865 protein-coding genes, 11 tRNA genes, 1 other RNA gene, 6 pseudogenes and 1 riboswitch (1 of these 884 running past the window's edge) are annotated in these 900,815 nt (G+C 59.5%); of the genes and pseudogenes, 488 read left to right on the forward strand and 395 right to left on the reverse strand.

Annotated elements, in window-relative coordinates; genetic code table 11:
* Positions 1-122 precede the first annotated feature (122 nt).
* From ACR0D8_RS00005 to glyA, 5 genes are all read right to left on the reverse strand, one after another.
* A complete protein-coding gene (locus ACR0D8_RS00005; protein WP_480643793.1) occupies positions 123-545 on the reverse strand; it encodes a universal stress protein in 423 nt (140 codons plus the stop codon).
* A gap of 80 nt (positions 546-625) precedes the next feature.
* The gene (locus ACR0D8_RS00010) at positions 626-1,996 is read right to left on the reverse strand and encodes an alanine/glycine:cation symporter family protein (RefSeq protein WP_475163306.1); all 1,371 of its coding nucleotides are present in this window, start codon (positions 1,994-1,996) and stop codon (positions 626-628) included.
* Positions 1,997-2,021: 25 nt separating this feature from the next.
* Positions 2,022-2,966 carry a lipoyl synthase gene (gene lipA, locus ACR0D8_RS00015; RefSeq protein WP_480643795.1) on the reverse strand — a complete coding sequence of 315 codons (945 nt, stop codon included), beginning with the start codon at positions 2,964-2,966 and terminating at the stop codon, positions 2,022-2,024.
* A 14-nt stretch (positions 2,967-2,980) separates the two neighbouring features.
* Complete coding sequence (gene lpdA, locus ACR0D8_RS00020; RefSeq protein WP_480643796.1) at positions 2,981-4,360, reverse strand: dihydrolipoyl dehydrogenase; 1,380 nt, start codon at positions 4,358-4,360, stop codon at positions 2,981-2,983.
* 11 nt (positions 4,361-4,371) lie between these two features.
* A complete protein-coding gene (glyA, locus tag ACR0D8_RS00025) occupies positions 4,372-5,625 on the reverse strand; it encodes a serine hydroxymethyltransferase (protein ID WP_480643797.1) in 1,254 nt (417 codons plus the stop codon).
* Between the two features lie 147 nt (positions 5,626-5,772).
* Here glyA and ACR0D8_RS00030 point away from each other — a divergent pair, with 147 nt between their 5' ends.
* The 3 genes from ACR0D8_RS00030 to ACR0D8_RS00040 all read left to right on the forward strand — a co-directional run bounded on the left by ACR0D8_RS00030 (position 5,773) and on the right by ACR0D8_RS00040 (position 8,132).
* Complete coding sequence (locus ACR0D8_RS00030) at positions 5,773-6,375, forward strand: helix-turn-helix domain-containing protein (RefSeq protein ID WP_480643798.1); 603 nt, start codon at positions 5,773-5,775, stop codon at positions 6,373-6,375.
* A gap of 258 nt (positions 6,376-6,633) precedes the next feature.
* Positions 6,634-6,723: transfer RNA gene (locus ACR0D8_RS00035), tRNA-Ser, on the forward strand.
* 248 nt (positions 6,724-6,971) lie between these two features.
* Complete coding sequence (locus tag ACR0D8_RS00040) at positions 6,972-8,132, forward strand: integrase (RefSeq protein ID WP_480643799.1); 1,161 nt, start codon at positions 6,972-6,974, stop codon at positions 8,130-8,132.
* On the opposite strand, the gene ACR0D8_RS00045 is transcribed toward ACR0D8_RS00040, so the two are convergent.
* Positions 8,114-8,392: a hypothetical protein gene (locus tag ACR0D8_RS00045; protein WP_480643800.1), complete on the reverse strand. Its 279-nt coding sequence runs from the start codon at positions 8,390-8,392 to the stop codon at positions 8,114-8,116. The genes ACR0D8_RS00040 and ACR0D8_RS00045 overlap by 19 nt on opposite strands.
* 259 nt (positions 8,393-8,651) lie before the next feature.
* Between ACR0D8_RS00045 and ACR0D8_RS00050 the strand changes: the two genes are divergently transcribed.
* The 5 genes from ACR0D8_RS00050 to ACR0D8_RS00070 all read left to right on the forward strand — a co-directional run bounded on the left by ACR0D8_RS00050 (position 8,652) and on the right by ACR0D8_RS00070 (position 12,643).
* Positions 8,652-8,930, forward strand: coding sequence for a hypothetical protein (locus ACR0D8_RS00050; RefSeq protein ID WP_480643802.1), 279 nt, complete (start codon positions 8,652-8,654; stop codon positions 8,928-8,930).
* Between the two features lie 1,076 nt (positions 8,931-10,006).
* Complete coding sequence (locus tag ACR0D8_RS00055; protein WP_480643804.1) at positions 10,007-10,333, forward strand: PepSY domain-containing protein; 327 nt, start codon at positions 10,007-10,009, stop codon at positions 10,331-10,333.
* 83 nt (positions 10,334-10,416) lie between these two features.
* On the forward strand, positions 10,417-11,100 hold the full coding sequence (locus ACR0D8_RS00060) for a winged helix-turn-helix domain-containing protein (RefSeq protein WP_480643806.1): 684 nt from the start codon (positions 10,417-10,419) through the stop codon (positions 11,098-11,100).
* The gene (locus ACR0D8_RS00065; RefSeq protein ID WP_480643807.1) at positions 11,084-12,355 is read left to right on the forward strand and encodes a sensor histidine kinase; all 1,272 of its coding nucleotides are present in this window, start codon (positions 11,084-11,086) and stop codon (positions 12,353-12,355) included. The genes ACR0D8_RS00060 and ACR0D8_RS00065 overlap by 17 nt, the downstream gene beginning before the upstream one ends.
* A gap of 78 nt (positions 12,356-12,433) precedes the next feature.
* Complete coding sequence (locus tag ACR0D8_RS00070) at positions 12,434-12,643, forward strand: hypothetical protein (protein WP_480643809.1); 210 nt, start codon at positions 12,434-12,436, stop codon at positions 12,641-12,643.
* On the opposite strand, the pseudogene ACR0D8_RS00075 reads toward ACR0D8_RS00070, so the two are convergent.
* The 8 genes and pseudogenes from ACR0D8_RS00075 to aptA form a co-directional block, all read right to left on the reverse strand.
* Positions 12,641-13,030 (reverse strand): annotated as a pseudogene (locus tag ACR0D8_RS00075) (site-specific integrase); the annotation flags it as partial. The gene ACR0D8_RS00070 and the pseudogene ACR0D8_RS00075 sit on opposite strands and share 3 nt — an antisense overlap.
* A gap of 231 nt (positions 13,031-13,261) precedes the next feature.
* The gene (locus tag ACR0D8_RS00080) at positions 13,262-13,672 is read right to left on the reverse strand and encodes a universal stress protein (RefSeq protein WP_171176310.1); all 411 of its coding nucleotides are present in this window, start codon (positions 13,670-13,672) and stop codon (positions 13,262-13,264) included.
* Between the two features lie 141 nt (positions 13,673-13,813).
* The gene (locus tag ACR0D8_RS00085; protein WP_480643810.1) at positions 13,814-15,106 is read right to left on the reverse strand and encodes a TRAP transporter large permease; all 1,293 of its coding nucleotides are present in this window, start codon (positions 15,104-15,106) and stop codon (positions 13,814-13,816) included.
* The gene (locus tag ACR0D8_RS00090; protein ID WP_480468882.1) at positions 15,103-15,717 is read right to left on the reverse strand and encodes a TRAP transporter small permease; all 615 of its coding nucleotides are present in this window, start codon (positions 15,715-15,717) and stop codon (positions 15,103-15,105) included. Before ACR0D8_RS00090 ends, ACR0D8_RS00085 begins: the two co-directional genes overlap by 4 nt.
* A 72-nt stretch (positions 15,718-15,789) precedes the next feature.
* Entirely contained in the window at positions 15,790-16,779 is a 990-nt protein-coding gene (gene dctP / locus ACR0D8_RS00095; protein ID WP_480646329.1) for a TRAP transporter substrate-binding protein DctP, read from the reverse strand.
* Positions 16,780-16,883: 104 nt separating this feature from the next.
* Positions 16,884-17,993, reverse strand: a complete 1,110-nt coding sequence (gene ald / locus ACR0D8_RS00100) for an alanine dehydrogenase (protein WP_480643812.1) — start codon at positions 17,991-17,993, stop codon at positions 16,884-16,886.
* A gap of 25 nt (positions 17,994-18,018) precedes the next feature.
* Positions 18,019-19,530, reverse strand: coding sequence for a CoA-acylating methylmalonate-semialdehyde dehydrogenase (locus ACR0D8_RS00105; RefSeq protein ID WP_480643814.1), 1,512 nt, complete (start codon positions 19,528-19,530; stop codon positions 18,019-18,021).
* A 34-nt stretch (positions 19,531-19,564) separates the two neighbouring features.
* Positions 19,565-20,887 carry an omega-aminotransferase AptA gene (aptA, locus tag ACR0D8_RS00110; RefSeq protein ID WP_480643816.1) on the reverse strand — a complete coding sequence of 441 codons (1,323 nt, stop codon included), beginning with the start codon at positions 20,885-20,887 and terminating at the stop codon, positions 19,565-19,567.
* A 155-nt stretch (positions 20,888-21,042) separates the two neighbouring features.
* Here aptA and ACR0D8_RS00115 point away from each other — a divergent pair, with 155 nt between their 5' ends.
* The 4 genes and pseudogenes from ACR0D8_RS00115 to ACR0D8_RS00130 all read left to right on the forward strand — a co-directional run bounded on the left by ACR0D8_RS00115 (position 21,043) and on the right by ACR0D8_RS00130 (position 24,295).
* Positions 21,043-21,597, forward strand: coding sequence for a cupin domain-containing protein (locus ACR0D8_RS00115; protein ID WP_480643817.1), 555 nt, complete (start codon positions 21,043-21,045; stop codon positions 21,595-21,597).
* A gap of 562 nt (positions 21,598-22,159) precedes the next feature.
* Positions 22,160-22,525 (forward strand): annotated as a pseudogene (locus ACR0D8_RS00120) (MFS transporter); the annotation flags it as partial.
* Between the two features lie 105 nt (positions 22,526-22,630).
* Positions 22,631-23,380 carry an MFS transporter gene (locus ACR0D8_RS00125; RefSeq protein WP_480646330.1) on the forward strand — a complete coding sequence of 250 codons (750 nt, stop codon included), beginning with the start codon at positions 22,631-22,633 and terminating at the stop codon, positions 23,378-23,380.
* Between the two features lie 267 nt (positions 23,381-23,647).
* Positions 23,648-24,295: a MarC family protein gene (locus ACR0D8_RS00130; protein WP_480643818.1), complete on the forward strand. Its 648-nt coding sequence runs from the start codon at positions 23,648-23,650 to the stop codon at positions 24,293-24,295.
* Positions 24,296-24,372: 77 nt separating this feature from the next.
* Here the strand turns inward: ACR0D8_RS00130 and ACR0D8_RS00135 are convergent, their stop codons facing one another.
* The 5 genes from ACR0D8_RS00135 to nthA (ACR0D8_RS00155) all read right to left on the reverse strand — a co-directional run bounded on the left by ACR0D8_RS00135 (position 24,373) and on the right by nthA (ACR0D8_RS00155) (position 28,261).
* Entirely contained in the window at positions 24,373-24,768 is a 396-nt protein-coding gene (locus ACR0D8_RS00135) for a YybH family protein (protein WP_480643819.1), read from the reverse strand.
* A 25-nt stretch (positions 24,769-24,793) separates the two neighbouring features.
* Entirely contained in the window at positions 24,794-26,347 is a 1,554-nt protein-coding gene (locus ACR0D8_RS00140) for a class I adenylate-forming enzyme family protein (protein WP_480643820.1), read from the reverse strand.
* Positions 26,348-26,619: 272 nt separating this feature from the next.
* On the reverse strand, positions 26,620-26,967 hold the full coding sequence (locus ACR0D8_RS00145) for a nitrile hydratase accessory protein (protein WP_480643821.1): 348 nt from the start codon (positions 26,965-26,967) through the stop codon (positions 26,620-26,622).
* Positions 26,954-27,610: a nitrile hydratase subunit beta gene (gene nthB / locus ACR0D8_RS00150; protein WP_480643823.1), complete on the reverse strand. Its 657-nt coding sequence runs from the start codon at positions 27,608-27,610 to the stop codon at positions 26,954-26,956. The genes ACR0D8_RS00145 and nthB (ACR0D8_RS00150) overlap by 14 nt, the downstream gene beginning before the upstream one ends.
* Before the next feature lie 3 nt (positions 27,611-27,613).
* Positions 27,614-28,261 (reverse strand): nitrile hydratase subunit alpha, encoded by a 648-nt coding sequence (gene nthA / locus ACR0D8_RS00155; RefSeq protein ID WP_480643825.1) that lies wholly within the window; start codon positions 28,259-28,261, stop codon positions 27,614-27,616.
* Between the two features lie 506 nt (positions 28,262-28,767).
* Here nthA (ACR0D8_RS00155) and ACR0D8_RS00160 point away from each other — a divergent pair.
* The 3 genes from ACR0D8_RS00160 to ACR0D8_RS00170 all read left to right on the forward strand — a co-directional run bounded on the left by ACR0D8_RS00160 (position 28,768) and on the right by ACR0D8_RS00170 (position 31,564).
* On the forward strand, positions 28,768-29,055 hold the full coding sequence (locus ACR0D8_RS00160) for a DUF3303 domain-containing protein (RefSeq protein ID WP_480643826.1): 288 nt from the start codon (positions 28,768-28,770) through the stop codon (positions 29,053-29,055).
* 109 nt (positions 29,056-29,164) lie between these two features.
* The gene (locus tag ACR0D8_RS00165; protein WP_480643827.1) at positions 29,165-29,977 is read left to right on the forward strand and encodes an SDR family oxidoreductase; all 813 of its coding nucleotides are present in this window, start codon (positions 29,165-29,167) and stop codon (positions 29,975-29,977) included.
* A 427-nt stretch (positions 29,978-30,404) separates the two neighbouring features.
* Positions 30,405-31,564, forward strand: a protein-coding gene (locus tag ACR0D8_RS00170) for an IS3 family transposase (RefSeq protein ID WP_480643828.1) whose coding sequence is annotated in 2 segments (ribosomal slippage) — positions 30,405-30,654 and positions 30,654-31,564 — 1,161 coding nt in all. Because the reading frame shifts where the segments join, the coding sequence is not laid out codon by codon here.
* A gap of 242 nt (positions 31,565-31,806) precedes the next feature.
* Here the strand turns inward: ACR0D8_RS00170 and ACR0D8_RS00175 are convergent.
* The gene (locus tag ACR0D8_RS00175; RefSeq protein WP_480643830.1) at positions 31,807-32,520 is read right to left on the reverse strand and encodes a response regulator; all 714 of its coding nucleotides are present in this window, start codon (positions 32,518-32,520) and stop codon (positions 31,807-31,809) included.
* Positions 32,513-34,756, reverse strand: coding sequence for an ATP-binding protein (locus ACR0D8_RS00180; RefSeq protein ID WP_480643832.1), 2,244 nt, complete (start codon positions 34,754-34,756; stop codon positions 32,513-32,515). The genes ACR0D8_RS00175 and ACR0D8_RS00180 overlap by 8 nt, the downstream gene beginning before the upstream one ends.
* 247 nt (positions 34,757-35,003) lie before the next feature.
* Here ACR0D8_RS00180 and ACR0D8_RS00185 point away from each other — a divergent pair, with 247 nt between their 5' ends.
* From ACR0D8_RS00185 to ACR0D8_RS00205, 5 genes are all read left to right on the forward strand, one after another.
* Positions 35,004-35,843 carry an alpha/beta fold hydrolase gene (locus tag ACR0D8_RS00185; RefSeq protein WP_480643833.1) on the forward strand — a complete coding sequence of 280 codons (840 nt, stop codon included), beginning with the start codon at positions 35,004-35,006 and terminating at the stop codon, positions 35,841-35,843.
* A 75-nt stretch (positions 35,844-35,918) separates the two neighbouring features.
* Positions 35,919-36,749: a class I SAM-dependent methyltransferase gene (locus ACR0D8_RS00190; RefSeq protein ID WP_480643834.1), complete on the forward strand. Its 831-nt coding sequence runs from the start codon at positions 35,919-35,921 to the stop codon at positions 36,747-36,749.
* Between the two features lie 90 nt (positions 36,750-36,839).
* A complete protein-coding gene (locus tag ACR0D8_RS00195) occupies positions 36,840-37,199 on the forward strand; it encodes a group I truncated hemoglobin (RefSeq protein ID WP_480643835.1) in 360 nt (119 codons plus the stop codon).
* A gap of 3 nt (positions 37,200-37,202) precedes the next feature.
* On the forward strand, positions 37,203-38,225 hold the full coding sequence (locus ACR0D8_RS00200; protein ID WP_480643837.1) for an adenylate/guanylate cyclase domain-containing protein: 1,023 nt from the start codon (positions 37,203-37,205) through the stop codon (positions 38,223-38,225).
* Positions 38,226-38,518: 293 nt separating this feature from the next.
* Positions 38,519-40,168, forward strand: a complete 1,650-nt coding sequence (locus ACR0D8_RS00205) for a hypothetical protein (protein ID WP_480643838.1) — start codon at positions 38,519-38,521, stop codon at positions 40,166-40,168.
* Here ACR0D8_RS00205 and ACR0D8_RS00210 read toward each other — a convergent pair.
* The 3 genes from ACR0D8_RS00210 to ACR0D8_RS00220 form a co-directional block, all read right to left on the reverse strand.
* Entirely contained in the window at positions 40,122-40,499 is a 378-nt protein-coding gene (locus tag ACR0D8_RS00210; protein WP_480643840.1) for a hypothetical protein, read from the reverse strand. The two genes, ACR0D8_RS00205 and ACR0D8_RS00210, sit on opposite strands and share 47 nt — an antisense overlap.
* 883 nt (positions 40,500-41,382) lie before the next feature.
* Positions 41,383-41,793, reverse strand: coding sequence for a methylglyoxal synthase (locus tag ACR0D8_RS00215; RefSeq protein WP_480643842.1), 411 nt, complete (start codon positions 41,791-41,793; stop codon positions 41,383-41,385).
* A 105-nt stretch (positions 41,794-41,898) separates the two neighbouring features.
* Entirely contained in the window at positions 41,899-42,705 is an 807-nt protein-coding gene (locus ACR0D8_RS00220; protein ID WP_480643844.1) for a FadR/GntR family transcriptional regulator, read from the reverse strand.
* Between the two features lie 349 nt (positions 42,706-43,054).
* Here ACR0D8_RS00220 and ACR0D8_RS00225 point away from each other — a divergent pair, with 349 nt between their 5' ends.
* From ACR0D8_RS00225 to dld, 4 genes are all read left to right on the forward strand, one after another.
* Positions 43,055-44,104, forward strand: coding sequence for a TRAP transporter substrate-binding protein (locus ACR0D8_RS00225; protein WP_475163289.1), 1,050 nt, complete (start codon positions 43,055-43,057; stop codon positions 44,102-44,104).
* 116 nt (positions 44,105-44,220) lie between these two features.
* Positions 44,221-46,284, forward strand: coding sequence for a TRAP transporter large permease subunit (locus ACR0D8_RS00230; RefSeq protein WP_480643845.1), 2,064 nt, complete (start codon positions 44,221-44,223; stop codon positions 46,282-46,284).
* 12 nt (positions 46,285-46,296) lie between these two features.
* A complete protein-coding gene (locus ACR0D8_RS00235; RefSeq protein ID WP_480643847.1) occupies positions 46,297-47,484 on the forward strand; it encodes an alpha-hydroxy acid oxidase in 1,188 nt (395 codons plus the stop codon).
* Entirely contained in the window at positions 47,481-49,166 is a 1,686-nt protein-coding gene (gene dld, locus ACR0D8_RS00240; RefSeq protein WP_480643848.1) for a D-lactate dehydrogenase, read from the forward strand. Before ACR0D8_RS00235 ends, dld begins: the two co-directional genes overlap by 4 nt.
* A 51-nt stretch (positions 49,167-49,217) precedes the next feature.
* On the opposite strand, the gene ACR0D8_RS00245 is transcribed toward dld, so the two are convergent.
* The 20 genes from ACR0D8_RS00245 to ACR0D8_RS00340 all read right to left on the reverse strand — a co-directional run bounded on the left by ACR0D8_RS00245 (position 49,218) and on the right by ACR0D8_RS00340 (position 69,612).
* Positions 49,218-50,120: an FAD:protein FMN transferase gene (locus ACR0D8_RS00245; protein ID WP_480643850.1), complete on the reverse strand. Its 903-nt coding sequence runs from the start codon at positions 50,118-50,120 to the stop codon at positions 49,218-49,220.
* Entirely contained in the window at positions 50,117-50,632 is a 516-nt protein-coding gene (locus ACR0D8_RS00250) for a nitrous oxide reductase accessory protein NosL (RefSeq protein WP_480643851.1), read from the reverse strand. Before ACR0D8_RS00250 ends, ACR0D8_RS00245 begins: the two co-directional genes overlap by 4 nt.
* Positions 50,629-51,450 (reverse strand): ABC transporter permease, encoded by an 822-nt coding sequence (locus tag ACR0D8_RS00255; protein WP_480643852.1) that lies wholly within the window; start codon positions 51,448-51,450, stop codon positions 50,629-50,631. The genes ACR0D8_RS00250 and ACR0D8_RS00255 overlap by 4 nt, the downstream gene beginning before the upstream one ends.
* Positions 51,447-52,340 (reverse strand): ABC transporter ATP-binding protein, encoded by an 894-nt coding sequence (locus tag ACR0D8_RS00260; RefSeq protein ID WP_480643854.1) that lies wholly within the window; start codon positions 52,338-52,340, stop codon positions 51,447-51,449. The genes ACR0D8_RS00255 and ACR0D8_RS00260 overlap by 4 nt, the downstream gene beginning before the upstream one ends.
* The gene (locus ACR0D8_RS00265; RefSeq protein ID WP_480643856.1) at positions 52,330-53,586 is read right to left on the reverse strand and encodes a nitrous oxide reductase family maturation protein NosD; all 1,257 of its coding nucleotides are present in this window, start codon (positions 53,584-53,586) and stop codon (positions 52,330-52,332) included. The genes ACR0D8_RS00260 and ACR0D8_RS00265 overlap by 11 nt, the downstream gene beginning before the upstream one ends.
* Before the next feature lie 3 nt (positions 53,587-53,589).
* Entirely contained in the window at positions 53,590-55,497 is a 1,908-nt protein-coding gene (gene nosZ, locus ACR0D8_RS00270) for a TAT-dependent nitrous-oxide reductase (RefSeq protein WP_480643857.1), read from the reverse strand.
* A gap of 15 nt (positions 55,498-55,512) precedes the next feature.
* A complete protein-coding gene (locus tag ACR0D8_RS00275) occupies positions 55,513-57,690 on the reverse strand; it encodes a 4Fe-4S binding protein (protein ID WP_480643858.1) in 2,178 nt (725 codons plus the stop codon).
* Positions 57,681-58,145 (reverse strand): DUF2946 family protein, encoded by a 465-nt coding sequence (locus tag ACR0D8_RS00280; RefSeq protein WP_480643859.1) that lies wholly within the window; start codon positions 58,143-58,145, stop codon positions 57,681-57,683. Before ACR0D8_RS00280 ends, ACR0D8_RS00275 begins: the two co-directional genes overlap by 10 nt.
* A 90-nt stretch (positions 58,146-58,235) precedes the next feature.
* Complete coding sequence (locus tag ACR0D8_RS00285; RefSeq protein WP_480643861.1) at positions 58,236-58,442, reverse strand: hypothetical protein; 207 nt, start codon at positions 58,440-58,442, stop codon at positions 58,236-58,238.
* A 13-nt stretch (positions 58,443-58,455) separates the two neighbouring features.
* Positions 58,456-60,009 carry a cytochrome D1 domain-containing protein gene (locus ACR0D8_RS00290; protein WP_480643862.1) on the reverse strand — a complete coding sequence of 518 codons (1,554 nt, stop codon included), beginning with the start codon at positions 60,007-60,009 and terminating at the stop codon, positions 58,456-58,458.
* Entirely contained in the window at positions 59,984-61,198 is a 1,215-nt protein-coding gene (nirJ, locus tag ACR0D8_RS00295; RefSeq protein ID WP_480643864.1) for a heme d1 biosynthesis radical SAM protein NirJ, read from the reverse strand. The genes ACR0D8_RS00290 and nirJ overlap by 26 nt, the downstream gene beginning before the upstream one ends.
* Positions 61,199-61,202: 4 nt before the next feature.
* A complete protein-coding gene (gene ahbB, locus ACR0D8_RS00300; protein ID WP_480643866.1) occupies positions 61,203-61,685 on the reverse strand; it encodes a siroheme decarboxylase subunit beta in 483 nt (160 codons plus the stop codon).
* Positions 61,682-62,131: an Lrp/AsnC family transcriptional regulator gene (locus ACR0D8_RS00305; protein WP_480643868.1), complete on the reverse strand. Its 450-nt coding sequence runs from the start codon at positions 62,129-62,131 to the stop codon at positions 61,682-61,684. The genes ahbB (ACR0D8_RS00300) and ACR0D8_RS00305 overlap by 4 nt, the downstream gene beginning before the upstream one ends.
* Positions 62,128-63,117: a siroheme decarboxylase subunit beta gene (ahbB, locus tag ACR0D8_RS00310; protein ID WP_480643870.1), complete on the reverse strand. Its 990-nt coding sequence runs from the start codon at positions 63,115-63,117 to the stop codon at positions 62,128-62,130. Before ahbB (ACR0D8_RS00310) ends, ACR0D8_RS00305 begins: the two co-directional genes overlap by 4 nt.
* Positions 63,118-63,120: 3 nt before the next feature.
* Positions 63,121-64,266, reverse strand: a complete 1,146-nt coding sequence (locus ACR0D8_RS00315) for a cytochrome D1 domain-containing protein (protein WP_480643871.1) — start codon at positions 64,264-64,266, stop codon at positions 63,121-63,123.
* On the reverse strand, positions 64,263-64,613 hold the full coding sequence (locus ACR0D8_RS00320) for a c-type cytochrome (protein ID WP_480643873.1): 351 nt from the start codon (positions 64,611-64,613) through the stop codon (positions 64,263-64,265). The genes ACR0D8_RS00315 and ACR0D8_RS00320 overlap by 4 nt, the downstream gene beginning before the upstream one ends.
* Complete coding sequence (cobA, locus tag ACR0D8_RS00325; protein ID WP_480643874.1) at positions 64,606-65,367, reverse strand: uroporphyrinogen-III C-methyltransferase; 762 nt, start codon at positions 65,365-65,367, stop codon at positions 64,606-64,608. The genes ACR0D8_RS00320 and cobA overlap by 8 nt, the downstream gene beginning before the upstream one ends.
* A 201-nt stretch (positions 65,368-65,568) precedes the next feature.
* A complete protein-coding gene (locus tag ACR0D8_RS00330; protein ID WP_475163250.1) occupies positions 65,569-65,970 on the reverse strand; it encodes a cupredoxin domain-containing protein in 402 nt (133 codons plus the stop codon).
* Between the two features lie 54 nt (positions 65,971-66,024).
* On the reverse strand, positions 66,025-67,812 hold the full coding sequence (locus tag ACR0D8_RS00335; RefSeq protein ID WP_480643876.1) for a NapC/NirT family cytochrome c: 1,788 nt from the start codon (positions 67,810-67,812) through the stop codon (positions 66,025-66,027).
* A 123-nt stretch (positions 67,813-67,935) separates the two neighbouring features.
* Positions 67,936-69,612 carry a cytochrome D1 domain-containing protein gene (locus ACR0D8_RS00340; protein ID WP_480643877.1) on the reverse strand — a complete coding sequence of 559 codons (1,677 nt, stop codon included), beginning with the start codon at positions 69,610-69,612 and terminating at the stop codon, positions 67,936-67,938.
* Positions 69,613-69,848: 236 nt separating this feature from the next.
* Here ACR0D8_RS00340 and ACR0D8_RS00345 point away from each other — a divergent pair, with 236 nt between their 5' ends.
* From ACR0D8_RS00345 to ACR0D8_RS00375, 7 genes are all read left to right on the forward strand, one after another.
* Positions 69,849-71,030, forward strand: a complete 1,182-nt coding sequence (locus ACR0D8_RS00345) for an NnrS family protein (protein ID WP_480643878.1) — start codon at positions 69,849-69,851, stop codon at positions 71,028-71,030.
* A 98-nt stretch (positions 71,031-71,128) separates the two neighbouring features.
* Positions 71,129-71,578, forward strand: coding sequence for a c-type cytochrome (locus tag ACR0D8_RS00350; RefSeq protein WP_480643879.1), 450 nt, complete (start codon positions 71,129-71,131; stop codon positions 71,576-71,578).
* Between the two features lie 15 nt (positions 71,579-71,593).
* Complete coding sequence (locus ACR0D8_RS00355) at positions 71,594-72,961, forward strand: cbb3-type cytochrome c oxidase subunit I (RefSeq protein ID WP_475163238.1); 1,368 nt, start codon at positions 71,594-71,596, stop codon at positions 72,959-72,961.
* Positions 72,962-72,966: 5 nt separating this feature from the next.
* Positions 72,967-73,776, forward strand: coding sequence for an AAA family ATPase (locus ACR0D8_RS00360; protein WP_480643882.1), 810 nt, complete (start codon positions 72,967-72,969; stop codon positions 73,774-73,776).
* A 9-nt stretch (positions 73,777-73,785) separates the two neighbouring features.
* Positions 73,786-75,708, forward strand: coding sequence for a nitric oxide reductase activation protein NorD (locus ACR0D8_RS00365; RefSeq protein WP_480643883.1), 1,923 nt, complete (start codon positions 73,786-73,788; stop codon positions 75,706-75,708).
* Positions 75,705-76,253: a cytochrome c oxidase subunit 3 gene (locus ACR0D8_RS00370; protein WP_480643885.1), complete on the forward strand. Its 549-nt coding sequence runs from the start codon at positions 75,705-75,707 to the stop codon at positions 76,251-76,253. The genes ACR0D8_RS00365 and ACR0D8_RS00370 overlap by 4 nt, the downstream gene beginning before the upstream one ends.
* A gap of 5 nt (positions 76,254-76,258) precedes the next feature.
* The gene (locus tag ACR0D8_RS00375) at positions 76,259-76,507 is read left to right on the forward strand and encodes a nitric oxide reductase F protein (RefSeq protein WP_480643887.1); all 249 of its coding nucleotides are present in this window, start codon (positions 76,259-76,261) and stop codon (positions 76,505-76,507) included.
* A 56-nt stretch (positions 76,508-76,563) separates the two neighbouring features.
* Here the strand turns inward: ACR0D8_RS00375 and hemA are convergent, their stop codons facing one another.
* Positions 76,564-77,787 carry a 5-aminolevulinate synthase gene (gene hemA, locus ACR0D8_RS00380; RefSeq protein WP_480643889.1) on the reverse strand — a complete coding sequence of 408 codons (1,224 nt, stop codon included), beginning with the start codon at positions 77,785-77,787 and terminating at the stop codon, positions 76,564-76,566.
* A gap of 176 nt (positions 77,788-77,963) precedes the next feature.
* Between hemA and ACR0D8_RS00385 the strand changes: the two genes are divergently transcribed.
* Positions 77,964-78,656 carry a Crp/Fnr family transcriptional regulator gene (locus tag ACR0D8_RS00385; RefSeq protein WP_475163225.1) on the forward strand — a complete coding sequence of 231 codons (693 nt, stop codon included), beginning with the start codon at positions 77,964-77,966 and terminating at the stop codon, positions 78,654-78,656.
* 25 nt (positions 78,657-78,681) lie between these two features.
* Here ACR0D8_RS00385 and ACR0D8_RS00390 read toward each other — a convergent pair whose 3' ends face one another.
* From ACR0D8_RS00390 to ACR0D8_RS00405, 4 genes are all read right to left on the reverse strand, one after another.
* Positions 78,682-79,518, reverse strand: coding sequence for a sterol desaturase family protein (locus ACR0D8_RS00390; protein ID WP_480643890.1), 837 nt, complete (start codon positions 79,516-79,518; stop codon positions 78,682-78,684).
* Entirely contained in the window at positions 79,515-80,072 is a 558-nt protein-coding gene (locus ACR0D8_RS00395; RefSeq protein WP_480643891.1) for a TetR/AcrR family transcriptional regulator, read from the reverse strand. Before ACR0D8_RS00395 ends, ACR0D8_RS00390 begins: the two co-directional genes overlap by 4 nt.
* Positions 80,073-81,189: 1,117 nt before the next feature.
* The gene (locus ACR0D8_RS00400) at positions 81,190-82,557 is read right to left on the reverse strand and encodes a sensor histidine kinase (RefSeq protein WP_480643893.1); all 1,368 of its coding nucleotides are present in this window, start codon (positions 82,555-82,557) and stop codon (positions 81,190-81,192) included.
* On the reverse strand, positions 82,554-83,222 hold the full coding sequence (locus tag ACR0D8_RS00405) for a response regulator transcription factor (protein ID WP_480643895.1): 669 nt from the start codon (positions 83,220-83,222) through the stop codon (positions 82,554-82,556). Before ACR0D8_RS00405 ends, ACR0D8_RS00400 begins: the two co-directional genes overlap by 4 nt.
* Before the next feature lie 139 nt (positions 83,223-83,361).
* On the opposite strand from ACR0D8_RS00405, the gene ACR0D8_RS00410 reads away from it, so the two are divergent.
* The 6 genes from ACR0D8_RS00410 (at position 83,362) to ACR0D8_RS00435 (ending at position 89,972) form a co-directional block, all read left to right on the forward strand.
* Positions 83,362-84,450, forward strand: coding sequence for a tricarboxylate transporter (locus ACR0D8_RS00410; protein WP_480643896.1), 1,089 nt, complete (start codon positions 83,362-83,364; stop codon positions 84,448-84,450).
* A gap of 76 nt (positions 84,451-84,526) precedes the next feature.
* A complete protein-coding gene (locus tag ACR0D8_RS00415; protein ID WP_480643898.1) occupies positions 84,527-86,557 on the forward strand; it encodes a tripartite tricarboxylate transporter permease in 2,031 nt (676 codons plus the stop codon).
* Positions 86,554-87,621, forward strand: a complete 1,068-nt coding sequence (locus tag ACR0D8_RS00420) for an isocitrate/isopropylmalate dehydrogenase family protein (protein ID WP_480643899.1) — start codon at positions 86,554-86,556, stop codon at positions 87,619-87,621. Before ACR0D8_RS00415 ends, ACR0D8_RS00420 begins: the two co-directional genes overlap by 4 nt.
* Complete coding sequence (locus ACR0D8_RS00425; RefSeq protein ID WP_480643901.1) at positions 87,618-88,706, forward strand: 4-oxalomesaconate tautomerase; 1,089 nt, start codon at positions 87,618-87,620, stop codon at positions 88,704-88,706. Before ACR0D8_RS00420 ends, ACR0D8_RS00425 begins: the two co-directional genes overlap by 4 nt.
* 52 nt (positions 88,707-88,758) lie before the next feature.
* A complete protein-coding gene (locus tag ACR0D8_RS00430; RefSeq protein WP_480643903.1) occupies positions 88,759-88,995 on the forward strand; it encodes a hypothetical protein in 237 nt (78 codons plus the stop codon).
* Complete coding sequence (locus ACR0D8_RS00435) at positions 88,992-89,972, forward strand: D-2-hydroxyacid dehydrogenase family protein (protein WP_480643905.1); 981 nt, start codon at positions 88,992-88,994, stop codon at positions 89,970-89,972. Before ACR0D8_RS00430 ends, ACR0D8_RS00435 begins: the two co-directional genes overlap by 4 nt.
* Here ACR0D8_RS00435 and ACR0D8_RS00440 read toward each other — a convergent pair.
* Positions 89,941-90,972 carry an AbrB family transcriptional regulator gene (locus tag ACR0D8_RS00440; protein ID WP_480643906.1) on the reverse strand — a complete coding sequence of 344 codons (1,032 nt, stop codon included), beginning with the start codon at positions 90,970-90,972 and terminating at the stop codon, positions 89,941-89,943. The genes ACR0D8_RS00435 and ACR0D8_RS00440 overlap by 32 nt on opposite strands.
* 110 nt (positions 90,973-91,082) lie before the next feature.
* On the opposite strand from ACR0D8_RS00440, the gene ACR0D8_RS00445 reads away from it, so the two are divergent.
* From ACR0D8_RS00445 to ACR0D8_RS00460, 4 genes are all read left to right on the forward strand, one after another.
* A complete protein-coding gene (locus tag ACR0D8_RS00445) occupies positions 91,083-91,760 on the forward strand; it encodes a GntR family transcriptional regulator (protein WP_480643907.1) in 678 nt (225 codons plus the stop codon).
* Positions 91,761-91,774: 14 nt separating this feature from the next.
* The gene (tcuA, locus tag ACR0D8_RS00450) at positions 91,775-93,169 is read left to right on the forward strand and encodes an FAD-dependent tricarballylate dehydrogenase TcuA (protein ID WP_480643909.1); all 1,395 of its coding nucleotides are present in this window, start codon (positions 91,775-91,777) and stop codon (positions 93,167-93,169) included.
* On the forward strand, positions 93,159-94,226 hold the full coding sequence (gene tcuB / locus ACR0D8_RS00455; protein ID WP_480643911.1) for a tricarballylate utilization 4Fe-4S protein TcuB: 1,068 nt from the start codon (positions 93,159-93,161) through the stop codon (positions 94,224-94,226). Before tcuA ends, tcuB begins: the two co-directional genes overlap by 11 nt.
* Positions 94,227-94,417: 191 nt before the next feature.
* Positions 94,418-95,755, forward strand: a complete 1,338-nt coding sequence (locus ACR0D8_RS00460) for a serine hydrolase domain-containing protein (RefSeq protein ID WP_480643913.1) — start codon at positions 94,418-94,420, stop codon at positions 95,753-95,755.
* Between the two features lie 66 nt (positions 95,756-95,821).
* Here ACR0D8_RS00460 and ACR0D8_RS00465 read toward each other — a convergent pair whose 3' ends face one another.
* From ACR0D8_RS00465 to ACR0D8_RS00490, 6 genes are all read right to left on the reverse strand, one after another.
* Complete coding sequence (locus ACR0D8_RS00465; protein WP_480643914.1) at positions 95,822-96,646, reverse strand: hypothetical protein; 825 nt, start codon at positions 96,644-96,646, stop codon at positions 95,822-95,824.
* Between the two features lie 98 nt (positions 96,647-96,744).
* The gene (locus ACR0D8_RS00470) at positions 96,745-97,755 is read right to left on the reverse strand and encodes an Ldh family oxidoreductase (protein WP_480643915.1); all 1,011 of its coding nucleotides are present in this window, start codon (positions 97,753-97,755) and stop codon (positions 96,745-96,747) included.
* 10 nt (positions 97,756-97,765) lie between these two features.
* Positions 97,766-98,395 (reverse strand): DUF3726 domain-containing protein, encoded by a 630-nt coding sequence (locus ACR0D8_RS00475; RefSeq protein WP_480643917.1) that lies wholly within the window; start codon positions 98,393-98,395, stop codon positions 97,766-97,768.
* The gene (locus tag ACR0D8_RS00480) at positions 98,392-100,077 is read right to left on the reverse strand and encodes a hypothetical protein (RefSeq protein WP_480643919.1); all 1,686 of its coding nucleotides are present in this window, start codon (positions 100,075-100,077) and stop codon (positions 98,392-98,394) included. Before ACR0D8_RS00480 ends, ACR0D8_RS00475 begins: the two co-directional genes overlap by 4 nt.
* Positions 100,074-101,051, reverse strand: coding sequence for a membrane dipeptidase (locus ACR0D8_RS00485; RefSeq protein WP_480643920.1), 978 nt, complete (start codon positions 101,049-101,051; stop codon positions 100,074-100,076). The genes ACR0D8_RS00480 and ACR0D8_RS00485 overlap by 4 nt, the downstream gene beginning before the upstream one ends.
* Entirely contained in the window at positions 101,051-102,496 is a 1,446-nt protein-coding gene (locus ACR0D8_RS00490; RefSeq protein WP_480643921.1) for an aldehyde dehydrogenase family protein, read from the reverse strand. Before ACR0D8_RS00490 ends, ACR0D8_RS00485 begins: the two co-directional genes overlap by 1 nt.
* Before the next feature lie 101 nt (positions 102,497-102,597).
* Here ACR0D8_RS00490 and ACR0D8_RS00495 point away from each other — a divergent pair, with 101 nt between their 5' ends.
* Positions 102,598-103,470 (forward strand): LysR family transcriptional regulator, encoded by an 873-nt coding sequence (locus tag ACR0D8_RS00495; RefSeq protein ID WP_480643922.1) that lies wholly within the window; start codon positions 102,598-102,600, stop codon positions 103,468-103,470.
* A gap of 14 nt (positions 103,471-103,484) precedes the next feature.
* Here the strand turns inward: ACR0D8_RS00495 and ACR0D8_RS00500 are convergent, their stop codons facing one another.
* Together ACR0D8_RS00500 and ACR0D8_RS00505 are read right to left on the reverse strand one after the other, a co-directional pair.
* On the reverse strand, positions 103,485-104,204 hold the full coding sequence (locus tag ACR0D8_RS00500) for a glutathione S-transferase family protein (RefSeq protein ID WP_480643923.1): 720 nt from the start codon (positions 104,202-104,204) through the stop codon (positions 103,485-103,487).
* Positions 104,191-104,799 carry an NAD(P)H-dependent oxidoreductase gene (locus ACR0D8_RS00505; protein ID WP_480643924.1) on the reverse strand — a complete coding sequence of 203 codons (609 nt, stop codon included), beginning with the start codon at positions 104,797-104,799 and terminating at the stop codon, positions 104,191-104,193. Before ACR0D8_RS00505 ends, ACR0D8_RS00500 begins: the two co-directional genes overlap by 14 nt.
* A gap of 128 nt (positions 104,800-104,927) precedes the next feature.
* Here ACR0D8_RS00505 and ACR0D8_RS00510 point away from each other — a divergent pair, with 128 nt between their 5' ends.
* The 5 genes from ACR0D8_RS00510 (at position 104,928) to ACR0D8_RS00530 (ending at position 110,222) form a co-directional block, all read left to right on the forward strand.
* Positions 104,928-105,308, forward strand: coding sequence for a winged helix-turn-helix transcriptional regulator (locus ACR0D8_RS00510; RefSeq protein WP_480643926.1), 381 nt, complete (start codon positions 104,928-104,930; stop codon positions 105,306-105,308).
* 233 nt (positions 105,309-105,541) lie between these two features.
* The gene (locus ACR0D8_RS00515; protein ID WP_475158058.1) at positions 105,542-106,492 is read left to right on the forward strand and encodes an ABC transporter substrate-binding protein; all 951 of its coding nucleotides are present in this window, start codon (positions 105,542-105,544) and stop codon (positions 106,490-106,492) included.
* 76 nt (positions 106,493-106,568) lie between these two features.
* Complete coding sequence (locus ACR0D8_RS00520) at positions 106,569-107,606, forward strand: quaternary amine ABC transporter ATP-binding protein (RefSeq protein WP_475158059.1); 1,038 nt, start codon at positions 106,569-106,571, stop codon at positions 107,604-107,606.
* Positions 107,599-109,188 (forward strand): ABC transporter permease, encoded by a 1,590-nt coding sequence (locus ACR0D8_RS00525; protein WP_480643927.1) that lies wholly within the window; start codon positions 107,599-107,601, stop codon positions 109,186-109,188. Before ACR0D8_RS00520 ends, ACR0D8_RS00525 begins: the two co-directional genes overlap by 8 nt.
* A 53-nt stretch (positions 109,189-109,241) precedes the next feature.
* On the forward strand, positions 109,242-110,222 hold the full coding sequence (locus ACR0D8_RS00530; protein ID WP_480643929.1) for an arginase family protein: 981 nt from the start codon (positions 109,242-109,244) through the stop codon (positions 110,220-110,222).
* On the opposite strand, the gene ACR0D8_RS00535 is transcribed toward ACR0D8_RS00530, so the two are convergent.
* Entirely contained in the window at positions 110,219-111,190 is a 972-nt protein-coding gene (locus ACR0D8_RS00535) for an agmatinase (RefSeq protein WP_480643930.1), read from the reverse strand. The genes ACR0D8_RS00530 and ACR0D8_RS00535 overlap by 4 nt on opposite strands.
* A gap of 74 nt (positions 111,191-111,264) precedes the next feature.
* Entirely contained in the window at positions 111,265-112,785 is a 1,521-nt protein-coding gene (locus tag ACR0D8_RS00540; protein WP_480643931.1) for a trimethylamine methyltransferase family protein, read from the reverse strand.
* Positions 112,786-112,969: 184 nt separating this feature from the next.
* Between ACR0D8_RS00540 and ACR0D8_RS00545 the strand changes: the two genes are divergently transcribed.
* Together ACR0D8_RS00545 and ACR0D8_RS00550 are read left to right on the forward strand one after the other, a co-directional pair.
* Positions 112,970-115,405, forward strand: coding sequence for a GcvT family protein (locus ACR0D8_RS00545; protein ID WP_480643933.1), 2,436 nt, complete (start codon positions 112,970-112,972; stop codon positions 115,403-115,405).
* Positions 115,406-115,495: 90 nt separating this feature from the next.
* Positions 115,496-116,467, forward strand: coding sequence for a LysR family transcriptional regulator (locus ACR0D8_RS00550; protein WP_480643935.1), 972 nt, complete (start codon positions 115,496-115,498; stop codon positions 116,465-116,467).
* Here the strand turns inward: ACR0D8_RS00550 and ACR0D8_RS00555 are convergent.
* On the reverse strand, positions 116,464-117,489 hold the full coding sequence (locus tag ACR0D8_RS00555; RefSeq protein WP_480643936.1) for a LacI family DNA-binding transcriptional regulator: 1,026 nt from the start codon (positions 117,487-117,489) through the stop codon (positions 116,464-116,466). The genes ACR0D8_RS00550 and ACR0D8_RS00555 overlap by 4 nt on opposite strands.
* Before the next feature lie 137 nt (positions 117,490-117,626).
* Here ACR0D8_RS00555 and ACR0D8_RS00560 point away from each other — a divergent pair, with 137 nt between their 5' ends.
* From ACR0D8_RS00560 to ACR0D8_RS00610, 11 genes are all read left to right on the forward strand, one after another.
* Positions 117,627-117,812 (forward strand): hypothetical protein, encoded by a 186-nt coding sequence (locus tag ACR0D8_RS00560; RefSeq protein ID WP_171126139.1) that lies wholly within the window; start codon positions 117,627-117,629, stop codon positions 117,810-117,812.
* A gap of 24 nt (positions 117,813-117,836) precedes the next feature.
* Entirely contained in the window at positions 117,837-118,982 is a 1,146-nt protein-coding gene (locus ACR0D8_RS00565; RefSeq protein ID WP_480643938.1) for a TRAP transporter substrate-binding protein, read from the forward strand.
* 116 nt (positions 118,983-119,098) lie between these two features.
* Positions 119,099-119,611, forward strand: a complete 513-nt coding sequence (locus tag ACR0D8_RS00570; protein WP_480643940.1) for a TRAP transporter small permease — start codon at positions 119,099-119,101, stop codon at positions 119,609-119,611.
* Between the two features lie 11 nt (positions 119,612-119,622).
* Positions 119,623-120,951, forward strand: a complete 1,329-nt coding sequence (locus ACR0D8_RS00575) for a TRAP transporter large permease (RefSeq protein WP_480643942.1) — start codon at positions 119,623-119,625, stop codon at positions 120,949-120,951.
* A 12-nt stretch (positions 120,952-120,963) separates the two neighbouring features.
* Positions 120,964-122,271 (forward strand): histidinol dehydrogenase, encoded by a 1,308-nt coding sequence (gene hisD, locus ACR0D8_RS00580; RefSeq protein ID WP_480643943.1) that lies wholly within the window; start codon positions 120,964-120,966, stop codon positions 122,269-122,271.
* The gene (locus tag ACR0D8_RS00585; protein ID WP_480643945.1) at positions 122,264-123,025 is read left to right on the forward strand and encodes an SDR family NAD(P)-dependent oxidoreductase; all 762 of its coding nucleotides are present in this window, start codon (positions 122,264-122,266) and stop codon (positions 123,023-123,025) included. The genes hisD and ACR0D8_RS00585 overlap by 8 nt, the downstream gene beginning before the upstream one ends.
* Positions 123,022-124,002: a zinc-dependent alcohol dehydrogenase gene (locus ACR0D8_RS00590; RefSeq protein ID WP_480643946.1), complete on the forward strand. Its 981-nt coding sequence runs from the start codon at positions 123,022-123,024 to the stop codon at positions 124,000-124,002. Before ACR0D8_RS00585 ends, ACR0D8_RS00590 begins: the two co-directional genes overlap by 4 nt.
* 23 nt (positions 124,003-124,025) lie before the next feature.
* A complete protein-coding gene (locus ACR0D8_RS00595; protein ID WP_475158074.1) occupies positions 124,026-124,436 on the forward strand; it encodes a universal stress protein in 411 nt (136 codons plus the stop codon).
* A gap of 48 nt (positions 124,437-124,484) precedes the next feature.
* The gene (gene comD / locus ACR0D8_RS00600; protein ID WP_475158075.1) at positions 124,485-124,991 is read left to right on the forward strand and encodes a sulfopyruvate decarboxylase subunit alpha; all 507 of its coding nucleotides are present in this window, start codon (positions 124,485-124,487) and stop codon (positions 124,989-124,991) included.
* Complete coding sequence (gene comE, locus ACR0D8_RS00605; RefSeq protein ID WP_480643949.1) at positions 124,988-125,545, forward strand: sulfopyruvate decarboxylase subunit beta; 558 nt, start codon at positions 124,988-124,990, stop codon at positions 125,543-125,545. Before comD ends, comE begins: the two co-directional genes overlap by 4 nt.
* Positions 125,542-126,663 (forward strand): alpha-hydroxy acid oxidase, encoded by a 1,122-nt coding sequence (locus ACR0D8_RS00610; RefSeq protein ID WP_480643951.1) that lies wholly within the window; start codon positions 125,542-125,544, stop codon positions 126,661-126,663. The genes comE and ACR0D8_RS00610 overlap by 4 nt, the downstream gene beginning before the upstream one ends.
* Positions 126,664-126,666: 3 nt before the next feature.
* Here ACR0D8_RS00610 and ACR0D8_RS00615 read toward each other — a convergent pair whose 3' ends face one another.
* The 5 genes from ACR0D8_RS00615 to ACR0D8_RS00635 all read right to left on the reverse strand — a co-directional run bounded on the left by ACR0D8_RS00615 (position 126,667) and on the right by ACR0D8_RS00635 (position 134,433).
* Positions 126,667-127,407, reverse strand: a complete 741-nt coding sequence (locus tag ACR0D8_RS00615) for a maleate cis-trans isomerase family protein (RefSeq protein ID WP_480643952.1) — start codon at positions 127,405-127,407, stop codon at positions 126,667-126,669.
* Positions 127,404-128,486 carry a pyridoxal phosphate-dependent aminotransferase gene (locus ACR0D8_RS00620; RefSeq protein WP_480643954.1) on the reverse strand — a complete coding sequence of 361 codons (1,083 nt, stop codon included), beginning with the start codon at positions 128,484-128,486 and terminating at the stop codon, positions 127,404-127,406. Before ACR0D8_RS00620 ends, ACR0D8_RS00615 begins: the two co-directional genes overlap by 4 nt.
* Positions 128,483-130,132 carry a hydantoinase B/oxoprolinase family protein gene (locus ACR0D8_RS00625; protein ID WP_480643955.1) on the reverse strand — a complete coding sequence of 550 codons (1,650 nt, stop codon included), beginning with the start codon at positions 130,130-130,132 and terminating at the stop codon, positions 128,483-128,485. Before ACR0D8_RS00625 ends, ACR0D8_RS00620 begins: the two co-directional genes overlap by 4 nt.
* Positions 130,129-132,228 carry a hydantoinase/oxoprolinase family protein gene (locus ACR0D8_RS00630; RefSeq protein WP_480643957.1) on the reverse strand — a complete coding sequence of 700 codons (2,100 nt, stop codon included), beginning with the start codon at positions 132,226-132,228 and terminating at the stop codon, positions 130,129-130,131. The genes ACR0D8_RS00625 and ACR0D8_RS00630 overlap by 4 nt, the downstream gene beginning before the upstream one ends.
* A gap of 240 nt (positions 132,229-132,468) precedes the next feature.
* Complete coding sequence (locus tag ACR0D8_RS00635; RefSeq protein ID WP_480643959.1) at positions 132,469-134,433, reverse strand: 3-hydroxyacyl-CoA dehydrogenase NAD-binding domain-containing protein; 1,965 nt, start codon at positions 134,431-134,433, stop codon at positions 132,469-132,471.
* A gap of 146 nt (positions 134,434-134,579) precedes the next feature.
* Between ACR0D8_RS00635 and ACR0D8_RS00640 the strand changes: the two genes are divergently transcribed.
* The 14 genes from ACR0D8_RS00640 to pcaF all read left to right on the forward strand — a co-directional run bounded on the left by ACR0D8_RS00640 (position 134,580) and on the right by pcaF (position 148,261).
* Complete coding sequence (locus ACR0D8_RS00640; protein ID WP_480643961.1) at positions 134,580-136,874, forward strand: bifunctional salicylyl-CoA 5-hydroxylase/oxidoreductase; 2,295 nt, start codon at positions 134,580-134,582, stop codon at positions 136,872-136,874.
* On the forward strand, positions 136,871-137,602 hold the full coding sequence (locus ACR0D8_RS00645; protein ID WP_480643963.1) for an SDR family NAD(P)-dependent oxidoreductase: 732 nt from the start codon (positions 136,871-136,873) through the stop codon (positions 137,600-137,602). The genes ACR0D8_RS00640 and ACR0D8_RS00645 overlap by 4 nt, the downstream gene beginning before the upstream one ends.
* Positions 137,599-138,066 (forward strand): MarR family winged helix-turn-helix transcriptional regulator, encoded by a 468-nt coding sequence (locus ACR0D8_RS00650; protein ID WP_480643964.1) that lies wholly within the window; start codon positions 137,599-137,601, stop codon positions 138,064-138,066. Before ACR0D8_RS00645 ends, ACR0D8_RS00650 begins: the two co-directional genes overlap by 4 nt.
* Positions 138,056-138,856, forward strand: coding sequence for an enoyl-CoA hydratase family protein (locus ACR0D8_RS00655; RefSeq protein WP_480643966.1), 801 nt, complete (start codon positions 138,056-138,058; stop codon positions 138,854-138,856). The genes ACR0D8_RS00650 and ACR0D8_RS00655 overlap by 11 nt, the downstream gene beginning before the upstream one ends.
* Positions 138,856-140,007, forward strand: a complete 1,152-nt coding sequence (locus ACR0D8_RS00660) for an acyl-CoA dehydrogenase family protein (RefSeq protein ID WP_480643968.1) — start codon at positions 138,856-138,858, stop codon at positions 140,005-140,007. Before ACR0D8_RS00655 ends, ACR0D8_RS00660 begins: the two co-directional genes overlap by 1 nt.
* Positions 140,007-141,638, forward strand: coding sequence for an AMP-binding protein (locus tag ACR0D8_RS00665; RefSeq protein WP_480643970.1), 1,632 nt, complete (start codon positions 140,007-140,009; stop codon positions 141,636-141,638). The genes ACR0D8_RS00660 and ACR0D8_RS00665 overlap by 1 nt, the downstream gene beginning before the upstream one ends.
* Positions 141,639-141,746: 108 nt before the next feature.
* Complete coding sequence (locus tag ACR0D8_RS00670; RefSeq protein WP_480643971.1) at positions 141,747-142,877, forward strand: ABC transporter substrate-binding protein; 1,131 nt, start codon at positions 141,747-141,749, stop codon at positions 142,875-142,877.
* 51 nt (positions 142,878-142,928) lie between these two features.
* Positions 142,929-143,849: a branched-chain amino acid ABC transporter permease gene (locus ACR0D8_RS00675; RefSeq protein WP_480643973.1), complete on the forward strand. Its 921-nt coding sequence runs from the start codon at positions 142,929-142,931 to the stop codon at positions 143,847-143,849.
* Positions 143,846-144,832 carry a branched-chain amino acid ABC transporter permease gene (locus ACR0D8_RS00680; RefSeq protein ID WP_480643975.1) on the forward strand — a complete coding sequence of 329 codons (987 nt, stop codon included), beginning with the start codon at positions 143,846-143,848 and terminating at the stop codon, positions 144,830-144,832. Before ACR0D8_RS00675 ends, ACR0D8_RS00680 begins: the two co-directional genes overlap by 4 nt.
* Positions 144,825-145,574: an ABC transporter ATP-binding protein gene (locus tag ACR0D8_RS00685; RefSeq protein WP_480643977.1), complete on the forward strand. Its 750-nt coding sequence runs from the start codon at positions 144,825-144,827 to the stop codon at positions 145,572-145,574. The genes ACR0D8_RS00680 and ACR0D8_RS00685 overlap by 8 nt, the downstream gene beginning before the upstream one ends.
* The gene (locus ACR0D8_RS00690) at positions 145,571-146,257 is read left to right on the forward strand and encodes an ABC transporter ATP-binding protein (protein WP_480643979.1); all 687 of its coding nucleotides are present in this window, start codon (positions 145,571-145,573) and stop codon (positions 146,255-146,257) included. The genes ACR0D8_RS00685 and ACR0D8_RS00690 overlap by 4 nt, the downstream gene beginning before the upstream one ends.
* Positions 146,257-146,664 (forward strand): acyl-CoA thioesterase, encoded by a 408-nt coding sequence (locus tag ACR0D8_RS00695; protein WP_480643980.1) that lies wholly within the window; start codon positions 146,257-146,259, stop codon positions 146,662-146,664. Before ACR0D8_RS00690 ends, ACR0D8_RS00695 begins: the two co-directional genes overlap by 1 nt.
* Positions 146,661-147,056 carry a RidA family protein gene (locus tag ACR0D8_RS00700; RefSeq protein ID WP_475158095.1) on the forward strand — a complete coding sequence of 132 codons (396 nt, stop codon included), beginning with the start codon at positions 146,661-146,663 and terminating at the stop codon, positions 147,054-147,056. The genes ACR0D8_RS00695 and ACR0D8_RS00700 overlap by 4 nt, the downstream gene beginning before the upstream one ends.
* A complete protein-coding gene (gene pcaF / locus ACR0D8_RS00705; RefSeq protein WP_480643981.1) occupies positions 147,053-148,261 on the forward strand; it encodes a 3-oxoadipyl-CoA thiolase in 1,209 nt (402 codons plus the stop codon). Before ACR0D8_RS00700 ends, pcaF begins: the two co-directional genes overlap by 4 nt.
* 51 nt (positions 148,262-148,312) lie before the next feature.
* On the opposite strand, the gene ACR0D8_RS00710 is transcribed toward pcaF, so the two are convergent.
* The 5 genes from ACR0D8_RS00710 to ACR0D8_RS00730 form a co-directional block, all read right to left on the reverse strand.
* The gene (locus tag ACR0D8_RS00710; protein ID WP_480643983.1) at positions 148,313-149,065 is read right to left on the reverse strand and encodes a porin family protein; all 753 of its coding nucleotides are present in this window, start codon (positions 149,063-149,065) and stop codon (positions 148,313-148,315) included.
* Positions 149,066-149,184: 119 nt separating this feature from the next.
* The gene (locus ACR0D8_RS00715; RefSeq protein WP_480643984.1) at positions 149,185-150,429 is read right to left on the reverse strand and encodes a DUF3179 domain-containing (seleno)protein; all 1,245 of its coding nucleotides are present in this window, start codon (positions 150,427-150,429) and stop codon (positions 149,185-149,187) included.
* Positions 150,430-150,476: 47 nt separating this feature from the next.
* Positions 150,477-152,144: a sulfatase-like hydrolase/transferase gene (locus tag ACR0D8_RS00720; protein WP_480643986.1), complete on the reverse strand. Its 1,668-nt coding sequence runs from the start codon at positions 152,142-152,144 to the stop codon at positions 150,477-150,479.
* 107 nt (positions 152,145-152,251) lie between these two features.
* Positions 152,252-153,889: a sulfatase-like hydrolase/transferase gene (locus ACR0D8_RS00725; protein ID WP_480643987.1), complete on the reverse strand. Its 1,638-nt coding sequence runs from the start codon at positions 153,887-153,889 to the stop codon at positions 152,252-152,254.
* Between the two features lies 1 nt (position 153,890).
* Positions 153,891-154,169 (reverse strand): hypothetical protein, encoded by a 279-nt coding sequence (locus ACR0D8_RS00730; RefSeq protein ID WP_480643989.1) that lies wholly within the window; start codon positions 154,167-154,169, stop codon positions 153,891-153,893.
* 122 nt (positions 154,170-154,291) lie between these two features.
* Between ACR0D8_RS00730 and ACR0D8_RS00735 the strand changes: the two genes are divergently transcribed.
* Positions 154,292-155,617 (forward strand): tetratricopeptide repeat protein, encoded by a 1,326-nt coding sequence (locus ACR0D8_RS00735; protein ID WP_480643990.1) that lies wholly within the window; start codon positions 154,292-154,294, stop codon positions 155,615-155,617.
* Positions 155,618-155,655: 38 nt separating this feature from the next.
* Here ACR0D8_RS00735 and ACR0D8_RS00740 read toward each other — a convergent pair whose 3' ends face one another.
* From ACR0D8_RS00740 to ACR0D8_RS00760, 5 genes are all read right to left on the reverse strand, one after another.
* Positions 155,656-156,402: a proteasome-type protease gene (locus ACR0D8_RS00740; protein ID WP_480643991.1), complete on the reverse strand. Its 747-nt coding sequence runs from the start codon at positions 156,400-156,402 to the stop codon at positions 155,656-155,658.
* A gap of 11 nt (positions 156,403-156,413) precedes the next feature.
* A complete protein-coding gene (locus ACR0D8_RS00745) occupies positions 156,414-157,211 on the reverse strand; it encodes a transglutaminase family protein (RefSeq protein ID WP_480643993.1) in 798 nt (265 codons plus the stop codon).
* 3 nt (positions 157,212-157,214) lie between these two features.
* Entirely contained in the window at positions 157,215-158,156 is a 942-nt protein-coding gene (locus ACR0D8_RS00750) for an alpha-E domain-containing protein (protein WP_480643995.1), read from the reverse strand.
* A 3-nt stretch (positions 158,157-158,159) separates the two neighbouring features.
* The gene (locus ACR0D8_RS00755; protein ID WP_480643997.1) at positions 158,160-159,578 is read right to left on the reverse strand and encodes a circularly permuted type 2 ATP-grasp protein; all 1,419 of its coding nucleotides are present in this window, start codon (positions 159,576-159,578) and stop codon (positions 158,160-158,162) included.
* A gap of 181 nt (positions 159,579-159,759) precedes the next feature.
* Positions 159,760-160,632, reverse strand: a complete 873-nt coding sequence (locus ACR0D8_RS00760; protein WP_480643999.1) for a LysR substrate-binding domain-containing protein — start codon at positions 160,630-160,632, stop codon at positions 159,760-159,762.
* Between the two features lie 117 nt (positions 160,633-160,749).
* On the opposite strand from ACR0D8_RS00760, the gene ACR0D8_RS00765 reads away from it, so the two are divergent.
* Both ACR0D8_RS00765 and ACR0D8_RS00770 read left to right on the forward strand, forming a co-directional pair.
* The gene (locus tag ACR0D8_RS00765) at positions 160,750-162,303 is read left to right on the forward strand and encodes a trimethylamine methyltransferase family protein (RefSeq protein WP_480644001.1); all 1,554 of its coding nucleotides are present in this window, start codon (positions 160,750-160,752) and stop codon (positions 162,301-162,303) included.
* A gap of 12 nt (positions 162,304-162,315) precedes the next feature.
* Positions 162,316-163,407 (forward strand): aminomethyl transferase family protein, encoded by a 1,092-nt coding sequence (locus ACR0D8_RS00770; protein ID WP_480644002.1) that lies wholly within the window; start codon positions 162,316-162,318, stop codon positions 163,405-163,407.
* A gap of 67 nt (positions 163,408-163,474) precedes the next feature.
* Here ACR0D8_RS00770 and ACR0D8_RS00775 read toward each other — a convergent pair whose 3' ends face one another.
* The 8 genes from ACR0D8_RS00775 to ACR0D8_RS00810 all read right to left on the reverse strand — a co-directional run bounded on the left by ACR0D8_RS00775 (position 163,475) and on the right by ACR0D8_RS00810 (position 172,303).
* Positions 163,475-164,134, reverse strand: coding sequence for a DUF2461 domain-containing protein (locus tag ACR0D8_RS00775; protein ID WP_480644003.1), 660 nt, complete (start codon positions 164,132-164,134; stop codon positions 163,475-163,477).
* A gap of 12 nt (positions 164,135-164,146) precedes the next feature.
* Positions 164,147-164,491, reverse strand: a complete 345-nt coding sequence (locus tag ACR0D8_RS00780) for a TfoX/Sxy family protein (protein ID WP_480644004.1) — start codon at positions 164,489-164,491, stop codon at positions 164,147-164,149.
* Complete coding sequence (locus tag ACR0D8_RS00785) at positions 164,491-164,889, reverse strand: MAPEG family protein (RefSeq protein ID WP_480644005.1); 399 nt, start codon at positions 164,887-164,889, stop codon at positions 164,491-164,493. Before ACR0D8_RS00785 ends, ACR0D8_RS00780 begins: the two co-directional genes overlap by 1 nt.
* Before the next feature lie 24 nt (positions 164,890-164,913).
* The gene (locus ACR0D8_RS00790) at positions 164,914-165,300 is read right to left on the reverse strand and encodes a VOC family protein (protein WP_480644007.1); all 387 of its coding nucleotides are present in this window, start codon (positions 165,298-165,300) and stop codon (positions 164,914-164,916) included.
* A gap of 68 nt (positions 165,301-165,368) precedes the next feature.
* Entirely contained in the window at positions 165,369-166,604 is a 1,236-nt protein-coding gene (locus tag ACR0D8_RS00795; RefSeq protein ID WP_480644009.1) for an RNA polymerase sigma factor, read from the reverse strand.
* A gap of 3 nt (positions 166,605-166,607) precedes the next feature.
* Positions 166,608-166,979 carry a YciI family protein gene (locus ACR0D8_RS00800; protein ID WP_475158117.1) on the reverse strand — a complete coding sequence of 124 codons (372 nt, stop codon included), beginning with the start codon at positions 166,977-166,979 and terminating at the stop codon, positions 166,608-166,610.
* Between the two features lie 207 nt (positions 166,980-167,186).
* Positions 167,187-168,689 (reverse strand): hypothetical protein, encoded by a 1,503-nt coding sequence (locus ACR0D8_RS00805; protein WP_480644012.1) that lies wholly within the window; start codon positions 168,687-168,689, stop codon positions 167,187-167,189.
* 134 nt (positions 168,690-168,823) lie between these two features.
* Positions 168,824-172,303, reverse strand: a complete 3,480-nt coding sequence (locus ACR0D8_RS00810; protein WP_480644013.1) for a hypothetical protein — start codon at positions 172,301-172,303, stop codon at positions 168,824-168,826.
* Between the two features lie 305 nt (positions 172,304-172,608).
* Between ACR0D8_RS00810 and ACR0D8_RS00815 the strand changes: the two genes are divergently transcribed.
* Positions 172,609-174,168: an acetolactate synthase large subunit gene (locus tag ACR0D8_RS00815; protein WP_480644014.1), complete on the forward strand. Its 1,560-nt coding sequence runs from the start codon at positions 172,609-172,611 to the stop codon at positions 174,166-174,168.
* 334 nt (positions 174,169-174,502) lie between these two features.
* On the opposite strand, the gene ACR0D8_RS00820 is transcribed toward ACR0D8_RS00815, so the two are convergent.
* The gene (locus ACR0D8_RS00820; RefSeq protein ID WP_480644016.1) at positions 174,503-175,729 is read right to left on the reverse strand and encodes a peptidoglycan-binding domain-containing protein; all 1,227 of its coding nucleotides are present in this window, start codon (positions 175,727-175,729) and stop codon (positions 174,503-174,505) included.
* Between the two features lie 1,065 nt (positions 175,730-176,794).
* On the opposite strand from ACR0D8_RS00820, the gene ACR0D8_RS00825 reads away from it, so the two are divergent.
* The 3 genes and pseudogenes from ACR0D8_RS00825 to ACR0D8_RS00835 all read left to right on the forward strand — a co-directional run.
* Positions 176,795-177,382 carry a recombinase family protein gene (locus tag ACR0D8_RS00825; protein ID WP_480644017.1) on the forward strand — a complete coding sequence of 196 codons (588 nt, stop codon included), beginning with the start codon at positions 176,795-176,797 and terminating at the stop codon, positions 177,380-177,382.
* The gene (locus tag ACR0D8_RS00830; protein ID WP_480644019.1) at positions 177,382-177,969 is read left to right on the forward strand and encodes a ParB N-terminal domain-containing protein; all 588 of its coding nucleotides are present in this window, start codon (positions 177,382-177,384) and stop codon (positions 177,967-177,969) included. The genes ACR0D8_RS00825 and ACR0D8_RS00830 overlap by 1 nt, the downstream gene beginning before the upstream one ends.
* A 104-nt stretch (positions 177,970-178,073) precedes the next feature.
* Positions 178,074-178,199, forward strand: a pseudogene (locus ACR0D8_RS00835) (integrase); the annotation flags it as partial.
* Positions 178,200-178,436: 237 nt separating this feature from the next.
* On the opposite strand, the gene ACR0D8_RS00840 reads toward ACR0D8_RS00835, so the two are convergent.
* Together ACR0D8_RS00840 and ACR0D8_RS00845 are read right to left on the reverse strand one after the other, a co-directional pair.
* Positions 178,437-179,666: an alpha/beta hydrolase gene (locus ACR0D8_RS00840; RefSeq protein ID WP_480644021.1), complete on the reverse strand. Its 1,230-nt coding sequence runs from the start codon at positions 179,664-179,666 to the stop codon at positions 178,437-178,439.
* Positions 179,663-183,691: a CHAT domain-containing protein gene (locus ACR0D8_RS00845; protein ID WP_480644022.1), complete on the reverse strand. Its 4,029-nt coding sequence runs from the start codon at positions 183,689-183,691 to the stop codon at positions 179,663-179,665. The genes ACR0D8_RS00840 and ACR0D8_RS00845 overlap by 4 nt, the downstream gene beginning before the upstream one ends.
* Positions 183,692-184,520: 829 nt before the next feature.
* Between ACR0D8_RS00845 and ACR0D8_RS00850 the strand changes: the two genes are divergently transcribed.
* The 3 genes and pseudogenes from ACR0D8_RS00850 (at position 184,521) to ACR0D8_RS00860 (ending at position 186,795) form a co-directional block, all read left to right on the forward strand.
* Positions 184,521-184,775, forward strand: a complete 255-nt coding sequence (locus tag ACR0D8_RS00850; protein WP_480644023.1) for a DUF3489 domain-containing protein — start codon at positions 184,521-184,523, stop codon at positions 184,773-184,775.
* A gap of 5 nt (positions 184,776-184,780) precedes the next feature.
* Positions 184,781-185,197: pseudogene (locus ACR0D8_RS00855) on the forward strand (DUF2924 domain-containing protein).
* Positions 185,197-186,795, forward strand: a complete 1,599-nt coding sequence (locus ACR0D8_RS00860) for a recombinase family protein (protein ID WP_480644025.1) — start codon at positions 185,197-185,199, stop codon at positions 186,793-186,795. The pseudogene ACR0D8_RS00855 and the gene ACR0D8_RS00860 overlap by 1 nt, the downstream one beginning before the upstream one ends.
* 211 nt (positions 186,796-187,006) lie before the next feature.
* Here ACR0D8_RS00860 and ACR0D8_RS00865 read toward each other — a convergent pair.
* Positions 187,007-187,081, reverse strand: a tRNA-Gln gene (locus ACR0D8_RS00865).
* 311 nt (positions 187,082-187,392) lie between these two features.
* Here ACR0D8_RS00865 and ACR0D8_RS00870 point away from each other — a divergent pair.
* The gene (locus ACR0D8_RS00870) at positions 187,393-188,301 is read left to right on the forward strand and encodes a haloalkane dehalogenase (protein WP_480644027.1); all 909 of its coding nucleotides are present in this window, start codon (positions 187,393-187,395) and stop codon (positions 188,299-188,301) included.
* A gap of 22 nt (positions 188,302-188,323) precedes the next feature.
* On the opposite strand, the gene ACR0D8_RS00875 is transcribed toward ACR0D8_RS00870, so the two are convergent.
* Entirely contained in the window at positions 188,324-188,824 is a 501-nt protein-coding gene (locus ACR0D8_RS00875; protein ID WP_480646332.1) for an SH3 domain-containing protein, read from the reverse strand.
* A gap of 159 nt (positions 188,825-188,983) precedes the next feature.
* Between ACR0D8_RS00875 and ACR0D8_RS00880 the strand changes: the two genes are divergently transcribed.
* The 5 genes from ACR0D8_RS00880 to ACR0D8_RS00900 all read left to right on the forward strand — a co-directional run bounded on the left by ACR0D8_RS00880 (position 188,984) and on the right by ACR0D8_RS00900 (position 197,315).
* Complete coding sequence (locus ACR0D8_RS00880) at positions 188,984-189,970, forward strand: 2-hydroxyacid dehydrogenase (protein WP_475158350.1); 987 nt, start codon at positions 188,984-188,986, stop codon at positions 189,968-189,970.
* A 56-nt stretch (positions 189,971-190,026) separates the two neighbouring features.
* Positions 190,027-191,820 carry a gamma-glutamyltransferase gene (gene ggt, locus ACR0D8_RS00885; protein ID WP_480644029.1) on the forward strand — a complete coding sequence of 598 codons (1,794 nt, stop codon included), beginning with the start codon at positions 190,027-190,029 and terminating at the stop codon, positions 191,818-191,820.
* Between the two features lie 12 nt (positions 191,821-191,832).
* Positions 191,833-193,245: an FAD-binding oxidoreductase gene (locus tag ACR0D8_RS00890; protein ID WP_480644031.1), complete on the forward strand. Its 1,413-nt coding sequence runs from the start codon at positions 191,833-191,835 to the stop codon at positions 193,243-193,245.
* 77 nt (positions 193,246-193,322) lie between these two features.
* Positions 193,323-194,666 (forward strand): hypothetical protein, encoded by a 1,344-nt coding sequence (locus ACR0D8_RS00895; protein ID WP_480644032.1) that lies wholly within the window; start codon positions 193,323-193,325, stop codon positions 194,664-194,666.
* A 141-nt stretch (positions 194,667-194,807) separates the two neighbouring features.
* On the forward strand, positions 194,808-197,315 hold the full coding sequence (locus ACR0D8_RS00900) for a GcvT family protein (RefSeq protein ID WP_480644034.1): 2,508 nt from the start codon (positions 194,808-194,810) through the stop codon (positions 197,313-197,315).
* 49 nt (positions 197,316-197,364) lie between these two features.
* Here the strand turns inward: ACR0D8_RS00900 and ACR0D8_RS00905 are convergent, their stop codons facing one another.
* The 3 genes from ACR0D8_RS00905 to ACR0D8_RS00915 form a co-directional block, all read right to left on the reverse strand.
* Complete coding sequence (locus ACR0D8_RS00905) at positions 197,365-197,700, reverse strand: carboxymuconolactone decarboxylase family protein (protein ID WP_480644035.1); 336 nt, start codon at positions 197,698-197,700, stop codon at positions 197,365-197,367.
* 69 nt (positions 197,701-197,769) lie between these two features.
* Positions 197,770-198,423, reverse strand: coding sequence for a DUF938 domain-containing protein (locus ACR0D8_RS00910; RefSeq protein WP_480644036.1), 654 nt, complete (start codon positions 198,421-198,423; stop codon positions 197,770-197,772).
* The gene (locus ACR0D8_RS00915) at positions 198,420-199,493 is read right to left on the reverse strand and encodes an NAD(P)/FAD-dependent oxidoreductase (RefSeq protein ID WP_480644037.1); all 1,074 of its coding nucleotides are present in this window, start codon (positions 199,491-199,493) and stop codon (positions 198,420-198,422) included. The genes ACR0D8_RS00910 and ACR0D8_RS00915 overlap by 4 nt, the downstream gene beginning before the upstream one ends.
* Positions 199,494-199,646: 153 nt before the next feature.
* Between ACR0D8_RS00915 and ACR0D8_RS00920 the strand changes: the two genes are divergently transcribed.
* Positions 199,647-200,051, forward strand: a complete 405-nt coding sequence (locus ACR0D8_RS00920) for a hypothetical protein (RefSeq protein ID WP_480644038.1) — start codon at positions 199,647-199,649, stop codon at positions 200,049-200,051.
* 3 nt (positions 200,052-200,054) lie between these two features.
* Positions 200,055-201,287 (forward strand): HlyD family secretion protein, encoded by a 1,233-nt coding sequence (locus tag ACR0D8_RS00925; protein ID WP_480644039.1) that lies wholly within the window; start codon positions 200,055-200,057, stop codon positions 201,285-201,287.
* Positions 201,288-201,312: 25 nt separating this feature from the next.
* On the opposite strand, the gene ACR0D8_RS00930 is transcribed toward ACR0D8_RS00925, so the two are convergent.
* The 8 genes from ACR0D8_RS00930 to xdhA all read right to left on the reverse strand — a co-directional run bounded on the left by ACR0D8_RS00930 (position 201,313) and on the right by xdhA (position 212,185).
* Positions 201,313-202,680, reverse strand: a complete 1,368-nt coding sequence (locus ACR0D8_RS00930) for an MFS transporter (RefSeq protein WP_480644040.1) — start codon at positions 202,678-202,680, stop codon at positions 201,313-201,315.
* Between the two features lie 141 nt (positions 202,681-202,821).
* On the reverse strand, positions 202,822-203,895 hold the full coding sequence (locus tag ACR0D8_RS00935; RefSeq protein ID WP_480644042.1) for a BMP family ABC transporter substrate-binding protein: 1,074 nt from the start codon (positions 203,893-203,895) through the stop codon (positions 202,822-202,824).
* A 31-nt stretch (positions 203,896-203,926) separates the two neighbouring features.
* A complete protein-coding gene (locus ACR0D8_RS00940; protein ID WP_475158383.1) occupies positions 203,927-204,847 on the reverse strand; it encodes an ABC transporter permease in 921 nt (306 codons plus the stop codon).
* A gap of 3 nt (positions 204,848-204,850) precedes the next feature.
* Positions 204,851-205,933 carry an ABC transporter permease gene (locus tag ACR0D8_RS00945; RefSeq protein WP_480644044.1) on the reverse strand — a complete coding sequence of 361 codons (1,083 nt, stop codon included), beginning with the start codon at positions 205,931-205,933 and terminating at the stop codon, positions 204,851-204,853.
* A 42-nt stretch (positions 205,934-205,975) separates the two neighbouring features.
* Positions 205,976-207,493 carry an ABC transporter ATP-binding protein gene (locus ACR0D8_RS00950; RefSeq protein ID WP_480644045.1) on the reverse strand — a complete coding sequence of 506 codons (1,518 nt, stop codon included), beginning with the start codon at positions 207,491-207,493 and terminating at the stop codon, positions 205,976-205,978.
* A complete protein-coding gene (gene xdhC, locus ACR0D8_RS00955; RefSeq protein ID WP_480644046.1) occupies positions 207,490-208,425 on the reverse strand; it encodes a xanthine dehydrogenase accessory protein XdhC in 936 nt (311 codons plus the stop codon). The genes ACR0D8_RS00950 and xdhC overlap by 4 nt, the downstream gene beginning before the upstream one ends.
* Positions 208,425-210,827, reverse strand: coding sequence for a xanthine dehydrogenase molybdopterin binding subunit (gene xdhB, locus ACR0D8_RS00960; protein WP_480644048.1), 2,403 nt, complete (start codon positions 210,825-210,827; stop codon positions 208,425-208,427). Before xdhB ends, xdhC begins: the two co-directional genes overlap by 1 nt.
* The gene (gene xdhA, locus ACR0D8_RS00965; RefSeq protein ID WP_480644049.1) at positions 210,824-212,185 is read right to left on the reverse strand and encodes a xanthine dehydrogenase small subunit; all 1,362 of its coding nucleotides are present in this window, start codon (positions 212,183-212,185) and stop codon (positions 210,824-210,826) included. Before xdhA ends, xdhB begins: the two co-directional genes overlap by 4 nt.
* A 344-nt stretch (positions 212,186-212,529) precedes the next feature.
* Between xdhA and dnaE the strand changes: the two genes are divergently transcribed.
* The 3 genes from dnaE (at position 212,530) to ACR0D8_RS00980 (ending at position 216,712) form a co-directional block, all read left to right on the forward strand.
* Entirely contained in the window at positions 212,530-216,030 is a 3,501-nt protein-coding gene (gene dnaE, locus ACR0D8_RS00970; protein ID WP_480644051.1) for a DNA polymerase III subunit alpha, read from the forward strand.
* Between the two features lie 86 nt (positions 216,031-216,116).
* Positions 216,117-216,338, forward strand: coding sequence for a YMGG-like glycine zipper-containing protein (locus ACR0D8_RS00975; protein ID WP_480644052.1), 222 nt, complete (start codon positions 216,117-216,119; stop codon positions 216,336-216,338).
* Positions 216,339-216,364: 26 nt separating this feature from the next.
* A complete protein-coding gene (locus ACR0D8_RS00980; RefSeq protein ID WP_480644053.1) occupies positions 216,365-216,712 on the forward strand; it encodes a hypothetical protein in 348 nt (115 codons plus the stop codon).
* A gap of 4 nt (positions 216,713-216,716) precedes the next feature.
* Here ACR0D8_RS00980 and ACR0D8_RS00985 read toward each other — a convergent pair whose 3' ends face one another.
* Complete coding sequence (locus ACR0D8_RS00985; protein ID WP_480644055.1) at positions 216,717-216,911, reverse strand: SlyX family protein; 195 nt, start codon at positions 216,909-216,911, stop codon at positions 216,717-216,719.
* A gap of 127 nt (positions 216,912-217,038) precedes the next feature.
* Between ACR0D8_RS00985 and hisS the strand changes: the two genes are divergently transcribed.
* From hisS to hisG, 3 genes are read left to right on the forward strand one after another with little or no spacing between them, the layout of a single operon-like run.
* Entirely contained in the window at positions 217,039-218,526 is a 1,488-nt protein-coding gene (gene hisS, locus ACR0D8_RS00990; RefSeq protein WP_480644056.1) for a histidine--tRNA ligase, read from the forward strand.
* A gap of 3 nt (positions 218,527-218,529) precedes the next feature.
* On the forward strand, positions 218,530-219,618 hold the full coding sequence (locus ACR0D8_RS00995; RefSeq protein WP_480644057.1) for an ATP phosphoribosyltransferase regulatory subunit: 1,089 nt from the start codon (positions 218,530-218,532) through the stop codon (positions 219,616-219,618).
* A complete protein-coding gene (hisG, locus tag ACR0D8_RS01000) occupies positions 219,615-220,304 on the forward strand; it encodes an ATP phosphoribosyltransferase (RefSeq protein ID WP_475158421.1) in 690 nt (229 codons plus the stop codon). Before ACR0D8_RS00995 ends, hisG begins: the two co-directional genes overlap by 4 nt.
* Here hisG and ACR0D8_RS01005 read toward each other — a convergent pair whose 3' ends face one another.
* Positions 220,305-220,736: a DUF1489 family protein gene (locus ACR0D8_RS01005; protein ID WP_480644058.1), complete on the reverse strand. Its 432-nt coding sequence runs from the start codon at positions 220,734-220,736 to the stop codon at positions 220,305-220,307.
* A gap of 129 nt (positions 220,737-220,865) precedes the next feature.
* Between ACR0D8_RS01005 and ACR0D8_RS01010 the strand changes: the two genes are divergently transcribed.
* From ACR0D8_RS01010 to ACR0D8_RS01025, 4 genes are all read left to right on the forward strand, one after another.
* Positions 220,866-223,148, forward strand: coding sequence for an adenosylcobalamin-dependent ribonucleoside-diphosphate reductase (locus ACR0D8_RS01010; protein WP_480644059.1), 2,283 nt, complete (start codon positions 220,866-220,868; stop codon positions 223,146-223,148).
* Positions 223,149-223,367: 219 nt separating this feature from the next.
* Positions 223,368-223,850, forward strand: a complete 483-nt coding sequence (locus ACR0D8_RS01015; RefSeq protein ID WP_480644060.1) for a hypothetical protein — start codon at positions 223,368-223,370, stop codon at positions 223,848-223,850.
* Between the two features lie 208 nt (positions 223,851-224,058).
* Positions 224,059-224,679: a 30S ribosomal protein S4 gene (gene rpsD / locus ACR0D8_RS01020; RefSeq protein WP_480644061.1), complete on the forward strand. Its 621-nt coding sequence runs from the start codon at positions 224,059-224,061 to the stop codon at positions 224,677-224,679.
* Between the two features lie 345 nt (positions 224,680-225,024).
* Positions 225,025-225,396: a hypothetical protein gene (locus ACR0D8_RS01025; protein ID WP_480644062.1), complete on the forward strand. Its 372-nt coding sequence runs from the start codon at positions 225,025-225,027 to the stop codon at positions 225,394-225,396.
* A gap of 5 nt (positions 225,397-225,401) precedes the next feature.
* Here ACR0D8_RS01025 and ACR0D8_RS01030 read toward each other — a convergent pair whose 3' ends face one another.
* Positions 225,402-225,863 (reverse strand): Lrp/AsnC family transcriptional regulator, encoded by a 462-nt coding sequence (locus ACR0D8_RS01030; protein ID WP_480644063.1) that lies wholly within the window; start codon positions 225,861-225,863, stop codon positions 225,402-225,404.
* 103 nt (positions 225,864-225,966) lie between these two features.
* Here ACR0D8_RS01030 and ACR0D8_RS01035 point away from each other — a divergent pair, with 103 nt between their 5' ends.
* From ACR0D8_RS01035 to ACR0D8_RS01050, 4 genes are all read left to right on the forward strand, one after another.
* Positions 225,967-227,382 carry an aminotransferase class V-fold PLP-dependent enzyme gene (locus tag ACR0D8_RS01035; RefSeq protein WP_480644065.1) on the forward strand — a complete coding sequence of 472 codons (1,416 nt, stop codon included), beginning with the start codon at positions 225,967-225,969 and terminating at the stop codon, positions 227,380-227,382.
* A 64-nt stretch (positions 227,383-227,446) separates the two neighbouring features.
* The gene (gene hisC / locus ACR0D8_RS01040; protein ID WP_480644066.1) at positions 227,447-228,532 is read left to right on the forward strand and encodes a histidinol-phosphate transaminase; all 1,086 of its coding nucleotides are present in this window, start codon (positions 227,447-227,449) and stop codon (positions 228,530-228,532) included.
* Positions 228,529-229,449, forward strand: a complete 921-nt coding sequence (locus tag ACR0D8_RS01045; RefSeq protein ID WP_480644067.1) for a prephenate/arogenate dehydrogenase family protein — start codon at positions 228,529-228,531, stop codon at positions 229,447-229,449. Before hisC ends, ACR0D8_RS01045 begins: the two co-directional genes overlap by 4 nt.
* Positions 229,446-230,276 (forward strand): extensin-like domain-containing protein, encoded by an 831-nt coding sequence (locus ACR0D8_RS01050; protein WP_480644069.1) that lies wholly within the window; start codon positions 229,446-229,448, stop codon positions 230,274-230,276. The genes ACR0D8_RS01045 and ACR0D8_RS01050 overlap by 4 nt, the downstream gene beginning before the upstream one ends.
* On the opposite strand, the gene ACR0D8_RS01055 is transcribed toward ACR0D8_RS01050, so the two are convergent.
* Positions 230,273-231,274, reverse strand: a complete 1,002-nt coding sequence (locus tag ACR0D8_RS01055; RefSeq protein WP_480644070.1) for a DUF2125 domain-containing protein — start codon at positions 231,272-231,274, stop codon at positions 230,273-230,275. The two genes, ACR0D8_RS01050 and ACR0D8_RS01055, sit on opposite strands and share 4 nt — an antisense overlap.
* Before the next feature lie 67 nt (positions 231,275-231,341).
* Between ACR0D8_RS01055 and ACR0D8_RS01060 the strand changes: the two genes are divergently transcribed.
* From ACR0D8_RS01060 to ACR0D8_RS01075, 4 genes are all read left to right on the forward strand, one after another.
* Entirely contained in the window at positions 231,342-231,872 is a 531-nt protein-coding gene (locus tag ACR0D8_RS01060) for a gamma-glutamylcyclotransferase (protein ID WP_480644071.1), read from the forward strand.
* A gap of 69 nt (positions 231,873-231,941) precedes the next feature.
* Positions 231,942-233,120, forward strand: coding sequence for a biopolymer transporter ExbB (locus tag ACR0D8_RS01065; RefSeq protein ID WP_475158445.1), 1,179 nt, complete (start codon positions 231,942-231,944; stop codon positions 233,118-233,120).
* A gap of 3 nt (positions 233,121-233,123) precedes the next feature.
* Complete coding sequence (locus tag ACR0D8_RS01070; RefSeq protein ID WP_475158446.1) at positions 233,124-234,803, forward strand: peptidoglycan -binding protein; 1,680 nt, start codon at positions 233,124-233,126, stop codon at positions 234,801-234,803.
* Between the two features lie 4 nt (positions 234,804-234,807).
* The gene (locus tag ACR0D8_RS01075) at positions 234,808-235,416 is read left to right on the forward strand and encodes a histidine phosphatase family protein (protein ID WP_480644074.1); all 609 of its coding nucleotides are present in this window, start codon (positions 234,808-234,810) and stop codon (positions 235,414-235,416) included.
* Between the two features lie 80 nt (positions 235,417-235,496).
* Here ACR0D8_RS01075 and clpA read toward each other — a convergent pair whose 3' ends face one another.
* Both clpA and gloB read right to left on the reverse strand, forming a co-directional pair.
* Entirely contained in the window at positions 235,497-237,821 is a 2,325-nt protein-coding gene (gene clpA / locus ACR0D8_RS01080; protein ID WP_480644075.1) for an ATP-dependent Clp protease ATP-binding subunit ClpA, read from the reverse strand.
* A 171-nt stretch (positions 237,822-237,992) separates the two neighbouring features.
* Positions 237,993-238,760, reverse strand: coding sequence for a hydroxyacylglutathione hydrolase (gene gloB, locus ACR0D8_RS01085; protein ID WP_480644077.1), 768 nt, complete (start codon positions 238,758-238,760; stop codon positions 237,993-237,995).
* 61 nt (positions 238,761-238,821) lie between these two features.
* On the opposite strand from gloB, the gene ACR0D8_RS01090 reads away from it, so the two are divergent.
* The 7 genes from ACR0D8_RS01090 (at position 238,822) to ACR0D8_RS01120 (ending at position 245,194) form a co-directional block, all read left to right on the forward strand.
* Complete coding sequence (locus ACR0D8_RS01090) at positions 238,822-239,556, forward strand: methyltransferase domain-containing protein (protein WP_475158455.1); 735 nt, start codon at positions 238,822-238,824, stop codon at positions 239,554-239,556.
* 312 nt (positions 239,557-239,868) lie between these two features.
* Positions 239,869-240,429 (forward strand): F0F1 ATP synthase subunit delta, encoded by a 561-nt coding sequence (locus ACR0D8_RS01095; protein ID WP_480644079.1) that lies wholly within the window; start codon positions 239,869-239,871, stop codon positions 240,427-240,429.
* On the forward strand, positions 240,430-241,968 hold the full coding sequence (gene atpA / locus ACR0D8_RS01100; protein ID WP_480644080.1) for a F0F1 ATP synthase subunit alpha: 1,539 nt from the start codon (positions 240,430-240,432) through the stop codon (positions 241,966-241,968).
* Positions 241,969-241,980: 12 nt separating this feature from the next.
* Complete coding sequence (locus ACR0D8_RS01105) at positions 241,981-242,859, forward strand: F0F1 ATP synthase subunit gamma (protein WP_480644082.1); 879 nt, start codon at positions 241,981-241,983, stop codon at positions 242,857-242,859.
* Positions 242,860-242,879: 20 nt separating this feature from the next.
* Positions 242,880-244,304: a F0F1 ATP synthase subunit beta gene (atpD, locus tag ACR0D8_RS01110; RefSeq protein WP_480644083.1), complete on the forward strand. Its 1,425-nt coding sequence runs from the start codon at positions 242,880-242,882 to the stop codon at positions 244,302-244,304.
* A gap of 12 nt (positions 244,305-244,316) precedes the next feature.
* Entirely contained in the window at positions 244,317-244,727 is a 411-nt protein-coding gene (locus ACR0D8_RS01115) for a F0F1 ATP synthase subunit epsilon (RefSeq protein ID WP_480644084.1), read from the forward strand.
* Positions 244,728-244,843: 116 nt separating this feature from the next.
* On the forward strand, positions 244,844-245,194 hold the full coding sequence (locus tag ACR0D8_RS01120; protein WP_480644085.1) for an H-type lectin domain-containing protein: 351 nt from the start codon (positions 244,844-244,846) through the stop codon (positions 245,192-245,194).
* Between the two features lie 100 nt (positions 245,195-245,294).
* On the opposite strand, the gene ACR0D8_RS01125 is transcribed toward ACR0D8_RS01120, so the two are convergent.
* Positions 245,295-246,314, reverse strand: a complete 1,020-nt coding sequence (locus tag ACR0D8_RS01125) for a ribose-phosphate pyrophosphokinase (protein ID WP_475158476.1) — start codon at positions 246,312-246,314, stop codon at positions 245,295-245,297.
* 107 nt (positions 246,315-246,421) lie between these two features.
* On the opposite strand from ACR0D8_RS01125, the gene ACR0D8_RS01130 reads away from it, so the two are divergent.
* Positions 246,422-247,024: a DsbA family protein gene (locus ACR0D8_RS01130; RefSeq protein WP_480644086.1), complete on the forward strand. Its 603-nt coding sequence runs from the start codon at positions 246,422-246,424 to the stop codon at positions 247,022-247,024.
* Entirely contained in the window at positions 247,024-247,839 is an 816-nt protein-coding gene (locus ACR0D8_RS01135) for an alpha/beta fold hydrolase (protein WP_480644087.1), read from the forward strand. The genes ACR0D8_RS01130 and ACR0D8_RS01135 overlap by 1 nt, the downstream gene beginning before the upstream one ends.
* A gap of 28 nt (positions 247,840-247,867) precedes the next feature.
* Here the strand turns inward: ACR0D8_RS01135 and ACR0D8_RS01140 are convergent, their stop codons facing one another.
* The 7 genes from ACR0D8_RS01140 to ACR0D8_RS01170 all read right to left on the reverse strand — a co-directional run bounded on the left by ACR0D8_RS01140 (position 247,868) and on the right by ACR0D8_RS01170 (position 254,023).
* Positions 247,868-248,902: a threonine aldolase family protein gene (locus ACR0D8_RS01140; RefSeq protein ID WP_475158483.1), complete on the reverse strand. Its 1,035-nt coding sequence runs from the start codon at positions 248,900-248,902 to the stop codon at positions 247,868-247,870.
* The gene (locus ACR0D8_RS01145; protein WP_480644088.1) at positions 248,902-249,375 is read right to left on the reverse strand and encodes a YcgN family cysteine cluster protein; all 474 of its coding nucleotides are present in this window, start codon (positions 249,373-249,375) and stop codon (positions 248,902-248,904) included. Before ACR0D8_RS01145 ends, ACR0D8_RS01140 begins: the two co-directional genes overlap by 1 nt.
* Entirely contained in the window at positions 249,372-250,304 is a 933-nt protein-coding gene (locus tag ACR0D8_RS01150; protein WP_480644089.1) for a bifunctional riboflavin kinase/FAD synthetase, read from the reverse strand. Before ACR0D8_RS01150 ends, ACR0D8_RS01145 begins: the two co-directional genes overlap by 4 nt.
* A gap of 58 nt (positions 250,305-250,362) precedes the next feature.
* Positions 250,363-250,806: a MaoC family dehydratase gene (locus tag ACR0D8_RS01155; protein ID WP_058275996.1), complete on the reverse strand. Its 444-nt coding sequence runs from the start codon at positions 250,804-250,806 to the stop codon at positions 250,363-250,365.
* A 100-nt stretch (positions 250,807-250,906) separates the two neighbouring features.
* Positions 250,907-251,782, reverse strand: a complete 876-nt coding sequence (locus tag ACR0D8_RS01160; protein ID WP_480646334.1) for a TIGR01459 family HAD-type hydrolase — start codon at positions 251,780-251,782, stop codon at positions 250,907-250,909.
* Between the two features lie 228 nt (positions 251,783-252,010).
* Positions 252,011-252,931: a manganese-dependent inorganic pyrophosphatase gene (locus tag ACR0D8_RS01165; RefSeq protein ID WP_480644090.1), complete on the reverse strand. Its 921-nt coding sequence runs from the start codon at positions 252,929-252,931 to the stop codon at positions 252,011-252,013.
* A 111-nt stretch (positions 252,932-253,042) separates the two neighbouring features.
* On the reverse strand, positions 253,043-254,023 hold the full coding sequence (locus tag ACR0D8_RS01170) for a TraB/GumN family protein (RefSeq protein ID WP_480644092.1): 981 nt from the start codon (positions 254,021-254,023) through the stop codon (positions 253,043-253,045).
* A 124-nt stretch (positions 254,024-254,147) separates the two neighbouring features.
* On the opposite strand from ACR0D8_RS01170, the gene ACR0D8_RS01175 reads away from it, so the two are divergent.
* The 6 genes from ACR0D8_RS01175 to ACR0D8_RS01200 all read left to right on the forward strand — a co-directional run bounded on the left by ACR0D8_RS01175 (position 254,148) and on the right by ACR0D8_RS01200 (position 259,893).
* A complete protein-coding gene (locus ACR0D8_RS01175) occupies positions 254,148-254,822 on the forward strand; it encodes a DUF2161 domain-containing phosphodiesterase (protein ID WP_480644093.1) in 675 nt (224 codons plus the stop codon).
* 153 nt (positions 254,823-254,975) lie between these two features.
* Positions 254,976-255,263 (forward strand): co-chaperone GroES, encoded by a 288-nt coding sequence (groES, locus tag ACR0D8_RS01180; RefSeq protein WP_170352338.1) that lies wholly within the window; start codon positions 254,976-254,978, stop codon positions 255,261-255,263.
* Between the two features lie 62 nt (positions 255,264-255,325).
* Complete coding sequence (gene groL / locus ACR0D8_RS01185; protein WP_480644095.1) at positions 255,326-256,969, forward strand: chaperonin GroEL; 1,644 nt, start codon at positions 255,326-255,328, stop codon at positions 256,967-256,969.
* A gap of 120 nt (positions 256,970-257,089) precedes the next feature.
* Complete coding sequence (locus tag ACR0D8_RS01190) at positions 257,090-257,941, forward strand: DMT family transporter (protein ID WP_480644097.1); 852 nt, start codon at positions 257,090-257,092, stop codon at positions 257,939-257,941.
* A gap of 30 nt (positions 257,942-257,971) precedes the next feature.
* On the forward strand, positions 257,972-258,745 hold the full coding sequence (locus ACR0D8_RS01195; protein WP_480644098.1) for an alpha/beta fold hydrolase: 774 nt from the start codon (positions 257,972-257,974) through the stop codon (positions 258,743-258,745).
* A complete protein-coding gene (locus tag ACR0D8_RS01200; RefSeq protein WP_480644099.1) occupies positions 258,742-259,893 on the forward strand; it encodes an alpha-D-ribose 1-methylphosphonate 5-triphosphate diphosphatase in 1,152 nt (383 codons plus the stop codon). Before ACR0D8_RS01195 ends, ACR0D8_RS01200 begins: the two co-directional genes overlap by 4 nt.
* Before the next feature lies 1 nt (position 259,894).
* On the opposite strand, the gene ACR0D8_RS01205 is transcribed toward ACR0D8_RS01200, so the two are convergent.
* The 3 genes from ACR0D8_RS01205 to ACR0D8_RS01215 all read right to left on the reverse strand — a co-directional run bounded on the left by ACR0D8_RS01205 (position 259,895) and on the right by ACR0D8_RS01215 (position 261,744).
* On the reverse strand, positions 259,895-260,962 hold the full coding sequence (locus ACR0D8_RS01205; RefSeq protein WP_480644101.1) for a 5-(carboxyamino)imidazole ribonucleotide synthase: 1,068 nt from the start codon (positions 260,960-260,962) through the stop codon (positions 259,895-259,897).
* Positions 260,955-261,443, reverse strand: a complete 489-nt coding sequence (gene purE / locus ACR0D8_RS01210; RefSeq protein WP_480644103.1) for a 5-(carboxyamino)imidazole ribonucleotide mutase — start codon at positions 261,441-261,443, stop codon at positions 260,955-260,957. The genes ACR0D8_RS01205 and purE overlap by 8 nt, the downstream gene beginning before the upstream one ends.
* Positions 261,444-261,519: 76 nt before the next feature.
* Positions 261,520-261,744, reverse strand: a complete 225-nt coding sequence (locus ACR0D8_RS01215; protein ID WP_010441787.1) for a YdcH family protein — start codon at positions 261,742-261,744, stop codon at positions 261,520-261,522.
* A gap of 164 nt (positions 261,745-261,908) precedes the next feature.
* On the opposite strand from ACR0D8_RS01215, the gene ACR0D8_RS01220 reads away from it, so the two are divergent.
* The 4 genes from ACR0D8_RS01220 to ACR0D8_RS01235 all read left to right on the forward strand — a co-directional run bounded on the left by ACR0D8_RS01220 (position 261,909) and on the right by ACR0D8_RS01235 (position 264,397).
* Entirely contained in the window at positions 261,909-262,322 is a 414-nt protein-coding gene (locus tag ACR0D8_RS01220) for an Hsp20 family protein (protein WP_058275530.1), read from the forward strand.
* Positions 262,323-262,327: 5 nt separating this feature from the next.
* Complete coding sequence (locus ACR0D8_RS01225) at positions 262,328-262,552, forward strand: DUF1150 family protein (protein WP_475158516.1); 225 nt, start codon at positions 262,328-262,330, stop codon at positions 262,550-262,552.
* A 100-nt stretch (positions 262,553-262,652) separates the two neighbouring features.
* Positions 262,653-263,540 carry a PhzF family phenazine biosynthesis protein gene (locus ACR0D8_RS01230; protein ID WP_480644106.1) on the forward strand — a complete coding sequence of 296 codons (888 nt, stop codon included), beginning with the start codon at positions 262,653-262,655 and terminating at the stop codon, positions 263,538-263,540.
* Positions 263,537-264,397 carry a hypothetical protein gene (locus ACR0D8_RS01235; RefSeq protein WP_480644107.1) on the forward strand — a complete coding sequence of 287 codons (861 nt, stop codon included), beginning with the start codon at positions 263,537-263,539 and terminating at the stop codon, positions 264,395-264,397. Before ACR0D8_RS01230 ends, ACR0D8_RS01235 begins: the two co-directional genes overlap by 4 nt.
* A gap of 55 nt (positions 264,398-264,452) precedes the next feature.
* On the opposite strand, the gene ACR0D8_RS01240 is transcribed toward ACR0D8_RS01235, so the two are convergent.
* The 3 genes from ACR0D8_RS01240 to trxB all read right to left on the reverse strand — a co-directional run bounded on the left by ACR0D8_RS01240 (position 264,453) and on the right by trxB (position 269,123).
* Positions 264,453-266,171 carry a bifunctional sulfate adenylyltransferase/adenylylsulfate kinase gene (locus tag ACR0D8_RS01240; RefSeq protein WP_475158526.1) on the reverse strand — a complete coding sequence of 573 codons (1,719 nt, stop codon included), beginning with the start codon at positions 266,169-266,171 and terminating at the stop codon, positions 264,453-264,455.
* A gap of 216 nt (positions 266,172-266,387) precedes the next feature.
* Entirely contained in the window at positions 266,388-268,058 is a 1,671-nt protein-coding gene (locus ACR0D8_RS01245) for an adenylate/guanylate cyclase domain-containing protein (RefSeq protein WP_480644109.1), read from the reverse strand.
* Between the two features lie 123 nt (positions 268,059-268,181).
* Positions 268,182-269,123 carry a thioredoxin-disulfide reductase gene (trxB, locus tag ACR0D8_RS01250; protein ID WP_480644110.1) on the reverse strand — a complete coding sequence of 314 codons (942 nt, stop codon included), beginning with the start codon at positions 269,121-269,123 and terminating at the stop codon, positions 268,182-268,184.
* Positions 269,124-269,240: 117 nt separating this feature from the next.
* Between trxB and ACR0D8_RS01255 the strand changes: the two genes are divergently transcribed.
* Entirely contained in the window at positions 269,241-269,372 is a 132-nt protein-coding gene (locus ACR0D8_RS01255) for a hypothetical protein (protein ID WP_475158536.1), read from the forward strand.
* Positions 269,350-269,850, forward strand: coding sequence for an Lrp/AsnC family transcriptional regulator (locus tag ACR0D8_RS01260; RefSeq protein WP_475158540.1), 501 nt, complete (start codon positions 269,350-269,352; stop codon positions 269,848-269,850). The genes ACR0D8_RS01255 and ACR0D8_RS01260 overlap by 23 nt, the downstream gene beginning before the upstream one ends.
* A gap of 115 nt (positions 269,851-269,965) precedes the next feature.
* Here the strand turns inward: ACR0D8_RS01260 and ACR0D8_RS01265 are convergent, their stop codons facing one another.
* From ACR0D8_RS01265 to lgt, 5 genes are all read right to left on the reverse strand, one after another.
* On the reverse strand, positions 269,966-270,748 hold the full coding sequence (locus ACR0D8_RS01265; RefSeq protein ID WP_480644113.1) for a Hint domain-containing protein: 783 nt from the start codon (positions 270,746-270,748) through the stop codon (positions 269,966-269,968).
* A gap of 336 nt (positions 270,749-271,084) precedes the next feature.
* A complete protein-coding gene (locus ACR0D8_RS01270; RefSeq protein WP_475158547.1) occupies positions 271,085-271,213 on the reverse strand; it encodes a hypothetical protein in 129 nt (42 codons plus the stop codon).
* A gap of 269 nt (positions 271,214-271,482) precedes the next feature.
* On the reverse strand, positions 271,483-272,241 hold the full coding sequence (gene pgeF / locus ACR0D8_RS01275) for a peptidoglycan editing factor PgeF (protein ID WP_480644116.1): 759 nt from the start codon (positions 272,239-272,241) through the stop codon (positions 271,483-271,485).
* Positions 272,238-273,305, reverse strand: a complete 1,068-nt coding sequence (locus ACR0D8_RS01280; protein WP_480644117.1) for a class I SAM-dependent methyltransferase — start codon at positions 273,303-273,305, stop codon at positions 272,238-272,240. The genes pgeF and ACR0D8_RS01280 overlap by 4 nt, the downstream gene beginning before the upstream one ends.
* Complete coding sequence (gene lgt / locus ACR0D8_RS01285; RefSeq protein ID WP_480644119.1) at positions 273,302-274,189, reverse strand: prolipoprotein diacylglyceryl transferase; 888 nt, start codon at positions 274,187-274,189, stop codon at positions 273,302-273,304. The genes ACR0D8_RS01280 and lgt overlap by 4 nt, the downstream gene beginning before the upstream one ends.
* A gap of 97 nt (positions 274,190-274,286) precedes the next feature.
* On the opposite strand from lgt, the gene ACR0D8_RS01290 reads away from it, so the two are divergent.
* The 5 genes from ACR0D8_RS01290 to ACR0D8_RS01310 all read left to right on the forward strand — a co-directional run bounded on the left by ACR0D8_RS01290 (position 274,287) and on the right by ACR0D8_RS01310 (position 277,485).
* On the forward strand, positions 274,287-274,535 hold the full coding sequence (locus ACR0D8_RS01290) for an accessory factor UbiK family protein (RefSeq protein WP_050604795.1): 249 nt from the start codon (positions 274,287-274,289) through the stop codon (positions 274,533-274,535).
* 314 nt (positions 274,536-274,849) lie between these two features.
* Positions 274,850-275,350: a type III secretion system chaperone family protein gene (locus ACR0D8_RS01295; RefSeq protein ID WP_475158561.1), complete on the forward strand. Its 501-nt coding sequence runs from the start codon at positions 274,850-274,852 to the stop codon at positions 275,348-275,350.
* Between the two features lie 38 nt (positions 275,351-275,388).
* Positions 275,389-276,204, forward strand: a complete 816-nt coding sequence (gene proC, locus ACR0D8_RS01300) for a pyrroline-5-carboxylate reductase (protein WP_480644122.1) — start codon at positions 275,389-275,391, stop codon at positions 276,202-276,204.
* Positions 276,197-276,535, forward strand: a complete 339-nt coding sequence (locus ACR0D8_RS01305) for a tRNA-binding protein (RefSeq protein WP_475158570.1) — start codon at positions 276,197-276,199, stop codon at positions 276,533-276,535. The genes proC and ACR0D8_RS01305 overlap by 8 nt, the downstream gene beginning before the upstream one ends.
* The gene (locus tag ACR0D8_RS01310; protein WP_480644123.1) at positions 276,535-277,485 is read left to right on the forward strand and encodes a 2-hydroxyacid dehydrogenase; all 951 of its coding nucleotides are present in this window, start codon (positions 276,535-276,537) and stop codon (positions 277,483-277,485) included. The genes ACR0D8_RS01305 and ACR0D8_RS01310 overlap by 1 nt, the downstream gene beginning before the upstream one ends.
* Here the strand turns inward: ACR0D8_RS01310 and ACR0D8_RS01315 are convergent.
* Complete coding sequence (locus ACR0D8_RS01315) at positions 277,482-278,060, reverse strand: thymidine kinase (protein ID WP_480644124.1); 579 nt, start codon at positions 278,058-278,060, stop codon at positions 277,482-277,484. The two genes, ACR0D8_RS01310 and ACR0D8_RS01315, sit on opposite strands and share 4 nt — an antisense overlap.
* Before the next feature lie 355 nt (positions 278,061-278,415).
* Between ACR0D8_RS01315 and ACR0D8_RS01320 the strand changes: the two genes are divergently transcribed.
* Positions 278,416-278,877 carry a hypothetical protein gene (locus ACR0D8_RS01320; protein ID WP_475158578.1) on the forward strand — a complete coding sequence of 154 codons (462 nt, stop codon included), beginning with the start codon at positions 278,416-278,418 and terminating at the stop codon, positions 278,875-278,877.
* A gap of 115 nt (positions 278,878-278,992) precedes the next feature.
* On the opposite strand, the gene ACR0D8_RS01325 is transcribed toward ACR0D8_RS01320, so the two are convergent.
* Positions 278,993-280,117 carry a beta-ketoacyl-ACP synthase III gene (locus ACR0D8_RS01325; protein WP_480644126.1) on the reverse strand — a complete coding sequence of 375 codons (1,125 nt, stop codon included), beginning with the start codon at positions 280,115-280,117 and terminating at the stop codon, positions 278,993-278,995.
* A gap of 166 nt (positions 280,118-280,283) precedes the next feature.
* Here ACR0D8_RS01325 and ACR0D8_RS01330 point away from each other — a divergent pair, with 166 nt between their 5' ends.
* The 3 genes from ACR0D8_RS01330 to ACR0D8_RS01340 are packed head-to-tail and all read left to right on the forward strand — an operon-like array spanning position 280,284 to position 284,847.
* Positions 280,284-280,751, forward strand: a complete 468-nt coding sequence (locus ACR0D8_RS01330) for a MarR family winged helix-turn-helix transcriptional regulator (protein ID WP_475158585.1) — start codon at positions 280,284-280,286, stop codon at positions 280,749-280,751.
* The gene (locus tag ACR0D8_RS01335) at positions 280,748-281,785 is read left to right on the forward strand and encodes an efflux RND transporter periplasmic adaptor subunit (protein ID WP_480644128.1); all 1,038 of its coding nucleotides are present in this window, start codon (positions 280,748-280,750) and stop codon (positions 281,783-281,785) included. Before ACR0D8_RS01330 ends, ACR0D8_RS01335 begins: the two co-directional genes overlap by 4 nt.
* Before the next feature lie 11 nt (positions 281,786-281,796).
* Positions 281,797-284,847: an efflux RND transporter permease subunit gene (locus tag ACR0D8_RS01340; protein ID WP_480644129.1), complete on the forward strand. Its 3,051-nt coding sequence runs from the start codon at positions 281,797-281,799 to the stop codon at positions 284,845-284,847.
* Positions 284,848-284,903: 56 nt separating this feature from the next.
* On the opposite strand, the gene carB is transcribed toward ACR0D8_RS01340, so the two are convergent.
* Positions 284,904-288,248 (reverse strand): carbamoyl-phosphate synthase large subunit, encoded by a 3,345-nt coding sequence (gene carB / locus ACR0D8_RS01345; protein ID WP_480644130.1) that lies wholly within the window; start codon positions 288,246-288,248, stop codon positions 284,904-284,906.
* A gap of 178 nt (positions 288,249-288,426) precedes the next feature.
* Between carB and ACR0D8_RS01350 the strand changes: the two genes are divergently transcribed.
* The 4 genes from ACR0D8_RS01350 (at position 288,427) to aspS (ending at position 292,779) form a co-directional block, all read left to right on the forward strand.
* Entirely contained in the window at positions 288,427-289,554 is a 1,128-nt protein-coding gene (locus ACR0D8_RS01350; RefSeq protein ID WP_480644131.1) for an aminodeoxychorismate synthase component I, read from the forward strand.
* Positions 289,509-290,177, forward strand: a complete 669-nt coding sequence (locus tag ACR0D8_RS01355; RefSeq protein ID WP_480644132.1) for an aminotransferase class IV family protein — start codon at positions 289,509-289,511, stop codon at positions 290,175-290,177. Before ACR0D8_RS01350 ends, ACR0D8_RS01355 begins: the two co-directional genes overlap by 46 nt.
* A 105-nt stretch (positions 290,178-290,282) precedes the next feature.
* Entirely contained in the window at positions 290,283-290,924 is a 642-nt protein-coding gene (locus tag ACR0D8_RS01360; protein ID WP_480644133.1) for a CPBP family intramembrane glutamic endopeptidase, read from the forward strand.
* Between the two features lie 79 nt (positions 290,925-291,003).
* Positions 291,004-292,779, forward strand: coding sequence for an aspartate--tRNA ligase (gene aspS, locus ACR0D8_RS01365; RefSeq protein WP_475158603.1), 1,776 nt, complete (start codon positions 291,004-291,006; stop codon positions 292,777-292,779).
* 199 nt (positions 292,780-292,978) lie between these two features.
* On the opposite strand, the gene ACR0D8_RS01370 is transcribed toward aspS, so the two are convergent.
* The gene (locus tag ACR0D8_RS01370; RefSeq protein WP_480644134.1) at positions 292,979-293,695 is read right to left on the reverse strand and encodes a response regulator; all 717 of its coding nucleotides are present in this window, start codon (positions 293,693-293,695) and stop codon (positions 292,979-292,981) included.
* 135 nt (positions 293,696-293,830) lie between these two features.
* Here ACR0D8_RS01370 and mce point away from each other — a divergent pair, with 135 nt between their 5' ends.
* Positions 293,831-294,235, forward strand: a complete 405-nt coding sequence (gene mce / locus ACR0D8_RS01375; protein ID WP_480644136.1) for a methylmalonyl-CoA epimerase — start codon at positions 293,831-293,833, stop codon at positions 294,233-294,235.
* A gap of 21 nt (positions 294,236-294,256) precedes the next feature.
* Positions 294,257-294,532, forward strand: coding sequence for a DUF1467 family protein (locus ACR0D8_RS01380; protein WP_475158611.1), 276 nt, complete (start codon positions 294,257-294,259; stop codon positions 294,530-294,532).
* A gap of 3 nt (positions 294,533-294,535) precedes the next feature.
* On the opposite strand, the gene ACR0D8_RS01385 is transcribed toward ACR0D8_RS01380, so the two are convergent.
* Positions 294,536-295,234 (reverse strand): EI24 domain-containing protein, encoded by a 699-nt coding sequence (locus tag ACR0D8_RS01385; RefSeq protein WP_480644138.1) that lies wholly within the window; start codon positions 295,232-295,234, stop codon positions 294,536-294,538.
* Positions 295,231-295,809 (reverse strand): nitroreductase family protein, encoded by a 579-nt coding sequence (locus ACR0D8_RS01390; RefSeq protein WP_480644139.1) that lies wholly within the window; start codon positions 295,807-295,809, stop codon positions 295,231-295,233. The genes ACR0D8_RS01385 and ACR0D8_RS01390 overlap by 4 nt, the downstream gene beginning before the upstream one ends.
* A 136-nt stretch (positions 295,810-295,945) precedes the next feature.
* Here ACR0D8_RS01390 and ACR0D8_RS01395 point away from each other — a divergent pair, with 136 nt between their 5' ends.
* The gene (locus tag ACR0D8_RS01395) at positions 295,946-296,212 is read left to right on the forward strand and encodes a DUF167 domain-containing protein (RefSeq protein ID WP_475158617.1); all 267 of its coding nucleotides are present in this window, start codon (positions 295,946-295,948) and stop codon (positions 296,210-296,212) included.
* Here the strand turns inward: ACR0D8_RS01395 and ACR0D8_RS01400 are convergent.
* Positions 296,209-296,457, reverse strand: a complete 249-nt coding sequence (locus ACR0D8_RS01400; RefSeq protein ID WP_480646335.1) for a hypothetical protein — start codon at positions 296,455-296,457, stop codon at positions 296,209-296,211. The genes ACR0D8_RS01395 and ACR0D8_RS01400 overlap by 4 nt on opposite strands.
* 122 nt (positions 296,458-296,579) lie before the next feature.
* On the opposite strand from ACR0D8_RS01400, the gene ACR0D8_RS01405 reads away from it, so the two are divergent.
* From ACR0D8_RS01405 to ACR0D8_RS01425, 5 genes are all read left to right on the forward strand, one after another.
* Positions 296,580-297,287 (forward strand): M48 family metalloprotease, encoded by a 708-nt coding sequence (locus tag ACR0D8_RS01405; protein WP_480644141.1) that lies wholly within the window; start codon positions 296,580-296,582, stop codon positions 297,285-297,287.
* Positions 297,284-297,652: a YigZ family protein gene (locus ACR0D8_RS01410; RefSeq protein WP_480644142.1), complete on the forward strand. Its 369-nt coding sequence runs from the start codon at positions 297,284-297,286 to the stop codon at positions 297,650-297,652. Before ACR0D8_RS01405 ends, ACR0D8_RS01410 begins: the two co-directional genes overlap by 4 nt.
* Positions 297,653-297,722: 70 nt before the next feature.
* Positions 297,723-297,977: a DUF6455 family protein gene (locus tag ACR0D8_RS01415; RefSeq protein WP_480644144.1), complete on the forward strand. Its 255-nt coding sequence runs from the start codon at positions 297,723-297,725 to the stop codon at positions 297,975-297,977.
* Positions 297,978-297,990: 13 nt separating this feature from the next.
* Positions 297,991-298,251, forward strand: coding sequence for a DUF6455 family protein (locus ACR0D8_RS01420; protein ID WP_480644145.1), 261 nt, complete (start codon positions 297,991-297,993; stop codon positions 298,249-298,251).
* 8 nt (positions 298,252-298,259) lie between these two features.
* A complete protein-coding gene (locus ACR0D8_RS01425) occupies positions 298,260-298,520 on the forward strand; it encodes a DUF6455 family protein (RefSeq protein WP_480644146.1) in 261 nt (86 codons plus the stop codon).
* Here ACR0D8_RS01425 and ACR0D8_RS01430 read toward each other — a convergent pair whose 3' ends face one another.
* A complete protein-coding gene (locus ACR0D8_RS01430) occupies positions 298,521-298,763 on the reverse strand; it encodes a CDGSH iron-sulfur domain-containing protein (protein ID WP_480644147.1) in 243 nt (80 codons plus the stop codon). It abuts the gene before it with no gap.
* Positions 298,764-298,992: 229 nt separating this feature from the next.
* Between ACR0D8_RS01430 and ACR0D8_RS01435 the strand changes: the two genes are divergently transcribed.
* Together ACR0D8_RS01435 and ACR0D8_RS01440 are read left to right on the forward strand one after the other, a co-directional pair.
* Positions 298,993-299,181 (forward strand): hypothetical protein, encoded by a 189-nt coding sequence (locus ACR0D8_RS01435; protein ID WP_475158628.1) that lies wholly within the window; start codon positions 298,993-298,995, stop codon positions 299,179-299,181.
* Positions 299,182-299,313: 132 nt separating this feature from the next.
* On the forward strand, positions 299,314-299,670 hold the full coding sequence (locus ACR0D8_RS01440) for a diacylglycerol kinase (protein ID WP_480644150.1): 357 nt from the start codon (positions 299,314-299,316) through the stop codon (positions 299,668-299,670).
* Positions 299,671-299,685: 15 nt separating this feature from the next.
* Here ACR0D8_RS01440 and ACR0D8_RS01445 read toward each other — a convergent pair whose 3' ends face one another.
* Both ACR0D8_RS01445 and rimO read right to left on the reverse strand, forming a co-directional pair.
* On the reverse strand, positions 299,686-300,042 hold the full coding sequence (locus ACR0D8_RS01445; protein ID WP_480644152.1) for a hypothetical protein: 357 nt from the start codon (positions 300,040-300,042) through the stop codon (positions 299,686-299,688).
* Positions 300,043-300,156: 114 nt separating this feature from the next.
* The gene (gene rimO, locus ACR0D8_RS01450; protein ID WP_480644153.1) at positions 300,157-301,545 is read right to left on the reverse strand and encodes a 30S ribosomal protein S12 methylthiotransferase RimO; all 1,389 of its coding nucleotides are present in this window, start codon (positions 301,543-301,545) and stop codon (positions 300,157-300,159) included.
* 96 nt (positions 301,546-301,641) lie between these two features.
* Here rimO and ACR0D8_RS01455 point away from each other — a divergent pair, with 96 nt between their 5' ends.
* Positions 301,642-303,633 carry an AsmA family protein gene (locus tag ACR0D8_RS01455; protein WP_480644155.1) on the forward strand — a complete coding sequence of 664 codons (1,992 nt, stop codon included), beginning with the start codon at positions 301,642-301,644 and terminating at the stop codon, positions 303,631-303,633.
* A 38-nt stretch (positions 303,634-303,671) separates the two neighbouring features.
* Here the strand turns inward: ACR0D8_RS01455 and ACR0D8_RS01460 are convergent, their stop codons facing one another.
* Genes ACR0D8_RS01460 through ACR0D8_RS01475 form a run of 4 tightly spaced genes read right to left on the reverse strand, consistent with a single transcriptional unit; the run spans position 303,672 to position 308,233 of the window.
* Positions 303,672-305,168: a phosphomannomutase/phosphoglucomutase gene (locus ACR0D8_RS01460; protein WP_480644156.1), complete on the reverse strand. Its 1,497-nt coding sequence runs from the start codon at positions 305,166-305,168 to the stop codon at positions 303,672-303,674.
* A 14-nt stretch (positions 305,169-305,182) separates the two neighbouring features.
* Positions 305,183-306,016: a 3-deoxy-8-phosphooctulonate synthase gene (gene kdsA, locus ACR0D8_RS01465; RefSeq protein ID WP_475158641.1), complete on the reverse strand. Its 834-nt coding sequence runs from the start codon at positions 306,014-306,016 to the stop codon at positions 305,183-305,185.
* A gap of 5 nt (positions 306,017-306,021) precedes the next feature.
* Complete coding sequence (locus ACR0D8_RS01470; RefSeq protein ID WP_480644157.1) at positions 306,022-307,596, reverse strand: KpsE/RkpR family capsule polysaccharide export protein; 1,575 nt, start codon at positions 307,594-307,596, stop codon at positions 306,022-306,024.
* The gene (locus tag ACR0D8_RS01475) at positions 307,574-308,233 is read right to left on the reverse strand and encodes an ABC transporter ATP-binding protein (protein ID WP_475158649.1); all 660 of its coding nucleotides are present in this window, start codon (positions 308,231-308,233) and stop codon (positions 307,574-307,576) included. The genes ACR0D8_RS01470 and ACR0D8_RS01475 overlap by 23 nt, the downstream gene beginning before the upstream one ends.
* 229 nt (positions 308,234-308,462) lie before the next feature.
* Here ACR0D8_RS01475 and ACR0D8_RS01480 point away from each other — a divergent pair, with 229 nt between their 5' ends.
* Together ACR0D8_RS01480 and ACR0D8_RS01485 are read left to right on the forward strand one after the other, a co-directional pair.
* Complete coding sequence (locus ACR0D8_RS01480) at positions 308,463-309,050, forward strand: uracil-DNA glycosylase family protein (RefSeq protein ID WP_480644159.1); 588 nt, start codon at positions 308,463-308,465, stop codon at positions 309,048-309,050.
* A complete protein-coding gene (locus tag ACR0D8_RS01485) occupies positions 309,043-309,831 on the forward strand; it encodes an SseB family protein (RefSeq protein WP_480644160.1) in 789 nt (262 codons plus the stop codon). The genes ACR0D8_RS01480 and ACR0D8_RS01485 overlap by 8 nt, the downstream gene beginning before the upstream one ends.
* Before the next feature lie 49 nt (positions 309,832-309,880).
* Here the strand turns inward: ACR0D8_RS01485 and yghU are convergent, their stop codons facing one another.
* Positions 309,881-310,759, reverse strand: a complete 879-nt coding sequence (yghU, locus tag ACR0D8_RS01490) for a glutathione-dependent disulfide-bond oxidoreductase (RefSeq protein WP_480644161.1) — start codon at positions 310,757-310,759, stop codon at positions 309,881-309,883.
* A 248-nt stretch (positions 310,760-311,007) separates the two neighbouring features.
* On the opposite strand from yghU, the gene ACR0D8_RS01495 reads away from it, so the two are divergent.
* The gene (locus ACR0D8_RS01495; protein ID WP_475158653.1) at positions 311,008-311,526 is read left to right on the forward strand and encodes a YHS domain-containing (seleno)protein; all 519 of its coding nucleotides are present in this window, start codon (positions 311,008-311,010) and stop codon (positions 311,524-311,526) included.
* Between the two features lie 57 nt (positions 311,527-311,583).
* On the opposite strand, the gene ACR0D8_RS01500 is transcribed toward ACR0D8_RS01495, so the two are convergent.
* Both ACR0D8_RS01500 and metF read right to left on the reverse strand, forming a co-directional pair.
* The gene (locus ACR0D8_RS01500) at positions 311,584-312,222 is read right to left on the reverse strand and encodes a J domain-containing protein (protein ID WP_480644162.1); all 639 of its coding nucleotides are present in this window, start codon (positions 312,220-312,222) and stop codon (positions 311,584-311,586) included.
* 228 nt (positions 312,223-312,450) lie between these two features.
* A complete protein-coding gene (gene metF / locus ACR0D8_RS01505) occupies positions 312,451-313,317 on the reverse strand; it encodes a methylenetetrahydrofolate reductase [NAD(P)H] (protein ID WP_475158659.1) in 867 nt (288 codons plus the stop codon).
* A 94-nt stretch (positions 313,318-313,411) separates the two neighbouring features.
* Between metF and ACR0D8_RS01510 the strand changes: the two genes are divergently transcribed.
* Both ACR0D8_RS01510 and ACR0D8_RS01515 read left to right on the forward strand, forming a co-directional pair.
* The gene (locus ACR0D8_RS01510) at positions 313,412-314,317 is read left to right on the forward strand and encodes a LysR family transcriptional regulator (RefSeq protein ID WP_480644164.1); all 906 of its coding nucleotides are present in this window, start codon (positions 313,412-313,414) and stop codon (positions 314,315-314,317) included.
* Between the two features lie 96 nt (positions 314,318-314,413).
* Complete coding sequence (locus ACR0D8_RS01515; protein ID WP_480644165.1) at positions 314,414-315,199, forward strand: inositol monophosphatase family protein; 786 nt, start codon at positions 314,414-314,416, stop codon at positions 315,197-315,199.
* Between the two features lie 59 nt (positions 315,200-315,258).
* Here ACR0D8_RS01515 and bhcD read toward each other — a convergent pair whose 3' ends face one another.
* From bhcD to bhcA, 4 genes are read right to left on the reverse strand one after another with little or no spacing between them, the layout of a single operon-like run.
* Complete coding sequence (gene bhcD / locus ACR0D8_RS01520; RefSeq protein WP_480646337.1) at positions 315,259-316,224, reverse strand: iminosuccinate reductase BhcD; 966 nt, start codon at positions 316,222-316,224, stop codon at positions 315,259-315,261.
* A 33-nt stretch (positions 316,225-316,257) separates the two neighbouring features.
* A complete protein-coding gene (gene bhcC, locus ACR0D8_RS01525; protein WP_480644167.1) occupies positions 316,258-317,421 on the reverse strand; it encodes a 3-hydroxy-D-aspartate aldolase BhcC in 1,164 nt (387 codons plus the stop codon).
* Positions 317,422-317,432: 11 nt separating this feature from the next.
* The gene (gene bhcB / locus ACR0D8_RS01530; protein ID WP_480644168.1) at positions 317,433-318,404 is read right to left on the reverse strand and encodes a beta-hydroxyaspartate dehydratase BhcB; all 972 of its coding nucleotides are present in this window, start codon (positions 318,402-318,404) and stop codon (positions 317,433-317,435) included.
* Positions 318,405-318,415: 11 nt separating this feature from the next.
* Complete coding sequence (bhcA, locus tag ACR0D8_RS01535; protein WP_480644170.1) at positions 318,416-319,606, reverse strand: L-aspartate--glyoxylate aminotransferase BhcA; 1,191 nt, start codon at positions 319,604-319,606, stop codon at positions 318,416-318,418.
* A 190-nt stretch (positions 319,607-319,796) separates the two neighbouring features.
* On the opposite strand from bhcA, the gene ACR0D8_RS01540 reads away from it, so the two are divergent.
* Positions 319,797-320,627 carry an IclR family transcriptional regulator gene (locus ACR0D8_RS01540; RefSeq protein WP_480644171.1) on the forward strand — a complete coding sequence of 277 codons (831 nt, stop codon included), beginning with the start codon at positions 319,797-319,799 and terminating at the stop codon, positions 320,625-320,627.
* 3 nt (positions 320,628-320,630) lie between these two features.
* On the opposite strand, the gene ACR0D8_RS01545 is transcribed toward ACR0D8_RS01540, so the two are convergent.
* Both ACR0D8_RS01545 and putA read right to left on the reverse strand, forming a co-directional pair.
* Positions 320,631-321,374, reverse strand: coding sequence for a rhomboid family intramembrane serine protease (locus ACR0D8_RS01545; RefSeq protein WP_480644172.1), 744 nt, complete (start codon positions 321,372-321,374; stop codon positions 320,631-320,633).
* A gap of 42 nt (positions 321,375-321,416) precedes the next feature.
* Positions 321,417-324,818: a bifunctional proline dehydrogenase/L-glutamate gamma-semialdehyde dehydrogenase PutA gene (gene putA, locus ACR0D8_RS01550; protein ID WP_480644173.1), complete on the reverse strand. Its 3,402-nt coding sequence runs from the start codon at positions 324,816-324,818 to the stop codon at positions 321,417-321,419.
* A 102-nt stretch (positions 324,819-324,920) separates the two neighbouring features.
* Here putA and ACR0D8_RS01555 point away from each other — a divergent pair, with 102 nt between their 5' ends.
* Entirely contained in the window at positions 324,921-325,409 is a 489-nt protein-coding gene (locus tag ACR0D8_RS01555; RefSeq protein WP_475158684.1) for an Lrp/AsnC family transcriptional regulator, read from the forward strand.
* Positions 325,410-325,439: 30 nt separating this feature from the next.
* On the forward strand, positions 325,440-326,006 hold the full coding sequence (locus ACR0D8_RS01560) for a tetratricopeptide repeat protein (protein WP_480644175.1): 567 nt from the start codon (positions 325,440-325,442) through the stop codon (positions 326,004-326,006).
* A gap of 46 nt (positions 326,007-326,052) precedes the next feature.
* On the opposite strand, the gene ACR0D8_RS01565 is transcribed toward ACR0D8_RS01560, so the two are convergent.
* From ACR0D8_RS01565 to ACR0D8_RS01595, 7 genes are all read right to left on the reverse strand, one after another.
* Positions 326,053-327,942: a PhoX family protein gene (locus ACR0D8_RS01565; RefSeq protein ID WP_480644176.1), complete on the reverse strand. Its 1,890-nt coding sequence runs from the start codon at positions 327,940-327,942 to the stop codon at positions 326,053-326,055.
* Between the two features lie 216 nt (positions 327,943-328,158).
* Positions 328,159-329,154 carry an ABC transporter ATP-binding protein gene (locus ACR0D8_RS01570; protein WP_480644177.1) on the reverse strand — a complete coding sequence of 332 codons (996 nt, stop codon included), beginning with the start codon at positions 329,152-329,154 and terminating at the stop codon, positions 328,159-328,161.
* Positions 329,151-330,185 carry a Gfo/Idh/MocA family protein gene (locus ACR0D8_RS01575; protein ID WP_480644178.1) on the reverse strand — a complete coding sequence of 345 codons (1,035 nt, stop codon included), beginning with the start codon at positions 330,183-330,185 and terminating at the stop codon, positions 329,151-329,153. The genes ACR0D8_RS01570 and ACR0D8_RS01575 overlap by 4 nt, the downstream gene beginning before the upstream one ends.
* Positions 330,182-331,021, reverse strand: coding sequence for a carbohydrate ABC transporter permease (locus tag ACR0D8_RS01580; RefSeq protein ID WP_480644179.1), 840 nt, complete (start codon positions 331,019-331,021; stop codon positions 330,182-330,184). Before ACR0D8_RS01580 ends, ACR0D8_RS01575 begins: the two co-directional genes overlap by 4 nt.
* Positions 331,022-331,031: 10 nt before the next feature.
* Positions 331,032-331,946, reverse strand: a complete 915-nt coding sequence (locus ACR0D8_RS01585) for a carbohydrate ABC transporter permease (RefSeq protein ID WP_475158693.1) — start codon at positions 331,944-331,946, stop codon at positions 331,032-331,034.
* Positions 331,947-332,011: 65 nt separating this feature from the next.
* Positions 332,012-333,265, reverse strand: coding sequence for an ABC transporter substrate-binding protein (locus tag ACR0D8_RS01590; protein WP_480644180.1), 1,254 nt, complete (start codon positions 333,263-333,265; stop codon positions 332,012-332,014).
* A 24-nt stretch (positions 333,266-333,289) separates the two neighbouring features.
* Positions 333,290-334,177: an N-acetylmuramic acid 6-phosphate etherase gene (locus ACR0D8_RS01595; RefSeq protein ID WP_480644181.1), complete on the reverse strand. Its 888-nt coding sequence runs from the start codon at positions 334,175-334,177 to the stop codon at positions 333,290-333,292.
* Between the two features lie 169 nt (positions 334,178-334,346).
* On the opposite strand from ACR0D8_RS01595, the gene ACR0D8_RS01600 reads away from it, so the two are divergent.
* From ACR0D8_RS01600 to ACR0D8_RS01635, 8 genes are all read left to right on the forward strand, one after another.
* A complete protein-coding gene (locus tag ACR0D8_RS01600; protein ID WP_480644183.1) occupies positions 334,347-335,222 on the forward strand; it encodes a glucosamine kinase nucleotide-binding domain-containing protein in 876 nt (291 codons plus the stop codon).
* A complete protein-coding gene (locus ACR0D8_RS01605; protein WP_480644185.1) occupies positions 335,209-335,958 on the forward strand; it encodes a GntR family transcriptional regulator in 750 nt (249 codons plus the stop codon). The genes ACR0D8_RS01600 and ACR0D8_RS01605 overlap by 14 nt, the downstream gene beginning before the upstream one ends.
* 19 nt (positions 335,959-335,977) lie before the next feature.
* The gene (locus ACR0D8_RS01610; protein WP_480644186.1) at positions 335,978-337,006 is read left to right on the forward strand and encodes an SIS domain-containing protein; all 1,029 of its coding nucleotides are present in this window, start codon (positions 335,978-335,980) and stop codon (positions 337,004-337,006) included.
* Entirely contained in the window at positions 337,003-338,130 is a 1,128-nt protein-coding gene (gene nagA / locus ACR0D8_RS01615) for an N-acetylglucosamine-6-phosphate deacetylase (protein ID WP_480644187.1), read from the forward strand. The genes ACR0D8_RS01610 and nagA overlap by 4 nt, the downstream gene beginning before the upstream one ends.
* A 142-nt stretch (positions 338,131-338,272) precedes the next feature.
* A tRNA-Gly gene (locus ACR0D8_RS01620) sits at positions 338,273-338,347 on the forward strand.
* Between the two features lie 128 nt (positions 338,348-338,475).
* Entirely contained in the window at positions 338,476-340,296 is a 1,821-nt protein-coding gene (locus ACR0D8_RS01625; protein ID WP_480644188.1) for an ABC transporter transmembrane domain-containing protein, read from the forward strand.
* Positions 340,297-340,453: 157 nt separating this feature from the next.
* Positions 340,454-342,343: an acyl-CoA synthetase gene (locus ACR0D8_RS01630; RefSeq protein WP_480644189.1), complete on the forward strand. Its 1,890-nt coding sequence runs from the start codon at positions 340,454-340,456 to the stop codon at positions 342,341-342,343.
* A 12-nt stretch (positions 342,344-342,355) separates the two neighbouring features.
* Positions 342,356-343,279, forward strand: a complete 924-nt coding sequence (locus ACR0D8_RS01635; RefSeq protein WP_480644190.1) for an alpha/beta hydrolase — start codon at positions 342,356-342,358, stop codon at positions 343,277-343,279.
* A 4-nt stretch (positions 343,280-343,283) separates the two neighbouring features.
* Here the strand turns inward: ACR0D8_RS01635 and ACR0D8_RS01640 are convergent, their stop codons facing one another.
* The 16 genes from ACR0D8_RS01640 to ACR0D8_RS01715 form a co-directional block, all read right to left on the reverse strand.
* On the reverse strand, positions 343,284-344,120 hold the full coding sequence (locus tag ACR0D8_RS01640) for an alkaline phosphatase family protein (protein ID WP_480644191.1): 837 nt from the start codon (positions 344,118-344,120) through the stop codon (positions 343,284-343,286).
* 152 nt (positions 344,121-344,272) lie between these two features.
* Entirely contained in the window at positions 344,273-345,910 is a 1,638-nt protein-coding gene (locus ACR0D8_RS01645) for an ABC transporter ATP-binding protein (protein ID WP_480644193.1), read from the reverse strand.
* On the reverse strand, positions 345,907-346,722 hold the full coding sequence (locus ACR0D8_RS01650) for an ABC transporter permease (RefSeq protein WP_475158713.1): 816 nt from the start codon (positions 346,720-346,722) through the stop codon (positions 345,907-345,909). Before ACR0D8_RS01650 ends, ACR0D8_RS01645 begins: the two co-directional genes overlap by 4 nt.
* Entirely contained in the window at positions 346,719-347,675 is a 957-nt protein-coding gene (locus ACR0D8_RS01655) for an ABC transporter permease (RefSeq protein ID WP_475158716.1), read from the reverse strand. The genes ACR0D8_RS01650 and ACR0D8_RS01655 overlap by 4 nt, the downstream gene beginning before the upstream one ends.
* A gap of 1 nt (position 347,676) precedes the next feature.
* Positions 347,677-349,263 (reverse strand): ABC transporter substrate-binding protein, encoded by a 1,587-nt coding sequence (locus tag ACR0D8_RS01660; protein ID WP_480644194.1) that lies wholly within the window; start codon positions 349,261-349,263, stop codon positions 347,677-347,679.
* Positions 349,264-349,387: 124 nt separating this feature from the next.
* Positions 349,388-351,382, reverse strand: a complete 1,995-nt coding sequence (locus tag ACR0D8_RS01665) for a CocE/NonD family hydrolase (RefSeq protein WP_480644196.1) — start codon at positions 351,380-351,382, stop codon at positions 349,388-349,390.
* 51 nt (positions 351,383-351,433) lie between these two features.
* Positions 351,434-352,537 (reverse strand): glycerate kinase type-2 family protein, encoded by a 1,104-nt coding sequence (locus ACR0D8_RS01670; protein WP_480644198.1) that lies wholly within the window; start codon positions 352,535-352,537, stop codon positions 351,434-351,436.
* Positions 352,537-352,974 carry a D-aminoacyl-tRNA deacylase gene (dtd, locus tag ACR0D8_RS01675; RefSeq protein WP_480644199.1) on the reverse strand — a complete coding sequence of 146 codons (438 nt, stop codon included), beginning with the start codon at positions 352,972-352,974 and terminating at the stop codon, positions 352,537-352,539. Before dtd ends, ACR0D8_RS01670 begins: the two co-directional genes overlap by 1 nt.
* 25 nt (positions 352,975-352,999) lie before the next feature.
* Positions 353,000-353,668, reverse strand: a complete 669-nt coding sequence (locus tag ACR0D8_RS01680) for a nitroreductase (RefSeq protein ID WP_480646339.1) — start codon at positions 353,666-353,668, stop codon at positions 353,000-353,002.
* Positions 353,669-353,765: 97 nt separating this feature from the next.
* The gene (locus ACR0D8_RS01685; protein WP_480644200.1) at positions 353,766-354,854 is read right to left on the reverse strand and encodes a TFIIB-type zinc finger domain-containing protein; all 1,089 of its coding nucleotides are present in this window, start codon (positions 354,852-354,854) and stop codon (positions 353,766-353,768) included.
* Positions 354,847-355,308, reverse strand: a complete 462-nt coding sequence (locus ACR0D8_RS01690) for a hypothetical protein (protein WP_480644202.1) — start codon at positions 355,306-355,308, stop codon at positions 354,847-354,849. The genes ACR0D8_RS01685 and ACR0D8_RS01690 overlap by 8 nt, the downstream gene beginning before the upstream one ends.
* A gap of 87 nt (positions 355,309-355,395) precedes the next feature.
* Positions 355,396-356,544 carry an SPFH domain-containing protein gene (locus tag ACR0D8_RS01695; RefSeq protein WP_480644204.1) on the reverse strand — a complete coding sequence of 383 codons (1,149 nt, stop codon included), beginning with the start codon at positions 356,542-356,544 and terminating at the stop codon, positions 355,396-355,398.
* A gap of 22 nt (positions 356,545-356,566) precedes the next feature.
* A complete protein-coding gene (locus ACR0D8_RS01700; RefSeq protein ID WP_480644206.1) occupies positions 356,567-357,523 on the reverse strand; it encodes a DUF2927 domain-containing protein in 957 nt (318 codons plus the stop codon).
* A gap of 13 nt (positions 357,524-357,536) precedes the next feature.
* Positions 357,537-358,727, reverse strand: a complete 1,191-nt coding sequence (locus ACR0D8_RS01705; protein WP_480644208.1) for a toxic anion resistance protein — start codon at positions 358,725-358,727, stop codon at positions 357,537-357,539.
* Between the two features lie 30 nt (positions 358,728-358,757).
* Complete coding sequence (locus ACR0D8_RS01710) at positions 358,758-359,672, reverse strand: 5-bromo-4-chloroindolyl phosphate hydrolysis family protein (protein WP_480644209.1); 915 nt, start codon at positions 359,670-359,672, stop codon at positions 358,758-358,760.
* A 175-nt stretch (positions 359,673-359,847) separates the two neighbouring features.
* Positions 359,848-360,720, reverse strand: a complete 873-nt coding sequence (locus tag ACR0D8_RS01715; protein WP_480644210.1) for a pseudouridine synthase — start codon at positions 360,718-360,720, stop codon at positions 359,848-359,850.
* Between ACR0D8_RS01715 and ACR0D8_RS01720 the strand changes: the two genes are divergently transcribed.
* Positions 360,719-361,168 (forward strand): nucleoside deaminase, encoded by a 450-nt coding sequence (locus ACR0D8_RS01720; RefSeq protein WP_480644212.1) that lies wholly within the window; start codon positions 360,719-360,721, stop codon positions 361,166-361,168. The genes ACR0D8_RS01715 and ACR0D8_RS01720 overlap by 2 nt on opposite strands.
* Positions 361,169-361,170: 2 nt before the next feature.
* Here the strand turns inward: ACR0D8_RS01720 and ACR0D8_RS01725 are convergent, their stop codons facing one another.
* Positions 361,171-361,863 (reverse strand): metal-dependent hydrolase, encoded by a 693-nt coding sequence (locus ACR0D8_RS01725; protein WP_480644214.1) that lies wholly within the window; start codon positions 361,861-361,863, stop codon positions 361,171-361,173.
* Between the two features lie 58 nt (positions 361,864-361,921).
* On the opposite strand from ACR0D8_RS01725, the gene ACR0D8_RS01730 reads away from it, so the two are divergent.
* Positions 361,922-362,578: a ceramidase domain-containing protein gene (locus ACR0D8_RS01730; protein WP_480644216.1), complete on the forward strand. Its 657-nt coding sequence runs from the start codon at positions 361,922-361,924 to the stop codon at positions 362,576-362,578.
* Here the strand turns inward: ACR0D8_RS01730 and ACR0D8_RS01735 are convergent.
* Both ACR0D8_RS01735 and ACR0D8_RS01740 read right to left on the reverse strand, forming a co-directional pair.
* Positions 362,569-363,132 (reverse strand): DUF4202 domain-containing protein, encoded by a 564-nt coding sequence (locus ACR0D8_RS01735; RefSeq protein ID WP_480644218.1) that lies wholly within the window; start codon positions 363,130-363,132, stop codon positions 362,569-362,571. The genes ACR0D8_RS01730 and ACR0D8_RS01735 overlap by 10 nt on opposite strands.
* Before the next feature lie 144 nt (positions 363,133-363,276).
* Positions 363,277-363,435, reverse strand: a complete 159-nt coding sequence (locus tag ACR0D8_RS01740) for a hypothetical protein (RefSeq protein WP_480644220.1) — start codon at positions 363,433-363,435, stop codon at positions 363,277-363,279.
* A gap of 228 nt (positions 363,436-363,663) precedes the next feature.
* Between ACR0D8_RS01740 and gatC the strand changes: the two genes are divergently transcribed.
* From gatC to rnpB, 5 genes are all read left to right on the forward strand, one after another.
* A complete protein-coding gene (gene gatC, locus ACR0D8_RS01745) occupies positions 363,664-363,951 on the forward strand; it encodes an Asp-tRNA(Asn)/Glu-tRNA(Gln) amidotransferase subunit GatC (protein ID WP_480644222.1) in 288 nt (95 codons plus the stop codon).
* 3 nt (positions 363,952-363,954) lie between these two features.
* Positions 363,955-365,442 (forward strand): Asp-tRNA(Asn)/Glu-tRNA(Gln) amidotransferase subunit GatA, encoded by a 1,488-nt coding sequence (gene gatA, locus ACR0D8_RS01750; RefSeq protein ID WP_480644223.1) that lies wholly within the window; start codon positions 363,955-363,957, stop codon positions 365,440-365,442.
* A 40-nt stretch (positions 365,443-365,482) separates the two neighbouring features.
* Positions 365,483-366,190: a hypothetical protein gene (locus tag ACR0D8_RS01755; protein WP_480644225.1), complete on the forward strand. Its 708-nt coding sequence runs from the start codon at positions 365,483-365,485 to the stop codon at positions 366,188-366,190.
* Positions 366,177-366,851 carry an N-acetylmuramoyl-L-alanine amidase gene (locus ACR0D8_RS01760; protein ID WP_480646340.1) on the forward strand — a complete coding sequence of 225 codons (675 nt, stop codon included), beginning with the start codon at positions 366,177-366,179 and terminating at the stop codon, positions 366,849-366,851. Before ACR0D8_RS01755 ends, ACR0D8_RS01760 begins: the two co-directional genes overlap by 14 nt.
* A 123-nt stretch (positions 366,852-366,974) precedes the next feature.
* An RNA gene (gene rnpB, locus ACR0D8_RS01765) (RNase P RNA component class A) lies at positions 366,975-367,368 on the forward strand.
* An 8-nt stretch (positions 367,369-367,376) separates the two neighbouring features.
* Here the strand turns inward: rnpB and ACR0D8_RS01770 are convergent.
* A complete protein-coding gene (locus tag ACR0D8_RS01770) occupies positions 367,377-367,709 on the reverse strand; it encodes a GYD domain-containing protein (RefSeq protein WP_480644226.1) in 333 nt (110 codons plus the stop codon).
* On the opposite strand from ACR0D8_RS01770, the gene ACR0D8_RS01775 reads away from it, so the two are divergent.
* The 4 genes from ACR0D8_RS01775 (at position 367,696) to ACR0D8_RS01790 (ending at position 369,809) form a co-directional block, all read left to right on the forward strand.
* Positions 367,696-367,989: a hypothetical protein gene (locus ACR0D8_RS01775; protein ID WP_480644228.1), complete on the forward strand. Its 294-nt coding sequence runs from the start codon at positions 367,696-367,698 to the stop codon at positions 367,987-367,989. The two genes, ACR0D8_RS01770 and ACR0D8_RS01775, sit on opposite strands and share 14 nt — an antisense overlap.
* Positions 367,990-368,081: 92 nt before the next feature.
* Positions 368,082-368,786 (forward strand): DUF533 domain-containing protein, encoded by a 705-nt coding sequence (locus ACR0D8_RS01780; RefSeq protein WP_480644230.1) that lies wholly within the window; start codon positions 368,082-368,084, stop codon positions 368,784-368,786.
* Between the two features lie 127 nt (positions 368,787-368,913).
* Entirely contained in the window at positions 368,914-369,081 is a 168-nt protein-coding gene (gene rpmG / locus ACR0D8_RS01785) for a 50S ribosomal protein L33 (protein WP_010441901.1), read from the forward strand.
* Between the two features lie 221 nt (positions 369,082-369,302).
* Positions 369,303-369,809 (forward strand): hypothetical protein, encoded by a 507-nt coding sequence (locus tag ACR0D8_RS01790; RefSeq protein WP_475158765.1) that lies wholly within the window; start codon positions 369,303-369,305, stop codon positions 369,807-369,809.
* 174 nt (positions 369,810-369,983) lie between these two features.
* On the opposite strand, the gene ACR0D8_RS01795 is transcribed toward ACR0D8_RS01790, so the two are convergent.
* Positions 369,984-370,760: a Bax inhibitor-1/YccA family protein gene (locus ACR0D8_RS01795; RefSeq protein WP_475158768.1), complete on the reverse strand. Its 777-nt coding sequence runs from the start codon at positions 370,758-370,760 to the stop codon at positions 369,984-369,986.
* 183 nt (positions 370,761-370,943) lie between these two features.
* Positions 370,944-371,153, reverse strand: coding sequence for a DUF1127 domain-containing protein (locus ACR0D8_RS01800; RefSeq protein ID WP_480644233.1), 210 nt, complete (start codon positions 371,151-371,153; stop codon positions 370,944-370,946).
* Between the two features lie 127 nt (positions 371,154-371,280).
* Here ACR0D8_RS01800 and ACR0D8_RS01805 point away from each other — a divergent pair, with 127 nt between their 5' ends.
* On the forward strand, positions 371,281-372,162 hold the full coding sequence (locus ACR0D8_RS01805; protein WP_480644234.1) for a LysR family transcriptional regulator: 882 nt from the start codon (positions 371,281-371,283) through the stop codon (positions 372,160-372,162).
* Positions 372,163-372,168: 6 nt separating this feature from the next.
* Here ACR0D8_RS01805 and ACR0D8_RS01810 read toward each other — a convergent pair whose 3' ends face one another.
* Positions 372,169-373,125: an NADPH:quinone oxidoreductase family protein gene (locus ACR0D8_RS01810; protein ID WP_480644235.1), complete on the reverse strand. Its 957-nt coding sequence runs from the start codon at positions 373,123-373,125 to the stop codon at positions 372,169-372,171.
* 337 nt (positions 373,126-373,462) lie between these two features.
* On the opposite strand from ACR0D8_RS01810, the gene ACR0D8_RS01815 reads away from it, so the two are divergent.
* The 3 genes from ACR0D8_RS01815 (at position 373,463) to ACR0D8_RS01825 (ending at position 376,120) form a co-directional block, all read left to right on the forward strand.
* Entirely contained in the window at positions 373,463-373,834 is a 372-nt protein-coding gene (locus ACR0D8_RS01815; RefSeq protein ID WP_239337245.1) for a helix-turn-helix domain-containing protein, read from the forward strand.
* Between the two features lie 45 nt (positions 373,835-373,879).
* Complete coding sequence (gene hisN / locus ACR0D8_RS01820; RefSeq protein ID WP_480644236.1) at positions 373,880-374,671, forward strand: histidinol-phosphatase; 792 nt, start codon at positions 373,880-373,882, stop codon at positions 374,669-374,671.
* Between the two features lie 114 nt (positions 374,672-374,785).
* Complete coding sequence (locus ACR0D8_RS01825) at positions 374,786-376,120, forward strand: 8-oxoguanine deaminase (protein ID WP_480644237.1); 1,335 nt, start codon at positions 374,786-374,788, stop codon at positions 376,118-376,120.
* Here ACR0D8_RS01825 and guaD read toward each other — a convergent pair.
* Positions 376,117-377,406 (reverse strand): guanine deaminase, encoded by a 1,290-nt coding sequence (guaD, locus tag ACR0D8_RS01830; RefSeq protein ID WP_480644239.1) that lies wholly within the window; start codon positions 377,404-377,406, stop codon positions 376,117-376,119. The genes ACR0D8_RS01825 and guaD overlap by 4 nt on opposite strands.
* A 138-nt stretch (positions 377,407-377,544) precedes the next feature.
* Between guaD and mgtE the strand changes: the two genes are divergently transcribed.
* Both mgtE and ACR0D8_RS01840 read left to right on the forward strand, forming a co-directional pair.
* A complete protein-coding gene (gene mgtE, locus ACR0D8_RS01835) occupies positions 377,545-378,939 on the forward strand; it encodes a magnesium transporter (RefSeq protein ID WP_480644240.1) in 1,395 nt (464 codons plus the stop codon).
* Entirely contained in the window at positions 378,936-379,499 is a 564-nt protein-coding gene (locus ACR0D8_RS01840; protein WP_480644242.1) for a 5-formyltetrahydrofolate cyclo-ligase, read from the forward strand. Before mgtE ends, ACR0D8_RS01840 begins: the two co-directional genes overlap by 4 nt.
* Before the next feature lie 5 nt (positions 379,500-379,504).
* On the opposite strand, the gene ACR0D8_RS01845 is transcribed toward ACR0D8_RS01840, so the two are convergent.
* The gene (locus tag ACR0D8_RS01845; protein ID WP_480644244.1) at positions 379,505-379,738 is read right to left on the reverse strand and encodes a putative hemolysin; all 234 of its coding nucleotides are present in this window, start codon (positions 379,736-379,738) and stop codon (positions 379,505-379,507) included.
* Positions 379,739-379,827: 89 nt separating this feature from the next.
* Here ACR0D8_RS01845 and ACR0D8_RS01850 point away from each other — a divergent pair, with 89 nt between their 5' ends.
* The 3 genes from ACR0D8_RS01850 to ACR0D8_RS01860 all read left to right on the forward strand — a co-directional run bounded on the left by ACR0D8_RS01850 (position 379,828) and on the right by ACR0D8_RS01860 (position 383,351).
* A complete protein-coding gene (locus ACR0D8_RS01850) occupies positions 379,828-380,640 on the forward strand; it encodes a TIGR00282 family metallophosphoesterase (protein ID WP_480644245.1) in 813 nt (270 codons plus the stop codon).
* 93 nt (positions 380,641-380,733) lie between these two features.
* Positions 380,734-382,512, forward strand: a complete 1,779-nt coding sequence (locus tag ACR0D8_RS01855) for an SLC13 family permease (RefSeq protein ID WP_480644246.1) — start codon at positions 380,734-380,736, stop codon at positions 382,510-382,512.
* Positions 382,513-382,610: 98 nt separating this feature from the next.
* Positions 382,611-383,351, forward strand: coding sequence for a YbaY family lipoprotein (locus ACR0D8_RS01860; RefSeq protein ID WP_480644247.1), 741 nt, complete (start codon positions 382,611-382,613; stop codon positions 383,349-383,351).
* Positions 383,352-383,361: 10 nt separating this feature from the next.
* Here ACR0D8_RS01860 and ACR0D8_RS01865 read toward each other — a convergent pair whose 3' ends face one another.
* The 4 genes from ACR0D8_RS01865 to ACR0D8_RS01880 form a co-directional block, all read right to left on the reverse strand.
* Positions 383,362-385,023: an FAD-binding dehydrogenase gene (locus tag ACR0D8_RS01865; protein WP_480644249.1), complete on the reverse strand. Its 1,662-nt coding sequence runs from the start codon at positions 385,021-385,023 to the stop codon at positions 383,362-383,364.
* An 11-nt stretch (positions 385,024-385,034) separates the two neighbouring features.
* Complete coding sequence (locus tag ACR0D8_RS01870; RefSeq protein ID WP_480644250.1) at positions 385,035-385,892, reverse strand: bile acid:sodium symporter family protein; 858 nt, start codon at positions 385,890-385,892, stop codon at positions 385,035-385,037.
* Positions 385,893-385,964: 72 nt separating this feature from the next.
* Positions 385,965-386,699: a glutamine amidotransferase gene (locus tag ACR0D8_RS01875; RefSeq protein ID WP_480644252.1), complete on the reverse strand. Its 735-nt coding sequence runs from the start codon at positions 386,697-386,699 to the stop codon at positions 385,965-385,967.
* Positions 386,700-386,715: 16 nt separating this feature from the next.
* Positions 386,716-388,488 carry an SLC13 family permease gene (locus ACR0D8_RS01880; protein WP_480644253.1) on the reverse strand — a complete coding sequence of 591 codons (1,773 nt, stop codon included), beginning with the start codon at positions 388,486-388,488 and terminating at the stop codon, positions 386,716-386,718.
* Positions 388,489-388,598: 110 nt separating this feature from the next.
* Between ACR0D8_RS01880 and ACR0D8_RS01885 the strand changes: the two genes are divergently transcribed.
* Together ACR0D8_RS01885 and ACR0D8_RS01890 are read left to right on the forward strand one after the other, a co-directional pair.
* Positions 388,599-389,339 (forward strand): YebC/PmpR family DNA-binding transcriptional regulator, encoded by a 741-nt coding sequence (locus tag ACR0D8_RS01885; RefSeq protein WP_475158812.1) that lies wholly within the window; start codon positions 388,599-388,601, stop codon positions 389,337-389,339.
* Between the two features lie 151 nt (positions 389,340-389,490).
* The gene (locus ACR0D8_RS01890) at positions 389,491-390,759 is read left to right on the forward strand and encodes an MFS transporter (RefSeq protein ID WP_480644254.1); all 1,269 of its coding nucleotides are present in this window, start codon (positions 389,491-389,493) and stop codon (positions 390,757-390,759) included.
* Positions 390,760-390,767: 8 nt separating this feature from the next.
* On the opposite strand, the gene ACR0D8_RS01895 is transcribed toward ACR0D8_RS01890, so the two are convergent.
* Positions 390,768-391,658 (reverse strand): LysR family transcriptional regulator ArgP, encoded by an 891-nt coding sequence (locus ACR0D8_RS01895; protein WP_480644255.1) that lies wholly within the window; start codon positions 391,656-391,658, stop codon positions 390,768-390,770.
* Between the two features lie 86 nt (positions 391,659-391,744).
* Between ACR0D8_RS01895 and ACR0D8_RS01900 the strand changes: the two genes are divergently transcribed.
* From ACR0D8_RS01900 to ACR0D8_RS01925, 6 genes are all read left to right on the forward strand, one after another.
* Positions 391,745-392,344 (forward strand): LysE/ArgO family amino acid transporter, encoded by a 600-nt coding sequence (locus tag ACR0D8_RS01900; RefSeq protein WP_480644256.1) that lies wholly within the window; start codon positions 391,745-391,747, stop codon positions 392,342-392,344.
* Positions 392,345-392,384: 40 nt separating this feature from the next.
* A complete protein-coding gene (locus ACR0D8_RS01905; protein ID WP_480644258.1) occupies positions 392,385-393,293 on the forward strand; it encodes a DMT family transporter in 909 nt (302 codons plus the stop codon).
* 86 nt (positions 393,294-393,379) lie between these two features.
* Complete coding sequence (betI, locus tag ACR0D8_RS01910) at positions 393,380-393,952, forward strand: choline-binding transcriptional repressor BetI (RefSeq protein WP_480644260.1); 573 nt, start codon at positions 393,380-393,382, stop codon at positions 393,950-393,952.
* Positions 393,949-395,457 (forward strand): choline-sulfatase, encoded by a 1,509-nt coding sequence (gene betC / locus ACR0D8_RS01915; RefSeq protein ID WP_480644261.1) that lies wholly within the window; start codon positions 393,949-393,951, stop codon positions 395,455-395,457. Before betI ends, betC begins: the two co-directional genes overlap by 4 nt.
* Positions 395,458-395,531: 74 nt before the next feature.
* Positions 395,532-397,190 carry a choline dehydrogenase gene (betA, locus tag ACR0D8_RS01920; RefSeq protein WP_480644262.1) on the forward strand — a complete coding sequence of 553 codons (1,659 nt, stop codon included), beginning with the start codon at positions 395,532-395,534 and terminating at the stop codon, positions 397,188-397,190.
* Positions 397,191-397,268: 78 nt separating this feature from the next.
* Positions 397,269-397,508 (forward strand): HP1242/YdcH family protein, encoded by a 240-nt coding sequence (locus ACR0D8_RS01925; RefSeq protein WP_475158825.1) that lies wholly within the window; start codon positions 397,269-397,271, stop codon positions 397,506-397,508.
* Positions 397,509-397,583: 75 nt separating this feature from the next.
* On the opposite strand, the gene ACR0D8_RS01930 is transcribed toward ACR0D8_RS01925, so the two are convergent.
* Together ACR0D8_RS01930 and ACR0D8_RS01935 are read right to left on the reverse strand one after the other, a co-directional pair.
* Positions 397,584-398,984, reverse strand: coding sequence for a helix-turn-helix domain-containing protein (locus ACR0D8_RS01930; protein WP_480644263.1), 1,401 nt, complete (start codon positions 398,982-398,984; stop codon positions 397,584-397,586).
* A gap of 65 nt (positions 398,985-399,049) precedes the next feature.
* The gene (locus ACR0D8_RS01935; RefSeq protein WP_475158828.1) at positions 399,050-400,255 is read right to left on the reverse strand and encodes a multidrug effflux MFS transporter; all 1,206 of its coding nucleotides are present in this window, start codon (positions 400,253-400,255) and stop codon (positions 399,050-399,052) included.
* A 183-nt stretch (positions 400,256-400,438) separates the two neighbouring features.
* Here ACR0D8_RS01935 and ACR0D8_RS01940 point away from each other — a divergent pair, with 183 nt between their 5' ends.
* The 3 genes from ACR0D8_RS01940 (at position 400,439) to ACR0D8_RS01950 (ending at position 403,060) form a co-directional block, all read left to right on the forward strand.
* Positions 400,439-401,971, forward strand: coding sequence for an acyl-CoA carboxylase subunit beta (locus ACR0D8_RS01940; RefSeq protein WP_475158832.1), 1,533 nt, complete (start codon positions 400,439-400,441; stop codon positions 401,969-401,971).
* A gap of 113 nt (positions 401,972-402,084) precedes the next feature.
* Positions 402,085-402,570, forward strand: coding sequence for a DUF6497 family protein (locus ACR0D8_RS01945; protein WP_480644264.1), 486 nt, complete (start codon positions 402,085-402,087; stop codon positions 402,568-402,570).
* Between the two features lie 136 nt (positions 402,571-402,706).
* The gene (locus ACR0D8_RS01950; RefSeq protein WP_480644266.1) at positions 402,707-403,060 is read left to right on the forward strand and encodes a hypothetical protein; all 354 of its coding nucleotides are present in this window, start codon (positions 402,707-402,709) and stop codon (positions 403,058-403,060) included.
* 86 nt (positions 403,061-403,146) lie between these two features.
* Here the strand turns inward: ACR0D8_RS01950 and ACR0D8_RS01955 are convergent, their stop codons facing one another.
* Positions 403,147-404,298, reverse strand: coding sequence for a DcaP family trimeric outer membrane transporter (locus ACR0D8_RS01955; protein WP_480644268.1), 1,152 nt, complete (start codon positions 404,296-404,298; stop codon positions 403,147-403,149).
* A 650-nt stretch (positions 404,299-404,948) separates the two neighbouring features.
* Here ACR0D8_RS01955 and ACR0D8_RS01960 point away from each other — a divergent pair.
* Both ACR0D8_RS01960 and ACR0D8_RS01965 read left to right on the forward strand, forming a co-directional pair.
* The gene (locus ACR0D8_RS01960) at positions 404,949-405,152 is read left to right on the forward strand and encodes a hypothetical protein (RefSeq protein WP_475158840.1); all 204 of its coding nucleotides are present in this window, start codon (positions 404,949-404,951) and stop codon (positions 405,150-405,152) included.
* A gap of 117 nt (positions 405,153-405,269) precedes the next feature.
* Complete coding sequence (locus tag ACR0D8_RS01965) at positions 405,270-407,315, forward strand: acetyl-CoA carboxylase biotin carboxylase subunit (protein ID WP_480644269.1); 2,046 nt, start codon at positions 405,270-405,272, stop codon at positions 407,313-407,315.
* Between the two features lie 76 nt (positions 407,316-407,391).
* Here ACR0D8_RS01965 and ACR0D8_RS01970 read toward each other — a convergent pair whose 3' ends face one another.
* The gene (locus tag ACR0D8_RS01970) at positions 407,392-407,838 is read right to left on the reverse strand and encodes a DUF4174 domain-containing protein (protein WP_480644271.1); all 447 of its coding nucleotides are present in this window, start codon (positions 407,836-407,838) and stop codon (positions 407,392-407,394) included.
* Between the two features lie 168 nt (positions 407,839-408,006).
* Here ACR0D8_RS01970 and scpA point away from each other — a divergent pair, with 168 nt between their 5' ends.
* From scpA to ACR0D8_RS02000, 6 genes are all read left to right on the forward strand, one after another.
* The gene (gene scpA, locus ACR0D8_RS01975; RefSeq protein WP_480644272.1) at positions 408,007-410,133 is read left to right on the forward strand and encodes a methylmalonyl-CoA mutase; all 2,127 of its coding nucleotides are present in this window, start codon (positions 408,007-408,009) and stop codon (positions 410,131-410,133) included.
* Between the two features lie 98 nt (positions 410,134-410,231).
* Complete coding sequence (locus ACR0D8_RS01980) at positions 410,232-410,834, forward strand: VOC family protein (RefSeq protein ID WP_480644274.1); 603 nt, start codon at positions 410,232-410,234, stop codon at positions 410,832-410,834.
* Complete coding sequence (locus ACR0D8_RS01985) at positions 410,831-411,319, forward strand: N-acetyltransferase family protein (protein WP_480644275.1); 489 nt, start codon at positions 410,831-410,833, stop codon at positions 411,317-411,319. The genes ACR0D8_RS01980 and ACR0D8_RS01985 overlap by 4 nt, the downstream gene beginning before the upstream one ends.
* A gap of 45 nt (positions 411,320-411,364) precedes the next feature.
* A complete protein-coding gene (locus ACR0D8_RS01990; RefSeq protein ID WP_475158851.1) occupies positions 411,365-412,045 on the forward strand; it encodes a TerB family tellurite resistance protein in 681 nt (226 codons plus the stop codon).
* 4 nt (positions 412,046-412,049) lie between these two features.
* Positions 412,050-413,045 (forward strand): endonuclease/exonuclease/phosphatase family protein, encoded by a 996-nt coding sequence (locus ACR0D8_RS01995; RefSeq protein WP_480644277.1) that lies wholly within the window; start codon positions 412,050-412,052, stop codon positions 413,043-413,045.
* A 38-nt stretch (positions 413,046-413,083) separates the two neighbouring features.
* Positions 413,084-413,458, forward strand: a complete 375-nt coding sequence (locus ACR0D8_RS02000; protein WP_480644278.1) for a hypothetical protein — start codon at positions 413,084-413,086, stop codon at positions 413,456-413,458.
* A gap of 3 nt (positions 413,459-413,461) precedes the next feature.
* Here ACR0D8_RS02000 and ACR0D8_RS02005 read toward each other — a convergent pair whose 3' ends face one another.
* The 5 genes from ACR0D8_RS02005 to ACR0D8_RS02025 all read right to left on the reverse strand — a co-directional run bounded on the left by ACR0D8_RS02005 (position 413,462) and on the right by ACR0D8_RS02025 (position 419,247).
* Positions 413,462-415,006 (reverse strand): Ppx/GppA family phosphatase, encoded by a 1,545-nt coding sequence (locus tag ACR0D8_RS02005; protein ID WP_480646342.1) that lies wholly within the window; start codon positions 415,004-415,006, stop codon positions 413,462-413,464.
* Between the two features lie 61 nt (positions 415,007-415,067).
* Positions 415,068-415,745 (reverse strand): P-loop NTPase family protein, encoded by a 678-nt coding sequence (locus tag ACR0D8_RS02010; protein ID WP_480644279.1) that lies wholly within the window; start codon positions 415,743-415,745, stop codon positions 415,068-415,070.
* The gene (locus ACR0D8_RS02015; protein WP_480644281.1) at positions 415,746-416,819 is read right to left on the reverse strand and encodes an AI-2E family transporter; all 1,074 of its coding nucleotides are present in this window, start codon (positions 416,817-416,819) and stop codon (positions 415,746-415,748) included.
* An 89-nt stretch (positions 416,820-416,908) separates the two neighbouring features.
* Positions 416,909-417,883, reverse strand: a complete 975-nt coding sequence (locus tag ACR0D8_RS02020) for an isopenicillin N synthase family dioxygenase (RefSeq protein WP_480644283.1) — start codon at positions 417,881-417,883, stop codon at positions 416,909-416,911.
* Positions 417,883-419,247 (reverse strand): FAD-dependent oxidoreductase, encoded by a 1,365-nt coding sequence (locus ACR0D8_RS02025; protein ID WP_480644284.1) that lies wholly within the window; start codon positions 419,245-419,247, stop codon positions 417,883-417,885. Before ACR0D8_RS02025 ends, ACR0D8_RS02020 begins: the two co-directional genes overlap by 1 nt.
* 169 nt (positions 419,248-419,416) lie before the next feature.
* On the opposite strand from ACR0D8_RS02025, the gene proS reads away from it, so the two are divergent.
* Together proS and ACR0D8_RS02035 are read left to right on the forward strand one after the other, a co-directional pair.
* Positions 419,417-420,757: a proline--tRNA ligase gene (proS, locus tag ACR0D8_RS02030; protein WP_480644285.1), complete on the forward strand. Its 1,341-nt coding sequence runs from the start codon at positions 419,417-419,419 to the stop codon at positions 420,755-420,757.
* Positions 420,741-421,634 (forward strand): glycosyltransferase family 2 protein, encoded by an 894-nt coding sequence (locus ACR0D8_RS02035; protein WP_480644286.1) that lies wholly within the window; start codon positions 420,741-420,743, stop codon positions 421,632-421,634. The genes proS and ACR0D8_RS02035 overlap by 17 nt, the downstream gene beginning before the upstream one ends.
* Here the strand turns inward: ACR0D8_RS02035 and ACR0D8_RS02040 are convergent.
* Entirely contained in the window at positions 421,631-421,990 is a 360-nt protein-coding gene (locus ACR0D8_RS02040) for a hypothetical protein (protein ID WP_480644288.1), read from the reverse strand. The two genes, ACR0D8_RS02035 and ACR0D8_RS02040, sit on opposite strands and share 4 nt — an antisense overlap.
* 340 nt (positions 421,991-422,330) lie before the next feature.
* Here ACR0D8_RS02040 and ACR0D8_RS02045 point away from each other — a divergent pair, with 340 nt between their 5' ends.
* The 3 genes from ACR0D8_RS02045 (at position 422,331) to ACR0D8_RS02055 (ending at position 425,356) form a co-directional block, all read left to right on the forward strand.
* On the forward strand, positions 422,331-423,317 hold the full coding sequence (locus ACR0D8_RS02045) for a DUF6492 family protein (RefSeq protein WP_480644290.1): 987 nt from the start codon (positions 422,331-422,333) through the stop codon (positions 423,315-423,317).
* A gap of 64 nt (positions 423,318-423,381) precedes the next feature.
* Positions 423,382-424,677, forward strand: coding sequence for a lipoprotein-releasing ABC transporter permease subunit (locus ACR0D8_RS02050; RefSeq protein WP_480644292.1), 1,296 nt, complete (start codon positions 423,382-423,384; stop codon positions 424,675-424,677).
* Complete coding sequence (locus ACR0D8_RS02055; protein WP_480644293.1) at positions 424,670-425,356, forward strand: ABC transporter ATP-binding protein; 687 nt, start codon at positions 424,670-424,672, stop codon at positions 425,354-425,356. The genes ACR0D8_RS02050 and ACR0D8_RS02055 overlap by 8 nt, the downstream gene beginning before the upstream one ends.
* On the opposite strand, the gene ACR0D8_RS02060 is transcribed toward ACR0D8_RS02055, so the two are convergent.
* Entirely contained in the window at positions 425,340-425,777 is a 438-nt protein-coding gene (locus ACR0D8_RS02060; RefSeq protein ID WP_480644294.1) for a DMT family transporter, read from the reverse strand. The two genes, ACR0D8_RS02055 and ACR0D8_RS02060, sit on opposite strands and share 17 nt — an antisense overlap.
* A 97-nt stretch (positions 425,778-425,874) precedes the next feature.
* Here ACR0D8_RS02060 and ACR0D8_RS02065 point away from each other — a divergent pair, with 97 nt between their 5' ends.
* Positions 425,875-426,279 carry a c-type cytochrome gene (locus ACR0D8_RS02065; protein WP_480644295.1) on the forward strand — a complete coding sequence of 135 codons (405 nt, stop codon included), beginning with the start codon at positions 425,875-425,877 and terminating at the stop codon, positions 426,277-426,279.
* 4 nt (positions 426,280-426,283) lie between these two features.
* Here the strand turns inward: ACR0D8_RS02065 and ACR0D8_RS02070 are convergent, their stop codons facing one another.
* Together ACR0D8_RS02070 and ACR0D8_RS02075 are read right to left on the reverse strand one after the other, a co-directional pair.
* Positions 426,284-426,952, reverse strand: a complete 669-nt coding sequence (locus tag ACR0D8_RS02070) for a hypothetical protein (RefSeq protein WP_480644296.1) — start codon at positions 426,950-426,952, stop codon at positions 426,284-426,286.
* A gap of 59 nt (positions 426,953-427,011) precedes the next feature.
* Entirely contained in the window at positions 427,012-427,674 is a 663-nt protein-coding gene (locus ACR0D8_RS02075; protein WP_480644297.1) for a DNA-3-methyladenine glycosylase I, read from the reverse strand.
* A gap of 415 nt (positions 427,675-428,089) precedes the next feature.
* Between ACR0D8_RS02075 and ACR0D8_RS02080 the strand changes: the two genes are divergently transcribed.
* The 7 genes from ACR0D8_RS02080 (at position 428,090) to ACR0D8_RS02110 (ending at position 435,998) form a co-directional block, all read left to right on the forward strand.
* Positions 428,090-429,040 (forward strand): ABC transporter substrate-binding protein, encoded by a 951-nt coding sequence (locus ACR0D8_RS02080; protein WP_480644299.1) that lies wholly within the window; start codon positions 428,090-428,092, stop codon positions 429,038-429,040.
* 10 nt (positions 429,041-429,050) lie between these two features.
* A complete protein-coding gene (locus ACR0D8_RS02085; protein WP_480644301.1) occupies positions 429,051-430,100 on the forward strand; it encodes a quaternary amine ABC transporter ATP-binding protein in 1,050 nt (349 codons plus the stop codon).
* Positions 430,097-432,163, forward strand: a complete 2,067-nt coding sequence (locus ACR0D8_RS02090; RefSeq protein WP_480644302.1) for an ABC transporter permease — start codon at positions 430,097-430,099, stop codon at positions 432,161-432,163. The genes ACR0D8_RS02085 and ACR0D8_RS02090 overlap by 4 nt, the downstream gene beginning before the upstream one ends.
* A 120-nt stretch (positions 432,164-432,283) precedes the next feature.
* Entirely contained in the window at positions 432,284-432,949 is a 666-nt protein-coding gene (locus ACR0D8_RS02095) for an NnrU family protein (protein WP_480644305.1), read from the forward strand.
* Positions 432,950-433,022: 73 nt separating this feature from the next.
* Positions 433,023-433,544, forward strand: a complete 522-nt coding sequence (locus ACR0D8_RS02100; protein WP_480644307.1) for a DUF2478 domain-containing protein — start codon at positions 433,023-433,025, stop codon at positions 433,542-433,544.
* Between the two features lie 88 nt (positions 433,545-433,632).
* Positions 433,633-434,880: a D-arabinono-1,4-lactone oxidase gene (locus ACR0D8_RS02105; protein WP_480644309.1), complete on the forward strand. Its 1,248-nt coding sequence runs from the start codon at positions 433,633-433,635 to the stop codon at positions 434,878-434,880.
* On the forward strand, positions 434,877-435,998 hold the full coding sequence (locus tag ACR0D8_RS02110; RefSeq protein WP_480644310.1) for an alanine racemase: 1,122 nt from the start codon (positions 434,877-434,879) through the stop codon (positions 435,996-435,998). The genes ACR0D8_RS02105 and ACR0D8_RS02110 overlap by 4 nt, the downstream gene beginning before the upstream one ends.
* A gap of 33 nt (positions 435,999-436,031) precedes the next feature.
* On the opposite strand, the gene ACR0D8_RS02115 is transcribed toward ACR0D8_RS02110, so the two are convergent.
* Positions 436,032-436,115: transfer RNA gene (locus ACR0D8_RS02115), tRNA-Tyr, on the reverse strand.
* Positions 436,116-436,231: 116 nt separating this feature from the next.
* Between ACR0D8_RS02115 and rlmB the strand changes: the two genes are divergently transcribed.
* From rlmB to ACR0D8_RS02135, 4 genes are all read left to right on the forward strand, one after another.
* On the forward strand, positions 436,232-437,005 hold the full coding sequence (rlmB, locus tag ACR0D8_RS02120; RefSeq protein WP_480644311.1) for a 23S rRNA (guanosine(2251)-2'-O)-methyltransferase RlmB: 774 nt from the start codon (positions 436,232-436,234) through the stop codon (positions 437,003-437,005).
* Complete coding sequence (locus ACR0D8_RS02125; protein ID WP_480644313.1) at positions 436,986-437,300, forward strand: hypothetical protein; 315 nt, start codon at positions 436,986-436,988, stop codon at positions 437,298-437,300. Before rlmB ends, ACR0D8_RS02125 begins: the two co-directional genes overlap by 20 nt.
* 107 nt (positions 437,301-437,407) lie before the next feature.
* A complete protein-coding gene (locus ACR0D8_RS02130) occupies positions 437,408-437,860 on the forward strand; it encodes a YHS domain-containing (seleno)protein (protein ID WP_480644314.1) in 453 nt (150 codons plus the stop codon).
* Positions 437,861-438,058: 198 nt separating this feature from the next.
* Complete coding sequence (locus tag ACR0D8_RS02135; RefSeq protein ID WP_480644316.1) at positions 438,059-438,529, forward strand: CoA-binding protein; 471 nt, start codon at positions 438,059-438,061, stop codon at positions 438,527-438,529.
* Positions 438,530-438,533: 4 nt separating this feature from the next.
* Here the strand turns inward: ACR0D8_RS02135 and ACR0D8_RS02140 are convergent, their stop codons facing one another.
* The 3 genes from ACR0D8_RS02140 to hisF all read right to left on the reverse strand — a co-directional run bounded on the left by ACR0D8_RS02140 (position 438,534) and on the right by hisF (position 440,250).
* Positions 438,534-439,100, reverse strand: a complete 567-nt coding sequence (locus ACR0D8_RS02140; protein WP_480644318.1) for a hypothetical protein — start codon at positions 439,098-439,100, stop codon at positions 438,534-438,536.
* A gap of 74 nt (positions 439,101-439,174) precedes the next feature.
* Positions 439,175-439,492 (reverse strand): phosphoribosyl-ATP diphosphatase, encoded by a 318-nt coding sequence (locus tag ACR0D8_RS02145; protein ID WP_480644320.1) that lies wholly within the window; start codon positions 439,490-439,492, stop codon positions 439,175-439,177.
* Positions 439,489-440,250, reverse strand: a complete 762-nt coding sequence (gene hisF / locus ACR0D8_RS02150) for an imidazole glycerol phosphate synthase subunit HisF (protein WP_480644322.1) — start codon at positions 440,248-440,250, stop codon at positions 439,489-439,491. The genes ACR0D8_RS02145 and hisF overlap by 4 nt, the downstream gene beginning before the upstream one ends.
* A gap of 118 nt (positions 440,251-440,368) precedes the next feature.
* Here hisF and ACR0D8_RS02155 point away from each other — a divergent pair, with 118 nt between their 5' ends.
* A complete protein-coding gene (locus ACR0D8_RS02155; protein WP_480644324.1) occupies positions 440,369-440,815 on the forward strand; it encodes a DUF302 domain-containing protein in 447 nt (148 codons plus the stop codon).
* Here the strand turns inward: ACR0D8_RS02155 and hisA are convergent, their stop codons facing one another.
* Positions 440,816-441,535 carry a 1-(5-phosphoribosyl)-5-[(5-phosphoribosylamino)methylideneamino]imidazole-4-carboxamide isomerase gene (gene hisA / locus ACR0D8_RS02160; protein ID WP_480644326.1) on the reverse strand — a complete coding sequence of 240 codons (720 nt, stop codon included), beginning with the start codon at positions 441,533-441,535 and terminating at the stop codon, positions 440,816-440,818.
* A 134-nt stretch (positions 441,536-441,669) separates the two neighbouring features.
* Here hisA and ACR0D8_RS02165 point away from each other — a divergent pair, with 134 nt between their 5' ends.
* The gene (locus ACR0D8_RS02165; protein ID WP_480644327.1) at positions 441,670-442,071 is read left to right on the forward strand and encodes a DUF2147 domain-containing protein; all 402 of its coding nucleotides are present in this window, start codon (positions 441,670-441,672) and stop codon (positions 442,069-442,071) included.
* Between the two features lie 4 nt (positions 442,072-442,075).
* Here ACR0D8_RS02165 and hisH read toward each other — a convergent pair whose 3' ends face one another.
* Together hisH and hisB are read right to left on the reverse strand one after the other, a co-directional pair.
* Positions 442,076-442,714 (reverse strand): imidazole glycerol phosphate synthase subunit HisH, encoded by a 639-nt coding sequence (gene hisH, locus ACR0D8_RS02170; RefSeq protein ID WP_480644329.1) that lies wholly within the window; start codon positions 442,712-442,714, stop codon positions 442,076-442,078.
* Positions 442,715-443,302 (reverse strand): imidazoleglycerol-phosphate dehydratase HisB, encoded by a 588-nt coding sequence (gene hisB, locus ACR0D8_RS02175; RefSeq protein ID WP_480644331.1) that lies wholly within the window; start codon positions 443,300-443,302, stop codon positions 442,715-442,717. It lies immediately after the preceding gene.
* A gap of 154 nt (positions 443,303-443,456) precedes the next feature.
* Between hisB and ACR0D8_RS02180 the strand changes: the two genes are divergently transcribed.
* Complete coding sequence (locus tag ACR0D8_RS02180) at positions 443,457-443,696, forward strand: Lrp/AsnC family transcriptional regulator (protein WP_074735480.1); 240 nt, start codon at positions 443,457-443,459, stop codon at positions 443,694-443,696.
* On the opposite strand, the gene ACR0D8_RS02185 is transcribed toward ACR0D8_RS02180, so the two are convergent.
* From ACR0D8_RS02185 to ACR0D8_RS02215, 7 genes are all read right to left on the reverse strand, one after another.
* Positions 443,693-444,559 (reverse strand): GNAT family N-acetyltransferase, encoded by an 867-nt coding sequence (locus ACR0D8_RS02185; protein ID WP_480644332.1) that lies wholly within the window; start codon positions 444,557-444,559, stop codon positions 443,693-443,695. The genes ACR0D8_RS02180 and ACR0D8_RS02185 overlap by 4 nt on opposite strands.
* 83 nt (positions 444,560-444,642) lie before the next feature.
* Positions 444,643-444,717 (reverse strand) — tRNA-Gly (locus ACR0D8_RS02190).
* Between the two features lie 33 nt (positions 444,718-444,750).
* Positions 444,751-444,825: transfer RNA gene (locus ACR0D8_RS02195), tRNA-Gly, on the reverse strand.
* A 350-nt stretch (positions 444,826-445,175) separates the two neighbouring features.
* Positions 445,176-445,559: an MAPEG family protein gene (locus ACR0D8_RS02200; RefSeq protein WP_480644333.1), complete on the reverse strand. Its 384-nt coding sequence runs from the start codon at positions 445,557-445,559 to the stop codon at positions 445,176-445,178.
* A gap of 81 nt (positions 445,560-445,640) precedes the next feature.
* Entirely contained in the window at positions 445,641-449,078 is a 3,438-nt protein-coding gene (locus ACR0D8_RS02205; protein ID WP_480644335.1) for a pyruvate carboxylase, read from the reverse strand.
* 124 nt (positions 449,079-449,202) lie between these two features.
* A complete protein-coding gene (locus ACR0D8_RS02210) occupies positions 449,203-450,360 on the reverse strand; it encodes an alpha-hydroxy acid oxidase (protein ID WP_480644337.1) in 1,158 nt (385 codons plus the stop codon).
* Between the two features lie 39 nt (positions 450,361-450,399).
* On the reverse strand, positions 450,400-452,199 hold the full coding sequence (locus tag ACR0D8_RS02215) for a diguanylate cyclase (protein WP_480644338.1): 1,800 nt from the start codon (positions 452,197-452,199) through the stop codon (positions 450,400-450,402).
* Between the two features lie 167 nt (positions 452,200-452,366).
* Here ACR0D8_RS02215 and ACR0D8_RS02220 point away from each other — a divergent pair, with 167 nt between their 5' ends.
* Positions 452,367-454,760, forward strand: a complete 2,394-nt coding sequence (locus ACR0D8_RS02220; protein WP_480644340.1) for an ATP-dependent helicase — start codon at positions 452,367-452,369, stop codon at positions 454,758-454,760.
* A gap of 409 nt (positions 454,761-455,169) precedes the next feature.
* Here ACR0D8_RS02220 and ACR0D8_RS02225 read toward each other — a convergent pair whose 3' ends face one another.
* Positions 455,170-455,394 carry a DUF1127 domain-containing protein gene (locus tag ACR0D8_RS02225; protein ID WP_475158948.1) on the reverse strand — a complete coding sequence of 75 codons (225 nt, stop codon included), beginning with the start codon at positions 455,392-455,394 and terminating at the stop codon, positions 455,170-455,172.
* Positions 455,395-456,278: 884 nt separating this feature from the next.
* Here ACR0D8_RS02225 and mraZ point away from each other — a divergent pair.
* The 9 genes from mraZ (at position 456,279) to ACR0D8_RS02270 (ending at position 465,960) form a co-directional block, all read left to right on the forward strand.
* Positions 456,279-456,782: a division/cell wall cluster transcriptional repressor MraZ gene (gene mraZ, locus ACR0D8_RS02230; protein WP_480644341.1), complete on the forward strand. Its 504-nt coding sequence runs from the start codon at positions 456,279-456,281 to the stop codon at positions 456,780-456,782.
* Between the two features lie 4 nt (positions 456,783-456,786).
* The gene (rsmH, locus tag ACR0D8_RS02235) at positions 456,787-457,779 is read left to right on the forward strand and encodes a 16S rRNA (cytosine(1402)-N(4))-methyltransferase RsmH (RefSeq protein WP_480644342.1); all 993 of its coding nucleotides are present in this window, start codon (positions 456,787-456,789) and stop codon (positions 457,777-457,779) included.
* Positions 457,776-458,144, forward strand: coding sequence for a cell division protein FtsL (ftsL, locus tag ACR0D8_RS02240; protein WP_475158957.1), 369 nt, complete (start codon positions 457,776-457,778; stop codon positions 458,142-458,144). The genes rsmH and ftsL overlap by 4 nt, the downstream gene beginning before the upstream one ends.
* Positions 458,141-459,928 carry a peptidoglycan D,D-transpeptidase FtsI family protein gene (locus ACR0D8_RS02245; RefSeq protein WP_480644345.1) on the forward strand — a complete coding sequence of 596 codons (1,788 nt, stop codon included), beginning with the start codon at positions 458,141-458,143 and terminating at the stop codon, positions 459,926-459,928. Before ftsL ends, ACR0D8_RS02245 begins: the two co-directional genes overlap by 4 nt.
* Positions 459,929-459,950: 22 nt before the next feature.
* The gene (locus ACR0D8_RS02250) at positions 459,951-461,432 is read left to right on the forward strand and encodes a UDP-N-acetylmuramoyl-L-alanyl-D-glutamate--2,6-diaminopimelate ligase (protein ID WP_480644347.1); all 1,482 of its coding nucleotides are present in this window, start codon (positions 459,951-459,953) and stop codon (positions 461,430-461,432) included.
* Positions 461,429-462,823 (forward strand): UDP-N-acetylmuramoyl-tripeptide--D-alanyl-D-alanine ligase, encoded by a 1,395-nt coding sequence (locus ACR0D8_RS02255; protein ID WP_480644348.1) that lies wholly within the window; start codon positions 461,429-461,431, stop codon positions 462,821-462,823. The genes ACR0D8_RS02250 and ACR0D8_RS02255 overlap by 4 nt, the downstream gene beginning before the upstream one ends.
* Positions 462,824-462,847: 24 nt before the next feature.
* Positions 462,848-463,930, forward strand: a complete 1,083-nt coding sequence (gene mraY, locus ACR0D8_RS02260) for a phospho-N-acetylmuramoyl-pentapeptide-transferase (RefSeq protein WP_475158963.1) — start codon at positions 462,848-462,850, stop codon at positions 463,928-463,930.
* Between the two features lie 150 nt (positions 463,931-464,080).
* Complete coding sequence (murD, locus tag ACR0D8_RS02265; RefSeq protein WP_480644349.1) at positions 464,081-465,481, forward strand: UDP-N-acetylmuramoyl-L-alanine--D-glutamate ligase; 1,401 nt, start codon at positions 464,081-464,083, stop codon at positions 465,479-465,481.
* A 104-nt stretch (positions 465,482-465,585) separates the two neighbouring features.
* Positions 465,586-465,960, forward strand: coding sequence for a glycine zipper family protein (locus tag ACR0D8_RS02270; RefSeq protein WP_475158965.1), 375 nt, complete (start codon positions 465,586-465,588; stop codon positions 465,958-465,960).
* Here ACR0D8_RS02270 and ACR0D8_RS02275 read toward each other — a convergent pair.
* A complete protein-coding gene (locus tag ACR0D8_RS02275; protein WP_480644350.1) occupies positions 465,957-467,135 on the reverse strand; it encodes a BaiN/RdsA family NAD(P)/FAD-dependent oxidoreductase in 1,179 nt (392 codons plus the stop codon). The genes ACR0D8_RS02270 and ACR0D8_RS02275 overlap by 4 nt on opposite strands.
* A gap of 198 nt (positions 467,136-467,333) precedes the next feature.
* On the opposite strand from ACR0D8_RS02275, the gene ACR0D8_RS02280 reads away from it, so the two are divergent.
* The 17 genes from ACR0D8_RS02280 (at position 467,334) to ACR0D8_RS02360 (ending at position 484,653) form a co-directional block, all read left to right on the forward strand.
* Positions 467,334-467,669 carry a cupin domain-containing protein gene (locus ACR0D8_RS02280; protein WP_480644351.1) on the forward strand — a complete coding sequence of 112 codons (336 nt, stop codon included), beginning with the start codon at positions 467,334-467,336 and terminating at the stop codon, positions 467,667-467,669.
* 182 nt (positions 467,670-467,851) lie between these two features.
* Positions 467,852-469,015, forward strand: a complete 1,164-nt coding sequence (gene ftsW, locus ACR0D8_RS02285) for a putative lipid II flippase FtsW (RefSeq protein ID WP_475158969.1) — start codon at positions 467,852-467,854, stop codon at positions 469,013-469,015.
* Positions 469,015-470,112: a UDP-N-acetylglucosamine--N-acetylmuramyl-(pentapeptide) pyrophosphoryl-undecaprenol N-acetylglucosamine transferase gene (locus ACR0D8_RS02290; RefSeq protein WP_480644352.1), complete on the forward strand. Its 1,098-nt coding sequence runs from the start codon at positions 469,015-469,017 to the stop codon at positions 470,110-470,112. The genes ftsW and ACR0D8_RS02290 overlap by 1 nt, the downstream gene beginning before the upstream one ends.
* On the forward strand, positions 470,109-471,518 hold the full coding sequence (gene murC / locus ACR0D8_RS02295) for a UDP-N-acetylmuramate--L-alanine ligase (protein ID WP_480644354.1): 1,410 nt from the start codon (positions 470,109-470,111) through the stop codon (positions 471,516-471,518). Before ACR0D8_RS02290 ends, murC begins: the two co-directional genes overlap by 4 nt.
* A gap of 78 nt (positions 471,519-471,596) precedes the next feature.
* The gene (locus ACR0D8_RS02300) at positions 471,597-471,842 is read left to right on the forward strand and encodes a DUF2484 family protein (protein WP_480644355.1); all 246 of its coding nucleotides are present in this window, start codon (positions 471,597-471,599) and stop codon (positions 471,840-471,842) included.
* The gene (locus ACR0D8_RS02305) at positions 471,839-472,093 is read left to right on the forward strand and encodes a DUF2484 family protein (RefSeq protein ID WP_475158977.1); all 255 of its coding nucleotides are present in this window, start codon (positions 471,839-471,841) and stop codon (positions 472,091-472,093) included. Before ACR0D8_RS02300 ends, ACR0D8_RS02305 begins: the two co-directional genes overlap by 4 nt.
* 340 nt (positions 472,094-472,433) lie before the next feature.
* Positions 472,434-473,363: a UDP-N-acetylmuramate dehydrogenase gene (gene murB, locus ACR0D8_RS02310; RefSeq protein WP_480644357.1), complete on the forward strand. Its 930-nt coding sequence runs from the start codon at positions 472,434-472,436 to the stop codon at positions 473,361-473,363.
* A 107-nt stretch (positions 473,364-473,470) separates the two neighbouring features.
* Complete coding sequence (locus tag ACR0D8_RS02315) at positions 473,471-474,388, forward strand: D-alanine--D-alanine ligase (RefSeq protein ID WP_475158983.1); 918 nt, start codon at positions 473,471-473,473, stop codon at positions 474,386-474,388.
* Positions 474,376-475,377: a cell division protein FtsQ/DivIB gene (locus ACR0D8_RS02320; protein WP_480644358.1), complete on the forward strand. Its 1,002-nt coding sequence runs from the start codon at positions 474,376-474,378 to the stop codon at positions 475,375-475,377. Before ACR0D8_RS02315 ends, ACR0D8_RS02320 begins: the two co-directional genes overlap by 13 nt.
* A gap of 7 nt (positions 475,378-475,384) precedes the next feature.
* Complete coding sequence (gene ftsA / locus ACR0D8_RS02325; RefSeq protein WP_480646344.1) at positions 475,385-476,719, forward strand: cell division protein FtsA; 1,335 nt, start codon at positions 475,385-475,387, stop codon at positions 476,717-476,719.
* Positions 476,706-477,122 carry a hypothetical protein gene (locus tag ACR0D8_RS02330; protein WP_480644359.1) on the forward strand — a complete coding sequence of 139 codons (417 nt, stop codon included), beginning with the start codon at positions 476,706-476,708 and terminating at the stop codon, positions 477,120-477,122. Before ftsA ends, ACR0D8_RS02330 begins: the two co-directional genes overlap by 14 nt.
* 114 nt (positions 477,123-477,236) lie before the next feature.
* A complete protein-coding gene (locus tag ACR0D8_RS02335) occupies positions 477,237-477,422 on the forward strand; it encodes a hypothetical protein (RefSeq protein WP_480644360.1) in 186 nt (61 codons plus the stop codon).
* A 48-nt stretch (positions 477,423-477,470) separates the two neighbouring features.
* A complete protein-coding gene (gene ftsZ, locus ACR0D8_RS02340) occupies positions 477,471-479,096 on the forward strand; it encodes a cell division protein FtsZ (RefSeq protein WP_480644362.1) in 1,626 nt (541 codons plus the stop codon).
* 214 nt (positions 479,097-479,310) lie between these two features.
* Positions 479,311-480,231 (forward strand): UDP-3-O-acyl-N-acetylglucosamine deacetylase, encoded by a 921-nt coding sequence (gene lpxC, locus ACR0D8_RS02345; protein WP_480644363.1) that lies wholly within the window; start codon positions 479,311-479,313, stop codon positions 480,229-480,231.
* Between the two features lie 127 nt (positions 480,232-480,358).
* Complete coding sequence (locus tag ACR0D8_RS02350) at positions 480,359-481,201, forward strand: outer membrane protein assembly factor BamD (RefSeq protein WP_475158995.1); 843 nt, start codon at positions 480,359-480,361, stop codon at positions 481,199-481,201.
* Positions 481,202-481,236: 35 nt separating this feature from the next.
* Positions 481,237-482,886 carry a DNA repair protein RecN gene (gene recN, locus ACR0D8_RS02355; RefSeq protein WP_480644365.1) on the forward strand — a complete coding sequence of 550 codons (1,650 nt, stop codon included), beginning with the start codon at positions 481,237-481,239 and terminating at the stop codon, positions 482,884-482,886.
* 81 nt (positions 482,887-482,967) lie between these two features.
* Entirely contained in the window at positions 482,968-484,653 is a 1,686-nt protein-coding gene (locus ACR0D8_RS02360) for a chloride channel protein (protein WP_475158999.1), read from the forward strand.
* Here the strand turns inward: ACR0D8_RS02360 and ACR0D8_RS02365 are convergent.
* From ACR0D8_RS02365 to ACR0D8_RS02420, 12 genes are all read right to left on the reverse strand, one after another.
* On the reverse strand, positions 484,650-486,017 hold the full coding sequence (locus ACR0D8_RS02365; protein ID WP_480644367.1) for a DUF3179 domain-containing protein: 1,368 nt from the start codon (positions 486,015-486,017) through the stop codon (positions 484,650-484,652). The two genes, ACR0D8_RS02360 and ACR0D8_RS02365, sit on opposite strands and share 4 nt — an antisense overlap.
* Before the next feature lie 125 nt (positions 486,018-486,142).
* The gene (locus tag ACR0D8_RS02370; RefSeq protein ID WP_480644368.1) at positions 486,143-486,949 is read right to left on the reverse strand and encodes an extensin-like domain-containing protein; all 807 of its coding nucleotides are present in this window, start codon (positions 486,947-486,949) and stop codon (positions 486,143-486,145) included.
* Between the two features lie 12 nt (positions 486,950-486,961).
* A complete protein-coding gene (locus ACR0D8_RS02375; protein ID WP_480644369.1) occupies positions 486,962-487,306 on the reverse strand; it encodes a DUF427 domain-containing protein in 345 nt (114 codons plus the stop codon).
* Positions 487,307-487,369: 63 nt separating this feature from the next.
* Positions 487,370-489,160, reverse strand: coding sequence for an aminopeptidase P family protein (locus ACR0D8_RS02380; RefSeq protein ID WP_480644370.1), 1,791 nt, complete (start codon positions 489,158-489,160; stop codon positions 487,370-487,372).
* Positions 489,161-489,232: 72 nt separating this feature from the next.
* Positions 489,233-491,110, reverse strand: coding sequence for a cobaltochelatase subunit CobT (gene cobT, locus ACR0D8_RS02385; RefSeq protein ID WP_480644371.1), 1,878 nt, complete (start codon positions 491,108-491,110; stop codon positions 489,233-489,235).
* Positions 491,111-491,209: 99 nt separating this feature from the next.
* Positions 491,210-491,458, reverse strand: coding sequence for a hypothetical protein (locus tag ACR0D8_RS02390; protein ID WP_480644372.1), 249 nt, complete (start codon positions 491,456-491,458; stop codon positions 491,210-491,212).
* Positions 491,459-491,817: 359 nt separating this feature from the next.
* Complete coding sequence (locus ACR0D8_RS02395) at positions 491,818-492,534, reverse strand: aspartate/glutamate racemase family protein (RefSeq protein ID WP_480644373.1); 717 nt, start codon at positions 492,532-492,534, stop codon at positions 491,818-491,820.
* Positions 492,535-492,610: 76 nt separating this feature from the next.
* Positions 492,611-493,159 (reverse strand): hypothetical protein, encoded by a 549-nt coding sequence (locus tag ACR0D8_RS02400; protein WP_480644375.1) that lies wholly within the window; start codon positions 493,157-493,159, stop codon positions 492,611-492,613.
* Between the two features lie 42 nt (positions 493,160-493,201).
* Entirely contained in the window at positions 493,202-494,188 is a 987-nt protein-coding gene (gene cobS, locus ACR0D8_RS02405; RefSeq protein ID WP_480644377.1) for a cobaltochelatase subunit CobS, read from the reverse strand.
* A gap of 149 nt (positions 494,189-494,337) precedes the next feature.
* Entirely contained in the window at positions 494,338-494,943 is a 606-nt protein-coding gene (locus tag ACR0D8_RS02410) for a methyltransferase family protein (protein WP_480644378.1), read from the reverse strand.
* Between the two features lie 224 nt (positions 494,944-495,167).
* Positions 495,168-495,929 (reverse strand): hypothetical protein, encoded by a 762-nt coding sequence (locus ACR0D8_RS02415; protein ID WP_480644380.1) that lies wholly within the window; start codon positions 495,927-495,929, stop codon positions 495,168-495,170.
* A gap of 99 nt (positions 495,930-496,028) precedes the next feature.
* Entirely contained in the window at positions 496,029-496,655 is a 627-nt protein-coding gene (locus ACR0D8_RS02420; protein ID WP_171120706.1) for a J domain-containing protein, read from the reverse strand.
* A gap of 107 nt (positions 496,656-496,762) precedes the next feature.
* On the opposite strand from ACR0D8_RS02420, the gene ACR0D8_RS02425 reads away from it, so the two are divergent.
* The gene (locus tag ACR0D8_RS02425; protein ID WP_480644382.1) at positions 496,763-497,017 is read left to right on the forward strand and encodes a BolA family protein; all 255 of its coding nucleotides are present in this window, start codon (positions 496,763-496,765) and stop codon (positions 497,015-497,017) included.
* 30 nt (positions 497,018-497,047) lie between these two features.
* Here ACR0D8_RS02425 and ACR0D8_RS02430 read toward each other — a convergent pair whose 3' ends face one another.
* Entirely contained in the window at positions 497,048-497,584 is a 537-nt protein-coding gene (locus ACR0D8_RS02430) for a winged helix-turn-helix transcriptional regulator (protein ID WP_480644383.1), read from the reverse strand.
* Positions 497,585-497,624: 40 nt separating this feature from the next.
* On the opposite strand from ACR0D8_RS02430, the gene ACR0D8_RS02435 reads away from it, so the two are divergent.
* Positions 497,625-498,014, forward strand: a complete 390-nt coding sequence (locus ACR0D8_RS02435) for a VOC family protein (protein ID WP_475159035.1) — start codon at positions 497,625-497,627, stop codon at positions 498,012-498,014.
* 39 nt (positions 498,015-498,053) lie between these two features.
* Here ACR0D8_RS02435 and ACR0D8_RS02440 read toward each other — a convergent pair whose 3' ends face one another.
* Positions 498,054-498,464 (reverse strand): DUF4177 domain-containing protein, encoded by a 411-nt coding sequence (locus ACR0D8_RS02440; RefSeq protein WP_480644384.1) that lies wholly within the window; start codon positions 498,462-498,464, stop codon positions 498,054-498,056.
* 206 nt (positions 498,465-498,670) lie between these two features.
* Between ACR0D8_RS02440 and ACR0D8_RS02445 the strand changes: the two genes are divergently transcribed.
* Positions 498,671-499,807 carry a calcium-binding protein gene (locus ACR0D8_RS02445; protein ID WP_480644385.1) on the forward strand — a complete coding sequence of 379 codons (1,137 nt, stop codon included), beginning with the start codon at positions 498,671-498,673 and terminating at the stop codon, positions 499,805-499,807.
* Positions 499,808-499,946: 139 nt separating this feature from the next.
* On the opposite strand, the gene gatB is transcribed toward ACR0D8_RS02445, so the two are convergent.
* The 4 genes from gatB to pepN form a co-directional block, all read right to left on the reverse strand.
* Positions 499,947-501,458: an Asp-tRNA(Asn)/Glu-tRNA(Gln) amidotransferase subunit GatB gene (gatB, locus tag ACR0D8_RS02450; RefSeq protein ID WP_480644386.1), complete on the reverse strand. Its 1,512-nt coding sequence runs from the start codon at positions 501,456-501,458 to the stop codon at positions 499,947-499,949.
* Between the two features lie 70 nt (positions 501,459-501,528).
* Positions 501,529-502,788 (reverse strand): hypothetical protein, encoded by a 1,260-nt coding sequence (locus ACR0D8_RS02455; RefSeq protein ID WP_480644387.1) that lies wholly within the window; start codon positions 502,786-502,788, stop codon positions 501,529-501,531.
* Between the two features lie 133 nt (positions 502,789-502,921).
* Positions 502,922-503,350, reverse strand: a complete 429-nt coding sequence (locus ACR0D8_RS02460) for a hypothetical protein (RefSeq protein ID WP_480644388.1) — start codon at positions 503,348-503,350, stop codon at positions 502,922-502,924.
* On the reverse strand, positions 503,347-505,899 hold the full coding sequence (gene pepN, locus ACR0D8_RS02465) for an aminopeptidase N (protein ID WP_480644389.1): 2,553 nt from the start codon (positions 505,897-505,899) through the stop codon (positions 503,347-503,349). The genes ACR0D8_RS02460 and pepN overlap by 4 nt, the downstream gene beginning before the upstream one ends.
* A gap of 207 nt (positions 505,900-506,106) precedes the next feature.
* On the opposite strand from pepN, the gene ACR0D8_RS02470 reads away from it, so the two are divergent.
* From ACR0D8_RS02470 to ACR0D8_RS02480, 3 genes are all read left to right on the forward strand, one after another.
* Positions 506,107-508,239 (forward strand): malate synthase G, encoded by a 2,133-nt coding sequence (locus tag ACR0D8_RS02470; RefSeq protein ID WP_480644390.1) that lies wholly within the window; start codon positions 506,107-506,109, stop codon positions 508,237-508,239.
* Positions 508,240-508,269: 30 nt separating this feature from the next.
* Positions 508,270-508,695: a GlcG/HbpS family heme-binding protein gene (locus ACR0D8_RS02475; protein WP_480644392.1), complete on the forward strand. Its 426-nt coding sequence runs from the start codon at positions 508,270-508,272 to the stop codon at positions 508,693-508,695.
* Between the two features lie 230 nt (positions 508,696-508,925).
* Positions 508,926-509,705 (forward strand): gamma-glutamyl-gamma-aminobutyrate hydrolase family protein, encoded by a 780-nt coding sequence (locus ACR0D8_RS02480; protein ID WP_480644394.1) that lies wholly within the window; start codon positions 508,926-508,928, stop codon positions 509,703-509,705.
* A 46-nt stretch (positions 509,706-509,751) separates the two neighbouring features.
* Here the strand turns inward: ACR0D8_RS02480 and ACR0D8_RS02485 are convergent, their stop codons facing one another.
* Complete coding sequence (locus ACR0D8_RS02485; RefSeq protein ID WP_480644396.1) at positions 509,752-511,992, reverse strand: xanthine dehydrogenase family protein molybdopterin-binding subunit; 2,241 nt, start codon at positions 511,990-511,992, stop codon at positions 509,752-509,754.
* 3 nt (positions 511,993-511,995) lie between these two features.
* Positions 511,996-512,460 carry a (2Fe-2S)-binding protein gene (locus ACR0D8_RS02490; RefSeq protein WP_480644398.1) on the reverse strand — a complete coding sequence of 155 codons (465 nt, stop codon included), beginning with the start codon at positions 512,458-512,460 and terminating at the stop codon, positions 511,996-511,998.
* A gap of 103 nt (positions 512,461-512,563) precedes the next feature.
* Here ACR0D8_RS02490 and ACR0D8_RS02495 point away from each other — a divergent pair, with 103 nt between their 5' ends.
* Entirely contained in the window at positions 512,564-513,142 is a 579-nt protein-coding gene (locus ACR0D8_RS02495; RefSeq protein ID WP_480644399.1) for a TetR/AcrR family transcriptional regulator, read from the forward strand.
* Here ACR0D8_RS02495 and kynU read toward each other — a convergent pair.
* The gene (gene kynU, locus ACR0D8_RS02500; protein WP_480644401.1) at positions 513,135-514,328 is read right to left on the reverse strand and encodes a kynureninase; all 1,194 of its coding nucleotides are present in this window, start codon (positions 514,326-514,328) and stop codon (positions 513,135-513,137) included. The two genes, ACR0D8_RS02495 and kynU, sit on opposite strands and share 8 nt — an antisense overlap.
* Before the next feature lie 218 nt (positions 514,329-514,546).
* Here kynU and ACR0D8_RS02505 point away from each other — a divergent pair, with 218 nt between their 5' ends.
* The 7 genes from ACR0D8_RS02505 (at position 514,547) to ACR0D8_RS02535 (ending at position 522,441) form a co-directional block, all read left to right on the forward strand.
* Positions 514,547-514,996 (forward strand): methyltransferase family protein, encoded by a 450-nt coding sequence (locus ACR0D8_RS02505; RefSeq protein ID WP_480644403.1) that lies wholly within the window; start codon positions 514,547-514,549, stop codon positions 514,994-514,996.
* A 131-nt stretch (positions 514,997-515,127) separates the two neighbouring features.
* Positions 515,128-516,699 (forward strand): Re/Si-specific NAD(P)(+) transhydrogenase subunit alpha, encoded by a 1,572-nt coding sequence (locus ACR0D8_RS02510; protein WP_480644405.1) that lies wholly within the window; start codon positions 515,128-515,130, stop codon positions 516,697-516,699.
* Between the two features lie 13 nt (positions 516,700-516,712).
* Positions 516,713-518,167 (forward strand): NAD(P)(+) transhydrogenase (Re/Si-specific) subunit beta, encoded by a 1,455-nt coding sequence (locus tag ACR0D8_RS02515; RefSeq protein ID WP_475159072.1) that lies wholly within the window; start codon positions 516,713-516,715, stop codon positions 518,165-518,167.
* 86 nt (positions 518,168-518,253) lie between these two features.
* Positions 518,254-518,610, forward strand: a complete 357-nt coding sequence (locus ACR0D8_RS02520) for a VOC family protein (RefSeq protein WP_480644407.1) — start codon at positions 518,254-518,256, stop codon at positions 518,608-518,610.
* Between the two features lie 107 nt (positions 518,611-518,717).
* On the forward strand, positions 518,718-519,995 hold the full coding sequence (locus ACR0D8_RS02525; protein ID WP_480644408.1) for a DUF3422 family protein: 1,278 nt from the start codon (positions 518,718-518,720) through the stop codon (positions 519,993-519,995).
* Positions 519,996-520,064: 69 nt separating this feature from the next.
* Positions 520,065-521,207, forward strand: a complete 1,143-nt coding sequence (locus tag ACR0D8_RS02530) for an MFS transporter (RefSeq protein ID WP_480644409.1) — start codon at positions 520,065-520,067, stop codon at positions 521,205-521,207.
* Positions 521,208-521,277: 70 nt separating this feature from the next.
* Entirely contained in the window at positions 521,278-522,441 is a 1,164-nt protein-coding gene (locus ACR0D8_RS02535; protein WP_480644410.1) for a M20 aminoacylase family protein, read from the forward strand.
* A 42-nt stretch (positions 522,442-522,483) separates the two neighbouring features.
* Here the strand turns inward: ACR0D8_RS02535 and ACR0D8_RS02540 are convergent, their stop codons facing one another.
* A complete protein-coding gene (locus ACR0D8_RS02540) occupies positions 522,484-523,806 on the reverse strand; it encodes a 3-deoxy-D-manno-octulosonic acid transferase (RefSeq protein ID WP_480644412.1) in 1,323 nt (440 codons plus the stop codon).
* Position 523,807: 1 nt separating this feature from the next.
* Positions 523,808-524,815: a GTP 3',8-cyclase MoaA gene (gene moaA / locus ACR0D8_RS02545; protein ID WP_480644414.1), complete on the reverse strand. Its 1,008-nt coding sequence runs from the start codon at positions 524,813-524,815 to the stop codon at positions 523,808-523,810.
* 90 nt (positions 524,816-524,905) lie between these two features.
* Between moaA and ACR0D8_RS02550 the strand changes: the two genes are divergently transcribed.
* Positions 524,906-525,334 carry a hypothetical protein gene (locus ACR0D8_RS02550; RefSeq protein ID WP_480644416.1) on the forward strand — a complete coding sequence of 143 codons (429 nt, stop codon included), beginning with the start codon at positions 524,906-524,908 and terminating at the stop codon, positions 525,332-525,334.
* Here the strand turns inward: ACR0D8_RS02550 and ACR0D8_RS02555 are convergent.
* The 4 genes from ACR0D8_RS02555 to glmU are packed head-to-tail and all read right to left on the reverse strand — an operon-like array spanning position 525,322 to position 529,733.
* Positions 525,322-526,011, reverse strand: a complete 690-nt coding sequence (locus tag ACR0D8_RS02555; RefSeq protein WP_480644418.1) for a DNA alkylation repair protein — start codon at positions 526,009-526,011, stop codon at positions 525,322-525,324. The two genes, ACR0D8_RS02550 and ACR0D8_RS02555, sit on opposite strands and share 13 nt — an antisense overlap.
* A complete protein-coding gene (locus ACR0D8_RS02560) occupies positions 526,008-526,553 on the reverse strand; it encodes a pyridoxamine 5'-phosphate oxidase family protein (RefSeq protein ID WP_480644419.1) in 546 nt (181 codons plus the stop codon). The genes ACR0D8_RS02555 and ACR0D8_RS02560 overlap by 4 nt, the downstream gene beginning before the upstream one ends.
* A gap of 3 nt (positions 526,554-526,556) precedes the next feature.
* Complete coding sequence (gene glmS, locus ACR0D8_RS02565; RefSeq protein WP_480644420.1) at positions 526,557-528,377, reverse strand: glutamine--fructose-6-phosphate transaminase (isomerizing); 1,821 nt, start codon at positions 528,375-528,377, stop codon at positions 526,557-526,559.
* A gap of 3 nt (positions 528,378-528,380) precedes the next feature.
* Positions 528,381-529,733, reverse strand: a complete 1,353-nt coding sequence (gene glmU, locus ACR0D8_RS02570; RefSeq protein WP_480644421.1) for a bifunctional UDP-N-acetylglucosamine diphosphorylase/glucosamine-1-phosphate N-acetyltransferase GlmU — start codon at positions 529,731-529,733, stop codon at positions 528,381-528,383.
* 134 nt (positions 529,734-529,867) lie between these two features.
* On the opposite strand from glmU, the gene ACR0D8_RS02575 reads away from it, so the two are divergent.
* The 4 genes from ACR0D8_RS02575 to ACR0D8_RS02590 are packed head-to-tail and all read left to right on the forward strand — an operon-like array spanning position 529,868 to position 533,102.
* Positions 529,868-530,539, forward strand: coding sequence for an HAD-IA family hydrolase (locus ACR0D8_RS02575; protein WP_480644422.1), 672 nt, complete (start codon positions 529,868-529,870; stop codon positions 530,537-530,539).
* A gap of 39 nt (positions 530,540-530,578) precedes the next feature.
* Complete coding sequence (locus ACR0D8_RS02580) at positions 530,579-531,769, forward strand: DegT/DnrJ/EryC1/StrS family aminotransferase (protein WP_480644423.1); 1,191 nt, start codon at positions 530,579-530,581, stop codon at positions 531,767-531,769.
* A gap of 15 nt (positions 531,770-531,784) precedes the next feature.
* Positions 531,785-531,964 carry a hypothetical protein gene (locus tag ACR0D8_RS02585; protein WP_480644425.1) on the forward strand — a complete coding sequence of 60 codons (180 nt, stop codon included), beginning with the start codon at positions 531,785-531,787 and terminating at the stop codon, positions 531,962-531,964.
* The gene (locus ACR0D8_RS02590; RefSeq protein WP_480644426.1) at positions 531,939-533,102 is read left to right on the forward strand and encodes an isovaleryl-CoA dehydrogenase; all 1,164 of its coding nucleotides are present in this window, start codon (positions 531,939-531,941) and stop codon (positions 533,100-533,102) included. Before ACR0D8_RS02585 ends, ACR0D8_RS02590 begins: the two co-directional genes overlap by 26 nt.
* Positions 533,103-533,149: 47 nt before the next feature.
* On the opposite strand, the gene ACR0D8_RS02595 is transcribed toward ACR0D8_RS02590, so the two are convergent.
* Positions 533,150-533,755: an OmpW/AlkL family protein gene (locus ACR0D8_RS02595; RefSeq protein WP_475159108.1), complete on the reverse strand. Its 606-nt coding sequence runs from the start codon at positions 533,753-533,755 to the stop codon at positions 533,150-533,152.
* 136 nt (positions 533,756-533,891) lie between these two features.
* Between ACR0D8_RS02595 and ACR0D8_RS02600 the strand changes: the two genes are divergently transcribed.
* The 34 genes from ACR0D8_RS02600 (at position 533,892) to ACR0D8_RS02765 (ending at position 563,281) form a co-directional block, all read left to right on the forward strand.
* Positions 533,892-535,418 carry an AMP-binding protein gene (locus ACR0D8_RS02600; protein WP_480644428.1) on the forward strand — a complete coding sequence of 509 codons (1,527 nt, stop codon included), beginning with the start codon at positions 533,892-533,894 and terminating at the stop codon, positions 535,416-535,418.
* Entirely contained in the window at positions 535,415-535,891 is a 477-nt protein-coding gene (locus ACR0D8_RS02605) for a hypothetical protein (protein ID WP_480644429.1), read from the forward strand. The genes ACR0D8_RS02600 and ACR0D8_RS02605 overlap by 4 nt, the downstream gene beginning before the upstream one ends.
* On the forward strand, positions 535,888-537,492 hold the full coding sequence (locus tag ACR0D8_RS02610; protein ID WP_480644431.1) for a carboxyl transferase domain-containing protein: 1,605 nt from the start codon (positions 535,888-535,890) through the stop codon (positions 537,490-537,492). Before ACR0D8_RS02605 ends, ACR0D8_RS02610 begins: the two co-directional genes overlap by 4 nt.
* A gap of 1 nt (position 537,493) precedes the next feature.
* Complete coding sequence (locus ACR0D8_RS02615; RefSeq protein WP_480644432.1) at positions 537,494-537,952, forward strand: hypothetical protein; 459 nt, start codon at positions 537,494-537,496, stop codon at positions 537,950-537,952.
* On the forward strand, positions 537,942-539,870 hold the full coding sequence (locus tag ACR0D8_RS02620; RefSeq protein WP_480644433.1) for an acetyl/propionyl/methylcrotonyl-CoA carboxylase subunit alpha: 1,929 nt from the start codon (positions 537,942-537,944) through the stop codon (positions 539,868-539,870). The genes ACR0D8_RS02615 and ACR0D8_RS02620 overlap by 11 nt, the downstream gene beginning before the upstream one ends.
* Before the next feature lie 66 nt (positions 539,871-539,936).
* The gene (locus ACR0D8_RS02625; protein WP_480644434.1) at positions 539,937-540,791 is read left to right on the forward strand and encodes a hydroxymethylglutaryl-CoA lyase; all 855 of its coding nucleotides are present in this window, start codon (positions 539,937-539,939) and stop codon (positions 540,789-540,791) included.
* Positions 540,792-540,800: 9 nt separating this feature from the next.
* Positions 540,801-541,589: a crotonase/enoyl-CoA hydratase family protein gene (locus tag ACR0D8_RS02630; protein WP_480644435.1), complete on the forward strand. Its 789-nt coding sequence runs from the start codon at positions 540,801-540,803 to the stop codon at positions 541,587-541,589.
* A gap of 188 nt (positions 541,590-541,777) precedes the next feature.
* Positions 541,778-542,143, forward strand: coding sequence for an NADH-quinone oxidoreductase subunit A (locus tag ACR0D8_RS02635; protein WP_209504455.1), 366 nt, complete (start codon positions 541,778-541,780; stop codon positions 542,141-542,143).
* Entirely contained in the window at positions 542,134-542,667 is a 534-nt protein-coding gene (locus tag ACR0D8_RS02640; RefSeq protein ID WP_037307875.1) for a NuoB/complex I 20 kDa subunit family protein, read from the forward strand. The genes ACR0D8_RS02635 and ACR0D8_RS02640 overlap by 10 nt, the downstream gene beginning before the upstream one ends.
* Positions 542,668-542,678: 11 nt before the next feature.
* Positions 542,679-543,281: an NADH-quinone oxidoreductase subunit C gene (locus ACR0D8_RS02645; protein ID WP_480644436.1), complete on the forward strand. Its 603-nt coding sequence runs from the start codon at positions 542,679-542,681 to the stop codon at positions 543,279-543,281.
* 2 nt (positions 543,282-543,283) lie between these two features.
* The gene (locus ACR0D8_RS02650; RefSeq protein ID WP_475159133.1) at positions 543,284-543,460 is read left to right on the forward strand and encodes a hypothetical protein; all 177 of its coding nucleotides are present in this window, start codon (positions 543,284-543,286) and stop codon (positions 543,458-543,460) included.
* A 1-nt stretch (position 543,461) separates the two neighbouring features.
* Positions 543,462-543,587 carry a hypothetical protein gene (locus tag ACR0D8_RS02655; protein WP_480644439.1) on the forward strand — a complete coding sequence of 42 codons (126 nt, stop codon included), beginning with the start codon at positions 543,462-543,464 and terminating at the stop codon, positions 543,585-543,587.
* Positions 543,587-544,810: an NADH-quinone oxidoreductase subunit D gene (locus ACR0D8_RS02660; RefSeq protein WP_480644440.1), complete on the forward strand. Its 1,224-nt coding sequence runs from the start codon at positions 543,587-543,589 to the stop codon at positions 544,808-544,810. The genes ACR0D8_RS02655 and ACR0D8_RS02660 overlap by 1 nt, the downstream gene beginning before the upstream one ends.
* 50 nt (positions 544,811-544,860) lie before the next feature.
* Entirely contained in the window at positions 544,861-545,175 is a 315-nt protein-coding gene (locus ACR0D8_RS02665) for a hypothetical protein (protein WP_480644442.1), read from the forward strand.
* Positions 545,175-546,293 (forward strand): NADH-quinone oxidoreductase subunit NuoE, encoded by a 1,119-nt coding sequence (nuoE, locus tag ACR0D8_RS02670; protein WP_480644443.1) that lies wholly within the window; start codon positions 545,175-545,177, stop codon positions 546,291-546,293. The genes ACR0D8_RS02665 and nuoE overlap by 1 nt, the downstream gene beginning before the upstream one ends.
* 31 nt (positions 546,294-546,324) lie before the next feature.
* Entirely contained in the window at positions 546,325-546,543 is a 219-nt protein-coding gene (locus ACR0D8_RS02675; protein WP_475163396.1) for a DUF5337 domain-containing protein, read from the forward strand.
* Between the two features lie 12 nt (positions 546,544-546,555).
* Positions 546,556-547,854, forward strand: coding sequence for an NADH-quinone oxidoreductase subunit NuoF (gene nuoF / locus ACR0D8_RS02680; RefSeq protein WP_321254057.1), 1,299 nt, complete (start codon positions 546,556-546,558; stop codon positions 547,852-547,854).
* 5 nt (positions 547,855-547,859) lie between these two features.
* Positions 547,860-548,276: an MAPEG family protein gene (locus ACR0D8_RS02685; protein WP_480644445.1), complete on the forward strand. Its 417-nt coding sequence runs from the start codon at positions 547,860-547,862 to the stop codon at positions 548,274-548,276.
* A complete protein-coding gene (locus ACR0D8_RS02690) occupies positions 548,276-548,671 on the forward strand; it encodes a hypothetical protein (protein WP_475159152.1) in 396 nt (131 codons plus the stop codon). Before ACR0D8_RS02685 ends, ACR0D8_RS02690 begins: the two co-directional genes overlap by 1 nt.
* A gap of 98 nt (positions 548,672-548,769) precedes the next feature.
* Positions 548,770-549,174: a DUF5333 domain-containing protein gene (locus tag ACR0D8_RS02695; RefSeq protein WP_480644446.1), complete on the forward strand. Its 405-nt coding sequence runs from the start codon at positions 548,770-548,772 to the stop codon at positions 549,172-549,174.
* 3 nt (positions 549,175-549,177) lie between these two features.
* Positions 549,178-551,199, forward strand: coding sequence for an NADH-quinone oxidoreductase subunit NuoG (nuoG, locus tag ACR0D8_RS02700; protein ID WP_480644448.1), 2,022 nt, complete (start codon positions 549,178-549,180; stop codon positions 551,197-551,199).
* The gene (locus ACR0D8_RS02705) at positions 551,196-551,414 is read left to right on the forward strand and encodes a hypothetical protein (RefSeq protein WP_480644449.1); all 219 of its coding nucleotides are present in this window, start codon (positions 551,196-551,198) and stop codon (positions 551,412-551,414) included. Before nuoG ends, ACR0D8_RS02705 begins: the two co-directional genes overlap by 4 nt.
* Positions 551,407-552,444: an NADH-quinone oxidoreductase subunit NuoH gene (gene nuoH / locus ACR0D8_RS02710; RefSeq protein ID WP_480644451.1), complete on the forward strand. Its 1,038-nt coding sequence runs from the start codon at positions 551,407-551,409 to the stop codon at positions 552,442-552,444. Before ACR0D8_RS02705 ends, nuoH begins: the two co-directional genes overlap by 8 nt.
* A gap of 2 nt (positions 552,445-552,446) precedes the next feature.
* Positions 552,447-552,941, forward strand: a complete 495-nt coding sequence (nuoI, locus tag ACR0D8_RS02715; protein ID WP_480644453.1) for an NADH-quinone oxidoreductase subunit NuoI — start codon at positions 552,447-552,449, stop codon at positions 552,939-552,941.
* Positions 552,938-553,348, forward strand: a complete 411-nt coding sequence (locus tag ACR0D8_RS02720; protein ID WP_480644455.1) for a carboxymuconolactone decarboxylase family protein — start codon at positions 552,938-552,940, stop codon at positions 553,346-553,348. Before nuoI ends, ACR0D8_RS02720 begins: the two co-directional genes overlap by 4 nt.
* Complete coding sequence (locus ACR0D8_RS02725) at positions 553,345-553,947, forward strand: NADH-quinone oxidoreductase subunit J (protein WP_480644456.1); 603 nt, start codon at positions 553,345-553,347, stop codon at positions 553,945-553,947. The genes ACR0D8_RS02720 and ACR0D8_RS02725 overlap by 4 nt, the downstream gene beginning before the upstream one ends.
* Before the next feature lie 98 nt (positions 553,948-554,045).
* Positions 554,046-554,579, forward strand: a complete 534-nt coding sequence (locus ACR0D8_RS02730; RefSeq protein WP_480644458.1) for a hypothetical protein — start codon at positions 554,046-554,048, stop codon at positions 554,577-554,579.
* Entirely contained in the window at positions 554,576-554,881 is a 306-nt protein-coding gene (nuoK, locus tag ACR0D8_RS02735) for an NADH-quinone oxidoreductase subunit NuoK (protein ID WP_005984024.1), read from the forward strand. The genes ACR0D8_RS02730 and nuoK overlap by 4 nt, the downstream gene beginning before the upstream one ends.
* 6 nt (positions 554,882-554,887) lie before the next feature.
* Positions 554,888-557,020: an NADH-quinone oxidoreductase subunit L gene (gene nuoL, locus ACR0D8_RS02740; protein WP_480644459.1), complete on the forward strand. Its 2,133-nt coding sequence runs from the start codon at positions 554,888-554,890 to the stop codon at positions 557,018-557,020.
* Entirely contained in the window at positions 557,020-558,564 is a 1,545-nt protein-coding gene (locus ACR0D8_RS02745; RefSeq protein ID WP_475159180.1) for an NADH-quinone oxidoreductase subunit M, read from the forward strand. Before nuoL ends, ACR0D8_RS02745 begins: the two co-directional genes overlap by 1 nt.
* A 15-nt stretch (positions 558,565-558,579) precedes the next feature.
* Positions 558,580-560,022, forward strand: coding sequence for an NADH-quinone oxidoreductase subunit NuoN (gene nuoN, locus ACR0D8_RS02750; protein WP_480644461.1), 1,443 nt, complete (start codon positions 558,580-558,582; stop codon positions 560,020-560,022).
* A 54-nt stretch (positions 560,023-560,076) separates the two neighbouring features.
* Entirely contained in the window at positions 560,077-560,826 is a 750-nt protein-coding gene (locus ACR0D8_RS02755) for a biotin--[acetyl-CoA-carboxylase] ligase (RefSeq protein ID WP_480644462.1), read from the forward strand.
* Between the two features lie 11 nt (positions 560,827-560,837).
* A complete protein-coding gene (locus tag ACR0D8_RS02760) occupies positions 560,838-561,617 on the forward strand; it encodes a type III pantothenate kinase (protein ID WP_480644464.1) in 780 nt (259 codons plus the stop codon).
* A complete protein-coding gene (locus tag ACR0D8_RS02765) occupies positions 561,614-563,281 on the forward strand; it encodes a ribonuclease J (protein ID WP_480644466.1) in 1,668 nt (555 codons plus the stop codon). Before ACR0D8_RS02760 ends, ACR0D8_RS02765 begins: the two co-directional genes overlap by 4 nt.
* A gap of 10 nt (positions 563,282-563,291) precedes the next feature.
* Here ACR0D8_RS02765 and ACR0D8_RS02770 read toward each other — a convergent pair whose 3' ends face one another.
* Both ACR0D8_RS02770 and ACR0D8_RS02775 read right to left on the reverse strand, forming a co-directional pair.
* Complete coding sequence (locus ACR0D8_RS02770; RefSeq protein WP_480644467.1) at positions 563,292-563,993, reverse strand: NUDIX hydrolase; 702 nt, start codon at positions 563,991-563,993, stop codon at positions 563,292-563,294.
* 25 nt (positions 563,994-564,018) lie between these two features.
* Positions 564,019-564,417 (reverse strand): DUF983 domain-containing protein, encoded by a 399-nt coding sequence (locus ACR0D8_RS02775; protein WP_475159188.1) that lies wholly within the window; start codon positions 564,415-564,417, stop codon positions 564,019-564,021.
* A gap of 223 nt (positions 564,418-564,640) precedes the next feature.
* Between ACR0D8_RS02775 and ACR0D8_RS02780 the strand changes: the two genes are divergently transcribed.
* Genes ACR0D8_RS02780 through ACR0D8_RS02795 form a run of 4 tightly spaced genes read left to right on the forward strand, consistent with a single transcriptional unit; the run spans position 564,641 to position 566,545 of the window.
* Positions 564,641-565,108, forward strand: a complete 468-nt coding sequence (locus tag ACR0D8_RS02780) for an EF-hand domain-containing protein (protein WP_475159190.1) — start codon at positions 564,641-564,643, stop codon at positions 565,106-565,108.
* A gap of 6 nt (positions 565,109-565,114) precedes the next feature.
* Entirely contained in the window at positions 565,115-565,729 is a 615-nt protein-coding gene (locus ACR0D8_RS02785; protein WP_475159191.1) for an RNA polymerase sigma factor, read from the forward strand.
* Positions 565,722-566,075, forward strand: a complete 354-nt coding sequence (locus ACR0D8_RS02790; RefSeq protein WP_480644469.1) for a hypothetical protein — start codon at positions 565,722-565,724, stop codon at positions 566,073-566,075. Before ACR0D8_RS02785 ends, ACR0D8_RS02790 begins: the two co-directional genes overlap by 8 nt.
* The gene (locus ACR0D8_RS02795) at positions 566,072-566,545 is read left to right on the forward strand and encodes a periplasmic heavy metal sensor (RefSeq protein ID WP_480644470.1); all 474 of its coding nucleotides are present in this window, start codon (positions 566,072-566,074) and stop codon (positions 566,543-566,545) included. The genes ACR0D8_RS02790 and ACR0D8_RS02795 overlap by 4 nt, the downstream gene beginning before the upstream one ends.
* 8 nt (positions 566,546-566,553) lie before the next feature.
* Here ACR0D8_RS02795 and ACR0D8_RS02800 read toward each other — a convergent pair whose 3' ends face one another.
* Positions 566,554-567,954 (reverse strand): diguanylate cyclase, encoded by a 1,401-nt coding sequence (locus ACR0D8_RS02800; RefSeq protein ID WP_480644472.1) that lies wholly within the window; start codon positions 567,952-567,954, stop codon positions 566,554-566,556.
* Between the two features lie 88 nt (positions 567,955-568,042).
* Between ACR0D8_RS02800 and ACR0D8_RS02805 the strand changes: the two genes are divergently transcribed.
* The 5 genes from ACR0D8_RS02805 (at position 568,043) to ACR0D8_RS02825 (ending at position 572,453) form a co-directional block, all read left to right on the forward strand.
* Positions 568,043-568,327: a DUF3572 domain-containing protein gene (locus ACR0D8_RS02805; RefSeq protein WP_475159200.1), complete on the forward strand. Its 285-nt coding sequence runs from the start codon at positions 568,043-568,045 to the stop codon at positions 568,325-568,327.
* A 25-nt stretch (positions 568,328-568,352) separates the two neighbouring features.
* On the forward strand, positions 568,353-569,045 hold the full coding sequence (locus ACR0D8_RS02810) for an HAD family hydrolase (RefSeq protein WP_480644474.1): 693 nt from the start codon (positions 568,353-568,355) through the stop codon (positions 569,043-569,045).
* Between the two features lie 120 nt (positions 569,046-569,165).
* Entirely contained in the window at positions 569,166-570,725 is a 1,560-nt protein-coding gene (locus ACR0D8_RS02815; protein ID WP_480644475.1) for a trimethylamine methyltransferase family protein, read from the forward strand.
* A gap of 121 nt (positions 570,726-570,846) precedes the next feature.
* On the forward strand, positions 570,847-571,434 hold the full coding sequence (locus tag ACR0D8_RS02820) for a heme NO-binding domain-containing protein (RefSeq protein ID WP_480644476.1): 588 nt from the start codon (positions 570,847-570,849) through the stop codon (positions 571,432-571,434).
* On the forward strand, positions 571,431-572,453 hold the full coding sequence (locus ACR0D8_RS02825) for a diguanylate cyclase domain-containing protein (protein WP_480644477.1): 1,023 nt from the start codon (positions 571,431-571,433) through the stop codon (positions 572,451-572,453). Before ACR0D8_RS02820 ends, ACR0D8_RS02825 begins: the two co-directional genes overlap by 4 nt.
* A gap of 61 nt (positions 572,454-572,514) precedes the next feature.
* Here ACR0D8_RS02825 and ACR0D8_RS02830 read toward each other — a convergent pair whose 3' ends face one another.
* From ACR0D8_RS02830 to ACR0D8_RS02865, 8 genes are all read right to left on the reverse strand, one after another.
* On the reverse strand, positions 572,515-573,213 hold the full coding sequence (locus ACR0D8_RS02830) for a CbiX/SirB N-terminal domain-containing protein (RefSeq protein ID WP_480644479.1): 699 nt from the start codon (positions 573,211-573,213) through the stop codon (positions 572,515-572,517).
* A 71-nt stretch (positions 573,214-573,284) separates the two neighbouring features.
* A complete protein-coding gene (locus ACR0D8_RS02835; protein WP_480644480.1) occupies positions 573,285-574,217 on the reverse strand; it encodes an AEC family transporter in 933 nt (310 codons plus the stop codon).
* 63 nt (positions 574,218-574,280) lie between these two features.
* Complete coding sequence (locus ACR0D8_RS02840) at positions 574,281-575,078, reverse strand: MBL fold metallo-hydrolase (protein ID WP_480644482.1); 798 nt, start codon at positions 575,076-575,078, stop codon at positions 574,281-574,283.
* On the reverse strand, positions 575,075-575,881 hold the full coding sequence (locus ACR0D8_RS02845) for a TatD family hydrolase (protein ID WP_480644483.1): 807 nt from the start codon (positions 575,879-575,881) through the stop codon (positions 575,075-575,077). The genes ACR0D8_RS02840 and ACR0D8_RS02845 overlap by 4 nt, the downstream gene beginning before the upstream one ends.
* The gene (locus ACR0D8_RS02850; RefSeq protein ID WP_480644485.1) at positions 575,878-576,999 is read right to left on the reverse strand and encodes a DNA polymerase III subunit delta'; all 1,122 of its coding nucleotides are present in this window, start codon (positions 576,997-576,999) and stop codon (positions 575,878-575,880) included. The genes ACR0D8_RS02845 and ACR0D8_RS02850 overlap by 4 nt, the downstream gene beginning before the upstream one ends.
* A 7-nt stretch (positions 577,000-577,006) precedes the next feature.
* Positions 577,007-577,633 carry a dTMP kinase gene (tmk, locus tag ACR0D8_RS02855; protein ID WP_480644487.1) on the reverse strand — a complete coding sequence of 209 codons (627 nt, stop codon included), beginning with the start codon at positions 577,631-577,633 and terminating at the stop codon, positions 577,007-577,009.
* Entirely contained in the window at positions 577,630-578,796 is a 1,167-nt protein-coding gene (locus ACR0D8_RS02860) for a D-alanyl-D-alanine carboxypeptidase family protein (RefSeq protein WP_480644489.1), read from the reverse strand. Before ACR0D8_RS02860 ends, tmk begins: the two co-directional genes overlap by 4 nt.
* 16 nt (positions 578,797-578,812) lie before the next feature.
* Complete coding sequence (locus ACR0D8_RS02865; protein ID WP_480644490.1) at positions 578,813-580,000, reverse strand: SPOR domain-containing protein; 1,188 nt, start codon at positions 579,998-580,000, stop codon at positions 578,813-578,815.
* A gap of 202 nt (positions 580,001-580,202) precedes the next feature.
* On the opposite strand from ACR0D8_RS02865, the gene ACR0D8_RS02870 reads away from it, so the two are divergent.
* Positions 580,203-580,292 (forward strand) — tRNA-Ser (locus tag ACR0D8_RS02870).
* Between the two features lie 162 nt (positions 580,293-580,454).
* On the opposite strand, the gene ACR0D8_RS02875 is transcribed toward ACR0D8_RS02870, so the two are convergent.
* The 6 genes from ACR0D8_RS02875 to ACR0D8_RS02900 form a co-directional block, all read right to left on the reverse strand.
* The gene (locus tag ACR0D8_RS02875; protein ID WP_480644491.1) at positions 580,455-581,768 is read right to left on the reverse strand and encodes a hypothetical protein; all 1,314 of its coding nucleotides are present in this window, start codon (positions 581,766-581,768) and stop codon (positions 580,455-580,457) included.
* Positions 581,765-583,366: a VWA domain-containing protein gene (locus tag ACR0D8_RS02880; RefSeq protein WP_480644493.1), complete on the reverse strand. Its 1,602-nt coding sequence runs from the start codon at positions 583,364-583,366 to the stop codon at positions 581,765-581,767. Before ACR0D8_RS02880 ends, ACR0D8_RS02875 begins: the two co-directional genes overlap by 4 nt.
* Positions 583,282-584,049, reverse strand: a complete 768-nt coding sequence (locus ACR0D8_RS02885; RefSeq protein WP_480644494.1) for a VWA domain-containing protein — start codon at positions 584,047-584,049, stop codon at positions 583,282-583,284. The genes ACR0D8_RS02880 and ACR0D8_RS02885 overlap by 85 nt, the downstream gene beginning before the upstream one ends.
* A 214-nt stretch (positions 584,050-584,263) precedes the next feature.
* Positions 584,264-584,740 carry a DUF4381 domain-containing protein gene (locus ACR0D8_RS02890; RefSeq protein ID WP_480644495.1) on the reverse strand — a complete coding sequence of 159 codons (477 nt, stop codon included), beginning with the start codon at positions 584,738-584,740 and terminating at the stop codon, positions 584,264-584,266.
* Entirely contained in the window at positions 584,737-585,681 is a 945-nt protein-coding gene (locus tag ACR0D8_RS02895) for a DUF58 domain-containing protein (protein ID WP_480644496.1), read from the reverse strand. Before ACR0D8_RS02895 ends, ACR0D8_RS02890 begins: the two co-directional genes overlap by 4 nt.
* Positions 585,682-585,712: 31 nt before the next feature.
* Positions 585,713-586,696, reverse strand: a complete 984-nt coding sequence (locus tag ACR0D8_RS02900; protein ID WP_480644498.1) for an AAA family ATPase — start codon at positions 586,694-586,696, stop codon at positions 585,713-585,715.
* 278 nt (positions 586,697-586,974) lie between these two features.
* Here ACR0D8_RS02900 and ACR0D8_RS02905 point away from each other — a divergent pair, with 278 nt between their 5' ends.
* From ACR0D8_RS02905 to ACR0D8_RS02915, 3 genes are all read left to right on the forward strand, one after another.
* A complete protein-coding gene (locus ACR0D8_RS02905) occupies positions 586,975-588,549 on the forward strand; it encodes an arylsulfatase (protein ID WP_480644500.1) in 1,575 nt (524 codons plus the stop codon).
* Positions 588,550-588,624: 75 nt separating this feature from the next.
* Positions 588,625-589,599: an HAD family hydrolase gene (locus tag ACR0D8_RS02910; RefSeq protein ID WP_480644502.1), complete on the forward strand. Its 975-nt coding sequence runs from the start codon at positions 588,625-588,627 to the stop codon at positions 589,597-589,599.
* Between the two features lie 410 nt (positions 589,600-590,009).
* Positions 590,010-590,411: a multiheme c-type cytochrome gene (locus ACR0D8_RS02915; RefSeq protein ID WP_480644503.1), complete on the forward strand. Its 402-nt coding sequence runs from the start codon at positions 590,010-590,012 to the stop codon at positions 590,409-590,411.
* 461 nt (positions 590,412-590,872) lie between these two features.
* On the opposite strand, the gene ACR0D8_RS02920 is transcribed toward ACR0D8_RS02915, so the two are convergent.
* Positions 590,873-592,189: an esterase/lipase family protein gene (locus ACR0D8_RS02920; RefSeq protein WP_480644504.1), complete on the reverse strand. Its 1,317-nt coding sequence runs from the start codon at positions 592,187-592,189 to the stop codon at positions 590,873-590,875.
* 572 nt (positions 592,190-592,761) lie between these two features.
* On the opposite strand from ACR0D8_RS02920, the gene ACR0D8_RS02925 reads away from it, so the two are divergent.
* Positions 592,762-593,271 (forward strand): hypothetical protein, encoded by a 510-nt coding sequence (locus tag ACR0D8_RS02925; protein ID WP_480644505.1) that lies wholly within the window; start codon positions 592,762-592,764, stop codon positions 593,269-593,271.
* On the opposite strand, the gene ACR0D8_RS02930 is transcribed toward ACR0D8_RS02925, so the two are convergent.
* The 6 genes from ACR0D8_RS02930 to ACR0D8_RS02955 form a co-directional block, all read right to left on the reverse strand.
* Positions 593,182-593,814 carry a tyrosine-type recombinase/integrase gene (locus tag ACR0D8_RS02930; RefSeq protein WP_480644506.1) on the reverse strand — a complete coding sequence of 211 codons (633 nt, stop codon included), beginning with the start codon at positions 593,812-593,814 and terminating at the stop codon, positions 593,182-593,184. The genes ACR0D8_RS02925 and ACR0D8_RS02930 overlap by 90 nt on opposite strands.
* Positions 593,815-594,127: 313 nt before the next feature.
* Positions 594,128-595,105: an HpcH/HpaI aldolase/citrate lyase family protein gene (locus ACR0D8_RS02935; protein WP_480644508.1), complete on the reverse strand. Its 978-nt coding sequence runs from the start codon at positions 595,103-595,105 to the stop codon at positions 594,128-594,130.
* A 27-nt stretch (positions 595,106-595,132) separates the two neighbouring features.
* Positions 595,133-596,104: a 2-hydroxyacid dehydrogenase gene (locus tag ACR0D8_RS02940; RefSeq protein WP_480646346.1), complete on the reverse strand. Its 972-nt coding sequence runs from the start codon at positions 596,102-596,104 to the stop codon at positions 595,133-595,135.
* Complete coding sequence (sucD, locus tag ACR0D8_RS02945; protein WP_480644509.1) at positions 596,104-596,994, reverse strand: succinate--CoA ligase subunit alpha; 891 nt, start codon at positions 596,992-596,994, stop codon at positions 596,104-596,106. The genes ACR0D8_RS02940 and sucD overlap by 1 nt, the downstream gene beginning before the upstream one ends.
* Positions 596,994-598,190: a malate--CoA ligase subunit beta gene (locus ACR0D8_RS02950; RefSeq protein WP_480644511.1), complete on the reverse strand. Its 1,197-nt coding sequence runs from the start codon at positions 598,188-598,190 to the stop codon at positions 596,994-596,996. The genes sucD and ACR0D8_RS02950 overlap by 1 nt, the downstream gene beginning before the upstream one ends.
* Positions 598,191-598,206: 16 nt before the next feature.
* Positions 598,207-599,448 carry a pyridoxal-phosphate-dependent aminotransferase family protein gene (locus tag ACR0D8_RS02955; protein WP_480644512.1) on the reverse strand — a complete coding sequence of 414 codons (1,242 nt, stop codon included), beginning with the start codon at positions 599,446-599,448 and terminating at the stop codon, positions 598,207-598,209.
* A gap of 215 nt (positions 599,449-599,663) precedes the next feature.
* Here ACR0D8_RS02955 and ACR0D8_RS02960 point away from each other — a divergent pair, with 215 nt between their 5' ends.
* Positions 599,664-600,299, forward strand: coding sequence for a LuxR C-terminal-related transcriptional regulator (locus ACR0D8_RS02960; RefSeq protein ID WP_480644513.1), 636 nt, complete (start codon positions 599,664-599,666; stop codon positions 600,297-600,299).
* Positions 600,300-600,381: 82 nt separating this feature from the next.
* Positions 600,382-601,088, forward strand: a pseudogene (locus ACR0D8_RS02965) (IS6 family transposase).
* A 435-nt stretch (positions 601,089-601,523) separates the two neighbouring features.
* Here the strand turns inward: ACR0D8_RS02965 and ACR0D8_RS02970 are convergent.
* A complete protein-coding gene (locus tag ACR0D8_RS02970; RefSeq protein ID WP_480644515.1) occupies positions 601,524-602,627 on the reverse strand; it encodes a LacI family transcriptional regulator in 1,104 nt (367 codons plus the stop codon).
* Positions 602,628-602,736: 109 nt separating this feature from the next.
* Between ACR0D8_RS02970 and ACR0D8_RS02975 the strand changes: the two genes are divergently transcribed.
* The 11 genes from ACR0D8_RS02975 to ACR0D8_RS03025 all read left to right on the forward strand — a co-directional run bounded on the left by ACR0D8_RS02975 (position 602,737) and on the right by ACR0D8_RS03025 (position 614,474).
* Entirely contained in the window at positions 602,737-603,963 is a 1,227-nt protein-coding gene (locus ACR0D8_RS02975; protein ID WP_480644517.1) for an ABC transporter substrate-binding protein, read from the forward strand.
* 73 nt (positions 603,964-604,036) lie between these two features.
* A complete protein-coding gene (locus tag ACR0D8_RS02980; protein WP_475159303.1) occupies positions 604,037-604,930 on the forward strand; it encodes a carbohydrate ABC transporter permease in 894 nt (297 codons plus the stop codon).
* Entirely contained in the window at positions 604,923-605,828 is a 906-nt protein-coding gene (locus ACR0D8_RS02985) for a carbohydrate ABC transporter permease (protein ID WP_475159304.1), read from the forward strand. The genes ACR0D8_RS02980 and ACR0D8_RS02985 overlap by 8 nt, the downstream gene beginning before the upstream one ends.
* Positions 605,829-605,834: 6 nt before the next feature.
* A complete protein-coding gene (locus ACR0D8_RS02990; RefSeq protein WP_475159306.1) occupies positions 605,835-606,914 on the forward strand; it encodes an ABC transporter ATP-binding protein in 1,080 nt (359 codons plus the stop codon).
* Positions 606,915-607,023: 109 nt separating this feature from the next.
* Entirely contained in the window at positions 607,024-607,701 is a 678-nt protein-coding gene (locus tag ACR0D8_RS02995) for a sugar phosphate isomerase/epimerase family protein (RefSeq protein WP_480644518.1), read from the forward strand.
* Positions 607,702-607,712: 11 nt separating this feature from the next.
* Entirely contained in the window at positions 607,713-608,846 is a 1,134-nt protein-coding gene (locus ACR0D8_RS03000) for a Gfo/Idh/MocA family protein (RefSeq protein WP_480644519.1), read from the forward strand.
* 567 nt (positions 608,847-609,413) lie between these two features.
* Entirely contained in the window at positions 609,414-610,598 is a 1,185-nt protein-coding gene (locus ACR0D8_RS03005) for an alpha/beta hydrolase (RefSeq protein ID WP_480644520.1), read from the forward strand.
* A 49-nt stretch (positions 610,599-610,647) separates the two neighbouring features.
* Positions 610,648-611,907, forward strand: a complete 1,260-nt coding sequence (locus tag ACR0D8_RS03010) for an ATP-grasp domain-containing protein (RefSeq protein ID WP_480644522.1) — start codon at positions 610,648-610,650, stop codon at positions 611,905-611,907.
* Positions 611,888-612,619: an esterase family protein gene (locus ACR0D8_RS03015; protein ID WP_480644523.1), complete on the forward strand. Its 732-nt coding sequence runs from the start codon at positions 611,888-611,890 to the stop codon at positions 612,617-612,619. The genes ACR0D8_RS03010 and ACR0D8_RS03015 overlap by 20 nt, the downstream gene beginning before the upstream one ends.
* A 14-nt stretch (positions 612,620-612,633) precedes the next feature.
* Positions 612,634-613,854 carry an ATP-grasp domain-containing protein gene (locus ACR0D8_RS03020; RefSeq protein ID WP_480644525.1) on the forward strand — a complete coding sequence of 407 codons (1,221 nt, stop codon included), beginning with the start codon at positions 612,634-612,636 and terminating at the stop codon, positions 613,852-613,854.
* Positions 613,855-614,270: 416 nt separating this feature from the next.
* On the forward strand, positions 614,271-614,474 hold the full coding sequence (locus ACR0D8_RS03025; RefSeq protein WP_475159336.1) for a dodecin family protein: 204 nt from the start codon (positions 614,271-614,273) through the stop codon (positions 614,472-614,474).
* Between the two features lie 92 nt (positions 614,475-614,566).
* Here the strand turns inward: ACR0D8_RS03025 and ACR0D8_RS03030 are convergent, their stop codons facing one another.
* Entirely contained in the window at positions 614,567-615,319 is a 753-nt protein-coding gene (locus ACR0D8_RS03030) for a VOC family protein (protein WP_480644526.1), read from the reverse strand.
* A gap of 224 nt (positions 615,320-615,543) precedes the next feature.
* Positions 615,544-615,909 (reverse strand): VOC family protein, encoded by a 366-nt coding sequence (locus ACR0D8_RS03035; RefSeq protein ID WP_480644528.1) that lies wholly within the window; start codon positions 615,907-615,909, stop codon positions 615,544-615,546.
* A 301-nt stretch (positions 615,910-616,210) separates the two neighbouring features.
* Here ACR0D8_RS03035 and ACR0D8_RS03040 point away from each other — a divergent pair, with 301 nt between their 5' ends.
* Positions 616,211-616,660: a hypothetical protein gene (locus ACR0D8_RS03040; protein WP_480644529.1), complete on the forward strand. Its 450-nt coding sequence runs from the start codon at positions 616,211-616,213 to the stop codon at positions 616,658-616,660.
* A 69-nt stretch (positions 616,661-616,729) separates the two neighbouring features.
* On the opposite strand, the gene ACR0D8_RS03045 is transcribed toward ACR0D8_RS03040, so the two are convergent.
* From ACR0D8_RS03045 to ACR0D8_RS03060, 4 genes are all read right to left on the reverse strand, one after another.
* Positions 616,730-619,075: a S8 family serine peptidase gene (locus tag ACR0D8_RS03045; protein WP_480644530.1), complete on the reverse strand. Its 2,346-nt coding sequence runs from the start codon at positions 619,073-619,075 to the stop codon at positions 616,730-616,732.
* Between the two features lie 517 nt (positions 619,076-619,592).
* Positions 619,593-620,270 carry a GntR family transcriptional regulator gene (locus ACR0D8_RS03050; RefSeq protein WP_480644531.1) on the reverse strand — a complete coding sequence of 226 codons (678 nt, stop codon included), beginning with the start codon at positions 620,268-620,270 and terminating at the stop codon, positions 619,593-619,595.
* Positions 620,267-621,298 (reverse strand): Gfo/Idh/MocA family protein, encoded by a 1,032-nt coding sequence (locus ACR0D8_RS03055; protein ID WP_480644533.1) that lies wholly within the window; start codon positions 621,296-621,298, stop codon positions 620,267-620,269. The genes ACR0D8_RS03050 and ACR0D8_RS03055 overlap by 4 nt, the downstream gene beginning before the upstream one ends.
* Positions 621,295-622,383, reverse strand: a complete 1,089-nt coding sequence (locus ACR0D8_RS03060) for an isocitrate/isopropylmalate dehydrogenase family protein (RefSeq protein WP_480644535.1) — start codon at positions 622,381-622,383, stop codon at positions 621,295-621,297. Before ACR0D8_RS03060 ends, ACR0D8_RS03055 begins: the two co-directional genes overlap by 4 nt.
* A 136-nt stretch (positions 622,384-622,519) precedes the next feature.
* On the opposite strand from ACR0D8_RS03060, the gene ACR0D8_RS03065 reads away from it, so the two are divergent.
* From ACR0D8_RS03065 to ACR0D8_RS03100, 8 genes are all read left to right on the forward strand, one after another.
* Positions 622,520-623,527: a Bug family tripartite tricarboxylate transporter substrate binding protein gene (locus tag ACR0D8_RS03065; RefSeq protein WP_480644537.1), complete on the forward strand. Its 1,008-nt coding sequence runs from the start codon at positions 622,520-622,522 to the stop codon at positions 623,525-623,527.
* 56 nt (positions 623,528-623,583) lie between these two features.
* Positions 623,584-624,333 carry a hypothetical protein gene (locus tag ACR0D8_RS03070; protein WP_480644539.1) on the forward strand — a complete coding sequence of 250 codons (750 nt, stop codon included), beginning with the start codon at positions 623,584-623,586 and terminating at the stop codon, positions 624,331-624,333.
* A gap of 3 nt (positions 624,334-624,336) precedes the next feature.
* On the forward strand, positions 624,337-625,848 hold the full coding sequence (locus tag ACR0D8_RS03075; RefSeq protein WP_480644541.1) for a tripartite tricarboxylate transporter permease: 1,512 nt from the start codon (positions 624,337-624,339) through the stop codon (positions 625,846-625,848).
* The gene (locus ACR0D8_RS03080; protein ID WP_480644542.1) at positions 625,848-626,135 is read left to right on the forward strand and encodes a putative quinol monooxygenase; all 288 of its coding nucleotides are present in this window, start codon (positions 625,848-625,850) and stop codon (positions 626,133-626,135) included. Before ACR0D8_RS03075 ends, ACR0D8_RS03080 begins: the two co-directional genes overlap by 1 nt.
* Positions 626,132-626,929 (forward strand): N-acyl homoserine lactonase family protein, encoded by a 798-nt coding sequence (locus ACR0D8_RS03085; RefSeq protein ID WP_480644544.1) that lies wholly within the window; start codon positions 626,132-626,134, stop codon positions 626,927-626,929. Before ACR0D8_RS03080 ends, ACR0D8_RS03085 begins: the two co-directional genes overlap by 4 nt.
* Positions 626,926-628,155 carry a 3-oxo-tetronate kinase gene (gene otnK / locus ACR0D8_RS03090; protein ID WP_480644546.1) on the forward strand — a complete coding sequence of 410 codons (1,230 nt, stop codon included), beginning with the start codon at positions 626,926-626,928 and terminating at the stop codon, positions 628,153-628,155. The genes ACR0D8_RS03085 and otnK overlap by 4 nt, the downstream gene beginning before the upstream one ends.
* Positions 628,152-628,790 carry a 3-oxo-tetronate 4-phosphate decarboxylase gene (gene otnC / locus ACR0D8_RS03095; protein ID WP_480644548.1) on the forward strand — a complete coding sequence of 213 codons (639 nt, stop codon included), beginning with the start codon at positions 628,152-628,154 and terminating at the stop codon, positions 628,788-628,790. The genes otnK and otnC overlap by 4 nt, the downstream gene beginning before the upstream one ends.
* Positions 628,791-629,091: 301 nt before the next feature.
* A complete protein-coding gene (locus ACR0D8_RS03100) occupies positions 629,092-630,090 on the forward strand; it encodes a hypothetical protein (RefSeq protein WP_480644550.1) in 999 nt (332 codons plus the stop codon).
* Positions 630,091-630,312: 222 nt separating this feature from the next.
* On the opposite strand, the gene ACR0D8_RS03105 is transcribed toward ACR0D8_RS03100, so the two are convergent.
* Positions 630,313-631,275 (reverse strand): M14 family metallopeptidase, encoded by a 963-nt coding sequence (locus ACR0D8_RS03105; RefSeq protein WP_480644551.1) that lies wholly within the window; start codon positions 631,273-631,275, stop codon positions 630,313-630,315.
* Positions 631,276-631,322: 47 nt separating this feature from the next.
* Between ACR0D8_RS03105 and ACR0D8_RS03110 the strand changes: the two genes are divergently transcribed.
* Positions 631,323-632,858, forward strand: a complete 1,536-nt coding sequence (locus ACR0D8_RS03110) for a M81 family metallopeptidase (protein ID WP_480644553.1) — start codon at positions 631,323-631,325, stop codon at positions 632,856-632,858.
* 2 nt (positions 632,859-632,860) lie between these two features.
* Here ACR0D8_RS03110 and ACR0D8_RS03115 read toward each other — a convergent pair whose 3' ends face one another.
* Positions 632,861-633,772 carry a LysR family transcriptional regulator gene (locus tag ACR0D8_RS03115; RefSeq protein WP_480644554.1) on the reverse strand — a complete coding sequence of 304 codons (912 nt, stop codon included), beginning with the start codon at positions 633,770-633,772 and terminating at the stop codon, positions 632,861-632,863.
* Positions 633,773-633,954: 182 nt separating this feature from the next.
* Between ACR0D8_RS03115 and ACR0D8_RS03120 the strand changes: the two genes are divergently transcribed.
* The 12 genes from ACR0D8_RS03120 (at position 633,955) to ACR0D8_RS03175 (ending at position 648,765) form a co-directional block, all read left to right on the forward strand.
* Positions 633,955-635,538 carry an ABC transporter substrate-binding protein gene (locus tag ACR0D8_RS03120; protein ID WP_480644555.1) on the forward strand — a complete coding sequence of 528 codons (1,584 nt, stop codon included), beginning with the start codon at positions 633,955-633,957 and terminating at the stop codon, positions 635,536-635,538.
* A gap of 64 nt (positions 635,539-635,602) precedes the next feature.
* Complete coding sequence (locus ACR0D8_RS03125; RefSeq protein WP_480644556.1) at positions 635,603-636,580, forward strand: ABC transporter permease; 978 nt, start codon at positions 635,603-635,605, stop codon at positions 636,578-636,580.
* On the forward strand, positions 636,577-637,497 hold the full coding sequence (locus tag ACR0D8_RS03130) for an ABC transporter permease (protein ID WP_475159353.1): 921 nt from the start codon (positions 636,577-636,579) through the stop codon (positions 637,495-637,497). Before ACR0D8_RS03125 ends, ACR0D8_RS03130 begins: the two co-directional genes overlap by 4 nt.
* Entirely contained in the window at positions 637,494-638,471 is a 978-nt protein-coding gene (locus ACR0D8_RS03135) for an ABC transporter ATP-binding protein (RefSeq protein ID WP_480644557.1), read from the forward strand. The genes ACR0D8_RS03130 and ACR0D8_RS03135 overlap by 4 nt, the downstream gene beginning before the upstream one ends.
* Positions 638,468-639,472: an ABC transporter ATP-binding protein gene (locus ACR0D8_RS03140; RefSeq protein ID WP_480644558.1), complete on the forward strand. Its 1,005-nt coding sequence runs from the start codon at positions 638,468-638,470 to the stop codon at positions 639,470-639,472. The genes ACR0D8_RS03135 and ACR0D8_RS03140 overlap by 4 nt, the downstream gene beginning before the upstream one ends.
* 21 nt (positions 639,473-639,493) lie before the next feature.
* On the forward strand, positions 639,494-640,900 hold the full coding sequence (locus ACR0D8_RS03145) for an amidohydrolase (RefSeq protein ID WP_480644559.1): 1,407 nt from the start codon (positions 639,494-639,496) through the stop codon (positions 640,898-640,900).
* A gap of 429 nt (positions 640,901-641,329) precedes the next feature.
* Entirely contained in the window at positions 641,330-642,334 is a 1,005-nt protein-coding gene (locus tag ACR0D8_RS03150) for a radical SAM protein (RefSeq protein ID WP_480644560.1), read from the forward strand.
* A 408-nt stretch (positions 642,335-642,742) separates the two neighbouring features.
* On the forward strand, positions 642,743-644,800 hold the full coding sequence (locus ACR0D8_RS03155) for a hypothetical protein (RefSeq protein ID WP_480644562.1): 2,058 nt from the start codon (positions 642,743-642,745) through the stop codon (positions 644,798-644,800).
* Positions 644,801-644,877: 77 nt separating this feature from the next.
* The gene (locus tag ACR0D8_RS03160; protein WP_480644563.1) at positions 644,878-645,186 is read left to right on the forward strand and encodes a hypothetical protein; all 309 of its coding nucleotides are present in this window, start codon (positions 644,878-644,880) and stop codon (positions 645,184-645,186) included.
* Positions 645,187-645,191: 5 nt separating this feature from the next.
* Positions 645,192-646,274 (forward strand): hypothetical protein, encoded by a 1,083-nt coding sequence (locus ACR0D8_RS03165; RefSeq protein WP_480644564.1) that lies wholly within the window; start codon positions 645,192-645,194, stop codon positions 646,272-646,274.
* On the forward strand, positions 646,271-648,334 hold the full coding sequence (locus tag ACR0D8_RS03170; RefSeq protein WP_480644565.1) for a glycosyltransferase: 2,064 nt from the start codon (positions 646,271-646,273) through the stop codon (positions 648,332-648,334). Before ACR0D8_RS03165 ends, ACR0D8_RS03170 begins: the two co-directional genes overlap by 4 nt.
* Complete coding sequence (locus ACR0D8_RS03175; protein WP_480644566.1) at positions 648,331-648,765, forward strand: hypothetical protein; 435 nt, start codon at positions 648,331-648,333, stop codon at positions 648,763-648,765. Before ACR0D8_RS03170 ends, ACR0D8_RS03175 begins: the two co-directional genes overlap by 4 nt.
* A gap of 63 nt (positions 648,766-648,828) precedes the next feature.
* Here ACR0D8_RS03175 and ACR0D8_RS03180 read toward each other — a convergent pair whose 3' ends face one another.
* Positions 648,829-649,296 carry a GNAT family N-acetyltransferase gene (locus ACR0D8_RS03180; RefSeq protein ID WP_480644568.1) on the reverse strand — a complete coding sequence of 156 codons (468 nt, stop codon included), beginning with the start codon at positions 649,294-649,296 and terminating at the stop codon, positions 648,829-648,831.
* Between the two features lie 226 nt (positions 649,297-649,522).
* On the opposite strand from ACR0D8_RS03180, the gene ACR0D8_RS03185 reads away from it, so the two are divergent.
* A complete protein-coding gene (locus ACR0D8_RS03185; protein ID WP_475163398.1) occupies positions 649,523-651,379 on the forward strand; it encodes an SLC13 family permease in 1,857 nt (618 codons plus the stop codon).
* Between the two features lie 41 nt (positions 651,380-651,420).
* Here ACR0D8_RS03185 and ACR0D8_RS03190 read toward each other — a convergent pair whose 3' ends face one another.
* The 6 genes from ACR0D8_RS03190 to ACR0D8_RS03215 all read right to left on the reverse strand — a co-directional run bounded on the left by ACR0D8_RS03190 (position 651,421) and on the right by ACR0D8_RS03215 (position 658,688).
* Positions 651,421-652,956, reverse strand: a complete 1,536-nt coding sequence (locus tag ACR0D8_RS03190) for an ATP-binding protein (RefSeq protein WP_480646348.1) — start codon at positions 652,954-652,956, stop codon at positions 651,421-651,423.
* 35 nt (positions 652,957-652,991) lie between these two features.
* Positions 652,992-653,678 (reverse strand): response regulator transcription factor, encoded by a 687-nt coding sequence (locus ACR0D8_RS03195; protein WP_480644569.1) that lies wholly within the window; start codon positions 653,676-653,678, stop codon positions 652,992-652,994.
* Positions 653,679-653,840: 162 nt separating this feature from the next.
* Positions 653,841-655,943, reverse strand: coding sequence for a VIT and vWA domain-containing protein (locus tag ACR0D8_RS03200; protein ID WP_480644570.1), 2,103 nt, complete (start codon positions 655,941-655,943; stop codon positions 653,841-653,843).
* A complete protein-coding gene (gene xrtT, locus ACR0D8_RS03205; protein ID WP_480644571.1) occupies positions 655,940-657,397 on the reverse strand; it encodes an exosortase T in 1,458 nt (485 codons plus the stop codon). Before xrtT ends, ACR0D8_RS03200 begins: the two co-directional genes overlap by 4 nt.
* A 167-nt stretch (positions 657,398-657,564) precedes the next feature.
* Entirely contained in the window at positions 657,565-657,936 is a 372-nt protein-coding gene (locus tag ACR0D8_RS03210) for an EthD domain-containing protein (RefSeq protein WP_480644572.1), read from the reverse strand.
* Positions 657,937-658,016: 80 nt separating this feature from the next.
* Positions 658,017-658,688: a winged helix-turn-helix transcriptional regulator gene (locus ACR0D8_RS03215; RefSeq protein WP_480644573.1), complete on the reverse strand. Its 672-nt coding sequence runs from the start codon at positions 658,686-658,688 to the stop codon at positions 658,017-658,019.
* A gap of 81 nt (positions 658,689-658,769) precedes the next feature.
* On the opposite strand from ACR0D8_RS03215, the gene ACR0D8_RS03220 reads away from it, so the two are divergent.
* From ACR0D8_RS03220 to ACR0D8_RS03235, 4 genes are all read left to right on the forward strand, one after another.
* Complete coding sequence (locus ACR0D8_RS03220) at positions 658,770-659,876, forward strand: NmrA family NAD(P)-binding protein (RefSeq protein WP_480644574.1); 1,107 nt, start codon at positions 658,770-658,772, stop codon at positions 659,874-659,876.
* 36 nt (positions 659,877-659,912) lie between these two features.
* Positions 659,913-660,440, forward strand: a complete 528-nt coding sequence (locus ACR0D8_RS03225; protein WP_480644575.1) for a beta-class carbonic anhydrase — start codon at positions 659,913-659,915, stop codon at positions 660,438-660,440.
* A gap of 269 nt (positions 660,441-660,709) precedes the next feature.
* Positions 660,710-662,182 (forward strand): Na+/H+ antiporter NhaC, encoded by a 1,473-nt coding sequence (gene nhaC, locus ACR0D8_RS03230; protein ID WP_475159384.1) that lies wholly within the window; start codon positions 660,710-660,712, stop codon positions 662,180-662,182.
* A 71-nt stretch (positions 662,183-662,253) separates the two neighbouring features.
* Positions 662,254-663,270 (forward strand): GlxA family transcriptional regulator, encoded by a 1,017-nt coding sequence (locus ACR0D8_RS03235; protein WP_475159385.1) that lies wholly within the window; start codon positions 662,254-662,256, stop codon positions 663,268-663,270.
* A gap of 180 nt (positions 663,271-663,450) precedes the next feature.
* On the opposite strand, the gene ACR0D8_RS03240 is transcribed toward ACR0D8_RS03235, so the two are convergent.
* Positions 663,451-665,430: a bifunctional 2',3'-cyclic-nucleotide 2'-phosphodiesterase/3'-nucleotidase gene (locus ACR0D8_RS03240; RefSeq protein WP_480644576.1), complete on the reverse strand. Its 1,980-nt coding sequence runs from the start codon at positions 665,428-665,430 to the stop codon at positions 663,451-663,453.
* On the opposite strand from ACR0D8_RS03240, the gene ACR0D8_RS03245 reads away from it, so the two are divergent.
* On the forward strand, positions 665,311-665,595 hold the full coding sequence (locus ACR0D8_RS03245) for a hypothetical protein (protein ID WP_480646414.1): 285 nt from the start codon (positions 665,311-665,313) through the stop codon (positions 665,593-665,595). The two genes, ACR0D8_RS03240 and ACR0D8_RS03245, sit on opposite strands and share 120 nt — an antisense overlap.
* A gap of 113 nt (positions 665,596-665,708) precedes the next feature.
* Here ACR0D8_RS03245 and ACR0D8_RS03250 read toward each other — a convergent pair whose 3' ends face one another.
* A complete protein-coding gene (locus ACR0D8_RS03250; protein ID WP_480644577.1) occupies positions 665,709-666,623 on the reverse strand; it encodes a LysR substrate-binding domain-containing protein in 915 nt (304 codons plus the stop codon).
* 178 nt (positions 666,624-666,801) lie between these two features.
* On the opposite strand from ACR0D8_RS03250, the gene ugpB reads away from it, so the two are divergent.
* The 17 genes from ugpB to ACR0D8_RS03335 all read left to right on the forward strand — a co-directional run bounded on the left by ugpB (position 666,802) and on the right by ACR0D8_RS03335 (position 687,694).
* Positions 666,802-668,112, forward strand: a complete 1,311-nt coding sequence (gene ugpB / locus ACR0D8_RS03255; RefSeq protein WP_480644579.1) for a sn-glycerol-3-phosphate ABC transporter substrate-binding protein UgpB — start codon at positions 666,802-666,804, stop codon at positions 668,110-668,112.
* Positions 668,113-668,173: 61 nt separating this feature from the next.
* Positions 668,174-669,055, forward strand: coding sequence for a sn-glycerol-3-phosphate ABC transporter permease UgpA (gene ugpA, locus ACR0D8_RS03260; RefSeq protein ID WP_475159392.1), 882 nt, complete (start codon positions 668,174-668,176; stop codon positions 669,053-669,055).
* Positions 669,056-669,075: 20 nt separating this feature from the next.
* Positions 669,076-669,912, forward strand: coding sequence for a sn-glycerol-3-phosphate ABC transporter permease UgpE (gene ugpE, locus ACR0D8_RS03265; protein WP_475163400.1), 837 nt, complete (start codon positions 669,076-669,078; stop codon positions 669,910-669,912).
* Positions 669,913-669,915: 3 nt separating this feature from the next.
* Positions 669,916-670,974, forward strand: coding sequence for a sn-glycerol-3-phosphate ABC transporter ATP-binding protein UgpC (gene ugpC / locus ACR0D8_RS03270; protein ID WP_480644581.1), 1,059 nt, complete (start codon positions 669,916-669,918; stop codon positions 670,972-670,974).
* A gap of 278 nt (positions 670,975-671,252) precedes the next feature.
* Positions 671,253-672,572: an ABC transporter substrate-binding protein gene (locus ACR0D8_RS03275; RefSeq protein ID WP_480644583.1), complete on the forward strand. Its 1,320-nt coding sequence runs from the start codon at positions 671,253-671,255 to the stop codon at positions 672,570-672,572.
* A 79-nt stretch (positions 672,573-672,651) separates the two neighbouring features.
* A complete protein-coding gene (locus tag ACR0D8_RS03280) occupies positions 672,652-673,599 on the forward strand; it encodes a carbohydrate ABC transporter permease (protein WP_480644585.1) in 948 nt (315 codons plus the stop codon).
* On the forward strand, positions 673,596-674,534 hold the full coding sequence (locus ACR0D8_RS03285) for a carbohydrate ABC transporter permease (protein WP_475159398.1): 939 nt from the start codon (positions 673,596-673,598) through the stop codon (positions 674,532-674,534). Before ACR0D8_RS03280 ends, ACR0D8_RS03285 begins: the two co-directional genes overlap by 4 nt.
* Positions 674,531-674,719 carry a hypothetical protein gene (locus ACR0D8_RS03290; RefSeq protein ID WP_475159399.1) on the forward strand — a complete coding sequence of 63 codons (189 nt, stop codon included), beginning with the start codon at positions 674,531-674,533 and terminating at the stop codon, positions 674,717-674,719. The genes ACR0D8_RS03285 and ACR0D8_RS03290 overlap by 4 nt, the downstream gene beginning before the upstream one ends.
* Before the next feature lie 2 nt (positions 674,720-674,721).
* Positions 674,722-675,819, forward strand: coding sequence for an ABC transporter ATP-binding protein (locus ACR0D8_RS03295; RefSeq protein ID WP_480644586.1), 1,098 nt, complete (start codon positions 674,722-674,724; stop codon positions 675,817-675,819).
* A complete protein-coding gene (locus ACR0D8_RS03300) occupies positions 675,812-676,804 on the forward strand; it encodes an ABC transporter ATP-binding protein (protein WP_480644587.1) in 993 nt (330 codons plus the stop codon). The genes ACR0D8_RS03295 and ACR0D8_RS03300 overlap by 8 nt, the downstream gene beginning before the upstream one ends.
* Positions 676,805-676,815: 11 nt before the next feature.
* Entirely contained in the window at positions 676,816-678,438 is a 1,623-nt protein-coding gene (locus ACR0D8_RS03305; protein WP_480644589.1) for a dihydroxyacetone kinase subunit DhaK, read from the forward strand.
* 31 nt (positions 678,439-678,469) lie between these two features.
* Positions 678,470-679,498, forward strand: coding sequence for a LacI family DNA-binding transcriptional regulator (locus ACR0D8_RS03310; RefSeq protein ID WP_480644591.1), 1,029 nt, complete (start codon positions 678,470-678,472; stop codon positions 679,496-679,498).
* A gap of 27 nt (positions 679,499-679,525) precedes the next feature.
* Positions 679,526-680,581 carry a sugar phosphate isomerase/epimerase family protein gene (locus ACR0D8_RS03315; RefSeq protein ID WP_480644593.1) on the forward strand — a complete coding sequence of 352 codons (1,056 nt, stop codon included), beginning with the start codon at positions 679,526-679,528 and terminating at the stop codon, positions 680,579-680,581.
* A complete protein-coding gene (locus tag ACR0D8_RS03320) occupies positions 680,581-681,735 on the forward strand; it encodes a Gfo/Idh/MocA family protein (RefSeq protein WP_480644594.1) in 1,155 nt (384 codons plus the stop codon). The genes ACR0D8_RS03315 and ACR0D8_RS03320 overlap by 1 nt, the downstream gene beginning before the upstream one ends.
* Positions 681,736-681,864: 129 nt before the next feature.
* Complete coding sequence (gene xylB, locus ACR0D8_RS03325; RefSeq protein WP_480644595.1) at positions 681,865-683,325, forward strand: xylulokinase; 1,461 nt, start codon at positions 681,865-681,867, stop codon at positions 683,323-683,325.
* A gap of 137 nt (positions 683,326-683,462) precedes the next feature.
* Entirely contained in the window at positions 683,463-684,563 is a 1,101-nt protein-coding gene (locus ACR0D8_RS03330; RefSeq protein ID WP_480644597.1) for an efflux RND transporter periplasmic adaptor subunit, read from the forward strand.
* A gap of 8 nt (positions 684,564-684,571) precedes the next feature.
* Positions 684,572-687,694, forward strand: coding sequence for an efflux RND transporter permease subunit (locus ACR0D8_RS03335; protein ID WP_480644598.1), 3,123 nt, complete (start codon positions 684,572-684,574; stop codon positions 687,692-687,694).
* 16 nt (positions 687,695-687,710) lie between these two features.
* Here ACR0D8_RS03335 and ACR0D8_RS03340 read toward each other — a convergent pair whose 3' ends face one another.
* A complete protein-coding gene (locus ACR0D8_RS03340; protein WP_480644600.1) occupies positions 687,711-688,175 on the reverse strand; it encodes a putative molybdenum carrier protein in 465 nt (154 codons plus the stop codon).
* 255 nt (positions 688,176-688,430) lie between these two features.
* Between ACR0D8_RS03340 and ACR0D8_RS03345 the strand changes: the two genes are divergently transcribed.
* The 5 genes from ACR0D8_RS03345 to ACR0D8_RS03365 are packed head-to-tail and all read left to right on the forward strand — an operon-like array spanning position 688,431 to position 693,481.
* Positions 688,431-689,354, forward strand: a complete 924-nt coding sequence (locus ACR0D8_RS03345; protein ID WP_480644601.1) for a hypothetical protein — start codon at positions 688,431-688,433, stop codon at positions 689,352-689,354.
* A complete protein-coding gene (locus tag ACR0D8_RS03350) occupies positions 689,351-690,226 on the forward strand; it encodes a HesA/MoeB/ThiF family protein (RefSeq protein ID WP_480644603.1) in 876 nt (291 codons plus the stop codon). Before ACR0D8_RS03345 ends, ACR0D8_RS03350 begins: the two co-directional genes overlap by 4 nt.
* The gene (locus ACR0D8_RS03355) at positions 690,223-691,407 is read left to right on the forward strand and encodes a hypothetical protein (RefSeq protein ID WP_480644605.1); all 1,185 of its coding nucleotides are present in this window, start codon (positions 690,223-690,225) and stop codon (positions 691,405-691,407) included. Before ACR0D8_RS03350 ends, ACR0D8_RS03355 begins: the two co-directional genes overlap by 4 nt.
* Positions 691,404-692,507 (forward strand): GNAT family N-acetyltransferase, encoded by a 1,104-nt coding sequence (locus ACR0D8_RS03360; protein WP_480644606.1) that lies wholly within the window; start codon positions 691,404-691,406, stop codon positions 692,505-692,507. The genes ACR0D8_RS03355 and ACR0D8_RS03360 overlap by 4 nt, the downstream gene beginning before the upstream one ends.
* On the forward strand, positions 692,507-693,481 hold the full coding sequence (locus tag ACR0D8_RS03365; protein ID WP_480644607.1) for a hypothetical protein: 975 nt from the start codon (positions 692,507-692,509) through the stop codon (positions 693,479-693,481). The genes ACR0D8_RS03360 and ACR0D8_RS03365 overlap by 1 nt, the downstream gene beginning before the upstream one ends.
* Here the strand turns inward: ACR0D8_RS03365 and ACR0D8_RS03370 are convergent.
* Both ACR0D8_RS03370 and ACR0D8_RS03375 read right to left on the reverse strand, forming a co-directional pair.
* Positions 693,478-693,768, reverse strand: a complete 291-nt coding sequence (locus ACR0D8_RS03370; RefSeq protein WP_475159424.1) for a YiaA/YiaB family inner membrane protein — start codon at positions 693,766-693,768, stop codon at positions 693,478-693,480. The genes ACR0D8_RS03365 and ACR0D8_RS03370 overlap by 4 nt on opposite strands.
* Positions 693,769-693,812: 44 nt before the next feature.
* Positions 693,813-694,514: a PspA/IM30 family protein gene (locus ACR0D8_RS03375; protein WP_480644609.1), complete on the reverse strand. Its 702-nt coding sequence runs from the start codon at positions 694,512-694,514 to the stop codon at positions 693,813-693,815.
* A gap of 111 nt (positions 694,515-694,625) precedes the next feature.
* On the opposite strand from ACR0D8_RS03375, the gene ACR0D8_RS03380 reads away from it, so the two are divergent.
* Positions 694,626-695,228: a TetR/AcrR family transcriptional regulator gene (locus tag ACR0D8_RS03380; protein WP_480644610.1), complete on the forward strand. Its 603-nt coding sequence runs from the start codon at positions 694,626-694,628 to the stop codon at positions 695,226-695,228.
* Here the strand turns inward: ACR0D8_RS03380 and ACR0D8_RS03385 are convergent.
* From ACR0D8_RS03385 to ACR0D8_RS03415, 7 genes and pseudogenes are all read right to left on the reverse strand, one after another.
* Entirely contained in the window at positions 695,225-696,088 is an 864-nt protein-coding gene (locus ACR0D8_RS03385; protein ID WP_480644611.1) for a sugar phosphate isomerase/epimerase family protein, read from the reverse strand. The genes ACR0D8_RS03380 and ACR0D8_RS03385 overlap by 4 nt on opposite strands.
* 15 nt (positions 696,089-696,103) lie before the next feature.
* Positions 696,104-696,547, reverse strand: coding sequence for an NAD-binding protein (locus tag ACR0D8_RS03390; RefSeq protein WP_480646350.1), 444 nt, complete (start codon positions 696,545-696,547; stop codon positions 696,104-696,106).
* A pseudogene (locus ACR0D8_RS03395) lies at positions 696,521-696,997 on the reverse strand (NAD(P)-dependent oxidoreductase); the annotation flags it as partial. The gene ACR0D8_RS03390 and the pseudogene ACR0D8_RS03395, both read right to left, overlap by 27 nt.
* A 195-nt stretch (positions 696,998-697,192) precedes the next feature.
* Positions 697,193-698,374, reverse strand: coding sequence for a mannonate dehydratase (gene uxuA, locus ACR0D8_RS03400; RefSeq protein ID WP_480644612.1), 1,182 nt, complete (start codon positions 698,372-698,374; stop codon positions 697,193-697,195).
* On the reverse strand, positions 698,371-699,423 hold the full coding sequence (locus tag ACR0D8_RS03405) for a Gfo/Idh/MocA family protein (protein WP_480644614.1): 1,053 nt from the start codon (positions 699,421-699,423) through the stop codon (positions 698,371-698,373). The genes uxuA and ACR0D8_RS03405 overlap by 4 nt, the downstream gene beginning before the upstream one ends.
* Entirely contained in the window at positions 699,420-700,421 is a 1,002-nt protein-coding gene (locus tag ACR0D8_RS03410) for a Gfo/Idh/MocA family protein (RefSeq protein ID WP_480644616.1), read from the reverse strand. The genes ACR0D8_RS03405 and ACR0D8_RS03410 overlap by 4 nt, the downstream gene beginning before the upstream one ends.
* Positions 700,418-701,434 (reverse strand): Gfo/Idh/MocA family protein, encoded by a 1,017-nt coding sequence (locus ACR0D8_RS03415; RefSeq protein WP_480644618.1) that lies wholly within the window; start codon positions 701,432-701,434, stop codon positions 700,418-700,420. Before ACR0D8_RS03415 ends, ACR0D8_RS03410 begins: the two co-directional genes overlap by 4 nt.
* 98 nt (positions 701,435-701,532) lie before the next feature.
* Between ACR0D8_RS03415 and uxaC the strand changes: the two genes are divergently transcribed.
* The gene (uxaC, locus tag ACR0D8_RS03420; protein WP_480644620.1) at positions 701,533-702,897 is read left to right on the forward strand and encodes a glucuronate isomerase; all 1,365 of its coding nucleotides are present in this window, start codon (positions 701,533-701,535) and stop codon (positions 702,895-702,897) included.
* The gene (locus tag ACR0D8_RS03425) at positions 702,898-704,094 is read left to right on the forward strand and encodes a mannitol dehydrogenase family protein (protein WP_480644622.1); all 1,197 of its coding nucleotides are present in this window, start codon (positions 702,898-702,900) and stop codon (positions 704,092-704,094) included.
* Here the strand turns inward: ACR0D8_RS03425 and ACR0D8_RS03430 are convergent.
* The 9 genes from ACR0D8_RS03430 to ACR0D8_RS03470 form a co-directional block, all read right to left on the reverse strand.
* Complete coding sequence (locus ACR0D8_RS03430; protein ID WP_480644624.1) at positions 704,081-704,944, reverse strand: sugar kinase; 864 nt, start codon at positions 704,942-704,944, stop codon at positions 704,081-704,083. The two genes, ACR0D8_RS03425 and ACR0D8_RS03430, sit on opposite strands and share 14 nt — an antisense overlap.
* Entirely contained in the window at positions 704,941-705,822 is an 882-nt protein-coding gene (locus ACR0D8_RS03435; RefSeq protein ID WP_480644625.1) for a DMT family transporter, read from the reverse strand. The genes ACR0D8_RS03430 and ACR0D8_RS03435 overlap by 4 nt, the downstream gene beginning before the upstream one ends.
* Positions 705,823-705,825: 3 nt before the next feature.
* Positions 705,826-706,713: an NAD(P)-dependent oxidoreductase gene (locus ACR0D8_RS03440; protein ID WP_480644627.1), complete on the reverse strand. Its 888-nt coding sequence runs from the start codon at positions 706,711-706,713 to the stop codon at positions 705,826-705,828.
* 90 nt (positions 706,714-706,803) lie between these two features.
* Positions 706,804-707,799: a Gfo/Idh/MocA family protein gene (locus ACR0D8_RS03445; RefSeq protein WP_480644628.1), complete on the reverse strand. Its 996-nt coding sequence runs from the start codon at positions 707,797-707,799 to the stop codon at positions 706,804-706,806.
* A gap of 24 nt (positions 707,800-707,823) precedes the next feature.
* Positions 707,824-708,774: a phytanoyl-CoA dioxygenase family protein gene (locus ACR0D8_RS03450; protein ID WP_480644629.1), complete on the reverse strand. Its 951-nt coding sequence runs from the start codon at positions 708,772-708,774 to the stop codon at positions 707,824-707,826.
* A gap of 10 nt (positions 708,775-708,784) precedes the next feature.
* Entirely contained in the window at positions 708,785-710,407 is a 1,623-nt protein-coding gene (locus tag ACR0D8_RS03455; protein ID WP_480644630.1) for a TRAP transporter large permease, read from the reverse strand.
* Complete coding sequence (locus ACR0D8_RS03460) at positions 710,407-711,249, reverse strand: TRAP transporter small permease subunit (RefSeq protein ID WP_475159455.1); 843 nt, start codon at positions 711,247-711,249, stop codon at positions 710,407-710,409. The genes ACR0D8_RS03455 and ACR0D8_RS03460 overlap by 1 nt, the downstream gene beginning before the upstream one ends.
* 17 nt (positions 711,250-711,266) lie before the next feature.
* Positions 711,267-712,436 (reverse strand): mandelate racemase/muconate lactonizing enzyme family protein, encoded by a 1,170-nt coding sequence (locus tag ACR0D8_RS03465; RefSeq protein WP_480644632.1) that lies wholly within the window; start codon positions 712,434-712,436, stop codon positions 711,267-711,269.
* Positions 712,437-712,509: 73 nt separating this feature from the next.
* Positions 712,510-713,523, reverse strand: coding sequence for a TRAP transporter substrate-binding protein (locus tag ACR0D8_RS03470; RefSeq protein WP_475159460.1), 1,014 nt, complete (start codon positions 713,521-713,523; stop codon positions 712,510-712,512).
* A 195-nt stretch (positions 713,524-713,718) separates the two neighbouring features.
* Here ACR0D8_RS03470 and ACR0D8_RS03475 point away from each other — a divergent pair, with 195 nt between their 5' ends.
* The gene (locus ACR0D8_RS03475) at positions 713,719-714,369 is read left to right on the forward strand and encodes a GntR family transcriptional regulator (protein WP_475159464.1); all 651 of its coding nucleotides are present in this window, start codon (positions 713,719-713,721) and stop codon (positions 714,367-714,369) included.
* On the opposite strand, the gene denD is transcribed toward ACR0D8_RS03475, so the two are convergent.
* Positions 714,366-715,334 carry a D-erythronate dehydrogenase gene (denD, locus tag ACR0D8_RS03480; protein WP_480644634.1) on the reverse strand — a complete coding sequence of 323 codons (969 nt, stop codon included), beginning with the start codon at positions 715,332-715,334 and terminating at the stop codon, positions 714,366-714,368. The genes ACR0D8_RS03475 and denD overlap by 4 nt on opposite strands.
* Positions 715,331-716,215 carry an NAD(P)-dependent oxidoreductase gene (locus ACR0D8_RS03485; protein WP_480644635.1) on the reverse strand — a complete coding sequence of 295 codons (885 nt, stop codon included), beginning with the start codon at positions 716,213-716,215 and terminating at the stop codon, positions 715,331-715,333. Before ACR0D8_RS03485 ends, denD begins: the two co-directional genes overlap by 4 nt.
* A gap of 230 nt (positions 716,216-716,445) precedes the next feature.
* Here ACR0D8_RS03485 and ACR0D8_RS03490 point away from each other — a divergent pair, with 230 nt between their 5' ends.
* Both ACR0D8_RS03490 and ACR0D8_RS03495 read left to right on the forward strand, forming a co-directional pair.
* Positions 716,446-718,245 carry an IlvD/Edd family dehydratase gene (locus ACR0D8_RS03490; RefSeq protein WP_480644636.1) on the forward strand — a complete coding sequence of 600 codons (1,800 nt, stop codon included), beginning with the start codon at positions 716,446-716,448 and terminating at the stop codon, positions 718,243-718,245.
* A gap of 66 nt (positions 718,246-718,311) precedes the next feature.
* Positions 718,312-719,235: a 2-hydroxyacid dehydrogenase gene (locus ACR0D8_RS03495; RefSeq protein ID WP_480644637.1), complete on the forward strand. Its 924-nt coding sequence runs from the start codon at positions 718,312-718,314 to the stop codon at positions 719,233-719,235.
* Positions 719,236-719,264: 29 nt separating this feature from the next.
* Here ACR0D8_RS03495 and ACR0D8_RS03500 read toward each other — a convergent pair whose 3' ends face one another.
* Positions 719,265-720,032, reverse strand: a complete 768-nt coding sequence (locus tag ACR0D8_RS03500) for an SDR family oxidoreductase (RefSeq protein ID WP_475159474.1) — start codon at positions 720,030-720,032, stop codon at positions 719,265-719,267.
* Between the two features lie 73 nt (positions 720,033-720,105).
* Here ACR0D8_RS03500 and ACR0D8_RS03505 point away from each other — a divergent pair, with 73 nt between their 5' ends.
* From ACR0D8_RS03505 to ACR0D8_RS03520, 4 genes are all read left to right on the forward strand, one after another.
* A complete protein-coding gene (locus tag ACR0D8_RS03505) occupies positions 720,106-721,155 on the forward strand; it encodes an L-idonate 5-dehydrogenase (RefSeq protein ID WP_480644639.1) in 1,050 nt (349 codons plus the stop codon).
* A gap of 6 nt (positions 721,156-721,161) precedes the next feature.
* Entirely contained in the window at positions 721,162-721,677 is a 516-nt protein-coding gene (locus ACR0D8_RS03510) for a redoxin domain-containing protein (protein ID WP_480644641.1), read from the forward strand.
* A gap of 95 nt (positions 721,678-721,772) precedes the next feature.
* Positions 721,773-722,870 carry a mandelate racemase/muconate lactonizing enzyme family protein gene (locus ACR0D8_RS03515; protein WP_480644642.1) on the forward strand — a complete coding sequence of 366 codons (1,098 nt, stop codon included), beginning with the start codon at positions 721,773-721,775 and terminating at the stop codon, positions 722,868-722,870.
* A 95-nt stretch (positions 722,871-722,965) separates the two neighbouring features.
* The gene (locus tag ACR0D8_RS03520; RefSeq protein ID WP_480644643.1) at positions 722,966-724,369 is read left to right on the forward strand and encodes an MATE family efflux transporter; all 1,404 of its coding nucleotides are present in this window, start codon (positions 722,966-722,968) and stop codon (positions 724,367-724,369) included.
* Positions 724,370-724,374: 5 nt separating this feature from the next.
* Here ACR0D8_RS03520 and ACR0D8_RS03525 read toward each other — a convergent pair whose 3' ends face one another.
* The 14 genes from ACR0D8_RS03525 to ACR0D8_RS03590 all read right to left on the reverse strand — a co-directional run bounded on the left by ACR0D8_RS03525 (position 724,375) and on the right by ACR0D8_RS03590 (position 737,093).
* A complete protein-coding gene (locus ACR0D8_RS03525; RefSeq protein WP_480644644.1) occupies positions 724,375-725,472 on the reverse strand; it encodes a M56 family metallopeptidase in 1,098 nt (365 codons plus the stop codon).
* The gene (locus tag ACR0D8_RS03530; RefSeq protein ID WP_480644645.1) at positions 725,459-725,854 is read right to left on the reverse strand and encodes a BlaI/MecI/CopY family transcriptional regulator; all 396 of its coding nucleotides are present in this window, start codon (positions 725,852-725,854) and stop codon (positions 725,459-725,461) included. Before ACR0D8_RS03530 ends, ACR0D8_RS03525 begins: the two co-directional genes overlap by 14 nt.
* A gap of 66 nt (positions 725,855-725,920) precedes the next feature.
* Positions 725,921-726,322, reverse strand: a complete 402-nt coding sequence (locus ACR0D8_RS03535; protein ID WP_480644646.1) for a DUF2160 domain-containing protein — start codon at positions 726,320-726,322, stop codon at positions 725,921-725,923.
* Between the two features lie 8 nt (positions 726,323-726,330).
* A complete protein-coding gene (locus ACR0D8_RS03540) occupies positions 726,331-727,128 on the reverse strand; it encodes a carbohydrate ABC transporter permease (RefSeq protein WP_480644647.1) in 798 nt (265 codons plus the stop codon).
* Positions 727,125-727,988 carry a carbohydrate ABC transporter permease gene (locus ACR0D8_RS03545; protein ID WP_475159489.1) on the reverse strand — a complete coding sequence of 288 codons (864 nt, stop codon included), beginning with the start codon at positions 727,986-727,988 and terminating at the stop codon, positions 727,125-727,127. The genes ACR0D8_RS03540 and ACR0D8_RS03545 overlap by 4 nt, the downstream gene beginning before the upstream one ends.
* Positions 727,985-729,061, reverse strand: a complete 1,077-nt coding sequence (locus ACR0D8_RS03550) for an ABC transporter ATP-binding protein (RefSeq protein WP_480644649.1) — start codon at positions 729,059-729,061, stop codon at positions 727,985-727,987. Before ACR0D8_RS03550 ends, ACR0D8_RS03545 begins: the two co-directional genes overlap by 4 nt.
* A 1-nt stretch (position 729,062) precedes the next feature.
* A complete protein-coding gene (locus ACR0D8_RS03555) occupies positions 729,063-730,112 on the reverse strand; it encodes an ABC transporter ATP-binding protein (protein ID WP_480644651.1) in 1,050 nt (349 codons plus the stop codon).
* Positions 730,113-730,199: 87 nt separating this feature from the next.
* Positions 730,200-731,939 (reverse strand): ABC transporter substrate-binding protein, encoded by a 1,740-nt coding sequence (locus tag ACR0D8_RS03560; protein ID WP_475159497.1) that lies wholly within the window; start codon positions 731,937-731,939, stop codon positions 730,200-730,202.
* Positions 731,940-732,272: 333 nt separating this feature from the next.
* Positions 732,273-732,347, reverse strand: a tRNA-Glu gene (locus ACR0D8_RS03565).
* A gap of 22 nt (positions 732,348-732,369) precedes the next feature.
* Positions 732,370-732,444, reverse strand: a tRNA-Glu gene (locus ACR0D8_RS03570).
* 98 nt (positions 732,445-732,542) lie between these two features.
* Positions 732,543-734,285 carry a single-stranded-DNA-specific exonuclease RecJ gene (gene recJ / locus ACR0D8_RS03575; RefSeq protein WP_480644654.1) on the reverse strand — a complete coding sequence of 581 codons (1,743 nt, stop codon included), beginning with the start codon at positions 734,283-734,285 and terminating at the stop codon, positions 732,543-732,545.
* Between the two features lie 91 nt (positions 734,286-734,376).
* On the reverse strand, positions 734,377-735,360 hold the full coding sequence (gene glpX, locus ACR0D8_RS03580) for a class II fructose-bisphosphatase (RefSeq protein WP_480644655.1): 984 nt from the start codon (positions 735,358-735,360) through the stop codon (positions 734,377-734,379).
* 69 nt (positions 735,361-735,429) lie between these two features.
* Positions 735,430-736,716: a homoserine dehydrogenase gene (locus tag ACR0D8_RS03585; RefSeq protein ID WP_480644656.1), complete on the reverse strand. Its 1,287-nt coding sequence runs from the start codon at positions 736,714-736,716 to the stop codon at positions 735,430-735,432.
* Between the two features lie 128 nt (positions 736,717-736,844).
* Positions 736,845-737,093 (reverse strand): hypothetical protein, encoded by a 249-nt coding sequence (locus tag ACR0D8_RS03590; protein WP_480644658.1) that lies wholly within the window; start codon positions 737,091-737,093, stop codon positions 736,845-736,847.
* A gap of 99 nt (positions 737,094-737,192) precedes the next feature.
* Here ACR0D8_RS03590 and ACR0D8_RS03595 point away from each other — a divergent pair, with 99 nt between their 5' ends.
* On the forward strand, positions 737,193-737,780 hold the full coding sequence (locus ACR0D8_RS03595) for a TetR/AcrR family transcriptional regulator (RefSeq protein ID WP_480644660.1): 588 nt from the start codon (positions 737,193-737,195) through the stop codon (positions 737,778-737,780).
* A 26-nt stretch (positions 737,781-737,806) separates the two neighbouring features.
* Here ACR0D8_RS03595 and ACR0D8_RS03600 read toward each other — a convergent pair whose 3' ends face one another.
* Positions 737,807-738,718, reverse strand: a complete 912-nt coding sequence (locus ACR0D8_RS03600) for a pirin family protein (RefSeq protein WP_480644661.1) — start codon at positions 738,716-738,718, stop codon at positions 737,807-737,809.
* Between the two features lie 157 nt (positions 738,719-738,875).
* Here ACR0D8_RS03600 and ACR0D8_RS03605 point away from each other — a divergent pair, with 157 nt between their 5' ends.
* Complete coding sequence (locus ACR0D8_RS03605) at positions 738,876-739,346, forward strand: hypothetical protein (RefSeq protein ID WP_480644662.1); 471 nt, start codon at positions 738,876-738,878, stop codon at positions 739,344-739,346.
* A gap of 2 nt (positions 739,347-739,348) precedes the next feature.
* On the opposite strand, the gene ACR0D8_RS03610 is transcribed toward ACR0D8_RS03605, so the two are convergent.
* From ACR0D8_RS03610 to ACR0D8_RS03620, 3 genes are read right to left on the reverse strand one after another with little or no spacing between them, the layout of a single operon-like run.
* Positions 739,349-739,912 (reverse strand): TadE/TadG family type IV pilus assembly protein, encoded by a 564-nt coding sequence (locus tag ACR0D8_RS03610; RefSeq protein ID WP_480644664.1) that lies wholly within the window; start codon positions 739,910-739,912, stop codon positions 739,349-739,351.
* Positions 739,912-740,442 (reverse strand): TadE/TadG family type IV pilus assembly protein, encoded by a 531-nt coding sequence (locus tag ACR0D8_RS03615; protein ID WP_480644666.1) that lies wholly within the window; start codon positions 740,440-740,442, stop codon positions 739,912-739,914. Before ACR0D8_RS03615 ends, ACR0D8_RS03610 begins: the two co-directional genes overlap by 1 nt.
* On the reverse strand, positions 740,439-742,049 hold the full coding sequence (locus ACR0D8_RS03620; protein WP_480644667.1) for a pilus assembly protein TadG-related protein: 1,611 nt from the start codon (positions 742,047-742,049) through the stop codon (positions 740,439-740,441). Before ACR0D8_RS03620 ends, ACR0D8_RS03615 begins: the two co-directional genes overlap by 4 nt.
* Before the next feature lie 326 nt (positions 742,050-742,375).
* On the opposite strand from ACR0D8_RS03620, the gene ACR0D8_RS03625 reads away from it, so the two are divergent.
* The 4 genes from ACR0D8_RS03625 (at position 742,376) to rpoD (ending at position 748,384) form a co-directional block, all read left to right on the forward strand.
* Entirely contained in the window at positions 742,376-743,806 is a 1,431-nt protein-coding gene (locus ACR0D8_RS03625) for a Glu/Leu/Phe/Val family dehydrogenase (protein ID WP_480644668.1), read from the forward strand.
* A 148-nt stretch (positions 743,807-743,954) separates the two neighbouring features.
* On the forward strand, positions 743,955-744,251 hold the full coding sequence (locus ACR0D8_RS03630; protein WP_480644669.1) for a hypothetical protein: 297 nt from the start codon (positions 743,955-743,957) through the stop codon (positions 744,249-744,251).
* Between the two features lie 80 nt (positions 744,252-744,331).
* Entirely contained in the window at positions 744,332-746,281 is a 1,950-nt protein-coding gene (gene dnaG / locus ACR0D8_RS03635) for a DNA primase (RefSeq protein WP_480644671.1), read from the forward strand.
* Between the two features lie 114 nt (positions 746,282-746,395).
* Complete coding sequence (rpoD, locus tag ACR0D8_RS03640; protein ID WP_475159531.1) at positions 746,396-748,384, forward strand: RNA polymerase sigma factor RpoD; 1,989 nt, start codon at positions 746,396-746,398, stop codon at positions 748,382-748,384.
* 185 nt (positions 748,385-748,569) lie between these two features.
* On the opposite strand, the gene ACR0D8_RS03645 is transcribed toward rpoD, so the two are convergent.
* Positions 748,570-749,589 (reverse strand): helix-turn-helix domain-containing protein, encoded by a 1,020-nt coding sequence (locus tag ACR0D8_RS03645; RefSeq protein ID WP_480644672.1) that lies wholly within the window; start codon positions 749,587-749,589, stop codon positions 748,570-748,572.
* Positions 749,590-749,933: 344 nt separating this feature from the next.
* Here ACR0D8_RS03645 and ACR0D8_RS03650 point away from each other — a divergent pair, with 344 nt between their 5' ends.
* From ACR0D8_RS03650 to ribD, 6 genes are all read left to right on the forward strand, one after another.
* Positions 749,934-750,371: a thiol-disulfide oxidoreductase DCC family protein gene (locus ACR0D8_RS03650; protein ID WP_480644674.1), complete on the forward strand. Its 438-nt coding sequence runs from the start codon at positions 749,934-749,936 to the stop codon at positions 750,369-750,371.
* A gap of 57 nt (positions 750,372-750,428) precedes the next feature.
* The gene (locus ACR0D8_RS03655; RefSeq protein WP_480646352.1) at positions 750,429-750,920 is read left to right on the forward strand and encodes a DUF4166 domain-containing protein; all 492 of its coding nucleotides are present in this window, start codon (positions 750,429-750,431) and stop codon (positions 750,918-750,920) included.
* Between the two features lie 78 nt (positions 750,921-750,998).
* Complete coding sequence (locus ACR0D8_RS03660) at positions 750,999-751,400, forward strand: hypothetical protein (RefSeq protein WP_480644675.1); 402 nt, start codon at positions 750,999-751,001, stop codon at positions 751,398-751,400.
* A 17-nt stretch (positions 751,401-751,417) separates the two neighbouring features.
* Positions 751,418-751,831: a secondary thiamine-phosphate synthase enzyme YjbQ gene (locus ACR0D8_RS03665; RefSeq protein WP_475159539.1), complete on the forward strand. Its 414-nt coding sequence runs from the start codon at positions 751,418-751,420 to the stop codon at positions 751,829-751,831.
* Positions 751,832-751,951: 120 nt separating this feature from the next.
* A complete protein-coding gene (nrdR, locus tag ACR0D8_RS03670) occupies positions 751,952-752,422 on the forward strand; it encodes a transcriptional regulator NrdR (RefSeq protein WP_005983889.1) in 471 nt (156 codons plus the stop codon).
* Entirely contained in the window at positions 752,419-753,519 is a 1,101-nt protein-coding gene (ribD, locus tag ACR0D8_RS03675; RefSeq protein ID WP_480644676.1) for a bifunctional diaminohydroxyphosphoribosylaminopyrimidine deaminase/5-amino-6-(5-phosphoribosylamino)uracil reductase RibD, read from the forward strand. The genes nrdR and ribD overlap by 4 nt, the downstream gene beginning before the upstream one ends.
* On the opposite strand, the gene ACR0D8_RS03680 is transcribed toward ribD, so the two are convergent.
* From ACR0D8_RS03680 to ACR0D8_RS03690, 3 genes are all read right to left on the reverse strand, one after another.
* Positions 753,516-755,516 carry a capsular polysaccharide biosynthesis protein gene (locus ACR0D8_RS03680; protein WP_480644677.1) on the reverse strand — a complete coding sequence of 667 codons (2,001 nt, stop codon included), beginning with the start codon at positions 755,514-755,516 and terminating at the stop codon, positions 753,516-753,518. The two genes, ribD and ACR0D8_RS03680, sit on opposite strands and share 4 nt — an antisense overlap.
* A complete protein-coding gene (locus ACR0D8_RS03685; protein WP_475159547.1) occupies positions 755,516-756,649 on the reverse strand; it encodes a polysaccharide biosynthesis/export family protein in 1,134 nt (377 codons plus the stop codon). Before ACR0D8_RS03685 ends, ACR0D8_RS03680 begins: the two co-directional genes overlap by 1 nt.
* 92 nt (positions 756,650-756,741) lie before the next feature.
* Positions 756,742-758,040 carry a capsule biosynthesis protein gene (locus ACR0D8_RS03690; protein WP_480644678.1) on the reverse strand — a complete coding sequence of 433 codons (1,299 nt, stop codon included), beginning with the start codon at positions 758,038-758,040 and terminating at the stop codon, positions 756,742-756,744.
* A 138-nt stretch (positions 758,041-758,178) separates the two neighbouring features.
* Here ACR0D8_RS03690 and ACR0D8_RS03695 point away from each other — a divergent pair, with 138 nt between their 5' ends.
* The 5 genes from ACR0D8_RS03695 (at position 758,179) to ACR0D8_RS03715 (ending at position 761,396) form a co-directional block, all read left to right on the forward strand.
* Positions 758,179-758,766, forward strand: coding sequence for a riboflavin synthase (locus ACR0D8_RS03695; protein WP_480644679.1), 588 nt, complete (start codon positions 758,179-758,181; stop codon positions 758,764-758,766).
* Between the two features lie 110 nt (positions 758,767-758,876).
* A complete protein-coding gene (gene ribB, locus ACR0D8_RS03700) occupies positions 758,877-759,998 on the forward strand; it encodes a 3,4-dihydroxy-2-butanone-4-phosphate synthase (RefSeq protein ID WP_480644681.1) in 1,122 nt (373 codons plus the stop codon).
* A gap of 2 nt (positions 759,999-760,000) precedes the next feature.
* Positions 760,001-760,552: a 6,7-dimethyl-8-ribityllumazine synthase gene (locus ACR0D8_RS03705; RefSeq protein ID WP_480644682.1), complete on the forward strand. Its 552-nt coding sequence runs from the start codon at positions 760,001-760,003 to the stop codon at positions 760,550-760,552.
* Positions 760,549-761,031, forward strand: a complete 483-nt coding sequence (gene nusB, locus ACR0D8_RS03710) for a transcription antitermination factor NusB (RefSeq protein WP_480644684.1) — start codon at positions 760,549-760,551, stop codon at positions 761,029-761,031. Before ACR0D8_RS03705 ends, nusB begins: the two co-directional genes overlap by 4 nt.
* 59 nt (positions 761,032-761,090) lie before the next feature.
* The gene (locus tag ACR0D8_RS03715; RefSeq protein WP_480644685.1) at positions 761,091-761,396 is read left to right on the forward strand and encodes a hypothetical protein; all 306 of its coding nucleotides are present in this window, start codon (positions 761,091-761,093) and stop codon (positions 761,394-761,396) included.
* A 215-nt stretch (positions 761,397-761,611) separates the two neighbouring features.
* On the opposite strand, the gene ACR0D8_RS03720 is transcribed toward ACR0D8_RS03715, so the two are convergent.
* Positions 761,612-762,037 carry an SRPBCC family protein gene (locus ACR0D8_RS03720; protein ID WP_475159561.1) on the reverse strand — a complete coding sequence of 142 codons (426 nt, stop codon included), beginning with the start codon at positions 762,035-762,037 and terminating at the stop codon, positions 761,612-761,614.
* The gene (locus tag ACR0D8_RS03725; protein WP_480644686.1) at positions 762,034-762,354 is read right to left on the reverse strand and encodes an ArsR/SmtB family transcription factor; all 321 of its coding nucleotides are present in this window, start codon (positions 762,352-762,354) and stop codon (positions 762,034-762,036) included. The genes ACR0D8_RS03720 and ACR0D8_RS03725 overlap by 4 nt, the downstream gene beginning before the upstream one ends.
* 115 nt (positions 762,355-762,469) lie before the next feature.
* Here ACR0D8_RS03725 and ACR0D8_RS03730 point away from each other — a divergent pair, with 115 nt between their 5' ends.
* A complete protein-coding gene (locus ACR0D8_RS03730) occupies positions 762,470-762,901 on the forward strand; it encodes an MmcB family DNA repair protein (RefSeq protein WP_480644687.1) in 432 nt (143 codons plus the stop codon).
* Positions 762,902-762,905: 4 nt separating this feature from the next.
* On the opposite strand, the gene ACR0D8_RS03735 is transcribed toward ACR0D8_RS03730, so the two are convergent.
* The gene (locus ACR0D8_RS03735; protein WP_480644688.1) at positions 762,906-763,094 is read right to left on the reverse strand and encodes a DUF6324 family protein; all 189 of its coding nucleotides are present in this window, start codon (positions 763,092-763,094) and stop codon (positions 762,906-762,908) included.
* A gap of 77 nt (positions 763,095-763,171) precedes the next feature.
* On the opposite strand from ACR0D8_RS03735, the gene ACR0D8_RS03740 reads away from it, so the two are divergent.
* On the forward strand, positions 763,172-763,654 hold the full coding sequence (locus ACR0D8_RS03740) for an N-acetyltransferase family protein (protein ID WP_480644690.1): 483 nt from the start codon (positions 763,172-763,174) through the stop codon (positions 763,652-763,654).
* Between the two features lie 47 nt (positions 763,655-763,701).
* Positions 763,702-763,778: transfer RNA gene (locus ACR0D8_RS03745), tRNA-His, on the forward strand.
* Between the two features lie 112 nt (positions 763,779-763,890).
* On the opposite strand, the gene ACR0D8_RS03750 is transcribed toward ACR0D8_RS03745, so the two are convergent.
* From ACR0D8_RS03750 to secG, 10 genes are all read right to left on the reverse strand, one after another.
* Entirely contained in the window at positions 763,891-764,697 is an 807-nt protein-coding gene (locus ACR0D8_RS03750; RefSeq protein ID WP_480644691.1) for an ABC transporter permease, read from the reverse strand.
* On the reverse strand, positions 764,694-765,581 hold the full coding sequence (locus ACR0D8_RS03755) for an ABC transporter permease (protein ID WP_480644692.1): 888 nt from the start codon (positions 765,579-765,581) through the stop codon (positions 764,694-764,696). The genes ACR0D8_RS03750 and ACR0D8_RS03755 overlap by 4 nt, the downstream gene beginning before the upstream one ends.
* Positions 765,582-765,661: 80 nt before the next feature.
* A complete protein-coding gene (locus ACR0D8_RS03760) occupies positions 765,662-766,411 on the reverse strand; it encodes a transporter substrate-binding domain-containing protein (RefSeq protein ID WP_475159576.1) in 750 nt (249 codons plus the stop codon).
* A 32-nt stretch (positions 766,412-766,443) separates the two neighbouring features.
* Positions 766,444-767,220 carry an ABC transporter ATP-binding protein gene (locus tag ACR0D8_RS03765; protein ID WP_480644693.1) on the reverse strand — a complete coding sequence of 259 codons (777 nt, stop codon included), beginning with the start codon at positions 767,218-767,220 and terminating at the stop codon, positions 766,444-766,446.
* A 125-nt stretch (positions 767,221-767,345) separates the two neighbouring features.
* Positions 767,346-768,098, reverse strand: coding sequence for a phosphate/phosphite/phosphonate ABC transporter substrate-binding protein (locus tag ACR0D8_RS03770; protein WP_480644694.1), 753 nt, complete (start codon positions 768,096-768,098; stop codon positions 767,346-767,348).
* The gene (locus ACR0D8_RS03775) at positions 768,095-768,532 is read right to left on the reverse strand and encodes a tellurite resistance TerB family protein (protein ID WP_480644695.1); all 438 of its coding nucleotides are present in this window, start codon (positions 768,530-768,532) and stop codon (positions 768,095-768,097) included. The genes ACR0D8_RS03770 and ACR0D8_RS03775 overlap by 4 nt, the downstream gene beginning before the upstream one ends.
* A gap of 21 nt (positions 768,533-768,553) precedes the next feature.
* Positions 768,554-769,003 (reverse strand): tellurite resistance TerB family protein, encoded by a 450-nt coding sequence (locus ACR0D8_RS03780; RefSeq protein WP_475159587.1) that lies wholly within the window; start codon positions 769,001-769,003, stop codon positions 768,554-768,556.
* Positions 769,004-769,126: 123 nt separating this feature from the next.
* Positions 769,127-769,900, reverse strand: a complete 774-nt coding sequence (locus ACR0D8_RS03785) for an isocitrate lyase/PEP mutase family protein (protein WP_480644696.1) — start codon at positions 769,898-769,900, stop codon at positions 769,127-769,129.
* Between the two features lie 102 nt (positions 769,901-770,002).
* Entirely contained in the window at positions 770,003-771,646 is a 1,644-nt protein-coding gene (locus ACR0D8_RS03790) for a CTP synthase (protein ID WP_475159594.1), read from the reverse strand.
* A gap of 159 nt (positions 771,647-771,805) precedes the next feature.
* A complete protein-coding gene (gene secG / locus ACR0D8_RS03795; RefSeq protein WP_170353144.1) occupies positions 771,806-772,171 on the reverse strand; it encodes a preprotein translocase subunit SecG in 366 nt (121 codons plus the stop codon).
* Positions 772,172-772,322: 151 nt separating this feature from the next.
* Here secG and nthA (ACR0D8_RS03800) point away from each other — a divergent pair, with 151 nt between their 5' ends.
* The 5 genes from nthA (ACR0D8_RS03800) (at position 772,323) to ACR0D8_RS03820 (ending at position 775,699) form a co-directional block, all read left to right on the forward strand.
* Positions 772,323-772,937 (forward strand): nitrile hydratase subunit alpha, encoded by a 615-nt coding sequence (gene nthA, locus ACR0D8_RS03800; RefSeq protein WP_480644698.1) that lies wholly within the window; start codon positions 772,323-772,325, stop codon positions 772,935-772,937.
* On the forward strand, positions 772,934-773,611 hold the full coding sequence (gene nthB, locus ACR0D8_RS03805) for a nitrile hydratase subunit beta (RefSeq protein ID WP_480644700.1): 678 nt from the start codon (positions 772,934-772,936) through the stop codon (positions 773,609-773,611). Before nthA (ACR0D8_RS03800) ends, nthB (ACR0D8_RS03805) begins: the two co-directional genes overlap by 4 nt.
* Positions 773,608-773,943 (forward strand): nitrile hydratase accessory protein, encoded by a 336-nt coding sequence (locus ACR0D8_RS03810; protein ID WP_480644701.1) that lies wholly within the window; start codon positions 773,608-773,610, stop codon positions 773,941-773,943. The genes nthB (ACR0D8_RS03805) and ACR0D8_RS03810 overlap by 4 nt, the downstream gene beginning before the upstream one ends.
* 218 nt (positions 773,944-774,161) lie before the next feature.
* Positions 774,162-775,457, forward strand: coding sequence for an adenylosuccinate synthase (locus ACR0D8_RS03815; RefSeq protein WP_480644703.1), 1,296 nt, complete (start codon positions 774,162-774,164; stop codon positions 775,455-775,457).
* Positions 775,457-775,699 (forward strand): DUF2842 domain-containing protein, encoded by a 243-nt coding sequence (locus ACR0D8_RS03820; RefSeq protein ID WP_480644705.1) that lies wholly within the window; start codon positions 775,457-775,459, stop codon positions 775,697-775,699. The genes ACR0D8_RS03815 and ACR0D8_RS03820 overlap by 1 nt, the downstream gene beginning before the upstream one ends.
* Positions 775,700-775,770: 71 nt before the next feature.
* Here the strand turns inward: ACR0D8_RS03820 and ACR0D8_RS03825 are convergent, their stop codons facing one another.
* Positions 775,771-776,331 (reverse strand): GNAT family N-acetyltransferase, encoded by a 561-nt coding sequence (locus ACR0D8_RS03825; protein ID WP_480644707.1) that lies wholly within the window; start codon positions 776,329-776,331, stop codon positions 775,771-775,773.
* Positions 776,332-776,513: 182 nt separating this feature from the next.
* Entirely contained in the window at positions 776,514-778,181 is a 1,668-nt protein-coding gene (locus tag ACR0D8_RS03830; RefSeq protein ID WP_480644709.1) for a prolipoprotein diacylglyceryl transferase, read from the reverse strand.
* Between the two features lie 142 nt (positions 778,182-778,323).
* On the opposite strand from ACR0D8_RS03830, the gene ACR0D8_RS03835 reads away from it, so the two are divergent.
* On the forward strand, positions 778,324-779,010 hold the full coding sequence (locus tag ACR0D8_RS03835; protein ID WP_480644711.1) for a thiamine diphosphokinase: 687 nt from the start codon (positions 778,324-778,326) through the stop codon (positions 779,008-779,010).
* Here ACR0D8_RS03835 and ACR0D8_RS03840 read toward each other — a convergent pair.
* Genes ACR0D8_RS03840 through ACR0D8_RS03855 form a run of 4 tightly spaced genes read right to left on the reverse strand, consistent with a single transcriptional unit; the run spans position 778,955 to position 782,432 of the window.
* On the reverse strand, positions 778,955-779,869 hold the full coding sequence (locus tag ACR0D8_RS03840) for a DMT family transporter (protein ID WP_480644713.1): 915 nt from the start codon (positions 779,867-779,869) through the stop codon (positions 778,955-778,957). The genes ACR0D8_RS03835 and ACR0D8_RS03840 overlap by 56 nt on opposite strands.
* A 40-nt stretch (positions 779,870-779,909) precedes the next feature.
* Positions 779,910-780,356, reverse strand: a complete 447-nt coding sequence (locus tag ACR0D8_RS03845; RefSeq protein ID WP_480644714.1) for a GFA family protein — start codon at positions 780,354-780,356, stop codon at positions 779,910-779,912.
* The gene (locus tag ACR0D8_RS03850) at positions 780,356-781,729 is read right to left on the reverse strand and encodes an L-serine ammonia-lyase (protein ID WP_480644716.1); all 1,374 of its coding nucleotides are present in this window, start codon (positions 781,727-781,729) and stop codon (positions 780,356-780,358) included. Before ACR0D8_RS03850 ends, ACR0D8_RS03845 begins: the two co-directional genes overlap by 1 nt.
* 1 nt (position 781,730) lies before the next feature.
* Entirely contained in the window at positions 781,731-782,432 is a 702-nt protein-coding gene (locus tag ACR0D8_RS03855) for a glutathione S-transferase family protein (protein WP_480646354.1), read from the reverse strand.
* A gap of 167 nt (positions 782,433-782,599) precedes the next feature.
* Between ACR0D8_RS03855 and rpiA the strand changes: the two genes are divergently transcribed.
* From rpiA to ACR0D8_RS03885, 6 genes are all read left to right on the forward strand, one after another.
* The gene (rpiA, locus tag ACR0D8_RS03860; RefSeq protein WP_480644718.1) at positions 782,600-783,385 is read left to right on the forward strand and encodes a ribose-5-phosphate isomerase RpiA; all 786 of its coding nucleotides are present in this window, start codon (positions 782,600-782,602) and stop codon (positions 783,383-783,385) included.
* 150 nt (positions 783,386-783,535) lie between these two features.
* Positions 783,536-784,894, forward strand: coding sequence for a glutathione-disulfide reductase (gene gor, locus ACR0D8_RS03865; RefSeq protein WP_480644720.1), 1,359 nt, complete (start codon positions 783,536-783,538; stop codon positions 784,892-784,894).
* A 72-nt stretch (positions 784,895-784,966) separates the two neighbouring features.
* Positions 784,967-786,112 carry an FtsH protease activity modulator HflK gene (gene hflK, locus ACR0D8_RS03870; protein WP_480644721.1) on the forward strand — a complete coding sequence of 382 codons (1,146 nt, stop codon included), beginning with the start codon at positions 784,967-784,969 and terminating at the stop codon, positions 786,110-786,112.
* Entirely contained in the window at positions 786,112-786,990 is an 879-nt protein-coding gene (hflC, locus tag ACR0D8_RS03875) for a protease modulator HflC (RefSeq protein ID WP_480644722.1), read from the forward strand. Before hflK ends, hflC begins: the two co-directional genes overlap by 1 nt.
* On the forward strand, positions 786,990-787,184 hold the full coding sequence (locus tag ACR0D8_RS03880; RefSeq protein WP_170330952.1) for a DUF2065 domain-containing protein: 195 nt from the start codon (positions 786,990-786,992) through the stop codon (positions 787,182-787,184). The genes hflC and ACR0D8_RS03880 overlap by 1 nt, the downstream gene beginning before the upstream one ends.
* 131 nt (positions 787,185-787,315) lie before the next feature.
* Positions 787,316-788,806, forward strand: coding sequence for a DegQ family serine endoprotease (locus tag ACR0D8_RS03885; protein WP_480644724.1), 1,491 nt, complete (start codon positions 787,316-787,318; stop codon positions 788,804-788,806).
* Between the two features lie 220 nt (positions 788,807-789,026).
* On the opposite strand, the gene ACR0D8_RS03890 is transcribed toward ACR0D8_RS03885, so the two are convergent.
* The 5 genes from ACR0D8_RS03890 to ACR0D8_RS03910 all read right to left on the reverse strand — a co-directional run bounded on the left by ACR0D8_RS03890 (position 789,027) and on the right by ACR0D8_RS03910 (position 793,329).
* Positions 789,027-789,695: a Crp/Fnr family transcriptional regulator gene (locus tag ACR0D8_RS03890; RefSeq protein WP_480644725.1), complete on the reverse strand. Its 669-nt coding sequence runs from the start codon at positions 789,693-789,695 to the stop codon at positions 789,027-789,029.
* 160 nt (positions 789,696-789,855) lie between these two features.
* Positions 789,856-790,461, reverse strand: a complete 606-nt coding sequence (locus ACR0D8_RS03895; protein ID WP_480644727.1) for an inner membrane-spanning protein YciB — start codon at positions 790,459-790,461, stop codon at positions 789,856-789,858.
* A 16-nt stretch (positions 790,462-790,477) separates the two neighbouring features.
* The gene (locus tag ACR0D8_RS03900; RefSeq protein ID WP_480644728.1) at positions 790,478-791,380 is read right to left on the reverse strand and encodes an EamA family transporter; all 903 of its coding nucleotides are present in this window, start codon (positions 791,378-791,380) and stop codon (positions 790,478-790,480) included.
* 88 nt (positions 791,381-791,468) lie between these two features.
* On the reverse strand, positions 791,469-792,632 hold the full coding sequence (gene ftsY / locus ACR0D8_RS03905) for a signal recognition particle-docking protein FtsY (protein ID WP_480644729.1): 1,164 nt from the start codon (positions 792,630-792,632) through the stop codon (positions 791,469-791,471).
* A 58-nt stretch (positions 792,633-792,690) separates the two neighbouring features.
* Positions 792,691-793,329, reverse strand: coding sequence for a lysoplasmalogenase family protein (locus tag ACR0D8_RS03910; protein ID WP_480644731.1), 639 nt, complete (start codon positions 793,327-793,329; stop codon positions 792,691-792,693).
* Between the two features lie 161 nt (positions 793,330-793,490).
* On the opposite strand from ACR0D8_RS03910, the gene ACR0D8_RS03915 reads away from it, so the two are divergent.
* Positions 793,491-793,856: a hypothetical protein gene (locus ACR0D8_RS03915; RefSeq protein ID WP_480644733.1), complete on the forward strand. Its 366-nt coding sequence runs from the start codon at positions 793,491-793,493 to the stop codon at positions 793,854-793,856.
* A 13-nt stretch (positions 793,857-793,869) separates the two neighbouring features.
* Here ACR0D8_RS03915 and xseA read toward each other — a convergent pair whose 3' ends face one another.
* Complete coding sequence (gene xseA, locus ACR0D8_RS03920) at positions 793,870-795,363, reverse strand: exodeoxyribonuclease VII large subunit (protein ID WP_480644735.1); 1,494 nt, start codon at positions 795,361-795,363, stop codon at positions 793,870-793,872.
* 75 nt (positions 795,364-795,438) lie between these two features.
* On the opposite strand from xseA, the gene purD reads away from it, so the two are divergent.
* Complete coding sequence (gene purD, locus ACR0D8_RS03925; RefSeq protein WP_480644736.1) at positions 795,439-796,701, forward strand: phosphoribosylamine--glycine ligase; 1,263 nt, start codon at positions 795,439-795,441, stop codon at positions 796,699-796,701.
* Between the two features lie 84 nt (positions 796,702-796,785).
* Here the strand turns inward: purD and ACR0D8_RS03930 are convergent, their stop codons facing one another.
* On the reverse strand, positions 796,786-797,586 hold the full coding sequence (locus tag ACR0D8_RS03930; protein WP_480644737.1) for an FG-GAP repeat domain-containing protein: 801 nt from the start codon (positions 797,584-797,586) through the stop codon (positions 796,786-796,788).
* Positions 797,586-797,909, reverse strand: coding sequence for a 2Fe-2S iron-sulfur cluster-binding protein (locus tag ACR0D8_RS03935; RefSeq protein ID WP_475159655.1), 324 nt, complete (start codon positions 797,907-797,909; stop codon positions 797,586-797,588). Before ACR0D8_RS03935 ends, ACR0D8_RS03930 begins: the two co-directional genes overlap by 1 nt.
* Before the next feature lie 127 nt (positions 797,910-798,036).
* Between ACR0D8_RS03935 and ACR0D8_RS03940 the strand changes: the two genes are divergently transcribed.
* Positions 798,037-798,408, forward strand: coding sequence for an OB-fold nucleic acid binding domain-containing protein (locus tag ACR0D8_RS03940; RefSeq protein WP_475159658.1), 372 nt, complete (start codon positions 798,037-798,039; stop codon positions 798,406-798,408).
* Positions 798,409-798,448: 40 nt separating this feature from the next.
* A complete protein-coding gene (locus ACR0D8_RS03945; protein ID WP_480644738.1) occupies positions 798,449-799,477 on the forward strand; it encodes a hypothetical protein in 1,029 nt (342 codons plus the stop codon).
* Positions 799,478-799,517: 40 nt separating this feature from the next.
* Here ACR0D8_RS03945 and ACR0D8_RS03950 read toward each other — a convergent pair whose 3' ends face one another.
* The gene (locus ACR0D8_RS03950) at positions 799,518-800,207 is read right to left on the reverse strand and encodes a glutathione S-transferase N-terminal domain-containing protein (RefSeq protein ID WP_480644740.1); all 690 of its coding nucleotides are present in this window, start codon (positions 800,205-800,207) and stop codon (positions 799,518-799,520) included.
* 23 nt (positions 800,208-800,230) lie between these two features.
* The gene (locus ACR0D8_RS03955; RefSeq protein WP_480644741.1) at positions 800,231-801,166 is read right to left on the reverse strand and encodes an alpha/beta hydrolase; all 936 of its coding nucleotides are present in this window, start codon (positions 801,164-801,166) and stop codon (positions 800,231-800,233) included.
* Positions 801,167-801,298: 132 nt separating this feature from the next.
* Positions 801,299-801,376: riboswitch (SAM riboswitch) on the forward strand.
* Positions 801,377-801,441: 65 nt separating this feature from the next.
* Here ACR0D8_RS03955 and metZ point away from each other — a divergent pair.
* Together metZ and folE2 are read left to right on the forward strand one after the other, a co-directional pair.
* Positions 801,442-802,632, forward strand: a complete 1,191-nt coding sequence (metZ, locus tag ACR0D8_RS03960; protein ID WP_480644742.1) for an O-succinylhomoserine sulfhydrylase — start codon at positions 801,442-801,444, stop codon at positions 802,630-802,632.
* A 169-nt stretch (positions 802,633-802,801) separates the two neighbouring features.
* Positions 802,802-803,905: a GTP cyclohydrolase FolE2 gene (gene folE2 / locus ACR0D8_RS03965; RefSeq protein WP_475159670.1), complete on the forward strand. Its 1,104-nt coding sequence runs from the start codon at positions 802,802-802,804 to the stop codon at positions 803,903-803,905.
* Between the two features lie 539 nt (positions 803,906-804,444).
* Here the strand turns inward: folE2 and ACR0D8_RS03970 are convergent.
* Positions 804,445-804,789 (reverse strand): hypothetical protein, encoded by a 345-nt coding sequence (locus ACR0D8_RS03970; RefSeq protein WP_480644743.1) that lies wholly within the window; start codon positions 804,787-804,789, stop codon positions 804,445-804,447.
* A 178-nt stretch (positions 804,790-804,967) separates the two neighbouring features.
* Between ACR0D8_RS03970 and ACR0D8_RS03975 the strand changes: the two genes are divergently transcribed.
* Positions 804,968-806,416, forward strand: a complete 1,449-nt coding sequence (locus ACR0D8_RS03975; RefSeq protein ID WP_475159678.1) for a TrkH family potassium uptake protein — start codon at positions 804,968-804,970, stop codon at positions 806,414-806,416.
* A complete protein-coding gene (locus ACR0D8_RS03980; RefSeq protein WP_480644746.1) occupies positions 806,416-807,990 on the forward strand; it encodes a thiamine pyrophosphate-binding protein in 1,575 nt (524 codons plus the stop codon). Before ACR0D8_RS03975 ends, ACR0D8_RS03980 begins: the two co-directional genes overlap by 1 nt.
* 54 nt (positions 807,991-808,044) lie before the next feature.
* Here the strand turns inward: ACR0D8_RS03980 and ACR0D8_RS03985 are convergent, their stop codons facing one another.
* Entirely contained in the window at positions 808,045-809,784 is a 1,740-nt protein-coding gene (locus ACR0D8_RS03985; RefSeq protein ID WP_480644748.1) for a serine protease, read from the reverse strand.
* Positions 809,785-809,989: 205 nt separating this feature from the next.
* Here ACR0D8_RS03985 and ACR0D8_RS03990 point away from each other — a divergent pair, with 205 nt between their 5' ends.
* Positions 809,990-810,919 carry a glycine--tRNA ligase subunit alpha gene (locus tag ACR0D8_RS03990; protein WP_480644750.1) on the forward strand — a complete coding sequence of 310 codons (930 nt, stop codon included), beginning with the start codon at positions 809,990-809,992 and terminating at the stop codon, positions 810,917-810,919.
* Positions 810,920-810,927: 8 nt separating this feature from the next.
* Here the strand turns inward: ACR0D8_RS03990 and ACR0D8_RS03995 are convergent, their stop codons facing one another.
* Positions 810,928-811,560, reverse strand: a complete 633-nt coding sequence (locus ACR0D8_RS03995) for a MarC family protein (RefSeq protein ID WP_480644752.1) — start codon at positions 811,558-811,560, stop codon at positions 810,928-810,930.
* A gap of 91 nt (positions 811,561-811,651) precedes the next feature.
* Between ACR0D8_RS03995 and ACR0D8_RS04000 the strand changes: the two genes are divergently transcribed.
* From ACR0D8_RS04000 to glmM, 9 genes are all read left to right on the forward strand, one after another.
* Complete coding sequence (locus ACR0D8_RS04000) at positions 811,652-812,173, forward strand: DUF6446 family protein (protein WP_480644753.1); 522 nt, start codon at positions 811,652-811,654, stop codon at positions 812,171-812,173.
* Between the two features lie 6 nt (positions 812,174-812,179).
* Positions 812,180-813,394 (forward strand): sodium/glutamate symporter, encoded by a 1,215-nt coding sequence (gene gltS, locus ACR0D8_RS04005; protein WP_480644755.1) that lies wholly within the window; start codon positions 812,180-812,182, stop codon positions 813,392-813,394.
* A gap of 9 nt (positions 813,395-813,403) precedes the next feature.
* Positions 813,404-815,677 carry a glycine--tRNA ligase subunit beta gene (gene glyS, locus ACR0D8_RS04010; RefSeq protein WP_480644756.1) on the forward strand — a complete coding sequence of 758 codons (2,274 nt, stop codon included), beginning with the start codon at positions 813,404-813,406 and terminating at the stop codon, positions 815,675-815,677.
* 43 nt (positions 815,678-815,720) lie between these two features.
* Positions 815,721-818,282 (forward strand): putative PEP-binding protein, encoded by a 2,562-nt coding sequence (locus ACR0D8_RS04015; protein WP_480644758.1) that lies wholly within the window; start codon positions 815,721-815,723, stop codon positions 818,280-818,282.
* 186 nt (positions 818,283-818,468) lie between these two features.
* On the forward strand, positions 818,469-819,110 hold the full coding sequence (locus ACR0D8_RS04020) for a cell wall hydrolase (protein ID WP_480644759.1): 642 nt from the start codon (positions 818,469-818,471) through the stop codon (positions 819,108-819,110).
* A gap of 73 nt (positions 819,111-819,183) precedes the next feature.
* Positions 819,184-820,557 (forward strand): multicopper oxidase family protein, encoded by a 1,374-nt coding sequence (locus ACR0D8_RS04025; RefSeq protein ID WP_480644760.1) that lies wholly within the window; start codon positions 819,184-819,186, stop codon positions 820,555-820,557.
* Between the two features lie 103 nt (positions 820,558-820,660).
* Complete coding sequence (locus tag ACR0D8_RS04030) at positions 820,661-821,581, forward strand: dihydroneopterin aldolase (protein ID WP_480644761.1); 921 nt, start codon at positions 820,661-820,663, stop codon at positions 821,579-821,581.
* Complete coding sequence (gene folP / locus ACR0D8_RS04035; protein ID WP_480644762.1) at positions 821,578-822,576, forward strand: dihydropteroate synthase; 999 nt, start codon at positions 821,578-821,580, stop codon at positions 822,574-822,576. Before ACR0D8_RS04030 ends, folP begins: the two co-directional genes overlap by 4 nt.
* Positions 822,577-822,611: 35 nt before the next feature.
* A complete protein-coding gene (gene glmM, locus ACR0D8_RS04040; RefSeq protein WP_480644763.1) occupies positions 822,612-823,955 on the forward strand; it encodes a phosphoglucosamine mutase in 1,344 nt (447 codons plus the stop codon).
* On the opposite strand, the gene ACR0D8_RS04045 is transcribed toward glmM, so the two are convergent.
* Both ACR0D8_RS04045 and ilvC read right to left on the reverse strand, forming a co-directional pair.
* Complete coding sequence (locus tag ACR0D8_RS04045; protein ID WP_480644764.1) at positions 823,952-824,854, reverse strand: DMT family transporter; 903 nt, start codon at positions 824,852-824,854, stop codon at positions 823,952-823,954. The two genes, glmM and ACR0D8_RS04045, sit on opposite strands and share 4 nt — an antisense overlap.
* Positions 824,855-824,928: 74 nt before the next feature.
* Positions 824,929-825,951 (reverse strand): ketol-acid reductoisomerase, encoded by a 1,023-nt coding sequence (gene ilvC / locus ACR0D8_RS04050; protein WP_475159721.1) that lies wholly within the window; start codon positions 825,949-825,951, stop codon positions 824,929-824,931.
* 131 nt (positions 825,952-826,082) lie between these two features.
* Here ilvC and ACR0D8_RS04055 point away from each other — a divergent pair, with 131 nt between their 5' ends.
* Positions 826,083-826,538 (forward strand): Lrp/AsnC family transcriptional regulator, encoded by a 456-nt coding sequence (locus ACR0D8_RS04055; protein ID WP_480644765.1) that lies wholly within the window; start codon positions 826,083-826,085, stop codon positions 826,536-826,538.
* Positions 826,535-826,993: an Lrp/AsnC family transcriptional regulator gene (locus ACR0D8_RS04060; RefSeq protein ID WP_475159729.1), complete on the forward strand. Its 459-nt coding sequence runs from the start codon at positions 826,535-826,537 to the stop codon at positions 826,991-826,993. Before ACR0D8_RS04055 ends, ACR0D8_RS04060 begins: the two co-directional genes overlap by 4 nt.
* A 6-nt stretch (positions 826,994-826,999) precedes the next feature.
* On the opposite strand, the gene ACR0D8_RS04065 is transcribed toward ACR0D8_RS04060, so the two are convergent.
* Positions 827,000-827,701: a GntR family transcriptional regulator gene (locus tag ACR0D8_RS04065; protein ID WP_480644766.1), complete on the reverse strand. Its 702-nt coding sequence runs from the start codon at positions 827,699-827,701 to the stop codon at positions 827,000-827,002.
* Between the two features lie 233 nt (positions 827,702-827,934).
* On the opposite strand from ACR0D8_RS04065, the gene ACR0D8_RS04070 reads away from it, so the two are divergent.
* Positions 827,935-829,062, forward strand: coding sequence for an aminotransferase class V-fold PLP-dependent enzyme (locus ACR0D8_RS04070; protein ID WP_480644768.1), 1,128 nt, complete (start codon positions 827,935-827,937; stop codon positions 829,060-829,062).
* A 22-nt stretch (positions 829,063-829,084) separates the two neighbouring features.
* Here the strand turns inward: ACR0D8_RS04070 and ACR0D8_RS04075 are convergent, their stop codons facing one another.
* From ACR0D8_RS04075 to ACR0D8_RS04085, 3 genes are all read right to left on the reverse strand, one after another.
* A complete protein-coding gene (locus ACR0D8_RS04075; RefSeq protein ID WP_480644769.1) occupies positions 829,085-830,281 on the reverse strand; it encodes a UbiH/UbiF family hydroxylase in 1,197 nt (398 codons plus the stop codon).
* Positions 830,282-830,357: 76 nt separating this feature from the next.
* Positions 830,358-830,606: a hypothetical protein gene (locus tag ACR0D8_RS04080; RefSeq protein WP_480644771.1), complete on the reverse strand. Its 249-nt coding sequence runs from the start codon at positions 830,604-830,606 to the stop codon at positions 830,358-830,360.
* A gap of 87 nt (positions 830,607-830,693) precedes the next feature.
* The gene (locus ACR0D8_RS04085) at positions 830,694-831,338 is read right to left on the reverse strand and encodes a pyrimidine 5'-nucleotidase (RefSeq protein ID WP_480644774.1); all 645 of its coding nucleotides are present in this window, start codon (positions 831,336-831,338) and stop codon (positions 830,694-830,696) included.
* A 100-nt stretch (positions 831,339-831,438) separates the two neighbouring features.
* Between ACR0D8_RS04085 and ACR0D8_RS04090 the strand changes: the two genes are divergently transcribed.
* Positions 831,439-832,086, forward strand: a complete 648-nt coding sequence (locus ACR0D8_RS04090) for a GntR family transcriptional regulator (RefSeq protein WP_475159747.1) — start codon at positions 831,439-831,441, stop codon at positions 832,084-832,086.
* A 3-nt stretch (positions 832,087-832,089) separates the two neighbouring features.
* Here the strand turns inward: ACR0D8_RS04090 and ACR0D8_RS04095 are convergent, their stop codons facing one another.
* On the reverse strand, positions 832,090-833,964 hold the full coding sequence (locus ACR0D8_RS04095; RefSeq protein WP_480644776.1) for a glycosyltransferase: 1,875 nt from the start codon (positions 833,962-833,964) through the stop codon (positions 832,090-832,092).
* An 84-nt stretch (positions 833,965-834,048) separates the two neighbouring features.
* A complete protein-coding gene (carA, locus tag ACR0D8_RS04100) occupies positions 834,049-835,215 on the reverse strand; it encodes a glutamine-hydrolyzing carbamoyl-phosphate synthase small subunit (RefSeq protein ID WP_480644778.1) in 1,167 nt (388 codons plus the stop codon).
* 183 nt (positions 835,216-835,398) lie between these two features.
* Between carA and ACR0D8_RS04105 the strand changes: the two genes are divergently transcribed.
* A complete protein-coding gene (locus ACR0D8_RS04105) occupies positions 835,399-835,881 on the forward strand; it encodes a GatB/YqeY domain-containing protein (RefSeq protein ID WP_480644780.1) in 483 nt (160 codons plus the stop codon).
* A gap of 25 nt (positions 835,882-835,906) precedes the next feature.
* On the opposite strand, the gene ACR0D8_RS04110 is transcribed toward ACR0D8_RS04105, so the two are convergent.
* The 3 genes from ACR0D8_RS04110 to ctaD form a co-directional block, all read right to left on the reverse strand.
* A complete protein-coding gene (locus ACR0D8_RS04110) occupies positions 835,907-836,401 on the reverse strand; it encodes a DUF2244 domain-containing protein (RefSeq protein ID WP_480646356.1) in 495 nt (164 codons plus the stop codon).
* A gap of 45 nt (positions 836,402-836,446) precedes the next feature.
* Positions 836,447-837,046: a DsbA family protein gene (locus ACR0D8_RS04115; RefSeq protein WP_475159757.1), complete on the reverse strand. Its 600-nt coding sequence runs from the start codon at positions 837,044-837,046 to the stop codon at positions 836,447-836,449.
* A 214-nt stretch (positions 837,047-837,260) separates the two neighbouring features.
* Positions 837,261-838,919: a cytochrome c oxidase subunit I gene (gene ctaD, locus ACR0D8_RS04120; RefSeq protein WP_480644781.1), complete on the reverse strand. Its 1,659-nt coding sequence runs from the start codon at positions 838,917-838,919 to the stop codon at positions 837,261-837,263.
* A gap of 290 nt (positions 838,920-839,209) precedes the next feature.
* Between ctaD and ACR0D8_RS04125 the strand changes: the two genes are divergently transcribed.
* Positions 839,210-839,629: an HIT family protein gene (locus tag ACR0D8_RS04125; RefSeq protein WP_480644782.1), complete on the forward strand. Its 420-nt coding sequence runs from the start codon at positions 839,210-839,212 to the stop codon at positions 839,627-839,629.
* Here ACR0D8_RS04125 and ACR0D8_RS04130 read toward each other — a convergent pair whose 3' ends face one another.
* On the reverse strand, positions 839,630-840,055 hold the full coding sequence (locus ACR0D8_RS04130; RefSeq protein ID WP_480644784.1) for a MerR family transcriptional regulator: 426 nt from the start codon (positions 840,053-840,055) through the stop codon (positions 839,630-839,632).
* A gap of 80 nt (positions 840,056-840,135) precedes the next feature.
* On the opposite strand from ACR0D8_RS04130, the gene ACR0D8_RS04135 reads away from it, so the two are divergent.
* Entirely contained in the window at positions 840,136-841,080 is a 945-nt protein-coding gene (locus ACR0D8_RS04135) for a cation diffusion facilitator family transporter (protein ID WP_480644785.1), read from the forward strand.
* A 304-nt stretch (positions 841,081-841,384) separates the two neighbouring features.
* Here ACR0D8_RS04135 and lipB read toward each other — a convergent pair whose 3' ends face one another.
* Together lipB and ACR0D8_RS04145 are read right to left on the reverse strand one after the other, a co-directional pair.
* Positions 841,385-842,041: a lipoyl(octanoyl) transferase LipB gene (lipB, locus tag ACR0D8_RS04140; protein ID WP_480644787.1), complete on the reverse strand. Its 657-nt coding sequence runs from the start codon at positions 842,039-842,041 to the stop codon at positions 841,385-841,387.
* Between the two features lie 39 nt (positions 842,042-842,080).
* A complete protein-coding gene (locus tag ACR0D8_RS04145) occupies positions 842,081-842,740 on the reverse strand; it encodes a DsbA family oxidoreductase (RefSeq protein ID WP_480644789.1) in 660 nt (219 codons plus the stop codon).
* 142 nt (positions 842,741-842,882) lie between these two features.
* Between ACR0D8_RS04145 and ACR0D8_RS04150 the strand changes: the two genes are divergently transcribed.
* The 8 genes from ACR0D8_RS04150 to ACR0D8_RS04185 all read left to right on the forward strand — a co-directional run bounded on the left by ACR0D8_RS04150 (position 842,883) and on the right by ACR0D8_RS04185 (position 852,550).
* Positions 842,883-842,969: transfer RNA gene (locus ACR0D8_RS04150), tRNA-Leu, on the forward strand.
* 339 nt (positions 842,970-843,308) lie between these two features.
* A complete protein-coding gene (locus tag ACR0D8_RS04155; protein ID WP_480644791.1) occupies positions 843,309-843,590 on the forward strand; it encodes a phage integrase SAM-like domain-containing protein in 282 nt (93 codons plus the stop codon).
* Positions 843,591-843,987: 397 nt separating this feature from the next.
* Positions 843,988-844,461 carry a hypothetical protein gene (locus ACR0D8_RS04160; RefSeq protein ID WP_480644793.1) on the forward strand — a complete coding sequence of 158 codons (474 nt, stop codon included), beginning with the start codon at positions 843,988-843,990 and terminating at the stop codon, positions 844,459-844,461.
* A 2,019-nt stretch (positions 844,462-846,480) separates the two neighbouring features.
* The gene (locus ACR0D8_RS04165) at positions 846,481-847,464 is read left to right on the forward strand and encodes a glycosyltransferase family 2 protein (RefSeq protein ID WP_480644795.1); all 984 of its coding nucleotides are present in this window, start codon (positions 846,481-846,483) and stop codon (positions 847,462-847,464) included.
* A 5-nt stretch (positions 847,465-847,469) separates the two neighbouring features.
* Positions 847,470-848,411: a hypothetical protein gene (locus ACR0D8_RS04170; RefSeq protein ID WP_480644796.1), complete on the forward strand. Its 942-nt coding sequence runs from the start codon at positions 847,470-847,472 to the stop codon at positions 848,409-848,411.
* Positions 848,408-850,423, forward strand: a complete 2,016-nt coding sequence (locus tag ACR0D8_RS04175) for a hypothetical protein (RefSeq protein WP_480644797.1) — start codon at positions 848,408-848,410, stop codon at positions 850,421-850,423. Before ACR0D8_RS04170 ends, ACR0D8_RS04175 begins: the two co-directional genes overlap by 4 nt.
* A 113-nt stretch (positions 850,424-850,536) precedes the next feature.
* On the forward strand, positions 850,537-851,535 hold the full coding sequence (locus ACR0D8_RS04180) for a glycosyltransferase family 2 protein (protein WP_475159788.1): 999 nt from the start codon (positions 850,537-850,539) through the stop codon (positions 851,533-851,535).
* Between the two features lie 31 nt (positions 851,536-851,566).
* Complete coding sequence (locus ACR0D8_RS04185) at positions 851,567-852,550, forward strand: hypothetical protein (RefSeq protein WP_480644798.1); 984 nt, start codon at positions 851,567-851,569, stop codon at positions 852,548-852,550.
* Between the two features lie 3 nt (positions 852,551-852,553).
* Here ACR0D8_RS04185 and ACR0D8_RS04190 read toward each other — a convergent pair whose 3' ends face one another.
* The gene (locus ACR0D8_RS04190) at positions 852,554-852,859 is read right to left on the reverse strand and encodes a DUF6476 family protein (RefSeq protein ID WP_475159792.1); all 306 of its coding nucleotides are present in this window, start codon (positions 852,857-852,859) and stop codon (positions 852,554-852,556) included.
* On the opposite strand from ACR0D8_RS04190, the gene ACR0D8_RS04195 reads away from it, so the two are divergent.
* Entirely contained in the window at positions 852,858-853,892 is a 1,035-nt protein-coding gene (locus ACR0D8_RS04195) for an RluA family pseudouridine synthase (protein WP_480644799.1), read from the forward strand. The two genes, ACR0D8_RS04190 and ACR0D8_RS04195, sit on opposite strands and share 2 nt — an antisense overlap.
* 146 nt (positions 853,893-854,038) lie before the next feature.
* Complete coding sequence (gene rpoH / locus ACR0D8_RS04200; protein WP_475159799.1) at positions 854,039-854,935, forward strand: RNA polymerase sigma factor RpoH; 897 nt, start codon at positions 854,039-854,041, stop codon at positions 854,933-854,935.
* A gap of 53 nt (positions 854,936-854,988) precedes the next feature.
* Here the strand turns inward: rpoH and ACR0D8_RS04205 are convergent, their stop codons facing one another.
* A complete protein-coding gene (locus tag ACR0D8_RS04205; RefSeq protein ID WP_480644800.1) occupies positions 854,989-856,071 on the reverse strand; it encodes a fasciclin domain-containing protein in 1,083 nt (360 codons plus the stop codon).
* Between the two features lie 394 nt (positions 856,072-856,465).
* Between ACR0D8_RS04205 and ACR0D8_RS04210 the strand changes: the two genes are divergently transcribed.
* Both ACR0D8_RS04210 and ACR0D8_RS04215 read left to right on the forward strand, forming a co-directional pair.
* Entirely contained in the window at positions 856,466-857,440 is a 975-nt protein-coding gene (locus ACR0D8_RS04210; protein WP_480644802.1) for a Gfo/Idh/MocA family protein, read from the forward strand.
* Positions 857,441-857,499: 59 nt separating this feature from the next.
* The gene (locus ACR0D8_RS04215) at positions 857,500-857,769 is read left to right on the forward strand and encodes a DksA/TraR family C4-type zinc finger protein (RefSeq protein ID WP_480644803.1); all 270 of its coding nucleotides are present in this window, start codon (positions 857,500-857,502) and stop codon (positions 857,767-857,769) included.
* 156 nt (positions 857,770-857,925) lie between these two features.
* Here ACR0D8_RS04215 and ACR0D8_RS04220 read toward each other — a convergent pair whose 3' ends face one another.
* Entirely contained in the window at positions 857,926-858,819 is an 894-nt protein-coding gene (locus ACR0D8_RS04220) for a sulfotransferase domain-containing protein (RefSeq protein ID WP_480644804.1), read from the reverse strand.
* A gap of 80 nt (positions 858,820-858,899) precedes the next feature.
* On the opposite strand from ACR0D8_RS04220, the gene ACR0D8_RS04225 reads away from it, so the two are divergent.
* Entirely contained in the window at positions 858,900-859,832 is a 933-nt protein-coding gene (locus tag ACR0D8_RS04225; protein WP_480644806.1) for a LysR family transcriptional regulator, read from the forward strand.
* 307 nt (positions 859,833-860,139) lie between these two features.
* Here the strand turns inward: ACR0D8_RS04225 and ACR0D8_RS04230 are convergent, their stop codons facing one another.
* The 4 genes from ACR0D8_RS04230 to ACR0D8_RS04245 all read right to left on the reverse strand — a co-directional run bounded on the left by ACR0D8_RS04230 (position 860,140) and on the right by ACR0D8_RS04245 (position 863,798).
* Complete coding sequence (locus tag ACR0D8_RS04230) at positions 860,140-861,447, reverse strand: carbohydrate porin (protein ID WP_480644807.1); 1,308 nt, start codon at positions 861,445-861,447, stop codon at positions 860,140-860,142.
* The gene (locus tag ACR0D8_RS04235) at positions 861,444-862,166 is read right to left on the reverse strand and encodes a hypothetical protein (RefSeq protein WP_480644808.1); all 723 of its coding nucleotides are present in this window, start codon (positions 862,164-862,166) and stop codon (positions 861,444-861,446) included. Before ACR0D8_RS04235 ends, ACR0D8_RS04230 begins: the two co-directional genes overlap by 4 nt.
* Positions 862,167-862,410: 244 nt before the next feature.
* Positions 862,411-863,130 carry a hypothetical protein gene (locus ACR0D8_RS04240; protein WP_480644809.1) on the reverse strand — a complete coding sequence of 240 codons (720 nt, stop codon included), beginning with the start codon at positions 863,128-863,130 and terminating at the stop codon, positions 862,411-862,413.
* A gap of 101 nt (positions 863,131-863,231) precedes the next feature.
* Entirely contained in the window at positions 863,232-863,798 is a 567-nt protein-coding gene (locus tag ACR0D8_RS04245; RefSeq protein WP_480644810.1) for a hypothetical protein, read from the reverse strand.
* A 233-nt stretch (positions 863,799-864,031) separates the two neighbouring features.
* Between ACR0D8_RS04245 and ACR0D8_RS04250 the strand changes: the two genes are divergently transcribed.
* Positions 864,032-865,036 carry a helix-turn-helix transcriptional regulator gene (locus ACR0D8_RS04250; protein WP_480644811.1) on the forward strand — a complete coding sequence of 335 codons (1,005 nt, stop codon included), beginning with the start codon at positions 864,032-864,034 and terminating at the stop codon, positions 865,034-865,036.
* A 291-nt stretch (positions 865,037-865,327) separates the two neighbouring features.
* Here the strand turns inward: ACR0D8_RS04250 and ACR0D8_RS04255 are convergent, their stop codons facing one another.
* The 3 genes from ACR0D8_RS04255 to ACR0D8_RS04265 form a co-directional block, all read right to left on the reverse strand.
* Entirely contained in the window at positions 865,328-866,086 is a 759-nt protein-coding gene (locus ACR0D8_RS04255; RefSeq protein WP_480644812.1) for a bestrophin-like domain, read from the reverse strand.
* Between the two features lie 314 nt (positions 866,087-866,400).
* Entirely contained in the window at positions 866,401-867,858 is a 1,458-nt protein-coding gene (locus tag ACR0D8_RS04260; protein WP_480644813.1) for a DUF1214 domain-containing protein, read from the reverse strand.
* 254 nt (positions 867,859-868,112) lie between these two features.
* A complete protein-coding gene (locus ACR0D8_RS04265; protein WP_480644814.1) occupies positions 868,113-868,535 on the reverse strand; it encodes a helix-turn-helix domain-containing protein in 423 nt (140 codons plus the stop codon).
* Between the two features lie 108 nt (positions 868,536-868,643).
* Between ACR0D8_RS04265 and ACR0D8_RS04270 the strand changes: the two genes are divergently transcribed.
* Positions 868,644-869,645, forward strand: a complete 1,002-nt coding sequence (locus tag ACR0D8_RS04270; RefSeq protein ID WP_480644816.1) for a helix-turn-helix domain-containing protein — start codon at positions 868,644-868,646, stop codon at positions 869,643-869,645.
* Positions 869,646-869,788: 143 nt separating this feature from the next.
* On the opposite strand, the gene ACR0D8_RS04275 is transcribed toward ACR0D8_RS04270, so the two are convergent.
* The 3 genes from ACR0D8_RS04275 to ACR0D8_RS04285 form a co-directional block, all read right to left on the reverse strand.
* A complete protein-coding gene (locus ACR0D8_RS04275; protein WP_480644817.1) occupies positions 869,789-871,609 on the reverse strand; it encodes a M3 family oligoendopeptidase in 1,821 nt (606 codons plus the stop codon).
* Between the two features lie 65 nt (positions 871,610-871,674).
* Positions 871,675-872,652 (reverse strand): alpha/beta fold hydrolase, encoded by a 978-nt coding sequence (locus ACR0D8_RS04280; protein WP_480644819.1) that lies wholly within the window; start codon positions 872,650-872,652, stop codon positions 871,675-871,677.
* Positions 872,652-872,942 carry an SCP2 sterol-binding domain-containing protein gene (locus tag ACR0D8_RS04285; protein WP_170764439.1) on the reverse strand — a complete coding sequence of 97 codons (291 nt, stop codon included), beginning with the start codon at positions 872,940-872,942 and terminating at the stop codon, positions 872,652-872,654. Before ACR0D8_RS04285 ends, ACR0D8_RS04280 begins: the two co-directional genes overlap by 1 nt.
* A gap of 31 nt (positions 872,943-872,973) precedes the next feature.
* Between ACR0D8_RS04285 and ACR0D8_RS04290 the strand changes: the two genes are divergently transcribed.
* The 6 genes from ACR0D8_RS04290 (at position 872,974) to ACR0D8_RS04315 (ending at position 878,874) form a co-directional block, all read left to right on the forward strand.
* Complete coding sequence (locus tag ACR0D8_RS04290) at positions 872,974-873,582, forward strand: tetratricopeptide repeat protein (protein ID WP_475159817.1); 609 nt, start codon at positions 872,974-872,976, stop codon at positions 873,580-873,582.
* Positions 873,583-873,603: 21 nt separating this feature from the next.
* The gene (locus tag ACR0D8_RS04295; protein ID WP_480644820.1) at positions 873,604-876,417 is read left to right on the forward strand and encodes a helicase-related protein; all 2,814 of its coding nucleotides are present in this window, start codon (positions 873,604-873,606) and stop codon (positions 876,415-876,417) included.
* Between the two features lie 6 nt (positions 876,418-876,423).
* Positions 876,424-876,789, forward strand: coding sequence for an RNA-binding S4 domain-containing protein (locus ACR0D8_RS04300; protein WP_480644822.1), 366 nt, complete (start codon positions 876,424-876,426; stop codon positions 876,787-876,789).
* A gap of 66 nt (positions 876,790-876,855) precedes the next feature.
* Positions 876,856-877,194 (forward strand): ferredoxin FdxA, encoded by a 339-nt coding sequence (fdxA, locus tag ACR0D8_RS04305; RefSeq protein WP_170742515.1) that lies wholly within the window; start codon positions 876,856-876,858, stop codon positions 877,192-877,194.
* Between the two features lie 283 nt (positions 877,195-877,477).
* Positions 877,478-877,990, forward strand: coding sequence for a CarD family transcriptional regulator (locus ACR0D8_RS04310; RefSeq protein WP_475159826.1), 513 nt, complete (start codon positions 877,478-877,480; stop codon positions 877,988-877,990).
* Between the two features lie 113 nt (positions 877,991-878,103).
* Positions 878,104-878,874 carry an ion channel gene (locus ACR0D8_RS04315; protein WP_480644824.1) on the forward strand — a complete coding sequence of 257 codons (771 nt, stop codon included), beginning with the start codon at positions 878,104-878,106 and terminating at the stop codon, positions 878,872-878,874.
* On the opposite strand, the gene cobS (ACR0D8_RS04320) is transcribed toward ACR0D8_RS04315, so the two are convergent.
* Positions 878,871-879,635 carry an adenosylcobinamide-GDP ribazoletransferase gene (gene cobS, locus ACR0D8_RS04320; protein WP_480644827.1) on the reverse strand — a complete coding sequence of 255 codons (765 nt, stop codon included), beginning with the start codon at positions 879,633-879,635 and terminating at the stop codon, positions 878,871-878,873. The genes ACR0D8_RS04315 and cobS (ACR0D8_RS04320) overlap by 4 nt on opposite strands.
* Positions 879,636-879,714: 79 nt before the next feature.
* Here cobS (ACR0D8_RS04320) and cobT (ACR0D8_RS04325) point away from each other — a divergent pair, with 79 nt between their 5' ends.
* The gene (gene cobT, locus ACR0D8_RS04325; protein ID WP_480644829.1) at positions 879,715-880,728 is read left to right on the forward strand and encodes a nicotinate-nucleotide--dimethylbenzimidazole phosphoribosyltransferase; all 1,014 of its coding nucleotides are present in this window, start codon (positions 879,715-879,717) and stop codon (positions 880,726-880,728) included.
* A gap of 28 nt (positions 880,729-880,756) precedes the next feature.
* Here the strand turns inward: cobT (ACR0D8_RS04325) and ACR0D8_RS04330 are convergent, their stop codons facing one another.
* Both ACR0D8_RS04330 and ACR0D8_RS04335 read right to left on the reverse strand, forming a co-directional pair.
* Positions 880,757-882,637 (reverse strand): monovalent cation:proton antiporter-2 (CPA2) family protein, encoded by a 1,881-nt coding sequence (locus tag ACR0D8_RS04330; RefSeq protein ID WP_475159834.1) that lies wholly within the window; start codon positions 882,635-882,637, stop codon positions 880,757-880,759.
* A gap of 19 nt (positions 882,638-882,656) precedes the next feature.
* Entirely contained in the window at positions 882,657-883,112 is a 456-nt protein-coding gene (locus ACR0D8_RS04335) for an Lrp/AsnC family transcriptional regulator (RefSeq protein ID WP_475159836.1), read from the reverse strand.
* A 146-nt stretch (positions 883,113-883,258) separates the two neighbouring features.
* Between ACR0D8_RS04335 and hppD the strand changes: the two genes are divergently transcribed.
* On the forward strand, positions 883,259-884,356 hold the full coding sequence (gene hppD, locus ACR0D8_RS04340) for a 4-hydroxyphenylpyruvate dioxygenase (RefSeq protein ID WP_480644832.1): 1,098 nt from the start codon (positions 883,259-883,261) through the stop codon (positions 884,354-884,356).
* 59 nt (positions 884,357-884,415) lie between these two features.
* Here hppD and ACR0D8_RS04345 read toward each other — a convergent pair whose 3' ends face one another.
* The gene (locus ACR0D8_RS04345) at positions 884,416-886,371 is read right to left on the reverse strand and encodes a hypothetical protein (RefSeq protein WP_480644834.1); all 1,956 of its coding nucleotides are present in this window, start codon (positions 886,369-886,371) and stop codon (positions 884,416-884,418) included.
* 164 nt (positions 886,372-886,535) lie between these two features.
* Between ACR0D8_RS04345 and ACR0D8_RS04350 the strand changes: the two genes are divergently transcribed.
* On the forward strand, positions 886,536-887,231 hold the full coding sequence (locus ACR0D8_RS04350) for an SIMPL domain-containing protein (RefSeq protein ID WP_480644836.1): 696 nt from the start codon (positions 886,536-886,538) through the stop codon (positions 887,229-887,231).
* Here the strand turns inward: ACR0D8_RS04350 and ACR0D8_RS04355 are convergent.
* The 3 genes from ACR0D8_RS04355 to ACR0D8_RS04365 form a co-directional block, all read right to left on the reverse strand.
* Positions 887,187-887,945 carry a GNAT family N-acetyltransferase gene (locus ACR0D8_RS04355; RefSeq protein ID WP_480644838.1) on the reverse strand — a complete coding sequence of 253 codons (759 nt, stop codon included), beginning with the start codon at positions 887,943-887,945 and terminating at the stop codon, positions 887,187-887,189. The two genes, ACR0D8_RS04350 and ACR0D8_RS04355, sit on opposite strands and share 45 nt — an antisense overlap.
* Positions 887,946-887,948: 3 nt before the next feature.
* Positions 887,949-889,241, reverse strand: coding sequence for an O-acetylhomoserine aminocarboxypropyltransferase/cysteine synthase family protein (locus ACR0D8_RS04360; protein ID WP_475159847.1), 1,293 nt, complete (start codon positions 889,239-889,241; stop codon positions 887,949-887,951).
* Between the two features lie 72 nt (positions 889,242-889,313).
* Positions 889,314-890,309, reverse strand: a complete 996-nt coding sequence (locus ACR0D8_RS04365; protein WP_480644840.1) for a hypothetical protein — start codon at positions 890,307-890,309, stop codon at positions 889,314-889,316.
* Between the two features lie 332 nt (positions 890,310-890,641).
* Between ACR0D8_RS04365 and ACR0D8_RS04370 the strand changes: the two genes are divergently transcribed.
* From ACR0D8_RS04370 to preA, 3 genes are read left to right on the forward strand one after another with little or no spacing between them, the layout of a single operon-like run.
* Positions 890,642-891,976: an NAD(P)-dependent oxidoreductase gene (locus ACR0D8_RS04370; RefSeq protein ID WP_480644841.1), complete on the forward strand. Its 1,335-nt coding sequence runs from the start codon at positions 890,642-890,644 to the stop codon at positions 891,974-891,976.
* A 46-nt stretch (positions 891,977-892,022) separates the two neighbouring features.
* Complete coding sequence (locus ACR0D8_RS04375) at positions 892,023-892,859, forward strand: methyltransferase domain-containing protein (protein ID WP_480644843.1); 837 nt, start codon at positions 892,023-892,025, stop codon at positions 892,857-892,859.
* Positions 892,860-892,877: 18 nt separating this feature from the next.
* Positions 892,878-894,182: an NAD-dependent dihydropyrimidine dehydrogenase subunit PreA gene (preA, locus tag ACR0D8_RS04380; protein WP_480644844.1), complete on the forward strand. Its 1,305-nt coding sequence runs from the start codon at positions 892,878-892,880 to the stop codon at positions 894,180-894,182.
* A 34-nt stretch (positions 894,183-894,216) separates the two neighbouring features.
* Here the strand turns inward: preA and ACR0D8_RS04385 are convergent, their stop codons facing one another.
* Entirely contained in the window at positions 894,217-894,825 is a 609-nt protein-coding gene (locus ACR0D8_RS04385) for a TetR family transcriptional regulator C-terminal domain-containing protein (protein ID WP_480644845.1), read from the reverse strand.
* Positions 894,826-894,996: 171 nt separating this feature from the next.
* Here ACR0D8_RS04385 and ACR0D8_RS04390 point away from each other — a divergent pair, with 171 nt between their 5' ends.
* The 6 genes from ACR0D8_RS04390 to ACR0D8_RS04415 form a co-directional block, all read left to right on the forward strand.
* The gene (locus tag ACR0D8_RS04390) at positions 894,997-896,247 is read left to right on the forward strand and encodes a Zn-dependent hydrolase (protein WP_480644846.1); all 1,251 of its coding nucleotides are present in this window, start codon (positions 894,997-894,999) and stop codon (positions 896,245-896,247) included.
* Between the two features lie 92 nt (positions 896,248-896,339).
* The gene (gene hydA / locus ACR0D8_RS04395) at positions 896,340-897,794 is read left to right on the forward strand and encodes a dihydropyrimidinase (protein WP_475159864.1); all 1,455 of its coding nucleotides are present in this window, start codon (positions 896,340-896,342) and stop codon (positions 897,792-897,794) included.
* Between the two features lie 11 nt (positions 897,795-897,805).
* Positions 897,806-898,306, forward strand: coding sequence for a hypothetical protein (locus tag ACR0D8_RS04400; protein WP_480644847.1), 501 nt, complete (start codon positions 897,806-897,808; stop codon positions 898,304-898,306).
* An 11-nt stretch (positions 898,307-898,317) separates the two neighbouring features.
* Complete coding sequence (locus ACR0D8_RS04405; RefSeq protein WP_480644848.1) at positions 898,318-899,115, forward strand: ABC transporter ATP-binding protein; 798 nt, start codon at positions 898,318-898,320, stop codon at positions 899,113-899,115.
* On the forward strand, positions 899,108-900,040 hold the full coding sequence (locus tag ACR0D8_RS04410; RefSeq protein ID WP_480644849.1) for an ABC transporter permease: 933 nt from the start codon (positions 899,108-899,110) through the stop codon (positions 900,038-900,040). The genes ACR0D8_RS04405 and ACR0D8_RS04410 overlap by 8 nt, the downstream gene beginning before the upstream one ends.
* Positions 900,037-900,815: the 5' portion of an ABC transporter permease gene (locus ACR0D8_RS04415; protein ID WP_475159875.1), read on the forward strand. The gene runs 67 nt beyond the window's last position; only the first 779 of its 846 coding nucleotides appear in the window; it begins with the start codon at positions 900,037-900,039; its stop codon lies off the right edge, out of view. The genes ACR0D8_RS04410 and ACR0D8_RS04415 overlap by 4 nt, the downstream gene beginning before the upstream one ends.

Genomic DNA, 900,815 nt, shown 5'->3' on the forward strand with positions numbered 1-900,815 from the left:
TCCCCAAAGGATACTGAACAGGCATCTCCCATCCCGCAAAATCAACCAGCTTACCCCCCAACTCAACATGCAACGAATGAAGTGGGGTGCGTTTAACGTCGGTCATTTCATCATCCTTTCAATCAGCGGGACTGGTCGCGAACGACCATAACGGTGCAATGCGCGTTGCGCACGACACGGGCCAGGTTCGGGCCGATCTCATAATTCGGAAAGTCGCCTTTGGTCGATGCCATGACGATCAGGTCAAAGCCCTCTTTGTAAGCGAGCTTCAGAATTTCGCGGTAGACGCTGCCTTCTTCGACGTGAACCGACACGTCTGAGGCATTGCCGTGATCCAGAATGGCTTGAATCGCGCCCCGTACATGCTCTTTGGCGCCAGCGCCATAATTGGCGGGCAGGTTCGGTAATTGAATGATCTCGGGGATGACGGCGACCGTGTGCAGTTCCGCCCCGTAGAATTTCGCCTGTTCCAAAGCGACCGGCAGGGCCTGTTTCCATGAACGGTCGTCAGTGTGATCAATCGGCAGCAGGATTTTCGTGGCCATCACGCCTCTCCTTCGAGAATTGGGATTCTGTTCAAAGTCCGGGGGGCCGGGATGGCCCCCCGTTTCAGTCATTGCCCGGATTACTCGGCGGGTGTGCCGCCAGGTTCTTCGGACTGGCCGCCCGAGGCGAAGAACTCTTTCGTCAGTTTGAAGACGATCGGGCTCAGCAAGGCCAGAGCGATCAGGTTCGGGATGGCCATCATGGCGTTCAGCGTGTCCGCCAGCAGCCAGATGAAGCCCAGATCCGCGGTTGCGCCGAAGTAGATCGCAACGATCCACAGCACGCGGTACGGCATCAGGGATTTGACGCCCAGCAGGAACTCGACGCATTTTTCGCCGTAGAACGACCAGCCAAGGATGGTGGTGAAGGCGAAGATCGACAGCGCGATTGCGATCAGGTGACCACCGCCCGGAAGCGAGTTTGCAAAGGCCAGCGAGGTCAGCGCCGCACCGGATTCACCCGAAGTCCATGCGCCCGACGCGATGATCGCCAGACCGGTGATCGAGCAGACGATGATTGTGTCGATGAACGTGCCCAGCATCGCGATCAGGCCCTGGTTGACCGGACCTTTGGTCTCGGCCGCTGCGTGTGCGATCGGAGCAGACCCCAGACCCGCCTCGTTCGAGAACACGCCGCGTGCCACACCAAAGCGGATGGCGGCCCAGACGGCGGCGCCCGCGAAACCACCTTCGGCCGCCGACGGGGTGAAGGCATAGGTGAAGACCAGCGACAGCGCGTTGCCGATTTCAGCGATATTGATCAGCAGAACCAGCAGACCGGCAATGATATAGGCAATCGCCATAAACGGAACCAGTTTACCGGCAACCGCACCGATACGGGTGATGCCACCCAGAATAACGGCTGCGGTCAGGACCATCAGAACAATGCCGGTGACCGAAGTGTTCACGCCGAAGTTCGATTCCAGAACCTGAGCCACACCGTTGGCCTGCACACCGTTGCCGATGCCGAAAGCCGCGATTGCACCGAACAGGGCGAACGCAACGCCTAGCCAGGCCCATTTCGCACCGAGGCCGTTCTTAATGTAGTACATCGGGCCACCGACGAAGTTGCCCAGCTCGTCCTTTTCGCGGTATTTCACCGCGCAGACAGCTTCGGCATATTTGGTGGCCATGCCCACCAGGGCGGTCATCCACATCCAGAACAAGGCGCCCGGACCGCCCAGGAAGACAGCAGTGGCCACACCGGCGATGTTGCCTGTACCGATGGTCGCCGACAGCGAGGTCATCAGCGCGTTGAACGGGCTGATCTGCCCTTCGCCCTGACCCTCACGGCCTTTGAACAGCAGGCTGAAGCCCGTGCCAATCCGCAGGATCGGCATGAATTTCAGCCCCACCTGCAGGAAAAAGCCGACGCCAAGGATGAGGACCAGCATCAGCGGTCCCCACACGACGCCATTGATGGCCCCTACGATTGAATTTAACGCTTCCATGGTATTCCTCCCTAGTGCGTCTGGTTTATGCCCCGGTGGCAATCGCCTGCTGGCGAGCTTGCCTGAGGGCGGCAAAGTCTTCGTCCGCGTGGAACGACGAACGGGTCAGCGGGGTCGCCGACACGTGCAAGAAGCCCTTGGAACGCGCGATCTGTTCCAGTTGGGCAAACTCCGCCGGTGTCCAGAACCGGTCGATTGGATGGTGTTTCGGGGTCGGTTGCAGATACTGACCAACGGTCAGAAATTCGACCTGCGCCGCACGCAAGTCATCCATGACCTGGCGAATATCGTTCAGGCTTTCGCCAAGCCCGACCATCAGGCCGGACTTGGTGAAAATTTCGGGATTGGCGCGCTTGGCATCATCCAGTAGGCGCAGCGAGGTGTAATACCGCGCGCCGGGGCGCACGGTCGGGTACAGGTGCGGGACGGTTTCAAGATTGTGGTTGAACACGTCCGGCGCGGCGTCGAACACAACATCTGCCGCGTCGCCCTTGCCGAGAAAATCGGGGGTCAGCACTTCGACCGTGGTACCGGGGTTCTGATGGCGCACGGCGCGGATGGTCTGGGCGATATGCTCGGCCCCACCATCAGCCAGATCATCACGGTCCACCGAGGTGATCACCACATGGCGCAGGCCCAGCTTCTTGACCGCCGCCGCAACCCGACCCGGTTCGAACACGTCCAGCGCATCAGGGCGCCCTGTGGTGACGTTGCAGAAAGAACAGCCGCGCGTGCAGACCTCGCCCATGATCATCATGGTGGCGTGGCGCTTGGACCAGCATTCGCCGATATTGGGGCAGGCGGCCTCTTCGCAGACCGTCGCCAGATTATGCTCGCGCATCAGGCGGTGGGTCTCGTAATATTCCGCGCTATCGATCTTTTTGCGGCGAATCCACTTGGGCTTGCGCGGGATGGCACTGTCGGCCTTTCTGGCCTTTTCGGGGTGGCGGGGGCGAAGCTGGATGGTCATCTGGCTGTCTTCCCTTATGCGTGGATCGCGCGGCCCAGGGCGTCGAGGCAGGCTTCCTTCACCGCCTCACCCATGGCCGGATGCGCGTGACAGGTGGCTGCGACCTCGGCGACAGTTGCGCCTTTGGTCATGGCCAGAACCAGCTCGGCGATCAAATCGCCGCCATGGGCACCGCAGATATGTGCGCCAAGGATTTTGCCGTCTGCGCCCGCCAGGACCTTTACCGCGCCGTCGGTGTCTCCGGTGGAGCGCGCGCGCGAGTTGGCCATGAAGGCAAACTTGCCAACCGTATATTCGGTCCCGGTCTCTTTCAGCATCTCTTCGGTCTGACCGACCGAGGCGACCTCGGGGTCGGTGTAAACGACGCCCGGCACGGTGTTGTAGTCCACATGGCCGGTCTGACCTGCCAGGGTTTCGACACAGGCCACGCCGTCCTCTTCGGCCTTGTGCGCCAGCATCGGGCCGGGTACGCAATCGCCGATGGCGTAGATGCCGGGAACCGAAGTCTGGAAGGCGCCGTCAACCTGAATAAATCCGCGCGGGTCCAGAGCCACCCCTAGATCTTCCAGCCCCAGCCCGCGCGTCACCGGGCGGCGTCCGACAGCGATCAGGACCTTGTCGGCCTCGATCACCTCTTCCTTGTCTTTGCCGACCCGATCCAGTGTCAGTGTCAAACCGGATTCAGATTTGACGACGGATTTCAGCGCCCGGCCCAGCTGGAACTTCAGGCCGCGCTTGGACAGGGCGCGCTGCGCCAGCTTTGCGATTTCTCCGTCAATGCCGGGCAGAACGCGGTCGAGGTATTCGACAACGGTGACCCTGGCCCCCAGGCGCGCCCAGACCTGACCGAGTTCCAGACCGATCACCCCGGCACCGACCACGACCAGATGGTCCGGCACGGTGTCCATGGCCAGCGCGCCGGTTGAGCTCAGGATGTCCTGCTCGTCGATCTCGATCCCCGGCAGCGATGTCGGCTCGGACCCGGTCGCGATCAGAATGTTCGTGGCCTCATGGATGTCTTCGCCGACTTTCACCTGACCAGCGGCGAGAATGCTGGCCCAGCCTTCGATCAGATCGACGCCGTTTTTCTTGAACAGAAAGCCGATGCCTTTCGTCAGATCACCGACGATCTTGTCCTTGCGTCCCATCATCGCGCCCAGATCGATGCTGGCCCCCTCGACCGCAATGCCGTGGGAGGAGAGATGCGCAAGTTCGGCATATTTGGCCGAGGAGGTCAGCAACGCTTTGGAGGGGATGCACCCCACATTCAGACAGGTTCCGCCAAGCGCCCCGCGCCCTTCGACGCAGGCCACTTTCAGCCCCAGTTGGGCCGCGCGGATGGCCGCAACATAGCCGCCCGGGCCGCCGCCAATGACGATAAGGTCATAAGTCATTTTGGAGTCTTTCAGTAGATCGGGTGGCTTGCGCAGAGGGCGCGGACTTTTTCTCGGGTTGCCTTTTCGACCGCTTCATCGCCTTCGGGCGACTGCGCCAGCGCGTCCAGTACGTCACCGATCAGGTGGCCAATCTGCTTGAACTCCTCCGGGCCGAAGCCGCGGCTGCATCCGGCGGCGGTGCCCAATCTGATGCCGCTGGTGACGGTAGGTTTCTCGGGATCACCCGGCACACTGTTCTTGTTGCAGGTGAACCCGGCGCGTTCCAGCGCGGCTTCGGCGTCCTTGCCAGTGACACCGATCGGGCGCAGGTCAACCAGCATCAGGTGGTTCTCGGTCCCGCCCGAGACGATGTCACAGCCGCGCGCCATCATGACATTGGCCAGAGCCAATGCGCTGTCGACCACACGCTGGATATAGTCTTTGAAATCCGGCTTCAGGGCCTCGCCAAACGCAACAGCTTTGCCGGCGATCACATGCATCAGGGGGCCGCCCTGCAGGCCGGGGAACACGGCTGAGTTGATCTTTTTCGCCAGCGCCTCGTCATTGGTCAGGATGATCCCGCCGCGCGGGCCGCGCAGGGTCTTATGCGTGGTGGACGTCACCACATGGGCGTGGCCGACCGGCGAGGGGTGCAGCCCGGTTGCGACCAGCCCGGCAATATGGGCCATATCTGCCAACAACCGGGCGCCAACTTCATCCGCAATTGCGCGAAAGCGGGCGAAGTCGATCTTTTGCGAATAGGCCGACGCGCCCGCAATAATCATCTTAGGCTTTTCGGCTTTGGCCAAAGCTTCGACCTGATCATAGTCGATCAGGCCCTCATCGGTCAGGCCATACTGAATGGGGCGGAACCATTTTCCGGACTGCGCGGGCTTTGCGCCATGGGTCAAATGCCCACCCGCATCCAGCGACATGCCCAGAATGGTGTCGCCGGGGCTCAAAAGCGCCAGTTTGACCGCACCGTTCGCCTGAGCGCCGGAATGCGGCTGCACATTGGCATATTCGCAGCCGAACAACTGCTTCAGCCGTGCAATCGCTTCGGCCTCCACCTCGTCCACAAATTCGCATCCGCCGTAATACCGGCGACCGGGATACCCTTCGGCATATTTGTTGGTCAGCACGGAACCCTGCGCGTCAATCACCGCCTGAGAGACGATGTTCTCGGATGCAATCAATTCGATCTGCTCGGCCTGTCGTGTGCCTTCACGCGCAATCGACGCAGCGATAACCGGATCAGCTTCAATAAGCGGCGTTTTGAACATGTTCTCCTCCAACAGCACCGAATCCTCAGTACGAAATTTTGTTTCCTATAGTGGAATTTGCGTACATAAGGCAACATATATCTCGTATTTGTGAAGTTGTGCGACCAAGGGGATATCGGTAACCTTCGGTAAAACACGGAGATTTTGATGGCAGAGGAACACCGGATTGACGCGGTCGGACAGGAGGATCAGGACGAGGGCGCGGCCCTGGGTCGTTCCATTCGCGATGCGCGCCGCGCAAAAGGCTGGACGCTGGAAGAGGCGGGTCGTGCCGCCGGTATCGGTCGTTCCACCCTGTCCAAGATTGAGAACAATCAGACACGGCCCAGTTTCGACATCGTTCGGCGGCTGACGCAGGCGCTGGAAATGAATACGCCCCAACTGTTTTTGCAATCGGGGCAATCGGGGATCTCTGGTCGGCGTGATTTTACACCAAAGGGGCAGGGCGAATTCCGTGATACGCCAACCTATCTGCACGAATTGCTGTGCTCTGACCTGACCAGCAAACGAATGCTGCCCTATATCGCAACCATCAAAGCCCGGGACATTTCCGAGTTCGAGACCTGGATCCGCCATTCCGGTGAGGAATTCATGTATGTCATAAGCGGAGAGCTGATTTTTATTTCCGAACATTATCGCCCGTTGCCGATGAAGGCGGGGGACTCTCTGTATTACGACAGCGGCATGGGGCATGGCTGCATTTCAACCAGCGAGGCAGACGCGACGGTGCTGTGGGTCTCACTGGAATAGCCCGCCTACACCCGCCCGCATGGTGCGGTGAATCCCACAACCGGGATTCGCGACGTGGGGATGTGTATAACGGGCTGGAACTGCCCAGGCGCTTCCCGACTTCGTATGGAATAATTCTCAGCGCTGACGACGCTAAACCCGCAAGAATCGACCGGGTTTCACCATGATTTCAACGGCTTCAGCAAATTTGCCAACTCCGCTCACAAAACACATATTTCGCCTTGTATTCCCGTCGCTTGCAAGGATATACCCGTCGGCGGAGACGTGGCCGAGTGGTCGAAGGCGCTCCCCTGCTAAGGGAGTAGGCGGGAAACCGTCTCGAGGGTTCGAATCCCTTCGTCTCCGCCACCCACACTACATGGCAACTATATTTAAGTTGTCGATTGTGAAATAATTTTCAAAGTTCTACATCTGGGAAAATACCCTCAAGATTCAATTTTGCTATACAATTTTCTGTACATTGCCCGTTAGGCATTGAGCTAACGACGGCAATCAAACCCCGTGGAAAGAAGCTCTCGCTCTATAAGAGGGTCCCCAAAAGATATGAATGGGTAGAGCCGCGCAAGTTCATTTGGTTGTCTCTGCACATGGACAGCATGTCCGAAGCACAATCGAAAGCAGGTCCTGCATGGGAACAGTTGGTCGCTGGCTGGGAGGCCAAGCTGGCCGGAGACACATCGGATGCAGAGCAAAGGTTCGAAGCAGCTCGTGAACTCCCAGAGGCGCGTGGCTTCCGCTACATGCGTATCGACAAGGTCGCTAAGTTGCCCACTGGTGGGCTCTTGGATCGGATCGACGCAGTTTCAGTTTACAGAGGCAAGCCGGATCTCAAGGAAGCAGCAGCACTCCTTGGTGGTGCCAAAGAGTCTGAGATTACTGTCACGCGAGCTTTGGAACTTTATTGGGACTTGGTGCGCGAGAAGACCATCGGCAAATGCGTTGATCAGGTCCGCAAGTGGAAGAACCCTCGGAAGAAGGCCATCAAGACCTTTGTGTCGGTCGTTGGTAACAAGCTCATTTCCCAGATCACTGGTGATGACATGCTCGATTTCCGCGCCTGGTGGCTGGATAGGATCGAGAACGAGGGCCTGTCACCTGGCAGCGCGAACAAAGATCTCATTCATCTCGGCGCCGTCCTGAAGACCGTAAACAAGATGAAGCGTTTGAATCTGGTTTTTCCCTTGACCTATCTCAGTTTCAAAGAAGGGGAAGCCGAACCGAAGCCCCCATTTTCAGAAGATTGGATCAAAGACAATATCTTGGCGCCGGGCGCTCTAGATGGTCTCAACAAGGACGCGCTATGCGTTTTGCTTGCCATGGTCAATACGGGTGCCCGTCCGAGCGAACTTGCCGCGTTAACAGCTTCCCAGATTCGCCTCGACGGCAACGCGCCGCATATTTCCATCGAACCGGTCGAGCGCCAACTTAAGAGTGCAAATGCACGGCGGTTGATACCACTCTGCGGGGTCAGCCTGGAAGCCATGCGCGCTTGCCCACATGGCTTCCCTCGTTACACGGACAGCTCAGCCAGCTCATCGGCTACTGTAAACAAATTCATGCGCGAGAATGACTTGTTGGAAACATCGAAGCACACACTCTACGGCCTGCGACGCAGTTTCGAGGATCGCATGCTGGCTGCGGGGGGTGATGAACGCATCCGGAGAGATCTGATGGGGCATGCGCTTGATCGCGAAATGTATGGCAAGGGTGCTAGCCTGGAACACTTGAAAGCGCTCATTCAAGCGACGGCTTTGTAGCGCTCAGCGTTGGCTTTGGCCCGTTGGATTGCGTCATCCCGCCTTTCAAAGAGAGCGATCTCGTGCTCGATCCGCTCGAAGAAGGGCAGATAAACCGGGTCTTCAATGACCAATGCAGCCGCTTTGCTGTATGCAACCTTCAGTTTGTCCAGATCAACTCTCATGGTTTGGCTATAGCAACGAGCCGGTGGGATACAGAAAATTCCTGGAAATTCCTCCTGATGTTGCAGTTTGGTTACGCAATTTGGGCGCAGGGGCATCAAGAGACCGTCAGAGAGCATCTGTCAGCTTTGATAATTCCCATGATTTCGAGCGTTCCCGCCGCGCATTCCCATCCAGAACATCGCTATATCAAAGACATGCAGCGTGTGTTACGTCACTTTACAGAGGGTAACAATGACCAAAAAACCGTATGGAGATTCCCGGATGGCGAAGTATGTCGAACGGAGAGTGCTCGAACTGAAACCGACCAAGAGCCAGGCCGAGATCGCAGCGCAGGTGGGATAAGTCAGCTCGAACATGATCACGATGATCAAGCAAGGTAGTTCCAAGGTGGCATTAGATCGCGTCCCGGCTTTAGCGAAAGCTTTGGAATGTGACGCCGCCTACCTTATGCGCCTCGCAATTGAGCAGTCGATCGGCCTGACTGCAGCCGAGGCAGTTGTCGAAGTGTTCGAAGAACCTGTCACGTCGAATGAACTTGGCTGGCTGAAAGCAATACGCAAGGCCTCCAACAACACCGATCCTCGACTGACCAGTCGGTTAGAGACGGCGATCATGACCAAGTTCGGAAGGTAGGTGCCATGTATGACCAGAAAGACGACCTGACATTGAATGAGCGCGCCTGGTTGCGCTTCCTACGTGACGTAAGCAACGGAAGCGATCCTGAGCCTACGTTGCGGCGGGTGCGGCTTCTACGTCACCTCTGCGTAGCTCGCAGAGCTATGAAGTAAACAGCATCGGCACCGCGGCGAAGAATGGCTGGTCCGACTTGCCTCGCCGGGTCCCGCATCAACCTCAAAGGTTGCATCAGGTTGACAAAGGTTTTCATCACTCAGCCCGGGATCGAAGGAATGTAAACCTTTCACCCCTCAAAACAGCCGATTTCTAGCCTAAAGGTTTACACTAAGTTTACATTAAGTTGACAGATCTTACCCGAAATCAGGTTTTTGGAACCAATTTGTAAACCTTTGTACCGGAGAGCTCTAATAAAATTTGGCTCTCTAAAACAACACTTCCTGGAACAAGCCACAAACGCGCCCAACGGCGATACGAGAACTGCTTGGATGAGTTCGCCTTGGCGCCACCAAACGAGCTCGTCAGTATTCCCAACCGCTCTTACCCTGTCTGGATCAATGTTCACTTCGCAGAAAGCCGCGGCGCAGCAATCTTAGTTTAGCTGGATGTCCGGTTGGGGCCGCCCATGAAGGCAGCCCAAACGCTCTAGATCTCAATTGCTTCAGCAATTGACAATTCATACTAACTGGATGTGTGACTGCGGAAAATGACTGCTAAGAGCCCATTTTGAACGATGCTGCGCGATGTCCGAATGACGGCAATGCGCAACAAAGCGGACTTTGCAAATTTTAGCGGTCGGCTCGGAGCCGACCTGAAGCGACTGGGAATATTTATTGCAGTCGCAGCCTGCTTCCCAAACACTCACTGCAACGTACAAAACTCGCCTAAACTCAGGATGGGAAAACGAGTATGTGGCTCGCCAGCTAGATATCGACCTAGTGTTGGATAGGAATGCGCGGGATCGTCAGCTTACAAAATTGTAAACTTCGCCGCATCTTCCAGCAAAGCGCGGCGCCCATGTTGATCTCATCGGAAGGCAATAGAGCCTTCAAACAACAAAACGATGGAGAGAAAACATGAACAAGAAAACCGCAGCGCTCGGCGCTCTGGCAGGTCTGGCTCTTTCAGGAGCTGTCGTCGGTTCGGTTTCGGCACAAAGCACCGCAGAGGTGACGGGACTCGCTATGCAGCAGGCCATTGAAATCGCGCTTCAGGAAGTGTCCGGTGAGGTCCGGGAAGCGGAACTAGAAAACGAAGACGGGATGTTGATTTATGAGGTCGAAATCCTGGATGCAAGTGGTCAAGAGTTTGAAGTCGAGATTGCCGCCGACACCGGTGCAGTAATTGAAGTTGAGGCTGAAGATGAAGACGATGATGACGACAACGATGAAGATGAGACATAGGTCTCGGCCACGCTGCGAATAATTGGCCAATTCGGAGGTCGCTCACTAGAGTGGCCTCTGAACACGTGACGGTAAGGGTACACATGCGAATTTTGTTTCTGGAAGATGACAGCCAACTGGGGTCTTGGGTCACCAACGGCCTGCGCGAAGAAGGTCACGTCATCGACCATTTCGACGATGGCAAAGACGCTTTGATGGCGGCAATGGCCCAGGAGTACGATCTTCTAATTCTGGACCGCATGGTACCGGGCCTCGATGGGTTGGCGGTTCTGAAATCCTTGCGCGCGTCGAAGAATACCACCCCCGCGCTTTTTCTAACGGCTTTGGGTGAGGTCGACGCCCGAGTCGAAGGCTTTGATGCTGGGGGCGATGACTATCTTACGAAACCTTTCGCCTTTGCCGAACTCTCGGCCCGCGTGGGCGCTTTGGGCCGCCGCCGTGAAGGCATGGAGGCGAGACAGGCAGAAGCCACGGTCTTGCGCCATGGGGATTTGAGTCTCGATCTTCTGGCGCGAACCTGCAAACGCCAGGATCAACAGATTGAGCTATTGGCCAAGGAGTTTAGACTTCTGGAATACTTGATGCGCAGACCGGGGCGATTGGTTACACGCACGATGCTGCTGGAACAGGTCTGGGGTATGAGTTTTGATCCGACCACAAGTGTCATAGAGACCCATATAAGCCGGTTGCGCACCAAAATCGACAAGCCGTTTGACGCACCGCTGATCCGAACCCGTCGTGGAGAAGGCTATGTCTTTGGCCGGTAATCTGACTTGGCTTCGCCGCTCCTCGACCTTGCGGCTGGCGCTGATATTGTCAGCCATCTTCGCGTTTTGCATGGCTACCGCAGCCTATATCGCGATTGCGGTTGGGTCGGATGTGTTCGAACGCCGTATCGATACGACGCTGGATGCGCTGGCAAAGGCCTCGGCCCTTGAGGGTGCGCGCGGGGACCGGTTTGGCGTCATCTTGCGTCACCCAGATGATCTCGAAGATCTGCCAATTGCTTTTCAGCGTGTGGTTGCGCGCGGCGGGGGGACGGTGGAGCTGTCCCAAGATTTTCGAGAATCCGAAGCCTGGCGCGTTCTTGTAGATACCGACAGTAATGGCGCGCCAGTCATGGCGGCTGTTCCGCTTGATGACGCGGAGGATGCGTTTGAACTCCTAGGCAGTGTTCTATGGACCACGATGTTGACAATGATTGTTCTGACATTGGTCGTTGGGTTTGCCACCGGTATCTTCGCCCAGCGACGTCTCAAGCGGATCAACAGCACGCTTTCGGCGCTGGCCTCTGGCGACCTCAGCGCGCGCACGGAGATAACGCGGAACAAGGATGACCTCGACGACATGGCAAGTCAGGTGGATTTGACTGCCGCCGAGTTGGAGCGGCTGGTCGCCCAGACCCGCCATCTCAGCGCGAATTTAGCACATGACCTTCGCACCCCACTGGCGCGCCTGCGGTCTCGACTTGAAAGCTTGCCTGAAGGAGAGGAACGCAGTGCAGCCATGGAAGAAGCAGAGCGTTTGTCTGGCATTTTCGATACGATCATGCGGGTAGCTCGGATCGAAGCCACGCACGGCACAGATGGTTTCGAAACGGTTGATTTGGCGGACATGATGACCGACCTGTCGGTGACCTTTGACCCAGTGATTGAGGACGCAGGCAAAGTGCTGCAATTTGATGCGAGTGACGCTGAAGCGGTTTTCGCAGATCGTCAGATGCTCGTTCAGGCAGTTGCAAACCTCATACAGAACGCGATGCGCTATGGTGGGGACAAGATCAATCTGGCGGCACGTGGTCGCACCATTAGTGTCGCCGACAACGGCCCCGGTGTGGCGTCAGAGAAATACGCCGAGATCATAAAACCCATGGTCCGTCTTGACGCAACAAGGCAAAGCGAGGGTACGGGTTTAGGCCTCGCCCTCGTCCGTGCAGTTGCAGATCGCCATGGCGCAGATCTGATTTTATCGCAAACCGATCCTCACGGGCTAACGGTGACGCTCAAGTTTGCAGGTTTGTAAGTTTTGACCCAGGCGGACGTGAAGCCCGAACCACATATCAGTTTCATGAACACAACAAATGAAACTGGAGACAAAGACATGAATTCGTATCTGAACAAAGTGACCTCTGCTGCTGCTGGTGTGGGCCTCTTTCTTGTGGCCTGTGTCGTGGCGAGCCTTGGCCTGTTCTTCATGGTCTTTTTGGCGATGTTTGCGCTGGCCGTTGTCGGCCTAGGCATCTTGGCTACGCCGCTTCTGGCGTTGCTTCAATTCTCAGAGCGCAAGGAAGTCGAGGCATTTACCTCGTAAACGATCATGGAAACGCCCTGGCCAAAGGTATTCGGACCTAACCATGAGCTCGTCTTCCATCCACTTCGCGACAGAGGCCCGAGTTCGTTCAGAAATTTCGAAGCGGACCGGTTTCTGAGTTTTGCTTTGCAGCACCGAAGCCTGCTCCTTGATCTGACCAGAGGTCATGATGTCAACGACTTTCATCTTAACCAAATCACAGCTGCGCAACTTACTGTCGATGGCCATATTGAAGAGAGCGAGGTCGCGATGGTTCTTTGCGAGCTCCAATCTTACTCGAATTGCCCAGACGTGTTTGGGTTTTAACGGCCGTTTCTGACCGACGATGCGTCCCTTGTTCCAAGCTGGGCGAAGCGCGCGAATGGCAGGTAAGTTCGGTGTTTCCATAACTGATCCTCCTTTCCGCCATTTCCGCCCACAACGACAACCCGACGTTGACGAAGGAGGATATCACGAGATGCCGCGTTGCCGCTGAGGTCGGCTGCGAGTCCTACCCCCCAAATGCCGTAACGTGAAACTCCTTTAGGTACGCCAAAATTAGACCTAGGTCGCCGTGAGACGTGCTTATCACCGCAGATTTCACAGGGCAAAGTTGCTAACATGTTGCGGGTGCCAGCGTCACAGACGGAGTACATGCACCGAACACTGAGCGTGTCGAACGACGAGAGCGGCTGTTGACCCCAAAAAGAACTCTTTCATCCCAGGTTTGTGCGAAGCAAGGACGATACAGTCGATACCATGTTTGTTGGCGTATTCGGTGATTGCGCGACCTGCCGATTGGCTCTCGAGCAAGATAGACGAGACGTCGGTCTCACTTGTTAGGCGCTCGGCCAAGCGCGCCTTTGCTTTTTGGAGAGATTTTTCTGCGATCCCTTCATCCATATAGTACATTATCTGTCTATTTGGGGGCTCATGGATATGCGCGGCAGTGATTTTTCCACCTTCGGATACAAGGGCATGTGCCGCCGCAAGCGCGTGTTCACTGATGCCATGCTCCAGAGACAGCGCGACTAGAATATTTTTGTACATTTTAAACCTCCGTATTTAGGTTTTCAGTTTTCTTCTGCGAACTGGCCTCTCCCACTTCATCTTTAGGAGGGCGCTCAGACACCCCAGCCGTAAGGTTGGGGTGCGTGCTATTTCGTCTTAGGCATTTGCGCTTTCTTGCCACTACCGGCTGAGCAGGAGATCAGGCAGGAAGAGAGCCAACTCTGGGACAAAAGTCGTCAGCATCAGCGTCGGAAGCCATGCAAAGACAATGAAGATCAAAGTCGGCCACAACATGCGCGAAACCGGCTCATCACAGACCTGAGCTCCAAGGTAAAGCAGCGGCGCAGTTGGAGGGGTGATGTTCGCCATACCCAGGTTCACGCCAATCACAGCCGCAAAGTGGATCGGGTCCATACCAGTGCTCTGCGCGATGGGCAGCAAGATCGGAGTCGCCAAAAGCAGACCGGAGATATCATCCATGAGCATTCCGATCAGGATCATCACGACGTTGATCATCAGAAGGATGACGACCGGATTGTCCGACACGGAATAAACCAGATCCTTGGCCAACTGAGGGGCGCCCTGCGAGATCAAATTGTCCGACACGATCAGAACCATGAAGATCATGACCATGACCACGCCAATCGTAACACCGGAATTCTGGATGGTCTGAGCCAGTGTTTTCCAGGTCAGGCCACGGTAGAAGTAAATCGCGATCGGGATCGAGTAGACCACTGCGATACCCGCAGCCTCGGTTGGCGTCATTATGCCGCCATAGATCCCGCCCAGAATGATCAGCGGCATCATTAAAGCCGGGCCGGCCAGGCGCGTCTGAACTCCGAATGTCGGCAGGAACGGTTTAGGACGTTCCGTTAGGTTGATGTCGTCATACTTCCGCAGCATGAACTGATTAACCACGATCAAAAGAGTGATCAGGATGATCGCCGGAATGACCGTGGACAAAAAGCACTTCAGTACGTGCTGCTGTGCAACCCAGCCATAAAGGATGTGAGACGAACTCGGTGGGATCAACAGACCCAAGGGGCTGGCCGCAACGATCAAAGCCGCCGATTGCCCACCCGGATAGTTGGCCTTTTTCAGGTGGGGCATCATGATGCCGCCGATACAGGTCAGCGTTGCATTGGCACTACCGGAAATGGAGCCAAACACACCGCAGGCCAACACCCCAGCCGCGCTCAATCCTCCTTTGATATGGCCAATGAACATTTCAGCCAGAGAGACAAGAGGGGCCGCGATTTTACCTTTCTCCATGATGCCTCCGGCGATCATGAAGAGTGGGATCGCCAGAAGTACAAGTGAGCGGATACCTGTAGAGCCGGTGGGCAAGTAGCCGGTGATGGATTGATCTCCGACAAGGGCGATGAAAATTAAAACCGATCCGAATGCTACATAAACGCTGACGCCCAACAGCAGCATAAAGCAGACGATAAGGAGACTTCCTCCGATGATCATTGGGTTTCTCCTTTTTGCATTTCTGATCTCAAGGGAAGCCCGAGCCCCTTGCGGATATGCACGTACAGATATGCCGCCGTGAACGTCGCCATGAGGCCAAAGGCAATCATGATCGCAATTCGCCAGGTCACAAACGGAATGCGCAGCACCGGGGTTGCGCGTAGCCGGGGGAATGAGAAGTCATCAAGCAGCGAGACATAGCAGGCGTACATGAGGAATAGGATCACCAGCACCTCGACTGTCAGGACGACAAAGCCGCGCCACCAAATCAACCGAGGGTTTTGGATCACAATGCCAAGAATGTCCGCGTTGATGTGCAGGTTGCGGGCAGAGGCCAGAACAGCACCTGCAAAAAAGCCGATGATGCTAATGCCCAAAAGCCACTCTTCGTAGGCAAACAGATCACCGCCAAATCCATACCGGATGACAACGACTGCCCCAAATGTGAAAGCCATCAGGAAACCGGCAAACATAACGATCTGCCTCATGGCAAAGGCCACTGCTTTCAGCGGATACCCAATAATGACTGGCAACTCGTCAGTGATTTTTTGCGAGCTCTTCTTTTCTGCACTTTCGACGACCAATGGACGCTCAGCTTCAGAACTAGACATCTTTCTCCCTCCCTTAGTTGAGCCAAAGACCAAAAAAGGGCCAACTGATTTGCTGGCCCTTCTTCTCTGTGTTTATTGCTGTTCTTTTGCTGCCAGCAGGCGGTCGATGATGTTCTGACCGACGTTTTGTGCCATTGCGGGCCAGACCGTTTCCTGGACATGAGCGGCCATTGCTGCTTGTTCTTCGTCGCTCAGGCGCAGGATGGTGTAGCCTTTGTCGAGCAATTTCTGGCCGAACACTTCGTCATTCTCACGGTTGTAGGCGAAGAAGTCTTCGGACGCCTTGGTCATCGCGGCTTGTAGCGCGGCGCGCTGTTCGTCGTTCAGCTTGTCGAGTGTCCGCTGCGACGCGTAGAAAGTTGTCAGCTCTGAGATCGAATTGTATTCGACAAAATGGGTGCCAACGTCTGATTTGGCGAAGATGGAATAGGTCGCGGTCTTGGTGCAGCAGATTGCTCCATCGACAATGCCGGCCTGAAGTGCGGGGAAAATGTCGCCCCATGCCATGGTGGTCGCTTGATACCCGAGTTCTTCGACCATTGATTTCACGACACTGGACGACCAGACGCGAATGTTCATGCCCTTGTCGTCAAAATTATTCCAGTTCTGGGGCTCTTGCGACGAAACGATGCCGATGAACCCTTCCGGATTCTGCGCCATGACGCGCACGCCATATTCGTCGGTGATCTCTTGCAGGATGGTGTTGAACTCGGAATCCATGTTGAGAAGCGTGTTTTCCATGTCATCCCAGCCGCCCAGCAGGAACGGCATTGACAGGAATTCCAGGCGTGGATCGGTGTCAGCATAGATGAACGCCGATGCCAGATCGATGTTGCCGCGTGCAACATCTTCGAACAGCGCCTCACCTGAACCCAGTTGGTTTGCCGGGAATACTTCTATCTTCAGGCCGACGTCTGCTGCCGCGACATCCGCTGCGACCTGCTCCATCATTTTCGTGCCCTGATGGTCAATCGGGAACACGCCAGCAAAGCGCAGAGTCATCTCTTCCGCGGCGACTGCTGTTGAGATCGTGGTTGCAGCAAGCAAAACAGCGCCACCCATCGCGCCGAGGGCGCGGCGGTTAATCTTCGTAATCATTAAGGTTTCCTCCTCAGTGGTGGGTGTCCCGCCACATTGCGTACGGCGGGACATTTCTTTGCTTCAGTTCAGCAAAGTTCCGGGGCGACGAACTCGTATCCAAGGTCATCGGCCACAGCCTTGTACGTCACCTTTCCGTGGGCCACGTTCAGGCCGTTCATCAGATGACGATTATCTGCCAGCGCCTGCTTCCAGCCATGGTTTGCAATAGCCAGAGCGTGCGGCAGCGTGACGTTGTTCAGTGCATAGGTCGACGTTCGGGCGACTGCGCCCGGCATGTTGGCGACGCAGTAATGAACAACATCGTCGACAACATATGTGGGCTCGGCGTGAGTGGTGGCTTTGGACGTTTCAAAGCAGCCGCCCTGATCGATCGCCACGTCCACGACGACCGCACCGGGTTTCATTTTTGAGATCAGATCGCGCGTGACCAGCTTGGGCGCAGCAGCACCCGGTATCAGAACCGCACCAACAACCAGATCGGCATTGGTGACTTCTTCCTCCAATGCGGCTTTGGTCGAATAGACAACCTTTGCCGACGCCTCGAAATGGTTCTCCAACTTCTCAAGAACTGCCGGATTGCGGTCCAGAATGGTCACGTCCGCGTGCAAGCCGACGGCCATCTGAGCTGCATTGAACCCAACAACACCGCCACCGATGATCACGACCTTGCCTGGTTTCACACCAGGCACACCGCCCAGCAGCACGCCCAGGCCTCCCTTTGCTTTCTCCAACGCACCGGCACCGGCCTGGATCGACATGCGACCGGCAACTTGGCTCATTGGTTTCAGCAGGGGCAGACCGCCATTGTCGTCGGTGACGGTTTCATAAGCGATGCAGACAGCGCCCGAGTCGACCAGATCTTTGGTCTGTTCCGGGTCGGGGGCCAGATGCAGATAGGTGTAAAGAATCTGACCTTCCCGCAGCATAGCGCGTTCAACGGCCTGAGGTTCCTTCACCTTCACAATCATCTCTGCATTGGCAAAGATATCGGCTGCGGTTTCGGCAATCTCTGCGCCAGCGGCACGATAGGCATCATCATCAGCACCAATGCCAGTGCCGGCATTGATCTCCACGATGACGTTGTGACCATGAGAAACCAGTTCCGCGACGCTTTCAGGGGTCAAGCCAACACGGTATTCATGGTTCTTGATTTCCTTGGGAACACCAATGAACATATTCTTCACTCCTTGGATCGGATGATCATTTCGCTGTTGGCATGACGAACTCGGCACCTTCTGAGATGCTTTCGGGCCAACGCTGCATGATGGATTTCTGTTTGGTGTAGAAACGAACACCCTCTTCGCCATAGGCATGCATGTCGCCGAACAGGCTCTTCTTCCAGCCGCCAAAGCCGTGCCAGGCCATCGGAACCGGGATCGGAACATTGACGCCGACCATGCCGACCTGAACCTGCTTGCCGAATTCGCGCGCTACATTGCCGTCGCGGGTGAAGAGCGACACGCCGTTGCCAAACTCGTGGTCGTTGATCAGTTGCAGACCTTTGGCAAAGTTTGAGACGCGGACGCAGGACAGAACCGGCCCAAAGATCTCTTCCTTGTAGATCTTCATGTCTGGCGTGACGTTGTCGAACAGGGTGCCGCCAAGGAAGTAACCTTCCTCGTGTCCTTCGACGGTATAGTCGCGACCATCGACCAGCAGATCCGCACCCTCTTCGATGCCAGAGTCGATGTACCCTTTGATGCGGTCACGGGCAGCGGCCGTGACGATCGGACCCATCTCGGCGTCCAACTCAAGGCCATTCTTGACCTTCAAGGTTTCCGCGCGCTCTTTCAGGACCGGCATTAGTTTATCGGCAGCATCACTAACCAGCAGAGCAACCGAGATCGCCATGCAGCGTTCGCCCGCCGAGCCAAAGGCTGCGCCGATCAGGGCGTCCGCCGCCTTGTTCATGTCGGCATCCGGCATCACCAGCATGTGGTTTTTTGCGCCGCCCAAGGCCTGAACGCGTTTGCCGTGCCGCGCGCCAACTTCGTAGATGTAATTCGCAATCGGTGTCGAGCCGACGAAGGACACGGCCTTGACGTCGTCGTTCTCCAGCAACGCGTCCACGGCAACCTTGTCACCCTGCACGACGTTGAACACACCATCGGGGAAACCGGCCTTCTGCATCAGATCCGCGTACAGCAGCGCAGCGGACGGATCGGTCGGCGACGGCTTTAGGATAAAGGTATTGCCTGCGGCGATGGCGATCGGGAACATCCACATCGGCACCATGACCGGGAAGTTGAAGGGAGTGATCCCGGCGACAACGCCCAACGCCTGACGCGTGGTCCAGTTGTCCATGCCAGTGGAGACCTGCTCCGTGTAATCGCCCTTGAGGAGTTGCGGGATGCCGCAGGCAAACTCGATGATATCAATACCGCGCTCAACCTCGCCTTGGGCGTCGGTGAACACCTTGCCATGCTCAACCGTGATGGCGCGCGCCAGATCATCCTTTTGCTCGCGCACCAGGGCCAGAAAGTTGTTCATAAGGCGGGCGCGGCGGATCGGCGGAGTGTTCGACCACTTTGGGAACACTGCTTTGGCAGCGGCCACTGCGTCGTCAACAGTTTGGACAGTCGCCAGCGACACCTGGCCGGTTTGCACACCGGTTGCGGGATTGAAAACAGGCTGGGTTTTCTCGCTGGAAGGAACAGTGATTTGGCCATTAATGTAGTGGCCGATCAAAGCGATCGGGGATGCATCTTTCATGATGTCAGTCCTTTTTGGGGTTAGAGGTCAGGGGTTATGGCAGGTCAGCCAATACCTCTCCAAGCGTTTGACAGAGCGTCGTTATTTCCGGTTCTGAGATGATCAGAGGTGGCGATAAGGCGATGATGTCTCCGGTGACACGGATCATTATTCCGGCGTCCCAGGCCCGTTTCATCGCATCATAGCCCCTTGCACCTGGCGCGCCCTTTCGTGGTGCCAGCTCGACCGCGCCCACCAATCCCAGATTGCGGATATCGATAACGTTCGGCAGACCTTTGAGGCTGTGAAGCTGATCCTCCCAGGGCTGCGAAAGCAATGCAGCGCGGCGGAATAGATCATTCTGCTTGTAGCTTTCCAAAGTCGCCAGCGCCGCGGCGCAGGACACAGGGTTGGCGGAATAGGTATAACCGTGGAACAGTTCAATCGGCGCATCGGCGTTTTCCATCGCCGAGTCATATATCTTGTCGGATACGATGACCGCTCCCATCGGAATAACGCCGTTGGTCAGGCCTTTGGCGGTTGTGATGATGTCCGGCTTCACATCAAAATACTCTGATGCCGTTGCCGAACCCAGTCGACCGAACGCAGTGATAACTTCGTCGAAGATCAACAGAATGCCATGACGGTCACAGATTTCGCGTAGCCGCTTCAAGTATCCTTTCGGCGGCAACAGCACACCGGTGGACCCGGCCATCGGCTCAACGATTACTGCTGCAATGGTCGACGCATCGTGAAGCGCGACCAATCGTTCCAGATCATCCGCCAGTTCGGCGCCGTGCTGCGGACAGCCGCGCGAGAATGCGTTTTTTCCCGGGTCATGCGTGTGACGCAGATGATCGACTCCAGTAAGGAGCGTTCCGAAATGCATGCGGTTCTTAACGATACCGCCCACCGAGATGCCACCGAATCCGGTACCGTGGTAACCACGCTCACGCCCGATCAAACGCGTGCGCGCCCCATCGCCGCGCATTCGATGGTAGTGAAGCGCTATCTTTAGCGCCGTATCGACGGACTCGGAGCCAGAGTTGGTGAAGAATGCGTGGTTCATTCCCTCAGGCATCATCGCGGTCAGCTTGGCCGACAACTCAAATGCCTGAGGGTGGGAGAACTGGAAGTTTGGTGCGTAATCCAACTCGTGCACCTGTTTCTGCACCGCTTCAACGATCAGCGGATCACGGTGCCCCGCGTTGACGCACCATAGTCCGGCGGTGCCATCCATGACCTTACGACCATCGGAACTGGTATAATACATCCCCTCGGCCGATTGGATCATCCGGGGCTCGCGAAGGAAATCACGATTGGCCGAAAACGGCATCCAGAACGATGACATTGTGTTGGGTTGATCGAGCACGTTCATTCCTCGTGAAGCAGATTTTCATTTGATGACAAATCCTTGCAGAGTTCAGACCTTCCGCACACCCGGCTTTATTTTAATCTGTAAGTTATTGAAAAAAATCGTTGCGCCCCTAAAATGCTTTCGATCCAAAGCAAGAAAGCACTAGAGTAACGGTTTTGTCATCAGATCTCGAAACGGCACGTCGTCTAAAGTTGATTCGGACGACCAAGGGCCTCAGTCAACGTGAAATGGCCAAACGCGCGGGAGTGGGCAGCGGAACGATTTCTCAAATCGAAAGCGGTTCAACTCAGCCATCCGTGGCGTTGCTAAAGAAGATCCTTGCCTCGGTAGACGTCAGTTTGGGCTTCTTCTTCAGTTTTGAATTGCAAAACGAGGAGTCGTTTTATTACCCGCACGAAAGAATGCGCGACTTGGGATCACCTGGAGTCTCCTATTTGCTTGTCGCAGGAGAGCGCCGAGACAGAAAACTCCAGATGCTCATAGAAGAGTACGATGTCGGTGCCGACTCGGGCCGATCTGAACTGTCGCACGAAGGAGAGGAATGTGCGGTTGTGATAGAGGGCCGCCTTGAAGTGACCGTAGATGGGCAGTCCAGGGTTCTGGGTCCCGGGGACGCGTACTACTTCGCAAGCATATTGCCACACAGGTTTCGGAATGCCGGTGATACGCCATGCAAAGTGATTAGCGCATGCACTCCTTCGTCGTTCTGACTGAATCACCAGAGCTCTATTGTCAGCGATTTCAATATTTCGCGGGATGGTCAAATTCGACAACCAACTCAGATTGTAGAGATGATGTCGCCATTCATGATCAGGGGCCAATTGTCGCCTTTCTCACACGGTCCCCGACGGCGGACCTTCTAGAATTCGCGCTTGCTGCGAATGGCCGGAATGCGGGCTGGCGGCTGCAGAAATCCAACGAAGTGCTCAAAGTCGGCTAAGGGCCGCTTATTGAAGTCTTGATCACAACGCGGAAAAGGTCTGCGTTGCCAGATATTTATGCTTTCAGAAGATTTTTCCGAAAGGAATTTGTACCCGTCGATAGCGATTTATGATTTGCCAATAGGCTTGAGACACAACCTCTTTGATCATGTATTATAGTTACTCTGCACCGACCGATGCGTAGCGCAGAGTTTTGTAGGAGCGGTTTGTATTGGGTGCTGACAAAAATGATCGTTGGCGGCTTCTGGGTGCGATCCTCGGGGTGATCTTGCTGGACGAAACAGCGGTCGGCGTTTCGCTTCCAACCATACGCGAATAACTAGGTCTTTCTGAGATATCGGCTCATTGGGTGGTCAACATTTATCTTCTGACACTGGCCTGTTTGGTGGCCGTAACGGGTCGAATTGGGGACAGAGTCGGAATTCGCGTTCTTCTGACCGCAGGTCTGTTAGTTTTTGGTGTGGCGTCCGTTGTCTCAGGATTTGCTCCAGACGGGCTAACGCTACTTGTAGCGCGGGGTATTCAGGGCGTGGGCGCTGCCGCAATCTTCCCACTGTCTCTGACGTTGATTGCCTTGTCATTTGATGGTGCTGAGCGCGGCAGAGCGTTGGGTGTATATGGCGCGATCGGAACCTGTTTCTTGGCGGTTGGTCCATTGGTCGGTAGTGCACTGATGGCGGGTCTGACCTGGCAGTGAATCTTCTGGATCAATCCAGTGGTCGTTATGTGCGTCGCCTTTGTTGTCTGGCGGTTTTAGCGTGATCCACCAAGACAAATTGAAGAGCATTTCGATTTGGCAAGTATGGTGCTTCTGGTCTTCGGCCTCTCGCTTTTGGTCTATGGAATAATGCGGGGACCTGACATTGGTTGGCACCAAAGCAATGTACTCGCCGCCCTCGTCGTTGGTGTTCTCGCACTTGTGGTATTCGTGTTTGTTGAAAACCGGCGCAAGGATCCTCTGGTCGCGGTTGCTCTCTTTCGAGATCCGACATTCACCACCTCCAACCTGAAAGTCGGAACTGCCCAATATGCCAAGATTGCAACATTTGTATTTGGCTCGATGTATCTCCAGACTGCAAAAGGCTGGGGCCCGTTCCTGGCTGGGTTGGCCTTGCTGCCAGCTGTCGTTCCCACAACCATTTTTGCGCCAATTGCCGGCAAATTATCAGACCAGCGCGACACCTGCTGGCCCGCTCTTGTCGGATTGGTACTCATCACCATTGGTCTCAGCCTGATTGGGGCGGGAATGATGATCAAAACAAAGGCACTTATTTTCCTTGGCTTCGTTTTGTTCGGCACTGCTGTTTCGCTTATGTTTGTTCCGTCTCAGCGCGCTGTCACGATGTCGGTCCCTCCCCATATACAGGCACAGGTGGGCGGGATCAAACTTTTAAGCCAACTGATTTGGGGAACCGTCGGCATGGCGTTGTTCAGCACTATACTGACGGTGATGTCGTCACATGCAGCGGTATTTTGGCTAGCTGCCTTCGTGTCTCTAACGGTTCTCATCTATTCCTACTTCGCGATTGATGAGCGGAAACCAGCGAATTAGGCCGCTCAATCAAAGTTGCAAACCAGCAGCGCCTTAGCGTCAGGAGCCGAACAAGTTGCCTTAGACAAAGGATTCCTTTTCAAATTTCGCGACAAGCAAGCTATCGGCAGATTGCACGGCTCCATTTGTCCAGCCCTGCGATGCCCAATGTCGGGTTTGGCCGTGCGCGGATCAGTTTGTGTTATATGAGCTAGAATAGCTTTATGACATCAGCTATTTTATTCCGGATTGGGCTTGAAACGGCGCCCCAATCTCGTGAGGGATTGCATGTTCAACCAAGACTTGTTTGTTGATTTTTTGCTTGCTCTTCTTGCATTCGTAAATCCGCTCTACACGGTGCCCGTCTTCGTTAGTATGACTAAGGATTTCACCACAGTGGAGCGTCGACAAACATCCGTCGCAGCCGCTGCGACAATGTTCTGCGCGCTTATTGTCACTGTGATCGTCGGCGATCAGCTCCTAACGCTTCTGGGCATCCACTTGCCATCGTTCAAAATTGCCGGTGGCCTGATTATTCTAGCCCTCGCATTTAAGATGCTCTTTGTTGTTAAGGACAAAGTTGAAAAAGATGTGTCGTCAGCTAAGGCTTTCGCCGCTTCAAAGAAGAAGAATATCGGTGTCTATCCTTTGACGATCCCGCTTCTCGCGGGTCCGGGTATGTTCACGACAGCAATCATTTTTAGCAGCCGGTTAAAAACCCTTGCCGACCTAACTGCGATACTGGCGGTCGCCGTAGTGATCGCTACTCAGTATTGGATTTCTATGGTTTTTGCGAGCCTCAGCGCGCGATATCTGAATGAAACAACAGTTCAAATCGGCACCAACATACTGGGCATTTTGTTGGCGGCGGTCTCTGTTGAACTGATGCTTTCAGGTATCGAAGAGTTCGTAAAAACACTAACTGTAACAAATTGATTGCAGCTCGGCGCTTATTGGACGATCAACCCACGTAAATACAGCGTCTGAAGATCACGAACGTGCCTAGTGACACGTCATTCCATTCCGTTAAAAAGCGCGGCTGCGATCTGCCACTCTTCACCCTCTTTCCTGCGAAATTTTAGCATCTGGCGCGCGGGTCGACGGGTCTCACCACCATCGGGCGATTCGAGTACTCTTGCAAAGTGGCATATCACCACCGCTAAATTGCCGGCGCCTTCGATCTCAATCGACTCGATCTCAAAACGCCGTATTGCAGGCCATTCCCTGATCCAGGCTCTGAGTTCACCAAGACCTTTGACGTCGTTCATTTCTGGCGGCATTATCACGGCGTCGTTTGTCCAGTGCTTAATCCAGGACTCGAAATCGCGGTTGGAAATATTCGCGAGTGCTTGCCTGAGCACCTGCTCTATTTCAAGCAGATCGCTTTGCGGTAAGGACATTTCGGCCATTTTAATTACTTCTCCTTGTGCCCAATTAATCTGCGCATGCGGCTGAAAGCCGCTCAGCCGCTAGTTTCTTCAAGGCAAGCCGGTCGACTTTTCCGGTGGCGTTTAGTGGTATCCTGTCGAGAAAAATGACGACTTCCGGTGCTTTGTAGCCAATTTTTTTTCGGGCTAAATCCACAACGTCCTGGCTGCTTGGCGTCGCAACACCGTCTTTCACTGAGGCATAAGCCCAAACGTTTTCGCCGTGCACAGTATCATGCACACCAACCACTCCGGCTAATTCGATCGCCGGGTGCGCCATGACTGCCTCTTCAACTTCCTGCGGCGCAATGTTCGATCCGTCATGCACGATGATCTGTTTTGTCCGTCCAACAAACCAGAAATACCCGTCAGCATCGACTCGCATAATGTCTTCAGTGTTGAACCATCCGTCCTGAACAGCTTCTGCGGTGGCCTTAGGGTTTTTCCAGTATCCCAGGAACATCGGATCACCTGACAGCCACAGGTCACCTTCTTCGACTTCATTCCCGTCAGAGTCACGCACGGACATTGAATAGCCCGGGCAGACGATTCCGACCGATCCTTGTTTGGTTTCCTTGTTGGGAGGGTCAAATAGACAGTCGGCGGCTTCTGTCAGCCCATAGGTCTCTTTGATTTCCAATCCCGTAAGACTGCTAAACTCCTTCTCCAAACTGACAGGAAACTTGTCTCCACCGGTGATGCATAACCGAAGCGAACTGAAATCGGCGCGTTCCGCGTTGTGATCTTGCTGGAGTGCAATCAACGCGGCGGGTAGAGCAACCAAGACGGTGGGGCGCCAACTGCGTAAAAGCGGCAATACCACATCACTATCAAATCGGTGATCAAGTATTACGGGTGCGCCAACCGACAGCGCAGCGAATGCCGTGGACAAACCGCCGACATGAGAAATCGAACCACCCGGGAACACGACATCCTCATTGGTCAGACACATTGCTTGCGCGAAACTTGCTGTGATCGAGCCAAAGCTGCGAATGCTGTGCATGACCCCTTTTGGGGTGCCGGTGCTGCCGGATGTGAAAAATATGAAAGCCAACGCATTCAAATCGGGCTCTGGCAGCGCAATCGTTGGAGGATCAAGCTGAAGCAATTCCTCTAAGGATCGGGCGCCTTGTACATGCCCGCCAACTGAAATCCGCCCCAATGGCAGCCCTTGTGCTTGTTCGCTGGCCTCAAGGTCCTCGAACCTCTCGGCATGAAACAGCATGATTTGCGCTTCACTCACCTTCAGTGCGTAGTCGATGTTCGTTGCTGTGTAACGATAGTTTAGGGGAACTACGACTAGTCCAGCCTTTAGGCATGCCAAATAGTGCACGAGCAATTCGCCGCAATTGGGCACGAGCGACGCGATGCGATCCCCCGGTTGCAGGCCCAAAGCGAGCATATGCGCGGCAAGCGTTTCGATTTGTCGCTTCAACGGCTGCCAAGTCCAGACGTTGGTCCCCGACACTAACGCCGTATCGTCGTGCATATCAGACGCAGCGTGTCCCAGCAGATCATGAAGCGGAGCTGGTCCCTCTAACTCTGGACCGGAAATTGGCATGAGCATACCTCGCTGCGGATACACGTCTCAGATTTGGTGTGAAGGTACCGATAATAAAAATGACTTTGGTTCTTCGGCCAATATAGCAGAATTGTCGTTTCACTCGAGCCAGCAGTTTTGGGCCACAGGTGACGATATTGATCTCCGCGCTCTTTGCCAGGGACGTCATTGGATCGGACGTACAACTAGTGCGTGCACTATGCCTGTCGCAAAGAGTCAACCGACACCATTCGAGACACCTAAACCCCTTTTTGCGACGGGCATACGAGTGTCTAACCCGTTGTAGGGTCCTCTGGTAGAGTGACTGGCTGGCCATGGGGAGTCCGCCGGTAGGCGTCTTCCCAGTCGTTGCGTCTTTGCTGAAGCGCTTCACTAGGAATGAGCGCGTTTTCAGCAACAATGCGCTCCAGTGCCAATAGGACATGACTGTAATATGTGCTGCCATCGGTCGGATCCCCGGCCACGCGGGCTTTTTCGATCTCAGCGGCCAGGATAGTCGCCCACTCGGCCGGTGAAAAATGTCCGGTTTCCTGAAGAGCGATCGATAAGGCAAGCACCTCCGCCTGCCAGGGTTCGGCCAATTTGGCGCTTGCGGTTTGCAATGTCTCATTCTGGCTCAAGGTAGCTCTCCCAAAAGCAAGGAAAGACCATGTCCCCGGAAGCCTTAGCATCGCTCCAAAGTTCTTGAGCAAGAAAGCCGACACTGTAGAGCGGTTCAGGTCTTTCGTCGCCAACGGCGTTGGCATCGGGCAGAACGTGCCAGCCGTGGTATTGCTCTATCACACCGACATGCCCACGCACGTAGCGTGGCAGACGCGTTGCTCCGAGCGGCGAGTGAAATTTAGCGCGGACCCGGTCACCGGGCTTGAAAGCAGGTGGGTCCGCGACGTCGCGACGGCTGTCGAGACCCTGTTCGAGCATTACAGAAACCGCCTCGGGTGGTAGCGGATCACCTACGTCCTTTGGCAGACTGGATGCCACACCGGTTGCCAACTCGTCGATGCTGACCCAGCCCACGTTGGCCAGAACGCCAATATCGCGCCAGTACCAGCGATCAAAATAATCGCTTGTCAGGTAAACATCGGGCGGTATGCATTCCAGAACGTGGCGCAACCAGTCGACGTTGAACCCGCCAGGTTGTGTATAAGACAACTCAAGACAAAACATACGGGCGCGCCACTCGGTCTTTGAAAATGGCTGCTCACGCGATGGATCAACTGGCCCGAAACCATGCATCCCACCCATGTCGTGGACGCCATCCATAACTCAGTTCCCTTGCCCTGTGGTGGTCACTTTGGCGGTGCCGACCATTGCATCGCGCGACACGAGGGCCGCGAGCTCAGCTTCATTGAATCCCTCGGTATTAGGAGGCCGCTCGGGCAACACCATGTAGCGAACGTCGGCGTTGCTGTCCCACACCCTGACTTCAACGTCATCGTCCAGTTCCAAGCCGAACTCCTTAAGCACGCCGCGCGGATCACGCACCACGCGCGAGCGATATTCAAAGGACCGGTACCAGGTTGGCGGTAATCCCATTATGGCCCACGGATAGCAGGAACACAGGGTACAAACGACAACGTTGTGCCGCTTGGGCGTGTTCTCAACGACCACCAAATTGTTGGCTTCGAGTTTGGGGTAGCCCAATTCATCGACCGCCTTTCTGGCGTCAGCCATGAGGCGCTCTTTGAAGGCTTCATCGGACCAGGCTTTGGCAACGACACGTGCCCCATTCTTTGGGCCCACCTCGTCACTGAATACCTCGATCCATCGGTCGATTGTTGCGCTGTTGAGCAGACCCTTTTCGACCAGCAGGCTCTCAAGCGCTTTGACCCGCAGAGCCGGATCAGAAGGAAGATGCGAATGCAGTTCCCTCTCAAGTTCCATTATCTTTTTGGTATCCTTGGGTACTTTCATCTGAAGCCCCTCAGTATGCATTTACATTCTATCACCTAAGTTAGTGGCAAAAAACCAAAAACCTGACGGCCAGAAAATGCGCAGTCAAAATCTGACGGGCATGTTGAAGTCTGACATTTTTTGATCCAACTGACGGATTAACTGCGACAACGTCTAGGGTCAGGGCCTCGGTCAATGGATCATTCCTTTCAAGAAGATCCATGCAGAGTAGTTGATCCAACAAAGTGGTGCTTTGGGCTCTTGTGTTAGTCGCCTTGCTACCCCTCTCGCCTTTCGGCCGAGGTCCGTTGGGTACACCTAACAAACTACCTTTGGGGTCAAACACCTAGGTTCTATGAGAACGGTGTCGGTACTTCTTGCTGTCGCGCGCACCTCTCGCTGAGGAGTCGGAGCAAACCACCTGTAAGCTGAATGATGACAAAACAGGGCGGTTGATCTACAAATCTAATTCCAAATTACCTTGATGCGAAGCTACTCCGAACCTTTTTAAAACCGAGGATCAAACTGTGTATTTTCACATTCATTTTGAGTTCACTCCAGAAACCCGCGACGCTGCGCTAAAGCGGTTCATGAATGCCGGTGACGGCATCCCCGACGGCGTGCAGTCCGTATCCGGTCCATGGTTCTCGACCACTCTTTTGGAAGGGTGGGGTATTGTCGAGGCGGACGATGCTTCAGCGCTTGCGAAGCTGCTAAGCGGCTGGACGGACTTGGCCGTCGACCACATCGCACCGGTTTTGAGCGGTAAGGACGTCCTTGAACTTCTCCCTTTGACACCCAATCCCAACGACTGACTTCGTTGTTAAGAGCTCTGTCCTAGGGTCGTACAGAGAGTCACTTGGCGAAAGTGTGCTTTACCCCGTATTGTTGGAAACAGCCCGAATTCGGCGAAAAGCGATCTGGATGGAAACCTTGGGAAAAACTGCGGTTGTTACAGGAGCTGGCAGCGGTATCGGACGCGGTCTTGCTCGGGTACTATCTAAAGCGGGCATGAACCTCGTTTTGGTGGGTCACCGTTCACCTCCCTTGGAAGAAACGGCGTCCTCATTGATTGGCAATTCAATCATTGTAGAAGCGGATGTTTCAAACCTTGAAGACGTTCAGCATGTGGCAGACGAGACGATAAGTGCTTTTGGTGCGGCCCATTTGCTGTGCAACAACGCCGGAGTGGGTCCGTTTGCGATGACGCAAGAGACGACTATTGAGGAATGGGAATGGGTCCTGTCCGTCAATCTGTGGGGTGTTATTCACGGCGTACATGTCTTTCTACCGCTGTTTGAGGCTCAGAAAGAAGGTCATATCTATGCGACTGCATCAGAGTCAGGCCTCTACGGGGTGCCCTTTCTTGCCGCATACAACACATCGAAATTTGCAGTTGTCGGATTAATGCAATCGCTTGAACGAGATTTGCGGGCATCTGGTTCCAGTGTTACTTCCTCAGTTCTTTGCCCCGGCGCGACACACACTCATCTTGTCGAAGGGGAACGTCCCGGTGCGGCTCAAAGAAGCGCGCCAGTATCAGAGAAAACCGACGAATTCCAAAAAGAAGTTGCCAGGGTTGTGGCGGACGGTATGGACCCTGAAACTGTCGCCGATTGTGTTTTGGAGGGGATGAGAAAGAAGCAATTCTGGCACTTTTCTCACGACCACGTTCCACAAACGGCGTTGAAACAAACTCAGATCATGTCCGATAGTCGTGAGCTCAGCCAGCTATGAAACGGTGTTGTCACGTAAATTTTCAGTTTGGTAGTTGATTTGAACTTCTGATTAAAATTGACGGGGCAGCCGGTTCTTCCCTTCGTCTTACGAATTAGGGCTTGCTGCTATTTTTGTTGGAACTGTCTGACAATCGAAACCATGTGCTGGAAGTTCGTCAAAAATTCTGGCATCCAGACATTCTCTGCATCTGCGAGGACTTCTTACCAGCATGGTACAAAGCAGACATTCAAAAAAGTCAGATGGTCAAAAAGCGTCCAATCCATGGCCATGGCTGGTATTTTCGTTCTGGGACTTTTCACGCCTTGGGTGCAAGGTCGATCCACTCGTTTGTTTCTGGGATACGAGGTGCATGTGCTGTGACCTGCCCCCGAAATTTCCCTCGTTCTGATGTAGAGTTTGCTCAACCTTCTGAAGGAGCAAACGAATGCGAAAGAACCGTTTCACCGAGGCGCAAATCATCGGGATGGTTAAGGAACAGGAAGCCGGGATGCCGACGGCGGAGGTCTGCCGCAAGCACGGCCTCAGCCAGGGCACGTTCTACAAATACAAGTCCAAGTATGGCGGGATGGAGGTGTCCGACGTTGCCAAGATGAGGTCGTTGGAAGACGAAAATGCCAAGCTTAAGCGACTACTTGCGGACACGATGCTGGGTAGTGTGGTTCTGAATGATCTGTTGGGAAAGAACTGACGACGCCGAAGGAGCGGCGAGAGGCAGCGCTCATAGCGATGCGGGATCACGACATCTCTCAGCGCCGAGCCTGCCGACTTGTCGGTGTCGATCCCAATACGGTCAGGCGCGAACGCCTGCCGGACAATCCTGAGATCAGGGCAGATATGAAGGCTTTTGCCGCTAAGCGCCGACAGTTTGGCTATCGGCGGATCGGCGTGATGCTGGAACGTAAGGGAATGATCATGAACCACAAGAAACTCTATCGGCTTTATACCGAGGAGAAACTGGGGGTCAGGCGACGACGAGGTCGCAAGCGTGCCCGCGGATCACGGACACCGATGACAAAGGCTCTGAATCCAGGCGAACGCTGGTTGCTGGATTTCCTGTCGGACACGTTCGGGGCGTCGTGCCGGTTCCGCATTCTGGCGGTGAACGATGATTGCTGCCGAGAGAACCTCTGCCTATTGAGGGATACCAGCATCTCAGGTGCCCGTGTGGCGCGGGAACTGGATGCGCTTGTCTGGATCTATGGCAAGCCCGCCAGCATCGTCAGTGACAATGGAACAGAGTTCACCAGTCGGGCGATCCTGAAATGGGCAAACGACAACGGTGTCGACTGGCATTACATCGATCCAGGCAAACCGCAGCAAAATGCCTTTGTCGAGTCATTCAATGGCAGCCTGCGAGATGAACTCCTGAACGAGGAAATGTTCGACAGCCTCGATGATGCACGCCTAAAGCTGGCGCTCTGGCGTTACGGCTACAACAACGTCCGGCCGCACTCATCTCTCCGAAACCAAACACCCGCACAAGCGCGTCGGACGCTTGAGCAATTTGAGGGCTCCGCGCCCGACGCGCTTGCTCAAAACGAAACCGAGGAATATGAATGCAAGGCCCGCAAACTCTCTTTATGAATGAGGGAGCCTTGCGGGGCAGGTCAGCTGCACAACAATTCGACGTCAAACCCAACCTTAGCCGAGAAAGCTAAATCACAGTACTGCTTGAGCTTGAAGTGGGCACTTTGTTCGAAACTACAGGCAGGTTTGCACCATGTCGTTTTCGATTCGTGCACTATGTCTTCGGTAAATAATCGGATAGTTGGCCGATCACTGGCTGAATGGGCAGGCCAACCTGGATTCTAGGACGGCGACCAAGTTTACTTCGGGTCGTACAAGTATCCTATTCCGCGAACGGTTCTGATGATTTCCGGTTTTTCGGGGTTGGTTTCGAGCTTTCGGCGCAATCTGGAAATCCGTATGTCGATACTGCGGTCAAAGGGGTCCCACGACCGGTCGTGCGCCTGTTCCAAAAGCTGGTCGCGGTTCAACACGCGTCCTTTGTTATCCGAAAACACCTTGAGCAAGCTGTATTCCATCGCGGTCAGCTGGACTTCGGACCCGTCCAAGGCAAGCAGCTTTGCGGCTTTTTTGTCCAATGTATAGTCCCCGAAACGCGCGCCATCATTGTCAGTGCCCGCGAAGGATGCCGATTCATTGATGGCCCCGCGACGCAGGACTGCCTTGATCCGGGCTTCAAGTTCTCGAAGGTCGACGGGTTTGCCCAGATAGTCGTCGGCCCCCATTTCCAACCCGATGATCCGATCCACGACATCACCTGCCGCTGTAAGCATGATCACCGGCGTCGTGTTTTCGGGGCGAAGAGATCTGAGAATGGAAAGACCATCTTCCTTGGGCATGTTGATGTCCATAATTATGGCATCCACAGCCTGGGCCGATACGATGGTCCGAAGTTCTTCGCCGCCGGATGCTGCCGAGACCTTGTAGCCGCGTTTGTTCAGGTATTCCTGAAGCATTTCGCGCACGTCGATCTCGTCATCACAGACCAGGATATGCGCTTTTTGATCATCCATCAGCTTCGTCCTCCTGTTCGGTGAGCAGCCTTCCGACAAGCGCTCGGAGTTCTGAGGGAGAGACTGGTTTTTCCAGGAAAGGAAGATCGGACTCTTTCAGCAAGCCCAGCGAGTTTTCTCCCATCGTGTCTCCGGTGATATACGCCGTGCGTGTCAGCATATCGGGGAAACGCGCCACCAACGCTTCGTAAATCTTGCGTCCGTCAACGCCCGGCATATTCAGGTCACTCAGAAACACGTCGTATTTGGTGTCCTGCAGGCGGTTCAGCGCCTCTTCTCCGGACGAGACGAAATCGACGTGAAATCCTTCTCTTCTAAGGATTTCGGCATTCAGTTTACCCACTTCAACCTCATCATCCACGACCAAGACACGTCGCTTAACAAGGGTCGAAGGGGTCTCGATCGGATCATCACTGTCATCTATCTGGGGTTCTGCCACGGGTAGGACGATCCGAAAGCAAGTACCGGTGTCATCGGTCTGATCCAGCCTGATCTGGCCGCCATGTGACAGGACAATGCGATGACAGAACGCCAATCCGATCCCGGTCCCATCGCCGACTTCTTTCGTGGTGAAAAACGGTTCAAAAATGCGGGGGCGAATGGCTTTGGGTATACCGGGGCCATTGTCCTTGACCGTGATCTCCACCATTCCTGTGTTCGGTTTGTTTTCGGCTGATAGTGTGATCTGGTCGCCAATGTCGGTTGAGGTCATGGCCTGCTCGGCATTGATAATCAGGTTGAGAATGACCTGTGTCAGCTGATCGGCATCCCCGGCAATTGGCGGAATATCGGCAGGCAGGGTGCGGGTAATCTGGATGTCGCCTGATGTGCTGCCATAGCCTGCAACATCGGCTGCTGTTTCGATCAAGCTGGACACATCGACCTGTTCGATCTTGCTGGGTTGCTGACGTGCCATCGCAAGAAAGGTCTTTACGATCTTTGCGCACCGTTCTGCGGCGTTGCCGATCTTTTCTATCCTGACGGTCAGATCGGGGTCGGTGATCTCTTCTTTCAGCATGAGCGCATGGCCAACAACGACTGAGAGAGGGTTGTTAAGCTCATGCGCAACCCCGGCAAGCAGCTCGCCGAGGGCAGACATCTTTTCGTTTTGAAAAACCAGCTCTCGTTGTTTTTCAAGCTCGGCTTCAATCGCCAGTTCGTCTGTCAGGTCGCGCGTATTGGAGACTATGACTTCTTCGCCATTAAACTGGATAAGGCGCGAGGAATCGGCACCCCAGAAGGTTCGCCCATTGATATCGACGAATTCCATACGCCTATCCTTGAGAGAACCCGCTTGCCGCAGATCCTTCAGATACCGTTCGCGTTCATTAGGATCGGCGTAATAGGACTTGGAGCTTTCACTATCCCCAAACAACGCCCTGATTTCAGGTGTGGCGAAAAGCACTTTGCCCGTATCGGCATGCGTCATGTTAATGGCGGCTGGGTAGGCCTCCATAATTTGGCGGATCAGGGCGTCAGCCTCTTTCTGGACAGTGTGATCGATGATGCTGGTCACAATGACCTCTTCGCCCTTGTAGTCGATCAGCTGAGAAGAGATTGAGGCGGGAAAGGTCTTTCCTTCCGCGTTCACCAGATCAAGCTTGTAGTCATTGACCTGCCCATCGGCCAAGAGCAGCGTGATGAAATCCGCGCGTTCTTCCGGGTTCAGATAATGCTCTTTCGCTGACCGTGAGGGACCGAACAACTGACGAGCAGCGGGTGTGCGATACAATATTTGTCCGTCCCCAATCCGGGCCATGGTCACAATCGCTGAACTGGCATCCAGAACTTTTCGGATCAGAAGATCGCCGTCCCGCTCTTCGACTTCGGCCTGCTTTCGCGCGGTGATATCTTCGCGCGTTACGACAAAACCGCCGAGTTTGGTTGGGTGTACAGAAACCAGATATGTCCGTCCGTCAGTTTCGGTCAGCTCATAGTCCTGTATGAACTCAATCCCATTGGCCAATCGGTCCGAAACCCACTGCTGTTCGTTTCCTATGGCGTCAGCATAAATACCCCTGCGCGCGGTCTCGCGCATCAGGATTTCCCAATCCAGACCGGGTTTCAGCAGGTCCGAGACACCCTTGTTCATTTCGCCATATCGCTGGTTGAACATGACAAGGCGACGGTCATCATCGTAAAGGGCGAACCCTTCCTTGAGGGATTCAATGGCGTCACGCAGAAGGTCTCTTGCCTTCTCAATTTCTTCAAGATCGTTTGCCATGTCCGTCGTCATCCTGATCTTCTAGGTTATCATTGTTTCAGTGCCATTTCAAAATCAGCGTCTTGTGTTTCAATTGTTTCAGGCTGCGCGGTTTCGTTCCAGTGTCAGTCAAAAACCTGTTTGTTTTCGAAGCGGATAGCGCGCTGTGTAACCCACTTCACAGAGCTACAACTGAAACAATAAGCCGCGATATCAGAAATCACATTGAAACAATGGAAGGTCAGTTTGTGCCCATAGCAAATGCAATTGGGCAAGTACGATGACTATTTCATTCAAACCAACAGATACGATCAACGCACCGATTGTCGCGTTACATTCTTCTGCATCGAACGGCGCACAATGGGGCCAACTGAAAACGGATCTTGAAGGTCGCTTCGAGGTTCACGCTTTCGATCTGCCTGGCTACGGCCAAGCACCTTTGGTCGGCGATAGCTCTCAGAAAGGCGCGGCTGTTTCTGCGGTTCCCGTGATCCGGGAAATTGAGGCCATGGGCCGCGCGGTGCATCTTGTCGGTCATTCCAACGGCGGCGGCGTTGCCATCAAGGTCGCGCTGATGCGTCCCGATCTTGTGAAAAGCCTGACGGTCTATGAACCCGCCGCGTTTCACTTTCTTAAGCACGGCAATGAGGTCAGCCAACAACTGTTCGGACAAATCCAAATGTTGTCCGGCATGGTGACGGCTGCCGCCGCAGATGGTGATGCAGCAGCAGGGATGCGTCATTTCCTAGATTTCTGGAACGAAGAGGGGTTCTGGGATGCGCTTCCCGCTGCGGCCCAGACGCGCTTTGCGCAGCAGATCACTTCGGTCATGACAGATTTCGCCAACGGGTTTGCGGAAACCTGGCACTTGGCTGAGCTGTCCAGACTTGAGGTTCCCGCGCTGGTGATGACCGGTCTGGAATCTCCGGAAATCGCGCAGCGTGCATCAGTGGCGATTGCCAAGGCATTGCCAAACTCGCGGATCGCTCTGCTGCCAGAGCTTGGCCATATGGCGCCGGTTTTCCAGCCCGAGTGGATCAACTCGAGAATATTTGAGCACGTGGCCAGTGCAGAGCGGCCCGTCGTGAATATCAGCTGGCCCAAACGGCAAGCTGCATAAACCGTCCGCATTCGATGATGCGGCCTTCAATTCAACTATTGGGGAAAGACCCTAAAAAACCAAGAGGAACAAAAAATGGGTATTCAAACAACAATCGATACCACAACGGACTTTGCAGCAATCAAAGCCAAGCAAAACGTGGCATGGGGATCAGGTGATTACAGCAAGGTTGGTGTAACCCTTCAGATCACTGGTGAAGAACTTGCCGAGGCCATGGATATGATGCCAAGCGCCAAAGTCCTTGATGTTGCGGCGGGGAATGGCAACGCCACACTCGCCTTTGCGCGGCGCTTTTGCGATGTCACCTCGACCGACTATGTCGAAGCGCTGCTAGAGGCCAGCAGTCAGCGTGCAAAGGCCGAAGGTCTGTTCGTCACATACAAAATCGCCGATGCGGAAAATCTACCTTTCACGGATCAATCGTTTGACGCGGTGGTGTCCACTTTCGGTGTGATGTTTACGCCAAACCAACAGAAATCTGCGGCAGAGCTTCAACGCGTCGTGAAAACTGGTGGTAAGATCGGTATGGCAAACTGGACGCCCGATAGCTTCATTGGCCAGCTGTTCAAAACCATCGGCAAACATGTTTCTCCGCCAGCTGGCGTACACTCTCCGGCATTGTGGGGAAGTCAGGACTGGGTCGAGGACGCTTTCGACACCAATTGCGATGTCGTTTCGTTCCAGCGCAAGAACTTCATGTTCCGTTACAGATCGGCAGAACACTTTCTGGAGTTTTTCCGGACCTTCTACGGACCAATGCAGAAAGCTTTCGATGCTCTGGATACAGAAGGGCAGGCGGCCCTGCGCCACGACATCATGGCACTGATCGAGAATTTCGACATCTCGACCAATGACGCCCTGTGCATTTCGTCAGAATACGCCGAGGTTATCGTCCAGCGCCGCTAATAGAACAATGCCCTCACCGCTCTTGGGTCCTTGCGCCAATGAGCGGTGAGAATTGTTTTAGTTTGATCAGTTTTCGAAAAGGGTTTTGAGATGGCTGAACGCACACTCTATGAGAAATACGGCGGGTTTTCGAAGATCAGCAAAATCGTGATCTCATTCTACGACAGTCTTTTGGACAATGATGAGGTCGGACCCTTTTTCGACAATGTCGACATGGGCCTTATGGTCGATCACCAGACAAAGTTCATTGCTTCGCTTCTTGGCGGTCCCGCGTCCTACACGGATAACCAGCTGCGCCAGTTGCATTCCCATCTGAGTATTACGCACGCCCATTTCGATGAATTGGAAACGGTGTTGCAAGATGCTTTGGAAAGACACAACGTGGCAGCAGAAGACATAGCCGTTGTTGTCGCGGAATTCGGAAAGCGCCGTCCCCTGATTGTTAGGTAAGCCATGACTATTGAAGCCATCAATGAACAGTTGCTGCGCGCGATTGGCGTGGGTGTCGCACTGTTAAACCGTGAAACTCTGCAGTTTGGTTTCCGTAATGACACGTTTGACGAATGGTTCAGCGGTGATACCCCATTGGATCACTTGCAGCAGCTTTTTCCTGACCTTGATACCGATGCGGTTCAGAAAAGCTTGTTTGAGACGCGGCGGTACACATCTGAAATCAGTTTCAAGAAAAAACGCAGAACGCTGGTGATCGCGCTCGATTTTACAGTTGCGCATGATGATGTGCTGGTTCTTGTCTGCCAGAATATCACCCGCATCAAAGAGCTGGAGTCGATGATCGACTCTTATTCAATGATGGTGGAACGAAACACGCGTGAGCTGAAACGTGAAAAGGAGCAGGTGGAAAAGCTGTTGCTGAACCTGATGCCGCGCTCAGTTTACGAAGAGTACAAGACATTCGGTGTGGTCACACCTCAACTTTATGATCCGGTATCTGTCCTGATGCTCGACTTTGTTGGGTTCACGGAAATGGTCGCCTCACAGGATCCAAGCGTTACGGTCACCGAACTGAACGATATTTACAGTGCCTTTGATCGCATCGGTGAGCAATTCGGTTGCGAACGCATCAAAACTATCGGAGACGCTTACATCACCGTGGCTGGTCTGCCCGATCCAACCCCAGATCACGCCAAAGCGATTGCCAACACGGCCATACGGTTTGTGCGTTATCTGAACCGCCGCAACCTGAGCCACCCGCATCAGTGGCGTTGTCGAATTGGGTTGGCTTCCGGCTCAGTCGTTGGTTCGGTCGTGGGTATTCAGAAATACGTCTACGACATCTTTGGGCCGGCCGTGAACTTGGCATCCCGTCTTCAAGAGTTTTCCGAACCGATGCAGATAACAGTGCAGGACGAGGTCGCTCATATTCTCAAAGAGCAGTTCGATCTTGAAGAAATTGGACCCAAAAGGATCCGGGGGTTTGGTGAGCAAGGCGTTTGGCGCCTTTCCGACAATCCTTAGGTTGGTCCATGTGACCCAGCGCCTTGATCCAGTCTTATGAATGTAGAATCTGTTTCTTTTTTTTGAACAAGCAGGCCAAGTGTGGTTGATGGCATAAGCCGGGTATTCACGGCTAAGCTCTTTCGGCACCGAGATGCAGATACTGGTGACAGTCTAAAAATCACTCGGGTGAGCTCTACGGGCCCATTGCGATCAAGAGAATGAGTGGCTTTTTTGGCAACAGCTCACTTGCTTCGTCAGTACCGAATTTCGCCGCACTGTGATAAACTGATCCATTTAGCCAGGGGGATACTATGGTGGAATATTATGATCTCGGGAATTACACCCGGCAGGTTACGACGTCGTCGGACGAAGCCCAACTCTGGTTTGATCGGGGCCTCGCATGGACTTACGCCTACAACCACGAAGAAGCGATTGTGTGCTTTGAAAAGGCTGTGGCTGTCGATCCAGATTGCGCAATGGCCCACTGGGGCATCGCCTACTGTATTGGACCGAACTACAACAAGCCTTGGGAAACTTTCGAAGAAGAAGAAAAGCCTGACTGCCTCGCTATGGCGAAGGCTTCAATCGAGGCTGCCACATCCCTGAAAGAACAACTGACACCAATTGAGCGCGCATTTATCGAAGCAATCCCAGCGCGCTACCCAGCGTCGTCAGATGTCGAGGACTTCAGCCCCTGGAATGATGCCTTTGCCGAAGCGATGCGAAAGGTTCACGCGGAATTCAGCCACGATCTCGATGTGTGCGCCGTCTTTGCTGAGTCGATCATGAACCGGACACCTTGGCAGCTTTGGGACCTCGCAACTGGGACACCAGCGGAGGGGGCAGATACGCTCGAGGCTATATCGGTGCTTGATACTGCCTTTGAAAAACTTCCCGGTGCTTGGGAGCATGCGGGGCTTCTGCACATGTACATACACCTTATGGAAATGTCGCCGCACCCAGAGCGGGCACTGCGCCATGGGGATGCCCTTAGCACGCTAGTGCCTGATGCCGGGCACTTGCTTCACATGCCGACCCATATCGACGTCTTGTGTGGAGACTACATGAACGTGGTGTTGCGCAATCACCAAGCAATTTTGGCAGACCGGAAATTCCTTGAGCGCGAAGGCCCTGATAACTTCTATTCCGTCTATCGGTGCCACAATTACCACTTCAAAATCTATGGGGCGATGTTCTTGGGGCAACCGACAGCCGCAATAGAAGCCGCTGACGAACTTATCGAAACCCTGCCGTCAGATATTCTACGGCCGATGGCTGACTGGTTTGAAGGGTTCATTCCCATGAAACAGCACGTGCTGATCAGGTTTGGACGGTGGCAAGACATTCTGGACCAGAAGCTGCCTGAAGACACAGAGCTTTACAGCGTAACATCTGCAATGATGCGATATGCGCGAACAGTTGCATTCGCCAACATGCACAAGATTGCGGACGCCGAGAGTGAAAAGGCCGAATTCTATGATGCTCTGTCAAAGGTTCCCGAAAGCCGGATGCTGTTCAACAACACATGCGCCGACATTTTGAAGGTCGCTGAGCAAATGATGCTGGGTGAGCTTGCCTTTCACAAAGGCGAGCACGAAACGGCCTTTGAGCATCTGCGAAAGTCGGTCGAGATCGATGACAGCTTACCCTACGATGAACCTTGGGGATGGATGCAACCGACACGTCACGCGCTCGGTGCGCTCCTTCTTGAGCAGGGACAGATGGAGGAAGCCGAAGATGTTTACCGTGCGGACCTTGGCTTGGATTTGACGTTAAGCCGGGCGTGTCAGCATCCGGGCAATGTCTGGAGCCTGCATGGGTTGCACGAATGTCTCACCCGACGTGGCGAAACGGTCGAAGCAGCCCTCATAAAGCTGCAATTGGACAAAGCCATTGCCCGCGCCGAAGTGCCAATCAAGGCCTCCTGTTATTGCAGACAGAAGGCTCTGGTCGCGGAATAGTCACTCTCCTGGGCGCGTGTTTCGCTTGATTAAATTGAGTTTCGCCAAAGGTTTGCGCCATTGGAGAACTCAAAATTCTTAATCGGTTCCCTGCTTTAACTCGATGTGTCTGATGGAGACTTCGATGATTGAACTTAAGGCAACTTACAAGCTTCGGTGCGTCCTTGTCGCCATTAAGCTCATCGGCCATTGTCTTCAGCAAGAAAAACACTGTGCCCTTGTCGATAAAATCTTGGTTTTTTTCGGAGATATTCTTCTTGAGATCGATGTTGGGAGCAGTCAGTTTGCCAACATCTATTCTTCCGCCAAGGCGGTTGGGTGCGGCGTCCATGCAGGAGTCTTTTCGACAGTAAGATTTAGTGGGCGATCCATTTATTGCCCATTTCCCGTATAGCGTTGCGGTTGTCGGACTGCTTTGTATGGTTGAATTTCTTCTTGGCGTGCCAAATTTGCAACACTCCCAGTGAACTTTGGCAGAAGCACTCTGCATGAAAATAGTATTGTTGCGATCGAGGACGATCCGATCCCAACGAAGTGCACATTCGCAGGAATGTGTACGACATCAATGTCCACGGAACTTACCTCGCGCGGTGAGCGTTGGGTATCCGGTGCGCCGGACAAACGCGACAGCTTGCTGACTGCAGCACGCATGATTTGCTTCTTGCCGGATGACAGGACGTGCCCGGAAAGATCGGAAGTGCAATGAGCATGGCTCGGAGGTGGTCGTCGGACGCCTGCCTGCCATCGAGAACTAGCTATTTTTGGGCATCAGCTCCATTCTTGGCAACTTGAAGGCCGCTCCCTGTTCCGAGCTTGTAGCTAGCGGCCACGAGGGTCACGTCCGGCTTAAAGCCTTTACGGGAGGAGAGAACGTGCGCGTAGACCTCCAGAACACCAACCCGATCAGAAAGGAGAGATACCTTACGAAGCACTGCGAGCAAAGCTATGATTTAGCTTCCAAGTCTCCTGCCATTTTGACAAGATTGCAGTGATGTGGGGCAGCTTCAGATTTTGCTATACATTTTGCAAACTTGGAAGATTTTTATTATCATAATATCATATACTTATTGATGCATCACGTCTCGATTGGAGGGCTTCGTCTCCGCCATTACCCCGTATCTTGTTTGCTTTCGTGCGTCTGGCGGTTGAGCTCGACTTCGGCGAGTAACTGTCGCGCCCCGGCTGTTACCTTTGGTGAATAGTGCGTGCCCGCGCTACCGTTGCCAGTGTGTTTTCACGAGCCCTTGCAGGACGAAAACTGCGGTACTTGGGCTGCTTGCAAAGGGCAGATCGTAGACAATCGCCAGCCGGCTTAGGGCCTTGACGTCTACATCGTGTGGCATGGGCGACATCGGGTCGATAAAGAAGAACAGACCGTCCAGCCTGCCTTCGCAGATCATTGCACCCAGTTGCTGGTCGCCGCCCAGCGGGCCGCTTTTTAGGCAGGTGACATCAAGGTCCGGCAGCGCCTCGACGATGCGCGAGCCGGTGGTTCCGGTGGCAAACAGGCTGGCACGCCTCAGTAGCTCCGAGTGGGAATGCACCCAGTCGACCATCTGATCTTTCTTGGCATCGTGGGCGACCAATGCCAGTTTCAGGCGCCCGTCTGATGAAGCCTCCGACAAATTCCGCCTCCCTGTCACAGTGCTGATATTGATTACGGCACTTGTCAGATTGGGTAAAGCCTTCCCCATGGCGTGTGGAATGCAGCGGAACGGGTGGCTTGGCGCTTACCGCGACCCGGAAGGGGATGCCGGTGCGGGGTGATCCGACAGCATGCGCCGCTTTTCCGCCATAGCCTCGCGGCGGCGGCGCTCAATCCCCAGCTTGAAGGATTCCTCGACAAAGTCGATATGATCATGCGCCGCTTTTTCGGCCCGGTCCTCATTGCCTTCGATCACGGCCTGTCCAAGCGCCCGGTGCTGTTCCATCAGTATTTTTCCGGTCCCGTCGATCGTTTTCAGGAACTCGCGGTTATAAAACACGCCCTGGCGCGTAAGCTCGTAAATTGAGGCCATCATGTGGATCAGGGTCGCGTTCTGGCTGGCATCCACGATTGCGGCATGCAGCGCGAAATCGGCTTCGCGTGAGGCGATCGGATCGCTTTCGCGCCACGCGCGTTCGTCCTCGGACAGGATCTCGGCAATCCGTTCTTTATCTGCTGTGGTTGCGCGTCGGGCTGCAAGCCGGGCCGCAAAGCCTTCCTGCTCGCGGCGGTACTCAAGGTAATCGAAAAATGCGGGTTCATGGCGTTCATAAAGGGCCAGCAGGGCGGGCAGCATCGCGCTGCCTGTCAGCGCCGCGACAAAAGTTCCTTCGCCATGTTGCGTCGTGACAAGGCCGCGTTCTTCCAGCGTATGCAGCGCCTCGCGCAGTTTCGGGCGCGACACCCGCAACATTTCGGCCAGATCGCGTTCCGACGGCAGTTTGCGACCCTGCTTCAGAATGCCGGAAGCAATCAGATCCTCGATCTGTGCCACCACCGCGTCGGCGAGTGATTCGTGTCCGATCGGTTCGAAAATCGCCGTGGGTGTCATCAAAAGCCGCCTTACAGGTTGTGATCCGGAAGTGATCTACTGGTAAATAAAAATAACCTGTGGAGATTGGTTTTTCAACATATTTCCAAAATCGGCATCTGGCACTGATCATTTTGTTAACATCATGAAGCTTAACAAAATTTCACGAGTGTCCATGAATTACGTGCACTGATTGCCAGTATTTTCACCGACCGCAAGCCGGATCAATTACATCCTATGACCGCCGGCCAATGGTAAATAAAGTTGTTGACTGGTCGGCTTGGTAAACTTTATTTACCACTTTGACGCCAGATGAAAAGCGTCACCAAATGCTCGGACGTTACGTCCGACCGACCCTGGAGGAGAATTCATGAAAAAGACCCTGACGAGCCTTGCCGTGGCCGCCAGCCTGATCGCGGCACCCGCGGTGGCTGCCGACAAGTTGCTGCTCAAGACCCCGATCGCATTCTCGACCGAACTGCCGGGTCTGGGTTCGCCGATTCCGCGCGTTGCTGAACAGCTGGACCTGATGTCCGGCGGAACGCTGAAGATGAAAGTGTACGAGCCCGGCAAACTGGTGCCGCCTTTCGAAATCCTTGATGCCGTGTCCACCGGTAAAATCAATTCCGGCTACACCACTGCCGGTTACTGGGCGGGAAAAATCCCCGCTGCGCCGCTGTTTTCAGCTGTGCCGTTCGGACCCGAGGCGGGCGAGTACATGGCATGGCTCTATTATGGCAACGGCATGTCCCTGTATCAGGAGATGTATGACCAGGCAGGATACAACGTCCACGTTATCCCCTGTGCGGTTATTGCGCCGGAAACCTCGGGCTGGTTCGCAACCGAAATCAATTCGCCCGAAGACCTCAATGGTCTGAAAATGCGCTTCTTTGGTCTGGGTGGCAAAGTCATGCAGAAACTGGGTGTCGCCACGTCGCTGCTGCCGGGGGGTGAGATTTTTCCGGCACTGGAAAAGGGCGCGATCGACGCGACCGAGTTCTCGATGCCCGCCATCGACGCGCGTCTGGGGTTCCACAAGTTGGTGAAGTTCAACTATTTCCCCGGCTGGCACCAGCAGGCGACCGTGTTTGAGCTGATGATCAACAAGGATGTCTGGAACGAGACCAGCGATCAGCACAAGGCAATCATCGAAAATGCCTGCAAGGCTTCGATGGCCGACAGCTTTGCCGAAGGTGAGGCGATCCAGCACGCGGCGCTTATCGACAATGTCGAAAACAACGGTGTCACCATCAAGCAATGGTCGCCCGAGATGTTGGATACGTTCCGCGCCACCTGGCAGGAGGTTGCCGCCGAAGAGGCCGCCAATGACGCATTCTTCGCGAAAGTTCTGGCCGACATGACCGAGTTCCGCGAAGGCTATGATCTTTGGAAAACGAACGCCTTCCTCCCGCGTCAGTAACCTGAGCTTCTGACGCATCCGGGGCGGTGAACTCTGCCGCCCCGGATCAATTCCCTGACCTTGGGGCCTGCAATATTCCAGCCGCCCATCGTCGGTCACCTGAGCGAGGAATTACCATGGCCACGCAAAAGAACCTCAACGACCCGGTTGCAGCCTATGAGGGGCTGCTGGAACATCCCGATACCGACCGCCAGAAAATCGCAACCGCCATCGACACAGGTGTAAAAGCCGTCGGACATGTCGTGATGTGGGCAAACGTGCTGTTGATCGCGGCGATTTTCTCGCAGGTCTCGCTGCGTTATCTGTTCAGCCAGAACTATCCCAAGCTGGATGAGGTTCAGTGGCATTTCTACGGGCTGGTCACGATGATCGGCATTTCCTATGCGCTGATCACCGACAGTCATGTGCGCGTCGATGTCCTGCACATGCAACTGTCGCGCCGGGCGCAGCGGGTGATCGAAGTGATCGGCATCCTGACCCTGCTGACCCCGTTCATCTACCTGATGATCGATCAGGGTTATGACTATTTCTACGAAAGCTTCCGCGTCAACGAACGGTCGGACAGCCCCACTGGCCTGCCTGCGCGCTGGGCATTCAAGGCGGTCATTCCGGTCAGTTTTGTCTTGCTGGCGCTGGCGGCTTTGGCGCGGCTGATCCATGACGGGCACGCGTTGCTCTACGGACCGGCCTCGGAACGCGTAGGCGCGCCGCTGCGCCGTATCCTGCTGGTGCTGGCTGTCTTTGCCGCCGTTTGCGTCGGCCTGACCTTCCTTGTCGAAACGACCGAGGAAAAGCTGGTCATCGCGATGTTCCTGACCTTCATCGCGCTGCTCTTTACCGGGTATCCGGTGGCCTGGGTTCTGGCCGGAGTGGGCGTTGCCTATTGCGGTCTGGCCTATCTGTTCGACAACGACCTGATGCTGTGGACCGGGTTGGAGAGTACCTTTACCGGGCTCGACTATCTGACCCTCGGCGCGGTGGTGAACCGGGTCTATGCGACCATGTCCAATGCGGTTCTGGTGGCCCTGCCCATGTTCATCTTCATGGGGCTGATGCTGGACGAGTCCGGCGTGGCCGAGCGTCTGATGTCCTCGATGCAGCGCCTGTTCGGCACGGTGCGTGGGGGTCTAGCGATCACTGTGACCCTGATTGGGATCATTCTGGCTGCCTCTACGGGCATCATCGGTGCCTCCGTAGTTCTGCTGGGCGTTCTGTCGCTGCCCTCGATGATGCAGCAGAAATACCAGCCGACACTGGCCGCAGGTGTGGTCTCGGCGTCCGGCACGCTGGGCATCCTGATCCCGCCGTCGATCATGCTGGTGATCATGGCCGACCAGATGGCCCTGTCGGTCGGAGACCTGTTCATGGCTGCGGTCTTTCCCGGTGTGATCATCGGCGGCCTGTACCTAACCTACATCTTCATTCTCGCGCTGGTGAAGCGTGATGCGGCCCCCGTGCCCGAAGGTGCCAAGGCCCCGGACTGGGCCGTCTTCAAGGACGTTCTGATAGCCGTCATCCCGACTCTGCTGCTGATCCTCGCCGTTCTGGGGTCGATCTTCGCGGGCCTGACCACACCGACTGAAGCCTCGGGCATCGGTGCGCTGGGGGCTGCTCTGCTGGCGCTGGGCTATCGCAAGCTGACCTTCCAGAAACTGTGGAACGTGCTGGTGTCGACCTTCAACACGACCGCCTATATCTTTGCGATCTTCCTGGGCGCGACCGTGTTCTCATACGTTTTGCGGGAACTGGGCGGCGATGAGCTGATCGAACATGTGGTTCAGTCCACCGGCTTCGGGGCCAATGGCACAATCCTGTTCATCCTGTTCATCGTTTTCCTGCTGGGCTTTGTTCTGGACTGGATCGAGATCACGCTGATCGTGCTGCCCCTGATGCGCCCGATCGTGAATGGCCTCGGCATCGACATTCCTGGCTTTGGCGTTCTGGATGAACCGGCGCTGGTTTGGTTCGTGATCCTGGTCGCGGTGACGTTGCAGACCAGCTTCCTGACACCGCCGGTTGGCTTTGCGCTGTTCTACCTGAAAGGTGTCTGCCCGCCCGAGATCAAGCTGACGCATATCTACAAAGGCATCATCCCCTTTGTACTGTTGCAGCTGACCGGTCTGGCGCTGGTCTTCCTGTGGCCGACGCTTGCAACTTGGCTGCCTTCGGTCGCTTATTGAGGAGGTTCTCGGATGCGTTTGAATCAATGCCATAACTTCCACGACTTCCGGCGGCTGGCAAAGCAGCGGCTGCCGGGGCCGATCTTCAACTATATCGACGGTGGCGCGGATGATGAGGTGACGTATCGGGAAAACACCAACGCGTTTGACCGCTGCGATCTGTTGCCCTCGGTTCTGAGCGGTGTGTCTGACGTGGATATGTCCGTCACCGTGATGGGGCAAAAGCTGGACATGCCGGTCTATTGCTCACCCACCGCCTTGCAACGCCTGTTCCACCATCAGGGCGAACGCGCGGTGGCTGCTGCGGCCGAGAGATACGGCACCATGTTCGGGGTCTCCTCTCTGGGAACCGTCTCGCTTGAAGAGCTGCGGCAAAAGCATAAGAACCCGCAGGTCTATCAGTTCTATTTTCACAAGGATCGCGGGCTTAACACAGCCATGATGCAACGCGCCAAGGAGGCGGGTGTCGAAGTCATGATGCTGACCGTCGACAGCATCACCGGCGGCAATCGTGAACGTGACTTGCGCACGGGCTTTTCGATTCCGTTCCGGCTGACCTTAGGCGGCATGATCCAGTTTGCGATCAAACCGATGTGGGGGATCAACTACGTCACCCACGAGAAATTCCGCCTGCCGCAGTTGGAGGAACACGTGGATATGGGTGGCGGGGCCAGTTCGATTGGCGGCTATTTCACCGATATGCTGGACCCGTCCATGAACTGGGATGATGTTGCGCAGATGGTGCGGGACTGGGACGGTCAGTTCTGCCTCAAAGGTATCATGACGGTCGAAGATGCCCGCCGCGCGGCCGAGGTCGGTTGTACCGGTATTGTCCTGTCGAACCACGGAGGGCGCCAGTTGGATGGCTCACGAACGCCGTTCGACCAACTGGCCGAGATCGTCGATGCGGTCGGCGACCGGCTGGATGTCATGATGGATAGCGGCATCCAGCGTGGAACCCATGTGCTCAAGGCGCTGTCTCTGGGGGCGAAGGCTGTGGGTGTCGGACGGCACTACCTCTACCCGCTGGCGGCCGCCGGACAGCCGGGCGTGGAGCGGGCGCTTGGCCTGATGCGTGCCGAAATCGAACGTGGCATGAAGCTGATGGGCGTCACGCGGATCGACCAGCTCACGCGTGAGAATATCCGCTATCGCGACCGCACGCCTGAGTTTGCCAGGGCCAGACGAGACGCGGCATGACCAACGAAGCCCTCATAAACACCTTTCGCGCCATTGTCGGATCGCGTCACGTCCTGACCGGCGCGCGCGCAACCGAGCGGTTTCGCCGGGGCTTTCGTTCAGGCGAGGGCGAAGCCCTGTGCGTCGTTCAGCCCGGTACTTTGCTGGAACAGTGGAAGGTTCTGCAAGCCTGCGTGGCCGCCGACAAGATCGTTATCATGCAAGCGGCCAATACCGGCCTGACCGAGGGGTCGACACCTTCGGGCAAGTATGATCGCGACGTGGTGCTGATCAACACCCGGCGGATGGATACGCTGGTGCCGCTGAACGGCGGCAAGCAGATTGTCAGCTTTCCCGGTGCCACGCTGTTTGCGCTGGAAAAACTGCTGGCCCCGATGGGGCGCGAGCCGCATTCGGTGATCGGTTCATCCTGTATCGGCGCGTCGATCGTGGGCGGTGTGTGCAACAACTCCGGCGGATCGCTTGTCGAGCGGGGACCGGTTTATACCGAACTGTCGGTCTATGCCCGCGTGGCGCAAGACGGTCAGCTTGAACTGGTCAACCATCTGGGCATTGATCTGGGCGACACTCCGGAACAGATCCTGTCCAACCTGGATGCGGGCACGTTCTCGCGCACGCCAGAACCCACCAACAAACGTGCCTCGGCCAGTGACTACGCGCAGATCGTGCGGGATGTGGATGCCGTTACCCCGGCACGGTTCAACGCCGACAAGGCGAAACTGTTCGAATCCGCAGGCTCGGCCGGAAAGCTCGCCGTGTTTGCCGTGCGTCTGGACACCTTTCCGAATAACGGGTCCGAGAAGGTGTTTTACATCGGCACCAACGATCCCGACGATCTTGCAGAATTGCGCCGTCATATCCTGTCTGAGTTTCGGTCCCTGCCTGTTTCCGCCGAATACATGCAGCGCGAAGTGTTCGACATCACCCGGGACTATGGCAAGGACACGGTCTGGATGATCGACAAGCTGGGCACCGACCGTTTGCCGATGTTCTTTGCATTGAAAGGCGCGGTGGATGCCCGTCTGCGGCGCATTCCCTTGCTGCGCAATTTCACGGACCGTTTCATGCAAATGGCCGTCAGCCTGCTGCCGCAGATCCTGCCGCAACGAATGACCAATTTCCGCGACCGGTATGAACACCACCTGATCCTGAAAATGAAGGATGACGGCATAGAAGAAGTGCGGGCCTGGCTGCCCGACTTTCTGTCAGGGCGGGATGCGGGCTTTTTCGAATGCACTCCGCGCGAGGCCAAGATCGCCGGCCTGCACCGCTTTGCCGCTGCCGGAGCCGCCGTCCGCTATATGGCGATTCATCAGGAAGAGGTCGAAGATATCATCGCGCTCGACGTGGCCCTGCGCCGCAATGATCGCGACTGGCTGGAAAATCTGCCGCCCGAGATTGACGATCAGCTGGTTCACAAACTCTATTACGGCCACTTCATGTGCCATGTCATGCATCAGGATTACGTGGTGCGAAAGGGCGCAGATCCCAAGGCGCTGAAAGCGGCGATGCTGAAGCTGTTTGACGAGCGCGGCGCGGAATACCCGGCCGAACACAATGTGGGGCATCTGTATGCCGCGAAACCTGACCTGGCCGCGCATTACAAATGCTGTGATCCGACCAATTCGTTCAACCCCGGCATCGGCAAGATGTCCCGGCACCGCGATTACGCTGACGGCTGAGCCAACCGGTGTTCCGCCGAAGACCCACGTAACCTGCCGCGTCCGACCTGGTCAGACGTGCATCTCAAGCTTTGCGCCGGGGAATGACGCCAGAACGGCACTCATCTGGGATTCCGGCAGGGCGCACAAGGCCGTCGACAGACCGTCGGCAATGGCTGCGCTGGGCGCGGACACGGAAACCACCCGTTCGAACCGGGCATCGGACCGGGGGTTCAGGATGTGACCCTGATCACCGGAAAGCATGACACCGCCGGTATCCGAGGTCGCAACAGCCCGGTCCCGAAGTTCAATTGACTGCAGAACTCTTCCGCCGCGGCCCGCCAGACCGACGTGCCAGTTTCGGCCATCGCTGCGCTTTCCCAAGGCGGCGATTTCACCCATGTTCACAAGCACATCCCGCAGGTCGTATGAGGCAAGCAATGCGCTGATACGATCCGTAATCGCGCCTTGTGCGATACCGTTCAGCGTCAATGCTGACTTCCCGGGGCGGGAAAGGCGGATCAGGCCGGTCTCAATCGACACAAGTTCCCAGCCTACTGCATCTCTTGCCGCGTGGATGTCCGATTGTTTCGCGCCGGATGCCAGAGCGGTCCAGACCGGTTGAACACTGGGGTCGAATGCGCCATCGGACGCCGCGTAAAGGGCCGTGCATAGGCTCAGCACCTTCAACAGGTCAAGGGAGGGATCGGCAAGGGCACCATCCCGGTTCAGCCGGCTCAATTCGGATTCGGGTCGGTACAGGCTGAAGATGTTTTCGAGGCGGTTCAGATCCGCCTCGACGGCGGCGAAAATCGGGACCGCCTGCGCGTCGGTCAGCCCCTCCAGCCGCAGGCTCGCCTTTGCCCCCAGCGCAACCCCGCGCCAATGGGCAATCGGGGCAGGGGACGCACTGGCAGGTACTGCGGCACAGGCGGCGGACATGGCTAGAAATCGGCGGCGAGTGACAAATGTCATGACGGGGTCTCCAATTTCAGGTCCAGATCGACGGGGCCCAGAACTTCGTTATCCGGAATGTCGCCCAGCAACCGGGGCGCGCCACCATACCGACTGATAAAGGCCTCGGCATCGTCGGGTTCCCCAAAGGGCACAACTTCGCGCGCGCCCATACCGCCGGCGACGTTGGCCCCGACAACGAATGTTGCGCCGTCAGCCGCGATCCAGTTCGAAACTCCCGGTTGCCGCCAATTGGGCGCGATGCCCATGTCACTGACATAGACAGCGGTGATTTTGGCATCGCGTTCAGGGCTTTTTAGGTAAGCCACCATGTCGCGTACTTGTGCGAAAAACAGCGGTGCGGGGTAGCCCTCCAGATGAATCTGCCCTTTTGGCCCGCCATGTTCGGCGATGTTCATCTGGCAGAAAAAGCTCAGCGCGTCCGCGGTCAGATCAACCGGGTCGGGGGCGATGGCCACCTCCTCTTTACAGGCAGCCATAGCGATCAGCGCAATCAGGGCAAGGCGCTTCATGGCTCGACCCTCCGAAATGCGGCGCGGGCGAGGGCAAAGCCCAGCACCGGCCAGACCAGCAGCGAAGCGGGCGCGGCCCAGACCGGCAGCGCCTGCGCGGCCCCGGTCATGCCGGAGGCCATGGCCACGCCCTCGGTCGCGGCGATGTTCCACAGACGGAATGCGTCGGCCGGGTTGGCCACCATCACCCATGGAAAGACGGATTGGGTGAAGGTGCCGCCCTTGTCCATGACGACGGCCCCCAACAGGCCCAGATCATAGAGGACGACAAAAACCAGCCAGAGCCCGGCCGACAGACCCGCCGCCGCCGTGGATCCCCTTGCCAGGGCAGACAGCAGGTATCCCAGCGCCAGAAACACGGCGCCTAAAAGGATCGAAGTGAGGATGAGGCGGGCCAGTGCCATCAGGCTTTCCGGCCCGGCACCGCCAAACCACGCGGCCACTGCGCCCGCGGTTCCGAAACCGACTGTCATGGCGAAGGCCAGCGCCGCCAGATGGGCGGTGAACTTGCCCAACAGGATTTCGCCCCGCCCGGCAGGATAGGATAGCAGCAGCGACAGGCTGCCCCGGTCCACATCGCCTGCGATGGCGTCGAAGGAGATCATCAGCGCCAATAGCGGCGCAAGATAGACCGACAGGGTTGTCATCGACGCGACCGAGACGGTCAGCATGTCGACCCCCAGCGTGCCGGTCGGCGCACTGCCCGCGAAGGTCAGGGCTAGTGCAAACAGCACCATGATCAGCGTGGTGACCAGCAGCCAGCGGTTGCGGCGCAGGATCAGTATTTCGGTGCGGGTTATAGCCAGGAAGCGGGTCATTGCAAATCCTCCTGTGCGTAATGGCGATAGAGGTCTTCCAGCTTGGGCGGAGTCATCTCGACATCCGCTACCGCGTCGCCCAGACCTGCGATCCGGCGCAGGGCTTTCATCTTGTCGTCGGGGGTGCAGAGCAGTTCCACGGACGCGCCATTGATCCGGTTGCCGCCCAGTTCGGCGGCTAGCGCATCCGGATTGGTGCTGGCGCGCACCTTTAGGCGGATCGGCAGACCGGCCAGCGCCGACAGGTTGTTCAGCGTGTCATCGGCCACCATTCGGCCCTTGCGCATGATCGCTATGCGGTCGGTGCGCGCCTCAACCTCGGTCAGTGCGTGGGACGCGATCAGCACGGCGGTGCCCTGTGCCGCCAACTCGTCGATAATGGCATAGAGGTCTTGTCGCGAAATCGGGTCAAGGCCGGAAGTCGGCTCATCCAGCAGCGCCACTTTCGGCTGGCCCAGCAGAACCTGCGCCAGACCCAAACGTTGCCGCATGCCTTTGGAATAGGTGCCGATCCGGCGATCCAGTGCATCGCTGAGGCCAACGCGGTCCAGCAGGCCCGGTACATCCGCCTTCGCGCCTGATAGCTGTGCGAACAAGGTCAGTTGCTCGCGGCCTGTTAGCGCCGGATGAAACGACACGGCCTCGGGCAAATACGCCGTTTCCCGCCGCGCCTGCGCGCTGCCGGGGGTGGCGTCCCCGATCCGGATGGCTCCACCATTGATCGGCGTCAGGCCGAGGATGGATTTGATCAGGGTCGACTTGCCTGCGCCGTTATGGCCCAGCAGCGCGACGCGCTGACCGGGGGCAAGGGACAGGGTGATATCGTCAAGCACGCGGGTTTTACCCCGATCCTTGAGAACATGGTCGATTGACAGGGCCTTATCCGTCATGAGGCACCTTTTTCATAGCTGGTGGTTCAGGGGCTTGCATCAATGGATTGCTGTCCATCACGCCGCCCGGCAGCAGCGCCGGGAAGGCCGATTGCGACCAGCGCACCAGTTGCACGGCAGGCGAGCCGAGCAACAGTTTGGCTGCGGGTTGGGTCCACAGCACATGGTCCATACTGTCATTTGGGCGATAGGGGGCGTCGGCGATGCCGTTGCCATCCACATCATAGGCGGCAAAATCGGACCAGTAATTGCCGCGCCCGTCCTCGGACCATTCGACCCATTTGGTCGAGACATATTTCACCTGAGTCCGGTTTCCGATGAATGAGTTGCCAACGATGCGGTTGCGCTCGCTGCCGGCAGTAAAATGGATGCCGATGCCGCATCCCTGGAACCAGTTGTCGGTGAATTCGTTCTTGTTGGAGTTATAGAGGAAGGTACATTTTTCCTTGGCACCTATCACTACGTTGCCGGTGATCTGACTCTTGTTGGCGTAGTTCAGCATCACGCCATGTTCCCGGTCACCAATCGAGACGTTGTCTGCAACTTTCACATTGGTTGTGAACATCACCGCATAGCCCAGATCGTTGCCGATCGAGACATTGTCGCTGACGACCGAGTTGTCCGCATACATGTAATGCACGGCAAAGCGCAGATCGCGGAACAGGTTGCCGGTGAAGGTGTTTTTCTTGGACGAGTTCACAAAGATCCCGTCGCGGCCGTATCGAATGTCATTACCTTCAACCACTGCACCGGGGGCATTCCAGACATAGACGCCATTGCCGCGGTTATTCATCCGCCGGTCTTGGCGGCCTTCGATCCGGTTACTACGGACAACGCTGTCCTTGGCCCCGTGAATGTCCACACCATAAAGATTGCCCAGCAGTACGTTATCCTCGACCACCGGGGCCTTGGCCGTTTTGGTCAACTGGATGCCGCTGTCGATCCCGTCATGGCTTGAGCCCGAGCCGATCACCGTCAGCCCACGCACCGTTACGCCCGACCCGGTCACGGTGATGACGCTGCCCTCACCTTGCCCGTCGATGGTGGCCTGTCCCAGCCCATCCAGGGTGACGGGCCGGTCCAGAACCAGGGTTTCGGTGTAAACACCGGGGCTCAGGCGGAGGGTGTCACCATCCGCCGCCTGCGCCAGTATTTCATTGATGGCCCCCGCCCGGTTGGGCACATCCCAGTCCGCCGCCCAAAGGGGCGAGCCGAGCAGGAGCGGTATGAGCAGGGGCCAGCGCATAGGTTATGCTCCCTGCGGTTCGACCAGCATCCGGCCGCGCATTTCCATGTGCAGCGCGTGGCAGAACCACTGGCAATAGAACCAGTGTACGCCCGGACGGTCAGCGGTGAAGGTGATCGACGCGGTTGCCATCGGTCCGATCTCGAAGGCGATGCCGTAGTTGCCCAGGCAGAAGCCGTGGGTCACATCGTCCACGTCATCCAGATTGGTGACGAAGATTGTTACCTCGTCGCCCTGTTTGACGGTGAACTTCTCAAGGCTGAAGGTCGGCGCCTGCGAGGTCATGTAGACCCGCACCTTGTTGCCATCGCGGATGGGTTCCTCGGCACCTTCTTCCAGATCGATGCCATCGGCCTCGGCCTGTTTGCGGGCGTCTTCCCAAGTGACGTCGTTGCGGTCCCATACATTGACCGGGTTGACGATGTCGCTGCGAACGATGATCGAGTCATGCGGCTCGGCAAAGGTCGGTCCGTCGTGAACAACTTTCATCTCGTCTGTCGAGATGTCGATCAACTGCTCGTTCTCTGGCTTCAGCGGTCCGACGTTCAGGAAGCGGTCTTTCGAGAACTTGTTCATCGAAATCAGCCACTTGCCGTCGGCATCCTTGGTTTCACCCATGGAGGTCGAGTTGTGGCCCGGCTGATAATGCACGTCGACCTTCGAGATGATCGGGTCCACATCGGCGCCACCGTAGGCTTCGATTGCCTTGTCGATGTTCCACTTCACGATCTGGCTGTCGAGGAACAGCGTGGTGAACGCGTTGCCCTGACCGTCATAAGCGGTGTGAAGCGGGCCAAGACCCAGCTGCGGCTCACCCACGATGCACGACCGCGGGTCGGCGTCGCTTTCGAACAGGGCGTCCAGCTTGGTGACGTCCATGATCGATACGGTCGGCGACAGCTTACCGTTGATGCAGACGTGCTTGCCGTCGGGCGCGGTGTTGATGCCGTGCGGCGAGTTCGGGATCGGGATGTAGCGGGTGTAGTTCTTGTTCTGACCCTTACGTCCATCTAGAACCTTGACGCCTTTCAGCTCCTGATAGTCGCCGGCTTCGATGCCTTTTTCGATTTCCGCGAGGTTGAAAACAACGACGTGGTCCAGTTCGTTCTCGGTCATCTCGGCCAGGTTCATGCCCATTTCCGAGTTGTAGGAGGTCGAGTAGGCGTACTTGCCCTGATAGTCGCAGTCGGTGTTGTCGAGGTTCCCCGACACGATCACTTGCCACGCCACTTCCATGGTGTCGCCGTCCAGCGCGGTGAAGATGTTTACGTATTGCGACGGATCATCCAGCACGCTGCCATCGTTGACCAGCGGCGTTTCATCTTCGCCATTGGCAAAGACATAGCCGGTGCGCGGGAATTTCTGCGGACGCAGACCGTGGATCGCCTTGGCATTCGGGATCTCGGTGATCTTGTCGCATTTCATTACGTCACACCGTACGCGGGCAACGCGGGTGTTGGCCTTGTCGTTCATGAACAGGTAGCGGCCATCATAGGTGCCGTCGGTGAACGACATATGCGGGTGGTGCAGGTCGCCGTTGTCATAGGTTTTCATGCCGCGCTTGGCGAGGAATTCCTTGGTTTCCGGCAGCAGACCATCGGTCATGATTTTCAGTGACTCGTTGGTCTGACCCCAGCCCGTGGCCGAGCAACGGTTGAACACCGGCACCCGCATCAGCTCGCGCATGGACGGGAAGCCCAGGATGCGCAGCTCGCCTGTCTGACCCGAGGACCAGAAGCCGTAATATTCGTCCAGCTCACCGGGCTGCAGGTTGGCATTGGCCGCAGCACTGGCCTGTTTCGCGGTCATCAGGGTTGAGCCTAGACCGGTTCCGGCCAGCACGGCGCCGGTTGCGGTCGCACCCAGCATCCCACGGCGTGTGATGTTCAGTTTGTTGTCTTGTTCCGACATGATCGTTCCTCCTTTTTAGGAAACGGTTTGCGGTTTGGCGTTCGGATGGTTCGCCGGTGGCTGTCCGAGAGGGGTCTTCATCTGGACCGACCCCGTCTTGGCCCGCCGTTTCAACTGGCGGATGACGACGGGACATTTCGTCTCGGACTGGTAGAGCACCTGACAATGCAGGCAGGTGACGCACTCGTTCGGATTGATCTCACCAGTGGGGTGGATCGCCTGAACGGGGCATTCGTTGGCGCAGGTCTGACAGGGGCTGCCACAATCGGGATAGCGGCGCAGCCAGTCGAACATGCGGATGCGGGCGGGGATGGCCAGCGCTCCGCCCAGCGGGCAGAGATAGCGGCAATAGAACCGTTCGATGAACAGCCCGATCCCCAGCAGGGTCAGCGCAAAGACCACAAACGGCCAGTCGCGCATGAATTTCAGGATGATCGCGGTCTTGAACGGCTCGACCTCGGCATATTTCTCGGCCAACGGGATCGAGACAAAGCTGAGGCCGAAGAGACCCAGGAAGATCATGTATTTCGCGGGCCAAAGCCGCTCGTTCAGACCCCAGGGCAGCGTCCATTGCGGCACTTTCAATGCTCGCGCGATCTTGTTGGTCAGCTCTTGCAGCGCGCCAAATGGGCAGAGCCAGCCGCAATAGGCACCCCGGCCCCAGAACAGCAGCGCGGCGGCGACCGCAAACCATTGAATGAAGACCAGCGGGTCCAGCAGGAAGGCATCCCAGCTAAACCCGGTGCGCAGGCTGCCGGCCAGTGCCATCAGGTTCACGACGCTGAGTTGCGCGTTGGCGTACCAGCCGATGAAGAACAGGGTCATCGTCAGGTATCCGATGCGGAACCAGTAGAAGACCCGCGCGTTCATCGTGGCGTGGAACTGGAAGAAGAACGTTGCCGTCAGTACCAGCAGCATGACGCCCAGAACACCGATTTCCACCGTGCGATCTTTCCAGATGCGCTGCCACAGCGCGGCCTTGGCGGCGGCTTCACCGGTAGCATCGTCAACCACAGTAGGGGCGGCAACCGGCAGCAGGTACTGTTCGGGCAGTCTGTAGCCCAGATCGAAGGTCAGGAAGGTCTTCTGAACCGCGCCCACGGCGCGCTGCACCAGCAGTTGCAGGCGGAACGGCTCGGCCGGGTCGAACTCGGCCTCAGCGGGGATTTTGAAGATATCCAGCTCGGTAAAACTCGGCGCATCAGCGGCCGCAACCCTGCCAAGACGCTCTTGCTGCTTGTCAAAGAACCGGACCGAGCTGTCGCCCTGAATCAGTTGAATCCGGTCGAAGATCCCGCCGCGCACATAGCCAGAGCCCTTAAAGCTGTAGGCCCCGCGCCCCAGCACCAGAATGGCCTGTTCGCCCTCGTCCAGCCACTCGGTCAGGTTCTGATACTCAGCCTCGCCCAGAAGGGACTTGCCAATCGAGGGAACGGACACCAGCGCCATGTGCATGTCAATGAACGTGTCGTCCGGCTCGCCCGGTTCGGGGCGTTTGATGGTGCGCTTATCACCGGTGGCCTCAAAGGCGGCGTTGACCTGACCGACGTCCAGCGTCAGTCGCCGGATCGAGCCGTCACCCGACAGGGTGGTCCAGTCATAGATGGCGTTTTTAGCCATATCGACTTCGCGTTTCGGCCCGTCGGCCTGTAATGGCGACAGCCCACCTAAACCCAGCGCGCGGGCCACTTTGATACCTCCGCGCACAAGGCTGTCGTCGATCACCATGATCGTGACCGTTGCGCCCGAGATAATGTCAAGGTCATGCCCCTCACCCCCGGTCTCGGCCTCACGTTTGAGGTCCAGCCCGGCATAGCCTTCGGTCAGTTCGACCATGCGGGAATTTGGGATGCCGATCAGGACGATGGGTTCCGAGTGTTTGACCAGTTTCACGCCGGTCAGAACCGCATCGTCATCGATGGCCGCAACAACGTGAATGGGCTTGCCGGAATAGCCTGTCGTGCCGACAAAATCTGAGGTCAGGAAGGCCCAGGCGACAGGCTCGCCCCCTTTCAGAACAGGGGCAACGGGCACGTCGTCGCGCACCGGACCAAAGGCATCGGCACCGGGGACCAGATCTGCGGGTGCGATATCGGGCAGGAAGCTGGCGAGGCTGTCGGCACGGGCGCTGATCGCGATCAGGCAGGACAGGGTAAAGGCCAGCAGGAATTGGATTGCGCGACTTACGACCACGGCGCACCTCCGATAGTTTGGGTGGACACCATGGACACGCGCAGGGCGCGTTCGGTTCTGTATTCGGGCGCGGCCGGGGGGCCACGGGTTTCAGGCCAGAGCCAGCCGGAAAAGGTCGGCTCGGGCCGATCGCGCAATTCGGTCTGTGCAACACACACGAACGAGGGTTGCGCCAGTTCGGCCGGATCGGTCAATGGGCCGGCCGATGTTACGGCGCACAGGGCGCAGTCGGCACATTTCGGACAGGGTACGGTTGGGTCTTCGGTTCCCTCTTCGAGGTCCACCTGAACCCAGACCGCCCCTGCCTCCGAGCAGATCTCCACCCACATGCTTTGCCCGGGACTCGCCAGCGCCGGACCAAGCATTTGCAACAGCAGAAGAAGGATGCCCGCCAGTGCACACATGACGCGGGAGACGCGAACAGGGAGAGTGTGCAGAGGGTGTTGGGCGGGCATGGAGAATCCAACTCGGCAGTCTTTCCTGTGACCTACGGGATTCTCGCGGACGAAGACTTGACTTAGGTCAGGTTGCCGCGAAATTACCGCCTACTCATCAGCCTCGTCCATCAGGCCGCGCACCCACCGCCCGGCCAGCCACGAGGCCGGGATACCCAGCGGTATTGACCACAGGATTGCGGTGACCGGTTCGATCACGCCAAATCCGGCGCTGTTGGCAATCAGACCGGCCAGAAACAGGTTGATGGCCACGGTCAGTGCCGTGGCCGGGTACAGCAAAACCGCCAGCTTCCACACCTGCCATTTACTCTCAGTGGCTGGTGCCTTCCGAGAAGGTGATTTTGTTCCAGACATTGTATTTTCCCGAAGGTTTGCGCATCGGCAGGCGGCGGACCTCTTCCAGCGTCTGCGCGTCATAAACGATCACTGCGCCGTCATCCTCCCAGATCGAAACCAGCGCGTGACTGCCGTCCTTTGTGAATTCCACATGCGCGACGGTTTTGCCGGGGGCGGGGCGCAGAGTTTTCACGATTTCAAGGCTTTGCTTGTCGATCACATGCATCGCGTCCTTGTTCGGCCCAAAGAACACATCGGCCCAGACATAAGGCGAATTCTCATGGCTGCGCATGAAAAAGCCCGGCCCTTCGGTCTTGATCCGTTTGACCGTTTCCCAAGTTTCCATGTCGATCACCGACACGGTGCCATCGGTCAGATGCGGCGTGGCCATCACGGTTGTATCACCATGTTTCCACGTAATGCCTGACCCCAGATGCGGCATCCCCGGCAAGTCCAGATCGGCCACTTTCTGACCGATGACAAGGTCGATTACCTGACCCCCCTTGCCGTCTCGGGACGCGCCCATGACGTATTCATAGCTTTGGTCGAAAAAGAAATCGTCCAGATAGTCGGGCGTGGTTATCTTGCGCACCGGAAAGGGGTCGGGGTTCTTGAACTGTCCCTCGATGCGGAAATCGTGACCGATGCCGAATTGCGGCGGGTTGGCGCCGTAGAAAACCTCCCAGATTTCCGGGACGTCTTTCAGGGCCAGTACAAAGCTTTCGCGCGGTGGGGCCTGATAAACTGCGGACACACGGCTGGGATTACCCTTTTTGCTTTTGATGTCGATGACTTTGGCAACCGAGAGGTCCCCGGTCGACAGAAGGGTCAGGCTGTTGGGCAGGTAATTCGCCACCGCCACCCATTTGCCGTCACCTGACATGGCGATATTGCGGCTGTTTAGTCCCGCGCGCACGCGGCCTACCTGTTTCAGTGCCCAGATGTCGTATTTCTGGACCCAGCCATCGCGGGACATGATGAAAACATAGCGGCCATCGGGGCTGAACTTTGGCCCGCCATGCACGGCGAAGGGTGTCTCGAACCGGTCCAGAACCTCGAACGTATCACCGTCCAGAACGCTGACATGGTGATCGCCGGTCTCAACCGCCAGCGTGATGTTCATCGGGTCGCTGGGCCAGACAGGCGCGTCCACCGGCACGTAATCGTCGTCGAGAATACGGCTGGCCAAAATCTCGGCTTCACCCCATTCCGGATTGGTTTCCAGCGGAGATTTCAGCCAGCCGGCCAGTTCTTCGATCTGCAACGCATCGAGTTCCTGCGAAAACGCAGGCATTTGCGTCGCAATGCGGCCTTCGGCAATCACCGCGGCCACGCGAGGGCCGCGCATCCGTTTCAAAGTCTCGGGGATCAGGGCCGGGCCAACCCCGCCCAGGCGGTTTGCACCGTGGCAGGATGCGCAATGTTCTGCATAGTCCGATGGCGCGTCAGCCCAGGCGGTACCAGCCAGCAGCAGCGAACAGAATGTGCCGATTTTCAAAGTGTCAAAAGAACTGATGTGCCGGATCATGACGTTTCCCCCGGAACGGTGTCACCTGCAGGCGTTCGCCCGCATCCTCGACGCCGATTTCTTGATTAGAGAGGTAGCAGGCCGGGTCTTCGGCCCAGGGATCTCCGGTCAGTTGCAAGGCGCGGATGCGGGTATTGCCGCCACAGACGTCTTTCAGCTGACAGGCTCCGCAACGCCCCTTGAGCGGGCGCGGGCGGGTGCGCAGCATTGCGAGCATCGGATCATCGCTGGTCCAAAGCTCGGAAAACGGCTTGGTCGTCACATTGCCGACCGTGTAGTCCGACCAGTAGGTATCGGGGTGGACCCGGCCCAGGTTGTCGATATTGGCGACACCCAAACCGCTGGAGTTGCCGCCCCACGCCGCCAGGTGTTCACGCACATGGGCTTCTTTTTCGTCGTCGAAACGCGCGCGGACCCAGTTCAGGAAATACCCTGCATCGGCGTCATTGTTGCCGGTCACGATATCCAGCGGGCGCCCGCCCGAGGCGGCTTCCCACGCGCGTTCCAACAACAGATCCAGCCCCTTGCGGGTGCGCAGATGTTCGGCGTCCTCGCCCCGGTTCTTGTCGCCACGCCCGGCATAAACGAGGTGGGACAGATAGAACTTGTCGACGCCTTCGTCGTCGCACAGTTGCAGCAAGTCGGGCAGGTGGTGTTGCGTGCCTTCGGTCAGGCAGAACCGCAGACCAACCTTGATACCGCGTTTCTTGCATTCTCTCACGCCGCGCAGGGCATCGGCAAAGGCACCTTCGACACCCCGGAACCAGTCATTCGTGGCCCCGATCCCGTCCAGCGAGATACCGACATAGCTGAACCCTACATCGGCGATCATGTCGGCGGTTTCGTCGTAAATCCGTGTGCCGTTGGTCGACAGCGCCAGCATCGGCACCAGATCGCGGGCCCGCTTGGCAATATCAAAGAAATCGAACCGGTCCAGCGGTTCCCCACCCGAGAGGATCAGGGCCGGGACGCGAAATTGGCCCAGATCCTCAAGGGTTACCACGGCTTGCTCGTGACTGAGCTCGCCCGGGAACGCAACATCCGCCGAGACGGTGTAGCAATGGCGGCATTTCAGATTGCAGCGCCGCGTCAGGTTCCAGATCACCACCGGCTTTACAGGGCCGGGGCGGCGTTTGCGCACCGGGGTCGGATTGACCAGTTGGTGCATATATTCGGTCAGGCGGAACATGGTCTCAGCCTTTCGCTTTCAGGCGCAGCCCGGTCTTTTTCAGGATGCGCGTGGAATACAGGATGTCTTTGGCCCGACAGGCGTCGCCCAGAATGGCCGTGATTTCGGCGCGCTTTTCCTCGACCTCACCCCGGTCCGAGCCGTGGACCATGGCGAACAGGTTATAGGGCCAGCCGGGCAGGGCGCGGGGACGCTCATAGCAATGCGTCACAAAGGGCAGTGCCCCGATTTGTGCGCCCAGTTCGGCGATGCGGTCGTCATCGACATCCCAGACAGTCATGCCGTTGGCAGTCATGCCCAGCTTGTAATGGTTTGGCGCAGCAGCGATGCGGCGGATCACACCCCGCGATTTCAACCCGGCAAGGCGGTGCAACAGGGTGTCCTGATCCATGCCCAGAGTTTCGGCAACCTGCGCATAAGGCGCTGGCACAAGCGGTAATCCGCCCTGAAGCGCCTCAATGATCTGTCTGTCAGTGTTGTCGATCATGCCGCCACCCGGAAACCGATGAAAAATTCCTGCAATTTGGGGAAACGGAGGATTGCGATCCCCGTTTCCCGTTCGATGGCATCGGCGGTGGCCTCGATCCCCTCGGGCGTTTCTGTGGCCAGCACGAACCACATGTTCAGCCGGTGCGTACGCTCATAATTATGGGCAACCTCGGGGTGCGCATTGACTTTGGTCAGGACGGTTTCGAATTTCCCGGCCGGAACCGCCATGGCGCACAGGCAGAAGGCGCCCCCCATGGCGGCGGCGTCGAAAAACGGGCCAAAGCGCGTGATGACACGGCTGTCTTTCATCCGGGTCAGGCGATGCAGCAACTCGCTTTCTGAGATGCCAAGCTCATCAGCAACAGCGCCATAAGGATGGGGGGTCAGCGGCAGATCATCCTGCATCCGGTTCAGGATTGCGCGGTCAGTTGCATCCGGTGTCATGCGGCGGCCTCCTTTGGCTGGATCAGCGCGCCGGTCTGTTTGAAACAACGGGTCGAGAACAACACCTTGTGCTGTGCGCCGAACAATTCGGGCAGGGCTGCAGCGCCGGCAAGTACCTGCCGCGCCTCGTTGCGCGAACGTGCGTGTATCATCGAATACAGGCGATAGGGCCAGATATCCGCGATCGGACGGCGTTCGTAGCACAGCGTAACGCCGGGATAGGCGGCCAGCGCGGGCCCGGCCCGGTCCACCTGCTCGGGCGGCATGTCCCAGACCACCATCGCGTTGGCGGACCAACCAAGCGCGCGGTGCCGCACGATGACCCCCAGACGCGAGATGATGCCAGCGCCGTGCAGGACCTGAATCCGCACCATCACATCCTGCGGGTCGCGGTCCAGAGACCGGGCGAGCGCAGCATAGGGATCCGCAACCAAAGGCAGGCCCGAACTAAGCGCCTGCAGCAACGCGCGGTCGCCGTCCTGCATTGCGGAACGGTCGATCCGGCGCGGCTTGGGTATATTGTGGGCCTGGCCAGACATGCGAAAACCCAGATCAACGTTGAACGGGCGCACAAGGCGCAGGTCCAGAACCTGCAGGCCCGTCCGCTGTCCGATCCGGGCCAGCGTGTCGTCCACATGCGCACGGTCGGGGCCGGTGGCAACGAACCAGAGGTTCCAGTTGTCCTCGCGCTGATAATTGTGGTTCACACCCGGTTCGGCGTCGATCAGGGCCGCGACCTCTTCCACACGCGCATCCGGGGCGGCGACCGCGGCCAGAGTGCTGGCCGAAACTGCGCCGGGTGCAATTGTTGCGCCGACGCGGGTGATGCGACCCGTGGAGCGCATTCGGTTCAGGCGGTCCAGAACTTCGGCCTCGTCAAGACCCAGCGCGTCGGCCAGCGATTGAAAGGGGCGTTCGATGACAGGAAAGTCGCGCTGGAATTCATCCAGCAACCGGCGGTCAATCGGATCGGTAATATGGTCCATCTGTTACAGCCCCGTTCTGTGCGCCCGAGCGGTAAAGAAGATGCCGGATGGGCTGTCCGCTTCGATTTCGCGCAATTTTTCAAATGTTTGCGTGTCGTAAATCATAACCTTTCCGGCATCGCGCACGCTGATCCAGACCTCATGCCCACGGGGCGTGAACTCCATATGCAGTACGGCGGGGCCGGGTTTGAATTCGTGGATGACTTGTTTGGTCACTGAATCGATCACCTGAATCGTGTCGTTCAGCGGATGGGCGAAATTCACCCAGACCTGCCGCCCATCAGGTCGGGCCATGGCAAAGACCGGCTGGCCATGGGTTTTGGTGCGCCCGGTTTCGTGCAGCGCGTCGGCGTCGATCCACAGAACCTCGTGATGGCCGACGGCGGGCAGGACAAACTCGCGCCCGGTCAGCGCCCAGCCTTCAAGGTGAGGCATTTTGTAGACGGGCATCTCTTCTTGCCCACGGCCGTAATCGGGCAACACCCGGATCGGTTCAGGGCTGTCGGACCAAAGGTCCAGCGCGGTCAGACCGTCCTCGCCAAACAACCCGGTGATATAGGTGCGGCCATTGGCGGTGATCAACGCGTCATAGGGGTTTTTGCCCATGTCGGGAATTTTCGTGATCTCGGGCGCGCCCGCGGCGAAATCGGCAATCCAGGTTTCACCCGAGTCCCACATGGTGAACACGAACCTGCGGCCGGGCGCGTCGACCAGACCGATGGTTTTTCCGCCCGTGGGGATGTCTGCAACCATCTCAAGCGTTTCGGCATCGAACACCCGAACGCCGCCGGGTTCATAATTCGACACCGCAACCAGCTTGCCATCGTCCGAAATCGCGCCACCGATGGCGTTACCGGCCTGTACCACGCGCCCCGCGATCTGGCGGGTGACGATGTCCACCTTGGTCAGCCCGCCATCGCGCCCGAACACATAGGCAAAACGTTCATCCGGCGAATAAACCAGCGAGGCATGGGACAGATCGCCCAGCCCTTCGATCCGCGCCAGTGCCGCCCGGTCGGACTGGTCGATCAGCAGGACCGAGCCCGTGGCCCGTTCGATCACCAGCCCCAGATCCCCGGTTGCGGTAGGTTCAGCGCTAGCCGTTGTCATCATCAATGCGGCCGCAAGGCCAAGAACGATCTGTTTCATTTTGCCTCCTGTTCCAGCAGGTAACGGGCAATCCACTCGGCCTCTTCTTCGCTGATCAGCGGTCGCCACGGGGGCATCGCCGTGTCGGGAATGCCGTCGAGGATCACACCGGTCAGGATGTCAGGGTCGTAATGCTGCAGGGATTGCGATCGCAAATCCGGGCCAAGCCCGCCCTTCAGCGAGAGCCCGTGGCAGGAACCGCAGTCCTGATGCACAAGGCGTTTCAGGGCACCGGGGTCGATGGCGTCTGCGGCAAAGGCCGACGTGGCCACCAGCACGGCGGTTGTCAGAACCGCATGCACGGTCCAGCCCGGCCGCCCACTGTATGTGTGTGTGACGCTAGCCATGCGCCTGCTCCAAAAGTTCTGCAACAGGCCGTTCTGCGTAGAGCGAGACGACCTGCCCGATGATGAATAATGTGGGTGCCTTCAACCCGGCCTCGCGCACATCGGCCGCCAGTTGGTCGAGCCGTGAGACAACCCGCCGCTCGTCCGGTGTGGTGGCGTTTCCGACCGCCAGTACCGGGGTCGCGCCGGGCAGGTTCTCGGTCATCAGCCCCATGGCGATCTGGCCGATATTGGCCACGCCCATATAGACCACGAGGGTCGACTCCGGGTCGGCCAGACGCTTCCAGTCCAGATCCAGAACCTTGTCGGCCTGACGATGGCCGGTGACATATTGGACCGATGTCGCGAGTCCGCGATGGGTCAGCGGCACGCCGGTGGAACAGGATGCGCCTTGCGCGGCGGTGATCCCCGGCGCGTATTCGACGGCGATTCCCCGATCCGTCAGATAGGCGGCTTCTTCCGAGCCGCGGCCAAAGATCATCGGATCGCCACCTTTAAGACGCGCCACGGTGTGACCGGCGCATGCCTCTTCCAGTAAAATCTCGTTGATCCGGTCCTGCGGAACGGTGTGGCATTTCGGAGCCTTGCCAACCGGGATCAGCCGCGCGTTTTCCGCATGCATGGCGAGGATGTCATCCGAGACCAGCCGGTCATAAACCACCACATCGGCTTCCTGCAGCATGCGCAGGGCGCGCAGGGTCATCAGCTCGGGGTCGCCGGGGCCGGCACCAATCAGGAAAACCTTACCGCTCATCTTGCAAACTCGCTTGTTCTGAATGCTTTCGGAACCCGGGCCCGCGGTACAAATCCGGCGCGATTACAGGACGTTGCTGGGTGAACCGGGCGTGTCATGGGGGCAGGTTGGCGCAATCGCAAATCAACCTCCTTGACATAAGTTAAGGAGCGCGGGATTTGCCCCGCGCCCCTTTGTCCTGCCTGTATGTCCTGCCCCGGCTCAGGGTTCGACGGTGATCATTCCGATCATGTTCTGCGTTTCCCAATGCGGCCCGCACAGATAGTCCTGCGGACCGGGTGTAAGGAAGGTCAGATCAACCGTTTCTTCGGGGAACAGCCGGTCGCTTTCGGGTTCGCTGCCGTCTTTCAACAGGACCGAATGGCTGGTGCGTTTGTCGACATTTACCCAGCGGACCGTAGTGCCGGCCTTCACGGTCAGCTCGAACGGGCAGAAATTGTATTTGTACATGAGCACCACTTCGGCGTCCTCTACGGCCGAGGATGGCTGACCGAACAGCTCGACATAACGTGCCTCGGCTTCGGCGCAAATCTCGGCGGCATCATCTGCCCATGCCGGGGCTGCCAGTAAAAGCAGGACAGGAAGAAGGCGGTGGGGTTTCATCGTCCAAATCTCCGTTCCGAAAAGGGTGAGGGCCGGATCATCCGGCCCCCTCCGTTACTGTTTCACCACGTTGATAAAGGCCGCGTCGTCATCCAGCGCCAGGCTGGTGTCCAGCGTCACATGGTGGAACCGCGCGGCGGCAAAGTCGTCGTGGATGGCGAAGCCGACGGTGTAGGTTCGGCCCGGCTCCAACGGCACATCACCGGGCGCGCCGGAGTTCAGTGGCCGGGTAAAGACCACGGTCCACATACCGCCGGACAGGCTGGCCGAGGCGGCAATCTCACCGTCATTCACCACGCGCTGTTCCAGCAGATAGCCGTTGGTGGCGCTGCCATCGGCATAGACGCGCATCAGGTCCAGATAGGTGCCGTCGGCCAGGTACTGCTCGATCTGCTCGGCAGCCTGCAGCTTGTCCCAGCCACCCAGCGGCTTACCGCGGCGACCACGGGTTTCAATCTCAGTACGGCTTTCACTGATATATTTGGTCACCGTGTCCTGAGCTGCCATGCGGCCGGTGAAATCGCCATTGGCGGCAATCGCGTCGGCGCCCGGATCAAAGGGCATATAGCTGTTGTCGGCGTGGCACGAAGCCCAGCAGCCCACCTGATCACCCATCTCGATCCCGGTGCCGGTGATCATCATGGCAACCTTGATCTGGTTGTCGGGGTCCATCTTGCCACCATCGACAAACGGGGCAGGGTTATGGCCCGCATCCGGCCATTGCAGACGGATGTACAGGTTCTCGTCATCATGCGCCGCCTGAACGGTTGCGTCGATGACACCGCGTTTGCCGGGGATCGGGGTGGGCTCAAGATCACCACCCGCAACGATCTTGTTGCCGATCGTGTCCAGTTCCTTGGCATGGCAGGTGGTGCATTGGTCGCCCCCCTTGGTCAGCGGACGGGCCCCGCCATGCAATTTACCGTTCTGGACCCACTCAAACGAAGCCTGCCCGGGGTAGAACAGTTTAAGATCGGCGCTGGCAACGGCGTTCCAATCGATATCCGCACCGACATCGCTGCCTCCGCCACCCGCAGGTGCGGCGGATTCTTCGCCAGCGGCCTTGGCACGTTCTTCAGCAACGGCGGCGTCAACAGCGGCCGCGATCTGGGCCTGCACGGCCTCTTGCTGAGCCGCGCGGGCGGCTTTCTCAGCTTCGGCCTCGGCGGCTTCCTTGGCTTCGATCCGTTCAAGGCTAGCCATGTATTCGGCCGGGATTTCACGGATAAAGGCCGGATTCGGGGCTTCGAGCTTTTCCAGGTACTCTTCGTCGGCCCGGTCACGCGCATCCGAGTGTGCAATCCCCTTGTGGCAGTCAATACAGGTCTGGCCAACCGTCATTGCGTTCAGGTGCTGCTGGCGCGCGCGGGGTTTCTGAAACTCGGGCATCATCGATTCGAAATCGTGGCAGTTGCGGCATTCACGCGAGTCGGTGGCTTTCATCCGTTCCCACTCGTTCATGGCCAGATGCACGCGCTTGGCTTCGAATTTCTCACGCGTGTTGATGGATCCGACCATCTTGCCATAGAGCTCTTTGGACGCCTTGATCTTGCGGATCATCTTGTGGGTCCAGTCCTTGGGCACGTGGCAATCGGAACAGACCGCGCCCACGCCGGACCGGTTCACGTCGTGGATCGTGCCGGTGTATTCCTCGAAGACGAAATCGCGCATCTCGTGGCACGAGATGCAGAATTCCTTGGTGTTGGTGGCTTCCATGGCGGTGTTGAATCCGCCCCAGAAGATGATGCCGCCTGCAAAGGCCGCGGCAATGCCGGCCACGGGCATTCCCCACAGGAAATACCGGCGCCAGATTGGTGGTTTTTTATCCGGTTCGGAGGTCATATCCGGGCTCCGTTTGGCTGTCTTGACTGGCGCGGCTTGTCAGGCCGGCGCGTTTGGCTGATGGGGAAAACGGGGAAAGGGCGGGCGAGGGGCCCGCCCTTTCCGAAGTTGGTGCAATTTGCGTCAGGTGACGTGGTTCGACCGGTTGTAGACGTTGAACTTGCCGGTCGGGGCAAACAGACCCTTCACGCGGCCGATCTCTTCCAGCGTCTTGGCGTCGAAGATCACGATCTCACCATTCGCCTCTTTCGAGGTCGAGCGGTTCCACTTGGAAACCCAGACCTCGGAACCGTCCTGGTTGAACTCGAAGTGGACGGCGACGTTGCCTTCCTCTTCGGTGATCTGGATCGTTTTCACGATCTCACCGGTTGCCTTGTCGATGACCTGCACCGATTGCTGAATCTCAGGCTCGGGGTGCTTGGTCTGGTCGGCCCAGATGTAATCCGATTCCGGGTGTGTCCGGATGAACAGACCGGGTCCGTCGGTTTCCACCTCATAGCAGACCTTCCAGGCGTCGTCCGGGCGACCTTCGGGGTCGTTGCCCCAAACGGTGACCGTGCCTTCACCCAGGTGGGTTGTACCGGCAACCGGGCCGCAATTCGGGTCATCCCAGTTGGCGCCCGGGCCGGGGTGCGGCAGCGGCGCGGTGTCGATCAGAGCTTCCAGCTTATGGGTCTCGGTATCGACCACGACCATCTTGTTCGACGCGTTTGCGGCGATCTGGAAGTAGCGGCCGGTCGGATCGAAGAACCCGTCATGCAGGAATTTGGCGCTGTCGATCTTGTCGATCCGCAGGTTGTCCAGGTCGGAATAGTCCACCTGCCAGAGCTGACCCAGTTCCTTGACGGCCACGATCCAAGTGGGTTCGTTCGGGGTGGTGTAGATGGCGGCCACGCGGGCCTCCTCCACATAGTCCCCATCCACATTGTAGCCCCGGGTCGAGACGACCTTTTTCGGCTCCATGGTTTCGGCGTCGACGATGGCGAAATGCGGCGGCCAATAGGCCCCACCAATCACGTATTTGCCGTCACCCGATACGGCCACATCGCGGGCGTCATAGCCAATGGTGACCTCGGCAACCAGCATGTTCTCGGGGTCCTGCCACAGGTCGATCTTGGTCATCTTGCCGTCACGGCCCATGGTGTACCAGAAGCGGCCCGGGTTTTCCGGCTCTTCCAGCTTGTGGTGCTCGGACGCTTTCAGAACGTGCACGGCGTAGCCTGTCGGGATATGCGCCAGCACTTCCTTGGTGTCGCCGTCGATCACGGCCACCTTGCCCACGTCACGCTCGATGACCACGAAGAAGTTTTCCCAGTTGCGGCCATGCAGCGGCTCGGTCGGGTAATCTTCGGGTTCGACATAGACCTTGCGGGTCGCCATCATCTGCTCAAGCGACATTTCCGGCGGTGTCGGCGGTTCCATCTGGATGTAGGTCGCCATATCGCGGATCTCGTCCTCGGACATCACGTCCGAGAAGTTGTTCATCCCGCCTTCGGTCCCCCAGGCGATAATTTTTTCAAGCCGTTCCTGTCCCAGTTTCAGAGTGCCGGACTCGGTTACGGTTCCATCGGCATTCTTGGTTTCCACCAAGGGTTCAAGGCTTTTGCCGGTCGCCCCTTTGCGCAGCACACCGTGACAGCCGGCGCAGCGTTCAAAGTACAGTTGTTTCGAGGATTCAAAGGCTTCCTTGCTGAGGGTTGGCTCTTCGGCGAGGGCTGGTGCGGCGACGCTGCCCAGCAACATCGCCAAACCGACCCCAAAGGCGCGGCCGGTTTTGTTGTAGCTGATTCCAAGTGACATGATCACTCTCCATTTGCGTGGTGAGGCACTTGCGAGGGTGAGACATCGCCGCGGGATGCTCCTTGACCAAAGTCAACACAGGGGGTGCAAATCGCGGCACGGGCGGGAAAAAAAACGCTGAAAAACCGGGCGGAAAATCTGTGTTTCAGGGTCATATTTTCCAGTCGGTTTGATTTTGGTTAAGTCGCGGGCGCATCCGGGTTGCTAGGGCAGAGGAAACGGTAAGGAGAGCAGCCATGGCCGCAGTCATCACCCGGATTTTTGGTGAGGGGTTTCGTGTTTTCTTCCTGTCCGCGGGACTTTACGGCCTGTTTGTCGGGCTGGTCTGGGGGCTGTGGCTGACGGTGCCCTACATAACCCCGGATTATGGCATGGCACCGCCCATGTGGCATGCGCATGAGATGATCTTTGGGTATGCCACCGCCGCGCTGGGCGGGTTCTTTCTGACTGCCGTACCGAACTGGACCGGCGCGCCGGACGCGCGCGCGAGATTCATAGCTCTGGCCGCCGGTCTGTGGTTGGCGGGGCGGATGGCGATGTGGTTTTCGGGAATGTTGCCGCCGCTTCTGGTGGCTGTGATCGATCTAGCCTTTGTGCCGATTCTGGCCGCCAAGATTGCCACTCAACTGATCCGCCGCCCGAAACCGCAGAACATGATTTTCCTGTTGCTGCTGACATCCATTTGGGTTGCCGACCTGCTGACCCATTTGGAATGGATGGGGGTCACGGATGACACATTGCAGACGGGGCTGCGCGCCGGGCTGCTGACGCTTTGTGCGATGATCGCCATTCTGGGCGGGCGGATCACGCCGGCCTTTACCCGCAATGCCATGAAGCGCGCCGGAGTGCCCGAGGCGGATTGGCCTGTCTCAGTGGCCCCGCTGGACAAGGCGGGCATGGTTCTGGCCCTGGCCCTGCCGCTGATCATACTGGTTCTGGGAATGAACCCGGCCGCCGGGATGGCGGCGCTGATACTGGGCATTCTGCAGGTTCTGCGCATGGCCCGCTGGCGCGCGCGCTGGGCGTTGCGGCAGCCGATCCTGCTCGCGCTGCATCTGGGTCTGGGCATGCTGGCGCTGGGCCTGGTTCTGTGGGGGCTGGCGGTGGTCGGCTATGGCAACGAGGTCGCCGCCCTGCATGTTCTGGGTATTGGCTGCGTGGGCGGTATGACCCTTGCGGTTATGAGCCGCGCCGCGCTCGGTCACAGCGGCCGCGCGCTGGTGGCGCCGGGGCCGATGGTCGTGGCTTATGGGCTGATGGCCATTGCAGCCCTGTCGCGCTGGATCGGCGCGGACCTGAACGCGGGCTATCTGGTGGCGATGCTGGTGTCGGATGGTCTGTGGATTGGCGCCTTTGCCCTCTATCTGATCGCCATGTGGCCCGCGCTGACCGGACCGCGGGCACCCCGCGCCGGGTGAAATGACTTCGCTTGGCCCGTCTTGACTTTCGTTAAGGCAGTGCCGCGCAGCGGCCGCCATGCTGACCCGGCAAGCTAATCTGCGCAAAGGAGAGCGCAATGCGAGAAGTCATGACCAAGAGCATGGCTCGCAACATTTTTTATGGCGGGTCACTGTTCTTTATCCTCATATTCCTGGCCCTGTCGGCCCATTCCCACCTGTATATCGTGAATTCCGAAAATGCGGCGAAACTCGATGACAGCGTGGTGCGGGGCAAACACGTCTGGGAAAAACACGCCTGTATCAACTGCCATACGATTCTGGGTGAAGGCGCATACTTTGCTCCCGAAGTCGGCAACGTGATGACCCGTTGGGGCGTGCTGGACGACCCGGAATCCGCCTACGAAGCCCTCAAGGGCTGGATGGAGGCGCAACCGACCGGCATTCCCGGTCGCCGGCAGATGCCCAATTTCAACCTCAGCGACGAAGAAATCCGCGACCTGACCAACTTTCTGATCTGGACGGACAATATCGACGCTCAGGACTGGCCGCCCAACGAGGCGGGCTGAGAAGGGAACGGAGCAATGAAATACGAATCCCAAAAAATCGCCTATGCCTACTTTGCGGTAGCTATGGCGCTGTTCGCGATCCAGGTGCTGGGCGGTCTGCTGGCAGGCTGGATCTATGTGTCCCCCAATTTCGTCAGCGAACTGCTGCCGTTCAATATCGTGCGGATGCTGCACACCAATGCGCTGATCGTCTGGCTGATCCTTGGCTTCTTCGGCGCCGCGTACTTCCTGATCCCGGAAGAGGCCGAGCGCGAGATCCACTCGACCAAGCTGGCCTATCTGCAGCTGATCATTCTCGTGGTCGGCACGCTCGGCGTGGTGCTGACCTACACGTTCAACCTGTTTGAAGGGAACTGGTTGCTGGGCAAGGAGGGGCGCGAGTTTCTTGAGCAGCCGAAATGGGTCAAGGCGGGCATCGTCGTGGCCGCACTGATCTTCCTCTACAACGTGTCGATGACCGTTCTGAAGGGTAAGAAAACCGCCATCACCAACATCCTGCTGTTGGGTCTGTGGGGTCTGGCATTGCTGTTCCTGTTCGCCTTTTACAACCCGGGCAACCTGTCTTTGGACAAGCAATACTGGTGGTATGTCGTCCACCTGTGGGTCGAAGGCGTGTGGGAACTGATCATGGCCTCGATCCTGGCCTACCTGATGCTGAAGCTGACGGGCGTGGACCGTGAGGTCGTCGAGAAGTGGCTTTATGTCATCGTCGCCGCCGCGCTGTTCTCAGGTATCCTTGGCACGGGTCACCACTACTACTGGATCGGTACGCCTGCGTACTGGCAGTGGATCGGGTCCATCTTCTCAAGCCTCGAAGTGATCCCGTTCTTTGCGATGATGGCCTTTGCCTTCGTCATGGTCTGGAAGGGCCGCCGGGACCACCCCAACAAAGCGGCGCTGCTGTGGTCGCTGGGCTGTGCCACGCTCGCCTTCTTTGGTGCCGGTGTCTGGGGCTTTCTGCATACGCTGCACGGGGTGAACTACTATACCCACGGTACGCAGATCACTGCAGCCCACGGCCACCTGGCTTTCTACGGTGCCTATGTCTGCCTCAACCTGGCGATCTTCACCTATGCCATGCCGATCCTGAAAAACCGTGACCCGTATAATCAGGTTCTGAACATGGGGTCGTTCTGGCTGATGACCAGCGGTATGGTCTTCATGACCTTCGTGCTGACCTTCGGCGGCACCGTGCAGACGCATATGCAACGTGTGGTCGGTGACTACTTCATGGATGTGCAGGACCAGATCGCTATCTTCTACTGGATGCGCTTCGGCTCTGGTCTGGTTGTGGTCATCGGTGCGCTGCTGTTCATCTACTCGATCTGGGTACCCCGGAAAGAAATCATCGAACCGGGCGCAGCTGAAACCCCCGCGGAGTGATGGAAATGGACGGCTCTTTACAACTGGGAACGGGGGCGGCAAGCGCCCCCTTCTACCTGCCTCAGGGCGACGAATGCGACGTGTTTGCCGCCGCTTATACCAACAACCTGCCGGTCCTGCTGAAAGGGCCGACAGGCTGCGGCAAGACCCGTTTTGTGGCCCATATGGCCGCCAGCCTCGGTCGGCCGCTTTACACTGTGGCCTGCCATGACGATCTGGCGGCCGCTGACCTGATCGGGCGTTACCTGCTGAAAGGCGGCGAGACCGTCTGGGTCGACGGGCCGCTGACCCGCGCAGTCCGCGAGGGCGCGATCTGCTATCTGGATGAGGTGGTCGAAGCCCGCAAGGATGTCACCGTCGTGCTGCACCCGCTGACCGACGACCGGCGCATCCTGCCCATCGACCGCACCGGCGAAGAGCTCGAGGCCGCCCCCGGCTTCATGCTGGTCGCCTCCTATAACCCCGGATACCAGAATATCCTGAAAACCCTGAAACCCTCGACCCGTCAGCGCTTTATCTCGCTGGAATTCGACTTCCCGTCGCCCGAGATGGAGGCAGAAGTCGTCGCGCAGGAAAGCGGGTTGGCGCTGGAGCGTTGTAAGCCGCTGATCCGGTTGGCGAACAAGCTGCGCGGGCTCAAGGGTCAGGATCTTGAGGAAGGCGTTTCCACCCGTCTGGTCGTCTATGCCGCGACGCTGATAGCACAGGGCATGTCCACCGACCGCGCCATCCTTGCCGCGATGATCGAACCTCTGACCGATGACGAGGATATCAAACGCGGGCTCCTCGATCTTGTCACGGCTGTCTTTGGGTGAGGCCGGCCGATGGTCAGGATCGATTTTGAGCCATGGGAACCCGAAGAAACGATCGGGAAACTGTGGCACACCCTTGCCAGCCGCCTCGATGCACCTCAGGTGCACGATGGAGCCGCGGTCGACCTCTCGCAGGTCGCGGGGCGGCTGGCCGTCCTCTTTCGGGGGCTTGGGGGTAGTCCGGGCGTTGAATTGCGCCCGGTCTCACCCGAGGTCTCGCGCCACCGCCTAAGCTGGCGCCGACGGCTGGGGGCCGAAGCGGAACTGATGCCGCGCGCGTCCTTTGACGGCGAGGTATTGCGCCTACCCGACCGGCTTGCGGTCTTTCCCGCGCGTGAGGCCAACGCCGCGCTTTATGTCTGGCTGGCGGCTATTGCGGCCCATGCCGGAACGCGAATTGATGAGTCCGATCCGCTGCGCGCTGATCTGCTGGCGCTGAACGCGGCACAAAAGATGGTGGCCGCGACGCTCGACAATGCCCCCGGCCTGCGCCCGCTTTATACAGAGCTTTGCAAGGGCGTGCTGCATCAGCGCGACATTCCCGGCCTGCCACCTGCCGAGGCAGCGGTAGAGGAACTGATCCGCCATGTGCTGGGCGATCCCGCGCCCCTGTCGCCAAAAGCAGAAGAGATGCGCGCGATGGACGCGCCCCTTTCCGCGCCACGCGGTTACCAGCCATTCCGCCCGGTGCCGCTGTGGCCGGAATTGCGGGCCGTCGGCTTTTCCGAACATAACGAAGTCGAAAACCCCGATACCGAAGGTCCACCTGAAGAATCCGGAGAGAAAACTCACCGCGCCCGCCGCCGAAAATCGGATCAGGCCACGCGCAGTGACAGTTTCATCCTGCATAAATTCGAGGCGATCCTAAGCTGGGCCGAGTTCCTGAATATCAATCGGCGCATCGACGATGACGATTCCGACAATGCGAAAAAGGCCGCCGACGATCAGGACGAGATCGGGTTGGGGCAGATCTCCAAGGCACCGCCGACCAAGCTGAAACTGCATCTGGACCTCGCCCCCGAGGATGTAAATCGCGAGCGTTTGTCCGGCCGTATCCTCTATCCTGAATGGGACGTGCGGACTGGTCGGTACCTGCCGGACCACGTCAATGTTCTGTTGTCAGATGCCGACATCCGCGAGGATGCCGCCGCGTTCGGCAAAGACCCGGCCACCGCCCGCCGCATCCGCGCCGTCAAACGGCAGTTCGAGGCCCTGCGCCCGGGGCGCGTGATGACCCGAGGCCATCTGGACGGTGATCAACTGGACATCGAGGCCGCCGTTCGCGCCGAAACCGAACGTCGTGCCTGTGGCGAAGGCAACGAACGCATCTGGCAGCAATCCCGGCCCGAGGCACGCGATCTGGCGGTGTCGATCCTGCTGGATGTCAGCCGCTCGACCGAAAGCGCGGTGACAGGTCGCGCGGTGATTGACATTGAGCGTGAGGCGCTTGCCGCGCTTGCCTGGGGTCTGAATGCCTGCGGCGACGATTTTGCCATCCACGCGTTCAGTTCGCTGAAACGCCAGCGCGTCTATGTGCAGCGGTGCAAACGGTTTGATGAGCCGATGGGCACCACAGTCGAACAGCGCATCGCCTCGTTGCGGCCCGGCCACTACACACGGTTGGGTGCGGCCATTCGGCATTGCTCGGCCGATCTGGCGGAGCAGTCGCGCAAGCGTCGCCTGCTGCTGGTTATCACAGATGGCAAGCCCAACGATCTGGACCATTACGAAGGTCGCCACGGTATCGAAGACACGTGCATGGCCGTCCGCGAAGCGCGTCGCGCCGGGCAATCGGTCTTTGGTGTCACCATCGACAAAACCGGTAAAAGCTGGTTCCCGCGTATGTTCGGGCAGGGCGGTTTTGCGGTGATCCCTGACCCGCACCGCCTGACGATGGCTTTGCCGCAAATCTATCGCCAACTGGTCGGCGCATGAGCGATGCTTCTCTGATCGACGAGCTTCCGGGCGAGTTGCTGATGTGGGTTCTGATAGTCTCGGAACTGCTGGTGTTCGGCGCTGGGATGATCGCCTTTATGGGCGTGCGTCTGACCGACCCGGCGGGTTTTGCCGAGGCGCAGTCACATCTGCACCGTACCGGCGCTGCGCTGAACACCGCGGTTCTCGTCTCATCGGGCTATCTGGCCGCACAGGCGCTGCGCTGGCGGCACGCGGCTCGTGTGGGCGCGGCGCGTCTGGCGCTGATCGCGGCGGCCGCGCTGGGTGTGGTGTTTCTGATCATCAAGGGCGTGGAATATGCCGACAAGGCAGCTCAGGGGATCAGCTATGAAACGCACCCGTTTTTCCTGTTCTACTATCTACTGACGGGTTTTCACGCGGCCCATGTTCTGGCCGGGGTCGGCATTCTGTTACTGGTGTCCTGGCGGGATGACGCACGCAATATCGAGGCGGGCGCGCAGTTCTGGCACATGGTCGACCTAGTCTGGATCATGCTGTTTCCGGTGATCTATCTGTTGGGATGAGGGCGATGGGGGACAACACTCTGACATGGGCCTGGCTTGCCCTTTTGGGGCTAAGTGTCGGCTCAGCGGTACTGACCTTGCTGCCGGTGCCGGCTGCGGTCATGGGGGGTGGCATTCTGTTGCTTGCGCTGATCAAGACGCACGTAATCCTTGCGCAATATCTGGACCTTGCTAGAAGCCCAGCCTGGTTGCGCGGATTCACCATGGTTCTAACCGGGTATTCGGTGCTGATCTTTGCCCTCTACCTCGTTTGAAGCAGAAAAAAGCCGCCCGATCTGGGCGGCAGTTTTTCAAGCAAGGAGCGCTTTGTTTACTGGGCAGCCATCGGCATCCGCGCGATCTGGCACCGTTGCCATAGGGCTGACAGCGCGCCGACCAGATGGTCGATATCTTCGTCCGTATGCACCGGAGAAGGCGTGATCCGCAGACGCTCGGTTCCTTTGGGGACAGTGGGGTAGTTGATCGGCTGGATGTAGATACCGAATTCCTCAAGCAGCGTGTCCGAGATGAATTTGCATTTCACCGGGTCGCCCACCATCACCGGGATGATGTGGCTGGGGTTGGGCAGATGCGGGATGCCTTCAGCGTCCAGTCGGGCACGTACCTGTGCCACACGGGTCTTTTGCAGATCACGCTCGGTGTTGGACTGTTTTAGATGCCGGATCGAGGCGGCGGCCCCTGCCGCGATCGAGGGCGGCAGTGCCGTGGTAAAGATGAAGCCGCTGGCAAAGCTGCGCACGAAATCGCACAGCGCGGCGGACGCTGCGATATATCCGCCGACAACGCCAAAGGCCTTACCCAGCGTGCCTTCGATGACGGTCAGCCGGTCCATCAGCCCTTCGCGTTCGGCAATCCCGCCGCCACGCGGGCCATAAAGGCCAACGGCGTGGACCTCATCCAGATAGGTCATGGCGCCATATTTGTCCGCCAGATCGCAGATTTCCTTGATCGGGGCGATATCGCCATCCATCGAATAGACCGATTCAAAGGCGATCATCTTAGGGGCATCGGGGTCGGCAGCGGCCAGTTTCGCCTCCAGATCCGCCAGATCGTTATGCTTCCAGATCACTTTTTGCGCCCGCGAATGCCGGATGCCTTCGATCATCGACGCATGGTTCAGCGCGTCCGAAAATACGATCAGGCCGGGGATTTTCGCGGCAAGCGTTCCCAGCGCCGCCCAGTTCGAAACATAGCCGGAGGTGAACAACAACGCAGCCTCTTTGTCGTGCAGATCGGCCAGTTCACCCTCAAGCAGAACATGGTCATGGGTGGTGCCCGAGATGTTGCGGGTACCGCCCGCGCCGGCACCGCAACGATCCAGCGCGTCATGCATGGCAGAGATTACGGCGGGGTGCTGCCCCATGCCCAGATAGTCGTTGGAACACCAGATCCGGACATCGCGCTGCACCGGCCCGTCGGTCTGACATGCGTTCGGGAATGATCCGCAGCGCCGTTGCAGGTCGATGAAAACGCGGTAATTTCCCTCGTCCTTCAATGCGTCCAGGCTCTGGGTGAAAAATCGCTCGTAGTCCATCTTTCTGGCTCCCCGGATTACTGGCTTTGGCAGAGATTAGGCGCGTGGGCGGGCGGGGGACATGACTATTGTCAAGTTGGCGCAGGAAAAGGCTGGTGCAGCGAAGGCAGCTTTGGCATAGGCTGGGCCCGAAGGATGTACCGGTCAGAACATGGACCGGGGAAGAGGGGACCTGAATGGCGCATGAGGCACAAAAAGCGATTGCCCGACAGTCGCTGTTGCTCAAGAGCTTGCCCGAACAGCATGTCGAAGAATTGCTGAGCCATGCCATCTGGCGGCAATACGACCGCGGGGAAACGATTTTCCTGCAAGAGGAAGAGGCCAAGGCCGTCCACGTGGTTCTGTCCGGGTGGGTCAAGCTGTTCCGCATGTCGCCGACCGGAGCCGAAGCCGTGGTCAGCGTCTTTACCCGCGGCGAAAGCTTTGGCGAAGCGGTGGCGTTGCGCAACGTCCCTTATCCGGTGTCGGCCGAGGCTGTTTCAGCCTGTGACCTGATGCATATTCCCAGCCCGGTTTTGCTGTCGCTGATGCGGCGCGACCCGGAAATCGGCGTGTCCATCCTTGCGGCCACATTCACGCATCTGCACTCTCTGGTTGCCCAGCTCGAACAGCTCAAGGCCCAGACCGGGGCGCAGCGGGTCGCAGAGTTTCTGCTGAACCTGTGCGACACGGAAACCGATGGCTGCGAGGTGGAACTGCCCTATGACAAGATGCTGATCGCCGGACGTCTGGGCATGAAACCCGAAAGCCTGAGCCGGGCCTTTTCCCGGCTGAAGTCGGTCGGCGTGAGGATCGACCGAAACCACGCCGAGATCTCGGATGTCGAAGGGCTGCGCGACTACGCCGAAAGCGACCCGTCGGAAAAGTGATAGCGCTGCCTGCACCTTGTGGCCATCATCGTTTCGGCTCCCACCCGGGCGGTTTGAAGAGAAAGCCCAAGGCCTCGCCGGGTGATTTCGCCTTTTTGATATCGCGGAAAAGCTGCGGCCATTCCGAAAACCAGACTTTGACTGGGTTGCGGCTGTCGAAGTCCCGCGTCAGCCCGTAGCGCGGCGTTTCTTCCTCGGCCTGGAATGTGTGCCACAGCCGGTCCCAGACGATCAGGATGCCGCCGTAATTCCGGTCGAGATATTTGTCGTCGCTGCCGTGATGAACCCGGTGATGCGACGGTGTGTTCAGCACCCATTCCAGCGGTCCCAGTTTACCGATCAGTTCGGTGTGCAGCCAGGTTTGGTACGCCAACACGGCAACGACGCCGAAAATGATCGCCTCGGGTGCAAAACCCAGAAAGGCAAGCGGCAAATGGGCGATCAGGGACCAGACCCCTTCCAGCGGGCCAAACCGGATTCCTGTGACGATGTTCATATCCCGCGATGAATGGTGAACCGCGTGTTGCGTCCACAAAATCCTGACCTCATGGGCAATGCGGTGTTCCCAGTAATAGGTAATGTCAGCCAGCAGCACGACCAGCGCCAGGCTCCACCACGTGACCGGGATGGACCATGGCAGGATTTGCGCAATGATCCAGTACAGGCCATATGCGCCGGTCAGGATAAAGGTTTCGATTAATACATAGGGTATCTGCGTGGATGCGCTGACCAGCATCTCGCCAAAGGTACGCGCCCGGAATTCGCGCTTGAACGCCATTTCGGCTATTTCAACCAGCAGGATCGCAGCGCCGATCAGAAAAAAGGCGTCGTCTATTTGTGATGTCAGACCTTCAAGATTCATGAGGGGCCTCCGTTCAGACCGGACGATAACGTCCGCCAGGCAAGTTCTGCTGCTTGTTTCGGGGTGGCATCGCCTGATCGCACCATGGACCAGGCCGCATAGATGAGGTTTTCATAAGCCTCGGCGATCCAGAGGGTCGGGACATGCGCGTCGAAAGCGCCTTCGGCCTTGGCCTGTTCTATGTCCTGCAATAGCTGGGCGCGGCTTTCTGCATAGGCCCCCGCGATGTCCGGATCCGCCTCTTGCCCTTCGTTGGCAAGAAACCACTGACGGTTTGCCAGCGGGACAATGGCGAACAGGGACAGCCGAAACCCTTCGGCATAGCTTTGTGCCCCCGACGTTGCGATGCGGACCGCCTCCTCCAGCTCGGCAAGCGCTATTGAAGCCAGCGCGCGCATCAACTCAGGACGGCCCGGAAAATACCTGTGCAACGTCGCCCGCCCCACGCCCGCGCGGTCTGCGACATCGCTCAGCGAGGCGGTCGGACGTTCCGAGAAAACCTCGAACGCGGCTTCCACGATGGCGTCACGGGTATCTGGTCGAATTTTTGACATGAGACATAGATGTCTCGTTTGAGACAGCGTTTCAAGTGGTCGTGTAGAATTTCTTTCGGCCAGCAGATAGAGGAAAATATTCCGTTCTGATGTCGACTTCGGTTACCAAAAGCGGGGCTGGCAAACTTGTGGAATAGAACAGGCAGGAAATCACTGCGCAGCGTCAGGCGCCTTGGCAAGCTGATGCGTTGAATTTGAGCAGTGGATATACACTCATTAATTTCCAGAGAAATCGACCCTGCCATGGCGGCGAAACGGTCTGCTTGCGATTGACAAACACACGCATTTTGCGCGCAGAGGCGCAAGTTTACGCAAAGTCGGTGTTCAGGGGTTGGGTGAACCTGACGAGCGAACCCTCAAGCCAATTATTTGAGGTTCTTGAGGACTGGGAACGCGATCTCGCGACATTAGACCTTAACGGTCTGAAGCGATGAAGAGCAGCCCAGACCCGAAGTTCAACAGGATTTCGCACGGTAAAACGGCCAATAACAACTACCCGCCGCCATTCTCTCTGCGCCTGACCTATGACGAGCGCGCCGGCAGGACTCCGAACGAGGCGACAAGCCGCTTGGTGCATATATCCGCGAGCGGCTCTTTGGCGATGATGTTGGACCGTGCAAACGGCGTGGGATAGCCCCGGTACAGGACATAACCGCCCTTGGCCGCGTTTTCGGCGCGCTCGGGCAGTCGCGTCTTTCAGTCAACCTCAATCAACTCGCAAAGGCGATAAATTCAGATTCTCTGCCAGTGGCGCCGGAAACCGAGGCTGATCGTCAAGATGCCTGCCGCGAAATCACCAGTATGTGCGCTGCAATGAACGAACCGTCAGGCCGTTCTGCTGGTTCATCAAGTTCGAAGGCGAAGTTCTTTATTGCAGCAGTGCCGGATTTCTCATTGGCGCGCTTTTGGTGCCTTCTTCGGTCAGCTACTGTTTCCCTTCAGCTTTAACAGGAGCTGACTAAAGGCATAATTCAGGCCGGGCTACTTGAGAAAAACTTTGTCTAACTTACTCTAAGTATACCTTTTTTGCCAAACCTGCCCCTCGCGCCTGTCCTTCTCAAAGGCGGACATCCAAGATGCGATAATCCAAAGCGGATCCCCGCTGCACCTCATCAAATCAGCCGTCGCAAGGCAGGGAGAGTGTCAGGCTGGCGCCGTTTTCGACTTTGTTGATCCAGATTTGCCCGTCGTGGCGTTGGGCGACGGCCTGGACGATGGACAGGCCGAGGCCGCTGCCGGCGGAGTGGTCCAGTTGTGAGAAACGGCCAAATGCCTTTTCGCTCTGCTCCGGGGCAAGGCCTTTGCCGTCGTCTTTCACCGTGACTGCAATCGTTTCGGGATCGCAGGTCATGGTCACTGAAATCCTGCTAAGGTCCTTCCCGCCATGTTTCAGGGCATTGTCCAGCAGGTTCTTGATCGCTTCGCCCAGAAAGACACGGTCACCAGAAACTGGAACCGGGAAGTCGGGCATTGCAACGTCAAATTCCACCCCTTTGGCAAGGATCTGAACCCCCATGTCCGTGCAGGCCTCTTCGACGACGTTGCGAAAATCGATAGCCTCAAACTGATCCTGCTGTGACGGTTGTCTGAGGCGTTCAAGGGACAACAGTTGTTCCGCCACGGACGCTGAATTTCTTGCGGCGGTCACAAGCTCGGAAATGCGTTTGTCTTTATCGCCTTCTGTTTTTGCGTCCTGAAGAGCCTCGGCCATCGACTGAACGGCCGCCGCCGGGTTTCGCAATTGATGCGCCGCCTCTGAAATAAAGGTCTGATGGGCGCTGATGCTGCGTTCCACCTGTCCGAACAGCCGGTTCAGGGTTTGCACGACCCCCAGAACTTCGACAGGGACAGGCCGTTTGATTTGGCTGAGGTCGTCGGGTGACCGCAGATCGATTGCATCCTGCAAGTCCAGCAAGGGCCGAAGCCCGCGTTCGACACCGAACCAGACCACAAGTGCAAGCGTCGCCAGCAGAACCCCCATGAGTATGGCCGCCCTGACCGACAACTGATTGGCAAACGCATTGCGGTCTGCCAGCAATTGCCAGGCGGTGACCGTGGCATCCCCGACCAGATTGTCCAGGGCAACCCTCTCGGTCATTCTGAGTACGCGAACCGGTTCGCCGCGATAGATTGCCTCGAAGAAATGCGGTTTGTAAGGGTCACGATCGCCCGACGCGCCCGGAGCGGGCGGATAGGCATAACCTGTCACGTAAAACCCGCCGGGACCGGTCACATGGTAGAAAATCTCGCCTCCGGAGGCATCCCGGATCAGGTTTCGCGTCGATGGCAAAAGCGCGTCGCCGTCCGAGATGGCGACATCACGGGAAATTGCAAGGCCCGCAGAGAGCAGGCTGTCGTCGAACAACTCCTGGGCGGTGCGCTGAGCCACCGTAATCCGCCAGTAACCCAGCAGGACCGCGATCAGCACCAGGGGCGTCAGGATCAAAAGAAACAGCCTGAGTCTGAGCGACCGACGCTGGATCACTTGTGTACCTCCAGCAAATACCCCAGGCCCCGGGCGGTTTTGATCCTGATACCCAGATCCTGCAACCGCTTGCGTAACCGCGAAACATGGGGCTCAACGGCTGAATCCTCGACATCTGCCCCCACGCCGTAGACATAATCCGTCAGCTGGCTTTTGGGGACGATCCGCCCCCGTCGCTCCAGCAGGCATTCCAGAACCGCCATTTCGCGGCGCGGCACGTCCAGAACCTTGCCGCGCACGCTGACCTGTCGGGCGGTGCGGTCGAATTCCAGCCCGCCGATGGACTCACGCGCGCCGTAATCCAGCTGTTTGCGGCGGGACAGCGCCCGGATGCGCGCCTCCAATTCGTCCATCTCGAACGGTTTGACCAGATAATCGTCGGCCCCCATGTCCAGGCCGGTAACCCTGTCGCTGGTTTCCGAACGCGCGGTCAGCAGAATGACCGGCACCCCGTCGCCGCGCCGGCGCAGCGACTGCAGAATCTCAAGCCCCGACCGGCCGGGCAGGTTAATGTCCAATACGACAAGGTCCGCGCCTTCCTGCTCCAGATACAGTTCCGCGGCCTCACCGTCATACAGAATGTCGGCCGCATGGCCCCGGTCGCGCAACCGGTAGGCAATGGCGTTGGCGAGGGTTTCGTTGTCCTCGACGATGACAATCCGCATCCGGGCTCCTGCAAGTTTCGCGCAAGGTTGGTCCCTCATGATTGCCAGATGGGAGGGGGAATCAACCCCACAGTTCTATTTGCGATCGCGGTGGCGGATGAAGTGCCGTCGTGGTTGTCTGGTCAACAGGGAGGAACCAATGACCATTTCCAGCTTTACCCGCCGCGCCGTCGTGGGGCTGATAGCCGCCACCGGTCTGGCCGCGCCCGTTGCAGCCGAAGTTGATTTTTCGGGCGAGACCGTTGAATGGGTCATTCCGTTTTCGGAAACTGGCGGGTCGGCCAAATGGGCCAACTTCTTTGCGCCGCTTCTGTCCGAGGCTCTGCCGGGTCAGCCGACCGTAGTGGTAAAGTTCATGCCGGGCGCGGGTTCGACCAAGGGCGCCAACTGGTTTCAGGAGCAAAAACATGACGACGGAACGCTGCTGTTCGGCACATCCGGCTCGACCCAGTTTCCCTATCTGCTGAGCGATCCCCGTGTGCGCTATGAATATAATGACTGGATCCCGGTCATGGCGTCGGGCACCGGTGGCGTGGCCTATCTGAATGCAGAGGATGGCGCCAAGTTCGACGGGTCCGCGAACGCGCTTAAGGACACCAGCTTTATCTATGGCTCTCAGGGCGCGACGCGTCTGGATCTGGTTCCGCTGCTGGCCTGGCAGATGCTGGGCATGAATGTTGAACCGGTGTTCGGCATCAAGGGGCGCGGCGATGGCCGCCTGATGTTCGAGCGTGGCGAAGCCAATATCGATTATCAGACGTCTTCAGGGTATCTGGGCGGCTCGACAGACCTGGTGGACGCTGGTCAGGCGGTTCCGATGATGACCTGGGGCGCATTGGATGCGGATGGCAACATCGTTCGTGATCCGACGTTCCCCGATATCCCGACCTTCAAGGAAGTGTGCGAAGCGACGGATGGCTGCGAAACCAGCGGTGAGGCCTGGGACGCGTGGAAAGCGTTCTTTGTCGCAGGCTTCCCGGTTCAGAAGCTCGCATTCCTGCCCGGCGACACGCCGCAAGAGGTTGTCGATGCCTACACCGCAGCCTTCCAGGCGGTGACTGAACGTGGTGATTTCGCTGATATTTCGTCAAAGCGCGTCGGCAAATACCCGGTCTTCGTTGGCGACGGGTCCAAGGCGGCGTTGCAAACGGCAACTAGCGTCGATGACAATGCCAAGGCATATGTTCTGAACTGGCTCAAAGAAGCCTACGGCGTCGAGCTGAACTAAGCCGACCTCTCACAGCGCGCCCCCGAAGACGGGGCGCGCTTTTTTAACACAAGAACAACAATGAAAGGCGGCCGCTATGGAGGTTTTCGCCACCGCTCTTCCCGCGCTTGGTGATGCGTGGAGTCTGATCCTGCAACCTGTCGTTCTGGGCTACCTTGTCCTTGGCGTTGTCATGGGGCTGGCCGTGGGTGTCTTTCCCGGGCTGGGTGGTATCGCCGGGTTGTCGCTGTTGCTGCCTTTCATGTTCGGGATGGATCCGATCCTGGGTCTGGCGCTGATGATCGGGATGGTCGCTGTTGTTCCAACTTCCGATACCTTCGCATCGGTCCTAATGGGCATCCCCGGAAGTTCGGCCTCGCAGGCGACTGTGCTGGACGGTTTTCCGATGGCCAAGAATGGCGAGGCGGCGCGGGCATTGTCCGCCGCTTTTGCCTCGTCCCTGTTCGGCGGTCTGGTTGGCGCGACCTTCCTGACAATGTTCATTCTGGTCGCCCGGCCCATCGTTCTGGCCTTCGGTCTGCCCGAAATGCTGATGATCACCATCCTTGGCCTGTCCATGGTCGCCATTTTGGCGGGACGCATCCCCCTGAAAGGCGTGGCCGCCGCCGGCCTTGGCCTGATGGTCGGCACCATTGGCGAGGCGGATGCGGGCGGGTCGTTGCGCATGGCCACCTATGACATTCCCTATCTGACGGATGGCCTGAAGCTGGTTATCGTCGGTCTGGGCATCTTTGCGGTGCCCGAGATCGTCTCGCTGCTGCGGCAGGACCGGTCCATCGCCAAAGGGGCCTCGCTGGGGGCCGGGTGGATGGATGGTGTCCGGGATTGGTTCGCCAATATCTGGCTGTCGGTCCGGTGCTCGATCATCGGCGTTGTTGTCGGTGTTATTCCCGGTCTGGGCGGCTCGGTCGTGGACTGGATCGCCTATGGCCACACCGTCCAGTCGACCAAGGACAAAAGCAAGTTCGGCAGCGGCGAAGTGCGCGGCGTCATCGGCCCGGAAAGTTCGAACAATGCGAAGGAAGGCGGTGGGCTTGTGCCGACCCTGCTCTTCGGCATCCCCGGGTCAGGGTCGATGGCAATCTTCATCGGTGCGGTCGCATTGCTGGGATCGGGGGATATCGAGGTGGGTCCGAGCATGCTCCAGGACAACCTCGACATCACCTATTCGATCGTGTGGCTGCTGGCGCTGGCCAATGTGGCGGGCACCATCCTGTGTATCGCGGCGTCGGGCGGTATTGCCAAGCTTACGACAATCCGCTTCACTTATCTTGCGCCGTTCCTGTTCATGCTGATCAGCTTTGCGGCGTTCCAGTCGGGTCAGAATTTCGAAGACCTGCTGGCCTTGTTCGCCATCGGTCTGATCGGCATCTTCCTGCGCCGGTTCGACTGGTCGCGCCCGGCCTTTCTGATTGGTTTCGTGCTGTCCAACCCGGTCGAGAAGTTCACCAACCAGGCGTTCCAGATCGCCTCCTTCCGGTTCCGCAAGAGCTTTGGCGAGGGCATGGAGTATGTCTTCAGCCCCATCGTGATCGTGCTGATCGTGGTCACGATCGTATCGGTCATTCTGGGTATTCGTCAGGCCAGGATGATCATGGCCGAAGGGGACGTGCAGGCAGGAACCAAGCGGGCGCCCCTGGTCTTCCTGCTGGTCATCATGGCCTATCTGATCGTCGCTCTGGTCAATGCCAATATGATCCCCGACTACAACATGACCGACAAGATCATCCCGCTGGTGATCGGTGGCGTCTCGCTGTTCTGTTGCGTGATCCTTCTGTTCCAGATGATGCGGCGGTCCGAGGGTGACGCGATCTTTGCGGATAAGGAAGTCGCCGGAGAGGACGCCAGCGCACCGCATGGCCTCTGGTCGACACTGGCATGGTTTGCAGCACTGATTGCAGCCACCTGGTTTGTTGGGTTCATCCTTGCGCTGATCGGGTTTCTGATCACCTTCTTCCGCGTTCGTGCGGGGTCGAGCTGGCAGATGACACTGCTTCTGACCGCCTGCGGTATCGGTTTCATGTGCCTCATGGCGGGCGCCCTGAACCGAGACTTTCCGCCCGGCCTGTTGCAGGACATGGTCAATCTGCCCTGGCCATTGAAATGAGCAGCCCCCTGAAGCTGCTCTGCCTCGAAGGCGACGGCATCGGGCCAGAGATTATGGCTGCAACGCTGGCGGTCTTGCAGGCCGCCAGACCGGCGCTGACACGGGACATTCGGATCCTGCGCCGGGATATCGGCTTTGCGGCGCTGGCGGCGGACGGGTCAACCATCCCGCAATCCGTGATCGACGCCGCGAAGGCAGCCGATGGTGTGATCCTCGGCCCGGTCTCGCACAACTCGTACCCTCCGGCAGAGCAGGGCGGGCGCAACCCGTCGGGGGTTTTGCGCAAGGAACTGGACTTGTTTGCCAATCACCGCCCGGCCAGAACATGGCCGGGGTTGGATGCGCCGTCTCGCAAAGCCTTCGATCTCGTTGTGATGCGCGAAAACCTTGAAGGGTTCTATGCCGATCGCAACATGTTTGCAGGTGGTGGGGAATTCATGCCTGAGCCGGACGTTGCGCTGGCGTTTCGCAAAGTCACCCGCGCCGCCAGCCTTGACATCGCGCGCGCGGGATTTGAACTGGCCGCCGCCCGTCCCGCCAGACATGTGACTGTCATTCACAAGGCAAATGTCATGCGTATGACGGACGGGCTATTCCTGGATTGCACCCGGGCGGTTGCAAAGGAATGCTCCTCTGTCACCTATGACGAGATGCTGGTGGATGCGGCGGCAGCCCACTTGGTCAGGGACCCGTCGCGGTTTGATGTGCTGATCACCACCAACATGTTCGGCGACATCCTCAGCGACCTGGCATCGGAGCTGGCCGGGGGGTTGGGGCTGGCCGGATCTCTCAATTTCGGCACGCGCCATGCGGTCGCGCAGGCCCAACACGGTTCGGCCCCGGACATTGCGGGCAAGGACATGGCGAATCCCATCTCGCTTGTTTTGTCGGTGGAAATGCTGCTGCGGCATCTTGGTGAGGGCGCCGCCGCTGACCTGATCCGCGCCTCTGTTGGGGCTGTTCTGGCTTTGCCTGAAACGCGAACACGCGATCTTCAGGGGGCACTTGGCACGCGTGAATTCACCGAAGTTCTCACGAAACACGTCGAGGAGGGCGCAGGATGACCCAAACCGCAATCCCCTATATTTTCATGCGCGGCGGCACCTCGCGGGGGCCCTATTTCCGCAGATCCGATCTGCCGGATGACCCGGACACGCTGGCCAAGGTCCTGATTGCTGCGGTTGGGGCCGGGCATCCGCTCAACATTGACGGAATCGGAGGCGGCGCAGCGGTTACCACCAAGGTTGCGATGCTGTCGGCCAGCGAGGATGGCTGGGCGGATATCGACTATTTCTTTGCGCAGGTCTCGGTGGAAGAAAAGCTGGTCGATTTTAAACCCACCTGTGGGAATATCCTCTCCGGCGTTGGCCCGGCGGCGATTGAAATGGGTTTGATCAAGCCGGAGGGTGACGAGACCGAGATCCGCATTCGTGCCGTCAACACAGGGGCGCAGGTGATTGCCAGGGTGCAGACACCCGGTGGTCAACTTGCTTATGAGGGCGGGACGGAAATCGCCGGTGTGCCGGGCCACGCAGCGCCGGTTCAACTGAGTTTCATGGGTGTTGTCGGGTCGTCCACGGGTGCGTTCCTGCCCACTGGCAATCTGCGCGATACGGTACAGGGGATCGAATTGACCTGCATGGACGTCGCAATGCCCATGGCCATCGCCCGCGCTGCGGACTTTGGCCTGACGGGTTATGAAAGCGCCGAGGAACTGGACGCCAACCGCGTTTTTTTTGACCGGATGGAGGCCGTTCGGATCGAGGCTGGTCAATTGATGGGGATGGGCGATGTCACCCAGTCCGTAACCCCGAAATTCGGGCTTCTGGCGGCACCAAGGGAGGGTGGAACCGTAGCTGTCCGGTATTTCATGCCCTGGAAGACCCACCCGACGATGGCTGTCACCGGAGCGCAATGCATGGCCTCGTGCGCGTTGACGCCGGGCACCGTCGCGGACGGGTTGCTAAAGCGCGCCGAGACCGGGCCTGCCGAGGTGGTCTTGGAGCATGCATCAGGCAAGATCGACGTTCTGGTCGATTTCTCGACCAGGGACGGTTTTGCGCTGAACTCGGCTGGTCTGGTGCGCACCGCGCGCAAGCTGGCCGATGGTCACATCTACGTGCCGCAGGACGTCTGGCAGGGGCATTGATCGCGTGAAGATCAAATGGTATACTGTAGTATACAATTTGTGAGGTGTGAAAATGTCCGACTATTCTGAATGCCTCGATATCGCGCGGCAGGAACTCAGGCTTGCACAGGCAGCGCTCCGGCGGGACATGGCGGATTACCCGACGCCGATTGCGGGCTGCGACGAGCAATTCAATCATCTGCTGGATCAAAGCGAGCGAATCCGAAATGCGCTGGCCGCGCTCGACGCTCCGCATTTTGTACCGACGCCACGAAAGCTGGAAACCGGGTTGGGTATAGAAAGCCGATGAAAGTTCACATACTGGACGACTGGTTTGACACGCTGCGCGGTTTGCCTTGCTTTGCAAAACTGGCCGCCCACGACGTGACGGTCTGGACGGATCATGTCGAGGATACCGATACGCTTGCCGCGCGGTTGCAGGATGCCGAGGTGCTGGTCCTGTTTCGAGAGCGTACGAAGATCACCCGGGAGTTGCTGGACCGGTTGCCGCGCCTTCGATTGATCAGCCAGCGCAGCGTTTACCCGCATGTCGATGTGCAGGCATGTTCCGACCACGGCGTTTTGTTGTGCTCGAATATGCATGGCGGCACGCCTTCTTACGCCGCTGCCGAACTGACCTGGGCGTTGATCATGACCGGAATGCGGGATTTGCCCGCCCAGATGGCGTCGGTAAAGGCCGGGCGCTGGCAGGCAGGTGTGGGCAAAACCCTGCGCGGGCGCAGGCTGGGGCTGTACGGGTACGGGCGTATCGCCCGCGCCGTCGCCAGCTATGCGGACGCCTTCGGAATGAACGTTGTCTGGTGGTCCTCGGAAGACGGGCGCGCGCGGGCGCGGGCCGACGGGGCCACTGTCGCGACCAGCCGCGAGGCGTTCTTTGCCGGCAGTGATGTGGTGTCGGTTCACGTTCGTCTCAAACCGGACACCCTGGGCATCATAACCGCAGACGACTTCGCGGTGATGCAGCCGGGCTCGGTGTTCGTGAACACATCACGGGCGGGGCTTATTGCGCCGGGCGCCTTGTTGGAAGGGCTCAATAACAGCCGGCCCGGAAAGGCCGCGATCGACGTATTCGATACCGAACCGCTGACCGACGTCGCGGACCCGTTGCTTTCGCATCCCCACCTGATCGCAACCCCCCATATCGGTTTCGTCACCGAGGACGAGTTCGATCTGCAGTTCGCGGACATTTTCGATCAGGTGAACGCCTATGCGGACGGTGCACCGATCCACATGATCAATCCCGGCGTTTGGACCAGCGCGCAATAAGACCGGCGGCGATCGGAGCGCCGATGATCACCAGAACGATCCGGGTCAGGTGGTGAGTGATCACAAAGCCCAGATCGGCACCCGAAACGATCGCCAGAACAGTCATTTCCGCCTGTCCGCCCGGGGCAAAGGCCAAAAATGCCTCGACCGGGTGGCCCAGGCCAAGAGTTGTGACAATGGCGGTGAAGCCCGCCGCGAGAATGGCGAGGATAACTACATAAGTAACACCAGCGGCAACGACGCGACGAAGTTCGCTCCAGGTCACGCCGACGAATTGCACGCCGATCCCGCAACCGATGAAAAACTGCGCCGCAAGAATGGCCTCGCGGGGCGGACGGGAATGGATGATGTCCCCTAGCGAAAGTGCCGCCGTCAGGATCAGCGGGCCCAGAATTGACGCACCGAAGAGGCCAATTCTCTCACCGCCTTTCCAGCCGACAAGGGCGGCTATTGCCATCAGAAAAAGCTCGTGAACGGGAAGATCGGCGGCGGGTTGTCCAATGGGATTGGTCAACTGGGCGTCATAAAGCACCGTCAGAAATATGGGGGCCAGCGTTACGATTATCAGAACGCGTGTTCCGTGCACCAAAGACAAGGTGCGCGGGTCGGCACCGGCCTCGGTGCCGAAGACAATCATGTCCTGCAACCCGCCGGGCATGGCCGCGTAAAAGGCGGTCTTGTCGTCGAACCCCCACACTTTGCGAAAAAACGGTACCCCGACAAGCGCGATCAGGATGATGAAGAACGGAATCAGCATGACCGACCCCGCCATCTTAGGAAGCTGGGAAAACAGGGCCGGCGTAATCGCGGCGCCGACAGCGACCCCAAGGATCGTTCGGGCCGCAACCGAGACCTGACCAAACCCTTTGAGCGGAGCTTTCGCAAGGGCCGCAAGCAGACAGGTCGACATGGGGCCGAACAGAAAAGGCAGCGGCAGGTTCAACGCCCAAAAGACTGCGGTGCCCAGCACGGCAAGACCAAAGGTGAGTGACCTTTGCATCAGAGGTGTCATCCGTGAATTCGACGCGGGCAAAATACGGGTTCCAGAGCTGTTGACTTGATGTGTATCCAAATGTATACAAATGGACGCAAATTGCAAGCGTGAGCGTTATGAGCCGTCAGGACGACCCGATACAACACGGCCCCCAGGGCAATTCCGCCTATCATCGCCTTTTGGATGAGATCCGCGACGGCAGCCTGTTGCCGGGCGACAGGCTGCGGGAAATCGAACTGTCCGAGCGGCTGGGCGTCAGCAGAACGCCGGTGCGCGAAGCGATCCGGCAGCTTGAGGCCGATGGTCTCGTAACCCATGTCCCACGACTTGGGGCGACTGTTCGCAGTCTCGATTATGCCGAGGTCATGGAACTTTATGAGATGCGCGCCGTGCTTGAAGGCACCGCGGCGCGGCTTGCGGCCCGCGCGGCCTCGGATGTTGAACTGGACGAGCTTGAGGTTCTCAATGACCGTCTGGCCGAAGCCGGCACCGGACCTGACGCGGCGCAGATCAATCGCGTGTTCCATGCCACGCTGCTGGATGCGGCCAAGAACCGTTTTCTTGCGAAATCCATGCATACCCTGCAAAAGGCCCTGCTGATCCTTGGGCCGTCGCAATTGCTGGACAGCGACCGGGCAGAGGCGGCCGTTGCCGAGCACCGCCATATCATGGCCGCGTTGAAGTCCCGTGACGGGGATGCGGCCGAGGCGGAAATGCGATCCCATATTCAGGCCGCGCAACGTATGCGTATCCGTGCCTTGCAGGACCGCGACCGCGCCTCTGACCGGACCTGACAGGGAAGGCAGGAATGACAAACGAACCCAACACCTATGATGTCGCGATCATCGGCGGCGGTAATGCGGCGTTATGTGCTGCCATCACCGCGGCCGAAGCGGGTGCCAGCGTTCTTATTCTTGAAGCCGCGCCCAAGCCGTACCGCGGAGGCAATTCGCGCCACACACGCAACTTTCGCTGCATGCATTCCGAGCCGCTGGGCCCGCTGACCGAGAGCTATGGCGAAGAGGAATACATGTCCGACTTGCTGAAGGTCACCGGCGGCAAGACCGACCAGCATCTGGCGCGAATGGCGATCAGGGCGTCCGAGGAATGTCTGCCATGGATGGAGGAACGTGGCGTGCGCTTCCAGCCCTCTCTGTCGGGTACCCTGTCGCTGTCGCGGACGAACGCCTTCTTCATGGGCGGCGGCAAATCCCTGGTGAACGCCTATTACCGGACGGTGACGGGGCTTGGCGTCAAAGTCCTGTACGAAGCTGCGGTCACACATCTTGAGTTGGTCGGCGATCAGGTCGAATGGGTCGATTATACCTATAAAGGTCAATCCCATCGCATCACGCCAAAGACGGTCATTGTCGCCTCGGGCGGGTTTCAGGCCGACACTGATTGGCTGACCCGTGCATGGGGTCCCGCGGCGCGAAACTTTCTGATCCGGGGCACGCCCTATAATCGCGGTGTTGTTCTGGCCGATCTGCTGGATCAGGGCGTGAACAGCGTCGGAGACCCAACACAGTGTCACGCCGTGGCCGTCGACGGGCGTGCGCCAAAATTCGACGGCGGGATCGTCACTCGTCTTGACTGTGTTCCCTTTTCGATTGTCGTGAACCGAGATGCCGAACGGTTTTATGACGAAGGTGAGGACGTCTGGCCGAAACGATACGCAATCTGGGGGCGGCTTGTGGCGGCGCAGCCGGAACAGGTGGGCTATGTGATCATTGATGCCAAGTCGCTGAACCTGTTCATGCCGTCCGTGTTCCCGCCACTGAAAGCGGACTCTCTGGATGAACTGGCCGGATTGATGGGCCTGCCCATCGACAAGCTGAAGGCGACCGTGGCCGCATTCAACGCCGCCTGCGGCGACACCAGCGGGTTTCACCCGACCGAGTTGGACGGTGTTGCGACTAAGGGCCTTGCGCCGCCGAAAACCAACTGGGCGCGACCGATATCCGAGCCGCCCTTCTATGGCTACACGTTACGAACTGGCGTGACCTTTACCTATCTGGGCCTGCAGGTTGACGACAATGCGCAGTGTTCGACCCCCAAAGGCAAGATCAGAAACCTGTGGGCCGCCGGAGAGACCATGGCCGGGTCCATTCTGGGGCAGGGGTATCTGGCCGGGTTCGGCATGACCATCGGAACTGTTTTTGGACGCATTGCAGGACGAGAGGCCGCCGCCCATGCAAACTGAACAGATACAGGAAGCCCGGCGTCAGGCCGAGATATGCAACGCCTGTCGGTACTGCGAGGGGTATTGCTCGGTCTTTCCGGCGCTGCATGCCGGGCGTGCGTTTTCGGATGGCGACATCACCCAGATGGCCAACCTCTGCCACAACTGCCGGGGGTGTTACTATGCCTGCCAGTATACCGCACCGCATGAGTTTGATCTGAACCTGCCCAAATCGCTGGCAGAGGTGCGCCGCGACAGTTGGGAGAGTTTTGCCTGGCCGCAACCTTTGGCGCGCCGGTTCCACACCCACGGAGGGGCCATCGCGCTGGCGCTGGTCCTTGGGTTCGCCGCTCTGTTCGTGGCCATGCGTATAATCGGGTCGGTGGGGGGAGAGGGCTTTTATGCCGTCCTGTCGCACAATGCGATGGTGGCCATCTTTGCTCCGGCGTTTCTGTTTCCGGTGGTCAGCATCACCATCAGCTTACGGCGCTATTGGCGCGCGGTCGCAGGCAGGCCTGTCCGACTGGTCGACCTGTCGGCGGCTTTCAAGCGCGCCGGGAATATGCAGGACCTTGCCGCCGGCCATGGCGAGGGATGCAATTTCGAAGATGAGGACCGGTTCAGTCAGGCTCGCCGCCACGCGCATCACGCCATCATGTACGGCTTTCTGCTGTGCTTTGCCTCAACTTCCGTCGCCACGGTCATGCATTACGTTTTTGGGCTGCACGCTCCCTACGGGTTCTGGTCGCTGCCGAAGCTGCTTGGCCTTCCGGGCGGCGTTCTGTTGACGGTCGGTTGTGGTGCGATGGTTGTGCTAAAGCGCAAGTCCGATCCTGACCTTGGCGATATTTCGGCATGGGGCGGCGACATAGCCTTTATTCTGCTGCTGGGATTTGTCGGGTTCAGCGGGCTTGTGCTTTACGCGATGGGGTCCACCGCATTGATGCCCTCTCTGTTGGCGATACATCTCGGATCGGTTCCGACGTTCTTTCTGCTGACGCCCTATACGAAAATGGCGCATGGGTTCTATCGTCTCGCCGCACTGATCAGAGACGCGCAGCGAAAACGAAGCGCATAGGAACAATGGGCTGCTCAGTGCTTCCGCTGGAACCATAGCCCGCAAGGGTTTCAGCGCATTTTGAGAGCCTTGAAAGGGGCCAGTCTTTTCCAGTGTACGCAACGGAACTGTGGCAGCCGGAGGAATGAGGCACTTTACTGGTATCGGATTGAATAACAGCATGGGGCCCGGTCGACCGGGTCGTTTTGGCAATGATTGGAAAAGCTCTGAAATTCTTCGCAGGTGCAGTTGTCGCTGCGGTCGTCGCGCTGGTGGTCTATCTGCTGATTGCGCCGCCCGACCTGCTGAAGGTCGGAACAAACTATGCGGCAAAGATTGTCTGTTCGAATGTCTTCATCGCGGACCGGGATGCTGATGAGGTACTTGCCGAGGACGTTCAGGCACCGGGCCACCCATTGCTGAAACAGATATCGATCACAGTGGACCGGGATGCGCAAACCGTCGAGGCTCGCATCTTCCGGTTCTTTGCCCCTGCCAGATCACAGTACCGTCAGGGTCTGGGATGCACCAACCTCCACTCCGCCCCGCTGAGTGATGAAACGGTTGCATCGCCAAACTCATCACCCGCCGGGCTTTGGCCGGACGGCGATGAGGTTGCAGTGTTTCAACATCCGGATATCGCCAGCGTCCTGTCTGACGAAACCCTGCTGGGTGCGGGGCACCGTGCGGTCGTGGTGGTGAAAAACGGGCGGATCGTCGGGGAAAGCTATGCCGAAGGGTTCGACGCAAATACCCCGCTGCTGGGCTGGTCGATGACCAAAACGGTCACCGCCGCCCTGATCGGCACGTTGATCCAGTCGGGTCAGATGTCTCTGGACGACAATTTGACGGACAGTTTTGACAACTGGGGACAGGACAGTCGCAAGGACATCTTGGTTAAGGATATGCTTGCCATGTCCAGCGGCCTGCAATGGAACGAGGGTTACGGGAACGTTTCGGACGTCACCAAAATGCTCTACCTCAATGACGATATGTCGGGTTTCGCCGCGGCCCTTCCTGCGGAAACCAGTGTCGGGGCGGATTTCAACTATTCCTCGGGCACATCCACTATGCTGTCACGGGTTTGGCAGGACAGGGTGGGTGCCGGTGCACTGAGCTATCCAAAAGATGCGCTTTTCCAGCCACTTGGGATGAGCTCGGCGGTTCTGGAAACCGATGCCGCCGATACGTTTGTCGGGTCCAGCTATATGTATGCGACGGCACGGGACTGGGCGCGGTTCGGACAGTTGCTGCTGCAAAACGGGGTCTGGGATGGGCAACAGATCTTGCCCGCCGGCTTTACGGACTGGATGTTCGCGCCGGTCGCGGCATCGGATGGGGCGTATGGCAAAGGACATATCTGGATCGAAGCGCCCGGGGATATGCCAGCCTTTGAGGATGCGGTCTGGCTGCAGGGGCATGACGGGCAATCCATCGGGATTTTCCCGTCTTATGACATGGTAGTGGTGCGGCTGGGTTTGACGCCGTCAAAGCTTGGGTATTCCTCGCTGCCCCTCGCCAAAGAGCTGATTGCTGTATTAGAGGATTAGAGAGCAGGCACAAGGCGCGCTGCGCGGACCATCAGAGCCGGAAAGACTTTGGCCCTTGCGATCCGGTTAACCACTGATCCGCAGCCACAGTGCGGTGGCGTCGTCGCTGACCTTGAACCTTGGAAAGCGCACGCAGGCCGCGTCGTCCCGCTCGATCTTTCGAAGGATTTGGGCAAGGTGATCCAGCCCCGTCTCGCGAATGGCGCCCATCAGCGAATGGGCTGAGTATTGTCGGTAATCGCTGACCAAACTCGCAAAGCCGTCGCTCATCAGCAGGACTTCGTCTCCAGTGGCTACCGGGACGGACGCATAGCGCGCCGCCTGCGCGGATGCGCGTGCGTCGGGACTTAGGGTGCTATGGCCCGCCTTGGCACGGTGGGTGCGCCGGTCTTGCAGCGCCTTGCCCGCAATCTTCCGGGACGCGCCTGTCCCGATACCCAGCGCAAGGGCCGCTGCGGACTCAGCGCTTGAATCAGGTGCGTCGGTACACCAGCGAACCGCATCACCCGCCGCATGCAGGACCGGGCAATCCGCTATCCAGGCCACTTCGAGCGCGCCTGCGACAAGCTGAACGGCCGCAAAGGCCGCCTTGGGAACTTCCCATTCCGCGACGGCGTCCCGTGTCCGGTCCGCGTCAAACTGCGCCTCGATCTGTCCGAGTACGGCGTCGCATGTGGCCTTGATGGTTCCTGCGCTTGATCGTCCAAAGCAGGTGTTGGCTGTTGTCGCCAGCCACGCAGCCCCGCCCTGACGGCCAAGCAGCCCGGGCTCGGTCAGATCGGTCGCCCCGTCGATAACCCAGGCGCGATCCCCCAGACAGCCTGAACGATCATCGTTTGGCATGCCTGCTGTGCCGTTCAGGCTGATGGATTGAAGAACCTCGAAATGCATATGCCGGTCAATTGATCTGGGGGCGCAATCACGTCAGGATCTATGCGATTGCGCAGATGATCAAGTGCGCCGGGCCGCCTTTGTGTTCTTTTGTCCTGTCAACTCAGGATGGCAGCGATCTTGTCCAATGTCGCCGTGTTGACCGCAACGCCCTCGGACGCGGCCGTTACCCGTTTTGAACGGCGCCCGTCGCCCGGCAGATGCGCATTGGGCTGCGATCGGATCGCGTCCACAAGCCCGGTCAGGCCGGATGCAAATGCGTCGCCAGCCGTTGCGGACGGGTCGATTGCGATAAAGAACTGACCCGTGCGCGGTGGCCCGCCAACCGTGCCGGAAAAGGGCGAGGCATTCAGGCCGAGCGTCGCACCTGTCAGCGCGGCGGCCATGATCTCGGTCAGCAGTGCAACACCGACGCCCTTGTAGCCACCCGATGGGGCCATCGAACCCTTCAGGCCGACATTGGGATCGGTGGTCGGATTGCCATCCGCATCCAGCGCCCAGCCGACAGGGATCGGCTTGCTCTCGCGGGCGTGTTTCATCACTTCGCTTTTGGCAATTGTGCTTGCGCTTTGGTCGATCAGCAGAGCGGGCTGGCCATCCGACCCCGGTGCCGCCACCGAGAAAGGGTTGGTGCCGACAACTGGGGTTGCGCCACCCGACGGGGCGATCGAGGCGGGCGCGTTGGTGAACCCAAGCCCGACCAGCCCGGCCTGCGCCAGCCGGAAAGTGTGATACCCAAGAACGCCGCAATTATAGCTGTTGCGGATGGCCAGCGCGGCGATGCCCTGTTCCCGCGCCGCCGGAATCAGCGACGCGAAACCCAGGTCGATTGCGGAATGTGCAAAGCCGGTTGCCGCATCGACATTCACTACTCCGGGCCGGGGCTGAGACAGGGCAGGCTGGGCAGATCCGTCGACTTTGCCGCACTGCACATGCTCGCAATAGATCGGGATATAGGCCAGACCGTGACTGGCAACCCCGTCGGCTTCGGTCGCGGCGGTTGCGACGGCCAGCGGGCGGGCGTTGGCTTCGGTCGTGCCGGCGGCCACCAGCGCGCGGAAGGCGACGTCTTCGATTTCAGCAAGGGTCAGGGTGCGGGTATCAACCATTTTCATCTCTTCAATCGTTGTCGGACAAGCCTGCCCCGGCCCCGCGCAGGCGGGATTCCTCGGTGGCAGGGGCATAGGTTCGATGCGCAAACCGGTTCAGAACGGCCCACCGCTCCGGGTTTGGTGTTGAACGGGATTGGCGTGTTGCAGGTTCGGACAAGGTGCCGCCAAGCTGCACACACACGTTCATTGCATGATCCGGAATGTCGGATGGCACTGCGGCGGAATACCCGTCGGTGACTGCGTCCACGCCATCGCACGTGAAGGTCACCGGCGCATTCAGCAGCCGTGCTGCGTTGGCCGCAAAGGGTAACAGCAGGGCAGGAACAGCAACATCTTGCAGGGTGACGGCCGTTCCCGCCAACTGCCGTGCGTTGTCCGAAAGGGCGGCCCCGGCAATCAACGGACAACGGGCCTGCCGGGCAGCGCTGTCCTGACTCTGTGCCGCAGGTGCTGGACTTAGGGGTTGACGGGCCGGTTCTGTTTCCAGAAGCAAGGCCAGGGCTTCGACACCGTCCAATCCATTGGCGCAGAGCCAGCGTGCGGCTTTTGCCGCCTCTTCGGCATGTCCCCAGTCATATCCGGCACCGCGGGCGGCGCGTTTGGCGGTGGCCTCGACCTCATTCAGCGAAAAACTCATGACACGGGCTCCGGGTAGACCCACAGATCCGCCGTTTCCGGCGTCAGCTCTTCGGGGTAGGGGGCACCGGCATACATGCAGATCCGTACCCAGCGGTCTGAACGCGGATCGAAGTGGGTGGCACCGAAAAAGGACAGTTTAGCCCGCAGCATGTCGATGGGCATGACTCTGGCGCTGATCGTGTTGTCGCGGATTTCACCATAAGGGGCGACGCGCCCGATCTGCGCCCGACGGATGGTGTGGCGGTGTTCGGGGTGGCGCAGTAGGAACTCGGCAATCGGCGTGTCGCCTTGCCAGTCTGCAAGCGCGGCAAAGGCGAATGCAGCATCCCGCGCCGGGGCCAGAGGCTGTTCGTAATCAGCAATCGGCTCTTCGAACCGTTCGCCCAGCCGCGGTTCCAGCTTTTCTTCGGACACGTACCAGGCGCGGGAACAATTGGCCGCGTCCGACCAGTCCAGATCCAGCGCCCAGTCAAAACTGTTGCGGATCAGGTCGCGGACCTCGGCAACGGTCATGGCGCCGTCAATGACCTGCGCCTGCGCATTGCTGTCGGACATGCAACTGGCCAGCCCGTCGACCAGATCGCCATAAGGCTCCAGGATCAGCGAAGCGACAAGTTCCTGCCCCTCCTGACTCAGCGACGTTTCGGACCACCGGATCAGACGATCCCATGGGTGACTCTGTGTCAGATCAGACTGGCGCACATAGTCCGCAATCGCCGAAAGGTCAGCGTTCAGGTCGGCCAGTTTCGCAACCTGTACTGGGTGCTCCGACCGCCACCACGACATCGACAGTTTGCTGCGCTCAAAGATGTCGCGAAATTGCCGGACTTCATCGTCTGACACAGCAGGCAGGGATCGCACGCGCGCAATCGCCTCTTCCCGGACCATGATCCAGTTGTTGAACAGAATCGGGTGGTTCACGATGAACGGTGCCATGCCCAGACCGGTGGAGTTGCCGATGCCCAGCCAGCGTGCAATGGCAGGGTCCAGCTCTGCCGTCTGCTCGCCACCCCTGGCGCGGGCCATATGCTGCACCAGATCGCGGACAAAAACGCGGGTCAGGTAGACCGACAGCATCTCGGTCTGAAACGGGGCGCTCAGCTCGGGCCGGTCCGAGGTTGTTTCACGGTCCGCCGCCCCGAATTTGCCCGAGCCATAAACGGCTGTGGTGCGCATCAGGTACCCGACCTCGTAAATCTGCTCCAGATCCGGCTGGTGTCCTGCCGCAAGACGATTGACCACATGCGTCCAAAGGCGGACCGAACGGTTCGCGCGCGACAGAGACAATTCGGTTTCACTGATGCGCCCGGCCTCTTGCAGGGGCACGTTTTCGGACAGACGTTGAATGTCCTGCGCCGTCGGCACACCATCGAACAGGGCAAAGGTCGCGTCCCACGCTTCCGCGATGACCCGGTCCGAGCGTTGCTCGGGCGGCAGGTCATGGGCAAAGGCCACAAGAGAATAGGCGTGTTCGGGGCCTTGTGCGGTGTAGACTGCGTGACCTACACCATTTGCGTCGATGTCAAAGACGGGGCGGGTGAAACTCCAGTCTTCCTGCGCCATGCGCCGGGTCAGTTGCCGCATGAAGCTGAGCCGGCACTGATGCAGCGACCCCAGCCGCGACAGGCGCATCACCTGCGCGGGATCGCGTCGCGGGATATGAGGGCTGGCCTGGGTCATGCGGATTGCGGCCCGAAGTTTTCAGCAAAGAAACGGTACCAGTTACCGCCCATGATGCCCGAGATTTCGCTGGCATTCATGCCAACCTTTCGCAGCCCGGCCTCGATATTTCCAAAGTCACGATTGTCGCGGAACCAGTCCGGCATTGGCGGAAAGCCGGGGGCAGAGGCCGAGCCTTCACCATAGTCGATCTCTTTGGTCCAGCGCCCCACGCGCATCCATTCGACCACGCTGTCGGGCTGGTCCTGACACAGGTCCGTGCCGATCCCCAGATGCTGAGCCCCGTATTTGTCAGCAGTGCGCGCGATCATTTCGCAGAAACTCTCCAGCGTGCAAGCGGATTTGTCCTTCAGGTGATGAGGGTAGACCGAAAAGCCCAGCATCCCACCGTTTTCCGTGACCGCACGGATCACCGTGTCCCGCTTGTTGCGCAGGGCAGGCGACCATTCGTGCGGGTTGGCGTGGGTGATGACGATGGGGCGCTCGGAAATTTCGGCCGCTTCGATGGTTGAGCGATCCGCCGAATGGCTCATGTCCACCACAAGGCCAACACGGTTCATCTCTTTGATGACCTGCTTGCCCATGCGGGTAATGCCGGTGTCTTCGGCCTCGTAACAGCCGGTCGCCAGCAGCGACTGGTTGTTATAGGTCAATTGCATGAATCGGGCGCCCAGATCGTGCAGGATTTCGATTAGCCCGATATCGTCCTCGATGGGCGAGGGGTTCTGGAACCCAAAGAACACCGCCGTCCGCCCGGTTTCGCGGGCGGTGTCAATGTCACTGGCCCAGCGGCCTTTCATGATCAGGTCCGGATATTGCTCGAACCAGCGATTCCATTTTTCAAAATTCAGAACCGTTTCACGGAAATTCTCATGATACGAGATAGTGACGTGGATTGCGTCCACGCCACCCTCGCGCAGTTGACGGAAAATCTTTTCCGACCAGTTGGCGTATTGCAGCCCGTCGATCCGCATCAGACCGGCGATCCCGCGCTGATATAAGCCGTTTTGACGGTTGTATAGAACTCGGCCGCCGCCTTGCCCTGTTCGCGCGGCCCGTAAGAGCTGTCGCCCCGGCCACCGAAGGGCACGTGATAATCGGTGCCCGCCGTCGGCAGGTTGACCGTGACAACCCCGGTGCGCGCGTTGCGGCGGAAATGGGTGGCGCGGGCCAGCGATTGGGTCACGATGCCCGAGGTCAGGCCGAAATTGGTGTCGTTGACCACGCTCAGCGCCTCGTCATAGCTGCTGACCTTGATAACGGACGTCAGCGGCGCAAACATCTCCTCGCGGTTGATCGCCATGTCGTTGGTGGTGTTCAGGAATACGCCGGGGGACATGTAGAAGCCCTCATGTGGCATCTCAAGCCGCTGACCGCCGCAGGCCAGTTCCGCGCCTTCGGATTTACCCAGATCGACATAGGCCAGGTTTTCCTGCAGTTGCTGCTGGCTGACGACCGGTCCCATCTGAGTGCCTTCCTCCAGCGCGTGGCCGACCTTCATCGCCTGTGCGCCGGCGACCAGCTTCTCGACGAAGGCATCGTGAATGCCCGCGTGAACCACCAGCCGCGACGAAGCGGTACATTTCTGCCCAGTGCCACCGAAAGCACCGCCAAGCGCCAGGGTCACCGCAAGGTCCAGATCGGCGTCGTCCATCACGGCCAGCGCGTTTTTGGAGCCCATCTCCATCTGCACCTTGGTCAGGTTCTGGATCGCCGCTGCAGCGATACGCTTTCCCACCGGAACCGATCCGGTGAATGAGATCGCGTTGACCTTGGGGCTTTCCACCAGACGCTGGCCGATCGAACGGCCTGAGCCCATGACAAGGCTGAACAACCCTTTGGGGATGTCCTGTCGCTCGATGATCTCGGTCAGGGCTACGGCGGACGCCGGTGTAATGTTCGCAGGCTTCCAAACAACCGCGTTGCCATAGCACAGCGCCGGAGCAATCTTCCACGACGCGGTTGCGGTCGGGAAGTTCCACGGGCTGATGATCGCCACCACGCCCACGGCTTCGCGGCGAACGTCGATCTCGACCCCGGGGCGCACGCTGTCGGCGTTCTCGCCGATCTGACGCAGGCACTCGGCAGCGTAGTAGGTAAAGAACTGACCGGCGCGATAGACCTCACCCTTGCCCTCGGCAAACGGTTTGCCTTCTTCGCGGGACAGCAAGGTGCCCAGTTCTTCGGCGCGCGACATCAGCTCGTTGCCGATGTTCATCAGAACGGCCTGCTTGCGTTCGGGCAGATAGGCAGCCCACTCAGCCTGCGCCGCCCGCGCCTGATCCAGCGTGGCCTCCAGCTGATCCGCGCTGGCCTGGGCAAATACGCCGACCAGATCGCTCAGGTCCGAGGGGTTGCGGTTTTCGATTTCGGATTCGCCCGCCAGCCATTCTCCGGCGATCAGGTTCAGTTTGGTCACAATGCGCCCCAGTGTTCAGAAAGTGTCCGGCGCAGGATGGAATCTTTGACGGACATCAGTCAAACTCAAATAAGTTTAGTAAACTTCAGAAAGTTTGAAGTATGTCACTCAAGATTGAAACTCTGCGCTGTTTTTGCACGGTTGCGCAGACCGGCACCCTGGTCGAAGCCGCCGACCGGCTGGGCCGGACGCAGTCTGCGGTGTCCATGACCCTTAAACAACTGGAAGACCATCTAGGTAAAAAGCTGTTCGAGGGTGAGCGGAAGAACCGGCTGTCTCCTCTGGGGCAGCAAGTGTTTGAGATGGCGCTGAAACAGGTGCGCCAGTTCGATCAATCCGTTCTGGATATCGAAGCAGCGGCAAATGCCGAGCATGGGCTTTTGCGGATCGTGTCGGTGCCTTCGATCGCGGCGCTGGTGTTTCCCGGGGTGCTGACGCATATGACGCAGACTTATCCCGGGTTGAAAATCGAACTGCGCGACACGGACACCCAGCAGGTTTTGGATGCGCTGGTCGAAGGCAAGGCGGATATCGGCATCGCGTCGGGGCAGCATGCACTGAACGGGGTGCGGGCGATTCCACTGTTTCAGGACCGGTTCGGGCTGGTCTGCGCTGTGGATCACCCGCTGCTTTCCCGGTCCGGGCCACTTTGGCAAAAGGATCTTGCCGGGTTTCCCTTTATCCGCAATGCGTTGTGTGAGCAGATACAGTCTCCGCAATTTCTGGCGGCCATCGCACTGGCCGACATCACAGTGCAGAACACGCATTCCCTGATCACGCTGGTACGGACGGGGGGCTGGGTGACGGTACTGCCGCAGACCGTCGCCAGATTCATGCCCGAGGCGACCGCCTTCCGGCCTATTTCGGATCTGGAAGACCGGCGGCAGGTCTATCTATATGTCAGCGAGAGGTCCCGTTTCCGGCCTCTCGCCGACGCGGCGGCCGCGTTCATTCTGGCACAAAGCTATGACTAAGCCGATGCGCCGCTTCAGTCCCTTTTCACATCGCCGGAAAAGCGGGCTGCGTTTTCTTTGGCAAAGGCGCTGGCATCGGCGTTTGCATCCCAGAATTGGGGGTTGGCTTTCGGAATGGTCAGCGCCTTCTGAACGGCGGGTCGGACGTCGATACGATCAAACCACGCCTTCAGATGCGGCAGATCATCGACATTGACCCGCGCCCAGACATAAGCCCGTGCCCAAGGGTACAGCATCATGTCAGCGATGGTGTATTCATCGGCTGCAATCCAGTCCCGCCCGTTCAGGCGCGTGTCCATCACTTCCAGCAGGCGGCGGCTTTCGTCGACATAGCGACGGATCGAAAACGGCTCAACCTGACCATTGGGTGCGGCGATATGCTGAAAATACATGGCCTGGCCCATCATCGGCCCGACATGGCCGACCTGAAACAGCATCCACTGCATGACTTCGGCACGTTTGGCCGGATCGGACGGCAGAAACTTTCCGTATTTCTCCGCCAGATGCCAGAGGATCGCGCCACTTTCAAAGATCGCGCGGCCCTCGGCCCGGTCTTCGATGGTTGGAATCTTCCCGTTTGGGTTCAACGCCAGAAACTCCGGCGTTTTCTGTTCCTGCCGGGAGAAGTCGATATGGGTCAGGTCATAAGGGACGCCGGCCTCTTCCAGAAAGATGACGGGCTTATACCCGTTCATCGTACCTGCGGTATAAAGATGGATATCAGGCCGCGACATCTTCGACCTCTGCAAGCGCGGTTTTCAGATGCGTTTCGAACCGGGCGAAATCTTCCTGAATGGCCGGGTTCTTCATGACGTCGAACGCCGCGAAGGTGGGCAGCGGCTGCATCGCCATGAACTTGGCCGTCAGGTGCAGCGGGCGCAGAAGATCATCAACGCTGTCGCCGGCAAAGAAGGGTTCCGCGGTGTTTTCAAATGCTTCGGCCGGAGCGTTGAAGGTGACGGAAAGCATGTATTTCTTGTCGCCGAGCTTGCCCCCCATACCATAGTTTTTCTTGGGCGCGTCAGAGGTGCGACCGTCACCATCGGCAAACCGACCGTCCATCGCCGAGGTGTACACCTCATCCATGTATTTCTTGAACGACCAGGGAACGCCCATCCAGTTGACCGGGAACTGCATGATGACGGTATCTGCCCACAAATGAGCATCAATCTCGGCGTTCGTGTCATAGCCGTCGGCCACTGTGGTGACGCGAACATCATGACCCAAAGAGGCGAGGACGTCGCGCGCCTGTTCCGTCAGGCTGGCGTTAAGCCCCCCCGGCGCAATTTCATAGGGCTGTGTTCCGTTTACGATCAGAATATTGCTCATGTCTCTGTGTCCTTGCTGCGTTGTGAACTGCTTGACTTGTGGCGGGTTCCGGACGAAGTTGTGCATTGTGGTTACGAAAATCAACCAGTATACTTTAGGTAACCTAGTGTCAGCATAAGGGCTACGCTATGAAGGCAAGGATTCAACCAGATGAACAGGGGCGGAAAACCGCCGCCGACGCTTGTCTGGTGCCGTGCTCGATCGAACGCGGCATGCGGATTCTGGGCGGCAAATGGACCGGATCCATCCTGTGGCACCTGAAAGACGGTCCGGTCCGGTTCAACGATCTGTCGCGGATGATCGAAGGGGCCAGCAAAAAGATGATCACCGAACGGCTGCGGCAGTTGCAGGCTCAGGGTCTGGTGCGCCGAAACGTGTTGCAGACAGCACCGGTTTCTGTTGAATATTCCCTCACCAAACTCGGGTGCACGGCGCTGGGTTTCCTTGATGAACTGCGCCAGTGGAGCGAGTCCTTGCCAGAGCCTCTAGCAGACCCCAATCAAGGCTAAATCGGAAAAAACCGAAACAAATCTATGATAATGCCGCATTCGCGGTTTTGTCTCAGCTAGGTCTTGATGGGCAGCGCGTTCGCATGCTTCAATTTTTCAGCCAACCCGGCATGTCGGGCTGTTGGCCAAAAAGCCCGGGAAGCAACGCCTTCCCGAAAGTGTCTGTAAGGTGTCTCTGCCCTGCCGGGCAAGAAGATAACAAGCACCGCGGACGTCCAACATGGAGATATCAAATGAAAAAACTTGCTACGTTACTGGGAGGCGCATCCATGGCGATCGCCGGGCCTGCCATGGCCGCGGATATCGTGATCGGCGTGCCGAACTGGCCGTCGGTGAACGCAACGGCGCATATTCTGAAGGTAGCGATTGAACAGAACCTCGGGCTTGAGGTTGAACTGCAGAACGGGACAAACCCGATCGTGTTCGAGGCAATGGATTCCGGCGCCATGCATGTGCACCCCGAGGTCTGGATGCCGAACCAGCAGAACCTGCATGACACCTATGTCACCGACAAGGGCACCGTAGCCTTCAACCCCAACGGCGTCGAAGCGTTTCAGGGTATGTGCGTCGACAAGGCGACCGCTGACGCCAACGGGATCAAGTCCATCGAGGACCTGACCAACCCCGATATCGCGGCACTTTTCGACAGCAACGGCGACGGACAGGGAGAGCTTTGGATCGGCGCGCCCGGCTGGGCTTCGACCAATGTCGAAAAGGTTCGCGCCAAGTCCTATGGCTATGACCAGATTTTCGAGCTGACCGAGATTGATGAAACCGTGGCTTATGCCAATCTCGACAATGCCATCAAGGCCGGCGACGCCTGGGTCGGGTTCTGCTACACGCCGCATTACGTGTTCGAACTGCACGAATTGCAGGTTCTGGAAGAGCCCGCTTATGATGCGGCCAAATGGAATGTTCTGCAGCCGACGGACGACCCCGAATGGCTTGAGAAATCCGAGGCCGCGGTTGCCTGGGATCTGGCCTATCTGCACCTGCATTACGCAAAATCGCTTGAGGATGAATACCCCGAGGTCGCGCGGATGCTGTCCAACATGAAGCTGGACACCGACACGGTGTCGGCCATGACCTACGCGCTGGTGATCGATGGCAAGGAGCCACAGGCCTACGCGGAAGAGTGGGTTGGCGCGAACGAAGATGCCGTTCTGGGCTGGATGTCCGAGTGATTGACTCAGACCGGAACTGAAACCGGACAGGCCGTCGGCAGCGCCCGGCGGCCTGTTTTGCATCAAAGGGACAAGTATGACCGAAACAGTCGTAAAACTGACGGATGTCTGGAAGATCTTCGGCGCCCGCGCCGAAGAAGCCATGACCGCAGTGCGGAACGAAGGCATTGGCAAGCCCGAAGTTCTGGAAAGATTCAATTGTGTCGTCGGCGTGCAGGGCGCGACATTCGAGGTGCCGCGGGGTGAGATTTTCTGCATCATGGGCCTGTCCGGCTCGGGCAAATCCACGCTGGTGCGCCACGTCAACCGCCTGATCGAACCGACCGCTGGCAAGATCGAAATCCTGGGGCATGACGTGTCGCAGATATCCGAGACTGAACTGCGTCGCATCCGGGCGCAGCAGATCGGAATGGTGTTTCAGCACATGGCGCTGATGCCGCACCGTTCGGTTCGCGATAACGTGGCCTATCCTCTGGAAATCCGCAAAGTGTCCAAGTCCAAGCGCTGGGCGGTGTCTGACCATGCGCTGGGCCTGGTGGACCTGACGGGGTATGAGGACCGGCTGCCCAAGGAACTGTCGGGCGGGATGCAGCAACGGGTCGGAATCGCCCGCGCGTTGGCGTCGGACCCCGAGATCCTTCTGATGGACGAACCGTTCTCGGCCCTCGATCCGCTGATCCGGCTGCAATTGCAGGACCAGTTCAAGGCGCTTGTGGCGCAGTTGCAGAAAACCACGCTGTTCATCACCCACGATCTGGACGAGGCCATCCGCATCGGCCACCGCATCGCCATCATGAAAGACGGCGTGATCGTTCAAATCGGGACGCCCGAAGACATCGTCATGAACCCCGCCGACGACTACGTGCGGGAATTCGTGCAGGGCATCTCAAAGCTCAAACTGGTCAAGGCGCATTCGATCATGGAACCGCTGGCCAGCTATTCCGGCCCTACCGACGGCGCGCCGCGCGCGGATGAAGGGGCGGATCTGGACCAGCTGATCGATCTGGCCGTGAACACGGACCTACCAGTGGTCATCACCGATTCCGGCAGCGACGTCGGTGTTGTCACAAAACCGCGCCTGCTGCGCGGAATTCAGGGGGGTAAAAATGACTGATGCAGCAATGGAAATGAAGGTCACCGCCGCCTCGGATATCGAAGTTGACCGTGACGCGCTGGACCGTTCAATCCACGAGTTTGTCGGGCCAAACGGCGACTATTACGTCAACGCGTTCCACAAGATTCACGACGCGACCAGCCCGGTTCCCAACACCTTCAACCTGTGGGCGGCGGTTCTGGGGCCGTTCTGGTCGGCCTCCCGAGCGATCTGGGGGATGTTCTGGACGTTCCTGATCTTGGAAATCATCGCTTGGGTGCAGATCGGGCGGGGCGCATGGGGCAATCCCGGCGCAGACCTGGCGGAACGCGCCGCACGGCAGCAGGAACGCGCAAACGAGCTGCTTGCCCGCGCCGCCGACGCCACGGAGAAGGCCGATATCGACCGCTTCAACAAGCTTGCGGAAAACATCCAGAAGGCGGCGGATTCCAGCCTCGAAAAAGCGACGGCGGCGCAGTCCGAGGCGCTGGGCATCATGATCACCGGGTTGCTGATGCTGCTGGTGTTCAAGCTGGTTCAGGGTTTCTACGCGGATCGCGTCTATGAAAAGCAGTATTCGAAATGGCGAATCGACCCCAACAGCACCGAAAGCGGCCGATCCAACCGCAATACGATATTGGGGGCGGTTCTGGTCGCGGCGATCGGGCCGCTGATCGTCTACAAGTTTACGGTCAATGCCTCGTTGGCGATGCTGGATGCCTTCCCTGAAAAGGAAGTGTCGGCAATGATCCTGGGAGATGACGGCGGTACGCTGTTCTCCAGCCTCGCCAGTTGGATGGAGGCACAGATCGACGCGGCCGCCGCAGCGGGTGGTGACGTTTTCGATGGCATCGTCGGTGGCGTCAGAACCGTTCTGGACGGGCTGACCATTGCACTGATCGGGTCGCCCTGGCCGGTGGTCATGTTGGTGATCTGCGTTACAGCGTGGCGGGCGGCAGGGCCTCGGGTCGCGATATTCACCGCGTCTTCGCTGGCTTATATCGCCCTGCTGGGGTACTGGGATGTCGCGATGGAGACGGTGGCGCTTGTGGGTGCGGCCGTGCTGCTCTGCGTGGTGTTCGGTATTCCGCTGGGTATCTGGTTCGGCAAATCCAAACGCGCATATCGCGCGGCGGAACCGGTGCTGGACCTGATGCAGACGCTGCCGGCCTTCGTCTACCTGATCCCGATCATCGCCTTCTTTGGCACCGGCAACCCGCCGGGCATTCTGGCCACGATCATCTTTGGCATGCCACCGGTGATCCGCCTGACCGCGCTGGGAATGCGCGGTGTGCCGGAAAGCATCAAAGAGGCCGCCGTGGCCTTTGGCGCTTCGAAATGGCAGTTGCTGAAGGATGTCGAAATCCCGCTGGCCTTGCCGTCGATCATGACGGGTGTGAACCAGACCATTCTGATGTGCCTGTCGATGGTGGTGATCATCTCGCTGATTGGCGGCGGCGGTCTGGGCAAGGAAATCCTTGAGGCGCTGCAATACGCGGCCAAGGGGCCGGGCCTGCTGGGCGGGTTTGCCATCCTGTTCCTGGCCATGGTGATGGACCGGATCGTCCAGGGGGCATTCCGCCGAGAAGACGAGAAAATCTGATCCCTTCCGCCTCCGGTTCCGACCGGGGGCGTTTTCTTTGAACGAGAGACTTCATGACAGACCGCTATGAACAGTCCATGATGGACAACCTTTACTGGTGGGGTGTGCCCACCTTGTTCCGGTGCCCCAATGTCGGACCCCGGGATCAGGATATTGCCCTGGTCGGCGTGCCACATTCGACGGGTAACGGCACCACCGAACGGGACCAGCATCTGGGACCGCGCGCCCTGCGCCACGTTTCCGCAGTTCAGCGCCGTGTGCATTCGGTTTTTGAGATCGATCCCTGGAGCCGCGCGCGCATCGCCGACGTGGGCGACGTGCCCTTTCCGCGCGCCAACGACAATGAGGACTGCATCGAGCGTATCACCGCCTTTTACAACGACATCGACGCGGCCGGTGCGCGCCCTGTCTCGGTCGGCGGCGATCACTCTATAACGGGTGGGATCGTGCAGGCGCTGGGCCGGGGCAAGCTGGCGGGTGGTGAACCGATCAGCTTTCTGCATCTAGATGCCCACACGGATGTATTCACCAAGGTCGATCATTTTCTGGGCGCCAAAAAGTCAGCCGCCCATTGGGGGGCCTATCTGGCCGATCAGGGGCAGGTCGACCCGAGGCGATCCATGCAGATCGGGCTGCGGGGACATCCGCGCAGTCTGGACTGGCTGCAACCTTCCTACGATTACGGCTATAACATCGTCACCATGCGCGAATTCCGTCAGCGCGGTCTGGAAGATGTTGTGGCCCAGACAAAAAAGGTGCTGGGCGACCGCCCGGTCTATATCACCTTCGATCTGGATTGCCTCGACCCCACTGTTGCGCCGGCCGTGTCCAATCTGGAACCCGGCGAGAAGGGGTTTGATATTGACGAAGCCGTCGGCATCCTGAGGGCTGCGCGCGGGCTGAACATCGTGGGCGGAGACGTGGTTTGCATGATGCCAACCAAAGACAGCCCCAACAACATCACCGCGCTGACGGCGGCGGCGGTGATGTTCGAAATGATCTCGATGATCGCCGAGAATGTGGCCCCCGGCTAGGCGCGTCGCGCGTCAACGGCCTGTGCCAGAACGCAGAGCAATTCGAACATCAGCGAGATACCCAGCCACGCCGTGCCCCCGTTTGGATCGAACGGGGGCGAGACCTCGACCAGATCGGCGCCAACCAGGTTCACACCGGACATCTGGCGAATGACCTGCTGCGCCTGAAAGCTGTTGGGTCCACCGATTTCCGGGGTGCCGGTGCCGGGCGCGTAGGTCGGATCGACAAAATCTATGTCATAGGTGCAATAGGTGGGCGCCGAGCCCACGATGCCGCGCACCTCAGCCATGACGTCGTCAATACCCCGGTCGAACAATTCCTCGATGCGGATGATGCGGATGCCCTGCGCCTCGCCCCATTCGATGTCCTCGGTGTTGTAGGCGGTGCCGCGAATGCCGACCTGAACAAAGCGTTTGGGGTCGACCAGCCCTTCCTCGACTGCACGGCGGAACGGGGTACCGTGCGTGAATTTGTGACCGCCGAAATAGCTGTCGAACAGATCGGTGTGACTGTCGAACTGGATCAGGCCCAGCGGGCCGGAGGCGGCCAGAGCCCGCAGAACCGGCAGGGTTGTCAGGTGATCCCCACCAGCCGTCAGCGGAGCAATGCCACGTTGGTTCAGTTCGGTGTAGAACGCGGTGACCCGGTTCAGCGTATCCGCGATATCGACCGGATTGGGTGCGACATCCCCCAGATCGGCGCAGTTTACCATCGCGAACGGCGCCACACCCGTGACCGGGTTCATTGCCCGGATCATGGTGGAAAAGTCGCGCAACTGACGTGGTCCGTGCCGCGCGCCGGGGCGGTTGGTGGTGCCCCCGTCCCACGGAATGCCCACGAGGCCCAGCTCAACCTCGGCGATGCGCTCATGTTCCAGCGTCAGGCTGGGCAGGCGCATGAAGGTGGGGATGCCGGCGAACCGGGCAAGCTCCATCGCCGAGACCGGCTGAAAAAACGAATTGGTCATGAGTTCCCCATCGTTAGAAGTATTGCCGGGCGAGCCTAGCGGCAGATCGGCGGCTTGGGAATGCTCGGACCCGATTAGTCCAGGATGCGGAAGCGGGCGCGGATTTCGGCATCCTGCGCATCGGTCAGGTATTTTGGGCGATGCGCGCTTAAAATCTCCTTGGCCCGAGCCCGCGCCGCGGACCATGCGTCGGTTGCGCCCTCCATTTCCCAGGTGCGCGGTTCGTTTCTGTCTGCAAGCACGGGATAGAAGTAATCCCGTTCCATCGCTGCATAGGTATGCGCGCTGCCCAGAAAATGACCGTCACCCAGAACCGACTGGCAGATCGCGTCAAAGCCCAGATTTTCATCGGTCACTTCGATACCGCGCAGCGCCCGGTAAGTGTGCGAATGCATTTCGTTATCCAGAACGAACGCTTCAAAGCTGGCGCCCAGCAGCGACGCCGTCATGCCCGAACTTTCATAGATCAGGTTACCCCCGGCCAAAGCGGCGGCAAGTGAGGTCATGCCCTTTTCGACGCCATATTGCGCATCGATGGCCTTGGCGTCGGTCATTGAAGAGGCAACGCCCGAAGGCAGGCCCAGCCAATTGTTGATCTGCGCGGACGCCGCGTTCAGAACCGCGGTTTCTCCGCTGCCGCCGGCGAAGGATCCGGTGCGCAGGTCGACGATGAAAGGCCAGTTGGAAAACACCATCGGAAAGCCGGGACGGATCGTGTTGACCATGACAAGGCTGGCCAGTGTTTCGGCCAGCGACTGCGCAAGAAATCCGGCCAGCGTCGCAGGCGCCGTCGCCCCTGCCTGTGCGGCGGTGATGCAGGACATGGGGATATTGTGGGCGACGCACTCATAGACGACATCCACTGCGTCCTCACCGTAGCGCAGTGGAGAGATCACAGGGCTGATATGGGCCTTCAGGAACGGCCGCTTAGCGAACTCACCCGGTCCGCCCGCCACGATGTCCAGCATTTCAACGATGGGCGCGACATGTCCGGCCAGCGTAAAGGATGTGGCCACAGGTTTGGTCGTATTGCGTATCAGGGCGTAGACCGTGTTGACGTCTAGATCCAGCACATCGGGCAGGTCGGTCGCCACGCAGCAGCGCGTGAACCAGCTGACATTGGCCAGCGTATCCTGCAACCGGGTAAAGTCGTGCAGATCAGCCAATGTCGACGGACGGTAACGCCCGCTGTCGATGTCCAGCGTCTGCACCGCCGCCCCTCCGGTGCCGAAAAACACCCGATCGCCGCCCACTTCGATCGAACGGCTTTCGTCCCTGCCGTGGAACACAAAGGTTTTGGCGGCCGACCTGACCGCGTTCTCAACCATCTCGCGCGGGAAAACCAGCCGGTCCTTCTGGCCCTTTTGCGCGCCTGCCGCTGTAAGGTCGGCGGCCAGCCGGTCGGGGATGTCGCCCATGCCAAGGGTTGCCAGCAGCCGCAGAGCGGTGTCGTAGATCCTCTCAATATCGGATTGTGTCAGCGGTTTGTACGCGCCGCCCGTCTGTCCGGGCGGGCAGGGGTCGACAACTGGTTTGGCTGCGCGTTGCGCGTGCCGGGCCCGCCGGCCGCTGCGTCTGGCACCTTCGGATGGCATCCGATCCCTTTCCCGCAATTCCCTGCCAGCACCGTAAGGGGCAGACTGCGCCCGTCGCAAAGCCGAACTTAGATTTTCAAAATCTTCAATCGCAGTTTCGATTTTTCAAAACAGGTGACTGCCCGGTTGTCGCGCCGTCCCGGAATTCCGCAAGACTTGGCGCAGGGTCAAAGGGAGCAGCGTAATGAAATCGCGCACCAAAGTTGTTGTGATCGGGGGCGGCATCGCCGGGTGTTCGACGCTGTACCACCTGACACAGGAAGGGTGGACGGATGTGGTGCTGGTCGAGCGGAATGAACTGACCTCGGGCACGACCTGGCATTCAGCCGCACAGGTGACGAATTTCGGCACGAACCAGACGATGGTGGGGCTGAAATCGCACTCGATCCGGTTGTACAAGGAACTTGCCGACGACCCGGACTATCCGATCAACTACCATCACGGTGACGGCGGCATTCGTCTGGCCAATACCGAAGCGCAGATGCAGGGGTATCGCCATTTCGCCTCGATGGCGCGCGGGATGGATGTGCATTTCGAAGTCATAGACGCCGACGAATGCGCGCGCCGCCACCCGCTGATCTCGACCGAAAACCTGATCGGTGGGCTGTGGGATCCGCTGGATGGCGATATCGACCCGGCGCAGCTGTGCCAGGCACTGGCGCGCCGGGCGCGCAAGGCCGGGGCCGAGGTTTATCGCAACACACCTGTAACCGCCCTGACGCAGCACGGCGACGAAACCTGGACCGTTCACACCGAACACGGTGACATCGACTGCGATATTGTGGTGAACGCTTGTGGTTACAGGGTCAACGAGGTCGGCGCGATGATGGGCGTGCACCACCCGGTCGCGTCGATGGAGCATCAGTATTTCCTGACCGAAGAAATCCCTGCGATCCGGGATGCGGGACACCGGATGCCGCTGCTGCGCTGTCCGATCAGTGACTATTACTGCCGCCAAGAAAAGAACGGGTTGTTGCTGGGCTTCTATGAGCAGGATTGCAAGACCTGGGGCATGGACGGGATCGACCCGAACTTTGTCAACGCCTTGTGCCCGGATGATCTGGATCGGGTGACCGATGTGCTCGAAGGTGCGTTTGCCCGCATGCCCGCTTTGATGGAGGTCGGGGTCCATACGATTGTCAACGGACCGATCACCTATACTATTGACGGGGCGCCTTTGGTCGGACCGATCCCCGGTAAACGCAATGCGTTCTGCATCATCGGGCTGCGTGCGGGGCTGGGCGAAGGGGGCGGCCACGGCTGGCTGCTGGCCCAGCAGATCGTGCACGGAGAGGCGTGTTATGACACCTGGTGTCTGGACCCGCGCCGGTTCACAGGCCATGCGAACGTGGAACTGACGGCGCTGAAGGCGATCGAGGATTACCAGAACGAATTCCGCTTTCACTTCCCCCACGAACACCGCCCGGCCGGACGGCCGGCCAAAACCACGCCCCTGACACCTGTACTGGCCGCCGAGGGTGCAGAGTTCACCGTGGTCAACGGTTGGGAACGGGTGGAATACATCAAGCCCGAACCTGAGTTTTCACACACGCTCAGTTTCGATTTTGACGAAACATTTGACCTGATCGCGGCTGAGGTCGCGCAGGTTCAGACGGGCGTCGGACTGGCAGAGGTCAACGGGTTCAACCGGATTGAGATCGCCGGCGCGGACCGTCATGCCTTTCTGGACCGGATGTTCTGCGGTGCTGTCAACCGGCGCGAGGGCCGGGTGGGGCTGGGCTATTTGCTGAACCATCACGGCATGGTCAAAGCCGAAGCAACTATAGCCAACCTGCCCGCCAGCGACAGGGGCCCTGCTCGCCTATGGTACGGTTCGGCCGCTGCCAGCGAGTTTCACGACATGGACTGGCTGACCCAGCATCTGCGGGCCGATGAGGATGTGGAGCTGCGCAATCTGACCAACGATCAGACCATTCTGGTCCTCGCTGGTCCAAAGGCGCGCGACGTGCTGGCAGCGTGCGCGCGGGGGGACTGGTCTTCGGACGCGTTCCCGTGGCTGAGCGTGCGGGAATGTTTCGTCGGCATAGCACCGGTAACGGTAATGGGCGTCAGTTTCTCGGGTGAGCTGGCCTATGAGGTTCATGTTCCAAACGCCTCGCTCTACGCGGCCTACCTTGCATTGCGTGAGGCCGGCGCGGCACACGGGTTGAATCTGTTCGGAGCCCGCGCGATTGAGTCCATGCGGATGGAGAAGAGCTTTCTGCACTGGAAAGCAGATCTGATTACCGAATTTGACCCGTTCGAGACCGGGTTGGATAAGTTCGTGAAACTGGACAAGGCGGATTTCGTCGGTCGCGATGCGCTGCTGAAACGTCAGGCCGACGGGCCGAGGAAAATACTGGTCCCCTTGCAGATAGACACGATCAAACGTCCTGTGCATGCAGGGGCGTCCCTGATGCAAGGCGCGCGCGTGGTGGGCACGGTCACGTCCGGTGACTGGGGGCATCGCACCGGCCTGAACCTGGCGCATGCGTTTGTCGATCCCGAACTGGCCAACATCGGCACCCAGATGGAACTGGACAGTTGCGGAGACCGGGTGCGTGCAACGGTCATCGCGCCCTCGCCATATGATCCGTCGTTTGAACGGATTAGGGCCTAGGCCCGCCCCGGCGGATCAACTTGCCCATTGCCGTCACGGGAATTTTTTGCTTCGATTGTTTCGAAGTTATCGAAACAATCGGTGCGTGCGGTGTCAAAATCTCTGAGCCTTCGGTGGCTGGAAGTGTTCCGGCTGGTTGCCAAGTCGGGGTCGATCCAGCAGGTCGCCTCGGAAACGGGGCTGTCGATCAGCACCGTCTCGAACCATCTGCGCAGTCTGGAATCCGCGCTGGGCATCGAACTGGTGGATCACGGACGACGCCCGATGGGCCTGACGCCGGCAGGTGAGGTCTTCGCGCGCTATGTGCGTGACGGGCTGACCGTGCTCAAACGCGGCGAGGCCGAGATCCGTTCGGGAAACTGGCGGCATGCTACGGATCTGCGACTGGCTCTGATCGACGATTTCGACAACCAGATTGCCCCCGACCTGTTCCGGTTTCTGGCCCAGGCGTTGCCGCGGTGTAATTTCCGCCATTTTACGCGCCCAAGTCACGAGATCATCGCCAAGCTGCAAGAGCATAAATTGGACGCCGGGGTCGCCACACGCCCGTCGGAACGGACCGAAGGGCTGATCGAATACCCGCTGATGCGCGACCCATTCATCGTCATTTTGCCCAACACTTTCACAGGCGCGCCCGAAGACCTGTTTACCCCGGATGCTGAACTGCCCCTGCTGCGGTATTCACGCGACTACATGATCGGCAAACAGATCGAAATTCAGCTGACGCGCAGCAAATACAACCTGCCCAACCGGTTCGAGTTGGAATGCAATCAGTCGATCATCGGTCTGGTCGCCGAGGGCAGCGGATGGGCGATCACGACGGCGGCATGCTTTCACCGCGCCCAAAGGTTTCACGACAGCGTCAAGGCGATGCCGTTTCCGGGCCGGAACTTTGTCAGAACCGTTTCGCTGTTCACGACCGAAGTTTACCCGGAAACCACCTCGGCCCTGATCCAGAAAGTTATGGGGAAACTGATCCGGCAGCATTTTACCGGTCCGATGTGCGCCACGCATACCTGGCTGAAAGATGATTTTCGCACCATGGATGCCGAGGCCGCCTAGGGCTGCGCCGGCGGGCCAAGGGATTGCCGTTCGACGATGTTTGTGGCCAGCCTGCTTCCTGCGCCGCGCGTCTGGTTCTCGACCATCTCAACCAGCTCCAGCGCGGCTTTCCGGCCCATTTCACGGTGCGGAACATGCACGGTGGTCAGGGCCGGACTGGCGATCCGGGCCAGTTCGATGTCGTCAAACCCGGTGATGGACACGTCTTTAGGCACCCGCAGCCCCATCTCGTGCGCGCGGCGTACTGCCCCGACAGCAAGAACATCGTTGCCGCACAGGACCGCTGTCGGCGGAGTGTCCTGCGACATGAGCCGAGAAAACGCTTCGGCGCCGTTTTCAATCTCGTACGGAGTTTCGATGATCGACAATCCCGATGGCGGCAGATCGTTTTGCCGGGCGGCCTCGCGAATACCTTCGATCCGCAGGCGCGCCCGGTCATTGCCCGTGCTGACGCCGGAAATGATCCCGATCTGCCTGTGGCCCAGCTCGATCACACGGCTGGCCAGTTCGAACATCGCCGCGCGGTTGTCGAACCCGATGGAGGGGACCTGCGCATCCGGCAGATACGACCACGCAACCAGCACCGGGACTTTCTGACGTTCCAGATAGTCATAGATTTGCGGATCACGATCATGTCCGATCAGCAGCAGCCCGTCCGCGCCGCGCGCCACCAGTGTTCGAATCTGTTCCTGCTCAATGTCGGGTTTATAAGCCGAGCTTGAAACCAGAAGCGTATAGCCATGTTGGTGCAGCTCTTCCTGAAACGCCTGCAGACCACGGGCAAAAATCGCGTTCTCCATGGTGGGGATGATCGCGCCGATTGTCGATGTCCGTTTGGCGGCCATGACCCGGGCGGCAAAGTTCGGCGTGTAACCCAGCGCGTCCACAGCTGAAAGAACGCGCTGACGCGTTGCGTCGACAACCCGGTCGGGATTGTTAAGGCAGCGCGATACTGTGGCTGTCGAAACACCCGCCATCTTGGCCACGTCATCCAGAGTGGGCGCTGATCGAAGTTTCGACATTCTCAAACCCGCAATTCGCTTTTGCCAATAAGTGTAAACTCAACCAGGTGCCAAGGAAAGCAGATATGTAAGCGCTTGCATTTTCCATGTAAGCGCTTACAAATGAGATTGGGCCGAATCCAAAGGGAGTCCGGGAAATGTTTCTGACCGCATCCATCATCGTGTTCGTCATCTACTTTGCGAACGTGGCTTTGGGTGCCTTTGCGGGCAGCGCATTTCTGGGGGACGTCGGTGAGATGTTGGTCCTGTTCGCGGCGTCGATCCTGTTCGTTGTCGCAATTCTGAAAAAGGAGGCCGACCGCGACGCAGAAAGCGACGGCTGAATTTTTTGCTTGGGAGGGCACTAGATGAACAACGACAGAAATGAACTGGCGTCGGAAGAACGGCGCAATTTCCTGAAGCTCAGCGCCGGCGGCGCATTCACCGCCGCATTGGTGGCCGGGGCGGGCGGAATGCTGTGGTCGTCCGAGGCCGCAGCGCAGACCGCCAAGGAAGAGCGCGAGCGTGAAAATGCGGCCGAGCATGTCATGACGATCGCTACCGCCTATGTGCTGGGTGCGTCGCGCAGCTATCCGATCATGCAACTGGATCTGAAGGAAAACATCCAGAATGCGACCAACGGCAAGGTCTATGTCAAGCTGGCCCCCGGCGGACAGTTGGGCGCGGGCGGGGCGCTTGTTCAAAAGGTGCAGGGCGGAACCATTCAGGCCGCACAGCATTCGCTGTCCAATTTCGCGCCGTTTGCTTCGACCGTTGATCTGATCAACATGCCGTATCTGTGCGGCTCGAACCAGCGTTTCACCAACCTCGTGCACTCGGACGCCTGGCAGAATGAAGTGCATCCCAAGGTCGAGGCCGCGGGATTCAAGGCACTGTTTTACGTGGTGATCGACCCGCGTGTGGTCGCGGTGCGTCAGGGTGGCAATCCCATCGTCACCCCGGGCGACATGAGCGGTGTAAAATTCCGCGTGCCGGGGTCCAAGATGCTGCAGCAATATTACCGGATGGTTGGCGCAAACCCGACGCCGGTGGCATGGGGTGAAACACCTTCAGCGATCAAACAGGGTGTCGCGGATGCGCTGGATCCGTCGGTCGGCGCGCTGTTCGTCTTTGGTTTCAAGGACATCCTCAGCCACGTGACCTTTACGCAGGCGGTGCCGGACAGCCAGGTCTATTCCTGTAACCTTGAATGGTTCAATTCGATGCCCGCCGATGTGCAGGAAGGCATCATGTGGGGCTCGGAAATGACCAGCCACCAGAACCTCTCCAAGGTGCCTTCGGCCCGTGCCTATGCGATGGCCGAGCTGAACAAGGCCGGTGTGCAGTTCCAGTCGCTGACCGATGATCAGCTTGCGGAATGGCAGGATCTGGGCGGGTACCAGCGGTCGGAATGGGATCCGTTCAAGACGGAACTGGCCGGTTCGATGGACAATTTTGAAAAGCTGGTCGAAGCGGCCGGAACACAGGGCAAGTATTACGTCCACGACGCCTGATGCTTGCATCCGCGGGCGCTGCTGGACCGGCGCCCGGTTTTTACCACTGACAGTCAGGCCTGAAAGGGCCCGAACCAGAAGGCCCGCGCCTGGCTGTTTTACCGCCGAGGAAAGTGATGACCGTTCTTCAAAACATAGACCGAAACGCCGAGCGCTGGTTGCTGCTGGTGTTCTACGTGATGCTGGTCATCACCATGGCCATCGAGGTCCTGCGTCGCGAGATATTTGCGTTTTCCTCGATCTGGGGCGAGGAAATCGTCCGTTACTCCTTTATCTACCTGGCCTGGATCGGGGCGGCTGCGGCGGTCAAGGAACGCGCGCATATCCGCATCGACGTGATCATGCATTACCTGGGGCCGCGCACCAAGGCGGTGCTGTACATCTTCGGCGATCTGGTGATGTTCGTCGTGGCGATCATCGCGCTTTATTGGTCGTATGAGGCGGTGCATGTCTCGGCCAAGTTCGGGTCGGTGACGGACGGTTTGCGGGTGTCCAAGGTCTGGTTCCTGATGGCCGTTCCGACCGGTTTTGCGCTGATGATCTGGCGGCTGATCCAGTCTTTCCTGCGTGATCTGAAATCCCTTCGTGACGGCACCCCCGTCTTCGAAGGCGACAAGCTGTTTGACTGAGGAGAAACAGGATGCTCTGGGGTTCCCTCAATCAAACCGTTGAGCTGGGCTGGGATTTCTACCTGCCCGTGATCATGTTCGTGGGCCTGATCGCGCTGGCGGTCCCGGTCTGGGCCGCCATCGGTTCCGCCGCGATCGTGATGCTGATCATGTCGGGCGACCTGCCGCTCAGCCTGGTGGGCGAAAGCCTGTTCACCGGCATCGACGCATTCGCCCTGACCGCCGTGCCGCTGTTTATCCTGACCGGAGACGTCCTGGTGCGCACGGGGCTGTCGCGAAAATTTCTGGACGTGGCCGAGGCGCTGACCTGTTTCGCCAAAGGCGGGTTCGGCTCGGCGACCGTTCTGGTCTGCGGCATGTTCGCGGCGATTTCGGGCTCGGACGCGGCGGGGGCCGCCGCCGTGGGACGCATGACCATCAACCGGCTGGTCGAGAGCGGTTACCCGCGCCCCTATGCCTGTGCCCTGGTGGCCGCAGGTGCATGTACCGGCATCCTGATCCCGCCCTCCATCGCCTATATCATCATCGGGCTGGTGCTGGGCATTTCCGCCTCGACCCTGTTCCTTGCGGCGCTGATCCCGGGGCTGGCCATTCTGGTCTCGATCCTGATCACCAACATCATCATGAACCGCATCTACGCCTATGAGGGCGGCGGCATGATGACGATGGGCGAGTGGCTGGCCAATCTGGGCAAGGCGCTGAAATCCGGCTGGTATGCGTTCATCGTGCCCGGCATCATTTTCTACGGCATCTTCTCGGGCCGCCTGACCCCGACTGAAGCGGGCGCAACCGCTGTGGTCGTCACCATCATCATGGGGTTCATCCTGCGCACGCTGACACTGGCCGATTTTCCCTCGATGCTGGTCAGTTCCGCCAAGGTGAACGGTGTGATCCTACCGATCATCGCCTTTTCGGCACCGCTGGCCGAGGCGCTTGCGATCATGGGCGTGCCGCAGGGGTTCGTCGCCTCGGTCACTGCCATGACAGACGACCCGCTTTTGCTGATCCTCTTGATGATCGGCATCCTGATTGCCGCCGGTTGCGTGATGGAGACGACGCCGAACATTGTGATCCTCGCCCCGATCCTGAAGCCGCTGGCCGACAATATCGGAATGAACGAGATCCAGTTCTGCATAATGATGATCACCGCGCTGGGCGTGGGCTTTATCACACCGCCGCTGGGCCTGAACCTGTTTGTCGTTTCCGGCATCACCGGTGAATCGATCCTGAAAATTGCCGCCCGAGCTGTGCCGTTCGTACTGACCATGCTGATCGTGGTTATACTGATCGCCTATGTCCCGGCAGTTTCGACTACGCTGCTTCCTGAAATCTACCAATAGGACCCGCTGAATATGCCGCGCGAGTATCTGAAAAAAGCAACGCTGACCCCGCAAACCCATGCCTCAGAGGTACATGAGACGGTCAAGACCATCCTCGGCGATATCGAGATCGGTGGCGACGCCAAAGCGCTGGAATACGCCACCAAGTTCGACAAGTACGAAGGCAACGTGTTGTTGACCCAGACCGAGATCGACGCCGCCATTGCGCTGGTTCCGGAAAAGCTGAAGGCTGATATCCGTTTTGCCCATGACAATGTCCGCCGGTTCGCGGAAACCCAGAAGGCAACGGTGTCTGACGTGCAGATGGAAATCGTTCCGGGTTTTGTCGCCGGTCAAAAGGCGATCCCGGTGGATGCGGCGGGCTGTTATGTGCCGGGCGGACGTTACAGTCATATCGCCAGCGCGATCATGACGGTGACCACCGCCAAGGTTGCAGGATGCCGCCACATCACTGCCTGCTCGCCACCGCGTCCGGGCGAGGGCGTTGCGCCGGCGATCGTCTATGCCGCGCATATCTGCGGGGCCGACAGCATTCTGGCGATGGGCGGCGTGCAGGGCGTGGCCGCGATGACCTTTGGCCTGTTCGGCCTGCCGCGCGCGAATATCCTGGTGGGCCCCGGCAACCAGTTCGTGGCCGAAGCCAAGCGCATCCTCTACGGCAAGGTGGGCATCGATATGATCGCGGGTCCGACCGACAGCCTGATCCTTGCGGACGGCACCTCGGATGCGCTTGTGGTTGCGACAGATTTGGTCAGCCAGGCGGAACACGGATATAACTCACCCGTCTGGCTTGTGACGGATGACCGCGGTCTGGCGCAGAAGGTCATGGAGCTTGTTCCGGTCCTGATCGCGGACCTTCCTGAACTGAACCGCGAAAATGCCTCGGCCGCGTGGCGCGACTATGCCGAGGTGATCGTCTGCTCGGATCGTGAGGAAATGGCGGCGTGTTCAGACGAATACGCGCCGGAACACCTGACAGTTCAGGCCGAGGATCTGGATTGGTGGCTGGATCGGCTGACCTGCTATGGTTCGCTGTTTCTGGGCGAAGAGACAACCGTATCTTACGGCGACAAGGCAACGGGCACCAACCATGTGCTGCCGACCTCCGGCGCAGCCAGCTATACCGGCGGGCTGAGCGTTCACAAGTATATGAAGATCGTCACCTGGCAACGGGCGACACGGGAGGGGTCGAAGCCCGTCGCGGTGGCCACCGCCCGCATTTCGCGGCTTGAAGGGATGGAAGGGCACGCGCGGGCCGCAGATGTCCGTCTGGCCAAGTATTTCCCCGATGAACAGTTTGACCTGACCGCAGATGGATGACCCCCGAACCCTGTTTGATCTGTCGGGGCGGGTTGCATGCGTTACCGGGGCCAGTTCCGGCCTTGGCCGGCGTGTGGCTGCTGTGCTGGCCCGGGCCGGTGCAAAAGTGGTCGGCGTCGCGCGCCGCGAGGCTGCCTTGTTGGATCTGCGGGACGAGATCGGCGGAAACGCCGCCATGGTCGTCGGCGACGTGGCCGACCGGGCGCAGTTCGGGTCACTGACCAGTGAGGTGGCGGCCAAATTCGGCGCCCCCGACATCGTCGTGCACGCGGCCGGGATCAATACCCGCCAGGCGGCGGACGACGTGACGCCCGACGGCTGGGATGCCACGCTGGCCCTGAACTTGAGCGCGCCGTTCTTTCTGAGCCAGGCCATGGTCCCGGCGATGAAAGAGCGCGGCTGGGGGCGGATCGTGAACTTTGCCTCGTTGCAGACCACGCGGGCCTTTCCGGACGGCATCGCCTATGGCGCGACCAAGGGCGGGATCGGCCAGTTGACCCGTGCGATGGCCGAAGCATGGTCGCGGTTTGGTATCACGGCCAATGCGATAGGGCCGGGGTTCTTCCCCACCGAGTTGACGCAGGCCGTCTTTGACGACCCGGAACGCGCGGCCCGCAACGCGGCGCAGACCTGCATCCGGCGCAACGGTCGGATGAAAGATATCGACGGACCGATCCTGTTTTTGTGCTCGGAAGCCTCGGATTACGTCACCGGGCAGATCCTGATGGTCGACGGAGGGTTCACCGCAAAATGAAAGCGTTGGTCTACGAAGGTGTCGAACAGGTGGTCTTCCGGGATGTGCCCGATGCCACACCGCATGCGGCCGAACACCTCATCCGCATCGAAGCTGTCGGAATATGCGGGTCGGATATGCATGCCTATCTGGGCCATGACGCCCGCCGGCCCGCGCCCTTGATCCTTGGTCACGAAGCGGCCGGAGTGATCGTCGGCGGCCCGCGGGACGGTGACCGGGTGACGATCAACCCGCTGGTAACCTGCGGTAAGTGCAGTGCCTGCGCCACAGGACGCGAAAACCTGTGCCCGCACCGGCAGATCATCTCGATGCCGCCGCGGGAAGGGGCATTTGCCCAATATGTCGCCATGCCGGATGCCAATCTCGTCACGGTGCCGGAACACGTTCCCTTTGCGCAGGCCGCCCTTGCCGAACCTCTGGCCGTCAGTTGGCACGCAGCCCGTTTGGGGCTTGAGGCGCTGCACCCCGGCATGGACAGAAAAGCTCTTGTCATCGGGGGCGGTGCGATCGGTGTGGCGGCCGCGCTGGCCCTGTTCGCGGCAGGTGTAGACGACGTCGTGATCGTTGAACCCAGCGATGCGCGCCGCACGTATCTTCAAGCTGCCGGATCTTTCAACGTCCTTCGTGAAACTACCGATACATTTCCTCTGGTGGTGGACGCGGTCGGGTATTCGGCGACCCGGGCGACGGCGTCTGCGCGGGTTCAGCCGGGCGGCGTGATCGCGCATGTCGGGCTTGGCGAGGATGCCGGAGGGCTGGATATCCGTCGTATGACCTTGCAGGAGATCACATTTATCGGCACCTATACGTATACGGCCGAAGATTTCAGGCAGACCGCACAGGCCATTTTTGATGGCCGTCTCGGCAGGCTGGACTGGATTGAGGAACGGGCGTTGTCCGATGGGGCCGACGCGTTTCGCGACTTGCGGCGCGGTGCGGTAGCGGCCCCAAAGATCGTCCTCAGGCCGTGGGCTTAGACCCGGCAGAAACGGAGGTATTCATGTATAAGAAAATTCTTGTTCCCATGGCGCTGGATCACGGTATTTCGCAGCACACGCTGCAAGTGGCACGCGCATTGTCCGCAGAGGAAACCGAAATCGTCGCACTTCACGTCTATGAGATGCCACAGGGATCGGTCAGCGCCTATCTCGACAAGGATGTGGTGGCCGAAGGGTTTCGCGCCGCCCGCAACTTGTTGCGCGACAAGGTTTCCGAACTGGAAGGCGTCAAACCCGAAATTGTCAAAGGGCACACCGCCCGCACCATCATCGACTATGCCAACATCAACAATTTCGACTGCATAGTCATCGGCTCGCACAAGCCCGGTCTCAGCGATTATTTTCTGGGATCCACCGCATCGCGGGTCGTTCGCTATGCCTCTTGCGCTGTGCACGTACACCGCAGGGCTTAACCCGTCACTCGCGCTTTCGGCGCCCCAAACAGGACTGACAGACCGGACATGAATATCGACAAAAAGATCACTGACGATCTGGTCGCCAACGACATATCGTTCGTGACCACGGTGCCGTGCAAGCAACTGGCCGGCGTGATCGAGGAAATCGACGCGCGCGACGGCATTTATCATATCCCTTCGAATAAAGAGGACGAAGGGATGGGTCTGTGCGCGGGTGCGTGGATGGGCGGCAAACGCCCGGCCATCATCATGCAGAACACGGCCATCGGCGTGACGATCAACACGCTGGCCACACTGATCCAGTATTACCGGATGCCGCTGCCAATGCTGATTTCGTATCGCGGAGAGCTGCGCGAGCCCATCGCCTGTCAGGTGGAAATGGCCGTGCACACCAAGGCGCTGCTGGCGCAACTGAACATCCCGACCTACCACTTCCACCACAGGGAAGATGTCGAGGAACTGGATGCGATCCTGAAATACACGTTCATGTGCAACAAGCCGGTCGCCATCCTGACCGACGCCAATTTCTGGGGAGGCTATGGCGACCAATGATCCGTTCTGAAATCCTGAAGGAAATCGCCCCGATCCTGCGTGATCAACTGGTGGTCTGCAATATCGGCATCCCCAGCCAGGAACTGCATGCCATCGACGACCAGCCGACCAATTTCTACATGCTGGGCACCATGGGTCTGGCCTCGTCCATCGGGCTTGGACTGGCGTTGTCTCAGCCCAAACCGGTGATTGTGATTGACGGCGACGGCTCGGTTCTGACCAATCTGGGTACTTTGCCGACCATCGCCAACAACGTGGCGGACAATTACATCCTGCTGATCGTCGACAATGGCTCCTACGGCTCGACCGGGGATCAGCCGACTTATGCGGGGCAGAAAACATCGTTGGCGAAGATGGCCGAGGCGGCCGGGTGCGAACGCGTGATCGAATGTCAGGCCGAGGATACCGGACGTGTTCTGCAAGAGGCGCTGGACGCCCGTCAGATGACCATCATCGTCAGCAAGTGTGAAAGCGGTAATGCCAAGATGCCGCCGATCACGATGGACCCGGTGGCGATCCGCGACCGCTTCATGAAGGCCGTTCAGGCCGGATGAGGTCATCCGCCATCCACAGCGCTGAGGATGCCCGGCGCATTGCGCGGCGGCATCTGCCGTGGATGGTGTTCGACTATATCGACGGTGCTGCGGGTGCCGGGGTTGGCGCGGCCCGCAACCGGGCGGCACTGGACGCGATGACCCTGCCGCCCCGCATCTTGCGGGATGTCAGCAAACGATCCCTCGCAACGGATTTGTTCGGCAAACCCGCTCAGCGTCCCTTTGGCGTTGCGCCGATGGGGATGTGCAATCTGTCCGCGCCCGGGGCCGATCTGATGCTGGCGCGCGTCGCGGCGCAGTATTCGGTTCCGCTGGGTGTCTCTACTGTTGCTTCCACACCATTGGAAAAGCTGATCGAAACGGCCGAGGGCCATGCCTGGTTTCAGCTCTATTTCAGCGGAGACGGCGCAGGCACTTTCAAGTTGGCCGATCGGGCGCAGGCCGCGGGGTACGAGAACTTGGTTCTGACCGTGGACGTGCCCGAAGTGGGCCGCCGTCCGCGTGAGCTGCGTCATGGGTTCAAGATGCCTTTCCGAATAGGTCCGCGTCAGTTTGTGGACTTTGCCCTGCATCCAAGGTGGTCGCTGGCAACATTGCTGAGCGGGAAACCTCAGATGGCGAATTTCCTGATGGACGGTTACGACTTTGACCGCACGGAAAGCCGTGCGCGGGCGACATGGGAAACACTGGCCCGCTTGCGCGACCGATGGAGCGGAAAGCTGGTCGTCAAGGGTGTTCTGGATTCCGCGGACGCGCTGGCGGTCAAGGCGGCCGGGGCGGACGCTGTTCAGGTCTCAAGCCACGGCGCGCGGCAACTGGACAGTGCCCCTGCGGCGTTCCAGGCGTTGCAGGAGATCCGCGCAGCCGTTGGGGACGGTTACCCGGTCTTCTATGACAGCGGCCTTCGGTCCGGCGAAGACGCTGTCAAAGCCCTGATCAGCGGCGCGGATTTCGTGTTCTTCGGCCGCATCCTGCAATTCGCCATGGCAGCTGCAGGGGAAAGGGGTTTGCAGCAGCTCTGGGATGTCCTGAGTGAGGAATTCAGCATCACAATGGCGCAGATCGGTGTAACCTCCGTCGATCAGCTCAACGCAGGTCTGGTTGAACCGGCCAAGTAGCAATCACCTCGGCTGTTCCAGCAACTGCCCGAATCCTTTGATCGGCTCACCTATGCCAAGCAGTTGCAGCGCCTGAAACAGCATTGCCTGATTTGAACTGATCACGGGTTTCCCGACCGCGTTTTCCAGACGCTCCAGCGTCTCGACGCTGCGCATATCCGTACAGGACAGTACCAGCGCGTCCGCCTTCGGGTGATCTGCCGCCAGGCCAAGCCTGAATACCGCATCCGGGTCCAGCGCGCCCTGTCCGGTATTGTCCAGTGTTTCGCTGGTTTCGGATCGCCGGATCGTTTCAAACCCCAGATCAGCAAGGAACCTGATAGCCATGTCGTTAATGGCAGGCACATAGGGTGAGGCAAACCCGATGCGTTCCGCGCCGAGTGTGGTCAAGGCATGGACAAGCGCTCCGGCCGCGGTCACCGTTCCTGCCCCGCTTTGTGCGCCGATCCGATCGGCCAGTGCCCGGTCAAATTCGGGGCCGTGGGTGAGTGTGGCCGACGTGCAGCCATACAGGATGACATCCGGCTTTGCGCCGGCCAGCAATTGCAAGGGATCGTCCAGGTTTACGGCCCCCAAACCATGCATCTGGGATTCGTCGGGGATTTCATCCTCATCATATCCACCCAGCCGCGCCACATGGACCGAAACGCCATGGGGCTGCATCAGGGTCAAATCCGGTTCAAGGTTCGTGTTGGTGAAAGGCACCAAAACGCCAAGCCGGGCGCGGCCTCGTGACTGGCTCATGGCTGTGTCTCCTCTTTCCATTGTCTGAGAAGGGTCAGGGCCTTGCCCATGGCCTCCTTGGGGCCGACGGTCATTCTCAGGCAATGCGCAAGCGCCGCCCCGCCCTGAGGACGCAAGAACACCCCGTTCGATCGCAGCGCCCTGTCCGCACTTTGCGCCGCTTCGGCGCTGCCCATGCCCAGCAACAGAAAGTTTGTGAAACTGGGATAGACGTGAAACCCCGCGCTGGCCAATCTCCTTGCGGCTTGATCCCGCAGACGGGCGGTCATCGCGCATGTTTCGCGCATGTAATCGTCATCCCGGGCGGCTGCGGCTGCGGCCATCTGTGCGCTTGCCGGGATGTTGTTGGGGTTCATGACCTTGCGCAATTCGGCGGCTATCGCTGGCGGAAACAGCCCCCAGCCAACGCGGAACCCGGCCATGCCATAGGCTTTGGAAAATGTCCGCAGAACCACCGTGTTTCCGTCGGCAACCATATCAAAGCATCGTTCGTTCAGATGGTCGGCAAATTCACCATAAGCTTCGTCAACGACAAGCAGAATATCCGGTCGCAGCCTCAGACGCAGGCGGGTGATTTCGGATTTCGGTATGCGCGTGCCCGTCGGGTTGCCGGGGTTGGCGACGAATACAAGCCCGGTATCCGCCCGAACCGCTCCGAGCAGCGCGTCGACATTGACGACGGCGTCCGTTTCCGCCGCGATGTCGAACCGGGCATCCGCCAACTGGGCCGCTGTGCGGAAGAACGGATAGGCATGGGCCGGGGCAAGAACCGCGCGGTTCGGACCGGCAAACACCCGCGCAAGGCAGCCGATCAAATCCAGCGATCCACTGCCGCATAAAATGCATCCGGCGTCCAGATCGTGCAGGTCAGCCAGCGCATGGCGCAGCTCGGTCCAGTTCGGATCAGGGTAGAGCATCGACGCCCCCAACGCCTTCGCCGCCGCATCCAGCGCCCTGGGGCTTGGCGGACGCAGGCTTTCATTTTGCGACAGCGATATCAGGGGTTTCCCTTCGGGCGCGCTCAGTTCCGCCAGCGCGTAAGGGGACATTTGCGCGATGTGAGGAAGCGGGGTGGTCATTTCAACCTCTCATACAGGGTTCTGGCGGCTTCTTCGCTGACAAGGCCAGACCGGATGTCGTCCTGAACAGCGCGTTGCGCCCGCTCACCGGGCGGGCCGAACCCGCCGCCGCCCGGAGTCTCAAAGACCAAGGTTTCCCCGGCCCGGATCCGCACCTCGCCTTTCCCGGGCAGAATGTGCCCTCCGGGGTCGACCGTAATACAGCCGGGTGCGCCGTCATGCCCGCCGTCGCGCCCGGCGGCGGGGTTTCTGATCCGCTCGACCGACAGAAACAGCATCAGATCCTGATCCTTCGAGGCGCTCAGTTCGATGCGTTGCCCCAGGCCGCCCCGGAACCGGCCTGCGCCGCCGGAATCCAGCCTCATTTCGCGGCGGTGAAACAGGACCGGGGCGACCGCCTCGGTGGTTTCGACCTGGCTGCCCCAGACGCCGCTGGGAAAGGCCGTGGCGGACAGCCCGTCCAGCCTGGGCCGGGCACCGGTGCCGCCGTTGAACACAAGCTCCAGCGCGAAAAGGTCGTCGCCCCTGTCGATGGCCTCGGGTGCGTGGCGCAGGGGCAGGTCATACATGCAGGACGCGCCTTCGGCCGGCACCTTCCCGGGCAGCGCCTTTGACAAACAGCCATAAACCAAATCGGGGGTCATCTGACCCAGCGTATGGCGCATGGCGACCGGTGCGGGTGGTTGCGCATTCAGGATACACCCCTCGGGGCCGGTCACCCGAAACGGCTCCAGCGACCCCGCGTTGTTCGGGATGTCTGCCCCGATGATGCAGCGCAACGCGAAAACCGAATAGGCGGTCGCGTAGTTCAGCGGGACATTGATCCCCTTGCCGACACAGGCTGCGGTGCCGTCGAAATCCAGCAACAGGTGATCATCGGCAATGGTCAGCGCGGCATGCAGTTCAATGTCCTGATCATATCCATCCACTTTCAGCACATGGCGCCACGTGCCCTTGGGCAGGTTGGCGATGGCTTCCAGAGTTCCCTGCGTGGATGTCCGGATGATGTAGTCGGACAATGCCTGCAAGTCGGCTATGCCGAATTCCCGCATCATCTGGGACAACCGGACCGACCCGGCCTCGCAGCATGCGATAAGGGCGTAAATGTCGCCTTCATTGGCGATGGGCTCGCGCGAGTTGGCCTTGATGATCTCCAGCAGCAGGTCATTGACCTCGCCCTCGCTGACCAGCTTGCAGGGCGGGATCAGCAGCCCTTCGTCATAAATGTCCGATCCTTCCGGCCCCATGCCAAGCCCGCCGAGATCGACCAGATGGGATGTGCAGGCGGTAAACCCGATGAGGGTATCGTGGTGAAAAACCGGCATCATCAGCAGAAAGTCATTCAGATGCCCCGAAGCGATCCAGGGGTCGTTCGTCATGTAGATATCGCCGGGCTTCATGGCACCCGGATCAAACCGGGACCGCAAAGATTTCACCGCTTCGGCCATGGTGTTGATGTGCCCGGGCGTGCCGGTCACCGCCTGCGCCAGCATCCGACCCTGTGCGTCGAATATTCCGGCTGAGATGTCGCCGCACTCGCGCACGATCGGGCTGAACGCCGCCCGGATCAGCGCCTGCCCCTGTTCTTCCACCACGGCCAGCAGCCGGTTCCACATTACCTGCAGGCGTGAATCTGAAGGGATCATCTCTGCGCCTCCTCTTGCCGTGTCAGCCAGATATTGCCCTGACTGTCCACGGATCCGTTGAAATCGGCGCTGACAAGGGTTGTGGTTTGCGCCTCGACTATCAGGGCCGGCCCCTCGAACGCCGCGCCCGGTTTCAGCTCGGCGCGGCTGAACACATCGGCGGTTCGCCAATCCCCACTGACGTCGCACAGAATTCGGCGTTTTGCCGCCGGCTTGGCACGATAGGCAGAGGGCGTGCCCGTACAGGCCGCGTGCGGCGGCGGGTCGGATGACACGGACAAACCCCAATTCAGGATCTCTACGGTCATACCCGGCACGACCCGGCTGAACTGCCGACTGTATTCCGCTTCGAAAGCGGTTCTCAAAACATCCACATCCGAAGTGTTCAGTGCCCGGTCGGGCAGGCGGATTTCGATCTCATGACCCTGACCGTGATACCGCATATAGGCGATCCGCCGTTGCCGCAGCGGACCTTCCGGGGCGCCTGCCCGAACAACCTGTTCGGCTTCGGACTGCATTCCGGCGAAAAATCTGTTCAACCCGTCGATATCCAGACTGTCCAGCCTGGCATAGCGCGACCGTATGACCTCGTAGGAAACAGGCGCATACAGAAACCCGACCGCCGACCCGACGCCAGGGTCTTGTGGGATCAGGACCCGCTGCATCTGCGCGCGCCGCGCGACCCTTGTGGCGTGAAGCGGGCCGTTGCCGCCAAAGGCGATCATCACCCGGTTGCCCAAATCCTTGCCGGATTCGACTGCGTGCATGCGGCCCGCGCTCGCCATGCTTTCGTCAACGATTTCACTGACCGCAAACGCCGCCTGATCGGGCCGAAGGTCAAGCGGTTCAGCGATGTCGCGGGTCAAAGCCTCTTGGGCGGCACCGGGGTCCAGTTGAAGCCGACCTTCGGCAAACAGCCCCGGTTCGATAAGGCCCAGCGTCAGGTCGGAATCCGTAATGGTTGGCCGGTCGCCGCCCTTACCAAAAGCAGCAGGGCCGGGGTCTGATCCGGCGCTGTGCGGTCCCACCTGAATACGGCGCAAACGGTCAACGCTGGCGATAGAGCCGCCCCCGGCCCCGATTTCAATCATCTCGATCACCGGAATTCGCACCGGCATTCCCGACCCTTTGATGAAACGCTCGGCCCTGGAAATCTCGAACTTGCGCGCTGTTTGCGGACGGTAGTCGTCAATCAGGCAAAGCTTGGCGGTCGTGCCGCCCATATCAAACGACAGGACGTCCTTTTCGCCGGTGGCCTGCGCGATGCGGGCAGCAAGAACTGCGCCTCCGGCCGGGCCGGATTCGACCAGCCGGATCGGCAACCGGGCGGCGGTTTCAAGCGTGGTCATGCCCCCGCCGGCAGTCATCATCAGGATCGGGCAGGTCAGTCCCATCTGCCGGAACCGCGCTTCGAAATCCCGCAGATACCCGGCCATGAGGGGCTGCACATAGGCATTGGCGATTGTGGTGCAGAGCCTGTCGAACTCGCGCGCCTCGGGGCTGACCTCGTGACTTAGTGAGATGACCAGACCGGGCATCTGCCGGTTCAACAGATCCCGCAGCTTTAACTCATGTGCCGGATTGGCGTAGGCATGCAGCAGGCAGATGGCCACGGCATCCACTTTCTGCGCTTTCAGCGTGGCCACAATCGGTGCAATGTCCGTTTCATCCAGCGGCTCAAGCTCTTGACCGCCTGCATCCATGCGCCCGCCGACGGTCAGCGAAAGCGCGCGCGGCACGATCAGGTCGGGCTTTACCAGATCAATCGCGTATTGGCTGTAGCGTCGCTCATAGGCGATTTCGAGAATGTCCCGAAACCCGCGGGTCGTGATGGTGGCCGTCGCGGCGCCCCGACGCTCTATCAGTGCATTGGTCGCCAGCGTCGTGCCATGGATGAAACCGCTGAGCTGCGACCACTCAGCGCCTGCGGTTTCCAGCACATGCACGGCACCTTCCAGAGCGCCGAGGGCCGGGCGCTGCGGTGTCGTCGGGGTTTTGGTCGTCGCCACGACCTGCGATGCGCGGTTCAGAAGAACAGTGTCGGTAAACGTACCGCCGATGTCGATTGCCAGACGCAATCCTTCATTTTGGATCATTTGGGTATCAGCCTGAAGGAATGGAACAAACCCGGGGACGGGTTGGATGAGAACTGTCCGCTCTCAGCCGGTCAGGCGACCAGATCGCACCCGGTATCGCGACGCATCGTAGGTTTGCGAAGGCTGGCTGACAAAACCGCAGCTCCCCATTGTTGGCTGGAATGACTTTGAGTGAATCTCAGCCCGTCCGTCAACCGTTCTGTCTCAGTACGGGTCGGTTTTTCGGGTGCGGGTTCTGCTTTAACCCGCGGTTAAACCCTGTGTGGTCATGAACAGCGGCCCGCCGCGCCATCGGGGAAATCCGTAGCCGTTGACCATGACAACGTCGATATCTTCAGCCCGCCGCGCGATGCCCTCGGTCAGCAGCGTTTGTGCCTCGGCCTGCATGGTCGACAGGATGCGCCGCGTGATATCAGCGTCGGATATCGGTGCACGGGCAATGGCCTTGCGCGCGGATTCCGCCAGAATAAGGCTTTTTACCCATTGTGAGGGTTCCGCCTTGCCATCGGTGTAGTCGTACCAGCCTTTTCCGGCCTTGCGGCCGAACCGCCCGGCCTCGCACAGCTTGTCGGCGATGTGAACGTAACGCTCATCCGGATCGCGGGTTGAGGCGCGGTTTTTGCGCCTCGCCCAGCCAATATCGAGCCCGGCGAGATCCTGCATCTCGAACAGGCCCATGGGAAAGCCGAAGGCTCGCATCGCCCGGTCCACGTCCCAGGGCAGGGCGCTGTCTTCGATCATGTATTCGCATTCGCGCCGATAGGCCGACATGATGCGGTTGCCGATAAACCCGTCGCATACGCCCGCAGGTACGGCGATTTTCCCCAGCTTTCGAGCCAGCATAAACCCGGTGGCGACCGCAGATGGGTCAGCCTGTGCGGGGATGATGACTTCAAGCAGTTTCATGATGTGCGCGGGCGAGAAAAAGTGCAGGCCGATCACCCGTTCGGGGTGTCGGGTCTGGCGTGCGATGGCACCGATATCTAGGTATGACGTGTTGCTCGCCAACACTGCCTCAGGCCGCAGGATGGCATCCAACTCCTGAAACACTCGGGTTTTCAGGGACATGTCTTCGAATACCGCCTCAATGACAAGCCCGGTGTCCGAAAGGGCCTGATACGTCGTTGCTGTCGTCAGTGATGCGATGAGATTTTCAAACTTGCTCTGGTCGATGAGGCCACGTTTCAGGCTGTCTTTCAGAATGCTTTCTACACGGCCCAATCCGGCTGCGCGCGCGGGTTCGTCCCGTTCGACCAGTGTGACCGGCAGGCCCGACAGCAGGCAGGCGGCTGCGATCCCGGCCCCCATGGTGCCGCCGCCGATCACCCCGACAGTGTTGAGGGGGCGGGGCGCAACACCCTTCAGTTCGGGTGGTTTCGGCGCGGAACGTTCCGCAAAGAAGATATAGCGCAAGGCCGCGCTTTGCGGGTAGGATTTCAGTGTCAGGAAAGCCTCGCGTTCCTTTATCAATGCCTCCGGCGCCGGAAGGTCGAGCGCATTCTGCACGGCAGCCACCGCCGCGGCAGGCGCATGGGCACCGCGCGCTTTTGAAAGGACTGCGTGCTTTGCAGCCTGCCACGCCTCCTGATCAGCAATGGGTCGGGCGTCCGCACGGCTCAACGCCGTTCTGGCCGGATTGTCCACAGCCTGCTGCGCAAGCGAAACGGCATGTGCCGTAAGATCGGTGTCCGCAATTTCGTCGATCAAACCCAGATCACGCGCTTTTTGTGCGGATACGGGCTTTCCTGTCGCCACCATTTTCAACGCTTCGGCCGGGTCGATCAGGCGCGGCAACCGGACGGTTCCGCCAGCCCCGGGGATCAGGCCAAGCGTTACTTCAGGCAGACCCAGCTTGGTATCAGGACCTGCGATGCGATGCGTGCAGCCAAGCGTGATTTCCAGCCCGCCACCCAGGACAGTCCCATGCAAGGCCGCCACCCAGGGTTTCGCTGCATTTTCAATGGCGTGAATGACGTCGGGCAGATGAGGTTCCTGCGGCGGTCTGTCGAATTCTTTCACATCAGCGCCGGCGGTGAAGGTCCGGCCCTCGGCCCGCAGAACGACCGACCGGATTGCATCATCCTCTTCGACCACAGACAGCGCTGTCAGCAAACCTGCGCGCACGGCCTGGCTGGCTGCGTTCACAGGCGGGTTGTCGATCGTCACAACCGCCACATCACCGCGCGTTTCTATCCGAACCACCATCAGACAACATACCTGCCGCATTGGAAGACACCTGCAAAGCCTAGTCGCATCAGATAAAACTTCAAGCATAAAATATTTTAACTTGAAGGGATGGCCGACTCGGTCTAGCGTTTCAGGTACGGCAACTGATGAGGGGAAGGGTGACGATGCGCGTTGCATGCCTCGGCGGGGGACCTGCTGGTCTTTATTTCGGGATTTCGATGAAGCTTCGCGATCCGGATGCCGAAGTGGTTGTGATCGAGCGCAACCGCCCGGACGACACCTTTGGGTGGGGGGTGGTCCTTTCCGATGAAACGCTGGACAACCTGGCGGCCAATGACGCGGTGAGCGCGGCAAGAATCCGTGACCACTTTGCCTATTGGGACGATGTCGCGCTGGTTCACAAAGGTCAGCGCACCCTGTCCAGCGGGCACGGGTTTTGCGGCATCGGGCGCAAGCAGCTGTTGCTGATCCTGCAGGCGCGCGCCCGCGAGCTTGGCGTTGAGATGCGGTTTGAAACCGAAGCCGCCTCAGCGTCCGACTATATGGAGGCTTACGACGTCGTTATCGCCTCGGACGGGTTGAATTCGAAAACCCGTTCCGAGTTTTCAGATGTGTTCAGGCCGGACATCGACCAAAGGCTGTGCCAGTTTGTCTGGCTGGGAACGCATCAGAAATTCGATGATGCCTTTACCTTTATCTTCGAAAAGACGGACAAGGGATGGGTCTGGGCGCATGCCTATCAGTTCGACCCTGACACGGCGACCTTCATCGTCGAATGCACGCAAGAGACGTTTGACGCCTACGGGTTCGACGACATGACCCAGCAGCAGTCGATTGCCGTCTGCGAAGAGATATTCAAGGATCATCTGGGCGGCCATCCCTTGATGACCAACGCCAGACATATCCGAGGTTCGGCCTGGCTGCGGTTTCCACGGGTTCTGTGTGAAAAGTGGAGCCACCGGAATGTCGTGCTGTTGGGGGATGCTGCGGCAACCGCGCATTTCTCGATCGGGTCAGGCACCAAGCTGGCGCTGGAAAGCGCGATTGCGCTGGCAGAGTTCATCACTACGGAAGCAACGCTTGAGGCCGCCTTTGCCCGTTATGAGGATGAGCGCCGGCTGGAGGTTCTGCGCCTGCAATCGGCGGCGCGAAACTCGGTCGAATGGTTCGAGGATGTGGAGCGGTACCTTGATCTGGATTCGGTGCAGCTGAACTATTCGATGCTGACCCGGTCGCAGCGGATCAGCCACGAAAACCTGCGCGAACGGGATGCGGGCTGGCTGGGCCGGGCCGAGGCCTGGTTCATGCAGCAGGCCGGCGCGGAAACCAACGCCCCCGCCCGTGCGCCCATGTTCGCGCCCTTTCGCCTGCGCGACATGGTGCTGAAGAACCGGATCGTGGTTTCGCCCATGGCGCAATATAAGGCCGTCGATGGCTGTCCGACGGACTGGCATCTGATTCACTATGGCGAGCGTGCCAAAGGCGGGGCGGGGCTGGTCTATACCGAAATGACCTGCGTCAGCGCGGAGGGGCGGATCACGCCGGGCTGTCCGGGGCTTTATGCAGAGGAACACGAAGCCGCCTGGCGTCGCCTGACGGATTTTGTCCATGCCGAGACCGAAGCCAAGATTTGTTGCCAGATCGGTCATTCGGGCCGCAAAGGATCTACACGGATCGGATGGGAAGGCATGGATCAGCCGCTGGAGGAAGGGAACTGGCCGTTGATTTCCGCCTCGGCCCTTGCGTGGTCGGACGAAAACGCGGTGCCAAAGAAAATGGACCGCGCGGATATGGACAAGGTTACCGACGAATTTGTTGCGGCAGCCCAGATGGCGGATCGCGCCGGGTTCGACATGATCGAACTGCATGCCGCACATGGCTATCTGATCTCGTCCTTCATATCGCCATTGTCGAATACCCGCGACGATGACTATGGCGGTAGTCTGGAAAATCGCATGCGCTATCCGCTGGAGGTCTTTTCAGCCATGCGCGCGGTCTGGCCGGATACAAAGCCGATGGCTGTCCGCATCTCGGCCAGCGACTGGGCGGGCGATGACGGTGTCACGCCGGAAGAAGCTGTTGAGGTCGCGGCCATGTTCGACGCCGCCGGTGCCGACATCGTGGATGTGTCCGCAGGCCAGACCTCGACCAAGGCCAAGCCGGTTTACGGCCGGATGTTCCAGACCCCGTTTTCAGATCGCATCCGCAATGAGCGCGGCATCAGCACCATGGCGGTGGGGAATATCTACGAGGCCGATCACGTCAATTCGATCCTGATGGCCGGGCGCGCCGATCTGGTCTGTCTGGCCCGCCCGCATCTGAGCGACCCGTATTGGACCCTGCACGCCGCCACTGACCTGGGAGACCGTTTGGAAACCTGGCCCAAGCCGTACGAGGCAGGGCGGGATCAGGCCTGGCGGCTGGCCGACCGTGAGGCGGAAATGGCGGGCAAAGTATGAGCCATGTGATCATATCCGGCGGTGGATCAGGGGTTGGTGCGGCCATCGCCCACGCATTCGCGCAAAGCGGGGCAGCCGTAACGCTGCTGGGCCGGACCGAGACCAGTTTGCAGCAACAGGGGCTGCCATATGAGGTCTGCGATGTGACCGATGCCGCGCAGGTTGAAGCGGCCTTTACCGCCGCGCGCGCTGCGCGCGGTGCGGTCACGGTGGTTATAGCGAACGCTGGCGCCGCGCAGTCCGTTCCGTTTAGCAAGATGACGGCGGAGGACCTGCGCGCGATGACCGAGGTGAATCTGGTCGGCGTGTTCAATCTGTGGAAAGCCGGTTTGCCGGACATGCAGTCAGCGGGCACCGGTCGCCTGATTGCCATTGCCTCGACCGCCGGGCTGAAAGGGTTTGCGTATGTCTCGGGCTATTGCGCGGCAAAACACGGGGTAGTGGGCCTGACGCGCGCGCTGGCGGTCGAGCTGGCGCAGACCGGGATCACGGTGAACGCGGTTTGCCCGGGCTTTGTGGACACCCCCATGCTGGAGCGGTCGATTGCAAATATCGTCGAAAAAACGGGGATGAGCGCAGAGGATGCTGCGGCGTCTTTGCACAGTGGCAACCCGCAGCGCCGCTTTATCCAGCCCGATGAGGTCGCGGATGCGGTGATGTGGCTGTGTTCGGATGCGGCCAGATCCGTGAACGGCCATACGCTGTCACTATCCGGGGGTGAAGTATGACGCCAACCCTCGCCCAGACGCCGCTGGAAGGGGCCTCGAAGGAAAGGCTGCGCCTCTGGCTGCGACTGCTCAAGACCACGCGCAGCATCGAAGGCAAGTTGCGGGAAAATTTTCGCTCGGAATTCGATACGACGCTTCCCCGGTTCGATGTGATGGCCGCCCTGTCGCGGTTTGAGGGTGGCCTGAAGATGAGCGAAATTTCCGGCGTTCTGCGCGTGTCCAACGGCAACGTCACGGGTATCGTGGACCGGTTGGCCGAAGACGGGCTGCTGGTGCGCGTTCCGGTGCCGGGGGATCGCCGCGCGCACCGCGTGCGGATGACACAGAAAGGGTGCGAGGAATTTGCCCGTCAGGCGGCCGCGCATGAAGCCTGGATCGCGGACATGCTGGGCCAGTTCACAGCCGAAGAGGCACGGACACTCACCACAGAATTCAGCTTGCCGGAGGACCCCAATGACCCGTGACGCCACGCATTTCCGGTGCGAAATCAGCGACCGCATCGCCACGGTTGCGCTGGACCGGCCTGACCGTAAGAACCCTTTGACCTTCGACAGCTACGCCGAACTGCGCGACTGGTTTCGGGATCTGGTCTATTCCGACGACGTCGACGCGGTTGTCTTTGCATCAAATGGCGGCAATTTCAGTTCCGGCGGCGACGTGCATGACATCATCGGGCCACTGACCCGGATGAATATGAAAGAGCTTTTGACCTTTACCCGGATGACCGGCGATCTGGTCAAGGCGATCGTGAATTGCGGCAAGCCGGTGATCGCAGCGGTGGATGGTGTGTGCGTGGGTGCGGGGGCCATTATCGCCATGGCCTCGGATCTGCGGATCGCCACACCGCAGGCGAAATGCGCGTTTCTGTTCACACGGGTCGGACTTGCCGGGTGCGATATGGGGGCCTGTGCCATTCTGCCCCGGATCATCGGTCAGGGGCGGGCGGCAGAGCTGCTATATACCGGCCGGTCGATGAGCGCCGAGGAAGGTCATACGTGGGGATTCTACAACAGCGTCGTCGACGCCACCCAGCTTGACACAGCCGCACAGGACATGGCCCGGCGCATCGCCGCAGGGCCGAATTTCGCCCATATGATGACCAAGACGATGCTGGCACAGGAATGGTCCATGTCGATCGAACAGGCGATCGAGGCCGAGGCGCAGGCGCAGGCCATCTGTATGCAGACCGGCGATTTCGAACGCGCCTATAACGCCTTTGTCGCAAAAGAAAAACCAGTGTTCGAGGGGAATTGATGGTGGATCAGAGCTTCCTTTCATGGCCGTTTTTCGAACAGCGACACCGGGACTGGGCAGCGCGCATGGAAGAAGTCGCGCGGGGGCTTGAGATCGACCATCGCGATACGGATGCCGCCTGTCGCACTCTTGTTCGAACGTTGGGCGAAGCCGGGGTGCTGAACCCGACGGACGATGACGGTGGACAGATTGATGTCAGAACCCTGTGCCTGGCCAGAGAAACGCTGGCGCGGCATGACGGTCTGGCGGATTTCTCCTTTGCGATGCAGGGCCTTGGGACCGGAGCGATTTCCCTGTTCGGGTCACCGGACCAAAAAGCGGCCTGGTTGCCGAAAACGCGCAATGGGCAGGCGATATCCGCCTTTGCACTGACGGAACCGCAGTCAGGGTCGGACGTGGCGAGCTCCACCATGTCCGCCACGCGTGATGGCAGCCATTACGTGCTGAACGGGGAAAAAACCTGGATCTCGAACGGCGGCATAGCCGACGTGTACACCCTGTTCGCCCGTACCGGAGAAGCGCCCGGTGCCAGGGGATTGTCGGCATTTGTCGTCACCCCCGATTTGCCTGGGTTTGAGATCACCGCGCGGCTCGACACCATCGCCCCGCATCCGCTGGCCACGCTGCGGTTTGACGATGTGCGGGTGCCGGTGCAGGCAATGATCGGGTCGCCCGGCGCGGGGTTTCGCATTGCCATGTCCGTGCTGGACGTGTTCCGCCCGACCGTTGCTGCGGCGGCCCTGGGTTTTGCCCGGCGGGCACTGGACGAAGCTCTGGCACGGGTTTCGTCCCGTCAAATTCAGGGTGCGCCCCTGTTCGATCTGCAGATGGTGCAGGGCCACATTGCGGATATGGCGCTGGATGTCGATGCGGCGGCGCTGCTGATCTATCGCGCTGCCTGGGCCAAGGACAGCGGCGCGCCCCGCATCACGCGTGAGGCGGCGATGGCCAAGCTGTTCGCCACCGACCACGCGCAACAGGTCATCGACAAGGCGGTGCAGCTTTTCGGAGGAGACGGCGTGCGGTCCGGCATGCCCGTTGAATCGCTGTATCGCGAAATCCGGGCTTTGCGGATCTACGAAGGCGCTTCGGATGTTCAGAAAGTCGTCATCGCGCGCCAGACGATGGCGGCCCATATGGAGGGGAAGTGATGCTGGGACCGTCCGCGCATACCGACACGTTCAGTCGCGACAGCCTGCCGCCGCAAGACCAGTGGCCGGAGTTCCTGTTGGACGGGTTCGACTATCCTGAATTTCTGAACGCCGGGTATGAACTGACGGATGCGATGGTCGCCAAGGGTTTTGGCGACAATATCGCGCTGATCGGCAACGGGCGGCAGCGGACGTATAAGGAGCTCAGCGACTGGACCAACCGGCTGGCGCACGTGCTGGTCGAAGACCTGGGAGTGGCGCCGGGCAACCGGGTTCTGATCCGGTCGGCCAACAATCCGGCAATGGTGGCCTGTTGGCTGGCGGCGACCAAGGCCGGGGCCGTCGTGGTCAACACGATGCCGATGCTGCGCGCTGGTGAACTGGCCAAACAAGTCGACAAGGCAGAGATTCAATTCGCGCTCTGCGACACCCGACTGATGGACGAGATGCGGGCCTGCGCCAGTGACAGCCGGTTCCTGAAGCGGGTCGTTGGATTTGACGGCACGTCGAACCACGATGCCGAACTGGACAGGCTGGCGCTGGAAAAACCGGTTCAGTTCGATTGTGTGCAAACCGGGCGGGATGATGTGGCCTTGCTGGGGTTTACCTCCGGCTCGACCGGTGAGCCCAAAGCGACGATGCATTTCCACCGCGATCTGATGATCATCGCCGACGGTTATGCCCGTGAAGTTCTGGATGTGCAGCCCGAAGATGTCTTTGTCGGCTCGCCCCCTCTGGCCTTCACCTTCGGGCTGGGCGGGCTGGCAGTCTTTCCTCTGCGCTTTGGGGCGACGGCCACGTTGCTGGAACAGGCCTCGCCACCCGGCATGATCGAGATCATCGAGAAGTATAAGGCAACCGTGTGCTTTACCGCCCCCACCGCCTATCGCGTCATGCTGCAGGCGATGGAGGATGGTGCCGACCTGTCCAGCCTGCGCGCTGCGGTCTCGGCAGGTGAAACGCTGCCCAAACCTGTCTATGACGATTGGATGGCCCGGACCGGCAAGCCGATGCTGGACGGTATCGGGGCCACTGAATTGCTGCATATCTTCATCTCGAACCGGTTTGACGATCACCGTCCCGCCTGCACTGGCAGACCGGTGAGCGGATATGAGGCGCGGGTTCTGAAAAACGATGGCACCGAAGCTGACACGGACGAGGTTGGCCGGCTGGCCATTCGCGGCCCCACCGGCTGCCGATACCTGAACGATGAAAGGCAGCGGGGCTACGTCTCGGACGGATGGAACATCACAGGCGACAGTTTCTATAAAGACGCCGATGGCTATTTCCATTTTGCTGCCCGCAATGACGATATGATCGTGTCGGCGGGCTATAATATTGCCGGACCCGAGGTCGAGGCCGCGTTGCTGGCCCATGAGGCCGTGTCGGAATGCGCGGTGATCGGCGCGCCGGATTCCGAACGCGGGCATATCGTCGAGGCGCATGTTGTTCTGGTCGAAGGTGCGACGGCGGATGACGCTATGCGTGAAGACCTTCAGGCCCATACCAAATCCGTCATTGCGCCCTACAAATACCCGCGCTCCATCCGGTTCTGCCAAGACCTGCCCAAAACCGCGACTGGGAAAATTCAGCGGTTCAGACTGAAATCGCCGGCAGCACAGAAAGAGTGATCGGAGATTGACGAGGCAACAAAAAAGATCGTCCTGTCAGGGGCATAGACCGAACGCAGGGAATAATGACATAAGTTGCGTTCAGAAGACCAACGAAGGGAGATGAAGATGAAAAAGTTTCTAGCGGCAGCGGCGGTATCCGCGCTTTGCGCGACGGGCGCGCTGGCCGAAGTCAAGGTTGGGATGATCACTACCCTTTCCGGTGGCGGTGCCGGGTTGGGCATCGACGTGCGCGACGGGTTCATGCTGGCGATTGCACAATCGGGACGCGACGATATCGAGGTGGTGATCGAGGACGATCAGCGCAAGCCGGACATTGCCGTTCAACTTTCGGACAAGATGATTCAGTCGGAACGGGTCGACGTGATGACGGGTATCATCTGGTCCAACCTTGCCATGGCGGTTGTGCCTGCGGCGGTGAACCAGAACGTGTTCTATCTGTCTCCCAACGCCGGGCCATCGCCGCTGGCAGGGAAGGGCTGTCATCAGAATTATTTCAACGTAGCCTGGCAGAACGACAACCTGCACGAGGCCGCCGGAGCCTATGCCAATGGCGCGGGTTTCAAGAACAGCTTTATCATGGCGCCGAACTATCCCGCGGGCGTCGACGCGCTGACCGGCTATAAACGCTTTTTTGAAGGCGATCTGGCTGGCGAGATTTATACCGAACTTGGTCAGACCGACTATGCCGCCGAAATCGCGCAAATCCGCGCAAGTGACGCGGACAGCGTGTTCTTTTTCCTTCCGGGCGGTATGGGGATTTCCTTCCTCAAGCAATATGCCGACAGCGGCATCGACATTCCGGTTGTGGGTCCGGCCTTCAGCTTTGATCAGGGGATTCTGCAAGCGGTCGGCGACGCGGCCATGGGTGTGGTGAACACGTCGCAGTGGAACAAGGACATCGACAATCCCACCAACGCGGCCTTTGTCGAAAGCTTTCAGGCGGAATATGGGCGTTTGCCTTCGCTATATGCAAGCCAGGGGTTTGATGCGGCGAATCTGTTGCTGTCCGCTCTGGACAAGGCCGACCCGTCAGATGCGGATGCCTTCCGCGAGGCGCTGCGCGCGGCCGAGTTCGACAGCACCCGTGGCGATTTCAGCTTTGGGCCCAACCACCATCCAGTGCAGACGATCTATGCGCGCGAAGTGATCAAGGAAGGCGACGTCTTCACCAACAAGATCATCGGCGTGGCGCTGGAAAACCATTCGGACGCCTATGCGGCTGAGTGCAAGATGTAACGACCTGCTGCCTGCCCCTTTGCCGGGGGCGGGCAGATCACCGGAGTTTCCATGTCATCGATCCTGATTATCGAGCAGATCCTGAACGGGCTGCAGTTCGGCGTCATGCTGTTTTTGATGGCGGCTGGCCTGACGCTGATTTTCGGCGTGATGGGTCTGATCAATCTCGCCCACGGCTCGCTCTATATGGTCGGGGCCTTTGCCGCCGCTGCCGTTGCGGGGGCCACCGGTTCGTTCCTGCTGGCCCTGATCGCCGCCCTGGCGGCTGCGGCGCTGGCCGGGGCGATTGTGGAAATGGTGGTGATCCGGCGGTTGTACAACGCGCCGCATCTGGATCAGGTTCTGTCGACTTTCGCACTGATCCTGATTTTTTCTGAAGGCACCCGTTGGGTGTTCGGATCGTTCCCTTTGTTTCTGGACATCCCAGACGCGCTGTCAGGCCCCGTGACGCTGCCGGGCGGGATTGAATACCCGCTTTATCGGCTGACCCTGATCGGAATTGGCTTGGCCGTGGCCGTTGGTCTTTGGGCCTTGATCGAGCGCACGCGTCTGGGCATCCAGATCAGGGCCGGTGAAAACGATCGCGAGATGATCGCGGCGCTGGGCGTCGATATCTCAAAGCTCTACACGCTGGTCTTTGCCCTCGGCGCGGCACTGGCCGGATTGGCCGGTGCACTGGTGGGCGCAATCCAGTCGGTGCAGGTCGGGATGGGAGAGCCGGTTCTGATCCTTGCCTTTGTCGTCATCGTCATCGGCGGCATCGGGTCGGTGCGCGGCGCCTTCATCGGGGCGGTGCTGGTCGGGCTGACCGACACGCTGGGCGGCGTGTTTCTGCCTGAGCTGTTCAAGCTGTTCATGGAGACCGGCGCGGCGCAGAAAAGCGGCTCGGCACTGGCATCGATGGGGATTTACGTGCTGATGGGGCTGGTGCTGATCTGGCGACCCACTGGTCTGTTCGGAGCCCGCGCATGAGGTTGAATGAAAAATACCTCAACGGGCTGATGATCGCGGGCCTGCTGGCGCTGCCGCTCTGGGCGCTGGTTGCGGATCAGCCGTTTACCATCACACTGGTGACGCGGGCGGTGATACTTGCGCTGGCGGCGGTTGGCCTGAACATCATCCTGGGGATCGGCGGCATGGTCAGTTTCGGACACGCCGCGTTCTTCGGGATCGGCGGTTATGCGATGGGCATTCTTGCCTATCACGCGCAAACCTACACCGCCCTTGATCTGGGCCTGTTCACGACGGATGGCACCAAGTCGATGCCTGTGATCTGGCTGGCCGCCATGATCACGTCCGGCATCGTGGCGTTCTTCATTGGGTTGCTGTCGCTGCGCACCTCGGGCGTGTACTTCATCATGATCACGCTCGCCTTTGGTCAGATGTTTTTCTATTTCGCCATCTCCTGGGCGCAATATGGCGGTGAGGACGGGTTGTCGATCTATGTCCGAAACGACTTTCCCGGCCTGAACACCCTGTTGCCGATCCAATTCTACGCTGTCTGCTTCACGTTGCTGTGCGCGGTGCTGTTTCTGTTCGCGCGCCTGCAGGCTTCGCCCTTCGGGCTGGCCCTGAATGCAGCGCGCCAGACGGCGACCAGGGTCGAAACGGTGGGGTTGAACCCCATGCGGCTCAAGCTGCTGGCCTTTGTCCTTTCGGGCGCGATCACCGGGTTGGCGGGGGCCTTGTTCGCCGACCTGAACCGTTTTGTCTCGCCTACGATGTTCAGCTGGCAATTGTCCGGTGAACTGATCGTGTTGATCATCATCGGCGGGGTCGGGCGTCTGATGGGTCCGGTGATCGGGGCTTGTGTCTTTGTGGCGCTGGAACATTTTCTGGGGGAGCTCACCGATTTCTGGCACGTCTATCTGGGGGTGATCCTGTTGTGTATCGTGCTGTTCGGTCGGGGCGGTCTGATCGGTCTGCTGACCGGAAAAGAGGGCGCGCATGTCTGATCCCGTACTCGCCACGCGCAACCTGAACAAAAGCTTTGGTGCACTGAAAGCCACGGACGATGTGTCCATTGACCTGAGATCAGGAGAGATTCACGCCATCATCGGCCCTAACGGCGCAGGCAAGTCCACCCTGATCCAACAGATTTGCGGTGGATTGCAGCCGGATTCCGGGCAGGTCATGCTGCGCGGTCAGGACGTTTCGCGTCTCAGCGCGCAGGCGCGGGCGCAGGCCGGACTGGGGCGCACCTTCCAGATTTCGCAGCTTTGCATGGAAGATACCGTTCTGGAGAACGCGGTTCTGGGCGCGATGGGCGCAGAGCGCCTGTCCTGGCGGTTCTGGCGACCTGCCCTGAAACGGTCCGAGCTGCGCGACATTGCCGAAGCTGCGCTGGAGCGTGTGGGCCTGAGCGATGAGCGCGACACGCGTTGCGCCAACCTCAGCCACGGGCAGCGCCGCCAGCTTGAGGTTGCGGTTGCGCTGACGCTGTCGCCGCGCGCTTTTGTGATGGATGAGCCGATGGCCGGGTTGGGGGCCGGAGGGTCAAAACGGCTGACCGGCTTCCTTGACGGGCTGCGCGAAGAAGCACCGATATTGCTGGTGGAACATGACATGGACGCGGTGTTTGCGCTGGCCGACCGGATCAGCGTGTTGGTCTACGGCAAGGTGATCGCGACCGGCACAGCGGATGACATTCGCACCAGCCCGGAAGTGCGCGATGCCTATCTGGGGGATGAGGCATGACCCTGCTGCGAATCGAAAACCTCACCGCTACCTATGGCGTCAGCCAGGCCCTGTTCGGCGTTGATCTTGCGATGACGCAGGGCGAGGTTACCGCCCTGATGGGTCGCAACGGGATGGGTAAGACCACGACCGTGAAAGCCATTTGCCGGATGATCCAGTCCGAAGGAACGCTGACGCTGGACGGCCAGAACCTGCACGTGCTGCCCAGTCACAAGGTCGCCCGCAGCGGCGTGGGTCTGGTGCCTGAAGGGCGGCGCTGCTTTGCCGATCTTACGGTACGCGAAAACCTGATTGCCGCCGCGCGCCCGGGGGACTGGACATTGCGCAGTGTCGCGGAGCTGTTCCCCCGGCTGGGAGAGCGCCAGGCGCAGCGTGCCGCTTCGCTGTCCGGCGGCGAGCAGCAGATGCTGGCCATCGGTCGGGCCCTGATGACCAACCCGCGGTTGCTGATCCTGGATGAGGCGACCGAAGGTCTTGCCCCGATCGTCCGGCAGGAAATCTGGACCGCCCTGCATCGCCTGAAACAAGAAACGAGCGTGGCGATCCTGCTGATCGACAAATCGCTCAAGGAACTGGCGGCGGTGTCGGACAGGGCTGTTATACTGGAGCGTGGCAGAACCGTCTGGTCGGGCGCGATGGCTGATCTGACCCACGACATCACAGAAAAATACGTGGGGGTCTGATGCCGTTCGAGTTTCATCAAAAGGTGCTGTTCAAACATTGCGACCCGGCGGGGATCGTCTTCTTTCCACGCTATTTCGAGATGATCAACGATTGCGTCGAGGCGTTTTTTGATCAGGGCCTGAAGGCTCCGTTCCACGATCTTCATCGCGTGGGGGCGGTTCCGACCGCGCAAATCGAAACCCGTTTCCCGGCCCCCAGCCGCCATGGTGACCAGTTGATTTTCCAACTTGGGATCGTGAAGATCGGGCGCAGCTCGGCCAAATACGCGATGACTGCGCGCTGCGGCGATGAGGTGCGGCTGACGACCTCTGCCACACTTGTTCACGTCGGCGCCAATGGTCGCCCCGTGGCATGGCCGGACACCATCCGCAGCAAGCTACAGACATTCAGGGATGACGCATCATGAGTCATAAGATCATTCAGCCAGAAAACTGGCTTCCGGCAAAAGGCTATGCAAATGGTGTTCTGACGAAAGACGGAACCTTGCATATCGGCGGCCAGATCGGCTGGGACGCGAACAAGAATTTTGTTGGCGGCGGCTTCATCGGCCAGATGAAACAGGCGCTGCGGAATATCGTCGAAATCGTCGAGGCCGGCGGCGGCCAGGTCACCGACGTCACGCGGCTTACCTGGTTTGTCACCGACAAACGCGAGTACTTGGCGAAACAGGCCGAAGTTGGCGCTGCCTACCGCGAGGTGTTTGGCCGCCACTTTCCAGCCATGTCGATGATCATTGTCGCCGATCTGGTCGAAGATGAAGCCGTGGTTGAAATCGAAGCCACGGCGCATCTGTCATGACCGAGCGCGAGGTTTTTATCTGCGATTACGTCCGCACGCCCATCGGGCGCTATGGTGGCGCGCTGGCGCAGGTGCGCGCGGACGATCTGGCGGCGCTGCCGGTCAAGGCCCTGATGACGCGGTCCCCACGTGCCGACTGGGGTGCGGTGGACGAGTTGATACTGGGCGCGACAAATCAGGCGGGTGAAGACAATCGCAACCTGGCCCGTATGGTGGTGCTTTTGTCGGGCCTTCCCAAGACGGTGCCCGCGTTCACGATCAACCGACTTTGCGCGTCGGGCATGGACGCCGTAATCGCCGGCGCGCGGGCCATTCGGACCGGCGACGCCGACCTGATCATCGCCGGGGGCGCCGAAAGCATGAGTCGCGCGCCACTGGTCATGCCCAAGCCGGACGCAGCGTTTTCGCGCCGGGCCGAAGTCTTTGACACAACGATCGGCTGGCGATTTGTCAATCCGGCGATCGAACGGGCCTGGGGTGTCGACAGCATGCCCGAGACCGCCGAAAATGTCGCCGCAGAGTGGAACATATCGCGCGCCGATCAGGATGCCTTCGCGTTACAAAGCCAGCAACGCGCACTGGCTGCTCAGCAAAACGGGCGGCTGGCGAGAGAGATCATTTCCGTAGAAATCGCGTCCCGGAAGGGCGACGCGACGATTGTCGAAACGGATGAACATCCGCGTGCCACTACGCGGGACAGGCTTTCAGCCCTGAAGACGCCATTTCGCAGCGATGGTTCGGTAACAGCCGGCAACGCGTCCGGCATCAACGACGGTGCGGCGGCGCTGGTTCTGGCCAGTGGTGAGGGTGTGCGCGCCCACGGGCTAACTCCGCTGGCACGGGTCGAAGGTGCCGCCAGCGCGGGTGTTCCGCCAAGGGTCATGGGGATCGGTCCGGTGCCGGCCACGCAAAAACTCTGTGACCGACTAGGGATATCTCCTTCAGATTTCGACCTGATCGAGCTGAATGAGGCCTTTGCCGCTCAGGCGCTGGCTGTGGCACGAGGGCTGGGGCTGGACCCCATGGCGGATCACATCAACCCCAATGGCGGTGCCATCGCCCTTGGTCACCCGCTGGGTATGACCGGCGCGCGTCTTGTCGGTACGGCCGCGCTGGAGCTTTCGAGCCGTGGTTTGACGCGCGCGCTGTGCAGCATGTGCGTCGGCGTTGGGCAGGGGGTTTCACTGGCACTGCATGGCGTGTGATCCGGTCCGGACGATCCCATCCATCACCTGTGCCGGAACCACGCCAAAACGTCAGAACCGATAGGTGGCACCGATCAGAGGCCCGGATTGATTGAATTCGTAGGGACTGCCGTCGATATCATGATCAAATGAAATATAGCGGTATCCGCCGCGCAGCATCCATCTTTCATTGATGATATAATCGGCGGTCAGCAAGACCTGCCAGGTTTCACTGCCACTGCGAAACCCGCCATAGTCCAGATACGCCGTTCCGGTCCAGTCATCGGACAGTGTGAAACGCGCCCTTGCGCCGATAACCGGGTCAAACCAGCTGTCATCCGCGACAGTGTTGCGTCCCGGCATGGTCCCGGGGGTCAAAGTGAAGTCCGTTTCGGTGCTGTACCAACGAAAGCCGCCAAGCAGGTCCAGATTGACCGCAGGGTCCTGACGAATCCGGTAACCCAGCATCGCCGTTGCAAACTGTGTTTCGACCGAAGTGTCCAGTTCTGCGTTTGCAGGTCCGGGCGCGTTGTCGCTGAAGGAGAGGTCAGTATAGTTATAGTCGAACAAAACGCTCCAGCGCCCGTTTGTCGCTGAAAACGCTCCCATAAAGGCAAAGTCCAGGTTATCCAGAGCATCCGAAAAGCTGAGCGTACCGTCCAGCGTTCCCATCGGTGTCTCGAACCTGGTCTCTGTCTCGGGCATGAACAGATAGATTGAGGCTTCGTAAGACCACCCGGACTGTTGGGATACTGCCAAGGTTGCAGATGAGGCCAGGAAAGCCAGACCAATCGCGCTACATGACGTCAATCGTTTAGTAAACACTGTGTCCCTCCGTTCACTCAGGTTCGTTCCGCTTGTTCGCGGGTTCGGTTCAGAACCACGACACGTGCCAATTGGTCGTAGCCTTGCGCAGATTTGCGATCCGAAAGGGCGCAAACCGATCATGCCGCCACATCACTATTGCCTTGCGTGCCAGAACCAACGCGGTTGATGTCGGTTTCCGGGAAGAACTCGGACCAGACATGCCAGAATATTCCGGCGCGCAGGGTTTCGACGCGCTGCAACTGACCTTGATCAGACATTCCCCAAAAGTCGCAGCGACTGACGGGTTTGCCGCTGTCGTTATACCAGACGCCAAGGCTTTCATATTTCGGGTCTAGGCTGACAACGACGTCGCGCCCGCCGACATTGGCGTTGACGATCCAGTTGTTCTCGATGACGAAATCATCCGTCCAGCAGGCCGCGTCTTTACCGATGGTAATTCCCCAGACATAGGTCTTGTTGGGCAGGCGGTCGTCCGAACGGTCCATATTGTCCATCACGGGTGCGTCTTCCTGATGCTGGCGGCTAATCCCCCACCCAAAGGTGATCTCGGTGACCATATCCAGCAGCCGCAACAGGGGATTTGACGAGGGTTTGTTCAGAAAGACCTCGCCCTCCGGAAAGGCCTTCTGGAAACCGCGAAATGTCATCCGGTAGGTCGGCCAGGGCTTCATCTGCGCCTCCGGGCGCAGCGGGCAGGCGGGACCGTCCGCGCTCAGGTCACGATCCGCCTCGCGAAACCCGTATATGTGCTGAATGGGCTCGCCCGTTTCATTGTCACGCAGGATCAGGTTGTTGCCGTGCTGGGCCAGAACCTCAAGATCCAGCCGCTTGCCTTCGATGCGGGGGGCATAGCCCTGCCCAAGGTTCGCCATGGCGCAATAGGTCATGACTACGTCTTCGCCGCCCAGCCCGGTCGCGTCTCCGGCCAGATGAGGTCGCATGATCTGTGCGTCGGGATGCGCACGGGCGTGGCCGTTGTTTTCGATGACAATGACCGGCGCGGTGGGGCCGACAAACTTCCGCGCCTCGCTGATGGGAAAGAACGCGGCATCGTTCAGCTGGTTCCGCAGCCCCAGATGAACCCAGACATAGGGAAAGCCATAAAGCAGAAGGGTCAGCAAACCCGTGATTGCCCACAGCCACAATGGACCTGCGCCCATCAGAAAATGCGCCAGCGTCGCAACCAGAAACCCGCCCAGCCCGATTGCGATCAGGCGGTATTCATGCCGGATAAAACGCACCATGTTCTCGCGCTTTACCTTCAGCAACATCTGCGAAATGTCGCCCAGATCGCGAAAGTACACAAAGCCGATCCCAAGCGCCACGACCAAGCCAAGAGCGAAAATCACCATTCCAGCCATTTGGACCACCTGTTGATTAGAGTTTCCATCCCCCGAGCGGCGCGGGCCTATTGCTGTGGCGCGGCGCGCTTGACCAGAAAGGCATCAACCGCCTGCTGCGTTTCGGGCCGCACATTTTCGATCCCCTCATAGGGCACGCCATAGGCTGGAGGCGTATCTGGGAATTTTTCCTTGCGGGCCATATGGCGGCCAAGGATGCGTGAGAATTCCTGCCCTCCCCAGGCACCAACCTCGGTCGAGACTGAATATTCCTCGCGCGTGTCCCGGTAGAGATCAAAGAACTTTGCCAGAATAGCGCTTTCCCCAGCTCCCGGCAGTTTCAGCTTAAGCTGATCCTTCACAATCGCTTCGGGTTTGTTCACCGAATAGACAATGACGTGATCGCGGCGGGCCTTGGATTCATCGGCAAACAACAAGGCAGCCGACTGATCCACCCCATCCACCAGACGATCCCGCGGAATGTACTGATCAGCCCCGGCGAAACGCGACAGTGTCGTATAGAGGTCCGAGACATGGATGATGCTGTTGAGCAATCCGTCCGCCTCGATCATGCCGGGCCAGCGAATGAAGGCGTCAACGCGGATGCCGCCTTCGGTCGTGTCACCCTTGCCGCCCGCATAGATCAACGGGGTGAACCCGGATTGCGGCGCGTATTTGGTGAAATGGCCGTTGTCACCCATCACCACAACCACAGTGTTTTCCGTCAGGCCCAGCTCTTCCAGCCGCGCGAACAAATCGCCCAGCCACTGATCCAGCAACTGCATCTTGTCCACATAAAGACCACCATTCACGCTCTCTGGTCCTGACCGCCCGGCGCGGGTGTTGTCCAGTGGGATCATCGGCCAGTATTGCAGGAAAAACGGGTCTTCACCGCCTGCGAGGCGATCCAGTTCGGCCAGCGTCTTGTCTTGAAACGCCTGGTTCATCTCATCGTATTTCGCAGCGTTCCAGCGTTCACCGGTTTCCATGCGAATTTCACGGACCGGCCCGCCTGTTTCACCTTCGATCACGGTCATCATTGCGGATGCATCGGGTCTGAACCAGTCGTCCAGTGTGTATTTGTCGTCATAATCCCGGATTGCCACCGACACCTGTTCCTTGATCGCGTCGTCGTTGAAGATGGTCAGCTGACCCTGCTGGTGGATGGCGTGTTGGGCGTAATCGAACCCCTGGTTCATGGCCCAGCTTTCGGCGATGTCGCCCATATGCCATTTGCCGACATGGCTGGTGGCATATCCTGCCTGTTTCAGCACCTCGGCCAGCGTCACCTCGTCTCCCGGCAGGCCAAAACCTGCGATGTCCACGGTCGTATCGCCCATTCCCATACGCACAGGCAGCCGTCCCGTCATCTGCGCCACGCGGGTTGGGGTGCAGGACGGTTCGGTATACATCCGAACCATCCGCATAGCCTGATCCGAGAAATCGTTGATGTTCGGCGTCTCATATCCGCGCACGGCATTAAGTTCGGGTATGCCCATGTCGCCAAAACCCATATCGTCGATCAGCACGCTGACGATGTTGGGAGGATTGCCGCCGTTGCCATCCCGAAAAGCGGCCAGCGCGTCGTCAACCGCGGCGTCGTCCTGCGCCCATTGCTGGTTGCGCTGCGCCTGCAGAATGTAAAACTCTGCATCGTGCTGAATTGGGTTCTCCTGCGCAGTCGCAGATGAGACCGCAAGGCCGGTCGACAGAAGCAATAACCACGTCAGTTTCATTCCGATCTTCCCCCCGTTTCTTGTTGTTCGATCCGGCAATATTTGCGCGAAATCGATATCATATTGAAACATTACGATATCTTTTCAGAAAATTCCACGCAGGCACCTCACTGCCAGCTCATGAAAACCTCGCGCGTCAGTTCCGATTCCGGGCGCAGGTTCTCGATGCCTTCATAGGGCAGACCCGTGCCGATTTCGGAGTGCGGGTATTTGGCAATCATTTTCTGGTGGCGCTTGATCATGTCCTGAAAGGACGCACCGGCCCAAAGGGAATAACCGACAAGCGGGTGTTCCTCGCGCGGGTCGCGGTAGACGTTGTAAGTCGGCGCTGCCGCACCGGGCTGACCGGGGGCGGGCAGGTGCATCTTGAATTCCTGTTTGACCACCGAGCGCAGCACAGGACCTTCATAGACATACACGTAGTCGCGCCGCCCGTTGCCCTCACCGTTCAGCAACAGGGCCGTCTGGTCGATGCCGTCAATGATACGGTCGCGCGGAATGTGATCGGTTGCCCCGGCGATCCGTGCCATCGTGGTAAAGATGTCCGAGACGTGAAAGATGTCACCCGCGGCGCTGTTGGGCTCGATGACGTTTGGCCAGCGAATGAACGCGTCCGTGCGCACGCCGCCTTCCAGATGCTGGGTCTTGCCACCGCGATAGATCAGCTGGTTCAGGCCCGAGGTCCCCTCGTAGTGATACATCAGGCCGTTATCCGCCATTAGTACCACGATCGTGTTGCCGGCCTTGCCGGTATCTTCCAGTTTGGCCAACAGGTCGCCGATCCAGCCATCCAGCAGTTGCAGCTTGTCCGCGTGAAACCCTCCGTTTCGGGAAATCGCCTGATCCGGATAGACGAAATTCAGGGGGTAAAGCGGCCAGTATTGCATGAAGAAGGGCGCATCCTCGGCGGCCACGCGGTCCAGTTGTTCCAGTGCCTGTTGCTGATACCGCCGGTTCATTTCCTCGTATTTCGCCTGCGTCCAGACTTCGCCCGCGCTCATATCGACTTCGCGGGCCTTGCCGCCGGCCTCGGCCTCAACACCGGTCACCAGACCGTAGGGCTTGAAGCGTTCATCCAGCAGGAACTGATTGCTCTGGCCCTCGGACACATAGCCGAGCATGTTGTTGGCCCGCATCGCCTCGGGGGTCATGAGGCTTAGCTGAACCTGTTGGTGCAGGGGGAAGGCGGCCCAGTCGAACCCCTGATTGTGCGGATAGGATTGTTCGATGTCGCCCTGATGCCACTTGCCGACATGGGCGGTGTTGTATCCCACTTCTTTCAGGATTTCCGCCAGCGTCACCTCGCTGTCCGGAAGACCTTCGCCCACCAGCGCCACCTTGACCTCTTCGACCCCGGCGCGCACCGGATGACGGCCCGTCAGCATCGCCGTGCGCGTGGGGGTGCAGGACGGCTCGGTATACATGCGCATCAGCGACAAGCCTTCGGTCGCCAGCGTGTTGATGTTGGGGGTTTCGATCCCCATGACATAGTTCATCTTGCGGTCACCCATCTGACCAAAGCTCACGTCATCAATCAGGATGTACAGAAAGTTCGGGGGGCGGCCGCCGTTAGCCTCGCGGATTTCGGCCAGGCGGGCATCGATCTCTTCGTCCTGTGCGTCCCAGACATCGCCGAATTGCGCGCGCAGATACTCAAATTCGCCGTCATGGATGATCGGGTTTTCCTGGGCCAGCGCCGAGCCGGCGCCAAAGACGATCAGGGGCAGAAGATTTCGGAGTTTCATGTCAAACCTTTCCTTCACTGGTACCTGCGTTATCCGGGGCGGGATCAAAGGCCAGCAACTGCCTTTCGATACTGTTCCGCAAATCCGCCAGGCTTTCGGCCAAATCGGCGAGGTATCTGGGTTGCGTGCCGGCGGCGGCCTGCGGGCCCTTTGCCAGTTCCAGAAACACCTCCTGGTAATCCGCGCACATCTGATCGAATTCCTTGTCACAGGCCCTCAACGCCTCAAGCCGGGGGGCCGAACCGGGAAACTGAGCGGAAAAGAACGCGTCTTCTGTCATTGCTCTGGTGTCCGTGCGATGTGCTGTCAAAGCATGCCCGGTCCAGAATATGTCTTGAACGTAATAAGCCGCATGCTACCGTAGCAACGCGCCGCCAAGTCCTTACCCAGAAAGGATAGTTCTTGACTGCCCCATCGAATGAAGATCAGCTTCGCGATGTGTCGATTTCGCCGGAACAGGTCCGGCTGGCGCTGGGCGCGATTCTGGAGTCGAAAGAATTCCGGGGTTCGGCCCGGATGCAATCGTTTTTGTCCTATGTTGTGACCGAGGCGTTGGCTGGCCGGACCGAAGAAATCCGGGCAAAGACAATTGCCATGGACGTCTATGGTTACGGCGCGGATGACCTGACCAGACGCGAAGGGGTTGTTCGCGTCGATGCCGGACGTGTTCGGCGCAAACTCAAGGCGTATTACAACGGCGACGGGGCGGCGGCGGATGTAGTCATTTCGCTTCCGGTCGGCAGTTACGCACCCGAGTTCCGTGCGGGGGCAGCGGGCGGTGTCGAAGGGAAGCAAGGCAGTGTCCGGCTGTGGGCCGGACTGGGGGCCGGTGCCGCCGTGATTGGAATTGCCGGTATTCTGGCCGTGACGTTTTTGAACGACGCGCCCCGGTCGTCGTCGGAAACAGATCAGCCCACAATCTATGACGTCTCGCCAACCCGCGTCGAAGCGATGAATTTGTGCAATGCCGGGCGCGATCTGATTTTTCCAGTTGTTGATCTTTCACGTCTGCGCCCGGCTTTGCTGGTGTTTGAAACCGCTTCCGAGCGCGATCCGCTGTTCTATTGCGGCTATGCCGGCGCGGCTCAGGTTGAAGCCATGCTAGCCATTCTCCAGTCGGGCAACCCCGCGTCGGATGAATTGTTCGCAGCGTCGGATGAGCACAGCGCCTATGCTTTGGAACTGGCACCAGACGCGCCCTGGGCCCTGTCGGCACGGGCCTGGTATGAGTTTGGCGTGAGCAATCACAACAGGGCCGTCACCCTGTCCGAGCGCGCAACGGATCTGGCCCCCGATGATCCGCATATTGCCGAGTTTGACGCCCTGATATCGCTCTACACCGCGAATTTCGAACGCATCAAGTCTCATGCCAGCCGCTACAAGGCGCTGGCCGAAGGCGGTGGTGCGCTGGTTCTGGGCAATGCGTTGGGGGCAGCCCAGTTTCACACCGGCGATTACGCGGCGGCGATCCGAACCTACGAAGAAACGATTGCAGAGGGTGGGCCGTTCGGACCGATTTCCACCGCCTATCTGATGGCGTCTCGCTGGATGAACGGTGAGCCGGTCGAAGCGCGCCGGTTGGCGGATATGTATGCCAGAACCTGGCCTGATTATCCGTTTGAAGCGATAAAATACAGGATCTTTGCCAGTCCTGAGCCCGTTCAGGAATTGCTGGCGGCAATGCGCGCCGCGGGGTGGACAAGCAATATGCCCGCAGACGGGCAATGACGGTTCGTGACGACACGAACAGGAGGTGCTAAGACCCCTTAGCGCTCGGCCCCGCTTGAATCGTAGTCGGGCAACTTTGCCAATGCCGATTTCAGAGCGTCGCCCCAGCCGTCTGAAATGGTTCGGAAATAGGCATCATCGGCCTCAAGCCGCGAACGCTGACCCGGTGTCAGGCTGTCTTCTTCGTACAGCAACAAATCCAGGGGTGCGCCCACGGACAGGTTTGCCTTGATGGTCGAGTCGAAACTGACAAGCAACAGCTTGACCGTTTCCTCGAAGGTCATGCCGGGATCGTAAGCCCGTACCAGGATCGGGCGGCCATATTTTGTTTCTCCGATCTGGAAAAACGGCGTGTCCGCCCCCGCTTCGATGAAATTGCCTTCAGGGTAGATCAGGAACAGGCGCGATGGGCCGCCCTTGATCTGCCCGCCCAGAATAAGCGTGGCGTGAAAGGCGCTGTCCGCCTGCTGTCCTGCGCGGGCATGCAGTTCGATGACGTCTTTCAGTGTTTCGGCAACCAGTTGCGCGACCTGAAACATCGTCGGCGCCTCTAGGATCGACGGGGCGCGATCTTCGGGGGCTTTCGTGCGTTCTTCGAGCATGCTGACGGTTGCTTGTGTGGTCGCCAGATTGCCCGCGGTCAGCAACGTGATGGAGCGTTCGCCCTCGACCGTCCAGTTGAACATCTTTTCGAAGGTCGAGATATTGTCGACCCCGGCATTTGTCCGGGTGTCGGACATAAAGACCAACCCACGGTTCAACCGCATCCCCACAGCATAGGTCATTTTGTTCTCCGCTATTGCTGTGCGACTTGCAACTGTACCGAAAGTTGCTCGCCCGCTGCCCCAATTCTGCTTCCTATTACCGGTGCAGCCTGCGCGTAGTCCAGACCTGTCGCTACGCGAACATACCTGTTGTCGGGCGAAATTCCGTTGGAGACGTCGAAGCCCACCCAGCCCAGGCCATCGACGTGCACCTCGGCCCAGGCATGGGTGGCGTCCTGAATGTCGACATCATTCATCATCAGATAGCCCGAGACGTACCGCGCCGGCAGCCCGAGTTTCCGCGCGCAGGTGATGAAGACATGCGCATGGTCCTGACAAACACCGCAACCGGCCTCGACCGCGTCTTCGGCGCTCCAGTCGGGTTTTGAGCTTCCAACCTTATATTGCACACGCTCGCGAACCAGATCGGACAGGGCGTGCAGGCGGTCCAGCAGCTCACCTTGCGGCAGAGAGCCGACAAGGTCCGCCACGCCTTTCTTCGGTGCAGTTTGTGGCGTTTCGCGCTTGAACAGCCACAGCGGCGTGGACCCCTCGTGCTTGCCAAGGACACCATGCGTGTCCTCGACCTCAACGACGCCTTCCGACACCAGCGAAACATGGGATGTGTTGGGTTCAAAGCTGATCAGCTCGACCGTGTTTCTGTGACAGTCTTCGAAGCTCAGTTCCTTGCGCCCGCCGTCAACTTGGGTGTCCCAGCTCAGGACATTCTGATTGCGGAAGGATTTTGGTGTTTTCCTGAGTTGCTGCAACCCGAAGGGCACCGGAGCATCAAAGTCGTATCGTGTTTCGTGTTTGATGTGCAGTTTCATGGGTCACTCATTAAATCGGTAATCGACTTCAATCTGCCGGCTCAACCCGGCAAGATCGCGCAGCGTGTCCTGGATGTATTCGTGCAGGCCGTAGTCGAATACGCCGGTGATCTTCTGATCCGCCAGGCGCGCGTAAAGGTCCTGAGACGCGTTGCCGGAAGGCATTTCCGATCCGTATTCCTTTTCCAGAAGGGACAGGCTTTCATGGATGTGACGGCAACAATAACTGAGGCTGCGGGGCATCCGTTCGTCCAGGATCATGAATTCCGCAATCTCTGACGGGGACGTTTTTTGGCCATGGGTCATCCTGTATCCGCCGCCGGCCCCCACCGAACGCAGGATGGTTTCCCACTGGGCGTTGTCCAACGAAGACCCAACCGAAAAGGCGGTTGGAAGCAGGACGTAATATTTTACGTCCAGAATGCGCCCTGTGTTGTCGGCGCGTTCGACAAAAGTGCCCAACTGGGCGAAATCATGGATGTCGTTGCGCAGCATGGTGCCTAGATAAGCACCCCGCACCAGCGCCGCCTGGTGGCGCACCAATTCCAGCACCGCGGGCAAGTCACGTTCGTTCACCCTTCGCTTCAGGGGCTCCTGAATGCGCATCCAGGTGGCGTTCACGGCGCTCCAGACATCATAGGTGAGGGCGGTGCGCACAAGCCGGGCGTTGTCACGGGCCTGCTTGATGACCGACCGAACGGAAGACGCGTTGTCGGTGTCGCGCAGCATCCAGTCGATCGCGTTGTCCTTGGTAACCTCGTCATACTTGGCCTGATACCCCGCCAGAACTCCGGCGGTCTGCATCACCGGCACCCATTCGTCGTTGCCGTTATTGGTTCTGGTCAGCGCCATCCGCTGGCCGGTTTCCAAAAGCCTTGCGGTGTTTTCAGCGCGCTCCAGATACCGGGTCATCCAGAACAATCCACCCGCAGTTTTCCCCAGCATGGCTCAGTCCTCCAAAACCCAGGTGTCTTTGGTGCCGCCACCCTGGCTGGAATTCACCACCAACGAACCTTTCTTGAGCGCGACACGGGTCAGCCCGCCCGGCGTTATCCTGATCCCGTCCGGCGAGACCAGAACAAAAGGGCGTAGATCCACATGTCTGGGTGCCAGCCCAGAGCGGGCAAAGATCGGAACCGTCGACAGCGACAAGGTGGGCTGCGCAATGTAATTCCCCGGCCGCGCCTTTAGCTTGTCGCGGAACGCGGCGATCTCACGTTTGCTGGCCGTCGGGCCGATCAGCATTCCATAGCCGCCGGACCCGTGCACCTCTTTCACAACCAGATCGGTCAGGTTGTCCAGAACATACGACAAAGAGTCGGGATCGGCGCAGCGCCAGGTCGGGACATTCTGCAGCAGAGGTTTTTCGCCGGTATAGAACTCAACGATCTCGGGCATGTAGGAATAGATCGCCTTGTCGTCGGCAATCCCGGTGCCCGGCGCGTTGGCGATGGTTATTCCACCCGCGCGATAGACATCCAGAATTCCGGGTACTCCCAGTGCGCTGTCCGGGTTGAAGTTCAGCGGATCCAGGAAATCGTCATCCACGCGCCGGTACAGCACGTCGATGGGGCGGTACCCCTGCGTCGTCCGCATACAGACACGCCCGTGCACCACCCGCAGGTCATGCCCTTCGACAAGTTCCACCGCCATCTGATCGGCAAGAAACGCATGTTCGTAATAGGCGGAATTGTAGATTCCCGGGGTCAGAACCGCGACGGTGGGTTCGCCTTCGGCACAGTCCGGGGCGCAGGCCGCGAGTGATCGTCTCAGGTTGCGCGGATAGTCCGATACGTTCCGTACATTTGTGGCGCTGAACAGTTCGGGAAACATCTTGAGCATGGTTTCCCGGTTTTCGAGCATATAGCTCACACCCGAAGGCGTGCGCGCGTTATCCTCAAGCACATAGAATTCATCCGGTCCGGTGCGAACCAGATCAATGCCAACGATATGGGTGTAGACGCTGCCGGGGGGTGTGACGCCGATCATCTGGGGCAGGAACGCCTCGTTCTCTGAAATCATGCTGGCAGGTATGCGCCCGGCCCGCACGATTTCCTGCCGGTGATAGATATCGTACAGAAATGCGTTGATGGCCCGGACCCGCTGGTCGATCCCCTTTTCCAAGCGCTGCCATTCCCGGCCGGAAATCACCCTTGGCACGATGTCGAACGGTATCAGCCGTTCTTCCGCCTCGGCCTTTCCGTAGACGTTGAAGGTAATTCCCGTAAGCCGAAAAACCTCCTCGGCCTCACGCTGTTTCGCGCGCAACCTCGATACGTCTTCTGCATTGAACCAGCGACCGATTTCCTCGTAAGGCCCACGAAGAGATCCATCCCCGTTGAACATTTCATCAAAATACTGACCCATGAGGAATGTTTGACGAACGCGCCCTGTTTTTCAAGCCAAACGCTTGAGGATGTCGCGAACCACGCGATTCCAGCCTGTTTTTTGGGCACAAAAAGAAAGACATGGCTACAGTCACCATTACAATTCGCGGCCTCGTCTGGGTTAACGACATGCCGTTTCGATGGATCAGGGAGCGGAACGATCACGTCTGACGTTGAACCCAGTCAGAAAAAGCCCGCGCGGTTTCGGTTTCTGCCGCCCGGTTTGGCCGCACGAGGAAATAGCCATAATCAGAGAGTTCGGCACCGGAAAGCCGGACAAATTTTCCGTCGTCCAGTTCCGGCCGGACAAGATCGTCCATCAACGCGATGCCCTGGCCGTCGATGACGGCCTGCACCCGCACATTCGGATCGGGAACGATCAAAACATCTCGCCGCGTTTGTCGGGGAAGCCCGGCGGCGTTCAGCCAATCGGACCAGGCGTTGCTGTCATCCCGGTCCCTGAGAAGGGTAAAGCTGGAAATCGCCCCCTCTATTCCCAGCGTTTCAACCTGATGTGCGGCAACCTGATTGCCAACCGGAAAGGTGGGCATGGGCATGAACGACGTCACGACCCCGTCATCCCATTCCCCGTTGCCCCATCTGATAAGCAGATCGGCATCCCGTGTTTCGCGGGCCGAGAATTGGATCATGGGCTGGATACGCAATTGAACGTCCTGATGATCCTGCATGAAGGACATCAGCCGCGGTGACAGCCAGCGCGCCGCAAAGTAAGTCGACACTCCGACCGTCAGCGTATTTGAGGACAGCCCTCTGATATCACGTAATTCCGCCTCGATCTGCTCGTATCGGGCCTGACAGGCCGCCAGCAGGCTCAGTCCGGGACCAGTCAGGCTCACGCCTCTTGTTGTGCGGCGAAACAGCGTCAGCCCCAGATCGGCCTCCAGCGTTTTGATCTGATAGCTGACGGCGCCCTTGGTCATGTTCAGCGCCTCGGCAGCATCCGAAAAACTGGAATGGCGCGCAATCTCTGTGAACAGGCGCAGAAGGTCATGATGGCGGAACAGGTCAGGCATGAGATTTGCGTACAAAAATTTTGCACGCAAGGGAAAGAAAAATTCGATTTTCCGGTCCTGAACGCCATGCAAAATAGCGTTTGTAAGAGTTGTCATACTGAACCGGAGTTGGCTGATTTGAACGCGATTACGCAACTGACTGATCACGCTGAACAACGCAGCAAGGCGCGTCGGGGTCGGTTGTCACGCCAAAAGGCTCCGCCAAATGCCCCCGGTTTCACAAGGCGCAAGATCCCCGCTTATGAGATTCTGAGCGCGCAGGCGCTTGCGCGGATCGAAGATCAGGCCGACTGGATTCTTGAAACCATCGGAGTTGAGTTTCGGGGCGACCGTACTGCCATTGACCTCTTCGCTCAGGCCGGAGCCATTGTCGAAGGTGACCGGGTTCGCTTTACGCCGGGACTGGCACGCGAGCTTTGCAAAACGGCGCCAACGGAATTTCGGTTACACGGGCGGGTTCCGGAAAAGACCGTGACCCTGGGGGGCGACAACGTTGTGCTGATGCCGGGTTATGGCTCGCCCTTTGTCAGCGACCTGAAACACGGCCGACGCTACGCGACGTTGGCAGATTTTCGGAATTTCGTAAAACTCGCCTACAGCGCCCCGGCACTTCACCATTCGGGTGGGACGCTGGTCGAGCCCACGGATGTACCGGTGAACAAGCGCCATCTGGACATGATGCTGGCGCACCTGACCTTGTCCACAAAACCGTTCATGGGGTCGGTCACTGCGCCGGAACGGGCGCAGGACAGTATCGACATGGCAAGGCTGGTGTTCGGGCGCGACTTCATGGAGCGCAACGCCGTGATGCAGGCCAATATCAATGTGAACTCGCCCCTGGTCTATGATCACACTATGTCGGCGGCCTTGCGGATCTACGCCGAGGCCAACCAATGCGTCTGCGTGTCTCCGGCGATATTTGCAGGGGCCATGGGGCCGCTGTTTCCGGCGGCGGTCGCGGCGCAGACCCTTGCCGAGGCGATGGTCGGCATCGCACTGGTTCAGTTGGTCCGGCCCGGTTGTCCCGTGGTTTTCGGCAGCTTCCACTCCACGATGAACCTGCGCAGCGGCGCGCTGACATTCGGGTCGCCCGAGGCCAATCTGACCACCATGGTTCTCGGCCAGTTGGGCTGCCGACTGGGTGTTCCCGTGCGCTCTGGCGGCGGGCAGATCACCGCGTCCAACGCGCCGGACGGGCAGGCGATGCAGGATAGCGTCGGCGCGATGTGGGCCACGCTTTTGTCTGGCGCTCATCAGGTCTGGCATGCGGCGGGTTGGCTCGAAGGTGGGCTGGTCATGTCCTATGAGAAATTTGTCATGGACCTCGATCATTGCGGCGCCATGATGAAACTGTTGCAAGGGTTCGAAACAGACGATGAGTTCTTTGGCCGGGATGCCTATCTGGAAACAGGGCCGGGCGAGAACTTTCTGTCCACCAGCCACACGCTGCGCCACTATTCCACCGCCAATTTCGAGCCGCAGGTCCCGGACGCAGGGCCGTATGAGGCCTGGATGGATGCCGGCGCGCCCACCGCCGATCAAAGGGCGTCTGCACGATGGCGTCAGATGTTGGCCGACTATCGGCAACCGGAAATGAAACCCGGCATCCAGACCGCGCTTGAGGCATTCGTCCAGGAACGCAAGGCTGCGATGCCGGATGAATGGTACTAGGAAGGAACCAAAGTGACACAGGAACTCAACCGCACATCCGCTCTTGCTTCGCGCCACAAGGCTCTTGGATCGGGCCTTGAGGATTGGAACGGGATGGGCACGGCGTGGAGCTATGATACCGACCCGAAGGATGAGCATGACGCGGTGCGCGAAAGGGCTGGCATGTTCGATATGTCGCCGCTGAAAAAGGTGTTTGTCCGCGGCCCCGAAGCGCAGGGTGTTCTGGATCATCTGACCACGCGCGATCTGTCGAAAGTTGCGCCCGGCAAGGCCGCGTATCTGTGCGTTCTGACCGAAGCGGGTGGTATCGCCGATGACGCCATCGTGTCGAACAATGGCGGGGACGAGTGGATGATCGTGCATGGTTCGGGCGACACGATGGCCCTGTTGGAAGCCTCGGCGCAGGGGCGAGATGTCGAGGTTGAGTTTACCGATAACCTGCACGATCTGTCGGTGCAGGGGCCGGCGGCCTTGGAAATTCTTGATGCCAACGTGGACATTGATCTGGGCGGACTGGCCTATTTCGAACACGCAGCTGCTTCGCTATTCGGCCATCCCTGCCGGATTTCGCGCACGGGTTATTCCGGCGAACGCGGGTATGAAATATTCGCGGATGGCGCGGCCATCACGGACATCTGGGACAAGCTGGCCGCGGCAGGGGTCATGCCCTGCTCGTTCGCCGCTCTCGACAAGGTGCGGATCGAAGCCGGGCTGTTGTTCTATGGCTATGATATGACCGAAGACAACACACCCTGGGAAGTCGGCCTTGGGTTTACTGTCTCACAGACCAAGGGCGATTTCCGTGGCAAAACGGCGTTGATGGCGGCAAAGGGTGGCGAGACCGTTATCAACGTCTGCATCGATATCGACCACGCGGATATGGTTGAGGGCGGCGAGACCCTGATGATTTATGGCGAACAGGTTGGTGTGATCAACAGCCCCTGCCATTCGCATCGGCTGGGGAAATCGCTTGCGCTGGCCCATGTCCGCCCGAACCTGACGGTGGGCACATTGGTATCGGTTTCGGGCAATGGTCTGGACACGACCGCAGAAATCGTTGCCTGTCCGGTCTATGACCCGGAAAAGTCCCGCACACACAGCTAGAAGAGACGGCGTTACATGTCGTCAGACGGCGCGACCAAGACTGTGGCCCGATTCCGGACCATTGCGGCTATCCTACCTGAGACAGAAGTTGATAAACCGGCATCAATTGCTGCCATTCCGTGATGACCCGGGCGACCAGATCCGGTTGCGTGACAAAGCAGGGGTCCTCGTGTTCGATCCAGGCGGCAAAACCTTTGCGCCGCAGCGCTTCACCGTTGGGATGGTCTTTGTCGAATTCTGACGGCACACGTTTCAGTTCCGGCTGGCTTATGCGGACACCCTTGCCGCGCAGGTCTGAACTCAGCTGCATCAGTTTCGCCCCTTTGGGTCCGGCCATAGCCTGGCGAAAACGCGACAAAGCGGCCTTGTCATATTGAAACACCCCACAGCCGAGCGACAGGCGCTCGGGCGATACCCCAAAGAACCACATCGGCGGCTGGCCGGATTGCACTTTTGGCGTAAAAGCAATGTGAAGGTGCGTGTTGTAGGGTGTCTTGTCTTTCGAGAACCGGAGATCGCGATTGATCCGAAAAACCCTGCTGCTGTGGCTCTGACCTGTTGAATCACGAAGGGCACTTGCCGTTTCACCCGCGAATTGTTTGCCCGGTCCTTTGACATGGGCCTCATAGGTCGCCTTGTTTGCGGTAAACCAGTCTTTCGTGTTGTTTGCCTGTAGACCTTCAAAAAACCGAAGCAAGCCCGGTGAAAAACAATTGAAATCGGTCATCAAAGCCTCCGTTCACGATTTTGCAGGAAGCGCCGCCGCGTGGTTCAGACACATTTGCAACCAGCGATGTAGCGCGGCGTCGTCGCAATCCTGAGCGGGAACGTGGATGAACCCGCCCAGCTTGCGGCTGCCGTGTATTATCGGTTCTGCCATCGGATCCCCGAGCGCGGCCGCTTCGTTTGCCTTGCCCACCCGGAACATGAACCGTCCGACACCGTCCTTATGGCGCCGCGCACCGCACAGCATGTTTCCATTCAGAAAGAAACACAGCCCGCCCATCATCCGTTTCTCGGAAATACCCACATGCGCGACGAGTATGTCGCGCATGCGCTGGTTCAGGGTTTCATCAACCGGCATCAGATCGTCTTTCCTAGTTGCCACAGGATTGCCAGAGCAAGCACCAGCATCGTGGATACCGTCAACCCGGCACCAATCGCTCGGCCCTTGCTGTCCGCGGCAGCGCGCAGGCTGAAATAGTGAATAAGACGCCCCAGCAGCAGAACTGCGCCGCAGGTTGCGACCAGCCATGTTGCGACACCGGAAATTTCGGCCCCGGCAAGCGCCAAAAGCGCCAGCGGAACGTATTCCACAAAGTTTCCATGCGCCCGCATTAGCCGTAACAGGTTGTCATCCCCGCCATGCAGCAAAAGGATACCGGTTTTTGTCCGCCGCACGCCGACGGCAATCGCCATCGGTATGCTCATCAATACAAACAAAGCTGTCACGCCAAGCGCGATATGGGGTGCCTGTTCCATCTGAAACCTCCTTTCCAATCGCGCCTAGGACGCCATGCTTTCGTAGGTGATCAACGCAAAGCGCGCGCCCTGTGGATCGGTCAGGGTTGCCATCCGCCCGACACCCGGCATGTCCATCGCAGGTTGCACGACCGTTGCACCCTTGGCCTCAGCTGTGGTCACGCTGCTGTCGACATCAGCGACGGTGAAGAAGATCGTCCAGCTGCCATCTTCTTCCGGCACGGGCGAGAACCCCCCGATTGCCGTTTCCCCGATAACAGCAGCGGAATAGCTGGAGCCGTCCTGCATCGGCATGTCATTGATCGTCCACCCCAGCACATCCCTGTAGAAGGCTTTGGCCTTGCCCTGATCCGGGCCGGAATGTCCGATCCAACCGGAATTGCCGACAGTGGTCATGTCAAGAATACTCATGGTCATCTCCCTTGTATGCGCCCGCGACATGCGGGTCTGATCCAAGGACGGGCGAGGGGACGTTTTCCCTACAACTGCCCCAATTCTTTTTTGCTGACGGCGATTTTGTTCGTAACTGCAATGCTTTCGGGCGTCGTGGGTTCCAGTGTCAGGACGGTTTCAAAGGCGGCTATCGCGGCCCGATGGTCGCCCGTTTCCTGCAATAACGTACCCCGCATCGCGTGGAACCACCGATAGCGCGCCAGATCCTTTGCCAGCGGGTCCATCGCCTGCAGGGCAAATTCCGGCCCGTGAATCTTGGCCTGCGCTGCAATCTGGTTCAGGCGGATGACCGGCGTGGGCAACAGCGTGTAAAGCGCTGCGTAGTGCGCCTCGATCATGGTCCAGTCGGTATCTTCCGATGACTTCGCTCGTGCATGTGCCGCAGCGACAGTCGCCTGAATGATGTAGACCCCACGATGATTGATCCGTTGCGCCTTTTGCAGCAGCCCGGTTGCCTCGGCGATGTTCGCGCGGTCCCATTGCGTCCGATCCTGATCGTCGAGGGCCACAATCTGACCGTCAGCCCCAATTCGGGCGTGCCGCCGCGCATGCTGAAGCAGCAGCAGGGCCAAGAGAGCCACCTGTTCACCCATGGCCGGAAATAATGCGACAAGCAGACGGGCCAGGCGGATCGCCTCTTCACAGAGCGTCAGCTTTATCTGATCCGGCCCGGCCGAAGTGGACCACCCCTCGTTGAACATGAGGTAGATCATCAGGGAAACCTCGCCCAATCGCGTCCCACGTTCCTGCGGGCTGGGCGTTTCAAAGGCGACAGGGTTGCTGGCGATTTTCTTTTTGGCGCGGGTGATCCGCTGTTCCATCGCCTTGGGTTTGACAAGAAAGCCGCGCGCGATTTCCTCGACGCTGAGCCCGGCAACGATCCGCAGCGCCAGGGCAATCTGATCCCGGCGGTCCAGCTCGGGATGGCAGCAGATGAACAACAGCCGCAGCACATCATCGCGCATCTCGTCGGGGTCTGGTGTTTCCGCGGGCACCGGCTGAAACTCCTCGTTGTGGCGCGAAAGAATGGCCGAGCGGCGCTGCGACTGGCGCAACCGGTCCAGCCCTGCGTTCCGCGCGGTTGTCAGCAACCACGCCAGCGGATCGCGCGGCGCACCATCCTGTTTCCAGATCGTCAGCGCCTTGAGGCAGGCATCGGCAAAGGCCTCCTCAGCCATATCGATGTCGCGGAAGTATCGGGTCAAGGCCGCGATGGCCCGCGGGCGCTGCTGTGTAAATGCTGCCTCCAGCCAGTCAGACATGGGTTATTCCGAAGATATCGCACCCCCCGCCCAGGCGACGGGCCGGACTTCCAGCCGGGCGACCGGCGAAGAAATCATCTTTGCGTATTCCAATGCCTCGTCGAGGTCTTTGAAATCCGCGGCGTAAAAACCCAGAAAGTTCTCTTTTGTCTCGGAAAATGGCCCATCCGTGATCAACGGCGTTTGGCCTTCGGTTGAAGCGGGTTCCACCATCACGGCCGAGGTAGGCGGCATCAGCTTCATCGACACAAACTCGCCCCGTTCCTTCAGCGCGGTCTGTAACGCGCCATGTCCTTCCATGACCTCGTCTTGTCGTTTCTTGGGCAACGCCTCAAACACACCGGCCTCGCCATAAATCGTGATTGCATAGATCATTTCCAACTCCGCATGTTTTGTCCCATGCTGCAAGGACGCGCCGCGACATGCAATTCCGACATTTGTTCTGAATCGCCGTTCAAGCACCGACCGGATGTCGGAGAGGAACTTTCGTTGAACCGCCTTCGCACTGTCTGGCTGTGGTCAGAGATGTGACCGAGGCTGAGGTGGGGGCAAAACCCGTCCCGGCATCTCTGGCGCAGGATGCTATTCGAACCCGCCTTCGATTGACCGGACCAGGGTCTCGATGGGTCCATTGGACCAAACCGTGTTCCGACCCTTGGCGATCCGCCGCATGGATTCCAGCATGACCGAGTTTTCATAGCTGAGCGAAAAGGCGATGTTTTCGGGACTGACAGCCAGAAACGGATTGTCGTGCAGCCGTGTTTTGTGCTCCATCGTCACCGTCATCACCTTTCGGAATCTTTGTCCATTTTGGATTTCGGCGACCGCAACCCTTGGCGCGGGCTTTTGCAGATCGGCACCGCCGGCCTTCCATTCCCGCCGGACTGAGGCTTCTTTCCAGTAGTTGTCGCGTACCGAGTTGTAGAGCGAGCGGGCTTTCTTCCGTTTCGACTTGACAATCTTATAGGCCTCTTTCCGGCGGCCAGCCTCAATCAGTTTCAGAACCTCTTTTTCAGCTTGCTGAAGCTCGCGCAGAACGGCCTTTTTGCTTGGGCTGAGGTTGTCGATCGCGCGCTTCCACGCACGGCGGTCCGGGCCACGGTGAAACAGGTCCTTCAGCTTTTTCAGGTGACCTGCGTGTTTTACCCACGGCTTGAAAGTGCGCCGCTTGATTTGACCCTGACCTTTGAGATTGCGGATTCCCTTGATGCCCTTGATCGCGGTTATGGCGCTGGTCGGATCGCTGGTGGCACCAAAGCCTTCTTCGGTGAATTCGGTAAACGGTATCGGATTGAGAAGATTGCCAACCTTTGCATAAAGCCGCGCCCAGGCCTGCGCCGCCTCGCGTTCCGCCAGTTCCTCCTCCGATATCCTTGTCCGGTTGATTTCGTTGAAATACAGCGCCTGAACTTCGGCCATTGCCGCCATGACTTCGAAGGCGGATGTATCGGTGAACACAAGCGACAATTGATGGCCGCCATCGGGGGCCGGCGCGAACTGTGCGTTAAGCTTTGCGTTGGGTTCGATCCCCTTGATTGCCTTTTCGGCGGGGCCAATGATTGCGTTGCGCGCGTCGGTCTGGGATTCAAACGAACCGGTGACCGGAACAATCACGCGATTGGGACCGTCATCCAACGGATAGTTTATGCCAAAAGGTCCGATGTTGAACCAGGCGTCTGCCGCCACGGCCTGATGGGCGGCGGCCGATTTCCCGGGCTTTGATTTCTTTGCGCGTGGTCCGGGTTTGGGCGCTGACGTCCTTCGGGATACGCCCCGCGCTTTGTCGGTCAGTCCCAGATCAACCTTTCTGATCCGCTTTCGAATGTCGCCCAGCAAGCGTGTGCGAAACCAGGTGCTCAGTTCCAGCTTAAACAGACGCCCCAATCCACGACGCTGGTCCGACAGTTTGGCTTCAAGCGTTCGAAGGTCGTTCAGGGACGTTTCCGCGACCCAGCCGTCAAAATCCCTGACCCGTCTGCGGATTTCTTCGGTGTCGCCGGCGCTGATCCTACGCGCCAGCAACCGGATGAACGCCTTTTCAGGGTCGCGCTGCGCCTGCGCGATTGCCTGTTCGTAGGCAGCCATCCATTGCCTGCTGCGGCCTGTTTTGGTCACTCCGGACATGTCAGTGTACCTTCCTTGCCCGGACCGAACGCCGCAGCAGGGTCCGGTGTTTTCCCGAACGGTCCCATAAATGCACCAGATGCCATAGGCATTGCCTAAAGCTCTCCGATGTCGACATTGTCCGGGTCGGCCACGACGACTTTTTCTGTGGTCGGGTCTGACAGTTTGTCGGACGCGATCCGGGCGGCCACGCGCAGATGCTCAAGGCGTTTCGTGATGACATCCGCCACCGCGTCGGCCACGTCGACTGCCCGATGCTGCCGTTTAAAGGTTTCCATGGCGGAATGCGCCCCCGGAAGAAGTTCAATGAACAGCGACCCGGTCGGGATCACGACCTCTTCGCTGTCCGGTCTCGCGTTATCCAGCCGCCTTTCCAGTGTCGCCAGAACCCGGGGCAGGACGGCCTGAAAATCCGCATCCGCCATCGTTTCGCGCAGGCAGCCGGCGTATCGCTCAAGATCGCCGACCGTGATGTTGGCCGCGGCGTCCGGGTCGCGGACACCCGCACGCCCCGACAGGAACGGCACCGCAAGTATTTCACTGACCGGGTTCAGTTCGGTCAGCGGGAAGATGCGATAGTTCCCGAAAAAGCCCAGATGCCGGGACAGGTCGGCAACCTCGGCAAGATCAACGGTATCGTCGGTCACCTCGAAATTTCGCGCCCGTGCGGCAATGCGGATGGGTTTGGTCCAGCCTGGCGGTTCCTCATGCGCTTCGGTGCCGGAAACCGAATAGCTGACCTCGCCCGAGATAACCGGAACCTGGGTATTGCGCAGGCGCATCAACATCTGATGTCGGTCTTCGTGATCCCAAATGGCCTGCATGTAATAGATGATGTTCTGCTTGATATGCAGTTGCAGTTTCTTGACCTGAATGACCTCTCGGGCGAATTCGGTGAAGGCTGCGTTGAATCGCTCGACCGCCGATTCCAGCAGCCCTTCCTGCCGGCGCAGCTCATCCTCGGTCTCGTTGCGCTCACGTTCTTCTTCGTCAAGCAGACCCTCAGTCGGGGTGTTTGCCGAGCCGCCGCCAAGGCCGACGATCTCCAACCCAATCTCGATCAGGCTGCGCGAGCGTCGCCTGCGCCGCCGGCTTTCCACCACGCCGCCCGTATCAAGCTGTTTGCGCAGGTCCGCGACGACGTCGAACTGTTCCTCCATCATGTCTTCGAGATCGGCCAGCCCCGCCTGTTTCGCCACCAGCCCGCCCTCGGTGATGATGTCCAGTGCTTCGCGATAGCTGTCATCCAATAGCACCCGGCGAATGATCCAGTCGTAGCGCCCGATCATTTCGGGCGTGATTTCGCTTGGGTTCCAGACGTCTTCAGCAACAAGGATCACCGGCGTCAGCTTGTGCAGCTTCTCGGACACTTCGAACCGCCGCTGCAATTCATAGAACAGACAGGTGAATGCGATCTCGTCATTGGGATTCTGAATCTCGCTGCGTTCTTCTTCAACGAGTTCTTCGGTTTCCGTCGTTTCAACGGTTACGCTGGAGGAATTTTTGAAGCTTTCACTTTCCTTGCGGATCTGTTCGCGAAAGGTCTCTTTGGTTCGGCTTGATTGCATGCCGAAATTGGTCGAGAAGGTCGACTTGCTTTCACCACCGCCCACGCCGGGCACCGAGGCGTTGGCCTTGCTTTCCAACGTATAGGCGGTTTCCATCTTTGCATTGTCGACGATCTTTGCCACGTCACGAGTGGTCGAGCTGTCGGAAGAATTATACGTGTTTTCAGAGGCTTGGGCGCGTTTTTCATTATAGCTGCGCTTGATCGTCCGGCGGCTTGAGAAGCTGATTTTCTGTTGCGGCGCCAGCGGCAGGGTCTTGACCAATTCTCCGGCCTGATAGGATTTCGGCTCCCATCTCTGGCGGTATTTGACAATCTGGCCGTAATTGATCGCCCGACCACTGTCATCGGCGCCGAATACGGTGAACGGGTAATCCGCTGCGATCACCTCATCCAACGCGGTCAGGTAAGCGTTGAGGATCTTCATTCGGCGGCCACGTTCCCGCGACGAACGGCGGCCACGATGGTCGCGCACCCGGCCTCTGCCTCTGTCTCGGTGATCGCGGCGGCGTCCGGTACCACCATCTCCGCCGCCCGGGGTGACGATGTCCACCACGGCCCCGGCGGCACCGGCCACAGCCCCGGCGACCGAGGATATACCGTCCATCACGCCACCCAAAACCGAATAGCTGACGTCCGGCGCGGTATCGCTGCCGAATTCGGAAACGGCCGCCGCGCGAATATTGTCGGTCTGAAAGGTCAACTCGTCCAGCAGATCGCGCCCCGCAGTGTCACGCCCGTCATTACCGTTGACGGGTGCGGCTTGTGCCACTTCAAACTTACCGGCCTCGACCAGCCGGTCGGCCAGCACAGTTGTCCACCACGGATCAAAGATATCCTGCCACACATGGTCAAAGGCAAAGTTCAGCGTTTCAAAATCAAAAATCGCTGTCTGGTCCGCCGCGCCGCCCGTGAACTCCAGACCGTGCACGAACCCGTTGATTCCGGCCAGAGTGCCTGCTGCTTCGTTTTCTGTTGCCGCGGCGCCGGCGGCGGCAATCTCGTTCAAAAGCGAGGATAAGTGCCGCTTGACCTCTTCCGGTGTTGCGGGTGCAGGAGCGGATGAGGTGCCGTTCCCACCAGTACCTGAGCCGCTGCCGCCGTCGCTATCGGCGCTGGAAAACGATTTAACGATCCGGCGCTTGCGACAATCCAGCGACAACCCGTCATAAAACGCCCAGTCGCTGCCCATTGGATGCCGGGTGCGGTCGTAGATCACCTTGCGGATTTCGTCACTCGTCAGCCCGGACACAGCGGTGCCCGACGCATCAACCAGCTTATTCCGCCCGGCGGTGTCAGGGTCGATGGTCGCTTCCATGCGGATTGAGCCGATCCGGCCAAGCAGCGACCGGATCGACTTTTTCTGTGTCGTCTGGACGTTGCTGTTTTTGGCGACGTAATTCTCGGCCACGGCACCGTTGGCGCGGGTGAACCGCTTTGTTGCACGATCGGCGAGCGTATCCCGAACTTTGTTGCGCGCGGCCTCGATATCTACGCGGCGTTTGTCGATTGAGCCGCGTAGCGTGTTTCGCAACGCCGAACGGTTTCCGGCCGCTGCCGAAAAAGCGGTTGTCGCGGCCTTGCGCATCGCGGCGCCGGGATCCTTTGGAGCGGCGGCGATACGCTCGGCCGGGACACCCACTGCGAACTCTTCGTGAATGGCCAGTGAGCGGCGCATATGTGGGGACAAAAACAGAAGCCGAGAGGACGTTCCTTCGGTTTCCCGTGGCGCAGTGACAACCAGAACCAGCTTGCGCTCGGTGATCTGATCACGTTCGACATACCGGATCTCGAACAGGCCGGAGTCGTCGGTTCTGGAGGACCCAAGCGACACACCGCTGCGTATCCATGGCAGATGTTCCTCGCACAGGTCTTCACCACCGCCATGGATATCCTGCGTATCCGCAACATCGAAAACGGTGACATCCGCCGCAGGAACCGGGTCCCCGGACTCCAGCACAAACACTTCGCCCGTCACGAGGCGCTCGGGTAGCGTCTGTTTTTCCATGAGTAGCCTCCCAAGAATTTTCTGGTCATGCCCGAACTGCCGCACCGGCATCATACCATGCTTTGCATTCACGCCTGTGAATTTCTTGTCGGGTAAGTGTCGCTGGGGATTGCCTATCAAGTCTTGCGACCCATCAGAGGCTCATTAATTGCGCCAAGGGTTGATGGGATTGCAGCAACTGAATGGAATATTGCTGCGGGTGCTTTCGGCGCTGCCGACGTGCCGAACCTGCCTTTCGCAATTTCGGTTACGCCGCAGGCGGGTTTCACCTAAAGTCCAGGACACGGTTGATAAAAGGTGATCACATGAACGGCGCGCATTCATTGGTGAAAACTTTCCTGAACAACGGTCTGGACACGGTTTTCGCCAATCCCGGCACGTCGGAAATGCACTTTGTGGCGGCGCTTGACGAACATCCGGAAATGAACTGTGTCCTGTGCTTGTTTGAAGGCGGAACAACGGGAGCGGCAGACGGATATTTCCGGATGAAACGTGATGTCGCAGGAACGCTTCTGCATCTTGCGCCGGGATTTGGAAATGCATTTGCCAACCTGCACAACGCGCGCAAAGCTGGCTCCGGTATCGTCAACGTGATCGGTGATCACGCAACACACCATCTGCGATATGAAAGCCCGCTCAAAGGGGACGTAACGGGGATAAGTCAGACGGTCAGCCATTGGACGCGTGTGTCTGGCGGCGCCGCCGATGTCGTCGTTGACGGCGCTGCTGCGATCCGGGCGGCCCGATCCCGGAACGGTCAGATCGCATCTCTCATCCTGCCTGCGGACACCGCGTGGAACGAAGTGGAAGAAACCCCGCCCCATACCGCACTGACGCAACGCCTGTCTCGGCCTTCCTTAGACGACATCGATGCTGCTGCAAATCGGTTGAGGGTCCCGGGTGCCGCATTGATGATTGGCGGCGCGGCCCTGTTTGGGGCGCAGCGCGAGCTGGCTGGTCGGATCGCCGCCGCAACTGGCTGCCGTTTGTTGGCGGATACCTTGATACCGCGCATATCGAAAGGGGCCGGAACCGCTCGGCTGGACCAACTGGTCTATCCCATAATGCCAAAAATCGGCCAGTTGGAAGGCACCTCGTCAATCACACTGGTCGGCACCAACAGACCCGTCGCCTTCTTTGCCTATCCGGGCAAGCCCAGCGTTCCCGAACCCGCCGACTGCCTGATTGCAAACCTGTGCCAGCCAACGGACGACATAGGATGGGCCCTGCAGGCCCTGGCGGACGCCGTTGGTGTTTCGGCCAAAACCGAACCAGCCCGCGTGCCGCTGGACCTGCCGGACGTCCCCGGCGGGCAAATGACCCTTGAAAAGGTGGGGCTGACCCTTGCGGCCCTGATCCCCGAGAACGCAATTGTATGCAATGAATCGGTGACGTCCGGGTTTCATGTCATTCCGCCGATGGCGACGGCGCGGCCACATGATCTGCTGGCGGGTACTGGTGGGGCGATCGGTCTGTGCCTGCCCTGCGCCACCGGTGCGGCCATTGCCTGCCCCGATCGCAAGGTCATCGCCCTGACCGGCGATGGTTCGGCGATGTACACATTACAATCCCTTTGGACCATGGCGCGCGAAGGCCTTGATGTCACGGTGGTGGTCTTTGCCAACCGGGGGTATCAGATTTTGCGCGATGAACTGGCAAATGTTGGGGTCGAGAAATACGGTCGGAACGCGCAGGCTATGTTCGACGTCGAAAACCCAACGCTCGACTGGGTGTCGCTGGCAAAGGGTCACGGTGTGCCGGGGGTCAGAGCGGACGATATCGGCAGTTTCGCAAGGGGGTTGGCAGATGGGCTGGCAAGCGACGGCCCGTATTTGATCGAGGTCGTTTGTCCGCCTGCCAAATAGACGGGGACACATGTTGGTTGGCGGTATGTCCATCAGGTTCCGGTGCTTTCATGCCGCTCGCGCCAATTCAGGTGAATCGCCAAATCACGACGTCCTGAGCGCGCAGCTTTGGGGCACAGCTACACGTTTCCGCGTTTCATCTCACGCGCAGCTTGCTTCAGGGTATTGTGGATAGCGAACGAAGCCAGCGGCTGATCAACGGCGTTGGATCATTGCAATCAAAAAAACACTCTTCCCAAGCGCACTGAATCCAGCGCGCACCCACCGATGGATTCCGTTCGTGGACCGGCCCCGCGGGCAGTCAGCCGGCCCGCGGGTGCGCAACAATCTTGCCTTATTGCGCTTCGGTCATGGCCGCTCGCAACAGTTGCGGGCGGTCAGACTGGGACGGCAAGAAGACAGCCTGCGATCCGGCGTCCAGCGCCGACAGGCTTGCATCGTACCACTGCATCGCAAGATCGCGGCGTTCCTGCACACCAAAGCCTTCGCGCAGATGGTGCCCGATCAACTCGCCATAGGCAGGCTCGCCCATCGCGACCAACATCAGTGCCGAGCCGAGTGCGCTGTCCATGTTGTCCTGGCGGTACCCAATTGCCAGGCAGACCTTGCTCGTTGCGGCAAGGTCTTCGGGGCTAAGGCCGGTGCCCAACGCAAATTCGCGCATCTGAGATTCTGCTTCTGCTTTGGAACTCAGCGACAGCTTAACGACCTGCGGCGCAAGTGTTTCGCCGTACGCTTCGCACTGGTCGGCCACCTGATCAGGCGTCAATCCCTGGACGTCCCCCAACAGTTCCTCACCGCGCGCCATCGCATAGCTGCGGGCAAGGCAGAACTGTTCGCTTAGCGCAAAATTGGGATCGGACATATTGGACAGAGTCGTATAGCCGCCATTGGTTGAGGTCTGAAGCATAACGGCGCTGCAACGATTGGCGAGCGAAGGGCCGGTGGTCCCGCCGGAGAACAGGCTCGGCAGGCTTGCAGTCTTTGTTTCGGCTGCGGGCGCCTCCGGTGCGGTTTGCTGCTGCGTCACGACCGGGACGGCCGGGGCGGCCGGGGCGGGCGCCTGAGGTGCAACCGCCAGTGCAGAACCGGTTTGGACCTGTCGGCGATACGCCATCAACAGCGGCTGGCCCGAAAGCTGAGTTGTGGCCTGTCCGCCGCTTGTCGCCCAGTAGTAGGCCTGCATGAGGAAGTCGCGCTGGTAAGGCTGGAAGTCATAGCCGTTCACAGGATAACCCATTGAAACCTGGTAGCGTTCAATAGCCCCCCGCGTGCCACGTCCGACCTGGCCATCGACCCGTCCGGCATTATAGCCGAAATAGTTGAGCGCCGTTTGAGTTTGCGCGCCTTGCGTGGTCGACGGAATGCCCGAACGATAAGTCCGGGTTGTCGTCGTCGTCCGCGCCTTTTTCTTCTGTTGGTCCTTGCCGATGGCGTACCCTACGACCCCACCGACCACAGCACCGCCGATGAAATCACCAGCATCGGCCCGCGCAGTCTGAGGCGCGGCCATCGCAAAAGAGAGCGCGATGCCGAGCGTTACTATTAAGCGAAAAATCATGACTTACCTCCACAACAAAGCGTCCGTATTGGCGGAGTATAGCACAGCCGCCGCGCTGCGCGGGAATAGATGCAATCGCGAGGCGGGATTACCGGTCGATAGGCGGCCAAATCAGGCTCAGAACACATGGCCAGCACACGACGAGCGTTACGTGAGCGATGGCGGATAGAAAGAGATTTCGACAGCGGTTGCAGAGCTTGTGCCTAGCATGCCGTTTGCCTTTGGAGAGCCAGCATTTCAGTTGGTCAACCAGGACACGCGCGCAAAGGAAGCTTCCTTGCAATGGGGCGCAGTGCAAACCAATCCTTGGCAATTAGTCTGCAGATAGCGTTGTGCGTGAAATTCGTCGAATTTGCACGCTTTTGCTCAATTGGCTTCTCTGGAAAAGGCGGCTGTGCAGGCAGTTTGCAGCTAGCCAGTCTCGCCCAAAATTCCCTGAAAACAGGGACATTTACAGGGAAATTACACCTTTCTGGCGTTACTTTACGTCCGCAGACCTGAAATCTGCAAACAGATCAGTGACTTGTGGGTGAGTAACCGGGGCATCTAAACAGGGAATCTCTTGTGCCTTTTCAGTGAAAACTCACGGTACCGCAGGGAAAGGGTGGCCCTTTCAGGTTTCTGTCCTCATGATTTCGTCTGCCGCTGTCAGCACTCAAACAAGAGCGGCCCGAATACATGCAAGCTCCAAAGATATACAAACTTCGCTTCGGCCACATAGAGCCATAACAGTTTCCGCGACCTCGTCTGAATGCCGCATGAGTTCGATCGGGTGTTCGCCAGCGGGTCCATTGGCTCCGGCAAGCCAGTTCGTTGCGGTTCGTTCTGAGACACCTGCCCAGTTCATTGACACTTTTTCGCCCGATGTGATCCTCCATGTTCGCATTTCAGCGCCGATATTTCCAGTCGATAGTCAAATTTGTTCATCTGCCAATGTCCTGGTTTGGAAAAGTGTTGCCCATCTTCGGAAGTACTTTTCCGAATTCCGGCGATTAAGCTTTGGCAAACAGGATTCACGGCCATTCCCAACAGTTGTGTAACTCGACGAATGGAGGTGCGCTGCACTTGAACTGGCGCGACGAATTTGACGAGAGCTCTGACTCTCCTGAGACACTGCGCGCTATCGGGGGGGCGCAATACGTGCGCGTGCCGACGGAACACCAGCGCAATTCGACTGAGAACCAGTCCGATGCCATTGCTCAGTATGCCCGACGGCGACAACGAGGTATCGATATCGTTCGAACCTACTCGGATGAAGGTAAGATTGGCCTACGAATTCAGGGGCGCGACGGGCTGAAACAGCTCATCCACGATATACAGTCCGGGCGTGCCGATTTCGAAACAGTTCTCGTCCAAAACATAAGTCGCTGGGGTCGGTTTCAGGATGCTGATGAAAGCTCCTACGACGAGTACATCTGCAATCGCGCCGGTATTTCCGTCGTGTATTGCGCTGAACAATTCGAAAACGACGGCAGCCCGGTCTGGACAATTGTCAAAGGCGTTAAGCGCGCCATGGCAGGCGGGTATAGCCGGGAGCTTTCTCATAAAGTATTCACAGGACAGTGTCGCCTGATTGAAAGAGGGTACCGTTTCGACACACTCACTCCATTGTTTGATATGGCGGTTCAGGTCCCAATTCCGGAGGCCGCTTGATGAATTACCGTGCTTCCCAGATCGCGGAACTGATCCCCATTAATCTGATTTCAGTCGTTAATACCTGCATTCGTAACCGAAGGGCTTTTGAAGCTATGATCGACAGTATCGCAGAGCTGGGGCTGAAGCGGCCAATCACGGTTGCAAAGAGAGATGGCGAGGATGGGCTTCGCAATGATCTTGTATGTTGTCAGGGTCGGCTCGAGGCTTTTCAGGAACTGGGCCAGGGCGAAATCCCTGCAATTGTGATCACTGCAAGCGACGAAGATGGCCTTATTATGAGTCTTGTTGAGAATCTGGCGCGACGCCATCATAAGGCCCTGGATCTACTCCGTGACATCAACGGCCTGAAAAACAGAGGATATTCAGACGCGGAGATCGCGCGAAAAAACCAATCTTTCAATGAAATATGTGCGGGGCGTTCTCTGGTTGCTGGAAACCCGCAAGGACCTGATGTTCATCACGGAAGCTCTTCGGGCTTTGTTGAACGACGAGAATTTCGTGACGCTGTTGCGGGCGGAGGATCTTGCATCACTTCCCAAAAAGCTAACGGACATGCTTTCTTTAAGGGCGGGAGAGAAATATGATCCACGGCAAGCTGGAAAAACCCATCGAACTGGCGTTCGAATAGGAGTTGGTGCGGACCGCGCTGGATCGTATCTGCCCGCTCTACGCCGTTCAGAAAGGTACAAAGGAGACGGTCAGCCTTCGCGCCGTTCGGCTCCTTTTCGGCCGCACCAAAATGGACAGCACAGTCAGGTGTCTCGGAGTTGAGATTGAGGACGCTTTGGCAATTGCTGAAGCAATTGAGATTTAGAGCGTTTGGGCGGCCCAGACCTGTCATTTACCGTCGCTGCAGACGCTGCGGTGCAGCTCGTCGAAGCCGCCGTTCGCCGCATTTGCTAACCTCCTTGGATGAAAGAGGACTGAAGTGCGGACACCTTCACAATCCGCACCAGTTTACTGCCCATGACATCTATGCATGAACGCTTCATCCGCGACTTATGCATGATCTCCTATGACGCTGCGGATTCTGCGCTCTCTGAACGTTCGCTTAGCGCCTGAATTTCCAGAAACGACCACCCTCATGCTCCGCCTGAATCAGGCGCTGGCGCGTTGCTGGTGGCTCGCCATGCCGCATGAGATTATACATATCGTGCAGAAGCGCCTCTGCCTCCGCAAAATAGCCGTGTCCGAGCAGGTCGAGGTCGAAATCCGGAACCTCGATCGTGTCCACGCCAGGGGCCACCGTATAGGGTGCAAAATATCCGGCGCGTGGCGCATCGTGCAGGCGAGACGACAGATGCACGGGAAGATCGGCCCGGGACGCATACAGCGTCGTGCGTTCACCGTGCTCGGGGTAAAGGCGCGCCAAATCCAGGAAAAGATCGCGGTCGACATCTGGCGCTGCCAGGAAGATTTGGCCGAACTGCACTTTCCCCTGCGTTTGCGCACTGGCCGAGATGCGTTGCAGCGCCCGCAACAAGCCGCGATTTCCCATGCTGTGGGCGATAACGTGTATCTTGTCCGCCCCGCAATTCGTGGCGAAGTCAACGAGGAAATTCGTGATCGGCTGCTCGCTGGCTTCGATGCTCGCCTCATCGGCCGGGTAGGCGAGAACCGTGCCACGGGAGGGCCAGCTGAAAAAGGCGGTGGCACCCGGTACGGCTAGATCGCAACCAAGTTGCGCAGCGCGAATGGCGGCCTCCTCGAAACTCACATTGAAGCCGTGGAGAAAGAACAGGGCATGCGTTTCGCCCCCCTCAGCGCCGGCCTGCTGTGTTGCCGCGTATAGGCTGCCATAGAATGCCGCCGCATCGAGAACCGTGAGCGCGTGCAGCCGCAACCGGTCATCGCGGAAATCAAAACGCCTGAGCTTGCTCCAAAAGCTGCTCCCAATCTCACCAAAGCGGTGGGCGGCAGGCACGTGGACGGTGAGCTGCCCAAGCGTGGTGCGGTCGTTGCGTTCACCGGTAAAGCTTTTTCCATCGGCACCTGGGCGCCGGTTGGTGCCAAACCATAGCGGATAGAAGCGGTCGTCCGCACGCGCCTCCGCCGCGCTTCGCTCGGCCAGGGGATCGAAAGTCAGGATGTCGGTGTCTTCAGGTGGCGGCGCGGCATCCATCTGTGCCAGCAGGGCGCGAATCTGGCGCTCAACGGCGGCGCGGTCGGCGGCTTCAGTGGCGAGCCGCTGCTCGATCTGTCGGGCCAGGTTGAGCGCTAGGTTGCGGTCGCCGAGGCCTACCGCGCTAGCGAGTTCCTCAAGGAGTTGCGCAAGCGTCATGTCGAGACAGCCGCCTCACGGACTTGGTCAAGAATTTTGTCCACGTTGGCCTGGAGCTCGTCGAAGTCCACTTCGCGCTGACGAAGCCATTGCTCCAATGGAGCAAAGGCTGGGTCCGCGAGAAGTTCGACGACACTCAGCACAGCCAGGTTGTCGCCAGCCTCGTGGGCGCGGCGGAAATAGACGGCATAGTTTCTTAGCGAGCTTTGGAGGTCGCGCCTCAGATTGGCTACGAGTCGGTAAAGCAGAGCGGCGAACCGGTGGCGCGGGGATTCGGCGATGTCTGACGCGTTCTCGCTTCGCTGAAGGTAGTTGGCCAGGTTGCCGTGCGAGATGGCTCGGTCGGCGGGGTCGGGCAGATGTTCGCATATGGCCAGAGCACGACGCTCCTGGACGATGGCCTGGCTGTGGTCGCCGTGCTCGTCGAACAGGTCGGCAAGCGAGGAGAGCACTGCCGACCTCCTCGACGGATCGTTCTGGAAAATTGTCAGGCAGGCTTCCAACTCGGCCCTGGCCTCGTCGAAGCAGTCCATTTCCGACAACACATTGGCACGGTTCATCCGACTGCCGGCGATGTCTTCGGGCGCGCGGTTTAACGCGCGCTTGATTTTCAGAATGGCATCGCAGTAACGTAGGGCTGACGGCCAATCCTTCAGGGCAAAATGGGCCTCCCTGACGATGTCGAGCGCGCTGATCAGGGCCCGGCCGAGCATTTCCTTGTCCGGAGCCTCGGGTGCAGGTCGGCCAGAACAGTGCTGCTGCCACCATTTTTCGACCCGCGCGAGCAGAATTTCGACTTCCGGCAAGGCCACTTCCGCCTTCCCCTGCATTATGTCGATGCGCAGGGCTTCCAGTTCGCTGCCAATGCTGTTAACCACGGGTCTTCCCGCCTTCTTCTCGGCTTCAGCACTCTCGAGATGCATCTGGCGGGCGGCGTCGAGGTTACCGACATTACCGAGAGAATTTGCCCAGTTGCCGGTGATGACTGCAAGGTCCGACCAGGCCTGTCGGGGCGTGTCGCCGCCCTCTTGGGCAACGGCGCGCACTTCAGCCTCGGCTCGCTTATAGAAGGGCAGGCTGGCATCAGGGCGGCCGGCATTGCTCAGCGCATCTGCAAGGTTGCTGAGGCAGCGCCAGCGCGGTCTGCCCTCCGGAGCCAAGTCCGCCGCTGCTTGAAGATGTGGAAGCAACGCCTCGAGCAGCCGCGGATCGTTTGCGGAGGTCACCAGCTCACTGGCAAAACTGCCAAGTAGGTCCCAGGCCCCGGCCTCGACATTATAGACGAGAGCCCGGCTGCCCGCCTGTAGGGCGGTCGCCATGTTTTCGTGCTGCAGTCTTGTAAACGTCGCTACCAAACGCTCAGCAAACGCGAGGCGAACCGCATTTGCGGTCAAACCGGCGCGATCCTGTGGGTGGTGCTCCATCCAGGCGCGAATGCTTTCGCGCACAAGTTCATGGCAGGTGAGGTTGGGGTTGTCGTCGTCCGGTTCATCGCGCTCCTCCCTCACCAGTCCGACGCTGACGAGCCGCGCCAACAACCGTGCCAAGTCGGGATTCTGCGGCTGCTCAGTTGGCAGGTCGTCGATCAACTCGCGCAGCTCTGGCGGCATTGCGGTCAACGTTGCCTGCAATTCCGGGGGGAGTTGCGGCAGCATGTCGAGCATCTGCTTGATCTGCCGCAATTTTTCTTGCTCGTGGCTCTCGCCACTCCACACGCCTTTAACCAGGCTCAGCGTCTCGGGTTGATTGGCCAGGGCGATGATCCACAGCAGCCTGCGCGCATCGGACGGTACGTCGCGGATGAGTTGATCCAGCGAGGCGGCGAGCGCATCGTTGAGATAGCTGAGTTCGCTTTCATCGCCCTTGGTGGTGGAGAAGAGCTCCGGGAGTTGGGCGAAGTCTTTCGTGGTCTCTAGCGCATCGAGTGCCGCCAGCAGCTGCGCGCGCGGCGGGGCAAGGGCCGCAAGCTTCGCCAAACGGTCCATGAGCAGCGGGTGAAATCGGCTGGCATTGAGCAGGCGTAACGCGAGCGCCTTTTCTGCCGCATCGCCGCCGAAAACCATGTCGCTCAATGCGGGGTGCTCTCTCAGGTAAAGCGCTGCCTCGGCGCTGGGCAATGGCCCGAGCAGCGCGGAATGCACTAACCGGTCGTCTAGTGCGGCCAGCGGCCGACGGCAGGTGACGAGCACCCGCGACCGCGTGCCGATAAGGTCTTGGGCGAGCAGCGCCAGGCACGCGTCCCACGCCGGGTCCTGGCAGGCGGCCAGCTGGGTGGTCGGATCGGTGTCCTTGAGATTGGTCTCAAAATTGTCGAGTACGATCAGAATGGCCTCGTCACGCAGAGCTCGCGCCAGGTTATGCGTCAGGCGCGTCAGGCGCTCAGAACCGGTGAAGCCTGATTCCGGATCGGCGTCGCGGTAGATTGCATCGGCAGGCTTGGCTTTCACGTGATGATGGTAACGCCCAAGTTCGCCGGACAGCTTCATATGGATGTCGCGCAGTGTCGCTTCGAATTCCAAGCGGTTCGGCTTGGCCTGATACAGCAGGACCCAGTCGAAGCGGCTATTCCAAAGCATCAACGACTCTGCAGCCAACGCGGTCTTGCCCATGCCGCCAAGACCGGTGATGACGGCGACAGGTTTTACTTCCGCGCCGGTACGGGAGCCGATGAACTCAGCCCCGAGCCCAACCAATTCCCAGATGCGCCCAACGAAATGCGCGTGGCCCGCATGGGTCAATTCGGTGATGTCTTGCAGGCGATGATTGCGCTGATTGAGCGCCGGGCTGCGCCCTTGCGCCAGGGTGAGGTCGGCGTGTTCCTCACCGTAAAGGACGGGTGTGGCGTGATCGCAAGGGCTGAAGCGCGCTTGGATGTACTTCTCAGGGTCTAACACCGCCTTTCGCGCCATGGTCAGCGCGGCGGCGACGGTCTTGGGTTGCGGATGGGCAAGAAGCGCCCGGTAAAACTCAACCGCTGTCTCGCGGGCATAGTCGTCGCCCACAGCGTAGCGCATGGCGACCAACGAGGGCACGCCGCCCTGCAGCAGCGCATGGGCCGTGCCAGTGTAGCCGGGCTGTTCCGCGAGATTGAGGTCCTTGGTATCGGCTTCCCCGATTTTGGCTTCCCGCGTGTCCGGTTCCTTGTCTTCGGCAATGGCGAGGAAGTCGTTCCAATCCTTCACCCGCAAAATGTCGCCGGAATGGCAGGCACTGAGGAAGAACAGTCGCGGCAGAAAGCCGCCGGCATCGCTAAAAAGCCTGAGCAGTTCCGCGCCGGAGAGTTGGTCGGGCTGGCCATTGGGCTTGCTGAGTTCGAGCAGGTTCATGTGCCCGTGCCCGCTCCAGTGGACGATGTGGTACCCGTTGTTCTCCTGAACTTGGGAGATCAGGCGCTCGCGGGTTACACCATACGTGAGGAAATCCGCCACAACCCTGCGGTCAGGGTAGATTTCACGTTTGAAAAGCCGCAGCAATTCCTGCCGCTCCCTGCGGGCGCCGAGCGGGCGGGACCCACGCGCCTCGGCGAAGACGAACAGCACACGCAAAGGCTCGTCGGCCTCCAGCGCGATCGGCGTTGAAGCTTGGGTGTTCATATCATGCACAACGCGGACGAGGAGGTTGCGGTCGGCAAGGGTCTCCCCTTCGGCGTTCGGCCGGGCGATTTCCCACGGAACGCGGGAAAGCGCCGAGGCGAGATGGTTTTCCGTATCGTCCGCCCCTGGTAACTGGATGCGCAGGGTCCGCTGGTTGGTTGCTTCCCAGAGATTTGCGAATATTGCCTCGCCCAGCACCTCTTCGGCGATGCAGACGCCGATCTCAGCAATGGCGGCGTGCTGGTGACCGCGCTCGACGTAAAAGCGCAGGTAGTTTCGTAAATCAAACAGGCCCCGTTGCTGGCCGACAGAGATGTTGCCGAACTCAGTCTGCCTGTATGCCATCTGCACCCCGTCGCTATTGCGGAGAACGAATTCAGCGCTGCGGGTCGGATAGTCAGCAGTGATAATCAGGTCAAAATTGGTAGGCATAACAATTGCTCCGTAAATCTCAATAATTCTATCGTGCAGGACAATTTCATCAATAGAAACGAAGCTGCCCAATTATTTAAAGGTGAGAGGGACGACGAGATGCTCGTGACACATTTTGAAGAGGAGATCACTTATGTCCGTATCCGCCAGGATGCCTATCCTCAAATTGGTGAGATATCAGTTACTCGATTGTCGGTGGTCTGATTGCGCCCGCGAAGCGGCGGGAGCCGCAACCTTCAGCGTAGTACAAGGGAACGAGATTGAGCAGTCTGTCCCGTGCTGCTTTCACACAAAGCCTATGGTCGAGAAGCATCCTGTACCCCAGCGCCGGGCGAACAGAATTAGGCGCAACTGTGGTTAGTGTCCGAACACGATCTCTAATCACTTTGGTTATCCGCTGATCATTCAGCGCTTTATCCCGCATGTCGGGCTCTCTGGTTCTCTTGCCGGGCGCGGCGTTTTCGACAGTTAACAGTCCGTCATCGACCTGCGCCAAAACCTCCACCCGGTTCAAATCGCGCTCACTCATCACCACCCATCCCATGCCCGCCCGTGCCAGGCCTTGCTCTGGAAGAAGAGAGACACTTTTGGTTTGCTCACTGGCAACACCATCACTTTTCGGCCAAATTCTAAATGCCGGCTTCTAATGTTGTGTCAACAATGCCTCGCACCCGTAGCGAACTGCCGCCTTCCGCCCAGTTTTACCGTAAACACTGGACTTTAGGTTGTCCGGAAGCGGTACTCAAATCGTCAAGATTCGCCCGGATTTGCCGGGCTCCACTCGGTACTGGGCGCAGGATCAGCCTGTGCTCGCAAAGTGGAGAAATTAATGGCAACTTCATCCGAAACAGAATTAAAAACATCACCCGCCAAATCTGCCCGCAACAGCCTGACGCGTCAGCAACAATTACAGAAACTGTTGTCCCTTAAGGCTGGTGCTAAAATTGTGCAGCTTCAGAATGCCTTTGGCTGGCAACCGCATTCAGCACTCGCTGCGATTTCGATGATGCGCAAGGCGGGACATACTGTCGAGCGATCAGGATCTGACAAAGGTACGGTCTATCGGATCGTGAAAGAATTGTGATCGCTATGGATGTTACATGCGCGGATCGTGACATTACGAAGTTACTCTATGACATTGAACACCTTGATCGCTCTGGCTGCCTTGATCTGTGGCGGGAAGTGTTCGGTCGGCCGCCGCCAAAATACCTATCCCCGCAATTCGTGAAACGGGTACTGATCTGGGAACTACAGAACCAGAAATTGGGAAGGCTGTCTGCGAAACCAGAGCGTCGACTGCGGCAAATCGCATTGGGAAAAACGCCGCCACCTACTCTGAAACCGGGATCACATCTGGTGCGGGAATGGAACGGACGCACCTAACAGGTCGAAGTTGTGGATGGTGGTTTCGTCATGGACGGTAAGATGTGGCGCTACCATTCAGCCATCGCAAAGCACATCACCGGGGCACACTGGTCCGGGCCACGCTTCTTAGGGGTTCAGTGATGCGACGTATCCGCTGTGCTGTCTACACGAGGAAAAGCACGGAGGAGCGGCTGGAGCAGGATTTCAACTCACTCGATGCCCAGCGGGAAGCCTGTGAGGCTTACATCTCCAGCCAGAAACATGAGGGATGGGAACTTCTGCCGGATCACTATGACGATGGTGGAATATCAGGTGGTCATCTTGATCGCCCGGCATTGCAGCGATTGATGCAGGCTGTTGACGAGAAACGAGTGGATCAGATTGTTGTTTACAAGATCGACCGGCTGACGCGCTCGCTTGCTGACTTCGCAAAGCTGGTCGACCGTCTCGACACGGCGGATGCATCGTTCGTGTCGGTCACCCAATACTTTTATACGTCTACCTGTATGGGGCGCCTGACACTCAACGTGCTGCTCAGCTTCGCTCAGTTCGAACGGGAAGTCACCGCAGAGCGTATCCGGGACAAAATTACAGCCTCGAAACGCAAAGGCCTGTGGATGGGTGGGAATGTTCCGCTGGGGTATCAGGCTGATGGCCGGACTCTTAAGATAGACGAAGAAGAATCGGCAACAATAAGGGCACTCTACGATCTCTATTTGGAGCACCAGAGCATTCTTGACGTGAAAGAGCAGGCGGAGGCACTGGGTCTCCGTTCGCGCCGCCGGGAATGCCCGGGCGGAGGCGTGAATGTCGGTAAGTTTCTTAACCGCGGACACATCCATCATTTGCTCAGCAATCCGATCTATGCCGGCCGTATCCGACATAAGGGGCAAGTTTTTGAGGGGCAGCACCCTGCCATCATCAACCCGCAGGTGTGGACCCACGTGCAACAGCTGTTGACAGATGGCGCAGCCAAGGAGCGCAGAGTTAGGCGGGAAGCGAATCGATCACTGCTGGCCGGAAAGGTCTTTGAAGAGACCGGAGATCGGCTGACACCCAGTCCTAGTCGGAAAAATGGAAGGCGTTTGCGGTACTACATTTCCGGGCGCCTGGTGACTGATCGCAGTCAGAAGTATCCGGATGCATGTCGACTGCCTGCAGAACGGCTTGAGAGTCCTCTGGCTGAAGTGGTCCGTCAACATCTGAGCCAACCGAATGCGGTGGTTTCAATGGCACTGGATATGTCAGCGGCCGAAATTGCCTCATCGACGGAGCTTCTCAGAGATTGCCAGTCCGTCAGGAAATGCCTCGACCTGATTGCGCGGGCAGACCTGCGACAGGGGTCCCTGACCGTGCAACTGGATCCTCGGGTACTCGCCCGATTGATCGAGTGCAGGGAGGATCAGGTCGATGCCGGGAAACTAACGATCGAAGCACCATTCCGGATGCGCCGCAAAGGTGAGGAGCTGAAACTGCATCTTGGCGATGCACCGCCAGAGGTCGATCAAACACTTGTCCGCAACATCATCAAAGCGCGCCGCTGGTTAGCGATGATTGTAGATGGCAGAATGTTCTCTGAAATTGCGAAAACAGAAGGAATTTCCAAACGCCAGGTGAAGGATGTCGTCGGTCTGGTAATGCTGGCACCTGATGTTCTGGATGCCATCAATGCGGGCGAACAGCCTGACGGCCTGACCACGGATTACCTGATCAAGTCGGGCTTCCCGGCTATTTGGTAAGATCAGCACAAGCGGTTCGCTGCGCTCTGATCTACAGACTCTCCCAAAGTCACCAAACTCGTACCGCTGGAATCGCGAACTGAGACTGCGGCCGAAATCGACCATTGTTGCGCATAAACTCAGGTCTCAGCTGGAATAGCCGGATGATAACTTGCTGAAACACGTGGTAATAGGTGGCCAAATATTCAGTGCGTGATTTTAGGAATAATCATGGCTGGGGTGGTAGGATTCGAACCTACGATACACGGTACCAAAAACCGCTGCCTTACCACTTGGCTACACCCCAACGGTGAGGCGCTATCTACGATTGTTGGTTGGAGGGTTCAAGGCCTTTCCGGCAAAAAATCAGCAAGCTAGGAAAATATTTTTTGGGGCAGGGCCGGCATGGGTTTGGGTCCCCAATCGACGGGCCGTTCCGAAGGCATGTCGACGGGCTTCGTGCGTCCTGTCCCGGCGGGTCATTTTGAGGTTGGGCGCTGAAGGGGGTCCTCATTGGGTGACTTGCGGAGGGGGATACTTACCTGTTTCATGAGGTGGGCCCTGCAATGAACGTACGGCACTCCCTCAATGGCGGGTGAGAAAGATAGAAGGTGAGACATGAAAGCTCTGCGCACTCCGGATGAACGATTTCACGGGTTGGCCGATTATGCCTTCGCGCCGCATTACTTGCAGGTCGATGACACGGAGGGCGGCACGTTGCGCGTCCACTATGTGGACGAGGGGCCGCGGGATGCCGATCCGGTGCTGATGATGCATGGCGAACCCAGTTGGTCGTATCTCTACCGGCATATGATCACGGGATTTGTCGCAAAGGGTCACCGGGCAGTTGCACCGGATCTGGTCGGGTTTGGGCGATCTGACAAGCCGGCTGAGCGTGGGGATTATACCTATGAACGTCATGTCTCCTGGATGGGGGAATGGCTCCGTAAGGTGGATCTGCGCAGTGTCACTTTGTTCTGCCAGGACTGGGGCGGGCTTATTGGCCTGCGGTTATGGGCTGAAATGCCGGAAAGATTCGCGCGGATCGTTGTGGCCAACACCGCTTTGCCGACGGGGGATCAGCCGATGGGCGCCTCGTTTGAGAACTGGCGCCAATTCAGCCAGGAAGTGCCGGTGTTTCCCGCCGGTGGGATCCTCAAGGGCGGAACGGTTGCCCCATTGTCGGAAGACACCATTGCAGCCTACGACGCACCGTTTCCGGATGAGCGTTTTAAGGCCGGAGCGCGACAATTCCCGACGCTGGTTCCGACATCGCCCGAGGACCCGTCGTCGGGTCCGAATCGCAGGGCGTGGGATGTGATCCGCGAATTGGACACCCCGGTTCTGACGGCGTTTGGGGCAGATGACAAAGTCATGGCCGGAATCGACACCGTGTTTCAGCGGCTGTGTCCGGGGGCGGCAGGTCAGCCGCATGTCGTGCTGCCGGATGCGGGACATTTTCTGCAAGAGGATGTCGGTGCTGAACTGATGGAACTAACCTGCGACTTCATTGCGCGGACAAGCTGATCCGGGGTTGCGTGCCGACGAGTTATTCGCGGATTTCCGCAGGGTCGACGCCCCAAAGGCTGGATTTGGGCGCCCAGCCGCGATAGCCGCCGGCGGAAATGTGGCACCAGTCCGGATTGCAACTGCCCAGCCGGGCGACAACCCCGGATTCGAATTGGGCGCTGACCTGCGCGTTCGGATCGGGGCTCGTATAGACCGGCAGCATCTCGGATTCGATCAGAACGGTGCGCACGCCCGACAATAAGGCGTAATGAACCCATCCGCCGGCACCGTCGCGGTCCTGAACCTTGCGCCAGTTGCCGTATTCGGCGGTGATTTGCAGGGGCATTCCGCGCCTTTTGAACACCCAGTCGATTCGATGAGTCAGCGACGGGCCACGCCGCACATTACCTTCGGCAGCTTTCATCGAAACATAACGTGGCAAAGGCAGGTTGGTGACAGGGCCGCGTTTATCCTGTGCGCTGGCGACCACGGGGCCGAACGCGAACAGAAGCACGGACACTATTGCCCAGAAACGGCGCATTACCGGTAGAGTACCACTCACTGACTGTCTGCTCTTGTGCCTGTTGATCTGTGTTCGAAAAAAGGTCGACTCAATGTCTTAGGAGTTCTTGTGCCCCGCCTTATCCTGCGCCACGATGCCATGGCGCGCGAAAGTTTGCAAAGCAGTGGGAGGGCGAAGGTGCCAAGAGAACGTCTGAGTGTTGTCGTTACGCGACGGTTGCCCGAGGCGGTTGAAACCCGGTTGAGCGAGCTGTTCGACGTGCAGTTGCGCGACGATGATACGCCGATGTCGCGCGAAGAACTGGTGACCGCCGTCCAAAGCGCGGACGTGCTGGTCCCGACCGTGACGGATACGATCGACGGTGGCCTGCTGGGGCAGGCCGGCGAGAACCTGCGCCTGATCGCGAATTATGGGGCTGGCGTTGACAATATCGATGTTGCAACTGCGCGGCAGCGCGGAATTCTGGTTTCGAACACTCCGGGTGTTCTGACCGACGACACCGCCGACATGACCATGGCGCTGATACTGGCCGTGACGCGCAGGATACCCGAAGGTCTGGCGGTCATGCAAAAGGGGGATTGGTCAGGCTGGGCGCCAAACGCGTTCCTGGGTGGTCGGATCGGCGGGCGGCGTCTGGGCATTCTTGGAATGGGACGCATCGGTCAGGCCGTGGCGCAGCGGGCCAAGGCGTTTGGCATGCAGGTGCATTATCACAATCGCCGCAGGCTGCGCCCCGAGACCGAACAGGACCTGGAGGCGACCTATTGGGAAAGCCTGGACCAGATGGTGGCGCGGATGGATGTCATCTCGATCAACTGCCCGTCCACGCCGTCGACCTTTCATCTGATTAATGCGCGGCGTCTGAAGCTGATGAAGCAGACAGCTGTTATCGTGAATACCTCACGCGGTGAGGTGATCGATGAAAACGCGCTGACCCGGCAGATCCGTTCGGGTGAAATCGCCGGGGCCGGGCTGGACGTTTATGAACACGGAACGAATGTGAATCCGCGCCTGCGGCAATTGCCGAATGTCGTTCTGTTGCCCCATATGGGGTCGGCCACGTTGGAGGGGCGGATCGAAATGGGCGAGAAGGTCATTATAAATATCAAGACCTTCGAAGACGGTCACCGGCCACCGGATCAGGTCGTACCATCCATGTTGTGACGAGTTTGGGCCTCGTTTGATTGCAGGGGCATAGAACTGTTTTTCAGGAGGATACAATGAAACGAAGTCTGATTTCGGGATTGTTTTTGACGGCACTGACTTTCGGGGCGCCTTCCTTTGCACAGGAAACCGCGGATGCGGTTGCGCCCGAGGGCGCGTCCGAGGGGCAGGTGCAGGGGCTGACCGAAGAGGTTATCGCGGCGCTTGAGGCCAAACTGGCCGGTGCCCCTGTCGAGGCGCAGAACTGGATGGTCGCGGCCGCTAACCCACTGGCCGTCGAGGCCGGTGCCAAGGTCCTGCGGGCAGGGGGGTCCGCCGCAGATGCGATGGTCGCGGTGCAGGTTGTGCTGGGGCTGGTTGAACCGCAATCCTCGGGCCTGGGTGGCGGGGCTTTCCTTGTCTGGTACGACGCCGCAACCGGCAATCTGACCACGCTCGACGGGCGTGAGACGGCCCCGTTGGAAGCGAACCACCGGCTGTTCCACGACGAAAACGGCGCACCGCTGAAATTCTTTGATGCGGTGGTTGGCGGCTTGTCCGTCGGTACGCCCGGCACGCCTGCATTGCTGGAGGAAGCGCATCGCCGCTGGGGCCGCAGCCCGTGGCCCAGCCTGTTTCAGGATGGAATTACGCTGGCCGACGAGGGGTTCCTTGTCTCGCCACGTCTGGCCAGCCTGGTCGAAGCGGATGCCGAGCGTCTGTCTCGGTTCCCCGGAACCGCGGCCTATTTCCTGCCCGATGGCGCGCCGCTGAAGCAAGGCCAGCGTCTGGTGAACCCCGCATATGCGGAAACCCTGCGGGTTCTGGCCAGCGAAGGGTCTGCCGGGTTCTATGGCGGTGAAATCGCCGCCGGGATCGTCAGCACCGTGCGCAATGCGCCGGGAAATCCGGGCGTTCTGTCCGGTGTCGATCTGGCGCTCTATCAGGTGATCGAGCGTGAGCCGGTCTGCGCGACCTATCGCACTTATGAGGTCTGCGGCATGGGGCCGCCATCTTCGGGCGCACTGACGGTTGGGCAGATACTTGGCATGCTGGATGGTTATGATCTGGCCGCCATGGGCCCCGAAGACGCCCATGCGTGGCGTCTGATCGGCGATGCCTCCCGGTTGGCCTTTGCCGACCGGGGCCGGTACATGGCCGACCACGATTTTGTTCCCATGCCCACGAAAGGATTGGTCGACCCGGACTACCTGTCGCAGCGCGGCGAACTGCTGGGCAGCGAAGGCGCGCTGACCGAGGTCGCGCCGGGAAATCCGGAATTCGATCACGCGTCGAACTGGGCCGATGATGTCTCGCTGGAACTGCCCTCGACCTCGCATATTTCGATTGTGGATCAATATGGCAACGTCCTGTCGATGACGACGACGATTGAAAACGGCTTCGGATCCCGGCTGATGACGAACGGGTTCCTGCTCAACAACGAGTTGACGGATTTCTCGTTCAAGACCCACAGCGACGGCGTTCCGATTGCCAACCGGCTGGAGCCCGGCAAACGGCCGCGCTCGTCCATGAGCCCGACAATCGTAATGCAGGACGGTGCGCCGGTGCTGGCCATCGGTTCACCCGGCGGCAGCCGCATTATCGGCTATGTGGCCAAATCGATCATCGCCTGGGCGGACTGGGACATGGATGTTCAGCAGGCTTTGTCGCTGCCGCATCTGGTCAACCGTTTCGGAACATATGATGTCGAACTGAGCACATCGGCCGAGGGGTTCTCGGACGCTCTGACCGAAATGGGGTTCGAGGTTAACCCGCGCGACCTGACCTCGGGCCTGCATGCGATTGAAATCGGCGACGTTCTGATCGGCGGTGCCGATCCGCGCCGCGAAGGTATCGCGTTAGGCGAATAGGGGGGAAACCGAATGGTGCAGGCAGCTGTATTACCGCGAAACGAAGCCGGGATAGATACGGCTGTCAGCATCCTCAAGCAGAAATTCGGCGACCGACTACAAACAGGGCGGGCGATCCGCGAGCAACATGGTCACACAACCACCTGGATCGAAAACCAGTCTCCGGATGCGGTGATCTTTCCGCATTCGACCGAGGAAGTTTCCGAAATCGTCAGGACCTGTGCCTTGCACAAGGTCCCGGTCATTGCCTTCGGTACCGGCACGTCGCTTGAAGGCCATGTAAATGCCCCGGCGGGGGGTATTTCGGTTGACCTCACGCAGATGAACAAGGTGCTGGCAGTCCATCCCGGCGATCTGGATTGCGTTGTCCAACCCGGCGTGACGCGCGAGGACCTGAATACCCATCTGCGCGATCAGGGCCTGTTTTTCCCGATCGACCCCGGCGCGAATGCCTCGCTGGGCGGTATGGCCGCAACGCGGGCTTCGGGCACTAATGCGGTGCGCTACGGGACCATGAAGGACAACATCCTCAGCCTTGAGGCGGTGATGCCGGACGGGCAGATCATTCGGACCGGCCACCGGGCCAGGAAATCCTCGGCCGGGTATGACCTGACCCGCTTGTTGATCGGCGCCGAAGGCACGTTGGGCATCATCACCGAAATCACCCTGCGCTTGCAGGGTATCCCCGAGGCAATCACCTCGGCCCGCTGTTCCTTCCCCACGGTGGATGCCGCCTGTCAGGCGGTGATGATGACAATCCAATATGGCGTCCCGGTCGCGCGGATCGAATTGTTGGACGAGATGTCGGTAAGGGCGGCCAACGCCTATTCCGGGCTGAGCCTGCCGGAAACGCCATTGCTGCTGTTGGAATTTCACGGATCGGAAAGCGGTGCCACCGAGCAGGCGGAAACCTTTGGTCAGATCGCCGAAGAATTTGGCGGCACGGATTTCGCCGCGACCTCGACGACCGAAGAACGCAACAAGCTGTGGCAGGCCCGGCATGACATGTACTGGGCCAGCCTGCAACTGCGGCCCGGAGCCCGCGGGATTTCAACGGATGTCTGCGTTCCGATCTCGCGTCTGGCCGAATGCGTCACAACAACCCGGAAAAAGACCGAAGAGCTTGGCCTGCTGGCGCCGATGGTCGGGCATGTGGGCGACGGAAACTTCCACACCCTGTTGCTGATCGACATGGAAAACGAGGACGAAGTGGCCAAGGCAGGCGGATTTGTCGGGTGGCTGAACGATCAGGCGATCTCGATGGAAGGCACCTGTACCGGCGAGCACGGAATCGGGCAGGGCAAGCAACCCTATCTGGTCAAGGAACTTGGGCCGGCGGTCGACTATATGGGCGCGATAAAACGGGCGCTGGACCCGGATAACATTATGAATCCGGGAAAGATTCTTCCGCTCGCGGACCCCTGAAGACAACGCGGGAATTCTGCAACAAAGCCACAAGACTGCCCCAATTAACTGCTATCCATCCGGGAAAAGAGCAGTGATTGATTTCGGAGATTCAGATGGACGCGTTGCGGTTCATTGGTTTTGTGCTGGTTGTGGTTCTGGCTGTGGCCGGGGTGGACTATTACCAGCAGGACAAAAAGCACGAGGGCACTTTATCGGCGAACGGTTATGTGGACACGCTGAAACAGCGGTTTGCCCTCTATCACGAAGAGCTGGACGCGGAAAAAGTCGAGCGTGAACGCCAGAAACGCTGGCGTGCCGGCGGCAAACATTACTTGCCGGACTCCGACAAGGAATGGGTGCGTCGCGCAATCGCCGACCGCGACTTTGCACGCGATGCGCGGGAAGGGGTCTTGCAGGACAACATCAGCGAAGCAGCCCGGCCGCTGGCCAAGAAAGTCGCAATTCAGAAGGCTCAGCAACTGGCCAGCAAGGTAGATCGCAACAGTTGGGTTTACGAGAAAGGCGAACATACGATCTGGGTGCAGGTTTCACTCAGGAAGGACGCCAGATCCAACACTCTTGCGGGCAATATCGCGCAATCCGTGGACGCGCTGGGCATCAGCGCCAGCGATTACGCCCCCTTCGGCGTTATCGGCGGCGTGGCATTTTTTCAGTTCACGCAAAACAAATACAGTGTGATTAGGGTGGATGATCGCGCGTTCTGGTCGATGGTTACCGCAGGTATCACGGACCTGAGCGCCCCGGTGGCGTTCAATGTCTACAAGGGCACCATCGGTTTGGGCGAGGAAATCCGTCTGAAGATGTATTCGGACGCACCTGCACAGGACGTGCACGCGTTTCTGTCGCGGCTGGACTATGACGGGTTGAACGCGTTGCTCAGCCAGCCGGTGCCCGGTGTCGGCAATGACGCGACCTCAAACCCCGAGACCGAGACGGAACTGGCCGTGAACATGGCTGAACTGAGATCAGAGTTCATGAAGCTCCGTGGGGAACTGGCGCAGCTCCGGCTCAACAACGTCGACGGGCTTGCTCTGGTTGCGAACACAATGGCTGCGCAATACGGGCTGCCCGACGATACCTTTGACCTGACCGCGAACAAGATCCAATCCGCCGACGATCTGGTTCAGCTAGGGTACCGCAGGGGGTTGACCGATCTGCTGGCGGGTGAAACCCAAAAAGCCGGATCTGAGGGCGGCAACATGTTCGGGCGCTTCTTTGCGTCGTTCAAGGGTGACCCGAAGCAACCTACTGCCGAGGACGGCGGCGCAGGCGGCTTTTTCGGTGGGTTGAAGTCCTATTTCCAGAAAGACGAAACCGCGCAGGCACCCTCGGTTCGCGTCAACAAGGGTGGTGCAGGCGTTTCAAGCAAATGCGCGACCAAAGAAGCCTTCAAGACCTGCACATTGGGCGACGGTTAACCCGCACCGGAATCCAGCCGAAATGCGACCCCCGACAGATCGGGGGTCGTTTTTTTTATATCACTGGTCGGATGAATGTCGCGGCGGGGGCTTCATTTGCGCCATATGGTGGCAACAGATTCCAAGGGGGGACACCCGGCTATGAAAACCCAAGTCAAAGCACTGGTCGTTGGCGGCGGCGCCGTCGGTACTTCGATTGCCTATCACCTGGCCAAAGCGGGCTGGGATGACGTGATGCTGATTGAGCGGGACGAACTGACATCCGGTTCCACCTGGCACGCCGCGGGACTGCTGCCGCTGTTCAACATGTCCTACGCGACGACCCACATCCACAAATACTCGGTTGATTTCTACAAGACGCTTGAAGAAGAAACCGGCCTGAACGCAGGCTTCGCCGTGGTCGGCAACCTGCGCATGGCGCAGACGCAGGAGCGTATGGATGAATACATGCTCTACGCCTCCACAGCTGAAACCTGCGATGTCGCCTATGAATGGTTGACCCCCGACCAGATCAAAGAGCGCTGGCCGCTGATCGAAACCAGCGATCTGAAGGGCGCGATCTATCACACCGAAGATGGCTATATTAACCCCGCAGACGTAACGCAGGCGATGGCCAAGGGCGCCCGTCAGCGCGGTGTTGATATCGTGCGCAAGATGCAGGCTGACGCCTTCCACTGGAACGGCACCCATTGGGAAGTCACCTGTACCAAGATGGTCGAAAAGGGCGGCAACCTGGTGCCGTCGGACGAGCAGGTGGTGATTACCGCTGAACACGTTGTGACCGCTTCGGGCAACCACGCACAGCGCACCGCCAAGATGCTGGGCATCAAGATGCCCGCGATCCCGGTCGAGCACACTTTCATTGTCATGGACAAAGACCCCGAGTTGGTCAAATGGCGTGAGGCAGGCAACCCGGAGCACCCCGTGGTCCGCGACGCCGACAACGAATCCTATGCCCGTGAGGAACGCGGCGGCTGGATTCTGGGTATCTACGAACACGGCGCGCCCGCGCAGTTTGAACATGGCGTGCCGGACAGTTTCCGCGCCGACCTGTTCCCGCTGGATCTGGACCGCATCGCGGATCAGTACATGGCGATGGCCGAACGCGTGCCGTCCTGCGCCGAATCCGGTCTGAAAGACGATTTCAATGGCCCGATTTGTTACACCCCTGACGGCAACCCGCTAGTTGGTCCGGCTCCGGGCCTGCGCAACATGTGGCTGGCCGAAGGGTTCTCGTTCGGTATCACCGCTGCAGGCGGCACCGGTTATTATCTGGCGCAGATGATGGTTGATGGCGAAGCCGAAATCGACATGGCCTCGCTAGACCCCAAGCGGTATTCGTCCAACTGGATGACCACCGAATTCGCGGCGCGCAAGAACGAAGAGTGCTATGAGCACGTCTACATCCTGCACCACCCGGATGAAGAGCGTGAAGCTTGCCGTCCGCTGCGGACCGTTCCGGCATACGACCGTCAAAAAGCGCGTGGCGCGCAGTTTGGCTGGGTCAACGGTTGGGAACGTCCGAATTATTTCGGTCCGCTGGACGCGCCCGAGAATTTCGACCATGACGCCCGCTCGTTCCGCCGTGGTGGCTGGTGGCAATATGCCGTCGAAGAAGCCAAGGCGATCCGCGAAGGCGTTGGCCTGATCGACGCGTCGGCCTTCACCAAGCATGTCGTCAAAGGCCCCGGTGCGACCCAGTTCCTGGATTGGTTCACCTGTAACAAGCTGCCCAAGGTCGGTCGCATCAACCTGACTTACGCGCTGACCTCGCACGGCACCACCCGCACCGAATACACCATCGTCCGCAATGGCGAGAACAACTACTACATCGTCTCTGCTGGTGCCTGGACCGAGTACGACGCCGACTACCTGCGCAAGGCGGCCGAGGACAAAATGGAGGAGTTCGGCTACATCGAGATCCAGGACGTGACCACTCAGTGGGGCGTCTTCGCCATCGCCGGACCCAAGTCGCGTGACGTTCTGAAAGAGGTCATTAAGGACGCTGATCCGGAAACCGCTCTGTCCAACAAGCGCTTCCCGTGGTTGTCGGCCCGTCAGATTGAACTGGGCATGTGCCCGGTCAACGCGATCCGCGTGGCCTATACCGGTGAGCTTGGCTGGGAACTGCACCATCCGATCGAGATGCAGAACTATCTGTTCGACCTGCTGGAAAAAGCCGGTGAGAAGCACGGTATGAAGCTGGTCGGTGCACGTGCCCAGAACTGGCTGCGTCAGGAGAAATCCTATCGCGCCTTCGGCACCGAACTGGGCCGCGACGCGACCCCGCTGGAAGCTGACCTGCCGCGCTTTGTTGACCTGTCCAAGGACTTCTACGGCAAGGCCAAGCTGGAAGAGACCGGCGTGCGCGTGAAATGCTGCACCCTGCTGATTGACGGACCGGATGATGCCGACCCGTGGGGCCGCGAGGCGCTCTATACGCCGGAGGGTGAGCGCGTGGGCCGATTGACCTCGGGCGGTTACTCGGTGGCCTTCGAGAAATCCATCGGCATGGGCTATGTAAAGCCCGAGCTTGCGGTTGAAGGCACAAAGCTGCAGGTCAAGATGCAGGACAAGCTGTGGGATGCGGTTGTCACCTGCGACAGCCCCTATGACCCCAAGAACGAAACCATCCGCAAGGACGGTTGATCAAGATCAGGCCCCGGAAACAGTCCGGGGCCTTTTGATTTCGGTGCTGTCACGACGTCATTTCGTCGAAACATTCCAGCGCCTTGGCCGCGTACATCATCGACGGACCCCCGCCCATTTGGATGGCCATTGCCAGAACGTCCGAAAACTCCTCACGCGATGCACCGGCCTTGATCAGGGCTTCTGTGTGCAACGTAATGCAGGGTTCGCACCGGATCGCTATGGAGATGCCCAGAGCGATGTATTCCTTGGTCTTGTAGTCGAGTGTTCCGCCTTGCTTGATCGCCGCCCCAAGCGCGCCGAACGCGCGGGTTGTATCGGGGATCGCGCCGTTCAGATTGCGCAGCCCGTTGCGGGTGGCCTTGATCTTTTCCTGCCAATGCATGTCATCATCCCATTTTATATTGTATAAATGGAATGTGTATTGCGGTGTTGAGCTGGGCCTTGATTTCGATCAGGTGGCGGGTTTTTCCGCGATGAAAGCCAGGTTATTGGCGGGCATTTCGACAGTCTCGACGATGGTCAGACCAAGGCCGATCAAAAGCGCAGCAATGTCATCGTCATCCTTGTAGCCAATCTCAGCGTCCTGCTGGATTAACGCGTCATGGAACCGCTGGTCCCCGTCACTCGTCAACTGCCCCGACCGCATGAATGGGCCGTAGAGAACAAAGCGCCCCCCGCTGGCGAGCGCCTGTGCGACCTCGGAAATTAACGTCTTGGTTTCTGTCCAACTGATCAGATGCACAAGGTTGATCAGAACAATCAGATTTTGCCCGGCGAATTCCTTGTGCCATCCCGACGTCGTTGCATCCAATGGTGCGGCGTCAGAGACGTTGGTCAGGTCAGCCGTGTATGCGTCGATACTGTTCCGCCTCTCTTTGTCGATCTCGGTCGGTTGCCAGAGCAGGCCGGGCAAGTGCCGCGCAAAGGCGCTGACATGCTGGCCGGTGCCGCTGGCGATCTCCAGCGCGCGGCCGCTGGGTGGCGCGTACTGAACCAGCAAATTGCACAGCGCGTTCGCATTGCGGGTCGCGGCGGGTGCAACCAGCCGCCCGTCCTGACCTTCGGTGGCAACGCTGGCATTCGAAGGAAGGGGTCTTTTGCTCATCGGCGCAGTCTTTCGGGGCTGAAGGCGGCGATGACCTCGGCACCCAGTTGGGAAGGTGAACCGGTCGCCAGATCCGCAACCAATTGCGAGGCGGCCGGGGCGGTCTGAAACCCATAGCCGCCCTGACCGGCTGACCAGATAAAAGACGGGTCCGCCGGATCCGGGCCCAGAACCAGAGTCCCGTCCGGCGCAAAACTGCGCAGACCGGCCCAGTTTGCCTCGACCCGGGTAACAGGCTCGGTAACCATTTCTTCGTACCGGGCCAGCCCTTCGGCCAGCACCATGTCGTCGGCATAGGCGTCCTGCGGCGCGACCGGCTCAGCCTCGGACGGTGAGACCAGCAGTTTACCCGCGTCAGGTTTGGCATACCAGGTCTCACCCGCGCCCAGCATCATGGGCCAGCCCCTGACGTCATGCCCGCCCGGGGCGGGAAGCCGGGCCATAGAACGACGTTTCGGTACAATCCCGATCGGTGCGATCCCGGCCAGGGCGGCAATCTCATCGACCCAGGCTCCTGCGGCGTTGACCAGATTGCGGGCCTCGTAGTTTTCACCCGCCTGGATCACCCAATGCCCGGTTTTGCGAATATCTGTGACCTTGCGTTTGATCAGCACCGTTCCGCCATTGCCGCGAATGATGCGCGCAAAATCCTGCAACAGCCTGTCCGTATCAACGTCAAACGCGGCATAGCTGATCGCGGCATGCCCTACGGTGGCGGGGTTCAGGATCGGTATGCAGGTCCTCGCTTCATCCACGGTAATGACCTGCATGTTCAGGTCGGCCGCATCAGTTTCGAACACCTGCCTCTGGTTCTTTCCGCCCACCAGCATCAAGCCGCGCGGGATCAGATAGCCGCCATTTTCATCGTGCATAAATGAGGCGCCAGCCTTGTTCAGCGCAACAACGGACGGTGGGCCATAGCTTTCTTCGAACAGGGCGGCGGACCGTCCTGACGCGTGGTAGCCCAACGCATCCTCGGCTTCGAGCACGGTTACTGTCCCGTGCTGCGAAAGCCGCGCGCCAGCGCTGAGCCCGGCAATGCCGCCGCCGATGATCAGGAAATCTATCATGGTTCCTCTTATGGGCCAGCCGGCCTGTCCGTTGAAATGCTCGTGGCCAAAATGCCGTCAAGTCGCGCCCGAAGCCTACCGGGAACTTTAAGCAGGCTTGAAATTACGCATCAACCCATCCAAGAAAGTGTAACGCAGAAACAGGAGGGCAGGGTGAGTACCGCAGATCTACACCCGATGGCCACGGGGCATATTCCGTCTTACGTGACCCAGGCGGACGGCAGTGATTTCCTTTTGACGTTCATGTTCGTATTCACCGTTCTGGTCATCATCCTGATCGGCGTGGGATATTTCACCCTGCACTCGATCCCCGAAAAGATCGCCCATGAATCCAATCACCCTCAGTTTCAACTGGTGGGTATTCTGGCCCTGTTGGCGCTGTTCACCCATAACGGGTTGTTCTGGGTTGCCGCCATTCTGGTGGCCGGGTTCCAGTTCCCCGACGTTGCCGCTCCGCTGAGGGCCATCGCTGACGCGATCCGATCTTTGGGCAAACAGGACCCGCCCGAACCGGCACCGGTCCAGCCCGCCGAACCCGCCGCGCAGCAGGAGCAGTAAGACATGCTTGAGACATTGATGTGCGCGCTGGTTACAGTGCTGCCGGACTATCTGTTCCGCCGCTTTGTTCAGGGCAAACGGATCGGGCATGAAATTACCCTCTTCACGATGTGGTATGAACTGCGCTGGGGGTTGACCACCTGCGCTATTCTGGCTCTGACCGTGATCACCACGTTGTTCTATTTCCATCCGGCCAGCAAAACGGCGGCATCCTATTTCCGCACCGTGACGATCCTGCCCCAGCTTGGCGGCCGTGTGTCCGAGGTTTTTGTCTCCAACAACCAGCAGGTTGTCGCGGGTCAGCCCATCTTCCGGATCGAGGATTTTACCCAGACCGCGATGGTCGAAGCGGCGCATGCCGGGATCGCACAGGTGCAGGCTTCGCTGAAAGTGGCAGAAACCGATCTGGCCGAGGCCGAGGCCGGCATCGCCGGTGCCCGGGCCGCGCTGGACCAATCCCTTGAGGATCTGGAACGCAACACCACCCTGCGCGACGAAGGGTCCAGTGCCGTCCGTCTGGCCGAAATCGACCGGCTGGAAAATCTGGTGGCCGAGCGTGAGGCGGAACTGAAGGCCGCGCAATCGAAACGTGCCGCCGTCCTGCAGCAGATCGAAGAACTGATCCCGGCCCAGCTGGCCAGTGCAAACGCGCAGCTGGATGCCGCTTTGACCGAACTGGACAAAACGGTGATCAGCGCCGGGGTAACGGGGCGGGTCGAACAATTCGGGCTGCAGGTCGGCGACTATGTCAGCCCTTTGCTGCGCCCGGCGGGTATTCTGGTGCCCTCATCCTCGGGGCATGATCGTTTTCAGGCGGCGTTCAACCAGCTTTCCGCGCAGGTCATCAAGCCCGGCATGATCGGAGAGCTTGGGTGCATGACCAAACCCTTCACGGTGATCCCGGTTGTTGTGGTCGAGGTGCAGGACGTGATCCCGTCAGGGCAAATCCGCCCGACGGACGAGCTGCGGGATGTGCAGACCAACACCAACCCGGGTTCGATTCTGGTCTATATGGAGCCGCTGTACAAAGGCATGGCGGATGACATTCCGCCCGGATCCAACTGTCTTGCGAATGTTTACACAGACAACCACGAACGGCTGGAACACGAAGACCTTGGCTTTTGGGAGGCAGCGTTCCTGCATGTGGTCGACACTATCGGCGTTGTCCATGCAGCGGGGCTGCGCCTGCGTCTGATCCTGATGCCGGTGAATACGCTGGTTCTGACCGGGCACTAATCTTCGTCTGGCCCGCGCGCCGAATTCACTCGGCTGCGCGGCCAGTTTGCCCTTCTGCGGCAAGCGAGGCCATGGCGTAGGCCAGAACGCACGCCGCGAATGCGGCGACGAAACAAAAGACCAGGGTGAAAGAACCGGTAATGGCGAGGGCTGTACTGCCCAAGGCCATACCGACTGTTCCGCCCAACAGCTGAAACGTCATGGAAATGCCGCTGGCCTGCCCGTGCAGTTCCGGTGGCACGGCAGACATGACCGCGCGTCGGGGCGGAACGAACAGGAACGGGACGCAGCATCCCCACAGGACATATCCGACGTAGATTACCGCAGTTGCGTTCAGGTGCATTCCCAACGCGACCAGAAGAATGGCCAGCGTTCCAATAGCGGTGCCAGTCAGGGACGGGGCGCGGGTGCCGAATTTATCGGCAACTTTACCTGCCATCGGTGCGATAAAGATTTGCGGCACAGCGATCGGCAATAACGCCACACCGGCCATCAAGGGTGAAAACCCAAGCGCGGACTGAAAATAGGCCGCGCCGAACACGAACAGGGCAATCTTGCCGAATTGCGCAGTAAACAGGATCATGTTCGCGGCCGCAAACCCCGGATTGGCGAACAAGTTTATCGCGATCAGTGGCGTCGAAAGGCCCTGTTCGACACGGACAAACAGGATCAGCAGCATCGCGCCTGCGGCCAGCGCGCCAAGAACTTCAAGCTGCATCCAACCCCGGTCCGGGCCTTCCATGACGCCGAACACCAGGGCGGCCAGACCGGGCACAAGAAGAAAAAGCCCTTTCCAGTCAAATCCAAGCTCTGGCAAATGTGGCGGATCGCGCCAGCAAGTCCAGGAGATTCCGGCCACAATCAGCACGATCGGAGGGTTGACCCAGAAAATCCAGCGCCAGGACAGGTATTCGGTCAGAAGACCTCCCACCAGCGGGCCCAACGACAGGAATACCGTGCCGATACCGCCGTAAAGCCCCAGTGCCAGCCCGCGTTCCTTTTCGTCAAATGACTGAACGAGCACCACCAGCGACAGAGGAAATATCAAAGCGGCGCCAACACCCTGAACTGCCCGCGCGGCAAGCAGGGCAAATCCGCTGTCGGCAAAACCCCCCAGCACAGATGACATGCCAAAGATCACAAGGCCCGCGTTCAACAATACGCGGATACCCAGGATGTCGCCCAGCCGCCCTGCGGCACAGGCAAAACAGGCCAGCACCAGCAGGTAGATGTTCACGACCCAATGCGCATCCAACCGGGACAGGCCAAGCTCGGCCCGGATTGTGGGCAACGCCACGCTGACAACCGTTTCATCCAGAAGGATGACGCCAAGGATGGCCCCCATTGCGCCAAGTATCCACCAGCGGCCGCGGTCCTGTGCCTTGGGTTCCATCGGATTAACCATGCCGTCCTGTCGGAGAGTTGCCCTTGTCGCTATCAGGTCCGCTGCATCCCTGTTCGTCAAGGTCATGCGGAACCGAAACAAAAAAGGGCCGGCCTTTCGGCCAGCCCTTCGGTTCGTATGCCTGTCGGCTTACTGCGGAATCTCGCCTTCCAGCCCTTCGACGTAGAAGTTCATGCCGGCCAGCGTGCCGTCATCGGCGGTTTCGCCATCTGCCAGCCAGTCGCTGCCGTCTTGCTTCTTCAGCGGACCGGTGAAGGGGTGGTATTCGCCGGACGCCATGGCGGCCTTCAGAGCCAGCGCTTCTTCTTTCACGTCAGCCGGAACCGCGTCAGAGATTTCTCCGATCTCGACCATGCCTTCCTTGATACCGTCCCAGGTGTTCACCGTCGCCCACGAACCGTCCATGACGGCCTGTGTGCGGGCGATGTAGTAGGGGGCCCAGTTGTCGATGATCGACGACACGCGCGGGAACGGGGCGTATTCGCTCATATCCGAAGCCTGCCCGAAGGTGACAACATTGCCTGCCTCTTGCGCGGCCGCCTGCGGCGCGGTCGAGTCGGTGTGCTGCAGGATCACGTCCGCGCCCTGTTCGATCAGAACGGTGGCCGCGTCAGCCTCTTTCGCCGGGTCGAACCATGTATAGGCCCAGACGATCTTGAACTCGACATCCGGGTTCACCTTCTTGGCGTGGATATAGGCCGAGTTGATGCCCCGGATCACTTCGGGGATCGGATAGGAACCGATATAGCCGATGGTGTTCGACTTGGTCATCTTGCCAGCGATGTGGCCCTGAACGGCGCGACCCTCGTAGAAGCGGGCCGAATAGACCGAGACGTTGTCGGCGGTTTTATAGCCGGTCGCGTGCTCGAACTTCACGTTCGGGAACTTCTTGGCCACGTTGATCGTCGGGTCCATGTAACCGAACGAGGTGGTAAAGATCAGATCCGCGCCTTCCAGCGCCATCTGGGTCATGACGCGTTCGGCGTCCGGGCCTTCAGGCACCGATTCAACGAAAACGGTTTCGACCTTGTCGCCGAAATGGTCCTCGACGGCCAGGCGACCCTTGTTGTGTTCATAGGTCCAGCCGCCGTCGCCCACCGGGCCAACATAGACAAAGCCGACCTTGGTCTTGTCTTGGGCCACGGCGCCTGTCGCCAGACCCAGCGCCATGGCGGCGCTTGCCAAAAGTGTTGTGAATTTCATGTGTTACTCCCCAAGTTGGTTCAATTGGCCCCTAGTGTGAGGCATGGAAGATCCGGCCCAGTGAGGCAGGTGCGCTGCTCTTGTCGGCCGAAAGGATCACAAGCACAAGGATCGTGATGATATAGGGCGACATTGCCAGATACTCGACGGGAATGGCAACGCCCGCTGCCTGCAAATTAAGCTGCAACACGGTGATGCCGCCGAACAAATAGGCACCCAGCAAGGCACGCCACGGTTTCCAGCTGGCAAAGACCACCAGCGCAAGGGCGATCCAGCCGACACCGGCGGTCATGCCCTCGGTCCATTGGGGCACGCGGATCAGGCTGATATAGGCCCCACCCAGCCCCGCGCAGGCCCCGCCGAACAGGATCGCAAGAATACGGATTCTGATGACCTTGTAGCCCAGTGCATGGGCCGCATCGTGGTTCTCGCCCACTGCGCGCAGGATCAGGCCGACACGGGTGTATTTCAGCGTGGCCCAGACCGCAGCGGTCAGGGCGATGCCGACATAGAGGATCGGGTCATGCTGGAACAGGATCGGGCCAATCACGGGGATATCGCTGATCACCGGGATATGGATTTCACCCATGCTGGGCGGTTTGATCCCAACATAGCTTTGGCCCAGCAGGGCGCTGAACCCCAGGCCAAAAAGTGTCAGCGCCAGACCGCTGGCAACCTGGTTGGCCAATGCCACCTGCGTCAGCAGGACGAACAGCAGCGACAGTACGGCACCACCGATTGCGGCGGCGATGAAACCCAGCCAGGGTGAGCCGGTTTCGACCGAGATCGCAAAACCGCTGATCGCACCAACGATCATCATGCCCTCGACACCGAGGTTCAGAACGCCTGCTTTTTCGACAACCAGCTCTCCGATCGCGGCCAGCAACAGGGGGGTCGCGGCCACCATCAGCGAGGCGACCAGAAGTACGGGATTAATTTCACCAAGGTCCATGGGTCACGCCACCTCGCTACGGGCCGCACGGATGCGGTAGTTGGTCAAAAGGTCGAAAGCCAGCAGGAAGAACAGGAGCATACCCTGAAACACCTGAATGGCGGCGGCGGGCAGGCCCAGCTGAGACTGAGCGATCTCACCACCAATATACGTCAGGGCCATCAGCCCACCGGCCAGCAGGATACCCACCGGATGCAGGCGGCCAAGGAAAGCCACGATGATCGCGGTAAAGCCGTAGCCGACGTTAAAGTCGATGCTGACCACACCCGACGGGCCGGACACCTCGAACATCCCCGCCAGACCGGCCAATGCGCCGGACAGGCCCAGACAGAACAGGATCAGGCGCGCAGGGTTCACGCCGGCAAACTTCGCCGCACGCGGTGCCTCACCCGTAAGCCGGATGTGAAAGCCCAGCATGTGGCGGTTCAGCAAAACATAGGCAAAGATCACCGCGATCAGGGCGGTTACGACGCCCCAATGCATGCCCGATCCCGCGATCAGTTCGGCATTATGCGCGCTGTCATAAGATTGCAGGTTGCGCGAACCGGGAAAGCCGAACCCTTCGGGGTTCTTCAACAGGCCCAGTGAAACCGAGGCCAGCATCTGTTCGGCCACATAGACCAGCATCAGCGACACAAGGATTTCGTTGGTACCGAAGCGGACTTTCAGAAAAGCCGGGATCATCGCCCACAGCCAGCCGCCGAAGGCCCCGGCAATCACCATGATCGGGAATATATAGAACGCATCCAGCGGATAGAACGCCAGACCGGCACCCGCACCAAAGATGGCGCCCATGATGTACTGCCCCTCGGCCCCGATATTCCAGATACCAGCCCGAAAGCCCAGCGACAGGCCGATGGCGATCAGCACCAGCGGCGCGCCTTTCACCAGCAGTTGCGGGCGGTAGTAAAAGGCGAATTCTCCGAACAGGGGTTCCCAGAAAATGGTTCCGATGGCCTCGATCGGGTTCTTGCCCAGAATGGCGAACAGGATGCCGCCAAAAATCATCGTTGCCAGCACCGCAACCAAGGGGGTCGCATAGGACCACGCCTTGGACGGCTGAGGCCGTTTCTCCAACACAATCATCTGCTCATCCCCCCCGATTTCATTGTTCTTTTTCGATTCAGTTCAGACATGGGCCACCTCCATGCCATGCGCGCCGCCCATCATCAGGCCGATTTCGTCCACGGTCAGGCCGGTGGTTGGGCGCGGGGCGCTCAGACGCCCTTCGTTCAGCGCGGCAAAGCTGTCCGAGATTTCCATCAGCTCGTCCAGATCCTGGCTGATGCAAACGACGGCGGTGCCTTTGGCTGCAAGATCCAGAATGGCCTGCCGGATCGAGGCGGCTGCGGCGGCGTCCACACCCCAGGTCGGCTGGTTCACAACCAGCACGTCGGGGTTCTGCAACACCTCGCGTCCGATGACGAATTTCTGCAGATTGCCGCCGGACAGCGACCGTGCTGCATTTTCCGGCCCCGGCGTACGGACGTCGAAAGCGCTGATGATCTTCTCGGCAAAGTTTTTGGTGTCGGCCCATTTCAGAAAGCCGTTGTTATCCAGCCCTTCGCGCACCGAACCGGTCAGCAGAGCGTTTTCGGTCAGGCTCATATCAGGTGCGGCCGCATGACCAAGCCGTTCCTCGGGCGCTGTGAGCACGCCCAGTTTGCGGCGCGCGGTCGGACCAAGTTTGCCGATCGGCTGGCCGTTGAATTTGACCGCATCGGCGGCGGTCTGAACTTCACCCGACAGCACACCCAGCAACTCGTCCTGCCCGTTGCCGGCAACGCCGCCGATGCCAAGAACCTCGCCCTTGCGAACGGTCATGTGAAGGTTCTTCAACGCGGTTCCGAACTCTGATGGTGACGGCACCGACAACCCGCTGACATCCAGTGCGACCTGCCCGAATTCACGCCCGGTGCGCTCGGGTGTCTGCAGGGTCGAACCCACCATCAATTCGGCCATGTCCCGCGCCGAGGTCTCGGACGGAACACACTCGCCCACATTCTTGCCCAGACGCAGGATCGTGGCGTGGTCGCACAATGTCCGGATTTCCTCCAGCTTGTGCGAGATATACAGGATCGACGTTCCTTCGGACCGCAGTTTGTTCAGCGTTTCGAACAGGATGTCGACCTCTTGCGGTGTCAGAACCGAGGTCGGCTCGTCCATGATCAGAAGTTTGGGGTCTTGCAGAAGGCAGCGGATAATCTCAACCCGTTGACGCTCACCCGCGGACAGGTCGCCAACCGTGCGGTATGGGTCCAGCGGCAGGCCATAGGTTTCGGACACCTGGCGGATACGCGACGCCAGATCACCCATGGCTGGTGGGTTTTCCATCCCCAATGCGATATTTTCGGCCACGTTCAAAGCGTCGAACAGCGAGAAATGCTGGAATACCATCGCGATCCCGTCAGCCCGCGCCGCGCGCGGTTCTGGAGGCGCAAAGGGCTGGCCACGCAGCAGCATGGCACCGCTGTCAGGCTTCACCAGCCCATAGATCATCTTCACCAAAGTGGATTTTCCGGCGCCGTTTTCGCCCAGCAGGGCGTGAACCTCGCCTTCGCCGATGTCAAAGGACACCTGATCATTGGCCACGACGCCGGGATAGGCTTTGGTCAGCCCTTGCAAGCTCAATAGTGGGGTGGTCACGCGCTCAGGTCCTTCTTCAAGTCGTTTTGCCGGGTCGGGCGCAGCAGCTGCGCGGCGACGCCGACGGCGATCATCTGCGGGTGTTTGCCCAACATCGGGTCACCGATCGGGCAGGTGATCCGGCCAATCCGTTCGGGCGAGTGCCCAAGGGCTGCCAGCCGCGACCGGAATCGCGCCCATTTCGTAGCCGAGCCGATCAGCCCCGCAAAGCGGAAATCGTGCGAAAGCAGCCGGTTGCACAGTTCCAGATCCAGATTGTGCGAATATGTCAGCACCAGATGCTCGGCCTCGCGCGGCGCATGGCGCACCAGTTCTGCGGGTTTTGCCGCCGGAACGACGGTCACGCCGCCGGGCACCGCGTCGGGGAAACGGTCGGGACCTGTATCGACCCAGGTGATTGCCAGATCGGGCAGGGGGGACAGAACATCCACCAACGCGCGGCCAACATGGCCCGCGCCCCAGATCCACAGGGATCGCGTCGGTTTGTGCACCGGCTCGACCATCCAGCCGTCAACAAGCTGGGGGTCAGGTGCAATCCCCTGACCGCGTGCCGCGACCAGCAGTCTTTTGACCGAAAGAGGCATCGCCCCACCCGAAACGCTGCGGGCAATGACCGTTTCGTCCAGCCCGACCACGGCTTCTGCGTCGAAAACTTCGCTGAACAGCGTCACCGCGCCGCCGCAGCATTGCCCCATATCAGGCCCAAGCGCGTGTTGCGTCAGACGCGACGGCGCGGTTTGGGATCGCGCGGCCTTTGCCGCCTCGTATTCCAGCGTGCCGCCGCCAATGGTGCCCGACTGTCCGCCCTGCCAAACCAGCATGGCGGCGCCAACCTCACGCGGGGAAGATCCTTTGATCCCGGCGATAACCACGCGGACCACTTTGCCGTGGGTTTTGACCGCCTCCCTCAAAGCCTCCAGGTCAAATCCCATCAGATGTCTCCCTTCATCCTTTGGACCCCGCGCCAGACTTCTTCCGCGGTGGCCGGTGCATTCAATGCCGGGTAGCTGTCGCCAACGGCCGCAACCGCATTCGACAGCGCCAGCCAGGCCGAGATGCCCAGCATGAAAGGCGGCTCTCCGACCGCTTTCGAGCGATAGATCGTGTCCTCGCGGTTTTCCCCATCCCAGAGCGCGACGTTGAAGATGTCGGGCCGGTCGGAACAGGCGGGTATCTTGTAGGTTGAGGGCGCATGCGTGCGCAGATTGCCCTTGTCGTCCCAGACCAGCTCCTCGGTCGTCAGCCAGCCCGCGCCCTGCACATAGCCGCCTTCAACCTGTCCGATATCCAGCGCCGGGTTCAGCGACGCGCCTGCATCATGCAGGATATCGGTGCGCAGAATGCGGTTCTCACCGGTCAGCGTGTCAACGGCGACCTCGGTAACGGAGGCACCGTAAGCAAAGTAGAAAAACGGGCGACCGCGCCCCTTGATCCGGTCCCATTCAATCTTGGGCGTCTTGTAGAATCCGGTCGCCGACAGGCTGATGCGGCCCTGATAGACCAGCGCGGCGGCCTCGGCGAAGGAATAACGTTCCTCACCGACCGAAACATGGCCATCCGAGAAGGTCACGGTGGACGGATCAGCCTGATGCCGTTCGGCCAGATAATCGGCCATCCGGTCGCGGATCGTGTCACAGGCCGCCTTTACCGCCATCCCGTTCAGATCGCTGCCCGACGAGGCAGCGGTGGCCGAGGTGTTCGGCACCTTGGCCGTGTCTGTCGCGGTGATCTTCACCATCTCCAGTGGAATACCGAACCGCGAGGCCGCGACCTGTGCAACTTTCTGGAACAGGCCCTGGCCCATCTCGGTGCCGCCATGGTTCAGGTGAACCGAGCCGTCCTGATAGACATGCACCAGCGCGCCCGCCTGATTCAGGTGGGTCAATGTGAAGGAAATGCCGAACTTGACCGGAGAAAAGGCGATGCCTTTCTTGATCACGCTGTTCTCGGCATTCCAATTTTCTATGGCGGCCTTGCGAGCGGCGTAGTCACTGGACTTCAGCAGCGCTTCGGTCATGCCGTGCAGTTCGAAGTCGCTGACCTCCATGCCATAGGGGGTGGTGTTGCCACCTGCGGGCAGGGGACGCACCGGGGCGTCGCCCATCTCGACCGCGCCGCGGCTTGTCAGGTCTTCGTGCGGATCAGGGTGACCCAGCGGTTTTTCTATTGGCGCCGGGTCCGCCACCGCGTGCGCGGGTTCATAATAATTCCGCCGCCGCAACTCGGCCGGGTCCAACCCCAGTTCGTGCGCGGCGTGGTCCATGACCCGTTCGATACCGACCATGCCTTGCGGTCCGCCGAACCCGCGATAGGCGGTGGCGGATTGCGTGTTGGTCTTCAACCGATGACTTTCGATCCGCGCATTCGGCAGCAGATAGGCATTGTCCGAATGCAGCATCGCGCGGTCGGCAACCGGCAGGGACAGATCCTGCGCCCATCCGCAGATGGCATAATGCAGGAACGAGACGCCCTGAATGTGCCCGTCCTCGTTGAAACCCGCGCGGTAGGAAATCCGGAATGCGTGCCGTTTGCCGGTGATGATCATGTCATCGTCTCGGTCATAGCGCATCTTGCAGGCCCTGCCGGTCGCACGCGCGGCGATGGCACAGGCTACTGCCAAAGCGTTGCCCTGGCTTTCCTTGCCGCCAAAGCCGCCGCCCATACGACGGGTTTCAACCCGGACCGCATGCATGGGAACGCCCAAAGCATCCGCCACCTTGTGCTGAATCTCGGTCGGGTGCTGGGTCGAACTGTGCACCAGCATATCCGCGCCCTCATTCGGCACGGCCAGCGCGGCCTGACCTTCCAGATAGAAATGCTCTTGCCCGCCGAGTTCGAAGGACCCCTCGATCACATGGGCCGCACCGGCAATGGCCGCATCGGCATCGCCCTTGGCGTATATGCGCGGCCCGTCTTCGAACCGGCTGTCAGCGGCCAACGCCTCTTCGACGGTCAGGATAGGTGCCTCTTCGGCATAGTCGATCTTGCCCAGCCGTGCGGCCTTTCGCGCGGCCAGATGGCTTGAGGCGACTACAAGGAAAACCGGCTGGCCGATGTAATGGATCGTGCCGTCCGACAGCAACGGTTCGTCATGGATCGACGGTGAGACGTCATTGGCAAATGGCAGATCGTCGGCGGTTATAACCATAACAACGCCTTCGGCCGCCTTCACTGCCGACAGATCCATTGCCGTGATCTTACCCTTGGCGATGGGGCTGAGGCCGAAGGCCAGATACAGCGATCCCTTTGGCGTCGGGATGTCATCCACGTAACGCGCCGTACCGGAGACGTGCAGCGGCGCCGCGTCATGGGGCAGAGGTTTGGTCACGCTCATGCCGTCACCTCCAGTACATTTGTCACTTCGCCTTGATCCTCAAGGAAATAACGTTCAAGCATCGCTTTGGCGGTTTCCAGACGATACGAGGCAGATGCGCGCATGTCCGTCATCGGGGTGAAATCCTCGGCAAACGCGGGCAGGGCGGCCTGAACGGTTTCCTGCGACCAGGGTTTGCTGTTCAGCGACGCCTCGACCTTTGCGGCCCGCTTCGGAATGCCGGCCATGCCCCCATAGGCAACGCGTGCGCTGGTGACAGTTCCGTCCTCGACAGTGATGTTGAAACATCCGCATACTGCTGAGATATCCTGATCGAACCGCTTGCTGAGTTTGTAGCATTTAAGCCGATCCGCCTGACGCGGGAAGCTGACCGCCTCGACAAATTCGCCGGGTGCGCGGTCCTGTTTGCCGTAATCGATGAAGAAATCTTCCAACGGGATCGATCGGCGTTCATCCCCTTTGCGAAGGTGCAGGGTGGCGTCCAGCGCGATCAGCGCTGGCGGGTTGTCCCCGATGGGGGAACCGTTGGCGATATTGCCGCCCACCGTTGCCGCGTGACGCACCTGAACGCTGGCGTAGCGGCGGATCATCTCGGCATAGGACGGGTGCAGATCGGCCAGCGCGTCGCCCATGCGGTTCATATCGACCATTGCACCAAAACGGATTTTGTCTTCGGTAACCGTGATCTCTTTCAAATCGTCGCAGCGGTTGAGGAAGATCACCGGGTCCAGATCGCGTAGCTGCTTGGTCACCCACAGCCCGACATCGGTGGCACCGGCGACCAGAGTTGCATCGGGATTTTCAGCATAGACCGCGGCCAGTTCATCCGACGAGCCGGGCAGCATCCGAGAGGTTGTCCGCGGCGCGACCGGCTTGTCCTTGACCCAGACCGGTACGGGATGGTCTTCAGCCGCTTTAGCGGCGCGGATGATCGGCGCATAGCCTGTGCATCGGCACAGATTGCCGGCAAGCTGGGTATCATGGTCCGTCGCGCCTGTCGCGTGGCTTGCCACCATCGACATCACAAATCCGGGCGTGCAGAAACCGCATTGCGAACCATGCAGGTCGACCATCGCCTTCTGTACGGGATGCGCCTCTCCGTCCGGGCCGCTCGCGCCTTCGACGGTGCGCACTGCCTTGCCATGCAGTTGGGGCAGAAACAGAATGCAGGAATTCAGTGCCTTTGCGCCGCCCTCATCCGTCACCATAACGGTGCAGGCGCCGCAATCGCCTTCGTTGCAGCCCTCTTTGGTGCCGGTCAGGCCGCGATCCTCGCGTAGCCAGTCCAGCAGGGTCGCTGTCGGATCCACATCCGCCAGCTCCACTGTCTCTCCGTTCAGAAGAAACGCGATGTCCATTCGTGAAACCCGTCGCCTTACCCGGTTGCGCCCCTCGGTGCCCTCCTTCGATGCGACGTAGAAAGAGTGGCGGGCGTATAGCTTGCCGTCAGATGTTAGAAACAGCGTGGCTTATCTGGCAAGAAAAACTGCCTATATTATGCACCATTACGCCGTAGCGGCACAATTACGGCGCGTGTCTGTACCGTTCAGTCGTTTGTAATTAAAGTGTTTTCTTGTGCCGCCCCGTTACCAGCCCCGAAGCACCTTCTGAAAAAGCCGAATAATCCGAGCCGATTTTTTGGGCGTTTTGAAAGTGCGGTTCCCGCTTTTGCCGCGCGCCCGGCTGCGATAGCGTGGCGCTCATGAGCAGTAAACCTCGATTCATTCACCTCCGCGTTCACACCGAATATTCGCTTCTGGAAGGCGCTGTGCGGCTGAAAAAGTTGCCGGGCCTGTGCGAGAAGATGGAGATGCCCGCCGTCGCGGTCACAGATACCAATTCGATGTTCTCGGCATTGGAGTTTTCGGTCACCGCCAGCGGGGCAGGGATACAGCCGATCATGGGCTGTCAGGTCGATCTGACCTATGTGCAGGCGCAGCCGGGCGAAAAGCCCAAAGCGCCCGCACCGCTGGTTCTGCTGGCGCAGTCCGAGGCGGGGTATGAGAACTTGATGAAGCTCAGTTCCTGCCTCTATGTGGACAAGGGCGGGCAGTTGCCGCAGGTCACTTTGGATGAGCTGTCGGAACGGTCGGATGGCCTGATCTGCCTGTCCGGCGGGCCTGACGGCCCGGTCGGGCGGTTGTTGCAACAAGGCCAGCGCCCGGCGGCCGAGGCTCTGGTGGATCGTCTGGCCGCCCTGTTCCCGGATCGCCTGTACATAGAACTCCAGCGTCATCCGGGCGAGGATGGTCAGCCCGAGGCCGAACGCCTGACCGAGCGCGGTCATATCGAGATGGCCTATGCCAAGAACCTGCCGCTGGTCGCCACGAATGATGTCTATTTCCCGACCTCGGATATGTATGAGGCGCACGACGCGCTGATCTGTATTGCCGAAGGGGCTTATGTCGACCAGCAGGACGGCCGCCGCCGCCTGACAGCGCAACACTATTTCAAGTCGCAGCAAGAAATGGCAACCCTGTTCGCCGATCTGCCGGAAGCCATCGAGAACACCGTCGAGATTGCGCGGCGGTGCGCATTCATGGCTTATCGCCGCGACCCGATCCTGCCGAAATTCGCCGATGACGAGGTGGCCGAACTGCGCCGCATCGCCAATGAAGGTCTGCAGAAACGTCTGGCGGTGATCCCGCATGCGGTGACGCCCGAGGAATATCAGGAACGGCTGGATTTCGAGCTGGGCATCATCGAAGGCATGGGGTTCCCCGGCTACTTCCTGATCGTTGCGGACTTTATCCAATGGGCCAAGGATCACGACATTCCGGTGGGGCCGGGGCGGGGCTCGGGCGCGGGGTCGCTGGTGGCCTATGCGCTGACGATCACCGACCTTGATCCGCTGCGCTATTCGCTGCTGTTCGAACGGTTCCTGAACCCCGAGCGGGTCTCGATGCCCGACTTCGATATCGACTTCTGCATGGACCGCCGCGAAGAGGTGATCCGCTATGTTCAGCAGAAATATGGCCGCGACAAGGTGGGGCAGATCATCACCTTCGGCGCGTTGCTTTCTAAGGCTGCTGTGCGGGACATCGGCCGGGTGCTTCAGATGCCATACGGGCAGGTGGATCGCCTGTCCAAGATGATCCCGGTCGAGGGCGTCAAACCCGTCTCCATCGAAAAAGCTTTGAAAGACGAACCCCGCCTGCGCGAAGAGGCGCGCAACGAAGAAGTCGTGGATCGCTTGCTGACTTACGGCCAGCAGGTCGAGGGGTTGTTGCGGAATGCCTCGACCCACGCGGCTGGGGTTGTGATCGGCGACCGTCCGCTTGACGCGCTGGTGCCGCTGTATCAGGATCCGCGATCCGACATGCCGGCGACCCAGTTCAATATGAAATGGGTGGAACAGGCCGGGCTGGTGAAGTTCGACTTTCTGGGTCTGAAGACGCTGACTGTGATCCAGAACGCGATGGACATCATCTTCAAGTCTGGGCGGCCACTGCACATCGCGGCCGACGGCACGGAACTCTATGAACCCGCGGAGGGGGCCGAGAATCAGATCAACGCCATCCCGCTGGATGACGAGGCGACGTACAAGCTCTATTCCGCCGCCAAGACGGTGGCGGTGTTCCAGGTGGAATCCAGCGGCATGATGGACGCGCTCAAGCGTATGAAGCCGACCTGTATCGAGGATATCGTGGCCCTGGTGGCGCTCTATCGCCCCGGCCCGATGGAGAACATCCCGACCTATTGCGAGGTCAAGAACGGGCTGCGCAAGATCACGTCCGTCCATCCACTGATCGATCATATCCTTGAGGAAACGCAGGGCATCATCGTCTATCAGGAACAGGTGATGCAGATCGCGCAGGTGATGGCCGGGTACAGCCTCGGCGGCGCGGATCTGCTGCGCCGGGCGATGGGTAAGAAGATCAAAGAGGCGATGGATGCCGAGCGCCCCAAATTCGAAAAGGGCGCGGGTGAAAACGGCGTGGATGCCAAGAAGGCCAGCGAAGTCTTCGATCTGCTGGAGAAATTCGCCAACTACGGCTTCAACAAATCGCACGCCGCCGCCTATGCGGTGGTCAGCTATCAGACCGGCTGGCTGAAGGCGAACCATCCGGTCGAGTTCATGGCCGGTGTCATGAACTGCGATATCCATCTGACCGACAAGCTGGCGATCTATTTCGAAGAGGTCCGCAAGGGGCTGGAACTGCCCTACGTTCCGCCTTGCGTGAACCGGTCGCTGGCGACCTTCGACGTCGTGAATGGAGAGCTCGTCTATGCGCTGGGCGCGTTGAAAAATGTCGGTGTCGAGGCAATGAATTTGGTCGTTGAAGGCCGTGCCGATAAGCCGTTCGTCAACCTGTTTGATTTCGCCCGTCGGGTTGATCTGAAGAAGGTCGGCAAGCGCCCTCTGGAAATGCTGGCACGGGCCGGGGCTTTCGATCAGCTCGACAAGAACCGCCGTAGGGTTTTCGAAAGCCTCGATCCGCTGGTGCAGTATTCGGCAGCGATCCACGACCAGAAGAACTCGAACCAGGTGTCATTGTTTGGCGAGGCGGGCGACGACCTGCCCGAACCGCGCCTGTCGCCGACGCCGGATTGGCTACCGGCGGAACGCCTTAGCGAAGAGTTCAAGGCGATTGGGTTTTATCTGTCCGGTCACCCGCTGGACGACTACATGCCTGCGCTGAAGCGCAAACAGGTTCTGACTCTGGATGAGGTGACGGAAAAGGCGCGTTCCGGCCCGTTGATCGCCAAGATGGCCGGTGTTGTGGCCGGACGGCAGGAACGGAAATCCGCGCGCGGCAACCGCTTTGCCTTTGCCCAGCTTTCGGACCCGACCGGGGCATATGAGGTCACGCTGTTTTCCGAAACGCTGGAAAAATCGCGCGAGTTTCTGGAAACCGGTGCGCAGGTCGTCCTGACCGCCGAGGCGACCATGGAATCCGATCAGCTGAAGCTGCTGGGCCGTTCGGTCGGGCCGGTAGACTCGGTCGTGGCCGAGGCGGGTGCGACGGGCCTGCGCATATTCGTCGGCGAACCGCAGGTCTTGCCCACCGTCGCCAAGGTTCTCGCCGATGCGGCGGGTGCGGCCAAGGGCGCGGCGAAGGGGCCGATCCACCTTTGCCTGCTCGATCCGGGTTTGCCTGGTGATGTGGAAATGGACTTGGGGCAGGACTTTCCGATCAACCCGCAGATCAAGGGCGCGATCAAGTCTCTGGACGGTGTCATGTCGGTCGAGGAGATCTGATCCGCCAACCGTTTGTTGCCACACAGAATAGGCGTCGCTAGGCTGAAACAATATCCTATTGGGTCATGTCACAGGAGGGCTCAGATATGACGATTTCAGGAATTGGTTTCAGGGCATTCACATTGGCCGCCGCTGCATCCCTTGCGATGGCATCAACCGGCCTGGCGGATGACAAGGATGACAAGAAGAAAAAGAACACCATCGAAGGCGCTTTGATCGGCGCGGGTGTGGGCGCGTTGATTGGCGACGGCAAAGGCGCAGCGATCGGTGGCGTGGCTGGCGCAATTATCGGACATAACTGGAAGTGATGGCGATGCGGTATTTTAGACTCAGAATGTCCGTTTGCGCCGCAATCCTGGCGGCTCCGTGCGTGGCGACGGCCGATGACGCGGCTGAACAGATGGTGCGGGACGCATTGCCTGTGATGCACTATACCTGCGCCTCGATTGCCGAAGAGGCGGATGGCGACGAATCCTTTGTTGTGGCGGTTGTTGAAAAGATGACAGCCCTGTCGCTCTACAATCGCCAGATCAATATCGAAGACCATGCGACCACCGACGAGGAAAAAGCCCAACTGCGCGAAGCCTTCATAGCCGCGCTGTCGGAGGGATGCGCCGCGGATAAGGATGCCCTGCTGGGCGGAGTGGTCGACGATGCAGTGAAAACGTCGCTGGGGTTGTAACCCTTCAATAATGCGGCGGGCGTTCATCCCCCAACACGACCCCGCCAGAGCTTTCCTGCGCCCGTTCAGCCTCGCGCTGCAACAACATTTCGACCCGACGGGTCAGGCGGTCGATCTCGACCTGCTGGTTTGTGACGACCATGTTCAGTTCTTCGACTGTGCGGGTCAGGTGGGCGATCTGTTCTTCCAGATGCTGCATGGGGGTCTCCTTCGGTGTCGGTCATAGCGACGCTTGGGCGGCAAGGCCAGCGAAAGCGCGCCTTGCCCCGATGCGGACCATGGGATAGACCGCGCGCGGAACAAGGACACTCCCAAGGACGCTCCACATGGCCAAGCCCAAGAAACAGCCCCGCCCCAAGGCGATTACGCCGAAAGGGTTCCGCGACTATTTCGGCCAGGAAGTCACGCAGCGCACCGAAATGCTGCGGGCTATTGCGGATGTCTATCATCGTTACGGGTTTGATGCGTTGGAGAGCAGCGCTGTTGAAACCGTCGAGGCGCTGGGCAAGTTCCTTCCGGATGTGGATCGCCCGAACGAGGGTGTGTTCGCGTGGCAGGAAGTGGACGAAAACGACAAGGGCGACTGGATGGCCCTGCGTTACGATCTGACCGCGCCTTTGGCGCGCGTCTACGCGCAGCACCGCAACGATCTGCCGACGCCCTATCGCCGCTATGCGATGGGTCCGGTCTGGCGCAACGAAAAGCCGGGGCCGGGGCGGTATCGTCAGTTCTATCAGTGTGATGCGGATACGGTGGGCACGGCCTCGATGGCGGCTGATGCCGAGATCTGCGCGATGCTGTCGGATACGCTGGAAACCGTCGGTATTCCGCGCGGCGACTATCTAGTGCGGGTCAACAACCGCAAGGTCCTGAATGGCGTGCTGGAAGCGATGGGTCTTGGTGATGACCTGGCGGCTCGCGACAACGTTCTGCGCACCATCGACAAGTTCGACAAGGTGGGCGAGGTCGGTGTGCGCGAGTTGCTTACCAAAGGCCGTCTGGATGCCTCGGGCGCGTTCATCGACGGTGTTGGACTGAGCGACGATCAGGCCGAGCCGGTGATTGCCTTCCTGACGTCCAAAGCTGCGGATACCTCTGGAACGCTTGCGAACTTGCGCGCTGCGGTCGGCGACAGCAAGATTGGCGCGGATGGGATCGCCGAGTTGGAACAGATCGGGGCGCTGTTGGATGCAGGCGGATACGGCGCGGATCGGATCGAGATTGACCCCTCGGTCGTGCGTGGCCTGGGCTATTACACCGGCCCGGTCTATGAGGCTGAACTGACGTTTGAGATTTTCGACGAGAAAGGCCGCAAGCGGCAATTCGGTTCGGTCTCGGGCGGTGGTCGTTATGACGATCTGGTCAAGAGATTTACTGGGCAGGAAGTGCCCGCGACCGGTATCTCCATCGGCGTTGATCGTTTACTGGCCGCCCTGCGTGAAAAAGGTCGGATCGCGGCGCAAGCCACCGGCCCCGTGGTTGTCACCGTCATGGATCGGGACCGCATGGCGGATTATCAGGCGATGGTGGCAGATCTGCGGAGCGCTGGTATCCGGGCTGAGGTCTATCTGGGCAACCCCAAGAATTTCGGCAATCAGCTGAAATATGCGGATAAGAGGAACTCTCCGATTGCGGTGATCGAGGGCGGCGACGAAAAGGCAAACGGAATCGTGCAGATCAAGGACCTGATCCTGGGCGCGAAAATCGCCGAAAGCGCCACGCTGGAGGAATGGAAAGAACGTCCCAGCCAGTTCGAAGTGCCCCGCGGCGATCTGGTCGCGAAGGTGCGCGAAATTCTGGACGGTCAGGACTGATCCATGGCCAATCGTTCCCAGATACAGGCCCGCGCCGCAACGATGCGGGTGCGCTTTGAGGCGGCGGGCGCTCAGGTGGTTGATACGCCGCTGCTGCAACCGGCAGGCACGCTGCTGGACCTTTACGGCGAAGATATTCGTGCGCGCGCCTACGTGACTTCGGATGCGCTGCGCGGCGAGCAGATGCTGCGCCCGGATTTCACCCTGCCCGTGGTGCAGATGCACATGACTGATGGGGCGGAACCGGCGCGATACACCTATTCAGGAGAGGTGTTCCGCCGTCAGGAGCATGATCCGGATCGGTCCAACGAATATATTCAGGTAGGGTACGAAGTCTTTGATCGCAACGACCCGGTCGGTTCGGATGCCGAAGTGTTTTCCCTGTTCGCGCTGCAATTGCGGGGGCTGCCGCTGCGTGCCGCGACCGGCGACATTGGCATCCTGACAGCCGCCGTTGCCGGGTTGCGCACAACTGACCGGCGCAAGGCAGCTTTGATGCGGCATCTGTGGCGGCCCCGTCGGTTTCGCCTTTTGCTTGATCGTTTCGCGGGTCGCAAACCGGCGCCCGACGGGCGCGACGCGCTGCTGGACGCCACGGACCCTTTGTCGACCGATGTGCCAATGATCGGCAAGCGCCGCTCTGCCGAGATTGAGGCGCGGATCAGGGCTCTGCGCGAAGACCGCGACACACCGCCGATTTCAGACAGTGAGCTGGCCGGGCTTGAGACGCTGCTGAACGTGCGGGAAACCATGCCATTTGCATTGGAACAGCTGCGCGACGTGGCGGTCGACCTGCCGCAGATCACGCCGGCGCTGGACCGGCTTGAGGCGCGGGTCGCCGCGTTGCAGGCGCGCGGCGTCGATGTGGACCGTCTGGATTTTGAGGCCGCGTATGGGCGGACGTCGATGGAATATTATGACGGTTTCGTTTTTGGTTTCTACGCCGAAGGGCGTCCGGATCTGCCACCGATTGCAACAGGCGGGCGTTATGACGCGCTGACCCGTCAATTGGGCAACGGCGCTGAAATCCCCGCCGTGGGCGGCGTGATCCGTCCGGACCTGATGCTTGACGTCGAGGAGGACGCGCCATGAGCCTGAAATTGGGCGTGCCCTCCAAGGGCCGGTTGATGGAAAAAACCTTTGCATGGTTCGAAAAGCGCGGCATCACCCTGTCACGCAGCGGGTCAGACCGGGAATATGCGGGTAAGGTCGAAGGCATCCAGGGGGTGTCTCTGATCCTGTTGTCCGCCGGGGAAATTCCGCGTGAACTGGCGTCCGGGCGCATTCACATGGGCGTCACCGGAATAGATCTGGTGCAGGAAAAACTGCCGCGCTGGGAACAACAGGTCGAAGAGGTTTCGCAGCTTGGCTTCGGCAAGGCCGACCTGATCATTGCCGCGCCCGCCTGCTGGGTAGACGTCGAGACGCTGGACGATCTGGACGCGGTTGCGGCGGCGTTTCGCAAGACACACGGCCACCGGCTGCGGATCGCCACCAAATATCACCGGCTGGTGCGTGAGTTCCTGACCGATGCGGGCGTGGCCGATTACACACTGGTCGACAGCCAGGGCGCGACCGAGGGCACTGTGGTCAATGAAACCGCCGAGGCGATTGCCGATATCACCTCGACTGGTGAGACGTTGCGGGCAAACCACCTGAAAATCCTGTCGGACGGCCTGATCCTGCAATCTCAGGCAACCCTGTGGCGCAGCCGCGTGGCAAAGTACGAAGCGGAAGATAAGGCGGTTCTGTCCGAGATGCTGGATCGTCTGGGCTGATTACAGCACGCCGATTTCTGCCAGGGCGCTGTTCAGGTCGTCGGGCAGGGCGTCGTCCTGCTCGCGACCTTGCGGCAAGTCGGCGGGCGTATCCTCTGGCTTCAGATAGCGCCACCCCTGAAACGGACGTTTCAGAGCGGTCTGTGTGCGATGTACTTCGGGGTCCAGCACGATGGCGCAACGGCGGATGCCGTCCTCACCACGCACTTCATCCAGCCGCAGAATGCGCTGGCGGCACTGGATCACGCCTTTGATCACCCAATAGATTGATCCGCCGTTCAAAATCTCGGCCTCGCGTTTGGGCCACATGCGGGTGACGTGGCGCGGGCAGCCATCCTCGTAAAGCGGTCTGCGGCTGTCCTGCCACGCGATCAGCGTGTCGACGCTTTCCGATCCGACAGACAGTTTGATGAGGTTTACGAAGTTATCCACAGCTTTCCCACAGAGTCGTCCCGAGGTTCATCTTTATATTGTAGCTTGCTATCGGTTGTCATCAAGGTGTTGTGGTGCGGATGTGATTTAGGATAGTCTGGATATCTCTTTCAGCACAGGGAATCACCAATGAGCCGCTTTGCCGCCCCCATCGCCGAGCAGATCTGGGATATGAAATACCGCTTCAAAAAGGCGGATGGCACGCCCATCGACCAGACGGTCGAGGATAGCTGGCGGCGCATCGCCCGCGATCTGGCGCGGGTGGAAAAGGATACCGTTCATTGGGAAGAGAAATTCTATCAAGCGCTGGAAGATTTCAAATACCTGCCCGCCGGGCGCATTACTGCGGGGGCGGGCACCGCGCGGCAGGTGACCCTGTTCAACTGCTTCGTCATGGGCACTGTGCCCGACAGTATGGGCGGTATCTTCGACATGCTGAAAGAGGCCGCGCTGACCATGCAGCAGGGCGGTGGGATCGGTTACGATTTCTCGACCATCCGTCCGCGTGGGGCGGATGTGCATGGCGTGGCGGCGGATGCTTCGGGACCGCTGAGCTTTATGGATGTCTGGGACGCAATGTGCCGCACGATCATGTCCGCAGGCTCGCGCCGCGGGGCGATGATGGCGACCATGCGCTGCGACCACCCGGATATCGAACAGTTTATTACGGCGAAGTCCGACCCGGCCCGCCTGCGCATGTTCAACATGTCGGTTCTGGTGACCGACCCGTTCATGGAGGCCGTCAAGGCCGACGGCCCGTGGGAGCTGGTGTTCGGCGACAAGGTGTATCACACCGTTCAGGCGCGTGATCTATGGAACAAGATCATGCAGGCCACCTATGACTATGCCGAACCGGGTGTCATCTTCATCGACCGGATCAATCAGGCCAACAACCTCAGCTATGTCGAAACCATCGCAGCAACAAACCCCTGCGGCGAGCAACCGCTACCGCCCTATGGCGCGTGCCTGCTGGGCTCGATCAACCTGGCGCGGCTGGTGGCCGAGCCGTTCGAGGACACCGCCCATCTGGATGAAGAGGCGCTGCAGGAACTGGTCGCCACCGCCGTTCGGATGATGGACAATGTGGTGGATGCGTCGAAATTCCCGCTGGCAGAGCAGGAGGCTGAAGCGCAGGACAAACGCCGCATCGGACTGGGCGTCACCGGTCTGGCCGATGCGCTGCTGATGCTGGGCCTGCGCTATGGCTCTGACGAGGCGGCGCGCCAAACCGAACGCTGGTTGCACGCCATCGCCCGCGCCGCGTATCTGGCGTCGGTCGATTTGGCGAAGGAAAAAGGGGCGTTCCCTCTGTTCGATGCCGAGAAATATCTGGCCAGCGGCACGATGCAGCAGATGGACGAAGACGTGCGCGACGCGATCCGTGAACATGGTATCCGCAATGCGTTGCTGACATCGATTGCGCCGACGGGCACGATTTCCCTTTATGCCGGAAACGTCTCATCCGGGATCGAGCCGGTCTTTGCCTATGCTTACTCGCGCAAGGTGCTGCAAAAGGACGGCTCGCGCACCGAGGAAGAGGTAGTGGACTACGCGGTGCAGATGTGGCGCGACAAGTTCGGGGATAAGGACCTGCCGGACTTTTTTGTCAACGCGCAGACACTTTCCCCGTCCGATCACGTCAAGATGCAGGCGGCGGCGCAAAAATGGATCGACAGTTCGATCTCGAAGACCATCAACTGCCCTGAGGATATCAGCTTTGACGCGTTCAAGGATGTCTATATGCAGGCTTGGGATCAGGGGTGCAAAGGCTGCACGACTTACCGGCCCAATGACGTGACCGGTTCGGTCCTGACGGTTTCGGAAAGTGCCGACACTGCACCTGGTGAAAGCGCCGCGGCCCCGCATGAGGTCGACGGGGGCGAGGTCGTTTACATGTCCGAGCCGCTGGATCGCCCGCAATCTCTGGAAGGGTCCACCTACAAACTGAAATGGCCGGACAGCGAGCATGCGATCTACCTGACCATCAACGACATCGTCATCGGCGGTCGCCGCCGTCCGTTCGAAGTGTTCATTAACTCGAAGAACATGGAACATTACGCCTGGACGCTGGCGCTGACCCGGATGATCTCGGCTGTGTTTCGGCGGGGCGGGGATGTGTCCTTTGTCGTCGAAGAACTGAAAGCCGTGTTCGATCCACGTGGCGGGGCCTGGGTCAAAGGCAAATACATCCCGTCTATCCTGGCTGCGATTGGCGGCGTGATCGAACAGCACCTGATCAATATCGGCTTTCTTGAAGGCGAGGGCATGGGGCTTAAGTCCGATCCTCAGGCGCAGGTCGTCAACATGGACGCGCCACGCGGCAAGGCGTGCCCGTCCTGTGGGCAGTTCGATATGGTGATGATCGAAGGGTGCATGACCTGCCGCAGCTGCGGACATTCCAAATGCGGGTGACCTGCGGGGTCTGAAATGACGTCAACATTGGCACCCCGGCCCTTCGACAGCCGGCCGGGGCGCTTTTTCTGAATCTCTTAAGCAACATTTTCGTGATCGCTGCATTTACGTCTCTTTTCCGCCCGAATTGGCACTGATAATACTCAGCCAGTGAGCAGTGATGTGTTGAAAGGTACGGGCGGTAAAATGAGAGCCGGTGAAAGCGGTCGCATAGCCATATTGTGGACTCAGACAGAAATCGACGGGCTGGAGGCAGCGCCTCTTTCCTTCCTGAGCGTTGGAGCAGCCTGGTCATGGCGCGGTCAGGCGCGTTTTCTAAGTGACGCTGTGGAACAGAGCCTTGAGCGGACCGGGGTCGCGCAGGGGGGATCTGCGCGAACGCTGGGCCATGTCACTTCGTATAAGGATCTTGCCGAAGGTGCGCAGGGCGAAGTTGTTCTGACCAACGGGGCGCAGCACTTTACGGCCAAGCTGGTGTTTGTTGCAGGCGAATCAGCCCCGACACTTGTGTTTGAAAAGGATTGTCCGGCCCGCGAACAGGAATTCTGGATCAGCGCCTTTACCGAGATTGAGCGCCGGGACGGTCAGGTTGCCCTGACGGACGACACGGTTGTTGCGTTCCCGTCGCAACTCCGGATGGATCACCTGCCGGAAGTGCCGGGCCGTCGCATGGCAGGCCGCACGAACCACAGGATCGACTGACGGGCCGGCACGGCCCCTCCTATCATCCTTGGAAATTCCCGTTTGTTGCCGAAAGGCATGTTGACTCTGCGCGTTCCGCGGATATAAGCGCGGCTTCATTGGTGTTGGTGGCCCCCGCAAGGGGATGCCTGTCATGGGGGAAACCCCAAGAGGACAACGCCCTTCATAGCGGCCCGCAGGGCCTCGACCAAAACGAAGGAGATCAGCCGTGACCAAACGCACGTCTGCCAAGTACAAAATCGACCGCCGGATGGGTGAAAACATCTGGGGTCGTCCGAAATCCCCGATCAACCGTCGTGAATACGGCCCCGGCCAGCACGGCCAGCGCCGCAAGGGCAAACTGTCGGACTTCGGTCTGCAGTTGCGCGCCAAGCAGAAGCTGAAAGGCTACTATGGCGACCTGACCGAGAAGCAGTTCCGCCGCATCTACGCCGAAGCCGAGCGTGTCAAAGGCGACACCGGTGAAAACCTGATCGGTCTGCTGGAGCGCCGTCTGGACGCCGTTGTTTACCGCGCCAAGTTTGTGCCGACCGTGTTCGCTGCACGTCAGTTCGTGAACCACGGCCACGTTAAAGTGAACGGCAAGCGGGTCAACATCCCGTCCTACCGTGTCAAAGAAGGCGACGTGATCGAAGTGCGCGACAAGTCCAAGCAACTGGCCGTTGTTCTGGAAGCTGCTGCTCTGGCCGAGCGTGATGTGCCTGATTACATCGACGCCGACCACTCGAAAATGACCGCGACCTTCGTACGCGCACCGGGCCTGAGCGATGTGCCTTACCCGGTCATGATGGAACCGAATCTGGTCGTCGAATTCTACGCGAAGAACTAATCTTCGCCGGACCCGAGATCACGAAGGCTGCGCTTATGCGCGGCCTTTTTCGTTTAGGGGGCAGTAGGGTCGGGCTGCCTGTCTGACCGCGTAAACTTCATGCAGGCAGTAATATTCCCACGTCGCCCTATTGCCGACATTCTGATCTGCGGAGCGAGCGGTAAACACAACCAAAGCACCGAAGTACTTATTGCTATGCGGGCACTGCGCAGTCAGAAGGCAAGCCACAGAATCCGAAGCATCACGCACGGTTTGGCAGGGCTGGGTCTGGCGGCGCTGGTCGCGGGGTGTGCGTCTTCTACAACTGCGGTCAGCACAAGCACTCAGATACCCACGGACCCGATTTTGGCCAGTGTCATCCGGAGTTTCGAAATAGGATGTATCGAAAACGCACCCGCCTTTGATCCGGCCCGGGTAAGAGCTGGTTTTAACGCCAACAAACCCGATCTTGCCCCGGGCATGTTTTTTCTGGCCAGCGGCACGCCCGGACAGTCCTGCGGCGTAACGGTTCGCGGATACGGCGCGAACAGACCGGCGCCAACCGTTGGCGACGTGAACCGCCTGGGGCGTATCTTTGCCTCGAAAACAGGGTGGGCGATTACACCCGCCGTGCCAGGTAAAACGACACGGACAAAAGTTTCGTTCCAGCGCAAGAACTTCAATATCACCGGATACGTCACCCGCGACGGAGACCTGCGCCTGACTGTCTACGAGTGACGCCGTCAAATCGGAAGGGGTCGCCCTTCGGCGATCGCTTCCATCGCGAAGTATGAGGTCACACTGTCCAATTCGACCTTTTCGATCAGGCGCTGATAGACCTTGTCATAAGACGCCATGTCCTGCGTCACGACCTTTAGTTGATAGTCATAGTCGCCGCCGATTCTGTGGAAATCCACAACCTCGGGAATGGTCAGCACGTGGCTGCGAAACGCCTGAAGCCATTCGGCCGAATGATGCCTTGTACGCAGCATGACAAAGACCACAAGGCTCAGCCCCAGCTTTTCCCGCGCAATCTGGGCGGTCGAGCCGGTGATGACTCCCCCTTCGTTCAAGGCTTTCAGTCGCCGCCAGCAGGCGTTTTGCGACAATCCCACCCGGTCTGCCAATTCACGCTGCGACAGAGTTGCGTCTGTTTGCAGCTCGCGCAAGATGCGCTTGTCAATTTGATCTAATTTTTCCGTCATAATGAAGCATATGACACAAAAAATAAGAAAACTACGAAAAGATAGGTGAAGTTTTCCCGCTTGAATCCAATCATATTGGATGGTGCAATACGGAGCCCATCCCATGACCCTGTCCAAGTTTCGCTCAGAAATCCAATCCATCACTCACAATTCAACTCTGCGCGACGGACTGATCGGAGAGAACGTCCTGATCCCGGGTCTGCATGGGGACGTGCCGCTGGTTTACGCGGACTACGTCGCCTCGGGCCGTGCGCTGCGGCAGGTCGAGGATTTTGTCGCCGAACAGGTGCTGCCCTTCTATGCCAACAGCCATACCGAGGCCTCCTATTGCGGGTCCTACATGACCCGTCTGCGCCGCGAAGCCCGCGCAGAAATCGCCCGCATCGTCGGCGCAAAGGAAGAAGACGCGGTGATTTTCACCGGGTCTGGCGCCACTGCGGGTCTGAACCGGCTGGTCAGCTTACTGGGTGTGGATGCGGCTGACCGGCCGGTCGTTCTGATCGGGCCGTACGAGCATCATTCGAACATCCTGCCCTGGCGGGAAAGCAGGGCGCAGGTGATCGAAATCCCCGAGGCCGTCGACGGTGGGGTGGATCTGGCGGCGCTGGAACAGGCGCTGATTGCCAACGCAGCATCCGATTTGATGATTGGCTCGTTTTCGGCTGCGTCTAACGTGACCGGCATCATCACCGACCCGGACCCCATCACGCGTTTGCTCAAGTCACATGGCGCGGTTTCCGTCTGGGATTATGCAGGCGGCGGCCCTTACCTGCCGATGGATATGGGCCCCGAAGATGCGCGCAAGGATGCCATCGTGGTTTCGCCGCACAAGTTTCCGGGCGGTCCGGGTGCTTCGGGTGTATTGATCGTCAACCGGGACGCGGTGCGCCGTACCTGTCCCAGCTGGCCCGGCGGCGGAACGGTCAGCTTCGTTTCGCCCTGGCGGCACGACTACAGCGACGATCTGGCGACGCGGGAAGAAGCCGGCACACCCAACGTGATCGGAGACATTCGCGCGGCGCTGGCATTCATCGTCAAGGACGCCGTGGGCACGCAGGAGATTGCCAGACGCGAAGCCCAATACAACCGCATGGCACTGAAGGGTTGGGGGGACAATCCGAACCTGACGCTGTTGGGCACTGACAACCCGCATCGCTTGCCGATCTATTCCTTCCTTGTGCGCGACAACTCCGGCCAGCCGGTGCACCAACAGTTGTTCACACGGATGCTCAGCGATATTTACGGCATTCAGGCGCGTGGCGGCTGCGCCTGCGCCGGGCCTTACGCGCATCGTTTGTTGGGGATCGACCGCGCAACATCGGACGAGTTGCACGCGGCGCTGTCCGCTGGGGAAGAGATGAAAAAGCCCGGATGGGTGCGCCTGAACTTCTCGTATCTGATGAGCGAGGAAACGGTTCAGTTCATCATCGACAGCGTCAACGACCTGTCCCGCCGGACCAAGGAATTCACCCCGTATTACAATGCCGACCCGTCGACGGCCCGCTTCAAAGCGGCGTGACGGAATTGCCGCTTTTCTCAACGCGTTGAGACAGGTATGAGGGGCTCCAACAACGGAGCCTCTTATGAACAAGATCACCCCGCAACCCGGTATCATGGACATCGCGCTGTATCAGGGCGGACAGTCGCATGTGGCCGGGGTGAAACATGTGATCAAGCTCAGCTCGAACGAAAACCCTTTCGGCCCGAGCCCCAGGGCGATTGAGGCCGTGCGCGACAGCGCGGCCACCCTGCATCGCTATCCCAGCACCGACCACGCCGGTTTGCGCGCGTCAGTCGGCGCGCGCCACGGGCTGGACCCGGCGCGGATCATCTGTGGCGTGGGCAGCGACGAGGTGCTGCAATTCGTGGCGCAGGCCTATGCGGGGCCAGGGGATGAGGTCATCTATACCGAACACGGATTCTCGATGTATCCGATCATCGCCCGTATGGTCGGGGCAACCCCGGTTATGGTGGCGGAACGGGACCGCCACGTGGACGTGGACAACATCCTTGCCGCTGTCACGGACCGGACGCGGATCGTGTTCGTGACCAATCCGGGTAATCCGACATCAACCATGATCCCTGATGCTGAACTGGTGCGCCTTGCAGAAGGGTTGCCGCAAACCTGCCTGATGGTGATCGACGGGGCCTATGCCGAGTTCGTGGCAGGGTTCGACGGTGGCGCAGGGCTGGTGGATCGGTTTGACAACGTGATCATGACGCGCACCTTTTCCAAGATATACGGTCTGGGTGGTATGCGTGTTGGCTGGGGTTATGCCGCTCAGCCCATCATCGACGTGCTGAACCGCGTGCGCCAGCCATTCAACTTGTCACTGACCGCTTTGGCAGCGGCCGAGGCGGCAGTGCAGGACGAGGAATATCTGACTTTCTGCCATTCCGAAAACGCCCGCCTGCGCGTGTGGCTGTCCGATGAGCTGGCGAAGATCGGTGTTCACTCGGATGCGTCCTGCACCAATTTCATCCTCGCACGCTTTGGTGACCGGGCCGAGGCCGAGGCCTGCGACGACTACCTCAAAACGCAGGGTTTGATCGTGCGTCGTGTGGCCGGCTACAACCTGCCGAACGCCCTGCGGATCACCGTGGGCGATGAAGAGGCTTGCCGCCGTGTCGTGGCAGCAATCACCGCGTTCAAGGGGGGTGCAGCATGAGCCGGGTTTACGACCGTGTGGCGCTGATCGGGCTGGGGCTTATCGCATCTTCGATGTTCTGGGCCATCAAGCGATCCGGCCTTGCCGGTGAGGTCACCGGTTACGCCCGATCCGAAGCCACCCGCGACACCGCTCGGCGCATCGGCCTGTGTGACCGCGTCTGTGACAGTGCGCAAGAGGCGGTTGAAGGGGCCGACCTTGTGGTGCTGTGCGTACCTGTCGGAGCCATGGGGGCGGTCGCTCGGGACATTGCGCCAGCGCTGAAGCCGGGAGCGACGGTGACGGATGTAGGTTCCGTCAAACGGCACGTCATCCGGGCGGTATCCCCGCACATCCCGGAAGGTGTTCATTTCATCCCTGCCCACCCGCTGGCCGGGACCGAACATTCGGGCCCGGAATCCGGTTTTGCCGAGCTGTTCGACAACCGCTGGTGCCTGTTGGTGCCGGCCGATGGCTCTGACCCGGATGCAATCGTACGCCTGCGCGCGCTGTGGGAGGGGATGGGCTCCAACGTCGATGAGATGGACGCGGACCACCACGATCTGGTTCTGGCCGTGACATCGCACGCGCCGCACCTGATCGCCTATACGATGGTGGGGGTTGCGGATGACCTGCGCCGTGTAACCGACAGCGAAGTGATCAAGTATTCCGCCGCCGGTTTTCGCGATTTCACCCGCATCGCGGCTTCGGACCCGACGATGTGGCGCGATGTGTTTCTGACCAACAAGGACGCGACGCTTGAGATTCTGGGGCGCTTTACCGAAGAGCTGTTTGCCCTGCAGCGCGCCATCCGAACCGGTGATGGAGAGCACCTTTTCGACTATTTCACCCGCACGCGGGCGATCCGGCGCGGGATCATCGACGCCGGGCAGGATACCGACGCGCCCGATTTCGGGCGGGGGAAAGCGAACCCATGAGGCTTGGCCGGCGGTACCTGACGATTGGATTTGTGGCCGCCAGCGCCACATTGGTCGATGCGGCCCCGCTGGAAACCTCTCTGGTGCCGGTGGCCCGACCGGCGGCCGCACAGGTCCTTGCGTTTGTCAGCGCCGCGCCTAATGCTCTCATCCGGCCGACGCCGCGCCCGGTGTCACCTCAGGTTGTGGCTGTGGCCGCCCGACCATCGGATTTACCTCTACTGGGGCCGGATACCTCTCTGATGCCTTATCTGCGCCCTAAGTCGCTGGAGCAGGAGGCGTTTTTCAAACGCCGGAAACTGCGCAAGGGTTCGGTCTGCGGCGACATTGACATTCAAGGCAAGCCGGTCGGCAACGTGCCCGGCAGGATCAAGGCCTGTGGGATCAAGGACGCCGTGCAGATCACATCGGTATCAGGTGTCGCACTAAGCCGTCCGTCCACGATGGATTGCGGCACGGCCATTGCGCTGAATGAATGGGTCGACAAATCGGTCAAGCCGACCTTCCAGCGGCGCGGGCCTGTGGTTGAGCTAAAGGTGGCCGCCCATTATGCCTGCCGAACCAGAAACAACCGAAAGGGCGCGCGGATCTCGGAACATGGCAAAGGGCGTGCCATCGACATTTCGGGTTTCAAGATGGCGGATGGGCAGGTGGTCACGGTTCTGAATGGCTGGCGTAAGAACCCGTCGCAAAGCCAGTTGATCAAGATCTGGCGCGGGGCGTGCGGCCCGTTTGGTACGGTGCTGGGGCCGAACTCGGACCGGTATCACCGTGATCATTTCCATCTGGACACGGCCCGCCATCGCCGGGGGCCGTACTGCCGCTAGCGCAGGATCAACCGCGGAGCCGGCCCAAGGGGCAGGGGCCCCAGGGCAACGAACCCGTCACGGAAATTCAGCTGCATGTCCAGGGCGTTCGGGTTTCCACCCAGCCCTGCCATGAAGTTCAGCGCGCGGGTCACGGGATCGACGGCCTGATCCGGCAAAGCCCCCGCCGCATTGGCCATCGCGATCATGTCGCGCCAATTCTCGGCCTTGATCGCGATCTCGCCTGTGGGAATCCCCTGCGTGTCCACATCCAGCTTTCCGGTCGCGAACAATCGCAGGGCGCCCCACTTCATCTCGGCCAGCCGCAGGTCGATACTCACCGGTTGCGGCCGACTTTGTTCCAGTGCCGAACGGTCCCAGGCTTTGTCAAACGTGGCAGTCAAATCCAGTTCAAGCGTCTCGAACGCCTGCGGCAGGGTGGTGGCCGACCGCATCAGGTTGCGCAATTCGTCGCCGGGTGTAAAGCCGTCGATCCTTGCGCCGATCACATAAGCCTCGGGCGTGGGTGTCTGCTCCATCACAAGAGCAATCGTGTCCCCTCCGGCCAGCGCCTCGGCGTCATTCGTGATCGACCATGGCCCCGCTGTCAGCGCCATTTTTTCCAGCACCAGCGCCACGCCGGGTTGCAATTGCAATTCGGCCTGCAGATCGCCGGCCTGAATGGTCGAGGTCTGGTCGAAATAGGACAGTCGCTGCGGCGTGTCGGCAAAGCGCAGCACCTGCCGGCCGGGCCAGATCGCGGGGCTCTGGAACTCGATCCAGTCAGCGCTCCAGGCCGTGCCGTTCACGGGATCGGCCAGCGCGGGGTTGTTCAGGCGAGTCATGTGATGCAGCGGATATCCGGCGGTTTCCACGTCTGAAAACTCGGCCTGCCAGCCCTGTTCCTGCTGCGTGTCGAACCAGGTCGTGATCGCATTGCGCAGCCCTATTCCGGCGACAAACCAATAGGCGCTCCAGATCACAACTGCGAAAATGATGAAACGTATCAGACCGCGCATTGCAGATGGCCCTTTTTCCTGCGTTGGAATTGATGTTTATAGGCGCAAACAGGCAAGGACCAGAGCTATGACGATGTGGGTTTTCGGATATGGATCGCTGTTGTGGAATCCGGGCTTTCCGGTGGCCCGCAGCGAACGCGCCACATTGCACGGCTACGCGCGGTCCTTCTGCATGAGCTCGATCCACCATCGCGGCACCGAGGAAAAGCCGGGGCTGGTTCTGGCGCTGGACGAACAGGCCGATGCGCAATGCAAGGGTCTGGCGCTGGCGGTTGAAACCGGTCACGAAGACCGCACCCTGCACGAGTTGCGCGAGCGCGAGTTGATATCCTCGGCCTATGTCGAAAAGATGCTGGACGTCCATCTGGACTGCGGCGACGTCATAAGCGCCGTGACCTATGTGATTGATGCCGATCACGTGCAGTATTGCGGCGGCATGCCATTAGAAGAACAGGCGCAGATCATTGCCCATGCCGTGGGTGGGCGCGGCCCCAACACCGAATATCTGTACAATACCGCCGAACACCTGGCCGAGATCGACCTGCGCGATGCCGATCTTGAGTGGTTGGCGCAACGGGTGCGCAGCCTAACCGCATAAACCCTTGGCGTCACCGGCGTTATTTCGTTAGATTCGCGTCAGAGCAGGCAAAAACCGGGAACCACGCGCATGGCGCAGGCACATCAGGGCGCGAGACCCCATTTCTCGCATCCCATTCGGCAAATTGTGATGATGTTGATCGCAATTGCTCTGGCGGGTCTGGGCGTCTTCATGGCGCTGCCCTACGTGATGCCGGTCATTCAGGCCAACCCGTACCTGAACGGCTTTATCATCCTGGTTTTTATCATCGGTGTATTCGCCTGTTTCTATCAGGTGACGCAGCTGATCGGCTCGGTCCGGTGGATCGAAGCCTTTGTCGGCGGAGTCGTCCGCGAAGATGCCCGCACGCCGCAATTACTGGCCCCTTTGGCCTCGCTGTTGCGCGAACGGGGTGCGCGGTCGCAGATCAGTTCCACTTCGACACGATCCATTCTGGACTCGGTCGCGGAACGGGTCGAGGAAGAGCGTGAGATCACCCGCTATATCACCAACGTCCTGATCTACCTGGGCCTTTTGGGGACGTTCTTTGGGCTGGCCACGACCGTTCCCGCCATTGTCGATACCATCCGCAGCCTCAATCCGCAGGAAGGCGAAGAGGGGCTGGCCGTGTTCAACCGTCTTATGGTTGGATTGGAATCTCAGCTACAGGGTATGGGCGTTGCCTTCGGGTCCTCGCTGCTGGGTCTGGCGGGGTCGCTGATCGTTGGCCTGCTTGAACTTTTTGCGGGCCACGGACAAAATCGGTTCTACCGCGAGCTTGAGGAATGGCTGTCATCCATCACCCGCGTCGGCTTTGCCGGGGTCGAGGAGGGCGGCGCGGAACTGGCCGTGTTGACGCCGGTCTTGGACGCGATGTCCGAACAGATGGACGCATTGCAGGACCTCTTTACCGCGCAAGAGGCGGACCGCGCCGCGGTATCGTCCAGACTGGGGCAGTTGGCCGACGCGATCGGGGAGATGAATCAGAGGCAATCGGACAGCGAGGGTGTGACTGCGGCACTGGAGCGTGTCGCTTTGGGCCAGGATGCCCTGTTGGATCACATGCGCGAGCAGGGCGCGGGCGAAGGGATCGACGCCGAAAGCCGGATGCGCCTGCGGTCGATGGACGTGCAATTGCTGCGCATTCTCGAAGAAATCTCGGCCGGTCGGCAGGAGAGCATGAGCGAATTGCGCAAGGATATCGAATTGCTGGTCAAAGCCCTGACATTGCCCCGAGGCGCTGTGCGCACCGCTCCGGAAGGAGAGTAACCTATGGCTCTGTCCCGTCGCACAGGTCAGCGGTTTCAGGGGTCGGTGTGGCCCGGCTTCGTGGATGCCATCACCGGCCTGCTGATGGTGCTGACCTTTGTGCTGACCATCTTCATGGTGGTGCAATTCGTGCTGCGGGAAACCATTTCGGGGCAAGAGGACGAACTGAGCGCCCTGTCCGATGAGGTCGCGGCCCTGGCCGGTGCATTGGGGTTGGAAGAGCGCGAAAACAGCCGGTTGCAGGCGCGTCTGGGTGTGTTGAACACAACCTTGTCGCAGGTCGAGACTGAACTGGTCCAGGCCCAGATTCAGATTACCGATTTTGAAGCGCAGGTTGCGGCTTTGCTGACTGAACAGGACCGCGCCCGGGGGCAGATCGAAACGCTGGAATCGCAGCGAACTGAACTGCAAGGCGAGCGGGATGCATTAAGTCAGGCTCTGGCCCAAAGCCGCGATGAGATCGATGCGCAGACCGAGGCTGCGCGCCTGGCCGCTGCACAGCGCGAAGCGCTGGAGGCTCTGGTCGCCGATCTTGAACAAAGTGATGCGGCGCAGTCCACCCGGATCACCGAACTTGAAGACCAGCTTGGCGCAGAAGAAGCGGCCAGACTGGCCGAAGCCGCAGCCGCCGAGGCCCTGCGCGACCGTTTGCAGAATGCCGATGCCGAACTGACCGCCATGACCCTGGCGCTGGAGGCGCAACGCAAGCAGGCCGAGGAAACTCTGACATTGCTGGCCGCCGCACAGGCCGCCAGAGCAGAGCTGGAGCGCCAGTTCGGTGCGTTGAACCCGGAAGAGTTGCAGGCCCAGTTGCAGGCGGCGCTGGCTGCGCAAACGCAGGCGCAGGCCGAGGCGCAGGCCCAGCGGTCGCTTGCTGATGAGCGCGCCGCCCTGCTGGCAGTGGCGCGCGACACACTTTCGTCTGAAAAAGCGATTTCGGAAAGGGCGCAGCGTGAAACCGCTTTGCTGAATCAGCAGATGGCGGCGCTGCGCGAACAGCTTGGCGGGTTGCAGGCCCTGCTGGACGATTACGAAGAACGCAATGCGGCGGCCGATATCCGCATCCAGACACTGGGCCAGGACCTCAACGCCGCGTTGGCGCGCGCGGCGTCGGAAGAACGCCGCCGACGTCTGCTGGAAGAGGCCGAGCGCGCCCGGCTGGAGGCTGAGGCCGAAGCTCTGTCCGGTCAGAATGAGGAACTGGCAGCGCAGGCCGAGGACCTGCAGCGCTACCGCTCGGAGTTCTTCGGCCGGTTGCGCGACGTGCTGGGTGATCAGGAAGGTGTCCGGATCGAAGGCGACAGGTTTGTGTTTTCCTCAGAAGTTCTGTTCGACACCGGATCGGCGATCCTGTCGGGGGCCGGGCAGCAGGAGGTTGCGAAAGTGGCCAACATCCTGCGCAGCGTGGCCGCCGAAATACCGGAAGGCTTGAACTGGGTGATCCGGGTCGACGGCCACACGGACAACGTGCCTCTGGCTGGGTCGGGGCGTTACCGGGACAATTGGGAGCTTAGCCAGGGGCGGGCATTGTCGGTGGTGCGTTATATGGTCGACGCTTTGGGCATCCCGCCGAACCGGCTTGCCGCCAACGGGTTTGGAGAGTTTCAGCCGGTCAACCCGGCCGACACGCCAGAGGCCCGGGCGCAGAACCGCCGGATTGAACTGAAACTGACCGAGAGATGACGCGGTGAAACCCGCGATTGAGACCCGTGTCGCGCGGTATCTGACCCACCCGCAGGTCTTGATCGACCCCGCAGTGGACGTTCCGAACTGGTCGCTGAACGATCTTGGCAGATCCCGCGTGGCTGACCTGGCCCAAGACCTTGGCGCGCTGCGGCGGACAAGGCGGGTGATCAGCAGCACAGAGACCAAGGCGATTGAAACCGCCAAACCTCTGGCGGCTGCCCTGGGGGTGCAGGCCGAACTACGTCCGGACATGCACGAGATTGACCGCAGCGCTACAGGGTATTTGCCAGCAGACGAATTTGAGGCTGTTGCCGATCAGTTTTTCGCCACCCCTGAGGACAGCGTCAGAGGGTGGGAAAGGGCAATAGATGTTCAGAGACGCATCAAGCACGCAGTTTCACGCTGTTTGTCGGAACCGGGGGAGGGCGACATCCTTTTTGTCGGGCATGGCGGTGTCGGCACGCTGCTCTACTGCGCACTGTCAGGTCTGCCGATTAGCCGGAAACATGATCAGAGTCCCGGAGGTGGAGGCAACTGGTTCCAGTTCGATCTGGATCGAATGAAGCCCCTGCAACCGTGGCGTCCGATGGAAACGCTGTATGGGTCATGAATCAAGCGGCCCTGTATGGATCGGTTGCAAAGAAAAAGCCCGCTGAAGGACAGCGGGCTTTGAAATTTTGAAGGGGTCGATTAATCCGCCGTCAGCAACGGGGGTTTGTCCCCCGGAATGCGTGGCTGATCGGGGCCCAGAATCTCCAGATCCAGTTCGCCTTTCTTGACCGACACACGGACCACACCGCCCTTGGCCAGCTTGCCGAACAGCAGCTCCTCGGCCAGAGGTTTCTTGATGTGCTCCTGGATCACGCGGCCCAGCGGACGCGCGCCCATCTTGTCGTCATAACCCTTGTCAGCCAGCCATTCGGCGGCTTTGGGCGTCAGGTCGATTGTCACGTTGCGATCCAGCAACTGCGCCTCAAGCTGCAGGACGAATTTCTCGACCACTTGCAGGATGACCTCTTTCGGCAGCGGTGCGAAGGAAATCACCGCGTCCAGACGGTTGCGGAATTCCGGCGTGAACATGCGTTCGATCGCGGCGGTATCTTCACCTTCGCGACGGTCACGGGCAAAGCCGATAGCGGCCTTGGCCTGTTCTTGCGCGCCCGCGTTCGAGGTCATGATCAGCACCACGTTGCGGAAATTCACCGTGCGGCCGTTGTGGTCGGTCAACTCACCGTGGTCCATCACCTGCAACAGGATATTGAACACGTCCGGATGCGCTTTCTCGATCTCGTCCAGCAGCAGCACGCAATGCGGATGCTGATCGACGCCATCAGTCAGCAGGCCACCCTGATCAAAGCCCACATAACCCGGAGGCGCACCGATCAGACGGGAAACCGCGTGTTTCTCCATGTATTCCGACATGTCAAAGCGCAGCAGTTCCACACCCAGCGTATCCGCCAGTTGTTTCGCCACTTCGGTCTTACCCACACCTGTCGGACCGGCGAACAGGTAGTTGCCGATGGGCTTTTCAGGCTCGCGCAGACCGGCACGGGCCAGTTTGATGGCGCTGGACAGCGCCTCGATGGCTTCGTCCTGACCGAACACCACCCGTTTCAGCGAGGCTTCGAGGTCTTTCAGAACCTCGGCATCGTCTTTGGTGACGTTCTTGGGCGGGATGCGGGCGATCTTGGCAACCACAGCCTCGATTTCCTTCACGCCGATGGTCTTACGACGTTTGCTTTCCGCGACCAGATGCTGTGCCGCGCCGGCCTCGTCAATCACGTCGATGGCCTTGTCCGGCAGTTTGCGGTCATTGATGTAGCGTGCCGACAGTTCCACAGCGGTCTTGATCGCATCCGCAGTGTATTTGATCTCGTGATGCTTTTCGAAATAGGGTTTCAGACCGCGCAGAATCTTCACGCTGTCCTCGACCGAAGGTTCGTTCACGTCAATCTTCTGGAACCGGCGGCTCAGCGCGCGGTCCTTTTCGAAGTGCTGACGGAATTCCTTATACGTGGTCGATCCCATGGTGCGCAGCTTGCCGCCCTGCAGGGCAGGTTTCAGCAGGTTCGAGGCATCCATCGCGCCGCCCGAGGTGGCACCGGCACCGATCACGGTGTGAATTTCGTCGATGAACAGCACCGCGTCGGGGTGATCTTCCAACTCGGTCACAACCGCCTTGAGCCGTTCCTCGAAATCACCGCGATAGCGGGTACCGGCCAGCAACGCGCCCATGTCCAGCGAATAGATGGTGGTTTCCGACAGCACGTCAGGCGCCTCACCGGCCACGATCTTGTGCGCAAGACCTTCGGCGATGGCGGTTTTGCCGACGCCCGGATCCCCCACCAGCAGCGGGTTGTTCTTGCGGCGGCGGCAGAGAACCTGAATACAGCGCTCAACCTCATCGGCGCGGCCGATCAGCGGATCGACATCACCGGCCCGCGATTTCGCGTTCAGATCGATGCAGTATTTACCCAGCGCGCTTTCCTTCTGCTCGCCTTCGCCCGAACTGGACTGAACCTCTTCCTCCACCTGATCCGCGCCAGAGACCGAGCGGCTTTCGCCATAGGCCGGGTCCTTGGCGACCCCATGCGCGATGAAGTTCACCGCGTCATAGCGGGTCATGTCCTGTTCCTGCAGGAAATAGGCCGCATTGCTTTCGCGTTCGGCGAAGATGGCAACCAGAACATTGGCCCCGGTCACTTCGGTCCGGCCCGAGCTTTGAACGTGGATCGCAGCGCGCTGGATGACGCGCTGGAACGCGGCTGTGGGTACGGCTTCGGATCCGTCAATATCGGTGACCAGATTGGAAAGGTCTTCGTCAATGAATTCGACCAGAGTGCCGCGCAACTCGTCCAGATCGACGCTGCAGGCTTTCATGACGCGAATGGCGTCAGGCTCCTCAAGCAGCGCCAGCAACAGATGCTCCAGCGTTGCGAATTCGTGGCGCCGTTCATTCGCCGCCGCCAGGGCCGCGTGAATGGCTTGTTCTAATGTGCTCGAGAATGAAGGCACGCGGGTGCTCCTCTGTCTTGGGTCGAAGGGGCAGGCTTCGGCCGGAAACCCCCTCCAACCATGTCCTCATACTATTAGAGTTTGGTTGATCGTGGCCCGGCTTCAAGGGTTTTCTTTCACTTGACAGTCACATTTCACGTGACCGTGGCCGTGAAGAGATCGAAATAGGCGCTAGAACCGGTCTTTTCTAGCCCGCACTTCGGCAAAAACGGCAGCGGAATCGGCGTTTTCCATTCCAAGATGGACCTGAATTGACGGATCGGCGGCGCGCAGAAACGGGTTTGTGGCTTTTTCCAGCGCCAGAGATGACGGAACCGTGGACTCTCCGGCAGCGCGGAGGCGATCGATATCGGCCACGCGTTGCTGTAATGCGGCGTTGTCGGGATCGACGGTCACCGCAAATTTTGCGTTGGATTGTGTATATTCGTGTCCAGAACACACCATTGTTTCGTCCGGCAGGGCGGCGAGCTTGCTGAGTGAGGCCCACATCTGCAGTGCGGTTCCTTCGAACAGGCGACCGCAACCAAGTGCCATCAGGCTGTCGGCGGTGAAAACCACTGCACTTTGCGGCAGGTAGTACGCGACGTGGCCAACCGTGTGACCAGAGACATCGATCACCTGGACGGGTTCACCACCGATTTCGAACGTATCGCCTTCGTTGACCTGCTGATCCAGCGGCGGCAGGCGATGGGCATCGGCGGCAGCGCCGATCACCTGTGCGGGATGCTGGTTTAGGATGTCGGCCAGCCCATCGACGTGATCCCAATGGTGGTGGGTCAGCAGAACATGCGACAGGGTCCACCCCCGTGCCGCCAGTTCAGCCAGAATCGGCGCGGCTTCGGGGGCGTCGACCAGCGCAGTGTCCCCGGTTGCGGCATCATGCGCCAGAAATGCGTAATTGTCGCTGAGACAGGGAATGGTGACGATCTCAAGAGGCATGGCCTTTTGCCTTTTCGTTGCTAGACTGCGCTCAGCTAAGCCGATTGACCGGGTGTCCGCAATGCATCTTGATGTGCAGGATCTGAGGAATTTTTACTATCGCAGCACCCTGGGTCGGGCCGCACAGGCCGCGATCCGCGGGCGGCTGGTCGATCTGTGGCCCGAAGCAAAGGGTCAGACTGTGGTCGGCTTTGGATTCGCGGTTCCGCTGCTGCGGCCTTATCTGGCGGATGCGCGACGGGTGATCGGCCTGATGCCCGGCCCGCAGGGGGTGATGCCCTGGCCGGCCGGGATGCCCAATGTTTCCGTGCTGACTGAAGAGACGCTCTGGCCCATCGAAACCGGCCATGTGGACAAGCTGGTTGTCATGCACGGGCTTGAGACCTCAAGCCGCCCCAGCGAATTGCTGAACGAATGCTGGCGGGTTCTGGGGCCGGGTGGTCGCGCCCTGTTTGTTGTGCCGAACCGGGCCGGTCTCTGGTCGCGCACGGATCGAACGCCCTTTGGCTTTGGGCGTCCCTATTCGGCATCACAGTTGGAAGGCCAGCTCAAGGCGCATCACTTCCTTCCCGAGAACCATTGTTCCGCGCTGTATCTGCCGCCGTCATTCCGTCGATTTTGGTTGAAATCAGGCAGTCTGATCGAAAAAACCGGTCAGCGTGTGCCGACGGTCATGGCGGGCGGTGTTCTGATGGTTGAAGTCACCAAGCATATCCGGCCACCCAGCGGCAGCGTCACCAAGGACAGGGAACGACGCCCGATCAAAGCGCTGGACGGTCTGTTGAAGCCAGCGTAGAAAAATGTCTCGTTTTGCGACGCTTCAAACTGTGAAATTGCGGAAAAAAGGTCACAGGAATCGCAAAAACCTACAGTTTGGTAACATTTTTCCCTCGTTTCAGGCGCACCAAAGGGTCGCACTTGGCGTAAGCGTCTGAAAACAATGACTTTGTGGATAAAACGCTTCCCGTGATAATATATTGCTAGCTGGGTTCGCCTCTGCTACATCCCCGGTGATTTTGATCCCCGGCCGCATGGACGGGGTTTCTTCACGCCCCCGGGGTAGCTGCCGCAACGCGAATTCGGGGCCCAAAATATCGGAAGGGTGGACGTGTCCGAACCAGCTTCGATTTCCACAGGCATTGCCGAGCGCTATGCCACCGCGATCTTCGAGATCGCCAAAGAGAATAACGACCTTGCAGGTCTGGAAACCGGAATCAACGATCTGGCAGCAGCTTTGGGCGAAAGCGCCGAATTGCGCGACCTGATCGCGTCGCCTCTGGTTTCACGCGTCGAACAGGAAGGCGCGATCACCGCAATCGCTGACAAGATGGGTCTGAACCCGATCCTGCGCAATACGCTGGGCCTGATGGCGCAAAAACGCCGCCTTTTCGTGGTGCCGCAGCTGGTGCAGGTACTGCGCGACATGCTGGCGGATGAACGTGGCGAAGTGACCGCCGATGTCGCCTCGGCCAAGGCGCTGACCAAGACACAACTGGAAAAACTGTCCAAGACGCTGTCCGAGCGTGTGGGCAAGACCGTGACAATCAATGCGACCGTGGATGAAAGCCTCATCGGCGGTCTTGTCGTTAAAGTGGGCTCGAAAATGATCGACAGTTCGATCCGTTCGAAGCTGAACTCCCTACAGAATGCAATGAAAGAGGTCGGATAAATGGGAATCCAAGCTGCAGAGATTTCTGCAATCCTGAAGGACCAGATCAAGAATTTTGGTCAGGAAGCCGAAGTGGCCGAGATCGGCCGCGTGCTGAGCGTCGGTGACGGGATTGCCCGTGTATACGGCCTGGACAACGTGCAAGCGGGTGAGATGGTCGAATTCCCCGGCGGCATCATGGGCATGGCCCTGAACCTGGAAAGCGACAACGTGGGTGTCGTTATCTTCGGGTCCGACCGTGACATTAAGGAAGGTGACACCGTCAAGCGCACCAACTCGATCGTGGACGTTCCGATCGGTGACGAGCTGCTGGGCCGCGTTGTAGACGGTCTGGGCAACCCGCTGGACGGCAAAGGCCCGATCAACGCCTCCAAGCGTGGCGTTGCAGACGTCAAAGCCCCGGGCATCATCCCGCGTAAATCGGTGCACGAGCCGATGGCAACCGGCCTGAAATCGGTTGACGCGATGATCCCGATTGGCCGTGGCCAGCGGGAACTGATCATTGGTGACCGTCAGACCGGTAAAACCGCCGTTGCTCTGGACACCATCCTGAACCAGAAAGTTTACAACGAAGCCGCCGGCGACGACGAGTCCAAGAAACTTTACTGCGTTTACGTTGCGGTTGGTCAGAAGCGTTCGACCGTTGCGCAGCTGGTGAAGAAACTGGAAGAGTCCGGCGCAATCGACTACTCGATCGTCGTGGCCGCGACCGCGTCCGACCCGGCTCCGATGCAGTTCCTGGCGCCTTACGCCGCGACTGCGATGGCAGAGTACTTCCGCGACAACGGCCGCCACGCGCTGATCATCTACGATGACCTGTCGAAACAGGCCGTGTCTTATCGTCAGATGTCGCTGCTGCTGCGCCGTCCGCCCGGACGTGAAGCCTATCCGGGTGACGTTTTCTACCTCCACTCCCGCCTGCTGGAGCGTTCGGCGAAGCTGAACGAAGACTTCGGTGCGGGCTCGCTGACTGCTCTGCCGGTTATCGAAACGCAAGGTGGTGACGTTTCGGCCTTTATTCCGACCAACGTGATCTCGATCACCGACGGTCAGATCTTCCTGGAAACCGAACTGTTCTATCAGGGTATCCGTCCTGCCGTGAACACCGGTCTGTCGGTTTCGCGTGTGGGTTCGTCGGCACAGACCGATGCGATGAAGTCGGTTGCTGGTCCGGTCAAGCTGGAACTGGCCCAGTACCGCGAAATGGCTGCGTTTGCGCAGTTTGGTTCGGACCTTGACGCCGCGACCCAGCAGTTGCTGAACCGTGGCGCGCGTCTGACCGAGCTGATGAAACAGCCGCAGTACTCGCCGCTGACCAACGCCGAAATCGTCTGCGTCATCTTCGCGGGCACCAACGGCTACCTCGACAAGATCGAAGTCTCGGACGTTGGCCGCTACGAAGCCGGTCTGCTGGCGCACCTGCGCGGTAAGCACGCTGACCTGCTGAAGTGGATCACCGACGAAGATCCGAAGATCAAAGGTGACGCGTCCGACAAGATCAAGGCAGCGATCGACGAATACGCCGCGACCTTCGCTTGATAGGAGGTTCCGATGCCTAGTCTGAAGGACCTTAAAAACAGGATCGAGTCGGTCAAATCGACCCGCAAGATCACCAAGGCCATGCAGATGGTCGCGGCAGCAAAACTGCGCCGCGCCCAGGAATCTGCCGAAGCCTCGCGCCCCTATGCCGAACGGTTCAATGCCGTGATGGCGGGGCTGGCGGCGTCGGTCGGGGGCAGCGACAGCGCCCCCAAGCTGCTCCGTGGTACGGGCAGCGATGATGTCCATCTGCTGGTTGTCATGACAGCTGAACGCGGCCTGTGCGGCGGCTTCAACGCGAACATCGCCAAGCTTGCCCGCGCCAAAGCGGACGAGCTGCGCGGCAAGGGCAAGACGGTCAAGGTTCTGACCGTCGGCAAGAAAGGCCGCGACGCGCTCAAGCGCGATTTGGGCGATCTGTTCGTCGGACATGTGGACCTGAGCGAAGTCAAGCGTCTGGGCTATTCCAACGCGCAGGACATCGCCAAGGACGTGCTGTCCCGCTTTGACGGCGGTGAGTTCGACGTTGCCACGATCTTCTACTCGAAGTTCGTCAACGTCGTGACACAGATCCCGACGGCACAGCAGGTCATCCCAGCCTCGTTCGAAGACGAAGCGACGGATGACGACAGCGGTGCCATCTTCGATTACGAGCCCAGCGAAGAGGCCATCCTGGCCGACCTGCTGCCCAAGGGGGTTGCGACCGCGATCTTCTCGGCTCTGCTCGAAAACGGAGCGTCTGAACAGGGTGCACGGATGTCCGCGATGGACAACGCGACACGCAACGCGGGTGAGATGATCGACAAGCTGACGATCCAGTTCAACCGCTCGCGTCAGGCCGTGATCACCAACGAGCTGATTGAAATTATTTCCGGCGCCGAAGCGCTGTAGAGACATACCGGAGACGAAACATGGCGAATGCAAAAGGCAAAGTCACACAGATCATCGGGGCCGTCGTCGACGTGCACTTCGAAGATCAGCTGCCTGAAATTCTGAACGCGCTGGAAACCACCAACAACGGCAAGCGCCTGGTGTTGGAAGTTGCCCAGCACCTGGGTGAAAACACCGTCCGCACCATCGCGATGGACGCGACCGAAGGTCTGGTCCGTGGCGAAGTGGTAACAGACACCGGCGGCCCGATCTCGGTTCCGGTTGGCAACGCCACCCTGGGCCGCATCCTGAACGTGGTTGGCGAGCCGATCGACGAAAAAGGCCCGGTTGAAGCGACCGAAGCCCGCGCGATCCACCAGCCTGCGCCGACCTTTGACGAACAGTCGACCGAGTCGGAAGTTCTGGTTACCGGTATCAAGGTTGTTGACCTGCTGGCCCCCTACGCCAAAGGCGGTAAAATCGGCCTGTTCGGCGGCGCCGGCGTTGGTAAAACCGTTCTGATCATGGAACTGATCAACAACATCGCCAAAGTACACTCCGGCTTCTCGGTGTTTGCGGGCGTTGGTGAACGGACCCGTGAAGGCAACGACCTGTACTGGGAAATGATCGAATCGAACGTGATCAAGCCGGACAACCTGTCGGAAAGCCAAGTGGCTCTGGTTTACGGTCAGATGAACGAACCTCCCGGAGCGCGCGCGCGTGTTGCTCTAACCGGTCTGACCCTGGCCGAGCAGTTCCGCGACCAGTCCGGTACCGACGTTCTGTTCTTCGTCGACAACATCTTCCGCTTCACGCAGGCGGGCTCCGAGGTTTCGGCTCTGCTGGGTCGTATTCCTTCGGCGGTGGGTTACCAGCCGACCCTGGCCACCGACATGGGCGCCCTGCAGGAACGCATCACTTCGACCAAGTCGGGTTCGATCACCTCGGTGCAGGCGATTTATGTTCCTGCGGACGACCTTACCGACCCTGCGCCGGCAACCTCGTTTGCTCACTTGGACGCGACCACCGTTCTTAACCGTGCGATCTCGGAAAAGGGTATCTACCCGGCGGTTGACCCCCTCGACTCGACCTCGCGCCTGCTCGACCCGGCCATCGTTGGCGAAGAGCACTACAAGGTGGCAACCGACGTTCAGCAGATCCTCCAGCGCTACAAGTCGCTGCAGGACATCATCGCCATCCTCGGCATGGACGAACTGTCGGAAGAAGACAAACTGACCGTGGCCCGTGCCCGTAAGATTGAACGCTTCCTGTCGCAGCCGTTCGACGTGGCCGAGGTTTTCACCGGCTCGCCGGGCGTTCAGGTTCCTCTGGATGTGACCATCTCGTCGTTCAAAGCGGTTGTCGCTGGCGAATACGACCACCTGCCCGAAGCGGCCTTCCTGATGGTTGGCGGCATCGAAGAAGTGATCGCCAAAGCCGAGAAAATGGCAGCAGAAGCCGCCTAAGGAGTATCCCTGATGGCAAACACGATGCAATTCGACCTCGTCAGCCCCGAGCGGAGCCTTGCTTCGCTTGCGGCGACCGCGGTCCAGATTCCCGGCGCGGACGGGGACATGACGGCAATGCCCGATCATGCCCCCACCATCACCACACTGCGCCCGGGCATCCTGAAGGTCGAGGCACCCGAAGGCTCCAGTGAATATCTGGTCACCGGCGGATTTGCCCAGATCAACGGCGAAAGCCTGTCGGTTCTGGCCGAAAAGGCCATTCCGGTGGCCGAGGTGACCCGGTCGCATCTGGACGACCTGATCGCCGAAGCGCGCGCCTCGCACGAGGCGGCAAAAACCGGCGAGGATCAGACCATCGTCGACGACGCAGCCAAGCTGCTGGCCGACATGGAAGCCCTTGGGACGCATATGAGCCTGTAAGGCAAAATGCGCTTAGATTTGCGAAACGGCCCCGCCTTAGCGGGGCCGTTTTTTTTGTCGTGATTTTGCGGAGGCGCCGGGATAAGGTTTGGAAATTCATAGATAAAGACGACAAAATGAGAACTTTTCGAACCCATCCCATTGGCATTGATCAGGGCGAAGCCGTGCTGTTTTCCGACTTCGCCGACGGCGGCGACATGTGGACCGGCGAAGGTCCGAGAGAGCGTCGCTCGGCCATCACCTTCAGCCAGCCGTTTCGCTCGGCCCCCTTGGTTCAAATAGGTATTTCGCTGTGGGATGTTGACACAACCTCGGCCCTGCGCGCCGAAGTGGCGGCCGAAGACATCACGCCGGAAGGCTTCAGCGCCGTGTTCCGCACGTGGTCAGACACACGTATCGCGCGGATACGGGTGACGTGGACCGCGATAGGCGAAGTTGCGCACCCGGATGACTGGGATATTTCCTGACGATCAAATCTACGGAACTAATTCGATTTAGGCGACTATTCCTGACCCTAGCCGCCTAAAGCAGAAATTGGGGCGGCGGAAACTGCCGCCCCCATGGACTTCAATCCATGTGGTACATCGACTCGTAGATCGGCGTCAGTGTCTTATCCTCGAACAGAGACGACACGCTGGTGCCGTTCCAGATGTTCAGGATCGCTTGCGTAAAGATCGGCGCGGTGGGCACGATGCGGATGTTCTTCGCCTTGGCGATCTCTTTGGTGGGCTGGATCGTATCGGTCAGCACCAGAGATTTCATGACCGAGTTTGTCACCCGTTCCACCGCCGGGCCGCTCATCACGCCGTGGGTGATGTAGGAATGGACCTCTTTCGCGCCGTTATCCAGCAGCACCTGCGCCGCCTTGCACAGCGTACCGGCGGTGTCGCACATGTCGTCGACGATCAGGCAGATCTTGTCCTTGACGTCACCGATCACAGTCATCTCGGCCACCTCACCGGCCTTTTCGCGGCGCTTGTCCACGATCGACAGGGGGGCGTTGATCCGCTTGGCCAGTTCACGCGCGCGGGCGACGCCGCCGACGTCGGGCGAAACGACCATGATTTCGTCCATCTGGTCCTTGAACTGGTTTTTCACGTCCAGCGCAAAGATCGGCGAAGCATAGAGGTTGTCGACCGGAATATCGAAAAAGCCCTGAATCTGTGCGGCATGCAGATCCATGGTCAGCACCCGCTCGATCCCCGCTCCGGTCAGCATGTTGGCCACCAGCTTGGCGGAAATAGGCGTGCGGGCCTTGGTGCGGCGGTCCTGACGGGCATAGCCGAAATAGGGGATAACGGCGGTGATGCGTTGTGCCGACGACCGGCGCAGCGCGTCGGCGATGATCAGCAATTCCATCAGATTGTCATTGGCCGGGTTCGAGGTCGGCTGGACGATGAACATATCCTCGCCCCGGACATTCTCGAACACTTCGACGAAAATCTCGCCATCATTGAACCGTTCAACCCGCGCATCGACCAGTCCCTGATCGACACCGCGATACAGGCTCATGCGGCGCGAGATTGTTTCGGCAAGCGGAAGGTTTGCGTTCCCAGCGATGAGCTTGGGTTCGTTGAGTGTCGGCATCGGCTGAAGTCCCCGGGCAGCAATGGCAATGTGACAGATTCGTGATGTTGACACCGCTTAGCATGGCCTTACCGTCCAGCAAAGATTTCGCAGCGGAGAAAGTGCACATGGCCGATATTGACTACTTTTTTGCGACACTCTCGCCTTATTCCTACCTGGCCGGGACCCGGCTGGAAGAGATTGCGGCCAAACATGGCGCGACGATCAGTTACAAACCGCTGGATCTTATTGCCTTGTTCGGGCGGACCGGGGGGACGCCGCCGAAAGACCGGCACATTTCGCGCATCGAATACCGCGCGCAGGAGTTGCTGCGGCAGTCGAAAAATCTGGGAATGAAGTTCAACCTTCAGCCTGCGCATTGGCCGACCAATATGGCACCGTCCTCTTACGCCGTGATTGCGGCGACCAGGGACGGATCGGGGGATGTGGGCAAGCTGGTCCATTCTGTTCTGCGCGCCTGCTGGGCCGAAGAGAAGGATATCGCGCAGGATGATGTGATCCGCGAGTGTCTGACGCAGGCCGGGTTTGACCCGGGGCTTGCTGACAGCGGTTTGCTCGTCGGTGCAGAAACCTATGCCGCCAATCTTGAGGAGGCTGTCGACCGCGGAGTCTTTGGCGCGCCGTTTTACATCACCGAAGATGATCAGCGGTTCTGGGGGCAGGATCGGCTGGATGATCTGGACCGGCATCTGGCGGAACTGAAAGGATAGTGAGCCCCTTGCCTTCGGTTTTTGTCCGAACGTTGGGGCAGGGCACCCGCAATGTTCTGGCCCTGCATTGCACCATCGCCCATTCCGGGGCCTGGTCAGGTCTGGCTTTGGCACTGGAGGGCGAGGCTCAGCTGACCGCGCCGGATATGCTGTCCCACGGCCGCAGCCCTGACTGGGACGGGCAGGGCGATTATTTCGATCTGGTCACTGCGTGCACCGCAGGGCAGATAACCCGGCCGGTGGACGTCATCGGCCATTCCTTCGGCGCCATGATCGCGTTGCGGCTGGCGGTGGAACATCCCGATCTGTTCCACAGCGCCGTTCTGATCGAACCGGTTTTCTTTGCCATCGCCGCGCAGGATGCACCGGACCTGCTGGCGCAGCATGGTGACGACGCCGGCCCCTATGAGGCCGCCCTTGCCGCTGGTGACATGGCGCTGGCCGCGCGGTTGTTCAACCGGTTGTGGAGCACAGACGACAGCCCGCGTTGGCCGGATTTGCCGGAGCATACACGCGCGGCGATGGTCCGGGGCATGCATGTTGTGCCTGCCGTCGACAACGTGCTTTTTCAGGACAAGACCGGATTTCTGGAGGCCGGAGTTCTGGATCGCGCCAATATGCCCACCCTGATCGTGAGCGGGTCAAGGACGCACCCGGTCATGCCCGCCGTTTGCCGTGGACTGGCGCAAAGATTGCCCAACGCAGCCTGCGCGCGCGTCCACGGGGCCGGGCATATGGTGCCGATTTCCCATCCGAAGGAAACCGCGGTTCTGGTGCGGCAATTCTGGAGTCAGCTCCCGGCGGTGGATACCTGAAACTGAGTTGGCGCGGTTTCACCGTACGTCAAAGCAGGGACAGGAACCTGTCGATTTCCCCGGCGCTGATGGACCAGTCGCACACCAGACGGCAGGCCAGGATTTCCGCGTCGTCGCCCCCGTCCAGCTCTGCCCCCCACAGGTGATAGACGGCCCCGGCCTTGTGCAGCTGTTTGTGCCGCGCGCGCGAGAACCGGGCAAAGATCATATTGGCCTGCGGTTCGTGCAGGAACGAAGCCCCTTTTGCCCGCAACCCCTCAGCCAGCCGGGCGCAGTTGTCATTCGCCTGACGCGCCAGTTTCAGCCACAGGTCGTCCTGAAGATACGCCGCCATCTGAGCCGACAGATAGCGGTGCTTGGAAAACAGATGCGCGCCCCGCTTGCGGCGCAGCTCAAATTCCCAGGCCTTGGATTCGTCAAAGAACACGACCGCTTCGACCCCCATCAGCCCGTTCTTGGTGCCGCCGAAGCTTACGGCGTCCACGCCCGCTTTCCATGTCATCTCGGCCGGTGAACAGTTCAGCGCCACCAGCGCGTTAGTGAACCGCGCGCCGTCCAGATGCACTGGCAGGTCGTATTCCTTGGCGACGCCGCACAACGCCTGCAGCTCGGCCAGAGAATAAACTGACCCGCGCTCGGTCACCTGTGTGATCGACACCGGGCCCCGCTGAGGGCCATGCACGCCGCGCGTTTCCTCGGCCAGAATAGACCGGCGCAGGGCCTCGGGCTCCATCTTGTCGTCACCGGGCACCAGCGTCAGTTTCGCGCCGCTGTAGAATTCCGGCGCGTTGCACTCATCCTCGTGGATATGGGCGACGGGAGAACAAAAAACCGTCTCCCATGGCTTGGCCAATGTTGCCAGCGCCAGCACATTTGCGGCGGTGCCGGTGGCCACCAGATAGACCGCCGCGCCCGGCGCCTCAAAGATGCCCCGGATGCGATCGCGCACCTCGTTCATCAGCGTGTCAGCCCCATAGGCCATCTGATAGCCCTGGTTGGCTTCGTTCAATGCGGCCATGACCTGCGGGTGGACCGGGCCGGAATTGTCAGAAGCGAAATACATCAGCTGGGCTCCTCGATGATATAGTCTTCCCATTCTTCGATGGGCGTTTCGAACTCTGACACTGTGCGCCCCTGAACCGAAATCCCGGCAGCGTGCACGCTGTCCGGCGTACCAGATATCAACGGGTGCCAGTCGTAAAGAGGTTTCCCTTCCCACAGCAGGCGATAGGCGCAGGTCTGCGGCAGCCAATAGGCGTGATCGTCGATATTGTCCGGCTTCATCACGATACATTCCGGCACGAACTGGTGGCGGATGTCGTATTGCGTGCAACGGCAGGTTTCGTCGTCCAGCAAACGGCAGGCGACGCAGGTCAGCGCAACTTCGCCACTGTCCTCATCCTCAAGCTTGTTCAGGCAGCACTTGCCGCAGCCGTCGCACAGCGCTTCCCACTCGCGCTGGTTCATTTTGGTCAACGGTTTGCGTTCCCAGAACCGGGGGCTCAGGCCGTTGCGGTCGATCGGGTCGGTGGTCATAGTTCCGCCAGTAGGGCACGGGCCGTGTCGCAATCGGCCTCCATCTGGGCGACCAGTCCGTCCAGCCCGTCGAATGTCATCTCGGGGCGCAGGTAGTCGACCAGACCGACGGACAACGTGGTGCCATACAGATCGCCGGAAAAGTCGAACAGGAAGGTTTCAATGTTGGGAACCTCGCCCTGAAACATCGGCCGTGTGCCCACCGAGGCCGCGCCGTGGTAGCTGCCCTGATGGGGGCCGTCCAGAACATCGACAAGCACCGCGTAGACGCCGAATTTTGGCGGGTGCAGCCCTTCGATGGACATATTGGCTGTGGGAAAACCCAGTTCGCGCCCCCGTTGTTCGCCGCCTATTACCTCGCCTTCGATCCGGTGCCAGTGGCCCAGCATCGCCGCTGCGTCGCGCGGCCGGCCATCGGTCAGGGCCGTGCGGATCGCGGTGGACGAAACCACATTCTCGGACCGCTCCATCAGCGGGGCGATGGTCACACCAAAGCCCATCTGTTGGCCGAACCGGGCCATGTCATCCGCCGTTCCGCTGCGCCCCTTGCCGAAACAGAAATCGGCACCGACGACGATGTGGGACAGGCCCAGCCCGTCACAAATCACGTTGCGGGCAAACTCGTCGGGCAACAGCCCGGCCAACGCGGCGTTGAAAGGCAATTCATACAGCTTCCGCACCCCCAGCTTTTCCAGACGGTGCGCGCGGGCGTTGCCGCGCATCAGGCGAAAGGGCGGGGCGTCAGGCGCAAAATACTCCCGCGGATGCGGCTCGAATGTCAGCACGCCCAGCGGCGCGGACGGGGCCGCGCTGCGCGCCAGTTCGATCACCGACTGATGGCCGACATGCACGCCGTCAAAATTCCCGATCGCCACGCTGGCGCCGCGGTCCTGATGCTCGACAAACTGAAAATCCCGGATGATGCGCATGGCGTCTGCCTAGCGGGACTGGTGCGCTTGTTCAAGGGCCTGAGAGGTCAGAGAATCCTCAGTCGAATTTGCGTGACGGTGCCAGCACCATGGCTTCACCCACCAGCACCTTTTTGCCGTCGACCGCACAGTGGCAATCCAGCTTGACCCGGCGTTTGGCAAAGTCGATATCGATCACCTTGACCTCGGCATAAACCATGTCGCCGGGGCGGACAGGGGCGAGGAATTTCAGCGACTGGCCCATGTAGACCGTGCCGTGACCCGGAAGTTGTTCACCGATCACGGCCGAGATCAGCCCGGCAGTCAGCATCCCGTGCGCGATACGGCCCTCGAAAATCGTGTCGCGGGCATAATCGTCGTCCAAATGTACCGGATTCCGGTCGGTCGACACCTGCGCGAACATCTCGATATCTTCATCCGTCACCACTTTGCGCAGGTGACGGGTCATGCCCATTTCGATGTCTTCAATACAGATCGTTCCGCGTGGAAGATTGTCCAACATGTCGCCCTCACTCGAATCCTTCGGGCAACAAAAAAACATTAGCTACCCTGGTTGGGAAACTTTATTACTTCGCAAGCGCAGAAAATCAAGACATTTCTGTTCAGCGCAAACGACCAATCGTGTAGGTCGGATTGATATTTTCCCTTGCAATATAATCGGTTAGGGATTCGTGATGCGGATGATGCGTGGTTTTTGTTTCAGCAGCGGCCAATCCGCCGGAAATGAACAGAGAATCAATCCCCTCACCCATGCCGCCCAGAATGTCGGTATGCGGGCCGTCTCCGATCACCAGAATGTCGCCATCCACGATGTCATGACCCAGTTCCTGCAGCCTGCGCCGGGCCAGATCGTAGATCGGCGGGTGGGGTTTGCCGAAATACAGGCTTTCGCCCCCCATTTCGGTATACAGCTTGGCCAGTGCACCGGCGCACCATTCCCGGATTTTGCCCCGGTCGACCACGATGTCCGGATTTGCGCATAGCAGCTTCATGCCCTTTTGCTTGGCATAAAGGAAATCCGCGCGGTTGACCGAAGGATCCGCCATCGGATCAAAGGGGCCGCAGCACACGATGCCCTCGGCCTGATCCAGTGGCACACGCTCGATATGGATCGGGTGATGCAGCAGCTTCAGCGGTTCAAAGAACCCGGCGTCGCGCTCCCACTCTCCCATGAAATAGACTTTGTGGCCGACTTCACCGCGGTACATGGCCGACCGGGCGGAATCCCCGCTTGTGGCAATGGTGTCATAGGCATCGGCTGGAACGTTGAACTGCGCCAGTTGCTCGGCCACTCCGGCGCGCGGTTTCGGTGAGTTCGTTACCAGTACCACGACGCCGCCCTGCTGCCGGTAAGCCTGCAGCGCGGCGACTGCCTCGGGGAAGGCGGTGATTCCGTTATGCACACAGCCCCAAAGATCAACGAACAGCGCCTTGTAGCGGTCGGAAACTTCCGTAAGGGAGGAAATAATCTGGGTCATGGGCCCCTCATGTGGCACGTCGGTCAGGTTGGCATGGCTATGGCAGAGCTTGCACCGTTTGGCCAGAGGGGGCTCTGCCCCCGCCGCGGCAAGCCGCGACTCCCCCGAGGTATTTTTGGCCAGATGAAGCAGGGGGTCCATTCTTCATCCAGGGTTTTGTCTTCCACAGCGCGCGGCTGAGCCTTGTAAGAAAGAAAAAGGCGCCCCGAAGGGCGCCTTTCTGTCGGATCAGACCTTAAGGTTCGGTATGATCTGTTTCTTCCGGCTCATGACGCCGGGCAGAACCACCGCATCGCCGTCAACCGACGCGCCAAAGCTCTTTTCTGCAACGCCTTTCACCAGTTCGTTCGGCACCAGCAGGGTGGCTTCTTCGTTCAGGATGTCGACGACGAACAGCAGAACCTGATCAACGCCGTCTTCCTTGGCCACATCAACCATCGAGTTTGACAGGCTGGCCTTGCGGTCGAGTACGACGCCCGGTGCGGTGGTTTCCAGAACCGAAACACGGAACTTGGTGCCGTCGACCTCGTATTCCTTGCTGTCCATGCGGATCAGTTCTGCGTCCGAGAAGGAGGACACATCCGATTTCGCGGCAAACATGTCGGCGGCGTAGGCCGACACGTCCAGACCCAGCTCGGCGGCCAGCTTCTCGGCCACTGCGCGGTCATGCGCGGTGGTGGTGGGCGAGCGAAACTCTAGCGTGTCAGACAGGATGCAGGTCAGCGCCGCGCCTTTGATGGCCTCTGGCATTTTCGCGGCATCGTCGCCCATCAGGTCAACCATGATGGTGGCAGTGCAGGCCAGCGGTCGCACGGTGATGTCGATCGGACCTTTGGTTTCCAGACCGCCGACCAGCTTGTGGTGGTCGATGATGGCGCGGATATCGGCGCTGTTGATGCTGGCGGGCAGCTCGGCCGGGTTGTTGGTGTCGACGATGACAACGGGCGCGTCCGCTTCGACGTCGTCGATGATGCGCGGCTTGGGCAGATCCCAGCGCTGCAGCATGAAGGCGGCTTCGGTGTTGGGCTCGCCCAGCAGAACGGGCTCGGCCTGTTCGCCTTTGACTTCGTTCAGATACCAAGACCACAGGATCGGCGAGCCTGTGGAATCGGTGTCGGGGGATTTGTGGCCAAATACTAGGGTTGTCATGTCAGCGTCCTGAGGATGGAAGATTTGCGCGCCTTATAGGGCGGTCTTCCGGGGTTGTCACCCAGCGGAAGGCAGGATGCGACGGTTGGTCTGAATGTCGGCGGAATTCGGTCAGAAGGGGGCGCGGGTCAGTTGATAGCCTGCCTGCTGAAGCTGGTTCAGCAATCCATGTGTGTCACCCAGATGGCCTGCACCCACGGCAATGACCACCGTCTGATCCTGAAGGCGCAGGATCTTTTCCATCCAGTTGGCGTTCCGCTCGACCAGAAGCTGGTCTTCGAACCCTTTCCATTCTGCCTCGAATTCCTCGAGTGTCAGCCCGGATGCCTCAAGGCCCTGCATTTTGGCAAAGTGAAGGATCTGTGCGTGCCGCTCCTCCAGATAGGCGTTTGCCATTGTGATCAGTTGGTTGCCGTCGGATTGCAGCGCACCGGACAGGCGGCTCAGGGATTGCACCTGTTCCTCGATCGGATGGCTGTCGAATATGGCGATCAGATCCGATACCTGTTCCAGCGAATGCTGGGGGATGCCGTTCGCCTCGGCCACTTCGGCAATCCGCTTGTCCATGCCACGGTCGAAATCGGGCGTTGTCATCAGGCACGGCGGGATCCCAAGGATCATGCTGAGAAACCAGGGGCGCATCTTGGCGGCCATCCAGCTGGGAATACCCCGTTCGGACAAAGATGCGGAAAGCGCGGCCCAGTCTTCCGCAGGCATCAAATCGACCAAAGTCGGACCCGAGGTGATCATGACCGGGCTGAAATCCTTGGCCAGATCACTTTCGAACGCCTTCATGTCGGCGTCGGTGATTTCAAAGAAGAACGCATCCGCGTCGCGCAGGGTCGGTGTCAGCCTGTCAATCACATCACCCATCCGCGCGTCATTGGTGTGCAGGGTCCCTAAAAGGTGCAGAACCGTACCGTCCTTTTCCGCGATCCAGTGATTGCCCTCGGGGAAAAGCGTTTCACTGACCAGTTGGTCCAGCGTCGCCCGTTCCTCGGCAGTCAGGTCCAGCCGCAGATCCCGCCCTTCGCAAGCCGCATGAGCCATTGCGGGCAGCAGGACAAACAACAATAGGCAAAGCAGACGCATGGAGGTGACCCCGGGTTTTCAGGTTTTTGTCCCAAGACATAGCCACGCGGGCAGCGCGGGCGCAAGCCGGCGAATTCTTTGCGGCCTCTCTGGAAATTGCGGAGGATTTGCATAGCATGCGGTCATGAACCGCGAGCAGGACCTCTACCCTCCGATCAAGGCGCTGTTGGAGCGTCAGGGCTATACCGTCAAAGGTGAGGTTGGCGCCGCTGATATCGTGGCCGTGCAGGAGGGCAGTGAGCCGGTTATCGTCGAGCTAAAGCTGCGGTTTTCGCTGGCCCTGTTCCATCAGGCGATCACGCGGCTGAAAGTGACGGATCAGGTTTACATCGGTGTGTGCAAGCCAAAGGGTCGAACGGCCCGGCGGGCGTTAAAGGATAACCTTGCGCTGTGCCGGCGTCTGGGCCTTGGATTGATCACTGTGCGCGCCGACGGCGCGGTCGAGGTGCAATGCGATCCCGGCCCATATGCGCCGCGCAAGGACAAGGTCAGGGCCGCGCGGTTGCTGCGCGAATTCGACCGGCTGGAAGGCGACCCCAACGCCGGAGGTGCCACGCGGCACGGGATCGTCACGGCCTATCGTCAGGACGCGCTGAGATGCGCGGCGCATCTGGCCGAATGCGGGGCAACCAAAGGGGCGGACGTGGCAAAGGCCACCGGTGTGGCCGAAGCCACGCGTATGATGCGCGATAACCATTACGGTTGGTTCGACAAGGTCGCGACAGGCGTCTATGGGCTTTCTGACGCCGGGTATGAGGGCCTGAAGCACTGGGCTTATAGCTGGGAACAAGCTGACTGAGGCCTGCGGTCAAAAAAACCTTCACATCTTGTTGACTCGGGGTTTGCGACCCCCTAGCTATGCGTCGTTATCACTCGGCAGGTCCGAGTGCTAACGGCCTCGCCATCCGGCGGGGGGAGGATAAATAAACTTTGAGCCCAAGGAGCTACAAAGATGGCATTGAAACCGCTTCATGACCGTGTGCTGGTTCGCCGTACCGAAAGCGAAGAGAAAACCGCAGGCGGCCTGATCATTCCTGACAGCGCGAAAGAAAAGCCCAGCGAAGGCGAAGTCGTCGCAACCGGCGAAGGCGCGCGCAAGGACAGCGGCGAACTGATCGCAATGGCTGTGAAAGCTGGCGACAAGATCCTGTTCGGCAAATGGTCGGGCACCGAGGTTCAGGTCGACGGCGAAGAACTGCTGATGATGAAAGAAAGCGACATCATGGGGATCATCGAGTAAGCCCAGGCTTTCTCTGATCTTCACACGCTTTACCTCAATACAATTTCTCAAGGAGAAACAACATGGCTGCTAAGGACGTCAAGTTCGACACCGATGCCCGTAACCGCATGCTGGCAGGCGTCAACATCCTGGCTGACGCTGTCAAAGTGACCCTGGGCCCCAAAGGCCGCAACGTGGTCCTGGACAAATCCTTCGGCGCACCGCGCATCACCAAAGACGGTGTTTCGGTTGCCAAGGAAATCGAACTGGAAGACAAGTTCGAAAACATGGGCGCGCAGATGGTGAAAGAAGTCGCCAGCCGCACCAATGACGAAGCCGGCGACGGCACCACCACCGCAACTGTTCTGGCTCAGTCCATCGTCAAAGAAGGTCTGAAGCAGGTTGCAGCGGGCCTGAACCCGATGGACCTGAAGCGCGGCATCGACCTGGCGACCGCCAAGGTTGTCGAAGGCATCAAAGCCGCTTCGCGCGAAGTCAAAGACTCGGCAGAAGTTGCGCAGGTTGGCACCATCTCGGCCAACGGCGAAGCCGAAATCGGCCAGCAGATCGCAGACGCGATGCAGAAGGTTGGCAACGAAGGCGTCATCACCGTCGAAGAAAACAAAGGTCTGGAAACCGAGACCGACGTTGTCGAAGGTATGCAGTTCGACCGTGGCTACCTGTCGCCTTACTTCGTCACCAACGCAGACAAGATGATCGCAGAGCTTGATGACTGCATGATCCTGCTGCACGAAAAGAAACTGTCCTCGCTGCAGCCGATGGTTCCGCTGCTGGAGCAGGTGATCCAGTCGCAAAAGCCGCTGCTGATCATCGCGGAAGACGTCGAAGGCGAAGCGCTGGCGACTCTGGTTGTCAACAAACTGCGCGGCGGCCTGAAAATTGCTGCTGTCAAGGCACCGGGCTTCGGCGACCGCCGCAAGGCCATGCTGCAGGACATCGCAATCCTGACCGGTGGTCAGGTCATCAGCGAAGATCTGGGCATGAAGCTTGAGAATGTCACCATGGACATGCTGGGCACCGCCAAGAAAATCGAAATCACTAAAGACGAGACCACCATCGTCGACGGTGCTGGCGAGAAAGCCGAGATCGAGGCACGTGTTGCTCAGATCCGCACCCAGATCGAAGAAACCTCCTCGGACTACGACCGTGAGAAGCTGCAGGAACGCGTTGCCAAACTGGCAGGCGGTGTTGCTGTTATCCGCGTCGGCGGCATGACCGAAGTCGAAGTGAAAGAGCGTAAAGACCGTGTGGACGATGCTCTGAACGCGACCCGCGCTGCCGTTCAGGAAGGTGTTGTTGTCGGCGGTGGTGTTGCTCTGGTTCAGGCCGGTAAGGCCCTGAACGAACTGGAAGGCGCAAACGCTGACCAGAACGCAGGCATCAACATTGTGCGCAAGGCCATCGAATCGCCGCTGCGCCAGATCGCTGAAAACGCAGGCGTCGACGGCGCGGTTGTTGCCGGCAAGGTTCGCGAATCTTCGGACGCAGCCTTCGGCTTCAACGCTCAGACCGAAGAATATGGCGACATGTTCTCGTTCGGTGTCATCGACCCGGCCAAAGTTGTCCGTACCGCTCTGGAAGACGCGGCATCGGTTGCTGGCCTGCTGGTCACCACCGAGGCCATGGTTGCAGACCGTCCCGCCAAAGAAGGCGCGGCACCTGCAGGCGGTATGCCCGACATGGGCGGCATGGGCGGCATGATGTAAGCTGCTTGGGCCATAGTGCTTAGGGACGGGGTCGCCTTCGGGCGGCCCCGTTTCGTTTTTGTGGCGCGATGCATGGGAAAGTGAGTGTGCAAGGCGTGACGAAACCGCTATGCCGTTGAAATGAGATTGTTTCTGTTCACCGCTCTGACCATGTGCGCCTTTGCGGCGAATTCGATTCTGAATCGTCTGGCGATCGACAGCGGAGCCAGCGACCCGGCGGGTTTCGCTGTAGTCCGCGTGTTCTGCGGCGCACTGGTGCTGGCCGTCCTGGTTTTTCTCCGGGCCGGAACGCTGCCCCTGCGCAACCGGCGCAGGGTTGCCGGGGCAGGGTCGCTTTCCCTTTACATGATCGGGTTTTCGCTTGCCTACCTGACACTGGATGCGGGGTTGGGAGCGCTGATCCTGTTCGGCGTGGTGCAAATCACAATGTTCGCGGTGACGTCCGTGACCGGCAACAGCCCTTCGCCCCGGCAAATCGCCGGGGCTTCGATTGCACTTGCGGGGCTGGCCTATGTCCTGTGGCCGTCCGGGGCGGTACAGGTCAGTCCGGCAGGCGCGACGTTGATGGCCGCAGCCGGGATCGGCTGGGCAATCTATTCGCTGGTCGGTCGGTCCGAGCCGGATGCATTGGCCGGAACCGCTGCCAATTTCGTGGTCGCCTTGCCTGTGACCGCGCTGGCCTTGCTGGTCACCGGGGGAACGTGGCAAATGACGGCTGCCGGTTATCTGCTGGCCGCGCTGTCAGGGGGTGTCACGTCCGGCATGGGCTACGCCCTCTGGTACCGGGTTTTGCCACAGCTTGCGCCCACAACGGCCGCGGTTCTGCAACTCAGCGTGCCGATCCTTGCCATCCTCGGCGGGGTTGTACTGCTGGGCGAAATCGCCAGCCTGCGCCTGATCCTGGGGGCTGCGCTGGTGCTGGGTGGCATTGCGCTGGCGGTCCTGCGCCTGAAACCCGTGCAAGGGGTTTAATCGTCCCTCATTAGGCTTTATCTGGCGGCTATGAGATACCTGCTCGCCCTGATCCTGCTCCTTACACCGGTGGCGGCGCACGCGAAATGCGTTGTGCTGCTACATGGTCTTGCGCGAACCGAGGCATCGTTCACCGTCATGGAGCAGTTGTTCAAAGCACACGACTACAACGTCGTGCGCCCGGGCTATCCATCGACCGACCTGCCAATCCCGGAACTGGCCGCCCAGACCTTGCCCGAGGCGTTTGCGGGATGCGGCAAAGATACGGTTAACGTGGTGGCCCATTCGATGGGTGGCATTCTGCTGCGCTACTGGTTGCAGGACAATCACCCAGAAAACATGGGCCGCGTCGTCATGCTCGGGCCGCCCAATCAGGGCAGTCAGCTGGTGGATGAGCTTGGCGCGTGGGAGGTGTTCGGAATGCTGAACGGCCCCGCCGGGCTGGCGCTGGGCACCGGCCCCGAGGGGATCCCGAGGCAGCTGCCGCCGGTTGATTTCGAACTGGGCGTGATCGCGGGCGAAAACTCGCTGAACCCGCTGTTTTCCTCGATGATTGACGGCAGGGATGACGGCAAGGTTTCGATTGCGACCACCAGGGTTGACAGGATGAAGGACCATATCGTTTTGCCCGTGACCCACACATTCATGATGAACAACCCGCGCGTGATGGCGCAGGCCCTGCATTTCATTGAATTCGGGCAGTTCGATCCGCAGATCACCTGGCTGGACGGGGTGATGGATATCATCGACGAAATCTGCATTGGGCAGGATTGCTCGGAACCCGCTTCGGAGCCCACTCAATGACCGCATTATCCCTGACCCTGACCGGCGCAGAGGTTCTGCTGCCGGGGCAGGGCATCGTGCCCGCCGACCTTTCAATTGCCGGGGGGGTCGTCCAGCCGGACAGCGCCGGGCGGCAGATCGACCTGTCCGGATTTCTGGTGCTGCCCGGGATCATCGACCTGCACGGGGACGGGTTCGAGCGCCATATCGCGCCGCGCCGGGGTGCGATGAAACAGATGGACGAGGGTATCCTGTCGGTCGAGGCGGAACTGGCCGCCAACGGGATCACAACGGCGGTGCTGGCGCAGTTCCACAGCTGGGAAGGCGGTGTGCGCGGCCCCGAATTCGCGGGCCAGGTATTCGATGCCATTGCATCGGTCCGGGGTCGCGTCGTCACCGACCTGATGCCGCAATTGCGGTTCGAGACGCATATGCTGGACGACTATGCGGGGCTTCCCGAACGTATCGCCGCATGGCAGGTGCCCTATGTGGTGTTCAACGACCACCTGCCGCATAACCGTCTGGCGCAGGGCCGCACACCGCCACGCCTGACCGGGCAGGCACTGAAGGCCAGGCGCAGCCCCGAAAACCATCTTGCGATGTTGCAGACCATGCACGCCCGCAGGGATGAGGTTCCGGCGGCGCTGGATGCCCTTTGCGCGACTCTGTCGGAACAGGGCGTCCGCATGGGCAGCCATGACGACGCGACCGCCCAAACCCGTGCCGAGTGGCGGGAACGCGGGGCCTGGATTGCGGAATTCCCCGAAACGCTCGAAGCGGCCGAAGCTGCCCGAACCGCCGGAGATCATATCGTTCTGGGTTCTCCCAACGTGGTGCGCGGCGGATCACACAAGGGCAATGTCAGCGCGCTGGACCTGATCACGATGGGGTATTGCGATGCGCTGGCGTCGGATTACCACTATCCCAGCCCGCGCCGGGCAGCGCTGATGCTGGTCAGGTCCGGGGTGTTGGATCTAGCCGGTGCGTGGGCGCTGGTGTCGTCAGGGCCAGCCCGGGTATTGGGATTGCGCGACCGGGGTACGCTGGCCGCTGGCCAGCGCGCCGATCTGGTCATTCTGGATGCGCGCACCCACCGCGTTGCCGCCACGCTGGCAGGCGGGCGGGTCAGCTATATGTCCGGTGACATCGCGGCAAGGTTCGTCGGGTAGGTCACCGCGAAATGCGGTTGAAGTGGCCCATCTTGCGCCCCGCCTTGACCTCGGCCTTGCCATACAGGTGCAAAGCAACATCGCGTTCCTGCGCCAGTTCCGGAACGCGGTCCATATCGTCGCCGATCAGGTTCTCCATGACCACGTCCGAGTGGCGCTGGCCGTCGCCCAGAGGCCACCCGGCCACGGCGCGGATATGCTGCTCGAACTGATCCACCGCGCAGCCGTTCTGCGTCCAGTGGCCCGAGTTATGCACCCTTGGCGCAATCTCGTTCACGATCAGGCCCTCAGGCGTGACGAACAGTTCGACCCCCATGACGCCGACATAATCCAGCGCGTTCAGAATATTGGCGGCCAGCAGAACCGCATCGGTGCGCTGCACCGGTCGCAGGCGAGCAGGGACGGTTGTGGTGTGCAGGATGCCGTCGCGATGCACGTTCTCGCCCGGGTCGAAACAGGCGACCTGTCCGTCCAGACCACGGGCGGCGATGATCGAAACCTCGTGGCTGAACTCTACGAACCCTTCAAGGATCGAAGGTGCGCCCGCCATATCGGCGAGCGCAGTCTCAGCGTCCTCGGGCGCGCGCAGCCGTGCCTGTCCCTTGCCGTCATAACCAAAACGGCGGGTTTTCAGGATGGCAGGCGTGCCGATCTGCTCAATCGCTGCGTTCAGGCTGTCCAGATCGGTGATATCGGCAAAGGGCGCGGTTTGCAGTCCCAGCTCTTGCAGAAAGGTCTTCTCGGTCAGCCGGTCCTGGCTAACCCGCAGAGCCTCACGCCCCGGACGGATCGGGCGGTGGGCTTCGAGAATATCCAGCGCCTCAGTGGGAATGTTCTCAAATTCATAGGTGATGACGTCCACAGACTCGGCAAAGGCTTTCAGTGCCTCAGCATCGTCATAGGCTGCCGTGGTGACGCGATCGGTCACCTGAGCTGCGGGAGGACTAGCGCCGGGCTCATAGACATGGGTCACAAATCCCAGACGCGCGGCCGCCACCGATAACATACGGCCCAGCTGTCCGCCGCCCAGAATTCCGATCTTTGCGCCTGGTTTCAGTGCTTCACTCATCGACAGGCTCCTCAGGGATCGAGGCCGAAAGCGCCTCGCGCCACGCGTCCAGCCGCTGCGCCAGAGCGTCGTCCTGCAAGGCCAGAATACCCGCCGCCATCAATCCGGCATTTGCGCCCCCGGCTGCGCCGATGGCCATGGTCGCAACCGGAAAACCCTTGGGCATTTGCACGATAGAATACAGCGAATCGACCCCGGACAGGGCCCGCGTTTGCACCGGCACGCCGATCACCGGCACCCGCGTCTTCGAGGCCATCATCCCTGGCAGATGCGCGGCCCCGCCGGCGCCTGCGATGATAACGTGAAGGCCGCGCTGCACAGCGGTTTTGCCATATTCCCACAAGCGATCCGGGGTGCGATGTGCCGAAACAATGCGTTTCTCGTATGCAATGCCCAGCTCATCCAGAATATCCGCGGCTTCCTTCATCGTGGGCCAGTCCGACTGGCTGCCCATGATGATCCCCACTTTCACATCGCTCATCCGCTTACGTCCCTGCCTTCGGAAAGAGCGCGCACTATAGCCAAATCCGACTATGTGGCAATGAGGTACCGGGGTTTCAGGCGATGATATCCGGGGTCAGGCGGTCTTCGATCAGGCGTATGATGTCCTTGAGGCGTAGTTTCTGCTTTTTCAGCCGTTTGATCGTCAGTTGATCGGACGTGCCTTTGGCCTGCAACGCCTCGATCGCTTCGTCCAGATCGCGGTGCTGGCGGCGAAACACCTCCAGTTCGACCCTTAAAACCTCATCTGTTTTCATCGAAAGATCAGTGGGCGCATTCATTGGCGACTCGGTGTTGGTTGTGGTGCTTAACACACAAGATAGTGTGTCAGGGTTTATCCGGCCAGACCTTGTGGACATCCCCGCATATTCCCATATTCTATTCTACGCGGTTGCCGGAACGGGGCCGCACCACACGTCGCTTTGGCAAAAAAGGACGATAATACGTGTCAAAACTTACGCTTGGCTCATACCCGCATCTTTTGGGGTTCGAGCAGTTGGAACGCCTTCTGGAACGGTCTGCAAAAGCCGGAAACGAAGGGTACCCGCCTTATAATATCGAACAGACCTCGGATTTTTCCTATCGCATCACCCTGGCCGTGGCCGGTTTTGCGGAAGAGGACCTGTCGATCACGATCGAGGACCGCCAGTTGGTGATCCGGGGCCGTCAACGCGACGACAGCGAGGGGCGCATCTTTCTGCACCGTGGCATCGCGGCGCGTCAGTTCCAGCGCATGTTCGTGCTGGCCGATGGCGTCGAGGTGGGCGAGGCGATCATGGAGAACGGTCTGCTGCATGTGGATCTGACCCGCGCCGTGCCGGAAACTGTGGTGCAGACGATCAATATAAGAAAGGGGTAAGGGCAATGAATACACCGATTGAACTGAACGCCGAAGGCGATCGGATCGTCTATGTCAAAACGGTCGAAGTCGCTGATCTGCCTCGGGAAGTGCGTGAACAGGCCGGTGATCTGGATCAGCTCTATGCGGTTCACGATTCCGATGGCCAGCAATTGGCGCTGGTTGCCGATCGGAAGCTGGCCTTTGTTCTGGCGCGCGAGCACGATTTCTCTCCGGTGGCCGTTCACTGAAACGGCCCCGCCGCGCGCGATTTTCTCGTGACATCCGCCGCCCCGCGGGCGAGATATGCAAACCGACAGAGGTTCGCATGGCTGCAAGGGGGCGCGACACATGAGCTGGTTTGACTTCGACTGGGTAGACGCGTTCAGCGACCGCGCCTTTGGCGGCAACGGATGCGCCGTGGTTCATGGCGGGGCGGCCCTGTCCGAAGACGTCTGCATGGCCTATGTGCGCGAGACCTCTCTGGTGGAATGTACTTTTACCGGGCCGTCCGATGTGGCCGACATCCGCGTGCGCTATTTCCTGGCCAGCCGCGAAATTCCCTTTGCCGGACATCCCACAATAGCCACTGTCGCGGCGATGAAGTCCCGCGGGCTGTTTCAGGGCGATGCGGTGACGCTTGAGACCGGGGCAGGGATCGTTTCCATTCAACTGAACGGCGATGAGATCGAGATGACTCAGGTCGCGCCACAATTCGGGGCTCAGGTTCCTTCCGATCTGGTAGCTGCCGCTGTCAGCCTGCCCGAAGAGGCAATTATTTCGCCACCGCAATTGGTATCCACGGGCCTGCCTTTCTGCATCACGGTCCTGCGCGACCATGAGGCGCTGCGCGCGGCGAAGCTGGATCTGGCGGCGCTGCCCAAAGTGGCTGAAACAGCCGGGTATTCCGGTTCCGACATGGCCGAGCCTTTCCTTGTGACGCTTCGGGGCGCGACCGAGGCGGGGGATACGTTTTCGCGCCTGCTGATGGCGCCGCCCAGCCCGCCCGAAGATCCGTTCACAGGATCGGCAACCGGTGCGATGGCCGCCTATCTGTGGAAGCACGGGCTGATGCCCAAAGATACGTTCATTGCCGAACAGGGCCATGATATGGGCCGCCCGGGGCAGGCTACGGTCACGCGCGTCGGCCCCGCCGAAGCGATGACCGGCATCCGGGTGGCGGGCAAGGGGCATGTCCTGATGCGCGGCCAGGTCGATCTGCCCGAGCAGGCGCAATGACCGAACCGGCCATCGCCATCCTGCCCTATGGCCACCGGCTGGGGCCAAAGCTGGCATCGGTCCCTCTGTCCGAACTGATCTGGCCCGAAGGTTGCCCGGATCGCCTGCAAGGCAAGAGCGTGGGTGATCTGGAATCCACCGATCATCTGATCATGTACCCCAATTCAACCGTGCATCTGCGCCTGCGCCGGGGCACCCGCGCGCGCATTTCGTTGATGATGGGAGAGCCCTCGGCCATCCATGCCAAACACGACCGGATGCTGTGCTATACGTGGCGGCGGTTCTTCCGGGTTCTTACGTTCCACGACGTGCTGTTGCAGGGAATCCCGAACGCAGTATTCCTGCCCTATGGCGTAACGATGGTGCCGGACTGGCGCTACCTCAATGTCGAGAAAACCAAATCCTGCTCGCTGATCGCCTCGGCTAAGCGTGATCTGGAAGGCCACCAGCTGCGCCATTCTGTAATCGACTGGCTGCGCGAAACCGGTTCGGATGTTGAAATCATGGGCCGCGGCTATACGCCGTTCGACCACAAATCAGACGGGCTGGCCCCGTACCGCTATTCCGTGGTGATCGAGAATGTGCGGGAGCGGAATTATTTCTCGGAGAAGCTGACGGACGCGATCCTGTGCTCGACAGTGCCGATCTATTGGGGCTGCCCGAATATCAGCGACTTCTTCGATACGTCGGGCATGATCCTGTGCGAAACCGAAGCGGGTATCCGGCAGGCGATTAATGCCGCATCTGATAAGGATTTCGCCGCGCGCCTGCCGCATCTTCAGGCGATCCAACCCAAGGCCGCCGAATTCGGAGATTTCGAAGGACGCGCCGTCGCCGCCTTGCGCGCAGAGCTGTAACGGCACAAAAAAAGCCCCCGCAATGCGAGGGCTTTCGGTAGCTTCTGATCAGACCTTACGACCCGGCGATCAAGCCCATGCTCTCCAGCTTCAGCAATACCTGATGGGCGCAGTTGTCGACATCGACATTCTCGGTCTCGACGCTCAGTTCCGGGTTCTGCGGCACGTCGTAAGGGTCGGAAATCCCGGTGAATTCCTTGATCTTGCCCTCACGAGCCAGCTTGTACAGGCCCTTGCGGTCGCGGCGTTCGCATTCCTCGATGCTGGTCGCGACATGCACCTCGCAGAAAGCGCCGAACTGTTCGACTTCTTCGCGAACAGCGCGGCGGGTCGTCGCGTAGGGCGCAATCGGGGCGCAAATGGCGATGCCGCCATTCTTGGTGATCTCGCTGGCCACGTAACCGATGCGGCGGATGTTCAGGTCGCGGTGCTCTTTCGAGAAGCCCAGTTCCGAAGACAGGTTCTTGCGCACGATGTCCCCGTCCAGCAGGGTTACCGGACGACCGCCCATCTCCATCAGCTTGACCATAAGCGCGTTGGCGATGGTGGATTTGCCCGAACCCGAGAAACCGGTGAAGAACACGGTAAAGCCCTGTTGGCTGCGTGGCGGTTTGGTCTTGCGCAGTTCGGCCACCACTTCGGGGAAGCTGAACCATTCCGGAATTTCCAGACCTTCGGACAGACGGCGGCGCAATTCGGTGCCCGAGATGTTCAGGATGGTGACGTTGTCCTTGTCCAGAATCTCGTCATTCGGTTCGTACTGGGCGCGTTCCTGCACGTAGACCATGTGCTTGAAGTCGACCATTTCGACGCCGATTTCGTCCTGGAACTGGCGGAACAGGTCCTGCGCGTCATAGGGGCCATAGAAATCCTCACCGGCCGAGTTCTTGCCGGGGCCCGCATGGTCGCGGCCGACGATGAAGTGGGTGCAACCGTGGTTGGCGCGGATCAGGCCGTGCCAGACGGCCTCACGCGGGCCAGCCATGCGCATCGCCAGATTCAGCAGCGACATCGAAGTGGTCGAGGCCGGGTATTTGTCCAACACGGCCTCATAGCAGCGCACGCGGGTAAAGTGATCAACGTCGCCCGGCTTGGTCATGCCGACGACCGGGTGGATCAGCAAGTTGGCCTGTGCCTCTTTCGCGGCGCGGAAGGTCAGTTCCTGATGCGCGCGGTGCAGCGGGTTGCGGGTCTGGAAGGCGACGATGCGGCGCCAGCCCACCTTGCGGAAATAGGCGCGCAGTTCATTCGGCGTGTCGCGGCGGGCGCGGAAATCATAGTGGACGGGCTGTTGAATGCCGGTGACGGGACCACCCAGATAGACCTTGCCCGCAACGTTGTGCAGGTAGTTCACGGCGGGGTGGGCATCGTCGTCGGCGCCAAAAACCTTCTCGGCCTCGCGCGCCTTGTCCGGAGTCCAGCGGTCTGTCACCGTCATGGTGGCCAGAATGACGCCCTCCTGATCGCGCAGGGCAATATCCTGACCCAATTCGATCTTTTCAGCGAACTCTTCTCCGACATCCAGGGTAATCGGCATCGGCCACAGGGTGCCGTCCGCCAGGCGCATGTTTTCGACGACGTTGTCGTAATCGGCTTCGCTCAGGAACCCTTTGAGCGGGTTGAAGCCGCCGTTCATCAGCAGTTCCAGATCGCAGATCTGGCGCGGGCTCAAGTCCCAGCTGGTCAGGTCGGCGGCTTCTACTTTCAGCTTCTGTGCCGACTCGTACGAGACATACAGTTCAGGGATCGGAGCCAGATTGCTTAACATCGTCATTGGAATACTCTTGTCGAAGTGTGGTTTTGCCGGTGATTCAGGCGCGATTGCGGGGCATTTGCCCCGACCATTGGTCAAAGTCCATATGCATTTGCGAAACAAAGGACGATATGCGCGGTTTTTCCCCGGATTGGAAGGATTTTCCGCTATCTGCGGCGTTTTACGACCACGATCCCCCAGATGCAGGTAATTCGGCGGGAAAACGCGCGAGTGTTCTTATGCGGCTTTGTCGGCATCAAGGTCGGACGCATTTGTAACCGGCAGGGCCGGGACCGGCTGCGTCACACCGCGCAGGTTGAACGGGCGCAGGCCGCTCAGGTCATCGGTGTACCCGGCGGCCTGCAGCAGCTCGGCCGAAACCAGAAGCTCGACCCCCAGCGCCTTGGTCTCGGCCTCCAGCCGGCTGGCCACGTTGACGGCGTCTCCGATGATGGTGCGTGAAGCGTTGCTGGCGGCGCCGATTTCCCCCAGCACCAGATCCCCAAGATGCAGACCCATTCCGATGCGGATCCGCGGGCTGCCTTCGGCCTCAAGCTGCTGGTTGAAACGCGCCAGAGCCCGGCTGACATCGGCGGCGGCGTTCAGCCCGGCCCGGGCAGAGCTTGCCGCGTCTTTGGTTTCGAACACGGCCAGCAGCCCGTCGCCCATGTATTTGTCGACCACGCCCCCATCCGCCGTGATCGCCGGGACAATCGCGTCGAAAAACCGGTTCAGCAGGAACACGATGTCGTAAGGCAACTGGCCGGTCGTCCGAGCGGTAAACCCCCGCATATCCAGAAACAGCACCGCCAGTTGCCGTTCCTGGCCCTGGCTTGCATGTGCCCGCTTGCGGCCGCCATCGGGACGGAACATGCGAAAGGCAGTGATCGGCTCGGTCGGGCGGATTTGGCAGGCCAGCCGTGTGCCCGCAGGGGCGCTGACGGCGGCAAGGCTGCGGGCTTCGACCTCGCTGGGTTCCGGCAACTGGTCGCCCCCGTTTTCGACGATCACGCGGCAGGTCGTGCAGCGCCCCTTGCCACCACAGAGCGCCGTGTGCGGGATGCCGTTGGCCTGCGAAATCTCAAGCAGGGTCATGCCCTTTTCGGCAACGATCTCGGGGCCTTCGACATATTTGACCCGGACCGAATGTCTGCGCCGCCACATCTTGCGGATCACGAACACAGCCAGCGATACGCCCAATGCCATCCAGAACGCCATCAGCGCGTTGTTCTTGACGCTGAACATGGCCTGAAACTCTTCGGGCGAGGGCCAGTTGTAATGTTCGATATATTGCTCGCGCAAAAACGGATCGGCAAAATCCGCCCAGATGCGCCGTCCTTCAGTCAGCAGACCGGCCAGAGCGAAGGACGGAACAAAAACGGCAAGGCCGATCAGGTAGGGCATCGTCTTCGACCACCAGCGCGTCAGCCTGAGCCACATATGCAATCCGATGCAACTGTGGACCCAAACCAGCAATACCAGCAGGCTTTGCATCCAGATCACAGTGCTGGGCCACATAAGGATGATGATGTACCCCATCTCGTCGTTCACATCGTAAACCTCATGCGCATAGCGGGTCTGAACGATGTGAGAGATTAGTTGCAGGGGGATCAGCAGCCCCAGAATGACCTGCAAGGCCGTTGCGAATGGCATCCGCAAGGTTCTGCGCTGACTGATGGAATAGAGGGCTAGACCCGCGTGCACCAACAGCGCGGCATATAAAACCGTGCTGATGATATCGTGCCGGGTTACGAATTTCCGGCCATCCTGCATGCCGTGCAGGTAATCGGTGTGAAACAGGCCAAGCCCGATATTGATGAAGTGAAAGAACGCAAAGGTGAACAGAACCAGGCCGCTGCCGATCCTCAGCCGGGTTGCCCACCCGCCTTGCCACAGAACACTTTTCAATCAATCCACCTGCATTCGCTTTGCTCGACACCGAGTCTGATACGCGGCGGCGGACGGGTCAAGCCAAGGTTGAGCGACGCAGATCGGCATCCCCGGACGGGACCGGGGATGCCATCGCAGGAGTTATTCCTGTTCGGCCAGGAAACGTTCTGCGTCCAGCGCGGCCATGCAGCCCATTCCGGCGCTGGTGACGGCCTGACGATAGATGTGGTCGGTCAGGTCGCCAGCGGCGAAGACGCCCGGAACCGAGGTCTCGGTCGAGCCCGGCTTGGTCACGACATAGCCACCCATATGGGTTTCCAGCGAATCCTTGACCAACTCGTTCGCGGGCGCATGGCCGATGGCCACAAAGACGCCCTTGCAGGGGATCTCGGTGATCTCGCCGGTCTTTACGTTCTTGACGCGCACACCCTCGACGCCCAGCGGGGCGTCCGTGCCGATCACCTCATCCAGTTCGTGGAACCACAGCGGCTCGATCTTTTCATTCTTGAACAGACGATCCTGAAGGATCTTTTCGGCACGCAACTCGTCGCGGCGATGGATCAAGGTGACCTTGCTGGCGAAATTGGTCAGGAACAGCGCCTCTTCGACGGCCGTGTTGCCGCCGCCAATCACCACGATTTCCTGCCCGCGATAGAAAAAGCCGTCACAGGTGGCACAGGCAGATACGCCGAAACCCTTGAACTTGTCTTCTGACGGCAGGCCCAGCCATTTCGCGCGCGCGCCCGTGGCCAGAATGACGGCATCGGCAGTATAGGTCGTGCCGTTGTCGCCCTTGGCGGTAAACGGGCGCTTGCTGACGTCGAGATTGCTGATGATGTCACCGATCACCTCGCATCCCATCGCCTTGACGTGTTCCTGCATGCGCACCATCAGATCCGGGCCCTGAACCTCGGTATCGCCGGGCCAGTTCTCCACCTCGGTGGTGGTGGTCAGCTGACCGCCGGGTTCGATGCCCTGAACCAGAATTGGCTCCAGCATCGCGCGGCTGGCGTAGACGCCCGCAGTATAACCGGCCGGTCCCGACCCGATGATCAGAACCTTGGTGTGTTTCGTTTCGGCCATGGTACCCCCAACTCGATCTGCCTGATATGGGCATGCAGCCCCTGGCGAATGGATATAGCGACCCCTGTGCGGTGCTTAAAGCCCCTTCCTGTTTCGTATCCGCTATGCATGCTGCGAATGGCGCTGAAAAAAAGGACATTGAAAATAAAGAATATTGCGCAAGCACGAAAGATTATTGCGCATCTTCCGGGTGCTGATATAACAACCGAAAAATCAGGAGCATTTGATGGTCGCGACACGGCTGGATGAAATTGACCGCAAGATTCTGGCGGAATTGCAGGCCGATGGCCGCATGACCAATGTCGAGTTGGCGAAACGCGTGGGTATTTCGGCGCCGCCCTGCCTGCGGCGCGTTCGGACGCTGGAAGAATCCGGCCTTATCCGGGGCTATCACGCTGATGTGAATTCGCGCGAACTGGGATTCGAGGTTCAGGTCTTTGCAATGGTCGGACTGGAAAGCCAGGCCGAAACCGAACTCAGCGCCTTTGAAGAGCGCTGCCGGGAATGGCCGCTGGTCCGGGAATGCCACATGCTGAACGGTGAGGTGGACTTTATCCTGAAATGTGTCGCACCCGATCTCAGCAGTTTTCAGCAGTTCCTGACGGGCGAGTTGCTGACCACGCCGAACGTGGCCAGCGTCAAAACCTCGCTAGTCATCCGCGGCGCAAAAGACGAGCCCGGCGTGCCCTTCGACGTTCTGGAAGAACGAATGAGCCGGACGGCGTGAACATCATCCTTTTTGGGTGTTGTTTTGCCGGCGGCAGAAAAGCCGCGACCGTTAATGATAAAATCCAACTCAGTATCAGCTGCATGATGCCCCCACATTGCAGTTTCCGTTGAGGTTAAGTCGAAATTGCGTCTATTTCTCCGTCTCCCGCGCGCGGCATAGCCAGCGGACCGAAATCGTTCAGCGAATCGACATGCGCGAACAGGTTCAGATAGATGGATCGCAATGAATGGCTGATCCTGCGAACGGCATTGACGCCGGGATGGTAGGATTCGAACTGCAATCCATCGACCTTGATGACCGAATGCCGCTTCAGGCAGATGTGAAACAGCTCAACCGGTGTCGGCGGCAGCGTCTCAATCACGCTTGTGCCGTCCTGAAACTCGTGAACCGGCGTCAGCACCTGACAGTCGCCATGCACGTGACGCAGGTGGGCAGGCGTGCCAAGCAAGCGCGCCGACGGGCCGGCGATTACGCCGGACAGCGGTTTTTGCATACCGAACGTGTCGGCCATGATCCGCGTCAGCGGCCGCGTCCGCCCCCGCGAATCCTGGCGTCCCGGGATCAAGGTGACAGACCCTTTCCACAAAATGGTTTCCGAGGTGCCGTCCTGCGTCAGCACGGTATCCCCGGGCAGAAGATCCTCGATTGCCATCGGACCGGTTTCGGTTTCGACCAGCGACCCCCGGGTAAACGCGCAAAAAGCGTCCTCAAACACGGGCAGGGCGGGTGCAACATGGCGGGTTTGCACGACGTCCCCGTTTTTCATCAATGTGCTGACTTCATAGCGACGCAGCTGCGCCTTTTGCTTTGTTGTTGGTCTTGGCGCATCGCGCAACAGAGCCGACGTATCGACGGCATTCTGGGCGGCGCGCGTTAAAGAATGTGGAATAGGCATTAGTATTCCGACCCCTCTAATCTCCGCACAGGTGGGCTGAACCCCATTACTGGCCGACCTGTTCGGGTTTTATCTTTGTCTTGAATGTAAGGAGTGACCGCATTGCGACGGTCGAACGGACCGCGCATCGCGATGGAATTTCGCACATTTCTGGTCAACACACTGACCCCCCAGACAAACTCGCACAATCGCAGGCCAAAAACGCCTGCGCACACATGCCCCAAAAACCCATGCCGCGCCAAATTCAGGCGGCAGGACACACACCGGACCGGAGCACCCCTCCGTTGTGCGTATTAACCCTTGGAACCGGCAGCTTGGTTCCGCGGGCCGTGTTGATCAGCGCCGGGCCGCCAGACGGCGTGCGACTCTGACCGAGTGGCTGGAAACCCGTTTCCAGGGCATTTCCAGCTCGTGCTCTCTGGTGGCCGCGACAACGGCGCTGAGAAAGCGAGATTTTAACTTCATTTTATTGTCCTGCCCTTTTGGGGTCTGAAGCCCCGTTTCCTTCTGAGCCTTGAACATGACGTGCCATTAAGGCGTCGATAAGGCTGATCCGGGATGAATTCAGGACAAACGAAGTCAGTCAGTTCCTTTTTCATTAAACTGTCGCGCTCGCATCGATTTTTAGCTGGTAAACACCTGAGCACGGACAAAAAACATAAAATTCTACCGACTCAGATAGACACAAGAAATGTGGCGAAAAAGCGGCGAAATTGCCACAATTGAGGCCAGCCTTACAATTTAATGGCGGAAATCAGGCGCCCGTAATCGGCCTCTTTCGCGTGGGTCGAGCGGCGGTAGGAATAGAATCTGTCGGGGTCGGAATAGGTGCAGTGACGGGTCCATTCGGCCCGGCCGACCCCCGCCTGCCGCAGCTTGTGCAACCCGAAGGCGGGCAGGTCGAACTGCAATCTGTCGCCTTGTCCATTTGCAAAAAACCGCAGGTTTTCGGGCGATTCCGCCACGAAGTCATCCAGGAATTCCGGTCCGACTTCATACGCGCGTTGCGAGATCGTGGGACCGATGACGGCCCTGATGTTTTCCCGCTTTGCGCCCAAATCCTCCATCGCGTCCAAGGTGGCTTCCAGAACGCCATCCAATGCGCCGCGCCACCCGGCATGCGCTGCCCCGATCACGTTCGCGTCAGGATCGGCGAACAGGACCGGCTGACAATCCGCCGTCAGAATCGTCAGGGCCAAACCGGGTGTCGATGTCACGACGGCGTCCGCCCTGGGCTTTTCGCCATTGATGGGGCCATTGATTGTCAGGACGTCCGGCGAATGAATTTGATGCACACCAACCAGCGCTTCGGGTGCAACGTCCATTGCGTCGGCCACGCGGTGGCGGTTCACTGCAACGGCTTCGGTCTGGTCCGATGACCCGTAGCCGCAGTTCAGGCCAGCGAAAATCCCCGAAGACGCGCCGCCGCGACGGCTGAAGAACCCATGTCGAACAGGTGACAACAGGTCCGAAGTCAGAATTTCCAGCGTCATGAATCCAGTCCCGGTGGAGGTGCGGCGTAAGTGGGAAAAAGCCCCAGCACTTTGAACAGGTTTCCCATTTCCTCGGGGTGCGTCAACCGGCGATGTGCGGCAATCAGCGTTTCAAGCTCGGAACCGCTCAACCCATTCGACAGGGTCTGCGCGCGATGGGTGATTCCCAAACGCTCAAGGAACACGCCCTGCGTGGTCAGACGCGAATGGGCGCACCCAGCGGCGCGGGTCGCGGATGCCAGCGCTTCGAAATCCACATGCGCCGTCAGATCCGCCCGTCCCGGAGCGATCAGGGGATCGGCGCGCTCGTGGTCTTTCACGGCCTGCAGCGTATCACCCAACGAGTGCCAGTCCCCATAATCCACGATCAGACCGGCGCCGCCATGGGTTGCAATGCGGCCGGCGATCACGGTTGTGATGGGGATTGCGGCGGCGCACAGCTCAACCAGATCGCCGTCTGTGGTGTCCGCAAGCCGGTCTTTCAACGCAACCTGATCAGCTTGCGGGCCCAGCCCGAATGTCAGCGCCGCGCCCTGCATTCCGATCAACCTTTCGCGCCAGCTATCGCCATCGCGCAGGAACTGACGAATCGGAAGCGCGTCGAAAAATTCGTTTGCGACCAGAAACAGCGGGGCTTCGGGCAGATCGGTGACTGCATTGATCCATCGCGGCGCATGACCTTGCAAAGTCTGCGCCTGAAGGTCCCGCAAAGCAGGCGAAGCTTCGAGCAGCACGATTTCCGCTGCGTCCAGAAACCCCGGGAAATTGCGCGTGGCGCGCAGAATATCCGCCATCAGCGTCCCGCGCCCTGGTCCAAGCTCGGCCAGAACGAAGGGATTCGGCTGCCCCTGATCTTTCCAGCATTGCGCCAGACACACGCCGACAAGTTCACCAAACATCTGGCTGATTTCGGGCGCGGTGATGAAATCCCCCTGTGCGCCCAACGGATCGCGGGTGGTGTAATAGCCATGGGTCGGGTGCAGCAGGCAATCGGTCATGTAGTCGGCCACGCTCATCGGGCCGTCCAGCGCAATGCGCGCCAGCAGATGATCAATCAGGTTCATGACGCGGACCGCGCGCGAAGCGCGAACCACAGCCCAAGCGCGATCATCGGCAGCGACAGCATCTGTCCCATGGTCAAACCGTACCCGCCCACGTGCCATGCCAGTCCCAGCGGGTTTCCGGGTGAGATGAACTGCGCATCCGGCTGACGGAAAAATTCGACAAGAAACCGCGACGCGCCATAGCCGGCCAGAAAGACACCCGAGACCAGACCCGGCTTGCGAAACGCCCCGCGCCGATAGGCCAGCCACAACAAGACCGCGCCCAGAATCAGACCTTCCAACGCCGCCTCATAAAGTTGCGAGGGATGCCGCGCGCACATGCCCGCAACAACGCCGGGGCAATCCTGCGCGGCCGGGCCGGGAAAAATCACAGCCCATGGCAATTCGCTGGGCCGCCCCCAAAGCTCGGCATTGGTGAAATTCGCCAGCCGTCCCAGCAACAGTCCCGGCGGCACCGCATGTGCAATCAGATCGGCCAGAGACAATACCGGTATCCGGTGACGCCGCGCATATAAGTAAGACGCGATCACTACCCCCAACAGCCCGCCATGAAACGCCATGCCGCCCTGCCAGACCTTCAGAATCTCTGCCGGGTGCGACAGATAATATGCGGGTTGGTAAAACAGAACGAATCCAAGCCGCCCTCCTAGAATCACGCCAAGGATGATCCAGGTGATTAGGTCCTCCAGTTGTTCCGGCTTCATTGGCGGCGTCTTTTCAGGCCACAGAGCGGGACGTTTCAGCGCCATCACCCCCATGCGCCACGCAATCAGAATGCCAACGATATAAGCCAGCGCGTACCACCTCAGGGCGAACTCCGTCCCGAACAGTGAGATCGAGAACAGCTCGGGCGACAGATCGGGGAAATTCAGAACAGCCTGCATGTGCGTCTCATTGCCCGGGGTTTGCGGGGCAAGTCAACCTTGAGCCCGCGCCATTCTTTACCCATATAGAAGCCAACCGCGATATCGGAGTAAAACCATGCAGACCCGCAACAAGATCCTCGACGACGTTTCCCAGTTGATGACCAACGCCATGGGTGTGGCGCAGGGCGCCCGGGAAGAGGCAGAGAATGCGATGAAGTCGATGATCGACCGCTGGCTGGCCGACCGCGATTTCGTCACGCGCGAAGAATTTGACGCCGTTCGTGCGATGGCCCAGAAAGCGCGCGAGGAAAACGCAGCACTCGAAGCGCGCATCGCCGCGCTTGAAGCCAAGCTGGACAAGTAACGCCAAAGATTTCCGGAAGGTTCGGGAAAAGCCCTGCGCCGCACAATCCGACCTTGGGTTGTGCGGTGACGTGTATTCTGACGCCTTGCGGGATTTAATCAAGGCAAAGCTGCATCCCGCGCCAATATTTTGAGTGGCGTTGCCATCTGTCCACAACTTATTGCTGTTATCCCCAATAAATAGGGTTGTCAGAACCCGCCTCGCATCGCACCATATTTAGTACAGGCCTACGGGGGAAGCCCGGCTTGTAGAGCAGGCAACTAGCGCTGGGGCGCTGCCAGCCCCAACATGCTAGAGATTAGTGAGGTGGCATTATGGCCCTTTCCGAGCAGTTTCTCGAAGAAGACCTTCATCCGATCGACATTGTTGAACATCTTGCCGAACATCACGACTGGGATTTTGACCGGATCGGGGATGATCAGATCGCCATGGCTGTCGAGGGGCAGTGGCGCACATACTCGATCACGCTGGCCTGGTCCAATTTTGACGAAACACTCCGCATGGTGTGCTCGTTCGAGATGGAGCCACCGTCCGAGCGGGAAACCGAACTGTATGAGCTGCTGAACAAGATGAACGATCAGTGCTGGGCCGGCGCGTTCACATATTGGGCCAATCAGAAGCTGATGGTGTACCGTTATGGTCTGGTTCTGGCCGGCGGCCAGATGGCCAGCCCGGAACAGATCGACACGATGATCACCGCCGCGGTGCTGAGCGCCGAACGGTATTACCCGGCGATCCAGCTTGTTACATGGGGCAACCGGACCCCGGAAGAAGCGATGCAAGTCGCCATTGCAGAGGCTTACGGCCGCGCGTAAAGCTTTGCCCCGAACCGAATGACAGGGGAGGGGCAATCATGGACATGTCACGTGTCGCCGAACAGGGGCTTGTGCTTCTGGGATGCGGCAAGATGGGGTCGGCCATGCTTGCCGGATGGTTGGAGCATGGCCTTCCTGCGCCGTCCGTCTGGGTGATCGACCCGAACCCCTCGGACTGGTTGAAGGCGCAGGGCGTCAATATCAACACACCGTTGCCCGAAGCCCCCGCCGTGGTGCTGGTGGCCGTCAAACCGCAGATGATGGGCGAGGCTCTGCCTGCCATCAAGGCGCTGGGGGGTGGCAACAGCCTGTTCATCTCGGTCGCAGCCGGAACTTCGATTGCCACATTCGAGAGCGCGCTGGGCGATGCCACTCCGATCATTCGCGCCATGCCCAACACCCCGGCCGCGATCCGGCAGGGGATAACGGCCCTGATCGGCAATGCGAAAGCCTCGGACTCTGACGTTGCACTGGCGGAAAATCTGCTATCAGCCATTGGTGAGACCGTTCGGCTCCAGGATGAGGCGCAGATGGACGCCGTCACCGGCCTCAGCGGTTCGGGTCCGGCCTATGTGTTCCACCTGATCGAAACCCTGGCCGCCGCCGGGCAGGCGCAGGGCCTGCCGCATGAACTGGCTATGAAGCTGGCCAAATCCACCGTGGCCGGGGCGGGCGCTTTGGCATTGGCTGCCGACGAGGACCCGTCGCAACTGCGGGTCAACGTAACGTCGCCCAATGGCACGACGCATGCCGCGCTTGAGGTGTTGATGCATGAAGAATTCGGCTTTCCCGATCTGCTGCACCGCGCCGTCAAGGCCGCAACCGACCGATCCAAGGAGCTTTCGCGTGAGTGAGATTACATTCGATGACTTTCTCAAGGTCGACATCCGAGTGGGCACGGTGATCCGCGCCGAGCCGTACCCGGAAGCCCGCAAACCCGCGATCAAGATGTGGATCGATTTTGGCGATGAGATTGGCGAACGCAAAACCTCGGCGCAGATCACCGCGCATTACGATCCTTCTGCGCTGGTTGGAAAACAGGTGATGGCGGTCGTCAACTTCCCGCCACGCCAGATCGGCAGGTTCATGTCCGAGGTTCTGGTGCTGGGTCTGCCTGACGACAATGGCGAGATCGTCCTGATCGGCCCGGATGGCGAGGTCCCGATCGGCGGGCGGATGCACTGATGAAACTGCTGATCGCCCGCCCGATGACCGCAGCTGTCGAGGCACGCGCCCGTGCCGAGTTCGATGTCGAGATCCGCAGCAACACCGCGCCAATGTCGCTCCGGGAAATGCTGCGGGCCCTGACAGAGTTCGACATTGTGGTCCCGACGCTGGGCGACCAGTTTTCAGCGCAGGTCTTTGCCGAAGTACCTGCGCCCCGTTGCAGGCTGCTGGCCAATTTCGGTGTCGGCTACAACCATATCGATGTGGCTTCCGCGCGGTTCGCTGGGGTCGAAGTGACGAATACCCCCGGTGCCGTCACAGACGCCACGGCAGACATTGCCATGACGCTGCTGCTGTCCACCGCCCGCCGCGCGGGTGAAGGCGAGCGGCTGGTGCGCGCAGGCCAGTGGCAGGGCTGGCACCCGACCCAGATGCTGGGCCATCACGTCTCTGGCAAACGGGTTGGCATTGTCGGCATGGGCCGCATCGGTCAGGCCATCGCGCGGCGGTGTCATTTCGGTTTCGGAATGCAGGTGGCGTACCAGTCGCGCAGCCCCAAAGACCTGGATTTTCCGTCCGACTATTTCGGCGATCTTTCAGCGCTTGCCGCGGCTGTCGATTTCCTCGTGCTGGCCGTTCCCGGCGGGGCTGAAACCCGCCATCTGATCAATGCGCAGGTGCTTGAGGGCATGAATCCATCTGCCATCCTGATCAACATCGCGCGCGGAGAGGTCGTTGACGAAGCGGCCCTGATCGCGGCCCTGCAGACCAGGCGCATCGCGGGTGCGGGGCTGGACGTGTACGAGTTTGAGCCAGCGGTCCCGCAGGCCCTGCGCGACATGGATAATGTAACCCTGCTGCCGCATCTGGGCACGGCGACCGAAGAGGTTCGCACCGATATGGGGCATATGGCACTAGACAACGTCGCGGCCTTTGCCGCGGGTCGCCCCTTGCCGAACCCGGTTTAGGCGCCCACCGCCTCGCGCCAGTGTTTACGGCAGAGCGAGACATAGGTCTCGTTCCCGCCGATCTGAACCTGCGCGCCTTCGGTAATGGCATTGCCGCTTTCGTCCTGACGAATCACCATCGTCGCCTTGCTGCCGCATTTGCAGATCGTGCGGACCTCGCGCATCTCGTCGGCCAGCGCCAGCAACGCGGCGGAGCCCGGAAACAGGTGGCCCTGAAAGTCCACCCGCAGCCCATAGGCCAGAACCGGCACATTCAGGTCATCTACCGCCCGGGCAAGCTGCCAGACCTGGGTCTCGGTCAGAAACTGGGCTTCATCGACAAAAACGCAGGCGATTTCCCCCTGGCTCAGCCGAGTCTCAATCATTGCGAACACGTCGTCGCCGACCGCGAAGGTATCCGCATCTGCTGATATTCCGATCCGCGACGCGATCCGCCCGATTCCGGCGCGCCCGTCCAGCGCCGCAGTCATAAGATAAGTGTCCATGCCCCGCTCGCGATAGTTGTGCGAGGCCTGCAGCAACACGGTCGATTTGCCCGCGTTCATGGTGGAATAATTGAAGTAAAGCTTAGCCATAGGCCGGGTCTAAATCGCCTGACCCGTATGGGCAAGGCATCAAAAACCGAAAGGAAAGCGACGTCGCCGTTGCCGTTGCAGAGGCTGAGCGAAAGCTCATAGGGGATGGAACCCCCGCGTCAACAACAGCGACGCCGTCGGCCAACATTTGGCCTGTAAACAGCAGGGCTTAAATGGCGCCTTGCAAACACTCATTACCGGCCGGAACGGCCGCCACTCACTCACAAAACCCCCGCATATCTGAGGGATAGCCAACATATGACATTTCAATTATGAATCGAGTATGGGAATTTTCTGTTCCCTTTCCCCTGCAGTGGCATATCTTGTAGGAGAGGCAGGCAGCAAAGGTAAAAAAATGGCAGATATCGGGGCCTATCTGAAAAAGCACACCGAAGCTTTGGTCAAAGACGTCGGAATTGAATCCGCTTGCGAGATTACCGGCAAGTCCAAGGCAACTTTAGGCCGATATTATTCCGACAACGCGGAACATGCCGACCGGTTCATGCCCGTGGACGCTGTTGCCCGGCTTGAGGCGGTGGCAACTTTTCCACATGTGACTTCGGCGCTGGCCGACCTCAAAAATATCACGCTGTCCTATGACGGCCGCAACACGGACAGCCCGCGCACCGGTGGGGTAAACTCGGATGTCATCGCGCTGAGCCAGCGGTTCGCAATGCTGATGACCGAGTATCAGGCGGCTATCGAAGATGGCATCATCACCGTGAACGAAGCCAAGCGACTGCTGAAGGAAACCAGCCTGCTGCAGCAGGTGCTGATCGAAATGAAGCTGCATCTGGAAGAAGAAAGCGTAAGCTGAGGCGGTTCGACCAATTTGCGGGATCGGTCAATCCTGATCGCTATCTTCGGCGATGGCTTCGGTATTCGAGAATACAGCCCGGGTTCCGGGTTGGATCAGCGGCGACCGCAGGGCCTTACTTGTGCCGCCTCAAAATCACCGAACCCACCGAATACCCGGCTCCGAAGGAGCAGATCAGTCCGACATCGCCGTTTTCAAGATCGTCCGAGTATTTCGAAAATGCGATGATGGAACCGGCCGAGGACGTGTTCGCATAATCCTGCAGGATGTTGGGCTGTTCATCTGCCTCCGGCTCCCGCCCCAGAACCTTCTTGCCGATGAAATCGTTCATCGTCTTGTTGGCCTGATGCAGCCACAGGCGTTTCAGGTCATCGCTGCCCACGCCTTCTGCGCCCATGTGATCGGCGATGTGTTTGCTGACCATCGGCAGCACTTCCTTGAACACTTTCCGGCCATTTTGCATGAACTGCATGTCGCGGCGGTCAACCACCCCATCCGGGCGCGAACGGCGCAGGAAGCCGTTGTTATTTCGGATATTGTTCGAAAAGGACGTGGCGCAGCGGGTCGAGAGGATCTCGAAATGCGGGCCCTGGGCGTCTTCGATCCGTTCAATCAGCGCGGCGGTCGCAACGTCGCCGAAGATAAAGTGGCAATCGCGGTCCCGCCATTCCAGATGGCCGGAACAAATCTCGGGGTTTACCACCAGTGCAGACCGGACCGAGCCCGAGCGGATCATGTCCGCCGCCGCCTGAATGCCGAAGGTGGCCGAGGAACAGGCGACGTTCATGTCAAAGCCAAAACCCTCAATTCCCAGCGCCTGCTGAATCTCAATCGCGACCGCGGGATAGGCGCGCTCGTGATTCGACGCTGCGCAGATTACAAGGTCGATGTCCGCCGCGCTGCGACCGGCCTGTTCCAGCGCCTTCTTACAGGCGTCGATCGCCATCTCGGTCATGATGCCGGGCTCGTCATCGTTGCGTTGACGCAGCAGGGGGTGCATCACGTCCGGGTCCAGCACCCCGGACTTGTCCATCACGTATCTGTTTTCAATTCCAGAAGCTTTCAGGATGAACTCTTCCGACGAATGCTGCATCGGTTCCATGTCACCGGCTGCGATCGCGTCGGCGTTCTCGGCGTTCTTCTTGTCGGCATAGGCGTTGAAAGCCGCGACAAGTTCAGCATTGGTAATGACGTTCTCGGGCGTGAAAACACCGGTACCGGTGATGGCAGGGGTATACATGGCTGGTCCTGACGGTTTCGAATCCGCCTAAAATGCAGTCACAATGTGATTTGATCAAGGGATGGTGACCCAAGGGAATATACTGGGCCCGATCAAATTCAACTTCACATCTTGAATAGTTCAAATTTTGAAGTATATGCAGCCACTGACGCGCACGGAGCCCCTCATGTCCGACGATATCAGCACCAGACTAAGCCGTCTCAGCCCCGAGATTCAGGCGATCATGGGCGTTTATGCGCTGTACTGGAAACTGGAAGAGACGTTCGACTGTATCGAAACGGATCTGAGCCATCCGGAATGCCATATGCTGATCAAGCTCGACCAGCCAAAGCGGATGGGTGTTCTTGCGGCTGACATGCTAAGCGTTCCATCGACGATTACTGCAACTGCGGATGGCCTTGAAAAAGCGGGCTATCTGATTCGCGAACGTGACCCCGAAGATCGCCGGGCCTGGCTGCTGGTTCTGACCGCGAAAGGCGAGGAAGCCCGGAATATGCTGGTAGCCGAAGCAGGAAATCTGTTTCACCGCGCCTCTGGGCTGGACGCCCGGGAAACCGCTGAATTCGCGCGCCTGGCGTGCAAAATCCGTGACAACATTCTGAAAACGGGAATTCCCGAGGGACTGACGAAATGAAAATCCTCTCTGCTCTTAGCGTTGCGCTGATTGTGCTCGCAACGTCCGCCGCTGCCGAAGATATGGCCAAACCGGTAAAGCTGATGGTGGCCAAGGAAACGTCGCCGGGGTTTTCGCGCCAGTTTTTCGGGCGCGTTGCCGCGCGCCAAACCGTTGATCTGGCCTTTCAGGTCGCCGGACAGATTGTTGAAATGCCGGTGACCGAAGGCTTTGTGATCCCCGAAGGTGAGTTGATCGCGCAACTGGATCAGGAGCCGTTTCAACGTCGCTTTGACCGGGCGGTTCTGCAAAAGGATCAGGCGGACCGCACGGTGGCGCGGCTGTCGCGGTTGCGGGGGACAACCGCCAGCCAGGTTGCTGTGGACGACGCCGAAACAGCCGCGCAGCTGGCGGATATTGCCGTGCGCGATGCGGAATACGATCTGGAGCAGGCGACCCTGAGTGCACCGTTCGACGCGCTGGTGTCCAGCCGCGCGGTTGAGGCATTCACCACTGTTTCGGCCGGAACGCCCATCGTGCGCATCCACGATATGTCCGAATTGCGGATCGAAGTGGACGTTCCCGAAATCCTGTTCCAGCGCTCGGGCCAGCAGGATGACCTGACGATTACCGCCAAATTTCCCGTCAGCGACGAAGTATTCCCTCTGCAAATCCGCGAATTCGATGCCGAATCGTCGAGCGTTGGCCAGACCTTCCGCATCCAGTTCGGCCTGACCCCACCGAAAGGGCTGCAAATCCTGCCGGGGTCTTCTGTGACGGTGACGGTACAGGTGCAGGACAACCAGACGGGCATCGTCATTCCGGCCACGGCTATCGTCGCGGACGCCGAAGGCACGCTGGGTGTCATGGTGTTTTCACCGGCCGGTGCCGAGGAAGGCACCGTGCGCCGCGTACCTGTGACCATCCAGCCAACGCAGAGCGGAGAGGTCCGCGTGCTGACCGGATTGTCCGACGGTGACGAAATCGTTGTCGCCGGCGGGGCTGCGCTGACCGATGGTCAGGCCGTCAGCCGCTTTGCCGGCTTTGCAAACTGAAGGGCGAACAGATGAATATCGCGCGCGCATCCATCGACCGGCCGATCTATACTTGGCTGGTCATTCTGATTGCCCTCTTCGGCGGCATCTGGGGTTTCCTGTCGCTGGGTCGTCTGGAAGACCCGGCTTTCACCATCAAGAACGCCGTCATCGCCACCCAATACCCAGGTGCAACTGCCGAGCAGGTCGCCCTGGAAGTGTCCGAACCGTTGGAATCGGCGATCCAGCAGATGGGCGAGATCGACACGATTACCTCGGTTAACCAACCCGGATTCTCATTGATCGAAGTCGAGATCAAATCCACCTATGACGGCACCGAACTGCCGGAGATCTGGACCAAACTTCGCGCCAAAGTGCGTGACGCCGCCCGGGCCTTGCCTTCAGGGGTCGGTCAACCCTTTGTCAATGACGGGTTTGGCGACGTCTTCGGGCTGTTCTACGCGGTAACCGCCGAAGGCTTTTCAGATGCCGAAAAGCACGAGTTATCCACCTTTCTGCGGCGCGAGTTGCTGACCGTCGAAGGGGTTGCGGATGTCGAAGTGATGGGCCTGCCGGAAGAGGCGATCTTTATCGAGCCCGACCTGGCCATTTCCGTGAACCAGAACGTGCCCCTGCAGGCGATCAACGAGGCCATTGCCAACGCGGATTCGGTGAATGCATCAGGCTCTTTGCGGTCTGACGGTGACCGCACGACGATCCTGACAGCCGAAGGATCGGACAGCGTTTCGGCGATTGCCGGTCTGTCCGTGGGGTCCCAGGGGCAGGTCGTTAACCTGTTCGATATGTCGGACGTGTATCGCGGCCGCCAGACCGACCCCGAGGTCGTAATCCGTTTCAACGGCAGCGAGGCTTTCACACTGGGCATCGCGGGCCTGTCGACCGAAAATATCGTCGAGGTCGGCAAACGCGCCGATGCCAAATTTGCCGAACTGGATACCCAGATCCCATTCGGCGTCGAAATCCTGCCCATCTATCAGCAGCATGTGGTGGTCGAGCAAGCCTCGAACGATTTTCTGGTCAACCTCGCCCTGTCGGTAACCATTGTGGTTGCTGTGCTGGCCATCTTCATGGGCTGGCGCGCTGCGGTGGTCGTGGGATCGACGCTGTTGCTGACCGTTGTGGGCACGCTCCTGTTCATGTCGATTTTCTCGATTGAGATGGAGCGGATTTCGCTGGGCGCCCTGATCATCGCGATGGGGATGTTGGTGGACAATGCCATCGTGGTGGCCGAGGGCATGCAGATCGCCATGCTGCGCGGCAAGGATTCCCGCAACGCGGCGGACGAGGCTGCCTCGAAGACGCAAATCCCGCTGCTGGGCGCGACGGTCATCGGGATCATGGCATTTGCCGGGATCGGTCTCAGCCCCGACGCGACAGGGGAATTTCTTTTCTCGCTGTTTGCGGTGATCGGCATATCATTGTTGCTCAGCTGGGTATTGGCGCTGACCGTGACACCGATGCTGGGCCACTATTTCTTCAAGCAGGAAAAAGAGGGCGCGGTGGATGCCTATGGCGGCATTATGTTCCGTATCTATGGTGGCATCCTGCGCTGGGCACTGCGGTTCCGCTGGCTGGTCATCGCAGCGCTTGCGGGGGTGACGGTAGCGTGTTTCGCGGGCTTCGGGCTGGTGAAACAACAGTTCTTCCCGGACTCCAACACGCCTCTGTTCTTCGTGCACTACAATCTGCCCCAAGGCACACCGATCGCCCGCACCGCCGAGGATATGGCGGTGTTCGAAAACTGGCTGGCCGAACGGGAGGATGTCGTTTCGGTTGCCACCTTTGTAGGGCAGGGCGCGACGCGGTTCCTGTTGACCTATTCGGCGGAAAAACCGAACCCCAGCTATGGTCACATGATCATCCGCACCGAAACGCTGGACGACATTCCGGCGCTGCGCGCGGATCTCGAAGCGTTTGGATCGGCGCAGTTCCCCGAAGGCAAGTTCCGCACCAAGCGGCTGATCTTTGGTCCGGGCGGGGGCGATCCGATTCAGGCGCGGTTTTCGGGCAGCGACCCCGCGGTTCTGCGCCAGCTTGCGGACGAAGCCGTGCAGAAGATGCGCGCCGCGTCACCGAACGCCCTGAACGTGTATCACGACTGGCGCGAGCAGGAACTGGCGGTTCAGCCGATCTACGCGACCGAGCGCGCCCAGACCGCCGGGGTCACCCGCGAAGACATTGCCGCCACGCTGCAATTTTCGACCGACGGGATAAATGGCGGCGTCCTGCGCGAACGCGACCGTCTGATCCCCATCATCCTGCGCCGCCCTGCGGACGGCGATTACTCGATCGTGGATCAGGTCGTGTTTTCGGATCAGTCCGAACGGTTTGTGCCGATCGAGCAAATGGTCGACGGGTTCGAATACAAATCCCTCAATACGCTGGTTCACCGCAGAAACCGCGTGCTGACCATCACGGTAGGGGCCGACATCCCGCCGAATATGACTGCCGCGCAGGTGCATTCCGAAGTGCGTCAGGCCATTGAAGAGATGGAATTGCCCGCAGGGTATCGCATGGAATGGGGCGGAGAGTTCGAAAACGCCGGCGACGCCAACGCCAGCCTGGGCCGTCAATTGCCGCTGAGCTTGCTGATCATGGTGCTGATTTCCGTGTTGATCTTCAACGCGATACGGCAACCGATCATTATCTGGCTGTTGGTGCCCATGTCCGTCAACGGGGTCGTCATTGGCCTGCTGGGAACCGGCTTGCCGTTCACCTTCACAGCCCTGCTGGGATTGCTCAGCCTGTCGGGCATGCTGATCAAGAACGGCATCGTTCTGGTCGAGGAAATCGATCTGGTCCGCGAGACCGGGAAGGGTTTGCATGAGGCGATCATCGAAGCGTCGGTTTCGCGTCTGCGGCCTGTCATGCTGGCGGCCATTACAACCATTCTGGGAATGGCGCCTTTGCTGACAGACGCGTTTTTCCGGTCGATGGCCGTAACGATCATGGGCGGGCTGGCCTTTGCCACCATCCTGACAATGGTTGCCGCGCCGGTCTTCTACATGGTCTTCTTTCAGCGGGAGGAAAGACGAAAAACGGCACCGCAACCCGTTGTTTAAATGAAAAACCCCCGGTCGTTGACCGGGGGAATTGCTTTTTTCCTTAGTGGGGTTTCTCACCCCTGCAGCGATTTCACCTCGACATCCCCTTCGGCCTGCGCCTTGATCGCCAGTGCGGCGGCGTGACTGGCGGCTGCGGTCGTGAAATAGGGGATTTTGTCATAAAGCGCGATGGAGCGGATGGACTTGCTGTCCTCGACCGCCTGCGCGCCTTCGGTGGTGTTCATCAGCAATTGGACCTGCCCGTCCTTCAACATGTCCACCACGTCCGGACGGCCTTCATAGACCTTGTTGACCACGTCGCAGCCCACCCCATGGCTGGCCAGCCAGGACTGGGTGCCGCGGGTAGCCACCAGCGCAAAGCCCTGTTCGGCCAGAACCTGCGCGGCCTCCAGCATGGCGGCGGTTTTGTCGGCATCCTTGATCGAAATAAACGCACGGCCCGATGACGGCAGAACCATACCGGCCCCCATCTGCGCCTTGAGAAAGGCACGCGGGAAGTCGCGATCCCAGCCCATAACCTCACCGGTCGAGCGCATTTCCGGACCCAGAATGGTATCGACGCCGGGGAATCGGGCAAAGGGCAGTACCGCCTCTTTCACCGAGAACCACGGCATATCCGGGTCGGCCAGCGTCATCTGGTCGGCGATCTTGGTGTCATCCACGGTCTTGTAGGCCGGGCGCATCGGGAAGTTCGAGAGTTTCTCGCCCGCCATCACGCGGGCTGCAATTGACGCAATCGCGCTGTCAGTTGCCTTTGCGACAAATGGCACCGTGCGTGAGGCGCGCGGGTTCACCTCGATCAGATAAATCTCATCGTCCTTGATCGCGAACTGCACATTCATCAGGCCCACGACATTCAGCGCCTTGGCCAGTTTGAACGCCTGGTCCTTGATCTGGTCGATGATCTCTTTCGACAGCGAATAGGGTGGCAGCGAACAGGCCGAGTCGCCCGAGTGCACACCCGCCTCTTCGATATGCTGCATGATGCCCGCAACGTGAACGTCGGTTCCGTCGCAGAGCGCATCCACATCCAGTTCCACCGCGCCGGCCAGATAGCTGTCCAGCAGAACCGGGCTGTCGCCCGAAACCACAACCGCCTCGTTAATATAGCGCCGCAACTGATCCATATCGCGGACGATTTCCATCGCGCGACCGCCCAGAACGTAAGAGGGGCGGATGACCAGCGGGAAGCCGATCTCGTCGGCAATCTCCAGGGCCTGTTCGTCTGTTGAGGCGATGCCGTTCTTGGGCTGTTTCAGACCCAGTTCGTTGACCAGGGCCTGGAAACGCTCACGGTCTTCGGCCAGATCGATGGCATCCGGCGTGGTGCCGAGGATCGGAATGCCTTCGGCCTCCAGCGCATTGGCCAGTTTCAGCGGGGTCTGACCGCCGAACTGAACGATGACGCCGTGCAGCGTGCCGTTTTCCTGCTCTTTCGTCAGGATTTCCATAACGTGTTCGAAGGTCAGTGGTTCGAAGTACAGCCGGTCCGAGGTGTCATAGTCCGTGCTGACCGTCTCGGGGTTGCAGTTGACCATGATGGTCTCATAGCCCGCATCGGTCAGCGCAAAACAGGCATGGCAACAGCAATAGTCGAACTCGATCCCCTGTCCGATGCGGTTCGGGCCACCGCCGAGGATGACAACCTTTTTCCGGTCGGAGGGGCGCGCCTCGCACTCGACCTCACCCATCATCGGGGCTTCGTAGGTCGAGTACATGTAAGGCGTCTGCGCCTCGAACTCGGCGGCGCAGGTGTCGATCCGTTTGAACACGGCGGTGACGCCCAGATTGCGGCGGGCGCGGCGAACGTTGCTTTCTTCGCGGCCGGTCAGGTTGCCCAAGCGCGCGTCGGTAAAGCCCAGCATCTTCAGCTTGCGGATGCCCTCTTCGGTCACCGGCAGGCCGTCCTTGCGCACTGTGCGCTCGGCCTCGATGATCTCGCGGATGCGGGCCAGGAACCATGGGTCGAACTTGGTGACGCCAAAGATTTCGTCATCGGTCAGCCCGTGACGCATGGCTTGCGCGATTGTGCGCAGTCGGTCAGGCGTCTGCTGGCTGATCGCCTTGATCACGGCGGCCTTGTCGTCAGCCTCATCCCAGAGACCCACGTTCAGACCGGCGATTTCGATCTCGTCAAACCCGGTCAGGCCGGACTCCATCGAGGCCAGTGCCTTTTGCATCGACTCGTGGATCGTGCGGCCAATGGACATCGCCTCACCCACCGACTTCATCGCGGTGGTCAGATAAGGTTCGGAGCCCGGGAATTTTTCAAAGGCGAATTTCGGAATTTTTGTCACGACATAGTCGATAGTCGGCTCGAACGAGGCCGGGGTCACCTTGGTGATGTCATTGTCCAGTTCGTCCAGCGTATAGCCCACGGCCAGCTTGGCTGCGATCTTGGCAATCGGGAAACCGGTCGCCTTGGACGCCAGCGCCGAGGAGCGTGACACGCGCGGGTTCATCTCAATCACGACCATTCGGCCATCATCGGGGTTGATCGCCCATTGCACGTTCGATCCGCCGGTTTCGACCCCGATCTCGCGCAGTACGGCGATCGAGCCGTTACGCATGATCTGGTATTCCTTGTCGGTCAGCGTCAGCGCCGGGGCGACGGTGATCGAGTCACCGGTATGCACGCCCATCGGGTCGACGTTTTCGATGGAACAGACGATGATGGCGTTGTCGGCCGTGTCGCGCACCACCTCCATCTCATATTCTTTCCAGCCCAGAAGGCTCTCATCGACGAGGATCTGGTTGACGGGCGAGGCATCCATGCCCGAGCGGCAGAAATGGATGTAATCCTCGCGGTTGTAAGCCACGCCGCCGCCGGTGCCGCCCAGGGTAAAGGCGGGGCGGATGATGGCGGGCAGGCCGATCTCTTCCAACTCGTCCAAGGCAAACTGCACACCAGCATCCAGATCGGCGCTGCCGTCTTCCTTGCGAGGGGCGGTGACAATGGTTGCCTTGGGGTTCTCAAGACCCAGCCGGTCCATCGCCTCGCGGAACAGTTTGCGGTCTTCTGCCATTTCGATGGCGTCGCGTTTGGCCCCGATCATCTCAACACCAAACTCGTCCAGCACTCCCATTTCTTCCAGAGCAAGCGAGGTATTCAGACCGGTCTGCCCGCCCATCGTGGGCAGCAGCGCATCGGGGCGTTCTTTTTCGATGATCTTGGCGATAACCTCGGGCGTAATCGGTTCGATATAGGTGGCATCCGCCAGCCCGGGGTCGGTCATGATCGTGGCCGGGTTCGAGTTCACCAGAATGACCCGGTATCCTTCTTCGCGCAGTGCCTTGCAGGCCTGAGCGCCGGAATAGTCGAATTCGCAGGCCTGACCAATGACAATGGGGCCCGCCCCGATGATCATGATCGACTTGATGTCGGTTCTTCTCGGCATGGCCTTGCCCCTTCGATTTTCCACGAGTCACGGGCACCGCCCAAGCGCCCAAATTGTCCTGCCTTATAGGCACCGCACGAAAAGGTTCAAGAGGTATCGGATTCGGGGATGAAATTGCCGCTTTCCCCTCTTTCCCTTGCCGACGTATTCTCTATACCGCGCAGCACGGCAAATGAGGATGCACTTGCGTATTCGTTTCGATCAGGGCCCGGCCGGGTCCGGAACCAGTTTCGACCGGCCGGCGGATGTGATCCGCGCAGACACGGCGGAGGATGTGCCCCAGGCGATGGCGGCGCTGGATGAGGCGCGGGCCGAAGGCGCATGGGTGGCGGGTTACGCCAGCTATGAACTGGGCTATGCGCTGGAGCCGCGGTTGGCCGACCGGCTGCCAAAGGGGCGGCGTCTGCCGTTGCTGTGTTTCGGTGTATTTGACGAACCCAATCAGCGTGACCTTCCAACGCCTGCCGGTGGGGTCACCGGGTTCATCCCGCGCTGGAACGAGGCGCGGTATACGCAGGCTTTCCGGCAGGTTCATGATGCCATTGGGGCGGGCGACATCTATCAGGCCAACCTGACCTTTCCGATCGACCTGACCCTGGAAGGGGACAGCGCTGCCCTCTATGCCACACTTGCAAGCGGCCAGACAGTCGGTCACGGCGCGCTGGTGCAACAGGACGGGTTGCCCGATCTGCTCAGCCGCTCGCCCGAACTGTTCTTTCGCACCGATACAGACCGCGGTATCGAAACGCGTCCGATGAAAGGCACCCAGCCGCGCAGTGAAGACATGGCCGAGGACGCGCGCAGCCGGGCCTTTCTGTCGACCGACGAAAAGAACCGGGCTGAGAACCTGATGATTGTCGACCTTTTGCGGAACGACATCAGCCGCGTCGCGCTGCCCGGGTCCGTCAAGGTGCCAGAACTGTTCAAGGTTGAAACCTATGCCACCGTGCATCAGATGGTTTCGCTGGTGCAGGCACAGCTTCACATGGGCGCGGAATTGTCCGATATCCTGACGGCACTTTTTCCCTGCGGGTCTATCACCGGAGCGCCCAAGATCCGCGCGATGGAGATTCTGTCCGAACTGGAACCCTGGCCCCGCGACATCTATTGCGGCACCATCGGCTGGGCTGCGCCGGACGGACGGTCCGAATTCAATGTCGCGATCCGTACCCTGATGGTCGACGACGGGGCTGCCACGCTGAATGTTGGCGGTGGGGTGGTCTGGGACAGCACCGCCCCGTCAGAATATGAGGAAGCGCTATGGAAAGCCCGGTTTGCCAGCCAGTTCCACAAGGAACCCGCCTGATCGAGACGTTCCGCTACGATCCCGGTTCAGGGTTTTTCGACCTGCCGCGGCATTTGCAACGAATGGAACGCTCTGCCAGGGAACTTGGGTTTTCCTTCGACCAGAGCGCTGCGCAAGACCGGCTGGATGCGTTCCGGGCTGAGACGGTCAAACGCTGTCGCATGACACTGGGCGTTAATGGCGATCTGGATTTTACCACCGCCGATCTGATCCAACCCAACGGCCATTGGGTCGTGACCATTGCGGAACAGCGGTTGCGCTCGGACGATCCCTGGCTGCGGCACAAGACGACGCGTCGCGCGATCTATCACGAAGCCCGCAAGTCAATGCCGGAAGGGGTCGACGAACTGCTGTTTCTCAATGAACGCGACGAGCTGTGCGAAGGCACCATCACAAACCTCTTCGTCAAATTGAAAGACGGAGCATATGTGACACCGCCGGTTTCCTCCGGCTGCCTGCCGGGGGTGCTGCGCCAAAGGTTGCTGGACGCAGCAAAAGTGCGCGAACGCGTCCTGTCCCTATACGATCTGCGTGATGCCCAGCGTATCTGTGTGGGAAACTCTCTGCGCGGTGAAATCCGTGTTGACTATCGCGCATCGCCGGACAGTCCGCCAAGCCCTTGACCTGATGGGCAATGACGCGATTAATCATCTGTACATCTGTTGTCATGGGCAGGATCAGGCGGGGTTGAAAGCCGGGTGAACAGGGAACGGGTAATTGCAGACCTGATGCCGGCTCAGGCCCGGCTGCGACTGGAGTTCGGGCTGTTTTTCATCGCGGTGCCGGTGCTGATTGCCGTCTTCTTTCCGCCCAGTTGGATGTTTCCGTCGCTGTTTACGTTCACGGCCATCGGCATTGTGCTGCTTCATTTCACGCCGGGATTTTCCTGGGCTGAACTGCGTCACAACTGGGGCAACTGGTCCTGGGCCGAGGTTGCGGTTTTCGCAGTGGCGATGACGGTTTTTTGCTCGGCGCTGGTGATGGCGACCCGTCCGGGAATGGCCATTGCCCTGCTGCGCCAGCGGCCCGAATTCCTGGCGGTGATCTGGTTGGCCTATCCGGTTCTTTCGGCCCTGCCACAAGAGCTTTTGTTCCGCTCGCTGTTCTTCCGCCGTTACCACGCGATCCTGCCGGACGGGCGGGCGGCCTATCTGCTGAATGCGGCGCTGTTTTCGCTGGCACATCTGATGTACTGGAGCTGGATCGTCGCGGTCATGACCTTTGCCGGCGGGCTGCTGTTCACCTGGGCCTACCGCAGGCGCGGATCGTTTTTCTATGCCGTTCTGCTGCACGCCATCGCAGGGAACATCATCTTTGCGGCGGGTCTGGGCATCTATTTCTACTCTGGCAACGTGCAAAGGCCGTTTTGACGGCGCGACCTGCCTTGACTTTCCAAGTCTGACGGGGTGTATCGGCGCGACGAATTCTGCGCCCGAAGGGATATGATCCATGCACGCCTATCGCAGCCATAACTGCGCCGCTCTGACCGCCGCCAATGTCGGTGAAACCGTCCGCCTGTCCGGCTGGGTGCATCGTGTCCGAGATCACGGCGGCGTGCTGTTCATTGACCTGCGCGACCATTTCGGCGTGACGCAGGTTCTGTGCGATGGCGACAGCGCGGCGTTTGCCGAGCTGGAGAAGGTGCGTTCCGAGTGGTGTATCCGCGTCGACGGCACCGTCAAGGCGCGCGATCCGGAGCTGGTGAACCCGAAACTGCCTACCGGCGAGATCGAAGTATATGTGCGTGAGCTGGAAGTTCTGGGTGCTGCCGACGAATTGCCGCTGATGGTATTCGGCGATCAGGAATACCCCGAGGAAACCCGCCTGCGCTATCGTTATCTGGACCTGCGCCGCGAGGCGATGCAGCAGAACATGACCCTGCGCTCGGACGTTGTTGCGTCCATGCGCAAACGGATGTGGGATCAGGGCTTCCGCGAGTATCAGACACCGATCATCACCGCATCGTCGCCCGAAGGCGCGCGCGACTTCCTGGTGCCCTCGCGTTTGCATCCGGGCAAGTTCTATGCGCTGCCGCAGGCACCGCAGCTGTTCAAGCAGCTGATCATGGTTTCGGGCTTTGACAAGTATTTCCAGATTGCGCCATGCTTCCGCGATGAGGACCCGCGTGCGGATCGTTCGCCGACCGATTTTTACCAGCTTGACCTCGAAATGTCGTTTGTTGAACAGCAGGATGTGTTTGACACCATCCAGCCCGTTCTGACGGGTGTGTTCGAAGAGTTCGGCGGCGGGCGCAAGGTTGATCAGGACTGGCCGCAGATTTCCTACAAGGATTCCGCGCTGTGGTATGGCACCGACAAGCCGGACCTGCGGAATCCGATCAAGATGCAGGTGGTCTCTGAGCATTTCCGTGGTTCCGGCTTTGCGATATTCGCCAAATTGCTAGAGCAGGAAGGCACCGAAATCCGCGCCATCCCAGCGCCAACCGGCGGCAGCCGCAAGTTCTGTGACCGGATGAACGCCTTTGCCCAGAAAGAGGGTCTGCCCGGCATGGGCTATATCTTCTGGCGTGATCAGGGCGAAGGGATGGAGGCCGCAGGGCCGTTGGCCAAAAATATCGGCCCCGAACGCACCGAAGCGATCCGTCAGCAACTGGGTCTGGGTGTCGGCGATGCGGCGTTCTTCCTGGGTGGCAAACCGAAAGCCTTTGAAAAGGTCGCGGGCAAGGCGCGCGACGTGATCGGTGACGAGCTGAACCTGACCGAGAAGGACCGCTTCGCCTTTGCCTGGATCGTGGATTTCCCGATCTATGAGCAGGACGAGGAAACCGGCGCGATCGACTTTGAGCACAACCCGTTCTCAATGCCGCAAGGCGGGATCGAAGCGTTGCAGGGTAACCCTCTGGACGTGCGCGGGTATCAGTACGATCTGGCCTGTAACGGGTACGAACTGGTCTCGGGCGCGATCCGGAACCACAAGCCGGAGATTATGCTGAAAGCGTTTGAGCTGGCCGGTTATGGCGAGGATGAGGTCAAATCCCGCTTTGGCGCCCTGTTCAACGCGTTCCATTATGGTGCCCCGCCGCACGGCGGCTGCGCCGCGGGGATCGACCGGATCGTAATGCTGCTGGCGGATGAGGCCAACATCCGCGAGGTGATGATGTTCCCGATGAACCAGCGCGCCGAAGACTTGATGATGGATGCGCCGTCCGATCCGACTTCGGATCAGTTGATGGAACTGGGGCTCCGCATCATCCCGCAAGATTGATCAAAAAACCCGCCGCAAGCCCTGCGTCGGGTTTTTTCTGCGCCTGGCGCGCGGGCAGACCAAAGCTGCGCCGGTTCCTCACTCCAACGGATCGGTCATGCCGCCGCGATTGACGCGAATGTTTCGGGCCGTTGTACGGGTTTGGCGATAAACCCAGATACTCAGGATTGTCGCGGTCAGGAAGTATGCTGTCGCCATCTCAGATCGCCTCACGCTGTTCCAGCCGGGCCTGAACGATGCCCGCGACCTGAGCTGTCAGCGCGGTTACGGGAGAGCCGTCCATCCGCGACGCGGCCAGTTTTCGCGCGGCGATTTCCAGAACCGTGTCGTCGGCATCGCGGGCGACACCGCGCAAAAACTGGGCGACGTAGTCAAGCGTGCGTTGATCGTTTGGTCCGGCCAGCACATCCGCGATATGCGCCATGTCGTCCTGATAGGCCATCGGGTCAGGGCGGATAACTTCGTCACGAATGGCGTTCAGGCTGCTGGGGCGGCGATCTTCGGGTAGGCATTCCAGGATGAGTTTCTGAAAGCAGGACAGCGATTTCAGAGGCTTGGTCAGAAACCCGTCTGCACCCGCTTCAAACGCCGTTTCCTGCGTGTCGTGGTCGCCGGACATGCCAAGAATGGCCCCGATGCGGGGCATTGCGACCGACAATTCAGCAATCAGGTCTGCCCCGCACCCATCCGGCAAACCCATATCCACCAGAATTACCGAAGGGCGGTAGATCTGCAGATGCCGTCGCGCCGATGTCAGGCAATCCGCGCGCCGGATACGAGCGCCGCTGCGCAGGCACATCAGCCGGATCGCATCACAGGCATAACGGCTGTCTTCGACAACCAGAATGGTTTGGCCCAGCAAGGGCCGCGTCGCGGTCGGCTGCGCGGGGGAGGCGAATGCGCTCGAATCGTCCATGACAGAACTCCTAATCAGCAGATGCCTCACGCTAGGAACTTCTGGCTAACACAGGGTTAACGGCAATTTGGCGCACTTGTCCTTTGCCCCAACAGCCCCCATAACCGCTGCAACGCAGAACCGAAGGAGAGTTCCATGATTGGTCGCCTGAACCACGTCGCCATTGCCGTTCCCGATCTTGAGGCCGCGTCCGAACAGTATCGCAGCGCGTTGGGTGCAAAGGTCGGCGCGCCGCAGGACGAGCCCGACCACGGCGTGACCGTCGTGTTCATCGAACTGCCCAACACCAAGATCGAGCTGCTCTACCCGCTGGGCGATGACAGCCCGATCAACGGGTTTCTGGAAAAGAACCCAGCTGGCGGTATTCATCATGTCTGCTATGAGGTCGACGACATAATCGCTGCCCGTGACCACCTGAAAGACACCGGCGCCCGCGTGCTGGGCTCGGGCGAGCCCAAGATTGGTGCGCATGGCAAGCCGGTTCTGTTCCTGCACCCCAAGGACTTCAACGGCTGCCTGGTCGAGCTTGAGCAGGTCTAACCCAATCGAAGAGAGGCCAATATGACGATCACTGCCGCGCTGGTTCTGTTTGCCGTCATCTGGTTCATGACGCTGTTGGTGGTGCTGCCGATCCGCATCAAGACGCAGGGTGATCTGGGGGATATTGTTCCGGGCACCCATGCAGGTGCGCCGGAAGTGCATCACATGAAAAAGAAAATGTGGATCACCACCGGCATTTCAGTGGTGCTTTGGGCCATTATTGCCGGGATCATCATCTCTGGCGTGATCTCGGTGCGCGATTTCGACTGGCTGAATCAGTTGGAGCCGCGCGGCTAGCCGTCAGGGCGTTGGCCCTGACAAGCGGTGGAAAATATGCGTGAATGTGGCGGCCCCGATAATCGGGATTACCAAATTCACCAGCGGCACAGACAACGGAATCGCCATCAATGTGCCCGCCAGCCAGATGGTGGATGAATGTTTGGCGCGCAGCTTGCGCGCGCCGTCGCGACCCACCCGGCGCATCGCGGCCAGTGTAAAATACTCCCGACCCAGCAAGAACCCGTTCATCGACCAGAAAATGAACGGAGCCAGAGGCGTGAAGATCACGTAGAGGATCAGCGCCAGCAGGTTGGCCACGATCAAGACACCCAGAAACCCAAGCGCATCGCGCAGCGCGTCGCTGAAGGGTATGCCGGGCACGCCGGGCAGGGTGGGGTAATGCTTGTCCTCAACCGCCTGTGCTACCTCTTCCAGAAACATCGACGTAATCGCCGAAGCCACCGGCACCATCAGGAAGACAGGCAGGATGATGACCAGAAATATGCCGGAATAGTTCAACACGTCATTCAGCCAGGGAACCGCCCCGATAAAGGGCAGCGAAATCTCATTGCCGGAAAGCCGGTTGATCAGCCAGATCGCTCCGGCGCAGGCCGCGATCAGCAGTACGATCGTCAATCCGACGCCGCGCAGCAACACGGCGCGGAACTTCGGATCTCCGATCTGGCCAAGTGCCGCGAAAAAGGCGTTGAGGATGATCATTCCGAGACCCATTCTGTCAGCGCGGCGACATCCGGGCGCGGTCGTTCCGGCGGTGTTGCGCCTTCGGTTGCAATATGGATCAGCCCGGCGACCCGTTCGTTTTCCTGCAAGCCGAACGCCTTACGACAGAAATCGCGGTCATGCGTTTGCCAGCCCGACAGCCAGTTGGCCCCCCAGCCGGCGGCAAGGGCGGCGTTCAGAAGCGCCAGACAGACCGCACCCGCGGAATAGGTTTGTTCGATCGGCGGGATTTTTTCCGAAGGTTTTTGCACCTCGATCACGGCAACGGCCAGATGGCCCATGTCGAACTGGCTGCGCGCCTTTGCGATCTCCTCGGGGGATTTGCCCAAAGCCGCACCGCAGTCCTGCGTCAGGTCAGACAGACGTTGCATCGCGCCCTTTTCCAGCACCAGGAACCGCCAGGGTTCAAGCTTCCCATGATCCGGGCTGCGCGCCGCGGCCGTCAAAAGCGGCATCAGCTGTTCCCGCGTGGGTGCCGGTGACACCAGCGTCTTGGCCGGGCGCGACCGGCGCGATTGCAGGAACTCCAGGGCGGCCGGGTTGTTCAGGGACATATGTTAACTTCCTTTACATGGGCAGTCTGTATCTGGTTGAACGTCTGGCGGGATTCAAGGGCAAACGGCTGGATTGGCTGGATCAATTTCATTCCCCGGCGCCGCGTGCAAGAGTGTTGGCGAACAGGAGATGACGATGGCAAAACCGAAACTGCGCGATCTGCCCGATCTGAGCGCGCATGCCACGCCCGGCAGGGTGATCCCGGTGCGGGTTTCACCCAAATCCGCACGTGATGATGTGGCTGTGAAAGGGGGCACCATCCGCATTTCCGTGACCGCGCCGCCGGAGGGCGGCAAGGCCAATGATGCGGCGCGCCGATTGCTGGCCGCTGCGATGGGTGTAGCGCCGTCGGCTCTGATCCTGAAACAGGGTCAGACCGCGCGGGACAAACTGATTGCCTAAGCGCCCTGAGCCGGTTTTTCGTGGATCTGATACACCCCTTCCGGCAGGTCCAGTGCAGCGGCCAGATCACGCACCTGTTCCGGTGACAGGGTGATCCTCTGGATATTGTCCGTGCGGGGGTCCAGCTGCTCTAGCGTGACACATTCAGCAAAGCTGTTGATGACGACATCCTCCTGCAAAGGTCTTGCGCCTTCGTCTACCAGAGTAATGACCGTCGAGTCGAATTCATGCTCAATCGAAAACATGAAACCAGAGTGCAGGGCGGACGTCTGCAATGCAACCCGTTCCTGCGCAATCAGGCTATGGCAGTCCGCCAGCGACCACGCTATGGTTTCGCAAACGGGGTCGCCGTTTCAAGGGATTATGAATGCGCCGTCTGACCATTTTTCTGTTTCCTCTGGTGCTGGCGGCCTGCGATGTCGGCCCCCTGCGTGTGCAAACGGTGGATGAGTGGACGCAGCAGTCGAATGACTTTCAGGTGGATGCCCAGGCCTTTCAGGAAATCAGCCGTGCGGTCGGCAAAGAGGCGCGCGCCGAATGCCTGCGTCAGGCCAGGGTCAGCAATTGCGATTTCACCATCCTGGTCGACCTGAATCCGCGCGCACCGGCAAACGCCTTTCAAACCCTCGACGACAAGGACCAGCCGGTGATCATCTTCACCCGGTCGATGATCCAATCCGCGCAGAACAGGGATGAACTGGCCTTTGTAATGGGGCACGAAGCCGCGCATCACGTTTTGGGGCATATCGACCGCCAGTCGCAAAGCGCGCGGGAAACCGCGGTGATCTTTGGCGATCTGGGCAAACTGCATGGTGAAAGCGGCAAGGCGCTTGAACGTTCGCAGAAGCTGGGCGCCGAGGTTGGTGTGCAGGTCAATGTCAGGGAATACGAGCTAGAGGCGGATCAACTGGGGACCATCATTACCCATAACGCGGGTTTCAATCCGTTGATTGGCGCCAAGTATTTTGATCGCCTAGTCGATCCCGGAGATTTTTTTCTGGCGACCCACCCACCCAACGCCGAACGCGTTCAGATCGTTCTTGAGACCGCCCGACAGCTTGGCCTGACGCAATGACATCTCTGACCCGTCTTGGCGTGATCCTGACGGATCGCGGTTCGAGATATGCGGTGACCGGCGCTTCCGTGCGTTCGCGGGCGGATGTCGATGCGGTTCTGAGCGCGCTGAAAACTGACAAGGCCTATGCCAAGGCCACTCACAACACCTGGGCGGCGATGCTGCCAACCGGGGCGCTCAAGGCCGATGACGGCGAAAGCGGGGCGGGGATGGTGATCCTGCGAATGCTGGAGCGTGCGGGGCTGGAAGACCATGTCGTCATCGTCACACGCTGGTACGGCGGTAAAAAGCTGGGCGGAGATCGATTTCGACGGGTGCAGGATGCCACCCGCGCTTACCTGGACCACATCGGTGTCGGACCTTGACCTGAGTCAAGGGGCTGACGGCACAGGTGCGATACCCTTTCCTGGACCTGCGGTAAGGAAAGGACACGCGATGCTCAACCGAGATACGCTAAGGCGTCATGCCGGGCTGGTTGATCAGATGGCAACAAAGCTCGGGGTCGATCTTGAGACCGCCGCGATCGGCGGCGAGGTTTCGATCGACCAGATTTCGGATGCTGTTATCCGGTGTACCGACTGCCCGAACCCTGCGCATTGTCAGAATTTTCTGAACCGGCCCGACCCCGCAGGCCGGACACCGGAATATTGCCGAAACCAGGAATTGCTGAACAAGTTGATGCCGGAATAAGCAGGGCGCAGACATGCTCCATCTTGGAGAGATCATGACCCATATTCGCCTTGTTCTACGTATGGGGCATGCGACGGGAACCGAATTGGTCCTGGCCCATCGGGAAGGGCACCTGACCCAGCAGGACTGGGCAGAGATGATCCAGTTCTGTCGCGGCTGTGGGTGGGCGCGACACTGCCCTGACTGGCTGGACCGCCACGAATGCGCCACCAGTGCCCCGGCATGCTGCCGGAACAAGCCGCGGTTTTCTGTGCTGAAAGCGACGCAAAAATAGGAACTCTGATGACACGGTCTGTTCTGGGTGATGTCGAAAAACACTTCTGGCTCACCCGCTCCGTTGCGCGATGCATGCATATCTCGCTGACCGAAGCGATGGTCGACGGGCGTCTGACGGCTGAGGAGTATGCGGAATTGGTGACGCGCTGCCGGGCGTCGCATTGCAGCGGTCAATGCGCGGTCTGGCTGTCCGAGCAACAAACGCGGGCGCAACAAGCCCCGGACTTCTGCCCGAACGCGCCCGTTCTCAACAGGCTGAAGGTCTAGTCAGAGCTTGGAGTGAGTGCCGTCGCAAAGCGGAGGATTTCCGCTGTGCTTACATCCGCAGAAAAACACCTTCTTGCTGCTGTCAGCGGTGTATTTGACCGGCTCAAACCCGGTGTCCTTGTGGGATCCGTCGCAAAACGGTTGCCGCTTGGATCGTCCGCACGCGCACCAGAAATAGCTTTTGCCCTCGGTCACTTCGACCGGGAAAGGCGCTTTTTGTGCGATGTTGGGGCTGTCTGACATGTGGCTACTCCGTTTTTAGCTGCTGTCACGATGCCAGTGTAAACGGAAGCGCGGAAAACGGTAGCAATTGCTCAAAAAACCGCTGTTTTTGGCCCGGTTACAAGCGTTGTTCCGCCTCTGGTCACGATCCCGTGACTGATTTCGTTGCAATAGTACCATTGAGGTCGTATTCTGAGACCGGCCCCGAATTCTTGGGCAATATCAGAAAATTAATAGAGGATTGACGGACATGAAACTCAAATTTGCTGCCGTTAGCGCATTTGCCCTTGTACTGGCTGCATGCTCGCAGCAGGAGGAGCCGGCGCCGGTTTACATCACGCCCGAGTATGACAAGTTCGGCTCGCCGAGCTGTCCGGCGGGAACTGAACTGGCCACGACCGAAGCGGGACAGACTGTCTGTAACCCGGTCGCACAATAAGCATTCCGCGGGCGGCTTTCCCCAAAGCCGCCCGCACCTATTTCACACGAATTGACCGCCCGGGTGGCGGTTTTTTCTTGCCCGCCCTGGCGGATCAGGATTCAGTGCGGCCGAGTGCAAGACAGAGGGCGCATGCGGAACTTCTTTACCCGTCTCAGAGATCGCTGCCGTTGGAGTTGGCAGGGGCTGATCGCCACTTGGCATGCGGAATACTCGTTTCGCGTTTGGGCCTGGGCTAACCTGATTTCCGCAGCGCTTGCCCTATGGCTGCCCCTGTCGGCGGGTTTGCGCGCACTGATACTGGTATTGGGTCTGCTCGTCCTTGTCGCCGAACTGTTCAACACGGCGATTGAGCGGGCGGTTGATCACACCTCGACCAAACGCAGCGAACTGGCAGGGCAGGCCAAGGATATCGCCAGCGCTGCGGTCGCATTGACAGCCATTGCAGCCGGCGTGGCATGGGCCGTTGGCCTTTTGAGCCTGCTCTGATTCATACATTCGGGTTCAGTATCTGTTCCGCAGCAAACCGTGGCGGTAATAGTGGCGCTTGATGCCGTAACGCCTTGGTATGTAATAGGGCGTATATCGCTTTTTGTGATGTCCAAACACCGACCGGTGATGTCTTTTCACCGGCTTGACGTGATGGACCCTGGGTTTGGCCTTGTAGTGGTACACCTTTGGCGCAGCATAGTACCGGTTCACCCGGTATTTGCCGTGGTTATGGTGCAAGGGTTTTGATCCGACGAAAACAAAACCGCCAGAGCTGACGCTGAAGCCATTGGCGACAGCGGGTGCGGCATAAAGCTGGACGGCAAGAACCGCCGTCATGCATTTCAACGCAATGGGGCGCAGACTTGACATTGGACCCTCCTGGATACGAATTCCGGGTGTCCTGTCATGATCCGGCATTTGACGGCAAAGCGCCAATAAACTTGGCTCACGCTTCGCCTATCCGGGGTGAGTGGGCAAGCCGTGTCAGCGCAGCTTGCCCCAGAGGTCGTATTCTCCGGCCTCGTCAACCTCGACCCGGATAATGTCGCCGGGAGAGAGATTTTCGAACCCTTCATCGATGAACAGGTTGCCATCGATCTCCGGAGCGTCCGACTTGGTGCGGCAAGTGGCGGCCTCACCGTCGACCTCATCCACGATTACGTCGAGCGTCTGGCCGACCTTGGCGGCCAGCTTGGCCTCGGAAATTGCCTGCGCCTTTTCCATGAACCTTTCCCACCGGTCTTGTTTGACCTCGGCCGGCACATGGTCGGGCAGATCGTTCGACCGGGCACCGTCCACGTTTTCGTATTGAAAACACCCGACACGATCCAGCTGCGCCTCGTCCATCCAATCCAGAAGCGTCTGGAATTCAGCCTCTGTTTCACCGGGGTAACCCACGATAAAGGTCGAGCGCAGGGTGATATCGGGACAGGTCGCACGCCAGGCGGCGATCTCGTCCAGCGTTTTGGCGGCTGCCGCCGGACGTGCCATGCGCCTGAGAACGTCGGGATGGGCATGCTGGAAGGGAATATCCAGATAAGGCAAAATGTTACAGCCTGCGTCCGCCATCAGCGGGATCAGGTTGCGGACATGCGGATAGGGGTAGACGTAATGCAGCCGCACCCAGGCGTCCAACTGCCCTAATTCGCGCGCCAGATCTGTGATGTGGCTGCGCACCTCGCGATCTTTCCACGGGTTCACATCGTATTTCCGGTCAAGCCCATAGGCTGAGGTATCCTGCGAGATCACCAGCAACTCGCGCACACCGTTTTCGACCAGCTTCTCGGCCTCACGCAGAACCGCATGGGCCGGGCGGCTGACCAGTTTGCCGCGCATGTCCGGGATGATGCAGAATTTGCACTTGTGGTTACAGCCCTCGGAAATCTTGAGATAGCTATAGTGGCGCGGGGTCAGTTGCACGCTGGCGGCGGGCAGCAGGTCCACGAATGGGTCGGGATCAGGCGGAACGGCCGTATGCACGGCATCCAGAACCTGTTCGTACTGGTGCGGGCCGGTAACGGCCATGATTCGCGGATGGTGTTCGCGGATGTAGTCGGGTTCTGCACCCAGACAGCCGGTGACGATGACCTTGCCGTTTTCAACAAGAGCTTCGCCAATGGCGTCCAGCGACTCGGCCTTGGCGCTGTCGAGAAACCCGCAGGTGTTCACGATCACGGCATCCGCCCCTGAATAGTCCGGTGAAATCCCGTATCCTTCAGCGCGCAGGCGGGTCAGAATCCGCTCGCTGTCGACCAGAGCCTTTGGGCAGCCCAGCGACACCATGCCGATCGTGGGCTGGTTCGGACGGGGCGCATCGGTGATCCGGGCGGCAGGCGCCAGGTCGGGGCGGAGGTTTGGCGGGTTCGTGGTCATGGCGCGGCATATAGTGGGGAACGCTTCCCCTTGCAAATGCAGCGCAGGCTTTGAATGATCTTTTTAACGCATGCCAGATAAGCGGAGAGCAGAAAAATGAAGTGGCTGTTGCGCATCCTGTTTCTTTTAGTCGCCGCATTTGGCTTGGTCATAGGCGCCTTGTTGCTGATGCCGGGCGACAAGCTGGCCGCGATTCTGGCCGAACAGGTCAGGGGCGAGACCGGCCGCGACCTGACGCTGTCCGGTGACGTCAGCCTGTCCTTCTGGCCGGTTTTGGGGATGGAAACAGGCCCGGTCACTTTCGGAAACGCGCCCTGGGCAGGACCCGATCCGATGTTAAGCGCCGAAAGCCTGGCCGTAGGCGTGGATGCGGCCGCGCTGTTGAATGGCGATTTGCGGATCAGGCGCATCGTTGCGGACAACCCGGTGCTGCGCCTCGAATTGTCTGAGGGACGTGGCAACTGGGAGCTGGATGCCACAGCTCCTCCCGCATCGGGCACTGGGACAAGCGCAAGCGGCGGTACAGCGAATACGGCAACCGTAGCCCCAGGTGAGGCCGTCACGCTGGACCGGCTTAAGTTCACCAATGCGCGGCTGATCTACGTCGAAAATGGCGTCGAAACTTATGATTTTTCCAATGTCGATCTGTCCGCCAGCTGGCCCGATATATCCGCGCCCATGGTGCTGGACGCGCGGATCGACGTTCCGGGCGGCAAGGTCAGGGTGGACCTGAAAATCCCTGATCTGCCTGCCTATGCCTCGGGCGCGGTGGCACCTCTGGAACTTGCGCTGACCGCGCCGGGCGGCGAGGTCGGCTTTGACGGGCGCGTCAATCTGGCCGGAGAGATGGACGGCAAGCTGAACGTCAAGACGAAGAACACCGAGCGGATGCTGGCGGCATTTGGTCAGAGCGGCGTCGGCGTACCGCTGGGTCTGGGCCGCGCGGCAGAGGTTTCAGCGCAGATGACCTATACGAAGGAGGGCCGTATTTCGCTGCGCGACCTGGTGGCGGCACTGGACCACAACCGGCTCACCGGCGAGGCGGACATCGAAATCTCAGATCCGCCGAAGATCACCGCCCGTCTCAAGGGCGGGGATATCGACCTGTCCCGCTATAACAGGTCCGCCCCTTCCGGCGGCGGAACCGGTTCGACGGGTGGTGGAGCCGGTTCGGCGCCCAGGCAAAGCAGCGGCTGGTCAAAAACCCCGATTGACGCCTCGGCCCTGGCACTGGCGAACGGAGAGATACGCCTGACGGCCAATTCCATCGCGGTGCCGAATCTGACGCTGGGCCCGAGTGACCTGACGCTTAACCTCGACCGCTCCCGCGCGGTTCTCAGAATGAACCCGGCGACCTTGTTTTCAGGTCAGCTGAACGGGCGGGTCGTGGCCAACAACCGCAACGGATTGTCTGTGGGTGGCAAGCTGAGAGCCAAGGACATCAACATCCAACAAGCCCTTTCGACGCTGGGCGGGATCGACCGCCTGTCGGGTTCCGGTTCAGGGACGTTCGAGTTTCTGGGCGTCGGGCAAACCGAAAACCAGATCATGCGCTCGCTGAGCGGCAAAGGGAATCTGAAGGTCGGCAAGGGCGTGATATCCGGCATCGATCTGGATCGCCTTATGGGACGCGGCAAAGGGTCCGGTGGGACAACTGTGTTCAACAGCCTGACCGCCAGTTTCAACATTGATAAGGGCGTGCTGACCAATAAGGACCTGTTGATGTCGCTGGATAACTTCCGCGCGGACGGAAAGGGGCGCGTCGGCATCGGTGCGCGCAATATCAACTATCTATTCACCCCGGTGGCTCTGCGCGCCAATTCTGGCAAAGGCTTGTCCGTACCTGTCCGTATCACTGGCCCGTGGAGCAACCCGTCCATCAAGCCGGACCTGAGCAAAGTGATCGAGGCGGCTGCCGAAGGTAAACTCAAGGACCTTGAGGATGACGCCAAGCAGCAGGTTCTGGACAAGGTCGGGGACGAGTTGGGCACCGCGGTCCAAGACAGCGAAAGTGTCGAAGATGTTCTGAAAAACAAGCTTGAAGAGGAAGCGAAAAAAGGCTTGCTCAATCTGCTGGGCGGAAATTAGGGAACCGGGGCGCTAATCCGCCCCGGCCCGTGCTTTGTTCAGATGGTCTGATCGTAGTCGCCGACGCCGGGCTCGGTTTGGATGACCGCATCTATATCCGCGAAAATCGTGCGCATTTCCGCTTCGCTTTCGCTGCTTTCGCAGACAACAACAAGGTTCGGAGTGTTCGACGAAGCGCGCACCAGACCCCAGCTGCCATTGTCCAGAATGACCCGCGCGCCGTTAACGGTGACAACCTCTTTGATCGCGCGACCCGCGAGTGTTTCACCCGCGTCGGCCATGGCGACCAGCTTACCGACCAGCCGCTTGAGGATATCGTATTTCTCGGTATCGGCGGCATAGGGTGACATGGTTGGCGTCGACCAGGTTCGGGGCAGCGCCTTGCGCAGGTCCGACATGCTTTTGTCCGGGTTGCGGTCCATCAGCTTGCAGATCTCCACCGCGACCCGCATGCCGCAGTCATAGCCGCGCCCGATCGGTTCGGCCAGAAAGTAGTGCCCTGATTTCTCGAACCCGGCCAGGGCGTTGATTTCCTTGACCCGGCGCTTCATGTGGCTGTGGCCGGTTTTCCAGTAATCCGCCTTGACGCCATGGGCCTGCAATTCGGGGTCGCTGGCAAACAGGCCGGTCGACTTCACGTCTGCCACGAAGGTCGCATTGGGATATAGCTTGGCCAGATCACGGGCCATGATCACACCGACCTTGTCGGCGAAAATCTCCTCGCCCTCGTCATCGACAACACCACAGCGGTCGCCATCACCGTCAAACCCAAGCGCCATGTCGGCACCGCTGGATTTCACGGCATCAGCCATGTCGTGCAGCATCTCCATGGCTTCGGGATTGGGGTTGTAGTTGGGGAAGGTGTAGTCCAGCCGGTTGTGGCTGGGTACAACCTCGACCCCCATCCGTTCGAAAATCTCGGGCGCAAAGGCCGAGGCGGTGCCGTTTCCGGTTGCGCAAACGACCTTGAGCGGGCGGGACATTTTGAAATCCTCAACCAGATCGTCGATATACGCCTCTTTCACCCCTTCAACGAACTCATAGGATCCGCCTTCATGGGGCAGACCTTCACCGTTCAGGACGATGTCGCGCAGTTCGGACATTTCGTCGGGGCCGTGGGTCAGCGGGCGGTCAAAGCCCATCTTGACGCCGGTCCAGCCGTTCGGGTTGTGGCTGGCCGTGACCATGGCCACAGCCGGAACATCCAGATGGAACTGGGCGAAATAGGCCATCGGGCTGAGCGCCGGACCGATATCCTTGACCTGAATGCCAGCCTGCATCAGCCCCAGAATCAGCGCGTTCTTGATCGCCAGCGAATAGTCGCGATAGTCGTTGCCGACCGCGATCACCGGGTCGATCCCGCGCCTGCGCATCTGCGTACCCAGACCCAGCCCAAGGGCGGTCATGCCGGGCAGGTTGATCTCTTCCGGATATTTCCAGCGCGCGTCATATTCGCGAAAGCCAGTGGGCTTGATCATCGGGTCGCGCAGAAAACTCCAGGTGTTGGGGGTCACCTCGGGGATGGGCTTGGTCATATTATTGCTCTTGTTCAGACTTGAATTGGGTTGGCCTTGGCCAGTGCATCAAAGCGCATCAATGTGTCAACCAGTTGTGGCATCTGGTCCAGCGGGATCATGTTGGGCCCGTCAGAGGGTGCGTTATCCGGGTCCTGATGCGTTTCGATGAACACTGCACCAACGCCCAGCGAAACCGCGGCGCGCGCCATGACTGGGGCGAACTCTCGCTGTCCGCCGGATGAACCGCCTTTTCCGCCAGGTTGTTGAACCGAATGGGTCGCATCCATGACCACCGGATAGCCGGTCTTGGCCATCTGCGGCAGCGCCCGCATATCGGCGACAAGGGTATTGTATCCAAAAGAGGTTCCGCGTTCCGTCAAAAGGATGTTCCGGTTACCGGTGCTTTCGATCTTTTCAACGATATTGGTCATTTCCCAAGGGGCCAGGAATTGACCCTTTTTGACATTCACGGCTTTGCCCGTGTTGCCGGCCGCCAGCAGCATATCGGTCTGGCGGCACAAAAAAGCCGGGATTTGCAGGATGTCGACGGACTGGGCCGCAATGGCGCATTGCGCTTCGGTGTGAACGTCGGTTAGTACCGGAACACCCATCGTCGTGCGGATGTCATCCAGAACCTTCAGCCCTGCATCAATCCCCATGCCGCGCTTGCCGGACAGCGAGGTGCGGTTCGCCTTGTCATAGGAGGCCTTGAAAACATACTGCGCACCGGCGGCGTCGCAGGCCTCTTTCATTTTGCCTGCGATCATCTGAGCATGATCGGCAGTTTCAAGCTGGCAGGGGCCGGCAATGATCGTCAGAGGCAGATCATTGCCGACCGTGAGATCGGAGATTTTTACATGTTTCATGTGTCTTACGAGGATACCTGTTCACGAAGGACCGACGCGGTAAGCGAGATCATCAGGTAGATACCAGCAAACAACAGGAAAGCCAAAATCGTATTTTCGAACTTGCGCGGATAGCTGGGTTCCTCGCTGGGCACCGGGTTAACCGACACCGTCAGATAGCGGACCTTGCGGTTTGCTTCGGTCCGCGTGGTTTCCATCTGTTCCATTGCGGTTTGCAGCATCATGTCACGGGCTGCCAGATCGGCCTGGGCCATCTGAATGCGCACGCTCAGGCGGGCCAGCGAATTCTCGCCTGCCGAGACATCCAGCATTTCGGCGTTCAGCTCAGCAAGAACAACTTCCAGACGTTCGATATCCGCGCGGACACCATCGACCTTGGCCTGGTTCGGGCGCAGGTTATCCAGCAGCGCCGCCAGCTGAAGCTCTTTATCCTGTATCAGAATCTCGATTTCATTGATGCGGGTCCGCAAGCCTGCCAGCACGTTTTCAGGGTCAAGAACGGCGCCCTGCAACTGCAACTCGATCAGCGTTTCCTGGGCTTTCCGTCGTTCTTCCTGTGCGGATTCAAAGCCCTTCAGCGCGTCTCGCATCTGGTCTTCGCGTTTCAGCTCTGTCAGCCCGTTTATCGTCTCTTCGGCATAGGAAATAAGCTTGCTTGACAGGTCCACCGCGATGTCCGGGGTCGGCGCGGCGACCTCCATTCGGATGATGCCGTCGGTCGGATCGTATCCGATGACCACCATTCGCTTGTACAGCTTGTATGTTTCTTCCAGCGACGCGTCCGGCGACAGCCTCTGGATCGGATCGATCCAGTCCTGTTTGAAAATCCCGGAGAACCCGACATCCCGTTCCAGCCGCTGCAGCGCGTCTTTGGATTCGAGAAATTCCTGCGTCGCGACTGAATCCTGCGCCGTGGCAAATTGCGTGCCGGACAACAGCCCGCCGATTGATCCGCCGCCGCCATCTGCCTGCAGGATCGAAAACGCCGAGTCGCTGGCGTACATCGGCGTTGCCACACGGTAAAAATACAGACCCACGATCAGCGTGGGCAGCAGGACAAATGCCGCCAAACGGGCAAACAGAGCAAACAGCTTTCGCTTGCGGCGGCGCGCGATGTCCTTCTGTATCTCACTGATTTCAAAATCGCGGCGCTGTGCCGGGCTGATTTCGCGGCCCGGCAGGGTTTGTGGTCCTTCCGTCACCGTCTGTGGCAGCTGAATCGTGATCTTGTCCTTGATCCGGTCGTCCGCAGCCGTTCGATCGGCCGCCAGATCCAGCAGGTTTGCACGTTCAAAGGGGTCGATCCCCATCAAGCGCAATTGCCGGACCGCATCATAGTCCGATGTCACCGCAAGACCGTTTTTCTGCGCCAGACGCCGCGCCACGCGCAATTGCCGGCCGGTCAGCCCTTCCTGCCTGATCTCGTCGATCTCGGTTGCCGGGGGCGCGTCAGCAACATCCTCGGCCGGTTGCGTCGCCTTTCTGATGCGCGAAATGGCATCCGCGCGGGCGTCAGGCGTGCCGGCGGCTTTGCGGTTGCGGCGCAGATTGTACTTTCTAGCCCTGGGTTTGGTAGTCATATAGCTGCTTCGCTTCTTCCAAGGTTTCGAACATGTATAGCTGGCCATCCAGAAGAACCGCGGCCTGACGGGCGAATTTTTCCAGCACGGCCGGATTGTGCGACACGATCACCAGCGTCGTCGTGCGCAGCCTTTCCTGCAGGATGTCGCCTGCTTTCCTGTTGAATTCAACATCCGTCGTTGCCGGCATGCCCTCGTCGATCAGGTACATGTCGAAGTCAAGCGCCAGCATCAGCGCAAAGGTAAACCGCGCCTTCATCCCGGATGAATAGGTGGCCAGCGGCTGATTGAAATATTCACCCAATCCGCACAGCCAACTGCAATAGGCTTCGACGTAATCCGGGTCCATCCCATAGATCTTGGCGATGTACCGGGCGTTTTCCAGCGCCGACATTTTGCTGGATACGCCCCCGGTGAACCCCATTGGAAACGAAATCCGGCAGGATTTGCGGATCACACCCTCATCCGGTTTTTCCAGCCCTGCCATCATGTTGATCAGCGTGGTTTTTCCGGTTCCGTTCGGCGCAAGAATGCCGATGGATCTGCCAAGCTCGACCCGGAACGAGACCCGGTCCAGGATCACCTTGCGGCGCGTCCCGGTCCAGAAGGACTTGCTGACATTCTCGAACTCAAGCATTCAGGGCCTGCTGCTCTTGGTGTTTGGTGCACCGGTCTGACCGGTGAAGGAGCGGTTAACTTATGGGTCCATGTTGGCTACATTATGTCGAATTGTGAAACAAATGATCAATGCGAACCTAAGCCCCCTGTTGGTATTGTGACTTTTGCACCGGTTGGCCCCCGGCGGCGCGTTGACTACATTTCAATCCGACCGTGAACCAGTTTGAAGTGGGAAACCTTGCGATCCGATGAACTCGCTACAAAAAGAAATAGCGTCCTGCCGCATTTGCGCGGACAGCTTCCGGGAGACGGAAACCGCGCATGAGCCGCGCCCGGTGGTCTGGTTTCGGCAGGGTACGCCGATCCTGATCGCAGGGCAGGCACCGGGCGTGCGTGTGTATGCCTCCGGCCGCCCTTTCACGGACCCGTCCGGGGACCGGCTGCGCGAGTGGTTGGGGATCGACGATTCCGTGTTTTACGACCGTAACCGGGTGTCGATCGTTCCGATGGCTTTTTGTTTCCCGGGATATGACGAACGCAAAGCAGACCTTCCGCCGCCGGCGATTTGCGGGCAGACGTGGCATGAGCAGGTCATGAAGGCGTTGGGTGATGTGCCCCTGACGGTTCTTGTCGGCGGCCACGCGCATAAATATCACCTTCACGTGCGCACGCCTGTCACCGAGACCGTCCGCAACTGGCGGGACCATGCGCCGCGGGTCTTTGCCTTGCCCCATCCGTCCTGGCGGAATACGGCATGGTTGAAGAAAAACCCGTGGTTCGAGGCCGAGCTTTTGCCGGTTCTGCGCGCCCGGGTGCAAGAGGTTCTGAATGACTGAGACTACGGCCCTGGATGCCGCACATGCCGCGATGGAAGCCGCCCCGCAGGATGACGCGGCGCGTCTGCGGTTTTTCGAAAGGCTTGCGGATAGCGAGCTGTTCCTGATGCTGACCGAAGAAGCAAAAAACGAACACATTTCGCCCGAATTTTTTGATGTGGCGGATGGTCGGTTCGTTCTGGCCTTTGATCGAGAGGACAGGCTGGCCCGTTTCGCCGAACGCCCTGTGCCCTATGTAGCGCTGTCCGGTCGGGTGCTTTCATCCATGCTGTCCGGGCAGGGGATCGGTCTGGGATTGAATCTTGTGGTCGCGCCGTCTTCGATGCTCATCCCTGCCGAGGCGCTGGGCTGGCTTTCGGATACTTTGCGGCATGGCCCCGAACAGGTGCAGCAGCGACTGGCCGAATTCCTGGCGCCGTCTGGGTTGCCGGACGATCTGCTGACCGCGCTGGATGCGAAACTGGCCACGGCCGTTGGGCTGGCCCAGTCGGCCTATCTGGTCGGAACCAGATCGCATGAAGGTGTCGCGGGGCATTTGCTGGGCTTTGTGGGGGCGGTGGAGGGCGCCGAACCGGCCCTCGCCAAGGCGGCGTCCGAAGCGTTGACGTTTTCGGGAATCGAGGCCGGGGCGATGGATGTCGGCTTTTTTGCCGCGCAGGATCAGGTGGCAGCGGCTTTGGCGCGGGTCGGGCTTCGCTTTGACCTGCCGCAACCCGAACAGCGCGTGGTCACGCAGATTGCGCCGGGCAGCGATCCGGCCAAACCGCCAATTCTGAAGTAACCTGACCTTGCGAAAAGCCCCGCAGGTATCCGACCTGCGGGGCGATCCATTATTCGGCGGCGGGCTCCAGCTTGTCCTGAGTGCGGGTCTCAAAATCGCTGGCGTCATGACGTTCGTGAAGCTGGGTGTGCGGCTCTCCGAACGGGCGGTTGACCATGCGGCCGCGCTTGACCGCAGGCCGCGCGTCGATTGCCTTAGCCCAGCGCATTACGTTTTCGTAGGATTCCACATCCAGGAATTCCGCAGCGTCATACAGACGCCCCAGGACCAACTGGCCGTACCAGGGCCAGATCGCCATGTCCGCGATCGTATAATCCTCGCCCGCGATATACGTCTTGGTGGCCAGCTCGCGATCCAGAACGTCCAGTTGCCGCTTGGTCTCCATCGCGAACCGGTTGATCGGGTATTCCCATTTCTCAGGCGCGTAGGCATAGAAGTGGCCGAACCCGCCCCCCAGATAGGGCGCGCTGCCCATCTGCCAGAACACCCAATTCATCACCTCGGTGCGTTCAGGGCCGGATTTCGGCAGGAAGGCATCGAATTTCTCGGCCAGATGAAACAGGATCGACGCGCTTTCAAAGACGCGGGTCGGTTCCTCGCCGGAACGGTCCCAAAGTGCCGGTATCTTCGAGTTTGGGTTCGCCCCCACAAAGCCTGAACTGAACTGATCGCCCTCACCGATATTGACAAGCCAGGCGTTGTATTCAGCCTCTTCGTGACCCAGCGCCAGAAGCTCTTCCAGCATCACGGTCACTTTGACACCGTTGGGTGTTGCCAGCGAATACAACTGCAGCGGATGGCGCCCGACAGGCAGGTCCTTGTCATGGGTGGCGCCGGCAATCGGGCGGTTGATATTGGCGAACTGCCCGCCGCTGGTGCTGTCCCATGTCCAGACTTTGGGCGGTGTGTAACTGGATTGCTCGGTCATTACTTGCCTTTCTCAGCAAAGTTCGGGTGAATTGTCCGTTCGCCTCAACAGCTAATGTTGCAATGGGCAGAGTCCAACCCCGGATGTCGGTCGGGTCCTGTAACAATCGGGGCTGATCATCTCACGTTTCCTCATTCGATGTCACAGCGCCGCGAGCGGGACTGCCTAACCAGACGAATTCGCCTATTGTCTGTCCAGACCCGCAAGGCGGGCCGCCCCAGAACCCCGAGGACAAAAGGATTGACCCTATGAAACGCTTCGCCCTGACCTTTGCAACCGCCCTGACCTTTGCCGTTCCGGCCTTTGCCGGTGATCAGTATGTGGATGGCACCGGGTATGCCGTGTCGGGTTATGACGTCGTTGCCTATCGCAGTCTGGATCAGGTGCCGGTCGGTCAGTCCCAGCCCGAAGGCGTGCGAGGCCGCGCCGATATCACCGCGGAATATAACGGTGCAACCTGGGCGTTCGCGTCCGCAGAGAACCGCGACAAGTTCCTTGAGAACCCGGCCTATTATGCTCCGCAATATGACGGGCACTGCGCCTATGGCGTGTCGCGCGGCGGCAAGGTTCCGGCAAACCCGAACCTCTGGCGGATTGTGGATGACAAGCTGTACCTGAACATTACCGACGTCGTCGTCGGCTTCTGGGAAGAAGACGTGCCCGGCAACATTAACCTGGCCGAAGGGAACTGGCCGGGGATCGAACCGGACGGCGCGTCCTCCAGCGTCATTCCTAAATTCACCTCGGAAGGTCCGGTTGCGAACTGAGCATTCTTACGCGCCCGCAAAGCCCGGCTGGTTTGGCCGGGCTTTTTTGATGTCACATCAGCCGGCCAGCCAGAACTCATCCCGTATCTGCTGATCGGCTTCGAATTTGATGCGAACGCTTTTGGCGCCGGGGAATTTGCGGGCGGTGATCGTTTCCGGAACCACGACCTCACCCGCACCCGAATCTTTGGACTGAAAGCTGAGCACCTCGGTCTCCAACCGCCGGACCGCGGCAAAAACCGAGGTCGGCAAAGCCACCCGGTTTGCGCCCTGACAAACAGGTGTGGGGACAAAATAGGTCAGGTGGCGGCCGTAAAAGCCAACCGCGTCGGGCACGTGGTCCGCGTCGGCGGTGGGATGAGCCTCGGCACTTGTGTCGCGTCCGTCCGGCGTGTGCGGCAATGCTGTGTTCAACAACACGCGACAGGCATCGATATCTTTTCTTTCCAATTCGATCACGCGTTTTCGTAGCTTTGGCCGGCGCGGCTGGCCCGTGGCTTGTCCTTTGACGGTCAGCCCTTCGCGGCGCAGATAGTCATAGGCCTCTTTGGCGCGGGCAAAGCTGGTGCAATCGCCGTTGGTATGGTCCGGATGGGCATGAAAAGCGATATGACGCCAGGCGTCCCGGATATCGTCGGACCCGGCATTTTGATCCAGGCCAAGGGCCCGCAGCGCATCGGCGCGTGCCCTGATCATTTCGACAGGCTCCATTACTCAAATCACTCATTAACAAACCGTACAGGCGCAGTTTGAAGAGGCAGGCCGGTTTGTCAAATTTGAACGAAAATTCAGGAGGTTCAGAGAACAATTGGACGGGTTGCGAGCTGATTGTTCATGCCCTTGCCCCGCCAAAAATGAGCGTGCTGAGCAGACAACCGCCCGGAGCCTGAATCAGGCCCGGGTCGGCAAGGGTTCCGCCCGTGATCAGGCGACGTTCTGCAACTCGGCTTTCGGGGTTATTCCCAGTGCAAAGCACACGTCGCGCGTAAGCTCCGGGCGGTTCAGCGTATAGAAGTGCAGCTTGTCGACACCACCTTCGATCAGGTCCGAGCACAGCTCGGTGCACAGGGCCGTGGCCAGCAATTCCTCGCGGTCGTCGCGCACGGCTTTTTCAAACGCCTGATCGATCCATGGCGGGATTCGCGTGCCGCACCGGTTGGCGAAATTGCGGGCGCCCTTCCAGTTTTCGATCGGCAGAATGCCGGGCACTATGGGCTTGTCGATACCCGCCTTGGCACAGGCATCGCGGAAGCGAAAGAATGTCTCGGCCTCAAAGAAAAACTGTGTCAGGGCTTCGTCCGCTCCGGCATCCAGCTTGGCCTTAAGCCAGTCGATATCCGTACGGGCGTTCTGCGCTTCGGGGTGAATGTCCGGGTAGGCGCCAACGCGAATGCTGAACATCTCGGTTTCCGCCAGGGCCGAGATCAGTTCAACCGAGTTTGCAAACCCGTTGGGATGCGGCTCGAACCGATCCTGACCATTGGGCGGATCGCCGCGCAAGGCCACGATGTCCTGTACGCCCGCGCGCGCGAAGGTATCCGCGATTTCCAGCGTTTCCTGGCGCGAGGCGTCGACGCATGTCAAATGCGCGGCAACGGGCAGGCCCGAGGATTTGTGCAGCGTGGCCACGGCATCGCGGGTCAATTCCCGTGTGGTGCCGCCGGCGCCATAGGTGACCGAGACAAAGCGTGGCTCAAGCGGGGCCAGTGTCTGAACCGTATCCCAAAGCCGAAACGAGGCCTCAAGCGTCTTGGGCGGAAAGAACTCGAATGATATTTCTGGCTTGGTCATGGCGGCCTCACTTGTTCCTTGCTCAAACCTTGTGCCAGTTTGCGCAATGTGAGACAAACTCATATTATTCAAGAACAACATGAGTCACGCTGCAATGCACATTGAATTCCGACACTTGCGCACGATCAAGGCAATCCACGAATGCGGTGGGCTTGCCCGTGCGGCGGATCAGTTGAATATCACGCAATCGGCGCTGAGCCATCAGATCAAGGGGCTAGAGGATCAGGCCGGGGTCGAATTGTTCCTGCGCCGGTCGAAACCGATGAAACTGTCGGCGGCCGGATTGCGCCTTTTGCGGCTGGCCGAGCAAATCCTGCCGCAGGTCGAAGCAACCCAGCAGGAGTTTTCGTCGTTGCGCGACGGGCGCACCGGGCGGATGCATATCGCGATCGAGTGCCATGCCTGTTTCGAATGGCTGTTCCCGGTGCTTGAAACCTTTCGGAAATCCTGGGGTGATGTTGATGTCGATATCCGTCCGGGTCTGGCGTTTGACGCGTTGCCTGCGCTGCAAAAAGAAGAGGTCGATCTTGTCGTCTCATCCGACCCCGAGGACCTGCCCGGCGTCGAATTTATCGAATTATTCGATTACGATGCAGTATTCGTGGCCGCATCGGCGCATCCGCTGGCGCAGAAAGAGTTTATCGAGGCCGAGGATTTTCGCGGACAGACCCTGATCACGTATCCGGTCGAGCGCACGCGGCTGGACGTGTTCAGCCAGTTGCTGATCCCCGCGCGCGTCGAACCGGCGGCGATCCGGCAGGTCGAACTGACGGCGGTGATCCTGTTGCTGGTCGCCTCGAACCGTGGAATTTCTGTCCTGCCGGACTGGGTTGTCCGCGAGGTGAAATACAGTTCCGACTATGTTACGCGCCCATTGACCAAAGACGGGATCACCCGCAGCCTTTTCGCGGCGGTCCGGACTGAAGATCTTGAAAAACCCTATGTGCAGGAGTTGATCGAACTGGCCGGGACCGAGGCGCGCAAGCTGCAGACGCAATAGGCGCTGAACGCGGGTCGGCTATGCGCATCATTCCTCTTGGCAAGGGCGCATTGCATCAGTATACGCGCGGTTTGACCGGACAGGAGCCTTTGGAAAATGGTTGGCAGTGCAAACCTCAACATCATGATCAAAGCCGCGCGCAAGGCGGGGCGTTCACTGGTCAAGGATTTTCGTGAAGTCGAGAACCTGCAGGTTTCGATGAAGGGCGCGGGGGACTTCGTCTCGAAAGCCGACATTGCCGCCGAAGCGATCCTGAAAGAGGAACTGCTGGGCGCGCGCCCGACCTATGGCTGGCTGGCCGAAGAAGGTGGGTCCATCGCTGGTGAAGACCCGACCCGCCGCTGGATCGTGGACCCGCTGGACGGCACCACCAACTTCCTGCACGGCCTGCCGCACTGGGCGATTTCAATTGCACTGGAACACAAGGGCAAGATCGTGGCCGGTGTGATTTACGACGCGGCCAAGGACGAGATGTTCTTTGCCGAAAAAGGCGAAGGCGCGTGGATGAACGACACCCGTATCCGCGTGTCTGGTCGTCACCGCATGATCGAGTCGATCTTTTCGACTGGCTTGCCTTTCGGGGGGCGCTCGGACCTGCCTGCTACATTGCAGGATCTGGCCCGCCTGATGCCCGTCTGTGCCGGCGTGCGCCGCTGGGGTGCCGCGGCGCTGGACATGGCCTATGTGGCGGCCGGCCGGTACGAAGGATTCTGGGAACGCCGCCTGAACGCGTGGGACCTGGCCGCCGGGATCATCATCGTGAAAGAGGCGGGCGGATTCGTTCAGGCCCTGAACCCCGAAGGCAGCGTGCTGGAGGATGGCGAGGTGATCTGTTCGAACGAACCGATCTTCGACCAGTTCGCCAAGGTGATCCGGGGCTGAATCGCCCTTTCAAAATCCACAGTTGCAAGCGCGCCCTGATCGAGGCGCGCTTTTTCAATTCAAAGGATCACGCGCTGGGCCAGACCGGCCTCATCCGCCAATTGTGCGGCGACTGAGGCGACGGCAAGGTCCTGAAGACCCACGCCGGTTCCATCGAACAAAGTAATCTCATCCGGGTTTGTCCGTCCGGGATGATTGCCGTTGATGACGGCACCGATCGGCGTGATTGCATCTCCGCTCAATGTGCCGGCGGCAACGGCGTGCTGCGCTTCGCCGATGCTCACGGATTGGGCGACTTCGTCGGTGAAGACCGTGGCGCCCGCGACCAGGGCGGCGTCGACCTCCTGCTTGCCCTTGGTGTCGGTGCCCATGCAGGCGAGATGTGTGCCGGGTTTGATCCAATCCTTCATCAGCAGCGGCTCGAAGGCAGAAGTGATCGTGATGATCACATCCGCCTGCGCGCCCAGGCCCTGTTGGCTGACGGCCTCGAACTCCAGCCCGACCTCTTCGGCGACGGCCGCCAGACGGGGCAGCATCTCGGGGTGCGGGTTCCAGGCGACAACTTTTTCAAAGTCGCGCTGCTCGGCCGCGGCGCGCAGTTGAAATGTTGACTGGTGCCCGGCACCGACCATGCCCAGAACCCTGGCGTCGGACCGGGCGAGATGGGCGATGGAAACCGCCGAAGAGGCGGCCGTGCGCAACGCTGTCAGATAGTTGCCGCCAACAAGTGCCGAGACCTGCCCGGTATCGGGATCGAACAGGAACACGGTGGATTGGTGATTGGTCAAACCCTGCTGGGCATTGCCCGGCCAATAGCCGCCGGATTTCACACCCAATACCTGTCCGTCACGGTCGAAGCCCGATTTGAAACCGTAAAGCGCATCGGCATATCCCAGCGCCTCGCGAACCACCGGAAAGTTCCGCGCCCCGCCGCCGGCCATTGCGCCAAAGACGGACTGGACGGCATCAAAAGCCTGTTTCCGGCCAACCAATTGTTCGCACAGCTCCTCGCCCACAATCAGCAGGCCGTCTTGTGTGTTCATGACATCCCTCATCTTTCAATAGGCCTTGCCACGGGCAGAGACGGGCCAAAGCGCTTCGACCTTGCCGTTGCGCACGCCCACATACCAGTCATGTACGTTACAGGTGGGATCACAGTGCCCGGGCACCAGCCGCAGCTTGTCATTGACCTTTAGAACGCCGTTCGGGTCGCCGATCACCCCGTGCTCGTCCGAGCATTTGAGGTATTCCACATCGTCACGCCCGTAGATGAAGGGCAGACCGCTGTCGACCGACTGCGCCTTGAGGCCCGCATCGCAGATCGCCTTGTCGGCCTTTGCATGGCTCATCACGCCGGTCAGGATGAACAGCGCGTTTTCCCATTCGCCCTGATCGATCCGCTTGCCGTCCTTGTCCAGAATGCGACCATAATCGGCGTCCATGAAAGCGTAGGATCCGCATTGCAATTCGTTGTAAACCCCCGAATTGCTTTCGAAATAATATGACCCCGTGCCGCCGCCCGAGACCAGCTCGCATTCAATGCCTTCGGCCCTCAAGCCGTCCACGGCGTCCTTGACCATGGCGATGGCTGTTTCCAGCTTTTCCTTGCGCGCCTCATAGGTATCGAGGTGCTGCATCGCGCCCTGATAAGCCTGAATGCCGGTGAATTTCAGGTTGGGTGCTGCTTTGACCGCCTTGGCGATGTCGATAACAGCCGGAGTCGTGGTCACGCCGCAGCGCCCCGCGCCACAGTCGATCTCGATAAAAACCTCCAGTTCGGTGCCATGTTGGACAGCCGCGGCGGACAGATCGGCCACGTTTTCGATGTCATCGACGCAGACAATGGTGCGGGCCCCCAGTTTCGGAAGCTGCGCCAGCCGGTCGATCTTGGCCGGGTCGCGCACCTGGTTCGAGACGAGAATGTCCTTGATGCCTCCGCGGGCAAATACCTCGGCCTCCGACACTTTTTGGCAGCACACACCTACAGCCCCGCCCAGTTTTTCCTGCAGCTTGGCCACATCGACAGATTTATGCATCTTGCCATGCACGCGGTGGCGCATGCCGTGGGCCCTGGCGTAATCGCCCATCTTCCTGATGTTGCGCTCCAGCGCGTCCAGATCGAGGATCAGGCAGGGCGTCTGAATCTCGCTTTCGTCCATGCCAATCGCGGCGGGGATGTCGAAGCCAACCTCAAGCTCATTGATGTTAACGGGTTTGTTCATGTTGTTCCTCCTTACCCCTTCAGCCAGGGCAGCTTGTCCAGATCCACATTGCCGCCGGTGATGATCACCCCGACGCGCCTTCCCCGAAACGCGTCGGGGTTCTTTAGAATGGTCGCCAGTGGCACCGCCGAGGACGGTTCCATCACCACGCGCAGGTATTTCCAGGTCAGTTTCATCGCATCGACGATCTCGTCTTCAGAGGCCGTAAAGATGTCGGTCACGTGGTTGGATACGAAATGCCACGTGTTCTCTTTCAGCGGCACCAGCAGCCCGTCGGCCACGGTTTTGGGCGCGTCGTCGGCAATGATGTGTCCGGCCTTGAACGAACGGTAGGCATCATCTGCCTGTTCGGGTTCGGCCGCGTAGATGGCCGTTTCAGGTGCAAGGTTCGAGACCGTCAGACATGTGCCTGACACCATGCCGCCGCCACCGATGGGGGCAATGACCGCATCCACGCCGCCGGTCTGTTCGAGCAGTTCGGCCGAGCACGTGGCCTGTCCGGCAATGACACGCGGGTCGTTATAGGGGTGCACGAATTCGCCGCCGGTCCGGGCCTGCACTTCGGCAAAGGTCGCCTCGCGGGATGAGGTCGACGGTTCGCATTCGGTGATGGTGCCACCATAACGGCGTACTGCGTCCTTCTTGGCCTGCGGGGCCGTGCGGGGCATGACCACGTTGCAGGGGATACCCCGACGTCCGGCGGCATAGGACAGGGACAGCGCGTGATTGCCGCTGGAATGGGTGCAGACGCCGTTTTCCGCCTTGTCGTCACCCAGGCCAAACACGGCGTTGCAGGCACCGCGCACCTTAAAGGCACCGGCCTCCTGAAAATTCTCGCATTTGAAGAACAGTTGCGCGCCGGTCAGGTCGTTCAGGTAGTCGGACACCATCACCGGAGTGCGCCGGATATGGGTTTTGATACGCGCATGCGCGGCGCGCATGTCGTCAACGTTCAGGTCTGCGGCGGGGGTGTGATCCAACATCGCCATCCTCCTCAGGCTGCCGCTTTGGCGCTGTCGGACGGGCCAGTGCGGAAATAGTCCTGCGCTGCGGCGACGCCGCTGCCCAAAGTGATCGGATAGTTCAGATCGGCCATTGCCATCTCAATCGTGCTGAGCCCGGACAAGACCATCACGTCGGTCAGGCTGCCCAGATGGCCGATGCGGAAGGCCCGCCCGTTCAGTTGGCCCAACCCGACGCCGAAGGACACGCCATAGGCGTTGAACGCGTGGTCGGTCAGCAAGTTGCTGTCGAAACCTTCGGGCACATAGATCGCGCTGACGGTGTCGGAATACAGATCGGGCGATTGCGCGACCAGTTTCAGGCCCCAGGCATCCACCGCGCGGCGCACACCTTCGGCCAGACGGTGATGGCGGGCGTAGACGTTCTCCAACCCCTCTTCGAACAGCATCTTCAGGCTTTCACGCATCCCGTAGATCAGTTGCAGCGGCGGCGTGTACGGGAACCCGCCGGACGCGTTGGCGGCCATCATGTCGCCGAAGTCAAAGAAAGTGCGCGGCAGTTTTGCGGTTTTCATCGCCTCCTGCGCCTTGGGGCTGACGCACAGGATCGCCATGCCGGTGGCCAGCATGAACCCCTTCTGCGAGCCCGAAACGGCGATATCGACGCCCCAGTCATCAAATTCGAACGGCATCGAGGCCAAAGAGCTGACGCAATCCACGAACAACAGTGCCGGGTGCTGGGCGGTGTCCATTGCCTGTCGCACGGCACTGATATCTGATCGGACGCCGGTGGCCGTCTCGTTATGTGTCACCAGAACCGCGCGGATGTCCTGGGCTGTGTCATCGGCTAGGGCGGTCTGAAACAGATCTGCCGGGGCACCAGTGCCCCAGGGGCAGTCGATCACCTGCACATCCAGACCGTGACGTTCGCACAGGTCAATCCAGCGATGGCTGAAAACGCCGTAGCGCGCGACAAGGACTTTGTCACCGGGGCTGAGCGTGTTGGTGACCGCGGCCTCCCACCCGCCGGTTCCGCTGGCCGGGAAGGTCACAATCTGGCCGGATGTGGTGCCGAACACCTTTTTGGTGTCTTCAAGAACCGGCGCAAAGGTTTCGACAAAATCCGGCGCGCGGTGATCCTGCGTCTGAACCTGCATGGCAAGGCGCAACCGATCCGGGATGTTGGTGGGGCCGGGTATAAAAACCGGGTTTTGGTTGGACATCTCTTGTTCCTCCGCTTTGGAGGTAAGTGTCACGGAAATCCCTGCACGGTGCAATTTTCTTGAAAAACATTTTCATTTTTGCAATTAAATACCCAATTCACTGTAATCGTGAAGTTTTCTGTTTTTCATTTTCCAATGCGAAAATGGGCCGATTCAGAAAATCTCGGCGCGTCGAAGGGAGTGAGACGGGATGGACGCTCAGAAAAGGCCGCGTGGCCGGCCCAAATCACTGTTCAAGGAAAGCTCGGCCGGGACCATGCAGTCGCTGGATCGCGCGCTGGGCGTATTGACGTCGGTGGCGCGGCTGGAACGCGCGGCGCTGAGCGATCTGGCCCGCGAGGTCGATGTTCCGACCGCCACGACTCACCGCATTCTGGTGACCTTGCAGAAACACGGATTTGTTGCCTTTGACGAGGAACGACAGGAATGGATGATTGGGGTCGAAGCCTATCGAACCGGCGCCTCGTTCCTGCGCCGCAACAGTGTGCTTGAAATCGGTCGGCCGATCCTGCGTCGCCTGATGCAGGACAGCGGAGAGACAGCGAACCTGGCAGTACCGGACGGGGCAGAGGTGGTCTTTGTCGGACAGGTCGAGACACCCAATCCGATCCGGGCCTTTTTCCCGCCGGGCGCACGGACGCCGATGTACGCGTCGGGCACCGGCAAGGCGATTCTGGCGGCGATGAGTGAAGCCGTGGTTTCAAGGATTCTGGCTGCCTCCGAGATGGAGCGTTTTACCAGCCATACGCTTGTGCCCGGGCAAGGGTTGCAGGCGGACCTTGCAACGACGCGCGCGCGCGGCTGGTCGCATGACCGGGAAGAGCGTTATGAGGGCATGTCCTGCATCGGCGCCGCGATTTTCAATGACCGGGCGGAACCTTGCGCCGGGATCTCCGTGTCCGGACCAACCGTCCGGTTTAACGCCGAACGGGCTCAGGGTCTCGGAGAGCTGGTGCAGAGCGCGGCAAGGGAGATCACACAGCTAAGCGGAGGGCGGATTCCGGAACAATCCGGTGGATGACGCCTATTTGCGCGGCACCCGCGGGATACGGGATTGCGACAGCTTGTACTTATGTTCCGGGTGGGGCGGGTGACCGTGGGTGCGGCTCCAGTATTCCGGCCCGCCGCGTTTCAGCCACAGCGGCACGCACAAGATCAGCCCAACGAAGAAGCCGCCGGTATGCGCCCAATAAGCGACGCCGCCTTCGTCCGGGTTGCTGGAAAGGCTGCCCAGAAATTGCATCCCCAGCCAGACGCCCAGCATGACAAAGGCCGGAATGGAAAAGACCCGGAAATAGACGATCACAATCAGCAGAATGTCCACCCGCGCCTTTGGGAACAAAAGCAGGTAGCCGCCCATGACACCGGCAATCGCCCCGGACGCGCCGATGGTTGGCACCACGGAACCGGGCGCGGTGGCGACGTGGATCAGGCCGGCTCCGATCCCGGCGACCAGGTAAAACAGTAAAAAGGGCAGGTGCCCCATCTCGTCTTCCAGATTGTCGCCGAAGATCCACAGAAACAGCATGTTCCCCGCCAGATGCATCCAGCCGCCATGCAGGAACATCGAGGTCACAAGGGTTTCAAGCGCAACACCGTCGGTAATCCGGGCCGGAATGACGGCATAGTCGAAATACAGGCGGTTGATGCGTGGCGCGTCCTGCGTGATGCCGACATAACTCAGGAAAATCAGGACATTGGCTGCCATCAGCAGGTAAACGACAAACGGCGTGCGCCCCGAAGGGTTATGGTCACGGATCGGAAACATGAGGCGACGCTGGGCTTTTCCCGGCCCAGCGTCAAGGCACGCTTACGCCGCACCACCCAACAAGGCCGCGTTGCCACCAGCCGCGGTGGTGTCCACACAGACGTGGCGTTCACCCATGACCCGCGCTTTGTCAGGCAGACCCGGGATCAGCGGCAGGATCGGGCCGTCGCGGTCAGAAAGATGGCGTTCCAGATCGCGGGCCGTATCTTCGTCGCCCCACCACAATACGCCGGAAATACCAGTGACATGCGTCAACCTGTGAACGTCAAACGACCCGGTTGCCCGGATCGTGGTGCCACCCATAGCCTCGACCGCCTCAGCCTGAGCGCGTACCGCATCGGCGCCGGGACCCAGGCACAGCAGGGGCGCGCGCGGTATTTCACTCAATCGGTTGGATTCGCCCGTCGGTCCGGGCAGGGACCGGGTGCGAACCGACGCGGGTTGGCCATCGGGGGCGGGCAGCTCGCTCATGACCGTGTCCCACTGTCCGGTGTGAGCTTTGCGATCGGGCGCGCAAAACCGGGCCATGTAGTTTGGGCCGCCGGCCTTCGGACCCGTCCCCGACAGCCCCTCGCCGCCAAATGGCTGAGAGCCGACAATCGCGCCGATCTGGTTGCGGTTGACATAGATGTTGCCGGCATGGACGGCCTCGGTGATGTGTTGCACACGGTCGTCGATGCGGGTGTGCAGGCCGAAGGTCAGCCCGTAGCCTGTCGCGTTGATGTCGGCGATGACCTGATCGATCTCGGACGCCTTGAACCGGGCGACATGCAGGACAGGGCCGAACACCTCACGCTCAAGCGCGGCGATGCCGGGAATTTCGATCAGCGTTGGCGCTATGAAAGTGCCCTCGGGTGGGGTGCCGATCTCTTTGACGACGCGTCCGTCGGTGCGAGCCTTGGCGATGTGTTCCGCGATGACCTGCCGCGCCGCCTTGTCAATCACCGGGCCGCAATCGGTCGCGATCAGCCACGGGTCGCCGACTTGCAGAGCATCCATCGCGCCCGTCAGCATGGTCAGCAGATCGTCGGCGATATCTTCCTGAACATAGAGGCATCGCAGCGCTGAACATCTTTGACCAGCCGACTGAAACGCGCTTTCGATGATCGATTGCACGGCTTGTTCGGGCAGGGCGGTGCTGTCCACGATCATCGCATTCAGCCCGCCGGTTTCCGCGATCAACGGTGTACCCGGGCGCAGATTATCCGCAATCGAAGACCGGATTTTCAGCGCCGTAGCGGTTGATCCGGTAAAGGCCACGCCGGACACACGAGGATCCGAGGTCAGCGCCGCGCCTACAGATGGCCCGCCTGGCAACAGCTGAAGCGTGTCGCGCGGCACTCCAGCCTCATGCATCAGTTGAACCGCCCGATGCGCAATCAGCGGGGTTTGCGGTGCGGGTTTGGCCAGAACGGCATTGCCGGTGGCCAGCGCGGCCGAAATCTGCCCGGTGAAGATTGCCAGCGGGAAATTCCACGGGCTGATGCAGGTGAACGTTCCGGCTGGCTGGGCATCAGGAATGTTTACGGCGTAGTAACGCAGGAAATCCACCGCCTCGCGCAGCTCCGCGACCGCGTCGGGAAGGGATTTTCCCGCTTCACGCGCCAGCAGGGCAAAGAGTTCACCGAAATGCGCCTCATACAGATCAGCGGCGGTGTTCAGAATGCGCGACCGGTCCGACGCTGCGGCCTGCCACGCTGAGGCTGAGGCCAGCGCAAGTTCGACATCGGCTGCACTGGCGGGGGCCACCGCGCCGGGCGTGTCCTGTGGCTGCACCGGGTTGATGACCGGCTGGTCGTCTTCGGGATTTGCATCGTCTGATAGAAGCGGCCGCGCGTACCAGTGGTGCGCCCGAAACGCATCGCGCGCGGCGTCGATCCTGTCGAGCGTCGGCGTATGGTGCAGGTCAAACCCGCGCGAGTTCGGCCGCTCGGGCTGAAACAACTCCGGGCCGGTCGGCAGGGGTGGCTTCGGCTCCTGAATGGTGGTGAACGGGTCTGCGGCAACTTCTTCGGGCGGAACCGCCTCATCCACGATCTGGTTCACGAAGGACGAGTTCGCGCCGTTCTCCAGCAGACGCCGAACCAGATAGGCCAGAAGATCGCGATGCGCCCCGACCGGAGCGTAGATCCGACAGCGTGTGTTGCTTTGGTCCCTGACGATCTGGTGCAGGGTTTCACCCATGCCGTGCAGGCGCTGAAACTCAAAAGGTTGCGCCTCGGCCATGTGCAGGATCGCGCTGACGGTATGGGCGTTATGGGTTGCGAATTGCGGGTAGATCCGGTCGGTCATGCCCAGCAGCTTGCGCGCGTTGGCGATGTAGGAAACATCCGTTGCGGCTTTGTGGGTAAAGACAGGAAACCCATCCACGCCCTCGACCTGCGCGCGTTTGATCTCGGTGTCCCAATACGCGCCCTTCACAAGCCGCACCATCAGCTTTCGGTCATTGCGTTCGGCCATGTCGTAAAGGGTATCCAGCACCGTCCCCGCGCGCGGCCCATAGGCCTGGACCACGATTCCGAAGCCATCCCAGCCTGCAAGCGCGGGTTCGGCCATCACGGCCTCGATCACCTGAAGAGACAGTGAAAGGCGGTCGGCTTCCTCGGCGTCGACATTCAGGCCCATTCCAGCGGCCTTGGCCAGCAGGCACAACGCCCGCAGGCGGGGGACGAGCTCGTCCATCACGCGTTGTTCCTGCGCCAGCTCATAGCGCGGGTGCAGCGCCGACAGTTTTACGGAAATCCCCGGGTTGGCCCGGATATCGTCATGGGTGCAGGCATCGGCGATAGCCGCAATCGCACGGGAATAGGACAGGTGATAGCGGGCGGCGTCGGCCTCGGTCCGCGCGGCCTCGCCCAGCATGTCATAGGAATACGTGTAGCCCTTGGCCTCCATCCCGCTGGCACGGTCCATCGCGGATTGGATGGTTTCGCCCAGAACGAACTGACGACCCATTTCCTTCATCGCGCGCCCGACAGCGGTGCGGATGACCGGCTCGCCTAACCGTTTGATCGCACCGCGCAGGGCGCTGACCGGCGATGTTTTGCCTTCGTCCAGCACCTTGCCCGTCAACATCAGCGCCCAGGTGGATGCGTTGACCAGCGAAGATGAAGACTGTCCCAGGTGTTTGCCCCAGTCGGACGGTGCGATTTTGTCCTCGATCAGCGCGTCGATCGTGTCGGCGTCCGGAACGCGCAACAGCGCCTCGGCCAGACACATCAGCGCGACGCCTTCATCGGTGGACAGGCCGTATTCGGCCAGAAACACCTCCATCATGCCCGGCGAGGTGCTGGACCGGATATCGCGGACCAGCTGTGCGGCGGCTGTGCTGATCGCGGCGCGATCGGTTTCGGACAACTCAGCCTGCGCAATCAGCGCCTCCAGAATGGTGGCCTGATCGGCATAGGTTTGGCTATCAATATGGGTGCGCAGGCTGTGTGACATGAATCCTCCGGGCTTTTGATGAGTATATCGCCGATTTTTCGGGACAATCGCCTTAAATGAGGTATTCAGAAGGCGAACGACCTGATTTTTTGAGGATTTCCGATGCAAAAAGACCGCCTTGATCTGGACCGGTTTGACAGGACCATCCTGACGATTCTGGCCGAAGATGGACGAATTTCAGTCGCCGATCTGGCGCGGCGGATCGGGTTGTCGAAATCCCCGACCCAGGCGCGTGTAAAGCGGCTTGAGGCCGAAGGCATCATCACTGGATATCGCGCCATGCTGGACCCTATTCGTCTGGGTCTGGACCATGTCGCCTTTGTAGAGGTTCGTCTGACGGACACGCGGGAAAAAGCGCTGGCAGAATTCAACGCGGCAGTGCGCAGGGTGGCCGAGATTGAGCAAGCCCATATGATTGCGTCGAATTTTGACTATCTGCTGAAAATCCGCACCGGGTCGATGTCCGAATACCGCGCCGTGCTGGCCGAGAAAATATCGTCTCTCCCCCATGTCGCCAACACTTCGACCTTCGTGGCGATGGAGGCAGTAAAGGAAACCGGCCTGTCCGGGGCGATTGACGGGATGGGTTGACGAAACCTTTGTCTGCGTCACCATAGGGCCATGAAAACCGTCGCCGCCGCCTGCATTCTGCTGACCTTTTCAACGGTTGCGGCCCGGTCCGAGGGCTGCCCTGCCGCACCGGATCACTCCGGCGGCATATCGGACGTGATTGCCCAGATTCAGCAGGCCGAGAGCGAACAGGCCGCCCGCGCATTGTCCGGCCAGTTGTGGGCGTTCTGGACGGATGCACCGGATGCCAGAGCGCAGGCCACGCTGGATCGGGGTATGGCCCGGCTGCACGCGTGGGATCTGCTGGGCGCGATCCAGGATTTCAACGGCCTGATCGCCTACTGCCCGTCCTATGCAGAGGGATATAACCAGCGCGCGTTCGCGCATTACCTGGGGCAGAACTTTCCGGCCGCGCTGGCCGATCTGGACAAGGCGATTGATCTGTCCCCGAACCATGTCGCGGCCTTAAGCGGCCGGGCGCTGACCCTTCTGGGATTGCAGCGGATCGAAGAAGCGCGCGCTGCGCTGACACAGGCGCTGGAGCTGAACCCGTGGTTGTCCGAACGCCACCTGATGGGTCCGAACGGGCCGCTGGCGCCACCGGGTGAAGATATCTGACACAACAACGCCCCCGATCCGACGAGACCGGGGGCATTCTTTGGACTTAACCGACCAACCCGTTATCGGCGCGCTTGATCGCGATCACCGAAGAACGCGGTGTGCCGCCATCGGGCCAGTTGCCGCCCGGGTGCTGAATGCCGACAAACATGGTGCGCAGATCGCTGGACCAGGCCAGACCGGTGACCTCACAGCCGTTCGGCCCGGTCATGAAGCGCGCGATCTCGCCCGTCACCGGGTCACCAACCAGCATCTGGTTGTTGCCGTTGCCTGCGAAATCTTCCTCGTTGTCATCATTGCCGTCAGTCTGGATCCAGACCAGGCCGGTTGTGTCGATGGCCATACCGTCGGGCGAGTTGAACAGGTTGCCCTCGTTCACATTTGGCGAACCGGCGCGGTCATCCGAATGCACGGCCGGGTTTCCGGCCATGACGTACAGGTCCCAGTCGAACCCTTCCGCCGCGTGGTCATCGTTTGCCGGGCGCCAGCGCACGATCTGACCGTACTTGTTCTCGTTGCGCGGGTTTGGCCCGTTCGCCGAGGTATCGTCGCCGCCGGCATTCGGTTTGACGCCACGGTTCTTGTTGTTGGTCAGGCAGCAATATGCCTCAACCGCAACCGGGCTGGAAGCCACCCATTCGGGACGGTCCATCGTAGTGCCACCTGCGGCCGAGGCCGCCATGCGGGTGAAGATCAGAATCTCAGCCGCATCCATGCCGGTGGTTTCCGGCGTCAGCGGCAGCCATTGACCGGTCAGGTCGTCGTTGAACTTGGCCACATACAGCGTGCCATCGTTCAGCAGGCTCTCGGTTTCACCGCCCGGCTGATAGGTACCGTTCGAGACGAACTTGTACAGATACTCGCCCCGTTCATCGTCGCCCATGTATACAACGACACGACCATCCGCCGCCAGCGTCACTTCGGCGTTTTCGTGTTTGAAGCGACCCAGACCGGTATGCTTGACAGGCGTGCTGTCCGGCCTGGTCGGGTCGATTTCAACGATCCAGCCTGCGCGGTGCGGCTCGTTCGGGTTCTTCGATGTGTCAAAGCGCGGATCGAAAAGCTCATAGAAATTCCAGCTTTCGGCCTTGATGCCGTAACGCGCCATGCCGTCCGCGACCTTTTGGTCGTAGGTCGCGTTTTCGTCCGACGATCCGAAATAACCGTTGAAGTTTTCTTCGCAGGTCAGATAGGTGCCCCAGGGCGTCTTGCCCGAACCACAGTTGTTCATGGTTCCCAGAGACGTGGTTCCGGTCGGGTCAGCTTCGGTTTTCAGTAGGTCATGACCGGCTGCAGGACCCACGATTTTCATAGGCGTGTTGTGATGGATACGACGGTTGAACGGGCTGTCCTTGACAACCGACCAGCCATCGGGACTTTCGGTGATCTCCATCACGGTGACGCCCTGAATGTTCTGGAACTTCAAAACATCGCCTGCGTTGGCCGGAACACCTTCCTGCGCGGCAGGCAGGTTGGTTTTGCGGTTCGGATACTCGTGATTGATCGCGATCAATTCGTGACCCTGAAACGAGAACGTCTCCATCCCGTCGGTGTTTTCACCGAAAACCATGTCCGAGTTTTCGACCGGGCCACCTTCGGTCACATCGTAACCATCTGCGTCTGCGAACAGCGGATCACCCCAGCGCATCAGCATTTTCCACTCATACCCGTCGGGGACGTGAACGCTGCCATCGGTCTGGGCTGCAATCGGCGTGAACGCAAAGCGCGAGGCGGTCTGCGCCCGGGCCGAAGTGGACCCCAGCAGGCCCGCGCCCATGGCTGCCGCACCCGAGCCAAAGGCCAGCACGCCGCCCAGGAAGCCGCGGCGCGAAATGGCGCTTTCTACGACGCGGTCAAAATCATTTTCTTCGGGGCGGGGAAAGTGCAGTTCGTCCCAGTCATCGGCGGAAAGGGTGGTGAGGTCAACGTCTTTCATGGATGGCTCCTGGCTGTCTGAAAAAGTGGATGAAAGGGATGTAGAGCGTCATTATGACAGGGCGTTAACAAGAGCGTTAAGGATGCCATCCGCCGGGCTGAGAAATGAATTTTTTGCGATGCGCTGAGAACAACCGATACGTTCCGCCATTCTGGAAGGGCAGTCTTCGCTGGTTGCAGACAAGATGGTCTGCCTGCGCTTTGACTTGATATCACGTCAGCGCAGTCGCTGGCCCGACGTGTCGAACCGGTAGGCCTTGTCCGGAGCATAGGCAAACCGTAACTCCTGACCCTCCGAGATTGAGTGTTGTCCGAACAGACGCGCGGTTACCGCATGATCAGCCACGCTGGCAATGACATTTGTATCGCCGCCCAGTTTCTCGACATGGCTGACACGGGCCGCAAGCGGGCCGTCATCCGACAGGAACAGGTCCTCGGGGCGGATGCCGATGGTGTTTCGGCCACCATCCTGCACCAATCCCTCGGGCAGGAAATTCATCGACGGAGACCCCAGGAACCCGGCGACGAACTGGTTGGCCGGATTATTATACAGTTCCATCGGGCTGCCGATCTGTTCCACGCGGCCATCGCGCAGCACGACGATTTTGTCGGCCAGCGTCATCGCTTCGGTCTGATCGTGCGTGACATAGATCATCGACGCATCCAGCGCACGATGCAGATTGGCAATCTCGATGCGGGTGTTCATCCGCAGGGCGGCGTCCAGATTGGACAGCGGCTCGTCAAACAGGAACAGTTTGGGTTCGCGCACGATGGCACGCCCGATGGCCACACGCTGCCGCTGCCCGCCCGACAGTTCCGAGGGGTAACGATCCAGATACGGTTCGAGGTTCAGCATTCGGCTGGCATTGGCGACACGTTCCTCGATCACCGCCTTCGATTGTTTTTCCTGCTTCAGTGCCAGGGTCATGTTGCCGCGAACACTGAGATGGGGGTAGAGCGCATAGCTCTGAAACACCATCGCGATCCCACGCCGGGACGGGGGCACCAGATTGACTTGCTGTCCGCCGATGCTGATCTCGCCCGAAGAGGCATCCTCAAGCCCTGCAATCACGCGCAGCAGGGTGGACTTGCCGCAGCCGGAAGGCCCGACAAAGACGACAAATTCACCTTCCTCCACTTCCAGCGTGATGTCCTTTAGGACATGCACATTGCCGAAGGATTTGTTCACATTGCTCAGGGTCAGGGCGGTCATTTCGCGGGCTCCTGCAGGGAAACGGGCTGGCCGGTGCGGATGCTTTGATCCGCGGCCAGACAAATGGCAAGGGATTGGACGGCGTCGTTCATATGGCGGGTCAGGTCGATATCCTCGGCGATGGCGCGCAGCATATAAGCCTGTTCGGCATCGCAGAGTTCCTGATGCCCGGGCTCGTTGGGCATCTCGACGGTACGATCCCCGTCCGGTGTGTGGATCAGCAGACCGCCGACTTTGGTATGGCCGTCGATATCCGCCGACGCGCCCTTGTTGCCGTCGGTGATCGAGACCGAACCATTGGGCGAGACGATGTCCTTCACGAAGAACGCGGTTTCCGACATCATCGGACCCCAGCCGGCCTCGTACCAGCCGACCGAACCATCGTCGAAGACAACCTGAAATTGGCCATAGTTGTACATGTCCTCGGCGATTTCGTCCGACAGGCGCAGGCCCATACCGTGCACCCGGACGGGCTGCGCATCGGTGATCTGGCACATCACGTCCACATAGTGCACACCGCAATCGACGATGGGTGAGGTGGTCTGCATCAGCGCCTTGTGCGTTTCCCATTCCGCGCCCGAGGATTGCTGATTCAGGTTCAGGCGGAACACATACGGCCCGCCCAAACCGCGCGCTTCGGAGATCAATCGCATCCAGGACGGGTGGTGGCGCAGAATGTAACCCACGACCAGTTTGCGACCCAGCCGAGTTGCCGTTTCGACCACCCGCCATGCGTCGGCGACGTTAGTGGCCAGCGGCTTTTCCACGAACACATGCGCGCCTGCCTCCATCGCGGCACAGGCAAAATCGGCGTGGCTGTCGGAATAGGTGGCGACGACCACCAGATCGGGTTTGGTCTCGGCCAGCGCGGTCTGGAAATCCGAATAGGCCGGATATTGGTCCAGCTCGGGGTGATCCACACAACCCGACCGGTTCACCAGCCCGACGATCTGCGCGTCCGGGTGATGGTGATGGGCCAGCGCGTGGCTCAGCCCCATATTGCCAAGACCTGCAATCAGAACACGGGTCATTTGACAGCTCCGGAAGTGATGCCGCGGATCAGCTGGCGCGAGAAGATGACATACAGGATCAGCACTGGCAGGATCGCCATCGACAGGGCGGACAGGACCGCATTCCAGTCTGTCACGAACTGGCCGATGAAGACCTGACTGCCCAGCGTCAGCGTTTTGGTTTCCTCGGCCGGGGCCAGGATCAGCGGGAACCAGAGGTCATTCCAGATCGGGATCATGTTGAACACGGCGACAGTGGCCATAGCGGGGCGGACCAGAGGCAGCACGAGGCGGAAGAAGATCGTGTATTCCGACAGCCCGTCGATGCGGCCCGCGTTTTTCAGATCGTCGCTGACCTGTCGCATGAACTCGGACAGGATGAACACAGCCAACGGCAACCCTTGCGCCGTGTAAACTAGGATCAGCGCCCAAAGGGTGTTCACCAGCCCGGTCGCCACCATCATCTCAAGGATCGCCACGGTGCCGATCCGGATCGGGATCATGATCCCGAGCGCCAGATAGAGCCCCATCAGCAGGTTGCCCTTGAACTGGTACTCGGACAGCGCATAGGCGGCCATCGCCCCGAACAGCAGGATGAAGAACAGCGAAGCAACAGTGACGATCATCGAGTTCTGGAAATAGAGGAAGAAATCCCCCTGCTTCATTACCGTCTCATAACCGATCAGCGAGAAGCTGTCCGCGCTGGGCAGGGCAAGTGGCTCGCGAAAGATGGCGCGGCGGGTCTTGAAGCTGTTGATCAGGATCACAAAGACCGGGAACAGGGCGATCAGCGTGTACAGGATCAGTGCGCCGTGCATGGCCGCGGTGTTGAAAGGGTTTTGACGTGCTTTGTTCATCGCTGGACCCTCACAGTTGATACCGGCGCATCCGGGTCTGGATGCCGAACAGGTAGATACAGACGCCCACGAGGATGATCGCGAACATCGCCCCGGCGATGGCCGAACCCATATGCGGGTCGCCCAGTTGCAACTGGAAGCCAAAGAAGGTGCGGTACATGAACGTGCCCAGAATGTCGGTCGAGAAATCGGGCCCCGCCAACGCGCCCTGCGCGGCATAGATCAGGTCGAAGGCGTTGAAGTTCCCCACGAATGTCAGGATCGAAATGATCCCGATCGACGGCAGGATCAGCGGCAGCTTGATCTTCCAGAAGGCGGAAGCCCCGGTGATGCCGTCAATCTCGCCAGCCTCAAGGATTTCTTCGGGGATGGTCAGCAGGGCGGCATAGATCAGCATCATCGGAATGCCCACAAACTGCCAGACCGAAATCAGTGCCAGGGTGGTCAGGGCGTATTCTTCCTTGCCCAGCCACGGTGCGAACAAAAACTTCAGCCCAACCGCGTCCAGCATCGAAGGCGCAATGCCCCAGATGGGCGACAGGATCAGTTTCCAGGCAAAACCGACGATCACGAAGCTCAGGATCGTGGGAATGAAGATTGCCGAGCGGTACAGGGCCGAAAACCGCAGGCGCGGATGGCTGAGCAGGGCCGCCAGCGCAATTCCGATAGGGTTCTGCACCAGCATGTGAATCAGGAAGAACCAGAAATTATTCCCCAAGGCATTCCAGAACTGTTCCGACCACACCGGATCGAAAAACAACGTCCGGAAGTTCTGCAAACCGACGAACATGCGGGTCTGATCGACCTCTGTGTACAGCGCCAGACGCAGCGTGTTGAACAGTGGAAAGATCATCACCGCCGTATAGACAAGAACGGCAGGTGCAAGAAACACAACGATATGCCAGCGGAAGCGTGGGCGGGTCATCGGATTGCTTTCAATGGGGTGAAGGGATTACCCGGGCGATCGGTGCCGCCCGGGTAGGGGTCAGCTTACTGATGCGGTGCGTACCAGGAGGCGAGGCCCTCCTGCAGCTCTGCCCCCAGTTCTTCCGGGGATTTCGCGCCTTTGATGGCGGCGACCGATGCGCCCCAGGTCTCGTTTTCAAGGTTCGGCGTGCCGCGCGACAGGATCTGATAGGTCGAGCGGATGGTCGATTCACATTCTTCGCGCCAGCCGACGATTTCCTTGGCCAGCGGGTCCTGCAGCTCAACCGGAGTGCTGGACAGCGGGAAGAAGCCGGGCAGCGCGTTGCCGAAAATCTCGGCGAACTCCGGGCTTGCGACCCAGGACAGGAAGGTCTCTGCCGCCTCGGGGTGCTCGGTCGCGGCGTTCATGCCGATGCCGATGTCGGTATGGTCCGAGATATAGCAGGTGTCGCCGGCGTTCTGAACCGGCGGCTTGAACGCGCCCATTTCGAAATCGGCCTGCGCGTTGAAGCCTGAAATCTCCCATGATCCGGCCGGATAGATGGCGGCGCGGCCGAGGGTAAAGATGTTCTGGCTGTCGGGATAGGTCTGTGCCTCATACCCGTCGCCCAGATATTCGCCCCAGCGGGCCAGCGTGGCATAGGGTGCGGTCCAGGCTTCATCGGTCAGCTTCTGTTCACCCGAGATCAGCGCCTGACGGCCTTCTTCACCTTTCCAGTAGTTCGGCCCGATGTTGTTATAGCCCATTGTGGCGGCTTCCCACTGGTCGTTGGTGCCCATCGCCATCGGGATGTAGGTGCCGTCTTCTCTGATCTTGTCCAGTGCGGCAAAGAACTCGTCCTCGGTGGTGGGGGCTTCGATGCCCAATTCCGCAAAGGCGTCCTTGTTGTAAATGAAGCCGTGGATCACCGAAGCCATCGGAACGCAGAAGCTGACAGCGCCATCATCCGTCTGCCAGGCTGACTTGGCCACGTCCGAAAAGTTGCTCATCGCTTCAACTGCGGACAGATCGGTGAGGTGACCCGCCTCATACAGGGCCAGCGAGGCGTCGAACGGGCGGCATGTGATCAGATCGCCGGCCGAACCCGCATCCAGCTTTGAATTCAGCACAGCGTTGTATTCTGCTGGCGCAGACGGGGTGAACTCTACCTTGATGCCGGGGTGTTTCGCCTCGAACGCGGGGATGATCTGATCCTGCCACAGGGTCAGGTCGTCGTTGCGCCAGCTTTCAATGGTCAGCGTGACATCTTCGGCATAGGCACCCGTTGCCATGAGGGTGGTGCTAAGTAAGGCCATCTTCAGGCTTCTGTGTTTCATTTCTCTCTCCCGTTTGGTTGGCAATTATTCGTGTTCCGCCAGGGCGGCATTCAGAATTCCGTTGGTTTCGTGCAATCGCGCGGTCGCGTCCGCCAGCGAAAGTCCCCGCGCCGCGATCAGAACGGCGGGCTTTACATCGCCGTTTGCCGCATCCAGCGCCTGCTGCGCGGTGCTGGCATCCACTTCGGCAACCCGGGCTACGATCCCGGCGGCGCGCGCGCGCAGTTTGTCGTTATCAGCCCGCAGGTTGACCATCATCCCGCCATGCACATGGCCAAGTTCGACCGCCATCAGCGATGACAGCATGTTCAGGGCAATTTTCTGCGCGGTTCCGGCGCCCATTCGGGTTGAACCGGAAATCAACTCTGGCGGTGTGGCCAGCAGGATCGGGATGTCGGCACCCTGCAAAAGCGGGCTTTCCGCGTTGTTGGCGACGCCGATCACAGTTGCGCCGCGCGCCTGCGCGATGTTCATGGCCGCCACAGTGTAACGTGTCGACCCGCTGGCAGAGACCGCAATCACCGTGTCGCGGCTCTGCACGGCGTCCAGAGCTTCCTTCAGGCCATCGGTTGCGTCTTCGGCGCCGCCCGGCATCTCGACCCCGGTCGGCAGGCCGCCCGCCATATGGATACGCAAGTTGCCCGGGGGGATCGAGAAGGTGCCGCCTAACTCCTGTGCATCCGCAGCTGCCATCAGGCCGGACGATCCGGCCGCGACATAATGCAGAACACCGTCTGCGCGGATACTGCGCGCCATGGCCTGGGCGCCAAGGGCGATGGCATTCAGCGCATCACGCACCGCAGCAGCAGCGGAAATCTGACCTTCCGCGAGCGCGCTTGCCGAGGCAATCAGGTCGCCACTGTTCAGGCTTGCTGCATCTTGGTGCAATTGTTCGGTCGACGGCAGCGTCAAGAGAATCCCCCCTCATTGCTCTCTTACAATACCTATCTAATACCACTTGTCCATAAAATTCTTTTTCTCCCCGAAATTCACGGTATTCGGCGGGAATTCAGCAGATAAACGGGTGAATGTCGGGAAATGAGGCTTCCCTTCGCTCAATAGGTATTATAGTGGTATTGTCATGACTGAGTCTCAGATCAGCGCAGTATTGGCCGTGGACGGTGGTGGAACGCGATGTCGCGTTGCCTGTGACGTCGATGGATCGGTGCATTGTGTTGAAACCGGCGCAGCCAATGTTTCGACAGATTTTGAGGGCGCGCTTGCGCAGATCAAAGCCGGGTTTGGTAAGATGGCTGCCCTTTTGGGCGCTGACATCCGTGATTTGATCCGGTGGCCGGCGTTTGTCGGGCTGGCGGGTGTGACCGATGCCCAGATCGCCGGGCGTTTGCGGGATGCGCTGGGCTTGGTTCAGGCCCGGGTCGAAGACGACCGGCCCGCTGCCGTGCGCGGCGCGCTGGGTACGCAGGACGGTCTGATCGCACATTGCGGGACCGGATCTTTCCTGGCCGCTCAGGTCCAAGGCAAGATGCGTTTTGCCGGGGGGTGGGGATCGGTCCTGGGCGATGAGGCGTCGGCGCAATGGGTTGGGCGGCGTGCCCTGTCTGAAACACTGCGCGCATTTGACGGAACGCAGGCGGAGTCTCCGCTGACACGGCAACTGCTGGCAGACTTTGACGGCCCGTCGGGCATCGTACGGTTTTCCAGGGCGGCCACACCCGCGGAATTCGGATCGCTGGCTCCGATGGTAACGGCGGCGGCCAAATCGGGCGACGCTGTTGCCGTTCAGGTTCTGCAAGCGGGCGCGAATTACATTACCGAGACTGCGAAGCAACTGGGCTGGCGGCCTGACGGGGCGATCTGTCTGACGGGCGGAATCGCGAAACAATACGCGGATTACCTGCCGTCCGACATGCAATCCGCCATTCGTCCCGCCCTGGGCGAGCCATTGACCGGCGCACTGGCACTGGCAAGGGAGGTCCGGCATGAGCATCACTGACTTCCTGCGTGCCGAGGCCTGGCTGACGCCGGAAAACGGACCGCGATACGTCCAGCTGCGTCGGCGGTTGCAGGAGGGGATCGACACCGGCGTGCTTGCCCCGAACTCGTCGCTGCCGTCCGAGCGTGAACTGGTGGAAATCACCGATTTGTCGCGTGTCACAGTGCGCAAGGCGATTCAGGAACTGGTTCAGGAAGGTGTCATTGAACAGCGTCAAGGGTCCGGCTCATTCATTCGCGAGCGTATGCCGCGAGTCGAACAATCGCTGACGCACCTGACCTCGTTCACAGAAGACATGGCAAGCCGGGGAATGCAGACCACCTCCAAATGGCTGGAACGGGGTGTGTTCGCCCCAACACCCGAAGAGATCAGGGCGCTGAGCCTGTCTGACGGCGAACAGATTTCCCGCATCTACCGTCTGCGCGAGGCCGATGGCCGACCACTGGCGCTGGAACGGGCCGCGCTGCCGCTGGACATCCTTCCCAATCCGATCGAAGTGACCACGTCGCTTTACGAAGTGCTCGAAGGACTGGGCAGGCGCCCGGTGCGCGCCGTTCAAAAGATATCGGCCCTGAATCTGGCAGCGCGCGAGGCTGAGTTGCTGGAGGTGCCCGAAGGGGCCGCCGGGCTGAACATCGAGCGTGTTTCATTCCTCAAGAACGGGCGGGTCGCGGAACTGACCCGGTCCCTGTATCGCGGCGACGCCTATGATTTTGTCGCCGAATTGCGGTTGTAACCGGAAAGGCCGGAAATTCATGTCTGAACAAACCTCGAAAATGCGTCAGGAGATCCTCGAAATCCCTGATGCTGTTGACAGATTGCTAAGCCAGGGCGCGGCCAATATTCAGGGCGCCGCACAGATGGTCCGTCAGGCCGACCCACGGTTTCTGATTTCGGTGGCCCGGGGTTCATCGGATCACGCCTGCAGCTATCTGAAATACGCCAGCGAGTTGCTGCTGAACCTGCCGGTGGCTTCGGTCGGGCCGTCCGTCAGTTCGATCTACGGCGTTGATCTGAAGGCTAAAGGCGCGCTGTGCCTGTCAGTGTCTCAGTCGGGTCAGAGCCCGGATATCGTGGGAATGACGCGGTCTCTTGGAAAATCCGGCGCGGTCACGGTTGCGATCACCAACAACACAAACTCGCGTCTGGCCGAAGCGGCAGACGCGGTATTGCCCCTGCATGCCGGTCCGGAACTGAGTGTGGCCGCCACAAAAACCTTCGTTACCTCGCTGGTGGCCGGATTGTGGCTTTTGGCAGAGCTGACCGAGGATGACGAGCTAACGGGTGCCATTCGTACCTTGCCTCGCGTCCTGGAACGGGCCGCGCAGTGCGACTGGTCAGCGGCGGCCGAAACGATAACGGGTCGGTCCCTGTTCACCCTTGGGCGCGGACCGTCCTACGCGATGTCCAACGAAGCGGCGTTGAAGATCAAGGAAACCTGTCAGATTCATGCCGAAAGCTATTCAGCGGCCGAGGTGCTGCACGGGCCGGTTTCAATTGTGGAAGAGGGGTTTCCGACTATCGTCTTCGCCGCTGGCGATGCGGCGGAACAGACCACGGCGGAAGCGGCCGATGCGCTGGCCGGCAAGGGCGCAACGGTCTTTGCGGCGACCGACAAGGTGACGCAGGCGCAAACCCTTCCATTCATCCGAACCGACCATTGGCTGACCGATCCGATTGCCACCATCACCTCGTTCTACAGTATGGTCGAGGCCGTGGCCGGTGCGCGCGGCATCGACCCGGATACGCCGCGGCATCTCAAGAAGGTGACAGAGACGGTATGACCTCAGCTTCGGTATCTTTTCGGAACGGATCCCTGTTCGATGGCGCCCGCCTGCAGGTCGGCCAGGCAATCGTTTTTCGGAACGGTGGGCCTGCGACCCTTGTGCCGGAGGGTGATGTGTCGCAGGACGGGCAGGTCATTGACCTGAACGGCGACATCCTCTGCCCGGGCTATGTTGATCTGCAGGTCAATGGCGGCGACGGCGTCATGTTCAACGATGACCCATCGGTGGATACCATCAGGCGGATCGCGTGTGCGCATCGGCGGCTGGGCGTGGCGCAACTGTTGCCAACGCTGATCACCGATACCGCCGAGAAGACTCGGGCGGCGATTCAAGCGGCGATCGCGGCCATTCAGGAGGGCGTGCCGGGCGTCGCGGGTCTGCATCTGGAAGGGCCGCATCTGTCCGTCGCCCGCAAGGGCGCGCACGACGCCGCACTAATCCGCCCGATGGAGGACAACGACCTTTCCATGCTGATCGACGCGGCGGGCAACCTGCCCTGTCTCAAGGTCACCATCGCGCCCGAGGCCGTTTCGGAACAGCAGGTCAGCGCAATGTCCAGGGCCGGAATTCTGGTATCTCTGGGCCACAGCGACGCGGATTTTGCAACGTGCCAACGATATGCCGAGGCTGGTGCCTGCTGCGTGACACATCTGTTCAACGCCATGAGTCAGTTGGGAAACCGCGAACCCGGTCTGGTCGGGGCGGCGCTTACCAATGGCGGGCTGTCCGCGGGCTTGATCGCTGACGGTATCCACGTACATCCCGAAGTTATCCGGGCCGCCTGGGCCGCCAAGAATGCACCTGGTCAGGTCTTTCTGGTCAGCGATGCCATGGCCGTTGCTGGTACGGATCAGACCGAATTCCGACTGGAAGGCCGACGGATTACCCGAACCGACGGGCGGCTGACCCTTGAGGACGGAACACTGGCCGGTGCGGATCTTGATCTGACTACGGCTATCCGCACTCTGGTCAATCGGGTCGGTGTGCCATTGCAGGATGCCCTTGCCGCCGCGACGGCATATCCGGCGCAGCTCATTGGTCTGCCGGAGGCGCAACTTCAGCGGTACGAATCGATGATCCGGGTGTCGGCTGACCTGAAATCGTGTTCCTGGCTGGCGTGATGATCTGTCCTGGTCGACGCCATGATCCTAGGCCCGTATCGCCTGTTGTGCATGGCGCAACGGGGCGGCGGCAAATTTCGGTTTCGTGGTCCGAACGGCGCTTGACGATACCTGACGCATCGCATAAACCGACCTCCGCTGAGCGGGCGTCGTATACTGGCTATTACCTCAGCCTTCCAAGCTGATGAAGCGGGTTCGATTCCCGCCGCCCGCTCCAGATCAGCCCACAAATTCTGCGTCAAATGGCCCTGCAGGGTCTGCAATTTGCGTGACTTTGCTTGACCCCGTGACGTAGTGCAGCCAAGAAGCGGTCACTCAGTCGCGAATACGAATTAAGGGCCGGCCATGGCAAGATCCGCTTCAGCACGTCCAGCAGACAAACCCGCGCCGGGTGCCAGCGAGGAACGCGCCGGATCGAAGAAGATTGGCGTTCTGTCCTCGCTGTGGCCGTTCATGCGGCCCTACCGGATGCTGATGATCGGCGCGACGTTGGCGCTGGTGCTGACGGCCAGCATGACGCTGACCTTGCCGCTTGCGGTGCGTCGCGTGGTCGACAATTTCCGCATCGAAGACGGTGAGTTGCTGGATTGGTATTTTCTGGCGGCGCTGGGCATAGCGGCGATTCTGGCGATGGGAACCGGCATTCGCTATGCGCTGGTCACCCGGTTGGGCGAGCGTGTCGTGGCCGATATCCGCAAGGCCGTGTTCGACCGCGTTATAGGGATGAGCCCCGAATTCTACGAACGGATCATGACGGGCGAAGTGCTCAGCCGGATTACCACCGACACCACCCTGATTCAGGCGGTTCTGGGGTCTTCGGTGTCCATCGCGCTGCGTAACCTGTTGATGTTCATAGGTGGGCTGGTGCTGATGTTGCTGACCTCGGCCAAACTGACAGGCATGGTGTTGTTGCTGATCCCGCTGGTCGTGGTGCCGATCCTGGTGCTGGGCCGCCGCCTGCGCGTCATCAGCCGTGAAAACCAGGACTGGATTGCGGCCTCATCCGGAAATGCGGGCGAGGCGCTTGGTGCCGTTCAGACGGTGCAGGCATTCACGCATGAACAGGCCAGCCGCAAGCAGTTTGGCGACATGACCGAGACATCTTATGTCGTGTCTCTGCGCCGGATCAAAACCCGCGCGGTTCTGACCGTGATCGTGATTTTTCTGGTGTTCTCGGGCATCGTCGGCGTTCTGTGGATGGGCGCGAATGATGTGCGCAACGGGGTGATGACCGAAGGCGTTCTGATCCAGTTCGTGATCTATTCGGTCATCATGGCGGGTTCCGTCGCTGCCCTTTCGGAAATCTGGAGCGAGCTGCAGCGTGCCGCGGGCGCGACCGAACGTCTGGTCGAATTGCTGAATGCACAGGACACCGTGAATGACCCGGCAAAGGCCAGCGCATTGCCCGCCGATGTGCGCGGCGAGATCCGGTTCGATGACGTGACTTTCCGCTATCCTTCACGCCCCGATGTCGTGGCGCTCGACCACCTGAGCCTTCAGGTCAAACCAGGTGAGACGGTGGCTTTTGTCGGCCCGTCAGGTGCGGGCAAGACAACCGTGATCCAGATGATCCAGCGGTTTTATGACCCGGATTCCGGACGAGTCAGCCTGGACGGGGTCAATCTCAAGGACCTCGATCGCGCCAATTTCCGGCACCATATGGCTCTGGTGCCGCAGGACCCGGTCATCTTTGCGGCATCTGCGCGCGAGAATATTCGTTTTGGCCGATTGGATGCCACCGACGACGAGGTTGAGGCCGCCGCCCGTGCCGCTGCGGCGCATACATTCATTTCTGCCCTTCCTGAAGGGTATGACAGCTTTGTCGGGGAACGGGGCGTGATGCTGTCGGGGGGGCAGAAGCAACGCATTGCCATCGCCCGCGCGATCCTGCGGGACGCGCCGGTGCTGTTGCTGGACGAAGCCACCTCGGCCCTTGACGCCGAAAGCGAACGTGCGGTGCAGGGGGCCGTGGACCAGATGCGCGCCGGTCGCACGACCCTGATCGTGGCGCACAGGCTGGCAACGGTGAAAAAGGCCGACAGGATCGTGGTGATGGAGGCCGGCCAAATCGTGGCGCAGGGCACCCATGACGATCTGGTGGCGCAGGACGGGTTGTATGCCCGGCTGGCCCGGCTGCAGTTCACCGACGGTCTGGCCGCCGAATGATGTGACGTGGGGGCAATTTAGCCCGCTCCGTAGCGTCATTCTACACCTGAACGTGCATCGCCGCTAAGCGCATTCTTGATCATGCGCGGTTTTGCTTCCATTTTGTCGGTGGACACTAAACCTGTGCTGGACACGGGACAGATAAGGGAGAAACCACATGGCGTTTGTGGGATTGGAAGACAAGGCGAGAATGGAGCAGGAAATGCCGTGGGAGGACCGCGACGTTCCGGTGACCTTCCACCAATTGCTGTCACGGACGGCAGGCAAATATCCGAACAGCAATGCAGTCAGCTTTCAGCTTTTTTCCGGCCCGACCGACAAGGCCGAGACACTGACCTGGTCGGAACTGCTGGGCAAGGTCAATCAGGCCGCCAACCTGTTCCGGTCTCTGGGCGTCGGTGAAAAAGACGTGGTTGCCTATGTGCTGCCCAACTGTAACGAAACCCTAGTCACCATGATGGGCGGGGCTGTTGCCGGGATCGTCAACCCGATCAACCCGCTGCTGGAACCCGAGCAGATCGCGGCCATCCTGCGGGAAACCGGGGCCAAGGTTGTGGTGACGCTCAAGTCGTTCCCCAAAACCGACGTTGCCCAAAAGGTCGAAGAGGCCGTGCGCCATGCGCCCAAGGTCAACACCATTCTCGAAATCGACCTCAACCGTTACCTGACGCCGCCAAAGTCCTGGCTGGTGCCGTTCCTGCGCCCGAAGATGGGTGACAAGGAACATCTGGCCCACGCGGATTACAAGAACTTCAATCAGGAACTGGCGAAACAGCCCACCACGCTGACTTTCGAAGACAGCAAGGAAGACCGCGTAGCCTGCTACTTCCACACGGGCGGAACCACGGGCATGCCCAAGGTTGCGCAGCACAAATACTCGGGTCTGGTTTATAACGGCTGGCTGGGTCACACGCTGCTGTTCTCGGAAGAAGACGTGATCATGTGCCCGCTGCCGATGTTCCACGTCTTTGCCGTGCATGTGATCATGATGGCCGCGGTGTCTTCGGGCGCGCATGTGGTCTTCCCGACGCCGCAGGGGTATCGCGGCGATGGTGTGTTCGACAATTTCTGGAAACTGATCGAGCGCTGGAAGGTGAGTTTCATCATCACCGTCCCCACGGCCATTGCCGCCAAGATGCAGCGCCCGGTGGATGCGGATATCTCCAGCGTCAAAACGGCCTTTTCAGGCTCGGCGCCGCTGCCGGTAGAACTGTTCCGCCGGTTCGAAGAGGCCACCGGCGTGACCATCGTCGAAGGCTATGGCCTGACCGAGGCCACCTGCCTTGTGTCCTGTAACCCGGTGGATGGGGAAAAGAAAATCGGCTCGATCGGCATCCCTTTCCCCTACACGGACGTGAAAATCCTGCAAAACGGTCCGGAAGGCCCGAAAGAATGCGGGTCTGACGAGATCGGTGAAATCTGCGTCTCGAACCCAGGTGTCTATGCAGGCAACACCTATACCGAGGCTGACAAGAACATAGACCTTTATCACTTCGACAAATACCTGCGCACGGGTGATCTGGGCCGGTTTGACGAGGATGGTTACCTGTGGATCACCGGGCGCGCCAAGGATCTGATCATTCGCGGCGGCCACAACATTGATCCGGCCGAAATCGAAGAAGCCCTGCTGGGTCATGATGCGGTTGCCTTTGCCGGCGCCATCGGCCAGCCGGACGCATATGCGGGCGAGGTTCCCTGCGCTTTCGTCGAACTGGTCGACGGCGCCACGGTCACCGAAAAAGAGCTGATGGATTTCTGCGACGTGCACGTTCATGAACGGGCCGCGCAACCCAAGCACATGACCATTCTGGACGAGCTTCCCAAGACCGCTGTCGGAAAGGTCTTCAAACCGGAGCTGCGTAAGCAGGCGATCACCCGCATCTATAACGGTGCGCTGGAAAAGGCAGGCGTCGAAGCGCGCGTGGTCTCGGTAATCGACGACAAAAAGCGCGGTCTCGTTGCACAGCTTGACGCGAACGGTTCCTCGGACGACGATGTCAGCAAGGTGCTGGGATCGTTCACCCGGCCATGGGAGTGGGCTGCCTGACCGGGAGGATACATGGATTATGAACGTCTGATCGATGAGGAAACCTGGGCGTTCATAAGACGAACGGCTGAAAGCTATCCCGAAGACGCGGTGAAAATGTCGATCGACGATCAACGCCGCGTCTATGACGCCATGTGTAGGGACTTTCGCCAACCTCGGCCCGATGGCGTCGAAACGCAGGACAGGTCCGCCGATGGCGTGCCTGTCCGGGTTTACACCGCCGGGGATCCCACGCGAACCGTCGTCTATTTCCATGGCGGCGGTTTTGTCGTTGGCGGGCTGGACAGCCACGATGACGTTTGCGCCGACATTTGTGCGCAGACCGGATATCGGGTTGTCGCCGTGGACTATCGCCTGTGTCCCGAACATCTGCACCCGGCCCAGTTTCAGGATTGCTGGACCGCTACGAATTGGGTCTTTCGGGAATTTGGCGACCCGATGATTCTGGCAGGCGACAGCGCGGGTGGCAATCTTGCGGCCGCCGTTGCCCATTACGGGCGGGGGCGACTTGAGAGCATCATGGCGCAGGTTCTCATCTATCCCGAGTTGGGCGGTGATACTTCGAAAGGATCGTATATCGAACATGCCCACGCACCGCTTTTGACGCGGGACGAGGTTCTTTATTACGAAAAGGTGCGCTGTAGCGACGAGGTACCTGCCGACGACCCGACCTTTGCGCCGTTAAGTGACACCGATTTCACAGCCCTGCCGCCCACGGTTGTCGTGACCGCGGATTGTGACCCGCTGCGGGATGACGGGGCTGCCTATTGCGACCGGATCACCGCTGCAGGCGGGCAGGCGCATTGGGTGAACGAACCCGGCCTTGTGCATGGATATTTACGCGCGCGAAACAGCGTGAAGCGCGCCGCCAACAGTTTCGAGCGGATTTCCGTCGCCATTGAGGCGCTGGGCCAGCAGATCTGGCCCTACGACTGAATTGTCATTTCAGAAACGGCGCGGCTTTCATCGTCTCGGCAACAGGCGCGCCCATCCGGTTAAGGATGGTAGGCGCAAGCTGTAGCTGATCAATCACCGTGTCGGCCTCGGGGCCTTCGGCGTCTCCAAAATAATACAGCGCAGTTTCCTGCTGAAGCGCGCCACGTCCGCCGTGATGGCCGCGTTCATCCTGCCCGTGATCGGCGGTCACGATGACCTCATATCCCAATTGCCGCCAGCGGGGGATGAACGGGGCCAGCATCTCGTCGGCGACAAAACAGGCGTGGTCCATTTCCTCGCAATCATGAAAGAACCGATGGCCCATGCTGTCCAGTGTGCAGCTGTGCAGGATTCCGTAGTCCAGCCCAAAGCGCAGGCACAGATTAGTGAGCGTGGCGAACAGGTCCACATCGCAGGGCGTCATCTGATTGGCCTTGCCATATCCGGTCATGGTGTGGAATCGGCCATGGTTGATGGACCTGCTGTCCGGCTCGTCATATTCGACATCCCGAACGTAGTCGAAGGGATGGCGATTGAAGAACTGCGACCAATAGCTGTGGGTCACCGCCCCGGTCACACCACCCCCTTCACGCACCTGGCTAAAGACATCCCTGTAGCCAAGGCGGAACACATTTCCATTTCCGGTACAGCCATGCTCCTGCGGTGTGACGCCGGTATGGATCGAGGCATAGCAACTGGCCGAAGTTGACGGAAGTACGGCGCGCAGCTTCCACACCCGCGCCTCACCGCTGTCGACCCAGCCTTCCAAATTGCCGAACAGGCGGCGAAAATTGCGCCAGGGAACCCCGTCCAGAATGATGAGGAGTAGTTTGCGATCCATGTGCCGCCCCTTTTCTTCTTAGGGCGACCCTAGGGGATTCGCCCGACCGGGGCTGCCTGTTCGCGCCCTCAATGGCAAAATCCCGACACCTGTCATCGGACAGGATGCCGGGATTTAAAATCTTCACCGATTTGTCACGGAAATGGCCGGGATCAGTTCCCAGCGCTTTCCATCTTGCGGTGGGCGACAACCTCTTCCAGCCAGCCCAGATGCATCTCGGGCACGGAACTGAGCAGCAGGTCGGTATAGTCGTCGAACGGCGGGCTCAGAACCTCGCTCTTGGAGCCATAGCGCACGACGCGCCCCTGATACATCACCGCAATGCTGTCGCTGATGGCGCGCACCGTCGCCAGATCGTGGGTGATGAACAGATAGGCCACATCCTCGATCTTCTGCAGGTCCAGAAGCAGCTTGAGGATGCCATCCGCCACCAACGGGTCGAGCGCCGAGGTCACCTCATCACAGATGATCATCTTGGGCTTTGCTGCCAGCGACCGGGCGATACAGACGCGTTGTTTCTGCCCGCCGGACAGTTCCGCCGGATAGCGGTCGATGAATTTCTCGCCCAGCTCGATCTCATCCAGCAATTCGACGATCCGCTTGCGCTTTTCGGAACCGCGCATGTTGAAGTAGAACTCCAGTGGCCGGCCGATGATCGTACCGACGGTCTGCCGTGGGTTCATCGCCACGTCGGCCATCTGATAGATCATCTGCAACTCGCGCAGGTCTTCCCGGCTGCGCCCTGCCAGATCGGGTGACAGCTTGCGCCCGGCAAAGGTGATCTCACCGTCGCGCGGCGGCAGCAGGCCGGTGATCACCCGCGCCAGCGTCGACTTACCCGAGCCGGATTCGCCCACAACTGCCAGCGTCTGCCCCGGGTGCAGTTCCACATTGACGTTGTGCAGCACGTCGAAATTCAGCCCCTTGTAGCGCGCGGTGATCCCGTCAACGCTCAGCACCGCCTCAGGCGTGGGCTTCTTCTCTTCATGTTCGATCGAACGGACCGACACCAGCGCCTTGGTATAGTCCTCCTGCGGATCGTTGATGATCTGGTCGGTATGGCCATATTCGACCGTATTGCCCATCCGCAGCACCATGATGTCATCACTTACCTGCGCGACGACGGCGAGGTCGTGGGTGATGTAGAGCGCGGCAACGCCGGTATCGGCAATGGCCTCTTTGATCGCCATCAGAACGTCGATCTGCGTGGTTACGTCCAGCGCCGTCGTGGGTTCGTCGAACACCACCAGATCGGGCTCGGGGCACAGGGCCAGCGCCGTCATGCAGCGCTGTAGCTGACCGCCCGACACCTGGTGCGGATAGCGGTCGCCGATATTGTCCGGATCGGGCAGACCCAGCTTCGCGAACAACTCCCGCGCGCGACCTTCGGCCACTTTGCGGCTGAACTTCTTTTGCTCGACGGCCGCCTCGACCACCTGATCCATGATCTTCTTTGCCGGGTTGAATGACGCGGCAGCAGATTGCGAGACATAAGTGACCTCACCGCCGCGCAGCTTGCGAATGTCGCCATGGGACGCCTTCAGAATGTCGCGCCCGTTGACCCAGACCTCGCCCCCGGTGATCTTCACCCCGCCACGGCCGTAAGCCATAGAGGCCAGGCCAATCGTGGACTTGCCGGCACCGGACTCACCGATCAGTCCCAACACCTTGCCGCGTTCGAGGTCAAAGCTGACCCCGTGCACGATTTCGATGTCATGGGGTTTCTCACCCGGCGGATACACGGTCGCGCCGATTTTGAGGTCGCGGACCTTGAGAAGGGTATCACTCATCCCCGACCTCCTTTCAGCGATGTAGTACGGTTCAGGATCCAGTCAGCCACCAGGTTGACCGAGATTGCCAGCGTCGCGATGGCGACAGCAGGGTAGAGCGCCGCGCCGATGCCATAAACGATGCCATCCTTGTTTTCCTTCACGATACCGCCCCAGTCGGCCTGCGGCGGCTGAACACCCAGCCCCAGGAAGGACAGTGTCGAGACGAACAGAACCATGAAGATGAACCGCAGGCCCATTTCCGCAACCAGTGGCGACAGAGCATTGGGCAGGATTTCCCGGAAGATGATCCAGGCGATCTTTTCCCCGCGCAGGCGCGCGGCCTCGACATAGTCCATGACCGAAATGTCCACCGCCACGGCCCGGGCCAGCCGGTAAACGCGGGTGGCATCCAGAAAGCCCATGACCAGGATAAGGATGGTAACGCTGACCGGAACAACCGACAGAACGACCAGCGCAAAGATCAGCGTCGGGATCGACATGATGAGGTCAACGAAACGCGACAGGGTCTGATCCACCCAGCCACCGACAACGGCCGCGAAAAAGCCCAGCACCGAGCCGGTGACGAAGCTGAGGATCGTGGCAGCGGTTGCGATGAAAATGGTGGTGCGGCCGCCATAGATCATTCGGCTTAGCAGATCGCGCCCGATATTGTCCGTGCCCAGCAGGAACTGAGACGACGAAGGCTCCCACACACCGCCGACCACTTCGGCCATGCCGTAAGGTGCGATCAGCGGCGCCAGCAGGGCGGCCAGGAAGTAGAGGGCGGTAAGGATCAACCCGATCAGTGCAGAAATAGGAATGTTCTTCATTTCGGGTGCCTTAGTCTTGGGTTTGCCACAATCGAGACGATATCGGCAATCATGTTCAGCCCGATATAGACCGCGGCAAAGATCAATCCGCAGGCCTGCACAACCGGCACGTCCCGTTTGGAAACGTGATCGACCATGTACTGCCCCATACCCGGGTAAACAAAGACCACTTCGATCACGACCACGCCCACAACCAGATAGGCGAGGTTCAGCATGACCACATTCACGATCGGGGCGATGGCGTTGGGAAAGGCGTGGCGATAGATGACTTTGAAGGTGCTCAGCCCTTTCAGTTCGGCCGTTTCGACATAGGCCGATTGCATCACGTTCAGGATCGCGGCGCGCGTCATGCGCATCATATGTGCCAGCACCACCAGCGTCAGCACCGTGATGGGCAGGGCAATCGCGCTCAGCTTCTGACCGAGCGACATACTGTCATTGATCATCGCAACCGACGGGAACCAGCGCAGCTTGACCGCGATGAAATACATCAGCAGGTAGCCGATCAGAAACTCGGGCACCGAAATCGACGCCAGTGTCACGGCCGAAATCAGCTTGTCGGGCCAGCGGTCGCGGTAGCGCACTGCCAGCAGGCCCAGCAAAATCGCCAGCGGAACCGAGATGACCGCGGCCCAGAACGCCAGGAACAGCGTGTTGCCGAGGCGGTCGCCGATGCTTTCGGTGATGCTTTTGCCACTGGTCAGCGCGGTGCCCAGGTCACCCTGCAATACTCCGCCCAGCCAACTGAAATAGCGTTGAACCGGCGGGTCGTTCAGCCCCAGCTCATCGCGCATGTTGGCCAGCGCCTCGGGGGTTGCCGATTGTCCCAGGATGGATTGGGCCACATCTCCGGGCAGGATGATCGTGCCGACAAAGATGAGAATAGAAACGAAAAACAGCAGCAGCAGACCCAGCGCGATGCGCTGGGCCAATAGTTTTACAAGCGGCGACATATCAGCCGGCCACCCACATCTTCGACGGTGCGTAGAGATCCATCAGGTCAAAGCCCTTGTGATCGTCGACCCAGCCGGTGATCCGGTCCGACGTCGCGCCGATGAAATCATTGAACATCGGGCAGATGAGGCCGCCTTCACCGTGGACGAGCGCGCCCATATCGGCGTACATCTGCGTCCGCTTGGCATCGTCCAGCTCGCCACGCGCATCAACCACCAACTGATCGAAGTTATCGTTGAAGAAGCGGGTGTCGTTCCAGTCCGCCGAGGACAGATAAGCCGTCGAATACATCTGATCCTGAACCGGACGGCCGCTCCAGTAGCTGGTGCAGAAGGGCTGAACGTTCCAGACTTCGGACCAGTAACCGTCATTCGGTTCACGCTTGATATCCAGCGTGATGCCGGCTGCGGCCGCGGATTGCTGGAACAGTGCCGCAGCATCCGGCGCGCCGGGGAACGAGTTGTCCGATGTGCGCAGCGTGATCGGGCCGCTGTGACCGGATTTCTCATAGTGGAACTTGGCTTTGTCCAGATCGTATTCACGCTGCTCAAGCGGCGTGAACAGCGGGTAGGACGCGTTGATCGGGATGTCATTGCCAAGCGAGCCGTAACCAAACAGGATCTTGTCGACCAATTCCTGACGGTTGATGGCGTATTTCAGTGCCAGGCGCAGTTCGTTGTTGTCGAACGGTGCCGTGTTGCAATGCATGATGAACACATAATGGCCCGGTCCGGCTGTCGAATGCACATTGATGCCCGGCGCGCGGCTGACCAGATCAGCGGTTCTGGGCGGCACCCGGTCGATCATGTCGACCTGACCCGACTGCAACGCTGCTACGCGCGCGGTGTTGTCGTTGATAACTACGACCTCGATCGTTTCCGCATGGCCGAGGTTCGGATCCCAGTAGTTGGGGTTCTTTTCGGCGACAAAACGCACGCCCATATCGACTTCTTTCAGCACATACGGGCCTGTGCCGATGGCCGCTGTCGGGTCGTCCTTGCCACCGTTGGGCTGGATCATCAGGTGATAATCGGTCAGCAGATAGGGCAGGTCGGCGTTCGGCGAATCCAGTTCGACGACGAATTTGTCGCCCTCGGCCCGCATTCCCGAAATGCCGCGCAGCAGGCCCAGCGCGCCGGACTTGGTTTCGTCGTTCGAATGACGGTCGATCGTGGCCAGCACATCCTCGGCGGTGACGCTTTTGCCGTTCGAGAAGGTCATGCCTTCGCGGATCTTGAACGTCCAGGTCTTGGCATCTGCCGAGGCCTCGACGCTTTCGGCTACTTTCGGCTCCAGCCCGCCATGCGGAGCCAGCGCCATCAGCGATTCACCCCAAAGGCGGTTGATCATGGTGCCGGTGGTGTTGGTCGTGGTCGCGGGATCAAGGCTGTCGGTCGAGCTGCCGCCCTGAATCCCGGCACGGATCGTTCCGCCTTTGACCGGACCGGCCGCACGTGCCGCATCAGCGAACAGGGTGCTTGCCATCGCCGCAGACACACCCAGCGCCGCGGCCTTCCCCATGAATTCACGGCGGGTCAGCTTGCCGGCGGTGACCTGTCTGGTCATGTGAGTGAGTTGATCGTTCATCCAAAATCTCCCAGTTGATTGGATTGTCGCCCTTTACGGGCTTTTTATTGACGCATGAGTCAAAGTAGGCCGATTTTTGCCCCCTGGGCAAGTTTTATTCGCCATACATTTGGGCGTCGTGAATTCACATCTGATCGCGGGGTACCGAGTCCTCCGTTTCCTTGGAGAATACCAAGGTTTCGCCCTGAAAGGCTTTTATTTTTGCGTTGAGAAAAAAGGTCTCTCGGTCGCACCACATTTCGCAGGATGTTTCGGTCCGAAGGTCAATCCCGTCCCGACTCATCTCCTGCGTCCAGTGGCAAAAACCACGGGCGGTCAGCGGATCGTCCGGATGAATGGACCAGCGTTCATACGCGGTGCCGCCATGTGCCAGCCCATGGTGGTCGTCAGTGACCAGACCAAAGTCATCCTCGATGATCAGGCGCGTTTCGCCCGAGTTCATTTCGGTTTCCACGCGCCTGGAATTGCTGGCCTCGCGCAAGGTTGTGACTTTGCGCGGGCTGTCCGTCTCTGCTGGTGGAAAAATCCATTCATCGGTCTCAGCGGCGATCCGGTTTGGAATAGTGATGTCGCCGCGTGTCAGATGCAGTTCGGTGGCTTCCGGCGAAGGCCAGATCAGCGGCCAGTAGGCGCTGGAGATCGCGACGCGCAAATGGTGCCCGCGGGGCACGCGATAGGCGATGTGGTCCAGATCCAGCGAAACCTCACAAGGCGTGCCTGGCTCCAACGGTATCGGATCGGCATGGTTGTCACGATGGGTCAGGTTCAGAACGCCGTAGGTGATGCGTGTTGACGCCCCGTCCGGGTGGACATGATTCAGCCGGACGGCAATCTGCGCCTGTGGTTGGTCGGCACTGATGCGCAAGCGAATGCGCGGCGCTCCGACAATGTTCAGATCTTCGGTCAGCGGCGCGCTGTCGAAACACGCGGACAAGGCGTCATCGGCACGCTGATCGCCCGGCATGTCAGGACCCAGCCAGATGGCGCAATACTCACCGCCATCTATGCCGCAGGTCTGCGGCGAACGCACCTTGCGGTCCAGCGGGCCATCTTGCCCCAGTCCCCTATCGGTCAGGTGTAGGTTCACACCGGGCAAATGCGACGTGGCGCCCTTGCCTTCAGCGATCCAGTGACCGGGCCTGTTGCTATACCATCGGTGCGGGCGCACACCATCCATCAGATAGACGCGATAGTCCGGATCGCTTTCGACGCCGGTGTCCTGATCCTTCAGCCAGCGGTCCCACCAGCGCAGCGCCTCTTGCAGGAAACCGATCCGGGGTTCGGGTACCGCGAAATGAGGATATTTGTGAACCCAGGGACCAACGATCCCTTTGACCGGCGCGGTCAGCTTTTCCACCAACAGCGGCACGGTATTTTTATACGCATCGCCCCAGCCGCCGATGGCCAGTGTGGCCGCCCGAATCGCGCCGAAATCCTCGCACACGGACCCGTGCTGCCAGTAATTGTCCCGCCTTTGGTGGCGCAGCCAGACCGAGGGCAGAAAGGGCTGATTTTCCAGCCGCTCCAGCCACAAAGCGCGCCAATCCGCGCGCAATGCCGGGTCCGGCGCGCGCGAGGAATAGGACCACATGGTCGCGCCCCAGCCCAGATTCTCGTTCAGCAGGCAGCCGCCCTTGTAGTGGATGTCGTCCGCAAACCGGTCGGCGGTCGAGCACAGGGTGATAATGGCCTTCAGCGGCTCTGGTTGAAGCGCGGCAACCTGAAGCGCGTTGAACCCGCCCCAGCTGATCCCCATCATTCCGACCTTGCCGGTGCACCAGGCCTGTTGCGACAGCCATTGTATGGTCGCCACTGCGTCATCCAGTTCCTGCCGGGTGTATTCATCCTCCATCAACCCTTCGCTGTCGCCGTTTCCGCGCATGTCCACACGGATGCAGGCATAGCCGCGCCTGGCAAACCATGGGTGGGTCAGGGCATCCCGCGTCGCTGTGCCATCGCGCTTGCGATAGGGCAGAAACTCTAGAATGGCGGGGACAGGGTTCCGGTCCGCATCTGTTGGACGCCAGACGCGCGCGGACAGACGACACCCATCGGGCATTTCAATACCAACGTCGGGAAGGTCTTCGATATCTCTCAGCACGTTGGCGGGTTGCGTCATGTCGGCAATGTTCGCGGCTTTTCCGTTGCAGGTACGGTCAAAACCGTCAATTCAATCGCGGATTGCGACAAGCAGATCCATCACATTCGTTCCGGTTGGCCCGGTCACCAGCAACGCATCAGCGCGATCCAGATAGCTGCCGCTGTCGGCCCGCAGCAACGCCGGTTCGGCGTCCGGCCCCCAGGTCGATCCGTCGACAACGGCCCCGGCCGCCTGAGTTGGCCCGTCGGTGCCGTCGGTCCCGCCCACGACCAGCGTTATTCCCTGACAGCCGGATATCTCGCGCGCAAGTTCCAGCGCCAATGCCTGATTGCGCCCGCCGCGACCGGGATTGTCCGGCAGGACAACCGTCGGCTCTCCGCCAAAGACCATGACGCCGCCTGGCATGGCGCGAAGACGCTGGCCCAGCGTTCGGGCCACCTCATGGACGTCGTCATGCAGGCATTCTTCGTTGGCCAGCACGGCGAAACCTTGTGCCTGCGCCATGTCCACAGCCGCCGCGCGCGCATGCGCGTTTGAGGCCACGATCTGTGTTGTGGCCTGAAAATCAACGGTCTCGGGCAAGGTCCCGATCCCCGAGCCGACGACGTTCAGGTCATCGCCGGGCACATCCGAAATCGCCAAAACCGTCGCTCTGCCGCCATGGAAGTGGGAAAGCAGCCCACCGCCCTTAATCCGCGACAGCTTGCGACGCTGTGCGTTCATGGCGGTGATGTCCAGCCCCGAGGCCAGCAGCTTCTTGTTCAGTTGTTCCAGATCGTTCAGGGATTTTCCCGGCAACAGATCCTCGGCCAGTGAGGACGCACCGCCGGACACGAGCAGCAACAGATGCGATTCCGGTGCCATCGCCTCGACGGCCGCGCGCAGTGCTTGCCCGCCCTGAAGGCTGCGATTGTCCGGCACCGGGTGCGAGGCTTCGATCACCGTGACATGGTCCGGAAGGCCCCGCCCGTGTTCATCCTTGGTGACGACCAGAGTGGGGCACGGGCCGAAATGCTCCAGCGCCGCCCTCGCCATAGCGGCGGCCGCTTTGCCGACGGCCAGGATCCGGTCGGGCTCAGGGACCCCGTGCAGCGCTTTGCTGGTCGCGGTATAGCCACCCACGGCGTCGACACCCGCCTGCCATATGCGTATCGCCTGTTGAGCTCTGTCCATCAGCTTTCCATCCAAATCGTGACCGGGCCGTCATTGACCAGTTCAACGGCCATATCTGCACCGAACTGCCCGGTTTCGACGGTTACACCGTGGTCCTGAAGCCGTTGCGCGAAGACCTCGTAAAGATGTTCACCCAGATCCGGCGGGGCGGCTGCGGAAAATCCGGGCCGGTTCCCGCGCGATGTGTCGGCAGCCAGCGTGAACTGGCTTATCACAAGCGCCGACCCTCCGATATCCAGCACGGACCGGTTCATTTTACCCGCGTCGTCTTTGAAAATACGCAATCTGGAAACCTTGGCGGCCAGATGTTCCGCATTTTGTTCGTCGTCCCCCTGCATCGCGCAGACCAGGATCATCAACCCCGGTCCGGTTTGGCCAACGACATTGTCATCGACGGAAACCCTGGCATGCGAAACCCGTTGTATTACAGCGCGCAAATGTCTTCTCCGCTTGGTTTCCTGCTTACCCGACCCAATCCACGATCTCGCTCAGATCGGCGCGATCGGTGCGAAACCCGTTCGCCGGGTGGTCTTTGTCCGCGTATCCGAAGGATATCGCGCATAGGATTATCCGGTCCGCGGGGATGTCGAAATACCGGCGCAGGAACGGGCTGTAGGTGGCAAGGGCCGCCTGCGGAATCGTCGCAACACCCAGCGCCTGAGCCGCCAGCGAAAACGCGGTAACAAACCCGCCGCAATCCATCGTGCCATAAGATCCGAGCTCTGCCGGGTTGGAGACGATGGCGCAATGAGGTGCCCCAAACAGGGCAAAGTTCTGCATCATCTGATTGGCCGAGGCCGCTCGGTCACCACGTTCCACACCCACCGCCTGATACAGCGCCCACCCGCAAGCCCGGCGGCGATCCTGATACACGCCGGAATACGAGGTTGGAAAGGGCAGGTCAGGGGCAGGGGTGCCGGTTGCAGCCTCTTCCAGCATTGCCTTGCGAAATCGGTCGGTTTCTTCCCCGCCGGTGATCTTCACTTGCCACGGCTGGGCGTTGCACCAGCTTGGTACGCGCGCGGCGCTGGCCACAATCTGCTCGATCTGTTCCCGGGGTACCGGATCAGGTCGAAATGCCCGGCAGGAGTGCCGTTCATCCAGCAATCTGTTCAGATCGGTAAGCGTCACACGGGCCTCCCCCTCGGCGTAGACGAGGCGCAGGATGGCGTCAGAGCGCAGGATGTTCAAGCGATTAAGCTGTCTGTCCGGAAAGCTGCGCGCGAGCCTACTGCTGACCCGTTGCCATCAGATACCCGACGCCGGCGGCGACAAGAAGCCCAAGAACAACGGCGATCGTGATCTTGATTGCGGACCAGGGGCGCTCTCCCTGAACGCGCCCGGTGCGCCCGTTCACCACAAAGCGATAGGTCTGCCCGCGATATTTATACGCCGCCATCCAGACCGGCAGCAGGATGTGCTTGAACGTCACGTTCCGCACGTCTGTATCAATCGCATGTATCCGCTGCCGGTCGCCGCCGATGTCGAACCGGACGTCACGCTCGATCACGCGTGCCATATGGCTTCTGGCTTCCTTGTATCCATCCTTCAGTTCAACCGTGTAGGCTTCGGCCCGGAACCCGGCCAGATATTCGGGCTGATAGGGTTCAAGCGCCGGCAGGTCCCAGGGTTCCAGCGCGTCGGTGTAGCTTTTGGGCAGCGAGCGTGAGGCCAGCACCAGAACGTCGTCAAAGAAGCGGGCCACCCGCCCGGATTTCCGGGACCAGCGGACCTTGGCCACCCGCTGCTGCATCCTTTTGCCGTCGCGCATGACGGTTCGGGTTTCGTAATAGACAACGCCGCGCTCGCCCCGATAGCTGGATTGGGTGTCCGCGTCGAAGGTCCAGTAAGGCACATAGATGCCCTGCATCTTGCGGCCCTTGCGGGCATAGTCCTGCAAACCGTTCGGGGCAAACCACAGGCGGCCCAGCCATTTGTTCATGGCCTTATGCGCGGTGCGCTCGTCCAGCGCAAAGGGCAAAACACCCCGGGGTTTGATGTGCCGGCTTACCCCGGTATCCGTCACAACCGGTGTTGCGCAGAACGGGCATTCCGCAGCATGGGTGTCGGGGTCAAATTCGACCTGAGCCGCACAGTTCGGGCAGGACAGCACGCGGGTTTCTTCGATTTCGCTGTCCGGTAGCCTGTCCGCTAGCGCCGCGTCGAAATCCAGTTCCTTCAGGCTGGCCCCGCCCCACGGCCCGGCACCAATCGCCTCGGAATGTCCGCAATGGTCACAGGTCAGCGTCCCGTCGCCCGGGTCGAACCGGTAATCGGCACCGCATTGGTCGCAGGGAAAACGGTGTTCGTCAGTCATATGCCCGAGCCTTCTGCGTGCCGCCCAATCCGGGGCCGACCATAGCGCGAATTGCGAGGGCAACGACAATGCAGGCTGCGATAAACCAGGCCGATCTTTGCGTCACGTGCCACCACCCAAAGGGGGTCAGGATGCCGTCAACCCGGCTTACTTGATCGCCACTGCCGATCTGAGATAAAAAGTTTGGGTTTAGCGATACCATCAATCCAAACAGGCGCCCGATTGCGATGCCAGTTAAGGTCAGAACCAGACCTATGGTTGCGCCCCAAAACGACGCCCGCCTATATGTCACGTTCGTTTGCATCAACCGCCGTAGGAACGGTGCCACAACGATCCATGCCGCAATGAAAGCGATCGGTAGTCCGACAACTGCAAATGGGGGCACAAGTCCGTACACAGCCCCCCAGCCACCGTTACTCAGGGCGCTGACGAAAATAGGAATGCCAATCGCCATCAGCCAGCCCAACAGGGCGGACAAGTTGACTGCCCACAGGAACTGGCGATCAGAATAGGGGGGCTGGTCGGACTTTCCCTTCAAAACTCACGCTCCGGGCGGTGGCGGCGGCAGGATCGTGAACAGCTGCGCCAGTTCCTGCACATCTCCGGCCTTTTTCCAGCCGTCTTGCCCGGCGGTCCAGACGTGGGTTTCGCGGGTGATCTCTCCGTCCGTGGCCATGCGCCCCATCTTGGCTTTCGAGAACGGCCCGCTGGTCTGACCGTCCACCGCGATATGCCAGACATGCTCGACCGGCGGAGGGGGCGGCGGCGCCGCATGCGCCGCTGGTTGCGGGGCAGCGGGGGCGGAACCGCCCCACGGGCCGCTTGGCTGACCCGCTGCTATGTTGGCCATCTGGTTGGCCATTGCCATGCCCATGCCCATACCCAGACCAGCACCCATGCCGCCGCCCTGGCCGGGGTTGTTGGCTGCTGCCGTCATCGCTTCGGCCGCAGAATACTGGGTGAACTTGCCCAGATCACCGGCCAGCCCCATCGACGTCCGCTTGTCCAGCGCGGCCTCGACCGCAGGCGGCAGCGAGATGTTTTCGATATAGAATTCCGGCATTTCCAGCCCATAGCCGTCCAGTACCGGAGACACCTCGGCTGCGATCAGCTTGCCCAGATCCGCGGTATTGGCCGCCATGTCCAGAACCGGGATACCGGACCCGGCGATCACGCGGCTGAATTCCTGCACGATGATGTTGCGGATCTGGAAACTGATCTCATCCATCGTGAACTCACCATCTGTGCCCACAATCTCAACCAGGAATTTGGCCGCATCCTTGACCCGTATTGTATAGGTGCCGAAAGCCCGGATGCGGGTCGGGCCGAATTCCGGATCGCGCAGCATGATCGGGTTCTTGGTGCCCCATTTCAGGTCATTAAAGCGCGTCGTGTTGACGAAATAAATCTCGGACTTGAACGGAGACTGAAAGCCGTGATCCCAGTGCTGTAAAGTCGTCAGGATCGGCATGTTGTTGGTCTCAAGCATATAGAGACCCGGGGTGAAGACGTCGGCCAGTTGCCCTTCATGCACGAACACCGCCGCCTGACCTTCACGAACGGTCAGTTTGGCACCGTATTTGATCGCGTGTCCTTCGCGCTCGAACCGCCAGACCATGGTGTCGCGGGTGTCATCGACCCAATGAATGACGTCAATGAATTCTCCGGTCAGAAAATCGAAAATGCCCATTTGGGGTCTCCTCTTCTGGGGCTCAGAGCGGCTGGCCCATCAATTCACGCGCGATGATCCGCACCACAGGGCGGGCTTCGTCAGCCGATACGCCCGCGTTCAGACGCTCATCGTAAAGAAGCGCCAGCAGTTTTTCGTCATGACTGGTCAGCAATGCAAACTCGTCATCGTCGTTAAAGATCGAAGGCCGGGCGGCCGGGCTGTCATTGGGAAGGCCAAGCCCCTGCGCGATCTCTTCGTGTATGCAACTCAGGCGCAACAGGTCCGCATTTTCGGCCCGGATATATGCCACCGCCTTCTTTATGGAATGCGTGTCACCGCGATGCACGAATGTGAAAACAAAGCAGTAATACGGCTTTTGAAGGTTTCTTATCAGGTCCAGCCTGTCCTGCGGAATGTCGGGGATCAGCTCCCGCAGCCGTCTCTGGGCATAGGCCGTGTCGTCCTGTCCGGAAATGAAGACGATAAAATTACCGTCACGATCCGCGCTTCGGATCCGGTGACCGGTCGCGTTCTGAAGCCGGGCGGCATAAGCCTCGATTTTCGATCGGTCCGCCGCGCGTTTGTCAGGCGCCACGCTTGGACCGAATTCAGTCATGATGCGGATCGGGTTTTTCCACCGGCTGAGCTTGATGGCAGAAGGTCCGCCCGTGAACGCGCCCGACCGGCCCGAATGTTCGTTCACAAAGGCGATCACCTCGAAATTTCGGGCCAGATCCTCGGCATCATAGGGGGTATCCGGGCCGCCGCCATCGGTCCGCAGCAGACCGCGCGCCACAAGATCGTTTTCAATCCTTTGGTAATACCGGGCCAGATCCTGACTGGCCGCGGATGCAGGGACATAAGCGTTTGGAACCGGTGTCGGTGCCACCGGGCGCTGCTCGGGAACAACGGAAGATGTCAGCGCTTCGTCGCAGCCGACCAGCGCCAGCAGTGACGCCAAGCCCAGCAGAGGCCGCAGATATCCCCGAGTTAGCACGTCCTGTCCGCCGTCAGCCCGGAACCGCTGTTCCGGCGTTGTCGCCGGTTCCGTCCCGGCGCGCCTTGGCTGCGGCCAGCGTATCGCGCAGTTCGGTCTCCATCTTCTGCAACTCCTGCTCGGCGGCGGCGCGTTTGGCCTTGCCTTCGTCGGCAATCGCCAGGCTTTCGTTGATGGTGCCGATCAGATCCGCGTTGGCCTGTTTGACCGCTTCGATGTCGAACACACCGCGTTCCATTTCCTCGCGGATCATCTTGTTCGATTCGCGCAGATTTGCGGCGTTGGAAGTCAAAAGTTCATTCGTCAGATCATTGGCATCGCGCACGGCAGCGGCAGCTTCGGCGCTGCGCTGGATGGTGACGGCCTGTGCCAGCTGCGTTTCCCACAGCGGCACGGTGTTGACCAAAGTCGAGTTGATCTTGGTGACCAGCGATTTGTCGTTTTCCTGAACCAGCCGGATCGAAGGCAGCGATTGCATCGTCACCTGTCGCGTCAGTTTCAGATCATGCACCCGGCGTTCCAGATCATCCCGCGCGGCGCGCAGGTCACGCAGTTCCTGCGCCTTCATGACCTGTTCGTCCTCGGTGGCGGCCTGAACCTCGGCTTCCTTTTCGGGGATATCGTGGCTGTCCAGCTCGGTCAGTTTCTCCTCACCCGCCGCAATATAGAGCGCCAGTTCGTCGTAGAAGCCCAGCGTCTTTTCGTACAGCAGGTCGAGCGACTTGATATCTTTCAGCAAGGTATGTTCATGGCCCAGAAGATCATCAGTGATCTTGTCGATCTGGTCCTGAACCTGTTCGAACTGGGCGGTGAATTTGGCAAACGGCGCGGCTTTGCCCAGCAGTTTTTCCCACCAGCTGCGTTCGCGGCGCACATCCAGTTCACTGACCGAAAATCCCCGGATCGTGGTCACGATGTTGCGCAGGCTGTCGCCGGCAGGGCCGACATCCTTGTTGCGTACATCGGCCAGCATGGCCTGGCTGATTTCCTGTAACTCGGCCTGCGCGGACGATCCGAAAGAGACGATGGAATTGGTGTTGTCCATGTCGATCTCGCCCATGCGCTTGCGAATCTCGGCACTGACGGGGTCGTCCGCTTCTTCCAGCGAGACGATTTCCGCAGTCGGATCGGGCAGGGCGACGGCGGTTACTTCCTGAACCAGGGTTTCGGCCTCGACCGCCTTGTTCTTGATCTCATCGGACATGGGGATAATCCTCTCACAAATTTTTGCCGGTCAGTCCAACCGGACACCTTCGCGTTGCAGCCGCTCGCGCAACACGTCAATTTCAACCGTCAGATCGCTGCGGTCATCCAAAAGCATCTTGCGGGTGCGGGCCGCGAAATTCTGTTCAAGATCGTCCAGCAGGGACGAATAATCCTTCAGCGCCTGCGCGTCACGGGTACGGGCATACACATCGGCAAACTTGACCGTCGCGTCGCGCGCGCCCTGCAGATAGACCGTCAGGTATTTGCGCGCACCCGCCAGATCGCGCGGGTCCTCCTCGACCGTGCGGAACAGATCGCGGGCGGTGTCCTGAAACTGTTCGACCCGCGCTTCGATCCTGCGGTCGCCGGCGCGTTTGATTGCATCCGTCATCTCGGTCAGGTGGGTTTCCGCGTCCTCGACCACGCGGGCGACGCGATCCTGCTGAAACGTGTCGATGCCTTCCATCCCCTTGTCTTTAAGCGGATCCAATCCGAAGGAGACCGAATGCAGAACGGTTGCGACCGCGCCGAACAGAACCGGAGCGATCAGGCTGGCCTCGGACGCGGTGGCTGCGTCCAGAAACTCGGTGCGATAAGACGCCAGACCGGCACCCAGACCCGTCAGGATGCTGGAGAATATCTTTCTGGGAAATGCAGGTCGCCGCGCGGTACGCCGGGCATTAAACGCAGCCTCGGCGCGCAGCCCTTCGCGCAGCAGAAAAGCCGCAGCCGTCAGCAGGCCGGCCGCGATCAGGCCGATGGTCATCCCGATTGCGCCGTCATTCAGTGACAGGAATACCAAAGGGACCGCGGGCAGAAACAGAAGATTTGCACGTGCGCCTGCCGGTTCAACCCGGGCGCCGTCAAACTGGCCGCGTCTGGGCTGCTCTGACGAGTCAGGGTCACCCTGTGGGCTGAATTTTCCGCCATAGCGTTTGGCCATGCGCCTACAAGCCCCCCAATACGCCGGTGCAAACACCAAACAGCAGCGCCAGCAGCGCAACGTAGGCCAGTTTCTGTACTCCGGTTCCGGACATGGCGCCCCCCAAAGACAACCTTCAGGGAAAATCTAGGGGATGAGAGGCCCCGGCGCTAGGGGAAAGGTTGCCTAACCTGCGTCACTTGCGAGGTTTCTTGCCGACCGGGGGCCGTTTTCGTTGCGGTCTGCCGGGGCGTTTCGTCGCGGGGTCCGGCTCTGGGTCCAGGCCCAGCTGATCGCGCATCACGCGGCGGCGGATTTCTTCAACCTCGCCGGGTTTCAGATTTCCCAGCTGGAACGGTCCATAGGACACCCGCAACAGGCGGTTTACCGTAAACCCGATATCCTCCATCGCGCGGCGGATTTCGCGATTCTTGCCTTCGCGCAGGCCGATGGTCAGCCATGCATTCGCCCCTTGCTGACGGTCCAGCGAGACGGTCATCGGCTGAAACCGTTCACCTTCGATGACCAGACCCTGACGCAGGGGGGCAAAATCCTCGTCCTTGGGGCGGCCGTTGACGCGCACACGGTATTTGCGCAGCCATCCGGTGGCGGGCAGCTCCAGCTTGCGCTTGATGCCGCCATCATTGGTCAACAGCAGCAGACCTTCGGAATTCAGGTCCAGCCGGCCGACGCTCATGACACGGGGCATGTCCTCGGGCAGGTTGTCGAAGATCGTTGCGCGGCCTTTTTCGTCGCGTGTTGTCGTCACCAGACCGGAGGGTTTGTGATACAGCCACAGGCGCGAGGGTTCCGGCTCGGACACCGGTTTGCCGTCAACGGTGATCTTGTCCTTGGCAGTGACGTTCAGCGCGGGGCTGTCGATGACCTTGCCGTTCACCGCAACCCGACCGGCTTCGATCATGCGTTCGGCTTCACGGCGCGAGGCGACGCCCGCGCGGGCAAGGGTTTTGGCGATCCTGTCGCCGGGAGGAGGGGTGTTGCTCATCCGCAGGCCATAGCGCATCCCGTCCGCTTGCGAAAGACAGGTTTCTGATGCAGTCAGGGGCATGGAGTTCAAATCGCACATGAATGCCGCGCTGGAACAGGCGCGCGCGGCCGCGAAACGCGGAGAGGTCCCGGTTGGCGCCGTTGTCGTATCCGCCGATGGCCGGATTGTGGCGGCGGCTGGCAACCGAACGCGCGAACTGAACGACCCGACGGCTCATGCCGAAATTCTGGCGTTGCGGTCCGCCTGTGCCGCAGCCGGGTCCGAGCGTCTGCCGGATCACGACCTCTATGTCACGCTGGAACCCTGCGCAATGTGCGCAGCGGCACTGGCGGCGGCGCGAATCCGGCGCATCTATTACGGCGCTGCCGATCCGAAATCTGGCGGCATCGCCCATGGCGCGCGGGTTTTCACCCATTCGCAGGCGCACCATTCACCCGAGGTCTACGACGGTATCGGAGGGCAGGAGGCCGCCGAACTGCTAAAGGAATTCTTCGCCGCGAGGCGGTGATCCTACAGGGAAATGGCCTGCATGATCTCGGGCTCGATCACGTCGACGCCGGGCAACCCATCCGCCAGCGCCTGTGCGGATTGTTCCAGAATCGGGAAGGTCTTGTAGTGGCAGGGAATCACGGTCTTGAAGTTAAAATACCGTCTGGCCGCGTAAGCCGCCCCTTTCATGTCCATCGTGAAATGCCCCCCCGCCGACAAAATGCCGATATCGGGTTTGTAATAGTCTCCCATCCAGTCCATGTCGGCCATGATATCCGTATCACCGGACAGATAGACCATGTGACCCTCGGACGCGATCATGAAGCCTACCTCGCTGCCACCGGTCCGCAGCCCTTCGGGCGTTGAGAAAGTCGAACTGTGTGAGGCGGGCACCATCGACACCTTGATACCGTTCAGGTGCACCGTGCCGCCCTTGTTGTAGCCGATGGTTTCCAGCCCTTCGGCCTCGCTCCAATACCCCATCAGATCATACTGACCGACAACCGGTACGTTCAGGTGTTTGGCCAGTGAAACCACGTCGGCCACGTGGTCGAAATGCGTGTGGGTCAGAAGGATATGCGTCGCCCCGTCCAGTGCGTTGTCGTGATGCTCTTCCGACAGGACCGGGTTGCCGGTCAGCCATGGGTCGATCAGCAGAACCTGCCCTTGTGTTTCAATGCGGAAGCTACCGTGGCCCAGCCAGATGATATTCATAAAAAATCCTCCCAATCAGCCTGTTGGCATCAACCTAGCATCGGCTATGTAAAATTTCATGGACTGGTTGCAGGAAATTGACGGCTATTGCGAGCGTGTGTCGCCCGCCTATTGGGCCGAGCCGATAAACGCCGTCACAAACGCGGCTTTTCTGATCGCGGCGATTGTCATGTGGCGTCGGGTGCGGGGGCAGGGGATACCTCTGGCAATGGTGCTGATTGGCATTCTGGCCGCCATCGGGATCGGCAGCTATTTGTTTCACACCCATGCTCAGGTCTGGGCCGCAATGGCGGATGTTGTGCCGATCCTGCTTTACATTCTGGTCTATATCTTCGCGATCAATCGCGACGTCTGGCAGATGAGGCCGCTGACAGCCGGGATAGTGACGGCATTGTTTTTCCCTTATGCGGCTGCAACCATTCCTCTGTTTCAGCTTGTTCCGGGGCTGGGTGGGTCAGCCGGTTATGCCCCGGTCCCGCTCTTGATCCTGATCTATGCGTTCCTTCTGCGCGACAGGACGCCTGAGACGGCCCGAGGGCTAGCGATCGGCGCGGCAATCCTGATCGCCTCGATCACGTTTCGGGCGCTTGACGAACCTCTTTGCGGATTGGTGCCGACCGGCACGCATTTCATGTGGCACATCCTGAATGCCACCATGCTGGGATGGATGATCGAGGTCTACAAATCGCACCTTTTGCGCGCGTCTCAGCCCTGAAACGCCGCCGCGAGGTCTTCCGGCAAGTCGAATTCCGACAAAACGCGCGCGCGACCGTCGGCTGACATTTTGCGGGCGGTTTTTTCGACAATGCGCTGGATTTTTTCGGCCGAGTGTTTGGCGGCGAAAGGCGCGAAATACCATTTGAGAAAAACGAAACAAATGACGTCTTCCAGCGCCTGCACCTCGGCATCGCGCTTGATGCCCTGTTTGCGCAGCATGCGACCGGCAGTTTCCGCCTCATCCGCGCCGTACCCCTCCTGTTCCATCATCGCCATGACCACGTCGGCATGGTAAACGCCCTGCGCCTTGCGCCACGCCAGGTACCCTGCGCGGCCCTCGGGATATTCGCTGCGCGCCAGCTTCCAGCGCTCGACATGCTGACCGTGTGCCGCAATTTGCAACAGGTCCGACGCATCGGGAAAAAGTCTGTTGAGTTCGGCGCTCATCCGCTGGCCGTAAAGCAGGGCGGCAGGCTGGCCGTCTTCCTGATTGGGGTCTTGCCTGTTGGCGGCGTCAATCGCCTCCAGTACCGCTTGCATGCGTGCGCTCATCTTCCGCTCCGTCAGAATGCCGGGTCTGTTCGACAGCCCGGCGGGTCGTTCAGCGGTATCGTAACGGCTTGCTGCGGCAAGTGCAGTAGCCAATTGCAGGTTGTCCGGGCCGATTGTGGCTTGACCGGCCCGGACCGAGGGGGGTTACTTATCCAGTTTCGTCTGATCTTTCGTGACGGTCCCCGAGATCGGCTCGGGGAAGCTCAGATCCCGCGTCAGGCTGTCCATGGTGGGCCCGAATGCCTGAGCCTGCGCTGCAAGAACTGTGGTGGCCAATACAAAGGCTGTCATGAACGTTTTCATTTTCTTTCTCCGGTTTAGGCTGTGCCATACAGTTCGAAATGAACAGTACAGTTTAGTTTTTCAAGAAGGAAAGTGAACTAATCAGTTCACTTTGGTGTATAGGGGATATGCAAATTTGAATGGCAGCCCTCTAAGCCGGAACAGGCCATGGGCGATATCCGCCGCCGGGCGGTCTTGCGACCCGGGCATCAGACAGGTAAATGCCCCCTAACGCATATGAGGTTTCCCATGTCGATTGACCAAAGCACCGCCGCCAAGGTGGCCAAACTGGCCCGGATCAAGGTCGAGGATGACGCGCTGCCGGCGCTGGCATCCGAGTTCAACACCATTCTTGGGTTCATCGAGCAACTGAACGAAGTGGATGTCGACGGGGTCGAGCCGATGGTCTCGGTCGAACCGATGCGCCTGAAACGTCGCGAGGATGTGGTCACCGACGGCAACCAGCAGGCCAAGGTTCTGGCCAACGCCCCCGACGCCCGCGAAGGGTTCTTCGCAGTCCCCAAAGTGGTGGAGTAAGACATGAGCGATCTGAACAAACTGGGCCTGGCCGAGGCCCGCGACGCGCTGCGCAAGGGTGACGTGACCTCGGTTGAACTGACTGAATCCTGCCTGAAGGCCATTGATGACGCCGACGCGCTGAACGCTTTTGTTCACAAAACGCCCGAGATCGCGCTGGAACGCGCCAAGGCAGCGGATGAGCGGATCAAGGCGGGCGATGCGCCCTCGATGTGTGGTCTGCCGATCGGCATCAAGGACCTGTTCTGCACCAAGGGTGTGGCGTCACAGGCTGCCTCGAAAATTCTGGAGGGGTTCAGGCCCGAATACGAATCCACCGTGTCGCAGCAATTGGCCGATTCCGGTGCCGTAATGCTGGGCAAGTTGAACATGGACGAATTCGCCATGGGTTCGTCCAACGAAACCTCGGTCTACGGCAATGCGGTCAGCCCTTGGCGGCGCGGCAATGACGATGCGCAGCTGACACCCGGCGGTTCGTCCGGTGGATCAGCGTCGGCTGTGGCGGCTGATCTGTGTCTGGCGGCCACCGGTACCGACACCGGCGGCTCGATCCGTCAACCCGCTGCGTTTGTCGGGATCACGGGCATCAAACCGACCTACGGGCGCTGCTCGCGCTGGGGAATTGTGGCCTTTGCTTCCTCGCTGGATCAGGCCGGTCCGATGACCAAAAATGTGCGCGACGCGGCGATCATGTTGGAAACCATGTGCGGTCACGATCCCAAGGATTCCACCAGCGCCGAACTCGCCGTCCCGAATTTCGAGGCTATGCTGACCGGCGATATCAAAGGCAAGAAGATCGGTATCCCCAAAGAATACCGCATGGACGGCATGCCCGCCGAGATCGAAAAGCTCTGGGCCGATGGCGCGGCGATGCTGAAAGACGCAGGTGCCGAAATCGTCGATATTTCGCTGCCGCACACCAAGTACGCGCTGCCTGCGTACTATGTGATTGCACCGGCCGAGGCCTCCTCGAACCTCGCCCGCTATGACGGTGTCCGCTATGGCCGTCGCGCGCAACTGGCGCAGGGCGACGGCATCACCGAGATGTACGAAAAAACCCGCGCCGAAGGGTTCGGTCATGAGGTGCAGCGCCGTGTCATGGTCGGAACTTACGTGCTGTCGGCAGGCTTCTACGATGCCTACTACAACCGCGCCCGTCGCGTCCGCACACTGATCAAGAAAGACTTCGAAGATGTCTTCGCTGCTGGCGTCGATGCCATCCTGACCCCGGCCACGCCGTCTGCGGCTTTTGGTCTGGGAGAGATGACCGAGGCCGATCCGGTTCAGATGTACCTGAACGACGTTTTCACGGTGACCGTGAACCTGGCTGGCCTGCCCGGCATCTCGGTGCCGGCCGGCCTCGACAAACAAGGGCTGCCGCTTGGCCTGCAACTGATCGGTCGCCCGTGGGACGAAGGCGATCTGCTCAACACGGCCTATGCGCTGGAAAGCGCCGCCGGGTTTGTGGCCAAGCCGGGGAAATGGTGGTAATCCTCTGAGCAGGCAAGACAACGCAAGACGGAGCAGCTGGATGCGCTTTACGCTTCTGATCCCCGCAATCGGGCTTGTGGCCGCCTGCGACACGGTGGCCCCTGTCAACGGGACGGATTTCAACACCCCGGCCTATCAGGCGCAGCGCGAGGCTCAGCTTGCGGGGCAGGGGTATACCGGCAATCCGTTGCTTGGCCCGGTTGAGGTGTCTGAACAGCAACTGGGCGCGCCCGGCACGACATCCCCGCTGCCGACCGGTGACAATGCAGACATCGCGTCGGCAACCGCCGCCGCACTGGCCAGCACCTCCGGCCAGGAAACGGCCGTGCCGCCCGTGGCGCCAGTCCCCAGCAATAACGCAATATCCGATGAGCAGGATTTCGAAGCCGTATCGGGACGCCGCACCATCGAAACCGACGCGGCGCGGATCGAACAGAACCGCCAGACCTATGAGGTCGTCGCGCCAACGGCGGTTCCGCAACGCGGTACGGATGGTCAGCCCAATATCGTTCAATATGCGCTGAACACGTCGAACCCGGTGGGAACCCAACTCTACAGCCGCGCAGGGTTTAACCTGCAAGCCAAGGCGCAGCGCAATTGCGCCCGCTACCCGTCAGCCGATCAGGCCCAGATCGAGTTTCTGGCCAATGGCGGCCCCCAGCGTGACCGCAAGGGTCTGGATCCCGATGGCGACGGCTACGCCTGCGGCTGGGATCCCAGCCCGTTCCGCAGTGCTGTCAACAACTGATCCGCAGACGCCAATCTGGCACCCGTCGCCCAATTTCGGTCCGCGCCGGGATGGGCTGACCCCGTCCCTGATTGTCCTCCACTATACCGCGATGGACAACGCACAGGCCGCGCTGGAGCGGTTGTGCGATCCTGCTTGTGAAGTATCCGCCCATTACCTGATAGGTGCTGAAGGCACGCTCTGGCAGATGGTGCGCGAGGGGGACCGCGCATGGCATGCCGGGGCGGGGGAATGGCACGGGGTGGCCGACATCAATTCCCGCTCGGTCGGCATTGAGTTGGACAACCGAGGTGATCATCCGTTTTCCGCCCCGCAAATGTCGGCGCTGGAACAGCTTCTGATGGCGGTAATGACGCGTTGGGGAATTGCGGCCGAAGGTGTGATCGGCCATTCCGACATGGCACCAGGCCGAAAGACCGATCCCGGCCCCCGGTTTGATTGGCAGCGGCTGGAATGTCAGGGCCTGGCCGCCAGGCGCGGCACAGCGGCGCCCGCAGCACCGGCCGCGTTTCAAACACTTGCCCGCCGCCGGGGATACACAGCAGTTGTTGACGACGAAACACTGTTGTCTGCGGTCCGCCTGCGCTATCGACCATGGGCCACCGGCCCATTGCACGCGGATGATCTTGCGCCGCTGGGCGGGTTACATGATCCGACCTGATCCGCTCTTCATCTGGCCGGAAATACCTCGGGGTTGAATTGGCCGCAGGCCAAGAAGGGGCTGGCCCCTTCACCCCCCATCCACCCTTGACGCCGCCGGGCACACATCCTACCCAACCCACGCGCGGAGGGCCGGATGGCCGCTGGGGTCGCAAGGCCCGAGAGGAAAGTCCGGACTCCACAAGACAACGGTGCCGGGTAACGCCCGGGCGGGGCAACCCGACGGAAAGCGCCACAGAAATCAGACCGCCTCGTATTCGGGGTAAGGGTGAAACGGTGGGGTAAGAGCCCACCGCGCCGCTGGCAACAGTGGCGGCACGGCAAGCCCCACCGGGAGCAATGCCAAATAGGGTCCCCGCGCGGGCCGGTCGGCGTCAGCCGATACCGCCGCTAAGCGCGTCTTGGCCGAGAGGGACCGGGTTGGCAGCTTGAGCCGCGCAGCAATGCACGGCCTAGAGGAATGGTCATCGAAGGGGGCAACCCCGGAACAAGATCCGGCTTACAGGCCCTCCGCGCAATACCCCGATCAACCGCCAGGTGGCGTGTAGGCCCGGGTCAATTCAGCCGCCTTTTCCGTGATTGCCACAAAGTCATCCGCGGTCCAGGCCCGAACGGTCTCGATCTTTTCAACCGCACCGGAGGCCGCCACCGCCATACCGACCGCAACCGCGTCTGTCCCATCAGGCGCATCGCTGATCACGACCACATCATTTGATCCTGTCGTCATGTAAAAGGCTAACAGCTTGCCGCCAACTTTTTCCAGCAATTGCTTCACCGGTCCGGTTCTGTTTGCAGGCTTTTGCAGCATACCCTGAATGCCAGCCTTGGAATATGAAGCGTAGGTAATGAATACAGGCATAAATGTCCTCCCTGGATCAATATTTTGGAAAAGTGAAACTGGTCAATTCCCTACCGGAATTGCCTATGCGGTCACGAAGCCCCCAGAATCGCCGCGTAAAATCACTGCCTACAGCGGTCGCGCGCCTGTCCGTAATGCCTCGATGAGCGAGCCTGAAAAATGGCTTCTTCCTTGCAATACGAAGGGCACATATCAGGAAATTGCAATTTGTTCAAATCTGGCGCGCAAACTACAAGCCAATGCTGAAATTGGCGTGCTAACCTTAGCCTTATGGTCGTGAGCCCGGCAGGCCCTCTGAAGCCTCGGTTTCTCGGATACCCGAATAATGTTATCGTTCAGACCAATCACGCTTTACCTGTCGGGAGGTTCAACATGAGTTTCATGAAGGCACTTGCATCGGTTGCGGTTGGCTTTGCTGCGGCCAAGGGGATGGAAAAATACAAGCAGATGGGCGGCATGGCCGGGCTGCAGGACATGATGCAGGGCGCAGGCGGCGGCTTTGGCATGGACCAGCTTGGTAAAATGGCCGAGCAATTTGGCATGCTGGGCGGTGCGGCTGGTTTGCAGGGTATGTTCGGCAAGCTGGGCGCAACCAGCCAGGCCGGAGCCGCCGGGTTGGGCGGGCTCATGAACGCCATGCAGGGCGCCGCCAGAACCGGCAGTCAACAGACCGTCGACATGATGGAGACCGTGTTCAAGGGCACGCCCGGCGGCGCGGTCATGGAAGAGCAGGCCAAACTGATGCTGCGGGCGATGATCCAGGCGGCCAAGGCTGACGGCCAGTTGGATGCGCAGGAAAAGGAAACCATTCTGGGCGAATTGGGCGACGACATCAGCGCCGAGGAACGTGCCTTTGTGCAAGAGCAGCTTGATGCGCCGATTGACGTCATCGGACTGGCCGCCGATTCCGGCGCACCGTTGAAGACGCAGGTCTATGCAACCTCCCTGGCCGCGATTCGGCTGGACAACCAGCAAGAGGCTTCCTATTTGCTGCAACTGGCAACGGCTTTGGGCCTTTCCGATGCGGAGCGGGATCAGATTCACACCTATATGGGGGCGCCGACCCTGTCCGCCTGACGTCAATCTCATATCCAATCCCCCGCATGCGCGATTGCCCTTGACACGGGCGGTGCAGGGCGTAAAAGCGCACGCTCATAGGAATTCAACCGAAAGGCCCCTGCCTTTTCGGACGCAGGAGATAACCATGGCGAAGCCGACGACAATCAAGATCCGTCTGAACTCGACCGCGGGCACGGGCCACTTCTACGTGACCAAAAAGAACGCACGCACCATGACCGAGAAGATGACCATTCGTAAATACGACCCGGTCGCTCGGAAGCATGTCGAGTACAAGGAAGGCAAGATTAAGTAATCTGCCGTCCAGCTTGGACAGTTTCAAAGGGCTCTGCTGCGGCAGGGCCCTTTTTGCGTGCCTCCCAGTTCGAGATCGTCGCGAAACAGAGGGCGGCGACGTCACCGATCCCTCCGTTGCAATGACGCATCAGAGGTCAGGCCATTCGATTCTACGGTGGGTTGCTTTTTGCAAGGGCTTGCCCCTACGCTTCAACAAACCGTTCCAAAATGTTGGCCGTCATGAAAAAAATCTTGTTATCCACACTGACCATTCTGGCCCTTGCAGCCTGCGAAGATCCGTTCAACCGCCAGGGCGTCGGATTCACTGGGATCGATGGAGAGCCGCGCACCATCTCTGACGTGCCGGGTGCCGCGGCCTTCCTACCGCCAGCCACCAATATCCCGGCCGAGCTGGCCGTGCTGCCGGCCATTCCGGTGACGACGACCGAGGTCGAAGCCGAGAAAATCGCGCGGGTTGCAATCGACAATGGCGGGCGCAGCGATACCGACTCGGTCATTCTGACCGGGTCTGACACCAACCTGTTCCTGAGCACCGTCAGCGTGAACGGAACCCTCTACGGTGTGTTGCGCACGGCAAACAACAGCACGCGGGTGGACAACGCCATTGGGGCCAGCTTTGGCCGTAATGCAGAACAGTTTACCGGCTGCCTGCCGGCGGGCGATGTATTCCGCAAAGGTTCGTCTGATCGCAGCTCGGGATTTGCCGTGCCGCTGAACTGCAGCTAAGACAAGCTGGCAAAGTCAATTTGGAAGGCCCCGTCATTTGGCGGGGCTTTTGCTTGTTCGGATAGCGAAACGAAATTGCAGCGACGGGATACTGAAATCTGAAGGGCGGCCAATAGACACAAAAAAGGGCGGACCTTCCGGACCCGCCCTTTGGATTTTGGTGCCGATGCAGCGTTATTCGCGGTTGCCGAACAGTTGCAGCAGGAACATGAACATGTTGATGAAGTCCAGATACAGGCTCAGCGCGCCCATTATGGCCGCTTTGCCCAGCCACTCCTGATCGCCCGAATGCGCCATTTGCAGGTAGGTGTTCTTGATGTTCTGCGTGTCATACGCGGTCAAACCCGCAAAGATCAGAACGCCGATAACCGAGATCGCAAACGCCATTGCAGAGGATGCGATGAAGATGTTCACGATGGACGCCACGATCAGGCCGATCACACCCATGATCAGGAACGTGCCCATTGCGGACAGGTCCTTCTTGGTGGTGTAGCCATACAGGGAAAGCCCCGCAAACGCGATCGCGGTGATCAGGAACACCTGAATGATGGACTGACCGGTGAAGATCAGGAAAATCGAGCTGATCGACAGGCCCATGACGGCCGCAAAGATGTAGAACACCAGTTGCGCGCCGGCTGCCGACAGGCGGTTGATCCCGGCGCTGAAGCCGAAAACAAATGCCAGCGGAGCGAACATGATCACCCATTTCAGCGGCGATGCATAAAGTGTGTACCCAAACGATGTCAGATACTTGTCAGCGCTAAGTTGTGCCGCCGCTGCCGAGGGGTCAGCCGTCGTTGCCAGACCCGAGATCGCCCAGGCTGCGGCAAACGTAATCAGCATGCCCACGGACATGGTGCCGTAGACTTTGTTCATATGGGCGCGCAGGCCCTCGTCAATCTGGGCAGCGCGCGCGCCGGCCGCCGTCCGGATCGTGTCGAATTGTGCCATTAAAGGGTCTCCCTTCACGTAATTCTTGTCGCGGCCCGAAGATCAGGCCCCGTTCCCCGCAAATATCGGCAACTACGGGTCGCGTTTCAAGGGTTTAGCACGGGAAACTGGCTAAAACGGTCAACAAAAATGGCGGCCTGCTGATATGGGCCGCCATTCTTTGGAAATAGATGCATCCAGAACTCACTTTTGCCAGAATTGGGGGGCGTCCCAGATTGGCCGGTTTGCCTCGGCCTCGGCCTGTTCGCGCGTGATGCCGATGTCGTCAAGGGCGCGGTCGTCCAACTGTGCCAGGTGACAGCGCTGGCGCCGCAGTGACAGCACATCCCAAAGCGAAGTCAGCGAAAATCGGCGGTGAGGTTTGCAATGTCCTATGATCGCAATTTGGGTCATAATCTTTGTCCTTTCCTGAATTTTCGATGCTTTGTCACTGTCTCATCAAGTTCCTTGATTTATATGGCGTGGTGTGACACATTTTGAAAATGAATATTTATGAAGTGACGCATAAGGAATCTTGAAGATGCGAAACTTGGACATCACGACGCTGCGTTCGTTTGTGGCGGTGGCGGATCACGGCGGCGTAACGCGCGCAGCCGGGTTCCTGCACCTGACGCAATCTGCCGTATCCATGCAGTTGAAACGGCTGGAAGAGCTGTTGGGCCTTGAACTGCTGGATCGCAGCGGCCGGACCATCGCGCTGACCGCGTCGGGAGAGCAGTTGCTGGCATATGCGCGCCGGATGATTGCGCTGAATGACGAAGTGATCTCGAAACTTACGGATCAGGCGTTCGAAGGCGAGGTCGTTCTTGGCGTGCCGCATGACATCGTCTACCCCGCAATCCCGCGGGTTCTGCAACGGTTCAACGCAGATTTCCCGCGCGTGCGCGTTCAGCTGGTCTCGTCCTACTCGCTGCAACTCAAGGATATGTTCAAACGCGGTGAGTGCGATCTGATCCTGACGACCGAGGCGACCGGAGGCGAGGGGGCCAAGACCGTTGCCGAGCTGCCGTTGCGTTGGATCGGCGCCCCCGGCGGATCAGCCTGGCGCAAACGCCCGATTCCGCTGGCGCTGGGGCGCCGCTGCCTGTTCCGGCCACAAGTGATTTCCGCGTTGGACGAGGCGGGCATCCCATGGGAACTGTCTGTGGAAACCGAAAATGACCGCACAATCGAAGCCACGGTGAGCGCTGATCTGGCCGTCCACGCCATGCTGGACGGAACCGAAGCGGCGCATCTGGTCCAGATCGACACTGGCGGCGTCTTGCCGGACCTGCCCGCGCATATGATCAACCTGTATGGTGCCGAAGCCGGACGGGGTGCGGTGGTCGAGGCGCTGGCGGCACTTGTCCGTCAGAACTTCCGCATGCTCGGCAGTGCGCCATTGAAGGCTGTTGTCGGCTGATCCCCGTCAGGGTGTGATCACGACCTTGCCGGTCGCCTTGCGATCCCGCAGCAGCTGCAGGCCGTCTTCCGCGTTTTTCAGGGGCAGCACGTGGCTGATATGCGGCTTGATCCGACCTTCGGTGTGCCAGCGGAACAGCGTGTCAAAGCTGTTCCGAACGATCTGAGGGCGGAAATTCAGGTAACCGCCGATATAGAAGCCGATCACCGTGAGGTTTTTGACCAACAGGTGGTTGGCCGGGATTTGCGGAACGTCTCCGCCCGCAAAACCGATCGGCAGCAGACGCCCTTCGGGATTGGTGGCGCGGAACGCGGCCTTGAACACGTCCCCTCCGATCGCATCATAGACCACATCTGCGCCGCCAAGCTCCTTGACCCGTGCCCGCAGGTCTTCTGAGGCATCGACCAGATGGTCCGCGCCGGCCGCACGGGCGACCGCCAGCTTTTCCGCGCCGCGCGCCTGCGCGATCACCGTGGCGCCCATCAGCTTGCCGATTTCGACGGCGGTCAGCCCGACACCCCCTGCCGCGCCCGTGACTAACAGCGTTTCACTCGGTTGCAGCCGTGCCCGATGGTCCAGCGCGATATGGCTGGTTCCGTAAGCGATCTGGATTGCGGCCGCGTCCTCGAAACTCATGGAATCAGGCAGGGGAATCGCCCGGTTCGCGTCGAACACACCATATTCTGCCAATCCGCCCTGACCGGAATAAACCGCGACCCGGTCACCCGGTTTCAGATGCGTAACGTCAGGACCAGCTTCATCGACGATGCCGGCGATTTCCATGCCTTGCGTAAACGGTGCAGGCGGCGTGTCCTGATACGTGCCCTTCTGCATCAGCAGGTCGGCAAAATTCAGTCCGCACGCTTTGATTGCGACGCGAACCTGCCCCTCTTTAGGTTGAGGAACGTCAATATTGCAAAGACGGGCGGCGGCCCCCTGACTTGGAACTCTGTACGCCAGCATCGTCGCGCTCCTGTGTTTTTGGCATAGATTCGCGCTGGCCCGGAATTGTCAATTATTTACCCTGCGGGACAGGCGGGCCGGAGCCCTTGTCGGGATATCCCTACGGGGTGGAAATGACGTGTGCGGGACCATCCCGACACAACCATAAACCTCAGTTCAGCGAAACAGATTCAACCTTCTTGAAAAAAAGCCAAAAAGGCGCAATAGTGATCCATGGTGCTGATTTGGGGGGCATGTTCCAAATTAGGAAGTGGTTAAGGGCGGCTCGCTAGCGTTGCGTTCCAAAGCAAGTCGCGCACCTGAGTGAGTTGTGTGTGTGTAGTAGAGGAGAATACCAATGACCCATCACGTCGATGTCCATGTGGGTAAGCGTGTCCGGCATCGCCGCTGGCTGATTGGCATGACGCAGCAGCAGTTGGCGCAGCAAGTTGGTATTAAGTTTCAGCAGATTCAGAAATACGAAACCGGGGCCAACAGGATCAGCGCATCCCGGTTGTGGGACATCGCCGAGGCACTGGATGTACCAGTCAGCTTTTTCTTTGAGGGTCTGGAAGAGGCTGAAAAGGAAAGCACCGGCAAGAAATCGGTTCCGGCGGATCTGATGGGCGACAAGGAAGCTCTGGACCTGGTTCGGTCTTACTATGCGATCCCCGAAAACCAGCGCCGCCGCCTGTTCGAACTTGCCCGGGTTCTGAGCGACGTCGCCTGAACGAACGGGGTTGACTCTGAACCGCGCGGACCGCACGGGTAGCGCATGCAAGAGACCTCGCTCAGTGATCTGGAAGTAGCCGAAGAAATGGCTGACGCGGCGCGCGCGGCCATACTTCCGTTTTTCAGACAATCCAATCTTGAAACAGACAACAAGCTGGCCGATGGCTTTGATCCGGTCACGGTTGCCGACCGGAACGCCGAACAGGCCATGCGGGAAGTGTTGGCCCGACGCCGCCCGGACGACGGCGTATTCGGTGAAGAGTTTGGTCAGGTAGAGGGCAGCACCGGCCGCACCTGGGTTCTGGATCCCATAGACGGTACACGCGGGTTCATTAGTGGAACACCCACCTGGGGCGTTCTGATTGCGCTCAGCACGCAGGACGGGCCGATCATGGGGGTGATTGACCAGCCCTATGTCGGCGAACGGTTCATCGGGTCCGCGGAAATTGCGCAGGCAACAGGCCCGACGGGCACGTTGCCCTTGAAGACCCGTCCGACGCAAACGCTGGAACAGGCAATCCTGTTCACTACTTTCCCCGAGGTCGGCACACCGGAGGACCGCGCCGGTTTCGAGGCCGTGGCGCGGCAGGCCCGGCTGACCCGCTATGGGATGGATTGCTATGCCTATGCGTTGCTGGCGGCCGGGCAGGTGGATCTGGTGATCGAATCCGGCCTGAACGCCTATGACATTCAGGCGCCGATTGCGGTGATCGAGGCCGCGGGCGGCATCGTGACGGATTGGCAGGGCAATCCGGCCCATAACGGTGGTCGGGCATTGGCGGCGGCAAACGCCGAACTGCACGCTGTGGCGCTGGAAATCCTGCACAAATACTGAAGCCTGTTGCCCGGCGCCGACCAGTCGGATAATCTCACTTCGGCTGGTTCTTGTGTCCGTTTTCCGCCAGCCTGCGCACTCCTTGCATGAAACGGGCTGTTGCAGGAGGGCGAAATGACCGAATTCCTAATCAAAAATGCAGATTCGATTCTGACCATGGATGACACGCGCCGCGAAACGTCGGGTGCGGATATCCTGATCCGGGACGGGCAGATAGAACAGATCGGCCACGGTCTGCGCACGGCCGGGGAGGTTCACGACGCTTCGGGATGCGTTGTGACGCCCGGGCTGGTGAACACCCATCATCATCTTTACCAGACCCTGACCCGCGCCGTGCCCGGCGGTCAGGATGCGTTGCTGTTTGGTTGGTTGAAAACGCTCTACCCGATCTGGTCCCGGTTTGGCCCGGAAGAGATGTATGTCTCGGCCCAGATCGGACTGGCGGAACTGGCCTTGTCGGGCTGTACGCTCAGCTCGGACCACCTCTACCTGTACCCAAATGGCGCACGGCTGGATGACACGATTGCCGCGGCCGCCGAGATCGGTCTGCGGTTTCACCCGACGCGCGGCGCGATGAGCATCGGTGAAAGCGCGGGCGGGTTGCCGCCGGATGCTCTGGTTGAGGCCGAAGACGCAATCCTCGCCGATATGGCGCGGGTTGTGGATGCCTTTCACGACCCGTCCGAGGGTGCGATGTGCCGGGTGGGTCTTGCGCCCTGTTCGCCATTCTCGGTCAGCCGCGAGCTTATGCGCGACACGGCGGTACTGGCGCGTGAAAAGGGGGTCATGCTGCACACGCATCTGGCTGAAAACGAAGAGGACATCGCCTATTCGCAAGTGCAGTTCGGGTGCCGCCCCGGTCAGTATGCGGAGGAGCTAGGCTGGACCGGATCGGACGTCTGGCACGCCCATTGCGTAAAACTGGACGGGGCCGAGATCGACCTTTTCGCCAGAACCCGCACCGGTGTCGCGCATTGCCCCTGTTCCAACTGCCGTCTGGGTTCGGGCATCGCGCCGGTCCGGGCCATGCGGGACCGGGGTGTGCCGGTCGGGTTGGGTGCGGACGGCTCTGCCAGCAACGACAATGGCAGCCTGATCCTCGAAGCGCGTCAGGCCATGCTGTTGCAGCGGGTCGCGAACGGCGCGGACGCCATGTCGTCGCGCGAAGCGCTTGAAATTGCGACGCGAGGCGGCGCGGATGTGCTGAATCGACCCGATTGCGGCCGTATTGCACCCGGCAAACGTGCGGACATCGCCGTCTGGGATACGCGTGGTATCGAAAGCGCCGGCAGCTGGGACCCCGCAGCCTTGTTGTTGGCGGGGCCGATGAAGGTCAAACATCTGTTTGTCGAAGGCCGCCAGATCGTGCGCGACGGGCAGGTTACCACACTGGACATGCCCCGCGTGATCGAGCGGCAAAACCGGCTGGCCCGGGCCTTGCAGTCTTAGAGGCTGACGCGCTGACCGGCGATCCAGACCTCGGCGATCGCCCGGTCGTCGCCCATCATGATAGTGGGGAAGATGGCTTCCCACAGATCCTCGGCGCAGGCTTCACGTTGAGCGATGGCGGCGGTCGAGGCCAGATCCAGTACGATCAGGTCGGCCTCCATCCCCGGTGCGACATTCCCGATCCGGTCGTCCATCCGCAACGTACGCGCCGAACCGACTGTGCCCAGCCACAACAGCTGTGCCGCGTGCAGGGGCGAACCGCGCAGCTGTCCGATTTCATAGGCCGCCGCCATGGTGCGCAGCATAGAAAAACTGGACCCGCCACCGGTGTCTGTGGCCAGACCGACGCGATGCCCGTCACGCATCAGCCCGGACATGTCGAACAGGCCCGAGCCTATGAACGTGTTCGAGGTCGGGCAGTGGATCAGCGAAGCGTCAACTTCGCGCAGACGGTCTCGTTCGCGCGATTCCAGATGGATGACGTGACCGTATACGCCATGAGAGCCCAGCAGCCCGAACTTTTCATAAGTGTCCAGATAATCGCGCGCTTCCGGGAACAGCTCGCGCACCCACGCGATTTCGTCGGTCTGCTCGCTGAGATGCGTCTGCATCAGGCAATGCGGATGTTCTGCCCACAACGCGCCCATCGCTTCAAGCTGTTCGGGGGTGGATGTGGGCGAAAAGCGCGGCGTGATGGCATAGGACAAACGGTCAATGCCGTGCCATTTTTCCAGCAGCGCCGCAGATTGATCATAGGCCGTCTGAGGCGTGTCCCGCAGCCCCTCGGGCGCGTTGCGATCCATACAGGTTTTGCCCGCGACCACGCGCTGATTGCGCTGCTGCGCTGCCGTGAAGAACGCGTCGACGCTTTCGGGATGGATGGTGCAGAAACTGCACATGGTCGTGGTGCCATGCGCGGCTGTCAGGTCAAGATACCGGTTGGCGATTTCGGTGGCATATTCCACCTCGTCGAACTTCATTTCCTCGGGGAAGGTATAGGTGTTCAGCCAGTCTATCAGGCGCTTTCCCCAGCTGGCGATCATAGCGGTCTGTGGATAGTGCACATGCGCGTCCACGAAGCCGGCCATGATCACGTGTTGCCCGTGGTCCACAACGGTTGCGTCCGGGTGCGCGGTGGTCAGGCTGCCGGCATCCGCCACGGCAGAGATTCGGCCGTCTTCGATCAGAACGGCCTCGCTGATGCGCACCGCGTCTGTTGGTTCGCCGTCAAAGGGCGACCGGGTGAAACTCAGGACGCGTCCTTTCAGTAGCGTTTTTTGCGCCATTTTCATTCATCTCCGCCTGTATGGGACCGCGAAACAGCATAGGCGGGCGAAACTTGTCGGTAAATCGGCGCATTGTCATTGTTTTCCGGTAGCTGCTTCTTCTAATTAGGGGTCAATGACCGAGAAAACGGGGCAGACATGACGACAGGCTTTGATGAACCCGTAACCGAACCCGCCAGCGACGAAGATGTCTATGCGCTGGACCGCCGGACCGTAGCGGCGATCCTGTATGCGGTCGATGTGGAAGACCGCGACAAGCTGATCGAGTTGATGGAGCCGCTGCACCCGGCCGACATCGCCGACCTTCTGGAACAGATCAACCCGTATGACCGAACACGCCTGATCCGGCTTTATGACAAGGAATTCGACGGTGACATCCTGTCGGAACTTGACGAATCCGTCCGCGAAGAGGTGATCGCCGTTCTGCGCCCGGACGTTCTGGCCGACGCCGTGCGTGATATGGAAAGCGACGATGTCGTCGACCTGCTTGAGGATCTTGAGGAACCCCAGCAAGAGGCGATTTTAGACGTGCTGGAAGATTCCGAACGGATCGCGGCGGAACAGGCTCTGTCCTATCCCGAAAACTCCGCGGGCCGTCTTATGCAGCGCGAAGTGGTCATGGCGCCCGAGCACTGGACAGTGGGTCAGGCCATCGACTTTATGCGTTCCAATGACGATCTGCCCGAACAGTTCTATCACGTCGTTCTGGTCGATCCGCGCCTGAAGCCGGTCGCGCAGGTCACGCTGGGCAAGCTTATGGCGACCCGCCGCGAAGTGGCATTGCATGACATCGCAGAGGAAGAGTTTCACACCATCCCCGTCGATCAGGACGAAGAGGATGTCGCCTATGCCTTCAACCAGTATCACCTTATTTCGGCCCCCGTGGTGGATGCCGACGGGCGGCTGGTCGGTGTGATCACCATTGACGACGCAATGGTTGTTCTGGACGAGGAATACGAAGAGGACATGCTGCGCCTTGCTGGTGTCAGCGACGAAAGTTCGCTGTCGGACAGTGTGGCCGCGACCAGTAAGCGCCGGCTGCCGTGGCTGGCGGTGAACCTGTGCACCGCAATCTGTGCCTCGCTGGTGATTTCACAGTTCGAGGCGGCAATCGATCAGTTGGTTGCTCTGGCCATTCTGATGCCGATCGTGGCGTCGATGGGGGGCAATGCCGGGACACAGTCGCTGACAGTGGCGGTGCGGGCCCTTGCTACCCGTGACCTGACCGGCGCGAACGTCTTGCGGGTGATCCGGCGGGAATTGCTGGTCGGGCTGCTGAACGGTCTGTGCTTTGCCATCGTTCTGGGCACAGTTGGCATGCTGTGGTTCGAATCCGCGTTGCTGGGTGTCGTGATTGGGGCAGCCCTGGTCGTGAACATGATCATTGCAGGCTTTGTCGGTACGGTAGTACCGGTGGTGCTGGACCGTCTGGGCGCCGACCCGGCGCTTGCGTCCGGCACCTTTGTGACGACGACGACGGACGTCATGGGGTTCTTCCTGTTCCTTGGGCTTGCAAGCGTGGTGCTTTTGTGACCGATCTGACCGAAATCAAGGCCGCCGCGCGCAAGGCGGCCTTTGCGCTCCGAAAGGCGGCATTTGACGCGCGACTGCCGGGCGCAGCCGGCCGGTTGTCCGAGGTTCTGGCCGGCCACCGGGGCGTGCCGCTATCAGGCTATATGCCGATCCGGACCGAGATTGATCCGCTGCCCGCCATGGCCGAGGCGTCGGCCTATGGTCCGGTCGGCGTTCCGGTCATTCAGGCGGCGGGGCAGGCGCTGAAGTTTTCACGCTGGACACCCGAAGGCGCGTTGAAAGACGGGCCGTTCGGCGCGAAAGTGCCCGAGGCCGACGACTATTTTGATCCTGAAATTCTGATCGTTCCGCTGGTTGCGTTCGATGCGCAGGGTGGGCGGCTGGGCTATGGCGGCGGGTTTTATGACCGAACGCTGGAGGGTTTGCGCGCGAAACGCTCCACGCTCGCAATCGGGTTCGCCTTTGACGCGCAGGAGGCAGACGGTCTGCCGCTTGAACCCACCGATCAGCCGCTGGATATGGTGATCACTGAAAGCCGTGTGCTGACGTTCACTGCCTGACCGCGTCAGGCCGGGTTGTTTTCACGGAAATACTCCCAGGCGTCCATTTCCCGGCCATCTGCCAATATGCAGATCCCGTACTGCCCGTTGTCCCCATCTCGGATTTCATAGCGCGCACCGCTTTCGACGCAAAACGTCGCCGCCGGATTTGCCAGTTGCGCGGTTGTGGCGGTGGAAGTGGGCTGATCGCAGGCCGCCAACGCGACCATGCCGATGACCGTCAGAGCGATACGGGGCACAAAAAATCTCCTGTTGAATGAGCTTTCGAGGATTATGCAGATAGTTTAACCGCTTGTGCTTGCCCGATACCACACTTAGGACAGGTCGGATGAGGATACTTTTTCTGGGCGACGTCATGGGCCGTGCAGGACGCACGGCGGTTCAGCAGCATCTGCCGCGTCTGCGCGAGGAATGGCGGCTGGATTTCGTGGTGGTCAACGGTGAAAACGCCTCAAACGGGATGGGGCTGACCGGCGATCACGCAAAGCTCTTGCTGGATGCCGGTGCGGATTGCCTGACACTGGGTGATCACGCGTTCGACCAGAAGGACATGCTGCAATTCATCGAGAATGAGCCGCGCATTGTGCGCCCGGTTAACTTTGCCAGGGGCGCACCGGGGCGCGGGCATCGGCTGTATATCGCGCCGGGCGGGCGCAAGGTGCTGGTGGTTCAGGTGCTGGGGCAGGTGTTCATGAAGCGGCCCTTTGACGATCCGTTTTCGGCCATCGAACCGATTCTGAAGTCGCACCCGCGCGGCGGGCAGGCGCAGGCGATCATCGTGGACATGCATTGCGAGGCGACATCCGAGAAGATGGCGATGGGCCACTATTGCAACAACCGTGCCAGCCTTGTTGTCGGTACGCATACCCATGTTCCGACCGCGGACGCGCAAATCCTGCCCGGCGGCACGGCTTACCTGACCGATGCGGGCATGTGCGGCGATTACGATTCGGTCATTGGCATGGACAAGGTCGAGCCGATGCGCCGATTCATCACCGGCATGCCCAAGGCCCGTTTTACCCCGGCCAATGGCGAGGCAACGCTGAGCGGAGTGTTCGTTGAGACCGACGACCGAAGCGGGCAGGCGAAATCTGTGCAAATGATACGCATTGGCGGGCGTCTGCAGCAGGCGGGGCTGTAAGAAAGCGATGTCAGGCTTGCTCTGCCGCGTGCAATGCAGGAAACTGCTTGTCGGGCGCGTTTGCCAGGCCAGGGTTCGGACAGAATACCAAGAATGCAATTCCTTCAACTGACAGAAACGGGCAGCGCAATACTGGCGCTGATGATCGTCGCGGGCATGTTCGTCATGTTCCTGCGCGAGGTCTATCCGACCGAGGTTGTTGCCATCGGCGGCGTCGCCCTGATGCTGGTGACGGGCATTCTGCCTTATCAAAGCGCGCTGGCGGTCCTGTCCAACCCGGCGCCGTGGACGATCGCGGCAATGTTCATCATCATGGGTGCCCTTGTGCGGACCGGCGCGCTGGACGCCTTCACATCGACTGCGCAGAAACAGGCGCAGGTGAACCCCCGCATCGCCATCGGGTTGCTGATGGCATTTGTCGTTGTCGCCTCGGCCGTGGTGTCGAATACCCCCGTGGTTGTCGTCATGATCCCGGTATTCGTTCAAATCGCGCGCACGCTGAACGTTCCGGCCTCAAAGCTGCTGATCCCGCTCAGCTATGCGGCCATTCTGGGCGGCACGCTGACCCTGATCGGCACATCAACCAACCTGCTGGTGGACGGTGTCGCCCGGTCGCAGGGCATGACCGCCTTTACGATTTTCGAGGTCACACCGCTGGGCATCGCATTGGTGATCTACGGCATGGTCTATCTGCGCTTCATTGCGCCGCGCCTGCTGCCCGAGCGGGACAGTATGGCCTCGTTGCTGAGCGACCGGTCCAAGATGAAGTTTTTCACCGAGGCCGTTATTCCGCCCGAAAGCAACCTGATCGGGCGCGAAGTCGTCGGTGTTCAGCTGTTCAAGCGGCCCGGCGTGCGCCTGATCGATGTGATCCGGGGTGATGAATCGCTGCGGCGCAACCTGAAGGGCGTCACGCTCAAGCTGGGCGATCGGGTGGTTCTGCGAACCGAGATGACCGAACTGCTCAGCCTGCAGCGCAACAGGGAACTGAAACGGGTGGATCAGGTCTCGGCGGTTGAGACCAAGACCGTAGAGGTCCTGATTACCCCTGGTTGCCGCATGGTGGGGCGCACTCTGGGCACGATGCGCCTGCGCCGCCGGTACGGGGTCTATGTGCTGGCCGTGCATCGCCGGAATCAGAATATCGGGCGTCAACTGGACGACCTGGTGGTTCGGGTCGGCGACACGCTGCTGTTGGAAGGCGCGCCCGCCGATATCCAGAAACTGGCGGCCGATATGGATATGGTCGACGTCACCCAGCCGTCGGCGCGGGCTTTCCGGCGCAGCCACGCCCCGATTGCCATCGGGTCCCTGATTGGGATCGTCGCGCTGGCCGCCCTTGGGGTCGCGCCGATCCTGTTGCTGTCGGTGCTGGCGGTCGCGGTGGTGCTGATCACCCGTTGCATTGACGCGGATGAGGCGTTTTCCTTTGTCGAAGGCCGTTTGCTGGCCCTGATCTTTTCGATGCTGGCCATCGGTGCGGCGCTGGATAAGTCCGGTGCCGTTTCCCTGATTGTCGAGGCCATAGCGCCCGGCCTTGGAAAACTGCCGCCCTTCCTGATCATCTGGGCGGTCTACCTGCTGACCTCGGTGCTGACCGAGCTGGTGTCGAACAATGCGGTGGCGGTGGTTGTGACACCCATTGCCATCGGGCTGGCGCAGGCGGTCGGAATCGATCCGCGCCCTCTGGTGGTGGCGGTGATGGTGGCGGCGTCGGCCTCGTTCGCGACGCCGATCGGGTATCAGACCAATATGATGGTCTACGGTCCGGGCGGGTACAGGTTTGTCGATTTCATGAAGGTCGGTATTCCGCTAAACCTGACTGTGGGATTGCTGGCCTCATTGCTGATACCGTTTATCTGGCCGCTGTAGCGCCACAGGCGTGGAATCGCTGATCTGAGGCAGCGGCTCTTGTAAATGCCGATCCTGACACGATCTTTTCACCAAAGCGGAAGTGAAAGGATCTTACCATGCCATTTCCAAAGCTCGGTCAGATTATCGTCGCCAGCGCAATTGTGCTGACCCTTCTGGGCACCCAAAGCCATGCCGGCACGGTGACGGGAACCGCCACCTATCGCGAACGGATCGCGGTACCGCCGGACGCGACGCTTTATGTTGAGCTTCAGGACGTGTCTCTGGCTGATGCCCCGTCTGTGGCGCTTGCCTCGAAACGCTATGCGATGGATGGCGTGCCCGCGCAGTTTGAGCTGACCTTTGACGACGCATTGATCCGGAACAGCCATCAATACGTCGTGCGTGCCACCATCAATCAGGGGCAAAAGCTGCTGTTTACCACGGATACGGCCTATCCGGTTCTGACCGATGGGGCGGGGAATTCCGCAGACCTCATGCTGGTGCAGGTTCAGGGAGACATCATGCTTGAGAATACGCGGTGGACCGCCGCTGTCCTGAACGGTGCGCCGATTGAGACAGAGCGCCGCCCCGAGATTTCCTTTGCTTCGGGAGGGGCCTTTTCCGGCAGCGGTGGCTGCAACCGGTTCAATGGTCAGGCCGAGATCTCCGGTGCGAATATCGCATTCCCCGACAACATGGCCGCAACGCTGATGGCCTGCCCCCCAGCCCTTGAAGAGGTCGAGCGGCAGTTTTTTGATGCGCTGCAGAATGTCACCACCTTCGCGATGGAAGGCGATGCATTGGCGTTTTTGGACGCAGCGGGGGAGCCGGTTATCAAGCTGGCTCGCACCCAGTAGTGCTGGACCGTCACGCGACGGCCCTTGACCGCCCGGCATTGCGACCCGAAAAGATACAGCCCCCCAGGAACGAGCCTTCGAGCGCGTTATAGCCGTGATAGCCGCCACCGCCGAAACCGGCGACTTCACCTGCGGCGAACAGGCCGGGAACAACCTCGCCATCCGCTCCGATCATCTGACTGTCCAGATTGGTCTGCAGCCCGCCCAGCGTCTTGCGGGTCAGCACGTGCAGCTTAACGGCAATCAGCGGGCCGTTGGCCGGATCAAGGAACTTATGCGGCTTCGCCGTTCGGATCAGCTTGTCGCCTCGATAGTTGCGCGCCGCCAGAATGGCGGCCATCTGCGCGTCCTTGGTAAAGGGGTTGTCGACCTGGCTATCCCGCGCCTCGATCTGCGCACGCAGATGCGCCTCGTCAATCAGGCCACCGCCCAATTGGTTCATGCCGCTGACCAGTTCGGTCAGGGTGTTTGCGACGATGAAGTCTTCTCCGTGTTCCTTGAACGCCTCGACCGGGGCGGTCGCCTTTGATCCGGTCAGGACGCGCTGGAACAGCACTTCGCGCCAACCGCCGTCGGTCATATCCGGGTTCTGTTCCGAGCCGGACAGGGCAAATTCCTTCTTGATGACCTTCTGAGTCAGCACAAACCAGCTGTATTCATACCCGGTTTTCAGGATTTCCTTCAACGTGCCCAGCGTGTCGAACCCCGGTAGGCAGGGCGGTTTCATCCGGTTGCCGCGCGCGTCGAACCACATAGAACTTGGGCCGGGCAGGATGCGGATTCCGTGCGACGGCCAGATCGGGTTCCAGTTGCGCACGCCTTCTGTGTAGTGCCACATCCGGTCGCCGTTGATCACATGGCCCCCCGCCTTTTCGCTGATCGGGATCATCCGACCGTCAACGTGGAAGGGCACACCGGCCACCATGTCCTTTGGCGGCTCGCCCAGCCGGTCGCGTGGCCAGTTCTTGCGGACCATTTCAAAGTTGCCGCCGATCCCGCCGGAGGTGACGATGACCGAGGGGGCATAGACCTCGAACTCGCCAACTTCGTCACGGTTTGTCTTGGCGCCATGAGCGGCGGTGTCGTCTGCCAGAACTTCGCCCGAGACGCCCTTGGCAGTGCCGTTCTGCATGATGATGTGGCTGACCTGATGGCGGAACTTCAACTCGATCAGACCGGCATCGACATGTTCGCGCACCCGGCGGATAAAGTGTTTCAGAACGCCCGGACCGGTGCCCCAGGTGATATGGAACCGCGGCACCGAGTTTCCGTGACCATCGGCATAGGACCCGCCACGTTCGGCCCAGCCGACGATGGGAAACCAGCGCAGGCCCATCTCGTACAGCCAGGGGCGCATCTCGCCGGCGGCAAATTCCACATAGGCCTCGGCCCATTTGCGGGGCCAGGCGTCTTCGGCGCGATCGAACTGCGCGCTGCCCATCCAGTCGCGCAGGGCCAGGTCGCGGCAGTCTTTGATGCCCATCCGCCGTTGTTCCGGCGTATCGACCATGAACAACCCGCCAAGGCTCCAGAATGCCCGCCCGCCCAGAAAGTGCTCGGGTTCCTGATCCAGAACGATCACCTTCTTGCCGCGATCACCCAGTTCCGCGGCGGCGGCCAGACCGGCCAGCCCGGCGCCCACGACAATGGCGTCAGCAGTGTTGTTGGTCATGACATGTCCTTTCAGCGGCTGCGCATCCACGCGATAAACGGCAGGGCCACGGCATACATCGTGATCCCGTAGACGGCGGACGGCAAGGCAAGCGGGCTGAACCCGCTGTCCGTTCCCGTGATCAGCGCCGCCAGAGTAATCCCCAGCGTCGAGTTCTGGATACCGGTTTCGATCGAGATCGTCTTACTCTCATTCCACGACAGTTTCGCGGCACGCGCCAGCCCAAGCCCGATCAGCAGCAGCGCAATATTCAATGAGATCAGACCGGCCCCCATGACGCCAAGATTGTCGACGAACAACTGCCAGTTCCCGGCCAATGCGGCGATGACGATCAGGACGAAGAGGACAACCGCAACTCTGGACAAGGGCGCGTCGATCCGTTCGGCCAGAGCGGGCGCAAAATGGCGCAGGCTGACCCCGATGGCGACGGGCAGGGTCGTGATCAGGAACATGGCAACGGCCAGCCCGGTGATCGAAACCTCGGGCGCGTCTTCACCCATGAAATGATTGATCGACCAGGCAGCCAGAATGGGAACCGTCAGAATCGACAACAGGCTTATCACCGCGGTCAGGCTGACCGACAGGGCGACATCGGCCTTGGCCAGTTTCGACAGGATATTGCTGGTGACGCCGCCGGGGCAAAAGCTGAGCAGCATAAAGCCCACGGCGATTTCAGGCGGCAATGCAAACAGCTTTACGGTGATGAACGCCGCGACAGGCAGCAGCACAACCTGGCTCAGCGCGCCGATGGCGAACGGGTACCGCCGGCTCAGGACACGGCGGAAATCGGCCACCTGTAGCCCGACACCCAGTGACAGCATGATAATGGCCAGCGACAGGGGCAGGCCGACATTTATTAGCAGATCCAAGAACAACTCCTCCCAAAGCCGTTCGGGCCAGCCTATGCGAGGGGCGAAGGCGCAGGCAACCGCGCCGTTGGGTCACCCGTAGCGACGGGCGAAACGGCGCAGGATTTCGCCGGGCTGGGTGACATCGGCGGCATGGCAGACTTCGATCAGGCGCTGCGCGTCCTCGGGCGGAAAATACCCGTGATCCTTGTATATGTTGATGCGCTGTTCAAAGTCCCGCGCGTCGGCTTCGGGGTGAAACTGGGTGGCATAGACGTTCTGACCCCAGCGGATCATCTGAAAGGGGCAAGGGTCCGATGCCAGCAGGTTCACGCAGCCCTCCGGCAGGGCTTGAACGGCCTCTTTGTGACCCACAAAGGCATCAAAGGTCTTGTCCAATCCGGCGGTCAACGCGTCACGCGCGCCTTCGTCAGTCAGATGGCAGGTCGAGGGGCCGACAGGCTCGCCGAAGCGGTCCTTGCTGACCTCACCGCCCAGATGCGCAGCCAGAATGCCCAGCCCATAGCAGCAGCCCATGAACGGATGATCCTGCGCAGTGATCTGGGGCATCAGACCCATAATGGCCTCTTCAATACGCGCATCCGTCGCCGATTTCTTTGCCGGGTCGTCGCTGACACAACCGGGGCCACCGCCGACGATCACTCCGGCATAATCTGTCACGCCAAGCCCTGCGGGCAGGTCTTCGCAATCCAGACGAATGCGGTGGGTTTGATCAGGGGTCAGGCCGGACTTGTCCAGAATCGACGCATATTCGGCGTCCGAGGCGTCGGGTTCCGGGCGGAGTTGCAGGATCAGAAATCGCTTCATACTCTGCCCTTACCCGTCAAAGCGGCCAGAAGACAAGGATGGCGGGAACGGAAACTGCAACGATGAGGATTTCCAGCGGCAGCCCCATTCGCCAATAGTCGCCAAACCGATACCCTCCGGGGCCCAGAACCAAAGTGTTGTTCTTGTGTCCGATGGGCGTGAGGAATGCGGCCGAGGCCGCCACTGCAACCGTCATCAGGAACGGATCGGGCGACACCTCCAGTGCGCGGGCCATCTGGATGCCTACGGGCGCGGCGACAATTGCGGTGGCAGTGTTGTTCAGTACGTCGGACAGAGTCATTGTGACCACCATCAACACCGTCAGAATGGCCCAGGCGGGCAAGCCGTCGGTCAGGTGCACCAGCGCATTGGCGATCAGTTCGGTACCACCGGAGGTTTCCAGAGCGCTGCCCAAGGGGATCATCGATCCCAGCAGCACGACCACCGGCCATTCGATGTGATTGTAGATATCGGCAATCGGCATGATCTTGGTCAGCACATAGGCCACCACCACCAACCCCAGCGCAATCGGCAGGTAGATCAGCCCGACGCTTGCCGCAAGCACGGCGGCAGCAAACAGGCCGATGGCCAGCCATGCCTTTTCGTTGGCGGTCACATTCAGCCCGCGCGCCGCCAGCGGCAGGCAGCCCAGCCATTCGGTCACATCCGCACTGCGGTCGCGGGGACACAGCAACAACAGGATATCACCCGCCTCAACCTGCGTCTTGCGAACCTGCTCGGTGATGCGGCGGCCCTGCCGCGAGATGCCCATCAAGACTGTGCTCTGCCGCCAGGCCAGCCCCAGGCCCTGCGCTGTGCGACCGGTGATGCGCGAGCTTTCGGGCGCGACGACTTCGATCACCTCAAGCCCGTCGCCTTCGGCAGTCAGAAGTTCCTGACGCCGGGTGTCCGAGAAATCGAGGTTCAGCGCCGCGCGAAACTCATCCAGCGCCTCGGGACGGGCTTCCAGAACCAGTGCATCGCCGTTGTGCAGCGTGGCGTGGGCCGAGCGCCCGTAGCGCCGCTTGCCATCGCGGATCAGTCCGATAATCGCAACGTCGGATTTCTCGGCCGCCTCGTAAAGCTCGCTGACGCGTTTGCCGATATGGGCCGACTCCGGCGGGATGGTCAGTTCGGCGATATACTCGGCCAATACCTCAGACGTTTCCTCCTGCGGGCCCCGGTTCGGGATAAGCCGCCATCCGATTAGTGACACAAAGGCCAGCCCGGCAATCGCCGCCAGCCCGCCGACCGGGGCGAAATCGAACATCCGAAAGGGTTCGCCCAGTGTCTCGGCCCGGATCGAGGCGATGATGATGTTGGGCGGCGTCCCGATCAGCGTCGCCATACCGCCGAGAATGGTGGCAAAGCTCAGCGGCATCAGGGTCAGGCCCACCGACCGCCCGGCCTTGCGCGCCGTCTGGATATCGACCGGCATCAGCAGCGCCAGCGCGGCCACGTTGTTCATGAAAGCCGACAAAACCGCTCCGATCCCGCCCATCAGCGCGATATGCGCGCCAAGCCCCCGCGAGGCATCGACCAGCGTTCGGGTGATCAGGAAAACGGCCCCCGACCGGACCAGCCCGGCGGAAACCACGAGAACCAGAGCAACGATGATGGTTGCCGGATGACCAAACCCGGCAAAGGCGTCGTCCACCGGTACAACGCCCAGCACGACCCCGATCAGCAAGGCGGAAAAAGCCACAAGATCATATCGAAACCGGCCCCACAGCAGCATCCCGAAAACAGTGGCGAAAAGGGCAAAAAGAATAATCTGATCTGTCGTCATGCCGTCACCATACCCGCAAGGGGGGCTGTCGCAAGCCGCTCTCTTGATCCCATGCCCCGCAAACGTCTATATGAGCGCCGAATACGCAATCACTATCACGAGGACGCAACATGGCAGGCCATTCCAAATGGGCCAACATCCAGCACCGCAAGGGGCGTCAGGACGCCGCGCGGTCCAAGCTGTTTTCCAAACTGTCGAAAGAAATCACTGTCGCCGCCAAGATGGGCGACCCCGATCCCGACAAAAACCCACGCCTGCGTCTGGCGGTGAAGGAAGCCAAGTCAAACTCGGTTCCCAAAGACGTGATCGACCGCGCGATCAAGAAGTCGGTTGCGGGCGAGGGCGACGAATATGAAGAAATCCGGTACGAAGGCTATGGTCCGAACGGCGTGGCTGTCATTGTCGAGACGATGACTGACAACCGCAACCGGACCGCGTCGACCGTACGCTCGACCTTTTCCAAGAACGGCGGCAATCTGGGCGAGACAGGGTCGGTCGGATTCATGTTCGAACGCAAGGGCGAAGTGGTTTATCCGGCCTCGGTCGGTGACGCCGACACGGTGTTCGAAGCGGCCATCGAAGCCGGTGCCGAAGACGTCGAAAGCTCGGACGAAGGTCACATCATCTGGTGCGCTGACACCGACCTGAACGATGTGTCGAACGCGCTTGAAACCGCGCTGGGCGAGACGGAGTCGACCAAGCTGGTCTGGAAGCCCACCACAACGACCGAACTGGGCCTGGAAGACATGCAGCGCCTGATGAAGCTGGTCGATGCGCTGGAAGATGACGATGACGTTCAGCGCGTGACGACAAACTTCGAAGCGTCGGACGAGGTCATGGCGCAGCTCTGATCCAGATTCTGTCTCGCAGATCGGAAAGCCCGGCCTCTGGCCGGGTTTTTTCTTTTGTACCGACCGGGGTTCTTGGCCGGTTGATCGGAACCCGGTAGATTTGGGTTAATGCCTGAAGACACTTTGCCGGGGTAAGTAGTCGATTGCGAGAATGACAGACAGCCCACCAAACCCACCGAACAGGAACATTCCGGTCCTGACGGGGCAGAGCATCCTGTCTCAGGTCGCCTGGACCCTTGGCAGCCCGTCCATCGTGCTGCCGTTTCTGGCGGTGTCGCTGGAATTGCCGATGTTCATCGCCGGCGCGCTGGTGTCGGTGCGGATGGTGGGAAGCATGATCTCCGACATCTTTCTGGCGCAGCCGATCGCGGCCCGACAGCGCAAGAAGCGCGCGATTGCCATAACCGAAATCGCAATCGGCGGGTGTCTGGTTCTGGCGCTGGTCGTGGCGGCAACCGGGGTTGTGCCGCTGATCGGCATCGCGTTTGTCGCGACGTTTTTCCTGATCGGTCTGATCGAGGAGGTGCAGTCACTGATGCTGACCGACCTGCTGGGCGACCATGTGCAGTCAAAATCGCGCATGATCATGCATTACCTGCAACTCGGTGTCGGGGGCCTGGGGGCCATCGGGCTGGCTTTACTTGTCCACGAAGTAACCAAAGAAAAACCGCCCTTTTCCCGCCACTCTGCGGTAATTGCGGTGTCTGTGGCATTCTTCATCCTGTCCGGCCTGTCCATTCTGGCAATGTCGGAGGCGGTGCGTCGAAACAGGGCCGATATGCACACGGTTGCAAAACGAAAATTCATCCAGAACTTTACCGATATCTGGGCCATGTTCGATGAGCCGTGGTTCCGCAGATATATGGTCATGCGCATGCCGCTGGTCGTGGTTTCCCTGTCCGTTCCATTCTTTGCTTTGCTGGCGGCGGAATCTCATCACACGTCGGCGAAAGGGCTCACCGCCATGATCGTTTCGTCCGCCTCGGGATATCTGGTCTCTGCCCCGTTGTGGCAGATGGTCAATCTGAAGTCACACAGGGCGGTCATGGTCATGGGGAACATGATGATAGCGCTGAGCGGTATTGTTCTTTTGTCGGTCCACTATCTGGGCATTGAGCATGACGTGCACATTCACGCCATTGCCCTGTTCATCGTGACGGTGGCAGCCACGGGTGTCAGCAGCGCCCGAAGGCTGTATTTTCTGGACGTCGCCCCCAAGGATCAGCGCGTCAAGGCCGTTGCCGCGGTCAAAAGCATTTGCCGGATCGCGGCAGTTGCCCTATCGGCGGCGCTGGCCGGTGTCGCGCATATGCATGAGGTCGCCTGGGCAATCGTGTTCATTGTGATCGTGAGCCTGTTCGCTGCTGTAACCTGCTATCGAATGGTTCTGCCGGGTGCGAAGGAAAAAGTTGCCTCGTGACCGGCGCGTTAAGCGCCGGCGGGCAGAAGCGCGTCAGCGGACACCCGTCTGACCGCATCGGTCAGGGGCGCCAGCGCCGACGCCAGAACTCTGCCCGCCTGCCAGGTCAACGGAACATCAAGGGGCGCGTCGGGCAGAACAAGGCAAAGCCGTCCGTCCGCCAATGCCTCCTGCGCCAGCGCGACCGGGTTCATTCCCCAACCCAACCCGGAAATCGCTGCATCCACAAACCCGTGCGACGAGGGCAGAAAATGCGAGGGCGGCGAAATCCTGCGGCCCGTCTGACTGGCGATCCAGGCCTTTTGCAAACCGTCCTTTCGGTTGAATGTCAGGCACGGAGCGCGGGCGAGCGTGTGCTCATCGACGCCGTTGGGAAACCATCGACGCATAAATTCCGGGCTGGCCGTCGGCACGTATCTCAAGTCACCCAACGCATAGGCGTCGCAGCCTGAAACCGCTTGCCCGCCAACCGTTATCGCCGCGCTGACCTCGCCGCGCCGCAACCATTCCGCAGAGTGATCCTGATCATCCAAAACCAGATCGAACAACAGGCCGTCCACCCGCGCCATCGCATGGATGAACCACGTCGCCAGAACATCGGCCGGAACTGCGATCCGCACACGCGCCGGGCCGGGGGTCTGGTCCAGGGTCAGGTCGCGGGCCAGCTTCGATTCAAGCACTCCGATATCTTCGGCGTGCTGCGCGATACGCAGGCCCGCGGGCGTGCCGGTGCAGGGCGTGCCCCTGTTGATCAGGGCCGCGCCCACGCGATCCTCCAGCGCCTTGATCCTTTGAGAGATGGCGGAGGGCGTCACGGCAAGCTCAGCGGCTGCAGCATCAAAACTGCCGTGGCGCAAAATCGCAGATAAGGCGGACAGGTGGTTCGGATCCAACAGCATTAGCAAAACTTAACACAGATCAATATCTTTAATTTGATAGATGCTCCCACCAGCGTTAGTCAACGGCACAGAACGCAGGAGGCTTCATGTCCACATCCCTGATTGCCGGTTTCGCCCTGGGGTTCAGCCTGATCCTGGCGATTGGCGCGCAAAACGCTTTTGTTCTGCGTCAGGGATTGCGGCGCGAACATGTTTTCCCGCTGTGCCTCACCTGTGCGGTCTCAGATGCCATTCTGATCGCCGCCGGCGTTGCCGGGTTCGGAACACTGGCACAGGTTCTGCCGTGGTTCGAGCCGGTCATGCGCTACGGCGGAGCGGTTTTCCTGATCTGGTACGGGATGCGCAGCCTGCAATCGGCGCTGCGCGGTGGCGCAGCAATGGACGTGAGTGAGGGGAAACGTACCAGCCTGCGGTCGGTTCTGGTGACTGTTCTGGCCTTTACCTGGCTGAACCCGCATGTCTATCTGGATACAGTTGTCCTGATTGGTTCCATCTCAGCGCAGTACGAGGATCGTCTGGCTTTCGCCACGGGTGCCGTCTTGTCCAGTTTCGTGTTCTTTTTCTCGCTGGGGTACGGTGCAAGCGTATTGTCGCCAATCTTTGCACGGCCGCGCGCGTGGCAGGTTCTGGACGTATTGATCGGTGTTGTTATGCTTGCGATTGCTCTCAAACTTGTGGTGATGTGACGGGTTGCCCCTGCGCGGCATTCCGTGTTCAACCGTTAACATGTCAACTCTTACCGCCCAATACCGCCCGCTGGCGGGCATGTTCTGGATGTTTTCCGCCGGGTTGTCCTTTGTGGTCATGACCGCTCTGGTCAAGTCGCTGGGGGCGACGATGGATCCGATTCAGGCTGCGTTTCTGCGGTTTGCCTTTGGGTTGGTCTTTTTGCTGCCTGCTTTGCGCCTGGTTCTCAGAACGCATCTGACGCGCAGGCACCTGATGCTGTTCGGAGCGCGGGGCATCGTCCATGCCGGGGCGGTGATGCTCTGGTTCTTTTCAATGACGCAGATCCCACTGGCTGAGGTCACGGCGATGAACTACATGACCCCGGTTTACGTCACGCTTGGTGCGGCGCTGTTCCTGGGCGAAAAACTGGCCTTTCGCCGAATTGCCGCCATCTGCGTTGCGGTGATCGGCGTTCTTATCATCCTGCGCCCGGGGTTTCGGGAAATCTCGGTCGGGCACATCACCATGCTGGGTACGGCCCTGGCGCTTGGGGCGTCATATCTGCTGGCCAAGGTGCTGGTGCGCGATCTTCCACCTGCTGTCGTTGTCGCCCATATGTCCATCTGGGTAACCGTGTTTCTGATCCCGTTTGCAATCGCAGTCTGGACGCCGCCCGACCTGCACGAGCTTGGGATTCTGTTCCTGGTCGCCAGTTTCGCCACGATGGGTCATTACTTCATGACCCTCGCGCTGAAGGCCGCCCCGGTGGCCGTCACACAGCCGGTGACTTTCCTTCAACTGATCTGGGCGACATTGTTGGGTGCCCTGGTCTTTCACGAACTGGTCGACGTCTGGGTTGTGGCGGGCGGAACGCTGATCCTGTCTGCGGTCAGCTTCATCGCCTGGCGCGAGGCGGTCCTGAATCGCGGCAACTTGACGACCCCCAGCATTGCCCCCAAACTCTGACCGTTTCGGTCCCGGCAAACGTTATTGATTGACGAGTCAATAAAAACCCCGTAGCGTTTTCTCAGTATTCGCAGTGAGGGGTAACGATGCCGAAACTCGGAATGGAGCCAATCCGTCGTGATGCGATCGTCAAGGCGACGATTGCCGAGCTTGGGTCGAAAAAATCTCTCGACGTGACCGTCAGTCAGATCGCCAAGCGGGCGGGTATGTCCAGCGCATTGGCGCACCACTATTTCGGCGGCAAGGATCAGATTTTTCTGGCCGCTATGCGCCGTATTCTGTCCGATTTCGGCACCGAAGCGCGGGAGGAGCTGAAAGCTGCCGCGCCGCATGGGCGCGCGCAGGCCATCATCAGGTCGTGTTTTGCCCCGTCCTGTTTTACGCCCGACGTCATTGCCGCATGGATGACGTTCTACGTGCTGGCACAAACCAATGATGATGCGTTGCGGTTGTGGCAGATTTATCAGTCGCGCATCCGTTCTAACCTGATCTACGCGCTGCGCCCCTTGCTGAGTGACCCGGTCGAGGCGGCCGAGAACATGATCGCGCTGATCGACGGGTTGTATATCCGCGCCGCGCTGAGCGCACCGGAAGAACCGCAATTGGCCGTCAACCACGCGATGCGTGTCCTCAATACGTTAATCGAGGCTGAAAAATGACAAAACCGAATATTCTGATCCTGATGGTGGATCAGTTGAACGGGACCCTCTTTCCAGACGGCCCCGCAGACTGGCTTCATGCCCCGAACCTGAAGAAGCTGGCCGCGCGGTCGACCCGGTTTGCCAATGCCTATACTGCCTCGCCGCTGTGTGCGCCGGGACGGGCCAGCTTCATGTCCGGGCAGTTGCCGTCGCGCACTGGCGTCTATGATAATGCCGCCGAGTTCCGCAGCGATATCCCGACCTATGCGCATCACCTGCGTCGCGCGGGCTATTACACCTGCCTGTCCGGCAAGATGCATTTCGTCGGTCCTGATCAGTTGCACGGGTTCGAGGATCGTCTGACCACCGATATCTACCCGGCTGATTTCGGCTGGACGCCGGATTACCGCAAGCCGGGTGAACGGATCGACTGGTGGTACCACAACATGGGCTCGGTCACGGGCGCAGGGGTGGCCGAAATCTCAAACCAGATGGAATATGATGACGAGGTTGCCTATAACGCCAAGGCCAAGCTTTATGATCTGGCCCGTGGCAAGGACGATCGCCCGTGGTGCGTGACCGTCAGTTTTACCCACCCACATGATCCCTATGTCGCGCGCCGCAAGTATTGGGACCTTTACGAAGATTGCGAACACCTGCTGCCCGAAGTTGCTGATCTCGGTTATGACAATCAGGACCCGCATTCCCAGCGCATCTTCGACGCCAATGATTGGCGCAGCTTCGACATCACCCAAGAAGATATCCAAAAGTCCCGCCGGGCCTATTTCGCCAATATCTCGTATCTGGACGACAAGATCGGCGAAATCCTCGACGTCCTGGAAACCACGCGGCAAGAGGCGATCATCCTCTTTGTTTCCGACCACGGCGACATGCTGGGCGAGCGTGGATTGTGGTTCAAGATGAACTTCTACGAAGGCTCGGCCCGCGTGCCGCTAATGATTTCCGCCCCCGGATTGCCAGCCGTACGGATCGACACGCCGGTATCGACCATCGACGTGACACCGACTCTTGGTGCGTTGGCGGGCGTTGACATGGCCGAGATTGCCCCCTGGACCGATGGCCAAGACCTTGTGCCGCTGGCGAACGGAACCGAGCGTACCGCTCCGGTGGCCATGGAATACGCGGCTGAGGCGTCTTATGCGCCTCTGGTGTCGCTGCGTTATGGCAAGTGGAAATACAATCGCTGTGCGCTGGATCCGGATCAGTTGTACGATCTGGAGGCCGACCCGCACGAACTGACCAACCTTGCCGACAGTCCCGACCATGCCGGTACGCTGCAAACACTGCGGGCCAAGTCCGAGGCGCGCTGGGACCTCGACAGCTTTGATGCCGATGTTCGCGCCAGTCAGGCCCGCCGTTGGGTTGTGTACGAAGCGCTGCGTCAGGGGGGGTATTACCCGTGGGACTATCAGCCGCTGCAAAAGGCGTCCGAGCGCTACATGCGCAATCACATGGATCTGAATGTCGTTGAGGAAAACGCCCGCTTTCCGCGCGGCGAGTAACCTCTTCATATTTTTCGAAAATATTCCCGCCGGAAGCGCCCGAACCAGGCTCGGCGGGTCATGGAGACCTGAAAATGGAAGCAGATTTCGTCATCGTTGGCGCAGGATCCGCAGGATGCGCGATGGCTTATCGACTGAGTGAGGCGGGGGCCTCGGTTCTGGTGATCGAACATGGCGGCACCGATGCCGGCCCGTTCATCCAGATGCCGGCCGCGCTGAGCTATCCGATGAACATGCCGATGTATGACTGGGGATACCGGTCCGAGCCTGAACCCCATCTGAACAATCGCCAGCTTGCCTGCCCGCGGGGCAAGGTCATCGGCGGTTCATCCTCGATCAACGGCATGGTCTACGTGCGCGGTCACGCGCGCGATTTCGACAGCTGGGCCGAGATGGGGGCTGATGGATGGTCCTATGCGGACGTGCTGCCCTACTACAAGCGTATGGAAACCTGGCACGACGGTGGTCATGGCGGTGATCCGACCTGGCGCGGGACCGACGGGCCGCTTCATGTTTCGCGCGGTCCGCGCGAGAACCCTCTGTTTCAGGCCTTTGTCGATGCGGGTCAGCAGGCAGGGTACGAAGTGACCGGCGACTATAACGGTGAAAAGCAGGAAGGCTTTGGCCCGATGGAGCAGACCGTCTGGAAGGGGCGGCGCTGGTCAGCGGCAAACGCATACCTGAAGCCCGCGATCAAACGCGACAACTGCGATATCGTTCGCGGACTGGCGTGCCGAATTGTCATGGAAAACGGTCGCGCAACCGGAGTTGAACTGGTGCGCGGCGGCAAGAAGGAAATCATTCGCGCCCGGCGCGAGGTGGTTCTGGCGGCGTCGTCGATCAACTCGCCCAAGCTGCTGATGCTGTCCGGCATCGGCCCGGCGGCGCATCTGGCCGAACATGGAATTGAGGTTGTTGCCGACCGCCCCGGCGTCGGCGCAAACCTGCAAGACCATCTGGAATTATACATCCAGCAGGCCTCGCTGCAGCCAATCACGCTCTACAAACATTGGAATCTGGTCAGCAAAGGGCTGATCGGCGCACAATGGCTGTTCACCAAAACCGGTCTGGGGGCGTCGAACCAGTTCGAAAGCGCGGCCTTCATCCGTTCGAAGCCCGGTGTGGAGTATCCGGATATCCAGTACCATTTTCTGCCGATTGCCGTTCGCTATGACGGGCAGGCAGCGGCCGAGGGGCACGGGTTCCAGGCACATGTCGGGCCGATGCGCTCGCCCTCACGTGGGGCGGTTACGCTGCGCTCGGACAAGCCCGAGGACGCGCCGGTGATCCGGTTCAATTACATGAGCCACGAGCAGGACTGGGAAGATTTCCGCAGCTGCATCCGCCTGACACGCGAGATTTTCGGACAGGACGCCTTCAAACCTTATTCCGGCAAGGAAATTCAGCCGGGCGCCGCCGTGCAAACCGACGAGGAACTGAATGCGTTCATCGCGGAACATGCCGAAAGTGCCTATCACCCCTGCGGCACCTGCCGGATGGGGCGGGCGGATGACAGGCACGCGGTTGTTGATCCCGAAGGTCGCGTAATTGGCGTAGATGCCCTGCGTGTGGCCGACAGTTCGATCTTCCCGCAGATCACCAACGGCAACCTGAATGCGCCCTCGATCATGGTGGGTGAAAAGATGTCGGATCATCTGTTGGGCAAGGAGGCATTGCCAAAGGCCAATGATCGCCCGTGGATTCATCCTGCATGGGCAACCGCACAGCGGTGATTTGATCCGCGTCAAAGCAAGGTGTGGGAAAGACGTATAGACCTGAATCGCAACGACATATTTCAGGAGCGAACAGGAATGTCCCACACCCCGCATGAACTGGCCGAGGAATTTCCGGAGAAAGTTGAAATGATGAGCCAGCTCAAGCAAACGGATGCGCATTTCGCCCGGCTGGCAGATGAGTATCACGAGATCAACCGCATCGTGCATCGCGCCGAGACCAACATCGAACCGATGGAAGATTTGGCCGAGGGCGAAATGCGCAAGAAACGCGCGGCGCTCAAGGATGAGATCTGGGCGATTTTGTCGAAAGATTGAAGCAACAGGGCGGGGGCTCTGCCCCCGTCGCGGCAGGCCGCGACTCCCCCGAGGTATTTTCAGGCCAGGTGAAGATCAGGTGACTTCGTAAGGCAGGGTGCCGCGGGTATGCGCGTCGATGGACAGGCGCCTTTCCAGAGGCGGGACCGAGCGCTGATGGCAGTTTTGCCGTTCGCAGATGCGGCACGAGATGCCGATGGGTTCGTAGGCGCTGGCGTTGTTGATATCGAGATTGTCGGCGTAAACCAGCGCCTCGGCATGGCGTACTTCACATCCCAGGGCAATGGCATAGCGGCGCACAGGCGCGCCGAAAGACCCGCCCGATTTCGACACGTCCCGCGCGAGGGAGATATATCGGACACCGTCCGGAGTTTCCGCCAGTTGCCGCAGGAAATGGCCGGGGGTTTCGAAAGCGCGGTGGACGTTCCACAGGGGGCAGGCCCCGCCGAAGCGGGCGAATTGCAGGCGTGTGGCCGAATGGCGCTTGGTAATCGTCCCGGCCTGATCGACACGGACAAAGAAGAACGGAATGCCCTTGGCGCCGGGGCGTTGCAGCGTGGACAGCCGGTGTGCCACCTGTTCAACTGACGCGCCGAAGCGGTTGCTGAGCAGTTCAAGATCGTGGCGATACTCCTGCGCTGACGACAGGAACGCGCCGTAGGGCATCAAGGAGGCACCGGCGAAATAGTTGGCGAGGCCGATCTTGGCGATCGCACGCGCCTCGTCGCTTTGGAACTTGGCAAAGTCCAGCGTGGCCTCAAGCAACTGGTCCTGGCTGATAAGCGCGACCTGTAACAGCAACTGAAAGACTTGCGTTTGCGGTGCCGTGCGGGACGACAGCAGGAGTGTTTTGCTGTCGCCGTCGTATTTCCGCGTTTCTTCGATTTCCACGAACTGTACGCGAATACCACGCTCGGCAAGGCTTTCGATTGCGGCGGCGCGGACACCGCCTGTGGTTTCGGCGCGGCCCGCAAATCGTTCCGCTGCGCGGTCGACCGCGTCGATGTAATTGTCGCAATAATGAAAGAAATCGCGCACTTCTTCCCATGGGCTGGCCTGAATCCGGGCGTCTTCACGCCCCAATGCCTCGTCCAGAGAGGCCAGCCGCTCATGCGTCTGGCGATAGGTTCTGTGCAGCGCGATAAAGGCGCGTGCCAATGCAGGGGCGTTGGATGCCGTCAGCCTCAGATCGGCTAGAGGCGGTATGGCGTCGTCAAAGACCGGGTCGGCCAGCGCCTCGCGCATGTCAGACACCAGACGTTCGCTGTCACCGGTGCTGAGCTCGGTCACGTCCATGCCGAATTCTTGTGCAAGGGACAGCACGACCGTGGTGGAAATCGGCCGGTTGTTGTTTTCCATCTGGTTGAGGTAGGGCAGCGATACGCCAAGTTTTGCAGCGAATTCCTTTTGCGTCAGGGTCAGACGCGTCCGCATCTCGCGCAGCTTCGCGCCGGCATAGAGTTTTTGGGTCGCCATAACGGGCCTTTGCAACTTTTCCGTTGCTGAAAGCTAACTTTGCAAACCTGCGGGCGCAAGTGGCCTTAAAGTCCCAGTTGCCTTTCGCGCCGGATCACGACTGCGATCGCGCAGATCGCCAGGGCGGATGTTGCCAGCATAAGCCACAGCAAGGGCATCGCGCCTGTCTCGTGGGTCAGCAGGGCGCCTGCAAAGGCGCTCAGACCCGCGCCGCCGCCCAGCATGATTGCGCCGCTCAGGCCGGATGCGGTGGCCGCAAGGTGCGGGCGAACGGACAGGGCGCCGGAAGTGGCATTGGGAATGGTCATGCCGTTGCCGACCCCGACGAAGGTCATGAAGCCGAAAAAGCTGAGCGCTGAGCCGGCGCCTGCCAGAAACAGGGTTGCCGAAATCGCAACGCCGATTGCGTTCAGCCAGCTTCCCCACAGGACCATTCGGTTCACGCCATACCGGACCGAATACCGCCCGCTGAGGAAGTTTCCGAAGAAATAGCCAAGTGCCGGGGCACCGAAATAAATGCCCAGTTCCGAGGCCGACAGGCCGAACAGTTCCGTGCCGATGAAGGGCGCGCCGCCAAGGTAGGCGAAGAAGGCACCGGATGAAAACGCCGAAGACAGCGAATATCCCCAGAACCGCGGCGATCGCAGCAGCTCCGGGTATTCGCGAAACTGCTGTATCAGCGTCTTGCCGCTTTTGGTTGAGGTTTCGCCAAAATCGGCAAAGGTCAGGGCCAGCGTCAGGGCCCCAAGTCCGAAGGGCAGCCAGAAGTTTGCCTTCCAGCCAAAGCTTTCTTCGAGCAGGCCGCCGATACCGGGGCCGATCATGGGAACAACGGCCATACCCATCGTGACATAGCCGATCATAGATGCAGCCTGATCCTGATCATAAAGGTCCCGCACCGCCGCACGGCTGAGAACCATTCCGACAACCACGATTGCCTGACACATCCGGAAGGCAAGAAACACTTCGGCGTTTGGGGCGTAGATGCAGCCCAGCGTTGCAACCAGAAACAGCGCGAGCCCCCACAGCAGAACCGGCCTGCGGCCGGCCTTGTCCGCGATGGGGCCAATCAGGATCTGAAGCACAGCATTAACCAGCAGGTAGAGCGCAATCGACAATTGCATGACCTTGTAGTCCGTGTCGAAATACAGGGCCATGTTCGGCAGGCTGGGCAAAAACAGGTTCAGGCTCAGGGCGGACATCCCTGAAAGCAAAACGAGCGTGGCGATAGTGGGGGGCGAACGGCGCGCCCGGGATGTGCTGAACTGCATGGTTCACATGTATAGTGACGGTTTTTGGGAATACCATGCATGTCCGTCCGGTATCCGTGAACTTCGCAAATTTACAATTTTCCCGCTATCCGTTTCCAGAACTTTGCAAATTTGCCGAATGATGCTTTGGTCCGAACGACTCTGCGTATATGGTCGCGCCAGATTTTACAGGGGATTATCGTCATGAAAGACATCCTTTCCGAGCTTGAAGACCGCCGGAACGACGCGCGGCTTGGTGGCGGACAACGACGCATCGACGCGCAGCATGCACGGGGCAAGCTAACGGCACGCGAGCGGATCGAATTGCTGGTGGACGAAGGCAGTTTCGAAGAGTTCGACATGTTCGTCAGCCATCGCTGCACCGATTTCGGAATGGAAAATCAAAAGCCTGCGGGTGACGGGGTGGTTACTGGCTGGGGCACGATCAATGGCCGCATGGTCTATGTGTTCAGCCAGGATTTCACCGTGTTCGGCGGGTCGCTGTCGGAAACCCACGCGCAGAAGATTTGCAAGATCATGGATATGGCGATCCAGAACGGCGCTCCGGTGATCGGCATCAACGACTCGGGCGGGGCGCGAATCCAGGAAGGCGTGGCGTCGCTGGCCGGTTATGCCGAGGTGTTCCAGCGTAACATCATGGCCTCGGGCGTGGTGCCGCAGATCAGCGTGATCATGGGTCCTTGCGCGGGCGGAGCAGTCTACAGCCCGGCGATGACCGATTTCATCTTCATGGTCAAAGACACGTCCTACATGTTCGTGACCGGGCCTGATGTTGTCAAAACCGTCACCAACGAGGTCGTCACCGCCGAGGAACTGGGCGGGGCGTCGACGCATACCAAAAAGTCCTCGGTCGCGGATGGGGCATTCGAAAACGATGTCGAGGCTCTGGCCGAGGTGCGTCGTCTGGTCGATTTCCTGCCGCTGAACAACCGGGAAAAGCCGCCGGTGCGCCCGTTCTTCGACAGCCCAGACCGGGTTGAGACCTCACTGGACACGCTGATCCCGGACAATCCGAACACGCCCTACGATATGAAGGAACTCATTACCAAAGTGGCGGATGAGGGTGACTTCTATGAGATTCAGGAAGACTACGCCAAGAACATCATCACCGGATTTATCCGCCTTGAAGGTCAGACGGTCGGTGTGGTCGCAAACCAGCCGATGGTTCTGGCGGGATGTCTGGATATCGACAGCAGCCGTAAGGCCGCGCGGTTTGTGCGTTTCTGCGATTGCTTTGAGATACCGATCCTGACGCTAGTCGACGTGCCGGGCTTTCTACCCGGAACCTCGCAGGAATATGGCGGTGTCATCAAGCACGGCGCCAAACTGTTGTTCGCCTATGGCGAGGCGACTGTGCCAAAGGTGACCGTGATTACCCGCAAGGCTTATGGCGGTGCCTATGATGTTATGGCCTCGAAGCACCTGCGCGGCGACTTCAACTATGCCTGGCCCACCGCTGAGATCGCGGTGATGGGAGCCAAGGGCGCGACCGAGATCATCCACCGCGCTGATCTCGGGGATTCCGAAAAGATCGCACAACATACTCAGGATTATGAAGACCGCTTCGCCAATCCGTTTGTTGCGGCTGAACGCGGCTTTATCGACGAGGTGATCATGCCGCAATCGACCCGGCGCCGCGTGTCGCGGGCTTTTGCCAGCCTGCGCAACAAGAAGCTGAAGAACCCGTGGAAGAAACACGACAATATTCCGCTGTAAGGGATGCACGCCAAGCGTCTTGTCCAACCGGCCGCCATGGGAACCCATCCCTGATGGCCGGTCCCGGCACAATTCCCTGTAAGCGAGTTTGACTCTGAGGCCAAAACTGCTAAATGAAATGCCTTATCAGACATAGAAAAGCGCGGGCCGAAAGCCATGCGCGCGCGATCCCGGAGAGAGGAGCCTGCCCTTGGCAGGTCCGGGATCGCGCCTTTGTCCTGTTCCTTCTGGCCCTGAGTTCCCCCGCCTTTGCAGAAACCGAAGTTCTGCTGCCAGTTCCGTCCGGCCAGCCCGTGCATCTGAGCGACGTTCTCCTGGACAATAACCCCGGTGAACTGTGGCTGCGGTTTCGCTTTATCGCCCCCAAGATCGGCTCGACCACAGGGCGGATCGGGTACGATGTCGCCGCGGCGGATATGGAGCATCTGTGCCAGACGCTCGCGGTTGCCTATGTGGCCGAATACGAACTTGCCCCCGCGCGGGTCGTCATTTCGCTGTCGGACCGGCCCATCGAGTTCGGACGCGCGTCCCCTGACGCCACGCAGTTTTTCGAAGCCTACCGTCTGGAGCAGTCGCAATGTATCTGGGAGGGGCTCTGACCATGAAATACCATTTTCATGACCTCAGGGCGTTTCTGAAATCCAGTGCGGCCTTGGAGGTACGCAATATGATCCGATCCGGTTTCGGACCTGGCCCTGTTTTCTCAGTGAATGATCAAATTGAAGAGGTGGCGGCATGCTGAAGCACCGCGGATTTCCCGGTCGTCTGGCGGGAACCGATTTTCAGTTCACCATTCGGCGGGCCAATCCCAAAGGGGTCACGCCGCTGACCCGTCGCGAACGGTTTCGCGACCGCAAGCCAGCGGACCGCCGCGCGGATGTCGCGTTTCTGCAGGCGTTGTGGGAGCATTTTGGCGACCAACCTTTTGAACGCGGCAATCTGGATGCCGGACGCCTGAGTTGGTTGTTCGAGCGTGAGGTTATCCCGGCCGAAGACCCGTTTGATCCGGCCAACTACGGCGCGCTTCTGATGATTGATCCGGATGTGGCGCGGGTGTCATTTCCCGACATTTTCGACGGGGTGCGCTGATCGTGCAATTCATGACCGCACATATCCCGTTTGGGCCTGTCCAGGCCAAAACCCTGCCCGATGCCGGGCAGGGTCGGTTTGTGCGGTCAGAAATTCAGCTGAGCGGCCACCTGCACGCGGTTGCCGTCAAAGGTGCGGCCTGTGGGCGCGTCATTCCGCTCGCCATAGATATACTCGGCGCTGAGGGTCAAACTGTCCGTCGCCTTGTAGAAGGCGTTGACATGGATCGTCTCAAGCTCGGTAAAGGCCAGCGTACCGGTCGAGGTCGGGAGGTCGTAATCCTCTTTACCGTAGGCGATGCCGACGTTCCATTTTGGGCCGATGTCCTGACGGAATTCGATGGTATAGCCATCCACATCGTTGGCCTGACCGCCGACAACGGGATCACCCAGGCCGATCAGGTAGGGCCCAAGCGCCTCGCCGGTGACATAGTTGATCTGGAACAGGCCGCCTTCCCACGGACGGACCGAGCCGGACAGGGTAAGACCGGTCTGATCAACTTCGACGCCGCCGCTTTCCGCGGTGCCATAGAGCGCGGCGGCGCGCGCGATGTAAGTGCCGTCATTGAATTCCGCCGAAGCGGTCAGCACCGGATCCTGCGAGTTCGACCCGCTGACATTCTCTTCGACAGAAACTGCGAAGGTCGTGTTGGTTCCGAATTTGTTGGAGTACCTCACCTGAGGTACGCGGGCAAAGGCGATCCCGACCGGGCCGTTGAATTCCACCGAGGTCGGATATGTGTCGAGTGGCTGGAAATTGGTCCAGTACTGTCCGATCAGCCAGGCGTCGCCCACCCGGATATTGGCGTGGCGCAGGCGGAATTCGGCCGTGCCATTCGACGCGAACAGGTCAACCTCCAACTGACCGTCGATATCGCCGATGGCGCTGGGCGTACTGGTGCGCAACCCGATCCGCGACTGACGAACGGTCGCGCCGAACGTGCCGCTGGTTGCGGCCGACGGCTCGCCGATAACGTTGACGAAGGCGGTATCACCCTGATCGAACTCGAAGTCATAGAAGAAGTCGGCCTTGACGTAACCGTAGACGTCCAGCGTTGTGTTGCCAACGCGCAGGTCGCCGGTCCCCGAGCCGGGGTTCTCAGCCTCCAGCGCCTCGACGCGGGCCCGCAGCGCGTCAAGTTCGGCCTGGGTCTGGGCATCTTGGGCATAAGCAAGCGAGCTGGTCACACTAAACGCGGTGGCAGCAAGCAGAAATGCCGTTTTCCCTTTTATAATCATGTGGATGTTTCCTTGTGTGCGAGTGTGCACGCGCACCGTTCCACGCAGGGGAAAATCTGGGAAATCACGAGATCGGGACCAAGAAGCGGATTTTTCACAAGAAAAATTGTGCTGCGCGTTGCTTTTTTTCACACGCCGGTGACCCGCGCGGTCAAGGCCCGGCGAATGTGGAACAATTGCGCGGCTTTCGCGGTTGCAGTACGTGATGATGCGTCTGCAGAAACCGCAGAAAACGGGCCGCTTTGTAACGGAAGTGTGACGCTGCCGCCGGCAGGTGTGGGCTTTTGCGGTCAACAACCTATCGGCGTAAATCTGCGCGGGAATTTGCCCAATGGGCAGATTCCAGCCGGAAAATTCGCGGGCGGTGAATCTTCGTTTGCACCCTCTGCCGGGGCGTGCATGTTGAACGGGCCGTGCGGCTCTACTTTGCCTGCGCCGCACAAGCACCTACTATTCCGTACCCCTTCCTTCCGCGGGCAGGTTTGTGATCCCCACAAAATCCTGCCCGCGTTTTTCTTTGCGCCTGATCCGTGCCCGAGGCGGCATAAACCTGCGCAATTCTCCGGTTCACGGCGCCTGATATTGAATAACAACCGGTATTTCCGGCATCTGCCCCCAGAAACGTCAATAATCTTAAAAGGGCAGAAATCATGCGATTCCCGAGATACTTCCTTGCACTGGCAACCTGCGCGGGCCTTGCGGCCTGTGGCGACTCGACCGGCGAACAAGCACTGCTTGGCGGCGGCGCCGGGGCTGTCGGCGCGGCGGTCGTCAACGCTGATCCGCTGTTCGGTGCCGTTGTCGGTGCCGCGGGCAACGTGCTGTACTGCAAGACGCAGAACAACTGTAGGTAACACCGATTTCTCCGGGGCGCGTGTCGCCCCGACCGTCATCGCGCATCACGCCGTCGTGGGGTTCCGTCCCCGCGGCGGCGTTTTGCGTTTCCAGAACACCAAGACAAAGGACGTTTCATGTTCAACAAGATCCTGATTGCTAACCGGGGCGAGATCGCCTGCCGCGTCATCAAGACCGCCCGCAAGATGGGCATCGGCACCGTCGCCATCTATTCGGATGCGGACAAGAACGCCCTACATGTGGAAATGGCGGACGAAGCCGTTCATATCGGCCCGCCGCCTGCAAACCAGTCCTATATCGTGATCGACAAAGTGATGGACGCGATCCGCAAAAGCGGCGCACAGGCGGTGCACCCCGGATACGGCTTCCTGTCGGAAAACGCCAAGTTCGCCGAGGCGCTGGACGCCGCAGGCGTGGCTTTTGTCGGACCGCCCGTCGGTGCGATTGAAAGCATGGGCGACAAGATCACCTCGAAGAAGATCGCGCAGGATGCCGGGGTTTCGACGGTACCCGGTTACATGGGCCTGATCGAAGACGCGGACGAGGCCGTGAAGATCAGCCAGGAGATCGGCTATCCGGTCATGATTAAGGCCAGCGCCGGCGGCGGCGGCAAGGGCATGCGGATCGCGTGGAATGATGACGAGGCGCGCGAAGGCTTCCAGTCGTCCAAGAACGAGGCCGCAAACTCTTTCGGTGACGACCGGATTTTCATCGAGAAATTCGTGACCCAACCGCGCCACATTGAAATTCAGGTTCTGTGCGACAGCCACGGCAACGGCATCTATCTGGGTGAGCGCGAATGTTCGATCCAGCGCCGCAACCAGAAAGTAGTGGAAGAAGCCCCGTCGCCATTCCTCGACCCTGAAACCCGAAAGGCGATGGGGGAACAGGCCGTCGCTCTGGCCAAGGCAGTGGACTATGCCAGCGCGGGGACGGTGGAGTTCATCGTGGATGGCGACAAGAATTTCTACTTCCTCGAAATGAATACCCGTCTGCAGGTGGAACACCCGGTGACAGAGTTGATCACCGGCGTCGATCTGGTTGAACAGATGATCCGCGTCGCAGCGGGTGAGCCTCTGTCGATCACGCAGGACGACGTGACGCTCACCGGGTGGGCCATAGAAAACCGCCTGTATGCCGAGGATCCTTATCGCAATTTCCTGCCCTCGATCGGCCGCCTGACCCGCTATCGCCCACCGCAGGAAACCGCCGCGGGTCCGCTGCAGGTGAATGGCAAATGGCAGGGAGACGCGCCTGAAGGTGAGGCCGCCGTGCGCAACGATACCGGCGTCTATGAAGGCGGCGAAATCAGCATGTATTACGACCCGATGATCGCCAAGCTCTGCACCTGGGCCCCAACCCGCGAGCAGGCGATTGAGGCAATGCGCGTGGCGCTGGACAGTTTCGAGGTCGAAGGCATCGGTCACAACCTGCCGTTCCTGTCCGCCGTGATGGACCACCCGAAATTCGTCAGCGGCGACATGACGACCGCCTTTATCGCCGAGGAATACCCGGAGGGGTTCGACGGCGTGACACTGCCCGAAGCCGATCTGCGCCGCATCGCGGCCTCGTGCGCGGCCATGCACCGGGTTGCAGAGATTCGGCGCACTCGCGTGTCTGGTCGGATGGACAACCATGAACGCAAAGTCGGTAAACGCTGGGTTGTGACGTTGCAGGGTCAGGAGTTCGCGGTTCAGGTGAATGCGGACAAAGAAGGCGCAACGGTCAAGTTCGAAGACGGCTCGACCCTGCGCGTTGCGTCCGACTGGACCCCAGGGGATCAGTTGGCGGTGCTCGATGTCGACGGCGCCCCGTTGGTTCTGAAGGCCGGCAAGGTCTCGGGCGGTTTCCGGATTCGCAACCGGGGCGCTGATATGAAAGTTCATGTGCGGCGTCCGCGACAGGCGGAACTGGCCCGGCTGATGCCCGAGAAGCTGCCGCCGGATACCTCGAAAATGCTGCTCTGCCCGATGCCCGGACTGATCGTGAAGGTCGATGTCGAAGTAGGGCAGGAGGTCCAGGAAGGTCAGGCGCTGTGTACGGTTGAGGCGATGAAGATGGAAAACATCCTGCGCGCGGAAAAGAAGGGCACCGTCTCCAAGATCAACGCAGGCCCCGGCGACAGCCTTGCCGTGGACGATGTGATCATGGAATTCGAATGATCATGTCCGCGTTTTTGCCAATCCCCCAAAAGGACCCGGCCAATTGCGCCGGGGCGATGGGGCGTGGCGAAGGCGCTCAGCCGCCCTCGCGCCGTTCGCGAATCTCGCGTTCGCGCAGGGGGGTCTTGTCAATCGAGCGACCGATTTCGCGCACGCTCCAGGGGGAAGGCTTGCGCAGTTTGACGACACCGTCCTTGTCAACGAACACCATCTGGAACCCGCGCGGGCGCAGTTGCGTCCGGATCGGGGACCGGGCCGCAGGATCGGTATCTGTCAGGACGATCACGTCCCGTTCGCGCATGGCGTCTTCGCCTTCCAGCAGCATGTCGATCTGCTGCCGAAACCGCGGATCGGCAGGGGTGTCGGCAAAGACGACGATGGGCCGGTTGACCCAAAGATATTCGCTCAGCTCGCTGTCACCGGCGGGACGGACAAAGCTGTCATCGGCAGGGGCTGTCCCGTCGGCGGCCACAGCAGCCAGCGGGAATAGTGCCGAGAAAACAAGGGCAAGCGTTCGTGTCATGGGGCCTCCTGTTCGTTTGAATATAGCCTCTGTGCCGATGAATGCGACCAGCGAATTGCACGCAGCGTTCAAAATGTTGCGTCCGACCATGCCCGAAGGGGCGCCACAGATGATCACACCGCGCGGGCAGCGCCCCGGCGCGATCCGAATCGAGAAAAGGAAATCGCAATGACCGATACCAAAAACTGGCAGGCGCTGGCCGAGAAAGAGCTGCGCGGCCGTCCGTTGGACGACCTGACCAAAGAGACGCTGGAAGGCATCGACGTCAAACCGCTCTACACGCAGGCAGACACCGCCGATCTGCCGCATATGGGGTCTCTGCCCGGGTTCGGGCCATTCACGCGTGGGGTAAAGGCGACGATGTATGCTGGCCGCCCGTGGACGATCCGTCAGTACGCGGGCTTTTCGACCGCCGAGGAATCGAACGCATTCTATCGCCGTAATCTGGCCGCCGGTCAGCAGGGTGTTTCGGTGGCCTTCGATCTGGCGACGCACCGGGGTTATGACAGCGACCACCCGCGCGTCGTCGGTGATGTGGGCAAGGCAGGCGTGGCAATCGACAGTGTCGAGGACATGAAGATCCTGTTTGATGGCATCCCGCTGGACAAGGTCTCGGTCTCGATGACCATGAACGGTGCGGTGGTTCCGATTCTGGCCAGTTTCATCGTTGCGGGTGAGGAACAGGGCCATGACAAGTCCGTGCTGTCCGGCACCATTCAGAACGACATTCTGAAAGAGTTCATGGTGCGCAACACTTATATCTACCCGCCCGAACCGTCGATGCGGATCATCTCGGACATCATAGATTACACCTCGAACGAGATGCCCAAGTTCAACTCAATCTCGATCTCGGGCTATCACATGCAAGAGGCCGGGGCGAACCTGGTGCAGGAACTGGCCTATACGCTGGCGGACGGGCGCGAATATGTCCGCGCTGCCACGCAGGCCGGGATGGATGTTGACAAGTTCGCGGGTCGCCTGTCGTTCTTCTTTGCAATCGGCATGAACTTCTTCATGGAAATCGCCAAGCTGCGTGCGGCCCGCACGCTGTGGCATCGGGTCATGACGGATTTCGGGGCCAAGTCCGAACGGTCGAAAATGCTGCGGACCCACTGCCAGACCTCGGGCGTGTCGCTGCAGGAACAGGACCCCTATAACAACGTCATCCGCACCGCCTACGAGGCGATGAGCGCAGTTCTGGGCGGCACCCAGTCGCTGCACACCAATGCGCTGGACGAGGCGATTGCCCTGCCCACCGATTTCTCGGCCCGCATCGCGCGGAACACGCAACTGGTGCTGCAGGAGGAAACCGGCGTGACCGATGTGGTCGATCCGCTTGCCGGGTCCTACTACATCGAAAGCCTGACCAATGAACTGGTCGAAAAGGCCTGGGCGTTGATGGAAGAAGTCGAGGATATGGGAGGCATGACCAAAGCCGTCGCCTCCGGTATGCCCAAATTGCGGATCGAGGAAAGCGCGGCACGCCGTCAGGCCATGATCGACCGAGGCGACGAGGTGATCGTCGGCGTCAACAAGTACCGCAAGGAACAGGAAGACCCGATCGACATTCTGGACGTCGACAATGTCGCCGTGCGCGATGCGCAGGTCGCGCGTCTGGAACGTATCCGCGCCACCCGCGACGAGGCCGCCTGCCAACAGGCGCTGGCCGCGCTAACCAATACCGCCCGCGAGGGCGGCAACCTGCTGGCTGCCGCGATCGAGGCCGCCCGCGCCCGCGCATCCGTAGGAGAGATCAGCATGGCAATGGAGAAAGAGTTCGGCCGACACCGCGCCGAGGTAAAAACCCTGGCCGGTGTCTACGGTGCCGCGTACGAGGGCGACGAAGGCTTTGCCGCAATCCAGAAATCAATCGAGGAATTCGCCGAAGCCGAAGGCCGCCGCCCGCGTTTGTTGGTGGTCAAGATGGGGCAGGACGGGCATGACCGCGGGGCCAAGGTGATCGCCACGGCCTTCGCCGATATCGGGTTTGACGTGGATGTGGGGCCGCTGTTCCAGACACCCGCCGAGGCTGCGCAGGATGCGGTCGACAACGACGTGCATGTGGTCGGCATTTCGTCACAGGCGGCGGGTCACAAGACGCTGGCCCCGCAACTGGTAGAAGAGCTGAAAAAAGCTGGGGCCGAGGACATCATCGTCATTTGTGGCGGGGTTATCCCGCAACAGGACTACCAGTTCCTCTATGATCATGGTGTGAAGGCCATCTTCGGTCCGGGAACCAACATCCCCGAGGCGGCACAGGACATTCTGCGCCTGATTGGCGAGGCGCAGAGCTGACCGAAGATTTTTCGACGAAAAATCTTGTGATCCCGCGCCTTTGGCGAAAACATGCGGCCAGCCCCTTTTGGGCTGGCCGCATTGCATAGGAGGCGCGCGTGTTACTGGATCATCTGGCCGTGACGGGCGAAACGCTTGATGAGGCGTCCGCCTATATCGAGCAGGCATTGGGAGTACCGTTGCAGGAGGGCGGCAAGCACGAGACCTTCGGCACTTACAACCGGTTACTGGGTCTGCGGGATGGTCTGTATCTGGAAGCCATCGCGATTGATCCCGAGGCGGCGAACCCGCAGCGAACCCGCTGGTTCGATCTTGACCGGTTTCAGGGGCAGCCGCGCCTGACCAACTGGATCTGCAGGGTTTCGGATATTGTGGAATCACTGAGCGTTTTCCCGAATGGGGTCGGTACGCCCATCGAACTGGCCCGGGGCGCGTTGCGGTGGCAAATGGCGGTGCCGCCCAACGGACGATTGCCATTCGACAATCTGTTTCCGGCGCTCATCCAATGGCATGGCGACCTGCACCCCGCCAGGATGCTGCAGGATAGCGGGTGCCGCCTGCGCCGCTTGGTGGTTTTTCATCCGGATGCGCTGGAACTGGCCAGATTGCTGGGCGATCTGGATCACGTTGTGTTCGATTCAGGCCCTGCGGCGCTTCGGGCCGAGTTCGAGACACCTCATGGCATGCGCGTGCTGGAATGATCGTCCGGCAGGCCAGTGTCGCGGATGCCGAAAGTATCGCCGCAATCACAAACGCGATCATCCGCGATACGCTGGTCACTTTCACAACGACCGAGCGCAGTACGAAAAGCATCGCGGCAGATATCGAAACCCGTGGGCCCGCGTATCTTGTGGCCGAAGGAAACGGCGCGACACTTGGCTTTGCAACTTACGGCACGTTTCGGGCTGGCCCGGGGTATGCGCAGTGCCGCGAACACACAATCCAACTGGCACCCGACGCGCGCGGTCAAGGCGTGGGGCGGGCGTTGATGTCGGCGCTTGAAGACGTGGCGCGGGCGGATGGCGTGCATGTTCTGGTGGCCGGGATATCTTCGGCCAATCCGGGCGCGGTTGCCTTCCATGCGGCGCTTGGCTTTATGCAGGTCGGTGTCATGCCCGAAGTTGGTATCAAATGGGGCCGACGGCTGGATCTTGTGCTGATGCAGAAAATTCTTGCCGCGGAGTGATCTGTCGCACCTGACAGTCGTGCAATAGGTCGCTAGGGTGCGCTCATGTCGATTTGGACCCGCATATCCGACGCGTTGAGCGCGCTTGCCCAGGGCGAAAGCCTTGCGGCGGTTTTTGAGAAATTGCGAACTCCGCCGGAACGGTCCGTTGCGTTTGCGATCGCGGTAATTGCGCTGGGCGCGAAGATGGCCAAGGCCGACGGGCGGGTGACGCGGGACGAAGTGACCGCATTCCGTGATGTGTTCCAGATCGCGCGCGAGGATGAGGCTGGCGCCGCCCGCGTCTTTGACATGGCCCGCACGGATGTCGCCGGGTATCAGGACTATGCCCGCAAGATCGCACGGATGTTTGCCGATGACAGCACCACGCTGTGCGACCTGATGGAGGGGCTGTTCCACATCGCGATGGCCGATGGTTTTTATCATCCCAATGAAAACGAGTTTCTGGAAGAAGTCAGCCGGATTTTCGGCCAGACCGAAGCGCAGTTTCTGGCGCTGCGGGCGCGGTTCGTTCCGGACGCGCCCAAGGACCCATACACCGTTCTGGGCGTGCCCCGCGACATGCCGCTGCCCGATATTCGCAAGGTCTGGCGGCAACTTGTCCGCGAAACACATCCCGATGCAATGATGGCCCGGGGCGTCCCGGAAGAGGCGATCCGACTGGCCGAAAAGAAGATGATCGACATCAACCGCGCCTGGGACGAGATCAACGGCGCGCGAGCCTGACGGGATGCGCTTGGCGACCTACAATATCGAATGGTTCGCCAACCTGTTCAACCGTCGTGATGAGTTGCTGATGGATGACGGCTGGTCCGGCCGCCACGATGTAACAAGGGCGCAGCAGGTCGAAGCGATCGCCAAGGTTCTGACGGCGGTGGACGCAGATGCGATCCTGATTGTCGAGGCTCCCAATACCGGTAAAACCCAAAACACGGTGCGCGCGCTGCAGAACTTTGCCGCCGCCTTTGATCTGCGCACGACAAACGCGGTGATGGGTTTCGCCAATGACACCCATCAGGAGCTTGCCCTGCTTTACGATCCCGCCGTACTGACGGTGCGGCACGATCCGCAAGCCGGGAACGAAAGGGCGCCGCGTTTTGATGACGTCCTGCACATCGACCTTGATATAGATGCCACCGAAGATCAGGTACGGTTCTCCAAACCGCCCATGGAGCTTGAGGTCCTGACCCGCAAGGGTGCAAGGTTTCGCCTGATCGGGGCTCATCTGAAATCCAAGGCGCCCCACGGTGCCGGATCGCGCGACGAGGCGATCCGCATCTCAATCGCCAACCGCCGCAAGCAGCTTGCGCAGGCCGTCTGGCTGTCGCGTCGGGTCAGGGCGCATATCGGGGCCGGGGATCAGGTCATTCTGATGGGGGATTTGAATGATGGACCGGGTCTTGATGAGTTTGAACATCTGTTCGGGCGATCCTCGGTCGAGATTGTGTTGCAGGCGGGATTGTTCGACCCCCACGCGGTCACGGCACATGGGCCAAGGCCGGGCTCTGTGCCTGCAACGGCCCGGTTTGCCCGGCCGGGCGAGCGGCAGTTCCTTGAGGCGCTGCTGGATTACATCATGATCAGCGACAACCTGCGGGCATTCCACCCTGACTGGCGCATCTGGCACCCGATTCGCGACAGTGCCTGTCAGGCCTCCCGCGAATTGCAAAACGCGCTGATAACCGCATCCGATCATTTTCCGGTCACTCTTGATATTGATCTGTAAGCTTTCATCCCGCACCCGCTGCGCCTATATTTTCGGGTATGAGACATGTTTTTCCGATCTGTGCGATTTCGGCGGCCCTTGCTCTGCCTGCCTTTGCCGACGAAGACACTGGTAAATCGTTGATGGAGCAGGGTGCAGAACTGTTCTTTGAAGGGTTGCGCCAGGAAATGGAGCCCGCGCTGGAAGACCTGCAAGGGCTGGTCAATCAGTTCGGCCCCGCGATGCAGTCCTTTTTCGAGGAGATGGGCCCGGCGCTGGCTGACTTGGCCGGCGAAATTCAGGATTGGAGCACCTATGAGGCGCCCGAGATGCTGCCAAACGGCGATATCATAATTCGGAAAAAACCGCCTGAGAACCCGCAGGACATCCCCGAACAAACCGAACAGGACCCGGATGGCGCAACGGAAATCTGACGCCTATCCCTTGATGATGACCCGGGTCTCGGACTTCAGCGCATTCGCCAGCGAATTCAGGCGCGACTCGGCCACCTCGTTGAACAGCGGTCGGGCGGCGGCGGGCAGGCGCAGTTCCAGCAGGTGCTTTTTGGGATAAAACCGCAATGTTCCCATCGTGGCGTCGCTTTGCATCCACAGCATCGCGCCGAACCGCATGGCTTTGCCCAGAATCTCGGCCTGTTTCTGGTCTTTTTCCTCTAACAGCTTGTACAGGGGCTCAAACCTGTTGCCTTCGCGCTTGTTGCGATAGCGGTGCTGCAGGGCGAGGCCGATGAAAATACGCTCGGAATGTTTCAGACCGCCCAGATTGGCGCGGGTGACATTGTCGAAACACACCTCGGCCCGGTAATCGGGATGCGCGCGCCAGCTGACGTCATGCAGCAGACATGCCGCCTTGACCAGCCGAACCCTTGCGGGCGGGGCCGATTTGAACAGGGGCATTACGAATTCATAAAGGTGTTTGCCAAAGCCGGGCAGGCGGGCATCCTTAGCCTCCGAGAACCGGCTGGCCTCGATCAGCGGGTCGCGATCTCGCAGGTCTTGCGGCATCTGTTCATACAGCAGACCTTCGCGAATACCATAGCTTGAGATCGCGATGTCCTTGGGTTTGAACGTGCGGATCAACCGGGCCAGCACATCCATCGCATAAGGGATCAGCGCCATGCGCGAGCTTGAAACCCCGGCCTGACTGCGCAGTTTTTCAGGGTCGCCTTTTTCGATGAACTTGATGGTTTCACGAACCTGCGTGGTGGTCATCCGGTATTCATGCAGGACGTTCAGGGGATACCCCCGGCGCAGCATGTCCAGACGCGCAAAGGCACGCCAACTGCCCCCGACCAGGAACAGGCGGTCGCGCTGAAGACCCATCTGATCGCGCAGGTCTTCCATGGTGGTTTTGATATGCGCTTTGCGTGCCCGGCGACCGCCCTTGATGTCGCGCAGCTTGAGCGGGCCAAGAGCCGATGTCAGACGCCGCCCGACATCGCCGTCGCCGATTTCAGCCAGTTCCATCGACGACCCGCCGATGTCGCAGATCAGTCCATAAGCGCCCGGCCAGCCCAGCAAAACGCCCTGTGCGGACAGGCGCGCCTCTTCCCCGCCGTCGATGACCGATACGGTCAGCCCCGTCTCGGATTTGACCTCGTCGCAAAAATCCGGCCCGTCTTCTGCCTCGCGAACGGCTGCGGTGGCCACGACGTGCAGCCCGGGCAGGTTCAGATCGTCGGCAAGCCGGGCAAACCGGCGCAGCGCGGAAAGCGCACGCACGCGTCCGCGGGGGTTGAGGCGACCGGTTTCCGAGAGGCCGGCCCCAAGCTCGCACATGACTTTTTCGTTGTAGAAATAGGCCGGAGACCGTGCCGCGCCGTCAAAGATCACCATCCGGACCGAGTTCGACCCGACATCGACGACACCTACGCGGGACAGGGCCCGGGCCTCGGGGTTGTCAAACAATGGCTTTCCGAAAGGCCCCCAGTCCGGGATGTCGGTTTCGAAGCTCTGATCCATGTCTTTTCCAGGTTTGCCGCCAGCAGAATGCGAAATCACCCGTTGCGGGTCAATTGTCGGATCAGACATCTTCCGCATCCGCGTTGAGAACCCTGACCGCCAGCGCCCGGGTGATCTCGCGTTTCTCCGACAGGGCAATGCAATCCAGCCGCTTGACCACGTCGGCTGCCGTTTCAAAGCGCCGGTCCATGTGCTTGACCAGATATGAAATGACTTCGGGGCCGGGGTTCAGCTGGCGGTCGATGAACAGCTTGGCCAGAACCGCCCCCAAAAGCGCGTCGTCCGGGGGATCAAGGGCAACGTGATGGGCGCCTTCTATGCGGCTCTGCAGGTCCGGCAGCGGCAACTGCCACAGCTTGGGCACAAGACGCCCTGTCATCAACAGGGTCTGTCCCTCGGCCAGGGCCAGGTTGTGCAGGTGAAACAGGGCCTTCTGTCGCTCCGGGTCGTCCGCGATCATCGGCACATCTTCAACTGCAACCGGCCTGCGTGCCAGATCGGGCACGGCGTCATAGTTCAAATCCCTGGCCGGGATGATCCGACCGCCGGTTTCAGCCGCCCAAACATGGGCAAGGTGCGTCTTGCCGGCCCCGGCCGGACCGCTGAGCACCAGCTTGTTGCCAGGCCAGGACGTGGCCGAGATCATTGCAACAGCCAATGCGTTGGCCGGGGACACAAAGAAATCCTCACGCCCCAGCGCGGTCTTGGCCGGAAGATCAAAGCTTAGCTGTCGGGCCATTTATTCGTTTTCCTGATTCAACCCTTCGAGGCCGGTATACAACCGGCTGTCCAGATAAATCGACGTGGCGAACCGCGCCACCACGCCCAATGCCGCGGCAACAGGCACCGCGACCAACATGCCGACAAAGCCGAACAAGGCACCGAAAACCGACAGGGCCAGCAGCAGCCAGACAGGGTGCAGCCCGACGGAGCTGCCAACCAGCTTGGGGGTCAGAAAGTTGCCCTCGGTCACCTGTCCCAGCGCAAAGATACCGGCGACCAGACCGATATGGGCCCAATCGCCCCAGAACTGGAACATGGCCAGACCAATGGCCAGACTGCCGCCGATCAGCGCGCCAAGATAGGGGATGAACGTGACCAGGCCAGCGATGAAGCCGACGATCAGGCCGAATTGCAGACCCACCAGCATCAGCGCCACCGCGTAATAGGTGCCGAGGATCAGGCACACCGTGCCCATGCCGCGCACGAACGAGGCCAGAACCGCATCAATCTCACCTGCCAGACGCTTGATCGTTGGGGCGTGATCGCGGGGCAAAAGCTCTCCGATCCGGGCAATCATGCGGTCCCAGTCCAGCAACAGATAAACAGCCACCACCGGAACGATGACCAGCAGGACAACGACGTTGATCGCGGACCCCAGCGAGGCCACAACCGATTGCAGAACGTCACCCGTTTTCGATTGCAGCGTCTCACCCAACGACACCAGAGCCTGATGCGAGCTGGATTCACGGTCCAGCAGCGACGGGAATTGTTTTTCGATGAAGCCGCGCAACTCCTTGAACAGGCTGGGCATCACTTCGATCAGGTCGATCAGCTGCGTGATCAGCGCGGGAACCACCATCAGGACCATCAGGACAAAGCCCAGAATTCCAACAATTGTAATGATCCCAGTGGCGGCCATGCGCGACAGGCCCAGATTTTCAAGCCGGTCCGCGACCGGGTCAAGGAAATAGGCGATCGCGCCTCCGATGACAAACGGCAGCAGAACGTCGCCAAGGGCCCACAACAAAAGAACAAATACCGCGGTGGCAATGCCCCAGTATCTTAGCTGATCCTTCACCGGCAAAGCCATGGCTGTCCCCTTGTTTCGGCCGTTGCACGTGTTCTTGGCGTATGCGGCCCCGCGATGCAAGCGCTTCATGCCCGGCTGAATTCGGGTGGCTAATCGCTCAGCGTTCCCAGTTCGGGGGTCTCGTCATCTGCTGCTTCGTCCGGCCAGTTGGTACGCCAGATCTCGGCCGACCAATGGCCGCAATGCACGGGTGGGCGGTCGAACCCCGGCAAAGGAGGAAGCAGGGGCGTGACAATAACGTCATGACGCGGAACGGCGAAATAGGGAAAAGAATACCGTTCGCTGCCCGAGCGATTGACCACCCGGTGCGGTGTGGATTTCAGGCGGCCACCGGACCACAGTTCAAGCATGTCACCGATATTGACGATGAAACCGCCCGGCGGGCAGTCCGGGGTGATCCAGCCCCCGTCTTGCGTGCGCACTTCCAGCCCACCGACGGGGTCAGGGGCGATTATGGTCAGGGCATCGGTGTCCTTGTGTGGATGAATGCCATAGCCCGTATCGTCCGGGGCCTGAGGTGGATAGTGCAACAGGGTCATGTTTGTCATTGGATCGCGGAAGGCGTCGCACAAAGTGTTTGCCGAAAGCCCCAACCCCACCTCAACCGCGCGCAGCAGCATGTCGGCAACGGTATCCAGACGGGACCAATAGTCCAGAATGACCGAACGCGCGTCCGGAACCTCTGGCGGCCACAGGTTTGGACCGTAAAGCGCGCAGTCCTTGCGGATGGGCGCATCCTCGGCGACTTCGAAGTGCAGCTTATAGCCTTCGTATTTGTCCGCCCGGCCTGATCCGTCATTCGGCGTGAAAAACCCCAACGGGATATAACCGCGATAGTTTTCTCTTGTGATGGCCCGATCCCATTTCAGGCGCTCTTCGATGTCGAAGACTGCCTGGACACAGCTACGCATGTCTTCAACAATTTGCTGGGAAAGGCCCGTTCTGGTAATCGACAGAAATCCGATCTGGGTAAACGCCTCCATGACTTGCCGAACCGCCCGATCATAGTCAGGATGGCCTGCATCATGCAGCGGAGCGATGTCGATCGTTGGGACACGGTCCATCAGTGAATCCGGACGCCCTGCCGGTCCAGCTCGGCGTGAACCGGGGCCAGGTTCAGCTCGTGCAGGTCCTGATTGCTTTTCAGCGACTGGGCGGCAGCGATCCCCGCGCCCTGACCCATGACGGCGCAGCAGGCCATGTTCCGGGTGGCAGCATGGGCTACCTTGTCGGCCCCGTGCGACCGACCCGCAACCAGCAAGCCCTTGATCCCTTTCGGCAACATCGAACGATAGGGGATTTGCATGTACCGCCCTGTTGTCGGCAGGATCAGAATGCCATAGCCGTCGATGAATTCGGGGTAGATGCCGATTGTATCCTCAAATCGACCCTGATGGCGCGCGTCGTCCTCGGTCATGTTGTAGACCGCGTCGATTTTGCGGGTGTCGCGGATGCCGATGGTCATGCCGAAATTCCGCAGCCGCGCGTTCTCGCAGCCCGGCATGAAGCGGCGCAGGGCGTCGATGGCCAGCATGGATTGGCGACGGCCCTCAATCTCGCCCCGCGTCAAGCTGTCGGGGTCAGTGCCGTCGATTTCGGCCAGATGGATTAGGTTCATGTAGGTCAGCTCACCCGTGTCGTGCATCGCGCCCCAGGTGCCCGCGATGGTGTTCAGATGCGGCGGGATCATCCCCGCATCAATCGCCTGCTGAAAAGGTTTGTGCACGAAGGGAGAAAACATGTCGTCCTCTTTGCCCGAGGTTCCGATGTTCCACTCACCCCCGCCGCCCCAGTCCTTATAGGTCTGCGGGTCGGCCTTCACGCCTTCCGTGAATGCGCGTTTGTCGACGCCGGCCAGATGGAACATGACCGAGGCTGCCATCATTTCTTCGGGTGCGGTCTTGCAGGTGGGCGCGCCCGCGCGGTGGGCCACGTCCGCGTCGCCTGTCGCGTCAATCACGACCCTGGCCAGGATCGCCTCGCGCCCGGCCTTGGATTCGGTGATGATGCCGGTGATCCGGTCGCCCTCAAGGATCGGCGCCACAAACTGCCGGTGCAGCATCGGATGGACACCGGCCTCCGCCACCAGCTTATCGGCGACCAGTTTGAAGCCTTCGCTGTCCAGCTCATAGCTCAGCGACTGGCTTTCGGGCACCGCTGCGCCCATCTCTTTGGCGCGGGTTTCGAACTCCATGCCGATACCGCCGGCCTCGACCGTCTGTTCGTGGCGATACCAGGCGAAACCTTCGACCCCGACGGCAGTGATGTTACCGCCCATGCAGCCGAACCGGTCGACCAGAGACACCTCGGCCCCTGCGCGCGCGGCGGCCAGAGCCGCGGCCAGACCCGCCGGGCCGGACCCGACAACCAGCACATCCGTCTGGTGAACAACGGGTATCTGGCGGGCGGGTTCCTGAATGGTCTGCATTGGGGCCTCGTGAATTTTACATTCCTGTCACAATTGAAGCTCCTGACTGGCGGGTCAATCAAAAATCCGACCGCGCCGAGGTCGCAAAATCACCATTGCCTGATTGCCCCCGGCGGGGCTTTGGCATAAGCAGCTTTGAAGTCGAATTCTCACCTTTGAAGGTCATCCAATGCGCCTCAGCCGTTACTTTTTGCCCGTTCTCAAGGAAAACCCGTCCGAGGCCCAGATCGTCAGCCACCGGCTGATGCTACGCGCCGGGATGATCAAACAGGCTGCCGCCGGGATTTATTCCTGGCTGCCGCTGGGCTTCAAAGTGCTGCGCAAACTGGAAAATATCATCCATGAAGAGCAGGCGCGCGCAGGCCATATCGCGATCCAGATGCCCATTATCCAATCGGCAGACCTATGGCGTGAATCCGGGCGTTATGACGATTACGGTCAGGAAATGCTGCGTATGAAGGACCGGCACGACCGGGATATGCTGTTCACGCCCACAGCCGAAGAACTGGTGACAGACATCTTCCGCGGTCACGTCAACAGCTACAAGGACCTGCCGCTGACGCTCTATCAGATTCAGTGGAAGTTCCGCGACGAAATCCGCCCGCGTTTTGGCGTGATGCGGGGGCGTGAATTCTATATGAAAGACGGCTACAATTTCGACCTGACCAAAGAGGACGCGCTGCACGCCTATAACCGCCATCTGGTCACCTATCTGCGCACTTACGAGCGGATGGGGTTGCAGGCGATCCCGATGCGCGCCGATTCCGGCCCGATCGGCGGCGACAATACGCACGAGTTTCTTGTGCTGGCCGAAACCGGAGAATCCGAGGTCTTCTATGACAGCGCCGTCACCGACCTGTCCTTTGGCGACCGCGAGATTGACTACAACGACAAAGCACAGTGTCAGGCCATCCTTGAGGAATTCACCTCGAAATACGCGCGCACCGACGAAACCCATGATGAGGGGTTGTTCAACCAGATCCCCGAAGACCGTCGCCGCGTGGCGCGTGGGATCGAAGTGGGGCAGATCTTCTATTTTGGCACCAAGTATTCCGAGGCGATGGGCGCGACCGTGCAGGGCCCTGATGGCAAGCCGGTTCCGGTCCATATGGGTAGCCATGGCATCGGTGTCAGCCGCCTGATCGGCGCGATCATCGAAGCCAGCCATGACGACAAGGGCATCATCTGGCCCGAGGGCGTGACCCCGTTCCACTGTGGCATCGTCAATCTGAAGCAGGGCGATGAAGAGGCTGACGCCGCATGTGACAAGCTTTACGGCGCGCTGACCGCGCTGGGTCTGGAACCGCTTTACGATGACCGCAACGAAAGGGCCGGGGGCAAGTTCGCCACAATGGACCTGATCGGCCTGCCATGGCGCATCACAGTTGGCCCGCGTGGTCTGAAAAACGGCGTGGTCGAACTGACCAGCCGCCGTACCGGCGAAAGCGAGGAACTGAGCCCCGAAGCCGCCGTCACCAGGATCGCAAAGATCTATGAGCAAATCGCCTGATCCTTCCGGCGCGCCGCTGATCTCGGTCGTCACCGCCACCCATAACCTGTTGTCCCAGGGGCGTCAGGACGGGTTTCGCGAAGTGATGGCCTGTATGGCGCGCCAGAATTGCGACCGGGCAGAGCACATCATTCAGGACGGGGCCTCGACCGATGGCACGGTCGGCTTCCTGCAGGACCTGACCGCGGAGGCCCCGCGCACGCGCCTGATCAGCGAGCCGGATTCGGGCCTCTACGATGCGATGAACAAAGGGGCGCAGGCCGCGCGGGGCCAATACCTGCTGTTCCTGAACTCTGATGACTCACTGGCCTCCGACGATGTTCTGAACTCAGCGGCGGACAGGTTGACGGTGACCGGTCCCGATTTCTTGTACGGTTCGACTCTGCGCCGATATGAGGACGGAACCGAAACCCGCGAAAAACGGATGTCGCTGACGGCAATTCTGCAGCGCATGCCTTTTTGCCACAACTCGGTCTTTCTGAAACGGGATGTCTTTCTGGCGCTGGGCGGTCACGACACGCAGTTTCGCGTCGCCGCCGATTACGACCTGATGCTGCGGATGCTGGCCGGGGGGTATCAGGGCGAGGGGATGGACGACCCCATCTCATTGTTCTGGAGCAGAGGTGTGACCCAGGACGACAGCCGCACCGGTCAGGACTATGCCCGCGTCTGGTTTAAATATTATGAGGGGTTCAAATCGGCCCGCGGTTTAACCCAGGAGGATTTCCATCGGTTCTACCAGCGCGGCCATATGCCGACAGGGCTTGTTCTGGAACAGTTGCGCCGACCCGGCGCTGCTGAGGCGATAAAGATTGCCGCGCGTCACAGCCTGTGGAAGTCCCTGCGACGGTCAGTCCAGTTCTGGAGGCGGTTTTAGACGCCTTTCGATGACGGGCGGTCGATCAGGATGTCACCGTCCGCCTGATTGCCTCGTGCCACGACCATGGGGCGTCCCAGACGCCGCACCAATTCTCTGAATTCGAACCCGAGAAAGCGCAAACCGCAGACGCGGTCGCCGGTATCCTGGTCCGTGACGCAAAGCCGGCCTTGCCGGAAGACAAGGTGATAGCCCTTGTCCTGCAGGATTTCTGTCAGGCTGCCCCAGCTTGCGGCGCTGGAAAAGACCGGGCGGATTGCGGCGCGCAGCAACGCTGCGGTTTCGCAATCCAGTTCTGTGGAAGCTAATTGGGCAGAAAATGCGCCCCCTGTTTGTGTTTCAAATCGAATACTCATGAGCGACCCCCGCTCTAACTGGTTAAATCCCCCAATACCTAGGGTGACAAAATTCCCCAAAATAAGCAAAACACGAAATATTATTGCGCATGAAATGTTACATTTTGGATTCAGTAAGCCTTGTCCGGCTCACATTGACTTCATAGCTGAAACAATGATCGGTTGTCTGTGAAGGGCTTCACAACCAAGAGTGTAGCGACGCCCATTTGCGTTCACCTTAAATCCGAACAGGTCTGTTTTTCATGATGGCTTGGTGATTCGTTTTCCCCCTTCGCCGGGGTGAATTGGACAGAAACCGAATTGCTGATACACGAAGCAAAACTTTGAAAGGACCTGCGGTTTGCTGAGTTTCGCCACGGTTGTGTATGCCAAGGATTTTCCGTTGCTGGAACTTCAGGCGCTGTCGTTTGCCCGGTTCGTCGATCCCGACCGCGTCGGTTCGATCCATGTGATCATGAATGACATCGACGAAGTGAAACTGCGTGCGAATCTCGAACCCATTCTGGCGGCCTACGGGCCGCTGCGATCGAAGGTTTCGATCCTGAGCGGTGATGATGTTCTGTTGGGGCAGGGACATTGCTTGCGCCGGCCAATGCCGGATCAAATCCTGATTGAAAACCGGTTTCGTATCCCGGTGGCCAGAAAAGGCGGATGGCGCGGGAACAACGGCTATCGCTCGCAGCAGGTTCTGAAACTGGGCGCCGCGCGGGTGGCCGCGTCCGAACACATGGTCATCCTCGATACCAAAAACGTGTTTCTGAGGGCCTTTGACGACGCCGAGTATTTCGCGGCCAACGGTGCAGCCCGCATACCTTTCGTCGGGATCAAAAGCGATTTTCACCATAGATGGCTGTGCGAAAGTCTGGACGCGCTGGACGTTCCGCATCCTGATCTGAACCAGTTGCACACAACGACGTTCTCAACACCTTTCCCGGTACGCCGCTCGCTTATCCTGGCGCTGCTGGACGAGATCAACGCACGCTATGGTTCGGTTCAGGCTCTGTTTGCCTCGCGCAGACGGCCGTCCGAGTTCATGTTGATGAATGCCTTTTGCCTGAAGTCCCCGGAAGGATATGAGCCCTGGTTCGAAAATACGACCAATTGGAACGTCGGATTGTGGCCGACCTTTTCGGCGGAAGAGCTTGCCGCCAAGATGACCCGGCTGGACGATCCCTGTGCGCTGACGCTGGGACTGCATAACCGGGCCCTGGCCAAACTGCCCGCTGATCTGCGCGACCGGGTGTTCTCTGAACTGGAAAGCCGCGAAATATGCGAGCGGTCCAAAGCAAAGGCCGTTCTGAACCGAACCGCGGCCCTGACCGGCTGACAACCAACTTGACCATCCGGCGAAATGCCGAAAGGGTCGGGCCAAACAAAAAACCGGAGCAGACATGGCCAAGACGCCGCCGCCCTTTGCCCCATTTGAATGGAAGATCGCCTGGCGATACCTGCGCGCGCGCCGGGCCGAGGGCGGCGTCAGCGTGATGACTTGGATTTCCCTGATTGGGATCACATTGGCCGTTTTCGCTCTGATCGCCACGCTGGCGGTGCGGTCCGGGTTCCGGTCCGAATTTGTGGGCACAATTCTGGGGGCAAATGCCCACGTCACGGTTTTTTCCGCAGGAAATTTCGACGCGCAGGGACGCTTGGACCGGACCATCGCGGATTATGACGGCGTCACCAAACGCATCGCGCAGGTGCCCGGCGTTGTTCGCGCCGCACCTTTGGTCAAAGGGCAGGTTCTGATTACCAATCGCGAACGCAGCAGCGGGGTCGAAGTGTTCGGCATTCAACCCGACGATCTGCTGGACCTGCCCGGTGTCGCCGAAAGCGAACGGGTCGTCGGGGATCTGTCGGAATTTCAGAACGGGCAAGATGTCATCGCCATTGGTTCGGGGGTGGCGCGCAGCATCGGCGCGACCGTGGGTGACACCGTCAAACTAACCTCACCCAATGGGGTGAAAACAGCCTTTGGCACGTCACCCCGCGTGAACGCCTATCGTGTGGTCTATGTGTTCTCGGCCGGGCGCTACGATATCGACCGAACCCGTGTCTATATGCCATTCGAGCAGGCGCAGAGCTTTTTTAACCGTGAAGGCGTGGCGGATGAAATCGAAGTGATGGTCGAACACCCCGAGGAACTGACGCCGATTCTGATCCCGATCCTTGAGGCGGCGGGCGAGCGCAGCCAATTATGGACATGGCAGGACGCCTCGGGCGGGTTCCTGCGGGCGCTGGAAGTCGAGGACAACGTGATGTTCATCATCCTGTCGATCCTCGTGCTGATTGCGGCGATGAATATCGTTTCGGGCCTGATCATGCTGGTAAAGAACAAAGGCCGCGATATCGGCATCCTGCGCACCATTGGCCTGAGCGAAGGGTCGGTCCTGCGGGTGTTTTTCATTTGCGGTGCTTTCACCGGCATCATCGGCACTGCGATGGGTGTGATCGTGGGCTGCCTGTTTGCGATCTATATCGACCCGATTTTCTCGTTCGTGAACTATGCGATGGGCGGCGGCGTGTGGGACCCGTCGATCCGGGGCATCTACGCTCTGCCGGCCGAACTGCATCTGTCGGATGTCCTCAAGGCGATCGGATTGTCGCTGGGGCTGTCCTTCTTTGTCACGTATTTCCCCGCCCGCCGCGCGGCGCGGCTGAACCCGGTCGAGGCGCTGCGCTATGAGTGATGTGACGATGCGGCTGAACGGCCTGACCAAAACCTATCTCAAGGGTACTCCGGGCGAGGTTCAGGTGTTGCGCGGTGCCGATCTGGAATTGCGCGGCGGCGAGGCGGTGGCCTTGGTGGCGCCGTCAGGGGCGGGCAAGTCGACCCTGCTTCACATTGCCGGATTGCTGGATACGCCCGATGCCGGGTCGGTCGAGATCGCGGGCCGGAACGTGGCCGGCAAGGGCGACCGCACCCGTACCGCGCTGCGGCGACAGGATGTTGGGTTCGTTTATCAGTTCCACCATCTGCTGCCCGAGTTCACGGCGCTGGAAAACATCACTCTGCCGCAGCTTGCCAATGGTGTATCCGAAAAAGCCGCGCAACAAAGGGCGATGATCCTGCTGGATCGTGTCGGCGTCGCGGCGCGCGCCGATCACCGCCCGGCGGCCCTGTCCGGAGGAGAGCAACAGCGCGTGGCTTTTTGCCGGGCCTTGGCCAACAAGCCGCGGGTCCTGCTGGCGGATGAACCGACGGGCAATCTGGACCCTGAGACCTCGGATCAGGTATTCGATGCGCTGATGGCGCTGGTCCGGGACGAAGGGCTGTCGGCGCTGATTGCCACTCATAACATGGACCTTGCCGCGCGGATGGACCGCAAGCTGCGGCTTGAGGCGGGTGTGCTCAAGCCAGTTGAGTGATCGCCACGCCAACGGCCATTACGGTGATGCCGCCCACCCGAATCCAGGTCAGCGGCGTGACCTGGGCACCGAACAGGCCGAAATGGTCAATGGCCGCCGTGCTGATCAACTGCCCCAGCAGAACGAAGAACACCGCGTTGCCGACCCCGAAATGCGGGGCGACATGGGTGATCGACAAGACGTAAAAGGCGATCAGGACACCGGCCAGCAACAGATGTTTTGGTGCGTCGGCGATTTTGGACAGCGCCCCTGCACCCGGAAACACCAGCAGGACAAGCGCGGACGCACCGAACGCGATGGCAAACAGAACCACTGCGGCCGCGGTCGGCGATCCGATCAGCTTGCCCAGTGCCGCGTTCAGCGCGGCAAGAATTGGCACGCCGATCCCGGCCGCCAGCATGATGGCTGCATATTGTGTCATTGCCGGAATCCTCTGCGCCGCTTTCGTTGATCTGGATCATTGCGCCAAGCCGCCTGTCGGGCAAGCCTGCAAATGTCAATCATGACAGGAGGATGCGATGATCAGGCTGGTACAGGCGACGGTTTCTGCGGGTTTGCTCGCTTTGGCGTCTCAGGCAGGGGCGCAGGACGTGGAAACCGGCGCAGAGCTTTATCAGCATTATTGCGCGACGTGCCACGGGCTCGACGCGACCGGGCATGGACCGATGGCCGGCGTTCTGGTCATTCAGCCGGTCGATCTGACGAAACTTGCCGGCGAGGACGGAGTATTTCCGACCGCCCGCGTTGTGGCGCGGATTGACGGGCGCGATCCGCTGGTCAGTCACGGCAGTCCGATGCCGGTCTACGGACCTTACTTTGATGGTCAGGACACCTCGATGAAAACGCCAGAGGGTCAGCCGATCCTGACAAGCCAGCCGATCGTCGATCTGGTCGCCTATCTGGAAACGCTTCAAGGACAGTAGGGCCTCAGCGGCAAATACCCTCGACTTCGGCTCCGCTCCACGGAATGACGATCTCGCGTTCACGGCGCTGTGTCGGTAGCGGCGACAGGTCGAAATGCGATCCCAGCATGTCATGCAGGCGCTGCGTGCGGGGCGCCGTCGGGTCCAGTGCGCGGCAGCAGACGTATTCCTCGACGATCGCGCCCTGTTGTTCGAACCCGTAAGACAGGAAATCGGGCGAGGTGTCGATGTCGAACAGATAGGGGTCCTTGTTGCCGCCATGTTCCGCCGCGGCCCGCAGCGGGTGATACCCGGTTGTCCGGCGGTTTTGCCATTGCCAGACATGAGTCAGTTCGTGGGCCAGCAACATCGCTGCCACAAGGTTCATCTGTTCGGGAAAGTCGGTCATGTAATCTTCCAGATACCAATCGCGCGTGAAATAGACCTTGTTGAACAGGGCAACGGCGGCAGGTTTGGCGGTTATGACACCTTCTTTTGGGGTCGGCAGGATACGCTCGCGGCAGGCCAGACGCGGTCGCGCCTTGCGGTAAAAGGTGATCGGCGCGACCGGAGCGCCTTCTACCAGTCTTACCCGGTCCAAGTTCAGCGTTTCGCCCTGAACGGTGCTGGCAAAGGCGCGTTCCTGATCCGTCAGCGGGCGACCGCAGGAGGCGAGTAAAAAAAGAAAAATCATCAAAAAGCGGAAGGGCATGATCAAAGCCTACTGCGAAGCCCCCGCTCTGCAACCGATTTTCACACGCTCATCGCCAATACGCGGCTTATTTCCGTCAACGACCGTCCGGACTGATCCATCCAGGTGTTAAAGGCCTCCTGAACCGCCGCCATTGCCTTTTTTGAACTCGGCGCTTTATCGACGATCCCCTCGGCAATCAGCCGGGCTGTGACGTCTTGCGACAGGATGAAACTGTCGCGCCCTGCGAACCGCATTGCGTATTGCGCCGATGCCCCACCCAGACGCGACCCGCGTTTGCCCAACATCGCCAGCAGACCGACGTAATCGACCGAAGGCCAGCCGCCCAGAACCTGCCCCGCACCGCCTTCTTCGCGCAGTTCCAGCAGGAACGCGGCATTGTCCCGGACCGAGGCGATCTTGGTTCCGTTGCGCACGATGCGGGTATCCTGCAGCAGCGCGTCGAATTTTTCGTCATCCATAAAGGTGCACCGGCCCACGTCGAACCCGTCAAAGGCGGTCTCGAACCCATCCCATTTGTTTTCGATGACCTTCCAGTTGAACCCGGCCTGAAAGACAGTCTTGGTGATGATCGAAAGCCAGCGATCATCGGGCATGGCGGCCAGTTCCGCCGTGCTTTTCGGGCGGGTCAGCTTGGCGTCCAATGCCTCAGCGCCACCGTGGCGATCAGCGGCCAAGGAAAAAATCTCATCGAAATGGTGCATTTGCGGCGTCCTCCGCCGGTAACCTTGCCTGTCAGATGGCCTGTTGCAAGGTCCCGGGTGCTTTGCCTGTTTCACGCTTCAGCCACTGCGCGGCAATTGAGACACCAAAAAATGAGTGAAAAGAAAAAGAAATGCTCGACAAAACAAGGGATTCGGGTTTGTGATTGACTCGTCAATCAATGTGCTGCCCCGATATTGTACGAAATTGCAATGACCGGGTGGCCGCACGATGCGGCAGGTGGGAAAATCCGAACGGTTCTGAGGGGCGAATAAAACCGCCTTGGCCAGAACTGTTCACTTCCCTTTTCCGGCCAATTTTGTGCATGTTGCGACATGGTGTTGTCGTTCGACAAACTTTCCGGGGCGCAAATGCGCGCTGGGGTGGGCAAAACAAAACAAGACAGGGAGAATGTCGATGAAGAAACTCAGTGTAAGCCTGTTGGCTATGGCCGTGGCAAGTTCCGCCTATGCCGCCGATATGGGCGCTGTGGACGAGCCGATCAAACTGGCGATCAATGAATGGACCGGCCAGCACGTCACTACGCATGTGGCCGGTGAGATGCTGAAAGCAGCGGGCTACAACGTTGAATACGTGACCGCCGGCATGATGAACCAGTTCCAGGCGCTGGCCGATGGCGATATCGACGCGACGCTGGAAATCTGGTCGTCGAACGTTTCGGACGAATACGCCAAGAAGATCGACGAGGGCACCGTTGTTGAAATCGGTGATCTGGGACTGGATGCCAAAGAGGGCATTGCCTACCCGGCACATGTGGCCGAGCTGTGCCCGGGCCTGCCGGCCTGGGAGGCGCTGAAAAACTGTGCTCAGGTTTTTGCCACGGCTGAAACGCTGCCCGGTGGCCGCCTTGTCGACTATCCGGCGGATTGGGGAACCCCCGGCGCCGACCGCATGGTTGGGCTTGAGTTGCCGTTCAAGGCGGTTCCCGCGGGCTCCGAAGGTGCCCTGATTGCCGAACTGCGTGCTTCGACCGAGCGCAAATCGCCGCTGTTGATCACTTTCTGGCAGCCGCACTGGGCGATGTCGGCATATGACGTTCAGTTCGTCGATCTGCCCGCGGGCGAAGAGGCATGCTTTAACGATCCGTCCTGGGGTCCGAACCCGAATGCGGTGAATGACTGCGATTTCTCGCCTTCGCGCATCTTCAAGGCCGGTTGGAGCGGCATGGCAGACAAGTGGCCCGCCGCCTATGAGATTCTGACCAACTATCAACTGGCGGTCGAAGACCAGCAGCCGATGATGGGCGCAATCGACGTTGACGGCGGATCGGTTGAAGAAGTTGTCGCGGCTTGGATGGCCGAGAACGAAGACAAATGGCGTCCGGTTGTCGACGCGGCAACCCAGTGAGCCCGCTTAAGTGACCGACACAACGACACCAGCCATCGCCTGCCGGAATCTCTGGCAGGTCTTTGGCCCCGGTGCTGACAAAGCCCTGACCGACGCGCTGTCTCGGTCAGGGAATGACGCCGACCAAGCCGCCACTGATCTGCGCGAACACGGGTTCATTCCCGCCGTTCAGGATGCAAATTTCGACGTCAGAGAGGGCGAGCTGTTCGTCATCATGGGGCTGTCGGGGTCGGGCAAATCCACGCTGATCCGTTGTATCTCGCAACTGTTGCCTGGTACGGGCGGGGAAATCCGCGTGGATGGCGAGAACGTTATCGGTGCATCCAAGAAGGTGCTGACCGATCTTCGGCGCAAAAAGCTAGGCATGGTGTTCCAGCATTTCGGCCTGTTCCCGCATATGACTGTGGCTGAAAACGTGGCATACCCGCTGCGGGTTCAGGGCGTGAGCAAAAAAGAACGTTTGGCGCGCGCGCAGGAAGTGATCTCTCTGGTCGGTCTGGAAGGGCGCGAAGACAGCTTCCCCCGGCAGCTTTCAGGCGGCCAACGCCAGCGTGTGGGGATCGCGCGCAGTCTTGCCGTGAATCCGGACATCTGGTTTCTGGACGAGCCGTTCTCAGCCCTCGACCCATTGATCCGCCGTCAGCTGCAGGATGAGTTCCTGCGTATTCAGGCGACGTTGAAAAAGTCGATCGTCTTTATCACTCATGATATCCAAGAGGCCCTGAAACTGGCCGACCGCATCGCCATCATGCGCGATGGCAAGATCGTTCAGATCGGCACGCCTACGGATATCGTACTGCACCCGGTTGATGATTATGTGCGTGAGTTTTCCAAGGACGTGGCCAAGGGTCAGCACGCCAAGGTCGCCTCGGTCATGCGGGACGAGGCGGAATGTGGCCCGGACGACCCCGGTCTGACGACGGCAATGACGCTGGATGCGGCGCTTGCGCATTGTATGGAACTGTATGAGCCCGTGCCTGTGCGGGATGAGCATGGCAATATTGTCGGCAACGTTCATCCGTCCGATCTGGCCGCCGCGTTGCAGGTGGATGAAACATGACAGCCATCACGGACATCCCCTCGGGCCACGCAGCGCGCCTGACGGCCGGTGCCCAAGCGGCGCTGATCACGGTGATCGTCGGCGCGGTGTGTCTGGCGCTGGAAGGCGTTGCGCCGTGGCTGGTCAAGTGGCCTGCGGCGTGGGAACTGCCCGCGACCCAATGGGTCGGAGCGTTTCTGGACTGGTTCCTGAACGGCATCAAACCGGCCATGCGCCTGTTTTCCGATCTGATGACCTATCCGATGGCAGCCGCCAATTATGTTCTGGGCAACACACCCTGGCCGGTTCTGATCGGTCTGGTGACGGCATTGGGCTGGTATCTGGGCGGCTTGTCGATGGCGGCGCTGGGGTTCTTTGGCCTCAGCTTCGTGCTGGCCTCGGGCTATTGGTCCGAAAGCATGAATACTTTGGCGCTTGTCGCCGTTTCGGTGCCTGTCGCACTGGTCGCCGGTGCCGCCATTGGTATTCTTGCGAATGAGGTGCCAAAGGTAAAATCCTTCGTTCAGGCGGTGCTGGACGTCATGCAGACGGTGCCGACCTTTGCCTACCTGACGCCATTGCTGCTGCTGTTTGGATTTGGTCCCGTGGTGGGCCTGATCGCGTCCGCCATCTACGCCGCACCCCCGATGGCGCGCAACGTGATGCTGGGGCTGGAACGGGTGGAACCGGAAATCAAAGAGGCCGCGATCATGTCCGGCGGCACGCGGTTCCAGCAACTGTTTCAGGTCGAAATACCCGCCGCCGCGACGCAGATCATGGTCGGTGTGAACCAATGTCTGATGGCTGCGCTATCGATGGTGATCATCGCCGCCGTCATAGGCGGGTTCAACGACATCGGGTGGGAGGTCCTGCTGACCATGCGCAAGGCGCAGTTCGGCGAATCTCTGCTGGCTGGTCTGGTCATTGTGGTCTTTGCCGTGGTGATCGACCGGATGAGCGGCACGCTGGCGACTGAGCGCAAACGTTACGATCAACGCGTGGTCTGGGCCGTGTTGGGCTTTACGGCCCTGTTCACGGTTGCTTTCTGGGCATGGCTTCCGAACCCGTCGGAACTGACACTGCTAGACCCGTTGGCCGACGCAGTGGACAGCGGTTTGACCGCCTTCACGCAGACCAACGGCCCCTGGCTGGATGCGCTCAAGAACAACTCTCTGTTCTATGTGTTACTGCCGCTGCGGATCGGTCTGGATCAGGCGGTTTTGCCCTTCACATGGGGTTTTCAATGGACCCCGGCCATGAGTTTCGGCTTATTCGCAGCCGCCGCCGCAATCGCCCTGCTGATGGCATGGCGCGGTCACCTGACCGGGGGGCTGGTGCTGTTGATCCTGATTGGCATTCTGGAAACCGGTATCGCCAATTTGCCGTGGCCCTTTGTCCTGACCGGAGCTGCCGCTTTGGGTTGGGTCGCGGGCGGCTGGCGGCTAGCGGCGCTGTCGGTAGGGCTGCTTTGCACCATCCTCGTCTCTGGCCTGTGGGAGCGCGCCTTGCTGTCGCTTTACCTCAGCGGAGCGGCGGTGTTTTCCTGTGCCGTGGTCGGCGGCATGATCGGTCTTGCCAGCGCAGTATGGGAGCCGGTCTGGAAAGTCGTCCGCCCGATCTGCGACATGCTTCAGACGATCCCGTTGTTCGTGTTCCTGATCCCGGTTCTGATGGTGTTTCAGATCGGCGAGTTTTCGGCCTTTCTGGCGATCTGCGCCTACGCAATCGTCCCGATGATCCGCTATACGCGGCATGGTCTGGTCAACACACCGGAAGAGATGATGGAGGCTGCAATCTCTAGCGGTGCGACCGAGTGGCAGATCATGCGCGACGTGCGCGCACCCTATGCCGCGCCGACTATCCTGCTGGGGCTGAACCAGACCATCCTTTATGCGTTTGCCATGCTGGTGATCGCGGCACTGATCGGCACCACCGGTCTGGGCCAGTCGATTTATCTGGCGCTGGGGCAGGCGGATGTCGGGCTGGGTATCTCGGCGGGTGCCGCAATGGCCATTCTTGCCCTGATCGCGGATCGCATGGTGCAGGGCTTCGCCGAAGAACGACGCAAGGCGCTGGGCTTGTAAACAAGGGCAGGGGCGGTACGTCCGCCCCGCCTGTATTCCCACCCGGACCCGACTTGACTTCGGGCAAGGAACTCGGGCTCACCCGGGTATAGATCAGCAAAAAATCATTCGGAGAATACCATGTCCGGTTGGGGTCTGTTCTTTGCAGCTTTGGTGACCTTTCTGCTCAGCCACGCGATCCCGGCGCGCCCCGCCGTGCGAGGCCACCTGATCGGGGTGCTGGGGCGCAAGGGTTATTTCACGGCTTATTCCGTTCTGTCGCTGGCAGTGTTGGGTTGGTTGATCATCGCTGCCGCGCGGGCGCCTTATGTCGAGGTCATCCCGCCGCTTGCCATCTTTCGATGGGCGCCGCTGCTGATCATGCCGGTCGTATGCTGGCTGGCGGTCGCGGGGCTTGCGATCCAGAACCCGTTCTCTTTCGGTGGTCTGGGGCATCGTGTTTTCGATCCTGAAAACCCGGGCATCCTGCGCACGACACGCCATCCGATCCTGGCCGCGCTGATGCTTTGGGCCGCGGCGCATCTGTTGGCCAATGGCAGCCTGTCGCACGTCATCCTGTTCGGCCTGTTTGCGGGCTTTGCGGCCATGGGCATGGAACTGATTGATCGTCGCAAGGCGCGGGACATGGGTATCGAGTGGACGCGCCTGTCGCGGAATACGGCGCGCCTGTCACTGCGCGCGCCCCGACCCTGGCCACGGCTCTGGGTCTGGCTGGTGTCGATTGGTGCCTTTGCTGTTCTCCTTCACCTGCACGCACCTGTGATCGGCCTTTCACCATTGCCATAACGCAGGGAGTGGTCGGAGCGCATCATGCGTGCTATCTGGAATGTCACTATTTCGGACTACAAGGATATCGCGGATGTATCTGGCTTATGTGACCACCACGGATCGCGGCGCAACCGACCGCCTGCTGAGCACTGTAGCCGAGCGGCTGCTATCCTCCGGTGCGCATCTGGCCGGCGTGGTTCAGACCAACACTGAATGCGCCGACAACAGCAAATGCGACATGGACGTGCGTGTTCTGCCCAAAGGTGAGACCATCCGGATATCGCAATCGCTGGGCACCCAATCGCGCGGGTGCCGTCTGGACCCTGCCGCGCTGGAGCGGGCTGTGGGATATGTGACCGCGTCGCTGTCGGACGCGCCGCAATTGCTGATCGTCAACAAGTTCGGCAAACACGAAGCCGACGGTCGCGGTTTTCGTCCCGTGATTGCCGAGGCTCTGGCGCAGGACATCCCGGTGCTGGTCGGTGTGAACGGCCTGAACAGTGAAAAATTTCAGGAATTCACCGGCGGAGAGGCCGAACAATTGCCCCCGGAGCCGGAGGCCATTGTCGCGTGGTTCGACCGGGTCACCGCATTGCGCGCAGCGGCAGCCTGATCCAGGTTCCCGTGGGGTAAGCTGCTGAAATCCTGTCTTGTTTTCAGACACATGTGCTGCAATCCTCTGACCCCGGAGGAGATTGTATATGTGGTCAAATTGGGCCGGAAACCAGCATGCGGATACGGCGGTCACGCGCCCTGTTTCGATGGCCGAACTTCAACAGGCAGTTGCGCAGCCGCAAAGCCTGCGGGTGGTCGGGGCCGGGCATTCGTTCACGCCCATCGTTGCAGGTGGCGACAGGATTCTGGACCTGTCGAGACTGGACCTGCCAACGCTGGGCGAGATCGACGGTGATCGGGTCTGGGTCAATGCGAACGCGCGATTGCGCGATTTGTCGTCGGCGCTGGCGGATCAGGGCCTGGCCTTTCGTAATCTGGGCGACATCAACGTCCAGTCACTGGCGGGGGCCGCTTCGACCGCAACGCATGGCACCGGGCAGAAGCTGCCTTGTTTGGCGGCTGAAATCTCGGATTTTCGGATGATTGGCGCAGGTGGCGAAATGCTGTCCACGCAGGACATCCCATTGAAAATGGCGCAGGTTACGCTGGGGATGCTGGGTGTCCTGACCGAGGCACAGATTACCGTTGTCCCGAAATACAATCTGCGCCGCCAGGTCCGGTTGGCCCCGCTTGAGGACACTCTGGCCACCATGCACAGGAAGTGGGCGAAAAACCGAAACTTCGAGTTCTTCTATATCCCTTTCACTGGCAAGGCGGTGGAAATCCGGCACGAAGTAACCGAAGCGGCGGAAACACGGGCGCCGCGCGATCTGGACATGATAGCTGTCAAGGTGCTGAAACTGGCGCGCAATGCGGGACGGGTCAGCAAAGGGTTGCGCGGTGTTCTGCTAAAGCTTCTGACCCTTGCGCAGTCAGATGAGGACTATGTCGGCGAAAGCTGGCGCGTGTTGTGCAGCGACCGCCATATCCGCTTTAACGAGATGGAATATCACCTGCCGCCCGATGTGGCCTGTGACGTTCTGAAAGAGGTGCTGAACCGCCTGCACTGTGACCACAATGACATCTATTTTCCCATCGAAGTGCGCCAGACTGCTGGCGACACGGCCTGCCTGTCGCCATTTCAGGGTGGCCCGCGCATCTCAATCGCCATCCACAGCGACGCTTCGGAGGATCACAGGCGATATTTCTCGGCCATCGAACCATTGCTGGTCGAAGCCGGAGGGCGCCCGCATTGGGGCAAAATGCACAGCCTCACCTACAAGCATCTGTCGGCACTGTACCCGGATTTCGACCGGTTCTGTACGTTGCGCGAACACCTGGACCCCGGTGGCAAGTTCCTGACACCTGCACTGGCAAGAATGTTTCGGCCATGACCCGGACGTATCTTCAATCCCTGTCCGAAACGCTGCGCGCCTATGGGGTGGACCAGCCGATCACCGTGGTCGATCTGGATCGTCTGGATGCAAACTGTGCAATGGCTTTGGCGGGCGCAGTGGCCGGGCCCGACCGGCGTCTGGTCGCCAAATCCTTGCCCTGCCTGCCGCTTCTGAATCACATCCGCGCGCAGATACTGACGTCGGGACTGATGACGTTCTCGGAACCGATGTTGCAGGCATTGTTGACGGCCGAGGCTGGAACCGATCACCTGATCGGCAAACCCCTGCCTGTCAGGTCCGCCGCGCGGGTTCTTGCGGCCTGTCCGGATTCCGCGGCGCGGGTTCAATGGCTGATCGACACGCCCGATCGCCTGCGAGACTATCTGGCACTTGCGGCAGACCGGCAATCTGCGCTGCGGCTGTCGCTGGAGGTTGATGTCGGGTTGCATCGCGGCGGGTTCAGGCCAGAGCAGGTGACAGAGATCGCGGCTGAGATTGACGCCAGTCCCCATGCGCGCCTGTCCGGCGTGATGGGGTACGAGGCCCATCTGGCCAAGCTGCCGCGACTATTGCGCAAGCGCGCGACGCGATCCTGCGAAGGTGCTTTCCGGCGCGCGATTTCCGGCCTGCCGATGGCCGGGAAAGGATTGTGTCTGAACACGGGCGGTAGCCTGACCTTTCAATCATACCCTGCGGATGGGCTTGCTACCGAAGTGGCCTTTGGATCGGTACTGGTAAAGCCCGCAGAATTTGACCACGTTTCGACTCGGGGCTTTCTGCCTGCGGCCTTTATCGCGACGCCGGTTTTGAAGGTCATGCCGGGCAACCCGCTTCCGGGGCTGGATTTTCTGCGTCGGAACAAGACCGACCTCGCCGTCTTTGGCGGGCATTTTCTGGCGCACCCCGCGTACCCGGACGGGTTCGGCTATTCCATGGTCTTTGGACGTTCCAGCAATCAGGAGGTTTGGGCCGGTCCCCGTCTGGCCAATGTCACAGCGGGCGATATCGCGTTGCTGCGCCCGACACAAAGCGAGGCCGTGCTGAATCAGTTCGGACGGATGCTGGCGGTCAGGAACGGGCAGGTGATCGCAGAATGGCAATGCCTGCCGAGTTAACGGCGGTTGCACTTTGTCACCATCTGGAAAAGATGGTGGGCGACCCTGGAATCGAACCAGGCGTGCGTCTCCGCGAGGGAGTTACAGTCCCCTGCCACACCTTGCGGCCTGTCGCCCACTGTCAGGCGTTGCACCTGACGTGGAGGCGTGATTACTAGCGCTCTAAACGAGCGTCAACAGGAAAATACGGCTTTGACGCAGGAAACCTATTTGCCGGCCCGGAGGCCCAGGAAATGAAGAAACCCAAGTGGGTCGTGGAAAAGGAACAGGCACGCAAAGCTGCCGCATCCGAGACTGTCTGGCTGTTCGGACTGCACGCCGTGCGCGATGCGCTGATGAACCCAAATCGGCAGAAGCTGCGTCTGGTCGTAACGCGTAATGCAAGGGACAAGCTGACAGAAGCCATTGAATTTGCGGGGGTTGAGGCCGAAATGGTCGATCCCCGCAAATTCTCTGCTCCAATTGATCCGGGCTCTGTCCATCAGGGTGCGGCGCTTGAGGTCAAGCCGCTGGATTGGGGCGGCTTGGCTAAAAACTGCATCGGGCGCGTGCATCCGCGGGTCATATTGCTGGACCGGGTGACCGATCCGCACAATGTCGGAGCGATTCTGCGCTCAGCCGAAGTGCTGGGCGCAAGTGCGGTGATCGGCACGCGGCACCACTCGGCCCCGGAAACGGGCGCATTGGCAAAGACAGCCAGCGGCGCGCTGGAGCGGCAACCCTATCTGCGCGTTCGAAATCTGGCCGACGCAATCGTTGAGTTGCAGAATATGGGTTTTCTGGTGCTTGGTCTGGACGGTGAGGCGGACGATACCATCGAAACGGCAATGGGCGGAAAACTGGACCGCCCTGTTGCCCTGGTGCTGGGTGCCGAAGGGCCGGGCCTGCGGCAAAAGACCAAGGAAACCGTTGACCAACTGGTGAAAATCGACGCAGCCGGAGGGTTTGGGTCGCTGAACGTCTCAAATGCTGCCGCAATCGCCTTATATGCTTCCCGGCACAGATAGACAGGAGAGAGCCATTTCCAGCCCGTCCAAAATCGCCACATGTTGCTATTGCGGAACCCGCGCCGCCCTTGTTCTGAAAGGGCAGCAACGGCACGAACTCAGTTGCTCCAGTTGCGGGGCGCCTCTGCACGATCTCAAGATGGTGCCAAAACGCAAACTGTCCGAGGCCAATGGCAAGCGTGACACTACGAAGGCCGCAGCCTCGTATAAGAAAAAGAAGCAGAAGAAGAAAAAGGGCGTCTTCTCGCGCGTTCTGGACGAAGCCTGGGATGTGATAGATGACATCTTCGACTGAGGCGGCGATCCGGCGACACAGGCGATCACAACCACGTTAAGCAGGGTTACACCTGGCTGCAAAAATTGCATTTTTGGTACTCTGATGACTTCGAACGTGAAATACAGATGCTGACCCGACGTTTCCTGCTGGCTGCGGTGGCTGCCGCTGCATTTGCCCCTTCTGCCTATGCGCAAGACATGCCCGTTTACTTTGAAACAGACGGCGCCGCGATGGCCGGGTATGATGCGGTGTCTTATTTTTCGGGCGACACGCCGGTTCGGGGCGAACCCGATATTGCGATCGTCTGGAAGGGGGCCGAGTGGCATTTCGCCTCGGCCGAAAATCGCGACGCGTTCGAGCGTAACCCGCGTGCTTTCGCCCCGCAGTTCGGCGGCTACTGCGCCTACGCCATGGCGCAGGGCAGGCTGGTCAGCACGGACCCGACCGCCTGGCAGGTTGTGGACGGCAGGCTTTATCTGACCCACTCGCATGCGGTCGAACGAATGTGGCGCGGCGCACCTGACGAGTACATCCGCATGGCCGAGGCCCACTGGCCCGTCATCCTTTACGAAGAATAGGCGAAGCTCCGCTTTTTGCGATCTGTCATCACAAAAATGCGCGCACCCTCTTTTTTTCTCTGAACTCGTGCTTAAATGTCACAGTGACCGCGGAACGGAACTGCCGCGGGTCATTTCACTGTCCCTCGTTCCAACAACTGGCGCTCAGGTACGACCTGGGCGCTTTTTTCTTTTGTGCGTACGGCCTAGGGTGCGCTTATGCCAGATTATTCCGATACGTTTCTCAGGGATATCCTTCAACGCACCAAGGTTGTGGCCGTGGTTGGCGTTTCGATGAATCCGGTGCGGCCCAGCTATTACGTCGCGCGGTATTTGTCGCTGAAAGGATACAAGGTCATTCCGGTGAACCCGGGCCATGCCGGGACCGAGTTGTTTGGCCAAACGGTGCAGGCATCCCTGTCGGATATCACGGAACCCGTTGATATGGTGGACATCTTCCGTAGGTCCGAGGCCGTTCCACCCATCGTCGACGAAGCGTTGGCCGCCTTGACCGGGGTGCAAACGATTTGGATGCAGATTGGCGTCGAACACCCTCAGGCTGCGGCAGCCGCGCAGGCAAAGGGCATAGATGTTGTCATGAACCGGTGCCCCAAGATCGAATACCAGCGGTTGTTTGGCGAGTTGCGCATGGGCGGGTTCGCGACCGGGGTGATCTCATCCAAGCTGTAACCGGTCACGGGGCAGGCAGTGGTTTCAACCGGGCGACCTGTTCCAGCCGCCGTTTTTCCAGAACGACATCGCGCGGTACCCAGTCGTATTTTGTGTCCTCAACCAGCGGCGACCAGAACAGGACCCCGCCATAGCGCCACGGGTCCAGAACCACGCCGTCATACATCGTCTCACCCTTCCGGCTGATGATGGCGGTGCTGTGGTCAATGCGAAACGGGTTGTCCGCATTGGCGATGGCGCGGTGCATCTCAAGCGTCTGAAACCCTTCCAGATCCAGTCGCCTTTCAATGTCCTCGGCCCAGTGCCAGCACAGACCACGCGGGCGCATGCCCTTGTTTACCTTGGCGTTGTGGATCAGTGGCGGGTCGGTGATTTCGTATTCCTGTGCAAGTTGCGCGGTATAGGAATAGGCGATGCGGGCGGCGCGGTCAGCTTCTTCGGGGTCGATGTCAGGGCCGAGGCCGCGGATTTCGCTTGCCAGGCGCTGAACCTCGTCTCCGGTAGAGGGGGGCGGGACTGAACACGCCGCAAACGTCAAAACGGCAAGCAAACAGGCCAGAGCTCTGATCATTCCCGCGTCCTTCGATCCCTGTCACATCGGTTCGCAACTATACAATGCAAGGTTTCAGGACGGAACCCGCCTGCTCAACCCTTCGGGCGCGCGGCCTTTTCAGCGATGCCGCTCATGCCTTGCCGCTGTGCCAGTTCGGCCAGCACATCCTCCAGTTCCACATCGCGCGCGGCCAGCATGACAAGCAGGTGGTAAAGCACATCCGCAGCCTCGGACGTGAGCCCCGCCTTGTCGCCCTTGACCGCCTCGATAACGGCCTCGACGGCTTCTTCACCAAATTTTTCGGCGCATTTCTCGGGGCCCTTGGCCAAAAGCTTGGCGGTCCAACTGGATTCCGGATCGGCCTCTTTGCGGTCCGCAATAGTCGCCGCCAGTTCGTGAAGAATGCTCATGTCAGCCTCATTGGAATACCAGCAGCGGCCATGTGTTCCTTGGCCTCGCGGATGGTGTATTCGCCGAAATGAAAGATTGAGGCAGCCAGCACTGCGCTGGCCCCGCCCTTGGTCACGCCCTCGACCAGATGGTCCAGATTGCCAACACCCCCCGACGCGATCACCGGCACGTCCACGGCATCCGAGATGGCGCGGGTCAATGGCAGGTTGAATCCGGCCTTGGTGCCATCGCGATCCATTGAGGTCAGCAAAATTTCTCCGGCCCCCTTGGCGACGACTATTCGGGCAAACTCCACCGCGTCGATACCTGTGGGTTTGCGCCCGCCATGGGTAAAGATTTCCCACTTGCCCGGGCTGACGGATTTGGCGTCGATAGCGCAGACGATGCACTGGCTTCCGAACTGATCCGCCGCCTCGGCAATCACATCCGGGTTCGCCACTGCGGCCGAGTTAAAGCTGACCTTGTCCGCCCCCGCCAGCAGCAGGGCGCGCACGTCATCTTTGGCACGCACTCCGCCGCCCACTGTGAGGGGCACAAAGCATTGCTCGGCCGTGCGCTGCACCACGTCAAACATGGTGCCCCGGTTTTCATGAGTGGCGTGGATGTCCAGGAAACAAATCTCATCGGCACCGGCCGCATCATAAGCCTTGGCCGATTCAACGGGATCGCCCGCGTCGCGCAGGCCAACGAAATTCACGCCTTTGACCACGCGGCCATCGGCGACGTCCAGACAGGGAATGATACGGGTTTTCAGCATCGGCCTTCCTTTGTTGGCCGCACCTCTACCGGCAAAGCCCCGCCGATGCCAGACTTGTGATTGCCCACGCGCTCAAAGCTGTGAAAACTGAGGTGAAATTCACAGAAGGAATTCCGATATGCGCAAACTGATACTGGCAATAATTCTGACATTCACAGGGGCACTGTCCGCCATGGCCGACGACATCATCAAAGTCCAGACCAACAAATCCGTGTCCGAGGCGCTGGACGCGCTTGAGGCCGCGGTCGGCAATGCCGGTGCGACCGTCTTTGCCCGCATAGATCATGCCGCCGGCGCGGAAAAGGTCGGTCAAACCATTCCGGCCAATCAGGTGCTGATTTTCGGCAACCCGGCGCTGGGAACCCCGGCCATGCAGATCGACCCGCGCGCCGGTCTGTTTCTGCCGCTGAAGGTTCAGGCCTATGAGGATGCCGATGGTCTGGTGTGGCTGGCCTATGAAGACCCCAAAGAGACCATGGACGAGCTAGACGATGTCGAAAACTCCCCGGTCATCGAGAAGATGCGCGGCGCGCTGGCAAAGCTGACCTCTGTTGCGGCGGAATGATCAACTCAGGGCGCGAATGGCCGTAGCCAGGTCGATTGCGCCGTCATAAAGCGCGCGCCCTGAAATCGCACCGTTCAGGTCCACGCCACAGTCTCGCAGGGCAATCAGGTCCTCCAGCGAACTGACACCTCCCGAGGCGATGACGGGGATCGAGACAGCGCGGGCCAGCGCAGCGGTGGCCTCGATATTCGGGCCCTGCATCGCGCCATCGCGGTTGATGTCGGTATATATGATCGCAGCCACGCCTGCGTCCTCAAAGCTGCGGGCCAGATCGGTGACCTGAACGTCGGTCTCTTCGGCCCAGCCTTTGGTGGCGACCATGCCGTTGCGGGCGTCGATCCCCACGGCGACCTTGCCGGGGAAGGCTTTGGCCGCCTCACGCACCAGATCAGGGTTCTCGACCGCGACGGTGCCCAGAATCACCCGCGCCAGACCCTTTTCGATCCATGTCTCGATCGTGGCCATGTCCCGGATGCCGCCGCCAAGCTGGGCCGGTACGTCGCACGCCTTCAAAATCGCCTCGACCGGGGTGGCATTGACCGGTTCGCCGGCAAAGGCACCGTTCAGGTCCACCAGATGCAGCCATTCGCACCCGGCATCGACAAAGGCGCGGGCCTGGGCGGCCGGATCGTCGTTGAACACGGTTGCCTGGTCCATTTCACCACGCAGCAGGCGCACGGCCTGCCCGTCTTTGAGGTCGATGGCGGGGTAAAGGATCATGTGCGACGGCCTTATCTGAGTATTGTCCGAGCGGGATATCGCACAAGCCGGGCAGGGGATGCAACGCGACGCAAAGTCAATCTTGCCCGAAGTTCACCAGCGGGCCAGAGTGACTTTCAAACAGGGAGGATACTATGAAGAAACTTACGCTCGCTGCAGCTTTCGCAGCCTTGGCAACCAGCGCATACGCGGCCGACCCGGTTGACGGACTTTGGAAAACTCAGCCAGGCGATACCGGCGGCTATCTGCACGTCTCGATTTCGGAATGCGGTAGCGCGATTTGCGGCACCATCGATACCGCCTTTGACAAAGACGGAAATGAGCAGTTGGAATATGAAAACCTTGGCAAACAGATCATCTGGGACATGGTGCCCGATGGCGGCGGCAACTACAGCGGCGGCAAGATCTGGGCCCCGGACCGGGACAAGACCTACAGCTCGAAAATGACACTGGACAGCCAGAACAAGCTGACCGTCAAGGGCTGTGTTGCCGGTGGGCTTGTCTGCCGCGGGCAGGACTGGACGCGGGTACAGTAACCGCTCAGGGCGTCCAGGTCAGGAAATTCCCGATCATACGCAGGCCCACATCCTGGCTTTTCTCGGGGTGAAACTGCATTCCAACCATCGTGTCGCGGCCGATCACGGCCGTGACTTCCTGCCCATAATCCACATAAGCCAGACGCTGCGCCGGATCGGTCACCCGGAAATGGTAGGAGTGGACGAAATAGGCGTGATCGCCTGAGGTCACCCCGTCAAAGACAGGGTGAACGCTTTCCAGAACCAGATCGTTCCAGCCCATATGCGGCACTTTCAGGGCGCTGTCCGAGGGCTTGATCCTGACAACATCCCCGGCAACCCAGCCCAGCCCGTCGGTTTCGCTGTATTCGTGACCTGTTGAGGCCATCAGCTGCATCCCGACACAAATCCCCAGAAAGGGTCGGCCCTTCTGTTCGACCGCCTCGACCATGGCGTCGTAGATGCCCTTGTGGCCCCGCAGCTCGGCAGCGCAGGCCGGGAAAGCCCCGTCACCGGGCAGCACAAGGCGATCCGCCCGCGCAACAACATCAGCGTCCGAGGTTACGACAACCTGGCCCACGCCCACCTCGCGCGCCATACGCTGAAACGCCTTTTCGGCCGAGTGCAGGTTACCGCTCTCGTAGTCGATAATGGCAGTCAGCATCTACAGCGCGCCCTTGGTCGACGGAATTGCATCCGCCTTGCGCGGATCTGTTTCCACGGCCAGTCGCAGCGCGCGGGCAACGGCCTTGAACGCGGCCTCGGCAATGTGGTGGCTGTTGAAACCGTGTAACTGGTCGATATGCAGCGTAATGCCGCCATGGGTGCTGAGCGCCTGAAAGAACTCGCGCACCAGTTCGGTGTCAAACGCGCCGATCTTGGGTGTCGGCAAATCGACGTTCCAGATCAGGAACGGACGGCCCGACAGATCCAGCGCGCAACGCACCTGCGCGTCATCCATGGGCAGGTGGCATTCGCCATACCGACGGATACCCCTTTTATCACCCAGGGCCTGCGTCAATGCCTGACCCAGCGCGATGCCGGTATCTTCGACCGTGTGGTGATCGTCGATGTGGTAGTCGCCCTTGGCCCGGATCGTCATGTCGATCAGCGAATGCCGCGCAAGCTGGTCCAGCATGTGGTCAAAGAAGCCAACGCCGGTCTGATTGTCATACTGGCCGGTGCCGTCCAGATTGACCTCGACCGAAATGTCGGTTTCGGCGGTCTTGCGGCTGATCTTTGCGCTGCGCATGGGCGAATTCCTTTTGCTACAGGGGCGCTTATAGACGGGGATCGCCTGCCATATCCAGACCAAGCGTGGCATTCACGGCAAACTGTTGCAGGGGATTGCGCAGGCGCGCGCACCATGCCAGCCTGCCGGCAACTCAATCAACAAGGTCAGACCCATGTCCACCTGTGTCTTCATCCAGATCCGCTGCAAACCCGGCACCACGTACAAGGTCGCGGAAGAGATCGCCCTGCGCGAAATCCATTCCGAGCTTTACTCGACCAGCGGCGAATACGACCTGCTGCTGAAACTCTATATTCCCGAAACCGATGATGTGGGCCATTTCATCAACGAAAACTTGCTGGTGATTCCGAATATCGAACGATCTCTGACCACGATGACGTTCAAGGCATTCTAGCCCAGCTCAAACGTGGTGACCCCGAAGATTCGGTTCAGGTCGATGTCCGGCTCATAGTCGGAATACATGCGCGCCGTTTCGAACACCTTATCCATCCCAAGTTGCGCCGCCATCGCAAAGGCGGCGTTGTTTGGCTGTGGCATGTCGATAAACACCTGCTGCGCGCCGTGATCGGCCGGAACGGCCGCCAAAAGGCTAGCCAGCAAGGCCTGCGCGATACCCGCGTCATCGGCAAACAACGGCCCGACTTTGAATCCCGACAGGCAAGGGCGCAACGTGGCATAGCCCCTGATCCGACCCTCTTCGGTATATAGCCGCGAGATATGGCGGGCCGCGCTTAGCCAACTGTCCAGAAAGGCGTCGCGGCGGGCTGGAAACAGCTTGCGATCATATCGCTTCAGCGCCTCATGGGCCTCGTCAAGCTGGGTGACACCGTTGCCCAGAACCTGGCCCAGTTTCGGCAGGATGTCCCTGACCGTCGCGCCAAAGCGGTAATTGTTGTAGGCGAAGGTAAAGCCGGACTTTCGGTAGTTGTCCTGCTGCTCGACAACTCCATCCAGCCCCATATTGCGCCCTTCGCAATGGGCAAAGGCCTGTTTTGCAATCTCCCAGCCGTGGCCCGAACCCCGAAATTCTGGCCGGACGATGTAAAAACCCAAAAAGGAAAACGCGTCATCGTAGTTCACGGCCGACACGGATGCGATCATATCATCGTCCAGAAACCCGCCAAGGTAACCTTCGGGGTCGGTGGAGCGAAAGCATTCAGCGTCATGCACACCCGGATTCCAGCCTTCCCGCCCCGCCCAATCCACGGCGTGTTGAAGTTCGGTGGCCGTCAGGGGGCGAATGGAATAATCCGGCATAAGCAAAGTCCTGAATACTGTGGCGCCCCCAACATGGCGCAACATATTCCAACAAACCAGCAATGTTTGAGGAAGGTAGTATCTGGAGCGGGCGAGGCGATTCGAACGCCCGACCCTAACCTTGGCAAGGTTATGCTCTACCCCTGAGCTACGCCCGCATCAGATACTATGTTGGTCCGAAGACCTCTCAATGGAGCGGGCGAGGCGATTCGAACGCCCGACCCTAACCTTGGCAAGGTTATGCTCTACCCCTGAGCTACGCCCGCGCCGTTGAGTGAGGCGTGAAGTATAAATTCTGGCGCAAAGCTGCAAGGGGAAAAACGCATCTTTAGGCAAATTTCTTTTTTGCGACGGAAATCCTTGCGGTCACCGTTCTAACACCAAACGCAGGAAAGCTGTTGGAGGCCGCCGGTGAAACCAAGGGAACGAAACAAAATCATACTATTGGTTGGGCTAATGGCGGTCGCCACGGTCCTTTCGCACAAACCCGACAGGGCTGACGCGTCGGCCACACAGGTTTGGATACCCCCGCAAGAAGTTGCCACCGAGGTTCAGAAGGGGTGATCGATCTCAGCCCTGCGGGTTCGGGCCGGCAGCGCGAATGCTATTTGACCGGCTAAAAGGCCAGCGCCAGGTTCGCGAGGGCTGCGATAAGAAGCGTTGCGAAGGTCAGCGACATGCCCGCCTGACGCAGAATCACGATCTGCGGGGTCTTTCCGAAACCATAGGCATGCAACACCCGCCCGCTGAGAATCCCAAGGCCCAGCAGATTGACCAGCCAACCGCCGGCGCCCTGCAGTTCTGCCATGGCAATCAGGAGCAGCGCAAAAGGGGCATACTCGGCGAAATTGGAATGCGTCCGTATCGCCTTGAGCATGGCTGAGCTGCCGCCGTCGCCATAGGAAATCTTGTCGTCGCGTCGCTGGAAGATGACCCGGACGCTGAGCGCAACATACAGAATTGCCAGCAAAGCCGCATAAATCGGTGTGATAGTCAGCATGGCCTGTGTCCCTCCGCGGTGCCAAAAAACGGGCCGCCCGGTTGTCCGAGCGGCCCTGTTAATCGTAGAAGTTTAGGCCGGTTATTCCAGTTCGACCAGAAGGTCCTTTGCGTCAATCTGACCGCCGGGCTGGACATGGACGGCTTTGACCACTGCGTCGCGTTCGGCATGGATGCCGGTTTCCATCTTCATCGCTTCGATGGTCAGCAGCAGATCACCTTCCTTGACTTCTTGCCCCGCCACCGCGGCAACGGTGGCCACAACACCGGGCATCGGTGCGCCTACGTGGTTCGCGTTGCCGGCCTCGGCCTTGGGCCGTGCCTGTGTGGTCGATGTTACAAGCCGGTTCGGAACGCGGATCACACGGGGCTGGCCGTTGAGTTCAAAGAAGACTTTGACCTCGCCCTTTTCGTCAGTATCGCCAATGGCCTGACAGCGGATTTCCAGCGTCTTGCCCGGGTCGATCTCGGCGGTGATTTCTTCACCGGGCTCCATGCCATAGAAGAACGTGCGCGTGGGCAGGGTACGCACAGGGCCATAGGTCCGATGGCGGCCCATGTAATCCAGGAACACCTTGGGATACATCAGATATCCGTTCAGATCCTCGTCATCGACCTCTTTGCCTTCCAACTGCTGCGACAACTCGGTCCGGGTGGCCTCAAGATCCACGGCGGGCACATCTTTGCCGGGGCGGGCGGTATTCGGGGCCTCGTCCTTCAGCACCTTCTTGATGATCGTGTCGGGGAACCCGCCCGGAGGCTGACCCAGGTTGCCGCGCATCATGTCGACCACCGAGTCGGGGAAGGCCACATCGGTATCCGGGTCTTCGACCTGCGCGCGGGTCATGTTCTGGCTGACCATCATCAGCGCCATGTCGCCGACAACCTTCGAGGATGGCGTCACCTTGACGATATCGCCGAACATCTGGTTCACATCGGCATACATCTGCGCCACCTCGTGCCAGCGTTCCTCCAGCCCCAGCGAACGCGCCTGCGCCTTGAGGTTGGTGAACTGACCGCCGGGCATCTCGTGCAGATAGACCTCGGACGCCGGGGCCTGAAGGCTGGATTCGAAGGCTGCGTATTGGCCACGCACCGCCTCGAAATAGTCGCTGATTTCGCGGATTGCCTTGATGTCCAGCCCGGTGTCCCGCTCGGTATGGCGCAGCGCCTCGACCACGGTGCCCAGCGTCGCCTGGCTGGTGTTGCCGCTGAAGCTGTCCATCGCGCAGTCTACCGCATCCACGCCGGCCTCAGAGGCCGCAAGAATGGTCGCGCTGGCGATGCCCGCCGTGTCATGCGTGTGGAAATGGATCGGCAGACCGACCTCTTCCTTCAGAGCCCGGATCAGGATCTTGGCGGAAGCCGGCTTCAGCAGTCCCGCCATGTCCTTGAGGCCCAGCACATGTGCACCTGCATCGCGCAGATCCTTGGCCATGCCGACATAGTATTTCAGGTCATACTTTGCGCGGTCCGGATCAAGGATATCGCCGGTGTAACAAACGGTGCCTTCGCAGATTTTACCGTTCTCAACGACCGCATCCATCGCGACGCGCATGTTTTCGACCCAGTTCAGCGAGTCAAATACTCGGAACACGTCGATGTTGTGCGACGCCTGACGTACAAATTCGCGCACCACGTTGTCGGGATAGTTGGTGTAGCCAACCCCATTTGCGCCGCGCAGCAGCATCTGCGTCATCAGGTTCGGCATCGCCTCGCGCAGGTCGCGCAGGCGTTGCCACGGGCATTCCTGCAAAAAGCGATAGGCCACGTCGAAGGTCGCGCCGCCCCAGCATTCGACGCTGAAAAGCTGCGGCAGGTTCGCGGCATAGCTGGGTGCCACCTTGATCATGTCGATCGACCGCATCCGGGTCGCCAGCAGCGACTGATGCCCGTCGCGCATGGTGGTGTCAGTGATCAGCAACTGCCGCTGCGCTTTCATCCAGTCGGCCACGGCCTGCGGGCCTTTCTGCTCCAGCAGGTTGCGGGTTCCCATCTGGGGTTCGGCCTTCAGCGCGGGGGGCTTGGCCTCTTTCAGATCGGCACGCGGCTCGGGCCGGTCCTTGGTTTCCGGGTGCCCGTTCACCGTGATGTCGGCAATATAGGTCAGCACCTTGGTGCCCCGGTCGCGGCGACGCTTGAAGGTGAACAGGTCCGGCGTCGTGTCGATGAACTTGGTTGTGTATTCGTTCGACAGGAATGTGGGATGTTTCAGCAGGTTGATGACAAAGTCGATATTGGTGCTGACGCCGCGGATGCGGAACTCGCGCAGGGCCCGGTCCATACGGCTGATCGCCTTGTCAGGCGTGGGGGCCCAGGCGGTGACCTTGGTCAGCAGCGAGTCGTAATACCGCGTGATCACCCCGCCCGCATAGGCCGTACCGCCATCTAAGCGGATGCCCATACCGGTGGCCGAACGATAAGCGGTGATGCGGCCATAGTCGGGGATGAAATTGTTCTGCGGGTCCTCGGTGGTGATCCGCGTTTGCAGGGCGTGGCCATTTAGTTGCACGTCAGCCTGGCTGGCCGCGCCGGTGGCCTCGGCCAGGGATTTCCCCTCGGCGATCAGAATCTGCGCCTGAACGATGTCGATGCCGGTGACTTCCTCGGTGACGGTGTGTTCAACCTGCACGCGCGGGTTCACTTCGATGAAGTAGAACTTGCCGGTTTCCATATCCATCAGGAACTCGACCGTGCCCGCGCATTCATAGTTCACATGAGCACAGATTTTCCGGCCCAGCTCACAAATCTCGGTGCGCTGTTCTTCGGACAGATAGGGGGCAGGGGCGCGTTCCACGACCTTCTGGTTGCGGCGCTGGACCGAGCAATCGCGTTCGTAGAGGTGATAGATCTCGCCATGTTTATCGCCGAGGATCTGTACCTCGACATGGCGGGCGCGGGTGATCATCTTTTCCAGATACCCCTCGCCATTGCCGAACGCGGCTTCGGCCTCTCGGCGGCCTTCCAGCACCTTTTCTTCCAGTTCATCCTCGGACTGGATCGGGCGCATACCGCGTCCACCGCCGCCCCAGGAAGCCTTCAGCATCAGGGGATAACCGATTTCGGCAGCTTCCTTGCGGATCGCGTCCATGTCGTCGCCCAGTACCTCGGTCGCAGGGATTACCGGCACACCGGCCGCGATGGCGACGCGCCGGGCGCTGGCCTTGTCACCCAAGGCGCGCATGGTTTCTGCCTTGGGGCCGATGAAGGTAATGCCGTTCTGAACGCAGGCATCCACGAAATCCGGGTTCTCGGACAGCAGGCCATAGCCCGGGTGGATCGCATCTGCACCACATTCTTTAGCCACGCGGATGATTTCATCGATCGAAAGATAGGCGGCAACCGGCCCCATCCCTTCGCCAATGCGATATGCCTCATCCGCCTTGAAACGATGCAGGCCCAGCTTGTCCTCCTCGGCAAAGACGGCAACGGTGCGTTTTCCCATCTCATTGGCTGCGCGCATCACGCGAATGGCAATCTCGCCGCGATTGGCGATCAGGATCTTGTTGAAGTCGGTCATGTCAGGTCCCGGTCCTACTTGTTTGGCCGTGTTCATAGGCGGACAATACGCGCTCGTATATCAGTCGTTCTGGGTAGAACCGGCATGTTAACGCTCGCAAACGCCTTCTGTTAGCGCTATCTTTCTATACGTGCTGCGTTGCGGCATCAATCAGTGTCTCGATCGGTGGCAACTGATCCAGCGTTTCCGCGCCCAGCTGTCCCATATTCGCCGTCATATCCTGCCGCAGAATATCGATGACATGGGCCGGTCCGCGCGCGCCCAATGCGGCAAGACCATACAGGAAAGCCCGCCCAAGCATAACAAAATCAGCTCCCAACGCCCTGGCGCGCAGAACATCAAGGCCGCCTTCGATGCCGCTGTCAAAAATCAGCGGCAGGTTCGTCGCTCCGCGGATCGCCGGAAGCACCTCGATACTGGCCGGCGCGCCATCGAATTGCCGGCCCCCATGATTCGAAACCCAGAGCGCGTCGACGCCCGCCTGTTGCAGCAGCTCGGCGTCCTTGGCCCGCATCACGCCCTTTAAGACAAACGGACCGTCCCACGCATCCCGCAGCCACTTTACATATTCCATGTCCGGCGAGGTTCGCAGCAGGTATCCGATATGAGCGGTCGGCGGCAGGGCGCTATTGCCGTCGATGTATTTGTCCAGAGTCCGCATTCTCGGCATACCGCGCCGCGCCATTCCCAGAGCCCATCCGGGTCTTTGCGCAACTTGCAAGAGCAGCCTTGGGATCAGTCGCGGCGGGTTGGTCAGGCCCGAGCGAGTCTGCCGCTCGCGCCGGGATGCGACAGGGACGTCAGCGGTCAGGATGAGCGTCGAGAACCCCGCCGATTTTGCGCGGCTCAGAATGTCCTTGCGGATATTGGGGTCTCTCGGAGGGTAAAGCTGAAACCAGGCGTTTGGGCCTAGAAAAGGGGCCATTTCCTCGGGGCTTTGGCTCGCCACCGTCGACAGGACATAGGGCAATCCCGCTGCGGCGGCGGCCCGCGCCAGCAGTTTTTCCGCGTCGGGCCAGATCAGCCCGCACATTCCGATGGGCGCCATGCCAACAGGCAGCGGGTAGTCCTGGCCCAGAAACCGCGTGCTGGTATCGCAGTTGATTGGTCCATGCAGGATCGAGGGCAGGAATCCGATACGGTCCAGCGCGTCCCTGTTGCGGTGCAGAGTGGCTTCGTTGCCGGTGCCGCTGGCCAGATACTCCCAGACGAAATGCGGGATTCTGCGCCGCGCGCGGCGTTTCAGATCGGCAATGCCGGGGAATGTACTGTGCAGGTCCATGTGAATTGATCCGACCTGCCACGCGATTCTGCAAGGATTTCAGGCCGCTGGTGCAGGCGGGGCCGCGTTAGGCGGTTGCGCAGGCCTCCGTTTGGTCCTTTCGGCCTCTGGAATTGCCGCAGAAACCGACCGGGCAGCCTGCACCTGGTTGCGCCCTTTGTCTTTGGCTGTGTACAGCGCGTCATCTGCGGCGCGCATCAAATCCTGTGGCATGGTCCCATGCGCCGGGTAATGGGCCACGCCAACCGAGATCGTGATACGCGGCAGCGATTTTTCGCCATAGCGGACCGTGACCGCCTCGACCGCCTGGCGCAGCTGTTCAGCTCGCGTCATCGCGTCGTCCGGCGTGTTGTCCGGCAGGATTAGCATGAACTCCTCACCGCCGATGCGACAGGCAACCTCGTCCCGGTCGCAACCTTGTTCCAGCGCCGAACCCACGGCCCGCAGAACCATGTCCCCGGCGTCATGCCCATGCGTGTCGTTGAACTTTTTGAAGTGATCGACATCCACGGCGATCAGGCTCAGCTGTGCGCCGGTTTGCTGGCTGCGGCTGATGGCTTTGCGCAGGGTTTCGGTCATGTGCCGGCGGTTGAACAGCCCGGTCAAGGGATCCCGGACCGACTGATCGTGCAACTGATCCCGCATCCGCACATTTGCGATTGCCATGCTGATTTGTTCGGCGCAGAGCTGCGCCAGTTTCTTGCTGGCGTGAAACGAGTCGTCGGTGCCTTCGTGGGCGCGCAGGTGCAGCAATCCAACGGTTTCGCCATGGGCCAGAATAGGGAAACAGAAATAGGGCCGCCCGTCATGCGGTTCTGCATGTTCGCAGACAAAGTCGATCTCGGACGCCCCGTATTCATAGGTCCGGCCCCGTCGCAGACCCCAGCAGCCTTCGGGGTGTATATGCGCCTTATGTGTTCCTCCGTTCCAGCTGGCGCAGCCGTCCAGAACGTCCCGCGAATTCGAGTAGACATAAACGCTGCCTTCCGCCTCGGGCAGGATATGGGTCATGAACCGCGAAACCATGTCGAACAGTTCGTCCAGAGACCGGCTGGATTGCAGCCATTCGTTCAACTCGCCCAGCAACCGAACCTCACGTGCAAGGCGAAGCTGGTCATCCATCAACTCGCGTTCTTTGGCGGCGCGGATGCGCAGATCGCGCACCTGCCGACGATTCGTCCGATGGATCACCAGAATAACCGCCGTCAGCGCCAGCAGCGACACCGCGCAAAGCACTGTCAGAGATAGCCGCACACGGGTGATGAACAGGTCCCGTTGTGGCGTGATGTCCGAATAGAACTCAATCGCGCCCAGAAACCGCCCGTCTTTGATGACCGGGGTATATATCTCGGCCACATGGCAGGTTTTCTTGCCGCTGGCCTCCATACTCTCCATGTCGAAAGACCGAACCTCGGAGATCGGTTTTTCTTCGTGCTTGTAGTACATATTCCCTGTGGCAATGACCTCTTTGAAATAGGGGTTGGCGTTCACCGACCCGACATCCGCCTTGCGGGTTGACCAGAACACACGCCCGGATGCATCGAACAGTTTGAAACGGTAGATGTCCGTGGTTTCTGGCAAAAGCTCCAGAAACTCCTGATCGTGTTCGTCCAGAATGCCGTGTCCAAATGTGGCCTCAACGTCGTGAAGATGGGTTGCGACCTGCTGATTCAGTTGCGCCGCACGGTGCCGCAGATCCGATTCCAGCATCCGGTCGACCACCGGCGCCGGTATTGCGTAGATCCCCCATCCCGCAAGCACCGTCAGCGCCACCAGCATCAGCGAGATGCCCGCGGTTTTCAGGCCCGATGTCCGGCCCTTTATGTCATTCTGTTTCATTTCCCGCGCTCCCACAGCTTTGGGTCAAGCATCTTTGGTAAGGTTTTACGGGGAGTTAACGGCGATGGCGCGTTTGTTTAGAATTAAGCTGAAACCATGCAAAACCCTTGTGAACAAGCCGTGAACAAACTCTTTCCCTCGGCGCGCATCCGGCGTAGTTTGGACCCATGAGCAGTTATGACGAAATGGACGCCTTTGAAGGCGCATCGCTGTCCGCGCGGGCGATGGCGACGCGCCCGACGCCCTATCTGGACGAGTTGAACCCGGCGCAGCGTGAAGCGGTTGAGCGTCTGGACGGCCCGGTACTGATGCTGGCCGGTGCGGGGACGGGTAAAACCAAGGCCCTGACTGCCCGTATTGCGCATTTGCTGAGTACCGGCCGGGCACGCCCGAACGAGATTTTGTCGGTCACTTTCACAAACAAGGCCGCGCGCGAGATGAAGGAGCGTGTCGGCCGCCTGCTGGGACAGCCGGCAGAAGGGATGCCGTGGCTGGGCACCTTCCACTCGATCTGTGTCAAGCTGTTGCGTCGCCACGCAGAGCTGGTGGATCTCAAATCAAACTTCACCATTCTGGACACCGACGATCAGTTGCGCCTGCTCAAGCAACTGGTCCAGGCCGCCAAAATCGACGATAAACGCTGGCCTGCACGGATGCTGGCCGGGATTATCGACGATTGGAAGAACTGCGCGCTGACGCCGGACAAGGTGCCTGCTGCGGATGCCGGGGCCTATAACGACAAGGGTATCGAGCTATACGCTCAGTACCAGACCCGCCTGCGGGAACTGAACGCGGTGGATTTCGGCGACCTGCTTTTGCATATGGTCACTATCTTCCAGACCCATCAGGATGTGCTGGAGCAATATCAACGTTGGTTCCGCTACATCCTCGTGGATGAATATCAGGATACCAACGTTGCCCAATACCTCTGGCTGCGCCTGCTGGCCGGGGCGCATAAGAACATCTGCTGTGTGGGCGATGACGATCAGTCGATCTATGGCTGGCGCGGGGCCGAAGTGGGCAACATCCTGCGGTTCGAAAAGGATTTCCCCGGCGCCTTCGTGGTGCGGCTGGAGCAGAACTATCGCTCGACCCCGCATATTCTGGCGGCCGCGTCGAATGTCATTCGCGGCAATGAAAGCCGTCTGGGCAAGGAGTTGTGGACCGAAGCGGAAGAGGGGCACAAGGTCCATCTGATCGGTCATTGGGATGGCGAGGAAGAGGCCCGCTGGATCGGTGAGGAAATTGATGCCTTACAGGGGGGCACACGCGGAATTCGTCAGATGAATCTCGATGAAATCGCCATCCTCGTGCGCGCTTCTCATCAAATGCGCGCATTCGAAGATCGGTTTCTGACCATCGGACTGCCCTACAAGGTGATCGGCGGCCCGCGGTTCTATGAGCGGATGGAGATTCGCGATGCCATGGCCTATTTCCGGCTGGTGGTCAGCCCCGGAGACGATCTGGCCTTCGAGCGGATTGTGAATACGCCCAAACGCGGCCTTGGCGACAAGGCGCAGCAGACGATTCAGATGACGGCGCGGGAAAATGGGGTGTCTCTGGTCGACGGCGCGCGAATCGCGGTCGACAACGGGCTGATCAAGGGCAAGGGCGGCAAGGCGCTGCGCGAGTTGATTGACGGGTTGGCGCGGTGGAACGCGATGACGCGCGGGCCACGGCTTGAGGTCGACGACGAGTCGGTGATTGATGACGGTGCCCCCCTGCGGTTCGGCGAGCCTGAAATATCGCATATCGAACTGGCACAAGTCGTTCTGGACGAATCCGGCTATACCGCGCACTGGCAGAACGAAAAGACACCCGAGGCACCGGGGCGGCTGGAAAACCTCAAGGAACTGGTCAATCAGCTCGACAATTTCGAAAATCTGCAGGGGTTCCTGGAGCATGTCAGCCTGGTCATGGACAATGAGCAGGAGGGCGACGGGGCCAAGGTCTCGATCATGACGCTGCATGCGGCCAAGGGGCTGGAGTTTCCCGCTGTGTTCCTGCCGGGGTGGGAGGACGGGCTGTTCCCCTCGCAGCGGTCGATGGACGAATCCGGAATCAAGGGATTGGAAGAGGAACGGCGGCTGGCCTATGTCGGCATCACCCGGGCGGAAGAGGTCTGCACGATTTCCTTTGCCGCCAACAGACGGGTATTCGGGCAGTGGCAGAACTCGATGCCGTCGCGCTTCATCGATGAATTGCCCGAAGACCATGTTGAGGTTTTGACGCCCCCGGGGCTTTACGGCGGGGGACAGCATGCGGCCAGTATCGAAACCCGCGCGGCAGAGGCAAATGTCTATAACTCGCCCGGGTGGAAACGGATGCAGGCGCGGCAGGGGCAGTATGGAACCTCTCAGCCACGCGAAAGCCGCAATACGGTGATCGACGCCACGGCAGTCGCCAGCTTCACACTGGGCGAGCGCGTGTTTCACCAGAAATTCGGCTATGGCGCGGTGATCGGTATCGAGGGGGACAAGGTCGAGGTCGATTTCGACAAGGCAGGGGTCAAGAAAGTCGTCTCGCGGTTCCTGTCAGCCAAGGACGACGTGCCCTTTTAGTCAAATCGAATGTGCCTGGCGGCACATGCTCTGCCCTTTCTGGGGCGCCCGGCACCGGCCGAGGCGCCCATTTCTTTGTCCGTGAAAACAAAAACGGCGGTTCCCAGGGAGGAGGAGGGGAACCGCCGTTCTTTTCAACACCAGGGCAGGGAGGAGGAGAGCCCCGATGTATCCGAACCCGGGTCTGATCCCGGTATGAGGAAGACGCGGCGACGTCAGGGAGGAGGAGAGACGTCGCCGCGCACTTTCAACACCGGGAAAGGGAGGAGGAATACCCGGTGTGTTCGTGTCCGGCGTCCATGGCCGGTATAAGGGGCGGCGACATCAGGGAGGAGGAGAGATGCCGCCGCTGAAATACAGGTCCTTAAGGGAGGAGGAAGGACCTGATCTCGGTTATGTGGTGTTGCGCTTAGTGCGCAAAATGTTCTTCGGCCGCCTGCTGCGCCAGACGACGGATCATCGAGCGGTGCAGGCCAAGGTCGGCCAGTTCGCGATCCGACAGTTCGGACAATTCGCTGACCGTCTGGCGATAGACGCGATAGCGGGCGAACCGGGTCTTTGCAGCCTCGATCAGCGAAGCCAGGCCGGTTGTCGGAGCGCCTTTGAGCGCGGTCTGATGTGTTGCTACAGCCATTTGCGTAACCCGTATTATTGTGTTGCTGCCGGTGTGTCCGGCGTTTGCTTGAGACTGAAAATAAGTGAATGCTGCGATTGCACAATAGCTGACGGTGTCAATGCTGCTATGCAGCAAACGCATAGATATCAACGCGTTGCGATCCCGGTGGCGAATTCCCTTGAAAATAAGGGTTTTGGCTGCGCCTTTTCTGAGGTGCGGAAAACTTCGTGTTTTTTGGCTTGCCGGGTTCTGCCCCTTCTTTGTGCGGTGTCTTCCGAAATTTGTGCGTTATGAAATTGGGAGGGATCGGTGATGGGGAGTCATCGAACCAATATGGGAAATCGTGGGCAGTTTGCGGAAGGGGTGCAAATGCGCCGTCCCGCCCCAATTGATTCGTTGGGTTGGACCCGTTCGATCTGGTCTTTCGGCGCAATAATCGCCTCTTGGTGAATAATTATTGGGAAATCGTGGGACAAGGTGGGCGCGCAGCTATACTACAATATGTAGCGATCATAATTTGACAGATGCGCATTTATGGTGATTTCGGAGTATTTTCATTTAGCTTTCGCTCCGATATTAAGTGATTCCGGAGCTGGCTTCGAAAATTTTCCTGTTGATTTCCATGAATTCCCATGGCATCCCTTATTCATCCGATGAGGACGAGGTACATGGGGCGCCAAACGACCCCGAACCAACAAAAACAGGTTTCATACAGGCATCTCGCTTTCATCAATCAAGAGATCCGGCGCGCGGGCGAGCAGACATCCCCCCAGGTGGCGCGCGCAGCTGGACATCCCGCAAAGCGGGTCAATGCGGCGGGTTGATCAGTGGCAGCAGATCAACCCGCCGTTTTTCATCCGGGGGAAAATGTAGGTGGGGCGCAAGCGAAAGGGACAGTCGTCTTGGCGCGCAGGTTCAGAGGTGAAAGCCACCACAAGGTGGATGCGAAAGGCAGGGTATCAATCCCGGCCTCTTTTCGCCGTGTGCTTGAAGCTTCGGACCCGAACTGGCAGCCCGGTGACAGCCCTGAACTGGTGATTGTCTATGGCGACCACCGCCGCAAATTCCTTGAATGTTACACGATGCAGGCGATTGACGAGGTCGACGCCAAGGTCGACGCGCTGCCGCGCGGCTCGATGCAACGGAAGATGCTGCAGCGCATGTTCCATGGCCAGTCTTTCCCGACCACGGTAGACGAAACAGGAAGGCTGGTGTTGCCTGCCAAGCTGCGCAGCAAGATCGGGCTTGAGGGCGAGGCCTTCTTTATCGCCGCCGGCGATACGTTCCAGATCTGGAAGCCCGAGACCTACGAATCCGTTGAACTGGCCGCTGCCGAAGAATGGCTCGACGATCAGCCCGAGGATTTCGACCCTCTGGAATTCCTAGACGGCACCGGGGATGCCTAGCGGCATGACCGGCGCGGATACCCCTTCGGACAAACCTCATATCCCTGTTTTGCTGCGTCCGTTGCTGGCAGCCGTAGCGCCCGTGACCGGTGTCTGGCTGGACGGGACGTTTGGTGCCGGCGGCTATACCCGTGGTTTGTTGGAGGCCGGGGCGGACAAGGTCATTGGCGTGGATCGGGACCCGCTGGCCTTTGAGATGGCGGCGGATTGGGCGAGTGCCTATGGTGGCCGGCTGGTGATGCAACCCGGAGTGTTTTCGCGCATGGACGAATATGCGCAGGATTTGGATGGGGTGGTTCTGGATCTCGGCGTTTCGTCTATGCAGTTGGATCAGGCCGAGCGCGGCTTTTCTTTCATGAAAGACGGCCCTCTGGACATGCGTATGAGCCAGGAGGGCGAAAGCGCAGCCGATCTGGTGAACAACGCGACCGAGGCGCAACTGGCCGATATCCTGTTTCACTATGGTGAGGAACGCGCCAGCCGCCGTATCGCCAAGGCCATCGTCAGGGCGCGGGCCGAAGAACCGATCACCACAACGCTGCGACTGGTTGAGATCATCGAATCCTGTCTGCCGCGTCCGAAACCGGGGCAGTCGCACCCGGCCACGCGCAGCTTTCAGGGGCTGCGGATAGCGGTGAACGCCGAATACGAAGAACTGTTTCAGGGCCTCATGGCTGCCGAACGGGCGTTGAAACCGGGCGGGCAGCTTGCCGTGGTCACCTTTCACTCGATCGAGGACCGGATGGTCAAACGGTTCTTTCAGTCCCGTGCCGGCAAGACAGGGCGCGCCAATCGCTATGCGCCCGAGGTGGAACAGGAACAGCCGCAATTCACGCTCAAGACCCGCAAGGCCGTGGGTCCGGACGCGGAAGAGTTGCGGGACAATCCGCGTGCGCGCTCAGCCAAGCTGCGTGTTGCAATTCGGACCGAGGCTCCGGCCGGGGAAATTGATGCCCGCGCCATCGGCATGCCGCAATTGGGGGAAAGGGCAAGATGAAGAGTGTTTTGTATGTGTTGACTGCTCTGGCCGTATTTGGACTGGCGCTGTGGGCGTATCAGGAGAATTACCGCACCCAGCAGGTGGTGAAGGAAACGCAGAAACTGCAGCGTGAGATTGGTATGGCGCAGGTGCGGCTGGCCGTGTTGAATGCGGAATGGGCCTATCTGAACCGTCCCGACCGTTTGCGCGAACTGGCGGATCTGAACTTTGAGCGCCTGGGCCTGCTGCCCCTGCGTGCGGAACAGTTCGGTCGTGCGGATCAGATCGCATATGCCGAGGACCCCGACCTGCCGATTGTCGACCCGATCGAACTGCAGGCTATCACCGACACCCAGGCGCTGGGTGAGGTGCAGATCCCATGACCCGCACGCCTCTGCGTCCTCTGGCCCGCATTCTTGACGCCCGCGCGCGCGGTGAAAACCCCAAGACGATTGAACGCGAAAACATCCGGCGCCGTCACGAAGACATGAAGGACCGCGCCCGCGCCCGGGCCGAAGGGCGTCTGCTGGTGCTGGGTCTGTTCTTTTTCTGCGCCTTTTCAGTGGTGGGCTTTCGCATGGGCATGCTGGCCACGTCCGAGGCGCAGGAACCGCTGGCCTCAGCCCCCGGTGCCGCAATTGCGATGCAGCGCGCCAATATCGTGGATCGCGAAGGGCGCATTCTGGCGACCAATCTGGACACCTATTCGGTTTACGCCCAGCCGCCCTTGATGATCGACCCGATTGCGGCTGCTGATCAGTTGGTGGCGATCTTTCCCGATCTGGAGAAAGAACGACTGGTCAAAGATTTCACGGGCAATCGCAAATTCCTGTGGATCAAAAAGCGTATCTCTCCCGAACAGAAACAGGCGGTTCACGATATCGGTGATCCCGGCATACTGTTCGGCCCGCGCGAAATGCGGCTGTATCCGAACGGACGTCTGGCAGCGCATATCCTGGGCGGTTCCGGCTTTGGCCGCGAAGGCGTGAGCGCTGCCGAGGTCATCGGTGTGGCCGGTGTCGAGAAACAGTTCGACGACTATCTGCGCGACCCGGCCAATGGCAACAAACCCCTGCAACTGTCGTTGGACCTGACCGTTCAGGCGGCGGTCGAGCAGGTGCTTTACGGCGGCATGAGGATCATGAATGCCAAGGGTGCCTCGGCCGTTCTGATGAATGCGCATACGGGCGAGGTGGTCTCGGCCGCGTCGCTGCCGTCCTTCGACCCCAACGATCGCCCGCGCCCGCCGACATCGGGGTTTGATCCCTCGGACAGCCCTCTGTTCAATCGTTATGTGCAGGGCGTTTACGAATTGGGCTCGGTCTTCAAGATCTTTACCGCTGCACAGGCGGTTCAACTGGGGTTGGTGAACGCGAACACCATCATCGACACGTCGGGTCCGATGAAGATTGGCCGTTTTCCGATCGGCGAGTTCAACGGCAAGAACTATGGCAAGATCAGCGTTTCGGACGTGATCGTCCACAGCTCGAACCGGGGCACCGGGCGGCTGGCGCTGCAAATCGGGGCGCAACGGCAGCAGGATTTCCTTCAGTCCCTTGGCATGTTCGAACCCACCCCGTTCGAGATTGTCGAGGCCGCAGGGGGCGAGCCGCTGAAGCCCAGGAAATGGGGCGAGCTGAGCACCGTGACCATTTCTTATGGCCACGGGCTGTCGACCAGCCCGATGCATCTGGCTGCGGGTTATGCGGCGATTGCTAATGGCGGGTATTATGTCAGCCCGACCGTCCTGCGCAAAAACGGCCCGCAATATGGCCCGCGCGTGTTGTCGGAAAGTGCCGCGAAACAGGCGCAGAAAATGCTGCGTCGTGTAGTGACTGACGGCACGGCCAGTTTCGGGGATGTGGCCGGGTATGATGTGGCCGGCAAGACCGGGACGGCCGACAAGCCGAAACCGCGCGGCGGTTATTATGACGACAAGGTCATTGCCACCTTTGCCACCCTCTTCCCCGCCTACGACCCCAAATACGTGCTGATCGTCACTTTGGATGAGCCGTCCATCGTCGCCTATGGCGAAAAGCGGCGCACGGCGGGCTGGACGGCAGTTCCCGTCGCGGCAGAACTGATCGGTCGCGTCGCCCCTTTGCTGGGTCTGCGTCCACGGCTTGAGCCTGAGGCGGGCGCTGCTATAACGCTGACCTCAAATTAGGCTGTCCGAAAAGAGGTGGGGCATGGGCGCAAGGACAAAGAAACTCAGCCAACTGGCCCTGACCGCACGGGGGGGCGTCAATCCCGACATCACCGGGCTGGCCGTCGACAGCCGTGAGGTTCAGGAGGGTTACCTCTTTGCGGCGCTGCCCGGCACGCGGGTTCACGGCGGTGAGTTCATTCAGTTCGCCCTGCGTATGGGCGCGGCTGCCATTCTGACGGATGCCGAGGGCGCGGAGATCGCAGCAAGTGAACTGGCCGCGTCTGACGCAGCCCTGATTGTCGTCGAAGACCCCCGCCAGGCACTGGCCGGATGCGCCGCGCTGTGGTTCGGCGCGCAACCGCAGACCATTGTCGCGGTCACGGGGACCAACGGCAAAACCTCCGTCGCCACTTTTGTGCGTCAGATCTGGATGGAGCTGGGTCACGCGGCGGTGAATCTTGGCACAACCGGGGTCGAAGGCGCATGGAGCGCGCCGCTGGCCCACACGACCCCCGAACCGATCACGCTGCATCGGTGTCTGGCCGAGGCCGCCGAAAACGGTGTGACCCATGCCGCGATGGAGGCATCCTCGCACGGGCTGGAACAGCGCCGACTGGATGGCGTGCACCTGACGGCGGCCGGGTTTTCAAACTTCACGCAGGACCATCTGGACTATCACGAAACATTCGAAGCCTATTTCAACGCAAAGGCCGGGTTGTTTGACCGTGTGCTGCCACAGGATGGCACAGCCGTCATCAACATGAGCGACCCAAAAGGCGCTGCCCTTTGCAAAATCGCCGAGGCGCGCGGCCAATCGGTGCTGCGGGTCGGTTTGGGGGACGCCGATCTTTGCCTGATGAACCAGCGCTTTGACTCGACGGGCCAGGATTTGCGCTTTGCCTGGCAGGGTAAAACGTTCCAGACCCGGCTGAACCTGATCGGCGGGTTTCAGGCCGAGAACATCCTGCTGGCATGCGGATTGGTCATCGCCGCCGGGGAAGAGCCCGAGCGTGTCTTCGAAACCCTGCCGCACCTGTCCACAGTGCGCGGTCGGATGCAGTTGGCCGCGACCCGGGAAAACGGCGCCGCCGTGTTTGTGGATTACGCCCATACGCCCGACGCGGTGGCGACCGCCCTCAGGGCGCTGCGCCCGCATGTCATGGGCCGCCTGATCGCCATAGTTGGTGCAGGCGGGGATCGCGATGCCACCAAACGCCCATTGATGGGCAAGGCGGCGTCGGATCACGCAGATATCGTCTTTGTCACCGATGACAACCCGCGCAGCGAAGATCCGGCCACCATTCGCGCCGCCGTTTTGCTGGGTGCGCCCGAAGCGACCGAGGTTGGCGACCGGGCCGAAGCCATTCTGCGCGGCATTGATGCCTTGCAACCCGGCGATGCGCTGTTGATAGCGGGCAAGGGGCACGAAACCGGGCAGATCGTAGGGGATCAGGTTCTGCCCTTCGATGATGTCGAACAGGCCAGTATCGCGGTTGCCGCTCTGGATGGGAGGGTCGCATGACGCTCTGGACTGCGGCAGAGGCCGCGCAGGCGACCGGTGGGCGTGCCACCACGGATTGGCGGGCGGATGGTGTTTCCATCGACACCCGTACATTGCAACCCGGGGACCTGTTCGTTGCATTGAAGGCCGCGCGGGATGGGCATGACTTTGTGGCGCAGGCTCTGGAAAAGGGGGCCGGGGCCGCCTTGGTATCGCGCATCCCCGATGGCGTGCCCGAGGATGCGCCGCTGTTGATCGTTGCGGATGTGCAGAAAGGCCTGGAGGCGCTGGGGCAGGCGGCGCGCCAGCGTAGCAATGCGAAAGTCGTTGGCGTTACCGGCAGCGTCGGCAAGACGTCGACCAAGGAAATGCTGGCAACGATCCTTGAAACACAGGGGAAAACGCATGCCAGCGTCGCCAGCTACAACAACCATTGGGGCGTACCTTTGACGCTGGCCCGGATGCCGCGCGACACCGAATTCGCCGTGATCGAGATTGGAATGAACCACCCCGGAGAGATTGCGCCGCTGGCCCGGCAGGCCCGCCCTCATGTGGCGCTGGTGACAACAGTGGCCGCGGTGCATCTGGAGGCGTTCGACTCGGTCGCCGGAATCGCGCATGAAAAGGCGGCGATATTTGACGGGCTGTCACAAGGCGGGTCCGCCATCGTGAATGCCGACATTGATCATTCAGACATTCTGCGGAGCTGTGCCCGCGATCGCGGTGCAAAAACGGTCGAGTTCGGCCGGAACGGCGCGGATTACAAACTGACGGAAGTGTCTCAACGGCCCGACTCGGTTCATGCGGCGGCGTCTGTTGCGGGCAGGACAGTCTCGTTTAACGTAGGGTCCGCAGGTACACATTTTGCGATGAACGCGCTTGGGGCATTGGCTGCTTGCGTCGAATTGGGTGTCGATCTGGATCAGGCCGTCGCCGGACTTGGCGCGTGGTCGCCCGTCAAGGGGCGCGGGGTGCGGGAACAGATCACGCTTTCAAATGGCGGTCAGATCGAATTGCTGGATGACAGCTATAACGCGAACCCGACCTCGATGGAGGCCGCGCTGGACGTTCTGGCCGCATCGCAGGCGGCTCGCCGCATCGCATTTCTGGGCGATATGAAAGAGTTGGGAGCCCTGGAAACCGTCATGCACGCCGACATGGCTGGTGTCGCGGCGATGGCGCGGGTCGATCAGGTGCATTGCATCGGCCCGCTGATGCAGGCGCTGCATCAGGCTCTGCCCGAAGAAAAGCGCGGGCTTTGGTTTATGACCAGCGACGAGATGGCCGCGCAGCTGACGGATCTGGTGCGCCCGGGCGACACAGTGCTGGCAAAAGGATCGCTGAGCATGGCGCTGGCCCGGATTGTTGACGGTTTGCGTAAAATGGGGCAAGGGGGCGCGCTTGACCCATGATTGCCGCGTAAGAGAGGTATTGAAATGCTCTATTGGTTGACCGCCCTGTCGGATGGAGGGGATTTCTGGAACCTCTTCCGCTATATCACGTTCCGTGCGGGCGGGGCCTTTCTGACGGCGCTGATTTTCGGGTTCATCTTTGGCAAGCCTCTGATCAACGTGCTGCGCAAAAAACAGGGCAAGGGTCAGCCGATCCGGGATGACGGTCCCGAGGGTCATTTCTCGAAAGCCGGAACCCCGACCATGGGCGGGTTGCTGATCGTTGGGGCGCTGGTGACTTCGACACTGGCCTGGGCGCGATGGGACAACCCCTATGTCTGGATGGTGTTGTTCGTGACGCTGGCCTATGCGGCGATAGGCTTTGCGGATGATTACGCCAAGGTTTCGAAACAGAATACCCAGGGTGTTTCAGGCCGGATGCGGCTGGCGCTGGGGGTCATTATTGCGGTTCTGGCATCGCTCTGGGCGACGTTGCACCACCCTGATGCATTGCAGAACCAACTGGCGGTGCCGGTGTTCAAGGATACGCTGGTCAATCTTGGGATATTCTACATTCCTTTTGCCATCGTGGTGATTGTCGGGGCCGCGAACGCGGTCAACCTGACCGATGGGCTGGACGGGCTGGCGATCATGCCCGCAATGATTGCTGCATCGACGCTGGGGATCATCGCCTATGCGGTGGGTCGGGTCGACTTTACCGAGTATCTGGATGTGCATTACGTGCCGGGAACCGGCGAGATTTTCATCTTTACCTCAGCGTTGTTCGGCGCGGGGCTTGGGTTCCTGTGGTATAACGCGCCGCCCGCCGCGGTGTTCATGGGCGACACCGGTTCACTGGCGCTGGGGGGCGCGCTGGGTGCCATTGCTGTGGCCACCAAGCACGAACTGGTGCTGGCGGTTGTCGGTGGTCTTTTTGTGGTCGAAGCGCTGAGCGTGATCATTCAGGTTCTGTATTTCAAGCGCACCGGGCGCCGCGTGTTCCTGATGGCACCGATCCACCACCATTATGAGAAAAAGGGCTGGGCCGAGCCGACCATCGTGATCCGGTTCTGGATCATCTCGCTGATCCTGGCGATGATCGGTCTGGCAACGCTGAAAGTCCGATAAATCTCCCGCCAGGTTCGGCGGACCTGTGGTCCGACTGCCACCTGTTGGGCCCGGCTCGCGCTGGAGCGCGAGCCTTTGCCACCCTTGCCATCGGTGACCTCTTCTGCGCAGTGTGGCCGCCAATCGGACGGCAAAAAAGGGTAGGTCAGAATGATCCCGGTCAAAGGGTTTTCAGGGCAAAATGTTGCGGTTCTGGGGCTTGGCAGGTCGGGTCTGGCTGCCGCCCGCGCATTGCGGGCTGGCAAGGCCGAGCCAGTCTGTTGGGATGACAATCCCGCCGCCCGCGAAACGGCCGAGGCCGAGGGCTTCACTTGCATCGACCTGCACCGTCACGGGGCGTTTGACGACATCGCCGCGCTGATCGTTTCGCCCGGAATCCCGCATCTTTACCCCGAGCCAAACCCGGTCGTCGCGGCGGCATTGGATGCCGGTGTTCCGGTCGACAATGATATCGGTCTGTTCTTCAGGTCTTTCGCCGGGCCGGAGTGGAACAGGTTTGACACCCCGCCGCGCGTGATCGCGGTTACCGGGTCGAACGGGAAATCGACTACGGCGGCCCTGATCCATCACATCCTGACCGCAGCCGGGCGCGCGGCGCAACTGGCCGGAAATATCGGGCGCGGCGTGCTGGATATCGATCCCGGCAGCGATGGGTCGGTCGTAGTGCTGGAGCTTTCCAGTTATCAGACCGAACTGGCGCGTGCCCTGACGCCGGACATTGCAGTTTTCACCAACCTGTCGCCGGACCATCTGGACCGGCACGGAGGGATGGGCGGCTATTTCGCAGCCAAGCGCAGACTTTTTGCCGAAGGTGGCCCTGACCGCGCGATCATCGGCATTGACGAAAAAGAAGGCGCGTTTCTTGCAGGGCAGCTGTCGGAAGGGCCTGCGGACGATCAGGTGATCCGCATCTCGGTGGCGCGAAAGCTGACCGGGCCGGGCTGGCAGGTCTTTGCGCGCAAGGGGTTCCTGTCGGAGTACCGCAAGGGCCGGCAGGCGGGCTCGATCGACCTGCGTGAGATCAGAGGGCTGCCCGGAGCGCATAACCACCAGAACGCCTGCGCCGCCTACGCAGCCTGCCGCGCGCTGGGCCTGGCGCCCCGCGTGATCGAGGATGCGCTGCACAGTTACCCCGGTTTGCCGCATCGCAGCCAGATCATCGCCGAAGCAGACGGAGTGACTTATGTGAACGATTCCAAGGCAACAAATGTGGACAGCGCGCTCAAGGCGCTGAGCGCCTTTGCAAAGATCCGTTGGATTTGTGGCGGGTTGCAGAAAGAAGGCGGCCTGGATGCCCTGAATGGCGCCGCCGATCAGGTGATCAAGGCCTATGTCATCGGGCGCGAGGCAGCCGGATTCGCCATGCAGTTGCAGGCTGAGGCGCAGGTTTGCACCACTATGGCGGCCGCCGTTGAACAGGCGATCGCCGATGCACAGCCGGGTGAGACGATCCTGCTGGCCCCGGCCGCGGCCAGCTTTGATCAATATGACAATTTCGAACAACGCGGCGAAGACTTTGTGGCGCAGGTCCGGCAGCGGCTGGCCGATTAGGTGTTTGCAATAGACCGCCGGTTGGGCGAAGCTGAATTGCTAGCTGCTTGACGCGCCATGCTTATTGGGTTTGCCTTTCGGAAATTCAACACGAGGTCATGATTATGCCATACCGTAAGTTTTCTCTGATCCTTCCTGCCGTTCTGGCGATCGGAGCCTGCACGAACGTTGGTGCGAATTACCAGCCGATTGTCGACGGACCGGTCGGTCCGAATTACAACGCGGATCTGGCCCAGTGTCAGGCGCTGGCAAGATCGCAACCCACGGTAGACAGCAACACGGCAGGCGCCGCCGCGATTGGTGCCGCCGGTGCCGCCGGTGCGAAAGCCATTATCGATGACAGCGCCAGCGATCTGGGCCGCGCGGCTGTCGCGGGCGCGTTGGTTGGTGCCGGTGCAAGCGCGATCAACAATACCCAGAATCAGGAAGTCATCGTGCGCAACTGCATGCGCGGACGCGGCTATAACGTCGTGGGCTAACGGGCTGCGATGGCTGTTCCGGCGGCGTGGCCCGAGGACCACGCCCACTGGAAATTGTAGCCGCCCAGCCAGCCGGTGACATCCACCGCTTCGCCAATCACATAGAGGCCGGGGACATCCCTGGCCTCCATTGTTTTGGACGACAGGTCATCGGTGTTGATCCCGCCCAGCGTGACCTCGGCAGTGCGGTAGCCTTCGGTACCCGAAGGCGTCAGACGCCAATCGGACAGCGCAGCGACAAGTTCGGTCAGCACGGCGTCCGACTGATCGGCCAGATTGCCTTGCATCGGAACATGCTGGCTGAGGTAATCCACCAGTCGCGCGGGCAGGTGGCGCGCCAATTCGGTGGTCAAGGCCTTGCGGCCCCCGGCCTGGCGCTGTTCGCGCATCAGGTCGAACAGGGGAAGCTCGGGGATCAGATTGACGCGGATCGCCTCGCCCTCGCGCCAGTAGGACGACAGTTGCAGCACCGATGGCCCGCTGAGGCCGCGATGGGTGAACAGCAGCGCCTCGTCAAAACTGGTGCGGTCGTTTGACAGCCTTGCGGGCAGAGAGACACCGGAGAGGTCCTTGAACTTCCCGTCCGAAAAGGTGAGCGGCACCAGTGCTGCCCGCGTCTCGGTCATCCGAAGCCCGAACTGCTGCGCAATGTCATAGGCCAGCCCGGTCGCCCCCATTTTGGGGATCGACTTGCCGCCCGTGGCCAGCACGAGGTTGGTACAGGTCAGGCCAAGGCGCTGCCCCTCACGCTCAACCTGTAACGCATAGCCGCCGTCGGTCTTGCGCAGGTCCTTCAGCACGGTCCGCACCCAGAGCTCGGCCCCCGCGCGCTCCATCTCGGTCAGCAGCATCTGGATGATCAGCTTCGAGGACCCGTCGCAGAACAACTGACCCAGCGTTTTTTCATGCCACGCAATGTTGTGGCGTCCGACAAGATCAATGAAATCCCATTGCGTGTAGCGCGCCAAAGCGGACTTGCAGAAATGCGGGTTCTGCGACAGGAAGTTGCCCGGACCCGCATACATGTTGGTGAAGTTGCAGCGCCCGCCGCCCGAGATACGGATTTTCTCACCCGGCGCTTTCGCGTGATCGATCACCAGAACACGCCCGCCGCAATGCGTCGCGCACATCATACCGGCTGCACCGGCACCAAGGATGATGGTGTCGTAGGTCATGTGCTGCGCATGGCGTGGATTGAAAGCGAAGGCAAGGGGCCACGCCGACGTCCGGACCAAGAATGGCCGCGAATGTCATCCGGCCATCGCCTGTTTTCAGAGCCGTTGGCAATGCGGATTGTCAGCCGCCCGGTGCACTGTCATGTTTCCACATTAAGAACAGGACTACAGGTCAAATCTGCGAAAAAAGGATAACCAATGCAATTCCCTGAGTTTATTTCAGCATTTCCCAAGCTGGACGTGCCCTTTCCGGACGATGTGGTCCAGACGTCAGTCGTGCGGTCAGATGCCGGTCTGGTCGCCTTTTTCACGTTTCTTCAGGACATGGAACTCCCCTTGCATGCGCATGGCGCCCAGTGGGGAACGGTTGTTGCCGGCACGGTTGAACTGACCATAGGCGGCGAGACCAGAACCTATCGTCCCGGCGACAGCTATTCGATTCCGGCCGGGGTTGAGCATGGCGGCGTTATCAAGGCTGGTACAAAAGTCATCGACGTGTTTGAAGAGCCCGACAGGTATCCGATCAAAGCGTGACCTGAACAGGGCAGGCGCGGTTTTTGCCTGTCACGGATTTGAACGCCGTCGGTTCTGCGCTTTTGTTAAGTGGATTTCTGCGCCTGCCCGTCATTCCGCTAGCCCAATCGCCAAATTCCCTGTAGACTCTCAATCAGATCCCGAAAACGGGACGTGAACGAGGCAGAGAGTGGCGGTATCTCATGACTGAGATGGTGTATGGCGCGGTCCAGGACCAGCGCGGCGAACCGATTCTACCAAAGTGGTGGCGAACGATTGATCGCTGGACAATGTCCTGCGTGCTGATCCTGTTTGTCATCGGGTTGTTGCTGGGGCTGGCCTCATCGCCGCCTTTGGCCGGGCGCAACGGGTTCGATCCTTTCCACTATGTCGAACGTCAGGCGCTGTTTGGCGGGCTGGCGCTGATCGCGATGCTGCTGACCTCGATGATGTCGCCGATACTGGTGCGGCGGCTGGCGGTTCTGGGCTTTCTGGCGGCTTTTGTGGCGCTGGTTTTCCTGCCGGTTTTCGGCACCGATTTTGGCAAAGGCGCGGTGCGCTGGTACTCGCTGGGCTTTGCCTCTCTGCAACCGTCCGAGTTTTTGAAACCCGGCTTTATCGTGGTGGCGGCGTGGCTTCTGGCGGCGTCACAGGAAATCAACGGCCCGCCGGGGCGGTTGTGGTCCTTCGCGCTGTGTATGGCCATTGTTGCGATGCTGGTTCTGCAACCCGATTTCGGGCAGGCTTGCCTGATCCTGTTTGGCTGGGGCGTGATGTATTTCGTTGCCGGTGCGCCGATGATGCTGTTGGTCGGTATGGCCGGCGCCGTCGTCATGGGCGGCATGTTCGCCTATTCGAACTCCGAGCATTTCGCCCGCCGCATTGACGGCTTTCTCAATCAGGAGGTCGATCCAACCACTCAGCTTGGCTATGCCACCAACGCCATTCGCGAAGGCGGACTTTTTGGTGTCGGCGTTGGTGAAGGTCAGGTGAAGTGGTCGCTTCCCGATGCTCATACCGATTTCATCATCGCTGTCGCGGCCGAGGAATACGGTCTGATCCTCGTTCTGATCATCATCGCGCTCTATTCGCTGATTGTCGTTCGGTCACTGTTGCGGCTGATGCGCGAGCGGGACATGTTCATCCGGCTGGCGGGCACCGGTCTGGCCTGCATGTTCGGCGTGCAGGCGATGATCAACATGGGCGTGGCCGTCCGGTTGCTGCCTGCCAAAGGCATGACGCTGCCATTCGTCAGTTACGGCGGCTCGTCGCTGATCGCGGGGGGCATAGCGATCGGCATGCTTTTGGCGTTTACCCGAAACCGCCCACAGGGCGAACTTGGCGACATTCTGCGCGGACGAGGATAATGGAAATACCCTACCTGTTGATTGCGGCTGGCGGCACTGGAGGTCATATGTTCCCGGCGCAGGCGCTGGCCGAGGCGATGCTGCACAAGGGCTGGCGAGTGCGCCTGTCCACGGATGCCCGCGGCGCGCGCTATACCGGTGGATTTCCCCATTCGACCGAGATTGTTCAGGCCTCATCGGCTACTTTCGCGCGCGGCGGTCTTGCCGAAAAGGCGTTGGCCGGACCCAAGATCGCGGCGGGGATGACCGGGATGGCGGTGCAGATGATGCGCGACAAGCCCGATGTAGTGGTGGGGTTCGGCGGATACCCCTCGATCCCCGCGCTGGGTGCGGCGACGATGCTCAAGATCCCGCGCATGATCCACGAACAGAACGGGGTTCTGGGGCGCGTGAACCAGCTGTTTGCCTCGCGCGTGTCGCACGTGGCCTGTGGTGTCTGGCCCACGGATCTGCCCGAAGGGGCGAAGGGTATCCACACCGGCAATCCCGTGCGTGCAGCGGTGCTGGAGCGAGAGGCCGCGGGGTACATCCCGCCCGGTGAATACCCGATGTCGATCCTGGTGATGGGCGGATCGCAAGGGGCCCGCATCCTCAGCGATGTGGTGCCCGGTGCAATTGCCGCCCTGCCGGAAAACCTGCGCAGCCATATCCGCGTTGCGCATCAGGCCCGCGACGAGGATGGTGAACGGGTAACCGCGTTCTACGCCGATCACGGTATCCGGGCCGAGGTCAAACCATTCTTTCAGGATGTTCCCCGCCGCATGTCGGACGCGCAGCTGGTGATCAGCCGCTCGGGCGCGTCCAGCGTCGCGGATATTTCGGTGATCGGGCGGCCTTCGATCCTGATCCCCTTTGCCGCCGCCGCAGGCGACCATCAAACCGCAAACGCGCGCGGGCTGGTTCAGGCAGGTGGCGCGATCATGATCCCTGAAAACGTGCTTGACGTTCCCGCTCTGACCGAGCAAATCACCGCAGTTCTGACCAACCCCGAAGCCGCGCAAAAGATGGCCCATGCCGCCCTATCGACCGGTGCCCCCGACGCGACCGAGCGTCTTGTGGCCCTTGTCGAGCAACTGGCGCAGAAGGAGACCGCATGAATCCTGCAACCAAACTGCCGCAAGACGTAGGGCCGATTCACTTCGTTGGAATCGGCGGGATCGGGATGTCCGGCATTGCCGAGGTGCTTTTGAATCTGGGCTACCGGGTGCAGGGGTCCGACCTGAAGGCGTCCAAGATCACCGACCGTCTGGCCGGTTTGGGGGCCGAGATTTTTGTTGGCCAGCGCGCCGATAACCTGGAAAACGCCGCAGTCGTGGTGGTTTCGACCGCGATCAAGCCGGGCAACCCGGAACTGGACGGCGCGCGCGCGCAGGGTCTGCCGGTGGTGCGCCGGGCCGACATGCTGGCCGAACTTATGCGCCTGAAATCCAACATCGCCATTGCAGGCACCCACGGCAAGACCACCACAACGACGATGATGGCCGAGCTTATGGTGGCGGGCGATTTCGATCCGACCGTGATCAATGGTGGCATCATCCACGCCTATGGGTCGAACGCGCGGATGGGGCAGGGTGAATGGATGGTGGTCGAGGCCGACGAATCCGACGGCTCGTTCAACCGCCTGCCGGCGACCATCGCCATCGTCACCAATATCGACCCCGAGCATATGGAGCATTGGGGCGATTTCGACCGGCTACGCGACGGCTTCCACGAATTTGTCTCGAACCTGCCGTTCTACGGTCTGGCGGTCTGCTGCACCGATCACACCGAGGTTCAGACGCTGGTGGGTCGTATCACCGACCGCCGCGTGCGCACCTATGGCTTCAACGCGCAGGCTGATGTGCGGGCGGTGAACCTGACCTATAAGGGCGGTGTCGCGCATTTTGATATCCATCTGCAATACGAAGACACCGTGATCGAGGGTTGCACCTTGCCGATGCCGGGGGATCACAACGTCTCGAACGCGCTTTCCGCAGTTGCCGTCGCGCGCCATCTGGGCATGAAGGCCAGCGAGATCCGCGACGCGCTGGCCAATTTTGGCGGCGTCAACCGGCGCTTTACCAAGGTGGGCGAAGTCGACGGCGTCACCATCATCGACGATTACGGCCACCACCCGGTTGAAATTGCGGCTGTTCTGAAGGCCGCTCGTCAGGCCACCGAGGGCCGCGTCATCGCCGTGCATCAACCGCACCGCTATTCCCGCCTGTCCAACCTGTTCGACGACTTCTGTACCTGTTTCAACGATGCCGACGTCGTGGCCATCGCCGAAGTATTCGCGGCAGGCGAAGACCCCATCGAAGGCGCAGGCCGCGATGATCTGGTGCAGGGTCTGATCCGCCACGGTCACCGCCACGCCCGCGCGTTGCTGGACGAAGGCGATCTGGAGCGTCTGGTGCGCGAACAGGCCCGCCCCGGCGACATGGTTGTCTGCCTTGGGGCCGGCACGATCAGCGTCTGGGCTAACGGTCTGCCCGAACGTTTGCAACAAAAACAAGCTGTCTAACGCGATGGACTCTGCTGAGGCGCAACTTTAAAGTGTGAACTCGCAACCGCAGAAATGACGTCCTCGGAGGGGCAATTGGTGTATTCGGTGGTATTCGCTGGCTTATGGGTCGTGGCCTCAACAATCGTGGCCATGTTGCCGATGCGTCTGCAGTTTCCGCCGGGCATTGTGTTGTTTGTTTCAGCGCCTGCCCTGATCGTCTGGCTGGGGCATGATTTTGGCTGGTTCTTTTCGGTTCTGGCCTTAGCCGCCTTTGCGTCGATGTTCCGCAATCCGATCCGGCACTACTGGCACCGCTGGACCGGACAGGAAGTCGGGGAATGAGCTGGTCCATCGCTCTTGCTGCCCTGTGGGGGATAGCCGCGAATGTTCTTGCTATGCTGCCCAGCAAGGATAACCACTGGACCCGCGCCTATGTCCTGATAGCGGTGGGTATCCCGATTTTGGGATATGTCACCTATGAGAACGGTCCATGGATCGGCCTGCTGGTGCTGGCGGCGGGCATGTCCGTGCTGCGCTGGCCGGTGATTTACCTGGGGCGGTGGTTGCGGCGGATCGGGCGGCATCACTATTGACCGCAGCAGCGATCCTTTTTGCGTTGCTCGCCGTAGGTTCGTTTCTGGGGACGACCGCCGTGACGCATTCACTTGCCAGACGGGGCCACATTTGGATCGTTGTTTGCCAGATCGCGGTTTTGGTCCTTTTGTCCGTTCTTACCGTTGCTTCGGGGAGGGGCGGCGCACCGCTGGACGCCGATTACCTCCGGTTCGTGTTGTTATGGGTCCTGATCGCACCTGCGTTATCAGGAGCTGTCCTTGGCGGTTTGGTCGGACTATTGCGGACAGTGGCAGGCGGTCGCTGAAATGTAGTTGATCTCTGGATGACAACCCGGATCGTCGCGGCTAGAAGGTGCCAATGACACTTACATCGCTTCCCGTGCGCGGCAAACTATCCGAAAACAGGTTTTTAAACGACCTCACGTGGCTCCGGGTCGGCGGCCCGGCGGATTATCTGTTTCAGCCGGCTGACATTGACGATCTGCGGAGCTTCCTGCGCGAACTGCCCGCAGATACGCCGGTTTTCCCGATGGGCGTCGGTTCCAACCTGATCGTGCGGGACGGCGGGCTGCGCGCCGTGGTGATCCGCCTTGGTCGCGGGTTCAACGGGATATCCGTCGACGGCAACATTGTCACCGCAGGTGCGGCGGCGCTGGATGCGCATGTAGCACGCAAGGCGGCGGATGCGGGCGTCGACCTGACCTTTCTGCGCACCATCCCTGGTTCCATCGGTGGTGCGGTGCGGATGAACGCGGGTTGCTATGGCAGCTACACAGCGGATGTGCTGCGTAAAGCGACCGTTGTTACCCGGCAGGGGGATGTCGTTGATCTGACGCCAGAGGATCTGAACTTCCGCTACCGCCAGTCTGACCTGCCGGAAGGGGCAGTGCTGGTCTCAGCCACATTCGAAGGCTCTGCTGGTGATCCGGAAGAGTTGCATGCCCGCATGGCGGCACAGTTGCAAAAACGCGATGAAACTCAGCCCACCAAGGACCGCAGCGCCGGATCGACGTTCCGCAACCCGGCCGGGTTTTCCTCGACCGGGCGGGCGGATGATGTGCATGATCTGAAGGCGTGGAAGGTGATCGACGATGCCGGAATGCGCGGCGCGACAAAAGGTGGCGCGCAGATGAGTCCCAAGCATTCGAATTTCCTGATCAATACCGGCACCGCCACCGCCGCCGACCTCGAAGGTCTGGGGGAAGAGGTGCGAAAAAAGGTTTACGAAACAAGCGGCATCACGCTAGAGTGGGAAATCATGCGGGTCGGTGATCCGCTGAAGGAATAAAGCCCCAGCCGTCAGACCAAAACAGGCAAATTCAGGCGACGGATCAAAGGCATAACGCAGTACGGACCACGACATAAGGTCCGGGGACATTGAGGCGCACATTGGGAATGTCGAGCAGGACAAACCCCAAAGTGGCGGTATTGATGGGTGGACCCTCGGCGGAACGCGAGGTGTCTCTCAGCTCTGGGCGCGAATGCGCAGCCGCCCTTGTGGGAGAAGGCTTTGAAGTGGTCGAACTGGACGCAGGTCCCGACCTCTATGCGCGCCTTTTGGACATCAAACCGGATGTGGTTTTCAACGCTCTGCATGGCCGCTGGGGCGAGGATGGCTGTGTGCAGGGTTTGCTGGAATGGATGCGGATCCCCTACACGCATTCCGGTGTGCTGGCTTCAGCCCTTGCCATGGACAAGCAGCGCAGCAAAGAGGTCTATCAGGCCGAAGGGCTGCCGGTTGTTCCCAGCGTGATCGTGCCCAAGATCGAAGTTGCCCGGGCCCACGTGATGGAACCGCCCTATGTGGCCAAGCCCAACAACGAAGGCTCCAGCGTCGGCATTTACATCGTGCATGAGGGATCCAACGGTCCGCCGCAGCTGTCGGACGACATGCCCGAACACATAATGGTCGAGAAATATGTGGCAGGGCGTGAACTGACGGTGACCGTGATGGGCGACCGCGCCCTGTCTGTAACCGAGATCATGACCGATGGCGGTTGGTACGATTATGACGCCAAATACAAGCCCGGCGGTTCGTGGCATGTGGTGCCTGCGGAAATCCCGCAGGGCATTTTTGACCGCTGCATGGACTATGCCCTGCGCGCCCATAATGCCCTTGGCTGCAGAGGTGTCAGCCGAACGGATTACCGCTGGGATGACAGCCTGGGGGCGGACGGGTTGTTTCTGCTGGAAACCAACACGCAGCCCGGCATGACGCCGACATCGCTGGTACCGGAACAGGCGGCGCATCTGGGCATGAGTTTCGGGCAGCTCTGCGCCTGGATGGTGGAGGACGCGTCATGCGACCGCTAAGAGCCACCCGCGCCCCGGTGATCCACCGCAAGAAACAGGTGGCCGGGCCGGATGCCGATTTTGAATCGGGCGTCCGATCCGACGCCGGGCAAAAGCTGCGCCTGCGCGGTGCGCGGCTATTCGGGCGCAAATCGCGGCGGTTCGACCCAGCGCCATCCAGGCTCAGCTACCGGCTGCAACGGTGGATGCTGACGCCCGGCATTCGGCGAGGGTTGAAATTCGGGCTGCCGGTTTTCGTGATTTGCGCCGCGGTGGGATTCTACTTTGGGGCCGAACACCGCCGCGAGGCGGTGGTGGCCTATGTGAACGACCTCAAAATCTCAATCCAGCAGCGCCCGGAATTCATGGTCAACCTGATGGCCATCGACGGTGCAGGTACCGGCCTGTCCGACGATATCCGCGAAGTGGTTCCGCTGGATTTCCCCATCAGTTCCTGGGATCTGGATGTCGAGCAGATCCGCGACACGATCACCGGGCTGGACCCGGTAAAATCGGCGACCGTGCGCGTACGCCCGGGGGGGATTTTGCAAGTGGACGTGGTCGAGCGTCAGCCGGTCATTGTCTGGCGAACCCGCAGCGGGATCGAATTGCTGGACGAAACTGGCGCCCATGTGGAACGCATCGCCTCTCGTAAGGACCATGCCAACCTGCCGTTGATCGCAGGCAGGGGTGCGGATGCCCATGTGGCCGAGGCGCTGGAGCTTTTGACAACCGCCCGCAGTCTGGGCGCGCGCGTGCGCGGGCTGGTTCGCATTGGCGAGCGCCGCTGGGATCTGGTTCTGGACCGCGGTCAACGCATCCTGTTGCCGACCGACAGACCGGTACGCGCGCTGGAGCGTGTTCTGGCCGTGAACGAGGTGCAGGACCTTCTGGAACGCGACGTAGCGGTGGTTGACATGCGCCTTGGGCAACGTCCGACCATCAGAATGACCAAAGCCGCCAGCGAAGACTGGTGGAATACAAAAGTGACAGTGGGTAGCGAGCAGTAAGACCATGATGACCGATCTCTATCAGTCCCAGCGTGCCATGCGACAGATGCGCAGGCAGGCGATGCAACGTGGCGTGGTCGCCATTCTGGATATCGGCAGTTCCAAGATTGCTTGCCTCGTATTGCGGTTCGATGGCACCGGACGCCTGAGCGAAGACAACAGCATCGGATCAATGGCCGGTCAGACCGGGTTCCGCGTGATCGGGGCCAGAACCACCCGTTCGCGCGGTGTGAAGTTCGGCGAAGTCTCGGCAATGCAGGAGACGGAAAGCGCCATCCGTACGGTTTTGCAGGCGACGCAGAAAATGGCCGATATTCGCGTGGACCACGTGATCGCCTGTTTCTCGGGTGCCAATCCGCGCTCATACGGTCTGGATGCGCAGGTCGATCTTGAGGGGCAGCTGGTGACCGAGGCCGAGGTTGGCCGGGTCCTGAACGCCTGTGACGTGCCTGACTATGGCGCGGGGCGCGAGGTGCTGCATGCGCAACCGGTGAATTTCGCGCTGGACAACCGCTCGGGCCTGATCGACCCGCGCGGGCAGATGGGGCAATCGCTGGCGGTGGACATGCATATGCTGACCGTCGATGCCGTGGCGATCCAGAACATCGTGCGCTGCATCAAACGCTGTGATCTGGAATTGGCGGGGATCGCAAACTCGGCCTATGCGTCGGGGATTTCGGCGCTGGTCGAGGACGAACAGGAACTCGGCGCGGCCTGCATCGATATGGGTGGCGGTACGACCAGCGTGTCGATCTTCATGAAAAAACACATGATTTACGCCGATTGCGTGCGGATGGGGGGCGATCACGTCACTGCCGATATCTCGATGGGTCTGGGCATTCCGACGGCGGTGGCCGAACGGATCAAGACCTTTAACGGGGGTGTCCACGCGACCGGTGCCGACGACCGTGATCTGATTGATATCGGCGGCGATACCGGCGACTGGGAACATGACCGCCGCACGGTCAGCCGGGCCGAACTGATCGGCATCATGCGTCCGCGTGTCGAGGAAATTCTGGAAGAGGTCCGTATCCGCCTGGACGCTGCGGGGTTTGACCATATGCCAATCCAGCAGATCGTTCTGACGGGTGGCGGCAGCCAGATCATGGGGTTGGACGGGCTGGCCACGCGTATCCTGGGGCAACGGGTGCGGCTGGGCCGCCCGCTGCGTGTACATGGCCTGCCGCAATCGGCGACCGGGCCGGCGTTTTCGTCTGCGGTCGGGCTCAGCCTGTTTGCGGCGCATCCCCAGGACGAATGGTGGGATTTCGAAATCCCGGTCGACACCTATTCCGCGCGACCCTTCAAGCGTGCCGTGCGCTGGTTCCGTGACAATTGGTAAGTTCGCGCGGATTGCGGTGCTGATCGCCCTGACCCCGTCGGCGGCGCAGGCCCAGACGCGCATCACACCCGAAGCTTTCCTGAATGCGGTGCAAGGCAAGACCGTCATGTTTCATGACTATCCCAGCGGAATTCTGGTTGGGACAGAGGAATTCCTTAGCCCGACGCGGTCTGTCTGGCGCATGGTCGGGCGCGGCTGCGTCTATGGTCAGATCACAACGCCCAACGGGCAAATCTGCTTTTTGTACGAAGATGACCGGGACGGGCTGCCGGTATGCTGGTGGCCGTTCCTGTACGAAGGCCGTCTTATGGTCCGGTTGGCCACCTTTTCCAACGCGGAGATTCAAGAGGTGCGCAGCATGACGGAGGACGGTTTGAATTGTCCAAGTACCCCAATTAGCTAAAGAAACGGGTTGCAGCCCGCGCCATTATCCAGCAAGATATCCACAAGGCCCGTCAGAGGCCCCGCGGCAGGACCTGAGCAGTTTACCGCAACCAGATAAGTGGCGAGCCCCTAAGTGACGCGCGTTTCGGCGACGCCGCGCGAGTCGCTTGTTTTGTGGTGTCCGGGGGCCGATCCGCAATATCTGGCGATCAACGCGAAATACCGCCGTTTGCTGCCTTATTTCCTCCATATTTTGTGGATTCGTGCGATTTTTGGCGTGACCTTTGCGGTTTCGAGCGGTAGAATTGTTAGCGGATAGGTAAGAAAAACACCGCTTTGGCGGGTCAATAAAACAGGCGGACAGAGCATGACATTGAATCTTTCGATGCCCGGGCACGACGAACTGAAGCCTCGGATTACAGTTTTTGGCGTTGGCGGTGCAGGCGGCAACGCAGTCAACAACATGATTGAGAAACAACTGGACGGCGTCGATTTCGTGGTCGCCAACACCGACGCACAGGCGCTGCAACAAAGCCAGTCGTCCGCGCGGGTGCAACTGGGCATCAAGGTCACCGAGGGTCTTGGCGCAGGGGCGCGCCCGACCGTGGGTGCCGCCGCAGCCGAAGAAAGCATCGAACAGATCGTCGATCATCTGGCTGGCGCACATATGTGTTTTATCACTGCTGGTATGGGTGGCGGCACAGGAACGGGGGCGGCGCCGATCATCGCGCAGGCTGCCCGTGAACTGGGCGTGCTGACCGTCGGCGTTGTCACCAAACCCTTCCAATTCGAAGGCGCCAAGCGGATGCGTCAGGCCGAGGACGGCGTGGACGCACTGCAAAAGGTCGTCGACACGCTGATCATCATCCCGAACCAGAACCTGTTCCGTCTGGCTAACGAAAAGACCACCTTCACCGAGGCGTTCTCGATGGCGGACGACGTTCTGTATCAAGGTGTTAAAGGCGTGACCGACCTGATGGTGCGCCCGGGCCTGATCAACCTCGACTTTGCCGATGTTCGCGCCGTGATGGACGAGATGGGCAAGGCGATGATGGGTACTGGTGAGGCGACCGGCGAAGATCGCGCGGTTCAGGCGGCTGAGAAGGCGATTGCCAACCCGCTGCTGGACGAAATCAGCCTGAAGGGCGCCAAAGGCGTGCTGATCAACATCACCGGATCGCACGACCTGACGCTGTTCGAGCTGGACGAAGCCGCCAACCGCATCCGCGAGGAAGTGGACCCCGAGGCCAACATCATCGTCGGTTCGACCCTGGATACCGCGATGGAAGGCGGCATGCGCGTTTCGGTCGTGGCGACAGGTATCGACGCCAGCGAAAAGCACGACGATGTGCCGGTTGCGCGTCGCTCGATGTCGGCACCACTGACCCGTACCGTTACGGCAGAGGAACCGCAGCAGGATGAGACCCCCGCCGCTGCGCCCGAGCCTGTCGAAGCTGCAATGCAGCCGACAGAGGTGAATCGGGAACCGTCGCTGTTTGAAACGGCCGAAGAGCCGGCGCAGCCGCAGTTCCAGCCGCAGGTCGAACAGGATGATGACGGTCTGCCGCCGCCGGCCTACCAGCCGCGCGTTGCGGAGTTTGAACCGACACCCGAGCCGGTGGAGCCCGCCCCGGAGAACTATGTCGCGCCCCAGCCGCAGGTCGCCGCAGGCACGCCATCACCCGAAGCGCTGCAGCGTTTGCAGGCCGCAGTACAGAACGTGCCTGCGTCCGAGCGGAGCCCGTCAATGGTTCGCCCTCAGACACCGCAACCGGCCGCCGAGCCACAGGCAGATGCACAGGATCGGCCCCGGTTTGGCTTTAACCGCCTGATCGACCGGATGACCGGGCACGCCGCGGATACACCCGCACAACCAGTCCGTCAGCAGCCCGTGATGCGCCAATCTGACGCCACGGCACCTGCGCATGATGAGGCCGATCCCGAGCAGGACCGGATCGAAATTCCGGCCTTTCTGCGCCGTCAAGCCAACTGATCGCGGTAACAAAATCACCAAAAAGGGTCGCCGTTTGGCGGCCCTTTTCTTTTAAAATACAGCCTCTTGACTGTCTGTAAGCAGGCTTTTGCCGATCTGTTACATTCATGTTTCATTCAGTTACAAAGAGTGAGTTGAGCCTTGACGCTTGCTTCCTTAACTGAGTGTCCAACACGGCACACCAAAGTCCGGACACCACTCACCGAGGTTCACCTTGCAACATACGCTCAAATCTCCGATCACGTTTACAGGCGTCGGGCTGCACAGCGGCAAGCCTGCGACGATGGTCCTGAAGCCGGCCGCCGCCGGCCACGGCATCTGGTTCAAACGGACGGATATCGAGCTGGGCAATGCGTTGATCCCTGCGATCTATGACGTGGTCGAGCGGACCCCGCTCTGCACTCGTCTGGTGAACGAGGCAGGCGTCTCGGTATCGACTGTCGAACATATCATGGCCGCGCTGGCAGGCTGCGGTGTGCACAACGCGCTGATTGAAATCGACGGCCCCGAAGTTCCGATCATGGATGGCTCGTCGATTGAGTTCGTGCGCGGGATCATGACCAAGGGCGTGCGCCGTCAGGCCAGCCCGGTTCTGGCATTCGAGGTTCTCAAGCCTGTCACGGCAACACGCGAGGGGGCCAGTGCCTCGATCGCGCCCGCGGACAGGCTGGTTATCGATTTCCATATCGATTTTGAAGATGGCGCCATCGGCAGCCAGGCCAAAACGCTAGATATGCGCAATGGCTCGTTCGCGCGCGAACTGAGCGATTGCCGCACCTTCTGCCGCCGCACCGATGTTGAGGCGATGCGCGAAAACGGTCTGGCCCTTGGTGGTACGCTGGAAAACGCCGTTGTTGTGCAGGGCGATGAAGTGCTGACACCGGGCGGTTTCCGCCACGAGGACGAGGCCGTGCGCCACAAGATGCTGGACGCGCTGGGGGATCTCTACCTGGCGGGTGGCCCGATTCTGGGACATTTCACCGGTGACAAATCCGGCCATGCCATGACCAACACGCTGCTGCGCAAACTGTTCGAAACGCCCGGTGCGGTTCGTCCGGTCCTGTGCACACCCGAACAGGCCGCGCGCCTGCCGGGACAGGGGCTGGTGTGGGACGAAATCCCCGAAGTTGCCTGAATAGATCAACTCTGTCGACAATTCCGCCAAAGGGCCTACTAAGGCGTTTTGCCCCGGAATTATATGTGCTAAACCAAGCCCCAATCCGGGGCTTGCCCCAATAAGCAATACGACAAGGATATGCGGAATGGTTGGCACCAAAGCGGCAGTCAGATTCGCAGGGGCGATTCTTCTGGCAGCAGTTTTGACGGCATGCGGCGACAGTGGCGCAGACCGCGATCAGAACCTTGAGGGGTTCACTCCAGAACAGATTTTCACGCGCGGTGAGTACGAGCTTTCGCAAAATCGCTCGGATGACGCGGCGTGGTACTTCTCGGAAGTAGAGCGCCTGTACCCGTACTCGGACTGGGCCAAACGGGCGCTGATCATGCAGGCGTTTTCGTTCCACGCAGACGAGAATTACGAGGAAAGCCGCGCCGCGGCGCAGCGCTATATCGACTTCTACCCTACGGATGAAGACGCTGCGTATGCGCAATACCTTCTGGCCCTCAGTTATTACGATCAGATCGATGAGGTCGGGCGTGATCAGGGTCTGACCTTTCAGGCGCTGCAATCCCTGCGCACCGTGATTGAGGTGTACCCGGACAGCGAATACGCCACCTCAGCGGTGCTGAAATTTGATTTGGCCTTTGACCATCTGGCCGGCAAAGAGATGGAGATCGGGCGCTATTACCTGCGTCAGGATCACTATACGGCGGCCATCAACCGGTTCCGTGTCGTGGTCGAGGATTTTCAGACCACCACCCACACGGCAGAAGCGCTCTATCGTCTGATCGAGGCATATCTGTCGCTGGGTCTGGTGGACGAGGCGCAATCGGCGGGTGCCATTCTGGGCTATAACTATCAGTCGTCTGAATGGTACGACGCAGGCTACAAGTTGCTGACGTCACGCGGTCTTGACCTCAAGAGCCGTGGCAACAACTGGCTGAGCCAGATCTATCGCCAGACAATCAAAGGTGAGTGGTTGTAATCGCCATGGTTAAAGGCGTGGGACGCTAAGACCCGATGCTGCGCGCCCTAGATATCCGCGACATGCTGATCATTGACCGGCTGGAACTGACGTTTCAGCCGGGCCTGAACGCGTTGACCGGTGAAACCGGAGCGGGCAAGTCGATCCTTCTGGATTCACTGGGGTTTGTGCTGGGTTGGCGGGGTCGCGCGGAACTGGTGCGTCAGGGCGCTGCGCAGGGTGAGGTTGTGGCGGAATTCGAACTGCATGACGCCCATCCTGCCCACGCCATTCTGGCCGAAGCCGGCTTGCCCGGTGGCGAGGAACTGATCCTGCGCCGCGTCAACACAGCCGAGGGTCGCAAAACCGCCTGGGTCAATGACCGCCGCTGTTCCGGCGAGGTCTTGCGGGCGCTGTCCGAGACCCTGATCGAACTGCACGGCCAGCACGACGATCGCGGTTTGCTGAACCCGCGTGGACACCGGGCGATGTTGGATGATTATGCCGGGGCAGGCGACCACATCGCGGCCGTCCGCGCGGCATGGGCCGAGATGTCGCGCGCACGGAAGGCATTGGCCGAGACCGAGGCGACACTTTCCGCCATGCGCGCCGAAGAAGAGTTTCTGCGCCACGCCGTCGCCGAACTGGACAAGTTGGACCCTCAGCCGGGCGAGGATGCCGAGCTTGATGCCCGCCGCCGCATGATGCAGGGCGCCGAGCGCATCCGCGACGATGTTGCCCGTGCTTATGATCTGCTGGGCGGCGAGGGGGCCGAAGGGGCGATGTCCGATGCCGTACGCTGGCTTGAGGGGGTGTCGGAGACTGCAGGCGGACAGCTTGAAGAACCAATCGCCGCGCTGGGGCGCGCCCTGATCGAACTGGGCGAGGCGCAGGATGGCGTCAATTCTTGTCTGCAGGCGCTTGATTTCAACCCGGCCGAACTGGAAGTTGCCGAAGAACGCCTGTTTGCAATCCGTGCGCTGGCTCGCAAACACGATGTCGCCCCGGATGATCTGGGCGCGTTTGCCGATACGCTGCGCGACCGTCTGAACCGGCTGGATGCGGGCGATGCCGATCTGGCCGAACGCAGCGCCGCGGTTGAGGCCGCGCAGGGCGACTATGACGCCGCAGCCGCCGCTCTCAGCACTGCGCGCCAGCAGGCGGCCGGGCAGCTGGATGCTGCCGTCATGACGGAGCTGGCCCCGTTGAAAATGGAACGCGCCGTGTTCCAGACCGAAATCACGCCAGCGGATCCCGGTCCCGAAGGGACCGACGCCGTGGCCTTTACGGTTGCAACCAACCCCGGCGCGCCGTCCGGACCGCTGAACAAGATCGCCTCGGGCGGGGAACTCAGCCGGTTCTTGCTGGCGCTCAAGGTCTGCCTGACAGGTGATGACAGCGCCCGCACGATGATCTTCGACGAAATCGACCGGGGTGTCGGCGGCGCGACCGCCGATGCGGTTGGCCGCCGTCTGGCGTCACTGGCGCAGGGTGGGCAGGTGCTGGTGGTGACACATTCGCCGCAGGTTGCCGCCCGCGCGGCGCATCACTGGCGGGTGCAGAAACAGGTCACCAACGGGCAAACCCTGTCGACTGTTGTTCCATTGGCCGATCCTGATCGCGTCGACGAAATTGCCCGCATGGTGGCTGGTGACACCATCACGGACGAAGCCCGCGCCGCCGCCCGCGCCCTGCTTGAGGCATGACGTCCTCACAGCCGCGCGATCCGTCTTTTAACTGTGCGCCCCGTGGCTTACTAAAGGATATGTAATTATCCCCGAGGTCCAATGACCCAATCAACCCGCACCGTTCTGCGCAACCAGCTCAATCAGGCTCTGGCCGCGATCAAGGACGCCTGGCGGGTGATGCTGCGTCGTGGTCCCAGCCAGATCCAGTTCTGGTTTATCGCGCTGGCCATCGGAATCGCGGCGGGGTTCATGGCACTAGGGTTCCGCAAGGCGATCCGGGCGCTGCAGGCTTATGTCTACGATACCGAGGATATTCTTCTGCTGCACAGCCACGCGGAAAAACTGCCCTGGTTCGTAATCCTGATCACGCCGATCATCGGCGGTCTGGTCGTGGGTATCATCCTGCACAGGTTCACCGATGACGGCCGGGTGCGTTCGGTTGCGGATGTGATCGAAGGCGCGGCGGTGACCGATGGCAGGGTGGAAACCAAGGCCGGCATCGCATCGTTTCTTGCCTCGTTGATCACGCTCAGCACCGGCGGGTCTACGGGGCGCGAGGGACCTGTCGTGCATATGGCCGGCGTTATTTCCACCTGGGTCAGCAACCGTATCCATGCGGACGGTATCACCGGGCGGGACCTGCTGGGCTGCGCTGTGGCCGCTGCGGTTTCGGCCAGTTTCAATTCGCCCATCGCCGGCGCTCTGTTCGCGCTTGAGGTTGTGCTGCGCCATTTCGCCGTGCATGCCTTTGCCCCCATCGTTATCGCATCGGTCGCGGGCACGGTGATCAACCGGTTGGAATATGGCGACGTGACCGAGTTTGTTCTGGAAACGCCCGGTTCACTGCAATTCTATGTCGAGCTTCCCGCGTTTCTGTTGTTGGGACTGATCTGCGGCTTGGTTTCCTTGCTGTTGATGCGTTCGATCTTTTTCGCAGAGGATATCGGCAACCATATCCAGAGCCGACTGTCCCTGCCGCGCTGGCTGCGTCCGGCGGTGTCCGGGGCGATGCTGGGCCTGCTGGCGATCTGGTTCCCGCATATTATCGGTGTCGGGTATGAGACCACGATCCGCGCTCTGGCCGGTGACCTGTTGCTGACATCGGCGATCCTGTTTGCGGTCATTAAAACCGTCGCGCTAGCCATCACTATGGGGGGGCGGATGGGCGGCGGCGTCTTCTCGCCCTCGCTGATGATCGGTGCACTGACCGGTCTGGCCTTTGGTCTGATTGCAACCGGGCTGCTGCCGGACGTGTCCGGTACGCACACGCTTTATGCGTTTGCCGGAATGGGGGCCGTAGCTGCCGCAGTTCTGGGCGCGCCGATCTCAACCACGATGATCGTCTTTGAACTGACTGGTGACTGGCAGATCGGGCTGGCGGTGATGGTCTCGGTCTCGATGTCAACGGCGCTGGCTTCGCGCCTGGTGGATCGGTCCTTCTTCCTGACACAGTTGGAGCGCCGCAACGTGCACTTGGCCGCGGGACCGCAGGCATATTTGCTGGCGATGTTGCGGGCCGGGGCGGTGATGCGGCCCATCGGGGACGCCCGTTCGATTTCCCGAGACGAGGCAATGGCCCTGATCGAAAAGGGTCTGTGCGTTCAGGCCAGCGCAACGCTGGAGGCCGCGATGCCCTATTTCGACCGTGATGACATCCCCTGCATTCCGGTTGTGGTGATTGACGAGGACGGGTGCGAAAACCCGGTTGGTGCGCTTTATCATATCGACGCGCTCAAGGCTTATAACCGCGCGCTGGCGGCGACCGCGGCCGAGGAACATTCCTAATTGCTATACACGGTCGCCGTATCGCCGAGGTAGTTGTCCCACGCGAACCAGTAAGAAATATGGCCGGCGACCCTTGGCAATTGCGCGCCGTCCGGTCCGATCAGCGCCGCTTCGGTCAGGGTCCATTTCCGCCCGGCCTCATCCACCAAACCGCCCTGTGAGGCCGTGAAACGGTTCGATTTCCGCTCATAGGCCCGCACCGCGCGCTTGTCGGGGTTGCCGATCAGAACAAGCGGACGACTGGCAATAGCGTCGTTGATCACGCGGGTTCTGTCGAACGCGTCCAGAGGCCACGCCCGCGCGGCGCCAAACTGGCGGATGGCAAAGACGTAATCCTTCTGCCGATGCTGCGACTGATCCACCAGCGCTGGGAACATCAGGTTGGGCGAGGCGAAATACTCGCGATAGACAACGCCTGAACCGTAATTCCTCCGGTGTCCGGTGTTGAGCGACAGAACCTTCGTGTCGGGATGCGAGGTCTTCCAGCTTTCCCAAGTCGTGATGACGACCGGGCGCTGTTTCAGCTCGATACCGCTGTCGACCAGAGGGCCGACAACCGGCTTGCCGGTGTATTGGTTCCACAGGGAATTCGTCTCGCGGTCGAACATCAGCTTGTTCGAACGGTAAAGGAAACCGGATGAACCAAAGACCAGCGGCTTGCTACGCCCCGCGACCTTTGTTTCGAACAGGATACCCGACCCGCAGAGCGTACAATAGGCCAGCGCCACGGGAACACCGCCGATCACTTCATTGAACATCTCGTGCCAGCCCATGATCCGAAGCGGGTAGGCGCGCTCATCCCCGTTAATCGAAACACCGAACACCAGGTCGTCCGGCTTGAGGTAATCTGCACGTGACGCGTCGGTCAAAGTCGGGTTGTCCAGCGAGGGGATGCCGTCCTTGTACACGCCGCCCCAGGATATTTCTTCCAGCCGGATCTGCATTCTGTTGCGTTGCAGGTATTCGGGGCGCAGAAAGACGCTGAAATTCGGGTCTATGCCCAGCAGAACCTCGCGTTTGAACGCAATCAGCGACGGGTGCGGAACAAGCTGCGGGTTTCCTTCCTGCCACAACATCCAGTCGAACCAGTCGGAACCGATGTTTTCGCCGGTCAGGGTGTCCATCACCTGCGCGATCTTGCGACTGCGCCGTTGGGCATATCGCATACCGGTCAGCAAGGCCGGGACAACGTCCGGGTTTCCGCGCTGAACCAGATAAGCCATGCCCTGTTCAAATTCGGACGTGCTGCCGTATAGGGTGGTTCGCACGGCCTCAAGAACCGGGTCCTGTTGGGCCCAAAGCGCCCCGGGCGCAACCGCTCCGGCCCCCAGCAAGCCTGCGAAGCTGCGACGTGTGATCGACATGGCATCCTCCGGTGGTGAACCTGCCTATTGTGCACCGTTCGACGATCACATGCATTCAACAGCCGCGTGAGCGTGGCTTAACCCGAATGGGCCTGGTTTCTGAAGCGGCGTCTCTCTGTCTGCCTTCAGCGGCAATAGGGTCCGCTGCGCTGCGCCAGATCGAAATGGAAATGATCGGCGTGAAACCGGTTCGCCTCGGGGCCCAGCACTGTACTGAACAACCCGCAGGCGCCGCGGTGCAGCTCGCGCAGCACTTCGTTCGTTTCATCGGCCTTCCACCCATCCAGAACGGAAATCACCGTTCCGTCGTTCAGAACGAAGGCCGAAATATCAATCGCGCGCCCCCTTGCATGTTCCGACAGGCGCGCGCCAAGCCTGTTGTTCTGCGTCCGGCAGGAATAATGGCCGGACAGGCGCATGCCTTTCAGCCCGCCGCCGTGATCGGCAAAGGCCGGTATTGCAGTGTTCTCGATCCATGTTTTGAAGGTAATCGCGGTCCAGCAATCCATCAGAGCCAGCTGGCTGAGCGCGACGTCGGCAACCCGATATACTCGAACCGGCTTCACGATACCGCAGCCCCGGTACTTGCCCGCGAATGTATCAAGCGTTTCACCAAGAATGGTCCAGTCGTTACAGACCGCGCCGCGTTCACGCATCTGTTCCCGCCCCAAGGCGATCTCGCGAAATTTGCAGGGCCGCATTTGTGGGCGTTTGGAGGTTGTCACCGCCGGGTCTCGCGCACTTGGCTCGACGGGCAGCGAGGCCTCACCTTCAACCTCATCAAACTCGACAAACTCCGAGGTTGTCGGGAACGGCGTTTCGCTGCAATCCGGTTCGGCCTCGGCGGATCCGGCGCAAAATATCAGGCAGGCAGCCAGTGCCCGGATGGCAGCTTGGGATCGTGCCGCCAGCGCTGTTGCCTCAGCGCGCAACAGCCGCGCTCGCTAAATCTGCTCCACTTTGACCGAATCCTGTGGGTAAAACGCCAGATGGTCGCGAATGTCGGCCACGGCAGGGATCGGGTCCTCATAGCTCCAGACCGCGTTTTCGGTGACCGAGGATTTGTTGACGATTGAGAAATGCGTGGCATCCCCTTTGCCGGGACAGTGGGTGACCTTGTCGGTCTTATCCAGAAACGCCATTGCCACATCGTTGCGCGGGAAATAGATCACTGGCGCTTTATCGCCCTCCAGCAGCTCCAGCGCGTTTGTGGTCTCGCCCAGAATGGCGCCGCCTGAACGGACGCTCCACTTGCCCGGTGCTTTACGGATCGTGATCTGATTGGTCATTTCTACGCCTTCCCTCATCGTCTCGGGGCCTACCCCATGCCTAATCTATGTAACAGTCCGGTGTCACACCGGCGCGGTTGCGGCATCCAACCACAGTTGCGCCTGATCGCCCAGTCTTGGCCGTATTTTTTCCGCAACGTCTCGGTGGTAATCATTCAGCCACCCGCGTTCTTCGGCCGTCAGCATGTCGACCAGGATCAACCGCCGGTCGATTGGAACAAAGGTCAGCGTCCGCCAGTTCAGCATGGCGCGTTCCGCGTCACCGCCCGGCAAGGCCGGGGCTTCCTGCACCACGACAAGATTTTCGATACGGATGCCAAACGCGCCTTCGCGGTAATATCCCGGTTCGTTGGACAGGATCATGCCGGGCTTCAGTGGCACATGGCTGACCTTCGACAGGCGCTGCGGCCCTTCGTGAACGCTCAGATAGGCCCCGACGCCATGCCCGACGCCGTGATTGAAGTCCTGTCCCGCCGCCCATAGTGGCGCTCGTGCGATGCATTCGATGTCGCGCCCCGCCAGCCCGACCGGCCAGCGCAGCTTGGACAAGTTGATCATGCCCTTCAGGACACGGGTGAAACAGGCTTTTTCCTCATCACCGACTTCGCCAATGGCAATGGTGCGGGTAATGTCTGTGGTTCCGTCCAGATATTGCCCGCCGCTGTCCAGCACCAGGATATGCCCGTTTTCCAACCGGCTGTCGGTTTCTTCCGTCACCCTGTAATGCATGATCGCGCCGTTTGGCCCGGTGCCGGCGATCGTGTCGAACGAGATATCCTGCAACGCGTTGTCCTTGCGCCGGTTGTCCTCCAATCGGGTGACCACCTGCGTCTCGGTCACGGTGCCGGGGGCCAGGGCATCGAGCCAGCACAGCGTTTCGATGACCGCAACGGCATCGCGCAGATGCGCCTCGGCGCTGCCTGCGATCTCGGCCGGGTTTTTGCAGGCCTTGGGCAGGGCGCAGGGATCGCCCCCGTCGACCATCCGATCCTGCAATATGTCAGCTACAGCCTGCGGCAATGTTCCCAGATCGACCTGAACCCGACCATCCAGCGCGGCGACAGCATCGGGGAACTCGCCCGGTTCGTGGATCGAGACATTAGCCCCAAGATGGCTGTCCAGCCTGTCGAGTTTTTGCGCCGCCATGTACAGGTCAACCCGACCGTCGGCCCGCAGGATGGCAAAACCATGCGCCACTGGGTTATAGCCGATATCCGAGCCGCGGATGTTCAGCAGCCACATGATCGAATCCGGCAGGGTTATCACAGCCGCGGCACATCCCGCTTCCTGCAACGCACGGGACAGACGTTCGATCTTGCTTTTTGCCGTTTCCCCGGAAAATTCAATTGGATGCGCTTTGACCGGGTTCATCGGCGGGTCCGGCTGATCGTGCCATACCCGGTCCACCAGATTATCACAGCGGATCAATTCGATCCCGCTGCCCTTCAGTTCTTTGAGGGTGCCGGATATCTGACCGGCGGGGTGCAGCCAGGGGTCAAAACCAATCTTGCCACCCGAGGGCAGTTGGTCCTTCAGCCATGCGCTCAGGCTGACTTCGGGCCAGGCAACCGGCGTAAACTCGGCGGCCACCTGCGCCTTGACCTGCGTGCGATAGCGCCCGTCAACGAAAACGCCGGCCACATCTGCCAATACGGCGCAGAACCCGGCTGATCCTGTGAATCCCGTCAGCCATGCCAGACGCTCGTCCCGGGGGGCCACATATTCGCCCTGATGGGCATCCGAGCGGGGTACAAGGAACCCGTCCAGCCCCTCTTGCGAAATCTCGTTGCGCAGCGCAGCCAGTCGTGGCGGCCCTTGTTCCGGGCGCGCAGTCACCTCAAATGACTGAAACATCTCAAACCTCTTTCAGACGGGCTGTCCCCGTGTCCGTTCCGAAACCCCCTTCTGTCGGAGGTGCAACCATATCTAACTGGCTTTTTTCATCCCCATGATCCGGGCCCGTGCCCGGGGATCACTGTCGAACAGCGCCGCAAGCTGTTCGGTCATCGCGCCCGCCAATTGTTCGACATCCGTGATCGTCACTGCGCGGTCGTAATAGCGCGTCACATCATGGCCGATACCGATAGCCAGCAGTTCCACCATGTTCCGCTTTTCCACCATGGCGATCACGTCGCGCAGGTGTTTTTCCAGATAATTGGCAGGGTTAACGCTCAAAGTTGAGTCGTCGACCGGCGCGCCGTCCGAGATGACCATCAGGATCTTGCGCTGCTCGCGCCGGGCCTGCATCCGACGGTGCGCCCATTCCAGCGCCTCGCCGTCAATGTTCTCTTTCAGCAGACCCTCTTTCATCATCAGGCCCAGATTGGGCCGTGCGCGCCGCCACGGTGCATCGGCGCCCTTGTAGATGATGTGGCGCAGGTCGTTCAGGCGGCCGGGTTGCTGCGGGCGGCCATCGTTCAGCCATGCTTCGCGTGCCTGACCACCCTTCCACGCGCGCGTGGTAAAGCCCAGAATCTCGACCTTCACGTTGCAGCGTTCCAGCGTCCGCGCCAGCACGTCGGCACAGATCGCCGCGATCGAGATCGGACGGCCGCGCATGGACCCCGAATTGTCCAGCAGCAGCGTCACCACGGTATCCCGGAACTCAGTGTCTTTTTCGACCTTGAAGCTGAGCGGAGTGGTCGGGTTGGCCACCACGCGTGCCAGGCGCCCGGCATCCAGAATGCCTTCCTCGCGGTCAAATTCCCACGACCGGTTCTGCTGAGCCTGCAAGCGGCGCTGCAATTTGTTGGCCAGTCGTGACACGGCACCTTTCAGCGGTTCGAGTTGCTGATCCAGATAAGCGCGCAGCCGCTCCAACTCGGCCGGTTCCGCCAGATCTTCGGCGGCAATCTCTTCGTCATACGTGTTCAGATAGACCTTGTAATCCGGATCGGCCTCAGAGGCTGGTGGCGGGGCAGGTGGCTCCAACGGGGCCTCGCCCTCGGGCATCTCGGCCTCATCGCCCAGCTCATCTTCGGCCATCTCGTCCATCGAGACCTGTGCCTGCGACTGGTCCTGCTGCTCTTCCTGCGTCTGTTCCGGCGTGGCGTCGGCGTCCTGATCATCCTGATCGTCCTGGCCGGTGCTGTCCGGATCGGGCTGCTCCTCTGCGTCGTCCTCGGCCTGATCTTCCTGTTCGTCATCCAGCTCATCGGGATCATCGCCCAACTGGTCGCCATAGCCCAGATCCTTGATCATCTGACGGGCGAACTTGGCGAATTCTGTTTGATCCGAGAGGATTTCGTCGAGATTTTCCAGCGTCCCTCCGGTCTGTTCCTCGATAAAACCACGCCACAGGTTCATGATGTTTTCCGCAGCCGGCGGCAGGTCGCGCCCGGTGGCCAGATGCCGGATCAGGTAGCCGGCCGCGACGGACAGCGGCGCATCGGCAGGCTGTTTGCACTGGTCATACCCGCGCCGCAGGGCTTCGTGCCCGATCTTGACGTCGATATTCGACGCTGTACCGGGCATGTCGCGCGCGCCCATCGCCTCGCAGCGGGCAACTTCCATCGCCTCATACAGATCGCGCGCCATATCGCCCGGCGGTGCGTATCGCGCATGGGTCGCGTCGTCGTGATACCGGCGCTGCAATGCCAGCGCATCCGCCGTGCCCCGTGCCAGCAAAACCTCTTCGCGAGTCATCCTACGGCTGACCTGCGGCAGCCGCATCGACTCGCCCGTCAGACCCGATGGATCGACCGTGTACGAGACGTTCAGCTCAGGATCATCGGCCATCACCTTGGTGGCTTCGGCCAGCGCCTTCTTGAACGGATCGGCGGGGTTGTCGTTGGGTTTGCTCATCAGGGCAGGTCCGGTTTTGTTCTGTCCCGGCAACCTAGAGCCATTCCGGGGCCTTGGCCATAGGGCCAACCCCGTTTTCGCATCAAACCAGCGCTGAGCCTACAGCAGCACCGCGCGGCATTCGGCAATCCGGTGGGCCAGCTGACGTTCTGCCCCAGCGGCGATCCGCGCGTCAAAGCTATAGTCCATATCGGCCAGCAGATAGGCGACTTCGACCCAGCCCCGCACGCGCCAGCGCCCGGGTTGATGTTCCTCGACGCCTTCAGCCAGGGCCCAGGGCAGGACCGCCTCAAGCATCACATCGAACTCCTGCTGAAGATCCGCGACCGACCCGGCCTTTTCATCCATCCGCGCCCTTTGCCGCGCGGCCAGAGCTTCGAGCCGCCCAGAGCAAATTGCAAAAAGCTCGGCCCGGTCTGATGAGGCAACAGGCAAAGCAGGCGCGGAAGATGCGAGGAGTATGGTGAAAACCGAAACTAATAAATACAAACGCAATAGTGACATGCAAATACTATAACATAGATGTGCAATGTATAAAGCAAGTATATACATTAAGGTATGCTTCTGTGACTTTGCCACCACATGGCGCCACACGGTTGGCAAGCTGCGCAATATCCGGATCATTCCACCAGATACAGTGGATCCGAACTCAAAAGCGTTCAAACAAGGCGGTCAGAAGTAGGGGATGCGGCTTGATACCACGCGCTTCATGGCGCGGAGGCGCTGGGCTCCGCTCCTGCGTCGATCAGTGAAGTTTCACCGCAGGCCAGCCGGGCCAGCAATTCAACGTGCACATCCAGCGCATCCACGACCGTGTAACCCGTCGACTGCCCGTCAAACGCCAGGTTAAGGTCTGTCCCGGCCAGAACCACGGCATCCGCCCCGAACTGGTCGACCATCCGCAGCCCGGCTTCCAGAAAAAGCTGGCGTTGTGCGTCGGTGCAGTACCCGGCGACCGCCATGTCCTGATAAGTCTGCCCCAGAGACTCGATTTCCTCTTCCAACGCAATCGCGCGTGTCTGCCGCAATTGACCGTAAAGTCCGGTCCGCATCACGACCCGCGTTCCCAGCAAGCCAACTGACCTGAAACCTTGCGCCGCAAAATAGGTGTCCAGCGGTTTCACGGCAGATACCAGAGGCAAGGACGACAGGGCCACCGTCTCGCCAAAACAGAAATGCCCGCCCAATGAGGTAATGGCCGCGAAGTCCGCGCCCGCTGCTTTGAGCCGGTCAATCAGACCGGCATAGACACGCGCCTGTGCGTCCCGCTCGTCGGCCAGATTGTTGCGGATCAGTTCCTGCACATCGGCATGCACGATGGTCAGTTCCAAAGGCTGGCCACGCGCGGCCATCGCTGCGGTCAGCCGTTGGTAATAAACCACTGTCGCCGCAACCCCGATACCACCGATTAAGCCAATGTGCATGATCAGACCCTGTGTTCCAGAAAAAATCGAGAAGCGGAGCCCTTTCCCGGTCCTCTATTGTCAATATGAGATGAGCTCAGATTTCAAGTTTTTGCGAAACTTCCGAGACGAAAGTCCTTTGATATGTAACGATCTTTCTTCCGACGTCCCGGTTATCGGATTGCGTGACGTAATCGTATTCCAAGAGCGCAAGATAGGTGTAGACGAGCTGATCCAGAGATTTCTGCCGAAACCCTGTAAAGCTTTTTTCCTTCCAGTCGCCGTATTCACCCTTGAGAATATTGGGATAATACCAGCGCCCGATGTCAATCAGTGCCGACACACGCTGTAGGCAGTTCAAACGGCGCTGAAAAAACTCGCCTTCCGGAAGGCGTTCGGGGTCGAGAGAGGCTAGGTGAGAGGCCTCGGAGATCGCAAAGACACAATCCTTGGCCCAATCCCGAACCTCGCTGATCACAGTGCCATGAGCCGCCTCTTTCTGCAGCCGAAGGGCGCTGTCCGAAATCTCGTTGGCTACCTTGTCAGTTTCGATAGCCTGCCGGGCGTTTTGTGCAGATTTTACGGAGAATGCTATGCTCGCAACTGCCGCAATGGCTGCGACAGCTGCGGCGATCCACTCGGCCAAAATTACATCTCCGGCCATAGCATCCTCCTATGATCTATTCGCTCACCCCAGGCTCGCGCTCGCTGCGCTTTCCGGCAATTCCTCGTCAAAGCAACGCTGATAGAATTCGGCGACGGTCTGGCGCTCCAACTCGTCGCATTTGTTCAGGAAGGACAGGCGGAAAGCATAGCCGATATCGCGGAAAATCTCGGCGTTCTGGGCCCAATTAATGACGGTCCGCGGGCTCATCACCGTGGACAGATCACCGTTCATGAAGGCGGTCCGGGTCAGGTCGGCGACCGTCACCATCTGGCTGACAGTCTTGCGGCCCTTCTCGGTGTTGTAATGCGGGGCTTTGGACAGCACGATCATCGTTTCAGCGTCGTGGCTGAGATAGTTCAGCGTCGAGACCAGCGACCACCGGTCCATCTGCGCCTGGTTGATCTGCTGCGTGCCGTGGTAGAGGCCGGTCGTATCACCCAGACCCACGGTGTTCGCGGTGGCGAACAGGCGGAAGTTGGGGTTCGGGGTGATGATTTCGTTCTGGTCCAGCAGCGTTAGCTTGCCGTCATGTTCCAGCACGCGCTGGATCACGAACATCACGTCCGCGCGGCCGGCGTCATATTCGTCGAACACGATGGCGACAGGATTGCGCAGCGCCCAGGGCAGGATGCCTTCGTGGAATTCGGTCACCTGCTTGCCGTCGCGCAGCTTGATCGCGTCCTTGCCGATCAGGTCGATCCGGCTGATATGGCTGTCCAGATTGACACGCACGGCGGGCCAGTTCAGGCGGGCGGCAACCTGCTCGATATGGGTGGATTTGCCAGTGCCGTGATAGCCCTGAATCATCACCCGGCGGTTATGGGTGAAGCCGGCCAGAATCGCCAGAGTTGTCTCGGGGTCGAACTTGTAGGTCGGATCGATCATCGGCACACGGTCGCTGCGCTCGGCAAAGCCTTTGACGGCCATGTCGCTGTCAATACCGAACACTTCACGGACCGAGATGTCTTCGGTTGGTTTTGCGTTGATGTCGATCGATCCGTCAGCCATTCGCCTTGTCCTTATCCTTTGGCCCGTATTGCCGGGTCTGAACCCGTGTGTGGTGCAACATATTGCAGGCAAGGGCAAGGGAAAGCCGCGCCCGTCAAAGGCTGAGGGGGTGTTTCCTTGAAACTGGCCTTATCGGCGCGGCGGGCCGGTTAATCCAGAATGGCGTCGCGCACCCGTATCAGGCTGCGCTCGTCCACAAAACGAGGGGTCTGGCGCATATAATCCTGAAACGCGCGGCCATAGCCCTTCAGCAGCCAGCGCTCCTCGTTCAGAACGAACAGGAAATAGATTACGAACAATGAGGCGGCCAGACCCAGCGTCAGCCAGGACCCGCTGGCAATACCCAGCCCGACCGTGGCCAGAACCGAAGTCACGTATTGCGGGTTGCGCGAATAAGCATACATGCCACCCGTCACCAGCCCATCGCTTTCGCAATAGGTGTTGTCGAGCCCCAGAAAACGATAACCCCAAAGCGTTATGCCGAAGGACAACACCATGATCGGCACGCCGACCACATAGCGGACCCAATGGCCCAGGCCGTTCACCCAAACCTCGCTGAGCGCAAAAACGACGGTTGCACCGCAAAACAGACGAAACAGACCAAAGGCGGAGTGGTGCCGCCACCCGCTGGCACTGGGCCACAGGCCCAGCCGGGGCAGGCGCAGGTTCAGCGCCAGAAAAGCGCTCAGCAGGATGGCTGAGCTTACGGCTACCAATAGGGCAATCGTGTGCAGGGGGTAGACGAGGTGTTCCATATCGCGTTCCGTTTTGGACATTTCACAGGTCGGATATGGGCCCGGTGCGCGGCCCATGTGACAGGCCGTAACGGGTATTTGTAACAGGTTGAGGACGATTCCCCGTGGAATGGTGTGATGCGTTTTGGTTTTGGGCCCTATGCCATTTGCGCCCGGCGAAGGCGCGAATGTTTAATCCGGTGCGGTCCCGGTGACCCTGCGATTGAACCAGATTGTATACGGGTCTATTTTTGCGCGTTCTCAATCACATGCGCGACGGCAAAGGCCCTTTGTGCAAGCTCTGTCCCGGCATCCTCCGCGAAAGCCAGGTTCACGCACCGATCATAGAGCCGCTTGGATGTGTAGAACTCATAAACGCGCGTGTTTCCCGGGCTTTCCCAGAACGCGGTGATCCAGATGGATTCCCGTCCCGGCACGCGCCCGTTGCACCAGTCATGCCAGAACCGATTCACCAGGACATCGTCAGACGCAGCAGATACCTGTTCCAGAAGGGAGTCCAGAGACCAGCCTGCCAGTGCAAACATGCACAGCGTGTCGTCCAGACACCCGCCGTTCCTCTCGATCTCGCGCGTAAGATATGCGCGCTGAAATTTGTTCAGCACCTGCCATTCCTCGGCTGACCAATTGTCAGGATTGCCGGTCGCAAAGCGGTTCAGGCTAACTTCAGATCCGACATTGGAAACGTCTTGGTCAACGGCCAGTATTTCCAGAACTCGGGGCAGCAAGTAGCCCCATGTCGCCTTGGCAATTCCCTTTGGGTCATAAGCGGCGAAAAACCAGTCCTGAATATAGTGCAAAGGAAGTTCGTCTATCGGCGGGGTGAAGAAATCGGCCTCGATTTCTGCATCCATGCAGCAGCCTTTGCAGACCTCGATACTCTGCGGCTTTGGGTATGCAAAAACCTTGTACGCCTCGGCGATGATGTCAGAAAACGGATGATCCGGCTGTATCTTCGCTTTCAGCGGTTTTTGTCGTTTGCGCGCCATAGGCTTAAGTTCGGAAGGGCAGAGGGGCACACGGCGCTTTAGGCGACGTGCCTGTACCGAATACGGAAGTCAGAAGGGCGACCATTTCACCGCCCCACCTTACTTGAAATTCCGGCTGTCCTTGATTTGATCCCAGGCCCAGACGACCTCCTGCAGTTGTTCTTCCTGGGACCGGTCGCCGCCGTTCATGTCCGGGTGCAGCACTTTGATCAGTTTCTTGTAGGCCTTGCGGACCTCGGCCTTGGTCCAGCTGTCATTGGCTTCCAGAATTTCGATCGCGCGACGCTCGGTCGGGGGCAGGCGGCGGCCGCCGCCGCCCGACGTGCGGCCCGGGTTCTTGGTGGCGTTTGCGCCCAGAACCTGATGCGGGTCCTCGATGCCCAGACGAGCCCAGGCGCGGGCTTCGGGGTCGCCCATTGGCTTGGTTTCCCGTTCCCACACTTTGTCCTTGGACCGTTGCGCATTCAGTTCGGCCTCGGTCGTGCCGTCGAAAAAGTTCCATTTCTGGTTATATTCGCGCACATGCTGCTGACAGAACCAGAAGAAGTCGTCCAATACATCCGGCGCCTTGGGGGCCCGGAACTTGCCAGCCTCTTCGCAGCCCTCATGGTCGCAGATTCGCACTGACGTCTCGGACGCGCCCGACATCCCCCGACGTCCGCGCGGGTTCTTTTTCTTGGCGCTGGAAACGGACATATCGAATCCGAATGGGTCTGACTTCGTCATGCTGTGATCCTTACGAACGCATCTTTTCGACTCGGAGGCAGCAGTTTAATCTAAGCAGCCGAAAGTAGAAGAGGGGGGCGGCAAAAATTTTGCCGTTGAGCGTAAAATTGACCGTGACCGACGAAATCCGAACCCGCCTGCAGGCCGCCTTTGACCCGCATGAGCTTGACGTCGTGGATGACAGCGAAAGCCATCGCGGTCACGCGGGTTATCAGGAAGGTGGCGAAAGTCACTTCAACGTTCGCATACGAGCCCGCGCGTTCGAGGGCAAGTCCCGTGTTGCCCGCCACAGGGCGGTACACAAGGCGCTGGGCGATATAGTGCCGCGCATCCATGCGCTTGCGCTGGATATCGACTCGTGACGGTCTGCGCTGACCTGTTTCAAGTCACGGTCATGCCGCCAGTGAAATTGCGCGATTGACCGCGATCCCCTGGTTGATCGCACGATAGGTGGGAAAGGGCAGTCTGTGCATCGTATCAATGTCCCGCTGTATCCATTGCTGTACTTCCAGCCGGTGAAGCGAGTTCGACAATGCCCGATCCGAGATCGTGATCAGACCGGATTTTAGGGTCGAAAAGCGTTGTGGTTTGTCGGTCAACGCCAAAATCGGGGCCGTCCAATTGCGTCGGAGCAATGCGAAATCCTTGTCATCTGGCACAGCATTTACAATTCGACTGGCAGTTTCGGCCGCCGACAATCCAGTTTCGGTCAGGCGGAACTCGGGGCGCAGCGGATGTCCATGACCGGGATTCCGTTCCAGAAAACCAAGCTGAATCAGGTGATCCAGGCTTTGGGCAAAGGCCGTCCTGCGGGCGCTTGTCGCCGCCAGCAAGGGGGCCTGCCGTCCCGGGGTGCCCGCATGCATCAACGCCAGAATGTTCAGGGACCAGGCGCGGGACGTGAGCTTGACAAGAATTTTTATGTCCATAAAGTATAGTTACTTTATTTTATGTCAGAAGGAAAGTTCAATGCCGGTAGCTTCATTGGAAAATACTATAACTCTGGCGATGTCCGTCAAAGACAGGCATGCCAGCGCCGAATGGTATCAAGCCATGTTGGGTTTCGAGTTGATCTACCACATGGACGAAGCCGGGTGGAGCGAACTAAAAACCAGGACCGAAGGTGTGACGTTGGGATTAGGCGAACAGGCCGAACCAGCTCCGGGCAACACCGTCCCGGTATTCGGGGTGTCGGATATTGGGATTGCGCGTCAGGCCCTTGAAGCCTCGGGTGTCAGGTTCGACGGGGAAACAGAAACGATTGAGGGTATGGTCAGCACCGCGACGTTTTATGACCCGGACGGTAACGCACTGATGCTGGCCCAGGACCTCAGCCAGGCCGCCGACGCCGCAGAATAGCCTGCCCGCATCCGAGCGTTCGGAAGCCGGACGAAGTAGTTAGGTCTGCTCTTTGTTCGTTTCGGGCAGGTCCGGGCGGGTCAGGGTCAAGGGCGGGTCCTTGACCTCTTCCGAAATCGGCGCGGGGGCCTGCACTTCTTCCGGTCCCGGCACCGGCTGCGCAATGGGCACGTCGTCGCTGTCTTCAACCGGCTCGTGTGCCGGTGCTACGGCAACTTCAACCTCGCGCCGGAACACCAGAACATTGCGCCAGTTCACGGTCGAGCCGGTCAGGCCCGCACGTTCTTCGCTGGGCAGCAATTCGGCGCGCTGATATTCCCAGCCATCTTGGCCCATCTGATTCAAAACCTGTTCAACCGAGGCGGCAAACCGGCCCTCGGCCGTTTTCACGCCCTTGGCCTTGGTACCTTTTTGCGGGGCGGGGACAACTTTGTATTCAAAACGGTTCATGCTCTGGCCTCGGTCATTTTTTCGCAGCTTACAGCAACGTTCGCCTTAAACACCATAGGCTCAAACACCGGTATGCCGGTCACGAATGGTCGGGTTGAGAGGGTTGCGACAATGTCTTCGAATATTCGAATTTATTGACACGCGGAAAATTACTGGGTCTATTTATTAACGTTCTATTTGTGTCTTTTTGTGTGCGGGGGTGTGTGATGGCCACAGTTCGGGCTTTTCGCGGTGTGGATATGCCGAATACGTCAGTTTGGTTTGGAAACGTTCTGGTTGCTAATTCAAACAGAATTGTCATTTCGGATGGATTTCGAAAAACGATTTACGAAGGGACTTTCAGTTATAACGCGGCAGGTGCAGTATTTGGCACTCTTAACAAAATTACGGAATTTTCGGGCGGGCAAAAAGAATATGAAGTTTCCGGAATCGGAGCCAATGCTGCAGCGGTCTATAACGCAATAGAAATTCAGGCTAATTTCCTGAGAGCGGCAGCAATCGTTCTTGCAAAGAACGACTTTTTTACAGGCTCGCGGTTTGATGACAACATCCGGTCATTTGCCGGACATGATACGGTAAACGCTGGCGCTGGTGACGACAGAGTGAACGCGGGCACCGGGAATGATCTGGTTCGCGGCGGCGCTGGTCAGGATAGTCTTTTTGGCAATGGCGGTGCCGACCGGCTGTTTGGCCAGGGTGGCGGAGACAGACTGTTTGGCAACGCTGGCAACGACAGGCTTTTTGGTGAGGGTGGAAACGACCATCTTAATGGCGGGGCTGGCAACGACCTGCTGATTGGAGGGACCGGTTCGGACCATTTGATCGGTGGCGCAGGAAAAGACCGACTCAACGGGGGGCTCGGAAACGACACTCTGTCCGGTGGCGGTGGTGTGGACACTTTGCTTGGCGGGGCGAACAACGATACGCTAAACGGCGGCTCGGGAAATGATACACTGAATGGTGGTTCTGGCGATGACACCATCGAAGGCGGTGCTGGACGAGATATCCTGTCTGGTAACACCGGTGCAGATGAGTTCATTTTTAAGAACGTAAATGACTCCGGTGTCGGAGGGCAAAACCGGGACGTTATTCAAGATTTTGTGTCAGGAGAGGACGTGATTGACCTTTCCGGAATTGATGCAACGTCGCAACCTTCAGACCAGGCATTTACGTTTATTGGGGAATCCGGTTTCTCGGGTACCGAAGGCGAATTGCGATTTGTAAAGCTCGCTGCAAATGGACTCACAATTGTCAGCGGAGACGTTGATGGTGACGGATCAGCTGATTTCCAGATTCAATTGACCGGAATATTCGACCTGACACAGAGCGACTTTATACTCTGATTTTATTTGGCGTTTTCTTGTTCAGCGCCAAGAGAGGCCGAGACTGAGTAACCGCGCCTAATAGTGCGGCGCAGTTTGTGTTTGCTTAGGTATGCGATTTGTACAAATACCTCATAGGGGCCAGTACAGATTGTTCGGTTTACGATCCCAACTTCTTGCTGACCAGTTCGTTCACAGCTTTTGGGTTGGCTTTGCCACCGGTGGCTTTCATTACCTGACCGACAAACCATCCGGCCAGTTTCGGGTTCACCTTGGCCTTTTCGACCTGCGCCGGGTTGGCAGCAATGATCTCGTCCAGCGCAGCTTCGATCGCGCCGGTGTCGGTGACCTGCTTCATGCCGCGGTCTTCAACGATCTGCGCGGGATCACCGCCTTCGGTATAGACGATTTCAAACAGGTCCTTGGCGATCTTGCCCGAAATTGCATCCGACGAAATCAGGTCAATGATGCCCGCCAGCTGAGCCGGAGACACAGGCGACTCGGTAATGTCGTGGTCTTCTTTCTTGAGGCGCCCAAACAGTTCGTTTATCACCCAGTTTGCTGCCAGCTTGCCGCTGCGACCCTTGGCGACTTCTTCGAAATAGGCGGCCGATTCCACCTCGGCGGTCAGTACAGATGCGTCATAGTCGGTCAGGCCAAACTCGCCGATGAACCGCGCTTTCTTGTCGTCGGGCAGTTCCGGCAGCTTGGCGGCGATGTCGTCCACCCATGCCTGCTCGATCTCAAGCGGCAGCAGGTCGGGGTCGGGGAAGTAACGATAGTCGTGCGCCTCTTCCTTGGACCGCATCGAACGGGTTTCACCCTTGTCCGGGTCGTACAGGCGGGTCTCCTGATCCACCGTACCACCACCTTCGACGATGGCGATCTGACGGCGGGCTTCGACCTCGATTGCCTGCTGGATGAACCGCATCGAGTTCATGTTCTTGATCTCGCAGCGGGTGCCCAGATGCGAGAAATCCTGCGTTTCCTGATACTTCTCATACGCACCCGGCAAACAGATCGAGACGTTCACGTCCGCCCGCAGGTTGCCGTTCTGCATGTTGCCGTCGCAGGTGCCCAGATAGCGCATGATCTGACGCAGCTTGGCGATATAGGCCGCTGCCTCTTCGGGGCCACGAATGTCGGGGCGGCTGACGATTTCCATCAGGCAGACACCGGTACGGTTCAGGTCGACGAAGGACATATGCGGGTCCATATCGTGGATGGACTTGCCCGCGTCCTGCTCCATGTGGATGCGTTCGATCCGGACCATACGCGCAGTTCCGTCGCCCATTTCGACTAGCACTTCACCCTCGCCCACGATGGGATGATAGAGCTGGGAAATCTGATAACCCTGCGGCAGGTCGGGATAGAAATAATTCTTGCGGTCGAATGCCGATTTCAGATTGATATCCGCCTTCAGGCCCAGACCAGTCCGCACCGCTTGCTCAACGCAGTACTCGTTGATCACCGGCAGCATTCCCGGCATCGCCGCGTCCACAAAGGCCACATTCGCGTTCGGCTCGGCCCCGAATTGGGTCGATGCGCCCGAGAAAAGTTTGGCGTTGGATGAGACCTGAGCGTGCACCTCCATCCCGATAACCAGTTCCCAATCGTGCTTGGCCCCGGCAATGGTTTTGGGTTTGGGCATTTCGTATGTCAGGTCGAGCATGGCGCGCCTCATTTCCGCAGAAGTCTGAGCCTGCGTATTAGGCGCGCGGCGCCAAAGGGGCAAGGGGAAATCAGTGCTCGGATAGGCGCAGGCCAGCGGGTGTAAAGGTCACGTCCATACCGCTGCGCAGTTCTTCCCTGAACAGATCGCCGATGGCGCGCAGCGCATCGCGCTGACCACGCGCGGCGAAGCGCTCGGGCGAGTTAATGCGGACCGAGTTGTTGAATCCGTTGGCCGCATGCGCCCAGATCAGCGGGTGCAGTTCTGTCATGTGGTCGCGGATCAGCCAGTTTGCCGCCTCGTGTATCTGGCCGCGTGTCAGATCAGCCCTGTCGTTCAGGCCATGCCCATTCTGGATCGTGATGGCGCAATAGGCCGACAGCATATTGACGGTCTGCTGGTCGGGGCGACGGTGCAGGATGTCGTGCAGGCCTTCCAGGAAGTATTCCACATCCAGCCGCGCACAGGCCTCTTCATCCAGCGCGATGGCATCGAACTGTACCCAGGTATAGCCGCCGGCACCCCAGGTATCGCGGGTCCTCGCCGCGTTGCGAAGGGCCTGGACCTCAAGCTCTTCATAGCTGCCGAACCAGCGGGGCAGCAGGTGCGTTCCCATCGCCCGCATGTGGCGCTGGTTTTGCGGATCCAGCGTGATCAGGCGTTCATATTCGTCGGCCACGCGCAGGTTCGATTTACGCTGCCCGGCCAGCAGGGCACAGCCCGTCGCCGCGACCAGAGGGCTGTCAGGTGCCGCCTTCCGGCAACCTGGCAACAGCGCCGCAGCCCTGTCGAAATGAGCGGCACAGCGCGACCGGTGCAGCGGCGGCAGGGTCGCGTGTGTCGCAGTGCCGCGCCAGGCCCAGGCCAAGTCGATATGTGCCAGCGCGACAACCAGCGCGATCATCGGATCATCGGGGTATTCGCGCATTTCATCTTCCAACTCGGAAATGCCGCACAGCAGATCATAGTCGGACAAAGCGGTTCCATCAGACAGGGCGTGCTCAGCGGCCAGAACCACATCGGACCGCGCCCCAAAGGCCAGCAGGTCGGCGATCGGCATCCCGTCGGGGGCAGTCTTGCGCCCTTCGTCTGCGGCCCGCATCTGTTTCGACAGTTCCTCCCAACGGTCCTGTCTGGCCAGCGTTCGGCCCTGTTCGATCACGTCCCGTCCGACCAGGTCCTCAGCGCTGACCGTCGCCACAGGAATATTCAGCTGCCCCTTGTCGGGCAACGCAGCGGCAACTGCCCGATCAGCCGCGCAAATCTCGGGCGTGGCCTGAAAAGAATGGGAAGAAGGTCGGGCAAGACGCGCCCTGAAAAACCGAAACATGGTAAAACTCGAAACCGCAAAAAAACTGGTACGCTGCTTTGAAAGGGTGGATGAAACTCACCTCAAATTCAAGCTTTTTGCAGAGAACTCGGTGCGAACTGAGTGTCAATGATCACGATTGGGGTGGATTGTTTCAGAAAACGGTAAAATGATGTCGAACGACGCGAAACCCGGCCGCTTGCAGGACCTTTTCGAAATCTTTGTGGGGCGGAACTGATTCATCCGGCAGCCGAATCCGTTTGTCAGACTGCAGGACTAGCGACACACGAACCGAAAAGTCCCAGCGCGTATCAAAGCGGAAATGGTCGATTTCGGCAAGGCTGACACGGGCGCGGCGCGTACCGGAAAACCATTGCAGCCCGTCCTGATCAAGGCTCAGCCCGGCACTGGTGTTTCGCGCGATATCCCACAAGGCAGGCAAAGTGGCCAAGGCCAGAAACCCCACGATCCACCACGCCGCGTCAAACAGAACCACAAGCGCAATCAATGCCGCATAGACGCCAGCAACGATTGCGATGGCGCGCGGTGACCTGTTCCGGCGGGTGAATGTGTACGGTGTCATGCGCCGATTATGCGGGTCACCATTTCCGTTGTGTCACGCGACAAATTCGGTGTGTCGGCGATGCGGGTCAGCTGCGCGCGGATCAGATCCTGTCGGTCCGCATCATACCTTTTCCAGGTCTGGAAGGCGGAACACATCCGTGCGGTGGTTTGCGGATTGACCGGGTCCAGCCGGATCAGCCAGTCTGCCAACAGCGCGTAACCGGCCCCGTCTGCGCTGTGGAACCCGGCATGGTTCATCGCCAGCGACCCCATGACCGCACGGAAACGGTTCGGGTTTTTCCAGTTGAAATCCGCGTGCTCGGTCAACGTTTTCGCTGTATTTGCGGTCACTTCGGGCGCAGCCATGGACACCTGCAGCCCAAACCACTTGTCCATCACAAGACGATCATGCTGCCACTGATCGTAAAACGCGGTCAGTTCAGCCTCGCCCTTGCGGGCGCGCAAAAGACAGGACAGGGCGGTCAGTTGGCGGGTCATGTTGTCGGCCGCAGCGTACTCGGCCGTTGCCTTGGCACCGCCATCAAGCCGGGTTGTCAGGAACAATGCCGCACCGCCAAGTGCCCGCTTGCCGGCCTGCGCGGCGTCGGGGCTGTAGGGCGCGTCGATCAGGGTTTCACTGTGCAAACGAGGCAGCAGGTCCTGCACGTGCTGTGCGGTCGCCTGCCGCAATGTTTCGACCGCCTGCCAGATCTCCATGGGGTCGGGGGTTTCGCCGCGCTCAAACAACTCGGCGGCCAGCTCGGATTGGGACGGCAGGCCCAGCATCAGCGCGCGGTAAGCAGGGTCAAGGTCGCCGTCGCGCAATACCGCCAGAATACCGTCCAGATAATCGGCATCCGGAGACGCATCATCCCGGATCATCCGCAGCAAAGTATCCTGCGCCAGTGACCGTCCGGCCTGCCAACGATTGAAGGGATCGGTGTCATGCGCCAGCAAAAAGGCGCGTTCGGCATTCGAGTGATCATGCTCCAGAATCACCGGTGCCGAAAAGTCGCGCAGGATCGAGACGACGGGTCTGGCCGCCAAGCCGCTGAAAGCAAAGCTTTGTTCGGCTTGGGTCAATTCCAGAACCTCAGTGGCGCGCACCTCGTCACCGTTTGGTCCCAACAGGCCGACGGCGACCGGGATGACCTGCGGCAGCTTATCCGTTTGACCCGGTGTCGGTTCAGTGCGCTGCGAAAGGGTCAGGGTGTAGGTGTCATCGGCCCAATCATCGGTAACCGAAACGCGGGGCGTGCCCGACTGGCTGTACCAACGTTTGAACTGGCTTAGGTCGCGGCCTGTGGTGTCCTCGAACACTTTGATCCAGTCTTCGATGGTGCAGGCCTGCCCGTCATGCCGGTCAAAATACAGATCAAGCGCTTGTGCATAGGCATCGTCGCCCACCAACCGTTTCAGCATGCCGATCACTTCGGCGCCTTTTTCATAGACGGTCGCGGTGTAGAAGTTGTTGATTTCCTGAAAGCTTTCCGGGCGGACAGGGTGGGACAGGGGGCCGTTATCTTCGGGGAACTGCCGCGCGCGCAGGTCAATAGCATCGTGGATGCGTTTCACCGAAGCCGACCGCATGTCGGACGTGAACTGCGCATCCCGGAAAACGGTCAGACCCTCTTTCAGACACAGCTGGAACCAGTCGCGGCAGGTGATCCGGTTGCCGGTCCAGTTGTGGAAATATTCATGCGCGATGATCGCCTCGATGCGTTCGAAATTCGCATCGGTCGAGGTTTCGGGGCTGGCCAGCACAGCAGAGGAGTTGAAGATGTTCAGCCCCTTGTTCTCCATCGCGCCCATGTTGAAATCATCGACGGCCACGATGTTGAACACGTCCAGATCGTATTCGCGGCCATAGACGTCTTCGTCCCATTTCATCGACTTCTTCAGCGCCTCCATCCCAAAGGCGCATTTGCCTTCATCGCCCGGACGGACCCAGAGGTTCAGTTCGACATCGCGGCCCGACATGGTGGTGAACCGGTCGGGATGGGCGATCAAATCACCCGCGACCAGAGCAAACAGATAGGCCGGTTTGGGCCAGGGATCGGTCCATTCGGCCCAGCCTTCGCCCTTGCCCGTGGGGTTGCCGTTGGACAACAGCACCGGCAAGTCGCCATTGATGCGCACGGTGAAGGTCGACATCACATCGGGGCGGTCGGGGTAATAGGTGATCTTGCGGAATCCTTCCGCCTCGCACTGAGTGCAATACATGCCGTTGGACATGTAAAGCCCCTCAAGCGCGGTGTTGTTTCCGGGGTCAATCTCGACCACAGCTTCCCAGATAAAGGGCGCGTCCGGGACGTCCGCCGTCAGCCCTTTGTCGGTGACCTCGGGCGAAATTTCCGTCCCGTCGACGACCGCGCGGATCAGGGTCAGGTCTTCGCCATGCAGAAAAAAGGTGCGGTCGGTGGCCTCTGGGTTCGGGCGGAAAGCGATGCGCGAGGTGACGCGGGTGGCGTGATCAGCCAGATCGAAGGTCAGGTGCACGCTGTCAACCAGATAACCAAACGGCGTGTAGTCTTTCAGATAGATCGTGGTGGGGGCGGCATCACGCATCGGGGGCCTCGCATCGGTTCGTGTCTGGCGCGACGTTATGGGCTGCGGCGCCGGGCTGCAAGCAGTGTGGTCCGGACCCGGAAAAGGGGTAACTCGAAAATTCGGACCGGTTCTTTTGCGGCGGCCCTGCAGCGCAAGTTGCCTATCGGAAACTTTCGGCCTAAATGCAGGCTGCATACAGTGGCGTACATACACGGGAAACACATCATGAGCAGCAGACAGACGCGCAGCGGACTTCAGGTCGATACCATTCTGGCCGAGTTCATCGAGGGCCGGGCTTTGCCCGGAACCGGCGTTTCAGCAGGCGCGTTCTGGGATGGTCTGTCGCGGATGGTCACCGAGCTGGGTCCGAAGAATCGGGATTTCCTGGCCAGACGGCAACAGCTTCAGGGGCAGATCGACGCCTGGCACCTTGAGCGCGCAGGTCAGGCGCATGACGCCGAAGCCTACCAGTCATTCCTGCGGGAAATTGGCTATCTGGTTGACGAAGGCGCTGACTTCAAGATCGAGACGGCCAATGTCGATCCCGAGATCGCGGCGATACCCGGCCCGCAACTGGTTGTGCCCATCACCAACGCCCGGTTCGCCCTGAACGCGGCCAATGCCCGTTGGGGCAGCCTGTACGATGCGCTTTATGGAACCGATGCGATGGGCGATATGCCGGACGGAGCAGGGTACGACCCTGCCCGCGGCGCACGGGTCATCGCCTGGGCCAAGGCCTTTCTGGATGACGCCGTGCCACTTGCGGAAGGCTCGTGGGCGAATGCCGCCGCGCTGCGCGTTGAAAATGGTGTGCTGATCCCCGGATTGGCCGATGTGTCGAAGTTTGTTGGCTTTGGCGGCGCGGCAGACAGTCCGGAATTCGTTCTGCTCAAGAACAACGGATTGCACATCAAAGTTGTGATTGACCCGACCAGCGATATCGGCGCTGCCGACCCGGCAGGCATCGCGGACGTCATTCTGGAATCCGCCCTGTCCACGATCATGGACTGCGAAGATTCGGTCGCCTGTGTCGATGCCGAAGATAAGGTTGTGGCCTACGGCAACTGGCTGGGCCTGATGAAAGGTGACCTGACCGAAGAGGTCACCAAAGGCGGCCGCACCTTCACCCGCAAACTTGCGGGCGACGTGGACTACATCACCGCAGGCGGCGACCAGGCCACGCTGAAAGGTCGCTCGCTGATGCTGGTGCGCAATGTGGGCCATCTGATGACCAACCCCGCCGTTCTGGACGCCGACGGCAACGAGATCGGCGAAGGTCTGATGGACGCGCTCTGCACCACGCTGATCGCCATGCACGACCTTCAGCGTGACGGCGGAAACTCGGTCACAGGGTCGGTCTATGTGGTGAAGCCCAAGATGCACGGCCCGGAAGAGGTCGCCTTTTCCGTCGAGATTTTCGACATGGTCGAGGTCATCCTCGGCCTGCCGCGCAACACTGTGAAACTGGGCATCATGGATGAGGAACGCCGCACCTCGGCCAACCTCAAGGAATGCATCCGCGCCGCGAAATCGCGCGTGGCCTTCATCAATACCGGCTTTCTGGATCGGACGGGGGACGAGATTCACACCTCGATCGAAGCGGGTCCGATGCTGCCCAAAGGTGACATGAAAGTGACGCCCTGGATCACGTCTTATGAGGACCGCAATGTGGATATCGGCCTGACCTGCGGCCTGAAGGGCAGGGCGCAGATCGGCAAGGGCATGTGGGCGATGCCGGATCGAATGGGCGATATGCTTGCAGCCAAGATCGGCCATCCGCAATCCGGCGCGACCTGCGCCTGGGTTCCGTCGCCGACGGCCGCAACCCTGCACGCAACCCATTACCACAAAGTCGATGTGCTGGCCCGCCAGGACGAACTGGCCGCTTGTGGAGCCCGCGCCACTCTGGACGACCTGCTGACTTTGCCGCTGCTGGGCGGTCGCAACCTCAGCGATGAGGAGATCGCGCGCGAGATTGAGAACAACGCTCAGGGTATTCTGGGTTATGTCGTGCGCTGGGTCGATCAGGGCGTGGGGTGTTCGAAAGTGCCGGACCTGAACGATATCGGCCTGATGGAAGACCGCGCGACCTGCCGGATTTCGTCGCAGGCCCTGGCCAACTGGCTGCACCATGACATTGTCACCGAAGGGCAGGTGATGGCCGCGATGCAAAAGATGGCGGCGGTCGTGGACCGACAGAACCAGGACGACCCGGCATATCGGCCGATGCCTCCGGGCTTTGACGGTATTGCGTTCCAGGCCGCCTGCGATCTGGTATTCAAAGGCCGTGTGCAGCCGTCAGGTTATACCGAGCCGGTTCTGCACGCCCGCCGGCTGGAACTGAAGTCCAGCCTTTAAACCCGATCAAACAGAACGACAGGACACGACATGGCAGTTTCCCTCCGCAAAGCCCGCACCATCATTCGAAAGGCGCTTGAAAAAGGCCGCGAGATGGAACTGAAACCCCTTTCCGTTGTCGTTCTGGACGCGGGCGGCCACGTTATTGCGTTTGAACGTGAGGACGGCGCGGCACCGGGCCGGTTCGCGATAGCTCAGGGCAAGGCCTATGGCTCGGTCATGCTGGGGATGGCTGGTACCGCACAGATGCAAAGGGCCGAGGCGCAAGCTTATTTCATGGCCGCCGTGAACGGTGTTTACGGCGGTCAGGTTGTTCCGGTGCCCGGCGGCGTGCTGCTGCGCGACAAAAAGGGCGAGGTGATCGGGGCCGTCGGCGTAACCGGCGACACTTCGGACAACGATGCCGTGGCGGCGATGGCCGGGATCGAAGGTGCCGGTCTGACCGGCGAAGTCTGATCCTCTCGGATATTGCAGAACCCCGGGCGGCTCACCGACACAGGCGGACCGTTCACGCGCTGACGCAAAATCGAGCTTGGGTCAGGACAATGCTACAATTCGCAGGCAACCTGCGGATTGTGCAGCGTTGAACAAGAACTTGCGCTGACACGCAGGGCTTGTGCTATTGCGCGCTATTCGCGCTGCCGATAGTTTTTCTGAAAGCTTGCGTAACGATTTAGGAAAACAGAATGTCTCGACCTGTCGTCGGTATCATCGGCAACTCATACCTGATGAACGATCAATATCCGACCCATGCCGGTGGGACGATGAATTCGGACGCGGTCGCCAATGTCTCGGGCTGCCTGCCGCTCTTGATCCCGGCGGACCCGCGCTACGTGAGCGTCGAGGAATTGCTGGAAGTTTGCGACGGTTTTCTGCTGACAGGCGGGCGGCCGAACGTGCATCCCGAAGAGTACGGCGAATCGGCAACCGATGCCCATGGCGAGTTCGACCGCGCGCGCGACGCGATCACCCTGCCGCTGGTGCGGGCCTGTGTCGAACGGGGTCAGCCGTTTTTTGGCATCTGCCGGGGATTTCAGGAGGTCAACGTGGCGATGGGCGGCACGCTCTACCCCGAAATCCGGGATCTGCCGGGCCGCATGAACCACCGAATGCCGCCTGATGGTACGCTGGAAGAAAAATTTGCCCTTCGGCATGTGGTGACGCTGACAGAGGGGGGCGTGTTTCACTGTCTGATGGGCGCGCCCGAGGTCATGACGAACACGCTGCATGGGCAGGGGATCAAGTCCGTTGGGCAGCGGATCGTCATCGACGGCCACGCCCCTGATGGCACGCCCGAGGCGATCTATGTGAAAGATGCGCCCGGCTTTACGCTCTCGGTGCAATGGCACCCGGAATGGGATGCCGTCAACGATCCGGTTTCACGCCCGCTGTTCCAGGCGTTTGGCGCTGCGGTGCGTGCCTGGTCGACAGGCTCGTCAGCGGGGTTGATTCAGCAATCCGCTTAAAACGCGCGCCGATCCGGGAGAGAAGAACCGGATCGGCGCGCCGTGATCAGACCAGCAGGTTAAACTGATTGATCAGAGGCAGTGTCCGCGCCCGTTCGCCGGTGAGATCGAACAGGGCATTGCCCAGTGCCGGCATCGAGGGAGGCGTGCCGGGTTCCCCCGCGCCGCCCATATGGCGGTTGGTTTCCAACACGCGGACCTCGACTTCGGGGGCGGTGTGCATCCGTACGGCGTCGTAATCGGGGAAGTTGAACTGCTCGACTTCGCCATCGGAAAAGGTGATCTCTCCGAAGCAGGCCGCGGAAAGGCCGTACATCATGCCACCGAACATCTGCGCCTTGACGTTTTCGGGGTCCAGCGCAAGCCCCATGTCGCAGGCGATCCACGCCTTGTTGATACGGATGGTGCCGTCTTCGTCCACGACCTCGATGACCTGCGCCACCGGCGTGCCGAAGCTGTAGGTCAGGGCGACGCCGCGCCCGACGCCCGCCGGGGTCTGACCCGTCCAGCCCGACATCTCGCGCACAGCTTCCAGACAGCCCGCCGAGGGGGCGTGTTCGGATCTGGCCAGTTCCAGCCGGAAGTCAAGCGGATCGCGCCCGGCCGCATGGGCCAGTTCGTCCATGAACGTCTCATGGAAGAACCCGTTATGGCTGTTGCCGACTGACCGCCAGAACCCGACGGGAATGTCCAGATCGGCGATATGACCGCTCATCCGATAGTTCGGGACGGCATAGGGTTGGTTAAAGAACCCTTCGACCAGCACCTTATCGGGCCCCGCCGGCGGCAGCCCCGTGTACCGCGTGACAGCCTGCTGGGTGCAGGATTGCGCGGCGACCTGACCGTCGATCAGAACGGCCTTGCCATCCTTGACTGCGCCCCGCATCCGGGCAATCGCGCCGGGGCGGTAATAGTCGTGCCGCATGTCTTCTTCGCGGCTCCAGGTCGTCTGGACCGGAATGCCGGGCATGGCCATGGCGACTTTGGTAGCAATCTCGCCAAAGTCCAGCTCACCCCGGCGACCGAAGCCGCCGCCAAGATAGGTGGTGTGGATCTCAACCGCATCGGTGTCCAGATTGGCGACATTGGCCACCCGCATCTGGATCAGCGTCGGGGCCTGGTTGCCGCACCAAAGTTCCAGCGCATTGCCTGTGAACAGGGCGGTCGCATTCATTGGCTCCATAGTGGCGTGGGCCAGATAGGGCACCTGATACTCGGCCGAAATTTCAGTGGCGCCTTCGGGCAAAACACTGACATCCCCATCGTCCCGCATGGTCGAGTTGGGCGCGTCATCGAACGCCTCGGCGATCCGGGCGAAAACGGCGTCGGTCTCGGGCGGGTACGGGGCTTCGCCCCAATCCACTTCAATCGCCTCGACTGCCTGATTGGCCAGCCAGGTGTTGCTTGCGACAACCGCGACCCCTGTGCCCAGATCGACGATCTTTTCAACACCGGGCATATCCCTGGCGGCACTGTCGTCATAGCCATTCATGACGCCGCCCAACCTGGGGTTCATCCGAACGCTGGCGAATTTCATGTCGGGCAGGCGCACATCGACGCCAAACTCGGCCGTGCCGGTGGCTTTGCCGACCATGTCCAGACGCGGTAGTGTTCGTCCCAGATAACGCCATTCGGACGGATCACGCAGCGGCACCTCCACCGCGTCGAGCTTGGCCGCGTCCATCGCAAGGTCGGAATAGGCGATCTTGTCGCCATTGGGGGTAATGACATGACCGGACGCGGTTTGCAGCTGTGAGGGATCAACACCCAGCCTGTCCGCCGCCGCGCGTTTCAGCGTCTCGCGCGCGGAAGCTCCGGCCTGTCGCATCCGCTCGAACCCGTCCTTCATCGATGTCGAGCCGCCGGTGACCTGAAGGCTCAGAACCTTGCCGACCACACCCAGCGCCTGGCCCAGATTGTGCTGGAAATTGGAGATGTCATAGCCCTTGTTGGGCAGACCTTCTCCCATCAGGGCTGAGTTGTAATAGGCGGCAGCCGCAGGTCCGTGCAGAACGTTGATCTGATCCAGATCCACATCCAGTTCTTCGGCAATCAGCGCGGCCCAAGTCGTTTGAACGCCCTGTCCCATCTCGGCCCGCGGGGCGAACAGGGTGACACCGTTCTGGTCGATCAGAACAAACGGGCTGAGCGCGGCTTCGCCGTCACCGGGTTTCAGCGGGTTTCTCGCAGGCCGGCTGACGTAATAGGCGCCAAACGCCACACCGCCAACAATGGCGGCTGAACCGATCAGGAACGTACGACGGAGGATTTTACCAACGGATGCCATTGCTTACGCCTCCTTCAGCTTGGACGCCGCATCGTGAATCGCGGCGCGGATGCGGGGATAGGTGCCGCATCGGCAAAGGTTGCCCTGCATGGCCTCGTCAATGTCGGAATCTGTGGGTGCCGGGTTTTCCGCCAGCAACGCGGCCGCCTGCATGATCTGGCCCGACTGGCAATAACCGCATTGCGCGACCTGATGGTCGACCCAGGCTTGTTGGATCGTGGTCATCGCGTCCGGCGCGCCGATGCCTTCTATCGTGGTCACGTCGCCCCAGACATCCGACAGTGTCACCTGACAGGACCGAACGGCCTCGCCGTCGATATGCACCGTGCACGCCCCACAGGCGGCGACACCGCAACCGAACTTGGTGCCGGTCAATCCGATTTCGTCCCGCAGGACCCAAAGCAGGGGAACGTCATCGGGCAAGTCTACCTGATGTTGCTTTCCGTTGATCGTTAAGGCCGTGGCCATGGCGCACCTCTCTGTCGTAGCTGTGGCTGGTTTCTGACATAGTTGGCTTAAAATGTCAGGATGTCAATTGACAAATTTAACAGAAAGTGTCACGAGTTCAGATATGACGGGTACGATTGATGATTCACGACAAAGGGCGATCCTGACTTCGGCCTTTCAGGCGTTTGCCGCCTATGGATTCCGAAAGACCTCGATGGATGACATAGCGCGCGGGGCCGGGATGTCCCGTCCGGCCGTTTACCTGCATTACAAGAACAAAGAGGCCATCGTCAGCAAGCTGACAGAGTTCTATTACGCCGAGAAAACCGCTGCGGTGGCGGCGGCGCTGGCGACGGAAGGTTCAGTGCCCGACATTCTGACCCGCGCGATTCAGGCCCAGACCGAAGGGATGGCGGCAATTCTGGCCTCGCCGCACGGGCTTGAGATGCTGGACACCACCAAGTCCATGTCGGCCGAGATCATCTCGCAGGGCGAGGCCGGGCTTGCGGATTTATACGCGACCTGGCTCCGGCAGGAAGACAAGCTGGGGCGGCTTCGCCCGATGGTGGACCCGGATGAAACCGCAAAGACGATTACCGCCACGCTCAAGGGCCTCAAGATGACCGGCACCGATGCCGGGGAATACGAGAACCGCGTGGCGCAGCTGGCCGCCCTGATCGGCGCCGGGCTGGAGGTCAGGTAACGCGCTGGCGGATCTTGTATTCCGGTGTGTCCCACAACCGGTTCTGCATGATGTCCGCCAGAATATCGACCGCGCCTTCAACGTCTGTCTCATCGATGTAGAGCGGAGTGAACCCAAACCGCATGATGTCAGGTGCGCGGAAATCTCCGATCACGCCGCGCGCAATCAGGGCCTGCATGGCAGCGTAGCCATCGCTGAAGCGAAACGAAACCTGACTTCCGCGTTGCATCGGGTCGCGGGGGCTGGCCAGTTCCAATTCGGGGCAGGTGGATTCGACACGTGCAATGAACAGCTCGGTCAGTTCAATGGACCTGGTCCGCACGTCCGACATGTCGGCCATGTCCCAGATGTCCATTGCCGTAGAAAGCGCAGTCATCTGAATGACAGGCGGCGTGCCGACGCGCATCCGTTCGATGCCGCTGCCGGGGCGATAGTCCAGATCGAAGGCAAACGGGGCCTCATGCCCCATCCACCCGGACAGTGCCGGGCGCACACGTTCTGCCAGACGCGGGGCGACATAGATAAAGGCGGGGGCTCCGGGGCCACCGTTGAGATATTTGTAAGTGCACCCTACGGCGAAATCGGCATTGCAGCCGGACAGGTCCACCGGGATCGCTCCGGCAGAATGGGCCAGATCCCAAACGGTAACGGTCCCGTTTGCATGGGCCAGCTCGGTCAGCGCCTTCATATCGTGCATCCGGCCGCTGCGGTAATCCACTTCGGTCAGCATCAGCACGGCCACATCTTCGGTGATGTTCTGCGCCACGTCCTCTGGCGCCACGACACGCAGTTCGTAGCCGGGCCCAAGTGAGCGCAACAGACCATCGACCATGTAAAGATCAGACGGGAAGTTGCCGCTGTCCGACAACACGACCTTGCGATCCGGGCGCAGCTCCAGCGCGGAGGCCACAGCCTGATAAACCTTGATTGACAGGGTGTCGCCGATCACCACGCTTCCGGGTTCAGCCCCGATCAGACGGCCGATACGGTCGCCCAGCCCGGTCGGCAGGCCCATCCATCCGGCCTTGTTCCACCCGGTGATCAGCATCTGCCCCCATTCCTGAACCAACATGTCATTCACCCGGGCACCGGCGGCGCGCGGCAGAGGTCCAAGCGAGTTCCCGTCCAGATAGATGACGCTTTCCGGCAGGTCGAACATGGCTTTGGTGGCGGCAAAGTTTGTCATGGGAATCCAGCTGATTGTTGGGTCGAAGGCTCGGGTCAAATGGCTATCTGATCGCGATACCTGTGTCCATCTTCGACACCTGCGCCTGAATTCGCAATGAAGATTGGCGGATTTCAGGCTGCGACCAACTGTAGTTTTGCCATTTGTGGCGGAAAACGGTAGTTGGTCAGACAAAAGCGACACACTCGCGCGTCTTCCAGGCCGAAAGAAACAACGTGATGCGAAAAATCGACATTCCTCCGGTCTGGTTGGTAGGCTTTGCGGTTCTCGCCTGGCTACAGGCGCGCCACTTCTCGCTGGGTTTGTCACTGGACAGCGGGTTAACGGATCTCCTCAGCGGTATATTGATCGGCGGGGGTGTGGTTCTGGCCGTTCTGGCCATTGTCGAATTTCGCCGCCACCGGACCACGGTCATCCCGCATGAGACACCCACCGCACTGGTTCAGAGCGGCATCTTCAAGCGCAGCCGGAACCCGATCTATCTGGGCGACGTGCTAATCCTGGCGGGTTTGATCCTGAGATTTGACGCGGTTTTGTCACTGGTTTTGGTGCCTGTGTTCGTGTGGGTGCTGGAGCGCCGTTTCATCCTGCTCGAAGAAGACCGTCTGCGCCGAACCTTCCGGGCGGATTTCGCGCGATACGAGCGGCAGACCCGCCGCTGGATCTGAGGGTGTGTTCGTTGTGACACAACGTAAAAAATGCTGCGCTTGCGAAATAATATTGCGCAGGGTAGATGAAAGCTTGATGAACAATACCGACCACCTGCTCTGTCAGAGTGAAAATTAGGGGGATAGCACCGGTGAAGATAGGCACACCAAAAGAGGTACTGGACGGTGAGAACCGTGTAGCGATGACGCCGGACTCGGCGCGTCAGTTACAGAAACTGGGCTATGAGTGCCTGATCGAAAAGGGCGCCGGCGCCGCCGCAGGGTTTTCGGACGCGGCGTATGAGGGCGCAGGTGTCGAAGTGGTCAAAACCGCGGCGTCGCTCTGGAAGGCGGCCGATATCGTTGCCAAGGTCCGCCAGCCCACCGAAACCGAGCTGAAACGGCTAACCAAAGGCAAGACGTTGATTTCGTTCTTCAATCCTGCGGGAAATGAAGAAGGAATGGAACTGGCCAAGTCCAAGGGCGCCAATGTGATCGCCATGGAAATGGTGCCGCGGATTTCCCGCGCGCAGAAGATGGATGCGCTGTCGTCGATGGCCAATATCGCGGGCTATCGTGCGGTAATTGAGGCCGGCAACAATTTTGGTCGCTTCTTCACCGGTCAGGTGACAGCCGCCGGGAAAGTGCCGCCTGCCAAGGTGCTGATCGTCGGTGCCGGCGTGGCCGGTCTGGCGGCCATCGGCACCTCGACTTCGCTGGGTGCGATTACCTATGCATTCGACGTACGCCCCGAAGTGGCGGAGCAAGTCGAATCCATGGGGGCCGAATTCGTCTATCTGGATTTTGAGGAAGAACAGCAGGACGGCGCGGCCACCGGCGGTTATGCCTCGGTCCAGTCCGAGGAGTTCCGCAATGCCCAGTTGGCCAAGTTCCGCGAGCTTGCGCCCGAGATGGACATCGTCATCACCACCGCCCTGATCCCGAACCGCCCGGCACCCAAGCTGTGGCTTGAGGATATGGTCAAGGCGATGAAGCCGGGTTCGGTCATCATCGACCTTGCGGCCGAGCGCGGCGGAAATGTCGAAGGCACCGTGCCGGACGAAAAGGTCGTCACCGACAATGGCGTGACCATTGTCGGCTATACCGATTTCCCCAGCCGAATGGCGGCGCAGTCATCGTCTTTGTACGCGACGAACATCCGCCACATGATGACCGACCTGACACCGGAAAAGGACGGTCAGGTCAATCACGACATGGAAGATGACGTGATCCGTGGCTCGACCGTGACCTATGAGGGCGAAATCACCTTCCCGCCACCGCCGCCCAAGGTGCAGGCGATCGCGGCGCAGAAGAAACCCGAGGTCAAGGAACTGACTGCGGAAGAGAAGAAGGCGCAGGAAATTGCGGCCTTCAAGGCGCAGACCAAGCAGCAGTTCACCCTGCTGGGGGTAGGCGGCGCGCTGATGCTGCTGGTGGGGCTGATCGCTCCGGCAAGTTTCATGCAGCATTTCATCGTCTTCGTGCTGGCGATATTTGTAGGCTTCCAGGTGATCTGGAATGTCTCGCACAGCCTGCACACACCGCTGATGGCGATCACCAACGCGATTTCGTCGATCATCATTGTTGGGGCCTTGATGCAGATCGGGTCGGGGTCGTTCCTGGTCATTCTGCTTGCGGCGCTCAGCGTCTTCATGGCCGGGATCAACATCTTCGGCGGCTTCCTCGTAACCCGGCGCATGCTTGCCATGTTCCAGAAATCTTAAGGAGGCCGGGCACATGGAATTTGGCTTCACCACTGCCGCCTATGTCGTTGCGGCTGTCCTTTTCATCCTTTCGCTCGGTGGTCTGTCGAACCAGGAAAGCGCCAAGCGCGCGGTCTGGTATGGCATCGTCGGTATGGCGCTGGCGGTTTTTGCCACGCTTGTTGGCCCCGGTTCGGGCCTGTGGCTGCTTTCGCTGCTGCTGATCGCAGGCGGCGGTTTCATCGGTCAATATGTGGCGCAGCGCGTGCAGATGACCGAGATGCCGCAACTGGTGGCTGCGATGCACTCGCTGGTCGGCTTGGCGGCTGTGTTCGTGGGCTTCAATGCGCATTTTGAAGTTCTGAACGTTGCCGAAGTGATGGCGGTCGCAGATGCCTCGAAAGACGTGCTGTACACTGGGCTCGGTGGGTTTGCCCAGCTGATCGCCAAGAAGACCCCGGCGGAACTGTCGATCCTGCATGTGGAACTGTTCCTGGGCATCTTCATCGGTGCGATCACGTTTACCGGGTCGGTTGTGGCCTATGGCAAGCTGGCGGGCAAAGTGACCTCGGCGGCGACCAAGCTGCCGGGCGGCCATGCGCTGAACGCAGCGGCGGCGGGTCTCTCGCTGATCTGCCTGATCTGGTACACCGCAACGGGTGGTTTCTTCCCGCTGTTCCTGATGACGCTGGCCGCGCTGTTCATCGGCTATCACCTGATCATGGGTATCGGTGGCGCGGACATGCCGGTGGTTGTGTCGATGCTGAACAGCTACTCGGGCTGGGCGGCTGCAGCCATTGGCTTCTCGCTGGGCAACGACCTTCTGATCGTGGTCGGTGCGCTGGTGGGCTCGTCCGGTGCGATCCTGTCCTACATCATGTGCAAGGCGATGAACCGCCACTTTGTCAGCGTGATCCTGGGCGGCTTTGGCGGCCCGCAGGGTGAGCAAATGGCCGTTGAAGGCGAGCAGGTGGCCATTGACGCCGATGGTGTTGCGGCTTCGCTGAACGATGCGGACAGCGTGATCATCATCCCCGGTTACGGCATGGCTGTGGCGCAAGCGCAGCAGTCGGTTTCCGAACTGGTCCGCAAACTGCGCGCCAAGGGCAAAGAGGTGCGCTTTGCGATCCACCCGGTTGCCGGTCGTCTGCCGGGTCACATGAACGTGCTGCTGGCCGAGGCGAAGGTGCCGTATGACATCGTTCTGGAAATGGACGAGATCAACGAGGACTTCCCGGAAACGGACGTCGCCATCGTGATCGGCTCAAACGACATCGTGAACCCAGCGGCGCAGGAGGACCCCAACAGTCCCATCGCCGGGATGCCGGTGCTGGAATGCTGGAAGGCCAAACAAGTGTTTGTGTCGAAACGCGGGCAGGGCACCGGGTATTCAGGCATCGAAAACCCGCTGTTCTTCAAGGAGAACACCCGCATGTTCTATGGCGACGCCAAAGAGTCGCTGGACAAGCTGCTGCCGATGATCGAATGATCTGCGGCTAAGCAGACTACAGAAAGGCGCCCCAACCGGGCGCCTTTTTCGTTTTTGCTGTACCTTCATGGCGCAGGAGGTGCCCCATGGAAAAAGTGAACGGCATAGGCGGCGTGTTTTTTCGCGCCAAGGACCCAAAGGCGTTGAGCGCCTGGTACGAAAAGCATTTGGGTGTCAATCATTACGACCCCGTGCCGTGGAAGCAGCGAGAGGGTTACACGGTCTTCGCCCCCTTCGCACAGGACACCGAGTATTTCGGGCGGTCCGATCAGCAATGGATGATCAACTTTCGCGTCGATGATCTGGCTGCCCTGACAGCTCAGCTTGAGTCCGACGGGATCACCGTTGAAACGCACTCCGACTGGGACAGTGAGGTCGGAAAGTTTGCCCGTATTCACGACCCCGAGGGCAATCCCATCGAGCTGTGGCAGCCAAATCAATGAGATAGCGGATTTGTATACCGTTGTATCCTTGTAAGTATATGAAATAAAAAGAGAATTGATGTATTCGGCTTCTGCCGTATAGTGCTCCGGATGGAACGGAGCTTTGAATGACGCCGATCGACGATCATCCGCTGCGCTATGCGCTGGCCAACGAACTGCACGCGCGGCCATTTCCGGTTGCGGCGACGCCCTGTACGGTGGTTTTCCTGGCGATCAAGAAACCGGTAGCTGCGGTGGCGCGCGACCGGGGTGAGGATATGGCCCTTCTCAAAGACCTTCTGGATCGCCACGGGGCGCAGCACCCTCAGCCGGGCGCGACCCATTACGCCGGACAGATCGGTCGCCACTGGCTGAAATGGGAACAGCACACCGAATTCGTGACGTACACCGCGATCGCACAGAACGTCAGCGACCGCCCGTTCAACCCCGCCGATTTCGAGGTCTTTCCGCCCGACTGGTTGATGGCCAGCCCGGGGCAGCGCGTTACGTCGGCGATGATCCGCGTGGTTGAACGTCAGCCGGACGAGGCGGTCAAGTCCACCCTCGCCGATTGGTTCGAACCCGAAAGCCTTGCCGTGGCCCGCGTGCTGGACGATGCCGCCATCTGCGCCAGCGATTTCCGCATCGACCCTGCCGGGCACATGCGGTTTGCGCTGTTCGTGACCCAAGGCACGGGGCGGCGCAGGACCGGACGGATTATTCAGCGCCTGTGCGAGATTGAAACCTACAAGGCGATGTCCATGCTGGGTTTTGCTCGCGTTAAACAGCTGATGCCGCGCATCGGTGAACTGGACGGCAAGCTGACCGGGCTTATGGGGCAGATGACCGACAATGCGGCGCATCCCGATGAACTGCTGCCGGATCTGCTGTCCATCTCGACCGAGCTTGAAACGCTTTCGGCGCGGTGTTCCTTCCGGTTCGGGGCGACAGGGGCCTATGAGGCGATTGTGAATCAAAGAATCGAGGTTTTGCGGGAGGAACGTTTTGAAGGCGGTCAGAGCTTTGCCGATTTCATGATGCGCCGATACGATCCCGCCATCCGCACCGTGAAAGCGACCGAACGCCGTCTTCAGGCCCTGTCCGACCGGGCAATCCGCGCAGGAGAGTTGCTGCGCACGCGCGTGGATGTCGAGCGAAGCGCGCAAAATCAGGCGCTGCTGGAAAGTATGGACCGCCGCGCCGATCTGGCCCTGCGCCTGCAACACACGGTCGAAGGGTTGTCGGTGGTGGCCATAAGCTATTACGCCGTCTCTCTGACCGGCTATCTGCTGTATCCGCTGACCAAGGCCGGTATCAGCAAAGGCATGTTGACGGCGGCGGTGACGATTCCGGTTGTTCTGATGGTTTGGATCGCGATCCGGGAAATCCGCAGAAGGCTGGAATAATCCGCATTTGCCAAATGGCCCCCAGCCTGTAGAACAGAGGCGTTTGACGCATTCTGCGAAGGATTTCCCGTGATCGGACTAGTCGCTGCGTGGCGGGCGGTTGCCGCCATGTTCATCCTGAACGGTGCGCTGTTTGGCATTTGGGCATCCCGCATTCCCGCTGTGCGCGACCGGCTGGACCTGACGCATGAGGCGCTGGGCTACGGCCTGTTGTTCATGGCTGCGGGCGCGGTGTGTTCCTTTCCGGTGACCGGACGGCTGACCGACCGGTTCGGAGCAGTGGGCCTGACGCGGGTCGTCGCGGTCCTTTACACGCTGTCCCTGATCCTGCTTGCCCTGGCCGACGGGTTCTGGGTGCTGGCCGCATATCTGTTTGTTTTCGGGGCCTTCCATGGCTCGATGGATGTCTCCATGAACGCCTGGGCGGCCGAGGTTGAACAGTCCTACAAAAAGCCCGTCATGTCTTCGTTCCACGCAATGTGGAGCCTCGGGGCCGGGCTGGGCGCGCTCAGCGGGTATGGGGCAGTGCAGATGGGGCTGACGGTGATGCAACACTTTTTGCTGGCCGGCGGGGCGGTGGTGGCGCTGGCGCTTGCCCTGTCCTGGGTGCGATGGACGTCGCGCAAGTCCGGGCTGTCTGCGGGTTCGGTCTTTGCCCTGCCCACCGGCGCGCTTGTCCTTGTCGGTTTTTCCGCGTTGTGCGGGGCGTTGGGGGAAGGCGCCGTCGCGGATTGGAGCGCGATCTTTCTGCGTGACGTGACCGGAGCGGCCGAAAGTGTCGCAGCGCTGGGATATGCAGTATTTTCAGTGACCATGGTGGCTTTCCGGCTGGCGGGTGGCTTTGTCATCGCCCGGTTTGGTCCGGTTGCAACGGCGCGCTTTGGCGGTGCATGTGCGGCGCTTGGGGTTCTGGGTGTCGTGACCGCGTCGGGGACCGGGCTGGCATTGGCTGGATTTGCCCTGATGGGCGTGGGGTACGCGGTGATCATGCCGCTGGCGTTCAGCCGGGCAGCCAGCGATCCGAACGTGCCGCCAGGCCAGGCGATCGCCAGCGTCGCGACACTGGGATACGGAGGGCTGTTGATCGGTCCGCCCCTTATTGGGTTTCTGGCCGAGATGCTTACATTACGTCTGGCGTTCACGGCCCTGCTGCCTCTGGCCGTTGCAATCATCCTGTTGTCCGGCGCGCTGCGGCCGGTCGACCCGAACTGAATTTGATGCCGCCCGGCAGGGTGGCAGGACACCGGACACGCGATCCGGTCAATGAAGATGGGAGAATACTATGCCAATCAAAAACCGTTTCGCCGAATTGCAGGGTGAAATCACCGAATGGCGACGCGATATTCACGAGCACCCGGAAATCCTGTTCGAGACCCACCGCACAAGCGCATTGGTCGCGCACAAGCTGAAGGCCTTCGGCTGCGATGAGGTCGTGACCGGAATTGGCCGAACCGGTGTCGTCGGCGTTATCAGGGGCAAGGCCGATACCGGCGGTAAGGTGATCGGATTGCGGGCGGATATGGACGCGTTGCCGATTCACGAGGCGACCGGTCTGGATTATGCATCCAGGACCGACGGCGCCATGCACGCCTGCGGCCATGACGGGCATACCGCGATGTTGCTGGGGGCCGCGAAATACCTGGCTGAGACACGCAATTTCGACGGCACCGTTGTCGTGATATTCCAGCCGGCCGAAGAAGGCGGCGGCGGCGGGCGCGAGATGTGCGAAGACGGCATGATGGACCGCTGGGGCATCCAGGAGGTCTATGGGATGCACAACTGGCCCGGCCGCCCCGTCGGCAGTTTCGCCATTCGGCCCGGGGCGTTTTTTGCGGCCACCGACCAGTTTGATATCACCTTCGAAGGCAAAGGCGGTCACGCGGCCAAGCCTCATGAAACGGTCGATACCACTGTGATGGCGGCCCAGGCCGTTCTGGCTTTGCAGACGATTGCGGCGCGCAATGCCGATCCGGTGGACAAGGTTGTGGTTTCGGTGACGTCCTTTGAAACCTCGTCCACGGCTTTCAACGTCATCCCGCAAACGGCGGACCTGAAAGGGACCGTTCGGACCATGAGCAAGGCGATGCGCGATCTGGCCGAAAAACGGATCGTCGAAATCTGCAACGGCGTGGCCGCGACCTTTGGCGGTGTAGCGAATGTCACCTATTACCGAGGCTACCCGGTGATGGTGAACAGCGACGAACAGACCGATTTCGCTGCGGATGTGGCGCGTTCCGTCTCGGGCAGTTGTGACGAAGCGCCGTTGATTATGGGAGGCGAGGATTTCGCCTTTATGCTCGAAGAGCGGCCGGGCGCGTATATACTTGTTGGCAACGGCGATACTGCGGCGGTGCATCATCCCGAATATAATTTCAACGATGAGGCTATTCCCGCCGGGTGTAGCTGGTGGGCTGAGATCGTCGAACAGCGGATGCCGGCGGCTTGATGGGCAGGGCGGGGGCTCTGCCCCCGCACCCCCGAGGTATTTTTAGCCAGATGAAGCCGGATCGGCGCCCTGCATATTGAGTTGGACACTGAGGGTATCAACGATGGCGTCCAGCGCCGATTTTTGTGTGTTTACGCAGGATTTCGCCGCGGCGCGTGCGGTGTTCAGAGCGCTTGCGTCGGACAGCCAGGTGGCAACCGCCGCGGCCAGTTCGGGGGCTGATGTTACCTCGGTCGCGCCTCCGGCCGTGATCAGCGGGGCAAAGGTTTCAGCGAAATTAAAGTAACCCGGTCCGGTAATCACGGCAGCACCTGCCTGTGCGGGTTCGAACGGGTTATGGCCGCCAATCTCTTTCAGTGAGCCGCCCAGAAAAACGATTGGACACAGTGCATACCAGGTGCCGGTTTCACCCAGCGTATCCGCCATATAGACGGTTGTGTCCTGGGTGATTTTTGCGTCTTGGGACCGGATGGCCACGATCTGCCCGGCCTTTTCAACCAGGACCGTCACGTCAGCGCGGCGTTCTGGGTGGCGCGGGATCAGCAGCAGCAGGAGATCGGGCCAGCGTTTCAGTAGTTCTTTGTGAGCGGCCAGAACGGTTTCTTCTTCACCGGCATGGGTGGAACTGGCAATCCAGACCGGGCGGTTTCCGACCTGAGCGCGGATGTCGGTCAGGGTTGCCTGATCCACCGGCAAGGGCTCGGACATTGCCTTGAGGTTGGTCCCCGGTTGCACCCGGTCGGGTGGTGCGCCCATGTCGATCAGGTTTTTGGCCGTTTTGTCATTCTGTGTCAGGAACAGGCGGAACTGGCCCAGGATGAACCGCGCTGTTTTCGGGCGCTTTTTCCAGCCTTTGACAGACCCGTCAGACAGTCGCGCATTGAGCAGGGCCAGTGGCACGCCGCGCCGGGCACCTTCAACGATCAGGCGTGGCCAGATTTCGCTTTCGACGAAGATACCGGCATCCGGACGCCAGTGATCCAGAAAGCGCTGTACGGGCCCCGCAGTGTCCAGCGGCGGATACTGGTGAAGCGTACGAGGCGGCATGCGCTTTTCGATCAACGCGGCAGAGGTGGGCGTGCCCGAGGTGATCAGAAATTCGGTGTTCGGCAGGCGTTCGCCCAGCCGTTTGATCAGGCTGATGACTGAAAGCGTCTCACCCACGCTGGCGGCATGGAACCAGATCAGTTGGCCCGGGGCGCGCGCCTGTGTGGCGTGTCCAAGCCGTTCCAGTTGTCGTGCGTCGGCGACGTTGGCGGCCCGCAGTTTGTTGCGGACCGTCCGCCAGACCAGCGGGAGCGCGATGGAGGTGAGGCCGCAATACAGGTGGTAAAGCAGCGTCGGTCGGCCAGACGGAACCGGCATCTCAGCCGCCCGTGTGGCTCATGTGGCGGCTCATCTTGCCGTCGACCGACTGGCGGGAGTAATCGAAATCATGACCTTTGGGTTTCAGGTCGATCGCCGCGCGGATCGCGTTTTCGAGCGGTTGTTCGGTCTCGGGGTGACCGCGCAGGGCGCCGCGCAGATCGGCCATATCTTCCTGACCGAGGCACATATACAACTCACCCGTGCAGGTCAGCCGAACGCGGTTGCAGCTTTCGCAGAAATTGTGGGACAGCGGTGTGATGAAGCCGATCTTTTGGCCCGTTTCCTCCAGCCGTACATAGCGGGCGGGCCCGCCTGTGCGTTCCGCCAGATCGCTGACGGTAAAGTGGTTTTCGTATTCCTTGCGGACGTCCTTGAGCGACCAGTATTGATCCAGCCGGTCCTCATTGCCGATATCGCCCATTGGCATGACCTCGATCCAGGTCAGATCCATGTCGCGCTCGGCACACCATCTGGTGATTTGGGGCAGTTCTTCTTCGTTGAAACCTTTCAGCGCAACCGCGTTGATCTTGACCCGAAGCCCGGCCTTTTGCGCCGCGTCGATACCGTTCAGCACCTGTTTCAGCCGGCCCCAGCGGGTGATCTGCGCAAACTTGTCCTCATCCAGCGTGTCCAGCGATACGTTCACCCGGCGGACGCCTGCCGCAAAAAGATCATCGGCAAAGCGGTGCAGTTGCGAGCCGTTAGTTGTCAGTGTCAGTTCCTTCAGCGCGCCGCTTTCGAGGTGTCGGGTCATCGAGTTGAAAAAGGCCATGATATTGCGGCGCACAAGGGGTTCGCCCCCTGTGATGCGCAGTTTTTCAACCCCCAGCCTGATGAAGGTCGAACACATCCGGTCCAGTTCCTCCAGCGTCAGCAGGTCTTTCTTGGGCAGAAACTTCATGTCCTCGGACATGCAATAGACACAGCGGAAGTCACAGCGGTCCGTGACGGAGACGCGGAGATAGGTGATGGCGCGGGCAAACGGGTCGATGAGCGGAGCAGTCATGCGACATAGGTAAAGCTGACCCATGCCTGCGACAAGAGCGAACTTTCCTTTGTGCTGGTGCAGATGCGCGCAGAACGGTAGGTTTGCGGCATGAGGTATGTGCTTTTGACATTCTGCGTTCTGGCGGCGGGCTGCGAAACTGTTCGGTCCACGACCGACCGGGTTTTTGGCGGCGACAACGCGCCGGATGCGGCGGAACCGGCAGCGGTTGAAGAAACGGTTGAAACAGTCCCCGAACCCGAGCCCGTTGCGGCCACAGCCGCAGGCTGGACCGGAGCCAAGACCACCATTGCGGGACTGGGCGATCCGACCACGCCCGGTCGCTGGCTGGAAACGCCGCTGGTCGATGTCGAATTCACTGGCCGGGTGGTGGTGCCCAGAACCGGGGCGCAGGCCTATATCACGCTGGTACCGTCACCGGGTCCGGAAAGCGGTGGCAGCCGGTTGTCGCTGGATGCGATGCGGGCGCTGTTGCTGCCGTTCGACGAACTTGTCGAGCTTGAGGTCTATTCCAACTGATCTTTCAGGTATTTGGCCGCTTCCCGGCGGGCAAATGGCTTTAACCCATCGCCATGCGCGTTCAGGAATGCGATCACGCGGGCCGGATCGTGTTTGGACAATTCGCGCAGCCACCACGCAATTGCTTTCTGGATGAACCAGTCGCGGTCTGAAACATAACCTGCCGCCCAGCCGAGGATACGGTCGCGGTGCAGCAGATCGTCAGGCTTCGGATGGTTCTGCTTAGTCCAGGGCAGGGTCGCCACCAGTGCCGCCCGCCGGGTCCACATATGATCGGAACGCGTCCAGCCTTCGACCTGATCCAGGCGCGTCGGGTCTGCAGCAAGCCGTTTCTGGATTGCAATGCTGGCGTGATCGGCAACGGCCCAGGCGTCGAAATGCGGCAACCAGCTTTGCAGCAGGTCCCAAACGCCGTCATCCGGCCGGATACGCGCCTGTGTCAGCAGTTTTGCGGCGGCAAGGCGCGCTTCGTGAATATTGGTTTGCCACAGCGCATCCGCCAGCACCACGCGCGCGGGGACGTCCAGTTCCCGACGCCATGCCTTGGTCAGATCGTTCAGGACCGGGTTGGCGACGCCCAGATAGGGGCGGTCCGCCTTGTGATAGGCCGCCATCTGTTCGGCCCGCTCGGGATCGGCGTGAGCCTTGATCTGGTCGAGACGGGCGTCGGGCATCATGAGCTTTGTACGCGGGTCGATTTGCCGTCGATGGTGCGCTGGTTCTTTTCGGTCCAATACGCGCGAATGTCATCGTCGGACTTGCTGTCGACCCATTTCTGCATGGTGTCGCGTTCGGACTGGTATTCCATGAACGGAACCGCATAGCCGCAGGACGTCTGAACCAGATCGATATCCATATCATAGATCTGGCGGGCACTGCGGTGGGCCGGGAAGTTCTCGGCCAATGCGTCCCAACCCGCGTCCCCCACATGCACCGTACGTGCCGAACCGTAGGTGCGCAGGATCAGCGGACGGGTGGTGAATGAGCACCACATCAGCGTCATTCGATTGGTTTCAAGCAAGTGGCCTGCGGTCTCATTGCCGCTGCCGGTCAGGTTCATCCAGACGATCCGGTTGGGTCCCAGAACCCGCAGGGAATCCATCCCCTTGGGCGAGATATTCACCCGCCCTTCTGGCCCAGCGGTGCCAACGAAAAACATGTGCTGTTCTTCGATGAACCTGCGCTGCATTTCGTCAAGTTCCGGAAATTGCTTGGCCATGTCTCACTCTACCGTGACTGATTTCGCAAGGTTGCGCGGCTGGTCGACATCGGTGCCCTTGGCGACGGCCGTGTGATAGGCCAGCAACTGTGCGGGGACGGAATAAAGGATCGGTGCCAGGTTCGGGTGGATATACGGCATGCGGATAACGCTCCAGACCCCGTCTTCGGCGTCAGCGATCCCGTCGTCATCCGAGACCAGAATGACCCGGCCCTTGCGCGCCATCACTTCCTGCATGTTTGAAACGGTCTTGTCGAAAACCGCGTCGCGCGGGGCCATGACGACCACCGGCATATGCTTGTCGATCAGAGCAATCGGGCCGTGCTTGAGTTCGCCCGAAGCGTAGCCTTCGGCATGGATATAGCTGATTTCCTTGAGTTTCAGCGCGCCCTCCATTGCCAGCGGATACATTAGGCCGCGCCCCAGGAACAGCACGTCGCGCGCCTCGGACAGGCGCTGCGCGGATTTGCGGATAGACCGGCTTTGATCCAGCGCGGTGTTCAGAACGTTGGGCAAACCGCGCAGGGCGGCGGCATGATCCGCCAGTTCCTCTTCGCTGAGCGTGCCCCGGTCGGCCGCAGCCTTGAGCGCCAGCATCAGCAAAACGCTCAGCTGGCAGGTGAACGCCTTTGTCGATGCCACGCCGATTTCGACCCCGGCATGGATCGGCAGGGCCACGTCGCTTTCGCGTGCGATCGAACTTTCGGGGACGTTGATGACCGAAACGATCTTGTCTGCCTTACCCTCGCAATACCGCAGCGCCGCCAGAGTGTCGGCGGTTTCGCCCGACTGGCTGACAAACAGCGCGGCCGTGCGGCTTGGAATGGGCGGCTCGCGATAGCGGAACTCGCTGGCGATATCGACCTCGACAGGCAGTTTTGCAAGCTGCTCGAACCAGTATTTCGCGGTCAGACAGGCATAGAATGCCGTGCCGCAGGCAACCATCGTCAGCCGGTCCAGCTTGGTGAAATCCAGATCGCAGGGCAGCACGATCTCGTCCTTTCCGGTGGGCAGGTAAGACCGGATCGCTTCGGCCACGACCACGGGTTGCTCGGCGATTTCCTTGGCCATGAAGTGCTTGTGACCGGCTTTGTCGGCCCGCGACATGTCGAGTTTGATCTGGCGCGTCTCGCGATTGGCCAACTCTCCGGCCTCATTGCGGATTTCCAGTGAGGTGCGGGTCAGCGCCGCACGATCGCCTTCCTCAAGATAGGTGATGCGATCCGTCAGCGGAGCCAGCGCAATCGCGTCGGAACCCACGAACATCTCGCCAACCCCGTGCCCGATTGCCAGCGGAGATCCCTTGCGGGCCGCGACAATCAGATCGTCCTCGCCATCGAACAGAAAGGCCAGCGCAAAAGCGCCTTCCAGACGGTCGATGGTCTTGTATGCGGCCTCGACCGGCGACAGGCCGGTCTTCAGATAATGTTCCGCCATCAGGGCAACGGTTTCCGTGTCGGTCTCGGTGACGAACCCGACACCGTTTTCGGCCAGCTCGGCCCGCAACTCGCGGTAGTTTTCAACGATCCCGTTATGCACCACGGCCACCGGTCCGGCCTGATGCGGGTGCGCGTTTGTGACCGAGGGCGCGCCGTGCGTGGCCCAGCGGGTGTGCCCGATGCCCGACTTGCCCGGCAGCGGATTGTGCACCAGAAGGTCGCTAAGGTTCACCAGCTTGCCCACGGCCCGTCGGCGCCCCAACGCGCCGTCATTGACGGTGGCAATGCCCGCGCTGTCATAGCCTCGGTATTCCAGACGCTTCAGCGCCTCGACCAGAATGGGGGCGGCTTCGTGTTTCCCCAATACGCCTACAATTCCACACATGGGTCAGGCTCCTTTGTCGCGGCGAGCCTTCTTCGCCTTCAACATGTCAAACAGTTTACGCGCATAACCGGGCTTGTTGTCCTGCCGGGCGCGGGCAACCGCCAACGCGTCAGGTTCAATATCCCGCGTCACCACCGTTCCGGTTGCCGTCATCGCGCCATCGCCCAGCGTCACCGGTGCCACCAGCATCGTGTTTGATCCGATAAATACGTTCTCGCCGATGGTGGTGCGGTGCTTCATCACGCCGTCATAGTTGCAGGTGATCGTCCCTGCGCCGATATTTGTCGCCGCCCCGACCGAGGCGTCGCCGACATAACTCAGATGGTTGACCTTTGCGCCCTCGCCGATCTCGGCATTCTTGATTTCGACGAAGTTACCGATGCGGGCGTTTTCCGCCAGTTCCGCGCCGGGGCGCAGCCTTGCATAGGGGCCGACCGTGGCACCCCGGCTGACGTGACACCCTTCCAGGTGCGAAAACGCACGGATTGTCGCGCCGCTTTCGACTGTAACGCCGCGACCGAATACAACATTGGGTTCAATTACCGTGTCCCGGCCGATTACAGTGTCGGCGGCCAGATAGACGGTTTCGGGCACTATCAGAGTAACACCCAGTTCCAGCAGCGCCGCGCGGGCCTGCGCCTGAAACACCGCATCCGCCGCAGCCAGATCGGCGCGGGAGTTCACACCCAGCGTCTGTGCCTCGTCACAGGCAACCGCTGTGACACTCAGGCCGCGGTTGCGGGCGATCTCAACCACGTCGGTCAGGTAATATTCTTCGGACGCATTGTCATTTTCAACCGCGTCGATCAGCGCGAACAAGGTTTGCGAGTCGCAGGCCAAAAGGCCCGAGTTGCAAAAGGTTATTGCGCGTTCCTCATCCGATGCGTCCTTGAATTCGACAATCCGTTCCAGACTGTTGCCGTTCATCACCAGACGACCGTATCGCGCGGGGTCCGCCGCCTCGAACCCCAGAATGACCAGATCGTTTTCGGCGCGGGCCGCGATCATCCGTTCCAGCGTATCGGGCTGCAGGAACGGCGTGTCGCCGTACAGGACCACAACATCGCCGTCGAATTCGGACAGCGCGTCGCGCGCCTGTGCGACGGCGTGGGCCGTGCCCAATTGCTCTTGCTGAATTGCGATCTGCGCGGTTTCATCCTCGGCGGCGGCGATGCTGGCAACGGCCTCGGACCCGTGCCCTGTGACAATCACGGTACGCTCGGGCGACAAAACTGCACCGGCGCGCATGGCGTGGACCAGCATCGGCGTCTGGGCAATCGGGTGCAGGACTTTGGGAAGATCCGAATTCATCCTGGTGCCTTTTCCGGCGGCTAGGATGACAAGGGCAGTGCTCATGAAAACGATTTCTCTTTGTGTTTTGGTGCGGACCGTTTTATCCGCTGGGGGCAAAGGCGCAAGCGGTTCGGGCATCAAACAAGATTGCCGTTTGCAACATGAAACGGCGAAAACCCGCCGAGGCAGGAGACACGATGCGCACTGTAATCTTCGATCTGGACGGCACTTTGGCCGATACGTCGGGTGATTTGCTGGCCGCCGCCAACCATTGCTTTCGCGAAATGGGGCACGGCGACGTGTTGGTGCACAAACAGGACGCAGCGGTTGCCTTGCGTGGCGGCCGGATGATGCTGACGCATGGGCTGAAGCGGGTCGGAGCCTATGATGAGGACACCGTCCTTGCTTATTACCCAACACTGCTTGAGGCATATTCACAGGCCATCGACACCCATACCGAATTCTACCCCGGCGCGCTGGAGGCGGTCGAGGTTCTGAAATCCGCAGGATACGGTGTCGGCATTTGCACCAACAAGCCAGAGGCTCTGGCGGACCAGCTGCTGAGCCAGTTGGGCGTACGCGGATTGTTTTCCTCGCTCATCGGTGCAGACACGCTGCCGGTGCGCAAACCTGACCCTGAGCCTCTGCGCGAGGCCGCGCGCCGGGCCGGAGGACATCCTGACCTCTGCGTTCTGATCGGGGATTCCGACACGGACCGCAACACCGCGCGGGCGGCGGGCGTTCCGTCGGTCCTTGTTACCTTTGGCCCGTCGGGTGACGATATGGCGGCACTGGAGCCTGAGGCCCTGTTGCACCATTTCGACGACCTGCCGGACCTTGTGGCCGGATTGATCGGTGCGGCGGCCTGATCTCTTGACCCGAACGGTTTGCGACATCAGAACGAACTTATGACAGAGATATTCACCGGCAGCTTCACCCAGCAGGAACCAATCCCGGAAGAGGCGATTGAGGCCGCGTTGGCCGTGCTGCGCCATGGCCGCCTGCACCGCTACAACGTCGCGCCCGGCGAACTGGGCGAAACTGCTTTGCTGGAGCAGGAATTCGCGGCGCAGATGGGGGCCAGATATTGCCTGGCGGTTTCCTCCGGCGGCTATGCGCTGGCGACCGCATTGCGGGCGGTTGGGGTGCAGCCGGGCGATCCGGTGCTGACCAATGCGTTCACGCTGGCGCCCGTGCCGGGTTCGATTGCCTCGGTGGGTGCACGGCCGGTCTTTGTGGGCGTGACCGAGAACCTGACGATTGATCTGGATGATCTTGCAGCCAAGCTGGATCAAGCCCGCGTCCTGATGCTGAGCCATATGCGCGGGCATCTGTGCGACATGGACCGCCTGATGCAACTGTGTGATGCCGCTGGTGTGATTGTGATCGAAGATTGCGCGCACACGATGGGGGCGGCGTGGCGGGGACAGGTGTCCGGGCGGCAGGGGGCGATCGGCTGCTATTCCTGCCAGACTTACAAACACGTCAATTCCGGTGAAGGCGGGTTGCTGATCACCGATGATGAGGAACTTGCGGCCAAGGCGACGATGCTGTCGGGATCCTATATGCTGTACGAACGACATCTTGCCGCGCCGGGCCCCGAGGTGTTTGAACGGATCAAATACACAACGCCCAATGTCTCGGGGCGGATGGACAATCTGCGCGCGGCGATCCTGCGCCCGCAACTGAAGGACCTGGATCGGCAGGCAGAGCGATGGAACGAGCGCTATGCCGAGATCGAATCCGGTCTGCGCGATACGCCCGGATTGCAAGTTGTCGACCGCCCGGTGGAAGAAACTTTTGTCGGGTCGTCGATTCAGTTCCTTTTGCTGGACTGGTCGCCTGAACGCATCGCCGAAGTGATCCGGCGTTGTGCGGCGCGAGGCGTCGAACTCAAATGGTTCGGCGGGGCCGAGCCGACCGGGTTTACCTCGCGCTATGACAGTTGGCGGTATGTCGACAGCGAACGGATGCCGGACAGCGATCGGGTTCTGGCTGGCATCATGGACATGCGTGTGCCGCTGACCTTCTCGCTTGAAGATTGCCGGTTGATCGCGCGGATTATCCGGGCCGAAGTCAGCGCCGTATTTCAGTCGTGATCCAGCGGAGTGCGCTTGCAGCGCACGCTTTATGGTTTGAATGACGCCGCCCCGGCGGGCGGCGTTTTGCGTTTTGAGCCCTGTAAAACTGCAAAGATTGACCGGGTGAGGATTCGCTGTTATCCAGTTATTGAACACTTGTTCATTAACGCGGAAGAGGAGAACGCGTATGTTCATGGCGACCATGCAATTTGATCTGGGCGAGGACGTGAACGCATTGCGCGAAATCGTGCATCGCTGGGCGCAGGAACGGGTCAAGCCCATGGCAGCAGAGGTGGACAAGTCCAACGCCTTTCCCAATGAGCTTTGGAAAGAAATGGGCGAGTTGGGCATGCTTGGGATCACGGTGCCCGAGGAATATGGCGGGGCAGGGATGTCTTACCTGGCTCACACGGTTGCGGTAGAGGAAGTGGCGCGGGCATCAGCCTCGGTCTCGCTGTCTTACGGTGCGCATTCGAACCTGTGTGTGAATCAGATCAAACTGAACGGCAATGATGAGCAGAAGGCGAAGTATCTGCCGCGCTTGATCTCAGGCGACCATGTCGGTGCGCTGGCGATGTCCGAGGCGTCGGCCGGGTCGGACGTGGTGTCGATGAAGCTGCGCGCGGAGAAGCGCAACGATCATTATCGGCTGAACGGAAGCAAGTACTGGATCACCAACGGACCGGATGCGGATACTCTGGTCGTCTATGCCAAGACAGACCCGGACGCGGGCTCAAAGGGGATTACGGCCTTTCTGATCGAGAAAGAGATGAAGGGCTTCTCCACTTCTCCCCATTTCGACAAGCTGGGCATGCGTGGATCGAACACGGCTGAGCTGATTTTCGAAGACGTCGAGGTACCGTTCGAAAACGTTCTGGGCGAAGAGAGCAAGGGCGTGGCCGTCCTGATGTCAGGGCTGGATTACGAACGTGTGGTTCTGGCGGGTATCGGGACAGGGATCATGGCCGCCTGTCTGGATGAAATCATGCCGTATCTGGCCGATCGCAAACAATTCGGCAAACCCATCGGCAGCTTTCAACTGATGCAAGGCAAGATTGCCGACATGTACACGGCAATGAATTCCGCACGGGCCTATGTCTATGAGGTTGCCAAAGCGTGTGACCGCGGCGACGTGACTCGTCAGGACGCGGCAGCGTGCTGTCTCTATGCTTCGGAACAGGCGATGACACAGGCGCATCAGGCGGTACAGGCGATGGGCGGGGCCGGGTTCCTGTCAGATTCGGCTGTCAGCCGTATCTTCCGCGACGCCAAGCTGATGGAAATCGGTGCCGGTACCAGCGAAATCCGCCGGATGCTGATCGGGCGGGAAATGATGAACGAAATGCTCTGAGAACAACGCCCCGCCTGGTAAGTCGGCGGGGCGCTCTTTGAATGGGATCAGAAGCGATGGACGTAGGATACGCCGACCAGCCAGGGGTCGATTTCTGCGGTGCCGATATCGGTACCGTCCAGCGAGACATCCGAGTCGATGTCGAACCAGCGCACGTTCAGCCGCACAGCGCCTTTTTCGGTGACCATGTAATCCAGACCGGCCTGCAGGGCGACGCCGACCGAATTGTCCAGTTCCAGATCGCCCAGAGCCGAGCTTTCATCGAAGAAGATGGTGTAGTTGATACCTGCGCCGACATAAGGCTTCCACGCGCTGTTGGTCGGGAAGTGATAGTTCAGCGACAGGGTGGGCGGCAGTTGTTTGACGGTGCCCGCATCAATGCTGCCACCCAGGGTGACATCATGGCTGAACGGGGTCGCGGCCAGCAGCTCAACGCCCAGGTTGTCGCGGACGAAGTATTCAGCGGTGAAGATCGGACGTGTGTCCGAGCTCACCTCGGCGTCGAAGCCAGCCATCGTACCGTTGTCGGATTTCGGGTCGAGGTAGCCAACACCGAAACCGACAGTCCAGTCACCCTGGGACTGGGCAATGGCAGGCGCGGCAAGCGCAACAAGCGCGGTGGAAAGGGTCAAAGCGGCGAGTGTTTTGGTCATTTTTTGGCCTTCGGTTTTGTTGATGACCGGGTTCTGCCGAAACCCACAGCGGCTAACCCTGATCTGCATCAAGTTCCTGTGAGTTCGCGAACCGGTGCGTTCGGGCGAACTTGCAGAAAAATAAGGGATTTCAGCCATGTATCCCGCTGACCGCATACCGGGATTGCAAAATAATGGGGACTGGGCGGTGCCGGAACACCTCAACATGGCACGCCAATGTCTGTCGCATGCGGATGATCGGACGGCGATCCTTGATCTGACAGACGGCGGGTGCAGCCCCGTCAGCTTTGGTCAGTTGCACTGCCTGACCGACGGCATCGCTCGGGCGTTGTTGAAACAGGTGAGCCCGGGTGACCGGGTCGGTGTTCTTCTCAGCCAGTCGCCCTTCTGCGCGGCGGCACATCTGGCGATCTGGAAGATTGGCGCGATTTCTGTGCCTCTGTTCAAGCTGTTCAAACGGGACGCGCTGGCCTCTCGCGTTGGGGATTCAGGGGCGCAAATTGTCCTGACGGATGCCGAAGGGGCCGCGTTGCTGGGTGATCTGGCCAGGCCGCTTCTGGTGGACCGGATTGCGCCCTATGACGGATTGCTGCCCTTTGCGGGTACCGGATCCGAGGACCCGGCGGTACTGATTTACACTTCGGGCACGACGGGCAGACCCAAGGGTGCGTTGCACGGACACCGGGTTCTGACCGGGCACCTGCCGGGTGTGTCGATCAGCCACAATCATCTGCGGGATGGCGACTGTCTCTGGACACCGGCCGACTGGGCCTGGATCGGCGGGCTGTTCGACGTGCTAATGCCGGGGCTGGCGCTGGGTATCCCGGTCGTGGCGGCGCGGCTTGAGAAGTTCACGCCCGAAGCCTGCGCCGATGTGATCACGCGGGGCGGGGTGCGGAACGTCTTTTTTCCACCGACGGCGTTGCGGATGTTGAAAGCAGCGGATCAGGCGATCCCCGATCTGCGTTCGGTCGCGTCAGGCGGTGAACCACTGGGGGCCGAGATGCTGGCGTGGGGCGAGAAGGCGTTTGGCCTGACGATCAACGAGTTTTACGGCCAGACCGAATGCAACATGGTTGTCTCTTCTTGTGCTGAAGACTTCCCCGTGCGCCCCGGATGTATCGGTAAGCCTGTGCCGGGGCATGCGGTGGCGGTAATTGATGACCACGGCAACCCAACGCAGGAAGAGGGCGATGTGGCCATCCGGCGCGGTTCGGCCTCGATGCTGCTGGAATACTGGAACCGACCCGAGGCGACTTCCGAGAAATTCCGCGGCGACTGGCTGATCACCGGAGATCGCGGCGTGTGGGAGGGCGACTATCTGCGCTTTGTGGGTCGAGATGATGACGTGATTACCTCGGCCGGCTACCGCATCGGCCCGGCAGAGATCGAGGACTGCCTGCTGACCCACCCGGCGGTGGCGACGGTGGGCGTGGTCGGCAAGCCCGATCCTCTGCGGACCGAGATTGTGAAGGCCTATGTAGTGTTGAAGCCAGGTGCCGAGGCGTCGGAGGCGGAGTTGCAGGGCTGGGTCAAAGGCCGTCTGGCGCAGTACTCCTATCCGCGCGAGGTGGCGTTTCTGGAGGAATTGCCAATGACGGTTACGGGGAAGGTGATCCGGAAGGAATTGAAGGCGCGGGCGGCGGGGGAGTCCAGTGAATGAAACACTTTATGCTCGCCTTTTCTCTAATTTTGGCAGGCGTTTGCACGGTGCAGGCAGAAAGCTCGGGTAATCCGATCGAAGTATTGGAGTGGTTCGACGGTTGCGCGCTATTAACCCAGCATAACAATGGAATGACCATGGATACCAATTGTATTAGTATCGCCGTCGACTATTGCACAATAGGCCGTGTCGTTGAAGAACGGGTGCAATGTCTTGTCAGACTTACTGAGCATGTCGATGCACTTTCGGAAGAAATCAAATCAACTGTGCCCCAAAGTATTGGAAAGTCGGGCAGAGCGGCACGTAGCTACGAGCGACAGTACCTCCAATTGGTCGAAGGCGTTTTCGATGTTTGTGATGCATCTCCTAGCGAAGAAATTCCCCCAGATACATGGTGCGAAATGTATTTGAAGGCAGGGAGCTGGGTGAATTGGCGGCACCTGCAAAGACTTGCTGACGAGGTAGCCAAATGAAACTCACATCCAAAGCCATGCCCGCCTCCGAGGGCTTCAAAGCGAACCGCGCGGCCCATCTCGACGCGCTGGCGCAAATCTCTACCGCTGCCGAAGCGGCCCGCATGGGCGGCGGCGAGAAATCCCGCACGCGGCATGAATCGCGCGGCAAGATGCTGCCACGCCGACGGGTGGCGAACCTGTTGGATCCGGGATCTCCGTTCCTCGAAATCGGGGCAACGGCGGCGCATGGGATGTATGGCGATGCCGCGCCCAGTGCTGGTGTTGTTGCGGGCATTGGCCGGGTGCAGGGGCGCGAGGTCATGGTGGTGTGCAACGACGCCACAGTGAAGGGCGGCACCTATTACCCGATGTCGGTCAAAAAGCACCTGCGTGCGCAGGAGATTGCCGAGGAAAACAACCTCCCGTGTATCTATCTGGTCGATAGCGGCGGCGCGAACCTGCCCAATCAGGATGAGGTATTTCCCGACCGCGACCACTTTGGCCGCATCTTCTATAACCAAGCGCGGATGAGCGCGAAGGGCATCCCCCAGATCGCGGTGGTGATGGGCTCGTGCACGGCGGGCGGGGCTTATGTGCCTGCAATGTCGGATGTGACGATCATTGTCAGGGAACAGGGCACAATCTTTCTGGCCGGCCCGCCTCTGGTCAAGGCTGCGACGGGGGAGGTGGTAAGCGCCGAGGATCTGGGCGGCGGCGACGTCCACACCCGCCTGTCCGGCGTCGCCGATTATCTGGCCGAAGATGACGCCCACGCGCTGGCGCTGGCACGGCGTGCGGTGGGGTCCCTGAACCTGCGCAAGCCGCAAACGGTGGATTGGGCCAGCCCCGAAGACCCGGCCTATGACCCCGAGGAAATTCTGGGTGTCGTCCCTGCCGACCTGCGCACGCCCTATGACATCCGCGAGGTGATAGCACGGTTGGTCGATGGCTCGCGCTTCGACGAGTTCAAACCGCGTTTTGGTGAGACGCTGGTGACCGGCTTCGCCCATGTCAAAGGCTGCCCGGTCGGGATCATCGCCAATAACGGGGTGTTGTTTTCCGAGGCCGCCCAGAAGGGCGCGCATTTCGTCGAACTGTGTTCGCAGCGTAAAATCCCGTTGGTTTTCCTGCAGAACATCACCGGTTTCATGGTGGGCCGCAAATACGAAAACGAGGGCATCGCGCGGCACGGGGCCAAGATGGTGACGGCAGTGGCCACGACGAACGTGCCCAAGATCACAATGCTGGTGGGTGGGTCGTTCGGGGCCGGAAACTATGGCATGGCGGGCCGCGCCTATCAGCCGCGTTTTCTGTGGACCTGGCCGAACTCGCGGATCTCCGTGATGGGCGGCGAACAGGCCGCAGGCGTTCTGGCCACGGTCAAACGTGACGGGATCGAACGGGCAGGCGGCACTTGGTCGGTCGAGGAAGAAGCCGAATTCAAACGCCCGACGTTGGAGATGTTCGAGGAACAGTCACACCCGCTTTATGCATCTGCGCGCCTTTGGGATGACGGCATCATCGACCCGCGCAAAAGTCGTGACGTGCTGGCCCTGTCACTGAACGCCGCCCTGAATGCCCCGATTGAAGAGACACGTTTCGGCGTGTTCCGGATGTAGCATGCCAACGTCGTTCAAACAGCTGAGCGTCGGTTGGAACGCCGACCCAAACGCGCCAAATCCACGTGTGGCGGCGGGTGCGGATCAATGCTGGCTGCGTTTCGCCCCCAACGTTTGGACAAACCCCGACAGCTTGTCACAAGGTTTGTTATATCTACGTTTTGATCAATGCCGTCGGTTCCGCTTTTTGCCTGTCAATGACGAAGGCTGGTACAGGGGACAATGTCGATTCAGCCGCCGAGCTCCGCAATGGGGGGAGTTTTTCGAAGTGTCCGGCGACCTTCTGGAAGAGCAAGTGACCACTCCGTGGCGGCCCGTGACCGATGATGGCCAGCGCGGTCGGCACTTCCTGTTCTATTTCCGTGACGAGGCATTTGAGTGCCAGGCGTCGGCATGGGAACTCACAACACAAAAGCCTGACGGCTTGGCATTTGAAGGATCAGTTTACCATGTTCACTAAAATCCTGATTGCCAACCGGGGCGAGATTGCCTGCCGTGTCATGGAAACGGCGCAGAAGATGGGCGTGTCCTGTGTGGCCGTTTATTCCGATGCAGATGCCTCGGCCAAGCACGTTCAGATGGCGGACGAGGCGGTGCATATCGGCGGTGCGGCCCCGGCAGAGAGCTATCTGAAGTGGGACGTCATCATTCAGGCCGCGCGCGATACCGGCGCGCAGGCGATCCATCCGGGCTATGGCTTTTTGTCCGAAAACCCCGATTTCGTGGATGCGGTCGAAGCGGCGGGTCTGGTGTTCATCGGACCTTCGGCGGATGCAATACGCAAGATGGGTCTCAAGGACGCCGCCAAGGTCCTGATGGAGAGGGCGGGCGTGCCCGTGGTGCCCGGCTATCACGGTGACAATCAGGATCCGGAACACCTGGCGGGGGCCGCGGATACGATTGGATATCCGGTTCTGATCAAGGCCGTCGCCGGCGGTGGCGGCAAAGGCATGCGGCTGGTCGAGCGCCCCGAAGATTTCGCATCGGCGCTGGACAGTGCCCGCGGCGAGGCGCGAACCGCCTTTGGCAATGACGCGGTGCTGGTTGAGAAATTTGTCGCCAAGCCGCGCCATATCGAAGTGCAGGTATTTGGCGATGGTGCGCAGGCGGTACACCTGTTCGAACGTGATTGTTCGCTGCAACGGCGACATCAGAAGGTGATCGAAGAAGCCCCGGCCCCCGGCATGACACCCGAGATGCGCGAAGCGATGGGGCTTGCCGGCGTCAGAGCGGCCGAGGCCATCGGTTACAAGGGCGCAGGTACGGTTGAGTTCATCGTCGATGCCTCGGACGGGCTGCGCCCTGATCGGTTCTGGTTCATGGAGATGAACACGCGCCTGCAAGTGGAACACCCGGTGACCGAGGCGATCACGGGCGTCGACCTTGTGGAATGGCAATTGCGCGTCGCGTCGGGCGACGCTCTGCCGAAGTCGCAGGACCAGCTCTCGATCTCGGGCCACGCGTTTGAGGCACGTCTTTATGCCGAGGATGTGCCCAAGGGTTTCCTTCCGGCGACAGGCACGCTGACTCATCTGCAGTTCCCGCCGGGTTGCCGCGCCGACAGCGGAGTGCGCGCGGGCGATACGATCAGCCCGTGGTATGACCCGATGATCGCCAAGGTCATCGTTCACGGGTCCACCCGGTCGGTCGCGTTGGAAAAACTGCACCGTGCGCTGCGGGAAACCGAAGTTGCCGGCACGGTTACAAACCTGGCCTTTCTGGGCGCGTTGACCCGCCATAAGGGCTTTGTAGCTGGCGACGTGGATACCGGGATGATCGGGCGGGATCTGGATGGCCTGATCGATGACGGGCCGGTTCCGGCAACGATTGCCGTTGCGGCGGCCATGGCTGCGCTTGGTTTGGATGACGCAGGCGACGCGGCCGGATTCCACCTTTGGGCACCATTGCACAAGGCGGTTCAACTGATGGATGGCGATATCCTTGATCTGGACGTTCTGGTTGAAAGTCCGAACCGTCAGACGTGGCAGGTGAAGGGGGAAACCATCATTGCGGAACGCTCTGCCGACCGCTGGCTGATCGGCGGGCAACCGATGCCGCCGGTCGCAGTCACGGGCACCCGTGTGACGGTGTTCGAAGGGTACGGCCACGCGTTTGATATCGTCGACCCGCTGGATCGGGATGCCAGCGCGGCGGGTGACACCAACGTAATCGAGGCCCCGATGCCCGGCCTGGTCAAAGCCGTATTTGCGCAAGTGGGGCAGGCCGTGCAGGAAGGCGACAGGCTGGCCGTCCTTGAGGCGATGAAGATGGAGCATTCCCTGTTGGCCGCACGTGATGGCGTCGTCGCCGAAGTGCTGGCGGATGCGGGGTCTCAGGTTGAGGCCGGGGCCGCTCTGGTCCGGCTGGAGGAGGAATGATCTGTCCCGTTCATGCGCAACGTGGCACAGTCGGTCGGGAATGGTCTAACAGCGAAGGGCACAGCCATGGGTGAACAGGTTGAGATTTTTGAGGTCGGGCCGCGCGACGGGTTGCAGAACGAACCGCGTGAGATTCCGGTATCGGAAAAAGTGGCCCTGGTGGATTGCCTCAGCCGGGCCGGGTTCAACCGGATTGAGGTCGCCAGTTTCGTCTCGCCCAAAAGGGTGCCGCAGATGGCCGGAAGCGCCGAGGTTCTGGCCGGCATTACCCGGTCCGAAGGCGTGCGCTATGCCGCGCTGACACCAAACATGCGCGGATATGAGGACGCCCTGGCCGCCAAGGCAGATGAAATAGCGGTGTTTGCATCGGCGTCGGAGGGGTTCTCCAAAGCCAATATCAACGCGACGATTGCCGAATCCATCGAACGGTTCACCCCGATCCTTGAGGCGGCGCGCCATATTGACCTTCCGGTGCGCGGATACGTGTCCTGCGTCACCGATTGCCCTTACGACGGTGCAACGCCGCCCGAAAAGGTTGCCGAGGTTGCGGATCAGTTGTTCGCGCTGGGCTGCTATGAGGTCTCTCTGGGGGATACGATCGGGCAGGGTACACCTGACAAGATTGCCCATATGCTGCTGTCGGTCCGGGACCGGGTTCCCGTCACAAGGCTTGCCGGGCATTTCCACGATACGAACGGGCGGGCTGTCGACAACATAGACGCGGCACTGGCGCTGGGCGTGCGGACGTTTGATGCGGCGGTCGGCGGGCTGGGCGGATGCCCCTATGCGCCGGGCGCGGCGGGGAACGTCGCCACTGAAACCGTCGTAGCGCATCTTGAGCGGCTTGGATACGAAACCGGGGTTGATCTGACCGTTGTGGAAGAAGCCGCGCAGATGGCGCGCGCCATGCGCACCGAATAGGAAGAAGACATGTTCGAAACGATCTCGGTGACCGCGGATCAACGCGGCGTCGCGGCTTTGACACTGAACCGCGCCGAAAAGCACAACGCCATGTCGGCGCTGATGATTTCAGAACTGACACAGGCGGCGGATCAACTGGCGGCGGATGATGCGGTGCGGGTCGTTGTGCTGACCGGTGCGGGCAAGAGTTTCTGTGCAGGCGGCGATCTGGGCTGGATGCAGGACCAGATGGCCGCTGACCCCGACACGCGTTTTGCCGAGGCGCGCAAGCTGGCCGAAATGTTGCAGGCCCTGAACACGCTGCCCAAACCTCTGATCGGGGCGCTGCAAGGTAACGCTTTTGGCGGCGGCGTCGGGCTGGCCTCGGTCTGCGATGTGGCGATTGCCGTGGACAGCGTGAAGATGGGCCTGACGGAAACCCGGCTGGGTCTGATCCCCGCCACGATCGGCCCCTATGTCGTCGCCCGTATGGGCGAGGCGCAGGCGCGGCGGGTGTTTATGTCGGCCCGCTTGTTCGACGCGGCCGAGGCGGTTGAACTGGGGCTGCTGGCCAAAATCGTCTCTGCACCTGATCTTGAAGACGCAGTTGAGGCCGAAATTCTGCCCTATCTGTCCTGCGCGCCGGGCGCGGTCGCCTCGGCCAAGGATCTGGTGCGCACTCTGGGGCCGCGCATCGACGATGCCGTGATTGATGAGACCATCCGGGCCCTCGTGGACAGGTGGGAAACCAGCGAGGCAAGCGAAGGAATCAGCGCCTTCTTCGAAAAAAGAAAACCTGCATGGAAAACTCAGGTTTAGCCTTTGTCTTCGTGGCCTCAACCTTTTGGTTTGAATGCTTCTGCCAGAAGGGTTTGCAAGCGGAATATTAGGTCGCTGCGCGATTGTGTTCGGTTGACCCTCTGACCCCGCGCGGATAGAGAATGTCCAGTCAACACGCCAATTGACGGCGCGCCCTTTTCGGGGATTGCGCAGGAAAGGAGCTATTCGTGGAAGACCTGTTGCGGGAGTACCTCCCGATCCTGGTGTTTCTGGCCGTTGCCGTAGGCCTTGGAATCGTCCTGATTCTGGCAGCCGTGGTTCTGGCCGTCCGCAATCCCGACCCCGAAAAGGTCAGCGCATATGAATGTGGTTTCAACGCTTTCGACGATGCGCGGATGAAATTCGACGTCCGATTCTATCTGGTCTCGATTCTCTTCATCATCTTCGACCTCGAAATCGCGTTCCTGTTCCCCTGGGCCGTGGGATTCCGCGACATCAGCGATGTCGGGTTCTGGTCCATGATGGTGTTCCTGGCAGTGCTGACCATCGGCTTTGCCTATGAATGGAAGAAGGGGGCCTTGGAATGGGAGTGATGACGGGTGCAAACACCGCCGGCGTCGACAAGGAAGTCGCCACCCAGGCCCTGAATGCCGAGTTGCAGGACAAGGGTTTCTTGCTGACCTCGACCGAGGACATTATCAACTGGGCGCGCACCGGATCGTTGCACTGGATGACATTCGGTCTGGCTTGCTGCGCGGTCGAGATGATGCACACTTCGATGCCGCGCTACGACGCGGAACGGTTTGGCATTGCCCCGCGTGCGTCCCCGCGCCAGTCCGACGTTATGATCGTTGCCGGTACGCTGACCAACAAGATGGCCCCGGCACTGCGCAAGGTCTATGACCAGATGCCCGAGCCGCGTTATGTGATCTCGATGGGCTCCTGCGCCAATGGCGGTGGTTACTATCACTATTCCTATTCCGTCGTGCGCGGCTGTGACCGTATCGTTCCGGTGGACATCTACGTCCCCGGCTGCCCGCCGACCGCCGAGGCGCTGCTCTATGGTCTGATGCAACTGCAACGCAAAATCCGCCGCACCGGCACCATCGTACGCTGAGGAGAGAGCTGATGAGCGACGCACTCAACGAACTTGGCACACAGCTGGAACTGAAACGGGCCGATTGCGTTCTGTCCTGGGATGTGACCCATGGAGAGCTGAACGTGGACGTGGCGCCGTCCAATCTGGTGGAATTTGTTGAATTCCTGAAGACAGACCAGAGCTGCAAGTTTTCGACCCTGGTGGACATCACCGGCGTCGACTATCCCGAACGGGCTAAGCGGTTCGACGTGGTCTATCACTTCCTGTCGATGTACCAGAACCAGCGCATCCGCCTGCGGGTTTCTATCCGGGAAGAGGATATGGTACCGTCCCTTGTCGATATTCACCCCTCGGCCAACTGGTTCGAGCGTGAAGTGTTCGACATGTTCGGCATCCTGTTTTCGGGCCACCCGGACCTGCGGCGCATCCTGACCGACTATGGGTTCCGCGGCTATCCGTTGCGCAAGGATTTCCCGACCACCGGCTATACCGAAGTGCGCTATGACGAGGCGCAAAAGCGCGTGGTCTACGAACCCGTCTCGCTGGTGCAGGAATACCGTCAATTCGATTTCATGTCCCCATGGGAAGGTGCGAATTACATTCTGCCGGGGGATGAAAAACAGGAGTCGTAATCATGTTTGAGTTCCTGATCTGGGTTGCTCTGGTCGTTGCTACGATCATTCCGATGCTCAAGCTGCTGCCGCATTTCGGTATCAACAAGAACTGGGCATATGCGTGCATCGTATCCCCGGTTGTCATTGTGCTGTTGTGGATGATGGCCATGAAGCTGCAAGAGATGGAGCGTCGCTGACATGATGGGCGAACTGATCGTTTTGGGCGCGCTCGGGGTGCTGCTGGCAGGGGCCGCGGCAAAGGCGGCCGAGGCGGAAAAGGTCTGGGTCCGGGCCGAAGCAAAAAAGAAGAAACGGGGGCGTTGATGGACGGCTCAAGATATGATGACGGCAGCACGGACGCGCTGAGCGGAGAACAGAAGATCCGCAACTTCAACATTAACTTCGGGCCGCAACACCCTGCGGCACATGGGGTTCTGCGTCTTGTGCTTGAGCTGGACGGCGAGATTGTCGAGCGTTGCGACCCGCATATCGGCCTGCTGCACCGTGGCACCGAAAAGCTGATGGAAAGCCGGACGTATCTGCAGAACCTGCCGTATTTCGACCGTCTGGATTACGTGGCGCCGATGAACCAGGAACATGCCTGGTGTCTGGCCATCGAAAAGCTGACCGGGGTCGAGGTGCCGCGCCGGGGTTCACTGATCCGGGTTCTGTATTCCGAGATCGGGCGCATCCTGAACCACCTGCTGAACGTGACCACGCAGGCGATGGACGTCGGCGCGCTGACCCCGCCTCTGTGGGGGTTTGAAGAGCGCGAAAAGCTGATGGTGTTCTACGAGCGTGCCTGTGGTGCCCGCCTGCACGCCGCTTACTTCCGCCCCGGTGGCGTGCATCAGGACCTGCCGCCGGAACTGCTGGACGATATCGAGGCGTGGAGCCACGAATTCCCCGCCGTTCTCGATGATATCGACGGTCTGCTGACAGAAAACCGCATCTTCAAACAGCGCAACGCCGATATTGGCGTCGTGACCGAGGATGACATCCAGAAATACAGTTTCTCGGGCGTGATGGTGCGCGGATCGGGTCTGGCCTGGGACCTGCGCCGTGCGCAGCCCTATGAATGTTATGACGAGTTCGAATTCCAGATCCCCGTCGGTAAGAACGGCGACTGCTATGATCGCTATCTCGTACGCATGGAAGAGATGCGTCAGTCGCTGTCGATCATCCAGCAGGCCATTGCCAAAATCCGCGACTGCCCCGGTGACGTTCTGGCGCGCGGCAAGATCACCCCGCCGAAACGGTCGGACATGAAGACGTCGATGGAGAGCCTGATCCATCACTTCAAACTCTACACCGAAGGTTTCCACGTCCCGGCAGGCGAGGTCTATGCTGCTGTCGAAGCCCCCAAAGGCGAGTTCGGCGTCTATCTGGTCGCCGACGGCACCAACAAACCCTACCGCGCCAAACTGCGCGCACCGGGGTTCCTGCACCTGCAAGCCATGGACCATGTTGCGGGTGGCCACCAACTGGCTGATGTGGCTGCGATTATCGGGACCATGGATGTCGTGTTTGGGGAGATTGATCGGTGAGTTTCACGCTCCTCGCCCTGATATTCGCCGGAATTGGCGGCGCGTTCCTGTTGTTGTTGGGAATCGTTTTCTGGACGAACCCCGCACTTGGGCTTGAGAAAACCGGTCATCATAAGGAAGAATTGCCGCGCGTGATGGCGGATCGCTATTTTGCTTTTGCGCTGATCGGGGTTTTTGCGGCCATTTACAAGGATCTCAACGTTGTGCTTGTGTTCTTTGCTGCTTGCGCAGTGATGGCCTTCGTCGACGCTCGAATTTATCACCTTGCGCGGCAAAATATATCGAAACACATGACTGCTGGCGTTTTGTCGGTGATTGCATTCGCAGCCGCCGCTTTGGCCAAAGTGACTGAAGGAGCTGCCTGATGCTTCGCCGCCTCCACCCCGAACAACCCGACAGCTTTGCCTTCACCGCTGCCAACCAGCAATGGGCCGAGGCGCAGGTCACCAAATACCCGGAGGGGCGTCAGGCCAGTGCGGTGATCCCTTTGCTGTGGCGCGCGCAGGAGCAAGAGGGGTGGTTGAGCCGCCCGGCGATTGAATCCGTCGCCGATATGCTGGGCATGGCCTATATCCGCGTGCTTGAGGTGGCTTCGTTCTACTTTATGTTCCAATTGCAACCGGTTGGATCGGTGGCACATATTCAGATCTGCGGCACGACCTCCTGCATGATCTGCGGGGCCGAGGATCTGATCGCGGTCTGTAAGGAAAAGATCGCCGCCAAACCGCATGAACTGTCCGCCGATGGCAAGCTGAGCTGGGAAGAGGTGGAATGCCTCGGTTCTTGCACCAACGCGCCCATGGCGCAGATTGGCAAGGACTATTACGAAGACCTGACCGCTGAGAGCTTTGGCAAAATCCTCGACGATCTGGCTGCGGGCAAGGTGCCGGCCCCGGGGCCGCAAAACGGGCGGTACGCTGCGGAACCGCTGAGCGGGCTGACCAGCCTGAACGAGTATGAGACAGGCAAACCGCGATACAATGCCAGCGTCGAACTGGCGACCGATCTTGGCGACACGGTCAAGCGCATCGACGGGACCGAGGTGCCGATCCTGACCCCCTGGCTGGGCAAGGATGGCAAGGCGGCGGCAACCAAGGCTGCGCCGAAACCACCTAAAGCCCCGGCAACCCCGAAGCCTGCCGTGAAGCAGGCCGAGGAGGCAAAGTCCAAAATTGAGCCGGAAGAGGTAAAGGAAGACCAGCCCGACACGTTGACCGAACCGCGCGACGGCAAGCCGGATGACCTAAAGATGCTGAAAGGTGTTGGGCCGAAGCTGGAAGAGACCCTGAACGATCTGGGTTTCTACCACTATGACCAGATCGCCAAGTGGACATCCGGGCATGTGGCGTGGGTTGACGCGCGGCTGAAGTTCAAGGGCCGGATCGAGCGCGATGGCTGGATCGAACAGGCGGCCAAGCTGGCGGCTGGTGAAGAGACCGAGTTTGCAAAACGTGCCAAAGACGAAGGCACTAATGAGGACTGAGACGGGTGCCCCTTCCGGGCATCGGAATGAGATGGACAAGGACAAGGAACAGGCCATAGCCCGCAAGGGCCGTCATATCGGCATCGTCATTGCCGTGACGATGCTGCTTTGGCTTGCCATGTCCGTAATCGGTCCGCAGCTGGGGCTGCCGGGCCGTTACGCTCTGCTTTTTGATTTCGCCGCTCTGGCGGGTTTCATCTATGCGGGCGTCAACATTTTTCAACTCTGGCGCATGCGTCAGGACAGCTGAAGGTAACACGCGATGCTGAAGGATCAGGACAGGATCTTTACCAACATCTACGGGATGCATGAGCGCACGCTGAAAGGCGCGCAGGCCCGCGGGCATTGGGACGGCACCGCTGGCCTGATCGAAAAGGGCCGCGACTGGATCATCCAGACGATGAAAGACTCAGGGTTGCGCGGGCGGGGCGGCGCGGGCTTCCCCACTGGTTTGAAGTGGTCCTTCATGCCCAAGGAAAGCGACGGTCGTCCGGCCTATCTGGTGGTGAACGCGGACGAATCCGAGCCCGGCACCTGCAAGGACCGCGAGATCATGCGCCACGATCCGCACACGCTGATCGAAGGCTGCCTGATCGCCTCTTTCGCGATGAATGCGCATACCTGCTACATTTACCTGCGCGGCGAATATATCCGCGAGCGTGAGGCGTTGCAGGCGGCGATTGACGAAGCCTACGACGCGGGTCTGCTGGGCAAGAATGCTGCGGGTTCAGGCTGGGATTTCGACCTGTTCCTGCATCACGGGGCCGGGGCCTATATCTGCGGTGAGGAAACCGCTCTGATCGAAAGCCTTGAGGGCAAGAAGGGCATGCCGCGGATGAAACCTCCGTTCCCTGCGGGGGCGGGGTTGTATGGCTGCCCGACGACGGTGAACAACGTGGAATCCATTGCCGTTGTGCCCACGATCCTGCGCCGTGGCGCGGATTGGTTTGCGGGCTTTGGCCGCCAGAACAATGCGGGCACCAAGCTGTTTGCGATCTCGGGTCATGTGAACAACCCCTGCGTCGTCGAAGAGGCGATGTCGATCCCGTTCGAACAACTGATCGAGACCCATTGCGGAGGCATTCGCGGCGGCTGGGACAATCTGCTGGCGGTGATCCCCGGCGGGTCGTCGGTTCCTTGCGTGCGCGGTGAGAATATGCGCGATGCGATTATGGATTTCGACCATTTGCGCAACGATCTGGGCTCGGGCCTTGGAACCGCAGCGGTGATCGTGATGGACAAATCCACCGATATCATCAAGGCAATCTGGCGTCTGTCCAAATTCTACAAACACGAAAGTTGCGGCCAATGTACGCCGTGCCGCGAAGGCACCGGCTGGATGATGCGCGTGATGGACCGTCTGGTGCGTGGTGAGGCCGAATTGGAAGAGATCGACATGCTGTTTGATGTCACCAAGCAGGTTGAAGGTCACACGATCTGCGCCCTTGGCGACGCGGCGGCCTGGCCTATTCAGGGCCTGATCCGCAACTTCCGTGAAGAAATCGAAGACCGCATCAAGGCTCAGAAGTCGGGTCGTATGGGTGCGATGGCAGCGGAGTAAATCTCATGGATGTTTTTGCAGAATATGGCCACGCGGTCGCTTCGGTTGTGATATTCACCCTGATCGTCCTGTTCATGTCCCCGTTCACGGCCCTGGCCAAACAGGGCAAGGGTCTGGCACCCGGAGCGACACCGGAGCAGGACTATTCGGACAAAGCCTACCGGCTGAACCGCGCCTATCTGAACGCAACCGAGACTTTGCCGGCCTTCATCGCCGTTACGGTCGCGGCCATTCTGATGGGGGTCAGCCCGTTCTGGGTGAACCTGCTGGCCTCGGTCGCGCTGGTATCGCGTCTGGCGATGCTGTTCGTGCATATCCGCGGAATCGGAAAGCCGCACAGTGGTGTGCGCTCGGTTCTCTATGTTATTGGCTGGGCCTGCATGATGGTTGTGGGTCTGATGGCGTTGGTGGCGGCGTTTTGATGGCGATGCGTGGCACTCAACGGCTGGCGCAAGTCAGCCCAACCAGAAAACGCACGGGACTGCTCAGCGCGCTGGTCGCCCTGTCGGTTGTTTCGGCATGCGGGATTGTGACGCCGTCCGATGATCGGATTCTCTTTGACGGCAAGTCTTTTCGGGCCAAGGCGAAACCGGTTGATAAGAAAGTTTCGCCGGCGGACTTTACTGTTGTCGTGAACGGTGTGTCGTCGTCACTGGACGGTGCGCGCGAGGCCGGGCGTTACGAAGGGATCAAATTTTGCATCGCGAATTTCGGCTCGTCCAGAATTGAATGGCAGGTCGGGCCGGATACGGAACCTCAGAGCCTTCGCATCAGCGACGACCAACTGACTTTTGCGGGAACCTGCCAGCGGCCATGAAGCGGTTTATCGCATATCACACCATGACGTGGGCGGTGTTATTGCATAGCAACCCGGCCACCGCTCGTCTTGGGTTTCCCAAGACGAAAGGAATTGTCATGTCTGGTATGAAAACGCTTGCCTTGCTGTCGGTGCTGACCGTCCCTGCGATGGCCGAGGCCAAACCGCCCTTGCGCGAAGTCAAGGAGATCGACAACGAGCTCTATTACATCGCCATCGCAAACGAGATTTCGGAATTCTGCCCGTCGATCAGCGGGCGCCGGATGAAGGCGATCGGTGTGATGTGGGGGCTGCGGTCGAAGGCGAACAAACTGGGGTATACGGACAAAGAAATCCAGGCCTACGTGGACTCGGACGCCGAAAAGGACCGGATGCGCGCCAAGGGCGAGGCTTATCTGGCCCAGAACGGTGTCACATACGAAAACCCCAATTCCTTCTGCTCGCTGGGGCAAAAAGAAATCGAAAGAAACAGCGCCATTGGCGTGTATTTGAGGGCGAACTAGACGATGTCTGACCTCCGCAAAGTAAATATCGACGGGCAGGAAATCGAAGCCGACGGTGCGATGACCTTGATTCAGGCTTGTGAGCAAGCCGGGGTCGAGGTGCCGCGTTTCTGCTATCACGAACGTCTGTCGATTGCCGGGAACTGCCGGATGTGCCTGGTTGAGGTTGTGGGCGGTCCGCCGAAACCGGCGGCCTCTTGCGCGATGCAGGTGCGAGATCTGCGCCCGGGTCCGGAAGGTCAGCCTCCGGTGGTCAAGACGAACTCACCCATGGTCAAGAAGGCCCGTGAAGGGGTGATGGAGTTCCTGCTGATCAACCATCCGCTGGATTGCCCGATCTGCGATCAGGGCGGCGAATGCGATCTTCAGGATCAGGCGATGGCTTATGGCATGTCGGGCACGCGCTTCAAGGAAGCCAAGCGCGCGGTTGATGATCTGGATCTGGGGCCGCTTGTTGGCACCGCGATGACCCGTTGCATCAGTTGCACCCGCTGTGTGCGGTTCACGACCGAAGTCGCCGGGATCACCCAGATGGGGCAGACCGGGCGTGGTGAGGATGCCGAGATCACATCGTATCTGAACCAGACGCTGGATTCGAACATGCAGGGCAACATCATCGACCTGTGCCCGGTTGGGGCGCTGACCTCGAAACCCTATGCCTTTACTGCACGGCCTTGGGAACTGACCAAGACCGAGAGCATCGACGTGATGGACGCCCTGGGTTCCAACATTCGCGTGGACACCAAGGGGCGCGAAGTCATGCGCTTTCTGCCGCGCAACCATGACGGCGTGAACGAGGAATGGATCAGCGACAAGACCCGCTTTGTCTGGGACGGCCTGCGCCGTCAGCGTCTGGACAAGCCTTATGTGCGCGAAAACGGCAAGCTGCGCCCGGCCACTTGGGCCGAGGCGCTGAGCAAGGCTGCTGAAGGGCTGAAAGGCGCTGAGAAACCGGCGGGGATTGTCGGTGATCTGGCTTCGGTTGAGGCCACGTTTGCACTGAAACAGATGATCGAAGGGCAGGGCGGTGTTGTTGAATGCCGCACCGATGGTGCCAAACTGCCTGCGGGCAACCGGGGTGCCTATGCCGGAACCGCAGCCATCGAGGATATCGACAGTGCCGAGCGTATCCTGCTGATCGGCACCAACCCGCGCGATGAAGCTCCGGTTCTGAACGCGCGAATTCGAAAAGCATGGGCGCATGGGGCCAATGTGGCTCTGGTCGGTCAGGCGGTCGATCTGACCTATGAATACACTCATGTTGGTGATGACCGCGCAGCCTTGCAAAACGTGGTCGACATGGGCGGGGATGATACGATCAGGGGCAAAGCCTCGCTGGTCATCGTCGGGCAGGGCGCTTTGCAAGAGGCTGACGGCGCCGCCGTTCTGGCCGCGGCACAGACCATCGCTGCGAATACCGAAAGTGGTCTGATCGTTCTGCACACGGCGGCCTCACGCGTTGGCGCGATGGATATAGGTGCCACCAACGACGACGGTATGGACGCGATAAGCGCTGCGGACGTGATCTATAACCTTGGCGCGGACGAAGTGGAAATCGGCGAGGGTGCCTTTGTCATCTATCAGGGCAGCCATGGCGACAGGGGCGCGCATCGTGCTGACGTGATCCTGCCGGGCGCCGCGTATACCGAGGAAAACGGTCTGTTTGTGAATACCGAAGGTCGTCCGCAACTGGCGATGCGTGCTGGCTTTGCGCCGGGTGAGGCAAAAGAGAACTGGGCGATCCTGCGTGCCCTGTCTGCTGAGCTGGGCGCGACATTGCCCTATGACTCGCTGGCGCAGCTGCGCACCGCGCTGGTCGAGGCGGTGCCGCATCTGGCCCGCATCGACGAGGTGATCGGGAACGAGGTTCAGGCGCTGGACGCCGCCGCGCTTGGCAAGGCCACGTTCCGCAACGCGGTCAAGGATTTCTACCTGACCAATCCGATCGCCCGCGCCTCGCAACTGATGGCTGAGCTGTCGGCGCAGGCGCAGGCCCGCAATTCCGGGAAGATTGCGGCGGAATGAACCAGACCGGTTTCATATCGCAGATCGGCCCGCACAATGCCGGGCGGCAGAAGACCGCGGCTGGTTTGCGTGTGGAACTGAAGAAAAAGGGTGGCGCAATGGCGGCGGATGCTGTTTACACCAACGCGCCGACCCAGCCGCTCGTGGCGCAGGCATCTGGCCTGAGAATCACGCGCGGAAAACGGAATACCCACGGTGTGAGGACCAATGGCTGAATTCTTTAACACCCCAGGCGGAATAGCCATCATCATTCTGGCGCAAGTGCTTGCCGTTGTTGCCTTTGTGATGATCTCGCTGTTGTTCCTTGTTTATGGCGACCGCAAGATCTGGGCCGCCGTCCAGATGCGCCGTGGCCCCAATGTGGTGGGCGTCTATGGCCTGCTGCAATCGGTGGCGGATGCGCTGAAATACGTGGTTAAAGAAGTGGTCATACCCGCCGGGGCCGACCGTACCGTGTTCATCCTTGCGCCGCTGACCTCCTTCGTGCTGGCGATGATCGCCTGGGCGGTTATCCCGTTCAACGACGGCTGGGTGCTGTCAGATATCAACGTCGCAATCCTTTATGTCTTCGCTGTTTCGTCGCTTGAGGTTTATGGCGTGATTATGGGTGGTTGGGCGTCGAACTCAAAGTACCCGTTCCTTGGCTCGCTGCGCTCAGCGGCTCAGATGATTTCTTACGAAGTGTCCATCGGCCTGATCATCATCGGTGTGATAATCTCGACCGGCTCGATGAATTTCGGCGACATCGTGCACGCGCAGGATGGCCGGTTCGGCTTCTTCAGCTGGTACTGGCTGCCGCATTTCCCGATGGTCTTCCTGTTCTTCATCTCGGCACTGGCCGAGACCAACCGCCCGCCGTTTGACCTGCCAGAGGCGGAATCCGAACTGGTTGCAGGCTATCAGGTCGAATACTCGGCCACGCCCTTTCTGCTGTTCATGGCGGGCGAATACATCGCTATCTTCCTGATGTGCGCGCTGACGTCGCTGCTGTTCTTCGGCGGCTGGCTGTCGCCGATCCCGGGCCTGCCGGACGGCGTGCTGTGGATGGTCGCCAAGATGGCGTTCTTCTTCTTCATCTTCGCGATGGTCAAGGCCATCACACCCCGCTACCGCTATGACCAACTGATGCGGCTGGGCTGGAAAGTCTTCCTGCCATTCTCGCTGGCCTGGGTGGTGTTCGTGGCCTTGGCGGCGAAGTTCGACTGGTTCTGGGGCGCATTCGCCCGTTGGAGCGTAGGAGGCTGATTATGACCCAAATCGACTACACCCGCGCCGCCAAATACTTCCTACTGCAGGACTTCTGGGTCGGCATGAAGCTGGGGCTGAAGTATTTCTTTGCCCCCAAGGCCACCGTGAACTACCCGCACGAAAAGGGCCCTCTGTCGCCGCGGTTCCGGGGTGAGCACGCATTGCGCCGTTACCCCAACGGCGAGGAACGCTGCATCGCCTGCAAACTGTGCGAGGCGATCTGTCCGGCGCAAGCCATCACCATCGACGCCGAACCGCGCGAAGACGGCAGCCGCCGCACCACGCGCTATGACATCGACATGACGAAATGCATCTATTGCGGTTTCTGCCAGGAGGCGTGCCCGGTCGATGCCATCGTCGAAGGTCCGAACTTCGAATTCGCGACAGAAACCCGCGAAGAGCTGTTCTACGACAAGGAAAAACTGCTGGAAAACGGTGAACGCTGGGAAGCCGAGATTGCCCGCAATCTGGAAATGGACGCGCCATACCGATGAATGACAGCCCGACAAATCCGTTCGAGCTAATGATGAAGCAGGCTCAGGACATGGCCAGGGCGATGAACCCGGCGATGGAGAGTTTCTCGCCCAAAGGGTTCGAAGCTTTGTGGCCGACCATGCCGAAAGAGGTCATGGAGATGATGTTCGGCAACACCGTCAACAAAGACGGGCTGGATGCCAAAACACGCCTGCTGCTGACACTGGCGGGGCTGACCTGTCAGGGCGCGCAGGCGGACGCGGCGGTGCGCCAGACCGTGCGCCACGCGCTGGAAGCGGGCGCAAAGAAACAAGAGATCGTGGAAACGATCGGTCAGATGTCGGTCTTTGCCGGCATCCCGGCCATGACCCGCGCGCTGGATCTGGCGCAAGAGGTCATGGGCGATAACGAGGATGAGGATCAATGACCGTCTTTGCCTTCTACCTGTTTGCCATCAGCGCCATCACCGGCGGGCTGTTCACGGTGATCAGCCGTCAGCCGGTGCACTCGGTACTGTGGCTGATCCTGTCCTTCCTGTCCGCGGCGGGGCTGTTCGTTCTGCTGGGGGCCGAGTTCGTGGCGATGCTGCTGATCATCGTCTATGTCGGCGCGGTCGCGGTTCTGTTCCTGTTCGTGGTGATGATGCTGGACGTGGACTTTGCCGAGCTCAAGGCCGAGATGGCGCGCTATATGCCACTTGCCTTGCTGATCGGTCTGGTCATCCTGATGCAGTTCGTCATGGCCTTCGGCGCATGGGACAGCGCGCAGGGGGCTGCGGCCAATCTGGCGCAACCGGTTCCAGCAGACCGCCACAACACCGAGGCGCTCGGCGTCATCCTTTATGATCAATACTTCCTTCTGTTCCAACTGGCGGGCCTGATCCTGCTGGTCGCCATGATCGGCGCCATCGTGCTGACCCTGCGCCACCGCCAGGACATAAAACGTCAGGACATCATCGGCCAGATGATGCGCGACCCGGCCAAGGCGATGGAGTTGAAGGACGTGAAATCGGGGCAGGGGTTGTGAGACGATTTTCGAAGCATATCCCTGCGATCTGTCTCGCTTGGGTCGCGTTGAGCAACGCTTCTTACGCTTGTTCGTCGGCCTCAATGGCAGGCATCCTGATGGACACGGATACAGAGTATCACTGGGATGTACTCGACAAGATCCGCAACCAAGAAGGCGGCGAAGGCATATTTCCTATTGCCCGTGGGCATTACTGTAGTTTTGCCTTTGCTGGCGAATACGATAATTACTTTGGAACACCGGTTAGCAAAGTCAAGTCAGGCTTTCTGGTGCAAACGGTCCACAGGCTGGATGCATGTAGTCCTGAAACCAACTTGGTGATCACTGATTGCCAGACCGTGCAGGCTATCATCCTGCTCGGGAAAGGACCTTATCCAGAAGAGAGCCAAGCTCAAATTGCTGGATTTACGCCAAGCCTTATTGGGCACCATCTTGCACCCGAAGGCCCGTTAGAAATTTCTGAATTCGACAACGTGAATGATCTGCGCGCCCAAGCGTCGGAGATTGGTCTTCGTTCCTACGACCAAAGCGAATTCGATGAATTCTACGAGTACCGTTTGGACAACGATTCGATAGACGCATTTTGCGGCTGCAAACTCTACTACCCCGACTCGCCAGGAGCGAAGCTATGATCGGACTTGAACACTATCTTACGGTCGCGGCGACGCTGTTCGTTATCGGCATCTTCGGTCTCTTCCTGAACCGCAAGAACGTCATCATCCTGCTGATGAGCATCGAACTGATGCTGCTGGCGGTGAATATCAACCTCGTGGCGTTCTCCAGTTTCCTCGGCGATCTGGTCGGGCAGGTGTTTACGTTGTTCGTGCTGACTGTTGCAGCGGCCGAGGCGGCGATTGGTCTGGCCATTCTGGTCTGTTTCTTCCGCAACCGCGGCACTATCGCGGTTGAAGACGTCAACATGATGAAGGGGTAAGGGATTATGGAAACCACCATCCTCTTTGCCCCGCTGGTGGGCGCTCTGCTCTGCGGGTTCGGCTGGAAGTTCATTGGCGAAAAGGCCGCCATGTGGACCGCCACGGGCCTGCTGTTTCTGGCCTGTCTGCTGTCGTGGATCGTGTTCTTCACCTTTGACGGCCACACCCAGCAGATCGAGGTCATGCGCTGGATCGAGAGCGGGTCGCTGTCGACAAGCTGGGCGGTGCGTCTGGACCGTCTGACCGCGATCATGCTGATCGTGGTGACGACGGTCTCGGCACTGGTGCACCTCTATTCCTTCGGCTACATGGATCACGATCCGCAATGGCGCGAAGGCGAAAGCTATAAGCCGCGCTTCTTTGCTTATCTGTCCTTCTTCACCTTCGCCATGCTGATGCTGGTGACGGCGGACAATCTGGTTCAGATGTTCTTTGGCTGGGAAGGCGTGGGCCTCGCCTCATACCTGCTGATCGGGTTCTATTACCGGAAACCTTCTGCCAATGCCGCGGCAATCAAGGCGTTCATCGTCAACCGGGTGGGTGACTTTGGCTTTGCGCTGGGGATTTTCGCTCTGTTCTTCCTGACGGACAGCATCAATTTCTCGGACATCTTTGCGTCGGCCCCGACTTTGGCGGAGACGCAACTGCACTTCCTGTGGGGTGAGTGGACGGCGATCGAAGTCATCTGTGTGCTGCTGTTCATCGGTGCGATGGGTAAGTCGGCACAGCTGATCCTGCACACGTGGCTGCCAGACGCGATGGAAGGCCCGACGCCTGTGTCGGCGCTGATCCACGCTGCGACCATGGTGACTGCGGGTGTGTTCCTGGTCTGCCGCATGTCGCCGCTGATGGAATTCGCACCGGGTGCGACCGGGTTCATCACCGTGCTGGGCGCCTCGACCGCGTTCTTTGCCGCGACCGTTGGTCTGGTTCAGACCGACATCAAGCGCGTCATCGCCTATTCGACCTGTTCGCAGCTGGGCTATATGTTCGTGGCTGCGGGTGTCGGCATGTATTCGGCGGCGATGTTCCACCTGTTCACGCACGCCTTCTTCAAGGCGCTGTTGTTCCTTGGCGCCGGCTCGGTGATCAACGCGATGCATCACGAGCAGGAGATGACCGTGTATGGCGGCCTCCGGAAAAAGATCCCCTATACATTCTGGGCGATGATGATCGGTACACTGGCCATCACTGGCGTGGGTATCCCCCTGACGACGTTTGGCTTTGCGGGGTTCCTATCCAAGGACGCCATCATCGAAAGCGCCTATGCTGGTGGTTCAGCCTATGGCTTCTGGCTGCTTGTGATCGCGGCTGCGTTCACGTCGTTCTACAGCTGGCGTCTGATCTTCCTGACCTTCTATGGCGAGCCGCGCGGCGACAAGCACACGCATGAGCATGCGCATGAAAGCCCGATGACCATGCTGGTGCCGCTGGGTGTGCTGTCGCTGGGTGCTGTCTTTGCGGGCATGATCTGGTACGGCAATTTCTTTGGCCACGCGGACAAGGTCGGCAAGTTCTATGGCATTCCGGTTGCCGAAGCGTCAGAACATGCCGAGGCGGATGCACATGCCGACACGGCCCAGGCGGATGACAGCCATGCCGATGACGGTCACGGGGAAGAGGCCGCGCATGATGAGAAGGCCGAGAAGGGTGGCGATCATCACTATGTCTTTGCGGGTGAGCCGGGCGAGGGTGCGATCTATATCGCGCCGGACAATCACATTCTGGACGACGCGCACGCCGCTCCGAAATGGGTCAAGGTCTCGCCCTTCGTCGCGATGGTGCTGGGCTTTGTTGTGGCCTATTGGTTCTACATCGTGAACACGTCGCTGCCGGCGCGTCTGGCCGCGAACCAGCGTCCTCTGTACCTGTTCCTGCTGAACAAGTGGTACTTTGACGAGATTTACGATGCGATCTTTGTCAAACCCACCGTCGCGTTTGGCCGGTTCCTGTGGAAACGCGGTGATGGCAACACGATTGACGGCTTCCTGAACGGGGTCGCGATGGGCGTTGTTCCCTTCTTTACCCGCCTCGCAGGCAAGGCGCAGACGGGCTACATCTTTACTTACGCCTTCTGGATGGTTCTGGGTATCGCCGCCCTGGTCACCTGGATGTCGATCGGCGGAGGCGCACACTAATGGATAATATCCTCTCCATCGTCACCTTCATCCCCGCCGTGGCGGCAGGCATTCTGGCCCTGTTCCTGCATGGCGAGGACGCGGCCGCGCAGCGCAACGCGAAATGGGTTGCGCTGGTTGCGACCACTGTGACGTTCCTTGTCTCGATCGGCATCTATACCGGCTTTGATCCGTCAAACACCGGCTTCCAGATGGTGGAAGAAGGCGAGTGGCTGATGGGCCTGAAATACAAGATGGGCGTTGACGGAATCAGCGTTCTCTTCGTGCTGCTGACCACCTTCATCATGCCGCTGACCATTCTGGCCAGCTGGCAGGTCACCGACCGCGTCAAGGAATATATGATCGCCTTCCTGCTGCTTGAAACGCTGATGCTGGGCGTGTTCATGGCATTGGATTTGGTGCTGTTCTACCTGTTCTTCGAGGCGGGTCTGATCCCGATGTTCCTGATCATCGGCGTCTGGGGCGGCAAGGACCGGATCTATGCCAGCTTCAAGTTCTTCCTCTACACCTTCCTCGGCTCGGTTTTGATGCTGGTGGCGATGGTTGCGATGTATTCCGATGCGGGCACCACGGATATCGAGGCATTGATGAGCCATCAGTTCTCGTCCGAAGGGTTCAGCGTTCTGGGAATTTACGTCGTAGGCGGCTTGCAGACGCTGATGTTCCTGGCCTTTTTTGCCTCGTTTGCCGTGAAAATGCCAATGTGGCCGGTGCACACCTGGCTACCCGACGCGCACGTTCAGGCGCCGACGGCTGGCTCAGTTGTGCTGGCGGCGATCCTGCTGAAGATGGGCGGTTACGGCTTCCTGCGGTTCAGCCTGCCGATGTTCCCTGTGGGCTCAGCCGTTATGACCGATCTGGTGCTGTGGATGTCGGCCATCGCAGTAGTTTACACCTCGCTGGTGGCGCTGGTGCAGGAGGATATGAAAAAGCTGATCGCTTATTCCTCGGTCGCCCACATGGGCTTTGTGACCATGGGGATTTTCGCAGCAAACCAGCAGGGCGTGGACGGGGCAATCTTCCAGATGCTCAGCCACGGGTTCATTTCGGCCGCGCTCTTCCTGTGTGTTGGCGTCATCTATGACCGGATGCACACCCGCGATATCGAGGCTTATGGCGGTCTGGTCATTCGTATGCCTGCCTATGCGCTGGTCTTCATGCTGTTCACAATGGCCAATGTCGGCCTGCCGGGCACATCCGGGTTCATCGGCGAATTCCTGACGCTGATGGGCGCGTTCCAGGTCAACACCTGGGTGACGGCTGTGGCGGCATCCGGCGTGATCTTTTCGGCGGCTTATGCGCTGTGGCTGTACCGTCGGGTCGTGTTCGGTGATCTGATCAAGGAAAGCCTCAAGGCGATGACGGATATGAGCTCGCGCGAGCGGCTGATCTTTGCGCCGCTGATCGTGATGACCATTCTGCTGGGCGTGTACCCGTCGCTGGTGACCGATGTGATCGGCAATTCGACCGCCGCGCTGATTTCGAACTATGACACGGCTCTGGCCGCGGCTGAGATCGCGACCCAGACGGCCGCATCGCATTAAGGGAGCTTCGGAGACATGATCCAGGCTGATCTGACAATAATCCTGCCGGAAATCGCTCTGGCCGTGTATGCGATGGCCGCCCTGATCGGGGCCGTCTACACGACGAAGGACGGGCTGGCGCCGGTTCTGGTCTGGGCCACCGCAGGGCTGATGGTGCTGCTGTCCTTCTGGATCGCCACCAATGGTGATGGCACCAACGTGGCCTTCAACGGCATGTTCGTCGATGATGGATTCTCGCGCTTTGCCAAGGTCGCGATCCTGCTATCTGCCGCTGCCGTTCTGGTGATGAGCCAGGATTACATGACCCGCCGCGGGTTGTTGCGGTTCGAATACCCGCTGCTGGTGGCGCTTGCTGCCGTGGGCATGATGATGATGGTCAGTGCAGGCGATCTTATGTCCCTGTACATGGGGTTGGAACTGCAGTCGCTGTCGCTGTATGTCGTGGCCGCGCTGCGCCGCGACAGCGCCAAATCCACCGAGGCGGGTTTGAAATACTTCGTTCTGGGCGCGCTCAGCTCAGGCCTTTTGCTGTACGGCGCGTCGCTGGTCTACGGCTTCACGGGAACCACGCTATTCTCGGGTATCATCCAGACGGTGCATCACGGCGACGTTTCGGTCGGCCTGCTGTTTGGTCTAATTTTCCTGATCTCGGGCCTTGCATTCAAGGTCTCGGCTGTGCCGTTCCATATGTGGACGCCGGACGTCTACGAAGGTTCGCCCACGCCGATCACCGCTTTTTTCGCCACGGCGCCAAAAGTGGCCGCGATGGCCTTGTTTGCACGCCTGATGCATGACGCCTTTGGCGGTATCGTCAAGGACTGGCAGCAGGTGATCGTGCTGCTGTCCGTTCTGTCGATGCTGCTGGGTGCCGTTGCAGCGATTGGTCAACGCGACATCAAGCGTCTGATGGCATTCTCGTCGATTGCCCATATGGGGTATGCGCTGATTGGTTTGGCGGCCGGCACCGAAATGGGCATCAAGGCAATGCTGATGTATCTGGCGATATACGTGACAATGAATATCGGCACCTTTGCCTTCATCCTGATGATGGAGCGCGACGGCAAGCCGGTCACGGATATCGACGCGTTGCGCCAGTATTCTAAGCGCGACCCGGGCAAAGCTCTGGCCGTTCTGATCCTGATGTTCAGCCTTGCGGGCGTGCCGCCGATGCTGGGTTTCTTTGCCAAATTCGGTGTCTGGCAGGCAGGTGTCAGTGCTGGTCTGACAGGGCTGGTCATTGTTTCGGCCATCGCGTCGGTCATCGGCGCATTCTATTACCTGCGGATCGTGTTCTACATGTATTTCGGGGACGAGAACGAAGATCCGATCGAAACGCATTCCACGCCGGTATTGTGGGTTGCCCTGATGGGCTCGGCCGCGCTGATGCTGGTTGGCGTGTTCTATCAGTTCGGCATCGAAGGCGCGGCGGCCGCCGCGGCGGCAACACTTGTCAACTGATGGGATGGCCTTTCAGGCGCAGGGGGCTCGGTCGCCTGACCGGGCCTTCTTGGCATGACGGACTGGCCGCAGGGGTATGGCCTGCATGTCCTGCAGGAAGTTGACAGCACTCTGAACGAGGCTGCCCGGATTGCCCCGACAATTCAGGGGCCAGTGTGGATCATGGCCCACAGCCAGACAGCGGCCCGGGGGCGACGGGGGCGGGCCTGGGCGAACCCCATGGGCAATCTGGCGGCGACGCTTCTGATGCGTCCCGAAGGCAACCCGGAACAGGCTGCCTTACGCAGCTTTGTCGCGGCGCTGGCTCTGTTTGATGCCTGTGTCGCGGTTACCGGACGGGCAACCGGTCTTTCGCTCAAATGGCCCAATGACGTGCTTTTGAATGGTGGAAAACTGGCCGGCATCCTGTTGGAAAGCACAGGCCAGGGGCGCGGCATTTCGCATTTGGCCATCGGGATTGGTGTTAACCTCTCGGAAGCGCCGCCGCTGCACGCGGTCGAAGCGGGCGCGGTGCGGCCTGTTTCGCTGTTGTCGGAAACAGGGGTCGATGTCACCCCCGAGGATTTTCTGACGGAACTCGCGGTATCCTATGCCGATTTCGAGCACCAGTTCGTCACTTACGGGTTTGAACCCATCCGAACCGCCTGGCTGACCCGCGCGGCCCGTTTGGGGCAGGTGATCACTGCTCGGACGGCCGCGTCCGAGACGGTTGGAACCTTTGAAACAGTGGACGCAAGCGGCAACCTTGTCTTAAACACTGCCAAAGGACGCGTCAGCATTCCTGCGGCGGATGTGTTTTTCTGAAAGGGGCTCAGATGCTTCTGGCAATCGACTGCGGCAACACCAATACGGTATTCTCGATCTGGGATGGCGAGAAGTTCCTGTGCACGCTGCGCACCTCGACCCACCATTCCCGGACGGCGGACGCGTATTTCACCTGGTATTCCACGCTGGTGAAACATTACGGGATCGAGGCCGACATCACGGATGTGGTCATCGCTTCGACCGTTCCGCGTGTGGTGTTCAACCTGCGCATTTTTTCCGATCGCTTCTTTGGCTGCCGCCCGCTGGTTGTGGGCAAGCCCGAATGCCTTCTGCCTGTGGCCCCGCGGATTGATGAGGGCACGATCCCCGGTCCGGACCGTCTGGCCAATGCGGTGGGCGCGTTTGATCGTCATGGCGGTGACGTGGTGGTGGTTGATTTCGGAACGGCGACCAATTTCGACGTTGTTGCCACGGACGGGGCCTATGTCGGGGGCATCATCGCGCCCGGTGTGAACCTCAGCCTCGAAGCGCTTCATCAGGGGGCGGCGGCGCTGCCGCATATCGACATCACGCGCCCGGAAAAAGTGATTGGCACAAATACTGTTGGCTGCATCCAGTCCGGCGTGTATTGGGGCTATTCCGGGTTGATCGAAGGGTTGATTGCCCGCATCAGGGCGGAATATGGAATGCCGATGAAAATCGTCGGCACCGGGGGGCTTGCGCCTCTGTTCGATCAGGCCGATGTCGGGTTTGACGCGATCGAAGATGATCTGACGATGCACGGGCTGACCGTGATACATCGCTATAACAAGGATAATGGCTCGACATGAGCAGTGAACGACTGATCTATCTGCCGCTGGGCGGTGCAGGCGAAATTGGCATGAACGCGTATGTCTACGGCTATGGCAAGCCGGGGCAGGAGCGTCTGATCCTGGTGGATCTGGGGGTTACTTTTCCCGACATGGACACGACGCCGGGCGTCGATCTGATCCATGCCGATATTTCGTGGTTGCAGGAACGGGCCGACCGGCTGGACGCAGTGTTCATCACCCACGCGCACGAAGATCACGTGGGCGCCGTTGCCCATTGTTACGATGCGTTGGGTGCGCCGGTCTATGCCCGCGCCTTTACCGCCAACATCGCCCGCCGCAAGATGGACGAACACGGTCACCCCGAGGACGCGGTGCGAACCCTTTCAGCCTGGCCCGAACAGGTTTCAGTTGGTCCCTTTTCCGTCGGATTCCTGCCCGTCTCGCATTCCATCCCGGAAAGTGCCGCGCTGGTGATTGATACCCCCGCGGGGCGCATTGTGCATTCCGGCGATTTCAAGCTGGACGCGAACCCTGTGGTCGGCGAGCCATTTGACCCGGACTTGTGGGCCGAGGTTTCCAGAACCGGCGTCAAGGCGCTGGTCTGTGACAGCACCAACGTGTTTTCCACCCATGCCGGACGCTCGGAATCCGAAGTTGGGCCCGAGATCACAAGTCTGGTGGAAAATGCCGAAAGCATGGTGGTTGCGACCACTTTTGCTTCGAACGTGGCACGGGTGAAGACGCTGGCCGAAGCGGGCCAAAGGGCCGGGCGTTCGGTCGTGTTGCTGGGGCGCGCGATGCGGCGGATGATCGAAGCAGCGACGGAAACCGGCATTCTTACCGATTTTCCCAAGGTAATCAGTGCCGAAGAGGCGGTAGATCTGCCGCGCGAGAGCCTGATGCTGATTGTAACCGGCAGTCAGGGTGAACGCCGCGCCGCCAGCGCGCAACTGGCGCGGGGCAAGTATCGCGGGCTGGAACTGAAGGAAGGCGATCTGTTCCTGTTCTCGTCCAAGACCATCCCCGGAAACGAGCGTGGCGTGATCTTCATCATCAACCAGCTCAGCGAAAAGGGCGTGGATGTGGTCGATGACAGCTCGGGCCTGTATCACGTTTCAGGTCATGCCAACCGCCCGGACCTAGAAAAAGTGCATGCGCTTGTCGATCCCCAGATGGTCATCCCGATGCACGGCGAACACCGCCATCTGCGGGAACACGCCAAACTGGCCGAAGCTGGCGGGCGCACTGGAATCCTGGCGGTCAACGGCACCATGCTGGATCTGACCGGCAACGCGCCAGAGGTTGTGGACTATGTCGAAACCGGGCGGACCTATCTGGACGGAACTGTCAAGATCGGTGCATTGGACGGTGTGGTGCGCGACCGTATCCGCATTGCGCTGAACGGTCATGTGACGGTCACTGTAATACTGGATGACGAGGACGAACCGCTGGGTGAACCCTGGTGCGACACGATGGGCCTGCCCGAGATCGGATCATCCCGCGCCGCGCTGGTCGAGGTTTTGGAAGAGGACCTGAATCAGTTCCTCATGCGCGCTGACGCCAAGACATTGCGCGACGACGACAAGCTGGAAGAAGCCATGCGCCGCATCGTTCGCCAGACCGCAAGGGACGAGATTGGCAAAAAGCCCGAGGTGACGACGGTAATCAGCCGGATGAAATAACCAGCGCGGATCAGTCGGTTTCGGGCATCGGGTACCCTTTGAGCTGCAGAAACAGGCTTGCTTCCTGATTGTGCTGATAAAACGGCACTGTGTCGGGTGGCTCGGTGCTGGTGATCCGCGCGGCGATTTCGGCCAGAACAACTTCGGTGATAAATGGCAGGTCCAGATCGCGCGCCCGGTCGAGCGGGACCCATTGCAGATGGGACAACTCGTCAGACGCGCGGCTGAAATCGTCCAGATCGCCCTGAATCGCCTGCGCATCCGCCAGAAAGAACCGTGCATCAAAGCGACGCGAGCGGCCCGGCGGGGTCACGGCGCGGAACACAAATTGCAAGGCCCGCGCCGCAGGCTGAAACCCCATTGACGCAAAGCTCTGCCAGTTGTCGGGGAGGGGGCCCTGCCATTCGCCGGGGTCACCCAGAACCAGACCGGTTTCCTCCCACAACTCACGGATCGCCGCAGCAGCCAGCGCGGTCTGCAATGCAGGTTGTGAGTCCTCGGCCAACCGGGCGTTGCACAGGGCAGGAAGCCCGGTGGACAGGGTCACATCGGCATCTGTTGCATCCACGGCACCGCCCGGAAACACGAACTTGTTCGGCATGAACGCAGCTTTGGCGCCTCGTTGTCCCATCAGGATCGATGGTTCGGTCAGACGGTCGCGCAGGACGATGATCGTCGCTGCATCCCGTATCGCTGATTTATCTTCGGTCATGCGCAGCGCGACCCGTCCGCCCGGATCATTGCGCTTTTTCGAACCCGTGCATGCGGCGTGCCCATTGATAGGCGACGACAGCCCCCTTCATGCGCGGCAGCAGGAACAGCGACAAGGCGGTGCAGCCAATGGCAAAGATCAGGAACATGGTCATCGGCTCGGGACGCCATTCCACATATGTCACATGCAGGGCCGGGGCCAGCAGGTGACCGACCAACAAAATGGTCAGATAGGCCGGGCCGTCATCCGCCCGGTGATGAAACAGCTCCTGACCGCATTTGGCACAGCTGTCATTCACCTTCAGGTAGCCATGCAACAGCTTGCCTTCGCCGCATTTCGGGCAGCGACAACGGAACCCTTTGACCAGCGCTGGCCAGGTCGGGCGGTCGTTCTCGGTCGTAGTGTCGATCGTTTGATCTGTCATTTTGATACTCGCGCGTTCGATTTCGGGGGATATTGCGCTTGTTTTGCCCCGCAGAAAAGGGGGGTGCGTCGCTTTGCGCCGCAGCAAATCACCGGACCCCCTGAATTTGAACGCAAAGCGCCGGGAATTTTTTTTGCCATTTTCGCGACGGAACCCGCCATCCTGACCGTTTTAACCTATGTGAGCAGCGGCAAAAGGGCCGCAAAAACAAAGGGAATACGATATGAACAGCGCCAAATTCATTCCGGCCATCCTGATCTCGGCTTTGGCCATCACAGGCACCTCGGTTCTGGCTGCCGGGCCCAGGGATCGCGAACCGGTGACCTTTCAGGAACTGGACGCCAATGGCGATGGCCAGGTGACGCGTGAAGAACTGCAGGCCCACAGGAATCAGCGTTTCGCTGATGCCGATGCCAATGGCGACGGTCAGTTGAGTGTCGAGGAAATGCAGGCCGCCGGTCAGCAGAAGGTCAATGATCGCGTGACCAAGATGTTCGAACGGCACGACGCCAATGAGGACGGATTTCTGACCGAGGACGAGTTGCCCAAACCGCGGCGTGCTGGCAAGATGTTTGACCGTATCGACGCAGATAACGACGGGTCGATCTCGGAACAGGAATTTGCCGATGCAAAAGACAGGATGGGCCGGCATCACAAAAAGCGCGACAAGGCGGGCTCTGACGACAGCTGATGAAGGATGGAGGATCTGACCTCCCCGATACAAGATGTTCGCGGCGCGCGCAGTGCCGCGGACGATTTCGGTGACGAAACGCTGCTGCGGAGGTTTGCCGAAGGCGATGCCGTTGCTGCGCGCATGCTGACGGACCGTCTGGGTCCGCGCAGTTTTTCTGTGGCTCTGCGCATATTGGGGAACCGGGCCGAGGCTGAAGACGTGACGCAGGAAGCGATGATGCGGTTGTGGAAAATGGCTCCGAACTGGGTTTCCGGACAGGCCAAGGTTTCGACATGGTTGTATCGCGTCACGCTGAACCTTTGTGTGGACGCAAGACGCAGGAAACGCCCCGACAGGCTGGCGGATGTGCCGGAACCGGAAGACGCTGAGCCTAGTGTGGCGGAACGAATGCAGGACATGGCGCGCAAGGATGCGCTTCAGGTCGCGTTGTCGCAACTGCCCGAGCGGCAGAGACAGGCCGTGGTCTTGCGGCATATCGAAGAATTGCCCAACCCCGAGATAGCAGGGATCATGGGCATTTCGACCGAAGCGGTGGAAAGTCTTACGGCACGTGGAAAGCGGGCATTGACGGCCATACTGGCCGGACGGCGACACGAACTGGGGTATGATGATGGCTGAAAACGATACGGAACTGGATCAGTTGTTTGCCCAGGCTCGGCAAAACCGGCCCGAGTTGCCGGACGATCTTGCGGTGCGCATTCTGACGGATGCCGAGGCCGTGCGCCTTGAACGGGTGTCGTCGAAAACGCGGCCGCGCCGTTCAGCATGGGCGCGCGTGCTTGACGGGATCGGCGGCTGGCAGAGCATGGGCGGGCTGGTCGCAGCCAGTGCCGCAGGCGTCTGGATCGGGTTTTCGGCACCGGAGTTTCTGCCTGATCCGGCGGCGTATATCTACGCGCAGGATGTCAGCTTTGTCGTCGCAGACCTGGGTCTGGACACTACTTTTCTGGAGGACGCGGAATGAGCGATAATCCCAAGCCAAAAAGAAGGTGGATATCGGTTCTGCTGACCATTTCGCTGGCCCTGAACCTTTTGATCGTCGGAGTTGCACTGGGCACCGTGTACCGGGTCAAAGGCGGCGATCACGGCAAGGCGCCACCCGGATTCGGTTCGGCCCTGTACCGTGCGTTGCCAAAGGATGACCGAACAGCCCTGCGTGGTGAACTATCTGATCGGCATCAGAAGGGTGCCAAACTCAGATCGGCCGACTTTCAGGCGCTCAGCGCGGCCTTGCGGGCCGAACCCTTTGACCCGGCTGCCGTTCAGGTATTGCTGCAGCAACAGGCGCAATCGATGGCCGACATGCAGGTAGCCCTGCAGGAGAAGTGGCTGGCCCGTGTTACCGAGATGAGCGACGATGAGCGGCAATTGTATGCCGACCGGCTGGAGGATGTGGTGCATCGCCGGTCGCATTGGCGAAAGAAAAGGGACTGACCCCCGTCTTATGCTGCGGCCTGCCTGACCCGCACCTGATTGCGCCCGGCCGATTTTGCGGCATAAAGAGCAGTATCTGCTGACTTTATCAGGCGTTCCAATGGCGCGGGCTGATACGAATGCGGGGCTTGCCCGGGGCGGGTTGCGATCACGCCGATACTGATGGTGACTGGTATCGGGACCGGCGCGTCGGGCAGGTCGAACGGTCTCTGACGGATACACTTGCATAGCTTTTTGGCGAGTTTGACCGCTTTGTCCTGAGTGGTGTCTGAGAGCCCAATCATGAACTCCTCTCCTCCGATGCGGGCAACGAAACCAGCGGCCCCGACGGTTTGTTGCATCCGTGCGGCCGCTTCGGCCAGCACCCGGTCACCGCCGGTATGTCCGAACCTGTCATTGATCGCCTTGAAGTGATCCAGATCGGCGAGCATCACCGCGAAACCCCGTCCGGTCTGCGCAGATTGAAGGGCGATCTTGTCCAGGGCACGCATCGCGTACCGCCTATTGTGCAACCCGGTCAGAGGGTCCACCCAGGATTGGGCGATACCGCGACGCAACGAGGCCCGCATCTGGTCGACCCGCGCCTTTCGGGCGATCTGGTTTTCCAGCCGCAACATGGTCTCTTTGGCGCAGAAAGAGCCGACACACACTGAATCCGCCCCGCGATCCAGCGCCTCGGACGCCAGATCGGGATTCTCGCTTTCCAGAATTCCGATCAGAACGGTGTGCCGCGTTGCCCCGCGCGATCTCAGGTCGGCCAGCAGGTTCAATTCCGACGGGCTTGCGCCCAGTTCTATCACGATGGCGTCCGGCACCGGCCCGCTCAGCAGAGACTGAAGGTTTGTCGGAGCATGTGTGCTGAACTGGTGCCGCGCGTTTTTGGACAGGGCCTTATGCCAAGCGGCACCTGTACGCGACGTCTGCGTCAGTATCGCAACCCGGGCCGCCTCGGGGCGCGTGACCAGGGGCGCGGCGGGTTCCGCAAAGCCGACGGGTTGCGCTCCGTTGCTTGCTTGTAAATCCTGAGCTTCAGCGCGCGCCCGCAGCAGGCTGCGCACCCGGGCAAGCAGAAACGTGTCTTTGAACGGATGAGCGAGAACGTCGTCCAGACCATCCGCCAGAGCCTTCAGTCTGGCCGCCTTGTCGTTCTGCGGAGCAATCGCAACCACGGGAACGTCAGTCAGGTCGGGGTCGGCGGTGACCAGCCGCTTGACATCTGCAGCCGTGCCATCCGGCAGGCTGTGCGAAGTCAGCACCAGATCGGGTTTCACGCGCCGCAAAAGCCCATCGAGGTCCCTCAGCCTTTCACCCTGCACGACGTGATACCACGCCGCCGTTAGCTGAACCTTCAACATGATGCGATTGGTCGAAGTCCCGTCGAGGACAAGGATAGTACCCTGCACGGACATATCAGTCACCGTTGATTGCATGCGTTGCCAAAGTGTTTATGAGTCTGGTTAACAAACCCTTTCCAAATACCGATCCGGGGTCACATTTATGCCAATCTCTGCCCAATCCGCTGAAACGCTGGCCCTGAATGTTCTGGGTTGGCTGGTCGGGAACGATGAATTGCTGCCCGTTTTTCTGGGGTCGACCGGCGCATCGGCGGGCGAATTGCGGGACAGGGCGGCCGAGCCTGAGTTCCTGGGGTCAGTGCTTGAGTTTCTGATGCTTGACGATTCGTGGGTAGTCGCCTTTTGTGACGCCAATTCCGTGCCTTACGAACTGCCCGGTCAGGCCCGCGCGGTTCTGTCCGGGGGTGCGGATGTTCACTGGACCTGACCCAACAACTTTGCAGGAGCATGCAATGCCCATCGACGCGATCCTGTTCGACAAGGACGGAACCCTGTTTGACTTTGCCAACACGTGGGGGGCGTTCGGACGCAACCTGCTGCTGCGGCTGTCTGGCGGAGATATCGCGCGTGCAACCGAGCTGGGCCGCGTCATCGGTTTCGATCTGGAACAGCTTGTCTATGCCCCGGACAGCATCGTCATAGCCGGAACCGTCGAAGAAGTCGCCGAGGTGCTGGCACCCCACATGCCGGAATTGTCAGATGCGGATCTGATCGACCTTCTGAACACGGAATCGGCCTCTGCGCCGCAGGCCCCGGCGGTTCCGCTGGTGCCGTTTCTGGACGGGTTGCGTCAGGCGGGTTTCAAGCTGGGGGTTGCCACCAATGATGGCGAGATGCCCGCGCTGCGGCATTTGGCGTCGGTTGGTATTCGCGACCATTTCGATTTCGTCGCCGGCTATGACAGCGGTCACGGGTTCAAGCCGGGTCCAGGGCAACTGCTGGCATTTGCGGCCCATGTCGGCGTCGCGCCAAGCCAGGTTGCGATGGTCGGCGACAGTTTGCACGATCTGCAAGCCGGGCGCGCGGCCGGAATGACGACAATCGGGGTTCTGACCGGGCTGGCACCGGAAGACGCGCTGGCCCCGATGGCGGATGTCGTTTTGCCCGATATCGGGCACATCCCCGGCTGGCTGGCACAAAACTGACTGCCCGCGCGTCAAATTCGGCGGTTCGGGATTTGAAACCGACATAGGTTGTCGCAGACAGAGCGGCCTGTTGTCCGGCTTCGGGGCTTGCTTGTACCAAAGCAAGCTCCGGAGGTTCCAATGGCTGATACAAAAACACGCAGACGTCGCAGTGGCGGGCGGGCCGGTGCCGCCGAACGCCGCGGCAGCGCAGTGATCGACCAGATGCCCTGGAATCCTCCGGTCAATACCGACAATCCGACCGAACCGCTGGATGCCGGGGGAATCGAGGCGATCCACGAGGGCGCGATGCGTATCCTCGAAGAGATCGGCGTTGAGTTCTACAATGAAGAAGCCATCGGTATTCTGCGAGAGGCCGGGTGCACTATCGACGGGGACAATGTCCAGATGGGGCGGGATTTTGTCATGGAGATGATTGCAAAGGCTCCGTCTCAGTTCTCGATCACCCCACGCAACCCGGACCGAAAGATCGTGATCGGTGGCAAGAATCTGTTGTTCGGCAATGTGTCGTCGCCGCCGAACTACTGGGATATGGAAATTGGCACGAAAGTATCCGGCACCAGGGAAATGTGCCGGAATTTGTTGAAGCTGACCCAGTATTTCAACTGTATCCACTTTGCGGGCGGCTACCCGGTCGAGCCGGTCGACATCCATGCCAGCGTTCGTCACCTGGACGTCCTCTATGACAAGCTGACGCTGACCGACAAGGCGATGCACGCCTATTCGCTGGGCAAGGAGCGTGTCGAGGACGTGATGGAGATGGTCCGGATTGCCGGCGGGCTGAGTCACGAGGAATTCGAGGCCGCCCCGCGAATGTACACCAATATCAACTCAACCTCGCCGCTGAAACACGACCATCCGATGATTGATGGCTGTCTGCGACTGGCACGGCGCGGGCAGGCCATCGTGGTGACGCCGTTTACTCTGGCTGGGGCGATGGCGCCGGTCACAATGGCGGGGGCCGTGGCGCAATCGCTGGCCGAGGCCCTGTGCGCGATTGCCCTGTTCCAATATGTGCGCCCGGGGATTCCCTGTGTCATCGGCACATTTACGTCCAACGTGGACATGAAATCCGGCGCTCCGGCCTTTGGTACGCCGGAATACATGCGGTCGACCCAGATGACGGGGCAGATGGCGCGCTACTATGGCTTGCCGATGCGGTCGTCTGGGGTGTGCGCCGCCAACGTGCCAGACGGGCAATCGGTTTGGGAGACCTCAAACTCGCTGTGGGCGGCTGTGCAGTCCGGTACGAATATGGTTTATCACGCCGCCGGCTGGCTGGAAGGCGGGCTGATCGCAAGTCCGGAAAAATTTATTATGGATTGCGAAATACTGCAGCAAATCCAACGCTATATGCAGCCTGAAATCACGGCGACCGGACCTGACGAGATTGCTTTGGATGCTATCCGGGCGGTGGGCAATGACGGTCATTTCTTTGGTATTCAGCACACTCAGGAACGGTACACCACAGCCTTTTACCAGCCGTTCCTGAGCGACTGGAAAAACTACGAAGGCTGGGACGTGGCCGGGGGTGTCTGGACCGCCGAACGGGCCCATCACATGTTCAAGGAAATCATCACCAGCTTTGAGCCTCCAGCGCTGGACGAAGGCATTCGCGAAGAACTGGCTGAGTTTGTTACCCGTCGCAAAGCCGAAGGCGGGGCGCCGACGGATTTCTAGTTTGTTCTGAAGAAGTTCCAGTTTGATACCTGGCGTCTTTGGCGCAACCTCCGCGGGGATTTTGGCGTTTTATTAAGAAATTTCAGACCAGATTGGGCGTGAAACCAATCTGGGGCTTTTCATGCACGGTCTGATCAATCGGGCGATACAATCCTTTGTGGGGGCGACCTATGGGCAGTCCTGCTGGTTGCGCGTGACCGAAGCAGCGGATCTGGGTTTCGTCGAATTCGAGGCCATGCTTGTCTATGACGATGACGTGACGACCAGGGTGCTGGATGCGCTCTGCGCCGATCTGAACAGGCCGCGCCCCGAAGTTCTGGAGGATCTGGGAACATATCTTGTCTCGCACCCCAAAATGGAGGGTTTGCGCAGGCTGTTGCGTTTCGGCGGCGTGAGCTACGTGGAATTTCTGCATTCACTGGACGACTTGTCCGATCAGGTCAGGCTGGCCGTCTCGGACCTCAGCCTACCTGAACTGGAACTCAGGGAAGTGACGCCGACAGAGTACCAACTGTGTTGCTGCCCGGGCCTGCAGGGATATTCCAGTGTAATGGTCGGGGTTTTGCGTGCCATGGCCGATGATTACGGTGCCTTGGCAATGTTGTCTCATGACGGACGGGACGGCGAGGCCGAGGTAATTTCGATTGTCCTTGTGGAAAGCGCCTTTGCAGAAGGGCGGCATTTTGATCTGGGGGCGCGCAAGTCATGATTGATACCGGTGATCTGGCGGCCTTGCTGGAGACGCTTTGCCCGATGTTTGTGCTTGTGGACAAAGACGGGCGGATTCAGCGCGTCGGGCCTACCTTGCAGAAGTTGCGCCCGGATCAGCCGATGGCGGGCCAGAGCTTTCCGGACGTCTTCGAACTGGTTCGTCCGCGGACGGTGACGACCATCCCTGAGTTGATTGCACTTGCCGGGGCCAAGGTTCGCCTCAAGTTGCGCGGTACGCCGCGCACGGCGCTCAAAGGGTTGGTTGCCCCGCTGCCAGAGGGGCAGGGGGCGGTAATCAACCTGTCCTTCGGGATTTCAGTATTGGATGCTGTGCGGGATTATGACCTGACCAGCGCGGATTTCTCGGGAACGGATCTTGCGATCGAACTGCTTTACCTGGTCGAGGCCAAATCCGCCGCGATGGAGGCATCGCGCTCGCTGAACATGCGCTTGCAGGGGGCAATGTTGGCAGCAGAGGAGCAGGCATATACAGACATGCTGACCGGGCTCAAAAACCGACGGGCGATGGATGTCTTTCTGGGGCACCTGATCTCAGGGAGTTCTCCGTTTGCCCTGATGCATCTGGATCTGGACTTCTTTAAGTCGGTCAACGACAGGTACGGGCACGCGGCCGGTGATTTCGTCTTGCAACAGGCCGCCCGCATCATGGTTGAAGAAACCCGAAGCGATGACACCGTTGCCCGCATCGGCGGGGATGAGTTTGTAATTATTTTTAAGGGGTTGGTCGACGAAGCTATTCTATCGACGATAGCGGCGCGGTTGATCGACAGGCTGAAAGAACCCATGACCTTTGAAAACAACATCTGCCGGATTTCAGCCAGCGTCGGAACGGCTTTGTCCACGCAGTTCAATTCCCCCAAAACCGCCGAAATCCTGCATGCCGCAGATCTGGCCCTGTATCAGGCAAAAAGGAAAGGCCGGTCTCGCCATTGCCTGTATTCCTCGTACGCGGGCACCCGGTTGCAAAACGGTGCATCTGGGGCATCGGGCGGGTAGTTGATGTCCGGCCGGTAGATTGGAAAAGTGCTGTGAGTACGGTTGTTGCACCCGTCTTACACTAAACCTCGTGGAAAACTCCGGTCAGCGTTTCGGCGATGTGGCGCTTTACATGGGGCAATTCGCCGACCACCGGCAAAACCCTACCCCGATAGGCCGCCTCGTTCAGCGCTTGGGGCACGTCCTCCAGAACATGCCCGCCGGTGCAGGCAAAGAAGGGCAGGCAAAGCGCCTGATCTGACAAACCCGCTGCGGCTTCTGCTATGGAGGGTGGTTCTTCGACAAAGCCAAGCTGGATGGAGCGGAAATTCAGGAGTTTCTCCAATTCTTCGGAAAACCCCGTGGCGACCGCAGAAGGGTTGCGACTGCGACCAGAGCCATGAGCGGCCAGAACAAGATCGGTGGCAGGGGCCGACCACCCGAACTCCGCCAACGCGTCCCCCAGTGCTTCAGCAGTTAGGGCCGGCAGCGCGGCATCTACGCCCAACGGGTCCAGGATCGGAAAGGGGCGGTTCTTCAGCCGTTTGGGCAGGGCGCTTGTGACAAACCAACCCTTGGCCATGAACAGCGGATACACAACGGTGTCATCTGGCACCCCTGCCAGTTTCGTTTCGAGCGCATTCGGGGCCGCCAATGTGGCTGAGCTGACGCGGACGCCCGGGCACAAAGCGTTCACTTGCGCGGCATAATCCGCCAACGCCCTTTCGGCCGGATCCGGGTCCGACGGCTGCCCATGTGCAACGATTATGGCGTGCGGCATTTGAATCATCCTGTCTGATTTCCCGATAGGTGTCTTCCGGCGGGTCAAAGTCAATGCATGGCGCGGTGATATCAACCCAAAAGCGTCAGCCAAAGCCAGACCGTCAGTATTGATGCCGCTGTGCCAATCAATACCGAAGAGGCGGCGACCCGTTTGGCCCGGCCATACATATTGGCGAAAATATATGCGTTGAATCCGGGTGCCATTGCCGCATTCATAACGCCGGAACGGAACAGATCCTGCTGCAAGCCGACGGATGTGCCGAACAGCCAAACAAGGCTGGGGTGCAGCATCAGGGAAACGGCGCAGACGAATGCTATGGCGCGCACGTCCCCTTCGGGTTTGTATTTTACCAATACACCGCCCAAGGCAAACAAGGCCCCCGGGAGTGCCGCGCGCGTCACCAGCCCCAATGCCTCATCCACAACCGCAGGAACCGCGATCCCGGACAGGTTGACGACAAATCCCAGAGCGATGCCCAGGATCAGCGCGTTGCGGAACATCGCCGAAAGCACCGACCGGACCATACGGGTTCCGGCATGGCCGCGATTTCGGATCACCTCCATCACGGTTATTCCGACGCCGTAGCAAAATGGGGAATGGAAGGCGATGATCGCGTAGTTCCCGGTCAGGTTTTCCGGTCCATAGGCGCGCTCGGTTATGGGCAGGCCCAACAGGACCGAGTTGGAAAACAGACAGCAAAAACCGATGGCAACGCAATCTTCCCAATCTCGATGAAAAATCAGGCGCGCGCCGAACAATCCGGCGGTAAAGCACAGGGCAGCGGCAGTGTAGAAGCTGATCAGCAGGCGGGGGTTGAAACTGGCGCTTAGGTCCAGATGGGATATTGCCAGAAACAACAGGCAGGGGATGGCAAAGCCCTGCGTGAACTTCATCAACCCGTCGATATGGATTTCGCGGAAATACCCCAGCCGGGTCGATGCGTAACCGGCCCCGATTACAAGGAAAACCGGCAGGATGACATCGATCAGGTTTTGCAGCATGTCACGGCCCCCTCAGAGTTTCCCGAGACGGGGTGCGGTATTTGAGGCAGTGCGAACAGAGGCTTACAGCGCCTGATGGATCACCATGCCGTCATAGGCAGGCGTGATGTAATCGTCGGTTTCGGCGGCGACCGTGGCGTAATCCAGGTCGATATGCATGTTGGTCAGAACCGCCCGTTTAGGCCGCAACCGGCCGATCCACCCGAGCGTTTTTTCCAGATGGGTGTGGGTGGGATGCGGAGACCGTCGCAGCGCATCTATGACCAGACAATCCAGACCTTCCAGCAAGGGCCAGGAATCGTCATAGATATCGGCGACGTCCGGCAGGTAAACCAACCGACCCATCCTGAACCCCAGCGCGTCGATCGAACCGTGGTTGACGTTAAACGGATGAAAAGGGATCGGGCCACCGGGGCCGTCGACCTCGAACGGACCGTCGATTGTTTTCAGGTCCAGGATCGGAGGATAGGGCGAGTTGTCGGGCTGTACGAACGCATATCCGAACCGGCCCAGCAAATCGTTCTGGGTGGCGCCGTCCGCCCAGACGGGAACCCTTTCGCGCATGTTGAACACGATCATGCGAAGGTCATCGATGCCGTGAACGTGGTCGGCGTGGGAATGGGTATAGACAACACCGTCCAGCCGCCCGGTTCCACTGTCCAGCAACTGGCTGCGCATGTCCGGGCTGGTGTCGATCAGAACAGATGTGGTGCCTGCGCTCCCGACACGCTCGACCAGCATCGAGCAACGGCGGCGTATGTTCTTGGGATTATCCGGATCGCAGGCGCCCCAATGACCGCCCAGCCGGGGCACGCCACCGGATGAACCGCAGCCCAGGATGGTGCAGCGCAATTCGGTCATGCAGCCGCCTTATAGGTCGCGGCCTTGGTGAACAACCTGTCGAAATTGGCCTGCGTCTGGGCGGCGAATTCGGGGTAGCTCAGCCCAAATACCTCGGCCCCTTTACGGGCCGTGTGAGCGGTATAGGCCGGTTCATTGCGCTTGCCGCGATAGGGCGGCGGGGCAAGGTAGGGCGCGTCTGTTTCAACAAGGACGCGGTCTACCGGGGCGCTGGCGAAGATATCGCGCAACTCCTGGCTTTTGGGGAAGGCCGCAATGCCCGACATGGACAGGTAGAAACCCAGATCCAGCGCAGCCCGGGCCAGTTCCGCCGACGAGGAAAAGCAGTGCATCACACAGGAATAGGGCGCGTTGCTAAATTCCTCGGTCAGAATGCGCGCCATGTCGTCATCGGCTGCGCGGGCGTGGATGATCAACGGCAGGCCGGTGCGCTGAGCGGCCTCGATATGAACCCGCAGCGACTGCTTCTGCACGGCCGCTGACTCGGCAGTGTAGTGATAATCCAGCCCGGATTCGCCTATCCCCACGAATTTGGGGTGCTGAGACAGCGTGACCAGGTCGTCCACCGTGGCCATTGGCTCATCTGCCGCGCTCATCGGGTGGGTTCCGGCGGCGTAAAACACGGGCGCGTGGGCCTCGGCGATGGCGCGGACGCCGGGTTCGTTGCGCAGGCGTGTGCAGATGGTGACCATCCGTGTCACACCGGCTTCGGCGGCGCGCGCAACGATGTCGTCCAACTGGCCATCGAAATCGGGAAAGTCCAGATGGCAATGGCTGTCGGTGATTTCGGGGGTGTCGCTCATCTGCTCTGACCGGCGGTTTCCTGTATCTTGAACACCGTATCTAGGACCAGAGCGGCAGGGTCAAGGTTCACGGCCTGCCCATGACGCGCGCGGGCCGTGATCAGGGCGCCGGCCTCCGCCCAGTTGCGCGCCTGTTGCGGAGAGGCGGACAGTCGGGCCAGTGTTTCCGCCTCGCGCGGGGCCGCCTCGGGCAGGGGCGCTGCGCCGGTCGCGCCGGTCAGGGCAAGGCGGGACAGGGCGACATCAATCAGGGTCAGCAGCAGTTCGAACCGCTCGGCGGCACCGCGCTGGGCCGCGGCTTCAGCCAAGGCCAGTGCACGCTGGCGGTCCATCCGGGGCAGGGTTCCCAGAATGGCGATGAGTTCGGCGTAAATCTCTAGCCCGCCCAGATTGATCAGCCGCACGGCATCGCCCACCGATCCGGCCGCCAGAGCCGCAAGGTGATCGGCCTGTTCCGGCAACTCCGCCCCGGTCTGTTTCAGGGCGGCTTGCATATCCTCGGAACCCAGCGGTGACAGGCGAAGCGTTCGGCACCGTGACCGGATCGTCGGCAAAAGGCGCGAGGGCTGGTGTGAGATCAGCAGCAGCGTTGTGCGGGCCGGGGGTTCTTCGAGCATCTTCAGAAGGGCATTGGCCGCGCTGACATTCATGTCGTCCGCGGTGTCGACGATCACAACGCGACGACCGCCATCGGCGGCGGACAGGCCAAAGAATTTCCCCAGCTTGCGGATATCGTCCACGACGATTTCATTGCGCAGCCGCCCCTGGTCGTTCAGTGACCGGGTGATCGCGGCCAACCCCGGTTCAGCGCCTGCCAGAATGCGGTGGGCGACAGGGTGATCCGGGTCAATCACCAGCGTTTCGGGGGGCGGCGGAGCGCCGAACAGTCCCTCATCCCCGGTCGCTGGTGTCGCCAGCAGAAATCGCGCGATACGCCACGCCAGCGTGGCTTTGCCGACACCTCGGGGGCCGGTCAGCAACCACCCGTGGTGCAACCGGTCCGAGGTATAGGCGCTCAGAAACGCCTGTTCAGCCTCGTTCTGTCCGAACAGGTGCTGCGTTTCGCGCGGATGGGGGGCACCGGGTGCCTGATCCGGGGTCGGGGTATCGTCGCTCATCAATCGTCTATCGCAATGCTTGCAAGACGATATCTGTCACATCCTGCGCAACGCTGTCCATGTCCCGGTTGCCGTCGATCACCCGAAAGCGGCTGGAAAATTCATCGGCCAGGGCCAGAAAACCCGCTCGCATTTTCTGTTGCAGGTCCAGCCCGAAATCCTCGAACCGTTCTTCCGTGCCCTGACGGCCCTTGGCCCGGGTCAGGCCGGTATGCGGGTCCATGTCGATCAGAACCGTCAGGTCCGGTTCGCGCCCGATCATGAGAGAGTGCAACTGGTCGACCAGCCCGCGCAGGTCACCGCGCGACAGGCCCTGATACATTCGCGTGCTGTCCGCAAAACGGTCGCAGATGACCACTTTACCCTCGGCAAGCGCCGGTTCAATCGTCCGCTCCAGATGATCTCGTCTGGCGGCGGTGAACAGCAGGATTTCCGTCTCGGCCGACCAGCGATCCGGGTCACCTTCCAGGACCAGACGGCGGATTTCTTCGGCACCCGGCGACCCGCCGGGTTCGCGCGTCAGAACGACATCATATCCCAACTGACGCAAACGCGCGGCAAGCATTTTCGCCTGTGATGACTTGCCCGATCCGTCGATGCCTTCAAAGGTCAGAAACAACCCGGTGCTCGTCACATCAAATCCAACGGGTTGCCGATGACATCGGTCAGGACTATGCCGCCGACGGTCATCATCCGTACCACAAACCCGCCGGATGCGACGTCATTGGCGGCCAGCAGCGGACGGCGGATTTCCGGCAGACCTTCGGGCTTGATGACCAGTTCGGCCAGTTGCTGGCCCTTGGCGATCGGCGCATTGACGGGGCCGTCATAAACCACTTCGGCCTGAATATTCTTGTCACCCAGCACCGGGAACAGCAGCGACAGGTCTTCTTCCGGAACCAGACCCACGGACTTGTCGGCGCCCATCCAGACCTGCGCTTCGGCTATCGGCGTGTCCGCACTGGCAACTGTCCTCTCGACAAAATTTCGAAACGACCAGTTAACCACGGCCTCAGCCTCCTCTGCGCGACGGGCGGTGCTGTCGAGGCCGGTGAGAACGAAGATCACCCGGCGGTCGCCTTGCTTGGCCGATCCAACTAGGCCGTAACCGGCCTCTTGCGTATGGCCGGTTTTCAGCCCGTCCGCACCGATCCCCAATTTCAGCAGCGGATTACGGTTGCGTTTGTTCGATGGTGCGCGTCCGTCGAACTCGAACTCCTCTTCGGCGAAGAGGGGGTAGTATTCCGGAAAGTCCGTAATCAGCCGATCCGCCAGTACGGCCAGATCGTGAACCGACATCATATGTCCCGCAGCGGGCCAGCCGTTCGAATTGGCGAAGTTGGAGTGATCCATGCCCATTTGCTTGCCACGCTGTGTCATATAGCGGGCAAACCCGGCTTCGGTTCCGTCCGGGCTCAGCGCCTCGGCGATGACAACGCACGCATCATTGCCCGACAGGACGATAATGCCGCGCAACAAATCCTCGACCCGCACACGATCCTGCGTGTTCAGGAACATGGTCGAGCCGCCATAGCTCATCGCGTGTTCCGAAACGGGCAGCGTTTCATCCAGCGTCAACCGGCCGTCACGCAGGGCCTCGAAGGCCACATAAAGCGTCATCAGCTTTGACATGGAGGCCGGAGGAAGAGGTTGGTCCGCCTCTTTGGACAAAAGAACCGTGCCGGTTGTCTGGTCCATCACGTAAGCCGCGCGGGCTTGGGTATCGAAGGCATGAGCAGGCAGTGCAAAAAGCGCCAGCCCAAGGGTCAAAACAGATGATCGCAGCGAGGATAGCACGGCGGCCTCCTTAGTTTCAGTTTTTGACAGTGAACGCGTCGGTAAAGCCAAGGTCCTTCACGTCGCTTTGCAGGGCGTTGCGTTCTGCACGGGTTGATGCAGGTCCAACCAGAACGCGCCAGACCGTCTTATCGTCGGTCTTCAACTCGCGTACATTGGCAGTCATGCCATTGCGCCGGATTTTTGCGGCCGCACTGTTGGCGTTGGCTTCGACATTGAAGGTTCCGACCTGGACAAATGGCTTGTTGATCGAACCAGAGGTCGCAGCCGCGGTGGCGGCGCTGGCCTGTGCCGGCTCTGCCGCATCAATGGCTGCTGCCGCGCCCTCAATCGGGTCGAGGGTTGTTTCCGTGATCTCGTCGGAGCGCTTCTTTTGCCACCATTTCCGTTTTGTCGGTTTTTCCGCAGGTGGCGTAACCGTCGGATCGGAAAGTGTCGCGGTCGGCGCAGCCTGTGCAGCCGTTTCCACTACCTCTTCGACCGTTTCCGTCGTGGCCTCAGCCGCTGGTTCGGCTGCCGCCGCAGCGACGCCCGCAGCGGCGACCGGTTCCTTCTTTTGCCACCACTTCCGCTTGGCCGGCTTCTCGGAATTCTCCGTATCGGCCGAGGCTGTTTCCGCCGCGGCTTCCTGCGGCTGGGCATCTTCGACCGGAGCGGTCTCTTCACTACTTGCGGTTTCGGTCGATTGGGCCTCTTCCGGCTCGACCTCTTCCGTTTCAACCGGCTTGCGCCTTAGCGCGATAACCTGCACTTTTGTCGGCGATCCGGCAAGAATACCCAGCTTTTCCGCAGCGGCCGATGACAGTTGCAGCGCCGGACCCGGCAGGTTTCTTTCCCGCCGGAATAGCGCGCCATTCACGGTCTTGTTGTTGGATGTATTTTTGATTGCAACCCGTTCCGGCTGCGTCACGTCCGGGTGGGCCACCCAAATACCGCCAAGGGACGGGCGCCCGTCCCACAACCCGGCCTCGGTCACCTGAAAGACCTCTGGCGCTTCAACCGTTTCCTGCGGGCCACCAGTGGAAATCGGGAAAAGTTCAACACTGCCGTTCTGAGTGTCGGAGTTCTGTGCGTCACCGCCTTCCGCCTCTGACAAGGCATCCCCCGAAGACAATGTTTCGTCGCATCCGGCCAAAACTGAAAGGGCCAAGGCCAAAGCCGCCAAAGATCGCGGATTGACGCGTGTCTCAGTCGCTCGTTTCATTTTGTCATCCCTTGCCTGAAGGGGTCTCGTTTCCTGAACCCCACCGCTGATCGCCGGTTCTGTCATGCCGGACTGATACGGTCTTTCCTGCAAAGCATAACGTGGGCGGGGTGTCATGGAAAGAGCGCTGCGCAGGCTTCGGCGAGATTTCCCTATTTGCTCTTGCCACCGTTTCCAGTTCACCGTAGACCCGGCCCCACGCGGGGAGGTGGCAGAGTGGTCGAATGCGGCGGTCTTGAAAACCGTTGGGCGTGAGAGCGTCCCCAGGGTTCGAATCCCTGTCTCCCCGCCACTCATATTCAGTCTCACTATATTCCGTCTTGATTGGAGCTCTCTGCTAGCCCACGGCCACAACACCGTTGGGAACGGGTGTTAAGTGCGCGACATAGAACAGGTCAAGAAGGCAATGATCCAAACGCCTTTTTTAGTTCCGGTTGGATTTGATCTCGTCGTGTTAACCCGCCTTGGTGAAGGCTGTTGCGGTTGGAGAGCGGGTCGAACTACCCGACCATTTCGGATTTAAGTGGTGCAGTTGCGGCTGCCGACGAGCGCGACTGGTATCACGCCGTATCCGGCGGCGTGTAGTTGAGAACCCGGAACGTAGCGCACGCCAGTTCGCGGTGGTTTCCTCTGTATTTGCTCCAAACCGTGCCCTGCCAATTGAGGTCATCCCATCGAGCAGTACCGAGAAGCTTTGTTCTGAAGCGCCGGGATAGTGTTTCTTCCACTCGGCAAATGCAGTTGACAAAGTCGTCAAATCATGGCGCGAGATGGCTTTGAGACACGATTGCGCGGCGTACCATTCGGTTTGGACAGCGCGCGTTTTTAATGCCGCCAGTAGCGATGTTACACGCGCTGAAAACGCCCAGATCGCTGCTGCGATAAATGCGATCAATCCCGGCACAAGCCAAAACACTTTAGTCAAGTGCCATGCATTTGCGTCTTCTGCATTGCCAGAAGCAGCGCTGCGAATAGATACTTCAATAATCGGTAACGTCGCGGTTTCCAACTGTCCTGTCTCGATGTTGAACCAATCGATCGACACTTCCGGCAATGCGACGTCCCCTTCGCTCTGAGCGACATAAGCGGTTATTTCAGTGCGCGTCCCCACCAACAGACCGCGGTCCTCATTCTCGTCGATTTGAGGATCCTTTGGATAGGCACGCATGCTTTCTCCCTCGGGTGCGGGAGTTAGGCGAGGGATCATAATTGGCGAAGTGCCTGTGATTTTTGCTGTAACGGTCCTCGTCACGGCCCCACCAACAGACAGATCGGTATCTCCGTCAATCTGTTGTTGAAGTTCGAACCCGCTGGCGATGACCAGCGGATCGAGCACAGATGCCCCGTCGGGGATGGTGGCAGCAAAAGTCAGTTCGGGAATGGAGCCAGAGAATGTCACCGGCTCATTTGTGTCCAGGTTGGCATAGGTAATAGTTACGTTTTCCGGCGGTAGGGAATAGCTGCCAGCCGCGAGCGGGTAGAGGCGATAGCTGCGGCGTACGCCCGACCAGGTTTCCCCTTCTATAATTTCGCTGATGGGCCCTGAAGCTCGCTCGGGTTGGCGAACCAGCAACGATCGAACTTCGACTGCTGGAAAGACCGGCGGTTCGGGCATCCATGTTGGTACAAGGATAGAAATTCGCAGCAGCAGTGGCTGACCGACGATTGCGCTGTCGCTTTCCAACTCGGCTGTAATGCGTGGGTCTTGCGCGGTTGCGTCGCTGACCGCACAGCATAGAAAGGATATCGCGATCAAAATGCGGATCATGTACCTTTCTCGCTATTGTCGTAGAGGAACCGGCTGCGGAGGAAATCCCCCATCTCGGTGTCGATGCTGTCGATCCATTGGTCCGGAGAGAGCCCAGTTGCCTCGTCCATTGGCGCGTCGACCTGCGTGGTTACTCCGCGTTGAGTTGCGTTGTCGAATGTCATGTCGTCTGCCCCGATGCCACTTTCCTCGCCGGTGTCGGATTGCTCGCGAGTAGTTTCGACCTGTTCGACAATAGCCCAGGCGATTTCGGCGTTTTTGGCGGCGGCAGGAAAATCAGGCTGAAGGTCCAGCGCGGTTTCAAAGGCGCGTGCACCGGCACGGTATTCACGGTTTCCGATCCGTGCCAGACCTTCGGAAAATGCTGCCTCGGCACTGTCCAACCCGATGAATACTTCTGTGGCTTCCTCATAGCGGCCTGCGCGCAACAATGCGTGGCCTTTCCACATCGGGTCAGCGAACAAATCGACGGCTTGTGTAAACTCCTTGTTTTGAAAGGCTATCTGTCCTTGTTGATCAGGTGTCAGAAACCAATCCTTCCATCCATCGGCATGTGCACTTCCCGGTAACTGAAGCGTGGTGATAACAGTGATGGCGGCGCCCCAGCGCATGGTCCAGCCCCGGCGGAACCACAGCAACGCAATGAATGCAGCAGGCCATAGCAGCACCCAGCCACGATCATCCCAATCCAGACGCTCATCGTTCTGCTGCGCCGCTTGTTGAACCGAGGTTAACTGCCGTTCAATCTGCACGATGTCCCGGTCATCGGCAGTTAATCCAACAGCCGAAACGCCTGTGAGCCCGGTGATCTGGGCGGGGATTTGATCGGAAGGCACGGCAACCAACATCGCCACTGGCGGTTGTTCGGGGTCGCTATTTATGAATGCCGCGACCATTGCCGGATCAAGATCGTCCAGCACAAAGAGGATCGCTCCGGGTGTTTCCGCAGCCTCCAAAATTCCATGGGCCAAATCCAATGCGGCGGCGGCATCATCCCCTTCCGCCGGCATTACCTTGGGGTCTAACCCTTGCAATAGAGGGCGCAGAATATCGGGGTCTTCGGTTAGCGGTGCGACCCGATGTGCAGTTCCTGCATAGGCCACAAGCGCAGTGCGCCCGCCAGCCCGCGCGGCGATTAGGTCTAGGATTTTGAACCTTGCGCGATCCAACCGAGAGGGTGCGAGATCGGTTTCCTCCATCGAATGCGTCACCTTGAGCGCCACCACTAGTGATGCGGTTTCCGCGATCAGCGGGTTTGGGATACGATTCCATGAAGGACCAGCCGCGGAGATTGCCAGCAGACTCAAACAGAGCATAACGCTGTCGACTGGTTGGACACGCCGCCAGGTGTTTGATCCAACTTGCAAAGCCTCTGCCAGATGCGGGGCGAAATTCCGGATGTCTTGTTTGTCCTGTTTGGGACCGTGCCTTGCGATGTACCAAAGTAGCCCAATAACCGGCAAAAGCAGCAACCAGACAGGGCGAAGGAAGTGGAAGGCATCAAGAAAACTGTTCATGCCCGCCTCAAAGTCCGTGAAGCGAGCAGAGCAACAAGTGTTCCTATGCCCAGCAAGGCAGCAAACAAACTCACTGCCCAAACGAGCGAAAAGGTCGGGCGATAACTGGTTTCTTCGACGATCCGTGGTGCCATGGCGTCGATCTGCTCGTAGACTAGCGACAAGGCGGCGCTGTCATCGGCAAAAAAGAAGGCGCCGCCGGTGCGGGCTGCGATATCCTCCAACGCTGTCAGATCTACCCAGTTTTCACCTGTTCCTTCAGGGTCACCGACGCCGATCGTCTGAATAACAACGCCCTTGTCAGAGGCGATTTCGGCGGCGTTGACCGGAGAGACCCGGCTGTTGGTGTCTGCACCATCGCTTAGCAAGATGATCAGGCGGTCCTCAACTTCGCTGCTGTCAAACATACGGATCGCCAACCCGATAGCATCTCCAATCGCAGTGTTCGGCCCGGCCATGCCCACTTGTGTCTGATCAAGGAACTCCTCCAGGCTTTGCAGATCCTCAGTGAAAGGGGCCTGCACAAAGGCCCGCGTACCGAAGACGATCAGGGCAATTCGGTCACCATCGCGTTCGGTGATAAAGGTTTTGAGCACATCGCGGACAGCGTCCAAGCGTTGCATCCTTTGTCCATTTTCACCTATGAAATCTCGCTGGTCCATCGAGCCTGAGATATCAACGGCAAGAACAACATCGCGGGCGGATTTTTCAATCACAACAGGATCGCCAAGCCGTTGAGGGTGTGTCAGACCGATCACGATCATTGTCCAGACCACTAGTGTAGTGATGATCTGAACTCTGCTCCGGTGCAGCACTGTAGCACCCGCCTGTGGCGTGGCACCCGCTGCCACTGTCAACTGTCGGAAAAAGGGGGTTCGGATTGCAGTGACCTCCTCGCGGTGTGGCGGCAGAAACCGCCACACCAGCCAGGGTAAAGGCAGAAGGAGCAAGAGCCAGGGATACACCAAGGTAATCACGTCAGACCTCTTGCTTTAGCTGTTTGTGGGTTACGATCCAGTCGCGCGCCAAGCTGGTCAGCTCTGGTGACGGTGGAACCGGGCGATAGGGGGCTTGCGTTACGATGCGCCCTGGGCCATTCGAAAACCGGTCATCACCCATGGTCTGATCGAGAAAGCGCAACCAGTTTTTGTCGACCAAGCCCGCAACCTCGTCTCGCGGAAATCCGGCCAAAGCTGCGCGGCGCAAGATATCGGCGACGCAAGCGGGATCATCCCCAGTTTCGTCCAGCGCGCGTAAAGCTACACGGCGATAGGCATTGACATGGCGGTGCTTAATGGCGCGGCGAATTAGCCAAAAGGCCAGCAAGGCAAGTGCCAGCCCCAACCAAATCCAACCAACCGTTTGCGGCATCATCGAGATAGGCGCAGGTTCCGGAGCAGGCTCCAGAAGGTCGATCAATTCGACAAGGTTGAGATCTTGCAGATCTGGGTTCATGAGGCACCCAATAGACGCGAGACTTGATCCAGAGCAGGGGCGTGTGTCGACAGCTGTAGGAATGGCAGTTGGTATTTTTGTGACCAGCCTCGTATTAGCGCGAGTCGGTTTTGAGCAAAGGCTTCTATCTTTTTGTGGGTTTCGTCGGAGGATGTGTCGATCTCGGCCTGCGTTCCACCATCCGATATGGCAAGGTGTGCATTTGCCGGCACATGAGTGGCGATCGGGTCGGCAATGTTGAACAGGAGAACGTCGTTATGCCTGGCGAGGCCGCGGATCAGTAGCTCGGAACTGGCATCTACACCGTCGAAATCGGAGAAGATCAATACGAGATAGTTTGTCTTAGTAATCCGGGCGGCAGAGCGCAGCATCCGGTTGAACAGATCTGGCCGGGTGGCCTGATTCCGAGCGGACAACCTCTGGTTGGCTTCAGCGACTGAAGCCAGCAGTCGACGCAAGGCCAATGGTGAACGGACGGGCCTATGTTCGGCGATGGCGTCGTCCGAAAAGACCAACCCGCCAACCCGATCACCTTGCGTCAATACCAATTGCGCGGCGATGGCAGCGGCCTCGGCTGCAATGACCGATTTCATGTAAACTTGGCTGCCAAAGAACATCGACATGCGTTGATCTACCAGCAGCAGCGTGGGGCGATCGCGTTCTTCCGTGTAGACCCGGACATGAGGTGTGCCAGTGCGCGCCGTTACTTTCCAATCCAGTGTGCGGATATCATCACCGGGCAGATAAGCGCGCAGTTCTTCAAAATTTAGCCCTCGGCCCCGCAGTTTCGAGGTGTGGCGTCCGTTCAGAACCGAATTTGCCGGTTGTCGAGGCAAGAAGCTCAGCTGTAACGCGCGCCATTTGAGCGAGACCAACTGGCGTAGGTTGACATGGATACGGGGATCATGTCCGAGTTCTGCAATCGCTGTCGTCTGCATCATTGGAATACCATCCTTGGCCAAAGGCCTGCCTTCATGGCAAGGCAACCAGTTTGATGATCTCGGTGGTGACCTCATCCTGCGACAGGCCCGCGCCCTGCGCCTCGAAGCTCAGCGTTATGCGGTGTCGGAACACGTCATGGGCAATCGCCCGAACATCAAGCGGATCAACATAGTCCCGCCCGGCCAGCCATGCATGAGCGCGGCTACATTTGTCCAAAGCGATCGAGGCGCGTGGGCTGGCACCGACCTCTATCAAGTTCGCCAACTCTTCGCTCAGGGCTGCTGGGGTTCGTGTGGCATAGACCAGATCGGCAAAGTAACGTTCCATTGCTTCCGCTACGTGAATCTCAGAAATCTCTGCGCGGGCATCAAAGACGGACTGTTGCTCAATGGGGGCGGGCTTGACTGTGTCGGACTTCTTTGGCTGACTGACTAACTGCTCCTCACCGCGGACCAGACGAATAACTTCGACCTCGTCCTCGACAGGTGGATAAAGAATGTTCACGTGCATCAGGAACCGGTCCATCTGTGCTTCGGGCAGAGGATAGGTGCCTTCCTGTTCGATGGGGTTTTGCGTGGCCATGACGATGAACAAGGGTTCCATCTTATGGGTCGTGCCCGACACCGTGACCTGGCGTTCTTCCATAGCCTCCAGAAGCGCGGCCTGCACTTTTGCGGGCGCGCGGTTGATTTCGTCTGCCAGCACGATGTTGGCAAAGATCGGTCCCGGCTCAAACCGGAATTCAGACGTACCGCCACCCTGTACGTAAACCTCTGTTCCAGTGACATCCGAAGGCAGCAGATCGGGTGTGAACTGGATTCGGCTGAACTGCGCGTCCAGGTTTTTTGCCATTGCCTTGACGGCGCGTGTCTTGGCCAGCCCCGGTAGCCCTTCAATTAACAGGTTGCCATTGGCCAGCAGGCCAATCAGTAGACGTTCAACAACCTCGGTCTGTCCGATGATGGACTGCCCGATCCGAGCCCTAAGATCGAGGATATGATCACGTGCAGACACGGGGTGAACTCCGTCACAGCCCAAAATCTATTTCCACACCCTTAACGAGTGCGTTTTTATCGACGTTCAATTTTTGCGAGAAAAAGATAGCGCGCACCCCGCCGTCACAATGTTGAATTCAGTCAGCTTTCAAAGACACCTGAAATCGTGCCCGAGGTCCTGTCTGCTCGGGGTCCAGACTAATTTGAGTAATAGCACAAATCAATTTTTTAACACGCACATTCAAGTTTATGTGTAAGTTGAAGCTACTTTCTATTTCTCGAACAGGGTTAGAAAACATGCTTGCTGCCTTTGAACCTCGACGCATTGTGCGCCTACTAATCACATGGACCTGTGCGGCCTTTCTGGCCGTTTCAGCCACCGCGCAAGAGCAAAAGCCAAATATTCTTGTTATCTGGGGTGACGATGTCGGTCAGTCCAACATCTCAGCCTATACGATGGGTTTGATGGGTTATCACACGCCCAATATCGACCGAATTGCCGATGATGGCATGATCTTTACAGACTATTATGGCGAGCAATCCTGCACGGCCGGGCGGTCCTCGTACATCATGGGGCAATCGGTTTTTCGAACCGGTTTGTCCAAGGTGGGGCTACCAGGCGCTGATCTAGGCATGCAAGAGGAAGACCCTACCATCGCAGGTTTGCTAAAAGCCGAAGGCTATGTGACTGGTCAGTTTGGCAAGAACCATTTGGGTGACAAGGACGAGCATCTACCGTCTAACCACGGTTTCGATGAGTTTTTTGGAAATCTTTATCACCTAAACGCCGAAGAAGAGCCGGAGAACGAAGATTATCCCGGCGATCAGGTACTGGCCGATGGCCGCACTTTCCGGGAGACCTATGGCCCGCGTGGCGTGATCAAGTCCAAGGCCGATGGCACGATCGAGGATACTGGCCCACTAACCAAAAAACGCATGGAAACGGTGGATGACGAAACCGTCGCCGCTGCCATCGACTTCATCAAGCGTGCGCACGAGCAAGGGCAGCCCTTTTATGTCTGGTGGAACGGAACACGGATGCACTTTCGGACCCATGTGGCTGACGACCGGCGTAAGCCGGGCAACGACGAATATACCGACGGGATGCTGGAACATGACATGCATGTCGGCCAATTGCTGGACCTGCTAGACGAGTTGGGCATCGCCGACAACACCATCGTGCATTATTCGACTGACAATGGCCCGCATATGAATACCTGGCCGGATGCCGCGATGACCCCGTTCTGGGGTGAAAAGAACACCAACTGGGAAGGTGGCTGGCGGGTACCCTCGATGGTGCGCTGGCCCGGCCTGATCGAGCCCGGCTCGGTCTCGAACGAGATCATGCACCATATGGACTGGCTGCCGACTTATTTGGCCGCCGCGGGCCGTGACAACATCAAAGAGGAGTTGATTCAGGGCGGCGTTCAGGCCATCGGACGTGAATACAAGGTGCATCTGGATGGCTATAACTTCCTGCCCTATTTCAAGGGCGAAGTGGAAGAGGGGCCGCGTAAGGAAATTTTCTATTTTTCGGATGACGGCGACTTGACGGCGCTGCGGTATGACGACTGGAAGCTAATCTTCCTTGAGCAGAAGGCGTGGGGCACCCTGCGCGCTTGGATGGAACCTTGGACGGAGCTGCGCATCCCCTTGATCATCAACCTGCGCCGTGACCCCTATGAGCGCGCCTACCGGACCTCGAACACCTATTATGACTGGTTGCTTGACCGCGCCTATTTTCTGGTCCCGGCGCAGCAGTATGTGGGCAGTTTCCTGGCGACATTCCAGGAATTCCCGCCACGCCAGAAGGCCGCCAGCTTCAATCTGGAGCAGGTGATGGAAAAGATGATCGCTCCGGTGGGCGACTGATCCTCGTTATTGGATCAAGCTGGGCCGCCGCACAGTGGCGGCCCTTCTTCTCAATGACCGGGAAAGTACTTTGTTATGCTTCGTCTTTTTTTGATTCTCTCGTTTCCTTTCATTGTCTCTGCGGCGCTCGCAGACCCGTTGCCATCCTGGAATGACACTGACAGCAAGGCACGGATCATCTCGTTTGTCGAAAGCGTCACCGATACCATGTCCGATGACTACGTTACCCCGTCCGACCGCATCGCGGTCTTTGACAATGATGGCACGCTTTGGGGTGAGCAGCCGGCATATTTCCAACTGATCTATGCTGTCGACGCGTTTCAGAAGATGGCGCAGAATAATCCAAACCTGATTACGTCTGATGCACTCCAGGTTGCGGCAGAGGGCGATTACAGGGCTCTTGCGGAAGGGGGCAAGGAGGCTGTGCTTGAGGTTTTGAGCACCACCCATAGCGGCCTGAACGTCGATGACTTTCAGGCCAGCGTTGCCGAATGGGTGGCGACGGCCAAACACCCGGTCACCGGGCTGCGCTATGACCAGATGACTTATCAACCGATGGTGGAATTACTACGATATTTGCGCGACGAAGGGTTCAAGACATACATTGTCTCCGGCAGTGGGATCCATTTCATGCGGGTCTTTGCTGAGGCCGCTTATGGCGTCCCGACCGAACAGGTCATCGGCACCTATACCGAAACCTCCTATGAGGTGATCGACGGCGTTCCAACCATCGTCAAACAGCCTGCAATCGGTTTTGTCGACGACAAGGAAGGCAAACCGATCAATATCGACCGGATCATCGGTAAGCGGCCACTCATTGCTGGTGGAAACTCGGACGGCGATTATGCGATGATCGAATGGACCACGGCCGGTGACGGACCTCGGCTTGGTTTGATTGTGCATCACACGGATAGTGAACGCGAAGTGGCCTATGCTTGTGATAGCCATATCGGACGGCTGTGTGACGGGCTTAAAAACGGCCCGGATCTGGGCTGGCTCGTTGTTGATATGACTAGGGACTGGTCGCGCGTCTATACTGGCGCGCAATAGCCCGGAAAAAGACCCCAATCCAGCCTTTCGCTGATCAGTTCAGTGCCCATGTTCAGATGTGCCGCAATCGCTGGAGTGTCTTGTCTGGATTTACCGGTCGCGTCATTGGCGCAAGAACCCGCTTATGTCGGCTCATCGACTTGCACCGAGTGCCGTGTCGCCGCCTCTGCGTGGAGCTGCTCACACCACGTGCTTGCTTGGACGGAGCCGTCGTCGGACACAGTGATTGCTAGTTACGATGGCACAACCTTTCGTCTGATGGCATGAGTGTCTAGTTCAGCATCGATGGGGATATTTACCGATCAGCCGTCACGGACAGGGAAGGGGTTACAGCCGCGTACTCAACATCCTGTTGTGGGCGTCGCCTATAACTGTTCGAAACCGAACCTGGCCGTTTGCGGAACTTTGACGTGATCCGGGATGCGGAAGAGGAGCGCCGATATGACCTCTATCCAGATCAGGATCTACTGCCGGATGACCGATTGCATTGGACCAGCCGTTACAAAAAACGGAACGCCCGGTGCGCTGAATGTCATGCCACCGGGTTCGAAAAGAACTATGATCGGATTGCGCGTACTTACGATTCGACCCACGCAGAATTCGGTGTTGGTTGCCAAGCCTGCCACGGTCCGAGCTCGAGTAATTTGAGCTGGGCCGCCGGGCGCGAGTTTGCCAACGGCAACGGTCAGTTGAACGCACTCGGACTGACTCTAGATTTCAATGAGGGTGCCGAGGTGACGATCCAGCAATGCGCCACCTGCCATTTGCGGGCTGCAATCACAGTATTTCGATCCATTGACCAACGGCGGTGAGCTGCACTGCGGCGTAGCCAGTTGAATTGGAAGCCCTGTGTGGGTAGTGCATTGCAAGTGTTTTCTGCGTTGATGGCGGCAATCCGTCAGTACCGTCGTGTGTTCGGCCTGTTGACACAGCCAGTGTTGTCGACTGCTGGCTTTGATGAGTTCCGCAAGCAAGGTTCCTATCGGCGATACGACCTCGGGGGGCCGCGACTTTCCTCGGAGTGTCCTGGCTTTTGGTAGATTTACATCCGCATCATCACATCAAACGTCTTGGGGAATCTCAAGTCCGCCACAGAAAAGCAGTCGGAACGCGTGGAGCGCTCCGACCTTTATCTTCAGTTGGACTGCGAAGCTGACCTAAGTTGGCTTTCAAGACATATCCTTCATGCGGCACGAAGAGGTAGTTGGCCGCAGTATCTATATGCATTGACGTCACTGGCGATAGCGCGTTTTCAATCCAATTGAGCGCCGGTTCAATGTCTGATGAGATCGATTTCCCCGACGCGCATAATCGAGACGTCACCATCAACGTCCCATTCGATATCCGGCACATTTGCACCCGTGCAGGTGTTGATCTCGCTGTCTAGTTCGAAGGCACGCATCACCTCGACCGCTGCGCTTGTCATATTGTCGTGCTGCGCAAAATGACCGAAATGATCACAGTCCTGGGTGCGAACAGTTGGGCTCGGTGCATCTTCGGCAGACGCCTTCGCCACCACAATGTCGTTGGGAGTCCCGACCGCAGCATCGATGCCAGATCTGACCGCCCCGGCAACAAGCGCGCGCACCTCCCAGCCTGTGACCTGAGGCGCTTTCCCGGATACCGCCCAGGTAGGAAGGGCACCGTTTTTCTGCTCGCGCGCGGCGAGGTCTTTGATAAACGTCGAGACCAGATTCCCGACAGGTTGCAGATCGTCAATGCCTTCGATCCGTTTGACGTGCTTGAGGTAGCAGAAGAGCATGTCGAGCGCGATCAGCTGGTCCGACTTGCCCATGAGCAGCAAATAGGAACCTTCATATCGCCCCGGCAACTTAGCCAGATCAGCACCGGCATGCGGCGTCCCAAACGTCGCAAAGAACTTGATCCGGTCCTCCCATCCGTTGTTGCGGGACAGTAGATGCTGGATCGCGCGCCGCGTGGCCAAACCGCCGCGTGAATGCGTGATTAGGGCAATCTTCGTGCCCGCGTCTTCGAATCGATTTATGAGCTCGTCTGCCAGCGCCTGCCCGCTATCGTCGATCCCGCAAAAGGTATCATGCGGAAAACCAATGTGGCCGACCTGGCCGAACACATCTTCTACGCAAACCCGGTCCAAGCCACCATCAGCGTAGAGCTTGATGCGAAGCGACGACCAGGCGTCACGGAACCCGTCAAAGGTCTTGGCATCCGTCGAGAATAGCCCGTGTACGTACACGATTGCCATGGAGTGTCTTTGCGGATCATAGGTCAAGACAGTGTTTTGCTGGTCGAGGCGATCCAGTGGCATTGCGCCGTGACCGTAGGTCATCGCCCGCGCTCGGAGCTCTTCAACGAACCAGGAGGCCGCTTGCGGTGCGCCGGTAAAGTTCGGGCGGACCCAGCCATAGGCTGCCAGCATCCACTTGGCTGTTGCATAAAACCCTTTCAGTGCCATCAGCGATACAGATAGTGAGCCGTGCTGCAAAATGAGCATTGGAAGTTCTGCTTTCGATTCAACAAAGCACTCGCGGTCGTCGTCGCCCTTCTTCCAAGCGAAGACGACGCCGACGCCCTTTTCACCGAAGCCAGGTGACAAAATCGCAGCTGCCAATCCCTAGCAGCCGGCAACAAGTGTTTCGAGCGGAGTGAAGTCTCGACCGAGTTCCGACGACCCTGATAGCAATCGCTCCATTCGGTCAGAGTCCGGTCGAGACACCGGTTGACCTGGCAACTGGTTCAGGTTGTTGATGAATCGCCGTTCCTGCTCGACGATTAAGTCAAACGAATCAAGAGCGTCTAGCGCTGAATCCAGTATCCATCCTACCTCCTGCGCAGTCTCCAGCAGGAGCGTCACAGACCCACCTACTCTGATAGGGAGGCTGGGCGCCATTAGTTCACGAATTTCGTCGGCACTAACATCATGTGTTTCGGTGGCGATCTCTTGTCCGTAATCTAATCGCTGCATGACCTGTCCTGACTATGCTTTGTCCTCTTCGAAGCAGTGTGTGCGGCTCCGGCCTGCGCATTCTCATCCCAACCGAATTGCCGCTGCCTGAAGTCCATTAAAAAAATATCCGGCGCCTGCCCATTAATCACACGGTGTGATCGCGGCGGCCGCTCTCACCGGACACCCGATGTCCAGATATTCTGGCCTCATCAGTCAAAGCCGCGAGGAGAACGAGCGTGGAACAGTATGTCGGACTGGATGTATTTCTGAAAGAGTTTTCGGTTTGTGTGGTGGACGCTGACGGTGCTGTCGTGCACCGTTCGCTGCACCGGCTGCTGGAAAGGATTGGTCTGCAGATCATCTGCACTTATGCTCGCCTGGCCCGCACGGCGCTGTCGGCAAAGCTGAACAAGTCCAACAAGGCGAATGCCGAAGGAGCGGGTAAGAATCGACAGTCCATGGCACCGCTAAACCGTCTATGCAGACCTTGGCACTGGCGCAGCGAATCGGCGCTTTGTACCGCGTGTTGGACCTTCCGATGGCGACTTGATCATCATACGTCGGTAGCAAATGACGGCTTTGCGGGCTGCGATTGCGGCATCTTGAATGCTCGGCGAGGTCGGCTTTGGACCGCGCATGTAGGCGGCCTAGCGTTTTTAGATTTCAATGGCTTCAGCAATGTCCAGGGCATCCGCAAGTTCAACACCAAGATACCTGACCGTGCTGTCCATCTGTGTGCGCCCTAACAAAAGCAGGACGGCGCGAAGGTTGCCAGTTTTCTTGTAGATCTGAGTGAATTTCCTTCGTCGCATCGAATGGGTGCCGTATGCACCGGCTTCCAGTCCGATCGACGTGACCCAGTCCCGAACAATCCGCGCATACCGGTGTGTCGACACGTGAGGGCGTTCGTGAAATCGGCCAGGCCAAAGATACTCTGATCCAACCATCTGTTCGTCTTCTATAAAATTTTCGACGGGTGCACGGGTGCCTTCCGATATCTCAAACCGGACTGGCTTCTGCGTATTGCTTTGCGGCACTGAAGCGCGTTCATTGATCCGGCCAGACGCCATTACATCCACAACTTTCATCTTCACAAGTTCGCAGCCTCGAAGATTGCTGTCGATTGCCATGTTGAAAACGGCTAGATCACGATGGTTCTTTGCCAATTCAAGCCGCACCCGGATTGCCCTGACTTGCATTGGTTTCAGTGGCCGCTTCTGACCAACGATTCGGCCGTTGTTCCAGGTTGGGCGAAGCGCGCGAATGGCAGGTAAGTTTGTTGTTTCCATGACTGGTCCTCCGATCCGCCATGCCCTCCCAAAACGACAATACCACGATGACAGTTGTCGGCTGACACAGAGCAAGGCTCGCCAGAACTCCTGAACCACACCCGCTAATGGTCTTTGCGGACCGAGACATCTTGGCAACCGCCAGCAAATTGGGGAGCGCATTTGCCAAGGTGCCGGTCACGCCAAGACCGGCACACTTTTGCTCCGCCTCGTAACCGAATATTGCTCCGCCGTTGACGTAATAATACCTCTGCGCCGGACCTGCGGGGGCGAGAGCGCATACGTCTGCTTCCGTGCTCAATGCGGGCCAAGATCACGCGGCGGCGATCTGGCGCGCCTTTTCAACCATAACCTCTGCTTGCCGGATCGAGGCATAGTCGATTAGACGACCATCCAGCGAAACTGCTCCTTTGCCCGCGGTTTCGGCCTCGGCCATAGCAACGAGGATACGCTGCGCCTTGGTGACTTCGGCATCGCTGGGCGACATGACCTCGTTCGCCAGAGTGATCTGGCTGGGGTGGATGGCCCATTTGCCTTCGCAGCCCAACACCGCTGCCCTTTTGGCAGCTGCCTTGTAACCCTCGGGATCCTGGAAATCACCAAACGGGCCGTCAATCGGACGCAAACCGTTGGCACGGGCGGCAACAACCATGCGTGCCAGCGCATAGTGCCACATATCGCCCCAATGCGTCGCGCGCGCCGCATCACCATCCGGGTCGGTCAGAACCGAATAGTCCGGATTCACGCCACCTATGATCGTGGTTCGTGCGCGGGTTGAGGCTGCATAGTCCGCCACACCGAAATGCAGGCTCTCATTGCGTTTCGAGGCCGCTGCGATCTCGCTGACATTCTGCATACCCAAGGCGGTCTCGATGATATGCTCGAACCCGATGCGATTCTTGTAGCCCATCGCGTCTTCGATCTGGGTGATCATCATGTCGACGGCATAGACATCCGCCGCGGTGCCGACCTTGGGGATCATGATCAGGTCCAGCCGCTCTCCGGCCTGTTCTACCACATCCACCACATCGCGATACATATAATGCGTGTCCAGCCCGTTGATACGCACCGACATAGTCTTGGTGCCCCAGTCGATATCGTTTAGGGCCTGAATGATGTTCTTGCGTGCCTGCTCTTTCTCGTCCGGTGCAACCGCGTCTTCGAGGTCGAGGAAGATCACGTCCACATCCGATTTGGCGGCTTTTTCGAACATGCCGGGCTGGCTGCCCGGTACGGCGAGTTCGCTGCGGTTCAGGCGCGCGGGGGCCTGTTCTATGGCATAAAAGCTCATGAGTTTGGTCCTTTGAAGAAGGGTGCGTCAGATCACGCGGTCACGGGGTGGGCGGCCTGCGAAGAAGTCGCCCAGATTGTCCAGCACGCGAAAACCCATGGCCTCGCGCGATTCCTTTGTGGCGCTGCCCAAATGCGGCAGCATCACCAGATTGTCGCATTGCAACAGGTCCGGGCTGATGCGCGGTTCGCCGTCGAAGACGTCCAGAGCGGCCCCGCCGATCGTGTCGAACATCAGCGACTGGACCAGGGCGCGCTCGTCCACCACTTCGCCGCGTGCGGTGTTGATCAGGAATGCTTCGGGCTTCATAAGGTCCAGCCTGCGCCCGTTGATCAAATGCCGGTTCGCGGCCCCGCCGGGGCAATGCAGCGAAACGAAATCGCAGTGCGGCAGCAATTCGTCCACTGTTTCCACCTGCGTGGCGTTGAATTGCTTTAGCACATCGGGCGACACAGCACTGCGGTTTTGCACGAGGATTTTCATGCCAAACCCGTGATGGGCGCGACGGGCCATTTCCTGACCGATGCGACCAAAACCTATGATGCCAAGCGTCTTGCCGCTGACCTTGGTGCCGACCAAGTGGGTTGGACGCCAACCAGTCCAGCCGCCCGAGCGCAACTCCCGCTCGCCCTCACCCGCGCGACGGGCGGCCATCAGCAGCAACGTCATGGCCAGATCGGCGGTGCATTCGGACAGAACGTCCGGCGTGTTGGTGACTGTCATGCCCAGATCGCGCGCCGCTGGTTCACAGATATGGCTATACCCCACACCATAGTTGGCGAGGATCTTGGTCTGCGCGGCAGGCACGTCCAGCGCCTCGGCGCTGAGCGTGTCAGTCACGGTGGGCAGAACGGCATCATATTTCTTGAGCGCGTCCCGAATTTCGGTTGGGGACATTGGTTTGTCCCCGGTATTCAGCACAGTGTTGTAGCTTTCGGCCAGTTGCGCCTCAACGGCGGCTGGCCAGCGACGGGTGACAAGGATCGAAGGTTTGACCATCACGCAGCCTTCCCCATTACACGGGCGATGGTTTCGCCGATGACCGCAGGGTTTTCTGCCACGGTGACACCCGCTGCGGACAGGATTTCCACCTTCTCGCTGGCGCTTTCGCCAAAGGCCGAGATGATGGCACCTGCATGACCCATGGTCCGGCCCTTGGGTGCGGTCAAACCCGCGACATAGGCGATCACCGGCTTGGTGATGTGGTCGCGGATGTATTCCGCCGCTTCGGCTTCCTGAGGGCCGCCGATCTCGCCGATCATGGCGATGACATGGGTATCTTCGTCTTCTTCAAAACGCTGAAGAATATCCTTGAAGGATGATCCGTTGATCGGGTCGCCACCGATCCCGACGCTGGTCGAGACACCAATCCCGCGCTCTTTCAGTTGCGCCGCGGCTTCATAACCCAGCGTACCCGAGCGCCCGATGATCCCCACATTTCCGGGCAGATAGATATGACCCGGCATGATCCCCAGCAGCGCCTTACCGGGGCTGATGGTTCCGGCACAGTTCGGGCCCGTCAGTACCATGCGCTTGTCCTTGGGATAGCGATACATATAGCGCTTGACGCGGATCATGTCCTGCGCAGGGATGCCGTCAGTGATGCAGACGCAATAGCGGATGCCAGCATCTGCGGCCTCCATGATCGAATCCGCCGCAAATGGGGGCGGTACGAAGACGAGGCTGGCTTCGGCACCGGTGGCTTCGACCGCCTGTTTGACGGTGTCGAATACGGGTACGCCTTCGACGGTCTCTCCGCCTTTTCCGGGAACAACGCCACCAACGACGTTGGTGCCATATTGCACCATATCCTTGGTATGCAGGCGCGCCATGCGTCCGGTGATGCCCTGAACGATAACGCGGGTGTCGCGGTTCAGAAGAATGCTCATTACACGGCCCTCATCTTGGTGTTTTGGGACAGGTCATTGCGCCATGCGCCCACGGCGCGCTCGGCAGCTTCCATCAGAGTTGTTGCGCGGATGATCGGCAGGCCCGATTTGGCGAGGATTTTCTGGCCTTCCTCGACATTAGTGCCTGCCAAACGCACGATCACGGGCAGATCGATCTCAAGCTCGCGCAGCGCCTGCACGACGCCTTCGGCAACCCAGTCGCATCGATTGATGCCAGCGAAAATGTTGACCAGAACCGCCTGAACATTGTCATCGGAAAGAACCAGTCGAAACGCCTTGGCCACCCGCTCGGGTGAAGCGCCACCGCCGATGTCCAGAAAGTTTGCAGGCTCACCACCGGCCAGCTTGATCGTGTCCATCGTGGCCATGGCCAGACCGGCGCCGTTCACGATGCAGCCGATATTGCCGTCCAGCCCGACATAAGACAGACCGCGATCTGCCGCCCGGCTTTCGCGCGGGTCTTCCTGGCTTTTGTCGCGCAGCTCCGCGATCTGCGGGTGACGGAACAGAGCGTTGTCGTCAAAGCTCATCTTCGCGTCCAGCGCCAGCACCCGGTCGTCGCCGGTGATAACCAGCGGATTGATCTCGACCATAGTCGCATCCAACTCGCTGAAAGCGGCGTAGCAACCCTGAAGGGTCCGGACCATATGCTGGATCAGGCGGGGTTCGAGTCCCAGATTGAACGCAATCTCGCGCGCCTGGAATTCCTGCAGACCTACGGCGGGTTCGACAATCGAGCGCACGATGCTGTCGGGGCGTTCTGCGGAAATCTCTTCGATCTCCATTCCGCCTTCCGACGAGGCCACGATCATCACCCGCTGGCTGGAGCGGTCGAGCACAAAGCCCAGATAGATCTCGCGATCAATCGGCACAGCGGCTTCCACGTAGACGCGGTAGATGCCTTTGCCTTCGGGACCGGTCTGATGCGTCACCAGCTTGCGGCCGAACATCTCGTCGCAGGCGGCGTAGATTTCGCTTTCCGAATTGCACAGTTTCACGCCGCCCGCCTTGCCGCGTCCACCGGCGTGGACCTGAGCCTTTACGATCCACTTGTCGCCACCCAGCTCACGTGCGCGGTACGCCGCCTGTTCCGGGCTGTAGGCCAATGCGCCCGAGGGAACCTCGACCCCGAAATTCGAAAGAAGCTCTTTCGCCTGATATTCGTGGATATCCATCTGCATTCCCTCCCGTTTATGCAGCGATAGATGTGCCGTAACGGCTTTCCAGAAGCGCCTCGATAGCTTCCAAATCCACCGAACCACCCATCTCGAGGATCGCTTCGGCAAACAGCTTCACGATGCGGCTGATCGACTGGTGGTTCAGTTGATTCAAAATGCCGATGCGGACCTGAACCGGGGCGCTGAGCGTCGGCCAGATGCCAAAGCCACGCGCGCGGCAGTTTTGCACCAGCTCCATCTCGCGGCCTGCAAGGTCGGCGGGCAGGTTCAGCACCACAAGGCTGGGCATGTCCGAAGTCACCTCGCAGCCCATCGCGGTGACCGCATCGCGCAAAACCGCTTCGTGGGTCTTGTAGGAATGCGCCCGCTTGGCCAGCCCCTCTTGCAGGGTCAGGCGCAGTGATTCATGGAAGGCTGCAACCGCATATCCCGAATGGGTCCGGTGGTAGGTGCCTTTTTCAACATCCTGCCCGTCAACGATGCCCCAATGACGGGCCTCGAAGATCGGATTGTGAACGTAGGTGTAGGCGCCGGTGGTTTTCAGCGTGTCGATATAGGCATCGGAAAAACTGACCGGCGCGTAGGTCAGCGGCAGGCAGCACAGGCCCTTTTGCGGACAAGAGGCCCAGCCTGCGATGCCCGGGAATTCGTCGATGCGGAAATTGGCCACACCTAACGATGATACCGCGTCGATCAGGCCCATTGCGCCATGGCGCTCACAGGCATCCGAGAAGCCGCGCAGGTCATTCACCCGGCCCGAGCCGGTCTCCCAATGCGCCATGAAGGCCCATTTCGGCTGGTGTGCAGCCAGCGCCTGTTCGACTATGTCGCCGGTCACCGGCTGGCCATGGGGCACTTCGATCACGGTAACGCTGTCGGCTTGCGGGTTCAGCGGGTTCGCGATGTGCTCTTCGCGCGTTGCTGCCTTAATCCGCAGGGTCAGAGAGTCGATGCCCGAGAAGGTGCCGTTGGCAAAGGCCACAACATTGTCTCCGGGCATCACAGCCGAGAACATGGTGTCCAGCCCACTCCAACCGGTGCCCGCAACCGCGAAAGTATGGGTGTTGGCCGTGCCCCAGATTTCACGCAACATGTGTTTGCATTCGGTCATACCGCGCAAAACGTCGCCTTGCATGTGGTCGGCGACACCAGCGCTGGCAAAGGCCTGCAGAACGCGGGCGTCGGTGTTGCCCGGGCCGGGGCCTGCGGCCAACGTCTGCGGGATTTCGAGCGTGGGATAGATCTTAAGCGTCATGTGGTCCTCGTGTGCGTCGGGGATGTTCGATCCTGTCGATCACGTTGACGCAGAGGAAAACCTAAACTTGCACCGAGGCACAACGTAACTTACTACTGCTTTAGCATATCCAGAGGAGTGGAAAAATTCCCACCCATGTTGGTAAATATACAGAAGTATACCAAGAATGCCCCCATCCGAATGGGTAGGTTTTGTTAAAATCAGACGGAAAAACGATGTCCGACACTTCTCAACGCCCCATCGACGTCATGCTGGCCAACAACAACCCGCTGGTGCTGTCGGCCATGTCCGAGATTCTCGAACGTGACCCGCGATTCTCTTTGGTTGCGACGTCTGCGACGGCCGAAGGGTTCCTGGGCACGGTCATGCGGGTGCCGGTTCAAGTCGGTATCGTGTCCTGGGAACTGCCAGCCTTGGGTGCGGCCAAACTGATCGAGGTGCTGCGCGAACAGGCCAACGCGCCACGTTTTTTGGTCTATGGGGACGAAGCCGGGGACGTGCCGCGACTGGCCATGCAAGCAGGCGCAGCCGGGTTCGCGCCACGTTCAGGTGATGTCGACGGTTTGCTGGAAACCTGTGTCGATGTTGCGAAAGGAAAGATGGTATTTCCCTTTATCGACGTACGTAAGATGAACCAAAACCCGCTGCAAACTTTGTCGCGTAAAGAGCTGACTATCCTTGAGGCACTTGCCCAGGGCATGTCCAACAAGGAATTGTCGAACGAGCTGCAGATCTCGACCAATACCGTAAAATTTCATCTATCGAACATTTACGACAAACTGTCGATCAAGAACCGAGCGCAGGCGATTGCCTTCTATTACTCGTCAAAACTGGATAATGGAAACTCGTGAATTTCGAAGGCCCCGTCAAATCGGAAAATCTTGTCAGATTAACTTTGCCTGAGCGGGGCAGGGCGGTTGTTTAGCGTTTGGGATTGAAAAAAAACCTGCCTCATTCAATTACTTCAAAACCAGTCCCGAGATCTTCCGCCTCGCGGTGATGCTGTACGTGCGGTTCCCGCTATCACTCCGGAATGTCAAGGATTTGCTCCACGAGCGTGGCATCGACGTTAGCCGCGATACGGTCCGATATTGGTGGCACCGGTTTGGGCCGATGTTCGCGTCCGAGATCCTAAAGCGTCGCACCGAATGCATGCGATCAAGCCGTTGGCGTTGGCACCTCGACGAGGTCTTTGGGAAAATCAGCGGGGAGAGGCATTACCTCCGGCGCGCCGTTGATCACGAAGGCGAGGTGTTAGAAGCCGTTGTTACCAAACGTCGAAGCAAGCATACGGCATTGAAATTTCTCAAGAAAATTATGAAACGACACAGTGCTGCAGATGAAATCGTTACGGTTCGCTTCGCGTCATACCGAGCTGCACTCAGAGATATTGGTGTGACGGAGAAGCAAAGGACGGGCAGGTAGCTCAACAACCACGTTGAGAACTCACACCTCCCATTCTGGCGACGAGAACGCACTATGCAGCGATTCAGGCGTATGCGAAGTTTAATGAACTCGCCACCGTCCATTCATCCGTCTACAACCACTTCAACCAGGAGCGGTCTCTCACCAGCCGAGACACCTTCAAGCTGACACGAGCCGCCGCTCTTAAAGAATGGTGCAAACTTGGCGCGGCATAAAGGACAGCTCTACTGGCTTAGCTGAGACTGGTTCGAATTTGTCTGACAGCACCGCCACCCATACTCGTCTCGCCTCAGTTGTGTTTTTTGATCCGGAGTTGTACCGCACGTACCGACGGTTCTTTGCCTGTTCTGCAGAGAATGCTGTTCAGGTCGCGCCCCATCTAAGCAATTCTCAATTTATGTATTGGCGGTACGCCTTGCGGAAGAATTTTCTGATAGCTGGCAACTTTTTTGGGAAGGTGGAATGTAGGTCCGCATTTTTGTGCTTCGAATCTTGAATAGTTTTTATTTTCAACAAAGTAACTCTGACCTTCTCAAAAATAGGAACAGAAAATACGCTGTTGTCCCTTGTCCGTTACTCTAGAAACAGCAGAGAGCCTGATGTGGGAATGGCGCGAAAATCACTCCCTAAAGAACCCCTTCAAACCCAACCTAGCCGTCCACGGGAACTTCCAGCCTCTGCATTAGTGGTCTGTTCGGGCGGAGCAGTTGTTCCATTACGGCTTTGGCGAGGAAGCTTCCGGCGGTTCCGACGTCTTCGAATTCCACAAGAACGTCTTCGCGGAACAGCTTCAGGATGGGGACAACTTCCTTTGAGAATACGTCTATGTCGAGGCCCAGTTGTCGCCCTTGTTGTTCGACTGCAACGACGGCCGCCATGGCAGCCTTTGACGACGAGCAGACGATGGCGTCGATTTCCGGCGATATTGACAACCTGCGCTTGATCCAGTGGCGGATGTCCTCTGATGGTTGATCGCTGTCGATGTTCTGCGCGACGCGATAGCTGAGCCCCAGCCCGGGCGCCGTCTGTTCCAATCCGCGCAACATATCTTGTGAGTAATTCTGGCTGGAGGGCGGCAGCATGGCGTAAATGTTCTTGCGTCCCCGTTCCGCCAGCCGCCTTAAGGCAACCCGCATGAATGCCGTGTTGTCGTAGTCATAATAGGCGTGCCTGTCGCACCAGATTGTCCGCCCGTGCGTCGCGAAGGGAAAATTGCGCTTCAAAAGATAGTCCACACGTGGATCTTCCGGCTCAGTCATATTGAAGATAACGGCATCCGCCGAATGGGTTTCGACAATGTATTTGATGGGGCGAAGTGAGTCTTCGTCCGGAAACCACGGCAATACGTTGAGATGAAACTGAGTACCGCGCAGTTCCAATGCGATGGAATTTGTCAACTTCGATGAATTGTTGATGACCTCGCCCTCGGCGGGAACAACCAGTGTTATTACGTTTGTTTTGCCAGTGCGCAGCCGGACGCCGGCGCGATTGGGGACGTAACCGATGGCCCGGGCTACAGTGCGCACGCGTTCTTTGGTGTCTTCACTGATGTCTGGTGCGTCTCCCAAAGCGCGAGACACAGTTGCGACCGCGAGGCCACAGATTCTCGATATCGTCTTCAGCGTCGGGCGCTCACCGGGCAGAACGAGAGCCTTGAGTTCTTCTGAGCTCAAATTGCTTAAGTTTTCCGTTGTTCTTCGCATCCCGGGTAACTCCTTGGCGGAAAGAGGTAAGGACCGATAGTCGGGTTCCATCGCTCTTTCCAAATGGCGCGGTTCATATATCGCGGTTCAAAAAAGTCTTTGCAAGCTAAATCTAAATCGTTATAGGTCGATCTATAACGTTATAGAACGGGAGGAAACTATGAACAGGGTCAAAGGACTGTTATCTGCCACAGCAATTGTCGCGGCTTCGGGTGTTTCAGCGTCCGAGCTGGAGGTTATGCACTGGTGGACATCCGGCGGCGAAGCCGCCGCGGTGAAGGAATTCGCCGACGCATTCAACGCATCAGGCAACACCTGGGTTGATGCCGCCATTGCCGGTGGTGAGGCCGCGCGGGCCGTGATGGTCAGTCGTCTGACCGGTGGTGACCCGATGGGCGCCTTCCAATTCAACCATGGACGTCAGGCAGAAGAACTGATCGAGGCGGGCCTTTTGCGCGACATTACAGATATTGCAGAGGCCGAAGGCTGGAAGGATATAGTGAACCCGCCGTCATTGCTTGACGCATGCACGGTTGACGGGCGCGTCTATTGCGCGCCGGTCAATATCCACTCGTGGCAGTGGATTTGGTTGTCGCACAAAGCCTACGAAGACGCCGGTTTGCCCGTCCCGACCAATTGGGAAGAATTCGTCGCATCCGCGCCGAAACTTCAGGAAGCCGGAAAGCTGCCGCTGGCATTGGGTCAACAAGGTTGGCAGCAACGCGGGCTGTTTAACGTACTCTTCGCGGCGTTGGTATCAAACGATGTCTTCCTGTCTGTCTACGGCGACAAAAATGTCGAGGTCGCGGCAGGAGATGAAGTGGCCGCAGTGTTCAAGGCGGCCGAAGAAGCGCGGGCAATGGCCGCAGAGTCGACGGTTCAAAACTGGAACGATGCCACCAACCTCGTCATCACGGGGCAAGCAGGTGGTCAGGTCATGGGGGACTGGGCGCAAGGTGAATTTGCCATGGCCGAACAAGTCGCCGGTGAAGATTATAGCTGTTTGCCCGGTCTGGGTATGACGGAATTGCTGAGTACGGGCGGAGATGCGTTTTATTTCCCGGTGTTGGAAGATGAAGCGCAAATCTCAGCGCAGACCGAATTGGCTAAGCTTATGCTAAAGCCCGAAACTCAGGTGGCGTTCAACCTGAAGAAAGGATCGCTGCCGGTTCGCGGCGATATCGATCTGTCGACGGCGAATGACTGCATGCAAAAGGGTCTGAAGCTTCTCAGCGAAGGTGCTTTGCTTCCGGACACGGCGATGCTGAACACGCCGGACACGGCTGACCAGATCAGCACGCTTTTCGTCGAATTCTTCGCCGACCCCTCGATAACGGCTGAGGATGCTCAGGCGCAGTTTGTTTCGATTATCGAAAACGCTGAATGAGCCTTTGCGCGGTCGACCGGCATAATGCCTCAGGTCGACCGCAATCAATCAACTTTAGAATTGGGGAAAGCGCATGAGCAACGGGCGCCCGAGCCAATTGTTTCGCAACAAGTCCGCAAAAATCGCGGCGATCCCGATGATCGTGACTGCGCTTTTCGTCTTCGTTGGCGGCACAGCCTGGACCGTTGTCTACAGCTTCACAAAGTCCGGCCTTTTGCCACGTCTGAATTGGGTTGGTCTGGACCAGTATGAAAGGCTGTGGTCAACCAACAGATGGCTTGTTTCGATCGAGAACCTGATCATCTACGGGCTATGTATGTTGGTGCTGGTTTTTGTGATCGGTTTCATTCTGGCGGCGTTGATTGATCAAAAGATCCGCTTTGAGAACACCGTACGCACAGTCATTCTTTACCCCTATGCCCTCAGCTTTGTGGTTACCGGTCTGGTCTGGCAATGGATTCTGAACCCCGATTTCGGCATTCAGAGCATCGTTCAGAACCTGGGCTGGGAGAGCTTTGCGTTCGACCCGCTATACAACGCCGATATCGCAATATTCGGAGTTCTGATCGCCGGGCTGTGGCAAGGCAGCGGCCTCGTCATGGTCCTTATGCTCGCCGGCTTACGCGGCATTGATCAAGAGGTTTGGAAGGCGGCGCGCATCGACGGAATCCCGGCGTGGAAAACCTATATCTTTGTGGTTATTCCGATGATGCGACCGGTCTTCGTCACGACCCTGGTTTTGGTCGTGACAGGTATTGTAAAGATCTACGACCTTATCGTTGCGCAGACGGGCGGCGGCCCGGGTGTCTCGACAGAGGTGCCCGCGAAATATGTCTACGACATGATGTTCCGCGCCAACAACCTGGGTCAGGGTTTTGCCGCTTCAACGATGATGCTTGTGACCGTTGCGCTGATCGTGATCCCGTGGGCAATTCTCGAATTCGGAGGCTCGAAGAACCGTGGTTGATGCGACGTCCCAGGAACTTTCAGGGCCACAGGGTCCCAAGCCGCAAAAGTTCATCTCGCGCCGAAATGTGTTTCTCTACGGCACACTTTTTGTCGTCGCGACATACTATGCACTGCCGCTCTACGTGATGATCGTGACATCACTCAAAGGCATGCCCGAAATCCGGTTGGGGAACGTATTTTCCCCGCCCGTCGAGGTGACCTTTGCGCCTTGGGTGAAAGCCTGGTCCGAAGCCTGTACGGGGTTGACCTGCGACGGGCTCAGCACCGGGTTCTGGAATTCAGTCAGGATCACGGTTCCGTCGGTATTTGTGTCCATCGCAATTGCCTCGGTAAATGGCTACGCGCTTGCCAACTGGAAGTTCAAAGGCGCGGATGTGTTCTTTACCATCCTCATATTCGGCGCGTTCATACCCTATCAGGTGATGCTTTATCCAATCGTCATCATGTTGCGCGAAATGGGTATCTACGGTTCGCTGAGTGGTCTTGTGATCGTTCACACCATTTTTGGCATGCCGATCCTGACGCTGCTGTTCCGAAACTATTTCACCTCGTTGCCGGAAGAGCTGTTCAAGGCAGCACGCGTCGACGGTGCCGGTTTCTGGGGCATCTATTTTCGTATCATGCTGCCCATGTCGGTTCCGATTTTCACGGTTGCCGTGATCCTGCAAGTGACCGGAATTTGGAACGATTTTCTGTTCGGAGTTGTCTATGCGCGACCGGAAACCTACCCGATGACCGTGGCGCTCAATAACATCGTCAACTCAACTCAGGGGGTTAAGGAATACAACGTCAACATGGCGGCAACGATTCTTACCGGCCTTGTCCCACTGACTATCTATTTCGTCTCCGGGAAACTCTTCGTTCGCGGCATCGCCGCCGGCGCAGTCAAAGGGTAAATCCTCATGAATAATTCAGTTGAAATCAAAAACCTCGACCTGGAGTTTGGCTCGGTCAAAGTTCTTCAGAACCTGAACCTGGAGATCGGAAAAGGCGAGTTTCTGGTTTTGCTCGGTTCGTCCGGTTGCGGCAAGTCAACGCTGCTGAATTGTATCGCAGGGCTGCTTGATGTGACGGCCGGGCAGATACACATCAATGGCACCAACGTTACCTGGGCCGAGCCGTCGGAACGTGGAATCGGAATGGTTTTTCAGTCCTACGCGCTGTACCCGCAGATGACGGTCGAAGGTAACCTGTCCTTCGGTCTGAAAAACGCCAAACTTCCGAAGGCCGAGATCGCACAACGTATCAAGCGGGCGTCCGAAGTTCTGCAGATCGAGCCGCTGTTGAAACGTAAGCCTGCGGCGTTGTCCGGCGGACAGCGACAGCGCGTGGCGATTGGGCGTGCATTGGTGCGCGACGTGGACGTGTTTCTGTTTGATGAGCCGCTTTCAAATCTTGACGCCAAATTGCGGGCCGATCTCAGGGTCGAGATCAAGCGCCTGCACCAGAATCTGGAAAACACGATGATCTACGTGACGCATGACCAGATCGAGGCAATGACACTTGCCGACCGGATCGCAATCATGCGCGGCGGTCAGATCATGCAACTTGGCACGCCCGACGAAATCTATGGGCGACCGATCAACAAATACGTAGCGGGTTTTATCGGGTCGCCATCCATGAATTTCCTCGAAGGCCGCGTTGACGGGCAGGTGTTCGAGATTGGTGATCTGTCCATTCCTATGACCGGATATACATACGCCGGTGACAGCCCAACAAATGGCGCCGCCACACTAGGCATTCGGCCGGAACATGTGGTGACGGGCGAGCTGGTTGGCAACGCTCCGTTCCAAACGGATGTGACCGTCGGACTTATCGAGCCCACCGGCTCTGACACACTGGTCGATTGTGAGCTGGCCGGGACGCCGTTTCGGGTGCGCATGGATGGTCAGGCCAAGGTGACCATCGGCGAAACGCTTCGAATTGGCCTCAATCCGGAACGGGCGTCACTCTTTGACAAGCAAACAGAGCTGCGGCTCTGAGATCCCCACCTGCGAAAGCCCAACACCAATCTCTGAGGAAAACAGCATGCCATCCATTTCCTACCAACTTTATTCATCGCGTGACTGGGATTCTGCCGAGACTTTTTCAATGCTCGCCGACCTTGGTATCAGCGAAGTTGAGGGGTTCGGACCCTATTTCGAGAACCCGTCTGAAACTGCGGCGATGCTCGAAGCGAACCAACTCAAGATGCCAACAGCGCATTTTTCTTTGGATTTGGTTGAAAACGATCCTGATCGCGTAATCGAAACGGCCAGAGCTTTGGGTATTCAGGTTGTTGTGGTTCCATTCCTGGCCCCGTCAGACCGGCCTGCAACGGCAGCAGGGTGGAAAGACTTTGGTGAGCGACTGGCAAATGCCGGCAAGTCGATAGTCGCGGCGGGGTTGCAGTTTGCCTGGCATAATCACGAATTCGAACTGATCCCGGTCGAAGGTGTGATGCCCCTCGACCTGATTGCTGACGCATCCGATGACATCAAAATCGAGCTTGATCTTGCCTGGGTCGAGGTCGCAGAGCAGAACCCTGTCGATTGGTTGAAAAAGCTGTCCGGCAAAGTTGTTGCGGTTCACGTAAAGGATGTCGCCCCCAAGGGAGAAAACCTGGACGAAGACGGCTGGTCCGACGTTGGTTTTGGCACCATGGATTGGGTCGCCATCAAACGGGCCATGGATGCTGCCGGGGTCGAAAGATACATCATCGAACATGACAAGCCGAGCGATCACAAACGCATGGCGTCCCGGTCGCTTGCCAGCATTCAGGCGTTCTGAGAGGAGTTGCCATGAAGACCTTCGGTGTTGGAATTATCGGGTGCGGCAACATTTCTGCGTCATACCTGAAATTGACCCCTTTATTCAAATTCTTGGACGTCCGGGCAGTGGCCGATCTGGATATGGACGCTGCCAAGGCCCGCGCACAGGAGTTTGGCGTAAGAGCCGAAAATATCGATGACCTGCTGGGCGCGCAGGATATCGACGTGGTGGTCAACTTGACCGTGCCGGCCGCGCACTTTGAAGTGACCAAGCGGATCTTGGAGAATGGTAAGCACGCCTATTCTGAGAAACCCTTTGTTCTGACGCTCGAACAGGGTGAGGAACTCCGCCAACTTTCGCAAAAAAACGGGCTTAGGGTCGGGTCGGCACCAGATACTTTCCTGGGTGGCGCGCATCAGCTTGCCCGCGCGGCCCTGGATGAAGGGCAGGCGGGTCAGATCATAGGCGGCACATGCCACGTCATGTCCCACGGCATGGAGGCCTGGCACCCCAATCCCGACTTTTTCTTCCAGCCCGGCGGGGGCCCTGTTCTTGATCTCGGGCCATATTACCTGACCAACCTCGTGCAGCTGATAGGGCCAGTGAAATCCGTTACGGCAATGGCAACGACCGGTTTCCCGACGCGCACTATTGGTAGTGGTGCGCGAAAGGGCGAAGCGGTCCCGGTCAATACGCCAACCAATTTTCACGCGATCCTCGAATTTGTTGGCGGTGCGCTTGTGACGTTTGGGGCCAGTTGGGACGTCTGGGGGCATCGGCATGCCAACATGGAGCTCTATGGCACCGAAGGATCCCTCTTTGTCCCTGATCCCAATTTCTTTGGCGGCGATGTTTTCTTATTGAAGGAAGATGGCGAAGCTACGTTAATCGCCGACCGCGGCCATCCGTTTGCAGTCCCAAATACACAGGACGGAAGTGGCGTAGACCAAGCCAACTACCGCTGCGCCGGGCTCGCGGATATGGTCTCTGCGATTTATCAGGATGTCCCACACCGATGCAGCCTCGAACTGGCAACACATGTGGTTGAGGTTATGACGGCCATGTTGGAAGCAGCTGAAAAGCGCTGTTGGATCGATCTCACGACGACGTGTGACCGGCCTGAAATACTGTCGCCGGAAAAGGCTGAAATCCTGATCAAGTAGACGGGATCGGACCACTACAGAAATTCGTTTGGCAGCATTGAACCGATAGGAATTGTAGGCCGCCTGTAACGAGTCAGCGCACTGGCTACAACCTGTGTCGCGGTCCTGACACCGAACAAACACGCTAACCTGTCTGTGAAAGACCGAACGCCGAGCAGCGCAAACCAAAAATAAGCAGACCCTTAGAGAGTAGGGTCATCCTCGGGCGCTTTTCACCCGACCCGACATCGCACAGACCGGTTTGAATAACACCCGGACATAGCTGAGCGATAGCGAGGACTCATAAGAGTTTATGGTGCACGAAGGTTAGCTAAAGCGGAACTGGGACTTCTGCGAGACCTGCATCATTGAAGATCGCTAATTTTGTGCTTGATTGAATGAACGTCCCCCCCGCGCCAATGAATTTGAATGGTCTCTCCATTTTTTACATGGAAGCCGAGTGCACATCGCCTCATACCTGACGTTTGGTAAACCCTTGCTGAAAACTCCTGAGCTTGGGCATGATTGATAAATGAACGCTGACGCTACGTCACAGAATAATGCATAAACGAGGCAGACGGAAAGAGGATGAACACTCCCAGAATACCCATCATGTTCCCGACCGAATACGCACCAGTAGGCCCGCTTCATCCGGATCTGGCGAGTTTTCTTGCCGCCGGAGATATTTCGGCGACGGCGTATCATGAGGCACTTGCCGGTATCGGCACACCTCTGGTGGAGCCCGGAGCGCTGACATTTCTCTGGTTCGGCGAGGCTGAGAGGGTGGAGATGGTGCGCTGGATACACGCCGGGGTCGATCGTCTGGCACTGTCGCGGGTAGGGGGCAGCGACCTTTGGCAATTGCGTGTTCCGGTACAGGATGGCGGACGGTTTGAATACAAGTTGAACATCGTGCGTTCAAATGGTGAGGTTTGGATTCTCGATCCTGGCAACCCGAACCGCGCGAGTGATCCATTTGGAGAAAACTCCGTTGCCATGACGCATGGCTATGCCCGGCCCGGATGGAGCATTGATCGCGGCGCACCCCGTGGGCGAGTTGAGGATCTGACTGCCCAGAGTGCAGTTTTCGGCCAGTCCAGAACCGAGAAGGTCTATCTTCCTTCCGCCTATGATGCCGGCGAGTCCTATCCCTTGATCATCGTGCATGACGGCGGCGATTACGACGACTTTGCCAACCTGACCATCATTCTCGACAATCTGATCGAACAGGACGCCATACCGCCCCTTGTTGCAGTCATGATCCAGACGAATGACCGGATCGGGGAATACGCGCGCGGGCGGCGGCACGCCCGCTATGTCGTCAAAGAACTCCTGCCCGTCATCGAAGCCAGCTATGCGATATCGGGGAATTTCAAAGACCGTGTTCTGCTGGGGGCCAGTCTGGGCGCGGTGGCCTCGCTCAGCACTGCCTATCGCTTTCCGGGCGTCTTTGGTGGCCTGGTTCTGAAGTCTGGCTCTTTTGTATTTGACCGTCAAAAACTGCGGTCCCGTCCGCATCCGGTTTTTCTTCGTACCGCGCGACTGGTTGATATGCTAAAAAGAGCGCCAGGGCTTGTCGACACCAAGGCATATGTTTCGACCGGCGAGCTTGAAGGACTGGCATCGGACAACCGTGTATTGGCCGAGCTGCTCAGGGACCGGGGGACAGATGTTTTGTTCCAGAGTTCCTGGGATGGTCACCATTGGCACAACTGGCGGGACCAGATGCGCAATGCGTTGCTCTGGGTTCTGAGGAGAGACGACACAAACTGACATGATCCTCGCCGCTGCGGTGCGCCTTTGATCGGAGGAGGGACGACCTATGGCAACCGGCACGAAACACATTGGCCTGTCTCTTGGCGCGGACATCTGCTGGCCCATTGCTTATGAAGCGCTTTTTGAGGCATTGACCAAAGACGGGATCAAGGTTGGCAAGAACAGCTACAGTTTCGCTGTCGAACGGGTCAGCATAGAACCCTTCAGCCTGCACCAGCCGGTGAAATACGACGTGGTGATCGACCGTCTGACACACTGGTATTCTGTCAGCCGCGAGTGGATCAAGAAAGCTGTCGTGGTGGACGATCTCTACGTCTACAATAACCCGTGGTCCATCCAGTCGAACGAAAAGCACACTTCTTACGCGGCCATGCTGCGGCTGGGGTTGGCGGTGCCCGAGACCTGGATGCTTCCGCCCAAGGCTTATGATCCGTCTGAGGATCTGGAGCCGACGTTGCGCAAATACGCGCGTATGTTCGACCTTGATCAGATCGGTGACCAGATCGGTTACCCGTTCTTCATGAAGCCCTATCACGGCGGCGGTTGGAAGGGTGTCAGCAAGATCGACAATGCCGGCGATCTGCACCGTGCTTACGACGCCAGCGGCACCGAGCTCATGAACCTGCAAAAGGCAGTGCTGCCGCATGATTTCTTCGTGCGCAACATCGGTCTCGGCCCGCAGGTGCGCCACGTGAACTACGATCCCGGTGCCCCGCTGCATGACCGCTACCGGATGGACATCGATTTCCTCAGCGCCGAGGACCAGCAGACGCTCAAGGACATCACGCTGACGATCAACGCGTTCTTCGGCTGGGATTTCAACTCGTGCGAGGCGTTGCGCCAGGGCACTACATGGCATCCGATCGACTTTGCCAATGCCTGCCCGGACAGCCAGGTGACGGCCGTGCATTACCACTGGCCCTGGTTGATCAAGGCCAACCTGCGCTGGTCGCTTTATTGCGCCGCGACCGACCGGGCGATGCACAAGAACATGGATTGGGCGCCGTTCCTCAAGATCGCCGACAGCGACCGCAGCCCCGCGGAAAAGCTGACCGAATATGCCGCCATCGCCAACAAGCGCTTCACCACCGAGAAATTCCGCCGCTTCTGCAAGAACCAGCTCAAGCATCTGGACGAGCTGGCCTATGACTTCTTCGGCTCTGACACCCTGCGCGACGCGATCCGGCAAAAGGTGACGGCGCTGTTCCCGGACCACGAGATCGACGAATTCACCGAGGAATTCTGGAACCGTATTCAGCTGTGGCGCGAACAGGAAGGTCAGCACGGTGACAAAGACGGTTTCTAGGTGGCGATCGGACCGCCTGCACTGCGACATCAGCCTGGTGCGCTGGGGACATTTCGGCCAGCCCATTCTGCTGTTTCCCACGGCGGGCGGCGATGCCGAGGAAATCGAACGAATGCATGTGATCAAAGTGCTGGAACCGTTGATCGCGGCCGGCCGTATCAAGATCTATTCCTGCGATAGCGTCGCCGGTGCTGCGCTGGCTTCGGGTGCGGGTTCGGTCGAACACCGCTGCTGGATGCTGAACCAGTTTCATGAATATGTAGCAGCCGAAGTTGTGCCGGCGATCCGTTCCGATTGCCAGGTACCCGATATCGAAGTGGTTGCCGCCGGTGCCTCAATCGGAGCGTTCAACGCCGTGGCCGTGACCTGCCGGTATCCGCACCTGTTCAGGGCGGCGCTGGGTATGAGCGGCACTTACGATCTTGAGGGGCTCATGAAGTTTCAGGGCAACGAGGATTACTATTTCGCCTCACCGCTCAGTTTCCTGCCGAACCTCGATGGCCCCGCGCTGGACATCTTGCGCCGCCGATTTGTGGTACTGCCCTTTGGACAGGGAAGATGGGAAAGCCCGGGCGAAAGCTGGCGGATGGCGGATGTTCTGGGTGCCAAGGGCGTGCCGAACCGCGTCGATCCCTGGGGCGCGGAATATGACCATGACTGGCCAACATGGCGCCGGATGCTGCCGCAATATCTGGACGATTTGGTTCCCTGAGAAAGAGGCTTGGCATGAATATCATCTTCGTTGAACCGTCCTTCCCCGCCAATCAGCGGGAATTCGTACGGGCCCTGCATTCCATAGGTGCCAATGTCTACGGCGTCGGGGAACGTCCCTTGGACTGGCTGGATGACGAGGTGAAACACTGGCTCACCCACTACCAGCAGATCGAGTCTGTCACCAACGAAGGCGCGCTGGAATGGGCGGTGCGCGACGCGCAATCCCGGGTCTGGATCGATCGGTTGGAGGCAACCATCGAAGCGCATCAACTGCCCACGGCCCATGTGCGTGAGCGGTGCCATATCCCCGGAGTTTCAGCCCGCACCACCTTTCTGTGCCGCGACAAGGTGGCGATGAAAGACGTGTTACGAAAGGCAGGGGTGCCCACGGCAGCCTCGGGTGGGGTGACCAGTCTGGATGAGGCGCATGACTTCGCGCGGCAGCATGGGTTTCCAATCATCCTGAAGCCGCGCGACGCCGCCGGTGCCGCCGGAACCTATCGGGTCGGCAATCTTGAAGAATTGCACCAGGCCGCGCGCCAATGCGGTCTTCTTGATGGGGCGGACGTTGCCATCGAGGAATTTGTCGTCGGACATGAAGGGTTTTATGACACTCTGACCGTCAACGGTGACATTCATATTGATTTCATCAGCCACTATTATCCCAACGTGCTGGACGCGATGCGCACACGCTGGATCTCACCCCAGATCGTGGCGACCAACCGGATGGACGAACCTGCCTATGCCGAACTGCGCGAGATGGGGCGCAAGGTAAACGCAGCGCTCGGCATCACCACCGCACCCACGCATATGGAATGGTTTTTTGGCCCCAAGGGGCTGAAATTTTCCGAGATCGGTTGCCGTCCGCCGGGCGTTGGGCAATGGGACAGCTATTGTCACGGCAATGAGTTCGACATCTATCGCGAATGGGCGCTGGCGGTCTGTCATCACAAAACCGACCGCCCCCCATCCCGACGCTATTCCTGTGGCATCATCGCGCTGCGACCTGACCGGGACGGGCATATTTCGGGATATAGCGGGACAGAGGAGATTTTCGGCAAATACGGGTCACTGGTCGTCGGTCAGCATTTCCCTGAACCGGGCACGCCAACACAAGGCGTCGAGGCGGGCTACATGGCGAATGCCTGGATGCGGGTCAGACACCCGGATTACGACATCTTGCGGGGCATTCTTGACGAAATCGGTGAAAAGATTGGCGTTCACGCGGACTGAGCACAAATGTCGGACTGCGGGAATACGGTATTCTCAAGTAAATGATGTCGGCGCGGGTAGCTTTTGAAGCCGATCGCTTGTTGCCGTATGGCCAGATTTCATGGCTGGCGCTTCCACCCGTACCGACCTTGCTATTCGTTTTGGCAGGTTTTCAACCGTTGTGGTATCCTTCCGTTGGTTCGTGCTGTCGGCGAGAGGTGATAGAAATCTCTCAACGCCTCTGTGATGACGCAGACCAAAGTTAGAGTGTTGAGCGATGCCGACCGCGGATGGGGTGGCAGGCAATAAACTTGTTTGTTGGTCCCTTTGCCAATTGCCAGCTGTCACAGACCTTTAGCACCGAATTGCACCGGGATCGCAGTGATCGCACAAAGACCAACTGCCCTTTCTTGGGCGAACTCAATGGGAGGAAAACTATGTCAGTTGCACGCGTAACCGAGATCATATCGTCGTCTTCGAAGTCATTTGATGATGCTGTCGAAACAGGGGTCGAGCGGGCCGCAAAGACGTTAAAGAATGTTACTGGTGCCTGGGTTCAGGACCACAAGGTTACTGTTAGCGACGGAAAGATATCTGAATACCGCGTGATCCTCAAAGTGACCTTTGTTCTTGAGGACTGAACCACATCCGGCGTTGGAATATCTGACAGTGCAATGCCCAATTCCGGACCATGGTTCTCAGTAACCCAACCGAATCGACCGGCCTTGTTGCCTTACCCGCAAAAGAGGTAGGCGTAAGTTCCGTTTGGGTCGCGGATCAGCGCCATTTCTTGGTCTTCAGGTTCACGAATGCCGGGAATAACAACGTCGCCCTCCAAATTTCGCACACAATCCAGCGCAGCGGGCAAGTTTCCAACGCGAATGGAGGGAACCCACAACGGTCTTTGAAGGTCCACTGTTTCTGAAAGATGCCAACCGATTTTGCGATCCGCTCGCATGATGGTGTGGCTTCCATCTTCACGGTGGTCCTCGGTCCGGCAATTCCATTCGAATAATTCAAAATAGAATGCGGCCGGAAACCCGTGGTTTCCCGTTAGATACACTTCCGGTCCGAATTGTTTTGTTGGTGCCGGAAAGGCATGTCTGGAATGGCATATGCCGAAAAGGGCCTTGTTCGGATCGCGCAATAGGCAGTTGCGGCCGACGCCGGGAACCTCAAACGGAGGCTTCACAACCGTCCCGTGAAGCTTCGAACACCTATCCGCGACCCTATCTACATCTGCGACTTCGACATACGGAACCCAGCCGCTTAATTGCGCTTCACTGAGTTCCACGAAACCGGCACCTGCCTCATCAGCTAAAATGCCAAGAATGTAGTCTCTCTCGCCTCCACCCCATGCAAAGTCCGTCGCGTGTTCAACCACAAAACTCCAGGCCGCGATCCGTTCGTAGAAGCGTCGGGACGAACTTGCATCGGCTGTGAACAAGTCATGCCACACGATCCTGCCTGTCTTGCTTGAATTCATCGCATTGCCTCTAAGGATGAAGGCAAGATATCGGTTAGCGGCCGTTTTCTTCGTTGATTTGAGTCAATACGGTCGGAACATCTTGAAACATCGTTTTGGGGCCTAAACAGCCATTGAACACGGATGGAAAGAGCCGCGAACAGTCCACTGATCAGCATACGGACGAAGTGGTTGAAGAGGCGCCAAACAGCCCCTCTTTTGCAGAAAACTTATAAATCAGCGTGTTATGCTGGCTCCCAAAGTTCGATAGGATTGCCTTCAGGGTCATTCAGCCATGCGAACCTGCCATTGGGATAGGGAGAGTCCGGGTCTGGCCGTACTTCGATGTTCGCGGCCTCCAGCTGCGCGACGATCTTGTCGAGGTCACGGACACGGAAATTCAACATGAACGTTTTCTCACTGTTCCCGAAATACTCGGTAATTTTCTCGAATGGTGCGAAGACTGTCTCGCCGGCTTCCTGCCTCCAACAAGGAGTTTCGTAGTCGCCGGGAACCGGGTTTATCCCGAGATGTTTGAAATACCATTCAGCCAGAGCAGACGGGTCCTCTGCCCTGAAAAAGAAACCGCCAAAGCCAAGCACTTTTTCCATTTTGAGTCCTCGCAGAATTTATCGCCAGATCACAAAACCCATTGGAACTGATAGGTCTGGATCTGTCTACATTTAGGTCACTGAATCGGGTTGCCAGCCGGGTCGAGAGCAGCTGGGTAGAGGTCATTCGGCACGAACGTTGCATCGAAATAGGCCACGAGACAGCGCCGTATCGGAGAACCCGTTTCGGTGCGATGTTCACACCAGAACATCGGAAGAAACGGGCCCAGTAGTTGCGGGCATTCTTGACAAGCCACCCATTGCAACCAAATCTGTTTCAGAGGCTGATCTAGGCAAGCAAATGCACTGCGTCGCCCTGTTCATGGTCGTGAACCTGATTGTCCCGCGTGATATCCTGATCGAAACTGATCCGGAATTCGTAGCGCTTGAAACCTATGATCTCTCAAGTTCACCGTGGCAGTTCAGGTCTTTTTCAACCGTCACCGATCAGGAGGGTATTGATATGGAAGTCGTGTCCGCACTCGCCGTTTTGTCCGCTGAACAGGATGCGTCCACTTCCCGAGCCGGTGAAGAACTGCGGGCGCTGGGGTTCGAAGTCTACACCGGCGGGCCGCTGGCGCTGACACTCAACGCTAATCAGGACAGGTTTGAAGAGGTGTTTGGCGTTCATCTGGAGGTCACCCAGGATGGGCAGGTTGTCAACGTCGGGCCCGCAGCCGTTATCCCACCGGACCTCGTCCCATACATAGATCGTATCGAATTTCCGACGCGGCACGAAACTTTCCCCTGATGCCAGCCGCCTAGGGCGATAGCGTCGCTGAGGAAAGCCCCGAAGGGCTTTCCAATTCACATGTCGGGCTCAAAGTAGAACGACACAGTTGCTGTTTGCCGAATTGTTGGAACTGTCCAGTTCCACCACACCATCCGCAGGCACCGCGTTGACCGTGATCCGGAATTCGCAGCTTTCGGGATTGTAACAACGTCCCGGTATCGGAACCGAGATTTGCGTTTCCGATCCCGGCTGGCCAGCAGGTGCGAGCGGCGGCGTTGGCACGTCCACGGCCCCGCCAACGTTCGAGAACTCGACGCGCGTTGTCGTCGCCGCGGCTGCACCCGGCCCGAGGTTTCGGACAATGATGGCCAGTTGCTGCGGCGTTTCGCAGAAGTTGGACGGGAAGAAGGGCGGCCCGGGCGGAAACGGCGGCACCGGAACCAGATCGGGCAGCTTTTTGCCCGGATCTTCACCCGGAGGCGTCTCAGGCGGCCGCTCCGGCGGTTTCTTCTTCTTGCGCGTTATCCGGGTCGGCTCGATCGTGTCGATATGCAGCGTTTCCACCTGCTCGTCCGCACCGGCAGCGGTGTAAACGGCAACCACGTCCAGCGGCGCGCGGGATTGCAGCGTCACGAAACCCTTCAGGAAGCAGCATTCGGGAAGGCCGACCGCCTCCATCACATCCGCGCAGTCGATTTCCAGCGCTTCGTTCGGCCCAAGGCGCAGAACGGATGTCTTGCTGACATGGCCGGGCTTTTCGTTCGGCAAAGCAACCGAGACACGTTTGCGGAACCGAATAGCCTCGTTACCGGGGTTCATGATGTTAATGGCCGTGAAGTACCGACCGGTGGCGACCACACCTTGCTTGGCGCAGCCGCAGACGAACTTGACCTTGTAGTCAAGGCGTTCCAGCACTTCCTCTTCTTTGTCTTCCTTGTCCTTGCAGCCGCACTTGTCATCGCAGCGCGCCATGGTTGCGACCATAGCTGCCGTCGCATCGATCAAGCCGCCGCCGGTGGCCAGGTCCGGGCCTACCGTTGCGTTATGCGGGCCAGGCGGTTGATTGGCAGCTGGGTTGGTCGCGCCCTGTGTTACGTCCCGCCCTGTACTGGCAAGAATGCTTTTAACCTCGCTTGGTTTCAGGTCAGGGCAGCATTCCAGCATCATTGCCGCAATACCCGCGGCCTGCGGACATGAGGCCGACGTGCCGCTGATACAGGCCCAGCCATCGTTGTTGCCGGTCTCGTCGCCATTCGGGAACGCTCCGCCTGCAAGACCCTGGTCGATGGAACTTCCGGGTTGCAGCGGCAACATGATGTAGATGCCTCGGGGCTGCATTCCGACCAGTCCGCACACGTCCGGCACTTGCCGGCCCGGGAAAATCGGCGTCGTGAAGCTGCTGGCGTAATCCGACGCTTCAAGCGTGCCATCGGGATGCGCGAAAACGCCGCCGACGGCGATGACGTCCTCGTGCATCGCGGGCCAGCCGATATGCCCGTTGCCCGCCGAGAAGCAGACGATGATGCCGCGCGACACCGCCTCGGCGATTGCGGCCGCAAGCGGCAGTTCGTCGGCAGGCAGGCCGTTGAAAGGCGGCGTAGGCAGGCTGCGCCCCCAACTGTTCGTAATGATATTCGGATGCAAATCCACGGCGGTCGCAAAGGCGGCCGTCGCGTTTCCCAGATTGGTTTTCACCGGCATGAACCGCGCATTCGGAGCCCCGGCACAGGCGTTCGCAAGTTCTGATGTGCCGTGCCCGTTCAGATCATCCAACGGGTTCGTTCCCAGGCTGTCAGGCGACAGAACCGCCTGATCCACCTGATATCCGCGCGCTATGTAAAACGGGTGGCGGAAGAACCCGGTATCCACCATGGCCACACGGACACCTTTGCCGCTGAAGCCCAGATTGTGGGCCTTGTCCGTATTGAGGAACAGGTTCACATCCGCCGGGACATCCAGATGATGATAGCCGACGCTGGGGGGCAGGGGGGATTGCATGAACTCATGCGGCGTCGGCAGCACCGCCGCTTCGACGACGTCACTCAAATCTCCGCCAGCGCGCAGAATTTTCTCTTCTGCTTTGCCGGCGACGAAGAAGGACGGGGTTGTCACATCAAGCCCGTCAAACCTGTCAAAAACGTTGACGTCCCGGGCGGCCAGTTTGACATCGAACACACTTGCGACACGGTCCGGGCGCGCCTGAACCGTGATAGATGTATTGCCGACCCGCGTGACGTCGAGGTCGGCGTTTTGAAGGCGGCGACAGGCCTCGTCGATGGCGGCGCGGTCCGCGAAATACTGACGGACATTTGTCGCCGTAATCTTCTTCGCATCAAGAAGCGATGGTTTGTTGGCTGATTTGGGAATGACCTCAAAGCTTATTGTGTCATTGTCGCTTACGGGTCGGGATTTGGGTTTGGAATTTTTCGCCATAATATACTCCGAAGAATAAATGCTGGCGAGGGGCGGGACTGAAACGATTATTTGTTCCGAAGCAATTACAGCCCGTCAATGAACGCTACGCGTCTGTAATCTCACCAGCGCAAGATAAATACTTGATAAAATTAAAAGCTACCAAAAAAAGCGGGCGCAGACGCACCCGATTTCCGGTCCGATTTTCCGTACCTTAATAAAAATTACTTCGGGATTTTATGAGGCGAATACTACCATGAGTTGCCCGATTTTTCAAGACAGCCGGGCGTCGCAATTTCTGCAAAATCGGCATGGCCCGATGTTGTTTCCGCCCAGAGGCTTATGGTTCACAGCGACGATTTCGTTACCTCAATGCGGTTGTTTTTCGGATCTGGACGCGAACTTGGAGCACATCTTACCCGCATCCAGATTCGGTTGTTTAAGTTACGAAAAACTGCTGCCGCAGTATGTCCCGCTCAAAAATACGGTCAAAGCGCATGTCATGATCGAGTGGCAAAACACCGGGGTGGCGAATATCCTAAAGGCTGTTCAACCGATGCTTTTCCAGTAACTCGCAAAGCATGGTTTTGGCCTGCAACCGGTGTTCCCGGTGGCGGTCGCGCGCGGCGTCCGGTTGGCCTTCGAAGATCGCCTGAAAGACCGCGCGGTGATCCTCGTTCGATTTCACTGGTAGCGGCCTGATAAACAGGGTAGTAGCCCGGGCGCGGCGGACCTGATCGCTCATCATGGCTACAATCGCCTCGATGCGTTTGTTGCCGCCCAAACGCACCAGTTCCTGATGGAACAACTCGTCCGCCTCTGCCCATGCTTCAAGGTCTTCGGTTTCGATGGCCCGATCCATCTGGGCGATTGATCCGGCGAGCACGGCCAGGTCTCCCTCGGAATAGCCACTCTCAGCGGCGCGTTGCGCGGCGAGGCTTTCGAGTTCTGTCAGGATGTCATAGATCTCGCGCATATCTTCCGGTGAGACGGGCAGGATGCGTACGCCCTTGCGGGGTCGCATTTCCAGCAACCCTTTGCTTTCCAACATCAAAGCGGCTTCGCGGATCGGGGTGCGAGACATGCCCAACGTTTCGGCCAGCTCGGATTCCAGATGATCGGTTCCGGCGGCCAGCTCACCGGACAGGATCATCTTGCGCAGGTCCCGAACCGCGCGCTGCGTGTTGGAAAGAGTTTTGCTGTCCTGATCCTTCACGGCGTCTCCAATGTTACTTTTCTTCCCTCCGCGTCCGAGCGGTAGATGGCCTCTTCAATGCGCAGCACATCCAGATAATCCCGCGCGGTATTTTCCAGAGGTGTGCCATTTACAAGGCCCGAAATGACGTGACTTTGCAAGGCATGCACACAGTCGCCGCCAAAGCCGACATGGGTGCTTGGCGGCAAGATCTGTTGCCGCTCCTGTTTTCCGAACGCACGAAGGTCTACCGAACCGTCACCGTTCAGCGCAAGTGACCCTGCAGCCCCTTCAATGAGCGCTTCGCCCATGGTCTGACGCAGGTTTTCGGCGCCGTGGTCGAGGCACCGGTTCCCGTCGAACAGGGCTTTCAAACCATCGGGGTGGTCAAACAGGATGTAGCCGGCATCTTCGCCCACGATCACCGGGTTTATCTGACGCAGGTCAGCATAGACCTGGTTCGGCGCGCCGAACAGAAACCGAAAGGTATCGATCCAGTGAACGGCGGTTTCGTGGACCAGAAAACGGGGCATCTTCTGAAAATATGGCTGCCGATCCAGATAGGCCCGTGGCCCTTGCCCGTCGCCGGGCCGCAGCCGAAATGTGGCCTGCAAGGGTGCGCCAATCCGGCCCTGCTGCATCGCTTTTTTTATCGCGCGGTACCAGGGTTGAAACCGAAAGTTTTCGTGGACGACAATGGTGGCACCGGCGGCCTCAGCGTCCGATGCGACCTGTTTCGCCTCAGCCAGAGACCGGCAAAATGGCTTCTGGCAGATCATCCACTTGAGGCCTCGGGCCAGAGCCGTACGGATCGCATCGGCCTGAGCGACCGGCGGCAGGATGATGTCCAGAAGATCGGGCTTCTCAGCCGCCAACATTTCCGACAGGTCGTGGTAGGCGGGTAGCCCAGTGGCTTGGGCCTTCGCGATGTCCCGGTTGCAGGACGCCACGGGGACTGCGCCGGGCATCCGTGCCCAGCTTTCGTAGTGGAACTGGCTGAAGTAACCGGCGCCCATACAGGCGACCCTGATATCCTGCACGTTACTCATCCCCGCAGCGCTTCCATGACGGATGCGGCCGCGTCCTGCGTTCCGGCTGTGCCGCCCAAATCGCGGGTCAGGTTGTGGCCGTTCGCCGTTACTTGTTCCACTGCATCCTGAAGGCGCGCACCGTCACTGGACAATGCCGGATTGTCATTTGCCAAACCCAGCCATTCCAGCATCATCGCGGCAGAGAGGATCATCGCAAAAGGGTTCGCAACACCTTGCCCGGCTATGTCCGGAGCAGAACCGTGGCACGGCTGAAACACTGCGTGGTTCAGTCCGATATCCGCTGACGGAGCCAGCCCGAGGCCGCCCATGAGGCCGGCGCCGAGGTCGGATAATATGTCACCAAACATGTTTTCGGTCACCAGAACGTCGAATTCCCACGGCTTTTGCACCATCCAAAGCGCAGTGGCGTCTACATATGCGTGGTCTGCCGTCAGGTCGGGATGGCGCGCGGCCTCGGCATCGAACATCGAGCGGAAGAACGCGAAGGCGCGAAAGACATTGGCTTTGTCGACACATGTGACCCGTCCGCGTCCACGACCGGACGTCTTGCGGTTCTTCGCCAGTTGAAACGCAAAGCGGAACAGCTTTTCGGACACGTCCCGGGTGATCAGCAAGGTCTCTCGCGCCTCGTCATCCGAGACGTCACCGGCACCTTGCGTAAAGAACAATCCTTCGGTGCTTTCGCGGATCAGGACGAAGTCGATCTCTTTTCCATCCGGCAAAGCCAGGGGTGTTCGCTGTCCACAGCTAACTTTGACGGGGCGCACTCCGGCAAAGAGGTCCAGTTGTTTCCGCAGGTCGATTTGCGGCGAAATCTCGGTTCCGTCCGGATAACGCACGTCCGGTAATCCCATGGCAGACAGCAGGATTGCGTCTGCGTTGCGGGCTATTTCAAGCGACCTTGCGGGAAAAGACTCGCCCGTGGCCGTGTAGTGGGCCGCACCTGCCGGTGCGTTGACGAATTCAAGGCTGTAGGCGGGGTTCCTGTCTGAAAGCGAGCGCAGAATCTCAAGGGTCGGTGCCATGATTTCCGGCCCGATCCCATCGCCGTGGAACACCGCAACTTCGTAATTAGTGCTCATCTGAACCCGTATCCTTCCTGTTTCGCATTCATAGCGCGATCGCGGTTTTCACCACAGTCCGTTGACAATGCATTCTGTAATGTATACGCAAATAAATGCAACAATAAACGCATAGATGTTTTGGGAGGACTTGGAAATGAAACTGATGCTTGGGCGGCTGGCGGCCGCAGCCGTGATGGCGACAGGTATGGCAGGGGGCGCAATTGCACAGGATTACCCTTATCGCGACATTACAACAGCGGTGGTCTGGGGGGCCGGTGGCGGCACGGACACGATCAACCGCATGATCATGGCCGAGATGGAAAAGCACCTGCCGGTTTCGATCAACGTGATCAACCAGACAGGCGGCGTCGCGGGATCAAACGGAATGGTCTACGTGATGAACCAGCCCGACGACGGTTACACCCTTGTTGGTCTGTCAGAATCGAACGTCACCGCAGCCGTTCAGGGCGGATGGGACAAGAAATTCGATTTCTGGTATCCGTTCATTGTTGGTGGCTCGCCCGATCTGATCTCGGTTCCCGCTGGCAGCCCGTATAACACTCTGGAAGAATTGGTCGATGCTGCCAAGGCCGCGCCCGGTACGATTCCGGCGGCTGCATCCGGGGCCGGGTCTATCCATCACCTGAACCTGCTGGCCGTCGAAAAAGGGTCCGGTGCCGAGTTCAAATTTGTGCCGTACAAAGGCTCTGCTCCGGGGCAGGAAGCGGCCATCGCGGGTGAAGTTGCATTGGTTGTGACCTCGTTGGCAGAGCAGGCACCGTTGATCGAGGGCGGTCAGTTGAAGCCGCTTGCGATGCTGACGCCGGAAGACGCGCAGATTGCGGGCGCAACAGTGCCGTCCGCCTTTGGGATCTATGATGGGCTTGATCAGTACCTGCCACTCAAACAGGCAATCGGGTTCGCCGTTCACAATTCGGCCGGGGATGATGTGAAGTCGGCGCTTGGCGAGGCGTTTGAACAGGCGATCGCGTCAGACACCGTTGCCGAATGGGCCGCAGCGAACAACTATGATGTCGGCGGCCAGCATGGCGCAGAGGCACAGGAACTGTTTGCCAACCTTGAGGCGACCTTTGCCTATACGCTTCAGGACCTTGGTGCCGCAACGGTTGATCCCGCCTCGCTGGGCATCGAAAAGCCCTGAGTTAACGCGTTAGGGCAGGGCGCGCAGGCCGCGCCCTGTCTGTTGGGAGGCGGGACATGGACAAGGTCGACGAAACGCTGATCATGCGGGCGCGTGATTTCTGGGCATCGATTGCTCTGGTTGCGGTGTCGCTGTTCTTTCTATGGAAGACTTCGGACATCCCCCTTTGGGGCGATAACCGGGCAGGTGTCAGCGGTGCGGATTGGTATAACTCGGCCGCGATCGTGCCCTTGTTCATCTTTGGCGGATTGCTGGTGCTTTCTCTGGTTCTTCTGGCGGTGTCGATCCGGTCAGGGGGTGCTCGCAGAGCCCTGAGTGCAGCCGGGATCGGATGGGACAGGGCCGAGGTATTACGAACATCGGCAATTGCCTTGATGCTGCTGGCATACGTCGTCGCGCTGGTCCCCAGAGTGGATTTCATTCTTTGTTCCGGGCTGCTGATAACGGCGTTGACTTTCGGCTTCTGTGGCGGGCACACATGGCGCGCCGGGGTGGCCTGCCTTGCGGTTGTCGCGGCGGGGATATTTGCGTTCGCCGGATTTCCAGCTCAGCCGGATTGGTCCGGGCATGGTGACGATTGGGTCACGCTGGTACTGTGGATCGCCCTGACGCTGTTGGTTCTGACGCGCGCCGCATCGGAACGTGTTTTGCGGTTTGTTCCCTGGGTCGCGGTGCTGGCACCGCTTATCCTTGTCTGCGCGATGGCTTTTGTGTTCCGCCAGAACGTGCCCGCGCGTGGCGGCCTGATCTTCAAGCAGATCGAGTATCACTACTACGTGTCGCTTCGTCCGTTTTGGAAAGACTGACGGATGGACTTTATCCTTTCGCAACTGGCTGGATTCGGTACCGCCTTCGCAGGTTTGGCAGGTGATCCTCTGACCTATCTCTACCTGATTGCGTCCGTGTTCCTTGGCATTACATTTGGCGCTTTGCCGGGGCTGACCGCGACGCTGGCTGTCACGATCCTGACCGGATTTTTTGGCAACAAGATCCCGCTCGATTACTCTCTGATCGCATTGCTTGGGGCCTATGTTGGCGCGATCTACGGCGGGTCGTATCCGTCGATTCTGCTGAACATTCCCGGCACCGCAGCCAGCGCCGCGACGGCCATGGATGGCTATCCGCTGGCCAAGGCGGGGCGCGGGGGCGAGGCCCTTGGGCTTACCACCACGGCCAGTTTCATCGGCACGGTGATCGGGACCCTGACGCTTTTGATCTTTGTCTGGGCGCTGCTATTGGTGTCGAAGAACATCGCCAGCCCGGAAAAAGCCCTGCTGGCGCTGTTCGGGATACTCCTTTCCGGCACATTGATGAGCGAGGATCTGGTGATCAAAGGCTGGATTGCCGGGCTGATCGGGCTTGCAATGTCCATGGTCGGGCTCGATCCGCTTTTGTCCGAGCCGCGCTATACCTTCGGCTGGTCATATCTGCTCAGCGGGTTTCAGGTTGTTCCTGTGCTGATGGGCGCGTTTGCCATTCCGCAAATCATCGACGGTCTGCGGCACGTCGAGGCGGGCAAGGTCCTTGCCCTGAAAGGGCGCATCCTTCCGAACCTTCGCTCCATCCGGCGCTACCTGCCCACGATTGGACGTTCCGGAGTGATCGGAACCGGCGTCGGCGCGCTTCCGGGCGTGGGCGAGGATGTGGCGGGCTGGGTCAGCTACGGCGTCGGCAAGACCGTATCTGCCGAAGGTGAGAAATTCGGCCGTGGCTCTCTGGAAGGGTTACTGTGTTCCGAAACCGCCAACAACGCCTGTATCGGCGGCGCGCTGATCCCGCTTCTGGTGCTGGGCATTCCCGGCTCGCCGCCCGCCGCGGCCCTCATGGGGGCCTTCAAGATCAACAACGTGATCCCCGGCCCGACGATTGACCCCGAGATCATTCTGCGGGTCGTCGCGATTCTGGTGATGGCGTCCCTGACGATGTTCCTGATGGGGCTGTTCACGGCGCGGGTCTTTATCCGGATACTGGCCATTCCACAGACCATATTCCTGCCGGTCGTGATGGTTCTGACGACGATCGGGTCGTTCAGCGTCGGCGGCGGCATCAACGATCTGTACCTGATGCTGGGTGTCGGAGCCGTCGCCTATTTCATGAACCTGATGAAATACCCGATCGCCCCGCTGGTCATCGGGGTCATTCTGGGCGGGCTGTTTGACGAAACCTTCCGCCGCTCGCTGTTCCTGTCGGACGGGGATCTGTCGGTCTTCTTTTCACGCCCCGGCGGCGCCATTCTGCTGGTGCTCAACATTGGCCTCATCCTCAGCCAGTTGCCGGTCGCCAAGCGCGCATTTTCTCGCCTGAAAGGACTGTCTGCCTGATGTTCGCCGTTACTGTCACCTTCACTCTGAAACCTGGTGCGCGTGACGCGTTCTTGCCCTTGATGGCCGAAAATGCCGCGACCTCATTGCGCGATGAACCCGGGTGTCACCTGTTTGACGTTTGCCTTGGGGACGATCCCGATGCGGTGTTTCTCTACGAGGTTTATAATGACGGTGCGGCGTTCGACGCGCATCTTGAGAGCGCGCATTTCAAGTCATTCAATGCGGCCGTGGCAGATATGATTGCCGACAAGGTTGTTCACCAGTTTTCCGAGGTCATTCGATGAACGATTGGGAAATCCACGCGGTCAAATACGCGGAACGCAATGCCCGAACGCGGGCCGACAGCTTCATCATTGATGACAATCACAACGCGCCCCACGCGATGGACTACTACATCTGGGTTTTGCGGCGCGGGGATGAGGTGCTGCTGGTTGATACAGGATACGACGCTGAGGAAGCGGCCGCGCGCGGTCGTCCCATCGCGATGGACCCGCGCGAGGCGCTGCGCCCATTGGGAATCGCACCCGAGACGGTGAGCCAGGTGATCGTGACCCATCTTCATTATGACCACGCGGGCGGGCTGCATCTTTTCCCGAATGCCAGATTGCATATGCAATCGGCCGAGATGGCTTTCGCCACCGGTCCCTGCATGTGCGATGACCATCTGCGCGACCCTTTCACGGCGGGCCATGTCTGCGAGGCGATAAAACGCCTTTACTCCGGCAAGGTCACCTTCCACGACGGCGACGCCCAGATCGCAGACGGCGTTACGGTTCACTGCATCGGCGGGCATTCGCGCGGGCTGCAATGTGTGCGGGTACGAACGGGTGTCGGATGGATGGTCCTGGCCTCGGACGCCTCGCACTATTACGAGAATTTCATGGCGCGCAAAGCCTTCCCTATCGTGGTCGATTTGCAGGACATGATGGACGGGTTTGATACGCTGGAAAGACTGGCCTCACACCCCAGGCTTATTGTGCCGGGCCATGATCCGATTGTTCGACAGGTTTTTCCGGTCGGTACCGCACCGCATATACACCGGCTGGATCCGGGACCCGTCAGGGAGGTCGCAATATGAAGATTGGGGTGATCGCCGATGACTTCACCGGAGCCTCAGACATCGCGCTGACATTGGCCGAGGCCGGGATGCGCGTGTGTCAGTTCATCGGCGTTCCCGAAGGCGCGGCAAACAAGAACCTCGGGGCAGGGGTCATTGCGCTGAAATCCCGAACGGCACCGACCCAAGACGCGGTTCGGGACAGCCTTGCGGCATGTGAATGGTTTCTGGATCAGGGTGCGGAACAAATTGTCTTCAAAGTCTGCTCGACCTTCGATAGCACGCCCGATGGCAATATCGGTCCGGTGCTGGATGCCTTGTCGGACCGGTTGAACGCCGAATTCGTCATCGTGTGTCCTGCGTTTCCCGAGAACGGGCGCAGCGTTTATCAAGGGCATTTGTTCGTTGAAGACAAATTGCTGAACGAAAGCGGCATGCAGGACCATCCGCTTACACCGATGCGGGACGCGGACTTGCGGCGTGTTCTTGCGGCGCAGGCGAACAAACCGGTCCACCACGTCAATGCGGGGTTGGTCATGCAAGGTGCATCCGCCCTTCGCGCCGCACTTCCGGCAAACGGGCTTACTATTGTCGATGCAATCAGAGATGCGGATCTATTGGAGATTGGCAAGGCGGCCAAAGGCATGCCTTTGCTTTGCGGCGGTTCTGGTATTGCCTTGGGTCTGCCCGCGAATTTCGGATACGCCCCGGCACAGCCGGAATGGCAGGAGATAGAGGGCCCGGGGGTTGTTCTTTCAGGCTCGTGCAGTCGGGCCACCCGTCGTCAGGTGGATGTTTACAAAGCACTGGCCCCGTATCGCGAGATCAGTGCAGCAGATGCCGTGACAGGTGCCGTCAACGCACAGGAACTGGCCGATTGGGCATTGGCGCAGCATAGACCACCCCTCGTTTACTCCTCGGCAGATCCCGCCTTGGTAGCAGCGGCGCAGGCAGAGTTTGGTGCGGACCGGGCAGCGTCGGCAATCGAAGCCCTGTTCTCTGAACTGGCCGCACAATTGCTGGCCAAAGGGGCGTCCCGATTGGTCGTGGCAGGGGGTGAGACCTCAGGCGCGGTTGTCAGCGGACTCAAGGCTCAGGCGCTGGAAATCGGGCCGCGTCTGGCCGCAGGTGTACCGGTGCTGCGTCTTCAGCGCGCAAGGCCCGTGGCCCTGGCGCTGAAGTCCGGCAATTTCGGAGATCAGAATTTCTTTGCTGAGGCGCTGGTGAAAATGGAGCAATCTGCATGACGGAAGAGTCCAGGCTGCGCGAAGAAATTTGCCTGCTTGCGAAGTCCACGTTCGACCGGGGGCTGACCCATGGCGCATCCGGCAACATTTCTGCGCGTTTGTCCGATGGCACCTTGCTGATGACACCGACGGGCAGTTCTATGGGGTTTCTGGACCCCGCCCGTATCAGTCACCTTGATGCGGACTTTCAACTCTTGAACGGTGACCGCCCGACCAAGGAAACCCCGCTACATACCGCATTTTACGAAACCCGCAGCGGAACAGGCGCGGTCGTGCATCTGCATTCGACCCATTCCGTGGCGTTGTCGATGCTGCCCGAAACTGATCCCGACGACGTGTTGCCGCCCCTGACACCCTATTCGATTATGAGACTGGGCAAGGTGAAGTTGCTTCCCTTTTTTTTGCCCGGTGACGCGGCGATGGGTGACGCGGTCAGGGGCCTCGCAGGCCAACGATCGGCCGTGTTGCTTGCCAATCACGGCCCGGTCGTCGCCGGCAAGGACCTGTGGGCGGCAGTGTTTGCAATCGAAGAGCTTGAGGAAACCGCGAAGCTTGCACTGTTGACCCGAGGTAAGGGCGCTGTTGCTTTGACCGATGAGGAAGTGCAAATGGCGCGCAGGCTGGGGCGGGATTAGTATTTGTCGCCTCAATTATTGGGGACGGCTTAATTGCGATGTATGACCTTGTGACAGGTGCCTGACATATCCTATCTGCGATTTGCCCGACGCGCTGCGAGCGACAATCAACCGTCTTTGGCATTCAATTCTTCAGTCGGCGCGGCGATAGCTCGCTTGGGTCCGCCGTCATTCGGTCCGACACCGGAACGAATTGACCATACTCCTCGTCGCGCCTGTCGCGGAAAGGCCGCAAACAGGGCAGGCTGGACAGCTAAAGGCAGCATCAGGCACAATCGCGGCATTTTATGGAGTAGGGTTTATGGCACAGCGAATTATCATGATCCACGGCCGCAGCACGAAGCCGGCTAAAGCCAGACATGCCGTCTTTTTGCGTAAGGCGCTGCTTCAGGGCTTGCATCGGTACAATCCGAGCAAGGCCGAAGCCCTGGAAAATGGCGATGTCGAAATCGACTATGTTTACTATGGCGACTTCAACAACCGCCTTCTGGCGGAGGCGAGCGACGAGGTGCGCCAATCCCTGACCCACACCGATCCTCATTCCGGCAACTCGCCGTGCATTCCGGATGACGGCTATTTAGAATCGATTGACGCATTGCTGAACTTCAAACGCTTTGACAAACGTGCCTACAAAAAGGTCATCAAGGAAAACGATGATCTGCGCTTCGTCGATGAGGTCGCCAGCGCGATATCAACGATTGCCGCCATTGCTACGGCCACTTTTATGAACGAGTTCGCGATCAAGCTGGCAACAGCGGATATGGGCGCATACCTCTTGCAGCGAAAGGTCGGGTCAGCGATCCGCGAGCGTCTGCAGGAGCCGTTGCGCAAAGCGCTGAAACGCGGCGATGATATTTGCCTCATCTCTCACTCCATGGGCTGCATGGTCGCCTATGATGTTTTGTGGAAGTTCTCGCGTATGAGCGAGTACAAAGACGTGCGGGCAAATGAAAACCGGGTCAGCAAGTGGATCACGCTGGGCTGCCCGCTGGGTGAAGCGGGTGTAAAGGCAAACCTTTACGATGCGAATGAACGCACCTTCAACGACGGGACAGACAAACACCCCTATCGGATCATAAAAGATTGGGAAAACGTGGCGGCCGTGGATGATTTCATCAGCCATGATTCAAAGATGAAGGACGACTACAAGTTGATGACAAAGTTCGACCATTTAGAAAGCATCAAAGATACGCGCATCTACAATTGCTGGGCAATGGACGGCAAGGCCAACCCCCACAAATTTTATGGCTATCTTGCGAACCCTGCCACGGCGAAGGTCATCGGTGACTGGATGAACTAGGGACAAAGTAGCGCATTCGGTGTGCCGGTTGAGTGGGTGCAGATTGCCAATGGTCAGATGCCAAAGGCGTCAAACAGACAGTTTTTCAATCAGCTCTGCGTTTGCTTTTTGGAATCAGCGCTCTTGATCTCAACCTGCCAATCCTGAAGGCCCTAATGTTGATGTCGTTGGCGATCTTTCCAACTGTACGCAGTTGCCTAGCCGGATCTCAAACACGACCCTTCAAAGCTGACCATCCGGCACAGCGAACCTGACAGCTGTCTGACCTTTCCAGAGGCGCTTGGATGGCATGACCAGCATCGTGTTGTCGGCTGGCGTAAGGACCGGGCGATCGCCATCGTGACCAACCAATGTTCCGGCCTTTTCCAAGACTTCGCCGCCAGTAAACGGCTTTTCGAAAGAGAACCCATCGCTCTCGATTGTCACGGCTTCCACAACGGTGAAGAGCTTCTGAGGAGCAGGCTCCTGAAAGCGCTCAAGGTGGTCCGGCGAAATTACTCCGGTCGCTGCAAGAAACCGAGCCGTCGCTTCGATCGCAAGTTTGCCCGAAGCGGCTTCCCAGTGTTGTCCGCACTCGATCAGCACCGCCGACTTATCAGACTGCACATCATCAAAGGCGCCGTAATCGCGCATTCGACGACCCGCCGCGTGTCCGGCGTCGCCGACGACAAATTCGGGCACCCCAACCCGCACGGCCAGGTCCTTTCCTTTGGCGCGTCGGCCCGACATCATCAGGGGCGGGGCGAGGTGTTGCATGCTGTGAATATCCAGCAGGTAGTCTATGTCGGAGAGTGCAGGCCGAACCGCGCGGGCGCGCTCAAGCTCTGTACTCATCCTGTCCCCTTCGAGAACATCCTTGTCCCACACACGATTGAGGTCCTCATCAATCCAGCGGCTTCTGTTCGGGTCCTCAGGGCGGAAAGCGCGGTAGGCTTCCACGTTCATGAACGCAAGCGTTATCGACCCGGCCAAAGGTTTTATTTCGGTCTGAAAGAGCCAGTCCAGAGCTATCGCGCCGCAGGGTTCGTTGCCGTGCATCAGCGCGCTGACCATCACATTGAGTCCGGGACGGCCACTCTCAAACCGCCAGACAAAGGGGATGCCTGTGTTGCCGTTGGCATAAGGCTCGATGTCGGGCGTCGAAAGCTCAATCGGGTAGTCATTCGGAATGTTGATCTGGCGCATGTCTTCGTGTTTCCTCAATCGAAGTCTGGACTGGTAAAGGCGATATCATGACAACGCCCAGGGTCGCCCTTCTTGGCGCAATTCTCGAATCCAATCGCTTCGCCCCACCTGCTGAGCTGGAGGATTTTACATCCCTGACCTGGCTGACGGGCGAAGCCCTGATGGCAGAGGCCAGATCGAAAACGCCAAAACTGGCGACCGAGTTCGCGGCTTTTGTTCGTGCGATGGACGCAACGGGCGACTGGACGCCTGTGCCCTGCATGCTGGCGGCCAGTCATCCGGCAGGTCCGGTTCGGGAAACGGTCATAGAAGAGGTTATCCGCACATCGGAACAGATGTTGCGGGCAGCTGCGCCAGTGGACGCGGTCTTTGTTTGCAACCATGGCGCAATGGTTGCCGCGCACGACCCCGACCCGGACGGATTGCTTATGTCGCGAATCCGCGACGTCGTCGGGCCGGACGTACTGATCGTCTCGTCGCTTGATCTGCATGCAAACATCTCTCAGCGTATGGTCGACGCGTGTGACCTGATCGTGGGATACCGGACGAACCCGCATGTCGACCAGATCGAACGCGGCGAGGAGGCTGCGTTTTCGATCCGGCGCGTCCTGGCTTCGGGTGTTCTCCCCAAGGTGGCGCATGTGAAACTTCCGCTTGTTCCGGCCTCTGTAACGCTGTTGAGCGCAGAGCATCCTTACGGAACGCTGATCGACCACGGCCAGCGAAGGCAGGCCGAGTATGGCGGACAGATCCTCAATGTGTCGATCTTCGGGAATTTTCTTTTCTCTGATACGCCTGACAATGGGCTGAGTGTCGTTGTGACCGCGCGGGAAAATGGCCGGATAGCCCGGGAATTGGCGGCCGAACTGGCCGAGAAGGCCTGGTCGATGCGAAAAGATTTCGTCCGGCAACTGACCTCCGTCGAAGAGGCCGTGACGATAGCGTCCAGGGATGACCGCGGTGCGGTGATCTTTTCGGACGCCGGAGACAACCCGGGCGGCGGCGGAAGCGGCCGAACGACCGAACTCCTCGCGGCTTTGCACGAGGCCGGTGTTGAAGATTGCCTTGTCGGTTCCTTCTGTGACCCCGAGCTTGCAAAGGACGCGCATTCCATCGGGGTCGGGGGTGTGTTCACAGCGCGCTTCAATCGGTCGCGCGATCCGGAAAGGCCCGGGGCGCAGTGGGATCGGCGGCTGGGCGTCCAGGCAGAAGTCATAGCGCTTCATGATGGTGATGTGGTCGGAGAGCGAGGGATGACCGCCGGGCGAAGACTGGCTCTGGGGCCATCTGCGGCTTTGCGGATCGGCGGTATTACGGTGGTCGTGATCACGGATCGAACGCAAACCGCTGATCCGGTCTTTTTTCATATGTTCGGATTGGACGTCGAAGCCGCCCGAACGGTGGTGGTCAAATCCCGGGGTCACTTTCGGGCGGGCTTCTCGCACTGGTTTTCTCCGACCCAGGTCTTTGAGGTCGATACGGCAGGTCTGACGAGCCCCGTGCATGATCGATGGCCCTTCGCATATTTGCCGAGACCGAACTATCCGATGGATGAGGATACAGTCTGGTCCTGGACGAATTAGCATCAGACAGGCTCGGAGTATTTGTCTTGAGGTGTCGTAAGTTTGACGAAGTTCATGAATTGCCGCGCCAACTGCGACGGTGGTAAGCCGGAAGGAAGAACAAAGCTCGTCGCATATGAGATCGCGGCGTCGAAGGGGCGCACCTCAATCCCTCCCAACCCTGTTGTCAGCAGAGGGAACGGGTTCACGATTGCAACGCCCAGCCCTTCGCGAACAAGCTCAAGCGCGGCCATGTTTGTCGCTGTTTCCGCAACTTTCCGGGGTTGAATGCCAGCCCGCGCAAAAATCTGCTCGGTAGTGGCCCGTGTGCCGAGCCGTCTCAGGAATTCGACGAGTTCCACGCCTTCAAGGTCTTCGGGCGTGACGACCTTCTTTTCGCACAAGGCATGGCCGACCGGCATCGCACACACCGCTTTGCTGCGTCGCCACGGGACAAGTTGCACACCGGATCGTTGGATCATGCCGCTTGTCAGGCCAAGGTCGTACCGCAAATCCAGAATGCCCGAGACCAGAACATCCGTCGACTGAATATCAAGCTGTAACCGCCGGCCCGGATTGGCCTTAAGAAAGCTCGCGACACGTTTGATAATGAAGTGATGCGCCAGAGTTGGTGGTACGATCAGGCGAAGCGGCTCGTCTTCCGGTGCCGCCCAATCCGCGCCTTCGATCTGCGCCAGCGTCTCGAAAATCGGATCAAGCTTTTCGTTGAGCCGGAGCGCCTCATGCGTGGGTTCGATACGCCCGGATTTCCGGATGAACAGCGAACGACCGACCCGCGCCTCAAGCTGTGACAGAGACCGGCTTACGGCCGATTGGGACACGCCCAGCCTGCGGGCCGCGCCGATGGTGGTGCCGGTGGTGACCAGCGCCCGCAGCGATTCAAACTCGCGCAATCGGTGTCGATGCTCTGTCATGTTACGCCCATCCTTGTGTCGCCGGGTAACAAAAACCATCCGTCGGATCGGATTACTCTATGCAAAATCGCATAGAATTGAGTATTGGCAATGATTTTCAGGGTAGATAGCATTTCGGAAGGGCGCAGGGCCGGGCATGGATTCGGATCAAACAAGCGCCAAATGAACAGGGAGTCTTTTTGATGAAGAAATTCACAGCTGCGACAGCTGTCGCTGCCGGCATTCTGACTTTCGGGGTCAGTGTCGCCAGTGCGGAAAAGCTGACAATCGGTCTGGCCTCGGAACCAACTGCCATGGACCCGCACTTCCACAATCTTGGTCCCAATAACGCGATGACGCTGCACATCTTTGATCGCCTTGTCGATCAGGATGAGAACCAACGTCTTATTCCCGGGCTTGCTGTTTCCTGGCAGCCTATCGATGACCTGACATGGGAATTCAAACTGCGCGAGGGAGTGAAGTTTCACGACGGGTCCGACTTCAATGCGGATGACGTTGTCTGCACAATCGAACGTGCGCCCAACGTCCCCAATTCGCCGTCCAGCTTCGGTACCTACCTGAAAGGCAAGTCGGTCGAGAAAGTGGATGACTACACTGTCCACTTCAAGACGGCTGAGCCCTATCCTTTGATGGCGAACGATATTTCGACCATTCGGATTATTTCGAGTGACACAGGGTGCGACGCAGCGACCGAAGACTTCAATTCAGGTGTCGCGGCGGTTGGAACCGGGCCCTTCAAGTTCGTGAGCTACACACCCGGCGAGTCGATTGTTGTAGCGCGGAACGACGAATACTGGGGCGACGCGCCGATCTGGTCAGAAGTCGAATTCCGCCCGATTTCGTCGGGTCCCAGCCGCGTTGCAGCCCTGCTTGCCGGTGATGTCGACATGATTGCCGCGGTGCCAACCACAGACATCGCAACTCTGGCCGAAAACGAAGAGTTGCAGCTGAGTCAGGGTGTCTCGAACCGGGTCATTTACCTGCACATGGACCAGTTCCGCGAAAACTCGCCCTTTGTGAAGGCGAATGGCGGTGGCGACATCAAGAATCCGCTGATGGATGTGAAGGTGCGCAAGGCAATCAGCATGGCCATCAACCGCGACGCCATTGTCGAACGCGTAATGGAAGGCGTTGCGCTGCCAGCGGGCCAGTTGTTGCCAGAGGGCTTCTTTGGTGTGTCCGACAATCTGGAGGTCGTCGAATACGATCCTGAAGGTGCCAAGGCGCTTCTTGCCGAAGCCGGATATGGCGACGGGTTCGAGATGACGATCCACGGACCGAATGACCGGTACATCAACGACGCGAAGATCGCAGAAGCCGTCGCCCAGATGCTGACCCGGATCGGCATCAAGACGGCGGTCGAAACCATGCCGCGTTCGGTCTACTTCGGGCGGGCCTCCCGCGGGGCCGAGGGCGACCTGCCGGAGTTCAGCTTTATCCTCGTCGGTTGGGGCGCGGGCTCGGGCGAGGCGTCATCGCCTCTGAAATCACTGATCCACACGTTCAATCCTGATAAGGGCTTTGGGTCATCCAACCGCGGACGGCATTCCGATCCTGAGACGGACGCCCTGATCGAAGAGGCGCTGCGGACTGTCGATGACGCCAAGCGGCAGGACCTGCTTGCAGCGGCGACTGAACGGGCGATTAACAACGTCGCGATCATTCCGACCCATTTCCAGGTCAATACCTGGGCAGCGAAGGCGGGGCTCAAGTACATCGCGCGTACCGATGAATACACCCTCGCGCTGGGCGTGGTGAAAGAGTAACGGCAACTCCACCGGGCCGCGCGCAGACGCGGCCCGGCGGCTTCCCCTTCGAGGGTTACATCCCATGACTGTATTTGTGATCCGCCGATTGCTTCAGGCACTTCTGGTCGTATTACTGATGTCGGTGATCGTCTTTTTCGGCGTCAATATCGTTGGCGATCCGGTCTATATGCTGGTGAGCCCCGACGCGGATCAGGCCGATATCGCAGCAACCATCGAGCGGCTTGGGCTGGATCGTCCGATCTGGCAGCAGTACTGGCTTTTCCTGAAGGGCGCAGCGCAAGGTGATCTTGGCAACAGCTTTATCTTTGGTGAGCCGGCGCTGAAGCTGATCCTGCATCACATGCCGGCAACGATGGAACTGGCGTTCACCGCACTGATGCTTGCAATCGTCATTGGTATCCCTCTTGGGCTTTATGCCGGACTTTACCCGGACAACCCGATCTCAAAGGGGATCATGGCCGGGTCGATCCTGGGCTTCTCTCTTCCCACTTTTTGGGTCGGTTTGATGCTGATCATGTTGTTTGCCGTGGAGCTCGGGTGGGTTCCGGCGACAGGGCGCGGCGATCTGGGCCGGTTTCTCGGGATCGAAAGCAGCCTGTTCACCCGCGACGGTCTGAGCCACATTTTCCTGCCGGCGCTCAATCTGGCGCTTTTGAAGATATCGCTGGCCATTCGGCTGACCCGCGCCGGTGTGCGCGAGGCGATGGGGCAGGACTATGTGAAATACGCCCGGGCCAAAGGGCTTTCGACCCGGCGCATCATCTTTGTACATGTCATGAAAAACATCATGATCCCGGTCGTTACCGTGATGGGTCTGGAATTCGGGAGCCTGATTGGATTCTCGGTCGTGACAGAGTCGATCTTTGCATGGCCGGGCATGGGCAAACTCCTGATTGATGCGATCCTTCAGCTCGATCGGCCCGTCGTCGTCGCCTATCTGATGATCATCGTTCTGTTCTTTGTACTGATCAATCTGATCGTCGACATTCTTTATTCCCTCCTCGATCCGAGGGTCCGGCTTCAGGATCAGGGCGCATGACCGAAGTTACCGCATCCGAAACCAACGCAGCAGCGCCTGCCAAGGTGGAAACCCCCTTTCAGCGCTTTCTGGCCGAGTTTTTCGAAAGCCGTATCGCCACGGCCGCGTTGTGCTTGTTCGGCGTCATCGTATTGCTCGCAATACTCGCCCCGTGGATCACCCCGCAGAACCCATACGATCTGGCCCAGGTCGATGTGCTTGACGGACGCCTGCCGCCGGGGTCCAAGGCCTTTGAGGGATACACGATGTGGCTTGGGTCGGACGGCGCAGGCCGCGACCTGTACTCGGCCATTCTGTACGGGCTGCGCATCTCGCTTTCCGTGGGCCTCGCCTCGGGTGTGATTGCTCTGCTGATTGGCATGGCGGTAGGTCTGATTGCCGCTTATGCGGGCGGGCGAACAGAGGCGATTGTAATGCGGGTTGTTGACCTGCAGCTGTCCTTTCCCGCGTCGCTGGTGGCGCTGATGCTGGTCGCGGCGATGGGCAAGGGCGTCGACAAGATCATTCTGGCGCTGGTGGTTGCGCAATGGGCATATTATGCGCGAACTGTTCGGGCAACTGCGCTGGTTGAAAGGAACAAGGAATATGTCGAGGCGGCCCAGTGCCTTGGCATTTCGCGCCTGCGGATCGTCTTTCGCCACATCCTGCCGAATTGCCTTGCCCCGCTGATCGTGGTTGGCACGGTGCAGACCGCCCACGCGATTTCCCTGGAAGCGACGCTTTCGTTTCTGGGTGTCGGGCTTCCGCAGACACAGCCGTCGCTGGGTGTGCTGATCGCCAATGGCTTCGAATACATGCTGTCCGGGCGGTACTGGATATCGGTATTTCCCGGCCTTGCGCTGCTTTTCACCGTTGTGTCCATCAACCTCGTTGGGGACCACCTGCGCGACGTGTTGAACCCGAGGTTGAAGAAATGACGAAGGTTCTGGAAGTAAGCGGCCTGAAAACTCATTTCTTCACTCATGCGGGCGTGGTGAAGGCGGTGGACGGCGTCGATTTCTCGGTGTCCAGGGGCGAGGTCATGGGGCTTGTGGGTGAGTCCGGCTCTGGCAAGTCGATCACGGGGTTCTCGATCCTCGGCCTCATCGACCCGCCGGGCCGTATTGTCGACGGTTCGATCAGGTTCAATGGTGACGAGATCGCAAGCGCACCTGAAAAGCGGCTTCAGGACCTTCGCGGCAACCGGATTTCGATGATCTTTCAGGACCCGATGATGACGCTGAACCCGGTGCTGCGTGTCGATACCCAGATGATCGAATCCATTCTCGCGCACGAAAAGGTCGACAGGCGAACCGCATGGGAGCGAAGCCGGGATGCGCTGGGGCTGGTCGGTATCCCTTCGCCGGAAGAGCGGCTGAGGGCCTATCCTCACCAATTGTCCGGCGGTATGCGTCAGCGGGTGGCAATTGCCACTGCCTTCCTCAACAAGCCTGACCTGATCATCGCGGACGAACCGACCACCGCGCTGGATGTTACGATCCAGGCGCAGATCATTCACGAGGCGCAAAAACTTACCCGGCAAACAGGGACAGCGATGATCTGGATCACGCATGACCTTGCCGTTGTTGCCGGCCTTGCTGATCGAATTTCGGTCATGTACGCCGGGCGCATTGTCGAGCAGGGCAGTATCGACGACGTTGTCGACCGTCCGCTTCACCCCTACACCGTCGGTCTTCTCGGTTCGGTTCCAACGGCGAACCGCCGTGGCCAGCGTCTGTTTCAGATCGAAGGTATGACGCCCAATATGCTGGCCTTGCCCGAGGGCTGCGCCTTTGGCCCACGCTGTCGGAACAGACTGTCCGCTTGCTCGTTGCAGCCGGCAATCGAGGACGTGGACGGGCGACAGCTTCGGTGCTTCAACCCTCAGAACAAGATCGGGGCGATGCAATGACGGAACCGCTGGTCGAAATCCGCGGCGTTTCGAAACGCTTTACCAAACGTCTGGATGTGGCCGGAAAAATCGCCCAGCGGCTGGGAGCAAACATTCGCGAAGAGACCGTTCATGCGGTCGACAACGTCAGCCTGTCGATCCGGCCGGGCGAAGTTCTGGGGCTGGTCGGTGAATCCGGCTGCGGCAAGTCCACATTGGGGCGTGTCGTTGCCGGTATCCATGCGGCAAGCGACGGTCAGATGCTTTTTCAGGGGAAAGACGTGGCCTCTCTTTCAGGTGTGGAAAAGCGGGCGGCAACCCTGGCAATTCAGATGATTTTTCAGGACCCTTTCGCCAGCCTCAATCCCCGCATGCGTGTCGAAGACATCATCGGCGAAGCGCCAAGGATGCATGGGATCGTAACCAAGGCCGAGCTTCCGAACTATGTGGACGACGTGATGCGAAAAGTCGGGCTGGACCCGTCGTTAAAGCGTCGTTACGCGCATCAGTTTTCCGGCGGTCAGCGCCAAAGGATCGGGATCGCCCGAGCGCTGGCCGTGAAACCGAAGTTCCTTGTCTGCGACGAAGCCATCGCTGCGCTTGATGTCTCGATCCAGGCGCAGGTAATCAACCTGTTCATGGATTTACGCGAGGAACTTGGGCTTACGTATTTGTTCATCAGCCACGATCTGAGCGTTGTCGAACATATCGCTGATCGGGTCGCGATTATGTATCTGGGCCGGATTGTCGAAAGCGCCTCGACCGAAGAGATTTTTTCTGACCCGAGGCACCCATACACCAAAGCACTTTTGGCCGAAGCGCCGCGGCTCGACCAGCGACGTCGGGAGTTCGCGCCGATCGAGGGTGAAATCCCGTCCCCGCTCGACCCGCCCTCCGGATGCACTTTCCATCCGCGCTGCCCTGTTGCGACAGCCGAATGCCGGCGCACGATTCCCGAATTGAAAGCTGGCCGTGGCGGGCGCGAAACGGCCTGTATTCTGGAACAAATGGAAACGGTTTGAGATATCTGTCAGGAGATCCCTTTGAAAAACGCTGATCCAATCTGGGACCACGTCGACCGACATCGCGAGGAATTTGTCGCCTTGTCAGACCGCGTTTTCGACACACCCGAAACACTATATTCAGAGTTCAGGTCGGTGGCGGAACACACGCGCATGCTGAAATCTCAGGGGTTCAGAGTGACTGAGAACGCAGCCGGCATACCGACCGCCGTGGTCGGTGAAGCGGGTGACGAAGGCCCGGTCATTGCCATTCTGGGTGAGTTCGACGCGCTGCCTTCCTTGAGCCAGACGCCGGGTATTGCCGAGCATCTGCCGCTGGAAGAGGGGGGCAACGGTCATGGCTGCGGTCACAACCTGCTCGGTGCTGCGGCGCTTTTGGCGGCGACCGCGCTCAAGGACTGGCTGGCTGAGAACGGTATTAAGGGGCGTGTCCGCTACTACGGATGTCCCGCCGAAGAGGGCGGGGCCGCCAAAACTTACATGGTGCGCGAAGGGTTGTTTGACGATGTGGATGCTGCGATCTCCTGGCACCCGGCGACCTTTACCGGCGTTAACCAGGCCCGATCTTTGGCCAACACCCGGATCGACTTTACTTTCCACGGCAAGGCGGCCCATGCGGCTGGAGCCCCGGAATTGGGCCGGTCCGCACTTGATGCTGTCGAGTTGATGAATATCGGCGTCAACTATCTGCGCGAGCACATGCCCGACAGCGCCCGCGTGCATTACGCGTATCTCGACGCAGGCGGCGTCGCGCCGAATGTCGTGCAGGCGAAGGCCACGGTGCGCCAGCTTGTGCGCGCCAGCTCCTTGCCGGATTTGAACGATCTGATCACGCGCGTCCGCAAGATTGCCGACGGCGCGGCATTGATGACCGGGACTGAGGTCACCAGCCAGGTATTCTCTGGCGTGTCCAACCTGCTCGGCAACCGCGCTCTGGAAGAGGCGATGCAGGGCGAGCTTGAAAAGCTGGGACCGGTCCCGTTCGACGATGCAGATGTCGCCTTTGCGCGCGAGATTCAGGGAACTTTGACGGCGGCAGATATCGACACGACGTTCAAGCGGATCGGAGCCAAGCCAAAGAAAGGCCTCGCACTTTGTGATTTCGTCGCGCCGCTCGATCGGCAAAGCGAGGGTGGCGAGGGTTCGACGGATGTTGGTGACGTCAGTTGGGCTGTGCCCACGGTTCAGGCGCGGGTAGCGACCTGCGCCATCGGAACCCCCTTTCACACCTGGCAGACCGTCGCTCAGGGCAAGGCTCCGGCAGCCCATAAGGGCATGGTTTATGCGGCCAAAGCGATGGCCGCAACGGCGTGTCGTATGGTTGAAGACCAATCCCTGATCAATGCCGCCAGCGAAATTCATCAGGGTAACCTCGACCACACGCCCTATGTTTGCCCGATACCGGAAAACGTGCGCCCGCCGGTGTGACGGGGCGTGCATTCCACGCAGGTTCGTATTCAGGATCGCCTCACACAACACTGGTACAAGCCTGCTGAAAGCGAGGGTTTCCCGGCGTTTCTGATGGGCAAGGTGAACAAGTGATCCCGCAATTCGCCAGTCTCACGCATCGGCTTGCGGCTGGCTCAAAAGTGGCGAACAGCACGCAGAAACGCTATTATTGCCCGGTTTGGCCATGTGGAATAAGGTGTTCGGGCTGATAAGGGTTTATCTGCCGCTAGGGAATTGAAAAGATTGAACTGATCCGACCTGAAACGCCCGTGTTGTTGGCAGACAGTTCGGGGTCATTAGGCAGAACGACCACTCGGCACCAAGGTCCAGAGACCGAAACAAGGGCGGACTACTGCGCGACAGGTAACTCGGTCAATTCGCCAACTAGCATAGGCAGGTACGCTACTGATGCGGTCGACACATGGTACCAACCCGGCAGACACCCCGATGTCAGAGACGCAGGCGCGGCCTCTGGAACGGATTGAACATGCCGAGGAAGTTCACAAGAAAGTCGTTCTGGTGGATTGGACGCTTGGCAATCGCTGCAACTACGCATGTAGCTATTGCCCGCCCGAATTGCACGACGGATCAAAGGGTTGGCAAAGCCTTGGCGACGTCCTTGGAATGATCGAAGCCTTGCAGGCCCATTATCAGGCAGGCATGGGCAAGCAGGTTTGGCTGCAACTGACCGGCGGCGAGCCAACCATGCATCCGAAAATCAAGGATATTCTGGCCGCCGCCCACGCCCACGACATGAAAGTCAGTTTGATTTCAAATGGTTCCCGGACCGAGCGTTTCTGGCAGGCCATTCGCGACAAGCTGGATTCCCTTATTCTGACTTTTCATCTGGAAGAGGCAGAATTTGCGCATGTCCACCGGGTGATCGAAATCCTGTCGGAAGAAATATTCATTCATGTCAACATCACAATGCTGCCTGATCGGTTTGACGAAAGCTATGAACTGGCTCGTAAGCTGGGGGCAGATTTTCCGAATATCGGGATTGCGATGAAACCTTTGCGGGTTGGGTTTGGGCACGAACTCTACCCCTATAGCGAAACCCAGATCGCAAAAATGCAAGAACAGGTCTCAAGCCCACGCGCGTCGAACGGGCGTCTCCGGCATCCGCGTGGGATCATGGAGCGGCGCAACCCCGATGGGACACGCGAGAAAATCCGACCCAATACCTTCATCCTCAGGGGCGAAAACCGTTGGCGGGGCTGGACTTGCGAGGCGGGGTTGGAGTCTCTGCGCATAACCGGTGATGGCTATGTGAACCGTGCAGTCTGTGGTGTCGGTGGCCGCATCGGTGAGCTTGGGCAAGAGCTAAAATTGCCGGAGAACTCGATTGTCTGTACACGCGACACATGCTCCTGCGTGGCCGACATCCTGATCTCGCGCGCACGGTGGGAATAGGCGCGTCGGCCCGAGCCGATCCTGCCGTGCTTAATTCACCGCAATCGCAAGTCACTGCGTGAACAAACGGGTTTGAACTTTGGACTTTGTTTCGCATTGGGGCGCAGACGCCTGGGTCATTCCTGCGCATCTGCAGGAAATTTGGATCAATCAGACCATTAGAATTTGATGATCCGCGCCCCTGTTCGTTGGGTGGCGCGGAGGTCGTTCCACTAAAAGATATGCGTCAGAAATAAGCGCGATGATCGCTCATATTCGTCCGGCATCACCGGTTTACTTGTTTTCGAGTGGCCAACTTTTTATAATGTTCTGCACATTTAATTTGAATTTTCGACGCTCGGGACCGCATTCGGATTGCCCGAGCAGTGACAGTGATAAGAGTATTTAAGCGGCCAGTTTGGGGGATTTATGACCAAGGCCAGCGACCCAAAAGCGCGACCTAAGGTTGCTAAAAATGAAGCCGACGTCGTCCCGGGGACTTACGATTTCGTACAGTCCCCTGAATGGCAGAAGGTGCTTGAAAAAGCTATTACTCAGCGGAAAGAAACTCTTTCGGAACGTGCCCAAAAGGGTGCGGCGGCGCCCAAACCCAAAGCGGGTCAGAACAGTGGTGATCAATCAACCACAGGTAAAAAGCCTGCAAGTGAACCAAAGCCCGCCTCGGACCAGCCAAATCCGGCGCCTCAGCAAAGTGCGGCGGTAAGTCCGCGTCGCGCAAGTGAGTCGGAAAATCCCGCTGCCGAGGCGTCGGATGACAGTCAGATCAGTAAAATTGTCAGAAAAGCGAAGGCGAAATCGGCTGAATCGGGGAAACAGAAAAGCGCGCCGACCGAAGACAAACCTCCCGCTCCGGAAAACGCCGAGCAAGAGCAGGTTCAGGACGAGGTCAACCCGGCTCAGGAAAGCGCAAGTGCCGAACCGCCACAGCCACCCAGCGAAACGAAGGCTGAAAACGCAATAGATGATCAGCCAAGTCTAAGGGCGGGTCTGAAGCTGTCCACCGAAGAGGTCGCCGACCGGCTACGGAAAAAGCTTCTTCATAAAATGGGCGAACAGCGAAGAACGCGCCGCAAGATCAAGTTCGGCTCGATCGCGGTTGGGGCCGCCATTGGTGTAGTGGCGTCGTCCTCCGTGTTTTTTCTGTTGTCCGAATGGGGCGCGTCGGGGTCGCATGAGAGTGCCGGACCGGCAACAATACAAACAGAAGCAGTAGATGTCGCGTCGCTTCAGGGGCGTGAGGCAGTTCAACTCCCGGCTCAGCAACCTGTTGTTGCCAGCGATGCGCTGGAGCAATCCGACCTGTTGCCGGATTTGTTGGACGCGCCAACGGGTTCCGTGTCACCCGAAGAAAACCCGGTCGAGACCGAAGAACTGGCCAGTCTGGTCGGTGTAGCGCCAGCTCTGCCGGAACTGTCCGGAAATGTGGAAGTTCTTGAGCCTAACTTGGTACGCCCGGCCCCTAATGTTCTGGCGTCTGCCTTGGCCCTTGATCCCCCGACGATTCCGCTGAGCATAACCGGCAGCCAACCGCGGCCCGAGGCGAGTCCGACATTTACACGGTATCAACACACTCCTTTACTGTTTGGCACGGCGTTTTCCTTATCGGATGAAGACGCGGCAGAACTCTATTCGATAGATTCCCTGATCAACGCAGTCCTTACGTCCCCACGCCCGCCGGTAGTTTCAATTCAGCCGGTCGCCTTGATCTCGCCCGAGCCTGCGGGTTCCAACGGGGATCACGGGCCGCTTCCTGTGCGGATCGCGGCATATCAGCCTGAACCGCAAGGACCTGGCATTGCCCTGGCCAATCCGGGCCTTTCCCGTCCGGACCCGATGGGTGTTCTGGATTTCGTGGTCCCGTCGCCCGGACCTGCTTTGACAGAGCCCGCCACGGACGAGGTGCAGACAGCCGCCCTTAACCCGGACGTGCAGGCCGACATTGCGCTAGTCCCGGAGCCCTCTCAACCAGTGAGTATCGAGCCGCTCGCTGAACCCACCGACCCGATTGAGCCGGTCTTGCCCCCTGTCGAGGAAACTGAAGCACCAGAAGCGATATCAGGTGGTGGTAACGGTGCTGAATTCAGGTTGTATGCGCCCAAAAGCGTTCCTGCTGATACGGTAAACACCGTTGTTACGGATTTGACGGCTTCGGGACATGCATTAAACGGGACGGCGCGGGTTGGCTTCGGGATCCGCCAATCCAATGTCCGGTTCTATCACAGACAGGACGCTGCCCGAGCCGCGGCGCTTGCAGAAGATGCCGGCGCTTTGTTACGCGACTTCACAGGATCACGCACGAAAACCCCGCGTGGGATAATTGAGCTTTGGCTGGCCGGGAAAAGCAGCGGTGGTTCAGCGATCAAGCGGACAACTAGAAAAAGCAGGGTCACGGCCCCGGCAAACAATCAGGTCAATCAACTGAAAAATCAGGTCCTGAAAAAGCTTAGGACTGCAACAAACCAATGACCATTCATTGTTCTTGATCCCAAAGGACCGAAACATACTGAGTATAACGTTAACTATTATTTATCGGGTTTTTGAAGATGACTGACAGCAGACTAATGGGCATCGTAACCGCGCTTTTGCTTCTGGCAACGACGCAGGGTGCGCGTTCGGAAATGACGCTTGAGCATCTGTTGGCTATTGATGGGTTCCTGTCCACCAATGACACCCAGTCACTCTATTCATATCTCCAAAGAAACCCGGATTTGCTTTTGGGCAATGATGAGTTGTCGGTGGAACTACAGAGCTTTTACGAAGCGGCTTCTGCCGGAAATCTGGATTTCGACTATGCTGCCAGTGGGGCGCGCAATCCGGATGACACCGCGAATGAAACCACGTTTCAGCACTGAAACCCATGTCCCTGATCAACGTCATCAATCCCGCGGCCCGTCCTAAGATTGCCTATGTCATCGAGCCCAGGTTCTCAGGTGGCACGTCTGCCGCTGTGGCGGCAGAATTACAGGTGGCCGTGGACTTCGGTCAGTTGGAAGTGCATGCAATCACCTCAAGGATGTTCGGTGAAAGCCAACACGTTTCACCGGTGCTGCGCCGGGTGCTTGACGCATTGCGGATACCGCTGATTTGGGATGCGTCGCAGATACGCGCGGATTTTGTGATTTTGCACAACCCGTCATTTTTGAAACATCAGGACAGGCTGGACACAAAGATCATTACGCGGGACCTGATCGTGGTCACACACGAGAATTTTCTGCGCCCGGGGGGCGGGGAAGGGTTCGACGTCGCCGCCTGTCTGCATCAGATTGAAGCGTCCACGCTGTCGCTGAGCAAAACTCTCGCGCCAATCTCTCCGTATAACCGCGATACTGTTTCCGGTTGGTTGGCCGGGTCCCGCGTCAGACAACCGTGGAAGGTTCTCGACACCGATTGGTTCAATATCTGCCAGACCGAAGTAAGCGCCCCCCGGGCAGAGCCCGGGGACCGCCGCGGCAGGCACTCACGGCCGGGGTTTGAGAAATTTCCGGCCTTAACCGATCTGGAACGGTGTTTTTCCAGACAATCCCAGAGCAATGTCATCCTCGGCGCAGACGCTTTGTTGGATGGCGGGGTTCTCCGCGCGCATTGGACGCTGCTTCCCTTCGACGCCATAAGTGTGGAAGAGTTCTTTGAAATGATTGATTTCTACGTGTATTTCACGGCTCCAACCTGGCAAGAGAGCTTCGGAAGGGTCATCACCGAGGCACTGGCTGCCGGCAAGGTGGTGCTGACCAATCCCGACATTGGCAAAACCTTTGGCGATGCCGTTCTTGGCTGCCGCCCCGGCGAAGTAGACGGGATCATTGCCGACCTTGTTGCCAACCCGCGCCGCTATCATCAGCAAGTATCCAAGTCGCAACAGGCGTTGGAGCGTTATTCGGCCCAGAACTTCGGCGCGATGCTGTCCAAAATTCTGACAACAGACGGCGGGGTGCCGGTATGATCTTTGTTGAGGCCGGCACACGTTCCTTACGGTCGTTTGACGCGCAGCTGATCTTTGCTGAACAACTCACCGCGCGTGGTTTCAATGCGTGTATCGGTGCCGAGTATCTGCCGGAAGATGCCGGGCGCGGCAGAATTTACGAAGCGGCCAAGTTTCTTGTCGACCCTACCGAGCACATAGCAGAAACCGTCTTTGTGCTGGGCGCCGAGGACATTGATGACGTGCTGCTCGCGTCCCTCAGGCAAAGGCAGATTGGCGCGGACGTGCCGGTGATTGCGACAGGGCGATTTCCGACCCAACAAAGCTATGTCGGTGCCAAGTCCCGTTTGGCCTATGCGCTTGGGCGTGAGGCTACGGTCATTGACCTGACCGAGTTCCAACCGCGACCGGTGCTGCCTTCTGCGGCCAGCCCATTGTTTGCGGAAATTCGGAAGACTTCACGACCTGTGCGCGAAATGCCCTCCGTCACTGTTGTTCTTGGATCGACCGAACTGGACAACCCCGAAACGCTGTCCTGCCTGTCACGGATGAGCAATCAGGGCGCATATAACCTGAAACTCATTGTAAGTGGCGCACAGAACGAGGCGATCAAGGCGTCGTCCTTCCACGACTTGCCAGCCAACCTTTACACCGATTTGTCGTCGCACACGCTGGCCAATTCAACGGACGTTCTGGCGATGTTCGGGCACGGAATCGCCGGTGTTCGCATGGCGGCACTTGCGGTCGAACTGCTGGCCGCCGGAGGGGTCGTGATAGACTGCACCGAGGACGAAGTTCTGATGTCATCGGGCGCGCCGGCCTTGCTGGGTCCAAAGACTCTGTTCGCTTTGGACGGTTACCTGATCGGGAAGATACTTGGAAACATTCCGCAAATTGCGGAACAGGCATCAAAATCCCGGTGGCTCCACATGGTCGACATTTCCCGACTGGAGGCTGCGGCGGGACTGCACGCAAAACTGCAAAAGGCCGAGCGAAAAGACCAGAGAACCCTGTTCTTTCCGACCAATGGGGTAGGGTTAGGCCATGCTCAGCGATGTGCGATCGTCGCCAAGGCGTTGCCTGACGCGATGCCCAGGGTTTTCGCGGCCTTTCCCAGTTGCGTGCCGCTTTTGCGTCGCGAAGGTCTGGATTGTATCCCGCTGGTCTCGCGCACCGATGCGACGGACAATTACAATGGCAACGACATCCTGACGTACCGACGTCTTGGGGCCGCGTTACAGGAAAACGACAGGATCGTTTTCGACGGCGGCCATGTCTTCGATTCCGTCTACCGGGTGATCCTGGAACGCAGGCTGTCAGCGGTCTGGATCCGGCGCGGCCTTTGGCCCAAAGGCCGGTCCCGACAAAACATGCTTCGGCGCGAGGCGGTATTCGACCGTGTCATCGTGCCATCCGAAGCCTTCGAAGAGCTTAACGATGCCTACAGCTATGGTGACCACGTGCACTATGTTGGCCCGATATACCGGCAGGTGGCGCAATCCACGGACGACCGCGATCAGCTCCGGGCGCGGCTGGCCGAACGGTTCGGGCGTGACTTCAGGCAGTTGGTCGTCAGCATGTTGGGCGGCGGTGTCGCCTCTGACAGATCCGCGCAGCTTCAGGCGATTTCAGGGATGTTGGAAACCCGACCGGATTGCCTGCATCTGATTGTCATCTGGCCCGGAAGTACGGTGCAGCCGGCGGCGTTTGGCTGGACGAATACCCGTGTGGTTCAGACGTTCGAAGCCACCAAGCTTTGCCTGTCTGCGGATCTGGTCATCTCTGCGGCGGGGTATAATTCGGTTCTTGAACTTCTCTACCACAAGATACCCGCGATCCTGATCCCGCAGTCGGCACCCTATTTGGACGATCAGGAACGGCGTGCCAGGGCGTTGGCGGACCGCGATCTGTGCGCGTTGATCACCGAAAGGGAATTCATGAAGCTGGAAAGGACCGTGACCGATTGTCTGGACAACGATGGGTTGGACGTCTTCCGGACCGCGCTGCATGACATTGAGCTGCCTCAAGCGGGCGCGGCGGAGGCTGCCGAATTGATAACTGAGACCGGAGTCAGAAAATGACGGACACGACCTGGTTCGAAATTCTCAGCAGAATGTCACCGAAACAGCCGGTGCGTCTTGACGATTTGGTCACGGACACGCGCGGCGTGGGGCCACAAGGGAAAGTACTGCTTCCGCAGCAGGGTCTTGCGCCGTCCGTGGCGCTGTGGGATCGCGATCCGGGTGGACCTGCGCATATTGGCATTCGGGTTCTGGAACCGCTGGAAATGCCATACAATGTGGCACGGCTTCTCGCCTCCGCCGCGACAGAGCGCGGTGTCTTTCCGATCATTCTAAGCCGCGTGGACTACTGCGGATTTGAGCAGTTCGGCTTCCGGGTCGAGCGTGTTCCGGAAGACCCCGAAGCAGCCCAGGCGGCCGAGGAAGAGATCAGAAAATTCTGGGATCTCGCCATTATTATTGACGGACACGAAATCGGGCTTCTGAGTTAGGGAAACCGGCTTCCCGGTCTGAGTTTCCCTGCCGGACAAGCGGCGCGAAGCGCTATAGTTGGCTCAGCGCTCTTGATCTTCCAGCCCTTGTTCGCCGGTATTTCTGGGATCGGCATCCATTGCGCCATCCCAGTCATAAACGACAACCCCGCCTGTCTCACGCGCGCCCAGCGACCGGTAGAGGGCCCGCGCGGGTGTGTTGTCATCCTCTGTGGCAAGCCAAATGCCCTGACACCCCCGGTTGCGCGCCACATCGAACAGCATGTTGCACAATGTCTGAGCTATGCCCTGACGCTGATGATCGGGGGCAACGCCAACCTCGTTGACAAAGAGCGCCGGTGCTTTGTCCGGGTGCAGTAAAATCGTGCCCGACGCAAAGCCGATTACTGTTTGTCCCAATACGGCAAAGATCAACTCGTGCCCATCATCGGCCAGAAACCCGTCGAGTTGCCCGGGGTCGACAGGGTTGTCGAAAACTCCGGCACCAAGAAGTAGCTGAGCGTTATCTTGATCAAGCCGATGATATGTCACCGCATCGTCCATTGAACTGACAGTACAACAAACCAGACCCCAGGCAATTGGACACACGCCAAATTGGCGCCTATTGGCCTGTGCTGGTGTCGGGAAATTTTGTGTCGTTTTCCTGCGTTGAAACGAAACTTCATGACAGCGCATGTGGGATGGGGTAATTGTTCAATGAAGGTAGAAAAGCAAAGCCTGGGTAAAGATTTTGGAACACGTGGCCTTTACGTTCGAGATGGGCGTGGTTTGCGCTCTCTTGGCCTTCACTGTTTTTCTGTTCGTGTCGGAGGTGGTCAGAATTGACCTCTCGGCCATTCTTGTTCTCGTTCTCATCGGTCTTCTCAGCTATGCGCCCGGGCTGGAGAACCTTGCGAATGTCCCGCACCTGTTCGACGGATTTGCGTCAAACGCGGTCATTTCGATCATCGCGGTCATGATCGTCGGGGCCGGTCTGGACAAGACCGGCATCATGAACAAGGTGGCAGCCGTTATTCTGAAATATGGCGGCAAATCCGAAAACCGGGTTTTGCCCATTATTTCCGGCACTGTCGGCGTCATCTCATCCTTTATGCAGAATGTCGGTGCCGCCGCCCTGTTCCTGCCCGTCGTCAGCCGGATTTCGTCCAGATCGGGCATACCACTATCGCGCCTGCTGATGCCAATGGGGTTCTGCGCCATTCTTGGCGGGACGATGACGATGGTCGGTTCCTCGCCGCTTATCCTTCTGAACGATCTGATCCTGACCGCCAACGAAGGGTTGCCCGAGACACAGAAGATGCAGCCTTTTGGCCTGTTTTCGGTGACCCCGATCGGCGCGGCCCTGATCATGACGGGCATCGCCTATTTCCTGCTGCTAGGCCGCTGGGTGCTGCCGGGCGCGGAAGGGTCCGAAAACACCGGAACGGGGCAGGGGACGCAGGAATATCTGCAACGGGTCTATGGGCTAAAGGCGGATGTTTTTGAGGTCGTTGTCCCCGCCGACAGCCCGCTGGTGGGGCAGGTGCTGGCCGATATCAATCACGAAAACCATCTGTACATAATCTCAACCTTTTACCGCGGCAAAACGTCGATGGTTCAGGTTCTGACCGCAGAAATCGCGGCACCCTGCAGGCTGGCGATTATCGGGCGGCGCTGGGTCGTGGAGGAGTTCGCGCAGAAGTTCGGCCTGACCGTTCTTCCCGATCTGGACATCTTTGTCGAAGAATTTGCCCCCACCAATGCCGGCATCGCCGAGGTCGTTGTCACCCCCGACAGCAAGTTGATCGGAAAATGCCCGCGCGAACTTTTGTTCCGCAAGACATATGGCATGTCGCTTTTGGCGATCCATCGGGGCGAGGAGACGCTGAGCCATGTGGAAACCGAAACGCACGAGTCCACCCAGATCGGGCTTGAGAAGTTTCAGGCCGGCGACATGCTTGTGGCCCACACAAGATGGGACAACCTGATGCGGATCAAGCGTGACCCGGATTTCGTGGTGGTGACAACGGATTTCCCGCAGGATGAGCTTCGGCCACAAAAGGTTGGCTGGGCGGTCGGGTTCTTCGCAATTTCGCTTTCGTTGATTTTGTTTACCGACGTGCGTCTCTCGCTATGCCTGCTGACGGGTGCTGCGGGTATGATGCTGACCCGCGTTCTCAGCGTGGATGAGGCATATCGCGCCGTTGGCTGGAACACCGTGTTCTTGCTGGCTTGCCTGATACCGTTGGGGCAGGCGGTGCAGAATACAGGAACGGCCGCGTGGATTGCCCAGCAAATCATGATCATTCTGGACGGCTGGCCAATCTGGTCGCTTCAGACCGGCGTTGCAGTGCTGGCCACGGCCTTTTCGCTGGTAATGTCCAACGTCGGCGCCACCGTGTTGCTTGTGCCGCTTGCGGTTTCGATTGCGGTTGCAGCAGGCGGTAACCCGTCCGTCTTCGCGCTGACGGTCGCGATTTCGACGTCGAACAGTTTCATCATTCCGACGCATCAGGTGAATGCGCTGATCATGGGTCCGGCGGGGTACAAGGTGATGGATTTCGTGCGCTCAGGCGGGGTCATGACCGCCTTGTTCCTGGTTGTTTCGCTGTTGATGATCAACGTGTTGTATTGATCTGTTCAGGTTGCGCGCGGCCTTTTGCTTCGCTGCGATACCTATCGGTCGGCCTCAATTTCAGAAAACTCGATCCGGAAAACGGCGCCGTTGTCCGATGGCAGCGCTTCGATCCTTGCTCCGACTTGCCTTAGCACGGCCACTACGATCGCCAGTCCCATGCCGGTGCCGCCCGAGCTCCGCCTTGTGGTAAAGAAGGGCTCGGTTATGCGCGCCCGGTTTCGTTCGGAAATTCCGTTTCCATTGTCCCCGATCAAAAGGCTGTCCGGCGTGGCGCGGAACGTTACATCCACCTTGGTCGCACCATGTTGTTGCGCGTTCTGGAGCAGATGGTGCAGGACGATCTGCCCTTGTTCCGCGGACAATGGTAGCGATACGCCCGGGGCGGCGTGAAGGGCGACGTTCAAATCGCTGAACGCTGCCGCGGCTGCTGAAACGACATCTTCCAGCGCGGCGGGCGTCCGATCGGCCTGAACGCTCACCCGGGCCAATTCGCGCAACCGTCCCAGCAACGCGTTCAGACGCAAACCTTCTTCCTGAATATTGCGCACCAGCTTTTGGTGGCGTTCGGAACCGGCGTCCGGTTGATCGCCATCCAACAGTTCCGCCGCGCCAAGGATTGCCGTGACCGGTGATTTCAGTTCATGGGTGACATGCGTCGTATAGGTTTCCAGCGCGGCAGAGCGCTCTGAAAGAGTTTCCGCCATTGACACGACATTGTTGCCCAGTTCCGCCAGTTCCCGCACGCCGTAATGGCGCACCGGATCCGGAACCGGCTTCTTGCCGCTGGCTACATCCTTGCTTTGATTGCTGAGATCATGGATCGGTTGTGAAATCAGACGCCACAGCAGCGCGCCGACAAGACCGGCCGAAAGCACCATGAATATGGCCAATGAGCCCAGCGTATAGCGTTCTTGAAACAGAAACTTGCGCAAATCTATCGGTGTGCGCGACAGGTAGACGGCACCGATTACACGGTTATCGACAACAACGGGATGGGCGACAAACACACGATAGGACGTGTCACGGCTGATTGAGTTCAGCAAATGCCGCCGGGTCTGATCATCCCGATAGCGCAGCAGAGTGACGGTTTCACCCGCCAACGCCTGTGCCACTTCGGGGATGTGGCCGAATGAACCGCTGACCTCTCCGGTGCTGGCAACGACCTGACCTGCGTGATCAAGAAAGATATATCCGGACAGCGTGGTTTTTTTCGCGCTTGCCGCCAGCGAGGACAGGATGTCGGAAACCGCACCATAAGGTGGGCGGTTTTTGGCGTCAGTCGCAACAGGATCCGGTCTTGGCGGCGACACCCATCCGCGAAACAGATCCAGCCGGGGCGGGATGGGATGATAGTCCTGCGATCGGCGTTCGACCTGTTCGTCGGTCAGGCTGTGGCCGATATCGGGCGATGGCTCATGTTCGGCAAAGGCTGTGGCGTAAACCTCGGCAAAGATGACGGCCTGTGCCAGCAGGCTTCTTTCGGTTTCGCGAGCAAACTGGTTGCTGGACAGGCGAGCACCCAGAACGCCCAAAACGGGCAGGGCGACCAGTGCGATGCAGACCAGCGAAATCACCAGAGCCAAGGATGGCCGCCATTTTCTTGTGACCTTCAGCACTGACACTTGCCCAACTTGACCCCGACGCCATGCACCGTCTGGATCAGGTCAGGGTAGCCGAGCGCGCGGACTTTCTGGCGGATGTTGCGGATGTGGCTGTCCACTGTGCGGCCGGAAAGGTAGGTGTTTTGCCCGTATACCAGCTCGATCAACTGCGTGCGGGAAAAAACCCTGTCCGGCGTTTTTGCCAGGATCGAAAGCACCGAAAATTCGATGCCGGTCAGTTGGACTTCCGCTCCGGCCAGTGTGCAGCGATGGGCCGTCTCGTCCAGTTCCAGATCCTGATGGACAGTGGCGGCACCCTTACCGGCATAGGTTGCGGATCGGGCAAGAATGGCCTTGATCCGCAGCACCAGTTCCCGTGGACTGAAAGGCTTGGTGACATAGTCGTCGCCGCCCAGTTGAAACCCCAGGATACGGTCGATCTCTTCATCGCGGGCGGTCAGGAACAGGACCGGAGCGTTTGAGGTTCTGCGCAGCGCCTTGCAGGTTTCCAGCCCGTCCATATCGGGCATGCCGATATCCAGAACGACCAGATCGGCAGCGGTCTCGGAAAACCGGTCCAACGCTTCCAGGCCAGTCGCGGCCTCGGAAATCCGAAACCCGGAATCCTCCAAGGCAAATCGCACGACATCGCGAATACGGGCATCGTCATCTACGATCAGAATGTGGTTCGCCATAATCGTCTGCCAGTAAATGCCCTGTATGATGACGATCACAGATCACAATGCGGTCTGCCCGGTCAAGTGGGCCCTTGGGGGGACCGCAGCCCCGGGATTTGCGCCAGGTGATTTCGCCATCCAGCCACCAAGCATCGGTGTGCAGCTTGTACGGAACCTTGTTCACGCCGCTTTCCTCCGCATCCGTGTTAAACGCAACGCCCCCAGCGCCAACAGGGTCAGGATACCAAACAGGGTTTGCGGCTCGGGGGTCGAGGATCCGCTGAAGCCCTGATTGGGATAGGCCCCGACCCCGACACCGGCCACCTGATGCAAGGGCACCGAGGTGCGTTTCGTCGGCACGTCGCCGTCGTTCACAACCGCTTTGGAAACCGCGACGAACGAGGTGTACCGGGTTTGCAGGCTGAAGCGCAGCCCGAGATCGGTGATCTTTTCCCGAAGCTGATCCTCCTCGCCGTCCTGAACGGCCATGGCGCGATCCAGATCCGAAATTCTGGAACGCGCCCAGATCAGCGGGATCGACGCTCCTTTGTCCTGATCGGTTTCAGGCGCGGGCGTCGTCGGCAGGTTCACCGACAGGGGCATGTCGGCCGCGCGGCCCTGCACGTGGCCTTTGATCTGAATGTTCGCCGGTCCGCCTTGCTCGTAGCGCGCCAGAACGCGAACTGACCCACCTTCGAAAAGATCAGGGATACGCCGGGGCACGACGTCGGCAACCTGCAGGCCGCCCCAGTCCACCGCTATATCCGTGAGAACCGGAGATTTCAGATCCCGCGCCAGTGTCTCTGCCACGTCCGAGGCTACTTCGGTCGGGTCGACATAGCGCGCATAGCCGCGCCCTTCTTCTGCCATGGCGTCCAGCAAATACCGGTTCACCGCGGTGCCAACGCCAAAGGCATAGATGCGGGCATCGCCAATCTGCCGCCGGATTGTGCGCAGAACGCCGGCTTCGTTGCCGATATACCCGTCGCTGAGGAAGACAACGATGCGCAGCGTGTCTTTTGGCTGGCCGGTGGCGAAGGCGGTACGTATGGCGTTGTCGATCTCGGTCCCGCCCGACGCCTGCAAGTTGCGCACAAAACGCAACCCGTCCCTGACGTTCCCTCTGGTGGCGGGCATGGCAGTCGCCGAAAACTGGGTAGCGTCCGAAGAGAACCGGATCAGCCGAAAGTAATCCTGGTGCCCGAGCCCGTTCAGGGCCGCCGTCATGAAGTGTTTGACGGCATCCATGGGGGCGCCGCCCATAGAGCCCGACGTGTCGATTACGAAGACCAGCTCTCGGGCAGTGATCTGATCGGCATCGGGAACCTTTGGGGGCTCGATCATCAAAGACACAAAGCCGCCGCGGTCGTCGAAGTGAGACAGGACACCTGCCGATGTGGTCGGGCCGCCCAGTTCGTACCGCAGGATAACATCACGATTGTCGATGACCCGCCCGGCCCTGAACGACGCCTGAACCTCGTCACCCCGGCGTTCAACCTTCAGATCGTGGGTTGCGCTGGTCAGGCCGGAAACCGGCACGGCCGCCTGAAGGTTCGCGCTCAGCGAGACGCGATCATATCCAATCTCATCGGGAAGGTTCAGACCGATCACCGGGGGGTATTCCGGCAGATCGGCCAGTTGCCAGCCGTCAACGACCAGAGGAGTTTCTGAAACCGGTTCTTCATCGGCGTGGGCCGCCAACGTCACGTCTCTGTCTGCGTCGGGGGCGGGCTGCGCAGCCCCCTGATAGCGCGGCCCGACCACCAGCGGCAGCACCAGTTCATAGGATCCGTCGATCTTTGGAACCGCCTGAACATAGCTGAGGGTAACGGTTACCGGCTGCCCCGGCATCAGGTTAGCAATATTCTGCGTGAACATGTTGGGGCGGTGCTGAGTCAGCAGGGCCGCGGCTTTACCGTCTTGTTCCGCCTGCTTAAAGGTCTCTTCAGCCTTGGCCTTACGCTGTATCTGCGCCTGAACCACTTCGTCACCAACCTGCATCTGCATCGCGTAAACGGCCGCATGTTGGTTGAGAGGGAACAGGTATTCCGCCGACATCGGCGCGCTGGACGGGTTCGCAAAAACCTGGCGAACCTGAACCGTCGCTACATCACCCTGAATATTCACGGTCAGATCGGATTTGAGAAGCGGCAGTTCAACCTGTCCGGCCTCACCGGTTCCGATCACACGACCGGCAATGTCATCCGCTGTCCTGGCCTGAACGCCCGAGGTCCAAAGCCCGGGCAAAGTGAATAAGAAAATGCAAATAATCCTGCGTATCATACGTCTGTTCCCTTGATGGTTTGAATGTCGAGTGCTGTCAGCGCCGCCGCATCAAGTTCGCCGCGAAGCCGGGTGTCCAATGTCCATGGGGTGATCCGCTGCACGCTGCTCCAGGTGCCATCGGATCCGTTCATCCAGCGCCAGATCGTCTCTCCCACGCTGGGAGTAACCTGCCCGGACTGCGCCACGTAGCTGACGGCAACCATCCACTGATCCCCGTCCGGTCCGGTCGCCCGGTAATAGGCGCTGGGGACACCGTCATACCGGGTGCCCAGAAAGCGCACCTTATAGCCCAGTCCGCGCAAACAGATTTCGGGCGCGTGAAGGTGGCGCAATGGTGCGCGGGTGCTTACGACGTTCAGCCCCAATGGGCCGAACTGCGCTTTTTGCGCCTGTCCTCCAAACGCCTGAAAATAGGATGCCTCCATCGCGGTCAGAGGAACCTGTGTTGCCAGGAACCCGTTGATTTGCGCGGGCAGGTCCGGGGACGCCACAGTGCCCGACACATCCACCGGGTCTGCCTTCAGGCCAATGATAGCAAGGCTGCCTGCAAGACAGGCCATGCTGGTGGGCACCCCGATCTTTTTGGGATTTCCCGTTGCTTTGTTCCCGGGGCCGTCGTTGCAAGACCGATCCGCACTGCTTGGCCGGTAAAACAGCGCGAAGGGCAGCACGGTCAGACCAAGGGTCAGCAACCCGATCAGGGAATGCCAGGGCTCAGCCATGACATCCAGATTGTGCGCCAGACCAATGGCCAACAGCGAAATCCGCAGGCTGTTGTTGATGGTGGCACAGCCGATTACCGCAAGAAGCCCCAGACAGGCCACATACCAGCGGGGTCGCAGCACCGCGTTCTGCGTTACGACAAAGGCCAGCGACAACAACAGGCCGGACGCCCCGGAACAGGGCAGGTCCACCAGTATGTCGCGCGCCTGCAGAGTGATACGTACGCCATCGCAGGCCACGTCTGCAAACAGTGCTTTGAGCATCGCGCAGGAAAGGTCCGCCGACACCATCTGCAACGGAAACCCCATCGTACGCTGCAAAACCATCTCTGTCGGCAGCGAAAACAGGAACAGCACAGCCACCCAGAACGGAGACAGCGCAAATGGTCGGGAATTGAGCCGAAAGAGCCGCACCAGCGCGAAGACATCGACCGCAAGGGCCAAGGCGCTGAGAATGTTGATCGCCAGAACCTGCCCCAGCAGTCGGATCAGGGCGGCAAGAAACAGCAATGCCAGAACGCGGGGACGCGGTTCCGATGCGGCGAGGCGTCCGCTTAGCAGGCTGAGGCCGGCAAGGCCGAAGATCAGCGCCACAAAGACATAGCCGTAAGATCCGTAGGTCGGGCTAATCCAGCTTTGGACCAGCCAGCGCGCCGGCTGCGCGGCCAGAATGATCGAGGCCGCCGCCAACGCGAACCAGGCCAGTGACTGTGATGTCAGGTATCTCATGCCGCCTATTCTGGCGGGCAATTGCGCACTTACCCTGCGCGAGTTGTGCAGATTTTGATCAGAACATGCGGTCTAGAATGTGGTGGCGCAGTATCGGGATCGTTCCGATTGGAAGGCCGCGCTGATCAGGCGATGCACCTAAACCCATCCATAGACCGCAGCGCCGTTCACGGGGTCGGGAGTTCATGTTCCTTCACGATGAACGCGGATGAGCGTGTGTGATCGACGAAATTGGCCTCGTCCTGCAAAAGCGCGGCGCTTAGTTCTTGCACCTCCGTCGTGACCATCGCATCGATCAGGTCGGCTTCTGAAGAAAACCAGACCTCTGCCACGCCATCGAATTCGGGCTGCATATTTCTGGATTCCCGCATCGCGTCATTCAGCGGGCTGTCCAGTGTATGACTTTGCACATACCGTTTGGACCGCATGATGGCCGCGTTTTTCTGGAAGAAAGGGCCGTGTTTGTTCAGCCAGTAATCCTGAAATTCAGCACGGCTGATGTCGGGGCGACGGCGCAGACACATGATCAGTTTAATCATCGGAGGTTTCGCTTATCAGGGATCGGATGCGGATAGTATTATCTGAATTTCCGACCGGGCCAAATCGATGCCGGTCCGGTCTATTGTGAGTGTTCGGTCATGAAACCCACGACACGGTTCATGAGGTCCATGAATTCCATGTCTTTGCCCGGCGTCATCACCTCCAGTTGGCTTCGGTCACGCATAAATTCCGTCGGGGCGACTTCACCTTCGGAAACGGCAAGCAGGTCCGAATAGCCGGTGGAAAAAACGACATCCGGGTTGGGGCAGGGCGCGTAAGTCATCCTGGCCTGCCCGTCGTGCACACAAAGATGCATGTGTTCGCCATCTACGATGAAATCCGCATCGAAACTCATCTCGGGTCCGGCAACGCGCCGGGCTGCCGCGCCGAGTGTGGTGGCCACCGTTCTCAGGTTGCCAGGAGTGACCAAGTCCTGTTCCGGGGCGAAGCGCGCGCCGAACATCGCCAGATCAAGCAGGATGTCGGACGTCAGCTCACCCAACTCGGACAATTCATAAACCGATGCGCCATGTGCGCTCGCTGATTTGACGACCAGACCATCGTCTACAAGTTTCACCAGTCTTTCGGTCAGCAGGTTTGCGGCGATGCCGGTCAGCCCGCGTTGCAGATCCGAGAATCTGGCCGGACCGGCATGCAGGTCCCGAAGGATCAGCAACGTCCAGCGATCGCCGATCCGATCAAGCGCGCGGGCGATGGGGCACAGCAATTTGTAGGACCGGGATCTGGCCATTCGAACCTCACGATTTTGTTACTTTAAAAAATAAAGTGAACACTTTATTTAGTAAAGCGACACTGAATGAGGAGCATCCTGATGTCAACTTATCCAAAGATACTCGTGACCAGCGCGGCCGGGAAAACCGGTCTTCCGGTAACGCTCCAATTGCTGAAAAAGGGGTTTCCGGTCCGTGCCTTTGTACGGCGTCGGGATGCGCGCGCAGACCGGCTGGAAGCGGCCGGTGCCGAGGTCTTTGCGGGCAATCAATATTCCCTGACCGACATGCGACGGGCCATGTCGGGTATCCAGCGCGCTTATCAATGCGCGCCGACCGCTCCGAACGGCCTGCATTTCAACGCGGTCTTCACCGCCGCAGCCCATGAAGCGCGTATTGAGCATGTGGTGACGCTGGGCCAGTGGTTGTCGGCGGTTGATCACCCTTCGCTGTTCACCCGCGAAGTCTATTTGTCCGATATTTTGATCCGCATGCCCGCGCATATGACGGTGACCTCAGTAATCCCCGGTTGGTTCGCGGACAACTACCTGATGGTGCTAGACAACGCGGCCCATCTTGGCCTGTTCACGATGCCACTGGGACCCGGTGACCAAAAGAAAAACGCGCCACCCTCCAATGAAGATATTGCCAGAGTGGTTGTCGCCGCATTGGTCGATCCGGCGGCCCACGCGGGCGAGACCTATCGCCCGACCGGCCCGGAACTTCTGTCGCCCAACGACATTGCTGCCGCCATGGGCCGGGCACTTGGGCGCAGGGTCAGGTATATCGACATCTCCGAGAGGTTAATGACCAAAGCGCTGCGTGCGCACCCTCCATCTAACTATTCCGAAGCAGCCGTTTCTCAGTTGGCAATCTATGCGGAAGAGTACCGTAGGGGTGCCTTTGCCGTGAATGCGCCGACAGATCACGTCGAACGGGTGGGCGGGCGGCCCCCGGAAAGGTTCGAAAGCATCGTACGCCGCGCGGTTGCCGGGCGGCCGGACCTGCGCGCCGGATTGTCCGGGCGCATCAAGGCGCTGGCCGGCTTTGCGAAGGTCTTGCTGACGCCCGCGCTTGATCTGAACAAGGTCCAGTCGGTCAGAGATTATGTGCAGATCGAAAGCCCGATGTTTGCGCAGGAAACGCAAGAGTGGCTGAAAACGCATGACCCGCACCAAAACACACCCAACGAAACACGGGCAGCCTGACTGCCTGATATCCGTCACAACGCAAGGAGCAATACCATGTCAAATTCCGAAGTTTTATTTGCGCGCAACCGCGCATTCGCGGATCGTTTTGCGGCCTCGGACCTGCCGATCGTGCCCAAACTGCGGACCGTGATCGTGACCTGCGTTGATGCGCGTGTCGATCCGGCCCATGTCCTTGGACTGGACCTGGGAGATGCCGTCGTCATCCGAAACAACGGCGGCAGGGTTACCGAATCCGTAGTCCAAGAGATCGCCACGCTGGCCTTCATGGTTGGTAAAATGGACGGCGAAACACCCGGACCGTTCGAAGTGATCGTTGTCCATCACACGCAATGCGGCGCGGAACGGTTTGCCAATCCCGGATTTCAAAAGGCCGTCAGGGACGGGATCGGGGTCGATGTCTCGGGGCCGGCAATTTCGAGCCACGAAGAAAGCTTGCTGGACGACGTCGCGCGGTTGCGCAGCGCAAAGAACTTGCCGGGTCACATCCTTGTATCGGGCGCTCTTTACGACGTTAAAACCGGAACACTCGAAGAAGTCGCTGCACCTCAAAAGCTGAGATAGACAGCTATTGCGCCGCCTACTTTCCCAATGAGGGCTGAAGGTGGCGCAAAACGGTCCAGGTCTACCGTCGGCCAGTTTGCCCGCACCGTTTTCGGCAATGCCCAATGGTGCTTGCCTGGGCCTCGGTATGAGCAAGTCGTCAGAAATCGACACGCCCGTGTCGCAAATTCCAAGAAGATGTGCGCACTGACCTACGGTCCTGCATCGCAAATTTTGGTTTCTTCCGCAGATCATCACGGTTCTGGATCATTCCAACGGAGGAGACCTACATGTCCGCAAATGAAGACAACATACGACAGCCGGGCCTGTTTTTGGCGCTTGTGCCAATAGTGCTGACGCTGTTCGTTCTTGGCCTGCAGCTATTCTATTTCGGTGACTTTACCCCGCATATTCCGCTGGCATTCGGAATCGCGATAACCGGCATCGTTGGCTTAATGCTCGGCCACAAATGGCCCAGTATCGAAGAAGGCGTTTTCCACGTTATCAACATCTCGCTGCCGTCTGTTTCGATCCTGATCACGGTCGGCATGATCATCGGCGTTTGGATTGCCAGCGGCACGGTTCCCACGCTGATCTATTACGGGCTCAAGATCCTGTCGCCCGAGCTTTTCCTTGCCGCAGGAATGGTGCTGTGTTCGATCGTCTCGGTCTCACTGGGCACCTCGTGGGGTACTACTGGTACGGTGGGTCTGGCCCTGATGGGGATTGGTGCGGGATTTGGTATTCCGATGTACTGGACGGCAGGGGCCGTGGTATCCGGCGCGTTTTTCGGCGACAAGATTTCGCCGTTGTCTGACACGACGAACCTCGCACCTGCGGTGACCGGGACCAACCTGTTCGATCACATACGCAACATGCTGCCGACAACGGTTCCATCCATGCTGATCGCGCTGGTGATCTATTTTGTCGTAGGCTTTACTCTGATCGATACGTCTCAGGTATCCTTTGACCGTATCCACGCCATCACGACCGCGCTGGATGATGCCTTCTGGATCTCGCCGATCATGCTGTTGCCGGCTGTTCTGGTCATTGTGCTGGCGGTCATGAAACAACCGCCGATCCCGTCGCTGTTTGCGGGTGCCGTTCTGGGGGGGATCATGGCCATTCTGTGCCAGGGCGCGGGCCTTCACGAAACCTTCACCTTTGCCAACAGCGGGTATTCGATTGACACCGGTGTGCCCGAGATCGACCCGCTGCTGAACCGGGGCGGCATTCAGTCGATGATGTGGACGATCTCTCTGGTTCTGCTGGCCCTGGGGTTCGGTGGCGCGCTGGAGCGTGTGGGCTGCCTGCAGGCGATCATCAAGGTCGTCATCTCGAAGGTGAAAACGTTTGCCGGCATCCAGACCTCGGCCATTTTGACCTCGGTTGCGACAAACACCGTTGCCGGCGACCCATACCTGTCCATCGCTCTGCCGGGGCGTATGTACGCGCCGGTGTATCGTGCCATGGGATATTCGCCGCTGAACCTGTCGCGCGCGGTCGAGGAAGGCGGAACGCTGGTGTCCCCCCTGATCCCCTGGAACGCGGGCGGTGCCTTTGTGATCACGGCGCTGGGGCTGGGCATTGCGGATGGCAACTTTGAAAACCTGCTGTACATCCCGCTGGCCTTCGCTTGCTGGCTGTCACCGGTTATCGGTATCTTTTACGCCATGACAGGTCTCTTTTCTCCGAAGGCGAGCGAAGAGGAGGTCCGCCTGTGGGAGGCTAGCGGAGAGCCTGTTGCTCAGTTGAACGCCTGACAAACCTGCACCAACACCTGCGGGTGTTGGTGCCTTTCATCCATCTTGGTGCATACTGGGAGGCGAAGGAAATGAACCCGAGGAACTTTATCCCCAAAGGGGCGGCCAGCTTTCGCATTGATTACGACGGGGCGGCGAAAGAGATCTTTTTCCTGCTTTTGCCGAAACTGACCATGCTTGCCTTCAGCGCCGCGGTCGAGCCGCTCAGGATCGCCAATCAGGTCACCAACAAGGAACTCTACAAGTGGTTCCTGATCACCGAGGACGGAAACTCCGTTCTGTGTTCCAACGGTATCCAGATCACGCCTGATTTTCCCCTGCAAAACCTGCCGCGAACGTCCCGGATGTTCGTCTGCTCGGGGATCGAGCCTGCGGAAAGCACCAATGCCAAGGTTCTGTCGTGGATCAGCCGCCAAAGGGCGTTTGGCTGCAAGCTGGGCGGGATTTGCACCGGCGCATTCGCGCTTGCGAAGGCAGGGGCACTGTCCGGAAAGAAATTCACGCTGCATTGGGAAAACCACCCCGCCTTTGTCGAACATTTCGACGGGCTGGAGCCGTCAGCGAACCTGTACGAGATAGACAATGACTTGATGACCTGCGGCGGTGGCAATGCGGCCACCGACATGATGCTGGACATGATTGAATCCGACTTTGGCAAAGACCTTGCAATCATTGTCTCGGACATGTGCATCCATTTCCGGTCGAACAACAGAAAAACGCTTCAAAAGTCCGCCCTGTCTGTGGCGCTGGGCAGTCGGAACCAATACCTGATCAACGCGATCCAGATCATGCACGAACATCTGGAGGATCCGCTGGAAATCTCGGATATTGCCGACACCGTAAGCATTTCCCGCCGTCAGCTGGAACGGTTATTTCAGAAATATGTCGAGGTTTCTCCGGTCCAATTTTACATCGAGCTGCGGGTTGAGAGGGCCTATGCGCTGCTCAGCGAAACAGAGCTGACCGTTGCTGAAATCGCGGCCGCCACCGGATTTGGCAGCGCAACGCAGCTTACGACGCGCTTCAAGAAACGATATGGCGAGTCGCCCACGTCCTTCAGACGAGGGTGGTCCGAGAAAAACGGCTAGACCAGCCTTGGCGGCAGGTGCACTCCCGAACCCCGGTACATGCGCAAAATTCGCGCTGCTTCCGGCCGGTGAAGTCTGCCTACCGATACCCGTGCGCTAACAAATACGCCTCAGGAACCTCAGTTAAACGTCTGAGCAGGCGCCCAAAAAGGTCGCCTGCGTTAAGCCATGTAGGGTGCCTTACAATCGTATGCGGAATGCGGCAAACCCGTCGGCACCTTCCCCTGCGTCTTCAATGGAGACGCCTTTGACGTCCTGCATATAGTCGCGGGCTTTGGGTCCGGTTTCGAACAGAACGGTTGTGTCACCCAGCGGCGCAAAGGACCAGTTCGCATCTGCCTTGGGATCAATCGTCCCCTGTTCGACAATATAGCGAACGATCACGTCGCGATTGGTATCAGGCGCTTCAAATACCACCGTGTCGCCCAATGCGCCGGGGAAAGTCCCGCCACCCGACGCGCGGTAGTTGTTGGTCGCGATGATGAACTCCATGTCGTCGGTGACCGGAGCGCCGTCGAACTCAAGATTGACGATCCTTGCCGCATCAGGGTTCGCTTCCTCGCCGTCCGGGCCGAAGCGTGAAGGCTGGGACAGGTCGATCTGATAGGTCACCCCGTCCATGACGTCGAAATTGTAGGATGGGAAGGACGGGTTCAGCAAAACGGCATCTTGAGACCCGGCTTCGATCTGATTGAACATGCCGGCGGACCGTTCAAGCCATCCCCGCACCTGAGCGCCGTTTACCCGCACCGCGCGGACCGTGTTCGGGTACAGGTACAGGTCGGCCACGTTCTTGATGGCAACGTCCCCCACCGGAACATCGGTGTAATAGTCCGGACCGCCGCGACCGCCCGCCTTGAACGGCGCTGCCGCCGACAAGATCGGAAGGCCCTCATGCTCGGTGCCTTTCATCATTTCCTCGACATACCATTTCTGCGCAATCGAAACGATCTGCACCGACGGGTCATCGGCGACAAGGGCGAAGTAACTGTGCAGCGGGGCCGACGTCTTTCCAACCGCGCGGCGCACATAGGCCAGGGTTTCGTCATGATCCGTGGCTACCGAATCCAGAACCTTCTGGTCGTCTGCGACCAGCGCCGTGATCGAACGGTCTTCGTTTCGCTTTGAAATTGGACGCGCCTCGGACGTGGTCGTGACGACACGCCATTCGTTCCCGTCCCGTTCAAGCAACAGGTCCAGCAGGCCCAGATGCGACCCCCAGAACCCACCCATCACAGCGGGTTTGCCCAGCAAGGTGCCTTTTTCCACGTCGATACCCGGTTGATCGGCAAAGGTCGGGGACGGGAACACAAGGTGATTGTGACCGGTCACCAGCGCGTCAATCCCGTCAACGCCGGCCAAAACAACCGACGCGTTTTCCATCCCGTCCTCGTGATCTGCGGCACCAATTCCCGAATGCGACAGGGCGATGATCAGATCGCAGCCCTGTTCTTTCATTTCGGGGACGTAAGCCTGTGCCGTTTCAACGATGTCGCGGGCCTGAACATTGCCTTCCAGATGCTTACGGTCCCAGTTCATGATCTGCGGCGGGGTGAAGCCGATGACGCCGATCTTGATCGGGTGTTTGGTGCCGTCACCCATTTCGATGTCGCGCTCAAGAATGGTGTAGGGCTGGACCAGCGTCTTGTCATCGCGCGGGGTGGCTCCGGTTTCTTTCGCGACATTGGCCAGCACCAGGGGGAAATCTGCCCCGGCCAGCGCCTTCTCAAGAAAACCCAGGCCATAGTTAAACTCATGGTTGCCAAGCGTGGCGGCGTCATAGCCGATGGTATTGAAGGCAGTGATGATCGGGTGGCTGTCGCCGTCCTTCATGCCACGCTCATACGCAATGTAGTCACCCATCGGGTTGCCCTGCAAAAAGTCGCCATTGTCGACAAGCAGGGAATTGGTTGCCTCGGCGCGGATCTCGTTGATGATCGACGCTGTGCGCGACAGGCCGACAGTATCGCGCGGTTTGTCTGCGTAATAGTCGTAAGGGAACACGTGAACATGGATGTCAGTAGTCTCCATGATCCTCAGATGCGCCTGATTGTCGGCTGCCGCCGCGGAAAACGGGTGCAGGACAACAGCAGCGGCGCCGGCCGTCGTGGTGGCAAGGAAATGGCGACGAGAAAGCTTTATTCGGTTGGAGGGCAGCATGGGACACCTTTCGATTTATTGATCAACGCGTCTTTTGAATGCTGGTCGCAACAAGAGTATGACTCCGATTGCTGTCGCATCTTCTGCGTCGATCCGGGGTGGGCTTCTCAATCACTGTGCCCCGAATTGACGGTGCCAGTAAAGCGTGATGCTCAGATCGGATAAATCTGTGAATTGGCAAAGGATTGCGGACCTGGTCGGACATCAATTTCCAACCTCTGCGGCGACTCTTTGCCTATTGCAGAACAGAAGTGCCGCGTAACGGCATGCCGGGCCTGTCAGGTGCTGCCGGGGTCCGACATGAAAGGGCGCAGGCTTTCGCTGAACAACTCAATGAACTCCAGTGTCACCAGCGACGGTTGTTTCAGAACCGGCCTGACCAGCGACAGGGTATGAGGCAGCGCAGGCGTGAACGGCCGGTAGATCAGCCCCTGTTCGGTGAACTGGACGGCGTCCAACTCGCTCACGACCGAGACACCGGCCCCCTTCAGAGACAGTTCACATGCCGCAGTGAACTGGCGCACTTCAATATGAGAATTCAGTGCCACTTTTGCATTTTGAAACACCCGGGACAGCCGCCCGAAAAAATCGCTGTCGCGCCTGGTGTGAATGATCTTTTCGCCTGCAAGGTCCGCTGGCGTGATCTCGGCCTTGTCTTCCAGATGGTGGCCTGCGGGGAACACGCACACCGTCCGGACGTCCACATTTCTGCTTTCCACAGCGGGGTGGCCGTTGAAGCCGTCGGTGATCCCGAAATCATACTGCTCGCCCATCATCCATTCCAGGATGCGTTCGGGCCGGTCTGGTTCGATCGTCATAGTGACGCCGGGGCGTTCCTTTAGAAAATCGGCGATAACACTGGGCAGATGGCTGGTCGCAAATCCCGGCAGGCAGGCAACGCGGATATGACCCGCCTTTCGTTGAGTGATGTCCTGGCTGGTGTCGGAAATCTGCTTCATAAGCTCCAGTACACGTTCGACACTGGGTTGCAGATACCGGACCTCCTGGGTCGGGACCAATCGTCCCTCGCGACGATCGAAAAGCTGAAACCCAAGTGATTTCTCAAGATCGGAAAGAAGCCGGCTGACCGCGGGTTGGCTGACGCCAAGATCGGTCGCCGCAGCGGTGACCGAACCATTCGTGGTAACGGCCATCAGGGCTTCAAGCTGTCTGATCCTCAGGGTTTGACTCATTGCCAATCCAGTCCGCTTTCAGTCCGGTAAATGATATAACACCATGTTATGTTTTTGATCAATAAACAGGTCTTGAATTATATTCTGTTGGCGGTAACGTCGTAACGTAATCAAGCGCACCGTATGCGTCATGCGTGCGATGCTAACAAAGCATCAATTTTGATGCGTGGGAGGAACCATGAAAAAGCAATTACTCGGCGCGCTCGCCGTTTCGACCATCTTGTCCCCTGTGGCGGCAATGGCGCAAACCGAAGTTCAGTTCTGGCACGCTTTTACCGGGCGTCTGGGTGAGCTTGTGAAGGCCCAGGTCGAAGAGTTCAACGCAAGTCAGGATGAATTTGTCGTGGTTGAAAGCCACAAGGGTAACTATTCTGAAACGCTGAACGCCGGGATTGCGGCATTCCGGGCGGGCGAACAGCCCCATATCCTGATGGTGTTTGAGGTCGGTACCGCGACGATGATGTCGGCCAAGGGCGCAATCAAGCCGGTTTACGAAGTAATGGGCGAAAGTGGCGCTTCTTTCGATCCGGATGCCTATATCGGGTCGGTCAAAGGGTATTATACGACTCCCGAAGGGGAAATGCTCTCGCTTCCATTCAACTCCTCAACGCCGGTGTTGTGGGTCAACCGCGACGCCATGACGGCGGCGGGTGTCGATCCCGACACGGATCTTTCGACATGGGAGAAAGTGGGTGACGTGCTGGAGCAGCTAAAGGCAGGCGGGGAAGACTGTCCGCTGGTCACCGCATGGCAGAGCTGGATCCACCTTGAGAACTTCTCGGCCTATCACGACGTTCCCTTTGCGTCGCAGGACAACGGCTTTGGCGGCCTGGATACCGAGCTGATGCTGAACGGTCCGGCGCAGGTTGCGCATCTGAGCGCTATGGGTGACTGGGCCAAGGATGGCAAGTTCATCTATACCGGCCGCAGAAATGAGGGCGGCGCGAACTTCAGGGCAGGGGAATGCGCTCTGTTCACCGAAAGTTCGGCGGGTTACGCGGGCATCAGTTCCGAGGCCGAGTTCGAGTTTGACGTACGTCCGCTGCCTTATTGGGAGGCCGTCGTCAGTGAGCCGCAGAACACCATCATCGGCGGTGCCTCTCTCTGGGTCATGGAAGGGCACGATCCCGAGGCTTATAAAGGCGTCGGCGAATTCCTGAGCTTCCTGTCCTCGTCGCCTGTTCAGGCGTCGTGGCACCAGAATACCGGATACCTTCCGATCACGTCCGAAGCCGGAGAGGCCACACGTGCCGCGGGCTTTTACGACGAAAACCCGGGCACCGACATCGCCGTCATTCAGATGACCGCGAAGGAGCCGACCGCAAACTCGAAAGGTCTGCGCCTGGGGTCGTTCGACCAGATCCGCGGCATCATCGACGAAGAGCTTGAGGCCGTCTGGGCGGGCGAAAAAACCGCTCAGGAAGCGATGGACAGCGCCAAGGAGCGCGGGGATGCGCTGCTGCGTCGGTTTGAATCCGCAAACCAGTAAATCTTGAAACCGGTGCGGGCCCCCACGGGCCCGCATTTACTTTTGCGACTGGAACACCGGGATGGAAAAACGCGTCACCTTTCGCGGCTGGCTTTTGCCGCTTGCGCTGATCGCTCCGCAGGTCATCATTTCGGCTGTCTTCTTTTTTTATCCGGCTGGGCAGGCGGTGTGGCAGTCGCTGTTCATTCCCGATCCCTTTGGCCTGTCCTCGCAATTCGTGGGTCTGGGTAACTTCGAGTTTTTGCTGAGCGACAAGTTCTACCGCGCGTCTTTCGTGACAACGGCGGTGTTCTCGACGCTGGTGACGCTGTGTTCAATGATACCGGCGTTGTTTCTGGCCGTTATCGCAGACCGGTTGATCAAAGGCTCTGGCGTTTACCGAACCCTGCTGATCTGGCCCTACGCCGTTGCCCCGGCCGTGGCTGGTGTCCTGTGGCTGTTCATGTTCAACACCCGGGTTGGTGTCGTATCCTGGTATCTCGGACAACTGGGATATGACTGGAACCATGTCCTGAATGACGCCGAAGCCATGGGACTGGTTGTCGTCGCCTCGGCTTGGGGGCGGATCAGCTATAACTTCCTGTTCTTCTTCGCCGCCCTTCAATCTGTACCGAGATCCGTGATCGAGGCCGCCGCCATCGACGGGGCGCGATTCTGGCGCCGGTTCTTCACCATTGTGTTGCCGCTGTTGTCGCCGACCGCGTTCTTCCTGCTGGTCGTAAACGTGGTCTATGCCTTTTTCGAAACCTTTGGCGTGATCCACACGATCACCGGCGGCGGGCCGCAGCAAGCGACGACAATCCTTGTCTACAAGGTCTTCTCGGACGGGTTCGTTGGACAGGATCTGGGGTCGTCCTCGGCGCAGTCCGTGATCCTGCTGATCGTGGTTGGCCTGCTGACCGTCATTCAGTTCAAATACGTGGAAAAGAGGGTGCATTACTGATGGCTGCCCAACAACACGGAATGGTCGAAAAACGCGGCGCGGGCATCTGGCTGACCCACGCCTTCATGATCCTGGGCGTTCTGATCATCTTCTTTCCCATTTGGCTGGCCTTCGTCGCCTCGACCGTCACGCAAGCCGATATCGTCTCACCGCCCATGCCCGTCGTGCCGGGCGATCAGTTCTGGGTGAACTACAAGGCAGCGTTGTTTTCCGGCGTAAACGTGCCTGTGGCAACGATGCTGTTCAACAGCCTCGTGATGGCCATTGGCATTGCGGTCGGCAAAATCATCATTTCGCTTCTGTCGGCGTTTGCGATTGTCTATTTCCGGTTTCCCGGTCGCTCGACATTTTTCTGGCTGATTTTTCTAACCCTGATGCTGCCGGTCGAAGTCCGGATTGTCCCGACCTTCGAAGTGGTTGCCGGGTTTGGCATGCTCAACAGCTATTACGGGCTGATCTTCCCGCTGATCGCTTCGGCCACGGCAACTTTCCTGTTTCGTCAGTTCTTTCTGACGATCCCGGATGAACTGGCCGAGGCGGCTCGTGTAGACGGAGCCCGCCCGATGCGGTTCTTCATCGATATCGTGGTGCCGATGAGCCGGACTAACATCGCGGCGCTGTTCGTGATCCTGTTTATCTATGGATGGAACCAATACCTCTGGCCGCTTCTGATCACCACCGATCCTGAAATGAACACCATCGTGATGGGCATCAAACAGATGTTCCCGTCCGGTGATGACTTTGCGCATTGGCCAACGATCATGGCGACGTCCATTCTGGCGATGATCCCGCCTGTCATCGTGGTGGTTTCGATGCAAAAGCTCTTTGTCCGCGGCCTTGTCGATAGCGAGAAGTAAGAAATGGCAACTGTATCCCTTGAGAATGTCAAAAAAAGCTTTGGTCCGACGGACGTCATTCACGGGATCGATGTCGACATCGCCGATGGGGAATTTATCGTGATCGTCGGCCCGTCTGGCTGCGGAAAGTCCACCCTGCTGCGGATGGTGGCAGGGCTGGAAACGGTGACGGCTGGTGAAATCCGGATCGGCAATGACAGGGCAAACGAAAAGGAACCGATGGACCGCGATATCGCGATGGTGTTCCAGAACTATGCGCTCTATCCCCATATGTCTGTGCGTCAGAACATGGGGTACGGCCTGAAGATTGCGGGCCTGCCACGGGATCAGATCGACCAGAAGGTGACAGAGGCTGCAAGGCTCTTGCAACTTGAGCCGCTGCTGGATCGCAAGCCCAGACAATTGTCCGGCGGCCAACGTCAAAGGGTTGCGATGGGCCGCGCCATTGTCCGCGAACCTGCGGTATTTCTGTTTGATGAACCGCTTTCGAACCTGGACGCAAAGCTGCGCGTTCAAATGCGGCTGGAAATCCGCGAATTGCAGGAAAAACTGGGGATCACGTCGCTTTACGTGACGCACGATCAGGTCGAAGCGATGACGATGGCAGACCGGATGATCGTGATGAACGGCGGCGTCGCCGAACAGATCGGCACCCCGCTGGAAGTTTACGAAACGCCGAGAACCCTGTTTGCCGCCCAGTTCATCGGCAGCCCCGCGATGAATGTTTTTGAAGCACGGCGTGAGGGCGGGGTAATCCGGCTTGGGGACATCGAAGTTGAGCCATCGCAGGGTGCGGACATGCCGTTAATGCTGGGTGTTCGACCAGAGCATCTGGTGTCGGATGAAAACGGCCCGTTTGCGGTCGAGGTTCAGATGGCCGAGCCTTTGGGGGCAAACACGCTTCTGCACGGTCACCTTACCGGCGGTAGCCACGCAATCACCATCAGCCTGCCGGGTGTTCACCCCATCGAAGGCCGGCACCCGAACATGCGGTTCGCGATCTCTCCGGGGCACATGCACCTTTTCGACTCCGCGTCCGGAAACCGGCTGGAAGACCAATAGGGACAAGGTAGCCCGACGAGGTTCGGTTGTCCGGGTGGTTCGCTTGCAAGGCAGATGCCGAATTTCTGCGCTGAGGTGTTGTCCCAAAGGGAAAACTTCCAGCGAACCCGGAAAGTAAACAAAAACAAAGATATAAGTGATGGAGCTGTCAGCGTTAAGCTGACTTGAGGTACGAACCTCAAAAATCACTGGACTTGAGGTACGCACCTCAAATAGCCTTGGGGGTATGCCGCGATTCGCACATCCTCGATTTCTCGGCTCAAAAAAGGGAGGAATGGATGACTTACCTAAAACTGGCTTCGGCCAGCGCATTAGTCTTTGCCGCTACTACTCTTTCTACAACGGCAAAAGCCGAAGACCTGACATTGTGTTGGGCGGCATGGGACCCGGCGAACGCGCTCGTCGAACTTTCAAAGGAATTCGAGGCCGAGTCGGGCCACACAATGAACTTTGAATTCGTGCCGTGGCCGAATTTTGCGGACCGGATGCTGAACGAACTGAATTCAGGGGGAAAGCTCTGCGATCTTTTGATTGGAGACAGCCAGTGGATCGGCGGCGGTGCTGAAAACGGCCATTACGTCAAGCTGAATGACTTCTTCGATTCCGAAGGCATCAGTATGGATGATTTCGCCCCGGCCACGGTATACGCCTATTCGACCTGGCCGAAGGGCACGCCGAACTATTATGCGCTTCCGGCGATGGGGGATGCGAACGGGTGGTTCTATCGCAAGGACTGGTTCGAAAATCCCGAGATTCAGGCAGCGTACAAGGACGCGACAGGGCAGGACCTGAGAGAGCCTGAATCCCAGAAGGAACTTTTGCAGATCGCGCAATTCTTCCAGGGTCGTGAGATTGACGGCAAGACCGTCTATGGCGCGGCGATCTTTACCGAGCGCGGCTCGGAAGGGATCACCATGGGGGTGACCGGGGCGCTGTATCCGTGGGGGTTCAAATATGAGAACACGCCGGGCTCCTATGACATGGAAGGTGCCGTGAATTCGCCCGAAGCGGTGGAAGCGCTGGAGTTCTACAAGGAGTTCTACAAAACCGCGACACCGCCGGGTTACACCAACTCTTATATGGGTGAGAGCCTGGACGCCTTTAAATCGGGTCAGGTTGCCATGGCGATGAACTGGTTTGCGTTTTTCCCGGGCCTTTATGCCGATCCCAATACCGGTGGCGACAAGATCGACTTTTTCGTGAACCCGCCACAGAACGTCGCAGGTTCGACGCTGGGCGGTCAGGGTATTTCGGTGGTCAGTTATTCGGACAAGCAGGATGCGGCACTGGAATACATCAAGTGGTTCGCGCAGCCCGAAGTTCAGGCAAAGTGGTGGGAACTGGGTGGATACTCGGCGCATAACTCGGTGTTGCAGGACCCGGGCTTTGTAGAAAGCGCGCCGTTTGCCGGGGACTTCCTGCTGGCGATGAATGACGTCAAGGATTTCTGGCAGGAACCGGCTTATGCGGAACTGCTGCTGGCGATGCAAAAGCGTATCCACGACTATGTTGTCGCCGATCAGGGCACAGCGCAGGAAGCGCTTGATCTTCTGATCGAGGACTGGACCGAAGTCTTCGAGGACGAAGGCAAGCTGTAACCCGGAAACAGGGCAAGAGCGGGCTCTGCCCGCTCTGGCTTCGACCGTGAGTTCGCAACCGACAAGAACTGGCAAAGATATGTCTGACCGGACGATAGATCGCGTTGCGCAGGCAACGCCCGTGCGAGTTGCGCGAAAAATTCGGGGGCTGTCCGATCGCGCGATCGCCTGGATATTCATTTCGCCAACAATCTTCCTGTTGCTTGCAATCAATATCTTTCCGCTGATCTGGACCATCCAGCTGAGTTTCACCAACTACAAGGCCAACCGGATCGGGCGCGAGGTCAAGGATGTGGGGTTCCGGAATTACGAGCGCATCCTGACAGACTCCGATACCTGGCTGAACATGCAGGCCACGGCGCATTTCCTGTTCTGGACGATCTTTTTCCAGGTCCTGATCGGATTCACGCTGGCGTGGCTGATCAACAGGAAATTCAAAGGCAACGATCTGTGGACCACGATCATCGTACTGCCGATGATGCTGTCCCCGGCGGTTGTCGGAAATTTCTGGAAGTTCCTGTATCAACCGCAGATCGGGCTGTTCAACTATATCGTCTCATGGTTCACGGGTAAGGACCCGTCGAGCTTTGAGATGCTGGGTTCGGTTCAGCTGGCGCCATGGTCGATCGTGATCGTGGACACCTGGATGTGGACACCGTTCGTGATGCTGATCTGTCTGGCCGGACTGCGCAGCATCCCGGATTACATCTATGAAGCCGCCGAGATCGACCGGGCCAGCAAGATCCGGCAATTCTTCACCATTACGATTCCGATGGTGCTGCCGTTCCTGATGCTGGCGGTTCTTTTCCGGGGGATCGAAAACTTCAAGATGTTCGATCTGGTGGTGCAACTGACCGGCGGCGGACCCGGTTCAACAACTGAACTGACTTCGATCAATCTGAAACGCGAAGCCTTCGAGAAATGGCGAACCGGCTACGCGTCAGCCTATGCAATCATCCTTTTTGTCACCGTGTTCGGCCTTGCGTCGATCTACGTCAAAGCCCTGAACAAGGTGAAACAGAGATGAGCAGCTTTTCCGTCACCGAACCCACCAATCGGTCCAAGTGGATTGCCGGCATTCTGGTCATCTCTTACGCGCTGATCACCATGATCCCGTTGGTCTGGATTTTGCTGACAGGGTTCAAGTCGCCGGCGGATGCCATCAGCTATCCGCCCAAGGTCGTCTTTGATCCAACGCTGGAAGGTTACGTAAACCTGTTCACAACCAGAACCCGCCAGACGCAGGAGTTTCTGGAGGCCAACCCGCCGCAGAACTGGGCCGACGAAATCGTCCGGCAGTACGACATGGTGATTGTCGGCCCGTCCAAGTTTGGCGAACGATTCATGAATTCGGTGATCATCGGGTTCGGTTCGACGTTCCTGAGTATTTTCCTGGGCACATTGGCGGCTTATGCGTTCAGCCGGTTCAAAGTGCCCCTCAAGGATGACTTGCTGTTTTTCATCCTCAGCACGCGTATGATGCCGCCGGTGGCGGTGGCGATCCCGATCTTCCTGATGTTCAGGAACCTCGGCCTCAGCGACACGCATCTGGGAATGATCCTGCTTTATACCGGAGTGAATATCTCGCTGGCAGTGTGGCTTCTGAAGGGGTTCATCGACGAGATTCCGCGCGAATACGAAGAGGCGGCGCTTATCGACGGCTACACCCGGTTTCAGGCCTTCTACAAGGTGGTTCTGCCGCAGGCGGCCACGGGAATAGCGTCCACCGCGATCTTCTGCCTGATCTTCGCATGGAACGAATACGCCTTTGCCGTGCTGCTGACATCGGCGACTGCGCAGACGGCACCGCCGTTCATCCCAACTATCATCGGGATCGGCGGGCTTGACTGGCCTGCAGTGGCCGCCGGCGCGACGCTGTTCCTGATCCCGGTCATGATTTTCACCATCCTGATGCGCAAACATCTGTTGCGCGGGATCACATTTGGAGCGGTGCGCAAATGAGCGACTTTCTGACTGGCCTGATCCGATTTCGCCGTGGCCCATGGGAGATGATCGCAACCATCCTGATCGCGGTCGGGGTCTTTATGCTGATGCAACCGTTTGTCCTGTGGGCCTTTACGTATTCCTTCATTGTCACGCTGATCGGAACGGTCATGTTCATTATCGTCAGCCATTTCCCGGAGTAGAAATGGCCCAGATCGTAGTCAAAAACGTCAAGAAGATGTTCGGCGATTTTACCGCCGTCCGCGAAAGCTCGTTCACGATCGAGGACGGTGAATTCTTTATGCTGCTGGGGCCGTCGGGATGCGGCAAGACGACAACGTTGCGCATGATCGCGGGGCTGGAATTGCCGACCTCCGGCGAGATCTACCTGGACGGAGAGGAGATCAGCCAGAAACCCCCGTCCGAACGGGACATCGCTTTTGTTTTTCAGATGTTTGCGCTGTACCCGCACATGAATGTGCGCAAGAACATCAGCTACCCGCTGGTCTCGCAGGGGATGCCGCGCGCGGCTGTAAAGGCCAAGGTCGAAGAAGTCGCGGGAATACTGGGCATCCGGGATATCCTAGACAGCCCTGTTGGCGGTCTGTCCGGGGGGGACCGGCAACGTGTCGCGCTGGGGCGCGCGATTGTGCGCGAACCCAAGGCATTCATGATGGACGAGCCACTGGGCGCGCTGGATGCCGAATTCCGCGAACACATGGCTGAAGAGTTGCGGGCGCTTCACGACCGGATGGGCGCGACAACCGTTTACGTTACACATGATCAGCTTGAAGCCATGCAAATGGGCGACAAGATCGTAGTGATGAACAACGCCGTGATCGAGCAGTTCGGAACCCCGCAGGAAATCTATGACAAGCCCGCGACAATGTTTGTCGCGGATTTCATTGGTTCACCTTCGATGAACTTTCTGCCGTTCAGCGGCAAGGTGGCGCCCGGTTCGGAAAAGGTGCGCCTGAACGGCCATGACGAAACCGTGCCGAAACTCATGGAAGGGGCCGAAGGCGAATTGGTTTTCGGTGTGCGCCCCGAGCACGTCTTTTTGTCCAATGACAGCGATTACCGCGCAAAAGTTGTTGCGGCGGAATATCTGGGCACAACCCAGATCGTAACGCTGCAAAGCCCCAACGGCGAACTGAAGGCCCGGGTCGATGCGCGTGAAACCGTCAACCCCGGAGAGACCGTAGGACTGGAGTTCCGGTCCGCGGCGGTGACGTTGTTCGAACAATCGTCTGGGCGCGCCTTGCGGTCATCGCTCAACTGCGAGGTGCTGGAAAATGGCTGAAGTCGTTTTGGACAACATTTCAAAGGCGTTCGGCAACGTACAAGCGGTTGACGGGATTTCGATGACGATCCCCGACGGGGCCTTTGTCGTGATGCTGGGACCCACGGGTGCGGGGAAGACCACGACATTGCGTCTGATCTCCGGGCTTGAAAGGCTGGATTCGGGGGCGGTGCGAATTGACGGCCGCGATGTAGGGCGCGAAACTCCGGCGCAGCGCGATGTGGCAATGGTGTTTCAACAATACTCGCTTTATCCGCACATGACGGTGCGCGAAAACCTGTCCTTTCCGCTTCGCTCTCCGATCCTCAGAACGCCCGAGGATGAGATCGCGACAAAGGTGAAGGACGTCGCGGAAATCCTTCAAATCCCGCACAAACTGGACAACAAGGCGACAGAGCTTTCGGGCGGTGAAATGCAGCGTGTTTCCATTGGCCGGGCGCTGGTGCGGGATCCGCAGATTTTTCTGATGGATGAACCCCTCAGTTCTCTGGACGCCAAGCTCAGGGCGGATTTGAGGATTGAACTAAAGCGCATTCAGGCGGATTTGGGGTCGACGCTGCTTTACGTGACGCATGACCAGATCGAAGCCATGACTATGGCCACACATATCGGCGTTCTGGAAGAAGGCCGGCTGGTTCAGTACGGCACGCCGCGCGATATCTACGAAAACCCGGGCAGTGTGTATGTCGCCAGCCGGTTGGGTCTGCCACGGATTAACATCCTGCCGTCCGGGCTGTTCGGTGGTACTCATAAGGGTCCGCAGATTGGGCTGCGCCCCGAGAATATCGTGCAGGGCGACGGGATTGATGCCCGCGTCGTGCGTGCGGAGCATCTGGGCGATCAGACAAGGCTGCATCTGGACCTGCAGGGGCATCCGGTCGTGACGCTGATTGATGTCCATCAGGATTACCCCGCGGGCAAGGTCATCAAAATCCGCCCTCATAACCCGTTGTATTTTGACGCGTCCGGCGCGCGTGTGAATTAAGGAGCAAAAGCATGGCCCAGTTCCTCAACACCAAAGAAACTCTGGTAACCGACGCGATAGACGGTCTTCTGGCAGCCTCGGGCGGCGCGCTGTCGCGGCTGGACGGGTACCCGCACATCAAGGTCGTTTACCGGACCGACTGGGACAAGTCGAAGGTTGCACTGGTCTCGGGCGGGGGATCGGGGCACGAACCGGCGCATGCCGGGTTCGTCGGAGCGGGCATGCTGACCGCCGCGGTCTGTGGCGAGGTATTTGCCTCGCCATCTGTCGAAGCCGTACTTGCGGGCATTCTGGCGGTAACGGGCGAGGCCGGGTGCCTGCTGATCGTGAAGAACTATACCGGCGACCGGCTGAATTTCGGTCTTGCAGCAGAACGCGCGCGCGCGCTGGGACGAAGGGTTGAGATGGTGGTGGTCGATGACGATATCGCCCTGCCGGACCTGCCGCAGCCGCGCGGCGTCGCGGGCACGTTATTCGTGCACAAGATTGCAGGCGCACTGGCCGAAAGCGGGGCCGATCTGGACGCTGTGACCGAAGCTGCAAAAGAGGTCATCGCCAAAGTTGTCAGCATCGGCATGAGCCTGGACACCTGCACGGTTCCGGGATCTCCGAAAGAAGACCGCATCGCGCCGGGCAAAGCCGAGCTTGGTTTGGGCATTCACGGTGAACCCGGCGTCGAACAGGTGGATTTTGCAACCGCCGTGACAGCTATGACCACCGTGGTCGAAAAACTCAGGCAACGGACCAAGGCGGGCGATTGCGTGGCTTTGGTCAACAACCTTGGGTCCACGACACCTTTGGAAATGGCCGTTTTGACGCATGCTTTGTCCGAGACCGGGATCGCGCGTCACATAATTGGGCCTGCTCCGATGATGACATCTTTGGACATGCACGGGTTTTCCGTGTCGATCCTGCCGGTCAGTACCGCCCATCTGTCCGCTCTTGAAACGGCGGTGGATCTTTCCGCATGGCCGGGGGTCAGTGCTATCGAACCTGTGAAGGTTGCCCCCTTGCCGGACGGTCTGACACCAATTGATCCGATCCCGTCGAACAACCCGGCGACGCGGGCAACGATCATCCGATTGTCGGAATTGCTGATCGGCGCGGAGCGAGACCTGAACGAACTGGATGCCAAGTCCGGCGACGGAGATACGGGCAGCACGCTGGCGACCGCAGCCCGGGCGTTGCAGGGCAGTCTGGATCGCATGCCCCTTGCGGACCTGACACAGCTGTTCCCGGCACTGGGCAATGAGCTGAGCCAGACCATGGGCGGTTCGTCCGGTGTGATCCTGGCGATATTTTTCAATGCTGCCGGAGATGCCTGCGCAAGCGGTGCCTCGATACCAAAGTCCTTGGTGGAAGGTCTTAACCGGGTCAGTCAGGTGGGCGGCGCCAAAGTTGGCGACAGAACCATGATCGACGCTTTGGCACCGGCGTTGGAGGCATTGCCGTCCGGCATGTCCGAGGCTGCCAGAGCCGCACGCGAAGGTGCTGACAACACAGCGAAAATTCACCGTGCGAAAGCAGGGCGCGCGGCCTATGTACCCGAAGAAAACCTGATTGGCCATAACGACCCGGGCGCCGAGGCGGTGGCCTTGTTGTTCGAAGGGCTGGCGCGGGAGATTGAGGGCTGAGGAAACCGTGGAAGAACAAAAGCTAGAATTGGTGAAAAAACCAACGGTGAACGACATCGCACGGGTGGCGGGCGTCAGTCTGGCGACCGTCGACCGGGTGCTTAACAAGCGCCCCGGCGTAAGGGCCGTAACTGTGCAAAAAGTACAGAAGGCAATCGACGAACTGGGCTATGTGCGCGACACGGCGGCGGCCAATCTTGCCCGAAACCGGCTGTATCGTTTTCTGTTCGTCCTGCCCGACACCGACAATGAATTTGTCGAAGCCCTGAGCCGCCAGATCGTGGAACAGTCGCGGGATCAGTTGATCGAACGCACGCGCATGACAATCAGAAGGGTCGCACCGTTCGAATCACAGGACATCGTCGAAATTCTGGACTCGGTCGATCCGCGTGATGTCGACGGCGTGGCAGTTTTCGGCCCCGAAACCCCGTCCGTCCGGGACGCCATAAAACGGGTCAGGGATAAGGGGATTCCGGTGGTGGCAATGGTGTCCGACCTTCCAAGCTCGGACCGGGACCATTTCGTCGGTATCGACAATGTGTCGGCCGGGCGCACCGCCGCCCAGTTGATGGGCAGGTTGGTTCATCGGCCGGGAAAGGTCCTGGTGCTGACCGGTTCTCGTCTGGCGCGCGACCATCTTGAACGCAGGCAGGGGTTCGATCTGGTTGTTTCCGAGGAATTCCCGCATCTCGAAGTCGTGGCTTCGGTTGAAGGGCGCGACGATCCCGATCTGATCTACAAAATGATGCCCGAGATTTTCGAAACCTACCCCGATCTGGTCGGCATATATTCGTCCGCTGCGGGAAACGCAGGTTTGGTGCAGTTTTTATCGGAAAGCAAATTCGGCAAGGATCTGGTGATCATAGCACACGAATTGACCCCCTTAAGCCGCGACGCACTTAGCCGGGGGACCTTTGACGCTTTGATCTCGCAGGATTCGGGGCACATTGTCCGGTCTGCCGTGCGCTTGCTGCGGGCGACCTCTGACAAGGTTCCGTTCAACAGGGCGCAGGAACGCATTCGCATCGATATTTATCTCAAGGAAAATCTGCCGCCATAAAGGCCAACGTGTTGGGGAGGATACACTATGAAGACCATCAAGGGCCCGGCTCTGTTTCTGGCGCAATTCGCCGGTGACGAAGCCCCGTTCAACTCATGGGACGCCATTACCCGGTGGGCCGCGGATTGCGGGTACAAAGGGGTGCAGGTTCCCAGTTGGGATGGCCGGTTGTTCGACCTGGAAACCGCCGCCTCCAGCACAGGATATTGTGAGGACTTTAAAGGAAAAGCCGCCGAAAACGGTGTTGAGGTCACCGAACTGTCAACGCATCTGCAGGGGCAGTTGGTTGCCGTTCATCCCGCTTATGACACGGCGTTTGACGGGTTCGCGGCCGAAAGCGTCAGAGGCAATCCCAAAGCCCGGCAGGAATGGGCCGTCGATCAGGTCAAAAAGGCTCTGTCGGCATCCCGTAATCTGGGAATTTCCGCGCATGCGACGTTTTCGGGGGCCTTGGCCTGGCCCTATGTCTATCCGTGGCCGCAGCGACCCGCCGGGCTGATCGAGACGGCCTTTGACGAACTGGCGCGGCGCTGGGTGCCGATCCTCAATCATGCCGAAGACTGCGGTGTTGACGTCTGTTATGAAATTCATCCGGGCGAAGATCTGCACGATGGCATCACCTATGAGATGTTCCTTGAACGCACCGGCAACCACGCGCGGGCCTGCATGTTGTACGACCCGTCGCACTATGTCCTTCAATGCCTTGATTATCTGGACAATATCGACATTTACAAGGATCGGATCAGGATGTTCCACGTCAAGGATGCCGAGTTCAACCCGACCGGCCGACAGGGCGTGTATTCCGGGTATCAGGGCTGGGTCGACCGGGCTGGGCGTTTCCGGTCCCTGGGGGACGGGCAGGTGGATTTCCGGGCCGTCTTTTCGAAAATGGCGGCCAATGGGTTCGATGGCTGGGCTGTGGTGGAGTGGGAATGTTGTTTGAAACACCCCGAAGACGGCGCGCTGGAAGGGGCTCAATTCGTATCGGACCACATCATTCGCGTGACAGAAAAGGCTTTCGACGATTTCGCAGACAGCGGAGCGGACGAAGCCGCCAACCGTAAAATGCTGGGGATAGACTGATGGTGACCGGACGCAATGAAGACACGGCAGGGCGCATTCGCCTTGGCATGGTCGGCGGTGGAAATGACGCGTTTATCGGCGGTGTGCACCGGATCGCGGCCAGATTGGACGACAAGTTCGAACTGGTGGCGGGGGCCTTGTCGTCAACGCCTGAAAAATCCCGTCAAAGCGGCGAGGCGCTGGGCCTTGCCAGAATCTATGACGACTTCAAACAGATGGCGATACGCGAAGCGCGCCTGAAATCCGGGATCGAGGCGGTTTCGATCGTCACGCCCAATCACGTTCACTATGCCGCTGCGCGCGAGTTTCTGAAACGCGGTATCCACGTCATCTGCGACAAGCCGCTGACATCGACGCTGAGCGATGCGAAAAAGCTGGTCAAGGCTGCGGAAAGCGCGGATGCGTTGTTCATTCTGACCCATAACTACACCGGTTACCCGATGATCCGGCAGGCGCGGGACATGATCGCCAACGGCGATATCGGAAAGATACGCGTCGTTCAGGTTGAGTATCCGCAGGACTGGCTGACCGAGCAGCAGGACTTCAAGCAGGCAGAGTGGCGGACAGACCCCGAACGCTCGGGCGTGGGGGGCTCAACCGGGGATATCGGAACGCACGCCTATAACCTTGCCTGTTTTGTGACCGGGCTGGAGGGTGAAAGCCTGGCCGCTGATCTGCAGGCCTTTGTGCCGGGGCGCCAGGTCGATGACAATGCCCATGTCCTGCTGCGGTTCAAAGGTGGCGCGCGCGGGATGCTGTGGTCGTCGCAGGTTGCTCCGGGCAATGAAAACGCGCTTCGTCTGCGTGTATACGGGGAAAAGGGCGGGCTGGAATGGGCACAGGAGGATCCAAACTATCTGTGGTACACGCCCTACGGTGAGCCAAAGCGCCTTGTGACGCGCAATGGGGCCGGGGCGGGTGAACAAGCCAACCGCCTGAGCCGCGTACCGCCGGGACATCCCGAAGGGTATCTGGAAGCGTTCGCGAATATCTACAGCGAGGCCGCGGAAGCCATTCAGGCGTTCAGAAAAGGGCAAACCAGCGACGCATCCGTGGTCTATCCGACGGTTCACGATGGCCTGAATGGCGTGAAATTCGTTGCGGCTTGTGTGCAAAGCTCGGCGCGAAACGCCGCATGGGTCAATCTGGGTTAAGGCGTTGGGCTATTGGAATGAAACGACCCGTCGTGGAACAGGCGGCAGGAGCGCACGCGCCAGCGGTCCGGCACAAATGCCGCTGAACGCAGGCTGCGGTCCTGACAATGGGGGTAGGAGGGAATTCGGGTGTTTTTAGGTCTGGATTTGGGAACATCGGGTCTGCGGGGCATTCTGGTTAACGACGAATGGCAGATCGTTTGCGAGGCCGAAGCCGGCATTGAAACCTCGACGCCGAAATCCGGCTGGTCAGAGCAATCGCCGGGCGACTGGGTTGTGGCGTGTCAGCGTGTTGTTGCGCAGCTTCGCGACGCGAACGCGCAGGCATTTGCGTCCCTACAGGGCATTGGGCTGAGCGGCCATATGCATGGCGCGACATTGCTGGACGCGCGCGGAGAAGTGCTGCGGCCATGTATTCTGTGGAATGATACCCGTTCTGCCGATCAGGCGGCCGCACTGGACCAAACACCCGGGATGCGGGAGATCACAGGGAACATCGTCTTTCCTGGATTCACCGCGCCCAAACTGGAATGGGTACGCGCGCACGAACCGGGCGTGTTCGAACAAACGGCCAGGGTCCTGCTGCCGAAAGACTATCTGCGTTTCTGGCTGACAGGTGACTATGTCAGCGACATGTCCGACAGCGCGGGCACGTCATGGATGGATGTCGGGAAGCGCGATTGGTCAGAGACCGCGCTGGAGCATGGCCACATGACAATGGATCAAATGCCCCGGCTGGTCGAAGGCAGCGCGCCCGGGGGGCAGGTCAGGGCGGACCTGTTGCGGGAATGGGGGCTGACGGGCCCGGTCGTGGTTGCGGGCGGCGCGGGCGACAACGCGGCTGCGGCCTGCGGGATCGGCAGCATCAACGAAGGAACCGGCTTTTTGTCCCTTGGGACTTCCGGAGTGTTGTTGGTGGCAAAAAACTCCTACGCGCCGGCCCCCGAAACCGCGGTCCATTGCTTTTGCCATGCAGTGCCAGAGCGGTGGATACAAATGGGTGTGATCCTTTCGGCCACAAACAGTCTGAACTGGCTTTCGCGCAATCTCGGCCAGCCGGTCGGGGCCTTGGCGAATGCTTTGCCCGACAACCTGACCGGCCCTTCAAGGACCAGCTTTCTGCCCTACCTTTCAGGCGAAAGAACACCCCACAATGACAGCAACATTCGCGGTGCATTTCTGGGCCTTGATGTCTCGTCCCAGCCCGCTGACCTGACCAGAGCCGTCATGGAAGGTGTCGCCTTTGCTTTGCGCGATTGCCTTGAGGCTTTGAACAGCACCGGAACTCAGGCCGGAAGCCTGCTTGCGGTGGGCGGCGGCACCCGGTCGCGGTTTTGGCTGGAAACGCTTGCGACCGTGTTGAAGGTTCCGCTTGCTCTGCCGGAGGGCAGCGATTTTGGCGCGGCCATCGGCGCGGCGCGGCTGGCGGCCTGCGCTGCGACCGGCGCGGACCCAGGCGACATCATGACACCGCCGGACATAGCCCGGGTGGTCGAACCGCGTGACGATCTGTCGGACGCCTACGAACAGGAATACCAGCGATTTCGAGAATATTACGCCGCGCTGTCACCTCTGGCAGCGCGCTTATAGGTGGCTCGGCCTCGGGTCGCCCTGCTAATCGGGCACATACTGCTCTCGGACCTCAATCGCCGAGGGTTTCTGAAAAGCTGTTTCGCGGCTAAGGTGTGAAAGGAGTATTCAGGCCTCAACAAACTATCGAGTGTGAAATGAAATCCACTTTTCCGTTTGTTTTTCTCGCAGTTGCCGTGGTTCTGGCGGGACCGGCCACGGCCCAGTCCGAAACGCCGCGACCAAGTGTGACGGTCGCCAGCGCAACGATGGATGATCTTCACAAACGGGATCAGTTTGTGGGCCGCGTCGTGGCCGAACAAAGCGTCGATCTGCAGGCCCGCGTTGAAGGGATATTGGAGGAGGTCAATTTCACAGAAGGGGGCCGGGTCGCCAAAGGTGATGTTCTGTTCCTGATCGAAAAAGCCAAATACGACGCAAGTGTGGAAAGTGCGCAGGCCGCCCTGAAAAGCGCGCAGGCCAGTGCGCAAAGCGACAAGGCCACGTTGGACCGGCAACAGGCGCTTTTTGACAAAGGGGACATTCCGCAGGCGTTATTGGACACGGCAATCGCAGATTACGCGGCAGGTCAGGCCGCGGTGGACGAGGCGCGTGCGGCCCTGAAAATCGCACGGATTGATCTGGACTATACTCAGATCGCAAGCCCGATTGATGGTCGTATCGGTTTGTCGGCGGTTGATGCCGGAAATCTGGTGAATTCCGACAGCGGCGTTCTGGCCACTGTGACCAGTGTCGATCCGATTTTGGTCAGCTTTTTCATCAGCGAACCGGTATTGCTGCGCGAGCGTCGAGACGGGCGCATTTCTGCGGACGGCATCAAGCTGACCACACAGATTACGTTGGCGGATGGAGGGGCCTATTCATCATCTGGGCAGGTCATTTTCGTTGGCGACAGCGTCAGTCAGGACACTGACACGGTTGAGCTGCGAGCCAGTTTTGCCAATCCGGATGGCGCCTTGATCCCAGGACAGTTTGTGACGGTCGACCTGACCGGCTCTGAGGAAACCAAAGTTCTGACCGTGCCGCGCAACGCAGTTCAATTCGACAAGCAAGGGTATTTTGTTTTTTCCGTCGATGATCAAAGCACTGTCCACCGGCAGAACATTCAGATCGGCGCTCAGACAGCGACCCGCACTCAGGTGACCTCGGGCTTGGCGGAAGGCGACCGGGTGGTGGTTCAGGGCCTTCAGAAGATACATGATGGATCGGTCGTGAACGCGGTCGATAGTCAGAGTTAGGGGCCGGATTGATTGCGCGCTATTTCATCGACAGACCGCATTTCGCTGCAGTTATTGCGATCCTGACGGTTCTGTTCGGCGCGGTCTGCGTCCGGCTGATCCCGATCACGGAATACCCGCATATCACACCCCCGCAGATTTATGTCGACGCGACGTATCCCGGCGCTGATGCGCAGGTCATTCTGGAATCCGTCGCCACGCCCATAGAAGAGCGCGTGAACGGTATTCCGGGGATGCTGTACATGTCGTCCAAAAGCTCGAATGACGGCAGCTACTCGCTCAACGTTTCTTTCGAACTGGGCACTGACCCGGATGTTGCCGCGGTCGAGGTGCAAAACCGCATCGCACTGGCCAGCGCCGAATTGCCGTCGGTCGTGTTGCAGCAGGGCGTCGAAGTGACCAAACGTTCGGGCAATATGATCGTCGTGCTGAACCTGATCTCGCCCGATGGATCGCGGGATGAGCTGTACCTCAGCAATTACGCGGCCGACTTTCTGCATGACCCGCTACAGCGGTTGCCGGGTGTCGGGACGGTCTCGCAGTTCGGGCAGCTGGAATACAGCATGCGGGTCTGGATCAATCCGGTACGCATGGCGGCGCTGAACATCACGGCCGCCGAAATTGCAGACGCCATCAAGAACCAGAATGTCATCGCCGCCGCCGGGCAGGTCGGTGCACCCCCGTTCGGAACAACGCGAACCGACTTTCAGTTCAAGCTGCGGGCTGAGGGGCTGCTGCGCGACGCGGGGGAATTCGGGCGCATCATCGTGGCCTCAGACCCGGATGGGTCGGTCACACGTCTTGCGGATGTCGCACGGATCGAACTGGGCTCGGCCACCTATTCGGGGTCGACAAAGTTCAACGGCCAGGACTCGGCGACCGTCGCCGTGTATCAGGAAAGCACGGCCAACGCGCTGGAGATTTCCGATAGCCTGCGGGCGCTGATGCAGGAATTGTCGAAGAAATTCCCGCAGGGTGTGTCCTACGAGGTTACCTATGACGTCACCGACGCCGTGCGAGTTTCAATCCGCGATATCCTGACGACGCTGGCCCTGACGGCGGGGTTGGTCGTGGCTGTCACGTTTCTGTTTCTGGCCAGCCTGCGGGCGACCATCGTGCCCGCCATTGCCATACCCGTATCGCTGCTTGGCGCGGTCGCGCTGATTTATGCGATCGGGTTCAGCGCCAACATGATCACACTGTTCGCGCTGGTGCTGGCGATCACGCTGGTGGTGGATGACGCGATCATCATCATCGAAAACGCGGAACGCATCCTTGCGAACGAAGGCTCGAACCCGCGCGACGCGACATTGAAGGCGATGTCCCAGGTGAACCGGCCGATCATCGCGACAACTTTCGTTCTGGCGGCTGTTTTTGTGCCGGTCTGTTTCTTTCCGGGCGTGACAGGCACGATCTATTTCCAGTTTGCCCTGACAATCATCTTCGCTTTTGTGCTGTCGGCCGTAAACGCGCTGACACTGGCCCCTGTGCTGTGCGCCATGATGTTAAGGACCGGCAGCAGGCCAGCCGGGCTGCTGGCGCTTGTCCCGTCTTTGATCGCCTGGCTGCGTCGTCAGTACCTGCGCCTTGTGTCGCTGATGCTGGGCTATATGACTGTGTCTTTGCTGGCATTTGCCGGTGTTGTGGTATTGACCGTGGAACTTTTCAGAACGGTTCCGACCGGTCTGATCCCGCAGGAAGACAACGGGGTTTTGCTGGCTTCGATGGAACTGCCGGATGGTGCCTCATTGCAGAGAACACAGGCGTTCATGGACAAGGCGGGCGCGCTGATCGGCAAGGCGCCGGGTGTGGACAGCGTTACGATCGTGTCGGGACACAGTATGCTGGCCGGAGGACGCTCGAACGCGGGGATGGCGATTGTCACGCTGAAACCCTGGGATCAACGCCAAAGCCCGGAGTTGCAGTGGTACGCCATCATGCACGATCTTGACCGGCAATTGTCCGCTCTGCCCGAGGCGGTATCTTATGTCTTTCCCTTCCCGACCATTCACGGGCTTGGGTCCGCCGGCGGAGTTTCTGTTGAAGTGCTCGACCTCGGCAATGGTGACGGGGCGCAGCTTGACGCTGTCATGAACGGCTTTGTCACCGCCCTGAACGCGGCGCCCGAATTTTCGCGGGCGCATGGGAATTTCTCGGCCCAAAGCCCGCAATACCAATTGGCGGTCGACCGGGATCGGGCAGAAACTCTGGGCGTCAGTGTGGCGGATATCTTTACGGCGCTGCAGGCCAGTCTCAGCTCGTTTTTCGTGGACAATTTCATCCTGAACGAGCGGGTGTACTGGGTGGTCATTTCGGCCGATGCGGATTTCAGGCAGACGCTGGACGATGTGGACAACATCTATGTCAAGAACAGTGCGGGCGACACGCTGCCGCTGCGCAACTTTGTCAGCAACACACCCGTTCTCGCGCCAGACACGGTTCCACGCTACAACCTGTTCACCGCAGCCTCGGTCAGCGCGCAACTGGCCGATGGGGTCAGTTCCGGTGACGGCATCAGGGCGATGCAGGCCATTGCCGACCAAACCCTGCCTGACGGGTTCCGGATCGAGTGGTCGGGCGTCAGCCAGCAGGAAGTAAAGGCGCAGGGTCTGGTTCTGTACATTGTTTTGTCGGCCGTCGTGCTGTCCTATCTGTTTCTTGTCGTGCTTTATGAAAGCTGGATCCTGCCGCTATCCATCGTCGCGTCGACAGTGTTCGCCCTGCTTGGCGCGCTAATCCCTTTGGCGCTGGTGCCGTTCCTGACCAGCAACATCTTTGCACAGGTGGGGATGGTACTGTTAATCGGCCTTGCCGCGAAAAAGGCCATCATGGTTGTGGAATTCGCCAACCAACAGCGCGAGAGCGGAGCCAGCATTCACGAGGCCGCGTTACGGGCGGCGGAAATCCGGTTCCGGCCGGTGACGATGACCGGGTTGTGCTTCATCGTTGGTGTCATGCCACTGGTCCTGTCAAGCGGGGCAGGGGCCGCTGCCCGCGTTTCGATCGGTTATCCGGTTTTGTGCGGAATGATCCTGGACAGCACCCTGGGCCTGTTGATGATCCCGGTGCTATACGCCGCGTTCCAAAGCCTGAGAGAGTGGCTGGCAGGGCTCGGCCGCATATCGGCCTGACGGCGTTTTTACAGGTTCAGTCCGCGCGCCGCGCCAGACATTCCTCAAGAACCGCGCGCACATGGGTGCCCAAACCAGGAGCCTCGGACTCACGCGGGCCTGCCACATTCAGCACTTTGACCGGGTTCGACAACAGCCAATCCGACACCTGTTTCGCGCAGATGTCTGGGCCGTTCCTAAGATCGACGACCAGATAGGGTTTCCCTGCCTCGCGGGCAAAAGCAACGGTCTGGCGGGTGCCGGGACTGTCCGAACCGTCGCCGAAGACCAACGTGGCATCACTGGATTCGACGTTGAGCCGGGTCCTTTCGTTCACGTTCGTCGATTGCGTTTCAGTCAGCCCGGTCAGGTGTTCCGGAATTTTCCCGGCTTCATTCGTACGCCCCTTCGGAACCCAGCCCCCAAAGGAAAACCCACATTCACGCGCAAATTCCAGCGCTGCCATATCCACACCGGTTTGCCCGCCCGAGACTATTTTCATGGCTCTGCCCCTTGATCCTTGAAAAGTTTAGCCCCGCCTTGGGCGATCCGCAAACCGGGCAGCTCAGGGTGGGGGAATTCACGACTTGCGTTGAACGGCTATTATGTACTTGATGGCGGAAGCTGCGCCGCATCCCCAAAGTGGCATTGCCTAAACCACAGTATCGTCAGAGAAAAAACCGAAACTGGCGACGAGCAAAACAAACAGGACCGGCCATTGTTAACCGCCCTTATCAACGCTGCAGGACAGCGGCACATGGATATCCGGCTTAATGCATCCGGCGGGTATGTCGTTCGTATCGTCGAGCGGCCGGGATTGTGGATGCAGGCGCAAGAGTTGGAAAAGCTGGTGGCAGATTTGCGTCTGGTGGCATCAAAAACGCTGCCTGCCGGTGAACTGACCTATGGTGTGTTCGCCGGTGATCGTGACCGGTTGAGCCACTCGGTCATTACCCTTGTTTCGCGCCGCGACGATCATTTGCCTGTGGCATTCAACGCCCTGGCCCTGATGAATGTCGATCTGGGGCACCGGTCCGAGGATGTGTTGCATCTGGGGCTGGTGATGGTCGATCCGGACCTGCGCAGTCAGGGTCTGAGCTGGGTTCTATACGGGCTGACCTGTGTGCTCATGCTGTTTCGCAACGGTATGCGGCCGCTGTGGGTTTCGAATGTGACACAGGTTCCGGCAGTGGTGGGTCTTGTCGGGCAGGGATTTGCACGCGTGTACCCGACACCTGAAGGCAACTTGCGAAACCGGCGCAGCTTGCTGCACCTGTTGTTGGCGCGCGGCATTATGCGGCAGCACCGGCACGTCTTTGGTGTCGGTCAGGAAGCTGGGTTTGACGAACAACGCTTTGTCATCACCAACGCCTATACCGGTGGGTCCGATCATCTGAAAAAGACATTCACCGAAGCGCCCAAATACAGGGATCAGGTCGTCAACGATTTTTGCCAGGATCAGTTGGACTATGACCGGGGCGACGATCTGTTGCAACTAGGGCAGATCGATATGCCGACAGCGCTGTCCTATGTCGGGCGCGAAGTTCCACCGCGCTCGATTGCCGCTGTTGCACTGGCCGTCGGTGCGGCTGTGGTGCAGCGACTGGCGATGCCGATTTGGCAATGGGCGGATACCGGGCGTGACTTCGGCATTCTGCGGGCAAGGAAGCGGGGTAAATGAGCAGTTTTTCCTATGACGAATTTACGACGCGCAATCTGGGATTCGTAACCCGGGCCGAGCAGGCCACTCTGCGCAATGCCTGCGTCTTCGTTTGCGGGACGGGCGGGATGGGTGGCAGTGCCATCATGACCCTGATCCGCGCCGGGGTTGGGCGCTTGATCCTTGCCGATCTTGACAGCTTTGAAGTTTCGAACCTCAATCGTCAGCTTTTCGCGACGCTTGGCACTGTCGGGCACGACAAGGCCGAGGCCACGCGGGACCAATGTTTGCAGATCAATCCAGAAGCCCAGATCGAAGTGTTGAGCGGCGATTGGCCCGGACAGGTGGACCGGCTGGTGGAAAAGGCCGATGTGGCGATCAATGGCACCGACGATCTGGGCGCCAGCCTGCTGTTGTATCGAACCGCGCGGGCCAAAGGCCGCACGGTGATCGACGCCTACGCCTCTCCTTTGCCGTCTGTCTATGTCACCACGCCGGGGGACCCGATGCCGGAACAGCGCCTTGGATACCCCACGCAAAACACCGGTTGGGACGCGTTGACGCCCGAGATGCGCGATGCGGCGGCGGTGGCCGAGGCGGAATACGTTCTGACCCATTCTTCGTCCCGGCATCACGTTGATCTGGCGCTGGCGGGCGAGGTGATTGCCGGGGCGCGCAGCCGTATGTCGTTTGCACCCATGGTGATCATGGCCGGGACCCTGATGGGCGGCGAAGCCCTGAATGCCGTGTTGGGTCGTCCACATGGCGCGGATTGTCGCGGGTGGTTCCTGAACCCTCACTCCGGCCGGATCGAGCGGCCCATGCCCGGTCTGCTCGCTGCCCTGATGCGCCCATTGGTGCGGCGGCAAATGAACAGTCTTCTGGCATCATGACGGATACGGCGACATTTCTGGCTGACGCCTGGGTATCGGTCTGTGCCGCGCTGGGCGCTATCGTCGTCTTGATCCACCTGAACGACCTTGTGCAGCGACCTGAGATCGCTCGAAGATTTCGGTTTTGCCTGTGGCTTCTGGTGGCGTTGATGGTTGCCCGCGTCGGGCACTGGGGCAGCTGGGGCTGGCTGTTTTCAGCAGTAACAAACATCAGTGCGGCTTTGCTGCCTTTGGCGGCGCTTTTGTTAGCCGAGGGGCTGTTGCGCCGGCACGCGTCACCGATCCTCAAACAAATATGCGCCGGAGGGGCATTGGTGTTCGCGCTGATCGGCCTTTTGCAGATCAATAGTCTGGAGCCCTGGCGAATTGGCGGCTTGCTGGCGTTTCAGTTGCTGGGGCTGGGCGGTGTCGCCGGGTTCGTCCTGCGCCGGGACCGGGACAGCCTGTCGCCGACGGAAAACAGAACCGTCAACCGGATGAGCCTGTCCTTTTTGTTGATCCTGCCCTTTCTCGCCACCGATTTCATGCGCGTCCCGGAATTCGACGTGCCTGTCAGGCTGGGCGGCGTCGCGGTTCTGGTGTTGTGCTGGCTGTCGATTGGCATGACGCGAACCGGCTTGCGCACCCGCGACACCTTGCAGAGTTTTGTCATCGTGTTTGTCATGACTGGGCTGCTGACCCTTGTGTTGGCGGGGCTTGCGCCGATTGATCTTCGGTCCGGGGTGCAAGTCATGGCGGTGATACTGTCCACGCTCATCCTGCTGGCGATCTGGCAAGCTGCCACCGCCCTGCGGATCGAGGATCGTCAGCTTGTCACCCTGCGTGAGATTGCCCTTGCCAAGGGGCAAGGACCCGACGCCGCGCTGACCCTGATGCGGCGTGCCGCCGGTGCCCCGAATGCGGTTCTGGTCACCGAAGCAGACCTGGCCGATATGAATGTGAGTGAACTTCGAACGCAATTTGCAGCCATGCCCGTGCAACGGTTGGGCGGAACGGGCGACGAACAGATCAACTGGCTGTTCTCTCGTTTCGATGCGACGCATGCAGTGATGCTGTCCGAGGCTCCCTTGCGTCTTGTCATGCTGAACAATCCCGATATTGCCGCCGCGGACAGCAGCGGCACAGCCTTGCAGGCGGTACAGCGGATGGCGGGTTTTCTGACAGGCGGAGCACAAGGATGATCGACGTAAAAGAACGGGATTTCCCAAGCTTCTTCGCCGCGCCGTTCCATGCCTACGGGTCCGACACCCCCTATGTTTCACCGATGAAAGCGGATCTGAAACGGTTTCTGTCCATTGGCAATCCGCTGTTCTCGGACGATGCGGATTTCACTTTTTTCACCGCGTTCCGGGCGGGCAAGCCTGTTGGCCGGATTACGGCGCACGTGCATCGGGCGTCCAACGATCTGCATAATGAGGCGCGCGGCTGCTTCGGGTTCTTCGATTGCGCCGACGATGCCGGCGCTGCAACAGCGTTGCTGCAGGCCGCAGAAGGCTGGGCCCGCGCGAAAGGCATGGCGCGGCTGACCGGCAATTTCAATCTGACCGCGATGCAGCAGGCCGGCATCATGACGGGAGGATACGACCAGGCCCCATTTACCGATCAGATCTGGGGGCCGCCGCATTTGCCGGGCCTGCTCGAAGCGAACGGGTATTCTCGGCATTTCCCGATGACCACGTTCGAACGGCGCCTCGACGGTGAAGCGCCGCAGGTTCTGGCTGATGAACAGCGGGCGCAATTACTGGAGCAGGGGTTTTCCTTCGCGCCGGTCAATCGCACAACAATTGCCCAACGGCTGGAGGATGCGCGCGCCATCCTGAATCGCAGCTTCAAGGACAACCCGATGTTCGTTCCGGTAACAGCCGAAGAGTTCGCGTTTCAGGCCAAAGACCTGAAATGGATCATGGACCCGCGAATATCCAAGGTGGTCCATTATCGTGGCAAACCTGCCGGGGCAGTAATTGCCATTCCCGATCTCAACCCGTTGCTGCGCCAGGTCGGGTCGCGAATGCGCCTGTCGTTGCCGTGGAAATACCTGCGTTATCGGGCGCGTCGGGACCGGGCCGTGGTCATTTTTCAGGGGGTGATGCCGGAGTTTCAGGGGCGCTCGGTCAACCCTTTGATGCTCAGCGAAATGACCAAAGACATGGTAAAGGCGGGATACAGGACCGTTGGCGGCACCTGGATCGCGGATGAGAACACGGCCAGCCTGAGACAGACGGAAAAGGCGGGGGCATCGCCCCTGCACCGCCTTCACCTCTTTACCAAGGAATTGCTGTGATGGACCGCGCGGAATTCGAAAACATCGTGGCTGACGCCATGCTCGCACCTTCGGCCCACAACACGCAGCCGGCGCGTTGGTCAATGCGCGACGAAGGGATCGAAGTTTCCGCGGATCTGTCCCGGCGACTGCCGGTGGGAGATCCGGACGACCGTGATCTTGACGTCTCTTGCGGGGCCGCCGTCGAGGGTACTGTTCTTGCGTTGGCTGCGCGCGGAAGCGGGGCGGTTGTGACCTTACTGGATGCGCCGGAACAGGGCGGTATGCGCCCCATTGCCCGGATCGTGCCAGAGGGGCATCCCCGCGCCGACGATGTTGCATTGGCTACACAGGTTGGTCAGCGTCTGACACACCGCGCAGGCTTTGCGCCCACGGACAGGGTGCGCTTGGATGGCTGGCAGGCGGAGCACATGACCTTGGTAACCGACCGGGATCAGATCGACTGGCTTGCGTCGCAGATCGACATAGCGTCGGCGCGGGTCATGCGGTCGCGGCAGTTTCGCACCGAGTTGTTGCATTGGATGCGTCTGCGCACAGATGATCCACGCTATCGCTTTGATGGTTTGAACCGGGATGTTCTTGCGATGGATGCCATGACCGCCCGGCTGATCCCACCAATTCTTGGCACTGGGGTTTACGACCTGCTGTCTTCCGTCGGTCTTGGCCCGCGGCTATCTGGTGAGGCCGGTCGCACCCGCAAGGCCGGGGCAATAGCGCTGTTTCATTGGCAGGAAGGGGCCTCGCATATCAAGGCGGGCCGCGCCTTCTACCGAACGTGGCTACAAGCCACCGCGCGGGGGTTGGCCGGTTGGCCCGCGGCGGCGCTGGCGGATGATCCGGCAACGCGCGTGGCTGTTTCTGAACGCTTTGCGGTGCCGAAGGGCAGGGTGTTGTTCAACGCGCTGCGACTGGGGGTTGCCAATGGAACCACCCCCAGCCGCGCACGCCTGTCATTGCATGATGTGATCGTTTAGGCGGCGATATTGTCGCCCACCTCTTTCAGCAGTTTTTCGGTCTTCGCATCTTCGATCCTGTTGTGCAGCCGCTGGGATTCTTCGCGGTCGCGCAGGGTCTTGGTGATCGAAACGGTGGTGTGGACCAGCATCAGGGCGGACATGGAATAAAAGCCCTTGGCGGCAAAGCTTGCTTCGAGGAAGTAGATGCCGCCGGCCATCATCGCTGCTGCGACAATGAAGGATGCGATGGTAAACATATTCCAGGCATTGGACTGGGGCAGGTTCAGCGTCTCTTCGGTGTTCATTTCGTTTTCCTTTCAGTTTTCAATTGGTTAATTCAGTTTCGTTGTCAGCTCGATTTCGACTTGCCGGATTTCCGGGACTTTTTCTTCAGCCGTTCCAGAACCTCGTCCGCGCTGGATTTCACTGGCTTGCCGCATCCGGCTTCGGCCAGGCGATCGCGGATGTTCTCTGCCGATCCGGTCGTCTCCAACTCGGTCATGGCGCGGGCGGTGGCGTCCATTTCGCTTTGGCGTTCCTGCAGGCGATGCAGAGTGTCTTCGGCCTCGCGCAGGGTAGACAGACCGCTGTCAGGCGCCACCTGTTGCAGGCGTTGAGTTTTGTCCGTGGCGGTGGCCAGGCGCTGGCCGCGCTGCAATTGCCGCAACCGGGTTTCTGCCTCTCGCAGGACCGTGCGCAGCCGTGCAATTTCAGTGTCGAACCGGGCCTGAGCCTGTGTTGAAACCTCGCGTTCCGCTTCCAGATGGGCGATGGTCTCGGCGGCGTCCCGGGCCAGATCCTCGCGGTTCTTTTGCAGGGCGTCCAGCGTCCGGGCCTCAAGATCGACAATCTGCCGGGTCAGGCGGTCGTGCTGCTTTTTCTCCTGCTCGTTCTGCGCCATCGCGACGGCGACAGCCTTGCGCGACATCTGAACCGCATGGGCGCAATCCCGGATCTGCTGGCGCAGGATGGGCAGGGCGTGACGGTCCGTGACGGCAGTCGCCGCCTCAAAGGCCCGGCCGCGTAACAATGTGGCAAACTGTTTGAACATCTTGGGCTCCTCGTTTATGAACATTGTTCATGAAGTGGTTATGCGTTAATTCTGAGCGTCGTTCAAGAAAAAAATGAACGATGTTCAAAAAATGAAAATGATGGAGTGCAAGTGGCTAAGAGTAAAAGGGAAATCCTGAAAGTAAATCTTCTGAATGCGGCAGAAGATAGGATGAAGGCGCATGGGTTGGCAGCGTTGCGTGCCCGGGATGTCACAAAAGATGCCGGATGCGCGTTGGGCAGTCTCTACAACGCCTATGAAGATCTGGATCTTTTGATTCTGGCTGTAAACTCGCGGACACTGGCACGCCTTCACGACGCATTGCAGAACGCCGCGGCAGGTCAGAATGCGCCCGAGGAAAAGCTGCTGGCACTGGCTATGGCCTATCTTGAGTTCGGAACCGAGAACCCAAACCTCTGGGCAGCGCTGTTCGATCACAGGATGCCACCAGGGGTCCCGGTGCCGCAATGGCATCTGGAAGAACATGCGCAGCTCATCTCTGAAATCATTGATCCGCTGGCACAGTTGAGCCCCGGCCTGGATCAGGCGACCCTGGCATTGCGCGCGCGCACAGTGTTTTCTGCGGTCCACGGGATCGTCAAACTTTCGCTTGAGGGCAGGTTCGTTGCGCTGGACGCCGATGCTGTTCGAACAGAATTGTCCGACTTTGTTCTGCAATTCCTGCGCGGGTATCAGGCCGCGCAGGCAGGTTAGGCAAACAGGGTCTTGAACCTGTCGATGCACAGGCGAAAGCCGTCTTCAAAATTTCCATTGCCCGGGTGATAGACGCTTTCGAACGAAATCACGCCGTCATAGATGTCGGCCCTCAGAGCGTCGGCAATGGGTTGGAAAAGGTCCGCCAGTTGACCTTCGCCCATGCGGCGCACTTCCAGAGTGGCCCGGGGCGTGTCGACCTTTACGTCCTTTATGTGAATGTGGCCAAGGTAGCCGTCCCGGACCTCTTCATATCCGTCCGGATAAGCAAGCTCGTGGCACCAGCAGTTGTTTCCCGGGTCCCAAAGCACCTTCAGCGTGTCCTTGGCATCCAGTTCGTCGATCAGCTTGCGGGCCGTATAGTTTGAATTGACCAGCGTTCCGTTGCCGGTTTCGACAACCAGACCGACGCCTTCGGCCCTTGCCAGTTCGACAGCCGGGGCGATCATGGGGGGCATCGTGTCCCAGACACCATGTGCCACATTCCACTTTTCGGCGCCGTTTTTGCCCCAAAGGATTTGCTCTTTTCTCTGGGTCATGATCCGGACAAGAGGGGAACCGACGATGTGGGCCACGTCGATCACCCGTTTCAGCGCATCCATATGTTGCGTATGCAGCACGTCGCCGGGTCTGTTGGCCGCCGTCATACCCGCAAATACATGGCGCGACAGGCAAGAGACGGGCTTGCCCCGATCCCTCAGAAGGGCGTCTATTTCGGCAATTTCCTGTTTACTGTGGTCGCCAACTTCGGTGTCGCCGACAAACTGAAGCTCTGCAAATTCCAGATCGAACTCGTCCATGACGTCGACCGCATGGGCCAGATTTCGGCTGATACCGTCGCAGATTACACCAAGTTTCATATGCGTGCCCCCCGGTCAGCGGTGCAATTCTGCGCCAATGATCTCTTCGATGACGCGGGTGCAGATCCAGTTGTCACCGTCGGGGTATTTTGTCTTTCCCGCGTGAAAGACCTGCATCGCCGAGGATGCGGTCTGCATGGGAACTCCAAGCTGGGTGGCCAGTTCCAACGATATCGTCAGATCCTTGTGCATCGTGGCGATGTGGCTTCCGGTGCCGACGAATTGCCGGTCGATGATGTTCTCAAGCGCGGTATTGACCACGCCGCACCCGGCGCTGGAGGATGAGAATACGTTCAGAAGAACGTCGCCGCTGACACCCGCCTTGGCCGCAAGTGCCGCGGCTTCGAAGGTTGCCGAGAAGATCGAACCGATCAGCGACTGCAGGCAGGCCTTTACGGTCTGTCCGTCGCCGGGGTTTGTCCCGACCCGGTGGATGGTTGCGGATACCGCCTGTATCACCTCGGCATTGCTGTCCAGAACGTGCGGCTGACCGGCGGCCATCATTGTCAGCGTGCCGCCCTGTGCGCCCGGAAACCCGCCGGAAACCGGGCTGTCGATCAGATTGATCCCGGTGCCCTCCATATCCGCGCCGATGGACTGTGCCTCATGCGGTTTGATCGTTGCCGACAGAATAACGGTTCCGCCCGGGGTCATGTTGGCCGCCAGCCCGTTTTCCCCCAGAATAACCTCGCGTGCCTGATCGCCGTTCATCACCATGACAAAGACACTATCCGCGTGCGCACCGACCTCACCGACCGAAGCCTTGGCAAGACCGCCCATATCGGCAAAGGCGGTCATGCGGGTGTCGCTCAGATCGAACCCCGAAGTTTCAAAGCCGTTCTTCATAAGGTTCCTGGCCAGCCCGCTGCCCATATCGCCAAGACCAATTACACCTGCGGTTTTCATGAAAACCTCCCGTTTTTTGCAGCCACGCTATGCGCAGGCCGACGTTTCGAAAAATGGTGCGCCAAGGCACCGGATTTCACGGGGATTTCACACGTCGCTGGGCGACGTCGGGCGGGTCCGGAAGACACCCCGCTGCCCGGTTAGGTGACATCAGTAAACGGCGGCCGCGCCTGTTAAGCAAGAAAATACGTGATGGCATCAGACGCAGGCCGCCATGATCCCGCGGAGTTCGGCCAGCCCGCGCATCCGCCCAATCAGGGGGTAGCCGGGCGTGCTATGTCCGCCGAGATCGCTCAGCAGCTCCTGACCGTGGTCGGGCCGCATGGGGATTTGCCAGTCCGCGCGCCCTGCGGCCTTGCGACGGTTTTCTTCTTGCATCAGCGCACGAACCGTGCCGACCATATCGGTGTCGCCGTCAAGATGCGGGGCCTCAAAAAAACTGGGCTTTTGCGGGGACGATCCCGCCAGGCGTTTCGTATTCCGCAAATGGGCAAAATGTATCCTTGCACCGTGTCGCCTTACAAAACCGGGTCCGTCAAAATCGGCCGCGACGCCAAGCGATCCGGTGCATAAGGTCGCGCCGTTGGCATCCAAATCGACGGCCTCCAATACGGCACCATAGTCGTCAGCGCTCGACATCACCCTTGGCAATCCCAAAAGCGAAAACGGGGGGTCGTCCGGATGACAGCACAGGCGCAGCCCAAGATCCTGCGCGACGGGTGCCACTTCGGCCAGAAAGTCGATCAGGTTGGCGCGCAATTTTCCGGGCGTGATGCCGGTATAGGTGTCCAGAAGGGTGCGCACGTCGTCGACGCTCCACTGGTCGTTGGCACCTGGAAGCCCGGCAGTGACATTGTGTTGCAGCGCTGCCCTGTCCCGGTCCGACATGGCGTCGAACCGGGTCAACGCGTCATGACGGGTTTCTTCGGAATAGTCCTCAGCCGCGCCATCGCGCTTGAGGATATGCAGATCGAACACCGCAAAATCCGTCAGGTCAAACAGCATCGCAGTCCCGCCATGCGGCTGCTGTGCCCGAAGGGACGTGCGCGTCCAGTCCAGAATGGGCATGAAATTGTAGCAAACCACCGCGATACCGCATTTGGCCAGAGCGTGCAGGCTTTGCTTATAGGCGGCGATATGGGTCCGCATGTCATGGGATTGGGTCTTGATGGCCTCGGAAACCGGCAGGCTTTCTACCACGTCCCAATCGTAACCGTCGGCGGCCAGCCGGGCTTGCCGCTTTGCGATGCTCTGCTCATCCCAGGGCTGGCCGGGCGGAACATGGTGCAGGGCGGTAACAATGCCTTCGACACCCACTTGGTGAAGGTCGGACAGGGCAATCGGATCGTCAGGGCCAAACCAGCGCCAGCATTGTTTCATGGCAACCATCCTTCGTAGAGGGGGTGTTCCGAAGTAATCGGCAAGGCAACCCGTTCCCCGGTACGCGCGGCATGGTAGATTGCTGTTACAAGGGCCACGGATGCGGCACCTTCTTCCAGCGTGACAGCGGTGTTGGGCTTGCCAGTCAGCGCCTTGCCGATTTCGGTAAAGAACCCTTCAAATCCAGCGGGTTCCGGTGGCATATTGGCAAGAGTGGCGTCAACCGCCGTCTGCTGCCACGAGTCCCGTGCCACAAAAGACCAGGGCACCGCGCCGGGCGCATAAGGTTCGGTGCCTGACGTGGCGGTCAGATGTTCGAAAACAAAGCGCAACCGCGTTTCATCCGTCGCCGCCCCCAGTGTGATGTTGCTGGTGCACAGCGCACCTGACGCCATGGCAAAGGCGAGGGCGGCGCAATCTTCGGTTTCGATCGGATTCACGCGCGTCGCGGTCATGGCCGAGACCGAGGCGACCGTACCCGCGACATGTGTCAGCAGATCGTGATTATGGATGGCATGTCCCAGAACAGCGCCCCCACGTTCTCCGGCCCATGTGCCGCGCCACGGGACGGAATAGTACTCAGCACCGCGGGACCAGTGCGTCTCAAGCGATGCGGTTTGGATTTCGCCGGTCAGGCCGGCCGCCTGCAAATGGCGCAACCGGGCAAGCGACGGGCCCCACCGGTATTGAAAAACCGGAAAGACGCGCCGGCTTGTCCGGTTCGCAGCTTGTGTGACGCGATCCACGTCCGCCATCGACGTTGCCAGAGGTTTTTCGCAAACGACGTGCTTTCCGGCCGTAAGCGCGTCAAGCGTGACCGGAACATGCAGGTGTGGTGGCAGGCATATGTCGATCAGGTCGATTTCCGGGTCTGCAAGTGCCTGCTCGATATGCGTCAGCGCGGCAAAGTCGCCATTACCCCGCAAGTCTTCGATGCGGGCAGGGTCCTGATCGACAACGGCCGTTACCCGAAAGGTGTCGCCAAGCCGTTTCAAGGCTTCCAGATGTTGCCGCCCGATACCAGCACCCAGAATCGCGATGTTGATCATCGGCTCTCTGCCATTTCCTGGGCACGCAGGGCCAGTTCCATAACCGTAAAGCAATGCGCCTGCGTCATCGCGGTTTCGGTGCGGTGCCGAATGTCCTGTGCCAAACGAGAAAAATAGGGCAGGCCAGCATCTGATGCCTGCCTTTTTTCGCAGGTATCACCATTCACCAAGATCAGGTGATCGGTTCCGTCTGTGCCGCCTACATCAACGTATTTGCGCAATTCGATATAGCCTTCGGTGCCAAGGATCGTCAGCCGCCCGTCCCCCCAGTTCGGCAGGGCGTCTGGGGTGAACCAATCGACACGAATATACCCCGTTGCGTGCGCGCTGCGCAGGTTGATTTCGCCGAAATCCTGCAAGCCGGGATTAGCTGCGTTGGCGTAGTTGGCGGTGAAGGCTTGGGTGATCTCGGCCGTCTTCGAACCGGTATAATGCAGGAACTGATCAATCTGATGTGATGCGATATCCGTCAGAATGCCGCCAAAGCGATCGCGCCGAAAAAACCACTCCGGTCTGGTCGCGCGGTTCAGCCGATGTGGTCCAAGGCCGATTGTCTGAACCACTTTTCCGATTTTCCCTGCTGATACAAGTTCCGAAGCAAGGGTACTGACAGGTGTTTCGAACCGTTCCGAGAAGTTGACCGACCAGATGCGCCCGGTGTCGGATACGGCTTTTCTGATCTGGTCCAGTTGATCGAAACTGGTGCAACCGGGCTTGTCGCTCATGACGTCCATGCCGTGTTGCATGGCTCGCACGGTCAGGGCTGCGCGGTCTGACGGGATTGCGGAAATCAGGGCCAGATCGGCACCGCTGTTCAGCGCATCCTCAAGATGATCAAAGCGCGGAATATCGGGAAATCTTTTCACATATCCGGCCAGAGTGCCGGGGTTGCCTTGTGTCCAGTAGCCGAGACACCTGACCCCGGCCTTCTTCATATTCTCGATCATGCCATAGATATGGCGGTGATCCAGCCCAAGGGCGACGCATGTCAGGGTCATAGGCAAACCCTTGTCCTTTGGCCGGTCCGGCTGGCGGTTTGCATACCGTCGATCACAGCATGCGTCAGCAACGCGCTGTGGCCGGTTGCCATTGGCGCAGCACCTGATGTGACGGCCCGGGCAAAATCCTCGATCACGGATTGATGCCATTCATGAGTAAAAGCCATCGGATCGGCGCCGCCACCGGTTGCGGCTGTCTCTCCAGTGCTGGTGGTTCTGCCGTCCAGAAATGTCATCGTCAAAACTCCCGATCCCAAATACGCCTTTGCTTTGGTGCCCTGAATTGTAATTGTCTCTGCCGCACCGGGATATTCCGCCGTTGTCGCCATCATCGTACCAACCGCTCCGCATTCCATTTCAAAGACCGCACCGGCCCAGTCTTCAGCTTCCAGTTGATGCAGCGGAGTTTGCCGCATCAGTGCCTGGACCGAACAGATCGGGCCCAACAGCCACATCGCCAGATCCAACGTATGAATCGCCTGCGAGATCATCACGCCGCCGCCGTCGCGGTCATAAGAGCCGCGACCCGGCGCATCATAATAGCTTTGATCGCGCCACCAGGGTACGCGGATATCGACCGTTGCGATGTCGCCCAATTCCTGCGCCTGCAGCGCGGTTCGCAGGGCAGTCGACGCAGCGCGTGCCCTGTGTTGAAACACGATGCCCAGCGGGACGGATGCACTATCGCACAAATCGACGATATCCTTGGCGGCTGCCAGCGTCCGTTCGATCGGTTTTTCCATGAGGATGGGCTTGCCGGCCTTTGCCAACGTGCGGACCAGCGGAAGGCGCTGATCGGGCGGGGTTGCGATGATGACGAAACCGATGCCGGGATCCCGGGCAATTTCGTCGACGCTCCGAAACGCACGGGTTCCGTGTTCGGCTGCGAATTTCGCCGTGCGATCCGGGTTGCGCCCCAGCACTCCGGCCAGGTTCAACCCCTGATCCGAGGATTGAATTGCGGCGACATGCGTGCCGGCCACCATGCCCAGACCAATCAAAGCTATGTTCATTCTTACCCCGCAGGCACATTTGTTTGGGATTGTGCACCGGAAAGATGCAGGCGGCAAAAAGAATGTTAACATGTGCAGATACGGGCGGAGGGACCAAAATGTCAGGCAATACCTCGGAGCTGGCCGATGGGTTGTATCAGGGTATCAAGACCCTGCCGATCGTGTCGCCGCACGGCCATTGCGAACCCGCGTGGTTTGCCACGAACGCCCCGTTTCCGAATGCAGCCGAGCTTTTGGTTGTTCCCGATCACTATGTATTCAGGATGCTCTATTCGCAGGGTGTGCCGCTGAACGAATTGGGCGTCGGCGCACAGGGGCGCGGGGTGGATCCGCGATCCGTGTTTCGAACCTTCGCCCGCCATTGGCATTTGTTTCTGGGAACCCCGTCCCGTATCTGGATCAATTACGTCCTGCGCGAAACGCTTGGGATAGCGGATGAATTGTCGCCGGCGACCGCGGACGCAGTTTATGACCAGATTAACGACCATCTCGCACAAGAAGGCTTTCGCCCGCGGGCTTTGTTTGACCGGTTCGGAATTGAAGTTCTGGCCACTACGGATTCTGCTCTGGATGAGCTTGATCATCATGCGGATATCAAAGCCAGCGACTGGTCGGGTCGGGTCATTCCAACCTTTCGCCCGGACGGCGTATTGGACGGGTCTGATCCCGACTTCGTACAGAACCTTGCCCGGCTTGAGGCCCTTACCGGTCACGACGTCGGCAGATACGCCGGGTATATTTCCGCATTGCGCGACCGCCGCGCGCATTTCATCCGGATGGGGGCCACCGCAACGGATCATGGGATCGAAGTGGTTCACACAGAATGGCTGAGCGATCCCGACGCGCTGTATCAACGTCTGCGGCAAGGCGAAGGAACGCCTCAGGATGCAAGGCGGTTTTACGGGCATATGCTGATCGAAATGGCCCAGATGTCGGTCGAAGACGGGCTGACCATGCAAATCCACGCGGGCAGCAGGCGCAACACTAATGCTACGCTGTTGCGGGAGTTTGGTCGTGACAAAGGCGCAGACATTCCGATTGCAATGGACTGGGTTCGCGGGCTGGACGCCCTGTTGAACCGGGTGGGTAACAACCCGGCACTGCGCCTTATCCTGTTTACGCTGGACGAGGCGACCTATGCGCGAGAGCTGGCGCCCATGGCCGGGCACTGGCCCTGCCTTCGCATCGGTCCGCCATGGTGGTTTCACGACAGCCCGGCAGGCATTGCACGCTATTTTGATCAGGTGGTCGAAACGGCCGGTTACTACAATCTGGCCGGGTTCAACGACGACACCCGCGCCTTTCTGTCGATACCCGCGCGTCATGATCTGTGGCGGCGCGGTGTTGCGGTCCACCTGGCACTACAGGTCGACAGGGGGTATTTCGGGCGTGATGATGCGGAACATCTGGCGCGGTTGCTTTCCGTTGATCTGGCGCGTCAGGTGTATGGGTTGGACGGATAAATGGGTCGCATCCTTCATTTTGGTCTGGGAAATTTTGCGCGGGCGCATCTGCTGGACTACACGGATCGGGCAGGAGGATGGGATGTGGTTGGCGTCAGCCTGCGGTCGCCGGCGATCCGGGATGGGCTGGCCAAGCAGGGGTTTTCATATGATCTGTGTGTGCAGGGGCAGGGCGTCAGACGTATCCGCGTGCTGCGCGATGTGCTGGTTGCCCCCGAAAGCGCAGATGCCGTTCTGGACGCCATGGCGGATGCTGACATAATTTCAGCGACTGTCACGGAAAAGGGGTATCACCTGGACCCGTCAGGCGAACTGAACCCGCATGATCCTGCGATCATTGCCGATCTGAACGGGCAGGGTCCGTCCACGTTGATCGGGTTCCTCGCCCGCGGCCTTGCCGGGCGGGTCAGGCCGGTGACGGTTCTAAGTTGCGACAACCGGGTTGCAAACGGCTCGGCCCTGAGGGCAGCGGTCATGGCGTTTGCCAAGGAAGCCGGGTTAGTGATTAACCGGGACAAAGTGAGCTTGCCGAATTCCATGGTGGACCGCATCACACCCGCCACAACCGATGCCGTCCGCGCCATCAGCGGCGATCCCATGGCGGTTCCAACCGAGGCATTCTCGGAATGGGTCATCGAGGATGATTTCGCAGGTCCACGCCCGGACTGGCCGGGTGTGCAGTTTGTCGACGATGTCGCGCCGCACGAATTGCGCAAACTGCGCATGCTGAATGGCGCACATTCGCTTTTGGCTTATGCGGGGATGGCGCGGAACCACACTTATGTTCACGAGGCCATTCAGGATTCTGTTCTGCGCCCGCTGGTCGAACAACTGTTTCTGGATGCCGGGGCGACGCTGCCGCCACAGGTTCGCGCGCAGGCGCCCGCCTACGCTCTGGCTCTGCTGAAACGGTTCGAGAACCCGGAACTGGCGCACCGTCTGGATCAGATCGCCATGGATGGAAGCCAGAAGCTGCCTTACAGGCTGATTGAAACGGTGCGGGAAACCGGGTCGGCGGCCGCTGTTGAAGGTGTCCGGGCATGGATTGCGTTCTGTGTGTCGGAATCCGCGCGGGGTCGTCCGCTGAATGATCCGATGTCAGATGAAATCACTCGGGTTGCGCAGTTCGAAGACCCCATTCAGGGGCTGTTGGCCATGTTGAATGCTGGGGATCTGGCACCCCTTATTCGGGAATAATGGCACCACGATGTCCGACCACGGTGGCGGCCATCTTGTGACCCGCCATCAGCGCCTCGGCCTGAGATTTGCCGGTTAGCACAGCCGCCAGATAGCCGCCGTTAAAGCTGTCGCCAGCGGCGGTTGTGTCCACCACTTTCGGTGCAGGGTCATAGGTTTGCCGTACGTCCTGCCCGATGGAGAGCGGCCCCTTTTCCCCGCGCTTCAGGGCCCCGACGCCCGAGTGATTGGCGAAACGGTTGACGACCTGACCGGCGGTTTCGCCAAACAATGCCATCTCGTCATCAATCGAGGGCAGCGCGATATCCGCACGTTGCCAGAACCGTACCGTGATCGCGCGGGCACGTTCGACACTTTCCCACAGTCCGGGTCTGTAGTTGCTGTCATAGATCACCGTGACCCGGTTGGCGTCCATCCATTCCAACAGCGCGACCCGGATCGCATGGGGCAGGATGGCCACAGAAATCCCGGACAGATACAGCGCGTCATAGCCGTTCAAGAGATCAAAGTTCTGATCGGAAAATAGCTGTCTGGCGGCAGAGTCGCTGCGCCAATAGGTGAAACTGCGTTCGCCCTGCGGTGACGTGTTGATCGCATAAAGCCCAGGTGATGCCCCGGCAATGGTCTGAATGGCAGCTGTTCCAATTCCCTGACCAGCGATAAAATCGAAAATCCGCCTGGACATTGGATCGTCGCCCAGACAGGTAACATAATCGATCCCCAGAGCAGGAGCCTGACGTCGGCTATATATCGCGGTGTTCAGGGTGTCACCCGCAACGCCAAGCTGCGCATTGGCATCTGTGATCGACAATTCGATCATGGCCTCGCCGATACAGGCAATCCGCGTCATCTCTGTTCCCGTTTCCATATGATCAGCCCAGCGCCCATAATCAGAAGGGCCCCGGTTATGGTGCCGCCGTCGGGGACGGTACCGAAGAACATATAACCCCATATGGCGACATAGATCAGGAAGGAATAGGTAAAGGGCATCAGCTGGTTCGCAGTCCCGAACCTGTGCGCATTCGTCAGCAGTTGATGACCACCCCAGCCCATGATCCCCAATCCGACGAGCACAACCATTCCCCAGATATTTTCCGGCTGAACCCATGTCCAGATCGCAAATGGCAACAGGATCACGGTCCCCGTCAAACCCAGATAGAACTGCATCGTGTCGACCGCCACGACGCCTGACAGTTTTCGGGTCATGAGGGAATACAGCGCCAGAGCCGTGGCGTTGTAAATGATCAGCAACATGGTCGGGTGAAAAGCTGTTCCAAACGGGCGCACCACCACCAGAACGCCGACGAAGCCCAGCAGGATTGCCGCCCACCGCCAGGGTCCGACCCGTTCCCTCAGAACAAAGACGGACAGGAAACACACGATAACGGGGCTTGAGAACATGATCGCCGAAACAACGGTTAGCGGCAGGAATTGCAGGGCATAGAAATTCAGCACCGTGGCCGAGATCAACAGCATGGCGCGGCTGATCACGGACCAAAGATGGTCGGTCTTGAATCTGTCCGCCTGCAGTCCGCCTTTTGCGATGACCCCGGTTGAGATCACGAAATGCCCGGCATACCGCATGAACGCCAGCTGGAACGCAGGAATGCCCGCAACGGCAAGCCATTTCGCGCCCAGATCCACAAAGGAAAATGCCAGCCATGCCGCCAGCATCATCAGGATGCCCAGCCTTGGCAGGTCGGCGGTGGATTTGGCAGCGACGGCCACGGGCTAGCCTTTGAAACGCTTGACGTAGTAGTCAACCATTTGACTGACCATATCTTCTGCCTGCCCATTGTCGCGTGCGTCGGTCAGAGCGGCCAGAGTGCCCTTGGACATAATGCTGTCGACGCCGACGTCATCCGCCATGCGCGCATAGTATCCCAGATCCTTAGCGGCGTTCTTGATGGCAAAGGCCAATTGGTTGGGGTCGTTGCCCACGCCGTAAGCCTTGACGAAATCCATCATCCCCGAATGCAGCGGCCCCGCAGCCATGACGTTGTACAACTGTTCCCGGTCGACGCCCGCAACATCAGCCATGGCAAAAGCTTCGGCCATGGCGTTTGCCACCGTCATTCCGAAAAAGTTATTGATCAGCTTGATCGTGTGGCCGGAACCGGACTGGCCGAGGTAAAAGACGTTTTCGCCCAGATCCTTCAGCACAGGTTCAACGACCTCAAACGCTGCCTGGTCCCCCGCCGTCATGATGTTGAGTTGCCCGTCCAGCGCATGTGACGGCGTGCGGCCCAGCGGCGCGTCCAGATATTGTCCACCGGCGGCCGACACTTCGGTCGCAAGCTGTTTCGTACTGCCGGGAAGGGAGGTGCCGAAATCAACGACAACAGCCCCGCCGCGCAACCCTGCCAGAACGCCGTCTTGCCCGCGCATCCGACTTTCGACCTGATCTGAGGTTCCCATGCACAGCATCACGATATCGCTTGCCTGTGCCAGTTCACGGGCATTTGCAGCTTCGGTCGCGCCCCGGGCTATCGCGGCGTTCAGATGGGTGCGGTCCCGGTTGCCCAGCACTGTCACCTTGTATCCCAGGTCCTGAAGGCGGCTGACCATGGCGCCGCCCATGATCCCAAGGCCAATGAATCCAATCGAAGGTCTGCTCATCGGGTTTTCCTTTCGTCCAATCAATGGTCTGACGACATGTGGTGTCGCGCGAGTTTCGGTTTCTGTGGCCGGGCGGACGCCGGCATTTGGCTAAGCGATTTGATCCGCTTTGGCAGCCAGTTCCTGTTCTATCCTTGTTGCAACGGCCAGCGTGCGCGCGGCGTCCGCGACATCAATCAGGGGCGGCGCGCCGTCCATCACCTCAAGAAAATGGTCCAATTGCGCCTCAAGCGGCGTGCGGTGGTCGGGGCTCAGGTCAAGCTGCTTACTTTGGGCCGGTGTACCCCAGTCCCGACCCCGCCAGAGGGTCATGGACGGATAGCTGATTGCGCCTTCTGTTCCGGTGATCCAGAGCATGTCCTGACGGGTGGTTCCGATATTTGGGTTCTCGCCTATCCCGGCCTCAAATCCCCAGGGGCTGGGTGTTGTATCGGCAAAGCTGATTGTGCCCGTCGCGCCGTTTTCGAAACTCAGCGCAACGGCGCCGCTTTCCACCCTGTCACTGCCACGCACCGACCGACCGCGCAGCGCGGCGGTATCGGCGATTTCACCGATGACAAAGCGCAGCAGATCAATGTCGTGGACGAGGTTGATCATCACCGGGCTGCCGCCGGATGTGCGCCAGTTCTGCTCAAAGTAACTGTCGGGCTTTTTCATCGCCCAGATGAGCGAAACCGTGACGACCTCACCAATTTGCCCATCGGCAAGAACGGATTTCAAATGCTGAACCGAACCGTGGTAGCGCCTGTGGTGACCGACCAGCGAAGACACACCCGCGGCGCCCACCGCTTGCCCAAGAGATCGCGCGTCCTGAACCGACCCCGCCACCGGTTTTTCGATCAGCATATGCCAACCGCGCTCCGCCGCCATCTTTCCGTGTGACGCGTGCAGATGCGTTGGCGTGGCAATGATGACGCCGTCCACAGGGCAGGTGACGTCTTCGATCGTGGCAAATCGCAGGGTTTCGGCCTGAATGGACATATCCGGGTCGGCAAGCCCGGCCAGGACGCAACCGGGATGCGCCTGAACCGCGTGGACGTGGCGAATGCCGATCAATCCGCCGCCAACGACAAGAAGACGTTTCACATCATCTCTCCGGTTTGAAGGCTGTCAGGCGCAATGGGGTGAATCCGAAGTCCATCGGTGAATGTCGATATGGGGTTGTCGGGATAGCCGGTCCCGCGCAGCCAACCACTGGGCTTTGCAGGTTCGCCAATCCCTCAGTTCGGTGTCGGGTCTGGCCCGCGATCTGGCCACGAAATCCGGGAAATGGCCCCGCCCGGTGGGTTGACCCGTCACGCTGTACCGGATGTCAAAGCTCCATCGGAACGCGTCGGTGGTGTTGGTCAGCGATGCGTGCGGGGTCAGCGGATGAAACAACACCACACCGCCGGCTTTGACAGGCAACGGCAGAGCGTCGGTTTCGTCGATGAACCCTTCGGCGATGCCGGTCTGGGTGCGGGCGCAATGCGGCAGGATATCCTGGTCTGCGCTTTTGGGTCGGACCTGCAGGCAGCCGTTTTCGACCGTCGCGTCATTTACAGCGATCCAGACGGTGACCATGTCGGTCTGGTCGGCCTCTTCCAGCGCGACGGCCCGGTCCTGATGCCAGTCCGTTGCGGTGATATGCGCGCGGATTTCGTCCTTGGCCAGTTTTTGTGCCGGGGGTTTCAGGCGAACGTGCTGGATCGGGTTGCTGGTCAGTTCGGGCCCGATCAGTTGTTCGACCACGTCCAGAAGTGGTGGCGCTGTCAGCATGTTGAACACCGCTGGCCCAATGTGAAACGGGGTATCGGCCATGATCCGGTCACCGGGCAGGGAAATATCCAGCGGCTGGAAGTAATCGCACCCCGCCTGATATGCGCACAACAGTTTGTCCCAGAAATCCAACCCGGTCGGTGGTGTTTCAACCCGGCCCTGAGCGTACCAGTCCCGATACAGCCGATTCAGGAGTTCGGCGTATTCCGCCTTGACCGCATCCAGGATGTCGGCGGGGATGACGTTTGGCACGACCAGATAGCCCCGGTCCGTGAAATGGTCGATCTGGTTCTGGGTCAGCATTGGGCGTCTCCTACAGAAGCAAAGCGATGATGCCGGGCCAGATCAGCAGCACCGACAGGGCCAGCAACTGGATACCGATGAACGGCAGAAAGCCCCTGAAGATATCCGTCAGGCTGATATGCGGCGGGGCCACGGATTTCAGGTAAAACGCCGCCGGACCAAACGGTGGCGACAGAAAGCTGACCTGCATGTTCATACAGAAGACAACGCCGAACCAGATCGCAACGTGGCTGGGTTCAAGCTGTCCAATGACCCCGATTTCCTCGATGGGCAGGCGCAACACGATGGGCAGGAATACCGGGATGATCAGCAGCACGATCCCCACCCAGTCCATGAACGCCCCCATGAACAGCAGGATCAGCATCATCACCAGAATAACCAGCATCGACGGCAAGTCTTGCCCGACGATCAGGTCCGCCACGTATTGCGGGCCTCCGGCGATGGTGTAGGCACCGGCAAGGGCAGCGGCTCCGATGGTCACCCAGATGATCGTGCCGGTGGATTTCAGCGTGCGCATAAGGCTGTCCCAGACCAGCTCGAACGACCCTTCGCCCCGCAGAAAGGCGATCACCAGCACCGCGAACGCACCCATGCCGGCCGCTTCAGTAATCCCGGTTATACCGCCATAGATTGACCCGAGCACGACGCCGATTACAACCAGCGGCGCAACAAGTCCCTTGCCCATGTCCCACCCGATTTTCGCGCGCTCTTTGCCGAAGACGAAGAAGATCAGCAGCAGGGCAACGGCGGTAATCCCCGCAAACCACGGCAAGTACTCAGCGGTCCCGAACCGCGCCGGTTCCCCCTGGCTGGCTGCGTTTGATCCGGACAACTCGAAAAACGCAGCACGAATGAATAGCGTGGTAGAAAATCCGGCGACGACGATGCTCATGAACGCGCCAAAGAGCTTGCGTTTTTCGGTCGGTTCGGGGTCGTTCGGGTCAGGTTCGGGCAGGGGGGCATCATCCGGGTTCAGCCGGGTGCGGATGACGATGTAAAGGATGATCATCGATGCCAGCATAAAGCCGGGAATGAAGGACGCGGTGAACAGTGACTTGATCGAGGTTTCGGTGATCAGGCCGTAAATGATCAGAACAATCGACGGCGGGATCATGGTGCCCAGAGACCCGGACGCACAGATCACGCCGATTGCAAGGTTCTGGTTATAGCCAAGGCGCAGCATCTGCGGCAAAGCGATCAGACCCAATAGCACGACTTCGCCACCAATGATGCCGGACATCGCCGCCATGATCACGGCCATGATCGAGGTAACAATGGCAATCCCGCCCCGCGTCCGCGACAGCCAGACGTTCAGGGAAGAATACATATCCTTGGCAATACCCGAACGTTCCAGAAGGGACGCCATGAAGATGAACAACGGAACGGATATGAGAACATAGTCCGTCAACAGCCCGTAAATCTTCTGCGCCAGAATATAGAGCGGCCCGGTCCCCGGCCGCCCCGTCAGGATGCCGTCACCAAAGGAAAACGGATTCAGCAGCAGGGTCGGCTCGAACTTCAGAACCAGCACCAGAACGGCCAGTGATGCCGACGCCAGCCCCAGCGGCATGCCAATTGCCAGAAGGACGATCAGGGCGACCATCAGGATCAGTGAGATCGTGCCAATATCCATCAGTCTTGCCCCATCGCTTTCTTCAGCATCTCGATCTCGTCCTCATCCGGTTCGTCCGTGTGAATTTCGGGTTCCTTGTTCCAGTCCGCGATCAGATTCACGATCGCCTGCATCGCGACCAGAGTGATCACGATCAGCACCATAGGCTGCAACGTGGCGGGAATTGGCGGGTTGAAGGCCGAGCCGTAAAGCTCCCATTTATATAGCTTATTCACGAAGACCTGTTTGTAGCTGCCAAAGACCAGAAAAAAGGCGAACATCACGATCAGAACGGTCGATACCGTGTCAAAGACGCGCTGCAGCCAGCGCGGCACCGCGTCGTAAAGCAGGAAAATCCGGATATGGCTGCGCTGCTGCATGGCGTAGTACCCGGACATCAGGAACACAAAGCTGGCGAACCACAGGGTCATTTCGTTGGCCCATTCGGTCGGCTTTTCCAGGATGTAGCGCATGAAGACTTCGTACAGCATCACGATGGTCATGATCGCGATCATCATCATGGTGACGCGGCCGATGAACAGCGCAAAGCGATCTATGCCGCTGGAGCCGCCGTACTCCATGGCGGCAAGTCGCACGGAGCGCGCACCGATTATGGCAAGGATGGGGGTCAGGATCAGGGCCAGCAGGTCGATGATGTCGATGTACCCGCCAAAGATGCCCGCCATTTCCGGCGTGACATCGCTGCGCAGGTAAATCTCTTCGACCTGACCTTTCAGGGACTCGGATGTATAGGGCAGCCAGTCCAGCAAAAAGGCGGGCAGGTGCCAGACCAGCCAACTGGCGGTCGCGACAAAGGCCAGAGGCACCAACCATTCAACTAATCCACCGGTCGACTTTCGCATCGCGCGTCCCTTCACCGCTAGGCGGCTATTCTGTAGTGATCAATGAAATCCCGGTCAGGCTCGACGCCAATACCGGGGGAAGTCGGGACGCTGACGCGACCGGCGTTGGCCTTGACCTGCGCCTGTATGTCCAGCGGTTCAGTCAGCAACTCGTCCCTGAATTTGTTGTCCGTCGTGTCAAACTCCAGCATCGGTTCCCACGGGTGCAGCCCGCCCGGCATTGCCGGCATGGCCGCCAGAAGCTGCAGGTTTGTGGCCACGGCGATGGCGCTGCCCCAGACGTGATTGATGACCGGCGTGAAATGCGCGTGGCACAGCGTCAGCACGCGCAAATACTCCGAGATTCCACCCAGCGCGCAAACTTCGGGCTGGGCAATGCCAAGGCCGCGACTTTCCAGCAAAGCACGCCAGTTCCAGCGGTTGAACACTGCCTCGCCACCAGCGATGTTGACCTTCAGACCCGCGCGCAGTTCCCGGTATCCGTCAATATCCTCGGGGGCGACGGGTTCTTCGAACCAATAGGCATTCAATTCCTCCAGCGCGTGCCCGACAAAGAACGCGTCCGAAGTCGTATAGGCATGATTTGCATCGACCATGAACGGATAGTGATCCCCGATGCTGCGCCGAACGGCCTCGCAAAGGGTCACATCCGACCGGGGGCCAGTGCCGGTTTTCATCTTGGTGGCGACGAACCCCATGTCCCTGATCTGCACCGCCTCATCGGCAAACCGGGCGGCCAAATCTGCGACCGGTTCGTCGCGCAGCATCATGCCGTAGCCGTAACAGGGCACGTGGGTTCGGTGGCTGCCGCCAATCAGCTTGTGCAGGGGCAGGTTCGCCACTTTGCCGGATATGTCCCACAGCGCAATATCGATCCCGGACAGGGCCTGAACCGGCATTCCGGCTTGCCCGTGATCTCGCAAAAGGTTGTAAACCTTGTGCCAGATCACGTCCCGGTCCAGTGGGTCCATCCCCAGCACCATCGGCTGGATCACGTGTTCGACTATGGATTTGTTTGCGACCGCCACAGCGCCGGGCCCGAAACACTCGCCCCAGCCAGTCACACCCTGATCCGTCTCAACTTCGACCAGATGCGCGGTGCGCTGTGTGTAGTACTGTTGCGAGTATCCCAGCACCTCGGGCATGTCGTACTTGAGTACGTGACTGATAATCCTGGTGATTTTCATGAGAACCACGCGCCCGGGACAGGTGCGGAAAGGCCGCCCAAGCGGCCTTTCCGATTTCTTGGCAGGATGCCGTTTATTGCATCGCCCCCAGGTTCCTCAGGAACTCGACATGGCTTTCCAAAAGCGCCTTGGCCTCGGGCGTGGTGGCGAAGTCCGTCCAGCCAACCTGAACGGCGGCCCGGTACGCAGCCAGGTCCTCGGGCGACCATTCATAAAGCTCAATGCCCTTGGCCCGCAGGTCCTTGGCGGTCTGGGCGTTCTGCACTTCGTTTATGGTTGCGTTGTGCAGGGCCAGGCTGTCCATCGCGACCTCGATAATCTTGCGATGATGCGCGGGCATGGCTTCCCAGACATCCTTGCGGCAGGCAAGATGGTCTGCCGGCATGGAATGAAAGCCCGGATAGTTGGTGTGTCCGGCGATTTCATACAGGCCCAGACCCACATTATTGGTCAGGTTCGCGGCATCCGCGCCATCAATGATGCCGGTCTCAAGAGCGGTGAAGATTTCATTGAAGTCCATCACGATCGGCGAGGCACCCAATTCGGCAAACACCTTGGTCGCAAGCCCCGGAGGTGAGCGGAATTTCCAGTCCTTGAAATCGGCCGCTGTTTTGATCGGCTTGGTCGATGCCAGCGATTCCGGTCCGGGAATCCACCAACCGACGAATTCCATGTCATACCCGTTATACAGTTCGTTCAAGGCGTCCCGGCCGCCGCCATGCAGCAGCCACGCCATCTGTTGATAAGGGTTTTGATACCCGCCCAGAAGATCGCCGGCGAACTGGAAGGCCGGGTTCTTGCCGGTCTGATAGCCTCCGCCGGTCATGTCGCAATCCAGAATGCCCGTAGCGGCGGCATCGAAGGTTTCAACCGACTTAACAACGGATGAGGAATAGAACATCTCAACTTCGATTTCGCCATTCGACATTTCCGTAATGTCGTCGACGAATTTGGCCGCCATCTTGCCTGACAGTTGCTCGGGTGAGAAATGAGTCTGAATGCGAAGCTTGGTTGTCTCGGCCGTGGCAAGTGTGGCCGCCATCGTGGTCGCTACGGCCACAGCGGCCGCTGTCGTCAATAATTTCATATTGTCCTCCCAGACGTTATGCTTGGCGCGCTGGAGATCTTGAGGCCCCCTTGTCAACGAACGCCATTCGACGTTAGGACGGCGAATCGATTGCAACAAGTAAAATGTGAAATTTGAAAAAATTTCGAGATTATTGCAAAAAAACGAAAATACAGATACGACATGCAAGGACCGAAGACCGGGGCGCACAGCATAATGAACAGCGAAGTTGATATTTATCAGGATCTTAAGTCCCGGCTTATTTCCAACGGGTTCGAGCACGGAACAAAGCTGCGGGCTGAAGATCTGCGAAAGGAATACGGGTGTTCCGCCAGCACTGTTCGAGAGGTGCTGTTCCGCCTGTCCACTGTCGGTCTGGCCGATTTTCAGGAGCAAAGGGGGTTTCGGGTTCCCAACCGCTCACCCCAGAAACTGATCGAACTGACCCATTTGCGGATACTTCTTGAAGGCGAAGGAACCGTTTTGTCCATCCGTAATGGCGGTGTGGATTGGGAAGCCCGCCTGACCGCAGCGCATCACAAGCTGAGCCATATCGAAAAGCGCATCCACGCCAAGGGCGACCCCAGCGATCTGGTCAACATCTGGTTTGCCTCGGAAAAAGAGTTCCATCAGACGCTGATTTCAGCCTGCAAATCCGAGACGCTGCAACAGATGCACGGGCGTATTTACGCGCAGTTCCGCCAGCAGTTGATGGTTGCAGATCGGCGGTTCGAGTTCATTTCCGCAAATATCCAGCACCACGCCAATATTCTCGAAGCTGCGCTTTCGGGAGACGAAGACCTGACGCGGCAGAAAATTCACGACCATCTGGCCCGTCACCTGACCGGAAAGACCATGGGCGACTAGCCGGGCAGATCGTCCTGAAGGTAAATCTTGATAATCTCTTCGAAACTTCGTTCAGCTTTAAACCCAAGGGCACGGGCTCGGTCCGGCTTGAAGTCACGCGGCCAGCCAGCGACGATCTGCGCGATCATCGGATCGGGGACCGGCCTGATCAGATCCACAGCCGCCTGACCCGCCACTTGTCTGAGTGCTTCGATCTGTTCGGCAACAGTGCAACTGATGCCCGGCATGTTGAGGGCGCGGCGGTCGTCCAACAGGGCTGTATCGAGTTGCGCGGCATGGGTCAGGAAAGTTGCCGCGGCGCGCGGACTTGCATGCCAGTGACGCACTGTGTCGGGGACCGGCAAAATGGCCTCTGACCCGTTCAGCGGTTCGCGGATGATGCCGGAAAAGAAAGACGAAGCCGCCGCGTTCGCCTTGCCGGGCCGGACGCACAGCGTCGGAAGGCGCAGTGAAATTCCGTCGATGTACCCTTTGCGGCTGAAGTCCGAGATCATCAGTTCCGACGCCGCTTTCTGAGCGCCGTAACTTGTCAGCGGCGCGGTCAGGAACTCGTCTCCGATCTGGTCCGGATAGGGTCCTCCGAAAACGGCAATGGACGATGTGAAAACCACGCGGGGACAATATGTTCCGCCGGATGCTTCATGTTCGGTTCTCAGCGCGGTCAGCAGGTTCCACATCGCCATCATGTTGACGTCCCAGCCAAGCGAGAAATCGGTCTCGGCCTGACCCGAAACGATTGCGGCAAGGTGAAAGATCACATCAGGTCGGGTGGCGGCAAGCGATCGGACGGTTTCGGGGTGAGACAGATCGCCGGTCACGGTCGTGGTGCCAGTGCCCGCATCTGTGACCGCCCGGTCAAACAAGGTCAGGTTTGCCGATGGGCCGAAGGGGCGGTCCGACAGGATGCGTTGGGTCAGTTTCCGCCCCAGCATTCCCGCGCCGCCGATGATCAGGACCCCGGTCACAGCAAACCGTTCCGCTTTTTGAGCTCAAGATAGAGCCCGGAGTGATCAATTTCGGCGCCGTCCATGTGGTTTATCAGGTATTCGAACCTGTCCCGAACGGCCTGTGTTGACGGCAGTTCCAGTCCCGCTGCTGCGGCCTCGGCCAGAGTATTGTCCAGGTCTTTGAGTTGGAACTTCGAAAGGCCGCCGGGTGTAAAATTGCCCTCGGACATCCGTTCGCCATGTTGTTGCAGAATGATCGAATCCGCAAATCCACCCTTCAGGGCCTGTCGCAGGGCGGCAGGATCAGCGCCGCCCTTTTCGGCCAGCAATGTTGCCTCGGCCACAGCCGAGATCGTGACTGCCACGATGGTCTGATTGGCCAGTTTGCACAATTGCCCCGTTCCGGAAGGGCCAACATGAACCGGGCGGCCCATGGCGGACAGAATGGGTTTGACCAATTCCAGCGTTCTGTCCTCTCCGCCCACCATAATCGCCAGAGAGCCAGCTTCGGCACCCTTTGTACCCCCCGAAACCGGCGCATCCAGATGGGCGACACCCATGTCTTTTAGCTGGGCGGATTGTTCGCGCGCGTGTTCCGGCTTGGCGCTGGACATGTCGATCCAGATCATTCCAGGCCGAAGCGCGCTGCGGAAGGCTGCATCCGACAAAAGCTCTGCCGTGGCGAACCCATCTGACAACATGGTAATTATGACGTCGGCGCCTGAAATTGCGTCCGCCGCCATGGGGGCAGTATCGGCGCCTTCGTCAACTAGGGGTTTGGCCTTTTCGGCGCTTCGGTTCCAGACGGTCAGGTTGAATCCGGCCTTCAGCAGATTCCAAGCCATAGGCGCGCCCATCAGGCCGGTGCCGATCAGGGTTATTCGGCTGTTTTGCGTCATGCCGACGAGTCCTTTCTGCGCAATAGCGTCCTGAGTTCGGTCAAGAGTTGGTCATGTAGGGGTCAGCCAGCAGGCGCTATGGATTTCCAATCGCATTCAATTGCGCGGAAACTAACCGATTCGCGGCCAAAATCACGAAAATATAAAAATTTTCGAGATTGACGCCCGCGTCCTGGGCGGCGAGTTTATCAGCGGCACACCAAATCATCGAACCGGGGGTGGACAGGCCAATGACCCGAAGAATCTCGAAAGACCAACTGCGGTCACGCAAATGGTTCATGAATTCTGAAAACCTTGAGATGACGGCGCTGTATCTAGAGCGATATCTGAACTACGGCCTGACGCGGGCTGAGCTGCAATCCGGCAAGCCGATCATTGGTATCGCCCAGACCGGTAGCGACCTGAGCCCCTGCAACCGTCACCATATCGAACTGTCAAAGCGGGTTCGCGATGGCATCATCGCGGCCGGGGGCACATGCATAGAAATTCCGGTGCATCCGATTCAGGAAACCGGCAAACGCCCGACCGCGTCGCTGGACCGAAATCTGGCCTACCTGTCGCTGGTGGAAAGCCTGTTTGGATACCCATTGGACGGGGTCGTTCTGAACATCGGCTGCGACAAGACCACGCCGGCGCTGTTAATGGCGGCGGCCACGGTGAATATTCCGGCCATTGCCCTGTCGGTCGGTCCGATGCTGAACGGGTGGTGGAAAGGGGAGCGGGCCGGGTCGGGCACCGTGATCTGGAAAGCGCGCGAAGACCTTGCCGCAGGCCGGATCGACACCGACGAGTTCATGGAGATCGCAGCCGCATCCGCGCCTTCCGTTGGGTATTGCAACACGATGGGAACGGCCACGACGATGAATTCACTGGCCGAGGCGCTGGGGATGCAGTTGCCGGGATCAGCCGCCATTCCCGCGCCGTATCGGGAACGCGGGCAGATCAGCTATGAAACCGGCAGGCGCATTGTCGAGATGGTGTGGGAGGACCTGCGCCCAAGTGATGTGATGACCCGTGCAGCGTTTGAAAACGCAATTGTTGTCAACTCCGCCATCGGTGGATCGACCAACGCGCCCATCCACCTGAACGCCATTGCCAGACATCTGGGCGTGCCATTGAACAACGACGATTGGCAGAACCTCGGGCACGACATACCGCTGTTGGTCAACATGCAGCCCGCGGGCAAATATTTGGGTGAGGATTATCAACAGTCGGGCGGTGTCCCGGCCGTAGTGGGCGAGCTTATCGCGGGCGGGTTACTGCCCAATCCCGATACCGTGACGGTCAACGGGCGCTCCATCGGTCAGAACTGCACGGATCGCCGGTCATTGAACACTGACGTGATAAGACCGGTAAGTGAGCCGGTCAAACAGCAGGCCGGGTTCATCAACCTCTCGGGCAACCTGTTCGAAAGCGCGATTATGAAAACCTCGGTGATCTCACCCGCGTTTCGCAAGGCTTACCTGTCGAACCCGGATGACCCCGACGCATTTGAAGGGCGCGCCGTGGTGTTCGATGGCCCCGAAGATTTCCATCACAGGATCGACGATCCGGCGGAAAACATCGACGAGACCTGCATCTTGATCATGCGCGGCGCCGGCCCTGTCGGCTATCCCGGCGCTGCCGAGGTGGTGAATATGCGGCCGCCGTCCTACCTGATCCAAAAGGGGGTCGAGGCCCTGCCATGTATCGGCGACGGGCGGCAGTCGGGCACATCCGGCAGCCCTTCGATCCTGAACGCCTCGCCCGAGGCTGCCGAGGGGGGCGGGCTGGCACTGGTCCGGAACGGCGATCGTCTGCGCATTGATCTCAGCAAGGGATCGGCGGACATGCTGGTGCCGCTGGATGAGTTGAACGAACGGGCCCGCGCGCTTGAGGCTGCGGGTGGGTATGCGATGCCGCTCAGCCAGTCACCGTGGCAGGAGATTTTCCGCGAAAAAGTAGACCGGCTGGATCGCGGCATGACGTTGAAAGGGGCGGATGCGTTTCAGGATATCGCGCGCAAATCCCTGCCTCGGGATAATCACTGAAGGACAAGGGGATGAAATTGACATGCTTTGACGCTGCCCGAGCAGATGGTCGGAAGGTTGTCCGTCATGCCTGATCTTTTGCAGATTGGCGGCATTACCGAGGCGATGCGCACCCGTCTGAACGGGGCGTTCGATATCCGCCAGTTGGACGATTTCGACACCGGCAAAATCACGTACATAATCACCAACGGCCATGACGGCGTGCCTGCCGACCTGATGGCGGCATTGCCGAACCTCAAAGCCATTAGCGTCTATGGCGTGGGCTATGACGCAGTTGATGCCAGCGCAGCCGCCCGGCGAGGGGTGGTCGTGACTCATACGCCGGACGTTTTGAATCAGGAAGTTGCCACAACGGCGGTCTTGCTGATGTTATCCTGCTACCGGGAACTGGTGCGGGACGATGCTTATGTCCGTTCAGGGGATTGGGAAAACAAGGGCAATGCACCGCTGACCCGCTCGGCGGATAATCGGAAGATCGGCATACTGGGGCTGGGGCGGATCGGGCAGGCCATCGCGCGGAAACTGGAGCCGTGGGACTCCGAAATTGTTTACCACACGCGCGCACCAAAGGACGTTCCCTACAGATACTTCGATAATCTCGTGGACATGGCCACATATGTCGACGTCCTGATCTGCATCACACCCGGAGGCCCAGCGACCGAAAAGATCGTAGATGCCGAGGTGATCGGGGCTCTGGGCCCCGGTGGAACGCTGATAAATGTCAGCAGGGGGTCGGTTGTGGATGAAACCGCGCTGATCGCGGCGCTGCAGGAGGGCAGGCTGGGCTGGGCCGGCCTTGATGTTTTTCGCGACGAACCGCGGGTTCCCAAAGCTCTGCGAGAGTTGCCGAACGTCGTCCTCTTGCCCCACGCCGGCAGCGCTACGGTCGAAACCCGCGCGGCGATGGGCGACCTGACTGTCGACAACCTGTTGCAACACCTGGAAGACGGAACCGTTTTGACACCCGTTCCCGAATGCAAGGATTTGTAAGCGCCTCTGGGCTCCGTTCCCGGGACCGGTCAAAGCGAGGCGGTTATGCCGCCATCGACGTACAGCGTATGACCGTTCACGAAACTGGACGCCGCCGACGACAGGAAAATCGCCGCACCCACAAGCTCGCCCACGTCGCCCCAGCGTCCGGCCGGAGTGCGCTTTGCCAGCCAGGCACTGAATTCGGGATCGGCCACAAGCGCGGCGTTCAAAGGGGTGTCGAAGTATCCCGGGGCGATGGCATTGCAGTTCAGCCCATACTGCGCCCAGTCGGTTGCCATGCCTTTGGTCAGGTTTGCCACCGCGCCCTTGGTGGCCGTGTACGGGGCGATGCCGGGTCTGGCCAGAGCGGTTTGAACCGAGGCTATGTTGATGATCTTGCCCTTGCCACGCTCAATCATGTGCCGCGCGACGGCCTGACCCACATGAAACACCGAGGCGATATTGGTTTGCAGCAACCGCTCAAACGCGTCGGCGGGAAAATTCTGCAATTCGGTTCTGTGCTGCATCCCGGCGTTGTTGATCAGGACGTCAATCGGGCCTGTTGTAGCCTCGAACTGATCCACCGCAGACCTGACGCCTTCGTGGTCGGTGACGTCAAAGGCAAGTTCGTGGACAACCGCCCCTGCGCCGCGCAGGTCCGAGGCGGCGGTCGAAATCTTGGCCGTGTCCCGCCCGTTCAGAATGATTTCGGCGCCTGCACCAGCCAGCCCACTGGCAAGCGCCAGGCCGATGCCCTGACTGGACCCCGTGATCAAAACCCGCTGTCCGGTCAGGTCAAACAATTGAAGCGTCATATCGAAAAAACCCCTTGGTGTATGGCGCCAACTATCCGTATCTTTTTGCGGTCTGTATAGGGAAGATAGCGATATGCCGGCCTCAAACGCTTGTGTTGTTGTCCATGCTGCGCGCGACCTGCGGCTGGAAACGCGCGAAACCCCGGATCCCGGCCCGGGTGAAGTTCTGGTTGAGATGAAGGCGGGCGGTATCTGCGGCTCGGACCTGCATTACTACACTCATGGCGGGTTCGGTGCGATCCGGCTGCGTGAGCCGATGGTGCTTGGGCATGAGGTTGCGGGAACTGTTTCCAGATTGGGAGAGGGCGTTCAGGGGCTGGACATCGGTCAGCTTGTGGCTGTGTCCCCGTCGCGGCCCTGTCAGGCATGTGAATATTGCCTGCGGGGGCAGCAAAACCACTGTCTGAACATGCGGTTTTATGGCAGCGCCATGCCGTTTCCACATATTCAGGGCGCGTTCCGGCAGAAGTTGGTCGCGGATGCAGATCAATGCGTTCCGGCTGATGGGTTAACAGCCGCGCAGGCGGCGATGGCGGAACCTCTGGCCGTGTGTCTTCATGCGATACGGCAGGCCGGCAATCTTGTCGGAAAAACGGTTCTGGTCACAGGCTGCGGACCGATTGGTTGTCTTGTGATCCTTGCCGCCCGCCGCGCCGGGGCCGCTCGGATCGTTGCCACGGATCTTTCGGATTTTACCCTGAACATGGCAATGGACTGCGGTGCGGATGAGGGGATCGACGTGCAATCCGCCCCGGATAAGCTGAAGCGGTTCAGCAGCGGCAAGGGGCAGATCGACGTGCATCTGGAATGTTCCGGTGCCGTTCAGGCAGTGGCCACGGGCGTCGAATGTCTGCGGCCGGGCGGCATGCTGATCCAGTTGGGTCTGGGTGGGGATATGCGGGTTCCGATGCAGATGATCACAGCCAAAGAGATCACTCTGCGCGGCTCGTTCCGGTTCCACCCGGAATTTTCTACGGCGGTTCAGATGATGCAGGGCGGGTTGTTGAACGTGGAGCCGCTTATTTCCCACAGTTTCGATATGTCGGAGGCCGTTCTGGCCTTTGATACTGCGTCCGACCGGTCCAGCGCGATGAAAGTTCAGTTGACGTTTCAGGGGGAATAAATTCCGATGACACTTTCCAGACCCGTGGTTGGCGCGGCCATCGCCTCAACCAGCTTTCGGCAGACCAATGGCGAAATTTGCGAACTTGGCCAGCCCAAGACGCGTTGGACCGTCCTATTTGTCTATCGCGGGCGGCATTGTCCGCGCTGCAAGCGCTACCTGAATAAGCTGAACGACCAGTTGGCCGATTGGGTTGCGAATATGGATGTCATCGTGGTGTCGGCCGATCCATTGGAGAAAGCCCTGGCCGATAAGGCGGAGTTTGGCTGGAAGTTCGATCTTTGCTATGGCCTGACGGTTTCGCAGATGCGGGATCTTGGTCTCTACGTGTCTCAGCCTTTGTCCGATGCTGAAACGGACCGCCCATTTGCGGAACCGGGCATGTTCGCTTTGCGGCCCGACGGTACTTTGATGCTGGTCGACATTTCAAACGGCCCGGCGGCCCGACCGGATCTTGATGAGCTTCTGGACGGGATGAATTTCAATATCGACAACGATCGGCCCGTGCGGGGAACTGCCTGACGGGCGGCCGATGGAAACCGGATATTTGACGGCGACATGCCAACACGGCGGAACACGTATCGGGCAATCAGCGAACACAGCAGGGATACCACGTCATGAACAGCATCCGATCCGTAGAGGCCAGATTGTTCAATGTGCCGCTTGCCGAAGTGCTGGTGGACGCAAAGCACGGGGATCACACCTTTTTTCAGCTTGTCACCGTTGCCGTTAGAACCGAAGGGGGAGCCGAAGGGATCGGGTATACCTACACAGGCGGCAAGGGCGGGCACGCCATACTAGCGACGATCGAACACGATCTGGCGCCGTTTCTGACCGGCAAGGACGCGGATCAAGTAGAGGCGTTGAATGACGCTATGCAATGGCATGTGCATTATGTCGCGCGCGGCGGCATCGCGTCCTTTGCCATATCGGCGGTTGATATCGCGCTGTGGGACCTTCGTGGAAAGCTGAGCGGCCTGCCATTGTGGAAAATGGCGGGTGGGGCGTCAGACCGCTGCAAGGCCTATGCCGGAGGCATCGACCTGAATTTCTCGCTGGACCGGCTTCTGGCGCAAACCGAAGGATATCTGGCGCGCGGATTCAACGGAGTGAAGATCAAAGTGGGTCAGCCCAGCTTGTCGGATGATCTGCAGCGGGCAAAAGCCGTGCGCGCGTTGCTGGGGCCGGACCGGTTCTTCATGGTCGACGCGAATTACTCGATGTCGGTGGAACAGGCGATCGACGCGGCACAAGGCTTTGCCGAGCACGACGTTCTGTGGTTCGAGGAGCCTACAATTCCGGATGATTACAAAGGTTATGGGCGCATAGCCGCAGAGACCGGCGTGCCGCTGGCGATGGGGGAAAACCTGCATACGATCCATGAATTCGAATACGCGTTCGAGGATGCCGGGCTGAGTTTCGTGCAGCCGGACGCCTCGAATTGCGGCGGCATCACGGGCTGGCTGCAGGTGGCTTCGCTCAGCCGCAAAAACGGCATTCCGGTGTGCAGTCATGGCATGCAGGAACTGCATGTCAGCCTGGTATCCGCGCAACCCCATTCGGGATGGCTGGAGGTTCATTCTTTTCCGATTGATCAATACACCAAGCGCCCGCTGGTGGTGCAGGATTGTCTGGCGGTGGCCCCGGATACCCCCGGAACTGGCGTGGAATTTGACTGGGACAGGCTGCGTTCCGAACACAAGGACGAGCCGTGATCGCCGGTAGATCATCTTTGGGCTGACAAGGCGCGGGACTGATCGTTTAAGACTGGATAAAGAAAAAAGAACGCGAAACGGGGGCCAAAAGGTTCATGGCAACAAAATCAGCAAGCAAAGCCGTGTTCCTGTCGGGCAGCCTGATGCGGCACGTAACCCGCATGTCGTTGACCACCAGCATTGGCCTGATGGCGATCTTTGCGGTGGATTTCGTTGACATGGTGTTCATCTCAATGCTGGGCAATGACGCATTGGCGGCGGCGGTCGGTTATGCAGGTACGCTGCTGTTCTTCACCAATTCGATCAATGTCGGGCTTTCGATTGCGGCCGGGGCATTGGTCGCACGAGAGCTTGGAGCCGGCCGCCCCGAGCAGGCCCGGCAATTCGGGACCAGCGTTGCCATTCTGGGTATTCTGGTCAGTCTTCTGGTCTCGGTCGTGGTGTTGTTCAACCTGACGTTTTTCCTGTCTCTGCTGGGTGCCAAGGATGAGGTTCTGCGGCTGGCGGCGCGCTACGTCTCGATCATCCTCCCGACCATGTGGGTGATGGCGGTCGCAATGGCGGGGATGGCGGTTTTGCGTGCCCACGGGGATGCGCGGAGGTCGATGCAGGCGACGATTTACGGCGGGGTCGCAAACGCTGTGCTTGACCCGATCCTGATCTTTGCGGTCGGGCTGGGGCTGGACGGTGCGGCCATCGCATCGGTGATTGCAAGGGTGTGCATGCTGATCGCCGCCGTCAGGCCGGCGGTGCGTGTGCATCAGGGTTTTGCCCGACCGTCCGTGAAACAGGCGATGTCGGATTTAAGGCCGGTTCGGGCCATCGCGGTTCCGGCCGTTCTGACCAATATCGCCACTCCGATCGGCAACGCCATCGTGATCCGCGAAGTTGCCCAGTTCGGAACGGATGCCGTGGCAGGCATGGCCGTCATCGCGCGCCTGATGCCGGTGGCGTTTTCGGTCGTCTTTGCCCTGTCGGGTGCGATTGGTCCTATCGTCGGGCAGAACTTTGGCGCCGCTCAGTACGACCGCGTGAAAGAGACTTTTCTGGCCGGGGTCAAGTTTACGGCCGTCTATGTTTGCCTGATGGCCGCGACCTTGTTTTTGCTGCGTGCACCCATCGCCGATCTGTTTCAGGCGCAGGGTGAAACCCGGGCATTGATCTACCTGTTCTGCGGGCCGCTGGCGCTGACTTCGTTTTTCAATGGAGTGATCTTTGTCGCCAACGCAAGTTTCAACAACCTGGGGCATCCGGTCTATTCGACCTGGGTCAACTGGGGGCGACACACGTTGGGAACCTGGCCATTCGCCGTGGCCGGGGCCTATATCGCCGGCGCGCCCGGCGTGTTGTTGGGGCAGGCGCTTGGCGGGGTTATATTTGCAGCGATCTGCTGGGTTCTTGTTCGCCGCGTCGTGGCGCAGATCGCCCAGCCGCAACCCGTCGATCCTTTTGCGGGGCAGAACCGGTTGCAGGCACTGTTCGGGCGGCGAGGCTGGTAATCGGATCAATCGCCCTGATTGCGGGCTTCCAGGCGTTCAAGATTGACAACGGTCGACAGCATAATGCGGTCATGGCTCCAATCCTCGGTCTGTCGAACGGATGCAGCGCCCAGCCCAAGCACCAGTGCAAAGACCAGCGTCAGACCCAGGAACATGAACGGCATTGTAGACTGTACCGAGGGCGCATCCGCCAGGGCGATCACCCTTTGACGCAGCACCCGTTTTGCCTTGCCGCCGGTGACCAAAGCCACGTTCAGCACACGCGGGCTGCCCCGCACAACGGTTCTGGCGCAATAGTCCAGCAGACAAGAGGTATAATCGCGCGCGTCAATGCCCTTGCGCGCAACAACGGATTGATCACAGGCCAGTTCGCGCAGGCGGCCGAACTGGTATTTTAGGGCCAGATAGGCCGGATTCCAAAACAGCAGCGGGCGCAGCAATTCGAACCCAAGTTCCCATTCCACGTCCCCGGCGCGCACATGCTGCAACTCATGTGCCAGTGCAAAACGCAGCTCTCGTGGGGTGTCCAGCAGATGGCTGGGCAACACGACATGACGCCGGCGCAGCCCGCGGACTGCGAAGGGAACCGCGATGCGGTCCGACAGGCGGATATCGACCCGTGTGGACCGGCGCCACAAAAAGCTGTTGTTCACCGTTTCGCGGATTGCCAGCCCGTCCCGGAGCGCGCGCAGGGCATAGACCAGCGCGGCAAGCGCCATCAGCACGAGGACAGCCGAAACAATCTGGTGCTCGCCGCTGACGATCACCTCAACCCAGCGCTGGCGCGTGTTCAGCAGCGCTTCGAACTGGGTGGCCGGCATGGCGATGTCCCCCCGCAAATAAGCGGCAACGGCAAGGTCACCAATGGCAACCGGTCCGCCCGCAGAGGTATGAGAGGCAAGCCCGGAAACCCCCAGCGCCAACAGGGGGCTGAGAACAATGCACAGGCAGAGCGCCTTGAGCGCGCGCAACTGTGCCACAAATCCATGGCTGAGGGATGTTCTGGACAATACGCCCCGTGCCACCAGCCAGACAAACGCGGCCAGACCAAGGACAAGGTTGAATTCCAGAAACATATCGAGAACCGGTTTAACCGCTGTCATTTTGCAGTCTCCTCTCTACCAGTGCCCGAATTTCCTCCAGATCGGCTTCACTCAGCCCCGCATCATCGACCAGACGCGCCACCAGCGAGGCTGGTGTATCGTCGAACAACGTGCGGGAAAGGTTCTGCAGCGACCGCGCCTGATACCTGTCCTTTTCCAGAAGCGGCCTGTAGATCAGCGTTTTGCCGTCCTTGCGACTTTCGACAAATCCTTTTTCGTCAAGAATCCGCAGGATGGTTGCGCCGGACGTATAGGCCAGGTTGCGCTCTGGCGGCAGGCGATCAAGGACGTCACGGACCGAGCCCTGACCCAGAGCCCAGAGTTCGTTCATGAACTCAAGTTCCACTTCGGTCAGCAGTTTCGTCGTTTTTTTCTTACGCATTGGTCTTTGTGACGTCATCTTTTGTTATGCCTGACAGACAAGCATCCTTTCAGCTGTTTTCAAAGCTCAAACTTTCCAGAACACGAAAACGCCCCATCCGATGGACAGAAACAGCGGCGTCCAGACCGGCTGACCCACCAGCCCAAGCCAGGCCAGAAAGATATAGGCCGAGCCCAGAAGCGTGATGAACAGCCGGTCGCCCAACGTGGTGGTCAGGCCCAGCGCACCGCGCCGTTCGATCCCGTCGCGGAATTTTGTGACCTCTAGCACGCCAATCAGGGCGATGGCCGAAAAGATACCGACAAACACGGCCAGAGTTGCTGGGGTCCAGGCCATCCAGAAATCAGGCCACAGCGGGTCTGTCCAGGAGAAGCCTTTTTCCTCTTGCTGGCCAACATTGCCCCATCCTGCCTGCTGCGCGAAGGCCGCTGAGGGGAGGAAAGGAAGGGCGAGAAGGAGTTTACGCATATCGAACCTCACACACGTCCCATCGCGAAACCGCGCGCGATGTAGTTGCGGACAAACCAGATGACGATGGCGCCGGGGATGATGGTCAATGTCCCGGCAGCCGCCAGCAGGCCGAGTTCGTATCCGGCGCTGGAGGCTGTGCGGGTCATCACAGCAGCGATGGGCTTGGCCTCGACCGCGGTCAGGGTTTTGGCCAGCAGCATCTCGACCCATGAGAACATGAAGCAGAAGAAGGCCGCGACACCCACGCCCGCTTTGATGTTGGGCAAGAAGATCGTCACGAAGAAGCGCGGGAAGGAATAGCCATCGACATAGGCCGTTTCATCCAGCTCTTTCGGGATACCCCGCATGAAACCTTCGAGAATCCACACAGCCAGCGGCACGTTGAACAGCGTATGCGCCAGCGCCACCGCCAGATAGGTATCGAACAGGTGGATCGACGAATAAAGCTGGAAGAACGGCAGAGCGAAGACTGCCGCCGGGGCCATCCGGTTGGTCAGCAGCCAGAAGAACAACTGCTTGTCTCCCAGAAACCGATAGCGCGAGAACGCATAGGCAGCGGGCAGGGCGACACAGACCGAAAGCACCGTGTTCATCGTCACATAGATGATCGAGTTGATGTAACCCCAGTACCACGTCGGATCGGTGAAGATGGTGATGTAGTTCTCCAGCGTAAAGGTCTGGGGGAACAGCGAAAAGCCCGACAGGATCTCATTCGTGGTCTTGAAGGACATCGCCACCAGCCAATAGATCGGCAGCATCAGGAATGCGATATAGAGGATCGGGATGATGGACCGCTTTTTCATTGCGCGTCATCCTTTGTCATCAGAGTGTAGAAGACCCAGCTGACCAGCAGCGTGATGGCGAAATAGATCAGGCTCATCGCGGCCGCAGGGCCAAGGTCGAACTGTCCCAGTGCGATCTTCACAAGGTCGATCGACAGCAGGGTGGTTGAGTTGCCGGGGCCGCCGCCGGTCAGAACGAAGGGCTCGGTATAGATGTTGAAACTGTCCATAAACCGCAGCAGAACGGCGATCGTCAGGACGGTCTTCATCTTGGGCAGTTGGATATAGCGGAACACCGACCAGGGGCTCGCGCCGTCGATCTTGGCCGCCTGGTAATAGGCGTCCGGGATCGACACGAGGCCTGCGTAGCACAGCAGAACAACCAGCGAAGTCCAGTGCCAGACATCCATGATGATGACGGTAATCCAGGCCGACAGCGGCTGTTGTGTCATGTCATAGTTGATGCCCAGCACGTCATTCAGGAAATATCCCATCAACCCGATTTTCGGCAGGGTGAAGATGTTCCACATCGAGCCGACCACGTTCCAAGGGATCAGCATCGGCAGGGCCATCAGCACCAGACAGACCGGCACCCAGAACCCTTTGCGGGGCATGGACAGCGCCACGATGATGCCCAGAGGCACCTCGATCAGCAGGATCAGGAAGGTGAACAGGAACTGACGACCCAGAGCGGCCTGAAACCGGTCAGACCGCAGAATCTGTTCGAACCAGCCTAGCCCTTCCCAGAAGAACTGGTTGTTGCCGAAGGTTTCCTGCACCGAATAGTTGACCACCGTCATCATCGGCACCAGCGCATTGAACGCGACAAGAGCAAGTACCGGCAGGACAAAGAACCATGCTTTTTGGTTTTCCGTTCTCATTGTGCCCGCTCCTGAGTTGCGATCCAGCCGTCGCGGTAGACGCGGGATTGTTCGGGTTTGAATTGCAGAAATACGTGTGAGCCGGGGTTGGGAGCATTGTGTTCAGCTACGGCTTTCACAGGGGTATCACCGACCATGGCGCTGACCACGTAGTGACGGCCAATGTCCGACACCTTGGTGACATGCGCGGGGATGCCGGCTTCACCAAAGCTAATGTATTCCGGGCGAATGCCCAAATCGGTGCGGCCACCGTCGCCGTGGGTCGGGCCTTCCAGCATCACCTCGTGGCCTTCGAACACGGCGCGGTCGCCTTTGGCCTCACAGGGCAAGACATTCATGCCGGGCGATCCGATGAAGTGGCCGACAAACGTGTGCTGCGGGCGTTCGAACAGTTCAACCGGGGTTCCGATCTGAACCACTTCGCCTTCCTGCATCACCACAACCTCATCCGCGAAGGTCAGCGCCTCGGTCTGGTCGTGTGTGACGTAGATCATCGTCGCCTTCACACGCTGGTGCAGCTCCTTCAGCTTGGACCGCAGCTTCCATTTCAGATGCGGGTCGATCACGGTCAGCGGTTCATCGAACATCACCGCATTCACATCGTCACGCACCAATCCGCGCCCCATCGAGATTTTCTGTTTGTTATCCGGGCTCAGACCCGAGGCACGGGTGTTCAGCATGTCCGTGACGTCCAGCATCTCGGCAATTTCCGAAACACGGCGTTCGATAGTTGCTGCATCGATGCCCCGGTTCTTCAGCGGAAAGGCCAGGTTCTCGCCCACGGTCATCGTGTCGTAGATCACCGGGAACTGGAACACCTGCGCGATGTTGCGCTGATCGGGGGGCAGGGCGGTGACGTCGCGGTCGCCGAACAGAATCTGCCCCTCGGACGGCGTCAGCAGGCCCGAGATGATATTCAGCAGCGTGGACTTGCCACAGCCCGACGGACCCAGTAGCGCATAAGCGCCGCCGTCACGCCATGTCACGTCGATTTCCTTCAGCGCATAATCTTCCGGGCCTTTCGGCGTGGGCATGTAACTGTGTCGAAGGTTTGAAAGCTTGATCTGTGCCATGTCAGGCCACCCTTTGGCCGTCTTGGCCGAAATACCGGCAATGAGCCGGGTTCATGTAGAAACTGTGATCCTCGCCAACCTGATAGGGGTGCACGCCAGCGGCCAGCGACACCCAGGCGTCATCCCCATGCTGGAAATGCGCGCTGGAATCCGAGCCGGACAATTCGGTCACAATCACACGACCGGTCAGTTCGACATCCGCGTCCGATGTGCGGAACGGCGTGACCCGGTGCGGGCGCACGGCGACCATGTAATCTCCGTCGGCCATGTCCGCGACTGTCCAGCCGCCGCCACCGGCCAATTGGGCTTGGGCACCCGAAACGGTGATACGCGCCACATTGATTGGCGGATCCGAAAACACGCGCGCGGCGGCGATGTTTTCAGGGTTGCGGTAAATGTCTGCGGTCGGGCCGAACTGGGTCACGCGACCATCTTCCATCAGGGCGGTATGTCCACCCAGCAGCAGCGCCTCTTCAGGTTCCGAGGTTGCATAAACCACCACGGCGCCACGACCCGCGAACAGGTCCGGCAATTGCTCGCGCAGTTCTTCGCGCAGCTTGTAATCCAGGTTCGCCAGTGGTTCATCCAGGAACACAGCGCGGCTTTCCTTCGCGATGGCGCGGGCCAGCGCCGTGCGTTGTTGCTGTCCACCCGACAGTTCGTGCGGGCGACGGTTCAGCATCGGGCGCAGTTGCAGCAGGTCGGCGGCCTCTTCCACGCGGCCCTCGATCTCGGACTGCGCCATGCCGGCCACGCGCAGCGGCGACGCGATGTTGTCGAAAACGGTCATATGCGGGTAGTTCACGAAGAACTGGTGCACGAGGCTGATCTGACGCTTCTGCGTGTTCAGCCGGGTCACGTCCTGCCCGTCCATGAGGACCCTGCCCGAGGCGATCGGGTCCAGTCCGGCCATCATCTTGATCAATGAGGTCTTGCCCGATCCCGTCGCGCCCAGCAGCACGTTGAAGTGACCTGTGTGCAGGGTCAGGGTCGTGGGCTTGATATGAATGACATTGCCGACCCTTTTGGTGGCGTCTTGAAGTTCGATCATGTCCGTGGGTTCCGATCCCGCAGCGCATCGCGCTGCTTTGGTCTTGAGATGGGGGCGCCTGATGCGGCACCCCCGGGGTTTATTGGCTTACTGGGACTGCCAGCGCTGAACCAGTTCGTCATAGTTGACGGTCTGGCCCTGCGGCTTTTCGTTCTCCAGCTTGGCCTTGGGCGAGCCCGCTTTTTCCAGCCAGAAGTCCGGATCCTGCGGTTCGTTCAGACGCGGGCCACAGCCACCGTAGACACCGGCGCTTTCATCCGCGGCCTGCATACGGGCCATGGTGATGTCCATCTCTTCAGCCAGACGGTCCATCGCCTCTTGCGGGGTAAAGGCGCCCGAGTTCACGTCACCGATCTGCTGCCACCAGATCTGGGCCAGCTTCGGATAGTCCGGAACGTTGATGCCGGTCGGCGACCATGCCACACGGTCAGGCGAGCGATAGAACTCGACCAGACCACCCAGCTTGGGTGCGCGCTCGGTGAAGCTCTCGTGGTTGACCGAGCTGTCGCGGATGAAGGTCAGACCCACATGGGACTTCTTCACATCGACAGTCTTGGAGGTCACGAACTGAGCATAGAGCCACGCTGCCTGAGCACGATCCGCGGGGGTCGACTTGAGGAAGGTCCAGGAACCCACGTCCTGATAACCAACCTTCTGGCCTTCTTCCCAATAGGGGCCGTGCGGGCTGGGCGCCATCCGCCACAGCGGCGTGCCGTCGTCATCCACGGTGTTGTTGCCTTCGGACTTCGGCTTCACCATGTCGGCGGTGAAGGCGGTGTACCAGAAGATCTGCTGGGCCACGTTGCCCTGGCTGAGCGCCGGCAGCGACTGGTAGAAGTCATAAGACGCCGCACCCGGAGGCGCATAGGCACGCAGCCACTCATCCCATTTGCGGATCGCATAGACCGCAGCCGGACCGTTGGCAGCACCACCGCGGGACACGGATGCACCAACAGGGTTACAGGTGCCCGCTTCCATGCGGATGCCCCATTCATCAACCGGAATGCCGTTCGGCTCGCCGACATCACCGGCACCGGCCATTGACAGCCAAGCATCGGTCATGCGCCAACCAAGGTCAGGTGCGCGCTTGCCGTAGTCCATGTGGCCGTAGATCGCTACGCCGTCGACCTCTTTCACGTCGTTGGTGAAGAACTCGGCGATGTCCTCATAGGCCGACCAGTTGACCGGAACGCCCAAATCATAGCCGTACTTCTCTTTGAACGCGGCCTTGTTGGCCTCGTCATCGAACCAGTCCTTGCGGAACCAGTAGAGGTTGGCGAATTGCTGATCCGGCAGCTGATACAGCTTGCCGTCCGGGCCGGTAGTGAACTGGATACCCATGAAGTCATCCAGATCCAGCGTCGGCGAGGTCGTCGCCGCCCAGTCACCCGCCATCATGTCAGTCAGCGGATAGGCCTGTTGCAGACGCGAGTGGGTGCCGATCAGGTCACTGTCGTTGACATAGCCGTCATACAGGTTCCGGCTCGTTTGCAGTTGGGTCTGAACTGCTTGGACAACTTCACCTTCACCGAGGATCTGGTGATTGACCTTGATTCCGGTGATCTCTTCGAACGCCTTGGTCAGAACCTCTGACTCGTAGGAGTGGGTCGGAATGCCTTCGGACAGGACGTTAATTTCCATGCCCGCGTAAGGTTGTGCAGCTTCGATGAACCACTTCATCTCGGCCATCTGTTCGTCTTTCGACAAGGTTGATGGCTGGAATTCGTCGTCGATCCAACGTTGTGCTGCGGCTTCGTCGGCCCAAACGGGACCGTGCCCCGCAATGACGGCAGCCGCCGCCACTGCGGAAAGTAGATGTCTCCGCATCTGTCTCCTCCCAAAAATTATGGCTATCCGGCGCAGACCGGATGGCGCACAGCATCAGCGATTTTTTGCATATGTGTCAAACTAATTTTTTAGTAAATAGGAGGAAAAAGGGGTAACTATCGGTTTTTAAGTGATTTTCAGAATGGCAAGTGATCCGGCGGCTCAAGGTGGAACTTCGCGCAGTGGCTTGATGCGTTCCAGTAATCTCTTCTTGCCAAGTTATTGATTCTTTGAAAGCTGTCCGGAAAATCGCGCGTATTGGCCTTGATGCGATTCAAGATATTTCAATTGCGCGAATTGGTGGTGGCAGCGAGTGGTTTTGAATCAGGGAAATGGCAGCCCGTAGGGGAATCGAACCCCTCTTTCCAGGTTGAAAACCTGGCGTCCTAACCGATAGACGAACGGGCCATTTGGTCCAGTCAAGCACAAGTGGTAGCCCGTAGGGGAATCGAACCCCTCTTTCCAGGTTGAAAACCTGGCGTCCTAACCGATAGACGAACGGGCCACGCTGGCTTGTGGAGGGCCTTTTACGGATTACCTTCCCCCCCCGCAAGCCGAAAAACGCAGCGCTGCGAAACTTTTTTGGCGGCTTCCGGACCGGGTTCAATTTGCCTGCGCGGCGTCCTCCAAACGCAGTTGAACGCTCTGTCGTCCGCCCCAGGTGTTCACCTCAAGCCGCCCCGCGAAATGGAACCGCGCGCCACCATGATTGGACAGCTTGTCACCTATCGGACCATCAAAGGCACCGAAGGCGATTGCGTCCAGACCGGCGCCCACTCCGTCGGACAAAGACAGCTTCAGATGGGTCTCCCCGACACGCTTGGCAAACCGGACCTGGAGTTCGGGCAGGGCATAGCGCGGGGCAGGGGCGCTGGCACCGAAGGGGCCCGCTTTTTCAATCTGTTCGATCAGGTCAACCGTTGCCGCGCCGGGCATCAGGGTGCCGTCAAGCTTCAGGTCCGCCGGGCCGCCTTCGCCCGCGCCCTGTTTGGCCAGCAATTCGCTGAGCCGTTGCATGGCGGGCTCTAACTGGTCGCGCATCACGGTCAGGCCAGCCGCCATCTTGTGGCCACCGCCTTTGACCAACAACCCCTCGGACGCCAGGCGCTGAATCGACGCCCCCAGATCGACGCCGGAAACCGACCGGCCCGAGCCCTTGCCCTCGTCCCCGTCAAAGCCGATGACGATCGCAGGCCGGTTGGCGGTTTCCTTGAGACGCGAGGCGACGATGCCCACGACGCCGGGATGCCACCCGTCTCCGGCCGCCCAGACCAGCGGCGTATCCAGACCCCGTTCCTCGGCCTGTTCCATCGCTGCGGCACGCACGGCGTTTTCGATATCGCGCCGCTCGGTATTCAAAGCGTCCAACCGCTGAGACAGGGCCTCGGCCTCGGTCATCGAGTCTGTGCTGAGCAGTCGCGCGCCCAGATCGGCCTGACCGATGCGCCCGCCCGCATTCACCCGGGGGCCAAGCAGGAAACCCAGGTGATAGCTGTTTGGTGCCGAATCCATCCGGGCCACATCGGACAAGGCGACAAGTCCCGGGCGTTGCCTCTGGGCCATGACCTTCAACCCCTGTCGCACCAGCGCCCGGTTCGCCCCAATCAGCGGCGCCACATCCGCAACGGTCGCCAGCGCCACCAGGTCCAGCAGGCCGATCAGGTCCGGGCCTTTTTCCCCTTTCTCGCGCAGTTGACGTCCGGCTTCGACCAGCATCAGAAAAACAACTCCGGCCGCGCAGAGATAGCCCAGCTCACCGCTTTCGTCCTGCCGGTTCGGATTCACCACGGCGGCGCAGTCGGGCAGGGTTTCACCGCCCAGATGGTGATCAAGAACGATCACATCCGCGCCCTTGGCGGCCGCGATAGGTTCGTGGCTGAGCGTGCCGCAATCCACGCAGATGATCAGGTCATGTTTCGCAGCCAGCTCCTGCATGGCCGGGGCGTTGGGGCCGTAACCCTCGTCGATCCGGTCGGGAACATAAAGCGTCGCCTGCAGGCCCATCTGGCGCAGCCAGACCAGCAGCAGAGCGGCCGAACTGCCGCCGTCGACGTCATAATCCGCAAACACCGCCATCCGTTGTTTGGCCCGAACCGCGGTAAGGAACCGGGTTGCTGCGGTTTCCATGTCTTTCATGGATCGCGGGTCGGGCAACAGTTCCTTTAGCTTGGGGTCCAGAAATCCCGCAGCCTCCATCGCAGGGATCCCCCTCCGGGCCAGAACCTGACAGACCGCGCGCGGCAGGCCGGCCTGTTGCACCAGCATTTCTGTCGCACGCTCCACATCAGCGGTTGGGCCAACCCAGCGCCGACCGGACAAAGATTGTTCAACCCCAAGAAAGCTCATGACCTGCCCCTGATGTGCCAAGGCCGGACCCTCTCGGACCCGGCCTTCTTACCTGTATGGATACCCTTGCGCAGGGCAGGGGTGCAAGCGGTTAGGCGTTGTCGTGGGACCACATCGGCGTGCGGTAGGACATGCGACGGACCGAGCCGGTCTTCGACCGCATCAGAAGGGTTGTTGTTTCAACCCAACCCGGTTCGCGCTTGATGCGCGGCAGCAGCGAACCGCCGGTCACGCCGGTCGCGGCAAAGATCACGTCGGCTGTCACCATCTCATCCCGCGCATAGACGCGGTCCAGATCAGAGATGCCGGCCTTGGCCGCGCGGCCACGTTCGTCGTCGTTGCGAAACAGCAGGCGGCCGAATATCTGCCCGCCCATGCATTTCAGTGCAGCAGCGGCCAGAACGCCTTCGGGGGCACCACCCTGGCCCATATACATGTCGATGCCGGTCACTTCGCTTTCGGCGCAGTGCATGACGCCTGCCACGTCGCCGTCGGTGATCAGGCGGATCGAGGCGCCGGTCTCGCGCACTTCGGCGATCATCGCCTCGTGCCGGGGGCGTTCCAGAATGCAGACGGTGATGTCCGCGGGTTCACAGCCCTTTGCCTTTGCCAGCGCTTCGACCCGCTCCCGCGGGCTCATCTCCAATGTGACGACACCTTCGGGGAAACCGGGGCCGATGGCCAGCTTGTCCATGTAAACGTCGGGCGCGTGCAGCATCGACCCGCGCGGGCCCATCGCGATCACCGTCAGGGCGTTGGGCATGTCCTTGGCGGTTAGCGTCGTGCCTTCCAGCGGGTCCAGCGCGATATCCACGCCGGGGCCGTTCCCGGTGCCGACCTCTTCACCGATATACAGCATCGGCGCTTCGTCCCGCTCGCCTTCGCCGATGACGACCACACCTGCGATATCCAGCAGGTTCAGCTGTTCGCGCATTGCATTTACTGCCGCCTGGTCGGCAGCTTTTTCGTCGCCTCGCCCAACAAGCGAGGCCGAGGCCAGCGCAGCCTGTTCGGCGACACGTGCCAGGCCCAGAGACAGCAGGCGGTCGTTGAAGTCAATTTTGGCAGCACTCATTTTCGGTATCCTCGGGTAAGTACAGGCGTTTTATCCGGCATATCCTGCGTTTTATGCAGGCCGCAAGTGTCAAACCTCTTCAATGCGCAGCGCGACGGGGTCCCCGGAGACGACGTCGGTCGCGCGGAAACCTTCCAGAGCAACGTCCAGCGTGGCCCGCGTGGTTCTGTGTGTGACGATCAGAACCGGTGCGGTGCTTTCGGAGTGTCCGTACTGGCGCATCCGGTCAATCGACACTCCGGCATCGCCCAGAATGGCGGCCACTTTGGCCAGCGCACCGGGTTTGTCATACAGCGCAAGACGCAGATAATAGGGGGCGGGCAGGCCGGTAATTGCCGGGATCGCGTCCTGCAATGTTGCCGCCGGGCGGCCGAAGGTCGGGATTTGCAATCCGCGCGCCAGATCGCAGACATCGCCCATCACGGCGCTGGCTGTCGGGCCTTCGCCCGCGCCCGGTCCGCGTAGCACAACCTGTTCAACCGCGTCGCCTTCGATCACCACCATATTGGTGCCGCCCTCCAGCTGTCCCAGGGGCGAGCCGCTGGGGACCAGGCAAGGCTGCATTCGTTGCTCCAACCCGCGGGCGGTGCGCTGCGCAACACCCAGCAGTTTGATGCGATAGCCCATATCGGCGGCCTGATGGATATCATCCAGACTGATCTGCTGAATACCCTCGATCTGAATTCCGTCGAAATTCGGCTTTGTTCCAAACGCGATCGAGGCCAACAGCGCCAGCTTATGCGCCGCATCAATACCCCCGACGTCCAGGTTCGGATCGGCTTCAAGATAGCCCAGTTGCGCGCATTCCTCGAACAGCGCGTTATAGCCCAGCTCCTGCGATTGCATGCGGGTCAGGATATAGTTGCAGGTGCCGTTCATCACGCCCATGACGCGGGTGATCTCGTTACCCGCCAAACCTTCGGTCAGGGACTTGATGACCGGAATTCCGCCCGCAACAGCGGCCTCGAACCGGATGACGCGTCCCGCGGCCTCGGCTTTTTCGGCCAGCTCCTGACCATGTACCGCCAACAATGCTTTGTTCGCGGTGACCACGTCTTTGCCCGAGGCCAGCGCCGCCTCGACCGAGGCTTTGGCCGGGCCGTTTTCGCCGCCCATGAGTTCGACGAAAACATCAATGTCATCGCGCTTTGCCAGGGCCACAGGGTCCGTTTCCCAGGCGTAGTCCGACAGGTTCACGCCACGGTCCTTGTTGGCATCCCGCGCGGCGACGGCGACGATTTCAACCGGTCTGCCGGTACGCGCCTGCAACAGATCGGCATGCCGGCGCATAATCCTGACGACACCCACACCAACCGTTCCCAAGCCCGCAATTCCCAGCCGCAGCGCCTGTGTCATTCCGTGGGTTCCTTTCCGCTCGAATTTCCCTGGTTTCGGACCTTTGCCCGTTCAGCGCTGCCTTAGCGGGTTCGGCGCAAGGGTGCAATGCGTCGTGGCTGTAAGTGGGTTGTTGAAAACGGATGGCTTCAGTTGATTTCCGCACGTTGAAGCCGGCGCGCTTTTTTCCGCAGCTCTTTGCGCCGCGCGATCAGGTCTTCTTCGATTTCGGCGGCCTCGCTTGCCGGGTTCACTGGCGGCCCCAAAGTTTCCTGCAGCGGGATGAGGCGCGGGTAGCGCGCAGATTGCACCTCTGGCAGTTCGCTGTTCTCCAGCTCCGGGAAGTCGGCGCATCCGGTGCAGACAAGCGCTAGGATCAGCAAAGGCAAAGGCTTCATGCGGAACCCTTTCAAGGTCGGTTGCAACCGTGATGCACCTTTTAACAGGCTGGTTCAAGCGGGGTTCTATATGAACAAACGTTCAGATACGGTGAGGACATGGCACGTACTCAGGGTTCTCATTCCGACATCACCGGACCGCGCATTCGCGAAGCGGCTTTGGGGTTGTTCGCTCGTCACGGTTATGCGGCGGTATCAATGCGTCAGATAGCGGGCGAGGTCGGCGTGCAGGCGGGTGCCCTGTACAATTATACCCCGGATAAGCAGAGCCTTCTGTACCGCCTGATGCATGATCACATGCAGGATCTGTTGTCAGCCTATGCCGAGTTGGAAAAACCAGCGGACGCAGCAGATGCGCTGCGCCGCTTTGTCGGGTTCCACATCCGCTTTCACCTGCAGCGGCCGGATGAGGTGTTCATCGCCTACATGGAGCTGCGCAACCTGACGCCCGAGAACTTTCTGGAAATCGAGGCGCTGCGCCGTACCTACGAAAACTCGCTTGAGGCGATCCTGCGCGACGGGCAGAGGGCCGGGCTGTTTGACATCGCAGACACCAAGATCGCAACGCTTGCCGTGATTGCCATGCTGAACGGGGTCATGACCTGGTACCGTGCGGGCGGACGCCTGTCGCTGGACGAGGTCGAACAGGTCTACTGGGATATGGTGCGCCGCGCCGTGTCAGCCTGACCCGCCCGTTGGGCGGGTCAGAAGGTTCAGTGCGCCGGGCGGATGAAGGTGCCATTCCGCAATTCCTGAAATGCCTGTTCCAGCTCGGTCCGCGTATTCATTACGATCGGGCCGTGCCACGCGACGGGTTCGTCAATCGGGGCACCAGAGATCAGTAGGAAGCGCACGCCGTCCGGCCCGGCCTGAACCGTAACCTCGTCACCCGTTCCAAAACGAACCAATGTCCGGTTGCCGGACATGTCCCGGATATTCACCTCCTGACCGGCAACCTCTTTTTCCAGAAGGATGCCCGTGGGTTGCGACGCGTCGGCAAAGGCGGCCTGGCCCTGGAATACATAGGCGAAAGCCCGGCGGTAGGTATCAATGCGAAAGGTCTTTTTGACACCGGCGGGAATCTGTACGTCCAGATATTGCGGATCGGCCGCAATTCCGTCGACCGGCCCGGTTTTTCCCCAGAACTCACCCACGATCACCCGTACAATCGTACCGTCGTCGTCGGTGATCTCGGGAATGTCCTTGCTTTGGACGTCCTGATAGCGTGGCGCTGTCATCTTCTGATCCGAAGGAAGATTACCCCACAGCTGGAACCCGTGCATCTGGCCGGTCGTGTTCCCCTTGGGCATTTCCTGATGCAGAATCCCTGATCCGGCGGTCATCCACTGAACATCGCCGGCCCCCAGCGTCCCGCTGTTGCCGAGCGAATCCGAATGCTCCACCGTACCGGCCAGAACATATGTGATCGTTTCGATTCCCCGATGCGGGTGCCACGGAAAGCCTGCCTGATAATCCTGCGGCCGCTCGTTCCGAAAATCGTCGAACAGCAGGAACGGGTCCAGTTCCGAAGGGTCCTGAAACCCGAACGCGCGATGCAGCTTTACGCCCGCACCCTCCATCGTCGGAACGGCCTTTCGGGTTTCTAATGTTGGTCTTAGGGACATTGTGTCCTCCTGATGCTTTTGACCACATCTAACCTGTGCGCCTGTGGGGTCAATTTGCGCGAAAAAACGGATCATGTGCAAAAATCCGCGATAGATAGCCCTCTGTCTTTCCGGATGCAAAGCAGCTAAACCCAGTTGAAAAGAGCAGGGGACGGAAATGAACAAAGACATATTGGCCACAGTGAAAGCATCCCCGCCACGGCGTTGGCTGGGCGTCGGGATGCTGAGCATTGTCGGTGGATTGGTCCTGTACGTGGCGCTTGCACGACCGCCAGAGCCGCAGTGGCTGGTCTTTCTGCTTGCGGTCGGCGCTGCGGCCTTCTGGCTGGCGTATCGCATGTGGACCGCGACCCATGATTGGATCGAGTTGACTCAGACGGAACTCAGAACCGGGGCAGGGCACATAATCGCGAGGGTAGAGGATATACAGTCCGTGGACCGGGGCGTCTTTGCGTTCAAACCCTCAAACGGGTTTCTGCTAAAGACGCGGGACGGCGCGGAAAACAGTTGGGCACCTGGGCTGTGGTGGAGACTAGGCCGCAGGATTGGCATTGGCGGTATGACGGCGCCTGCGGAAACCAAGTTCATGTCCGAAATTCTGTCGGCAATGATTGCCGACAGAGCATAAATTCACACGTCCGCCGCGATTTCGTTGGTAAAGCGCGGGCGGGTGAACACGAAGTTTTTGAAGGTATAGTTGTCATCTACCCAGCCGGACCCGAATACCGGTTCGTATGTGTTCGAGGTTTCGACAATAATCAGCGTGTCCTGGTTCGGCATTGGCGGCAGGCTGTCGCGCATGTTCGAGATGTTGTCATCAGTCCAGATGCCGTCATAGCCGCGCGAAGTCGACCAGCGGACGTAATGGCGATCATCATCCCCGTCATAAACGATCAGCGAAACCCGCAGGTTCATTTCCGACCCGTTGTTCACCATCCTTTGCATCAATTCGTGCAGGGAATCGACATATGTGTTCGTGATCATCTGCGTCTCGCGTGAGATAAGATCCCCAAGCGTGTAGGCTGCCTTGAGGTTCGAGGCGCTTTGCCGGAAGCCTTCAAAAAAGGTGAACGCGCCGGTAATCGTCCAGACCAGCATCGGGAAAACCAGCACGGCCTCGACGGTCAAAAGACCGGATTCATCGCGTGCGGTGCCCCCAAGGCGACGACGGATTCTAGGGAAAAGGCGCATCATTAAGGCTCCTGAACGAAGGCGGTTGTCGCTGTCAGTGCGATCTGACCGGTATCATCAACCAACGCGCGTCCCATGGCCGAAGTCGGGAACACGGGATCGACCTTTGCGCAGGCGCGCAGGATCATCAGTTCGTTGGAAAGACCGTTGTTGAACTCGCGCACCGGTTTGACTTCTTCCGAATTGTCGGTGCAGTCCGGCTCGACGGGCAGGTCCACACCCGCAAAGGCGTCCTGGATAATCATTTCCAGCCGCAGGTTCGTGCTGCAGCCTCTGACCACGCCCGCCCTGGCGCAGATCGAGTCTTTGATCTGATCGTGGGTGGGGTTGGTGCCGGTGCCGAGACGGATGTCGCGCACCGTCTGGTCCACGGCTCGTTCCAGCATCGCCTGCTGCATCGTCACCAGCGAATATTCCATTGCGCTGAGGATGAAGAACATGAACACCGGAAAGATCAGGACGAATTCGACCGTCACCGAGCCGTCCTCGGATTTCCTGATCTTACGCGCGCGCGCCAGAGATTTACGGATCATTGTGTCAACCTCAGCTTCTTGATCGAAGACGCGATGGATTCAAACGCCTTCTCCAGATTGATGCCGCTCACGTCGTAGACATGGCTGTCCGAGCTGGCACAATCCTTGATCGTATTCAGACCGCTTGTCGGTGCCTCGAACGCAATGCCATAGATGATGACACCTTTGTTTCTGGCGGCTGCGCAGATGTTTTTGGTTCTGGTGTTCTTGGAGCTTGATCCGACGTAGCTGTAGAGGTCGCGATACCATGTCTGAACCGGATCCGACTCGAACTCGTAATTGACGACCGCGTTCCAGTAGACCGAGGCCAGGTTGAAAAGCTGCGGATATGTCAGCCGTGTCGCCTCACCCGGTTCGTTTTCACCGTGGGGATAAGACGCGTACTGTTCCTGCTGAGACCAGTAGTACCGGTCCGGGTCGGTCGAGACACGTACGCTGTATTCGCCCTTGTCACCGTTCCAGCGAACGTAGTCAGGGTTGTACCAGACATCCGAAAGACCGTCGCGGTAATCGGAATGCAGTTTGTACTGGTTTGTGTTCTTACCGTCGGTCATCACAATGACGACCTTAAGAACGTCCTCTTCGTAAGCCATCGGACGGTTGCTGAATTTGGCCGGCACAATGCCTTCAGTGGCCAGATCGTTGATAACGCTCCGGAATTGCGGGTCCACCATCGCCGAACCCCATTTCATGCCGATATCAATCGAAGTGTTTCCACTCGGCGTCAGGGCGTCGATCTGATCATGCAGGAAATTGATGTCGTCGGTCATCGCGGTGATTTCACTGCCTGCACGAACAGGGCAGATCGGCGCCGCGATCGGCGTTTCCGAATTTGTGAAAACATCGAAATGCGCCGTCCGCTGCAACGTTGTTGTCGGGCTCAGCCCGGCGGTGTTGAACTGGCTGGACGTGAAGTTGACGCAGTGCGAATAGCTGTGCTCGGACGACACATTCGTGAATTTGTCCAGAATGTCGGCACCGGCGTTGACCTGAGTTGCGTAGGGGACGATCGACATCGAGATTTTGCTCTCACCCGGTTTGTCGAGCATCAGCGTTACGAATTCCTTGGCCGCGCTTCTTAGCGCTGCGATTTTCGAAACGCCGGGCGAGGCCGAGGCTCTGCTCATCGAGCCGGACATATCAAGCACCAGCGAAATCTCGACCGCACCAATGGATTCTTCCGCCGTGCTGGCGGCGTTGGCGGTCAGAGAGTGGATGCCGGAAAAGCTCATGAAATGCGTATCGACGACGGCTTCGGCAGTGGCCGACACGATGCGCGTGCCAATACCTTCCTGCACGCTGACCGTCTTGAGCTTGTCGAGAAGCCCGGCCTTATCCAGATAGGACTCCACCACATCCCGCGGCGGAAGGGTCTGGTCCAGGTCCGCGGCGGCAAGAACCGCGCGATCCAGAGTGGACTGCAGGTTCGCCCTGTCGCGCTCATAGTTCATGAGGTCGACGCCCATCCCCGTCGTCGCGAAAATTACCAGGAACCCGAGCAAAACAAAAATCGTGAACGTCCCGTCTTCGTTTCTCGAAAAACCCCGGGCCGCCGAAACACTGTCTTTTATTCTTTTAGTGCCGCTTTGAAATACGCGCGTTACCATCTTGATGACCTCGCTGAGCAGACATCCAACACTGCTAAGGAAAAGTTAACATAAGGAAATTACCGTCGAATCGTGGCGGGAATTGGGCGAGAAAGCCCCGGATATCGCCTCTTTGCAGGTATTTGCAGGATAATTTGACGGCGTTGGTTGTCGTTGTTTTCGATTGGGCGACAATTCGACCAACACGCGCTGGCAACGGCGACTCAGCGCGTATCACCGCCATTTCCCCGTTTTTTTCGCTTTATTTCTGCTTAATTATTGATCGTTTACGCATAGGGTGCGACAAAACGTCAGGACGCAAGTCGTTCGCTGGCACGGAGGATTAAATGACGGCCACAAATGAACCCAGCTTTCGCGAAAGTGTAGATCTCATGTTCAACAGGGCGGCGTCTCTGATGGACCTGCCCCCGGGGCTGGAGGAAAAAATCCGGGTCTGCAATGCCACCTACACGGTGCGGTTCGGCGTGCGCCTGCGGGGCGAAATTCACACGTTCACAGGTTACCGCTCAGTCCATTCCGAGCATATGGAGCCGGTCAAGGGCGGTATTCGATATGCGCTTGCCGTGAACCAGGACGAGGTCGAGGCGCTTGCCGCCCTGATGACCTATAAATGCGCTCTGGTTGAGACCCCGTTCGGTGGATCAAAGGGCGGCTTGTGCGTCGATCCGCGGAAATACGAAGAACATGAAATGGAACAGATCACGCGGCGGTTCGCTTATGAACTGGCCAAACGTGACCTGATCAACCCCTCGCAGAACGTTCCGGCCCCGGACATGGGGACGGGCGAGCGTGAGATGGCCTGGATCGCGGACCAATATGCGCGGATGAACACAACGGACATCAACTCGCGCGCCTGCGTGACCGGCAAACCCCTGAACGCCGGCGGGATCGCGGGGCGGGTCGAGGCGACCGGGCGCGGCATTCAATACGCGCTGCGCGAGTTCTTCCGCCACCCCGAGGATATTCAGAAGGCTGGTCTGTCGGGCACTCTCGATGGCAAACGCGTCGTCGTGCAGGGGCTGGGCAATGTGGGCTATCACGCTGCAAAGTTCCTGAGCGAAGAGGACGGTTCCCGGATCGTCGGAATTATCGAATGGGACGGCGCGCTGTATAACCCTGACGGGATCGACGTTGAATCGGTGCGTCAGTGGATCGTGAAGCATGGCGGCGTCAAAGATTACCCCGATGCCACCCATTCCGCAGAAGGCGCCGAGGTGCTGGAAGCGGAGTGCGACATCCTGGTCCCGGCGGCGCTGGAGGGCGTCATCAATCTGGGCAATGCGGACCGCATCAAGGCCCCTCTGATCATCGAGGCCGCGAACGGTCCGGTAACAGCCGGCGCAGATGAAATTCTGCGCAAGAAGGGCACCGTGATCATCCCTGATATGTATGCAAATGCCGGTGGTGTGACGGTTTCCTACTTCGAGTGGGTCAAAAACCTGAGCCATATCCGATTTGGCCGGATGCAGCGCCGTCAGGAAGAGGCGCGCCACGAACTGATCGTCAGCGAGCTTGAAAGGCTGGATCGCTATCTCGGCGATGCCTGGTCGATGTCTCCTGACTTCAAGGCCAAATATCTTCGCGGCGCGGGCGAGCTGGAGCTGGTGCGCTCGGGCCTGGATGACACGATGCGTATCGCCTATCAGTCCATGCGCGAGGTCTGGCACAACCGCGATGACGTGGAAGACCTGCGGACTGCGGCGTATATCGTCGCTATCGATCGGGTGGCCAAGAGCTATCGCGCCAAGGGGCTTTGATTTTTCAGGGGGCGATCCGGTCTGCACCGGGCCGCCCCATCGCAACGGGTCTGCGCGCAACACGCATGCCCGATGTCTAAAACGGCGATGGAAGGCCAGTTCGACCGGCGTTAAGCTGCTGCGACAGAAACGAATCCGGGAGACCCCCATGTTGCGCATTGCCATCGCGGCCGTATTGCTGGCCACACCTCTGGCTGCTCAGGAAAGCAAGGAACAAAGCTGCCAGTATCAGGCGGATGTTGTTGCGGCGATTCAAAAGGCCCGGCTGGACAAGGTGAAAGAGCGCGACGTGCCGCAGGCTGTTGCGGACACAGCGCCCAACTGGCCCGAAAACTACAATGCCGCGATTCCGTTGATCACCCCCTGGGTGTACGAGCAAAAGATGCGCGACGTTCGCAAAAAGGACCTGAGCGCGGCGTGGTTGGAGCTGTGCCTGCAGCAATAATCCACAGAGCCCGAAATTCTTTGTGGACAAACGCGCGTCATACCCTTGGCGCGCGTTCCCGTTTCTGCCAAGTTTGACCCATGTCACTGCCCCCCGGATTTCTTGATGAACTGCGCACCCGGCTGAGCCTGTCTCAGGTTGTCGGCCGAAAGGTCATGTGGGATCAGCGCAAGTCCAATCAGGGCAAGGGCGATATGTGGGCACCATGTCCGTTCCACCATGAAAAGACGGCCTCGTTCCACGTTGATGACCAAAAAGGGTTCTACTACTGCTTTGGCTGCCACGCCAAAGGCGACGCGATCAGCTTTGTTAAAGAGACCGAGAATGTTTCCTTCATCGAAGCGGTTGAGATTCTGGCGCGTGAGGCCGGGATGCCTATGCCCGCACGCGACCCAAAGGCGCAGGAAAAACAGGATCGCCGGTCGCAACTGGCCGAAGTGATGGAGCAGGCCGCGCAGTTCTTTCGCCTGCAACTCAAGACCGGGGCAGGGGCTGCGGCGAGCGACTACCTGACCCGCCGCGGGTTGCAGGATCAGGCGCTGGAGCGTTGGGGAATTGGCTTTGCACCTGACGGCTGGCAGGTACTTTGGGATCATCTGCGCGGTAAGAACGTGGCCGAAGACCTGATCCTGGGGGCGGGTCTGGCCAAGCCCTCGAACAAGGGCAAGAAACCCTATGACACGTTCCGCAACCGGATCATGTACCCGATCCGCGATCCACGCGGGCGCTGCATCGCATTTGGTGGTCGGGCGATGGACCCGAATGATAACGCCAAGTATCTGAATTCCCCCGAGACGGACCTGTTCGACAAGGGGCGCAGCTTGTACAACCACGGTCCTGCGCGTCAGGCGGCGGGTAAGGGGCAACCGCTGATTGTGGCGGAGGGGTACATGGACGTGATCGCGCTGGCCGAGGCCGGGTTCGGTGCCTCTGTCGCGCCTTTGGGAACCGCGATCACCGAGAACCAGTTGCAGTTGCTGTGGCGGATTTCAGACGAGCCGATCATCGCGCTGGACGGCGATACGGCCGGCTTGCGGGCTGCCATGCGCGCGGTCGATCTGGCGCTGCCGCTGCTTGAGGCCGGAAAATCCCTGCGGTTTGCTCTGATGCCCGAGGGTAAGGACCCGGACGACCTGCTGCGTGCCGAAGGGCCGGGCGCGGTTCAGGCGGTTCTGGACGGGGCCATCCCCATGGTCAAGCTGCTGTGGCAGCGCGAAACCGAAGGCCGCGTGTTCGACAGCCCCGAGCGTAAGGCGGCGCTGGACAAGACGCTGCGTGACAAGATCAAGCTGATCCGCGATCCGTCGATCCGGTCGCATTATGGTCAGGAAATAAAAGACCTGCGGTGGCAGTTGTTTCGCCCGCAACGCCCGTCACAAGGCCGGCCATGGCAATCTCGTGGCAAATGGGAGGCGCAGAAAAAACCGGCGACACCGGGTGCGCGGTCGTCGTTTCTGGCGTCTTCCGAAAACGCGGAAATTCAGCTGCGCGAAGCGGCAATTCTGGCCATTGCCGCGTTGAATCCGCAGGTTGTTGTGCAATTCGAACATCAGTTGGATGAGATGGAATGCCGCGATCCGGACCACGCGCTGCTGCGCGCGGCCATTCTGAGGCATGCAGTAGATGACCCGGACAATCTGAAAGACCATATTGCGGAAACTTTGGGGCCCGATGCCCTTGAAAACCTGCTGGCCCTTCGCCATGTCGCAGTGATCCCCTGTGTGTACAAGCCAGGCGACGTTGAAAAGGCCGAGATGACGCTGGCCGAGGAACTCGCAAAGATCAAAGCGCTCCGGGGGTTGGATGCTGAAATTGCCGAAGCCGAAGAGGAACTGTCTGATCTGGCCGATGAGGCGCTGACCTATCGGCTGGCGCAAGCCGCCGAGGAACGCAACCGCACAAGCCGCAGCCAGAATGAAGACAGGGCCGTTTTCGACATCGCCGACAACGGCGCGCGAATCAACCGCGACGAGAAAGACGCGTTCAAGGCAATCACATCCGGTATCAAATTCGAGCGAAAACGCAGATAAAGTGGTGTTTTCGTAAGGCACTGGAAAAGAAAAACAGGTAAACGGGTGGCCGAATCACTTTCACGCGCTAATGATTCGGTTCAAACGAATCACCCATCCCTGCAGGAGCATTGAATGGCCGCCAAGGATACGAACGAAGACCGCAAATCCGACGAGCAGGAACAGGAAATCTCGCTGGACATGAGCCAGGCCCAGGTCAAGAAGATGATCGCCGAGGCCCGCGAGAAAGGTTACATCACCTACGACCAGCTCAATCAGGTTCTGCCGCCTGATCAGGTCAGCTCGGAACAGATCGAAGACGTGATGTCGATGCTGTCCGAAATGGGCATCAACATCATCGAAGATGAAGAGGCCGAAGAGGAAGAGAACAAAGGCTCGACCGAACTGACCACTACAGAAAGCAACCGCGAGGTTGCACTGGCTGGTGCCGCCACCGAAAAGCTTGACCGCACAGACGACCCCGTCCGCATGTACCTGCGCGAGATGGGCAGCGTCGAACTGCTGAGCCGTGAGGGCGAGATTGCCATCGCCAAGCGGATCGAAGCCGGGCGGAACACCATGATTGCCGGTCTGTGCGAAAGCCCGCTGACCTTCCAGGCGATCACTATCTGGCATGACGAATTGCTGTCCGAAGACATTCTTCTGCGCGACGTCATCGATCTGGAAACCACTTTTGGCAACCAGTTGGATGAAGACGGCGACGTGGAAGAACCGGTTGTCGATACCTCGACGGTTCAGGCTGCGAAGCCGGCCAAGGAAGCCGGGCCGGAACTGGACGCCGACGGCAACCCGATCGCCAGCGACGATGACGATGACGAGGACGATCAGGCCAACATGTCGCTGGCCGCGATGGAAGCGGCCCTGAAAGATCAGGTGCTGACCACGCTGGAACGGATCTCGACCGATTTTTCGATGCTGTCCGAAATGCAGGACAGCCGGATTTCGGCGACGCTGAACGAAGACGGATCGTTCAGTGAAAAGGATGAAGAGACCTATCAGAAACTGCGGGCCGAGATTGTTGAGCTGGTGAATGGTCTTCACCTGCACAACAACCGGATCGAGGCTCTGATCGACCAGCTCTATGGCATCAACCGCCGCGTCATGTCTCTGGACAGCGCGATGGTGAAACTGGCCGACCAGGCGCGGATCAACCGTCGCGAGTTCATCGACGCCTATCGTGGTCGCGAACTGGACCCGAACTGGTTGGCCGAGATGGCCGAAAAGCCGGGCCGGGGCTGGCAGATGTTCATCGAACGCTCAACCGCCAAGGTTGAGGAACTGCGCAACGACATGGCTCAGGTCGGTCAGTATGTCGGTCTCGATATCCCGGAATTCCGCCGCATCGTGCAGCAGGTTCAGAAGGGCGAGAAAGAGGCGCGGCAGGCTAAGAAGGAAATGGTCGAAGCCAACCTGCGTCTGGTGATCTCGATCGCCAAAAAGTACACGAACCGCGGCCTGCAATTCCTTGATCTTATTCAGGAAGGCAACATTGGCCTGATGAAGGCGGTCGACAAGTTCGAATACCGCCGCGGGTATAAGTTCTCGACCTATGCGACCTGGTGGATCCGTCAGGCGATCACGCGGTCTATCGCTGATCAGGCCCGTACGATCCGTATTCCGGTGCATATGATCGAAACGATCAACAAACTGGTCCGCACCGGCCGTCAGATGCTGCATGAGATCGGCCGCGAGCCGACGCCGGAAGAACTGGCCGAAAAGCTGCAAATGCCGCTTGAGAAGGTGCGCAAGGTGATGAAAATCGCCAAGGAGCCGATCTCACTCGAAACGCCGATAGGCGACGAGGAAGACAGCCAGCTGGGCGATTTCATCGAGGACAAGAACGCCGTGCTGCCCTTGGACAGCGCCATTCAGGAAAACCTCAAGGAAACAACCACCCGGGTTTTGGCCTCTCTCACCCCGCGCGAGGAACGGGTTCTGCGGATGCGCTTTGGTATCGGTATGAACACCGACCACACTCTGGAAGAGGTTGGCCAGCAGTTCAGCGTGACCCGCGAACGAATTCGTCAGATCGAAGCGAAGGCGCTGCGCAAGCTGAAACATCCCAGCCGGTCCCGCAAATTGCGATCCTTCTTGGACCAATAAGAAGAAAGGCGCCTCAACCGAGGCGCCCTTTTTTTTGATCACGCAATCCTCACGTTGTCCGCTGCGGCGATCAAATTGGCGGGAACTCACAAGTCTAAGGTTCCGCGCCTTTCTATATCCGGTGTGTCCACTCATGGGACAGGCCGGGGCGAGGCCGCAAGGCTGACGACCCCCGGCTGCCGCCCTCAGCGTTTCACCGGAAAATCCAGACGGCTCCGGAATGTGCTGGGCGCCTGACCGGTCCAACGCCTGAACGCGGTCGAAAAAGCGGGCTGATCGGCATATCCCAGCGAATAGGCGATCTCGGACAAGGGCATCCCGTTTGTAATGAAGGTCTGCGCCAGATCGCATCGGAGGTCATCGACGATATCCCGGTAACTTGAACCTTCGTCCTTTAGCCGCCGGGCAAAGGTGCGCGGGCTCATGCCCAGATTTGCGGCCGCTTCGTCGGCCTGAATGATCGAACCGGGCAGCGAGCGTGTGATCAATCCTTCGACCTGCGCGCGCAGCTTTTGTTTGGGCGAGCGACGCTCGGCCAGGATGCGTTCGCCATATTCCAGCAGGTGTTCGCGCAGGTTTGAGTCATAGGTCGGGACCGGCGTGTCCAGCGTTGACGGCGACAGCACAATTTCCAGCCGCTCAGCGCCGAACACGACCGGACATCCGGCCAGTTTCTGAAAGCTGCGCCTGTTGTCGCCGACTTCGTGCTGAAAGCGAACCTCGATGGGAAAGAAATTCGTCTGGGTCAGGCTTCTCATACGTGCCAGCCCGGCAAAGATAAGGAATTCCGTGCGCCGGTGGTATCGCGCGAAACTGGCGTCCTTCCATTCAGCTTCGACAGCGGCAAAGTTGCCGGCCAGTCGCAGGCTGAAAAAGATCGCCGGGTCGATGATCCCGTGAAAGCGCGATGTGTTTTCAATGACCTGTTTCAGGTCGCGTGAGTACTTGCTGATATATGCGGTCAGGCTGGAGGATGACGAAAACGCAAGACCGGCCTGTGCGGCAAATGTGACATCGCCCAGCACATCGCAAGCGTATCGTACAAACAGCGCTTCCTGATGCGCGCTGTAGGTGGCTGCGGGGGGTGCGATGGCGCTACGGCTGAGGTCGCATTTTTCGAGGATACGATCAGCCACGACAGGATCGTTCGCCCGTTGATCAAGCGTTCTGGTCAACAACCGGATACGGGCGATATCGACGTCCATGGCTTTTTCTAATGTGGTTTCAGCGGATTTGCACGTATTTGCAGACGGTCTGACCATTTCACATCCGCGCAATGCGGACATAGCGGCGCTTTTGGCCGATATCCAAAAACTATTGACCGATTGGCGCAAGAACAGCCGCAGGGGGATGCCTATTTTCGGCATGTTGTCGGGTCAGCGCCTTCAGGGGATAAGGTCAGAGCCACGCCAAACACCACTTTTACGCAGTTGGCTCCCCGACACGTTCCACCTTCGATCCAGACCGGCCCGGATGGCCTTCGTGTCGCATTGTCCGGCTTCGTCGGTGGTGGAAGGGTACAGCAAGGGAAACAAGCGGACGGCGCCTGATGCGGAACAGTGAACGAACCGGCCTGTCCGACGGGCAGGACTTCATCGTCTTTGACGGGGAATGCGTTCTGTGCTCCGGGTTCTTTCGGTTCATGGTCGCGCGGGACAAGTCACGGCGGTTCAAGTTCGCAACTGCGCAGTCGCCCTTGGGTCAACGTCTTTACAGTGAACTTGGTCTGTCTACGCAGGATTTCGAAACCAATCTTGTCGTCGTCGATGGCAGGGTCTGTCAGCGTCTGGATGCGTTTGCCGCCGCGATTAGGCGTTTGCCTGGCGCCTGGCCGGTTCTTTCGCTGTGCAGGTTCTTGCCCGGATTTGTCAAAGACCCTCTGTATCATGCCATTGCTCGCAACAGATACGCGATATTCGGACGCTCAGCGACCTGTCTGATCCCGGACCCGGCACTGCGCTCGCGTTTCCTGCCCGAGGGGTTTTGATTGGAACCCGATCCTTTTTTGCAGGCGCTGCCAACAACGGCCAGTTTGCCCCCTTCGGTGCAGAACTTGCACAGTCGTCCAGGACTGTACGCCGGGCGGTGCAGCGTCGCCGTGGGTAACGGGCGATTGAAAACCTTGCTGCTGCGCCTAGGGGGCTTTCCACCGGGGGCCGAGGACATTCCGGTGCAGGTCAGAATTGTCCGGGCAGGAAAGGAATGGGTGTGGGAACGCGATTTTGACGGCCACATCACGCAATCGCGGCTGACCTTCGATCACACGCGCGGGTGTGTTCGTGAGCGATTGGGGCGGGTGACCCTGTGGCTGGCGCCGGAATGTTCACGCGGGCGCGTGCTGATCCACATCCGCACCCTCAGCGTTTTTGGACTTCGATGTCCTGCACTCCTGTTGCCGCGGTCATCAACTGCTGAATGGCAGGACGAAAACGGCCTGTTTCGCTTCGATGTCGCGGCGGCCATACCAGGTATTGGAACCTTGATCCGGTATCAGGGATGGCTGGCGCCTGTTCACGCGCAGCCGCTATGTGACTGAATTCATCGTGATCCGGCTTTGTCCGGGTTCATTGTAAACTACGTCCATCCTTACCTCGAAACAGGAAAGAGTATCGTTATGAAAAAGGTTTTGAATTTCGCGGTTTTTGCGGCGCTTGTGCTGAGCACCCCGGCCTCAGCTTACAACGGGCGCATCGGGTATCAGACGGTGGCCCTGAACAACACGGTCTTTGAAGTGATCCCAAGAGGGCGAACAGACGCGGATGGCTACTGGTGCGCCGCCGCCGACTTTGCCCGTAGGTCGCTGGGCGCGGGATGGCAGCAGCCCATTTACGTCGTGCGCGGGTATGGTCCAAGCGAGGCGACCGGGCGCAGGACCGCCGTTCAGTTTTCGATTGCCCCGCCCAAAGGTGTTGCGCAGGACGTCAAGACGGTATCTGTTGGCTTCGTAACAGGGCAAAGCAGAACGGTCCAAAGCGCAAATGGCCTGTGCTACCGCCGCCCGCTTTTTGACGACTAAAGGAGAGTCGCCGCGTTTTGCTGACCGAGTTTATTATTTCGACGCATGGTCCCGGGTTGTACGAGTTTACCTCGGACGTGCGCAACTGGCTCAACTCGGTCGAACGCGACGGTTTGCTGACGTTGTTCGTGCGGCACACATCTTGTTCGTTGCTCATTCAGGAAAATGCCGACCCCGAGGTGCAGACGGATTTGCGCGCATTCTTTGATCGTTTGGTGCCGCCGTCCGATGACCCGTCCATGTCGTATCTGCGGCACATCTATGAAGGGCCGGATGACATGCCCGCCCATATCAAGGCCGCCATTTTGCCCGTATCCCTGTCGATCCCTGTCGCCCTTGGGCAGCCCGTGCTGGGCACGTGGCAAGGCATTTATCTGTTTGAACACCGCGCGGCGCCGCACAGGCGAAAGGTCGCGGCCCATTTCACATGACCCTTTATATTGCGGTGGAAAATTCCGACTACCCAAATCCTAGCGGCTGCCCTATAGTTGTGGATAAGTAAGCCGAAGTGCTTACAAAAAGAGGCCGAACAAGGGACGAGGAGACGGCGGATGCGCTGCCCGTTTTGCGGAAATATCGACACTCAGGTCAAAGATTCACGCCCGGCAGAGGATCACGTCGCGATCCGCAGGCGCCGGTTTTGCCCGGCCTGCGGCGGACGGTTTACCACCTATGAACGCGTCCAGCTGCGCGATCTGGTAGTGATCAAAACCAACGGCAAGCGCGAGGATTTCGACCGCGATAAGCTTGAACGTTCAATCCGCATCTCGATGCAGAAACGACCTATTGATCCGGATCGCATCGACCAGATGATTTCCGGCATCGTGCGACGGCTGGAAAGCATGGGCGAAACCGATATCCCATCCAGCAAGATCGGCGAGATCGTCATGGAAGCTCTGGCGCGGATCGATACCGTGGCCTATGTTCGCTTTGCGAGTGTGTACAAGAATTTCCAGGCGGCCGATGACTTCGAGGAGTTTGTCCACGAACTGCGCCCGCCGCAGCCTTCGACGGACGAGTGAGCGAAACTGATAAGCGATATATGGCGCTGGCCCTGTCACTGGGACAGCGTGGTCAGGGGACTTGTTGGCCCAACCCGTCCGTTGGCTGCGTGATCGTGCGCGACGACCGTATCGTGGGGCGCGGCTGGACCCAGCCCGGCGGCCGACCGCATGGTGAGACGCAGGCACTGGCGCAAGCCCAAGGCGCGGCGCGTGGGGCGACGGCCTATGTCTCGCTGGAGCCGTGCTCGCATCATGGTCAGACGCCACCCTGCGCCGAGGCGCTGATCGAGGCGGGTGTTGCCCGTGTCGTTTCGGCGATCGAAGACAGCGATCCGCGTGTTGCGGGGCAGGGGTTCGCGATGTTGCGCGAGGCCGGGATCGAGGTCACAACCGGTGTTCTGGCCGAACAGGCCGCCCGCGACCACGCGGGCTTTTTCCTGAAAACCGAGCAGGGGCGTCCGTTTGTCACGCTGAAACTGGCCAGCAGTTTCGACGGGCGTATTGCCACAGCCAGCGGTCACAGCCAGTGGATCACCGGACCACAGGCGCGGCGCGCCGTGCATGGAATGCGGGCTCGCCATGACGCGGTCATGATAGGGGCGGGAACCGCACGCGCCGATGATCCGTCGCTGACGGTGCGCGATCTGGGCATCGACGTACAGCCCGTGCGGGTCGTGGTTTCGCGCCATCTGGACATTCCGCTTTTGGGCCAGTTGGCGCGCACCGCCGCCGACATTCCGGTCTGGCTGTGCCACGGCCCATCGCCTGACGCAGAACGCGCGCGGGCGTGGGAAGGGCTGGGCGCGCGGTTGATTCCATGTGCTCTGGACGAACACCAGATCGACGCCGCCGATCTGTTGCAACAACTGGGACATGCAGGGCTGACCCGGGTGTTCTGCGAAGGCGGCTCGGCGCTGGCGGCGTCACTGTTGCGCGAGGACCTTGTGGACGAGTTGGTGGGATTCAGCGCTGGTCTGACGATTGGGGCCGAAGGGCTGCCTGCGGTCGGAACGCTGAGGCTGGACGACCTGAACGCCGCGCCCCGCTTCGAACTGATTGAAAACCGGACCGTTGGGCCGGATGTTCTGCATCGCTGGGCCAGAGCCTTGCGTTAACCGCGACGCCAAAGACTCGCCCGGGACGCAAATATACCCTGCAACTTTGACAGCAACCGAATAGCGGGCCCGCCGCCGCCATCATACCCCTCGGCCAACCGCTGCAACGCAATCTCGACCGGGCAGGGTTGGCCTGTAATCGGGTCCAGATACCTAGGATAATCAATCAGCGCTGCATGGACCAGCCCCAGCAATGACGGCCGCGCGCCACGCCGTGCCGGAACCGTTCCAAGGTCATTCGTCAATCCCCAGCCGGCGTAGAAAGGCGCGCCGAGCGTCGTGACGGAAACGCCTCGCAGCAACGCTTCGAACCCCAGCAGCGATGTCATAGTCCAGACCTCCTGAACCTGCGACAACAACACGGCCGGATCGGTGTCGGTGGCGATGATATCCGCAAACCCGTCGCTTTGGACATCCCCCTCGCGCAGACCGGCCTCGACATCCGGATGAGGTTTGTAGATCAATACCGCGTTTGGATTGGCGTCGCGGGCTGCGCGCAGCAAATCGGTGTTGGTGCGCACCGTTGTGGTCCCCAGAAGGATCGACGCGTCATCTTCGACCTGTCCCGGAACCAGAATGCGATGCCCGGCGGGCAAGTCGGGGGCCGCACCGCCGGTATTGTACTTGCTGATCTGACCGGAAACGATCTGGTCCACCAGTCGCTCGGCCCGCAATTCCTGATCCGGGCGCAGGGTTTCGCGGGCGGCGATCAACTCCTCCAACTGGCTTGGATGCGTCGGATCGTAATAAATGCCCAACTCGTCCGTTGCCAGTGACAGCGGCGGAATCAGGCGGGCGCCAAGCCCACGGGACCGCAGGAAGCCATCCTCGACCCGGACGGCGTGTTCGGCATCGCGTGCGTGGCTGGCCCAAACCATGTGTGGCCGGTCAGAGCCTTTCGACGGGCCCGCCGTGAACCTGACCTTTTTTTGTCGCCCGAACATCTGTTGCAGGTGCTTCCGCTTCCACAACCGCATGCCCGAGGCTGTCCATCCCTTGTAGTCCTGACGCCAGGCACGCGTCTGCGCCTCAAGCGTGTCCAGAATGGTTTCCAGCTCGCACAATTGATCCCGGTAAGGGTCGTACCACGTGGGGTAAAGGATCATGGCCGCGGCGAACAATTGCACCCGTGTCAGATTGCGTTGGCGGCGCGGGATCGGAGTTTCATCCTGCGTAAGCCCCCAGCCAGCATAGAAGGGCTGACCAAACACCCGCGGCTTGTGTCCGGCCAAGATGGCCTCGAACCCCAGTTGCGAGGACAGGGTGTAAACCGCAACCGCGCCTTCCAGCACGGACCAGGGGCTGATCGGGTCGCTCAGAAATGAAACCCGGTCCGACAAGTCCTGCGCCGAGAAATACCCCTGACGGTGCCCTGCAATCGTTTCCGGATGGGTTTTGATGAGGATACGGGCGCCGGGGTTTTCCTCCTGAGCCATGATCAGCATTTCACGGAACCGGGCCGGATCGCCCTTGCTGGCGGTCACGGACGCATCGTCAAGCGCCTGATCAATCACCAGAACATAGCCAGGGTCAGGTGGAGGTGCCGCCGGATCGAAGGCCGAGTACTTGGACAGATGCAGTTCGCGCATTCTGTCGATGGCGTACCGGGCCCGGTTCAAAAGCGCGGTGTCATCCAGCGGGTGAGAGGCGAGCAGGTTTTCAAGATCGGATGGCGTGTCAGGGTCGAAATGCACGCCGCTTCGATCCAGCAGAAGGCCCAAAGGACCTTCTCCGCTTCGCCCCGGATGCAGCGATCGAAGAAATGCGTCCTCGACCCGCAGAACGGGTGCGTTGCGACTGGCCGCGATTTTTCGACCGCGATGGGCAGTGGGGCCGTTCCCCCAGATCCCGACGACGTCGCCGTCTTGGGGCAGGCCAAGGCGAATGTCGAACCCGTTCAGCGACAGGATACGGCGAACGCGACTTTGTGTGAGGAAACCGCCGTTGTAGACAAACAGCCGGGTGCGCTCGGCCCCGGCTGTTGTTTCGGGTTGCATCAGTTGCCCGTCAGCGTGGCGACATTGGCAAGCGGGGTCAGGCCGCCGGCGATCAGCGAGATGGACTTGCTCCACTGTGCATATGGGGCTTCGGTCACATAGATCGTGTCGTCATCGCGGATAACAAAATCCCGCGCAATGAACAGCCCGTTGGGCGCGGTGAGGTTCAGCAGGTAGATCATGCGCTGATCCCCCTGCAGGTCCGCGCGGCCCATGACGCTGCGCGCTATATCCTGCGTTTCTTTCCGCAAGACGAAAATACCCGTCGGATCGGATGACAGCGACTGCAGCCCGCCAACTTGCGCCAAAGCTTCCAGCGCGGACAGGTCCTGAGTGTCAAACGCCACGCGGGATTGGCCCCCGGTTGCGCCAAGGGCCACGTAGGACCGGCTGTCCGCTTCAACCAATATGCGGTCACCGCCGCGCAGGGCAACGTCCAGCTTGGGGTTGCGGAACAGGTCCTCGTACCAGACCGTACCTTTTTCGGTTCCCCTGATCAGGGTCACAAGTGCTATGTCCGAGCCGACAGAAACGCCTCCTGCCTGCGACAGCATACCCGTCAGGGTGCGTGTCGGCCGTTCAATCGGGTAGATGCCGGGCGCGCTGATCGTTCCGGTCAGAGAAACGGTTGATCCATCTCCGGCGACGCGGCGCACTTCGACCTGTGGGTCTGGGGTCTGATCCTGTAACTCGCTGGTGATCAGTTGGCGCAGTTGTTCCGGCGTATTGCCCGCAGCACGGATGCGACCGGCATAGGGCACGAAGATGAACCCTTCGCTGTCCACCTGAACCTGTTCCAGCGCTGTGGCCGAGCTCAGCTCACCGGACAGCAAGCCGTCATCGACATTTTCCCAGATCGTCAGGCCCAGAACGTCACCGGCACGGACCGTGTCTGCGGTCAGGCTTTGCGCGCTGCTGAATACGGATGAAAAACCGAATTGCGGAACCGCCGAAGTGGCCTGCGCCACCCGGTCGTCGACTTCGACAACAAAGGCATTGCCACCGTTTTCAACGGACCCCGCCAGAATCTCGGTTTTGTTGGGGCCTGATTTGGGAAGCTGGCATCCGGCCAACAGGCCGAATGTGACCACAAGGGAAATCCTCCGTATCCATCGGATTGGAAAGCGTTGCACTGCCGGTTGTCCTCAGTCGTATTTGTTGTGGTCTTTTGTTTGTCGCAGGCTAAACGGTTCGCGCGCCGACTTCTAGCATCAACCCGCCGGGCCTACTCAACGATTTTCAACTGTGGCGTCTGCGCCTCTTTGATAGACAGGACGGATTGATAGGGGTCCTGGTGGTTCAGCATCATATCCGCCACGTTCCGGAACAATTGGCGGCGGCCTTTGTGCGAATAGAACCCACCGGGCACCTGGCTGGTTTGCAGAAGAAACCGGCGATAGCACTGATAGGCCTCCTGATCCGGGGGCATTGGGTTCGCGAAAAATTCGGCCAGCGGCTGGCGGGACACAAACTCGGGTTTGTCATAAACGGATTTGCCAAAGATACGCAGCGGGATACCGCGCCACAGAACCTGCTGCCCGGCGGTCGAGTTGATTGTGACAGCCGAATTCGCGTCATCCAGCAGACCGGCAAGCTTGCCGCCCGGGACATAGTGAACCCGATCCGCAATGCCATGCGCGCGGGCCATCTGACGCACGCGGCCGCGCAGGGGTTCGCGATGGTTCTCAAGAGGGTGTTCTTTGATCACCAGCCGATGATGCGCCGGTGCGCCCCGGGCAAATCCCTGGATCACCTGTTCCAGAAAATCGGACATGCAGGAGTAATTCGAATGGGACTGAACCGAACTGTCATGCCCCAATTGCAGCAGCGCCAGATGATATGGATGGCCGCTCCTCTGCGCCCGCGCTGTTGCCCAGCGGCGTTGCAACCGGTGAAATGGCATCAGGGCCAGGCGCTTGAAATACAGTTTGAATTCCTTGGAAACCGGAAGCTCTCGGTGCGGGCGGAAATTGCGGTATTGTCCGTTCAGGAACATCACGAACCAATGGTACAACGCGCCGTAGAAAATATGCTGACGCATATCCCCCCAATGTGACGGCGGCGGTGGCATCTGAGACGCGGACTGATCCAGCGCTTGCCGCATCCGGTCAACGCCCAGAGACATAAGGCGCGAGTTGCCGTTGGATCCGGTGCGTTCATAGGTGACCCACCAGGGGCGCAGATACCCTTCCTCGAATACGTGGACCGAGATGCCCATTGCCTGCGCGATATCAACCGCTTGCGCGTGGACCGGGCGCGTATCACCGTAAAGCACGATATCCGTGACGCTTCGGTCGGCGATGAGCTCGCGCAGCTTTACCGGCCATTGCGTCGGTTCGTCGCGAAAGGGGATATAGCTTGATCTGTCGAACCAGAACGCCTGATCCCCGGCGTTAAAGCCAACGCGCCATATTTCGGCACCGGACGACCGCAGCATCCGTCCCAGCCCGCTGAAGAATGGGCCATGCGGTCCCTGCAGAAACAGGAACACACGGCGTTGCGGGCCTTTGGCAAAGGATGACATCACTGCTGCTCGGGTCGTTTGTTCAGGAAATTATGCCTGTTTGTTCCTTTCCCGGCAAGGTGGGGCTTGCCCGCCGGGCTGCATGGGCTTACCTCGGCGTAGGGCACTGGGCCAGATTAAGAACTAAGGGTTAGCGAGATGTTTACAGGGATCGTCACCGATATCGGCACCATAGCTGAGCTGGATCAGCAGGGCGATCTGCGGGCACGGATCAGGACGGACTATGATACGAACGGCATCGATATCGGCGCCTCAATCGCCAGTGACGGTGTGTGCCTGACCGTGATTGCGCTGGGCGATGACTGGTATGACGTGCAAATCAGCGCCGAGACCGTTTCCAAGACCAATCTGGACAGCTGGCGGCTTGGCAAACGCGTCAATCTGGAACGGGCGCTGAAGGTCGGTGACGAACTGGGCGGGCATATCGTATCGGGTCATGTCGATGGCGTCGCCGAAGTGGTTGCGGTGCAGGACGAAGGCGACAGTACCCGCGTGACCCTGCGCGCGCCCAGGGATCTGGCCCGGTTCATCGCGCCGAAGGGCTCGGTCGCGCTGAACGGCACCTCGCTGACAGTCAACGATGTCAGCGGATGCGACTTCGGGATCAATTTCATCCCGCATACCAAAGAGGTGACCACCTGGGGCGATGTGGCCGTTGGCGATCGGGTTAATCTTGAGATCGACACGCTTGCCCGTTACGTCGCGCGGCTGGCTGAGATGTCATGACCGGCCTAATCAACGTCGCGTCCTGACCTGCCACTGCCGCATGCGGTCTGGTCTTTGAACGTTTGGTAGTCTATCCACCCGTTCAAACATGCTCTGAGAAAGGCTGCCTTATGAGCTTTGAAACCCCCGGACCCGTCGAAGCCGAGCTGCGCGATGCGATCAGTCCGATCGAAGAGATCATCGAAGAGGCGCGCAAAGGCCGGATGTACATTCTTGTCGATCACGAGGATCGAGAGAATGAGGGCGATCTGGTCATCGCGGCCGAATTTGCCGATGCGCAGGCAATCAACTTCATGGCCACCCATGGCCGCGGCCTGATCTGTCTGCCGATGACGGCCGAACGGGTCGACAATCTGGGCTTGCCAATGATGGCCGTCAATAACTCGTCGCGCCATGAAACCGCGTTCACGGTGTCCATCGAGGCACGCGAGGGCGTGTCTACGGGTATCTCAGCCGCTGACCGTGCGTTGACCGTAGCGACTGCGATTAACGAGCAGAACACGATGGCGCATATCGCCACCCCCGGCCATATCTTTCCCCTGCGTGCCAAGCGCGGTGGGGTGCTGGTGCGCGCGGGCCATACTGAGGCCGCGGTGGATATTTCCCGACTGGCCGGACTGAATCCATCCGGCGTGATCTGCGAAATCATGAAGGCTGACGGCACCATGGCGCGTCTGCCTGATCTGGTGGCATTCGCCCAAGAGCACGACATGAAGATCGGCACCATCAGCGACCTGATCGCTTACCGGTCGCGCAATGACAATCTGGTGGTCGAGACTTCGCGGGAAACCGTTACGTCGGAATATGGCGGTGCGTGGGAAATGCGGATTTTTACGGATCAGACGCACGGCATTGAACATGTGGTCATGATCAAGGGCGACATCACCACGCCCGAACCGGTTCTGACCCGCACCCACGCCCTGCACGAAGCGCCGGACATTCTGGGCCTTGGTCCCAAATCGTCGCGCGAGCTGCCCCGCGCGATGGAAAAAATCGCCGAAGAGGGGCGTGGCGTGGTCTGCCTGTTCCGCCAACCGCGAAACTCGCTCTACGCGGCTGAGGACGAAGGCCCGCGCACCATCAAGCAAACCGGTCTGGGCGCGCAGATCCTGTCAAAGATGGGCGTACAGGAGCTGGTACTTCTGACCGACTCGCCGGAAACCGTTTACCTCGGGCTCGACGCCTTTGGCCTGTCCATCGTCGGGACCCGCTCGATTCTCAAGGACGACTGATCGTGGCTGAACAAGACAAACATGGCGTGCTTCCAACGCCGACTTTCGACAAACCGGTCAAACTGCTGATCGTGGTGGCCCCGTTCTATCGCGCCATCGCCGACAATCTGGTTGCTGGCGCAAAAGCCGAGATCGAAGCGGCAGGCGGCACCTGCGAAGTGGCCGAGGTGCCAGGCGCGCTGGAAATCCCGACCGCCATCGCCATGGCCGACCGTCAGTGTAATTTCGACGGCTATGTCGCGCTGGGCTGCGTTATCCGGGGTGAGACCACGCATTACGAAACCGTCTGCAACGACTCCAGCCGCGCCATTCAGCTGATGGGTTTGCAGGGCCTGTGCATCGGCAACGGCATTCTGACCGTCGAAAATGACGATCAGGCCGAAGTCCGCGCAAATCCCGAAAAGATGAATAAAGGCGGCGGCGCGGCCGCTGCGGCCTTGCATCTGATCGCGCTCAGCCGTAAGTGGGGCGCTTCCAAAAAGGGCGTCGGCTTTAAGCCCCCGTCCGAGTCCATCCTTGTGGCGGGCGACAGCAACGGACCCACGACAGCATGACCCAGACAGACGCGCCGAAACCGGCCAACCAGAAACGCCTGATGAAATCCGCCGCCCGGCTTTATGCCGTGCAGGCACTGTTCCAGATGGAGCAGTCGGGCCAGACGACCGAACAGGTTGTGAATGAGTTTCTGGATCACCGTTTTGGCGCTGTCTACGAAGGCGAAGAGATGCTGGACGGCGATATCCGCCTGTTCCGCAAACTGGTCGAGGACGCGGTGAACTATCAGGCGCCGATTGATCAGATGACCGACCGTGCCCTGGTTGCCAAATGGCCGATCGCGCGTATCGACCCGACACTGCGCGCGACCTTCCGCGCCGCCGGTGCGGAACTGACTCAGTCCGACACGCCGCCCAAGGTGGTCATCACCGAGTTCGTCGATGTCGCGCGCGCGTTCTTCCCGGAAGGCAAAGAGCCGAAATTCGTCAACGCCGTGCTGGACCACATGGCGCGCGAGGCCAACCCCGAGGCGTTCTGACGCCTTTACCGCGGACCGGCACGCGCTAGACTGAAGGTCAGAGCGCAAGGAGGCCCGCCATGCCCAAACTGATCCGGCTGTATATCACTCAGGTTGCACTGGGATTTGTCATCTCGGCTGTTTTTGTCGGGGTGTTGCTGGCGCTGAACGTGGCCAACCTGCGGGGTCTGATCACCGGTTCTGATATGGGCCTGATTGCGCTGTTGATGATCTGGTTCATGAACGGAATCGTCTTTGCCGGGGTGCAATTCGCTTATGCCATCATGAGCATGGCAGAAAAGCCGGGCGGCCCGCGCCGCGGCTCGCCCGTCGTGCACAGCTTTGAACCTGCTGTTACCCGTCAGGACGCGCCGAAGGCAAGGTAAAAACCTTTCAGAAAATGTGGCGGGACCGCCAGTCAACCGTGCGGTGTGATTCCCGAGGACCTGTATGTACAGGTGGGCGCCAGGTAATCAGGCCAGGACCTGAACAGAGCCAGCCCCCTCGGAATTGCTTAAGGCCACCAGAATGCTACCTGTCACAAGAAGGGCAGAACCCGCCACGCGCCTAAGTAGGGGTTGCAGCGGGTTTGCACAAGGGGTCAGGCATCAACAGTTTCGTGCAAAGCCGCCCGCATCTTGCCGAAATGCTCGTCCCAGCCCTTGTCCAGCGCCAGGATCATCCCAAAGGCTTCGGCCCCCTGCGGCAGCCCTTCGTGCAGCAATCCCAGTCTGGTCCCGCCCGCAACGGGTTCCAGCGTCCATTTGACCACGCTGACAGCGTCGCCCATCGGCTTCACCGTAAACGTATATTCCAGATATTCCGGCGGCCGGGCAACGCGGACCTCGCCCCAGATCAGAAGGTCGCCGCTGGAGGTCCCGAACATTTCCAGTTTCTGACCGGTGGCCAAAGGGCGTTCAGGTTTGTGAAACCACTCTGCCAGCCGGTCCGGTTGGGTCAGATAGTCCCAGACGGTTTCCGGCTCAGCCCGCAGAAAGATCGTCTTTTGCAGAACAGAATTTGTCATTTCTCATTCCTTTCAATGGTTTCCTTCAGTTTGTTCAGGCGATCATCCCAGAACTGGTCAAAATATCTGAGCCAGTCCAGAACGGGTGCCATACCCTTGGGTTCCAGCCGGTTGATGCGTTCGCGCCCGCGTGGCTCGACCGTGATAAGGCCGCCATCCGACAACACCGTCAGGTGCTTTTTCACCGCCGCGCGGGTCATGTCGAACTGATCCGTCAACTGGGCGATGGTCATGTCCCGGGACGCAAGCATCTGAACGATGTCCCGCCGGGTCGGGTCGGCCAGCGCCCGAAACGCGTTTTGGGTTTGGGTCTGCATAAGTCACCCCGTTTATGATACCGTTTGGTGTTGTAACTAATGCAATACCAAAAGGTATCGTGTCAAGCGCGACGTGACACTTGATTTTTGTTCACGAATTGTTCACATTCCGGCCATGACATTGGATTTGCAGCCCGGTCAAAAGCTTGCGCGCGGCGTGTCGCGCCATTTGTTGACGCATGGCTTTGTATCTGTTGAAGAATTCGTGCCGGCGCGCGGTCTGCGCGTCGATGTCATGGGGCTGGGCCCAAAGGGCGAGTTGTGGGTGATCGAATGCAAATCCAGCAGGGCGGATTATCAGTCCGATTCCAAATGGCACGGCTATCTGGAATGGTGCGACAGGTTTTTCTGGGCCGTCGATACGGATTTTCCGACGGACCTGCTGCCCGATGAAACCGGCCTGATCATTGCAGATGCCTATGACGCCGAGATTGTGCGCATGGCTCCCGAGGACAAGATCGCCCCGGCGCGGCGCAAGAAAATGATCCAGAAGTTTGCTACCGATGCAGCCCGCAGGCTTCAGTCCCTGCGCGATCCGAGGATCTGAACAGTCAGGGCGTGACCGCGCGGGCGGCCTGAGCAGCAGCGCGAATTTCATCCGCGATTTCCTCGGCCTCTTCGGGGTCGAAATCCATTGGGATTTCGATGTTGTCTGCCTCGATGAATAGCCGCACCATGCCGTGATCAGTGGGCCCGATCTGCAGGTTTGCCTGAATGTCGCGTTCGGTATTGATGCCCATGTTCGCCTCCGGGACTGAGCGTTCGTGCTAACGCGCAAAGGGTTGAGAATCAAGCTGCCTTTGCGGTCAGATACGGTATGGATGACGTATTGATCAGGCCCTTTCACGCGACCGACGCGCCTTGGCTGGTTGAACAGCACGGCAGGCTTTATGAGCGCGACGAGGGGTTTGATGCCACCTTTGCGCCCCTTGTCGCGCGTATTCTTGATGACTTCGTGGCATCGCATGAACCGGCACGCGAAAGGGGGTGGATCGCCGAACGGGCCGGCCAAAGGCAGGGCAGCATCTTCTGTGTTTCGCTGGACGATGAAACAGCAAAGCTGCGCCTGTTTCTGCTGATGCCCGAGGTCCGTGGACAGGGTCTGGGCAGACGTATGCTGGATACCTGCATGGGGTTCGCGCGCAGTGCCGGGTATCGGCAAATGAAGCTGTGGACCCACGAAAGTCACAGGGCGGCGTGCGCGCTGTACAAAGCCAATGGATGGCATCTGACGGGCAGCAAGGACGTCCATTCCTTTGGCGTTGATCTTGTCGAACAAAGCTGGGAAATTCGGCTTTAATCCTCTTGCATTCCCCGGGCGCGTTCGGTAAATCGCCCCTCACGAGTGCCGCCTTAGCTCAGTTGGTTAGAGCGCTGGATTGTGGATCCAGAGGTCCCCTGTTCAAGCCAGGGAGGCGGTACCATCTCTCCAAATTCAAGCCGATGTCAAAGCCGTATCCGCGGGCAAATATTCTTGTGTCCGAAACTGAAAACGGGCCTGCATTGGCAAGCCCGTTTGGTCATGGATCGAATTGCTCAGCGCGCCAGATTCAGGCGGAAGCGCATCTTGGACCTTTGTGCGGTCGGCAGATGCCGGTTGAGCCGCTTGTTTACAGTGCCGAACCCCCAGACGATCACCAGCGTCAGCATGATGAAGTAGAAGGCCAGAATCGGATAGGGAACGAACGGGTTGAACGTTTTGTCCGCAAAGTAACTGGCGTAATACAGCGCGTCGCCGCGTTGCTGCCAGGCCGGGAAGGCAGAGAAGAACACCAGCGTGGTGGCCTGGAACAGAAAGATCGCCTCATTCGTGTAGGCGGGCCAGGCCAGCCGCAGCATGGTGGGCCAGATGACGCGGCGGAACCGGGACCAGCCGGACATGCCATAGGCGTCCGCGGCCTCGATATCGCCCTTGGGAATCGACCGCAGAGCGCCATAGAAGATTTCCCCGGAATAGGCGGCCGTGTTCAGAAACAGAACGATCAGGGCGCCCAGCCAGGCCGATGTGAAGGCATCGAACATCGGATAGGTCTTCTTGAGCGACAGGAAGAGGAAATAGGCAAAGAAGAACTGGATGAACAGCGGCGAGCCGCGGAAGATAAAGATGAACCACTCAGCCGGTTTGCGCAGCCATTTGTTGGGGGATGCCTTGCCGACGGCAAGCGCGGTGGCCAGAAAGAAGCCAACCGTCATCGCCATGATCCCGAAATAGACGTTCCAGATCATGCCCGACCCGATCAGGGTGAACTGTTCGCACAGGGTAAAATCGGTCTTCGGCAACAGCCGTTCCCCGAAACCGATCGAGCGGAGGCCATAGTCCTGAATGGTTTGCAAGCAGCTCATGCCGTGGTCTCCTTGCGCAATAGTTCTCCGCCTGCGGTGGCCTGGCCATGGGACAGGCGGCGCATCAGCCTCTCAAGCCCGATTTCCGACACGCGCGTCATGCCAAGGTAAAAGGCCAGCAGGAACAGGAAATACCACATACGCCAGTCGCCATGCGGGTAGGCGGTGAACTTGGAGGTCTTGGTGCCGCCCAGTTCGCGCGCCCAATAGACGATATCCTCGACTCCCAGCAGGAACAGAAGCGGCGTGGCCTTGATAAGCACCATCCACAGGTTCGACAGGCCGGGCAGGGCATAGACCCACATCTGAGGCACCAGAACGCGCCAGAATGTCTGGCGGCGGGTCATGCCATAAGCCTCGGCCGTTTCCAGTTGGGCGTGCGGGACAGCGCGCATTCCGCCGAACAGGACGTTTGCGGCAAAAGCACCGAAAACGATGGAAAAGGTGATGACGGCAAGAAAGAAACCATAGGTCTCGTGCACCCATTCGGGCGCGGTGCCCAGCGGCAGCTTGGCGGCCTGACAGACCAGAAAATCGTTGCCCTGTCGGATCGGATCGGTCCAGTCGGGGCACAGAACCTTATGGCGCGTCCATTCGAACGCCTGATCCAGCGCGATCACGAAGAACAGGAAGAATGCGATGTCCGGGACGCCGCGCACGATGGCAATATAGGCTTTGCCAAGCCAGCTGAGCGGCGGGAAATGCGAGCGGGCCGCCATGGCCCCGGCAAATCCGAAACTCAGCGCGACCGGCGCGGTAATGGCCAGCAGCGCCAGAACCTTCACGAAGGACAGATAGAACGACCAATGCACTCCGTTGGTCAGATAGCAGGAAAACCAGCGGAACGTACCGAGCGTGTCAGGGTCAGCGCAATAGGAAAACATCGGGCGTCTTTCGAACGTCAGGCCCGGCGCCTGGCCGGGGTGGTCCGGCGCACAAAGCGCGCCGAACCTTTTGGGTGGTATTAGTTGGTGATGACCGACCCGTCAGTGCCGTAGGTGGCGATGCCTTCACCGAACCACTTGACCAGCATCTCGTTCAGGGTGCCATCAGCCTTCATCGAGGTGATCGCCTCGTCGAATTTGCCGCGCAGTTCACCGTCGCTTTCACGCAGGCCCATGCCAACGCCACCGCCCAGCGGAACCGGGTCGCCGATAAAGACCAGCTCGCCACCGGATTCCTCGACCAGCGGGACCAGATAGTCACGGTCGGCCAGAACCGCATCGGCTTCGCCGTTGCGGACGGCTGCGATGGTTTCTTCCGGGGTTGCGAACTCGACCAAAGTTGCGCCGGATTCGGCCACGTGGCCGGCCTGAATGGTTGCAGTCTGCGCCGCGACGACGCCGCCGGTCACATCAGCCGCGTCCGAGGTCGCGACATAGGCCGAGGCCGTCGGCGGGTAATAGTCCTGGGTAAAGTCGATAACCTCGTCACGCTCGTCGGTGATCGACATGCCGGCGATGATAGTGTCGTAGTTGCCGGACACCAGGTTCGGGATAATCGAATCCCAGTCGTTTTTGACCCATTCGCATTCCAGACCGGCGCGTTTGCACAGCTCGTCTCCGACCTCACGCTCGAACCCGTCGATCTCGCCGGAATCGTTGATGAAGTTATACGGAGGGTAGGCGCCCTCGGTGCCCATGCGAACGGTGTCCGCCATGGCCATGCCGGCGGTCAGCGCCAGTGCTGCAGTGGTCAGAATCAGGTTTTTCATTGGTTACTCCCCAGTTTGGTTCTGTCCTGAATTTATGCCGCCTTGGTGGCGGAGAGAAAGCCCTGAAGTCGTGTTGATTCAGGGGTCGTGAAGATATCTTCGGGCAGGCCTTCTTCTTCGATGAGGCCCTGATGCAGAAAAACGACATGGCTGGAAATATCGGCGGCCATTTTCATGTCATGGGTCACGATGATCATGGTGCGCCCTTCGGCGGCCAGATCCTTGATCACCCTGATCACTTCCTGTTCCAGTTCCGGGTCCAGTGCCGAGGTGGGTTCGTCGAACAGCAGCGCCTCGGGCTCCATGCACAGGCCGCGCGCGATGGCGGCGCGCTGCTGCTGGCCACCGGACAGTTGTGCCGGGTAGACATCGCATTTGTCGCCAATGCCGACCTTTTCCAGATACTTGCGGGCGCTGTCCTCAACCTCTTCCCTGTCGCGGCCCAGTACGGTCACCGGCGCCTCCATCACATTCTGCAGGATGGTCATGTGGGCCCAAAGGTTGAATTGCTGAAACACCATCGACAGGTTCGTGCGGATGCGCAGCACCTGTTTGGGATCTGCCGGGCGGCGGTGATGGCCATTGCCCGACCAGCGTACCGGCTCGCCCTTGAACAGAATCTCACCTTCCTGGCTGTCTTCCAGCAGGTTGCAACACCGCAGCAGGGTGGACTTGCCCGAGCCGGAAGATCCGATCAATGACACCACGTCCCCGCGTTTGGCGGTAATATCCACCCCTTTCAGCACTTCCAGATTGCCGAAACTTTTATGGAGGTTCTTGATCTCGATAACGGGAGTGGAATCTGTCACGGGTGGTCCAGGTGTTATTGGTGTTGGTGCGGTACTAGGGCTTAAAAATCTGAGCAATGCAATGCGCAATTGACGCGTTCGGGCCCCGAAACCGTCAAATTGACCAGACGTTCTGGTCAATTTGATCAGGGATTGGCCAAATTTGCCTCAGTTTGGGGTGGGTTGGGGACTGCTAGATATTCGGTTGTCGGAATGTCGATCAGGTCGCGAATATGCAACAGGTCCCGATCCTTGCGCGACAGGTCCGCAATCGCCGCGCGAACGGCCCTGGCTATGGCCCGCGCATCCTGCCCGATTGCCGTAATGAAGGGCAGGGCAGGTGTGGGAGCCGTGGCGTCAACTTCGCGCAAAACGGTGCCCAGATCGGTATGCTCCTTCAGGATTTCCCAGCTCAACGCATCCAGCGAGGCAAAGTCGGCCCGCCGGTCGGCAACCGCTTGCGCCGACAGGGCATGACCGCCGGTTTGCAGCAATGCGCCGGGGCGCAGGCCGCGCCGGTTCAGGTGTACGATCGGAGCCGCCCATCCGGATTGCGACAGGGCCTCGTTATAGGCGAACGTTTCGGCCGCCAGTTGCGACAGGTCGCGCGCGTCGTCCTTATGGGCAACAATGACCGAGCGATAATGGCCCGGTGGGCATCCGGGTAGCCCGTGATCCGGCGTGCCGACCAGTTGTACCTTCCCATGCAGACGCGTCCGGTAAGGCATGCCACAGGTCTGGGCAAAGACAAGCTCTGGGCTCAACCAGACGTCCCAAAGGTCGGCGTCGCGGGTCAGCTGATCGGGACCATGGCCCAGATGTCCGCGAACCAAGTCCCAGAACCGATCATTGGCAGGCCGAAGCGCGGGCATGTCGTACATGCCCAGCATCGCGATCACGATTTGGCAGCCTTTTGGCGGGCCAGCGCGGAATCCACATCGCTGACGCCCAGAAGGCTGACCACAAGCCTGAGCAGCGAATCCTCTTCACCCGTGCGATGGCCATCGGCAAGCGCCACCGACCACAGCGCCTGCACCACGGCAAGGCGGTCTTCATAGGCCACGGCCTCTTTGATGGCACGGGTAAAACGAACGGTATCCGGCGCTTCGGCCTCCAGGTCTTCGGCCCGGGCGCGCAGGGCGGCGGCTTCGAAGGGCGACAGGCCGAACCGCTCGGCCGATATCCGGTCGATTCGGGCCATCTCGCTATCGGCATAGTCGTTATCAGACCGCGCAATGCGCACCAGCAGGGCGGTCAAGGCCAGACGGGCATCTTCATCGACAAGCGGATCGGGTTTGGGTTGTGTAAGCCGGGACAGGAAATCGCTGAACATGGTGTCAGATATAGATGGCGTCTAACGCTCTTCCAAGCGCCTTTGCACGCGCGCACGCGCGGCCTGACTGTCATTGAAGCTTAGCCCCATGGCGGCACGCGCCTCTTCCACGATCTTGATTTCACCTTCATCCGAGTTGCCGTCGGCCAGAACAACCTCCCAGAGGGCGTCCAGGGCGGCCAATCGTTCGTGCAGGTCGGTGGTTTCGCGGATCAGCTTGCCGAACGTGTCGGTTTCAGGGGCGGCGGCGTGCAGCTTTTCGCAGGTGGCGCGAACCTTGGCGGCCTCGATCGCGTTATGCTGGTAGAGCCGCGCGAGGATGCGGTCGATCAGGCTAATTTCTTCGATCTTGTAGTCGCGATCCGCCTGAGCCACCCGCACCATCAAGGCACCCAGCGCCAGCTCGGCGTCCGGGTCGGGCAGATTGTCGTGCTGCGGCGGGCGGAAAGCCTGAAAAAACTTCTTCAACATGGGCTGAGGTTATTCCAAATTTTGTGGCCCGCCAAGCGTGGACTATCGGTTGCAAGCGCAATGATCACAAGCCCGCCGGTCAAGGCGAGAACCTGCTGAAATACAACCCTTTTTGATGCATGATCAACTGGGTTGAAGCGCCTGTTTCGCCTGTTCCTGCAACCACCCCAGCATCTGCCGATAGGGGACGGGCCCATAGCTGATCCGTGCGACGCCAAGTGACGCCAGCGTTGCGGTGTCCGGCGTGCCGGGCAGGGCGATGATATTGACCGGCAAGTCGGTCGATTCGCACAGCCGCGCGATCATGCCCTCGTCCTTCAGGCCGGGAGCAAAGAACCCGCTGGCCCCGGCGTCGGCATAAGCCCTGGCGCGCGCGACGGCGTCATCCAGCATCGCCTCATCATGAGTTTCGGGCTTGGCTTTCAGGAAGATGTCGGTGCGGGCATTGATGAAGGCCGGAACCCCCGCAGCATCACATCCTTCCCGCATGGCGGCAACGCGTGCTGCCTGTGTTTCAGTGTCATAAAGATCACTTGTGCCAACGACTTGATCTTCGAAATTAAAGCCGACAACCCCGGTTTCAAGCGCAAGCTGCACGTTGGTGGCAATTCCCAGAACGTCCGCGGCATAGGCCCCTTCGAAGTCCAGCGAAACCGGAATATCGACCGCCGAGACGATCCGCCGGGCATTGTCCAGGGCCGCGTCCAGGGGGATGTTCTGGCCGTCCGAATACCCCTGCGCCATCGCAACCGGGGCGCTGCCGGTGGCAATGGCTTGCGCGCCAGCGTCGCGTACAGCGCCTGCGCTGCCCGGATCCCAGATGTTGTACAGAATTACCGGCGCACCCTTCTTATGCAGGGCCGCAAAGGTTTCCGCTTTGGTGATCTGATTGGTCATGGCCGGTCTCCTGTCGCTGGTTTGCCGACAGTTAACCGTGTAAACGACCGGTGCGTACAGGTTTTTTCGCACCGGTCGTCACAAAGCAGTGACCGTCGGGTGTCAGACCAGACGCGAGCTGTCTTTCGCGGCGCGCACAAAGTCGCGGAACAGGGGGTGCGGGTCAAATGGCTTGGACTTGAGTTCCGGGTGATATTGCACACCGATGAACCACGGGTGATCCGACCATTCGACGATTTCCGGCAACCGGCCATCCGGGGACATGCCCGAGAAGTTCAGGCCCGCTTTTTCCAGCTTTTCCCGGTATTTGATGTCGACCTCGTACCGGTGACGGTGGCGTTCTTCGATATTGGTGCCGCCGTATACTTCGGCCACCTTCGATCCTTCGGCCAGAACGGCGTTATAGGCTCCCAGACGCATGGTGCCGCCCTTGTCGTCGCCGACCTTGCGTTCAACCTTGTGGTTGCCCTGCACCCATTCCTTCAGGTGATAGACAACCGGTTCGAAACGCCTTTTCCCGGCTTCGTGGTCGAATTCCTCGGACCCTGCTTCGGCGATGCCGGCGGCGTTTCGGGCCGCCTCGATCACCGCCATCTGCATGCCCAGACAGATACCCAGATAGGGAACCTTGTGTTCACGCGCGTATTGCGCCGCCTTGATCTTGCCCTCTGTGCCGCGCTCTCCGAACCCGCCGGGCACGAGGATGGCGTGGAAGCCCTCCAGATGTGGTGCGGCGTCTTCTGTGTCGAAAACCTCGGCGTCGACCCATTCGACTTTGACCTTTACGCGGTTGGCCATGCCGCCATGGGTCAGCGCCTCGGCGATGGATTTATATGCGTCTTCAAGTTGAGTGTACTTGCCGACGATTGCGACCTTCACTTCGCCCTCGGCGTTGTGGATGCGGTCGCTGACGTCTTCCCATTTTGTCAGATCTGGCTTGGGCGCCGGGCTGATCTGGAACGCGTCCAGAACCGCCTGATCCAGACCTTCGCGGTGATAGGCCAGCGGGGCGTCGTAAATCGTCGAAAGATCCTGCGCCGCAATAACGCTGTCTGGGCGGACGTTGCAGAACAGGGCCAGCTTCTCGCGCTCCTTGGTCGGGATTGGCCCCTCGGACCGGCAAACCAGAATGTCGGGGGCAAGGCCGATCGAGCGCAGTTCTTTGACCGAGTGCTGGGTCGGCTTGGTTTTCAACTCGCCGGAGGCTTTGATGTAGGGCAGCAGCGTCAGGTGCATGAACATACACTGACCGCGTGGCTTGTCCTGGCTGAACTGACGGATGGCTTCAAAGAAGGGCAGGCCCTCGATATCGCCGACGGTGCCGCCGATCTCACAAAGCATGAAATCAACCTCATCCTCGCCAATGGCGATGAAATCCTTGATCTCGTTGGTGACGTGCGGGATCACCTGAATGGTCTTGCCGAGGTAATCGCCGCGGCGTTCCTTCTCCAGCACGTTGGAATAAATCCGCCCGGAACTGACCGAGTCTGTCTTACGCGCAGCTACGCCGGTGAAGCGTTCATAGTGGCCAAGGTCCAGGTCGGTCTCAGCCCCGTCATCGGTGACGAAAACTTCGCCATGCTCAAACGGCGACATCGTACCCGGATCGACGTTCAGATAGGGGTCAAGCTTGCGCAGGCGGACCGAATATCCCCGGGCCTGCAACAGCGCGCCCAGAGCCGCCGAAGCCAGTCCTTTGCCCAAGGACGAAACCACACCACCAGTGATGAAAATAAAACGCGCCATGTTTTTCGGCTGCTCCCGTGAGACGTCATAATAAGCTGCCCGGCGGCTTCGAAAAACCGCTGCATCACGGGACTTCACGTATAAAGGATTCGCGCCAATAGCGCAAGAGAACCGCAAGATGCTGTTGCAGCTCTCTTTCAGATTTCTAGGTTTTGTGGATCAGTTGGCCTGCGGGATCAGCGGCGCGTTGTCGCCCTGTGCCGGAGGCAGCAGATCATCCGCCGACGGAACCGCCGGTGTGCTTTCCTCAACCGGTGCCGGGGCCGGAACGCCGAGACGGTCAATAACCGAACTGCCCGAAGATTTCTGCGCCGCCAGAATCGTCAGCGTGATCGAAGTCACGATAAAGCACGCAGCCAGAATCCAGGTGACTTTACCCAGCGCGGTCGCTGCCGCGCGGCCTGTCATGGCACCGCCGCCACCGCCACCCATGCCAAGGCCACCGCCTTCGGACCGCTGCATCAGAACAACGGCGATCAGGCCCAAAGCCAAAAGAAGGTGGATGATGAGAACGACGTTTTCCATGGTGGTCCTGTACAGCGTGGCGTGTATCGCGTGGTACTTATGCAAGTTTGTCGCCGGGGGCAAGGGAGGAGTTGGCATCACAGATGGTGATGTGGCGGATCACGGCAAAGGGACTGGACAGGCGGGCAGATGGTAACGCAGGCTGCGGCGCATGCCCCATGACGATCACGACCACCCGCACGCCCATTTGCCGCCTGAACCCGCGCTCCGGGTCAAGGCGCTTGAAACGATTCTGACGCGCAAAGGGCTGATCGACCCGGCCGCGCTGGATGAGATTATCGACACGTACCAGAACAGGATCGGCCCCAAAAACGGCGCCAGAGTTGTAGCCAAGGCCTGGCGCGATCCCGAGTTCAAACAGGCTCTGCTGACGGATGCAACGGCGGTGGTTTCCGATCTCGGCTTCTACGGCCGGCAAGGGGAACACATCGTCGCTGTCGAGAATACGCCCCAACAGCACAATATGGTCGTGTGCACGTTGTGCAGTTGCTATCCGTGGCCTCTGCTGGGGATTCCTCCGGGCTGGTATAAATCCGACGCCTATCGCGCCCGCGCGGTGCGCGAGCCGCGCAGGGTTCTGGCCGAGTTCGGGGTTGTACTGCCCGCCGACACCGCCGTGCGCGTGTGGGATTCGACAGCGGAAATTCGCTATCTGGTTGTGCCGATGCGCCCGGAGGGCAGTGAAGGTCTGGCCGAGGATGACCTTGCCGCACTGGTCACCCGCGACAGCATGATCGGAACCGGATTGCCCGGGATGCCCGCATGACCCGCGTGCACGATATGGGCGGGCGGTTTGGTGACGGGCCGGTGATCCCGGACGCGGAAGACAGCCCGGTGTTTGCCGAAGACTGGCAGGGGCGGGCATTGGCAGTGACGCTGGCGGCCGGGTTTTTGGGGCAATGGAACATAGACATGTCGCGCCACGCGCGCGAGGAATTGTCGCCGAAAGACTACGCGCGGTTCTCCTACTATGAAAAGTGGATTTCCGGTCTGGCCGATCTTCTGGTGAGCAAAGGTGTTCTGACAATTGAAGACCTGTCAGGACAGGGCACGGATGAAGCGCACCCGCTGGCATCACGGGCGTTGAAGGCGGAAAAAGTGTCCGCAGCGCTGGCCAGGGGCGGGCCTGCGGACCGGCCCTCGGATATTTCGGCTGAATATGAGGTGGGCCAATCGGTTCGCACAGTGCGCCCGGTCGCCAACCGCCTTGTGACTGGCGGTCATACACGGCTTCCTGTCTACGCCGCTGGTGCAAAAGGGCGCATCCTGCGGCTGCACGGTACACATGTTCTGCCCGATTCCAGCGCACATGGCCTTGGTGAGGCGCCCGAACCCTTATACGCGGTTGTTTTTCCGGCCGCTGAACTTTGGGCTGATCCCGAGCATCTTGCTGATGAGGTGGTTCTGGATCTTTGGCAAAGCTACCTGGAGCCCGCATGACCGCCGGTTCCGCTCATACACCCCATGAACCGGTATTTGCCGAGCCCTGGCACGCGCAGGTTTTCGCCGTCACGGTTGCATTGAACGAAGCAAGTCGGTTCGGGTGGCCGGACTGGACCGAACGGTTTTCCCGAACCCTCAAACGTCGCGGGCTGGCGCGAGCATTGGATGGGGGCGACGACTATTTCCTGGCCTGGCTGGAAACACTCGAAGCGCTGCTGACCGAACAGGGCGAAGCGACACAGGAAGACATGGTCAGTCTCAGAAACGCGTGGGAGCGGTCATACCTGTCAACTCCGCATGGCCAACCGGTTCGCCTGACGCCACCCTAGTACGGGGGCGCTGCCCCCGCCGCCCGTTCCGGGCGACTCCCCCGAGGTATTTTTGGCCAGATGAAACAGGGGATCCGTGCTTCATCTGGCTGCAAATACCTCCGCCGGAGGCATCGCGCGGCAGCGCGATTTCAGGATGCGGCGAAATATCGGTTTCCCTGTCGTCTGAGCCTCGTTATACGAGCCGGGTTTGATAACTCAGCGCAAAAGGACCGGATATGGCCAATGTGGTTGTTGTCGGCGCCCAATGGGGTGACGAAGGAAAAGGCAAGATCGTCGACTGGCTCAGCGAGCGGGCAGATGTGATCGCGCGTTTTCAGGGCGGGCATAACGCGGGCCACACTTTGGTTATCGACGGCGAAGTCTATAAACTGCACGCATTGCCATCGGGTGTCGTGCGCGGCGGTAAGCTGAGTGTCATTGGCAATGGCGTTGTTCTGGATCCGTGGCACCTGATAAAGGAAATTGGCACCATTCAGGCGCAAGGCGTGGAAATATCGCCCGAGACGCTGATGATTGCGGAAAACACACCCTTGATCCTGCCGATCCATGGCGAGCTGGATCGTGCGCGCGAAGAGGCTGCAAGCAAGGGCACAAAGATCGGCACCACCGGGCGGGGCATTGGTCCGGCCTACGAAGACAAGGTCGGCCGCCGTTCCGTACGCGTGGCGGATCTGGCGGACGCTGCGACCCTTGAGGCCCGCGTGGATCGCGCGCTGCAACACCACGACCCTCTGCGCAAGGGACTGGGGATTGAACCCGTAGATCGGGACGCGCTGATTGCACAGTTGAAAGAGATCGCTCCGCAAATCCTGCCGTTTGCGGCCCCAGTTTGGAAAGTCCTGAACGAAAAGCGCAAGGCCGGTAAGCGTATATTGTTCGAAGGCGCGCAAGGCGCGCTGCTGGATATTGATTTCGGCACTTATCCGTTTGTAACCTCGTCCAATGTCATCGCCGGTCAGGCAGCCACGGGTGTTGGCATTGGTCCGGGTTCGATCGACTTCGTTCTGGGGATTGTCAAAGCCTACACGACCCGCGTGGGTGAGGGGCCGTTCCCGACCGAGCTCGACGACGCCGACGGACAGCGCCTTGGCGACCGCGGCCATGAATTCGGAACTACCACTGGTCGCAAGCGCCGCTGTGGCTGGTTCGATGCCTGCCTTGTGCGCCAGACCTGCGCGACCAGCGGTGTGAACGGTATCTCGTTGACAAAGCTGGACGTTCTGGATGGGTTCGAGACGCTGAAAATCTGCGTCGGGTATGAACTGGACAGTGAACGCCTGGACTACCTGCCCACTGCCGCCGACCAACAGGCGCGCTGCAAGCCCATCTACGAGGAAATGCCAGGGTGGAGCGAATCTACCGAGGGCGCGCGCAGCTGGGCGGATTTGCCTGCAAATGCCATCAAATATGTACGCCGGGTCGAGGAACTGATCGAGTGTCCGGTTGCCCTTTTGTCCACCAGCCCGGAGCGGGACGACACCATTCTGGTGACCGACCCGTTTGCTGACTGATGGGTGACAACGGGAAATCCAGCCTCAGCTACAAAGCGCGTCGTCGTTGGTCGATGGTGCTGTTGCTGATTGGGCTACCGGTTTACATCGTTGCGGTGGTGACGGTTGTCAATTGGCTCGACCGCCCACCCATCTGGCTGGAACTGCTTGTCTATATCGGTCTGGGCGTTCTGTGGGCGTTGCCGTTCAAATTCGTTTTCAAGGGCGTCGGCAAGGAAGATCCGGACCAACCGCCGGAATAGACGTGCTTTGGCAGAGCGCTTTACGCAAACTCCGTTCTTTTGCAGTTGTACCGGCTCTTTGTGGCAGGCTTTCAGCCTGCCCGCCGGTCTGGCGCAGGCCAGGTCAGGATTGCCCGGGCGATGGCATGGTATTCACCTGATATCTCTTCGGCCATACTGAACGGCGTCGGCCAGGGCGTGGTCAGCGTCACCTGAACCTGTCCAGTAATCAGGTTCAGCTCGGCCTGATGTTTCGAGGCCAGGCGTCGCATCTTTTGATTGGTGGCCAGGCACAGCATATGCACCTCGCGTATCCCCCGGTTTCGCGCGGCGACGATGATCCGGGACAGCAGGGCATCGCCAATGCCCCGGTCCTGCCACGCCTTTTCAACGGTGAAGGCCGCCTCGGCCACGTGGTTGTGGGTGTCTGGTTGGACGTGCAACTCACCAACTCCCCGCAGGTGCGAGTCGGGGAATGCCCCAAACACCAAAGCGGCGCGATCGAACAGGCACGACAGGTACGTGTTAACGAACGCGGCATTAACCGGAGCGCCAAAGCGCGATGTCAGCGCGTCGCGATCAAGATTTTTGAAATGGCTTGCGACCTTGGGTTTGTCGTAAATTCTGAGGCGTCGGATTGGAAGTTCATACATGGCATTGCCCCTGTTGAACGGAACCGGCAGTGAAGTGGAATTACCGCAAGATGATATCATTTTTCTGCGGTGCAGCATAGAGCGGCCGCGACAGTGTGGGTAATGTGTGTTTGCAAAAGCTGGTGAAAAAGAAATGGGCCGAAGGTGACCTTCGGCCCAACTGGCTTGGTTTTATTCAGTTTTCAGCCTGCGGCGCGTTCGTCGTCGGGGCGAAATCCGATCTGAGTCGAGGCCGCGAAACGCCCACCGCCGGCTTTTTCGATTTTGCCGTCACGCAGCAACTGACCGAATGAGCGCAGGCTTTCCTCGCGGTTGAATTCGTCCTGCTTGAGAGAGCGGATTTTGTTCATCAACTGCGGGCGCGAGAATTGCTCCTGACCTTCGATGAAGGAAAGATAAGCCGCTGCCGCCTCCAGAAGGTCAGGCAACGATTGCGCCCCCTGTTCCTGAGCGAACAGGGCAAAGCCACCTTCTTCGGCTGCATCTTCTTCAGATTGCGTTTTCACACGGCGGGGCGTGACCGGCCCTGCGTCCTTGGCCTGGTTGTCGATACGCTGCTCGGCAACCAGTTTGAGCGGTGCCGACGCGTCCGATTCAGGGCGCATGCTGGTCACCTGAATTTCCGGGCGACGCGGGCTGACAACAGAGGACAGGTCGCTGCGATACCCCTGATCATCACTTGCCTGGTCTGCGGCACCGTCTTCGCCGCGCTCTGCTTCTGTCGCGGCAACAGCCGCACGCAGGTGCGAATATGTTTCCCGCTTGTCGCTGGCAATCGGGTCATCCAACTGTTCGCCCGCCTTGTCCATCAGGCGCGAAAGATCCTGATCCATGTCCGACTCATTGAGGGCCGGTTTGGCCGAACTGTCCGCTAGAATTAGCTCTACTTCCGAGATTTCCTTCAGCAGGTTGGCCTCGTCTTCCTCGGTCAGAACACCGGGCTGGGTATCCTCGGCAGAACGTTCGCCATCATGGCCAGCGTCGTCCGCGCCGGAATCGCTGAGGATATTGACCACCTCATCGCCTTCCGGTTCGAATTCGGTGGTTTCATCAAGGTCGGAAAACAGGACATCGGAGGAAACCGCATCCTCTTCTTCGGCATCGTCTAGTGCGGGCGCTTCTAGTTCGTCTTTAGCCTGCGCTTCGGTCTCTTCGACCAAATCGTCCTGCATGGGCTCAGCTTCAGCGTCACTTGCGTCGTCCCGAGTTTCTGCAGACACGTCCGATTGAGGTTCGGACGACAGATCGCCTTCGACAGGTTCATCCTGCGGGCCATTCAGATCCGACGGGTCAAGCGAGCCCGCCGCGAAGGCGGCGGCCACCGCGTCGGACGGGCCGGCCGTGCTTTTCATAAGGGCCGTCTCTTCATCCTCGGTGTAGATCACCGAGTTTTCTTCCGAGTGGGACACGACAGCCCGAATACGCTGCAATTTGGCCGCAATACTGTCGGCTGGATGGGAAGGGGAGTAATCCACCGGTTCAGCATCGGCAATGGCGGAGCGAGGGGGGTGCGAGGGGGATGGTGTGGTGTTGGGTGTGTCGATGATATTCAGGTCGGGTGCCTTGTTCGCGGGCTGCGAGGGAGCTGCGGCTTTCTCGGTCGCACGGATCAGCAGCCCGGTATCGCTCTGACTGGCTTCTACATTTCTGGATGCGTCGCGCTGGGCAATCCGGGTCAGCATTTCGGTGTCAGGCTGAGGCGGTTCCGATCCAAAGTAACGATCGTCCGCGGCAAGATCGCGAAAATACTCGGCAATAGCTTTCATTGTCTCGAAGGAATCGTCAAAACCTTCCAAAGTGCACGAGAAGGTTCCATAGGAAACGGTCAACACCTTGTTATTCTGTACCATCAGACGCACGTCCTCTACAAACTACGAGAGCCAACCGCCCGGGGCGGGCACACCCATTGGCTCGAAACTTTCTGCATGAACCTACCATTTTGTGGTCTGAATGTGTCCAAATCCGGGAAAAATGATCAATCTTAGAAAAAAAATGCGAATTGTAGTGTCGAAAGAGCCAATTGGGTTGATTGGCGGAGGTCAAATCGGTCCAGACGATCTGAATCTGGTGCTGATTCGCGTCAAAACCCTTGTTGCGGCGGATGGTGGCGCGGCGCCAGTGATGGAGGCCGGGCGGATTCCCGATGCCGTCATCGGCGATTTTGATTCGCTGGCGCGGGATGTCCGGGACCGGATTCCATCCGATCGGTTGTTTCCGATCCGCGAACAAGACAGCACCGATTTCGACAAGGCGCTGCGCAGTGTAGATGCGCCTCTGGTGCTGGGCGCGGGTTTTCTGGGCGGGCGGCTGGATCACCAGCTTGCCGTGCTAAACGTGCTGGTAAGACATCAGGAACAGCATTGCATTCTGTTGGGTGAGCACGAAGTTGTCTTCCATGCTCCCCCCCGGATTTCGCTGAGCCTTACGCCGGGTGATGTCGTGTCATTGTTTCCGTTTCAACAGGTAATCGGGCGCAGCCGGGGGCTGGAATGGCCCATCGACGATCTGGTTCTGGAGCCCGAGGGGCAGGTGGGAACATCGAACCGGGCGCTGTCCGGGATCGAGTTGCAGATGGACGGGCCCGGCTTGTTGGTGATGGTGCCGCGCAATGCGCTGGACCAGGTCATGCAGGCGTTTGGGTCGGGGCAGACCGGGCGCTGGCCCGCTCGCGCAGAATGACATACAGACCGGCGGCCACCGTGATGGCGATGCCAAGCGCCGCGATCCCGTCCGGCAGGTCGTAAAAGATCAGCCAACCGAACAAGGTGGCGACAGGGATCTCAAGATACTGCATCGGCGCCAGAGTTGCCGAAGGCGCGTAACGCAGCGACCAGGTCATCAGCAGATGCGCGACTGTTCCCAGAATGCCGATTGCGATCAGCAGAACATGGCTGTTCCCGGTTGGTACGGTCAGTGACAGCTCCCAAACATCGCCAATGGTCCCGGCCAGAAGAACCGGCAGCAACAGGACGGTGGCCATAACACCGGATACGGCCTGCAACGCGATTGGGTCGGCTTCTTTGGCGATCTGCCGCGTCACCAACATGAACAATGCAAAGACAACCGCGACGACCAGAGGCAACAGCGCCGCGGCACCGACCTGTGCGAAACTGGGCTGAATCACCAGCAAAGTGCCGACGAAACCGACCACAGAGGCGCTCAGTCGACGCATGCCGACCTCTTCGCCCAGCACGTATTTTCCCAGAACCAGCATGATGAACGGCATCACGAAGGCAATCGCGATCGCATCAGCCAAAGGCAGGTACTGCAAAGCCGTGAACATTGCGGTGATGCCGATGATGTGCAGAACCGTTCGGATAACCGTTAGCCGAAGAACGCGTACGCTCATCCGCCAGTTCCGGCCGCTCAGCGCGACCAGCGAGACCAGGATGAGCGCCTGAACGGCAAACCGGACAAAGACCAACATGCCGACCGGCGTCGTCTCGCCCAACAGCTTGGCCATGGCATCACCCAGCGGGGCGAGCACGCAGAAACCAAGCATCAAGACGATGCCGAAGACGGGGCGATCCTGTGTCATGGCCGCGACGCTAAGGTTTTTGCCGCGCGGTGAAAAGCGATTACGGCAAAGGCTGGACCTTGGTGTAATCCGGTCCAACGCAACAGGGCAGGCCATCGTCGAGCCTGAGCCAGCTCAGCTTTTCCTCATGCGCCACATGCAGAGTGGGCCTTAACGCCTCGGGGTCCTCCAGCGTCGCCACATACAAGTGCAGCACACCCGACATGGCTTGCGACCGGAACGAGATCGGCGTGCCGCAGTCCGGACAAAAGCTGCGCTCAACGCCGGGTGAGGAGTTGAACGTCTTCGGCGGCTTGCCGGTCCAGCGCCAGTGCCCGTCGCGCACGCCGAAATAGGTTGTCATCGGTGCGGCGCATTGCCGTCTGCAACTGTCGCAGTGACAGGTCACACAGGACAGGACCGGAGGGTCGACCGCGTATCGGATTGCGCTGCACAGGCAATGTCCTTGCATATCGTCCTCATGGTCCCAGGCCCTGCGCAGCGGCATCAGCAGTTTGGTACGTTGACCGCCAGACCGCCCAGGGACGTTTCCTTGTATTTCTCGTGCATATCGTGCCCGGTCTGCCGCATGGTTTCGATCACCGCGTCAAGCGGCACGAAATGTTTTCCATCGCCGCGCAGGGCCAATGAAGCCGCGGATACCGCCTTGATCGCACCCAGCCCGTTGCGTTCGATGCAAGGCACCTGAACCAGTCCCGCCACCGGATCGCAGGTCATGCCCAGATGATGCTCCAGCGCGATCTCGGCCGCGTTTTCCACCTGCTCGGGCGTGCCGCCCATCACGGCGCACAGGCCAGCCGCGGCCATGGCGGACGCGCTGCCGACCTCGGCCTGGCAGCCTGCTTCCGCACCCGAGATCGACGCGTTGAACTTGACCAGACCGCCAATCGCGGCGGCCGTCAGCAGGAAATCTTCGATATGGGATTCCGACGCGCCGGGCACGTGGTCCAGATAATAGCGCAACACCGCCGGCAGCACGCCGGCTGCGCCGTTGGTGGGGGCCGTCACGACCTGACCTCCGGCTGCGTTTTCCTCGTTCACCGCCATGGCGTAAACGCTCATCCAGTCGTTGATTGTGTGCGGCGCGTTCAGGTTCATGCCCCGTTCAGCCATCAGCGCGTCATGGATGCCCTTGGCGCGGCGCCGCACGTTCAGACCACCCGGCAGAATGCCTTCGGATGTCAGGCCGCGTTCGATACAGTCGTTCATCACCTGCCACAGACGTGCAGAGCCTTTTGCGAAACTGTCGGCACAGCCCCGCGCGATCTCGTTGGCGCGTTTCATTTCGGCAATGCTTCTGCCGCTGGTCCTGGCCATCTCAAGCATTTCAACCGCCGATTTGAAGGGGAAGGGCACCGGGGCACCTTCGTCGGTGGCCTTGCCTTCCGCCAGTTCCTCTTCGGTCAGAACGAAACCGCCGCCGATCGAATAATAAACCTGTCTCAGGATTACGTCGCCCTGCGCGTCCGTTGCCATCAGGATCATACCGTTGGCGTGGCCGGGCAGATTGTGCTCGTAATCAAAAACCAGATCGGTCTTGGGATTGAACTGCAACTCCGGCAAACCGTCCGGGGTCACGGAATGCGTTTCGGCAATTGCCGCCAGGGCGGCCTCGGCCCTGTCATTGTTATAGGTATCCGGAACAAAGCCCGCCAGACCAAGAATGGTCGCGCGGTCCGTTGCATGGCCAACTCCGGTAAAGGCAAGCGACCCGTGCAATGATCCGCGCAGCCCCGCAAATTCGAACGGCGATGCGCGCATCAGGTCAAGAAACCGTGCCGCGGCCACCATCGGCCCCATTGTATGGGACGAGGACGGGCCAATGCCCACTTTGAACATATCGAAGACAGAAAGGAACATATCAGTTAGCAGAGCCTTCTGGGGGATTAGCATAAGTTGGCGATGTGAAAGGCGTAACCCCCAATCCCTCGGCCGCGATGGCGGCGCGGGTTGCGGGGCGGTGCTCCAGCTGCATCAGGATGCTCTGCAGCCGTGGTGTATCGGCCAGTTGATACCAGCTACGATCAGCGCGGGCCGGGTACAGCGCCATCCAGCGCATCTGACAGGCAAGGTAGAAGGTCAGAACGGAAGGTCGTTCCGGATGCAGCCATTCAGGGGTTTTGTCGGCCTCGGCCTCCAGCAACGCAAGATGCCGGCGCAGGCGGGGGCGAATGCCATTGCGCAGCGCCTCGGCCTGGGACGCGTCGATGTATTTCTCGGCATAGAACAAAATACGCAGATCGGCATGCAGCGTGTTGGAGGCAAAGAACAGCCATTTCAGGAACGCCGCCCGATCCGGGCTGTCCGGTGCCGGGGCCAGTTGCGCATGCATATCCGCCAGCCACAGCAGGATTGCCGCCGTTTCAAAGATCGGTCCCTGCGGTGTTTCCAGAACCGGGATTAGCCCGTTCGGGTTCAACTGCCGGTAGGCTGCACCGTCCTGCGCGTTCCGCCCGCGGTCGACCAGCGCCGTGTCATAGGGCAGTCCCATCTCCTCCAGCGCCAGTCTGATCACCAGAGAGGCGTTATCGGGGGCATAGTGCAGGCGGTAGCGCGTGTTCATGCGGTCTATGTATACCGCACCGGGAATGCCGAAAGCCTTGATTGCGACGTTTCCAATCGGAAACGCGTATTTTCGCGACATGTTTGCACGGGTGATCGGTGAATTGCCTCTCGCAGTCGCCGAAGGCATTCCGTATAACTCCGGCAGCAATATAGGGGAATGCTGCCATGACCGGAGATCTGTCACCCATCGACAAGGCCAAGTATTTTGCCGCGCGCCGTGCCGCCGACATGGTGCAGGATGGAATGCGCGTCGGGTTGGGAACCGGATCGACCGCGGCCTGGATGGTGCGCCGCCTGGGCGAACGGGTGCAGGAGGAGGGGTTGCAGATCAAGGGCGTTCCAACCTCGTCCCGCACCGCGCAACTGGCCCGTGAGGTCGGCATTCAGGTGGTTTCGCTGGATCAGGCGGGGTGGTTGGACATGACCATTGACGGCGCTGACGAGTTTGACGGCGAGCTGAACCTGATCAAGGGCGGCGGCGGCGCGCATCTGCAGGAAAAGATTGTCGCCACGGCCAGCGACCAGATGGTGGTCATCGCCGATGCCGGTAAAGAGGTCGAAACGCTGGGCGCGTTTCCGCTGCCGGTCGAAGTGATCCCCTTTGGATGGCAGACCACCCGCACCCTGATCGAAGAAACACTGGACACGATGGATGTCCTTGGCACCTCGGCCGCGTTGCGCATGAATGGTGAGGCGCCGTTTGTCACCGATGAGGGCAATCATATTCTCGACCTGCATCTGCAACGGATCGGAAATGCCCGGCAACTGGCATTGGTGTTGAATCAGGTGCCGGGCGTTGTCGAGAACGGGTTGTTCATCGACATTTGCGACAAGGTCGTGATTGGCCACGGGGACGGCCGGGTCGAGCTGCGGGATATCAATGAGGGCACGGTTGAAACGGATCTTCCGGCAGAAAGTGGCGAGAACCTGTTTTCGGATCTGGCGGATTGATCGGGACGTTTGCTGGGGCAGTGTGTGCGGGGTGCGCTCACGCTGCCGTGATGCCGGGGGCATCGTTTCCGCGGCGGCAAGGGTTGGCAGCACATCATTCGACCCCAGATTATCAACGAATTTTGGCCTGACTGAATAAAGGAACTCAGGATGAGCTTTGACTATGATCTGTTCGTCATCGGCGGAGGCTCGGGCGGGGTCCGCGCGGCGCGCGTGGCGGCTGGCGAAAACGGGGCCAAGGTGGCACTGGCGGAAGAAGATCGCTATGGCGGCACCTGCGTCATCCGGGGATGTGTGCCGAAGAAGCTGATGGTCTTTGCCAGTGAATTTTCCGGCATGGTCGGAGATGCGCAGGCCTATGGCTGGGATGTCACACCCGGCGCCTTCGACTGGGACGTGTTCAGGGGCAAGCTTTATGCCGAACTCGACCGGCTGGAAGGCATCTATCGCAACATCCTGAAGAAAAACGGCGTCGAAAGCTTTGATCAGCGCGCGCAAGTGGTTGATGCACATACCGTTGAGCTGACCGATGGCACCCGCAAGACGGCCAGGCATATTCTGATCGCGACCGGCGGCCGCCCGGTCGTGCCCGAGTTTCCGGGCTCGGATCTGGCGATAACCTCGAATGAGATTTTCCATCTGGAGAAACTGCCCGAATCCATCCTGATCGTCGGTGGCGGTTATATCGCCAGCGAATTTGCCGGGATCATGAACGGGATGGGCGTGAAGACCACACAGTTCTATCGCGGTGCGCAGATCCTGCGCGGGTTCGACGAAGAAGCACGCGGTCTGATCTGCGAAGAGATGCGCCAGAACGGAATTGACGTTCGCCTGGGCACCAATGTTCTTGAGATGACCAGGGATGGCGACAAGATTCGCGTCAAGGCCACCGACGGGACCGAGGATCAGTTTGACGTGGTCATGTACGCCACCGGCCGCGCGCCCAACGCCGACAATATGGGCCTTGAGGCCGTCGGCGTCGAACGCGGACGCAAGGGCGAGATCGTCGTGGATGAATACAGCCAGACCGGCGTGCCCTCGATCTTTGCCATCGGCGATGTGACCGACCGCGTGAACCTGACCCCGGTAGCGATCCGCGAGGGCATGGCCTTTGTCGAGACCGTGTTCAAGGGCAACCCGACCCCGGTGGATCATGACCTGATCCCGACCGCGATCTTCACCCAGCCGGAATTCGGCACGGTTGGCCTGAGCGAGGAAGAGGCAGCCGCGCAGGAGCCGATCGAGGTTTACGCAACCTCGTTCAAACCGATGCAGAAGGCATTTGCGGGCGGTACGCAACGGGTTCTGATGAAACTGATCGTCAGCCAGGCGACCCGCAAGGTGCTGGGCTGCCACATCGTTGCGCCGGGCGCGGGCGAGTTGATTCAGCTGGCCGGAATCGCCGTCAAGATGGGCGCGACCAAGGAAGATTTCGACCGCACGGTTGCCGTTCATCCGGTCATGGCCGAAGAACTTGTGACAATGCGGCAACCTGTTCGCACTGCTTGATTTGCAAGCGCGCGCAACCAAGTTACAAGGTACACCGTGATCACACGGTCCAACACAAAGGAATTGATACATATGGCGGGCAACAGCGGTGGCCCCTGGGGGGGCGGAGGCTCCTCGGGCGGCGGAGGAAATCGGGGTAACAACGGGGATGGGCGCAAGCCCCCCGAAGGCGACGGCCCGCAGATCCCCGAGATCGACGAGCTGATGAAGAAAGGGCAGGAACAGCTGCGCGTCCTGATGGGCGGCCGTGGCGGTTCGGGCCGTGGCGGCAACGGGCAGGGGTCCGGTGGCGGTGGCCCAATCTTTACCCGCGGCACCATTGCAATTGGTTTGCTGGTGGGTGCCGTGCTTTGGGGCGCGGCCAGCTTTTACACCGTGAAGCCCGAAGAACAGTCGGTTGAGCTGTTTCTTGGCGAATTCTCGGCCGTTGGAAATCCGGGTCTGAACTTTGCACCCTGGCCGTTTGTGACCGCCGAGGTCATCCCGGTTACCCGCGAACAGACCGAAGACATGGGCGGCACCCGTGGCAGCGATGATGGCCTGATGCTGACCGGTGACGAAAACGTCGTCGATATCGACTATCAGGTTGTCTGGAACATCAACGATCCGGCCAAATTCCTGTTCAATCTGCGCGATCCGCGCCCGACCATCCGGGCCGTGTCGGAATCGGCGATGCGCGAGATCATCGCTCAGTCGGAACTGGCTCCGATCCTGAACCGGGATCGTGGTATCATCGCCGACCGGCTTCAGGAACTGATCCAGTCGACGATGGACAGCTACGATTCGGGTGTGAACATCATCCGCGTCAACTTTGACAAGGCCGACCCGCCGCAGGACGTGATCGCGGCGTTCCGCGACGTTCAGGCCGCCGCGCAGGAGCGTGACCGGCTGCAAAACGTTGCCGACGCCTATGCCAACCGGGTTCTGGCGGAAGCGCGTGGTGAGGCGGCGCAGGTTCTGGAAGAGGCCGAAGCCTATCGCGCCCAGCAGGTCAACAGCGCAAAGGGTGAAGCCAGCCGTTTCAGCGCAGTTCTGGAGGAATACTCCAAGGCGCCGGACGTAACCCGCAAACGCCTCTATCTGGAACGGATGGAGCAAGTTCTGGGTGACGTGGACAAGATCATTCTGGACGAGAACTCGACCGGTCAGGGGCAGGGCGTTGTACCCTATCTGCCGCTGAATGAATTGCGCCGCAATCAGGCCGAGGGGAGCAACTGATGCGTAGATCACCTATTATTCTGATTATCGTCGTCATCCTCGGTGTTGTCGGCCTGTCGTCGATCTTCATCGTGGATGAACGCGAACGCGCGCTGGTTCTGCAATTCGGCCGTGTCGTCGCTGTTAAGGAAGAGCCAGGTCTGGCGTTCAAGATTCCGGTGATTCAAGAGGTCGTGCGGTATGACGACCGCATCCTGTCCATCGACGTTCAGCCGCTGGAAGTAACGCCGCTGGATGACCGTCGTCTGGTTGTCGATGCCTTCGCGCGTTACCGGATTTCTGACCTGAACCGTTTCCGTCAGGCCGTTGGCGTCGGCGGCATTCCGGTTGCCGAGGATCGACTGGACCGCATTCTGCGCGCCGAGACCCGGGAAGTGCTGGGCTCGGTCTCGTCCCGCGACATCCTCAGCTCGGATCGTGCGGCCCTGATGCTGCGTATCCGCAACAGCGCGATTGCCGAAGCGCAGGCGCTGGGCGTGAACGTGATCGACGTGCGCCTGAAGGCCACTGATCTACCGCAGGCCAACCTCGAAGCGACCTTCGACCGGATGAAAGCCGAGCGGGAACGTGAGGCCACTGACGAACGCGCCCGTGGTAACGAGGCGGCGCAGCGCGTGCGCGCGCAGGCCGACCGGACCGTGGTCGAGCTGGTGTCGGACGCCAACCGTGAGGCCGAGATCATTCGCGGTGAGGCGGACGCCGAACGCAACGCGATCTTTGCCGAAGCCTATGGGGCGGACCCTGAGTTCTTTGAATTCTACCGCTCGCTGTCCGCTTATGAGCAGGCGCTGGGCGGGGGTAACAGCTCGATGGTGCTGAGCCCGGATTCCGAGTTCTTCAACTATCTGAAATCACCCACCGGTCAGGGCGGCCGGTAATGGGAATGATCCTTCTGGCCTTCGGGCTGGTATTGATTGTCGAGGGGCTGGCCTATGCGCTGGCCCCTTCGCTTATTGAACGCATGCTTGAGGCGCTGCGATCCCTGCCTGAACAGGCCCGGCGGCTGGCAGGGCTGCTCTGCGTGGTCAGCGGTCTGGTGCTGCTCTGGGGCGCGTATCAGGTTGGGTTTTGACACCGCAATCTCACTTGCCGGTGATTTCCCCGCGATCCTGAGTTGCGGGCCTGCACAAACTGACTACATTGGTTGCTAAGACGGGCTGCCTGCGGGCGGTTCAACACGGTTTGTCGACAAGGAGTTATCCAGTGCAGGCACAAGCACGCAGTCTTTCCGTCCAAAGGGACAATGTTGTTGGTATCATGCGGCTGATGTGGCTGGCCTTTGCCGGCATGCTTCTTGTTCTGGCTCAGACCGCTGCAGCACAGGCGCGCAGTGAAAGCCTGGCACCTCTGGCCGAACAGATCAGCCCGGCGGTGGTGAATATCACCACCTCGACCCTGATCGAAGGCCAGACAGGACCGCAGGGGATTGTGCCCGAAGGCTCTCCGTTCGAGGACTTCTTTCGCGAGTTTCAGGACCGCAACGGCGATGACGAAAACCGCCCGCGCCGCAGCAACGCACTGGGCTCGGGGTTTGTGATTTCCGAGGACGGTTACATCGTCACCAACAACCATGTCATCGCGGAAGCTGATGAAATCCTTGTGGAATTCTTTCCCGGTGACGGTCAACCCAAGAAAGAGCTGCCCGCAAAGGTCATCGGGACCGACGAGAAAACGGATATCGCGCTGCTCAAGGTCGAAGCGACAGGGCCATTGCAATATGTAAAGTTCGGCGACAGCGACATTGCGCGTGTCGGAGACTGGGTCATCGCCATGGGTAATCCGCTGGGGCAGGGGTTTTCGGTATCGGCCGGGATCGTTTCGGCCCGGAACCGGGCGCTGAGCGGATCGTATGACGACTACATTCAGACTGACGCAGCGATCAACCGGGGCAACTCGGGTGGTCCGCTGTTCAACATGAATGGTGAGGTGATCGGTGTGAACACGGCGATCCTGTCGCCCAATGGCGGGTCGATCGGGATCGGGTTCTCGATGGCGTCGAACGTTGTCGTCAAAGTTGTCGATCAATTGCGTGAGTTCGGCGAAACGCGCCGCGGCTGGCTGGGCGTTCGCATTCAGGACGTGACCGAGGACATGGCCGAAGCGATGGGGCTGGAGAAGCCCGGCGGCGCGCTGATCAGCGATGTTCCGGACGGACCGGCCAAGGATGCCGGACTGCTGGCCGGGGACGTGATCCTCAGCTTTGACGGCGTCGAAGTGGAAGATACCCGCGGTCTGGTGCGTCAGGTCGGCGAGACCACGGTGGGCAAATCCGTCCGCGTGGTCGTGCACCGTGAAGGTGGCACGCAGACGGTGCTGGTGACTCTGGGCCGCCGCGAGGATGCCGAACGCGCCGAAAACGGAGAAGAGGACGCGCCAGAAGCACCAACCGAAGAAAACGCGGATATACTGGGCCTGACGATATCGCCCCTGACGGAAACGCTGCGGACCGATCTTGGTCTGGATGCCGATGCCGAAGGATTGGTGGTTACAGAGGTGGATGAGGCGTCCGAAGCTTATTCCAAAGGTCTGCGCGCCGGTGATCTGATCACCGAGGCCGGCCAGCAAAAGGTGACGTCGATTCAGGACCTTGAGGCCCGGATGCAAGAGGCGCGCGATGCAGGTCGCAAATCCCTGTTGCTGCTGGTGCGCCGCGCGGGCGAACCGCGCTTTGTGGCATTGAGTCTGGGCGAGTAACCACGTCTTGCCGATGCGGATCAGGACCGGGGCAAATGCCCCGGTCTTTTCGATTCAGAACCCGCCCAAAGAAAGAGCCATATGCCGGGGAGGCATATGGCTCTGATACAGGGAGAGGTCAGTGGACAGATATCGGGGATGATTCTCTGACCTCCTACGGTAACAAGAATGACGATAGGCTTAACGCTGTCAGATGTATGTGAAGCAAGTCACAACGGGGTCAGATCAGGTCGGAATCGGCCAGCTCTCTGAGCGCGTCGAAATCCTGGATCATCAGCCCGCCGCGTGACGCCTCGACCACATTGTCCCGTTTCCATGTGGAAATCGTTTTGGACACCGCCTCGCGCGTGGCGCCGACAAATTCGGCCAGTTCGCTTTGAGACAGGGTAATGCGGGTCGCCGGGTCGTCCTGCAATTCCGACAGGTGCAACAGTTTGCGCGCCAGCCGTATCGGCATCGGCAGAAAGACCTGTTCGTTCAACTGCGACCCCATCCACCGCATCCGCAACCCGGCCAGCCGGATCATATCGACAGCGAGGTCGGGATGCTGTCGGATCTGGTTCATCACGTCGCCCTGACGCACACGCAGAATGCGCGAAGGTTCGGCCGCGGCGATGGTGGCGGTACGCGGGCCACTGTCGAACAGGGCGATCTCGCCAAAGACCTCGCCCGGTCGCATCAGGGTAAGCGACAGTTTGCGCCCGCTCATCGCCAGAAAGGACACCTCAAGCGTCCCTTCCAGAATGGCATAGAGCGCGTCGCCCTCGTCGCCCTGTTCGAACAGTACCTCGCCCCGTTGCAGGGATATCTCGGTGGCCTGTGCGGAAAGCATGGCTTTCAGTCTGTCTGATGCCTCGGACAGGAAGCCGCTGTTTGGGAAAGCCGTCATGAGTGTATGGTGCTCCGGCTGTGAGTGGTGAGTGGTGTCCCAACTTTCCACAGCTTCGGCGCTAAGCCAAGGATTTTGTCGGCTTTTCCCTGCGGGCGGCGCTTTCCTCCGGACGCCGCGCGGCGAACGTTTGGCGCGAAACCGGCCGCGTTCCGTTCACCTACTGGTGGTCAGGATCATCCATATAGCTTTGCAGAAGGTTGAACTGCAGCATCAAAAACACCATCAGCGCAATGGGAAAGCCGAAAGTTTCGATCTTGACCCATAGGTCTGTGGACAGCGTGCGCCAGACCAGTTCGTTGGCAACAGCCAGAACAGCGAAACAGGCGCATAACCGCCGGGTCAGGATCATCCAGCCTTCGTGGCGCATGGGCAGCATCTCGTCCAGAACATATGCAAGGTAGGACCGTCCCTGAAGAAGACCGATGCCCAGGATGACCGAAAAGAAACCGTAGACCAGCGTGGTCTTCATTTTGAAGAACCGCTCGTCATTGAACCAGGCGGTCAGGCCGCCGAAGAAAATCACCATGATGGCAGTGAAAATCTGCATCCGGCTGAGTTTTCCGGTCAGCACCCAAAGCACGCCCATCGCCGTCAGCATCAGCGGTACGAAAATGATGGTGGCAACGATGAAGCCCGAATACTCGACCCCGCCGATCAGAAAACTGTCGTCGCGCAGGCGCAGATAGATGAAGAAAAAGGCCAGTGGCGGGCCAAGTTCCAGCGCCTGTTTGAGGAACGGGTTGATTTCTTTTTTGCCTGTCATGTCGGTTTCCTGCTGCTTACCCGCCCATTTCAACTATTACGGCGCCCAATGCAATCAATGCCATCAGCGCAATCCGCCTCGGCCCGACGGTTTCTTTCAACACCAGCCAGCCGATGAGCGCGGCAAAGACGGTTGAGGTTTCGCGCAGGACCGCAGCTTCGCCGACCTTGTCCAGTCGCGTGGCCAGCATGATGGAGCCAAACGACAGCGGCGCAATGATACCTCCGGCAAGGCCGCGCAGCATCAGCGGCCCGATGGCCGGTCGATTGATCATCGCGCGCCATCTGAGAAAGGCATAGAACGGCATCGCAGCCCCGTCGATCATGAAAAACCAGGCCAGAAAGGTGAACGGATCGGCGGTCGCGCGGATGCCATAGGCGTCATAGGTGGTGTAGAGCGCCACAAACAAACCGGTCGCCACCGCAAGAACAAGCGCGATGCCAAGCGTTTCGCGATTGGTTTCGAGGAAGCGCAAATTATAGGCCGCCAGTCCGAAAATGCCCGCCAGCAAAACCGCAACGCCGAACCATTGGGTTCCGGTGAAGGTCTCGCCGAACAGCAGATATGCGCCGATGACCGTAAACAGCGGGCCTGTGCCCCGGACAACGGGGTAGACGACGGTGTAGGAGCCCTTGGTATAGGCCATCGCCTGGAGCACCTTGTAAGCGATGTGGATCAGCCAGACGATTGCGAAGATGGGCCACATATAGGGTTCGGGCCAGGGCACGACGAAGAATGCAAACGGTGCCGCCATCAGCCCATAGCTGGCATCGATAGCCCCGCGGGACAGCCATGGATCGTGGCGGCCTTTTTGCAGCGCGCCAAAGGCCGCGTGCAGAAAGGCGGCCATCAGAGCCAGACCAAGGGCAAGCTGGTGGCCTGCTTCCGTGCCTTCAAGTGAGATCAGCCAATCGCTCAAATGTCAGGTCTTTTTGCTGGGTGGAGAGGCTGGGGGTTTTCCACCCCCAGACCCCCGGAAGGTATTTTCGGCCAGATGAAGGGTCGGATCAGCCTTGGTCGAGGCCGGTGAGGGCGGCGGCAAATTCTTCGGGGTCGAACGGGGCAAGGTCGTCGATTTGCTCGCCGACGCCGATGGCGTGGATGGGCAGACCGAATTTATCGGCCAGCGCGACCAGCACGCCACCTTTGGCGGTGCCGTCCAGCTTGGTCATTACAAGCCCGGACACGTGGGCCAGCTTCTGGAAGGTTTCGACCTGGTTCAGCGCGTTTTGGCCAGTGGTGGCGTCCAGCACCAGCAGGGTGTTGTGCGGCGCGGTTTCGTCCTTCTTTCGAATGACGCGAACGATCTTGGCCAGTTCCTCCATCAGGTCGGCGCGGTTTTGCAGGCGGCCTGCTGTGTCGATCATCAGTAGGTCGGCGCCGTCTTCCTGTGCCCTGGTCAATGCGTCAAAAGCCAGCGACGCGGGGTCTGACCCTTCGGGGGCGGTCAGAACGGGCACGCCTGCGCGTTCGCCCCAAACCTGAAGCTGTTCCACGGCAGCGGCCCGGAATGTGTCGCCCGCCGCGATGACGACCTTTTTGCCGGCTGCCTTGAACTGGCTGGCAAGCTTGCCGATTGTCGTGGTCTTGCCCGATCCGTTGACGCCGACGACAAGCACAACCTGCGGGCGCCTGGGATACAGGGGCATCGGCTTGGCGACCGGATCCATCACCCGGGCGACTTCCTGCGCCAGCAGCTGTTTGATTTCCTGCGTCGAGAGTTTACGGCCATAGCGACCCTCGGCCATGTTTGCGGTGACGCGCAGGGCGGTGTCGACGCCCATATCCGAGGCAATCAGCAGTTCTTCGAGCTGTTCCAGCATATCGTCGTCCAGCGTGCGGCGGATGGCGGTGGTGGCCTCGCTGCGACCGAACAGACGCCCCAGCATGCCCCTTGTCGGCGCGGCCTCGGGCGGTGGAGGGGCAGGTGTCGGGTCGGCGGGCGCCGGTTCGGGTGTTTCGACCGGCTGCGGTGCGGGGGCGGGGTCTGGGATCTCGGGCACCGGTTGGGGAACTTCCGGCACCGGTTCGGGCTGCGGCTCGGGCTCGGGGATGATCGGATCGGGTGCGGTCGTTTCCTCGCCACCGTCTTCAACGATGGCTTCCAGCCCCTGTTCGAGGCGGGACGAGGATTTGAACAGCTTGTCCTTGAGTTTCGAGAAAAACGCCATCTTTGGTCTCCGCAGGTGTTCCCCTCACCTAATGCGGATTTACGGCAGTTGCAAAGGGTCAGAGAAATGCCGTCAGCAAACCGGCCTGTGCGCCCCAGTACAAGGCCCAGACCATATAAGGCGTGACCTTTTGGGCAGGGTGATCCGCAGGCAGCAGAAACTTTTCGGTCGCAAGGATCAGGTCCGACACGATAAAGGCCAGCGCAGCGGGCAGGGCCCATCGCAAGGCGCCGGTTTCGGGAAGCGCAAGCACCGCGATGCCCATCCCGAGAATGATCGGGATATAGCCCAGAACCGGCCCTTTGAGGTCGCCCGCGCGCGGGGCCAGCAAGGTGGCGGCGACGATACCAAGAAGGATCAGCGTCCAGAATACCGCAGGCCGGTCCAAGATCAGCGCGGCATCGCTGGACGGGTGGGTCAGAAACAGGGCGATGTAGGCCAGATGACCCGCCGCGAATGCGCCAATGCCCGCCATAAAGGTACTGTCGGTCTCGCGCGACAGCAACGCATCGCCGAGTGCGCAAAGGGCCAGGGCAACGGTCAGCAGCAGTGGGGCCGCGCCGAGTGCAGCAATCAGGGCCAACAGGGCAACCGATGCGGTCTTTAGAACCGTGCGCAGGGTGCCGGCCGGTCGTATTGTCATTGGCAGGTAGGCCACGGCGCAGGCTCCGGCGATCCAGAAGAGGGCGGCTGTCATGGAATTGTCCCTTTCGAATTTTCTGCAGCATCCTACTGGTTACGACGGCAACTCAACCGGTGACGTCAAGGCAGGCAGTCGCGCGGAAATGGGGATTGGCCTCGGCCATTCGCATCTGACAAAATGCCGGCATGCTGAGGTGTTTTGCGATTCTTCTTCTGATGCCTGCCCAGATGGTGGCAGCGCAAACTGCACTGTCTGGGGCCGAGTTCGACGATTACACACGCGGCAAGACTTTGTTCTACGGATTTGAAGGCCAGGTTTACGGTGTCGAGCGTTACCTGCCCAACCGACGCGTCATCTGGTCCTTTCTGGACGGTGATTGCAAGGAAGGCGTTTGGTATGAACGGGACGATCAGATCTGTTTCATCTACGAAGACCGTCTGGACCCGCAATGCTGGGTCTTCTCAAATTCGGCCGCCGGTCTGATCGCGCAGTTCGAAGGCGACCCGGCCAGCACAGAGTTGTATGAGGCCGAAGATATCGGTGAGGAGATGGTCTGCTATGGCCCCGATGTCGGGGTCTAGGCCACCGGGCGGCTCAGAATAACGAGCCCTGATCGGGCGCATCATCTTTCTGGGATTTCCTTTGGGACTGTTTTGCGGCCCCGGTCTGGCCGGTTGACAAAACGCCGTCGGCGAATTCGATCTGGAAGGCACTGTGTTTTGCGGCCTGCTCTTTGCTCGTCAGCACCTGATCGTCGGCGCGAACCACGGCATAGCCACGCAGTAGCGTCGCCTTATAGCTGAGGGTTTCACGCAAACGATCCGTCGCGTCAAGCTGTTGCCGCATCCGGTCAAGGCGTGTCGTCTGCGCTGTGTGCATCCGGTCGGCCAGCCGGTTCACGTTCTGGCGTTGCAGGTCGGTTTCCCGCTGGATCGGACGCAATGACAGGCGCGAGGACAGATTGCGCAGCGCTTCCTGCCGCCCCGCAACAAGATTGCGCAGCGTCGACGGGCGCAGATGGGCCGATAATTTGGCGACTTGCAGGTGGCGGTTCTGAACCCCACGCTGCAAGGCGGGCGTCAAACGATCCGCAATCAAATCAAGCCTTTGTCGCGGGGTGTTCAGCAAGCTGTCCGGGCGCGGCAGGGCGCGGGACAGATCACGCAGGCGCTGGGTGCGCCGTTGTACCGCGTCGGTCGCCGCGCGGGACAGGCGCGCGCCCTGTTCTCCGTTCCAGGCCAGCAGTTCCATGCGCACAGGTACAGCCAGCTCGGCAGCAGCGGTTGGCGTCGGTGCGCGACGGTCAGATACAAAGTCGATCAGCGTCGTGTCCGTCTCGTGCCCGACGGCCGAGATCAGCGGAATCTCTGACGCTGCGGCTGCGCGCGCGACATTTTCTTCATTGAACCCCCACAGGTCTTCGATCGACCCGCCGCCCCGGGCGACAATTATCAAATCGGGGCGGGGCAGGGCGCCACCGGGCGTCAGCCGGTTGAACCCGTTGATCGCGTTGGCGACCTCGGGCGCGCAGTTCGATCCCTGAACGGCGACAGGCCAGATCAGGACCTTGCGCGGAAAGCGGTCGCGCAGGCGGTGCAGAATATCGCGGATCACCGCGCCGGAAGGGGAAGTCACAACGCCGATGATCTGCGGCAGGTATGGCAGCGGCTTTTTCCGCTCGGGGGCGAACAGTCCTTCGGCCTCAAGCTGCTTTTTGCGCTTTTCCAGCAGCGCCATCAGCGCGCCCTGTCCGGCGACGGCGACCTCATCGACATTCAGGTTGTATTTCGATTGGGCGCCAAAGGCGGTCAGCCGGCCCGTTACGACGACCTCCAGCCCTTCCTCGGGAACGACGGACAGCCCCGAGATCTGACCCTTCCAGGTGGTACAGGCCAGCACGTTCCGGTCGTCCTTGATGTCGTAATACAGATGCCCCGAGCGTGCCTTGAACACGCGCCCGACCTCACCGCGCACACGGATTCGCCCGAACGTGCCCTCAAGCGTGCGTTTCACTTCGCCCGAGATGTCCGAAACGGTGTATTCAGGGGTGTTTTGGCCCGGGATCGGGTCGTCTAGCAGGTCGGACATTTCAGCGCCTTGTGTCAAATGCCCGCCCAGCTTAGAACGCCCCGAAGGCGAGGCCAAGCAGATCGGAGAGCATTCATGAACATCCTCATTCTCGGCAGCGGAGGGCGCGAACACAGCCTGGCCTGGGCGGTGTTGCAGAACCCAAAATGTGACCGCCTGATCGTCGCGCCGGGTAATGCCGGGATCGCACAGATCGCCGATTGCGCCGCGCTGGATATCGAGAATGGCGGGGCCGTGGTCAGCTTTGCCGAGGAAAACGCAATTGATTTTGTGATCGTCGGCCCCGAGGCACCGTTGGCCGCAGGCGTGGCGGATCGTCTGCGCGAGGCGGGGGTGCTGGTGTTTGGTCCCTCGGCGGCGGCGGCGCAATTGGAGGCGTCAAAGAGCTTTACCAAGGAAGTCTGTGACGCGTCGGGCGCGCCGACAGCCGCCTATGCGCGGTTTACCGAGGCCGCGCCGGCCAAGGATTATATCCGGGCGCAGGGCGCGCCGATCGTCGTCAAGGCAGACGGGCTGGCCGCCGGTAAGGGCGTGATTGTTGCACTGGACGAGCAGACCGCCTTGGACGCGATTGACGATATGTTCGGCGGCGCCTTTGGCGGGGCCGGGGCCGAAGTCGTCATCGAAGAGTTCATGGAAGGTGAAGAGGCGTCCCTGTTCGTTCTGTGCGATGGTGAGAACATCCTGTCGGTCGGCACCGCACAGGACCATAAACGCGTGGGTGAGGGCGATACCGGTCTTAATACGGGCGGCATGGGCGCCTATTCCCCGGCACCGGTGCTGAGCGCTGAGGTCGAGGCACGCGCGATGGATGAGATTATCCGCCCGACAGTGGCCGAGATGAAGCGTCGCGGCACACCGTTTCAGGGCGTTCTCTATGCCGGGCTGATGATCAAGGACGACCAGCCGCGGCTGGTCGAATACAACGTGCGTTTCGGCGATCCCGAATGTCAGGTTCTGATGATGCGCCTTGGCGCGCAGGCGATGGACCTGATGCACGCCGCCGCCGAAGGGCGTCTGGGCGAAGCGCGTGTGAACTGGGCGGACGATCATGCTTTGACAGTGGTGATGGCCGCGGTGGGTTATCCCGGTTCGTACGAAAAGGGCAGCATGATCAAGGGGCTGGAGGGCCTGCCCGAAGACAGTGCAAACATGGTGTTCCATGCCGGTACCAAATCTTCGGACGGGCAGGTCGTTGCGGCGGGCGGGCGAGTTCTGAACGTCACCGCGCGCGGCGATACATTGCAGGAGGCCCGGGACCGCGCCTATGCAATGGTGGATGGCGTCGACTGGCCCGAAGGGTTTTTCCGCCGCGATATCGGCTGGCGGGCGCTCTGATCAGAGCGCTCCCGCGCCCTGTCGCAGCATCACAGATGCAACGCCAAAGGCCTTGGGCCGGGCAGCCCGCTGGCGCGGGATGCGTCAGTTCCCGGGATTGCAGGTCATCGCCTGATCCATCGCGATAGGTGAATAGGGGCGTTCAATCTCTTGCTGCCACCCGTCGTCGTGCCGGACGACGACGATGTTTCGCCAATCCGCGCTGGCGACGACAAGCTCTGGCCCTGTACCGCATTCCCGCAGACCGCCGCTGATGAAATCTTCGCCGATCCGGTGGTTGGTCAGACCGGACAGCGAGGCGATTTCGGTCAGGTCACCCGTAGCAAAACGCCAGATGCGCAAGGTCTTGGCCAGATGCGGGCGATCAATATAGGCAATTTCCACATTGCCGTCCCCGTCCAGATCCGCCGCGCCAATCGGAGCGAGCCAGCGAAACCGGATGCCGATGGGCGGAGTGGCGGCGACCTTTGTACCGCTGGCGTCATAGATGGCCAGCTGGGCGCCGGTGCGGTCATGGGATTCGACAACCAGAGCCTCGAATGTGCCGTCAAGGTCGACATCCACCAGCCGTGGGGCGAGGTCTTCGAAGACCCTGTCCGGGGGCAGGCGGATTTCGAGAACCGATTGCTGCCCGGCGGGTTGTGCTGGTTGGTCTTGCGCTGCCGAGGCGGCCGCGACCGTCAGCTCTAGCGCGCCGTATTCGATGTTGTCCCCCAGCACCCCGTGCGCATAGCGCGTGGTGGGCTGCGTGTAACGGGCGCTCGTGATGGTGTCGGCGGTAACTGCTGGGCCTGCGCCGACCAACCACAGGCACAACACCAGCCGCGCGCCGCGTGCCCGATGACGCCACAGGCGGGCGGGCAGGCGCGGCGCTTTGAAACGCATCAGATCTGCTTTTCGGGCATCTGCACGACCAGACCGTCCAGTTCTTCCGTGACCTTGATCTGGCAGGTCAGGCGCGAACGGGCAGGGTCGGGTTCATAAGCGAAGTCCAGCATGTCCTCTTCCATGTCGTCCTTGCCCGGGATCTTCTCGACCCAGTCCGGGTGGATGTAGACATGACAGGTCGAGCACGCACAGGCGCCGCCGCAATCGGCTTCGATGCCGGGAATGTTGTTGTCGCGGGCCCCTTCCATGACGGTCAGTCCGTTGGCGACCTCGACTGTATGTTCGGTACCGCCATGCTCGACATAGGTGATCTTTGCCATTGCGTGCGTCTTCCTTTTGCGATGTTCGAATTCTTCCTTAGTCAAGGCATTTGGGTCTTACCAGCCTCATTTGCGACTCTGAATGCCGTGACTGGACTTTCCCTCCATTTGTTCTATCTTTGTTCTCATGCTTATTGCCCCTGTCCGCCCTACACAATCAAGCCGGGACTGGCCGCGCCCGCCCGCCTGTCTGCCTGCCCGGCAACTGGAATCCCCGCCCGAGGGCGCGCGCGTTGCCGTGGCGGGGCTGGTGATCCTGCGGCAGCGGCCGGGAACGGCCAAGGGGGTGATCTTTGTCACCCTTGAGGATGAGACCGGCATCGTGAACGTGGTGGTCTGGCGCAAGATCTACGAACAGTTCCGTCGCGCGGTGATCTCGGGGCGGCTGCTGCGGGTGACAGGGCGGATGCAGCGGGCGCATTCGGTGACCCATGTGATCGCGGAAGAGATCGAGGATATCTCGGGGATGCTGGATGTGCTGGTGTGGGGGAACGGGTAGGCCACCGGCGATTTTCAAGGACAGAGCGGGACGGCACAATTTGACGCCGCACCACGGATTTCGTCAATGTTTCGACAAAGTTGCGTGCATTTTGGTGTTCGATAATGAGGTTACTGTTATGCAAAATAGGTATTTGTACCGTCTTTTCAGACTGCGCAGGTTAATAGTCATCAGTCTGATCGTTTTCTTCGCACAGTGGGTCATTGGCTGGCAACTGTTCGGGCCATCCGAATTGCTGGCGCACCCGGTTGTGCGAGTTTCGGTTGCGCTGATTGGCACCTCAACAATCCTGGCCCTGGTGATCTGTTTCCCGCGCGTCTGGTGGGAAACCCTGTCAACAGCGCTGGTACTGGGGCTTCTCCTGATGCTGCTGCCACTCATCGAAATGATCCCCGAACTGGCGCCTGCAAAGAACGTTGCCAAGGCTGTTCCGTGGGTAATCTTCGGCACTGTGTTGGGTACAATATTTCTTTGGCTCGGTCTGAACAGATTGCCCGAAATACTATTGAAAATTCCGTTTGGGCTGGCGCACTGGACGTCTCGGGTCAGCTACGACATCCCAGCCGACAAAGCGTTCCAAATTCTCAAAACAACGCCCAACAGCGACGACGGGTATTATACAACCGGTCCGGTCGGTGAAGACGGGCTGTTTTCTGTATCCATGAAAACAAACACAGTAAATCCGGAAACTTACGAACCCGAAACCCAGGACCTGCGCTACAGGTGCAAAATTGAACAGGAGGGTGAAAGCCACCAAATTCTCTCAGTGTTCTTCATGATTGACGATGAGGCGAACGTAGATGTGGAACGTCTGAGCGTTCAGGCACAAGGAGAGAAAGCAATCTGCACGACGCGCTCGGTAAGAAGCAGGCGGAATATCTATGAAGACCTTGGGTTTTGGCTTCAGGATTTCGGAGGGGATCACCTGTACGGCAGGTTGGCGCGGTCAGACGGCAATAATTCAGTCGCGCTGGTTGATCTTCCTTATGTCTCACCGCTGGTTGGGCTGGCACGGTTTTTCGAACGTTTCAACGATCACCCTCAGAACCCAAACGGCGGTTCTATCTAACAGTGTTCCGCGCCTGACTGTGGATGAGCACCCCGGTGCCTTACCGCCGAAACAAAACCCCCTGCGCCTGCTTGTCCCGGTGATCACCGCGCAGTTCGGCATGCAATGCGCGCCCGGCCTGAACGCCGGGACGAGCGCTCACCGCCGCAAGCCAGCGGGTGAAGTGGGGTTTGTCTTCCAGCACCTGCTGCTGGCCTTCCCACAGGCTGGCCCAGCCCCAGATTGACATGTCTGCGATGGAGTAGAAATCGCCCGCAACGAATTCGTTGTCGGCCAGTCGCCGATCCAGAACGCCGTACAGCCGACCGACCTCGGTACGATAGCGGTCCTTGGGATAGGGCAGGTCTTGCGGCGGGTCCAGTTGTGGGGCGTATTTCAGGAAGTGATGTGCCTGACCCGCCATCGGACCGACACCGCCCATCTGCCACATCAGCCATTCTTCGACTGCAATCCTGTCACGCTCGGTCGAACCATAAAAGCGGCCGGTTTTGCGGGCCAGATACATCAGGATCGCACCGCTTTCGAACACGGATACCGGCGCGCCATCCGGGCCGTCCGGATCGACGATCGCAGGCATCCGGTTGTTGGGGGAAATCTTCAGGAATTCCGGATCGAACTGATCGCCCTTGCTGATATCGATCAAATGGGTGGTATATGGCAGCTCCATCTCTTCCAGGGCAATGGATGCCTTCCACCCATTCGGCGTGGGCCAGAAATACAGGTCGATCATGGTGTCTCCTCAGGTTGAGAAGATCATGAGGCTTTCTGTGCAAACGGCAAGAGGTGCTGCGGCCGGGGCAGGGCAAAAAGCCGTGACCAGCGGCGCGCAGACTGGTCCGGCACGCCACCGCGCAGCACTCTGAGGCTCAGGTGATCGTGATGGCGCAGCAAGGCATTGTAGACCCGAAGCACGCCGGGGCGTGTGTAACTGGACCAGTGGCAAACCCTGCGCTGAGGGTCGCCGATCGGGAACACCAAACGTGACAGGTGATCCAGCGTGTTCGGGCAGTCAATTTGCAGCGTCACGGCGTTTGGTGCCTGCAGCCCGACACCGATGCTGCGGTCTCCGCGCTGGGGCGGTTGGATCAGCCATTCATACATGAAGTCAAACAGATCATTTTCCCGGCTGGTCACGTTGATGAACTCGGCCTGACGGCCCGCCGGGGTGCCAAGTGCATCCAGCGTTCGGCTTTGATAGGCTGCGCCGGTCATCGAAATGATGCGGGTCAGCGAACCGGGCCGGATGTGATGTAGCGCCTCAAGCGCAAGTTCTGTGCCCATGGAATGCCCGATGAAATGGATGGGACGATTCGGGTTCAGTCGGCGCAGGTCGTGGATCAGGTCGGCAAGGGCACGCCCGGCTTCCACCGCTCGGCGGCGCGCAGCCCATAGCGGCCCCTGCGCATCCCAGCCAAATGCGATGCCCAGCCCTTCGTCGTCGAACCCGGATCCAAAGCCCAGTTGCTGCGGCCAACTGGGGCAGTGCCAGGGTACGGATGTCGGGTGCAGAGATAAAATATGCCGATGTGGACAGGCTTTGGCGTCATCGGGCCGGTATTTGTAACCGTGTGTCATGATGATCACCGGCCCCTGCGAATTTCGTGTCTGGCGCAGGGCGCTGCGCGGCGATCGGAGGCTGCGGTGCAGGGCGATGGTGTCGCCGATGGCATTGATCCTGACTACTGGCATGGTTCTGCCTCACACAAGATGTTGTGGCGCCGAATTGACATAACGCTATGACGCTTCGGTGAAAGGAAGGTTACAGATCCGTGACGTTGCACTTGTCAGGGTTGACGCGTTCGCAAGTGCGGCGTAAGGGCAACAGCATCACGTGGCGATTTGTTACCGGATTGCGGGCCACGCTAAACAACACCGCTAAAAGGTCAGGATGAAAGGCCCCTTTCGCTTGACCGCGTCTGGGGTTTTTTTGATGCCTTTGCCGGGCAAGGGCCGAGAGGAATGACATGAGCGAGAGCTGGAACAAACGCACCCAAGCCGTCCATGGCGGCATCCGTCGCAGCCAATATAACGAAGTCAGCGAGGCGATCTTCCTGACCCAGGGCTTTGTCTATGACACCGCCGAACAGGCCGAGTCGCGGTTCATCGAGTCCGGTCCGGATGAGTTCATCTACGCCCGTTACGGCAATCCGACCGTGTCCATGTTCGAACAGCGTATTGCCGCGCTGGAAGGGGGCGAGGACGCCTTTGCCACCGCTTCCGGCATGGCGGCGGTAAATGCCGCGCTGACGTCGATGCTGCAGGCGGGGGATCACGTCGTGTCTGCCAAGGCGCTGTTCGGGTCGTGCCTGTACATACTGGAAAACATCCTGACGCGGTTCGGTGTAGACGTCACTTTTGTCGACGGAACCGATCTGGACGCGTGGAAGGCGGCGATCCGGCCGGACACCAAAGCTGTTTTTTTCGAATCCATGTCGAACCCGACGCTGGAAGTCATCGACATATCAGCCGTTGCCGCGCTGGCCCACGCGGTCGGTGCGACGGTGATCGTCGACAACGTGTTTTCTACTCCGGTCTTTTCGCGTGCGATCGAGCAGGGCGCGGACGTGGTCGTGTATTCGGCCACCAAGCATATCGATGGGCAGGGGCGCGCCCTGGGCGGCGTTATCATTGGAACGCGCGAATTTATCCGCGGGACGGTTGAACCCTATCTCAAACACACCGGCGGCGCGCTGAGCCCGTTCAACGCCTGGATCATGCTGAAAGGTCTTGAGACGATGGCCCTGCGGGTCAATGCACAGGCGCAGACGGCCCAGACCATCGCCGAAGCGTTGGAAGGTCACGCCGCGCTGGAGCGGACACTGTATCCGGGATTGAAAACCCACGCTCAGAACGCACTTGTGCAATCTCAGTTGGGCGGCAAGGGCGGCACTGTTCTGTCGCTGGACATCAAGGGCGGCAAGGATGCGGCGTTTGCGTTCCTCAACGCGCTGACGATTCCGGTGATCTCGAACAATCTGGGGGATGCAAAGTCGATTGCAACACACCCGGCCACGACGACCCATCAACGGTTAAGCGATGATCAGAAACACGAACTGGGGATCACACCCGGTCTGATCCGGTTTTCTGTCGGACTTGAGGACGCTAACGATCTGCTTGCCGATATCAGGCAGGCATTGGACGTTTCTCAGCAATAGCATATCTTATTAATCCGGTAACAGGGTCCAAAGCCAAAGGTGGATGGCGCCGGTCCGGCGCCCTTCACCGAAATTCGATCCGGGCTGTGATTTGGCGCGTATACAGTTACACTGGAAAACGCGCCGAACGCGTATATAGTCCGGCGACCAACCCGAGGAGCCCCGATCGATGAACGTGCACCCCCGTGACATTGACGACGCACCTGACCGTGATGAAGCCGCATCCGCGCTGAATACCCTGCGCAAGTGGGCTGAAACCGCGACCGAAGCTGAAATCAGCCAGCTTGATCCCGCCATCGCACGGCTGGTACCGGGTCTGGTTCCGGTCAACTACCCGTCGTTGTCTCGGGACTATGCCCAGGATTTCAAGGTTGATGATGCGTACCGTGCGTCTCTGCCCGATCTCCAGAACGGGCCATCCAGCCTGATCCGTGGCGCAAGGCAGCAGATTCAGCATGTCGGGATCTCGAATTTCCGCCTGCCGATCCGATTCCACCGCAAGCATGGCGAAGACCTGACGCTGGAAACTTCTGTCACAGGCACGGTCAGCCTTGAGGCGGAAAAGAAGGGCATCAACATGTCCCGGATCATGCGTTCCTTCTACAAACACGCCGAGCGCACGTTCAGTTTCGAGGTTATGGAGGCCGCGCTGAACGACTACATGACCGACCTCGACAGTTTTGACGCGCGTATCCAGATGCGGTTTTCCTACCCGGACCGCGTTCAAAGCCTGCGATCGGGGCTGGAAGGGTACCAATATTACGACATCGCGCTGGAACTGGTTGAACAGAACGGTGTCCGCCAGAAAATCATGCATCTGGATTACGTCTATTCCTCGACCTGCCCCTGTTCGCTGGAGCTCAGCGAGCATGCGCGCGCGACGCGTGGGCAATTGGCGACGCCGCATTCTCAGCGCTCGGTGGCGCGGATTTCCGTTGTCGTGGATTGCGACGCGGATTGTTTGTGGTTCGAGGATCTGATCGCCTTGTGCCGCCGCGCCGTGCCGACCGAGACACAGGTAATGGTCAAGCGCGAGGACGAGCAGGCCTTTGCCGAACTCAACGCAGCCAACCCGATCTTTGTCGAGGACGCCGCCCGCCTGTTCTGCGCCGAGTTGCTGGCCGACCATCATGTCGGTGATTTCCGGGTTGTGGCCAGCCATCAGGAAAGCCTGCACAGTCACGATGCGGTATCGGTTCTGACCCAGGGACCGACCTTTGTTTCACCCAGTCTTGATCCGCGCCTGTTCACCACGCTTTTCCACGTCGGGTGATCGGACCGGGGCGTAGATAAGCCTCAAAACTGGTCAGACGGCGAATTTTTGCCGCACTGCAGCAGTATTTGCTGCGTGCGCACAGTTTTTCGCGCTAAAATGGCTTTGAATGCAGCCGTGGTGCGGCCGTTTCTTAGGCGTCCACACCACTCTGAGAGGAAGCCGAGACGTGCGACGCCCAGGACTGCAAGACATCGCATTCCGTCCGAAATCTCGGCACGGGCAGGGCCCCTCACTCATTTTTTGGTTGCATCGCTTTCACAGGAGAAATGACTAATGAATCCGATTACCCAGCCGCTGGAATTTCAGGCAGCCGCCATTCGCATGGCCGGTTACGCGGTTAGCAACCAAATGAAAATCATGCAGATTCTGGCGGTTTCTGCCATGGAGTTGCCGTTTGCACCCATGAACGCGCTGCATGCATCATCTTCGGTCCCTGCGACAGATACCCCCAAGCCCGAGTTCAAGACAAAGGCAAAACCGGCGGCACCTGTCTCCAAGCCCAAGTCAGCCCCGACTGCGAAAGCCAAGCCTGCGGTTCAGGCAAAAAGGACGGCAAAGCCAAAGGCCGAATCACCCGAGCCCGCCGCAGTAAAAACAGCAACAGCCAAGACCAAAGCGCCTGCCGCATCGGCCCCGGCGAAAAGCGCCGCTAAACCCGCTGCTTCACGCCCTGCCACTGCAAAGGCCAAATCGCCTGAACCGAAACCCGCCGCGGTGCGCACCCGTCGGGCGCCCGCGCCCAAGACACAGGCAGCCAAACCGGCAGAGGTGAAGACGAAAACCAAACCGGAGGTGACAAAAGCAACTGCTAAGCCTGCGGCACGGACTGTCGCCGCGAAACCGGCCGCGCCAAAAGCTGAGGCCGCGAAGCCGGCGCCCAAGCCGGAACCTGCCAAGCCCCAGGTCGTGAATGCTGAGACCGCCCAGAATTCCGCGCCGGTGCGCCGTACACGCGCCCCGTCCAAACCGCCTGCGATGCCTGAGCCGTCAGACAACACCGGCAAGTAAAACGGGACATCCGCTTGACTCAGTCGTGCAGGCGCGCCAACGCTGCGCCTCATGACGGACATGCGCCCGGTTGGATATGTGATTGGCCTGTTGGTCGCCATTCTTGGGGCGACCATGATGCTGCCCATGCTTGCGGATCTCATCGAAGGCCGGGGCGAATGGCATGTGTTTTTTGAAAGCGGCGTTATCACGATCCTGACGGGCGTCGTTCTGTCCCTCAGTTGTTCGAATGGCGTCGGCGAAGGACTGACGATCCGCCAGACCTTTTTGCTGACCACCGGTGTTTGGGTTGCGTTGCCGTTCTTTGGTGCCATTCCGTTTTTGTTCGGCGAAACCGAACTGCGTTTTGTCGATGCCTATTTCGAAGCGATGTCGGGTCTGACAACGACCGGTTCTACTGTGATCTCGGGGCTCGACGACCTGCCGCAGGGCTTGTTGCTGTGGCGCGGCGTGCTGCAATGGCTGGGCGGTATCGGCATCATTGTCGTCGCCATGGTGTTCCTGCCAGAGCTTCGGGTTGGTGGGATGCAGATCTTCCGCTCGGAAGGGTTTGAAACCATGGGGAAAATCCTGCCGCGGGCGCAGGAAATCGCGGGTCAGATTTCCCTGATCTATGTGTTCCTGACCTTTGTCTGCGTGCTGGTCTATGCCGGGCTGGGGATGAGCTTTTTCGACGCGCTCGTGCACGCGATGACCACCATCGCGACGGGTGGGTTCTCTAATTACGACGCGTCTTTCGGCACGTTTTCGGGACCAACGGAATATGCCGCTTCGGTTTTCATGATCCTCGCGGCGCTGCCGTTCGTGCGGTACGTACAATTTGCCAATGGCAACACGACATCGATTTTCCGCGACAGTCAGATCCGGGTTTTTCTGGCGACGATACTGGTTCTGGTTGTGATCATGGCGGTTTTCCTGACAACGGTCTTTCCGCATCACTGGGAACAGGCGATCAGGGAATCCCTGTTCAACATCACCTCGATCATTTCCGGCACGGGCTATGCCAGCGTCGACTATATGGGCTGGGGCAATTTCCCGGTCATGCTGTTCTTTCTGATCGGTCTGATCGGTGGCTGCGCGGGCTCGACCGCCTGTTCGATCAAAGTGTTCCGTTACCAGCTGTTGTTTGCGTCAATCAAAACGCAGATCCGTCGCATCCGGTCGCCCCATGGTGTTTTCACGCCACAATATGACGGTCGGACAATCGGCACGGACGTTCTGACCTCGGTGATGAGCTTCTTTATGTTCTTCGTGCTCTCGCTTGGGGTGCTGGCCTGGGCGCTGGCCCTGACCGGGCTGGATTTCATCACATCGGTCTCGGGCGCGGCAACCGCCTTGGCCAATGTGGGGCCGGGGTTGGGGGATCAGATCGGCCCAGCGGGTAACTTTGCCGGGCTGAGTGATACCGCCAAATGGCTGCTGTCCATTGGCATGCTGGTTGGTAGGCTTGAACTGCTGGCCGTTTACGCGCTGTTTACCGTCCAATTCTGGAGAAGTTGATGAAAAGACCCCTTGGTGCCCAGATCTCGCACATGTTGAAGGATCGGGGCGTTGACGTGATATTCGGCATCCCCGGCGTGCATAATCAGGAAATGTACCGCGGTATTGAAGAGGCCGGTATCACGCATGTTCTGGCGCGCCATGAACAGGGCGCCGGGTTCATGGCCGATGGCTATGCGCGTGCGACCGGCAAGCCGGGCGTTGCCTATGTGATCACCGGGCCGGGGCTGAGCAATATCATGACACCGATGGGGCAGGCGTATTCGGATTCTGTCCCGATGCTGGTGATGTCTTCTTGTCTGGACGACGCGCAAGTGGAACAGGGGCAGTTGCATCAGATGAAGGATCAGCGCGCCGCTGCCGAGACCGTGGCGGACTGGTCCCATCAGGCCAATTCGGCACAGGTGGCATACGCGCTGGTTGAGCGTGCCTTTGAAGAGTTCGAACTGTCCCGCCCGCGCCCCAAGCACATTCAGGTCCCCATCGCCCAGCTTGAGGCCGAGGCCGATCCGGCCCCGTTCCCGCATCAGCCTGGCCTGCGCACAAAGGCTTTGCCGCCTGACATAGCTTCGGTGATTTCGATGCTGAACATCGCGCGTCGGCCGCTTTTCATTCTGGGCGGCGGGGCGCGGTCCAACCTGTGGCGGCAAATTCTGACGCAGCTGGGCGCAGCCTGTTTCACAACCTACGCGGGGCGGGGGATGGCTGGGCTGGGATATGCGCTGGATTTCGGGGCATCTCTGCCGCGTCCGGGCAGCGCGGATATCATCGCGTCGGCCGATCTGGTGGTTTCTGTGGGCGCGGAGCTGGGCGAAGTCGATCTGTGGCGGAGTGAACTTGGGCATTCCGCCAATCTCGTGCGGGTCGATCTGGATCCGCAGGTCTTGTCCGACAGGCACAGGGCTGCGGTCAAGCTGCAGGCGGATGGTGAGAGCTTTGCCCAGGCGCTGTTGGCAGCGTCAGATCACGTCAAACCAGCGTCGAGCTGGACGACGGAAGAAGTCGCCGAGGCTCGCAACCGCTGGCGTGCTGAGATTGACGCGGAACGCCCCGGGATTATGCCGGTGATCGACGCGCTGCGGCAGGCCATGCCGCCGGACACCATGATCTATTCCGACATGACCCAGTTCGCGTATGTTGCCAAGGAAGTGTGGGACATGGCCTATCCGTACCATTGGCACCACCCGACAGGGTTTGGCACGCTGGGCTATGCTCTGCCCGCGGGAATAGGCGGCGCGGTCGCGCGCCAGGGCAAACCCACAGCGGTCATAGCGGGTGATTACGGGTTTCAATACACAATGATGGAACTGGGCGCAGCGGTAGAGCTGGGCCTGTCGCTGCCGATCATTCTGTGGGACAACGGAAAGCTCAAGGAAATTGAAGACAGCATGGTGCGCAGCCAGATCGCGCCAAACGCGGTCGTGGCGCACAACCCCGATTTCTGTAAGCTGGCCGAAGCGTTCGGGGCATTATCTGCCGCGCCAACATCACTGACCGAAATGCAGGACGCTGTTCGCACCGCATTTGATGCGCCGGTTCCGACGCTGATCCGGGTCACCCCCGATATACGGTAGGCACAAAAAAGCGCCGCCCAAAAGGGCGGCGTTTTTCGTTTTCAATGAACCGCCTTAGTCCCAGCAATGCACAAGAACGGTCATTCCGTTCGCGCGGCGGCTGAGTTCATTGGGCGAAATTTGGGTGGCCGACTGGCTGGATTGCCCGGACACGCCGGCCTTTGACAGGACTTCGTTCAGCCTGTCGACCGTGGCCGCAAGGCTGACCGAGGCGGGCAATGTGCGCCCTTCGGACGGCGTGGGCAGGAGCATTCCGACAACCTGACCACTGCCGTCGAATACCGGGCCGCCTGCGTCCCCCGGTCGCGCTGCCAGTTCCAGCCGCTTGACGCCGTCCTCTCCATTCAGACCGCGCACGTCGGTGATCTGGCCATAGGTCAGCGTCGGCGCGCCCAACGCACCCTGATAGGAAAAGCCCGACACCGCGACCTCGGCCTGAATCCGGGGTCTGTCGGCGCTGAATTCTGCGATGCTGATCGGTGCAAGGCTGCTGCTGGGCCGCAGGACCGTCACGCCCAGATCGGTATCTGTCCAGGCAACCTGCAATTCCTGATCGCCCTCCAGCGTGACCCGGCCGCAGCTTTCGGCCGCTTCGGCGACGGTCAGGACCGTGCCGCTTGCGTCCGTAAAGAACCCGGATCGGGACAAGCGGGGTTTGCGCACCTGAAGGCCTGCCACCAGATCGACGCGCTGCTCGGAATCCGCACCTGCACCGGCATCCAGAACGGCGTCACCGGGCGTGAAACTGGCCTTCATTGCAGCCAACACGCGCGCGCGGCGGGCTTCGTCCTCTTCGGGCCAGACCAGCGTAAAGCCCTTGATCCGACCGTCTTTCAGGGTGGCTTCAGTGTAGGAAACGATGCCGTTGCCACGACCCTCCAGCGTAAATCGATCGCGTCGCAATTCGCGGGCGCCGTCCAGCGGCACGATTTCCAGCGACTGCATGACTTCATACAGCGCGCGCAAGGTCGACCTGTCGCCATCCTGGCTAATGAGCAGCACCTGAGCGCCCAGATCGGACGACCCGGTGAAATGCGCGAACGGGGCCTCGTACCGGTCGAACGCCACGACACCCAGCGGCAGGTCCAGTTCAATTCCGGCCTGCGCGTCGGTGTATCGGTCCATGCCCACGCTGATCAGCGGCGCATTGTAATCTTCCATCAGCGCCTTGCGCTGCGCAGTGGTCAGAACGCCGGTCGGCTCGTACCCGTTAAAGCGTTGCCAGTCGCCCATCGAACGGCGCGTACCCTGACCGAATGCACCGTCGATCGTGGAATTGTAGAACCCGGCGGCCTGAAGTGCGGTTTGCAGGTCCCGACGCTCCTGCGCGGTCAAAAGACGTTCCGATCGCAGCGCCTGCGCGCGTGTTTCGTCCGTGGGTTGGGGTGTCAGCCCCGCGACCGGCGGTTCCGGCTGCGGTTCAGCCTCAACCGGTGGCGTGACTGTTCCCCGGTCCAGAATGTTAGCGCCGACAGGCCAGAACTGCTGACCGAGTGAGCTGGAAAAGGCGATAAAACTGTCCGAAGGGATCTGCCCTTCGGCGCGGTATACGCGCAGGACCTGCTCAGCATCGCTGCGCAAATAGGGGCCGATCAGGATGGCGTACCAGCCTGAATTCAGGCGAAACCCGTTCACGTCCGGCAGGGCGTTGGCATAGACCTGAGCCCGGTCCCGCGCCTCGCGCAGCGACGGCTGTGCTTCGACCTGGACCCAGACGGCCGCGTCCTGCTGTGCAAAAGCGGCCCTGACGCCGAAGAGGAAAAGTAACAAGAATACCGTGAATTTGCGTGTCATTGTCTGCCCGTGTCCGCAGTGTTTTAGCTTTGTCGCAGACTACGCGATTTGAAGGGGGGAACGCCATGCTTGGAATACGGGGAATTTCCAGTGTGGCGGCGCAGTGACAGCCTGAACGGATTGGCCCGTTGACGCCCCCTGGCCCCTTGCATAGGAAGGGCAAAACCGACCGGAACCGGGCGCGGATGTGCCCAAAGGGAATGTCATGACCGAACCGTCCAGCGCACCACGTTCTTTTCAGGAAATCATCCTGCGGCTTCAGACCTATTGGGCCTCGAAGGGCTGTGCGATCCTGCAGCCCTATGACATGGAGGTTGGGGCAGGGACGTTCCACCCGGCGACCACTCTGCGCGCGCTGGGGTCAAAGGCCTGGGCCGCGGCCTATGTGCAACCGTCGCGCCGTCCGACCGACGGGCGCTATGGTGAGAACCCCAACCGGTTGCAGCATTACTACCAGTATCAGGTGCTGATCAAACCCAGCCCGCCGGATCTACAAGAGCTGTATCTGGGTTCGCTGCAGGCCATCGGCATCGACATGGACCTGCATGACATCCGGTTCGTCGAGGATGACTGGGAAAGCCCCACTCTGGGCGCCTGGGGGCTCGGCTGGGAGGTTTGGTGTGACGGCATGGAAGTCAGCCAGTTCACCTATTTCCAGCAGGTCGGCGGCCATGACTGCGCCCCGGTCTCGGGCGAGTTGACCTATGGTCTTGAGCGGTTGGCGATGTATGTGCTGGGCATCGACCACGTGATGGACATGCCTTTCAACGATCCGCAATCGCCCAGCCCGCTGACCTATGGCGATATCTTCAAGCAGACCGAAGAGGAATACGCCCGCTGGAACTTTGACGTGGCCAATACCGAAGTGCTGCTGCGCCATTTCGAAGAGGCCGAAGCCGAGTGCGCCGCCATTCTGGCGCAGGAGCATGATGACCCTAAGACCGGCAAACGCATCGTGATGGCGCATCCTGCCTATGATCAGTGCATCAAGGCCAGCCACATCTTTAACCTGCTGGATGCGCGCGGCGTGATCTCGGTGACCGAGCGGCAGGCCTATATCGGCCGGGTTCGGACGCTGGCAAAACAGTGCGCAGACGCTTTCATGCTGACCGAGGCCGCCGGGTTCGAGGCCTGATGGGGCGCTCAGGCCAATCCCGGCAGCAAGACTTTCAGGCCGTCTGCGATCATGCTGATCGCAATGGCCGACAGGATCATGCCCATAAAGCGGCTCATGATGACACGGGCATTGTCCGACAACCGCCTGGCAAGGGCCGAGGCGTTCCAGAATGTGATGAACAGCAAAAACAGCACGGCCAGAAAAACGCCGGAATAGATGATTGCATCGGCAGGTTTGGAAATATGGTGCGCATACAGGATCAGTGTCGTGATCGTGCCGGGGCCCACCAGAATGGGAAAGGCCAGCGGGTAGAAGGCGACTGTTTCCGGGGCAGGGTAGGATTGCTTTTCCCCTTCGGTCCCGTGGTGCGAGCTGCTTTCGGTGCCGTTCAGCATGTTCAGCCCGATCATCAGAACGACCAGTCCGCCGGCCACGCGCAGGTCATCCACGCTGATCCCGAACAAGCCCAGCGTCTGATTGCCGATGGCGGCGAAGGCACCGCCAAGGATCAGACAGTAGGTGGCTGTTTTCGCAGCAACTTTCCGTTGATCAGCCGGGGTCAGGCCGTCGGTGACGCTCAGGAAAACCGGCAGGTTGGTGATCGGATTCATAATCGCAAACAGCGCACCGAAAAACCCGACAGCAAGGGTCATGTCCATTCGAAAAGCCTTGTTTCCACCTGTATCAGTTTGGAAACTGGCGCATTTTTCGCGAACTTGAAAGAGGCAGCTTGACAGGGATGATCAAAAGATGACCGGAAAACTGCTTGCCATCATTCTTCTTGTGTCTGCGGCACTGGCTGGTGCGGGTATGTATTACCTGCAGGTCTACGGGTTTTACTATGAAGTAGCTGCTCAGCCCGGAAAGGATGTGGTTCTGCTGCGCAAGGGGGCTTATAGCCCCGAACCGATCAACTACACAGCGTTTCAGGCAATAGACGCCGACAGTTCACCGATCCGGTACCGGGCCTGTTTCGAGACGGATCTTTCGGCCGACGACCTGAGCGCGTTTGTTCCAGCAGAAGACCCCGAACCCCTGACGGCCCCGGGGTGGTTTAACTGCTACGATGCCGAAGCGGTTGCCACGGCTCTGAAATCCGGGCAGGCACGGGCGTTTCTTGGGCAGAAGAATATCCACTATGGGGTCGACCGGATCGTCGCCGTAACACAGGACGGCAGAGGGTTTGTCTGGCACGCGCTGAACAATTGCGGTGAAAAGGCCTATGACGGAACCGTCGTGGGTGAAGAATGCCCGCCTAGGCCCGAAAGCTGAGGCAACATGGTTGAGGCGATGCTTCAGATCCCGGATTTTCTGACTGCCACGCTTGGATTTGCGGTGTACCTGATCGGGGCCGAGATCAACGCGCGGGTCTCGGTATTGCGCCAGTTCAACATACCCGAACCAGTCACCGGAGGGTTGTTGGCGTCGGTCGCATTGCTCATTGTGTATCTTGTCTGGGGCATCGAACTGACCTTTGGACTGACGGCGCGGGATTTCCTGCTTGTTGTTTTCTTTGCCGGAATCGGCCTGAATGCCCGCCTTTCCGATTTAATTTCCGGCGGCAAGCCTCTGTTTTTGCTACTTGTCCTCACTTTGATCACCATCGTTGCGCAAAACGTGGTCGGGGCCGCTGGCGCGGTCGCATTCGGGTATCCTGCCCAGTCCGGGGTTCTGTTTGGGTCCGCCTCACTGATCGGTGGCCACGGAACAGCCATTGCCTGGGCTCCCGAGGTAGGTGCCGCAACCGGGTTGGACGGTGCCACTGAACTGGGGGTTGCCGTGGCGACCCTGGGTCTTGTTCTCGCCGCGCTGGTCGGAGGGCCGATTGCCCGCCTGCTGATCGAAGGGAAAGGGTTGACCCCCGATCGCCCGAACGAAGAACATACCATCGGCGTGTCGGGAAGCCCGGGTGAAGCAGCGCTCAGAATTGATCACCTGACGATCATGCGGGTGCTGCTGTACCTGAACATCGCCATCATCTGCGGGTATTTTCTGAACGAGGTGATCCGTTCCGCCGGGCTGAAGCTGCCGCTGTTTGTGCCCTGTCTGATCATGGGGATCATCATTGCCAATCTGCGCTCGGCGCTTGCGCCAAGGGCGCCTGCGGTGTCACGCACGCCCGCGCTGGCACTGATTTCCGAGTTCTCTCTGGGTGCCTTTCTGGCCATGTCGCTGATGAGCCTGCAACTCTGGACCATCGCCGAACTGGGCCTTGCCATCGTGGTCATCATGACGGCGCAGACAGTTCTTGCGGTGGTCTTCGTGATCTGGGTGCTGTTCCCGATCATGGGCGGCAATTACCGCGCCGCCGTGCTGGCCGCCGGGTTTGGCGGGTTCGCGCTGGGCGCAACTCCCACCGCGATTGCCAATATGACCGCCGTGACCAAGCGATATGGCCCGTCACCTATTGCCTTTATCGTGCTGCCCCTTGTATCCGCATTCTTTGTGGACATCGCCAATGCCATCGTCATTCAGACGATCGTTTCATTCTAAGGACCGACAATGCCCGACCTGCTGATCGAACTGTTTTCCGAGGAAATCCCCGCCCGTATGCAGACCCGCGCAGGTGAGGATCTTAAAAAGCGGATCACCGATGGTCTGGTCGAGGCCGGTCTCACCTATGCCGGGGCCGCAGCCCTGACCACGCCACGCCGCCTGACGCTGGCCATCGACGGGTTGCTGGCCGAAAGCCCCACGATCCGCGAGGAACGCAAAGGCCCCAAGGTCGGCGCGCCGGACAAGGCCATCGAAGGTTTCCTGCGCGGTGCCGGTCTGACCCGTGACCAGCTTGAGGAACGCGATACGCCCAAAGGCGCGGTCTATTTCGCAGCAATCGAAAAACCCGGCCGTCCGGCAGCGGAAATCGTGGCCGAGGTGCTTGAGGCGACGATCCGCAACTTCCCCTGGCCCAAGTCGATGCGCTGGGGCGGTGGCCCGTTACGCTGGGTACGCCCGCTGCATTCGATCCTGTGCATCCTCAGTGATGAAGCCGGCACGCAGGTGGTGCCGTTGAATATCGACGGCATCAAGTCGGGCGATACAACCGAAGGTCACCGTTTCATGGCGCCGGATCGGTTCCCGGTGACGTCGTTCGAGGATTACGCTGCCAAGCTGAAACGCGCCTTTGTCGTGCTGAACCCTGCGGATCGCGCCGAACATATCTGGAACGATGCCCAGAACATGGCCTTTGCCGCCGGTCTGGAAGTGGTCGAGGACAAGGGCCTGCTGGCCGAGGTGGCCGGTCTGGTCGAGTGGCCGGTGGTGCTGAAGGGGCGGATCAATGAGGAATTCCTCGAACTGCCGCCCGAGGTGCTGCAGACCTCGATGAAAGAGCATCAGAAGTTTTTCTCGGTTCGCAATCCCAAGACAGGGCGGATCGAACGCTTCATCACCGTCGCCAACCGCGAAACCGCCGACAATGGCGCGACCATTCTGGCGGGGAACCAAAAGGTGCTGTCAGCCCGTCTGGCCGATGCGAAATTCTTCTGGGAGAACGACCTGCGCGTTGCCAAATCGGACATCACCCAATGGACCCGCGCGCTGGAGAATGTGACTTTCCACAACAAGCTGGGCACGCAGGCCGAGCGCATCGAGCGCATCGCCGCGCTGGCCCGCGAACTGGCGCCGGTGACCGGCGCGGATGCCGATCAGGCCGAGAAGGCCGCGCGTCTGGCCAAGGCCGATCTGAGTTCCGAGATGGTTTATGAATTCCCCGAACTTCAGGGGCTTATGGGGCGGTATTACATCGAAGCCGCAGGCGAGGATGCTGCTGTGGCCGCTGTGGCGCAGGAACATTACTCGCCGCTGGGACCGTCGGATGACGTACCGACCGCGCCGCTCTCGGTGACCGTGGCGCTGGCCGACAAGCTGGACACGCTGACCGGGTTCTGGGCGATTGATGAGAAACCGACCGGGTCGAAAGACCCGTTTGCGCTGCGTCGTGCGGCGCTGGGGGTTATTAGGTTGGTGCTGGAAAATGGGTTGCAGGGTTCCATGAGACTTCTCGCTTCCCAAGCTACCTATATCCTCGCCTTCCTCGAAGCGTCCAGGGGCACACGTGCCTATGAAAGGATCGTCGCCGAAGGAATTGGTGGCGAGCAGTTTGAAAAGCACTTCCTAAAATGGCTTTCCGGAGAGTACGACGATAGCCTCACAGCAGAAAAAGTTTCCGAAACCGATCACTATGAAGAGCAAGTTGGAGACTATGTATTCTATACGATATTGGACAAGTATCGTGAACTGGATGCAACGGGTGAACTCCTCACCTTCTTCCACGACCGCCTCAAGGTTTTCCTCCGCGATGAAGGCATCCGTCACGACATCATCGACGCCTGCATCGCGATGGACGGCAATGACGACCTCAATCTGCTGGTCAAACGTGCCCGCGCTCTGAACGCGGTGATTGCGACTGAGGATGGGGAAAACCTCGTGCAGGGCTTCAAACGCGCCAACAACATCCTGACGCAGGCCGAGGAGAAGGACGGCGTTGAATACTCCTATGGCGCGGATGTGAAATTCGCCGAGACCGACAGCGAAAAGGCGCTGTTTGCCGCGCTCGACGCGGCGCAGGCCGACATCGCGCCGGCGCTGAGGGCTGAAGATTTCCCGAAGGCCATGGCCACAATGGCCGCCTTGCGCGGCCCGGTTGATGCGTTCTTTGACGAAGTTCAGGTGAACACCGACAATGATATCCTGCGCCGTAACCGCCTGAACCTGCTGAGCCAAATCCGGCAGGTATGCTCCAGCGTCGCCGACCTCAGCAAGATCGAGGGTTGATCCAGATCGCCCTTGCGCCATCGGGGCAGGGGCTTATGCTGCGGTGAAACCAAAAGGTGCCGCAGTGCAGAATAACCCGCATACCACGCTGATCACGTCCTCCGCGCCGATTGCCGCCAACACTCACGGAGGGCGCGCCAAATGCCTGCAACGGCTTGTTCGGCTTGAGATGCCGGTGCCGCGGACCGTGGCTTTGTCCTTCGATGCGGTACAACGGATCGCGGACGGGCATATTCCGGATATCGAAGCCATCGTCGAACAGTTCGACCAGACCGCGCTGCTTTGCGTCCGGCCCAGTTCGGAAGATCCCGACTGGGGCGGTCCCGGAGCCATACTGAATATCGGCATGAACGACGCGCGCTATGTCGACCTGTCGGATTCCATGGGCGTCGAGGCCGCCGCCGCGCTGTATCTGCGCTTTGTTCAGAGTTTCGCGGTGCATGTTGCGCGTCTGGATGCGGATGTCTTCGACGACATCGATGCGGACGGGCGAGAGGGCCTGCAACAATCGCTGCGGGCTTACGAGGACGAAACCGACGAGGCCTTTCCGCAAGACCGGGGCGAGCAGTTGATCGCTGTGCTGCGGTCCATGGCCCGGGCCTGGGACGGGACCTCGGCCCGATTGCTGCGACAGGCCAAGGGCGCACCTGCGGATGCCGGGCTTGGGCTGGTCATACAAGAAATGATCCCCGGCGTCGGTCAAGGGGAGTGCGGCTCCGGTGTTCTGCAACTTGTCGATCCCACAACCGGGCTGCCGCAGTTGACGGGCCGCTATCTGAGCCAAAGCCAGGGTCGCGATGCGCTGGGTGCGGATGTCGCTGCGCTGTATCTGGAAAAAGACCCGCGCGGAAAGTCACTGGAGGAGGTCGCGCCGAAGGCGTTTGCGGACGTCAAGGCGCATGCGGCGCTGATGCGGACCAAACTGCGCGAAGAGATGCAGGTCGAATTCGTTGTCGAAAACGGCCACGTCCACATTCTGGACGGTGTGCGCGTGCAGCGCAGCGCAAGGGCGGCAATGCGGATTGCCGTGCGTCTGGCCGAAGACGGCATCATACCGGCGCAAGAGGCGGTGATGCGCGTCGATCCCCATTCCCTGAACGAATTGCTGCACCGTCAGGTCCACCCGGAAGCCCGCCGCGACGTGCTGACGACAGGGATCGCAGCCAGTCCGGGTGCAGCCTCGGGCAAGATCGTGTTCACTGCCGCCGAAGCGCAGGCCAGTGCCGCACGGGGCGAGCCTTGTATTCTGGTCCGCCGCGAAACCTCGCCCGAGGATGTGCGCGGAATGCATGCGGCCGTGGCTGTCCTGACCGAAAAGGGCGGTATGACCAGCCATGCTGCCGTGATTGGGCGCGGGCTGGGTCTGCCTTGCATTGTCGGTGCGTCCGAGATGCGGTTTCAGACCAAGAAAAAGCTGCTGACCGCGCCGGACGGCCGCGTGTTCAAGACCGGTGACAAACTGACGATCGACGGCACGTCCGGTCAGGTGCTGGCGGGACAGCCCGCCATGCTGGAGGCTGCGTTGGATGACTGTTTCCAGACCCTGATGGGGTGGGCTGATGCCGAGCGCGACATTGCCATCCGGGCCAATGCCGATACGCCCGCCGATGCGCAGACCGCGCGGAATTTCATGGCAGAAGGCATCGGCTTGTGCCGGACCGAGCATATGTTCTTTGATCCCGGTCGTCTGATCGTGATGCGCGAGATGATCTTTGCGCAAACCTCTTCCGGGCGGGCGGCGGTTCTGGAACGCCTGTTGCCCATGCAGCGCGATGATTTCGTGCAACTGTTCAGGATCATGGAAGGGCAGCCCGTCTGTATCCGCCTGTTCGATCCCCCGCTGCATGAATTCCTGCCCACCACGCGCAGCGGACAGCGTGAACTGGCCGAGGCGCTGGACCTGCCGGTTTCCGACGTTGAACGGCGGGTCGCCGCCATGACGGAATACAATCCGATGCTTGGCCTGCGCGGCGTCCGTCTGGGAGTGACGGTCCCCGAAATTTACGACATGCAGGCGCGCGCGATTTTCGAGGCCACGCTCGAAGCCAGCAAGGACGGCGCGCCGGTCGTGCCCGAGGTCATGATCCCGCTTGTTTCGGCCAAGCGCGAGGTCGAACTGGTCAAGGCGCGCATTGACTCGGTCGCTGCCGCGGTCGCGTCCGAGCGCGGGGTCGAGTTCGAATACCGGCTTGGCGTTATGGTTGAAACCCCGCGTGCATGTCTGCGCGCGGATGAGATCGCGCCGCAAACCTCGTTCCTCAGCTTCGGTACCAACGACCTGACACAAATGACCTATGGATTGTCGCGGGACGACGCGGGACGGTTCATGTCGGCCTATGTCCGCCAGGGCGTCTTTGTCGAAGACCCGTTCCATGTACTGGACCCGGACGGTGTTGGCGAATTGCTCAAACTCGGGGCCGAACGGGGCCGTCTGGCCCAACCGGATGTCACGCTTTCGGTTTGCGGAGAGCATGGCGGCAACCCCGAATCAATCGCCATTTGCCGCGATCTCGGGTTCGACTATGTGTCCTGTTCCCCCTTCCGGGTACCCGTCGCTCGGCTGGCTGCCGCTCAACTGGCGATTTCGTCCAGACTTGGGGGTTGACAGCGCCCTTTTACCCTAGGATTAGTGGTTTTTGAAACGCACCGTCGCCAATTTATTTTGGCGCTACGGCGATTTTCCACTTGCGTTTTCTTCAGAACTGGACGTCCCAAGTTTTATTCGGTATGAGCCTCGTCGCGCCCGCCGGGGGAGGGTTCGGCGCGAAATGTGCCTGTGCGAGGTTATCTGATGCTACGATATATACTGGCTGTTGCCACGATGGCAGCAACCGCGCTGCCGAGTGCGTCCTATGCCGAACGTGAAGCGACCGATACTGCCAAAACCGAGCTGGTTTCGCGAAGCGGTCTGCCCGGTCAGAATTTTCGCGACTACCTGAATCTGTTCAAGCCGCGCAAAGAGCTTGAGCCGAAAGAGATATCCTATTCGAAGGCCTGGCTGGATCAACAGCCTGCGGCCACCGGGGATGAACATTTCAAATGCTTGGCCGAAGCGCTGTACTTTGAAGCCCGCGGCGAAAGCGTGCGCGGTCAGTTTGCCGTGGCCGAGGTTATCCTGAACCGGGTCAAAAGCAGCCGCTTCCCAAATTCTCTGTGCGGCGTAATCAAACAGGGAACGGGCAAGAAATATCAGTGCCAGTTCACCTATACCTGCGACGGGTACAAGGAAGTGATCCGCGAGAACAGGGCCTATGAGCGGGTGGCAAAGGTTGCACGAGCGGCCATTGACGGCGTTGCTCAGGAAATGACCGAAGGCGCCACGCATTACCACACGACGGCGGTCCGTCCGTCCTGGTCGCGGGTCTACAAGGAAACAGCCCGCATCGGCGTGCATATTTTCTATCGCCACAACTACCGGACAGCGAGCAACTGATTGACGCACCCGCGCTGGAACCCTGATGGCGCGGGGCGGATTGTGACCTATGTTGCGGGCCAGGAGGCCCGCAATGTCATTTTCGCGTAGAGGATTTCTGCAATCGGCAGCCGCCTTGGCGGTGCTGCCCGGTGCTGTCAGGGCGTCGGGTGCTGACCTGATTGCGCAGGCGTCCGAACAACAAATCGCACCGGAGGGATTTCCGCGAACGCCGGTCTGGTCCTATGGCGGGACAGTCCCGGGAACCGAAATCCGGGTACAGCAAGGCGCGCGCGTGTCCCGCAGGTTGGTGAATGATCTCCCGCAGCCCACAACCGTGCATTGGCACGGTATCCGGATCGACAACGCCATGGACGGTGTGCCTGGTCTGACGCAGAAGGTTGTCGCGCCGGGCGAAAGCTTTGACTACGACTTTGTCGTTCCGGACGCGGGAACCTATTGGTACCACGCGCATAACCAGTCGATGGAACAGGTGGCGCGCGGGCTCTACGGGCCGCTGATCGTCGAAGAGGCGGACAGCCCGGATGTGGACCGCGATCTGACGCTGATGCTGGATGACTGGCGTCTGGACCCTGAAACAGCGCGGATCACGGATGATTTCAGCAATGGCCACGATCTGAGTCATGCGGGGCGGTTGGGGAATCTTGTCTCTGTCAACGGCCGGTTCGACCCTGCCTATCCCGTGAATGCCGGTGATCGCCTTCGTCTGCGCCTGATCAACGCCTCGAACGCCCGGATTTTCGATCTTGCGCTGGATGGGCTGGCTGGATGGGTGGTGGCGCTGGACGGAATGCCTTTGGCTGTACCACAGCCAGTCACTGAAAGCTTTCCTCTGGCACCGGCGCAACGTATCGACCTGATATTGGATGTAGCGCAGGGATCGGCCAAGGATGCGAACCTGATCAGCCTTGAGCGCGACGGCGGCTTTGGGCTGGTGCGGTTCCCGGTCACTGGCCCGCCGTCGGCCACCGTCCGGACGGGGGTGTCGCCCTTACCAGCGAATCCGATGCCTGATCTGATGCTTGAAGGCGCGCCATTACACCAGATGGTGATGCAGGGCGGCGCGATGCGGTGGCTTGAGGCCGCGAAGCTGGGTGAAGCGGAACTCTCTGGCCGCGAACTGGCGCAGCTCGGGCGGTTCTGGGCCCTGAACGGTTACGCCGAGCGGCCGAGTGACCCCTTTCTGGACGCTGAACTGGGCAGCACGCACAGGATCGAGTTCGTCAACGAAACGGTCTTTCCGCATGCCATGCACCTTCATGGGCACCATTTCCGCCTGATCCTTGCGAATGGCAGCCTTGGACCATGGCGCGATACGGTTCTGATTGAACGCGGCCAAACCCGGCAAATCGCACTGGTGGCGGACAATCCGGGGGATTGGTTGCTGCATTGCCATATGCTTGGGCATGCCGCATCGGGAATGATGAGCTGGTTTCGGGTTACCTGACGCCGCATTAGATGGCTGGAAAGGCGCTTGTTGCAGTGCTATACGCCCGCGCATCGTTTAGTTTTGGGCAGCAAAACCCATCAAGCCCGAAAAGGTTCGCCGCATGAGCTCTGAAATCCGCCTTGCCTTTGCGCACCCGTCCGAACGGTCCGAAGCGACCGCGACGCGTGGCCCGCTTGATCGCATATCGCTGCGCGACCACATCGTCGAGGTCGAGATCGGTGCTTTTCAGGCCGAGCGTGGAACGACGCAGCGCATCTGCTTTAACATCGTGGTCGAGGTCCGCCCGCTGACAGACCCGATTGACGATGACGTGGATCGTATCCTGTCCTACGACCGCGTTACCGAAGCTATCGCCTATGAGCTGGCGGCCGAGCGTCTGAACCTGCTGGAAACACTGGCAGACAGGGTAGCGGAACGAATTTTGCTTGAGCCTCAGGCGGTAAGGGCTTTTGTCAGAATAGAAAAGCTGGATCGCGGCCCCGGAGCGCTGGGGGTCGAGATCGTGCGTGGCAAGGACAACATTCACCACGATATGGTCGAGGAAGAACGCCCCCATCCGCGCCTCGTGTTCCTGTCTAACGAGGCGATTGCCTCACCAAATCTGACCGGGTGGATTGATCAGCTGGAAAACCGGCAACGTCCCTTGATCCTTTGCGTTGGTGCGGCTGACATGGCGGTTCCGCAGACCGGCCATGCGATGACCCAGCGCCGGGTCGACCTGCTGGCAATCGAACAGAACGCCTGGGTTTTGGCGGCACGGGATCACCGTTGCGTGGTGGTATCGACGCGCACGGAACTGGATTGGGCGATGAAGAATGGCCAGATCTGCGTCTGGGCTCCGTCCAAGATTGTGCTGGATGCGGTCGACGGGCCTTCTGCTGCGCCGTCGGACGCGGTTGCCCTGGCGGCGTGGTTTGCGGCGACCTTTGAAGCCAGCGAAATGATGGTGATCGGCGGTGCCTTGCCGAACGCGCCGAAAACGCCGCTGCGCGCGGTCTCGGTGGATCAGGCGCAACTGTGACCAAATATTTCCAGCCGCTGGTTCAGCACGGGCTGATACGCCCGGCCGGGGCGGTGCCTCTGGCCGGTCAGGCCCTGTGGTTTACACAAGCCATTCGACTTTCACGTACCGAACCCCCTCGGGTCGTCGAGGCACAGGATATTCCGGGCGAAACGTTGGATCGGTTGACCCGTACCCGTGCCGACATTGCCGGGCTGGCCATGACTCACCCGCAGATCATGGGCATCCTCAACGCCACGCCCGACAGTTTTTCCGACGGGGGCGTGCATAACTCGGTCGAGGCCGCGCTGTCCTCGGCGGAAAACATGGTGTCCCACGGTGCCACCGTTCTGGATATCGGCGGTGAGTCCACCCGTCCGGGCGCGACCCTGGTGCCCGAGGACGAGGAAATCGCCCGAACGATTCCCCTGATCGATGCAATTCGCAGCAAAACCGGAGCGTTGATATCCATCGACACCCGCAAAGCCGGTGTGGCGCAGGCGGCGTGGAATGCGGGGGCCGGGCTGATCAACGATGTTTCAGGCTTTACCTTTGACCCGAACCTCGCGCCATTCTGCGCCCGTATTGGTGCGCCGGTCTGCGTGATGCATATGCAGGGCGATCCGGCCACGATGCAGGACGACCCGCAATACGACGACGTCCTGCTGGATGTTTATGACTTCCTCGAAGGGCAGGTGGCCCATCTGGAACAGCTCGGCCTGACCCGAGACCGGATCGTCGTTGATCCCGGCATCGGTTTCGGCAAGACCGAGGCGCACAACCTGACGCTTTTGCGAAACCTCAGTCTGTTTCACGGATTGGGCTGCCCGATTCTGCTGGGCGTATCGCGCAAGGGCTTCATCGGTCAGATCGGCAAAGAGCCGCGCAAGAATGCGCGCGCTCCGGGTTCAATTGCCGTTGCATTGGCCGGATTGTCGCAAGGCGCGCAGATCGTGCGGGTTCATGATGTCGCCGAGACAGCTCAGGCCTTGCGCCTTTGGGCCGCCGTCCGGTAATCCGGACGCAGGCAAGAAGAAACGGAGTGACACCTATGCGCAAGCTGTTCGGAACCGACGGGGTGCGGGGCACCGCCAATACGCATCCGATTACGGCCGAGATGGCCCTGCGCATCGGCGCAGCCGTGGGGCGGTATTTTCGCCGGGATGCCTCAAGCGCACACCGGGTTGTGATCGGCAAAGACACGCGCCTGTCCGGTTACATGCTGGAAAACGCGCTGACAGCGGGGCTGACCTCGACGGGCATGAATGTGCTGTTGCTGGGGCCTGTGCCGACGCCGGCGGTGGGGTTGATGACCCGCTCGATGCGGGCGGATCTGGGTGTCATGATCTCGGCCAGTCATAACCCGGCCGAGGATAACGGCATCAAATTCTTCGGCCCCGACGGGTACAAGCTGTCCGATCAGGCCGAGATCGACATCGAACATCTGATCGAAGCAGGCGTCAAACCCGCACAGGCACAGAATATCGGGCGTGCGCGCCGTGTCGACGATGCACGGTTCCGCTACGGTGAGCGGGTCAAGTCATCCTTATCGCGCGATCTGCGTCTGGACGGGCTGAAAGTGGTGGTCGATTGCGCCAACGGTGCCGCACACCGCACCGCGCCAGAGGTGCTTTGGGAACTTGGCGCTGAGGTCATTCCGGTCGGTGTTGCGCCGAACGGCAAGAATATCAACCAGAATTGCGGCTCGACCAAGCCCCGGCTGGCCGCTGAAACCGTTGTTGCCCATGGCGCTGACGTGGGGATCTGTCTGGACGGGGACGCCGACCGCGTCGTAATGGTGGACGAGCATGGTCAGGTGGCCGACGGTGATCAGGTGATGGCGTTGCTGGCCACCAGCTGGGCCAAGGCGGATCGGTTGGCGGGCGGCGCTCTGGTCGCGACGGTCATGTCGAACCTCGGGTTGGAAAAACACCTTGCTGCGCAAGGGCTGCGGCTGGAACGAACCGCAGTCGGTGACCGTTACGTGGTTGAGCGGATGCGGGACGGTGGATTCAACCTTGGAGGCGAACAGTCGGGCCATATCGTGATGAGCGATTACGCCACGACGGGCGATGGTCTTATGGCCGGTCTGCATTTTTTGTCCGAGATGGTGCTGACCGGTCGCAAGGCGTCCGAACTGTCAGTGCAATTCGAAACCGTTCCGCAATTGCTGAAGAACGTGCGCTATGGCGAAGGGCAGACCCCGCTTGAGGCCGCAAACGTCAAAGCGGCCATTGCCGATGCCGAGGCACGTCTGAACGGGCAGGGGCGGCTGTTGATCCGCAAGTCGGGCACCGAACCCCTGATCCGCGTGATGGCCGAATGTGAAGATGACGTGTTGTTGACGCAAGTCGTGGACGGCATCGTGGCCGAGGTCGAGGCAGTCGCCCGTTAACGCCCAATCAGCATCTTTCTCAGGCTGAACCACTGGCTGATGGCGAGCCCGGTCAGGATCATGGCCAGCGCGATGTAGAACCGAAGCGGCAGCGCCTCGGACAGGACCCATGCGCCGAAGACCATTGACCAGATCGGCACCTGATAGTTGACCAGCGTCAGGAAAACCGACCCGGCGCTGCGAATGATGGACACGCGCAGCAACGTGGCGAAGGCTGTTGGCACAAGGCCCAGAACCAGTATGGCAAAGCTCGCGCGGTTTCCCTGCCAGCGCGGCATCCCCTCGGTCACAAACATGATCGGCAGCAGAAGAACCGCCCCCACGACCAACGTCAGGGCGGCCAGAACGACGGGATCTATCGGCGGGCAGCGGCGGGTGAAGATCGACGCGCAGGCATAGCACAGCGCGGCACCGACGCAGGCCAGTTGCGCCAGGGGTTCGGTCCCTTGCCCCAGTTGCGCCAGCCCCGGCCCGATCAGTACCAGAGCCCCCGAAAACCCCAGCGAGACGCCGACAAACCTGCGTGCGTTCATCGGTTCGTCGGAAAAGAAATGCGCCAGCGGCAACACCATCAGCGGAATTGCAGCCATCGAAAGGCCCGCAAAGGCCGAAGGTACATATTGCTGTCCCCAGCTGAGCAGTACAAAGGGCAGCGCCGTCGAAAGAATGCCGATCACGACGATCGCCCACCAAAGCGCGGCCGAGTTGTTTGGCATCCGGCGTCCGGTCAGGGCCATCAGGCCCAACAGCGTGACCGCGCCCAAAGTGGTTCGGGCCGTTGCGACGGTGATGGGCCCATACCCTTCCAGCGCCATTGTAACCACCATGAAGGTGCCGCCCCAGATCAGACCCAGGGTTACAACGCCGCTCCAGTCGCGGGGTGTGGGAAGATCGACCATCAGAGCCTCGTTTCAGGGGGCGGGACGAAAAAGGGCGGCCAATCCGGCCGCCCTTTCGATGATGAATGACCGGATCAGTTCTTTTCCTGATCGACCAGCTTGCCGGCCGAAATCCACGGCATCATGCCGCGCAGTTTCTTACCGACTTCTTCGATCTGGTGTTCGTCATTGGCGCGGCGCGAGGCTTTCAGGAAGGGCTGACCAACCTGGTTTTCCAGCATGAAGTCGCGGACGAACTTGCCCTGCTGGATGTCGTTCAGAACCTCTTTCATCGCCTTCTTGGTCTGCTCGTAGGGCAGGATGCGCGGGCCGGTGACATACTGGCCGTATTCAGCGGTGTTCGAGATCGAGTAATCCATGTTCGCGATGCCGCCTTCATAGATCAGGTCGACGATCAGTTTCACCTCGTGCAGACATTCGAAATAGGCCATTTCCGGCGCGTAACCGGCCTCGACCAGCGTTTCAAAGCCACACCGGATCAACTCGACCAAACCGCCGCACAGAACTGCCTGCTCACCGAACAGGTCGGTCTCGCACTCTTCGCGGAAGTTGGTTTCGATGATGCCAGAACGGCCGCCACCGATAGCCGAGCAATAGGACAGGCCGATTTCCAATGCCTTGCCGGTCGCGTCGGTGTCAACGGCCACCAGACAGGGCACGCCGCCGCCTTTGACATATTCGCCGCGCACGGTGTGGCCGGGGCCTTTGGGGGCCATCATGATGACGTCGACGCCTTCTTTGGGCTCGATCAGACCGAAGTGGACGTTCAGGCCGTGGGCAAACGCAATGGCCGCGCCGGGCTTGATGTTGTCATGCACGTACTTCTTGTAGGTCTCGGCCTGCAGCTCGTCGGGCATGGTGAACATGATGACGTCGCACCAGGCGGCGGCTTCTGCGATGCCCATGACCTGCAGACCTTCCGCTTCGGCCTTCTTGGCCGAGGCCGAGCCTTCGCGCAGAGCAACGACCAGGTTCTTGGCGCCCGAGTCGCGCAGGTTCAGCGCATGAGCGTGGCCTTGCGAGCCATAGCCCAGGATCGCCACTTTCTTGTCTTTGATCAGGTTGATGTCGCAGTCGCGATCGTAATAGACGCGCATGTCGCCGGTCCTTTCTGTTGCATTTGCTGAGGTTCTACTGAGAGTCTTCGGGGATAGCGATGGGTTTTCCCTTGAATAATTCCAGATGGCGTGAGTATTTATTCGTCAAAACCTGAAAAACAGAAAAAATCATGCTCGATGATGTAGACCGCCGAATCCTGCGCCATTTTCAGGCCGATCCCAGCCTGTCCACCGCCGAACTGGCCGATCTTTGCCGGATCAGTTCCAGTGTCTGCTGGCGGCGGGTTGAGAAAATGCAGGCGTCCGGGATCATTCAGGGGCAGGAGGCGGTCATTGACTGGGCTGCGCTGGGATATGCGGTCGAGGTGTCCTTGCGCGTGACGCTGGACAAGACTCAACCGCGCGCGTTTGACGAGTTTATGGCCGCCGCGCGGCAGGTGCCCGAGGTGATCGAATTGCAGACCTTTCTGGGTCGGGTAGATGTGCGCCTGTCGGTGCTGGCCCGGGATATGTCCCACTATCAGCAGCTTTACCGGGATCGCATCCTGACCCTGCCGCATATCGCCGATATCGAGGCGCTGATGCACATCGCGCGGGTCAAACGTGATGAGGTGTTGCCGGTATGACGGAACTGGACGAACTTGACCGGAAAATCCTGCGCGCGCTGGCCCGGGACGCGGCGCAAAGTGCCGGGGCGCTGGGGCGTAAGCTGGGGCTGTCCCAACCTGCAACCTGGCGCCGTATCCGCCGGCTGGAAAGTTCCGGGGTGATCAAGGGTCGCCGGTTACGACTGAACGCCGAAGCGCTTGGCTTTGGTGTGACGGTGTTTCTGGGCGTCAAACTGGCACGCAAGGGCCAGATCAGCCTCGAAGACTTTGAACGCGCCGTCAGTGCGATCCCCGAAGTGCAGACCGTCGAGCACGTCTTGGGGCTTTACGATTACCGTCTGCGCGTCGTTGCACGTGATTTGGCCGATTTTGAACGGGTCCTGCGGCGGCGGATCATGACATTGCCCGGTGCAGGGGATGTCGAAGCCAACGTGCTGCTCAGCGAGGAACGCTTGCCCGGCCCCATCGGTTAGGGTGATTCAATACCTGGTGCGAATGCAGAAGCCGGGATGGTGGGTCATCCGGGCAAAGGTCATCGGCGCGCCGTTTTTCCAGGTTGTACGTTCGAGCTGAATCATCGACGTCCCGGCCGTCGTTCCCATGAACTCTGCCAGTCGCCCGTCCGCCGAGATCGCGCAAAACGCAACTTCGGCCTCAGTAAAGGGGGCGGCGTTCAAAAGCCATTCATGCGGGCCGTGCGAATTGAGGTCAGCGTGTTCGACCTCGGGCACGGTTTCGATATTGATCCAGCGTTCTTCCAACTGAAAGGGCCGGTTATCCGCATAGTGCATACAAACCACGTGAAGCACACGCGCCTCGGGCGCGACACTGAGTTGTGACGCCAGCCAGCCGGGGCTGACGACGATATTGCGCTCGACCAGAGCATAGCGATAGGTCGAGTTCTGGCTTTCGACGGTCTGACGGGTCAGGGAAAATTCGAGCTTGGCGTGCTTGCTGGGTTCTTTTTTGACCCGCGTACCACTTTTGCGCTTACGTTCCACGAAACCCTGATCGGCAAGTTCGCGCAGGGCCCGGTTTACAGTTGCGCGCGCGCAATGAAACTCTTCGGCAAGCTGGGTTTCGGTTGGCAGCAGCGACCCCTGAGGCCATACACGGCTTTCAATCCGTCTTTTGACTTCGTCGCGTACAACCTGAAAACTAATCCGCTTTTGCGCTGTCACGAGAGGAAATACCTTTCTTCTACAAAGTGAATGTATCTGTTCAGAAACACGTAAGGGTGTAAAGGGGTGGTGACCCTGTTTGGCGTCAAGTAGTAATCTAATTGGCCCTTTCAGGGGTTAATATTTTGTTAGTAAACTATATTCCGTTGGGTCAATTGTCGCCGAGCGATGGGGGCTTTACGATCTCTGGTAAAGGGTTCAGAAATTCTGACGACACTTGGAAAGGACAGAGTATGCCGGCGTTATTGGACGGGATTGACCCAGACGGGTTGGAAGAATTTTCGGTGGTATTTACGGATCGGTCCCTGAACCACATGTCCGCACGGTTTCAGCAGGTCATGCGGGATATCTCGAGGATGTTGCGGGATGTCTACAACGCAGACTGCGTGGCCGTGATCCCCGGGGGCGGAACCTATGGGATGGAGGCCGTAGCCCGGCAGTTCGCGCGCAACGCCAACGTTCTGGTGGTTCGGAACGGGTGGTTTTCCTACCGCTGGAGCCAGATCATTGAATCCGCAGCGCTGACCGCATCTGCAACCGTTATGAAGGCGCGCCAGACCGGCAATATAAGCCCGTCGCCGTTTGCCCCGGCCCCGATCGAAGAAGTCGTCTCGGCGATCCGCGAGCAGCGCCCGGATGTCGTCTTTGCCCCGCATGTCGAAACTTCGGCCGGGCTGATACTGCCGGATGATTATGTGTCCGCCATGGCGGCCGCAGCGCATGAGGTCGGCGCGTTGATGGTTCTGGATTGCATCGCGTCTGGCTGTGCCTGGATCGACATGAAAGCCACCGGAGTGGACATTCTGATCTCGGCCCCGCAGAAAGGGTGGAGCGCATCCCCCTGCGCAGGTTTGGTCATGTTGTCCGAACGGGCCGAGGCGCGGCTGGAAGAAACGACGTCGGACAGCTTTGCGGTCGACCTGAAGAAATGGCGTCAGATCATGCAGGCTTACGAAAACGGCGGGCATGCCTATCATGCCACTATGCCGACGGATGCGTTGATTGCGTTCCGCGACACGATGGTCGAGACGCGCGATTATGGTTTCGAAAAGCTGCGCGATGCACAGTGGGCTCTGGGTGACGGAGTTCGGATGATGCTGAAGGAAAAAGGTGTGGTCTCTGTTGCCGCCGATGGGTTCGGCGCGCCGGGGGTCGTGGTCAGCTATACCTCGGATCCCGAAGTTCAAAACGGCAAGAAATTCGCGGGCCTCGGCATGCAGATCGCGGCCGGCGTACCCCTGCAATGTGATGAGCCCGAGGGGTTCAGCACCTTCCGTCTGGGTCTGTTCGGCCTGGACAAGCTGTATGACGTTGACGGCACGATCGCCCGGCTCAGACGCGTGCTGGATCAGGTTCTGTAATTCCGATAGTGACCTGAGGGCCTTAGCGCACGCCGAGGCCCATCTGCATCAGCGTCTTGCGCACTGCCGGCAAGGAATAGAGCGCGTTCAGACCCATCGCCCGCACGTCGCGCAATGGCCGCGCTTCGATCATTGAGGCACGGTTCAGCAGGTCGATGCCCTTGACGCGCATCTCGATCTCGGTGTGTCGCGCCTTGTGATACGCCTCCAGCATCTGCGCATCGCCCAGCCCGTCAGGTCGGGCCTGTGCTAGATCCAGAAGACTGCGCAGATCGCCCAATGACATGTTCAACCCCTGCGCGCCGATGGGCGGTACGACATGCGCGGCTTCGGCCATCAGGGCGATCCTTTCGCCCGACAACCGTTCTGCCGACTGGCTTATGATCGGCCATATGGTCCTGCGTGAGGCGAGTTTCAGCGGTCCGAACAGCCCGCAGGATCGTTCGGTCATCAATGCCTCGAATTCTCCGGCCTCTGTATTCAGAAGTTCAACTGCACGGGGTCCACGTTCCATCCAGACAATCGCCGAAGACGGCTGCCCCTGCCAGTCGGGCAGAGGGACCAGCGTGAACGGCCCGCCCGAGCGATGAATCTCGGTCGAGACATTGTCATGTGGGATTGGATGGGTGACCGCAAAGGCCAGCGCCTTCTGGCCATAGCGGGTGGTGCGAACGCTGATCCCCGCAGCCTCGCGCATGGGTGAGTTTCGACCGTCGGCGGCAATCACCAGCTTGCAGTGTACGCGACTGCCGTCGCTCAGCCCCACGCGCGCCTCGGCGGTGCGGGTGAACAGGCTGACCGTGCCGGTGCCAGGACGGAAATCGACATTGGGCAGTTCGGCCAGGCGCGCCACCATCTCGCGCCGCAGCAACCAGTTGGGCAGGTTCCAGCCAAAGGGCTGGTCCGAGATATCGGCTGCATTGAAATCCCGCACCACGCGCGGTTCCGGCACATCGCCGCCCGCGTCCACGATGCGCATGATTTGCAGGGGGGCTGCGTGTTTAATCAGCCTTTGCCACAGCCCGCATTGGTCCAACAATCCGTGCGCGGGTTGCAGAAACGCCGTGGTGCGCAGATCGGATCCGTCGACATCGCGTTCTGTGATCGGGGGCGCAGGGTCGACGCAGATCACGTCGAACCCGGCCGTTCCAAAGGCCGCGGCAGCGGTCAGCCCGGCGATCCCGCCGCCGGAAATCAGGATGTCGCAGCTGTCAGTCATGGCCATGGTCTCCGTGTTTCGGGCAGACCCTAGTTCCGATTGCGTCCCGGCACCAAGTGACATCCTGTCCCGTGTATCAACCGCGTGAAATCAGGATGAGGATCAGGAACACCACGGGCACCATCAGGACGGCCGGGATATACAGGCCCGGCAATCCGAACAGCAGGGCCGAGCATCCCCACATGCTGAAGATTGCAATGGCGGTGTAACCCCAGTCCTCGGCCTCACCCTGGGCGGCGTCACGGGCCATCCAGCCAAACAGGGGAATTGCAAACAACAGGCGCTGCCAGAAGGGCAGGCGCCGAGGCATCTCGATCGCACTCATGGGGGTCTCCGGTTCTGTTCGTCGCTGCAGCGCATATAGGGGCGATGCTGCACACGCAGAATGAGCAGATCGTCGCAGTGCGTCAGCCTATCGCAGGCGGGCCAGAAACGCGGTCAGGTCGTCGGTGTGGTGGTGAATATGGTCGGCCTCATGCGGCTCGGGCGCGACGTGGACGGTGCGCATTCCCATCTCGTGCGGGGCAGCCAGGTTGCGCGGGTCATCCTCAAACATCGCCGCCTTTTCGGTGTCGATCCCATCCTGTTCGAAAACCGCCTGAAACGCCGCTTTTTCCGGCTTGGGGCGATAACCCGCATGCTCAACCCCATAGATCGCATCGAACAGCCCGCTGAGGCCGCGCGCCTCTAACACCCGTTCGGCATAGGGTGCGCTGCCGTTGGTGTAGACGATGCGCCGTCCGGGCAGGGACCGGATGTGGTCGGCCAGTTCGGCGTCCGGATCCATGTGGCTCATATCCACCTGATGGACTGCGTGCAGATAGGGGTCCGGGTCCAGATCATGTTCGGCCATCAACCCGGCCAGCGTGGTGCCGTATTGGCGCCAATATTGCGACCGCAGACGATCCGCCTCGGCCCGGTCGACGCCGATGGCCTGAACCACGTAATCCGTCATCAGCACCTCGATCTGATCGAACAGGCGCATATGCGGCGGGTAAAGCGTGTTGTCGAGGTCGAACACCCATTGGGTGACGTGAGCAAAGGCAGGTTTGACCATGGCTTGGGTTTAGGCTGCTGCTGCGCGGTTTTCAATGCCGCACTTGATCCAAAGGGCATGTGACGGATAGACATGTCCGAACGAGGAGACAAACAACCCGATGCGCCAGTCCAGACAGTCGAACAAAGACGCCTACAGCCTTATTCTCGAAGCGATAGATGTGGGCGTGTACAAGCCCGGTGACCGTCTGGTCGAAAGCGAGCTTGCCGAGCGGTTCGGCGTGTCGCGCACACCGATCCGCGAGGCTTTGCAGCGGCTTGAAACGCAGTCCTTGCTGGAACGGGACGGTCGGTCGCTGATCGTTGCCTCGCTGGATCACAACCAGATGGCCGAGCTGTATGTTGTGCGGCGCGAGTTGGAGGGTCTGGCGGCGAAACTGGCGGCCAAACATGCCACCGAGGAAGAGATCAAAGTGCTGCAGGACATGGTCGAGGCCGATGATGCCCTGGTTGATGATCCGGGCGCGCTGTCGCGGGCAAACCGGCGGTTTCACGAGCAGATTCATCTGGCCTCTCACAACCGGTATCTGGTGCAGCAACTGGACCTGGTGCACCGGACCATGGCGCTGATGGCGACCACGTCTCTGGCGGTGCAGGGGCGCGGGGAAATCGCCCAAAGCGAGCATAAAGGCATTGTCGAGGCGATTGCCGCGCGCGACGAAGAAGCCGCCGAGCGTGCGCTCAAAGAGCATATCTCGGTCGCATTCATGACGCGCCTGAAACAGGACGCGGTCCGGCGGGAAACGTGAAAGCTAGGGCGAGGGGGTTTCTTCGCCGGCCTGACCGTGTTGGGTTTTGTCCCAGAAAAACGGATTGATCGCCAGTTCCCAAAGCGCCTTGTACGCGGCCAGAACTCCAAACGGGAAATACAGCGGCATTGTCGCGACGAAGGGCAACAGGAACCGTTTTTCACGCGCGAATACCGCCAATATTCCGACGGCGGCATTTGTGATCTCGGCACAAATGAACAGGACAATCAGGGCGCGAATTGCGCCGTCCGAATGGACTGACTCCAGCATTCCGGGCAGGCCGAGGGCCGACAGCCAGAACAGCCACAGGACCGGCGCCAGCAGGAATTGCCCGACCGTGCCCAGAAAAAACGCCTGGACCCCAAGAAACCTGAATAACCCGAGGTCATTCAGCAGACGTCCGGGCGCACGCATGTGAACCAGATAGGTCACCATGAACCCTTTGAGCCAGCGCGACCGCTGTCTGATCCACGGCCATGCCCGGAAATTCGCCTCTTCAAAAGTGGTCGTATCCACCATTTCGGTGCGATATCCTGCCCGGCTGAGGCGCACCCCGAGGTCGGCGTCTTCGGTGACGTTGTGGGCATCCCACCCGCCCAGTTCCAGAAGTTTGTCGCGGCGGAAAAAGAATGTGGTGCCGCCCAGCGGGACAACCAGCCCCAGGCGCGCAACGCCCTGAAGTACGACGCGAAACCAGCTGTTGTATTCGATGGTAAAACAGCGCGACCGCCAGTTCGTACGCGGATTGTAGTAATCCAGAACGCCCTGCAGGCAGACGACACTCTCGTCGGCCTGTGCGAAGTGCCGCACGACCCGCTCAATCTGATCCGACTGGGGTGCGTCCTCGGCATCCCAGACCCCAAGAATTTCCCCCCGGCAAAAATCCAGCGCGTAATTCATTGCGCGGGGCTTGGTTGTCAGGCCATTCAGTTCAGGGACTTCGACAATCCTGATCCAGCTGGGCAGATCGATTTGGGCAAGGGTGGTCCGGGTGACATCATCAGTGGCCTCAAGCACCAGAATGACATCCAAAAGCGCCTTCGGGTATGTCATCCGTTGCAGCCGCTGGATCAGGACCTCAGCGATTTCCCTTTCCTTGTACAGTGGAACCAGAACGGACACACAAGGAAGCGCAAGCGGCCCGCCGGGTTCCGGTGCCTTTGGCGGGCTTATGACCGAGTGATGAAAATACGCCAGCAGTCCGGCCAGTCGCAGCGTCATGAACAGGATCAGTGTCCCCGCCGCCGCGGCGACCAGAGATGCCAACCCAACCCGGGGAAAGGCGCAGAACAGCAATATCAAGCCAATCAGCGCCGCAATGGGACCGGAGCGTGACCGTAATGTCCAGGACCGGCAACTTTGGTCCGCGTCCACGCGTGTTTCGGCTCCTTCAGCGAGCGTTTCTGAAAACACGCGGGCGATTGTGTCGTCGATCTGATCCGCGGTGGCAAGTACGGGAACAATTCTATGTTCAACGTCCGCCATTCCCGCAAGAATCTCGGCAAACCGATCCGGGCGCGCGGTTGCCACCAACAGTACCGAGCCCTCGCGTTTCCAGGGGACGACGTTGTGCTTCAGCCAGAATTCGACCGGCTTCATACGGCAGAGGTCGTCGCTTGGGGGATCGCGGCCAAGGTCGGCAATTGGCAGGCCGCTTTGGTCCGACAGCGCGTCAAGAACGTCCGCACGGTCGACCAGACCTTCTGCCACCAAAATCTCACCCAACGGGGCCTTTTGCCAGGATTGCATGAACAGTGCTTCGTCAAGCTGTGCCTTCGTGATCAGCCCGCGCGCAGTCAGACAGGCCCCCAGCGGCTTGCGCTCTGGCGCGGGTATCGGCGCAGCGCGCGCGAAATGCTGCAGGTTCAATTCGACCATAAGGAAACAACCCTGACGCGAGATCCACGTGTCAGGGTTGTTCAACTAGGGTTAACAGCGGGTTAACCTTGTTCGTGCGGGTATTTATGCCTGCGCTTTTTGATCTGCCATTGCTTTGGCAAAACGTTCGAAAAGATAGAAACTGTCCTGCGGACCGGGCGAGGCTTCGGGGTGATACTGGACCGAGTAAACGGGCCGATCCGTCATGCGAATGCCGCAGTTCGATCCGTCGAACAACGAACGATGGGTCTCAACAACCCCCTCGGGTAAAGATTGCGCATCGACCGCAAACCCATGGTTCATCGAGGTGATTTCAACCTTGCCGGTCTCCATGTCCTTGACCGGGTGGTTTGCGCCGTGGTGACCGTGGTTCATTTTGACCGTCTGACCACCCAGAGCCAGTGCCAGCATTTGGTGCCCGAGGCAGATACCAAAGACGGGCAGGTCGGTGGTGTCCAGAACCTCTTTGATCATCGGAACGGCATATTCTCCGGTAGCGGCCGGATCGCCGGGGCCGTTTGACAGAAAAACGCCATCGGGATTGTGCGCCAGCACGTCAGCAGCGGTCGCTGTCGCCGGCAGCACGGTCACGTCGCAGCCAGCCGAGGCCAGGCAGCGCAGGATGTTGCGCTTGGCCCCGAAATCAACGGCCACGACTTTATGCGTTGGGGCTTCCAGACGGGTATAACCGTCCGGCCAGGCCCACCGCATCTCGTCCCAGCGATAGCTTTGGGCGCAGGTGACGTCTTTGGCCAGATCCATGCCTTCCAGACCAGCGAAACCGCGTGCCGCGGCGACCAGAGCGCCGATGTCGAAATTGCCGTCGGGATCATGGGCCAGCGCCACATGCGGCGCGCCCTGTTGGCGAATGGCGCGGGTCAGGCGGCGGGTGTCCACACCACCGATGGCGATACGGCCGCGACGGGCCAGCCAGGTCTTCAGTTCTTCGGCCGAGCGCCAGTTCGACGGCTCGGTCGGATCCCACTTGACCACCATTCCAGCCGCGACCGGATCGCCGGTTTCGTCATCCTCGGGGTTCACACCCACATTGCCGATATGGGGAAAGGTGAAGGTCACGATCTGTCCGGCGTAGGACGGGTCTGTCATGATCTCCTGATAGCCGGTCATCGCGGTGTTAAAGCACAGCTCGGCCACGGTCTGGCCGGTGGCACCAAAGCCCATCCCGTAGAACAGTGTTCCGTCGGCCAATGCCAGACATGCGGTGGGCTTGGACGGGGCGTTCTGGGCCATGGCGCGACTCTCCTGCAGGGTAAATCGGCGCATACCTAAGGGGGTTGTGGCGCTGGGTCAAGTCTGTTCAATTTTTGGGCTATTGTTGAAAATCAATCACTTAGCAGTATTCACCCCCGGTTGTGTCGCGCTTTTTGTTTCGATATGGTCGGGGTTCCTTTGCCATGGGGATGGACAGATCATATGGATATGCGATCACGGGTGAATACGGCCCTGAAGCAAGCAATGAAAGACAAGGATGCCGAACGTCTGTCGACGTTGCGGCTGATCAATGCCGCAATCAAGGACCGCGATATTGCCACACGCGCGTCGGCCAACGAAGAGGCCAAAGGCTGCGGTGATGCAGAGGTTCTTGAAATCCTTGGGAAAATGACGAAACAGCGCAAGGAAAGCGCGCGCGCCTACGAAGAAGGCGGACGGCTGGACCTTGCGGAACGTGAACTGCGCGAAGTTGAAGTCATCGAAGAATTCCTGCCCAAGCAACTGGATGATGACGAGGTAAACCAAGCCATTCAGACCGCGATCACTGCCACCGGTGCAGGGTCGATCCGGGACATGGGCAAGGTGATGGGCGAACTCAAGACCCGCTATACCGGCCAAATGGACTTTGGCAAGGTTGGCCCGATGGTCAAGGATCAGCTTTGTTCGGCGACGAACGGCTGCTGAAGACCTACAATTCAGGCTAAGACAGTTACTGCGCGACCACCGGTTCGCGCAGTTTTCGTGTCAGGTCGTCGTACAGCGCGATACGCTCGTCCTCGGACAGAAACGCGCCGATCTCAACCTCGCGGCCGTCTCCGGTCAGGGTAACGTAATTTGGGACCGGACCACCGTGCTTGTGCATTTCGGGTCGGGCCCAATACCGGTTGCAGGTCCATTCCCGACGGCCTTTGCGCGGGTGATGCTGAACCAGTCGTGCCTGCGTTCCGGAAAGGGTCAGAACCTCGAACATGCTGCGCGAACGGTAGTTGGCCTGAATGGCCACCCACAAGCCCAACACCGTTATCAGTAGGAAGGGCAACAGCCCCCACAACAGCACCGAACCCAGGACCGCAAGCAGGGGCAGCAACCCGAACAGAAAGACAGAAAAGACGACCCGTATCGCCCAACGCCGGGACAAGGAGTTATGCGGCCACAGGCGCAACTCCTGCTCTGATTTCGACGTCTGATTCCATCTGTAGGGCATAGTCAGAAAATAGCGCATTGCCGCCATGTGTCGACGCGGGAATGATCAGACGACGTGACCGACGCGCGCCCACGACAAGGCATCGTCCAGCCGATCGTCGCCCCAGAATACCTCGCCCCGGACGACGAGGCTGGGTGCGCCAAACACACCCAGTTTGGTTGCCTGTTCGGTTTCCGCTTCCAGCGCGGCCACGGTGTCGGGACTGCGGGCCCGAGCAAGGATCAGGCGCGGGTCCTGCTGACATCTGTGCAACGCTTCGGTCATCGCGGTTTCGCTGCCGGCTTCAACGCCTTCTTCGAACCAGATGCGGTAGAGGGCAAGGGTAAAGTCCTTGCCCCAGCCATCCCCCATACCCAGCAAGGCAACCTGATTGGCGAGCGGCAGATCCGAGATCGGGTAGGGGGCCGGAAGCTGGGCGTGAATATGGTACTTTGCCGCCCGACGCTCGATATCGCGCCACATATAAGCGGATTTCACCGGCTTTCCTGCAAAGGGAATATTCTGCTGTTCCGACATCACGCTGCGCACGTTGAATGGCCGCCAGGTGACCGAGGCGTCATGCTCATTGCACCAGTCTTCCAGCCGCATGATGGTCAGGAAACTGTAGGTGCTTCCAATGGAATACCAAAAATCAATTTCGGGCATCTGATCGCTCCGATCCCAGAGTTTCGAAGGGTATGATACCTTAATTCGGTCGGATTTTCGATCTTCGCCTGAAACGGGGGGCGGGGCAGAGGGTCGTAAAGCCATTCAAAACGAATGGATTTGGTTGGGAACGACGACTGGGCCGCGCATCAATTCCCATAAAAACAAAGCCCCGCACAAGGCGGGGCTTTGAAGGGTTTTTCCGAACGGGGGATCAGTGCGCGTGGCCCTTGTCCCAGTCTTCCTGCTTTGGCAACTGCTCGAACGTGTGTTCGGGCGGCGGCGAGGGCAGGGTCCATTCCAGCGTATCCGCGTATTCGTTCCAATAGTTGTTCTCGGTCACTTTCGCGCCACGGAACAGGGCATAGAACACGATGCCGAAGAACAGCAGGAACGAGGCGAAGGACACGAACGCACCAATCGACGATACAAAGTTCCACTGGGCAAACGCCTCGGGGTAGTCGATGTAGCGGCGCGGCATGCCCTGACGGCCCAGGAAGTGCTGCGGGAAGAAAGTCAGGTTGGCGCCGATGAAGAACATCCAGAAGTGGATCTTGCCCCAGAACTCCGAGTACTGACGGCCTGTCATCTTACCGAAGTAGAAGTAGACACCGGCAAAAATCGCGAACACTGCACCCAGTGACATCACATAGTGGAAGTGCGCAACAACGTAATACGTGTCGTGATAGGCGCGGTCGATACCGGCCTGCGACAGCACCACACCGGTCACACCGCCAACGGTGAACAGGAACAGGAAGCCGAAGGCGAACAGCATCGGGGTCTTGAACTCGATCGAGCCGCCCCACATGGTCGCAATCCACGAGAACACTTTAACGCCGGTCGGGACCGCGATTACCATCGTGGCCAGCATGAAGTAAGCCTGCTGACGCAGCGACATGCCAACCGTGTACATGTGGTGCGCCCACACGACAAAGCCCAGCACACCAATTGCGATGATCGCCCAGACCATCGGCAGGTAGCCAAAGATCGGCTTGCGCGAGAAGGTTGCGATCACGTGGCTGATGATGCCGAACCCGGGCAGGATCACGATATACACTTCGGGGTGGCCGAAGAACCACAGGATGTGCTGATACAGGATCGGGTCGCCGCCACCGGCCGGGTCAAAGAAGGTGAAGCCAAAGTTGCGGTCCATCAGGAGCATGGTGATTGCGCCCGCCAGAACCGGCAGCGACAGCAGAATCAGCCACGAGGTGACAAAGATCGACCAGCTGAACAGCGGCACCTTGAACAGGGTCATGCCCGGGGCACGCATGTTCAGGAAGGTGGTGATCATGTTGATCGCGCCGAGGATCGAGGAGGCGCCCGATACGTGCACGGCGAAGATCGCAAGGTCCATGGACATGCCGCCCTCGGTCGTGGACAGCGGCGGGTACAGAACCCAGCCCACGCCCGAACCCAGCTGGTCATTACCACCGGGGCTGAGCAGCGAGGCGACGCCCAGCGAAGTACCAGCGACGTACAGCCAGAAGGACAGGTTGTTCATCCGCGGGAACGCCATGTCCGGCGCGCCGATCTGCAACGGCATGAAATAGTTGCCAAATCCGCCGAACAGGGCCGGAATGACCACGAAGAACATCATCAGAACACCGTGGTAGGTGATCATCACGTTCCACAGGTGTCCGTTGGGGGTACACGGGTCGGCCATGAAGCCTTCCAGGCACATGTACTGAACACCGGGGTGCATCAGTTCAAGCCGCATGTAGACGGTCATCGCCACCGAGATGAACCCGGCGATGGCCGAGAAGATCAGGTAGAGAATCCCGATGTCCTTGTGGTTGGTCGACATGAACCAGCGGGTAAAGAATCCGCGCTGGTCTTCATGCTCGTGACCATGAATGGCTGCGTCTGCCATTATAGGTGCCTCCTGTTGCAACTGCACCGCGCAGCCAGACCTCTCCGGCGCGCGGGATTCCTGCTGGTTTTAGAGGGCGAAGGGGGCACCTTCAATGGCCGAGTTTGATCTGGATCAAGAATAATTGTCGCGGGCAGGAGGGTAGCCCGCGCATTTTCGGCCATCACTATCGTTGAACTGGGTATTAAAGTCGGCTTTTCAAGAGGTGCCTTGCCACGGCACTTTCCCGGCTTGACCCTGTCCGGGCTGCGTCCCAGAACTGAGGGCGACACCGAAATCGGAGAGTTGATATGTCTGCCTATGACCCCGAAAACATCTTTGCCAAGATCCTGCGCGGAGAGATCCCTTCGACTCGCGTTTACGAGGATGACGATACGCTGGCGTTTATGGATATCATGCCGCGGTCCGACGGACACCTGCTGGTGATCCCGAAAACACCCTGCCGGAACCTGCTGGACGCCTCGCCCGAGCAACTTGCTGCGGTAATGTCCACGACGCAAAAACTGGCGCAAGTGGTGGTCAGGGCGTTCGATGCGGACGGGGTCACGGTTCAGCAGTTCAACGAAGCCGCAGGCGGGCAGGAGGTGTTCCACCTGCATTTTCACATCCTGCCGCGTTATGACGGTGTCGCCATCCGCGCGCCCGGCACGATGGGGGATTTTGATCTGATCGCCATGCATGCCGAAAAGATCAAAGCCGCGCTGGCCTGATCACTTCTTGTCGGAATGCGGCCCCAGACATGCGCTGCGGTCGCCAAAGGCGTGAAGCACGGCGCAAACATGGTCGTGCTTGCCGTCACAGGCCGCGGTGATACGGGCCAGTTCGGTCTCAAGCCTGCGCAGTCGGGCGATGCGCTCCTTCACATCCACCAATTGCCGCTCTGCAATCTCGTGTGCGCGGTTCAGGTCAGGTCCCTGCGCGCCTTCCAGCGACAGCAAAGCCTCAACGTCGGTCAGCGGCAGCCCCAGATCGCGGCCATGGCGAATGAACCGAAGCCGGGACAACGCGGCGGCGTCATATCTGCGCTGATTGCCCTCGGTTCTTTCCGGTTCGGGCAACAATCCCTTCTCCTCGTAGAACCGTATGGTGGGAACCTTGACACCGGTCCGCCGGGATAACTCTCCGATTGAATACATTTTCCTGCACGCGCCCCTTGAACCTCTAGTCACTAGAGGAATTACATAGTGATTGCAGCCAAAACAAGGAACACGGCACTATGGCACATTCACACGGCCACGAGGGGCATACTCATCATCACATCGACCCGGACGCCGGCGATATGCGTGTCGCCGGGGCAATAGGGGTGAATCTGCTGCTGACCCTGGCGCAGGTCATCGGTGGCATATTCTCGGGGTCGCTGGCCCTGATCGCGGATGCGCTGCACAATTTCTCGGACGCCATCGCCCTGATCATCGCATTCTTTGCGCGCAAGATTGCCCGCCGCCCTGCTGATCCCCGCATGAGCTTTGGGTATGGACGTGCCGAGGTGGTCGCTGCGCTGGTCAACTATACAACCCTGATCGTCCTGTCGGTCTATCTGCTGTATGAAGGTGTCATTCGGTTTTTCGAACCCGAGCCCGTGAACGGCTGGATGGTCGTCTGGATCGCGGCGCTTGCTTTGATCGTTGACCTCATTACCGCAGCGCTGACCTATACGATGTCGAAGGACAGCATGAACATCCGCGCGGCTTTCATCCACAACGTGGCTGACGCGCTGGGGTCTGTTGCTGTCATTGTCGCGGGCACCGCTGTTATCCTGTTCGGCTGGACCTGGGTGGACCCTGCGGTCACGATCCTGATTTCCGTTTACATCCTGTGGCACGTCAAATCCGAGATCGGAGAGACCATCCGAATTCTGATGCTGGGCGCGCCACCGGGCCTGAACCCCGAGGAGGTGGCAGCCGTGATCGAGCAGACCGATGGGGTGTCTGGCGTCCACCACATACACCTCTGGAGCATGCAGGAACGCGAACCGGCCCTGACGGCGCATCTTGAGATCGAGGAGGGAGCCTGGGCCAATGCCGAAGCCATCCGGCTGACAGCCAAGCGGAATCTGCAATCGAAATTCGGGATCGGCCACGCCACGCTGGAACTGGAACGCGCAAATCGCCCGCGCGCGACAACGCCGCGGTTTGGGCATGATAACGTTCAGGAGGTCTGAAAATGAATTGCCGTTCCGATTTGGGGTCGGAACGGCAGACTCGTAACCAAGCACTTTTCCGATTCCCAGGGCTAGCCCAAGATCACCGGTTTAACACACCACTCACTCTAGAACGGTGACTCCAGAATACTCATTAACGCGAGTTTTGTATTCAACAGACTGTGATTTCCCTGAATTAACCTCAAATCCAATAGGCTAATGGTGAGTTTGCGACAGCGGTCGGAAACAAAATTGCCGAAAGCTTTGGGATTGTCGTTGGTTTGGTGGCAACGGGACGATTCGGTGGCGTCGGCCCGAGCACCGCTTATGCCGGTATCTGGTCGAAACTCTGCGAAAACGTTTTCTGCAAGGCTGCATCTACATCCGACAAGGTTACCGGCAAACCCAGATCGACCAGTGAGGTGACCCCATGTTCGGTGATGCCGCAGGGTACGATACCTGAAAAATGTTCGAGATCCGGTTCGACATTGATGGAGATGCCGTGAAAGCTGACCCATTTGCGCAGGCGCAGGCCGATGGCCGCGATCTTGTCTTCCGCCGGCTGACCCGAGGCGGTCAACGGCTTGTCATCTCGGCGAACCCAGACCCCGACGCGCCCGTCCCGGATCTCTCCGTGCACGTTGAACTCTGCCAGCGCGGCGATCACCCATTCTTCCAGCTGTTTCACAAAGCGCCGAACGTCCCTGCCGCGTTTGTTGAGATCCAGCATGACGTAGGCGACGCGCTGGCCAGGGCCGTGATAGGTATATTCTCCGCCTCGTTTAGCCTCATAAACCGGAAACCGGTCAGGGTCTGTCAGGTCTTCGATCCGGGCAGAAGTTCCAGCCGTGTACAGCGGCGGATGCTCCAGCAGCCAGACACATTCATCCGCGTCGCCCGCCGCAATGGCGGCAACCCGCGCCTCCATGAAGGCGACGGCCTCGCTATAGTCGGTCAACCCGTCGGTGATCTTCCATTCCATGGCGGTTCCTTATCGTGAGCGCGCGGCAAGGAAAAGGGGTCAGGCGGCTTCGGTCAGACAGCGTTGCAGGACCTGAGCGTAAGTGTCCGTGCCCTGCGCCCCTGTCAGAAGGTACTTTCCGCCAAACACCATGGACGGCACACCCGAAATGCCACGGCTGGTCCAGAATTGCTGCTTTTCGCGCACGGCACCGGCATGTGCCCCGCCGTCCAGTGCCGCCCGCGCGGCATCCCGGTCCAGCCCGGCGGCTTCCACGGAATCAAGCAGGACCTCAACGCGGGACACATCCCGCTGTTCGGTGAAATAGGTTTGGAACAGCGCCAGTTTCAGCGGATGCTGGCGACCTTGCGTTTCCGCCCAGTCCAGCAACTGGTGCGCCGCGAAGGTGTTCACGATTCTGCTGTCGTCGTCGAAGTTGAAGGCGAAGCCCAGTTCAGCCCCGATCTGCGTCAGCCGATCCCGGGCCTGCTGGCTTTGCTCGGGCGTGGATCCGTATTTCTCGACAATATGCTCCCGCAGGTTCTGACCTTCAGGCGGCATGGCAGGGTTCAGCTCGAACGGATGCCATCTGAGTCGCGCCAGCACGTTTTCCTGCTGCAGCGCCAGATCAAGCTGGCGAAACCCGACGATGCACCAGGGGCAAACCACATCCGAAACGATATCAATCTGGACGATGGGGCGGGGATCGGGCGTGGTCATGTTCAGGCTCCTGACGGGTCTCGGCGGATATTGTGGTGGTATAGATATGGGCGGCGTAAGGGAATTCAAACCGGCGCGATTTTTGCCTCTTCACATCTCGATCTTCAACGTCTATACGCGCCTCTACCAAGTCACAGGCAGTGCGGTCGTGGCGGAATTGGTAGACGCGCAGCGTTGAGGTCGCTGTGGGGTAACACCCGTGGAAGTTCGAGTCTTCTCGACCGCACCAAGTCCTTGATTTTCAACAGGGTTCTTCGCCGAATGTAACGGTAAATGGAGCCTTTTGAGATGGATGTACGGGTGCCAAAGGGCCTCTTTAAGAGAGGTAAGGGATACGCGGTCAGAGTCGCAGTACCCAACGAATATCAAGCTTTAATCGGAAAAAAAAGAAATCGTGCGTGGTCTCGGAACGCAGGACTTAGCTGAGGCTTTGGTCAGGCGCAAAGAAGTCTTGCAAGAAATTCTTGCGTCGATTGGTGAGGGTTCTATGCCCGAGCCTATTGTTAAGCAGATCGCACGACATAACCCGCAAGAAGGGAATACTATAAGGGACACGGCTCATCGCTAGATGACCGAAGCGGACGGAATCAAAGAGTCCACTAAGGCGAGGTACAGACAGCACCTTGAGGGCTTTGAGGCGTTCGCAGGGAACATAGAGGTTGCAGAGATCAACAGGGCGTTGGCTCTGGATTTCATGGAGTACCTCAAGAGAACACCTTCTGAACGTACTGGTGAACTTCTCTCAGCGCGGTCCTTGCAGTCCTATCAGTGTTGCCTAACCCCATCCAGAAACCCCGTCAATCCTGATCACCCCGAACGAAATCAACGGCATCAAGAACAGCAACAGTGACAGGTACGTTCCCATAGCCTCAGACAGCCTCAGAGATTCCCTCAGGGGGCGTGCAGAGGGGCGCAAGAGTGACGAGCCACTGTTCCCTTCTTATGGTCGTGACGGAGGCCCTACGGCGGCCTCTGCGGCGCTGATGAAAGCGGTGAGAAAGAACACCGATGACAAGCGCATGAAGGTCCACGGGCTACGCCATAGGGCACCCGACAGCCTTCCATCAGTCATCATGAAGCCACTCCATCAGGCGCCACGCAGTGGACTTGGAGCCGAACCTTCAGGACATGACGACAGCTAAGCGGAAAGTGCAAGAATTTGACTTTCGTATTTCAAAGGCAGCTTTCGTTCAGTAGGGAGAAGGGTCACATGTGTCGGAGACACAGCCCCCCGAAAGGCGAAAAGAATGAAAAACAAACCTCACTACATCCTCGATGAAGTAAACCTTATGAAAGCAGGGTTGAAGGTAGTGGTCTTTGATCAATACGGGAATTTTGAATTCGACAGTTTTGTCATTTTTGATCCCAGTGAGACATCAAGTAAGGGCTGGGAAGTGTGGTACACCGAATGGAACGATGTTGAAAATGATGAGGTCGGAGACCCTGACAAGGGTGAGGTTAAACGTAAACTCATTGAAATTCATAGCGATTGGGTCACTTCGACGGAGCATGTTCACCTAGTCTGCCAAAGCCTTGCTATGGGTTACGAGGTTGGTCGTCACGATGGCCGTGTCGAAGTGCAATCGAGTATGAAGTATGCACTTGCAGCATTGACTGGCGGAATTGAGATAGGTGAGCTTCAGGAGGCTGCACATCAGCATGGGTTCATGCCAAAAGAAGATGGCTCGTCATTCGCCAGTAGAGATGTTGGGGTAGCCTGAACAGAAAGCACCCATCGAAGCCAAACTAACACAATTGAACAAGTGCCTTAACATTACGCAAAAGGGTCTCTCCACCTGCGGGAAATTCCAAAAAACGTCATAAAAATATGGGGTTGACGGTGATTCTTTGAGGATTCATTTATGCGTTGCATCGCATCGGTGCATCACTACCAAGAATAGGAATAGTAGAATGATTGTCTTTGATTTTTGCGTCGGCCCTTTTGATTTGCTCGTCGAGCGTTACCCACATTCAGTGTCCCTTAAGGTGACCCGTGAGGGACCGGGTGAGACCGTCGTTGACGTTGGCCGGTACAGGCTGATGCTCACGAACCATAAGAAGGCGCGGGTATGGGCTTCTGCTGCCTCGGACATCCTCGGGTAAAGCAGGGAGTGTGAGACTTAAGGTGCCCTTCTGGTGGGGCGAGGGATGCCTTAAGTATTCTGGTGTTCATCTCCGCAACAGGTCTCTATTTGCTTTGATACAACCAATTCTGCTCAATGCGGTTTATCGCGCAACTCGATGTTGATCATTGGTGCACATAAAACCCGACTTCTGACTGTATGCAGGCATATTCCGGTTTGCCGCAATATCGTCATCTCGCAAGTCACGTTTGGACCATTTCCTCCTGCACAGAGAATTACATAGCGACCAACTGCAACCACTACCGAACTCTGGGTCGGTGCACCTTGCGGCGCAATTATCGAACGTCTCATTGCCTGCAACTACACTTCGTTGCCATCCAATCGGATAGAACCAACACTCAAACTTGTTTCTTGCTGCGTTTAAGTCTGGCACGTCGCAAACACTTGCAGTCTCGACAAAACCGGGCAGTTCTATCGGCTTCACGTTTTTGGTGCCAGATGTCATATCCAATATTACGATAACCGGAGAGTTTGGCTTCCTTTCGCAAATTATCGTTGTACCCGCGCTATTAACTATGTCTTTCGGTTTCAGTTTTCTTGGGGCGCAACTATCAACGCCGGTGATTTGAAAATTTTTTACCGTCGAAGATTCGGGTTCTCCATCAGGTGTATAAGTGACTTTATATATGACTTTGCTTGGATCGCTTACGGGCTGGAGGAAATGACTAACGCCAGCCTTATTCTGGCTTATGCATTCGTTCCATGACCTCGCTATGACCTCAGATGCGCGTTTTATGTAGCTAACGACCTTAGCGTCTGCCAGGGCTGCGTCTTCGGAAGAGTTACATATCTTTTGACTGGCGGAGCCGTCGCCAAAATCAATAATACTAACACCGCCACTACTCTCATCGCACTCTGCTTGTTTGATCATGCGGAGGTTTTGACGTGTATCAAAGGTTCTTTGTTCGTCAAAGACCCCTCCCCGAAGTATTGCACTGCACAAGTGCGATTGGGCAAAAGCTGCACTTATCGTACACAAGTAAAAAAATGCAAAGGTCAATACACTTAACGATTTAGATGGCATGTTTGAGTTCCTCTAGCGTTCTCGAAATTGAAAATTCATTCACGATTGCAAGATCAAGCATTCAAAATGGTCTATTTGCGCGAGGCTAATATGATCTCGAAATCCAAGGTAGATTAATCACAATCAAAAACCAACAAAAGCAAAGCTGCCCCAAGCCCGACATTCGAGCGGCCACCCTCAACGGCCTCCGTAAGGTCGAATATCTGCGTGCCCTTCGCGACAACCCAGCGGCCAGTGAAGGGGAGAAGCGGGCGGAGCAAATGACAGTTCTACCTGCAATGAGTTTTGTGTGGTGTAGCGCCAACAAGCGCATAGACTTGTCCGCGATCAAGAACGTCGTCCATAAAGATCGAACAGGAAAGGACTGCGTGGAGAAAGTGAAAGTACTAGTCGATAATTCTGTTTTCCACCATGCGGTCGAGCACAAAGGTTCTTGGGAAAATACGGGTGCCGTGATGTGGGGCGGCGAAGCCGCACCAGTTGACGGTGGATTGCCGATTTACCGATTTCCTGTCTCGCCCGGGCCAATCGGTTTGTGTATGACAAGGGGCAAGGCAAGTCGGGAAGTGTTGATGTCGCAGGCCATTACCGTATTTACAACGATGAAGAACGAAGGCCCCTATATGCTGGAATGGGTTGCGTTCCATAAGACATTGGGGGTCGATCATTTTGTGATCTTTACCAATGATTGCGATGACGGCACGGATGATATTGCACGCAGATTGCAGGAGTTGCGGATTGCCACCCATGTCTCCAACGAAGTGAAGGAAGGCGGCAACCCGCAGCACCAAATGCTGCGCCGCGCGCGGCGTCAGCCGAAGGTTAAAGAGGCGGATTGGCTGCTGTGTCTGGATGTGGATGAGTTCTGGAACATCCGGCATGGCGACAACAGTTTTGGCGACCTGATTAACGAGGTTGAACGCCGCGCAGGTCAGCCAGTGGATGCGATCTCGTTTGCTTGGAAACTATTCGGCAGTTCTGGAAACATAAGTTTCGAAGACAAACCCGTCACCGAGGCGTTCCTGATGGGTGACAAGGAATACCCCTACCATTCTGGTCGTGCCTACGGTCTGAAGACCCTGTTTCGCAACAACGGCAAGTTCACGCGGTTCGGCCCTCATCGCCCAAAGGGCGTCGAAGACGGCAGGGAGGACGCGATCGCCTGGTCCGATGCCGGGGGCAAACTGTATCCGAGCGAGAAAGTGGGTTGGCGCGCCTGGCGTGGCTTTGATCATTCGCTTGGCCGATTGCACCACTATTCGGTTCGGTCTCTGGACGGGTTCCTGATCAAGCGTGATCGCGGTCGGACCAATCATATTCGTGTGGATCAGGGGCAATCCTACTGGCAGGACATGAATGCCAACAAGGAAACGGATCCATCCATCCTGCCGGCGGCCCACCGCGCGGCACCGCTTTTGGCTGAGTTGCGGGCTGACAAGGAGCTGGGGTCACTGCACGCCAGAGCCTGCGACTGGCACCGGGCCAAGATTGCCGAGATCAAAATGCGGCCCGACTGGGTGGACTTTCGGGTGTGGCTGGCGGACAATCTCGTTTGAGGACCATGGCAGAAGACCTTTCGAAAGAGCAGCTGAAACCCGAACACCCCGACCGAAAGACGGGGCATGAACGCATCCTGACCGACCCCGCGCCGCCGTGGTTTGTCGAGCTTTATCCCGGCGGAGACGGTGCCGGATTTCTGCAGAAACTCGAACGTCATTCGATCCTGTTTCATCAGCGTTCAGCCTCGCAACTTGTCGTGAGTTTCGACAATATCGCCAACGCAAACGACCTGTCCTTTGCGCGCGAACCCTGGGGGTGGAAGTTTTTTCGCGACGAGGGCTGGTCGCATATGGGCGTCTTCGCCCGCACCAAGGCCTGGTATCGCGACCCTGAGATCATTTCATACTTCGAAGCCAGGGCGGCAGAGGGATTTTTTGACCGGTTTGATAAGGTTGTCTTTGCCGGTGCCTCCATGGGCGGGTTTGGCGCCCTGACATTTTCCGAACTTGTTCCCGGCGCAAACGTCGTTGCATTCAACCCGCAAACCACGCTGGACGAACGGCTGGTGCCCTGGGAAACCCGTTATCGGTTCGGTCAGGTTCAGGATTGGGACTTGCCCATGGGCGACGCTGCCCGGACGGTCAGGAAAGCGGGAAAGGCCTATGTGTTTTACGACCCGTTTTTTGAGCTGGACCGCCGACAGGTAACGCGGTTGCAGGGCGGGAATGTGATCTTGCTCAAAACGTGGTTCTCGAACCATTTTGCGGCACCGATGCTGCGTAAGCTGGATATCCTGAAGCCTGTCATGCTGCGGGCAATGGACGGGTCTCTTGAATCCGGCGACTTTTATCGCATGATGCGGGCCCGCCGCCGTCTGCCGATGGTCATGCGCGCAATTGAGGCCAGCGCGGGCGAGCGCCACCCAGAATTGGTGCAACGGGCCCGCAGACGGTTTCGGACATTGCGGCGGGCTGCCATGAAAGAGGCACAGGACGCCTCATGAAACCTTCAAAAGGGGTGTTCATTGGCCAGCGAAAGGACCGCATGGGCGCGCGGTTGCTGATGATGCTGACATGCATCCGTCTGGCCGAAGATTTCGACACCTCGTACAAGGTGAACTGGTTTCCGCAGGGCGCGGACGCGCCGGAACTGGATCACCCGCAGGATTTGTTCACGCAGGAGTGGATGGGCGCGCATTTTCTCAGCTCGGATGAATTTGACGCGATCAACAAAACCGCACTTCCCATCTGGAAGTTTCAAAGCGACAAGAGCCCGGATCGTCTGATCGCGCACCTAGATGCGGGTCGGTCGGTTCTGGTCGAAGAAGGGTTCGAAGTGCTCGCCTTTCCTTGGGAGGATATTGAGGCGATCCGCCCCCGATACCGTGACTTCATTCACAGGATCGGGTTCACAGAAAAGCTTCGTGTGATCATGAAACAGGCGGATGCAAAGCTGTCGGGGCAGGGCGTGTCGGCCTATCACATTCGTCGCGGCGATATCCTGAACGGGCTGCCGTGGAAACACACGACCTGGCCCGCCAAGATCGAACCGGAAGAACTCTACGAAGCGCATCTTGAGAAAAACGCCGGCACAGCTGCGATCATGTTTTCGGACCAGCCCGAACTGATCACACGGTTTCAGACCCGGTTTCCGAACCTGATGCGGATGTCGGATATCGCGGATCTGTCCGCAATGACCCGATCGCAGCGCGACTTTCTGGAGCTTTATACGATGTCGCGTGCGGATCAGGTGATCGCACCGTTCATTTCGGCGTTTTCGATGGTGGCCGCGCGAATATCCGGGCAGCAGCGCAAGGTGTTTCGCGACGTACTGTCCGACGACGAAATCAAGCACTCCAACGAGCGGATGATTGAAAGGCTACGTGCCGGTCCGGAAGAATTTCTGAACCCGTCTGAAGCGGCACATATTTATTCCAAGGCTTCATTTGTTCTTCACGGACTGGATGCCGGCGACAGGGCTGACGAAGCAAAGGCACTGGCCGCTCCGCTGTTAGACGCTGGTGCGGATAACGCTTTTTTGCCGCTGTTGCAGGCGCTTAACTGCTTTTACCTAAAGCAGTGGCCGGACGCGCTGGAACTGACCGGGCAGACGCTGGCGGCTCCGGATTTATGGGCGGAAGATCACGCCGTCGCCACCGCGCTGCAAGCAGCGATCTTGGGCGGGCAGAAGAAACGCTGGAAGGCCGCACAAACCTTTGGGCGTGCCTACTGGGCCAAACCGATGCGCCCGGACGTGATCATATTCGGGTCCAGGCTGGTTTACCGCGATCAGATTTCGCACCGGGCGATGCCCCCGCTGGACTGGGTTATGGTGAAAAGCGTGCGACGACCGTGGTTCAACTACAATTCCCATGTCGCTCAGCGGAAAGTGTTGGTGCGTCTTCCGTGCAACTTTGATCTTATCCTTCTGGACTGGGCGCAGTTGGCAATTGACCAAAGGGCGCGTCGTCTGACTGCGAACCCGGCGCGGTTGTCGATGTTGCTGGAGGGGCTGCACAATTCGACATTGCTGCCCGAGGATGTGCGTCTTTCACAGGAAGCCCCGTCCTTTCAAAGCACGAAGGCCCTGTTGCAACTACACCTTGGGGAAAAGCCGGTTCAACACGCGCTGGATGCCGCCAGAAGGGTCACATTGTCCGCGCCTGAACAACCGCTGTATTTCAAAAGGCTTGCAGAGCTTTATGAATTGGAAGGGGACCTGTCGCATGGCCGGTTGGCTATGGCGGATGCACTTGCATGCGATCCGGAAAACCCTTTCCTGGTCTTTGCCATGGGGCAGTATCTGGAACGAAACGGCGCAGTTGAGCAGGGGCAGAACCAGATCATTCAGGCGGCGGATCTAGATGACAACACGGCCATGATTCAAGGTGAGGCAGGCCGGATACTGCTGCAAAGAGGGGAAAAGAACAAAGCGCGCAAATACCTTCGCCGGGCGCGCGATTATTGCCCAACCTTCAAAAGGTTCTCCAACCAACTAAAACGCGCAGGTGGATGAATGTTCGGGATTTTCGCTTGGTGGCGCTGTCAAAAGCACATAGTTTACCGGCAAAGGCCGGGTGGGGCGTATGAGTTTTGCGGGCCAACAATAATTCTACAGGGCAGTCAGGCATGACAGATCAGGACCCCCGATATATCAGCGTGACCCCCATGAAGAACGAAGGCCCCTTTGTTCTGGAATGGGTGGCGCACAACCTTGCGATCGGGGTCGACCGGATCGTCGTGATGACCAACGACTGCACCGACGGCACCGATGCGTTGCTGCAAAGGTTGGATGACAGGGGCATCCTGACCCATGTCGACAACAATTCGCGCCGCAAGACCAGCCCGCAAAGACGCGCGTATAACGCGTTTCTGAAAATGGAGGTCGCCCGGCCGCAGGACTGGGTTTTGGTGATCGACGCGGACGAACACATCAATGTCAAAACCGGTGACCACACGCTGCAGGCCCTGACCGAAGCGATCCCGGATGCAAAAACCATCTCGATGACGTGGCGGTTGTTCGGAAATGCCGGCATCATCAGGTACGAGGACCGGTTCCTTTCGGACCAGTTCCGGCAGGCTGCGCCTGAAAGGATCTTTCGGCCGCCTCAGGCGTGGGGGTTCAAAACGATGTTCCGGCGCGAGATCTGGGATGGGCTCGGCGTTCACCGGCCCAAGCGCCCGACAGTGGAAACCATGGCGGAATGCCATTGGTACAATGGGTCCGGACAGCGGATGCCGGACCGATATTACACCAAAAGCTGGCGGTCGGCGCGGGATTCCGTCGGCTATGAATTCGTGCAGGTCAACCACTATGCGCTGAAGTCCTGCGAAAGCTATCTGGTCAAGAAGATGCGGGGACGGGCGCACCATTTGGGCGAAAGCCTGGGCATGGAATACTGGACGATGATGAACCAGAATGCCGAGACCGACAGCTCAATCGACGCGGTTCTGGAGCGCAAACGCGGGTTTTACTACGATATGCTGTCCGATCCGGAAACCGCCCGCCTGCATCATCAGTCCTGCGACCTGCACCGGCAGCAGATTTCCCAACTGCGCGAGCAACCCGAGATGCAGGATCTTATGCGGCAGATGACGGCGGGGTTCGCCGCAAAGCACGAGGAATGAGCCTGCCTGGTCCGGAAAAGAGGGGCGTCTGATGCTTTGGCTGCATATGGGTATGCCAAAGACCGGCACAACCGCGCTTCAGGGATACGCGCGCAAGAACACGGCGCACCTGGCCGAGGCGGGGTTTCGCTACATGGAAACGGGGCGACGCAGGCAGGAGGGCAGTGGCCGTCTGGCGATTAGCCACAACATCATTGCCTTCCATATCAATCAGACCGATTTGCCGATGGACCCGTTGCGCGCCTCTATGGCTCGTGAATATGAGGCCAACGGCGAACAGACGTGCCTGGTGTCATCCGAGATGTTCTTTTCCTGCGACCTTGGCAAACTGGCGCAGGTTTTTGCGGAAATCCCGTCGCGTGACATGCGGATCACTTTCTATTGTCGGCGCTACTCGGACTTTCTGGAAGCTGATTATAAACAGCGCGCCAAGAACGGTCGCCTGCACGCCAGTGCTTCGGAATTCGTGCGTGAGCGGTTGGACAAGATCAAAAGCGACCCTGACACCTATAGTTTCTCGGCCAAGACAAGGCAGATCCGTCAGGCCTTTCCGGGCGTTGAGATCGTTCCGATGTTGTACGAACGGTCCGGAATGGTGCGCGGCCACGTCGTGGATGATTTCATGACGCGGATCGGAGTCTCCCTGCCCGAAGACAGTTCAGCCGATCGGCCTTCGAACCAATCGCAATCCCGCGCAGCCAGCGAGGCGTTCGGCATCGTATCCCGCGCCCTTGGGCGCAGGGAAAGCCGCCGGTTGCGCCGGCGTCTGGTGGACGACCCGGTGATGGTTCGACGGCATGATGTTTTGGAGCCGGATGAACGGGCGTGGCTGGACGAGTATCTTGAAAAGGCAGATGCTCCGTTTCGGCAGGAGTTTTTTCCCGGCCGGACCCAGCTTTTCAGCCCGGTTGAGCTGAGCGAACGGGATCGGGCGTTTCGCCGGGAGTCCGCCGAAGAATATGAGGCACTGCGCCAGGCGTCCGAGATCGTGTTCCGCATGGCGCTGGAGGGTTGAGGGTCACGGCGCGATGGTGACTTCCTGACGCTGGCGTCCGGTCGTCTTGTCAAAGATCAGAATGCGGTTGTCGTCGGTCACCACAGCGTACCAGTTACTTCCGATGGTAACTGCCTGCGCTTTAGCGCCGTCCGGCAGCTCGACCTGATCGGGCAGGGTGGGGGTTCTGTCCGATAGCCGGATGACAATCAGTGCGAATGTCACTAGAACCCCGCCAATCATCACCGCGGTCAGCAGCATGACCATCCGCCGCAGCAGCCGAAGCTGCGGCGTTTCCTGCGGTTCTTGGGGTTCGGAAGGGACAGTCATGGGCACCCGCCAGATTGAGTTTCAGATCGCGGCGGACCCGCCGCCTCGCCTTGATAAGGCGCTTTCGCGCGATGTGCCAGACGGCGAGAACCTGTCGCGGACGCGTTTGGCCAGATTGATCGAAGAAGGTGCCGTTTCGATCAACGGAACCGAGGTTCGCGATCCCAAGGCCAAGGTGGCCGACGGGGCGTTGGTGGCGATAACCATAGCCGAGGCCGAAGACAGCCATATCGGCCCGGAAGACATTCCGTTGGACGTGGTTTTTGAAGATTCCGACCTCATCGTAATCAACAAGGCGGCTGGCATGGTCGTGCATCCCGCGCCGGGTTCCCCGAACGGGACTCTGGTGAACGCATTGTTGCATCACTGCGGCAAGGATCTGTCCGGTGTCGGTGGGGTGAAGCGGCCCGGTATCGTGCATCGCATCGACAAGGAAACCAGCGGCTTGCTGGTGGTCGCGAAATCGGACGCGGCCCATCATGGTCTGGCCGCCCAGTTCGAGGCGCACAGCGTCGAACGCTATTACCGCGCAATATGTTATGGTGTCCCGGACGCGAACGATCCCCGCCTGCGCGGGGTCAAGGGCGTCAGTTTTGAGCCGGGCAATATCATGCGGCTGACCACGCAACTGGCGCGCCACAAGACGGACCGGCAAAGGCAGGCGGTGCTGTTTCATGGCGGCCGTCACGCTGTTACGCGCGCGCGGGTGGTTGAGACCTTTGGCATCCCGGCAGGGCTGGCCCTGATCGAATGCTGGCTGGAAACCGGTCGGACACATCAGATTCGCGTGCATATGGCGCATGCCGGGCATGGTCTGGTCGGCGATCCGGTTTATGGGGGCAAGCGAAAACTGGCCGCGAAGGCGTTCAGCACCACCACGGCCGAGGCCGTGCGCGCGTTTCCGCGTCAGGCGCTGCATGCCGCTGTTTTGGGCTTTGAGCACCCGGTAACAGGTGAAAACCTGCGGTTTGAAGCGGATTTGCCGGATGACATGGAAAATCTGATTGAACAGCTGCGCGCGCCGCTGACATAATGCGCAAAGTTACGTGAATAACGCATTCTTAGGTTTCCTTTATCCAACGTTAATTCCAAACTGTTAACGGTACCTCTTGAATGGATTGGGGCGGAGTCCCATATCCCATGTTAACGAAGTAAACATTTGTCGGAGGGACATGAATCATGGCAAATTACGCAAATCTCCCCGCGCCGACGCCGGAAGGCGGTCTGAACCGCTATATGCAGGAGATTCGCAAGTTTCCCCTGCTTGAGCCGGAAGAAGAATACATGCTCGCCAAGCGCTGGGTGGAAGAGCAAGATACTGAAGCCGCGCATAAAATGGTCACGTCGCATCTGCGACTGGCGGCCAAGATCGCCATGGGCTATCGCGGCTATGGGCTGCCGCAGGCCGAAGTGATTTCCGAGGCCAACGTGGGCCTGATGCAGGCGGTCAAACGGTTCGACCCGGAAAAAGGGTTCCGCCTGGCGACCTATGCGATGTGGTGGATCCGCGCCTCGATTCAGGAATACATCCTGCGGTCGTGGTCGCTGGTGAAACTGGGTACGACCTCGGCGCAGAAAAAGCTGTTTTTCAACCTGCGCAAAGCCAAGGCCCGGATTGGTGCGCTGGAAGAAGGCGACCTGCGGCCCGAAAATGTCACGCAGATTGCAAATGACCTTGGTGTGACCGAGGAGGAAGTGATCAGCATGAACCGCCGAATGTCTGGTGGCGACGCCTCGCTGAACGCGACGGTCGGGTCCGAAGGCGAAGGAACTATGCAGTGGCAGGACTGGCTTGAGGATGAAGATGCCGATCAGGCCGGCGACTACGAAGCGCGTGACGAACTGGACGCGCGACGGGAATTGCTGGCGGCAGCTCTGGACGTGCTGAACGACCGGGAAAAAGACATCCTGACCCAGCGCCGCCTGATGGATCAGCCCGTCACGCTTGAGGAACTGAGCACGCAGTATAATGTCAGCCGCGAACGCATTCGCCAGATCGAAGTTCGCGCCTTTGAGAAGCTGCAGAAGAAAATGCGCGAACTCGCCCGTGAAAAGGGGATGCTGGGCACTGTCTGAGGCGACCCGACCCTAAGAACAAAGCCCGCCGGAAACCGGCGGGCTTTTTTTGATCAGGCAAAGACGAAATCGCTTTCCGACAACCTGCCGGCGTTCACGCCGAACAATTCGATGCTGTCGCCGTTATCCAGCTCGATCGTTGTGCGGAAGAAGCGGCCCGAGATCTGACCGGAGATGTCTTCGAAACTCTCGATGCCGGAATAGCCGCTCAGGTCGATTTTGTCCTTACCGACCTTAAAGCCAAAAATGGTGTCTTCACCATCACCGTCTTCGAAGACGAACGTGTCCGGCCCGCGTCCGCCGAACAGGTAATCGTCGCCTGCGCCACCGTCGATCAGATCGGCACCGTGACCACCGAATATCTTGTCGTTGCCTTCGTCTCCGCGCAGGATGTCCTTGCCACGGCCGCCGAATATCTTGTCATTTCCCTCGCCGCCAAGCGCGACATCATGGCCCCGCCCGACATTGATCACGTCATTTCCGCCGCCGCCATGCACAAAGTCATCGCCTCGGCCGGTAAAGTGGAATTCACCGGAATCGTCGCCCAGAATGAAGTCCGTGTTTTTCTTGCCCAATATCCCGGTGACGGAAACAGGCAGCAAAACACCGTCCAGAACGTGAATGATCCCATTTGTTGCCGGCACGTCAAAGGCAACAAGACCGGGATCAGCAATTCCGGAATCCGCGTCGCCCAGGCTGGGGGGATCGCTGAGCAGGTTCAGGTTCAAGGACGCGCCCGGAAGCAGTGTTTCGATTGATGCGCCATTTCCCAGCCCGACAACCGCGTCCTTCGTGAACTGACCATCAACCACATGGTATTGCAGAATGTTGGTCAGCAGCGGTATCGGATCGCCACCGCCCAGAAGGGTCAGTGCCTTCACGATATGGCTCAGTGATCCGGCCTCATCCGACCCATCATAGCCCAGAGCCTGCGCCAGTGCGATGAAGGCTGAATCTTTTGGGGCAAACACGGTTAAGTCGACCTCATCGCTGGCCAGCGTGCTCGCCAGACCGGCGGCAAGCACGGCCTCTCGGAGGATGTCGAAATCATCGGAATTCTCGTCAAATGTACCCGGTGCGCCGCTTAGGCCAACCACGGTATCGGTAATCGACTGAGGGTCTGTCATTTCTGGCATATCGGTTCATCTCCCACCCTGTTGGACGCCTTGAATGGGGTGCGCGCTGACAGGACAGTCCGCTTCCCCCGGCGATACAGCTATTACGGCGCGGGGTGAAAACCGGATCACCAAATTCCGGGTTCGACGGGCAAGAGGCGGTCATGTCCAAATGCGATGAGCTAGGAAATATGTTTTGGTTACAGCGATGTAGCGCGTCGCTGTGCCAGCTTCGTTGTTGCTGGATAATCAATTGGCCAACTCTCTGGTCCAGCTATTCTCCCCTGAATTTCGATGCGTGCTGGCAGAGAAATGCCTGACTTTGCGATGGCGGGTTGCTAGAGAGAACCTGAGGCTGAAGCAATTGCAGGCCCGCGCCGAAATCGGCACATGTCCATGCATGTCGGAGGGAAATATGCACAAACCGGTTCAATGGGGCGTTCTGGGCGCTGCCAAGTTCGCGCGTCAATACATGGCTCCTGCGATTCATGCCGCCGATGGCGCGCGTCTGGCAGGTCTGGCCACGTCGAGCGCGGCCAAGGCCGAACCGTTTCAGGCGTTTTGCCCTGATCTGAACGTCTATGACAGCTATGAGGCTATGCTGGCGGACCCGGCGATCGAGGCTGTTTATATCCCGCTGCCCAACCACCTGCATGTGGAATGGAGCCTGAAAGCGCTTGAAGCGGGTAAGCATGTCTTGTGCGAAAAGCCGATCACCATGCGGGCGTCCGAATTTGATGCCCTGATCGCCAAGCGCGATCAGACCGGTCTGCTGGCGGCCGAGGCTTATATGATCGTGCATCACCCGCAATGGCAATTCGTGCGGAAGTTGATTGCGGACGGGGCGATCGGAAGGCTGGTGCATGTGACCGGCGCGTTCAGCTTTGACAACCGCGCCGACACCGACAACATTCGCAACCGCGCGGAAACCGGCGGTGGCGGGCTACGTGATATCGGCGTCTACGTCATCGGCGGCGCGCGGTTTGCCACCGGGCAAGAGCCGGTCACGGTTCAATCCGCGATCCGTTGGCAGGATGGCATCGATACCTTCACCGAGATTCGTGCCCAATTTCCGGATTTTACCTACTCCAGCTATGTCTCAATCCGCATGCACCCGCATCAGGAAATGGTGTTTCACGGCGAAGGCGGTGTCATCCGTCTGACTACGCCGTTCAACGCACGCGTCTTTGGTGAGGCGCGTGTGGAACTGCACCGGCCCGGGCTTGAAATGCAGGTGACCCGCTTTCCCGGCGATGATCATTACAAGTTGCAGGTCGAGGCGTTCTGCCGTTCGGTCCGCGATGGCGACGAATACCTGTGCCCGCTGGAGTTCTCGCGCGGCACGCAGGAGATGATCGATCAGGTCTTTGACGGCGCGGTTTCGCTCTGACTTGCCACGTCGCGCGCACCTCGTCTAATCTGTCCGTCACCTGATCAGGAGAAAGACCCATGGCAGGCGGCTGGGCGCGCGATGGCGCGGTAAGTGAACAGATCGAAGCGTCCATCACGGACGAATTGGCGCGCATGCAGGCGCAAAAACGCCCCGTCGGCGAAAGCCTGACCCGTTGCGCGGAGTGCGAAGAGCCGATTCCAGAAAAACGGCGGGTCGCCTTGCCGGGAGTCAAGCTGTGTCTGGACTGTCAGCAGGATAGAGACGGGGCGTTCAAGGCGCGCGGTGGGATCAATCGGCGAGGGTCGAAGGACAGTCAGTTGAGGTGAGTTTGGTGATGTCCGCTCTGAGCCCATTGTTACCAGCTTTCTGTGATGCGGCGAAGGTCTGCTTCAGCTGATGCAATCGCGTTACAGAGCAATGTTTTAGAATTATGTTTGCCGTGGTGGTATCGCCGGTCGGGTGTTCCCACCTGCGACAGAACCCTAACGTGTGCCTGTTTCAATCCAGTTGGCACATGTATCGCCCAGTTGCTCGCGGGCTATCTGCTCGTACCGCTGACTTAATTCTTGAGGTAAATCACTTTTCCAACGACCATTGGCCCCTTTGTGGATGAAAGTCTTCGCACCGCCTTCCCAGAACGCGCCCCCAAGTGGAACCGATTGTTCTGCATTGGATTTCATGTAGTCGAACGAACAGTGTTTCAACACATCCACCATCATTTCGTCATCTATTTCGACGTCGATAAATTCAGAGATCTCACGAATTTGACCTTCCATGTCGGCTTTAAGATTCGCGAAATGCACCAACTTGACGTTCGGCAGGTCACGCACCGCCCACCACGATCTTACGTTTTCCCAAAACGACCAAAATGGTGCGCCGTCGTTCTCCAACCAATTCTCGAAATATGTTGGAGGTTCACCGATGGGTGGCGCCAGTGGCGGCCCGACGCGTCCGGGTGTATTGTTCAGAGCATCGTACCAGGCTGCGTTACCATTGACGTGATGATTGTAGAGTGACCAGACGATATCCCGGCCGTCGCGACCAATGTAAATATATTTGGCCTTTTCCGAAAACACGAGCGCATCCACTGGCAGGTGGGTTTTCAGGAATCTGCGGTGAGTTTGTGCTTCGATCATCGGGAGTTTCACTTCCGGCGGCGGTACTCGCAGATCAACCCACGGGCTCATCTCGGCGACGGGCAGGTCCTCTTTGCCACGAAATACCAACTGGCTAATGATCTGCTGCATCCAAGTGGTTCCGGATTTTGCGTAAGTCGCAATGATGATGTCGTCATCGCGAAAGCTGAAATTGTCCCAGATTGTGCTGTCGATGTGATGGTTTTGAATATCTCTGGTTTTCTCTGGCAGGGCGTTCATAGTTCCAGCTCTCCGTTCCCGTTGTATTCAAACTTAAGCTACCGGCTGGTCCGATCTGCAAAAATAGCGAATAGTAGGGCATGACACTGCAAAATTGCAGAATGATCACCGGGGGTACGTTCGTGTTCAACTGGAACGACATTCGCGTTTTTCTTGCCGTAGCTGAAGAAGGCTCGACTCTGGCGGCAGCCAGTGTCATCGGCATGAACCAAACCACAGTTGCGCGCCGGATCGAAGCTCTTGAACACGCTCTTAAAATTCAATTATTTGAACGAGACAACCGCGGCTACAAGCTCACCGCTCAAGGTATGGCTCTGCTGGACGACATGAAAGGTATGCGCCGCGCGGCGTCAAAAGTATCTGTCTCGGCTGAGCAACTCGCCAGAGACGAACATGGTGTTATCCGTTTTTCAGGAAACGCAGAGGCCATGCAGCGGTTCGGTGCCGGGCTTGTATCCGCCTTTCGAGAGAAAAATCCAGGTATCAGCTTCGAACTTCAGATCGACATAGCCTGGGATAAGGATCAGCCGCCACTTGAGACGGGAAAATCTGACGTAGCCCTCCGACCTCTCGACGAGATATCAGGGGACACACTTATTGCCAAAAAAATTGCCCAGTTCCCGCTCGGTGTATACTGCAATCTCGCGTATCAGAAGATTCACGGTGCACCCGGAAATTTGGCGGAGGCCAGCGGGCACAAGTTTCTGATTTACTCCGAAGACATCGCAAGTGTCATGAAGTCTGTCCGTTGGTTGAATGATCAGATTGATCCGTCGCAAGTTCTTTATCAGGTGAATGCTGTGTCCAGTATGGTGGCAGCACTTCAAGTTGGCGATGCATTGGGTTTGTTACCGTGTGTAACAGGCGATGCGACCCCCGACTTGGTCCAGTGCTTCAAACATGAAGAGCTTCACCATAAGCTTTGGCTGATAGCTTCCCGCGAGAGTTATAGCCGCCCTGCGGTTAAAAAGTTTATGGCGTTCGCCAGCGAGCACTTTAAAGCGTTGACATGAAACAACCATTCAGGCGTTGCCAACAATCGGTGTTCGGATAGGCGTTTCGTGGTTGAAATATGAGCACAAGTTGCTGACGCTAGTCGAAATAGCCTCTTCAACATTCCTGCACGCAAAACTGCCATTCGTTTCAGATGATTGCCCAGTCGCCTTGGTGCGCCTAGCTGCTGAAGCTCCCATGGGACCGGACCTTGGCCAATCCCGGACCATCCGTTCGAGTATTGCGCGGCTGACGGCAAGGGAGAGCCCTGTTTTACTGGACCCGCGCCTCCTACGAATGCCCGCAAAACAATACACAGCGGTCGAATTAGAACGTCACGCGCACACGGATCCCCGCGGTTAGAACATCATCGAAGGCGGTGGTGGCAGCGGGATTTTTGACCCACTGAATCGATGGAGTAATCACAAAATTCTGGACTAGGGTGAGGCGATAGAAGGCCTCGGTTGTGATTTGATCGCGCAATGCTGGATTAGACGGGTCGCCCCAGCTGACACCCAATCCGATGACGTCGCTGGCGACCCGATGCTCTGTGTCAATGGCGATGCCCAGCCCAGCGGTCACGTCTGTCTTCATCAGCGACGCATTGCCGTCCGAGTGACCGGCTATGAAGAACGGGAACCACTTGTCGTTATAAAGCCTGCTGGCCAGGAACGTGACACCTTTTCCAGCGGGAACGCCCTTGGCCTCCAACGCGTCCTGGTGCCAGAATTGTAAGCGAACCACATCCCAGCGACGTCTGTCCGGCGTGGTCGGCCAGTACCGGAATTCAATCGATTGATAAAACTCTTTTTCACCTATCGTATCGAAGGGATTTCCGGCTGTTGTTGCGTTTGCATCATGTATGCCCGCTACCACACCAAAGTGAGGTGTAAACTCGTAAGCTACACCGCCGCCAATTCCTCGACCGGGCGACGGCTTGGTTAAACTGCTTTGCAAGGCAAGATTCTGGAAGCCGCGCAAGCTCGAAGACAAAGCATGGCCGTTGTACCAGGACAAGGCGCTGATTTTGCCCAGCACGAACCGAAAGCGTCCCTCTGCCAAAGCCTGACGCCAGGCGAGTTCCGTGAACGCAAAACCAAAATCGCTGAACCCTCCAGACGGGGTGATGCCACCATATTGCCCGGCAAGGCTTGTTGGTGGAAGCGTCGTTCCAAGTGTAGTGCGTTCTTCTAAACGAAATGTCAGCTTGCCAACGTTTTTGGTGCCGCGTCCCACCAACGTCCAAGCCCCCTGGAGTTGCAACCGGGCGGCAGCGGCATTGTCTTCGCCCAGCGTCCTGTTCACCTCCTGACGCAAGGATTGATAGCTGAACCCAAGCTCCAGCCCGTACTTGTTATTGATCCGCTTCTTCCAATCGAACCAGGGCGAAAAGAACTTCTGGAATCTTGGGAAAGTGAGAAGGCCATCAACCCGGTGGTTGTCAATCCAAAGTTCCTCAGTGACACTGTCACCTGTCTCAAGGCTCGCGGGCTCTCCATACCCGGACAGCGTCTGGCTCTGGTCTGTCGAACTGGATTGAGCGCTTGCGCATAAACTGGTCAGAAAAAACAGAATTGCGCTGCTGGTTACCGGGCGAACCACTGGCGAAACGCATCTAAGTGCTTCCAATGTCATTGAGCTTCAGTTCCCGTGAGTGTGTAATACTGGTGCAGGTCATCTCCAACCATTTGCACGGGTGTATCGGTACTTCCTTGGATAGTCAGATCTTCCGAGGGGGTGTTGACCTTAAAGCTCCAGCCCTCGGCGGGCTTTAGTTGGTCCGCAAGGTTGGCAGGGTCACCATCTTTCACCTCTGCGCCATACGCGTTCAGAATGTATGTATTGCCTTCGGAATCGACCAGTTCATAAACAGGGCTGCCAGCCTTGAAGATCATCGTTTGCTGTTTTGCACTCGTATAGGGCTTGTAGGGGTCAGCCCCCTGACCAGACCCTACCGCCGAAAGCGGCAATGTTGCCGCATAGCGCGCGTCGATTCCGCTAAAGGTTTTTGTCTCTCCCATGCCAACCGTCTGGTCATCCATTGCCCAGAAATGCGGCCCGTTAAGCTGGGCTTTGCTGGCACCGTGCGCGTCTGCCAGTTCTTCGACATCTATCGCTTTCCAAAGCTCCTCCGGGCAACCAGCCGAGGCGCTGGTGTTGTAGATATCGACCCGGTCGTCAAATATCAGAAGAAACTCACAATAGCGCATGCCCCGAATGTCATTGAGATCGATGGGCTTCAGTTTTTCTTCCGCAGCTGCAAGTCCAACTGAAAATGATGCAAATGCGACCCCATAAATCGCTTGGTTTGCAGTTCGAAAAAACAGCCTGCCAAATGTGTTGAGGTTGCTCATTTTTCCCTCCCATTTTGAACGTTCGGATGAGCGAAAAAAAATCCGAACTGTTAACGAAGATAATCCCCTCTAATCTCATGATTCCAAATAGTTTTACCGTCATAGTTCTCGTAGTAGCTTGGCGCCTCGAAAACTTAGCGAAGCCAACCCGACAAGCCGCCACCGGTCGCCTTCCTCCGACGTCAACACCCTTGTCCCCTTTCCCCATGGGTCCGACCAGGTGGTAAAGTTGCATGATTTGGCGTCATTGGGCCTCGGTTCCGAAGCGCGTGTAATATTGGTGGAAGTCATCGCCAACCATCTGCACAGGCTCATCTGTACTGCCTTCGATGGTCAGGTCTTCGGTGGGCGTGCTCACCTTGAAACTCCAACCCTCCGCCGTGGAAAGTTGCTGAGACAGGTTTGCTGGATCACCATCCTTCACCTCTGCCCCATAAGCATTCAAAGCATAGGTGTTGCCGTCTGGATCGACCAGTTCATAGACCGGGTTGCCGGCCTTGAATATCATCGTTTGTTGTTTTGCTGCCGTATAGGGTTTGTAGGGATCGGACCCTGTGCCGGCCCCGATTGCCGAGAGCGGCAAGCTCGCCGCATATCGCGCTTCGATACCTGCAAAGGTCTTTGTTTCGCCCATGCCAAGTGTCTGTTCATCCATTGCCCAGAAATGCGGTCCGTTGAGCTGGGCTTTTTTGACACCGTGCACTTCGGCCAGTTTTGCGACATCTATCGCCTTCCAAAGATCTTCAGGGCACCCGGCGGAGTCGCTGGTGTTATAGACATCAATCCGGTCGTCATATATCAGAAGAAACTCGCAATAACGCATGCCGCGAATGTCATTGAGATCCACGGGTTCCACTTTCTCTTCCGCAGCAGCAAGCCCGACCGAAATTGAGGTAAAGGCGATCCCAAAGATCGTTCTGATTACAAACTGTAAACGCGGATGAAACGTTTTGATGTTGCCCATTTTTCCCTCCTATATTTAACAAAAGATTTGCGAAAGCGTGGATTCAATGGAGAAATGATAGCCTAACGCATTGATTTCTCCTAACTAACATCTCAAGCCGCTTAGTTGTCGTCAGACGCTTCGGATCTGGCGGCGACGCCGGCCCAGCCAGCCACTCCGGGTCCTCTGCGACCGACGCCGACGCCATGATAGCCTCTCCCGACGCCTCCACCGGGCCCGATAGTGTCAATGAAGAGTGCTGCCGGTCCTTTGCTTTCAGGCAACTCCCCATCGATCACGGCGTAGCGATAGATCAGGTCCGCGCCTTCGACGACGGGCTCGAACAACTCCAGAACCACAAGCGAATTCTCGTCTTGTCCGGCCTCAAACACAGACAATGCCGCATTGGGCGGCGTCTCGCTGAAGTTTCCGTCACCCTCTGTCCAGGCTTCCAGATATTTGTCCATCGAAATATGCCCCGCCTTGCGGTATGGACGGTCAGAAAAATAGACGGTCTGCGGATCGATATTGATCAGCCTGACGGTCTTTTTGTCCTTATCAACTTCGATACTGGAGGCAGTCTGAACAAACAAAAGCTGAATGCTTTCTTCTTCAGCAGTCGCAGGCGCAAAATTGACCAGAAATACTGTCGCAATGAGCGCAAATAGACGACCTAAAAAACGTTTCATTAGCAGTCCCTCCGTTTGAAACTCAATGCTCACGCGTGGGATTTGTCTTGGAAACCGGTCTAAACTGCCGATTTCCTCCAATCCCTATGATCGCACAGAATCGATGCCGTTCAACTACTTAATTTCGATATTAGCGGGTCCCCCGGCACAAACTTACCATTTCGCGCCATTGCATGATTTTGGTTTGAGATTGCCTTGCGCTAGTCTCGAAGCATCGCGTTCGGAGATCTAAAGTGCCCAGAATAATTCCAACAATCAGAGCGTCGGTCGCCGCGCCGATATTTCAGTGGCTGTCTCAGAATGACTTTTCATTTGATCAATTTGGTGACCCCGGAGCGTACACATTCCTGATTTCGGATGATCCTCTTCAGGCTGTTCCTCTGCACAGTTTTGCGAGTTTCTTGCGGGAGTTATGTCGACTCAAAGGGCCTGATTTACCAACACGGATCATACAGGAAACCGGAGATGTGTCCCTTGCAATGATGGCACCAGTCGCTTTTTCGGCAAGCTCGACGGGTGAAGCCATCAATCTCGTCGGTCAAGCGCTGCCATATTTCTCGTCTCACGAGCACCTGATGCTTGAGAGGAAGAAGTCCTGCGGGGTTATTCGCCAGTTCTGGGGCACAACTTTCGACGCTGAGACCCTTCACTATCTTCACCAGTTTGCCGCAGCATTGCTTGAGTTATATTTCATTAGGTATTCAACGGCAGATACCAGTATTCGCGAAATTGAAATCACGCCTCATCCATCGAAGGGACTGGCATTTCTCGAAGAGCGCTTTCAAAGCCCTCTACGCGAAGGTCGAAACATTTTGAGTCTGCGGGTTGCTAACGAAGCCCTGGACGCTCCTATCAGTATGCGGGTTGGGGCGGCTCAATCCCCACCGTCGTTACCTGACCTCGATTCATTGCGGGGATCTGGTGGTTTGACAGGATCCGTCCAAGTCGTATTGCGGGCGATGCTTGAGACAGGAAGACCAACGTTACCCAAAATTGCTCAGGTCATGGGGGTCAGTCCGAGAACCTTCCAGCGTCTGCTCAAACAGGAAGGTACAAGCTTTTCCCACATTCTCGCCGAAGTCAGGCGTGAGGCTGCCGCAGAATGGCTAGAGCTGGATGAAGGAACTCTCAGGGATTTGGCTATGTCTTTGGGGTATTCCCATCAGTCAGCTCTCACGCGGGCAATTCGACGTTGGGAAGGTCGATCCCCAAGAGAACTGGCCAAAGCAAAACGATGAGCAGAGGCGCCAACACATGGTGCGACCATCAAAACACGCGGTGAATGAAAATCTTGCTTTGAATAAAGTCCTACCCGCTCAAACATTAAAGCCAGAAGCAGTCCTTAGTGTCCGTTAAGCGAATGGCAGGATAGTATCGCTTAAGCATCCTTGGTTGACTACCAACCGAATGCCCATTTAGTGCGGCTGTTGCGGCTTCACAAAGTGTATTTCTCGGCGTTGAAACGATTGTAACGAAAGAGAAGTTTCTTGCCAAATTTAGCTATTTCTCATCCGTCCTCACGGTATCTACTATTGCCCTATGAGCACTCCCACGCGCGATAGCGCAACCGGCTCAAGTGCTCCGGGGGGCGCATAGGGATTTGCGAAGGAGTAAATCAAAAACAAGGTAATTCCGTTATAAATACCGAACAAAGCCACGAATACAATGTTCAGGCCCGATGGCGCGAACGCAAAAAAGCTGATGGAAATAATGACAAGGCCGGCTATCGCCGCGAACCAAAAAGGTGCCTGGTTTGAACGGTTTGCTATGTTCAGTCGCTTGCTGCGAATTTGGTCCAATTCACGCGTGTTAGCCACCAGGCTATCATGCAAGCGCTTTTGAACTGCGGTATCGGACGTCAGGTGGAGGGAACCTTGATACACCTGCAACCAGGCGATCCGTCCTGCATCAGTAGAACCATCTGCTGTTGCGAGTTCTGGCCATTCCTGGTTCACCACCACATCAATGTAATTCTTGGCTCCGGCCAAGATGTCCTCGCTCCCCTCCCCGGCATGCAGCTTTGCATCGGTGACAATTTGCAAAACAGTGTCTGCTTCAGAGCCCAGATCACTCTGCAAACTCCGATAGTCCAGGGCGAGTTGGGCAAAGACCAGACCCAAGATCAAAGCGTGTATAGCCGATACCCGGCTTAGAATTGAGCCAGAAAGCTCTTTCGTTACCGCATCTGGTTCGGGGCCAACCAACCAATGAGAAACATGGTAAACGAGCAGGATCGCAATGACAGTTCCTGCGATAAGGACAATTGCGGTCAAAAGCGTTTCATTCATCTGCAAACACTCATTCTGCCGGGCCACCAGGTGATGGCGAAAAACATCGGATCATACCAAACAAAACGCACGACACTGAAAAAACAGTCAAGTCACTTCCCTCAAAGGCGTGCAGGACAGGGCAAAGTGGAAGCAGAGCGCTAATTTCTTTGGAAAGCAGGCCATCAAGCTCTCCGTTTTTCCTAAGTTAAGGTTGAAGGCACCTTGTGAGCTCGCAGTGCTACATCGGCGTCATAAATGCACCGCGACTTGGGGTGTTCGCGCCCCGGTGCCACAGATTTTGCGCCGGGGCGTTCTTCAAACATCAGGCTCATTTACTTTACGATTTCAGCCTTCGGTGCTTTCCAGGTCTTCATCTTTTCCAGATCGGGCTGATAGATCCGCATGATGATGTCGATCCCCAGATTCTCACGGGTGATCGGAAGCCAATTCTCTTTTGGAACTCCGTCAGGTTGCTCGGCCGCGATGTGGATCTCAATCCCACCGTCCGCGTTCAGCTTCATACCGGCGTTTTGACCTACGCTGTATTTGTCTTCTTTGTTGGGGATGAAATAGCCATGCTTGGTGTCGTAAAGCGTGGCTGACCAAAATGCGATTGCCGGGGGCATCTCGTCCTTGGTCATCTTGATGACATAGTCATTCTCGGCATTCATCGGCTTGCCGTCCGTCGTGGTGATGCCTGGATACATCGCCTCGCTGGCTGGCTGGCCTAGTGGCCCGACAACGGATTGCAGGAACATTGTATCGATATCAATCTTCCCTTTCGGCTGGAACACTTTGTAGAGGTAAGGCGCGACCTCTTTCGGCGAATTCCAGATGGAATTCTCTGCGGCATACATTTTGGCCGCGGTTGCTGCCAGACGTTTGTAATCCACTGTTTTTGGCGCGTTCGGATCAAAGTCCTTGCCCGGCTCAACCCCAACCTGCTTGAGCGCGGCTAGCGCTTCTTTGTCCATTTCATACTTGTCAGGGTCGAACGTGGTGTAGTTGAACACCCACTGCATCACTTCCAGGAAATTCTCAGCATAGACATTCGCGTCTGTTGAGTATTTCGGCGTGTTCAGGGGGGTTACGGGTTTGGCAGGTTTGCCCTGGAACTCCGACAAGGTTTGCAGTTTGACTTCCTTGATCGCTGCCATGTTTGCTTTGAATTTAGCCGGGTCGTTTGCCTGCGGCATGACGCGAAGAAAGGCTATGCCAAAGTCGCCGGACATCTCGAATATCTGGTCGACGCCATCGACCTTTTCCCCGGAATATCCGTCGGTACGTTCAGAATAGTAGAGAATCCTAGTCGGTTTCTTGAAGTCACCTTTGGCCGTGGCAAGGGGAATGTTGACGTAATGATCTGTCGCCGAAACCTCCAGCGAGACGAATTTGGAATCGAAGGCCGGATACTCGATCACCACCGCGTCGTCGCGCATGTCCAGCATCGAAAGTACATAGAGCGTATCATTATTTGGGCGCGGAAGGGCGCGCACAGACGCATTGGCCAATCCCTTCGGATATGCCGTCTTGTTCCACCCGCCCGAGGCCAGCGGGTTTTTGGGATCAAGCACGAAGTTGTTGAGCGTATTGAACAGCGCAACATACTGTGTGGAGCGTTTCACCAGATTTTCCAGTTCCGCATCACTCAGTTGTTCCGCTTTCAATGGGAGTGCAACGGCGAGCCCGATGGCGGCGGCCGAAGCTATAGTCTTCATAATTTTGTTCATAATTTCCTCCGGGTTATTTTTGACTTCGAATTCAACTGTTTTTGGACGGCGCGGGCGCAAACCCTGGCATTTTTCAATTTAGCAATATGTCAATTTGACACTTGAATAACTCCAATTCTCACAGTTTTACAAGTAGTTAAGAAGTGGCGGTATTTACTGCCTTTCCTACTTCATCGCCGGACAGTGGGGCAGAGTGGCATTATGCGCGGGCGGCCAAATCAAACGATCAACTTCAACCTCAAAACGTTCTCGATTGTGTCGGGATGAGACCACATTCCATTTCAGAATTCTGACCATTTCGCGCCACACCGCATCTAAGATTTCCCCTTGTTAGCCCGGCATCGATAGATAACCGGGGTTACCCCGTTCCAACGTACAAATGCCCGCGTGAAGCTGCCGGGGTTTTTGTAGCCCAACCGTTTGGAAATTGACGCGATAGAAATCTTGGAATGGGCAAGCATGGTCAATGCAGCATGATTTACAGCCTGGTCGCGTATTCCCGAAAATGTGAATCCTGACGCGTTTAGGTATCTCTGTAACGAGCGGCGACTTATTCCCAATTCATCTGACACGCGTTGGACCGTTGCCCTGCCGTCTCGTGACTGAGCATCCACCACATCCATAAGAGCGACGATGTCGATCCCTCTTTCTGCATTTCGGCGCGGCATACACAGCTCCCCGATGGCTCGCATTCTCGGCTTAAATAGTAGGTGGCGCAGCTGCCGGTGTCTGACCATTACGCGCCGCCGTTTGCGGTGATTGCGGGCTGACGTGTTTTGTGCATAGTCTTCAAGGGCGTAGAACAGCCAAATGCCGGAAACCAGCCGGGGAGGAGGAAGTTCTGGATGAGACCATTACCTTTGGTTCGCGCCGCGCACCTTCTCACCTATACGTCTTCTTTGCGTGAAATCGGCGCTCCGGTTGATCGAGAGTTGGAACGCGCAAAACTCCCTACACTTATCGAAGACAATCCGGATGCGTATCTCAGCCTGCCGCAGGTGTTCGAGTTTGTCGGCCAGTGCAGTCGAGATCTGGATATTGTTGAGTTTGGTCACCACGCGTCACTGTCAGCAAGGATGTCCGGTCTTTCCCAAAAAATGCAATCGGCTTTGATTAACGCGCCCTCGGGTCTGGCGCTTGTTCAGGCGTTTGCAAGTGTAGCACCTATTGAAAATACGGCCATTTCCGTGGGCGTTCAGTCAGAGGGGTCTGCCTATCGAATTTATTTCGATTTAGTCGATTTTCGCGACCATTGCGCGTTGGCCGGACCGGAATGGGTCGCGGTGCATTCAATTATCGAAATCCTGCGCAGTGTCTGTGGCGCAGAATGGTGTCCCGATGAAATTACAATCATGTCGCAATCCGAAGGCCATATCTCGACTGAAGCAGCGTACCCGAACACCAGAGTTAAGTGTGGTCAACAGCACACCTCTGTCACAGTTCCAGTGTCTAGCTTGGCAATTCCTTGTATCTCGCCTACCGAGGATGGGTCTACTGAGGTAACTTTGTTTCCAGAAAGGGTCGACTTCGTCGGAAGCCTCCGGCGAGTTGTCGCTCCTTATCTTCAGGATGCTTACCCACCCCTGAATCTCATGGCCGAAATCACAGGGATGTCGCGCAGAACTCTTCAACGAACGCTGGCCCGACATGGCAAAACCTACTCCTCTGTTGTTCAGGAAGCACGGTTCCAGAACGCCTGTTTGCTGCTTGATGATCCTGTTGCCAAGATAATCGATGTCGCGTTTGCTGCGGGTTACGAGCACCCACAACATTTCACGCGTGCATTCAGGAAATACACAGGTCTGACACCAAGCCAATATCGACAAAGACTATCGACCGAGGGTTAAGGCCGTGCGAACTGAAGGTTCGGCTTTGTGTGCTCTTTGATTGTACTGAACAATACGACGTGCAGTTAGCTGCCATTGGAGCAGGTGCAGCGAAAGGTCACTTTGTCCGCATGGCGGACAAAGCAATCATTAGCGAGACCGCCTCACCCCTCCATCGCCTCCAACTCATCAATAAAGCCCGAGATCATCGACAGGCCCTTGTCCCAGAATTTCGGATCGCTTGCGTCCAGTCCGAACGGGGCGAGCAGTTCCTTGTGGTGTTTCGATCCTCCGGCGCGCAGCATCTCGAAATACTTGTCCTCGAACCCGTCCGAGCCGCTTGCGTAAACGGAATACAGCGCATTCACGAGGCCGTCGCCAAACGCATAGGCATAGACGTAGAAGGGCGAGTGGACGAAGTGCGGGATATAGGCCCAGAAGGTCTCATACCCATCCATGAATTCGAATGCGGGCCCAAGGCTTTCGGCCTGAACGCTCATCCACAGAGCGTTGATGTCGTCAGGGGTCAACTCGCCCTCGCGGCGGGCGGCGTGCAGTTTGCATTCGAAGTCGTAGAAGGCGATCTGACGGACCACCGTGTTGATCATGTCTTCGACCTTACCGGCCAGCAGTACCTTGCGCTGTTCCGGGGTTTCGGCCTGATCCAGCATTTTGCGGAAAGTCAGCATCTCGCCAAAAACCGACGCGGTTTCGGCCAGTGTCAGCGGAGTTGAGGACAGCATCTCGCCCTGATCGGCAGCCAGAACCTGATGCACGCCGTGCCCAAGTTCATGCGCCAGTGTCATCACGTCGCGCGGCTTGCCCAGATAGTTGAGCATCACATAGGGGTGCACTTCGGTAACGGTGGGGTGGGCAAAGGCGCCGGGGGCTTTGCCCGGTTTTACCGCCGCGTCGATCCAGCCTTTCGAGAAGAAAGGCGCCGCGATTTCACCCATGCGGGGATCGAAGGCGTTATAGGCGTCCATCACCGTTTTTTCGGCCTCGTCCCAGCCGACAATGCGCGTGTCTTCCATCGGCAGGGGCGCGTTGCGGTCCCAGACCTGCATGACGTCCAGACCCAGCCATTTGCGTTTCAACTCGTAATAGCGATGGCTGAGCTTGGGGTAGGCAGCGACCACCGCCTCGCGCAAGGCCTCGACCACCTCGGGTTCCACGTCATTCGACAGGTGGCGGCCGGTCTGCGCCGTGGGCATCTTGCGCCAGCGGTCGACGATTTCTTTTTCCTTGGCCTGCGTGTTGTGGACACGGGCAAAAGTTTTGACGTTGTCCTGAAAAACGCGGGCCAGTTCACGCGCGGCGGCCTCGCGTTTCGAACGGTCCTGTTCCGTCAGCAGGTTCAGTGTCCCTTCGATGTTCAGTTCTTCGCCATCAACGGTAAAGGTCAGCCCGGCGATGGTTTCGTCAAACAGACGTTCCCACGCGTCACCAACAACGCCCAGGTCGTGCAGGAATTTCTCAAGCTCGTCAGACAGTTGGTAGGGCTTCATCGCGCGGATGCGGCGGAACACCGGCTCATACCGGGCGAGATCGGCATCCGCGTTGAAATGCGCCGTGAGCACGTCATCGTCGATGCGATTGATTTCCAGCGTGAAGAAGACCAGCGGTGTGGTAAAGACGGTGATCTTTTCCTGCATGTCAGACAGGAACTTGGCGCGTTCGGCATCGGTGGTCAGCTGGTAATAGCGCAGCCCGGCGAAAGACATGATGCGACCGGCGACCGAGTTGATCTTCTCGTTGCGCTGCACACAGGTCAGCAGACCTGCGGCGTCCAAATCATCCAGTTGGCCTTCGTAGTCGGCGGCGAAGGCGGCGCATTCGCCCTCCAGCCAGTCCAGATCGCGCGACAATTCCGGGGCGTCTTCGCCAGAGTACAGATCACTCAGGTCCCATTCCGGCAGATTGCCGAGGTTATCGGCCCCTCCGACTGCGTTAGCGTCACGGACGGGAAAGGGAAGGTCGCGCATGGATCACCTCGGAAAAACTTCTTTGGCAAACATCTAGGCGCGGGCGGTCGGGATCACAAGCGCGATCAGTTAGACAGGGCAGGTTCCGGGGCCGAGTTCGTCTGGGACGCCAGAAAATGTGCCGCCAGTTGATCAAAAACGGGTCCGCGCACATTAGCGGGTTCCATCATCACCTCGTGCTCGCCTTCCGGAATTTCCACCAGGGTTCCGCCGGGCCAGTTTGCCATTCGCGCCCGGATCGCCTTGCGGTCCACGATTTGTTCATGACTGCCCAGAAATGTCAGGCAGGGCGTCGCGGGCGCGGTTTGGTCCATCAGCCACGCGCATTCGTCCAGTGCTTCGCGCAGCCAGATCGTCGACGGCGCGCCAAGTGCCAGTTCGGGATGGGCTACAAGCTGGTCCTGCATCATTTTGTACATCGCCGGGTCGCGGGTCAGCACGTTGCCCTCGAACGGTTGCGACAGCACGTAACTTTCCAGCGACGTGGTCGGTGGGGTTCGTTCCCCCAGCCCGATCCGTGGCCCCCAATAGGCGGTGAGCCGGCTGAGCGGTTTCATGAGCGGCGTGAAGAAGATGCCCCACATCGGCCCGGTAAAGGCGCAGGCGGCAAAGCAGCCTCTTTCCAGCACGGCCCGCAGGCCAATTGCACCGCCCATCGAATGGCCGATCACATACCAGGGTTTCGGCAGGTTCAGCGCGGTCGCCAGATCCAGCGTCGCCTGAACATCATTCTGATAGTCGGTAAACTGATCGACATGGCCCACGCGCGGGTCGTCCAACGGGCGATCCGCCAAGCCCTGTCCGCGCCAGTCAACTGACAGGAAGGCAAATCCGCGGTCGACAAATTCCTTCGCAGCGTCACCGTATTTTTCGATATACTCGGTGCGGCCGGGAAACAGCATCACCGTGCCGTTCGTGTCGCCACCCGGGTGCCAGTGGGCCACCCGAATGCGGATATCGTCCGTGGTCGTCAGCCAATGGGCCTGACCACCGGCGGGGGCGCCGGCCACGTCTTCGAACAAGGGGGCCGGCGACAGTTCCATCAGGCCAGCGCCGATGCCAGTTGCATGGCCACGCCCATATCGCCGTCCACGGTCAGCTTACCGGACATGAAGGCACCTGTGGGGTTCAGCTCACCGCTGAGGATCTGCTCGAACGTGTCGGCATCCGCGCTCATGGTGACGTCCGCTTCGTCGTCGCTGACACGCGCACCGTCCGCGTCCAGAACGATCGAGCCCAGATCGGCAATGGCAAATTTGGCCGACGCGCTGAAGTCGCCGCCCGAAAGTTTTTCGTTCAGCGCCGCTGCGGCTTTTTCCAGAGTGTCGCTCATGGTTCTCCTCACTTTGAATTATGCGCCGGGAATGGACATCCCACGGCGCAACGCTACACTGAACGTTGTTATGGGCATTGCAAGCAACAATCTCAAAGGTATCGTTACGGCAACGGCGTTCCTAGTCACGTTTTCCACCAGTTGTCTTGCACAACAGGCAGATTCTCGGGACGAAGATCAGCTTTTGCAGCAATTGGCGCAATCCACGCCGCAACAGGCGATCGGAATCGATCGTCAGCTCAAGGCGCTGTGGTCGCTGTCAGGATCGGCTTCGGCGGATCTGTTGCTTGAGCGGGGGCGCGAAGCGCTGGACGATGGCGATACCGAGACCGCCATCGAACACCTGACGGCACTAACGGATCATGCGCCGGGCTTTGCCGAGGGGTGGCACCTGCGCGCGTCGGCCTTTTTCGGGATCGAGCGGTTTGGAATGGCAGCTGCCGATCTGGAACACGCGCTGACCCTGAACCCCAACAATTACGAGGCCATCTATGGCCTTGGCCTGATTTTCGAGATTGTCGGCCAGCCGGACAAAGCCTTTGCGGCCTATGAACGCGCGCTGGCTATACATCCCCATCACGAAGAAGTAACCAAAGCGGTGAATCGACTGAAGCCCCAGGTCGAGGGTTCGGCCCTCTAGAAGCCGGGGCAGGGGGCAAAGGTGAGCGGGTCATCCCGAATCGTGGCCGTTCTGGGCCCGACAAACACAGGTAAAACCCATTACGCGATCGAGCGGATGCTGGGGCACCGGACAGGTGTGATCGGTCTGCCGCTGCGGCTGCTTGCGCGTGAGGTTTTTGACAAGATCGTTGCCATTCGCGGCCCGTCCGTTGTGGCGCTGGTCACGGGCGAAGAACGGATCGTGCCGCCACGCGCGCAATACTGGGTCTGCACGGTCGAGGCGATGCCCGAGGGTATGGGCGCCGATTTCGTGGCCATCGACGAAATCCAGCTTTGTGCCGATCCCGAACGTGGCCATGTGTTCACCGACCGTCTGCTGCGCGCGCGCGGTACGCACGAGACTCTGTTCCTGGGGTCCGACACGATGCGCGGCCCGATTGCCGCGCTGGTGCCCGAGGCGCAGTTCGTGCGCCGCGAACGCATGTCGCAACTGGTCTATTCCGGCTCAAAGAAAATCAGCCGTATGCCTGCGCGCAGCGCAATCGTCGGGTTCTCTGTCGAGAATGTGTATGCCATTGCCGAACTGTTACGCCGCCAAAAGGGCGGCGCGGCCGTGGTCATGGGGGCGCTCAGCCCCCGCACGCGGAATGCGCAGGTGGAACTCTATCAGAATGGCGAGGTCGACTATTTGGTGGCGACGGATGCCATCGGCATGGGTCTGAACCTGGACGTCAACCACGTGGCGTTTTCCTCCCTGACCAAGTTCGATGGGCGGCGGATGCGGCCTTTGGCGCCCAACGAACTGGCCCAGATCGCCGGGCGGGCCGGACGCGGTATGTCTGATGGGACTTTCGGCGTCACTGGTGAGGCTCCGCCACTGGACGAAGGTGTGGCGCAGGCGATCATGGACAGCCGTTTCACGCCGATGAAAAAGCTGAACTGGCGAAATGCCGCCCTGCGGTTCGGCTCAGTCGACGCGCTGATCGCTTCGTTGGAGGTCAGCCCGAACGATGAACATCTGATCAAGGCGCGGCCTGCCGATGACCTGAACGTGTTGAAATCGCTGTCGCAAGTGGCCGAGGTTGCTGCCCGCGCCAGCGACGGCCCGTCCATTCGCTTGCTGTGGGACGTGTGCCGAATCCCGGATTTTCGCGGCATCAGCCACGCTGAACACGCCAGCCTGCTGGAAGTGATCTTTGGCCACCTGCACGAACGCGGCGGGGTCCCGGATGATTTCATGGCGCGGCAAATCCGCCGGATCGACCGGACGGACGGGGATATTGATGCACTGTCCAAAAGGTTGGCATATATTCGCACCTGGACATACGTTGCGCAACGAAACGGCTGGGTGCGTGACGAATCCCATTGGCGTGCCGAAACGCGCGCTGTAGAAGACAGAGTGTCGGACGCTCTTCACGAACGTTTGACTCAGAGATTTGTGGACCGGCGCACATCCGTATTGCTGCGCCGGCTCAAACAGAAGGAGGCCCTTTTGGCCGAAGTAAATGATAAGGGTGAAGTGACCGTCGAAGGCGAATTCGTCGGTCGTCTGGAAGGGTTCCGGTTTTCGCCGGACAAAAGCGCGCAGGGAACCGAGGCGAAAGCGCTCAAGTCGGCGTCTCTGCAAGCACTCGCGCCGCAATTCCATCTGCGTGCCGATCGCTTCTACAATGCGCCCGATACCGAGATTGATTTTACCGATCAGGGTGGCCTGATGTGGGGTGAATACGCCGTTGGCAAACTGGTTGCCGGGGCCGAACCGCTCAAGCCAGTGGTCGAGGTGTTTGTAGATGAGGCCGCGGGTCCGGATGTCGAACAGAAGGTTCAGCGCCGCCTGCAGCATTTCATCGACCGCAAGGTGGCCGCGCTGTTCGAGCCGCTGCTGAACCTGTCGCGGGACGAGGAACTGTCGGGTCTGGCCAAGGGCTTTGCCTTCCGCATGGTCGAGGCGCTGGGCGTGCTGCCGCGCGCTGGTGTCGCACAGGAGGTCAAGGATCTGGATCAGGACGCGCGTGGTGCCTTGCGCAAACATGGCATCCGGTTCGGTCAGTTCACCATCTTTATGCCGCTGCTTCTGAAACCGGCTCCGACGCGCCTGCGACTGGTTCTGTGGGCGCTGGCCAATGATCTTCAGGAATTCCCCGAGGCACCGCCGCCGGGTCTGGTGACAGTGCCGGTCGCGAAGGACGCACCACAGGGTTACGATACGATGTGCGGCTACCGCGACGCGGGCGAACGTTCGATCCGCATCGACATGCTGGAACGTCTGGCCGACATGCTGCGCGCCGAAGACAGCCGGGGCGGGTTCGAAGCCAAGCCTGACATGCTCTCAATCACCGGGATGACGCTGGAACAGTTCGCTGATCTGATGCAGGGGCTGGGCTACAAGGCCGAGCGCGGCGAGCGCGAAAAGGTGAAACCGGTGCAAGCAGAGCCCGAAAAGCCTGCGGCTGAAGTGGCTGAGCAAACCGCCGCCGAAGAAACCCCGGCAGCAGACGCCGCTCCGGCAGAGGTCGCTGCGCCCGCCGAGGCGACCGCCGAGGCCACCGAAAGCACCGAGGCGGCAGCCGAGGCCCCTGCTTCGGACGAGCCGGAGGTTGAGGTGTTCTATACCTTCACCTGGGGCCGTCAGCGTCAGGCCAACCGTGGTCCGCGTCGCGAACAGCGGCAAGGGCCAGGCAAAGGCAAGCCGCGTGGCAAGCCTCAGGACGGACGCGGCAAACCGCAGGGTAAGAAAGGGGGCAAGCCGCAAGGCGCCAAATCCTTCTCGTCCCGGCCGCCGAAGAAAGAAAAAGCGATCGATCCGGATAACCCGTTCGCAGCAGCGCTGATGGGTTTGAAAGACGGCAACTAAGCACCGATGGCCGAGGCCAAGCTGCGGATCGACAAATGGCTGTGGCAGGCGCGGTTCTTCAAAACCCGCAGCCTGTCCGCCAAACAGGTCAGCGGCGGTCACGTGCGCGTGAACGGAAACCGGGTCCTGAAACCGGCGCAAGCCGTAGGACCCGGTGACGTTCTGACCTTTCCGCAAGGCCGTACCGTCCGCGTCGTGCGTATCGAAAAACTGGGCGACCGCCGCGGACCCGCCCCCGAGGCGCAAACATTGTACTCGGACCTGACCGAAAAACAGGACGCAGAACCCCGCAATCCGGGTTTTGAAGGAAAAGGTCGTCCAACCAAGAAAGATCGGCGCGCGCTTGATCTTTCTCGCACCCGCAAGGGCTGATCATCCCTTGAAGACGGTGCAATACTGGATTAGCTAGTCGCCCAAACCGCAAACGGGAATTTCACCATGACCTATGTCGTCACCGAAAACTGCATCGCCTGCAAATACACCGACTGTGTCGAGGTTTGCCCGGTGGATTGTTTCTATGAAGGTGAGAATACGCTGGTCATTCACCCGGATGAATGCATTGATTGCGGTGTCTGCGAGCCTGAGTGCCCCGCCGACGCCATCCGCCCCGACACCGAGCCGGGAATGGACCAATGGGTCGAGTTCAACCGGAAATACTCGGAACAGTGGCCGGTCATCGTGACCAAGAAGGACCCGCTGCCCGATGCCGAGGAACGCGACGGCGAAGAGGGCAAGATGGAGAAATATTTCTCGGAAGCGCCCGGTGAGGGCGGTTGATCGATTCGCGCTCTGAACTTGGCGGTTTAGGTGCAAAAACAGGCTGTATCGCTCTGAAAAGTATCAGGTTTCCCGACCCATCGCGGGACCTGACTTTCAGGCGTCGTAATTTTGTGATATAATTAAAAGCTGAATGATGAATGAGATGGGGATGCGCTCCGTAAGTATGTTTGCTTTGGAGTTCTGATTTTTTGACAAACCAGACGCCTGACGGGGCCGGGAATGGCTCCGGCTAGGGTGTTTTGCCGTCTGTGTCTCGCTCTGTAACCAAGGATGAACCTGTATGTCTAAGTCGAAAAAGCTTGAGTTCCGCCCGAATGACTATGTTGTCTATCCCGCGCATGGCGTGGGTCAGATCATCTCGATCGAAGAGCAGGAAGTCGCGGGATATTCACTTGAGCTGTTCGTCATCTCCTTTGAAAAAGACAAGATGACCCTGCGTGTGCCGACCAACAAGATCACCGAATCCGGTCTGCGGTCACTCAGCTCGCCGGATGTCATCAGCCAGGCGATGAAAACCCTGAAGGGCAAGGCCAAGGTGAAACGCGCCATGTGGTCGCGCCGGGCGCAGGAATATGAACAAAAGATCAATTCGGGCGACCTGATTTCGATCGCCGAAGTAGTTCGCGACCTGCACCGCACCGATGACCAGCGTGAACAGAGCTATTCCGAGCGTCAACTCTATGAGGCCGCGCTGGAGCGTCTGACCCGCGAAGTGGCTGCCGTCTCCGGCGCTGGCGAGGTATCGGCAGCCAAGCAGGTTGATGAGGTTCTGACCTCGCGCGCCGCCGCCTGATCGTCGGGATATGTGAATTTCGGGCCGCTCCGACCGGAGCGGCCTTTTTCGTGTCTGGCCGCTTGGTGAAATACGCAATTGCCGCTAATTTTTCAGCAGGCAGAGGCGGATGGATGGCCAACCTAAAACAAACGATTAAGTTCCTGTATATTGCACATGACCCGATCTCGGTCTGGTTCCGATACGGCCTCATCCTGTTTGATGCTGTTTCGATCGTGTTTTTCGTCGCTACCGCGAACGTGCCACATGGTCCGGGTATCACAACGGCCAGCCTGATAGTCGGATTTCTGATCCTGCTGGATTTCTTGGCGCGGATGTGGATCGCAAAGGACCGCTGGAAGCTGCTGCGCAAGGTCTACACGCTGGCGGATATTGTGGTGATTACGTCGTTGTTGCTGGAACCGCTATTGCCCGGCAATCTGGCTTTCGTGCGAATCCTAAGGGCGTTGCGCCTGATCCATTCCTACCATTTGCTCAAGGATTTGCGCCGGGACAGCCAGTTTTTCCGAACGCGTGAGGATGCGGTGATCGCCGCAATCAACCTTTTGGTTTTTGTATTCGCGACTTCGACGGCCGTTTTGGTGTTCTTCATTCCGGATGACAGCCAGAACGCCTATATCGACGCGCTCTATTTCACCATGGCCACGCTGACCACGACCGGTTTTGGAGATATCACTCTGGCGACCCCGGGCGGCAAGCTGTTTTCCGTCTTCATCATGGTTGTCGGGGTGGCGCTGTTCGTGCGGCTGGCTCAGGCAATTTTCATGCCACAGAAAGTGCGGCACAAATGCCCCAATTGCGGCCTCTATCGCCACGACACGGACGCGGTTCACTGCAAGCATTGCGGGGAAACGCTGAGGATTGAAACCGGCGGTACGACCTAAAGGGCGGCGACCGCGGCGGTCAGAAATGCCAGTTCTGCGAGTTGTTGAGTCGCTCCCAGAACGTCACCGGTTTGGCCGTTGATTTTGGCCTTTGCAAGCTGCGCCAACGCCGCCACGACCAGCGCAGCCACGATAAAGGGCAGGGCGAAACCGGTCCCCATCAAGACTGCTGAGCAGCCGGTAGCCAACAAGAACCCAACAGCAACGGTTCCGGCCTTCGGTCCGCCGACCGAATGGCTCAGGCCGCTGGCGCGCGCATTTGGCACGGTCGCCATCAAGACAGGCATGAACGCGCGCGACAGGACGCAGGCGGCGAGTATCACACCGTATTCCCCAACCGAAAGCAGGGCCGCCACAAGCGCAACCCGCAGCAACTGCGTGAAGATCAGAGCCAGCACACCGTAAGCACCGATATGGCTGTCCTTCATAATCTCCAGCCGCCGTTCGGCTGTGAAACCGCCCCAAAATCCGTCGGCTGTATCGGCAAGGCCGTCTTCGTGCATGGCACCAGTGGATGCAACCAGCAACGAGATCAGGATCACGGCGCCGGCGGTCGCAGGCAGGTGAAGCGCCATCGCGGCCCAACCGGCCGCGCAGGCCAAGCCCCCGACCACCAGCCCGACAACCGGAAACGCCCAGGCGGAACTGGCTTGCCGTGAAAACACATCCTCGGGCAAGCGGGGCACCGGCAAGCGCGTCAGCAGAACCAGCGCCAGCGGAATATCCCATGCGGAAAAGAGTTTGGTGTCGTTTTTGTGCACTCCCGCGCCTTTCGGGGTCTTGTTGGTTCGGACGCTTCGGTTAAACACACAGGACCACTCTGATGCAACGAGGCTTTGAATGCTGCCCGAACTTAATGACCTGAAAACATTCCGCGAAACTTTGAATCAGGCTCCGGGTCCGGATGACGCCGCGCGGCACGGCGCGGCGGAACGAAACGGGCAACTGACCAAACCGCCCGGTGCCCTTGGACGACTTGAGGATCTGGCGATCTGGTACGCGGGCTGGCGAGGGGATGCCCGCCCGAATATTTCCGCCCCACAGGTTATCGTCTTCGCCGGAAACCACGGTGTGGCGGTGCAGGGTGTGTCGGCTTTTCCGCCGGAAGTGACCGTTCAGATGGTGATGAACTTTGAATGTGGCGGCGCGGCCATCAATCAACTGGCCAAGGCCGCGGGGGCGACAATGAATGTCCATGCGCTGGATTTGGATCGACCCACGGCGGATTTCACAGCCGGCCCGGCCATGTCTGAAGATGAACTTTTGCAAGCCCTGCGCGTGGGTTGGACGGCTGTGGACCCCAGGGCGGATCTGTTGGTGGTTGGTGAGATGGGCATCGGCAACACCACGCCCGCCGCAGCGATTGCCTGCGCCTTGTTTGGCGGCGAGGCGGCGGACTGGACCGGGCGCGGCACCGGTGTCGATGATGCCGGGTTGGCGAACAAAACGCGGGTTGTGGCCGAGGGTGTGGCCCTGCATTCCGGCTCGGGCGATGGGATAGAAATCCTGCGCCGTCTCGGTGGCCGCGAAATCGCGGCCATGACCGGTGCCATCGCGGCGGCCCGCGCCCTGCGTATCCCCGTCATTCTGGATGGATTTATCTGCTCGGCCGCGGCCGCCTGCCTGGCGGATGCGTCGGAAGGCGCGCTGGACCACACCGTCGCCGGACACCAAAGCGCAGAAGGCGCGCATGGCGCAGTTTTGGCCAGACTGGGCAAAGAGCCGCTGCTGAACCTTGGCCTGCGGCTGGGCGAGGGGTCCGGCGGCGCGCTGGCGATTAATATTCTCAAAAGCGCGCTTGCCTGCCACTCAGGCATGGCAACTTTTGCGGAAGCCGGCGTTTCGGACGGTTAGGCCAAGCTGCCTGATCCGCGATGGCGGGTCAGGCCGATTTCTGAGCGTGCTTTTCGGCCAGTTCCAGAAGCTCGGTTTCCAGGTCCTTTTCAAGCTGCTGCGCGCGCTCGATGTATTTCTTGTTTTCCGCCGTCGGCATACCGGGAATCCACAATTCGGCCAGCTCGCGAACCGAGGTCCGGTCATGGTGGTAAAAGGTCTGTTCGGCCTGCGCGGCTTCGTATTCGCTGAGTCCGATGTTTTCCAGCACATACCGCCCGGCACGCAGCGAACTGTCGAACATTTCGCGCACGATATCATTCGCACCGGCCTGATACAGCTCGTACACATGGGTCCGGTCGTGGGCGCGGGCAATGATGTGAAGGTCCGGGCGTTGACGCCGCGCGAAACTGACCAGACGCGTCACGTGTTTCGCATCGTCCATCGCGGCAACAAGGACCGAAGCTTTTTCCAACCCCGCAGCACGCAGCAGCTCCGGACGTGTCGGATCGCCCAGAAATCCTTTGACACCGAAACGCCGCATCAACTGGACCGTCTCGATGTCATGATCCAGCACCACGGTTTTGAACCCGCTGGCGCGCACCAGCCGGTTCACGATCTGACCAAAGCGACCAATTCCAGCGATGATCACCGGGCCCTTTTCGTCAATCTCATCGGGTTCAGGCGGCGGCGCGCCGTCGCCGATCCGGCGAGAAAGAAGATCGAAGATGATGAACAAAAGCGGTGTGATGAGCATGGTCAGCGCGATGATCATCAGCAGCTTTTGCGAAAGATCCTGCGGGATGACATTCTGCTGGGTCGAAAAGGCCAGCAGTACAAATCCGAATTCCCCCGCCTGTGCCAGCCCGAGCGTAAACAGCCAGTGATCGCGGCCTTTAAGCTTAAAGGCGCGCCCGACAAGGAACAGGATGATCCCTTTTGCAAGAATGACCAGCAGCGCCAGACCGATCAGATCGAACGGATCATCAAAGAAATACGCGATATCAATGCCGGCGCCGACAGTGATGAAGAACAGGCCCAGAAACAGACCCTTGAACGGCTCAAGGTCGCTTTCCATCTCGTGGCGGAATTCCGAACTGGCCAGAACAACGCCCGCCAGAAAAGCTCCCAGTGCGGGGGACAGGCCCACCAGTGTCATCAGAAAGGAGATTCCGACGACAATCATCAGGGCCAATGCTGTATACATCTCGCGCAGGCGTGTGGCATGGATGAACCGGAACAGGGGGCGCGTCAGGTAAACCCCGGCCAGGATGACAAACGCGATTGCGCCAATGGTGACCAGCGTGACCGCCCAGCCCGGTAAGCCTTCGACCAGCGACAGGCTGTGATGGCCTGCATCGTGCAGGTCCACCGCCCCGCGGTCGATCGAGCCGTCGCTTTCAATATGCGGCAGGGCGGGCAGCGCCAACAATGGCAGTAGCGCCAGAATGGGGATGACGGCAATATCCTGCGTCAGCAGCACCGAAAACGTCGCACGACCGCCATTTGTCTGCATCAGCCCCTTTTCCGACAAGGTTTGCAGGACAATCGCGGTCGAGGACAGCGACAGCGTCAGCCCGACGGCCAGCGCAACCGACCAAGGGTGATTTGCATACATGGCGACACCGGCGATCACGGCTGTAGACAGCGCGACCTGTAAGCCGCCCAGCCCCAACAGCCTGTCCCGCATATCCCACAGGGCGCGCGGCTCCAGCTCCAGCCCGATCAGGAACAGCATCATCACGACACCGAATTCGGCGACGTGTTGCAGGCTTTCGGTTTCGGCCCCAACCAGGCCGAAGACCGGGCCGATAACGATGCCCGCGGCCAGATACCCCAACACGGACCCCAACCCCAGACGCGCCGACAAGGGCACGGCGATCACGGCAGCCGCCAGATAGATCGAAGCCTGGTAAAGGAAATCGTCCATTTTCGTCCTTTCGGTCGGGTTAGGTGGGCAAAGGCGCGTCGCGCTTGAGCTGGTCCATCACAATCTGGCTTTGGACCCGTGCCACGGCAGGATGCGGCAGTATCACCTGATGAAGCAAGCGGTTGAGCGCGGATAGATCGTCGCAATAGACATGCAGCAGGTAATCTGCCTCTCCGGTCATCGTCCACGCGCTGGTGATCTCAGGGCGTGTGTCAACCATACGGGCAAAGCTTGCGGACTGCTCCGGGCCGTGGGTGCCCAAATGCACCTGAATAAAACCCTGCACCTGCAAGCCAAGTTTCAGAGGGTCCAGCCGCGCGGCGTAGCTGGTGATGTAACCTTCGGCCTCCAGCCTCTGACGCCGCCGACCGGCCTGACTGGGCGACAGGTTCAGCATCTCGCCCAGCTGATGCGCGGTCAGATGGGCGTTCTGCTGCAGGGCGGACAGCAGACGGGTGTCGGTGGAATCCAGCATATGCGGAAATTCTCCATGGATTGTCCAAACGGTGCGGACTTTGCGCGTTTGGCGATAGTTTACACGAAAACTATGCGCAGAAACAGCGCTTGATAAGGCGTATTTTGGAATCAGCAAAGAAATTCCTGTTTTTAAGGAGACGCGCCATGGGTCCTTTCCCTCACAACGCACCGAAATCTGTCATCAGCAACGAAAACCCGGCCGGAACTGATGGTTTTGAGTTCGTAGAGTTCGCCCATCCCGAGCCGCAGGAGCTGCGGGATCTGTTCGCCAAGATGGGCTTTGAACTGGTCGGGCATCACAAAGACAAACCCGAAGTCGAGCTTTGGCAGCAGGGTGATGTCACCTACATTCTCAACGCTGATCCTGAAAGCTTTGCCGCCAAGTTCGTCGAAGAACACGGCCCCTGCGCGCCGGCTATGGGCTGGCGCGTGGTAGATGCGCAAAAAGCCTATGAGCATGCGGTGTCCAAGGGTGCCGAACCCTATGACGCGGACGACAAGACCATGGACGTCCCTGCGATCAAGGGGATTGGCGGGTCGCTGATTTATTTCATCGACCAGTATTACGACACTTCGCCCTACAACCAGGAATTCACCTGGACCAAGCAGTCCAAGCCGCGCGGTGACGGGTTCTATTATCTCGATCACCTGACGCACAACGTCTACAAGGGCAACATGGACAAGTGGTTCAAGTTCTACGGCGACCTGTTCAACTTCCGCGAAATCCGCTTTTTCGACATTCAGGGCAAGTTCACCGGTCTTTTCAGCCGCGCCCTGACATCGCCCTGCGGCCGCATCCGCATTCCGATCAACGAAGATCGCGGTGAAACCGGGCAGATCGTGTCCTACCTGAAAAAGTACAGGGGCGAAGGGATTCAGCATATCGCAGTGGGCAGCGAGGATATCTATTCCTCGACCGACGCGATTGCTGAAAAGGGTCTGAAGTTCATGCCCGGCCCGAACGAGGCCTATTACAATATGTCCACGGACCGGGTTGTTGACCACGAAGAGCCGCTGGACAAGATGATGAAACACGGCATCCTGATCGACGGCGAAGGTGTGCTGGACGGCGGCGAAACCAGAATCCTGCTGCAAATCTTCTCCAAAACCGTGATTGGGCCGATCTTTTTCGAGTTCATTCAACGCAAGGGCGACGACGGGTTCGGCGAAGGCAACTTTCAGGCGCTGTTCGAATCCATCGAGCGCGAGCAGATTGAAAGCGGTGAGATATCAACGGCTTGATATCGTTTCTTGATGTGAAGTGGGGCGGTCAGTGCTCTGGCCACCCCAAGTCAGTTTAATCAACTCCGTGGCATCTTCAGCGTCAGGTTCCGCCCGCGCTTTTGATACCGCAATTCGTTGTCGCTGATTGCGATGACCTGGCCGCCATCCAGCCTGTCCCCGACCTTCAGCTTTTTGTAGCGACCGCTGGGCAGACGCACCAATGCGCGCCGGTTGGCCGGCGTCCCGTAAACTCCGATCAGGTTCAGCTTACGCAGGTTAAGCGCGTTGTCGATTGTGGCCTGCCGCGCCACAGAGGTCGACGAGGGTATTTTGGGCGCCACCGTTTTCGGCTGGAATGAACCGGCCTCGACATCGGTTTGAGTGACGGCAGCGGTCGAGCCCAGATTTGCAGTTTGGGTTCCGGCCACCGGTGCCAACCCGGCTGGGCGCAGTTTCGGGCGCGGAACCCGCACAACAGCCAAAGCTGTTGGTGTTTCATCAATCTGGGGCTGCTCTTGCAGAGAAGCCGGTCGCAGCTTGGGCCGCAGGATTGCCAGTTCCGCGCGTGTCCGCCCACCCAGTTGCTGTCGTTCGAACCGTTCCTGAAGATCACCGGGTCGCGGTTTTGGCCGCAACTGTGCCAGCCGGTCAACGGGTTCCTCTTCAATCGGTTCCTGCTCGAACCGAACGGGGGTTGCCGGCGGCACTTTGGGAGGTTGCCCCAGAAACACGAAGATACCATCCGGGTTCAAGGTGCCTTCTGCGGACGGCGTGACCAGCCCGCGATCATCCAGCTCGAACCCGGTTCCGGCCACACGTGGCAACACGATCTGTTCGAACGGGTCGTCGGTGGCAAAGCTCTGCACCGGGGGCAGGGCAACAGCATCATGCGACAGGCTGGATTTGTCGATCGAGGTCAGAAACAACTCTTCGGGCTCATCCGCCACCGGGGCAGCCAGCGGTTCGGGCGATGTGATCCGGATACCCGGCTGCGGCTGGGGCGGTTGAGGGTCGGGGTCCCGAGCAATTTCTTCGACAGGGGTCGGCGCGATTTTCAGCGCCTCTAGAATTGCCGTATCCGTGGCCGACAGCTCTGGCGAGGGTTCGTTGGTCTCGTCCGGCAGGAGTGTCTCGGCCAGATCGGATTCCGCCTCCGGGTCCAATTCATCCGTTTGCAGCGCGGGTTCTTCGGGATCGGTCAGGGCAACCTGCGGGGCTTCAACGGTTTGCGGTTCGGGCAGGGCGGGCGTTTCCTCAACCTGCGGTGTGCTGGTTTCGGCAACGTCATCGGACTCCGGGCCGGTCAAGGCCCATGTGCCCAACACGGCCAATCCGACAAGCGCAGCCGCCGCCGCCGGTAGTGCATACTTCCTTGCGCCTATCCCCGAGGTGGGTTCCGGTGCATTTTTCAGGTCTGGCAGCGGAGCCGAGCGAAAGACGTCCGGGGGCGACGTGTCGGCTATGGAATGCACTGTCGGTTCGGGCTGCACAGGTTTGGGAGCGGGCTCAGGCGCCTTGTCCTCTGTCGGTTCGACGGTCGGTGCAACGGTTACGATGTTCCCGTCCGCCCCATCAAAAAACGGCTCAGCCGGAAACTCCTGACTGTCGGGCTTTGCGCTGAAGGAGACCGGAATAAACCCGTGTTCGGTTGCGAATGCGCACGCTTCGTCCAGCGTCTGCCGGGCAACTGCCGCAACATAGGTTGTGTTTCCGGCGGTCGTTGAGGCGAAGGACAGTTCTTCAACCGTGTAAGGCGTCGCGCCGGCCAGTTCGGTCTGAAGTTTTCGCGCGCTTTCCTCGGCGCTCAGACCATTGGCGTCTGCGGACAGAAACCGGACCTGATCCAGGGGAATCACGACCTTGCAGCTAAGATCGTTCTCAAGTGCAAAACCCTTGTCTCGCAGGGCCTGAATTTGCGCGTTCAGATCATCTGCATCCAGCGCAACTTTGCCAACACAGAACCAGTCATCATCCGATTGATGGTGCAAAGAAATCCCGGTGGCAGAAAAAGACAGCGCAAAGGCAGGTTTCATAATCCGGAAGAACCACAATTGTCAGCATCAATGCAAACGACATCTCGTCCGCAGCCAGACACTAAAGCAGGATCCCGCCGAGGGAAAGAAAAAGCCGGAGGTTCCCCTTGTCCCGCGGGTGCCGGTCACACCATGTTGGTCATACAGGATCTGGAGGGAAGACCTTGAAGAAAATCGCTTTTCTGGCTGCAATGCTGGCCATGACGGCCGCGGGCCTTGCCCATGCGGAAGAACGTCGCATCATGGTGGATGCGGCTGGTGTCGTACAGGCACTGCCCGATATGGCAACCATCACCTTGGGCGTAACCAACGAGGATGCGCAGGCGTCGGATGCAATGCAGGCGACGTCTGACGCAGTTGCGCAAATTCTGAAACGGCTCGACGAAATGGGGATCGAGGCGCGTGATGTTCAGACGCGGGATCTGTCGCTGTCGCCGGTTTGGTCAGGTCGCAACAGCGCCAGTGGCGACAGGCCCGAGATTTCCGGTTTCGTGGCCTCGAACCGGGTTTTGGTACGGGTGCGCGATCTGACGCTGTTGGGTACCATCATGGATGCCGTCATTCAGGATGGGGCCAACGATTTTGGTGGTCTGGCCTTTGGAGTGCAGGATCCGGCGCCGCTGCAGGCACAGGCCCGGGCCAAGGCGGTGGAAGAAGCCACAGCCAAGGCCAGACAGCTTGCCGAGGCCGCAGAGGTTACGCTGGGCCCGGTTCAGATCATCCGCGAGCAGGCAGGTGGAATCCGCCCCATGGCGCAGATGCGTGAGATGAACCTGGCGGACGCGGGCAGTGTGCCGGTTGCCGGTGGCGAAATCTCAGTCTCGGTCAACGTGACGATGGAATTCGGGATTGACGACTGACCCGGTGCCGGGATTGCGGGCCTTCAGCGATTGTCGCTGCTGGCCCGTCTGATCGAAATTGTCCGGTGACAGCCATGTTTCGAACGCCGCGCGGATGCGTGGCCACTCGCTGTCAAGGATCGAATACCAGGCGGTGTCCCGGTTCCGGCCCTTGTAGTGGGTCGCCTGCCTGAAGATCCCCTCGAAGGTGAAACCCAAACGCTCGGCGGCGCGCCGCGATGACGCATTCAGCGCGTCGCATTTCCATTCGTATCGGCGATATCCCAGCTCGTCAAAAACGCGACGCATCATCAGGAACATCGTCTCGGTTGATTGCGGGCTGCGCTGCAGCAGGGGTGAAAAGTGGATGTGACCCACTTCGATCGCCCCGGCCGCAGGTTCGATACGCAGAAAAGAGGCCATGCCAACCGGCGTTTCGTTGCGGTCAAGAACCGTGTGAAACATCGGATCGGCATCCATGCAGGTCGCCCGCGTCCATTCGACAAAGTCCTGTTCGGCGTCGAACGGCCCGTAGGGCAGGTAAGTCCAGTTGCGGCCGTCCGTGTCGTTGGCGAAGGCCCGGAACAATCCGGGCGCATGTCGGTTCACATCCAGCGGCGCGACGGTGCAATACTGACCCTCCATCGGCGTATAGGGCGGTGCCGGGCGGGGATAATCGCCCTTCACCGGCAGTCCGATCGGCTGCCCCAGTTCGTTTGTCTCGTGGCCGCTCATCTGTCAGGCGCTGGCCTTGGCAAGCGCCTGATCCAGATCGGCGATCAGATCGTTGGCGTCTTCGATGCCGATGGACACACGCACGACATTGGGGCTGGCTCCTGCGGCCTCCTGTTGTTCGGGTGTCAGTTGCCGGTGCGTGGTCGAGGCCGAATGGATGATCAGCGACCGTGCGTCGCCCAGGTTGGCCACGTGGCTGAAAATCTCCAGCGCATTGACCAGCTTGATGCAGGCGTCATAGCCCCCTTTGACCGCAAAGGTGAACAACGCCCCGGCACCTTTGGGGTACTGCGCCTTGACCCGGTCGTGATAGGGCGACGAGGGCAGGCCGGCATAGGTGACGTGATCCACGCGGTCGTCCGCCTCAAGCCAGGCAGCGATCTTTTGCGCGTTCTCGACGTGACGCTCCATTCGCAGGGACAGGGTTTCAATGCCCAGCAGCGTGTAATGCGCGGCCTGCGGGTTCATTGTCATGCCCAAATCGCGCAGGCCGATGGCGATGCCGTGAAAGGTGAAGGCCAGCGGGCCGAAGGTTTCGTGGAACTTCAGACCGTGATAGGCCGGTTCCGGTTCGCTGAGCGAGGGGAACTTGTCATTCGCCGACCAGTCGAACTTGCCCGAATCCACGATGCAGCCGCCGGTAACCGTACCGTTGCCGGTCAGGTACTTGGTGGTCGAATGCACCACCAGCGTCGCGCCATGTTCGATCGGGCGGCACAGGTAGGGCGTGGCCGAGGTGTTGTCGACGATCAGGGGAATGCCGGCTTCATCGGCAATATCGGCCAGGGCGCGGATGTCAGTGACGTAGCCGCCGGGGTTGGCGATCGATTCACAGAATACCGCGCGGGTGTTTTCGTCGATGGCGGCCTTCACCGCATCCAGATCGTCGGTATCCACAAACTTGGCCGACCAGCCGAACCGCTTGATGGTCTGGCTGAACTGCGTGACGGTGCCGCCATAGAGGCGGGTAGACGAAACGACGTTGCAACCCGGACCCATCAGCGGGAACAGCGCCATGATCTGGGCCGCATGGCCGGAAGAACAGCACACCGCGCCCACACCGCCTTCCAGCGTGGCGACACGTTCCTGCAGCACGGCCACGGTCGGGTTGGTCAGGCGGGAATAGATAAAGCCGACCTCTTGCAGATTGAACAGCGCCGCCGCGTGATCGGCATCGCGGAACACATAGGCGGTCGTCTGGTAGATCGGGGTCTGACGTGCACCGGTGGCCGGGTCGGGCCGCGCGCCCGCGTGAATTTGCAGCGTATCAAAACCGTAGGTTGGGCCGTCAGACATCTTGGAAATCTCCCCTTGGAATGTGCCTTGCAGAATCTCTAGGCGATTGAGGGCCTGCGCACAACAAAACTGTCAGCGCATCCACAGGCCCTTGCTTTTGATCGTCTTGCGAATGACCTGCTCGCGCTGCGGCAGGTCGTTGCGGTCGAACATATCGCGGATTTTGCGGCCCTTGCCCTGTATCACAAGTTTTTTGATCGGGTCATATCCCTTGAGGACCTTCTTGATCCTGTTCGGGGCCACTACGGTTTCAAGCACCTCGATCACGCGATCGCTTTCGCGGGCGTACAGCAGCGGAAACAGGCGGTAATGGCAACTGACAGAGCCGTCCAGCAGACCGGCGGGCAGGGCATCGCGGCGCCCGCCGAAGGAATGGATGACCAGAGGCAGCGCGACCTGATCCAGCCACGGGTCCAGGTTTTGGCCGGTCAATTCGGGGATATCCTCGTCCCGGATCGTGCGGGCATAGTCCAGAAAACGCTCTCCGAACCTGCGCGGGCAGGAATGGAAAAAATACCCGGCGTTGAAGTACAGGTAGCGCCGCCAGTAGTCTTTGGGCTGGCTGGTATCCAGCGCGCTGTCGAAATCCAGCCCGAAGCGGCGATAGAGCGCGCGCCAGATATCGTCGAAACCGGGGCCGTACAATGTGGGTTTGGGCCACGTCCCTTCCACCTTTGATGACGCGCCGGGCGTGTTGAAGTCAAAAGGCACGCCGGTCAGGTCGCCGGTAATCAGCGTGTCGCTGTCAAAAAACACAAAGGGCTCACCTTCCGGCATCGCCAGCAGGGCTTCGATCTTGTTGCCGTAAGGATAGCTGTCGCCGAAGACGAGGCTGTCAAAGGGCAGAATTTCGACGTCCAACTGGCGCAGGGCCTTCAGGACATCCTCGTCCCGGATGCTGGGGTCCTGCTGCCAGTTCGGCCCGGGCTGCGGCACTGCAACGAACAATCGCCCGCCGAAACCCGGCGAACTGTGACGCAGCGAGGCCGCGAACAGCAGCGCCTCGTATTGAAGCCGGTTGTTTTGCCCGATGACGACGATATTGAAATTCGGGGGGCTGGCCTGCATCGCGTGACTTTCGGGTATTGGGCCGTTGTCCGGCACTGCTTGGGGTCTGTCCGGCCTACAGTACGCAGGAGGGGGCGTCAAAACCAGACGTAACCAAGGGCCCATGAGCAAGTTTCGAGGCGGGGATTGGTCGGTTCGGTCAATGTCGGGGCGAGGGGATTTCCCGCTCAGAACAGATTTGTTGCCGGAAAATCAGGCAAAATCGTCTTGTATTCGGGGGGATTGGGCCGGATTTTGCTTTTTTTGACCATTTGGCAAATTTTACCAATTGATAAAAAATCAGATTGTGGCAAGCTGGATGCATAACAAACATATCTACAGGGAGTAGAGTGATGGCACAGGGCCAGATGGCACCCGGTATCGTATCCGGGCGGCTTTCCAGCGATGAGCTGACCTCGAATTTCGCGGATCTGCATCCGCCACTGGCCCCGCACGAGGCCGCAGTGGCAGCAGATCGGTGTTATTTTTGCTATGACGCGCCGTGTGTGGCGGCTTGTCCGACGGATATCGATATTCCGCTGTTCATGCGCCAGATTCAGGCCGGACAGCCCGAAGCCGCGGGTGAGACCATTCTGGCGCAGAACATTCTGGGCGGAATGTGCGCCCGCGTTTGTCCGACCGAGACTTTGTGCGAAGAAGCCTGCGTGCGCGAGACCGCCGAAGGTGCGCCCGTCGAAATCGGGCGTCTGCAACGCTATGCGACCGACAGTGTGATGGCTCACGGCGAACATCCGTTTGAACGGGCCGCGCCCACGGGCAAAACCGTTGCCGTGATCGGGGCCGGGCCGGCGGGTCTGGCCTGTGCGCACCGTCTGGCGATGCTGGGTCATGATGTGGTGATCCATGAAAGCCGGCCAAAACCGGGCGGGCTGAACGAATATGGGATCGCCGCCTATAAATCGACCAATGATTTTGCCCAGGCCGAGGTCGACTGGCTGCTGCAGATCGGCGGCATCACGATTGAGACCGGATCGGTTCTGGGTGAGAGCGTCTCGCTGGACGGGCTGGTTGAGAATTACGATGCGGTCTTCCTGTCCATCGGTCTGACCGGAGTGAACGCCCTGCGCGCGCAGGGGGCCGATCTGGAAGGCGTCCGCCATGCGGTCAATTTCATCTCGGATGTCCGGCAAGCCTCTGATCTTGCGAACCTGCCTGTCGGCCGCAACGTGGTCGTCATCGGGGGCGGGATGACCGCCGTGGATGCAGCGGTAAAGTCCAAGTTGCTGGGTGCCGAGCATGTCACCATTGCCTATCGCCGTGGCCGCGACGCCATGGGGGCCAGCCGATACGAGCAGGATTTGGCATCCTCGCACGGTGTCAAGATCATGACGAATGTGCAGCCCGTTGCCGTGCACGGGAACGGCGCAGCCGCAGAGATCGAGTTGGAATATACGTCCAGTCAGGGCGGTCAGCTTTCGGGAACCGGAGAAAAGGTGCGTTTGCCCGCCGATCAGGTCCTCAAGGCGATTGGCCAGACGCTGGATGGCGCACCGGAAGGCCTTGCGCTGGATGGCAACAAGATCGCGGTGGACGGCACCGGGCGCACTTCGGTGGCTGGGGTCTGGGCCGGGGGCGATTGCGCGGCGGGGGGTGAAGACCTGACCGTGACTGCAGTGGCCGAAGGCCGGGATGCGGCGATGGACATCCACGCAACGCTTGTTTCGTGATAGGATGAGGCATTCAGCCCATCTCTGTCGCTGCTGAGGTATTCTTATGTCCCAGATCGAACAAGCCATTGCGCAACATTATACAACCGGTGCCCTTACTGAACGCGTTCGTGAGGCTCTTAAGGCCAGTGGCGTTGACCCCAACGCTGCTACGGTTGCCGACCTCAAGGCCGGTGATGAGTTCCACACCGGCGGTGTTCTTGCGACGGACCACCTGTTTGCCCAGCTTGCGCCAACCCACGCGACGCGCGTGCTGGACGTCGGTTGCGGCATCGGGGGCACGTCCCGGTACATCGTGGACCGCTACGACTCGACGGTAACCGGGGTCGATCTGACGCCGGAATTCGTCGAGACTGCAACCGAGTTGAGCGCTCTTGTCGGGCATTCCGACAAGGCGCGGTTTGCGGTCGGCAGCGCGCTGGACATGCCGGTGCCGGATGCCGGTTTCGATCTTGCCGTCATGCTGCATGTCGGGATGAACATTGCGGATAAGCACGCGCTTTTTGCGGAAGTTTCGCGAACGCTTGCCTGGGATGGAACCTTTGCCCTGTTTGATGTGATGGGCGGGGACGTGGACGAGCCACTGGCTTTCCCGCTACCCTGGTCAACCGTTGCCGAAACATCCTTTGTTGACGCGCCGGAGATCTACAAGGACGCGGCCACTGCGGCCGGTCTGGAACTGGTCGCCGAGGCAGACCGGACAGAGTTTGCGCTGACATTCTTCGAAGAGGTTTTTGCGCGCATCGCCGAAAGCGGCCCGCCGCCTTTGGGCATCCACCTGATGATGGGCGAGACGGCGCCCGAGAAGTTTCAGAACTACGTCACAAACCTCAAGGCCGGGCGCATTCGTCCGACCGAAATGATATTCAAGAAAACCGGCTGAGCCGGGAAGGGAGAAGCCATGGCCAACCTGACAACTGATTTTCTGGGCATTTCCAGCCCCAACCCCTATTGGCTGGCCTCGGCGCCACCCACGGACAAGGAATACAACGTCCGCCGCGCCTTCGAGGCCGGATGGGGCGGCGTCGTCTGGAAGACGCTTGGGTCCGAAGGCCCTCCGGTCGTGAACGTGAACGGCCCTCGCTATGGCGCGATTTACGGCGCGGATCGGCGCTTGCTGGGCTTGAACAACATCGAACTGATCACCGACCGGCCCTTGGAGGTGAACCTTGAGGAAATGGCGCGCGTCAAAGCCGACTACCCGGACCGCGCGCTGATCGCCTCGATCATGGTGCCGTGCGAGGAGGAGGCGTGGAAAGCCATCCTGCCGCGCGTGTCTGAGTCCGGGGCGGACGGGATTGAGCTGAACTTCGGCTGCCCGCACGGGATGAGCGAGCGCGGCATGGGCTCGGCCGTGGGGCAGGTGCCGGAATATATCGAGATGGTGACCCGTTGGTGCAAGAAATACTATGACCGTCCGGTCATCGTAAAGCTGACGCCGAATATCACCGATATCCGCAAGCCTGCCGAAGCCGCCAGGAACGGTGGCGCGGATGCTGTGTCGCTGATCAACACGATCAACTCGATCACCAGCGTCAATCTGGACACATTTAGCCCGGAACCGTCGATTGACGGCAAAGGCAGCCACGGCGGCTATTGCGGCCCTGCGGTGAAGCCTATCGCGCTGTCGATGGTGTCCGAAATTTCACGCGCACAGGCCACGCACGGTCTGCCGATTTCGGGCATCGGCGGCGTGACGACGTGGCGCGATGCGGCGGAATTCATGGCGTTGGGATGCGGCAACGTTCAGGTCTGCACCGCGGCGATGACTTATGGGTTCAAGATCATCGATGAACTGACCGCTGGTCTATCCAAGTGGATGGATGAAAAAGGCTATAAGGACGTCTCGGAAATCGTGGGCCTTGCGGTGCCGAACGTGACGGACTGGCAGTATCTGAACCTGAACTACGTGGCCAAGGCCAAGATCGATCAGGATCAGTGCATCAAGTGCGGCCGCTGCTATGCCGCCTGCGAAGACACCAGCCACCAGGCGATTTCAATGTCTGATGACCGCGTGTTCGAGGTCATCGATGACGAATGCGTCGCCTGTAACCTCTGTGTGGATGTCTGCCCAGTCGAAGGGTGTATTTCGATGGTGCCGATGGCGGCCGGAGAGGTTGATCCGCGCACCGGACTGGAAGTGCAACCAGACTATGCCAACTGGACGACACACCCGAACAATCCGATGGCGAAAGCCGCGGAATAACGAAAGTAAAAGGGGCCGGTTTTCGGCCCCTTCTTCATGGTGTCAGCAGTTTGCGATACAGCGTGTCCATGAACGGCTCGGCCCCTTCAAACGGGTCTTCCTCGCTCAGAATCGCACGGACCTGAACATCGAAATCGGCGTAATGCTGGGTCAATGCCCAGATCGAGAAAATCAGGTGATACGGGTGCAGCCGCGCGATTTTCCCCTGGTCCATCCAACCCGTCAGAATCGCCGTCTTTTCATCGACCAATACCCGAAGATCATTGGATAGGGCATCGTGAATGCGGGGCGCGCCCTGAACCAGTTCATTGGCGAACAGACGGCTTTCGCGCGGTAACTCGCGGCTCATCTGCAGCTTGCGCCGGATATAGGCGAGAATTTCCTCCATCGGGTCACCGTCGGCGTCCAGATCGTGCAAGGGGGCCAGCCACGATTCCAGCAGCCCGGACAGCAACGCGGTGTGAATCGCCTCTTTCGACGGGAAATAATACAGCAGATTCGGTTTGCTCAGCCCCGCTTCGGTCGCGATCTGATCCACGGTTGCGCCGCGAAACCCGTGGGCGGAAAACACGTTCAGTGCGGCCTCAAGGATTGCGGCCCGGTTCTTTTTCTGAATTCTGGTTGGTGCGCGGTCTTTGGGCATACGTTCAGGCTGTCTCTTTTTCCGGCAAGCAGGTGCCGATATTGCCAAAAATTCCGACGGCCTCCTGCAATTTCTTGACTGATGTCGAACCCGTGATAGCGTGAGTTTGACCATATGGTCAAATCAAGACACCAAAAGCGAGCCAAATCGCAAGCAACAGGGGAAAACAAGATGGCAGCTCCGGCGCAGAACCTCAGGATCAATGGCGACAGACTTTGGGACAGCCTGATGGAGATGGCCAAAATCGGCCCCGGTGCTGCGGGCGGCAACAATCGCCAGACGCTGACGGATGAAGACGCCGAAGGGCGCGCCCTGTTCCAGAAATGGTGCGAGGATGCGGGCTGTACCATGGGGCTGGATCAGATGGGGAACATGTTTGCCCGGCGCGACGGCACCGACCCCGAGGCTTTGCCTGTCTATGTGGGATCGCATCTGGATACGCAGCCCACCGGCGGAAAGTATGACGGGGTTCTGGGCGTGCTTGGGGGGCTGGAGATCATCCGGACGCTGAACGATCTGGGCATCAAGACCAGGCACCCCATCGTGGCGACCAACTGGACCAATGAAGAGGGGACACGCTATGCCCCGGCGATGTTGTCTTCGGGCGTATTCGCGGGGATGCATACGCAGGGCTGGGCCTATGACCGTGAGGATGCCGAGGGCAAGAAATTCGGGGATGAACTGAAACGCATCGGCTGGCGCGGCGATGAAGAGGTCGGCGCGCGCAAGATGCATGCATTTTTCGAGTTGCACATTGAACAGGGGCCGATCCTTGAGGCGGAGGAAAAGGATATCGGCGTCGTCACGCACGGGCAGGGGTTGAGCTGGACGCAGGTCACCGTGACCGGAAAAGACGCTCATACCGGTTCCACCCCGATGCCGATGCGCAAGAATGCCGGGCTGGCAATGGCGCGTATTCTTGAAAAGGTTGACGAGATCGCATGGTCGCACGCGCCGCACGCCGTTGGCGCAGCGGGACATATCGATGTCTTTCCGAACTCGCGCAACGTGATCCCCGGCAAGGTCGTTTTCACGGTCGATTTCCGTTCGCCCGAACTGGACGTCATCACCGATATGGAAAACCGTCTGCGTGTTGCGGCAGAAGATATCGTTGAGGAAATGGGCTTGCAGGTTGAGTTCGAGAAGGTTGGTGGTTTCGATCCGGTGAAATTCGACGAGGGCTGCGTTGCAGCTGTCCGTGATGCGGCCGAGCGTCTGGGATATTCGCACACGAATATCATCTCGGGTGCAGGGCACGATGCGTGCTGGATCAACCGTGTGGCCCCAACGGCGATGGTGATGTGCCCCTGCGTGGGCGGGCTGAGCCATAATGAGGCCGAAGAGATCAGCAAGGAATGGGCCGCGGCCGGGGCGGATGTTTTGTTTCATGCGGTCGTCGAGACGGCGGAAATCGTGGAATAGGGGGCTCAGCCCCCGTCGCCCATGGGGCGACTCCCCCGAGGTTTTTTTGGCCAGATGAAGCAAGCGGCGCAGACCGCATCAGGGAGTTTAAAATGAGTACTGTTATCAAGAACGGAACCGTTGTGACCGCCGACTTGTCCTACAAGGCGGATGTGCGGGTCGAAGACGGTGTGATCACTGAAATCGGAATGGACCTGAGGGGCGACAAAGAGCTGGATGCGACCGGCTGTTTTGTCATGCCGGGCGGGATCGACCCGCATACGCATCTGGAGATGCCTTTCATGGGAACCTATTCCAGCGATGACTTTGAAAGCGGGACACGCGCGGCGCTGGCGGGTGGCACGACGATGGTCGTGGATTTCGCGCTGCCCAATCCGGGTGAAAGCCTGCTGGACGCGCTGAAGCGCTGGGACAACAAGTCAACCCGTGCGAATTGCGACTATTCGTTCCACATGGCGGTTACCTGGTGGGGCGAGCAGGTGTTCGATGACATCAAGACCGTCATCGAGACGCGCGGGATCAACACGTTCAAGCATTTCATGGCCTACAAGGGCGCGCTGATGGTGAATGACGACGAGTTGTTCGCCTCGTTCAAGCGTTTGGCCGAGTTGGGTGGCATCGCCATGGTGCATGCCGAGAATGGCGATGTGGTGGCTGAGCTCAGCGCCAAGCTGCTGGCCGAGGGCAACACCGGACCCGAAGCGCATGCCTATTCCCGTCCGCCGCAGGTTGAGGGTGAGGCCACCAACCGGGCGATCATGATCGCGGACATGGCGGGTGTGCCGCTGTACGTGGTGCATACGTCCTGTGAAGAGGCGCATGAAGCCATTCGCCGGGCAAAGATGAATGGCAAGCGGGTGTGGGGGGAGCCCCTGATCCAGCATCTGACCCTGGATGAGAGCGAGTATTTCCATCAGGATTGGGACCATGCTGCGCGCAGGGTGATGAGCCCGCCGTTCCGGAACAAGCAGCATCAGGACAGTCTGTGGAACGGTCTGCATTCCGGCACGCTGAGCGTTGTCGCCACTGACCACTGCGCATTCACGACCGAGCAGAAGCGTTATGGCGTCGGTGACTTTACCAAGATCCCCAACGGGACCGGCGGACTGGAAGACCGGATGCCGATGCTGTGGACGCATGGGGTGAATACCGGGCGTTTGACGATGAACGAATTCGTGGCGGTCACTTCAACAAACATCGCTAAGATTATGAATTGTTATCCGAAAAAGGGCGCGATACTTGTTGGCGCGGATGCGGATATCGTTGTGTGGGACCCTGAAAAAACCAAGACGATCAGTGCTGATACCCAGCAATCCTCGATCGACTACAATGTGTTTGAAGGCAAGGAGGTCAAGGGCCTGCCGCGCTTTACCCTGACCCGTGGGCACGTGGCCGTGCATGACGGGGAAATCCGCACTCAGGAAGGGCACGGCGATTTCGTTGCGCGCGAGCCGAACGGTCACGTGAACAAGGCTTTGAGCACCTGGAAAGAGTTGACGGCACCGCGGCCGGTTGAGCGGACTGGGATTCCGGCGACGGGGGTTTGATGGATTGGGCGATGACCCTTGACGTTCGACCTGTGACGTCGCCGTGGAAGCTGGCAAAACGCCTCTCTCTTGCGGTTTTTGTCAGTTGTTTCGTGTACAACGCTGTTCCCTGGACGATCACTTACCTCGAACTGTTTGGAGCCGGGTGCGAATTTTTCTGCCCGCAATCTGTAAGCGAATTGATTGCTGCAATCGGGGGTTGGGGACTCTTCGCGAGCGCTCTGGCGGTTCCGGCGGCGGCAATCGTCATGACGCCGCTCATAATGCTGGCCTTTGACATACTGCACGCTCAAATGCAGGAAACACCTGCCTTTTTGCTTGCAATTCTCACGTCGGTTTTGGTCGTCCTGTGTATCGGTTCATTTCTGATTGTCGGCGCAAATGGTGTTCCCGTGTCAATGAAGCCGCTGATTGCATTGTCCCCGGTCGTGTTCTCTATCTTGGGAATAACATTTGGCGTGGCACTTGCTTTGCTCGCCATCGAAAAGACGCTGAAACAGCGGAAGAAATAGGAAGTGTGAAAGTGACTACAAATTCAGCGCAGCAGTCCTGTGTTATCGAAGCTGCTCATCTCGATCTCACCTTCCAGACCAATGATGGGCCGATCCATGCGCTTAAGGATGTGAACCTGACAGTCGACAAGGGCGACTTCGTCAGTTTCATTGGCCCTTCTGGTTGCGGCAAAACCACATTTCTGCGCTGTATCGCGGCGCTTGAGACCCCGACCGGGGGGCAGCTCACCGTGAACGGCATGACCCCGGATGAGGCGCGGCGGAATCGGGCTTATGGGTACGTGTTTCAGGCGGCGGGGTTATATCCGTGGCGCACCATTGCGAAGAACATCAAATTACCGCTTGAGATCATGGGGTATTCCGCGGCTGAACAGGATGAGCGCGTAAAGAACGTCCTGGAACTGGTTGATCTGGAAGGGTTTGGCGGGAAGTTTCCCTGGCAGTTGTCTGGCGGCATGCAGCAGCGGGCCAGTATCGCGCGGGCGCTGGCTTTTGATGCGGATATCCTGCTGATGGACGAGCCCTTCGGCGCGTTGGACGAGATTGTGCGCGATCACCTGAACGAACAGCTTCTGGCGCTGTGGGCGCGGACGGAAAAGACCATCGGTTTCGTAACCCATTCGATCCCCGAGGCGGTGTATCTCAGCACCAAGATCGTGGTGATGAGCCCGCGGCCAGGGAGAATTACGGATGTGATCGACAGCCCGCTGCCGAAAGAAAGGCCGCTGGACATTCGCGACACGCCCGAGTTCATCGAAGTCGCCCATCGCGTGCGGGAAGGTTTAAGAGCGGGGCATTCGGATGACTAACGCAGGGTTCAGGGCCCTCTGGGCCGTATTGACGGTTTTGCTGGTCATTGGCGTGTTCTGGTACGCCGCCTGTGTTCCGATGAATATCAAGGGCGTTCTGACCGAGCAGGAGCGCGCGGGCGCAGAGGTGCAGCCGCCATCGGCAGCAGATCGCCGGGATATGTCGGAAATTGGACTGGTGCTGAAAAACAGCTTTGCCATCCCGGCCACCTGGTCACAGGACCGGCCCCGATTACCGGCGCCGCATCAGGTCGCCACCGAGATGTGGGAGACCACGGTTCAAAAGAAAATCACCTCGAAACGATCCCTGATCTATCATGGCTGGGTCACCCTCAGCGCGACGATGCTGGGCTTTGCCATCGGCACCGGGCTGGGCATTTTGCTGGCGGTCGGGATCGTGCATAGCCGGGTCATGGACCTGTCGGTCATGCCCTGGGCCATTGTCAGCCAGACCATTCCAATCATTGCGCTGGCGCCGATGATCATCGTGGTGCTGTACTCGGTCGGTATTCAGGGGATCATCCCCAAGGCCGTCATCTCGGCTTACCTGAGCTTTTTCCCGGTGGTTGTTGGCATGGTCAAGGGGCTGCGCAGCCCGGACGCCATGCAACTGGATCTGCTGCGCACCTACAATGCCAGCCGCGCGCAGGGCTTCTGGAAGCTGCGTTTGCCGGCGTCCATGCCGTATCTCTTCACCTCACTCAAGATCGGCATCGCGGCGTCTTTGGTCGGGGCCATTGTTGGTGAATTGCCGACAGGTGCGGTGGCGGGTCTGGGCGCACGTCTGCTGGCTGGCAGCTATTACGGACAGACCGTTCAGATCTGGTCGGCCCTGTTCGCGGCGGCCATACTCGCGGCTTGTCTGGTCGGACTGCTGGGGCTGATCGAACGCACGGTGCTGAAACGGATGGGGATGGCGCAATGATTGCAATTCTTGGCGCTGTTGGTGTTTGGCTGTTGGGCTGGTGGCTGAACAGCCGTCTGGCGAGCGGGCCTTATGCTGACACCCGCTTAGTGGGGTTTCTGGCCCCGCTGATCTTTGGCCTGACCGTCATTGGCATCTGGGAGTTGGTGGTGCGGGGCCTGGATGTGCCTCTGGTCATCCTGCCGGCGCCGTCGGTCATCTGGGACCGTTTTTGGGACAGTCTGCCTGTTTTGTGGGCGGATTTCGTGCAAACCATTATCAAAGGCGCGCTGAGCGGTTATGTCATCGGCTGCGGTGCAGCCTTCCTGATGGCGATTGCCGTCGACCGGTGGGATTTCCTGCGTCTTGGTCTGCTGCCGGTTGGAAATTTCGTGGCGGCCCTGCCCATCGTGGGTACCGCGCCCATTCTGGTGATGTGGTTCGGGTTCGACTGGCACTCCAAAGCGGCCGTGGTCGTGGTGATGGTGTTCTTTCCGATGCTGGTTAACACGGTCGCAGGGCTGCGCGAGGCAACAGCCATGCAGCGCGACCTGATGGAGACTTATGCGGCGACCTATTGGCAAAGCTTTCTGAAGCTGCGCCTGCCTGCCGCAATGCCCTTTATTTTCAACGGGCTAAAGATTTCTACGACTCTGGCGCTGATCGGCGCTATCGTGGCCGAGTTCTTTGGCTCACCCACGCTGGGCATGGGGTTCCGGATTTCGACCAGCGTCGGGCAACTGTCGCTGGATATGGTCTGGGCTGAAATCGTCGTGGCGGCCCTGGCCGGAACAGC

Source organism: Ruegeria sp. BG10, assembly GCF_056538575.1.

Excerpts from the sequence above, each read along its gene's own strand:
- ACR0D8_RS00775 (WP_480644003.1), bottom strand. The coding sequence starts at position 164,134 with ATGACCGATTTCAATTGTTTTTCACCGGGCTTGCTTCGGTTTTTTGAA.
- hydA (WP_475159864.1), top strand. The coding sequence starts at position 896,340 with ATGAGTACTGTTATCAAGAACGGAACCGTTGTGACCGCCGACTTGTCC.
- ACR0D8_RS00785 (WP_480644005.1), bottom strand. The coding sequence starts at position 164,889 with ATGGAACAGGCACCCCATATCGCGCTTGGCGTGACAGCTTTGTTTGTA.
- ACR0D8_RS03175 (WP_480644566.1), top strand. The coding sequence starts at position 648,331 with ATGACGGACACGACCTGGTTCGAAATTCTCAGCAGAATGTCACCGAAA.
- ACR0D8_RS03560 (WP_475159497.1), bottom strand. The coding sequence starts at position 731,939 with ATGCGGAGACATCTACTTTCCGCAGTGGCGGCGGCTGCCGTCATTGCG.
- ACR0D8_RS01625 (WP_480644188.1), top strand. The coding sequence starts at position 338,476 with ATGGCAAGATCCGCTTCAGCACGTCCAGCAGACAAACCCGCGCCGGGT.
- ACR0D8_RS03500 (WP_475159474.1), bottom strand. The coding sequence starts at position 720,032 with ATGACGCTTCAATTGTTTGACCTGACCGGACAGCGGGTTTTGATCACG.
- ACR0D8_RS03630 (WP_480644669.1), top strand. The coding sequence starts at position 743,955 with ATGTTGCGCATTGCCATCGCGGCCGTATTGCTGGCCACACCTCTGGCT.
- ACR0D8_RS04155 (WP_480644791.1), top strand. The coding sequence starts at position 843,309 with ATGACCGAAGCGGACGGAATCAAAGAGTCCACTAAGGCGAGGTACAGA.
- ACR0D8_RS02135 (WP_480644316.1), top strand. The coding sequence starts at position 438,059 with ATGCCAGATTATTCCGATACGTTTCTCAGGGATATCCTTCAACGCACC.
- ACR0D8_RS02250 (WP_480644347.1), top strand. The coding sequence starts at position 459,951 with ATGGGCGCAAGGACAAAGAAACTCAGCCAACTGGCCCTGACCGCACGG.
- ACR0D8_RS00440 (WP_480643906.1), bottom strand. The coding sequence starts at position 90,972 with ATGCAAAGGTCACTCACCTTTGGTCTTGCCGTGCTGGGCACCGCAGTC.
- ACR0D8_RS03495 (WP_480644637.1), top strand. The coding sequence starts at position 718,312 with ATGCCTGATCTTTTGCAGATTGGCGGCATTACCGAGGCGATGCGCACC.
- ACR0D8_RS01665 (WP_480644196.1), bottom strand. The coding sequence starts at position 351,382 with ATGACGCAACCCGCCAACGTGCTGAGAGATATCGAAGACCTTCCCGAC.
- ACR0D8_RS00665 (WP_480643970.1), top strand. The coding sequence starts at position 140,007 with ATGCTGGGACCGTCCGCGCATACCGACACGTTCAGTCGCGACAGCCTG.
- nosZ (WP_480643857.1), bottom strand. The coding sequence starts at position 55,497 with ATGTCGGAACAAGACAACAAACTGAACATCACACGCCGTGGGATGCTG.
- ACR0D8_RS00660 (WP_480643968.1), top strand. The coding sequence starts at position 138,856 with ATGGTGGATCAGAGCTTCCTTTCATGGCCGTTTTTCGAACAGCGACAC.
- ACR0D8_RS01355 (WP_480644132.1), top strand. The coding sequence starts at position 289,509 with ATGGAAAGCCCGGTTTGCCAGCCAGTTCCACAAGGAACCCGCCTGATC.
- ACR0D8_RS03020 (WP_480644525.1), top strand. The coding sequence starts at position 612,634 with ATGAATATCATCTTCGTTGAACCGTCCTTCCCCGCCAATCAGCGGGAA.
- ACR0D8_RS00335 (WP_480643876.1), bottom strand. The coding sequence starts at position 67,812 with ATGACCTCCGAACCGGATAAAAAACCACCAATCTGGCGCCGGTATTTC.
- ACR0D8_RS01055 (WP_480644070.1), bottom strand. The coding sequence starts at position 231,274 with ATGCGCGGTCTGATACGTTTCATCATTTTCGCAGTTGTGATCTGGAGC.
- ACR0D8_RS00910 (WP_480644036.1), bottom strand. The coding sequence starts at position 198,423 with ATGAGCAAAAGACCCCTTCCTTCGAATGCCAGCGTTGCCACCGAAGGT.
- ACR0D8_RS04265 (WP_480644814.1), bottom strand. The coding sequence starts at position 868,535 with ATGGTCAGACACCGGCAGCTGCGCCACCTACTATTTAAGCCGAGAATG.
- ACR0D8_RS03330 (WP_480644597.1), top strand. The coding sequence starts at position 683,463 with ATGAAATCCACTTTTCCGTTTGTTTTTCTCGCAGTTGCCGTGGTTCTG.
- nusB (WP_480644684.1), top strand. The coding sequence starts at position 760,549 with ATGACCCAGACAGACGCGCCGAAACCGGCCAACCAGAAACGCCTGATG.
- folE2 (WP_475159670.1), top strand. The coding sequence starts at position 802,802 with ATGAACGTGCACCCCCGTGACATTGACGACGCACCTGACCGTGATGAA.
- ACR0D8_RS02220 (WP_480644340.1), top strand. The coding sequence starts at position 452,367 with ATGAGCAGTTATGACGAAATGGACGCCTTTGAAGGCGCATCGCTGTCC.
- ACR0D8_RS01740 (WP_480644220.1), bottom strand. The coding sequence starts at position 363,435 with ATGAAAACGTTCATGACAGCCTTTGTATTGGCCACCACAGTTCTTGCA.
- ACR0D8_RS01600 (WP_480644183.1), top strand. The coding sequence starts at position 334,347 with ATGACTGAGTCTCAGATCAGCGCAGTATTGGCCGTGGACGGTGGTGGA.
- ACR0D8_RS01780 (WP_480644230.1), top strand. The coding sequence starts at position 368,082 with ATGAGTTTCATGAAGGCACTTGCATCGGTTGCGGTTGGCTTTGCTGCG.
- ACR0D8_RS04330 (WP_475159834.1), bottom strand. The coding sequence starts at position 882,637 with ATGGACGATTTCCTTTACCAGGCTTCGATCTATCTGGCGGCTGCCGTG.
- ACR0D8_RS01970 (WP_480644271.1), bottom strand. The coding sequence starts at position 407,838 with ATGACACGAACGCTTGCCCTTGTTTTCTCGGCACTATTCCCGCTGGCT.
- ACR0D8_RS02315 (WP_475158983.1), top strand. The coding sequence starts at position 473,471 with ATGTCGAGCAGGACAAACCCCAAAGTGGCGGTATTGATGGGTGGACCC.
- ACR0D8_RS04070 (WP_480644768.1), top strand. The coding sequence starts at position 827,935 with ATGCCGGCGTTATTGGACGGGATTGACCCAGACGGGTTGGAAGAATTT.
- ACR0D8_RS01705 (WP_480644208.1), bottom strand. The coding sequence starts at position 358,727 with ATGTCCGATGAGATCAAGAACAAGGCGGTCGAGGCCGAAACCCTGGTT.
- ACR0D8_RS03105 (WP_480644551.1), bottom strand. The coding sequence starts at position 631,275 with ATGCGCCAGATCAACATTCCGAATGACTACCCGATTGAGCTTTCGACG.
- betI (WP_480644260.1), top strand. The coding sequence starts at position 393,380 with ATGCCGAAACTCGGAATGGAGCCAATCCGTCGTGATGCGATCGTCAAG.
- ACR0D8_RS02770 (WP_480644467.1), bottom strand. The coding sequence starts at position 563,993 with ATGACCGAAGATAAATCAGCGATACGGGATGCAGCGACGATCATCGTC.
- ACR0D8_RS01030 (WP_480644063.1), bottom strand. The coding sequence starts at position 225,863 with ATGACGGAAAAATTAGATCAAATTGACAAGCGCATCTTGCGCGAGCTG.
- ACR0D8_RS03470 (WP_475159460.1), bottom strand. The coding sequence starts at position 713,523 with ATGAAATTATTGACGACAGCGGCCGCTGTGGCCGTAGCGACCACGATG.
- ACR0D8_RS04170 (WP_480644796.1), top strand. The coding sequence starts at position 847,470 with ATGGCAGAAGACCTTTCGAAAGAGCAGCTGAAACCCGAACACCCCGAC.
- ACR0D8_RS00830 (WP_480644019.1), top strand. The coding sequence starts at position 177,382 with ATGAATTACCGTGCTTCCCAGATCGCGGAACTGATCCCCATTAATCTG.
- ACR0D8_RS00995 (WP_480644057.1), top strand. The coding sequence starts at position 218,530 with ATGGCCAATCGTTCCCAGATACAGGCCCGCGCCGCAACGATGCGGGTG.
- ACR0D8_RS00695 (WP_480643980.1), top strand. The coding sequence starts at position 146,257 with ATGCCGTTCGAGTTTCATCAAAAGGTGCTGTTCAAACATTGCGACCCG.
- xdhA (WP_480644049.1), bottom strand. The coding sequence starts at position 212,185 with ATGGACATCGCGTTTCTTCTGAACGGAGAGACAGTGGAGCTGGCGGAT.
- rlmB (WP_480644311.1), top strand. The coding sequence starts at position 436,232 with ATGAAGAAACCCAAGTGGGTCGTGGAAAAGGAACAGGCACGCAAAGCT.
- ACR0D8_RS01090 (WP_475158455.1), top strand. The coding sequence starts at position 238,822 with ATGCATCTTGATGTGCAGGATCTGAGGAATTTTTACTATCGCAGCACC.
- ACR0D8_RS01270 (WP_475158547.1), bottom strand. The coding sequence starts at position 271,213 with ATGAAGTTAAAATCTCGCTTTCTCAGCGCCGTTGTCGCGGCCACCAGA.
- ACR0D8_RS02205 (WP_480644335.1), bottom strand. The coding sequence starts at position 449,078 with ATGACCGACTTCAACAAGATCCTGATCGCCAATCGCGGCGAGATTGCC.
- ACR0D8_RS03080 (WP_480644542.1), top strand. The coding sequence starts at position 625,848 with ATGTTCGCCGTTACTGTCACCTTCACTCTGAAACCTGGTGCGCGTGAC.
- ACR0D8_RS03010 (WP_480644522.1), top strand. The coding sequence starts at position 610,648 with ATGGCAACCGGCACGAAACACATTGGCCTGTCTCTTGGCGCGGACATC.
- ACR0D8_RS01755 (WP_480644225.1), top strand. The coding sequence starts at position 365,483 with ATGCGCTTTACGCTTCTGATCCCCGCAATCGGGCTTGTGGCCGCCTGC.
- ACR0D8_RS02640 (WP_037307875.1), top strand. The coding sequence starts at position 542,134 with ATGGGAGTGATGACGGGTGCAAACACCGCCGGCGTCGACAAGGAAGTC.
- ACR0D8_RS02050 (WP_480644292.1), top strand. The coding sequence starts at position 423,382 with ATGGCCAAGACGCCGCCGCCCTTTGCCCCATTTGAATGGAAGATCGCC.
- ACR0D8_RS03595 (WP_480644660.1), top strand. The coding sequence starts at position 737,193 with ATGGCACGTACTCAGGGTTCTCATTCCGACATCACCGGACCGCGCATT.
- ACR0D8_RS02760 (WP_480644464.1), top strand. The coding sequence starts at position 560,838 with ATGCTTCTGGCAATCGACTGCGGCAACACCAATACGGTATTCTCGATC.
- ACR0D8_RS02605 (WP_480644429.1), top strand. The coding sequence starts at position 535,415 with ATGAAACACTTTATGCTCGCCTTTTCTCTAATTTTGGCAGGCGTTTGC.
- ACR0D8_RS04360 (WP_475159847.1), bottom strand. The coding sequence starts at position 889,241 with ATGTCTGACGGCCCAACCTACGGTTTTGATACGCTGCAAATTCACGCG.
- pcaF (WP_480643981.1), top strand. The coding sequence starts at position 147,053 with ATGACCGAGCGCGAGGTTTTTATCTGCGATTACGTCCGCACGCCCATC.
- ACR0D8_RS00760 (WP_480643999.1), bottom strand. The coding sequence starts at position 160,632 with ATGCCTGACCTGTTCCGCCATCATGACCTTCTGCGCCTGTTCACAGAG.
- ACR0D8_RS04240 (WP_480644809.1), bottom strand. The coding sequence starts at position 863,130 with ATGGGCAACATCAAAACGTTTCATCCGCGTTTACAGTTTGTAATCAGA.
- ACR0D8_RS04180 (WP_475159788.1), top strand. The coding sequence starts at position 850,537 with ATGACAGATCAGGACCCCCGATATATCAGCGTGACCCCCATGAAGAAC.
- ggt (WP_480644029.1), top strand. The coding sequence starts at position 190,027 with ATGAAACGAAGTCTGATTTCGGGATTGTTTTTGACGGCACTGACTTTC.
- ACR0D8_RS01670 (WP_480644198.1), bottom strand. The coding sequence starts at position 352,537 with ATGGACAGAGCTCAACAGGCGATACGCATATGGCAGGCGGGTGTCGAC.
- ACR0D8_RS01385 (WP_480644138.1), bottom strand. The coding sequence starts at position 295,234 with ATGATCATCCTCAACGCCTTTTTCGCGGCACTTGGCCAGATCGGAGAT.
- ACR0D8_RS03025 (WP_475159336.1), top strand. The coding sequence starts at position 614,271 with ATGTCAGTTGCACGCGTAACCGAGATCATATCGTCGTCTTCGAAGTCA.
- ACR0D8_RS02410 (WP_480644378.1), bottom strand. The coding sequence starts at position 494,943 with ATGGAACACCTCGTCTACCCCCTGCACACGATTGCCCTATTGGTAGCC.
- ACR0D8_RS02350 (WP_475158995.1), top strand. The coding sequence starts at position 480,359 with ATGGTTGGCACCAAAGCGGCAGTCAGATTCGCAGGGGCGATTCTTCTG.
- ACR0D8_RS02755 (WP_480644462.1), top strand. The coding sequence starts at position 560,077 with ATGACGGACTGGCCGCAGGGGTATGGCCTGCATGTCCTGCAGGAAGTT.
- ACR0D8_RS03545 (WP_475159489.1), bottom strand. The coding sequence starts at position 727,988 with ATGAGAACGGAAAACCAAAAAGCATGGTTCTTTGTCCTGCCGGTACTT.
- ACR0D8_RS01010 (WP_480644059.1), top strand. The coding sequence starts at position 220,866 with ATGAGCCGCTTTGCCGCCCCCATCGCCGAGCAGATCTGGGATATGAAA.
- ACR0D8_RS00165 (WP_480643827.1), top strand. The coding sequence starts at position 29,165 with ATGGAAACCTTGGGAAAAACTGCGGTTGTTACAGGAGCTGGCAGCGGT.
- ACR0D8_RS01875 (WP_480644252.1), bottom strand. The coding sequence starts at position 386,699 with ATGAAGCGATTTCTGATCCTGCAACTCCGCCCGGAACCCGACGCCTCG.
- ACR0D8_RS01515 (WP_480644165.1), top strand. The coding sequence starts at position 314,414 with ATGGTTGGCAGTGCAAACCTCAACATCATGATCAAAGCCGCGCGCAAG.
- ACR0D8_RS04290 (WP_475159817.1), top strand. The coding sequence starts at position 872,974 with ATGGACATCCCACGGCGCAACGCTACACTGAACGTTGTTATGGGCATT.
- ACR0D8_RS01485 (WP_480644160.1), top strand. The coding sequence starts at position 309,043 with ATGACTGAGACTACGGCCCTGGATGCCGCACATGCCGCGATGGAAGCC.
- ACR0D8_RS00105 (WP_480643814.1), bottom strand. The coding sequence starts at position 19,530 with ATGAAAGATGCATCCCCGATCGCTTTGATCGGCCACTACATTAATGGC.
- ACR0D8_RS03540 (WP_480644647.1), bottom strand. The coding sequence starts at position 727,128 with ATGAAAAAGCGGTCCATCATCCCGATCCTCTATATCGCATTCCTGATG.
- ACR0D8_RS02070 (WP_480644296.1), bottom strand. The coding sequence starts at position 426,952 with ATGATTTTTCTTTTTTTACTCGCCTCCTGCGGTCGCCCGCTGACGGAT.
- ACR0D8_RS01695 (WP_480644204.1), bottom strand. The coding sequence starts at position 356,544 with ATGGGCATTTTCGATTTTCTGACCGGAGAATTCATTGACGTCATTCAT.
- recJ (WP_480644654.1), bottom strand. The coding sequence starts at position 734,285 with ATGAGCTTTCTTGGGGTTGAACAATCTTTGTCCGGTCGGCGCTGGGTT.
- ACR0D8_RS03530 (WP_480644645.1), bottom strand. The coding sequence starts at position 725,854 with ATGCGTAAGAAAAAAACGACGAAACTGCTGACCGAAGTGGAACTTGAG.
- ACR0D8_RS03285 (WP_475159398.1), top strand. The coding sequence starts at position 673,596 with ATGAGCAGCTTTTCCGTCACCGAACCCACCAATCGGTCCAAGTGGATT.
- ACR0D8_RS03975 (WP_475159678.1), top strand. The coding sequence starts at position 804,968 with ATGACGGACATGCGCCCGGTTGGATATGTGATTGGCCTGTTGGTCGCC.
- ACR0D8_RS03085 (WP_480644544.1), top strand. The coding sequence starts at position 626,132 with ATGAACGATTGGGAAATCCACGCGGTCAAATACGCGGAACGCAATGCC.
- ACR0D8_RS00620 (WP_480643954.1), bottom strand. The coding sequence starts at position 128,486 with ATGACCACCCCGCTTCCTCACATCGCGCAAATGTCCCCTTACGCGCTG.
- ACR0D8_RS01895 (WP_480644255.1), bottom strand. The coding sequence starts at position 391,658 with ATGCTGTTGGATCCGAACCACCTGTCCGCCTTATCTGCGATTTTGCGC.
- ACR0D8_RS01310 (WP_480644123.1), top strand. The coding sequence starts at position 276,535 with ATGAAACTGCTGATCGCCCGCCCGATGACCGCAGCTGTCGAGGCACGC.
- ACR0D8_RS02375 (WP_480644369.1), bottom strand. The coding sequence starts at position 487,306 with ATGACCAATCAGATCACGATCCGTAAAGCACCGGGCAAGTGGAGCGTC.
- ACR0D8_RS00315 (WP_480643871.1), bottom strand. The coding sequence starts at position 64,266 with ATGAAACAGATCGTTCTTGGCCTTGCGGCCGCATTGATGATGACAACG.
- gatC (WP_480644222.1), top strand. The coding sequence starts at position 363,664 with ATGTCGATTGACCAAAGCACCGCCGCCAAGGTGGCCAAACTGGCCCGG.
- ACR0D8_RS00745 (WP_480643993.1), bottom strand. The coding sequence starts at position 157,211 with ATGAAACTGCACATCAAACACGAAACACGATACGACTTTGATGCTCCG.
- ACR0D8_RS02475 (WP_480644392.1), top strand. The coding sequence starts at position 508,270 with ATGGCAGTTTCCCTCCGCAAAGCCCGCACCATCATTCGAAAGGCGCTT.
- ACR0D8_RS00460 (WP_480643913.1), top strand. The coding sequence starts at position 94,418 with ATGATTGGAAAAGCTCTGAAATTCTTCGCAGGTGCAGTTGTCGCTGCG.
- ACR0D8_RS00650 (WP_480643964.1), top strand. The coding sequence starts at position 137,599 with ATGACGCCAACCCTCGCCCAGACGCCGCTGGAAGGGGCCTCGAAGGAA.
- ACR0D8_RS04365 (WP_480644840.1), bottom strand. The coding sequence starts at position 890,309 with ATGCAGGCCAGCCCCCCGAATTTCAATATCGTCGTCATCGGGCAAAAC.
- ACR0D8_RS02885 (WP_480644494.1), bottom strand. The coding sequence starts at position 584,049 with ATGATCGTGATCGGTCTGACACACCCTCAACGGCTTGGCGATCCTGTT.
- ACR0D8_RS01560 (WP_480644175.1), top strand. The coding sequence starts at position 325,440 with ATGAAAACCGTCGCCGCCGCCTGCATTCTGCTGACCTTTTCAACGGTT.
- ACR0D8_RS02455 (WP_480644387.1), bottom strand. The coding sequence starts at position 502,788 with ATGTTTCGGTTTTTCAGGGCGCGTCTTGCCCGACCTTCTTCCCATTCT.
- ACR0D8_RS02835 (WP_480644480.1), bottom strand. The coding sequence starts at position 574,217 with ATGCTGCAAAACCTGATCGATGTCATCCTGCCGGTTTTCCTTGTAATC.
- ACR0D8_RS03455 (WP_480644630.1), bottom strand. The coding sequence starts at position 710,407 with ATGGATATTGGCACGATCTCACTGATCCTGATGGTCGCCCTGATCGTC.
- uxaC (WP_480644620.1), top strand. The coding sequence starts at position 701,533 with ATGTCAGGCAATACCTCGGAGCTGGCCGATGGGTTGTATCAGGGTATC.
- ACR0D8_RS01115 (WP_480644084.1), top strand. The coding sequence starts at position 244,317 with ATGGCAAACACGATGCAATTCGACCTCGTCAGCCCCGAGCGGAGCCTT.
- bhcA (WP_480644170.1), bottom strand. The coding sequence starts at position 319,606 with ATGTCCAACCAAAACCCGGTTTTTATACCCGGCCCCACCAACATCCCG.
- ACR0D8_RS02695 (WP_480644446.1), top strand. The coding sequence starts at position 548,770 with ATGTCTGGTATGAAAACGCTTGCCTTGCTGTCGGTGCTGACCGTCCCT.
- aptA (WP_480643816.1), bottom strand. The coding sequence starts at position 20,887 with ATGAACGTGCTCGATCAACCCAACACAATGTCATCGTTCTGGATGCCG.
- ACR0D8_RS00680 (WP_480643975.1), top strand. The coding sequence starts at position 143,846 with ATGAGGTTGAATGAAAAATACCTCAACGGGCTGATGATCGCGGGCCTG.
- ACR0D8_RS01130 (WP_480644086.1), top strand. The coding sequence starts at position 246,422 with ATGGCCGATATTGACTACTTTTTTGCGACACTCTCGCCTTATTCCTAC.
- ACR0D8_RS00595 (WP_475158074.1), top strand. The coding sequence starts at position 124,026 with ATGTATAAGAAAATTCTTGTTCCCATGGCGCTGGATCACGGTATTTCG.
- ACR0D8_RS04130 (WP_480644784.1), bottom strand. The coding sequence starts at position 840,055 with ATGTATTCAATCGGAGAGTTATCCCGGCGGACCGGTGTCAAGGTTCCC.
- ACR0D8_RS03185 (WP_475163398.1), top strand. The coding sequence starts at position 649,523 with ATGGGCGTGGTTTGCGCTCTCTTGGCCTTCACTGTTTTTCTGTTCGTG.
- ACR0D8_RS04175 (WP_480644797.1), top strand. The coding sequence starts at position 848,408 with ATGAAACCTTCAAAAGGGGTGTTCATTGGCCAGCGAAAGGACCGCATG.
- ACR0D8_RS02435 (WP_475159035.1), top strand. The coding sequence starts at position 497,625 with ATGCCGGTAGCTTCATTGGAAAATACTATAACTCTGGCGATGTCCGTC.
- ACR0D8_RS00205 (WP_480643838.1), top strand. The coding sequence starts at position 38,519 with ATGGTGGAATATTATGATCTCGGGAATTACACCCGGCAGGTTACGACG.
- glyS (WP_480644756.1), top strand. The coding sequence starts at position 813,404 with ATGCCCGACCTGCTGATCGAACTGTTTTCCGAGGAAATCCCCGCCCGT.
- ACR0D8_RS00690 (WP_480643979.1), top strand. The coding sequence starts at position 145,571 with ATGACCCTGCTGCGAATCGAAAACCTCACCGCTACCTATGGCGTCAGC.
- ACR0D8_RS03650 (WP_480644674.1), top strand. The coding sequence starts at position 749,934 with ATGCGGAACAGTGAACGAACCGGCCTGTCCGACGGGCAGGACTTCATC.
- ACR0D8_RS02105 (WP_480644309.1), top strand. The coding sequence starts at position 433,633 with ATGTGGTCAAATTGGGCCGGAAACCAGCATGCGGATACGGCGGTCACG.
- ugpE (WP_475163400.1), top strand. The coding sequence starts at position 669,076 with ATGGTCGAAAAACGCGGCGCGGGCATCTGGCTGACCCACGCCTTCATG.
- ACR0D8_RS03850 (WP_480644716.1), bottom strand. The coding sequence starts at position 781,729 with ATGTTCCTTTCTGTCTTCGATATGTTCAAAGTGGGCATTGGCCCGTCC.
- ACR0D8_RS01430 (WP_480644147.1), bottom strand. The coding sequence starts at position 298,763 with ATGTCAGACAGCCCCAACATCGCACAAAAAGCGCCTTTCCCGGTCGAA.
- ACR0D8_RS01035 (WP_480644065.1), top strand. The coding sequence starts at position 225,967 with ATGACCCTGTCCAAGTTTCGCTCAGAAATCCAATCCATCACTCACAAT.
- ACR0D8_RS02845 (WP_480644483.1), bottom strand. The coding sequence starts at position 575,881 with ATGAGCGACACCCCCGAAATCACCGACAGCCATTGCCATCTGGACTTT.
- nhaC (WP_475159384.1), top strand. The coding sequence starts at position 660,710 with ATGTCCGCAAATGAAGACAACATACGACAGCCGGGCCTGTTTTTGGCG.
- ACR0D8_RS00800 (WP_475158117.1), bottom strand. The coding sequence starts at position 166,979 with ATGATCTATGCAATCACGATTTATGGCGAGGCCGGTGTGTTTGAGGCG.
- ACR0D8_RS01960 (WP_475158840.1), top strand. The coding sequence starts at position 404,949 with ATGCGATTCCCGAGATACTTCCTTGCACTGGCAACCTGCGCGGGCCTT.
- proS (WP_480644285.1), top strand. The coding sequence starts at position 419,417 with ATGCGCCTCAGCCGTTACTTTTTGCCCGTTCTCAAGGAAAACCCGTCC.
- kynU (WP_480644401.1), bottom strand. The coding sequence starts at position 514,328 with ATGACAAACTTTGCCGCCACCAAAGCCATGTTCGACCTGCCGGAAAGC.
- purD (WP_480644736.1), top strand. The coding sequence starts at position 795,439 with ATGAACATCCTCATTCTCGGCAGCGGAGGGCGCGAACACAGCCTGGCC.
- ACR0D8_RS04400 (WP_480644847.1), top strand. The coding sequence starts at position 897,806 with ATGACCCTTGACGTTCGACCTGTGACGTCGCCGTGGAAGCTGGCAAAA.
- scpA (WP_480644272.1), top strand. The coding sequence starts at position 408,007 with ATGACCGATACCAAAAACTGGCAGGCGCTGGCCGAGAAAGAGCTGCGC.
- ACR0D8_RS00685 (WP_480643977.1), top strand. The coding sequence starts at position 144,825 with ATGTCTGATCCCGTACTCGCCACGCGCAACCTGAACAAAAGCTTTGGT.
- ACR0D8_RS00410 (WP_480643896.1), top strand. The coding sequence starts at position 83,362 with ATGACCATTTCCAGCTTTACCCGCCGCGCCGTCGTGGGGCTGATAGCC.
- ACR0D8_RS00200 (WP_480643837.1), top strand. The coding sequence starts at position 37,203 with ATGACTATTGAAGCCATCAATGAACAGTTGCTGCGCGCGATTGGCGTG.
- ACR0D8_RS04125 (WP_480644782.1), top strand. The coding sequence starts at position 839,210 with ATGTCTGCCTATGACCCCGAAAACATCTTTGCCAAGATCCTGCGCGGA.
- ACR0D8_RS01930 (WP_480644263.1), bottom strand. The coding sequence starts at position 398,984 with ATGGCGACCCAAAAACTCTATGCCGGCGCGAAGCTGCGCGAGATGCGG.
- glpX (WP_480644655.1), bottom strand. The coding sequence starts at position 735,360 with ATGAGTGCTGCCAAAATTGACTTCAACGACCGCCTGCTGTCTCTGGGC.
- ACR0D8_RS00725 (WP_480643987.1), bottom strand. The coding sequence starts at position 153,889 with ATGAAACTCCGAAATCTTCTGCCCCTGATCGTCTTTGGCGCCGGCTCG.
- ACR0D8_RS00365 (WP_480643883.1), top strand. The coding sequence starts at position 73,786 with ATGGTCAGGATCGATTTTGAGCCATGGGAACCCGAAGAAACGATCGGG.
- hisD (WP_480643943.1), top strand. The coding sequence starts at position 120,964 with ATGCCGCGCGAGTATCTGAAAAAAGCAACGCTGACCCCGCAAACCCAT.
- ACR0D8_RS00415 (WP_480643898.1), top strand. The coding sequence starts at position 84,527 with ATGGAGGTTTTCGCCACCGCTCTTCCCGCGCTTGGTGATGCGTGGAGT.
- ACR0D8_RS01395 (WP_475158617.1), top strand. The coding sequence starts at position 295,946 with ATGGCAAAACCGAAACTGCGCGATCTGCCCGATCTGAGCGCGCATGCC.
- ACR0D8_RS00055 (WP_480643804.1), top strand. The coding sequence starts at position 10,007 with ATGAACAAGAAAACCGCAGCGCTCGGCGCTCTGGCAGGTCTGGCTCTT.
- ACR0D8_RS01775 (WP_480644228.1), top strand. The coding sequence starts at position 367,696 with ATGAATACAGGCATAAATGTCCTCCCTGGATCAATATTTTGGAAAAGT.
- ACR0D8_RS01815 (WP_239337245.1), top strand. The coding sequence starts at position 373,463 with ATGACCCATCACGTCGATGTCCATGTGGGTAAGCGTGTCCGGCATCGC.
- ACR0D8_RS02090 (WP_480644302.1), top strand. The coding sequence starts at position 430,097 with ATGACAGCCATCACGGACATCCCCTCGGGCCACGCAGCGCGCCTGACG.
- ACR0D8_RS01295 (WP_475158561.1), top strand. The coding sequence starts at position 274,850 with ATGGCCCTTTCCGAGCAGTTTCTCGAAGAAGACCTTCATCCGATCGAC.
- ACR0D8_RS00370 (WP_480643885.1), top strand. The coding sequence starts at position 75,705 with ATGAGCGATGCTTCTCTGATCGACGAGCTTCCGGGCGAGTTGCTGATG.
- kdsA (WP_475158641.1), bottom strand. The coding sequence starts at position 306,016 with ATGAAACATGTAAAAATCTCCGATCTCACGGTCGGCAATGATCTGCCT.
- ACR0D8_RS01585 (WP_475158693.1), bottom strand. The coding sequence starts at position 331,946 with ATGACCCGCCCACGCTTCCGCTGGCATATCGTTGTGTTTCTTGCACCT.
- ACR0D8_RS02200 (WP_480644333.1), bottom strand. The coding sequence starts at position 445,559 with ATGCTGACTATCACACCGATTTATGCGGCTTTGCTGGCAATTCTGTAT.
- ACR0D8_RS03775 (WP_480644695.1), bottom strand. The coding sequence starts at position 768,532 with ATGTTCAGCGATTTCCTGTCCCGGCTTACACAACCCAAACCCGATCCG.
- ACR0D8_RS03785 (WP_480644696.1), bottom strand. The coding sequence starts at position 769,900 with ATGACCAATCAGATCACCAAAGCGGAAACCTTTGCGGCCCTGCATAAG.
- betC (WP_480644261.1), top strand. The coding sequence starts at position 393,949 with ATGACAAAACCGAATATTCTGATCCTGATGGTGGATCAGTTGAACGGG.
- ACR0D8_RS01260 (WP_475158540.1), top strand. The coding sequence starts at position 269,350 with ATGGTCGCGACACGGCTGGATGAAATTGACCGCAAGATTCTGGCGGAA.
- ACR0D8_RS00420 (WP_480643899.1), top strand. The coding sequence starts at position 86,554 with ATGAGCAGCCCCCTGAAGCTGCTCTGCCTCGAAGGCGACGGCATCGGG.
- ACR0D8_RS03600 (WP_480644661.1), bottom strand. The coding sequence starts at position 738,718 with ATGTCCCTAAGACCAACATTAGAAACCCGAAAGGCCGTTCCGACGATG.
- ACR0D8_RS02595 (WP_475159108.1), bottom strand. The coding sequence starts at position 533,755 with ATGACCAAAACACTCGCCGCTTTGACCCTTTCCACCGCGCTTGTTGCG.
- ACR0D8_RS00870 (WP_480644027.1), top strand. The coding sequence starts at position 187,393 with ATGAAAGCTCTGCGCACTCCGGATGAACGATTTCACGGGTTGGCCGAT.
- ACR0D8_RS03250 (WP_480644577.1), bottom strand. The coding sequence starts at position 666,623 with ATGAGTCAAACCCTGAGGATCAGACAGCTTGAAGCCCTGATGGCCGTT.
- ACR0D8_RS01290 (WP_050604795.1), top strand. The coding sequence starts at position 274,287 with ATGCAGACCCGCAACAAGATCCTCGACGACGTTTCCCAGTTGATGACC.
- ACR0D8_RS00525 (WP_480643927.1), top strand. The coding sequence starts at position 107,599 with ATGACTGATGCAGCAATGGAAATGAAGGTCACCGCCGCCTCGGATATC.
- ACR0D8_RS04045 (WP_480644764.1), bottom strand. The coding sequence starts at position 824,854 with ATGGTCGATCTTCCCACACCCCGCGACTGGAGCGGCGTTGTAACCCTG.
- ACR0D8_RS03695 (WP_480644679.1), top strand. The coding sequence starts at position 758,179 with ATGTTTACAGGGATCGTCACCGATATCGGCACCATAGCTGAGCTGGAT.
- ACR0D8_RS03320 (WP_480644594.1), top strand. The coding sequence starts at position 680,581 with ATGGTGACCGGACGCAATGAAGACACGGCAGGGCGCATTCGCCTTGGC.
- ACR0D8_RS00500 (WP_480643923.1), bottom strand. The coding sequence starts at position 104,204 with ATGTCGCGGCCTGATATCCATCTTTATACCGCAGGTACGATGAACGGG.
- ACR0D8_RS03065 (WP_480644537.1), top strand. The coding sequence starts at position 622,520 with ATGAAACTGATGCTTGGGCGGCTGGCGGCCGCAGCCGTGATGGCGACA.
- proC (WP_480644122.1), top strand. The coding sequence starts at position 275,389 with ATGGACATGTCACGTGTCGCCGAACAGGGGCTTGTGCTTCTGGGATGC.
- ACR0D8_RS00465 (WP_480643914.1), bottom strand. The coding sequence starts at position 96,646 with ATGCATTTCGAGGTTCTTCAATCCATCAGCCTGAACGGCACAGCAGGC.
- ACR0D8_RS00615 (WP_480643952.1), bottom strand. The coding sequence starts at position 127,407 with ATGAGCCAGTCACGAGGCCGCGCCCGGCTTGGCGTTTTGGTGCCTTTC.
- ACR0D8_RS03605 (WP_480644662.1), top strand. The coding sequence starts at position 738,876 with ATGAACAAAGACATATTGGCCACAGTGAAAGCATCCCCGCCACGGCGT.
- ACR0D8_RS02125 (WP_480644313.1), top strand. The coding sequence starts at position 436,986 with ATGCTTCCCGGCACAGATAGACAGGAGAGAGCCATTTCCAGCCCGTCC.
- ACR0D8_RS00375 (WP_480643887.1), top strand. The coding sequence starts at position 76,259 with ATGGGGGACAACACTCTGACATGGGCCTGGCTTGCCCTTTTGGGGCTA.
- ACR0D8_RS00045 (WP_480643800.1), bottom strand. The coding sequence starts at position 8,392 with ATGCCCCTGCGCCCAAATTGCGTAACCAAACTGCAACATCAGGAGGAA.
- ACR0D8_RS02840 (WP_480644482.1), bottom strand. The coding sequence starts at position 575,078 with ATGACCGAATTGCGCTGCACCATCCTGGGCTGCGGTTCATCCGGTGGC.
- ACR0D8_RS02795 (WP_480644470.1), top strand. The coding sequence starts at position 566,072 with ATGAGCGATAATCCCAAGCCAAAAAGAAGGTGGATATCGGTTCTGCTG.
- ACR0D8_RS01410 (WP_480644142.1), top strand. The coding sequence starts at position 297,284 with ATGACATCTCTGACCCGTCTTGGCGTGATCCTGACGGATCGCGGTTCG.
- ACR0D8_RS02445 (WP_480644385.1), top strand. The coding sequence starts at position 498,671 with ATGGCCACAGTTCGGGCTTTTCGCGGTGTGGATATGCCGAATACGTCA.
- ACR0D8_RS03200 (WP_480644570.1), bottom strand. The coding sequence starts at position 655,943 with ATGATACGCAGGATTATTTGCATTTTCTTATTCACTTTGCCCGGGCTT.
- nrdR (WP_005983889.1), top strand. The coding sequence starts at position 751,952 with ATGCGCTGCCCGTTTTGCGGAAATATCGACACTCAGGTCAAAGATTCA.
- hisG (WP_475158421.1), top strand. The coding sequence starts at position 219,615 with ATGAGCCTGAAATTGGGCGTGCCCTCCAAGGGCCGGTTGATGGAAAAA.
- hemA (WP_480643889.1), bottom strand. The coding sequence starts at position 77,787 with ATGGACTACGAGCGATTTTTCACCCAGAGCCTGGACGCATTGAAGGAC.
- preA (WP_480644844.1), top strand. The coding sequence starts at position 892,878 with ATGGCCAACCTGACAACTGATTTTCTGGGCATTTCCAGCCCCAACCCC.
- ACR0D8_RS00905 (WP_480644035.1), bottom strand. The coding sequence starts at position 197,700 with ATGCATTGGCAGGAAAAGATCAAGGCCACCCGCAACGGGCTGCGCAAT.
- ACR0D8_RS00750 (WP_480643995.1), bottom strand. The coding sequence starts at position 158,156 with ATGCTGGGGAAAACTGCGGGTGGATTGTTCTGGATGACCCGGTATCTG.
- carB (WP_480644130.1), bottom strand. The coding sequence starts at position 288,248 with ATGCCGAGAAGAACCGACATCAAGTCGATCATGATCATCGGGGCGGGC.
- nuoN (WP_480644461.1), top strand. The coding sequence starts at position 558,580 with ATGATCCAGGCTGATCTGACAATAATCCTGCCGGAAATCGCTCTGGCC.
- ACR0D8_RS02440 (WP_480644384.1), bottom strand. The coding sequence starts at position 498,464 with ATGAACCGTTTTGAATACAAAGTTGTCCCCGCCCCGCAAAAAGGTACC.
- ACR0D8_RS01445 (WP_480644152.1), bottom strand. The coding sequence starts at position 300,042 with ATGTCAAGTCTGCGCCCCATTGCGTTGAAATGCATGACGGCGGTTCTT.
- ACR0D8_RS04135 (WP_480644785.1), top strand. The coding sequence starts at position 840,136 with ATGGCACATTCACACGGCCACGAGGGGCATACTCATCATCACATCGAC.
- ACR0D8_RS02395 (WP_480644373.1), bottom strand. The coding sequence starts at position 492,534 with ATGCACATTGGCTTAATCGGTGGTATCGGGGTTGCGGCGACAGTGGTT.
- ACR0D8_RS00225 (WP_475163289.1), top strand. The coding sequence starts at position 43,055 with ATGAAAAAGACCCTGACGAGCCTTGCCGTGGCCGCCAGCCTGATCGCG.
- ACR0D8_RS02955 (WP_480644512.1), bottom strand. The coding sequence starts at position 599,448 with ATGACGCTTAAGATCTATCCCACGCTCGAAATCCCGCAGACGTTGGCC.
- ACR0D8_RS04270 (WP_480644816.1), top strand. The coding sequence starts at position 868,644 with ATGAGACCATTACCTTTGGTTCGCGCCGCGCACCTTCTCACCTATACG.
- ACR0D8_RS04215 (WP_480644803.1), top strand. The coding sequence starts at position 857,500 with ATGGCAGGCGGCTGGGCGCGCGATGGCGCGGTAAGTGAACAGATCGAA.
- ACR0D8_RS00840 (WP_480644021.1), bottom strand. The coding sequence starts at position 179,666 with ATGACGCTTGCGCAACTCCTTGAGGAACTCGCTAGCGCGGTAGGCCTC.
- ACR0D8_RS01950 (WP_480644266.1), top strand. The coding sequence starts at position 402,707 with ATGCTGAAGCACCGCGGATTTCCCGGTCGTCTGGCGGGAACCGATTTT.
- ACR0D8_RS02560 (WP_480644419.1), bottom strand. The coding sequence starts at position 526,553 with ATGGCCAAGCAATTTCCGGAACTTGACGAAATGCAGCGCAGGTTCATC.
- hisB (WP_480644331.1), bottom strand. The coding sequence starts at position 443,302 with ATGCGCAGCGCAAAGATCAGCCGCAAGACCGCCGAAACCGACATTTCG.
- ACR0D8_RS03610 (WP_480644664.1), bottom strand. The coding sequence starts at position 739,912 with ATGATGCGCCTTTTCCCTAGAATCCGTCGTCGCCTTGGGGGCACCGCA.
- ACR0D8_RS03125 (WP_480644556.1), top strand. The coding sequence starts at position 635,603 with ATGACTGTATTTGTGATCCGCCGATTGCTTCAGGCACTTCTGGTCGTA.
- carA (WP_480644778.1), bottom strand. The coding sequence starts at position 835,215 with ATGGCCCAGAACGCCCCGTCCAAGCCCACCGCATGTCTGGCATTGGCC.
- ACR0D8_RS04090 (WP_475159747.1), top strand. The coding sequence starts at position 831,439 with ATGCGCCAGTCCAGACAGTCGAACAAAGACGCCTACAGCCTTATTCTC.
- ACR0D8_RS04160 (WP_480644793.1), top strand. The coding sequence starts at position 843,988 with ATGAAAAACAAACCTCACTACATCCTCGATGAAGTAAACCTTATGAAA.
- pepN (WP_480644389.1), bottom strand. The coding sequence starts at position 505,899 with ATGCGTGATGCCGCCCCCACCACGATCTATCTGAAAGACTACACGCCG.
- ACR0D8_RS02865 (WP_480644490.1), bottom strand. The coding sequence starts at position 580,000 with ATGAAACGAGCGACTGAGACACGCGTCAATCCGCGATCTTTGGCGGCT.
- ACR0D8_RS02815 (WP_480644475.1), top strand. The coding sequence starts at position 569,166 with ATGGCTGATACAAAAACACGCAGACGTCGCAGTGGCGGGCGGGCCGGT.
- ACR0D8_RS04225 (WP_480644806.1), top strand. The coding sequence starts at position 858,900 with ATGACACTGCAAAATTGCAGAATGATCACCGGGGGTACGTTCGTGTTC.
- ACR0D8_RS01215 (WP_010441787.1), bottom strand. The coding sequence starts at position 261,744 with ATGAATGCGCCCACTGATCTTTCGATGAAAACAGATGAGGTTTTAAGG.
- ACR0D8_RS01985 (WP_480644275.1), top strand. The coding sequence starts at position 410,831 with ATGATCGTCCGGCAGGCCAGTGTCGCGGATGCCGAAAGTATCGCCGCA.
- ACR0D8_RS00190 (WP_480643834.1), top strand. The coding sequence starts at position 35,919 with ATGGGTATTCAAACAACAATCGATACCACAACGGACTTTGCAGCAATC.
- nuoF (WP_321254057.1), top strand. The coding sequence starts at position 546,556 with ATGCTGAAGGATCAGGACAGGATCTTTACCAACATCTACGGGATGCAT.
- ACR0D8_RS02320 (WP_480644358.1), top strand. The coding sequence starts at position 474,376 with ATGCGACCGCTAAGAGCCACCCGCGCCCCGGTGATCCACCGCAAGAAA.
- ACR0D8_RS02505 (WP_480644403.1), top strand. The coding sequence starts at position 514,547 with ATGCGAAAAATCGACATTCCTCCGGTCTGGTTGGTAGGCTTTGCGGTT.
- ACR0D8_RS03235 (WP_475159385.1), top strand. The coding sequence starts at position 662,254 with ATGAACCCGAGGAACTTTATCCCCAAAGGGGCGGCCAGCTTTCGCATT.
- ACR0D8_RS02820 (WP_480644476.1), top strand. The coding sequence starts at position 570,847 with ATGCACGGTCTGATCAATCGGGCGATACAATCCTTTGTGGGGGCGACC.
- ACR0D8_RS04190 (WP_475159792.1), bottom strand. The coding sequence starts at position 852,859 with ATGACTGTCCCTTCCGAACCCCAAGAACCGCAGGAAACGCCGCAGCTT.
- ACR0D8_RS02555 (WP_480644418.1), bottom strand. The coding sequence starts at position 526,011 with ATGATGCCCGACGCCCGTCTCGACCAGATCAAGGCTCACGCCGATCCC.
- ACR0D8_RS00570 (WP_480643940.1), top strand. The coding sequence starts at position 119,099 with ATGACCGTTCTTCAAAACATAGACCGAAACGCCGAGCGCTGGTTGCTG.
- ACR0D8_RS03615 (WP_480644666.1), bottom strand. The coding sequence starts at position 740,442 with ATGATCCGTAAATCTCTGGCGCGCGCGCGTAAGATCAGGAAATCCGAG.
- ACR0D8_RS02055 (WP_480644293.1), top strand. The coding sequence starts at position 424,670 with ATGAGTGATGTGACGATGCGGCTGAACGGCCTGACCAAAACCTATCTC.
- ACR0D8_RS00900 (WP_480644034.1), top strand. The coding sequence starts at position 194,808 with ATGAAAACCCAAGTCAAAGCACTGGTCGTTGGCGGCGGCGCCGTCGGT.
- ACR0D8_RS02645 (WP_480644436.1), top strand. The coding sequence starts at position 542,679 with ATGAGCGACGCACTCAACGAACTTGGCACACAGCTGGAACTGAAACGG.
- ACR0D8_RS01390 (WP_480644139.1), bottom strand. The coding sequence starts at position 295,809 with ATGTCCCTGAACAACCCGGCCGCCCTGGAGTTCCTGCAATCGCGCCGG.
- ACR0D8_RS00555 (WP_480643936.1), bottom strand. The coding sequence starts at position 117,489 with ATGTCGAAACTTCGATCAGCGCCCACTCTGGATGACGTGGCCAAGATG.
- ACR0D8_RS02690 (WP_475159152.1), top strand. The coding sequence starts at position 548,276 with ATGGCGATGCGTGGCACTCAACGGCTGGCGCAAGTCAGCCCAACCAGA.
- ACR0D8_RS04030 (WP_480644761.1), top strand. The coding sequence starts at position 820,661 with ATGAGCTCTGAAATCCGCCTTGCCTTTGCGCACCCGTCCGAACGGTCC.
- ACR0D8_RS00360 (WP_480643882.1), top strand. The coding sequence starts at position 72,967 with ATGGACGGCTCTTTACAACTGGGAACGGGGGCGGCAAGCGCCCCCTTC.
- ACR0D8_RS01890 (WP_480644254.1), top strand. The coding sequence starts at position 389,491 with ATGACAGACAGCCCACCAAACCCACCGAACAGGAACATTCCGGTCCTG.
- ACR0D8_RS00565 (WP_480643938.1), top strand. The coding sequence starts at position 117,837 with ATGAACAACGACAGAAATGAACTGGCGTCGGAAGAACGGCGCAATTTC.
- ACR0D8_RS01860 (WP_480644247.1), top strand. The coding sequence starts at position 382,611 with ATGCCATTTCCAAAGCTCGGTCAGATTATCGTCGCCAGCGCAATTGTG.
- ACR0D8_RS04375 (WP_480644843.1), top strand. The coding sequence starts at position 892,023 with ATGTCCCAGATCGAACAAGCCATTGCGCAACATTATACAACCGGTGCC.
- ribB (WP_480644681.1), top strand. The coding sequence starts at position 758,877 with ATGAGCTTTGAAACCCCCGGACCCGTCGAAGCCGAGCTGCGCGATGCG.
- ACR0D8_RS01330 (WP_475158585.1), top strand. The coding sequence starts at position 280,284 with ATGTCCGACGATATCAGCACCAGACTAAGCCGTCTCAGCCCCGAGATT.
- ACR0D8_RS01735 (WP_480644218.1), bottom strand. The coding sequence starts at position 363,132 with ATGAGCGCACGCATGCAAGCGGTACTGGAGGCGATTGACGCCGCCAAC.
- ACR0D8_RS01200 (WP_480644099.1), top strand. The coding sequence starts at position 258,742 with ATGACCGCATTATCCCTGACCCTGACCGGCGCAGAGGTTCTGCTGCCG.
- ACR0D8_RS01495 (WP_475158653.1), top strand. The coding sequence starts at position 311,008 with ATGAAACGCTTCGCCCTGACCTTTGCAACCGCCCTGACCTTTGCCGTT.
- ACR0D8_RS04095 (WP_480644776.1), bottom strand. The coding sequence starts at position 833,964 with ATGGTCGAATTGAACCTGCAGCATTTCGCGCGCGCTGCGCCGATACCC.
- ACR0D8_RS02065 (WP_480644295.1), top strand. The coding sequence starts at position 425,875 with ATGATCAGGCTGGTACAGGCGACGGTTTCTGCGGGTTTGCTCGCTTTG.
- pgeF (WP_480644116.1), bottom strand. The coding sequence starts at position 272,241 with ATGACGCTGGAAATTCTGACTTCGGACCTGTTGTCACCTGTTCGACAT.
- ACR0D8_RS02020 (WP_480644283.1), bottom strand. The coding sequence starts at position 417,883 with ATGGACCGTGTCCCAACGATCGACATCGCTCCGCTGCATGATGCAGGC.
- ftsW (WP_475158969.1), top strand. The coding sequence starts at position 467,852 with ATGACTGAGATGGTGTATGGCGCGGTCCAGGACCAGCGCGGCGAACCG.
- ACR0D8_RS01240 (WP_475158526.1), bottom strand. The coding sequence starts at position 266,171 with ATGACGATGTTAAGCAATCTGGCTCCGATCCCTGAACTGTATGTCTCG.
- ACR0D8_RS00535 (WP_480643930.1), bottom strand. The coding sequence starts at position 111,190 with ATGACCAATTCGTTTTTTCAGCCGGTCTCGGCGATGGAGCTTGCCCGG.
- ACR0D8_RS01575 (WP_480644178.1), bottom strand. The coding sequence starts at position 330,185 with ATGACCCGTGTTCTGATTGCAGGTCTTGGCAATATGGGGCTGAGCCAC.
- ACR0D8_RS02625 (WP_480644434.1), top strand. The coding sequence starts at position 539,937 with ATGGGTGAACAGGTTGAGATTTTTGAGGTCGGGCCGCGCGACGGGTTG.
- ACR0D8_RS04385 (WP_480644845.1), bottom strand. The coding sequence starts at position 894,825 with ATGCCCAAAGACCGCGCACCAACCAGAATTCAGAAAAAGAACCGGGCC.
- ACR0D8_RS04165 (WP_480644795.1), top strand. The coding sequence starts at position 846,481 with ATGTCGCAGGCCATTACCGTATTTACAACGATGAAGAACGAAGGCCCC.
- ACR0D8_RS03040 (WP_480644529.1), top strand. The coding sequence starts at position 616,211 with ATGCACTGCGTCGCCCTGTTCATGGTCGTGAACCTGATTGTCCCGCGT.
- ACR0D8_RS00640 (WP_480643961.1), top strand. The coding sequence starts at position 134,580 with ATGCGCGTTGCATGCCTCGGCGGGGGACCTGCTGGTCTTTATTTCGGG.
- ACR0D8_RS01160 (WP_480646334.1), bottom strand. The coding sequence starts at position 251,782 with ATGACCCAGATTATTTCCTCCCTTACGGAAGTTTCCGACCGCTACAAG.
- tcuA (WP_480643909.1), top strand. The coding sequence starts at position 91,775 with ATGACAAACGAACCCAACACCTATGATGTCGCGATCATCGGCGGCGGT.
- ACR0D8_RS04345 (WP_480644834.1), bottom strand. The coding sequence starts at position 886,371 with ATGAAACCTGCCTTTGCGCTGTCTTTTTCTGCCACCGGGATTTCTTTG.
- ACR0D8_RS00560 (WP_171126139.1), top strand. The coding sequence starts at position 117,627 with ATGTTTCTGACCGCATCCATCATCGTGTTCGTCATCTACTTTGCGAAC.
- ACR0D8_RS00675 (WP_480643973.1), top strand. The coding sequence starts at position 142,929 with ATGTCATCGATCCTGATTATCGAGCAGATCCTGAACGGGCTGCAGTTC.
- hppD (WP_480644832.1), top strand. The coding sequence starts at position 883,259 with ATGGGTCCTTTCCCTCACAACGCACCGAAATCTGTCATCAGCAACGAA.
- rpiA (WP_480644718.1), top strand. The coding sequence starts at position 782,600 with ATGACCGGAGATCTGTCACCCATCGACAAGGCCAAGTATTTTGCCGCG.
- ACR0D8_RS03475 (WP_475159464.1), top strand. The coding sequence starts at position 713,719 with ATGAACAGCGAAGTTGATATTTATCAGGATCTTAAGTCCCGGCTTATT.
- ACR0D8_RS02430 (WP_480644383.1), bottom strand. The coding sequence starts at position 497,584 with ATGGACATAAAAATTCTTGTCAAGCTCACGTCCCGCGCCTGGTCCCTG.
- ugpC (WP_480644581.1), top strand. The coding sequence starts at position 669,916 with ATGGCAACTGTATCCCTTGAGAATGTCAAAAAAAGCTTTGGTCCGACG.
- ACR0D8_RS01880 (WP_480644253.1), bottom strand. The coding sequence starts at position 388,488 with ATGACGACAGATCAGATTATTCTTTTTGCCCTTTTCGCCACTGTTTTC.
- ACR0D8_RS00260 (WP_480643854.1), bottom strand. The coding sequence starts at position 52,340 with ATGACGGATAAGGCCCTGTCAATCGACCATGTTCTCAAGGATCGGGGT.
- nagA (WP_480644187.1), top strand. The coding sequence starts at position 337,003 with ATGACCTCAGCTTCGGTATCTTTTCGGAACGGATCCCTGTTCGATGGC.
- ACR0D8_RS03045 (WP_480644530.1), bottom strand. The coding sequence starts at position 619,075 with ATGGCGAAAAATTCCAAACCCAAATCCCGACCCGTAAGCGACAATGAC.
- ACR0D8_RS00220 (WP_480643844.1), bottom strand. The coding sequence starts at position 42,705 with ATGACACCCACGGCGATTTTCGAACCGATCGGACACGAATCACTCGCC.
- ACR0D8_RS03305 (WP_480644589.1), top strand. The coding sequence starts at position 676,816 with ATGGCCCAGTTCCTCAACACCAAAGAAACTCTGGTAACCGACGCGATA.
- ACR0D8_RS00520 (WP_475158059.1), top strand. The coding sequence starts at position 106,569 with ATGACCGAAACAGTCGTAAAACTGACGGATGTCTGGAAGATCTTCGGC.
- ACR0D8_RS03005 (WP_480644520.1), top strand. The coding sequence starts at position 609,414 with ATGAACACTCCCAGAATACCCATCATGTTCCCGACCGAATACGCACCA.
- ACR0D8_RS01120 (WP_480644085.1), top strand. The coding sequence starts at position 244,844 with ATGAGAACTTTTCGAACCCATCCCATTGGCATTGATCAGGGCGAAGCC.
- ACR0D8_RS00805 (WP_480644012.1), bottom strand. The coding sequence starts at position 168,689 with ATGGCTGCCTACGAACAGGCAATCGCGCAGGCGCAGCGCGACCCTGAA.
- ACR0D8_RS01325 (WP_480644126.1), bottom strand. The coding sequence starts at position 280,117 with ATGTATACCCCTGCCATCACCGGTACCGGTGTTTTCACGCCCGAGAAC.
- bhcC (WP_480644167.1), bottom strand. The coding sequence starts at position 317,421 with ATGAACAAACCCGTTAACATCAATGAGCTTGAGGTTGGCTTCGACATC.
- ACR0D8_RS01500 (WP_480644162.1), bottom strand. The coding sequence starts at position 312,222 with ATGATCAGGGCACGCGCCGATGCGCTGCGGGCCCTTGGCCTGGATCAA.
- ACR0D8_RS03290 (WP_475159399.1), top strand. The coding sequence starts at position 674,531 with ATGAGCGACTTTCTGACTGGCCTGATCCGATTTCGCCGTGGCCCATGG.
- ACR0D8_RS03110 (WP_480644553.1), top strand. The coding sequence starts at position 631,323 with ATGACAACGCCCAGGGTCGCCCTTCTTGGCGCAATTCTCGAATCCAAT.
- ahbB (WP_480643866.1), bottom strand. The coding sequence starts at position 61,685 with ATGATCGACAACACTGACAGACAGATCATTGAGGCGCTTCAGGGCGGA.
- ACR0D8_RS01715 (WP_480644210.1), bottom strand. The coding sequence starts at position 360,720 with ATGCCCCTGACTGCATCAGAAACCTGTCTTTCGCAAGCGGACGGGATG.
- ACR0D8_RS02140 (WP_480644318.1), bottom strand. The coding sequence starts at position 439,100 with ATGATCAGAGCTCTGGCCTGTTTGCTTGCCGTTTTGACGTTTGCGGCG.
- atpA (WP_480644080.1), top strand. The coding sequence starts at position 240,430 with ATGGGAATCCAAGCTGCAGAGATTTCTGCAATCCTGAAGGACCAGATC.
- ACR0D8_RS01265 (WP_480644113.1), bottom strand. The coding sequence starts at position 270,748 with ATGCCTATTCCACATTCTTTAACGCGCGCCGCCCAGAATGCCGTCGAT.
- ACR0D8_RS00985 (WP_480644055.1), bottom strand. The coding sequence starts at position 216,911 with ATGCAGCATCTGGAAGAACAGATCGCCCACCTGACCCGCACAGTCGAA.
- metZ (WP_480644742.1), top strand. The coding sequence starts at position 801,442 with ATGAGCGAGAGCTGGAACAAACGCACCCAAGCCGTCCATGGCGGCATC.
- ACR0D8_RS00530 (WP_480643929.1), top strand. The coding sequence starts at position 109,242 with ATGACAGACCGCTATGAACAGTCCATGATGGACAACCTTTACTGGTGG.
- ACR0D8_RS02180 (WP_074735480.1), top strand. The coding sequence starts at position 443,457 with ATGTCCACCTGTGTCTTCATCCAGATCCGCTGCAAACCCGGCACCACG.
- ACR0D8_RS03895 (WP_480644727.1), bottom strand. The coding sequence starts at position 790,461 with ATGACAGGCAAAAAAGAAATCAACCCGTTCCTCAAACAGGCGCTGGAA.
- ACR0D8_RS03995 (WP_480644752.1), bottom strand. The coding sequence starts at position 811,560 with ATGGACATGACCCTTGCTGTCGGGTTTTTCGGTGCGCTGTTTGCGATT.
- ACR0D8_RS03130 (WP_475159353.1), top strand. The coding sequence starts at position 636,577 with ATGACCGAAGTTACCGCATCCGAAACCAACGCAGCAGCGCCTGCCAAG.
- ACR0D8_RS02495 (WP_480644399.1), top strand. The coding sequence starts at position 512,564 with ATGACGGGTACGATTGATGATTCACGACAAAGGGCGATCCTGACTTCG.
- ACR0D8_RS01155 (WP_058275996.1), bottom strand. The coding sequence starts at position 250,806 with ATGTTGGACAATCTTCCACGCGGAACGATCTGTATTGAAGACATCGAA.
- ACR0D8_RS03365 (WP_480644607.1), top strand. The coding sequence starts at position 692,507 with ATGGACCGCGCGGAATTCGAAAACATCGTGGCTGACGCCATGCTCGCA.
- hisN (WP_480644236.1), top strand. The coding sequence starts at position 373,880 with ATGCAAGAGACCTCGCTCAGTGATCTGGAAGTAGCCGAAGAAATGGCT.
- mce (WP_480644136.1), top strand. The coding sequence starts at position 293,831 with ATGATTGGTCGCCTGAACCACGTCGCCATTGCCGTTCCCGATCTTGAG.
- ACR0D8_RS02305 (WP_475158977.1), top strand. The coding sequence starts at position 471,839 with ATGAGCTGGTCCATCGCTCTTGCTGCCCTGTGGGGGATAGCCGCGAAT.
- ACR0D8_RS04185 (WP_480644798.1), top strand. The coding sequence starts at position 851,567 with ATGCTTTGGCTGCATATGGGTATGCCAAAGACCGGCACAACCGCGCTT.
- ACR0D8_RS02100 (WP_480644307.1), top strand. The coding sequence starts at position 433,023 with ATGTATCTGGCTTATGTGACCACCACGGATCGCGGCGCAACCGACCGC.
- ACR0D8_RS02960 (WP_480644513.1), top strand. The coding sequence starts at position 599,664 with ATGTCCGACACTTCTCAACGCCCCATCGACGTCATGCTGGCCAACAAC.
- ACR0D8_RS03620 (WP_480644667.1), bottom strand. The coding sequence starts at position 742,049 with ATGGTAACGCGCGTATTTCAAAGCGGCACTAAAAGAATAAAAGACAGT.
- ACR0D8_RS03405 (WP_480644614.1), bottom strand. The coding sequence starts at position 699,423 with ATGATCAACATCGCGATTCTGGGTGCTGGTATCGGGCGGCAACATCTG.
- ACR0D8_RS03300 (WP_480644587.1), top strand. The coding sequence starts at position 675,812 with ATGGCTGAAGTCGTTTTGGACAACATTTCAAAGGCGTTCGGCAACGTA.
- gatB (WP_480644386.1), bottom strand. The coding sequence starts at position 501,458 with ATGCTCGACCTGACATACGAAATGCCCAAACCCAAAACCATTGCCGGG.
- ACR0D8_RS02365 (WP_480644367.1), bottom strand. The coding sequence starts at position 486,017 with ATGTCGATCACACGTCGCAGCTTCGCAGGCTTGCTGGGGGCCGGAGCG.
- ACR0D8_RS03550 (WP_480644649.1), bottom strand. The coding sequence starts at position 729,061 with ATGGCACAGATCAAGCTTTCAAACCTTCGACACAGTTACATGCCCACG.
- ACR0D8_RS01850 (WP_480644245.1), top strand. The coding sequence starts at position 379,828 with ATGAGGATACTTTTTCTGGGCGACGTCATGGGCCGTGCAGGACGCACG.
- nthB (WP_480644700.1), top strand. The coding sequence starts at position 772,934 with ATGACCCGCGTGCACGATATGGGCGGGCGGTTTGGTGACGGGCCGGTG.
- glmM (WP_480644763.1), top strand. The coding sequence starts at position 822,612 with ATGCGCAAGCTGTTCGGAACCGACGGGGTGCGGGGCACCGCCAATACG.
- ACR0D8_RS01555 (WP_475158684.1), top strand. The coding sequence starts at position 324,921 with ATGCAAAAAGACCGCCTTGATCTGGACCGGTTTGACAGGACCATCCTG.
- ACR0D8_RS03660 (WP_480644675.1), top strand. The coding sequence starts at position 750,999 with ATGAAAAAGGTTTTGAATTTCGCGGTTTTTGCGGCGCTTGTGCTGAGC.
- ACR0D8_RS03855 (WP_480646354.1), bottom strand. The coding sequence starts at position 782,432 with ATGAACACGCGCTACCGCCTGCACTATGCCCCCGATAACGCCTCTCTG.
- ACR0D8_RS03810 (WP_480644701.1), top strand. The coding sequence starts at position 773,608 with ATGACCGCCGGTTCCGCTCATACACCCCATGAACCGGTATTTGCCGAG.
- ACR0D8_RS01380 (WP_475158611.1), top strand. The coding sequence starts at position 294,257 with ATGACGATCACTGCCGCGCTGGTTCTGTTTGCCGTCATCTGGTTCATG.
- ACR0D8_RS00210 (WP_480643840.1), bottom strand. The coding sequence starts at position 40,499 with ATGGACGCCGCACCCAACCGCCTTGGCGGAAGAATAGATGTTGGCAAA.
- dnaE (WP_480644051.1), top strand. The coding sequence starts at position 212,530 with ATGAGCAGTAAACCTCGATTCATTCACCTCCGCGTTCACACCGAATAT.
- ACR0D8_RS01710 (WP_480644209.1), bottom strand. The coding sequence starts at position 359,672 with ATGGCCAAACGCTATGGCGGAAAATTCAGCCCACAGGGTGACCCTGAC.
- lgt (WP_480644119.1), bottom strand. The coding sequence starts at position 274,189 with ATGCAGGCTGTTCTGAATTTCCCCGATCTGTCGCCCGAGCTGTTCTCG.
- ACR0D8_RS01050 (WP_480644069.1), top strand. The coding sequence starts at position 229,446 with ATGAGGCTTGGCCGGCGGTACCTGACGATTGGATTTGTGGCCGCCAGC.
- nthA (WP_480643825.1), bottom strand. The coding sequence starts at position 28,261 with ATGAAAGTACCCAAGGATACCAAAAAGATAATGGAACTTGAGAGGGAA.
- ACR0D8_RS00795 (WP_480644009.1), bottom strand. The coding sequence starts at position 166,604 with ATGTCTGACTGGCTGGAGGCAGCATTTACACAGCAGCGCCCGCGGGCC.
- ACR0D8_RS01415 (WP_480644144.1), top strand. The coding sequence starts at position 297,723 with ATGCTCAACCGAGATACGCTAAGGCGTCATGCCGGGCTGGTTGATCAG.
- ACR0D8_RS00475 (WP_480643917.1), bottom strand. The coding sequence starts at position 98,395 with ATGAGTTTTTCGCTGAATGAGGTCGAGGCCACCGCCAAACGCGCCGCC.
- ACR0D8_RS00495 (WP_480643922.1), top strand. The coding sequence starts at position 102,598 with ATGTCACTCAAGATTGAAACTCTGCGCTGTTTTTGCACGGTTGCGCAG.
- ACR0D8_RS00320 (WP_480643873.1), bottom strand. The coding sequence starts at position 64,613 with ATGGCTAGCGTCACACACACATACAGTGGGCGGCCGGGCTGGACCGTG.
- dnaG (WP_480644671.1), top strand. The coding sequence starts at position 744,332 with ATGTCACTGCCCCCCGGATTTCTTGATGAACTGCGCACCCGGCTGAGC.
- ACR0D8_RS03275 (WP_480644583.1), top strand. The coding sequence starts at position 671,253 with ATGACTTACCTAAAACTGGCTTCGGCCAGCGCATTAGTCTTTGCCGCT.
- ACR0D8_RS00080 (WP_171176310.1), bottom strand. The coding sequence starts at position 13,672 with ATGTACAAAAATATTCTAGTCGCGCTGTCTCTGGAGCATGGCATCAGT.
- ACR0D8_RS02415 (WP_480644380.1), bottom strand. The coding sequence starts at position 495,929 with ATGGCGCGCAAACGACAAAAACCGCTGAAAGCGAAGATACAGCCGGAT.
- gor (WP_480644720.1), top strand. The coding sequence starts at position 783,536 with ATGAGCTTTGACTATGATCTGTTCGTCATCGGCGGAGGCTCGGGCGGG.
- recN (WP_480644365.1), top strand. The coding sequence starts at position 481,237 with ATGCTGCGCGCCCTAGATATCCGCGACATGCTGATCATTGACCGGCTG.
- ACR0D8_RS03155 (WP_480644562.1), top strand. The coding sequence starts at position 642,743 with ATGACCAAGGCCAGCGACCCAAAAGCGCGACCTAAGGTTGCTAAAAAT.
- ACR0D8_RS01510 (WP_480644164.1), top strand. The coding sequence starts at position 313,412 with ATGCACATTGAATTCCGACACTTGCGCACGATCAAGGCAATCCACGAA.
- ACR0D8_RS00050 (WP_480643802.1), top strand. The coding sequence starts at position 8,652 with ATGATCACGATGATCAAGCAAGGTAGTTCCAAGGTGGCATTAGATCGC.
- ACR0D8_RS03100 (WP_480644550.1), top strand. The coding sequence starts at position 629,092 with ATGGCACAGCGAATTATCATGATCCACGGCCGCAGCACGAAGCCGGCT.
- secG (WP_170353144.1), bottom strand. The coding sequence starts at position 772,171 with ATGGAAAACGTCGTTCTCATCATCCACCTTCTTTTGGCTTTGGGCCTG.
- gloB (WP_480644077.1), bottom strand. The coding sequence starts at position 238,760 with ATGCCTCTTGAGATCGTCACCATTCCCTGTCTCAGCGACAATTACGCA.
- yghU (WP_480644161.1), bottom strand. The coding sequence starts at position 310,759 with ATGACCGAGCAATCCAGTTACACACCGCCCAAAGTCTGGACATGGGAC.
- ACR0D8_RS04085 (WP_480644774.1), bottom strand. The coding sequence starts at position 831,338 with ATGGTCAAACCTGCCTTTGCTCACGTCACCCAATGGGTGTTCGACCTC.
- ACR0D8_RS00740 (WP_480643991.1), bottom strand. The coding sequence starts at position 156,402 with ATGACCTATGCTGTGGGGATGCGGTTGAACCGTGGGTTGGTCTTTATG.
- ACR0D8_RS02290 (WP_480644352.1), top strand. The coding sequence starts at position 469,015 with ATGGAAATACCCTACCTGTTGATTGCGGCTGGCGGCACTGGAGGTCAT.
- ACR0D8_RS03490 (WP_480644636.1), top strand. The coding sequence starts at position 716,446 with ATGACCCGAAGAATCTCGAAAGACCAACTGCGGTCACGCAAATGGTTC.
- ACR0D8_RS01360 (WP_480644133.1), top strand. The coding sequence starts at position 290,283 with ATGCCGGCTCAGGCCCGGCTGCGACTGGAGTTCGGGCTGTTTTTCATC.
- groL (WP_480644095.1), top strand. The coding sequence starts at position 255,326 with ATGGCTGCTAAGGACGTCAAGTTCGACACCGATGCCCGTAACCGCATG.
- ACR0D8_RS02935 (WP_480644508.1), bottom strand. The coding sequence starts at position 595,105 with ATGAGCTTTTATGCCATAGAACAGGCCCCCGCGCGCCTGAACCGCAGC.
- trxB (WP_480644110.1), bottom strand. The coding sequence starts at position 269,123 with ATGGCCGAAACGAAACACACCAAGGTTCTGATCATCGGGTCGGGACCG.
- ACR0D8_RS01190 (WP_480644097.1), top strand. The coding sequence starts at position 257,090 with ATGAGATTGTTTCTGTTCACCGCTCTGACCATGTGCGCCTTTGCGGCG.
- ald (WP_480643812.1), bottom strand. The coding sequence starts at position 17,993 with ATGTTCATTGGTGTTCCCAAGGAAATCAAGAACCATGAATACCGTGTT.
- ACR0D8_RS01940 (WP_475158832.1), top strand. The coding sequence starts at position 400,439 with ATGAAAGACATCCTTTCCGAGCTTGAAGACCGCCGGAACGACGCGCGG.
- gltS (WP_480644755.1), top strand. The coding sequence starts at position 812,180 with ATGGTTGAGGCGATGCTTCAGATCCCGGATTTTCTGACTGCCACGCTT.
- ACR0D8_RS02905 (WP_480644500.1), top strand. The coding sequence starts at position 586,975 with ATGCTTGCTGCCTTTGAACCTCGACGCATTGTGCGCCTACTAATCACA.
- ACR0D8_RS04410 (WP_480644849.1), top strand. The coding sequence starts at position 899,108 with ATGACTAACGCAGGGTTCAGGGCCCTCTGGGCCGTATTGACGGTTTTG.
- ACR0D8_RS03730 (WP_480644687.1), top strand. The coding sequence starts at position 762,470 with ATGACATTGGATTTGCAGCCCGGTCAAAAGCTTGCGCGCGGCGTGTCG.
- ACR0D8_RS01105 (WP_480644082.1), top strand. The coding sequence starts at position 241,981 with ATGCCTAGTCTGAAGGACCTTAAAAACAGGATCGAGTCGGTCAAATCG.
- ACR0D8_RS00180 (WP_480643832.1), bottom strand. The coding sequence starts at position 34,756 with ATGACGACGGACATGGCAAACGATCTTGAAGAAATTGAGAAGGCAAGA.
- ACR0D8_RS01905 (WP_480644258.1), top strand. The coding sequence starts at position 392,385 with ATGTCAACTCTTACCGCCCAATACCGCCCGCTGGCGGGCATGTTCTGG.
- ACR0D8_RS03505 (WP_480644639.1), top strand. The coding sequence starts at position 720,106 with ATGCCGGCCTCAAACGCTTGTGTTGTTGTCCATGCTGCGCGCGACCTG.
- ACR0D8_RS01150 (WP_480644089.1), bottom strand. The coding sequence starts at position 250,304 with ATGCGCATCATCCGGGATTTTCAGTTTGTCGAGCATCAGGACCGCGGC.
- xdhC (WP_480644046.1), bottom strand. The coding sequence starts at position 208,425 with ATGGGATTTGACCTGGAGGCTTTGAGGGAGGCGGTCAAAACCCACGGC.
- ACR0D8_RS00070 (WP_480643809.1), top strand. The coding sequence starts at position 12,434 with ATGAATTCGTATCTGAACAAAGTGACCTCTGCTGCTGCTGGTGTGGGC.
- murC (WP_480644354.1), top strand. The coding sequence starts at position 470,109 with ATGAATCCTGCAACCAAACTGCCGCAAGACGTAGGGCCGATTCACTTC.
- ACR0D8_RS02970 (WP_480644515.1), bottom strand. The coding sequence starts at position 602,627 with ATGGAACCCGACTATCGGTCCTTACCTCTTTCCGCCAAGGAGTTACCC.
- ACR0D8_RS00810 (WP_480644013.1), bottom strand. The coding sequence starts at position 172,303 with ATGGAAAAACAGACGCTACCCGAGCGCCTCGTGACGGGCGAAGTGTTT.
- ACR0D8_RS02185 (WP_480644332.1), bottom strand. The coding sequence starts at position 444,559 with ATGCCGGATTATTCCATTCGCCCCCTGACGGCCACCGAACTTCAACAC.
- ACR0D8_RS00290 (WP_480643862.1), bottom strand. The coding sequence starts at position 60,009 with ATGATCCGGCACATCAGTTCTTTTGACACTTTGAAAATCGGCACATTC.
- ACR0D8_RS03170 (WP_480644565.1), top strand. The coding sequence starts at position 646,271 with ATGATCTTTGTTGAGGCCGGCACACGTTCCTTACGGTCGTTTGACGCG.
- mgtE (WP_480644240.1), top strand. The coding sequence starts at position 377,545 with ATGACGACAGGCTTTGATGAACCCGTAACCGAACCCGCCAGCGACGAA.
- ACR0D8_RS02590 (WP_480644426.1), top strand. The coding sequence starts at position 531,939 with ATGTTCATGGCGACCATGCAATTTGATCTGGGCGAGGACGTGAACGCA.
- ACR0D8_RS01580 (WP_480644179.1), bottom strand. The coding sequence starts at position 331,021 with ATGAACAAAGCACGTCAAAACCCTTTCAACACCGCGGCCATGCACGGC.
- ACR0D8_RS03345 (WP_480644601.1), top strand. The coding sequence starts at position 688,431 with ATGGATATCCGGCTTAATGCATCCGGCGGGTATGTCGTTCGTATCGTC.
- ACR0D8_RS00135 (WP_480643819.1), bottom strand. The coding sequence starts at position 24,768 with ATGGCCGAAATGTCCTTACCGCAAAGCGATCTGCTTGAAATAGAGCAG.
- ACR0D8_RS03515 (WP_480644642.1), top strand. The coding sequence starts at position 721,773 with ATGAACAGCATCCGATCCGTAGAGGCCAGATTGTTCAATGTGCCGCTT.
- ACR0D8_RS03820 (WP_480644705.1), top strand. The coding sequence starts at position 775,457 with ATGGGTGACAACGGGAAATCCAGCCTCAGCTACAAAGCGCGTCGTCGT.
- ACR0D8_RS02270 (WP_475158965.1), top strand. The coding sequence starts at position 465,586 with ATGCCATACCGTAAGTTTTCTCTGATCCTTCCTGCCGTTCTGGCGATC.
- ACR0D8_RS00625 (WP_480643955.1), bottom strand. The coding sequence starts at position 130,132 with ATGATCCCTTCAGATTCACGCCTGCAGGTAATGTGGAACCGGCTGCTG.
- ctaD (WP_480644781.1), bottom strand. The coding sequence starts at position 838,919 with ATGGCAGACGCAGCCATTCATGGTCACGAGCATGAAGACCAGCGCGGA.
- ACR0D8_RS01630 (WP_480644189.1), top strand. The coding sequence starts at position 340,454 with ATGGCGTTTGTGGGATTGGAAGACAAGGCGAGAATGGAGCAGGAAATG.
- ACR0D8_RS00790 (WP_480644007.1), bottom strand. The coding sequence starts at position 165,300 with ATGAGTATTCTTGACATGACCACTGTCGGCAATTCCGGTTGGATCGGA.
- ACR0D8_RS00935 (WP_480644042.1), bottom strand. The coding sequence starts at position 203,895 with ATGAAATTCACAACACTTTTGGCAAGCGCCGCCATGGCGCTGGGTCTG.
- hisH (WP_480644329.1), bottom strand. The coding sequence starts at position 442,714 with ATGCTGACTGCCATTATCGACTACGAGAGCGGTAACCTGCACTCGGCC.
- ACR0D8_RS01570 (WP_480644177.1), bottom strand. The coding sequence starts at position 329,154 with ATGACCGCCCTGACCCTGAGCAATGTGAACAAATCCTTCGGCAATGTG.
- rpmG (WP_010441901.1), top strand. The coding sequence starts at position 368,914 with ATGGCGAAGCCGACGACAATCAAGATCCGTCTGAACTCGACCGCGGGC.
- ACR0D8_RS02765 (WP_480644466.1), top strand. The coding sequence starts at position 561,614 with ATGAGCAGTGAACGACTGATCTATCTGCCGCTGGGCGGTGCAGGCGAA.
- ACR0D8_RS02730 (WP_480644458.1), top strand. The coding sequence starts at position 554,046 with ATGGACACGGATACAGAGTATCACTGGGATGTACTCGACAAGATCCGC.
- ACR0D8_RS01170 (WP_480644092.1), bottom strand. The coding sequence starts at position 254,023 with ATGCGTCTGCTTTGCCTATTGTTGTTTGTCCTGCTGCCCGCAATGGCT.
- ACR0D8_RS00350 (WP_480643879.1), top strand. The coding sequence starts at position 71,129 with ATGCGAGAAGTCATGACCAAGAGCATGGCTCGCAACATTTTTTATGGC.
- ACR0D8_RS02685 (WP_480644445.1), top strand. The coding sequence starts at position 547,860 with ATGGATGTTTTTGCAGAATATGGCCACGCGGTCGCTTCGGTTGTGATA.
- ACR0D8_RS02675 (WP_475163396.1), top strand. The coding sequence starts at position 546,325 with ATGGACAAGGACAAGGAACAGGCCATAGCCCGCAAGGGCCGTCATATC.
- ACR0D8_RS02620 (WP_480644433.1), top strand. The coding sequence starts at position 537,942 with ATGTTCACTAAAATCCTGATTGCCAACCGGGGCGAGATTGCCTGCCGT.
- ACR0D8_RS01195 (WP_480644098.1), top strand. The coding sequence starts at position 257,972 with ATGAGATACCTGCTCGCCCTGATCCTGCTCCTTACACCGGTGGCGGCG.
- ACR0D8_RS01475 (WP_475158649.1), bottom strand. The coding sequence starts at position 308,233 with ATGCTTGAGTTCGAGAATGTCAGCAAGTCCTTCTGGACCGGGACGCGC.
- otnC (WP_480644548.1), top strand. The coding sequence starts at position 628,152 with ATGACGGAAGAGTCCAGGCTGCGCGAAGAAATTTGCCTGCTTGCGAAG.
- ACR0D8_RS00980 (WP_480644053.1), top strand. The coding sequence starts at position 216,365 with ATGTCCGTTTGCGCCGCAATCCTGGCGGCTCCGTGCGTGGCGACGGCC.
- ACR0D8_RS02025 (WP_480644284.1), bottom strand. The coding sequence starts at position 419,247 with ATGCAGACCATTCAGGAACCCGCCCGCCAGATACCCGTTGTTCACCAG.
- ACR0D8_RS01335 (WP_480644128.1), top strand. The coding sequence starts at position 280,748 with ATGAAAATCCTCTCTGCTCTTAGCGTTGCGCTGATTGTGCTCGCAACG.
- ACR0D8_RS04370 (WP_480644841.1), top strand. The coding sequence starts at position 890,642 with ATGGCACAGGGCCAGATGGCACCCGGTATCGTATCCGGGCGGCTTTCC.
- hflK (WP_480644721.1), top strand. The coding sequence starts at position 784,967 with ATGGCGGGCAACAGCGGTGGCCCCTGGGGGGGCGGAGGCTCCTCGGGC.
- groES (WP_170352338.1), top strand. The coding sequence starts at position 254,976 with ATGGCATTGAAACCGCTTCATGACCGTGTGCTGGTTCGCCGTACCGAA.
- ACR0D8_RS03410 (WP_480644616.1), bottom strand. The coding sequence starts at position 700,421 with ATGACCCTGACATGCGTCGCCCTTGGGCTGGATCACCGCCATATCTAT.
- ACR0D8_RS00480 (WP_480643919.1), bottom strand. The coding sequence starts at position 100,077 with ATGACCCAGGCCAGCCCTCATATCCCGCGACGCGATCCCGCGCAGGTG.
- ACR0D8_RS01125 (WP_475158476.1), bottom strand. The coding sequence starts at position 246,314 with ATGCCGACACTCAACGAACCCAAGCTCATCGCTGGGAACGCAAACCTT.
- ACR0D8_RS03735 (WP_480644688.1), bottom strand. The coding sequence starts at position 763,094 with ATGGGCATCAATACCGAACGCGACATTCAGGCAAACCTGCAGATCGGG.
- ACR0D8_RS00230 (WP_480643845.1), top strand. The coding sequence starts at position 44,221 with ATGGCCACGCAAAAGAACCTCAACGACCCGGTTGCAGCCTATGAGGGG.
- ACR0D8_RS03520 (WP_480644643.1), top strand. The coding sequence starts at position 722,966 with ATGGCAACAAAATCAGCAAGCAAAGCCGTGTTCCTGTCGGGCAGCCTG.
- ACR0D8_RS01605 (WP_480644185.1), top strand. The coding sequence starts at position 335,209 with ATGAGCATCACTGACTTCCTGCGTGCCGAGGCCTGGCTGACGCCGGAA.
- ACR0D8_RS03450 (WP_480644629.1), bottom strand. The coding sequence starts at position 708,774 with ATGCTGACCCAGAACCAGATCGACCATTTCACGGACCGGGGCTATCTG.
- ACR0D8_RS00540 (WP_480643931.1), bottom strand. The coding sequence starts at position 112,785 with ATGCCATCCGAAGGTGCCAGACGCAGCGGCCGGCGGGCCCGGCACGCG.
- ACR0D8_RS04210 (WP_480644802.1), top strand. The coding sequence starts at position 856,466 with ATGCACAAACCGGTTCAATGGGGCGTTCTGGGCGCTGCCAAGTTCGCG.
- ACR0D8_RS03840 (WP_480644713.1), bottom strand. The coding sequence starts at position 779,869 with ATGACACAGGATCGCCCCGTCTTCGGCATCGTCTTGATGCTTGGTTTC.
- ACR0D8_RS00305 (WP_480643868.1), bottom strand. The coding sequence starts at position 62,131 with ATGACACCGGATGCAACTGACCGCGCAATCCTGAACCGGATGCAGGAT.
- ACR0D8_RS04335 (WP_475159836.1), bottom strand. The coding sequence starts at position 883,112 with ATGCTGGATTCCACCGACACCCGTCTGCTGTCCGCCCTGCAGCAGAAC.
- cobA (WP_480643874.1), bottom strand. The coding sequence starts at position 65,367 with ATGAGCGGTAAGGTTTTCCTGATTGGTGCCGGCCCCGGCGACCCCGAG.
- ACR0D8_RS02480 (WP_480644394.1), top strand. The coding sequence starts at position 508,926 with ATGTCTCGACCTGTCGTCGGTATCATCGGCAACTCATACCTGATGAAC.
- ACR0D8_RS00975 (WP_480644052.1), top strand. The coding sequence starts at position 216,117 with ATGACGATTTCAGGAATTGGTTTCAGGGCATTCACATTGGCCGCCGCT.
- ACR0D8_RS01885 (WP_475158812.1), top strand. The coding sequence starts at position 388,599 with ATGGCAGGCCATTCCAAATGGGCCAACATCCAGCACCGCAAGGGGCGT.
- ACR0D8_RS01965 (WP_480644269.1), top strand. The coding sequence starts at position 405,270 with ATGTTCAACAAGATCCTGATTGCTAACCGGGGCGAGATCGCCTGCCGC.
- ACR0D8_RS03510 (WP_480644641.1), top strand. The coding sequence starts at position 721,162 with ATGACACTTTCCAGACCCGTGGTTGGCGCGGCCATCGCCTCAACCAGC.
- ACR0D8_RS01635 (WP_480644190.1), top strand. The coding sequence starts at position 342,356 with ATGGATTATGAACGTCTGATCGATGAGGAAACCTGGGCGTTCATAAGA.
- ACR0D8_RS01725 (WP_480644214.1), bottom strand. The coding sequence starts at position 361,863 with ATGAATATCATCTGGCTGGGCCACGGTAGCTTCCGCATTGAAACACAA.
- ACR0D8_RS03430 (WP_480644624.1), bottom strand. The coding sequence starts at position 704,944 with ATGACGCGGATTGCCTGTATCGGCGAGGCCATGATCGAATTGTCGATC.
- ACR0D8_RS03295 (WP_480644586.1), top strand. The coding sequence starts at position 674,722 with ATGGCCCAGATCGTAGTCAAAAACGTCAAGAAGATGTTCGGCGATTTT.
- ACR0D8_RS01480 (WP_480644159.1), top strand. The coding sequence starts at position 308,463 with ATGAACTCGCTACAAAAAGAAATAGCGTCCTGCCGCATTTGCGCGGAC.
- ACR0D8_RS01925 (WP_475158825.1), top strand. The coding sequence starts at position 397,269 with ATGTCCCACACCCCGCATGAACTGGCCGAGGAATTTCCGGAGAAAGTT.
- ACR0D8_RS00850 (WP_480644023.1), top strand. The coding sequence starts at position 184,521 with ATGGCAACTTCATCCGAAACAGAATTAAAAACATCACCCGCCAAATCT.
- ACR0D8_RS00235 (WP_480643847.1), top strand. The coding sequence starts at position 46,297 with ATGCGTTTGAATCAATGCCATAACTTCCACGACTTCCGGCGGCTGGCA.
- ACR0D8_RS00060 (WP_480643806.1), top strand. The coding sequence starts at position 10,417 with ATGCGAATTTTGTTTCTGGAAGATGACAGCCAACTGGGGTCTTGGGTC.
- ACR0D8_RS01730 (WP_480644216.1), top strand. The coding sequence starts at position 361,922 with ATGGACTGGTTGCAGGAAATTGACGGCTATTGCGAGCGTGTGTCGCCC.
- glyA (WP_480643797.1), bottom strand. The coding sequence starts at position 5,625 with ATGTTCAAAACGCCGCTTATTGAAGCTGATCCGGTTATCGCTGCGTCG.
- ACR0D8_RS03035 (WP_480644528.1), bottom strand. The coding sequence starts at position 615,909 with ATGGAAAAAGTGCTTGGCTTTGGCGGTTTCTTTTTCAGGGCAGAGGAC.
- ACR0D8_RS03215 (WP_480644573.1), bottom strand. The coding sequence starts at position 658,688 with ATGGCCAGATCCCGGTCCTACAAATTGCTGTGCCCCATCGCCCGCGCG.
- ACR0D8_RS02705 (WP_480644449.1), top strand. The coding sequence starts at position 551,196 with ATGAACCAGACCGGTTTCATATCGCAGATCGGCCCGCACAATGCCGGG.
- ACR0D8_RS00245 (WP_480643850.1), bottom strand. The coding sequence starts at position 50,120 with ATGACATTTGTCACTCGCCGCCGATTTCTAGCCATGTCCGCCGCCTGT.
- ACR0D8_RS01645 (WP_480644193.1), bottom strand. The coding sequence starts at position 345,910 with ATGAGTGATACCCTTCTCAAGGTCCGCGACCTCAAAATCGGCGCGACC.
- ACR0D8_RS00435 (WP_480643905.1), top strand. The coding sequence starts at position 88,992 with ATGAAAGTTCACATACTGGACGACTGGTTTGACACGCTGCGCGGTTTG.
- ACR0D8_RS02155 (WP_480644324.1), top strand. The coding sequence starts at position 440,369 with ATGCGCAAACTGATACTGGCAATAATTCTGACATTCACAGGGGCACTG.
- ACR0D8_RS02110 (WP_480644310.1), top strand. The coding sequence starts at position 434,877 with ATGACCCGGACGTATCTTCAATCCCTGTCCGAAACGCTGCGCGCCTAT.
- ACR0D8_RS02255 (WP_480644348.1), top strand. The coding sequence starts at position 461,429 with ATGACGCTCTGGACTGCGGCAGAGGCCGCGCAGGCGACCGGTGGGCGT.
- ACR0D8_RS03910 (WP_480644731.1), bottom strand. The coding sequence starts at position 793,329 with ATGACAGCCGCCCTCTTCTGGATCGCCGGAGCCTGCGCCGTGGCCTAC.
- ACR0D8_RS02010 (WP_480644279.1), bottom strand. The coding sequence starts at position 415,745 with ATGGCCCGACAGCTAAGCTTTGATCTTCCGGCCAAGACCGCGCTGGGG.
- ACR0D8_RS02790 (WP_480644469.1), top strand. The coding sequence starts at position 565,722 with ATGGCTGAAAACGATACGGAACTGGATCAGTTGTTTGCCCAGGCTCGG.
- gatA (WP_480644223.1), top strand. The coding sequence starts at position 363,955 with ATGAGCGATCTGAACAAACTGGGCCTGGCCGAGGCCCGCGACGCGCTG.
- ACR0D8_RS03165 (WP_480644564.1), top strand. The coding sequence starts at position 645,192 with ATGTCCCTGATCAACGTCATCAATCCCGCGGCCCGTCCTAAGATTGCC.
- ACR0D8_RS03815 (WP_480644703.1), top strand. The coding sequence starts at position 774,162 with ATGGCCAATGTGGTTGTTGTCGGCGCCCAATGGGGTGACGAAGGAAAA.
- ACR0D8_RS02810 (WP_480644474.1), top strand. The coding sequence starts at position 568,353 with ATGCCCATCGACGCGATCCTGTTCGACAAGGACGGAACCCTGTTTGAC.
- ACR0D8_RS01945 (WP_480644264.1), top strand. The coding sequence starts at position 402,085 with ATGAAATGCCTTATCAGACATAGAAAAGCGCGGGCCGAAAGCCATGCG.
- ACR0D8_RS02995 (WP_480644518.1), top strand. The coding sequence starts at position 607,024 with ATGCTCGCCGACCTTGGTATCAGCGAAGTTGAGGGGTTCGGACCCTAT.
- ACR0D8_RS01955 (WP_480644268.1), bottom strand. The coding sequence starts at position 404,298 with ATGATTATAAAAGGGAAAACGGCATTTCTGCTTGCTGCCACCGCGTTT.
- ACR0D8_RS01400 (WP_480646335.1), bottom strand. The coding sequence starts at position 296,457 with ATGTTTTCGATTGAGCATGAATTCGACTCGACGGTCATTACTCTGGTA.
- ACR0D8_RS02525 (WP_480644408.1), top strand. The coding sequence starts at position 518,718 with ATGACGCCGATCGACGATCATCCGCTGCGCTATGCGCTGGCCAACGAA.
- ACR0D8_RS01865 (WP_480644249.1), bottom strand. The coding sequence starts at position 385,023 with ATGACCAACAACACTGCTGACGCCATTGTCGTGGGCGCCGGGCTGGCC.
- ACR0D8_RS03315 (WP_480644593.1), top strand. The coding sequence starts at position 679,526 with ATGAAGACCATCAAGGGCCCGGCTCTGTTTCTGGCGCAATTCGCCGGT.
- otnK (WP_480644546.1), top strand. The coding sequence starts at position 626,926 with ATGAAGATTGGGGTGATCGCCGATGACTTCACCGGAGCCTCAGACATC.
- ACR0D8_RS00470 (WP_480643915.1), bottom strand. The coding sequence starts at position 97,755 with ATGGTTGATACCCGCACCCTGACCCTTGCTGAAATCGAAGACGTCGCC.
- ACR0D8_RS03350 (WP_480644603.1), top strand. The coding sequence starts at position 689,351 with ATGAGCAGTTTTTCCTATGACGAATTTACGACGCGCAATCTGGGATTC.
- ACR0D8_RS01140 (WP_475158483.1), bottom strand. The coding sequence starts at position 248,902 with ATGTATTTCGCTTCTGACAATTCCGGCCCGGTCCACCCGCAGGTCATG.
- ACR0D8_RS04390 (WP_480644846.1), top strand. The coding sequence starts at position 894,997 with ATGGCAGCTCCGGCGCAGAACCTCAGGATCAATGGCGACAGACTTTGG.
- ACR0D8_RS04025 (WP_480644760.1), top strand. The coding sequence starts at position 819,184 with ATGTCATTTTCGCGTAGAGGATTTCTGCAATCGGCAGCCGCCTTGGCG.
- ACR0D8_RS00845 (WP_480644022.1), bottom strand. The coding sequence starts at position 183,691 with ATGCCTACCAATTTTGACCTGATTATCACTGCTGACTATCCGACCCGC.
- ACR0D8_RS01795 (WP_475158768.1), bottom strand. The coding sequence starts at position 370,760 with ATGGCACAATTCGACACGATCCGGACGGCGGCCGGCGCGCGCGCTGCC.
- ACR0D8_RS04195 (WP_480644799.1), top strand. The coding sequence starts at position 852,858 with ATGGGCACCCGCCAGATTGAGTTTCAGATCGCGGCGGACCCGCCGCCT.
- ACR0D8_RS04205 (WP_480644800.1), bottom strand. The coding sequence starts at position 856,071 with ATGCCAGAAATGACAGACCCTCAGTCGATTACCGATACCGTGGTTGGC.
- lipB (WP_480644787.1), bottom strand. The coding sequence starts at position 842,041 with ATGGAATGGAAGATCACCGACGGGTTGACCGACTATAGCGAGGCCGTC.
- ACR0D8_RS03485 (WP_480644635.1), bottom strand. The coding sequence starts at position 716,215 with ATGACGCAAAACAGCCGAATAACCCTGATCGGCACCGGCCTGATGGGC.
- ACR0D8_RS02005 (WP_480646342.1), bottom strand. The coding sequence starts at position 415,006 with ATGGATCAGAGCTTCGAAACCGACATCCCGGACTGGGGGCCTTTCGGA.
- ftsA (WP_480646344.1), top strand. The coding sequence starts at position 475,385 with ATGACCGATCTCTATCAGTCCCAGCGTGCCATGCGACAGATGCGCAGG.
- ACR0D8_RS02990 (WP_475159306.1), top strand. The coding sequence starts at position 605,835 with ATGAATAATTCAGTTGAAATCAAAAACCTCGACCTGGAGTTTGGCTCG.
- ACR0D8_RS00655 (WP_480643966.1), top strand. The coding sequence starts at position 138,056 with ATGACCCGTGACGCCACGCATTTCCGGTGCGAAATCAGCGACCGCATC.
- ACR0D8_RS00395 (WP_480643891.1), bottom strand. The coding sequence starts at position 80,072 with ATGTCAAAAATTCGACCAGATACCCGTGACGCCATCGTGGAAGCCGCG.
- rpoH (WP_475159799.1), top strand. The coding sequence starts at position 854,039 with ATGGCAAATTACGCAAATCTCCCCGCGCCGACGCCGGAAGGCGGTCTG.
- ACR0D8_RS00175 (WP_480643830.1), bottom strand. The coding sequence starts at position 32,520 with ATGGATGATCAAAAAGCGCATATCCTGGTCTGTGATGACGAGATCGAC.
- ACR0D8_RS00940 (WP_475158383.1), bottom strand. The coding sequence starts at position 204,847 with ATGGACCTTGGTGAAATTAATCCCGTACTTCTGGTCGCCTCGCTGATG.
- atpD (WP_480644083.1), top strand. The coding sequence starts at position 242,880 with ATGGCGAATGCAAAAGGCAAAGTCACACAGATCATCGGGGCCGTCGTC.
- ACR0D8_RS00090 (WP_480468882.1), bottom strand. The coding sequence starts at position 15,717 with ATGTCTAGTTCTGAAGCTGAGCGTCCATTGGTCGTCGAAAGTGCAGAA.
- ACR0D8_RS00720 (WP_480643986.1), bottom strand. The coding sequence starts at position 152,144 with ATGAAACTGACGTGGTTATTGCTTCTGTCGACCGGCCTTGCGGTCTCA.
- ACR0D8_RS01770 (WP_480644226.1), bottom strand. The coding sequence starts at position 367,709 with ATGCCTGTATTCATTACCTACGCTTCATATTCCAAGGCTGGCATTCAG.
- ACR0D8_RS04145 (WP_480644789.1), bottom strand. The coding sequence starts at position 842,740 with ATGACCACGCCCGATCCCCGCCCCATCGTCCAGATTGATATCGTTTCG.
- ACR0D8_RS04110 (WP_480646356.1), bottom strand. The coding sequence starts at position 836,401 with ATGCCCTACAGATGGAATCAGACGTCGAAATCAGAGCAGGAGTTGCGC.
- ACR0D8_RS03375 (WP_480644609.1), bottom strand. The coding sequence starts at position 694,514 with ATGTTCAAACAGTTTGCCACATTGTTACGCGGCCGGGCCTTTGAGGCG.
- ACR0D8_RS01655 (WP_475158716.1), bottom strand. The coding sequence starts at position 347,675 with ATGTCGCCGCTTGTAAAACTATTGGCCCAGCGCATCGCGCTGGGTCTG.
- ACR0D8_RS03980 (WP_480644746.1), top strand. The coding sequence starts at position 806,416 with ATGAAAAGACCCCTTGGTGCCCAGATCTCGCACATGTTGAAGGATCGG.
- ACR0D8_RS02575 (WP_480644422.1), top strand. The coding sequence starts at position 529,868 with ATGCGCACTGTAATCTTCGATCTGGACGGCACTTTGGCCGATACGTCG.
- dld (WP_480643848.1), top strand. The coding sequence starts at position 47,481 with ATGACCAACGAAGCCCTCATAAACACCTTTCGCGCCATTGTCGGATCG.
- ACR0D8_RS03060 (WP_480644535.1), bottom strand. The coding sequence starts at position 622,383 with ATGAGCACTAATTACGAAGTTGCGGTGTTCCACGGCGATGGGATCGGG.
- ACR0D8_RS00510 (WP_480643926.1), top strand. The coding sequence starts at position 104,928 with ATGAAGGCAAGGATTCAACCAGATGAACAGGGGCGGAAAACCGCCGCC.
- nuoE (WP_480644443.1), top strand. The coding sequence starts at position 545,175 with ATGCTTCGCCGCCTCCACCCCGAACAACCCGACAGCTTTGCCTTCACC.
- nuoG (WP_480644448.1), top strand. The coding sequence starts at position 549,178 with ATGTCTGACCTCCGCAAAGTAAATATCGACGGGCAGGAAATCGAAGCC.
- ACR0D8_RS03750 (WP_480644691.1), bottom strand. The coding sequence starts at position 764,697 with ATGAGCTGCTTGCAAACCATTCAGGACTATGGCCTCCGCTCGATCGGT.
- ACR0D8_RS03220 (WP_480644574.1), top strand. The coding sequence starts at position 658,770 with ATGTCAACTTATCCAAAGATACTCGTGACCAGCGCGGCCGGGAAAACC.
- ACR0D8_RS01810 (WP_480644235.1), bottom strand. The coding sequence starts at position 373,125 with ATGCTGGCGTACAGAGTTCCAAGTCAGGGGGCCGCCGCCCGTCTTTGC.
- xdhB (WP_480644048.1), bottom strand. The coding sequence starts at position 210,827 with ATGAGCGTGACCAAACCTCTGCCCCATGACGCGGCGCCGCTGCACGTC.
- ACR0D8_RS01255 (WP_475158536.1), top strand. The coding sequence starts at position 269,241 with ATGGCGCTGAAAAAAAGGACATTGAAAATAAAGAATATTGCGCAAGCA.
- ACR0D8_RS03440 (WP_480644627.1), bottom strand. The coding sequence starts at position 706,713 with ATGAGCAGACCTTCGATTGGATTCATTGGCCTTGGGATCATGGGCGGC.
- ACR0D8_RS03160 (WP_480644563.1), top strand. The coding sequence starts at position 644,878 with ATGACTGACAGCAGACTAATGGGCATCGTAACCGCGCTTTTGCTTCTG.
- uxuA (WP_480644612.1), bottom strand. The coding sequence starts at position 698,374 with ATGAAACAATGCTGGCGCTGGTTTGGCCCTGACGATCCGATTGCCCTG.
- ACR0D8_RS03990 (WP_480644750.1), top strand. The coding sequence starts at position 809,990 with ATGACCGAACCGTCCAGCGCACCACGTTCTTTTCAGGAAATCATCCTG.
- ACR0D8_RS02245 (WP_480644345.1), top strand. The coding sequence starts at position 458,141 with ATGACCCGCACGCCTCTGCGTCCTCTGGCCCGCATTCTTGACGCCCGC.
- hisA (WP_480644326.1), bottom strand. The coding sequence starts at position 441,535 with ATGATCCTTTACCCCGCCATCGACCTCAAAGACGGGCAGGCCGTGCGC.
- ACR0D8_RS01825 (WP_480644237.1), top strand. The coding sequence starts at position 374,786 with ATGACCGAATTCCTAATCAAAAATGCAGATTCGATTCTGACCATGGAT.
- ACR0D8_RS00890 (WP_480644031.1), top strand. The coding sequence starts at position 191,833 with ATGGTGCAGGCAGCTGTATTACCGCGAAACGAAGCCGGGATAGATACG.
- ACR0D8_RS03370 (WP_475159424.1), bottom strand. The coding sequence starts at position 693,768 with ATGAACACCGAAGAGACGCTGAACCTGCCCCAGTCCAATGCCTGGAAT.
- ACR0D8_RS02975 (WP_480644517.1), top strand. The coding sequence starts at position 602,737 with ATGAACAGGGTCAAAGGACTGTTATCTGCCACAGCAATTGTCGCGGCT.
- tcuB (WP_480643911.1), top strand. The coding sequence starts at position 93,159 with ATGCAAACTGAACAGATACAGGAAGCCCGGCGTCAGGCCGAGATATGC.
- ACR0D8_RS01460 (WP_480644156.1), bottom strand. The coding sequence starts at position 305,168 with ATGACCAAGCCCATCCCCGAGGTGACCCCCAACACCTGGAGTTTTCTG.
- ACR0D8_RS04300 (WP_480644822.1), top strand. The coding sequence starts at position 876,424 with ATGGCCGAGGCCAAGCTGCGGATCGACAAATGGCTGTGGCAGGCGCGG.
- ACR0D8_RS00425 (WP_480643901.1), top strand. The coding sequence starts at position 87,618 with ATGACCCAAACCGCAATCCCCTATATTTTCATGCGCGGCGGCACCTCG.
- ACR0D8_RS00915 (WP_480644037.1), bottom strand. The coding sequence starts at position 199,493 with ATGATAGATTTCCTGATCATCGGCGGCGGCATTGCCGGGCTCAGCGCT.
- nuoH (WP_480644451.1), top strand. The coding sequence starts at position 551,407 with ATGGCTGAATTCTTTAACACCCCAGGCGGAATAGCCATCATCATTCTG.
- ACR0D8_RS03460 (WP_475159455.1), bottom strand. The coding sequence starts at position 711,249 with ATGCGAAAGTCGACCGGTGGATTAGTTGAATGGTTGGTGCCTCTGGCC.
- ACR0D8_RS00755 (WP_480643997.1), bottom strand. The coding sequence starts at position 159,578 with ATGGGTCAGTATTTTGATGAAATGTTCAACGGGGATGGATCTCTTCGT.
- ACR0D8_RS03425 (WP_480644622.1), top strand. The coding sequence starts at position 702,898 with ATGGGTCGCATCCTTCATTTTGGTCTGGGAAATTTTGCGCGGGCGCAT.
- ACR0D8_RS02600 (WP_480644428.1), top strand. The coding sequence starts at position 533,892 with ATGTATCCCGCTGACCGCATACCGGGATTGCAAAATAATGGGGACTGG.
- ACR0D8_RS03150 (WP_480644560.1), top strand. The coding sequence starts at position 641,330 with ATGCGGTCGACACATGGTACCAACCCGGCAGACACCCCGATGTCAGAG.
- ACR0D8_RS01425 (WP_480644146.1), top strand. The coding sequence starts at position 298,260 with ATGACACGGTCTGTTCTGGGTGATGTCGAAAAACACTTCTGGCTCACC.
- cobT (WP_480644829.1), top strand. The coding sequence starts at position 879,715 with ATGCTGCCCGAACTTAATGACCTGAAAACATTCCGCGAAACTTTGAAT.
- ACR0D8_RS00860 (WP_480644025.1), top strand. The coding sequence starts at position 185,197 with ATGCGACGTATCCGCTGTGCTGTCTACACGAGGAAAAGCACGGAGGAG.
- ACR0D8_RS02850 (WP_480644485.1), bottom strand. The coding sequence starts at position 576,999 with ATGAGCGACGATACCCCGACCCCGGATCAGGCACCCGGTGCCCCCCAT.
- ACR0D8_RS03790 (WP_475159594.1), bottom strand. The coding sequence starts at position 771,646 with ATGGCGCGTTTTATTTTCATCACTGGTGGTGTGGTTTCGTCCTTGGGC.
- ACR0D8_RS02720 (WP_480644455.1), top strand. The coding sequence starts at position 552,938 with ATGAATGACAGCCCGACAAATCCGTTCGAGCTAATGATGAAGCAGGCT.
- ACR0D8_RS03935 (WP_475159655.1), bottom strand. The coding sequence starts at position 797,909 with ATGGCAAAGATCACCTATGTCGAGCATGGCGGTACCGAACATACAGTC.
- ACR0D8_RS02650 (WP_475159133.1), top strand. The coding sequence starts at position 543,284 with ATGTTTGAGTTCCTGATCTGGGTTGCTCTGGTCGTTGCTACGATCATT.
- ACR0D8_RS01800 (WP_480644233.1), bottom strand. The coding sequence starts at position 371,153 with ATGACCCAAATTGCGATCATAGGACATTGCAAACCTCACCGCCGATTT.
- ACR0D8_RS00385 (WP_475163225.1), top strand. The coding sequence starts at position 77,964 with ATGGCGCATGAGGCACAAAAAGCGATTGCCCGACAGTCGCTGTTGCTC.
- ACR0D8_RS02470 (WP_480644390.1), top strand. The coding sequence starts at position 506,107 with ATGAGCAGCAGACAGACGCGCAGCGGACTTCAGGTCGATACCATTCTG.
- ACR0D8_RS02490 (WP_480644398.1), bottom strand. The coding sequence starts at position 512,460 with ATGGCCACGGCCTTAACGATCAACGGAAAGCAACATCAGGTAGACTTG.
- ACR0D8_RS02980 (WP_475159303.1), top strand. The coding sequence starts at position 604,037 with ATGAGCAACGGGCGCCCGAGCCAATTGTTTCGCAACAAGTCCGCAAAA.
- ACR0D8_RS02225 (WP_475158948.1), bottom strand. The coding sequence starts at position 455,394 with ATGGCTGTAGCAACACATCAGACCGCGCTCAAAGGCGCTCCGACAACC.
- ACR0D8_RS04105 (WP_480644780.1), top strand. The coding sequence starts at position 835,399 with ATGGATATGCGATCACGGGTGAATACGGCCCTGAAGCAAGCAATGAAA.
- ACR0D8_RS01805 (WP_480644234.1), top strand. The coding sequence starts at position 371,281 with ATGCGAAACTTGGACATCACGACGCTGCGTTCGTTTGTGGCGGTGGCG.
- nuoL (WP_480644459.1), top strand. The coding sequence starts at position 554,888 with ATGGAAACCACCATCCTCTTTGCCCCGCTGGTGGGCGCTCTGCTCTGC.
- ugpA (WP_475159392.1), top strand. The coding sequence starts at position 668,174 with ATGGAAAAACGCGTCACCTTTCGCGGCTGGCTTTTGCCGCTTGCGCTG.
- ACR0D8_RS00635 (WP_480643959.1), bottom strand. The coding sequence starts at position 134,433 with ATGGTGGTTCGGATAGAAACGCGCGGTGATGTGGCGGTTGTGACGATC.
- ACR0D8_RS01420 (WP_480644145.1), top strand. The coding sequence starts at position 297,991 with ATGCTCCATCTTGGAGAGATCATGACCCATATTCGCCTTGTTCTACGT.
- ACR0D8_RS02825 (WP_480644477.1), top strand. The coding sequence starts at position 571,431 with ATGATTGATACCGGTGATCTGGCGGCCTTGCTGGAGACGCTTTGCCCG.
- ftsY (WP_480644729.1), bottom strand. The coding sequence starts at position 792,632 with ATGGCGTTTTTCTCGAAACTCAAGGACAAGCTGTTCAAATCCTCGTCC.
- ACR0D8_RS01065 (WP_475158445.1), top strand. The coding sequence starts at position 231,942 with ATGGCGCAGGCACATCAGGGCGCGAGACCCCATTTCTCGCATCCCATT.
- ACR0D8_RS00140 (WP_480643820.1), bottom strand. The coding sequence starts at position 26,347 with ATGCCAATTTCCGGTCCAGAGTTAGAGGGACCAGCTCCGCTTCATGAT.
- nuoI (WP_480644453.1), top strand. The coding sequence starts at position 552,447 with ATGACCCAAATCGACTACACCCGCGCCGCCAAATACTTCCTACTGCAG.
- ACR0D8_RS04075 (WP_480644769.1), bottom strand. The coding sequence starts at position 830,281 with ATGACTGACAGCTGCGACATCCTGATTTCCGGCGGCGGGATCGCCGGG.
- ACR0D8_RS01440 (WP_480644150.1), top strand. The coding sequence starts at position 299,314 with ATGCGGAACTTCTTTACCCGTCTCAGAGATCGCTGCCGTTGGAGTTGG.
- ACR0D8_RS01435 (WP_475158628.1), top strand. The coding sequence starts at position 298,993 with ATGAAACTCAAATTTGCTGCCGTTAGCGCATTTGCCCTTGTACTGGCT.
- ACR0D8_RS00875 (WP_480646332.1), bottom strand. The coding sequence starts at position 188,824 with ATGCGCCGTTTCTGGGCAATAGTGTCCGTGCTTCTGTTCGCGTTCGGC.
- ACR0D8_RS03210 (WP_480644572.1), bottom strand. The coding sequence starts at position 657,936 with ATGATTAAACTGATCATGTGTCTGCGCCGTCGCCCCGACATCAGCCGT.
- ACR0D8_RS01935 (WP_475158828.1), bottom strand. The coding sequence starts at position 400,255 with ATGCAGTTCAGCACATCCCGGGCGCGCCGTTCGCCCCCCACTATCGCC.
- ACR0D8_RS02800 (WP_480644472.1), bottom strand. The coding sequence starts at position 567,954 with ATGTCCGTGCAGGGTACTATCCTTGTCCTCGACGGGACTTCGACCAAT.
- ACR0D8_RS02360 (WP_475158999.1), top strand. The coding sequence starts at position 482,968 with ATGACCCAATCAACCCGCACCGTTCTGCGCAACCAGCTCAATCAGGCT.
- ACR0D8_RS03075 (WP_480644541.1), top strand. The coding sequence starts at position 624,337 with ATGGACTTTATCCTTTCGCAACTGGCTGGATTCGGTACCGCCTTCGCA.
- ACR0D8_RS01230 (WP_480644106.1), top strand. The coding sequence starts at position 262,653 with ATGAGCTGGTTTGACTTCGACTGGGTAGACGCGTTCAGCGACCGCGCC.
- ACR0D8_RS00630 (WP_480643957.1), bottom strand. The coding sequence starts at position 132,228 with ATGATCCAAAATGAAGGATTGCGTCTGGCAATCGACATCGGCGGTACG.
- ACR0D8_RS04280 (WP_480644819.1), bottom strand. The coding sequence starts at position 872,652 with ATGGAACTGTCGCCGGCCCCCTTGTTCGAAGACGTGGCCGGCGCCCCC.
- ACR0D8_RS01455 (WP_480644155.1), top strand. The coding sequence starts at position 301,642 with ATGAAGTGGCTGTTGCGCATCCTGTTTCTTTTAGTCGCCGCATTTGGC.
- ACR0D8_RS01540 (WP_480644171.1), top strand. The coding sequence starts at position 319,797 with ATGGACGCTCAGAAAAGGCCGCGTGGCCGGCCCAAATCACTGTTCAAG.
- ACR0D8_RS02660 (WP_480644440.1), top strand. The coding sequence starts at position 543,587 with ATGGACGGCTCAAGATATGATGACGGCAGCACGGACGCGCTGAGCGGA.
- ACR0D8_RS00040 (WP_480643799.1), top strand. The coding sequence starts at position 6,972 with ATGTCCGAAGCACAATCGAAAGCAGGTCCTGCATGGGAACAGTTGGTC.
- ACR0D8_RS02830 (WP_480644479.1), bottom strand. The coding sequence starts at position 573,213 with ATGCCGCACGCCATAATCGTTGCACATGGGCAGCCGTCGGACCCGGAT.
- ACR0D8_RS03845 (WP_480644714.1), bottom strand. The coding sequence starts at position 780,356 with ATGCCGCTGCGCAGGGCCTGGGACCATGAGGACGATATGCAAGGACAT.
- ACR0D8_RS02520 (WP_480644407.1), top strand. The coding sequence starts at position 518,254 with ATGGAAAAAGTGAACGGCATAGGCGGCGTGTTTTTTCGCGCCAAGGAC.
- ACR0D8_RS03590 (WP_480644658.1), bottom strand. The coding sequence starts at position 737,093 with ATGAAGCCTTTGCCTTTGCTGATCCTAGCGCTTGTCTGCACCGGATGC.
- ACR0D8_RS02540 (WP_480644412.1), bottom strand. The coding sequence starts at position 523,806 with ATGCCGGTTCCGTCTGGCCGACCGACGCTGCTTTACCACCTGTATTGC.
- ACR0D8_RS02280 (WP_480644351.1), top strand. The coding sequence starts at position 467,334 with ATGCAATTCCCTGAGTTTATTTCAGCATTTCCCAAGCTGGACGTGCCC.
- ACR0D8_RS01545 (WP_480644172.1), bottom strand. The coding sequence starts at position 321,374 with ATGTTTCCGATCCGTGACCATAACCCTTCGGGGCGCACGCCGTTTGTC.
- ACR0D8_RS04080 (WP_480644771.1), bottom strand. The coding sequence starts at position 830,606 with ATGAGTGCGATCGAGATGCCTCGGCGCCTGCCCTTCTGGCAGCGCCTG.
- ACR0D8_RS04230 (WP_480644807.1), bottom strand. The coding sequence starts at position 861,447 with ATGACATTGGAAGCACTTAGATGCGTTTCGCCAGTGGTTCGCCCGGTA.
- ACR0D8_RS02610 (WP_480644431.1), top strand. The coding sequence starts at position 535,888 with ATGAAACTCACATCCAAAGCCATGCCCGCCTCCGAGGGCTTCAAAGCG.
- ACR0D8_RS03415 (WP_480644618.1), bottom strand. The coding sequence starts at position 701,434 with ATGAACATAGCTTTGATTGGTCTGGGCATGGTGGCCGGCACGCATGTC.
- ACR0D8_RS02655 (WP_480644439.1), top strand. The coding sequence starts at position 543,462 with ATGATGGGCGAACTGATCGTTTTGGGCGCGCTCGGGGTGCTGCTGGCA.
- ACR0D8_RS02630 (WP_480644435.1), top strand. The coding sequence starts at position 540,801 with ATGTTCGAAACGATCTCGGTGACCGCGGATCAACGCGGCGTCGCGGCT.
- xrtT (WP_480644571.1), bottom strand. The coding sequence starts at position 657,397 with ATGAGATACCTGACATCACAGTCACTGGCCTGGTTCGCGTTGGCGGCG.
- ACR0D8_RS02950 (WP_480644511.1), bottom strand. The coding sequence starts at position 598,190 with ATGGATATCCACGAATATCAGGCGAAAGAGCTTCTTTCGAATTTCGGG.
- ACR0D8_RS02015 (WP_480644281.1), bottom strand. The coding sequence starts at position 416,819 with ATGGCTTTGCCGGTGAAGGATCAGCTAAGATACTGGGGCATTGCCACC.
- ACR0D8_RS01790 (WP_475158765.1), top strand. The coding sequence starts at position 369,303 with ATGAAAAAAATCTTGTTATCCACACTGACCATTCTGGCCCTTGCAGCC.
- ACR0D8_RS00505 (WP_480643924.1), bottom strand. The coding sequence starts at position 104,799 with ATGAGCAATATTCTGATCGTAAACGGAACACAGCCCTATGAAATTGCG.
- hflC (WP_480644722.1), top strand. The coding sequence starts at position 786,112 with ATGCGTAGATCACCTATTATTCTGATTATCGTCGTCATCCTCGGTGTT.
- ACR0D8_RS03000 (WP_480644519.1), top strand. The coding sequence starts at position 607,713 with ATGAAGACCTTCGGTGTTGGAATTATCGGGTGCGGCAACATTTCTGCG.
- ACR0D8_RS04235 (WP_480644808.1), bottom strand. The coding sequence starts at position 862,166 with ATGAGCAACCTCAACACATTTGGCAGGCTGTTTTTTCGAACTGCAAAC.
- ACR0D8_RS03245 (WP_480646414.1), top strand. The coding sequence starts at position 665,311 with ATGCGCCTGATTGTCGGCTGCCGCCGCGGAAAACGGGTGCAGGACAAC.
- ACR0D8_RS02805 (WP_475159200.1), top strand. The coding sequence starts at position 568,043 with ATGCCAATCTCTGCCCAATCCGCTGAAACGCTGGCCCTGAATGTTCTG.
- nthB (WP_480643823.1), bottom strand. The coding sequence starts at position 27,610 with ATGGATGGCGTCCACGACATGGGTGGGATGCATGGTTTCGGGCCAGTT.
- ACR0D8_RS01565 (WP_480644176.1), bottom strand. The coding sequence starts at position 327,942 with ATGAAAGACGTTGACCTCACCACCCTTTCCGCCGATGACTGGGACGAA.
- ACR0D8_RS02725 (WP_480644456.1), top strand. The coding sequence starts at position 553,345 with ATGACCGTCTTTGCCTTCTACCTGTTTGCCATCAGCGCCATCACCGGC.
- ACR0D8_RS00590 (WP_480643946.1), top strand. The coding sequence starts at position 123,022 with ATGAAAGCGTTGGTCTACGAAGGTGTCGAACAGGTGGTCTTCCGGGAT.
- ACR0D8_RS00445 (WP_480643907.1), top strand. The coding sequence starts at position 91,083 with ATGAGCCGTCAGGACGACCCGATACAACACGGCCCCCAGGGCAATTCC.
- ACR0D8_RS01320 (WP_475158578.1), top strand. The coding sequence starts at position 278,416 with ATGGCAGATATCGGGGCCTATCTGAAAAAGCACACCGAAGCTTTGGTC.
- nuoK (WP_005984024.1), top strand. The coding sequence starts at position 554,576 with ATGATCGGACTTGAACACTATCTTACGGTCGCGGCGACGCTGTTCGTT.
- ACR0D8_RS02895 (WP_480644496.1), bottom strand. The coding sequence starts at position 585,681 with ATGATGCAGACGACAGCGATTGCAGAACTCGGACATGATCCCCGTATC.
- ACR0D8_RS03955 (WP_480644741.1), bottom strand. The coding sequence starts at position 801,166 with ATGCCAGTAGTCAGGATCAATGCCATCGGCGACACCATCGCCCTGCAC.
- lpdA (WP_480643796.1), bottom strand. The coding sequence starts at position 4,360 with ATGACTTATGACCTTATCGTCATTGGCGGCGGCCCGGGCGGCTATGTT.
- ACR0D8_RS02785 (WP_475159191.1), top strand. The coding sequence starts at position 565,115 with ATGGAGGATCTGACCTCCCCGATACAAGATGTTCGCGGCGCGCGCAGT.
- ACR0D8_RS00265 (WP_480643856.1), bottom strand. The coding sequence starts at position 53,586 with ATGCGCTGGCCCCTGCTCATACCGCTCCTGCTCGGCTCGCCCCTTTGG.
- ACR0D8_RS02615 (WP_480644432.1), top strand. The coding sequence starts at position 537,494 with ATGCCAACGTCGTTCAAACAGCTGAGCGTCGGTTGGAACGCCGACCCA.
- ACR0D8_RS03940 (WP_475159658.1), top strand. The coding sequence starts at position 798,037 with ATGCTTATTGCCCCTGTCCGCCCTACACAATCAAGCCGGGACTGGCCG.
- ACR0D8_RS01590 (WP_480644180.1), bottom strand. The coding sequence starts at position 333,265 with ATGAAACACAGAAGCCTGAAGATGGCCTTACTTAGCACCACCCTCATG.
- ACR0D8_RS00340 (WP_480643877.1), bottom strand. The coding sequence starts at position 69,612 with ATGTCACTTGGAATCAGCTACAACAAAACCGGCCGCGCCTTTGGGGTC.
- ACR0D8_RS00255 (WP_480643852.1), bottom strand. The coding sequence starts at position 51,450 with ATGACCCGCTTCCTGGCTATAACCCGCACCGAAATACTGATCCTGCGC.
- ACR0D8_RS00085 (WP_480643810.1), bottom strand. The coding sequence starts at position 15,106 with ATGATCATCGGAGGAAGTCTCCTTATCGTCTGCTTTATGCTGCTGTTG.
- ACR0D8_RS01405 (WP_480644141.1), top strand. The coding sequence starts at position 296,580 with ATGCGCCGTCTGACCATTTTTCTGTTTCCTCTGGTGCTGGCGGCCTGC.
- ACR0D8_RS02875 (WP_480644491.1), bottom strand. The coding sequence starts at position 581,768 with ATGATCCGCATTTTGATCGCGATATCCTTTCTATGCTGTGCGGTCAGC.
- ACR0D8_RS02535 (WP_480644410.1), top strand. The coding sequence starts at position 521,278 with ATGCCAATCAAAAACCGTTTCGCCGAATTGCAGGGTGAAATCACCGAA.
- moaA (WP_480644414.1), bottom strand. The coding sequence starts at position 524,815 with ATGACTGCTCCGCTCATCGACCCGTTTGCCCGCGCCATCACCTATCTC.
- ACR0D8_RS03135 (WP_480644557.1), top strand. The coding sequence starts at position 637,494 with ATGACGAAGGTTCTGGAAGTAAGCGGCCTGAAAACTCATTTCTTCACT.
- ACR0D8_RS03725 (WP_480644686.1), bottom strand. The coding sequence starts at position 762,354 with ATGCAGACCCAAACCCAAAACGCGTTTCGGGCGCTGGCCGACCCGACC.
- rsmH (WP_480644342.1), top strand. The coding sequence starts at position 456,787 with ATGACCGGCGCGGATACCCCTTCGGACAAACCTCATATCCCTGTTTTG.
- ACR0D8_RS01690 (WP_480644202.1), bottom strand. The coding sequence starts at position 355,308 with ATGGCGATTGGCATTCCTATTTTCGTCAGCGCCCTGAGTAACGGTGGC.
- hisS (WP_480644056.1), top strand. The coding sequence starts at position 217,039 with ATGGCCAAGCCCAAGAAACAGCCCCGCCCCAAGGCGATTACGCCGAAA.
- rpoD (WP_475159531.1), top strand. The coding sequence starts at position 746,396 with ATGGCCGCCAAGGATACGAACGAAGACCGCAAATCCGACGAGCAGGAA.
- ACR0D8_RS03825 (WP_480644707.1), bottom strand. The coding sequence starts at position 776,331 with ATGTATGAACTTCCAATCCGACGCCTCAGAATTTACGACAAACCCAAG.
- ACR0D8_RS00780 (WP_480644004.1), bottom strand. The coding sequence starts at position 164,491 with ATGCCGGTTGATGAAACCCTGAACCAGCGCATGCGCGACATACTCGTC.
- ACR0D8_RS01650 (WP_475158713.1), bottom strand. The coding sequence starts at position 346,722 with ATGAAGAACATTCCTATTTCTGCACTGATCGGGTTGATCCTTACCGCC.
- ACR0D8_RS03740 (WP_480644690.1), top strand. The coding sequence starts at position 763,172 with ATGGATGACGTATTGATCAGGCCCTTTCACGCGACCGACGCGCCTTGG.
- ACR0D8_RS02165 (WP_480644327.1), top strand. The coding sequence starts at position 441,670 with ATGAAGAAACTTACGCTCGCTGCAGCTTTCGCAGCCTTGGCAACCAGC.
- ACR0D8_RS03720 (WP_475159561.1), bottom strand. The coding sequence starts at position 762,037 with ATGACAAATTCTGTTCTGCAAAAGACGATCTTTCTGCGGGCTGAGCCG.
- ACR0D8_RS04060 (WP_475159729.1), top strand. The coding sequence starts at position 826,535 with ATGACGGAACTGGACGAACTTGACCGGAAAATCCTGCGCGCGCTGGCC.
- ACR0D8_RS03985 (WP_480644748.1), bottom strand. The coding sequence starts at position 809,784 with ATGACACGCAAATTCACGGTATTCTTGTTACTTTTCCTCTTCGGCGTC.
- ACR0D8_RS03240 (WP_480644576.1), bottom strand. The coding sequence starts at position 665,430 with ATGCTGCCCTCCAACCGAATAAAGCTTTCTCGTCGCCATTTCCTTGCC.
- ACR0D8_RS02080 (WP_480644299.1), top strand. The coding sequence starts at position 428,090 with ATGAAGAAACTCAGTGTAAGCCTGTTGGCTATGGCCGTGGCAAGTTCC.
- ACR0D8_RS03525 (WP_480644644.1), bottom strand. The coding sequence starts at position 725,472 with ATGACAGCGGTTAAACCGGTTCTCGATATGTTTCTGGAATTCAACCTT.
- ACR0D8_RS02040 (WP_480644288.1), bottom strand. The coding sequence starts at position 421,990 with ATGAGTATTCGATTTGAAACACAAACAGGGGGCGCATTTTCTGCCCAA.
- aspS (WP_475158603.1), top strand. The coding sequence starts at position 291,004 with ATGCACGCCTATCGCAGCCATAACTGCGCCGCTCTGACCGCCGCCAAT.
- ACR0D8_RS04000 (WP_480644753.1), top strand. The coding sequence starts at position 811,652 with ATGACCGGAAAACTGCTTGCCATCATTCTTCTTGTGTCTGCGGCACTG.
- ACR0D8_RS04285 (WP_170764439.1), bottom strand. The coding sequence starts at position 872,942 with ATGAGCGACACTCTGGAAAAAGCCGCAGCGGCGCTGAACGAAAAACTT.
- ACR0D8_RS02460 (WP_480644388.1), bottom strand. The coding sequence starts at position 503,350 with ATGACACCGTACACATTCACCCGCCGGAACAGGTCACCGCGCGCCATC.
- ACR0D8_RS02095 (WP_480644305.1), top strand. The coding sequence starts at position 432,284 with ATGTCCGGTTGGGGTCTGTTCTTTGCAGCTTTGGTGACCTTTCTGCTC.
- ACR0D8_RS01370 (WP_480644134.1), bottom strand. The coding sequence starts at position 293,695 with ATGGACGATTCGAGCGCATTCGCCTCCCCCGCGCAGCCGACCGCGACG.
- ACR0D8_RS03755 (WP_480644692.1), bottom strand. The coding sequence starts at position 765,581 with ATGTTTTCCTATTGCGCTGACCCTGACACGCTCGGTACGTTCCGCTGG.
- ACR0D8_RS01855 (WP_480644246.1), top strand. The coding sequence starts at position 380,734 with ATGCAATTCCTTCAACTGACAGAAACGGGCAGCGCAATACTGGCGCTG.
- ACR0D8_RS04245 (WP_480644810.1), bottom strand. The coding sequence starts at position 863,798 with ATGAAACGTTTTTTAGGTCGTCTATTTGCGCTCATTGCGACAGTATTT.
- hisC (WP_480644066.1), top strand. The coding sequence starts at position 227,447 with ATGAACAAGATCACCCCGCAACCCGGTATCATGGACATCGCGCTGTAT.
- ACR0D8_RS00280 (WP_480643859.1), bottom strand. The coding sequence starts at position 58,145 with ATGCCCGCCCAACACCCTCTGCACACTCTCCCTGTTCGCGTCTCCCGC.
- ACR0D8_RS03195 (WP_480644569.1), bottom strand. The coding sequence starts at position 653,678 with ATGGCGAACCACATTCTGATCGTAGATGACGATGCCCGTATTCGCGAT.
- ACR0D8_RS03585 (WP_480644656.1), bottom strand. The coding sequence starts at position 736,716 with ATGACACAGGCGCTGCGGCTGGGAATTGCGGGCTTGGGAACGGTTGGT.
- ACR0D8_RS03115 (WP_480644554.1), bottom strand. The coding sequence starts at position 633,772 with ATGACAGAGCATCGACACCGATTGCGCGAGTTTGAATCGCTGCGGGCG.
- ACR0D8_RS01225 (WP_475158516.1), top strand. The coding sequence starts at position 262,328 with ATGAATACACCGATTGAACTGAACGCCGAAGGCGATCGGATCGTCTAT.
- putA (WP_480644173.1), bottom strand. The coding sequence starts at position 324,818 with ATGTCACACAGCCTGCGCACCCATATTGATAGCCAAACCTATGCCGAT.
- ACR0D8_RS00485 (WP_480643920.1), bottom strand. The coding sequence starts at position 101,051 with ATGCGGATCGACGGGCTGCAATACGCCAACTGGTCGGAAAAGATTTTC.
- ACR0D8_RS03140 (WP_480644558.1), top strand. The coding sequence starts at position 638,468 with ATGACGGAACCGCTGGTCGAAATCCGCGGCGTTTCGAAACGCTTTACC.
- ACR0D8_RS02035 (WP_480644286.1), top strand. The coding sequence starts at position 420,741 with ATGAGCAAATCGCCTGATCCTTCCGGCGCGCCGCTGATCTCGGTCGTC.
- ACR0D8_RS02000 (WP_480644278.1), top strand. The coding sequence starts at position 413,084 with ATGAGACATGTTTTTCCGATCTGTGCGATTTCGGCGGCCCTTGCTCTG.
- ACR0D8_RS00010 (WP_475163306.1), bottom strand. The coding sequence starts at position 1,996 with ATGGAAGCGTTAAATTCAATCGTAGGGGCCATCAATGGCGTCGTGTGG.
- ftsZ (WP_480644362.1), top strand. The coding sequence starts at position 477,471 with ATGACATTGAATCTTTCGATGCCCGGGCACGACGAACTGAAGCCTCGG.
- ACR0D8_RS01990 (WP_475158851.1), top strand. The coding sequence starts at position 411,365 with ATGTCGATTTGGACCCGCATATCCGACGCGTTGAGCGCGCTTGCCCAG.
- ACR0D8_RS04275 (WP_480644817.1), bottom strand. The coding sequence starts at position 871,609 with ATGCGCGACCTTCCCTTTCCCGTCCGTGACGCTAACGCAGTCGGAGGG.
- ACR0D8_RS01165 (WP_480644090.1), bottom strand. The coding sequence starts at position 252,931 with ATGACAACCCTAGTATTTGGCCACAAATCCCCCGACACCGATTCCACA.
- ACR0D8_RS02550 (WP_480644416.1), top strand. The coding sequence starts at position 524,906 with ATGAGGTATGTGCTTTTGACATTCTGCGTTCTGGCGGCGGGCTGCGAA.
- ACR0D8_RS00330 (WP_475163250.1), bottom strand. The coding sequence starts at position 65,970 with ATGAAACCCCACCGCCTTCTTCCTGTCCTGCTTTTACTGGCAGCCCCG.
- ACR0D8_RS02210 (WP_480644337.1), bottom strand. The coding sequence starts at position 450,360 with ATGGACCTGCACAGTACATTCCCCGGCATTGCCGATCTGAAACGCCGC.
- ACR0D8_RS03890 (WP_480644725.1), bottom strand. The coding sequence starts at position 789,695 with ATGACGGCTTTCCCAAACAGCGGCTTCCTGTCCGAGGCATCAGACAGA.
- ACR0D8_RS01610 (WP_480644186.1), top strand. The coding sequence starts at position 335,978 with ATGTCTGAACAAACCTCGAAAATGCGTCAGGAGATCCTCGAAATCCCT.
- ACR0D8_RS03760 (WP_475159576.1), bottom strand. The coding sequence starts at position 766,411 with ATGAAAAACCTGATTCTGACCACTGCAGCACTGGCGCTGACCGCCGGC.
- ACR0D8_RS00820 (WP_480644016.1), bottom strand. The coding sequence starts at position 175,729 with ATGATTTTTCGCTTAATAGTAACGCTCGGCATCGCGCTCTCTTTTGCG.
- ACR0D8_RS04020 (WP_480644759.1), top strand. The coding sequence starts at position 818,469 with ATGCTACGATATATACTGGCTGTTGCCACGATGGCAGCAACCGCGCTG.
- ACR0D8_RS02075 (WP_480644297.1), bottom strand. The coding sequence starts at position 427,674 with ATGCACCATTTCGATGAGATTTTTTCCTTGGCCGCTGATCGCCACGGT.
- ACR0D8_RS00130 (WP_480643818.1), top strand. The coding sequence starts at position 23,648 with ATGTTCAACCAAGACTTGTTTGTTGATTTTTTGCTTGCTCTTCTTGCA.
- fdxA (WP_170742515.1), top strand. The coding sequence starts at position 876,856 with ATGACCTATGTCGTCACCGAAAACTGCATCGCCTGCAAATACACCGAC.
- ACR0D8_RS01205 (WP_480644101.1), bottom strand. The coding sequence starts at position 260,962 with ATGAGTGAAGCACTGAAACCAGGCGCAAAGATCGGAATTCTGGGCGGC.
- dctP (WP_480646329.1), bottom strand. The coding sequence starts at position 16,779 with ATGGGTGGCGCTGTTTTGCTTGCTGCAACCACGATCTCAACAGCAGTC.
- ACR0D8_RS00345 (WP_480643878.1), top strand. The coding sequence starts at position 69,849 with ATGGCCGCAGTCATCACCCGGATTTTTGGTGAGGGGTTTCGTGTTTTC.
- ACR0D8_RS01640 (WP_480644191.1), bottom strand. The coding sequence starts at position 344,120 with ATGGATCGCAAACTACTCCTCATCATTCTGGACGGGGTTCCCTGGCGC.
- ACR0D8_RS00925 (WP_480644039.1), top strand. The coding sequence starts at position 200,055 with ATGCTTGAGACATTGATGTGCGCGCTGGTTACAGTGCTGCCGGACTAT.
- ACR0D8_RS02130 (WP_480644314.1), top strand. The coding sequence starts at position 437,408 with ATGCTGACCCGACGTTTCCTGCTGGCTGCGGTGGCTGCCGCTGCATTT.
- purE (WP_480644103.1), bottom strand. The coding sequence starts at position 261,443 with ATGAGCGATGTGAAAGTGGGGATCATCATGGGCAGCCAGTCGGACTGG.
- ACR0D8_RS00545 (WP_480643933.1), top strand. The coding sequence starts at position 112,970 with ATGAAATCGCGCACCAAAGTTGTTGTGATCGGGGGCGGCATCGCCGGG.
- ACR0D8_RS01315 (WP_480644124.1), bottom strand. The coding sequence starts at position 278,060 with ATGGCTAAGCTTTACTTCAATTATTCCACCATGAACGCGGGCAAATCG.
- ACR0D8_RS02940 (WP_480646346.1), bottom strand. The coding sequence starts at position 596,104 with ATGGTCAAACCTTCGATCCTTGTCACCCGTCGCTGGCCAGCCGCCGTT.
- ACR0D8_RS00390 (WP_480643890.1), bottom strand. The coding sequence starts at position 79,518 with ATGAATCTTGAAGGTCTGACATCACAAATAGACGACGCCTTTTTTCTG.
- ACR0D8_RS02515 (WP_475159072.1), top strand. The coding sequence starts at position 516,713 with ATGGAATTTGGCTTCACCACTGCCGCCTATGTCGTTGCGGCTGTCCTT.
- ACR0D8_RS03120 (WP_480644555.1), top strand. The coding sequence starts at position 633,955 with ATGAAGAAATTCACAGCTGCGACAGCTGTCGCTGCCGGCATTCTGACT.
- ACR0D8_RS03950 (WP_480644740.1), bottom strand. The coding sequence starts at position 800,207 with ATGATCGACCTGTATTTCTGGCCCACGCCGAATGGGTGGAAGGCATCC.
- ACR0D8_RS01685 (WP_480644200.1), bottom strand. The coding sequence starts at position 354,854 with ATGACTGACGAACACCGTTTTCCCTGCGACCAATGCGGTGCCGATTAC.
- ilvC (WP_475159721.1), bottom strand. The coding sequence starts at position 825,951 with ATGCGCGTCTATTACGATCGCGACTGCGACATCAACCTGATCAAAGAC.
- ACR0D8_RS03355 (WP_480644605.1), top strand. The coding sequence starts at position 690,223 with ATGACGGATACGGCGACATTTCTGGCTGACGCCTGGGTATCGGTCTGT.
- murB (WP_480644357.1), top strand. The coding sequence starts at position 472,434 with ATGACACTTACATCGCTTCCCGTGCGCGGCAAACTATCCGAAAACAGG.
- ACR0D8_RS00815 (WP_480644014.1), top strand. The coding sequence starts at position 172,609 with ATGAACGGCGCGCATTCATTGGTGAAAACTTTCCTGAACAACGGTCTG.
- ACR0D8_RS02775 (WP_475159188.1), bottom strand. The coding sequence starts at position 564,417 with ATGACAGATCAAACGATCGACACTACGACCGAGAACGACCGCCCGACC.
- nirJ (WP_480643864.1), bottom strand. The coding sequence starts at position 61,198 with ATGTTCCGCCTGACCGAATATATGCACCAACTGGTCAATCCGACCCCG.
- ACR0D8_RS00715 (WP_480643984.1), bottom strand. The coding sequence starts at position 150,429 with ATGGCTGGAATGGTGATTTTCGCTCTTGGCTTGGTCGTGGCGCTTGGG.
- ACR0D8_RS03830 (WP_480644709.1), bottom strand. The coding sequence starts at position 778,181 with ATGGTACAGAATAACAAGGTGTTGACCGTTTCCTATGGAACCTTCTCG.
- ACR0D8_RS00930 (WP_480644040.1), bottom strand. The coding sequence starts at position 202,680 with ATGGAACCCAAGGCACAGGACCGCGGCCGCTGGTGGATACTTGGCGCA.
- ACR0D8_RS01175 (WP_480644093.1), top strand. The coding sequence starts at position 254,148 with ATGAACCGCGAGCAGGACCTCTACCCTCCGATCAAGGCGCTGTTGGAG.
- ftsL (WP_475158957.1), top strand. The coding sequence starts at position 457,776 with ATGAAGAGTGTTTTGTATGTGTTGACTGCTCTGGCCGTATTTGGACTG.
- ACR0D8_RS02580 (WP_480644423.1), top strand. The coding sequence starts at position 530,579 with ATGACAGAGATATTCACCGGCAGCTTCACCCAGCAGGAACCAATCCCG.
- ACR0D8_RS00575 (WP_480643942.1), top strand. The coding sequence starts at position 119,623 with ATGCTCTGGGGTTCCCTCAATCAAACCGTTGAGCTGGGCTGGGATTTC.
- ACR0D8_RS04255 (WP_480644812.1), bottom strand. The coding sequence starts at position 866,086 with ATGAATGAAACGCTTTTGACCGCAATTGTCCTTATCGCAGGAACTGTC.
- ACR0D8_RS02275 (WP_480644350.1), bottom strand. The coding sequence starts at position 467,135 with ATGACCTACGACACCATCATCCTTGGTGCCGGTGCAGCCGGTATGATG.
- ACR0D8_RS01470 (WP_480644157.1), bottom strand. The coding sequence starts at position 307,596 with ATGACTACCAAACCCAGGGCTAGAAAGTACAATCTGCGCCGCAACCGC.
- ACR0D8_RS04355 (WP_480644838.1), bottom strand. The coding sequence starts at position 887,945 with ATGAGCGGCCACGAGACAAACGAACTGGGGCAGCCGATCGGACTGCCG.
- ACR0D8_RS03030 (WP_480644526.1), bottom strand. The coding sequence starts at position 615,319 with ATGAATTCAAGCAAGACAGGCAGGATCGTGTGGCATGACTTGTTCACA.
- ACR0D8_RS00585 (WP_480643945.1), top strand. The coding sequence starts at position 122,264 with ATGGATGACCCCCGAACCCTGTTTGATCTGTCGGGGCGGGTTGCATGC.
- guaD (WP_480644239.1), bottom strand. The coding sequence starts at position 377,406 with ATGGCGCAAAAAACGCTACTGAAAGGACGCGTCCTGAGTTTCACCCGG.
- glmS (WP_480644420.1), bottom strand. The coding sequence starts at position 528,377 with ATGTGTGGAATTGTAGGCGTATTGGGGAAACACGAAGCCGCCCCCATT.
- hisF (WP_480644322.1), bottom strand. The coding sequence starts at position 440,250 with ATGCTGAAAACCCGTATCATTCCCTGTCTGGACGTCGCCGATGGCCGC.
- ACR0D8_RS02145 (WP_480644320.1), bottom strand. The coding sequence starts at position 439,492 with ATGAGCATTCTTCACGAACTGGCGGCGACTATTGCGGACCGCAAAGAG.
- ACR0D8_RS02380 (WP_480644370.1), bottom strand. The coding sequence starts at position 489,160 with ATGTTTCAGTCATTTGAGGTGACTGCGCGCCCGGAACAAGGGCCGCCA.
- rimO (WP_480644153.1), bottom strand. The coding sequence starts at position 301,545 with ATGACCACGAACCCGCCAAACCTCCGCCCCGACCTGGCGCCTGCCGCC.
- ACR0D8_RS00945 (WP_480644044.1), bottom strand. The coding sequence starts at position 205,933 with ATGATTGTGTTGGAGAAACGGCCTCAGCCGTCCAAGGCGTGGTCCTAT.
- cobS (WP_480644377.1), bottom strand. The coding sequence starts at position 494,188 with ATGGCTGACGGATCGATCGACATCAACGCAAAACCAACCGAAGACATC.
- ACR0D8_RS02780 (WP_475159190.1), top strand. The coding sequence starts at position 564,641 with ATGAACAGCGCCAAATTCATTCCGGCCATCCTGATCTCGGCTTTGGCC.
- ACR0D8_RS00355 (WP_475163238.1), top strand. The coding sequence starts at position 71,594 with ATGAAATACGAATCCCAAAAAATCGCCTATGCCTACTTTGCGGTAGCT.
- ACR0D8_RS03930 (WP_480644737.1), bottom strand. The coding sequence starts at position 797,586 with ATGCGTTTCAAAGCGCCGCGCCTGCCCGCCCGCCTGTGGCGTCATCGG.
- ACR0D8_RS03070 (WP_480644539.1), top strand. The coding sequence starts at position 623,584 with ATGGACAAGGTCGACGAAACGCTGATCATGCGGGCGCGTGATTTCTGG.
- ACR0D8_RS02390 (WP_480644372.1), bottom strand. The coding sequence starts at position 491,458 with ATGGATGAAAAGGCCGGGTCGGTCGCGGATCTTCAGCAGGAGTTCGAT.
- ACR0D8_RS04115 (WP_475159757.1), bottom strand. The coding sequence starts at position 837,046 with ATGCCCGAAATTGATTTTTGGTATTCCATTGGAAGCACCTACAGTTTC.
- ACR0D8_RS00515 (WP_475158058.1), top strand. The coding sequence starts at position 105,542 with ATGAAAAAACTTGCTACGTTACTGGGAGGCGCATCCATGGCGATCGCC.
- sucD (WP_480644509.1), bottom strand. The coding sequence starts at position 596,994 with ATGAGCATTCTTCTGAACCGCGACACCCGCGTTATCGTTCAGGGCATC.
- ACR0D8_RS03385 (WP_480644611.1), bottom strand. The coding sequence starts at position 696,088 with ATGAAACTTGGTGTAATCTGCGACGGTATCAGCCGAAATCTGGCCCAT.
- ACR0D8_RS02485 (WP_480644396.1), bottom strand. The coding sequence starts at position 511,992 with ATGGCATCCGTTGGTAAAATCCTCCGTCGTACGTTCCTGATCGGTTCA.
- ACR0D8_RS03535 (WP_480644646.1), bottom strand. The coding sequence starts at position 726,322 with ATGCGTAAACTCCTTCTCGCCCTTCCTTTCCTCCCCTCAGCGGCCTTC.
- glmU (WP_480644421.1), bottom strand. The coding sequence starts at position 529,733 with ATGAGCACTGCCCTTGTCATCCTAGCCGCCGGAAAAGGCACCAGGATG.
- ACR0D8_RS01280 (WP_480644117.1), bottom strand. The coding sequence starts at position 273,305 with ATGAACCTGATTGATCATCTGCTGGCGCGCATTGCGCTGGACGGCCCG.
- ACR0D8_RS03680 (WP_480644677.1), bottom strand. The coding sequence starts at position 755,516 with ATGCAACCCGAAACAACAGCCGGGGCCGAGCGCACCCGGCTGTTTGTC.
- ACR0D8_RS03690 (WP_480644678.1), bottom strand. The coding sequence starts at position 758,040 with ATGTCATCCTTTGCCAAAGGCCCGCAACGCCGTGTGTTCCTGTTTCTG.
- ACR0D8_RS02930 (WP_480644506.1), bottom strand. The coding sequence starts at position 593,814 with ATGGAAACAACAAACTTACCTGCCATTCGCGCGCTTCGCCCAACCTGG.
- ACR0D8_RS03780 (WP_475159587.1), bottom strand. The coding sequence starts at position 769,003 with ATGTTGAAGAAGTTTTTTCAGGCTTTCCGCCCGCCGCAGCACGACAAT.
- ACR0D8_RS00195 (WP_480643835.1), top strand. The coding sequence starts at position 36,840 with ATGGCTGAACGCACACTCTATGAGAAATACGGCGGGTTTTCGAAGATC.
- ACR0D8_RS02420 (WP_171120706.1), bottom strand. The coding sequence starts at position 496,655 with ATGACGAAGTCAGACCCATTCGGATTCGATATGTCCGTTTCCAGCGCC.
- ACR0D8_RS03280 (WP_480644585.1), top strand. The coding sequence starts at position 672,652 with ATGTCTGACCGGACGATAGATCGCGTTGCGCAGGCAACGCCCGTGCGA.
- ACR0D8_RS04310 (WP_475159826.1), top strand. The coding sequence starts at position 877,478 with ATGTCTAAGTCGAAAAAGCTTGAGTTCCGCCCGAATGACTATGTTGTC.
- ACR0D8_RS03625 (WP_480644668.1), top strand. The coding sequence starts at position 742,376 with ATGACGGCCACAAATGAACCCAGCTTTCGCGAAAGTGTAGATCTCATG.
- mraY (WP_475158963.1), top strand. The coding sequence starts at position 462,848 with ATGCTCTATTGGTTGACCGCCCTGTCGGATGGAGGGGATTTCTGGAAC.
- ACR0D8_RS03055 (WP_480644533.1), bottom strand. The coding sequence starts at position 621,298 with ATGAGTAACGTGCAGGATATCAGGGTCGCCTGTATGGGCGCCGGTTAC.
- ACR0D8_RS00250 (WP_480643851.1), bottom strand. The coding sequence starts at position 50,632 with ATGAAGCGCCTTGCCCTGATTGCGCTGATCGCTATGGCTGCCTGTAAA.
- ACR0D8_RS03225 (WP_480644575.1), top strand. The coding sequence starts at position 659,913 with ATGTCAAATTCCGAAGTTTTATTTGCGCGCAACCGCGCATTCGCGGAT.
- ACR0D8_RS00185 (WP_480643833.1), top strand. The coding sequence starts at position 35,004 with ATGACTATTTCATTCAAACCAACAGATACGATCAACGCACCGATTGTC.
- comD (WP_475158075.1), top strand. The coding sequence starts at position 124,485 with ATGAATATCGACAAAAAGATCACTGACGATCTGGTCGCCAACGACATA.
- ACR0D8_RS04315 (WP_480644824.1), top strand. The coding sequence starts at position 878,104 with ATGGCCAACCTAAAACAAACGATTAAGTTCCTGTATATTGCACATGAC.
- ACR0D8_RS01145 (WP_480644088.1), bottom strand. The coding sequence starts at position 249,375 with ATGACCACCGACCCGATCGACCGCAACGGCCTGAGCCCCCGGTTCTGG.
- ACR0D8_RS02215 (WP_480644338.1), bottom strand. The coding sequence starts at position 452,199 with ATGAAACAGAATGACATAAAGGGCCGGACATCGGGCCTGAAAACCGCG.
- ahbB (WP_480643870.1), bottom strand. The coding sequence starts at position 63,117 with ATGGACCATATTACCGATCCGATTGACCGCCGGTTGCTGGATGAATTC.
- cobT (WP_480644371.1), bottom strand. The coding sequence starts at position 491,110 with ATGAGCAAACCCAACGACAACCCCGCCGATCCGTTCAAGAAGGCGCTG.
- ACR0D8_RS01995 (WP_480644277.1), top strand. The coding sequence starts at position 412,050 with ATGCGCTTGGCGACCTACAATATCGAATGGTTCGCCAACCTGTTCAAC.
- ACR0D8_RS00030 (WP_480643798.1), top strand. The coding sequence starts at position 5,773 with ATGGCAGAGGAACACCGGATTGACGCGGTCGGACAGGAGGATCAGGAC.
- ACR0D8_RS02910 (WP_480644502.1), top strand. The coding sequence starts at position 588,625 with ATGCTTCGTCTTTTTTTGATTCTCTCGTTTCCTTTCATTGTCTCTGCG.
- ugpB (WP_480644579.1), top strand. The coding sequence starts at position 666,802 with ATGAAAAAGCAATTACTCGGCGCGCTCGCCGTTTCGACCATCTTGTCC.
- ACR0D8_RS00005 (WP_480643793.1), bottom strand. The coding sequence starts at position 545 with ATGGCCACGAAAATCCTGCTGCCGATTGATCACACTGACGACCGTTCA.
- ACR0D8_RS02060 (WP_480644294.1), bottom strand. The coding sequence starts at position 425,777 with ATGACACAATATGCAGCCATCATGCTGGCGGCCGGGATCGGCGTGCCA.
- ACR0D8_RS03645 (WP_480644672.1), bottom strand. The coding sequence starts at position 749,589 with ATGGACGTCGATATCGCCCGTATCCGGTTGTTGACCAGAACGCTTGAT.
- ACR0D8_RS00125 (WP_480646330.1), top strand. The coding sequence starts at position 22,631 with ATGGTGCTTCTGGTCTTCGGCCTCTCGCTTTTGGTCTATGGAATAATG.
- lipA (WP_480643795.1), bottom strand. The coding sequence starts at position 2,966 with ATGACCATCCAGCTTCGCCCCCGCCACCCCGAAAAGGCCAGAAAGGCC.
- ACR0D8_RS00065 (WP_480643807.1), top strand. The coding sequence starts at position 11,084 with ATGTCTTTGGCCGGTAATCTGACTTGGCTTCGCCGCTCCTCGACCTTG.
- ACR0D8_RS01340 (WP_480644129.1), top strand. The coding sequence starts at position 281,797 with ATGAATATCGCGCGCGCATCCATCGACCGGCCGATCTATACTTGGCTG.
- ACR0D8_RS03340 (WP_480644600.1), bottom strand. The coding sequence starts at position 688,175 with ATGAAAATAGTCTCGGGCGGGCAAACCGGTGTGGATATGGCAGCGCTG.
- ACR0D8_RS00430 (WP_480643903.1), top strand. The coding sequence starts at position 88,759 with ATGTCCGACTATTCTGAATGCCTCGATATCGCGCGGCAGGAACTCAGG.
- ACR0D8_RS02890 (WP_480644495.1), bottom strand. The coding sequence starts at position 584,740 with ATGAACCCAGATCTGCAAGATCTCAACCTTGTCGAATTGATCGACCTT.
- ACR0D8_RS03465 (WP_480644632.1), bottom strand. The coding sequence starts at position 712,436 with ATGAAAATCACCAGGATTATCAGTCACGTACTCAAGTACGACATGCCC.
- ACR0D8_RS04220 (WP_480644804.1), bottom strand. The coding sequence starts at position 858,819 with ATGAACGCCCTGCCAGAGAAAACCAGAGATATTCAAAACCATCACATC.
- ACR0D8_RS03360 (WP_480644606.1), top strand. The coding sequence starts at position 691,404 with ATGATCGACGTAAAAGAACGGGATTTCCCAAGCTTCTTCGCCGCGCCG.
- ACR0D8_RS00670 (WP_480643971.1), top strand. The coding sequence starts at position 141,747 with ATGAAAAAGTTTCTAGCGGCAGCGGCGGTATCCGCGCTTTGCGCGACG.
- ACR0D8_RS00405 (WP_480643895.1), bottom strand. The coding sequence starts at position 83,222 with ATGCGGATTGTCATCGTCGAGGACAACGAAACCCTCGCCAACGCCATT.
- ACR0D8_RS00645 (WP_480643963.1), top strand. The coding sequence starts at position 136,871 with ATGAGCCATGTGATCATATCCGGCGGTGGATCAGGGGTTGGTGCGGCC.
- nthA (WP_480644698.1), top strand. The coding sequence starts at position 772,323 with ATGCCCCATGACGATCACGACCACCCGCACGCCCATTTGCCGCCTGAA.
- ACR0D8_RS01235 (WP_480644107.1), top strand. The coding sequence starts at position 263,537 with ATGACCGAACCGGCCATCGCCATCCTGCCCTATGGCCACCGGCTGGGG.
- ACR0D8_RS02745 (WP_475159180.1), top strand. The coding sequence starts at position 557,020 with ATGGATAATATCCTCTCCATCGTCACCTTCATCCCCGCCGTGGCGGCA.
- ACR0D8_RS00730 (WP_480643989.1), bottom strand. The coding sequence starts at position 154,169 with ATGACAGAAGACGCGTTCTTTTCCGCTCAGTTTCCCGGTTCGGCCCCC.
- comE (WP_480643949.1), top strand. The coding sequence starts at position 124,988 with ATGATCCGTTCTGAAATCCTGAAGGAAATCGCCCCGATCCTGCGTGAT.
- ACR0D8_RS00700 (WP_475158095.1), top strand. The coding sequence starts at position 146,661 with ATGAGTCATAAGATCATTCAGCCAGAAAACTGGCTTCCGGCAAAAGGC.
- ACR0D8_RS01070 (WP_475158446.1), top strand. The coding sequence starts at position 233,124 with ATGGCTCTGTCCCGTCGCACAGGTCAGCGGTTTCAGGGGTCGGTGTGG.
- ACR0D8_RS01660 (WP_480644194.1), bottom strand. The coding sequence starts at position 349,263 with ATGAACGATCAACTCACTCACATGACCAGACAGGTCACCGCCGGCAAG.
- ACR0D8_RS03835 (WP_480644711.1), top strand. The coding sequence starts at position 778,324 with ATGCGAATTGTAGTGTCGAAAGAGCCAATTGGGTTGATTGGCGGAGGT.
- ACR0D8_RS01900 (WP_480644256.1), top strand. The coding sequence starts at position 391,745 with ATGTCCACATCCCTGATTGCCGGTTTCGCCCTGGGGTTCAGCCTGATC.
- ACR0D8_RS03880 (WP_170330952.1), top strand. The coding sequence starts at position 786,990 with ATGGGAATGATCCTTCTGGCCTTCGGGCTGGTATTGATTGTCGAGGGG.
- ACR0D8_RS01060 (WP_480644071.1), top strand. The coding sequence starts at position 231,342 with ATGACGATGTGGGTTTTCGGATATGGATCGCTGTTGTGGAATCCGGGC.
- ACR0D8_RS03915 (WP_480644733.1), top strand. The coding sequence starts at position 793,491 with ATGCCTGCCCAGATGGTGGCAGCGCAAACTGCACTGTCTGGGGCCGAG.
- betA (WP_480644262.1), top strand. The coding sequence starts at position 395,532 with ATGGAAGCAGATTTCGTCATCGTTGGCGCAGGATCCGCAGGATGCGCG.
- ACR0D8_RS01720 (WP_480644212.1), top strand. The coding sequence starts at position 360,719 with ATGGAGTTCAAATCGCACATGAATGCCGCGCTGGAACAGGCGCGCGCG.
- ACR0D8_RS03555 (WP_480644651.1), bottom strand. The coding sequence starts at position 730,112 with ATGATCGAACTTCAAGACGCCACCAAAAGGGTCGGCAATGTCATTCAT.
- ACR0D8_RS04055 (WP_480644765.1), top strand. The coding sequence starts at position 826,083 with ATGCTCGATGATGTAGACCGCCGAATCCTGCGCCATTTTCAGGCCGAT.
- ACR0D8_RS03715 (WP_480644685.1), top strand. The coding sequence starts at position 761,091 with ATGCCCAAACTGATCCGGCTGTATATCACTCAGGTTGCACTGGGATTT.
- metF (WP_475158659.1), bottom strand. The coding sequence starts at position 313,317 with ATGACCAAGCCAGAAATATCATTCGAGTTCTTTCCGCCCAAGACGCTT.
- murD (WP_480644349.1), top strand. The coding sequence starts at position 464,081 with ATGATCCCGGTCAAAGGGTTTTCAGGGCAAAATGTTGCGGTTCTGGGG.
- ACR0D8_RS01045 (WP_480644067.1), top strand. The coding sequence starts at position 228,529 with ATGAGCCGGGTTTACGACCGTGTGGCGCTGATCGGGCTGGGGCTTATC.
- ACR0D8_RS00610 (WP_480643951.1), top strand. The coding sequence starts at position 125,542 with ATGAGGTCATCCGCCATCCACAGCGCTGAGGATGCCCGGCGCATTGCG.
- xseA (WP_480644735.1), bottom strand. The coding sequence starts at position 795,363 with ATGTCCGACCTGCTAGACGACCCGATCCCGGGCCAAAACACCCCTGAA.
- ACR0D8_RS01350 (WP_480644131.1), top strand. The coding sequence starts at position 288,427 with ATGCACTTGCGTATTCGTTTCGATCAGGGCCCGGCCGGGTCCGGAACC.
- bhcB (WP_480644168.1), bottom strand. The coding sequence starts at position 318,404 with ATGTTGGATCACACCCCCGCCGCAGACCTGAACGTTGACGACATGCGC.